General features: G+C 67.3%; 845 protein-coding genes, 15 tRNA genes, 3 rRNA genes, 8 pseudogenes and 2 riboswitches (2 of these 873 cut by a window edge). Of the genes and pseudogenes, 347 read left to right on the top strand and 524 right to left on the bottom strand.

The features are described 5' to 3' along the window. The 4 genes in view from ACKY0X_RS07860 to ACKY0X_RS07845 are tightly spaced (each overlapping or abutting the next) and all read right to left on the bottom strand, a layout consistent with a single transcriptional unit that may run on beyond the window. On the bottom strand, positions 1–4,334 hold the 5' portion of the coding sequence (locus tag ACKY0X_RS07860; protein WP_409428982.1) for an amino acid adenylation domain-containing protein. Its footprint begins 2,398 nt before the window's first position; only the first 4,334 of its 6,732 coding nucleotides appear in the window; it begins with the start codon at positions 4,332–4,334; the stop codon falls past the left edge of the window. Further along, positions 4,327–7,323, bottom strand: coding sequence for an SDR family NAD(P)-dependent oxidoreductase (locus ACKY0X_RS07855; RefSeq protein WP_409428981.1), 2,997 nt, complete (start codon positions 7,321–7,323; stop codon positions 4,327–4,329). The genes ACKY0X_RS07860 and ACKY0X_RS07855 overlap by 8 nt, the downstream gene beginning before the upstream one ends. Then, on the bottom strand, positions 7,317–8,642 hold the full coding sequence (locus ACKY0X_RS07850; RefSeq protein ID WP_409428980.1) for a polyketide synthase: 1,326 nt from the start codon (positions 8,640–8,642) through the stop codon (positions 7,317–7,319). The genes ACKY0X_RS07855 and ACKY0X_RS07850 overlap by 7 nt, the downstream gene beginning before the upstream one ends. Beyond that, positions 8,635–9,381 carry a thioesterase II family protein gene (locus ACKY0X_RS07845; RefSeq protein ID WP_409428979.1) on the bottom strand — a complete coding sequence of 249 codons (747 nt, stop codon included), beginning with the start codon at positions 9,379–9,381 and terminating at the stop codon, positions 8,635–8,637. The genes ACKY0X_RS07850 and ACKY0X_RS07845 overlap by 8 nt, the downstream gene beginning before the upstream one ends. Positions 9,382–9,593: 212 nt before the next feature. On the opposite strand from ACKY0X_RS07845, the gene ACKY0X_RS07840 reads away from it, so the two are divergent. Further along, positions 9,594–9,965, top strand: coding sequence for a nuclear transport factor 2 family protein (locus tag ACKY0X_RS07840; protein ID WP_409428978.1), 372 nt, complete (start codon positions 9,594–9,596; stop codon positions 9,963–9,965). A gap of 9 nt (positions 9,966–9,974) precedes the next feature. Here ACKY0X_RS07840 and ACKY0X_RS07835 read toward each other — a convergent pair whose 3' ends face one another. Together ACKY0X_RS07835 and ACKY0X_RS07830 are read right to left on the bottom strand one after the other, a co-directional pair. After that, the gene (locus tag ACKY0X_RS07835; protein WP_409428977.1) at positions 9,975–10,667 is read right to left on the bottom strand and encodes a cutinase family protein; all 693 of its coding nucleotides are present in this window, start codon (positions 10,665–10,667) and stop codon (positions 9,975–9,977) included. A 620-nt stretch (positions 10,668–11,287) separates the two neighbouring features. Beyond that, positions 11,288–12,187, bottom strand: a complete 900-nt coding sequence (locus tag ACKY0X_RS07830) for a hypothetical protein (RefSeq protein WP_409428976.1) — start codon at positions 12,185–12,187, stop codon at positions 11,288–11,290. 431 nt (positions 12,188–12,618) lie between these two features. Between ACKY0X_RS07830 and ACKY0X_RS07825 the strand changes: the two genes are divergently transcribed. Beyond that, positions 12,619–13,002, top strand: a complete 384-nt coding sequence (locus ACKY0X_RS07825; protein ID WP_409428975.1) for a hypothetical protein — start codon at positions 12,619–12,621, stop codon at positions 13,000–13,002. Positions 13,003–13,131: 129 nt separating this feature from the next. Here the strand turns inward: ACKY0X_RS07825 and ACKY0X_RS07820 are convergent, their stop codons facing one another. From ACKY0X_RS07820 to ACKY0X_RS07805, 4 genes are all read right to left on the bottom strand, one after another. Next, entirely contained in the window at positions 13,132–13,563 is a 432-nt protein-coding gene (locus ACKY0X_RS07820) for an HIT family protein (RefSeq protein ID WP_409428974.1), read from the bottom strand. Next, a complete protein-coding gene (locus tag ACKY0X_RS07815; RefSeq protein WP_409428973.1) occupies positions 13,563–14,417 on the bottom strand; it encodes a macro domain-containing protein in 855 nt (284 codons plus the stop codon). Before ACKY0X_RS07815 ends, ACKY0X_RS07820 begins: the two co-directional genes overlap by 1 nt. 2 nt (positions 14,418–14,419) lie before the next feature. After that, positions 14,420–14,923: a TIR domain-containing protein gene (locus tag ACKY0X_RS07810; RefSeq protein ID WP_409428972.1), complete on the bottom strand. Its 504-nt coding sequence runs from the start codon at positions 14,921–14,923 to the stop codon at positions 14,420–14,422. A 231-nt stretch (positions 14,924–15,154) separates the two neighbouring features. After that, the gene (locus ACKY0X_RS07805) at positions 15,155–18,580 is read right to left on the bottom strand and encodes an amino acid adenylation domain-containing protein (protein WP_409428971.1); all 3,426 of its coding nucleotides are present in this window, start codon (positions 18,578–18,580) and stop codon (positions 15,155–15,157) included. An 86-nt stretch (positions 18,581–18,666) separates the two neighbouring features. On the opposite strand from ACKY0X_RS07805, the gene ACKY0X_RS07800 reads away from it, so the two are divergent. Then, positions 18,667–20,205 (top strand): (2,3-dihydroxybenzoyl)adenylate synthase, encoded by a 1,539-nt coding sequence (locus ACKY0X_RS07800; RefSeq protein ID WP_409428970.1) that lies wholly within the window; start codon positions 18,667–18,669, stop codon positions 20,203–20,205. Between the two features lie 15 nt (positions 20,206–20,220). Here ACKY0X_RS07800 and ACKY0X_RS07795 read toward each other — a convergent pair whose 3' ends face one another. The 3 genes from ACKY0X_RS07795 to ACKY0X_RS07785 form a co-directional block, all read right to left on the bottom strand. Further along, the gene (locus ACKY0X_RS07795) at positions 20,221–20,850 is read right to left on the bottom strand and encodes a DUF3060 domain-containing protein (RefSeq protein ID WP_409428969.1); all 630 of its coding nucleotides are present in this window, start codon (positions 20,848–20,850) and stop codon (positions 20,221–20,223) included. Positions 20,851–20,927: 77 nt separating this feature from the next. After that, positions 20,928–22,667 (bottom strand): ABC transporter ATP-binding protein, encoded by a 1,740-nt coding sequence (locus ACKY0X_RS07790; protein WP_409428968.1) that lies wholly within the window; start codon positions 22,665–22,667, stop codon positions 20,928–20,930. Next, positions 22,664–25,300, bottom strand: a complete 2,637-nt coding sequence (locus ACKY0X_RS07785) for an ABC transporter ATP-binding protein/permease (RefSeq protein ID WP_409428967.1) — start codon at positions 25,298–25,300, stop codon at positions 22,664–22,666. The genes ACKY0X_RS07790 and ACKY0X_RS07785 overlap by 4 nt, the downstream gene beginning before the upstream one ends. A 126-nt stretch (positions 25,301–25,426) precedes the next feature. Between ACKY0X_RS07785 and ACKY0X_RS07780 the strand changes: the two genes are divergently transcribed. Continuing rightward, positions 25,427–26,056 (top strand): GNAT family N-acetyltransferase, encoded by a 630-nt coding sequence (locus ACKY0X_RS07780; protein ID WP_409428966.1) that lies wholly within the window; start codon positions 25,427–25,429, stop codon positions 26,054–26,056. Here the strand turns inward: ACKY0X_RS07780 and mbtN are convergent. From mbtN to ACKY0X_RS07765, 3 genes are read right to left on the bottom strand one after another with little or no spacing between them, the layout of a single operon-like run. Beyond that, positions 26,017–27,189 carry a mycobactin biosynthesis acyl-ACP dehydrogenase MbtN gene (mbtN, locus tag ACKY0X_RS07775; RefSeq protein WP_409429545.1) on the bottom strand — a complete coding sequence of 391 codons (1,173 nt, stop codon included), beginning with the start codon at positions 27,187–27,189 and terminating at the stop codon, positions 26,017–26,019. The genes ACKY0X_RS07780 and mbtN overlap by 40 nt on opposite strands. An 8-nt stretch (positions 27,190–27,197) precedes the next feature. Continuing rightward, positions 27,198–28,784 carry a long-chain-fatty acid--ACP ligase MbtM gene (gene mbtM / locus ACKY0X_RS07770; RefSeq protein WP_409428965.1) on the bottom strand — a complete coding sequence of 529 codons (1,587 nt, stop codon included), beginning with the start codon at positions 28,782–28,784 and terminating at the stop codon, positions 27,198–27,200. Continuing rightward, positions 28,781–29,089, bottom strand: a complete 309-nt coding sequence (locus tag ACKY0X_RS07765) for an acyl carrier protein (RefSeq protein ID WP_409429544.1) — start codon at positions 29,087–29,089, stop codon at positions 28,781–28,783. Before ACKY0X_RS07765 ends, mbtM begins: the two co-directional genes overlap by 4 nt. Positions 29,090–29,214: 125 nt before the next feature. Between ACKY0X_RS07765 and ACKY0X_RS07760 the strand changes: the two genes are divergently transcribed. From ACKY0X_RS07760 to ACKY0X_RS07740, 5 genes are all read left to right on the top strand, one after another. Then, on the top strand, positions 29,215–30,144 hold the full coding sequence (locus ACKY0X_RS07760) for a hypothetical protein (protein ID WP_409428964.1): 930 nt from the start codon (positions 29,215–29,217) through the stop codon (positions 30,142–30,144). A gap of 146 nt (positions 30,145–30,290) precedes the next feature. Continuing rightward, the gene (locus ACKY0X_RS07755; protein ID WP_409428963.1) at positions 30,291–31,148 is read left to right on the top strand and encodes an SDR family NAD(P)-dependent oxidoreductase; all 858 of its coding nucleotides are present in this window, start codon (positions 30,291–30,293) and stop codon (positions 31,146–31,148) included. Positions 31,149–31,159: 11 nt separating this feature from the next. Next, positions 31,160–32,080, top strand: a complete 921-nt coding sequence (locus ACKY0X_RS07750) for a ferritin-like domain-containing protein (protein ID WP_409428962.1) — start codon at positions 31,160–31,162, stop codon at positions 32,078–32,080. A 1-nt stretch (position 32,081) separates the two neighbouring features. After that, complete coding sequence (locus ACKY0X_RS07745) at positions 32,082–33,551, top strand: flavin-containing monooxygenase (protein WP_409428961.1); 1,470 nt, start codon at positions 32,082–32,084, stop codon at positions 33,549–33,551. Further along, complete coding sequence (locus ACKY0X_RS07740; protein ID WP_065040286.1) at positions 33,548–34,444, top strand: MerR family transcriptional regulator; 897 nt, start codon at positions 33,548–33,550, stop codon at positions 34,442–34,444. Before ACKY0X_RS07745 ends, ACKY0X_RS07740 begins: the two co-directional genes overlap by 4 nt. A gap of 16 nt (positions 34,445–34,460) precedes the next feature. Here ACKY0X_RS07740 and ACKY0X_RS07735 read toward each other — a convergent pair whose 3' ends face one another. The 4 genes from ACKY0X_RS07735 to ACKY0X_RS07720 form a co-directional block, all read right to left on the bottom strand. Then, the gene (locus ACKY0X_RS07735) at positions 34,461–34,730 is read right to left on the bottom strand and encodes a metal-sensitive transcriptional regulator (protein WP_409428960.1); all 270 of its coding nucleotides are present in this window, start codon (positions 34,728–34,730) and stop codon (positions 34,461–34,463) included. A 70-nt stretch (positions 34,731–34,800) separates the two neighbouring features. Continuing rightward, on the bottom strand, positions 34,801–36,147 hold the full coding sequence (locus ACKY0X_RS07730) for a salicylate synthase (RefSeq protein WP_409428959.1): 1,347 nt from the start codon (positions 36,145–36,147) through the stop codon (positions 34,801–34,803). A 225-nt stretch (positions 36,148–36,372) separates the two neighbouring features. Next, positions 36,373–36,861: a hemerythrin domain-containing protein gene (locus ACKY0X_RS07725; protein ID WP_409428958.1), complete on the bottom strand. Its 489-nt coding sequence runs from the start codon at positions 36,859–36,861 to the stop codon at positions 36,373–36,375. Continuing rightward, positions 36,858–37,883, bottom strand: coding sequence for a Rieske 2Fe-2S domain-containing protein (locus ACKY0X_RS07720; RefSeq protein ID WP_409428957.1), 1,026 nt, complete (start codon positions 37,881–37,883; stop codon positions 36,858–36,860). The genes ACKY0X_RS07725 and ACKY0X_RS07720 overlap by 4 nt, the downstream gene beginning before the upstream one ends. A gap of 505 nt (positions 37,884–38,388) precedes the next feature. On the opposite strand from ACKY0X_RS07720, the gene ACKY0X_RS07715 reads away from it, so the two are divergent. After that, entirely contained in the window at positions 38,389–38,661 is a 273-nt protein-coding gene (locus ACKY0X_RS07715; RefSeq protein WP_409428956.1) for a hypothetical protein, read from the top strand. Between the two features lie 134 nt (positions 38,662–38,795). Here ACKY0X_RS07715 and hemW read toward each other — a convergent pair whose 3' ends face one another. Genes hemW through ACKY0X_RS07700 form a run of 3 tightly spaced genes read right to left on the bottom strand, consistent with a single transcriptional unit; the run spans position 38,796 to position 40,958 of the window. After that, positions 38,796–39,977, bottom strand: coding sequence for a radical SAM family heme chaperone HemW (gene hemW, locus ACKY0X_RS07710; RefSeq protein WP_409428955.1), 1,182 nt, complete (start codon positions 39,975–39,977; stop codon positions 38,796–38,798). A 49-nt stretch (positions 39,978–40,026) separates the two neighbouring features. Beyond that, positions 40,027–40,422, bottom strand: coding sequence for a transglycosylase family protein (locus tag ACKY0X_RS07705; protein ID WP_409428954.1), 396 nt, complete (start codon positions 40,420–40,422; stop codon positions 40,027–40,029). Beyond that, a complete protein-coding gene (locus ACKY0X_RS07700; protein WP_409428953.1) occupies positions 40,419–40,958 on the bottom strand; it encodes a hypothetical protein in 540 nt (179 codons plus the stop codon). Before ACKY0X_RS07700 ends, ACKY0X_RS07705 begins: the two co-directional genes overlap by 4 nt. A gap of 117 nt (positions 40,959–41,075) precedes the next feature. On the opposite strand from ACKY0X_RS07700, the gene ACKY0X_RS07695 reads away from it, so the two are divergent. From ACKY0X_RS07695 to ACKY0X_RS07670, 6 genes are all read left to right on the top strand, one after another. Beyond that, complete coding sequence (locus ACKY0X_RS07695) at positions 41,076–41,246, top strand: Ms4527A family Cys-rich leader peptide (RefSeq protein WP_350223005.1); 171 nt, start codon at positions 41,076–41,078, stop codon at positions 41,244–41,246. 113 nt (positions 41,247–41,359) lie between these two features. After that, positions 41,360–43,039, top strand: a complete 1,680-nt coding sequence (locus tag ACKY0X_RS07690; RefSeq protein ID WP_409428952.1) for a nitrite/sulfite reductase — start codon at positions 41,360–41,362, stop codon at positions 43,037–43,039. After that, positions 43,036–43,767, top strand: coding sequence for a phosphoadenylyl-sulfate reductase (locus ACKY0X_RS07685; RefSeq protein ID WP_409428951.1), 732 nt, complete (start codon positions 43,036–43,038; stop codon positions 43,765–43,767). The genes ACKY0X_RS07690 and ACKY0X_RS07685 overlap by 4 nt, the downstream gene beginning before the upstream one ends. Next, positions 43,746–44,489: a sirohydrochlorin chelatase gene (locus tag ACKY0X_RS07680; protein WP_409428950.1), complete on the top strand. Its 744-nt coding sequence runs from the start codon at positions 43,746–43,748 to the stop codon at positions 44,487–44,489. Before ACKY0X_RS07685 ends, ACKY0X_RS07680 begins: the two co-directional genes overlap by 22 nt. Before the next feature lie 105 nt (positions 44,490–44,594). Next, entirely contained in the window at positions 44,595–45,407 is an 813-nt protein-coding gene (locus ACKY0X_RS07675) for an iron reductase (RefSeq protein ID WP_409428949.1), read from the top strand. Continuing rightward, a complete protein-coding gene (locus tag ACKY0X_RS07670; protein WP_409428948.1) occupies positions 45,404–47,041 on the top strand; it encodes a sulfite reductase flavoprotein subunit alpha in 1,638 nt (545 codons plus the stop codon). The genes ACKY0X_RS07675 and ACKY0X_RS07670 overlap by 4 nt, the downstream gene beginning before the upstream one ends. A gap of 11 nt (positions 47,042–47,052) precedes the next feature. Here the strand turns inward: ACKY0X_RS07670 and ACKY0X_RS07665 are convergent, their stop codons facing one another. The 5 genes from ACKY0X_RS07665 to ACKY0X_RS07645 all read right to left on the bottom strand — a co-directional run bounded on the left by ACKY0X_RS07665 (position 47,053) and on the right by ACKY0X_RS07645 (position 51,338). Continuing rightward, on the bottom strand, positions 47,053–48,084 hold the full coding sequence (locus ACKY0X_RS07665; RefSeq protein WP_064888300.1) for a sulfate/molybdate ABC transporter ATP-binding protein: 1,032 nt from the start codon (positions 48,082–48,084) through the stop codon (positions 47,053–47,055). Continuing rightward, entirely contained in the window at positions 48,081–48,893 is an 813-nt protein-coding gene (gene cysW, locus ACKY0X_RS07660) for a sulfate ABC transporter permease subunit CysW (RefSeq protein WP_409428947.1), read from the bottom strand. The genes ACKY0X_RS07665 and cysW (ACKY0X_RS07660) overlap by 4 nt, the downstream gene beginning before the upstream one ends. Position 48,894: 1 nt before the next feature. Continuing rightward, positions 48,895–49,746 (bottom strand): sulfate ABC transporter permease subunit CysT, encoded by an 852-nt coding sequence (gene cysT, locus ACKY0X_RS07655; protein ID WP_409428946.1) that lies wholly within the window; start codon positions 49,744–49,746, stop codon positions 48,895–48,897. Then, positions 49,743–50,726, bottom strand: coding sequence for an extracellular solute-binding protein (locus ACKY0X_RS07650; RefSeq protein WP_409429543.1), 984 nt, complete (start codon positions 50,724–50,726; stop codon positions 49,743–49,745). Before ACKY0X_RS07650 ends, cysT (ACKY0X_RS07655) begins: the two co-directional genes overlap by 4 nt. Before the next feature lie 414 nt (positions 50,727–51,140). Further along, entirely contained in the window at positions 51,141–51,338 is a 198-nt protein-coding gene (locus ACKY0X_RS07645) for a hypothetical protein (RefSeq protein WP_046283740.1), read from the bottom strand. Between the two features lie 242 nt (positions 51,339–51,580). On the opposite strand from ACKY0X_RS07645, the gene ACKY0X_RS07640 reads away from it, so the two are divergent. Further along, a complete protein-coding gene (locus ACKY0X_RS07640) occupies positions 51,581–53,632 on the top strand; it encodes a glycoside hydrolase family 15 protein (protein ID WP_409428945.1) in 2,052 nt (683 codons plus the stop codon). Positions 53,633–53,680: 48 nt separating this feature from the next. Here ACKY0X_RS07640 and ACKY0X_RS07635 read toward each other — a convergent pair whose 3' ends face one another. The 6 genes from ACKY0X_RS07635 to ACKY0X_RS07610 form a co-directional block, all read right to left on the bottom strand. Beyond that, positions 53,681–54,442: a sensor domain-containing protein gene (locus ACKY0X_RS07635; RefSeq protein WP_409428944.1), complete on the bottom strand. Its 762-nt coding sequence runs from the start codon at positions 54,440–54,442 to the stop codon at positions 53,681–53,683. Beyond that, complete coding sequence (lepA, locus tag ACKY0X_RS07630) at positions 54,442–56,328, bottom strand: translation elongation factor 4 (RefSeq protein ID WP_165607604.1); 1,887 nt, start codon at positions 56,326–56,328, stop codon at positions 54,442–54,444. Before lepA ends, ACKY0X_RS07635 begins: the two co-directional genes overlap by 1 nt. Before the next feature lie 80 nt (positions 56,329–56,408). Beyond that, a complete protein-coding gene (locus tag ACKY0X_RS07625; RefSeq protein ID WP_409428943.1) occupies positions 56,409–56,804 on the bottom strand; it encodes a type II toxin-antitoxin system VapC family toxin in 396 nt (131 codons plus the stop codon). Position 56,805: 1 nt separating this feature from the next. Further along, positions 56,806–57,054 (bottom strand): type II toxin-antitoxin system Phd/YefM family antitoxin, encoded by a 249-nt coding sequence (locus ACKY0X_RS07620; RefSeq protein ID WP_409428942.1) that lies wholly within the window; start codon positions 57,052–57,054, stop codon positions 56,806–56,808. A gap of 107 nt (positions 57,055–57,161) precedes the next feature. Further along, the gene (locus ACKY0X_RS07615) at positions 57,162–57,695 is read right to left on the bottom strand and encodes a hypothetical protein (protein ID WP_409428941.1); all 534 of its coding nucleotides are present in this window, start codon (positions 57,693–57,695) and stop codon (positions 57,162–57,164) included. 352 nt (positions 57,696–58,047) lie between these two features. Next, positions 58,048–58,596: a hypothetical protein gene (locus ACKY0X_RS07610; protein WP_409428940.1), complete on the bottom strand. Its 549-nt coding sequence runs from the start codon at positions 58,594–58,596 to the stop codon at positions 58,048–58,050. 589 nt (positions 58,597–59,185) lie between these two features. Between ACKY0X_RS07610 and ACKY0X_RS07605 the strand changes: the two genes are divergently transcribed. Further along, positions 59,186–59,800: a type II toxin-antitoxin system PemK/MazF family toxin gene (locus ACKY0X_RS07605; protein ID WP_409428939.1), complete on the top strand. Its 615-nt coding sequence runs from the start codon at positions 59,186–59,188 to the stop codon at positions 59,798–59,800. A 12-nt stretch (positions 59,801–59,812) separates the two neighbouring features. On the opposite strand, the gene ACKY0X_RS07600 is transcribed toward ACKY0X_RS07605, so the two are convergent. Beyond that, complete coding sequence (locus ACKY0X_RS07600) at positions 59,813–60,241, bottom strand: CBS domain-containing protein (protein ID WP_046286532.1); 429 nt, start codon at positions 60,239–60,241, stop codon at positions 59,813–59,815. 126 nt (positions 60,242–60,367) lie between these two features. Here ACKY0X_RS07600 and ACKY0X_RS07595 point away from each other — a divergent pair, with 126 nt between their 5' ends. Together ACKY0X_RS07595 and rpsT are read left to right on the top strand one after the other, a co-directional pair. Beyond that, the gene (locus ACKY0X_RS07595) at positions 60,368–61,225 is read left to right on the top strand and encodes a ribonuclease Z (protein ID WP_409428938.1); all 858 of its coding nucleotides are present in this window, start codon (positions 60,368–60,370) and stop codon (positions 61,223–61,225) included. 100 nt (positions 61,226–61,325) lie between these two features. After that, positions 61,326–61,586 (top strand): 30S ribosomal protein S20, encoded by a 261-nt coding sequence (rpsT, locus tag ACKY0X_RS07590; RefSeq protein ID WP_024440738.1) that lies wholly within the window; start codon positions 61,326–61,328, stop codon positions 61,584–61,586. A 69-nt stretch (positions 61,587–61,655) separates the two neighbouring features. Here the strand turns inward: rpsT and holA are convergent, their stop codons facing one another. From holA to ACKY0X_RS07570, 4 genes are all read right to left on the bottom strand, one after another. Further along, the gene (gene holA / locus ACKY0X_RS07585; RefSeq protein ID WP_409428937.1) at positions 61,656–62,618 is read right to left on the bottom strand and encodes a DNA polymerase III subunit delta; all 963 of its coding nucleotides are present in this window, start codon (positions 62,616–62,618) and stop codon (positions 61,656–61,658) included. 12 nt (positions 62,619–62,630) lie between these two features. Next, positions 62,631–64,193 carry a ComEC/Rec2 family competence protein gene (locus ACKY0X_RS07580; RefSeq protein WP_409428936.1) on the bottom strand — a complete coding sequence of 521 codons (1,563 nt, stop codon included), beginning with the start codon at positions 64,191–64,193 and terminating at the stop codon, positions 62,631–62,633. Between the two features lie 2 nt (positions 64,194–64,195). Beyond that, entirely contained in the window at positions 64,196–65,044 is an 849-nt protein-coding gene (locus tag ACKY0X_RS07575; RefSeq protein WP_409428935.1) for a ComEA family DNA-binding protein, read from the bottom strand. 101 nt (positions 65,045–65,145) lie between these two features. Beyond that, the gene (locus ACKY0X_RS07570; protein WP_065040440.1) at positions 65,146–65,682 is read right to left on the bottom strand and encodes a DUF4352 domain-containing protein; all 537 of its coding nucleotides are present in this window, start codon (positions 65,680–65,682) and stop codon (positions 65,146–65,148) included. Positions 65,683–65,791: 109 nt separating this feature from the next. On the opposite strand from ACKY0X_RS07570, the gene ACKY0X_RS07565 reads away from it, so the two are divergent. After that, positions 65,792–66,952 carry an acyl-CoA dehydrogenase family protein gene (locus ACKY0X_RS07565; RefSeq protein ID WP_046286526.1) on the top strand — a complete coding sequence of 387 codons (1,161 nt, stop codon included), beginning with the start codon at positions 65,792–65,794 and terminating at the stop codon, positions 66,950–66,952. 14 nt (positions 66,953–66,966) lie between these two features. Further along, positions 66,967–68,076 (top strand): acyl-CoA dehydrogenase family protein, encoded by a 1,110-nt coding sequence (locus ACKY0X_RS07560; RefSeq protein ID WP_409428934.1) that lies wholly within the window; start codon positions 66,967–66,969, stop codon positions 68,074–68,076. Positions 68,077–68,079: 3 nt separating this feature from the next. Here ACKY0X_RS07560 and ACKY0X_RS07555 read toward each other — a convergent pair whose 3' ends face one another. Next, complete coding sequence (locus tag ACKY0X_RS07555) at positions 68,080–69,297, bottom strand: enhanced intracellular survival protein Eis (protein WP_409428933.1); 1,218 nt, start codon at positions 69,295–69,297, stop codon at positions 68,080–68,082. Positions 69,298–69,372: 75 nt separating this feature from the next. On the opposite strand from ACKY0X_RS07555, the gene ACKY0X_RS07550 reads away from it, so the two are divergent. Beyond that, positions 69,373–70,425 carry a dihydrodipicolinate reductase gene (locus ACKY0X_RS07550; protein ID WP_409429542.1) on the top strand — a complete coding sequence of 351 codons (1,053 nt, stop codon included), beginning with the start codon at positions 69,373–69,375 and terminating at the stop codon, positions 70,423–70,425. A 95-nt stretch (positions 70,426–70,520) separates the two neighbouring features. Here ACKY0X_RS07550 and ACKY0X_RS07545 read toward each other — a convergent pair whose 3' ends face one another. Beyond that, on the bottom strand, positions 70,521–71,108 hold the full coding sequence (locus ACKY0X_RS07545) for a PepSY domain-containing protein (protein WP_409428932.1): 588 nt from the start codon (positions 71,106–71,108) through the stop codon (positions 70,521–70,523). 254 nt (positions 71,109–71,362) lie between these two features. Between ACKY0X_RS07545 and ACKY0X_RS07540 the strand changes: the two genes are divergently transcribed. Together ACKY0X_RS07540 and ACKY0X_RS07535 are read left to right on the top strand one after the other, a co-directional pair. Next, complete coding sequence (locus ACKY0X_RS07540) at positions 71,363–71,782, top strand: MmpS family transport accessory protein (RefSeq protein WP_165604518.1); 420 nt, start codon at positions 71,363–71,365, stop codon at positions 71,780–71,782. Then, positions 71,779–74,697, top strand: coding sequence for an RND family transporter (locus tag ACKY0X_RS07535; protein WP_409428931.1), 2,919 nt, complete (start codon positions 71,779–71,781; stop codon positions 74,695–74,697). Before ACKY0X_RS07540 ends, ACKY0X_RS07535 begins: the two co-directional genes overlap by 4 nt. Positions 74,698–74,718: 21 nt before the next feature. Here the strand turns inward: ACKY0X_RS07535 and ACKY0X_RS07530 are convergent, their stop codons facing one another. Genes ACKY0X_RS07530 through nadD form a run of 5 tightly spaced genes read right to left on the bottom strand, consistent with a single transcriptional unit; the run spans position 74,719 to position 78,006 of the window. Continuing rightward, on the bottom strand, positions 74,719–75,561 hold the full coding sequence (locus ACKY0X_RS07530) for a DegV family protein (protein ID WP_409428930.1): 843 nt from the start codon (positions 75,559–75,561) through the stop codon (positions 74,719–74,721). Between the two features lie 7 nt (positions 75,562–75,568). Further along, positions 75,569–76,300: a diglucosylglycerate octanoyltransferase gene (gene octT / locus ACKY0X_RS07525; protein ID WP_065040446.1), complete on the bottom strand. Its 732-nt coding sequence runs from the start codon at positions 76,298–76,300 to the stop codon at positions 75,569–75,571. After that, entirely contained in the window at positions 76,290–76,985 is a 696-nt protein-coding gene (gpgP, locus tag ACKY0X_RS07520) for a glucosyl-3-phosphoglycerate phosphatase (RefSeq protein ID WP_065040447.1), read from the bottom strand. Before gpgP ends, octT begins: the two co-directional genes overlap by 11 nt. Further along, positions 76,982–77,386: a ribosome silencing factor gene (rsfS, locus tag ACKY0X_RS07515; protein ID WP_409428929.1), complete on the bottom strand. Its 405-nt coding sequence runs from the start codon at positions 77,384–77,386 to the stop codon at positions 76,982–76,984. Before rsfS ends, gpgP begins: the two co-directional genes overlap by 4 nt. Next, on the bottom strand, positions 77,383–78,006 hold the full coding sequence (gene nadD / locus ACKY0X_RS07510; protein ID WP_081654438.1) for a nicotinate-nucleotide adenylyltransferase: 624 nt from the start codon (positions 78,004–78,006) through the stop codon (positions 77,383–77,385). The genes rsfS and nadD overlap by 4 nt, the downstream gene beginning before the upstream one ends. Before the next feature lie 168 nt (positions 78,007–78,174). Here nadD and ACKY0X_RS07505 point away from each other — a divergent pair, with 168 nt between their 5' ends. After that, a complete protein-coding gene (locus tag ACKY0X_RS07505) occupies positions 78,175–79,227 on the top strand; it encodes a class I SAM-dependent DNA methyltransferase (RefSeq protein WP_409428928.1) in 1,053 nt (350 codons plus the stop codon). Between the two features lie 14 nt (positions 79,228–79,241). Here the strand turns inward: ACKY0X_RS07505 and ACKY0X_RS07500 are convergent, their stop codons facing one another. The 6 genes from ACKY0X_RS07500 to ACKY0X_RS07475 are packed head-to-tail and all read right to left on the bottom strand — an operon-like array spanning position 79,242 to position 87,601. After that, positions 79,242–80,294 (bottom strand): NAD-dependent epimerase/dehydratase family protein, encoded by a 1,053-nt coding sequence (locus ACKY0X_RS07500; protein WP_409428927.1) that lies wholly within the window; start codon positions 80,292–80,294, stop codon positions 79,242–79,244. 59 nt (positions 80,295–80,353) lie between these two features. Beyond that, complete coding sequence (locus ACKY0X_RS07495; protein WP_409429541.1) at positions 80,354–81,799, bottom strand: vWA domain-containing protein; 1,446 nt, start codon at positions 81,797–81,799, stop codon at positions 80,354–80,356. A 7-nt stretch (positions 81,800–81,806) separates the two neighbouring features. Next, positions 81,807–82,715, bottom strand: a complete 909-nt coding sequence (locus ACKY0X_RS07490; RefSeq protein ID WP_409428926.1) for an AAA family ATPase — start codon at positions 82,713–82,715, stop codon at positions 81,807–81,809. A gap of 15 nt (positions 82,716–82,730) precedes the next feature. Continuing rightward, positions 82,731–83,984 (bottom strand): glutamate-5-semialdehyde dehydrogenase, encoded by a 1,254-nt coding sequence (locus tag ACKY0X_RS07485; protein WP_409428925.1) that lies wholly within the window; start codon positions 83,982–83,984, stop codon positions 82,731–82,733. 45 nt (positions 83,985–84,029) lie between these two features. Next, positions 84,030–85,397 (bottom strand): mechanosensitive ion channel domain-containing protein, encoded by a 1,368-nt coding sequence (locus ACKY0X_RS07480; protein WP_409428924.1) that lies wholly within the window; start codon positions 85,395–85,397, stop codon positions 84,030–84,032. Beyond that, entirely contained in the window at positions 85,394–87,601 is a 2,208-nt protein-coding gene (locus tag ACKY0X_RS07475; RefSeq protein WP_409428923.1) for an adenylate/guanylate cyclase domain-containing protein, read from the bottom strand. The genes ACKY0X_RS07480 and ACKY0X_RS07475 overlap by 4 nt, the downstream gene beginning before the upstream one ends. Before the next feature lie 52 nt (positions 87,602–87,653). Between ACKY0X_RS07475 and ACKY0X_RS07470 the strand changes: the two genes are divergently transcribed. Further along, entirely contained in the window at positions 87,654–88,514 is an 861-nt protein-coding gene (locus ACKY0X_RS07470; RefSeq protein WP_409428922.1) for a ribokinase, read from the top strand. Here the strand turns inward: ACKY0X_RS07470 and ACKY0X_RS07465 are convergent. Beyond that, positions 88,498–88,893, bottom strand: a complete 396-nt coding sequence (locus tag ACKY0X_RS07465; protein WP_046285113.1) for a tautomerase family protein — start codon at positions 88,891–88,893, stop codon at positions 88,498–88,500. The genes ACKY0X_RS07470 and ACKY0X_RS07465 overlap by 17 nt on opposite strands. Positions 88,894–88,992: 99 nt before the next feature. Beyond that, positions 88,993–91,047, bottom strand: coding sequence for an NAD(+) synthase (locus ACKY0X_RS07460; protein WP_409428921.1), 2,055 nt, complete (start codon positions 91,045–91,047; stop codon positions 88,993–88,995). A 56-nt stretch (positions 91,048–91,103) separates the two neighbouring features. Between ACKY0X_RS07460 and ACKY0X_RS07455 the strand changes: the two genes are divergently transcribed. Genes ACKY0X_RS07455 through ACKY0X_RS07445 form a run of 3 tightly spaced genes read left to right on the top strand, consistent with a single transcriptional unit; the run spans position 91,104 to position 93,832 of the window. Beyond that, the gene (locus tag ACKY0X_RS07455) at positions 91,104–91,643 is read left to right on the top strand and encodes a cysteine hydrolase family protein (protein ID WP_409428920.1); all 540 of its coding nucleotides are present in this window, start codon (positions 91,104–91,106) and stop codon (positions 91,641–91,643) included. A 4-nt stretch (positions 91,644–91,647) separates the two neighbouring features. Continuing rightward, positions 91,648–92,499, top strand: a complete 852-nt coding sequence (locus ACKY0X_RS07450; RefSeq protein ID WP_409428919.1) for an SIR2 family NAD-dependent protein deacylase — start codon at positions 91,648–91,650, stop codon at positions 92,497–92,499. 40 nt (positions 92,500–92,539) lie between these two features. Then, complete coding sequence (locus ACKY0X_RS07445) at positions 92,540–93,832, top strand: MFS transporter (protein WP_409428918.1); 1,293 nt, start codon at positions 92,540–92,542, stop codon at positions 93,830–93,832. Here the strand turns inward: ACKY0X_RS07445 and ACKY0X_RS07440 are convergent. After that, complete coding sequence (locus ACKY0X_RS07440; RefSeq protein ID WP_409428917.1) at positions 93,782–95,041, bottom strand: cytochrome P450; 1,260 nt, start codon at positions 95,039–95,041, stop codon at positions 93,782–93,784. The genes ACKY0X_RS07445 and ACKY0X_RS07440 overlap by 51 nt on opposite strands. 106 nt (positions 95,042–95,147) lie before the next feature. On the opposite strand from ACKY0X_RS07440, the gene ACKY0X_RS07435 reads away from it, so the two are divergent. After that, positions 95,148–95,783, top strand: coding sequence for a TetR/AcrR family transcriptional regulator (locus ACKY0X_RS07435; protein ID WP_409428916.1), 636 nt, complete (start codon positions 95,148–95,150; stop codon positions 95,781–95,783). Here the strand turns inward: ACKY0X_RS07435 and ACKY0X_RS07430 are convergent. The 17 genes and pseudogenes from ACKY0X_RS07430 to clpX all read right to left on the bottom strand — a co-directional run bounded on the left by ACKY0X_RS07430 (position 95,777) and on the right by clpX (position 116,518). After that, positions 95,777–96,481, bottom strand: a complete 705-nt coding sequence (locus ACKY0X_RS07430; RefSeq protein ID WP_064888919.1) for a PE-PPE domain-containing protein — start codon at positions 96,479–96,481, stop codon at positions 95,777–95,779. The two genes, ACKY0X_RS07435 and ACKY0X_RS07430, sit on opposite strands and share 7 nt — an antisense overlap. Positions 96,482–96,494: 13 nt before the next feature. Beyond that, complete coding sequence (gene proB, locus ACKY0X_RS07425) at positions 96,495–97,601, bottom strand: glutamate 5-kinase (protein ID WP_409428915.1); 1,107 nt, start codon at positions 97,599–97,601, stop codon at positions 96,495–96,497. Continuing rightward, positions 97,598–99,043 (bottom strand): GTPase ObgE, encoded by a 1,446-nt coding sequence (gene obgE / locus ACKY0X_RS07420; RefSeq protein ID WP_409428914.1) that lies wholly within the window; start codon positions 99,041–99,043, stop codon positions 97,598–97,600. Before obgE ends, proB begins: the two co-directional genes overlap by 4 nt. Positions 99,044–99,146: 103 nt before the next feature. Continuing rightward, a complete protein-coding gene (rpmA, locus tag ACKY0X_RS07415) occupies positions 99,147–99,413 on the bottom strand; it encodes a 50S ribosomal protein L27 (RefSeq protein ID WP_046286652.1) in 267 nt (88 codons plus the stop codon). A 17-nt stretch (positions 99,414–99,430) separates the two neighbouring features. Further along, positions 99,431–99,742, bottom strand: a complete 312-nt coding sequence (gene rplU / locus ACKY0X_RS07410) for a 50S ribosomal protein L21 (protein WP_046286653.1) — start codon at positions 99,740–99,742, stop codon at positions 99,431–99,433. A 152-nt stretch (positions 99,743–99,894) separates the two neighbouring features. After that, positions 99,895–102,846, bottom strand: coding sequence for an Rne/Rng family ribonuclease (locus ACKY0X_RS07405; protein WP_409428913.1), 2,952 nt, complete (start codon positions 102,844–102,846; stop codon positions 99,895–99,897). Positions 102,847–103,142: 296 nt separating this feature from the next. Further along, positions 103,143–103,589: a nucleoside-diphosphate kinase gene (gene ndk / locus ACKY0X_RS07400; RefSeq protein ID WP_046286666.1), complete on the bottom strand. Its 447-nt coding sequence runs from the start codon at positions 103,587–103,589 to the stop codon at positions 103,143–103,145. 85 nt (positions 103,590–103,674) lie between these two features. Further along, positions 103,675–104,025: a DUF4233 domain-containing protein gene (locus ACKY0X_RS07395; RefSeq protein ID WP_046286663.1), complete on the bottom strand. Its 351-nt coding sequence runs from the start codon at positions 104,023–104,025 to the stop codon at positions 103,675–103,677. Continuing rightward, positions 104,022–105,437: a bifunctional tetrahydrofolate synthase/dihydrofolate synthase gene (gene folC / locus ACKY0X_RS07390; RefSeq protein WP_409428912.1), complete on the bottom strand. Its 1,416-nt coding sequence runs from the start codon at positions 105,435–105,437 to the stop codon at positions 104,022–104,024. Before folC ends, ACKY0X_RS07395 begins: the two co-directional genes overlap by 4 nt. Next, positions 105,434–108,073 carry a valine--tRNA ligase gene (locus ACKY0X_RS07385; protein WP_409428911.1) on the bottom strand — a complete coding sequence of 880 codons (2,640 nt, stop codon included), beginning with the start codon at positions 108,071–108,073 and terminating at the stop codon, positions 105,434–105,436. Before ACKY0X_RS07385 ends, folC begins: the two co-directional genes overlap by 4 nt. 79 nt (positions 108,074–108,152) lie before the next feature. Beyond that, positions 108,153–108,743: a DUF937 domain-containing protein gene (locus ACKY0X_RS07380; protein ID WP_046284360.1), complete on the bottom strand. Its 591-nt coding sequence runs from the start codon at positions 108,741–108,743 to the stop codon at positions 108,153–108,155. A 98-nt stretch (positions 108,744–108,841) separates the two neighbouring features. Next, positions 108,842–110,098, bottom strand: a complete 1,257-nt coding sequence (locus tag ACKY0X_RS07375) for a saccharopine dehydrogenase family protein (protein ID WP_409428910.1) — start codon at positions 110,096–110,098, stop codon at positions 108,842–108,844. A gap of 94 nt (positions 110,099–110,192) precedes the next feature. Next, a pseudogene (locus ACKY0X_RS07370) lies at positions 110,193–110,426 on the bottom strand (transglycosylase family protein); the annotation flags it as partial. Positions 110,427–111,347: 921 nt separating this feature from the next. Beyond that, positions 111,348–111,920, bottom strand: a complete 573-nt coding sequence (gene mobA / locus ACKY0X_RS07365; protein WP_409428909.1) for a molybdenum cofactor guanylyltransferase — start codon at positions 111,918–111,920, stop codon at positions 111,348–111,350. Positions 111,921–111,924: 4 nt separating this feature from the next. Next, entirely contained in the window at positions 111,925–113,010 is a 1,086-nt protein-coding gene (locus ACKY0X_RS07360; RefSeq protein WP_409428908.1) for a 2-oxoacid:ferredoxin oxidoreductase subunit beta, read from the bottom strand. Next, entirely contained in the window at positions 113,007–114,947 is a 1,941-nt protein-coding gene (locus tag ACKY0X_RS07355) for a 2-oxoacid:acceptor oxidoreductase subunit alpha (protein ID WP_409429540.1), read from the bottom strand. The genes ACKY0X_RS07360 and ACKY0X_RS07355 overlap by 4 nt, the downstream gene beginning before the upstream one ends. A 287-nt stretch (positions 114,948–115,234) precedes the next feature. Continuing rightward, entirely contained in the window at positions 115,235–116,518 is a 1,284-nt protein-coding gene (gene clpX, locus ACKY0X_RS07350) for an ATP-dependent Clp protease ATP-binding subunit ClpX (protein ID WP_046187626.1), read from the bottom strand. A 266-nt stretch (positions 116,519–116,784) separates the two neighbouring features. Between clpX and mmuM the strand changes: the two genes are divergently transcribed. Continuing rightward, positions 116,785–117,657, top strand: coding sequence for a homocysteine S-methyltransferase (gene mmuM / locus ACKY0X_RS07345; protein ID WP_409428907.1), 873 nt, complete (start codon positions 116,785–116,787; stop codon positions 117,655–117,657). A gap of 56 nt (positions 117,658–117,713) precedes the next feature. Here the strand turns inward: mmuM and clpP2 are convergent, their stop codons facing one another. The 4 genes from clpP2 to ACKY0X_RS07325 all read right to left on the bottom strand — a co-directional run bounded on the left by clpP2 (position 117,714) and on the right by ACKY0X_RS07325 (position 120,578). Beyond that, positions 117,714–118,361 carry an ATP-dependent CLP protease proteolytic subunit ClpP2 gene (gene clpP2 / locus ACKY0X_RS07340; RefSeq protein WP_406758499.1) on the bottom strand — a complete coding sequence of 216 codons (648 nt, stop codon included), beginning with the start codon at positions 118,359–118,361 and terminating at the stop codon, positions 117,714–117,716. Further along, positions 118,358–118,936, bottom strand: coding sequence for an ATP-dependent Clp protease proteolytic subunit (locus ACKY0X_RS07335; protein WP_409428906.1), 579 nt, complete (start codon positions 118,934–118,936; stop codon positions 118,358–118,360). Before ACKY0X_RS07335 ends, clpP2 begins: the two co-directional genes overlap by 4 nt. A gap of 95 nt (positions 118,937–119,031) precedes the next feature. Continuing rightward, positions 119,032–120,444 (bottom strand): trigger factor, encoded by a 1,413-nt coding sequence (gene tig, locus ACKY0X_RS07330; protein ID WP_240175778.1) that lies wholly within the window; start codon positions 120,442–120,444, stop codon positions 119,032–119,034. Positions 120,445–120,501: 57 nt separating this feature from the next. Next, positions 120,502–120,578: transfer RNA gene (locus tag ACKY0X_RS07325), tRNA-Pro, on the bottom strand. A gap of 136 nt (positions 120,579–120,714) precedes the next feature. Here ACKY0X_RS07325 and ACKY0X_RS07320 point away from each other — a divergent pair. Together ACKY0X_RS07320 and ACKY0X_RS07315 are read left to right on the top strand one after the other, a co-directional pair. Further along, a tRNA-Gly gene (locus ACKY0X_RS07320) sits at positions 120,715–120,788 on the top strand. Between the two features lie 216 nt (positions 120,789–121,004). Next, the gene (locus tag ACKY0X_RS07315; RefSeq protein WP_409428905.1) at positions 121,005–122,228 is read left to right on the top strand and encodes a serine hydrolase domain-containing protein; all 1,224 of its coding nucleotides are present in this window, start codon (positions 121,005–121,007) and stop codon (positions 122,226–122,228) included. 11 nt (positions 122,229–122,239) lie between these two features. On the opposite strand, the gene ACKY0X_RS07310 is transcribed toward ACKY0X_RS07315, so the two are convergent. The 5 genes from ACKY0X_RS07310 to ACKY0X_RS07290 form a co-directional block, all read right to left on the bottom strand. Further along, positions 122,240–122,629, bottom strand: a complete 390-nt coding sequence (locus ACKY0X_RS07310) for a hypothetical protein (RefSeq protein ID WP_409428904.1) — start codon at positions 122,627–122,629, stop codon at positions 122,240–122,242. A gap of 94 nt (positions 122,630–122,723) precedes the next feature. After that, positions 122,724–123,527 carry an Fpg/Nei family DNA glycosylase gene (locus tag ACKY0X_RS07305; protein ID WP_409428903.1) on the bottom strand — a complete coding sequence of 268 codons (804 nt, stop codon included), beginning with the start codon at positions 123,525–123,527 and terminating at the stop codon, positions 122,724–122,726. 22 nt (positions 123,528–123,549) lie between these two features. Further along, positions 123,550–124,029 (bottom strand): ribose-5-phosphate isomerase, encoded by a 480-nt coding sequence (locus tag ACKY0X_RS07300; protein WP_409428902.1) that lies wholly within the window; start codon positions 124,027–124,029, stop codon positions 123,550–123,552. A 41-nt stretch (positions 124,030–124,070) separates the two neighbouring features. Further along, entirely contained in the window at positions 124,071–124,682 is a 612-nt protein-coding gene (locus tag ACKY0X_RS07295; protein WP_409428901.1) for a DsbA family protein, read from the bottom strand. A gap of 78 nt (positions 124,683–124,760) precedes the next feature. Beyond that, positions 124,761–125,141, bottom strand: coding sequence for a DUF1304 domain-containing protein (locus tag ACKY0X_RS07290; protein WP_409428900.1), 381 nt, complete (start codon positions 125,139–125,141; stop codon positions 124,761–124,763). A gap of 60 nt (positions 125,142–125,201) precedes the next feature. On the opposite strand from ACKY0X_RS07290, the gene pepN reads away from it, so the two are divergent. Next, positions 125,202–127,775: an aminopeptidase N gene (gene pepN / locus ACKY0X_RS07285; protein ID WP_409428899.1), complete on the top strand. Its 2,574-nt coding sequence runs from the start codon at positions 125,202–125,204 to the stop codon at positions 127,773–127,775. Here pepN and ACKY0X_RS07280 read toward each other — a convergent pair whose 3' ends face one another. From ACKY0X_RS07280 to ACKY0X_RS07270, 3 genes are all read right to left on the bottom strand, one after another. Continuing rightward, positions 127,776–128,450: a hypothetical protein gene (locus ACKY0X_RS07280; protein WP_409428898.1), complete on the bottom strand. Its 675-nt coding sequence runs from the start codon at positions 128,448–128,450 to the stop codon at positions 127,776–127,778. A gap of 159 nt (positions 128,451–128,609) precedes the next feature. Beyond that, complete coding sequence (locus tag ACKY0X_RS07275; protein WP_065040474.1) at positions 128,610–129,077, bottom strand: DUF5130 domain-containing protein; 468 nt, start codon at positions 129,075–129,077, stop codon at positions 128,610–128,612. Next, entirely contained in the window at positions 129,064–129,246 is a 183-nt protein-coding gene (locus ACKY0X_RS07270; protein ID WP_409429539.1) for a hypothetical protein, read from the bottom strand. Before ACKY0X_RS07270 ends, ACKY0X_RS07275 begins: the two co-directional genes overlap by 14 nt. 356 nt (positions 129,247–129,602) lie before the next feature. Between ACKY0X_RS07270 and ACKY0X_RS07265 the strand changes: the two genes are divergently transcribed. The 4 genes from ACKY0X_RS07265 to ACKY0X_RS07250 are packed head-to-tail and all read left to right on the top strand — an operon-like array spanning position 129,603 to position 132,343. Beyond that, a complete protein-coding gene (locus ACKY0X_RS07265) occupies positions 129,603–130,511 on the top strand; it encodes an MOSC domain-containing protein (protein WP_409428897.1) in 909 nt (302 codons plus the stop codon). A 15-nt stretch (positions 130,512–130,526) separates the two neighbouring features. Further along, positions 130,527–130,943 carry a RidA family protein gene (locus tag ACKY0X_RS07260; protein ID WP_409428896.1) on the top strand — a complete coding sequence of 139 codons (417 nt, stop codon included), beginning with the start codon at positions 130,527–130,529 and terminating at the stop codon, positions 130,941–130,943. Positions 130,944–130,945: 2 nt separating this feature from the next. After that, the gene (locus ACKY0X_RS07255; protein ID WP_409428895.1) at positions 130,946–131,884 is read left to right on the top strand and encodes a carbon-nitrogen hydrolase family protein; all 939 of its coding nucleotides are present in this window, start codon (positions 130,946–130,948) and stop codon (positions 131,882–131,884) included. A 33-nt stretch (positions 131,885–131,917) separates the two neighbouring features. After that, complete coding sequence (locus ACKY0X_RS07250) at positions 131,918–132,343, top strand: hypothetical protein (RefSeq protein WP_409429538.1); 426 nt, start codon at positions 131,918–131,920, stop codon at positions 132,341–132,343. 3 nt (positions 132,344–132,346) lie between these two features. On the opposite strand, the gene ACKY0X_RS07245 is transcribed toward ACKY0X_RS07250, so the two are convergent. After that, on the bottom strand, positions 132,347–132,988 hold the full coding sequence (locus tag ACKY0X_RS07245; protein ID WP_409428894.1) for an HNH endonuclease: 642 nt from the start codon (positions 132,986–132,988) through the stop codon (positions 132,347–132,349). A 135-nt stretch (positions 132,989–133,123) separates the two neighbouring features. Between ACKY0X_RS07245 and ACKY0X_RS07240 the strand changes: the two genes are divergently transcribed. Next, entirely contained in the window at positions 133,124–133,522 is a 399-nt protein-coding gene (locus ACKY0X_RS07240) for a globin (protein WP_409428893.1), read from the top strand. Continuing rightward, the gene (locus ACKY0X_RS07235; protein ID WP_409428892.1) at positions 133,522–135,099 is read left to right on the top strand and encodes a glycoside hydrolase family 13 protein; all 1,578 of its coding nucleotides are present in this window, start codon (positions 133,522–133,524) and stop codon (positions 135,097–135,099) included. Before ACKY0X_RS07240 ends, ACKY0X_RS07235 begins: the two co-directional genes overlap by 1 nt. Before the next feature lie 13 nt (positions 135,100–135,112). On the opposite strand, the gene ACKY0X_RS07230 is transcribed toward ACKY0X_RS07235, so the two are convergent. Then, complete coding sequence (locus tag ACKY0X_RS07230; protein ID WP_409428891.1) at positions 135,113–135,955, bottom strand: alpha/beta fold hydrolase; 843 nt, start codon at positions 135,953–135,955, stop codon at positions 135,113–135,115. 112 nt (positions 135,956–136,067) lie between these two features. On the opposite strand from ACKY0X_RS07230, the gene ACKY0X_RS07225 reads away from it, so the two are divergent. Then, positions 136,068–136,619, top strand: coding sequence for a helix-turn-helix domain-containing protein (locus ACKY0X_RS07225; RefSeq protein ID WP_409428890.1), 552 nt, complete (start codon positions 136,068–136,070; stop codon positions 136,617–136,619). Positions 136,620–136,638: 19 nt separating this feature from the next. Here the strand turns inward: ACKY0X_RS07225 and ACKY0X_RS07220 are convergent, their stop codons facing one another. From ACKY0X_RS07220 to ACKY0X_RS07200, 5 genes are all read right to left on the bottom strand, one after another. Further along, positions 136,639–137,079 (bottom strand): acyl-CoA thioesterase, encoded by a 441-nt coding sequence (locus ACKY0X_RS07220; protein WP_409428889.1) that lies wholly within the window; start codon positions 137,077–137,079, stop codon positions 136,639–136,641. After that, the gene (locus tag ACKY0X_RS07215) at positions 137,076–141,920 is read right to left on the bottom strand and encodes an NAD-glutamate dehydrogenase (protein WP_409428888.1); all 4,845 of its coding nucleotides are present in this window, start codon (positions 141,918–141,920) and stop codon (positions 137,076–137,078) included. Before ACKY0X_RS07215 ends, ACKY0X_RS07220 begins: the two co-directional genes overlap by 4 nt. A gap of 53 nt (positions 141,921–141,973) precedes the next feature. After that, entirely contained in the window at positions 141,974–143,647 is a 1,674-nt protein-coding gene (gene ettA, locus ACKY0X_RS07210) for an energy-dependent translational throttle protein EttA (RefSeq protein ID WP_064888941.1), read from the bottom strand. 80 nt (positions 143,648–143,727) lie between these two features. Next, positions 143,728–144,201 (bottom strand): single-stranded DNA-binding protein, encoded by a 474-nt coding sequence (locus ACKY0X_RS07205; protein ID WP_409428887.1) that lies wholly within the window; start codon positions 144,199–144,201, stop codon positions 143,728–143,730. Between the two features lie 153 nt (positions 144,202–144,354). Then, the gene (locus ACKY0X_RS07200; RefSeq protein ID WP_409428886.1) at positions 144,355–145,146 is read right to left on the bottom strand and encodes an LppX_LprAFG lipoprotein; all 792 of its coding nucleotides are present in this window, start codon (positions 145,144–145,146) and stop codon (positions 144,355–144,357) included. A 178-nt stretch (positions 145,147–145,324) separates the two neighbouring features. On the opposite strand from ACKY0X_RS07200, the gene ACKY0X_RS07195 reads away from it, so the two are divergent. From ACKY0X_RS07195 to ACKY0X_RS07185, 3 genes are all read left to right on the top strand, one after another. Further along, complete coding sequence (locus tag ACKY0X_RS07195) at positions 145,325–146,671, top strand: MFS transporter (RefSeq protein ID WP_409429537.1); 1,347 nt, start codon at positions 145,325–145,327, stop codon at positions 146,669–146,671. Between the two features lie 96 nt (positions 146,672–146,767). Beyond that, a complete protein-coding gene (locus ACKY0X_RS07190) occupies positions 146,768–148,048 on the top strand; it encodes an NADH:flavin oxidoreductase/NADH oxidase family protein (RefSeq protein WP_409428885.1) in 1,281 nt (426 codons plus the stop codon). After that, positions 148,045–148,785 carry a nitroreductase family protein gene (locus tag ACKY0X_RS07185; RefSeq protein ID WP_409428884.1) on the top strand — a complete coding sequence of 247 codons (741 nt, stop codon included), beginning with the start codon at positions 148,045–148,047 and terminating at the stop codon, positions 148,783–148,785. The genes ACKY0X_RS07190 and ACKY0X_RS07185 overlap by 4 nt, the downstream gene beginning before the upstream one ends. Here ACKY0X_RS07185 and ACKY0X_RS07180 read toward each other — a convergent pair. Beyond that, positions 148,747–149,577: an SDR family NAD(P)-dependent oxidoreductase gene (locus ACKY0X_RS07180; protein WP_409428883.1), complete on the bottom strand. Its 831-nt coding sequence runs from the start codon at positions 149,575–149,577 to the stop codon at positions 148,747–148,749. The genes ACKY0X_RS07185 and ACKY0X_RS07180 overlap by 39 nt on opposite strands. Before the next feature lie 105 nt (positions 149,578–149,682). On the opposite strand from ACKY0X_RS07180, the gene ACKY0X_RS07175 reads away from it, so the two are divergent. After that, complete coding sequence (locus ACKY0X_RS07175; protein WP_409428882.1) at positions 149,683–150,261, top strand: TetR/AcrR family transcriptional regulator; 579 nt, start codon at positions 149,683–149,685, stop codon at positions 150,259–150,261. 19 nt (positions 150,262–150,280) lie between these two features. Here ACKY0X_RS07175 and ACKY0X_RS07170 read toward each other — a convergent pair whose 3' ends face one another. The 4 genes from ACKY0X_RS07170 to ACKY0X_RS07155 all read right to left on the bottom strand — a co-directional run bounded on the left by ACKY0X_RS07170 (position 150,281) and on the right by ACKY0X_RS07155 (position 157,779). Next, the gene (locus tag ACKY0X_RS07170; protein WP_409428881.1) at positions 150,281–152,281 is read right to left on the bottom strand and encodes a cytochrome c oxidase assembly protein; all 2,001 of its coding nucleotides are present in this window, start codon (positions 152,279–152,281) and stop codon (positions 150,281–150,283) included. 67 nt (positions 152,282–152,348) lie between these two features. Further along, complete coding sequence (locus ACKY0X_RS07165) at positions 152,349–154,703, bottom strand: glycerol-3-phosphate 1-O-acyltransferase (RefSeq protein WP_409428880.1); 2,355 nt, start codon at positions 154,701–154,703, stop codon at positions 152,349–152,351. Further along, the gene (locus ACKY0X_RS07160) at positions 154,700–156,334 is read right to left on the bottom strand and encodes an HAD-IB family hydrolase (protein WP_409428879.1); all 1,635 of its coding nucleotides are present in this window, start codon (positions 156,332–156,334) and stop codon (positions 154,700–154,702) included. The genes ACKY0X_RS07165 and ACKY0X_RS07160 overlap by 4 nt, the downstream gene beginning before the upstream one ends. Beyond that, a complete protein-coding gene (locus ACKY0X_RS07155) occupies positions 156,331–157,779 on the bottom strand; it encodes a wax ester/triacylglycerol synthase family O-acyltransferase (protein WP_409428878.1) in 1,449 nt (482 codons plus the stop codon). Before ACKY0X_RS07155 ends, ACKY0X_RS07160 begins: the two co-directional genes overlap by 4 nt. Positions 157,780–158,269: 490 nt before the next feature. Here ACKY0X_RS07155 and ACKY0X_RS07150 point away from each other — a divergent pair. The 3 genes from ACKY0X_RS07150 (at position 158,270) to ACKY0X_RS07140 (ending at position 159,955) form a co-directional block, all read left to right on the top strand. Continuing rightward, a tRNA-Arg gene (locus tag ACKY0X_RS07150) sits at positions 158,270–158,343 on the top strand. A gap of 161 nt (positions 158,344–158,504) precedes the next feature. Next, positions 158,505–158,879 (top strand): HNH endonuclease, encoded by a 375-nt coding sequence (locus ACKY0X_RS07145; RefSeq protein WP_409428877.1) that lies wholly within the window; start codon positions 158,505–158,507, stop codon positions 158,877–158,879. A 317-nt stretch (positions 158,880–159,196) separates the two neighbouring features. Beyond that, the gene (locus ACKY0X_RS07140) at positions 159,197–159,955 is read left to right on the top strand and encodes an enoyl-CoA hydratase (RefSeq protein ID WP_409428876.1); all 759 of its coding nucleotides are present in this window, start codon (positions 159,197–159,199) and stop codon (positions 159,953–159,955) included. Positions 159,956–159,965: 10 nt separating this feature from the next. On the opposite strand, the gene ACKY0X_RS07135 is transcribed toward ACKY0X_RS07140, so the two are convergent. The 19 genes from ACKY0X_RS07135 to ACKY0X_RS07045 form a co-directional block, all read right to left on the bottom strand. After that, entirely contained in the window at positions 159,966–161,132 is a 1,167-nt protein-coding gene (locus ACKY0X_RS07135; RefSeq protein ID WP_409428875.1) for a dihydrolipoamide acetyltransferase family protein, read from the bottom strand. Further along, the gene (locus ACKY0X_RS07130) at positions 161,129–162,178 is read right to left on the bottom strand and encodes an alpha-ketoacid dehydrogenase subunit beta (RefSeq protein ID WP_409428874.1); all 1,050 of its coding nucleotides are present in this window, start codon (positions 162,176–162,178) and stop codon (positions 161,129–161,131) included. Before ACKY0X_RS07130 ends, ACKY0X_RS07135 begins: the two co-directional genes overlap by 4 nt. After that, positions 162,178–163,272, bottom strand: coding sequence for a pyruvate dehydrogenase (acetyl-transferring) E1 component subunit alpha (pdhA, locus tag ACKY0X_RS07125; protein ID WP_409428873.1), 1,095 nt, complete (start codon positions 163,270–163,272; stop codon positions 162,178–162,180). Before pdhA ends, ACKY0X_RS07130 begins: the two co-directional genes overlap by 1 nt. A gap of 157 nt (positions 163,273–163,429) precedes the next feature. Further along, positions 163,430–166,006: a multicopper oxidase domain-containing protein gene (locus tag ACKY0X_RS07120; protein ID WP_409428872.1), complete on the bottom strand. Its 2,577-nt coding sequence runs from the start codon at positions 166,004–166,006 to the stop codon at positions 163,430–163,432. Positions 166,007–166,086: 80 nt separating this feature from the next. After that, a complete protein-coding gene (locus ACKY0X_RS07115; RefSeq protein WP_409428871.1) occupies positions 166,087–167,148 on the bottom strand; it encodes an NADPH:quinone oxidoreductase family protein in 1,062 nt (353 codons plus the stop codon). Between the two features lie 11 nt (positions 167,149–167,159). Next, entirely contained in the window at positions 167,160–168,407 is a 1,248-nt protein-coding gene (locus tag ACKY0X_RS07110; RefSeq protein WP_409428870.1) for a sulfotransferase family protein, read from the bottom strand. Beyond that, the gene (locus tag ACKY0X_RS07105) at positions 168,404–169,477 is read right to left on the bottom strand and encodes a DUF1214 domain-containing protein (protein WP_409428869.1); all 1,074 of its coding nucleotides are present in this window, start codon (positions 169,475–169,477) and stop codon (positions 168,404–168,406) included. The genes ACKY0X_RS07110 and ACKY0X_RS07105 overlap by 4 nt, the downstream gene beginning before the upstream one ends. Continuing rightward, the gene (locus tag ACKY0X_RS07100) at positions 169,470–170,087 is read right to left on the bottom strand and encodes a TetR/AcrR family transcriptional regulator (protein WP_409428868.1); all 618 of its coding nucleotides are present in this window, start codon (positions 170,085–170,087) and stop codon (positions 169,470–169,472) included. Before ACKY0X_RS07100 ends, ACKY0X_RS07105 begins: the two co-directional genes overlap by 8 nt. 93 nt (positions 170,088–170,180) lie before the next feature. Next, positions 170,181–171,002, bottom strand: a complete 822-nt coding sequence (locus tag ACKY0X_RS07095; RefSeq protein ID WP_065041219.1) for a class I SAM-dependent methyltransferase — start codon at positions 171,000–171,002, stop codon at positions 170,181–170,183. Positions 171,003–171,065: 63 nt separating this feature from the next. Next, on the bottom strand, positions 171,066–171,995 hold the full coding sequence (locus ACKY0X_RS07090) for a ketopantoate reductase family protein (RefSeq protein ID WP_409428867.1): 930 nt from the start codon (positions 171,993–171,995) through the stop codon (positions 171,066–171,068). A gap of 4 nt (positions 171,996–171,999) precedes the next feature. Beyond that, the gene (locus ACKY0X_RS07085) at positions 172,000–173,175 is read right to left on the bottom strand and encodes an enolase C-terminal domain-like protein (protein WP_409428866.1); all 1,176 of its coding nucleotides are present in this window, start codon (positions 173,173–173,175) and stop codon (positions 172,000–172,002) included. 23 nt (positions 173,176–173,198) lie between these two features. Next, positions 173,199–173,999, bottom strand: a complete 801-nt coding sequence (locus tag ACKY0X_RS07080; RefSeq protein ID WP_409428865.1) for an HpcH/HpaI aldolase/citrate lyase family protein — start codon at positions 173,997–173,999, stop codon at positions 173,199–173,201. Next, positions 173,996–174,496, bottom strand: coding sequence for a MaoC family dehydratase (locus ACKY0X_RS07075; RefSeq protein ID WP_409428864.1), 501 nt, complete (start codon positions 174,494–174,496; stop codon positions 173,996–173,998). The genes ACKY0X_RS07080 and ACKY0X_RS07075 overlap by 4 nt, the downstream gene beginning before the upstream one ends. Before the next feature lie 2 nt (positions 174,497–174,498). Further along, positions 174,499–175,659, bottom strand: a complete 1,161-nt coding sequence (locus ACKY0X_RS07070) for an acyl-CoA dehydrogenase family protein (RefSeq protein ID WP_409428863.1) — start codon at positions 175,657–175,659, stop codon at positions 174,499–174,501. Further along, positions 175,656–177,680, bottom strand: a complete 2,025-nt coding sequence (locus tag ACKY0X_RS07065; protein ID WP_409428862.1) for an acetyl/propionyl/methylcrotonyl-CoA carboxylase subunit alpha — start codon at positions 177,678–177,680, stop codon at positions 175,656–175,658. The genes ACKY0X_RS07070 and ACKY0X_RS07065 overlap by 4 nt, the downstream gene beginning before the upstream one ends. 6 nt (positions 177,681–177,686) lie before the next feature. Next, on the bottom strand, positions 177,687–179,258 hold the full coding sequence (locus ACKY0X_RS07060) for a carboxyl transferase domain-containing protein (protein WP_409428861.1): 1,572 nt from the start codon (positions 179,256–179,258) through the stop codon (positions 177,687–177,689). After that, on the bottom strand, positions 179,255–179,896 hold the full coding sequence (locus tag ACKY0X_RS07055; RefSeq protein ID WP_409428860.1) for a 3-oxoacid CoA-transferase subunit B: 642 nt from the start codon (positions 179,894–179,896) through the stop codon (positions 179,255–179,257). Before ACKY0X_RS07055 ends, ACKY0X_RS07060 begins: the two co-directional genes overlap by 4 nt. Continuing rightward, the gene (locus ACKY0X_RS07050; RefSeq protein ID WP_409429536.1) at positions 179,893–180,642 is read right to left on the bottom strand and encodes a CoA transferase subunit A; all 750 of its coding nucleotides are present in this window, start codon (positions 180,640–180,642) and stop codon (positions 179,893–179,895) included. The genes ACKY0X_RS07055 and ACKY0X_RS07050 overlap by 4 nt, the downstream gene beginning before the upstream one ends. 73 nt (positions 180,643–180,715) lie before the next feature. Further along, a complete protein-coding gene (locus ACKY0X_RS07045) occupies positions 180,716–182,356 on the bottom strand; it encodes an AMP-binding protein (protein WP_409428859.1) in 1,641 nt (546 codons plus the stop codon). A gap of 102 nt (positions 182,357–182,458) precedes the next feature. On the opposite strand from ACKY0X_RS07045, the gene ACKY0X_RS07040 reads away from it, so the two are divergent. After that, positions 182,459–183,112, top strand: coding sequence for a TetR/AcrR family transcriptional regulator (locus ACKY0X_RS07040; protein WP_409428858.1), 654 nt, complete (start codon positions 182,459–182,461; stop codon positions 183,110–183,112). A gap of 65 nt (positions 183,113–183,177) precedes the next feature. Continuing rightward, positions 183,178–183,933: an MmpS family transport accessory protein gene (locus tag ACKY0X_RS07035; protein ID WP_409428857.1), complete on the top strand. Its 756-nt coding sequence runs from the start codon at positions 183,178–183,180 to the stop codon at positions 183,931–183,933. 42 nt (positions 183,934–183,975) lie between these two features. Here ACKY0X_RS07035 and ACKY0X_RS07030 read toward each other — a convergent pair whose 3' ends face one another. Beyond that, positions 183,976–185,286, bottom strand: a complete 1,311-nt coding sequence (locus ACKY0X_RS07030) for an MFS transporter (RefSeq protein WP_409428856.1) — start codon at positions 185,284–185,286, stop codon at positions 183,976–183,978. A 23-nt stretch (positions 185,287–185,309) separates the two neighbouring features. On the opposite strand from ACKY0X_RS07030, the gene cmrA reads away from it, so the two are divergent. Beyond that, positions 185,310–186,116 (top strand): mycolate reductase, encoded by an 807-nt coding sequence (gene cmrA, locus ACKY0X_RS07025; protein WP_409428855.1) that lies wholly within the window; start codon positions 185,310–185,312, stop codon positions 186,114–186,116. On the opposite strand, the gene ACKY0X_RS07020 is transcribed toward cmrA, so the two are convergent. Beyond that, on the bottom strand, positions 186,113–187,681 hold the full coding sequence (locus ACKY0X_RS07020) for a helicase HerA-like domain-containing protein (RefSeq protein ID WP_409428854.1): 1,569 nt from the start codon (positions 187,679–187,681) through the stop codon (positions 186,113–186,115). The genes cmrA and ACKY0X_RS07020 overlap by 4 nt on opposite strands. Before the next feature lie 75 nt (positions 187,682–187,756). On the opposite strand from ACKY0X_RS07020, the gene orn reads away from it, so the two are divergent. From orn to ACKY0X_RS07005, 3 genes are all read left to right on the top strand, one after another. Beyond that, positions 187,757–188,413 carry an oligoribonuclease gene (gene orn, locus ACKY0X_RS07015; RefSeq protein ID WP_409428853.1) on the top strand — a complete coding sequence of 219 codons (657 nt, stop codon included), beginning with the start codon at positions 187,757–187,759 and terminating at the stop codon, positions 188,411–188,413. A gap of 35 nt (positions 188,414–188,448) precedes the next feature. Then, a tRNA-His gene (locus ACKY0X_RS07010) sits at positions 188,449–188,524 on the top strand. A gap of 190 nt (positions 188,525–188,714) precedes the next feature. Beyond that, positions 188,715–189,008 (top strand): DUF732 domain-containing protein, encoded by a 294-nt coding sequence (locus tag ACKY0X_RS07005; protein WP_164518063.1) that lies wholly within the window; start codon positions 188,715–188,717, stop codon positions 189,006–189,008. 51 nt (positions 189,009–189,059) lie between these two features. On the opposite strand, the gene ACKY0X_RS07000 is transcribed toward ACKY0X_RS07005, so the two are convergent. Further along, positions 189,060–190,499 carry an alkaline phosphatase family protein gene (locus ACKY0X_RS07000; protein ID WP_409428852.1) on the bottom strand — a complete coding sequence of 480 codons (1,440 nt, stop codon included), beginning with the start codon at positions 190,497–190,499 and terminating at the stop codon, positions 189,060–189,062. A gap of 128 nt (positions 190,500–190,627) precedes the next feature. Here ACKY0X_RS07000 and ACKY0X_RS06995 point away from each other — a divergent pair, with 128 nt between their 5' ends. Both ACKY0X_RS06995 and ACKY0X_RS06990 read left to right on the top strand, forming a co-directional pair. Next, positions 190,628–190,849, top strand: coding sequence for a hypothetical protein (locus ACKY0X_RS06995; RefSeq protein ID WP_409428851.1), 222 nt, complete (start codon positions 190,628–190,630; stop codon positions 190,847–190,849). Positions 190,850–191,050: 201 nt separating this feature from the next. After that, a complete protein-coding gene (locus ACKY0X_RS06990; RefSeq protein WP_409428850.1) occupies positions 191,051–191,788 on the top strand; it encodes a hypothetical protein in 738 nt (245 codons plus the stop codon). A 6-nt stretch (positions 191,789–191,794) separates the two neighbouring features. Here ACKY0X_RS06990 and ACKY0X_RS06985 read toward each other — a convergent pair whose 3' ends face one another. Continuing rightward, positions 191,795–192,943, bottom strand: a complete 1,149-nt coding sequence (locus ACKY0X_RS06985) for an Ig-like domain-containing protein (protein WP_409429535.1) — start codon at positions 192,941–192,943, stop codon at positions 191,795–191,797. 236 nt (positions 192,944–193,179) lie between these two features. On the opposite strand from ACKY0X_RS06985, the gene ACKY0X_RS06980 reads away from it, so the two are divergent. Continuing rightward, positions 193,180–193,252, top strand: a tRNA-Lys gene (locus ACKY0X_RS06980). Between the two features lie 431 nt (positions 193,253–193,683). Next, the gene (locus ACKY0X_RS06975; protein ID WP_409428849.1) at positions 193,684–194,667 is read left to right on the top strand and encodes a hypothetical protein; all 984 of its coding nucleotides are present in this window, start codon (positions 193,684–193,686) and stop codon (positions 194,665–194,667) included. A gap of 75 nt (positions 194,668–194,742) precedes the next feature. On the opposite strand, the gene ACKY0X_RS06970 is transcribed toward ACKY0X_RS06975, so the two are convergent. Both ACKY0X_RS06970 and ACKY0X_RS06965 read right to left on the bottom strand, forming a co-directional pair. Next, positions 194,743–197,079, bottom strand: coding sequence for an amino acid permease (locus tag ACKY0X_RS06970; protein WP_409428848.1), 2,337 nt, complete (start codon positions 197,077–197,079; stop codon positions 194,743–194,745). 66 nt (positions 197,080–197,145) lie between these two features. Next, positions 197,146–197,373 (bottom strand): DUF3618 domain-containing protein, encoded by a 228-nt coding sequence (locus ACKY0X_RS06965; protein ID WP_409428847.1) that lies wholly within the window; start codon positions 197,371–197,373, stop codon positions 197,146–197,148. Between the two features lie 92 nt (positions 197,374–197,465). Here ACKY0X_RS06965 and bcp point away from each other — a divergent pair, with 92 nt between their 5' ends. Beyond that, a complete protein-coding gene (gene bcp / locus ACKY0X_RS06960; protein WP_064890412.1) occupies positions 197,466–197,939 on the top strand; it encodes a thioredoxin-dependent thiol peroxidase in 474 nt (157 codons plus the stop codon). A gap of 387 nt (positions 197,940–198,326) precedes the next feature. On the opposite strand, the gene ACKY0X_RS06955 is transcribed toward bcp, so the two are convergent. Genes ACKY0X_RS06955 through ACKY0X_RS06945 form a run of 3 tightly spaced genes read right to left on the bottom strand, consistent with a single transcriptional unit; the run spans position 198,327 to position 199,200 of the window. Further along, the gene (locus ACKY0X_RS06955; RefSeq protein ID WP_409428846.1) at positions 198,327–198,563 is read right to left on the bottom strand and encodes a DUF732 domain-containing protein; all 237 of its coding nucleotides are present in this window, start codon (positions 198,561–198,563) and stop codon (positions 198,327–198,329) included. A 50-nt stretch (positions 198,564–198,613) separates the two neighbouring features. Next, entirely contained in the window at positions 198,614–198,838 is a 225-nt protein-coding gene (locus ACKY0X_RS06950; RefSeq protein ID WP_409428845.1) for a DUF732 domain-containing protein, read from the bottom strand. 50 nt (positions 198,839–198,888) lie between these two features. Further along, the gene (locus ACKY0X_RS06945) at positions 198,889–199,200 is read right to left on the bottom strand and encodes a DUF732 domain-containing protein (protein ID WP_409428844.1); all 312 of its coding nucleotides are present in this window, start codon (positions 199,198–199,200) and stop codon (positions 198,889–198,891) included. On the opposite strand from ACKY0X_RS06945, the gene ACKY0X_RS06940 reads away from it, so the two are divergent. Beyond that, positions 199,199–199,504 carry a hypothetical protein gene (locus ACKY0X_RS06940; RefSeq protein ID WP_409428843.1) on the top strand — a complete coding sequence of 102 codons (306 nt, stop codon included), beginning with the start codon at positions 199,199–199,201 and terminating at the stop codon, positions 199,502–199,504. The genes ACKY0X_RS06945 and ACKY0X_RS06940 overlap by 2 nt on opposite strands. Before the next feature lie 3 nt (positions 199,505–199,507). On the opposite strand, the gene ACKY0X_RS06935 is transcribed toward ACKY0X_RS06940, so the two are convergent. From ACKY0X_RS06935 to ACKY0X_RS06920, 4 genes are all read right to left on the bottom strand, one after another. Continuing rightward, positions 199,508–200,560: a 3-keto-5-aminohexanoate cleavage protein gene (locus ACKY0X_RS06935; protein WP_409428842.1), complete on the bottom strand. Its 1,053-nt coding sequence runs from the start codon at positions 200,558–200,560 to the stop codon at positions 199,508–199,510. A 48-nt stretch (positions 200,561–200,608) separates the two neighbouring features. Continuing rightward, positions 200,609–201,517 carry a TauD/TfdA dioxygenase family protein gene (locus ACKY0X_RS06930; RefSeq protein ID WP_409428841.1) on the bottom strand — a complete coding sequence of 303 codons (909 nt, stop codon included), beginning with the start codon at positions 201,515–201,517 and terminating at the stop codon, positions 200,609–200,611. Positions 201,518–201,531: 14 nt separating this feature from the next. Continuing rightward, the gene (locus tag ACKY0X_RS06925) at positions 201,532–202,506 is read right to left on the bottom strand and encodes a quinone oxidoreductase family protein (RefSeq protein ID WP_409428840.1); all 975 of its coding nucleotides are present in this window, start codon (positions 202,504–202,506) and stop codon (positions 201,532–201,534) included. Between the two features lie 270 nt (positions 202,507–202,776). Continuing rightward, positions 202,777–203,790, bottom strand: coding sequence for an AraC family transcriptional regulator (locus ACKY0X_RS06920; RefSeq protein WP_409428839.1), 1,014 nt, complete (start codon positions 203,788–203,790; stop codon positions 202,777–202,779). Positions 203,791–204,046: 256 nt separating this feature from the next. Here ACKY0X_RS06920 and ACKY0X_RS06915 point away from each other — a divergent pair, with 256 nt between their 5' ends. After that, positions 204,047–205,084, top strand: coding sequence for a pyridine nucleotide-disulfide oxidoreductase (locus ACKY0X_RS06915; RefSeq protein WP_409428838.1), 1,038 nt, complete (start codon positions 204,047–204,049; stop codon positions 205,082–205,084). Positions 205,085–205,096: 12 nt separating this feature from the next. On the opposite strand, the gene ACKY0X_RS06910 is transcribed toward ACKY0X_RS06915, so the two are convergent. From ACKY0X_RS06910 to ACKY0X_RS06885, 6 genes are all read right to left on the bottom strand, one after another. Beyond that, entirely contained in the window at positions 205,097–206,041 is a 945-nt protein-coding gene (locus ACKY0X_RS06910; protein WP_409428837.1) for a LysR family transcriptional regulator, read from the bottom strand. A 40-nt stretch (positions 206,042–206,081) separates the two neighbouring features. Further along, on the bottom strand, positions 206,082–206,876 hold the full coding sequence (locus tag ACKY0X_RS06905; protein WP_409428836.1) for an aminoglycoside 3'-phosphotransferase: 795 nt from the start codon (positions 206,874–206,876) through the stop codon (positions 206,082–206,084). Next, on the bottom strand, positions 206,876–208,225 hold the full coding sequence (locus tag ACKY0X_RS06900) for a dipeptidase (protein WP_409428835.1): 1,350 nt from the start codon (positions 208,223–208,225) through the stop codon (positions 206,876–206,878). The genes ACKY0X_RS06905 and ACKY0X_RS06900 overlap by 1 nt, the downstream gene beginning before the upstream one ends. 50 nt (positions 208,226–208,275) lie before the next feature. Then, a complete protein-coding gene (locus ACKY0X_RS06895; protein WP_409428834.1) occupies positions 208,276–208,668 on the bottom strand; it encodes a holo-ACP synthase in 393 nt (130 codons plus the stop codon). An 11-nt stretch (positions 208,669–208,679) separates the two neighbouring features. Beyond that, positions 208,680–217,901, bottom strand: coding sequence for a fatty acid synthase subunit beta domain-containing protein (locus ACKY0X_RS06890; RefSeq protein WP_409428833.1), 9,222 nt, complete (start codon positions 217,899–217,901; stop codon positions 208,680–208,682). A gap of 433 nt (positions 217,902–218,334) precedes the next feature. Then, positions 218,335–219,057, bottom strand: a complete 723-nt coding sequence (locus tag ACKY0X_RS06885; protein ID WP_409428832.1) for a DUF1906 domain-containing protein — start codon at positions 219,055–219,057, stop codon at positions 218,335–218,337. 134 nt (positions 219,058–219,191) lie between these two features. Here ACKY0X_RS06885 and ACKY0X_RS06880 point away from each other — a divergent pair, with 134 nt between their 5' ends. Beyond that, a complete protein-coding gene (locus tag ACKY0X_RS06880; RefSeq protein ID WP_409428831.1) occupies positions 219,192–220,448 on the top strand; it encodes an MFS transporter in 1,257 nt (418 codons plus the stop codon). A gap of 5 nt (positions 220,449–220,453) precedes the next feature. Here ACKY0X_RS06880 and ACKY0X_RS06875 read toward each other — a convergent pair whose 3' ends face one another. The 4 genes from ACKY0X_RS06875 to ACKY0X_RS06860 form a co-directional block, all read right to left on the bottom strand. Next, a complete protein-coding gene (locus tag ACKY0X_RS06875) occupies positions 220,454–220,825 on the bottom strand; it encodes a DUF732 domain-containing protein (RefSeq protein WP_409428830.1) in 372 nt (123 codons plus the stop codon). A 437-nt stretch (positions 220,826–221,262) separates the two neighbouring features. Continuing rightward, on the bottom strand, positions 221,263–223,833 hold the full coding sequence (locus tag ACKY0X_RS06870) for a S8 family peptidase (RefSeq protein ID WP_409428829.1): 2,571 nt from the start codon (positions 223,831–223,833) through the stop codon (positions 221,263–221,265). A 61-nt stretch (positions 223,834–223,894) separates the two neighbouring features. Beyond that, positions 223,895–224,851, bottom strand: a complete 957-nt coding sequence (locus ACKY0X_RS06865; RefSeq protein ID WP_409428828.1) for a hypothetical protein — start codon at positions 224,849–224,851, stop codon at positions 223,895–223,897. Positions 224,852–225,484: 633 nt separating this feature from the next. Beyond that, positions 225,485–225,570, bottom strand: a tRNA-Leu gene (locus ACKY0X_RS06860). 94 nt (positions 225,571–225,664) lie between these two features. On the opposite strand from ACKY0X_RS06860, the gene ACKY0X_RS06855 reads away from it, so the two are divergent. After that, entirely contained in the window at positions 225,665–226,036 is a 372-nt protein-coding gene (locus tag ACKY0X_RS06855) for a hypothetical protein (protein WP_409428827.1), read from the top strand. Beyond that, positions 226,033–226,374, top strand: coding sequence for a DUF3817 domain-containing protein (locus tag ACKY0X_RS06850; RefSeq protein WP_409428826.1), 342 nt, complete (start codon positions 226,033–226,035; stop codon positions 226,372–226,374). The genes ACKY0X_RS06855 and ACKY0X_RS06850 overlap by 4 nt, the downstream gene beginning before the upstream one ends. Before the next feature lie 14 nt (positions 226,375–226,388). Here ACKY0X_RS06850 and ACKY0X_RS06845 read toward each other — a convergent pair whose 3' ends face one another. The 4 genes from ACKY0X_RS06845 to ACKY0X_RS06830 form a co-directional block, all read right to left on the bottom strand. After that, positions 226,389–227,009 carry a non-canonical purine NTP pyrophosphatase gene (locus ACKY0X_RS06845; RefSeq protein ID WP_409429534.1) on the bottom strand — a complete coding sequence of 207 codons (621 nt, stop codon included), beginning with the start codon at positions 227,007–227,009 and terminating at the stop codon, positions 226,389–226,391. After that, on the bottom strand, positions 227,006–227,785 hold the full coding sequence (gene rph, locus ACKY0X_RS06840) for a ribonuclease PH (protein ID WP_024443478.1): 780 nt from the start codon (positions 227,783–227,785) through the stop codon (positions 227,006–227,008). Before rph ends, ACKY0X_RS06845 begins: the two co-directional genes overlap by 4 nt. A gap of 83 nt (positions 227,786–227,868) precedes the next feature. Beyond that, complete coding sequence (locus tag ACKY0X_RS06835) at positions 227,869–228,258, bottom strand: nitroreductase family deazaflavin-dependent oxidoreductase (protein WP_064890205.1); 390 nt, start codon at positions 228,256–228,258, stop codon at positions 227,869–227,871. Further along, positions 228,255–228,815, bottom strand: coding sequence for a methyltransferase family protein (locus tag ACKY0X_RS06830; RefSeq protein ID WP_409428825.1), 561 nt, complete (start codon positions 228,813–228,815; stop codon positions 228,255–228,257). Before ACKY0X_RS06830 ends, ACKY0X_RS06835 begins: the two co-directional genes overlap by 4 nt. Before the next feature lie 90 nt (positions 228,816–228,905). Between ACKY0X_RS06830 and ACKY0X_RS06825 the strand changes: the two genes are divergently transcribed. Then, positions 228,906–229,505, top strand: coding sequence for a TetR family transcriptional regulator (locus ACKY0X_RS06825; protein ID WP_409428824.1), 600 nt, complete (start codon positions 228,906–228,908; stop codon positions 229,503–229,505). 15 nt (positions 229,506–229,520) lie between these two features. Here ACKY0X_RS06825 and ACKY0X_RS06820 read toward each other — a convergent pair whose 3' ends face one another. The 6 genes from ACKY0X_RS06820 to clpS all read right to left on the bottom strand — a co-directional run bounded on the left by ACKY0X_RS06820 (position 229,521) and on the right by clpS (position 233,849). Further along, positions 229,521–230,297, bottom strand: coding sequence for a cyclic nucleotide-degrading phosphodiesterase (locus tag ACKY0X_RS06820; protein ID WP_046286177.1), 777 nt, complete (start codon positions 230,295–230,297; stop codon positions 229,521–229,523). An 80-nt stretch (positions 230,298–230,377) separates the two neighbouring features. Beyond that, on the bottom strand, positions 230,378–231,184 hold the full coding sequence (gene murI / locus ACKY0X_RS06815) for a glutamate racemase (protein WP_046286178.1): 807 nt from the start codon (positions 231,182–231,184) through the stop codon (positions 230,378–230,380). After that, entirely contained in the window at positions 231,181–231,840 is a 660-nt protein-coding gene (locus tag ACKY0X_RS06810) for a rhomboid family intramembrane serine protease (RefSeq protein ID WP_409428823.1), read from the bottom strand. Before ACKY0X_RS06810 ends, murI begins: the two co-directional genes overlap by 4 nt. Before the next feature lies 1 nt (position 231,841). Beyond that, positions 231,842–232,912 carry a P1 family peptidase gene (locus ACKY0X_RS06805; protein WP_065039538.1) on the bottom strand — a complete coding sequence of 357 codons (1,071 nt, stop codon included), beginning with the start codon at positions 232,910–232,912 and terminating at the stop codon, positions 231,842–231,844. A gap of 5 nt (positions 232,913–232,917) precedes the next feature. Next, on the bottom strand, positions 232,918–233,505 hold the full coding sequence (locus ACKY0X_RS06800; RefSeq protein WP_409428822.1) for a DUF2017 domain-containing protein: 588 nt from the start codon (positions 233,503–233,505) through the stop codon (positions 232,918–232,920). Between the two features lie 29 nt (positions 233,506–233,534). Next, positions 233,535–233,849, bottom strand: a complete 315-nt coding sequence (clpS, locus tag ACKY0X_RS06795; protein ID WP_065039540.1) for an ATP-dependent Clp protease adapter ClpS — start codon at positions 233,847–233,849, stop codon at positions 233,535–233,537. Positions 233,850–233,904: 55 nt separating this feature from the next. Between clpS and ACKY0X_RS06790 the strand changes: the two genes are divergently transcribed. Then, positions 233,905–235,215 carry a nicotinate phosphoribosyltransferase gene (locus tag ACKY0X_RS06790; RefSeq protein ID WP_409428821.1) on the top strand — a complete coding sequence of 437 codons (1,311 nt, stop codon included), beginning with the start codon at positions 233,905–233,907 and terminating at the stop codon, positions 235,213–235,215. An 8-nt stretch (positions 235,216–235,223) separates the two neighbouring features. Here the strand turns inward: ACKY0X_RS06790 and ACKY0X_RS06785 are convergent, their stop codons facing one another. Then, positions 235,224–235,490: a YdeI/OmpD-associated family protein gene (locus ACKY0X_RS06785; protein WP_409428820.1), complete on the bottom strand. Its 267-nt coding sequence runs from the start codon at positions 235,488–235,490 to the stop codon at positions 235,224–235,226. A 239-nt stretch (positions 235,491–235,729) separates the two neighbouring features. Between ACKY0X_RS06785 and ACKY0X_RS06780 the strand changes: the two genes are divergently transcribed. The 4 genes from ACKY0X_RS06780 to ACKY0X_RS06765 all read left to right on the top strand — a co-directional run bounded on the left by ACKY0X_RS06780 (position 235,730) and on the right by ACKY0X_RS06765 (position 240,184). Further along, positions 235,730–236,056, top strand: a complete 327-nt coding sequence (locus ACKY0X_RS06780) for a DUF732 domain-containing protein (protein ID WP_409428819.1) — start codon at positions 235,730–235,732, stop codon at positions 236,054–236,056. Positions 236,057–236,199: 143 nt separating this feature from the next. Then, positions 236,200–236,574 carry a nuclear transport factor 2 family protein gene (locus ACKY0X_RS06775; protein WP_409428818.1) on the top strand — a complete coding sequence of 125 codons (375 nt, stop codon included), beginning with the start codon at positions 236,200–236,202 and terminating at the stop codon, positions 236,572–236,574. A gap of 44 nt (positions 236,575–236,618) precedes the next feature. Next, positions 236,619–238,601, top strand: a complete 1,983-nt coding sequence (locus ACKY0X_RS06770) for an ATP-dependent DNA helicase (protein WP_409428817.1) — start codon at positions 236,619–236,621, stop codon at positions 238,599–238,601. 212 nt (positions 238,602–238,813) lie between these two features. Further along, positions 238,814–240,184, top strand: coding sequence for a neutral zinc metallopeptidase (locus tag ACKY0X_RS06765; protein WP_396873045.1), 1,371 nt, complete (start codon positions 238,814–238,816; stop codon positions 240,182–240,184). A gap of 121 nt (positions 240,185–240,305) precedes the next feature. Here the strand turns inward: ACKY0X_RS06765 and glgP are convergent, their stop codons facing one another. Then, complete coding sequence (gene glgP, locus ACKY0X_RS06760) at positions 240,306–242,900, bottom strand: alpha-glucan family phosphorylase (protein ID WP_409428816.1); 2,595 nt, start codon at positions 242,898–242,900, stop codon at positions 240,306–240,308. A 133-nt stretch (positions 242,901–243,033) separates the two neighbouring features. On the opposite strand from glgP, the gene ACKY0X_RS06755 reads away from it, so the two are divergent. Together ACKY0X_RS06755 and glgB are read left to right on the top strand one after the other, a co-directional pair. Continuing rightward, positions 243,034–245,067 (top strand): alpha-1,4-glucan--maltose-1-phosphate maltosyltransferase, encoded by a 2,034-nt coding sequence (locus ACKY0X_RS06755; RefSeq protein ID WP_409428815.1) that lies wholly within the window; start codon positions 243,034–243,036, stop codon positions 245,065–245,067. Next, positions 245,067–247,283: a 1,4-alpha-glucan branching protein GlgB gene (gene glgB / locus ACKY0X_RS06750; RefSeq protein ID WP_409428814.1), complete on the top strand. Its 2,217-nt coding sequence runs from the start codon at positions 245,067–245,069 to the stop codon at positions 247,281–247,283. Before ACKY0X_RS06755 ends, glgB begins: the two co-directional genes overlap by 1 nt. 15 nt (positions 247,284–247,298) lie before the next feature. Here the strand turns inward: glgB and ACKY0X_RS06745 are convergent, their stop codons facing one another. Beyond that, entirely contained in the window at positions 247,299–248,210 is a 912-nt protein-coding gene (locus tag ACKY0X_RS06745; protein ID WP_409428813.1) for a tetratricopeptide repeat protein, read from the bottom strand. Positions 248,211–248,354: 144 nt separating this feature from the next. Continuing rightward, positions 248,355–249,536: an acetyl-CoA C-acetyltransferase gene (locus ACKY0X_RS06740; RefSeq protein ID WP_409428812.1), complete on the bottom strand. Its 1,182-nt coding sequence runs from the start codon at positions 249,534–249,536 to the stop codon at positions 248,355–248,357. Between the two features lie 81 nt (positions 249,537–249,617). On the opposite strand from ACKY0X_RS06740, the gene mce reads away from it, so the two are divergent. Next, positions 249,618–250,109 carry a methylmalonyl-CoA epimerase gene (gene mce / locus ACKY0X_RS06735; protein ID WP_409428811.1) on the top strand — a complete coding sequence of 164 codons (492 nt, stop codon included), beginning with the start codon at positions 249,618–249,620 and terminating at the stop codon, positions 250,107–250,109. A 4-nt stretch (positions 250,110–250,113) separates the two neighbouring features. On the opposite strand, the gene ACKY0X_RS06730 is transcribed toward mce, so the two are convergent. From ACKY0X_RS06730 to nucS, 3 genes are read right to left on the bottom strand one after another with little or no spacing between them, the layout of a single operon-like run. Further along, positions 250,114–250,410: a hypothetical protein gene (locus ACKY0X_RS06730; RefSeq protein WP_409428810.1), complete on the bottom strand. Its 297-nt coding sequence runs from the start codon at positions 250,408–250,410 to the stop codon at positions 250,114–250,116. Positions 250,411–250,417: 7 nt separating this feature from the next. Then, entirely contained in the window at positions 250,418–251,512 is a 1,095-nt protein-coding gene (locus ACKY0X_RS06725; protein WP_409428809.1) for an NADH:flavin oxidoreductase, read from the bottom strand. A 45-nt stretch (positions 251,513–251,557) separates the two neighbouring features. Further along, complete coding sequence (gene nucS / locus ACKY0X_RS06720; RefSeq protein WP_409428808.1) at positions 251,558–252,229, bottom strand: endonuclease NucS; 672 nt, start codon at positions 252,227–252,229, stop codon at positions 251,558–251,560. Positions 252,230–252,276: 47 nt separating this feature from the next. Here nucS and ACKY0X_RS06715 point away from each other — a divergent pair, with 47 nt between their 5' ends. Continuing rightward, the gene (locus ACKY0X_RS06715) at positions 252,277–253,881 is read left to right on the top strand and encodes an adenylate/guanylate cyclase domain-containing protein (protein ID WP_409428807.1); all 1,605 of its coding nucleotides are present in this window, start codon (positions 252,277–252,279) and stop codon (positions 253,879–253,881) included. Between the two features lie 6 nt (positions 253,882–253,887). Here the strand turns inward: ACKY0X_RS06715 and glsA are convergent, their stop codons facing one another. Next, positions 253,888–255,165 carry a glutaminase A gene (gene glsA / locus ACKY0X_RS06710; protein WP_409428806.1) on the bottom strand — a complete coding sequence of 426 codons (1,278 nt, stop codon included), beginning with the start codon at positions 255,163–255,165 and terminating at the stop codon, positions 253,888–253,890. Positions 255,166–255,259: 94 nt separating this feature from the next. Here glsA and ACKY0X_RS06705 point away from each other — a divergent pair, with 94 nt between their 5' ends. Together ACKY0X_RS06705 and ACKY0X_RS06700 are read left to right on the top strand one after the other, a co-directional pair. Then, positions 255,260–256,765, top strand: a complete 1,506-nt coding sequence (locus tag ACKY0X_RS06705) for an AlkA N-terminal domain-containing protein (protein ID WP_409428805.1) — start codon at positions 255,260–255,262, stop codon at positions 256,763–256,765. Continuing rightward, positions 256,762–257,253 carry a methylated-DNA--[protein]-cysteine S-methyltransferase gene (locus tag ACKY0X_RS06700; protein WP_409428804.1) on the top strand — a complete coding sequence of 164 codons (492 nt, stop codon included), beginning with the start codon at positions 256,762–256,764 and terminating at the stop codon, positions 257,251–257,253. Before ACKY0X_RS06705 ends, ACKY0X_RS06700 begins: the two co-directional genes overlap by 4 nt. A gap of 57 nt (positions 257,254–257,310) precedes the next feature. Here ACKY0X_RS06700 and ACKY0X_RS06695 read toward each other — a convergent pair whose 3' ends face one another. The 5 genes from ACKY0X_RS06695 to murA form a co-directional block, all read right to left on the bottom strand. Continuing rightward, complete coding sequence (locus ACKY0X_RS06695; RefSeq protein ID WP_409428803.1) at positions 257,311–258,414, bottom strand: PE-PPE domain-containing protein; 1,104 nt, start codon at positions 258,412–258,414, stop codon at positions 257,311–257,313. A gap of 365 nt (positions 258,415–258,779) precedes the next feature. Next, positions 258,780–258,892 (bottom strand): 5S ribosomal RNA (gene rrf, locus ACKY0X_RS06690). Between the two features lie 143 nt (positions 258,893–259,035). After that, a 23S ribosomal RNA gene (locus ACKY0X_RS06685) occupies positions 259,036–262,156 on the bottom strand. Between the two features lie 358 nt (positions 262,157–262,514). Continuing rightward, a 16S ribosomal RNA gene (locus ACKY0X_RS06680) occupies positions 262,515–264,049 on the bottom strand. The 16S, 23S and 5S rRNA genes sit together here, the layout of an rRNA operon. Positions 264,050–264,419: 370 nt before the next feature. After that, positions 264,420–265,673, bottom strand: a complete 1,254-nt coding sequence (gene murA, locus ACKY0X_RS06675) for a UDP-N-acetylglucosamine 1-carboxyvinyltransferase (protein ID WP_409428802.1) — start codon at positions 265,671–265,673, stop codon at positions 264,420–264,422. A 100-nt stretch (positions 265,674–265,773) separates the two neighbouring features. Here murA and ACKY0X_RS06670 point away from each other — a divergent pair, with 100 nt between their 5' ends. After that, the gene (locus ACKY0X_RS06670; RefSeq protein WP_409428801.1) at positions 265,774–266,364 is read left to right on the top strand and encodes a cob(I)yrinic acid a,c-diamide adenosyltransferase; all 591 of its coding nucleotides are present in this window, start codon (positions 265,774–265,776) and stop codon (positions 266,362–266,364) included. A 33-nt stretch (positions 266,365–266,397) separates the two neighbouring features. On the opposite strand, the gene ACKY0X_RS06665 is transcribed toward ACKY0X_RS06670, so the two are convergent. The 21 genes from ACKY0X_RS06665 to argS all read right to left on the bottom strand — a co-directional run bounded on the left by ACKY0X_RS06665 (position 266,398) and on the right by argS (position 287,838). Further along, positions 266,398–266,841, bottom strand: a complete 444-nt coding sequence (locus ACKY0X_RS06665) for a DUF2550 domain-containing protein (protein WP_409428800.1) — start codon at positions 266,839–266,841, stop codon at positions 266,398–266,400. Between the two features lie 15 nt (positions 266,842–266,856). Further along, positions 266,857–267,222: a F0F1 ATP synthase subunit epsilon gene (locus tag ACKY0X_RS06660; RefSeq protein WP_409428799.1), complete on the bottom strand. Its 366-nt coding sequence runs from the start codon at positions 267,220–267,222 to the stop codon at positions 266,857–266,859. 34 nt (positions 267,223–267,256) lie between these two features. Beyond that, positions 267,257–268,687: a F0F1 ATP synthase subunit beta gene (atpD, locus tag ACKY0X_RS06655; protein WP_046286957.1), complete on the bottom strand. Its 1,431-nt coding sequence runs from the start codon at positions 268,685–268,687 to the stop codon at positions 267,257–267,259. Between the two features lie 33 nt (positions 268,688–268,720). Next, entirely contained in the window at positions 268,721–269,644 is a 924-nt protein-coding gene (locus ACKY0X_RS06650) for a F0F1 ATP synthase subunit gamma (protein WP_065039840.1), read from the bottom strand. A gap of 7 nt (positions 269,645–269,651) precedes the next feature. After that, a complete protein-coding gene (gene atpA, locus ACKY0X_RS06645; RefSeq protein WP_409428798.1) occupies positions 269,652–271,301 on the bottom strand; it encodes a F0F1 ATP synthase subunit alpha in 1,650 nt (549 codons plus the stop codon). A gap of 69 nt (positions 271,302–271,370) precedes the next feature. After that, positions 271,371–272,708 carry a F0F1 ATP synthase subunit B/delta gene (locus tag ACKY0X_RS06640; protein WP_409428797.1) on the bottom strand — a complete coding sequence of 446 codons (1,338 nt, stop codon included), beginning with the start codon at positions 272,706–272,708 and terminating at the stop codon, positions 271,371–271,373. Between the two features lie 8 nt (positions 272,709–272,716). Continuing rightward, positions 272,717–273,238 carry a F0F1 ATP synthase subunit B gene (locus ACKY0X_RS06635; RefSeq protein WP_046285345.1) on the bottom strand — a complete coding sequence of 174 codons (522 nt, stop codon included), beginning with the start codon at positions 273,236–273,238 and terminating at the stop codon, positions 272,717–272,719. Between the two features lie 8 nt (positions 273,239–273,246). Then, complete coding sequence (locus ACKY0X_RS06630) at positions 273,247–273,507, bottom strand: F0F1 ATP synthase subunit C (RefSeq protein ID WP_019735417.1); 261 nt, start codon at positions 273,505–273,507, stop codon at positions 273,247–273,249. A gap of 61 nt (positions 273,508–273,568) precedes the next feature. Next, the gene (gene atpB / locus ACKY0X_RS06625) at positions 273,569–274,324 is read right to left on the bottom strand and encodes a F0F1 ATP synthase subunit A (RefSeq protein WP_064889095.1); all 756 of its coding nucleotides are present in this window, start codon (positions 274,322–274,324) and stop codon (positions 273,569–273,571) included. Further along, positions 274,317–274,763, bottom strand: coding sequence for a hypothetical protein (locus ACKY0X_RS06620; RefSeq protein WP_046285343.1), 447 nt, complete (start codon positions 274,761–274,763; stop codon positions 274,317–274,319). The genes atpB and ACKY0X_RS06620 overlap by 8 nt, the downstream gene beginning before the upstream one ends. Before the next feature lie 115 nt (positions 274,764–274,878). Continuing rightward, a complete protein-coding gene (locus ACKY0X_RS06615) occupies positions 274,879–276,057 on the bottom strand; it encodes a glycosyltransferase family 4 protein (RefSeq protein ID WP_409428796.1) in 1,179 nt (392 codons plus the stop codon). After that, positions 276,054–276,713, bottom strand: a complete 660-nt coding sequence (locus ACKY0X_RS06610) for an L-threonylcarbamoyladenylate synthase (RefSeq protein ID WP_409428795.1) — start codon at positions 276,711–276,713, stop codon at positions 276,054–276,056. The genes ACKY0X_RS06615 and ACKY0X_RS06610 overlap by 4 nt, the downstream gene beginning before the upstream one ends. Further along, complete coding sequence (gene prmC, locus ACKY0X_RS06605; protein ID WP_409428794.1) at positions 276,710–277,567, bottom strand: peptide chain release factor N(5)-glutamine methyltransferase; 858 nt, start codon at positions 277,565–277,567, stop codon at positions 276,710–276,712. Before prmC ends, ACKY0X_RS06610 begins: the two co-directional genes overlap by 4 nt. Next, positions 277,564–278,640, bottom strand: coding sequence for a peptide chain release factor 1 (gene prfA, locus ACKY0X_RS06600; protein WP_409428793.1), 1,077 nt, complete (start codon positions 278,638–278,640; stop codon positions 277,564–277,566). The genes prmC and prfA overlap by 4 nt, the downstream gene beginning before the upstream one ends. A gap of 72 nt (positions 278,641–278,712) precedes the next feature. Next, a complete protein-coding gene (rpmE, locus tag ACKY0X_RS06595) occupies positions 278,713–278,958 on the bottom strand; it encodes a 50S ribosomal protein L31 (RefSeq protein WP_065039845.1) in 246 nt (81 codons plus the stop codon). A gap of 136 nt (positions 278,959–279,094) precedes the next feature. Then, on the bottom strand, positions 279,095–281,128 hold the full coding sequence (rho, locus tag ACKY0X_RS06590) for a transcription termination factor Rho (RefSeq protein ID WP_409428792.1): 2,034 nt from the start codon (positions 281,126–281,128) through the stop codon (positions 279,095–279,097). A gap of 266 nt (positions 281,129–281,394) precedes the next feature. After that, positions 281,395–282,342 carry a homoserine kinase gene (thrB, locus tag ACKY0X_RS06585; protein ID WP_409428791.1) on the bottom strand — a complete coding sequence of 316 codons (948 nt, stop codon included), beginning with the start codon at positions 282,340–282,342 and terminating at the stop codon, positions 281,395–281,397. Continuing rightward, positions 282,342–283,424: a threonine synthase gene (thrC, locus tag ACKY0X_RS06580; protein ID WP_024442330.1), complete on the bottom strand. Its 1,083-nt coding sequence runs from the start codon at positions 283,422–283,424 to the stop codon at positions 282,342–282,344. The genes thrB and thrC overlap by 1 nt, the downstream gene beginning before the upstream one ends. Then, entirely contained in the window at positions 283,421–284,740 is a 1,320-nt protein-coding gene (locus ACKY0X_RS06575; RefSeq protein WP_409429533.1) for a homoserine dehydrogenase, read from the bottom strand. The genes thrC and ACKY0X_RS06575 overlap by 4 nt, the downstream gene beginning before the upstream one ends. Positions 284,741–284,758: 18 nt before the next feature. Continuing rightward, positions 284,759–286,141, bottom strand: a complete 1,383-nt coding sequence (gene lysA / locus ACKY0X_RS06570) for a diaminopimelate decarboxylase (RefSeq protein ID WP_409429532.1) — start codon at positions 286,139–286,141, stop codon at positions 284,759–284,761. 50 nt (positions 286,142–286,191) lie between these two features. After that, positions 286,192–287,838, bottom strand: a complete 1,647-nt coding sequence (gene argS / locus ACKY0X_RS06565) for an arginine--tRNA ligase (RefSeq protein WP_409428790.1) — start codon at positions 287,836–287,838, stop codon at positions 286,192–286,194. Between the two features lie 112 nt (positions 287,839–287,950). On the opposite strand from argS, the gene ACKY0X_RS06560 reads away from it, so the two are divergent. Next, positions 287,951–288,023 (top strand) — tRNA-Arg (locus tag ACKY0X_RS06560). 352 nt (positions 288,024–288,375) lie between these two features. Beyond that, the gene (locus tag ACKY0X_RS06555) at positions 288,376–288,780 is read left to right on the top strand and encodes a DUF732 domain-containing protein (protein WP_409428789.1); all 405 of its coding nucleotides are present in this window, start codon (positions 288,376–288,378) and stop codon (positions 288,778–288,780) included. Between the two features lie 99 nt (positions 288,781–288,879). Here ACKY0X_RS06555 and ACKY0X_RS06550 read toward each other — a convergent pair whose 3' ends face one another. Both ACKY0X_RS06550 and ACKY0X_RS06545 read right to left on the bottom strand, forming a co-directional pair. Next, positions 288,880–290,829: a M48 family metalloprotease gene (locus ACKY0X_RS06550; protein WP_409428788.1), complete on the bottom strand. Its 1,950-nt coding sequence runs from the start codon at positions 290,827–290,829 to the stop codon at positions 288,880–288,882. Positions 290,830–290,842: 13 nt separating this feature from the next. Further along, the gene (locus ACKY0X_RS06545; RefSeq protein WP_409428787.1) at positions 290,843–291,445 is read right to left on the bottom strand and encodes a LemA family protein; all 603 of its coding nucleotides are present in this window, start codon (positions 291,443–291,445) and stop codon (positions 290,843–290,845) included. A 353-nt stretch (positions 291,446–291,798) separates the two neighbouring features. Here ACKY0X_RS06545 and ACKY0X_RS06540 point away from each other — a divergent pair, with 353 nt between their 5' ends. Next, on the top strand, positions 291,799–292,716 hold the full coding sequence (locus tag ACKY0X_RS06540) for an LLM class F420-dependent oxidoreductase (protein ID WP_409428786.1): 918 nt from the start codon (positions 291,799–291,801) through the stop codon (positions 292,714–292,716). A 66-nt stretch (positions 292,717–292,782) separates the two neighbouring features. Then, on the top strand, positions 292,783–293,955 hold the full coding sequence (locus ACKY0X_RS06535; protein ID WP_409428785.1) for a Fic family protein: 1,173 nt from the start codon (positions 292,783–292,785) through the stop codon (positions 293,953–293,955). Between the two features lie 9 nt (positions 293,956–293,964). Here the strand turns inward: ACKY0X_RS06535 and ACKY0X_RS06530 are convergent, their stop codons facing one another. Together ACKY0X_RS06530 and ACKY0X_RS06525 are read right to left on the bottom strand one after the other, a co-directional pair. Next, positions 293,965–295,404 (bottom strand): DUF4185 domain-containing protein, encoded by a 1,440-nt coding sequence (locus ACKY0X_RS06530; RefSeq protein WP_409428784.1) that lies wholly within the window; start codon positions 295,402–295,404, stop codon positions 293,965–293,967. A gap of 131 nt (positions 295,405–295,535) precedes the next feature. Beyond that, positions 295,536–296,426, bottom strand: coding sequence for an LLM class flavin-dependent oxidoreductase (locus ACKY0X_RS06525; protein ID WP_409429531.1), 891 nt, complete (start codon positions 296,424–296,426; stop codon positions 295,536–295,538). Between the two features lie 58 nt (positions 296,427–296,484). On the opposite strand from ACKY0X_RS06525, the gene ACKY0X_RS06520 reads away from it, so the two are divergent. Next, positions 296,485–296,871, top strand: coding sequence for a VOC family protein (locus ACKY0X_RS06520; RefSeq protein ID WP_409428783.1), 387 nt, complete (start codon positions 296,485–296,487; stop codon positions 296,869–296,871). Between the two features lie 8 nt (positions 296,872–296,879). On the opposite strand, the gene ACKY0X_RS06515 is transcribed toward ACKY0X_RS06520, so the two are convergent. The 5 genes from ACKY0X_RS06515 to ACKY0X_RS06495 all read right to left on the bottom strand — a co-directional run bounded on the left by ACKY0X_RS06515 (position 296,880) and on the right by ACKY0X_RS06495 (position 301,631). Then, positions 296,880–297,356: an RrF2 family transcriptional regulator gene (locus ACKY0X_RS06515; protein ID WP_046286760.1), complete on the bottom strand. Its 477-nt coding sequence runs from the start codon at positions 297,354–297,356 to the stop codon at positions 296,880–296,882. Positions 297,357–297,381: 25 nt separating this feature from the next. Continuing rightward, the gene (locus ACKY0X_RS06510) at positions 297,382–298,110 is read right to left on the bottom strand and encodes a 3'(2'),5'-bisphosphate nucleotidase CysQ (RefSeq protein ID WP_409428782.1); all 729 of its coding nucleotides are present in this window, start codon (positions 298,108–298,110) and stop codon (positions 297,382–297,384) included. After that, entirely contained in the window at positions 298,107–299,960 is a 1,854-nt protein-coding gene (cysC, locus tag ACKY0X_RS06505) for an adenylyl-sulfate kinase (protein ID WP_409428781.1), read from the bottom strand. Before cysC ends, ACKY0X_RS06510 begins: the two co-directional genes overlap by 4 nt. After that, positions 299,960–300,898, bottom strand: a complete 939-nt coding sequence (gene cysD / locus ACKY0X_RS06500; protein ID WP_409428780.1) for a sulfate adenylyltransferase subunit CysD — start codon at positions 300,896–300,898, stop codon at positions 299,960–299,962. The genes cysC and cysD overlap by 1 nt, the downstream gene beginning before the upstream one ends. Positions 300,899–301,139: 241 nt before the next feature. Then, on the bottom strand, positions 301,140–301,631 hold the full coding sequence (locus ACKY0X_RS06495) for a beta-class carbonic anhydrase (RefSeq protein ID WP_409428779.1): 492 nt from the start codon (positions 301,629–301,631) through the stop codon (positions 301,140–301,142). A 216-nt stretch (positions 301,632–301,847) separates the two neighbouring features. On the opposite strand from ACKY0X_RS06495, the gene ACKY0X_RS06490 reads away from it, so the two are divergent. Genes ACKY0X_RS06490 through ACKY0X_RS06470 form a run of 5 tightly spaced genes read left to right on the top strand, consistent with a single transcriptional unit; the run spans position 301,848 to position 308,763 of the window. Continuing rightward, positions 301,848–302,825 carry an ABC transporter permease gene (locus ACKY0X_RS06490; RefSeq protein WP_409428778.1) on the top strand — a complete coding sequence of 326 codons (978 nt, stop codon included), beginning with the start codon at positions 301,848–301,850 and terminating at the stop codon, positions 302,823–302,825. A gap of 49 nt (positions 302,826–302,874) precedes the next feature. Beyond that, a complete protein-coding gene (locus ACKY0X_RS06485; protein ID WP_409428777.1) occupies positions 302,875–303,753 on the top strand; it encodes an ABC transporter permease in 879 nt (292 codons plus the stop codon). Next, a complete protein-coding gene (locus ACKY0X_RS06480; protein WP_409428776.1) occupies positions 303,753–305,585 on the top strand; it encodes a dipeptide ABC transporter ATP-binding protein in 1,833 nt (610 codons plus the stop codon). The genes ACKY0X_RS06485 and ACKY0X_RS06480 overlap by 1 nt, the downstream gene beginning before the upstream one ends. Continuing rightward, a complete protein-coding gene (locus tag ACKY0X_RS06475; RefSeq protein WP_409428775.1) occupies positions 305,582–307,306 on the top strand; it encodes an ABC transporter family substrate-binding protein in 1,725 nt (574 codons plus the stop codon). The genes ACKY0X_RS06480 and ACKY0X_RS06475 overlap by 4 nt, the downstream gene beginning before the upstream one ends. Beyond that, a complete protein-coding gene (locus ACKY0X_RS06470; RefSeq protein ID WP_409428774.1) occupies positions 307,306–308,763 on the top strand; it encodes an FAD-dependent monooxygenase in 1,458 nt (485 codons plus the stop codon). The genes ACKY0X_RS06475 and ACKY0X_RS06470 overlap by 1 nt, the downstream gene beginning before the upstream one ends. Before the next feature lie 9 nt (positions 308,764–308,772). Here the strand turns inward: ACKY0X_RS06470 and ACKY0X_RS06465 are convergent, their stop codons facing one another. Further along, positions 308,773–311,388, bottom strand: a complete 2,616-nt coding sequence (locus ACKY0X_RS06465) for an AAA family ATPase (RefSeq protein WP_409428773.1) — start codon at positions 311,386–311,388, stop codon at positions 308,773–308,775. Further along, a complete protein-coding gene (locus ACKY0X_RS06460) occupies positions 311,385–312,530 on the bottom strand; it encodes an exonuclease SbcCD subunit D (protein WP_409428772.1) in 1,146 nt (381 codons plus the stop codon). Before ACKY0X_RS06460 ends, ACKY0X_RS06465 begins: the two co-directional genes overlap by 4 nt. A gap of 217 nt (positions 312,531–312,747) precedes the next feature. Between ACKY0X_RS06460 and ACKY0X_RS06455 the strand changes: the two genes are divergently transcribed. Together ACKY0X_RS06455 and ACKY0X_RS06450 are read left to right on the top strand one after the other, a co-directional pair. Then, positions 312,748–313,248: a SixA phosphatase family protein gene (locus ACKY0X_RS06455; RefSeq protein WP_409428771.1), complete on the top strand. Its 501-nt coding sequence runs from the start codon at positions 312,748–312,750 to the stop codon at positions 313,246–313,248. 154 nt (positions 313,249–313,402) lie between these two features. Then, a complete protein-coding gene (locus ACKY0X_RS06450) occupies positions 313,403–313,789 on the top strand; it encodes a MarR family winged helix-turn-helix transcriptional regulator (protein ID WP_409428770.1) in 387 nt (128 codons plus the stop codon). Positions 313,790–313,890: 101 nt separating this feature from the next. On the opposite strand, the gene ACKY0X_RS06445 is transcribed toward ACKY0X_RS06450, so the two are convergent. From ACKY0X_RS06445 to ACKY0X_RS06435, 3 genes are all read right to left on the bottom strand, one after another. Then, positions 313,891–316,626 (bottom strand): PGRS repeat-containing protein, encoded by a 2,736-nt coding sequence (locus ACKY0X_RS06445; RefSeq protein WP_409428769.1) that lies wholly within the window; start codon positions 316,624–316,626, stop codon positions 313,891–313,893. Between the two features lie 72 nt (positions 316,627–316,698). Then, on the bottom strand, positions 316,699–317,850 hold the full coding sequence (gjpA, locus tag ACKY0X_RS06440) for an outer membrane porin GjpA (RefSeq protein ID WP_409428768.1): 1,152 nt from the start codon (positions 317,848–317,850) through the stop codon (positions 316,699–316,701). A gap of 632 nt (positions 317,851–318,482) precedes the next feature. Beyond that, a complete protein-coding gene (locus ACKY0X_RS06435; protein ID WP_409428767.1) occupies positions 318,483–319,655 on the bottom strand; it encodes an acyl-CoA dehydrogenase family protein in 1,173 nt (390 codons plus the stop codon). A gap of 137 nt (positions 319,656–319,792) precedes the next feature. Between ACKY0X_RS06435 and ACKY0X_RS06430 the strand changes: the two genes are divergently transcribed. After that, positions 319,793–320,296: a TetR/AcrR family transcriptional regulator gene (locus tag ACKY0X_RS06430; protein WP_409428766.1), complete on the top strand. Its 504-nt coding sequence runs from the start codon at positions 319,793–319,795 to the stop codon at positions 320,294–320,296. A gap of 21 nt (positions 320,297–320,317) precedes the next feature. Here ACKY0X_RS06430 and ACKY0X_RS06425 read toward each other — a convergent pair whose 3' ends face one another. The 8 genes from ACKY0X_RS06425 to ACKY0X_RS06390 form a co-directional block, all read right to left on the bottom strand. Continuing rightward, positions 320,318–320,881, bottom strand: a complete 564-nt coding sequence (locus ACKY0X_RS06425) for a MarR family winged helix-turn-helix transcriptional regulator (protein WP_409428765.1) — start codon at positions 320,879–320,881, stop codon at positions 320,318–320,320. A 452-nt stretch (positions 320,882–321,333) separates the two neighbouring features. Then, positions 321,334–323,538 carry a PGRS repeat-containing protein gene (locus ACKY0X_RS06420; protein WP_409428764.1) on the bottom strand — a complete coding sequence of 735 codons (2,205 nt, stop codon included), beginning with the start codon at positions 323,536–323,538 and terminating at the stop codon, positions 321,334–321,336. 50 nt (positions 323,539–323,588) lie between these two features. Beyond that, positions 323,589–324,686, bottom strand: coding sequence for an outer membrane porin GjpA (gjpA, locus tag ACKY0X_RS06415; protein WP_409428763.1), 1,098 nt, complete (start codon positions 324,684–324,686; stop codon positions 323,589–323,591). Between the two features lie 823 nt (positions 324,687–325,509). Next, entirely contained in the window at positions 325,510–326,022 is a 513-nt protein-coding gene (locus ACKY0X_RS06410; RefSeq protein ID WP_409428762.1) for a MarR family winged helix-turn-helix transcriptional regulator, read from the bottom strand. A 442-nt stretch (positions 326,023–326,464) separates the two neighbouring features. Further along, positions 326,465–326,971, bottom strand: a complete 507-nt coding sequence (locus ACKY0X_RS06405; protein ID WP_406760101.1) for a MarR family winged helix-turn-helix transcriptional regulator — start codon at positions 326,969–326,971, stop codon at positions 326,465–326,467. 279 nt (positions 326,972–327,250) lie between these two features. After that, positions 327,251–327,619: a MarR family transcriptional regulator gene (locus tag ACKY0X_RS06400; protein WP_409428761.1), complete on the bottom strand. Its 369-nt coding sequence runs from the start codon at positions 327,617–327,619 to the stop codon at positions 327,251–327,253. Positions 327,620–327,839: 220 nt separating this feature from the next. Beyond that, positions 327,840–328,385 (bottom strand): DUF3558 domain-containing protein, encoded by a 546-nt coding sequence (locus tag ACKY0X_RS06395; RefSeq protein WP_409428760.1) that lies wholly within the window; start codon positions 328,383–328,385, stop codon positions 327,840–327,842. After that, entirely contained in the window at positions 328,382–328,882 is a 501-nt protein-coding gene (locus ACKY0X_RS06390; RefSeq protein WP_065039900.1) for a DUF3558 domain-containing protein, read from the bottom strand. The genes ACKY0X_RS06395 and ACKY0X_RS06390 overlap by 4 nt, the downstream gene beginning before the upstream one ends. 171 nt (positions 328,883–329,053) lie before the next feature. Between ACKY0X_RS06390 and ACKY0X_RS06385 the strand changes: the two genes are divergently transcribed. Together ACKY0X_RS06385 and ACKY0X_RS06380 are read left to right on the top strand one after the other, a co-directional pair. Beyond that, positions 329,054–330,802 carry an ABC transporter ATP-binding protein gene (locus tag ACKY0X_RS06385; protein ID WP_409428759.1) on the top strand — a complete coding sequence of 583 codons (1,749 nt, stop codon included), beginning with the start codon at positions 329,054–329,056 and terminating at the stop codon, positions 330,800–330,802. Further along, entirely contained in the window at positions 330,799–332,685 is a 1,887-nt protein-coding gene (locus tag ACKY0X_RS06380; RefSeq protein WP_409428758.1) for an ABC transporter ATP-binding protein, read from the top strand. The genes ACKY0X_RS06385 and ACKY0X_RS06380 overlap by 4 nt, the downstream gene beginning before the upstream one ends. A gap of 18 nt (positions 332,686–332,703) precedes the next feature. Here ACKY0X_RS06380 and ACKY0X_RS06375 read toward each other — a convergent pair. The 3 genes and pseudogenes from ACKY0X_RS06375 to ACKY0X_RS06365 form a co-directional block, all read right to left on the bottom strand. After that, a pseudogene (locus tag ACKY0X_RS06375) lies at positions 332,704–334,050 on the bottom strand (13E12 repeat family protein); the annotation flags it as partial. A 414-nt stretch (positions 334,051–334,464) separates the two neighbouring features. Then, positions 334,465–335,442, bottom strand: coding sequence for an Acg family FMN-binding oxidoreductase (locus ACKY0X_RS06370; RefSeq protein WP_409428757.1), 978 nt, complete (start codon positions 335,440–335,442; stop codon positions 334,465–334,467). 98 nt (positions 335,443–335,540) lie between these two features. After that, the gene (locus ACKY0X_RS06365) at positions 335,541–336,653 is read right to left on the bottom strand and encodes an adenylate/guanylate cyclase domain-containing protein (RefSeq protein WP_409428756.1); all 1,113 of its coding nucleotides are present in this window, start codon (positions 336,651–336,653) and stop codon (positions 335,541–335,543) included. A gap of 32 nt (positions 336,654–336,685) precedes the next feature. Between ACKY0X_RS06365 and ACKY0X_RS06360 the strand changes: the two genes are divergently transcribed. The 4 genes from ACKY0X_RS06360 (at position 336,686) to ACKY0X_RS06345 (ending at position 343,026) form a co-directional block, all read left to right on the top strand. Next, positions 336,686–337,837: a MalY/PatB family protein gene (locus tag ACKY0X_RS06360; protein ID WP_409428755.1), complete on the top strand. Its 1,152-nt coding sequence runs from the start codon at positions 336,686–336,688 to the stop codon at positions 337,835–337,837. 122 nt (positions 337,838–337,959) lie between these two features. Then, positions 337,960–338,397, top strand: a complete 438-nt coding sequence (locus ACKY0X_RS06355) for an HIT family protein (RefSeq protein WP_409428754.1) — start codon at positions 337,960–337,962, stop codon at positions 338,395–338,397. Positions 338,398–338,401: 4 nt separating this feature from the next. After that, on the top strand, positions 338,402–338,851 hold the full coding sequence (locus ACKY0X_RS06350) for a nitroreductase family deazaflavin-dependent oxidoreductase (protein ID WP_409428753.1): 450 nt from the start codon (positions 338,402–338,404) through the stop codon (positions 338,849–338,851). Positions 338,852–338,928: 77 nt separating this feature from the next. Next, entirely contained in the window at positions 338,929–343,026 is a 4,098-nt protein-coding gene (locus ACKY0X_RS06345) for a PecA family PE domain-processing aspartic protease (protein WP_409428752.1), read from the top strand. Positions 343,027–343,085: 59 nt separating this feature from the next. Here the strand turns inward: ACKY0X_RS06345 and ACKY0X_RS06340 are convergent, their stop codons facing one another. From ACKY0X_RS06340 to cynR, 5 genes are all read right to left on the bottom strand, one after another. Further along, complete coding sequence (locus tag ACKY0X_RS06340) at positions 343,086–344,117, bottom strand: LLM class flavin-dependent oxidoreductase (RefSeq protein WP_409428751.1); 1,032 nt, start codon at positions 344,115–344,117, stop codon at positions 343,086–343,088. A gap of 21 nt (positions 344,118–344,138) precedes the next feature. Then, a complete protein-coding gene (locus tag ACKY0X_RS06335; RefSeq protein WP_409428750.1) occupies positions 344,139–344,957 on the bottom strand; it encodes a uracil-DNA glycosylase in 819 nt (272 codons plus the stop codon). Between the two features lie 66 nt (positions 344,958–345,023). Beyond that, positions 345,024–345,449: a MarR family winged helix-turn-helix transcriptional regulator gene (locus ACKY0X_RS06330; RefSeq protein ID WP_409429530.1), complete on the bottom strand. Its 426-nt coding sequence runs from the start codon at positions 345,447–345,449 to the stop codon at positions 345,024–345,026. 219 nt (positions 345,450–345,668) lie between these two features. Then, entirely contained in the window at positions 345,669–346,160 is a 492-nt protein-coding gene (locus ACKY0X_RS06325; RefSeq protein ID WP_409428749.1) for a nucleoside deaminase, read from the bottom strand. A gap of 71 nt (positions 346,161–346,231) precedes the next feature. Next, the gene (cynR, locus tag ACKY0X_RS06320; protein ID WP_409429529.1) at positions 346,232–347,119 is read right to left on the bottom strand and encodes a transcriptional regulator CynR; all 888 of its coding nucleotides are present in this window, start codon (positions 347,117–347,119) and stop codon (positions 346,232–346,234) included. An 83-nt stretch (positions 347,120–347,202) separates the two neighbouring features. Between cynR and ACKY0X_RS06315 the strand changes: the two genes are divergently transcribed. The 4 genes from ACKY0X_RS06315 (at position 347,203) to ACKY0X_RS06300 (ending at position 351,776) form a co-directional block, all read left to right on the top strand. Next, complete coding sequence (locus tag ACKY0X_RS06315) at positions 347,203–348,402, top strand: amidohydrolase family protein (protein WP_409428748.1); 1,200 nt, start codon at positions 347,203–347,205, stop codon at positions 348,400–348,402. Between the two features lie 77 nt (positions 348,403–348,479). After that, complete coding sequence (locus ACKY0X_RS06310; RefSeq protein ID WP_409428747.1) at positions 348,480–349,847, top strand: FAD-binding oxidoreductase; 1,368 nt, start codon at positions 348,480–348,482, stop codon at positions 349,845–349,847. A 112-nt stretch (positions 349,848–349,959) separates the two neighbouring features. Continuing rightward, a complete protein-coding gene (locus ACKY0X_RS06305) occupies positions 349,960–351,183 on the top strand; it encodes a cytochrome P450 (RefSeq protein WP_065039888.1) in 1,224 nt (407 codons plus the stop codon). Further along, entirely contained in the window at positions 351,183–351,776 is a 594-nt protein-coding gene (locus ACKY0X_RS06300) for a TetR/AcrR family transcriptional regulator (RefSeq protein WP_409429528.1), read from the top strand. Before ACKY0X_RS06305 ends, ACKY0X_RS06300 begins: the two co-directional genes overlap by 1 nt. Here the strand turns inward: ACKY0X_RS06300 and ACKY0X_RS06295 are convergent. Together ACKY0X_RS06295 and ACKY0X_RS06290 are read right to left on the bottom strand one after the other, a co-directional pair. Further along, complete coding sequence (locus ACKY0X_RS06295) at positions 351,757–352,896, bottom strand: acyltransferase family protein (RefSeq protein ID WP_065039889.1); 1,140 nt, start codon at positions 352,894–352,896, stop codon at positions 351,757–351,759. The genes ACKY0X_RS06300 and ACKY0X_RS06295 overlap by 20 nt on opposite strands. Continuing rightward, on the bottom strand, positions 352,893–354,644 hold the full coding sequence (locus ACKY0X_RS06290; protein WP_409428746.1) for a DEAD/DEAH box helicase: 1,752 nt from the start codon (positions 354,642–354,644) through the stop codon (positions 352,893–352,895). The genes ACKY0X_RS06295 and ACKY0X_RS06290 overlap by 4 nt, the downstream gene beginning before the upstream one ends. Positions 354,645–354,765: 121 nt before the next feature. Between ACKY0X_RS06290 and ACKY0X_RS06285 the strand changes: the two genes are divergently transcribed. Next, positions 354,766–355,338 (top strand): LppP/LprE family lipoprotein, encoded by a 573-nt coding sequence (locus ACKY0X_RS06285; protein WP_409429527.1) that lies wholly within the window; start codon positions 354,766–354,768, stop codon positions 355,336–355,338. A gap of 22 nt (positions 355,339–355,360) precedes the next feature. Here ACKY0X_RS06285 and ACKY0X_RS06280 read toward each other — a convergent pair whose 3' ends face one another. Next, positions 355,361–357,280 (bottom strand): MFS transporter, encoded by a 1,920-nt coding sequence (locus ACKY0X_RS06280; RefSeq protein WP_409429526.1) that lies wholly within the window; start codon positions 357,278–357,280, stop codon positions 355,361–355,363. A gap of 298 nt (positions 357,281–357,578) precedes the next feature. Between ACKY0X_RS06280 and ACKY0X_RS06275 the strand changes: the two genes are divergently transcribed. From ACKY0X_RS06275 to ACKY0X_RS06265, 3 genes are all read left to right on the top strand, one after another. Continuing rightward, on the top strand, positions 357,579–358,415 hold the full coding sequence (locus tag ACKY0X_RS06275; RefSeq protein WP_409428745.1) for a hypothetical protein: 837 nt from the start codon (positions 357,579–357,581) through the stop codon (positions 358,413–358,415). A 138-nt stretch (positions 358,416–358,553) separates the two neighbouring features. After that, positions 358,554–362,321 carry a multifunctional oxoglutarate decarboxylase/oxoglutarate dehydrogenase thiamine pyrophosphate-binding subunit/dihydrolipoyllysine-residue succinyltransferase subunit gene (locus tag ACKY0X_RS06270; protein WP_409428744.1) on the top strand — a complete coding sequence of 1,256 codons (3,768 nt, stop codon included), beginning with the start codon at positions 358,554–358,556 and terminating at the stop codon, positions 362,319–362,321. 142 nt (positions 362,322–362,463) lie between these two features. Beyond that, positions 362,464–363,288, top strand: a complete 825-nt coding sequence (locus tag ACKY0X_RS06265; RefSeq protein ID WP_409428743.1) for an SDR family NAD(P)-dependent oxidoreductase — start codon at positions 362,464–362,466, stop codon at positions 363,286–363,288. Positions 363,289–363,318: 30 nt separating this feature from the next. Here the strand turns inward: ACKY0X_RS06265 and ACKY0X_RS06260 are convergent, their stop codons facing one another. Next, entirely contained in the window at positions 363,319–364,176 is an 858-nt protein-coding gene (locus tag ACKY0X_RS06260) for a glycine betaine ABC transporter substrate-binding protein (protein WP_409428742.1), read from the bottom strand. Between the two features lie 8 nt (positions 364,177–364,184). Beyond that, positions 364,185–365,366 carry an NADP-dependent malic enzyme gene (locus ACKY0X_RS06255; RefSeq protein ID WP_409428741.1) on the bottom strand — a complete coding sequence of 394 codons (1,182 nt, stop codon included), beginning with the start codon at positions 365,364–365,366 and terminating at the stop codon, positions 364,185–364,187. 128 nt (positions 365,367–365,494) lie between these two features. Between ACKY0X_RS06255 and ACKY0X_RS06250 the strand changes: the two genes are divergently transcribed. After that, positions 365,495–368,794, top strand: coding sequence for a LuxR C-terminal-related transcriptional regulator (locus ACKY0X_RS06250; RefSeq protein WP_409428740.1), 3,300 nt, complete (start codon positions 365,495–365,497; stop codon positions 368,792–368,794). Positions 368,795–368,798: 4 nt separating this feature from the next. Here the strand turns inward: ACKY0X_RS06250 and ACKY0X_RS06245 are convergent, their stop codons facing one another. Continuing rightward, the gene (locus tag ACKY0X_RS06245) at positions 368,799–369,788 is read right to left on the bottom strand and encodes a malate dehydrogenase (protein ID WP_409428739.1); all 990 of its coding nucleotides are present in this window, start codon (positions 369,786–369,788) and stop codon (positions 368,799–368,801) included. A gap of 173 nt (positions 369,789–369,961) precedes the next feature. On the opposite strand from ACKY0X_RS06245, the gene corA reads away from it, so the two are divergent. Continuing rightward, on the top strand, positions 369,962–370,996 hold the full coding sequence (corA, locus tag ACKY0X_RS06240; RefSeq protein ID WP_409428738.1) for a magnesium/cobalt transporter CorA: 1,035 nt from the start codon (positions 369,962–369,964) through the stop codon (positions 370,994–370,996). Positions 370,997–371,141: 145 nt separating this feature from the next. Here the strand turns inward: corA and ACKY0X_RS06235 are convergent, their stop codons facing one another. The 6 genes from ACKY0X_RS06235 to ACKY0X_RS06210 all read right to left on the bottom strand — a co-directional run bounded on the left by ACKY0X_RS06235 (position 371,142) and on the right by ACKY0X_RS06210 (position 376,638). Further along, complete coding sequence (locus ACKY0X_RS06235) at positions 371,142–371,744, bottom strand: suppressor of fused domain protein (protein ID WP_409428737.1); 603 nt, start codon at positions 371,742–371,744, stop codon at positions 371,142–371,144. 7 nt (positions 371,745–371,751) lie between these two features. After that, positions 371,752–372,897 (bottom strand): ABC transporter ATP-binding protein, encoded by a 1,146-nt coding sequence (locus ACKY0X_RS06230; RefSeq protein ID WP_409428736.1) that lies wholly within the window; start codon positions 372,895–372,897, stop codon positions 371,752–371,754. A 4-nt stretch (positions 372,898–372,901) separates the two neighbouring features. After that, entirely contained in the window at positions 372,902–373,729 is an 828-nt protein-coding gene (locus ACKY0X_RS06225; RefSeq protein ID WP_024441681.1) for a carbohydrate ABC transporter permease, read from the bottom strand. After that, positions 373,726–374,619 (bottom strand): carbohydrate ABC transporter permease, encoded by an 894-nt coding sequence (locus ACKY0X_RS06220; RefSeq protein ID WP_409428735.1) that lies wholly within the window; start codon positions 374,617–374,619, stop codon positions 373,726–373,728. The genes ACKY0X_RS06225 and ACKY0X_RS06220 overlap by 4 nt, the downstream gene beginning before the upstream one ends. Beyond that, a complete protein-coding gene (locus tag ACKY0X_RS06215; RefSeq protein ID WP_409428734.1) occupies positions 374,616–376,037 on the bottom strand; it encodes an extracellular solute-binding protein in 1,422 nt (473 codons plus the stop codon). Before ACKY0X_RS06215 ends, ACKY0X_RS06220 begins: the two co-directional genes overlap by 4 nt. A 73-nt stretch (positions 376,038–376,110) precedes the next feature. Beyond that, complete coding sequence (locus ACKY0X_RS06210; RefSeq protein ID WP_046284653.1) at positions 376,111–376,638, bottom strand: general stress protein; 528 nt, start codon at positions 376,636–376,638, stop codon at positions 376,111–376,113. Between the two features lie 78 nt (positions 376,639–376,716). Between ACKY0X_RS06210 and ACKY0X_RS06205 the strand changes: the two genes are divergently transcribed. Then, positions 376,717–377,319 carry a DUF4190 domain-containing protein gene (locus ACKY0X_RS06205; RefSeq protein WP_409428733.1) on the top strand — a complete coding sequence of 201 codons (603 nt, stop codon included), beginning with the start codon at positions 376,717–376,719 and terminating at the stop codon, positions 377,317–377,319. On the opposite strand, the gene ACKY0X_RS06200 is transcribed toward ACKY0X_RS06205, so the two are convergent. After that, positions 377,291–378,277, bottom strand: coding sequence for an HpcH/HpaI aldolase/citrate lyase family protein (locus ACKY0X_RS06200; RefSeq protein ID WP_409428732.1), 987 nt, complete (start codon positions 378,275–378,277; stop codon positions 377,291–377,293). The two genes, ACKY0X_RS06205 and ACKY0X_RS06200, sit on opposite strands and share 29 nt — an antisense overlap. A gap of 24 nt (positions 378,278–378,301) precedes the next feature. Between ACKY0X_RS06200 and ACKY0X_RS06195 the strand changes: the two genes are divergently transcribed. From ACKY0X_RS06195 to ACKY0X_RS06180, 4 genes are all read left to right on the top strand, one after another. Beyond that, entirely contained in the window at positions 378,302–379,600 is a 1,299-nt protein-coding gene (locus ACKY0X_RS06195) for a magnesium transporter MgtE N-terminal domain-containing protein (protein WP_065039442.1), read from the top strand. Further along, on the top strand, positions 379,597–380,115 hold the full coding sequence (locus ACKY0X_RS06190; protein WP_409428731.1) for a DUF1003 domain-containing protein: 519 nt from the start codon (positions 379,597–379,599) through the stop codon (positions 380,113–380,115). The genes ACKY0X_RS06195 and ACKY0X_RS06190 overlap by 4 nt, the downstream gene beginning before the upstream one ends. 117 nt (positions 380,116–380,232) lie before the next feature. Further along, complete coding sequence (locus ACKY0X_RS06185; RefSeq protein ID WP_409428730.1) at positions 380,233–381,555, top strand: lytic transglycosylase domain-containing protein; 1,323 nt, start codon at positions 380,233–380,235, stop codon at positions 381,553–381,555. 49 nt (positions 381,556–381,604) lie between these two features. Continuing rightward, positions 381,605–382,759, top strand: a complete 1,155-nt coding sequence (locus ACKY0X_RS06180) for an Mrp/NBP35 family ATP-binding protein (RefSeq protein ID WP_409428729.1) — start codon at positions 381,605–381,607, stop codon at positions 382,757–382,759. A 36-nt stretch (positions 382,760–382,795) separates the two neighbouring features. Here ACKY0X_RS06180 and tatB read toward each other — a convergent pair whose 3' ends face one another. The 4 genes from tatB to sigE all read right to left on the bottom strand — a co-directional run bounded on the left by tatB (position 382,796) and on the right by sigE (position 386,159). Continuing rightward, a complete protein-coding gene (gene tatB, locus ACKY0X_RS06175; protein WP_409428728.1) occupies positions 382,796–383,179 on the bottom strand; it encodes a Sec-independent protein translocase protein TatB in 384 nt (127 codons plus the stop codon). A gap of 11 nt (positions 383,180–383,190) precedes the next feature. Beyond that, positions 383,191–384,690 carry a trypsin-like peptidase domain-containing protein gene (locus ACKY0X_RS06170; protein WP_409428727.1) on the bottom strand — a complete coding sequence of 500 codons (1,500 nt, stop codon included), beginning with the start codon at positions 384,688–384,690 and terminating at the stop codon, positions 383,191–383,193. Between the two features lie 87 nt (positions 384,691–384,777). Beyond that, positions 384,778–385,185 (bottom strand): anti-sigma E factor RseA, encoded by a 408-nt coding sequence (rseA, locus tag ACKY0X_RS06165; RefSeq protein ID WP_065039436.1) that lies wholly within the window; start codon positions 385,183–385,185, stop codon positions 384,778–384,780. Positions 385,186–385,358: 173 nt separating this feature from the next. Then, positions 385,359–386,159 carry an RNA polymerase sigma factor SigE gene (sigE, locus tag ACKY0X_RS06160; RefSeq protein WP_409428726.1) on the bottom strand — a complete coding sequence of 267 codons (801 nt, stop codon included), beginning with the start codon at positions 386,157–386,159 and terminating at the stop codon, positions 385,359–385,361. A 192-nt stretch (positions 386,160–386,351) separates the two neighbouring features. Here sigE and ACKY0X_RS06155 point away from each other — a divergent pair, with 192 nt between their 5' ends. The 7 genes from ACKY0X_RS06155 to ACKY0X_RS06125 all read left to right on the top strand — a co-directional run bounded on the left by ACKY0X_RS06155 (position 386,352) and on the right by ACKY0X_RS06125 (position 393,200). Next, the gene (locus tag ACKY0X_RS06155; RefSeq protein WP_409428725.1) at positions 386,352–387,014 is read left to right on the top strand and encodes an O-methyltransferase; all 663 of its coding nucleotides are present in this window, start codon (positions 386,352–386,354) and stop codon (positions 387,012–387,014) included. A 162-nt stretch (positions 387,015–387,176) separates the two neighbouring features. Then, entirely contained in the window at positions 387,177–387,812 is a 636-nt protein-coding gene (locus ACKY0X_RS06150; protein WP_409428724.1) for a TetR family transcriptional regulator, read from the top strand. Continuing rightward, complete coding sequence (locus tag ACKY0X_RS06145) at positions 387,802–388,707, top strand: ATP-binding cassette domain-containing protein (protein ID WP_409428723.1); 906 nt, start codon at positions 387,802–387,804, stop codon at positions 388,705–388,707. Before ACKY0X_RS06150 ends, ACKY0X_RS06145 begins: the two co-directional genes overlap by 11 nt. Further along, on the top strand, positions 388,704–390,338 hold the full coding sequence (locus tag ACKY0X_RS06140; RefSeq protein ID WP_409428722.1) for an ABC transporter permease: 1,635 nt from the start codon (positions 388,704–388,706) through the stop codon (positions 390,336–390,338). Before ACKY0X_RS06145 ends, ACKY0X_RS06140 begins: the two co-directional genes overlap by 4 nt. 10 nt (positions 390,339–390,348) lie before the next feature. Next, entirely contained in the window at positions 390,349–391,023 is a 675-nt protein-coding gene (locus tag ACKY0X_RS06135) for a methyltransferase family protein (RefSeq protein ID WP_409428721.1), read from the top strand. Between the two features lie 19 nt (positions 391,024–391,042). Continuing rightward, positions 391,043–391,723, top strand: a complete 681-nt coding sequence (locus ACKY0X_RS06130; protein ID WP_409428720.1) for a methyltransferase family protein — start codon at positions 391,043–391,045, stop codon at positions 391,721–391,723. A 97-nt stretch (positions 391,724–391,820) separates the two neighbouring features. Next, positions 391,821–393,200, top strand: coding sequence for a DUF2599 domain-containing protein (locus ACKY0X_RS06125; RefSeq protein ID WP_409428719.1), 1,380 nt, complete (start codon positions 391,821–391,823; stop codon positions 393,198–393,200). A gap of 26 nt (positions 393,201–393,226) precedes the next feature. On the opposite strand, the gene glgC is transcribed toward ACKY0X_RS06125, so the two are convergent. After that, entirely contained in the window at positions 393,227–394,441 is a 1,215-nt protein-coding gene (gene glgC, locus ACKY0X_RS06120; RefSeq protein ID WP_065039427.1) for a glucose-1-phosphate adenylyltransferase, read from the bottom strand. Positions 394,442–394,568: 127 nt separating this feature from the next. Between glgC and glgA the strand changes: the two genes are divergently transcribed. Beyond that, a complete protein-coding gene (gene glgA, locus ACKY0X_RS06115) occupies positions 394,569–395,729 on the top strand; it encodes a glycogen synthase (protein ID WP_409428718.1) in 1,161 nt (386 codons plus the stop codon). A gap of 17 nt (positions 395,730–395,746) precedes the next feature. Here the strand turns inward: glgA and ACKY0X_RS06110 are convergent, their stop codons facing one another. The 7 genes from ACKY0X_RS06110 to ACKY0X_RS06080 all read right to left on the bottom strand — a co-directional run bounded on the left by ACKY0X_RS06110 (position 395,747) and on the right by ACKY0X_RS06080 (position 401,344). After that, entirely contained in the window at positions 395,747–395,914 is a 168-nt protein-coding gene (locus tag ACKY0X_RS06110) for a DUF3117 domain-containing protein (RefSeq protein ID WP_003885506.1), read from the bottom strand. A gap of 166 nt (positions 395,915–396,080) precedes the next feature. Then, on the bottom strand, positions 396,081–396,656 hold the full coding sequence (locus ACKY0X_RS06105) for a DNA-3-methyladenine glycosylase I (RefSeq protein ID WP_409428717.1): 576 nt from the start codon (positions 396,654–396,656) through the stop codon (positions 396,081–396,083). Further along, positions 396,653–396,964, bottom strand: coding sequence for a DivIVA domain-containing protein (locus tag ACKY0X_RS06100; protein ID WP_409428716.1), 312 nt, complete (start codon positions 396,962–396,964; stop codon positions 396,653–396,655). The genes ACKY0X_RS06105 and ACKY0X_RS06100 overlap by 4 nt, the downstream gene beginning before the upstream one ends. Before the next feature lie 50 nt (positions 396,965–397,014). After that, positions 397,015–397,962, bottom strand: a complete 948-nt coding sequence (locus tag ACKY0X_RS06095; RefSeq protein ID WP_409428715.1) for a glucosyl-3-phosphoglycerate synthase — start codon at positions 397,960–397,962, stop codon at positions 397,015–397,017. After that, positions 397,959–398,783, bottom strand: coding sequence for a dihydropteroate synthase (gene folP / locus ACKY0X_RS06090; RefSeq protein ID WP_409429525.1), 825 nt, complete (start codon positions 398,781–398,783; stop codon positions 397,959–397,961). The genes ACKY0X_RS06095 and folP overlap by 4 nt, the downstream gene beginning before the upstream one ends. Before the next feature lie 177 nt (positions 398,784–398,960). Further along, entirely contained in the window at positions 398,961–400,748 is a 1,788-nt protein-coding gene (gene fadD6, locus ACKY0X_RS06085; RefSeq protein ID WP_409428714.1) for a long-chain-acyl-CoA synthetase FadD6, read from the bottom strand. A 32-nt stretch (positions 400,749–400,780) separates the two neighbouring features. Further along, positions 400,781–401,344, bottom strand: coding sequence for a TIGR00730 family Rossman fold protein (locus ACKY0X_RS06080; protein WP_065039420.1), 564 nt, complete (start codon positions 401,342–401,344; stop codon positions 400,781–400,783). A 46-nt stretch (positions 401,345–401,390) separates the two neighbouring features. On the opposite strand from ACKY0X_RS06080, the gene ACKY0X_RS06075 reads away from it, so the two are divergent. Next, entirely contained in the window at positions 401,391–403,421 is a 2,031-nt protein-coding gene (locus tag ACKY0X_RS06075; protein WP_409428713.1) for an AAA family ATPase, read from the top strand. On the opposite strand, the gene dapE is transcribed toward ACKY0X_RS06075, so the two are convergent. Then, entirely contained in the window at positions 403,411–404,490 is a 1,080-nt protein-coding gene (gene dapE, locus ACKY0X_RS06070) for a succinyl-diaminopimelate desuccinylase (protein WP_409428712.1), read from the bottom strand. The genes ACKY0X_RS06075 and dapE overlap by 11 nt on opposite strands. A 103-nt stretch (positions 404,491–404,593) precedes the next feature. On the opposite strand from dapE, the gene dapD reads away from it, so the two are divergent. Next, a complete protein-coding gene (dapD, locus tag ACKY0X_RS06065; protein WP_409429524.1) occupies positions 404,594–405,547 on the top strand; it encodes a 2,3,4,5-tetrahydropyridine-2,6-dicarboxylate N-succinyltransferase in 954 nt (317 codons plus the stop codon). Here the strand turns inward: dapD and ACKY0X_RS06060 are convergent. Together ACKY0X_RS06060 and ACKY0X_RS06055 are read right to left on the bottom strand one after the other, a co-directional pair. Next, positions 405,544–408,450, bottom strand: coding sequence for an RND family transporter (locus ACKY0X_RS06060; protein WP_409428711.1), 2,907 nt, complete (start codon positions 408,448–408,450; stop codon positions 405,544–405,546). The genes dapD and ACKY0X_RS06060 overlap by 4 nt on opposite strands. Next, a complete protein-coding gene (locus tag ACKY0X_RS06055; protein WP_065039415.1) occupies positions 408,447–408,872 on the bottom strand; it encodes an MmpS family transport accessory protein in 426 nt (141 codons plus the stop codon). The genes ACKY0X_RS06060 and ACKY0X_RS06055 overlap by 4 nt, the downstream gene beginning before the upstream one ends. A gap of 124 nt (positions 408,873–408,996) precedes the next feature. Here ACKY0X_RS06055 and ACKY0X_RS06050 point away from each other — a divergent pair, with 124 nt between their 5' ends. Continuing rightward, positions 408,997–409,674, top strand: coding sequence for a TetR/AcrR family transcriptional regulator (locus ACKY0X_RS06050; RefSeq protein WP_409429523.1), 678 nt, complete (start codon positions 408,997–408,999; stop codon positions 409,672–409,674). Between the two features lie 8 nt (positions 409,675–409,682). On the opposite strand, the gene ACKY0X_RS06045 is transcribed toward ACKY0X_RS06050, so the two are convergent. Further along, entirely contained in the window at positions 409,683–409,979 is a 297-nt protein-coding gene (locus ACKY0X_RS06045; protein ID WP_409428710.1) for a hypothetical protein, read from the bottom strand. A 39-nt stretch (positions 409,980–410,018) separates the two neighbouring features. Then, positions 410,019–411,431, bottom strand: a complete 1,413-nt coding sequence (locus ACKY0X_RS06040; protein WP_409428709.1) for an acyl-CoA synthetase — start codon at positions 411,429–411,431, stop codon at positions 410,019–410,021. Positions 411,432–411,559: 128 nt separating this feature from the next. On the opposite strand from ACKY0X_RS06040, the gene ACKY0X_RS06035 reads away from it, so the two are divergent. Continuing rightward, complete coding sequence (locus tag ACKY0X_RS06035) at positions 411,560–412,279, top strand: helix-turn-helix transcriptional regulator (RefSeq protein WP_409428708.1); 720 nt, start codon at positions 411,560–411,562, stop codon at positions 412,277–412,279. A gap of 24 nt (positions 412,280–412,303) precedes the next feature. Here the strand turns inward: ACKY0X_RS06035 and ACKY0X_RS06030 are convergent, their stop codons facing one another. Genes ACKY0X_RS06030 through ACKY0X_RS06020 form a run of 3 tightly spaced genes read right to left on the bottom strand, consistent with a single transcriptional unit; the run spans position 412,304 to position 415,241 of the window. Next, on the bottom strand, positions 412,304–412,651 hold the full coding sequence (locus tag ACKY0X_RS06030; protein ID WP_409428707.1) for a carboxymuconolactone decarboxylase family protein: 348 nt from the start codon (positions 412,649–412,651) through the stop codon (positions 412,304–412,306). A 19-nt stretch (positions 412,652–412,670) separates the two neighbouring features. Further along, a complete protein-coding gene (pruA, locus tag ACKY0X_RS06025; RefSeq protein WP_409428706.1) occupies positions 412,671–414,302 on the bottom strand; it encodes an L-glutamate gamma-semialdehyde dehydrogenase in 1,632 nt (543 codons plus the stop codon). 36 nt (positions 414,303–414,338) lie between these two features. Beyond that, positions 414,339–415,241: a pseudouridine-5'-phosphate glycosidase gene (locus tag ACKY0X_RS06020; RefSeq protein ID WP_409428705.1), complete on the bottom strand. Its 903-nt coding sequence runs from the start codon at positions 415,239–415,241 to the stop codon at positions 414,339–414,341. Between the two features lie 93 nt (positions 415,242–415,334). Between ACKY0X_RS06020 and ACKY0X_RS06015 the strand changes: the two are divergent. After that, positions 415,335–416,021: pseudogene (locus tag ACKY0X_RS06015) on the top strand (HNH endonuclease family protein); the annotation flags it as partial. An 8-nt stretch (positions 416,022–416,029) separates the two neighbouring features. Here ACKY0X_RS06015 and dapC read toward each other — a convergent pair. Beyond that, the gene (gene dapC, locus ACKY0X_RS06010; protein WP_409429522.1) at positions 416,030–417,127 is read right to left on the bottom strand and encodes a succinyldiaminopimelate transaminase; all 1,098 of its coding nucleotides are present in this window, start codon (positions 417,125–417,127) and stop codon (positions 416,030–416,032) included. A gap of 165 nt (positions 417,128–417,292) precedes the next feature. Between dapC and ACKY0X_RS06005 the strand changes: the two genes are divergently transcribed. From ACKY0X_RS06005 to ACKY0X_RS05995, 3 genes are all read left to right on the top strand, one after another. Continuing rightward, positions 417,293–417,841, top strand: a complete 549-nt coding sequence (locus ACKY0X_RS06005; protein WP_409428704.1) for a PadR family transcriptional regulator — start codon at positions 417,293–417,295, stop codon at positions 417,839–417,841. 63 nt (positions 417,842–417,904) lie between these two features. Beyond that, positions 417,905–419,911 carry an FAD-dependent oxidoreductase gene (locus ACKY0X_RS06000; protein WP_409429521.1) on the top strand — a complete coding sequence of 669 codons (2,007 nt, stop codon included), beginning with the start codon at positions 417,905–417,907 and terminating at the stop codon, positions 419,909–419,911. Between the two features lie 336 nt (positions 419,912–420,247). Beyond that, on the top strand, positions 420,248–423,181 hold the full coding sequence (locus ACKY0X_RS05995) for a PE family protein (RefSeq protein WP_409428703.1): 2,934 nt from the start codon (positions 420,248–420,250) through the stop codon (positions 423,179–423,181). A gap of 66 nt (positions 423,182–423,247) precedes the next feature. On the opposite strand, the gene ACKY0X_RS05990 is transcribed toward ACKY0X_RS05995, so the two are convergent. The 14 genes from ACKY0X_RS05990 to ACKY0X_RS05925 form a co-directional block, all read right to left on the bottom strand. Next, a complete protein-coding gene (locus ACKY0X_RS05990) occupies positions 423,248–425,794 on the bottom strand; it encodes a bifunctional FO biosynthesis protein CofGH (RefSeq protein WP_409428702.1) in 2,547 nt (848 codons plus the stop codon). A gap of 73 nt (positions 425,795–425,867) precedes the next feature. Then, the gene (locus ACKY0X_RS05985; protein WP_409429520.1) at positions 425,868–426,266 is read right to left on the bottom strand and encodes a hypothetical protein; all 399 of its coding nucleotides are present in this window, start codon (positions 426,264–426,266) and stop codon (positions 425,868–425,870) included. 174 nt (positions 426,267–426,440) lie between these two features. Next, a complete protein-coding gene (gene mshB / locus ACKY0X_RS05980) occupies positions 426,441–427,358 on the bottom strand; it encodes an N-acetyl-1-D-myo-inositol-2-amino-2-deoxy-alpha-D-glucopyranoside deacetylase (protein ID WP_409428701.1) in 918 nt (305 codons plus the stop codon). A gap of 50 nt (positions 427,359–427,408) precedes the next feature. Beyond that, positions 427,409–428,293, bottom strand: a complete 885-nt coding sequence (locus tag ACKY0X_RS05975) for a hypothetical protein (RefSeq protein WP_409428700.1) — start codon at positions 428,291–428,293, stop codon at positions 427,409–427,411. Positions 428,294–428,451: 158 nt separating this feature from the next. Continuing rightward, a complete protein-coding gene (locus ACKY0X_RS05970) occupies positions 428,452–430,365 on the bottom strand; it encodes an ABC transporter family substrate-binding protein (protein ID WP_409428699.1) in 1,914 nt (637 codons plus the stop codon). A gap of 65 nt (positions 430,366–430,430) precedes the next feature. After that, complete coding sequence (gene typA, locus ACKY0X_RS05965) at positions 430,431–432,314, bottom strand: translational GTPase TypA (protein ID WP_065039405.1); 1,884 nt, start codon at positions 432,312–432,314, stop codon at positions 430,431–430,433. A 61-nt stretch (positions 432,315–432,375) separates the two neighbouring features. Beyond that, positions 432,376–432,765 (bottom strand): MarR family winged helix-turn-helix transcriptional regulator, encoded by a 390-nt coding sequence (locus ACKY0X_RS05960; RefSeq protein ID WP_409428698.1) that lies wholly within the window; start codon positions 432,763–432,765, stop codon positions 432,376–432,378. Positions 432,766–432,804: 39 nt separating this feature from the next. Continuing rightward, complete coding sequence (locus ACKY0X_RS05955) at positions 432,805–433,188, bottom strand: RidA family protein (RefSeq protein WP_409428697.1); 384 nt, start codon at positions 433,186–433,188, stop codon at positions 432,805–432,807. A gap of 12 nt (positions 433,189–433,200) precedes the next feature. Further along, positions 433,201–433,518 carry a DUF732 domain-containing protein gene (locus tag ACKY0X_RS05950; RefSeq protein WP_409428696.1) on the bottom strand — a complete coding sequence of 106 codons (318 nt, stop codon included), beginning with the start codon at positions 433,516–433,518 and terminating at the stop codon, positions 433,201–433,203. After that, on the bottom strand, positions 433,515–434,264 hold the full coding sequence (gene narI / locus ACKY0X_RS05945) for a respiratory nitrate reductase subunit gamma (RefSeq protein ID WP_046284209.1): 750 nt from the start codon (positions 434,262–434,264) through the stop codon (positions 433,515–433,517). Before narI ends, ACKY0X_RS05950 begins: the two co-directional genes overlap by 4 nt. Then, positions 434,261–434,929, bottom strand: coding sequence for a nitrate reductase molybdenum cofactor assembly chaperone (gene narJ / locus ACKY0X_RS05940; protein ID WP_409428695.1), 669 nt, complete (start codon positions 434,927–434,929; stop codon positions 434,261–434,263). The genes narI and narJ overlap by 4 nt, the downstream gene beginning before the upstream one ends. Beyond that, a complete protein-coding gene (gene narH / locus ACKY0X_RS05935) occupies positions 434,926–436,533 on the bottom strand; it encodes a nitrate reductase subunit beta (protein WP_409428694.1) in 1,608 nt (535 codons plus the stop codon). The genes narJ and narH overlap by 4 nt, the downstream gene beginning before the upstream one ends. Before the next feature lie 4 nt (positions 436,534–436,537). Continuing rightward, complete coding sequence (locus ACKY0X_RS05930; RefSeq protein WP_409428693.1) at positions 436,538–440,338, bottom strand: nitrate reductase subunit alpha; 3,801 nt, start codon at positions 440,336–440,338, stop codon at positions 436,538–436,540. A gap of 150 nt (positions 440,339–440,488) precedes the next feature. Continuing rightward, positions 440,489–440,953 carry a (deoxy)nucleoside triphosphate pyrophosphohydrolase gene (locus ACKY0X_RS05925; protein ID WP_409428692.1) on the bottom strand — a complete coding sequence of 155 codons (465 nt, stop codon included), beginning with the start codon at positions 440,951–440,953 and terminating at the stop codon, positions 440,489–440,491. A gap of 33 nt (positions 440,954–440,986) precedes the next feature. Between ACKY0X_RS05925 and ACKY0X_RS05920 the strand changes: the two genes are divergently transcribed. After that, a complete protein-coding gene (locus ACKY0X_RS05920) occupies positions 440,987–441,271 on the top strand; it encodes a 4a-hydroxytetrahydrobiopterin dehydratase (protein WP_409428691.1) in 285 nt (94 codons plus the stop codon). Here ACKY0X_RS05920 and ACKY0X_RS05915 read toward each other — a convergent pair. Further along, positions 441,249–442,685: a mannosyltransferase gene (locus ACKY0X_RS05915; protein ID WP_409428690.1), complete on the bottom strand. Its 1,437-nt coding sequence runs from the start codon at positions 442,683–442,685 to the stop codon at positions 441,249–441,251. The two genes, ACKY0X_RS05920 and ACKY0X_RS05915, sit on opposite strands and share 23 nt — an antisense overlap. Positions 442,686–442,769: 84 nt before the next feature. On the opposite strand from ACKY0X_RS05915, the gene ACKY0X_RS05910 reads away from it, so the two are divergent. Next, on the top strand, positions 442,770–443,789 hold the full coding sequence (locus ACKY0X_RS05910) for a hypothetical protein (protein ID WP_409428689.1): 1,020 nt from the start codon (positions 442,770–442,772) through the stop codon (positions 443,787–443,789). Further along, positions 443,747–444,616, top strand: a complete 870-nt coding sequence (locus ACKY0X_RS05905) for a DUF4349 domain-containing protein (protein WP_409428688.1) — start codon at positions 443,747–443,749, stop codon at positions 444,614–444,616. Before ACKY0X_RS05910 ends, ACKY0X_RS05905 begins: the two co-directional genes overlap by 43 nt. Here ACKY0X_RS05905 and ACKY0X_RS05900 read toward each other — a convergent pair. From ACKY0X_RS05900 to ACKY0X_RS05890, 3 genes are all read right to left on the bottom strand, one after another. Next, the gene (locus tag ACKY0X_RS05900; RefSeq protein ID WP_064888412.1) at positions 444,610–444,756 is read right to left on the bottom strand and encodes a hypothetical protein; all 147 of its coding nucleotides are present in this window, start codon (positions 444,754–444,756) and stop codon (positions 444,610–444,612) included. The genes ACKY0X_RS05905 and ACKY0X_RS05900 overlap by 7 nt on opposite strands. After that, positions 444,753–445,355 carry an HhH-GPD-type base excision DNA repair protein gene (locus ACKY0X_RS05895; RefSeq protein WP_409428687.1) on the bottom strand — a complete coding sequence of 201 codons (603 nt, stop codon included), beginning with the start codon at positions 445,353–445,355 and terminating at the stop codon, positions 444,753–444,755. The genes ACKY0X_RS05900 and ACKY0X_RS05895 overlap by 4 nt, the downstream gene beginning before the upstream one ends. A 117-nt stretch (positions 445,356–445,472) precedes the next feature. Continuing rightward, entirely contained in the window at positions 445,473–445,628 is a 156-nt protein-coding gene (locus ACKY0X_RS05890) for a hypothetical protein (protein ID WP_409428686.1), read from the bottom strand. A 98-nt stretch (positions 445,629–445,726) separates the two neighbouring features. Between ACKY0X_RS05890 and ACKY0X_RS05885 the strand changes: the two genes are divergently transcribed. Next, entirely contained in the window at positions 445,727–446,017 is a 291-nt protein-coding gene (locus tag ACKY0X_RS05885) for a DUF732 domain-containing protein (protein WP_409428685.1), read from the top strand. Between the two features lie 183 nt (positions 446,018–446,200). Next, a complete protein-coding gene (locus tag ACKY0X_RS05880) occupies positions 446,201–446,497 on the top strand; it encodes a DUF732 domain-containing protein (protein ID WP_409428684.1) in 297 nt (98 codons plus the stop codon). Here ACKY0X_RS05880 and ACKY0X_RS05875 read toward each other — a convergent pair whose 3' ends face one another. Further along, complete coding sequence (locus ACKY0X_RS05875; protein ID WP_105294518.1) at positions 446,498–446,671, bottom strand: DUF5302 domain-containing protein; 174 nt, start codon at positions 446,669–446,671, stop codon at positions 446,498–446,500. It lies immediately after the preceding gene. 43 nt (positions 446,672–446,714) lie between these two features. After that, on the bottom strand, positions 446,715–447,158 hold the full coding sequence (locus ACKY0X_RS05870; protein WP_409428683.1) for a PPOX class F420-dependent oxidoreductase: 444 nt from the start codon (positions 447,156–447,158) through the stop codon (positions 446,715–446,717). A gap of 63 nt (positions 447,159–447,221) precedes the next feature. Here ACKY0X_RS05870 and ACKY0X_RS05865 point away from each other — a divergent pair, with 63 nt between their 5' ends. Together ACKY0X_RS05865 and ACKY0X_RS05860 are read left to right on the top strand one after the other, a co-directional pair. Beyond that, the gene (locus ACKY0X_RS05865; RefSeq protein WP_409428682.1) at positions 447,222–447,737 is read left to right on the top strand and encodes a DUF1697 domain-containing protein; all 516 of its coding nucleotides are present in this window, start codon (positions 447,222–447,224) and stop codon (positions 447,735–447,737) included. Between the two features lie 25 nt (positions 447,738–447,762). Then, complete coding sequence (locus tag ACKY0X_RS05860) at positions 447,763–448,584, top strand: class I SAM-dependent methyltransferase (RefSeq protein WP_409428681.1); 822 nt, start codon at positions 447,763–447,765, stop codon at positions 448,582–448,584. Here ACKY0X_RS05860 and ACKY0X_RS05855 read toward each other — a convergent pair. Further along, entirely contained in the window at positions 448,581–448,964 is a 384-nt protein-coding gene (locus tag ACKY0X_RS05855) for a GntR family transcriptional regulator (protein WP_409428680.1), read from the bottom strand. The two genes, ACKY0X_RS05860 and ACKY0X_RS05855, sit on opposite strands and share 4 nt — an antisense overlap. A gap of 28 nt (positions 448,965–448,992) precedes the next feature. Here ACKY0X_RS05855 and ACKY0X_RS05850 point away from each other — a divergent pair, with 28 nt between their 5' ends. Continuing rightward, a complete protein-coding gene (locus tag ACKY0X_RS05850; RefSeq protein WP_409428679.1) occupies positions 448,993–449,706 on the top strand; it encodes an SIR2 family NAD-dependent protein deacylase in 714 nt (237 codons plus the stop codon). Positions 449,707–449,714: 8 nt separating this feature from the next. Here the strand turns inward: ACKY0X_RS05850 and ACKY0X_RS05845 are convergent, their stop codons facing one another. After that, a complete protein-coding gene (locus ACKY0X_RS05845) occupies positions 449,715–450,353 on the bottom strand; it encodes a class I SAM-dependent methyltransferase (protein WP_409428678.1) in 639 nt (212 codons plus the stop codon). 253 nt (positions 450,354–450,606) lie between these two features. On the opposite strand from ACKY0X_RS05845, the gene ACKY0X_RS05840 reads away from it, so the two are divergent. Then, on the top strand, positions 450,607–450,732 hold the full coding sequence (locus tag ACKY0X_RS05840; protein ID WP_096867583.1) for a hypothetical protein: 126 nt from the start codon (positions 450,607–450,609) through the stop codon (positions 450,730–450,732). A 74-nt stretch (positions 450,733–450,806) separates the two neighbouring features. Here the strand turns inward: ACKY0X_RS05840 and ACKY0X_RS05835 are convergent, their stop codons facing one another. The 4 genes from ACKY0X_RS05835 to ACKY0X_RS05820 are packed head-to-tail and all read right to left on the bottom strand — an operon-like array spanning position 450,807 to position 455,237. Then, positions 450,807–451,838 (bottom strand): amidohydrolase family protein, encoded by a 1,032-nt coding sequence (locus ACKY0X_RS05835; protein WP_409428677.1) that lies wholly within the window; start codon positions 451,836–451,838, stop codon positions 450,807–450,809. Between the two features lie 14 nt (positions 451,839–451,852). After that, positions 451,853–452,869, bottom strand: coding sequence for a VOC family protein (locus ACKY0X_RS05830; RefSeq protein WP_409428676.1), 1,017 nt, complete (start codon positions 452,867–452,869; stop codon positions 451,853–451,855). Then, positions 452,866–453,711, bottom strand: a complete 846-nt coding sequence (locus ACKY0X_RS05825) for an alpha/beta fold hydrolase (protein ID WP_409428675.1) — start codon at positions 453,709–453,711, stop codon at positions 452,866–452,868. Before ACKY0X_RS05825 ends, ACKY0X_RS05830 begins: the two co-directional genes overlap by 4 nt. Next, entirely contained in the window at positions 453,708–455,237 is a 1,530-nt protein-coding gene (locus tag ACKY0X_RS05820) for a bifunctional 3-(3-hydroxy-phenyl)propionate/3-hydroxycinnamic acid hydroxylase (RefSeq protein ID WP_409428674.1), read from the bottom strand. The genes ACKY0X_RS05825 and ACKY0X_RS05820 overlap by 4 nt, the downstream gene beginning before the upstream one ends. A gap of 93 nt (positions 455,238–455,330) precedes the next feature. Here ACKY0X_RS05820 and ACKY0X_RS05815 point away from each other — a divergent pair, with 93 nt between their 5' ends. From ACKY0X_RS05815 to ACKY0X_RS05805, 3 genes are read left to right on the top strand one after another with little or no spacing between them, the layout of a single operon-like run. After that, positions 455,331–455,963, top strand: a complete 633-nt coding sequence (locus ACKY0X_RS05815; protein WP_409428673.1) for a TetR/AcrR family transcriptional regulator — start codon at positions 455,331–455,333, stop codon at positions 455,961–455,963. Next, the gene (locus tag ACKY0X_RS05810; protein WP_409428672.1) at positions 455,960–457,066 is read left to right on the top strand and encodes a VOC family protein; all 1,107 of its coding nucleotides are present in this window, start codon (positions 455,960–455,962) and stop codon (positions 457,064–457,066) included. The genes ACKY0X_RS05815 and ACKY0X_RS05810 overlap by 4 nt, the downstream gene beginning before the upstream one ends. After that, a complete protein-coding gene (locus ACKY0X_RS05805) occupies positions 457,063–458,019 on the top strand; it encodes a fumarylacetoacetate hydrolase family protein (protein ID WP_409428671.1) in 957 nt (318 codons plus the stop codon). Before ACKY0X_RS05810 ends, ACKY0X_RS05805 begins: the two co-directional genes overlap by 4 nt. 135 nt (positions 458,020–458,154) lie before the next feature. Here the strand turns inward: ACKY0X_RS05805 and ACKY0X_RS05800 are convergent, their stop codons facing one another. The 3 genes from ACKY0X_RS05800 to ACKY0X_RS05790 are packed head-to-tail and all read right to left on the bottom strand — an operon-like array spanning position 458,155 to position 461,075. Next, positions 458,155–459,153: an NAD(P)H-dependent flavin oxidoreductase gene (locus ACKY0X_RS05800; RefSeq protein WP_409428670.1), complete on the bottom strand. Its 999-nt coding sequence runs from the start codon at positions 459,151–459,153 to the stop codon at positions 458,155–458,157. Between the two features lie 41 nt (positions 459,154–459,194). Continuing rightward, positions 459,195–459,947: a 3-hydroxyacyl-CoA dehydrogenase gene (locus ACKY0X_RS05795; protein ID WP_065039380.1), complete on the bottom strand. Its 753-nt coding sequence runs from the start codon at positions 459,945–459,947 to the stop codon at positions 459,195–459,197. Between the two features lie 42 nt (positions 459,948–459,989). Next, positions 459,990–461,075 carry a CaiB/BaiF CoA transferase family protein gene (locus ACKY0X_RS05790; RefSeq protein ID WP_046284419.1) on the bottom strand — a complete coding sequence of 362 codons (1,086 nt, stop codon included), beginning with the start codon at positions 461,073–461,075 and terminating at the stop codon, positions 459,990–459,992. Between the two features lie 51 nt (positions 461,076–461,126). Between ACKY0X_RS05790 and ACKY0X_RS05785 the strand changes: the two genes are divergently transcribed. Next, a complete protein-coding gene (locus ACKY0X_RS05785) occupies positions 461,127–461,936 on the top strand; it encodes an enoyl-CoA hydratase (RefSeq protein ID WP_409428669.1) in 810 nt (269 codons plus the stop codon). An 83-nt stretch (positions 461,937–462,019) separates the two neighbouring features. Here ACKY0X_RS05785 and ACKY0X_RS05780 read toward each other — a convergent pair whose 3' ends face one another. From ACKY0X_RS05780 to ACKY0X_RS05765, 4 genes are all read right to left on the bottom strand, one after another. Further along, positions 462,020–462,739 (bottom strand): CPBP family intramembrane glutamic endopeptidase, encoded by a 720-nt coding sequence (locus ACKY0X_RS05780; protein WP_409428668.1) that lies wholly within the window; start codon positions 462,737–462,739, stop codon positions 462,020–462,022. A gap of 79 nt (positions 462,740–462,818) precedes the next feature. Beyond that, positions 462,819–463,337, bottom strand: a complete 519-nt coding sequence (locus tag ACKY0X_RS05775; RefSeq protein ID WP_065039448.1) for a gamma carbonic anhydrase family protein — start codon at positions 463,335–463,337, stop codon at positions 462,819–462,821. Between the two features lie 5 nt (positions 463,338–463,342). Then, positions 463,343–464,140: a crotonase/enoyl-CoA hydratase family protein gene (locus ACKY0X_RS05770; protein ID WP_409428667.1), complete on the bottom strand. Its 798-nt coding sequence runs from the start codon at positions 464,138–464,140 to the stop codon at positions 463,343–463,345. Beyond that, positions 464,137–465,282, bottom strand: coding sequence for a thiolase family protein (locus ACKY0X_RS05765; protein ID WP_409428666.1), 1,146 nt, complete (start codon positions 465,280–465,282; stop codon positions 464,137–464,139). Before ACKY0X_RS05765 ends, ACKY0X_RS05770 begins: the two co-directional genes overlap by 4 nt. Before the next feature lie 105 nt (positions 465,283–465,387). Between ACKY0X_RS05765 and ACKY0X_RS05760 the strand changes: the two genes are divergently transcribed. The 4 genes from ACKY0X_RS05760 to ACKY0X_RS05745 all read left to right on the top strand — a co-directional run bounded on the left by ACKY0X_RS05760 (position 465,388) and on the right by ACKY0X_RS05745 (position 473,997). Next, positions 465,388–466,047: an SDR family oxidoreductase gene (locus ACKY0X_RS05760; protein ID WP_409428665.1), complete on the top strand. Its 660-nt coding sequence runs from the start codon at positions 465,388–465,390 to the stop codon at positions 466,045–466,047. Between the two features lie 46 nt (positions 466,048–466,093). Further along, positions 466,094–466,306: riboswitch (cobalamin riboswitch) on the top strand. A 120-nt stretch (positions 466,307–466,426) separates the two neighbouring features. Further along, positions 466,427–468,721, top strand: coding sequence for a 5-methyltetrahydropteroyltriglutamate--homocysteine S-methyltransferase (metE, locus tag ACKY0X_RS05755; protein WP_409428664.1), 2,295 nt, complete (start codon positions 466,427–466,429; stop codon positions 468,719–468,721). Between the two features lie 74 nt (positions 468,722–468,795). Further along, positions 468,796–469,686 (top strand): mycobacterial-type methylenetetrahydrofolate reductase, encoded by an 891-nt coding sequence (locus ACKY0X_RS05750; protein WP_409428663.1) that lies wholly within the window; start codon positions 468,796–468,798, stop codon positions 469,684–469,686. A gap of 285 nt (positions 469,687–469,971) precedes the next feature. Beyond that, positions 469,972–473,997, top strand: a complete 4,026-nt coding sequence (locus ACKY0X_RS05745; protein WP_409428662.1) for an HAD-IC family P-type ATPase — start codon at positions 469,972–469,974, stop codon at positions 473,995–473,997. 9 nt (positions 473,998–474,006) lie between these two features. On the opposite strand, the gene ACKY0X_RS05740 is transcribed toward ACKY0X_RS05745, so the two are convergent. From ACKY0X_RS05740 to ACKY0X_RS05725, 4 genes are all read right to left on the bottom strand, one after another. Next, positions 474,007–474,486, bottom strand: a complete 480-nt coding sequence (locus ACKY0X_RS05740; RefSeq protein WP_409428661.1) for a hypothetical protein — start codon at positions 474,484–474,486, stop codon at positions 474,007–474,009. 1 nt (position 474,487) lies between these two features. Next, the gene (locus ACKY0X_RS05735) at positions 474,488–474,838 is read right to left on the bottom strand and encodes a VOC family protein (RefSeq protein ID WP_409428660.1); all 351 of its coding nucleotides are present in this window, start codon (positions 474,836–474,838) and stop codon (positions 474,488–474,490) included. A gap of 28 nt (positions 474,839–474,866) precedes the next feature. Then, on the bottom strand, positions 474,867–475,673 hold the full coding sequence (locus ACKY0X_RS05730; protein WP_409428659.1) for a MerR family transcriptional regulator: 807 nt from the start codon (positions 475,671–475,673) through the stop codon (positions 474,867–474,869). A gap of 66 nt (positions 475,674–475,739) precedes the next feature. Then, positions 475,740–476,300 (bottom strand): pyridoxamine 5'-phosphate oxidase family protein, encoded by a 561-nt coding sequence (locus ACKY0X_RS05725; protein ID WP_409428658.1) that lies wholly within the window; start codon positions 476,298–476,300, stop codon positions 475,740–475,742. An 87-nt stretch (positions 476,301–476,387) separates the two neighbouring features. On the opposite strand from ACKY0X_RS05725, the gene ACKY0X_RS05720 reads away from it, so the two are divergent. After that, positions 476,388–477,038, top strand: a complete 651-nt coding sequence (locus tag ACKY0X_RS05720) for a TetR/AcrR family transcriptional regulator C-terminal domain-containing protein (protein WP_409428657.1) — start codon at positions 476,388–476,390, stop codon at positions 477,036–477,038. A gap of 100 nt (positions 477,039–477,138) precedes the next feature. Continuing rightward, on the top strand, positions 477,139–478,020 hold the full coding sequence (locus ACKY0X_RS05715) for a crotonase/enoyl-CoA hydratase family protein (protein ID WP_409428656.1): 882 nt from the start codon (positions 477,139–477,141) through the stop codon (positions 478,018–478,020). Here the strand turns inward: ACKY0X_RS05715 and ACKY0X_RS05710 are convergent. The 4 genes from ACKY0X_RS05710 to ACKY0X_RS05695 are packed head-to-tail and all read right to left on the bottom strand — an operon-like array spanning position 478,017 to position 481,952. Beyond that, positions 478,017–478,844, bottom strand: a complete 828-nt coding sequence (locus ACKY0X_RS05710) for a sterol desaturase family protein (RefSeq protein WP_409428655.1) — start codon at positions 478,842–478,844, stop codon at positions 478,017–478,019. The two genes, ACKY0X_RS05715 and ACKY0X_RS05710, sit on opposite strands and share 4 nt — an antisense overlap. Positions 478,845–478,848: 4 nt before the next feature. Further along, on the bottom strand, positions 478,849–479,565 hold the full coding sequence (locus ACKY0X_RS05705; protein ID WP_409428654.1) for a FadR/GntR family transcriptional regulator: 717 nt from the start codon (positions 479,563–479,565) through the stop codon (positions 478,849–478,851). 58 nt (positions 479,566–479,623) lie between these two features. Beyond that, on the bottom strand, positions 479,624–481,357 hold the full coding sequence (locus ACKY0X_RS05700) for a DUF3556 domain-containing protein (protein ID WP_409428653.1): 1,734 nt from the start codon (positions 481,355–481,357) through the stop codon (positions 479,624–479,626). A 22-nt stretch (positions 481,358–481,379) separates the two neighbouring features. Next, a complete protein-coding gene (locus ACKY0X_RS05695) occupies positions 481,380–481,952 on the bottom strand; it encodes a TetR/AcrR family transcriptional regulator (RefSeq protein WP_409428652.1) in 573 nt (190 codons plus the stop codon). 180 nt (positions 481,953–482,132) lie between these two features. Here ACKY0X_RS05695 and ACKY0X_RS05690 point away from each other — a divergent pair, with 180 nt between their 5' ends. Next, positions 482,133–483,353 (top strand): cytochrome P450, encoded by a 1,221-nt coding sequence (locus tag ACKY0X_RS05690; RefSeq protein ID WP_409428651.1) that lies wholly within the window; start codon positions 482,133–482,135, stop codon positions 483,351–483,353. Here ACKY0X_RS05690 and ACKY0X_RS05685 read toward each other — a convergent pair. From ACKY0X_RS05685 to prpD, 4 genes are read right to left on the bottom strand one after another with little or no spacing between them, the layout of a single operon-like run. After that, positions 483,337–484,497, bottom strand: coding sequence for an acyl-CoA dehydrogenase family protein (locus tag ACKY0X_RS05685; RefSeq protein WP_065039363.1), 1,161 nt, complete (start codon positions 484,495–484,497; stop codon positions 483,337–483,339). The two genes, ACKY0X_RS05690 and ACKY0X_RS05685, sit on opposite strands and share 17 nt — an antisense overlap. A gap of 28 nt (positions 484,498–484,525) precedes the next feature. After that, positions 484,526–485,644 (bottom strand): bifunctional 2-methylcitrate synthase/citrate synthase, encoded by a 1,119-nt coding sequence (locus tag ACKY0X_RS05680; RefSeq protein ID WP_409428650.1) that lies wholly within the window; start codon positions 485,642–485,644, stop codon positions 484,526–484,528. Next, on the bottom strand, positions 485,641–486,558 hold the full coding sequence (gene prpB, locus ACKY0X_RS05675; protein ID WP_409428649.1) for a methylisocitrate lyase: 918 nt from the start codon (positions 486,556–486,558) through the stop codon (positions 485,641–485,643). Before prpB ends, ACKY0X_RS05680 begins: the two co-directional genes overlap by 4 nt. Further along, positions 486,555–488,060 (bottom strand): 2-methylcitrate dehydratase PrpD, encoded by a 1,506-nt coding sequence (prpD, locus tag ACKY0X_RS05670; protein WP_409428648.1) that lies wholly within the window; start codon positions 488,058–488,060, stop codon positions 486,555–486,557. The genes prpB and prpD overlap by 4 nt, the downstream gene beginning before the upstream one ends. Before the next feature lie 119 nt (positions 488,061–488,179). Here prpD and ACKY0X_RS05665 point away from each other — a divergent pair, with 119 nt between their 5' ends. Next, positions 488,180–489,625, top strand: coding sequence for a short-chain fatty acyl-CoA regulator family protein (locus ACKY0X_RS05665; protein WP_409428647.1), 1,446 nt, complete (start codon positions 488,180–488,182; stop codon positions 489,623–489,625). Here ACKY0X_RS05665 and ACKY0X_RS05660 read toward each other — a convergent pair. Genes ACKY0X_RS05660 through ACKY0X_RS05650 form a run of 3 tightly spaced genes read right to left on the bottom strand, consistent with a single transcriptional unit; the run spans position 489,589 to position 492,267 of the window. Next, entirely contained in the window at positions 489,589–490,107 is a 519-nt protein-coding gene (locus ACKY0X_RS05660) for a DoxX family protein (RefSeq protein WP_409428646.1), read from the bottom strand. The genes ACKY0X_RS05665 and ACKY0X_RS05660 overlap by 37 nt on opposite strands. 9 nt (positions 490,108–490,116) lie before the next feature. Continuing rightward, positions 490,117–491,358, bottom strand: a complete 1,242-nt coding sequence (locus tag ACKY0X_RS05655; protein WP_409428645.1) for a DUF1298 domain-containing protein — start codon at positions 491,356–491,358, stop codon at positions 490,117–490,119. A gap of 15 nt (positions 491,359–491,373) precedes the next feature. After that, positions 491,374–492,267: an alpha/beta fold hydrolase gene (locus ACKY0X_RS05650; RefSeq protein WP_409428644.1), complete on the bottom strand. Its 894-nt coding sequence runs from the start codon at positions 492,265–492,267 to the stop codon at positions 491,374–491,376. A gap of 71 nt (positions 492,268–492,338) precedes the next feature. Here ACKY0X_RS05650 and ACKY0X_RS05645 point away from each other — a divergent pair, with 71 nt between their 5' ends. Then, positions 492,339–493,190, top strand: coding sequence for an alpha/beta fold hydrolase (locus ACKY0X_RS05645; RefSeq protein WP_409428643.1), 852 nt, complete (start codon positions 492,339–492,341; stop codon positions 493,188–493,190). Then, positions 493,191–494,018, top strand: coding sequence for an adenylate/guanylate cyclase domain-containing protein (locus tag ACKY0X_RS05640; protein ID WP_409428642.1), 828 nt, complete (start codon positions 493,191–493,193; stop codon positions 494,016–494,018). Positions 494,019–494,024: 6 nt separating this feature from the next. On the opposite strand, the gene ACKY0X_RS05635 is transcribed toward ACKY0X_RS05640, so the two are convergent. Further along, positions 494,025–494,186 (bottom strand): hypothetical protein, encoded by a 162-nt coding sequence (locus ACKY0X_RS05635; RefSeq protein WP_105294524.1) that lies wholly within the window; start codon positions 494,184–494,186, stop codon positions 494,025–494,027. An 11-nt stretch (positions 494,187–494,197) separates the two neighbouring features. Here ACKY0X_RS05635 and ACKY0X_RS05630 point away from each other — a divergent pair, with 11 nt between their 5' ends. Next, complete coding sequence (locus tag ACKY0X_RS05630) at positions 494,198–494,902, top strand: guanylate cyclase (protein WP_192830881.1); 705 nt, start codon at positions 494,198–494,200, stop codon at positions 494,900–494,902. Positions 494,903–494,956: 54 nt separating this feature from the next. Here the strand turns inward: ACKY0X_RS05630 and ACKY0X_RS05625 are convergent, their stop codons facing one another. Beyond that, positions 494,957–495,277: a putative quinol monooxygenase gene (locus tag ACKY0X_RS05625; RefSeq protein ID WP_409428641.1), complete on the bottom strand. Its 321-nt coding sequence runs from the start codon at positions 495,275–495,277 to the stop codon at positions 494,957–494,959. A 5-nt stretch (positions 495,278–495,282) separates the two neighbouring features. Further along, positions 495,283–495,795 carry an OsmC family protein gene (locus ACKY0X_RS05620; protein ID WP_046283855.1) on the bottom strand — a complete coding sequence of 171 codons (513 nt, stop codon included), beginning with the start codon at positions 495,793–495,795 and terminating at the stop codon, positions 495,283–495,285. A gap of 102 nt (positions 495,796–495,897) precedes the next feature. Between ACKY0X_RS05620 and ACKY0X_RS05615 the strand changes: the two genes are divergently transcribed. Continuing rightward, positions 495,898–496,251, top strand: a complete 354-nt coding sequence (locus ACKY0X_RS05615) for a Fe-S protein (RefSeq protein ID WP_409428640.1) — start codon at positions 495,898–495,900, stop codon at positions 496,249–496,251. Between the two features lie 47 nt (positions 496,252–496,298). On the opposite strand, the gene ACKY0X_RS05610 is transcribed toward ACKY0X_RS05615, so the two are convergent. After that, on the bottom strand, positions 496,299–497,510 hold the full coding sequence (locus ACKY0X_RS05610; protein ID WP_409428639.1) for an acetyltransferase: 1,212 nt from the start codon (positions 497,508–497,510) through the stop codon (positions 496,299–496,301). A gap of 10 nt (positions 497,511–497,520) precedes the next feature. Continuing rightward, the gene (locus ACKY0X_RS05605; protein WP_409428638.1) at positions 497,521–497,913 is read right to left on the bottom strand and encodes a nuclear transport factor 2 family protein; all 393 of its coding nucleotides are present in this window, start codon (positions 497,911–497,913) and stop codon (positions 497,521–497,523) included. Positions 497,914–497,988: 75 nt separating this feature from the next. Here ACKY0X_RS05605 and arr point away from each other — a divergent pair, with 75 nt between their 5' ends. Then, on the top strand, positions 497,989–498,399 hold the full coding sequence (arr, locus tag ACKY0X_RS05600; protein ID WP_409428637.1) for an NAD(+)--rifampin ADP-ribosyltransferase: 411 nt from the start codon (positions 497,989–497,991) through the stop codon (positions 498,397–498,399). Here arr and ACKY0X_RS05595 read toward each other — a convergent pair. The 7 genes from ACKY0X_RS05595 to ychF all read right to left on the bottom strand — a co-directional run bounded on the left by ACKY0X_RS05595 (position 498,336) and on the right by ychF (position 502,951). Further along, positions 498,336–498,647: a hypothetical protein gene (locus ACKY0X_RS05595; RefSeq protein WP_409428636.1), complete on the bottom strand. Its 312-nt coding sequence runs from the start codon at positions 498,645–498,647 to the stop codon at positions 498,336–498,338. The genes arr and ACKY0X_RS05595 overlap by 64 nt on opposite strands. 15 nt (positions 498,648–498,662) lie before the next feature. After that, on the bottom strand, positions 498,663–498,989 hold the full coding sequence (locus ACKY0X_RS05590; RefSeq protein ID WP_409428635.1) for a hypothetical protein: 327 nt from the start codon (positions 498,987–498,989) through the stop codon (positions 498,663–498,665). After that, positions 498,986–499,393 (bottom strand): hydrogenase, encoded by a 408-nt coding sequence (locus ACKY0X_RS05585; RefSeq protein WP_409428634.1) that lies wholly within the window; start codon positions 499,391–499,393, stop codon positions 498,986–498,988. Before ACKY0X_RS05585 ends, ACKY0X_RS05590 begins: the two co-directional genes overlap by 4 nt. Before the next feature lie 96 nt (positions 499,394–499,489). After that, positions 499,490–500,497: an alpha/beta fold hydrolase gene (locus ACKY0X_RS05580; protein ID WP_409428633.1), complete on the bottom strand. Its 1,008-nt coding sequence runs from the start codon at positions 500,495–500,497 to the stop codon at positions 499,490–499,492. A 128-nt stretch (positions 500,498–500,625) separates the two neighbouring features. Continuing rightward, entirely contained in the window at positions 500,626–501,240 is a 615-nt protein-coding gene (locus tag ACKY0X_RS05575) for a hypothetical protein (RefSeq protein ID WP_409428632.1), read from the bottom strand. 276 nt (positions 501,241–501,516) lie between these two features. Further along, complete coding sequence (locus ACKY0X_RS05570; RefSeq protein WP_409428631.1) at positions 501,517–501,885, bottom strand: zinc ribbon domain-containing protein YjdM; 369 nt, start codon at positions 501,883–501,885, stop codon at positions 501,517–501,519. Continuing rightward, on the bottom strand, positions 501,878–502,951 hold the full coding sequence (gene ychF, locus ACKY0X_RS05565) for a redox-regulated ATPase YchF (RefSeq protein ID WP_046283848.1): 1,074 nt from the start codon (positions 502,949–502,951) through the stop codon (positions 501,878–501,880). The genes ACKY0X_RS05570 and ychF overlap by 8 nt, the downstream gene beginning before the upstream one ends. A gap of 71 nt (positions 502,952–503,022) precedes the next feature. Here ychF and ACKY0X_RS05560 point away from each other — a divergent pair, with 71 nt between their 5' ends. Continuing rightward, positions 503,023–504,204: a DUF6542 domain-containing protein gene (locus ACKY0X_RS05560; protein ID WP_409428630.1), complete on the top strand. Its 1,182-nt coding sequence runs from the start codon at positions 503,023–503,025 to the stop codon at positions 504,202–504,204. Between the two features lie 626 nt (positions 504,205–504,830). Beyond that, a complete protein-coding gene (locus ACKY0X_RS05555; RefSeq protein ID WP_409428629.1) occupies positions 504,831–506,561 on the top strand; it encodes a SulP family inorganic anion transporter in 1,731 nt (576 codons plus the stop codon). Positions 506,562–506,709: 148 nt separating this feature from the next. Here the strand turns inward: ACKY0X_RS05555 and ACKY0X_RS05550 are convergent, their stop codons facing one another. After that, entirely contained in the window at positions 506,710–507,726 is a 1,017-nt protein-coding gene (locus ACKY0X_RS05550) for a 4-hydroxy-3-methylbut-2-enyl diphosphate reductase (protein WP_409428628.1), read from the bottom strand. 96 nt (positions 507,727–507,822) lie between these two features. On the opposite strand from ACKY0X_RS05550, the gene ACKY0X_RS05545 reads away from it, so the two are divergent. From ACKY0X_RS05545 to ACKY0X_RS05525, 5 genes are read left to right on the top strand one after another with little or no spacing between them, the layout of a single operon-like run. Further along, on the top strand, positions 507,823–508,425 hold the full coding sequence (locus ACKY0X_RS05545; protein ID WP_065039346.1) for a lipid droplet-associated protein: 603 nt from the start codon (positions 507,823–507,825) through the stop codon (positions 508,423–508,425). Then, positions 508,422–509,693, top strand: a complete 1,272-nt coding sequence (gene xseA / locus ACKY0X_RS05540; protein ID WP_409428627.1) for an exodeoxyribonuclease VII large subunit — start codon at positions 508,422–508,424, stop codon at positions 509,691–509,693. The genes ACKY0X_RS05545 and xseA overlap by 4 nt, the downstream gene beginning before the upstream one ends. After that, positions 509,683–509,925, top strand: coding sequence for an exodeoxyribonuclease VII small subunit (locus ACKY0X_RS05535; RefSeq protein ID WP_409428626.1), 243 nt, complete (start codon positions 509,683–509,685; stop codon positions 509,923–509,925). The genes xseA and ACKY0X_RS05535 overlap by 11 nt, the downstream gene beginning before the upstream one ends. 54 nt (positions 509,926–509,979) lie before the next feature. After that, positions 509,980–511,089, top strand: a complete 1,110-nt coding sequence (locus ACKY0X_RS05530; protein WP_409428625.1) for an NAD-dependent epimerase/dehydratase family protein — start codon at positions 509,980–509,982, stop codon at positions 511,087–511,089. 59 nt (positions 511,090–511,148) lie between these two features. Beyond that, positions 511,149–514,364, top strand: a complete 3,216-nt coding sequence (locus tag ACKY0X_RS05525; protein WP_409428624.1) for an AAA family ATPase — start codon at positions 511,149–511,151, stop codon at positions 514,362–514,364. Here ACKY0X_RS05525 and ACKY0X_RS05520 read toward each other — a convergent pair. The 4 genes from ACKY0X_RS05520 to ACKY0X_RS05505 form a co-directional block, all read right to left on the bottom strand. Next, on the bottom strand, positions 514,345–515,787 hold the full coding sequence (locus ACKY0X_RS05520; protein WP_409428623.1) for a PE-PPE domain-containing protein: 1,443 nt from the start codon (positions 515,785–515,787) through the stop codon (positions 514,345–514,347). The two genes, ACKY0X_RS05525 and ACKY0X_RS05520, sit on opposite strands and share 20 nt — an antisense overlap. A 256-nt stretch (positions 515,788–516,043) precedes the next feature. Then, positions 516,044–518,626: an ABC transporter permease gene (locus ACKY0X_RS05515; protein ID WP_409428622.1), complete on the bottom strand. Its 2,583-nt coding sequence runs from the start codon at positions 518,624–518,626 to the stop codon at positions 516,044–516,046. Then, the gene (locus ACKY0X_RS05510; protein WP_409428621.1) at positions 518,623–519,393 is read right to left on the bottom strand and encodes an ABC transporter ATP-binding protein; all 771 of its coding nucleotides are present in this window, start codon (positions 519,391–519,393) and stop codon (positions 518,623–518,625) included. Before ACKY0X_RS05510 ends, ACKY0X_RS05515 begins: the two co-directional genes overlap by 4 nt. Beyond that, a complete protein-coding gene (locus ACKY0X_RS05505; RefSeq protein ID WP_409428620.1) occupies positions 519,390–519,581 on the bottom strand; it encodes a hypothetical protein in 192 nt (63 codons plus the stop codon). The genes ACKY0X_RS05510 and ACKY0X_RS05505 overlap by 4 nt, the downstream gene beginning before the upstream one ends. A 183-nt stretch (positions 519,582–519,764) precedes the next feature. On the opposite strand from ACKY0X_RS05505, the gene ACKY0X_RS05500 reads away from it, so the two are divergent. Beyond that, positions 519,765–521,111 (top strand): cytochrome P450, encoded by a 1,347-nt coding sequence (locus ACKY0X_RS05500; protein ID WP_409428619.1) that lies wholly within the window; start codon positions 519,765–519,767, stop codon positions 521,109–521,111. Positions 521,112–521,117: 6 nt separating this feature from the next. Then, positions 521,118–522,437, top strand: coding sequence for an acyltransferase (locus tag ACKY0X_RS05495; RefSeq protein WP_409428618.1), 1,320 nt, complete (start codon positions 521,118–521,120; stop codon positions 522,435–522,437). A 14-nt stretch (positions 522,438–522,451) separates the two neighbouring features. Here the strand turns inward: ACKY0X_RS05495 and ACKY0X_RS05490 are convergent, their stop codons facing one another. The 3 genes from ACKY0X_RS05490 to ACKY0X_RS05480 all read right to left on the bottom strand — a co-directional run bounded on the left by ACKY0X_RS05490 (position 522,452) and on the right by ACKY0X_RS05480 (position 528,487). After that, positions 522,452–522,631: a hypothetical protein gene (locus tag ACKY0X_RS05490; RefSeq protein ID WP_409428617.1), complete on the bottom strand. Its 180-nt coding sequence runs from the start codon at positions 522,629–522,631 to the stop codon at positions 522,452–522,454. 101 nt (positions 522,632–522,732) lie between these two features. Continuing rightward, complete coding sequence (locus ACKY0X_RS05485; RefSeq protein WP_409428616.1) at positions 522,733–525,303, bottom strand: LuxR C-terminal-related transcriptional regulator; 2,571 nt, start codon at positions 525,301–525,303, stop codon at positions 522,733–522,735. Between the two features lie 49 nt (positions 525,304–525,352). Next, the gene (locus ACKY0X_RS05480) at positions 525,353–528,487 is read right to left on the bottom strand and encodes an ATP-binding protein (protein WP_409428615.1); all 3,135 of its coding nucleotides are present in this window, start codon (positions 528,485–528,487) and stop codon (positions 525,353–525,355) included. A 193-nt stretch (positions 528,488–528,680) separates the two neighbouring features. Between ACKY0X_RS05480 and ACKY0X_RS05475 the strand changes: the two genes are divergently transcribed. The 3 genes from ACKY0X_RS05475 (at position 528,681) to ACKY0X_RS05465 (ending at position 532,818) form a co-directional block, all read left to right on the top strand. Continuing rightward, positions 528,681–529,787 carry an NAD-dependent epimerase/dehydratase family protein gene (locus ACKY0X_RS05475; protein ID WP_409428614.1) on the top strand — a complete coding sequence of 369 codons (1,107 nt, stop codon included), beginning with the start codon at positions 528,681–528,683 and terminating at the stop codon, positions 529,785–529,787. After that, positions 529,784–530,872, top strand: a complete 1,089-nt coding sequence (locus ACKY0X_RS05470; protein ID WP_409428613.1) for an AI-2E family transporter — start codon at positions 529,784–529,786, stop codon at positions 530,870–530,872. The genes ACKY0X_RS05475 and ACKY0X_RS05470 overlap by 4 nt, the downstream gene beginning before the upstream one ends. Positions 530,873–530,940: 68 nt before the next feature. Beyond that, positions 530,941–532,818 carry a serine/threonine-protein kinase gene (locus ACKY0X_RS05465; RefSeq protein WP_409428612.1) on the top strand — a complete coding sequence of 626 codons (1,878 nt, stop codon included), beginning with the start codon at positions 530,941–530,943 and terminating at the stop codon, positions 532,816–532,818. Between the two features lie 4 nt (positions 532,819–532,822). On the opposite strand, the gene ACKY0X_RS05460 is transcribed toward ACKY0X_RS05465, so the two are convergent. Next, the gene (locus tag ACKY0X_RS05460) at positions 532,823–533,452 is read right to left on the bottom strand and encodes a DUF4245 domain-containing protein (RefSeq protein WP_409428611.1); all 630 of its coding nucleotides are present in this window, start codon (positions 533,450–533,452) and stop codon (positions 532,823–532,825) included. 65 nt (positions 533,453–533,517) lie between these two features. On the opposite strand from ACKY0X_RS05460, the gene glpX reads away from it, so the two are divergent. From glpX to ACKY0X_RS05445, 3 genes are read left to right on the top strand one after another with little or no spacing between them, the layout of a single operon-like run. After that, the gene (gene glpX / locus ACKY0X_RS05455) at positions 533,518–534,549 is read left to right on the top strand and encodes a class II fructose-bisphosphatase (protein ID WP_207543121.1); all 1,032 of its coding nucleotides are present in this window, start codon (positions 533,518–533,520) and stop codon (positions 534,547–534,549) included. A 25-nt stretch (positions 534,550–534,574) separates the two neighbouring features. Further along, the gene (locus ACKY0X_RS05450; RefSeq protein ID WP_065039338.1) at positions 534,575–535,969 is read left to right on the top strand and encodes a class II fumarate hydratase; all 1,395 of its coding nucleotides are present in this window, start codon (positions 534,575–534,577) and stop codon (positions 535,967–535,969) included. A 16-nt stretch (positions 535,970–535,985) separates the two neighbouring features. Next, the gene (locus tag ACKY0X_RS05445; protein WP_409428610.1) at positions 535,986–537,335 is read left to right on the top strand and encodes an MFS transporter; all 1,350 of its coding nucleotides are present in this window, start codon (positions 535,986–535,988) and stop codon (positions 537,333–537,335) included. Here ACKY0X_RS05445 and ACKY0X_RS05440 read toward each other — a convergent pair. The 8 genes from ACKY0X_RS05440 to ACKY0X_RS05405 all read right to left on the bottom strand — a co-directional run bounded on the left by ACKY0X_RS05440 (position 537,292) and on the right by ACKY0X_RS05405 (position 545,822). Next, positions 537,292–537,879, bottom strand: a complete 588-nt coding sequence (locus ACKY0X_RS05440) for a TetR/AcrR family transcriptional regulator (RefSeq protein ID WP_065039336.1) — start codon at positions 537,877–537,879, stop codon at positions 537,292–537,294. The two genes, ACKY0X_RS05445 and ACKY0X_RS05440, sit on opposite strands and share 44 nt — an antisense overlap. A 13-nt stretch (positions 537,880–537,892) precedes the next feature. After that, positions 537,893–538,846, bottom strand: a complete 954-nt coding sequence (locus ACKY0X_RS05435; RefSeq protein ID WP_409428609.1) for an oxygenase MpaB family protein — start codon at positions 538,844–538,846, stop codon at positions 537,893–537,895. A 53-nt stretch (positions 538,847–538,899) separates the two neighbouring features. Beyond that, positions 538,900–539,826, bottom strand: a complete 927-nt coding sequence (locus tag ACKY0X_RS05430; protein WP_409428608.1) for an alpha/beta fold hydrolase — start codon at positions 539,824–539,826, stop codon at positions 538,900–538,902. 67 nt (positions 539,827–539,893) lie between these two features. Then, a complete protein-coding gene (locus ACKY0X_RS05425; protein ID WP_409429519.1) occupies positions 539,894–540,709 on the bottom strand; it encodes a polysaccharide deacetylase family protein in 816 nt (271 codons plus the stop codon). A 53-nt stretch (positions 540,710–540,762) separates the two neighbouring features. Further along, entirely contained in the window at positions 540,763–542,070 is a 1,308-nt protein-coding gene (locus tag ACKY0X_RS05420; protein ID WP_064891007.1) for a PhoH family protein, read from the bottom strand. Between the two features lie 192 nt (positions 542,071–542,262). Continuing rightward, on the bottom strand, positions 542,263–543,090 hold the full coding sequence (locus ACKY0X_RS05415) for an acyl-ACP desaturase (protein ID WP_409428607.1): 828 nt from the start codon (positions 543,088–543,090) through the stop codon (positions 542,263–542,265). 65 nt (positions 543,091–543,155) lie between these two features. Continuing rightward, positions 543,156–544,430 (bottom strand): serine hydroxymethyltransferase, encoded by a 1,275-nt coding sequence (glyA, locus tag ACKY0X_RS05410; RefSeq protein WP_409429518.1) that lies wholly within the window; start codon positions 544,428–544,430, stop codon positions 543,156–543,158. 192 nt (positions 544,431–544,622) lie between these two features. Further along, positions 544,623–545,822, bottom strand: coding sequence for a DUF885 domain-containing protein (locus tag ACKY0X_RS05405; protein WP_409428606.1), 1,200 nt, complete (start codon positions 545,820–545,822; stop codon positions 544,623–544,625). 45 nt (positions 545,823–545,867) lie between these two features. Here ACKY0X_RS05405 and coaA point away from each other — a divergent pair, with 45 nt between their 5' ends. Beyond that, positions 545,868–546,809: a type I pantothenate kinase gene (coaA, locus tag ACKY0X_RS05400; RefSeq protein ID WP_406758707.1), complete on the top strand. Its 942-nt coding sequence runs from the start codon at positions 545,868–545,870 to the stop codon at positions 546,807–546,809. A 22-nt stretch (positions 546,810–546,831) separates the two neighbouring features. On the opposite strand, the gene ACKY0X_RS05395 is transcribed toward coaA, so the two are convergent. The 4 genes from ACKY0X_RS05395 to ACKY0X_RS05380 form a co-directional block, all read right to left on the bottom strand. After that, positions 546,832–547,425 (bottom strand): DUF732 domain-containing protein, encoded by a 594-nt coding sequence (locus ACKY0X_RS05395; protein ID WP_409428605.1) that lies wholly within the window; start codon positions 547,423–547,425, stop codon positions 546,832–546,834. 54 nt (positions 547,426–547,479) lie between these two features. Then, positions 547,480–547,887, bottom strand: a complete 408-nt coding sequence (locus ACKY0X_RS05390) for a hypothetical protein (protein WP_409428604.1) — start codon at positions 547,885–547,887, stop codon at positions 547,480–547,482. A 99-nt stretch (positions 547,888–547,986) separates the two neighbouring features. Continuing rightward, positions 547,987–549,354 (bottom strand): hypothetical protein, encoded by a 1,368-nt coding sequence (locus ACKY0X_RS05385; RefSeq protein WP_409428603.1) that lies wholly within the window; start codon positions 549,352–549,354, stop codon positions 547,987–547,989. A 6-nt stretch (positions 549,355–549,360) separates the two neighbouring features. Further along, positions 549,361–550,164: a (2Z,6E)-farnesyl diphosphate synthase gene (locus ACKY0X_RS05380; protein WP_409428602.1), complete on the bottom strand. Its 804-nt coding sequence runs from the start codon at positions 550,162–550,164 to the stop codon at positions 549,361–549,363. Positions 550,165–550,239: 75 nt separating this feature from the next. On the opposite strand from ACKY0X_RS05380, the gene trhA reads away from it, so the two are divergent. Further along, complete coding sequence (gene trhA / locus ACKY0X_RS05375; RefSeq protein WP_409428601.1) at positions 550,240–550,950, top strand: PAQR family membrane homeostasis protein TrhA; 711 nt, start codon at positions 550,240–550,242, stop codon at positions 550,948–550,950. Between the two features lie 13 nt (positions 550,951–550,963). On the opposite strand, the gene ACKY0X_RS05370 is transcribed toward trhA, so the two are convergent. Both ACKY0X_RS05370 and ACKY0X_RS05365 read right to left on the bottom strand, forming a co-directional pair. After that, positions 550,964–551,347: a nuclear transport factor 2 family protein gene (locus ACKY0X_RS05370; protein ID WP_046285480.1), complete on the bottom strand. Its 384-nt coding sequence runs from the start codon at positions 551,345–551,347 to the stop codon at positions 550,964–550,966. A 10-nt stretch (positions 551,348–551,357) separates the two neighbouring features. After that, positions 551,358–553,421 carry a thioredoxin domain-containing protein gene (locus ACKY0X_RS05365; protein WP_409428600.1) on the bottom strand — a complete coding sequence of 688 codons (2,064 nt, stop codon included), beginning with the start codon at positions 553,419–553,421 and terminating at the stop codon, positions 551,358–551,360. 180 nt (positions 553,422–553,601) lie between these two features. Here ACKY0X_RS05365 and pstS point away from each other — a divergent pair, with 180 nt between their 5' ends. Both pstS and ACKY0X_RS05355 read left to right on the top strand, forming a co-directional pair. After that, complete coding sequence (pstS, locus tag ACKY0X_RS05360; RefSeq protein WP_409429517.1) at positions 553,602–554,705, top strand: phosphate ABC transporter substrate-binding protein PstS; 1,104 nt, start codon at positions 553,602–553,604, stop codon at positions 554,703–554,705. Positions 554,706–554,724: 19 nt separating this feature from the next. Continuing rightward, positions 554,725–555,831: a PPE family protein gene (locus ACKY0X_RS05355; RefSeq protein WP_409428599.1), complete on the top strand. Its 1,107-nt coding sequence runs from the start codon at positions 554,725–554,727 to the stop codon at positions 555,829–555,831. Between the two features lie 6 nt (positions 555,832–555,837). Here ACKY0X_RS05355 and ACKY0X_RS05350 read toward each other — a convergent pair whose 3' ends face one another. From ACKY0X_RS05350 to mca, 3 genes are all read right to left on the bottom strand, one after another. After that, complete coding sequence (locus ACKY0X_RS05350; RefSeq protein ID WP_065039171.1) at positions 555,838–556,161, bottom strand: DUF732 domain-containing protein; 324 nt, start codon at positions 556,159–556,161, stop codon at positions 555,838–555,840. A 155-nt stretch (positions 556,162–556,316) separates the two neighbouring features. Beyond that, positions 556,317–556,625, bottom strand: a complete 309-nt coding sequence (locus ACKY0X_RS05345) for a hypothetical protein (RefSeq protein WP_409428598.1) — start codon at positions 556,623–556,625, stop codon at positions 556,317–556,319. Beyond that, positions 556,622–557,494: a mycothiol conjugate amidase Mca gene (gene mca, locus ACKY0X_RS05340; protein ID WP_409428597.1), complete on the bottom strand. Its 873-nt coding sequence runs from the start codon at positions 557,492–557,494 to the stop codon at positions 556,622–556,624. The genes ACKY0X_RS05345 and mca overlap by 4 nt, the downstream gene beginning before the upstream one ends. Before the next feature lie 155 nt (positions 557,495–557,649). Here mca and ACKY0X_RS05335 point away from each other — a divergent pair, with 155 nt between their 5' ends. Further along, positions 557,650–558,072 carry a DUF4307 domain-containing protein gene (locus tag ACKY0X_RS05335; RefSeq protein ID WP_409428596.1) on the top strand — a complete coding sequence of 141 codons (423 nt, stop codon included), beginning with the start codon at positions 557,650–557,652 and terminating at the stop codon, positions 558,070–558,072. A gap of 122 nt (positions 558,073–558,194) precedes the next feature. Beyond that, entirely contained in the window at positions 558,195–558,689 is a 495-nt protein-coding gene (greA, locus tag ACKY0X_RS05330; RefSeq protein WP_024441085.1) for a transcription elongation factor GreA, read from the top strand. A 31-nt stretch (positions 558,690–558,720) separates the two neighbouring features. Here greA and ACKY0X_RS05325 read toward each other — a convergent pair whose 3' ends face one another. From ACKY0X_RS05325 to ACKY0X_RS05310, 4 genes are all read right to left on the bottom strand, one after another. Next, positions 558,721–559,881, bottom strand: a complete 1,161-nt coding sequence (locus ACKY0X_RS05325; protein WP_409428595.1) for a cystathionine gamma-synthase — start codon at positions 559,879–559,881, stop codon at positions 558,721–558,723. Beyond that, positions 559,878–560,597, bottom strand: coding sequence for an RDD family protein (locus tag ACKY0X_RS05320; RefSeq protein ID WP_409428594.1), 720 nt, complete (start codon positions 560,595–560,597; stop codon positions 559,878–559,880). Before ACKY0X_RS05320 ends, ACKY0X_RS05325 begins: the two co-directional genes overlap by 4 nt. Before the next feature lie 67 nt (positions 560,598–560,664). After that, a complete protein-coding gene (locus tag ACKY0X_RS05315; RefSeq protein ID WP_409429516.1) occupies positions 560,665–562,059 on the bottom strand; it encodes a cystathionine beta-synthase in 1,395 nt (464 codons plus the stop codon). 128 nt (positions 562,060–562,187) lie between these two features. After that, the gene (locus tag ACKY0X_RS05310) at positions 562,188–563,240 is read right to left on the bottom strand and encodes an alpha/beta hydrolase (RefSeq protein WP_409428593.1); all 1,053 of its coding nucleotides are present in this window, start codon (positions 563,238–563,240) and stop codon (positions 562,188–562,190) included. Positions 563,241–563,422: 182 nt separating this feature from the next. Between ACKY0X_RS05310 and ACKY0X_RS05305 the strand changes: the two genes are divergently transcribed. Beyond that, on the top strand, positions 563,423–564,277 hold the full coding sequence (locus ACKY0X_RS05305; protein WP_409428592.1) for an SGNH/GDSL hydrolase family protein: 855 nt from the start codon (positions 563,423–563,425) through the stop codon (positions 564,275–564,277). A gap of 35 nt (positions 564,278–564,312) precedes the next feature. Further along, complete coding sequence (locus tag ACKY0X_RS05300) at positions 564,313–565,530, top strand: acetyl-CoA C-acetyltransferase (RefSeq protein WP_065039703.1); 1,218 nt, start codon at positions 564,313–564,315, stop codon at positions 565,528–565,530. Between the two features lie 65 nt (positions 565,531–565,595). Here the strand turns inward: ACKY0X_RS05300 and ACKY0X_RS05295 are convergent, their stop codons facing one another. Next, complete coding sequence (locus ACKY0X_RS05295; RefSeq protein ID WP_409428591.1) at positions 565,596–566,441, bottom strand: hypothetical protein; 846 nt, start codon at positions 566,439–566,441, stop codon at positions 565,596–565,598. A gap of 110 nt (positions 566,442–566,551) precedes the next feature. Next, entirely contained in the window at positions 566,552–567,403 is an 852-nt protein-coding gene (locus ACKY0X_RS05290; RefSeq protein WP_409428590.1) for a Bax inhibitor-1/YccA family protein, read from the bottom strand. Between the two features lie 158 nt (positions 567,404–567,561). On the opposite strand from ACKY0X_RS05290, the gene ACKY0X_RS05285 reads away from it, so the two are divergent. Genes ACKY0X_RS05285 through ACKY0X_RS05275 form a run of 3 tightly spaced genes read left to right on the top strand, consistent with a single transcriptional unit; the run spans position 567,562 to position 571,093 of the window. Then, entirely contained in the window at positions 567,562–568,599 is a 1,038-nt protein-coding gene (locus ACKY0X_RS05285; protein ID WP_409428589.1) for an enoyl-CoA hydratase/isomerase family protein, read from the top strand. A gap of 9 nt (positions 568,600–568,608) precedes the next feature. Then, positions 568,609–569,382, top strand: a complete 774-nt coding sequence (locus ACKY0X_RS05280; protein ID WP_065039706.1) for an enoyl-CoA hydratase — start codon at positions 568,609–568,611, stop codon at positions 569,380–569,382. A gap of 10 nt (positions 569,383–569,392) precedes the next feature. Then, the gene (locus tag ACKY0X_RS05275; RefSeq protein WP_409428588.1) at positions 569,393–571,093 is read left to right on the top strand and encodes an alpha/beta hydrolase; all 1,701 of its coding nucleotides are present in this window, start codon (positions 569,393–569,395) and stop codon (positions 571,091–571,093) included. On the opposite strand, the gene ACKY0X_RS05270 is transcribed toward ACKY0X_RS05275, so the two are convergent. Beyond that, positions 571,025–571,501, bottom strand: coding sequence for a rhodanese-like domain-containing protein (locus ACKY0X_RS05270; protein WP_065039708.1), 477 nt, complete (start codon positions 571,499–571,501; stop codon positions 571,025–571,027). The genes ACKY0X_RS05275 and ACKY0X_RS05270 overlap by 69 nt on opposite strands. Further along, positions 571,498–572,043 (bottom strand): cysteine dioxygenase family protein, encoded by a 546-nt coding sequence (locus ACKY0X_RS05265; RefSeq protein ID WP_065039709.1) that lies wholly within the window; start codon positions 572,041–572,043, stop codon positions 571,498–571,500. Before ACKY0X_RS05265 ends, ACKY0X_RS05270 begins: the two co-directional genes overlap by 4 nt. Positions 572,044–572,319: 276 nt before the next feature. Between ACKY0X_RS05265 and ACKY0X_RS05260 the strand changes: the two genes are divergently transcribed. After that, positions 572,320–573,330 (top strand): patatin-like phospholipase family protein, encoded by a 1,011-nt coding sequence (locus tag ACKY0X_RS05260; RefSeq protein ID WP_409428587.1) that lies wholly within the window; start codon positions 572,320–572,322, stop codon positions 573,328–573,330. A 57-nt stretch (positions 573,331–573,387) separates the two neighbouring features. On the opposite strand, the gene ACKY0X_RS05255 is transcribed toward ACKY0X_RS05260, so the two are convergent. The 7 genes and pseudogenes from ACKY0X_RS05255 to ACKY0X_RS05225 all read right to left on the bottom strand — a co-directional run. Further along, positions 573,388–574,224: a patatin-like phospholipase family protein gene (locus ACKY0X_RS05255; protein WP_409428586.1), complete on the bottom strand. Its 837-nt coding sequence runs from the start codon at positions 574,222–574,224 to the stop codon at positions 573,388–573,390. After that, the gene (locus ACKY0X_RS05250) at positions 574,221–575,096 is read right to left on the bottom strand and encodes a class II glutamine amidotransferase (RefSeq protein ID WP_409428585.1); all 876 of its coding nucleotides are present in this window, start codon (positions 575,094–575,096) and stop codon (positions 574,221–574,223) included. Before ACKY0X_RS05250 ends, ACKY0X_RS05255 begins: the two co-directional genes overlap by 4 nt. 8 nt (positions 575,097–575,104) lie before the next feature. After that, on the bottom strand, positions 575,105–575,572 hold the full coding sequence (locus tag ACKY0X_RS05245) for an SRPBCC family protein (protein ID WP_409428584.1): 468 nt from the start codon (positions 575,570–575,572) through the stop codon (positions 575,105–575,107). Positions 575,573–575,588: 16 nt separating this feature from the next. Further along, positions 575,589–576,647, bottom strand: coding sequence for a dihydrodipicolinate reductase (locus ACKY0X_RS05240; RefSeq protein ID WP_409428583.1), 1,059 nt, complete (start codon positions 576,645–576,647; stop codon positions 575,589–575,591). Then, positions 576,647–578,278, bottom strand: coding sequence for a long-chain fatty acid--CoA ligase (locus ACKY0X_RS05235; protein WP_409428582.1), 1,632 nt, complete (start codon positions 578,276–578,278; stop codon positions 576,647–576,649). The genes ACKY0X_RS05240 and ACKY0X_RS05235 overlap by 1 nt, the downstream gene beginning before the upstream one ends. 41 nt (positions 578,279–578,319) lie before the next feature. Continuing rightward, positions 578,320–579,357 (bottom strand): YncE family protein, encoded by a 1,038-nt coding sequence (locus ACKY0X_RS05230; protein WP_409428581.1) that lies wholly within the window; start codon positions 579,355–579,357, stop codon positions 578,320–578,322. 464 nt (positions 579,358–579,821) lie between these two features. Beyond that, positions 579,822–579,929: pseudogene (locus ACKY0X_RS05225) on the bottom strand (excalibur calcium-binding domain-containing protein); the annotation flags it as partial. Between ACKY0X_RS05225 and ACKY0X_RS05220 the strand changes: the two are divergent. After that, positions 579,924–580,142: pseudogene (locus ACKY0X_RS05220) on the top strand (integrase core domain-containing protein); the annotation flags it as partial. The pseudogenes ACKY0X_RS05225 and ACKY0X_RS05220 sit on opposite strands and share 6 nt — an antisense overlap. 129 nt (positions 580,143–580,271) lie before the next feature. Then, positions 580,272–581,633, top strand: coding sequence for a cation:dicarboxylate symporter family transporter (locus ACKY0X_RS05215; RefSeq protein WP_105295775.1), 1,362 nt, complete (start codon positions 580,272–580,274; stop codon positions 581,631–581,633). Positions 581,634–581,703: 70 nt separating this feature from the next. On the opposite strand, the gene ACKY0X_RS05210 is transcribed toward ACKY0X_RS05215, so the two are convergent. Together ACKY0X_RS05210 and ACKY0X_RS05205 are read right to left on the bottom strand one after the other, a co-directional pair. Continuing rightward, a tRNA-Leu gene (locus ACKY0X_RS05210) sits at positions 581,704–581,777 on the bottom strand. 64 nt (positions 581,778–581,841) lie between these two features. After that, positions 581,842–582,147, bottom strand: coding sequence for a DUF732 domain-containing protein (locus tag ACKY0X_RS05205; RefSeq protein ID WP_046285092.1), 306 nt, complete (start codon positions 582,145–582,147; stop codon positions 581,842–581,844). A gap of 482 nt (positions 582,148–582,629) precedes the next feature. On the opposite strand from ACKY0X_RS05205, the gene ACKY0X_RS05200 reads away from it, so the two are divergent. The 14 genes from ACKY0X_RS05200 to ACKY0X_RS05135 all read left to right on the top strand — a co-directional run bounded on the left by ACKY0X_RS05200 (position 582,630) and on the right by ACKY0X_RS05135 (position 594,364). Further along, positions 582,630–582,929 (top strand): PE family protein, encoded by a 300-nt coding sequence (locus tag ACKY0X_RS05200; protein WP_409428580.1) that lies wholly within the window; start codon positions 582,630–582,632, stop codon positions 582,927–582,929. A gap of 9 nt (positions 582,930–582,938) precedes the next feature. Beyond that, the gene (locus ACKY0X_RS05195) at positions 582,939–584,177 is read left to right on the top strand and encodes a PPE family protein (protein WP_409428579.1); all 1,239 of its coding nucleotides are present in this window, start codon (positions 582,939–582,941) and stop codon (positions 584,175–584,177) included. Between the two features lie 8 nt (positions 584,178–584,185). Next, positions 584,186–585,436 carry a PPE family protein gene (locus ACKY0X_RS05190; protein ID WP_409428578.1) on the top strand — a complete coding sequence of 417 codons (1,251 nt, stop codon included), beginning with the start codon at positions 584,186–584,188 and terminating at the stop codon, positions 585,434–585,436. 45 nt (positions 585,437–585,481) lie between these two features. Further along, positions 585,482–585,781: a WXG100 family type VII secretion target gene (locus tag ACKY0X_RS05185; RefSeq protein WP_083022909.1), complete on the top strand. Its 300-nt coding sequence runs from the start codon at positions 585,482–585,484 to the stop codon at positions 585,779–585,781. 20 nt (positions 585,782–585,801) lie between these two features. Next, positions 585,802–586,086 (top strand): WXG100 family type VII secretion target, encoded by a 285-nt coding sequence (locus tag ACKY0X_RS05180; RefSeq protein ID WP_047317298.1) that lies wholly within the window; start codon positions 585,802–585,804, stop codon positions 586,084–586,086. A gap of 204 nt (positions 586,087–586,290) precedes the next feature. Further along, on the top strand, positions 586,291–586,590 hold the full coding sequence (locus ACKY0X_RS05175; protein ID WP_409428577.1) for a PE family protein: 300 nt from the start codon (positions 586,291–586,293) through the stop codon (positions 586,588–586,590). Between the two features lie 41 nt (positions 586,591–586,631). Beyond that, the gene (locus ACKY0X_RS05170; protein WP_409429515.1) at positions 586,632–587,801 is read left to right on the top strand and encodes a PPE family protein; all 1,170 of its coding nucleotides are present in this window, start codon (positions 586,632–586,634) and stop codon (positions 587,799–587,801) included. 37 nt (positions 587,802–587,838) lie between these two features. Further along, on the top strand, positions 587,839–588,135 hold the full coding sequence (locus ACKY0X_RS05165) for a WXG100 family type VII secretion target (RefSeq protein WP_409428576.1): 297 nt from the start codon (positions 587,839–587,841) through the stop codon (positions 588,133–588,135). A 20-nt stretch (positions 588,136–588,155) separates the two neighbouring features. Continuing rightward, positions 588,156–588,440 carry a WXG100 family type VII secretion target gene (locus tag ACKY0X_RS05160; RefSeq protein ID WP_409429514.1) on the top strand — a complete coding sequence of 95 codons (285 nt, stop codon included), beginning with the start codon at positions 588,156–588,158 and terminating at the stop codon, positions 588,438–588,440. Between the two features lie 133 nt (positions 588,441–588,573). Next, positions 588,574–589,383 (top strand): PE family protein, encoded by an 810-nt coding sequence (locus tag ACKY0X_RS05155; protein ID WP_409428575.1) that lies wholly within the window; start codon positions 588,574–588,576, stop codon positions 589,381–589,383. Between the two features lie 51 nt (positions 589,384–589,434). Next, a complete protein-coding gene (locus ACKY0X_RS05150; RefSeq protein WP_409428574.1) occupies positions 589,435–590,610 on the top strand; it encodes a PPE family protein in 1,176 nt (391 codons plus the stop codon). A 37-nt stretch (positions 590,611–590,647) separates the two neighbouring features. After that, a complete protein-coding gene (locus ACKY0X_RS05145) occupies positions 590,648–593,155 on the top strand; it encodes an ATP-binding protein (RefSeq protein WP_409429513.1) in 2,508 nt (835 codons plus the stop codon). Beyond that, complete coding sequence (locus tag ACKY0X_RS05140; protein WP_046283970.1) at positions 593,155–593,838, top strand: response regulator; 684 nt, start codon at positions 593,155–593,157, stop codon at positions 593,836–593,838. The genes ACKY0X_RS05145 and ACKY0X_RS05140 overlap by 1 nt, the downstream gene beginning before the upstream one ends. 67 nt (positions 593,839–593,905) lie before the next feature. Beyond that, positions 593,906–594,364, top strand: coding sequence for a DUF1942 domain-containing protein (locus tag ACKY0X_RS05135; RefSeq protein WP_409428573.1), 459 nt, complete (start codon positions 593,906–593,908; stop codon positions 594,362–594,364). Positions 594,365–594,371: 7 nt separating this feature from the next. Here the strand turns inward: ACKY0X_RS05135 and ACKY0X_RS05130 are convergent, their stop codons facing one another. The 12 genes and pseudogenes from ACKY0X_RS05130 to ACKY0X_RS05075 all read right to left on the bottom strand — a co-directional run. Beyond that, on the bottom strand, positions 594,372–596,909 hold the full coding sequence (locus tag ACKY0X_RS05130) for an ATP-binding protein (protein ID WP_409428572.1): 2,538 nt from the start codon (positions 596,907–596,909) through the stop codon (positions 594,372–594,374). Positions 596,910–596,916: 7 nt separating this feature from the next. Beyond that, on the bottom strand, positions 596,917–597,819 hold the full coding sequence (locus ACKY0X_RS05125; RefSeq protein ID WP_409428571.1) for a potassium-transporting ATPase subunit C: 903 nt from the start codon (positions 597,817–597,819) through the stop codon (positions 596,917–596,919). A gap of 1 nt (position 597,820) precedes the next feature. Further along, on the bottom strand, positions 597,821–599,962 hold the full coding sequence (kdpB, locus tag ACKY0X_RS05120; RefSeq protein ID WP_409428570.1) for a potassium-transporting ATPase subunit KdpB: 2,142 nt from the start codon (positions 599,960–599,962) through the stop codon (positions 597,821–597,823). Between the two features lies 1 nt (position 599,963). Continuing rightward, entirely contained in the window at positions 599,964–601,634 is a 1,671-nt protein-coding gene (kdpA, locus tag ACKY0X_RS05115; protein ID WP_409428569.1) for a potassium-transporting ATPase subunit KdpA, read from the bottom strand. After that, a complete protein-coding gene (locus ACKY0X_RS05110) occupies positions 601,635–601,724 on the bottom strand; it encodes a potassium-transporting ATPase subunit F (RefSeq protein ID WP_409428568.1) in 90 nt (29 codons plus the stop codon). A 216-nt stretch (positions 601,725–601,940) separates the two neighbouring features. Then, positions 601,941–602,891: an exopolyphosphatase gene (locus tag ACKY0X_RS05105; protein ID WP_409429512.1), complete on the bottom strand. Its 951-nt coding sequence runs from the start codon at positions 602,889–602,891 to the stop codon at positions 601,941–601,943. Further along, entirely contained in the window at positions 602,882–603,373 is a 492-nt protein-coding gene (locus ACKY0X_RS05100; protein WP_409428567.1) for a DUF501 domain-containing protein, read from the bottom strand. The genes ACKY0X_RS05105 and ACKY0X_RS05100 overlap by 10 nt, the downstream gene beginning before the upstream one ends. Then, positions 603,366–604,010 carry an FtsB family cell division protein gene (locus ACKY0X_RS05095; RefSeq protein ID WP_409428566.1) on the bottom strand — a complete coding sequence of 215 codons (645 nt, stop codon included), beginning with the start codon at positions 604,008–604,010 and terminating at the stop codon, positions 603,366–603,368. Before ACKY0X_RS05095 ends, ACKY0X_RS05100 begins: the two co-directional genes overlap by 8 nt. 18 nt (positions 604,011–604,028) lie before the next feature. After that, a complete protein-coding gene (gene eno, locus ACKY0X_RS05090) occupies positions 604,029–605,318 on the bottom strand; it encodes a phosphopyruvate hydratase (RefSeq protein WP_064889622.1) in 1,290 nt (429 codons plus the stop codon). 98 nt (positions 605,319–605,416) lie between these two features. Then, on the bottom strand, positions 605,417–606,151 hold the full coding sequence (locus ACKY0X_RS05085; RefSeq protein ID WP_065039503.1) for a lytic transglycosylase domain-containing protein: 735 nt from the start codon (positions 606,149–606,151) through the stop codon (positions 605,417–605,419). A gap of 133 nt (positions 606,152–606,284) precedes the next feature. Further along, the gene (gene sigC, locus ACKY0X_RS05080) at positions 606,285–606,854 is read right to left on the bottom strand and encodes an RNA polymerase sigma factor SigC (RefSeq protein WP_409429511.1); all 570 of its coding nucleotides are present in this window, start codon (positions 606,852–606,854) and stop codon (positions 606,285–606,287) included. Between the two features lie 111 nt (positions 606,855–606,965). Then, positions 606,966–607,670 (bottom strand): annotated as a pseudogene (locus tag ACKY0X_RS05075) (DUF2275 domain-containing protein); the annotation flags it as partial. Positions 607,671–607,802: 132 nt separating this feature from the next. Here ACKY0X_RS05075 and ACKY0X_RS05070 point away from each other — a divergent pair. Beyond that, complete coding sequence (locus tag ACKY0X_RS05070) at positions 607,803–609,329, top strand: PPE family protein (RefSeq protein WP_409428565.1); 1,527 nt, start codon at positions 607,803–607,805, stop codon at positions 609,327–609,329. Between the two features lie 91 nt (positions 609,330–609,420). Here ACKY0X_RS05070 and ACKY0X_RS05065 read toward each other — a convergent pair whose 3' ends face one another. From ACKY0X_RS05065 to ACKY0X_RS05055, 3 genes are read right to left on the bottom strand one after another with little or no spacing between them, the layout of a single operon-like run. Further along, entirely contained in the window at positions 609,421–610,323 is a 903-nt protein-coding gene (locus ACKY0X_RS05065; RefSeq protein ID WP_409428564.1) for a nucleoside triphosphate pyrophosphohydrolase, read from the bottom strand. A gap of 5 nt (positions 610,324–610,328) precedes the next feature. Beyond that, entirely contained in the window at positions 610,329–613,973 is a 3,645-nt protein-coding gene (mfd, locus tag ACKY0X_RS05060; RefSeq protein WP_409428563.1) for a transcription-repair coupling factor, read from the bottom strand. Between the two features lie 59 nt (positions 613,974–614,032). Continuing rightward, a complete protein-coding gene (locus ACKY0X_RS05055) occupies positions 614,033–614,635 on the bottom strand; it encodes a TetR/AcrR family transcriptional regulator (RefSeq protein ID WP_024442510.1) in 603 nt (200 codons plus the stop codon). Between the two features lie 145 nt (positions 614,636–614,780). On the opposite strand from ACKY0X_RS05055, the gene ACKY0X_RS05050 reads away from it, so the two are divergent. From ACKY0X_RS05050 to ACKY0X_RS05020, 7 genes are all read left to right on the top strand, one after another. Then, positions 614,781–614,852: transfer RNA gene (locus ACKY0X_RS05050), tRNA-Gln, on the top strand. Positions 614,853–614,908: 56 nt separating this feature from the next. Continuing rightward, positions 614,909–616,414 carry a bifunctional UDP-N-acetylglucosamine diphosphorylase/glucosamine-1-phosphate N-acetyltransferase GlmU gene (gene glmU, locus ACKY0X_RS05045; protein ID WP_409428562.1) on the top strand — a complete coding sequence of 502 codons (1,506 nt, stop codon included), beginning with the start codon at positions 614,909–614,911 and terminating at the stop codon, positions 616,412–616,414. 109 nt (positions 616,415–616,523) lie between these two features. Then, the gene (locus ACKY0X_RS05040) at positions 616,524–617,510 is read left to right on the top strand and encodes a ribose-phosphate diphosphokinase (RefSeq protein ID WP_409428561.1); all 987 of its coding nucleotides are present in this window, start codon (positions 616,524–616,526) and stop codon (positions 617,508–617,510) included. 1 nt (position 617,511) lies between these two features. After that, positions 617,512–617,856, top strand: coding sequence for an arsenate reductase (glutaredoxin) (gene arsC, locus ACKY0X_RS05035; protein WP_409428560.1), 345 nt, complete (start codon positions 617,512–617,514; stop codon positions 617,854–617,856). Further along, the gene (locus ACKY0X_RS05030; RefSeq protein ID WP_409428559.1) at positions 617,853–618,509 is read left to right on the top strand and encodes an LpqN/LpqT family lipoprotein; all 657 of its coding nucleotides are present in this window, start codon (positions 617,853–617,855) and stop codon (positions 618,507–618,509) included. The genes arsC and ACKY0X_RS05030 overlap by 4 nt, the downstream gene beginning before the upstream one ends. Before the next feature lie 57 nt (positions 618,510–618,566). Then, entirely contained in the window at positions 618,567–618,935 is a 369-nt protein-coding gene (locus ACKY0X_RS05025; protein WP_409428558.1) for a heme-binding protein, read from the top strand. Then, positions 618,935–619,207, top strand: a complete 273-nt coding sequence (locus ACKY0X_RS05020) for a hypothetical protein (RefSeq protein ID WP_409428557.1) — start codon at positions 618,935–618,937, stop codon at positions 619,205–619,207. The genes ACKY0X_RS05025 and ACKY0X_RS05020 overlap by 1 nt, the downstream gene beginning before the upstream one ends. Here ACKY0X_RS05020 and ACKY0X_RS05015 read toward each other — a convergent pair. Further along, a complete protein-coding gene (locus tag ACKY0X_RS05015; protein ID WP_409429510.1) occupies positions 619,204–620,589 on the bottom strand; it encodes a DUF1254 domain-containing protein in 1,386 nt (461 codons plus the stop codon). The two genes, ACKY0X_RS05020 and ACKY0X_RS05015, sit on opposite strands and share 4 nt — an antisense overlap. A 98-nt stretch (positions 620,590–620,687) precedes the next feature. On the opposite strand from ACKY0X_RS05015, the gene ACKY0X_RS05010 reads away from it, so the two are divergent. The 3 genes from ACKY0X_RS05010 to pth all read left to right on the top strand — a co-directional run bounded on the left by ACKY0X_RS05010 (position 620,688) and on the right by pth (position 622,928). Continuing rightward, entirely contained in the window at positions 620,688–621,560 is an 873-nt protein-coding gene (locus ACKY0X_RS05010; protein ID WP_409428556.1) for an oxidoreductase, read from the top strand. Between the two features lie 138 nt (positions 621,561–621,698). Next, entirely contained in the window at positions 621,699–622,331 is a 633-nt protein-coding gene (locus ACKY0X_RS05005) for a 50S ribosomal protein L25/general stress protein Ctc (RefSeq protein WP_409428555.1), read from the top strand. Between the two features lie 12 nt (positions 622,332–622,343). Continuing rightward, on the top strand, positions 622,344–622,928 hold the full coding sequence (gene pth, locus ACKY0X_RS05000) for an aminoacyl-tRNA hydrolase (protein WP_409428554.1): 585 nt from the start codon (positions 622,344–622,346) through the stop codon (positions 622,926–622,928). 99 nt (positions 622,929–623,027) lie between these two features. Here pth and ACKY0X_RS04995 read toward each other — a convergent pair whose 3' ends face one another. The 3 genes from ACKY0X_RS04995 to ACKY0X_RS04985 all read right to left on the bottom strand — a co-directional run bounded on the left by ACKY0X_RS04995 (position 623,028) and on the right by ACKY0X_RS04985 (position 627,406). Further along, positions 623,028–624,662: a fatty acyl-AMP ligase gene (locus tag ACKY0X_RS04995; RefSeq protein ID WP_409428553.1), complete on the bottom strand. Its 1,635-nt coding sequence runs from the start codon at positions 624,660–624,662 to the stop codon at positions 623,028–623,030. A gap of 250 nt (positions 624,663–624,912) precedes the next feature. Next, entirely contained in the window at positions 624,913–625,881 is a 969-nt protein-coding gene (locus ACKY0X_RS04990; protein ID WP_409429509.1) for a 4-(cytidine 5'-diphospho)-2-C-methyl-D-erythritol kinase, read from the bottom strand. A 58-nt stretch (positions 625,882–625,939) separates the two neighbouring features. Beyond that, positions 625,940–627,406 carry a PE-PPE domain-containing protein gene (locus tag ACKY0X_RS04985; protein WP_409428552.1) on the bottom strand — a complete coding sequence of 489 codons (1,467 nt, stop codon included), beginning with the start codon at positions 627,404–627,406 and terminating at the stop codon, positions 625,940–625,942. A 135-nt stretch (positions 627,407–627,541) separates the two neighbouring features. Between ACKY0X_RS04985 and ACKY0X_RS04980 the strand changes: the two genes are divergently transcribed. After that, entirely contained in the window at positions 627,542–628,381 is an 840-nt protein-coding gene (locus tag ACKY0X_RS04980; protein WP_409428551.1) for a serine/threonine-protein kinase, read from the top strand. Here the strand turns inward: ACKY0X_RS04980 and rsmA are convergent. The 3 genes from rsmA to ACKY0X_RS04965 form a co-directional block, all read right to left on the bottom strand. Then, positions 628,294–629,247 (bottom strand): 16S rRNA (adenine(1518)-N(6)/adenine(1519)-N(6))-dimethyltransferase RsmA, encoded by a 954-nt coding sequence (gene rsmA, locus ACKY0X_RS04975; RefSeq protein WP_409429508.1) that lies wholly within the window; start codon positions 629,245–629,247, stop codon positions 628,294–628,296. The two genes, ACKY0X_RS04980 and rsmA, sit on opposite strands and share 88 nt — an antisense overlap. After that, on the bottom strand, positions 629,220–630,338 hold the full coding sequence (locus tag ACKY0X_RS04970) for a transglycosylase family protein (protein ID WP_409428550.1): 1,119 nt from the start codon (positions 630,336–630,338) through the stop codon (positions 629,220–629,222). The genes rsmA and ACKY0X_RS04970 overlap by 28 nt, the downstream gene beginning before the upstream one ends. Before the next feature lie 117 nt (positions 630,339–630,455). Further along, the gene (locus tag ACKY0X_RS04965; RefSeq protein WP_409428549.1) at positions 630,456–631,295 is read right to left on the bottom strand and encodes a TatD family hydrolase; all 840 of its coding nucleotides are present in this window, start codon (positions 631,293–631,295) and stop codon (positions 630,456–630,458) included. A gap of 24 nt (positions 631,296–631,319) precedes the next feature. Here ACKY0X_RS04965 and metG point away from each other — a divergent pair, with 24 nt between their 5' ends. The 4 genes from metG (at position 631,320) to ACKY0X_RS04945 (ending at position 636,301) form a co-directional block, all read left to right on the top strand. Further along, on the top strand, positions 631,320–632,870 hold the full coding sequence (metG, locus tag ACKY0X_RS04960; protein WP_409428548.1) for a methionine--tRNA ligase: 1,551 nt from the start codon (positions 631,320–631,322) through the stop codon (positions 632,868–632,870). A 96-nt stretch (positions 632,871–632,966) separates the two neighbouring features. Continuing rightward, positions 632,967–634,130: an NAD(P)/FAD-dependent oxidoreductase gene (locus ACKY0X_RS04955; protein ID WP_409428547.1), complete on the top strand. Its 1,164-nt coding sequence runs from the start codon at positions 632,967–632,969 to the stop codon at positions 634,128–634,130. Beyond that, positions 634,127–635,032, top strand: coding sequence for an RNA polymerase sigma-70 factor (locus ACKY0X_RS04950; protein ID WP_409428546.1), 906 nt, complete (start codon positions 634,127–634,129; stop codon positions 635,030–635,032). Before ACKY0X_RS04955 ends, ACKY0X_RS04950 begins: the two co-directional genes overlap by 4 nt. Before the next feature lie 12 nt (positions 635,033–635,044). Continuing rightward, the gene (locus ACKY0X_RS04945; protein WP_409428545.1) at positions 635,045–636,301 is read left to right on the top strand and encodes an aminodeoxychorismate synthase component I; all 1,257 of its coding nucleotides are present in this window, start codon (positions 635,045–635,047) and stop codon (positions 636,299–636,301) included. On the opposite strand, the gene rsmI is transcribed toward ACKY0X_RS04945, so the two are convergent. After that, the gene (gene rsmI, locus ACKY0X_RS04940) at positions 636,271–637,107 is read right to left on the bottom strand and encodes a 16S rRNA (cytidine(1402)-2'-O)-methyltransferase (protein ID WP_409428544.1); all 837 of its coding nucleotides are present in this window, start codon (positions 637,105–637,107) and stop codon (positions 636,271–636,273) included. The two genes, ACKY0X_RS04945 and rsmI, sit on opposite strands and share 31 nt — an antisense overlap. A gap of 24 nt (positions 637,108–637,131) precedes the next feature. On the opposite strand from rsmI, the gene ACKY0X_RS04935 reads away from it, so the two are divergent. The 3 genes from ACKY0X_RS04935 to ACKY0X_RS04925 all read left to right on the top strand — a co-directional run bounded on the left by ACKY0X_RS04935 (position 637,132) and on the right by ACKY0X_RS04925 (position 640,342). After that, positions 637,132–638,691: a dolichyl-phosphate-mannose--protein mannosyltransferase gene (locus tag ACKY0X_RS04935; RefSeq protein ID WP_409428543.1), complete on the top strand. Its 1,560-nt coding sequence runs from the start codon at positions 637,132–637,134 to the stop codon at positions 638,689–638,691. Between the two features lie 126 nt (positions 638,692–638,817). After that, positions 638,818–639,675 carry a hypothetical protein gene (locus ACKY0X_RS04930; protein WP_409428542.1) on the top strand — a complete coding sequence of 286 codons (858 nt, stop codon included), beginning with the start codon at positions 638,818–638,820 and terminating at the stop codon, positions 639,673–639,675. Positions 639,676–639,742: 67 nt separating this feature from the next. Beyond that, entirely contained in the window at positions 639,743–640,342 is a 600-nt protein-coding gene (locus ACKY0X_RS04925; protein WP_409428541.1) for an alpha-ketoglutarate-dependent dioxygenase AlkB, read from the top strand. Between the two features lie 9 nt (positions 640,343–640,351). Here ACKY0X_RS04925 and ACKY0X_RS04920 read toward each other — a convergent pair whose 3' ends face one another. Both ACKY0X_RS04920 and ACKY0X_RS04915 read right to left on the bottom strand, forming a co-directional pair. Further along, entirely contained in the window at positions 640,352–641,008 is a 657-nt protein-coding gene (locus ACKY0X_RS04920; RefSeq protein WP_409428540.1) for a DUF5642 family protein, read from the bottom strand. Positions 641,009–641,050: 42 nt separating this feature from the next. Next, positions 641,051–642,076 carry a GNAT family N-acetyltransferase gene (locus ACKY0X_RS04915; protein ID WP_409428539.1) on the bottom strand — a complete coding sequence of 342 codons (1,026 nt, stop codon included), beginning with the start codon at positions 642,074–642,076 and terminating at the stop codon, positions 641,051–641,053. A gap of 157 nt (positions 642,077–642,233) precedes the next feature. Here ACKY0X_RS04915 and gdhA point away from each other — a divergent pair, with 157 nt between their 5' ends. Together gdhA and ACKY0X_RS04905 are read left to right on the top strand one after the other, a co-directional pair. Continuing rightward, positions 642,234–643,583 (top strand): NADP-specific glutamate dehydrogenase, encoded by a 1,350-nt coding sequence (gene gdhA / locus ACKY0X_RS04910; protein ID WP_406756024.1) that lies wholly within the window; start codon positions 642,234–642,236, stop codon positions 643,581–643,583. 101 nt (positions 643,584–643,684) lie between these two features. Beyond that, positions 643,685–644,014: a DUF732 domain-containing protein gene (locus ACKY0X_RS04905; protein ID WP_065039478.1), complete on the top strand. Its 330-nt coding sequence runs from the start codon at positions 643,685–643,687 to the stop codon at positions 644,012–644,014. A 9-nt stretch (positions 644,015–644,023) separates the two neighbouring features. On the opposite strand, the gene ACKY0X_RS04900 is transcribed toward ACKY0X_RS04905, so the two are convergent. Next, complete coding sequence (locus ACKY0X_RS04900) at positions 644,024–644,473, bottom strand: SRPBCC family protein (protein WP_409428538.1); 450 nt, start codon at positions 644,471–644,473, stop codon at positions 644,024–644,026. A gap of 39 nt (positions 644,474–644,512) precedes the next feature. Here ACKY0X_RS04900 and ACKY0X_RS04895 point away from each other — a divergent pair, with 39 nt between their 5' ends. After that, positions 644,513–645,124 (top strand): TetR/AcrR family transcriptional regulator, encoded by a 612-nt coding sequence (locus tag ACKY0X_RS04895; protein WP_409428537.1) that lies wholly within the window; start codon positions 644,513–644,515, stop codon positions 645,122–645,124. Here ACKY0X_RS04895 and ACKY0X_RS04890 read toward each other — a convergent pair. Next, positions 645,077–646,129: an EcsC family protein gene (locus tag ACKY0X_RS04890; RefSeq protein WP_409428536.1), complete on the bottom strand. Its 1,053-nt coding sequence runs from the start codon at positions 646,127–646,129 to the stop codon at positions 645,077–645,079. The two genes, ACKY0X_RS04895 and ACKY0X_RS04890, sit on opposite strands and share 48 nt — an antisense overlap. A gap of 17 nt (positions 646,130–646,146) precedes the next feature. Then, positions 646,147–647,046 (bottom strand): SCO6745 family protein, encoded by a 900-nt coding sequence (locus tag ACKY0X_RS04885; RefSeq protein ID WP_409428535.1) that lies wholly within the window; start codon positions 647,044–647,046, stop codon positions 646,147–646,149. 93 nt (positions 647,047–647,139) lie between these two features. On the opposite strand from ACKY0X_RS04885, the gene ACKY0X_RS04880 reads away from it, so the two are divergent. The 3 genes from ACKY0X_RS04880 to ACKY0X_RS04870 all read left to right on the top strand — a co-directional run bounded on the left by ACKY0X_RS04880 (position 647,140) and on the right by ACKY0X_RS04870 (position 649,801). Next, a complete protein-coding gene (locus ACKY0X_RS04880; RefSeq protein WP_409428534.1) occupies positions 647,140–647,748 on the top strand; it encodes a TetR/AcrR family transcriptional regulator in 609 nt (202 codons plus the stop codon). Continuing rightward, on the top strand, positions 647,745–648,569 hold the full coding sequence (locus ACKY0X_RS04875; RefSeq protein ID WP_409428533.1) for a hypothetical protein: 825 nt from the start codon (positions 647,745–647,747) through the stop codon (positions 648,567–648,569). Before ACKY0X_RS04880 ends, ACKY0X_RS04875 begins: the two co-directional genes overlap by 4 nt. Before the next feature lie 155 nt (positions 648,570–648,724). Further along, positions 648,725–649,801: a MinD/ParA family protein gene (locus tag ACKY0X_RS04870; RefSeq protein WP_234784649.1), complete on the top strand. Its 1,077-nt coding sequence runs from the start codon at positions 648,725–648,727 to the stop codon at positions 649,799–649,801. 33 nt (positions 649,802–649,834) lie between these two features. On the opposite strand, the gene ACKY0X_RS04865 is transcribed toward ACKY0X_RS04870, so the two are convergent. From ACKY0X_RS04865 to ACKY0X_RS04845, 5 genes are all read right to left on the bottom strand, one after another. Then, a tRNA-Ala gene (locus ACKY0X_RS04865) sits at positions 649,835–649,907 on the bottom strand. A gap of 49 nt (positions 649,908–649,956) precedes the next feature. Then, positions 649,957–651,108: a gephyrin-like molybdotransferase receptor GlpR gene (gene glpR / locus ACKY0X_RS04860; RefSeq protein ID WP_409428532.1), complete on the bottom strand. Its 1,152-nt coding sequence runs from the start codon at positions 651,106–651,108 to the stop codon at positions 649,957–649,959. Positions 651,109–651,254: 146 nt separating this feature from the next. Beyond that, positions 651,255–651,917, bottom strand: a complete 663-nt coding sequence (locus tag ACKY0X_RS04855; protein WP_065039221.1) for a GNAT family N-acetyltransferase — start codon at positions 651,915–651,917, stop codon at positions 651,255–651,257. Between the two features lie 10 nt (positions 651,918–651,927). Beyond that, positions 651,928–653,205: a gephyrin-like molybdotransferase Glp gene (glp, locus tag ACKY0X_RS04850; RefSeq protein WP_409428531.1), complete on the bottom strand. Its 1,278-nt coding sequence runs from the start codon at positions 653,203–653,205 to the stop codon at positions 651,928–651,930. 51 nt (positions 653,206–653,256) lie between these two features. Beyond that, positions 653,257–654,168 (bottom strand): UTP--glucose-1-phosphate uridylyltransferase, encoded by a 912-nt coding sequence (locus ACKY0X_RS04845; protein ID WP_409428530.1) that lies wholly within the window; start codon positions 654,166–654,168, stop codon positions 653,257–653,259. Between the two features lie 76 nt (positions 654,169–654,244). Here ACKY0X_RS04845 and ACKY0X_RS04840 point away from each other — a divergent pair, with 76 nt between their 5' ends. The 3 genes from ACKY0X_RS04840 (at position 654,245) to ACKY0X_RS04830 (ending at position 656,032) form a co-directional block, all read left to right on the top strand. After that, positions 654,245–654,841, top strand: a complete 597-nt coding sequence (locus ACKY0X_RS04840) for a 5-formyltetrahydrofolate cyclo-ligase (protein WP_409428529.1) — start codon at positions 654,245–654,247, stop codon at positions 654,839–654,841. 105 nt (positions 654,842–654,946) lie between these two features. Further along, complete coding sequence (locus ACKY0X_RS04835) at positions 654,947–655,315, top strand: FmdB family zinc ribbon protein (protein ID WP_409428528.1); 369 nt, start codon at positions 654,947–654,949, stop codon at positions 655,313–655,315. Positions 655,316–655,381: 66 nt separating this feature from the next. Then, a complete protein-coding gene (locus tag ACKY0X_RS04830) occupies positions 655,382–656,032 on the top strand; it encodes an SAF domain-containing protein (protein ID WP_409428527.1) in 651 nt (216 codons plus the stop codon). Between the two features lie 5 nt (positions 656,033–656,037). Here the strand turns inward: ACKY0X_RS04830 and ACKY0X_RS04825 are convergent, their stop codons facing one another. The 6 genes from ACKY0X_RS04825 to rpmF form a co-directional block, all read right to left on the bottom strand. Further along, a complete protein-coding gene (locus tag ACKY0X_RS04825) occupies positions 656,038–656,469 on the bottom strand; it encodes an MscL family protein (protein ID WP_046285143.1) in 432 nt (143 codons plus the stop codon). A gap of 231 nt (positions 656,470–656,700) precedes the next feature. Continuing rightward, entirely contained in the window at positions 656,701–657,195 is a 495-nt protein-coding gene (locus ACKY0X_RS04820; protein WP_046285144.1) for a molybdenum cofactor biosynthesis protein B, read from the bottom strand. A gap of 46 nt (positions 657,196–657,241) precedes the next feature. After that, entirely contained in the window at positions 657,242–658,657 is a 1,416-nt protein-coding gene (locus ACKY0X_RS04815) for a S1C family serine protease (RefSeq protein ID WP_409428526.1), read from the bottom strand. Positions 658,658–658,712: 55 nt separating this feature from the next. Continuing rightward, positions 658,713–660,161 carry an ATP-binding protein gene (locus ACKY0X_RS04810; protein WP_409428525.1) on the bottom strand — a complete coding sequence of 483 codons (1,449 nt, stop codon included), beginning with the start codon at positions 660,159–660,161 and terminating at the stop codon, positions 658,713–658,715. After that, on the bottom strand, positions 660,161–660,853 hold the full coding sequence (locus tag ACKY0X_RS04805) for a response regulator transcription factor (RefSeq protein ID WP_024442851.1): 693 nt from the start codon (positions 660,851–660,853) through the stop codon (positions 660,161–660,163). Before ACKY0X_RS04805 ends, ACKY0X_RS04810 begins: the two co-directional genes overlap by 1 nt. Before the next feature lie 64 nt (positions 660,854–660,917). Continuing rightward, on the bottom strand, positions 660,918–661,091 hold the full coding sequence (rpmF, locus tag ACKY0X_RS04800) for a 50S ribosomal protein L32 (RefSeq protein WP_024442852.1): 174 nt from the start codon (positions 661,089–661,091) through the stop codon (positions 660,918–660,920). A gap of 179 nt (positions 661,092–661,270) precedes the next feature. On the opposite strand from rpmF, the gene ACKY0X_RS04795 reads away from it, so the two are divergent. Genes ACKY0X_RS04795 through ACKY0X_RS04755 form a run of 9 tightly spaced genes read left to right on the top strand, consistent with a single transcriptional unit; the run spans position 661,271 to position 673,049 of the window. Continuing rightward, a complete protein-coding gene (locus tag ACKY0X_RS04795; protein ID WP_409428524.1) occupies positions 661,271–662,986 on the top strand; it encodes an acyclic terpene utilization AtuA family protein in 1,716 nt (571 codons plus the stop codon). Next, complete coding sequence (locus ACKY0X_RS04790; protein ID WP_409428523.1) at positions 662,983–664,131, top strand: acyl-CoA dehydrogenase family protein; 1,149 nt, start codon at positions 662,983–662,985, stop codon at positions 664,129–664,131. The genes ACKY0X_RS04795 and ACKY0X_RS04790 overlap by 4 nt, the downstream gene beginning before the upstream one ends. Further along, positions 664,128–665,723, top strand: coding sequence for an acyl-CoA carboxylase subunit beta (locus ACKY0X_RS04785; protein WP_409428522.1), 1,596 nt, complete (start codon positions 664,128–664,130; stop codon positions 665,721–665,723). Before ACKY0X_RS04790 ends, ACKY0X_RS04785 begins: the two co-directional genes overlap by 4 nt. Positions 665,724–665,731: 8 nt before the next feature. After that, a complete protein-coding gene (locus ACKY0X_RS04780; protein ID WP_409428521.1) occupies positions 665,732–667,720 on the top strand; it encodes an acetyl/propionyl/methylcrotonyl-CoA carboxylase subunit alpha in 1,989 nt (662 codons plus the stop codon). Continuing rightward, complete coding sequence (locus ACKY0X_RS04775) at positions 667,717–668,895, top strand: acyl-CoA dehydrogenase family protein (RefSeq protein WP_409428520.1); 1,179 nt, start codon at positions 667,717–667,719, stop codon at positions 668,893–668,895. Before ACKY0X_RS04780 ends, ACKY0X_RS04775 begins: the two co-directional genes overlap by 4 nt. 10 nt (positions 668,896–668,905) lie before the next feature. Beyond that, complete coding sequence (locus ACKY0X_RS04770; protein ID WP_409428519.1) at positions 668,906–669,694, top strand: enoyl-CoA hydratase family protein; 789 nt, start codon at positions 668,906–668,908, stop codon at positions 669,692–669,694. Between the two features lie 58 nt (positions 669,695–669,752). Then, a complete protein-coding gene (locus ACKY0X_RS04765) occupies positions 669,753–670,352 on the top strand; it encodes a DUF1707 domain-containing protein (RefSeq protein ID WP_409428518.1) in 600 nt (199 codons plus the stop codon). 55 nt (positions 670,353–670,407) lie between these two features. Further along, positions 670,408–671,868: a biotin carboxylase gene (locus ACKY0X_RS04760; protein WP_409428517.1), complete on the top strand. Its 1,461-nt coding sequence runs from the start codon at positions 670,408–670,410 to the stop codon at positions 671,866–671,868. A 2-nt stretch (positions 671,869–671,870) separates the two neighbouring features. Next, positions 671,871–673,049, top strand: a complete 1,179-nt coding sequence (locus ACKY0X_RS04755; protein WP_409428516.1) for a serine hydrolase domain-containing protein — start codon at positions 671,871–671,873, stop codon at positions 673,047–673,049. On the opposite strand, the gene ACKY0X_RS04750 is transcribed toward ACKY0X_RS04755, so the two are convergent. Continuing rightward, a complete protein-coding gene (locus tag ACKY0X_RS04750) occupies positions 673,046–673,681 on the bottom strand; it encodes a TetR/AcrR family transcriptional regulator (protein WP_409428515.1) in 636 nt (211 codons plus the stop codon). The genes ACKY0X_RS04755 and ACKY0X_RS04750 overlap by 4 nt on opposite strands. 68 nt (positions 673,682–673,749) lie before the next feature. On the opposite strand from ACKY0X_RS04750, the gene ACKY0X_RS04745 reads away from it, so the two are divergent. The 6 genes from ACKY0X_RS04745 to ACKY0X_RS04720 all read left to right on the top strand — a co-directional run bounded on the left by ACKY0X_RS04745 (position 673,750) and on the right by ACKY0X_RS04720 (position 678,022). Beyond that, on the top strand, positions 673,750–674,673 hold the full coding sequence (locus ACKY0X_RS04745) for an oxygenase MpaB family protein (RefSeq protein WP_409428514.1): 924 nt from the start codon (positions 673,750–673,752) through the stop codon (positions 674,671–674,673). A 146-nt stretch (positions 674,674–674,819) separates the two neighbouring features. Then, positions 674,820–675,131, top strand: a complete 312-nt coding sequence (locus ACKY0X_RS04740) for a DUF2563 family protein (protein WP_064890620.1) — start codon at positions 674,820–674,822, stop codon at positions 675,129–675,131. Beyond that, entirely contained in the window at positions 675,128–676,564 is a 1,437-nt protein-coding gene (locus ACKY0X_RS04735; protein ID WP_409428513.1) for a hypothetical protein, read from the top strand. Before ACKY0X_RS04740 ends, ACKY0X_RS04735 begins: the two co-directional genes overlap by 4 nt. Positions 676,565–676,635: 71 nt before the next feature. After that, the gene (locus ACKY0X_RS04730) at positions 676,636–676,866 is read left to right on the top strand and encodes a hypothetical protein (protein WP_409428512.1); all 231 of its coding nucleotides are present in this window, start codon (positions 676,636–676,638) and stop codon (positions 676,864–676,866) included. A gap of 10 nt (positions 676,867–676,876) precedes the next feature. Further along, complete coding sequence (locus tag ACKY0X_RS04725; protein WP_409428511.1) at positions 676,877–677,383, top strand: LpqN/LpqT family lipoprotein; 507 nt, start codon at positions 676,877–676,879, stop codon at positions 677,381–677,383. 21 nt (positions 677,384–677,404) lie between these two features. Beyond that, positions 677,405–678,022, top strand: a complete 618-nt coding sequence (locus ACKY0X_RS04720; protein ID WP_409428510.1) for a class I SAM-dependent methyltransferase — start codon at positions 677,405–677,407, stop codon at positions 678,020–678,022. Here ACKY0X_RS04720 and mnhG read toward each other — a convergent pair. From mnhG to ACKY0X_RS04680, 8 genes are all read right to left on the bottom strand, one after another. Continuing rightward, a complete protein-coding gene (mnhG, locus tag ACKY0X_RS04715) occupies positions 678,007–678,354 on the bottom strand; it encodes a monovalent cation/H(+) antiporter subunit G (RefSeq protein WP_064890628.1) in 348 nt (115 codons plus the stop codon). The two genes, ACKY0X_RS04720 and mnhG, sit on opposite strands and share 16 nt — an antisense overlap. Next, positions 678,351–678,632: a monovalent cation/H+ antiporter complex subunit F gene (locus ACKY0X_RS04710; protein ID WP_065041299.1), complete on the bottom strand. Its 282-nt coding sequence runs from the start codon at positions 678,630–678,632 to the stop codon at positions 678,351–678,353. The genes mnhG and ACKY0X_RS04710 overlap by 4 nt, the downstream gene beginning before the upstream one ends. After that, positions 678,629–679,156, bottom strand: a complete 528-nt coding sequence (locus tag ACKY0X_RS04705; protein WP_409428509.1) for a Na+/H+ antiporter subunit E — start codon at positions 679,154–679,156, stop codon at positions 678,629–678,631. Before ACKY0X_RS04705 ends, ACKY0X_RS04710 begins: the two co-directional genes overlap by 4 nt. Next, on the bottom strand, positions 679,153–680,751 hold the full coding sequence (locus ACKY0X_RS04700) for a Na+/H+ antiporter subunit D (RefSeq protein WP_409428508.1): 1,599 nt from the start codon (positions 680,749–680,751) through the stop codon (positions 679,153–679,155). The genes ACKY0X_RS04705 and ACKY0X_RS04700 overlap by 4 nt, the downstream gene beginning before the upstream one ends. Next, positions 680,748–681,197: a Na(+)/H(+) antiporter subunit C gene (locus tag ACKY0X_RS04695; protein ID WP_064890632.1), complete on the bottom strand. Its 450-nt coding sequence runs from the start codon at positions 681,195–681,197 to the stop codon at positions 680,748–680,750. Before ACKY0X_RS04695 ends, ACKY0X_RS04700 begins: the two co-directional genes overlap by 4 nt. Then, positions 681,194–684,088: a Na+/H+ antiporter subunit A gene (locus ACKY0X_RS04690; protein WP_409428507.1), complete on the bottom strand. Its 2,895-nt coding sequence runs from the start codon at positions 684,086–684,088 to the stop codon at positions 681,194–681,196. The genes ACKY0X_RS04695 and ACKY0X_RS04690 overlap by 4 nt, the downstream gene beginning before the upstream one ends. Before the next feature lie 254 nt (positions 684,089–684,342). Then, the gene (locus ACKY0X_RS04685) at positions 684,343–684,999 is read right to left on the bottom strand and encodes a response regulator (protein WP_064890660.1); all 657 of its coding nucleotides are present in this window, start codon (positions 684,997–684,999) and stop codon (positions 684,343–684,345) included. After that, positions 684,999–686,015 (bottom strand): histidine kinase, encoded by a 1,017-nt coding sequence (locus ACKY0X_RS04680; protein ID WP_409428506.1) that lies wholly within the window; start codon positions 686,013–686,015, stop codon positions 684,999–685,001. The genes ACKY0X_RS04685 and ACKY0X_RS04680 overlap by 1 nt, the downstream gene beginning before the upstream one ends. A gap of 372 nt (positions 686,016–686,387) precedes the next feature. On the opposite strand from ACKY0X_RS04680, the gene ACKY0X_RS04675 reads away from it, so the two are divergent. After that, positions 686,388–687,752: a PPE family protein, SVP subgroup gene (locus ACKY0X_RS04675; protein ID WP_409428505.1), complete on the top strand. Its 1,365-nt coding sequence runs from the start codon at positions 686,388–686,390 to the stop codon at positions 687,750–687,752. A 20-nt stretch (positions 687,753–687,772) separates the two neighbouring features. Here ACKY0X_RS04675 and ACKY0X_RS04670 read toward each other — a convergent pair whose 3' ends face one another. Continuing rightward, the gene (locus ACKY0X_RS04670) at positions 687,773–689,872 is read right to left on the bottom strand and encodes a vWA domain-containing protein (protein ID WP_409428504.1); all 2,100 of its coding nucleotides are present in this window, start codon (positions 689,870–689,872) and stop codon (positions 687,773–687,775) included. Then, on the bottom strand, positions 689,865–691,262 hold the full coding sequence (locus ACKY0X_RS04665) for a sigma 54-interacting transcriptional regulator (RefSeq protein WP_409428503.1): 1,398 nt from the start codon (positions 691,260–691,262) through the stop codon (positions 689,865–689,867). Before ACKY0X_RS04665 ends, ACKY0X_RS04670 begins: the two co-directional genes overlap by 8 nt. Before the next feature lie 83 nt (positions 691,263–691,345). On the opposite strand from ACKY0X_RS04665, the gene ACKY0X_RS04660 reads away from it, so the two are divergent. Then, positions 691,346–692,383 carry an alpha/beta hydrolase gene (locus tag ACKY0X_RS04660; RefSeq protein ID WP_065041292.1) on the top strand — a complete coding sequence of 346 codons (1,038 nt, stop codon included), beginning with the start codon at positions 691,346–691,348 and terminating at the stop codon, positions 692,381–692,383. Here ACKY0X_RS04660 and ACKY0X_RS04655 read toward each other — a convergent pair. Together ACKY0X_RS04655 and ACKY0X_RS04650 are read right to left on the bottom strand one after the other, a co-directional pair. After that, entirely contained in the window at positions 692,380–692,982 is a 603-nt protein-coding gene (locus ACKY0X_RS04655; protein ID WP_409428502.1) for a TetR/AcrR family transcriptional regulator, read from the bottom strand. The genes ACKY0X_RS04660 and ACKY0X_RS04655 overlap by 4 nt on opposite strands. Positions 692,983–692,985: 3 nt before the next feature. Beyond that, positions 692,986–694,788 carry an N-acyl-D-amino-acid deacylase family protein gene (locus ACKY0X_RS04650; RefSeq protein ID WP_409429507.1) on the bottom strand — a complete coding sequence of 601 codons (1,803 nt, stop codon included), beginning with the start codon at positions 694,786–694,788 and terminating at the stop codon, positions 692,986–692,988. Between the two features lie 131 nt (positions 694,789–694,919). Here ACKY0X_RS04650 and ACKY0X_RS04645 point away from each other — a divergent pair, with 131 nt between their 5' ends. Next, on the top strand, positions 694,920–696,296 hold the full coding sequence (locus tag ACKY0X_RS04645; protein ID WP_409428501.1) for an HNH endonuclease signature motif containing protein: 1,377 nt from the start codon (positions 694,920–694,922) through the stop codon (positions 696,294–696,296). A gap of 1 nt (position 696,297) precedes the next feature. Here ACKY0X_RS04645 and purH read toward each other — a convergent pair whose 3' ends face one another. The 5 genes from purH to ACKY0X_RS04620 form a co-directional block, all read right to left on the bottom strand. Further along, positions 696,298–697,863, bottom strand: a complete 1,566-nt coding sequence (gene purH, locus ACKY0X_RS04640; protein WP_409428500.1) for a bifunctional phosphoribosylaminoimidazolecarboxamide formyltransferase/IMP cyclohydrolase — start codon at positions 697,861–697,863, stop codon at positions 696,298–696,300. Beyond that, the gene (gene purN, locus ACKY0X_RS04635) at positions 697,860–698,447 is read right to left on the bottom strand and encodes a phosphoribosylglycinamide formyltransferase (protein WP_409429506.1); all 588 of its coding nucleotides are present in this window, start codon (positions 698,445–698,447) and stop codon (positions 697,860–697,862) included. The genes purH and purN overlap by 4 nt, the downstream gene beginning before the upstream one ends. Before the next feature lie 210 nt (positions 698,448–698,657). After that, complete coding sequence (locus ACKY0X_RS04630) at positions 698,658–699,134, bottom strand: hypothetical protein (RefSeq protein WP_409428499.1); 477 nt, start codon at positions 699,132–699,134, stop codon at positions 698,658–698,660. Positions 699,135–699,216: 82 nt separating this feature from the next. Then, positions 699,217–700,677 carry a DUF6350 family protein gene (locus ACKY0X_RS04625; RefSeq protein ID WP_409428498.1) on the bottom strand — a complete coding sequence of 487 codons (1,461 nt, stop codon included), beginning with the start codon at positions 700,675–700,677 and terminating at the stop codon, positions 699,217–699,219. 45 nt (positions 700,678–700,722) lie between these two features. Beyond that, positions 700,723–701,625: a DUF5336 domain-containing protein gene (locus ACKY0X_RS04620; RefSeq protein WP_409428497.1), complete on the bottom strand. Its 903-nt coding sequence runs from the start codon at positions 701,623–701,625 to the stop codon at positions 700,723–700,725. A gap of 156 nt (positions 701,626–701,781) precedes the next feature. Between ACKY0X_RS04620 and ACKY0X_RS04615 the strand changes: the two genes are divergently transcribed. Beyond that, positions 701,782–702,630 (top strand): LLM class F420-dependent oxidoreductase, encoded by an 849-nt coding sequence (locus tag ACKY0X_RS04615; RefSeq protein WP_065041285.1) that lies wholly within the window; start codon positions 701,782–701,784, stop codon positions 702,628–702,630. 103 nt (positions 702,631–702,733) lie between these two features. On the opposite strand, the gene ACKY0X_RS04610 is transcribed toward ACKY0X_RS04615, so the two are convergent. The 3 genes from ACKY0X_RS04610 to sucC form a co-directional block, all read right to left on the bottom strand. Then, a complete protein-coding gene (locus ACKY0X_RS04610; protein WP_409428496.1) occupies positions 702,734–704,266 on the bottom strand; it encodes an acetyl-CoA acetyltransferase in 1,533 nt (510 codons plus the stop codon). A gap of 86 nt (positions 704,267–704,352) precedes the next feature. Continuing rightward, positions 704,353–705,255, bottom strand: a complete 903-nt coding sequence (sucD, locus tag ACKY0X_RS04605; protein ID WP_409428495.1) for a succinate--CoA ligase subunit alpha — start codon at positions 705,253–705,255, stop codon at positions 704,353–704,355. Between the two features lie 3 nt (positions 705,256–705,258). Further along, positions 705,259–706,437, bottom strand: coding sequence for an ADP-forming succinate--CoA ligase subunit beta (gene sucC, locus ACKY0X_RS04600; protein WP_409428494.1), 1,179 nt, complete (start codon positions 706,435–706,437; stop codon positions 705,259–705,261). A 288-nt stretch (positions 706,438–706,725) separates the two neighbouring features. Here sucC and ACKY0X_RS04595 point away from each other — a divergent pair, with 288 nt between their 5' ends. Together ACKY0X_RS04595 and ACKY0X_RS04590 are read left to right on the top strand one after the other, a co-directional pair. Further along, the gene (locus ACKY0X_RS04595) at positions 706,726–707,727 is read left to right on the top strand and encodes a M23 family metallopeptidase (protein WP_409429505.1); all 1,002 of its coding nucleotides are present in this window, start codon (positions 706,726–706,728) and stop codon (positions 707,725–707,727) included. A 6-nt stretch (positions 707,728–707,733) separates the two neighbouring features. Then, entirely contained in the window at positions 707,734–708,288 is a 555-nt protein-coding gene (locus ACKY0X_RS04590) for a hypothetical protein (protein ID WP_409428493.1), read from the top strand. Between the two features lie 237 nt (positions 708,289–708,525). On the opposite strand, the gene pcrA is transcribed toward ACKY0X_RS04590, so the two are convergent. Beyond that, positions 708,526–710,844 carry a DNA helicase PcrA gene (pcrA, locus tag ACKY0X_RS04585; protein ID WP_409428492.1) on the bottom strand — a complete coding sequence of 773 codons (2,319 nt, stop codon included), beginning with the start codon at positions 710,842–710,844 and terminating at the stop codon, positions 708,526–708,528. A 246-nt stretch (positions 710,845–711,090) separates the two neighbouring features. On the opposite strand from pcrA, the gene ACKY0X_RS04580 reads away from it, so the two are divergent. Together ACKY0X_RS04580 and pgi are read left to right on the top strand one after the other, a co-directional pair. Beyond that, positions 711,091–711,354, top strand: coding sequence for a chorismate mutase (locus ACKY0X_RS04580; protein WP_024443709.1), 264 nt, complete (start codon positions 711,091–711,093; stop codon positions 711,352–711,354). Between the two features lie 144 nt (positions 711,355–711,498). After that, positions 711,499–713,166, top strand: coding sequence for a glucose-6-phosphate isomerase (gene pgi, locus ACKY0X_RS04575; RefSeq protein ID WP_409428491.1), 1,668 nt, complete (start codon positions 711,499–711,501; stop codon positions 713,164–713,166). A 20-nt stretch (positions 713,167–713,186) separates the two neighbouring features. On the opposite strand, the gene ACKY0X_RS04570 is transcribed toward pgi, so the two are convergent. Beyond that, on the bottom strand, positions 713,187–713,813 hold the full coding sequence (locus ACKY0X_RS04570; protein WP_409429504.1) for a TetR/AcrR family transcriptional regulator: 627 nt from the start codon (positions 713,811–713,813) through the stop codon (positions 713,187–713,189). A 153-nt stretch (positions 713,814–713,966) separates the two neighbouring features. Between ACKY0X_RS04570 and ACKY0X_RS04565 the strand changes: the two genes are divergently transcribed. The 5 genes from ACKY0X_RS04565 (at position 713,967) to cysW (ACKY0X_RS04545) (ending at position 719,796) form a co-directional block, all read left to right on the top strand. Then, positions 713,967–714,413 carry an MmpS family transport accessory protein gene (locus ACKY0X_RS04565; RefSeq protein ID WP_409429503.1) on the top strand — a complete coding sequence of 149 codons (447 nt, stop codon included), beginning with the start codon at positions 713,967–713,969 and terminating at the stop codon, positions 714,411–714,413. Further along, positions 714,410–717,286, top strand: a complete 2,877-nt coding sequence (locus ACKY0X_RS04560) for an RND family transporter (RefSeq protein WP_409429502.1) — start codon at positions 714,410–714,412, stop codon at positions 717,284–717,286. The genes ACKY0X_RS04565 and ACKY0X_RS04560 overlap by 4 nt, the downstream gene beginning before the upstream one ends. Further along, entirely contained in the window at positions 717,283–717,729 is a 447-nt protein-coding gene (locus tag ACKY0X_RS04555; protein WP_409428490.1) for a DUF5078 domain-containing protein, read from the top strand. Before ACKY0X_RS04560 ends, ACKY0X_RS04555 begins: the two co-directional genes overlap by 4 nt. Before the next feature lie 355 nt (positions 717,730–718,084). Beyond that, positions 718,085–718,969, top strand: a complete 885-nt coding sequence (cysT, locus tag ACKY0X_RS04550; RefSeq protein WP_409428489.1) for a sulfate ABC transporter permease subunit CysT — start codon at positions 718,085–718,087, stop codon at positions 718,967–718,969. Then, complete coding sequence (cysW, locus tag ACKY0X_RS04545) at positions 718,966–719,796, top strand: sulfate ABC transporter permease subunit CysW (RefSeq protein ID WP_409428488.1); 831 nt, start codon at positions 718,966–718,968, stop codon at positions 719,794–719,796. Before cysT (ACKY0X_RS04550) ends, cysW (ACKY0X_RS04545) begins: the two co-directional genes overlap by 4 nt. Before the next feature lie 16 nt (positions 719,797–719,812). Here cysW (ACKY0X_RS04545) and ACKY0X_RS04540 read toward each other — a convergent pair whose 3' ends face one another. The 4 genes and pseudogenes from ACKY0X_RS04540 to ACKY0X_RS04525 all read right to left on the bottom strand — a co-directional run bounded on the left by ACKY0X_RS04540 (position 719,813) and on the right by ACKY0X_RS04525 (position 721,885). Continuing rightward, positions 719,813–720,562, bottom strand: coding sequence for an SDR family oxidoreductase (locus tag ACKY0X_RS04540; RefSeq protein WP_409428487.1), 750 nt, complete (start codon positions 720,560–720,562; stop codon positions 719,813–719,815). Positions 720,563–720,610: 48 nt separating this feature from the next. Continuing rightward, positions 720,611–721,078 carry a zinc finger domain-containing protein gene (locus ACKY0X_RS04535; protein WP_409429501.1) on the bottom strand — a complete coding sequence of 156 codons (468 nt, stop codon included), beginning with the start codon at positions 721,076–721,078 and terminating at the stop codon, positions 720,611–720,613. Positions 721,079–721,231: 153 nt separating this feature from the next. Beyond that, positions 721,232–721,474: pseudogene (locus tag ACKY0X_RS04530) on the bottom strand (DNA-formamidopyrimidine glycosylase family protein); the annotation flags it as partial. A gap of 18 nt (positions 721,475–721,492) precedes the next feature. Continuing rightward, on the bottom strand, positions 721,493–721,885 hold the full coding sequence (locus tag ACKY0X_RS04525) for a phage holin family protein (protein WP_409428486.1): 393 nt from the start codon (positions 721,883–721,885) through the stop codon (positions 721,493–721,495). A gap of 256 nt (positions 721,886–722,141) precedes the next feature. Between ACKY0X_RS04525 and ACKY0X_RS04520 the strand changes: the two genes are divergently transcribed. From ACKY0X_RS04520 to ACKY0X_RS04500, 5 genes are all read left to right on the top strand, one after another. Further along, positions 722,142–723,044, top strand: coding sequence for an AurF N-oxygenase family protein (locus ACKY0X_RS04520; RefSeq protein ID WP_409428485.1), 903 nt, complete (start codon positions 722,142–722,144; stop codon positions 723,042–723,044). Continuing rightward, positions 723,041–723,757, top strand: a complete 717-nt coding sequence (locus ACKY0X_RS04515) for a DUF4873 domain-containing protein (RefSeq protein ID WP_409428484.1) — start codon at positions 723,041–723,043, stop codon at positions 723,755–723,757. Before ACKY0X_RS04520 ends, ACKY0X_RS04515 begins: the two co-directional genes overlap by 4 nt. 84 nt (positions 723,758–723,841) lie before the next feature. Beyond that, a complete protein-coding gene (locus ACKY0X_RS04510) occupies positions 723,842–724,714 on the top strand; it encodes a TIGR03619 family F420-dependent LLM class oxidoreductase (RefSeq protein ID WP_409428483.1) in 873 nt (290 codons plus the stop codon). A 539-nt stretch (positions 724,715–725,253) separates the two neighbouring features. After that, entirely contained in the window at positions 725,254–727,368 is a 2,115-nt protein-coding gene (locus ACKY0X_RS04505; RefSeq protein WP_409428482.1) for a cellulase family glycosylhydrolase, read from the top strand. A gap of 146 nt (positions 727,369–727,514) precedes the next feature. Next, positions 727,515–729,629: a cellulase family glycosylhydrolase gene (locus ACKY0X_RS04500; protein WP_409428481.1), complete on the top strand. Its 2,115-nt coding sequence runs from the start codon at positions 727,515–727,517 to the stop codon at positions 729,627–729,629. 17 nt (positions 729,630–729,646) lie between these two features. On the opposite strand, the pseudogene ACKY0X_RS04495 reads toward ACKY0X_RS04500, so the two are convergent. Both ACKY0X_RS04495 and ACKY0X_RS04490 read right to left on the bottom strand, forming a co-directional pair. Beyond that, positions 729,647–730,594, bottom strand: a pseudogene (locus ACKY0X_RS04495) (fumarylacetoacetate hydrolase family protein); the annotation flags it as partial. 3 nt (positions 730,595–730,597) lie between these two features. Further along, positions 730,598–732,895, bottom strand: coding sequence for an ATP-dependent DNA ligase (locus tag ACKY0X_RS04490; protein ID WP_409428480.1), 2,298 nt, complete (start codon positions 732,893–732,895; stop codon positions 730,598–730,600). Positions 732,896–732,957: 62 nt separating this feature from the next. Between ACKY0X_RS04490 and ACKY0X_RS04485 the strand changes: the two genes are divergently transcribed. Continuing rightward, complete coding sequence (locus ACKY0X_RS04485; protein WP_409428479.1) at positions 732,958–733,830, top strand: Ku protein; 873 nt, start codon at positions 732,958–732,960, stop codon at positions 733,828–733,830. Here the strand turns inward: ACKY0X_RS04485 and ACKY0X_RS04480 are convergent. The 4 genes from ACKY0X_RS04480 to ACKY0X_RS04465 all read right to left on the bottom strand — a co-directional run bounded on the left by ACKY0X_RS04480 (position 733,827) and on the right by ACKY0X_RS04465 (position 739,406). Beyond that, complete coding sequence (locus ACKY0X_RS04480) at positions 733,827–736,643, bottom strand: RND family transporter (RefSeq protein WP_409428478.1); 2,817 nt, start codon at positions 736,641–736,643, stop codon at positions 733,827–733,829. The genes ACKY0X_RS04485 and ACKY0X_RS04480 overlap by 4 nt on opposite strands. After that, positions 736,640–737,044: an MmpS family transport accessory protein gene (locus ACKY0X_RS04475; protein WP_409428477.1), complete on the bottom strand. Its 405-nt coding sequence runs from the start codon at positions 737,042–737,044 to the stop codon at positions 736,640–736,642. The genes ACKY0X_RS04480 and ACKY0X_RS04475 overlap by 4 nt, the downstream gene beginning before the upstream one ends. Before the next feature lie 147 nt (positions 737,045–737,191). Continuing rightward, positions 737,192–737,797 carry a TetR/AcrR family transcriptional regulator gene (locus ACKY0X_RS04470; protein ID WP_409428476.1) on the bottom strand — a complete coding sequence of 202 codons (606 nt, stop codon included), beginning with the start codon at positions 737,795–737,797 and terminating at the stop codon, positions 737,192–737,194. 103 nt (positions 737,798–737,900) lie between these two features. Next, positions 737,901–739,406, bottom strand: coding sequence for a DUF222 domain-containing protein (locus tag ACKY0X_RS04465; RefSeq protein ID WP_409428475.1), 1,506 nt, complete (start codon positions 739,404–739,406; stop codon positions 737,901–737,903). A gap of 88 nt (positions 739,407–739,494) precedes the next feature. Between ACKY0X_RS04465 and ACKY0X_RS04460 the strand changes: the two genes are divergently transcribed. The 6 genes from ACKY0X_RS04460 to ACKY0X_RS04435 all read left to right on the top strand — a co-directional run bounded on the left by ACKY0X_RS04460 (position 739,495) and on the right by ACKY0X_RS04435 (position 745,153). Beyond that, on the top strand, positions 739,495–739,839 hold the full coding sequence (locus ACKY0X_RS04460; RefSeq protein WP_085266571.1) for a transposase: 345 nt from the start codon (positions 739,495–739,497) through the stop codon (positions 739,837–739,839). Between the two features lie 35 nt (positions 739,840–739,874). Continuing rightward, the gene (locus ACKY0X_RS04455; RefSeq protein WP_409428474.1) at positions 739,875–740,786 is read left to right on the top strand and encodes a transposase; all 912 of its coding nucleotides are present in this window, start codon (positions 739,875–739,877) and stop codon (positions 740,784–740,786) included. A 118-nt stretch (positions 740,787–740,904) separates the two neighbouring features. Further along, positions 740,905–741,696: an SDR family oxidoreductase gene (locus ACKY0X_RS04450; protein ID WP_409428473.1), complete on the top strand. Its 792-nt coding sequence runs from the start codon at positions 740,905–740,907 to the stop codon at positions 741,694–741,696. 14 nt (positions 741,697–741,710) lie between these two features. Beyond that, positions 741,711–742,796, top strand: a complete 1,086-nt coding sequence (locus ACKY0X_RS04445) for a diacylglycerol kinase (protein WP_409428472.1) — start codon at positions 741,711–741,713, stop codon at positions 742,794–742,796. A gap of 71 nt (positions 742,797–742,867) precedes the next feature. Then, positions 742,868–744,106 (top strand): Nramp family divalent metal transporter, encoded by a 1,239-nt coding sequence (locus tag ACKY0X_RS04440; RefSeq protein WP_409428471.1) that lies wholly within the window; start codon positions 742,868–742,870, stop codon positions 744,104–744,106. Positions 744,107–744,220: 114 nt separating this feature from the next. Next, entirely contained in the window at positions 744,221–745,153 is a 933-nt protein-coding gene (locus tag ACKY0X_RS04435) for a class I SAM-dependent methyltransferase (RefSeq protein ID WP_409428470.1), read from the top strand. A gap of 33 nt (positions 745,154–745,186) precedes the next feature. On the opposite strand, the gene ACKY0X_RS04430 is transcribed toward ACKY0X_RS04435, so the two are convergent. From ACKY0X_RS04430 to ACKY0X_RS04420, 3 genes are all read right to left on the bottom strand, one after another. Continuing rightward, positions 745,187–746,104 (bottom strand): acyl-ACP desaturase, encoded by a 918-nt coding sequence (locus tag ACKY0X_RS04430; protein ID WP_409428469.1) that lies wholly within the window; start codon positions 746,102–746,104, stop codon positions 745,187–745,189. Between the two features lie 208 nt (positions 746,105–746,312). After that, complete coding sequence (locus tag ACKY0X_RS04425) at positions 746,313–746,741, bottom strand: SRPBCC family protein (RefSeq protein WP_409428468.1); 429 nt, start codon at positions 746,739–746,741, stop codon at positions 746,313–746,315. Positions 746,742–746,768: 27 nt separating this feature from the next. Further along, positions 746,769–747,608: an SDR family oxidoreductase gene (locus tag ACKY0X_RS04420; RefSeq protein WP_409428467.1), complete on the bottom strand. Its 840-nt coding sequence runs from the start codon at positions 747,606–747,608 to the stop codon at positions 746,769–746,771. Between the two features lie 60 nt (positions 747,609–747,668). Between ACKY0X_RS04420 and ACKY0X_RS04415 the strand changes: the two genes are divergently transcribed. Genes ACKY0X_RS04415 through ACKY0X_RS04405 form a run of 3 tightly spaced genes read left to right on the top strand, consistent with a single transcriptional unit; the run spans position 747,669 to position 750,664 of the window. Next, positions 747,669–748,409, top strand: coding sequence for an SDR family NAD(P)-dependent oxidoreductase (locus ACKY0X_RS04415; protein WP_046285945.1), 741 nt, complete (start codon positions 747,669–747,671; stop codon positions 748,407–748,409). Between the two features lie 49 nt (positions 748,410–748,458). Further along, positions 748,459–748,965 (top strand): pyridoxamine 5'-phosphate oxidase family protein, encoded by a 507-nt coding sequence (locus tag ACKY0X_RS04410; RefSeq protein ID WP_409428466.1) that lies wholly within the window; start codon positions 748,459–748,461, stop codon positions 748,963–748,965. A gap of 55 nt (positions 748,966–749,020) precedes the next feature. Next, entirely contained in the window at positions 749,021–750,664 is a 1,644-nt protein-coding gene (locus tag ACKY0X_RS04405) for a hypothetical protein (protein ID WP_409428465.1), read from the top strand. Positions 750,665–750,677: 13 nt separating this feature from the next. Here the strand turns inward: ACKY0X_RS04405 and ACKY0X_RS04400 are convergent, their stop codons facing one another. The 6 genes from ACKY0X_RS04400 to ACKY0X_RS04375 form a co-directional block, all read right to left on the bottom strand. After that, positions 750,678–751,889 (bottom strand): acyl-CoA dehydrogenase family protein, encoded by a 1,212-nt coding sequence (locus ACKY0X_RS04400; protein WP_065040659.1) that lies wholly within the window; start codon positions 751,887–751,889, stop codon positions 750,678–750,680. 105 nt (positions 751,890–751,994) lie between these two features. After that, positions 751,995–752,363 (bottom strand): fluoride efflux transporter CrcB, encoded by a 369-nt coding sequence (crcB, locus tag ACKY0X_RS04395; RefSeq protein ID WP_409428464.1) that lies wholly within the window; start codon positions 752,361–752,363, stop codon positions 751,995–751,997. Further along, positions 752,360–752,710 carry a DUF190 domain-containing protein gene (locus tag ACKY0X_RS04390; protein WP_409428463.1) on the bottom strand — a complete coding sequence of 117 codons (351 nt, stop codon included), beginning with the start codon at positions 752,708–752,710 and terminating at the stop codon, positions 752,360–752,362. Before ACKY0X_RS04390 ends, crcB (ACKY0X_RS04395) begins: the two co-directional genes overlap by 4 nt. Further along, entirely contained in the window at positions 752,707–753,108 is a 402-nt protein-coding gene (crcB, locus tag ACKY0X_RS04385; protein WP_409428462.1) for a fluoride efflux transporter CrcB, read from the bottom strand. The genes ACKY0X_RS04390 and crcB (ACKY0X_RS04385) overlap by 4 nt, the downstream gene beginning before the upstream one ends. Then, complete coding sequence (locus ACKY0X_RS04380; RefSeq protein ID WP_409428461.1) at positions 753,101–753,517, bottom strand: nuclear transport factor 2 family protein; 417 nt, start codon at positions 753,515–753,517, stop codon at positions 753,101–753,103. The genes crcB (ACKY0X_RS04385) and ACKY0X_RS04380 overlap by 8 nt, the downstream gene beginning before the upstream one ends. Positions 753,518–753,533: 16 nt before the next feature. Beyond that, positions 753,534–757,853 carry an HAD-IC family P-type ATPase gene (locus tag ACKY0X_RS04375; protein WP_409428460.1) on the bottom strand — a complete coding sequence of 1,440 codons (4,320 nt, stop codon included), beginning with the start codon at positions 757,851–757,853 and terminating at the stop codon, positions 753,534–753,536. A 172-nt stretch (positions 757,854–758,025) separates the two neighbouring features. Here ACKY0X_RS04375 and ACKY0X_RS04370 point away from each other — a divergent pair, with 172 nt between their 5' ends. Together ACKY0X_RS04370 and ACKY0X_RS04365 are read left to right on the top strand one after the other, a co-directional pair. Then, complete coding sequence (locus tag ACKY0X_RS04370) at positions 758,026–758,412, top strand: helix-turn-helix transcriptional regulator (RefSeq protein WP_046285806.1); 387 nt, start codon at positions 758,026–758,028, stop codon at positions 758,410–758,412. Between the two features lie 67 nt (positions 758,413–758,479). Beyond that, a complete protein-coding gene (locus ACKY0X_RS04365) occupies positions 758,480–760,807 on the top strand; it encodes an arylsulfatase (RefSeq protein WP_409428459.1) in 2,328 nt (775 codons plus the stop codon). A 221-nt stretch (positions 760,808–761,028) separates the two neighbouring features. On the opposite strand, the gene ACKY0X_RS04360 is transcribed toward ACKY0X_RS04365, so the two are convergent. Next, positions 761,029–761,592 (bottom strand): TetR/AcrR family transcriptional regulator, encoded by a 564-nt coding sequence (locus ACKY0X_RS04360; protein ID WP_409428458.1) that lies wholly within the window; start codon positions 761,590–761,592, stop codon positions 761,029–761,031. 135 nt (positions 761,593–761,727) lie between these two features. Between ACKY0X_RS04360 and ACKY0X_RS04355 the strand changes: the two genes are divergently transcribed. The 3 genes from ACKY0X_RS04355 to ACKY0X_RS04345 are packed head-to-tail and all read left to right on the top strand — an operon-like array spanning position 761,728 to position 765,411. Next, positions 761,728–762,180 (top strand): nitroreductase family deazaflavin-dependent oxidoreductase, encoded by a 453-nt coding sequence (locus tag ACKY0X_RS04355; protein ID WP_409428457.1) that lies wholly within the window; start codon positions 761,728–761,730, stop codon positions 762,178–762,180. Position 762,181: 1 nt separating this feature from the next. Further along, the gene (locus ACKY0X_RS04350) at positions 762,182–762,589 is read left to right on the top strand and encodes an MmpS family transport accessory protein (RefSeq protein WP_409429500.1); all 408 of its coding nucleotides are present in this window, start codon (positions 762,182–762,184) and stop codon (positions 762,587–762,589) included. Beyond that, complete coding sequence (locus ACKY0X_RS04345) at positions 762,586–765,411, top strand: RND family transporter (RefSeq protein ID WP_409428456.1); 2,826 nt, start codon at positions 762,586–762,588, stop codon at positions 765,409–765,411. Before ACKY0X_RS04350 ends, ACKY0X_RS04345 begins: the two co-directional genes overlap by 4 nt. A gap of 15 nt (positions 765,412–765,426) precedes the next feature. On the opposite strand, the gene rpsR is transcribed toward ACKY0X_RS04345, so the two are convergent. The 4 genes from rpsR to rpmB are packed head-to-tail and all read right to left on the bottom strand — an operon-like array spanning position 765,427 to position 766,403. Beyond that, positions 765,427–765,693 (bottom strand): 30S ribosomal protein S18, encoded by a 267-nt coding sequence (rpsR, locus tag ACKY0X_RS04340; protein ID WP_409428455.1) that lies wholly within the window; start codon positions 765,691–765,693, stop codon positions 765,427–765,429. Beyond that, entirely contained in the window at positions 765,694–765,999 is a 306-nt protein-coding gene (gene rpsN / locus ACKY0X_RS04335; RefSeq protein ID WP_409428454.1) for a 30S ribosomal protein S14, read from the bottom strand. Between the two features lie 3 nt (positions 766,000–766,002). Continuing rightward, positions 766,003–766,167 (bottom strand): 50S ribosomal protein L33, encoded by a 165-nt coding sequence (gene rpmG, locus ACKY0X_RS04330; RefSeq protein ID WP_067085159.1) that lies wholly within the window; start codon positions 766,165–766,167, stop codon positions 766,003–766,005. Next, the gene (gene rpmB, locus ACKY0X_RS04325) at positions 766,167–766,403 is read right to left on the bottom strand and encodes a 50S ribosomal protein L28 (protein WP_409428453.1); all 237 of its coding nucleotides are present in this window, start codon (positions 766,401–766,403) and stop codon (positions 766,167–766,169) included. The genes rpmG and rpmB overlap by 1 nt, the downstream gene beginning before the upstream one ends. Positions 766,404–766,505: 102 nt before the next feature. On the opposite strand from rpmB, the gene mrf reads away from it, so the two are divergent. After that, positions 766,506–767,696, top strand: a complete 1,191-nt coding sequence (mrf, locus tag ACKY0X_RS04320; RefSeq protein WP_409428452.1) for a ribosome hibernation factor-recruiting GTPase MRF — start codon at positions 766,506–766,508, stop codon at positions 767,694–767,696. Further along, positions 767,693–767,947 carry a type B 50S ribosomal protein L31 gene (locus tag ACKY0X_RS04315; RefSeq protein WP_409428451.1) on the top strand — a complete coding sequence of 85 codons (255 nt, stop codon included), beginning with the start codon at positions 767,693–767,695 and terminating at the stop codon, positions 767,945–767,947. Before mrf ends, ACKY0X_RS04315 begins: the two co-directional genes overlap by 4 nt. A gap of 86 nt (positions 767,948–768,033) precedes the next feature. On the opposite strand, the gene ACKY0X_RS04310 is transcribed toward ACKY0X_RS04315, so the two are convergent. Beyond that, positions 768,034–768,420 (bottom strand): MauE/DoxX family redox-associated membrane protein, encoded by a 387-nt coding sequence (locus tag ACKY0X_RS04310; protein ID WP_409428450.1) that lies wholly within the window; start codon positions 768,418–768,420, stop codon positions 768,034–768,036. Positions 768,421–768,452: 32 nt separating this feature from the next. Continuing rightward, positions 768,453–769,652, bottom strand: coding sequence for a TetR/AcrR family transcriptional regulator (locus tag ACKY0X_RS04305; RefSeq protein WP_409428449.1), 1,200 nt, complete (start codon positions 769,650–769,652; stop codon positions 768,453–768,455). A 129-nt stretch (positions 769,653–769,781) separates the two neighbouring features. Here ACKY0X_RS04305 and ACKY0X_RS04300 point away from each other — a divergent pair, with 129 nt between their 5' ends. The 3 genes from ACKY0X_RS04300 to ACKY0X_RS04290 are packed head-to-tail and all read left to right on the top strand — an operon-like array spanning position 769,782 to position 773,481. Continuing rightward, positions 769,782–770,564, top strand: a complete 783-nt coding sequence (locus ACKY0X_RS04300) for an enoyl-CoA hydratase (protein WP_409428448.1) — start codon at positions 769,782–769,784, stop codon at positions 770,562–770,564. Next, on the top strand, positions 770,561–772,081 hold the full coding sequence (gene fadD5, locus ACKY0X_RS04295; RefSeq protein ID WP_409428447.1) for a fatty-acid--CoA ligase FadD5: 1,521 nt from the start codon (positions 770,561–770,563) through the stop codon (positions 772,079–772,081). The genes ACKY0X_RS04300 and fadD5 overlap by 4 nt, the downstream gene beginning before the upstream one ends. Before the next feature lie 38 nt (positions 772,082–772,119). Further along, positions 772,120–773,481: a TIGR01777 family oxidoreductase gene (locus tag ACKY0X_RS04290; RefSeq protein WP_409428446.1), complete on the top strand. Its 1,362-nt coding sequence runs from the start codon at positions 772,120–772,122 to the stop codon at positions 773,479–773,481. A gap of 13 nt (positions 773,482–773,494) precedes the next feature. Here ACKY0X_RS04290 and ACKY0X_RS04285 read toward each other — a convergent pair whose 3' ends face one another. From ACKY0X_RS04285 to ACKY0X_RS04265, 5 genes are read right to left on the bottom strand one after another with little or no spacing between them, the layout of a single operon-like run. Next, positions 773,495–775,174 (bottom strand): GMC oxidoreductase, encoded by a 1,680-nt coding sequence (locus ACKY0X_RS04285; RefSeq protein ID WP_409428445.1) that lies wholly within the window; start codon positions 775,172–775,174, stop codon positions 773,495–773,497. Beyond that, on the bottom strand, positions 775,171–775,632 hold the full coding sequence (locus ACKY0X_RS04280; RefSeq protein WP_409428444.1) for a hypothetical protein: 462 nt from the start codon (positions 775,630–775,632) through the stop codon (positions 775,171–775,173). Before ACKY0X_RS04280 ends, ACKY0X_RS04285 begins: the two co-directional genes overlap by 4 nt. A 9-nt stretch (positions 775,633–775,641) precedes the next feature. Next, on the bottom strand, positions 775,642–776,394 hold the full coding sequence (locus tag ACKY0X_RS04275; RefSeq protein ID WP_409428443.1) for an SDR family oxidoreductase: 753 nt from the start codon (positions 776,392–776,394) through the stop codon (positions 775,642–775,644). Between the two features lie 27 nt (positions 776,395–776,421). After that, the gene (locus tag ACKY0X_RS04270) at positions 776,422–777,468 is read right to left on the bottom strand and encodes a zinc-binding dehydrogenase (RefSeq protein WP_409428442.1); all 1,047 of its coding nucleotides are present in this window, start codon (positions 777,466–777,468) and stop codon (positions 776,422–776,424) included. Positions 777,469–777,520: 52 nt separating this feature from the next. Continuing rightward, positions 777,521–778,390 (bottom strand): alpha/beta fold hydrolase, encoded by an 870-nt coding sequence (locus ACKY0X_RS04265; protein WP_409428441.1) that lies wholly within the window; start codon positions 778,388–778,390, stop codon positions 777,521–777,523. A gap of 80 nt (positions 778,391–778,470) precedes the next feature. Between ACKY0X_RS04265 and ACKY0X_RS04260 the strand changes: the two genes are divergently transcribed. The 3 genes from ACKY0X_RS04260 to ACKY0X_RS04250 all read left to right on the top strand — a co-directional run bounded on the left by ACKY0X_RS04260 (position 778,471) and on the right by ACKY0X_RS04250 (position 780,475). Beyond that, positions 778,471–778,995, top strand: coding sequence for a CGNR zinc finger domain-containing protein (locus tag ACKY0X_RS04260; RefSeq protein ID WP_409428440.1), 525 nt, complete (start codon positions 778,471–778,473; stop codon positions 778,993–778,995). Between the two features lie 103 nt (positions 778,996–779,098). After that, positions 779,099–779,174, top strand: a tRNA-Arg gene (locus ACKY0X_RS04255). A 110-nt stretch (positions 779,175–779,284) separates the two neighbouring features. Further along, a complete protein-coding gene (locus tag ACKY0X_RS04250) occupies positions 779,285–780,475 on the top strand; it encodes an IS481 family transposase (protein ID WP_409428439.1) in 1,191 nt (396 codons plus the stop codon). A gap of 105 nt (positions 780,476–780,580) precedes the next feature. Here ACKY0X_RS04250 and ACKY0X_RS04245 read toward each other — a convergent pair whose 3' ends face one another. Both ACKY0X_RS04245 and ACKY0X_RS04240 read right to left on the bottom strand, forming a co-directional pair. Next, on the bottom strand, positions 780,581–782,341 hold the full coding sequence (locus ACKY0X_RS04245) for an alkaline phosphatase family protein (RefSeq protein WP_409428438.1): 1,761 nt from the start codon (positions 782,339–782,341) through the stop codon (positions 780,581–780,583). A gap of 126 nt (positions 782,342–782,467) precedes the next feature. Further along, positions 782,468–784,450, bottom strand: coding sequence for a hypothetical protein (locus tag ACKY0X_RS04240; RefSeq protein WP_409429499.1), 1,983 nt, complete (start codon positions 784,448–784,450; stop codon positions 782,468–782,470). Between the two features lie 321 nt (positions 784,451–784,771). On the opposite strand from ACKY0X_RS04240, the gene ACKY0X_RS04235 reads away from it, so the two are divergent. Both ACKY0X_RS04235 and ACKY0X_RS04230 read left to right on the top strand, forming a co-directional pair. After that, the gene (locus tag ACKY0X_RS04235; protein WP_409429498.1) at positions 784,772–785,779 is read left to right on the top strand and encodes a DUF1214 domain-containing protein; all 1,008 of its coding nucleotides are present in this window, start codon (positions 784,772–784,774) and stop codon (positions 785,777–785,779) included. Between the two features lie 44 nt (positions 785,780–785,823). After that, positions 785,824–786,642 carry an LLM class F420-dependent oxidoreductase gene (locus ACKY0X_RS04230; RefSeq protein WP_409428437.1) on the top strand — a complete coding sequence of 273 codons (819 nt, stop codon included), beginning with the start codon at positions 785,824–785,826 and terminating at the stop codon, positions 786,640–786,642. A gap of 35 nt (positions 786,643–786,677) precedes the next feature. On the opposite strand, the gene ACKY0X_RS04225 is transcribed toward ACKY0X_RS04230, so the two are convergent. The 9 genes from ACKY0X_RS04225 to ACKY0X_RS04185 form a co-directional block, all read right to left on the bottom strand. Further along, complete coding sequence (locus ACKY0X_RS04225) at positions 786,678–787,517, bottom strand: hypothetical protein (protein ID WP_409428436.1); 840 nt, start codon at positions 787,515–787,517, stop codon at positions 786,678–786,680. After that, positions 787,514–788,575, bottom strand: coding sequence for a DNA adenine methylase (locus ACKY0X_RS04220; protein WP_409429497.1), 1,062 nt, complete (start codon positions 788,573–788,575; stop codon positions 787,514–787,516). The genes ACKY0X_RS04225 and ACKY0X_RS04220 overlap by 4 nt, the downstream gene beginning before the upstream one ends. 86 nt (positions 788,576–788,661) lie before the next feature. Continuing rightward, positions 788,662–789,078, bottom strand: coding sequence for a hypothetical protein (locus ACKY0X_RS04215; protein WP_409428435.1), 417 nt, complete (start codon positions 789,076–789,078; stop codon positions 788,662–788,664). 9 nt (positions 789,079–789,087) lie between these two features. Continuing rightward, positions 789,088–790,674 (bottom strand): ABC-F family ATP-binding cassette domain-containing protein, encoded by a 1,587-nt coding sequence (locus ACKY0X_RS04210; protein ID WP_409428434.1) that lies wholly within the window; start codon positions 790,672–790,674, stop codon positions 789,088–789,090. A gap of 172 nt (positions 790,675–790,846) precedes the next feature. Next, complete coding sequence (locus ACKY0X_RS04205; RefSeq protein ID WP_409428433.1) at positions 790,847–791,284, bottom strand: SRPBCC family protein; 438 nt, start codon at positions 791,282–791,284, stop codon at positions 790,847–790,849. 26 nt (positions 791,285–791,310) lie between these two features. Next, positions 791,311–793,725 carry a cation-translocating P-type ATPase gene (locus ACKY0X_RS04200; RefSeq protein WP_409428432.1) on the bottom strand — a complete coding sequence of 805 codons (2,415 nt, stop codon included), beginning with the start codon at positions 793,723–793,725 and terminating at the stop codon, positions 791,311–791,313. Next, the gene (locus ACKY0X_RS04195; RefSeq protein ID WP_409428431.1) at positions 793,722–795,293 is read right to left on the bottom strand and encodes a serine hydrolase; all 1,572 of its coding nucleotides are present in this window, start codon (positions 795,291–795,293) and stop codon (positions 793,722–793,724) included. Before ACKY0X_RS04195 ends, ACKY0X_RS04200 begins: the two co-directional genes overlap by 4 nt. Positions 795,294–795,297: 4 nt before the next feature. Further along, positions 795,298–796,410, bottom strand: a complete 1,113-nt coding sequence (locus tag ACKY0X_RS04190; RefSeq protein ID WP_409428430.1) for an MBL fold metallo-hydrolase — start codon at positions 796,408–796,410, stop codon at positions 795,298–795,300. Positions 796,411–796,477: 67 nt separating this feature from the next. After that, entirely contained in the window at positions 796,478–797,209 is a 732-nt protein-coding gene (locus ACKY0X_RS04185) for an enoyl-CoA hydratase (RefSeq protein WP_308485738.1), read from the bottom strand. A gap of 27 nt (positions 797,210–797,236) precedes the next feature. Between ACKY0X_RS04185 and ACKY0X_RS04180 the strand changes: the two genes are divergently transcribed. Next, complete coding sequence (locus ACKY0X_RS04180; protein WP_409428429.1) at positions 797,237–798,739, top strand: carboxyl transferase domain-containing protein; 1,503 nt, start codon at positions 797,237–797,239, stop codon at positions 798,737–798,739. A 71-nt stretch (positions 798,740–798,810) separates the two neighbouring features. Here ACKY0X_RS04180 and ACKY0X_RS04175 read toward each other — a convergent pair whose 3' ends face one another. The 3 genes from ACKY0X_RS04175 to ACKY0X_RS04165 form a co-directional block, all read right to left on the bottom strand. Then, on the bottom strand, positions 798,811–799,665 hold the full coding sequence (locus ACKY0X_RS04175) for an EamA family transporter (RefSeq protein ID WP_409428428.1): 855 nt from the start codon (positions 799,663–799,665) through the stop codon (positions 798,811–798,813). A gap of 199 nt (positions 799,666–799,864) precedes the next feature. Further along, positions 799,865–801,628 (bottom strand): ABC transporter ATP-binding protein, encoded by a 1,764-nt coding sequence (locus ACKY0X_RS04170; protein ID WP_409428427.1) that lies wholly within the window; start codon positions 801,626–801,628, stop codon positions 799,865–799,867. Further along, the gene (locus ACKY0X_RS04165) at positions 801,625–803,340 is read right to left on the bottom strand and encodes an ABC transporter ATP-binding protein (protein ID WP_409429496.1); all 1,716 of its coding nucleotides are present in this window, start codon (positions 803,338–803,340) and stop codon (positions 801,625–801,627) included. The genes ACKY0X_RS04170 and ACKY0X_RS04165 overlap by 4 nt, the downstream gene beginning before the upstream one ends. A 202-nt stretch (positions 803,341–803,542) precedes the next feature. Here ACKY0X_RS04165 and ACKY0X_RS04160 point away from each other — a divergent pair, with 202 nt between their 5' ends. Further along, on the top strand, positions 803,543–804,244 hold the full coding sequence (locus tag ACKY0X_RS04160; protein ID WP_046283624.1) for a response regulator transcription factor: 702 nt from the start codon (positions 803,543–803,545) through the stop codon (positions 804,242–804,244). Between the two features lie 17 nt (positions 804,245–804,261). Beyond that, positions 804,262–805,596 (top strand): sensor histidine kinase, encoded by a 1,335-nt coding sequence (locus ACKY0X_RS04155; RefSeq protein WP_046283609.1) that lies wholly within the window; start codon positions 804,262–804,264, stop codon positions 805,594–805,596. Between the two features lie 19 nt (positions 805,597–805,615). Here the strand turns inward: ACKY0X_RS04155 and ACKY0X_RS04150 are convergent, their stop codons facing one another. From ACKY0X_RS04150 to pdxH, 8 genes are all read right to left on the bottom strand, one after another. Beyond that, positions 805,616–806,269, bottom strand: a complete 654-nt coding sequence (locus ACKY0X_RS04150) for a hypothetical protein (protein ID WP_409428426.1) — start codon at positions 806,267–806,269, stop codon at positions 805,616–805,618. After that, entirely contained in the window at positions 806,269–806,421 is a 153-nt protein-coding gene (locus tag ACKY0X_RS04145) for a hypothetical protein (protein WP_165604570.1), read from the bottom strand. The genes ACKY0X_RS04150 and ACKY0X_RS04145 overlap by 1 nt, the downstream gene beginning before the upstream one ends. Before the next feature lie 12 nt (positions 806,422–806,433). Next, positions 806,434–807,450, bottom strand: coding sequence for an OmpA family protein (locus ACKY0X_RS04140; protein WP_409428425.1), 1,017 nt, complete (start codon positions 807,448–807,450; stop codon positions 806,434–806,436). Between the two features lie 81 nt (positions 807,451–807,531). Next, positions 807,532–808,026: a hypothetical protein gene (locus tag ACKY0X_RS04135; RefSeq protein WP_409428424.1), complete on the bottom strand. Its 495-nt coding sequence runs from the start codon at positions 808,024–808,026 to the stop codon at positions 807,532–807,534. Continuing rightward, positions 808,027–808,395 (bottom strand): FKBP-type peptidyl-prolyl cis-trans isomerase, encoded by a 369-nt coding sequence (locus tag ACKY0X_RS04130; protein ID WP_409428423.1) that lies wholly within the window; start codon positions 808,393–808,395, stop codon positions 808,027–808,029. It abuts the gene before it with no gap. A 5-nt stretch (positions 808,396–808,400) separates the two neighbouring features. Further along, entirely contained in the window at positions 808,401–809,699 is a 1,299-nt protein-coding gene (locus tag ACKY0X_RS04125) for a citrate synthase (protein WP_409428422.1), read from the bottom strand. Positions 809,700–809,798: 99 nt separating this feature from the next. Further along, a complete protein-coding gene (locus ACKY0X_RS04120; protein ID WP_409428421.1) occupies positions 809,799–811,091 on the bottom strand; it encodes an MFS transporter in 1,293 nt (430 codons plus the stop codon). A 16-nt stretch (positions 811,092–811,107) separates the two neighbouring features. After that, positions 811,108–811,767, bottom strand: a complete 660-nt coding sequence (gene pdxH, locus ACKY0X_RS04115) for a pyridoxamine 5'-phosphate oxidase (protein ID WP_409428420.1) — start codon at positions 811,765–811,767, stop codon at positions 811,108–811,110. Positions 811,768–811,852: 85 nt separating this feature from the next. Here pdxH and ACKY0X_RS04110 point away from each other — a divergent pair, with 85 nt between their 5' ends. Further along, entirely contained in the window at positions 811,853–812,968 is a 1,116-nt protein-coding gene (locus ACKY0X_RS04110; RefSeq protein ID WP_409428419.1) for a citrate synthase 2, read from the top strand. Between the two features lie 78 nt (positions 812,969–813,046). On the opposite strand, the gene ACKY0X_RS04105 is transcribed toward ACKY0X_RS04110, so the two are convergent. Continuing rightward, entirely contained in the window at positions 813,047–814,738 is a 1,692-nt protein-coding gene (locus ACKY0X_RS04105) for an FAD-dependent oxidoreductase (RefSeq protein ID WP_409428418.1), read from the bottom strand. Positions 814,739–814,753: 15 nt separating this feature from the next. Then, positions 814,754–815,794: an AurF N-oxygenase family protein gene (locus tag ACKY0X_RS04100; protein WP_409428417.1), complete on the bottom strand. Its 1,041-nt coding sequence runs from the start codon at positions 815,792–815,794 to the stop codon at positions 814,754–814,756. Between the two features lie 186 nt (positions 815,795–815,980). Between ACKY0X_RS04100 and serC the strand changes: the two genes are divergently transcribed. Continuing rightward, a complete protein-coding gene (gene serC / locus ACKY0X_RS04095) occupies positions 815,981–817,099 on the top strand; it encodes a phosphoserine transaminase (RefSeq protein ID WP_409428416.1) in 1,119 nt (372 codons plus the stop codon). A 193-nt stretch (positions 817,100–817,292) separates the two neighbouring features. Further along, positions 817,293–818,069: a septation protein SepH gene (sepH, locus tag ACKY0X_RS04090; RefSeq protein ID WP_065040698.1), complete on the top strand. Its 777-nt coding sequence runs from the start codon at positions 817,293–817,295 to the stop codon at positions 818,067–818,069. On the opposite strand, the gene ACKY0X_RS04085 is transcribed toward sepH, so the two are convergent. Beyond that, positions 818,060–818,335, bottom strand: a complete 276-nt coding sequence (locus ACKY0X_RS04085) for a DUF2537 domain-containing protein (RefSeq protein ID WP_409428415.1) — start codon at positions 818,333–818,335, stop codon at positions 818,060–818,062. The two genes, sepH and ACKY0X_RS04085, sit on opposite strands and share 10 nt — an antisense overlap. Further along, the gene (locus ACKY0X_RS04080) at positions 818,332–819,165 is read right to left on the bottom strand and encodes a TrmH family RNA methyltransferase (RefSeq protein WP_065040699.1); all 834 of its coding nucleotides are present in this window, start codon (positions 819,163–819,165) and stop codon (positions 818,332–818,334) included. Before ACKY0X_RS04080 ends, ACKY0X_RS04085 begins: the two co-directional genes overlap by 4 nt. A gap of 39 nt (positions 819,166–819,204) precedes the next feature. On the opposite strand from ACKY0X_RS04080, the gene ACKY0X_RS04075 reads away from it, so the two are divergent. Genes ACKY0X_RS04075 through ACKY0X_RS04065 form a run of 3 tightly spaced genes read left to right on the top strand, consistent with a single transcriptional unit; the run spans position 819,205 to position 820,599 of the window. Beyond that, positions 819,205–819,474 carry a DUF2530 domain-containing protein gene (locus ACKY0X_RS04075; RefSeq protein ID WP_409428414.1) on the top strand — a complete coding sequence of 90 codons (270 nt, stop codon included), beginning with the start codon at positions 819,205–819,207 and terminating at the stop codon, positions 819,472–819,474. A 32-nt stretch (positions 819,475–819,506) separates the two neighbouring features. Next, positions 819,507–819,965 (top strand): SRPBCC family protein, encoded by a 459-nt coding sequence (locus ACKY0X_RS04070; protein ID WP_065040701.1) that lies wholly within the window; start codon positions 819,507–819,509, stop codon positions 819,963–819,965. A gap of 58 nt (positions 819,966–820,023) precedes the next feature. Next, a complete protein-coding gene (locus tag ACKY0X_RS04065; protein ID WP_409428413.1) occupies positions 820,024–820,599 on the top strand; it encodes a hypothetical protein in 576 nt (191 codons plus the stop codon). On the opposite strand, the gene ACKY0X_RS04060 is transcribed toward ACKY0X_RS04065, so the two are convergent. Continuing rightward, positions 820,596–821,618, bottom strand: coding sequence for a DUF3027 domain-containing protein (locus ACKY0X_RS04060; RefSeq protein ID WP_409428412.1), 1,023 nt, complete (start codon positions 821,616–821,618; stop codon positions 820,596–820,598). The genes ACKY0X_RS04065 and ACKY0X_RS04060 overlap by 4 nt on opposite strands. Positions 821,619–821,841: 223 nt before the next feature. On the opposite strand from ACKY0X_RS04060, the gene ACKY0X_RS04055 reads away from it, so the two are divergent. Both ACKY0X_RS04055 and ACKY0X_RS04050 read left to right on the top strand, forming a co-directional pair. Further along, positions 821,842–823,428 carry an MFS transporter gene (locus ACKY0X_RS04055; RefSeq protein WP_109413585.1) on the top strand — a complete coding sequence of 529 codons (1,587 nt, stop codon included), beginning with the start codon at positions 821,842–821,844 and terminating at the stop codon, positions 823,426–823,428. A gap of 7 nt (positions 823,429–823,435) precedes the next feature. Next, entirely contained in the window at positions 823,436–823,945 is a 510-nt protein-coding gene (locus ACKY0X_RS04050; protein ID WP_409428411.1) for a DUF2771 domain-containing protein, read from the top strand. 50 nt (positions 823,946–823,995) lie between these two features. Here the strand turns inward: ACKY0X_RS04050 and ACKY0X_RS04045 are convergent, their stop codons facing one another. From ACKY0X_RS04045 to ACKY0X_RS04025, 5 genes are all read right to left on the bottom strand, one after another. Then, positions 823,996–825,006, bottom strand: coding sequence for a glutathione S-transferase family protein (locus tag ACKY0X_RS04045; protein WP_409428410.1), 1,011 nt, complete (start codon positions 825,004–825,006; stop codon positions 823,996–823,998). A 26-nt stretch (positions 825,007–825,032) separates the two neighbouring features. After that, positions 825,033–826,964, bottom strand: coding sequence for an acyl-CoA dehydrogenase family protein (locus ACKY0X_RS04040; protein WP_409428409.1), 1,932 nt, complete (start codon positions 826,962–826,964; stop codon positions 825,033–825,035). 115 nt (positions 826,965–827,079) lie between these two features. After that, positions 827,080–827,730 (bottom strand): sterol desaturase family protein, encoded by a 651-nt coding sequence (locus tag ACKY0X_RS04035; protein WP_409428408.1) that lies wholly within the window; start codon positions 827,728–827,730, stop codon positions 827,080–827,082. Next, positions 827,727–828,449, bottom strand: coding sequence for a FadR/GntR family transcriptional regulator (locus ACKY0X_RS04030; RefSeq protein WP_409428407.1), 723 nt, complete (start codon positions 828,447–828,449; stop codon positions 827,727–827,729). Before ACKY0X_RS04030 ends, ACKY0X_RS04035 begins: the two co-directional genes overlap by 4 nt. Positions 828,450–828,572: 123 nt before the next feature. Continuing rightward, a complete protein-coding gene (locus ACKY0X_RS04025; protein ID WP_024443970.1) occupies positions 828,573–828,986 on the bottom strand; it encodes a cold-shock protein in 414 nt (137 codons plus the stop codon). A 340-nt stretch (positions 828,987–829,326) separates the two neighbouring features. Between ACKY0X_RS04025 and moaA the strand changes: the two genes are divergently transcribed. The 3 genes from moaA to ACKY0X_RS04010 all read left to right on the top strand — a co-directional run bounded on the left by moaA (position 829,327) and on the right by ACKY0X_RS04010 (position 832,096). Next, on the top strand, positions 829,327–830,340 hold the full coding sequence (moaA, locus tag ACKY0X_RS04020) for a GTP 3',8-cyclase MoaA (protein WP_409429495.1): 1,014 nt from the start codon (positions 829,327–829,329) through the stop codon (positions 830,338–830,340). A gap of 3 nt (positions 830,341–830,343) precedes the next feature. Further along, complete coding sequence (locus ACKY0X_RS04015) at positions 830,344–830,625, top strand: MoaD/ThiS family protein (protein WP_409428406.1); 282 nt, start codon at positions 830,344–830,346, stop codon at positions 830,623–830,625. 359 nt (positions 830,626–830,984) lie between these two features. Further along, positions 830,985–831,160, top strand: a riboswitch (cyclic di-AMP (ydaO/yuaA leader). A 9-nt stretch (positions 831,161–831,169) separates the two neighbouring features. Then, complete coding sequence (locus tag ACKY0X_RS04010) at positions 831,170–832,096, top strand: transglycosylase family protein (RefSeq protein WP_409428405.1); 927 nt, start codon at positions 831,170–831,172, stop codon at positions 832,094–832,096. A 65-nt stretch (positions 832,097–832,161) separates the two neighbouring features. Here ACKY0X_RS04010 and ACKY0X_RS04005 read toward each other — a convergent pair whose 3' ends face one another. From ACKY0X_RS04005 to ACKY0X_RS03990, 4 genes are read right to left on the bottom strand one after another with little or no spacing between them, the layout of a single operon-like run. Continuing rightward, positions 832,162–832,581 (bottom strand): molybdenum cofactor biosynthesis protein MoaE, encoded by a 420-nt coding sequence (locus ACKY0X_RS04005; RefSeq protein WP_065040729.1) that lies wholly within the window; start codon positions 832,579–832,581, stop codon positions 832,162–832,164. 14 nt (positions 832,582–832,595) lie between these two features. Next, on the bottom strand, positions 832,596–833,075 hold the full coding sequence (locus ACKY0X_RS04000; RefSeq protein ID WP_409428404.1) for a molybdenum cofactor biosynthesis protein B: 480 nt from the start codon (positions 833,073–833,075) through the stop codon (positions 832,596–832,598). After that, on the bottom strand, positions 833,072–833,545 hold the full coding sequence (gene moaC, locus ACKY0X_RS03995; protein WP_409428403.1) for a cyclic pyranopterin monophosphate synthase MoaC: 474 nt from the start codon (positions 833,543–833,545) through the stop codon (positions 833,072–833,074). Before moaC ends, ACKY0X_RS04000 begins: the two co-directional genes overlap by 4 nt. A gap of 10 nt (positions 833,546–833,555) precedes the next feature. Then, positions 833,556–833,744 (bottom strand): hypothetical protein, encoded by a 189-nt coding sequence (locus ACKY0X_RS03990; protein WP_046282658.1) that lies wholly within the window; start codon positions 833,742–833,744, stop codon positions 833,556–833,558. 62 nt (positions 833,745–833,806) lie between these two features. Between ACKY0X_RS03990 and ACKY0X_RS03985 the strand changes: the two genes are divergently transcribed. The 3 genes from ACKY0X_RS03985 to ACKY0X_RS03975 are packed head-to-tail and all read left to right on the top strand — an operon-like array spanning position 833,807 to position 838,354. Then, on the top strand, positions 833,807–836,194 hold the full coding sequence (locus ACKY0X_RS03985) for a helicase-associated domain-containing protein (RefSeq protein WP_409428402.1): 2,388 nt from the start codon (positions 833,807–833,809) through the stop codon (positions 836,192–836,194). A gap of 35 nt (positions 836,195–836,229) precedes the next feature. Continuing rightward, positions 836,230–837,882 carry a DNA repair helicase XPB gene (locus ACKY0X_RS03980; RefSeq protein ID WP_409428401.1) on the top strand — a complete coding sequence of 551 codons (1,653 nt, stop codon included), beginning with the start codon at positions 836,230–836,232 and terminating at the stop codon, positions 837,880–837,882. Between the two features lie 46 nt (positions 837,883–837,928). Then, a complete protein-coding gene (locus ACKY0X_RS03975; RefSeq protein ID WP_409428400.1) occupies positions 837,929–838,354 on the top strand; it encodes a pyridoxamine 5'-phosphate oxidase family protein in 426 nt (141 codons plus the stop codon). Between the two features lie 15 nt (positions 838,355–838,369). Here ACKY0X_RS03975 and ACKY0X_RS03970 read toward each other — a convergent pair whose 3' ends face one another. Genes ACKY0X_RS03970 through ACKY0X_RS03960 form a run of 3 tightly spaced genes read right to left on the bottom strand, consistent with a single transcriptional unit; the run spans position 838,370 to position 842,027 of the window. Beyond that, the gene (locus ACKY0X_RS03970) at positions 838,370–838,654 is read right to left on the bottom strand and encodes a hypothetical protein (protein ID WP_409428399.1); all 285 of its coding nucleotides are present in this window, start codon (positions 838,652–838,654) and stop codon (positions 838,370–838,372) included. A gap of 13 nt (positions 838,655–838,667) precedes the next feature. Beyond that, positions 838,668–840,800 (bottom strand): 3-hydroxyacyl-CoA dehydrogenase NAD-binding domain-containing protein, encoded by a 2,133-nt coding sequence (locus tag ACKY0X_RS03965; protein ID WP_409428398.1) that lies wholly within the window; start codon positions 840,798–840,800, stop codon positions 838,668–838,670. Positions 840,801–840,815: 15 nt separating this feature from the next. Continuing rightward, complete coding sequence (locus tag ACKY0X_RS03960; protein ID WP_308485698.1) at positions 840,816–842,027, bottom strand: acetyl-CoA C-acetyltransferase; 1,212 nt, start codon at positions 842,025–842,027, stop codon at positions 840,816–840,818. Positions 842,028–842,216: 189 nt separating this feature from the next. Between ACKY0X_RS03960 and ACKY0X_RS03955 the strand changes: the two genes are divergently transcribed. After that, positions 842,217–843,407 carry a pyridoxal phosphate-dependent aminotransferase gene (locus ACKY0X_RS03955; RefSeq protein ID WP_409429494.1) on the top strand — a complete coding sequence of 397 codons (1,191 nt, stop codon included), beginning with the start codon at positions 842,217–842,219 and terminating at the stop codon, positions 843,405–843,407. Here the strand turns inward: ACKY0X_RS03955 and ACKY0X_RS03950 are convergent. Further along, positions 843,394–843,846, bottom strand: a complete 453-nt coding sequence (locus ACKY0X_RS03950; protein WP_409428397.1) for an SRPBCC family protein — start codon at positions 843,844–843,846, stop codon at positions 843,394–843,396. The genes ACKY0X_RS03955 and ACKY0X_RS03950 overlap by 14 nt on opposite strands. A 55-nt stretch (positions 843,847–843,901) precedes the next feature. After that, a complete protein-coding gene (locus ACKY0X_RS03945; protein WP_409428396.1) occupies positions 843,902–844,345 on the bottom strand; it encodes an SRPBCC family protein in 444 nt (147 codons plus the stop codon). 94 nt (positions 844,346–844,439) lie between these two features. Here ACKY0X_RS03945 and ACKY0X_RS03940 point away from each other — a divergent pair, with 94 nt between their 5' ends. After that, positions 844,440–844,772 (top strand): DUF732 domain-containing protein, encoded by a 333-nt coding sequence (locus ACKY0X_RS03940; protein ID WP_308485695.1) that lies wholly within the window; start codon positions 844,440–844,442, stop codon positions 844,770–844,772. Positions 844,773–844,775: 3 nt separating this feature from the next. Here the strand turns inward: ACKY0X_RS03940 and ACKY0X_RS03935 are convergent, their stop codons facing one another. Next, positions 844,776–845,567 carry a hypothetical protein gene (locus ACKY0X_RS03935; RefSeq protein WP_409428395.1) on the bottom strand — a complete coding sequence of 264 codons (792 nt, stop codon included), beginning with the start codon at positions 845,565–845,567 and terminating at the stop codon, positions 844,776–844,778. A 124-nt stretch (positions 845,568–845,691) separates the two neighbouring features. Between ACKY0X_RS03935 and ACKY0X_RS03930 the strand changes: the two genes are divergently transcribed. Then, the gene (locus ACKY0X_RS03930) at positions 845,692–846,204 is read left to right on the top strand and encodes a cupin domain-containing protein (protein WP_409428394.1); all 513 of its coding nucleotides are present in this window, start codon (positions 845,692–845,694) and stop codon (positions 846,202–846,204) included. A gap of 337 nt (positions 846,205–846,541) precedes the next feature. Continuing rightward, positions 846,542–847,933 carry a serine/threonine-protein kinase gene (locus ACKY0X_RS03925; protein ID WP_409428393.1) on the top strand — a complete coding sequence of 464 codons (1,392 nt, stop codon included), beginning with the start codon at positions 846,542–846,544 and terminating at the stop codon, positions 847,931–847,933. A gap of 414 nt (positions 847,934–848,347) precedes the next feature. On the opposite strand, the gene ACKY0X_RS03920 is transcribed toward ACKY0X_RS03925, so the two are convergent. The 3 genes from ACKY0X_RS03920 to ACKY0X_RS03910 form a co-directional block, all read right to left on the bottom strand. Then, positions 848,348–848,421 (bottom strand) — tRNA-Phe (locus ACKY0X_RS03920). Positions 848,422–848,451: 30 nt separating this feature from the next. Then, positions 848,452–848,525: transfer RNA gene (locus ACKY0X_RS03915), tRNA-Asp, on the bottom strand. Between the two features lie 43 nt (positions 848,526–848,568). Then, positions 848,569–848,641, bottom strand: a tRNA-Glu gene (locus tag ACKY0X_RS03910). Positions 848,642–848,775: 134 nt separating this feature from the next. On the opposite strand from ACKY0X_RS03910, the gene ACKY0X_RS03905 reads away from it, so the two are divergent. Next, a tRNA-Lys gene (locus tag ACKY0X_RS03905) sits at positions 848,776–848,848 on the top strand. Here ACKY0X_RS03905 and ACKY0X_RS03900 read toward each other — a convergent pair. Continuing rightward, complete coding sequence (locus ACKY0X_RS03900; RefSeq protein ID WP_409429493.1) at positions 848,810–849,112, bottom strand: helix-turn-helix domain-containing protein; 303 nt, start codon at positions 849,110–849,112, stop codon at positions 848,810–848,812. The two genes, ACKY0X_RS03905 and ACKY0X_RS03900, sit on opposite strands and share 39 nt — an antisense overlap. 120 nt (positions 849,113–849,232) lie before the next feature. Here ACKY0X_RS03900 and ACKY0X_RS03895 point away from each other — a divergent pair, with 120 nt between their 5' ends. The 30 genes from ACKY0X_RS03895 (at position 849,233) to ACKY0X_RS03750 (ending at position 874,771) form a co-directional block, all read left to right on the top strand. Continuing rightward, a complete protein-coding gene (locus tag ACKY0X_RS03895; protein ID WP_409428392.1) occupies positions 849,233–849,472 on the top strand; it encodes a helix-turn-helix domain-containing protein in 240 nt (79 codons plus the stop codon). After that, entirely contained in the window at positions 849,469–849,885 is a 417-nt protein-coding gene (locus ACKY0X_RS03890; RefSeq protein WP_409428391.1) for a hypothetical protein, read from the top strand. Before ACKY0X_RS03895 ends, ACKY0X_RS03890 begins: the two co-directional genes overlap by 4 nt. Before the next feature lie 92 nt (positions 849,886–849,977). After that, positions 849,978–850,163 carry a hypothetical protein gene (locus ACKY0X_RS03885; RefSeq protein ID WP_409428390.1) on the top strand — a complete coding sequence of 62 codons (186 nt, stop codon included), beginning with the start codon at positions 849,978–849,980 and terminating at the stop codon, positions 850,161–850,163. Next, positions 850,153–850,404 carry a hypothetical protein gene (locus ACKY0X_RS03880; RefSeq protein WP_409428389.1) on the top strand — a complete coding sequence of 84 codons (252 nt, stop codon included), beginning with the start codon at positions 850,153–850,155 and terminating at the stop codon, positions 850,402–850,404. Before ACKY0X_RS03885 ends, ACKY0X_RS03880 begins: the two co-directional genes overlap by 11 nt. 67 nt (positions 850,405–850,471) lie before the next feature. Beyond that, complete coding sequence (locus ACKY0X_RS03875) at positions 850,472–850,717, top strand: hypothetical protein (protein ID WP_409428388.1); 246 nt, start codon at positions 850,472–850,474, stop codon at positions 850,715–850,717. 127 nt (positions 850,718–850,844) lie between these two features. Then, entirely contained in the window at positions 850,845–851,138 is a 294-nt protein-coding gene (locus ACKY0X_RS03870) for a hypothetical protein (RefSeq protein WP_409428387.1), read from the top strand. A 227-nt stretch (positions 851,139–851,365) separates the two neighbouring features. Beyond that, positions 851,366–851,731 (top strand): hypothetical protein, encoded by a 366-nt coding sequence (locus ACKY0X_RS03865; protein WP_409428386.1) that lies wholly within the window; start codon positions 851,366–851,368, stop codon positions 851,729–851,731. Positions 851,732–852,244: 513 nt separating this feature from the next. Beyond that, positions 852,245–852,679 carry a hypothetical protein gene (locus ACKY0X_RS03860; protein ID WP_409428385.1) on the top strand — a complete coding sequence of 145 codons (435 nt, stop codon included), beginning with the start codon at positions 852,245–852,247 and terminating at the stop codon, positions 852,677–852,679. A gap of 76 nt (positions 852,680–852,755) precedes the next feature. Beyond that, positions 852,756–853,160, top strand: coding sequence for a DUF1360 domain-containing protein (locus ACKY0X_RS03855; protein WP_409428384.1), 405 nt, complete (start codon positions 852,756–852,758; stop codon positions 853,158–853,160). An 807-nt stretch (positions 853,161–853,967) separates the two neighbouring features. Beyond that, entirely contained in the window at positions 853,968–855,041 is a 1,074-nt protein-coding gene (locus ACKY0X_RS03850) for a hypothetical protein (protein ID WP_409428383.1), read from the top strand. Positions 855,042–855,212: 171 nt separating this feature from the next. Further along, complete coding sequence (locus ACKY0X_RS03845) at positions 855,213–855,740, top strand: hypothetical protein (RefSeq protein ID WP_409428382.1); 528 nt, start codon at positions 855,213–855,215, stop codon at positions 855,738–855,740. A 261-nt stretch (positions 855,741–856,001) separates the two neighbouring features. After that, entirely contained in the window at positions 856,002–856,580 is a 579-nt protein-coding gene (locus ACKY0X_RS03840; RefSeq protein WP_409428381.1) for a hypothetical protein, read from the top strand. Between the two features lie 536 nt (positions 856,581–857,116). After that, entirely contained in the window at positions 857,117–857,461 is a 345-nt protein-coding gene (locus tag ACKY0X_RS03835) for a hypothetical protein (RefSeq protein WP_409428380.1), read from the top strand. Then, positions 857,458–860,028 (top strand): hypothetical protein, encoded by a 2,571-nt coding sequence (locus tag ACKY0X_RS03830; RefSeq protein ID WP_409428379.1) that lies wholly within the window; start codon positions 857,458–857,460, stop codon positions 860,026–860,028. Before ACKY0X_RS03835 ends, ACKY0X_RS03830 begins: the two co-directional genes overlap by 4 nt. Positions 860,029–860,040: 12 nt before the next feature. Further along, positions 860,041–861,309: a hypothetical protein gene (locus ACKY0X_RS03825; RefSeq protein ID WP_409428378.1), complete on the top strand. Its 1,269-nt coding sequence runs from the start codon at positions 860,041–860,043 to the stop codon at positions 861,307–861,309. After that, a complete protein-coding gene (locus ACKY0X_RS03820; protein ID WP_409428377.1) occupies positions 861,306–862,364 on the top strand; it encodes a hypothetical protein in 1,059 nt (352 codons plus the stop codon). Before ACKY0X_RS03825 ends, ACKY0X_RS03820 begins: the two co-directional genes overlap by 4 nt. After that, positions 862,361–864,955, top strand: coding sequence for a hypothetical protein (locus tag ACKY0X_RS03815; protein WP_409428376.1), 2,595 nt, complete (start codon positions 862,361–862,363; stop codon positions 864,953–864,955). The genes ACKY0X_RS03820 and ACKY0X_RS03815 overlap by 4 nt, the downstream gene beginning before the upstream one ends. Positions 864,956–865,062: 107 nt before the next feature. Next, entirely contained in the window at positions 865,063–865,281 is a 219-nt protein-coding gene (locus tag ACKY0X_RS03810; protein WP_409428375.1) for a hypothetical protein, read from the top strand. Further along, positions 865,281–865,808 carry a hypothetical protein gene (locus ACKY0X_RS03805; protein ID WP_409428374.1) on the top strand — a complete coding sequence of 176 codons (528 nt, stop codon included), beginning with the start codon at positions 865,281–865,283 and terminating at the stop codon, positions 865,806–865,808. The genes ACKY0X_RS03810 and ACKY0X_RS03805 overlap by 1 nt, the downstream gene beginning before the upstream one ends. 5 nt (positions 865,809–865,813) lie before the next feature. Continuing rightward, positions 865,814–866,515: a hypothetical protein gene (locus ACKY0X_RS03800; RefSeq protein WP_409428373.1), complete on the top strand. Its 702-nt coding sequence runs from the start codon at positions 865,814–865,816 to the stop codon at positions 866,513–866,515. A 47-nt stretch (positions 866,516–866,562) separates the two neighbouring features. Next, the gene (locus tag ACKY0X_RS03795) at positions 866,563–866,970 is read left to right on the top strand and encodes a hypothetical protein (RefSeq protein ID WP_409428372.1); all 408 of its coding nucleotides are present in this window, start codon (positions 866,563–866,565) and stop codon (positions 866,968–866,970) included. Between the two features lie 10 nt (positions 866,971–866,980). Beyond that, a complete protein-coding gene (locus tag ACKY0X_RS03790) occupies positions 866,981–867,619 on the top strand; it encodes a hypothetical protein (RefSeq protein ID WP_409428371.1) in 639 nt (212 codons plus the stop codon). Further along, on the top strand, positions 867,616–869,400 hold the full coding sequence (locus tag ACKY0X_RS03785; protein WP_409428370.1) for a hypothetical protein: 1,785 nt from the start codon (positions 867,616–867,618) through the stop codon (positions 869,398–869,400). The genes ACKY0X_RS03790 and ACKY0X_RS03785 overlap by 4 nt, the downstream gene beginning before the upstream one ends. Beyond that, complete coding sequence (locus ACKY0X_RS03780; RefSeq protein ID WP_409428369.1) at positions 869,397–870,689, top strand: hypothetical protein; 1,293 nt, start codon at positions 869,397–869,399, stop codon at positions 870,687–870,689. The genes ACKY0X_RS03785 and ACKY0X_RS03780 overlap by 4 nt, the downstream gene beginning before the upstream one ends. Continuing rightward, positions 870,690–871,340 (top strand): hypothetical protein, encoded by a 651-nt coding sequence (locus ACKY0X_RS03775; protein ID WP_409428368.1) that lies wholly within the window; start codon positions 870,690–870,692, stop codon positions 871,338–871,340. A 240-nt stretch (positions 871,341–871,580) separates the two neighbouring features. Next, the gene (locus ACKY0X_RS03770; RefSeq protein ID WP_409428367.1) at positions 871,581–872,897 is read left to right on the top strand and encodes a peptidoglycan DD-metalloendopeptidase family protein; all 1,317 of its coding nucleotides are present in this window, start codon (positions 871,581–871,583) and stop codon (positions 872,895–872,897) included. A 1-nt stretch (position 872,898) separates the two neighbouring features. Next, the gene (locus tag ACKY0X_RS03765) at positions 872,899–873,228 is read left to right on the top strand and encodes a hypothetical protein (protein WP_409428366.1); all 330 of its coding nucleotides are present in this window, start codon (positions 872,899–872,901) and stop codon (positions 873,226–873,228) included. After that, entirely contained in the window at positions 873,229–874,080 is an 852-nt protein-coding gene (locus ACKY0X_RS03760; RefSeq protein ID WP_409428365.1) for a hypothetical protein, read from the top strand. 141 nt (positions 874,081–874,221) lie between these two features. Continuing rightward, positions 874,222–874,518: a hypothetical protein gene (locus ACKY0X_RS03755; RefSeq protein ID WP_409428364.1), complete on the top strand. Its 297-nt coding sequence runs from the start codon at positions 874,222–874,224 to the stop codon at positions 874,516–874,518. Position 874,519: 1 nt separating this feature from the next. Then, the gene (locus ACKY0X_RS03750; protein ID WP_409429492.1) at positions 874,520–874,771 is read left to right on the top strand and encodes a hypothetical protein; all 252 of its coding nucleotides are present in this window, start codon (positions 874,520–874,522) and stop codon (positions 874,769–874,771) included. A gap of 26 nt (positions 874,772–874,797) precedes the next feature. On the opposite strand, the gene ACKY0X_RS03745 is transcribed toward ACKY0X_RS03750, so the two are convergent. The 6 genes from ACKY0X_RS03745 to ACKY0X_RS03720 form a co-directional block, all read right to left on the bottom strand. After that, positions 874,798–875,070 carry a hypothetical protein gene (locus tag ACKY0X_RS03745; protein WP_409428363.1) on the bottom strand — a complete coding sequence of 91 codons (273 nt, stop codon included), beginning with the start codon at positions 875,068–875,070 and terminating at the stop codon, positions 874,798–874,800. 10 nt (positions 875,071–875,080) lie between these two features. Next, on the bottom strand, positions 875,081–875,953 hold the full coding sequence (locus tag ACKY0X_RS03740; RefSeq protein WP_409428362.1) for a tyrosine-type recombinase/integrase: 873 nt from the start codon (positions 875,951–875,953) through the stop codon (positions 875,081–875,083). A gap of 250 nt (positions 875,954–876,203) precedes the next feature. Next, positions 876,204–877,118: a class I SAM-dependent methyltransferase gene (locus ACKY0X_RS03735; RefSeq protein WP_409428361.1), complete on the bottom strand. Its 915-nt coding sequence runs from the start codon at positions 877,116–877,118 to the stop codon at positions 876,204–876,206. 38 nt (positions 877,119–877,156) lie between these two features. Continuing rightward, on the bottom strand, positions 877,157–878,488 hold the full coding sequence (locus ACKY0X_RS03730) for an amidohydrolase family protein (protein ID WP_409428360.1): 1,332 nt from the start codon (positions 878,486–878,488) through the stop codon (positions 877,157–877,159). Then, positions 878,482–879,639 (bottom strand): CoA transferase, encoded by a 1,158-nt coding sequence (locus ACKY0X_RS03725; RefSeq protein WP_409428359.1) that lies wholly within the window; start codon positions 879,637–879,639, stop codon positions 878,482–878,484. The genes ACKY0X_RS03730 and ACKY0X_RS03725 overlap by 7 nt, the downstream gene beginning before the upstream one ends. Beyond that, positions 879,636–880,580: an enoyl-CoA hydratase/isomerase family protein gene (locus ACKY0X_RS03720; protein WP_409429491.1), complete on the bottom strand. Its 945-nt coding sequence runs from the start codon at positions 880,578–880,580 to the stop codon at positions 879,636–879,638. The genes ACKY0X_RS03725 and ACKY0X_RS03720 overlap by 4 nt, the downstream gene beginning before the upstream one ends. 105 nt (positions 880,581–880,685) lie before the next feature. Here ACKY0X_RS03720 and ACKY0X_RS03715 point away from each other — a divergent pair, with 105 nt between their 5' ends. Further along, positions 880,686–882,200, top strand: coding sequence for a class I adenylate-forming enzyme family protein (locus ACKY0X_RS03715; protein WP_409428358.1), 1,515 nt, complete (start codon positions 880,686–880,688; stop codon positions 882,198–882,200). Next, positions 882,197–882,499: a hypothetical protein gene (locus ACKY0X_RS03710; RefSeq protein WP_409428357.1), complete on the top strand. Its 303-nt coding sequence runs from the start codon at positions 882,197–882,199 to the stop codon at positions 882,497–882,499. Before ACKY0X_RS03715 ends, ACKY0X_RS03710 begins: the two co-directional genes overlap by 4 nt. 4 nt (positions 882,500–882,503) lie before the next feature. Here ACKY0X_RS03710 and ACKY0X_RS03705 read toward each other — a convergent pair whose 3' ends face one another. From ACKY0X_RS03705 to ACKY0X_RS03630, 16 genes are all read right to left on the bottom strand, one after another. Then, positions 882,504–883,160: a fatty-acid--CoA ligase gene (locus ACKY0X_RS03705; protein WP_409429490.1), complete on the bottom strand. Its 657-nt coding sequence runs from the start codon at positions 883,158–883,160 to the stop codon at positions 882,504–882,506. A gap of 28 nt (positions 883,161–883,188) precedes the next feature. Next, positions 883,189–883,713 (bottom strand): hypothetical protein, encoded by a 525-nt coding sequence (locus ACKY0X_RS03700; RefSeq protein WP_409429489.1) that lies wholly within the window; start codon positions 883,711–883,713, stop codon positions 883,189–883,191. A gap of 20 nt (positions 883,714–883,733) precedes the next feature. Then, positions 883,734–884,348 (bottom strand): TetR/AcrR family transcriptional regulator, encoded by a 615-nt coding sequence (locus ACKY0X_RS03695; protein ID WP_409428356.1) that lies wholly within the window; start codon positions 884,346–884,348, stop codon positions 883,734–883,736. A gap of 115 nt (positions 884,349–884,463) precedes the next feature. Beyond that, the gene (locus tag ACKY0X_RS03690) at positions 884,464–885,612 is read right to left on the bottom strand and encodes an acyl-CoA dehydrogenase family protein (RefSeq protein WP_409428355.1); all 1,149 of its coding nucleotides are present in this window, start codon (positions 885,610–885,612) and stop codon (positions 884,464–884,466) included. A 10-nt stretch (positions 885,613–885,622) separates the two neighbouring features. Next, positions 885,623–886,768, bottom strand: a complete 1,146-nt coding sequence (locus ACKY0X_RS03685; protein ID WP_409428354.1) for a thiolase family protein — start codon at positions 886,766–886,768, stop codon at positions 885,623–885,625. A 4-nt stretch (positions 886,769–886,772) separates the two neighbouring features. Further along, positions 886,773–887,573 (bottom strand): enoyl-CoA hydratase/isomerase family protein, encoded by an 801-nt coding sequence (locus ACKY0X_RS03680; protein WP_409428353.1) that lies wholly within the window; start codon positions 887,571–887,573, stop codon positions 886,773–886,775. Then, positions 887,573–888,796: a CaiB/BaiF CoA transferase family protein gene (locus tag ACKY0X_RS03675; protein ID WP_409428352.1), complete on the bottom strand. Its 1,224-nt coding sequence runs from the start codon at positions 888,794–888,796 to the stop codon at positions 887,573–887,575. The genes ACKY0X_RS03680 and ACKY0X_RS03675 overlap by 1 nt, the downstream gene beginning before the upstream one ends. Next, entirely contained in the window at positions 888,796–889,554 is a 759-nt protein-coding gene (locus ACKY0X_RS03670; RefSeq protein ID WP_409428351.1) for an SDR family NAD(P)-dependent oxidoreductase, read from the bottom strand. Before ACKY0X_RS03670 ends, ACKY0X_RS03675 begins: the two co-directional genes overlap by 1 nt. Next, a complete protein-coding gene (locus tag ACKY0X_RS03665) occupies positions 889,554–890,732 on the bottom strand; it encodes an acyl-CoA dehydrogenase family protein (protein ID WP_409428350.1) in 1,179 nt (392 codons plus the stop codon). Before ACKY0X_RS03665 ends, ACKY0X_RS03670 begins: the two co-directional genes overlap by 1 nt. Before the next feature lie 62 nt (positions 890,733–890,794). Next, positions 890,795–892,501, bottom strand: a complete 1,707-nt coding sequence (locus ACKY0X_RS03660; RefSeq protein WP_409428349.1) for a thiamine pyrophosphate-binding protein — start codon at positions 892,499–892,501, stop codon at positions 890,795–890,797. 25 nt (positions 892,502–892,526) lie between these two features. Then, positions 892,527–893,519: an acyl-CoA dehydrogenase family protein gene (locus ACKY0X_RS03655; RefSeq protein WP_409428348.1), complete on the bottom strand. Its 993-nt coding sequence runs from the start codon at positions 893,517–893,519 to the stop codon at positions 892,527–892,529. Then, the gene (locus ACKY0X_RS03650) at positions 893,516–894,682 is read right to left on the bottom strand and encodes an acyl-CoA dehydrogenase family protein (protein ID WP_409428347.1); all 1,167 of its coding nucleotides are present in this window, start codon (positions 894,680–894,682) and stop codon (positions 893,516–893,518) included. The genes ACKY0X_RS03655 and ACKY0X_RS03650 overlap by 4 nt, the downstream gene beginning before the upstream one ends. After that, positions 894,679–895,461, bottom strand: coding sequence for an enoyl-CoA hydratase/isomerase family protein (locus ACKY0X_RS03645; RefSeq protein WP_409428346.1), 783 nt, complete (start codon positions 895,459–895,461; stop codon positions 894,679–894,681). Before ACKY0X_RS03645 ends, ACKY0X_RS03650 begins: the two co-directional genes overlap by 4 nt. Then, a complete protein-coding gene (locus tag ACKY0X_RS03640; protein ID WP_409428345.1) occupies positions 895,458–896,375 on the bottom strand; it encodes an acyl-CoA dehydrogenase family protein in 918 nt (305 codons plus the stop codon). The genes ACKY0X_RS03645 and ACKY0X_RS03640 overlap by 4 nt, the downstream gene beginning before the upstream one ends. After that, positions 896,372–897,541, bottom strand: coding sequence for an acyl-CoA dehydrogenase family protein (locus ACKY0X_RS03635; protein ID WP_409428344.1), 1,170 nt, complete (start codon positions 897,539–897,541; stop codon positions 896,372–896,374). The genes ACKY0X_RS03640 and ACKY0X_RS03635 overlap by 4 nt, the downstream gene beginning before the upstream one ends. After that, a complete protein-coding gene (locus ACKY0X_RS03630; protein WP_409428343.1) occupies positions 897,538–898,725 on the bottom strand; it encodes a CaiB/BaiF CoA transferase family protein in 1,188 nt (395 codons plus the stop codon). The genes ACKY0X_RS03635 and ACKY0X_RS03630 overlap by 4 nt, the downstream gene beginning before the upstream one ends. A 134-nt stretch (positions 898,726–898,859) precedes the next feature. On the opposite strand from ACKY0X_RS03630, the gene ACKY0X_RS03625 reads away from it, so the two are divergent. The 5 genes from ACKY0X_RS03625 to ACKY0X_RS03605 are packed head-to-tail and all read left to right on the top strand — an operon-like array spanning position 898,860 to position 905,051. Next, positions 898,860–900,467 (top strand): SMP-30/gluconolactonase/LRE family protein, encoded by a 1,608-nt coding sequence (locus ACKY0X_RS03625; RefSeq protein ID WP_409428342.1) that lies wholly within the window; start codon positions 898,860–898,862, stop codon positions 900,465–900,467. Continuing rightward, the gene (locus tag ACKY0X_RS03620) at positions 900,464–901,201 is read left to right on the top strand and encodes a GntR family transcriptional regulator (protein WP_409428341.1); all 738 of its coding nucleotides are present in this window, start codon (positions 900,464–900,466) and stop codon (positions 901,199–901,201) included. The genes ACKY0X_RS03625 and ACKY0X_RS03620 overlap by 4 nt, the downstream gene beginning before the upstream one ends. Continuing rightward, positions 901,198–902,799, top strand: coding sequence for an AMP-binding protein (locus tag ACKY0X_RS03615; RefSeq protein WP_409428340.1), 1,602 nt, complete (start codon positions 901,198–901,200; stop codon positions 902,797–902,799). The genes ACKY0X_RS03620 and ACKY0X_RS03615 overlap by 4 nt, the downstream gene beginning before the upstream one ends. A gap of 3 nt (positions 902,800–902,802) precedes the next feature. Next, positions 902,803–903,588 carry an SDR family NAD(P)-dependent oxidoreductase gene (locus ACKY0X_RS03610; RefSeq protein ID WP_409428339.1) on the top strand — a complete coding sequence of 262 codons (786 nt, stop codon included), beginning with the start codon at positions 902,803–902,805 and terminating at the stop codon, positions 903,586–903,588. Beyond that, positions 903,585–905,051: an AMP-binding protein gene (locus ACKY0X_RS03605; protein ID WP_409428338.1), complete on the top strand. Its 1,467-nt coding sequence runs from the start codon at positions 903,585–903,587 to the stop codon at positions 905,049–905,051. Before ACKY0X_RS03610 ends, ACKY0X_RS03605 begins: the two co-directional genes overlap by 4 nt. On the opposite strand, the gene ACKY0X_RS03600 is transcribed toward ACKY0X_RS03605, so the two are convergent. Beyond that, positions 905,020–906,384 (bottom strand): cytochrome P450, encoded by a 1,365-nt coding sequence (locus ACKY0X_RS03600; RefSeq protein WP_409428337.1) that lies wholly within the window; start codon positions 906,382–906,384, stop codon positions 905,020–905,022. The two genes, ACKY0X_RS03605 and ACKY0X_RS03600, sit on opposite strands and share 32 nt — an antisense overlap. 115 nt (positions 906,385–906,499) lie before the next feature. Beyond that, on the bottom strand, positions 906,500–907,282 hold the full coding sequence (locus ACKY0X_RS03595) for an enoyl-CoA hydratase (RefSeq protein WP_046282619.1): 783 nt from the start codon (positions 907,280–907,282) through the stop codon (positions 906,500–906,502). Between the two features lie 170 nt (positions 907,283–907,452). On the opposite strand from ACKY0X_RS03595, the gene ACKY0X_RS03590 reads away from it, so the two are divergent. From ACKY0X_RS03590 to ACKY0X_RS03580, 3 genes are all read left to right on the top strand, one after another. Further along, entirely contained in the window at positions 907,453–908,103 is a 651-nt protein-coding gene (locus ACKY0X_RS03590; RefSeq protein ID WP_233428688.1) for a TetR/AcrR family transcriptional regulator, read from the top strand. Positions 908,104–908,346: 243 nt separating this feature from the next. After that, positions 908,347–908,763: a Zn-ribbon domain-containing OB-fold protein gene (locus ACKY0X_RS03585; RefSeq protein WP_409428336.1), complete on the top strand. Its 417-nt coding sequence runs from the start codon at positions 908,347–908,349 to the stop codon at positions 908,761–908,763. 13 nt (positions 908,764–908,776) lie between these two features. Further along, positions 908,777–909,931 (top strand): thiolase family protein, encoded by a 1,155-nt coding sequence (locus ACKY0X_RS03580; RefSeq protein WP_409428335.1) that lies wholly within the window; start codon positions 908,777–908,779, stop codon positions 909,929–909,931. Positions 909,932–909,946: 15 nt separating this feature from the next. Here ACKY0X_RS03580 and ACKY0X_RS03575 read toward each other — a convergent pair whose 3' ends face one another. The 8 genes from ACKY0X_RS03575 to ACKY0X_RS03540 form a co-directional block, all read right to left on the bottom strand. Beyond that, positions 909,947–910,972: a CaiB/BaiF CoA transferase family protein gene (locus ACKY0X_RS03575; RefSeq protein ID WP_409428334.1), complete on the bottom strand. Its 1,026-nt coding sequence runs from the start codon at positions 910,970–910,972 to the stop codon at positions 909,947–909,949. Further along, positions 910,973–911,926, bottom strand: coding sequence for an LLM class F420-dependent oxidoreductase (locus tag ACKY0X_RS03570; RefSeq protein ID WP_409428333.1), 954 nt, complete (start codon positions 911,924–911,926; stop codon positions 910,973–910,975). It lies immediately after the preceding gene. 2 nt (positions 911,927–911,928) lie between these two features. Continuing rightward, positions 911,929–912,363 (bottom strand): cobalamin B12-binding domain-containing protein, encoded by a 435-nt coding sequence (locus tag ACKY0X_RS03565; RefSeq protein WP_409428332.1) that lies wholly within the window; start codon positions 912,361–912,363, stop codon positions 911,929–911,931. Then, on the bottom strand, positions 912,363–913,940 hold the full coding sequence (locus ACKY0X_RS03560) for a methylmalonyl-CoA mutase family protein (protein WP_409428331.1): 1,578 nt from the start codon (positions 913,938–913,940) through the stop codon (positions 912,363–912,365). The genes ACKY0X_RS03565 and ACKY0X_RS03560 overlap by 1 nt, the downstream gene beginning before the upstream one ends. Before the next feature lie 70 nt (positions 913,941–914,010). Continuing rightward, complete coding sequence (locus ACKY0X_RS03555; protein ID WP_174549759.1) at positions 914,011–914,796, bottom strand: ABC transporter permease; 786 nt, start codon at positions 914,794–914,796, stop codon at positions 914,011–914,013. A 72-nt stretch (positions 914,797–914,868) separates the two neighbouring features. Continuing rightward, entirely contained in the window at positions 914,869–915,669 is an 801-nt protein-coding gene (locus ACKY0X_RS03550; protein WP_105294824.1) for an ABC transporter permease, read from the bottom strand. A gap of 120 nt (positions 915,670–915,789) precedes the next feature. Further along, complete coding sequence (locus ACKY0X_RS03545) at positions 915,790–916,623, bottom strand: enoyl-CoA hydratase/isomerase family protein (RefSeq protein WP_409428330.1); 834 nt, start codon at positions 916,621–916,623, stop codon at positions 915,790–915,792. Between the two features lie 41 nt (positions 916,624–916,664). Beyond that, positions 916,665–917,753, bottom strand: a complete 1,089-nt coding sequence (locus ACKY0X_RS03540) for a phosphotransferase family protein (protein ID WP_409428329.1) — start codon at positions 917,751–917,753, stop codon at positions 916,665–916,667. Between the two features lie 120 nt (positions 917,754–917,873). Between ACKY0X_RS03540 and ACKY0X_RS03535 the strand changes: the two genes are divergently transcribed. Both ACKY0X_RS03535 and ACKY0X_RS03530 read left to right on the top strand, forming a co-directional pair. Further along, on the top strand, positions 917,874–919,364 hold the full coding sequence (locus ACKY0X_RS03535) for an acyl-CoA carboxylase subunit beta (protein WP_409428328.1): 1,491 nt from the start codon (positions 917,874–917,876) through the stop codon (positions 919,362–919,364). Next, positions 919,364–919,753, top strand: a complete 390-nt coding sequence (locus ACKY0X_RS03530) for a lipocalin-like domain-containing protein (RefSeq protein ID WP_409428327.1) — start codon at positions 919,364–919,366, stop codon at positions 919,751–919,753. The genes ACKY0X_RS03535 and ACKY0X_RS03530 overlap by 1 nt, the downstream gene beginning before the upstream one ends. Here ACKY0X_RS03530 and ACKY0X_RS03525 read toward each other — a convergent pair. The 4 genes in view from ACKY0X_RS03525 to ACKY0X_RS03510 are tightly spaced (at most 22 nt apart) and all read right to left on the bottom strand, a layout consistent with a single transcriptional unit that may run on beyond the window. Next, positions 919,740–920,708: an NADPH:quinone oxidoreductase family protein gene (locus ACKY0X_RS03525; RefSeq protein ID WP_409428326.1), complete on the bottom strand. Its 969-nt coding sequence runs from the start codon at positions 920,706–920,708 to the stop codon at positions 919,740–919,742. The two genes, ACKY0X_RS03530 and ACKY0X_RS03525, sit on opposite strands and share 14 nt — an antisense overlap. Then, positions 920,708–921,319, bottom strand: coding sequence for a TetR/AcrR family transcriptional regulator (locus ACKY0X_RS03520; protein ID WP_409428325.1), 612 nt, complete (start codon positions 921,317–921,319; stop codon positions 920,708–920,710). The genes ACKY0X_RS03525 and ACKY0X_RS03520 overlap by 1 nt, the downstream gene beginning before the upstream one ends. Next, on the bottom strand, positions 921,316–922,614 hold the full coding sequence (locus tag ACKY0X_RS03515; protein WP_409428324.1) for an acyl-CoA dehydrogenase family protein: 1,299 nt from the start codon (positions 922,612–922,614) through the stop codon (positions 921,316–921,318). The genes ACKY0X_RS03520 and ACKY0X_RS03515 overlap by 4 nt, the downstream gene beginning before the upstream one ends. 22 nt (positions 922,615–922,636) lie before the next feature. After that, positions 922,637–922,746, bottom strand: partial view of an SDR family NAD(P)-dependent oxidoreductase gene (locus ACKY0X_RS03510; RefSeq protein WP_065039945.1) — the final stretch only. Its footprint extends 652 nt past the window's final position; the window shows 110 of its 762 coding nt (coding positions 653–762); its start codon lies beyond the right edge, outside the window — the gene reads right to left on this strand; it ends in the stop codon at positions 922,637–922,639.

Here is a 922,746-nt window from a genome sequence, read left to right as displayed (position 1 = left end):
AAGAACCCGACCAGGTTGTCCAGAGCGTTGTCGGTGCGTCCGGCGATCGGTACCCCGAGCGGGATGTCGTCGCCGCTGCCGGCCAGATGCAGCAGCACCGCGACCGCGGACTGCACCACCATGAACTCGGTGGCGCCGGTCTCGCGGGCCAGTGCCGCCAGCCCCGCTCGTACCTGCGGGGGGACGGTGAACGCGACCGAGTCGCCGGAGCCATTGGCGGTGGCGGGCCGGGGAAAGTCCGGCCGCGGCCCGGTGTCGTCGGCCAGGCCGGCCAGTTGCTCGATCCAGTACCGGCGTTGCGCCTCGATCAGACCGGACTCGTCACGCAGCAGTTCGCCCTGCCAGTGCGCGAAGTCCGCGTACTGCAATGCCGGCGGCTCCCATCCCGGCGCGGAGCCGGCGGCGCGGGAGCGGTAGGCGATCAGCAGGTCGGTGAAGAGCACCTCGACCGACCAATGGTCGGCGGCGATATGGTGCACCACCAACGACAGCACCCGTTCGTCGCCGGGCAGGTGCAGCAGCGCCGCCCGGATCGGCCAATCCCGTTCCAGGTCGAACGCGAGAGCGCGCTGCTCGTCGAGTCGGGCCCGGGTCCACGCCGCGACGGCTGCCGGATCGGTTTCGGGACAGTGCAGTTCGGTCACTGGCACCGCGGCGGGCGCGTTGATGACCTGATGGGGCAGCCCGTCGATCTCGCGGAATGTGGTGCGCAGACTGTCGTGGCGGCCCACCATGTCGCCGATCGCGGCGGTCAGGGCGGCTGTGTCGCAGGGGCCGGTGAGCCGGGCCGTCAGCGGAATGTGGTCGCCGGTGGAATTGGGGTCCAGTCGGTAGGCGAACCAGGTTCGCAGCTGCGACGCCGAGACGGGGGCGTCGCCGGAGCGCGGTACCGCGACCAGCGGCGGTCGCCCGGCCCCGTTCTCGCCGGGTTGCGCGGCCGGCGCCCGGTCGATCGCGGCGGCCAGTCGGGCCACCGTGCTGGCCTCGAAGATCTCCCGGATGCCGATCTCCACCTCGCAGCGGGCGCGGATCGCCGCGACCAGTTTGGTGGCCAGCAGCGAGTGGCCGCCGAGGTCGAAGAACGAGTCGTCGGCGCCCACCTTGTCCCGGGAGAGCAGTTGGGCGAACAGTTGCGCCACCACGTGTTCGGTGGCGGTCTGCGGCTCCCGGTAGGGCGTGCTCTCGATCGGCTGCGGGTCGGGCAGCGCGGCCCGATCGATCTTGCCGTGCGCGGTGATCGGGATGTCGTCGACCACCACGTAGGCCGCCGGCGCCATGTATTCCGGCAACGCCGCGGCCACTCGGGCCCGGATCCGCGGGATCTCGACGGAGTCTTCTGTCGCGCTTCGCCCGGGGCCTTCCACAGCGCCCGGGCCGGCGGGGGTCAGGTAGGCGACCAGGCTGCGGCCCAACCCGGGAAGGTCCGAAACCACGACCACGCACTGGCCGACGCTGGGGTCCACCGAGATGGCCGAGGCCACCTCGCCGAGCTCGATCCGGAAGCCGCGGACCTTGACCTGGTCGTCGGCGCGGCCGATGAATTCCAGGTCGCCGGCGGCGTTGCGGCGGGCCAGATCACCGGTGCGGTACAGCCGCTGGCCGGGCGTCCACGGGTCGGCGACGAATCGCTCGGCGGTCAGGCCGGGACGGTCGAAGTAGCCGCGGGCCACATGGGTTCCGCCGATGTAGATCTCGCCGATCACCCCGACCGGAACCGGCTGCAGCGCGTCGTCGAGCAGCCACATGGTGGTGTTGATGTTCGGGCTGCCGATCGGCACGATCCGGTTGCCCTGGGGGCCTTCCACCTTGTGTCGCGACGAGTTCACCACGGTCTCGGTGGGGCCGTAGAAGTTGTGCAGCAGGGCGTCGAAGGTGGCGTGGAACTTGTCCGCGAGTTCGCCCGGCAGCGGTTCGCCACCGATCGGGATGCGCCGCAGGGTGCGCCACTGGTTCACGCCGGGCAACGACAGGAACAGCCCTAGCAGCGACGGCACGAAGTGCATGGCGGTGACGCCTTCGCGCTGCAGCAGGTCGGTCAGGTAGCCGATGTCGCGGAGTCCGTCCGGGCGCGGAATCACCAGCCGGGCACCGTTTCCGAGGGTTCCGAACAGTTCGCCGATCGACACGTCGAAGCTCGGCGAGGCGACCTGCAGCAGAACGTCGGTGTCGTCGATGCCGTATTCGCTGCCGAACCACACCAGGTACTCGGTGATCGGGGCGTGGGATACCTCGACACCCTTGGGCAATCCGGTCGAACCCGAGGTGTAGATGAGGTAGGCCAGATTCTCCGAACGCAGCGGGCGCACCCGGTCGGCGTCGGTCGGGTCGGTGTCGGGCCGGCCGGCCAGCTCGTCGTCGGTCAGCGGATCCCGCAGCACGATCGACGGCCGGGCGTCACCGAGGATGAATTCGATGCGATCCGGCGGGTATTCGGGGTCGATGGGAACGTAGGCGGCGCCGGCCTTGGCGATACCCAGGGCGGTGACCACGAGATCGGTCGAGCGGCCGAACAGCACCGCGACCTTGTCTTCGGTGCCGATGCCCGCGGCGATCAGGTGGTGTGCGATTCGGTTGGCGCGCGCGTTGATCTCGGCGTAGCTGTACCGGCCGTGGTCGTCGACAACGGCGATGGCGTTCGGGGTGGCCGCGGCCCGGTCGGCCACCAGGGAGCCCAGGGTGGCCGGTGCCCCCGGCGGCGGGACGAAGTCGGGTCCGCGGGAAATCGCGTCCAGCCAGGCCCGATCGTCATCGCCGAGCATGTCCAGCTCTCCGATGGTCGTCTGGGGTTGTGCCACGGCGGCCGACAGCAGCTGCACCAGGTGGCGCAGCAACTGCTCGACCAATGCCTCGTCGAGCACGTCGTGCAGGTATTCGGCCTCGATCAGCGCGCCGTCAGTTCCGGCCTCCACCATGATTCCAAGCGGCAGCTGGGCGACCTTGCCGCGGTATTCGGCTCGGGTGCAGGTGATCCCGTCCGGCTGGAAGCCGCCCCCCTGGGTCGAGCGGAAACCGAAGCTGAGCCGGGTGAGTCGTTCCACTCCCCCGTGCCGGCGATCCGGGTTGAGTTCGCGTACCACCCGGTCGAGGTTGATGCCCTGGTGGCCGAAGGCCCCCAGCGCGGCGTCGCGGGTTTGAGCCAGCAGTTCGCTGAACGGGGCGGCGGCGTCAACTTTCGCGCGCAGCACCACGGTGTTGCCGAAGTAGCCGATGGCCCCTTCGGTACCGGCGGTGCGGTTGAGCACCGGTGAGGCGATCAGGAAATCATCGGTGGCGGTGTAGCGGTGGATCAGGGCGGATAGCGCCGCGGCGATCACCATGTAGGGCGTGGCGCCGTTGCCGCGTGCCAGTTCGGTGATGTCGGACATCAACTCCGCCGGCAAGGTGCGGGTGCACAAGCCGGCGCGCAGCGTGCTCGGTATCGCCGAGCCGTGCGGGCCGGGCAGCTCCAGCGGGTCCGGCGGGTCGGCCAGCAGGGTGCGCCAGTACTTCAGCTCGGCTTCGTGACCGGAGCCCGCCGCGGCGGCGGGGTGCGGGACGGGGGCGCGGGTGGCGAACTGCTCGGGGTCGGCATAGGCGGCCGTGAGGTCGTCGAAGAAGACCGCCCAGGAGTCGTCGTCCCAGGCGATGTGGTGAGCCACCAGCAGCAGGATGTGTTCATCTGGTGCGACCCGAACCAGGGTGAGTCGCAGCGGGGCATCGGAATCCAGCCGGAACGGGGTGCCGAATTCGCGTTGGGCCAGAACTTCCAGGCGCAACGCGCGGGCCTGTTCGGCGAGGTCGGACAGATCGTGTGTGGCAAACCCGGGCGTGACCTCGGCGATCGCCGGGTGCGGTTCGCCCGCGTCGTCGACGGCATAGACGGTGCGCAACACCGGGTGGCGCGCGGCCACCGCGGCCAGCGCGGCCTGCAGTCGGGCACCGTCCAGCGGGCCGGTGAGACGGTAGGAGACCGCGATGTTGGCCAGCGCGCCGTCCGGGTCGAGCGCCTGCACGAACCACATGCGGCGTTGCCCGTCGCTCATGGTCAGCGGCCCAGACCCATTGGCCGGCCCGGTCTGTGGCTCGGCAGATGTTGCGGCCAGCCCGCGTTCGGCGAGTCGGCGGCGCAGCAGTTCCAGCCGCAGCTTGTTGGCGTCGGTCGCCTGGTCGACGGCGCCATGCGGCGATTCCAGCTTCGCCTCTCCTTCGTCGAGCCTCGCTAAACCGCCGGTGTCATGCGGCGATTCCAGCTTCGCCACTCCTTCGTCGAACCTCGCTAAACCGCCGGTGTCATGCGGCGATTCCAGCTTCGCCTCTCCTTCGTCGAACCTCGCTAAACCGCCGGTGTCAGTCATGGGTGAACACAGTCCTTTCCGTAGCCGCGGCCGGCGCTGCGTCATCGGTCAGCGCCGCCGTCAGCTGGGCTCCGGTCATTCCGGCCAGCAGCGGACCGAGCGCCACCCGCAGGCCGGTGGCCCGCCCCAAGCGCTTGCGCAGGTCCAGTGCGAGAAGTGAATCCAGGCCGAGATCGACCAAGGCCCGGTGCATGTCGATGTCGTCGGGGCCTTCCAAGCCGAGCACCGTCACCAGTTCGTCGGCCACCACCTCACCGATCGGACGATCGGCCTGCCCATCTACCGTCGCGGCGGTCAGTGAAGCATCGAACGGCGAGGGCACGCCCTGGCTGTCGAAGAACACCGCCAGTCGGTCGAAATCGGCGGCCAGGATCGCCGGGTCGCCCGGCGCGGCAAGAAGTCCGGCGGTGATCGCGGTTTCCGGGGCCATCGGGGTGAGGCCGGTTCGGGCGATCCGGTCCTTCTCCTCGCCGCTGACCACAGCCACGCTGCGCCACAGCCCCCAGCGAATGGAGGTGGCGCCCAGGCCCTGCGCCCGCAGTTGTCCCACCAGCGTGTCCGCCATCCGGTTGGCCGCCGCGTAGAGCCCGTGTCCCGAGCCGCCCCACAGCGCCAGTACCGACGAGCAGACCAGCACGCGTGCGTCGGCGCCCAGCGGCCAGTGCCGTGCCAGGTTGTCCAGTCCGATCACTTTGGCGCCGAACGCGTCCCGCACTGCCTCGGCGGTGATCTTCGACGCGGCCACGGCCTCTGCTGACGCGGTATGCACCAGCAGCCCAGCCGGTACCGGACGATACTGCGCAATGACCGCCGCGACTGCGGCGTCATCGGTGATGTCGCAGCGGATCGCGGTGATGCGCGCCCCGGTTCGCGCACGCAGCGCATCCATTTGCGGTGTAGTCGCATCGGTGGCCCCGCTGCGACTGAGCAGGACGATGTCGCGGGCGCCGTGGTCGGCGCAGAACGCCGCGTAGGCCAATCCGATCGCACCGGTTCCGCCGCTGATCACCACGGTCTCTGGGACCGTCGGCGCCGTTGCGGCGGTGGTGGACTCGACGAATCGGCGGGTTGCCAACTTCCCGGCACGCACCGCGACTTCGGTGTCGGTCAACTGGAGTGCGGCGCCGGCGGCTCGCAGGTCTGCTGCGGTGGGCTGCACCGGTAGGTCCAGGTGCGCGAACGTGTGATCGGGGTAGTCGAATCCGATGCTGCGGTGCAGCGCGGCCAGCGCGGCGCCACCGGGGCGCGGTGGCGGATCGGCGTCGAGTTGCTCGGCGCCGCGGGTGACCAGCCATACCCGGCGGCAGTTCTGTCCGGGCTGAACAATGCTCTGGCTGGCCGCGTGACCGGCGAACTCGGTTGTTGCCGTGGTGATGTCGACCGCGTCGGCGAGCGGAGCCACCAGAACCAGGAGCTCGGCGTCGGCGGGGCCGACCACTTCGGCGTCCAGTGCCGCCGCCAATTGCGCGGTCAGCTCAGCCGATTGCCCGGCATAGTCGACGACGGCCACCCTCGCGGGCCGCTGCTGCGGCTCGGTGACCGGCAGCCAGCTTTCCGTCATGACCACCGGCATCCGATGGCGCGGCACAGACGTCTCCGTGCCGGCCCACAGCCGGTTGGTGTGCATCGGTGCGTGCGGGAAATGCCGCAGCAGCGCAAGAGCATCCGGCGGGGCGAAATCTCGCCAGCGATAGCCCGGGTCGGCAATCGCCGCAGCGGCGATGTTGGCTGCCAGCGCCTCACCGGCCGGCTGGTCGCGGTCGGTACTGCCCAGCACCTGGGCGGCACCGACGGAGTCGCCGAGCGCCACCAGCAGAGTCGGGTGCGCCGACATCTCGATGAACGTGGTGACGCCGCGCGCCACCGCGGCGGCCGCGGCCAAGTCGAACCGGACCTGCCGGCGCAGATTGTCGAACCAGTACTGCCGGAACGTCGTGGCGGGCGGGATCGGGCCGCCGTACACCGATCCGATGAATTCCACTGGGGTGCTGTGGAATTGCGCGTCGGGAAGCTGCCCGGTCAGCTGCTCTCGCAGCGGCTCCAGGGCGCTCGTGTGCGCCGGGTAGCGCACCGGCAGCTCGCGGGCGAACACTCCACGGCGGCCGGCAGCTTCCAGAACCTGCTGGATGGCCGGCCACTCGCCGGACACCACCACCGATTCGGGGCCGTTGACCACCGAGAGCTCCAGCCAACCAGGGGTGGCGGCGATGAGGTCGGCGGCGGCGTCGGCGTTCAGGGCGACCACCGCCATGCCGAACCGGACCGGTGCGTTGGCGGCCAGCAGATCGGTCAGCTGCGCCCGTGCGGCCACCACCGCCACGGCGGCGTCCAAGTCGACCACGCCGGCGGTGTAGGCGGCAGCCACCTCCCCCAGGCTGTGGCCGACGGTGATGTCAGGCAGCACGCCGAAATGCCGCCAGGTAGCGGCCAGTGACGCGGCGTGGGTGAATTGGGCGGCCTGGACCACGACCGGGTCTGTGCGGCGGTCCCAGCTTCGGCTCTCCTGCGTCGAGCCTCGCTGAACCACCGGATCGGTGTCATCGGTGCCGCGCAGGTAGCTCAGCGGCGAGGCGTGACCGGCGCGCAGGAAGGCGTCATGGCAGCGGTCCGCCTCGGCGCGGTATGCCGCGACGCCGAGCAGCTCGGTTCCCATGCCGGGCCATTGATTCCCCTGGCCGGGGAACACGAAGGCGGTGCGAGCGGTCTCAGGTTGATGCGACCCGGCCACCAGCGGGTGGTCGACGCCGCGGTAGACGGCGTCGAGACCGGCGATGAGCTCGGCGGCGTCGCGGGCGCGGATCACCGCGCGGTAGCGGCGCACCGGGCGGGTGGCCCGCAGGGTCTGGGCAACGGCCGCGACCCCGGCGGGGTGGGTCTGCAGGTAACGCGCCAGGCCGCCGGCCTCGGCAGCCACCAGGTCGCGGGCGTGCGCCGAGATCAGCACGGGGATCCGGCCGTCGGGCAAGGTGGTCGGGTGGTTGTTCAGCACGGGGTGGCCCCGGAAAGGTCGTCCACCCCGACGATCAGATGCGCGTTGGTGCCGCTCATCCCGAACGCCGACACCGAGCCGATCCGGCGGCCGTCACTGGCGGGCCAGGCGGTAATGGTTTCGGCCAGGGTGATTCCGTGGCCGTCCCAGTCGATGCCGTCGTGCCAGCCGTCGCGCACATGCAGGGTGGGCGGGATCGCCTGGTGCTCGGCGGCCAGCAGTACTTTGGTCAACCCGAGTGCCCCGGCCGCGGCCTGGGTATGCCCGATGTTGGATTTGACCGAGCCGAGCCGCGGTCCGGCAACGGCCGTCGTGTCGGTGCCGTAGACGCTGATCAGCGAGCGCAGCTCTACCGGATCACCGACGCGGGTTCCGGTGCCGTGGCCTTCGATCATCCCGACCTGGCTGGGGTGCACGCCGGCGTCGGCCAGGGCGTGCCGGAACAGTCGCTGCTGCGCCGCTTCGCTGGGGGTGAGCAGGCCGGGGGTGTGACCGTCCTGGTTGAGCCGGCTGGCCATGATCTCGCCGTAGATGTGGCGGCGGTCGCGCAGCGCGGCCGATTTTCGTTGCAGCACAAAGATTCCAGCACCTTCGGCCCACACCGTTCCGGTGGCGGCGGCACTGTAGGGCCGGCAGTGGCCGTCGTCGGAGAGCGCGTGCTGCTTGGAGAACTCGACGAAGAAGCCGGGCGAGCCCATCACGCACACCCCGCCGGCGAGCGCCATTTCGGTGTCACCGGTCTGAATCGCCTGCACTGCCAGGTGCATTGCGGACAGCGCTGACGAGCAAGAGGTGTCGACGGTGATCGCCGGGCCGGCCAGGCCCAGGGTGTAGGCGATCCGGCCGGAGATCACCGACAGTGCGGTGCCGGGCAGCAGGTGACCGCTGTGCGCGCTGAACTGCGCCATGTCCGGGCCATAGCCGGTGACCGAGGCACCGAGATACACGCCGACGTCATGGCCGGTGAGCTCGTCGGGATTGATGCCGGCATCTTCCAGGGCGCGCCAGGCCACCCGCAGTGCCACCCGCTGCTGCGGGTCCATCGCGACGGCCTCGCGTGGCGCGATACCGAAGAATCCGGGATCGAATTCGGCGGCGCCGGACAGGAATCCGCCCGCATTGCAGATGGGCTTGAAGCCGTCGCGGTGCGATCCCTCGATGAGTTCGCGCACGGCCCAGTCGCGGTCTTCGGGGATGGTGCTCAGCGCCTCGCGCCCGTCGGCCAGTAGTGACCAGTACTGCTCGGCGGTGTCGATCCCACCGGGCGCCTCGACGCCGAGGCCGGTGATGACGACCGGGTCCTCGCGCCGATCATTCATCGGCGATGATCCGCTTCGCCAAGGTCTCGATGTGCTCGTAGTGATAGAAGTGCCCGCCGTCGTACAGCGACATCGACCAGGCGCCGGTGGTGTGGTCGGCCCAGCGTTCCAGCAGGTCGGCGCCGACCCGGTCGTCGGAGCGCCCGCCCAGCACGGTGATGTCGGCGCGAATGGTGACATCGGGTGCGCACTGGTAACGGTTGAAGGCCAGGTAATCCGAGCGCACCGGGGTCAGCAGCAGGGTGAGGAATTCCTCGTCGGCCAGGATTCGCGGGTCGGTGCCGCCCAGCTGGGTGAGTTCGGCGCGCAGGTCGGCATCTCCGGTGGGCACCTTGCGCAGCCCGGCCACCACGCCGGGTGCCGGGGCAGCCGAGGCCCAAAGCCGCTGGATCTCGATGCCGCGCTCTTCGGCCCGCCGGGCGAACTCGAAGGCGACCAGCGAACCCATGCTGTGCCCGAACAGGCGCAGCGGTCCGAGCTGGTGCCAGGGCGCGGCGTCGAACAGGCTGCGGGCCAACTCCGGCAGGGTTTCGGCGGCCGGCTCACGGAAACGGTCGGCACGCTGCGGATACTGCATGACGTAGGCGTCGGCACCAGCGGCCAGGGCCAGCGCCAGCGGGCGATAGTTGACCGCGGTTCCGCCGGCGTGCGGGAAGACCAGAGTGGGGGCGCCGGGCCCGGGAAAGCGGCCGATCCAAGTTGGGAACTGCGCGACGGCCGAGGTGTCGTCGACGGCCATCCGATCCCCTCGCAAGTATTAGTAAAGGCTGCCCTAATTTCCCTGCGTTAGGTTACCCCTACCGGCGGCGGGCCGGAAATCCGGGCGCCTGTGAGCCGGTCCCAGCTCCTCCGCCGCGCCCAGCGTGCACTGAGCGCGAATTTTCTGCCGCTTCCTCGCACTGAGTGCACGTTCGGCGAAGTCGAGGCCGGGTTGTGGGCCACACTCCCCTGATGGACGTCCGCACCACGATCGATACCTACCTGCGCGCCTGGACGCAACAGGACCCCGAGCTCATCGTCACGATCTTCACCGACGACGCCACCTACCACGAGCGGGTGCTGGGCGAGCCGATCCGCACCCGTGCCGGGATCCGCGACTACTGGCAGCGCAAGGTGGTCGAGGGGCAAGCCAATATCGATGCCCGACTGCTCAACCTCTACACCGCCACCGACGGCAGCACGGTGATCGCCGAGTGGGAGGCGACGTTCGACGACCGCGTCCAGAACGTGCGCAAGCGGATGCGCGAAGTCGCCATCCTGGAATTCGCCGGTGAGCGGATCTCCAGCCTGCGCGAGTACTGGGCGTCGGAGATCCTCGGGTAAAGCCCCGCGTCAGAGGTGGCTCGCCACGAAGCCCGCGGCCTGAGCCGGCATCGGTGACTGCGCATAGGACAGGTGCGGCGCGGAGAACATCTCGTCGTGTGTAGGCAGCGCCAGGGCTCCCGGGGTGCAGATCGGGTCGCCGTCGGCACACAGATCAATGGCCTTGGCGCCGTACCAGGGGCTGATCTCGCTGACCGGTCCGCCCAGGTAGCGGTCGGTGGGGTTGCCGAAAACCGCAACCGCAGCGACGTGTTCGGCCTCCTCCGCCGACAGGGTCGCGGCGTTGAAGCCCGCCACCGATGCCCGCGCGATGGTGATCAGATCGATGACCATCGCGCCTTGCGAATAGCCGCCGAGCACCAGTTTGGTGTTGGGACAGGTCGCCACCATGGATTGCACGTGGGCGTTCGCATCACCGGCGCCGTCGGATGCTGATGGCGGCCAGTCCTCGCCTGCCGGGTAATTGACCGCATACACCCCGACGGACCGCCCCCCGACCTGCGAGCGCAACGCGTCGATGAATTTCTGGCCGACTCCGCCGACACCTGGCGGTTCGGCGGTGCCACGGGCGAAAGTCACCTCGATGTCGGGACAGCCGGCAGCGGAGGCGGCGGGTACGACGACCGGTGCGCTGGGCAGCGTGGCCAAGGCCACCACCACCACCGGAACACCGAGCAACACGAGCGATCGGCGCGCTTTCATATCACCGATGCTGGCACACCGTGACCGTGCTCCACCAGCCTCTATCGCAGGGTTCAGCTGGCGTTTCTGCCTTATCTGCATTTTGCGTACGGCCCGCATGCGAGCCGCATGACACGCGCAACGCCGGCGACGACACTCCCTGACGGATATCGCAGGCACGCTCAATACCTACCGGCTGGCGTGGATGCAGAGAGCCCCGAACTCATCGTCACGGCGCTGTCACCGGGAGTGCCAGGAGTGGCAGGAGTGTCGATTACCGCCACGGTCTGGATGATCCACAACTGGACAAATATGCAAGCGACCTGAAGCGAGAAATCGAACTGGGCACAAGCGTGTGCGAAGCGCTGGCCATGGCCTATACCGCCGATAGCAACTGGGAATTAGATGACGACGTCCAGGATGTCTAGCGAGCGCTGAGCGTCTGCCAGGCCGACCGCACCACCAGTGTTGAGGCGGACAGCAGGCCCAAGACAGCAACCGGAGAACCCATCACGCCGTCCAGCTCGTACCGGGGACAGTGGCTTTGACAGTCACTACTTCACCAAGAGGTTGGTCGGGATTTGAGTAGGGTCCAACGCCCGACGAGGTCGCCTGCGCCCGCTCAAAATCGAAGAGCAACGTTAAGCCTTCCGGCGGGTCACTGCTTGCAAAAGCAACTGTGCCCCGGCAACCACCGCACTGCCACCGATACCTAGCCAGATGCCCGAAAAGAAGTTCTTTTCCGAATTCCGGTCTACAATACTTTGATCGATGCCCGAGATGGGCGGCGGTACAAGAAAGCTATCTGCGGAGCGCGTGTATGTCCATGCCACTATATCTGCAGTTTGCAATGCAACGGGAATGGCCGGCGCGGTTTCACCAAATTGACCAGGTCCATTGATTTCGCCGCCGGTGTCGGGGCGTTCGTTCCAGTTTATTCGGCTAGCTCGCGCTGCAGTGATAGCTGATCCAACAGTAAATGAAATATCACGACAGTCTGCGTAGCTTTCACCAAGGGAGTCAGGCATATTGGGCCAACAAAAACCTGACTCGGTTCGAGAATAGACCGCCGGCAGACGGACTTTACTATGCGCCCCACTTGTGGAGAAGACCAGGCCATCCGTCCCCTTAAAGTCTGCCGTGGCAGCGAACTGGATTGATCCAGCAGGCAATAACCCTTCTAACTGCACAAACCGATTGTCCACGCCCCCACCGCCCAGGCCTATGCCCGTTGTTCTAAGTTTTCCGTCGCGGTACCCACCTACGCCGCAAGAGAGTATGGCGGGTTCCGGTTGGCACCCTAAATACGTAGCTTTGCCGGAGACCGAAAAAGCAAATCTAACCACCGCTGGTTCTTGCACCGGCCTCTCAAGCGTAATAATCACGCGGGTCCGAACCGTGTCCTTATCCGGCTTATCTGGTAATTTTGACGTTGGCGACAAACTCGAAGGCGGCGGGGCTAAGCCGTTCAGCGGAATCCCGTGAGCCTCATCCCACTCAACAAAAAGCAGCCCGATCTTGCCCTTCTTGTCGTTTGCCACTTTTGCGTCTGTAATTATTAGAAGTTGGCCTTCAAGCTGAGCCTCAGGATTAATGCTTGGCTTTGTCGCAAACCCGCATGCAAGAATTGCAGCACCCGCTAGGATTAGGAATGTAAAAGTTGGCCACGTCCGGTCCCGGCTTGTAGAGACACTTGTGTAGACAGTAGTTTTTGCGGTCAAAGGCTTTCGAACCCTCGACTGAGTCGCTAGACGCAGCAGCAGTAGGGCAGTCACTGCATCTAAGATCCGCAGCAGTGTCTTCGACGCAGACCCTCGCATGCTCCAACTATCTACTATCTGGGCCACCGCCGAGCATCTTGGCGCTGTCGGTGCCCGCAATGCCCTTCTCCCGGAGCTGCGCGCCCTTGCTGCATCGCCATCGCCGACCTTGTGCATCTGGCCAACAACGACAGCGGATAAGGTCGGCGACCATGACGCGCGACGATAACGAGCCGCCGTCGTACTCATTCCGCAATCGTTTCAGGCTTGTTCAGAATCAGAGGCTGGACGCCGGGGATGCGCTTGAGATCCCGTTGGCAATGTCCGCTATCGAGACAGTCGTCATACGGGGCGCCAAGGCACCAGAAGGCGAGGAGACCCGCTTCGACGGTCCAATCATCGTTTCAAAGACCGACGAACTGGTCCTGCTCGGCGAGGAGTACGCGATGCCGGATCTGCGAGCACGGCGGGCTGCAAGTGGCGGCACATCTTGGCTGCCGTACTGGCACGCGAAGGTATCGGCGTCCACCAGCGCGTGCTCGAAGAACCAATCCGGTTGCTCAATCTCTGCACTGCTGCCCACGGCCCGACTGTGATCGCCGAGTGGGGCGACATCCAACGACGTTGTGCAGGACCACCGGAAGCGCGAAGTGGCGATCCTAGTTCGCGGGTGAGCGGGTCGCCCGCCCGACCTGCACGAGTACTGCCTCTGGCGAACTGGGACGCTAGAAGAAAGGCCGCAAGCGAGAGGCGATGGCCTCCGTCTCGTCCACGCTCAGTTCGGCCACCTCGCCCCGCTCCGTGCTCCCGCCATCGATCGTGCCAGCCACGTGGAAGTGGACGTGGGGAATCGCTTGGTGCGCGTCCACCCCGTTGTTCTGCCAAACGCTGATCCCAGGTCTTTGCTCCACTCGGTCGATCACGGTTGCCGCACGCCGTAGCAAGTCCACGACAGCGTGGCTCTCGACTGCCTGCAACTCCAAGATGGTCGGCACGTGCCGCGTTGGAATCACCAGCAAGTGAGCGATGCCACGCTGCTCGCGAGTGACCAGCACGGCGGCGGCATCTTCACGATGAAGGATGGTGTACGGCCGAGCGCCGCTCAGGTAGTCGCAGAAGGCACAGGGAAGCGCGTCAGGTACGACGAGGCTGCTCATCAGGACCTCTTTAGGGACGTGAGGAAATCTTGGATTTCGAGCATGTCGACTCGCTTCTCGTCCTCTGCGCGAACCACGATGCGTAGTTCGTCGCACACCCGCTCCTGGCGCGAAGCGAACATAAAGGTAAGGATCAGGAATCGGATCGCGTCCTGGATAGGAAGCACGGTCGACAGGCCCGACTGCCCTAGGCCGATGATCGGTACGGAGACCGGTTCGCCGTTACTGTGACGTCGTACCTCGCACCACAGTTCCTCCATTGCATCCCAGAGGATTCCGATCGTGGACGACACGTTGTTGCGCTCGTCCATTTTCGTGTACGCCACGCAGTAGTAGTACGTGCGGTGCTGCCTGATCGCAGCGACAGTGCCACACCCGTACCGGTCCGTGTTGCCGTTCTTGTCAACGCCCACCTCGATCGGGGTCTCTGCGGCGAGGGCCTCTGCAAGGTCCGACTGCAACTTTCTGAGGTCGCCTCTGTAAACGCGGCTGAGGAACTGCCCCTGCACGCTGTCGGTACGGATGATGTGCGGGGTCTCCACGTCGAAACAGTCCGACATGCCGATCACGAGGCTGGTGCTCTGGCTGAAAAGATCGCCAGTCACCAACCGAATGACAGTGTCTGGCGTCGAGTAATGCTGCTCGATGGGCCGCGGCCAGGAACGCCTAAGCGCGTACAAGAACGCCGCCAAAGCTACCAGGAGGAAGAGCCAGCCGCCGAGTCTGCTCAGCGTGTCGTTGAAGAAGATCTCGATAATGGTAAGAGCGGTAGCAAGTGCGCCAAGTGCACTCAACAAATGAGTTGCAAAGCTCTTCCAAAAGCGTCGGTTACGCAAGTCGCGAGTGACGGCCACGGTCAGAGCTTGTCGTAGATATGCTGCTCGTAGTAGTGCGGCCCTGACTTACCGCTTGTCGCGTAACCCGGTGCGTAGTGGTCCAACGCGTACTTGATAATGGCGGGGCTGAAGGCTACCGAAAGGGTGTAATAGTCAGCGTCGAGGAGCGGATTCGGGATGAAGTTGCGATCCACTTTCTTGTCACCGTCGTGGTTGGCGATGACCACGGGCAAGTCGAACTCCATCATGATCGACACCTCGTAGGCGAGAAACGACTTTCCGTCGCCCCCCTTCTTCTTCCCTTCGGGAGTACCGATCAGTACCACCTGCTTGACACTCTTCATGCGCTCTCGCAGATTGCGCTTGATAGTTTCTGGCTTACTAGTGTCCAACGAGATGTAGAGGTCGTGTGCGTCATAGAACTGGAAGTCGATCTTGTCGTTGTCGCGCCAGGCCTCCATGAGCCGATATAGATGGATATTCTCGCTGGCGAAGGCCACGTACGTCTTATTGCGGTAGCTCATGGCATGCTCTCCTCATCCTAGTAGCGAGCTGAGTCTAGGCTGTGGCGTCGACAGCTACGTTGACGGTATTGGGGCAGTCCCATGGTGAATCTGGCAGTGATTCTTGGCGTGGAGTGGACGGTTCTTCACCGATGCTGCTCTCAAACCAGGATTGCGCCGCGCAATGAAGCGCCCCACACCGACCGAACGCATGCCGCGGGGCGGTATGGGCCCAAGCACCAACGAGATACGTCAGTCGATATCGGCCAGCGCGTCGGCGACCTCTGCGGCATCGAGCTGCGCCACTTCCAGGTAGACCTCCGCCACCGCGTCCAACCGGCCCGGATCGGCTTCGGAGGCAGCCAGCCGTGCAGCCAGCCCGGCGACGGTTCGGGTGGCGAAGATGTCGGCGACCACCGCGCCCGGGGCGTCCAGCCAGGTGCGGATGCGTGACACGGCGGCGGTGGCCAGCACCGAATCGCCGCCCAGAGCGAAGAAGTCGTCGTCTGCTCCGACCCGGGCGGCGCCGAGCACCTCGGCGATGATCGCGGCCACGGCACGCTGCAGTGGACCGGCCGGCTCGCGGTAGCCGTCGCCGGCCGCCATAGCCGCGGCCAGCTCGGCCGTCACCGCCCGCCGGTCGATCTTGCCCGAGACGGTGTAGGGAATCACCGAAACCACCTGCAGCTGCCGGGGAATCATGTGCTCGGGCAGCGACTCGGCCAGCCCGGCCTGCAATCCGGCAACGCTTACCGCGGGATCGCCGGTGCGCACGGCGGCCGCCAACACCTCACGCCCGCCGGGTTCGGTCAGCGCCACCACCACCGCCTCGGCGACCCCGGGCAGGCGGCGCAGCGCGGATTCGACCTCGCCGAGTTCGATGCGATACCCGCTGATCTTGACCCGGTGATCGGCGCGCCCGACGAATTCCAGGGTGCCGTCGGGAAGATAGCGGGCCAGATCGCCGGTGCGATACCAGGTTCGGCCGTCGTACTCGACGAACTTCTCGGCGGTCAGGTCGGGCCGGCCGCGATATCCCGAGGCGATGCCGCGCCCGGTGACCCACAGTTCGCCGGCCACCCAGTCCGGGCGGTCGGCTCCATCGGCGCCGACGACCCGGCAGGCAATGTTGGGCAGCGGTGTGCCGTAGGGCACCGCCGCCCAGTGCGCCGGCGGGTCCCCCTCAACTTCGCACAGCGTGGCGTGGATGGCGGTTTCGGTGGCCCCGCCCAGCCCGGCGAACCGCACCCCGGGCGCCACCGCGGCAAAACGTCGCGCCAGTTCGGGGCGCACCCAGTCGCCGCCGGTCAACACCGCACGCACCGATGACAGTTCGCCGCCGGTGGCGGCCAGCATCTCCAACGCCCCGGGCATCAGGTTGAGCACGCTGACCCGGTGCCGCGCCACCAGCTGCGCCCACACTTCGGGGCTGCGCCGGTCGGCCTCGTCGACCATCACGATCGCCGCCCCGACGCGCAGCATGGCGAAGACGTCGAGCACCGACATGTCGGCGTCCAGGGTCAGCAGCGCCAGGCTGCGGTCGCTGGGAGCGAATCCGAAACGAGCGCTGAGGGTTTCGATGGTGTTCATGGCGGCGTCGTGGGTGACTTCGACGCCCTTCGGCTCGCCGGTGGAGCCGGAGGTGAACACCACATAGGCCAGTTCGGCCGGATCGCTGCGAACCGGGTCCGCCAGGCGGGCGTGCTGTACGGCATCGGACACCGCCAGCGTCGGAATCTCCAAGGCGGGCAACCCATCCCCGGTAACCAGGGCCAACACGGCACCGCCCAGGGCCAGAATCCGCTCTCGGCGCTCGGGCGGCTGATCGGCCGCGATCGGCAGATAGACCGCCCCGGTGGCCAGGATGCCCAGCAGCGCCGGAATCTGCTCGGCGCCCTTGGGCCCCAGCAGCGCCACCGTGTCACCGGGTCGCACGCCACGCTTCTGCAGCGCGGCGGCCACCGCCAACGCCTCATCGCGTAGCTCGCCGTAGCTCAGCCCTCCCGACCCGTGCAGCAGCGCGACCGCCTCGGGATCGCGGTCGGCCTGGCGAAAGAACCCGTCCTGCAGGGCTTCTCCGCTGGGTTCGGCGCTGCCCGCGTTCACCGATGCGCGCACCTGGGCCTGATCGGCGGGCAACGCCGCCAACGCGGCTTGCGCCCAGCCGTCGCCGCCGGCCAGCCGGGTCAGGTCGGCGATGTGGTGGGCGAACATCGCGTCGATCACGCCCGGCGCGAACATGTCCTCGCGCACATCCCAGTTCACCAGGATGCCGCCGTCGAACTCGGTGACCTGGGCGTCCAGCAGCACCTGGGGGCCCTGGGAGATGATCCAGACCGGGGTGCCGAACGCGGCGGTTACCTCGTCGGCGAACAGCTCCCCGAGTCCCAGCGCGCTGGTGAACACCACCGGCGCCAGCACCTGCGTGCCGCGGTGGCGGCTCAGGTCACGCAGCACCGCCAGGCCGGGGTAGTCGGCGTGCGCGGCGGCGGTACGCATGGCGTCCTGCACCGCGTGCGCGCGCTGCGCGCCCGTGCTGGCCTGGCTCAGATCCACATCCAGCAGCAGCGACGAGGTGAAATCACCGACCAGCCGGTCGACGTCGTCGTGCAACGGTTCGCGGCCGAACAGCGGCACATTGAGCAGGAAGCGCGGAGCGTCCGACCAACTGGCCAGGGTGTGCGAGAACGAGGCGGCCAGGGTCATGGCCGGCGTCACCCCGTGGGCGCGGGCCTGACCGAACAGTGCGTCGCGGGTGTCCGGGTCCAGCCAGTGCCACCGCCGGGTGCTGCGCCGCGGGTCGGTGGGGGCGCCGGCGGGCGGCGGCAGCTTGGGCGGGTCGGGCAGGTCGGGGATGCGCTGCGCCCACCACTGGCGGTGGCTTTCATCGGTTTCGCGGTCGGCGGTGGCGTGGCGATACTGCCGGTAGGTATAACCCAGCTCCGGCAGCGTCTCCCCCCGGTATGCGGCGGCCAGATCCGCCATCAGGGTGCGGTAGCTCATCGCGTCGGCGGCCTGCATATCCAGGTCGACGTGCAAGCGCGCGGTTCCATCCGGCAGCAACGACACCGTGAGCTCGAAGACCGCATCGTCGAGTTGCTGATGCGATTTGGCCACCCGGGTGGCGTCCAGGCGCTGGGCAACCTCGGTGGCGTCCAGGCCACGTAGGTCCTGCACCGCGACGGGCAGTGCGGCATCGGGCCGGATGTGCTGGGTTCCGTCGGGTGAGAATTGCACCCGCAGCATCGGGTGGCGGGCGGCCAGCGCGGCCGCGGCGGCGGCCAGCCGGTCCGGGTCGATAGCGCGCCCATCAAACTCCACATACAGGTGCCCGGCCACCCCGCCGAGCGCGACGTCGTCGTCGCGGCCCACCCACATGGCGTGCTGCATGGGGGCCAGCGGAAACGGTGCGTCGGCGTCGCTCGGCTCGTCCGTCGGCGCGGTGACCGGTGCCGGTTCGCCCCGGTCGCCCAGCAGGTCCTGCCAGGCGGCGATGCGCGGGTCGGCGGCCAGCGCGGCGAAGTCGACGTCAATGCCCTGTTTGCGCCATCGACCGGCCAAGCTCATCATCCGGATCGAGTCCAGCCCCTGTCCGACCAGGTCGGCCTCGGGATCGACGGCGCTGGCGTCGGCGCCGAGCAGGTCAGCGACCTGCGCGCGAATCTCGTCCGGCCCCACCGCGCCACTCCACCCTTCGTTAGGCTGCCCTAATTTCTCGAAGCTACTCTATCTAGGTTCGGTCGCCGGTAAGCCAGGGAGTACAGATGCACGGGTTCGTACCGTTTCCCGACGAGCGGGCCACCGCCTATCGCGCGGCCGGCTACTGGAGCGGACGGCCGTTGGCATCGCTGCTCGACGACGCCGCGTCGCGCTGGCCCGGGCGGCCCGCGGTGATCGATGGAGGCGCGACGCTGTCGTACGCGCAGTTGGGTGCGGCCGCCGATCGCGCGGCGGCCGGCCTGCACCGGCTGGGTGTCGGCCCCGGCGACCGGGTGTTGCTGCAGTTGCCCAACAGTTGCGCGTTCGCGGTCACGCTGTTCGGGCTGCTGCGGGTGGGAGCCATCCCGGTGCTGTGCCTGCCCGGGCACCGTGCTGCCGAGATCGGGCATCTGGCCGCGGTCAGCGAGGCGGTCGGGATCGTGATCCCTGACGCCACTGCGGGATTCGACTACCCGGCGATGGCCGCCGAACTGGGGCTGCGGCGGCTCGTCATCGACGATGCGCCCGAGGGCTCCCGCGCGCCGCGAGTCATCCCCGATCCGGCCGCGCCGGCACTGCTGCTGGTCTCCGGCGGAACCACCGGTCTGCCCAAGCTGATCCCCCGCACCCATGACGACTACGTCTACAACGCCACCGCCAGTGCGCAGCTGTGTGAGCTGACCTCCGACGATGTCTACCTCGCGGCGTTGCCGGCTGCCCACAATTTTCCGCTGGCCTGCCCGGGACTGCTGGGCGCCATGTCGGTGGGCGCCGCCACGGTCTTCGGCGCCGATCCCAGCCCGGAGGCAGCATTCGCCACCATCGCCCGCCACCGGGTGACGGTCACCGCGTTGGTGCCGGCGCTGGCCACGCTGTGGGCCCACGCCTGCGACTGGGAGCCGCAGAAGCCGACGACGCTGCGGTTGCTGCAGGTCGGCGGCGCCAAGTTGGCCGCGGGCGACGCCCGCCTGATTCGCGAGGCGCTGACGCCGGGCCTGCAGCAGGTGTTCGGCATGGCCGAGGGGTTGCTCTGCTACACCCGGCCCGGCGACACCGCGGAGTTGCTCGACACCACGCAGGGCCGGCCGTTGTGCGCCGACGACGAGTTGCGCGTGGTCGACGAGGACGGCACCGAAGCATCCGAGGGTGAGCTGATGGTGCGCGGGCCCTACACCATCAACGGCTACTACAACGCGGCCGAGGCCAATGAGCGATCCTTCAGCCCGGACGGCTTCTACCGCAGCGGCGACCGGGTCCGCCGCCTGGCGAACGGCTACCTGGAGGTGACCGGGCGAATCAAGGACGTGATCGTGCGCAGCGGCGAGAACATCGCCGCCGACGAGCTGGAGGCGCACCTGCTGCTGCATCCGGCGGTTCGATCGGCTGCCGCGGTCGGCCTGTCGGATCAGTACTTGGGCGAAAAGGTCTGCGCCGCAGTCGTGTTCAACGGCGCACCGCTGACGTTGGCAGAGCTGAACCGCCATCTCGACGAGTGCGGCGTGGCCACCCATGTCCGCATCGATCAGCTGGCGGCGCTGCCGACGCTGCCTTTCACGGCGGTCGGCAAGATCGACAAGAAGGCGTTGGTCCGCCAGCTCGGCTGACCCGAATTCGCCGGCCTAGCCACGCTCGACGACGTTGTCGAACCCCGAGGTGCTCACGTCCGGGTTCCCGGAGCGATAGGTGACTCGGTTGTTGAGACCGGAGGCCGTGACCTTCGGTGTCGAGTCGACGGTGATGACGTTGCCGATGCCCGACACTGTCAGACCGGCGCACTGGCCGGTGAGTTCCACCGTGTTACTGACCCCGCTCACCGACACGTAGCGGCCGTCGCAGGCCAGGGTCTTGTTCTCTCCGGCTCCAGCAATGGTGAGGGTGACACTGCTGTCCGGGACCGGGACAGCAGGCGATGCCGCGACCGGTGGCGCCGGAACGGGCGCCGATTCGGGCGCTGGCGCCGCGTCGGGCGGCACGGGTATCGGGGTGAAACCGCTGGGTGTGGTGGGCCGCCCGGACTCGGAGCTGGTCAAGTCATGGGAGGCCAGGAACACTGCGACTGCGCCGGCGATCACCACTGCCGCAGCGATCACACTGACGACGACGGCGAGACCTCGGCCGTTTCCCCACCGCGACCGCGCCTGCCCGTCGACGGCAGCCGTCGGGGCGGTCAGTTCCACGGGTCGGGCGAAGTCCGACAGCGGGCGCTCCAATTCCCGTATCCGGGCCTCGGGATCGTCGTCGGCGTTCACGCCTGAATGATCGCACTAAATCGATGGCAGTGGCCCGCTACGCCCGGCTCCGCCGCGCTTGCGACCACTGCCAAGTGCTAACCGGCGTGGATCTGCCATCCGGCGGCATCGTTCTGCTGTCGCCAGAATTCGTCGAAACGTCCACCGGCCGCCCGCAATTCGTCGATCGTCCCGTCCTCGATGACCCGGCCTCCATCGATGAACAGCACTCGGTCGGCCTGGGAGATGCTGGCCAGCCGGTGCGCGACGATCACCCGCGTGCGCGGGCGCAGTTCGGAACTCAGCGCGGCGACGATCGCGGCCTCATTCTCGGTGTCCAGCGCGCTGGTCGCCTCGTCGACCAGCAGTACCGGCGCGGGTTTGAGCAGCGCCCGGGCGATGCTGACCCGTTGGCGCTCACCGCCGGACAGTGCCGCGCCGGCTTCTCCCACCCTGGTGTCGGTGCCGTCGGGCAGTCGGGCGACCAGCTCGTCGACGCGGGCCAATTCGGTGGCCCGCTGGAACGATTCCTGATCGGCGTCGGGGTTTCCGACCAGGACGTTGTCCCGGATCGTGCCGTCGAGTAGGTAGGGATGCTGGAACACCACGCTGGTGGCGGCCCGCCGTGACGTGGCGTCCAGCTCGGTGGCGTCCACCCCGTCAAGCAAAACCCGCCCGCCGGTGGGCTCATGCAGTCCGGCGATCAGGGACAAGATGGTGCTCTTGCCCGAACCGGACGGTCCGACGATGGCCGTGGTGGTGCCGGCCTGCAGGGTGAAGCTGACCCGGTCGAGCACCGGGGCGCCCGCCGAGTCGTAACCGAACGTGACGTCGTCGAACTCGATCCGCGTGGCACCGGCGTCCTCGGGGGCGCGACCGGGGCCGACCGTCACCTCGGGCGCGGTGAGCACAGCGCGAATCCGCTCGAGGGAGGCCCGCGTCGACTCCAGAGCCGGCGCCAGCTCGCTGATGACGGTGAACGGTTCCAGATAGCGCGCCGCCACCACGATCAAGGCGATGGCCTCGGGAACGCTGAGCGTGCCGGTCACGGTCAGCGCGGTGGTGCTGCCTGCCAGCAGGATGAGCGCGCCCTGGCTGGCCAGGCTGAACAGCAGTTGCCCCGGAATCTGCATAAGCAACAGCCGCATCGCCGCGCCATGCTGGGCGCTCAGCGCCTGCCCGACGGTGCTGCGCTCGGGTTCGACGCGCCGCGCCGCGCGCAGCGCCTGCTGGGTGCGGGCGAACTCGATGATCCGTTCCGTCAGGGCGGTATTGGCGTCGCCGGCCGCGGCGTCCGCGCGGGCGCTGAGCCGATTGGAGGCCCACAGCGCCCCCAGCAGCAGCGGCACCCCGCCCAAGGCGGCGACGCCCAGCTGCCAGGACACCCCGAGCAGGGCCAGGGCGATCGCCGGCGGCAACAGGATCGCGCTGATCAGTGGGGTCAGCAGATTGACCACCAGGCTCACCAGTTCGGGGCCGGTGGCAGCGATCGCCTGTCGCGCGTCCGCGGTGTTCGCGGGCGTGAGCCAGCCCAGCCGGACGCCGGGCAGCCGGTCGGCCACGTCGTGTTGGGTGTGGTCGAGGACGGCGAAGCCCAGGTCGAATCCGATTCGGGCGCAAGCGAAGTCGATCAGCCAGCCCGCGACGGTCGCCACCGTCAGCCAACCCAGCCAGGCCACCGCCCGGCTCGGGGTCTCGGAGAACAACGCGCTCACCAGCGGGACCAGCAGCACCGTGCCGGCCGCCCGCACCGCCACCGACAGCAGCGTCAGCGCGGCGTAACCGAACATCCGGCCGCGGCGGTCGTGCGGGATCAGCTGGATCAGGGTGCGGATCATCGGCTCGCCTCCGCACCGACGGTGACCGCGGCGCGGCCGGTCTCCCACAACTGCAGGTAGCGTCCCTGCGCGGCCAGCAACTGATCGTGGCTGCCCTGTTCGATGATGCTGCCGTGATCCAGCACGACGATCTGATCGGCACCAGTGATCGTGTGCAGCCGGTGGGCGATCACCAGCACGGTGCGATCCCGGGTCAACCTGTTCAACGCTTGCTGCACCAGGTATTCCGATTCGGGATCGGCGAACGCGGTGGCCTCGTCCAGGATCAGCACGGGTGTGTCGGCGAGAATGGCACGGGCGATGGTCAGTCGCTGCCGCTCCCCGCCCGACAGCGCCGCGGCGGCACCGAGCACGGTGTCGTAGCCCTCGGGCAGCCGCAAAACCCGGTCATGGATCTGGGCTGCACGGGCCGCGGCCTGCACCTGCTCATCGGTGGCGTCTGGAACCGCCAGTGCGATGTTGTCGCGCACCGTCCCATGCACCAGTTGGGTCTCCTGCAGGACGAATCCCACCCGGCGGTAGAGCTCGTCGGCGGTCAGACACCGGATGTCTTGACCGTCAATCGATATCGATCCGGACTCGACGTCGTGGAACCGGGCAAGCAGCGCGGCCAGGGTCGACTTACCCGAGCCCGACGGGCCAACCAGGGCGGTCACCGTGCCCGGCCGCAGCGACAACGACACGTCGCGGATCACCGGAACACCCGGGCGATAGCCGAAGGTGACTGATTCGAAGCGCACCGTCCCAGCCGCGTCTACCGGTGCCGAATCATGCTGCTCGACGGCGAGTTCGGGTTCGTCCAGGGCGATCTGTAGCCGCCGGGCCGCCAGCATCCCGCCGCGAATACCGCCGACCCCCAGGCCGATACCCAACAGGCGGGCGCCGAAGGTGGTGCCCAGCAACACGAACGGCAGCAGGTTCACCGGGTTCATTCGGCCGGAGATGATCAGCGGGGTGCCGGTCAGCATGATCAGCCACAGGAACGTCGACGGGCGGGTGACCAGATCCATCAGCGTCTTCTTGCCGATGAAGGGCCGCTGCCAGTCCACGAGAAAATTGATGTATTCGTCGAGACGGCGGCGGAAGGTGGAGGCGGCGGCCCCGCCGAACACCCGGATCACCGGCTGACCCTCCAGGTAGGTGCCGGCTTCGCCGTTCATCCGCTCAGCCCAGCGTTGCGCCTGACTGATCTTGGGGCCGGACTGGGTCATCATCACCGACATCAGCACCATGTAGACCAGCACCGGCACGAACAGCACCAGCGCCACCCGCCAGTCCACCACGAACAGGTAGACCAGCACCGCGACCGGTGCCACCACGGCGGCGACGGCGTCGGGGATGGCGTGGGTGACCAGATAGTGCAGTGACAGGGTGTCGTCGGCGACCAGTTGCTTGATCGAGCCGGATCCGCGGGCGGTGAACCAGCCCAGTGGCAGCCGTGCCAGCTTGCTCAGCAGTCGAGTACGCAGCGCGCTGGCGAAGCGGGCGTCGACGACGTGCAGCCACAGCGTCAGAGCCGCGCCCAGCAAGGTGCCCAAGCCCAGCAACGAGAGGGCGGCGATTCCGACCGTCCACAGCCGTGCCTCGTCGGCGCCGGCGACCAACAGTCGGGCCAACTCCACCAGCAGCACGAACGGGGCCAACTGCAGCAGGGTGATCAGGGCCTGCAGGACACCGGAGATGATCAGCGGCACCCGCAGCTGACCGAGCAGCCGTCCCGCCGCCTGCGCACGCCACGCCCCCTTGGCGTTGACGCTGGGCTCGCCCGGCGGTTCAGTGAGTCTCGACGAAGGAGAGGCGAAGCTGGGACCGCCGCATGAACCAGGCTCTGCACTGGCGCTTGTGTCGGGGGCCGGCACAGTCAACGGCGCAGGCTCCGGCTCACGCTGGGTGCCCATGGCACGTCCGGCGGTCCAGTAAGCCTGCGCGTGGATCTCGGATTTGGGGAAACCGAACTCGTCGCGCAGCCGGGTCCGCAGCGCCTTGAGCGTAGCGGCTTCCGGCGTGGCCCAGGCATACCAGTCCGACCAATCCCGGGCCTCGATCGCCGCGGCCAGCGAGCTTGCATCCCGGCGGGGCACCCAGTGCACACGCAGCCGGGGGTGCTCACGCAGCGGGATCAGCAGATCGTCGTCCTCGTGCTGTTCGAGGTAGAGCTCGATCGGAACATCGGGCGCGACGGTGCCGATGATTCCGTTGATTCCCGGAATCGACGCCGAGTCCCCCATCAATAGGTAGCCGGCGGGCTGCGCGTCGGCGTCGGGCACCTCGAAGCGCGACGAGCCCATCAGCGACATCGCCGAGATGGTGGCTCCGGCCTCCACGGTGCGGGCCCAGCGGGTGGCCGGGCCGGCCGGTTCGTGCAGCACCATGTCGACCGCGAAGCGTCCGCTCTCAGCGTCGCCCTCGGCGATGGTGTACGCGCGCTGGAATTCGGTGTCCGATCCGTCCGGGTCCGGGAACCAGAACCGCAGCCAGGCACTGGGTTCGACGGCCGCGTCGGTGAACAGGGTGGGTGAATGCATCCAGACTCGGATGCAATGTGGAGCGATCCAGCTGGTCTCGAGCACCGTTACGGTGTGGTCTCGAGCACCGAAGCCCCGCAGAATCGCACCCTGCAAGCCGCGCGCCATCACGGTCCTTTCGCCAACGGTGGCCCACCCCGCGGAGTCGGGCTCGGCGCCCCGCCGCCAAGTCGAACCTAGGTTACCCTACCCTCACTTACCCGAACAGATGCTCGGGTAGGCTCACTGCTCGTTATGACTGACGCCGCAACCATCCTGCACCGCGAGCTGACAGACCTATCCGACGAGGTCCGCCGCGTCCCGCCGCCCCCGATCCCGGTGCTGGCCGAGCCTTACACGATCCGGGTGGCCGACCCGGACGCCGACGCGGAGATGATCTCCGAGTGGATGAACCGTCCCCATCTGGCGCAGACGTGGGAGTCCGCCTGGCCGCCGGAGCGCTGGCACGCCTACCTCACCGCCCAGGTCAACGGGAGCTATTCGCGGCCGTTGGTCGTCAGCCGGAATGGACAAGACGGCGGCTATATCGAGATCTACCGGGCGGCAAAGGATTCCATCGCCAAGTACTACGCGGCCGACCCGCATGATCTGGGCATTCACGCTGCCGTCGCCGATACCACGGTGGTCAATCGCGGTTTCGCGGCAATCTTGTTGCCGCGCATCATGAAATACGTCTTCGAGCTCGAGCCGCAGTGCCGTCGGATGATGTTCGAACCCGAGTACCGCAACACGGCCATGCGCCGGCTGGCCGAATATGTCGGCGGCGTCTTCCTCGGCGAACACGACATGGGTTATCGCAAGATGGCGCTTTATGCGGTGCTGCGCTACCCCGACGACGACCCGTTGTCGAACAGCTCGGCGTAGCCGTCATAGTCGGGGCGCATCCCGGCTGCCACCAACTCCCACAGCACTTCGTCGGTGCCGCCGCCAACACGGGCCAGCTTCATGTCCCTCCACCAGCGCCCGAGCGGCGTCTCGTCGACCAGGTAGCCGGCCCCGCCGAAGATGTGCATGCATTCGGCGATCACCTCTTCGCCCAGCCGCGCCGCGGTGACCTTCATCGCCGCGGAGGTCCGCAGGTCGAGTTTGCCGCCGGCGGCAAATCCGTTGAGCCCGTGACGAAGCAGGTCGACGCGGGCCTGCAGGTCGGCCATTCGCAGCCGCAGGGCCTGATGCTCGAACAGGGTGGCACCGAACTGGGTGCGGTGCATCATCCGCGCGTGGGTGATGCCGAGAATTTTCTGGGTCGACGAGGCGACCTGCCCGGCGATCGACATGCGCTCATGCGCCAGACCCCAGGAGATGGCGGCCAGCCCGGTGCCCGGCCGAGCGATCAAAGCGTCGGCGGGCACCCAGGTGTCGATGTCGACCGGTGCGGTGTCCAGCGGGCCCGCCCCGACCTTGCTGAACGGCTCGTGTACCTGCACCTGATCGGTCGGCACCGCGATCATCATGACGTTGCCGTGCCGGCTGTTCTCGTCGTGGTCCATGCTGCGCGCCAGCACCAGGATGTGGTCGGAGATGGGCGACAGCGACACGAACTTCTTGCGGCCGCGCACCTCGAAACCGTCGCGCACGGAACGGGCTTCGGTCTGCACGCGCTGCAGGTCCGATCCGCCGGATTCCTCCGAGGCGCCGATGCACAACACAGCTTCGCCGCGGATGGCCCGCTGGCAGATGTCCTTCAGATACTCGGATCGGCCGAAGCGGTGCAGAATCGAGATCGACGAATCCTGCAGGCTCACACCGACTCCGATGCCGGCAGACCCGAGCCGTCCCAGCGCGTAGGCCAGCTCCAGCAGTTTGGCGACATCGGTGGGCTGCGCGCTCGCCCACTTCTGGGTGAAGACTCCCGCCCGGCCCAGGTGTTCGATCAGCTTGCGGGGAAAGCGCCCGCTGTCCTCGGCTTCGGCCGTCCAGTCCACGACCTGCTGGTCGAACACCTCGTTGAGCAAGCCGCGGTAAGCATCGATATCCGAGACATCCGACTCCGCAATCACCTGAGTCACTTCATAACCTCCATGTTGCGTTTGACCTCGAGCCGCCGCAGCTTCCCCGACGACGTCCGGGGCAGCGAACCCGGCGCCAGAAACACCACATCTGCGGGCACCACCCCGCACTGAGACGCCACCCGCGAGATCAGGTCGGCACGCGCGCCGGCCTCGTCACGGCCGCGGAACTCCGCGGCGATCACCAATCCCGGGCGGATTCCGTCCGTGCCGACGGCCACCACGGCGCCCTCGCGGACCCCACGTACCTCGGCGGCAACCCGCTCGATCTCGGTGGGAAACACATTGCGCCCGGCGATCGAGATGATCTCCTTTGCCCGGCCACAGACCACCAGGCCGGCGTCGGTGAAGTAGCCGAGGTCGCCGGTGGCAAACCAGGCGTCCGGGTCCAGCGCCGGCTGGCCGAGGTAGCCCGACATCATCGACGTTCCGCGGATCTCGATCTCACCGACCTCGCGCTGCGGCAGCTCCTCGTGGCGCTGCGCCACCGGACTGATGCGGACCTGCATCCCGGGAATCGGCTCCCCGAGCACCGCATGCCTGCGCACGGCCTCGGCGTCATCGCTTGCCGCACCGAAGATTTCGTCGTACTGCAGACCGGTTCCCGGCCGTGGTGCGGTCACCGCGCAGGTGGCTTCGGCCAGCCCGTACGACGGGGTGAGGGCACCGGGATCGAGGCCGTATTTGGCGAGCTCGGCGACGAAGCGCTGCAGCCCCGCGCAGTCGACCGGCTCGCCGCCGTTGATCGCGACCCGCAGCCGACCCAAATCCACTTCGGGGACTCGTCGGGCGTACTTGCCGATCACGGTGTAGGCGAAATTGGGCGCGGCGGTCATGGTGGCCCGGCTGTCGTGCAGCCAGCTCAACCATCGAAACGGCGAGGCGGCGAACGCCGCGGTGGGCGCCAGCCACTGCTCCGAGCCGGTCAGCGCGGCGCTGAGCAAGAAAGTCAGCCCCATGTCGTGATACAGCGGCAGCCAGCTGCAGCCGACGTCGTCGGCCGGATCGACCCCGACGTGCTTGCTCAAACCGGAGACGTTCGCCAACACCGCGGCCGGTGACAGCTGGGCGGTACGCGGGGTACCGGTGGACCCGGCGGTGCCCTGCAATACCGCGGGCACATCGGTGCCCGCGGTGACCGGGTTGACCGAGCGGCCACTGCCGGCGGCCGCGGCGACATCAGCCACCGCCGGACCGCGATCACTCTGCTGCGCGCCCAGCAGGTCTAACACCGATCCGTGGCTCAGCACGGTGCCGACCCCAATGCCGTGGAAGCGATCCAGCGTCGCCTGCGCCCATTGCTGGGGATCAGCGCCGCGGACCGGTCCGGGCAGGATCGACACGCTGCGGCCGGCCAGCCAAGCACCCTGGATCGCGGCGATCAGGTCTGCGGTCGGCTCACCGACCAGCCCGACAGCCCCAGCGTCATCGGCATCCAGAATCCGGGCGGCCACGCTTTCAGCGCGGGCGTGCACCTGCTGCCACGGGTGGCGATTCCATGCTCCGGCCTCGGGGTCGAAGACCACCAGGTCGTGTTCCGACCCGGTCATCGCCCGGGTCAGGGCGCCGGCCAGCACGCTCACGCGTCGGCGGGGGCTTTCGCCCGGATGGCGGCCTCAAGGTCCCCGACTGTATCGCAGTTCAACAGGTCTTCCTCAGACAGCGCGACACCCAGCCGATCCTCAATGGCGACCATGCCGATCGCGAACGCCACGGAATCGAGGCCGACGTCGTCCACCAGCCGCGACTCCGGCGTCACGCGGTTGAGGTCGACCTGCAGGTCGTCTCGCAGGATCTCGCGCAGCGCGGCGTTGATGGCATCGGGGGAGGAAGCGCTCATGTTGAGGGACGCTACACCAAACTCCGAACTAAGGTTAGCTTGCCCTATCTTGTGACTCCGGACACTTAGGGTAAGGCAAGGCTTGCCTGATGTTTGTTCCTATGGTTAACGTTGGCCCGCGTTCTACATAGACAGGAACCTCATTTCAGATGAGGTCACAATAAGGAGAAGCAATGCAGCTCGCCATGGCCGCCGGTTCGACCGACCGCGGCACCGCCCTTAACACCCGCGCCACGGGCCTGCTGGCCGCGGGTGTCGCCCTGGCCGGCGCCGGCGTGATCGCCGTCAACCCGGTCGCCCCGATGATCAGCACGGTCGCCCACCAGCCCGCGGTCGCGCTCACCGCCACCACGGGCGAGAACCTCGACCACATCATGGACCTGCTCACCGGCCCGAACCCGGTCTTCACGGCTCTCGGTGAGCTGGGCAGCTACTACGGCGAGACCACCAGCAACAGCTTCGAGGGCGTGATGAATGGCCTCGAGATCATGTGGTCCGGCGGCGGCCAGGTCAAGGGCCTGGAGGTCATCATCCCGCAGGTCATGGAATTCCTTCAGCAGGGTGACTTCACCAATGCCTGGAACCTGATCAACTGGGACATGTTGTTCAACATGAACAACATCTTCCAGCCGCTGTTCGACCACACCGTGCGTGGCACCGGCGAATTCGTGCCCGGGGTGATGGGCATCGGCGCCGACCTGACCCACGTATGGGCGAACCTGCAGGAGATCTTCGGCGACTTCAACTTCTGGAAGACCTCCGCCAAGTACCTGACGGAACCGCTCATCGGCTTCATGTTCGCATTGTCGGAGAACCTGACCGGCCTGCCCGACGGCGTGGAACACGCGGTGCAGGACCCGTTCGACGCACTGCTCAACGGCTACATCACCTGGGACTCCGACACCGGCGAAGACACCGGCCAGTGGTGGGGCCTGCTCACCGAGCAGGGCACCTTGTCGTACTTCCTCGACTTCCTGCCGGGCAAGTTCGCCGACGCGTTGACCTCCACCATCCCGGTGCCCGAGGTGGACGTCGACCCCGGCGATGCGGCTGCGGCCGCCAGCCTGCTCGACTTCGGTTGGCTCGACAGCCTGTTCAACTAAGCAGTACCGCACCACCGGTCTCGCGCGAGCGCTGGAGATCCCAGCGCTCGCGCGGCACCAGAGCCGGGTTCGCGTCCCATCGGGCCCGGACCCGGCTCAAAACATTGCCATTGACTAATGGCACCATTGACTGTTGACTCAGTCGCATGATCCTTGGCCGATCGCCGAAACGCAGCCATGGAGCCTCCGCCGTCGTCACCGGCGCCGGAAGCGGCATCGGAGCCGCCTTCGCCATCGAACTGTCCCGCCGCGGCAGCGCCGTGGTCTGCAGCGATATCGACGATGAGGCCGCCCAGCGCACCGTCGAGGCCATCGCAGACGCGGGCGGTCGCGCCACCGCCGTGCACTGCGACGTCTCGAAAATCGACGAGGTCACCGCGCTGGCCGACGCCGCGCGATCCTGGTTCGGCCACGCCCCCACCCTCGTGATCAACAACGCCGGCGTCGGCGCCGGCGGGCAGCCGATCGGCGAGATGGCGCTGGACGACTGGAACTGGACGCTGGGCATCAACCTATGGGGCCCGATCCACGGCTGCCACGTCTTCACCCCGATCCTGCGGGAATCAGGCCCCGAGCAACCCCGCGGCATCATCAATGTCGCTTCCGCCGCATCGTTCGGTGCCGCCCCGGACATGGCGGCCTACAACGTCAGCAAGGCTGGCGTGCTATCCCTGTCGGAGACCCTGGCAGCCGAATTGTCCGGTACCGGCATCGGTGTCACCGTGCTGTGCCCGACGTTCGTCAAGACGAACATCGTCGAATCCGGCCGGATCACCGCGCAATCCAGTGAGGCGGCGAACCTGTTGATGCGTTGGACCGGGCTCTCCGCCCAACGGGTTGCCCGCGACTGCTTGGACACCCACGACCGTGGCGGGCTGTACTGCATGCCGCAGCTGGACGCCAAGATCAGTTGGAACATCAAACGTTTCGCTCCGGAAACATTCACCCGAACCATCGGGTTGGCATTCCGTGCCAGTGCGGCATTGCCAGGTCGGTCCAACTGAAGGAGATCACGATGGCTCTCGACATGGACGTCATGCTCACCAAGATCAAGGATCGGCAATGGGCACTAGCCGATATCGACTGGGACGCACCGGGAGCCGAGCTGATCCGCCCCGAGATGGCACCCAAGCTCAAGAAATTCATGGCCGACCTGTGCTGGATCGAGAACATCGGCGCCCGCGGCTTCGCGGCCATGGCGCGCAAGGCACCCACCGCCACGCTGGCCGAGATCTACCGCTACTTCCATGCCGAGGAGCAACGCCACGCCAACGCCGAACTGGCACTGATGAAGCGCTGGGGCATGCTCGAAGCTGACGAGATGCCCGAGCCCAACGTCAATATCCGGTTGGCGATGCAATGGCTCGACGACTACTCCGACGACTTGCCGCTGTCGATTCTGGGCACGGCGATCCCGATGCTGGAAGTCGCACTCGACGGTGCCCTGCTCAAGTTCCTGCTCGACGAGGTCGACGACCCGGTCTGTCATCAAGTGTTCGAGAAGATCAACAACGACGAATCCCGGCATATCGCTGTCGATTTCGAGGTGCTGGAGATGATCGGGCACGCCAACGCCCGCAGGCTGGCGATCGAGTTCGTCGGCACCGTGGCCTCCCCCTCGCTGATCGTCGGAGCGCTGATCTCGATCCCGCTGCTCAACCGAATCCGTAACGAGGTCATCGGCATGGGACTCGACCCCCAGCGGCTGTACTCGGCACTGATGCGTTTCACGCAGTTCGGTGAGCGCGGCGAACATACCCGGCGGGTGCCGGCCTACCAGGTGATCAAGCGCTACTCCGGCTGGATGGCCAACCCGGACAGCCCGTATCACCTGCTGGCCAACCCGACGGTGTGGCTGTCCGGCTTCTACCCCAAGCGCCTGCTCAAGCCCATCCCGAGCTGGTTCAAGGAACTCACCCACGAACCGGCGGCCTGACGTGGCCCGCGGGCACATCTACCAGACACTGATCGTGGGCGCCGGCTTCAGCGGAATCGGCGCGGCGATCAAGCTCGCCGAAGCGGGCCTGGCCGGCGACGACGAAATCACCATTCTGGAGCGCAGCGATCGGGTCGGCGGCACCTGGCGCGACACCCGCTATCCCGGTGCGGCATGCGATATTCCGTCGCTGCTGTACTCCTTCTCCTTCGTCGCCAACCCCGCGTGGTCGCGGGCCTACCCTTCGGCCGGCGAGATCTGTGCGCACATCGAGGAGATGGTCGACCGGTTCGACCTGCGCCGCCGCATCCGGTTCGGCACCGAGGTCACCGGGCTGGTGTTCGACGAGGTTGCCGGCGTCTGGACGGTGTCGGCGGGGCGCAAGAAATTTCGGGCCCGCACCGTGGTGCTGGCCTCCGGCCCGCTGCCGGACTCCAGCTTCCCGGCCCTGCGCGGCTTGGAGACCTACACCGGTCACAAGATTCACAGCGCCCGCTGGGATTCCGCCTACGACTTCACCGGCAAACGGGTCGCGGTCGTCGGCACTGGCGCCAGCGCGGTGCAGATCATCCCGGAGCTGGTCGGGCAGGCCGGATTCGTCAAGGTCTTTCAGCGCACCCCAGGTTGGGTGATTCCCCGCCTGGACATGGCCATGCCGGCGGCGGTGCAGGAATTATTCGCCAAAGTCCCCGCGGCCCAACAGCTTGCTCGCCAAGCCCTGTTCTGGGGGCACGAGGCCAGCGCCACCGCACTGGTGTGGAACACCCCGCTCAGTGGATTGGTCGCTCAACTGGGCAAAGCCCACCTGCGCGCGACGGTCAGGGATCCGTGGCTACGTCGCCAGCTCACCCCGGACTTCACCCCCGGCTGCAAGCGCATGCTGATCTCCAGCGACTACTACCCGGCATTGCAGCGCGACAACTGCAAGCTGATCTCCTGGCCGATCGCCACGCTCAGCCCGTCGGGCATCCGCACCAGCGACGGCGTGGAACACCACCTGGACGCCATCGTGTTCGCGACCGGCTACGACGTGCACCTGACCGGCCCGCCGTTTCCGGTCACCGGACTGGGCGGCCGGTCACTGGCCAGCGACTGGAGCGGCGGCGGTCAGGCCTTCAAGAGCATTCAGACCCACGGCTACCCGAACCTGTTCTTCATGACCGGCCCCAACTCCGGGCCGGGACACAACTCCCTGCTGGTCTACGTCGAAGGCCAGATCGACTACGTGGTGCGTGCCGTCGGCGCGATCCGTCGGGGACACCTCCGCTATCTGGACGTGCGTGAGGCTGTGCAACGCCGCCACAACGAGCAGATTCAGCGACGGTTGGGCAAGACGACCTGGATGTCGGGCTGTCGCAGCTGGTACCTGACCGAGGACGGTTTCAACGCGTCGATGTACCCCGGGTTGGCAACGCAGTATCTTCGGCAGATGCGCAGTTTCCGCCTTACCGACTACCACGCGGTGGCATGACCGCACCGGATCGTCCCGCCAAGCCCGACTCCATCGCCGGGGTGCTGGCGAATCTGCGGCGGATCCCCCGCCGGGTGCGGCGCGAGTCCCGCGAGGTGATCGAGGCCGCGGTGACCCAGCTCTTCGAGATCGTGGTGCGCCATCCGGGCGGCAACACCGCATCTCGCGAGTACCGGATCGACGACCTGGCTCGACTGGGTGGCACTACCACCCGCAACGTGCGGGTATACCGGGACCGGGATCTGCTCCCCCCACCGCGACGGGTCGGGCGGATCGCGCTGTACAACGACACGCACCTGACCCGGCTGCGGCTGATCACCTCGATGCTCGACCGCGGCTACACCATCGCGCACGTCAAAGAGATGATCGGCGCCTGGGAGCAGGGCAAGGACCTCGGCGACATCCTGGGGCTGGAAAGCGCGATCGCCGGTAGCTGGACCACCGAACGGCCCGAGACCATGTCTCGCGCGGAGGCCGAGCAGCGAATCGGCGACCCGCCGGCGATGCGGCGGCTGGTGGCGCTCGGGGTGATCCGCCTCAACGAGGCCGACTCGCTGGCCACCATCACCCGGCCCAAGCTGATCGATGCCTTCAACGAGGTTCGTGGCTACGGCATCGCGATCGACAAGCTGATCGACCTCTACGAGCAATCATTGCCACACATCGACGCGATCAGCCAGATGCTGGTGCGAGCCGGCGCCGAGCACGTCCTGACCCGGATTCAGCCCGGTGCGCCACTGCCGGCCGACACCGAGATCGCCGAGCTGATCGGCATGTTGGTGCGGTTCCGCACCCAGGCCGTCGCATCCGTGACCGCCACCCTGGCCTCGTCGATCGAATCGACCATCGAGTCGATGGTCAGCGGCCTGCTCACCGAGTCTCTGCTGCACTGACCCGCGTCGACACGCTCTAGGCCAGGGCCAGGAACAGCTTCTCGAGCTCGTCCTCGGTGAGCGGCGCCTTGCCGTCGGCGGATTCACCGGCCAGGCATTCGCGAAGCCCACTAGCGACGATCTTGAAGCCCGCCCGGTCCAGCGCCCTCGAGACCGCGGCAAGCTGGGTGACCACGTCCTTACAGTCGCGGCCGCCCTCGATCATCGCGATCACTCCGGCGAGCTGGCCGTGGGCACGGCGCAGCCGGTTTAACACCGACTTGACGCTGTCTTCGTCATCAAGCACGTAGGGTCCTCTCCCCGAGCCGCCTGTTATACCCTACAGGGTATCTCACCGAGCGGGTGGGGCCGAAGATTCAGCGCTGGGCGATCAGATATGGCGCTAGGGTGGCCAGCTTCTCGCAGGTCTCCTCGAACTCCCGCTCGGGCCGCGACTCGGCGATGACGCCCGCCCCGGCTCGCAACCAGCAGCGCCCGTCCCCCTCGTAGGCTGCCCGCAGGGTCAACGCGGCGTCGAGGCCACCGTCAGCCGAGAACATCACCACCGCGCCGGAGTACAGACCTCGCGGGCACTCGTCGAGCCGCAGGATCGCGTCGATTCCGGCCGATTTGGGGATCCCGGACGCGGTGACCGCCGGGAACAGCGCTTCGAGGGCATCCATCCGGTCCCGGGCGGGATCCAGCCGCCCGCGCACCGTCGACCCCAGGTGCTGCACACTCCCCCGCTCGCGCACGGTCATGAAGTCGGCAACGACGGTACTGCCGGGCTCGGCGACCTCGGTGATCTCCTCCACCGAGGTGCGGACCGAGATGGCGTGCTCCACGATCTCCTTGGCATCGGACTCGAGCTCGGCCCGAACCACCGCGTCGATAGCGGGATCGCCCGTGCGGGCACGCGTCCCGGCCAGCGGCTCGGTGACCACCACGCCGTCGCCGCGCACCTCGGCGACCAGCTCGGGACTGTACCCGAGCGCCCGGATCCCGCCCAGCCGCAACAAGAATGACCGAGCCGGAGTGTTGTGCCGCCGGCCCAGTCGGTAAGTGGAAGGGAAGTCCAGCGCGAACGGCACTTCGACGCAGCGCGACAGGATCACCTTGCGGTAGTCACCGGCGCGGATCTCCTCGACCGCGGTCGCCACCCGATCGCGATAGCCGGCACCGTCGATGTCAACCACAACCGGCGACGGCTCGGCCAGGGCGGGAACGCCGTCGGCCAACAGCCGCTCCAGCACCGCGACTGCCCGATCGCTGTGGCCGAACAGCTCGACCTTGTCAGCGGTGACCACGATGCGGGTCTGCGGCCAGAACACCCGCGCCAGCGCGGCACCCGGCGCCAACCGTTCCTGCAGCCCGAACCGGTAGGTGCCGAATTCGAAAGCCACCCAGCCGAATACCTCAGTGGCCTCGAGCAGCAACCGGTCCACTGCCTCGCCGAGCACAGCGGCCGGCCGGCCCCGCCAATGTTCGCGACGAACCACCCCGTCACGGACCGTGCGCAGCTCGTCGCTGTCCAGCTCGACGGCGGCGCGCACGCCGGCGGCCAGGGTCCAACGTCCACCACGCTCGTAGAGCAGGTATTCCTGACCGTCATGCTCCGGCAGCTCAGCGGCCAGCGCGGCAGCCAGATCAGCCGGCTCGACGCCCGGCGGCAACAGCACCGACGTCGTAGCTTCGGAGACTGTTTCGACACCGACCTCTGACACGGTTTGTAAATGTAGCCTAACCTACCCAGTGACGTGCGCCTCGCCCCACGAATCCCGTCGGTAGCGCTGGGTCATACGACGCGACCCGCTGCGCCCGGCTCCGCCGCGCTTGCGATCGCTCGGCGCCATCAACGCGACCCGCTGCGCCCGGCTCCGCCGCGCTTGCGATCGCTCGGCGCCATCAACGCGACCCGCTGCGCCCGGCTCCGCCGCGCTTGCGATCGCTCAGAACGCCTTCAGCAGCGCCGTTCGCGCCTTGACATGCAATTGCTCGAACTTGGAATTGCGCTGCCGCTCCATCTCCGCAGTCATCCGATTGCCCAGCTCTTCCAACTCGGTCTCCGACAAGTCGACCGGCGCCGGAGGGGGCACCAGATCGCGCTCCTCCTCGTCGGCATGGGCCTCCAGGACGGTCAGGAAGGAGTTCCACTCGTCGACATGCCGAGGCGAGCTGGACGGCGTCCGCAACGCCACCGCAAGCTGGTCATAGATCTGCCGGTGCTCGGCGTGCGCGATCGCGATCAGCTTGCTCGCGGCCGCCAGTGCCGGGTAATAGATGTCGTCCTCGATGCGCATGTGGATGGTGAACTCCCGCAACAATTCATCGAGAGTCTGCTGCCGTTCCGCCGAGCCAACCGGGGCGGCCTTGAACCGGGAGCCCAAGCCGCGCAGCACGTTGTGGTGGGCCCGCAGCACGTCGTAGGCGTTGCTCACTGGGCAATCTCCTTCTCGGTCGCAATTTTGGGGCACTCCAGGGTCTGCGGGGCAAGATATTTGACCCGCCCCTCACCAAGCGGTGTCACCGCGCCGTCGCGCAGCTCGACCATCCCGTCGCGCACCCGAGCCTGGTAGCAGGGCAGCGGAGCGGCAGACGGTCCGCGCAGCACGGCACCGGTTTTCACGTCGAACTGCGAGCCGTGCCACGGGCATACGATCCGGCCGCGGTCGACCCAGCCGTCTTCCATCGGCGCGGCCAGGTGCGGGCACAATCCGGCGAATGCCGAGACGCTGTCGCCGGTGCGGCACAGCACCACCGCGACGCCGTCGACGTCGATGCGCTTGGGTTTCTTGCCAACCGGAAGTTCCGCCTCCGGAAGCACCGGTGTCCAGTCGTCGATGCGCAGCCGATCACCGGACTGGTCGATGCCGATTCCGGAGCCGAATACCAGCGCGCCGCCCAGGAACCCGCTGGCGGAGGTGATGCCATAGCCGACCGCACTGGTCACGATGCCCCGCAGCTGGCGTCCCCGGCGGCGGTCCCGCCAGGACTGGATGTAGAGACCCGTGGCGACGAGGTTCAGCACGCCGTGCACCAGCCCGATACGCCGATCCTTGTCGTGGGTGTGCTGCCAGTCGGTCACCCCGGTGGCCGCGGAGGCAAAGTTGGCCGCAATCCCCAATCCCAAGGCGCGCTGGGCGAATCGAGACGCCTCAAGCACCTCCGCCGCGGACCTGCTCGGCAGCAGACTCAGCGCATCCAGGGCGACGGTCGTCCCGATGGCACCGGTGGTCAGCGATGCCAACGGCGGATGCACGGGGTGCCCCAACCACACGCCGTTCAAAAAGTTGGTCACCCGATCCCGGGCCCCGCCCAAGGCGTTGAAACCGAAGCTCAACACGTTCTCCAGCCGGTAGCTGGGCCGGTCCATCCACTCTTGTCGTCCCAGAACCTCCAACACTCGCCCGCCGACGCCGTGCGCTTGGCCGGAGGCGCCTCGCGCCCGTTGAACTGCCATCCCGTCGGCCCTCCATCTGCCCGGGCCATACTTTTCATCGTCCCTCGTTTGCGGAGTCATATACCGGAGGGTATCCGCATCTACGATTTCCCACAAGTAACGGATTACGATATTGCTGCTCGCTTCCGCTAGTCGAGGCGAGCGGCGCCGAGGCTACATCTCACGTCTAGATGAAAACTGTTAGTTACCATTGCATATACTGCCCAGCAGGCCGTCGCGCCGAGGTCCGAATGCCAGATCTTGCAACGTCAAGACATGATTGCTGTGAATATGTTGACAGGGCATTCCACCGACAGTCGGGCAGCGTTCATCAAACCGCATTTGCGGTCTGATCATTTGCCGCTGCCCAGCCCGACGAAGCAGTGACACCAGCCCCTCCGCCTGGATTGCAGTGACACGTTACGAGCGTTCACAATTCGGTATCAGTCCTCACACAACGGTTGGCAACGACGAGATCCGCGCGGACTATGGAGTCATGCTAAGTATTCGCAAACTCGTGGGATCGATGTTCGTAGCGACAGCCGCCGCGGCGATCGCGCTCGCCCCGACAGGCGTGATGCTGATGACCGGCTCGGCGGGCACGCCCGGCCAGACCGCGGTCGCCCAACCGCACGGATCCGGTGGCCCGGACGGCAACGGCGGAGGAAGCGGCTGTGGCCATGACGCCGGGTGGCAGGGCTGTGGCGGCTTTATCCCCGGCCAGGGTGGTTTCGGCCACGGCTGCTTCAACGGCATCTGCGGCAGCTGGGACGGCGGCCGCGGCTGGTTCAGCGGCTAAACCCCGCCGCGCTTGCGATCGCCGCTAGCCCCATGGCGACGACCCGCTGCGCCCGGCTCCGCCGCGCTTGCGATCGCCGCTATCCCCATGGCGACGACCCGCTGCGCCCGGCTCCGCCGCGCTTGCGATCGCCGCTAGCCCAGCAGCGAACGCACCACCGCGTCGGCCAGCAGCCGACCGCGATCGGTCAACACCAGCCGCGCACCGTCGGTGTGCAGTAGCCCGTCGCCGATCGCGGTCGCGGCGCGCTCACGCTCCCGGGCATCCAGATCCGCCAGCGCCAGTCCGTCGCGCATCCGCAGCCGCAACATCACGTCCTCGGTGTGCCGGTCGGCGTCGGAGAGCTCCTCGAAGCCGGCCACCGGCAGGACGTTCTGCTCCAGCAGCTGCGCGTAGCTGTTGGGGTGCTTGACGTTCCACCAGCGCAGCTCACCGTCGTAGCTGTGCGCGCCCGGGCCCGCACCCCACCATCGGCCGCCGTTCCAGTAGCCCAGGTTGTGCCGGCAGGCTGCGCCGGGCCGGCTCCAGTTGGACACCTCGTACCAGTCCATCCCCGCCGCCCGCAGCCGTGCGTCGACCAGCTCATAGCGATGCGCCGCCACATCACCTTCGGGAGCGGGTAACTCCCCGCGCCGCACCCGACGGGCCAGCGCGGTGCCGTCCTCCACGATCAGGCTGTAGGCCGAGACGTGATCCACACCCGCCTCGAGCGCGGCGTCCACCGAACGCAGCAGATCGTCATCGGTCTCGCCGGGGGTGCCGTAGATCAGGTCGATGTTGAGGTGCTCGAACCCGGCAGCACGCGCCTCGCGCGCCGCCGCTACCGGCCGACCCGGCGAATGGATCCGGTCCAGGGTGGCCAGCACGCGCGGTGACACCGATTGCATGCCCAGCGACACCCGGGTGTAGCCGGCGGCAAGGATCGTCTCGAAGAACTCCGGCGACGTCGACTCGGGGTTCGCCTCGGTGGTGACCTCGGCGTCGTCGGCCAGTCCGAAGTGCTTGCGCACTTGGTCGAGCACGCGCGCCAGCCGCGGGCCGCCCAGCAGCGACGGCGTGCCGCCTCCGACGAATACCGTGTCAGCCGGCCGGCGCCCCAGCCGGGCGGCGGCCAGTTCCAGTTCCTGGTCCAGCGCCGCCACCCACGCGTCCGGGTTTGCGCCGCCGAGCTCCGCCGGGGTGTAGGTGTTGAAGTCGCAGTAGCCGCACCGGGTGAAACAGAACGGCACGTGCACATACACCCCGAACGGGCCGTCCTGGCCGCGCCGGACCGGCGCCACATCGGGCAGCGCTACGGCAGTCGGGGTCGGGGTCATGAGGCCCGATCATCCCACGCCGTCGCGGGCGGCGCTGTTCGCCGGCGCCTCAGTCTGCTGGCGCGCCGGTCCCTGGGGTGTCCTCGTAGAGCGTCGTCACGTAGTGGGTCAGCGAGCCGACCGGCGCGGCCGCGGCGGCACCGCTGCGCGCCACGCATCCCGACCAGGCCCCGGGACCCCGGCTGGCCATGATGCGCTTGGCGACGGCGATCTGCTGTTGCTTGGTGGCCTGCGAGGGCAGTCCCACCCCGCCGTTGGTGTCCCAGTCCCCCGCGCTGATCTGCAGCCCGCCGTAGCCGCCGTCGCCGGTATCGGCGGACCAGTTCCCGCCGGACTCGCACAGGGCGATGGCTTCCCAGTCGATCGGGTCGGCGCTCGCCGCACCGGACAATTCGGCGGCTCCGACCAGCAGCACCCCGGCCGTCAGCGCTGTGAACTTCCTCATACCAACTCCACCTTGCTGGCCAGCCAGCGGCCGTCAACCTTGTCCATGGTCATCCGGATCCGGCTGTGGTCGAGCACGGGTTCGGGGTTGTCGGCGTTGCGCACCGCCTGGTCGACCAGCAGCACCACCACAGCGTGGTTGCGGTCGGCAGATTTCAGCACCGCCTCGGCGACGTGCCCGCGTGCCGTTGCCCTGTTTTCGATCAGTTGCTGACGCAACCGCACGCTGGAGCGGGTGTGCATGGTCCGGAACTGCCCGGTCGATCCTTCGGTGATGTCGGCGAAATTGCGATCGACGTTGTCGGCGTCGATATTGCTCAACCGCAACACATATGCCTCGGCGGCCTCCAGGGCCTGCTCACCCGCGAGGTGGGTTTGGTAATGCTGGACCGCCAGCCATCCGCCGCAACCGACGGTGGCCGCCAGCGTCGCCACGGCCAGCCAGCGGCGCAACTGAGCACGGCCACTCGTGCGCGGCGGCGGGTCGGCCACCGGCAGTGGTTCCCACGCCGGTTCCCATCCGAAGTCGACACTCACCTAGCCCCACCCGCCTTCCGATCGGCTGTTCGTCTGCGGTGGTCCGGCGCCGGGGCATCGCCCCCGAGCCGTTCCCATCCGCTCCCCCGGCCCGACCGCCGTAGCATCGAGCACCAGATGAGTTTTGCTCACGCTGATCACAACTTTGCGCCGGTAAGGAAGATTTTCGGCATCCATGGCATAATCGGCGCTGTGACCGCCGCCTACTGCACCTCGTCCGGGGTTGCCTTGGTGGCTCGGCGGCATATCGATTTCAAGCGTGTTTGCAGCTGTCGCTGTCTGCCTTGATGTCGTAGAACCGCCCACCTGTATTTTCCAGCTGGCCGCCGGATCTGCGCCGCCGGAGACAGTCGCCGGTGAACTGCGCTCAATCCCGCCGGCTCCTCTTTGAAGGAGAATCGATGACCGCCACTCCGACTGCTCCCCCGAGCAAGGCCAAGCGCAGCGAGGCCCAGTGGGCACTCGGCGAGACCGAACCGGTCAACCACAACGAGCAGTTCAAGCAGGAAGACCCGGCGCTGAACGTGCAGGCCCGGATCGTCGACGTGTACTCCAAGCAGGGGTTCGACTCCATCACAAAGGACGACCTGCGTGGGCGCTTCCGCTGGATGGGCCTCTACACCCAGCGTGAGCAGGGCTATGACGGCACCTTCACCGGCGACGAGAACGCCGACCTGCTCGAGGCCAAGTACTTCATGATGCGGGTGCGCTGCGACGGCAAGGCGCTCTCGGCCGCCGCGATGCGGACGCTGGGGCAGATCTCGGTCGACTACGCCCGCAACACCGCAGACATCTCCGACCGCAACAACCTGCAGTACCACTGGATCGAGATCGAGAAGGTCCCGGAGATCTGGGAGCAGCTGGACGCGGTCGGGCTGCAGACCATCGAGGCCTGCGGCGACTGCCCGCGTGGCCTGCTCGGGTCGCCGCTGGCCGGGGAATCGCTGGACGAGGTGCTCGACCCCTCCCCCGCGCTCGACGAGATCGTGCGCCGGTACATCGGCAACCCGGAGTTCGCGAACCTGCCGCGCAAGTTCAAGACCGCCGTCTCCGGTCTGCCGGACGTCGCCCACGAGATCAACGACATCTCCTTCATCGGCGTCAACCACCCCGAGCACGGTCCCGGCCTGGACCTCTGGGTCGGCGGCGGCCTGTCCACCAACCCGATGCTGGCCCAGCGCCTGGGCGCGTGGGTGCCGCTGGACGAGGTGCCCGACGTCTGGGAGGCCGTCACGAGCCTGTTCCGCGACTACGGCTACCGCCGGCTGCGGTCGAAGGCCCGGCTGAAGTTCCTGGTCAAGGACTGGGGTGTTGAAAAATTCAGGGAAGTTCTCGAGACCGAGTACCTCAAGCGGCCGCTGATCGACGGGCCGGCACCCGAGCAGCACACCGCGACTGTCGACCACGTCGGGGTGCAGAAGACCCGCAACGGCCACAACGCGGTCGGGGTGGCCCCGATCTCCGGCCGGGTGAACGGCGCCACGCTGCTCAAGGTTGCGGAATTGATGGAGCAGGTCGGTTCCGACCGGGCCCGCTTCACCCCGTACCAGAAGCTGGTCATCCTCGACGTTCCGGACGACAAGGTCGACGGCCTGGTGGCGGAGCTGGATGCGCTGGGCCTGCCGGCGAACCCGTCGCCGTGGCGACGCAACCTGATGGCCTGCACCGGACTGGAGTTCTGCAAGCTGTCGTTCGTCGAGACCCGGGTGCGCGCCCAGAGCCTGGTCCCCGAACTCGAACAACGCCTCGACGACCTCAACGCCGTCCTCGACGTGCCGGTCACGGTCAACATCAATGGGTGCCCGAACTCGTGCGCCCGCATCCAGGTGGCCGACATCGGGTTCAAGGGCCAGATGATCGACGACGGCAACGGCAATTCTGTCCCCGGCTTCCAGGTGCACCTCGGTGGCAGCCTGGGCGCCGACAGCGGGTTCGGCCGTAAGCTGCGCCAGCACAAGGTCTACAGCGACGAACTCGGTGACTACATCGAGCGGGTGGTGCGCAACTTCATCAAGCAGCGCAGCGCCGGTGAGCGTTTCGCCCAGTGGGCGGTGCGTGCCGAAGAAGACGATCTGCGATGAGGTCCCATAGCGAAGCGGAGTTGCGTGAGCTGGCCGCCAAGGGCGCGGCTGAGCTCGACGGCGCCAGCGCCACCGAGCTGCTGGAGTGGACGGACGCAAACTTCGGCGGGGTGAATGGCCCCCGTGGAGGGGCGACTTGCAACTACGTGGTGGCCTCCAACATGGCCGACGCGGTGCTGGTGGACCTGGCGGCCAAGGTCCGCGCCGGGGTTCCGGTGCTGTTCCTCGACACCGGTTACCACTTCGCCGAGACCATCGGCACCCGCGATGCGGTGGAGGCGATGTACGACATCGCGTTGGTCAACGTCACCCCGGAACAGACCGTGGCGGAGCAGGATGCGGCCCACGGCAAGGACCTGTTCGGATCCAATCCGGCACTGTGCTGCCGGCTGCGCAAGGTCGAGCCGCTGTCCCGCACGCTGCGCAACTACTCGGCGTGGGTCACCGGGTTGCGCCGGGTGGAAGCACCGACGCGTGCCAACGCACCGCTGATCAGTTACGACGACCAGTTCGGGCTGGTGAAGATCAACCCGATCGCGGCGTGGTCCGACGAGGAGTTCGACGCATACATCGTCGCCAACAACGTGCTGGTCAACCCGCTGATCGATGAGGGTTACCCGTCGATCGGCTGCGCGCCGTGCACGATCAAGCCGGCGGCCGGTGCCGATCCACGCAGCGGACGCTGGGCCGGCCTGGCCAAGACCGAATGCGGGCTTCACGCGTCGTGACCACAACGCTGGTGCTGACCGCACACGGCAGCCGGGACCCGCGCGCGGCGGCCAACACCCATGCGATCGCCGGACACCTGCGCCGGGTCGCTCCCGAGTACGCCGTGCGAGTGGCGTTCTGCGAACACAGCACTCCGAACCTGCGCGGTGTGCTGCGCGAAACCGGCGGCAACGCCGGCGGCGACACCATCGTCGTCCCCTTGCTGTTGGCCAGCGCCTACCACGCCCGCGTCGACATTCCGGCGATGATCGCGGAGTCCGGCGTCGCCGTGCGGGTCGCTCCGACTCTGGGCGAGGACAGCCGCCTGGTACAGGTTCTCGGTGAACGCCTGTCGAGCGCCGGTGCCTCGCGGTTCGACCCGGAGCTGGGCGTGGTGGTGGTCGCGGTGGGCTCGTCGCGTCCAGCGGCCAACGCCCAGACCGCCACGATCGCAGCCCCGCTGTCTCGCGGAACGCGTTGGGCCGGAGTCGAAGTCGCCTTCGCCACTGAAGGTCCCCAGCCGTCGGTGCCCGAAGCCGTCGAACGGCTGCGCGCCCGCGGTGCCACCAAGCTGATGATCGCCCCGTGGTTCTTGTCCCACGGCAGAATCACCGACCGGGTCGCCGCCTACGCCGCACAGGCGGAAATCCCGGTGGCCGAGCCGCTCGGCGCGCACCGCCTGGTGGCCGCGACCGTGCTGGACCGCGTCGAAGACGTCCTGACGGCACAGAGCGCGGCCTGACGAACGACGGTCCGCCCACGACCGCTCCGTAGTGAAACCCGTCACAGCGCTCATCGCCACCCTTCGCCCTTAGTATGGTTAGCCTAACCTACCTAAGGAGTTTGGGTGACGTCCACGGTCGAGGATCCCCTGATCGCGAGAATGGTAATTCGTCGGCGGTTCGCGCTGCACGAATCGTGTACCCGGCTTCGCCAGCTCCATCCGCATTGCCCGCGAACCTACGGCGTCGCGGTTCTCGCGGACGTCAACAAGCGCCGATGGTTCCCCTTGGATTCGGTCTTCACCATCGATCGCCTGCGGATCCGCTTCGACGAGACCGCCGCTTTGACCGATCGACGCGCGGCAGGAAACGTCCTGGCCGCCCGCCTGATCCACGAAGTGCTGGGCCGGCTGCTCCCCCTGGTGCTACTCGAGGGACGCGCGTGGGACACCGGTCTGGAGAACCTGTGGGTGCACTTCGACCGGGACAACGACATCGACTGGGTGGCCGTTGTCGACCCGACCGTGCGGGCGCTTCCCGACGATCCCTGGATCAACGCGAAGGACGAGCACTGTCACACCGACACGGTGGTGGTACTGCCGAGCGAGTCGGCCCTGACCACCTGGGCGGCCCACCGCTGCCACCGAACCTTGGCGCCGCTGTTCGTCTGGCTCCACTCGGTATGCCAGGGCGCTATCTCGATCTCGTCGATGTGGCAACTCCTGGGATCGACGGTGGTAGTGGCCGCCGCCCAGCTGCCGCGCCGCACCGAGCAGGACGAGGCCATCAGCTTCCGGCGAAGTCAGGCCATCCTGGACGCAATGGTCGGCTTCGGCCTGCCGGTACGGGGGCCCGCCATGTCGGCGGTCCAGCCGAAGACCGCTCTCCGTCGGGTCCCCACCAGCACCGCATCGGGTTCGGGCGGGCATCAACGGTGAACTCCCGCCCCGACTTCTCGATGATCGTCGGCTACGGCAGCGACATGGGCAACGCCGAGGACGCCGCCATGTCCTTCGCCGAAGCCTTCGAAGAAACCACCGGTCGCACCGCAGAAGCCGTCGAACTCAACCAAGTCGACATCACCGAGCTGCAGTCGGCCACCCACCTCGTCGTCGTCACCTCCACCTGGGGCGACGGCGAGTTTCCCGACAACGCCAACCTGTTCTGGGAGGCACTGAGCGCTGACGCCGCCGACCGACTGGAACACCTGCGTTTCGCCGTACTCGCCCTTGGCGACACCGGCTACGACTTGTTCTGCAACGCCGGCCGACTGCTCGACGAACGCCTCGAGCAGCTGGGCGCCACCCGCTTGGCCGACCGCGTCGAGATCGACGGCTCCTACGCCAAGCCGGCCGCGGCCTGGACGACCGATGTCGTCAAGCTGCTGGCAGCCGAGCACACCCCGGCCGCTGCCGGCGTCGTCGTGACCAGCCCAGCGGCACCCGCTCCCGATGAGTCCCCACCGACCAACCCCGACCGGGACCACCCCGTCGAAGCCCGCGTCGTGGTCAACCGGCTGCTCACGGCGCCCGGATCGGACAAGGAGGTGCGTCACTACGAGCTGGACCTCACCGGCTCCGGCATCGCCTATGCCGCAGGCGATTCCCTGGCCGTGCATCCGACCAACGATCCCGCCCTCGTCGACGCCCTGCTGGCCGAGTTCGGCCTGGGGCCCGACCATACGGTGCCCGGCCACGACGAACCTCTCGGCGCGCTGCTCGCACATCGCCTCGAGATCCGGACGCCGTCGCGGGCACTACGGGAACTGACCGCGTCACGCACCCGCGATGAGCATGCCGCAGCCGCCCTTAACGGGAATGCCGGCGCGGCACAGGGCTCATGGCTCTACGGCAGAGACGTACTAGACCTGATCAGACTGGGATCGCTGACTGCGGACGAGGTGATCGACACGCTGCGTCCGCTGCAATACCGCGACTACTCGATAGCGTCGAGTCCGCTGGTCAGCCCCGACCACGTGCACCTGACCGTCGCGACCGTCCGTTACGGCCTCGCAGACCGCCACTACGGCGGCGTGGCGACCACCTTCCTGGCCGATCGCGCCGACTCAGTGCGCGTCCACCTGCGGCCCACCCACTCCTTTCGACTGCCCGGGCCCGACGTACCGGTCATCATGATCGGCCCCGGGACCGGGGTGGCGCCGTTTCGAGCGTTCCTGCAAGAACGCCGCGCCGCCGGCGCCAAAGGGCGGTCGTGGCTATTCTTCGGGAACCGGCGCCGGGCCAATGACTTCCTCTACCGAGACGAGTTCGAGGACTACCTCAGGTCAGGGGTGCTGACCCGCCTCGACCTCGCGTTTTCTCGCGACGGCGCCGCCGACGCACCGAACCGGTATGTCCAGCAACGCATGTGGGAGCACTCGACCGAGCTCTTCAGCTGGCTCGAGGAAGGTGCACAGTTCTACGTGTGCGGTGATGCCGAACGCATGGCCAAGGATGTCGACGCCGCGTTGCACACCATCGTGGCCAGCGCCGGCAACATGGACACCGCCGCGGCGCACGCGTATGTCAACCAGCTCATCAAGACGCACCGCTACCTGCGGGACGTCTACTAAGCCGTCCGCTGTTAGGCCGGCACCGGTGCGTCTGCCGCCACGTCACTCAACGGCGGCACCCGGGTGGCCCGGACGTAGACGGTGTCCCCCTCGGCCAGCGCGAGCGCTTCGGCGTCGCCGCGGGTGATCTGGGCAGTGAACGGCACTCCAGTGGCGGCGTTGGTGAGCTCGACTCGCACCTCGAAGCCCAGCGCCACCACCCGGTCGACGATGGCACGCAGCACACCGACCCCGTCGGCGCCGTCTACCGTCGCCGCGGACACCGCCATGTCGGGGGTGCGGCCGACCCGAATGTCGTGCGGACGGACCAGGGCCCCGTTCAGCGAGGACACCGCACCCAAGAACGACATGACGAACGCGTTCGCCGGAGCGTCGTAGACCTCGGTCGGGGTGCCGAGCTGCTCGATGCGGCCCTGATTCAGCACGGCGATCCGGTCTGCGACGTCCAGCGCCTCGGCCTGGTCGTGGGTGACCAGCACCGTGGTGACGTGCACCTCGTCATGCAGGCGGCGTAGCCAGGCCCGCAGGTCCTCTCGGACCTTGGCGTCCAGCGCCCCGAACGGCTCGTCGAGCAGCAACACCTGCGGGTCCACCGCAAGGGCCCGGGCCAGGGCCATCCGCTGGCGCTGACCTCCGGAGAGCTGGTTGGGATAGCGAGTCTGGAAACCGCTGAGTCCCACCACTTCCAGCAGGTTGTCTACCTTTTCCTTGATCTCCGCCTTGGGCCGCTTGCGGATCTTGAGCCCGAACGCCACGTTGTCGCGCACCGTCATGTGCTTGAACGCCGCGTAGTGCTGGAAGACGAACCCGATCCCGCGCCGCTGCGGCGGAACCCCGGTGACGTCGACGCCGTTGATGGTGACCGTTCCGCTGTCCGGGTGGTCCAGGCCGGCGATGGCGCGCAGCAGAGTCGACTTACCCGAGCCGCTGGGGCCGAGCAGCGCCGTCAATGAACCAGACGGGACCGCGAAGTCGACGTTATCCAGCGCGACGAAGTCGCCGTAGCGCTTGTTCGCCCCGCGCACCGTGATTGCGTTGCTCATTTGTCTCCCTTTCCGGCCCGAACGTCGAGCACCACCTGAACGATCAAGACCAACACCGACACTGTCATCAGCAGCGTGGACAAGGCGTAGGCGCCGTATTCGGCGCCGCGGTTGTAACGGTCAGACACCAGCAGCGTCAGCGTCTGGGACTTTCCGGGCAGGTTCGACGACACGATCAACACTGCGCCGTACTCGCCGAGGGTGCGCGCCACCGTCAGCACGATCCCGTACGTCAGCCCCCAACGGATCGACGGCAGCGTGATCCGCCAGAACGTCTGCCACCAGCTCGAACCCAGCGTTGCCGAGGCTTCTTCCATATCGGTGCCCAGTTCGTGTAGCACCGGTTCGACTTCCCGGATCACGAACGGCAGCGTGACGAAGATGCTGGCCAGCACGATGCCGGGCAGGCCGAAGATGATCTTGAAGCCCCAGTCGTTCTCGACGAAGCCCAACAATCCCGCAGATCCCCACAGCACGACCAGCGCCACACCGACGATCACCGGAGAGACCGCGAAAGGCAGGTCAATGACCGCCTGCAGCACGCCCTTGCCGCGGAACTTATTGCGTGCCAACACCAATGCCGTCGGAATACCGAAGATGACGTTCAGCGGCACCACGATCGCCACCACCAGCAGCGACAGCTGCAGCGCTGAGATGGCAGCCGGTGTGGAGATGTAGTCGAAGAACTGCCCGAAACCGGGCTCGAAGCTGCGCCACAGGATCAAGGACACCGGCACGATCAACAGCAAGCTGACGTAGGCCACCGCCAGGAAGCGGAACAGATAGCGGAATTTCCGTGTCGACGTCATATCAGGACCTCTCCTGCCGCTTGCTCACGCGCGCTCCCAGCACCCGCAACGCGAGCAGCACCAGGAACGAAACCCCGAGCAGCACCAACGAGATCGCAGCCGCACCGGTGCGGTCATCGTTCTCGATCAGGGTTCGGATCCACTGCGAGGAAACCTCGGTCTTGCCGGGCACCGCGCCACCGATCAACACCACCGAGCCGAACTCGCCGATCGCTCGGGAGAACGCCAGTCCCGCCCCCGTCAACAGTGCCGGGGTCAGCGCGGGTAGCACCACGGCGCGGAAGATGGTCAGTCCGGAGGCACCCAGCGACGCAGCCGCTTCCTCGACCTCCCGGTCGATCTCCAGCAGCACCGGTTGCACGGACCGCACCACGAAGGGCAGCGTGACGAACGCCAGCGCCAGGCCGACGCCCCAGGCGGTGTGCTGCAGGTGCACGTGCACCGGGCTGGCGGGGCCGTAGAGCGCCAACATCACCAGGCTCGCGACGATGGTGGGCAACGCGAACGGCAGATCGATGATCACATCGATGAAGCGTTTGCCAAAGAAGTCGTCGCGCACCAGAACCCACGCGATCAACAGGCCGAACACCAGGTTGAGCACCGTGACTCCGGCCGCGATCGTCAGCGTCACCCGGAACGACTGCAGTGCAGCGTGCGAGCTGACCGCCAACTGGAACGCGCGCCATCCGCCGCCACCGGCCTGCCAGGCGATCGCGGCCAGCGGCGCCAACACGATCAGCGACAGCCACACCGTAGCAGCACCGACGCGCAGCGACACCCCTTCACGCCGGAATTTCGAATGGGTGCCACCCTCGCCGGGCCGAGTCTCCTCGGTGACCAGTGCCGCGCTCATCCGGTGACCCGGGTGTAGATCTTGGTGATGGCGCCACTCGACTTGTCGAAGAGGGAGTTGTCGACAACGTCCCACCCGCCGAGGTCGGCGATGGTCCACAGCTTGTCGGGATCCGGCAACGTGTGACGGAATTCGTCGGCGATGCTCGGATCGACCGGACGGAACCCGGCTTCGGCCCAGAGGCGTTGCGCCGCCGCCGTGTACTGAAAATTCTTGAACGCGGTGACGGTGTCCAGGTGGCGACTGGAGGTGACGACGGCCAACGGGTTCTCAATCTTGAAGGTCTGCGACGGGTTGACGTGCTCCACCGGCTTGCCCTTGCGCTCGACCGCGATCGCCTCGTTCTCGTAGCTGAGCAGCACGTCGCCACTGCCCTGCAGGAACACATCGGTGGCCTCACGACCAGAGCCCGGGCGCAGCTTGAAATGGTCACTGACCAGCTTTTCGATGAAGTCCAGACCGGCCTGCGGGTTCTTACCGCCCTCGCTCTTGACGGCGTACGGGGCCAGCAGATTCCACTTCGCGGACCCAGAGCTCAGTGGGCTGGGGCTGATCACCTCGACCCCGGGCCGCAACAGGTCGTCCCAGCCGTTGATGTGCTTGGGATTGCCCTGCCGGACCACCAAAGTCACCACCGAACCGAACGGGATGCCCCTGGTGACATCGGCGTTCCAGTCCTCGGCGACCTTGCCCGCCTTCACCAATCGGGTGACGTCGGGGTCCAGGGAGAAGTTCACGATGTCAGCGGGTTTGCCGCTGGCTACCCCGCGGGACTGATCGCCCGACGCCCCATAGGAGGTGACGATCTGAACGTCGGCGCCCGCCTCGGTGTTGTAGAAGGCCGGGATCACCTTGCTCCAGCCGGGTTCGGGAACCGAGTAAGACACCAGCGTCAGGGTGGTGTGCGCCTCGGAGCGCTCGCCACCTCCGACGACATCGCTGGGCCCGCCGCCACACCCGGCGAGTGTGGTGACTGCCATGGCGGCGGCCAGTGCCAGCGCGACGCTGCGCGCGATGGTGTTGGGCATTGATGACCTTTCCGGGGCGAATCCGTTTAGACGTCGGCAAGAATGCTTGTCCGTCGGATCGCGAAAGGCGTTCGATTCAAAGAACGTGCGTCAAAAAAGACGACACCGGTACGCCGACGGGTGCGGTATCAGCGACAACAGTGCAGGTCGGCCACAGCGGAAGTGATCACGGCGAGCTTCGGGAACGCCAAAAACTGGCGCTGCCGGTCACCGGTCGCTGCGGACATGCGGGGAAGCATAACAGAGGCCGGTGCGCGCAGCCCCCGGCCCGGTCGGCGGGTCTAGCGGGTCAGCGCGTGAGCAGCCAGGTGACGATCACCAGCACAATCAGGCCGACCAGCACCAGCGTCACCTGCGAACGAGGCATCAGCGGGCCCCACCGTCACGACCGTGCCGGACACGCTCCTGCACCCGTATTCCCTCCCCCAGTACCGCGTCCAACACCGAGGCCAAGCCGTAGGCCAGCAACAACACCACCGGCATCACTACCGCGGTCTGTACCACGAAGCCGAGGCCGGATAGCCACAGCTCAACACCGTCCCACCAGCTCAAAAAGCCCACCACCCCCATGACTCTAGCGGCGATCGCGAGCGCGGCGAAGCCGGGCGAAGCGGATCGCCGCCATCGGCACAGCGGCGATCGCGAGCGCGGCGAAGCCGGGCGAATGGGGGCACTCCCCTACCTGCGGTGTGGGCCCACCCGCTTGTAGGGGAGGGTCGTCGGCGTTGCCCTGGCGAGCCGGCAGCCGAAACCGCGATCGACCGATCCGGGTGGACGTGCGCCATGCCGCCAGAGATGATGACGGAATGGACCTGCACACCCCGCCGGGCGATGCACCCGCCAAGACCGCCCCTGACGTCACCACGCCGGCCGGAGGCACCAACACTGCGGCCCCGACGCCACCGCCCCTATCGGCGACCGCCCCAGTGCCGTATGCGGCGACACCAAGTCAGGTCCGCAATCCGTTTCCCCCGATCGCGGACTACGCGTTTCTCTCGGATTGCGAGAACACCTGTTTGATCTCGGCGGCAGGCTCGGTGGAGTGGATGTGCCTGCCGCGCCCGGACTCCCCCAGCGTCTTCGGCGCCCTGCTGGACCGCAGCGCTGGACATTTTCGGCTCGGGCCCTACGGGGTGTCGGTGCCCGCGGCCCGGCGCTACCTGCCCGGCAGCCCGATCATGGAAACCACCTGGCAGACCCACACCGGCTGGCTGATCGTGCGCGACGCGCTGGTGATGGGTAAGTGGCACGACATCGACGCGCGGTCACAGACTCACCGGCGCACCCCCACCGACTGGGACGCCGAGCACATCCTGCTGCGCACGGTGCGCTGCGTCAGTGGCACCGTCGAGCTGACCATGAGCTGCGAGCCGGCATTCGACTACCACCGCACCAGTGCCACCTGGGAATACTCGGCCAACGCCTACGGTGAGGCAATCGCGCGGGCCCGGCAGAATCCGGACGCCCACCCGACCCTGCGCCTGACGACGAATCTGCGACTGGGACTGGAGGGCCGTGAAGCGCGGGCCCGCACCCGGCTGACCGAGGGCGATGACGTCTTCGTGGCCTTGAGCTGGTCGAAACACCCTGCGCCGCAAAGCTATGCCGAAGCCGCGGACAAAATGTGGAACACCACCGAGTGCTGGCGACAGTGGATCAATATCGGAAACTTCCCCGACCATCCGTGGCGCTCGTATCTGCAGCGCAGCGCGCTGACGCTGAAAGGCCTCACCTACTCACCGACCGGGGCACTGCTGGCTGCACCCACTACCTCGTTGCCGGAAACGCCTCAGGGCGAACGGAATTGGGACTACCGATACAGCTGGGTGCGCGATTCGGCGTTCACCCTGTGGGGCCTGTACACGCTGGGCCTGGACCGCGAGGCCGACGACTTCTTCTCGTTCATCGCCGACGTGTCCGGCGTCAACAACGGGCAGCAACACCCACTGCAGGTGATGTACGGCGTCGGCGGGGAGCACGAACTGGTCGAGCAGGAGCTGGACCACCTGTCCGGCTACGACAACGCCCGTCCGGTGCGGATCGGCAATGGCGCCTACAACCAGCAACAGCACGACATCTGGGGCACCATGCTGGACTCGGTCTACCTGCACGCGAAGTCTCGCGAGCAGATCCCCGAGACCCTGTGGCCGGTGCTTAAACGTCAGGTGGAAGAGGCGATCAAGCACTGGCGCGAACCCGACCGTGGCATCTGGGAGGTGCGCGGCGAACCGCAGCACTTCACCTCGTCGAAGGTGATGTGCTGGGTAGCGCTGGACCGCGGGTCGAAACTGGCTGAGCTGCAGGGCGCGGTCTCTTACGCCAAGCAGTGGCGAGCGATCGCCGAAGAGATCAGGGCTGACGTGCTGGAGAACGGGGTGGATTCCCGCGGCGTGCTGACCCAGACCTACGGCAGTACGGCGCTGGACGCATCGTTGCTGCTGGTGGTGCTCACCCGATTCCTGCCGGCTGACGACCCGCGAGTGCGCGCCACCGTCATGGCGATCGCCGAAGAACTCACCGAAGACGGCCTGGTGCTGCGCTATCGCACCGAGGAGACTGACGACGGACTGTCCGGCGCCGAGGGCACCTTCACCATCTGCTCGTTCTGGCTGGTCTCGGCACTGGTCGAGATCGGAGAAGTGAGCCGGGCCAAGCATCTGTGCGAGCGGCTGCTGTCGTTCGCCAGCCCGTTGCATCTCTACGCCGAGGAGATCGAGCCCCGCACCGGCCGGCACTTGGGCAACTTCCCGCAGGCCTTCACCCACCTGGCGCTGATCAACGCGGTCGTCCACGTGATCCGGGCTGAAGAGGAGGCCGACTCCACCGGAGGTTTCCAGCCCGCAAACGCGCCTATGTAGGGCTTGTCCGTCGCCGAGTGTGAAGCCAGCTTCACCCTCGGCCGCGGGTCAGCCGCTGAGGTTGCGGATCTTGTCCAGCATCGCCCGAGCCAGGTCGGCGGCCGTGGAGTCGCCGGCGGGCGGCGCACCGGAATGGTCATCATCCTCGACGAACCAGAACACATCAATGTCGACGACGCAGTTCACCCGCGCCGCGAGCGCCCGCGAAACCCGCAGTCCCGCTTCACCGTCCACACTGGTGCGCACAGTGGCCACCAATACCGCGTCCTGGTTGGCGACGTCGGTGATCTCGCCGCTGGCCTCGGTGTCAGTCCCGCTGTCGCGCGTCACCACTACCCCGTCACAGCTACCCCACTGCTGGGCGAACTTCTCAAAGAGCGCGTCGGCGTCTGCGGCACTGTCCAGCGCGATGACCGCCTCGCCCACCCCAGTCAGCGGCGAGTCGTCGCTGGAGCTGTCCCAGAACTCATGGGCAGCGTCGCGAACCCGGGCGGCGCTGTAGACGCTGCGCTGACCGCCAACCGCTGCGCCGACACAGTCTTGCGGATCGGCCGACTCCCACGCGTCGGGTAGCTCGTCGAGGCCGCCGAACCGCGGCGGGATGGAGGGGTCGCTGCGGAAGGGCTGGCCGGTCAGCTTCGACAGCTCAGAGTCATCGAGCAATACCTGCCGGACCGCCATCCCGGTCACGGGCGTGGGCGCCAATCCGGGTGCGGGCCGGACGGTTCCGGAGACTACCGTGGTGCACCCGCTGGCCAACAGCACGACCGCCACCGCGCCCGCCGCGATCGTGCCTGCCCGCGAGGTCACTACTTCTTGGCCTTGTCTCCGGCAGGACCCGCACTGTCGGTCGACAATGCCGCGACGAATGCCTCCTGCGGCACGTCGACCCGACCGATGGTCTTCATCCGCTTCTTGCCCTCTTTCTGCTTCTCCAGCAGCTTGCGCTTACGGGTGATGTCGCCGCCGTAGCACTTGGACAGCACGTCCTTGCGGATGGCCCGGATGTTTTCGCGGGCAATGATTCTCGAGCCGATAGCGGCCTGCACCGGAACTTCGAACTGCTGACGCGGGATCAGCTCCTTGAGCTTGGTGGTCATCTTGTTGCCGTAGGCCGATGCCGAGTCTTTGTGGACGATCGCACTGAACGCGTCCACCGCCTCGCCCTGCAGCAGGATGTCGACCTTGACCAAGTCGGCCTCCTGCTCGCCGGCTTCCTCGTAGTCCAAGCTGGCGTAGCCGCGAGTGCGGGACTTCAGCGAGTCGAAGAAGTCGAAGATGATCTCGCCCAACGGCAACGTGTAGCGCAGTTCGACCCGTTCTTCAGAGAGGTAGTCCATGCCGCCGAGATCCCCGCGCCGGGACTGGCAGAGCTCCATGATGGTGCCGACGAACTCACTCGGCGCGATCACGGTGGTCTTGACGACCGGCTCGTAGACGGTGCGGATCTTGCCTTCCGGCCAGTCCGACGGGTTGGTCACCACGATCTCGTCGGACTCGCCGCCTTTGCCTTCTTTGATCACCCGGTAGACGACGTTGGGTGCAGTGGAGATCAGGTCGAGGTTGAACTCGCGTTCCAGGCGCTCCCGGGTGATCTCCATGTGCAGCAAGCCCAGGAAGCCGCACCGGAAGCCGAAGCCCAGCGCCACCGAGGTTTCCGGCTCGTAGGTGAGGGCAGCGTCGTTGAGCTGCAGTTTGTCCAGCGCCTCGCGCAGGTTCGGGTAGTCCGACCCGTCCACCGGGTACAGCCCGGAATAGACCATCGGCTTGGGCTCGCGGTATCCGGTCAGCGCCTCGGTGGCGCCATTGCGTGCGGAGGTGACGGTGTCACCCACCTTGGATTGGCGCACGTCCTTCACACCGGTGATCAGGTAACCCACCTCGCCGACGCCAAGCCCCTTGGTGGCCTTGGGTTCCGGGGAGACGATGCCGACTTCCAGCAGCTCGTGAGTGGCGCCGGTGGACATCATGGCGATCTTCTCGCGCGGGGTAATCTTGCCGTCGACGACGCGGACGTAGGTGACCACTCCGCGGTAGATGTCGTAGACCGAGTCGAAGATCATCGCCCGTGCGGGCGCGTCGGCGTCACCGGTGGGAGCCGGCACCTGCTTGACCACTTCGTCGAGCAGTTCGGCCACGCCTTCGCCGGTCTTGCCCGACACCTTCAGCACGTCTTCGGGCTCGCACCCGATGATGTGGGCCAGTTCGGCGGCGTAGCGCTCGGGGTCGGCGGCGGGAAGGTCGATCTTGTTGAGCACCGGAATGATCGTCAGATCACGGTCGAGCGCCAGGTACAGGTTGGCCAGGGTTTGCGCCTCGATGCCCTGGGCGGCGTCGACCAGCAGGATGGCGCCCTCGCAGGCCTCCAGTGCCCGCGAGACCTCGTAGGTGAAGTCGACGTGTCCGGGCGTGTCGATCAGATGCAGCACGTAGTCGCCGGCGGGAGCACCGTTCGGTTCCTTGACCGTCCAGGGCAGCCGAACGTTCTGCGCCTTGATGGTGATGCCGCGTTCCCGCTCGATGTCCATCCGGTCCAAGTACTGGGCCCGCATCGATCGGTCGTCGACGACGCCGGTGAGCTGCAGCATTCGGTCGGCCAAGGTGGATTTGCCGTGGTCGATGTGGGCGATGATGCAGAAGTTCCGTATCTGCGCCGGCGCGGTGAAGGTCTGGTCGGCGAAACTACTGATGGGAATCTCCTGGTGAGGCGGGTTTGGGCGTTACCAGGGTATCGACTCGGGCCGGTGGGACCCAATCGCACCGAGCAACACATTCGTCAGACTGCGACCACGCGGACCAGTTCATCAAGTCCCGAGAAGTCTGCGGGGTTGCGGCTGTAGAGATCCAGGCGGTTGGCGTGGGCCGTCGCAGCAATCAACAGGTCCGCGAGCCTGCTTCGTGGTTTGCGCCCGCTACGCACCACAGCAGCGACGACGAGCCCGTAGCTACGCACGGCCGCCGCGTCGAACGGGATCGGTTCCAGCCGCGACTCGACCTCCTGCAGGCGGGTCTGGCGCTTGGCCGCCTCGATCGGCGTCGACGCCAATAACGGACCGGCCGCCAGTTCGGCCGCGGTGATGGCTGAAATCGCGATCTCGTCGGGCAATGCCGCGACCACGGCCGGGTCGTGCCAGTCGATGACGACCGACGTATCCAGCAGGCCGACCGTCATCTCACAATCCCTGGTCTATCCACTGATCCAGGTCCGTACGGAACTGATGCGGGTCGATCCGGATCGCGGCAGCGGCCAACGCAGCAACATCATCGCGACTGATGAAGGTGCGACGGGTTGCCCGCAGCGGGCGGAGTTCGGCGATCGGCTCGCCGCGGCGGGTGACCACGAAGCTCTCGCCGGCCGCCACCGCATCGATGACCTTCGCGTTGTCATTGCGAAGGTCGCGCTGGGCGATCGTCCGGGCCATGACCATCACTGTAGCTTGTATTGCTACAGGTTGCTACGACGCAGCCGAAAAGGAACCGGGTGTAGCGCACCCGGCTCCTTCTGTCGCTTTGCGTTTCCGAGCGGCAATTACAGGTCGATCGCGAAGTAACCGCCGATGTCGGCCAGGCCCGCCTGAAAGAAGAGCGCGGCATCTTCCCAGGCACTGTCTCCGGCCAGACCGGCGGCGATCGCGGCGTCGGTGCCGAACAGGTAGTCGGCGGCGTTTTCGAAGTCGATCTGGTCGCCGCCGTTGAGGATCGCGAACAACAGCACATTGTTGCCGTCGACGAACTCGGTCAACGCGCCGTTAAGCAGGCTGTAAGCGCCCGGGTCGGAAGAGATCTCGTTCTCCCAGTTGACTCCGTAGAGCAGCGTCCCGAGGGCGGCGTTCACGTCGTCTTTGTCGATGGTCAGGAAGGGCTGCCCGGCCGAGGCGTCGATGACCTTGTCCGCGACGCCAGCCAAGGTGGCCTGTGACTCGAAGAGGAAGTTCATCGACTGAATCTCACTGGCCAGCACCGCGCTGAAGTCGAAGCCGGTCGAGTCGTCGGCCGCCGCCAACGGCGCCAACGCAAGTCCGATGCCAGCGGCAAAGCTGCCAAGCACGCCGATTTTCTGCATGTCCATCCCCCCAGATGCCCTTCATACTCACTGCCCGGCGGTCGGTTCTCCCCACCTCCGCCGACGGCTCCCCCCAGCACCTTTGCTGTAAGCCGGATTAAATCTAACAAAGACCTGTGATCAACACAAGTGAATGTTCACTTGCACTTCGGATTCTTCGGCCCTTCGCCCGTGTTCCCTCAAGGCGGGCCGGGTTTGCGCACGTCAGGGAGTTCCGTGGGTCATACACTGGGCCGCCCATACACAGGATTGGGCGACATGGGAATGTCCAAGTGAACGGCTGGCTCGACGGTGCCGCAGCAAGACGAAACCCCCGGAGGCGATCCTCCGGGGGTTTCGCTTCGGTCTGCGGCTAGGAGTCGAAGATGCCGAAATAGCCCATCAGGTCACCCCAGGCGAAGCTGAGATAATTAGCGGCCTCTTCCCAGCCGCTTCCGGCGGAGTTGGCGATGTCCATCGCGCTGTTGCCGCCAAATAGGTCGCCGCTGTCCCAGTCGAGCACAGCGCCGTTGTTCATCATCGCGTACAGCAGCGAGTTGATGCTGTCGTCGAAGGGGACCATCGCGCCGTTGAAGACGCTGTAGGCACCCGGATCGGAGGCCAACCCGGCTTCGTGCGGGTTGAACCCGTAGACCAGGTGGTCGAACAGGGTTGTGCCATTGTCCTGAACCGCCGTAACGTCCGCCGGCTTGATGATCTCGAAGCCCTGCGGGCCCGTAGTGACGTCCGTGGACGGGACGCCCGCCAGGAAGGTGTCGGTCCCGAACAGAAAGTTCATTGACGCGATCTCGCTGCTTACGAGGGGCGCCAACGGGTCGGTGTCGGCCGAGGCCAACGGCGCCAATACAAACGCCGCGCCGGCGGCGAAGCCACCAACGACGACGATCTTGCGCATGTTCATGTTCAATGCCTTTCGCGATGTCTCTCTTTGGCGGTAGCCCGCCCCAGGAGCCCCCCAGCCCCATCACTGAAAGCCACAGGGGCTCTGTCAGTTTCACTAATCCGGTTACGATTGAAACCCTGCGTGATAGTTGCGCAAATCCATATACCTCCTGATAGCCCCTCGGTGCATAGAAAGACCCGGGCGATCGCACGCCGCACTCAGTCAAGGCATCAGTTGCCGGCGAACGCCATGCCGTACATGTCATTCCGGGCGGCGGGCTTGCCCCACTTCAAGCGCCCCCGGAGGAAAAGCCAAAACCTCCCCAGACTGCGGTTTTCGGCGACTTCCACCCACCGATTGAAATCTTCCGTCCGGCTGACGCCCCAGATAGGCCTGCGCCGGCCCGTTGAAAAGAAGCCCCCTGTTAGTCAATATTCCCGTACCGTACGCCGATGCGTCTCTGCGGACAACACAAGTGGCACTTCAGTTTTCGTACAGGTTCCTGTGTCTTTTGTTTACGTTCACGTCAAGGGACCGGCGCCGCTGAGACGCCGCCGCGGCGGCCCAGAAACCGGTGCCCGAAACAGGTTTCGCCTATGCTGCGAGCATGGCTTCCCGGCGGAAAACCCCATGGGAGTCGGTGCAGCGATTCGCGGAGAACCTGGTGTTCAACGAAGCCCCACGGTTCATCCGCCAACTCGAGCAGGCACCGCAGGTACAGCAGCGCATCCAGCGCGGCATCGAGCAGGGCATCAAGATCGGACTGGAGTTGCTCAGCGGCGCAACATCGGAGCCGGCTACGGAGATCGCCGCCGGCCGTCCCGTGACCGACAGCAGTGTCCCCACCGCGCACCGGGCACGCCGGCTCGTCTACGCCCCCGATCTCAACGGTCGTGCCGACCCGGGCGAGATCGTCTGGACCTGGGTGGCCTACGAGGACGAGCCAGACCGCGGCAAAGATCGGCCGGTATTGGTCGTCGGCCGCGACCGCAACATGCTGCTGGGCCTGATGCTGTCCAGCCGGCAACGACATGCCGAGGACACGAACTGGGTCGGCATCGGCGCGGGCACCTGGGATGACGCTCACCGGATCAGCTGGGTGCGGCTCGACCGGGTGCTCGACGTGCCCGAAGAATCGATCCGGCGCGAAGGCGCCATCCTGGAGCGTTCGGTGTTCGAGGTGGTGGCCGCCCGACTGCGCAGCGACTACGCCTGGAGCTGACGCTGCGACCGGCTAGCCCTGGGCGATGTAGTCGCGCAGTTGCTCATGCTCGGCCTGCAGCTCCTCCATCCGGGACTTGACGATGTCGCCGATGCTGACGATCCCGGCCAGTCGGCCGTTTTCCAGCACCGGAATGTGACGCGCGCGGTGCTCGGTCATCAACATGCTGACGTCGTCGGCGGAGTCGGACTTGGCGCAGGTCGCCACCAGGCGGGTCATGATGGCCGAGACCGGCCGAGCCAGCAGACTGGCGCCGTGGACGTGCAGCTGGCGTACCACGTCACGCTCGGAGGCCACCCCCTCCAGACCCTCACGCCCGATCACCACCATGGCGCCGATGTTGTGCTCGGCCAAGCCCGCCAGCAACTCCATGACCGTGGCATCCGGGTGGATGGTCACCACCGCCGCACCCTTGTTCCGCAATACATCCGCGATCCGCATTGAAGCCTCCCGCCGCAGTGATCTGCTTCACACCAGGCTAGGCCAATTCGCCCGGTCGGGGGTGGCGATAACGAAACTCAGCCGATCGCATGGCGCACGCCCGACATCTGTGGCATATGTGACGTCATGACGATCGAGATCACGCTACTGGGCACTGGAAGCCCGATCCCCGACCCGAACCGCGCCGGACCGTCGACGCTGATCCGAGCCGGGGGCCAGCAACTGCTGGTCGACTGCGGACGCGGGGTGCTGCAACGTTTGGCAGCGGCGGGTGGCTCGGCCAACACCCTGTCGGCACTGTTGCTCACCCACCTGCACAGCGATCACATCGCCGACCTGGGGGATCTGCTGATCACCCGATGGGTCACCACCTTCACCCCCGACACACCGCCGCTGCCGATCATCGGCCCGCCGGGCACCGCAGAGGTAGTGGAGGCGACCTTGCGCGCCTTCGGTCACGACATCGGCTACCGCATTGCCCACCACGACGATCTGACCGCCCCTCCCCCAGTCGACGTGCAGGAATACACCACCGGCCAGGTCTGGGACCGCGACCGGGTGCGGATCACCGTGGCGCCCACCGACCACCGGCCGGTCACACCGACCATCGGATTCCGGATCGAGCACTCCGACGACGACGGGACCGCCTCGGTGGTGATGGCCGGCGACACCGTGCCCTGCGACAGCCTCGACGAGCTGGCGACCGGGGCCGGTGCGTTGGTGCACACCGTCATCCGCAGCGACCTCATCGAGTTGCTGCCCCAGCAGCGCATCCGCGATATCTGCGACTACCACTCCTCGGTGGCCCAGGCTGCCGCGACCGCCAAACGGGCCGGGGTGGGCATCCTGGTGCTGACCCACTATGTGCCCGCCATCGCGCCCGGGCAGGAAGAACAGTGGCGGGCGCTGGCCGCCGCAGAATTCGACGGGCCGATCGAACTCGGCGACGACCTGCACCGAGTCGAGGTGACCGCCCGCAGCTGAGGCGAGTTGGGGAGTTACCGAACCAGCTGGTACCCTGAACAGCTGTTGCTCCCGCCTCGGGAGGCAAACCCAACTCAAGCTTTTGCGAAGGAATTACTCCGTGGCCAACATCAAGTCGCAGGTGAAGCGCAACCGGACCAACGAGCAAGCCCGGCTGCGCAACCAGTCGGTGAAATCGGCGGTGCGCACCGCGATCCGCGCCTTCCGCGAGGCCGCCGCAGCCGGCGACAAGGACAAGGCCGGCGTGCTGCTGGTCTCGACCAGCCGCAAGCTGGACAAGGCCGCCAGCAAAGGCGTCATCCACAAGAACCAGGCCGCCAACAAGAAGTCGGCGCTGGCGAAGGCGCTCAACCAGCTCTGACCTAGCGGATTGCCCGCAAGCGCAGGCCCCTGTTTCCACTGGTGAACAGGGGCCTTCGTGTTGCCTGGATCAGCGGTCGGCCAACTCGGCGACCCCGCGGACCGCGGCCTCCAATGCGTAGTCGGCGTCGGCAGCGGCGCCCTTGACGTCGGCGTTGAGGGCGGCCACCAACCGCACCGCGGCCGCCATCGTCCCCGGCGACCAAAACCGGGCCTGCTTCTGCGCCTTCTGCACCCGCCAGGGCGGCATGCCCAATTCACCGGCCAGCCGGTAGGGATCACCGGACTTGGACCGCACCCGGGCGATGGTGTGAATCGCCTCGGCCAGGGCATCGGCCAGCACCACGTGCGGTTCGCCACGAATCATCGCCCAGCGCAGCGCCTCGGTGGCACCGGCGACGTCGCCGACGACCGCCCGATCGGCGACGTCGAACCCTTTCACCTCGGCCTTGCCGCTGTGATAGCGGCGCACCGCGATGGCGTCGACATGCCCGCCGGTATCGGCGACCAGCTGCGAACACGCCGAGGCCAGTTCCCGGATATCGGAGCCCACCGCGTCGAGCAATGCCGTCACAGTGTCGTCGTCGACGCGGACCTTGAGCCCGCGGAACTCGGCGCGAACAAAGTCGGAGCGTTCGGAGGCCTTGGTGATGCGGGCGCAGGCGTGCACCTCGGCGCCGAGCTCCCGCAGCTTCCCCGCCAGTGCCTTGGCCCGACCCGCACCGGAGTGCACCACAACCAGCACGGTGCCCAGCGGAATATCGGCGGCTGTCGCTTCGATCAGCGTCACGGCGTCCTTGCCGGCTTCGGCGGCAGCCTCGAGCACCACCACCCGTTCGTCGGCGAACAGCGACGGGCTCAGCAGCTCCGCGAGTTCACCCGCCGCCACCTCACCGGCGCGCAACCGGTCCACCGGGATGTCGGTGGTGCCGGCCTGCGCCCGCACCCCGGCAAGCACCTGACCAACAGCCCGTTCGACCAGCAGCTCCTCGTCCCCGAGGATCAGATGCAGTGGCGAAACCGATTGGCTCACCCGCCAATCGTGTCACGCTGCGCCGACACCCGCCGAGCCGGTCAGCACCTGCGCGGCCGACCACGCCAGCAGGCATAGCCCCAACGCAGCCAGCACCCGGCGGCCCCACCGCCATCGCCAACAAATCACCACGAGGACTGCGGCGGCGCCCACCCCGACGACCCCTATGGGGCCGTCCGGCACCGGCACGGTGGCGGCCGGGAGTCCGCCGGCCCAGCGCGCGACGCGGCACACCCACCACAACTCCGGTCCGGTGAACCGGATCAGTAGATAGGCGCCCGCCGGCCACCACCCGCACAGCACCGCCGCCGCGCTGCCCAGCACGGTGATCGGCGCGACCAGCGCCGCCACCGCCAGGTTGGCCACCGTACTGACCAGGCTGAGCCGCCCGGAGATGCCCGCGATCAACGGCGCGGTGACCAGATTGGCCGCCCACGCCACGCAGACCGCGGCGGCCAGCGGCCGAGGCCACCCATGCGCCTCCAGCCGGGCCGTCCAGACCGGCGCGATGAGCACCAGCGCCGCGGTAGCCACCACCGACAGCGCGAACCCGACGTCGACCGCCAAGTGCGGGGCCAACGCCAGCAGCACCAGCACACTGGCCGCCAGACTCGGCACCGCCTGCCGGCTGCGCGCCGACAGCACGCCCAACAAGGCGATGGCCCCCATCACCGCCGCCCGCAACACACTGGCCGTGGGCTGCACGACGATGACGAACGCGACCAGGGCACCCCCGGCCAGCACCACAGCAGCCCGCGGCCCCACCAACCGCGCCGAAAACAGCACCGCACCGCAGACGATCGTCACATTGGCCCCGGAGACCGCCATCAGATGCGTCAGCCCCGCGGCCCGAAAGTCTCGACCGGTGGTAGCAGTGATCGTCGAGGTGTCGCCGAGTACCAATGCGGGCAGCATCCGGGCCTGCTCGTCCGGCAGCACACGCGCGGCGGCGACCGCGAACCGGGCCCGTACCCGATGCGCTGCCCGCGCCACGGGTCCGGGCTGCCCGCGCACCGCAGCGCCGCTGGCGGTGAGCACCGCCACCGACAGATCCCGCCGGGCCGGGCGGGCGACCTTGGCGCGGAACGCCATCGACTGGCCCACCATCACCTCGCCGAATTCGACGCCGGAGGCGAATACCAGCACCCGACCCGAGGCGACGACGTCGTCGAGGCGCTGCAAGGTGGCCCGAAACAGCACCCGCCGGGCACCGGCGGGCAGTGGACTCTCACTCGGGGTGACCGTCACCGCCGCGGTCGTGCCGCACAGCGCGGCGATCGGGTGGTGCTCGACGGAAGCAGTACGCAACGCTACAGCCCATCCGAAGCCCGCCCCCGCCATCGATGCCGCGGCAACCGCCGCACCCACCAGCCGCCAACCGGGGCGCCGCCGCCGTCCGGCGCACCACCACAACACCCCGGCGGCCCCAGCCAGCAGGGCACACAGCACCGCCAGCACGCCGCCGATCTGCCACTGAATACCGGCCGCGGTGACCAGCCAGCCCAACACCGCCGCCGGCACCAGCCGAACGTCGAGGCGGGCCGCCGGCACCGGTTCGGCCGCGGGCGACGTCACGCTCAGACACGAACCAGGGCACGCAGCTTCTCCAGGCGCGCCGGGCCGATTCCGTCGACATCGCCGAGCTGATCGACGCGAGTGAACTTCCCATGGCTGTCGCGCCAGGCCACGATCGCCGCAGCGGTCACCGGCCCCACCCCGGGCAGGGCGTCGAGCTGCTCGACTGTCGCGGTGTTGAGGTTCACCGGCTCGCCCGGTTCATGTTTGGGCTCTGGACCGGTCGGCGCGGTGCTGGTGCGGGGTGCCTCCGGCACCGGTGAGACGGCACCCACCGAACTGCCCAGCACCGGCAGCCCCGCCGGTGGCGCCAGACCGACCACGATCTGTTCACCATCGACTAAGGGCCGGGCCAGGTTCAGCCCGACCGTATCCGCGCCGTCGAGGGCCCCGCCGGCCGCGGTCAGCGCATCGGCAATCCGGGCTCCGGGCGACAACGTCGCCAGACCCGGCTTGTGCACCAGGCCGACCACGCTGACCACAACCTGCTCGGCCGGCGGCGCCGCAGTGCCGGCGGCCGACTCATCGGTACGCGGACTGGCAGTCGAAACCATCTCCACCGGTGGCAATTTCGCACTCCGCACCGGAGCAGGCTGATCACGCAGCACGGTGAACACGGTGACGAGCACCGCCACCGCAGCGATCACCGCCAAGGCGATCGCACCGGTCTTGCCCGGGTCCGCCCGCACTTTGGCAAGCCAGCCCGCGTCGGCTGCACCGTCAGGCAGCCAACGCGGCAGCAACGAATTCGGGTCATCCTCGTCGGCGTCGGCGGCGTGCTCGCCACGGTCGGATTCCGGGAGCAGGCCGAGCCGACGTTGCAGCCGCTCGCCGGGTGGTTCTGGTGCCATGCGCCGACGGTAGGCGCCGACACCGTCAGTCCGGTTCGCTCAGCGCACGATCCGAGCTGATCTGTGGATCAACCACGGACTGTGCGTAACCTGCTGCGGCGCTAGGGGTTCAGCCACTCCCCGACGTCTTGCGAGATCCCCGACGACGGCGCATAGCGGACCTTCGCCGCTGTGACCCCGGTAGGCAGCGCGAAGACGACGCAGCCGGTGTTCGCCGACCCGGCGGGGATCAGGAACCAGCCGTAGGCGAAGTCCTTGCACTCGTTCACGGTGGCGAAATCGGCCGGGTAGTTCTGGTCGTCGGAACCCACCACCGTAACGTCGCTGTTGGTGTTGCCGACGATGGTCGTGGTTCCGGCGTTCTCGATCCGCAGCTTGGTCGCAAGGTAGGTCTTGCCCGCCGTGCCCCAGCCGTTCGGGACGGTCGCCGGTGCGATGACCTCCGTCAACGTCACGGCGATCTTCTGCCCGCCGATGCGCATTAGGTCGAGCGTCTGGCCGATGTGCGCGGCTGGTCGCGGGGCCGGTGTCTGCCGGGCCCCCGGCGATGAGTCCGACTGGGCGTTCTCCGCGGTCTCCGCCGAGCACGACACGAGAGACAAAACCAGGACACAGAGCGCGACGACCCACCGTCTCATGAGGTCCAGCCTACAAAAGCGCACGGTAAGCCCTCCCCCGAACGGCCGCAGAAGTGACGATTAGGGTGCATACCAACCGTGAGTTCACCCAACCAACCGGGAGGTCGACGTGAGACTGGCACTGAGCGCGGAGGAGGCCGCTTTCCGCGACGAAATGCGGACCTTCTTCACCACCGAGATCCCGGCTGACATTCGCGAACGCAGCCGGTTGGGTCATTCGAACTTTCCTGACGACATCGTCACCACCCAGCGCATCCTCAACGCCAACGGCCTGGCGGTACCGAACTGGCCGGTCGAGTGGGGCGGCAAGGACTGGACGCTGACCCAGCACCAGATCTGGCACGACGAGATGCAGCTGGCCTCGGTGCCCGAACCGCTGACCTTCAACGCCAAGATGGTGGGGCCGGTGATCGCGGAATTCGGTTCCCAGGCGATCAAGGAACGCTTCCTGCCCGCCACCGCCAACCTGGACATCTGGTGGTGCCAGGGCTTCTCCGAGCCGGAAGCCGGCTCCGACCTGGCAAGCCTGCGCACCACGGCGGTGCGCGACGGCGACAGCTACATCGTCAACGGACAGAAGACCTGGACTACCCTCGGCCAGTACGCGGACTGGATCTTCTGCCTGGTGCGCACCGACCCGCAGGCCCCCAAGAAGCAGGCCGGCATCTCCTTCCTGCTGTTCCGGGTCGACACCCCGGGTGTCACCATGCGGCCGATCAAGCTGATCGACGGCGGCTACGAGGTCAACGAGGTGTTCTTCTCCGACGTGCGGGTGCCCGCCGATCAGCTGGTCGGTGAGGAGAACCACGGCTGGACCTACGCGAAGTTCCTGCTGGGCAACGAGCGCACCGGCATCGCCGGGGTGACCCGCACCAAGGTGCGTGTCGCCGAACTCAAGCAACGCGCCAAGGCGTTGGGGGCCCTCGACGATCCGCTGTTCGCCGCCCGGGTCGCCGAACTCGAGAACGATCTGCTGGCGCTCGAGCTCACCCAGATGCGGGTGTCGAGCGACTCCGCCGACGGCAAGCCGAACCCGGCGTCCTCGGTGCTCAAGCTGCAGGGCAGCCAGCTGCAGCAGGCCGCCACCGAGCTGTTCGTGGAGCTGGCCGGTCCCGATGTTCTGCCCTTCGAGGCAGGCGACGGCATCGCAACGCCCTCCTGGGCGCAGGACGCGGCACCGACGTATCTGAACTACCGCAAGACCTCGATCTACGGCGGCAGCAACGAGGTACAGCGGACCATCATCGCGTCGACCATTCTCGGCCTTTAGGAGGTATGACAGCTATGGACTTCCAACTCAGCGACGAGCAGGTTCTGCTGCGCGACACCACCCGTTCAATGTTGTCGGGCTATGACACCGAGACCCGCAACAAGGTCATCGAGACCGACCCCGGATTCAACCCCGAGGTGTGGAAGCAACTGGCGGACATCGGGATTCTCGGTCTAGGTTTCGACCCACAGGAATCCGGCCCGCTGGAAATCATGGTGGTGCTCACCGAGATCGGCCGGCGGGTGGCGCCGGAACCCGTCGTACACGGGGCACTCGGGCCGGGCGCGCTGATCGCCGAGCGCGGCACCGCCGAGCAGCGCGCGCTGCTCGACACCGTCGCCGAAGGCGAGCGGATTCTGGCGTTCGCCCACACCGAGCCGGGCATGCGGGGAACCGCAGGCAAGGTGGCGACCACGGCTGTGCAGCAAGGCGATTCGTGGCAGCTCAACGGACGTAAGAACCCGGTCCTGACCGGGGATCGCGCCGACACATTCGTCGTCAGCGCTGCGTTGCCCGACGGCGGGACGGGGCTGTTCCTGGTCGAGGCAGGCGCCGACGGCGTGACCCGTGCGCCCTACCGGACCTTCGACGGCCAACGCGGGGCCCAGGTCGACTTCGCCGATGCCCCGGCCACCGCGCTGGGTGAGGCGACCGACGCCTCGGCCGCCATCGAGCGCGCCGTCATTCGCATCTCCTCGGCACTGTGCGCCGAGGCCGTCGGCGCGATGGAAGAGGCTTTGCGCCTGACCACCGATTACCTCAAGACGCGCAAGCAATTCGGGGTCACGCTCAACACCTTCCAGACCCTGACCCAGCGCGCCGCCGACATGTACGTGTCGCTGGAGTTGGCCCGCAGCATGAGCATGTACGCGGCGATGTCGCTCGCCGACGGCAACTACGACCCGGTGATCGCGGCGCGCGCCAAGCTGCAGATCGGCCGGTCCGGGCGCCACATCGCTCAGGAGGCCATCCAGCTGCACGGCGGGATCGGGGTGACCTGGGAGTACCCGGTCGGACACCTTGCGGCCCGGCTCACCGCGATCGACCACACCCTGGGTTCGTCGCAGGATCAGCTGCACGTGCTGATCGACAACCTGAGCAGCTACGACCTGGCCAAGCTGTAGCAGCTAAAAACCGAAACCGATCTGGGCGGCGACGTCACTGGCGAACGCCGCATCCAGTCGGTGCACCAGGGCGTCGTCGCGACACCGCAGCCTGCCAGCTCTGGCGAGCGACGACGCCCGGTGTGCACCGAAGTACAGACTGCCCAGCACATCCAGGTCCAGCTCCACCTCGGCGTCCGCATCGGTCGGGGCGCACTCGGCGACTCCGTCGCGGATTGTGAGCGCGAATCGCCCACCGTCGCTGCGGAATCCGTCACGAACCGCCACGACGACGGACAGCTCGGGCAAGTCCACGGCGTAGCGGCGGGCCATCAGCACAGCGGGAATATCCATCATCCGCAGCCACAGTCCGTCCGAGCGGCCGGTAGTGGTGGCCAGCCGGGTATCGGTCAGCAGGTAAGGCATCGAATCGTCCGGATGGGTCTCGACGACGATCTTTCCCATCAGGTCCAACCCGAGCAGCGCCCGCCACAACGCGGCGTGCGCCTCCGGGGTCACCGCCCGAAACTCCTCGACTCGCACCATCTTTGGCTCGCCCGCATGCACGCGGTAGAGCACATAGCCGTCGGGATGCAGCATCGCGAGCCATTCGGTGCCGCCCTCGCGGGTGTTCTCCCGGTCGGCGAGCAGGTCATCCCAGAGCACCAACGGGCGCACCAAACCGCCCGGGACGCGCTGGCGCCAGCGCTGGTAGATCGCCGCGAACTCGTCGCGGCTATCGGCAGCTTTGACCAGCCGTACTCCGCCGGGGTCGGGTGCGTCGGGGTGCAGCTGGGCGAACCGCCGGTCGATGGTCAGCTCGTGGTCCACCGTCGCCGGGCCGTAACCGAACCGCCCGTAGATTCCGCCCTCACTGGCGGTCAGTGCCGCGATCGAATAGCCCGAATCAGCAATGCGCCGATGCAATTCGGTGTACATCATCCGGAGCACACCGCGGCGGCGGTGGGTCGGAGCCACCACGACGAAGCTGATCCCGGCCACTGGCAGCACCGTCCCGCCGGGCACGGTCAACTCCAGGTCCAAGTAGCCGGACATTCCGACCACGGCATCACCGTCGCAGACCACGATGGCGCTGTCGGGCGTAGTCAGGGTTCGCCAGGCGGCCATCGATTCGGCGTCCCAATCCTCGCCGAATCCGGTGGCGCCCAGCACCGCCATCGCGGCCCAATCGTCCTCGGTGGCGGTTCGCAGGGTCAGGGTTTGGGTTAGGGTGCCGGTCACGCCGATCGAGGCTGCCACAAACGCGCTGGGACCGCACCCCAATAATGTGGGATACACCCGTCACCGAGGAGCATGATGCCCGTTTCCACCCGCCCCCTTCGCGTCATCCAATGGACCACCGGAAACATCGGGCAGCGCTCGCTGCACGCCATCATCGGCCGGCCCGACATGGAGCTCGTCGGGGTCTACGCCCACGGCAAGGACAAGGCCGGGGTGGACGCCGCCGAGTTGGCCGGCTGGCCGGAACCGACCGGAATCACCGCCACCAATGACATCGACGCCCTGATCGCGCTCAAGCCGGACGCGTGCTGTTACAACCCGCTGTGGCCCAGCATCGATGAGTTGGTGCGGCTGCTGGAGGCCGGGGTGAACGTGTGCTCGACGGCGGCCTGGATCACCGGCGGCAAGCAGAGCGCCGAAGACCGCAAGCGCATCGAGGACGCCTGCCGGGCCGGGAACTCCACCATGTTCGGCAGCGGCGCGCACCCCGGGCTGACCAACATGGTCGGCATGGTGCTGTCCGGGGCGTGCGAGCGGGTCGACGAGATCCGGATCACCGAATCGGTGGACTGCTCGACGTACGAGTCGGCGGCCACCATGGCAGCGATGGGCTTCGCCCAAGACCCCGATACCCCCGGGTTAGCCGAAAGCGTCCGCCGGGAGAGCGAGGTCTTTGCCGAGTCCGCGGCGATGATGGCCGACGCCATCGGCGCACAGTTGGACCGCATCACCTTCGACGTGCAGTTCACCGCCGCGACCGGCGACAGCGACCTGGGTTTCATGAAGATCCCGGCCGGCACGGTGGGCAGTGTCTTCGGCTATCACCGCGGCTGGGTCGGGACGCGCAACGTGGTCAGCGTCGGCTTCAACTGGATCATGGGCGACCAGGTCACCCCGCCCAAGCCGGTGGCGCACGGCCACGTCATCCAGGTGTTCGGGCTGCCCAATATGCGCACCGTGATCAACTGCCTGCCGCCGAAGGACTGGAACGAGCCGAACTTCAACGGTCTGGGATCGATCTACACGGCGATGCCAGTGACCAACGCGGTGCCGGCGGTGGTCGCGGCCGAGCCGGGCATCGTCACGCTGGCCGAGCTGCCACCGATCACGGGCCGCACCGGCGGTTAGCGAGGCTCGACGCAGGAGAGCCGAAGCTGGACCGCCGAATCAGACCCGGCGGTTAGCAAGGTTCGACGCAGGAGAGCCGAAGCTGAACCGCCGAGTTACACCTGCCGGTTGGCGGTGACCGCCCCCGTTGCTGCGTCGACGGTGACGTCACGCTCGGCCAGTTTGTCGTCCCACACGTCGGCTTCCCAGACGACCGTGCCGTTCATGTCGAGCAGACTCAGCTCGGTGATCGAACTGTTGGGCACTGCGCGAAGTACGCGCTCCACGGCGCTGCGGTAGTCCAGATGAGTGCCGTCCACATTGGCGCGCCGCTTGGCCTTGTCGGCGTCGCTGTCGTCGGTCGCGACGGGGCCGACCAGCACAGACACCCCGTCAGAGTCGATCTTGACCTGGCGTTCGGTGCCGTCGCGAGTGACCACCCCGGCTTTCCAGGTACCGGCGTCGCTGGTCTGACTCTCGATGAAGATCAACACGCTGTCGGGCACCTGCGCGATCGCGAGGTCACCGGCGCGAAGCAGAGTGAGCGGATCGGGCGGGGCGTCGGGGCGAGTCCAAGACGCCCCGGGGGCCGACGGCTCCTCCGAGGACGCGCCCGACGTGCCCTTGCCGCTGCATCCGGCCAGCGCCAACGCTGCCACGATGACCACCGCACCGAATCGGACGACTTTTCCCAGAGCGTGCATCAGCGGCCATGCTACTGAAGTCGTGGCGTTGGTGCTGAACTCGAGTCGAGGCAGCCAGTCCCCCGCACCAACCCGCACCGAGACAGCAGATCTTGTGTTCCTTAGCCAGGCGAAGGTTATGCTGCCGAAGGGCGCGATTCGCGGAACCACCGATGCTTCCGACGAAGCCGGAGAGCAGGCCGTCCAGCGCCGACGTTCAACCGCACTATCAGCAGGCGGAAGGCGGTGAGATGGGGAGAATCTCGGTCGCCGGCATGCTCAAACGGCATTGGATTCCGCTGGTCTTCATTGTGGTCATCGCGATCTCGAGTGTGATCGTCAGCCGACTGCACAAGGTGTTCGCCTCCGAAGACCTCAATCCCCACGCCGGCGCCGGTATCGAAATCGTCCAGTTCAACCCGAAATCCGTCGCTTACGAGGCCTTCGGGCCGCCCGGCACCACCGCCGACATCAACTACTGGGACGCCGAAGCCAACGTCCATCAGCTGGTAGGCGTGCCGCTGCCGTGGACCTACACCGTGGTCACGGTGCTGCCCGCCGTCATGGCGAACATGATCGTGCAGGGCAACACCGGCGAGATCGGCTGCCGGATCAAGATCGATGACCGGCTGCTCGACGAACGCCGTGCCACCGGCCTCAATGCCCAGACCTTCTGCCTGGTGAAGTCCGGATGATCAAACGGATCAAAGAGCAGCTGGACCGCCACCAGGATCCGCACGTCAAGCGGCCGTTCTTCGCGCACATGCTGCGTATTTTCGCGGTGCCGATCATCATTGCCTGGATCGTGCTCACCGTGCTGGTGAATGTCCTTGTGCCCCAGTTGGAAGTCATCTCCGAGGAGCACTCCGCGCCGCTGGCGCCTGTCGATGCGCCATCGATGATTGCCAGCAAGCTGGTCGGCGAGAACTTTCAGGAATACAAGTCCAACAGCACCGTGATGATGGTGGTGGTCGGCGAGGACGAACTCGGCGATGCCGCCCACCATTACTACGACGAGATTGTCGCGAAGCTGGTCGCCGACAAAGATCACGTCGAACATGCCCAGGATTTCTGGCGTGACCGGCTGACCGCGGCAGGCGTGCAGAGCTCCGACGCCAAGGCGGCCTACATCATGCTCAACCTGGTGGGCAACCAGGGCATGACCGAGGCCAACGACTCAGTCGTCGCGGTCCGCCAGGCCATTGATGACACGCCCGCGCCGCCCGGGGTCCAGGCCTATGTCGCCGGGCCGGCGGCGCTGACCGCTGATCTACGCGAGATCGGCGACTCCAGTCTGGTCAAGATCACCCTGTTCACCATCGCCGCTATCGCGATCATGCTGTTGATCGTCTTCAGGTCGGTGTCGGCGATGTTGACCCAGCTGTTTCTGACCCTGCTCGAGCTGATCTGCGCCCGTGGTGTCGTCGCGGTCCTCGGCTTCAACAACGTCATGGGCCTGACGACGTTCGCGGTCAACATCATGGTGATGCTCGCGATCGCCGCAGGCACCGACTACGGCATCTTCCTCATCGGCCGGTACCGGGAAGCCCGGCTGGTCGGCGAGGATCGGGTCGATGCGTACTACACCACCGTGCGCAGTGTCACCCCGGTGGTGCTGGGTTCGGGCCTGACCATCGCCGGGGCGTCGGCGATGTTGTACTTCACCCGGCTGCCCTACTTCCACACCATGGGCATTCCGGTCTCGGTGGGCATGCTCGTGGTGGTCGGCGCCGCGCTCACCCTGGGACCGGCCATGCTGGTGGTGGTCACCAGCTTCGGTCTGCTCGAACCCAAAAAGGCTAAGCCGGGCGGGTTCTGGCGCCGGGCCGGCGTGTCGGTGGTGCGCTGGCCCGGGCCGATCGCGGTGGCCAGCCTGGCCATCATCATGATCGGTCTGGTCGCCCTGCCGGGTTTCAGACCGGGTTACGACGACCGCAAGTATCTGCCGCAGGAGACCCCGGTCAACGTGGCCTATGCCGCGGCGGAGAAACATTTCTCGGCGGCCCGGATGGCGCCGGACATCACCATGGTCGAATCCGACCACGACATGCGTAATCCCGCCGACATGCTGGTGCTGGACCGAGTCGCCAAGAACATCATGCGGGTGGTCGGGATCGGGATGATCCAGGACATCACTCGTCCCTTGGGAATTCCGCTGCAGCACAGCTCGATTCCGTTCCAACTCAGCGTCTCCAACCAACTGATGATCCAGAACATGAAGACGCTCAAGGACCGGATCAAGGACATCGACACTATCTCGCAGCAACTCGACAAGGACATCGAGTTGCTGATCCAGATGTACGGATACCTCCAGGAGGTCGACCGGACGTTCGACGACACCGCCGAGGTCACCCGAAACACCGTGGACGTCTCCGATCGGATCCGCGACCACATCGCCGAATTCGACGATCAGTTCCGCCCGCTGCGCAGCTACTTCTATTGGGAACCGCACTGCTTCGACATCCCGATGTGCAACGCGCTGCGCAACACCTTCGACGCCACCGACGGCATCGACCAACTCGCCGAGCAGCTGCACTACCTGTCCGACGACATCACCAAGACAGCGCGCCTGCTGCCGCAGGCGGTGGAACTGCTGCCGGCAGTGGTCGACACCATGCGAATCATGCGCGGCCTGGTGCTGACGGTGCACTCGACGTTCTCGGCGTTCATCGATCAGATGGAGGACCTGAGCAACACCCAGATCATGATGGGCCAAAGCTTCGACGACTCCAAGAACGACGATTTCTTCTATCTGCCCGCGGAAGCGTTCGACAACAAGGACTTCCAAACCGGCCTTCGGCTGTTCATGTCGCCGGACGGAAAGTCGGCGCGGTTCTTCGTCACGCACCAGACCTATCCGGCGACCGCGGAGGGCATCAAACGGGTTGAGCCGGAACGGATCGCTGCGCAGGAGGCCCTGAAGCAGTCGTCATTGGCAGATGCCAAGGTCTACATCGGCGGCATGGCTGCCCTCTATGAAGACATGCAGAACGGCGCCAAGTACGACCTGATGATCGCGATCGTGGCGTCGCTGACGTTGATCTTCTTGATCATGATGATGATCACCCGAAGCCTGGTGGCCGCCGCAGTCATCCTCGGCACCGCATCCAGCTCTATCGCCGCGTCGTTCGGCATCTCGGTGTTGATCTGGCAGCACATTTTCGGCCAACACATCTATTGGGTGACGCTGGTGCTGGCAGTGATCGTGTTGCTGGCCGTCGGCTCGGACTACAACCTGTTGCTGGTCTCGCGTTTCGAGGAGGAGATACACGCCGGGCTCAAGACCGGCTACATCCGGGCGATGGCGGGCAGCGGCGGCGTGGTGACCTCGGCTGGCATGGTATTCGCCGCCACCATGGGCATCATGTTCTTCAGCGATCTCAAGGCCATCGGAATGTATGGCACCACCGTGGCAATCGGGCTGCTGCTGGACACCTTCGTGGTCCGAGCGTTCTTCATGCCGTCGATCGCGACGTTGTTGGGCAAGTGGTTCTGGTGGCCGCAGGTGGTCCGGCCGTGGGGTCCCAACAAGAACATTCGCGGGATCGCAGCACACACCCCGCGTGAAGAGTCCACCGATACCGACAGATTCGCTGCCCCTACGCAGTAGGCAACGCCGGCGTTGACGCGCTCAGCTCCCACCCGGGTCGACGTCGACGCACACCGCGACCGCGCCGGCCCCCACATGCAGGGCCAACGTCGGGCACAGGCTGGTGATCACCGCTGGCTCACAGACCGGCAACCGCTCCGCCAGAGCGCCGGCCACCTCTTGGGCCCCCTGGGGATTGGCCACGTGATGCACCGCCAGCGCCGCCGAGCGATCTTCGACCACCTCACAGACCCGGTCGATCATCGACGCGACGGCCTTGCTGACGGTGCGGATGCGTTGGGCCAGAACGAGCTTTCCCTCCTCGACCGCCAGCAGCGGTTTGAGCGACAAGGCGGTGCCCAGCCAGGCCGCCGCACTGCCGATCCGGCCGCTGCGCCGCAGATTGTCGAGCCGCTGCACCACCATGTAGGCGTGAGCACGTTGCACGGCGGCGTCCGCCGCTGCCGCAACGCCGTGCAGGTCTGCGCCACCGGCGGCCGCTCGGGCCGCGGCCAAGACCGCGAATCCGGTGCCCATCGCCGCCGATTTCGAGTCGATCACCAGCACGCCGGGCCCGATCTGACCGGCTACCTGTTCGGCGGTGCCGAACGTCCCCGACAGCGCCGAGGAGATGTGCACCGCCACCACCCCAGAGCCCGCGCTGTAGTCAAGCGCATTCCGGTAGACCTCCGCCAGTTCCTCCGGGCCCGCCCCGGAGGTGGTGACGCGCTCTCGCGCATAAATGTCTGCGGGCACGTCGTCGACGCCGTCGCGCAGATCGGCTCCGTCGAGCAGGATGTGCAGCGGTACCGTGCGAATCCCCCAGCGGTCACGCGCCTCGAGCGGCAGGCAGGCCGACGAATCGGTGACAACGACAACGCTCATCGGGCGGTCACCCCAACGGGCCGGGGACGCCGGCCTCACTCAGGGCTTTGAGCATCAGGTCGGCGACCGCCCGGTGCGCTTCGAAGTTCCAATGGATGCCGTCGGGATTTGCACGCCCGCTCATGACCTCATCGCCCACCGCGGCCTTCAGGTCCACCAGCGGCACATCGTGTTCCCGCGACCAGGCCGTGATGGCGCGCACCGTGGGTTCCCGGCCCTGGTGGGCGCGGCCGTAGGTGTCGGCGATGTGCACCGACGGCAGCGAAGCCACGATGGGAATGCCCGGTCGGTTGAAGTCGATTGCGCCCCTGGTCATCTCAAGATATTCCACGGTGAGATGCGGCGGTAGGGCCGCCCGCGCCACCGGCGAGAACCGGGGCTGCAGCCAGCCGTAGCCGTCTCGGACCCAACGCCGCAGCCAGGCCGGCCGCACGTAACGGATCAATTCACGCATGGCCGTCGGCCACACCGAGGGCAGTGAGTCCATCCCGCTGGTGGCGAAGATGACCGCACCGGCCCGCGGCAGTGCCGCCCACGCCCGGGGATCCTGGGTGGACGCCCACCAGACGTCTCGGCTGGTCCAGCCGATCCGACCGATCAGTTCGACATCCCAGTCCAGCTGACTGGCAACGATGTTCGGCCAGATCCGCGGATCATCGGCAGGCAGCCCGCCGGTGGGCCCGTAGTAGGACAGCGAGTCGGCGAAGACCAGCAGGGTGGGACGCGTTTCAGAGGACATCGCTGGCCACCTGGGCTGAGGCGTTCCAGACGTCGAGACGCCACCGCACACCGGCGAAGTCGTCCTGGTCTGAATCCGCGTTGGAATCCGGGCCGTCAGAGTATCCGCTGAGCTGGGTCCAACTGGCGTTGGCCATCCCACCCAGCACCGGCCAGTTCTCCACCGGCAGCCGTAGCAAGGCCGCGGTCAGGGCGGCGATCAGCCCGCCGTGGGCGACCAGCACCACCGGCTGATCGGCGTGATCGGCTCTGCCCCAGTCCGGCTCCGCTGCCACCAGCTCGCGCACCAACGGGACGCTGCGCTCGGCCACGTCGATGCGGCTCTCCCCGCCGTGCGGTGCCCACCGGGCGTCGTCACGCCAGGCCAACCGGGCGCCCGGTGCGGCGGCGTCGACCTCTTCGTGGGTCAGCCCCTGCCAGTCACCCAGATGAGTCTCCCGCAGCCGGGTGTCGACCCGGACCTGCAAGCCGTTGTGCTCAGCCAGCACGGTGGCGGTGTCGTAGGCCCGCCACAGGTCCGAGGACACGATCAGCAGCGGGTGCCGTTTGCGCAGCACCTCCGCCGCCGCCTCCGCCTGCGCCCGGCCCAGGTCACTGAGGACGGTGTCCAACTGGCCCTGCATCCGGCTGCCGGCGTTGAACTCGGTCTGGCCGTGTCGCAGCAGGATCAACCTGCGGACCCTCACGAGGCGTCCTCGGGCGCCGACTCACCGGCTGCGTCCGCTGAGTCTTCTGAGTCCACCGGCACCAGCGGGCAGTCCTTCCACAACCGGTCCAGCGCGTAGAAGTCCCGCTCGTCCTGGTGCTGGATGTGCACGACGATGTCGACGTAGTCCAGCAGAGTCCAGCGCCCCTCCCGCGTGCCCTCTCGGCGTGCCGGCTTGTAGCCGGCCAGGCGCATCTTGTCCTCGACCTCGTCGACGATGGCGTTGACCTGGCGCTCGTTGGAGGCCGAGGCGATGACAAAGCAGTCGGTGATGACCAGCTGCGCTGAGACGTCGATGACGACGACGTCGTCGGCCAGCTTGTTCGAGGCGGCGCCGGCCGCCACGGTGGCCATCCGCACGGCCTCGGGTGTCGCGGTCATTGTTGGTCTCCGGGGGTCGGTTGATAGAGGCGGCGCTTGGACACGTACTGGACCACCCCGTCTGGTACCAGGTACCAGATCGGGCGGGATTCTGCCGCGCGCCGGCGGCAATCGGTGGAAGAGATCGCCAGTGCCGGCACTTCGACCAGCGTCAAGGCGTGCGGCGGCAGGGAGCCGAGCGCATCAGCGAGATGGTCGCCATTGAGCTCGTAGCCGGGCCGGCTCACCCCGACAAACCGCGCCATCTCGAACATCTCCGGCCAATCCTGCCAGGACAGAATGGTGGCCAGCGCGTCTGCACCGGTAATGAAGTAGAGCTCGGCGTCGGGGTTCTGTTCTTGCAGGTCGCGCAAGGTGTCTTTGGTGTAGGTGGGGCCGCCGCGATCGATGTCGGCGCGGCTCACCGAGAACCGTGGGTTTGACGCAGTGGCGATGACCGTCATCAGGTACCGGTCCTCGGCGGCCGTGACGCGACGGTCCTTGAGCCACGGCTGGCCCGTCGGCACGAAAACCACTTCATCGAGCTCGAACAGGTCGGCCACCTCGCTGGCCGCGACCAGGTGGCCATGATGGATGGGATCGAACGTCCCACCCATGACTCCAAGCCGCCGTTTTCGCACGATAGGCCAGCTTACTTGGGGTCCTCATCGGCGTGAGCGCGCTGGTGTGCACCGCTCGCTTAAGGTGTAATCGGCCGACCCGCCGAGCGGCTTTCCGCTTCGGCGTACTCTTGTCGGGAGCGCAACCGGCCCGTTGCCGCCGCGAAGCCGACGCCGATCGTGTAGAAGATGTCTGTGGAAGATTTTCCGTTGAGCTCAGTTGATCGCGCCGCGACGACCAAAGACGCCATGCGCAGGCGTTTTCACACTCGGGCGCAGATCACTGGCGAAATCAGGCTTCCGGCCGTGCCGAGCATGCTCGACGAGTACGTGTCGATGTGCAAGACCGTGTTCGCAGGTCTGGGCAAGCCCTTCAGCGACGCCGAGCTCGACCGGCTCAGAGAGGTGCTGGAAGGTCAACTGGTCGAGGCATACGCCCACTCGGTGCGCTCGCACATCATCATCTCCTATAACGCCCCGATCGGCCCCACCCTGGACTACACCGTCCGCGCCCAGTGGAGCAGCGTCGCCCAGGCATACGAGGCCTGGCTGGCAACTCGGAAACCACCGTTGTTCGGCACGGAACCCGACGCCCGGGTGTGGCATCTCGCCTGCGAGGCCGACAATCCGGCCGCCCATCGGGTGCTCGAGATCGGTGGGGGCACCGGGCGTAACGCCCTGGCGCTGGCGCGCCGTGGACACCCGGTCGACGTCGTCGAGATGACCCCGAAGTTCGCCGAGATGCTCACGACCGCCGCAGCGGCTGAATCCCTGGACGTACGCGTCATCGTGCGGAACGTATTCGCCGACGCCGACGACCTGCGCGACGACTACCAGATGATGGTGCTTTCTGAGGTCTTGACCGATTTCCGGTCCACCGAGGAGCTACGCAGCCTGTTCGAGCTCGCCGCTCGATGCCTGGCTCCCGGCGGGCGGCTGGTGTTCAACAGCTTCCTGGCGCACGACGGCTACGAGCCCGACAGCGCCGCCCGGGAGTTCTGCCAGCAGGTGTACTCGGGTCTGTACACCCGCAACGAAATGACGGAGGCGTCAGCGGGCCTACCCCTGCAGCTGCTCTCCGACGAGTCGGTCCATGACTACGAGAAGGCGCACCTGCCCGAGGGTGCCTGGCCGCCTACCAGCTGGTACATCGAATGGGTCAGCGGGCAGGACGCGTTCCGAACCACGCGCGAGGAAAGCCCGATGGAGTTGCGCTGGCTGGTCTACCAGCGGACGCGCTGACAGTCCGCAGGCGGCTAACGCCGGGTCACGCCGTCGTCGATCATCTGCTGGAAGTGCTCCACGACGGAGTCGGCAACGGGCCGGAAATCGATGGCGAGTTCGGTACGTGCGCGCGAACCGTCCAGGCATAGCGGCCAGCCGATATTGCGCTCGACGAACGGGCGAGTCAGCCCCGCCACCGGCGCAACCAGCTTCACCATGAACTTGGGCAGCTCGCGGGTCGGGAAAGACAGCCGGGCACCGAAGTGCCGCCGCAACATTCGGCTGAGTTCGAGCATGCTGACGACTTCGGAGTTCACCACGTAGCGGCCATGCGCCCCGGGCGTGTAGCCCGCGGTGATGTGTGCGCGGGCCACGTCACGCACATCGACGCAGCCCATCTGCAGCGCGGGTGCACCCAACGCCATCGACATGTCGATGAAGTGCTGCATGGTGTCCATGCTTCCCGACGCGCTGGCCGTGGTCAGCGACGGTCCCAGCACCAGGGAGGGGTGAATGGTGACCAGGTCCCAGCGCTTTTGGGCCTGCTGGATCTCCCAGGCCGCCCGCTCGGCGACCGTCTTGGAGTAGGGGTAGGGCTGGTGCTCGGGTGTGCTGGTGGTGTTCCAGTCCGCCTCGGTGAAGCACGCCTTGCCCTTCATGTCCGCATTGTCGCCGTAGATGGCCGCCACACTGCTGGTCAGCACTACCCGGGCCACCGAAGGAGTCTTGTCGACGGCGGACAACACGTTGCGCGTGCCTTCGAGCGCAGGCCGTACCAGTTGCCGGTCGGCGTCTCCGATGGTGCCGAGCAGGAACGGCGAAGCGGTGTGGATGACCAGCTGGCAGCCCTGCATCGCCTCGGTAAAACTGCCCGGTTCGAGCAGATCGGCCCGGTGCAGGCTCAGCTGCCCCGGGTGCCGTGCGGCAAGCGCGTGCAGGTGTTCCAGACCGTGGGGTTTCTCGGGATCGCGGACCGTAGCCCGCACCATGTGACCGTCCTCGAGCAGGTAGCGCACGATCCAGCTGGCGATGTAGCCGCTCCCACCGGTAACCAACACCGGCGCGCTGGGATCGATGGTCGTCATGAATCACCCTTTCTGATCGTTGTCCGGGTACGTCGGCAGGGCGCGACCTCGACGCGGGGCTAGACCGGCAGCAGGGCGTCGATGACGCCGGCCAGTTGCTTGGCCGAGCGGCATTCGTGCATCGGGATCACGTCGCTGTACCGCGGCACCGCGGAATCGCCACTGCCCCACAGATGCTGGGGCTCGGGGTTGAGCCAGTGCGCATGCCGGCTGGCGGTCACCAAGTGCGAGAGCACCTCCACCCCTGGGTTTCGGTAATTGGTGCGACCGTCGCCGAGCACCAGCAGCGCACTGCGGGGCGACACCACGTTCGGATAGTTCTCGGCGAACGAGACGAACGCGTTGCCGTAGTCGGAATGTCCGTCGCGGGTATAGACCCCCGACTCCCGGGTGATCCGCTGGATCGCCACAGCCAGGTCGGCCTCCGGACCGAACAGGTGCGTCACCTCGTCGGTGGTGTCGATGAACGCGAAGACGCGAACTCTTGAAAACTGCTGCCGCAGAGCATGAACCAGAAGCAAAGTGAAATGGCTGAACCCGGCAACCGAACCCGAGACATCGCACAGCACCACCAGCTCGGGCCGCGCGGGCCGAGGCTTGCGCAGCACCACGTCGATCGGCACCCCGCCGGTGGACATCGACTTGCGTAGGGTTTTGCGCAGGTCGATGGTGCCGGCACGGGAGCGTCGCCGGCGCGCAGCCAGCCGGGTCGCCAGGGTGCGGGCCAGCGGCGCCACCACCCGGCGCATCTGGCGCAGCTGTTCGCCGGACGCACGCAGGAACTCGACGTTCTCGCTCAGCTGCGGAATGCCGTACATCTGAACGTGTTCGCGCCCCAACTGCTCGGCGGTGCGCCGCTTGGTCTCGGCGTCGACGAGCTTGCGCAGTGCGGCGATCCGCTGCGCCGCCATCGCCTTGGCGATCTGTTCCTGGGTGGGACTGGGCTCGTCGCCGTAAGGCGCGAGCAGCCCGGCCAGCAGTTTGCCTTCCAACTCATCGAGCGCCAGCGCTTTGAGCGCCTGGTAGGCCGAGTAAGACGGGCCCCGGCTGGAGCGGTATTGCCCGTAGGCACCGACGATCGCGGCGATCATCGCCGACAAGCGGGGGTCGGTGTCGGCGAGGTCGGGATTCTCGGTCAGCAGATCGAGCAGCATTGCCCGCATGTCCTCGGCGTCCTCCGGCAGCGGCACAACGTCCGACGGATCAGCCTCCTCGCCCTCGACCACCACGGTGCGCCCGCCCAGCGCGGCCGGGAACCACAGATCGAACATGGCGTCGTAGGTGTCGCGGTGGTCGGGCCGGCGCAGCACCGCGCAGGCCAGCCCTTCCCGCAGCACTTCCCGGTCGTCGAGCCCGATCGCGGTCAGCACCCGTCCGGCGTCGACGGTCTCTGAGGGGCCCACCGAAATGCCCTGTCCGCGCAGCGCTTCCACGAATCCCACCAGGTGCCCCGGAATTCCGTGCGGGGCAAGGGGTTGCGGCGGGCGGGTGCGGCGAACCATCAGATGTCCATTAGTTCAGTCGCAGCTCTCCGGATGCCCGCACCTGATCGGATTGGTGCTTGAGCACGACCCCCAGGGTGGCAGCGACGGTGGCATCGTCGATGGTGTCCATGCCCAGGGCCAAGATGGTGCGGCCCCAGTCGATGGTCTCGGCCACCGACGGAAGTTTCTTGAGCTGCATGCCGCGCAGCACCGCGATGATGCGCACCAGCTCGGCGGCCAGATGCTCCGGCAACTCGGGTACCCGCGACAGCAGAATGCGGCGCTCCAAGTCCGGGTCGGGGAAGTCGATGTGCAGGAACAGGCAGCGGCGCTTGAGTGCCTCGGACAGTTCCCGGGTGGCGTTGGAGGTCAACACCGTGAACGGGGTGCGCGTTGCGGTGATCGTGCCCAGTTCCGGGACGGTGACCGCGAAGTCGGAGAGCACCTCCAACAGCAGGCCCTCGATCTCGATGTCGGCCTTGTCGGTCTCGTCGATCAGCAGCACCGTCGGATCGGTGCGCCGGATCGCGGTCAGCAGCGGACGCGACAGCAGGAACTCCTCGGAGAACACGTCCATCTTGGTGGCGTCCCAGTCGCCGCCCGGACCGGCAGTGTTGCCGGACTGAATACGGAGTATCTGCTTGGCGTGGTTCCACTCATACAACGCCCGGGCCTCGTCAACACCCTCGTAGCACTGCAACCGCACCAGCCCGGAACCGGTGGCCGCGGCCACCGCGCGGGCCAGTTCGGTCTTGCCGACCCCGGCCGGACCCTCCACCAGCAGCGGTTTGCCCAGCCGGTCGGCCAGGAACACCGCCGTGGTGGTGGCGGTGTCGGCCAGGTACCCCGTCTCGGCCAGCCGCCGGGCGACGTCGTCGATATCGGAGAACAGCGGCGCTTGGCGGGCCGGGGTGGCGGGAACGGCGGGCTTATCCATACGGGCTAGGGCTCCTTAGACGGGACGGGTGTGGCCGTCACCCCACACGATCCATTTGGTCGACGTCAGCTCCGGCAGCCCCATCGGCCCCCGGGCGTGCAGCTTCTGGGTGGAGATGCCGATCTCGGCACCAAAGCCGAACTGCTCGCCGTCGGTGAACGCCGTGGAAGCGTTGACCATCACCGCCGCGGCGTCGACCTGCTCGCTGAATCGCTGGGCGGCCGCCATGTTGGTGGTGACGATGGCCTCGGTGTGGCCGGTGCCGTATTCGTTGATGTGGTCGATCGCGTCTTCGAGCCCGTCGACCACCGACAGCGCGATGTCCATCGCGAGGTATTCGCGACGCAGGTGGTCCTCGGCAGCGGCGTCCTCGGCGTCACCGTGCACCGCTACTCCGGCCGCGGTCAACGCGTCCACCAGCCGAGGCACTGCGGATGCGGCGATCGCCTTGTCGATCAGCAGGGTCTCAGCGGCATTGCAGACACTGGGCCGACGGGTCTTGGAGTTCAACAGCACCTGCTCGGCGATGTCGAGGTCGGCGGCCTCATGGACGTAGACGTGGCAGTTGCCGACACCGGTCTCGATGGTGGGCACCAACGCGTCGCGCACCACGGCTTCGATCAGCCCGGCTCCGCCGCGCGGGATCACCACGTCGACGAGTCCGCGGGCCTGGATCAAGTGGGTGACGGTGGCGCGATCGACCGACGACAGCAGCTGCACCGCGTCGGCGGGCAGGTCCTCAGCCTCCAGAGCGCCGCGCAGCACGTCGACCAGGGCCTGGTTGGAGTGCGCCGCCGACGAGCTGCCGCGCAGTAGTGCGGCGTTGCCGGACTTCAGTGTCAGCCCGAATGCGTCGACGGTGACGTTGGGCCGGCCCTCATAGACCATGCCCACCACGCCAAGTGGAACGCGCTGCTGACGCAGCAGCAGTCCGTTGGGCAGGGTGTAGCCGCGCAGTACCTCGCCGACCGGGTCGGGCAGGCCGGCGACCTGACGCAGTCCGGCGGCGATTCCGTCAACCCGAGACTTGGTCAGCGCCAGCCGGTCCAAGATGGCCTCGGGCGTGCCGGCGTCACGGGCAGCGGCAACGTCGCGGTCATTAGCGGCCAAGATGTCGTCGGCGTGGGCCAGCAGCGCGTCGGCTGCGGCGTTCAGCGCACTGTTCTTGGCCGCGGTGGACAACGCCGTCAGGGAACGCGAGGCGACCCTCGCGCGGCGGGCGGCGTCGTGGACCTCTTGGCGCAGGTCGGGAAGCACGGGGACGCTCATCGTGCCAGAGTATCGGCGAACGCCCGATCAGGTAAAACGGCCCCGCTATGCAGATGCCGCCGGACGCCGCTGATCGATGATGCGGCCCAGTTCCTGCAGCAACAACGGCTTGGTCATCACCAGTTCTTCGATGTTCTCCCGGTCGATCACTACCGCGGTCACTTCCTCCACGGCGTGCGCGTCGAACAGACTGGGCTGCCGGGTCAGCGTGGTGACACCGAGAAACGCACCATGCCGCAGCGTGGCGTCCGGCCAGGCCGGATCCGCACTGGTGAGCCGGACGCTGCCCTCGGTCAGAAATGTCATCGCGGTCGGCACCTGGCCGGCCCGTTGCAGGGCCTCGTCCCTGCCGAAGCGGACCACCGTGGCGTACGGCTCCAAGGCGCGCTGGTCGTCGTCGGTCAACCTAAGCGCGGGCGCCACTACTGACCGCAGCGCCTCGGCCACTCGTTCCGGTGTCGAGAACACGTCCTCGGCTTCGTCAAGGTGCAGTCCTGCCCGTCGGGCGGCGTACCAAAGCCACCGCAGGAAGGTGGTCTGCGCCGCACCATCGTCGGCCGGCGAGCCCAGCGCAACCGTGGTGCGGTACTGGCCCCCACCGAGCGCCGCCGAATCCGGCGCCTCGCCGGTGGTGCGCATCGGCAGGGCGGTCGCAACCCGCGACAACAACGCGCACACCTGGTCTGGGGGATCCGCGACGGCGAAGGTGGTCGTGATCGATACCCGGTGGGCACCGCCGGAACGACTGACGTTGGTGAACGAGGTTCCGGCTAGGACCGAGTTCGGCGTGACCTGCAGCCCGTCGGCGGTGCTGATGTGCACCGCCCGCCAGTTCACTTCGACGACCCGGCCGCGCGCGGTGGGGGTGGAAAGCCAGTCACCGATCCGGAACGGTTGCTCGAACAGCATGAACAGACCGGAAACGATCTGGCCGACCGAATTCTGCAACATCAAGCCGATGACCACCGACGTGACACCCAGCGCGGTGAACAGGCCGCCGATCCTGGCCCCCCAGACATGGGACAGGATCAGCGCCAGGCCCACACCGATCAGCAGGAATCGTGCGACGTCGACGAAGATGGTCGGTATCCGGCTGCGCCAGGAGCCTTTTGGAGCGCTCTGGAAAAAGGTGACATTCAGCCCGGACAGCAGCACCACCAGCACCACGAAGCCGAACGCGGTGTAGATGATCCGCAGCGTCGGATCGTGGCCCGGTACGCCGGCGACCTGCGCCAGTAACACCATCAATGCGCCCAGCGGCAACAGGTAATTGCGCGCCAGAGCTACCGGTCGGGCGAGGTGGCTGCCTCTGCGCGCCAGTGCCACATGCCCTTCGGTGAGCAGTACCAGGCCCACCGGGAGGCCGATCGCGACACCGAGCGCCCAGTACAACCACGTCCCGAAGACGTTCACGGTGCCTCGGAAGATCTCGAAGACAATCGCCAGGCCTGCTCCTCGGCGTCGCCGATCGTGAGGGTGCCGGCCAGCGCGAACTCCGCGGTGCCGTCCAGCATGTCGCGCACTCTGGCGGTGACGTAGATGCCGGATTCCGGCGTGACTCTGCGCAACTGGTAGGCCAGGTTGACAGCAGAGCCCCACAGGTCATACGTGACCCCGGACCGGCCGACCAGGCCGCTGACGACTTCGCCGGTGTTGACCCCGGCCCACAAGCTCAGCCGGTAACCGGTTTTGACCTCGAACCGATCAACGATGCGCTGCATCTCGCACGCGAATTCGACGATACGGTGCACCCCATCCAGCCTCGGGGTGGTCAAGCCGCAACCTGCGAGATAGCCGTTGTACATGGTGCGAATTCGTTCGACCCCAACAGCTTCAGCCGCCGCGTCGAACTGTCTGACTAGATCGTCGACGGTCGTCACCAATTCGCTCGCGGAGAGCTCGGTGGATAGCTGGTCGATCCCATGCAGTTCGGCGTAGACAACGCTGACGTTGTGATGCTCTTCTGCGATGGCCTGCTCGCCGCCTCGATAACGCCGTACCACCGACTCGGGCATCAGCGACAGCAGGAGCTCATCGTTCTGTTTGCGCTGCTGATCGAGCAGTTCCTCCTTCGTGCGGAGGCTGTAGCTCATGTCGTTGAATGCCTTGGTCAGATCGCCGATCTCGTCATCCGTCCGGGCCGGAACCGCGGCGCTGTAGTCGCCGGCGCTGATCCGCTGGGCCGCGACCTGCAGCCGGCGGATCGGCTGCAGGAAGAGTCGCGCAAGCAGCATGGCCAGCACGCAGATGGCGAAGATGACACCGGTGGTGGCCAGCACCACCCGCTTGCTGAAGGACGTGACCGCGGCGTAGGCATCGGAGTAATCCCTGGTCGCCAGGATCGACCACTGCAGGTCCGAGTTGGGCACGGTCAGCGGCGCGTACGCAGTCAGCTCACGGTTGCCCAGATAGGCATACCCGTTGGTCAGCGTGCCGGTCTGGCCACGCTGCGCGGCCTCCAGTCCCGGCCCGCCGACCGGCTGCACCAAGGTGGTGGTTCCCAGCCGCAGCGCGCGTTCCACCGTCGCCTCCGAGGTCCCCGCCGCCACCGCCTCTCGGCGATACCGCTCCGGATCTTCCAGGAACAGTCGCGAATCGGAGCGCATCAGGTGGTCCGGGCCGGCCAGATAGGTCTCGGTGGTGTGGCCCAGCCCTGAGGCCTCCCACTCACGGTCGGCGGTCATGATCCGATTGACTTTGGCACTGGGCAGCGGCAAGGCCAACACGCCCTCGACCGTGCCCTTGGTTCCGACCGGAGATACCAGCCAGGCGGTGGGTGTGTCCAAGTTGGGTTGGTAGGGCTGGTAATCGGTGATCCACACAAAATTGACCGCGTTGGCCGCCAACGCCTTGCGGTAGGCGTCACGCAGACCGGATTCGCGGTAGGGACCGGTGAGCACGTTGGTACCCAGGTCCACGCCCTTGTTGACCGAATAGACCACATTGCCTCGGGTGTCCAACAGCAACGCATCCAGGTACTCGTTGAGCTGGACGATCTCCGCGAAGACGTTGTTGAACTGGGCATTTGCCGCCGACCAAGTACTGCCGTCACCGGAGTCGTCGGACTTTTTCGGCTCCGCGACAAAGCCTGCGGTGTACCGGGCCTGCAGGTAACGCTGCGCGTTCGCCGTGGGCAGCAACGCGGCGATGTCCGGCTGCTCGCCGGTCCGGTTGCCCAGCGCCTTGGTGAAGTGGTCCTGGTAATAAGCCTCTATCGCCCCCTGCTGGTCGGGCGTGATTGCAGCATTTGCGAGCTCGTCGAATCCAGCAGTAAATGACTTGAGTGCGGTAGCTGCGGTCACTCCCCCGCTGAAAACGACCAGGGAGTTGGTCATCTCGGCGAACAAGCCGGTGACCGCACGCCGCTGCGCCTCCCGAGCCTGAACCAACTTGCTGGTGGCCGCACGCTGCAATTCCTGTGCGCCATACTGGAACTCGACGAACCCGACCACTGCAACCGAGGCGACGCTGGTGATCAGCAGGATGAACATCAGCTTGGTCTGAATGCTGAGCCGAGACAGCAACCGCCAGTGCCGGCGGTCACCGCGCGCCGTGGCCACTGTCGATGCTGCCGAGTCCACCCGGCCGCCCCCTTCCCCGATTACCGGATGGTTCATCACCCTAGGGGATGCACGACATTCCGCGGTCGTGAATGCAAAGCTGGACTGCATGGCGACGCGGGTGTGCGTGGTGGGCAGCGTGAACCTCGATACCGTTTTTACCGTCGCCGCACTTCCGGCTCCGGGCGAGACGGTGCTGGCCACGGCGCGAAGCACCCACCCCGGCGGAAAGGGCGCCAACCAGGCGGTGGCCGCGGCACGGGCGGGGGCGCAGGTGCAGTTCGTGGGCGCGGTTGGCGACGACGACGCCGGGCTGCTGCTGCGCCGGCACCTGCAGAGCAACGGCGTCGGAACCGAGGGCCTGACGACGACGCCCGGCCCCAGCGGTTCGGCGGCCATCACCGTGGACCCGTCCGGGCAGAACACCATCGTGGTGGCCCCCGGCGCCAATGGCACCCTCACGCTGGATTCCGGCCAGCGCGACCTGATCGCGGACTGCGACGTGCTGCTGATGCAGCTGGAGATTCCGATCCCGGTGGCCACCGAGGCCGCCGAGGTGGCCCACGCGGGCGCGGCGACCGTGATACTCAACGTGTCCCCGCCGGCCACCGACGTGGCGCGACTCATCGAGCGGGTTGACGTCGCGGTGGTCAACGAATCCGAATCCGAGCGGTTCCACCACAAGGTGGCGCACCGGGTGGTCACCCTCGGCGCGCGTGGCGCCCGCTACTGCGGCCCCGGCGGCATCCGCACCGTACCGGCTCCGGTGGTGCAGGCCCTGGACAGCACGGGCGCGGGTGACGTCTTCGCCGGTGTGCTGGCGACCGAATGGGCCGGTGGCGTCGAACGCGCAGTGCAACGCGCCTGCGTGGCAGGGGCGTTGGCCACGCTGACCGCCGGTGCCGGGGACTGCGCCCCGAGCGCCGAGGCGATCACCGCAGCGCTGGATGCGTTCAGACTCCGACGTTGAATCCGAGGTCGACGTCGGATGCGGCCTGCCCGCCCCGGATGCCCCAGTTCTCCCGATCCACCTCATGCAGGGTGATCATCACGTGGTCGGCGGGAATACCCAGCGCGGCAAGATTTTCGACGATCCCGGCATAAAGCAGGCGCTTGGCCTCCAGCGACCGGCCGGAGAAGCAGTCGATCGAGATCAGGGTGCGGCATTCGGGCTTCTCGAGCTGCGCCGGAACCGCAAAACGGTGCGGCTCGTGCACGACCAGCCGCACGTTCTTGTCCTTGGCCGGGATCTGGAAAGCGGTCACGAGCGCACCATGGACGGCATCGATGATCGCGACTTCCTCGGCCGGCTCGTAGTGACGACGGACCTCGATCAGGACGGTGGGCATGATTCACACCCTGCCAGACGATCAGTACCGTTTGGCCCGCACCCGCCGGATGGTGCCGAAGTTCTTGACCCGCACGCTACTGAGACTGCCCTCGCCCCCCTACGCCTGCGGAATCTCCCGTTCGATCTCGTCGAGCCAGATCCGCGCCGACATGTCCGAGGGGGCCCGCCATTCTCCGCGGGGCGACAGGGAGCCACCGTGGGACACCTTCGGCCCGTTCGGCAGCGCTGAGCGTTTGAATTGACTGAACGAATAGAACCGCTGCACAAAGACTTTCAGCCAATGCCGAATATCCGCCAGTGAATAGGCCTGCCGCTTGTCCGCCGGATATCCGGGTGGCCAGGAACCCGCTTCCACGTCATGCCAGGCATGCCAGGCCAAGAACGCAGTCTTGGCGGGCGCGAATCCGTACCGCAGCGCCTGAAACAGCGCGAAGTCCTGCAGCGAGTAAGGGCCCACCTTGTCCTCGCTGCGCTGAATCTCTTCGCCGTCAGCCGCCGGCACCAATTCCGGGCTGATCTCGGTGTTGAGCACCGAGGCCAGTACCGCGCACACATCGGAGTCGAACTCCCCGGAGTTGATCACCCACCGGATCAGATGCTGGATCAGGGTTTTGGGCACACCACCGTTGACGTTGTAGTGCGACATCTGATCGCCCACCCCGTAGGTGGACCAGCCCAGCGCCAGCTCGGACAGATCGCCGGTGCCCAGCACGATGCCGCCGTTCTGGTTGGCGATTCGGAACAGATAGTCGGTGCGCAGGCCGGCCTGGACGTTCTCGAACGTGACGTCGTAGACGGCTTCACCGCGGGCGAACGGGTGCCCGAGCTCGGACAGCATTAGCTTCGCGGTCTCGCGGATGTCGATCTCCGCGAACGTCACTCCCAGCGCCTTGCTCAGCGCGGCGGCGTTAGCCTTGGTGCGCTCACCGGTGGCGAAGCCGGGCATGGTGAACGCGAGAATGTCACTGCGCGGCCGGTTTTCGCGGTCCATCGCCCGAGCCGCGACGATCAGGGCGTGGGTCGAATCCAGCCCGCCCGACACCCCGATGACCACCTTGGGACAGTTCAAGGCGCGCAGCCGCTGCTCCAGGCCAGAAACCTGGATGTTGTAGGCCTCGTAGCAGTCCTGTTGCAGTCGTTGCGGATTCGACGGCACGAACGGAAATCGTTCGACCACCCGCCGCAGGCCGATGTCCCCGGCCGGCGGGTCCAGAACGAACTCCACCCGCCGGAATGCCTGCACCGCATCCCGGTGGTGGCGGCGGTTGTCGTCGAATGTGCCCATGCGCAGCCGCTCCGAGCGCAGCAGCCCAAGGTCGACGTCGGCGACCGATCGGCGCGGGCCGCTGGGGAACCGTTCGCTTTCGCCGAGCAGCGTGCCGTTCTCCCAGATCATGGTCTGGCCGTCCCAGGCGAGGTCGGTGGTCGACTCCCCCTCGCCCGCGGCGGCGTAGACGTACGCGGCCAGGCATCGCGCCGAGGCCGACCGGGCCAGCAGACAGCGGTCTTCGGCGCGCCCGACGGTGATCGGACTACCGGACAGATTGGCCAGCACCGTCGCGCCGGCCAGTGCGGCCTGGGCGCTGGGCGGCACGGGGACGAACATGTCCTCGCACACCTCGGCGTGCAGCACGAACTCGGGTAGGTCGGTCGCGGCGAACAGCAGGTCCGGCCCGAACGGGATCTCTACCCCACCCAGCCGAATGAGTCCGCGTTCGTCGGCGCCGGCAGCCAGCTGGCGGCCTTCGTAGAACTCCCGGTAGGTGGGCAGATAGGACTTCGGCGCGACGCCGAGGATGCGCCCGCGGTGGATGACGACCGCGGTGTTGTAGACGCGGTGTGCATAGCGCAGCGGCGCTCCCACCACCAAGACCGGCAGCAGCTCCGTCGACGCCGCGACTACGTCGAGCAGCGCCGCCTCGACGGCACTGAGCAGGCTGTCCTGCTGGACGATGTCGTCGATGGAGTATCCCGACAGGGTGAGTTCGGGAAACACGGCCAGCGCGACGCCGTCGTCGTGGCATTCGCGCGCCAGCCGTAGCACCGACTCGGCGTTGGCGGCCGGGTCGGCGAGCGTGGTGCGGTGCGTGCAGGCAGCGACCCGCGCGAACCCATGCCGGTAGGCGTTGTAGAAGTCCCCAGAATGCTCCATTGCCCCCATTGTCGCCTGGACTGTGTCAACGTGCAGCTTTCGGGTATCACCAGGGCATGACCGATACCGCGGTGGTCGTCGTCGACATGCTCAACGCCTACCGTCACGCCGACGCCGAACAGCTGGCCGACAATGTCGCGCAGATCGTCGAACCACTGGCCGACCTGGTGGGACGCAGCCGGGCCGCCGAGGAGGTCGACCTGATCTACGTCAACGACAACTACGGCGACTTCACCGCGGGATTCGCCCAGATCGCCGCGTCGGCGCTGAACGGCAGCAGACCCGAGCTGGTTCGGCCCGTCGCCCCCGTAGCCGGCGACCGGTTGATGACCAAGGTGCGCCACAGCGCCTTCTATTCCACCCCGCTGGAGTACCTGCTGGGCCGGCTCGGCACCCGACGGTTGATTCTGGCCGGCCAGGTCACCGAGCAATGCATCCTCTACACCGCCCTGGACGCCTATGTACGGCACCTTCCGGTGGTGATACCGGTCGACGCCGTCGCCCACATCGACGCCGAACTGGGTGCCGCCGCACTGGAGATGATGTGCCGCAACATGGCTGCTGAGCGGTCGACCGCCGCGAAGTGCCTACGCTAGCCGGATGGGCGGAACCGAGCCGACGGTCTGCGACCTGCTGACGCTGCTGGCGGGCCGGCGAGTCGCGGTGCTGAGCGGCGCCGGCATCTCCACCGATTCGGGCATTCCGGACTACCGCGGCCCGGACTCCCCGCCGAGCAATCCGATGACCATCGCCCAGTTCACCGGCGACCGGGTGTTTCGGCAACGGTATTGGGCTCGCAACCACATCGGCTGGCGTCACATGGCCGACACCGCGCCCAACATCGGGCACTTGGGGGTGGCCGCGCTGGAAGCGGCGGGCGTGGTGACCGGGGTGATCACCCAGAATGTCGATCTGCTGCACACCAAAGCGGGCAGCCGTCACGTGGTGGATCTGCATGGCAGCTATGCGACGGTGGTCTGTTTGAGTTGCGGGCACTCGCTGAGCCGAGCGTCGCTGGACGAGCAGCTCGAGCAGCTCAACCCCGGCTTCATCGACCGGGTGGGCAGGCTCGGCGGTATCGCCGTGGCGCCCGACGCGGACGCCGTCGTCACCGATACCGCGTCATTCCGCTTCGTCGACTGCCAGGACTGCGGCGGGATACTCAAGCCCGACATCGTCTACTTCGGCGAAAGCGTCCCCAAAGAACGCGTCGCTCAGGCTTATTCGATGGTCGACGAAGCAGAGGCGTTGCTGGTGGCAGGTTCGTCGCTGACGGTGTTCTCCGGCTACCGGTTTGTCCGCCAGGCCGCCGCGCGCGGTATTCCGGTCGCGATCGTCAACCGCGGCCCCACCCGCGGCGATGAGTTGGCCGACGTCAAGATCGACGGCGGGTGTTCGCCGACGCTGGCGTTGCTGGCTTCGGAGCTGCCCTACGAAATTTCGTCGCGGTAAATCGTCAGTAAATCGCTGCGGAATCCGGCACGATGCTCGGGTGACAAAGCAGCGGCTCACCCCCGACCAGCGCAATTCATTTCTCGCTGCCGTATTGGGCTGGTCGATGGATGCGTTCGACTACTTCATCGTGGTGTTCGTCTACGCCGACATCGCCAAGACCTTCGGCCACACCAAGACCGAGGTCGCGTTTCTGACCACCGCCACCCTGGTGATGCGCCCGCTCGGGGCGCTGCTGTTCGGCCTGTGGGCAGATCGGGTCGGCAGGCGAATACCGCTGATGGTCAACGTGATTTTCTACTCGACGGTGGGGTTCTTGTGCGCGTTCGCGCCGACCTTCACCGTGCTGGTGATTCTGCGCCTGCTCTACGGGATCGGGATGGGCGGCGAATGGGGGCTGGGCGCTGCGCTGGCCATGGAGAAGATCCCACCCGAGCGTCGCGGGTTCTTCTCCGGGTTGCTGCAGGAGGGTTATCTGTTCGGCTACCTGGCCGCCACGGTGGCCTCGCTGCTGGTGAACGACGTACTGGGGTTGTCCTGGCGCTGGCTGTTCGGGCTTTCCATCCTGCCGGCCATGGTCAGCCTGCTGATCCGCTATCGGGTGACGGAGTCGGAGATATGGCAGGCCACCCACGATCGGATGCGACTGACCCGCACCAGAATTCGCGACGTATTCACCGATGCCAAGGTGATCCGCCGATTCTGCTACCTGGTGTTGCTGATGACGGCGTTCAACTGGATGAGCCACGGCACCCACGACATCTACCCGACGTTTCTGACCTCGCCCGACGGGGCAGGTCTGTCCCATGTCACGGCCAAATGGATCGCGGTGATCTACAACATCGGCGGGATCATCGGCGGGCTGATCTTCGGTTCGTTGTCACAGCGGTTGGGCCGGCGTTACGCGATCATCTGGGCGGCGGTGATGGGCTTGCCGATCGTGCCGCTGTTCGCGTTGTCGCACACCGCGGGCATGCTGTGCCTGGGCTCGTTCTTGATCCAGATCTGCGTGCAGGGCGCCTGGGGCGTGATCCCGGCGCACCTGACCGAGATGTCGCCGGATGCGATCCGCGGCTTCTATCCGGGCGTGACCTACCAGCTGGGCAATCTCTTCGCCGCGTTCAACCTGCCGATCCAGGAGCACTTGGCAGCCGCGCACGGCTACCCGTACGCCCTGGTTGTCACGCTGGTGCCGACACTGCTCGCCGTCATCGTGCTGACCGCGATCGGCAAGGACGCCACCGGCCGGCACTTCGGACTGGCCGAGCCTGGACCAGCCGAGTCAGAACGTACAGGTCATGGCACGGATCCCGTGAATGAAGCTGCCCGCTAGGTACTCCGGATCACCGGCCTCGATGCGCGGAAGTCGATGGAGCAACTCACCGAAGAGGGCGCGTAGCTGGGCGCGCGCCACATGGGTCCCCAGACAGTAGTGCTGTCCGCCGCCGCCGAAGCCCAGATGCGGATTGGGGTCGCGGCTCAGATCCAGGCGATCGGGGTGGTCGAACACCGCCGCGTCCCAATTGCCTGACGCATAGAACATGGCCACCTTGTCGCCGGCCCGAATCGTCTGGCCGCCCAGTTCGTAATCGGTTGCAGCGGTGCGGCGGAAGGTCATCACCGGTGTCGCGTAGCGGATGAACTCTTCCACCGCTGTCCCGATGCGACGGTCGAAATCCTCCAGCAGCCAGGCCCGTTGCTCGGGGAAGTCGGTGAGCGCCTTAAGTGCATGGCTGGTGGTCTGGCGGGTGGTGTCGTTTCCGGCCACCGACAGCAGCACGAAGTAGGCGCTCACCTCGGCGTCGGTGAGCCGGTCGCCGTCGACCTCGGCGTTCACCAGGCTGCTGAACAGGTCGTCGCCGGGGCGCTCACGGCGCTCGGCTGCCAACACACCCGCCACCTGGTGCAGGTACATGATGTTTTCGCCCATCACCGCCAACGGGTCTCGCCCGTCAAGGAACACCGGGTCGTTGGTCGATACCAAGGCGTCGGCGGCATGGGCTACCTGTACGCGCTCGGAATCCGGCACGCCGACCATGTCCGCCAGCGTGCGCAGCGGCAGTTCCTTGGCGCAGTACTCGACGAAGTCCGCTCCGCTGCCGGCGGCCTTGAGTTCGTCGACGATGGCCGTGGCGCTGGCCTTGATCGAGTCCTCGATGCGCCTGATCTGGCGGGGAGTGAACGCCGCGGTGGCCAGTTTGCGCAGTTTGGTGTGCCGGGGCGGGTCCATGGCCAAGAACGACTGCGTGGTCTCCAGTAACTCCTCGGGGAAGTTCTCGAACTGCACGCCCTTGCCGGACAGGAACACCTCGTTGGTGCGACTCACCTCGACGATGTCGGCGTGGCGGGTGACGGCCCAATAGCCGGGATCGTTCGCGTCGTTGAGCATGGCGTCTTCGACGGGCGGATGCCAGCTCACCGGACGTTCGGCACGCAGCACCGCGAACGAGCGCTCCCGCTCGGCAGCGGTGGCAGACCAGAACGCACGGGAGGACAAGTCGACCGCGTCGTAGCTGCGCAGCGCGGCGGATGGTGCAGTCACGAGACCTCCTCGGTGTATGGCCCCGGTCACACCGGGCCCCGTGCTGACAGTAGGTCTAGACATAGTGTCTAGTCAAGACGTCGGGGATGCCGTTACGCTGACCGCTGTGGCTTCTGTGACCCGCAAGCCCCCCAACAGCCGCCAGGAGCGGCGCGAGGAGATCGAACGGCACCTCCTCGACGCCACCGAGCGGCTGATGAGCGGCGGCGCGAGCTTCACCGAGCTCAGCGTGGACCGACTCGCCACCGAGGCCGGCATCTCGCGCGCCAGCTTCTATATCTACTTCGAGGACAAGGGTCATTTGTTGCGCCGGCTGGCCGGCCAGGTGTTCGGCGATCTCGCCTCAGGGGCCGAGCGTTGGTGGGGCGTGGCGCAGCGCCGCGATCCCGACGATGTCCGCGCCGCGATGGCCTCGATCATCGCCAACTATCGGCGGCATCAACTGCTGCTGATCGCACTCAGCGAGATGGCCGGCTACGACCCACTCGTGGGCGCCACCTACCGGGACTTGCTGACCGGCATCTCCGGCCGAGTGGCCCAGGTCATCGAAGACGGGCAGGCCGACGGCTCCATTCGTCGCGATTTACCTGTCGCCGCGACCGCAAGCGCGCTCACCTGGATGGTGGAGCGGGTCTGCCAGCAGAACCTGCCGGTCCGCGACGCGGACTACGATTCCGAGCTCGCCACTGCACTGACTGAAATCGTTTGGGGCGCTCTGTATCTCAAGCCGACCGATCAGTAGCTCCAGGCCGAGCGGTCATAGCTGCGCTCGATCCGCCGACGCCTCTTACGCCAGGTGGGACAGAACACATAGGTGAGGTTGTCGCGCTTGACCCAGATGTTGTCGGGGCTCTTAAGGTTGACCCGGAAATAGTTGTTGTGCACGGTCACCAGTCCCAGCAGAGCGTTTCTGACGGCCAACGAGTCGACGTGTGCCGCAGGCAAATTGGGAAAGTCGGCCATGCCGTCGTATTGGCGACACAGGTCCGTCACCGCGAACCGGGTGTCCGCCGGTATGCCGACGCCGCCGTAGTCGGGCAGCTTCATGAACGTGACCAGCTTCGGGTCGGCCCGATAGATGCCGTGGAACGGCTGCTCGGGGTTGGCCAATAGCAGAAACGACACCTTGCCGGTGGGGACCGATGAGGTCGGCCCCCGCTCGCGCAGCCATTTGCAAGCGACCTGCGCCCCCATGCTCACGGCGTAGACGAGTACGTCGTCGGCATCGGGTGAGGCGTTGAAGTGGGCGGTCAGCATGTCGTCGAGTGCTTGCGCACCCCGCTGCACCGCTTTGACCGCCGGGACATAGCGCAGTCCGTCGAAGTAGGTGTTGGGGTACTTGACGTTTTTGACGGTCTTGCCCTTGGTGACCGCGCCACGGCACATGAACCGCAGAAATCCGCTCCAGCCCGCCCCGTCGATGGTGAATACGGTGCTCATGCGGAACGAGTCGCTAGACCGCGACCAGGTCGTCGGCGTGCACCACCGGCCGACGCGCATCCGGTGCCAACTCCGCGGTGGAATGGCCGATCATGGCGTCCAACTCCGCGGCGTCGTAGCCGACCACTCCGCGGGCCACCACGGCCCCGTCCGGGCCACACAGTTCGACGACGTCGCCGCCGTAGAACCTGCCCGAGACCGCGGTGATCCCGGCCGGCAGCAGGGAGCGTCGCCGAGTCAGCACCGCCTCGACGGCCCCGGCGTCCAGCGTCAGCGTCCCGGCGGCGTCGGCGGCATGGCGGACCCAGAATTTGCGCGCCGACAACCGTTGCGTCCGGGGCGCGAAGACGGTGCCCACCGATGCGTCGGAGAGGGCGGATGCTGCCGCACTGGCGGCGGCCAACAACACCGGCACTCCCGCGTCGGCGGCCAGCAGTGCCGACGACAGCTTCGACACCATGCCGCCGGTGCCCAGATGACTGCCCTCGCTGGCAACTACGTCGGCGAGGTCATCCGGTCCGGACACCTCGGGGACCAGGCGGGCCGGGCCCTTGCGCGGATCGGAGTCGTAGAGGCCGTCGATGTCGGAGAGCAGCACCAGCGCGTCGGCGCCCACCAGATGCGCCACCAGCGCCGAAAGGCGGTCGTTGTCGCCGAACCGGATCTCGCTGGTGGCCACTGTGTCGTTCTCGTTGACGATCGCCACCGCGTGCAGGGCGCGCAGTCGGTCCAGGGTGCGGGCGGCGTTGGTGTGCGACACCCGCATCGAGACGTCCTGCGCGGTGAGCAGCACTTGGCCGACGGTGCGGCCGAACTGACCGAAGGCGGCACTCCAGGCGTTGACCAGCGCCACCTGGCCCACACTGGCGGCGGCCTGTTTGGTGGCCAGGTCGGTGGGCCGCTTGGACAATCCGAGCGGCTCCAGCCCGGCGGCGATAGCCCCCGAAGACACGATCGTCACGTCCGAGCCGGCCTTCATTCGGGCCTCGATCGCCTCGGCCAGCCCGGCCAGCCGGGCCGCATCGAACATGCCGGACTCAGTGGTCAGTGCGGTGGTGCCGATCTTGACCACGACGGTGCGCGCGGTGCGAATCGCTTCGCGCGCGCCACTGCCGGTCACTCGTCCTCCGAATGCTCTCGGCGCTGCTTGCGTGCCACCTTGCGCTCGGCGGCACCCACTCGGTCGGTGCGCTCCAGCCTGCTGTCCGTGCCGCGGCCCGACAGCGTCATGTCCCCCCCGGCCGGAGTAGTCGGCTCCCAGTCGAAGGTCATCTCCCCGATAGTCACCGCACAGCCCGGTGTGGCGCCTCGCTTGAGCAGTTCGTCTTCGACGCCGAGCCGGGCCAGTCGGTCACCCAGGTAGCCGACCGCCTCATCGTTGTCGAAGTTGGTCTGGTGCACCCAGCGCTCGGGTTGGGTACCCCGCACAAGAAAACCGCCGTAGCCGTCGGATTCCACGGTGAACCCGGTCTCCCCCGCGCGAACAGGACGGATCACCGGGCGGCGCGCCACCGGCTCCGGTTGTGCGGCCCGATACGCCGACACCATCTCGGCCAACGCAAACGTCAACGGCCGCAAGCCGGCACGGCTCACCGTCGAGACCATGAACACCGGCCAACCACGCTCGGCCGCGATGTCGTCGCGGACGAATTCCGCCATCTCCAGCGCCTCGGGCACGTCGATCTTGTTGAGGACCACCGCCCGAGGCCGGTCGACCAGGTCGCCGAGCGTCGAATCCCCTTGCATGGTCGGGGTATAGGCAGCCAGTTCGGCTTCGATCGCTTCGATGTCAGAGAGCGGGTCACGGCCCGGCTCAGCGGTCGCGCAGTCGACGACGTGCACCAGCACGGCGCAGCGTTCGATGTGCCGCAGAAAGTCCAAGCCCAGCCCGCGACCGGTCGAGGCACCGGGAATGAGGCCGGGCACATCGGCTGCGGTGAAGGTGTTCTCTCCGGCCGAGACCACGCCCAGGTTGGGCGCCAACGTGGTGAACGGATAGTCGGCGATCTTCGGTTTGGCCGCCGAGATCACTGATACCAGTGCGGATTTGCCCGCGGACGGAAATCCGATCAGCCCGACGTCGGCGACGGTCTTGAGTTCCAGGGTGAGGTCGCGGGTTTCACCCTTCTCCCCCAACAGTGCGAAGCCGGGCGCCTTGCGGGCACGCGACACCAGCGCCGCATTGCCCAGACCGCCGCGTCCGCCGGCTGCCGCCTCGAAGCGGGCACCCGCGCCCACCAGGTCGGCCAGCAGCCGCCCGTGTTCGTCGAGGACGACGGTGCCGTCGGGCACCTTGATCTCCAGGTCCGCGCCTGTGGCGCCGTCCTTGTTGCTGCCTTGGCCCTGCTTGCCGGACGCCGCGACGATGTGTGGCCGGAAGTGGAAGTCCAGCAGGGTGTGCACTTGGGGATCGACGACCAGCACGACGCTGCCGCCGCGGCCGCCGTTGCCACCGTCAGGACCACCGAGCGGTTTGAACTTCTCTCGGTGAATCGAGGCGCAGCCGTTGCCCCCGTCGCCGGCGCGCACATGGATGACAACGCGGTCGACGAACCGGGACATCGGGCTTTCCTCTCACCAATCCCACGCATCGAGCGTGTAACCACTGCGAATTTTGTCGCTCTTTTTCGCAGTCAGTGCACGTTCGCTGCGCAGGGCCGGTTGGTTAGCTCTCCGCGCGGGCGACAGGCACGATGTTGATCAACTTGCGGCCGCGCTTCACACCGAATTCGACCGCACCGGGTGCCGTGGCGAACAGGGTGTCGTCGCCGCCGCGCCCGACGTTCACGCCGGGGTGGAAGTGAGTGCCGCGCTGGCGGACCAGGATCTCGCCGGCCTTGACGACCTGGCCGCCGAACCGCTTGACGCCGAGTCGCTGGGCGTTTGAGTCGCGCCCGTTACGTGAGCTGGAAGCGCCCTTTTTGTGTGCCATCTCGCTGCCTCCTGCTGCTACTTGATTCCGGTGACCTTGAGCACGGTCAGCTGCTGACGGTGACCCTGCCGCTTGTGGTAGCCGGTCTTGTTCTTGAACTTGTGGATGCGGATCTTGGGGCCCTTGGTGTGCTCCAGGACCTCTCCGGTGACCGCGACCTTCGCCAGCTTGGCGGCGTCGGTGGTGACGGTGGCACCGTCCACGACCAGCGCGACCGGCAGCGAGACCGACGATCCCGGCTCGGACTCGATCTTCTCAACCTTGAGCACGTCACCAACGGCAACCTTGTACTGCTTGCCGCCGGTTTTGACGATTGCGTACGTCGCCATCGTTGGTTTCTACCTCTGCTTCTCGGGCGCGCACGCCATCGGGACTTGCGCAGGTGTCTGGGGTTCTGTCCGCCGAGCTGTGGTTATTCCCGCCTGGCGACAACTGGTCAAGGGTACGTGACCAGCGGCTAAGGGGTCAAACCGGCAGTACGTTAGATCGGTGGCCCGGCCGGCCGGGCCGCCGCACGCCGACGTCGTGGACGCTCGACCACCGCAACTGCCACCTCGGGCTCGTCAAAGTCCTCGGCGTCTTCTGCATCGTCGGAGTCGTCTTCATCAGATTCGTCGGATTCATCAGATTCATCGATGACATCCAGGTCGTCGTCGAAGTCTTCGTCGTCGTCATCGTCAAGATCGACTTCGTCGTCGTCGGCGTCTTCGTCGTCGTCGGCGTCCTCATCGACGTCGTCGTCGTCGACATCCGCGTCGTCGGCATCCTCATCGACGTCGTCGTCGTCGGCGTCGTCCTCGGTGTCGGCGAGGTCCTCATCGGCCACCTCAGACTCCAGGGACTCCGTGGCCACCTCGTCGGGACCGTCGGCCTCCTCGGTGCCTTCGGCCCCCTGCTCGGCGAGGTTCACCACCAGCTCGTCGCCATCGGGCGCAGTCTCGTGCTCGTCGTCCGACTCGTCGTGCCGGTCGCTGGCCGCAGCCATCGCCTTGAACATCGGGTGGTCACCGGGCGTATGCACCGGAACCTTGACGACCGCCGGTTCGTCGACCTTCGGCTTCTTCGAGCGCTTGCTGCGCCGGCTGCTGGTGGTGCCGCCGCTGCCACCCGATTCCGTCTTGCGTCCCGGCGCGGCCGAGTCCACCGGATCGGCATGCAGCACAATGCCACGCCCGGCGCAATGCTGACACGACGTCGAGAATGCCTCGATCAGCCCGGTGCCCAGGCGTTTACGGGTCAGCTGCACCAGCCCCAGCGACGTCACCTCCGAAACCTGATGGCGGGTTCGGTCGCGGCCCAGTGCCTCGGTCAGCCGACGCAGCACCAGGTCCCGGTTGGACTCGAGCACCATGTCGATGAAGTCGATGACGATGATGCCGCCGATGTCACGCAGGCGCAGCTGCCGCACGATCTCTTCGGCGGCTTCCAAGTTGTTCTTGGTCACCGTCTCCTCGAGGTTGCCCCCGGAGCCGGTGAACTTGCCGGTGTTGACGTCGACCACCGTCATCGCCTCGGTGCGGTCGATGACCAGCGTGCCGCCCGACGGCAGCCAGACCTTGCGGTCCAGCGCCTTGGCCAGCTGCTCGTCGATGCGGTGCACGGCGAATACGTCCGGACCGGCCTGGCCCTCCGGGCCAGTGGGCGCGGTGTAGCGGGTCAACTTCGACACCAGCTCGGGGGCCACCGAGCCTACGTAGTCGTTGATCGTGGCCCAGGCGTCATCACCGGAGACCACCAACTCGGAGAAGTCCTCGTTGAACAGGTCGCGGATCACCTTGACCAGCACGTCAGGCTCTTCGTAGAGAGCCACTGCGGCTCCGGCGGCTTTCCCCTTGGTTTCGGCCGCGGTGGCCTCGATCTGGGTCCAGCGTTCCTGGAGGCGTTCGACATCGGCGCGGATATCGGATTCCTTGACGCCCTCCGACGCGGTACGGATGATCACGCCGGCGTCGGCGGGAACCACCTCGCGCAGGATCTCCTTGAGCCGCTGGCGTTCGGTGTCGGGCAGCTTGCGGCTGATACCGGTCGACGACGCGCCCGGCACATAGACCAGATAGCGACCGGCCAGCGACACCTGCGTGGTCAGCCGGGCACCCTTGTGCCCGATGGGGTCCTTGCTGACCTGCACGACGACATAGTCACCGGGTTTGAGCGCCTGTTCGATCTTGCGGTTGGCGCCACCGAGCCCGGCAGCTTCCCAGTTCACCTCACCGGCGTAGAGCACGCCGTTGCGGCCCCGGCCGATGTCGACGAACGCGGCCTCCATCGACGGCAGCACGTTCTGGACAATGCCCAGGTAGACATTGCCGACCAGGGAGGTCGATGCGGCAGACGTCACGAAGTGCTCGACCATCACGCCGTCTTCCAGCACGGCGATCTGGGTGTAGCGGGCGCCCTGGTGCGGCGGCTCGGTCCGGACCCGGTCACGGACCACCATCCGGCGTTCGACGGCCTCGCGGCGGGCCAGGAACTCGGCCTCGCTCAGGATCGGCGGGCGGCGACGCCCAGCGTCGCGTCCGTCGCGCCGGCGCTGCCGTTTGGCCTCCAGCCGTGTCGAACCGGTGATGCCCTGAATCTCGTCGTCGCCGGTGCCGCGGTCGCTCTTGGCGGACCGGCTGCTCTTGGCGCGCGGAGCCCGCTCATGCACGACGGTGTTGGGCGGGTCGTCCGACGACCCGGTGTCCTCTTCCTCGCCGGCACCGGCCTTGCGCCGACGGCGGCGGCGACGACGACGGTTGCCCGCGTCCTCGGCCGAACCGCCTTCCTCGTCGGCGGCGTCGTCGGCGTCTCCGGCCTCCTCCGATTCCGCGGTGGAGTCGTCGTCCTCGGACTCGTCGTCGGCGTCCTCGGCTGCCGCACCCTCAGACCCGCGGCCACGGCCACGGCCACGGCGTCCACGGCGACGGCGCCGGTTGGCCGGCCGATCGCCGTTCTCGTCATCGGTGTCGGCGTCGGAACCGCCGAGGTCGTCGTCGCCATAGTCGTCGGAGTCGTCGTCGGAATCGACTTCGACCTCGCGCGGCACCGGGCGCTCGAAGGCGACCGGCTGCGGCGCGACGAACAACGGCATGTAGTCAGCCCGCACGGCGGCCGGCTCCGGTGCCGTCTCCAGCAGCAGCCGGGACTCCGGCTCGTCGGGGACCTCGCCGGTTGCCTGGGCCTCGCCGGCCTCCTGGAACAGTCCGGCGACAGCGGGCTCGGCGGCCGAGTCCAGCAGGTCGCGGACCCGCACCGCCTCGACACGATCCACGCTGGAGTGGGCGCTGCGCGCGCGGCCGTCCAACTCCGTCAGCGCATCCAGGACCCGCCGACTGGTGGTGCCCAGAACCCGTGCCAGCGAGTGCACCCGCAGTCGATCGGGCAACTCCTCGTGCTCGCTCGGTGCTGCTGATACCTCTGAATCAGGGCCTTTAAAAAGAGAGGGGTCTGCCACGTACGTCTCCTCAAGCCCCCGGGCGCGTCGTTGCGACGCGGCCACGCGAGGACTTCTCGTTATGGGCCCGGCTCACTTCCCCGGGCTTGTGGTGGTCTCGCTCCGAGGGGCTCGGGTTGAACCGACTCGGTGCCTGGCTGAATGAAAACCGGCGATCGGCGCCGCATCACATATCGCGACCGTCGCACTCGCCGAAGTCTTCATTCGGGTGTCGGAAACCGGTCCGGTGACGTTCACCCGTTAGTCAGTATCCCACACAATCCACAGGAGCCGGACGAAAGGCACTAACTCCGGGGTCAGGCCAGTGTCATGGGATCCGTCGACGCCGACGGCTTCAGGTCGGGGAACCACAGCGCGATCTCACGCTCAGCCGACTCCGGCGAGTCCGAGCCGTGCACCAGGTTGAACTGGGTCTCCAGGCCGAAATCGCCGCGGATGGTGCCCGGGGTGGCCTTGGCTACCGGGTCGGTTCCACCGGCGAGCTGCCGGAATGCCTCGATCGCGCGCGGCCCTTCCACCACAGCGGCAACCACGGGGCCCGAGGTGATGAAGTCCAGCAGCGAAGCGAAGAACGCCTTGCCGTCGTGCTCGGCGTAGTGCTGCCGGGCCACAGCCTGCTGCACCGGCCGCAGTTCCAGGGCCGCCAACGTCAGGCCCTTCTTCTCGATCCGGTTGATGATCTCGCCCACCAGCCGACGGTTCACGCCGTCCGGCTTGATCAGTACCAAAGTCCGCTCAGTCATGCAGCGCCGCTCCTCATCCATCGCTCCGCCTTGCTTCGTCGCCAGCGGCACGGCGACAGCGTACCGGCCCCGGTCACCCGGTCCGTCACGAGCGTCGCAAGACCACGGCACGGAAATAGGCGATCAGTGCCCACACCGCGGTGAACACCAGGCCCATGATGCCCACCCCGGGGTAAATCACGAAGCCGGCCACCAGCACCAGTTGCAGCGCCAGATTGGCCCAGATCGCCCAGCTGCGGCCCTGGATGCCGGCGAACAGCAGCAGCACCAGTGCCAGGCCGAGCAGGTACGCCAGCGAGAACGGTGTCAGACCGCCCCCGACGACGCTGACCACCGGCAGCGCCAGCAGCACCGTGATGGCTTCGAGGATCAGCGTCGCGGCCATCACGCCGCGAAAACCGCGCCATGGGTCGGGAGCATCTGGCTGGCCGGTCATGCGGGGTCCTTCCCGAACAGATAGCGAGCCGCACCGGCGGTGACCACCGAGCCGGTGATCACGATGCCGGCCCCCGAAGCTTCGCCCTCGGAATCGAATTCGTCGACCAGCGCTGTGGCGGTGTCGATCGCATCTTCAAGCGTCTCGGTGGTGACCACCCGGTCGTCGCCGAACCATCGCGCCGCCGCCACGGTGAGCGTCTCGATGTCCAGCGCACGCGGAGATCCGTTATGGGTCACCACAATTCGGTCGAACGCCGGTTCCAGCGCGGCCAAGATGCCGTCGACGTCCTTGTCGCCAAGCACACTGAGGACACCGACCAGATACCGAAAGTCGAAGTCCTCGGCCAGGGCCTGGGCCAATACGGCGGCGCCGGCCGGGTTGTGCGCGGCGTCGATGAACACCGTGGGCGAGCTGCGCATCCGCTCCAGCCGGCCGGGGCTGCGCACCGCGGCGAATCCCGCCCGAACGGTCTCGACGTCGAGCTGACGCTCGGCACCGGCGCCGAAGAACGCCTCCACCGCCGCCAGCGCCAGCACCGCGTTGTGGGCCTGATGCTCGCCGTGCAGCGGCAGAAAAATGTCGGAGTACACCCCGCCCAAACCCTGCAGCTCCAGTACCTGCCCGCCGACCGCGAGTTGGCGGCTGCGCACCGCGAACTCCGAGGTCTCTCGCGCTACCGCGGCGTCGGCACGCACCGACTGCGCCAGCAGCACCTCCATCACCTCGGGCACCTGACGGGCGATCACCGCCACGGTGTCGGTCAGTTCGTCCGACGAGCGGTGAATGATGCCGGCCTTCTCCTCGGCGATCCCGACGATGTCCTCACCGAGGTAGTCGACGTGGTCGATGCCGATGGGGGTGATGACGGCGACCGGAGCTTCCACGACGTTGGTGGCGTCCCAGCGACCACCCATGCCGACTTCCACGATGGCGACGTCGACGGGGGCGTCGGCGAATGCCGCGAACGCCATCCCGGTGAGCACCTCGAACTTGCTCATGGCCGGTCCCCCGTCTGCCTGCGAGGACGCATCGACCATCTGCACGAAGGGCTCGATCTCGGCGTAAGTCTCCACATAGCGCGCCGGGCTGATCGGCTCGCCGTCGATCGCAATGCGCTCGACCGCCGACTGCAGGTGCGGGCTGGTGGTACGCCCGGTACGACGGCTGAACGCCGTCAGCAGCGCGTCGATCATCCGCACCACCGACGTCTTGCCGTTGGTGCCGGCCACGTGAATGGACGGGTAACCGCGCTGCGGCGAGCCGAGCAGCTCCAGCAGCGCGTTGATGCGGGTCAGGCTGGGTTCGATCTTGGTCTCGCCCCAACGCTGATCAAGCAGGTGTTCGACTTGGAGCAGGGCCGCGATCTCATCCGGGCTGGGCTCGCCTGCGCCGATCGGATGATCGGTCACGTCAGGCCTGCCAGACGCGCGGTAATGCGCTCCACTTCGTCGCGGGCCAGCTGTTGGCGGGCCCGGATCTTCTCGACCACCGCCTCGGGCGCCTTGCCCAGGAATTCGTCGTTGCCCAGCTTTGCCGAGGTGGCCTCGAGGTCCTTACGCGCAGTGGCCAGGTCCTTTTCCAAGCGGCGGCGCTCCGCGACGACGTCGACGGTGCCGGAGGTGTCCAGTTCGACGACGACCGTTCCGCGAGCAAGCCGCACCTCGACGGTGGCCGACGGCGCGAAGCCCTCCCCCGGCTCGGTCAGCCAGGCCTGGGACGCCACCGCGGTCACCTGGGTGGCCAGGTCGGCGTCGTCGATGCCGGTCAGCCGGGCCGAGACTTTCTGCCGGTCACGTAGGCCCTGGTCGCTGCGGAACCGGCGCACCTCGGTCACCAGCTTCTGCATGTCGGTGATCCGTTGCGCCGCCACCTGGTCCAAGGCGATGCCCGACGGGGCCGGCCAGTCCGCGATCACCAGAGACTCCGCACCGGTGAGCTCCTGCCACAGGGTTTCGGTGACGAACGGGATCACCGGGTGCAACAGCCGCAACAGGGTGTCCAGCACCGCCGCGAGCACGGCCGTGGTGTGGGTCAGCCCCTGCCCCAACTGGGTCTTGGCCAATTCGACGTACCAGTCGCAGAACTCGTCCCAGGCGAAGTGGTACAGCGCCTCGCAGGCCCGCCCGAACTCGTAGCCCTCGAACGCCGAATCCACTTCGGCGCGAACCTCTTCCAGGCGCCCGAGGATCCAGCGGTCGGCGTCGGTCAGCTCCTCGACCGCCGGTAGCGGCGCCGGCGAGGCGCCGTTCATCAGGGCGAATCGCGTCGCGTTGAACAGCTTGGTGACGAAGTTGCGCGACGCGCGGGCGTGGTCCTCCCCGATCGACAGGTCACTGCCGGGGCTCGCTCCGCGGGCCAGGGTGAACCGCAGGGCGTCGGCGCCGAACATCTCCACCCAGTCCAGCGGGTCGATCCCGTTACCACGGGACTTGCTCATCTTGCGGCCGTGTTCGTCGCGAATCAGGCCGTGCAGGAACACATTGCGGAACGGAACCTTGCCTTCGGGCAGCGCGGCGTCGCCGCCGACGAAGGTCCCGAACATCATCATCCGGGCGACCCAGAAGAAGAGGATGTCGTAGCCGGTCACCAAAACGCTTGTCGGATAGAACTTCTTCAGCTCCGGCGTGGCGTCCGGCCAGCCCATCGTGGAGAACGGCCACAACGCCGAGGAGAACCAGGTGTCCAGCACGTCGGGGTCCTGCTCCCAGCCCTCCGGCGGGGTCTCGTCCGGGCCGACGCAGACCTTTTCGCCGTTGGGCCCGTGCCAGATCGGGATGCGGTGTCCCCACCACAGCTGCCGGGAGATGCACCAGTCGTGCATGTCGTCGACCCAGCCGAACCAGCGTGGTTCCAAGCTCTTCGGGTGGATGACGGTGTCGCCGTCTCGGACCGCGTCACCGGCGGCCTTGGCCAACGAGGAGACGTCGACCCACCACTGCATGGACAGCCGCGGTTCGATGACCTCGCCGCTGCGCTCGGAATGCCCGACGCTGTGCAGGTAGGGCCGCTTCTCGGCCACGATGCGGCCTTGCGCGGCCAGCGCTTCACGCACCGCGACGCGTGCCTCGAACCGGTCCATGCCGTCGAACTGTGTTCCGGTGCCGGTGATCCGGGCACGTTTATCCAGGATCGTCGGCATGTCCAGCTGGTGGCGCAGACCGATCTCGAAGTCGTTGGGGTCGTGGGCGGGGGTGACTTTGACCGCGCCGGTGCCGAATTCGGGGTCGACGTGGGCGTCGGCGACCACGGCGATCTGACGGTCCAAGAACGGGTGCGGCAGTGAGCTGCCCACCAGGTTGCGGTACCGGTCGTCGTCGGGATGCACCGCGATCGCGGTGTCACCGAGCATGGTTTCCAGCCGGGTGGTGGCCACAATGATATGAGGCTGTGTGTCCTCCATTGAGCCGTAGCGGAACGACACCAGCTCGCCCTCGATGTCGTCGTACTTGACCTCGAGGTCGCTGATCGCGGTCTCCAGCACCGGCGACCAGTTGACCAGTCGTTCGGCCTGGTAGATCAGCCCGGCGTCGTAGAGCCGCTTGAAGATGGTGCGCACCGCCCGCGACAGGCCCTCGTCCATGGTGAAGCGTTCGCGACTCCAGTCCACGCCGTCGCCGAGCCGGCGCATCTGGCCGCCGATGGTGCCGCCGGATTCCCGCTTCCAGTCCCACACCTTCTCGATGAACTGTTCGCGGCCGAAGTCTTCCTTGCTCTTGCCGTCGGCGGCGAGCTGGCGTTCGACCACACTCTGGGTGGCGATGCCGGCGTGGTCCATGCCCGGCAGCCACAGCACCTCGTAGCCCTGCATCCGCTTACGACGGGTCAACACGTCCATCAGGGTGTGGTCGAGCGCGTGCCCCATGTGCAGGCTGCCGGTGACGTTGGGCGGGGGCAGCACGATCGAGTAGCCGGGCTTGTCGCTGGTGGGGTCCGCGGTGAAGTAGCCGGCATCCACCCAACGCTGGTAGATCGCGTCCTCGACCGCACCCGGCTCCCACGACTTGGGTAGGTGATCGGCGTTGGCGGCGTTGGGAGTGTCAGTCACCGCTCAATTCTAGGAATGCGCTCCCGAAAGACGACAAAGCCCCCGAACCTGGTCGGTTCGGGGGCTCTGTGCTGACGCGCTACTTCTTGCCGAGCAACCCGCCGAGGATGCCGCCGATCGCCTCGCCGGTCTTGCCGCCGAGGGCATTGCCCAGGATGCTGCCCATCGACTGGTTCTTGGCGGCGCCCCCGCCAGCCATGCCGCCCAGGATGCTGCCCAGGACATCACCGAGACCGCCACCACCGGAAGCCTGCTCCTGGGCCGGCTCGGCCTTCTGGCCGCTCAATTGCTTGCCGATGTAGGCGAGCACAATCGGCGCGATGATCGGCAGCAGCTTTTGCAGCAGGTCATTGTTGCCCGCGCCGGCACCCGACAGCGCCGAGGCGACCTGGCTGGTGTCGTTGCCGCCGAAGATGGTGGAGATCACCTGCTGACCTTCGGACTGGCTGGCGCCCAGCGCATTGTCCAGCAGTCCCTGGGCCGCGAAGGTGGCCGCGGTGTTGACGATGCTGTTGGCCTGGCCCGGGTCTTGGGCGTTCTCGCTCAAGCCACCGACCAGTACCGGCACCAGGGTACGAATGGTGCTGTCCACTTCACCGGAGTCAGCGCCGAGCTGGTTGGCGATGTCCTGGATGGGGATCTGAGCGAAAAGATCGTCGAGGCCTGCCATGAGATTCCACCTTCGTCGCTGGGGTGCTGCCAGGGGCAGCGGTCGAAACCGACACTAGCGGAAAGATTCAGCAACCGGCACCGAACAATTGGCCCCGGTCAGCGCAACCGGGAAACCTCTAGCGTCACTCCCGCCGCAGGCAGTCTGGCCAGCAGCACATCGCCCATCGCGGCCGCGGGGGTGAGGACACCGAAGTGGTCGGGCAATGCGTCGCGGTCCAGCGCCAGCGCCAGCGCGCACTCGCCCAACAACACCGAGGTGGCCTGGTAGCCGGGATCACCTCGCTGCGCCATGTCCGCCCGGTAGCGGGCGCCGGTGCTGGTGGTCGTGTAGGTCTCGATGCGGTAGTAGCCGTTCTCACGGCGGCTGCGGCTGGGGCCGGTGCCCGGTTTGGGCAACACGCGCTCGAGCAATCCGGCCGGCACGAGACCCAAGAGGTGACCGCCGATCCCGAAGGTCACCTTGCCGATCCCGGTCGCCAATCCAGACAGCACCGGCGCCGCGGCCGACGAGCCGGCGCTCATGTGCTCGGCGTAGCGGAAACGACGCCCGTAGGCCCAGCCCAACAGTCCGTTACTGCGCCGTACGATGCGGGTGTTGACCGGCGCCATGGCGAAGCCGGTGGTCCAGATTCCGTCCAGTTCCGGCGCGATGTCGCGGCCGCGCCGCCAAGACAGGTCCGGTTCGGGGCCCAGTCGGGGTTCGGCGGACCGGTCGGAGCTGAGCGTGTGCGGGTCGAAGAGCTGGCGCCGGGCGTTGGAATCGTTGGCGGCGGCACTGAGCACCTCGACCATGGAAGCCGCCGTCCCGCCGGAGAGCCCGGCAGAGAATCCCCGGACAACATAGTCGGTGTCGAGCAGGTCGCCGGTGCCGTCGTCGCGGGCCGCCCGATACAGGGCGTACACGCTGATGTCCGATGGAACGGAGTCGAAGCCGCAGCCGTGCACGATGCGGGCCCGGTTGTCGGCGGCCTGCTCGTGGTGGCGGTCGATGCTGTCCCGCACGAACAGCACCTCGCCGGTGAGGTCGACGTAATCGGTGCCCGCCGCCGCGCAGGCCGCGACCAACGGCATTCCGTAGCGGGTGTAGGGGCCGACGGTGGTGATCACCACCCGCGTCCGGGCCGCCATCGCCTCCAGGGTTGCCGGTTTGTCGGCATCGGCTACCACGATCGGCCAGTCTTGGGCCGGCGATCCGAGGTGGTCACGGACCTCACGCAACCGTTCCGCCGAGCGGCCAGCCAACCCGATCCGGGCGGCGGCGCCGGTACGGGCCAGATACTCAGCGGTCAGCTTCCCGGCGAAACCGGTGGCTCCATAGAGGATGATGTCGAGCTCACGTGGCGTGTCAGGCACGCGCCCGACGCTACTCGCCGGCTGGGATCCGTTCCGACGCCGACGGCGCCGGGCGGCTCGCCCGGCGCCGTCGTCGATAGCGCTAGAGGGATGGTCAGCCGCGACGGCCGCACACCGGCCAGGCACCGATGCCCTGGCTGCGCAGAACGTTCTCGGCAACCCGGATCTGCTCGGCCCGGCTGGCGTTGTGCGGCATACCGCTGCCACCGTTGGCGCGCCAGGTGCCGGCGTTGAACTGCAGTCCGCCGTAGTAACCGTTGCCGGTGTTGATCGACCAGTTGCCGCCCGACTCGCAGGCCGCGATGGCGTCCCAGTTGACGCTGTCCGCCTTCGCGGTGGCGTCAGACAGGGCGACCGCGCCGGTGATCATGGCGCCGGCGATCGCGGCCAGGGTGAGGGGCTTGCGGACGTTCTTCAACATCGTTCCTTTCGCAGTGCGCGCGCCGAAGTGCTAGTGGGCTGACATGCCTGGGCCCCAGGCGGAAGTGGTTTTCGAGACGTGCCGTCTAGGTCAGGCACGACAGCGGGGGCAGGTGCGCCCGCCGGGATGACACCCGGCACCGCGGAGGCGTTCGAGGGGCCGCCCGCGGCCCCGCTCACACGCGGTTCCGTCGATTCAATTTGTTTGCCTTGCATTAGGGCGAGGGAAACTTACGAAATGTTCATGCGACAAGTCCAACCGCATGTCGCGAATATTTCGGACAGATAACGAAACCATCACGCCGCCGCCGCGAATGGTTATGGCAGGTCAGCACCAGCTTTAGGTGTTCTGCCGACCCGGCGGCGCGCTTCGGCGAGCGTGAGTCAGATCACGGGGTTTTTGTGGGCTGGACCACTGGAAATGAGGGGTTTGAAGTCGATCGATAGCCCGCGGCGTCGAGAATCGCCTGCTACAGGGGCATCAGAAGCATCATCTGCCTCACTTGTCGCAGGTCATCGGCCTGGAGTCGAGCGAAGCGCCTCAAGCAGGCAAAAGAACACCGACCATCGGACCGGCGAGTAATTGCCCAGGAGAAAGCAACGCCGCGAACTGGCCCGTCCCAACCTCCAGTACACATCAAGGCCCGAACCAATTGCCCTGCGCTGCAAGCGTTTCCGGCTACCCGAGGCAGGCATCCGGAACGCCGACTCGGCATCACGCCAATATTATTTGCATATCGCGCAGATAATATGACGGTTTATTTCATTATTAGCCCGCCTCGTAATGGCGTTTTATCTGATCTCAAAATCGAATTTGCTGCCGTACGACTCAGCGCAGGCCGGCGAGATCGTCTGGCGAGTTGAGGTTGGCCAGCGGGGACGCGTCGGCCAGCACGATCCGCCGGACGTCGGCCACGTCGATCAACGCACCCACCCGACGTTCCCCGGAGGCGACCAAGGCATCGACGATGTCGGCGAGGGCGGTGCGATACATCCCGGACAGGTAGTGGTCGCGATCAGCGTGCGGCAGCACGATGTCGGCCACGGGAGAAGTCAGCGCGTCGATCAAATCCGTTGTCAGAAAAGGCATGTCGACCGCGCAGACGAAGGCGCGTGGGGAGCCGGCCTGTGCCGCTGCATGCAGCCCCAGCGCGATAGCGGGCAACGGCCCCAGCCCGGGCACTTCGTCGCGCAGCACCTGCGCAGCGAGCTCCGGCAACACCTGGCCCTGGGCGGCCACCACGAAGACGGGATCGCAGCGCTGCGCCAGCAGCGAGACCTGGTGTTCCACCAGGGTCAGACCGGCGAAGCGGCCCGGCACGGTCAGAGTGGCCTTATCGCGGCCCATCCGGCGCGAAGCGCCGCCGGCCAGCACGACACCGGCCAACCGACCGGCAGTCATGACGTCAGTCGACGGTCCAGGTGTCGCGACCACGCAGCAGCGCCTGGAGTGCGGCGGTGTCGTTGGCGGTCGACTGCCGAGCCTCGGCGACCTGCGCGCGAGCCAGGTCGTCGTAGGTGGGCTTGCTGACCTTGCGGAAAATGCCCATCGGGAAGTGCGACAGGTCCTGCTCGGAGAGCCGCGACAGCGCGAAGGCGTACGAGGAGTCGGCCTGGGTGGCGTCGTGCACCACGATCTGGTCGGCCGAGACGTCAGCGGTCTTGGCGACCTCGAGCCCGAAACCGGACTTGATGACGCAGTACTCCCCCTCGGCGCCGAACACGATGCGCTCGCCGTGCCGGACATTGATGATGCGGCTTTCCGCACCTTCCTTGCGCAGCAGGTCGAAGGAGCCGTCGTTGAACACCGGGCAGTCCTGCAGGATCTCCACCAGCGCCGAGCCGCGGTGCTCCATCGCACCCTGCAGGACCTCGGTGAGACCCTTGCGGTCGGAGTCCAGGGCACGCCCGACGAAGGTCGCCTCGGCGCCGAGGGCCAGCGAGATCGGGTTGAACGGGTTGTCCAGCGAACCGTAGGGCGTCGACTTGGTGACCTTGCCGGTCTCCGACGTCGGCGAGTACTGGCCCTTGGTCAGGCCGTAGATCCGGTTGTTGAACAGCAGAATGGTGATGTTGACGTTGCGTCGCAGCGTGTGGATCAGGTGGTTGCCGCCGATCGACAGCGCGTCGCCGTCACCGGTAATCAGGAACACCTTCAGGTCTTCGCGAGCAGTCGCCAGCCCGGTGGCGAACGTCGGGCCACGGCCGTGGATCGAGTGCACGCCGTAGGTGTTCATGTAGTAGGGGAAGCGGCTCGAGCAGCCGATCCCGCTGACGAACACCACGTTCTCCCGCCGCACCCCCAACTCGGGCAGGAAGTTGCGGACGGAGTTGAGGATCGCGTAGTCGCCGCAGCCCGGGCACCAGCGCACCTCCTGGTCGGAGGTGAAGTCCTTGGACTTCTGCGGCTCGTCGGTGGTGGGGACCCCGCTCAGCGCGGTCAGGCCCAGATCGGTTCCGACGAGCGAGCCGACAGCTTCGGTGGTGGTCATGAATTCGCTCCTGCTGTACCCGCAATGGTGACCGCCGCGGCCCTGGCCAGCGACGCCTTCTCGTTCTCCCGGTCGGCCAGCGTGCCGGCCAGCGCGTCGTCGATGATCCCCTCGACCTCGTCGGCCAGGAATGCCTGGCCGGTCACCTTGGTCACCGACTGGATGTCGACCAGGTAGCGGCCGCGCAGCAGCAGCGCCAACTGGCCCAGGTTCATCTCCGGCAGCACCACCTTCGGGTAGCGCCGCAGCACTTCACCCAAGTTGGCCGGCAGCGGGTTGAGGTTGCGCAGGTGCGCCTGCGCGACCTTGACGCCGCCACGCCGGACCCGCCGGCAGGCCTCGGCGATCGGGCCGTAGGAACTGCCCCAGCCCAGCATCAACAGCTCGGCGTCCCCGGACGGGTCGTCGACGACCAGGTCGGGAACCTTGATGCCGTCGATCTTGGCCTGACGCAGCCGAACCATCAGGTCGTGGTTGGCCGGCTCGTAGGAGATCGCCCCGGAGCCGTTGGCCTTCTCCAGGCCGCCGATCCGGTGCTCCAGGCCCGGAGTGCCGGGGATGGCGAACTGGCGGGCCAGGGTCTCCGGGTCGCGCGCGTACGGCGCGAAGTCCTCGCCGGCCTTGGCCAGGTTCTGGTCGATGGGCGCCATCGCGGAAACGTCCGGGATACGCCACGGCTCCGAACCGTTGGCGATCGCGCCGTCGGAGAGCAGCACCACCGGGGTCCGGTAGGTCACCGCGATGCGGACGGCCTCGATGGCCGCGTCGAAGCAGTCCGACGGCGTGCACGGCGCCAGAACCGCCACCGGCGACTCACCGTTGCGTCCGTAGAGCGCCTGCAGCAGGTCGGCCTGCTCGGTCTTCGTGGGCAGGCCGGTGGACGGGCCGCCGCGCTGGACGTTGATCAGCAGCAGCGGTAGCTCGGTCATCACGGCCAGGCCCAGCGCCTCGGCCTTGAGCGCCAAGCCGGGACCGGAGGTGCTCGTGACACCCAGGGCACCGCCGTAGGAGGCGCCGATCGCGGCACCGATGCCGGCGATCTCGTCTTCGGCCTGGAAGGTCAGCACGTTGAAGTTCTTGTACTTGGACAGCTCGTGCAGGATGTCCGAGGCCGGGGTGATCGGGTAAGTCCCCAGCACCACCTGCGTGTCGGCCAGCTGGCCGGCGACGATCACGCCGTAGGCCATTGCGGTGTTGCCCGAGATCTGGCGGTACTCGCCCGCGGGCAGCTTGGCCGGGGCGATCTCGTAGGTGGTGCCGAACGCCTCGGTGGTCTCGCCGTAGTTCCAGCCCGCCTTCAGCGCCAGCACGTTGGCGTCGGCCACGTCGGGCTTCTTGGCGAACTTCTCCTTGATGAAGCGCTCGCTGCTCTCCAGCTCCCGGCCATACATCCAGGACAGCAGGCCGAGGGCGAACATGTTCTTAGCCCGGGCGCCGTCCTTCTTGGTCGCGCCGATCGCCTCGACCGCACCCAGGGTCAGGGAGGTCATCGCGACCGGGACCACGACGTAGTCCGAGAGTTCCTCGGTCTCCAACGGGTTGGTCTCGTAGCCGATCTTGGCCAGGTTGCGCTTGGTGAACTCGTCGGAGTTGACGATCACCATGCCGCCGCGCGGCAAGTCGCCGATGTTGGCCTTCAGCGCCGCCGGGTTCATCGCCACCAACACGTCGGGGCGGTCACCGGCGGTGAGAATGTCGAAGTCGGCGATCTGGATCTGGAACGACGACACACCGGGCAGGGTGCCCTGAGGTGCGCGGATCTCGGCCGGGTAGTTCGGCTGGGTGGCCAGGTCGTTGCCGAAAAGGGCCGCTTCAGAGGTGAAGCGATCGCCGGTGAGCTGCATACCGTCGCCGGAGTCACCGGCGAAACGGATAACGACCTTCTCGAGTTTTTGGCGACCGGGTGCCGACCCGACTCCGTTACCACTCGGCCCCACGGCCCCGCCTTCCATCACTGTCCACCCGGGCCCGCGCAGCACGGCTGGCGCACCCACAAGTTTTTCTGTCACTGGCAGTACCGATTATTGCACCGCTCTTATAGACCATACGACGCCACACCGTGTCGAAATTTGGGTTACTCAGTGTTAAATGTCGATGTCACACCGGGGTTCGAGGTCAACTTGAGCCGGAAATGTGGTTTTCATCACGTCCACCCGCGCGCCAACTCTAAGAGAAGTTCGGTACTGGCGAGTAACTTTGCGCGGCGACCAGCGCCGCCCCCGGATCAGGCGCTCTTGTCGCGACGCTCGCCGCGGGACGCCTTGCGCGGCACGATGGTCGGCAACACGTTGTCCTGCACCGTTTCCTTGGTCACGACGACCTTGGCGACGTCGTTGCGGCTCGGGATGTCGTACATGACCGGCAGCAGGACTTCTTCCATGATCGCCCGCAGACCGCGCGCACCGGTGCCACGGTGGATCGCCTGATCCGCGATGGCCTCCAGCGCGTCCTGGCTGAACTCCAGCTCGACCCCGTCCATCTCGAACAGCCGGGTGTACTGCTTGACGAGCGCGTTCTTGGGCTCCGACAGGATCTTGACCAACGACTCCATGTCGAGGTTGGTCACCGAGGCCACCACCGGCAACCGGCCGATGAACTCGGGGATCAGACCGAACTTGATCAGGTCCTCGGGCATGACCTCGGCGAAGTGGTCGGTGGTGTCGATCTCGGCCTTGGACCGGACTTCGGCGCCAAAACCCAAGCCCCGCTTGCCAACCCGGTCCGAGACGATCTTCTCCAACCCGGCGAACGCACCGGCAACGATGAACAGCACGTTGGTGGTGTCGATCTGGATGAATTCCTGGTGCGGGTGCTTGCGGCCGCCCTGCGGCGGAACCGAGGCCTGCGTGCCCTCCAGGATCTTCAACAGCGCCTGCTGCACGCCCTCGCCGGAGACGTCGCGGGTGATCGACGGGTTTTCGCTCTTGCGGGCGATCTTGTCGACCTCGTCGATGTAGACGATGCCGGTCTCGGCGCGCTTGACGTCATAGTCGGCCGCTTGAATCAGTTTGAGCAGAATGTTCTCGACGTCCTCACCCACGTAGCCCGCTTCGGTGAGCGCGGTGGCGTCGGCGATCGCGAACGGCACGTTGAGCATCTTGGCCAGGGTCTGGGCCAGGTAGGTCTTGCCGCAGCCGGTGGGCCCGAGCATCAAGATGTTGGACTTGGTCAGCTCAACCGGCTCACCGGAGCGCGAGTCCCGGCTCTTCTCGCCGGCCTGGATGCGCTTGTAGTGGTTGTAGACGGCCACCGCGAGCGTGCGCTTGGCCGTGTCCTGGCCGATGACGTAGCCCTCCAGGAACTCCCGGATCTCAGCAGGCTTGGGCAGTTCATCGAGCTTCACGTCGTCGGCGTCGGCCAACTCTTCTTCGATGATCTCGTTGCATAGGTCGATGCACTCATCGCAGATGTAGACGCCCGGACCTGCGATGAGCTTCTTGACCTGCTTCTGGCTCTTGCCACAGAACGAACACTTCAGCAGGTCCCCGCCGTCTCCAATGCGCGCCATAGTGCGTTAGGACCTACTTCCTGTTCGCCGTCTGTCGTCGGGGTGCCGGTGTCTGCTCCGACGCTACCCGTTCGTTCCGGTGCGAGGCGACCGATAAGGCCGAATCGCGTCGTTGGTATTCATCACGGGCTCCGTCTGCCTGCTCCACGAACATATAGCCCAAGGCGCCGCAGCCGGCGTGTGACGCGCTGGCGTGGCGTGAGCGTTTCCGGGGCGTTACCCGACTGTGGGACGGGCGGAGCCTTTCCAGCTCTAGAGTGGCAAACGTGGGGTTCGCCGTGCCCGACGATACCGTGCTCGTCGCCGATGGGGGGCTGGCGACGGAGCTGGAAGCCCGCGGGGCCGACCTGTCCGACCCGCTGTGGTCTGCCCGGTTGCTGATCGAGGGACCACAAGATCTTGTGGCCGTGCACGCGGCCTTCTTCGCCGCCGGCGCGCAGATCGCGACCACCGCCAGCTACCAGGCAAGCTTCGAGGGGTTCGCCGCCCGCGGGATCGACCGCCAGGCGGCCGCCGGGCTGTTGCGCCGCGGCGTGGACCTAGCCCGCCAGGCCGGCGGCGGCGCACCTGGGCGCTGGGTTGCGGCCTCGGTCGGCCCGTACGGTGCCGCTCGCGCCGACGGCTCGGAATACCGCGGCCGGTACGGACTTTCGGTCGCACAGCTGGCGGCGTGGCACCGGCCCCGGTTGGAGGTCCTGGCCGACGCCGGCGCTGATCTGCTCGCGTTGGAGACGGTGCCGGACGTCGATGAGGCGGCGGCCCTGGTGGGTCTGGTCCAGGCCGCCAACGTGCCGGCCTGGCTCAGCTACACGATCGATGGCGCGAAAACCCGTGCCGGACAGCCGCTCGCGGAGGCGTTCGCGGTGGCCGCCGGGGTGCCGCAGATCGTCGCGGTGGGGGTCAACTGCTGCACCCCGGGCGATGTCCTGGCGGCGATCGAGGTCGCCCGCGAAGTCACCGGTAAGCCGGTGATCGTCTACCCCAACAGCGGTGAGCGCTGGGACGCCGGGGGTTGGGCCGGGCCGGCGCGGTTCTCCCCCGCGCTGGTGCCGCAGTGGGTGGCCGCCGGAGCGCGCATCGTGGGCGGCTGCTGCCGGGTGCGCCCCGCCGACATCCGTCTACTGCGCGAACAGACGTGAAAGCCCCCTGTTGAAGTGCTCACAGGGGGCTTTCGCGTCTTCTCGCGGGGAGATAGCTAGGCGGTTTGCGCCGACAGCTTGCGGTACTCCAGCACGGTGTCGATGATCCCGTACTCCTTGGCCTCGGCCGCGGTGAGGATCTTGTCGCGGTCGGTGTCCTTGCGGACCACCTCCGGGTCCTTACCGGTGTGGCGGGCCAGGGTGGACTCCATGAGGGTCCGCATCCGCTCGATCTCGGCGGCCTGGATCTCCAGGTCCGAGAACTGGCCCTGGATCACTCCGGACAGCGACGGCTGGTGGATCAGCACCCGGGCATTGGGCAGCGCCATCCGCTTGCCCGGCGTACCGGCCGCCAGCAGCACCGCTGCAGCCGACGCGGCCTGACCCAGGCACACGGTCTGGATATCGGCCCGCACGTACTGCATGGTGTCGTAGATCGCCATCAGCGAGGTGAACGAACCACCCGGGGAGTTGATGTACATGGTGATGTCGCGGTCGGGGTCCAGCGACTCCAGGACCAGCAACTGGGCCATGATGTCGTTGGCCGAGGCGTCGTCGACCTGCACGCCGAGGAAGATGATGCGCTCCTCGAACAGCTTGTTGTACGGGTTCGATTCCTTGACGCCCCAACTGGAGTGCTCCACGAACGACGGCAGGATGTAGCGCGCCTGCGGTGCGATGGCTCGCAAGGTTTCGGGGTTCATGATGCGGCTCCGTTGACGTGGGCGCTGGTGATGATGTGATCGACGAAGCCGTATTCCAGGGCTTCGGCGGCAGTGAACCAGCGGTCGCGGTCGGAGTCGGCCTCGATCCGCTCGATGGACTGCCCGGTGAACTCGGCGTTGAGCCGGAACATCTCCTTCTTGATGACCGCGAACTGCTCGGCCTGGATGGCGATGTCGGCGGCGCTACCGGTCACCCCGCCCAACGGCTGGTGCATCAGGATCCGGGCGTGCGGCAGGGCGTAGCGCTTGCCCTTGGTGCCCGCCGCGAGCAGGAACTCGCCCATCGAGGCGGCCATGCCCATCGCGTAGGTGGCGACGTCACACGGTGCCAGGACCATGGTGTCGTAGATCGCCATCCCCGCGCTGATCGAACCGCCCGGGGAGTTGATGTAGAGCGAGATGTCCTTGGTCGGGTCCTCGGCGGCCAACAGCAGGATCTGAGCGCACAGCCGGTTGGCGATGTCGTCGTCCACCTGCGACCCCAGGAAGATGATGCGTTCTCGCAGTAGGCGCTCGTATACCGAGTCGACGAGATTCAGTCCGGGCTGGCTCACAGTGGGATACCTGCTTTCTCGAGATTCATATGCACCGACCCTAACCAACCGGGACGGCTCAGGGCGGTCCGAACCGGCTTCGTTCGCTTACAGCGTCACTCGTCGGATGCAGCCTCGGCCTCAACGGCCTCGTCGGCTTCCTCGGCGGCCGCCAATGCCGCGGCGGCTTCGTCCGCCTCGGCTGAGTCGTCGCTGCCGAAGAACTCGGCGGTGTCGATCTCGTTGCCCGCGGTGTCGCTGACGGCGGCCGCACGCACCGCCGCTGCCAGCGCCATGCCGCGACGCACGTCGGCGAAGACCGCCGGCAGCTGGTTGTTCTGCTGCAGGAACTGCACCAGCTGCTGCGGCGGGATGCCGTACTGACGTGCCATCAGCACCAGGTGCTGGGTGAGGTCGTTCTGGCCGACCTGGATCTCGAGCTTGTCGCCGAGCGCGTCGAGCAGCAGCTGGGTCTTCACCGACTTCTCGGCCTCGCTGCGGGTCTCGGCGTCGAACTCGGCGCGTGAGGAGCCCTTCTCGGCCAGCGACTCGGCGAACTTGTTCTCGTCGTGGTCCAGACCGTGCAGGGCGTTGTGCAGGGCGTTGTCGATGTGCGCCTGCACCACGGCCTCGGGCAGCGGCATCTCGACCTGCTCGACCAGGGTCTCCAGCGTCGCCTCGCGGACCTTCTCGGCTTGCTGGATGCGCTTGGTCCGGCTCACCTGCTCGGTGAGGTTCTCCCGCAGCTCGCCGATGGTGTCGTACTCGCTGGCCAGCTGCGCGAACTCGTCGTCGGCCTCCGGCAGCTCGCGCTCCTTGACCGACTGAACCGTGACGGTGACCTCAGCGTCCTTGCCGGCCTGCGGGCCGGCCGCCAGCTTGGTGGTGAAGGACTTGCTCTCACCGGCCGACAGTCCCACGATGGCGTCGTCGAGGCCCTCGATGAGCTGACCCGATCCGACCTCGTGCGACAGCCCCTCGGTGGCAGCGCCTTCAACCGGCTCGCCGTCGATGGTGGCGTCCAGGTCGATCGAGACGAAGTCGCCCTTGGCGGCCGGGCGCTCGACACCGGTCAGGGTGCCGAACCGGGCGCGCAGCGAGTCGAGCTCGGCGTCGACCTCGTCGTCGTTGACCTCGATGGGGTCCACGGTGATCTTGAGCTGCTCGAGGTCGGGCAGGGTGATGTCCGGTCGCACGTCGACCTCGGCGGTGAAGGTGATGTTCTCACCGTCGTCGAGCTTGGTGACCTCGATGTCGGGCTGACCCAGCGGCTTGAGGTCCGAGCTCGTCACCGCCTCGCTGTAGCGACTCGGCAGCGCCTCGTTGACCACCTGCTGCAACACCGCGGCACGACCGAAACGAGCCTCGATGAGCTTGGCCGGAGCCTTGCCCGGCCGGAAGCCCGGCATCCGCACCTGCTGCGCCAGCTGCTTGTAGGTCCGCTCGAAGTCCGGCTGAAGCTCGGTGAACGGCACCTCAACGTTGATGCGAACCCGGGTCGGGGTCAGCTGCTCGACGGTGCTCTTCACGGGTGTACTCCTCGATATCGTTGACGTGGTCGGTCGTGCCGGTGCGGCGCGCGCTGCTGGTCGGGGTGACAGGATTTGAACCTGCGGCCTTCCGCTCCCAAAGCGGATGCGCTACCAAGCTGCGCTACACCCCGCACTGACCAGGCGATCCTACGGCCCGGCATATCAGTGATCACAATGACCTGCTGCCAACGCCCCACGAAGTCACCACGGCGGGGCAATTGGATTTCGGGTCCGCCACGCCGGTACAGTCTCGCTCTAGCTGTTCATGCGGGCGTAGCTCAATGGTAGAGCCCTAGTCTTCCAAACTAGCTACGCGGGTTCGATTCCCGTCGCCCGCTCCAAAAGGACCCACGCGGAGTCCGTCGACCTGCGATTCGACGGACTCCCGCGGTGGTTCCCCCTCGTGACCAGCAACAGGTCGGAGGCGTATGCCATCCGCGGCCGGGGGCTGCTGTACTCACGCGTCACCGCGGACTTATCCTTCGAAGCAAGCTACGCGGGTCCGATCGCCCCGTCGCCCCCGCGAAAGGGGATTCTCCCTAGCAGGAAGGCACGCCATGGGCGGCACACGGCACGTCCAAATCCATGGGACGTGCTCCCCGCGCTTTGAGAAGGTGCGGTCCGAGTTCGAGCGCAACTTCACCGAGCGCGACGAACTCGGCGCGGCCGTAGCGGCCTATGTCGACGGCGAGCTCGTCGTCAATCTATGGGCCGGCTCCGCCGACGTCGACGGCCAGCGGCCCTGGCAGGAAGACACGCTGAGCACCGTGCTGTCGGGCAGCAAGGGCCTGACCAGCACCTGCGTGCACCGACTCGCCGATGCCGGGGAATTGGACCTGCGGGTACCGGTGGCCCACTACTGGCCGCAGTTCGGCCAGGCCGGCAAGGGCGACATCTCCCTGGCGATGGTGCTGGCGCACCGGTCCGGGGCGATCGGGCCGCGTGAACCGATGCACTGGCGCGACGTCACCGACTGGGATCTGGTCTGCGAGCGGCTGGCGGCGGCCGAACCGTGGTGGCGGCCCGGCACCGCGCAGGGCTACCACATGACCACCTACGGCTTCATCATCGGCGAAGTCGTGCGGCGGGTGACCGGGTTGACGGTGAGCCAGTACCTGCGCACCGAGGTCGCCGGCCCGCTGGGCGCCGAGGTGCACATCGGGGTGCCGGCCGAGCAGCAGCCCTACCGCTGCGCCGACCCGGTGGGCAAGCCGACGATCCGGGAGATGCTGTCCTCGGCCGGCGCGCCGAAACGCCCGACCTCGTTGGACGACCACCCCAAGGCGGGACTGGCGGTCGCGATGGGATTCGCCCCCGACGACGAGATCGCCACCAACGACCTGACGCTCTGGCGCCAACTGGAGTTCCCCGGCACCAACGCCCAGGTCTCCGCCCTGGGCATGGCCACGTTCTACAACGGCCTGGTGCAGGAGAAGGTGCTCAGCCGGGCCGCCATGGACCGCCTGCGGGTACTGCAGGGCGGCACCGAAACCGACCTGGTGCTCGGGCCCCGCGTCGCCGAGCACGGCTGGGGCATGGGCTACATGCTCAACGCCCAGGGGGTCAACGGGCCCAACCGGCGGATCTTCGGTCACGGCGGCCTCGGCGGATCGTTCGCGTTCGCCGATCTGGAGCACCGGATCGGCTACGGCTATGTGATGAACCGGTTCGACCACACCCAGGCCAATGCCGACCCGCGCAGCGTGGTGTTGTCCAACGAGATCTACCGGGCGCTCGGGGTGGCGATTCGACCCCGGCGCGAGACGGTGTACGACGACTGACCGTCCGCAGCTCAGCGGGGGCCGTTCCCGGACTGACCGGGGCCACCCGGGTGGTCGTAGCCACCTGGGTGCTGGGGCCCACCGGGCCCCTGAGGGCCATGGGGTGCTTGTGGGTGCGGTCCCTGCGGGCCGTGTTGGTTGGTTCCGCCGGGGCCGTGTAGATCGCCTCGGAAGTCGCGACTGTGGTCATTGCCGTCCCGATCACGGTGGTGATCGTCGTGGCATTCGTTCTTCTCCCAGTTCATGCCCCACGTTGAGTCCCAGGCTTGGCCGGGACACCAGTGGTAGGCCGGCATCGGCGACGGCAGGGCGCGGGCTTGGGCGGCAACCCCGAGACCGATCAGCCCCGTGCCGGCGGCAACGGCAAAGGTGGCAGCGGAGATTCTGCTGAGCGATTCCATGCGGTCGGTTATAACCGCGCCTCTTGCCGTCGAAACGCCCAAACCGATTGGAAATCATGGGCTTTCGCTGGGAGTTTGCTGGCCGACCTGGACATCAGGACTGGCAGGACGGACACCAGAACACATTGCGGCCCTCTAGTTCAGCGGTCCGCACGGCGGTTCCGCACACCCGGCACGGGTCGCCGGCGCGCCGGTAGACGTAGGTACGCGGCTTGCCGACCGCGTACGCCGGAGCGCCGTGGTCATCCTCGGATCGGACGACGACGATGCTGCCGCGCCGCAGCCCGACCTTCATCAGCGCCACCAAGTCGGCCCAGATCTCGGCGAAGTCCGCTTCGCCGATCTGCACACCGGGCCGGTAGGGGTCGATCCGGTGCCGGAACAGCACCTCGCTGCGGTAGACGTTGCCGACCCCGGCCAACACCGACTGGTCCATCAGTAGCGCAGCGATAGATTTGCGGGACTTGGCAATTCGCTTGAAGGCCAGCGAAGGGTCGGCGTCACCGCGCAGTGGATCGGGCCCCAGTCGCGCGATCACGTCGGCGACTTGGGCCTCGTCGAACACCTCACACGCGGCCGGACCGCGCAGATCGGTGCCGAATTCGGCGCCCACCATCCGCATCCGGACCTGACCGACCGGTTCGGGTAGGCCGCCGTCAGCCAGCTCGAACTCGGTGAAGTGGCCGTAGATCCCCAGGTGCACGTGCACGATCGGCCCGCGTGCATAGTGGTGGAACAGGTGCTTGCCCCACGCCTCGGCGCGCAGCAGAGGCTGTCCGTCGACTAGGGCGGCGCCGGATTCGAAGCGGCCCTGCGGACTGGACACCGCGACCGGCGCCCCCGCGAAGCGGCGCTGATGCAGCCGGGCCAGCCGGTGCAGGATGTGCCCCTCCGGCATGTCAGGCCAGTCTGTGCTCGGGTCAGGCGGGCGCGCCGGGCACCGGAGGTGCCTCGTGGTTGCGCTCGTAGGCGGCCAGAATGTCGATGCGCCGCTGGTGCCGCTCGGCCTCCGACCACGGCGTGCTCAGGAACGCGTCGACGATCGCGAGCGCTTCGGCGGTACTGTGCATCCGGCCGCCGATGCCGATCAGCTGGGCATTGTTGTGCTCCCGGGCCAGCTGCGCGGTCTCGGTGCTCCAGGCCAGCGCACAGCGCGCCCCGGGCACCTTGTTGGCCGCGATCTGCTCGCCGTTGCCGGACCCACCGATCACGATCCCCAGGCTCTCGGGGTCGGCCACCGTGCGGGCCGCCGCCGCGATGCAGAACGCCGGGTAGTCGTCCTCGGCGTCGTAGCTGAAGGCCCCGCAGTCGACCGGCTCATGGCCGGCCTTCTTCAGGTGCTCGACGATCGTTTCTTTCAGTTCGTAACCGGCATGGTCGCAGCCGAGGTAGACGCGCATGGCGCCATTCTCTCAGACCCCGTCTGCTCCCCCGACAGCCGTCAGTCGAACTCGGGTGCCTCGCCCCGGGTGCGCTTGAGCTCCCAGAAGTGCGGGTAGGACGCGAAGGTCACCGAGGCATCCCACAGCTCCCCCGCCTGCTCGCCGCGGGGAATGCGAGACAGCACCGGACCGAAAAACGCCACCCCGTTGACATGGATGGTCGGGGTGCCGACGTCCGTGCCGACGGCGTCCATCCCGGCGTGGTGGCTGGCGCGCAGCGCCTCGTCGTAGGCGTCGCTGGTGGCGGCGTCGGCCAATTCGGCCGGCAGGCCCACCTCGGCCAGCGCACCGGCGATGACGTCGGGGAAGTCCTTGTTGTTCTGGTTGTGAATCCGAGTCCCCAGCGCGGTATACAGCGGCCGCAGGATCTCGTTGCCGCGCAACTGCTCCGCGGCGATCGCCACCCGCACCGGGCCCCACGCGTGCTTGAGGCCCTCGCGGTACTGCTCGGGAAGGTCGTCACGCCCCTCGTTGAGGACGGCCAAACTCATCACGTGGAAGGTGACATCGATGTCACGGACCTTCTCGACCTCCAGGATCCAGCGGGAGGTGATCCAGCACCACGGGCACAGCGGGTCGAACCAGAGCTCGGCGTGCGATTTCACGGGCATGGGCGATCCTCTCAGCCAAAAATGGACACGTTTGCAAGGTCTAACGCGGCACCGAACACATCTATGCCCACCGCGCGGTCACAGGCTCAGGGCCAGCAGCGCGACCGCGACCGCCGGGAAAGCGCCCTGGACGACGGCGGCGCGGGCCTTGTCGGGCGACGACGTCACCAGAACCAGCGCCGCGGCCAGCATGGACCCCACGCCGGCGAAGATCAGCGCAAGCCCAACGGTGTTGTGGTCCAACGAAACCGCGGCGATGCCCACCACGGTGACGATGGCCAGGAACAGGTTGTAGAAACCTTGGTTGAAGGCCAGCGCCTTGGTGGTCTCGGCCTCCTCTGCGGTGGTGCCGAAAACGGCCCGGGTGCGCGGTGAGGTCCAACTCAGCGACTCGAGCGCAAAGATGTAGACGTGCAACACCGCGGCCAGCGCGGCGAAGGTCAGACCGGCGATGAGCATGGCCTCATTAAACGCGGTCCGGCGCCCGCCCGCACGGTCCGGCGGCTACTGTAGGCGGGCGTGGCACTTCCTAACCTCACCCGCGACCAGGCCGCCGAACGGGCCGCTTCGGTCACCGTCGTCAACTACCGGATCGCCCTGGACCTGACCGATGGCAGCGGCAAACCAGGCGAGCGCACATTCCGCTCCACCACCACCGTCACCTTCGACGCGCTGGCCGGTAGCGACACCGTCATCGATATCGCCGCCGAGACGATCCACAGCGCCACCCTCAACGGCCGCGCCCTCGATGTCTCGGCCTACGACGAGTCGGTCGGCGTCACCCTGACCGGGTTGGCCAAGCGCAACACCGTCGAGATCGACGCGCAGTGCTATTACTCCAACACCGGCGAAGGTCTGCACCGCTTCGTCGACCCGGTCGACGACGAGGTGTACCTGTACTCACAGTTCGAAACCGCCGACGCCAAGCGGATGTTCGCCTGCTTCGATCAGCCAGACCTCAAGGCGACCTTCGACGTCACCGTCACCGCGCCGTCGCACTGGCAGGTGATCTCCAACGGCGCGACGACCTCGGTGCGCGACGGAGTGCACACCTTCGAGACCACGCCGAAGATGAGCACGTATCTGGTTGCGCTGATCGCCGGACCGTACGCCCGTTGGGACGACGTCTACCGCGACGAGCACAGCGAGATCCCGCTGGGCCTGTTCTGCCGCGCTTCGCTGGCCGAGCACATGGACGCCGAGCGGCTGTTCACCGAGACCAAGCAGGGATTCGGCTTCTACCACAGCAACTTCGGTGTGCCGTATGCGTTCGGCAAGTACGACCAGCTGTTCGTTCCGGAGTTCAATGCCGGCGCCATGGAGAACGCCGGAGCGGTGACGTTCCTGGAGGACTACGTCTTTCGCAGCAAGGTGACCCGGGCGTCCTATGAGCGACGGGCTGAGACCGTGCTGCACGAGATGGCGCACATGTGGTTCGGCGATCTGGTCACCATGCGGTGGTGGGACGACCTGTGGCTCAACGAGTCGTTCGCGACGTTCGCCTCGGTGCTGTGCCAAAGCGAGGCAACCGAATACACCAGCGCCTGGACCACGTTCGCGAACGCGGAGAAGTCGTGGGCCTACCGCCAAGACCAGCTGCCGTCGACGCACCCGATCGCCGCCGACATCCCCGACCTGGCCGCCGTGGAGGTCAACTTCGACGGGATCACCTACGCCAAGGGCGCTTCCGTGCTCAAGCAGTTGGTGGCCTACGTCGGTCTGGAGCACTTCCTGGCCGGTCTGCGCGACTACTTCGCCGCGCACGCCTTTGACAACGCCACCTTTGACGACCTGCTGGCGGCACTGGAGAAGGCGTCCGGCCGGGATCTGTCCGACTGGGGCCGGCAGTGGCTGAAGACCACCGGCCTCAACACCCTGCGGGCGGACTTCGATACTGAAGATGATGGCGGCGACGGCCGGTTCACCCGGTTCGCGGTGACACAGGGCGGCGCTGCCCCCGGTGCCGGCGAGACGCGGGTGCATCGGTTGGCCATTGGCATCTACGACGACGACCCCTCCGGTTCCGGCCGGTTGGTGCGGGTACACCGCGAGGAGCTCGACATCGACGGGCCCAGCACGGAAGTGCCCGGCCTGGTGGGGGTTTCGCGCGGGAAGCTGATCCTGGTCAATGACGACGACCTGACCTACTGCGCGCTGCGGCTGGACCCGCAGTCACTGGCCGCCGCGACGGAGCGCATCGCCGACATCGCCGAGCCGTTGCCGCGCACGCTGGTGTGGTCGGCGGCCTGGGAGATGACCCGCGAAGCCGAACTGCGCGCCAGGGATTTCCTGGCGCTGGTGCAGCGCGGCATCGGCGCCGAAACCGAGGTCGGCGTCGCCTCGCGACTGCTGCTGCAGGCGCAGACCGCGCTGGGGTTCTACGCCGATCCGGTCTGGGCCGCCGAGCAGGGTTGGCCGGCGTTCGCCGACCGGCTGCTGGAGCTGGCCCGCGAGGCCGATCCCGGTTCCGATCACCAGCTGGCCTATGTCAACGCGCTGTGCACCTCGGTGCTCGCCGAGCGACACACCACGGTGCTGGCCGCACTGTTGGACGCCGACCCGGCCGCCCAGGGGCTGGCCGGGCTGGCCGTCGACACCGACCTGCGTTGGCGGATCGTGGTGGCGCTGGCCCGCGGCGGTGTGCTGGACTCTGCGGCGATCGATGCCGAGATCCAGCGTGATCCCACCGCGGCCGGCCAACGCCAGGGCGCCCAGGCTTTGGCGGCCCGACCGCAGGCCGCGGTCAAGGAAGCGGCCTGGCAGCAGGTGATCGAGGACGACACGTTGGCCAACATCACTGGTCGCGCGATTATCGGCGGGATCGTGCAGCCCGGCCAGGGCGAGCTGCTGGCGCCGTTCACCGCGCGCTACTTCGAGGCGATTTCGGGTGTGTGGGAGCGGCGATCCAGCGAGGTCGCGCAGACCGTGGTGGTGGGCCTGTATCCGGGATGGGACGTCAGCCAGGCCGGATTGGACGCCGCCGACGCCTTCCTGGCCGATCCTTCGGTGCCGCCGGCGCTGCGGAGGTTGGTCACCGAGGGCCGGGCCGGGGTGGAACGGTCGCTGCGAGCGCGCACCTTTGATACCGCGTGATCAGCGATATCCCCCGTCGGCCAGTCCGGCGTCCTTCTCGAAACTGTTGACACCGCCGAAGATTCGCGCCCTCGCCTCCTCGGCGAGGTAGCGCGCGGGCATCCGCACCGGCCCCAGGGCCGCCCACTGCTGGGCGTGGATCTCTTCGTGATGCAGCAGCGTGTCCAGGTCCGGTCCACCCGGCCCGAGCCGGCCTGATTCGATGATCTCGCGCAGCCGCCGGGCGGGGTCCGTGACGCGGGCGGCGGTGTTGACCAGGAACAGATCGCCCCACATGGTGCCGCCGCGGTGGCTGAACGACCCGTGAATTCGATTGCCGCCCACCACTATCAGCACCCCGTTCGGGGTGGCGGCCACGCAGCCGCCGGTGTTGCAGATGCTTCGGACCACGGTGTAGCTCCAGCGATTCGCGCGCTGGCGGTCGATGATTCGGTGCATCTCGGCGGCACCGTACGGCGTCTCGGGAAAGTCGTTGCGAACACCGTTCCGGCCGTAGCCGGTGCCGGCATTGAGCAGGTAGGTCAGTATTACCGCGCGCCGCACGGCGTCGCCGCCGGCTGTTCGGGGGATGATGAAAAAGCTCTTGCCATCCGGGTCGGTGATCTGCTCCATCACGTCCAGAGCCCGGAAGCTGTCCCGCGTGACGCCCTGCCCGCGCACGATTTCGGTCACCACGCGCGGTCCGACCGCACGTCGGTCGAGGTTCGCCAGCCAGACCCGGTGCGCCGGGGAGGGCGCAGCAAGAGCATGCGCGGAAGCGATCTCCGGTCCTGCGTGTGGACCGGGGAGGTTCACGCTCGCGACCAAGGGATCGTCCGGCAGTCGAGCCAGCGGCTAGGCCGGGGTGACGCCGGCGCTGATCACCTGCACCGCGCTGACCAGACCGTCGATCAGGTTGCCGTCGCGGAACGCTGCGGCCGCCGCGGCCACACCCTGCGGTGCGGCAGCCGGGGCAATGCGGCCGGCCACGCCGGCGCCGTAGACCACTTCAATGGCCTTCTGGTCCGGCGAGACCGCGATCAGCACGGCGTCGTTGGGGGTGGGCACCTTCGCCAGAATCTCGCGGGCCCGCGCGGCGGTGTCAGCACCCAGGTCGCCGATGTAGGTGGCGAAACGGGCCTGGGTGGCGCGCGATGCGTAGGTCAGTGCGTCATCGAGGGCCACCAGTTCCTTGACCGGGAACGGGTAGTGCAAGGACGCCTCGCCGGGCTCGGTGACCCCGGAAACACGACCGCTGTTGGTGACCACAAAGCCGTACGGCAGGTCCGCCGGATCGATCGTTACGACTTCACCAGTTGCCACTGGTTCCACCCCCCACGCTGAACTCGGAATGGCCGTGGCCGTGTCCGCCAATGGTCTCGTCGGTCGCCGACCACAGGATCGGCGGGTGTGTCCACCGATCGGACATCTGATAGGTGGCCGCGCGCGGCCCCTTCTGCGACAGGGTCCGGGCGGCCAGCAGTGCGAACATTGCCACCGGGATGCCAATGAAGATGCCGAGGGTTTCCAACACGCTCACGCCGTAGACGGTATCCCACCGCTGATCGAACGGTGCGGGAACCCGGCCCGATGGGGCGCCGCCACGGGGCAAGCGACCGTGCATCGGTGTGGCAGGGCTGCCTTGCCCCTGCTGAGCGGGCATCGATTATGGTGGCGCCATACCTTCGCACTGGCAGTCAGCGTGAGGAAGGGCTGCCCCGGCAGTCATGGGAGGCCCACGGGCCTCGGAGATAGCACGATCACCCGTTGCTGCCGTGCGGCAACGCCTTCTTCCTTCGCGAGGTAGGCGCGCCGTCGGACAGCAGGGGTCCTGCCAGTGGGAGTCCCATGAACGACGAATTGCGCGCCGACACCGTGGTCGGCCGCATCAAGACCATCTTCCGCTTCCCGATCAAATCGGTCGGCGGCCGAAGCATTACCCACACCAACATCGACATGCATGGCGCTCTGGGGGATCACCGGTACGCCTTCATCGATGTCGAGACCGGCAATCTGTGCAACGCGAAGAATCCGCGCAAGTACGGCAGCATGCTGGCATGTCGGGCCTACTACCTCGACGAACCGCAGCCCGAACAGCCGTTACCCACGCTGGAAGTCGTCTTCCCCGACGGAAGAGCCCACCGCAACATCGGCACCGACCTCGACGACGCCATGTCGCGCTATCTCGGCCGTGCGGTGAAACTCGCCGCGGCCGTGCCCAGCGACGCGAAGACCGAGTTGGTCTGGGACGCCTCGACCGGCCTGCCCAAGGAGGGGGTGTACAGCCACACCACCACGAACTCCGACGGCGACGAGGTCTTGACCTACGGCCCGCTGCAAGCCAACAGGTTCTTCGACCTGACACCACTGCATTTCATAACCACCTCAACGCTCAACCACTTTCAACGCCTGGAACCCGCCGCGAGGTTCAACCCTCGCCGCTACCGGCCCACGATGGTCATCGACACCCCGGCGCCCGGCCTCGTCGAAGACGCCTGGGTAGGCGGGCGGCTCAACATCGGAGCGGCGGTCTCAGCCAGCGTCGACTTATGCACGCCGCGATGCGTGATGTCCACGCTCGCGCACGGCAAGGACGTGCCCCTGGACCGGGCGACCCTGCGAACCATCGCCAAACACAACAGCAAGGTCGTCGGAGATTTCGGGCGGCTGGCATGTGCCGGGGTGTACGCCAGCGTGACGGCGACGGGACCGGTTCGGGTGGGCGACCCGGTGCGATTCGAGTCGGACAGCAACTAGGCAAGGAGGACAACCATGATTCAGCGGCTCACGCCCGATGTCGGCTACCTGCCGCCGGCAATGTTCGACGCGTTGGGAATCTCGCAACTGGTGATCGCCGGAGGACTGGTGCACTGGTCGGGAATCGTTGCAGCGCAGGCTGATACCGACGGGATCAGCGTTCCGGCGACTGATGTCACCGGCCAGCTGACCTTCATTCTCGACAAGCTGGACGCCATGCTTGCCGCGGTCGGATCCGATCGGACACAGATCGTGAGCATGACCGTCTACAGCACCGCGATCGACGACTTGTCGGCCGCGTTGGCGCGTGTTTATGCACCATGGGTGGGAGAACACCGACCGGCACTCACCTCGATCGGAGTCGCACGGCTGTCCCTGCCGCAGACGTTGCTCGAGGTCCAGGGCTGCGCCGTTGTTCCGGAAAGGCGATGAGCATGGTTCTTGCTGCAGCTGTCCAACTGGAGGCCGTACTCGGCGACGTTCCGGCCAACCTTGCCGCCTGTGAACGGCTGGCCGACGAGGCGGGCCGTGCCGGCGCCAGGATCATCGCACTGCCGGAGTTCTTCACCACCGGTATCGGATTCGAGCCGGCGCTGGCCACGGCGGCGTTACCGCCCGACGGTGCGGCCACCGAACTGCTAACCGCGCTGGCTCGCCGGCACCGCGCGCTGGTCGGTGGGTCCTTTCTGTGCCGCGATCCCGACGGCCATGTGCGCAATGCCTATCTGCTCGCGGACCCCGACGGTGTGGTGGGGCGCCACGACAAGGATCTGCCCACCATGTGGGAGAACGCGTTCTACACCACCGGCGACGACGACGGGGTGCTGACGGCAGGCGAACACACGGTCGGGGCCGCGGTGTGCTGGGAGCTGATGCGCACGCAGACGGTGCACCGGCTGCGCGGCCGGGTGGATCTGGTGATGACCGGCTCGGGCTGGTGGTCAATCCCCCGCTGGTCGCCCCACTTCCTGTTCGACCGTCTCGAACGCAATAACGCCGGCACCGCGCGCCAGGCGGCGGCGTCGTTCGCCCAGTATGTCGGCGCCCCGGTGGTGCATGCCGCCCATGCCGGCGCATTGACCTGCGCGATGCCGTGGCTGCCCCTTCGGTACCGCGGCCATTTCGAAGGCGCCACGCTGATCGCCACCGCGGACGGCACGGTCATCGCGGAACGGCGCGCCGATCAAGGCGAAGGGATCGTGCTCGCAGAGATCACCCCCGGCCGACAGCCGGCTCGACTCGCGCCGCCGGCCGGCTTCTGGCTGCATCGCCGCGGGACGCTGCCCACCGCGGTATGGCATTACCAACGCTGGCATGGGCGGCGCTGGTATCGGCACCACGTCTATCGGCACAACGTCGCACAGAACGTCTGAGGAGGCACCATCGTGAATTGGACCGGCGGAGCACTGGGCACCGACACGCTGATCACCCTGCTGGCGGCAGGCCTGACCTTCCTGCTTGCCCTGGGGCTGGGCATCTGGAAGTACCGGCAGATGGTCACCCGGCCGGAGCGCCACGCCCATCCCTACGTCGACATCGCACACCGCGCCGCGCTGCTGTATTCCTTCGCCACCCTGCTGTTGGCGGTTTTCGTTGAGCTCAGCGCCTGGCCGACCTGGGTGAATCTGACCGCCGCCATGGTGGTCGTGTTCTACTTCCTGGCCGCCATCGCCAGCTACATCGTGCACGGCGCCCTGCAAGACACCACCAACCAGTTCGAGCACCCCTCTGCGGGATTGCACGTGTCGATGGTGCTGCTGATCGTCGGTGAGATGGGCGGGTTTGGCGTGCTGCTCGCCGGGTTTGTCGCCGGCTGGCTTGGCCGAGGCTAATGCTCAGGCGGCGCCTTCGCCGAGGTAGCGCATCCACACCGGATCGAGATCGTGGATCACCGCCAGCAGCCGCCAATGCTGGCCCTTGGGCGAGGTGGGCACCAACCGCAGCGTCCAGCCGATCTCGGCCAGCAACCGGTCCGCCTTGCGGTGATTGCAGGTCGAGCAGGCAGCCACACAGTTCTCCCAGGAGTGGTCACCGCCGCGGCTGCGCGGCACCACGTGGTCGACGGTGTCGGCCTTGCCGCCGCAGTAGGCGCAGCTGTGCTGGTCGCGGTGCATCAGTGCGGCCCGGGTCAATGGGATCCGGGCCCGGTACGGCACCCGAACGTAGTTCCGCAGCCGGATTACCGACGGCACCGGCACCGACCTGGTCGCCGAGTGGATGACCGGGCCGGCCGGATCGTCGTGCACGATGTCGGCTTTACCGCAGATCAGCATGACCACGGCACGCCGCAGCGACAGCGCCGTCAACGGCTCGAAAGTGGAGTTCAGCAGCAAGACCCGCCGACGAGTCCAGATCGATGCGGCTTCATTGCTGGTCCCAGAACCGGAAGTGGCGACCGAATGCAGGCATGGGGCGGTGGCAAGCCCGCTCAGGCTCGCCGGTGGGGCACCGGGGGTGCGGTGGCCCCGACGTTTCATATCCGGTCTTGCAGCCGGTATAGATGTCGCACCATTGACCTCCGCCGAACAGTTCACCATGATTCGGCGCTGGTCGCACGCCTATTTGCTGTGTGTTCACCGGCAGTCACCGGCAATGCCCCACAATGGGGGGCGATGCAGCCGATAGAAGAACCCTCGTTTTATGACGCCGTCGGCGGTGCGGAGACCTTCCACGCCATCGTGTCGCGGTTTTATCAACTGGTCGCTCAGGACCCGATCCTGCGCCCGATGTACCCCGCCGACGACATGGACGGCGCCGAGGAACGATTGCGGATGTTCCTCGAGCAGTACTGGGGCGGGCCGCGCACCTACACCGAGCTTCGTGGACACCCGCGGTTGCGGATGCGCCATATCCCCTACCGGATCGGCCCGATGCAGCGCGATGCGTGGCTGCGCTGCATGGTGACGGCCATCGGCGAGATCGACAGCGACACCCTCGACGATGCACACCGCGGCGAACTGCTGCAGTACCTGCATTCGGCGGCCGACTTCCTGGTCAACGCGCCGATCTGATGGCCACCCGCGACCGCCCCGGCCAGACCCCGTGGTGGGCCGACAGCGTCTTCTACCAGGTGTATCCCCGCTCGTTCGCCGACAGTAATGGCGACGGGGTCGGCGACCTGGACGGGGTGACCGCACGCCTGGACTACTTGGCGTGGCTGGGGATCGAGGCGCTGTGGCTCAACCCGGTGACGGTGTCGCCGATGGCCGACCACGGCTACGACGTGGCGGATCCGCGGGATATCGATCCGCTCTTCGGCGACCTCGCGGCACTGGATCGGCTGGTGGCCGCCGCGCACGCGCGGGGCATCAAGCTGACGATGGACCTGGTGCCCAACCACACCAGTTCGGCGCACCCGTGGTTCGTTGAGGCACTGGCCGCCGCGCCGGGCAGTCCCGCGCGCGACCGCTACATCTTCCGCGACGGGCGCGGACCCGACGGGCAGCTGCCGCCCAACAACTGGGTGTCGGTGTTCGGCGGCCCGGCCTGGACGCGGGTCACCGAATCCGACGGCCCGGGTCAGTGGTACTTGCATCTGTTCGATGTGTCACAGCCGGACCTGAACTGGGACAACCCCGAGGTGTTCGCCGATTTCGAGCGAACCCTGCGGTTCTGGCTGGACCGCGGCGTGGACGGCTTCCGCCTCGATGTCTCGCACGGTATGGCCAAGCCGGCCGGCCTGCCGGACATGCCGGTCACCGATGTGAAGCTACTGGCCCACCAGGACGACGACCCGCGCTTCAACCGGCCCGGCGTCCACCCGATTCACCGGGCGATTCGCCGGGTCATGGACGACTATCCGGACGCGGTGAGCGTCGGCGAGGTCTGGGTGCACGACAACGATCAGTTCGCCGAGTACCTGCGGCCCGACGAACTGCACCTGGCGTTCAACTTCCGGCTGCTGCAAGCCGACTTCGATGCCCAAGAGATCCGTGGCGCGATCGACAATTCGCTGGCGGCGGTGGGGTCGGTGGGCGCCAGCGCCACCTGGGCGCTGGAGAACCATGACGTCGAGCGGGCGGTCACCCGCTACGGCGGCGGGGCCGTGGGGCTGGACCGGGCCAGGGCTATGGCCCTGGTGTTGTTGGCCCTGCCCGGCGCGGTGTTCGTCTACAACGGCCAGGAGCTGGGCCTGCCCAACGTGGAGCTGCCCGATTCGGCCCTGCAGGACCCGGTGTGGGAACGCTCGGGGCACACCGAACGCGGTCGCGACGGCTGCCGGGTGCCGCTGCCCTGGTCCGGCGATGCGCCGGCGTTCGGATTCTCCGACAATCCCAACACCTGGCTGCCGATGCCGCCGGACTGGGCACACCTGACTGTCGAGAGACAACGCAGCGACCGCGGCGCGACGCTGTCACTGTACCGGCAGGCTCTCGAGATACGCAGGAGCAGAACGGAACTCACCGGATCGCAGATCGATTGGCTAGACGCCCTGCCCGACATGCTAATTTTCCGACGCGGCGGGCTAATCTGCGCACTAAATGCCAGTAACCGCCCGGTGGATCTTCCGGAAGGGCAGCTGATCTTGGCCAGCGCGCCGGCGACCGGCGGTGTCTTGCCACCCAACACCGCCGCGTGGCTGGTCTGAACGGCCGGTCACCTCACCGTCGACCGCTTGCGGTGCTGGCGAATTCGGCGACCAGTTCTGCCAACCGGTCCGGCTGATCGATCATCGAGAACGTGCGCGCGCCGTCGATGAGTTCGAAGCGGGAGTTGGTCAGCGTGGTTGCGAGGCGCCGGCCGTCCTCGACCGGAAAGAACAGGTCATCGGCAGACCAGGCGATCAGGGCCGGCCTGGTGAACTCGTGCAGTCGCGCCCCGGCATCCAGGGCGGTCTGCTGGTTCAACGACTTGGTGAGCTGACGGAGGTCTTCGGCGATGGCGGCGTCACCCAGCGCGGGTGCGACCCACCCTCTCACCAGTTGGTCGATGTCGCCGTGCGCCAGCGCGCCGTATCCGCGCCGACGAACCATCCGCAGCCGCATCGGCTGGAGCACCCCGCGGAAGGTGGTCGGCGTCTTCGCGGCCAGCATGAACGGCTTCAGAATGGGTGGCGGGAAGTGCTCGAAGGCGTCGCAGCTGGTCAGCACCAGCGCCCCCAGCCGGTCCGGGTGGTTGACCGCGACCAGTTGGCTGATCAGGCCTCCGGTGTCGTTGCCGACCAACACCACGTCCTCGAGGCCGAGCGCTCCCATGAACGCGTCCACCATTGCAGCGATCCCGGGCAGGGTTCTGTCAGCGCCGGGCCGCAACGCCGCCGGATGCGCGCCGAGTGGCCAATTCGGGGCGATGCAGCGGAGACCTCGCGCAGCCAGGCGGGCGCTCAGTGGCCCCCATAACGAGGCGCCCATGGCGTAGCCGTGGACGAACAGCACGGGGCGGCCATCCTGCGGGCCGGCGGTGTCGTAGTGGATTGTTCCGGCGTCAATGTCAACGGTGGGCATTGGAAGCTCCTAACATAGTTACGTGCAACCTGCCGATAACTTACCGACAGCCTGTACGGAAATCAAGCGTCGGACGCAAGCCGAGCGTTCCGCCGCCACCCGTGCTGCCCTGATGAGCGCGGCCCGCAGACTGTGGGGTGCGCGTGGCTACGCGGCCGTGGGGACCCCCGAGATCGCGGAGGCCGCCGGCGTGACCCGGGGCGCGATGTACCACCAATTCCCGGACAAGGCAGCGCTTTTCCTGGCCGTCGTGGAGTCGGTGGAAGCCGACGTGATGGTGCGCCTCGGCGAAGCAGTGGCCGCCTCCGCAGCAACCACCCCCGCCGCCGCGCTACGGGCAGCCGCCGAGAACTGGCTGGTGGTCGCCGAAGACCCCGAAGTGCGCCAACTCGTCCTGCTCGATGCCCCCAACGTCCTGGGTTGGGACGGCTTTCGCGACGTGGCCCAGCGCTACAGCCTGGGCATGACCGAGCAGCTGCTCGGCGAAGCCATGCAGGCCGGACAACTCCCCCACCAGCCGGTCCGCGCGCTGGCCCACGTGCTGATCGGCGCGCTCGACGAAGCAGCGATGCTGATCGCGACCGCCGACGATCCCGAGCAGACGCGCGCCGACGTGAGCGTCGTCATTCAGCGACTGCTCGACGCCATGCTCACCGAGGGCTGAGCTGGAGGTTCGGCCGCGCTCAGCGGATGAATTTCTCCAAGTACGCGCGATGGTCCGCGGACAGCCGCACCAGCTTCTGCTCGTCGATGCTGAACGTGGCCAGCTGCGTCTCGGCGATCACGGCAGGCCGTGAATCGGGGGCCGCGTGCACCGAGCGCACCTCGTAGCCGATGGTGAAGTCCACCGTGCGCAGCCGAGACACCCACATCGTCACCTGCAGCGGTGAGTCCGTCAGCCGCAGTTGCCCCTTGTAGGCGACTTTGACCTCGGCGATCAGCAGACCGACGCTGGTGATGTCGACCGCGAACGCCGGCGACAAGAAGGGCACCCGCGCCTCTTCGAGCATCGTCACCATGGTCGCGTGGTTCACGTGCTGATACATGTCGATGTCCGACCAGCGCACCGGAACCGCTGCCACAAAGCCCACCGGCTCCCCGGTGGACTCTCCTGCCGCACTCATGATGCCGCGCCGCGTGTCATGCTGCGGATCTGCCGGGCCGCCACCGACAGGGTCGCCAGATCCCGCTGGTCGGATTCGTAGATCTGGGCCAGCGTGCGCCGCGCCCGCTCCACGCGTGAGGCGTTGGTCGACTCCCATTCGGTGATTTTCTGCATCCCGTCCTCGTCCGGTTCCCCGACCGCCAGCACATCCAGGCACAGCGACCGCACCGAATTGTAGATGTCGTCGCGGATCGCCAACCGCGCCAAGGCATGCCAACGGTCGTCACGCGGCAGCTGGGCGACCGCGGTCAGCAGCCCGTCGGTACCGAGCCGATCCATCAGCGCGAAGTAGGTGTCGGCGACCTCGTCGGCGTCGCGTTCGGTGATGTCGGCGACATCGATGATGTCGAGCAGGCTGTAGCGATAGAGCCCCAGGGCAATGTCGGACGCCAGGCCACGCGGCACGCCCTGGGCCTCGAACTCGCCGATGTGTTTGGCGACGATGCCGGCGTCGTCGCCACGCAGCCATTCCGACATCCGCGGCGAGAGCGCGGCGACCTGCTCGGCGAACCGATTGATCTCGGCGCCCACCGCCAGCGGCTGGGGGCGGTAGTTGAGCAGCCACCGGCCGGCTCGGTCGATGAGCCGCCGCAGATCCAGTGTCATTCGGTCGGTCACCGCCACCGGCAGACCGTCGCGCTCACCGGCGGCACGGATCCGGCGCCACAGGTCACCCACCCCGAAGATGGCGTCGGTCGCGACGTAGGCGCGCACCGCGTCGATCAGCTCGACGCCCGCGTCCTCGGTGATCCGGAAGGCATAGGTGATGCCCGCGGTGTCCACCACGTCGTTGATCAGCATGGTGGTGACGATTTCGCGGCGCAGTTGATGCTGGCGGATCTCGGGGCCGAAGCGCTGTTGCAGTACCTGCGGGAAATACTGCGGCAACCGGGCGGCGAACACATCCTGCTCGGGTAGGTCGGTGGCCAGTACCGCCGCTTTCAGCGTCAGCTTGACGTGCGCCATCAGGGTGGCCAGCTCCGGTGAGGCCAGCCCCAGACCGGCCTCGGCACGTCGGGCGATCTCCTTCTCCGAAGGCAGCGCCTCCAGGGCACGGTTGAGCCCGCGGTCGGCCACCAGATGGCGGATCTGATCGGCGTGCACCGGCAGTAGGCTCGCGGCGTTGGCCCGGCTGGTGCCCATCAGATCGTTCTGGGCGGTGTTATCGGCCAGCACCAGCGCGCTGACTTCGTCGGTCATCGACGCCAGCAACTCCGGCCGGTCGGCGGCGTCGACCTTGCCGACGGTGACCAGGGCGTCGATCAGGATCTTGATGTTGACCTCGTGATCGGAGCAGTCGACGCCGGCGGAGTTGTCCAGGGCGTCGGTGTTGATACGGCCGCCGGCCAGGTCGAACTCGACGCGACCCAGCGGCGTGACGCCGAGGTTTCCGCCTTCGCCGATCACCTTGGCGCGCACCTGGTTTCCATTGACCCGGACCTGGTCGTTGGCACGATCGCCCACGTCGGCGTCGGATTCGGACTCGGCTTTGACGTAGGTGCCGATCCCGCCGTTGAACAGCAGGTCCACGGGCGCGCGCAGGATCGCCCGGATCAGCACCGGCGGGGTGAGCTCGGTGATGTCCTCGTCGAGGCCGAGCACGCCGGCGACCTGCGGACTGACCGGCACCGATTTCAGGTCCCGCGCGTAGACGCCGCCTCCAGCGCTGATCAGCGACTTGTCGTAGTCGTCCCAACTGGATCGGGGCAGGTCGAACATCCGCTGACGCTCGGCGAAGGACCGGGCAGGATCGGGGTCGGGATCGAGAAAGATGTGCCGATGGTCGAAGGCGGCCACCAGCCGGATGTGTTGGCTGCGCAGCATGCCGTTGCCGAACACGTCGCCGCTCATGTCTCCGACCCCGACGACGCTGAAATCCTGGGTCTGGGTATCGATGCCCATCTCCCGGAAGTGCCGCTTGACCGACTCCCAGGCCCCCTTGGCGGTGATGCCCATCTCCTTGTGGTCGTAGCCGACCGACCCGCCGGACGCGAACGCGTCGCCCAGCCAGTAGCCGTAGGACTCGGCCACGCCGTTGGCGATGTCGGAGAAGCTGGCGGTGCCCTTGTCGGCGGCCACCACCAGGTACGCGTCGTCGCCGTCGCGGCGCACGACCTGCGGCGGCGCGCTGACCGCGCCGGTGGCGTGGTCGACGTTGTCGGTGATGTCGAGCAGCCCGGAGATGAACAGCGTGTAGCAGGCGATCCCTTCGTCGCGGGCCGCCTCGCGGTCGGCTACCGGGCTACCGGTGGGCGTCGGTGGACGTTTGACCACGAACCCGCCTTTGGCCCCGGTCGGGACGATAACGGCGTTCTTGACCTCTTGGGCCTTGACCAGTCCGAGGATCTCGGTGCGATAGTCCTCACGGCGATCCGACCAGCGCAGCCCGCCGCGTGATACGAAACCGAACCGCAGGTGCACCCCCTCGACCCGGGGTGAGTAGACGAAGATCTCGAACTTCGGCCGGGGCAGCGGCAACTCGTCGATCAGGCCCGCATCCAGCTTGAGCGCCAACACGTTACGTGCCCGAGCCGAATCATCGCGGGTGACAAAGTAATTGGTACGCAGGGTGGCTTGAATCAGGGAGGCGAACGCACGCAGCACCCGGTCGGTGTCCAGGCTCACCACCGCGTCGATTCCCGCCGCGACGTCCGCGGCGGCCGCCTGCGCGTCCCGGTTGCGATGCGTGCGCGACGGGTCGAACAGCGCCTCGAACAGCGCCACCAGGGCCCGCGCGATGTTCGGATAATCGTTGAGCACTGAGGCGATGTGGTGCTCGCTGTACGGGAACCGGGCCTGGCGCAGGTATTTGGCGTAGCCGCGCAGCACCACCACCTGTTGCCAGTTCAGTCCGGCGCGCAGCACCAGCTCGTTGAATCGGTCCGGCTCGACGCGGCCCTCCCAGATCGCGGTGACGCCGTCGGCGAATCGTTGTTCGGCGTCGACGCGCTCGGCGCCGCTCGCCGGGATCTCGATGGTCGGGTGTGCGGACACCTTGAACTTGTAGATCCACACCTGCAGGCCGTCGGCGCGGGTGACGGTGAATGGCCGCTCTTCGAGGACCGCCACTCCCATGCACTGCAGCATCGGCAGTAGGTGACTCAGCGACGCACCGTGCCCGCCGAGAAACCAGGCCAACTGACTTCCGTCGGCCGACCCGTAGTCGGAGAACACCAATTTGACCGAGTCGGCGGTCAGCCGCTCGATGATCGCGATGTCGCCGACCGCCTCGGCCGGAGTGACGGCCTGCTTGTAGATCTCGTCGAAGGCGACCGCATAGTGTTCGGCCACCTCGGCGTCGATGGAGTCCTGCGCCGCCGTCTCGATCAGCCGGTCCCCCCAGGTGCGGGTGGCCTCGACCAGCAACGCCTGAATCCGGACCCGGTTGGCCTCGCCGGTGTCGACCGACCGGGCATCGGGATCGTCGGACATCCGGACCATGAAATGCAGCAGCGCCCAGGGCGCTTCGCTGACGCGGGCGCTGTATTCCAGCCCGACCCCGCCGAACTCGCGGATCAGGATGTCCTCCATGTGCAACCGCACCGGGGTCGTGTAGCGGTCGCGTGGCAGATACACCAGGCAGGACACGAAGCGACCGGTCCGGTCGCCGCGCAGAAACAGCAGGGTTCCGCGCCGCGCACCCAGATCGGACACCGCCATCGCCATGTTCAGCAACTGCTCGGCATCGATCGCGAAAAGCTCTGACCGCGGCACTGTTTGGATGATGTCGAGCAGCAGCTGCCCGGGGTGGCCGGGCTCCTGCTCCGCCAAAGCCAGGGCGTGACGGACGGTGTGCGAGATGACCGGGATCTCGAAGACGTCGGCATTCATGGCGCCGGCGGTGAACAGCCCGACGAAGCGGTGCGCGACGATGCTGTCGCCGGTGTCCTCGCGGATCACCACCACATAGGTGTGCGAACTGAACCGCATGTAGCTGGGCACGGTGGCCTGCGCCAAGGTCAGCAGATTGTTGCCGGTGAGCCTGGGCCGCAAGGACTTACGCAGGCGCAGCACGCCAAGCCGGGCGGCGTCTTCGACCAGAACCTGCCCGTCGCGCACCACGCCGCTCTGGTAACCCAGCAGCACAAAGCGCCCGTCGGCCAGCCACTGCAGCAGCGCGGCGACATCGTGACGGTCCGGTGCGGTGTAGTGGCCCTGCGCATTGGCCTCGACGTCGGCGGCGAGCTCGTTGAGCGCATCGCGCATCGCCGCGGAATCGATGGCGACCTGACGGACGTCGGCCATCACGTCGGGCAGCAGGCGCTCGGTCTCGGCGAGGGTGTTGCGGTTGACCGTCGGTGAGAGCTGGACGTGAATCCAAGCCTCGGTCCCCGCGGAGCCGTCCGCGGATCTCGGTTCCACCGAACGTAGTTCCCCGGCCGCATCGCGCTGCACGGTGAACACCGGCGTCATGATCCCGACGTAGGCCACCCCGAGCCGGTGCAGCAGCACCGCCACCGAGTCCATCAGCATGCCGCCGTGTTCGGTGACCACCTGCAGCGCCGGCCCGAACCCGGCCGGATCGTCGGCGGGATACACCGCAACCCGGGTCTCACCGGCACGCCGGTGCTGCGCCAGCCGGGCGTGCGCGGCCAGCAGCGCCGGAGTCACGACGGCGGTGGCGGCGGCCCGGCTCGCCGGATCGGTACCTCCCGACGGCTCGTCGTCGACCAGAGAGTCGCTGTGCGACCCGCGATAGGACTCGACGTAGGCGGTCGAGACCCAGGCAGGAATGCCTTGCGGCTCAGAGGGATCGGGAAAGGTTGTCCACGCGGTCGTTTCCTTGGTGGACTTCGTCATCCCACCCCTCCCGACTGTGTGTCAGCTCCGGCAGCACGGCTACCGGACTCACACTAGTCGCGGGTGAGCCTGCGGTGGGTCACCCGATGCGGACGCGCCGCTTCGGCACCGAGTCGTTGCACCTTGTTCTCCTCGTAGGCACCGAAGTTGCCCTCGAACCAGAACCACTTGGCCTCGTTGTCGTCGTCACCCTCCCACGCCAGGATGTGGGTGCAGGTGCGGTCGAGGAACCAGCGGTCGTGGCTGATGACCACGGCGCAGCCGGGGAACTGTTCGAGGGCGTTCTCCAGCGAACCGAGTGTTTCGACATCGAGGTCGTTGGTCGGCTCGTCCAGCAGGATCAGGTTGCCACCCTGCTTGAGGGTCAACGCCAGATTCAGCCGGTTGCGCTCGCCACCGGAGAGCACGCCCGCGGGCTTCTGCTGGTCGGGGCCCTTGAACCCGAACGCCGAGACGTAGGCCCGGGACGGGATCTCGGTCTGCCCGACCTCGATGTAGTCCAAGCCGTCGGAGACCACTTCCCAGACCGTCTTCTTCGGGTCGATGCCGGCGCGATTCTGGTCGACGTAGCTCAATTTGACCGTCTCGCCGACCTTGACCGTGCCGCTGTCCGGCTCTTCCAGACCGACGATCGTCTTGAACAGGGTCGTCTTGCCGACGCCGTTGGGGCCGATCACGCCGACGATGCCGTTGCGCGGCAGCGTGAACGACAGGTCCTTGATCAGCTGGCGCGACTCGAAGCCCTTGTCCAGGTGTTCCACCTCGACCACGGTGTTGCCCAACCGGGGGCCGACCGGGATCTGGATCTCCTCGAAGTCGAGCTTGCGGGTCTTCTCCGCCTCGACAACCATTTCCTCGTAGCGCTGCAGGCGGGCCTTGTTCTTGGCCTGGCGGGCCTTAGCACCCGAGCGCACCCAGGCGAGTTCGTCCTTGAGCCGCTTCTGCAGCTTCTGGTCCTTCTTGCCCTGCACCTCGAGGCGGTCGGCCTTCTTCTCCAGGTAGGTGGAGTAGTTGCCCTCGTAGGGGTAGGCGCGGCCGCGGTCGAGCTCCAGGATCCACTCGGCGACGTTGTCGAGGAAGTAGCGGTCGTGGGTGACCGCGAGGATGGCGCCCGGGTAGGAGGCCAGGTGCTGCTCGAGCCACAGCACGCTCTCGGCGTCGAGGTGGTTGGTCGGCTCGTCCAGGAGCAGCAGGTCAGGCTTGCTCAGCAGCAGCTTGCACAGCGCCACCCGCCGGCGCTCACCACCGGAGAGGTGGGTGACGGGCTCGTCGGCCGGCGGGCAGCGCAGCGCGTCCATCGCCTGTTCGAGCTGCGAGTCGATGTCCCAGGCGTCGGCGGCGTCAAGCTCCTCCTGGAGCTTGCCCATCTCCTCCATCAGCTCGTCGGTGTAGTCGGTGGCCATCAGCTCGGCGACCTCGTTGTACCGATTGAGCTTGGCCTTGATCGGCACGCCCTCTTCGACGTTCTCCCGGACGGTCTTGGTCTCGTCCAGTGGCGGCTCCTGCAACAGGATGCCGACGGTGGCGCCGGGCGCCAGGAAAGCGTCGCCGTTGTTCGCCTTGTCCAGCCCAGCCATGATCCGCAGGACGCTGGACTTACCCGCACCGTTGGGGCCGACGACACCGATCTTGGCGCCGGGCAGGAAGTTCAGCGTGACGTCGTCGAGGATGACTTTGTCGCCGTGCGCTTTGCGCACCTTCTTCATCGTGTAGATGAACTCAGCCATGCCGGGGTGTCGCCTCCTGGTCTCGCGAATTTGCTCGCCAACCATCCTAGGGGGTCGTCCGGCAGCGCTGTCGGCTGCTGTCAGGGCGTCAGAGCCATCCCAGCCATCTCTTCACTGGCCTCGGATTCGTCGTCCGCGCAGTCCGGGCCGTCGGGGTCGTCGCTGGGGGCAGCAACCGGCGGCATGTCCGGTCCGGCGGCAATGATCTTCTCCACCCGGGCCGCGCACCGCGCCAGATCGGGGCCGACCGCGGTCGCGCGCAGCTCCACCGACGAGCGGCGAACCCCGTCCTTATCGTCATACTCGCTGGTGAAGACATGCCCCACCACGATCACCGGCAATCCCTTGCTCAGCGACGCCCCCACCCCGGTGACCAACCTGTCCCAGCAGTTGACGGTCACGAACAGGGAGTTACCGGCCTCCCAGCTGCCATCGGCGGCGCGCTTGCGCGAATTGCTGGCAAGCCGGAACTTGATGAGTTCGTGCTCGCCTACCCGGCGCCGAATCGGGTCGTTGACGATGTTGCCGATCACGGTAAGTGTGGTCTCGAACATAGAGGTGTTTCCTTCCTGGTTGCGGCGGGCCTGACGAGCTCGCCGGTGCTGCACCCATTGGGCCGGGCGGGCCCGACAAGAAAGCCGGGCCGGCCGTCACGCGCAACGGCAACTGGGGAAGAACAGCGCATTGGGGATAACCCCGGCGGATGCTTAGGTCCGCGGCCTGCCGACGGTTACCGGCGCATTCCAGTTCGAGAAGGTGATCTCCACGGCGTTGTCGTCGCTGGATGCCAGCTTCAGCGCAACCAGGTGGTGGTCACCGGTCTCCTCGATCCAGACCGTGCACGCGGTCCGTTTGGTGGCCTGCAGCTGCGGCACGATCTTCTTCGCCGCATCGGCTGATATCTCGCCGCTGATCCGCACGGTGTGTACGTCATCGATGGTCTCGCGCCCCTCGACCTCGGGATCGATGAAATCGGTCAGCAGGCCGGCCAGCCCGGTGTCGGGGCTCAGGATGCTGGCCGCGTCATAGAACTTGGCGGCCGGACCGTAGTCGACCCAGCGGCCGTGATCCTGCGACACGTAGAAGTCGCCGCCGAACACGACGAACGCGACATAGGCCGGCGCGCCCCGGTAGGCGATCTTGGCGTAGCCCTTCGCCGCCTGGTCGGGCTGCTGGGTCACTCCCCCGTCGAGCGCTGTGACCGGCATGTCCTCGATGCTGCCGGTCACCGCCAGCGACAGGTGCACGCTGTCGAGTGCCGCAGTGGTGGCGCTGGACTCCTTGAGGATCGCCGCGGCATCCGGCAGGGGCTCGGTGGACTTCTTCGGCGAGGTGGGCGACGGCGCCGCCGTGGACGCGGGCGTCGCCGAGGTCGGTGGCGTGGTCGCAGCGACGGTTGACGACGCATCCGCCGGGACCGTTGGGGAGTTGGATGAACAACCGGCGACCAGGGCAGCGGCGACGCTGACCACGGTCAGGACGCCCGGGAGCCTGCGCATGCCCGCCATGGTAGAGGCCGCCGCCCCGCCTGGCAGCTCTTACCGTGCCGACGAGAAGTGGGCGCGCGGTTGGTATACGTTGCTTGCGGTGGATACCAAAGGCCGGTCCGGCAGCGGTGAACACACCAGCCGCCGCACATGGGCACGCGACGACATCCGGGTCTCGGACCCGGCCGCCATGCAGCGCTCGATCGCGGGCACGGCCGTCGGCAACTTCATGGAGTGGTACGACTTCGGGATCTATGGCTTCCTGGCCACCACCATCGCGCAGGTCTTCTACCCCAGTGACAGTTCCAGCGCGGTGGGCCTGATCGCCACCTTCGGCACCCTGGCTGCAGCGTTCGCGGTGCGGCCGTTCGGCGGCATCGTCTTCGGCGCGCTCGGAGATCGCATCGGCCGTAAGCGGGTCTTGGTCATGACCGTCACCCTGATGGCAGTGGGCACCACGATCACGGGGTTGCTGCCGTCGTACGAGAAGATCGGGGTGTGGGCTCCGATCCTGCTGATCGTCACCAAGATCTTGCAGGGGTTCTCCACCGGTGGCGAATACGTCGGGGCCATGACCTACGTCAGCGAACACGCCCCAGACCGCAGCCGCGGCGCACTGACGGGGTATCTACCGCTGGGCACGCTCGGCGGCTACATCACGGGCGCCGCAGTGGTGACCGTGCTCAAAACCCAACTGCCGGTCTCCGACATGCTGCACTGGGGTTGGCGGGTCCCGTTCCTGCTCGGCGTGCCGCTGGCCATCGTGACGCTGTACATGCGGCTGCGCATCGACGAATCACCGGCGTTTGAAGAGCTAGAGCAGCTCAGCGAGAAACCCGACACCGACCACAGCAACGGGTGGCTGCAGTTCAAGCAGACCGTCACCGGGCAGCGCAACGGTCTGCTGATCTGCATGGGGCTGGTGTTGGCCGAGAACGTCACCAATTACATGCTCACCGGGTATCTGCCGACGTATTTCAAACAGGTCGGTCGTATCAGCGGCAGCCGCGGATTGACGATGATCGTGGTGGCACTGGTGTTCATGCTGGTCGCCGTGTTGCCGCTGGCCAAATTGTCCGACCGCATCGGCCGCAAGCCGATTCTGTGGACCGGCAGCGCCCTGTTGATCGTGGGGTCGATTCCCGCCTTCCTACTGATCCGCCAGGGCGGCAACTACCCGCTACGGCTGCTCGGTGTGCTGCTCATCGGCCTCATGCTGCTGTGCTTCTACAGCACCACGCCGTCGACGCTGCCCGCACTGTTTCCCACCAGGGTGCGCTATTTCGCGGTGGCGATCGGATTCAACATCTCGGTCTCGGTGTTCGGCGGCACCACTCCCCTGGTCGCCGAGACCCTGGTGTCGGGAACCGGCAACGTGATGTTGCCGGCCTACCTCCTGATGGGCGCGGGCGTCATCGGCGCAATCACGGTGTGGTTCACCCCGGAGACGGCCGGCAAACACCTGCCCGGGTCGGGACCGTCGGTGGCCACCGAGCAGGAGGCCGAGGCGATCGCCGAAGCGGGGTTGCACGAATAGCACTGACACTGACCCAAGGATCGATGTTGACGGCGCTTACTTCCACCCCTATGCTGACGTAAGCACTGTTAACATTGCCCACGTCCGGAGAGTGCGATGCCCGCCACCATCTTCACGCCCCTGCGTCTGCCCAACGGCACCGTCATCGATAACCGTCTGGTCAAAGCCGCCATGGAAGAGAACATGGCCGTCGCCGGTCAGCTGCCCGACGAGGCGCTCTTCCGGCTGTACCGACGCTGGAGCCAAGGCGGCGCCGGGCTGATCATCACCGGCAATGTGATGGTGCACGCCGAGGCTCTGACCGGACCGGCCGGCGTCGTGCTCGACGCACAAGCGCCGCTGGAGCCGTTCCGGCAGTGGGCGGCCGCAGCCAAAAGTGGCGGCTCACGGGTATGGATGCAGATCAACCACCCAGGCCGACAGGTGATGGCCAACATGCCCGGAGTCGCATGGGGCCCCTCGGCCATCCGCGTCGACATCGGCCGCAACAGCAAGCGACTGGCCCAGCCCGTCGCAATGACTGCCCAGCAGATCGACGCCACCGTGGCCCGTTTTGCCGAGACCGCTCGGCGCGCAGAGCGGGCCGGGTTCGACGGAGTCGAGATCCACGCCGCCCACGGCTATCTGCTCTCGCAGTTCCTCTCGCCGCTGTCGAACCAGCGCACCGATCAGTGGGGCGGAACATTGCCGAACCGGGCGCGCCTGCTGCTCGACATCGTTCGCGCGATCAGATCTTCGGTGTCCCCCGCGTTCACGGTGGCGGTCAAACTCAACTCGGCCGACTTCCAGCGCGGCGGCTTCGACGCCGATGACGCCGCGACGGTGATCCAGCTGCTGGCACCTCTGGGAGTCGATGTAGTCGAACTGTCCGGCGGCAGTTACGAAAGCCCCGCCATGACCGGCCAGGCCGCCGATGAGCGGACCCGAGCCCGTGAGGCGTACTTCCTCACCCTCGCCGAGGAACTGGCCGAGTCCAGTCCGCTGCCACTGATGCTGACCGGCGGCATCGTCCGCCGATCGGTGGCCGATGAAGTGCTCGCCGGCGGTGTCGACCTGGTCGGCATGGGCACCGCGCTGGCCGTCGATCCCGACCTACCGAACAAGTGGCGTGCCGGCGCCGACGCCGCGGTCGAACTCAAACCTGTCCGCATCAAAGACAAGGCGATCGCCTCAGCGGTCGCTCTAGCCCGTGTCCGCTACCAGCTGCGCCTCTTGAGCAAGGGCCGGCGTGCCCGCCCCGGCGTCTCTCCTTTGACCGCATACGCCCAGGAGGCCGTGCTGGGGCGCCGCGCACTTCGCCATTACCGAAGCTGGCTGCGGGCCCGCACCGCCGGCCCCCGCCTGGAGCACGGCGAATCGCTGGTCGTGCAGCCATGACCCACGTCGACTCGTCCCCCGGCCCCTTCGTACCCCCGGACACCGCAAAGGCTCTGGCGGGATTGACCATGCCGATCGCCGAGGCAATGCGCTCGCAGCGGGCGATCCGCCGGCTGCACTTCGACCCCGTCGACGAGGAGCTACTGCGCGAGGTACTCGCGCTCGCACTCAAGGCTCCTACCAGTTCGAACAGTCAGGACTGGGCATTTGTCGTGGTCAACGACCCCGAGCAGAAGCGGCGTCTGGTGCGCAGCTACCAGCGGGCGTTCAAGCTGTTCGGGTGGCTTGCCAGGCGCGCTGCCACCGATGAGCCGACGCGACGCCAGTTGCGGGTGTCGGAGTGGCAGCGTGAGCACTACCACGAACTACCGACCCTGGTGGTGGCTTGCTACCGGCGAACCCTCAAGCACCAGCCGGTCGGGTGGCCGCAGATCAGGGTTTCGTCGTTCTACGGTTCGGTGTATCCCGCGGTGCAGAACCTGCTGCTGGCATGCCGAGCCGTGGGCCTGGGCGCCTCACTGCAGACGCTGCCGTTGTGGTTGGTCCGCAGCACGCGCCGCGTGCTGGAGCTGCCACCGGAGATGGTGCCGGTGTGCATCATCCCGATCGGCTGGGCTCGCGGGCGATACGGCCCGACCCAACGTCCACCGATCGACGACGTGGTGCACGTCGATCGGTTCGGTCACCAACCGTGGCGATCAGCCCAGGCCGACGAGAGCGGCGGAGCTAGTCCATAGCCCGTCGATGAGCTTGGGGTCGTGGGCTTGCCGATTCTCGCGGCCGTTGGCGCGGTGGCGGTCGAAGTACACGCCATTGATCTCGGGGGCGGCGCCGCGATTGGCCAGTTCGATCAACGGCGTGGCGCCCTCGGCCGGGGTGATGGTCGCGAGGTGGCGCAGCGGAGTGCGGTAGAGCAGGCCGACGAACCAAGAGTCACGACCAAAGCTGGTCGCGACCGGACCGGGATGCACTGCGGCCGAGATGATCCCGTCGTCAGCCCAGCGCTGGGCGATGCCGCGAGTGAACAAGATGTTCATCAGCTTGCTGGTCCCGTAGGCCCGGGTCTCGAAGGCACGCCGGCGCCGATAGTCCAGGTCATCGAGGTCGACGTGTCCGAACCGGTTGCCGACGCTGGAGGTGTTCAGCACCAGCGCGCCACCGGCTGCGGCCAGCCGATCGCGTAGCAGGTTGGTCAACAGGAAGGGTGCGAGGTGGTTGATCCCGAAGTTGGGTTCATGCCCTTGCGCCGTACGCAGGCTCGGCGCGAATGTTCCGCCCGCGTTGTTCAGCAGGACGTCGATGGCGCCGACCTGTTCGCGGATCTGTTCGGCCAGCGCACGAACCTGGTCCAGATCGGCGAAATCAGCGGTCAGTGCGGTGGCACCGGCATCGGCGGCGACCGGCGCCAATTTCTGGGCCGAGCGGCCGACGACAACGAGGTTGACCTCCGGTCCGGCCAGGGCACGGGCTGCAACAGCGCCGATGCCGTCGCTGGCGCCGGTGATCACGATCGTTCGCGGTGAGGTCACTGCACGGTCTCCTTCGATTCGTCGCGCAAATGTTAGCGGCGCTTACTCGGCATACTGCTAACGTTAGGAGCTCATGTAAGCGGCGTCAACACGGGGTAGCCACAGATGTCAGCGTCCACCAAGACCTATCACCACGGCGACCTGCCCGGAACCCTGCTGCGCGCGGCTATGGATCTCCTTGAGGAAAACGGCGCCACCGAACTGTCGCTGCGTGCCACTGCCCGACGCGCCGGCGTATCGACCGCGGCGCCCTACCGACATTTCGCCGACCGGAACGCGCTGCTGTCGGCGATCGCCGCGGTGGGCTATCGCGAACTGGCCACCGACCTGGTCGCGGCACATCCGGCACCGAAGACGGCGGATGACCTCGCTGCGATCGCTATCGCCTACGTCCAGTTCGCACTCGACCGGCCCGGACTGTTCCGGGTGATGTTCACCGAGCAGTGCGACCCGAGCAACGCCGAGCGGGTGGACGCGGTCACCGCGATCCAAGAATATTTGAACTCCATTGTGCGCCAGGTGTTTCCGTCGGTGGATATAGAAGCAATGGCCACCGCCATATGGGGATTGGTGCACGGCCTGGCATTCCTGCATCTTGACGGCAAGCTCGACACGTCATCGGCACAGGTCGTTGCCGATCGGGTGCGCGCGGCGGTACGCGCCGCGGCCGGTCAGATCGCCTAGGCGGGTCGCCGCACCGGGCTCACCCGTCGCGGCGGGCCATCTCGGCCAGCATCGCGTTGTAGGCGGCCAGGTCGGCGTCGTCATCGCGGTCAGCGGCGCGGTCGAGCCGCTTTGCGGTGCGCCGGTCACTGCGGTGCCACTGCACCAGCAGCGCAATCATCACCATGAGCAGGGGCAATTCGCCTGCCGACCAGGTGATGCCGCCGCCTAGGTGCTGATCTCCGGCCAAATCGGTGTGCCAGGGCAGGCCCAGCGCACCGTAGAACCACTCCCCGAGCACCTTGTGCATCCCCATCAGGAAGACCCCGAAGAAGCCATGCAGCGGCAGCGCGGCGAACACCACCGCCAGCTTGGCTAGCGGTGAGATGGGCCGGGGGGTGGGGTCCACGCCGATCACGACCCAATAGAAGAGGTAGCCGCTGAGGATGAAGTGGATGTTCATCGCGAGGTGCCCGGCGTGACTGCCGGCGATCGAGTCGAAGAGGCTGCTGAAGTAGAGCCCGTAAAAACCGACGACGAAGATCACCGCCGCGACGATCGGGTTGGTGAGGACCCGCGAAACCCGGCTGTGCAGCGCGGCCAGCAGCCATTCCCGCATCCCGGGCGGCTCGCCGCGACCGGCCACCGGCAGCGCCCGTAGCGCCAGCGTGGTCGGCCCGCCCAGCACCAACAGGATCGGCACCAGCATCGACAGCAGCATGTGCACGGCCATGTGCATGCTGAACATCGCCGGCATATAGCGACCGGTGCCCGACGAGGTGGCGAATAGCAGAGTCAGGCAGCCCAGCATCCAGGCGGTGGTGCGGCCCGCGGGCCAGGCGTCACCGCGGCGGCGCAGCCGCAGCACACCGGCCAGATACACACCCGCCAGAACAATCGCGGCAGTACCGAAGACGACGTCGTATCGCCAGTCGAACAAGATCCGGGCCACGGTCGGCGGTCCGGCGAAGTCGTAGCCGACCTTGACCATCGGGACCGACGGGTTGAGCACCGTCGGCGCCGGTGGCGGGGTGCGGCCCAGCCCCACCGCGACACCGAAGGTCAGCGCGAAGACGACGGCCTCGGTCAGCGCCAGGCGGATCAGCGGGGCGCGCTTGTTCGGGTCTTCCTGCAGTGCGGCCACCCCGCGGCGCCGCTGCCAGGCGCCGAGGGCGCCGAGCGCACACAGGGCGACGAACTTGGCCACCACCAATTGGCCGTACGGCGTGGTCAGCAGATCGGCGAGGGTCAGCCGCACCAGCGCGTTGAGCACTCCCGACAGGCCCATCGCCACGAAACACCACAGCGCCACGGTGGAGAAGCGCCGGGCGGCCAGGTCGGCGTGTTCCCCGCCGCGAATCGCGTGGACCAGCAGCGCCAGCAGACCGCCGGCCCACAGGCCCGCGGCGATCAGGTGGATGAGCAGGCTGTTGGTGGCCAGGTCGTGTGACCCGCCGGCGGCCGAATGCCCGGTCAACCCCAGCGGGATCAGGGTCAGCAGAGAACCCGCCAGCAACACCGGTGTCCAGGACCAGCGCAGCACGGGCAGGCTCGCCAGTGTCACCAACGCGGCCAGCAGCGCGGTCCACCGCCAGGCCGACGCCGTGTCGACCAGCCCGGCGAACGACCAGGCCGTCGCCGGGTCGAGGAACTCCGACAACGGGTGCCCGGAGACATCGGAGATCGTCAACGGAACCAGTAGCGCGGCACACACCGCCCACGCTCCCGACGCCGCCGTGCCCAACCGCAGCGCGCGGTAGCCGGCGACGTCGAGGACCCCGCTCTGCTGCGGCGGCACCAGGAACGCCGCCAGCAGAAACGATCCCACCGCCAGCACGGCGGCCATCTCGCCGGCCGCCCGCACAAACGGCAGTCCCAGCGTGGTCACCGGGCCCGGGTCGGGCAGGCCGGTCGCGGTCAGGGCATCGGCCAACGACAGCGCCCCGATCCCGGCGGCGATGCATCCGGCCAGGATCGCCAGTCCGGTCAGCATCGGCAGCACGATCGCCGCGCGGCCGCGGGTCGCCGAAGTAGCCGTCATGGCTCCCAGCGTATGGTGCGCGCCCGCCGCACCGCATACCAGGCGGGCGACGTTGTGGCCCGCCCCGCTACCTGCTCATTCCCCGCCAATGCCGTCGCACCTCCATGTCCCGGGCGGCAAACGCCTCCCGGGCGATGCGGGCAATGTGGTCGGAGTCCTGCAGGATTCCTCGCAGTTCAGACCGGAACGCTTTGCGGCGTCCCGCCAGATCCGGCGCGGGTTCCAGCAGGCCCTGATCGGCGACCACCTGGCATGCGGTCGCAAACAGCAGGGTGGACACCGATTCGCTGCTGCGAACGCGTCCCTGCGCCACGTACTGACGGCCGACCCCCAAGGCCAACTGTGTCAGTTCGTTCTCGCCGATGTCGGGCGGTGCGTCGCAGAGCACATCGGCAACGATCGCGTAGGACTCGAAGAACACCCGCAGCATGACGTCGGAGGTCACTGGTGTCTTCTCCGAGAGAATGCCGTCGATCTCGGCGCCACCGGCGCCGACCCGGGCCTGCCAGTCACCGAACCAGGACATCTCCTCGGCGATGTTGTCGCGGAACGACGCGGAGTCGGCGAAGTAGAAGTCGAACTTGAGCAGGTCGCGCAGCCGCATCGCCTGCGTCCAGAACGCGTCCAGCCGGTCGCCTTCGCCGCGGCCGGCGTGCGCCAGGGCCAGTTCGACGATCGAGGTCTCCAGGAAGGCGTGGATAACCGAGTTGCGGTAGAACGACGCGGCGTGCTCGTCTTCGGGAGCGATCCGCCACACCGACTCACGCCCGCCGTCGACCCGGGTGACCGGGTGCCCGTTGGACAACGCATCCACCGCTGCGCGGACGCCGTCGCGGCTACGCAGCCGCAACCCGCTAGTGGAGATCGGGGTCTGCTTGCGTTCCAGGTAATCCAGGCCGGCTTGTAGCGAATGGTGGATCTGGTCCAGCGTCAACGCCAGCCCGTGCGTGGTCAGCAGCAACGCCGACACCAGGCCGGTCGCGCTGATCGGGGTGACGCGCTGGATCCGCCAGGCCACCTCGATGGCCATCTTCTGCATGGCCAGGCGCTTGGCGTCCGGGTCGGTCGCGGCCGCGCTGTCGGGGTCGCCGAGGTACTGGCGCATCGATACGGCCTCGGGGAAACGCACGTAGATCTTGCCGTAGTTGCGTTCGCCCTGCGCCTTGATGAAGCGGTAGAGCCAGCGGATCCCCTCGGGGGTCTTCTCCCCGCCGCGGGCGTAGGCGGCGTACTCGTCTGTCTCATGCAGCTGGTCGAAACTGATCGAAACACCCTGCAGGAGAACATCTTCGGTGCGGTTGTCCAGATAGGCGTCGGCGACGTAGGTCATCAGCCCGAGCTTGGGGGGCAGCATCTTGCCGGTACGCGACCGGGTGCCCTCGATGGACCAGCTCAGGTTGAACCGTTTCTCCATCACGTAGCCGACGTACTCCTTGAGCACGTATTTGTAGAGCGGGTTGTTGCCGATGCTGCGGCGGATGAAGATGACGCCGGAGCGGCGCAGCAACGGCCCCATCAATCCGAACGACAGATTGATACCGGCGAAGACGTGGACCGGAGGAAGCCGGTTCTCCTGCATCGCCACCGGCATGACTGCGCCGTCGATGTAGGACCGGTGGGAGAACAGCAGCACCGCGGGGTGGTTCTCCAGCGCGGTGCGCAGTGCCGCGACCTGATACTCGTCGTAGTCGATCTCGGGGTCGAAGCCGCGACTGAGCATCCGGGTCAAGACGGCGACCATGTCGACCGAGACCCGACTCCAGCCGGTGGACAGCTCGTCGAGCATCTTGCCGGCTTCGTCGACGGTGGCCCCCGGAATGGCTTCCAGTCCTTCGCGGAACCGGGTGGAGGCCAAGATCTCCGGTTTCACCAGCCGCGGGGACTTGTACTGCGGGCCCAGGATCCGGTTCTCGGCGCGCTCCAGCGCCAGCACTGCGCGGCGCGTGACGAAATGCGCGAAGTCCCGGGGGTTTTCACCGACGGTGTTCTCACTCCACTGGCTGCGCAGGTCGGCGACGCTGGCCGGCTCACCCACCACGACGCGGGCCAGCGACGACTCGGTCCGCAGGATCTGGCGCTGTTGGCGTTCGCTGGGTCGATACGGATTGCGGCCGGGCAGCAAGGCGGTCACCCGCTTCAGGGCGGAGGCTTCGGCGCGGGGCATCCAGAAGACCCGCACCGGCAGGATCGACCGCCGCTCGTCGCGTTCGAGGTGCCCGACCAGCCGAGCCATCGCGCCGGGCGAGCGCTGCGACGGGTCGAGCTCCAGCAGGTCGATGCGGTCGCCGCGGCGGCCCTCCCGGTACCGTTCCAGCCACTCGTGAACGAGGTCGGCCTCCACCGGCGACGACACGTAGGCCAAAACCAGGGTGTCGGCGGTTGCGGTGGACCCCGAGGGGTCGGTGGCCGGTGACGTCGTCACTGCTCCCCCTTTGAGGCCGGTGGCTTCTTGGCCGGGGCTTTCCTTGCGGCGGCTTTCTTGGCCGGCGCCTTTTTGGTGGCAACCTTTTTCGCCGGCGCCTTCTTAGCCGGCGCCTTCTTGGCCGCTGGCTTCTTGGCCGCTGGCTTGGGTGACCAGGCCGGCAACTCGTCGACCGGCCAGTCGGCCAGGGTGTCCAGGTACAGCTGGCGGACCTCCGCGATCCGCTCCGGCAGCGTGTCGATCGTCCAGTCCTCGACCGAGATCGCCGGGAACACCGCGACGTCGACGGTGCCCGGGTGAGCGCTCATCGAGTCCCGGGCGGCGACCACCTCGGCGTTGCGGATGATCACCGGCACGATCGGTATCCCGGCCGCCATTGCGAGCCGGAACGGCCCCTTCTTGAACGGACCCACCCCGGTGGTGTCCACCCGGGTCCCTTCGGGCGCGATCACCACCGACAGACCGCGCTTGGCGCGTTCTTCGACCTGTTGTAGCGACTCCACGGCCGCTGCCGCGTCGTCCCGGTCGATGAACACCATCTCGGTCAGCTTTCCCAGCGGACCGGCGATCGGGTCCCTCTCCAGCTCACGTTTGCCGACGCTGATCCAGTTGTCACGCACCAGCGAGGCGGTGATCACCGGATCGACCTGGTTGCGGTGGTTGAAGATGAACACCGCCGGCCGGGTTGCGGTGAGATTCTCTTTGCCGATCACGTTGAGCCGCACGCCATTGAGCCCCAACAGCACCTGCGGGAACAGCGCGGTGAAGAAGTTGACGCCTCGGCGCCGGCTGCCGCTCAACAGGCCCAGTCCGATCGCGCCAGCGCCCACCGGAACGATCGAGCTGAGGCCGGCCAGGTTCCGCAGTTGGCCGACGACCCCGCTGCCGCGGCTGCTGAACTGCAGGATCGGCCAGCCGCGCTTGCGAGCGACCGAGGCCATCTTGCCCTCGGGGTTCGTCGGTCGCGGATTGCCGACCAGATGCATCAGCGCGACGTCCTCGTCCCCGTCGGCGTAAAAGTAGCTGTCCTGCAGGTCGATGTCGTGTTCGGCGGCGAACTTCTGCACCGCGGCGGCCTTGCCCGGCCCCCACAGGATCGGTTCGACCACCTCTCCGGTGAGCACACCGTCCTCGTCGGTGACGAAGGCGTTGGTAAGCGTGTTGGTGATACCCAGGAAACGGGCCACCGGTTCGACCTGGATGGTCAGCGCCGAAGAGCTCAGCACCACGGTGTGCCCGCGCGCCTGGTGGGCCCGCACCACCGCACGCATCTCGGGGTAGATGCGCTTGGCGATCTTCTGGACGAACAACCGCTCACCGATCTCGTCGAGGTCGCTGATCGAGCGGCCCCGCAGTGCCGAGGACGCGGTGTTGATGAGCTCCTCGAACTCGATACGGCCGAGCTGATGGTTGAGCCCGGCCTGGATCATCCCGAATAGCTCCCCCAGCCCCATGTCGCGGCTCCGGAATCGCTCCCGGGTGAGAATCACGGCGGTGAAGCCGGCTACCAGGGTGCCGTCGAGATCGAAGAACGCGCCGATCTTGGGACCGGGCGGGCTCGCCGCGATCTCGGCCACCGATCCGGGCAGCCGCATGTCGCGCGGCGGCCGAGACTTCTCGTCGTCGGTCATGACTCACCACCGGCGGTGAAGGAGGCCGGCACGCAGTGCGGCGCGGGATCTCCGGCGAGCGCCAGCACTTCGTCGAAGCCCTCCACCAGGCACGTGGTGAACAGCCTCTCGTCGCGGACGGCTGCGCGGTCATAGCGGACCGTGATGGTGCACTCACCGCCCCGCGAGATCAGCACCACCATCATCGCGACACCCGGCAACGGGCCGATTCCGTAGTGCCGCAGCACCTTCGCGCCCGCGATGTAGGTTTCGCCGGGATAGAACGCCACATTGCTGGCCTGCACGTCGGCGCTGACCACCGACTCGGTCATCTTCTCCAGAACCGGGGACGGAAAGACGCTCAGCAGCGGCGCGATGGAGCCGAGCACGTCCATCGCCGGCTCGTCACGGCGCTGGGTCATCTGAGACCGAATCCGCTTGATCCGCTCCACCGGGTCGGCGACTCCGACCGGCGCCGCCAGGTTCACCCCGGTGAACCGGTTGCCGCCGGCGGGATCAGCGTCGGCGCGCAGGTTCACCGGGATCGCCATCGGCAGCGTCGCGATCGGCACCCCCAGTGCCCGGTGGTAGCGCCCCAGCGCGCCGGACACGGCAGCCAGGTAGGCGTCGTTGATGGATCCACCGCCGGCCTTGGCGGCCCGGTGCAGATCCGACAGCCGGACGTCGATCGCCTGCGTCCGGCTGGCCAGGCTGCGCCGGCGCAGCAGCGGCGAGGGTTCGGCGGCCTGACTCATCACCCGCGCGCCCGACCGGGCGTAGGTGATGGCGCCGGTGACCGCCGACAGCGGGTCGCGCACGGTGCGGGTCGCCATCGACAGCGCCCCCAGCAGCACATCGCGGGTGCCGCCGAGCATCGCGATCGGCAGGTGGTTGATGCCGTCGCGCATCAGGTCGTTGGACGACAAGTCCTGCGGTACCGGTTGAGGCGGCATCGACCGCGCCGGCGGATCACGCTCCAGGTCATAGATCCGGCCGAACATCGCAGCACCGCCGACGCCGTCGGTGACCGCGTGACTCAGATGCATCAAGGTGGCGGCGCGGCCCTCGGCCAGCCCTTCCACCAGGGTCGCCGACCATAGCGGGCGCTGGATGTCCATCGGTGATTGCAGGGCCACCTCGGCCAGGTCAAGCACCTCACGCAAGCCCCCGGGCTCGGGCACCCGGACCCGCCGGACATGGAAATCGAGGTTGAAGTCGGGGTCTACCACCCACCGCGGCGCAGCCGTCGGCAGCGTGGGCACCACAACCTTCTGGCGCAGCCGCAGCACCTTCCGCGAGACGTTCTCGAACAGGCTCCGGAACCGGTCCCAGTCCGGGGTGGTGTCGAGCAGCTCCAGGCCCATGATCCCCGAGCGGGTGCGCGGATTGGCCTCCCCGCGGTGCAACAGGTAGTCGAGTGCACCGAGCTCGGTGGGCAAGCCGTCGGCGTCCACGAGGTCACCCACGCCGAGCTCCCCACGCTGCAGCACTGCCCCGACTTGCTCGGCGCACCGAGGCTGTCACCACACACCACTCCTGATTCACAGACGTCACGAGCACCATTCAACGCTAGTTGTTTGGCCCCGGCGACGGGTGTCGATTGGCGCAGATCGGATGCTTGCCGACAAATCGAAATACCGTGTTGGCCGGTTGAATTGGAAACCGGCGGTTTAGCGAGGCTCGACGAAGGAGAGCCGAAGCTAGAACCGCCGCACAAGCCCCGCGGTTTAGCGAGGCTCGACGAAGGAGAGCCGAAGCTAGAACCGCCGCACAAGCCCCGCGGTTTAGCGAGGCTCGACGAAGGAGAGCCGAAGCTAGAACCGCCGCACAAGCCCGGCGGTTTAGCGAGGCTCGACGAAGGAGAGCCGAAGCTAGAACCGCCGCACGTATCCGGCCTGCGGCTTTGCTCGGTCGGCGCGGATCCACCCCTACCAGCGGATAAACTGGACCCGCATTGCCTCCGTAGCTCAGGTGGATAGAGCACATGACTTCTAATCTTGTGGTCGCAGGTTCGAGTCCTGCCGGGGGCGCAACAGCCGTGTATGGCTTCGGGTGATGCTTGACGTTTCGGTGTCGGGTGTTGCTTGACGGTGTTTCGGGTGATGCTTGACAGCGGCTTCGGTTGATCCTTGACGCAGCAGCCGGGTCGCAGAGCTCAAGTAGCGGCGATCGGCCCGGCTACCGTTACCGGATGCCACCTCGACGCAGGTTTCCGTCTGCCAAAGCCTCAGGGGCGGCTCGCGCGCGTTACGCGACGCGACGGCGACGACGGCTCGCTCGTGTCGACAATGACCTCACCGCCACCCAGTGGGACACGATCCTCGACGCGTGGGGCAGCTGCGCATACTGCCAAGTGACGAGCACGGCATTGCAGCGCGACTGCATTGTTCCGATCTCGCGTGGCGGCCGCTACACCCTCGAAAACGTGGTCCCTGCCTGCGCCGCCTGCAACGCAAGCAAACACAACCGCGAGGTCACCGAGTGGCTTCGCCGCAAGAAGCTTGACGAACGCACGTTCCTGCTACGCCACGCGACCATCTTGCGTGCCCTGCACCACAGCGATTAGCACCGGGGATTCGGCAAGCAGCCGGGCTAGCCACTAGTCTGGAGCGTCAACGATCAACCAAGGACGATCCGTCAACGCATCGAACGCCGCCGAACAGCGGCGCGTCGGCCGCGGCGGAACGCCAAAAGCCCGGTTCGCATGACATCGCGTCGCGCGGAACGACAAGGAGACCGGGCAAATCGCGAAAGGCAGATCCATGAGCCACGAACGGGCGCTCATCTTCTTCACCATGTTCATGATCGCGATGGTGGGGGTGACCGCAGGGGTCGTCACCTGGATCGGCTGATCGCTCCCCACCGCGGTAGCGTCATCGCGCTATGACACGTCCCGATCTCGTCTTATACAGCGTCACCGACCGCGTAGCGCTGATCACCGTCAACGATCCGGACCGACGTAACGCCGTCACCGGCACGATGTCGGTGCAACTGCGGGCCGCCGTAGAGCGGGCCGAAGCAGACCCCGGGGTGCACGCGGTGGTAGTCACCGGCGCGGGCCGGGCGTTCTGCGCCGGCGCCGACCTGTCGGCTCTCGGTGCGGCGACAGAGGACGGACTGTTGGCGCTCTACGACGGTTTCATGGCGATCGCGCAGTGCACGTTGCCCACGATCGCCGCGGTCAACGGTGCCGCGGTGGGTGCGGGCCTGAACCTGGCGCTGGCCGCCGACGTGCGTATCGCCGGTCCGGCGGCGCTGTTCGACGCCCGCTTCCAGCAGTTGGGTCTGCATCCCGGCGGCGGTGCCACCTGGATGCTGCACCGGGCGGTCGGTCCTCAGGTGGCCCGGGCCGCCCTGTTGTTCGGCATGCGTTTCGACGCCGAGGCCGCGGTGCGGCACGGCTTGGCGCTGCAGGTCGACGACGACCCGGTCACCGCGGCAATGAACCTGGCCGCCGGACCGGCGTCGGCGCCTCGGCAGGTGGTTTTGGCGACCAAGGCGACCATGCGCGCCACCGCCAGTCCCGGTGCGATCGAGGGCGACCAACACGAGTTCGCCAAGCAGACCGAGCTGGGTCCGCAGGCCGCCACCGTCGAGTCGCCGGACTTCGCCGCACGGCTGGCCGCAGCGCAGCGCAAATAACCGCGCCCGACTACAGATCCAGCAGCGCGATCTCGGGTTGTTCAATCAGATCGCGCAGCGCACACAGGAATTCGGCGGTCTGCGCGCCGTCGGCGACGCGATGGTCGAATGCGCACGTCAGGGTCAGCTGAGGACGCACGACGACGGTATCGCCCACCGCCACCGGCCGTGGTTTGAGCGAACCGATCCCCAGGATGGCCGCCTCCGGGTAATTGATCACCGGCACCCCGTCGTCAAGGCCGAGCGCCCCGAAGTTGGAGACCGTGAACGTCGACCCCTGCAGCTCAGCCGGCTTGAGGGTGCCGGCCCGAGCCTCGGCGATCAGCCGGGCGACGGTGTCGGCGAGTTCGCGGGTGGTTTTGCGGTGCGCGTCGAACACCACCGGCACCAGCAGGCCGCGGGGCGCGGCCACCCCGAAACCCAGATGCACGCCGTGATGGGTGCGGATCATCGGGCCCTGCGGCGCGTCGACCCAGGTGGCGTTGAGCACCGGGTGGCGAGTCAGGGCCAGGGCCAACAGCCGCAGGATCAGCACGAACGGAGTGATCGTCGCACCGCCCGTCTCGACGAGCCGATCCCGCAGCCGCAGCAGGTTGGTGCCGTCTACCTGCACGCTGCCGTGCGCGTCCGGGATCTTGCTGCGGGACAGTGTCATCCGCTCGGCCATGGCCGCCTGCACCGGGCTGGGTGGACGAAGTTCACCGTCGGGAGCCGCCTGGCCGGCGGCTGCGCGCACACCGTCGGGGGTGATCACGCCGCCCGGTCCCGGCGGCACGCGACTCAAGTCGACGCCCAGCTCGGCGGCGAGCTTGCGGGCACCCGGCTTGGCCTTGGGGCGCCCGGTGGTGGACGTGCAGGCGCGGCGGCTGGTGTCGAACGTGTCGTCGGCGCCGTAGCCGACCAGCACCGGGGCGCGCCCGACCGGTGTACCGGTGTCGATACGCACCAAGGGCGCCCCGACGGAGAGCACGTCCCCCACCGCGCCGCCCAACTCGACCACCCGGCCGGCATACGGGCTGGGAATCTCCACCTCGGCTTTGGCGGTCTCCACCGAGCACAGCGCCTGGTTGAGTTCGATCTGATCACCGACGGCGACGTTCCAGCTGGTCACCGTCACCTCTTCGAGGCCCTCCCCGAGATCGGGGACGGTGAAGGTCTGGACCGTCTCGGTACTCACGGCGCCTCCAGCACCCGTTGCACGCAGTCCAGCAGCCGATCGGGGCCGGGCAGCCACAGCCGTTCCAGCCGGGCCGGTGGATACGGGGTGTCGAATCCGCTGGCGCGCAACACCGGTGCCTCCAGCTCGTAGAACAATTCCTCGGAGATGCGCGCGGCCAGCTCGGCGCCGTAGCCGAGATTGCGGGGACCCTCGTGCAGAACCACGCATCGCCCGGTGCGCCGCACCGACGCCGCGACGGTGTCGAAGTCGAGCGGGACCAGCGAGCGCAGGTCAACCACCTCCAGGCTCCAACCATGGTGTTGCGCAGCGATATCGGCGGCGGACAGCGCGGTGGCCACTCCACCGCCGTAGGTGAGCACTGTGACGTCGGTACCGGTCCGGCGTACGGCAGCACACCCGATGCCCGGAGCCGGGTGTTCGGTGTCGACGGGCCCGCGGGCCCAGTACCGCCGCTTGGGCTCGAGGAACATCACCGGGTCGGGAGCGGCGATCGCGTGGCGCAGTAGCCAGTACGCGTCCGACGGGTCGGCGGGCACCACGACCTTCAGTCCGGCGGTGTGCGCCCAGTAGGTTTCGGTGGATTCCGAATGATGCTCGGCCGCACCGATTCCGCCGAACGACGGGATGCGCACGGTGACCGGCATCGATACCGCGCCGCGGGTCCGGGTCTGGTACTTGGCTAGGTGGCTGACCACTTGATCCAATGCCGGGTAGCTGAATCCGTCGAACTGAATCTCCGGAACCGGTACGAACCCGCGAATCGCCAAACCGATGGCGATGCCGATCACCGCCGACTCCGCCAGCGGCGTGTCGAAACAGCGTTGCTCACCGAAGGTTTCGGCCAGGCCTTCGGTCACCCGGAACACCCCGCCCTGCACGCCGACGTCGGTGCCGAACACCAGGACCTTGGACTCGGCCTCCATCGCATCGCGCAGCGCCCGGTTGAGCGCCGCCACCATGGTCAGCTCCTCGGTGCGGCTGGAGGGTCCGGTCGCCGCGATGGGAGTCGCTGCGCGGGTGGGTGGTTCGAGGATCTGGGTCATCAGCGCCCCCTGCCCAATTCGGCGCGCAGCGCGGCCCGCTGCTGCTGCAGATCCGGGGTGATCTCAGTAAAGACGGCGGCGAACACCTCGTCGATATCGGCATCGGCGGCCCCGACGGTCGCGTCTCGCAGCTCGCTGCGTACACGCTTGGCCCGAGAATCCACCCGGTCCTCTAAGCGCTGCGACCACACGCCGATATTGCGCAGATAGCTGCGGTAACGCGGGATCGGGTCGAGCGCCGCCCACCGGTCGACTTCGGCGTCGCTGCGGTAGCGGGTCGGATCGTCGGAGGTGGTGTGCGGGCCGAGCCGGTAGGTGACGGCCTCGATCAGGCTCGGTCCATCACCGTGTCGCGCCCGCTCGGCGGCTTCGGCCATCACCGCGTAGCAGGCCAACGGATCGTTGCCGTCCACCCGGATGCCCGGCATGCCGTAGCCGATCGCCTTGTGCGCCAGCGAGACAGCGGCGGTCTGCTTGCGCAGCGGCACGGAGATGGCCCACTGGTTGTTCTGCACGTAAAACACGCAGGGCGCGGTGAACACGGCGGCGAAATTGAGGGCCTCGTGTACGTCGCCCTCGCTGGTGGCGCCGTCGCCGGTGAACGCGACGGTGACGGAATCCTCGGCCAGGCGTTGGGCGGCCATCGCCGCCCCCACCGCGTGCAGCGTCTGGGTGCCGATCGGAACCGAGATCGGCGCGCAGTTCTTCTCGGTGAACTCCAGCCCGCCGTTCCAGGTTCCACGCCAAGCGGCCGCGAGGTGCCACGGCGGGATGCCCCGGGTGACGAAGACTCCCAGCTCGCGGTACTGCGGGAACAGCCAGTCGGTTTTGCGCAGACACGCGGCTGCACCGACCTGGGCTGCCTCCTGGCCCCGGCATGACGCGTACAGCCCCAGCTCGCCCTGGCGTTGCAGGTTGACCAGTTCGGTGTCGAGTTCGCGGGTGAGCACCATGAGCTCGTAGAGCCAACAGAGGGTTTCTTCGGGCAGGTCTCGGCTGTAGCGATTCTCGGTGGTGGGCGCCCCGTCCGGCGCGATCAGCTGCACAGGATCCAGGGCGACCTGCGGACCGGTAGTGCCTGGCAGCTGGCCCATGAGAGCCTCCTTGTGACGCTGATCTCATTATGCCAGCGAACACCGAGGGCCCTGGTGATCCGGTGCGGCGTGGCTATTCGTCGAGTGTGCGGTTTGGTGGTCGAAATCGGCTTGTCTCGTACGAAACCGCACACTCGGCAAGCCCTATTGAGCTGGGCTACCTCGTCACGTCGAAGATGCCGTGCGCCCCGTTTTCGGCATGCCGCATGTCGTGATCCATGAACGGATAGTGGCCCGGTTCGGGGAAGGTGAGCTCGACGAAGCCACCCTGCGCGGGCGCTAAGTCCAGAGCTTGGGAGCCGCCCGGATCACTCGCCCGCAGCAGCCAGGCGCCCTCTTTGTAGACGGTGTCGAACTGCGACCCGACGACGTGGAACGAGATCGTGTCGCCTGGGCCGGCGTTGACCACCCACATGCGCACGCGTTCACCGGTGCGCGCCGGCAGCGGGGCGTGCATGTACTGGGCGGCGGTGCCGTTGAACATCCAGCCGTCGGGCTGGCCGGCGCGGATGGCCGTGGTTTGGGCGTCGGAATCCGGTGCGCTCGCGTAGAGCTGGGCGCCGACCAGGGCGTATTCCCGGTCTACCGCCGGTAGCCCGGGCGGGTCGATGATCACCGCGCCGTACATGCCGTTGGCGATGTGCAGCGCCATCGGCGGGGTACTGCAGTGATAGAGCCAGGCGCCGGCCCGGTGCGCCGTGAACCGGTAGACCAGCCGCTCCCCCGGCGCCAAGGTGCGCATCGGTTGGTCCGGAGCGAGCGCTCCGGCGTGAAAGTCGATTCCGTGGCCCATGGTCGCGTCGTTGATCAGTGTGATCTCGAAGGTGTCCCCGACCCGGCCGTGCAGGGTCGGTGCCGGCTCGACGCCGCCGAAGGTCCAGCGGGTCTCCCGGCGGCCGGGCGCGATCTCCAATTCCCGGTCGACGGCGCGTAGTTCCACCCGATGCACACCTGGGGTCGCCGGTGCGAGCACCGCGTCACGCGGGGTCCAACCCGGGGACGGGTCAGCGGCCAGGTCCAAGACCGTCGGCGCGGGCAGGCCACCGTGTCCCCCGCCGGTGTGCTCATGCTGCCGCGGGACACCACCGATGGCGTGGATCGTCATCGTCATGCCGGCGGCCCGGTGACCGGGTACGTCGCACCACGCCTCCCGGTCCTGGTGCACCTCACCGAGATCCAGCACCGCGGTCTGGCCGCGACTCAACCGTGGGGTGTGCTCGCCGGTGTCGACGTGCAAGTCGTGTGGCAGTCCGTCGATGTTGGTGACTCGCAGTACCAGCCGGGTTCCGGCCGGCACGTTGATGACATCCGGGGAGAACCGCATGTTCTTCAGCGTGACGTCGACGGTGCGGGCCTCACCGGAGATGCCGGCGGCGCCCGAGGACGCGGGTCCGCCGATCCCGAGCCCCAAAGCGGTGGCGACCGCGGCCACCGCGGCAACGGCGACCGCCCCGGTGACCGCCCGAGAATGCGGCGCGATCGCGTCGATGTCGAGCGGGCCGCGCAGCGCCACGGGCAGCGCGAGCCGCAACGCCAGCAGCACGAAGCTGGCGACCGCGACCGCGGCCAGCACCCAGCCGATCAACGGCAGCGGCGTTCGCCACGGCCCGGCGACCAGCGGGACGGCGATGTTGATCGCGCAGACCCGGGCCTGCCAGCCCTGGTCCAAGTAGCTGATGACGGCTTTGCGAACGGGTGGGCCGTTGGCCACCAGGATCGGCAGCAGCTGGCTCAGGGCGCCCAGCAGGATCTGGGCGACGAAGCCGACCGCCAGCAGCGGCAGCAGGGTGTTCTCCACGAACGCGGGCAGCACGTCGACGGAGCGGGCGGCGATCAGACGGATTGTCTCGATCAGGACGGCGACACCGAGCCAGGCCGTCGCGCCGACCAGCATCCAGGCCGCGGGTCCGGTGAAGCTGCGTCCCGGCCACAACCCCACGATGGACAGACCGACTCCGAGCGCATAGGCGAGCAGTCCGGCCGCGGTCAGCCACCAACTGTCGGTGAGCAGACCGCCGGCCGCGACGGTTAGGCCCACCGTCAGCGTCGGCAGCGCGCGTTGGGCCATCGCGAAGCTGCGCGGGGTGATCTTCTCCCGGATTGTGGTGGGCCACAGGGTGAACAAGGTGCCCACCACCGTCAGGCCGATCCACCCGTAGAGCATCACGTGCACGTGGGTGGCCCACAGCCGCGCATACCAGCGGGCCACCCCGAAGGCCATGGCCGCACCGGTCGCCGATCCGGCCAGCAGCGCAGCGATGGCCGCCAGGTAGAAACCGACCAGGTAGTCGAAGCGCGCCGACAGGGCGCGCTTCTTCATCGCGACCAACTCGGCGCCGTGGGCGACGGCGACCGCGGCCACGGCCGTGCCACCCATCCCGGTCAGGGCCTCGGCGTTGAAGGCCACTCCGGACAGGGTCGCGATCACGGCGAGGTTGAGCAGGCACAGCTTGGCCACCAGGTGCCATTGCGGTGGGTCGGGAACGCGGCACAGCGTGGTGGTGAAGTGTCCCGACCAGATCACGATCGCGTTGGTGGCCGCACCTAGCAGCAGCGCGTGCACCGGCAGCCAGATCGGGTGCGCAACGACGTCATGCGCGACCAGCAACCCGACCGCGACGGCCAGCCAGCCCAGCACCACGATGTTGGCGCCCAGGAACACCGGCCCGCGCGGTCCACCCCGGCGGCGGGGTTTGACGACCGGCGCCGGGGTCGCCGGCCCCAACTGAATCATGTTCGCCAGGCTACGGTGGCGACGCGCTCAGCCGGAAGTGACCTTTGACATCGAAAGACATCGGTTTTGATCCCGGCGGGTCACCGGGGCCGGTCGGTGGTGACTACCAGGCGGCCGGTAGTCTGGCGAGCGGCCATGCGCTCCAAGGCATTCGGCAGGTCGCTCCAGGGAACCTCTGCGCCGACGACGGTGCGGATCTTGCCGGTGCGCAGCAACTCCAGGATCTTCGCGTGGGCTTCCAGTCCCTCCGAGCGCGCCGGCCAGTTGAAGCCCAGGGTGCGCCGAATCGCCACCGGATCGTTGACGTAGACCAGGCATACCCCGCACACGTCGAAGTTGCTGTAGGCGATGGGCCGCGGCGAGAGGTAGTCGCCGTCCTCCAGGGCGATGTCCTGGGCGAATCCCGCCATCAGGTACCGGCCGTTTAGACCCATACAGCGGAACGTCTGTACCGCTACGTCCCCGCCGACCGCGTCGAACGCGACGTCGACACCACGGCCGTAGGTCAGTTCCATGACCTGCTCGACCCAGTCACCGTTGCGGTAGTTGATCGCGTGGTCGGCACCGAGTTCCTTGCAGAATTCGACCTTCTCGTCGCTCCCGGCGGTGGCGATCACCCGAGCGCCCAGCGCTTTGCCGAGCACCAAGGCACCGGATCCGGTGCCGCCCGCGGCTGCGTGCACCAGCAGGGTTTCCCCCGGCTTGAGGCGGCCACGCTCGCGTAACGCGAACCAGCCCAGGTGGAACGGGTAGTGCAGGGCGGCGCCGTCGACGTCGCTGACCCAGTCCGGCAGATCCAGCGCGGTCGCCGCGTCGACGATCGCGTAGGAGGCGTACCCACCGAAGGCCATCACCGGGATGCCGACGATGCGCCGGCCGATGAGATGTTCGGCCCCCTGGCCGGCGCTTTCCACGACTCCGACGGTCTCCATGCCGGGCACGAACGGCGGCTGCAGCGGCAGGGTCGTGTAGCGGCCCTGGATGATGTCGATGTCATTGAAGTTCAGGCAGAACGCGTTGACCGCGACCCGGATTTCGCCGGGTCCGGGCGCGCGTACCTCGACGCTCTGGCGGGCCAGCACCTTGGCCGGGTCACCGAGTTCGGTGGCGACCCAGGCGTCAGCGGAGATCGGTTGATTCATGGTTTCTCCCATTAGTCGGCGACGAATTGATTTCGATAGGCGCGCAGTCGGTTTGCCACCTCGTCGGCATCCAGCCCCAGATCGGCCGGCTGGTAGTCGACGGCACCGTAGCGCCCGCGAGGGTGTTCGACGCAGAACTGCGTCATCGCGTCCTTGGCCCGGGTGTCCAGCGGCTGGCCCGCGAGCTCGTAGATGGCAGCGACGGTCCCGTCCTCATCCGCCATGAAGTCTTCGAACCGCACGTCGACGGACTGTGCCGCCGGCAGCACGTCGCGGTCGCGCAGGCAGCCGGTGAGCAGGTCGTCGGCCCGGTCCAGCCAATACTTCGAGATCTTGACCGGATCGGGACGGTCGCAGGCCATGCGCGCCGCGTAGGTGATCATGGTGGCCATCGACCGCGTCACCTCGACCGGATCCCGGTGGGTGACAACGAAGGTGGCGTCGGGGAAGGTGGCATACAGCGCGGGGAACTGCTCCAGATGCTGGGGCGACTTGAGCACCCAGCGGGCCCCGCCGCGCAGCCATTGCAGTGCCTGCAGCGTGCGCTTCATGTAGGCGTACGACGCGCTCTGATCGTGTGTCTTGTAGTGCTGCGCGAATGTCGGGAGGTAGTAACTACATTCGAACAGCATTCCGGAGATGTCGTTGCCCAGCAGCTGGATCTCTTCGTGCGCGTGGTCGACGGTCATGTCATGCATGCGCTTGAACTCGGGCATCGAGGTATTGATCAGATCCAGACCGACGGCGCAGCGGTCTCGCCTGGCCTGCGGATCGGGTTCGCCCGGCGTGGGAACCGGCTCCATGCTCTCCCAGTAGGGCAGGTAGCGCAGTGCCGGGTCGGCGGCGATCAGGTTGTGCAGGTGGGTGGTACCGGTGCGCGGCAACCCGCAGATGATGATCGGGCGTTCGATCGCGACGCTCTCGATCTCGGGGTTCGCCGCGATCAGATCTTCCAGCCGAAGCCGGTTGACAAGGTGGCCGACCAGTTGCTCGAACGCCATCGCCCGGCCGACACCGGACAGGTCTGCCTCGGCGTTCAGCGAACCGCACAGCACGTCGAGACGTTCGGCGAATCCGTTGTCGCCCCAGTTGTCCAGGCCTGTTCGTTCGGTCGCGGCCTGGCGCAGGGCTTCCGGTGTGAGTTGCAGGACCGCGCCATAACCGGCCAGGCCGTCGCGCATCGGACCGGCGGCCTCGGGAAACACCGGGTTGGCAAGGTCCTCAAGCCGGATGGCGGCCGGGCGGGTGGCGGCGCTCACGAGGCCAGCTCCGCGACGTCGACGACCCGACAGTTCAGCGGGGCGGGGGTGGACTCGGGAAGGAACCAGCGCAGCCAGATCAGTCCTTTCGACCGGCCCGCGGTGGACACCCAGTTCGGATGCCCGGGATCGGTTTCGCTGATCACGATCTGCCAGGACCCGTCGGGAGCGTAGGTGACGTGCGCGCCGTTGATGGTGACCCGCTCGCGGGTGTAGTCGTAGGTGTGCAGGAACGGATTCCACAGGCACAGATTCCAGAACACACACTCCGGCGAGGTTCCGTCGATGACCAGCGCCTGGCCGGGTTGCAGTTCGTAAGCGCCCATCGAATAGGCGGCATCACCAGCAGCCCAGCCCACGGTGCGGCTGGGAACCGGGTAGGGCTCCTGCAGCACGTTGGCCGGTAGCCGCACGGGCGCCATGGCGGCCTGTTCACGAATCCAGGTGCGCGCCGCGCGCATCCGCCGGCTCAGGTCGGCCCGGCTGTCGGGACGTCGCGGGGTGTCGTCCAGCGCCTCGATCTTCCACTGCACCCGCCGATCGGTGCCGGGGTCGGTGAGGTAGTCGCGGGTCAGGATGAACACGGCGTCGGGCTCAAGTTTGAGCCAGTTGCCTTGCTGCTCTTGCGCGCTGATGGTGAATTCGAAGTTGCCGTCGGCGTCGGGGGCCAAGTCGCGGTCATTGATGGTGTCGATGATGCGGTCGCTGTAGCGGCCGTCATCCGGCCCGCCGTAGACGGTCATGGACAGGTAGACCGCATCGCCGCGGTTGCCGGTGACCCGGTAGCTGCGGCTCGGGTCCACCGGCGCCAACTGATAGAAGGCATCCGAATTGTCGCCGCCCCATTTGAGATAGGGGCCGATCACGTCGACCAGGATCGGCTTGTCCGCATCGCCCCAGATGTAGGCCTCGGAGGCGACGCGCAGCAGGCTCAACGCCCATCGGTAGCCGTCGAGGACATCGGCCTCCTCCAGCGGCGGATCGGCGGTCAGCAGGCGTTGCTCGACGGCACGGACCTCGTCGAGCAGGCCAGCAAAGGCCTCAGACAGCTCGGATGGCTCGTCACTCATCACTGTTCTCCTTCTTTCTCATTCCCTGCAGCAGTAGGGAGCACAACCTGTCGGCGGCGGCGTCGACGGTCTCCGTGGCCAAGACTTGGGCGATGTAGAAGCTGGTGCCCACCAAGGCGTCATAGGCGATCTCGATATCGATGTCGGCATCGAGCACGCCTTGGCCGATGCCGGCGCGGACCAGCACACCGAACGCGGTGCGGGTCGTCTCGTCGAGCAGCTGTTGGGTGCGGATGAACAGTTCCGGGTCGCGGTGGCGGTCGGCCAGGATGCCCAGTGCCGCGGCGGCCACGTCCGGGGCGCGCCAGAACTCGAACACCCCGGCAACGAAAAGGCGCAGGTCTGCTTCGAAGTCGCCCGAGCTGGTCAGTACGTCGCCGGCCTCGGCGGCACCGAAGACCGCGTCGAACACCAGATGGGTCTTCGACGGCCACCGTCGGTAGACGGTGGGGCGGCTGACGTCTGCCTCGCGGGCGATCGCCTCGATGGACACCTGGTCGTAGCCGTCGCGGGCCAGCAGTCGGCGGGCGGCTTCGGTGATGGCCTGTTCGGTGCGCGGATCGCGGGGACGTCCGCGACCGGCCGGGGCCGGCTCTGGGCCCGCCGTCACTGTGGCATCCGCTGTCGGCGACTCACGCCCTAAACAATTACATTACGTAACGTAATTCGTCAATGGTTTCGCGGGCCGCCCTGTCTGCGCAGCTCAGAAGGCGTAGCGGTGGTACTGCGACATGTTCGCCACCGCCGGAATCAGCGACATCGCCTTGCCCAGCGCCCGGTAGGCGCGTGGCAGTTGGGCAAAGGTGGCCGACTCGAACCAGCGCTCCCATTGCAGGAGCCGGGTGCCCGGCACCGCGGCAAGAATGTCGTCGGGGCCGTTGATCGCCCAGTGCAGCTTCGCCCCGGATTTGCGCACCACCGCGTTGGACCATTGCGACTTGATGCCCAGCCAGTTGAAGGCGTCGAACTGCAGCTCGCCACGCGGGGCGTGCTCGACGACGCGGCGCAGCAACGCCACCCCGTCGGATTCGGTGAGGTACATGGTCAGGCCTTCGCCGAGCATCAATGTCGGACGGCCGGTGGGGATTTCGGCGAACCATGCCGGGTCGGTGACCGACGCCGCCACCACGTGGTTGTGTGGTTGATCGGGCAGCAGCTGCCGACGCAGGGCGGCGACATCGGGGTAGTCGATGTCATACCAGTCGATTCCATCGCCCGGTTGCAGCCGGAAGTATCGGGCGTCGAGCCCACAGCCCAGGTGCAACACCACCGCGTCGGGGTTGGCCGCCAGGAATCGGCGGGCCCAGGTGTCGAAGTGGGCCGAGCGGGTGGTCACCGACGGTGATCGAGCCGCGGTAATGGTGGTCTTACGCCAGTCGTAGTCGATGCGTGCGACCACGTCCTTGGCGTAGCGATCACCCAGGATCGGTTCGGGCAGATCGGCATCCAGCGCCTTGGCGTACAGCGTCGCGAGCATCGTCTGCGGTGACCCGCTCAGGTCCACCCGCGCCTTGTCATCGGTCATGCCAATCCACGCTAGCGCCGCCGGCGGCTACCGGGTGGAGCTGAACGCGTCTCGGCGTGGTGTTCAGCCCTGGGGCGTTGACCACTGACGTTCAACGGCCTTGACCAGCGCGGTCAGCGTGGCGTTCACCGGAACCTGCTCCCCTACCTGCGCAGCCGTGCGCACCACGGCGCCGTTGATGACGTCGATCTCGCTGACTCGGCGGGTCAGGTGATCAAGTAGCGCAGACGGTTTGGCGTTCGGCATCTGCGCGCCGAAGGCCCGGACATGCGCAACCGGGTCTGCCACATCGATGCCGATTCCGGCGGCGCGGGCCACCGTCCAAGCCTCGGTTGCGGTGGCGCGGCTGACCGGTCCCATGTCCGCGTCGTCCATGACCTGGCCCACCGTCATTCCAGTCAGTGCGCACGGCGCGCTGTAGGCGGCGTTGCAGATCAGCTTCTCCCACTGCATGGCGGCGATGTCGGCGACCGCGGCCGCGTCGAACCCCGCCTCCGACCACACCCGAGCGACCTGATCGACGATCGAAAACGGCAGCGCGGCAAAGGAACCGAACCGGACGGCGCGCATCGCGTTGTGGTGCACATGCCCCGGGGCGGGACGCGAGGCCCCGAATCCACTGGCAATACCCACCGCTACCCGCGCCGCACCAACGATGTCGGCGACAGTGTCGGCCGACCCGAGTCCGTTCTGGATGGTCAATACCGGCGTGTTCTCGCCGAGCAACGGCAGTGCCTGATTGGCTCCGGTGGCGACGTCGGCGGCCTTGACCGCCAGCACCACCAGATCCATCGGCTCGACCGGCGCGGTGGTGGCCGCGCGCATGCGAACCACTTGTTCGGGCTGCGGCCCGCTGATCCGCAGGCCGTTGGCTGCGATGGCGTCGACGTGCGCGCTCGACCGGTCCACGGCCAGCACATCATTGCCGGCCGCCGCCAACTTGGCGGCGTAGATGGAACCCATGGCGCCGCAACCGATAACCGCGATCTTCATCTGCTCATCCCACCAGGTCGGTGATCACGGCGGCCAGGTCGGGCTTCTCTTCCAACCCGAAACCCGGGGCGTCGGTCGGCGCGATGGTGCCCTCGGACAGCGCACAACCCGGCGCATAGCCGCCGAACGGTGCGAACACCCCGGGATAGGACTCGCAGCCGCCCAGACCCAGCGCGACCACGATGTGCAGATTGATCAGGTGCCCGCCGTGCGGGAAGGCGAAGCGGCGATCGAAACCATGCGCTTCGAGCGCCTCGATCATCCGGGCGTATTCGGTCAGGCCGTAGCTGAGTCCGGCGTCCATCTGGAAGATGTCGCGGCCCGGCCGCATGCCGGCATAGCGAACCAGGTTGGTCGCATCGCGCACCGAGAACAGGTTCTCTCCGGTGGCGATGGCGCCGTCGTAGGCCTCAATGACCGCGGCATTCAAGGCGAAATCGAGCGGGTCACCGGGCTCTTCGTACCAGCGCAGACCATACGGGCTCAGCGCCTGTGCCCACTGCACTGCGGCGGCCTCGTCGAACCGGCCATTGGCGTCGACGGCGACTCGGGCTCCGCTGCCGACGATGTCGATGACGGCCTCGATGCGCGCCAGGTCCTCGCTCGTCGACGCGCCGCCGATCTTCATCTTGACCGCGTCGTAGCCCATGTCGAGATAGCCGCGGATCTCGCTGCGCAGTCGGTCCAGGCCGGCGTCCGAGTCGTCACCCGGGTAGTAATAGCCGCCGGCGGCATACACCGGGACGGCTGCGGGTACGGTATCGCGGCCGAAGTAGTCAGCGATGGTGCGGTAGGCGGGCTCGTCGGCAAGTTTGGCGTTGAGGTCCCAGCACGCCAGCTCCAGTGCGGCCGCGGCACCGGCCCGGTCGCCGTGCCCGCCGGGCTTCTCGTCGGCCAGCGCAGCGCCCAGCACCCGCGCGGGGTCGATCCGGCCCGCGTCGTCAAGCAGCGACTCCGGCTTCGCGCGCAGCACTCGCGGGATCATCCGGTCGGCCAGGATGCCGCTCTGCGCGAAACGGCCGATCGAGTTGAACGCCACCCCGGTCACCGGTTTGCCGTCGCGGATCTGATCGCTGATCACCGCGACCAGTGACACCGTGTGCCGGGAGAAATCCACCAGGGCGTTGGCGACCTCGCCGCGCAGGCGCACCGGTGTCTCGATGATCTGGGTGATGCGCATGCGCTGTCAGTCCTCCTGGTGCGTCAATCCGCTCGCCGCAGGATGGCTTCGGCGTGCCGCAGCACCGGGGAGTCGACCATCTGTCCTTCGAACGCGAACACCCCGCGCTCGGTCCGCGCCGCGGCGAGCACCCTGCGCGCCCAGTCAACCCGTTCCGGGGCGGGTCGGTAGGCGTCGCGGACCACCGCGATCTGGCTCGGGTGGATGCACACCGTAGCAGCGAATCCGACCGCGGCGCCATCGAGTGCTTCGGCTTTGAGCCCGTCGAGGTCGCCGATGTTGAGGTAGACGGCGTCCAGCGCGGCCCGGCCGAACGTCGATGCCGCCAACAACACACTTGAGCGCACGTGGCGGGCCACATCGCGATACCGGCCATCGGCGTGCCGGCTGGAGCCGCCGCCCATGGCCGCGACCAGGTCTTCGGCGCCCCACATCATCGCGACGCATTGCTCTGCGGCGGCGATCTCGGTGCAGAACACCGCGCCGCGTGGGGTCTCGATCAGGGCCACCACCTGCCGGGGCGCCAGCGCGGCGACCTGGGCGGCGGATTCGGTCTTGGCCAGCATCACCGTCGTGTAGGCGGTGTCGGCCAGTGCCTCCAGGTCACGGGCCTGGTCTTCGGTGCCGGCGGGGTTCACCCGCACCACGGTCCGCTCCGGATCAAGCGGCGTGCTCCGCAACGCCTCACGAGCGGCGGGCCGATCTGCTGCGGCCACACCGTCTTCCAGGTCCAGGATCACCACGTCGGCGACCGCGGCCGCTTTTCCGTAGCGCTCCGGGCGATCCGCCGGGCAGAACAGCCAGGCCGGTCCGACGCTACTCATCGTCCGTCCTCGGTGGGCCGCTTGCGCACCAGCGTGGTGCGAACCGCGCGGGCGACGATGTCGCCGTTCTGGTTACGCCCGACGTGCTCCAACGTCACGATGCCCTCGCCGGGACGGCTCTTGGACTCCCGCTTGTTGGTGCAGACCGTCTCGGCGTAGAGCGTGTCGCCGTGAAACACCGGCTTGGGGAACGACACCTCCGAGAAGCCCAGGTTGGCCACGATGGTGCCCAACGTCAGCTGCGCCACCGACAGGCCGACCAGCGTGGAGAGGGTGAACATCGAATTCACTAGGCGCTCACCGCGGAAGCCCGGTTGCTGGGCCGCCCAGGCCGCATCCAGGTGCAGCGATTGGGTGTTCATCGTCAGCGTGGTGAACAGCACGTTGTCGGCTTCGGTGATGGTGCGTCCGGGCCGGTGCAGGTAGGTGGTGCCGATCTCGTACTCCTCGAACCACAGTCCGCGCTGCTCGACGGTCTTCCCCTCGTTGTCGGCCATCGTCACAGCCCCAGCGATCGTGCGATCAGCATCAGCTGCACCTCGGTGGTGCCCTCGCCGATCTCGAGGATCTTGCTGTCGCGGTAGTGCCGGGCCACCGGGTATTCGTTGATGAAGCCGTAGCCGCCGTGGATCTGGGTGGCGTCACGGGCGTTGTCCATCGCCGCTTCCGAGGAGATCATCTTGGCGATCGCCGCTTCCTTCTTGAACGGCTTGCCCGCCAACATCTTCGCGGCGGCGTCGTAGTAGGCGGTACGGGCGACGTGGGCACGCGCCTCCATCCGGGCGATCTTGAAGCTGATCGCCTGGTAGGAGCCGATGGTCTGGCCGAACGCCTCGCGCTCGCCGGCGTACTTGACGCTTTCGTCGACGCAGCCCTGCGCTACCCCGGTGGCGACCGCGGCGATCGCGATGCGGCCCTCGTCCAGGATGGACAGGAAGTTCGCGTAGCCGCGGCCTTCGTCGCCAAGCAGGTTGGCTTGGGGGACGCGGGCGTCGGTGAAGGTGAGCGGGTGGGTGTCCGAGGCGTTCCAGCCGACCTTGTTGTAGGCCGGTTCCACGGTGAAACCCGGTGTGCCGGACGGCACGATGATGGTGGAGATCTCCTTCTTGCCATCAGGCCGGGTTCCGGTGACGGCGGTGACGGTCACCAGTGACGTGATGTCGGTGCCGGAGTTGGTGATGAATTGCTTGGTGCCGTTGATGACCCACTCGTCGCCGTCGCGGCGGGCGGTGGTTCGGGTGCCGCCGGCATCGGAGCCGGCGCCCGGCTCGGTCAGGCCGAATCCGGCCAGGCTGCGACCGGTCACCAGATCCGGCAGCCAGGTCTGCTTCTGTTCTTCGGAGCCGAACCGGTAGATCGGCATCGCACCCAGGCCGACGCCGGCCTCCAAAGTCATCGCCACCGACTGGTCGACCTTGCCGAGTTCCTCCAGGGCGAGCGCCAGGGCGAAGTAGTCGCCGCCCATGCCGCCGTACTCCTCGGGGAACGGCAGGCCGAACAGCCCCATCTCCCCCATCTTGGCGATGACTTCGTAGGGGAAGCTGTGCTCTTCGTCGTGCTTGGCCGCCACCGGGGCGACGACGGTGCGGGCGAACTCGGCGACGGTGTCGCGCAAGTCCTGGTAGTGGCTGGGCAGGGTGCCTGCCTCGATGGTGGTCATGATTTCGCTTCCTCGGTCTCTTCCTCCGGGATCAGCCGCGCCAGCACCTGATCCACCTTCACTTGCTCGCCCACCGCTACCAACACCTGCACCCGGCCGGAAATCGGGGCGGTCAGGGTGTGCTCCATCTTCATCGCCTCGACCACGACCACGGGATCACCTTCGCCGACAGTCGATTCCGAGTCGGCACTGACGGCGATCACGGTGCCCGGCATCGGGCTGGCGATCTCGGCGCTGCGGGCCGCGCCGCCGCGGTGCACACGCACCACTTCGGCCTCCCGCAGCTGCCAGGTTCCGCGTTCGTCGCTGATCCACAGTTGACCGTCGTCCTCGGCGAACAGGTAACGGCGTTGCCGCCCGGCCACGGTCGCGATCAGTTGGTCGCCTTCGACATGGGCGTTGGCGCTCTGGATTTCGCCGTCGCCGATCTGCACTTGCGCCGCATCGGGCAGGCCCCACACCGATACCGTCTCGGTGCGCAGCGGGGTGTGCATCTCGGTGCGCACCGGCGCCGCCGCGCCGATCCGCCATCCGCTCGGGGCCGCCCACAGCGATCTCGGCGCGGTTTCGCCCGCTGAGCGAGCATTATCGCGCCGAAATCGCCCCGAGAGCGCCCACTGCCGGTAGAGGCCACCGGCGGCCAACACATCGTCGGGGGCGGGGACGGGTGTGAAATCGCCTGACCGGGCGTCCAACAGTTCGGTGTCCAGGTCACCGGCGACCACCCGCTCATCGGCCAGCAGGAACCGCAAGAACTCGACGTTGGTCTGCACCCCGAACACCGCCGTGCCGGCCAGCGCCGCATCGAGACGCGCCAGTGCCTGCGCCCGGTCGGAGCCGTGCGCGATCACCTTGGACAGCATCGGGTCGTAGTCGCTGCCGACGACGGTGCCGTCCTGCAACGACGAGTCGACCCGCACCCCGGGTCCAGCAGCCTCGTGCACCGCCAGCACTCGCCCGCCGGTGGGCAGGAAGCCGCGCGCCGGATCTTCGGCATACACCCGGGCTTCCACGGCGTGCCCGGTGAAGGTGATGTCGTCCTGGGTAAAAGACAGCTTCTCCCCGGCGGCCACCCGCACCTGCCACTCGACGAGGTCCAGGCCGGTGATCGCTTCGGTGACGGGGTGTTCCACCTGCAGTCGGGTGTTCATCTCCATGAAGAAGAACTCATCGGGGCGATCGGCGGAGACGATGAATTCCACGGTGCCGGCGCCGACGTAGGCCACGCTGCGCGCGGTGTTGCAGGCCGCCGTGCCGATCCGGTCCCGGGTGGCGGCGTCCAGCAGCGGCGACGGCGCCTCCTCGATCACCTTTTGGTGGCGGCGCTGCAGGCTGCATTCGCGTTCGCCGAGGTGCACGACGTTGCCTTGGGTGTCGGCGAGCACCTGCACCTCGATGTGGCGGGGCCGCAGCACGAATCGCTCCAAGAACAATGTGTCGTCACCAAACGCCGAGGCCGCCTCGCGCCGTGCGGTGGCCAGCGCCGGGCGCAGTTGCGCCGGGTCTTCGACCAGGTGCATGCCCTTGCCGCCGCCGCCGGCCGACGGCTTGATCAGCACCGGGTAGCCGATCTCACCTGCCGCGGCCACCAGCTCGTCGTCGGTCAGGCCGGGTTTGGCGATACCCGGAACCACCGGCACCTCAAAGGCGGTGACGGTGTTCTTCGCTGAGATCTTGTCGCCCATGACTTCGATGGCCCGGGCCGGCGGTCCGATGAAGACCACTCCGGCCCGCTCGCAGGCGGCCGCGAATCCGGCGTTCTCGGAAAGGAATCCGTAGCCGGGGTGAATGGCCTGGGCGCCGGTGGCGGCGGCGGCCTCGAGCACTTTGGGTATCGACAGGTAGCTCTCCAGTACCGGTGCGGGCCCCAGGCGCACCGCGGTGTCGGCTTCGCGCACGTGACGCGCGCCGGCGTCGGCATCGCTGTAGACGGCTACTGACCGAATGCCCATCCGGCGCAGGGTGCGGATCACCCGCACCGCGATCTCACCGCGGTTGGCTATCAAGACGGTTTCAAACATGTGCGCTCACATCCGGAATACGCCGTAGGAGACCGGGTCCAAAGGCGCGTTCGAGCAGACCGAAAGCGCAAGGCCCAGCACTGTTCTGGTGTCAGCCGGGTCGATGATCCCGTCGTCCCACAACCGCGCGGTCGAGTAGTACGGGTTGCCCTGCACCTCGTATTGCTCGCGGATCGGGGCCTTGAAGGCTTCCTCGTCGGCGGCCGACCAGGGCTTGCCGGCGGCGTCGAGTTGGTCGCTGCGCACGGTGGCCAGCACCGAGGCGGCCTGCTCGCCGCCCATCACCGAGATTCGCGCGTTGGGCCACATCCACAGGAACCGCGGCGAGTAGGCCCGGCCGCACATGGAGTAGTTGCCGGCCCCGTAGGACCCGCCGATCACGACGGTCAGCTTGGGCACCCGCGCGCAGGCCACCGCGGTGACCATCTTGGCGCCGTGCTTGGCGATGCCGCCGGCCTCGTAGTCGCGGCCGACCATGAAACCGGCGATGTTCTGCAGGAACACCAGTGGGATCGAGCGCTTGTCGCACAGTTCGATGAAGTGCGCTCCTTTGACGGCGGATTCCCCGAACAGCACCCCGTTGTTGGCGATGATCCCGACCGGGTGGCCGTGGATGCGCGCGAACGCGGTCACCAGGGTTTTGCCGTATTCGGCCTTGAACTCGCTGAACTCGCTGCCGTCGACCAACCTGACGATCACCTGGCGCACGTCATAGGGCACCCGTGGATCGGGGGGAACCACGTCGTACAGCTCGGCCGGGTCATGCCGGGGCGGGGCGGAGTCGCTGATCTCCCACGGGCTTTCGGGGCGAGGCCCGAAGGTGGCCGCGATCTGGCGCACGATGCGCAGCGCGTGCTCGTCGTCGTCTGCCAGGTAGTCGGTGACCCCGGAGGTACGGGAGTGCAGGTCACCGCCGCCGAGTTCTTCGGCGGTCACCACTTCCCCGGTGGCGGCCTTCACCAGCGGCGGCCCGCCCAAAAAGATGGTGCCCTGTTCGCGGACGATGACGGCCTCGTCGCTCATCGCCGGAACGTAGGCGCCGCCCGCGGTGCAGGAACCGAGCACCGCCGCGATCTGCGGGATGCCCGCCGCGCTCATGGTGGCCTGGTTGAAGAAGATGCGGCCGAAGTGCTCGCGGTCGGGGAAGACTTCGTCCTGGCGGGGCAGGAACGCTCCCCCGGAGTCCACCAGGTACAGGCAGGGCAGCCGGTTGCCCAGGGCCACCTCTTGGGCACGCAGGTGCTTTTTGACCGTCACCGGGTAGTACGTGCCACCCTTGACGGTGGCGTCATTGGCGACGATCACGCATTCGCGGCCAGAGACCCGCCCGATGCCGGTGATGATCCCCGCGCCGGGGCACTCGTCGTCGTACATCCCGTCGGCGGCCAGCGGCGCCAATTCCAGGAACGGGCTGCCGGGGTCCAGCAGCCGGTCAACGCGATCACGTGGCAACAGTTTTCCGCGCGCCACGTGGCGCTGGCGGGACTGCTCGTTGCCACCCAGGGCGGCCGCCGCCAGCTTGGTGTTGAGTTCCGCGACCAGCCGACGGTGTTCGTCAGCGAATGCCGGTGCGGTCATGACAGTGCCGAAAGATCCAGCGAAGCGTCGGTTTTCGCGACGACTTCGTCGACGGTGACGCCCGGGGCGGTCTCGACTAGCTGCAGACCGCGTTCGGTGACGTCGATGACGGCCAGGTCGGTGATGATCCGGTTGACGCAGCGGGCACCGGTGAGCGGCAGCGTGCACTGCTCGACGATCTTGGCGCTGCCGTCCTTGGCGGCGTGTTCCATCATCACGATCACCCGGCGCGCACCGTGCACCAGGTCCATCGCCCCGCCCATGCCCTTGATCATCTTGCCGGGGATCATCCAGTTGGCCAGGTCGCCGGCGGCCGAAACCTGCATGGCGCCAAGGACCGCCACGTCGAGGTGGCCACCGCGGATGACCCCGAACGACGCCGACGACGAGAAGAAGGATGCGCCGGGCAAAGTGGTGACGGTTTCCTTGCCTGCGTTGATCAGGTCGGCGTCGAGGTCTTCGCGCAGCGGGTAGGGGCCGACCCCGAGGATTCCGTTCTCCGAGTGCAGCACCACGCTGACACCGTCGGGGATGTGGTTGGGAATCAAGGTGGGTAGTCCGATGCCGAGGTTGACATACTGGCCGTCGCGCAGTTCGGCGGCCACCCGTGCGGCCAGCTCGTCTCTCGTGAGGGTCATGACTCGCGCACCGTCTCCCGCTCGATTCGCTTGATCGGATTGGGCACGTGCACCACGCGGTGCACGAAGACCCCCTGGGTGTGCACCTCGGCGGGGCAGATCTCGCCGGGTTCGACCAGGTGCTCGACCTCGGCGATGGTGATCCGGCCTGCCGCAGCGCAGTCCGGGTTGAAGTTGGCGGCGGCCTCGCGGTAGACGAGGTTGCCGTGCCGGTCGCCTTTCCAGGCGTGCACCAGCGCGAAGTCGGTGCGGATCGCCAGCTCCAGGACATAGGTTCGGCCGTCGAACTCCCGGGTCTCTTTCGGCGGTGATGCCACCGCCACGCCGCCGGCGCCGTCGTAGCGCCACGGCAGGCCGCCGTCGGCAACCTGGGTGCCCACGCCGGTGGGCGTGTAGAACGCCGGGATGCCGGCGCCGCCGGCGCGCAGCCGCTCGGCCAGGGTCCCCTGCGGGGTCAGCTCCACCTCGAGCTCGCCGGACAAGAACTGCCGGGCGAATTCCTTGTTCTCGCCCACGTAGGAGCTGACGGTGCGGCGGATGCGCTTGTGCTCCAACAGCACTCCGAGCCCGACGCCGTCAACACCGCAGTTGTTCGACACCGTCTCCAGATCGGTCACGCCGAGCTGTAGCAGGGCCTCGATCAACGCCTCCGGGATGCCGCAGAGTCCGAACCCGCCGACCGCCAGTGACGCGCCGTCGGTCACGTCGGCCACGGCCTCTGCCGCCGTCGCCACGACCTTGTCTATCGCCACTCACCCTCCTCATTTCAGTTAATGTTCATTAACTGATGCCAGAGAATACCATTCTCGAGCGGCCCTGTCAGCCGCCGCTCAACTGCTCGATCGCCTGCTGGCGCATCTCGTCCTTGCGGACCTTGCCGGTGACCGTCATAGGAAACTCGGTCACGACCCGTACGTAGCGCGGCACCTTGAAGTGCGCGAGCCGGCCGGTGCAGAACTCCCGCAGCCGCTCGACGGTCAACGGCGGCGCCCCGTCACGCATCATCACCACCGCCATCAGCTCTTCGCCGTAGGTTTCGTCGGGCACGCCGATGACCTGGGCGTCGCGGATGTCGGGGTGGGTGTAGAGGAATTCCTCGATCTCGCGCGGGTAGATGTTCTCCCCGCCACGGATCACCATGTCCTTGATCCGCCCGGTGATGCGCACATAGCCGTCGCCGTCCATCACGGCCAGATCCCCGGTGTGCATCCAGCCTTCGGCGTCGATGGCCGCCGCGGTCTTGTCCGGGTCGTTCCAGTAGCCGGTCATCACCGAGTAGCCGCGGGTGCACAGCTCGCCGACGTCTCCATGCGGCACGGTCGCTCCGGTGGCCGGGTCGGTCAGCTTGATCTCCAGGTGCGGGCCGACCTGCCCGACGGTCTCGACTCGCTGCACCAGCGAGTCCGCACCGCGAGTTTGGGTCGACACCGGGGAGGTCTCGGTCATGCCGTAGCAGATCGCGACCCCGGCCATGTGCATGTCGTCGATGACCCGGCGCATCACCTCGGCCGGGCACGGCGATCCCGCCATGATTCCGGTGCGCAGGCTGGTCAGGTCGTACTCGCCGAAGTCGGGCAGCGCGAGCTCGGCGATGAACATGGTGGGCACCCCATAGAGGCTGGTGCAGGCCTCATCCTGCACGGCCCCCAGCGTGGCAGCAGGATCGAAGCCGGGGCCCGGCAAGACGATGGTCGCGCCGTGAGTAGTCGCCGCCAGGCTCCCCATCACCAGTCCGAAGCAGTGATACAGCGGCACCGGAAGGCAGATCCGATCCGTTTCGGTGTAGCCGAGCAGCTCACCGACCAGGTAGCCGTTGTTGAGGATGTTGCGATGACTGAGCGTCGCACCCTTGGGGTAACCCGTTGTGCCCGAAGTGTATTGAATATTGATCGGATCCTGGGCACGCAGTGACGCAGCCACGGGCGCCAGTGCTGTCGCGTCGATCGGCGTGCCGGCCAGCTCCTGCCACCGGGAACCGCCGATGAACACCACCTCACGCAGATCCGGGCATTCGGGGCCCACCTCCCCCAGCATTGCGGCGTAGTCGGAGGTCTTGAAACGCGTAGCCGAGATGACCACCGCGAGCCCGGACTGCTTGAGCGCATAGGCCAATTCGTGGGAGCGATATGCCGGGTTGACGTTGACCAGAACCGCGCCGATCTCGGCGGTGGCGTACTGGGTTAAAACCCATTCGGCACAGTTGGGCGCCCAGATGCCCACCCGATCCCCCGGGCCGACTCCGGCCTGCAGCAGCCCGGTTGCCAGTCGGCGCACATCGGCCAAGAGTTCGGCGTAGTTCCAGCGCCGACCCGACGGAACGTCAACCAGCGCACCGCGATCGGGAAATGTGCTTGCGATCGCCGCGAGATTGGCGCCGATCGTCGTCTCCAACAGGGCGGGCTGGTCCTCGCCGCGGGCGTAGGACAAGTGGTCCTGCGCCGCGGGTACCGCAGTTGCCATCGGCCCCTCCACCGGTGCCGCCCGAAGCCGGATGTGTTCGGCGGCGACGGGTGTTACGTTAGTGGCCATTAACTGAGATGTCCACGACGGAGCGGAGGCGTGATGGCTTCTTCCATTCCGAAGTCCATTTCAGCCGACTCGACGGGCAACGACGAGCCGAGCAACCGGCGCAGCCGGCTGAAGTCCGACCGGCGTAGCCAGTTGCTCGCGGCCGCCGAACGCCTCTTCGCCCAGGGCGGCTACCCGGCGGTGCGGTTGGAGGACATCGGTGCGGCCGCAGGAGTCAGCGGCCCGGCCATCTATCGACACTTCGCAGGCAAGGAAGCACTGCTGGTCGAATTGCTGGTCGGGATCAGCACCCGGTTGCTCGCCGGGGCGCGCGCCGTCGAAGCGGGTGGAGACAGTCCGCAGGAAGTACTGGACGGCCTGGTCGATTTTCATCTCGATTTCGCCCTCGGCGAGCCGGACCTGATCCGGATCCAGGACCGTGACTTGGCGCATCTGCCGGCCGCCGCGCAGCGTCAGGTGCGCAGCGCCCAGCGGCAGTACGTCGAAGTGTGGGTGAGCGTGTTGCGCGCGCTGCACCCGGGGCTGGCCGAAGCCGATGCACGGTTGATGGCCCACGCCGCGTTCGGTTTGCTGAATTCGACCCCGCACAGCATGAAGCCCAGTGGCGCCAAGTCGGCCGGCCCGGAGCGCTCGCGAGCGGTGTTGCGGGCGATGACGATCAGCGCGCTGGGCGCGGCCGGAATTTAGGACGGCGCGCCGACGTCCCGGCCGCAGACGCCCGGCGCAGGTACCCTGCAACCCATGAGGTGGGCATGACCGATCCGTATCGACCGGAGGGCACTAATCAGCCCTGGCAGCGCGGTGGAGCGTCTGAGCCGCCGACTTCCGGCTATCCGCCCTACGTCGACCCGGCCTACGCCGGGCAGCTCCCGTCGTACCCGTCCGGCTATCCGCCGCAGGCTCCCCACCCGACCGAGCAGTTGCCGCGGCAGCACTGGGAGGCGTCGCAGCCTGCTCAGGGTGGCGGCGAGGGTGGACCGCCGGAGCCTCCGCGGTTTCCGAACTGGCTGTTTTTGGTGGCCGGTGCCGCGGTGCTGCTGGTGGTCGGCATGGTGATCGCCCTGGTGATCGCCAATGGCTCGCAGCGCAATTCGGCCACCGTCACGCCGGTGACCCCGTTGCCGAGCGCCCCGAGCACGCCGGTGCCCAAGCGCATCCCCACCACCACTCCGTCGCCGTCGAAGACCCCGGCGCCCAGCACCACAACCACGGCGCCGCCGACGACTTCGACCACCGCCGGGGTGCCCGAGACGATTGTCTACAGCGTGAGCGGGACCGGTCGGGCGCTGAGCATCGCCTACATCGATACCGGCGGGATTTTGCAGACCGAGTTCAATGTGTCCCTGCCGTGGACCAAGCAGGTGACGTTGACGCCGCCGGCGACGACGGCTGCGGCGGTCACGGTGGTCAATTTCGGCGAGCAGGTCACCTGCTCGGTATCGGTGGACGGCGCCCAGGTCCGTCAGCGCACCGGTTCGATTCTCACGGTGTGCGCAGCGGCAGGCTAAGGCGATCGCAAGCGCAGCGAAGCCGGGCGAAGCGGATCGCCGTCAAACCCTGCTGACCCGCACCGGCAGCAGCGCCAGCAGACCGAGCAGCAGGACGGTGCATAGTCCGCCCATGCCCGCCCGGTCGGTGCCGAAGACGTCGACGAAGACCGAGAACAGCCACGGCGCCAGGAACGATACCGCCCGACCGGTCATCGTGTAGAGGCCGAACGCCACCCCTTCGAACCCCTCCCGGCCTTCTTGGGCCATCCGCAGCAGCAGGGTGCGCGCCGAGGATTGGGTCGGCCCGATGAACAGACACAGCACCAGTCCGCAGGCCCAGAACGCCCCTGGGCCCGACAGAGTCATCAACGTGGTGCCGGCGGCGATCATCGCCACCAGGGAGCCGACGATGACGGTCTTGGACCCGATCCGGTCATCGAGCAGGCCCCCGGCGATGGCCCCGAGCGCGGCCACCACACTGGCGGCCACCCCGAAGATGAGCACGTCGCCAGCCGAGATGCCGTAGACGTTGACGCCGAGCACCGCGCCGAACGCGAACACCCCGGCCAGCCCGTCGCGGAAGATCGCGCTGGCCACCAGATAGAAGACCAGGTTGCGGTCGCGGTGCCATTCCGCGGTGATGTCGCGCCACAGCTGGCGGTAGCCGCCGAAGAAGCCCAGCCGCGGGGCAGACGCCTCGCTCTCGCTGGCCAAGCGGTGCGCCGTGAGCAGTAACGGCAACGCGAAAACCGTCAACCAGGCCGCGGCCAGCAGCATCGCCACCCGAATGTTGTGTCCGCCTTCGGTGGACAAGCGCAGCAGACCGCGGGTGGGGCCGCTGCCGGCGATGCAGCCCACGTAGACCAGCAGCAGCAACACCACGCTGCCGGCATAGCCCGCCGCCCAACCGAATCCGGAGATCCGGCCGGAGTTCTGCGGGGTCGACAGCTGCCGCAGCATGGCGTTGTAGGGCACGCTGGCCAGGTCGCCGCACGCGGCGGTCAGCGCCAACAGCAACAGTCCCGGAGCCAGGTAGGCGGGCTCGTCACGGATCAGGCTCATCGAGGCGGTCAACACAGCCGCGGTACCGGTCAGCACCGCCAGCGTCACGCGACGGCGGTGCGGGGCGGCCACCCAGACCCCGATCACCGGCGCGACCGCGGCCACAGTCAGGCCGGAGATGGCCAGGGTGCGGCCCAGCCAGCTGGCCGGGGACACCTCTCCGGGCAGCTCTCGACCGACGCTGCTGGTCAGATACACCGAGTAGACGAACGTCACGACGATGGCGGAAATGCCGGCCGCACCGGTGTCCCACAGGGCCCACGCCACGATCCGAGATCGCCCCGGATTGTCCGCCCCCGGCTCTCCCATGACTCGCACTCTACGATTGCCCCATGCCAATTCCTGCTCCCAGCCCAGATGCCCGCGCTGTCGTCACCGGCGCGTCCCAGGGAATCGGTGAGGCGCTAGCCACCGAGCTGGCCGCCCGCGGCCACGCCCTGATCATCACCGCGCGCCGCGAAGACGTGCTCAACGACGTGGCGGCGCGGCTGCGCGACAAGTACCAGGTCGCGGTCGAGGTACGCGCGGTCGACCTCGCCGACCCGCCGGCACGGGACGCGTTCTGCGCCGAGTTGGCCGAGCGGGAGATCTCAATGCTGTGCGCCAACGCCGGCACCGCGACGTTCGGACCGATCTCCGGCCTGGACCCGGCAGCGGAGAAGGCCCAGGTGCAGCTGAACGCGGTGGCGGTACACGACCTGGTGTTGGCGGTGCTGCCCGGCATGCTCGCACGCCGCGCCGGCGGCATCTTGATCTCCGGTTCGGCGGCCGGCAACTCACCGATCCCCAACAACGCCACCTACGCCGCGACCAAGGCCTTCGCCAACACGTTCAGCGAGTCGCTGCGCGGCGAGCTGCTCAAGTCCGGGGTGCACGTCACGTTGCTGGCACCCGGACCGGTACGCGCCGAGATGCCTGATGCCACCGAGGCCTCGTTGGTTGACCGGCTGATCCCGGATTTCTTGTGGATCTCCACCCAACACACCGCGAAGCTGTCGCTGGATGCGTTGGCGCGCAACAAGATGCGCGTGGTACCCGGGATCACCTCCAAGGCCATGTCGATGGCCAGCGGTTACGCGCCGCGCGCCATCGTCACGCCGATCGTGGGGGCGGTCTACAAAAAACTCGGCGGGGACTAACGCTTGCGCCGGCCGGTGCCCATCATGCCGCGGGTGATCTCGCGACCCATCGCGGTGCCCGCCGAGCGGGCGAAGCTCTTAGCCGCCGGGCTGGCGAAGATACCCTTGAGCCAGCGACCGAACCGCGTCCACCAGTGCACTTTCGGTGGCCGCGGCACACCGTCGTACCCCTGGGCGTCAGAGGGCGGCGCACTTCCCTCCCCCGCCGCGAGCTTGCCGGACAAGATCTCATAGGCCGATTCGCGATCCACGGTCTCGCTGTAGACCGCGTGCAGCGGGCTGGCGGTAGCCGCGGCGGTGATCGCCGCGTCACCGACGGAGGCCATCAGCGATCGCGGTGCCCGCAGTCGCGTCCAGGCGACCGGCGTCGGGGCACCCTTCTCCGACAAGACGGTGACGATCGCCTCGCCGATCCCCAGCGACGTCAGTGCCGACTCCAGGTCGTACACCTTGGTTTTCGGGTAGGTGCGCACCGTTTTGCTCAGCGCCGCCTGGTCATCGGGGGTGAATGCCCGCAGCGCATGCTGGATCCGGGCGCCCAGCTGGGACAGCACGCTGTTGGGCACATCGGTGGGCAACTGAGTGCAGAAGAACACCCCAACGCCCTTGGAGCGGATCAACTTCACCGTCTGCTCCACCTGCTGCAAGAACGCCTTCGAGGCGTCGGTGAACAGCAGGTGCGCCTCGTCGAAGAAGAACACCAGCTTGGGCTTGTCGACGTCGCCGACCTCGGGAAGCAGCGTGAACAGGTCGGCGAGCACCCACATCAAGAATGTGGAAAACAACACCGGGCGGGCAGCTTGATCGCCCAGTTCCAGCAGCGAGATGATGCCGCGGCCCTGGCTGTCGGTGCGCAGCAAGTCCTCCGGTTTGAGCTCCGGCTCACCGAAGAAGGTGTCGCCACCTTCGGCCTCCAGATTGACCAGGGCACGCAGGATCACCCCTGCGGTCTGAGCCGATACTCCGCCGATGTTCTTGAGCTGGGGCTTGCCGGCATCGCTGGTCAAAAACGTGATGACCGAACGCAAATCCTTCAGGTCCAGCAGCAGATAACCGTTCTGGTCTGCCCAGTGGAAGATCAGCCCGAGGGTCGACTCCTGGGTGCTGTTGAGCCCCAACACCTTCGACAACAGGATGGGCCCGAAGCTGGAAATGGTGGCGCGCACCGGGATTCCAAGACCGCCTGTGCCCAGCGACAGAAACTCCACCGGGAACGCCGTCGGCGTCCAGTCGTCGCCGGTCTCGGTGGCGCGCTGGGTGATCTTGCCCCCGGCCTCCCCGGCCCGCGACAGCCCGGACAAGTCGCCCTTGACGTCGGCCATCAGCACCGGGACACCGGCGGCGGACAGCTGCTCGGCGATCACCTGCAAGGTCTTGGTCTTGCCGGTGCCGGTGGCGCCGGCCACCAACCCGTGACGGTTGATCGTGGCCAACGGAATGCGGACCTGCGCGGAGGCGTCCGCGGTGTCGTCGATGACGACCGTGCCAAGTTCGAGGGCCTGGCCGTCTGCGACATAGCCCGCCGCGATCTGCTGCGCGGCGTTCGCCGCCGACTCGGGACTCACAGGTCACGACATTACTTGGCCGGTCTGTACCGCTGTGCGGCTATGGCTGCGGCGAACGGCTAACGTTGGCTCACTGTGAGTGCTGCACGAGACGAACTCGTCTGGATCGACTGTGAGATGACCGGCCTGGATCTGGGCTCGGACAAGCTCATCGAGATCGCTGCCCTGGTCACCGACGGCGAGCTGAACATCCTGGGCGACGGTATCGACGTGGTGATCCACGCCGACGACGCGGACCTGGACGCGATGAGCCCTGTGGTGACCGACATGCATACCCGATCGGGCCTGATTGACGAGGTCAGAGCGTCGACGGTCGATCTGGCTACCGCCGAGGCTATGGTGCTCGACTACATCCGCACCCACGTCAAGCAGGCCAAGACGGCGCCGCTGGCGGGCAACTCGATCGGCACCGACCGGGGTTTCTTGGCCCGCGACATGGTCGGCCTCAACGACTACCTGCACTACCGGATGATCGACGTCAGCTCGATCAAGGAGTTGTGCCGTCGCTGGTACCCCCGGATCTACTTCGGCCAGCCGGAGAAGGGCCTGGCACACCGCGCACTGGCCGATATCCACGAGTCCATCCGGGAATTGAAGTACTACCGCCGCACCGCGTTCGTCGCCCCGCCCGGGCCTTCTACCAGCGACATTGCTGCGATCGCCGGGGAACTGGGGCCGCCGGTGGACGCGCCCGACGATATCGATTCGGTCGCTGAGCGTCCTAGCGGTTAGTATCGACGACGCTGCTTGCTAGTCGGGCAGCAATGGTGGCTGTAGTTCAGTTGGTAGAGCACCAGGTTGTGATCCTGGGTGTCGCGGGTTCGAGTCCCGTCAGCCACCCCAACAGGTCGGGCCCCCTTTCGAGGGGGCCTGACTCGTTTCTGCGGGATTGCCGCAGAATCCCGCGTGAGCTCCCACCCTCCTCGGCCGCCGGGCCAGATCTCACGAGCCTTGTCCACAGATCGCATGCCGAGCGGTGTCGTTCGTGATGTGCCACCGTATGTCCCAACTACGAACCCTGGAGGAAGTCAGAGTGTTTGCTGTGCGGATGTTGACCGGAGTGGGTACAGCGTTTGTCGCCACCTTGATGGCCGTGGCGCCCCCAGTCCATGCGGACTACGACAGCTTCTACAAGTACCTCGAGGACCACGGCACGATGCGGTTCGAGTTCCCCGGTGGACTGTTCGCGAACGCCACGCAGATGTGTCAGATGCTTCGCGGCGGGGCTTCGCCGGATGATGTTCGACGTATGCCGTTCGGCGCCATGGATGTTGCGGGCGTGCTGGATGCCGCCCAGCATGAGATCTGCCCCGACACGCTTCGATAGGGGATTCTCCGTCCGCACAGACGGCAATTCGCTGCCAGTACCCCGGACCTATCAGGCGTCGAGCAGCCAGGGCAGTTCGAATCCCCCGACCGAATGGTCAGGCGCGAACAGGTTGCCGTCCCCGGTAAGGAGCCCCCACGGGTCAGAGAACTCCGAGGCACCAGGTAGCGGCAGCGGCGGGTCGGTCGGCTCGATCACGCCCGATCCGGTCAGGAACGCAACGCCCCGAGCCAGCGCAACGCTGGTGTCGACCACTAGACCGCCCACGAAATCGTTGATCTGCTGGGCGAATTGGGCCAGTCCGCTGATCAGGAAGATGTCCTGGTCGATGATCGACTGCAGGAGCTTGTCGATCTCGGTGACAACCAGATTGAGCCCATACGGGATAGAGGTGAGCACCGTGCGGATGGCCAGTTCGATGTCGTTACCAATATTGGGGTAGCCATACATCGCGAGCGCGTCGAGGAGTGCCTGCTTGAGGTCGGCGGGCGCGACGATGCTGTTCAGGATGGAGGGGTCGTCCGCCATCGAGACGCCGTCGAAGTCCGACCGCAGCGGGACTCCGAACAGCGACAAGATCGTGGGCGTGATGTCGACCGTCGAGTAGTTCAGGTTCTGACTGCCATCGGTGGCGTGATCACCGGCCTGATCGAAGATGACGAAAGACGATGTCTCGTTGGGTGATTGGAAGCCGTGGCCCAAGATGTCGTGGGACTGCTGGTGTCCGTGGTCGGTGGTGATGATGATCGACCAGTCGTCGCCGGTAAGCGCTTTGACCTGCGCGACCGCCGCCAGAATCTGCTGGATGTTGGCGCCGACGTTCACAACGGCTTGGGCATATTCGGCCGACCCACCTCCGAACGCATGCCCGGCCTCGTCGACCTGCACTTGGTAGGAGAACAAGAAGTTGGAGATGTCGTCGGGGTTGTCCGCGGTCGCCAGGATCTGGGCGATGGTCTGCGAGGTGACCAGCGCGTCGGCGTCGGCCCAGTTGGTCTCGAAGGGCACGAAGACGTTGTTGTCGACTGGGTAGCCGCCCGCGGCGGCGATGTCGTTGATGTAGTCCCAGTCGGCGATCACCGTGGTGTTGATCTCGGGCTTGTAGTACTCGAGCAGGTTGAACACCGTCGGCCACTGGTTATACGGCTCGGGGCTGAACAGATTGTTGGTCACACCGTGCTTGTCGTCCCACACTCCGGTCAGAATCGTCGTCCACGACGGGCCGGAGAAGGTGGTGTGGTTGGTCAGGCTCGCGGTTCCGGTAATGCCTTGGTCCATCGCGGTTTTGAAGCCGCTGTCTTGGTTGTAGGCGTACTCCAGGATCTTGTCCAAGTTGGTGCCGTCGGTACCGATCAGCAGTACGTGCTCGGCGGCCAGCATCCAGTCGGCAGTCACCGCAGACAGCCCAGTCTGCGTCCCTACCATCGCTCCCGTTCCGGCAACCAGGCCGGCGACGGTCGCACCGCACAGAAACCGCTTCACCTTTGTCACGATCGGATTCCCTCGTCGAAGTTTGCGCGAGACTGCCCGGCGACCCTAACAATCGCACAGGCAATGCTCAGCGTTTTAGAGGAATTCGCCAACGCACCCCGCGGTAGCCGCCGCTACTGCTTTTGCCGGTGATCGGGCAGCCGCTCGATGACCTGTTGGCGCCCGATATGGCCGACCTGGACCGGTCCGCCGTCCAGCAAGCACTCGTCGATGGCGCCCAGCAAGGTTTCCAGAACGCGATCAGCGACCTGCTCCAGCCCTGGTCGGCGCTGACGCCGCTGGCCGAGGCCGCCCCGGCTGATTTCACCGATGTGGTGTCGGCAATCGCTGCCGTGTTCGGGATCTTGTGACCTAGCGAACACTCGCACATTACGTTTGCGGCGACCGGTGTCAACTAGCGAGCTGACCTCGCCCGACGGCCGCGCAACCCGCGACGGCCCAACCGCTAGGCATCGGCTTGGGGCGCGCCATTCCGCGCGCCGGGTTGATGTGGAGATAACGTTTTGGTTACGGTGCCCTGCGTGCTCACGCAAGGACTAGTAGATCTGCGCATGAAATCCTCGGTTCTGGCCGCGACGACTCTGTTGCCGGCCGCCGTGTTCTTGGCTGGCGGCGTCAGTGCCGAGCCGGGAAACAACGACGAACCGCCCCCTCCGGCCGCCGCCGATGTGCCGCCGCCGCCCGAGGACGCGCCACCTCCACCGCCGGAAGACGCACCTCCCCCACCACCCGAAGACGGACCACCCCCGCCTCCGGAGGACGCACCTCCCCCACCACCCGAAGACGGCCCACCCCCGCCGCCCGAAGATATTCCGCCCCCTCCGCAGGACTGGGGACCGCCCGTACCCGACCTGGTGACCAATTGGTCCATGCCGGCGCCGCACGCGCTGCCGCCGGGGATCGTCAACGAGCGCGGCATGCAGGTCAAGACGATCCTCGTCGCGCGCAGCATCAGCGAAGCGTTCCCGCAGATTCACGACATGATCGGGGTGCGTCCCGACGGTCAGCGCTGGCATCCATCCGGGCTGGCCATCGACGTGATGATTCCCAACGCCGGCAGCCCGGAGGGCATCGCGTTGGGAGACCAGATCGTCGCGTACGTCCGGCAGAACGCCGGCCGGTTCGCCATGCAGGACGCGATCTGGCGCGGCACCTACTACACGCCCGCCGGGCCCAGCGGTGGCGGTAACGGCCACTACGACCACGTGCACATCACCACGTTCGGCGGGGGTTATCCCAATGGCAGCGAGGAGTACCTGCGCGAGGAAGCCGGACCGCCCCCGGCCTGACGGGGCCTAGCGCACTGGGTCTTTGGCGTTGCCGGCCTGCCACTGCGACCACGGCACGTTCCAGTCGCCGAGGCCCTCATTGCCGGGCAGCAGCGAGCCGATGGTGTTGTTGATCTGCACCACGTCGCCGCGCTTGACGTGGTCGTAGAACCACAGCGCGTTGCTGGGGCTGACGTTGATGCAGCCATGGCTGGTGTTGGCGTAACCCTGGGCTCCCACCGACCATGGGGCCGAGTGCACGAAGATGCCGCTGTAGGAGATCTGGGTGGCCCAGTCCACGTCGGTGCGATACCCGTTGGGCGAGTTGACCGGCACGCCGTAGGTCGATGAGTCCATGACGATGTGCGCGAAGCGCTCCCCGACGATGTAGGTGCCGTTGTTGGTCGGGGTGCTTTCCTTGCCCATTGAGACCGGCATGGTCTTGGCCACCTCGCCGTTGATGCGCACCACCATCGACTTGGTGTCGTCGTCGACGGTGGCGATCACCTCGTCGCCGATGACGAAGTGGCTGGTCGCGTTGTCCTGACCGTAGACCCCGTTGCCCAGGTCCACCCCATAGGTGTTGACCTGTACGTCGACGTTGGTTCCGGGCTTCCAGAAGGCCTGCGGCCGCCAGCGGACCTCGCGGTTGTTCAGCCAGTAGAACGCGCCCGTCACCGGAGGCTCGGTGGTGATGGTGATCGCCTTCTCGGCCGCCTCACGGTCAACGATGTTCTCGTCGAACCGAATCGCCACCGGCTGACCGACGCCGACGACTTCGCCGTCGCGCGGCATGACGTAGGGCATGGTCAGGTTCTGCGGCGAGTGCGTCTGGAACGTCATCTGCCGGCTGGTCACGCCACCGAGGCCCAGCGCCTTCGCGTTGACGGTGTAGCGCTTGTTGTAGCCGAGCTGCTCGGATGTCGCCCAGGTCAACCCGTCGGCACTGAGCTTGCCGTCGACGATAGAGCCGTACTCGTTGACCATGGTGACCGAATCGAGCACGCCGTCCTCGGCACTCACGGTCACCGGCGCGTCCACCGCGACCCCGACTGCCTTGTCGGTGACCGACGCAGTGACCTTGGGGATCAGCAGGTCAGCGAAGGGCGTGCCCTTGTCGGTGATGATCTTGGCCGCTTCGGCGTCGGCGTTGCTGCCGCACGCGCTCAAGCTCATTACCGCGGCCGGAACCATCAGCAATGCCGCTGCCCGGGACCCGAACCCCCGGCAGCGTTCCGCCAAACCAACCTGCCCCATAGCTTTTCCCACCTGACCGTGCTGATGCTGCTCGCAGGCAGTCTAGTGGGTAATCGAAACTGCCGCTGTGCCGTCCAGAAGAGCGCTCTGACGTCGCGATTTCGTCTCCCGGCGCGGCGCCTGTTATTGTCTCTTTCGCGGTTCTTGACCGCCCAGCGCCGTTAGCTCAGTTGGTAGAGCAGCTGACTCTTAATCAGCGGGTCCGGGGTTCGAAACCCTGACGGCGCACTTAGTTCGGAGGATACTTCGATATTCCGCTGCACCTTCGGGTGTATGCGATCGGTTCGAAATCCGTTTCCCATCAACAGACCAAGATCAGGTCTGCTGGTACCGCACAGCTGGCCGTGACGGCCGCACCCGGCTCCGACCAAGCGATGCCCTATATAGCTGCAACGGCCGGTGAATCGCACCCGCGCCCCATCGCCCACGTGCTCGACGCACAACCCACGGTCGGGACTCCTGCGGGCGACGCGCGCTCCCTGGACTCGGGACCGGGATGCTAGCTCCACCCTGCGGCAAGTCTGCCGATGTCACCAACTGTTCACCAAACCTTCGCCCAGTTAGGTTAGGTTTCCCTATGGTAATGCTTATTATCGAACTCGCAGGATTCTGCTCCCTAACCCTAGGGAATCACACAGACAAAGCTGAAGGAGTCACCTGTGGAGTTCGCCGTACATCCCGATACGACCAGGCTCGGCAACGGCCGGCCAACCCGCCTAGCGGCCGCCGGGATCGCGTTGGCGGGAGCGAGCCTGATCGCCGTCAACCCGGTTGCACCCATGCTGCAGGACACCATTCCGCAGCAGGCTGTGCAGTTGACCGGCTGGGAATCCCTCTTCGAGCGGACCAGTGAGAACCTGGCCGCCCTGATGGAGAACTCCAACGTCAACACTCTGCTGGACCAGTACGGCAGCAACTGGAGCGACTACGCCCAGCTGATCATCGGCATGGAAGACGTCCCACTGGATGCCCGGGAGGGCATGTCACCTCGCTTCATCACCTCGGGCTTCGGCGGCATCAACGAGGCGCTCGACAAGATGATCGACGGGGACGAGTCCAACCCGGTCCGGTACCCGGGGCTCGAGGTGCTGATGGAACGGATCTCCGACTACATGTCGCAGGGAGACCCCTTCAACGCATTCAACGAGTTCAACATCTGGTACCTCTACGGCATCGAGGAAATGGGCAAGTCCCTGGGCCCGGTGCTGTCCATTCCCGCCCGCGAGATGATGAACCAGTCGAGCCTGCTGAACGAATTCATCGGCCCGCTCGATGGCTGGGCCTTCATCAAGCAGGTCAGCGACGCAATGATGTCGCCGATGATCGGTGCCGTGTACCAACTGACCGAGAACATCACCGCTGCAGCGGGCGGCGACGTAGAGGCGCTGTTCAACCTGCCCGCCGACCTGCTGAACACCGTGCTCAACGGATACATCGTGCCCGAGACCGAGGACGTCTTCACCGGCATACTCACCGAAGATGGCATCTTCGACCTGCTGTTGAACCAGTGGCCGGCACGGGCGGCCGAGGCCCTCACCGTCGGCACCGCGGACCTGCCGGTCAACGCCGTGGAGGTGCCGGACCTCGGGGCGGCCGGAGCTGACCTGCTGGACGGCGGGTTGTGGGACGCCTTGGGCTTCTAGGCCTATCGGCTCCTGCAGAAGTAGAACGCAACGACGGCCGGGAGGGGCCCTGGGTCCCTCCCGGCCGTTTTGGTCTTATTGCGACGGTGTCGACCCTTCCGCCTCCTTGACGATCCGGTAACTCGGGTCGGACATGTACACCGGCCCATTGCCGTTCCGTCGCGCCTTACCGGTGAGCGCAACGACATCACCAGGGGCGATGTCGGTGCCCCGTCCCGCATGAAATGTCGCACGCAGCTCGCCGCTGCCGTCTCCGACCACCGCGACGCGCACCGGCTTGCCGCGACTGATGGTGTCGTCAACCTCGTTGACCCGCCCCTCCACGGTGGACAGGTGGCCGACGATGAGGGCGTCCACCGCGATAGCGTCCGGTGGCGGCGCCGGATGCTCGTAGCGGTCCACCTCCTGCTGGTCGTGGCGCGCCACCCATTGCTGCAGTTTGCCCACCTCGCGAACAAGGCGCTGCTCGAACAGGTCCGGAAACGCCTGCCGCACACGCGATTGCACGTCGTAGGGCACGATCGTCGCCGCCGCGTCGGGAACCACGCTCACGGCCTTGGCGATCTTGTCGGCGGTGCGATCGTGCAGCAGCCGACCCAACAGCGGCGCATAGGTCCGCCGGGGCAGCAGCACCGTCACGTGGCAGTCCGGATATTGGGCACGCGCGGTGTCGACCAGTTGCTGGGCGGTGCGCGTCAGCCGACGGTCCGGGCAGTCGACCACCCGCAGCGGGGTGTCTAGGCCGTAGTACTCCCACCGCTGCTGCAGCTGCGCGGCATGGGCGGCGTCGACCACCAGGTGCACAGCGACGAGGTCGTCGGCGTAGAGCCCTTTGCCGTAACGCAGGGCTTCGAGCACCGCCAGATCCAGCGAATGCACAAAGACCATCACCCGGTGACGGGCGTATTTGACCGAGTCAGGCCGGTCGGTGCGGAACCGCTCCAGGATCGCGGCCTCGGCCCGGTATTCCCGGTTGAGCCGGATCAGCACCACCACCAGCAACGGGAACACGACCACGACGAGCCAGGCTCCCTCGGTGAACTTCGCCACCGCGAAGATCCCCACCACCACGGTGGATAACAGCCCCGCCGAGAAATTGATGACGAGTTTGTACCGCCAACCCGATTCCCGATGCGTCACATGATGTTTGGCCATGCCGTAGCCGGCCATCGCGAATCCGGTGAACACCCCGATCGCGTAGAACGGCACCAACGCGTTGACCGACCCGCCGGTGACCACCAGCAGAGTCACGGCCAGGACGGTGAGCACGATGATCCCGTTGGAAAAGACCAGCCGATGCCCGCGCTTGGTCAACTGGCGGGGTAGGAAGCGGTCTTCGGCGACGAAGCTGGCTAGCATCGGAAACCCGTTGAAGCTGGTGTTCGCGCCGGTGAACAGGATCAACGCCGTCGCCGTCTGCACCAGTACGTACAGCACCTGCCCCAGCCAGCCGCCGCCGAACACCGCCCGGGCCACCTCGGAGAGCACCGAGGGATATCCGACCGCGTACGGCGGGGTGTGAGTGCGGTAGGCCAGGTAGGTGACCCCGGCCAGCAGGAAGCCCAGAATGCACGCCATCGTGGTGAGCACCCGCCGCGCGTTGAGGCCCTGGGGCTTCTGGAAGACGCTGACGGTGTTGGAGATGGCCTCCACACCGGTCAGCGATGACCCGCCGTTGGCGAACGCGCGCAGCACCACCAGGACCGTCGCCCCCATGATCAGCCCATTGCCCTGATGCACCGGCACCGCCCCGGGGAGATGCTCGGCGTCGTAAACCGGTAAGCCCCAGAAGATCTCGCGCACCACGCCGACGATGATCATCAGCCCGAGCATGCCTATGAAGAAGTAGGTCGGTACCGCGAACGTGCGGCCGGCTTCTCGCACACCGCGCAGGTTCGCGTAACACATCACGATCACCACTGCGACGGTGATCTCCAGGCTGTAGGGGCCCAGTGGGCGGATCGCCGAGACGACGGCCACGGTGCCGGCCGCCGATTGCACCGCGACGGTCACCACATAGTCGATCAGCAGCGCCGCGGCGGCGACCTGCGCCACGCGGGGGCCGAAGTTCTCCCGCGAGACGATGTAGGAACCGCCCGCGCGGGTGTAGGTCATCACCACCTGGCGATACGAGGCGGTGACCAGTACCAGGATCAGCAGGACCACACCGGTGATGGGCAGCAGCAGCGCGAAGGCTGCCAGGCCGGCGAACGGCAGCAGCTCGATCAGGATCTCCTCGACGCCATAGGCATTCGAGGAGATCGCATCGGGTGAAAGGACTCCTAAGGCAACCGGATTCGACAACCGCTCGGAGCGCAGCGCACCGGTGACCAGCGGCCGTCCCAGCACCAGCCGCTTGAGCGTGTAGCCGATCGGGTCAGGCCGCGGCGCCGGGGGCTGTTGGGCGCGCACCGCAATATCTTCACCCCGGCAGCCTCACGCCACCAGACCCAATTCTCGCGCCGACGCGCGGGGACCTCAGCGGTTGCGGATTCGGCGAATCGTCAGGATGAGGATCAGTCCGCCGACACCCGCCAGCGACGCCATCACCGCAGGTTGGGTGACGATCTCGATCGCCCGAGCCTTGGCGCGGTCGGCCAGGTGACGGGGGTTGGCCCGGTCCGCGAGAATATCGACCGTCGATGCCAGCTGCTCGCGGGCCTGATCAATGTCCTTCTTGATCGTGTCGGGATCGCGTTCCGCCACTGTCGTCCTCCCTGTCCGATGCTGCCCCTGTCGAACTACCCTAGAGCAGCCGGGGTTCGTCTCACGCTCCGGCGAGCAGAAAGGGGCAATTGTTGACCGACACCGCACGCCTGGCGCCCGGCGATGAAGCGCCCGCGTTCAGTCTTCCCGACGCCGACGGCAACACCGTGTCGCTGGCCGACTACCGCGGACGACGGGTTGTCGTCTACTTCTACCCGGCCGCCTCGACCCCCGGCTGCACCAAGCAGGCCTGCGACTTCCGGGACAACCTGCGCGACTTCAACGACGCCGGCCTCGACGTCGTCGGCATCTCCCCCGACAAGCCCGCCAAACTGGCCAAGTTCCGCGACACCGAGGGATTGACCTTCCCGCTGCTGTCCGACCCGGACCGGTCGGTATTGGCGGCCTGGGGCGCCTACGGCGAGAAGAAGATGTACGGCAAGACCGTGCAGGGCGTCATTCGCTCGACGTTCGTCGTCGACGAGCAGGGCAAGATCGCCGAAGCCCAGTACAACGTGCGGGCCACCGGGCACGTCGCGAAACTGCGGCGCGATTTGTCGGTCTGACCCCCGAGGTCGTAGGCGAGTTACCTGCCCGCTTCCTCAGCTCAGCTCGGCTCCGCGCCAGGTGCTGGTGCCGGAGCTAGCTCGGAGCCAGGCGGAAAGTACGTGCAGGCAGCGTCTGCAACCCGCCCGTGACCCAAATACGCATAGTGAACGACACACTCGTCCCGGCCACCGCCTGGGTAAGTGCAGGTCAAGTTAGCTCCCATAACAACACCCGTGGGACGACCCCCGTGCAGGACACGTTCGTCTTCTGGGTGCATGCCCAATACGCGTCATAGTCGGACCCCAAAGCGGTGCACGCACCGTCTGCGTGAACCGGTGCCGGTGCTGCGAGGAACAATGCGGCCGGTGCTGCGGCGAGAAGGGCTTTGAGCCACATGGCGGTCCTCACTTCGGCCCGCCAAGGGTGTCAGGGCACAGCTCGTGCTGTGCTGCATCAGTAAGGCCGCGTGCGTCGACGAACGGCAGGCCGCCTGCCCAAAATTCTTCAGGTCTCATGCCTTGCCGTAGCATCTCGCAAATTCGAAGAGCCGTCATAAAGGCCTTTGCCTCGGGCAAGTAGCCCGTGCTGATCTGGTGGTCGCGGATGTGCTGCATGAAACTGTCGCGGTCTGCGTGTGCCACCGGGGCGAATGCGATAGCCGACGCTTACGCCGCTAGGGCGAATGCGGCCCTCATCGAAGGGTTTCCGGGCACAGCTCGTGTTGTGCCGCGTCCACGATCCCACGGACGTCAACAATCGAAAGGGGCGCCGAAAACTCCTCAGGTCGCACGCCTTGCCGCATCATGTCGCAAGATTGAATACCCATCATGAAGACCTTCGCCTCAGGGGCGACCGAGGTGTTGATCTGGTGGTCACGGATGTACTGCATATAACTGTCGCGGTCTGCGTGTGCCACCGGGGCGAATGCGATAGCCGACGCTAACGCCGCTAGGGCGAATGCGGACCTCATCGAAGGGTTTCCGGACATAGCTCGCGTTGTGCCGCGTTGACCATCGCCGGATTGTCGGCCATCGAGTTCCACCCCATCGGAATGACCTCATCAACCGTCATCCCGGCACGAAGGTACTTGCAGACGTTCAACCCGTACCCAACCTCCGATCCGGGGGTCATCGCCATGATCCCGATGTTGATCCCGTTATCCCGCAGGTACTGCTGATAGCTGTGAGCGTCAGCCTGAGCCGCTGGGGCCACAACCAAAGCAGTTGCAGCAACAGCTAGTGATGCCGTCAGGAACTTGTGGAACGTCGTTGTTCTCATGGGGAGCACCGTAACCCAGTTGTGCCAGGTCTGCCCGTCAACCCAGGAGGGCTGGCTAACCGTCCTCAATGCGCTCATCCGCTTTTACCAGCTCGATCATCGTCGCCAGCAACCCCGGCTCAAGTCCTCGGTTCCGGCGTACGGCTACGGGAACGTGGTGGCCTACCCACGCGCGCTGATCGCGCATGGTGTCGTCAACGATGAATGTCTGGTCAGCCAGGACCAAGCCGGCCGAAGTCGACCACAACTGGGCCACGTCAAGCTCGACATCGCGGCGTTGGAGGCGGCAGCCGAAGGGCGTTGACGCCTATCGGTGGTGGGTGAATCCGACCTGGCCGGGCTGGCGGTTGGGGGCATACCCCAGCTTCGCCAGCGTCTCGTCCGCATCGACATAGACGGTGCCGATCTTGTAGATGTCGCGGGCCTCTTTGCCCGTCGCGACATCGCGTCCCAGTTCCCCGGCGACCCGTACCAACTGTCGAATCTGTCGGACCGACGTGATCTTCTCCCCCGGGCGGCCCCAGATCGTGTCCTCGTTGCCACACCGGGCATGCAGACCTAGGGCGATGGCCATGGTGTTGACCGGCAACACCCTGCGCATCACGGTCTCCAAGGTCAGGCACGCGCCGTCGGGAACCCGCTGGATGAAGTTCATGATGTTGTACGGGTTGGGTCCGTCGAAGCCGCCGCCGATTCCCACCCAGGTCAGGTTCAGCGGACCGGTGTAGACACCACAGCGGATGAGCCGTTCGACCGTCTCGAGCTGCGGAATGCTGGACAGCTGAAAATGTGGCTGAATACCGGCCTTTTGCAAGCGGCGCAGGTGCTCGGCGACCCACTCGGGACCAGCAGGCACAACCATCTCCCGGTATGCGGCAGCGATTTCCGGACGCTCCATCGAGGTTCCGGCGATATCGCCGGCGGTCATGAGTTCCATGATGTTCATCTGGCTGGTGTTGATCGCGATCGTCACCTGGTCCGGCGCCGGATCAAGATCGGCCAGCATGTGCCGGGTGTCGTCGGAGAGCCATTTGGCTGCCGCGCCCGCTCCCTCGGGCGCAAACGAGATCGATCCGCCCACCTGCAGGATCATGTCCGGAACCGCGTCGCGCAGCGCGGCGAGCAGCTCGTTGAACTTCGATAGCCGCTTGCTCCCCCGGCCGTCGAGCTCGCGCACGTGGATGTGCAGCACACTGGCACCGGCCTCATAGCAGTCGACGGCCTTTTGGACGTGCTCCGCCACGCTCACCGGGAGATCGTCGCGGAAGTCATCCAACTCCCACTCGGGCCCGTATGGCGCACACGTGATGACCAGCTTCTCCTGACACTCCGGGAGGAGCGAATCGTCGTGAAAATGCATTGTCTGACTCCCTTCTAGGCGTGCCGCAGCGGTTTGCATGACCCGCCGTCAGAACGGCCGATCGCCGATGATGCTGGCGCGCTCCATCTTTCGAACGGCGGGCCAGTAATCCTGGACGGCATAATGCTGAGTGGAGCGGTTGTCCCAGATCGCCACACTGTTCTTCGTCCACCGCCACCGCACCTGGTATTCGGGGATGGTGGCCTGGCTGATCAGATAGCTCAGCAGGTTGGCCGCACCGGGCGCGTAGTCGATGCCGCAGCGTATGTTGGCGGGCTTGTGGTAGTTCACCAAGTGCGTGGTGAAGGCGTTGACGAACAGGATCTTCTCACCGGTTTCCGGGTGGGTGCGCACCACCGGGTGCTCGGGGTCGGGAAACCGCTCCTTGAGCCGGTGACGGTCGTCGATGGCAAGCCGCCCACCGAAAGTGGCCTCGATACTGTGGCGAGCCCGCAGTCCGTGGATCTGGCTCTTGACCGCCTCCGGCAGCCGCTCGTAGGCCAAGGCCATGTTGACCCAGATGGTGTCCCCGCCGACCTCTGGGCCTTCCACGCACCGCAGCACGGCGCCCATCGGCGGACTCTCGCGCCAGGTGGCGTCGCAATGGTAGGCGTTCTCGTAGTGCTCAGCGGGGCTGTCCAGATCCTTGTAAATGCGCACCAGCGCCGGATATTCCGGGTCGCTGGCCATCACCGGATGGTCTTCCAGCGGCCCGAATCGCTCGGCCAGTGCGACATGCTCGGCTCTGGTCATGTCCTGGTCGCGCAGGAACACAACCTTGTATTGCAGCAACAGCGATTTCAGCTCCGCGAACAGCACGTCATCGCGGGAGACCTCGCCAAGGTTCACGTCGAATAGTTCGGCGCCGATGCTGCACGTCAGCGGCTGGGCTTTGATCCTTGGCCGCGGCGTTGTCGCGATGGATCGCCGTGCGGAGGCGGTAGCGGTGGTAGTCATTTGTCCCCTGCCTCTCAGAGTGAGAACACCGAGGACCCGACACTGCGGCCGGCCTCAAGATCCCGGTGCGCCCGGACGCAGTCGGTGAGTTCGTAGCGCTGGTTAATCTCGATTCGGATCTCCCCGGCCGCGACGTGGCCGAACAGTTCAGCGGCGAGGTCGGCGCGCTCGGCCGGTTCGGCAATGTAGTCGGCCAACGCGGGCCGGGTGACGAACAATGAACCCCTCGCGGCAAGCTGCATGGCGTCGATTGGCGGTATGGGCCCTGAGGCCGTTCCGAAGCACACCAAGAGTCCGCGGCGCGCCAGGGAGTTCAGCGACGACTCGTATGTCCGCGCGCCGACACTGTCGTAGACGACCGGGACACCCCTGCCGTCGGTAAGTTCGCGGACCCTGGCCGCGATATCTTCTCGGGAGTAGACGATGACCTCGCCGCATCCGTGCGCCCGAGCCACCTCCGCCTTGCGGTCGGTCGACACCGTTCCGATCACGTTGATTCCAAGCAGCTTTGCCCACTGGCAAAAGATCAGTCCCACTCCGCCGGCCGCCGCATGCAGGAGCACGGTGTCGCCGGAAGTCAAGGGGTGTATGCGCCGTAGCAGGTACGCGCTGGTCAGGCCTCGCATCGTCATGGCCGCGGCGGTGTCGAAGGCGATGCCCTCGGGCAACTTGATCAACGAGCCGGCCGGCATGACGCGCTCGGTGCTGTAGGCCCCGAGTGGACTACCGGTGTAGGTGACTCGGTCGCCTTCGGAAAAGCCCTCCACGCCGGGGCCGACCGCCTCGATGACGCCGGCTCCCTCAACCCCCATACCTGCTGGCAATGGGGCCGGATACAGCCCGGTGCGGAAGTAGGTGTCGGCAAAATTCAGCCCGACCGCCCCGTGCCGGACCCGGACTTCCCCCGTCCCGGGGGCACCGACGTCGACCGCTTCCCATTGCATGACCTCCGGGCCACCGGCTTCATAGAAACGGACGGCGTGTGCCACTGCGATCTCCTTCGCGTCGAATGCCGGGATTGCGTGAATTCCGTTCTCAGAACGCCACGGAGCCGCCTTGCCGGCTGTCGGGGGCCGGCTGGGCTGCGAGCTCCCGGCGGCTTCCGTGACGTCCTGTGATCGACACTAGGGATCGGCAGCCCATTCTGCTTATCTCCACGGGACACAAACATGTCATTTGGGGACATCGCGGGTGGGCGTTTCAGCACCGGCGTCGCGCTCCGGGGGTGTCAGGCGGCGACTAGCGCAACAGGCGACGAGTCACGCCCCGCCGGCACGCCGCTTCTCGTCTTGCCACTGCCGGGGACTACAGCCGAACTGCGTGCGAAACCAGCGCGAGAAGTTGCTTGGCGCGGAAAAGGAGAGCAGTTGGGCGATCTCGGTCATCGAGTAGCGGGAATTGCCCACCATCCGCTTAGCCAAGTCCACCCGGGCGGCATTCAGAACCGACGAGTATGTCTCGCCCGACTCCGCGAGGCGCCGGTGAACGGTCCTGCGATCCACACCGAGACTGCGTGCCACCTGTTCCACCGAACAACGTCCGATAGGCAGCAGCAGCTCGATCAGACTCCGGACACGGTCCACCACCACCGCATCCTTGGGCGGTTCCAACGACTGCAGGACCCGTTGCGCATACGGCCGTAACAGCGGATCGGACATCTTGTTGGCCAGATCGAGTTCGCCTGCCGCAAACTCGATTCCGGCGAACTCCTGATCGAATCGCACCATCGGCCCGAAAAACTTCCGGTGGGGCGCGATGCTCTTCGGTGGCCGATGGTGGAAATAGACCGCGACCGGCTTCCACTGGGGTCCGAGGAAGCCGCGCAGGAGACGATGCAGCGCGGCCACGGCCAGCTCCGAAGACTGCCGCTCCTCCACCGGCTCGCCGACATCCAGCTCGACGCGAAGCGTCGCTAGTTCATCGGTTTCGTACAGGCGCGTCCACACCGCCTCGTTGTAGGCGTGCTGGTACCGGGCCAACATCTGCAGTGCGCTTCGAACATCGGGCTCCTCTCGCACCGCCAGGCTCAGTGGCCCAAGGTTGGCGAACCGTCGCCGTTCGGCAAGCCGCAGGCCAAAATCCTCGCAGCCAGCGACCGCTGCAGTTGTCTCGAGCAACTCCGCGACCGTGACCGCCGGCAACCAGCGGTCTTGCAAATTCAGGCTCGCGGGATCGAGGCCCCGCTCCCTCAACAATGGAATCGGGTCGACTCCGAGGGAGCGCGTCAGATCGGCGTACCCGTAGAGCGATGCATAACGCGCGAGCGGCTTCACGGCGCACCTGATCCTGTCCCAGAATGTCGTCCTGTCCCGTGAAGATAAGCCTCGTCAGCCTGCCGCGCACCCGATCGGGAGCAGACGGCCGACTATCTCTCGGCCACAACGAACCCTTGTGGGCTAACAAGCACAAACCCCCTAGCCGCGGACTACTGTCGGGCGCAGCATTAATCCCAACGGTCGGGCTTGGGTGGCGCCTCCGATCGAGCGGCCAACAAGGCGCGTTACTCCTACCCCGTTGGAAGGCAGGAAGATGACTGAGCACAGCTGGGCAGTGATCGGAGCAGGTCCCGCGGGTATTGCCGCGGTGGGCCGGCTGCTCGACCATGGCGTCCCCGGGAGCGAGATCGTCTGGATCGATCCCGACTTTGCCGCCGGTGATATCGGCGCCAAATGGCGCGCCGTCCCGGGCAACACCCATGTGTCGCTCTTCCTCGATTACTTGAACGGCTCGCAGGCGTTCCGGTTCTCCGAAGCGCCCCACTTTGAGCTGACCGACATCGATCCCGGTCACACCTGCCCGCTCGGCCTCATCGCCGATCCGTTGGTATGGGTCTCCCAACACCTCTCAGAGCGGGTCAACGCCATTCGCGCGGTGGCCACCGAGCTCACCCTGCGCAACCGGCGGTGGTTGGTGAGCACCCCGGACTCCGAGATCGAAGCCAAGAACGTGATCCTGGCCGTCGGTTCAGTTCCCAAGACACTTCAGCATCCGCACCTGGAGGAGATTCCGCTCGAGGTGGCACTGAACCCCGACAAGCTCGGTCAGCTGGCGTTGGGCGACGCCACGGTAGCGGTCTTCGGCTCGTCGCACTCATCGATGGTGGCCCTGCCCAACCTGTTGAACACCCAGGCACAGAAGGTCGTCAACTTCTATCGGAGCCCTACCAAATACGCTGTCTACCTTGGCGATCAGATTCTGTTCGACGACACCGGCCTGAAGGGAAATGCCGCAACGTGGGCCCGCGAGAACATCGACGGAACCTGTCCGGAGCGCCTGGAACGGTATCGGGTAGACGACAAGGAGTTCTCCGAGCAGCTCCAATCCTGTAGCCACGTTGTCTACACCGTCGGCTTCACCCGACGCCAGCTCCCCGCGACCCCGCAGTGGGGTGAGCTGGAATACGACCCGGTGAACGGGATCCTGGCCCCGGGACTGTTCGGGGTCGGAATTGCTTTCCCCGAGTACGGAATCGACTCGTTCGGATCTGGACAGTATCGGATCGGACTGATCAAGTTCATGCAGCGGCTCAACGGCGCGCTGCCCCTGTGGTTGCAGTACGGCACGTAGCTTCGGCGTGTATCAGCGCAGCCGGTTGGCGCCGCCGATATGACTCAACAGGTCCCGGGCCGCACCGGCCGGCGGCGTCCGCCCACCCGCCCAGATCGCCCTAAGCTCCCGGTGCAGGTCTAATTCCGGCACCTCGACGCTGCGAAGCCGGCCGACCGCAAGGTCATCGGCGACCGCCAACCTGCTCATCACCGCCGGCCCGGCCCCGGCCAGTACGGCACCGCGCACGGCGACCGACGACGACAGTTCCAATGCCGGGCGTGCCTGTTCCACCTCGTGCCCCAGCACTGCACGTAACGCCGACGTCAGTGAGTCACGGGTGCCCGAACCTTGTTCCCGCACGACCAGCGGGGTCTGGCTGAGCTCTGCGGCGGTCACGCCTTTGGCGCGACGCACCCATTTGTGGTCGGGTGGCACGATCACCACGAGGTCGTCGTGCGCGACGACACGGCTGCGAATACCGGTCAGCGCCCCCGGACTCTCGATGAAGCCCAGGTCCGCCGATCCGTCTCGCACGCTGGCAATGGCCTGCTCGCTGTTGGTGGCGGTCAGAATGACCTCCGGTGCCTCGCGGCCGGTTCGCGTCGCGGAGGTCTGCAGTGACACGATCCAGCGAGGCATCAACTGTTCGGCGATCGTCAGACTCGCAACCACTTTCATCTTCTTGCGGCTTGCGGTCCGCAACGAAGCCAGCCCGGCATCGACGTGACTGGCGACATCCAGTAGCTGGTCCGCCCATTCCGTCACGACCGCCCCGGCCGAAGTCAACTGCGAACCACGCGCACTACGGGTTACCAGTCGCACACCGGTCTGGGCTTCCATCGCTGTCAGGCGTGCCGAAACCGCCTGCTGCGTCAGCCCCAGCTCCCGCCCCGCAGCGCCAAGACTGCCGGTTCTGGCTATAGCCACCAACATCTCGAACGCCGACAGATCGGGCATGCGGGGGCTCAGCGCCATCTCCCCATGCAATCACAAGTGGCCCTTGTGGGTCCGCCGATCAAGGATCGAGGGTCCACAACAGCCGGTAGTAGTCGATACGCTCCTGGTCTCGCCCGACTCCGTAGGCATCAAGGAGCACATCAGTCCAATCGGCACCGTAGTTCCACTCAGTGCTCCAGGTGGCCACCGCCAGATCGGCCCAGCGATCGGCAATCCCCAGTTCGCCGAGGTCGACGTGCCCCGTGGGGCGCCCCTCGTCGTTCAGCAAGGTGTTCGGTGCACAGGCGTCGCCATGGCACACCACCAGCCGATCAACCGGAGGTGGATCGGCTAGTCGCTGCAACGCCTGCGCGACGGTGAATCCGGCGAACTCAGCAGGCCACTCGGCCGGATCCAGTTGACCGGAACGGTGATTAGCGTCCGCGACCCGCCGCTCGGCGCTCCAGTCGAACGGACATTCCGCCACCGGCAAGCCGTCGTGCAGCGCCCGTAGTCCCCGCCCGATGCCCGTCACTGCTGGGCGGGGGTCGGCGATCCATCGCGGCGCGACCGCATTGGTGCCGGGCAGTGCCTCGGTGACCAGCCATTGCCCCTGTTCGTTGCGGCCGTGATCGAGTACGCGTGGCACCGGTGTGTAGTCGAGCGCCCACCGCAGTCGCGCCGCCTCGGCGGACAGGTCGATGCCGCTGTCGATCGGCGACCACTTGATGAAGCGGCGCCCGGCGGCGCCGGTGACCTCGAACGTGGTGCCGCCGACCTCGTTGAGCCACACCGGACGTGGATCATCGTCGCCGGCCAGCTGTCGTACGGCATCCGGCACGGTCTGCGGTAGTTGCGGTGGGCCAGCGATCATCAGGCGGGCTGACCGCCCAGCTTTTCCAGTAACAGCGCTTCGGCGGTAGCGGCGCGTTCCAGCACACCCAGGTGCAGGCTCTCGTTGATGCTGTGCGCCTGGGTGCTGGGGTCCTCCACCCCGGTAACCAGAATGGTCGCCTGCGGGTATGCAGCGGCGAACTCGGCGATGAACGGGATGGAGCCGCCCATGCCCATGTCTATGGGCTCGACGCCCCAGGCCTGGACGAACGCGGCCCGCGCGGCGTCGTACACCGGGCCGGTGGCGTCGATGGCGTAGGGCTGGCCGACATCGCCCGGGGTGACGGTCACCTGGGCTCCCCACGGCGCGTGCTGCTCAAGGTGAGCGGTGAGCGCGTCCAGGTGAGCGGCGGCGTCGCCGCCGGGTGCCACTCGCAGGCTGATCTTGGCGCGGGCCCGCGGAATCAGCGTGTTCGACGACGCCGCAATGCTCGTGGTGTCGATACCAATGACGGTGATCGCCGGCTTGGCCCACATCCGCTGTGGCACCGAGCCGGAGCCGATCTCGGTCACCCCGTCTAGCAGTCCGGTATCGGCACGTACGCGCTCGGGCGGGTAATCGACCGGTGCCGCAGTGCCTTCATGAAGCCCGGCGACGGCGACGTTGCCCTCGTCGTCGTGCAGGCTTGCCAGCAGCCGCACCAGGACGGTCAGCGCGTCGGGCACCACCCCACCCCACAACCCCGAGTGCAGACCGTGGTCTAGCGTCGCGACCTCCACCACGCAGTCGGCCAGCCCCCGCAGCGACACCGTCAGTGAGGGAATGTCGGTGCTCCAGTTGTCGGAGTCGGCGATCACGATCACGTCGGCGCTCAGCGCCTCGCGGTGCGCGGCAAGCAGCGCCCCCAGCGACGGCGATCCGGATTCCTCCTCACCTTCGACGAAGACCGTCACACCGACCGGCGGGTGGCCGCCGTGCGCCCGGAATGCCGCCAGATGTGTTGCGATACCGGCCTTGTCGTCGGCGGTGCCGCGGCCGTAGAGGCGCCCGTCGCGTTCGGTGGGTTCGAACGGCGGTGAATCCCACTGCCCCACGTCGCCTTCGGGCTGCACGTCGTGGTGCGCGTAGAGCAACACGGTCGGGGCACCCGGAGGCGTCGGATAGTGCGCGATAACTGCCGGCGCACCGCCCTCGGCGACGATCTGCACCTGCGGAAAACCCGCCTGGCTCAGCAGGTCTGCGACACGCTGAGCGCTGCGGTGCACCTCGGGTCGTCGCGCAGGGTCGGCCCACACCGACTCGATGCGCACCAGATCCTCCAGGTCAGCCCGCACCGACGGCAGGACGTCGCGGACTTGCTGGATCAGTTCACTACGACGAGCAGACATGAAAGCACCCTACGACGCAGCATTTTGGGGGTTTTCACGACTGCTCGGCGTCAATTGATCTCCAGGATCGCGACGGCAGCGGCGGTGTCGGCCTCGTGGGTCAGCGACACGTGAATCGTCACCTCGGCCAGATGCTGCGCGATCTCACCGGAGAGTCGCACCTTCGGACGTCCCCACGTGTCGGTGACCACCTCGATGTCGCGGTGAATCGCCTCCGGCAGCACCGGCTTCTGGGCAAACCGCGACCCCGACCATGCCTTGATCACCGCCTCCTTGGCCGCCCAGCGGGCCGCCAGGTGCCGCGCCGCCGACGAACTCTTGTCCGAGGCGTCGCGACGCTCCCCGGGGGTGAACGTCTCGGCGAACACCGTCCCGGGTTGGTCGACCTGCTCGGCGAAGTCGGGAATCGACACCAGGTCGATCCCGACACCAACGATGCCCATAACCAGTGACGCTATCCGATGTAGACGTCGCCGTCGCCGAGCCGTGCCGCGGGGTTGAGCAGCATCGCCGACTCCTGGCGCTTCTCCGGTGAGTCGTGGTCGAACCGCCGGTCCGCGGGCCGCTCGTACATCGGCTTGCCACCGGCGATCGCCGAGGCGAGTCGCCGCTGACCGGCCAGCACACGCTCACCAGCCTGCTGCTCGTACGCCGCGCGCTGGCTCGGGTCCAGCGCCGCCAGGAACGCCGCCGGGTGTACCAGGGCGACCAGACCGGAGACGTGACCGAAGCCGAGGCTGGTGACCAAACCGGCCTTGAGCGGGAACTTCTCCCCCAGCTCCAGCGTCTCGCGCACCCACACCAGGTGCCCGGCGGTGGCCAGCTCGTCGTCGACACAGTCCAGGCTGCGGTTGGGCGGGATGACCCCGTCGCGCAGCACCTGGCACAGGCCCATCATCTGGAAGACCGCCGCGCCGCCCTTGGCGTGCCCGGTGAGGCTCTTCTGGCTGATGACGAACAGCGGCGCACCGTCGGAGCGGCCCAGCGAGTCGGCCAGCCGCTCGTGCAGCTCGGTCTCGTTGGGGTCGTTGGCCAACGTCGAGGTGTCGTGCTTGGAGACCACCGCGATGTCGTCGGCACCCACACCCAGCTTGGCCAGCGAACGGGCCAGCATCGAGTCCTTGCCGCCCCGGCCCGCACCCAGGGCACCCAGGCCCGGAGCGGGGATCGAGGTGTGCACGCCGTCGGCGAAGCTCTGCGCGTAAGCCACCACCGCCAGGACCGGCAGGCCCATCTTGGCGGCCAGGTCGCCGCGGGCCAGCAGAATGGTGCCGCCACCCTGAGCTTCGACGAAGCCCAACCGGCGCCGGTCGTTGGCGCGGGAGAACTTCGAGTCGCTGATCCCCTTGGCGCGCATCATCTCGGTGTCGGCGGTGGCCGCCATGTCACCGAAGCCGATGATGGCCTCCAGGGTCAGGTCGTCGTAGCCGCCGGTGACCACCAGCTCGGCCTTGCCCAGCCGGATCTTGTCGACGCCCTCCTCGACCGAGACCGCCGCGGTGGCACAGGCGGCCACCGGGTGGATCATCGCGCCGTAGGACCCGACGTAGCTCTGGACCACGTGCGCAGCAACGACATTGGGCAGAACTTCCTGCAGGATGTCGTTCGGCTTGGCCCGCCCAAGCAGGTTGCCGTGGTACATGGTCTGCATCGAGGTCATGCCGCCCATGCCGGTGCCCTGAGTGCTGGCCACCAGCGACGGGTGCACCCAGCGCATCAGCTCGGTCGGGGTGAAGCCCGCCGACAGGAACGCGTCGACGGTCGCGACGATGTTCCACAGCGCCACCCGGTCGATGGAGGTGGCCATGTCCTGGCTGATCCCCCACACCGTCGGGTCGAACCCGGTCGGGATCTGAGCACCCACGGTGCGCGACAGCTTGCTCTTGCGCGGAACCCGAATCTCGGTGCCGGCCTTGCGGATCACCTGCCAGTCCGAGGAGTCCGGCACCGGGCGCACCACGGTGTGCTCGGGGTCGAACTCGACGAACGCTCGGGCGTCGGCCTCGCTGGAGACCACGAACGAGAAGTCCTTGTCCAGGAACACACTGACCAGCAGCGGTGAGGCGTGGTCGGGGTCGATCGCGCCGTCATCGACGAACTCGCGAACACCGACGCGTTCCACCACGGCGTCGTGGTAGCGCTCTACCAGCTCGGCCTCGTCGACCAGCTCACCGGTCGCGGTGTCGTACCAACCCGGGGTCGGGTCGTCCTCCCACTTGACCAAACCGGTGGTCCAGGCCAGCTCGAGCACCCCAGCTGCCGACAGCTCGCCGGAGACCTCCATCTCGAATCGGGTGCGCGACGAGCCCAGCGGCCCGAGTTCGGCGCCACCGACGATGACCACCAGGTCGGCCGGGTCGACGTCGAGGTCGGCCCAGGCCGGCGGGGGTGCCGGAGTGTGGCCCCGCGGCGGGCTCGGCAGTGCCGCAATGGTGTTGCCGGCGTCAGCCTCGTCGTCGGCTGCGGCTTCGCTCGTCATCTCCTCACGAGCCCGGGCAGCCAGCTCGGCCATGTCTAGGTTCGCCTCGGCCAGGCCACCGGTCAGGTCGGCCTCGATCGGGGCGTTGGCCGCGGCCACCTTGGACTCGACGTTGCACAAGCCCAGCAGCATGGCCGCCATCTGCTCGGTCGAGTAGGTGGTGACGCCGGCTTCCTCGACCGCATCGACGATGACGTCGTTGTGGCCCATCAGCCCGGTGCCGCGAGTCCAGCCGATCAGGGCGTGGGCCAGGCTGACCCGAGAAGCCCACGAGGACTCCGCCTTCCAGCGCGACACCAGCGCGTCCAGCGATGCCTTGGCCTCGCCGTAGGCGCCGTCACCGCCGAACATGCCGCGGTTGGGCGAGCCGGGCAGCACCACGTGCAGCCGGGAGGCGATGTCGCGCTCGGCGCCGATCTTCGACAGGCCGCCGATGAGGCGCTGCACCGCCCACAGCAGGACCTTCATCTCCATCTCGGCACGCGCACCGGCCTCGGACAGATCGCCGGTGACCCGCGGCGCCGCGAACGGGAACAGCAGCGTCGGGGTCTGCGCATCCTTGAGGTGGATCGACTGCGGCCCAAGGCTTTCGGCCTGCTCGGTTCCGACCCACTCGACCAATGCATCGATGTCGGAGTACGAAGCCATGTTGGCCGGCACCACCCACAGCGCGGCACCGAACCGAGCGTGGTCACGGTACAGGTCGCGGTAGAAGCTCAGTCGCTCGTCGTCGAGTCGAGACGTGGTGGCGATGACGGTCGCACCGCCGTCGAGCAGCTGCCCGACCACCGATGCCGCGATCGAGCCCTTGGAGGCACCGGTCACCACCGCCACCTCGTCGCTGTAGCGGCCCCGGCCCGGGTTCTCCGCGCCGGCGGCGATCCGGGCGTACAGCGAGCCGTGAATCTGCCGGCCCGAGGCCAGCGCCCGGGCCTGCCACCAGGACGCCTGGGTGGCGACCACGTGGCCGGCACCCTCGAAGCGCTCGGCCAGGCGCGGCCAGTCGGCGTCGATGTCGCCTTCGTCGACCAGCCACAGCTTGACCAGGTCCTCGCGGGCACTGGCCCAACGGTCGTCGAACAGCACCGCTTTGCGGCCGTCGAAGGCCGGCGCCACCAGGCGCGGCCAGTCCGAACCCAATTCGGCGCTCACCAGGTCGATCAGCTCGCTGTCGGTGGCACCCGCCGGGGCGCTTACCGCGTCGTCGAATCCGAGCTGGCCCAACACCAGCCGGGCCGCTGAGGCGAGCACACCGTCGCGGCCGGTGATCTGGGCGGTGAACTCGCCCAGCGCGGCCGCGTCCACGGTCGCGCCGCCGCCACCGCCTGCCGAGGGCAGGCTGACCGCGACACCGCGGCGTGCGGCGACGGCCTGCACGGCCGCATCGATGACCTTGTCGACGGCCGCGGCGTCGGCCAGGGCGCCCTCGTGCAACCCGCCCAGGGCGCCGCCCCGGACACTGCTGCCCTCGCGGGTCCCCAACGCCACCTCGACGGTGACGTGCTTGGCCCAGCCGTCACCGAGCTCCCACGTCTTCTTGACCCGTTCGGCGATGGCACCGGGGCGCTTGCCGGACGGTCCGAGAATGGTGCGCAGCTGATCGTTGATCGCGTCGGTCAGCACTGGGCCGTACGGCTTGTAGGTGCGGGCCAGCTTGGTCACCTGCGACTTCAGCCCGGACAGGTCGGCTTCGGCGGCGCCGTCGATGGCACCCAGGTTCAGCTCCGAGCCCAGGTCCACCAGCAGCTGGTTGCGCCGCGACGACGCGCCGTCGGTGATGGACTCGATGGAGTCCAGCTCCTCGATCTGGTCGATGCGCATCTTGGCGCTCAGTACGATCAGCGCGCAGGTGGCGTCGGCGGCGTCGAACGCAATGTCATCGGGGCGAGGTCCGCCGGCCGGCGCGGCGGGCGCCGGTGCTGCCGCCTCGGCCGGGGCGCCCTCCGCGGCGGCCTGGGCCGGTGCCTCTTCTTCTTCCGGCTCCGGCTCCGGGTCGGTGTCGGTGGCGAACAGCACCGCGGCGTCGCGCTCAGCGTTGAGCACCTCCACGGTGCTGTGGGCGTACTCGGGCAGCTTGAGCGTGTTGGTGGCCAGTCCGGCGACCGTCGGGGCGGTCTTCACCCCGATCTCGACAAACCGTTCCACGCCCAACCCACCGGCGGCCTGCTCGATGAACAGCAGGTCCTGGGTCTCGATCCAGCGCACCGGGCTGGCGAACTGCCAAGCCAGCAACTCGATGACGACCTTGCGGCACAGCTCGGCCGGCTTCTCGTTGCGCCAGGTGTCGTAGTTGGCCAGCACCTCGTCGAGCGGCTCGGCCGGCACCAGGTCGCGAATCTCCTGGATGAACTCCCGGTCCAGCGTGAACGGCTTGGGCACCAGGTTGGGGATGTAGCGGCCGACGATCAGCGCCGGGTCCTGGTCGCGCGGCATGACCCGCTCCAGCGAACGGCGGAAGTCATCCACGCCGATGCGCAGCACCTCCGAGTGGAACGGCACGTCGATCCCGGGAACCAGGATGAACGAGCGCTTGCCGCCGCTGATCTCGCGGCGCCGCTCGACCTCGGCCTCCAGCGCCTCCAGGCCGGCGACCGTGCCGGCGATCGCGTACTGCGAGCCGCGCAGGTTGAAGTTGACGATCTGCAGGAATTCACCGGTGCGCTCGGCGATCTCGGCGACGAACGCGGTGACGTCGGCGTCGTCGAGGTCGATCTGCGACGGCCGGATGGCGGCCAGTCGGTAGTTGGAGCGTCCCATGGCGTCACGTGGCACGATGTCGTGCATCTTCGAGCCGCGGTGGAACACCACCTCCAGCAGCGCTTCCAGCTCGTAGACGCCGCTGACGCAGGCCAGCGCGGTGTACTCGCCGACGGAGTGACCGCAGGCGATCGCACCCTCGACGAAGGCGCCCTGCTCGCGCATCTCGGCGACCTGTGCGGCGGCCACGGTGGCCATCGCGACCTGGGTGAACTGCGTCAAGTACAGCACGCCTTCGGGGTGCTGGTAGTGCACGCCGGAGGCGATCAGGCTGGTCGGGTTGTCGCGCACCACGTGCAGCACCGAGAAGCCCAGGGTTTCGCGGGTGAACTTGTCCGCGGAGTCCCACACCTTACGGGCGGCCTTGGACCGGGCACGGACCTCCATGCCCATGCCCTTGTGCTGGATGCCCTGACCGGGGAACGCGTAGACGGTCTTGGGCGCGGTCAGCCGAGCGGTGGCCGACATCACCAGGTCCGAACCGATCCGTGCGCTGATCTCCAGAACCTCTGCGCCCAGGTCGATCCCGACCCGGTCGACGCGGAAGTCGACGTCATCGCCGGGCTTGACCATGCCCAGGAAGCGCGCGGTCCAGCCGACCAGCCGCGCCGGCGGGCGGGCCTGGCCGTCGGTGGCGGTCACCACGTGCTGGGCCGCGGCCGAGAGCCACATGCCGTGCACGATGGGCGTTTCCAGGCCGGCCAGCAATGCCGCGGCCCGGTCGGTGTGGATCGGGTTGTAGTCGCCGGAGACCGCCGCGAACGGCCGCATGTCCACCGGCGCGGTCACGGTGACGTCGCGCCGACGGCGGCGCGGCGTGTCGGTGGCGTTGTCGGAGACCGCACCGCCGGCCCGAACCGGGTCGGTCAGTTCCGCGGCACCGGTGCGTCCGCGGATCGCGAAGCGCTCCTCCAGGGTGGCCAGCACGGTGCCGTCGGCCGCTGCGACCGTGACCGACACCGGGACGACACGGCCGACCTCGGTGTCGGTGGCCGCCGAAGCCGTTGCGGTGACGGTCAATTCGGCCGGCTCCGCCGGCAGCGCGGCGAGCAGCTGCGCCGCGTGGTCCAGGTGCACCAGGGACAGCAGGCCCTCGACAACCGGGAACCCGGCGTCGGTGGTGGCCGAGCCGATGGCGGCGAACACCGCCGGCCAGCACCGGCCGACCAGTGCGTCGGGAACGGTGGACAGTCCCGGAGCAAGCGGTGCGCCGAATGTCGCGGTCACCCCGGTGTGGTCGGCGACCTGCTCGGGGTTCCACTCCACGGTGACGGTGGCCGAGCCGTCGTGTACCGGCGGCAGGGCCTCCGGGCCGTCGACACCGGCGGCGATGGCCAGCACCGCGCGCATCGCGGCGGCGGCGTCCTCGGTGGAGACCAGCGGGGTGGCGCCGTCGACGACGGCTGCCGGCACGGTGAAGCGAATGTTGATCCAGACACCGGACAACGGCACGCTCAGTACCACATTGGCTTCTGAGGCGACCTCCAGCCGAGCGCCGGTCGACGGGTGGGTGGCGGTGCGGTTCTCGTGCACCTGCCACTCATCGGGGTCGGCGATCCGGTGCACCGGGTTGGTGGCGGTACGACCGGCCCACAGCACATCGGGGGCGTCGAGCAACACGGCCAGCGGGCCGGTCACATCGGTGCGGCCCCGACGACGCGCCGTCACCGGGGTGGGCTCCACGCCAGCGGCGAGCACCTGGTCAACTGCCGTCTGCTCGAAGCGATCCAGCAGCTCGCCGACCGGCTCGTCGACCCGGGTGATCCCGGCGACGGCGGTGATGCCCGGAATGATGCAGACCTGCTCGGCGGTGTAACGGGCGTCATGCGCCTGCCACAGCGAGTCACTGCGCCACCAACGGCGCACGTCCTTGTCGATCACCGGCACGAAGTTGACCGGCTTACCCGGCGTCTTGCAGAGCTGGGTGAAGAACGGCGCGTCGGCCGGGTGCAGCCGAACGGTCTCTGCCTCGGGGTAACGAGCCAGCAGCGCCGCAATAGCCTCTTCGGGACGCTCCAGGATCGACTGTGCGCCTTCGGAATCGGCGAACAGGGTCTCGATCGGACCGGACTCGAGTTCGTTGAGCCGCGCTTCTGCGCGCTGCAGCATCGAACCGAACCGCTCCCGCCAGGTGTCGGCCAGCCACGGGCTGTCCGGTGAGGCGGTGTCGGCGGTCGAGTCACCCGCGCCAATCGCCAATTCCACGTAGCGGCGCAACCACTGCGCGTACGTCATCTCGGCCACATCACCGAAGTAGGGCTTGGCGGTGTCGGCCAGCGCGGCGATGATCTCGTCGCGACGGGCCGCGACTGCCTCGCCGTCGCCGGCCACCTCGTCGAGCAGCCGGCCGCACCGCGAGGCGACGTTGTCGATCTCGTGGATGTCGGCCCCGAGCTGGCTGCGCGAGGACGCCATGCCGCCCTGCGCTTTTCCGGCGCCGATCCAGTGGTCGGTGCCCTTGGTGTCGACCAGCATCTGCTTGACTGCCGGCGACGTGGTGGCCTCCAGGGTGGCCATCGCCGCGGTACCGACCAAGATGCCGTCAACGGGCATCAACGGGAAGCCGTGCTGCTGCGACCAACGGCCGGACAGGTATTCGGCGGCCTGCTCAGGGGTGCCGATTCCGCCGCCGACGCACAGCGTGATGTTGGGCTGCGAGCGCAGCTCGGAGTAAGTCGCCAACAGCAGATCGTCGAGGTCTTCCCAGGAGTGGTGCCCACCGGCGCGACCACCCTCGACGTGGGCGATCACCGGCGTGGTGGGAACCTCGGCGGCGATGCGGATCACCGACCGGATCTGCTCGACGGTGCCGGGCTTGAACACCACGTGGCTGATGCCGGATTCATTGAGCTCGGCGATCAGCTCGACGGCCTCTTCCAGCTCGGGAATGCCGGCACTGATCACCAGCCCGTCGAACGGGGCGCCGGACTGACGCGCCTTCTGCACCAACCGCTTTCCGCCCACCTGCAACTTCCACAGGTAGGGGTCCAGGAACAGCGAATTGAATTGGACGGTCCGCCCCGGCTCGAGCAGCGTCGTCAGCTCCGCGACCCGGTCGTTGAAGATCTCCTCGGTAACCTGGCCACCGCCGGCCAGCTCAGACCAGTGCCCGGCGTTGGCGGCCGCGGCGACGATCTTGGCGTCGACGGTGGTCGGCGTCATGCCGGCCAGCAGGATCGGCGAGCGGCCGGTCAGCCGGGTGAACTTGGTGTCGAGCTTGACCCGGCCGTCGGGCAGCGTGACCACCGACGGGGCGTAGCTCGTCCAAGGCCGAGCGACCTCCGGGACGGCGCCGATGGTGAACAGGTTGCGCTGACCACCGCGGGTAGCCACCGGCACGATCCCGATGCCCAGGCCGCGAATCACCGGCGCGGTCAGTCGGGTCAGGATGTCGCCGGGTCCCAGATCCAGAATCCAGCGGGCACCCGCGTCGTGCAGCGTGGTGACCTCGTCGACCCAGTCGACCTCGCCCACCAGGATCGAGTCGGCCAGTTGGCGGGTCAATTCCACATCCAGACCCACCTTGGCGGCCCACTGCGCGACGATCTCGATGCCGTCGGACAGCCGCGGCGAGTGGAAACCGACCTCGACCTGGACCGGTTCGAAGACCGGAGCGAAGACCGCGCCGCCGCGCAGCTTGTTCTTGCGCTCGGCGGCCTCCTTCTCGGCGATCTGCTCGCAGTACAACTCGAAACGGGACAGCTGCTCGGGGGTTCCGGTGATCACCACGGCACGACGACCGTTGCGGATGGACAGCACCGGCGGAAGCACCGTGCGCACATCCTGGGCGAACTCGTCCAGCAGTTGCCGGATGCGCTCGGGGTCGACATTGGTGACCGACACCATCGGCGGGCGGTCGCCCAGGATCGAAATGCCGCGGCGACGGGCCACCAGCGTTCCGGCGGCACCCAGCAGCTGCGCGATCGCGAGCAGCTGCACGTCGGTGGAACCGCCGGCCTTCAGCGACTCGACGGCCAGGATGCCCTGCGAGTGCCCAGCCGCGGCGACGGGCGGGGTGGCCGAAAGGTCCAGCCCTTGACGCTCCAGGGCCCGCATTGCGGCGATCTGAGTCAGCAGTACGCCCGGCACCGACACGGCCGCCGAAGTCAGTTGCTTGGCCGACGGGATGGGGTCCTCGGCCGCCAGCGCCCGCACCCATTGCAGCGGCTCGAAGCCGATGGGCCGGACCACCACGAGTTCCTTGGCGATCGGCTCGAGCAGCAGGTCAGCCTCACCGGCCAGCGTGGCCAGCTCCGTCTCGATGCCGGCCGAAGACACCAGCTCCTCGAGCGACTCCAACCAGGCACTGCCCTGTCCACCGAAGGCGACCGCGTACGGCTCGCCGCCCGTCAACCGGTCCACCAGAGCGGACGAGGCACTGGCGAACCGCCCCGAGCCTGCACCGTCAGCGGAAACCCGGTCGTGTTCGTGGATCGTCACGTTATGTATCTCCCCTGCCCTGGTTAATGTCACGTCTTCATCGACGGGTGCCGGAATGACCGGCCATCTGCGGGTTCTCGCGTGTTCGCGGCCGCGCTACAGCCGTAAGAGTGTCATAAGAACCTGTGCCGTTTCTGCAGCAAATTGGTTACTGGTGAGTTCTACGCTCGGGTAACCCAGCCCCGGGTATCACGGGGCTCGACGGCACGCGTAAGCATCCGGGACAAACGTCCTGCATGCGTGGGGTTACGGTCGAGTAGCCATAACGGCGCAGATCAAGGCTCCATTGTTATCTAATCGTTATGTTTGAATCAGCCAGGCCAACTGGCTTCGGCGGCGCCTGAGGCCCCGAACTCGAACGAGTGCGGCGATCCCCACCCTGCACAGCCACATTCGACGCCAGTTTGCTGGCGTGATGGCGACCCGACCGCCGTCAGACCCACTGACCGAACTGGGGCGCCAGGATCTCGTTAATGTCCACTCCCACGCCGCCGACCGTGCGCCTGTCGATCTCGACCTGGTGCAAGTTGGCGGCCGGGTGGGCAATACCGCCGGGTGAACCAAAGTTGTGTTGCCAGAAGCACGAGCCCAGACCGTCCTGCAGCGCCCACTCAATGGTCTTGGAGTTGGCGTAGACGCCGGTACGCTCCGGCCCGACCACCGATTGCCAGCCCCGCAGGTAGGGAGCGACCTGCTCTTTGTACTGCTCGAAGGACGGGTTGTCGTCGATGGAGGCGTAGATCGGCGCGCTGTCCGGGCCGCCGGCCGCCGTGTGCAACTGTGCACCACGCTTGGCGTGGTCCACACCGGCGTCCTGGCCACCCAACCAGTCCGCGGTCGCCTGCTTTCCGAACTGGTAGCAGGAGACGACCGTGAGTCCGTTCTCCTGCAGGTCACGTGCCTCGGCCAGCTGCATCGGCTTGCCGAGCATCCAGTCGGCGCCGGGCCGACGGTCCGACACATAGCGGATAGCACCCGCAGCGCCGGACGCCTTGATCGCGTCGGCCGACAAGACCCCGGCCGAATAGTCCAGCAGAATGCCCAGCGGCGCCGCCTCTGCGGCCGCGGCGAGCAGCGCCGAAACGCCGGCACCGAGGCCGGCCGCCGCAGGCACCGCCGCGGCCAGCTTGAACACGTCGCGCCGTGAAATCATCACGCGACACAGACTAGGACAGACTTTGGCGCGGTTTTGGCCGGTCACCGGCGAAAACCGCGCCAAAATCGTGTGCGACCATAGCCCGTGTCCTGCAATAGACAGACCAACAGACAGACAGACAAGGTAGGCCCGAATTGCGTCCCTGGATCGTGTGGGGCACCGGCCTGCTGTCCTATTTGGTGGCCGTGCTGGACCGAACCACCTTCGGGGTCTCGGGTCTGGACGCCGCCGATCGCTTCCACGCCGGCCCGAGCACGCTGTCCTCGTTCGTGATCGTGCAGTTGATCATCTACGCCGCCATGCAGATTCCGGCCGGAGTGCTGTTGGACCGCTTCGGGCCCCGGGCGATGATCGCCACCGGCGTCCTAGTGCTCTCCGCTGCCCAACTGACGCTGTCGCTGACCCATTCGCTTCCCACCGCGGTCGGCGCGTACGGCGTCATCGGCCTGGGTGACTCGTTCATCTTCATCTCGGTCATCCGACTGCTGCCCAATTGGTTTGCACCCAAACGTGTTCCGCTGCTCACCCAGCTGACCGGCATCTGCGGTCAGTTCGGCCAGTTCCTCTCGGCAGTGCCGTTCCTGGCAATCCTGCTGCACAGCGGCTGGACGGCCGCCTACCTCTCGGCCGCGGGGCTGGGCCTGTTCGCCGGCATGCTGACACTCGCCGTCACCCGCGACGCGCCGCCGGGGGCGCCCGTTGCTGTGCACGCGCGGACCTTCCGTGATGCGTTCGGTGGGATCAAAACGGTGTGGTCGCGGCCAGGGACCAAGGCGGGTTTCTTCACCCACATGGGCAACGCGTTCTCCCCCGGCGTGTTCGCGCTGATGTGGGGGGTGCCCTATCTGACCACCGCGCAGGGACTTTCGCGTGGCATGGCGGGTGCGGCGCTGACGCTGTCGGTGCTGCCCTTCATCGTGGTGGGGCTGCTGGTCGGAACGATTTCGGGGCGCTGGCCACAGCACCGGTCGCGTGTGGCGCTGACCATGATGGCGCTGATCGCGCTGACCTGGACGGTGCTGTTGGCGCTGCCGCGCCCCGCGCCGCACTGGTTGCTGGTCGTACTGATCCTGGTGATTTCGGCGGGCCAGCCGGTATCGATGCTGGCCTTTGACTTCGCCCGCACCTACAACCCGCCAGCCGCGTTAGGCACCGCGCAGGGCATGGTCAACACCGGCGGCTTCATCGCCACCCTGCTCATCATGCAGGCGATGGGGATGGTTATCGCGACGGCCGGCGGCTACTCATTCGAGGCATTCCGGCTGGCCTGGACCATGCAGTACATCGTCTGGGCGGTGGCCGCCGTCGGCGTGGTGATCTACGCGCGAAAAGCTCGCGGCTCCGAGACGTTCGGCGAAACGCCCATACCTGTGGCCGTGTCCGAGCATTGAACGAATCAGCGCCCCGGTACGCGTAGATACGGATCCGGCAACTGTGGGCAATAGGCATCCCGGGCCGCATTGATGATGGCGTGCGCTTCGTTGGGTGACACTTCCAGATTCGCGATGACCGAGACGGGCACCAGCCGGGGCGAATCGCTCAGCGCCACGCAGACCGCGTGGCCCTCTTGCACCATCAGATTGCGCAACGGCTCGCACTTGATACTGCCGCAGATCTGCTTGGCGTAGTCGGGGTGCAGCCCCTGTTGCTGCAGTTCATCGAAGAACACCTGGTCCTCATCGGGTTGCGCCGCCGCGACCGGTATCGGGGCAAGGACACCGGCACCGACCATCGCCACGCTGAACGCGCTAGCCACCCAAATCTTCATCGCGGTGCACCAATCCACGGACGACTACATCGATCATTCTGACACCGGCGGGCGCGCCAGCGGGGCGAAGTCGAGCAGCCGAAAAACCGACCTTTGTCGTCCACTTCAGCCCGTACGCCCGCGAGTTAGCTGGAAGGGCGCTGGCAGTCCGCTGTTCGCGGCGCAGTACTCCACGCGACGGAGGCACAAAACGCCTGATTAAGGCGCGTTCCATTGCGTAACGCGGCTTCGACATCCACGACCTCGAACTTATTAGCTGGATGGGACAGGCCTATCAGAAACCCGAAGCGATCCGCAAGTTGCAGCCGCGCCCAGTACTGACGCACCAAGGCGGCCTGCATGGATCCATGTTCGGAAGGCCGGACAAAAATTGACTGTTGCGTAACATGAAATTGTTAGCTGAATTTTGGCGACATTGGACTTCGCTTTCGTGTCGGTCAGTCGAGTCCACTGCGGTATGGGGGCACGAGGCGCAGTGTGGCGGGCTCCGTCGGAGTGGGGTTGGTCAGTCTTAGGGTGAAGCTGCCCGGCTCGAGTCCGCCAGTGTCGATCGTCAGTACGTTGTCGTGCACGGCCGCACGTTGGACGACCGCGCCGTCGGAAGTGACGAGTTCTGCTTCGACGTAACTGCTTTCGTCCACGTCGAAGACGATCGGTTCGCCCGCCGGTACACCGTTCACCAGACGGTCGCCGGTGAGTTCGACGCTGTACTGCACCTCGTGGTTGACGAATTGGATGTGCGCCGGGTCGGTCCACCACTCTGGCAAGACCTCAAAAGTCGGTAGGTCGCCGACTCGGAATTCGGCCAGCATCGACACCGTGAGTGAGTAGCGGGTGGGCTCCGAGCCGGACACCTTAAGGTAACTTCTGGCTGACTCAGGCGGACGGATCTGCAGTTCCTTCTTGTGGGACCATTGCCTGATCACAGCGCGGTCTTCGTTGAACAGCGTCACGTCGACAGGGACTTCAGAGGTGAGCCCGATCCACGGCAGCACGCGGCCTTGGCGGGCGGGTGCGTCGAACACGAAATAGTCCCTGTCCATCCACCGCTTCTGCTCCCACGGCACAGTGTCGGAGCGGCGGAATTCTTCGTGCAGGGTCAGCTCGAAAGTTCCGGGCCCGTTCCCAGCGATACTGTCGAGCGGTGTGCGTCGGAAGCGCAACCAAGTGGCGGTATCGAAGGTGTCATTGGGTTCAAAGCGATCCGGCGCTGGGGACCAAGGCATGGGGTTGACGTTGAGGTGATAGGCGGTCAGGCCGGTGCTGGTGACGCGCACCGTGTAGGTACCGGGCGGCACTATCGCATCGCGTCGGCGTACGCCTGGGGCGGTGGGCACCTTCTTCAGACCAGCGACAGTTTCGCCATCGGCGTTCAGGACCGTCACCGTCATGTCGGCGAGGCGCTCGTACCAGCTCACTTCGGCTGTTAGCCAGGAGTATTCGGTCAAGGTAAGCGTGTAGTCGTCGACATCACCGGGCTCCTTGGCGATGCCGAACCCGTCGTTCAGCGGTCTGTATGCGCCGAACGACCCGAACCGGTAGAGCGGCCTCGGGGACGGCGAGTCCGTCCAGTCCGGTAGCGAGTAGTCCAGGGCGCTGAGGACGGCCGCGTAGGCATCGAGGCCCTTGGTGACTGGTCCGGCGCCGTCCCGGGCTGATTCGAGCAGCCGCTTCTTGATTTCGGCGACATCCATCGTCGGGGCGACCGCACGCATCATGGCGATCGTGCCGGCGACCAAGGGGCTGGCCATCGAGGTACCGGTCCTGGCCGATACGGCCGGATTGTCGCCGTCAGGGGCGACCGGAACATCGGTTCCTGGCGCCCAAATATCAACCATCGGACCGCGACTCGACTTCGGCCAAGCTGTCAGATTGTCACCGGCGAGCGCGCCAACGGCTATAACGTGCGGGTCTGCAGCGGGGTATGTCTTAGGCCCAAACGCGGAACCCTTCACGAGGGTCTGGCCGTCATTGCCAGCTGCTGCGACCATTGCTACCCCGCTCTGCGCGGCGAATTGCGAAGCCTTGTCCCATTCCTTGCCGGGCGAACCAAATGAGTACCCGTACCTGAAGCTCATGTTCAGCACGTCAACGCCCCACACCGCACACAGTTGGAGACCAAAAAGATCGCCCGCCAGGGACTCGGACCTGAGCAACAGCACGGGGAAAGCGACTTGACTGCCGGCCCCTACCGAACCCGTCATGTTGTTGATTACGCCTGCGGCGGCACTGGCGACGGCCGCACCGTGCCAACGACGCAGTGGGTCCGAACTCGGGCCCCCAATGCCCAGCTTGGGGTCGTCGACGTTGAGGCCAACCAGAGGATTGCGTAGATCGGGACCGCTCGCTGATCCCGGACTGGCTGTCGGACTGCCCAAATTGGGAATCCAGAAGCCATTGTCGAGGACCGCGAGCATCACGTCCTGTGGCTTCTTGGCCATGCGGTACGAATCGATCAGTTGCCAGGCTTCGATGAAGTGGGCGGCGCCGTCGAAGACGCCGGAACCGATCGGGCTCATGCCGTTGAGTTCAACGATCGAGGAAAGTGGCATCCAGCACGGACGGCTCACATAGTTCAGTCCGACGAGCCCTTCCGGGTAGCGGTCTGTCAGGGCCGCCATCGATGCTGCCATTTCGGATGAGACGCCGGATTGTTCGCGGAAGTCGTTGTCCTTTATTGCCGCCGAGACTGACTGACCGAAGACGATTCTAAGCGTCGGCGGAGGCAGGGTAATGTCGCGAGCGCGATGAGTGAGATGCCGCGGTGGCTTCGGAATCTCCTTCGGTCGCGCAATTCTGCCGCCGAAACCATGTATGAGCTCGTCGACCACATCGCCATGTTCGGAGCCGACGAGTAGCTCGTTCTCGACGAACAGCACAGGGTCAGCGGCGTTGTCGTCCAACGGACATAGTGCACCGATACGTCTGCCCATACGCAGGGTCCACAGATGAGCGGCCTTCGCCGCAAGGGTATCTGCCGAGTTCGACTTGGCGGCACCAGCGTTCACGTTGCACCATCCTTCCGACGTGCGTTCTGGCTAACTCTCCGGTGACGGCCCGATACTTATGTCACCACTTCCACGATTTTTTGTAGGGAGTGAGCGGGGGGCAGGTAATGGTGATGTTGTAGGTGATACCCGGCGTTGGGGCCGGGCGGACGAGATCGTGTTCCGCGTCCCCAGTAACGTCGAATTTCTGGTCAGGGTCAGGAAAGATTCCGTCGCTGTATTCGCAGCTGATGGCTGGCTTACCGGCGTTGTTGGTGATGCCGACGTGTCCGGTGATCGACACGAGCTGCGGGGGGTCGAAGCGAAGCGTGATCTCCGAGGGAGGCGGAGGCGGCGGTGGCTGCTGCCGAGGGGGGAACTTCGCGTAGGTCACACCGGCATTGATGAGCGGGGTGCCGTCTTTTTTGCATACCGGCACAAGATTCGGCGTGCCAATGCCGTTGTAGATTTGCAGGGCCCTGGCTTTTGCCGCCTCGGAAGTCGGCCCGAATGCGTAATTGGTGTATGAGCCCACCGTCACTGCGACACAAGGTTGGTATGCAGGCTGCCCAGTCTCATTCGGCACCGAAACGACCGAACAGCCTCCGGAACATTTTTCCAACGCCTTCTTCTCGGCGGTGACGCGAGAGGGGTAGCCATCGGCAGCAGACCACGCTTGATACGAGTACGCCACTGCCGAGAATCTCGGCGGGATTGAGCATTTAAGCGGCTTGGCTGAACGCCAGCCGTTGGTTACCCCGCTGTCATTTGTGGTCGCGCCTCTCGCGATGCCGTTGCCATCGATAGTGCCGCTGTAGTCGTTCCAATCGCTTGAGCCCTGTTTCGGGTCCCAGTCCGCTCTGAAGTAGATGTGGTCGACGTGGTAAATGTCGGCATTCTTGTCAGTGGATACGTGGCCAGTCGTCACGCCCTTCGGGCCAAAAAGAGCGGGAGAAAGGTACCGAATGGGCTGTCCTGACGCCGCGTCTGCGTTCCAGCCTTCCATCTCCACCACGATGCCGTTGTCCTGGTTGATCACAAATGTGCCTGCAGGTATCACCCAGTTGCCGCAGGCTGGTGGGGCCAGTGGAGCGGACGGTCGCGCGTCCGCAGGTGGGGGGATCATCTGGAGACCGACCGCAGCCACCACGGCCGCGAAAGCAAGAACGCGAGTTCGGTTTCGAATAGCCATGCGCGTTCTCCTCTGCCGCATCGGCCTCCTTAACAGCCGGGCCGATACAACTGATGATCGGCTGTGATACCACTGCGAGCTGCAGTAGCGCAGTACTGCACCTTCACGACGAACGCGGTTTGGCTACGCAGCGTTAAAACCGGCGGCGTCAGCACTAGTCGGTACTGGCCACCACTGCCTAATGAAGACGCCTCTACCAGTGCGGATCCGCCGAAGAACCCAACTTCCGAGGAGTGCACCTAACAGGACAACTATCGAACCCCGCACCTCTGCGGCGGCTGCTCGAGCGAAAGAGATCCCTGGTCAGTGAAAGCGCTGCAAGCCTCTGCGACGGCGCCTTCAAGATAGGGCTCGCACGGCCGTAGGGCATCTGCGACTACCAACCAACAGGCAAAGACCGCCACGCATGATGGCACCACAAACAAAAACAGACCGAACCCTGAGGGTTCGGCCTGTCCGGGATCTCCCGAGAGATCACACTGGTGCGGGCGGAGGGACTCGAACCCACACGCTCTTTCGAGCACCGGCACCTAAAGCCGGCGCGTCTGCCATTTCGCCACGCCCGCAAACGCAGTCATCGTAGCGTCCGGTCCGCCGCATCTCACAACGCGAACCCCTTCCGGACGGCCATCGCGCCAGCTCGCGCGGTACCGTCATAAGGTGTCCACTACACGGCGTCGGAGACCTGCACTGGTTGTGCTGGTGATCGTCGCTGCCAGCGCGTGCCTGTTGCTGGGCTGGTGGCAGTGGAGCCGGTTCCAAGAGGTCAACGGCACCTTCCAGAATCTCGGCTACGCGCTGCAGTGGCCGCTGTTCGCCTGGTTCTGCGTGTACGCCTATCGCAAGTTCGTTCGCTACGAAGAAGAGCCGCCCGAGCTGCACCCCGACGATACGGTGACCGAGATACCCGCTGGACTGTTGCCGGAGCGGCCCGCAGCCGCTGCCCCCACCGATGACCCCGCGATGCGGGAGTACAACGCTTATTTGGCCGAGCTCTCCGAGAACGACCGACAGAACAGGAACACCGCATGACCGAGTCACCCGCCCAGGCCGCTCCCGCCGAGAAAGTCCGCAGCGCGCTGCTGCCCTACCGGGTGATGGCGTGGGCAACGGGTATCTGGCTGATCGCGCTGTGCTACGAGATCGTGATGCGCTACGTGGTCAAGGTGGACAATCCGCCGACCTGGATCGCCGTGGTCCACGGCTGGGTGTACTTCGCCTACTTGCTGGCCGCTTTCAACCTGGCGATCAAGGTCCGCTGGCCGCTCGGCAAGACCGTGGGGGTGCTGTTGTCCGGCACCATTCCCCTGCTCGGCATCATCGTCGAGCACTTCCAGTCCCGAAACATCAAGGCCCAGTTCAACCTCTGAGCCCCGCGACGTCGTTACACCAGCGAGCGCAGCGCCGGCAGCAGCAACTCCAGCGCCCGGCCGCGGTGCGACGCGGCGTCCTTCTCGGCCGGGCTCAACTGCGCGGCGGTGCGGTCGGTGCCCGCGGGCACAAACACCGGGTCGTAGCCGAATCCGCCGTCGCCGTGCGGTTCTCGAGCGATGCTGCCGGCCCACTCGCCGCGCACCACTACCTCGCTCTCGGGACCGGTGCCCCATACCAGCGCGCACGCGGAGACGAACGCCGCGCCGCGCCGCTCGTCGGGCACGTCGCTCAACTGCGCCAGTAACAGGGCGGTGTTGGCCGCGTCATTACCGTGACTGCCCGACCAGCGCGCCGAGAGCACCCCCGGCATGCCGTTGAGCGCCGCGACGGTCAGGCCCGAATCGTCTGCGACACAAGGCAATCCGGTGGCCGCGTAGCCGTCGCGCGCTTTGGCCAGTGCGTTCTCCTCGAACGTCGCCGCGGTTTCCGGCGCTTCGGGATACGGCGGCACCTCATCGAGCGAAACCAGTTGCACGCCCGAGACTCCGGCGTGCTCCAACACCCGGCTAAGTTCGGCCAGCTTCTTGCGGTTGCGGCTGGCGACCAGCAGTTGCGTCACCGGCGCGGTCAGCTGCCGAACGCCTTCTTCGGCGCCGGCCCCTCCGGCAGCACGCCCGGATACGGCAACGCCAGCGCTTCGCGCTGCACCACGAACAACTTCTCGCAGGCGGCCAGCGCCGCGTCGAGCATCTTGTCCAGGGTCGAGCGCGGGAACGTCGCACCCTCACCCGTGCCTTGGATCTCCACCAGTGTTCCGGTGTCGGTGGCGACCACGTTCATGTCGACCTCGGCACGCGAGTCCTCCTCGTAGGGGAGGTCGACGCGGACCCGGCCGTCGACCACGCCAACGCTGACTGCTGAGATCGCGCACGACAGCGGGCGGGGGTCCGACAACTTGCCGGCGGCCGACAGGTAGGTGACCGCATCGGCGAGGGCCACATACGCGCCGGTGATCGCCGCGGTGCGGGTACCACCGTCAGCCTGCAGTACGTCGCAGTCGATCGCGATGGTGTTCTCCCCCAGCGCGGCCAGGTCGATGCAGGCGCGCAGCGAGCGACCCACCAGCCGGCTGATCTCCTGGGTCCGCCCGCCGACTCGACCCTTGACCGATTCGCGGTCGGAGCGGGTGTGGGTGGCGGCAGGCAGCATGGCGTACTCGGCGGTCAGCCAACCGCGGCCGGAGCCCTTCCGCCAGCGCGGTACACCTTCGGTGACGCTGGCCGTGCACATGACCCGGGTGTTGCCGAATTCGACCAGAACCGATCCGGCCGGGTTGGCGGTAAAGCCGCGGGTGATGACGACCGGGCGCAGCTCATCGTCGAGGCGACCGTCTTCTCGTTTGGACACGCGGATAACCCTAGCGGGGATCGCAAGAGCGGCGGAGCCGGGCGCTGGGGGCACCTCCCGCTTGCCGGGGACGGTCGCCCGCCTCAGGCGGACGCGGCTTGCGTCGTCAGGTCGAGAAAGTCGGCGACGTCAAAGGCGCGCAAGATCCGGGCTTCGAAACGCCTGACACTCGTACGAGCGGGATCGTGCACCAGCCGCGGGTCGGTCAGCGTCAAGTCCCGGCGCCTGGTGCGCAACTGGCAACCGCCCGCCGTGACAACATTTTTGACCCAGTCGGCATCGGCGCCGTAGGTCAGTGCAACCCGGACTCCGGTAGCGGTCGGAAAAACGTTGACCGGGGTTTCATACATCCGCCCAGAACGGCGGCCGCGGTGCGTTATCACACCGAATCCTGGCGCCCAGGGAGCTATGTGGCGGGTAACCCGGTTCAGCCCGACCCGGTTCCATCGGGCAAGTGCTTTCGGGAAGGTCATCGCTTCACTCCCTTCACTACCCCAGAGGACGCGATCTCATGTTGCCGGTCCGGCACCCACGCGCTGACGCGCGGAATCCACCGCGGGACGTGGCGGCGGTAGGCCTGGTACTCGGCGCCGAATCGCTTGACCAGATGGGGTTCTTCGACGAGGGGTATCGCGATGAGGACCGCGGCGCAGAAGACCGCAAACCAGCCGAGCAGCCACGGCGACGCCGCGAGCGCTGCGGCACCGAGTTGAAGGCAGAACACCGCCGTCATCATCGGGTTACGAACATGCCGGTAGGGGCCGCGCACCACCAGGTTGACCGGCGTCCCCACCGCCAGCGCGCCCTCGCCGACACGGTCGAACAGCCACACCGTCCAGATCAGAAACCACAACCCGATACCGATGAGTGCGACGCCGCCAAGGATCCGCAGCACGCCGGTCGCGGTGGCGGGGTCGGGTAGCGCAGCCCCGGTGAACGCGAGGATCGCCGCGGGGATGAACAGCGTCATGGTGGCGGGCGCGATCAATACCGAGATCAGATGATTCGCCCACAGTGGTCGCTTCGACATTTCCAGCTCCTTTCTTCAACACGCGTTCAAGATTGACCGTAGACCGCTGCGCGCTGATACGTCAACAGGCGTTGAAGTAAGCTGCCTGTCGTGACGGAGCCTGGGCGCGCCGGTCGCTGGCGCAGCGGCCAGCAGAACAAGCAGCGCATCATTGAATCCGCGCGCGACCACTTCACGCGCCATGGCTACGAGCGGGCCACTGTGCGACGTATCGCTGCCGATGCCGGGGTGGATGTCGCGATGGTCTACTACTTCTTCGGCAACAAGGAAGGCCTGTTCAGCGCTTCGGTCCTCGATGTTCCGGAGCATCCGCTGCACCAACTGGCCGGACTGCTCGAGGAGAGCCCCGACGATATCGGTGCGCGACTGGTGCGGCATTTCTTCCAACGGTCCGACGAGGGCACGCTTTTCGATCCGCTGCTGACGGTATGGCGTTCTGCGGCCGTCCAACCATTGGCACGCAGGCTGCTCCACGACACACTGGCCGGACCCGTCGCACATCGCGTAGCGGCCGCGTTCGGAGTGAAAGATGCGGTGCTACGCGTCGAATTCGTCGCGGCGCACCTGGTGGGCCTGGCATTCGCGCGCTACCAGCTCAAGATCGAACCGCTGGCCTCGGCCGGAGTAGAGGATTTGGTGACCTGGATCGGACCGACCGTCCAGCGCTACCTCTGCGAGGAGCCAGACTGACTGATCCGGCCAGCGTCAGGACCGCTTGATGTCGAACGACTCGTCGCACACCACGGCGTGCACCGGACCGTCGAACTCCGCCTTGGCCTCCCCGATCACGTCCTCACGCGAGGTCCAGGGCGGGATGTGGGTCAGCAGCAGTTGTCCGACACCCGCGGCCGCGGCGATGCGCCCGGCCTCGGTTCCCGACAGGTGCAGGTTGGGTGGGCGGTTAGCCTCGTGGGTCCACGACGCCTCGCACAAGAACACATCGGCTCCGCGCGCCAACTCGATCACCGCATCACAGAAGCCGGTGTCGGCGCTGTAGACCAGTGTCGCGCCGGACGGGTCGGTGATCCGCATCCCGTACGACTCGGTCGGATGCGACACCAGCCCGGGCTGCACACTGAGCTCCCCGAAGGTGACCGGCTCACCGTCCACCCAGGCGCGGACGTCGAAGATGTCGGTGATGTCGTCGATCTCGCCGCCGTAGGGCGAGGACGCCGCGCCCATCCGCGACCAGGTGTCGCTGGGACCATAGAGCAGGCCCTTGTCGAACGGCTTGATCGCCACCGACGGGTGATAGCGCCGCCAGACGAACAACCCGGGCAGATCCAGGCAGTGGTCGGCATGCAAGTGCGACAACAGCACATGCACCGACCCCGGATCGACATGGCGTTGCAGGGCGCCGAGGACCCCACCTCCGAAGTCGATTACCAGAGGCGGCGAGTCCGGCGCCTGCAACAGGTATCCCGATGCCGGCGAGTCCGGACCCACCACACTGCCGGAGCAGCCCAGCACGGTCAGTCGCACGTTCCCTACTGTGCCATGTTCGCCGCGAGCATGACGAAGACACCGGCGCTTTGCTCACTATTCGTCATCGAAATCACCGACTAGTGCAATGGAGCGTGGCGGTGGACGGCTCCGACACCGGTGATGGCCGGTCCCAAAAATCGGGTAGCCAGGTCAGCAAACGCCTCCGGATCACCGGTGGCCTCGAAGACCCGCGTTGCCGGGGCGGCCTCATGCGGGCGCAGCAAGTCGCGCTCGGTGAGCACCCGCAGCAGTTCCTTGGCGGTCTCTTCGGCACTGGACACCAGCGTCACCTGCTCACCCATCGCGAGCTGGATCAATCCCGACAACAGCGGGTAATGCGTGCAGCCCAACACCAAGGTGTCGACCCCGGCGCGTTGCAGCGGCTCCAGATAACCCTCGGCCAGTCCCAACACCTGCCGGCCACTGGTGATACCGCGCTCGACGAAGTCGACAAAGCGCGGGCAGGCCACCGCGGTGATCTCGGTGTCACGGGCCGCGGCGAACGCATCCTGGTAGGCATGGCTGGCGATGGTCGCCTGCGTCCCGATCACCCCGATGCGGCCGTTGCGGGTGGTTGCTACCGCCCGGCGCACCGCCGGCAGGATCACCTCGACGACCGGCACGTCGTAGCGTTCCCGCGCGTCGCGCAGGCACGCCGCCGACGCGGTGTTGCAGGCGATCACCAACGCCTTGATGCCCCGCGCCACCAGGTCGTCGCCGATGGCCAGGGCGTGCGCACGGACCTCGGGGATGGTCAGGGGGCCGTAGGGGCCGTTGCCGGTGTCGCCGACGTAGATGATGTCCTCGTCGGGCAACTGGTCGATGATCGACCGGGCGACGGTCAGCCCGCCGACACCGGAGTCGAAGATTCCGATCGGGCTCACGCAGCCGCCCCCCGACGATGTTGCCGGGTCTTGCGTTCGGGAGCGGCCAGCCAATAGGCGGCCAGCACTCCCGCCAGCGCCCCGCACAGGTGGCCCTGCCACGACACGCCACCGCACACGTTAAGCACCGGCACCGCTCCCCACAGGACCCCGCCGTAAAGGAACAGCACCACGACCCCGACCAGGATCTGCCAGATACGGCGGGTGAACCACCCGAACACCACCAAGAAGGCCAGCCAGCCGAAGATCAGGCCGGAGGCACCGATGTGGTCCGTCGGCCCGCACGACGATCCGACGTTGCCGATCAGCCAGGTCCCCAAGCCGCCGACGATCCACACGATCGCGGTGGCCAGCACAAACCGGGACAGCCCGGTCAACGTCAACAAGAAACCCAGCACAAGCGCCGGGCCGGTATTGGCCAGCAGGTGCGCCCAGTTCGCGTGCAACAGCGGGGCGAACAGCACCCCCCACAGGCCGTCGGTCTCCAGCGGCCGGATGCCGTTGCGGTCGAGCTGGTGGCCGCCGACCTGATCCACGGCTTCGATCAGGTAGAGCAGTCCGACGAACGCGATGATGGTGACCCCGCCGGTGCGCCAGACGGATTTCTCCTCAGGCCGCGGCGCGGGTGCGGTTCCCCCGCGGGGAGTCATGCCCACCTCACGGCCTTCCCGACCGGTCGCCGAGCCGCTCGGCGAATGCGCCCGGCACGGTGCCGCGGTAGGTCGGGATTCCGGCCACCGGATCAGCACACAACAACCCCGACAGCACCGCTCGGGCCAGACAGTCCGCCGCGGCGGCACCGACCTCGGCGATCAGGCCCGTCTCCGGGGACATCGCGGCCGGTGTTCCCGGCAGCGGCGGAACCTCGACGGTCCCGGTCGACAACGCGAACACCGTGTCGCCGTCCACCGGCGTGTGCGAGGGCCGGATGGTGCGCGCTAGCCCGTCCTGCGCGGCGATCGCCACCCGGCGGCAGCCCGCCGGGCTCAGCGCGGCGTCGGTGGCCACCACGGCGATGGTGGTGTTGAGCGACACGGATTTGGGTTCCAGGCCGGCAAGGATCGCCAACTGTTCCGACGGCGGCGCCGTCAGCCCGAATTCTTCGATGAGCAGGGTCGACCAGGGCAACCCAGTGGTGGGATCGATGAGTTCGCCGGTGGGATTCACCACCACGATCGCACCCACGGTGACCACGTCGTCCCCGAGCTCCAGTGTCATCGACGCGGTGCCCACGCCACCCTTGAAGACTCCGGCCCGGGCGCCAGCGCCGGCGCCGACGCTGCCCGAAGCCGGTTGTTGGCCGTCGGGCCCGGCAGCCGTGGCCGCGGCGGCGTAGCCGAATTCCGCGGTGGGCCGGCGATCCCAGCCGCCGACCGGAAGGTCGAAGATCACCGCGGCCGGCACGATCGGCACCACCCCGCCCTCCAGCGCCACACCGCGGCCCTGCTCCTCCAACCAGGTCATCACGCCGTCGGCGGTCGCCAGTCCGTAAGCGCTGCCGCCGGAAAGCACCACCGCGTCCACCCAGCGCACACTGTTGGCCGGATCCAGCAGGTCGGTTTCGCGGGTGCCCGGCGCTCCGCCGCGACCGTCGACGGCGCCGACCGTCCCGGGTGGCGCCAGGACGACGGTGACGCCGGTGGCCCAGCCGGACCCCAATGTCGCGTCCGGATCGATCCGCTGGTGGTGGCCCACCCGGATGCCGCCGACATCGGTGATCGAACCCATGCCTTTCATCGCCTGGGCCTTCCCATCAGCGCGACAACCAGGAATTCCTGCAGCACGGTGAGCCATTGATACACGTTGAGTTGACCAGCCATCGCATCACCCGCCGGCAACTGATCGGGGCCCTCGGGGCCGATCTTGAGCACGGCGCCCAGCGCGAGGCGGATGTCGTTGACCGCGGCGATCCAGGCGTTGGCCTGTTCCTCGGTCAACTCGAAGCGGCCGCCCTGTTCGGGAACGGTGGCCAGCACTTGTTGCGCCGCGCCACGTTTGGCGTCGATGATCCCCGGTTCGTGCAGACTGCGCAGGGCCGCGTTCAGGCCGTCTGCGTCGACCGCGGAGCCGTCCGCATCACCTTCCGGGCGATAGAAATCCGGCAGCAGCCGGCGTGTCGTGGCGTCTTCGGGCGGTCGGGTGTTGCCGGTTCGTATCCCGGTGATCTGTTCAAGTTCGTCTGGCGGAGAAGCGGACTCCCGTGCGTCGAGCATCCCGACGATCGAGCCGACCAGATTCCGGAGCAGCGCGGCCTCGTGAAGGGCCAGCGCAGACCGGAAGCGGGGTCCGTCGTCGGTCTCGACCCGCTTCCATTTCTGCACGGTGAAGTCCGGTTCCCTTCGGTTGAGTCTTAGCGGTCCTGCTGCATGGTCGCCCACAAACCGGCGGCATGCAGCTTGGACACGTCGACCTCCATGGACTCACGGCTTCCCGCCGACACCACGGCCTTGCCCTCGTGATGCACCTGCAGCATCAGCTTGGTGGCGTGCTGCTCGCTGTAGCCGAACAGCTTCTGAAAGATGTAGGTCACATAGGTCATCAGGTTGACCGGGTCGTCCCAGACGATGGTCACCCAGGGGGAAGCCGTCTCCTCGACCGGGTCGGCGTGCCGCTGTCCGGTGCCCTGCGGTTTCACCGGGGCGGACGTCGGTGCTGACGTGGCCATACCGGTCAGGATACCGAGCCGAGGTGGGGTGCAGTCCAGTCGATACGGTTGGCGGGTGAACCACTCGGCCCAGTGCGGCGGACTGCTCACCGACAAGTACGAGCTGACCATGCTCGCCGCGGCCCTGCGCGACGGCACGGCGGCTCGACAGGCCGGCTTTGAAATGTTCACCCGCCGACTCCCCGAGGCACGCCGCTACGGGGTGGTCGCCGGCACCGGCCGGTTCCTGGAGGCCCTGACCGGGTTCACCTTCGACGACGCCGCGCTGAGTCTGCTCTCGGAATTCCTGGATCGACAGACCGTCAATTTCCTGGCGGATTTCCGGTTCCGCGGCGACATCGACGGCTACCCCGAAGGCGAGCTGTATTTCGCCGGGTCGCCGGTGCTCAGCGTGCAGGGCAGCTTCGCCGAGTGTGTCGTGCTGGAGACCCTGCTGCTCTCGACCTTCAATCACGACACCGCGATCGCCTCAGCGGCCGCCCGCATGGTCAACGCCGCCGGCGGACGGCCCCTGATCGAGATGGGCTCACGCCGCACGCACGAGCAGGCCGCCGTGGCTGCGGCCCGGGCCGCCTACCTGGCGGGTTTCGCCGGAACCTCCAATCTGGAGGCGCACCGCCGTTACGGTGTGCCGGTGCTGGGCACCAGCGCGCATGCCTTCACCCTGTTACACACCGGCGCCGACGGCGAGCTGGCGGCGTTCCGCGCCCAGGTCGCCGCCCAAGGCGTCGACACCACGCTGCTGGTGGACACCTACGACGTCACCACCGGGGTGGCCAACGCCGTCGCGGCGGCCGGACCGGGACTCGGCGCGGTGCGCATCGACTCCGGTGAGCTGGCGGCGTTGGCCCATCAGGTCCGCGACCAGCTGGACCGGCTAGGTGCCACCGGCACCAAGATCGTGGTCTCCGGTGACCTCGACGAATTCGGCATCGCAGCGCTGCGGGCGGCGCCGGTGGACAGCTACGGCGTCGGCACCGCGTTGGTGACCGGCTCAGGCGTGCCCGCGGCAGGGTTCGTCTACAAACTGGTCGAGGTGGACGGCAAGTCGGTGCACAAGCGCAGCACCGGCAAAGAGTCGCAGGGCGGACTCAAACAGGCGCTGCGGGTCGCCCGCGAAAGCGGCATTGTCACCGAGGAGGTGGTCTACCCGGCCGGGCACCCACCGGCGGTGGACGCGCGGGCCCGGACCTTGACCGTTCCGCTGGTCCGCGGCGGCGAGGTGGTGACCCCCACCGGGGCGACGGCGCTGGCCGCAGCGCGCGAACGCGTGGTGGCCGGGCTGCACAGCCTGCCGTGGGAAGCGCTCAAACTCGCGCATGGCGAGCCGGCGATCCCGACGCGGCTGGTTCCCGGCGGCGCCTGAGCGCGCTCCTATTTTCCGTTGCGTTCGCGATGCTTGCACCCGGGCCAGCAGCACGGGCGGCGCATGCCCTCCTCGAGCTCCTCTCGCGTGCGGCGAATCCGTCGCTCGCGGGTCGCCTGCTGCTTGGCGTCTTCAACCCAGCAGATGAACTCGTTGCGCGCCAAGGGCGTAATGTCCAGCCACGCGGCCAACGCCGCGGCGCTGACGGTCAGTCCGTCGCGCAGGTCATCGGGAAGGTCGTGCACTGCGCCGCCTGGCAATCGCTGGCTGCTCATCGCCTCAGGGTAGCGGCCGATGGCGGCGTCAGTGCTGTAAGAGGTTGACGGTTAGACGAAACAGCCGTCAGGCGGCCGGGTTACCGACGTGCGCCGCAATCCGTCCAGCAACCCATGCGCGTTGGGGTCGAGCTCACCACCGGAATGTTCACGAACCGCGAGCCATAAATCGTGCGGTCAGGTAATACTGGGCCAGCCATTGAGGGCACCCCCCGGTGTGAAATGACGGAAGGGACGTGATGGGAAACATTGCGCGAGCAGCGGGCACTGGTTTGACAGCGTTGGGATTTCTGTTCGGAACTGCCGGGGTGGCTCAGGCCGATGACCAGAGTTTCTTGAACTACATCCACGACAACGGCGTGCCAATGAACGCGCCGATGGGTGTCGGAGACGCCAGCCATTTGATGGCAGGCGACATGATTTGCCGGATGCTGCGCACCGGCCACACTCCGGCCGATCTGCCGTTCCTCGGGCTGGTACAGGAGCAGTACAAACCGCAGCTGGTAGAAGGCGCTCAACACGAATTGTGCCCCGACACGCTTAAACAGGCCGCTGCTGCCGAATAAGCTTGCGACTGCCTCCCCCTTAGTCGCAAGATGCGGTCGGCTTAACTCAGTGCGTTGCCGATAGGACCGCCATGGTTTCCTGGTGGTCTTCGGCCAGAAAATCAGTCGAGCCGCGGACGCCGGTGTCGCTACCGTCCACGGGTATGGATATCGATGCCGCGACGTTCAGCCGGGACTGGGCGCGGGACTGGAACAACCTGGACATGGACGCTGTGTTGTCACACTTTCACGACGACGTCGTGTTCACCTCCCCGGTGGCCGCCCAGATGTATCCCGAGACGGCCGGAGTGATCCGCGGCAAGGCCGCACTGCGCCGCTACTGGTCCGGCGCACTGCAGCGCATGCCGGATCTGCATTTCGTGGTCGAAGACGTTTACCGGGGCATCGACACCATCGTGATCAACTACCGCAACCAGAACGGCGGACTCGTCAATGAGGTCCTGCGATTCGACGGTGACGGCTTGGTCACCGAGGGGCACGGAACCTATCTGGTGGCCCGCTCGGCCGCCACGGCCTGACGGATGAGCATGCCGATCCGAAAGCGGGCTACCGTGTGCACACCATGGCTGACCCGTCCGTATCCGAGCTGCTCGCCGCCGCGGTAGCCGCACTGGGCGGCAGCGAACGCGAGGGCCAGGTCCGTATGGCCGAGGCGGTGGCGCGCTGCTTCGAGACCGGCGAGCATCTGGCGGTGCAGGCCGGCACCGGTACCGGCAAGTCGCTGGCCTATCTGGTTCCGGCGATCGCGCGGGCGTTGACCGACGAGAACCCCGTCGTGGTGTCGACCGCGACCATCGCATTGCAGCGCCAGCTCGTCGACCGTGACCTGCCGCGTCTGGCCGGCGCCCTGGAAAAGGTGCTGCCCCGGCGGCCCACCTTCGCACTGCTCAAGGGTCGACGGAATTACCTGTGCCTGAACAAGATCCACACCGGCATCGCCGAGGAATCCGACGACGAGCCGCAGGCCGAGCTGTTCGATCCGTTCGCGGCAAGTGCCCTGGGCCGCGACGTGCAGCGGCTGACCGCGTGGGCTGAAGACACCGACACCGGTGATCGCGACGACCTCAAACCCGGTGTACCGGAACGGTCCTGGTCTCAAGTCAGCGTCTCGGCGCGCGAATGTGTGGGCGCCGTGCGCTGCCAATACGGCACCGACTGCTTCGCCGAGCGGGCCCGCGCCGTCGCTTCCGAAGCCGACGTCGTCGTCACCAACCATGCCCTGTTGGCCATCGACGCCATCTCCGACACCACAGTGCTGCCCGAGCATCGCCTGCTGGTGATCGACGAGGCGCACGAACTCGCCGACCGGGTGACCTCGGTGGCCACCGCCGAGCTGAGCGCGACCATGCTCGGCGTCGCGGTGCGCCGTGTTGGCCGGCTGGTCTCCCCCGAGCTGGTCCAGCGCCTCGATGCCGCATCGCTGACGTTCGGCTCGGCGATCCACGACGGCACCCCCGGCCGGATGGATCACCTCGACGAGGAGCTGGCCACCTATCTGGCCGCCCTGCGTGATGCCGCCGGGGCGGCCCGCGCAGCCATCGACACCTCACCTGCCGATCCCAAAGCCGCGGCGGCGCGCAAGGAGTCGGTCGCCGCGCTGACCGAGATCGCCGACACCGCGTCCCGGATCCTGACCTCGTTCGAGCCGGCCATCCCCGACCGCTACGACGTGGTCTGGCTCAGCCATGAAGACAACCGGGGCTCGGTGCGGGCCGTGCTGCGGGTCGCACCGCTGTCGGTGGCCGGCCTGCTGCGCGAGCGGCTGTTCGCCCGCGCGACGACGGTGCTGACCTCGGCGACGCTGACGGTCGGCGGGTCCTTCGACGCCATGGCCGGCGACTGGGGTTTGCGGCGCGGCGAAGATCCCCAGGCCGCGCGCTGGCGGGGCCTTGATGTCGGCTCACCTTTTGCGCACGCCAAGTCGGGCATCCTCTACATCGCGGCACACCTGCCGCCACCCGGGCGCGACGGCACCGGCACGGCCGAACAACTCGACGAGATCACCGCCCTGATCACCGCGGCGGGCGGCCGAACGCTGGGCTTATTCTCCTCGATGCGAGCGGCACGAGCCGCGGCCGAGGCGATGCGCGAGCGCCTCGACACCCCGGTGCTGTGCCAGGGCGACGACACCACCGGTGCGCTGGTCGAGCAGTTCGCCGACGACGCCGAGACCTCGCTGTTCGGCACGCTGTCGCTGTGGCAGGGCGTCGACGTACCGGGACCGTCGCTGTCGCTGGTGCTCATCGACCGCATCCCGTTCCCGCGGCCCGATGATCCGCTGCTGACCGCCCGGCAGCGCGCCATCACCGCGCGCGGCGGCAACGGCTTCATGGCGGTGGCCGCCAACCACGCCGCTCTGCTGCTGGCCCAGGGCGCCGGCCGGCTGTTGCGCGGAAACGACGACCGGGGCGTGGTGGCGGTGCTCGACTCCCGGATGGCCACCGCCCGTTACGCCGGATATCTGCGGGCCTCGCTACCGCCGTTCTGGGGCACCACCGACACCGCGAAGGTGCAGCTGGCGCTGAAGCGGCTGCGCGGCGCCTAAGCCCACTATCGTGGTACCTCATGCGCCCTGCCCGCCGACGGCACCGTGTTAATGCGGCGGCCCCAGCTTCGCCTCTCCTTCGTCGAGGCTCGCTGAACCGCCGTGCTCATGCGGCGGCCCCAGCTTCGCCTCTCCTTCGTCGAGGCTCGCTGAACCGCCGTGTTCTCGTCACTGCCTGCGCGCTGGTGTTATTGCTGAGCGGATGTGCCCGCATGCTCGACGGGAAACCCGTGTCGGTATTCGCCGACCCGTTCCGGGTGGGCGGCCTGCAGGCCGTCGACGGCCCCACCGGGCTGCGCCCCGACGCCCCGCCACCGACCCGGGAGGTCGACGGCACCGACGGCGGCCGGATCGATCAACTCGCCGCGCAGTCGGTCAGCGACCTCGAGGCGTTTTGGACCACGACCTATCCCAACACCTTCGACGGCGATTTCAGGCCTGCGAAGTCACTGCTGTCCTGGGATCCGGCGCAACTACGTGGAAAGTTCTGTGACAGTAGAACTTTCCTGTTGGTCAACGCGGCCTACTGCTATCTGGACAACACCATCGGCTGGGATCGCCGACTGCTGCTGCCCGCACTGCGAAGCGCCTATGGCGACATGGCCATCACCATGGTGCTCGCCCACGAGTACGGCCACGCGATTGCCCGCACCGCCGGCATCACCAAGCGGCGCCAGACCCCGACACTGGTGGCCGAGCAGCAGGCCGACTGCCTGGCGGGTGTCTACCTGCGTTGGGTAGCCCAGGGGGATTCCCCGCGTTTCACCCTGAGTACCGGCGACGGGCTCAACGGCGTGTTGGCTGCGATGCTGGCGCTGCGTGATCCGTTGCTCGGGCCCGACGAGTCGATTGGCAACAACGAGCATGGCTCGGCCTTCGAACGGATCTCGGCGTTCCAGTTCGGGTTCACCGACGGCGCCGGCTCGTGTAAGGCCATCGACGCCAAGGAGATCGAGCAGCGGCGCGGCGAACTGCCGGTTCAGCTGCAACAGGACGAGACCGGCGAGGTGCCGGTCAGCGAGGAATCGGTGCGGCTGGTCATCGACGCGATGAACATCGCGTTCACGCCCGACCAGCCACCGAAACTCACCTTCGACGCCGCGACCGCTTCGTCGTGCTCGGACGCGCGCCCCAGTCCGCCGGCCTCGTATTGTCCGGCGAGCAACACCATCGCGGTCGACCTGCCGGCCCTGCAGACCATGGGCACCCCCAGCAAGGACCAGAAGTTGGCGACGCTGTCCGGCGACAACACCGCCTACTCGGCACTGATCTCGCGGTACCTGCAGCGCGTGCAGATCGAGCACGGCGGGCTGGTGCTCGACAACGCCGCGGCCGCGCTGCGCACCGCCTGCCTGACCGGGGTGGCCACCACCCGGCTGTCTCAGGGCGTCACCACCTCCAACGGCGGCAGGATCGCGTTGACCGCGGGGGATCTGGACGAGGCGGTCGCCGGGTTGTTGACCAACGGCCTGGCCGCCGGCGACATCAACGGCGAATCGGTGCCGGCCGGCTTCTCGCGCATCGACGCCTACCGCACCGGGGTGCTCGGCGACTTCGATCGCTGCCTGGCCCGTTTCCCGTGACCCCGCGTTCTCCGTGGGCCGGCGAATCGTTCAGATTGCACTGAAGGTCGTCGATTTCGACGAATCGCAGCCCTGAGCGCAATCTCACCGACGGGAAAGCTCGCGCCGCCCCTTGCCGGCCTCAGGCCAGGGTCACCAGTCCCAGTTCGGCATCGCCGGACAGCAACGGATGGCACGGCAGCACCCGCACGGTGTAGCCCACCGACCCGGCCACCGGTAGCCGGCTGGTCGTGGAGAAGACTTCCGTTCCGTCCGCATCGGTGTGGGCGTGCGACATCGCCACGGTGACCGGGTCCAGCAGGGTGTCACCGGAATCCACTCGGCCCAGCACCGCCTGCACGGCCACCTCGTCCGGCCGCAGCCCGGCCAGGCGAACCGAGGCGGTCAGGGTCAACTCCGAGCCCAGCCAGGGTGCGTCCGGCAGTCCGGTGCTGTCGACGTCGGTGATCTGGATGTGCGGCCAGGCTGCTTCTGCCCGACGCCGGTAGTCGGCCAATTGACGTGCCGCACCGAAGGGCACCCCGTCAATCGGTTCGCAGGTGCGCCGCAACGACTGCGCGGCCGGGGCATAACACTGCTCCACGTAGTCATGCACCATCCGCGACGCCAGCACTTTCGGCCCCAGCGTCTGCAGGGTGTGATGCACCATCTCCATCCAGCGCGGCGGCACTCCCCGATCGTCGCGCTCGTAGAACTTCGGCACCACCGACGACGCCAGCAGGTCATAGAGCGCCGCGGCTTCCAGATCGTCGCGCCGATTCTCGTCGGCGACCCCGTCCGCGGTGGGAATCGCCCAGCCGTTCTGCCCGTCGAACCACTCGTCCCACCACCCGTCGCGAATCGACAGGTTCAGCCCGCCGTTGAGCGCGCTCTTCATTCCCGAGGTGCCGCATGCCTCCAACGGGCGCAGCGGGTTGTTCAGCCAGACATCGCATCCCGAGTACAGGCGCCGCGCCATCGACATGTCGTAGTCGGGCAGGAACGCAATGCGGTGCCGCACTTCCGGGCGGTCGGCGAACCGCACCACCTGTTGAATCAGCGCCTTGCCGTCTTCGTCGGCCGGATGGGACTTTCCGGCGACGATCAGCTGGACGGGGCGCTGCTCGTCGAGCAGCAGTTGCTCCAATCGGTCGGGATCACGCAGCATCAGCGTCAACCGCTTGTACGTCGGCACCCGCCGGGCGAAGCCGATGGTCAGCACGTCAGGGTCGAATGCCGTAGCGATCCAGCCCAACTCGGCCTCCGAGGAACCGCGTTCCAGCCCGGACTTCAGCAACCGCAACCGGACCTCGTCGACGAGCAGCGCCCGCAGCTGCGAGCGGATGGACCACAACGTCACCGGATCGACCTGCTGCAGACGTTGCCAGGCCGCCGGCTCGCTGAACGAGTCGGGCGCGGCCACGTCGCGACTGAGCTGCAGCCACGGCGGCGCCGCCCAACTCGGCGCGTGCACGCCGTTGGTGATCGAGCCGATCGGCACCTCGTCGCCGTCGAAACCGGGCCACAGGTCGTTGAACATGACCCGGCTGACCCGCCCGTGCAGCCGCGAAACACCGTTGGCGCGCTGCGCCAGGCGCAGCCCCATGTGGGCCATGTTGAACATGCCGGGATCGTGTTCGTCCCCCTGCTCCATGCCCAGTTCCATGATCCGCTCGGTAGGCACCCCGGCGACCAGGGCATCACCGCTGTCGTCGAAGTAGCGGCGCACCATGTCGGCGGGAAACCGGTCGATTCCGGCCGGCACCGGGGTGTGCGTGGTGAACACCGTCGCCGAACGGACCACGGCCAGCGCGGTGTCGAAATCCAGGCCCTGCTCGGCGATCAGCTCACGGATGCGTTCGATACCGAGGAAGCCCGCGTGCCCCTCGTTCATGTGAAAGACCTCCGGAGCGGGCATGCCCTGCAACCGGGTGAACTCGCGGATGGCCCGAACACCACCGATACCAGCCAGAATCTCCTGACGGATCCGATGCTCCTGATCGCCGCCGTACAACCGGTCGGTGATTCCCCGCAGCTGGTGGGGATTCTCACCGATGTCGGAATCCAGCAGCAACAACGGCACTCGGCCTACCTGCGCGACCCAGATCCGGGCCCGCAACCGCCCGGCGCCGGGCAACGCCACCTCGATCAGCACCGGGTGGGCGTCGGTATCGACCAACAGCCGCAACGGCAGCCCCTGCGGATCCAGCGCCGGATAGGTTTCGCGCTGCCAGCCGTCGGCGGTCAACGCTTGACGGAAATACCCGGACCGGTAGTACAGCCCCACCGCGATCAGCGGCACACCCAGATCTGACGCCGACTTCAGGTGATCCCCGGCCAGGATCCCCAGGCCGCCTGAGTAGTTGGGCAAGGCTTCGGCGACGCCGAATTCCATCGAGAAGTAGGCGACCGCCGTCGGCAGCGCCTCGCCGCCGTCCTGCTGGTGCTGGTACCACCTCGGGCTGGTCAGGTACGCCGTGAGATCGGCAGCCAGCGCATCGAGCCGGGCGGTGAACTCCTGGTCGGCGGCCAGCTCTTCGAGCCGCGCGGGACTGACCGCCCCGAGCAGCGCGACTGGGTCTCGCCCACTCCTGTCCCACAGTTCAGGATCGATGGCGGCGAACAGCTCCTGCGTCGGCTGCTCCCACGACCAGCGCAGGTTCATCGACAGCTGCTCGAGTGCCAGCAGCCGCTCGGGAAGGTGGGCGCGAACGGTGAACCGGCGGAGGGCCTTCACGCCTCACTACCTTACCGAAGCGGAGCCTGCCGAACAGACCTGACGATTCGGTTGCGAACGCCTCGCTCGGTTCCGGTGGACATCGCTGGACAGCTACCGTGGGCGCATACAGCCCGACGACGAACGGAGTGTGGTGGCTGGACGAGTCGAGGTCGACGATGTCGAACCGGTCGTCTCATGCGGCCGCTACCCGGCCAAAGCCGTGGTCGGTGAGACCGTGCCGGTCAAGGCCACTGTCTGGCGTGAAGGCCATGAGGCCGTCGCGGCGACGTTGGTGGTACGTCACGCGGGGCTCCGCTACCCGCTGCCCGGTGATCCGCCACCGACCTCCGCGGGCTCAGCGCTGCATCTGCCCATGCACACCGGGTTCGACGCCTACGTGTTTCACGGTGCCTTCACCCCCGACGCCGTCGGCTTGTGGACCTTCCGGGTCGAGGGCTGGGGCGATCCGTTGCAGAGCTGGCGGCACGCGGTGACCGCCAAGCTCGATGCCGGCCAGGCCGCAGCCGAACTGTCCAACGATCTGTTGATCGGCGCCGAGTTGTTCGCCCGCGCCGCAGCCGGGGTACCGACCGCACGGCGTGAACCGGTGCTGGCGGCGGCTGCTGCGTTGCGCGCCCCAGGCGATCCGGTGTCAAGGGCCGCGCCGGCACTGTCGTCCGAACTCGACGAGCTGCTGGCCCGCTACCCGCTGCGTGAGCTGGTCACCGCCGGCGTCGAGCACCAGGTGTGGGTGGATCGGCCGCTGGCACGGCGCGGCGCGTGGTACGAGATGTTTCCGCGCTCGACGGGCGGCTGGGACGCCGAAGGCCGCCCGGTACACGGCACGTTCGCCACGGCCGCGGCGGCACTGCCCCGGATCGCACAGATGGGTTTCGACGTGGTGTACCTGCCGCCGGTCCACCCCATCGGACGTGTACACCGCAAGGGCCGCAACAATTCCGCGACCGCCGAACCCGGCGATGTGGGTTCGCCGTGGGCCATCGGCAGCGTCGAGGGGGGCCACGACGCGGTGCATCCGGAGCTGGGCGATATCGGTGACTTCGACGACTTCGTCGCCGCGGCCCACCGGCTCGGCCTGGAGGTCGCGCTGGACCTGGCGCTGCAGTGCGCACCGGACCATCCCTGGGCCACTCAGCATCGGGAATGGTTCACCGAGCTGCCCGATGGCACCATCGCCTACGCAGAGAACCCGCCGAAGAAATACCAGGACATCTACCCGCTGAACTTCGACAACGATCCGGCCGGCCTGTACGCAGAGGTGTTGCGGGTGGTCCGGTTCTGGATGGACCACGGGGTGAAGATCTTTCGGGTGGACAACCCGCACACCAAGCCCCCGGACTTCTGGCTCTGGCTGATCGCCGCCGTCAAGAACATCGACCCCGACGTGCTGTTTTTGTCCGAGGCGTTCACCCCGCCGGCGCGCCAGTACGGCTTGGCTAAACTGGGCTTCACCCAGTCCTACTCGTACTTCACCTGGCGGACAACGAAATCCGAGATCACGGAGTTCGGTCAGCAGATCGCCGAGCTCGCCGATTTCCGCCGGCCGAATCTTTTCGTCAACACCCCCGACATCCTGCATGCCAGCCTGCAGCACGGCGGCCCCGGAATGTTCGCCATCCGCGCGGTACTGGCGGCGACACTCGGCCCGGCGTGGGGCGTGTACTCCGGATTCGAGTTGTTCGAAGACCGTGCCGTGCATGAAGGCAGCGAGGAGTACCTCGATTCGGAGAAGTACGAGCTTCGTCCCCGCGATTTCGCCGGCGCCGTAGCCGAAGGCCGCTCCCTAGAGCCGTTCATCGCCCGGCTCAACGAGATTCGCCGAATGCACCCGGCCTTCAATCAGCTGCGCACCGTGCACTTCCATCATGTCGACAACGACGCGCTGCTGGCCTACAGCAAGTTCGACCCGGCTACCGGGGACACCGTGCTGGTGGTGGTCACGCTGAACCCGTTCAGCGCCGAGCAGGCGACGCTGCACCTGGACATGTGGGCACTGGGAATGCCTGACTACCAACGCTTCTGGGTACGCGACCAGATCAGCGGAGAAGACTACAACTGGGGCCAGGAAAACTACGTGCGCCTGGACCCGGCACATGCGGTCGCCCACATCGTCACCATGCCGCCGATCAACGCCGGCACCCGCGTCGAGCTGCTGCGCCGCTGATGAGCACCATGACCCGACACCTGGCACCCCCTCCTGCCGACCTGGCCCGGCTGCTAGCCGGTGAGCACCACGATCCGCATTCCATCCTGGGCGCCCACGAATACGGCAAGACCACCATCATCCGGGCCTTGCGCCCGCGCGCTCGGCGCGTGGCGGTGCTCGTCGGTACCGAACGCTTCGTCATGCGCGACCTGGGCTCCGGGCTGTTCGCTGCGGCGCTGCCGTTCACCGATCTGATCGACTACCGATTGGAGGTGCACTACCCCGAGACGGCCGAATTCGCCGAACCCACCGGGGTGCAGACGGTCGCCGATGGGTATCGATTCGCGCCGACTCTGGGCGAATTCGACCTGTACCTGTTCGCCGAGGGACGCCACGAACGCCTCTGGGAAGTGATGGGGGCTCAGCACCGCAGCTTCACAACGCCGGACGGCGAGGTGTCCGGTGTGTCCTTCGCGGTGTGGGCACCCAATGCCACCGGGGTGAGTCTGATCGGTGATTTCAACGGTTGGGCCGGTGACAACGCGCCGCTGCGATCATTGGGCTCCTCGGGAATCTGGGAGTTGTTCTGGCCCGACTTCCCCACTGCCGGCCTCTACAAGTTCCGCATCCACGGGGCCGACGGCGCGGTCACCGAGCGCGCCGATCCGTTCGCCTACGCCACCGAGGTACCGCCGAGGACCGCATCGATGGTGACGGCCAGCGACTACATCTGGCACGACGCCGAGTGGATGGCGCAGCGCTGCAAGCGCGACCCGGTGAGCGAGCCGATGAGCACCTACGAAGTCCATCTGGGCTCTTGGCGCCCGGGGCTCACCTACCGCCAGCTGGCGGTGGAACTGACCGAATACGTTGTTCAACAAGGCTTCACCCATGTGGAACTGCTGCCGGTGGCGGAGCACCCGTTCGGCGGGTCTTGGGGATACCAGGTGACGTCGTATTACGCCCCGACGGCGCGCTTCGGCACCCCCGACGACTTCCGGGCGCTGGTCGACGCCCTGCACGGAGCCGGCATCGGCGTCATCGTGGACTGGGTGCCAGCACACTTCCCCAAAGACGACTGGGCCCTGGGTCGATTCGACGGGACCCCGCTGTACGAGCACTCCGATCCACGCCGCGGTGAGCAACTCGACTGGGGCACCTACGTATTCGACTTCGGCCGCCCGGAGGTGCGCAACTTCCTGGTCGCTAATGCGCTGTATTGGCTGACCGAGTTCCACGTGGACGGGCTACGGGTGGATGCCGTGGCATCGATGCTCTACCTGGACTATTCGCGCCCGCACGGCGGGTGGACCCCCAATATCCACGGCGGCCGCGAGAACCTGGAGGCGGTGCAGTTCCTGCAGGAGCTGAACGCGACCACCCACCGGGTCGCGCCGGGCATCGTGACCATAGCCGAGGAGTCCACCTCCTGGCCGGGAGTCACCCGCGACACCAGCCTTGGCGGACTGGGCTTTTCGATGAAATGGAACATGGGCTGGATGCACGACACCCTGGCCTACCTTGGCCACGATCCGGTGCACCGCAGCTACCACCACCACAACATGACGTTCTCGATGCTTTATGCCTTCAGCGAGAACTACGTGCTGCCGGTCAGCCACGACGAGGTGGTGCACGGCAAGGGCACACTGTGGTCGAGGATGCCCGGCGATTCCCACCACAAGGCCGCGGGCCTGCGCGCCCTGCTGGCCTACCAGTGGGCGCATCCCGGCAAGCAATTGCTGTTCATGGGCCAGGAGTTCGGTCAGCGCGCCGAGTGGTGCAACGAGCGCGGAGTCGACTGGTTCCAGCTCGACCCCCAGATCGAGCCCGACGGCTACTCCCCCGGCATCCTGCGGCTGGTCAGCGACCTCAACGCCCACTACCGCGCGCTGCCGGCCCTGTGGACCCAGGACTCCGACCCGCGGGGCTACTCCTGGATCGACGCCAACGACTCGACCAACAACGTGTTGAGCTTCCTGCGCTACGGCACCGACGGTTCGGTGCTGGCCTGCGTGTTCAACTTCGCCGGCGTCACCCACGCCGATTACCACCTGGGGCTGCCGCGCGCGGGCCGCTGGCGCGAGGTGCTCAACACCGACGCGGTCGGCTACCGCGGGTCAGGTGAGGGCAACTTCGGCGGGGTCGAGGCCACCGACGAACCGTGGCATGGCCGTCCGGCCTCGGCGGTGCTGGTGTTACCCGCCTTGTCTGCCGTGTGGCTGGCGCCCGAATAGCGCCAGCCCGCCGGGTCAGTACAGCGCGTTGGCCAGATTGCGCCGGCCGGCGACAACCTCCGGGTCGGCCGGGTCGAACAGCTCGAACAGCTCCACCAGCCGGGTCCGCACCGCGGTGCGCTCGTCACCGGCGGTCCGCCGCACCAGGGCGATCAGCCGGTCAAACGCAGCGGTGACGTCTTGGTTGAGGATCTGCACGTCAGCGGCGGCAAAGGCGGCCTCGACGTTGCCCGGGTCGGCGTCGGCCTGGGCGGGCGCATCGGGTTGCCGGCCGGTCGCGCGTTCCAGGAAGGTGAGCTGGCGCAGTGCCCCCTTGGCTTCGACATTGTTGGGGTCGGTGTCCAGCAACGCCTGATAGGAGGCTCGCGCCGCCGGGAAGTCACCGGCGTCGAGTTGCTCACGGGCCTGGGCCAGCACCGGGTCCACCTGCTCGGGCTGCTCAGCGTCACCGCCGCCGGCAAGCTTGCCTGCGGTGGCCGACACCAGTGAGTCGACCCAGCGGCGCAGCTGGTCGGGCGGCTGGGGCCCCTGGAAGCTGGTGATCGGTTGACCGGCAGCCAGTGCCACCACGGTCGGTACCGCGTCCACGCCGAACACCTGCGCCACCCGCGGGGCGACGTCGACGTTGACGGTGGCCAGCGCCCACTTGGGCGCGCCGTCGGCATTGTCCGCCTGGGCCAGCGCAGCCAGGGTGTCGGCGAGCTGAAGGCAGGCTTCGCTGCGCGGTGACCACAGCAGCACCACCACCGGCACCTGATTGGACCGGACCAGCACCTCGTCTTCGAAGTTGGCCTCGGTGATCTCGGTGGCACCCGGCGGAGCCGGGGTGTTCGCGGCGGCGCCGCCGGATTGAGCCGGCTTCTTGAGGCCGGACAAATCGACTGCTCCGGCCAACGCCGGGCCGATCGGGGGTCGAGGACGCGTCACGACGTCAAGTCTGTCACGCCACCCTCGCGGCGCCACCGACGGCCGTTTTCGCGCGCGACCACCACACTATGACCAAGATCACACTTGGGCGTAGCGACGCGGAAACCAGCCGTGCCAGCAACCTACGCAACCGTAGGCAAGCCGCTAGCCCGCACGCAGGATCAGCGCGTCGCCCTGGCCGCCGGCCCCGCACAGCGCCGCCACCGCATAGCCCGAACCGCGCCGCTTGAGCTCCAGGGCGGCGTGCAGGGTGATCCGCGCACCGGACATCCCGATCGGGTGCCCCACGGCGATCGCGCCGCCGTGCACGTTGACCACGTCGCCGTTCAACCCCAGCTCCCGGGTCGAAGCCAGCGACACCGCGGCAAAGGCCTCGTTGATCTCCACCACGTCGAGTTGGTCGACGGAGATCCCCTCGCGCTCGATCGCCTTCTTGATGGCATTGGCCGGCTGGGACTGCAGGGTCGAATCCGGCCCGGCCACGACGCCGTGGGCACCGATCTCGCACAGCCAGTCCAGACCCAGTTCCTGCGCCTTGGCCTTGCTCATCACGACCACTGCGGCGGCGCCGTCGGAGATCTGCGACGAGGAGCCGGCGGTGATGGTGCCGTCGGAGCGGAACGCCGGCTTGAGCCCCGACAGCGACTCGGCGGTGGTGTTGGCCCGGATGCCCTCGTCCTCGGTGAACTCCAGCGGGTCCCCCTTACGCTGCGGGATCTTCACCGGCACCACCTCGTCGGCGAAAACGCCGTCCTTCCAGGCCGCGGCGGCCCGGCGGTGGGACTCGGCGGCAAACTCGTCCTGCTCAGCGCGGGTGAACTTGTCCTCGTCGTTGCGCTGCTCGGTAAGCGCACCCATCGGCTGGTCGGTGAAGACGTCGTGCAGGCCGTCGTAGGCGAGGTGGTCGCGCACCGTCACGTCGCCGTACTTGTAGCCCGACCGGCTGTCGAGCAGCAGGTGCGGGGCCTTGCTCATCGACTCCTGGCCGCCGGCCACCACCACGTCGAATTCGCCGGCGCGAATCAGCTGGTCAGCCATTGCGATGGCGTTGATTCCCGACAGACACATCTTGTTGATGGTCAGCGTCGGCACGTCCCAGCCGATGCCGGCGCCCACCGCCGCCTGCCGAGCCGGCATCTGGCCGGCCCCCGCGGTCAGCACCTGGCCCATGATCACGTACTGCACCAGCGACGCCGGTACCTGCGCCTTCTCCAGCGCCCCAGCAATCGCCACGGCGCCCAGGTCGCTGCCGGAGAAATCCTTCAGTGAACCCATCAACCGGCCAATCGGGGTCCGAGCCCCAGCAACGATCACCGATGTCGTCATGACTACCTCCCGGGCGGGTCTGAAAGGCCGATCTTTCCGGTCGGCTCAGCACGATGTTTCCGCTCAGGTTACCGTTACGTTATGACCACCGAATCCGTCGCTGACCCCTGTGAGGCACGTCCCGCCCTGGCCTCGGCCTTGGTGACGGCGGTCGACCACGTCGGTGTCGCGGTCCCGGACCTGGAAGTGGCCAAGAAGTGGTACCACGACAAGCTCGGCATGATCGTGCTGCACGAAGAGGTCAACGAGGAGCAGGGCATCGTCGAAGCGATGCTCGCGGTGCGCGGCGCGCCGGTCGGCAGCGCCCAGATTCAGCTGATGGCCCCGATCGACGAATCGTCGACGATCGCGAAGTTCCTGGACAAGCGCGGCCCGGGTCTGCAGCAGCTGGCCTACCGGACCAGCGACATCGACGCGCTTTCCGAGCGGCTGCGCGAGCAGGGCGTCCGGCTGCTCTACGAGGCGCCGCGGCGCGGCACGTCGAACTCGCGAATCAACTTCATCCACCCCAAGGACGCCGGCGGCGTGCTGGTCGAGCTGGTCGAGCCCGCCGCGGACCTGGAAGCGCACTGACCTTCTAAGACCACTTCCTGGTCGGACCACGGTTGTTGCGGTTGGCCCAGCACGGCGTATGCCAATGCCGCCGGTCATCGCCCGCGGCGTCGCCGCACTCGGCGAGCCACACCACCACATGCGGGACACCGCAACGGATTTCGTGATCACAGCCCGGGCACCGGTAGACCTTGACGGCGCGCGAACCGGCAACGGCCTGAACTAGGTACTCGTAGCCGTCGGGACCGGTCTCGAGACGCTGCTGAAGCGGCAGCGGTCGCAAGGATTGTTCTCGGCGCGAAGGGCCGCGGCGGCGGGCCATGCCACGCTCAGGCAAGGGCCGCTAGTGCGGCCGCCGCGTCGTAGCCGCCGAACCCGTCCAGCTCATCGCGACGCAGGCGATTCACCCAGGTCGGGTCGGCCAGCAGCGCGCGCCCGATAGCCACCACGTCGAACTCCCCGCCGTCGAACTGTTGGACCAGCCGGTCGACCGGTGCGGACGCAATCACCTCGCCACGCTTCTCGCTGCGGAACTGCGTTTCCAGTCCGACCGACCCGACGGCGATGACCGGCAGGCCGGTGACCTTCTTAGTCCACCCAGCGAGGCTCAATTCGCTGTCATGGTCGGGAAATCCGGGGGCGTAGTGCCTGCGCGTCGAGGGGTGCAGGGCATCCACGCCGGCGTCGACCAGGGGCGTGAGTAGTTCCTGCAACTGGGTCGGGTCCTCGGCGATGGAGGCCGCGTAGTCGGTACCCTTCCACTGGGAGAAGCGGAAGATGATCGGATAGTCCGGGCCGACTGCGGCGCGCACCGCCGCGACCACCTCTGCAGGAAAACGTGTGCGAGCGGCCAGCGTTCCACCGTAGCCGTCGGTACGGCGATTCGTTCGCTCCCAGAAGAATTCGTCGAGCAGGTAGCCGTGGGCACCATGGATCTCGACCGCGTCGAAGCCGAGGTCTCGTGCGGTGGCGGCACTGGTGGCGTAGAGCTGTGCAACCTCGGCGAGTTCGGCGGTTCGCAGCGCGCGGCCCCGTGGCTCCCCGTGCCCGTCGATGCCAGACGGGCCGACCGGTTCTACCCCGTCGTCATCGCGGCGCTCCACCCCCTGGTGCCACAACTGCGCAGCGATCGTCGCCCCCTCAGCGTGGACGCTGTCGACGACACGAGTCCATCCGGCGAGCACCTCGTCGCCGGCGATCGTCGGCACGCTGGCCGGGAATCCCGCTGCCGGGTCGGGCAACCGCACGCCCTCGGTGATGATCAGCCCCACACCGCCCGCAGCACGCCGCCGGTAGTACTCGGCCACATCACTGCCCGGAATCCCACCCGGCGAAGCCTGGCGGGTCATGGGCGCCATCGCGAACCGATTAGGAACGGTCAGCGAGCGAACCGTCAGGGGCTGGAAGAGGTCATCAAGTGCCATGCGCTCCTCCAACGCACGACCGTGCGCCCCTATTCCGGCCAACGATCAGAACAGCCGGTATTCGTCGCTGGCCATGCCGCGCATCGCGTCATAATCCAAAGTCAGGCAACGGATGCCGCGGTCGGTGGCCAGCGTGCGGGCCTGCGGCTTGATCTGCTGAGCGGCGAAGACCCCGCTGACCGGTGCCAGCAGGCTGTCGCGGTTGAGCAGTTCGAGGTATCGCGTGAGCTGTTCCACTCCGTCGATCTCGCCGCGCCGCTTGATCTCCACCGCGACCGCTCGCCCTTGTTCATCGCGACACAACAGGTCAACCGGGCCGATCGCGGTCATGTACTCGCGGCGCACCAACGAGTAGCCCTCGCCGAGCAGTTCGACGTGCTCGGCGAGCAACGCCTGCAGCTGTGCTTCGACGCCGTCTTTGACCAGCCCGGGATCGACACCCAGCTCGTGGCTGGAGTCATGCTCGATCTCCTCGATGGTGATCCGTAGCTGGTCGCCGGTCTTATTCGCCACCACCCACACCGGTAACTCGCCACCGGCCTCCTCGGTGAAGCGGCACGGCGGACTCATCCAGTTCAGCGGCTTATAGGCACGGTCGTCGGCATGCACGCTGACCGAGCCGTCGGCCTTCAACAGGAGCAGTCGTCGGGCAGAGGGCAGGTGCGCGGTGAGCCGGCCGACATAGTCGACGGTGCACTGGGCGATCACGAGTCGCATCCGATCCACCTTAAAGGCCCGCGCCGAGCAATTATTCTTACGCCACGATGAAGCCGCCAAAGACGACCGCGCAACGCCTGGGTCGCGCGCTGGAGATGCTCACGCGTCAGAGCGGTCGACTGCCCGAGACACCCGAATACGGCTCTTGGCTGTTAGGCCGGGTGTCTGAAAGTCAGTACCTGCGCCGAATCCGTATTCAGTTCATCTTGACCGTCGTCATGGTGGGGACGAACCTGCTCGGCGTCGCCGTGGACGTCTTGCTGGTGGCGGTGGCGTTTCCGGTGCCGAATGTGTTCACCGACGCGCCTCGCTGGCTGACCTTCGGGCTGGTGCCGGCCTATGTGGTGATCGCCATAGTCGCCGGCACGTATGGAATTACCCGACGCACCATCCAGAAACTGCGTTGGGCCATCAAGGAACAGTCGCCGACGCGCGACGACGAGCGCAACGCCTTCCTGACCCCGTGGCGAGTGGCGCAGGTCGTGCTGGCCCTGTGGGGCGTCGCTACGGTGTTGTTCACCGTGCTCTACGGCTTATACGACAAGATCTTCATCCCGATCATCGGCTTCACGATGAGCGTCTGCGGCATTCTGGTGGCCACCGCCTGCTATCTGTTCACCGAATTCGCGTTGCGGCCGGTGGCCGCACAGGCGCTGGCCGCCGGTCCGCCGCCGCGGCGCATCCTGTCGGGCATCATGGGCCGGACCATGATGGTCTGGCTGCTCACCTCGGGCGTCCCCATTCTGGGTATCGGCCTGACCGCCTTGTTCGCGGTGGTGCTGAAGAACTTGACGTTGACCCAGTTCGGCGTCGCCGTGCTGATCGCCTCGGTGACGACGCTGGTTTTCGGGTTCCTGCTCATGTTGATCCTGTCCTGGCTCACCGCAACGCCGGTGCGTGTGGTGCGCGCAGCTCTAAGACGCGTCGAGCAGGGCAACCTACAGGGTGACCTGGTGGTGTTCGACGGAACCGAACTCGGCGAGCTGCAGAGCGGTTTCAACGCGATGGTGCACGGGCTGCGCGAGCGCGAACGTGTACGCGACCTGTTCGGCCGCCACGTCGGGCGTGAGGTGGCCGCCGCCGCGGAACGCGAGCAGATACAACTCGGCGGCGAAGAGCGCCATGTCGCAATCATTTTCGTCGATATCGTCGGCTCGACACAGATCGTGACTGCCAAGCCCGCGACGGAGGTCGTCACCCTGCTGAACCGATTCTTCGCCGTCGTCGTCGACGAGGTCGACCGCCATCAGGGGCTGATCAACAAGTTCGAGGGCGATGCCACGCTGGCGATCTTCGGCGCGCCGAACCATCTCGACCAGCCCGAGGACGAAGCGCTGGCCGCAGCCCGCGGCATCCTGTACCGGCTGGCCGACGAGGTGCCGGAGATCCGGGCGGGAATCGGTGTGGCGGCCGGGCAAGTGGTGGCCGGAAATGTCGGCGCCAAAGAGCGTTTCGAGTACACCGTGATCGGAGAACCGGTCAACGAAGCCGCCCGGCTGTGCGAGTTGGCAAAGACCCATCCGGTGCCACTGTTGACCACGGCCAAGACCATGTACGCCGCCACCATCAGCGAGCAGGCCCATTGGGTGGTGGGTGACTCGATCGTGTTGCGCGGCTACGAAGCACCCACGGTGCTGGCCAGCCCGCTGTAACGCGGTCTACTCCCCCGCCCACGTCTCGGTCACGGCCAGCGCGTCCTCGACAGTGGCGAACACCAGCCCGGCGTAGGCATCTGGGTCGGGCGTTACTGATCCGTTGGGATCGACGAGCAGACCCTGCTTATCCAGCGCCCGCAACTCCTCGGAGAGTCCCGCAAGCAGGCCGCGCGCCGGCTCGCTGATCGTGTGCAGCCGCGAGACATCGAGGATCGCGGTATCGAACTCACCACATTCCCGGGTGGCGGTGCGGGCCACCTGTTCGGCTCCGGCGAACAGCAGATCCCCGTGCACCTCGTAGACCCGAACGCCCGGACGTGGGGTGTACACCCCGCGAATCGCCGCATGCGCTTCACTGCTCACCGTCAGGAAGTGCAGGCCGAGCTGTTGGGAAAGGCTGCGGCACACCAGCATCCCGCGCACACTGTTGCCCTTGGCGTCGATCCGCGGCGAATAGACGCCGATACCGAGCTGCCCAGGCAGCACCGCCACGATGCCACCGGCCACACCACTCTTGGCCGGCATCCCGACCGAACTGACCCACGCCCCTGCGGCGTCATACATGCCGCAGGTCACCATGACCGACAGCGTGCGCCGCACCACCGCGGCATCCGTCACCTGCCGCCCGGTCAAGGGGTTGAGGCCGCCGCGAGCCAGCGTCGCGGCCATCCGGGCCAGGTCGGTGCTGGTGACCTTCAGCGAACATTGGCGGATGTAGAGATCCAGGGCATCGTCGGGGTCGGCACCCAAGGCGCCGAAACTCTCCAGCAGATAAGCGATCCCGCGATTGCGGCTGCCACTCGCTCGCTCGGACTGATACACCGCCTCGTCAAAGTCCAGGCTGCGTCCGGCGCAGGCACTGAAGAAGTCCCGGACAAGATCGAACCGGTCTTCAAGGGTCTTCCCGGGTATCAGGGAGCACGCCACGATCGCACCGGCGTTGATCATCGGGTTCTTCGGCACATTGGTTACCTGATCGACGCTGATCTTGTTGAAGCCCTCACCGGAGGGTTCCACGCCGATCCGCGCGTCGACCTCCGTCTGCCCCAGCTGATCGAGGGCGAGCGCGTAGGTGAACGGCTTGGAGATGGACTGCATGGTGAATTGCACATCGGCGTCACCGGACTCGTAGACATAGCCGTCCGACGACGACAACGCCAGGCCGAACCCCGTCGGATCCACCTCGGCCAATTCCGGGATATAGCTCGCCAGGGCACCATCGCTCACCCCGGTGTGCTCGGCAAGAATCCCGTCCAAGTACCGCTGTACCAGTGCCGCCACGCACCGATGCTAGCCCGCACCGGCGCCGACGGCCCGGCACTGTCGTGTCGCTTTTCCGCTAGTGTCGTCGGTCGGCACGTGTCATCGTTGAAACGTGCATGACGACTTCGACCGCTGCTATCGCGCCGTGAAGTCCAAGGACGCCCGCTTCGACGGCTGGTTCATCACCGCGGTGCTCACGACAGGGATCTACTGCCGGCCCAGTTGCCCGGCGCGCACGCCGCTACCACCGAATGTGGAGTTCTACCCCACCGCCGCGGCGGCGCAGCGAGCCGGCTTCCGCGCCTGCAAGCGTTGCCGCCCAGACGCCGCGCCAGGCTCTCCGGAATGGAACATCCGCGGCGACATCGTGGGACGGGCCATGCGCCTGATCGCCGACGGCACGGTCGATCGGGAGGGCGTGAGCGGGCTCGCCGGCCACCTCGGCTACTCGGCCCGCCAGTTGCAGCGGTTGCTGCAGGCCGAGGTCGGCGCCGGCCCGCTGGCACTGGCCCGCGCCCAGCGCACGCAGACCGCCCGCATCCTGATCGAGACCACCGATCTGCCCTTGGGCGATGTCGCCTTCGCCGCCGGCTTCGCCAGTATTCGGCAGTTCAATGACACTGTCCGCGCCGTGTGCGCCACGACGCCGACGGTGTTGCGCAGCAACGCTGCGGCACGCTCACGAGCTCCCTCCGTCAGCGATGCCCCCGGTTCTGGAGCCCTGTCGCTGCGCCTGCCGGTGCGCACCCCGTTCGCATTCGAGGGCGTGTTCGGGCACCTGGCGGCGTGCGCAGTGCCCGGTTGCGAGGAAGTGCGTGACGGCGCCTATCGGCGCACCCTGCGTCTGCCACACGGCAACGGCATCGTCAGCCTGCGCCCGACCCCCGACCATGTCCGATGCCGACTCGTGCTCGACGACTTCCGCGATCTCACCGCCGCGATCACCCGATGCCGACGGCTGCTGGACCTCGACGCTGACCCGGAAGCCGTCGTCGAAGCGCTGGCGGCCGACCCCGATCTGGCTCCCCTGGTGACCAAGGCGCCGGGGCAACGCATTCCCCGGACCGTCGACGAAGCCGAGCTCGCGGTCCGGGCGGTACTCGGCCAGCAGGTCTCGACCAAAGCGGCACGCACCCATACATATCGGCTGGTGGTTGCCCACGGTCAACAACTCGATGATCCCGACGGCGGGCTCACCCATGTCTTTCCGTCGGTGGAACGCCTCGCCGACATCGATCCCGAGCAACTCGCCCTTCCCCAAACCCGCCGGCGAACACTGCTCACCCTGATCTCCCGCCTGGCTGATGGCACTCTGGGGCTGAGCGCGGGCTGCGACTGGGAACAGGCCCGCCACGATCTCCTGGCGTTGCCGGGCATCGGAGCCTGGACGGCCGAGGTGATCGCCATGCGCGGGTTGGGCGACCCCGACGCGTTTCCCGTCACCGACCTCGGGGTGCAGGTCGCTGCCCGCCGGTACGGCCTGCCCGATACCCCACAGACCCTGATCCAGCACAGTGCTCGCTGGCGGCCCTGGCGCTCCTATGCCACGCAGCATCTTTGGGCCAGCCTCGATCATGCCGTGAACGACTGGCCCCCGGCCTCGAAGGAGATTGCATGACCACGCAACGCATCATCGACAGCCCCATCGGGCCACTCACTCTGGCCGGCACTGACGGCAAGCTCAGTCACCTGTTAATGCTGGATCATTCCCACGCCCCCAGCCGCACGGGCTGGATACGCGACGACTCCGCGTTTCCGGATGTGGTGGAGCAACTCGCGGCATACTTCGCCGGCGACCTCACCGAGTTCGACCTGACCTATGAGATGGCCGGCACCGACTTCCAACGCCGGGTATGGGCCGCCCTGCTGACCATCCCGTACGGACAGACCCGATCCTACGGTCAGCTGGCCAGCCAAATCGGGTCGCCCACGGCCTCCCGTGCCGTCGGGTTGGCCAACGGCCGCAACCCGATCTCGATCATCGTCCCGTGCCACCGCGTCATCGGCAGCAACGGCAGCCTGACCGGTTACGGGGGCGGTATCGACCGCAAGCGGGCACTGCTGGGCCTCGAACAACAGCACAGCCACGCCACCCTGTTCGACTGATCGTCAGTTCGAAACAGACTGGCGTGGCGGCGCTTCCAGCCCGCGACTGACCTCCTGTCAGCCCAGCAGCTCGACCGGATCGGGCATCGGATACAGGGTGGTGTCGGTGAACGCCGCCAAGAAGTTGGACAGCCCGATCAGCGCCTCCTCCAGCGACGGATGCGGCGAGTCGAGGTAGCCAGCGAGGTACCCCTCATTGACGATCCCGGCCAACGACGGGTGCTCCTGAAGGGAGTAGAGCACGTAGGTCTCAGGGTCGAACCAGCTGGAAATGGAGTTGCTGATCCCGTCGAACGCTGCCTTGCCCAGCGCGGTCACGAGTTCGCCGAAGTCAATGTTGGGCGGCAAGAGCCCACCGCCGGCAGGCCACTCGTCGACGTCGCCCGGCGGCCAGCCGTGGTCGATACTGCCGTACCCGAGGTTCACCAGGATCCGGGTGACGGGCTCCAACAGCTCGTAGAGCGGCATTCCAATGATCGGAAGCAACTGCAGCGGTGCCAGCAGCGGCAGCAGTTCGGACGGGATCATGTGGAACGTGGTCAGCGAATCCGGGTCCGCGACCGGCAGTTCGATGGCGTTCGCGACCTGCTCCGGGGTCGCACTCAGATACACCGAGTGCCCGTAGATGAAGCCGAGCGCGGAGTTGAGCTGCGACAGCGGATTATCGTAAATAGGTTTGACCCCGACAGGGTCGTACTCGTAGTTGTAAACGTCGGTGTGGTAAGCGTCGAGATCGACTCGAGCAGCGGCCATGGAACCGATCGTCACGAACCGGACAAGGTCATTGGACACGTCGTTCTCGACCAACCAATTCACCAGGTTGCCCGCGATCCCCCCACTCTGGGAGTAACCGAACACCACGATCGGGTTCTCGGCAGTCACTGTGCCGGCGTTGAGCCGCTCAGCGATCGAGTTTTCCAGTTCCTGGAGGCCAACCGCGCTCGACGTCGAACTCACGTTCTCCGGTCCCCACTGCGATACCAGGTTGCCGGTGAATCCGTGCGGCGCCAAGAAGAGCGTGTTGACCGCGTCGAGATAGGCCTGTGGTGGCTGGGGAATGCCCGTACCACCCATGATGAGCGCATCTCCGCCCCCGAGCGACGTCCCGTTGCCGGTCAGGGAGAACGCGGGCGCCGATGCCTGGGCTACCGGCGAGACCACCGGCGCGCCGACGAAGAAGCCGGCAGCAGCGAGACTTGCAACAACGGGAAGGCAAATATGAGTGCGCACCGGAATACCCCTGTTAGTTAGCTGAGTTAATACTTAACGGTAGGTCGTCCAGTCGCAGCGCGCAATACCTACGGGCCTGTCCCCCTCCAGACGAAGCAGTCCCGAGCCCGGAACCGGCCACGCCGCCAGCCCGTGCGATCCCGGGTTGTGGCGCGTCGCCGATTGAGCCGCTGCACCCGGAAACGTGCCGACGCCCGCGCTGCCGGCGTGCAATGTTCTACGGGCAGGACCATGACTATTAGTCCGGAAAATGGAAACGCCCCCCGACTGAGTCGGGGGGCGTTTCACTATGTTGTGTTCGGCGGTGTCCTACTTTTCCACCCGTGTGGGCAGTATCATCGGCGCTGACAGGCTTAGCTTCCGGGTTCGGGATGGGACCGGGCGTTTCCCTGTCGCTATTTCCGCCGTAACTCTATTTTCTTTTCCTGTGTGGTGAACGACCCCCTGGTGTGGGGGTGGTTCACTCGTGTCACCAAGTTTGTGTTTGGTGGTGGGGTGTGGGTCTTTAAGTATTTTGTGGTGTGGTTGCGGGCAACACGTTTGTTTCTTTGTGTTGGTAAGTTTTCGGCCGGTTAGTGCCAGTTCCCTGCACACCTTGCGGTGCTTCCAGGTCTGGTCTATCAATCCCGTAGTCTGCGGGGGGCCTTATCCCTCTAAAAGGGTGAGAATCCTGGTCTTGGAGTAGGTTTCCCGCTTAGATGCTTTCAGCGGTTATCCTGTCCGAACGTAGCCATCCAGCCGTGCTCCTGGTGGAACAACTGGTATACCAGAGGTTCGTCCGTCCCGGTCCTCTCGTACTAGGGACAGGTTTCCTCAAGATTCTGACGCGCGCGGCGGATAGAGACCGAACTGTCTCACGACGTTCTAAACCCAGCTCGCGTGCCGCTTTAATGGGCGAACAGCCCAACCCTTGGGACCTGCTCCAGCCCCAGGATGCGACGAGCCGACATCGAGGTGCCAAACCATCCCGTCGATATGGACTCTTGGGGAAGATCAGCCTGTTATCCCCGGGGTACCTTTTATCCGTTGAGCGACACCCCTTCCACTCGGGGGTGCCGGATCACTAGTCCCGACTTTCGTCCCTGTTTGACGTGTCAGTCTTACAGTCAAGCTCCCTTGTGCACTTACACTCAACACCTGATTGCCGTCCAGGTTGAGGGAACCTTTGGGCGCCTCCGTTACATTTTAGGAGGCAACCGCCCCAGTTAAACTACCCACCAGGCACTGTCCCTGAACCAGCTTCATGGTTCGAAGTTAGAGGTCCAATACGATCAGAGTGGTATTTCAACAACGACTCCACCCACACTGGCGTGCGAGTTTCACAGTCTCCCACCTATCCTACACAAACCGCATCGAACATCAATACCAAGCTATAGTGAAGGTCCCGGGGTCTTTTCGTCCTGCCGCGCGTAACGAGCATCTTTACTCGTAATGCAATTTCGCCGAGTCTATGGTTGAGACAGTTGAGAAGTCGTTACGCCATTCGTGCAGGTCGGAACTTACCCGACAAGGAATTTCGCTACCTTAGGATGGTTATAGTTACCACCGCCGTTTACTGGGGCTTAAATTCTCAGCTTCACCCCGAAGGGTTAACCGGTCCTCTTAACCTTCCAGCACCGGGCAGGCGTCAGTCCGTATACATCGTCTTGCGACTTCGCACGGACCTGTGTTTTTAGTAAACAGTCGCTTCTCACTGGTTTCTGCGACCCCCTCCCGCTGCCGGCCGCGAAGGCCATGACGGTATGAGGGTCCCCCTTCTCCCGAAGTTACGGGGGTATTTTGCCGAGTTCCTTAACCATAGTTAACTCGTACGCCTTGGTATTCTCTACCTGACCACCTGTGTTGGTTTGGGGTACGGGCCGTGTGTGAGCTCGCTAGAGGCTTTTCTCGGCAGCATAGGATCACCGAATTCGCCGCAAACGGCTATGCATCACCTCTCGGACTTTATGCCAGACGGATTTGCCTATCTGACGTCCTACGGGCTTGCCCCAGTATTACCACTGACTGGTACGGCTACCTTCCTGCGTCACCCCATCGCTTGACTACTACCAGCGAAGGTCCCACGCAGCCAGCAGTCGTCGCTCCCCGAAAGGATTGATCGACCACCTTTTGGGTGGTTAGTACCACTGATTCATCATGGGCGCCCACACACGGGTACGGGAATATCAACCCGTTGTCCATCGACTACGCCTGTCGGCCTCGCCTTAGGTCCCGACTCACCCTGGGAGGACTGGCCTGGCCCAGGAACCCTTGGTCTTTCGGCGGGCAAGGTTCTCACTTGCCTCATCGCTACTCATGCCTGCATTCTCACTCCCACACCCTCCACCACTAGATCACTCTGTGGCTTCACCGGATGCAGGACGCTCCCCTACCCAATACTTACGTATTGCCGCGGCTTCGGCGGTGTGCTTGAGCCCCGCTACATTATCGGCGCACAATCACTTGACCAGTGAGCTATTACGCACTCTTTCAAGGGTGGCTGCTTCTAAGCCAACCTCCTGGTTGTCTAAGCGACTGCACATCCTTTTCCACTTAGCACACGCTTTGGGGCCTTAGCCGGCGATCTGGGCTGTTTCCCTCTCGACGCACGGAGCTTATCCCCCGCCGTCTCACTGCCACGCTTACACTCACCGGCATTCGGAGTTTGGCTGACGTCAGTAACCTAGTAGGGCCCATCGGCCATCCAGTAGCTCTACCTCCAGTGAGAAACACGCAACGCTGCACCTAAATGCATTTCGGGGAGAACCAGCTATCACGGAGTTTGATTGGCCTTTCACCCCTACCCACAACTCATCCCCTCAGTCTTCAACCTAAGTGGGTTCGGGCCTCCACGCGGTCTTACCCGCGCTTCACCCTGGCCATGGGTAGATCACTCCGCTTCGGGTCCACAACACGCCACTACACACACCCCAACGGATGCGATACGCCCTATTCAGACTCGCTTTCGCTGCGGCTACCCCACACGGGTTAACCTCGCGACGTGCCGGTGACTCGCAGGCTCATTCTTCAAAAGGCACGCCATCACCCCACCACAAGGGAGGGCTCTGACGGATTGTAGGCACATGGTTTCAGGTACTATTTCACTCCCCTCCCGGGGTACTTTTCACCATTCCCTCACGGTACTAATCCGCTATCGGTCATCGAGTAGTATTCAGGCTTACCGGGTGGTCCCGGCAGATTCACAGCAGATTCCACGGGCCCGCTGCTACTCGGGAAATCATCACAAGACAGGTATCGGGTTTTCACGTACCGGGCTCTCACCGTCTACGGCAGGCCATCCCAAGCCACTTCCGCTAACCACAACACTTTCTCACTGTCCTCCGGCCAGGTAGAACCGGACATGACACTCCCACAACCCCGCACACACAACCCCTACCCGGTATCACATGCATACGGTTTAGCCATCCTCCGCTTTCGCTCGCCACTACTCACGGAATCACATTTTGTTTTCTCTTCCTACGGGTACTGAGATGTTTCACTTCCCCGCGTTACCTCCCCACTGGCTATACATTCACCAGTTGGTGACACGACATCACTCGTGCCGGGTTTCCCCATTCGGACATCCTCGGATCCACGCTCGGTTGGCAGCTCCCCGAGGCATATCGCAGCCTCCTACGTCCTTCATCGGCTCTCGATGCCAAGGCATCCACCATGCGCCCTTAAACACTTACAAATCACAAAAACCAAGAAACAAAAATTGCAAAAACAAACAAGACACAAGCCTTGCTTGCTAGATGCTCGCAACCACTATCCACAAAACAAACACCACACCCCACCACCAAGATGGAGCGACAACACACCCACCCCACACAAGGGGCGAAAACAGGCCTGTTGCCTCAGGACCCAACAGTGTGCCCAACCCAAAGGCCGGCCGACACCACCCCAAGAGGAAGCGCCGGTTGATGATCAAAGCTGTTGTTGTTTCAAAACAATCTGCACCACCGAGCACCCACTACAGGCCCCGGCGAAAAATATCCCAACCATCGGATCCCACACTCTTGCGGGGACGGGGGAAAAATGGTGCTCCTTAGAAAGGAGGTGATCCAGCCGCACCTTCCGGTACGGCTACCTTGTTACGACTTCGTCCCAATCGCCGATCCCACCTTCGACGGCTCCCTCCACAAGGGTTAGGCCACCGGCTTCGGGTGTTACCGACTTTCATGACGTGACGGGCGGTGTGTACAAGGCCCGGGAACGTATTCACCGCAGCGTTGCTGATCTGCGATTACTAGCGACTCCGACTTCATGGGGTCGAGTTGCAGACCCCAATCCGAACTGAGACCGGCTTTAAAGGATTCGCTAACCCTCACGGGATCGCAGCCCTTTGTACCGGCCATTGTAGCATGTGTGAAGCCCTGGACATAAGGGGCATGATGACTTGACGTCATCCCCACCTTCCTCCGAGTTGACCCCGGCAGTCTCTCACGAGTCCCCACCATAACGTGCTGGCAACATGAGACAAGGGTTGCGCTCGTTGCGGGACTTAACCCAACATCTCACGACACGAGCTGACGACAGCCATGCACCACCTGCACACAGGCCACAAGGGAACCGATATCTCTACCGGCGTCCTGTGCATGTCAAACCCAGGTAAGGTTCTTCGCGTTGCATCGAATTAATCCACATGCTCCGCCGCTTGTGCGGGCCCCCGTCAATTCCTTTGAGTTTTAGCCTTGCGGCCGTACTCCCCAGGCGGGGTACTTAATGCGTTAGCTACGGCACGGATCCCTAAAGGAAGGAAACCCACACCTAGTACCCACCGTTTACGGCGTGGACTACCAGGGTATCTAATCCTGTTCGCTCCCCACGCTTTCGCTCCTCAGCGTCAGTTACTGCCCAGAGACCCGCCTTCGCCACCGGTGTTCCTCCTGATATCTGCGCATTCCACCGCTACACCAGGAATTCCAGTCTCCCCTACAGTACTCCAGTCTGCCCGTATCGCCCGCACGCCCACAGTTAAGCTGTGAGTTTTCACGGACAACGTGACAAACCACCTACGAGCTCTTTACGCCCAGTAATTCCGGACAACGCTCGCACCCTACGTATTACCGCGGCTGCTGGCACGTAGTTGGCCGGTGCTTCTTCTGTACCTACCGTCACCCCAAGAAAAATCCTGGAGCTTCGCCGATACTGAAAGAGGTTTACAACCCGAAGGCCGTCATCCCCCACGCGGCGTCGCTGCATCAGGCTTGCGCCCATTGTGCAATATTCCCCACTGCTGCCTCCCGTAGGAGTCTGGGCCGTATCTCAGTCCCAGTGTGGCCGGACACCCTCTCAGGCCGGCTACCCGTCGTCGCCTTGGTAGGCCATTACCCCACCAACAAGCTGATAGGCCGCGGGCCCATCCCACACCGCAAAAGCTTTCCACCACACACCATGAAGCGCGTGGTCCTATTCGGTATTAGACCCAGTTTCCCAGGCTTATCCCAAAGTGCAGGGCAGATCACCCACGTGTTACTCACCCGTTCGCCACTCGAGTACCCCCGAAAGGGCCTTTCCGTTCGACTTGCATGTGTTAAGCACGCCGCCAGCGTTCGTCCTGAGCCAGGATCAAACTCTCCAAACAAAAACCATTTGGAAACAATCCCAAAACATCAGTCAAAAACTGACATCAAAAAACGCCACACCCCCAACACGGGGCGCCGAAGGCATGGCAAAAACAACAACAAACAAAAACCACCAAACACACTATTGAGTTCTCAAACAACACGCCGCCCGGCTTCAGGCAACCCCGCTACTATACTCTTGAGTTGAAGCTAAGTCAACTCCGAGTTTTTCGGGGCTTCCAGAAGGAGTTCCGGTCTTACTACCTGGCTTCAGGCAACCCCGCCACTGTACTCGGTTTTCGGAGTTGAGTCAACTCCGAGTTTTTCGGGGTTTCCGGAAGGACTTCCAGACTGTCGGTAGTTCCGCGGTCCGCGTCCCTCCGGCTCGACCTATATTACACGTTCTATCTCAGCGCCCAAATCGCCTAGATATTCCACGAACAACGGGTACCCGCGATCGATGTGGTAGACGTCGTGGACCTCGGTCTCACCGTCTGCGACCAGGCCCGCAAGCACCAAACCGGCTCCAGCACGGATGTCGGACGCCCACACGGGCGCACTCGAGAGCTGCGGCAGCCCACGCACCACCGCATGGTGGCCATCGGTACGCGCATCGGCCCCGAGACGGATCATCTCCTCGACGAACCGGAACCTGGCCTCGAACACGTTCTCGGTGATCATCGACGTGCCATCGGCAATCGCCGCCAGGCCGATCGCCATCGGCTGCAGGTCGGTGGGGAATCCCGGAAACGGCAAGGTCGCGACGTTGACGGCCTTGGGCCGCTCGTATTGCACCACCCGGAAGCCGTTATCGGACTGGGTGACGGTCGCCCCCGCATCGTGCAGCTTGTGCAGCACAAGCTGCAGGTGGGCCGGGTCCACCCCGGTGACCGAGATGTCACCGCGCGTCATCACCGCGGCAATCGCCCAGGTCGCTGCCACGATCCGGTCGCCGATCACTTCGTGTTCGGTGGGATGCAGTCGCGGTACCCCGGTGATCTTCAGCGTTGGAGAGCCGGCACCTTCGATCTGCGCGCCCATCTGGTTGAGCATCATGCAGAGATCAGCGACATCGGGCTCACGCGCCGCGTTATGGATGGTCGTGACGCCTTCGGCCAGGACCGCCGCCATCAAAATGTTCTCGGTGGCGCCGACCGACGGGAACTCCAGCTGGATCTCGGCGCCGCGCAGCTTCTCGGCGTGTGCAACGACACAACCGTGCTCGATATTGCAGGTGGCGCCCAGCTGCCGCAGGCCGGCCTGATGCATGTCCAGGGGGCGCGAGCCGATCGCGTCGCCGCCCGGCAGTGCGACTTTCGCCTTCAGACACCGCCCCACCAGGGGGCCCAGCACACAGACCGAAGCCCGGAACTGACGCACCGCGGCGAAGTCCGCGTCGTACTTGGGTTCGTCGGGCGAGGTGATGCGCACCGTGGTGCCGTCGAGTTCGACATTGGCGCCCAGGCCGCGCAGCACCTCCGCCATCAGCGGCACGTCCAGAATGTCCGGGCAGTTGGTGATGGTGCTGGTGCCCTCCGCCAACAAGGCCGCCGCCATCAGCTTCAGGACGCTGTTCTTAGCGCCACCGACGGCGACTTCACCGGACAATCGGTTACCTCCGGTAACCACGAAACGCTCACCCACTTGCGTAAGTGTAGTGACGAGCCGAGCCCCATCCCGACCAATCCGGGCTCCGGCCGAAGCGGGGATTGCACCGGTACCCTCTCCCGGTACGGTTTGGGCTATGGCAGTGCACATCACTCGCGTTTACACCCGTACCGGCGACGACGGTACGACCGGCCTGAGCGATTTCTCTCGCGTGCCCAAGACCGATCCGCGACTGGTGGCCTACGCCGATGTCGAGGAGGCCAACGCCGCGATCGGGGTCGCGATTGCCCTCGGCCAACCCGCCGAAGCGGTGAGCGGCACGTTGCTGCACATCCAGAACGACCTCTTCGACGCGGGTGCGGATCTGGCCACGCCGGTCGCCGAGAATCCGAAGTACCCGCCGCTGCGGATCACCGCCGACTACGTCGACCGGGTCGAGGCCTGGTGTGACGAATACAACGAACAGCTGCCCCCGCTCAACTCGTTCATCCTGCCGGGTGGCTCACCGCTCTCGGCGCTGCTGCACGTGGCTCGAACCGCGGTGCGCCGGGCCGAGCGCTCGGCCTGGGCCGCACTCGATGCGTACCCGGACGGGGTGTCGGTGCTGCCGGCGAAGTATCTGAATCGGTTGTCGGACTTGATGTTTGTGTTGTGCCGAGTGGCCAACGCCGATGGTGACGTGCTCTGGAAGCCCGGCGGCGATCGGACCGATCGTCCCGAAAAGTAGTCCGCGCCAACGGCTCCAACGACCTAGGCTTGTTCAGTAGCTCTGACGCCGGGCCCGCGGCGACGGGCGCGCCTCCAGCCAGGACAGGAAGGCGGTCCGCGCGCCGCGGTCCAGCGCAATCTCGAAGCCGGCCCGACGGTCCTGGCTGACATCGCAGAGTTCGAGCACCACGATCTCGTCGGTCATGATGTCGAATTCGTCGCCGCGGGGCCCCCGGCGGGCCACCACATCCACGCCACGCCGGCTGAGCCGACGATCCGGCCACAACCGCACGCTGGAAAGACGGTAGAAAGCCGCTTCGCCACCCCGATAGCGGACCACGCCATGACGCCAGCCATGGCCGCCTACCGCAGGAAGGTCGCGCATGATCGCGGCCGTACCGCCTTGACGCAGCTTCCACAGCCGATAGCTGAGCGCAATAACGGCGCCCAGTAAAACGCCGACGAGCACGACCATGCAGATCATGGGCGTGCTCATCGGTTCTCGAGCCTCTTAGTCGATTAGACCCAGGGCGCGCAGCCTGGCCCGTCCCCGTGCAGCCATCTTGGGGTCGCTGGACTGGGCCTCGTGCCGTGCGGATGCCTCGTCGATCTCCGAGGTGAAGTCGACGGCCTCAGCCAGGATGCTGACACCCTCTTCGGTCACCGACAGGAACCCGCCGTGCACGGCGAGCCGCAGCTCGTCCTCTTCGACCCGATCCACCCGCACCATGGCGTCGTCGACGAGCTCGGCAACCACCGGGATGTGTCCCGGCAGGATGCCGATCTCACCGACGGTGGTCCGGGTGAAGATGAACGCGGCCTTGCCCGACCACACCTTGCGATCGACCGCGACGATGTCGACGTCAAGCTCTGCCATTACCCACCACCTTTCGCCACCAGTAGATTCCGGGTCACAGCTTGGCGCCCAGGCTCTCGGCCTTCTTGGCCAGGTCGTCGAGACCACCGATCAGGAAGAAGGCCTGCTCGGGCAGGTGGTCGAAGTCACCCTTGGTCAAGCGGTCGAAGGCCTCGATGGTCTCCTTCAGCGGCACCGTCGAACCCGGCTGGCCGGTGAACTGCTCGGCGGCCATCATGTTCTGGCTCAGGAACCGCTCGATACGCCGTGCCCGGCCGACCAGCTGCTTGTCCTCTTCGGAAAGCTCGTCGATACCGAGGATGGCGATGATGTCCTGCAGGTCCTTGTAACGCTGCAGGACCCGGATGACCTCCTGGGCGACCCGGTAGTGGTCCTCGCCGACGATGGCCGGGTCCAGGATGGTCGAGCTGGAGGCCAGCGGGTCCACCGCCGGGAAGATGCCCTTGGAGAACACCGCACGGCTCAGCTCGGTGGTCGCGTCCAAGTGCGCGAACGTGGTCGCCGGCGCCGGGTCGGTGTAGTCGTCGGCGGGCACGTACACGGCCTGCATCGAGGTGATGGACCGACCCCGGGTCGAGGTGATCCGCTCCTGCAGCTCACCCATCTCGTCGGCCAGCGTGGGCTGGTAACCCACGGCCGAAGGCATGCGGCCCAGCAGGGTCGAGACCTCGGAGCCGGCCTGGGTGAACCGGAAGATGTTGTCGATGAACAGCAGCACGTCCTGGCCCGCCTCGTCGCGGAACCACTCGGCCATGGTCAGGGCCGACAGCGCCACGCGCATACGAGTGCCCGGCGGCTCGTCCATCTGGCCGAACACCAACGCGGTGTCCTTGAGCACGTTGGCGTCCTCGAGCTCGACCCACAGGTCGTTGCCCTCACGGGTGCGCTCGCCGACTCCGGCGAACACCGAGGTGCCACCGAAGTTGCGGGCGATACGGTTGATCATTTCCTGGATAAGCACGGTCTTGCCCACGCCGGCACCACCGAACAGGGCGATCTTGCCGCCACGCACGTACGGGGTGAGCAGGTCGACGACCTTCAGACCGGTCTCGAGCATCTCGGTGCGCGGTTCCAGCTCGTTGAAGGCCGGGGGCTTCCGGTGGATGCCCCAGTGCTCGAAGTCCTCGCCGTAGCCGGGCTTGTCGAGGCAGTGACCGAGGGCGTTGAACACGTGGCCCTTGACCTCGTGACCGACCGGCACCGAGATCGCGGCACCGGTGTCGGTGACCTCGGTGCCACGCACCAGGCCGTCGGTGGGCTGCATCGAAATGGTGCGGACCAGGTTGTCACCCAAGTGCTGGGCGACCTCGAGGGTCAGCGTCTTGGCCAGCTCGGAGAAGGAGATCTCCGCGTGCAGAGCGTTGAACAGCTCGGGCACCGCGCCCCGGGGGAACTCGACGTCGACGACGGGGCCGGTTACGCGCACCACGCGGCCGGCGGTTGTCTTGTCAGCGGTAACAGTCATTATCTTCTTCGCTTCCTAGTACTTACCGGGGGCTTACCGAGAGGCGTCGGCGAGGGCATTCGCACCGCCAACGATTTCGCTGATTTCCTGGGTGATCTGAGCCTGGCGCTCGCGGTTGGCCTCAAGGGTCAACGCTTTGATCAAGTCGTCGGCGTTGTCGGTCGCCGACTTCATCGCGCGCTGGCGCGAAGCCAGCTCCGAGGCCGCCGAGTCGAGCAGCGCGGCATACACACGGGTGGTCAGGTACCGCGGCAACAACGAGTCGAACAACGTCGTGGCATCCGGCTCGAAGGAGTACAGGGTCTTCGGACCGGTCTCCTCGCCCACGTACTCCACCAGCATCGGAGCGATCCGACGCGCCTCGGCGGACTGCGACAGCATCGAGCGGAAGTCGGTCGACACGATGTGCAGCTCGTCGACGCCCAGGACCCCGTCGGTACCCGGGTGGTCGCCGTCGTCGTCGACGCCGGCCAGGAAGGCCTCGACCAGAGTCGAAGCGATCGTGGCGGCGTTCTCGTACGTCGGCTGCTCGGAGAATCCGGTCCAGGAGTCGGTGACCGCCCAGTTCCGGAACGAGTAGTACGCAAGCGCCTTGCGGCCGACGACGTAGAGCACCGGGTCCTTGCCCTCCGAGCGCAACAGAGAGAACAGCTCCTCTGCCCGGCGGAAGACGTTGGCGTTGTAGCCGCCACACAGACCACGGTCGGACGACACCACCAAGACACCCGCCCGCTTGGGCTCGCTGCGCTCGACCAGCAACGGGTGGTCCAGGGCCGCCTCGGCGGCCAGGGTGGTGAGCAACCGGGTGATCTCGTCGGCGTACGGCCGTGCCGTTTCCAGCCGAGTCTGTGCCCGGCCGATACGCGAGGTGGCGATCAGCTCCTGAGCCTTGGTGATCTTCTTGATCGACCCGGCTGAGCGGATTCGCCCGCGTAGTTCGCGAAGTGTGGCTGCCATAGCGGCGTTACTTCTTCTTCGCCGGCGCGGCCTTGTGGACCTGCACCGCTTCCTTGCCGAGCTTGTCCGCGTCGAGCGCTTCGACGTGCTCGTCGGGGACCACCGAGCTGCCGTCCGAGGCGGCGAAGCCCTTCTTGAACTGGTTGATCACCCCGACCAGCTTCTCGCTGGCCTCGTCGGAGAGCTTCTTGGACTCACGGATCCCGGTCAGGAGGTCGTTCTCCGAGGCCCGGATGTGGTCCAGCAGCTCCGATTCGAAGCGGCCCACGTCCTCGACCGGCACCGAGTCCAGGTGGCCTTCGGTACCCAGGAAGATCGAGACCACCTGCTCCTCGACGGGCAGCGGTGCGTACTGAGGCTGCTTGAGCAGCTCCACCAGGCGTGCACCACGCTCCAGCTGAGCCTTCGAGGTGGCGTCCAGGTCGGAGGCGAAAGCGGCGAAGGCCTCCAGCTCGCGGTACTGCGACAGGTCCAGACGCAGCGAGCCGGCCACCTCCTTCATCGCCTTGATCTGCGCGGCGCCACCAACACGGGACACCGACACACCGACGTTGATGGCCGGGCGAACACCCTGGTTGAACAGGTCGCTCTCCAGGAAGCACTGGCCGTCGGTGATCGAGATGACGTTGGTGGGGATGTAGGCCGAGATGTCGTTGGCCTTGGTCTCGATGATCGGCAGACCGGTCAGCGAACCGCCGCCCAGCTCGTCCGAGAGCTTCGCGCAACGCTCCAGCAGACGGGAGTGCAGGTAGAACACGTCGCCCGGGTATGCCTCGCGGCCCGGCGGGCGGCGCAGCAGCAGCGAGATGGCGCGGTAGGCCTCGGCCTGCTTGGTCAGGTCGTCGAACACGATCAGCACGTGCTTGCCCGAGTACATCCAGTGCTGGGCGATCGCCGAGCCGGTGTAGGGGGCCAGCCACTTGAAGCCGGCGGAGTCCGAAGCGGGCGCGGCGACGATCGTGGTGTAGTCCATGGCGCCGCCCTCTTCCAGCGCGCGACGCACGCTGGCGATGGTGGTGCCCTTCTGACCGATGGCGACGTAGACACAGCGAACCTGCTGGTTCGGGTCGCCGGTCTCCCAGTTCTTGCGCTGGTTGAGGATGGTGTCCACACAGAGCGCGGTCTTGCCGGTCTTGCGGTCGCCGATGATGAGCTGACGTTGGCCACGGCCGATCGGGGTCATGGCGTCGACGGCCTTGATACCGGTCTGCAGCGGCTCGCTGACGCTCTGACGCTGAACCACCGAGGGGGCCTGCATCTCCAGCGGACGACGGGTCTCGGCTTCGATCTCGCCGCGAGCGTCGATCGGCTGTCCCAGCGGGTTGACGACGCGACCGAGGAAGCCGTCGCCGACCGGCACCGAGAGCACCTCACCGGTGCGCTTAACCTGCTGGCCCTCTTCGATGTTCTCGAAGTTGCCCAGGATGACCGCACCGACGTTGTGCTCGTCGAGGTTCAGGGCCACGCCCAGTACCCCGCCGGGGAACTCGAGGAGTTCCTGGGTCATCACCGAAGGAAGGCCCTCGACGTGCGCGATGCCGTCGCCGGCGTCGATGACGGTGCCGACCTCCTCGCGCGCGGTGTCGGCGCTGAAGGAGGTCACGTACTCCTCGATCGCCCCCTGAATGTCGTCAGAGGAGATTGTCAACTCTGCCATGGCTTTTCGTCTTCCTGCCTTCGAATGGGTATTGGGCTCTGAGACCGGGTGGGTCCGGGTGGGTCTTGATCAGTCGGGCAATTGCGTCTTGGCTGCGGCGAGACGCGACGACAGCGTGCCGTCGATCACCTCGTCACCGACCGAGATCGTCAGCCCGCCCAGCAGTGCCGGGTCGACGCCGACCTGCACGCGGACCGGGTGGCTGTAGATCCGGCTCAACACGGTGTTCAGCCGAGTGCGCTGAGTGGCGCTGAGCTCGGCGGCCGCACCGACGTGTGCCACCAGCTCGCCGCGACGTGCCACTGCGATCTGAGCAAGCTCGGTGATCGCCTGATGTGCGGACTGGCCACGCAGCAGCCGTACGGTCTGCTCGAGTAGCGCCACCGCGATCGGGTTGGCACCGCTGCCACTGCCGATGACGTTGCGCAGCAACCCGACCCGACCGGCGGCCGGGGTCGCGGTGTCACCGAGCAGGATGTCCAGACGGGGCTGGGCGTCCAACACGCGGGAGAACCGGAACAGCTGGTCCTCCACCTCGTCGACGGTGCCCGCACTCTCGGCCGACAGCAGCAGTGCCTGCCGGGCTACGTGCTCGACGGCGGTGACCAGGTCCGCGCCGTTGGACCAGCGGGCCGACGCAGCGTCGGTCACCAGTGTCAGGGCGGCGGCACCGATCTTGTCGGCGAAGAGGCGCTGAACCAGACGCACCTTTGGTGCGGCGTCGTCAGTCGGCACGGTCAGGTGCCGCGTGATCACGTTCTCGCGCTCGAGCAGTTCGGCGACGGCAGTCAGGTCACCGGCCAGCGCGGCCAAGCCCTGCTGGTCCAGGCCACCGGCCACCTCGCTGAACTTGTCCAGCAGGCCGGCCAGCGCCTGACGGCTGGCCGAACGCATCCGGACCAAGATCGGCGATTCGACCTCGACGGACTTCGGCGCCATGGCGTCGAGCTCGTCGAGGAAACGGTCCACAGTGGCGGACTGCCGCTGCGGGTCGGCGACGTGCGCACGAACCAGTTCACCCGCCCGCTGCACAGCCTCGGCACCCAAGCCTGACCGCAGCTCACGGATGAGTTGCGCCCGCATGAGACCGACCTGCTGTCCGCCGGTGGTCTTCACGCGCTCGGCTTCGACACCGGCCTGGCTACGCAGTTGCTCGGCGATCCGCTCGGCGTCCGAGCGGGCCTCCGCGGTGACCTGCTGTGCTTCGGCCGCGGCGTTGGCCAGCGCCGTGGAGTGCGCCTGACCGGCTTCGGTCAGACGAGCGGCGGCCGCCGCCGCCTCCTCCAGCTGCTTGCGCACCGACTCCTGCTGGTCGGCCATCAGCTTGCGCACCGGTGGCACGACGAACTTGACCAGCAGCCACACGATGACGGCAAAGCCGACCAGCTGCCCGATGAAAATCGACATCTCTGTTGCTACCGCCCCGTACTCGCCGCGGAAAGTGCCTCGGCGTCAACGCCAAGGATCCGGCTGGCCAAGGTGGCAGACAATGTCTCCACCCGGGCCTGCAGCTGCTCACTCACCGCATCGCCTTCTTGCTTGAGCTTGTCGGTGGCGGCCTGCAATGTCGAGGCCACCTCCGCCTCGGCCGCCGACCGCTGCTCGTCGATCACCTTGCGCCCCTCGGCACGAGCTTCGTCCCGTGCCGTGCTGGCCTCAAGGCGCGCCGCCGCCATCTGCTTCTCGTAGTCGGCATCGGCGGCCGCGAACTGCTCGGCGGACTCCCGATTGTCGGCGAGCGTCTTGGTGACCATGTTCTCGCGCTCCCGCAGCACCTTCATGATCGGCGGCACCACGAAGGTACTGATCACGCCGAGCACGATCAGGAAGATCGCGAGCACGACGAAGAAGGTGCCGTCGGGAATGAGGAAGCTCTTCTTCGGGCCTTCCTCAGCCGCCTCGCTCAAGGCGAGGACAGCAACGCTCATGTCACCCATCTTGTGCGTTACTGCTGTGCGGCGATCGGGGTGGCGAAGACGAACAACGCCATGAAGGCCAGGTTGATGAAGTAGGCCGCCTCGACCAGACCAACCGTGATGAAGAACGGGGTGAACAGGCGACCCTGAGCTTCGGGCTGACGGGCGATACCGGCGATCAGCGCGTTACCGGCGATACCGTCACCGATACCGGCGCCGATGGCACCGCCGCCCATGATGAGACCGCCGCCGATGAGGGCACCAAGTCCGATCAGATTGGGATCTGCCATTTCATTCCTCCTTGCTAGCTGGTAGTGCTCTACCAGGTCTGATGTGGTCGTGCAGGTGGTTCTAGTGGTGGTCTTCTTCGAGCTCCATGGCCTGGCTGAAGTACAGGATGGTCAGCAGCGCGAAGATGAACGCCTGGATCAGGCCGACGAACAGGTCGAAGGTCTTCCAGATCGCGTTCGGCGCGACCATGAAGACCGGCCCGAGCAACGCGATCAGGCTGACCAGGATGCCGCCGGCGAAGATGTTGCCGAACAGACGCAGAGACAGCGAGACCGGCTTGGCCACTTCTTCGACCAGGTTGATCGGCGCCAGGATCGCGACGTGGCCCTTGAGGACCCGCAGCGGGTGGCCGATGAAGCCGCGGCGCCAGAAGCCGGCCAGGTGGTAGCCGCAGAACACCAGCAGGGCCAGCGCCAGCACGAAGTTGATGTCGGCGGCGGCGGAGGAAATCAACTCATGGACGCCGTGCTCGTCGGCGTACTGCACGGGCAGCACCGACAGCCAGTTACAGACCAGGATGAAGACGAAGATCGTCACCGCCAGCGGCAGCACGAACGGGGCGATCTTCATCCCGATGGCGCCCTCGATCTGGTTGCGCATCTGAATGGTGATCGCCTCGAAGAACAACTGCACCCCGCCGGGGACCCCGGTCGAGGTGACCTTGGCGCGCAGGAAGAGCGCCAGGGCGATCACGATCACCGCTGCGATCGCGGTGGAGGTGATGGTGTCGATGTTGACCTCACCGACCAGCGGCCATACCGCGGTCTCGTGGTGGCCGACCTCGATGGCTCCCTCAGCCAGGATCGACTCAGTCATTTTCCGTCCCTTCAGCGCCCGACTCTGACGCTTGCGCGCGGAGCTTTTTTACCACTGGCAGCATGGTGGTCAGCACCAGCACTACCTCGAACAAGGCCAGTCCGAACAGCGCACCGAGGCCCTCTGGACGGAACTGGTAAGCGATTGCCAGGCCGATCGCGCTGATGACCAGCAGACGAGACGCCGAGTTCAGCGCCATCTTCTTCTTCAGCGGATGGTCGGAGGCGGTGATCTTCAGCGCGGACCGGCGAATCAGCAGCGCATTGCCCAGGCCGAGCGCCAGGCCCAGCCCGAAGAACACACCGAAGAGCGGTCGGCCGAATTGAGCGGCGGCAGCAATGGCGGCAGCGGTCAGAGCAACACAGATCAGTGACAGCCGAATCGGCTGGAATACCACCGACGGCAACACCAACGGCGCATCCTGCGCTGGTGTCGTCACCGCCTCACCCCAATCTGAATCTGCCCTGCGTCACTGTCGTGCAGTCGCCCGCCGAGCGTATCGGATGCCCGAACGCACTGTGGAACCACCTACAACACCATCTTAGACGGTGCTACTACCGCGTGTCGTAGGGGCCGTCTTCCGAGGCGCCGCCCCGGCGTAGCAACGGGATGAGCGTAACGACAATCGCGATGAGCATCGCACCCAACATCACCGCCCCGGTGTAGCGCGGGTCAAAGAAGATGGTGCCGGCCGCCCCGAATGCGACGATCGCCGTCCACAAGTAGATCAGCAGCACCACGCGGCGGTCGGAATGGCCGATCTGCAGCAACCGATGGTGCAGGTGCATCTTGTCCGGGCTGAAGGGGCTGAGCCCGGCGCGAGTACGACGGATGATCGCCAGCAGCACGTCCAGCGCCGGCACGCACATCACGGCCGCCACCAACAGGAACGGCGACAGCAGCGCGAAGACGTCGCGCGCGCCGTAGGCCGTTTGCGAGATCGGCCCGGCCGCGGTGGTAGACGCCGCGGCCAGCATCAGCCCGATCAGCATCGAACCGGAGTCGCCCATGAAGATCTTCGCCGGGCTGAAATTGTGTGGCAGGAAACCCAAACAAGCCCCGGCCAAGACCACCGAGATCAACGCGGGCGGGTAGAACAGCACGTCGCCGCCGTGATCCTGCAGCACGCCGACCGAGAATATGCAGATCGCCAGTGCGGTGATCAGCCCCAAGCCGGCAGCCAGCCCGTCAAGGCCGTCGACGAAGTTCATCGCGTTGACGATCGAGACCGTCAACGCCAGCGTCAGCAGGATCGACGACACCTGATCGAGCACCACGGTGCCGACGCCACCGATCGGGATGTAGAGCACGCTCCAGGCCACACCCATGGTGACAAGCACGCTGGCCGCGGTGATCTGGCCGGCGAACTTGGTCAGGGCGTCCAGGCCCCACTTGTCGTCGAGCAGACCGATTCCCATGATGACGCCGCCGGCCAGCACCACCGCCGGCATGCCGGTCGAGTAGACGAAGCCGCGGGTCAGGGCCGGCAGCTGCGAGGCCAGGAAGATCCCGGCGACGATGCCGACGTACATCGCCAGCCCGCCCATCCGCGGGGTGGGCTGCACATGGACGTCGCGTTCGCGCGGGTAGGCGACTGCGCCGATCCGGGTGGCCATCCAGCGGACGGGTCCGGTGGTGAAGTAGGTGATGATCGCGGCGGTCAAGCCGACCAGTGCGAGTTCTCGCAGCGGCACGCCGGCGCCGCGGTCGGCCAGAGCCAGCAGGCTGGTCACGGTGTTCCCGTCAGCGCGTCCGGATCCAGCCCCAGCACCGCGCCGATCTGTTCGGCGGAGACCGGTCCGGTGCGGACGATCCGCGGTGCGGGGCCGGTCAGATCGACGATCGTCGAGGCCGCACCTTGTTCGGCCGGCCCGGCGTCGAGGTAGACGTCGACGGACTCCCCCAGTTGACTTTGCGCTTCGCCTGCCGCGACGGCGGGCGACCCGCCGGAGACGTTGGCGCTGGACACCGCCATCGGGCCCACCGCCTTGAGGATCTCCAGGGCCACCGGGTGCAGCGGCATGCGCACCATGACCGTGCCGCGGGCTTCGCCGAGGTCCCACTGCAGCGACGGGGCCTGGGTGACGATCAGGCTGAGCGCGCCCGGCCAGAAGGCGCGGATCAGTTCCCGGGCGGTCTGCGGCACGATCAGGGCCAGCCCGTCGATGGAGTTCCACGACCCGACCAGCACGCCCACCGGCATGTCCCGGCCGCGTCGTTTGGCCGCCAGCAGCGCGGTCACCCCGGCGGCGTTGAAGGCGTCGGCACCGATGCCGTAGACCGTGTCGGTCGGCAGCACCACCAGGCGACCACCGCGCACAGCATCGATCGCCGCCGCGATTCCGGCCGCACGCTGGTCGGCGTCGGCGCAGTCGAAAACCTCTGTCATGGTTGATCGTTCCTGATCGCCGTCACGAACCGGAGCCGCCCAGTCAGGTCGGGCCGGGACACTACCTCGTCGAAGAATCCGGTGTCACGCACGGTTTGGACGGTGGCCGTCGGCGTGGTGTCGTCGTGTTCGACGGCGAACAGTCCACCGGGGCGCAGCAATCGCGCTGCCAGCTGGGCCAGCGGAGTGATCACCGACATTCCGTCCGGGCCGCCGAACAACGCGTGCTCCGGATCATGCTGGGCCACTTCGGGATCTAGCTCCACGCCGTCGGGAATATAGGGCGGGTTGCTGACCATCAGGTCGACTCGACCGTCGAGCTCCGACAGCAGCCCCGGCGTGGTCACATCGGCGTGGATCAGCTCCACCGACGTATCCGCACAGTTGCGCCGCGCGTAGTCCAACGCCGGTTCGGAGTCCTCGACCGCGAGGACACGGGCGCCGGGGAAACTGTGGGACAACGCGATCGCCAGTGCACCGGAGCCGGTGCAGGCATCGACGATCACCGGGTGCGTGCCGAGCGGTTGGGCCGCAGCCTGTTTCAGCACCCAGTCGAGCAGCGCTTCGGTTTCCGGCCGCGGGATGAATACGCCCGGACCGACCTGCAGCAGCACCGGGCCGAACGCCGCGGTACCGATCAGGTGCTGCAGCGGGATCCGAGAGCTGCGTGCGGCGACCAATTCCCGGTACCGCCCGTAGAACTCGTCGTCGGGTGAATCCAGCAGTGCCAGCCGGCCTCGGTCGGTACCGGCCGCGTGGGCGGCGAGCTCTTCAGCGTCGTAGCGGGCGGAATCGATCCCGGCATCAGCGAAAAGCGCTGCAGCGGAATCTATCGCGTCCCTAATTCGGCTCACGCCGTCCCCTGTAACCGGGTTTCCTTATCGGCGGCTGCCAACGCGTCGAACATCGGATCGAGATCCCCGTCGAGGACCTGGTCGAGGTTGTGCGCCTTGTAGCCGATGCGGTGGTCGGTGATCCGGTTTTCCGGGAAGTTGTAGGTGCGGATGCGCTCGCTGCGGTCCACGGTGCGGATCTGGCTGGCCCGATCGGCCGAGGCATCCGCCTGGGCCTGCTCCTCGGCAACCGCCTGCAGCCGGGCCGCCAAGACCTGCAATGCACGGGCCTTGTTCTGCAGCTGCGACCGCTCGTTCTGGCAGGTCACCACAATCCCGGTCGGCAGGTGGGTGATTCGCACCGCGGAGTCGGTGGTGTTGACGCCCTGGCCGCCCTTGCCGGAGGACCGGTAGACGTCGATACGCAGGTCCGACTCGTCGATGGACACCTCGGCGACCTCTTCGGGCTCGGGGTAGACCAGGACGCCGGCCGCCGAGGTGTGGACGCGGCCCTGCGATTCGGTCACCGGCACGCGCTGCACGCGGTGCACCCCGCCCTCGAACTTCATCCGCGACCACACGCCGTCGGCGCTGTCGCCCTTGCTCGCGATGGTCAGGGTGGCGTCTTTGTAGCCGCCGAGGTCGGAGGTGGTCTCGTCGAGGACGGTCACCTTCCAGCCCTGGCGTTCCGCGTAGCGGATATACATCCGGGCCAGGTCGGCGGCGAACAATGCCGATTCCTCGCCGCCTTCGCCGGATTTGACCTCGAGCACGATGTCGTCGGCGTCGTGCGGGTCGCGGGGCGCCAGCATGTCGGTGAGTGCGGTGTCCAGCTCGGCGACGCGCGCCTCCAGCTCCGGGACCTCGGCGGCGAACGACGCGTCGTCGGCGGCCAATTCCCGGGCGGCCTCGAGGTCGCCGCGGGCCGACTCGAGCTTGCGGTGGGTGGCGATGATGGGCGCCAGTTGGGCGAAGCGCCGACCGGCCCGACGGGCCTCGGTCGGGTCGTTGTGCAGTTCGGGATCCGACAGCTGCGTTTCCAGGGCGGCGTGCTCGGCCAGCAGGGCGTCGATTCCCTGAGTGCTTTGGGTCATCTCACCTCCATCCCCGAACGCAAACCGACGCCCGGATGACGTGCTGGCACGTTCCGGGCGTCGGTGAGGGAGCTACTTGTCGTCGGCTGCTGCAGCTGCTGCGGCACCGGCGTTGCGCTTGCCGTAGCGCTTCTCGAAGCGCGCGACGCGGCCGCCGCTGTCCAGGATCTTCTGCTTGCCGGTATAGAACGGGTGGCACTGCGAGCAGACCTCGACCACGATGTGGCCGCTCTCCTTGGTGCTGCGGGTGGTGAAGCTGTTGCCACAACCGCAGACCACGGTGGTCTCGCCGTAGGCGGGGTGAATGCCAGATTTCATGATGTCCTCTTCAATCGTCGGCCGCCGGGTCGCCCGCCTTCGAATGTGGGCGGACGTGAACCGGAACCTGAGGTGTTCGATTATGCCAGCTACGCTGTCGCCCCCCAAAACGCCGGGAGGCTCCCGCGCATTCCGGTTAGTCGTTGTCCATTCCCGGCGTGGTCTTGGAAACCTGCACCAGGAACTCGTAGTTGTTCTTGGTCTTGCGCAGCTGGCTCATCAGCAGGTCGATGGCCTGGTGCGAGTCCAGGCCGGACAGCAGTCGACGCAGCTTGTGCACGATCGCGAACTCGTCCGGCGAGAGCAGCAGCTCGTCCTTGCGGGTGCCCGACGGGTTGACGTCGACGGCCGGGAACACCCGGCGCTCGGCGATCTTGCGGTCCAGCTTGAGCTCGGCGTTACCGGTGCCCTTGAACTCTTCGAAGATCACGGTGTCACCGGTGGAGCCGGTCTCCACCATCGCGGTGGCGATGATGGTCAGCGAACCGCCGTCCTCGATGTTGCGGGCCGCGCCCAGGAACCGCTTGGGCGGGTAGAGCGCGGTGGAGTCCACACCACCGGACAGGATGCGGCCCGACGCCGGGGAGGCGTTATTGTAGGCACGACCCAGCCGGGTGATCGAGTCCAGCAGCACGACGACGTCCTTGCCCTGCTCGACCAGGCGCTTGGCCCGCTCGATGGCCAGCTCGGCGGCCTGGGTGTGGTCTGACGGCGGCCGGTCGAAGGTCGAGGCGATGACCTCACCCTTGACCGAGCGCTGCATGTCGGTGACTTCTTCGGGACGCTCGTCGACCAGCACCACCATCAGGTGGCACTCGGGGTTGTTGCGGGTGATCGCGTTGGCGATGTCCTGCATGATCGTGGTCTTACCGGCCTTGGGCGGTGACACGATCAGGGCACGCTGCCCCTTGCCGATCGGCATGATCAGGTCGATGACGCGGGTGGTCAGCTTCTCCCCTGAGGTTTCCAACCGCAGCCGCTGGTTCGGGTACAGCGGGGTCAGCTTGGAGAACTCTGGACGCTTACGGGCGTCCTCGACGGGGCCGCCGTTGACCGAGTCCAGCCGCACCAGCGGGTTGAACTTCTGCCGCTGGTTGGGCTGGTCACCGTCGCGGGGCACCCGCACGGCACCGGTCACCGCGTCGCCGCGGCGCAGCCCGTTCTTGCGAACCATGTTCATCGAGACGTAGACGTCGTTGGGGCCGGCCAGGTAGCCCGAGGTACGCACGAACGCGTAGTTGTCGAGCACATCGAGGATGCCCGCGACCGGCTGGACGACGTCGTCCTCGCGCAGCTCGGCGTCGCCGCCGGCGCCGCCACTTTCGCCGCCACGCTCGCCACGGCGACGCCGGTCACGGAACCGACGGCCACGCCGGCCACCGCGTCCTTCGTCGTCGTCGCCACCGCCACGGTTGGACTGGTCGCCGCCCTGGTCGTCGTTCTTGGACTGCGCGGCTTCGTCGGTCTTGGCGTCGGTTTTCGCGTCGGCCTTGGGCTCGCTCTTGGCGCCCTCGCGCTCGCGGCGTCCACCGGACTGCTCGGCCTTGTCGGACTTGTCGGCCTTGTCGTCGTTGCGGCCCTGCTTGCGCGCCTCGCCCTGGGTCTCGGCCTCGGCCGGCTTGTCCTGCTCTGCCGGCTTCTCGGACTCTCCGCCATTGGCGGCGGGCGAACCGGTCGCACGGCTGGCGCCACGGCGTTCGCGGCGGGGCGGGGCCGCCGGAGCGTCCGCCTCGTTGGCCGCGGCAGGCTCGGCACCATTGGCCGCGCCGTTGGCGGGTTGCTCGCTGGTCTGTGTCTTCGTCTTCGGCGCTTCGGCGCCACTGCCGCCGTTGCCCCCGTTGCCGGAGACCTCGCGGATGGCGGCAATCAGTTCGCTCTTGCGCATGCCGGAGGAGCCCTTGACACCGACGCGGTTGGCCAGCGCCCGCAGTTCGGGCAGCACCATCGCCGACAGCGAGCTGTCGGAGGGGGCGGTGGCCGCACCGTTGTCGGGCGCCGAAGCGGGAGCGGACTCGGTAGTGGCCGACGTCGCGGCGGTCTCCGGGGCGGACGGCGCGGCGTCACTACCGCCGGCGGCTGCGTCCTGGCTGGTCTCGGAAGTGCTCGGGGGGGTCGGCAGCGATTCCTGATCGGTGCTGCCTTCAGCCGTGAAGAGGTCCGTTTCGGTCACGGATTTCCTTTCTTCCCTCGTCGGTTTTCTCACGCGAGGGGCTTGGTTGCATTCAGCGGACTCGCCGAGTGCGTGTCACCGTCGACTGTTTAACGGTGTAGCCCGTATCGACGGCGTCGTAACGCAAACCGTCAGCTACGGGAAGAATTTGGTGGCATCCCGGTTGACATCACATTCTGAAAACAGGTGCTGATGCCGCGAATGCGGGACGGGACCGAGGATAGCCCGCTTCTGTGCTCGACGCAACAGATGGTTTGCTGCGCGGCTCAACCCGGTACCGCCACCCCGGAGTTCCACCTGACCGCGTCGCCGACCGGCATCTCGGTGACGTTGAACACACGAGCCTCCGGCGACTCCAGCACCGCGGCGGGCAGTTGGGCCGCTGTCGTCAGCGCGATCACCGCAGGTCCAGCGCCGGAAAGCACCGCTGCGATGCCGTGCCGACGCAGCAACTCCAGGAATGCCGCCGACTCCGGCTGCGCGGCGCCGCGCTGCGGCTGGTGCAGCACATCCTCGGTGGCCGTCAGCAGCAGGTCGGGCCGCTCGGTCAGCGCCACCACCAGCAGCGCCGCCCGGCTGACATTGAACCGGGCATCGCGGTGGCTGACCTGCTCGGGCAACAAAGCCCGGGTCTCGGCAGTCGACGAACGCAGTTGCGGGATCGCCGGGAACAGATGGATGTCGGGGTGCAGCCGCAGCGGCGCCGCCGCATAGTCGACCCGGCCGTCTGCTGCTTTTGCTGTCCACGAAACCACGGCGCCGCCCAGTACGGCGGCCGCAGCGTTATCGGGGTGGCCTTCGAACTCCGAGGCCAGCTGGATCAGCTGAGTTTCGGACAGGCCGGGCCGATCAAGTTGCGTGACAAGACCATTGACCACGGCGAGCCCACCGACCACCGCGGCGGCCGAGGAGCCCAGGCCACGCTGATGCGGGATCGCATTGCGGCAGCGCACCACCATGCCGGGTGCCTCGACACCCGCCTCGCGCATGCCGCGCAGGATGCCTTGCACCACAAGGTGATCCGAGGTAAGCGGAACCTGACCGGCGCCCTCCCCCTCGACCTGCACCACCAGACCGGACTCGACCGTCTCGACGATCACCTCGTCGTAGAGGCCCAGCGCCAGACCCAGGCTGTCGAAGCCGGGGCCCAGGTTGGCGCTCGACGCCGCAACCGCGACGCTGGCCGTCAACCCGGTCGGCAACAACTGAACCACTAGGCCAGCCCCAATTCGGCGACCACAGTGGCCGCGTCGACGGGAACCGCGGTCACCTCGGGCATGTCCTTGAGCGCGGTGTCGGGGTCCTTGAGCCCGTTGCCGGTCACGGTGCACACCACGGTCGAACCGCGCGGCACCCAGCCGTCCTCCACCGACTTGAGCAGCCCGGCGATGCTGGCCGCCGAGGCGGGCTCGACGAATACACCCTCGGTCTGCGCCACCAGGTGGTAGGCGGCCAGAATCTCGTCGTCGGTGGCGGCCAGGAACCGTCCACCCGAATCCACCTGCGCTTCAACGGCCTGCGTCCAGGAGGCCGGCGAGCCGATGCGGATCGCGGTGGCGATGGTCTCCGGGTTCTTAACCGGCTCACCGAGCACCAGCGGTGCGGCCCCGGCAGCCTGGGTGCCCAACATCTTCGGCAGCTTCTCGGTCAGGCCGTCGGCGAAGTACTCGCGGTAGCCCTTCCAGTACGCGGTGATGTTGCCGGCGTTGCCGACCGGCAGCGAGTGGATGTCGGGCGCGGTGCCCAGTGCGTCGACGATCTCGAAGGCCGCCGTCTTCTGGCCTTCGATGCGCACCGGGTTGACCGAGTTCACCAGAGAGATGGTCGGGAAGTCGGTGGCCATCTTGCGGGCCAGCTCCAGGCAGTCGTCGAAGTTGCCGTCGATCTGAATGATCTTGGCGCCGTGCATGACTGCCTGCGCGAGCTTGCCCATCGCGATCTTGCCCTGCGGGATCAGCACCGCGCAGGTGATGCCGGCGCGGGCGGCGTAGGCGGCCGCCGATGCCGAGGTGTTGCCGGTCGAGGCGCACAGCACCGCCTTTTGGCCGCGGGCGACCGCGTCGGTGACGGCCATCGTCATGCCGCGGTCCTTGAACGAGCCGGTGGGGTTGAGCCCTTCGACCTTCAGGTGCACCGTGCAGCCGGTCTGCTCGGAGATCCGCTTGGCGTGGATCAGCGGGGTGCCGCCCTCGTGCAGGGTGATGGCCGTCCAGTCGTCGCCGATGGGAAGCCGATCGCGGTAGGCGCCGATCAGGCCGGGCCAGGGGCGGTGGATCGGTGTCCGGGTGGAGCTCACTGGTCTGTTCCTTCCAGTCGTAGCACGCTGGCGATCCGCTGGACTGCGTCCAGGTCAGCCAGCGCCGCAACGGTTTTCGACAATGCTGCGTCGGCAGCCCGGTGGGTGACCACCACGATCCGAGCGCCGATCAGTTGGCCATCGTTGTCGGCCACGCCCTCCTGGCGCACCTCGGCGATGCTGACGCCGTGGGCGGCGAACTCGGCTGCCACCGTGGACAGCACACCCGGCTTGTCGGCGACGTCCATGCTCACGTAGTAGCGGGTCTGCACGTCACCGATCGGGGCGATGGCCAGCTGGGCGTACTTGGATTCACGCGGCCCGCGCCCGCCCTGCACCCGGTTGCGGGCGGCCATCACCAGATCACCGGTGACCGCCGATGCGGTCGGCGCGCCGCCGGCACCCTGGCCGTAGAACATCAGCCGACCGGCCGCCTCGGCTTCGACCACCACCGCGTTGAAGGCCCCGTTGACCGTGGCCAGTGGGTGGGTCAGCGGCACCAGCGCCGGGTATACCCGGGCCGAAACCCGCTGCTGCCCATCACTGGTGGTGATGCGCTCGCAGATGGCCAGCAGTTTGATCGTGCAGCCCAACGCCCGGGCCGTGGTGAAGTCCGCCGGGCTGATGCTGGTGATGCCCTCCCGGTAGACGTCGTCGGCGGTCACCCGAGTGTGGAAGGCGATCGATGCCAGGATCGCGGCCTTGGCGGCGGCGTCGTAGCCCTCCACGTCGGCGGTCGGGTCGGCCTCGGCGTAGCCCAGCGCACTCGCATCGGCCAGCGCGGCGGTGTAGTCGGCGCCGGTGGAGTCCATTTCGGACAGGATGTAGTTGGTGGTGCCGTTGACGATGCCGGCCACCCGCAACACGGTGTCGCCGGCCAGCGACTGGGTCAGCGGCCGGATCACCGGGATGGCGCCGGCGACGCTGGCCTCGAAGTACAGGTCCACCCGCGCGTTCTCGGCGGCCTCGGCCAGCTCCCCGGTGGACCGCGACAGCAGGGCCTTGTTCGCGGTGACGACGGATTTGCCGTGCGCGATCGCCGACAGGATCGCCTTGCGGGCCGGTTCGACCGGGCCCATCAGCTCCACGACGATGTCGACGTCGCTGCGCGACACCAAGCTGTCGATGTCGTCGGTGAGCAATTCCGCTGGCACGCCGCGGTCGTCCGCCACCCGGCGCACACCGACCCCGCGCAGCACCAGCGGTGCGCCGATGCGCGCGGCCAGATCATCAGCGCTGGCCTCGAGAATGCGTACGACTTCACTGCCGACGTTGCCCAAGCCGAGGACTGCCACCCCTATGGGGGCCCCGGACACCTGCGAACCGGACACTTTTTACCCCACCTCCAGGCTGATCAGGTCTTCGACGGTCTCCCGGCGCAGCATAAGGCGGGCTTTCCCGTCACGTACCGCCACCACCGCCGGGCGGGTGAGCAGGTTGTACCTGCTCGACATCGAGTAACAGTAGGCGCCGGTGGCGGCCACCGCGATCAGGTCACCGGGCACCATGCCTACGGGCACCCAGGTGTCACGGACAATGATGTCGCCGCTCTCGCAGTGCTTGCCGACGATGCGCCCCAACTCCGGCAACGCTCCTGCTTCTCCGAGGCCCGGTAGGCCTCGCGAGACCAGCCGCACGTCGTAGTGCGCGTCATACAGCGCCGGCCGGATGTTGTCGCTCATGCCGCCGTCGACGCTGACGTAGCGGCGATGGCCGGTGGCGCTGACGGCGACGTCCTTGACGGTGCCGACCTCATAGAGCGTGATGGTGCCCGGACCGGCGATGGCCCGACCGGGTTCGACGACCAGTTGCGGGGTGGGCAGGCCCACCGCGGCGGACTCGTCGCGCACGATCGCGGCCAGCTTGGCGGCCAGCTCGGCCATCGGCGGCGGGTCGTCCTGCGGCTGATACGAGATGCCCAGTCCCCCACCCAGGTCGATGACCGAGAGCTGCGCGGTCTTGTCGACACCGAACTCGGCGACCACATCGCGCAGCAGCCCGATGACCCGGTGAGCGGCCAATTCGAAGCCGGCGACGTCGAAGATCTGCGAGCCGATGTGGCTGTGCAGGCCGATCAGCCGCAGGTGCTCGGTGGCGAACACCCTTCTGATGGCGTCCATTGCCGCACCGCTGGCCAGCGAAAGCCCGAACTTCTGGTCTTCGTGGGCGGTCGAGATGAATTCGTGGGTGTGGGCCTCCACACCGACGGTGACGCGCACCAGGACGTCCTGAGTTGTCCCGGCCGCCTTGGCGACCGCTTCGAGGCGGTCGATCTCGATGAGCGAGTCCACCACGATGTGGCCGACGCCGGCGTTGACCGCGGTCTCCAGTTCGGCGACCGACTTGTTGTTGCCGTGCAGGGTGATTCGCTGCGCGGGGAAGCCGGCGTGCAGCGCAACGGCCAGCTCTCCCCCGGTGGCGACATCCAGGCACAGGCCCTCTTGGTCGATCCAGCGCGCGATCTCACTGCACAGGAAGGCTTTAGCGGCGTAATGCACGTTGTCGCCCCCGCCGAACGCCTCGGCGATCTCGCGGCAGCGGCCCCGGAAATCGTCCTCGTCGATGACGAATAGCGGGGTGCCGAACTCGGCGGCCAGGTCGGTGACCTTGACCCCGGCGATCTGGGTGACGCCGTCGTCGCCGCGAACGGTATTGCGCGGCCAGACATTCGACGCCAACTGCAGCAGCTGCTGCGGAGTCTGGGGCCGCGGCGGCAGTCCGTCGTGCTGGATCTCTTCGGCGTGGCGAGGGCCCGCGGGGTGGACGTTCACATCCGCTCCGGTGCGCTCACGCCGAGGATGCCCAGCCCGTTGGCGATCACCTGGCGGGTGGCCTGACACAGCGCCAGCCGCGCGGCATGCAGCTCGCCGGGTTCCTCATCGCCCTGGGGCAGCACCCGGCAGCTGTCGTAGAACCGGTGGTAGTCGCCGGCAAGGTCTTCCAGGTAGCGGCAGACCCGGTGCGGTTCCCGCAGGGCGGCAGCGGTTTCCAGCACCCGGGGGAACTCCCCGAGGTTGCGGATCAGCGCGCCTTCCTTGTCGTGGCTGAGCAGCCCGAGGTTGGCGGTGTCGGGGGCCAGGCCCAGCTCGGCGGCGTTGCGGGCCAGCGCGGAGAGCCGCGCGTGCGCGTATTGCACGTAGTAGACCGGGTTTTCGTTGCTCGCCGAGGACCACAACGCCAGGTCGATGTCGATGGGGGTGTCCACCGAGGAGCGGGTCAGGCTGTAGCGGGCGGCGTCCACGCCGATGGCCTCGACCAGGTCGTCGAGGGTGATGACGGTGCCGGCGCGCTTGCTCATCTTGACCGGCTGGCCATCGCGCACCAGGTTAACCATCTGGCCGATCAGCACCTCGACAGTGGCCGGGTCGTCACCGAAAGCGGCCGCGGCGGCCTTGAGCCGGGCGATATAGCCGTGGTGGTCGGCGCCGAGCATGTAGATACACAGGTTGAAGCCGCGCTCGCGCTTGTCCAGGTAGTAGGCCAGGTCGCCGGCGATGTAGGCGGGCTTGCCGTCGCTTTTGATGACGACGCGGTCCTTGTCGTCGCCGTAGGCGCTGGTGCGCAGCCAGGTGGCGCCGTCTTTTTCGTAGATGTTGTCGTTGGCGCGCAGCCGCTCGATGGCCTGCTCGACGCGGCCGGAGGTGTGCATCGAGTCTTCGTGGGTGAAGACGTCGAAGTCGGTACCGAATTCGTGCAGCGACTTCTTGATGTGGGTGAACATCAGGTCGACGCCGATCTCACGGAACGTCTCCTGGGCGTCCGGGCTGTTCAGGGCGTCGGGCACCTTGGCCTGGATCTGGGCCGCGATGTCGGTGATATAGGCGCCGGCGTAACCGTCCTCGGGGGCGGGCTCGCCCTTGGCGGCGGCGATCAGCGAGTTGGCGAACCGGTCGATCTGGGCGCCGTGGTCGTTGAAATAGTACTCGCGGGTGACCGCGGCACCCTGGGTGCTCAGCAGCCGGCCCAGTGCGTCACCGACCGCGGCCCACCGGGTGCCACCGATGTGGATGGGGCCGGTGGGGTTGGCCGAGACGAACTCCAGGTTGACGTTGAGTGCGCCGAGGGAGTCGGTGTGGCCGTAGCTTGTGCCGGCGCTGATGATGTTGGCGACCACGGCGCCCTGCGCGGAGGCCTCGATGCGCAGGTTCACAAACCCCGGTCCCGCGATCTCGGCCGCGGCGATCCCGTCGGCCTGCACCAGCGCCTCGGCCAGCCAGCCGGCCAGCTCGCGCGGGTTGACGCCCACCTTCTTGCCCAGCTGCAGGGCCAGGTTGGTGGCGTAATCACCGTGTTCGGGGTTGCGCGGCCGCTCGACTGTCACCGTCGCGGGCAGCGCGGCGGTGTCCAGGTCATGTTCGGCCAGCACCGCGGCGGCGGTGTTCTTGAGCAATTCGGCCAGATCGGCGGGGGTCACGAGGCCCCATCCTATGGTCTTACGTGGTCAGGCCCCGAATCCGTCCGGTTCTCGGGTCCGGGCAATCATGCGCTAGTCTGTCAAAGCCCACCTGGCGCCCGTTTGTACGTGCGCCCCCGTAGCTCAGGGGATAGAGCGTCTGCCTCCGGAGCAGAAGGCCGCAGGTTCGAATCCTGCCGGGGGCACTTAGCTCGAAATCTCTGTCTAGACGTCCTCGAAATCTCTGTCTTGACGTTCAAGTCGACTCTGACCTTTCGCTAGTGCAGCCCCAGAAAAGGGGCCCATCTACCCGTTTGCGCGCTGAGGTCATACCCGCTTACCGGCACGGTCCACACAGCAGGCGTACAGCCCACGGCTCACATCGACGGTTCCTAGAAGTAACCCACGGACCCGTTCCGAGGAATGGACGCCATGGCTTTGGCGGAGTGCACGGGAGATACACCTTGACTCCGCTTTCCGGGCCGTTAGTAGACTTCCTTCCGGCGGGCCACGCTCACGCGATTCGGCACACACAGACGAAGTGGACGGGAGACTTGCATGGTCAGCATCATCAAGCACGCTGGAGCGATGGCAACGGTTGTGTCAGCGATCAGTTGCTGTGCGTCGTTGGCGGCGCTAGCCGCCCCTACTGCGTCGGCCGACAACGAATCATTTCTCGCCGCGATGGATGCGCTTGGGGCGACTTCTGCAAAGGGAGACGATGGATTGCTGAGGACGGGCAAGTCTGCGTGCTCGATGCTGGCTCCGAGTGCCGGCCTGATGTTCGGCCGTAATCCAAACTGGGTCGCGCAGACGATTTGGGAACAGAACCCCCGACTCGAACGCAACGGGGCCGCTCTTCTCGTGAACGCCGCGATCGATAACTTGTGCCCCGGGGTGAACCCCCTCGGGTACGCGGCAGTCGACGGTCCCAGCGATCAACCTCCTCCAGCAACCCCCTAGATCACACACGGGACAACACGACCCGTCCATCGGTTCCCCAATCGACGGTATGCGCGAGTCCACGATCGGTGGCGCTATCTCAACCGTCGATCCAGTCGGTCAGCCCAACAGCGCAGGCAGGGGAACGTGCATCAAGCCGCATGCCGCACGGAGTAATTCAGCTTCCGACGCTGTCACGGTGCCGTCGTGCAGAACCGATTCCACCATCGCTTCGACGAGTGCTTGCTTCGCCCTGGGGTCCAAGGCGTCGAGGGCGGCCCAGCCTTCGTCGAGGGTCTGCTGCCAGCTCAAGCGGCGCGGGTTCTCGGGCCTGGCGGTATCGCCGTAAAGTCGTTGCAGCGCAATGTCCAAAGACTGTGCCGCCACGTTTTGGTCGGCGCCCCCCGCGACCGCGAGAGTCGCCAGCAGGGTTGTCACCACCGGACGCACACCGGTGAGCGAATCGCTGCCTACCTTGCTCCGGCGAGCCGGGTCGTTGGTATCGAGCACGTAGTTCCAGACCAGGCGGGTCAGGCAGTATTCGAACATCGTCACCTTCTCGTCGGCGACGGCGAGCGCGTTCAGCACCGCGATGAGCGCGTCCTGTTCGGCACGAGAGTGGGTGGCGATCTGCGGCAAAGCGAGCGCGACGACCGGGAGCCGAAGTTCGTGCGGCAGCGCCCGCATCCGGTCGGCGAGGGCGGCGGCTTCCCGCGCCTGCGTCGGCCCCAGACGTTCGGTCACCGAGGCGAGCTGACGGGAGTGCAGACCCCCGCCCGACGGCGCGAGGAGCAAAGCGATGACGGCCGCGGGGGCCGTGGTGGGCTGGCTGGCCAGCGCGCGGACATCGTCAGGAATCCGCGCATGCAGTGCCGCGCCGTACTTCAGGTCGGCCGGAGTGAAAGTGCCTGCACGAGACACGATTTGCTCGGGGCTGGTGCGCCAGCCGGCATTGGGGAGTTGCTCTGGTGCGGGTGTCGGACGGCCGAGCGCCGTTCCGGCTGGGCCGAAACCCGCGGCGACGTCCTCGGCCAGGCCGTCGGGTGCCTGATTGGCGTACCGCTGCTGTAGTTCGGCGATTTCGCCGGGGTCGAAGTCTGGGTTGAGCGCCCTGATCCGGTCGGTGAGTGGCGGATGCGTAGCGAACAACGACGTGAACGACCGTCGCACGCCTTCTCCGAACAGCATGTGGCTGACCTCGGCCGCATTGCGGGAGTTGCGCAGCCGCGAACCGGTCGCTATGCCGCCAATCTTTTTCAGTGCGCCTTCGAGGCCGTCGGTCTGGCGCGTGAACTGCACCGCCGACGCGTCAGCCAGCCACTCCCGTTGCCGTGATACCGCAGCCTTGATCACGTTGGCGAAGAACACGCCGACGTAGCCGAGCACCATCATCGCGAACGCGAACGCAACGAGGGGCAGTGCGCGCTTGCTGTCACTCCCGCGGCCGCCGAACTGCAGTACGCGCAGGCCGATCATTCCGATCAGCAGAATTCCGCTGAGTAGTCCGATGAGTCGAATGTTCAGCCGCATATCACCGTTGAGGATGTGGCTGAACTCGTGAGCGATGACACCCTGCAATTCGTCACGGTTGAGTTGCGCCAGGGCTCCACCTGTCACCGCGATGGCAGCATCGGCAGTCGTGAAACCCGCGGCGAAGGCGTTGATTCCGGGTTCACCCGGCATGACAAACAAACGGGGCGCAGGCACGCCGGACGCCAGCGACATCTCCTCGACGACGTTGACGTACCTACGCAACTGCGGGTCGGTCGTGGTCGGGTCCACGGGCACCGCGCCGACGGCCGCGGCGACAGCAGCGCCCCCCTGGCGCAGCGAAATTGTCTTGAACAGCGTTCCACCTGTGATGACCAAAAGCGTGATTGCGGTGACGACGATGACGATCGCAAGAATCGATGATGCATCGATCCCGTTGTAATCGTTTGAAAGATAGAGCATTGCAGTCACCGCGGCGGCATCGATCGCCGCGACCAACGCCATCACCGCAGCCCCGAAGAGAAACACCAGCTTCAGCGTGGTTCCCTTGGCGGCCCGCTGGTGCTCGAAGAAGTTCATGGCCGCCGGTCGGTCAGAACTGAACCTTCGGCGCGTCCCGCATCTCCGGGTGTTCCGGCGGGATCTCGAGCAGGGCGGCCGGAGCAAAGTTGAACATGCCGGCATAGACATTGCCGGGGAACGTCTCACGCCGGTTGTTGTAGCTCATCACCGCGTCGTTGTAGGCCTGGCGGGCGAACGCGACCTTGTTTTCCGTGGAGGTCAGTTCCTCCGACAGTTGCATCATGGTCTGGTTCGCCTTGAGGTCGGGGTACTGCTCGACCACCAGGTTGAGCCGGCTCAGCGCGCCGTTGAGTGCCTGCTGCCCCTGGGCCAACTGCTGCATCGCCGCCGGGTCACCGGGATTGGCCTGGGCAGCGGCAAGGCCGTTCATCGCGGCGCCACGCGCATTGACGACGGCCTCCAGGGTCTGGCGCTCATGCGCCATGTACGCCTTGGCGGTTTCGATCAGGTTGGGAATGAGGTCGAAGCGACGCCGCAACTGAACGTCGATCTGGGCGAAGGCGTTCTTGTATGCGTTGCGTGCCCGAACCAGCCCGTTGTAGCCCGCGATCACCAACATCGCGAGGAGCAGAAATATGACAACGACGACGATGATTCCGATGGTGAGCTCCACGAGGCATACCTCCAAAGAGTCGGCCTTGCCGCACTTGTGCGGTTTTCGGCGAAGCGTAACCGCTGAAAGACCAACGCAGGTCCGTTCGGAGGCTTCGGCCGCTTCGCTCGCCGCGACGGCTCGCCATATCCGAGCCCGGAGGAGATCTCGGGGGCCTCGCCCTCACCCGGCGCATCCACTTGCTCCTACGGAGCGCCGCCGGGCTTGGCGGCACCGCCATGGCCACCGCTGTGGGATTCGGCGTAGTCGCGATGGCCCCGAAGCCGGGTCTACCGAACCAAAGATCGCCATTCCCAGTTCGCTCACAGCACAAATCACCCCGGGAGACGCCTCCCGAAACTAAGGTCGGCTAAGTGACGATTCGCCTTGGCTTCCAGATCCCCGACTTCTCCTACGGCACCGACGTTTCGGAGCTGTTCCCCACCGTCATCGCCCAGGCCCGCGAGGCCGAGGCCGCCGGGTTCGACGCGGTCTTGGTGATGGACCACTTCTATCAACTACCGCAGCTGGGTTCGCCCGATGAGCCGATGCTCGAGGCCTACACCGCCCTGGGTGCGTTGGCGACCGCGACCGAACGGGTGCAGCTGGGCACGCTGGTCACCGGCAACACCTACCGCAACCCGGCCCTGCTGGCCAAGATCATCACCACGCTCGATGTGGTCAGCGCCGGCCGCGCCATCCTGGGCATCGGCACCGGCTGGTACGAGCTCGAACACGACCAACTGGGTTTCGAGTTCGGCACCTTCACCGACCGGTTCCACCGGCTCGACGAGGCGCTACAGATCATCCTGCCGATGATCCGCGGCGAGCGGCCCACCTTCGAGGGCAAGTGGTACCGCACCCGCGAGGCGATGGCCGAACCCCGCTTCCGCGACCACATTCCGCTGCTGATCGGCGGCAGCGGCGAGAAGAAGACGATCCCGCTGGCCGCACGTCACTTCGACCACCTCAACCTCATCACCGGATTCGACCAACTGCCTCAGAAAGTGGACGCGATCCGGCGCAGCTGCGACGAGGTCGGCCGCGACCCGGCGACCCTGGAGACGACCATGCTGCTCACGGCTGTGGTCGATCCGAGCGTCTCCATCGATCAGATTCCGGCCGAGCGGGCTCAGCGGGTGGCCATAGGCAGCCCCGAATCGATCGCCGAGCAGATCAAGACCAAGGTGCTCGATGCCGGCGTGGGCGGGGTGACCATGAACATCCCCGGTTACACCCCCGGGGTGATCACCAAGGTGGGAGCGGCATTGCGCGCGGTGCTCGACGCCTGACCATAAGTGAAGTCAACCATCCAAGTTAACTTCACTTAGATAATTAAGTGAAGTTAAACTGTACGGGTGACTTCACTTCGTCCTGTCACCTACGAGGACGTGCGTTGGGAACCCCAGGGGGTTCGCTACGCCAGCACCGCGCTGCCGCAGTACGGCACCTACCACCCCGCGGTGCCGGCCAGCATCGCCGAGTTGGCCCTGGATCTGCCGCCGTCCGTCATCGCCGAAGCCGAAGCCGCCAGCCATGCGATCACCCGCTTCGACGCCGAACTCGGAAGTGAAATCGCACCGTTCGCCGCCGTACTGCTGCGATCCGAATCGGCCGCCAGTTCCCAGATCGAGAACCTGACGGCGTCCTCGCGCGCAATCGCCGAAGCCGAACTGACCGGCCACAGCTCCAAGCGCAACGCGGAGATGATCGTCGCCAACACTGCAGCCATGCAGGCGGCAATCGCCTTGTCCGAGAAGGTGGATGCTGATGCCATCCTGGCGATGCACCGCGCGCTGATGAGTAAGGAACCACGCCATACCCCTGGCGAATTCCGTACCGAGCCAGTGTGGATCGGGGGCGGTTCTACACCTATCGGTGTGACATTCGTCGGCCCGCGCCACGAACTGATCCCCGCAGCGATCACCGACCTGATCTCGTTCGCGCAGCGCTCGGACACGCCGGCCCTACCGCAGATCGCGGTGGCACACGCGCAATTCGAGACCATTCACCCTTTCACCGACGGGAACGGACGCACAGGCCGCGCACTGGTGCACGCCCTCTTGCGCAACAAGGGCATGACCCGCCAGGTGACGGTGCCGATCTCAGCAGGATTGCTCGCCGACACCGGTGCGTACTTCGCCGCGCTCACCGCCTACCGCGAAGGCGATGCGGCACCGATTGTTGAGCGCTTTGCCGAGGCCGCCCTCCTGTCTATCGCAAACGGACGAGAGCTGGTCGCCGAGCTTCGGGTAATCCGGGAGAGCTGGAACTCTCGCATCACCGCGCGAGCCGACTCGGCAGTGTGGAAAGTCGCCGACCTGTTGACCCGCCACCCCGTCGTCAACGCGGCGCTACTGGCTCAGGAGCTGGGCATCGAATCGACCAATGCCCACCGCTACCTCAACCCGCTGGCCGACGCGGGAGTCCTCGTCGCGACCACCAGTGGCCCCCGCAATCGGGTGTGGCGTTCGCCTGAGGTGCTCGCCGCGCTGGACGCGTTCGCCGAGCGGGCCGGGCGGCGCGCCTGAACCGCGGGCTCAGCCCAGCACCGTGTGCATCAGCATCACGTCGTAGGCGTTCCACAGCGACAGCGTGAAGTACACGTCCTTGCCGGTCGACCACGGATGCACGTAGGGCGCGTAGATGCCGCCGGGGATCTGGCCGGTGGGAATCAGCGTCTGCTCGGCGCTCCACGGCCCCTGGGGGGTGGGCGCGGTACGGGCAACGACGTCGTTGCCGCCGTTGCCGTACAACGCCAGGTATTGGCGCAGGTAGGTGTTGTACTGCACCGACATCTCGCCCACCGGGCCGGGGATCACCGGCGTGGCCGCAGCCGGATTGGCCGGCACCCAGGATCCGCTGTCCCCATTCCAGTACTGGTACTGGTTCAGGTCGGGAATGGCGCGCTCGGGCACCCGCGACAGGTACGCCGAACCGCCACGGCCGGAAGGGGTTCCGTAGGAGTACAGGTAGCCGTCGTTGCCGCGTAGGTACGCGCCCATCTGGAATTTCTCGTTACCGGGGACGAAACGCGCCCGCGGGACGTTCTCCGGCGAGGTCGAGCGCACCGTGCCCGGATAGACGCCCCACGTTTCGCCGTTGTCGTTGGAGACCGCGATTGCCGAGTAGTTGGTGGACCACTCACCGTCACGCCCCCACTGCTTGATGGACATGAAGTTCATGTACTGGTTGCCGGCGATCCCGATGGCGGCGGTGGGGATCATGCCCTCCTGGTGCGGAGCCAGTTGCACAGCGGGCAGGATCTGCTTGGAGAAGTTCGCCTGCCGCAGTGGCGAACCCGAGTACTTGTTGCCCACCGCTCCGGGCCCCACCGTGATCCCGTCCGCGAGGTTGTTGTCATTGCTGCGGAACAGCACATTTTGTCGCCACTGCTTGCCCTGGATGCGGCAGTAGCCGAACGTGTCGCCGAACGCGTAGAGGACCTGACGGTTGGCGGGATCGCCATTGTCCCAGGGGATTCCGAGGTCGGTGCCGGAGATGCCGAAGCGCTGCAGGGTTTGGTTGGGGCCGTTGGGTCCGGTCACCCACTCCACCAGCGACGTCTGCGCGCCGGCGATGGCGCCGGCGGCATCGGCCGTCGCCAGCCCCGGATCTGCGGCCGGTACGGGCTGGACGGGCTGCACCGGCTGGGCGACGTTCGGCACGGCTTGCCCACCGGGATTCGGCTGCGGCGGGACCACTCCGGCCTGTTGCCGGATCGTGCCGTTCGGGTTGATCAGCGCGGCGATCAGCGGGCCCAGTTTGGGCAGCGGCGCAGAGTCGTTAGTGCCGCGGGGCCGCCGCCCGGTGGGCAGCTGACCGGCTCCGGTGGTCGGTGAGCCCGGCGGCGGGTCGATGTTGGCTTCAGGAGCGTTGCAGGTGAGCGCGTTCGCCGACGCGAACTCGCTGGCGGCGACCATCCCCAGGACGACGACCGGCACCATTGCCGCCGAGACGATTCGACGTGTCGCCGACATGTCACACCTTTCCCAGGACCCGCCCCCGGGCCTCGCACCACTGTGACGATAGTGATTTCTGGGACCTCTGTGGCTGCCGGAGAACGATAGAGACGCATCCGTGACGGTGTCGCAATCAGCGGATTGCCCGCTCAGTCGGCCCGGTTGACCTCGGCGACCACCTCGGCTACGCAGCGCAGTTGGCCCAGGTCAGAGCTGGTCGGGATGAGGTGAACCTCGTCGGCGCCCACCGCCGCAAACCGGCGCAGCACCTGCGCCAGCTCGTCCTCGCTGCCGGCCCAGCCGGTCGTCGGCGCCATCGCCTCGACATATTCGGCGGGAATCCAGTTCATGTAGCGCAGCAGGTGCCGGCGCACCTGATCGCGGGCTTCGTCACGATCACCCAACGCGAACCAGAACGACGTCGCCAGATGCGGCTTGGCCCGGCCCGCCTGCTGCCAGGCGTCGCGGGCGACGTCGAACAGTTCGTTCTGCTTGGCTACGTCGAGGTCCAGGGTGGTGCCGGCCAGGCCTTCGGCCCAGGCCGCCGCGCTGCGCAGCGTCTTGGGGCCGATGGTGCCGACCAGCAGCGGCGGCCCGCCGGGTTGGGTGGGTTCCGGTCCGACCGGCAGCACCGATTCGGTGAGCTTCTCCCCCGCCCAGACGCGCCGCATGGTCGCCACCGCGGCGGCCAACTCGCCCATCTTTTGCTTCGCCGGATCGGCGCCGACGGCCCGGTAGTCCTCGTCGCGGCCGCCGATGCCGAGCCCGACGGTAAGCCGGCCCTGGCTGAGCAGGTCGGCGGTGGCCAGCGCTTTGGCGAGCATGACGGGGTCGTGCAGTTGCGGGACGATCACCGTGGTCACCAGACGCACCCGCTCGGTCCACGCCGCCAGCGCACCCAGCAGGGTCAGGCTGTCGGGGTTGGTGAAGGCGATTCGCTCGCCCCAACACAACGACGAGAACGGCCCGTCGTCGATCGCTCGTGCCCAGTCCCGCAGCAGCGTGGCGTCGAGATCCGGTTCCATCACTGGCATGGTCATTCCCACCTGCATGACCGCGATTGTGGCACGGGCGGCCTGCGCGGCCGACACTTGAGGAATGGGCATTTCGTTCAACCACACGATCGTGGCCGCACACGACAAGCAGGCGTCGGCAGCCTTTCTGGCCGAGCTGTTCGGCCTGCCCGCGCCGCAGCCGTTCGGGCACTTCGCGGTCGTCGCACTCGATCACCAGGCCAGCCTCGATTACGCCGATGTGGCCGCCGGCGAGCCGATCCGGCCGCAGCACTACGCATTTCTGGTCTCCGAGTCCGACTTCGATGCGATCTACGCCAAGATCTCCGAGCGCGGGCTGGAGCACTGGGCCGATCCGCGAGGTGAGCGCCCGGGCGAGATCAACCGCAACGACGGTGGGCGCGGCGTGTATTTCCGCGATCCCGGTGGCCACTACATGGAGATCCTCACCCGGCCCTACGGGTCGGGCTGACCGCCGAATCAGCCCGGCGTGTGGCCGCGCTGGCGCTCCTGGGTGCGGTAGTCGGCGGCCAAGTCGGCGACGTGCGCCGGCAGATCGCCCGATGCCACGTCGGCCAGGCTGGTCTGCTCGAGCACCGAACGCATGCTGGCCCGCAACGCCCGCCACACGTCGGTCAGTGCGGCGGTCGGCCCGGCGTAGGGCAGATCACCCATGCCGATGTCACGCACGCTGGCCAGCGGGCCGTCGATGCAGCGCAACACGTCGGCGACGCTGATCGCCGTGGCCGCGCGGGCCAGTTCGTAGCCGCCGTCGCGACCGCGCTGGCTACGCACCAGCCGGTCGGTGCGCAGATCGGACAAGATGTCGACGAGGAACTGCGCGGGAATGCCCTGCGCGGCCGCTATTTCGTCGGTCTTGACCAGGGCGCCGGGCTCGGCGGTGGCCAGTTGGACCATCGCTCGCACCGCGTACTCCGCCTTGGCCGACATGCGCATTGCGAGCATTCTTCCATCTGGCGGCTCAACTGATTGCTGCGAGCACCGCTTGCGCGTATTCGGGGCGACACACCACCAGGTCGGGAAGCAGTGGGTCCGCCCGGTTGTAGACCAGCGGTGACCCGTCGATGCGCGAGGTGTGCAGGCCCGCGGCCCGGGCCACCGCCACCGGGGCAGCCGAGTCCCACTCGTACTGTCCGCCGGCGTGCACGTAGACATCGGTGGTGCCCGCCACCACCGAAGCCACCTTCACTCCGGCCGAGCCCATCGGCACCAGCACGCCGTCCAGTTTCTCGCGAACCGCTTCGGCGATCGCGGGCGGACGGCTGCGCGACACCGCGATGCGGGGCGCGCCGGCGTACCCGGGCGGGGCGGGAACCGTCGGGGTGGCCAACGTGCTGCCCCGCGCCGGCAGGGCCACCGCCCCGGCGGACAACTCGCCGGATTGCCACAGCGCCACGTGCACGGCCCAGTCGTCGCGGCCGAGTTCGCTGAACTCCCGGGTGCCGTCCAGCGGGTCGACGATCCACACCCGCTCGGCGGCCAGGCGGACCGGGTTGTCGGCGCCCTCCTCGGACAGCACCGCGTCGTCGGGCCGCTCGCTGGCCAGTGCGGCCATCAGGAAGTCGTGCGAACGCTGGTCGCCGGCGGCTTTGCGCTCCGCTTCTGTCGCGTCGGCCAGTTCCTCACGGACGCGCAGCAGCAGCCGGCCCGCCTCGGCGGCCAGGTGCGCGGCCAGCTGGTGATCGTTCACTTGCGGGCGTCGATCGCCGCGATGACCTGGCGGGCCTGCTCGTCGACACTGTTCTGCGAGCTCAACCGCACGTCGGGATTCCGCGGCCGCTGATACGGGCTGTCGATACCGGTGAAGTGCGTGATCAGTCCCGCGCGCGCTTTCGCGTAGAGCCCCTTGGGGTCACGCTGCTCGCACTCCTCTAGCGAGGTGTCGCAGAACACCTCGACGAAGTCGAACCCGGCGTCGGTATGCACCTGACGGGCCAGCTGGCGATGCTCGATCAGCGGGCTGATCGCCGGCACCAACACGATCTGGCCGGAGTCGGCCAGCAAGGTGGCCACGTGTGCCAGCCGGCGCAGGTTCTCGGCACGGTCGGCCATCGAGAAGCCCAGGTCGGCATTGAGGCCGTGGCGCAGGTTGTCGCCGTCGAGCACGTAAGCCGGCGTTCCCCTTTCGAGCAACAGCTGTTCGACGCGCATCGCCACCGACGACTTGCCCGCGCCGGACAGCCCGGTCAGCCACACGGTGCGGCCCTTGGACAACCGGTCCGTCGCGGTGACCAGCGACTCGTGCCGCACGGTGTTGGGGCTCGCGGTCCGCGGCGACACGTCGCGCAGCACCATCCCGGCGGCCACAGTCCCGTTGGTGGCCTGGTCGATCAGGATGAACGAGCCGGTGGAGTCATTGCGAGTGAACTCGTCGAGCATCAGCGGCACCTGTGAGCGCAGCGAGACGCGGCCGAGCTCGTTGAGCTTCAACGTGTTCGCGTCTTTGTCGCGGTGCAAGGTGTTGACGTCGAGGCGGTAGTCCAGCGCCATCACCTTCACCCGGGTGGTCCGGGTGGTGTGCTTGATGATGTAGTCGTTGCCCGGCTGTAGCGTCGCACCGTCGGCCATCCAACACACCGTGGCGTCGAAGTCCTGGACCACGCGCGGCTGGTTGTTGGTGCGGGCGATCATGTCGCCGCGGGAGATGTCGATGTCGTCGGTGAGGCTCACCGAGACTGCCATCGGCGGAAACGCTTCGGCGACTGTGCCGTTCGGGCCCTCGATCGCGGCGATCCGGCTCGGCTTGCCCGAGGGCAGCACGACGACGTCGTCGCCGGGGCGCAGCACACCGCTGGCCACCGTGCCGGCGTAGCTGCGGTGATCGGCGTGCTCGTGGGTCTGCGGGCGGATCACGTACTGCACTGGGAACCGCACGTCGACCAGGTTGCGGTCACCGGCGATGTAGACCTCTTCGAGGTGCGACAGCAGCGCCGGACCGTCGTAGTAGGGGGTCTTGTCGGACTTGGTCACCACGTTGTCGCCGAGCAGCGCCGAGATCGGGATGGTCGTCACGTCGTGCACGTCCAGGCGGGTGGCGAACGAGTGGAAATCGTCGCGGATCGCCTCGAACTTCTCGGCGTCCCAGTCGATCAGGTCCATCTTGTTGACGGCCAGCACAATGTGGCGAATCCCGAGCAGCGACGCCAGGAAGGTGTGCCGGCGGGACTGCTCCTGCAGCCCGTGCCGCGCGTCGACCAGCACGATCGCCAGTTGCGCGGTCGAGGCACCGGTCACCATGTTTCGGGTGTACTGAATGTGCCCCGGCGTGTCGGCGATGATGAATTTCCGCTTCGGCGTTGCGAAATAGCGGTAGGCGACATCGATGGTGATGCCCTGCTCGCGCTCGGCGCGCAGACCGTCGGTCACCAGTGCCAGGTCGGTGTAATCGTTGCCGCGCTCACGAGAGGTGCGCTCGACCGAGGCCAGCTGGTCCTCCATGACGGCCTTGGAGTCGAACAGCAGCCGTCCGATCAGCGTGGACTTGCCGTCGTCGACCGATCCGGCCGTCGCGATTCGAAGCAGCGTGGTTGCCGCACCCATCAGAAATACCCCTGCCTCTTGCGGTCTTCCATGCCTGCTTCGGAGATCCGGTCGTCGGCGCGAGTCGCGCCGCGCTCGGTCAGCCGCGACACTGCGGTCTCCTCGATCACCTCTTCGACGGTGGCCGCCGTGGACTCCACACAGCCAGTGCAGGTGACGTCGCCGACGGTGCGGAACCGGACCGAGGTCTCGAACACCTCTTCCCCGTCGACCGGGCGCAGGAACTCGTGGTCGGCCAACAGCATTCCGTCGCGCCGGAACACCTTGCGCTGGTGCGCGAAATAGATTGACGGCAGGGCGATTTGCTCGGCGCCGATGTAGGACCAGATGTCGAACTCGGTCCAGTTCGACAGCGGGAACGCCCGGATGTGCTCGCCGGCCCGATGCCGGCCGTTGTAGAGGTTCCACAGCTCGGGCCGTTGGGCCTTGGGGTCCCACTGGCCGAACTCGTCACGGAAGCTGAACACCCGCTCCTTGGCACGAGCCTTCTCCTCGTCGCGGCGGGCCCCGCCGAACGCGGCGTCGAACTTGTTCTCGCGGATGGCCCGCAGCAACGTGACGGTCTGCAGCGGGTTGCGCGACGGCCCGTCGTCCACCACCCGTCCGGCGTCGATGTCGTCTTGCACCGACGCGACCACCAGCCGGACCCCGGTCTGCGCGACGAGCTCGTCGCGCGCGGCGATGACCTCATCGAAGTTGTGGCCGGTATCGACGTGCATCACCGGGAACGGCAGCCGGCCCGGCGCGAACGCCTTGACGGCCAGATGCAGCATGACGATGGAGTCCTTGCCGCCGGAGAACAGCAGCACCGGACGCTCGAACTCCGCCGCCACCTCCCGAATGATGTGGATGGCCTCGGCCTCCAAGGTGCGCAGATGCGTGAGCTGATAGTGCCCAGCCGTGGAGGCCTCGGGGGGCGCAGTGACGTTACTGGTCATGACTTCCTTGCCAGAGATACCCGATAATCTTGGTGAGACTTACCATATTTGTTGGTTATGGCTGGCTATGCAACCAGCCGCACTATGTTGCTGTCAATGTGATCTATGCGCCCCCGCGCCTCCCCCGCGTCTTCTTGGCGCGAGCGTGCGTGTCTGTACGCCGACACGCCGCTCAGGCGCGTACCTCTGCGCACCCTCGTCGGGGATCAGTGACCTCCCACGGAGGGCCCAGGAACAGCAGCTACAACGTGACCTCGTCGAGCTTGCCGGTAGCGACGTCGAAGACGAACCCGCGCAGAGACGTGGTCTGGGTGATGAACGGGCTGGCCTTGATCCGCCGCAGCGACTGTCGGACGTCCTCGACCGGGTCCGGGAACGCCTCCGCCGACCATGTCGGGCGGATGCCGGTCTCTTCCAGGATGGAGCGCTTGAAGTCGTCGTCGGTAAAGGTAAGCATCCCGCAGTCGGTGTGATGGATCAGGATGATCTCCCGGGTGCCCAACAGCCGCTGGCTGATCGCCAGGGAGCGGATGGCGTCCTCGGAGACCACACCCCCGGCGTTGCGGATGGTGTGCGCTTCGCCCTCGTTGAGTCCCAGCACCCGGTACACGTCCAGACGGGCATCCATGCAGGCGAGGACCGCGACGTGCTTGCTCGGCGGCATGGGCAGCGGACCGGTGAAGGTCTTCGCGTATTCGGCGTTGTTCGCCAAGTAGTCATCGGTCACGGTCACGGGTCTTCTCCTCTGTCGCGGTGCAGCGGAGCCTAGTGAACGAACCCGCGGATTTCACGGGTAAAAATCACGCAAAAAATCGCCTCCCGACGACCGCCCGCCCCGCCGCGAGCGTGCGTAGACGTACAGATCTCCCCGGTGTGTCGCGGACAGACACGCACGCTCGCGGTGGCGGGAAAGGGGTGGGGATCCACGGCACCCTCTACCCTTTTGGCCATGACGCGGTTTCTGGCCGGCCGGGCGCTGAACTACCTGGTGCTGCTGGGCCTCGCCTCGTTTCTGACGTTCTGCCTGACCTCGTTGGCCTTCGCGCCGCTGGACAGCCTGATGCAGCGCAACCCGCGTCCGCCGCAGGCCGTGATCGACGCCAAGGCCGCCGAGCTGGGCCTGGACAAGCCGATTCCACTGCGTTACGCGCACTGGGCCTCGCACGCGGTGCGCGGCGACTTCGGCGTCACCGTCACCGGCCAGCCGGTCTCGGGTGAACTGGGCCGGCGCGTCGGGGTCAGCCTGCGGCTGCTGGTCGTCGGTTCGCTGGCCGGCACCGTGATCGGCGTGGTGGCCGGCGCCTGGGGGGCGGTGCGCCAATACCGACTGTCTGACCGGGCCATCACGATGGCCGCGCTGCTGGTGCTTTCCGTACCGACCTTCGTCCTGGCCAATCTGGTAATCCTCAGCGCACTACGGGTGAACTGGGCGCTGGGCGCCCAACTGTTCGACTACACCGGCGAGACCTCGCCCGGGCTGATCACCGGCTTCTGGCCCGCGCTGGCCGATCGGCTACAGCACCTGGTGCTGCCGTCGCTGACCCTGGCGTTGGGCGCGGCCGCCAGCTTCAGCCGCTACCAGCGCAACGCGATGCTCGACGTCCTCGGCCAGGACTTCATCCGCACCGCACGGGCCAAAGGTCTGACCCGCCGCCGCGCACTGTTCAAGCACGGGCTGCGCACCGCGCTGATCCCGATGGCGACGCTGTTCGCCTACGGGGTGGCCGGGCTGGTCACCGGCGCGGTGTTCGTCGAGAAGATCTTCGGCTGGCATGGCATGGGCGAATGGGTGGTGCAGGGCGTGGCGACTCAGGACACCAATATCGTCGCGGCCATCACCGTGTTCTCCGGTGGCGTGGTGCTGCTGGCCGGGCTGCTCTCCGACGTCATCTACGCGATGCTCGACCCGCGGGTGCGCGTGTCATGAGCCGCGCCGCCGACGATGCAGAGCGCAGCGATGAGGAGGAGCGGCGCTCATGAGCACCGAGATCGAGTTCGCCTCGCGGCGCACCCTGGTGCTGCGCCGATTCCTGCGCAGCCGCAGCGCGGTCGGCGCGCTGGCACTGCTGGCGGTGATGTTCGTCGGCTGCTACACCCTGCCCGGCCTGCTGCCCTACTCCTACACCGACCTCGACTACGACGCGCTGCTGGTTCCGCCGGGTGCTCGACATTGGTTGGGCACCAACGCTTTGGGCCAAGACCTGCTGGCACAGATCCTGCGCGGCATGCAGAAATCGATGCTGATCGGGGTGTGCGTGGCGCTGATCTCCACGGTGATCGCCGCGACCGTCGGTGCGATCTCGGGGTATTTCGGCGGATGGCGCGACCGGGTGCTGATGTGGCTGGTTGACCTGCTGCTGGTGGTGCCGGCCTTCATCCTGATCGCGATCATCACCCCACGCACCAAGAACAGCGGCAACATCGCGCTGCTGGTGCTGTTGCTGGCCGGGTTCAGCTGGATGATCAGCGCCCGCATGGTGCGCGGGCTGACCATGAGCCTGCGGGAACGCGAATTCATCCGGGCCGCACGGTATATGGGCGTCTCCAGCCGGCGCATCATCATCGACCACGTGGTGCCCAACGTGGCGTCCATTCTGATCATCGACACCGCGCTCAACGTCGCGGTGGCGATCCTGGCCGAAACCGGTTTGAGCTACCTGGGTTTCGGCATCCAGCCGCCCGACGTCTCACTGGGCACCCTGATCGCCGACGGCACCGCCTCGGCCATCACCTTCCCGTGGGTCTTCCTGTTCCCAGCCGGGGTGTTGATCACGATCCTGGTCTGCGCCAACCTCGCCGGGGATGGCCTGCGTGACGCCCTGGACCCCGACGCCGCGACGCTGCGGAGCCGCTGATGAGCACCCTGCTGGAAGTCTCCGACCTGGCCGTGACGTTCGGCGCCGGCCGCGACGCCGTGCGCGCGGTGCGCGGCGTCAGCTACCACGTGGACGCCGGCGAAGTGGTGGCGATGGTCGGCGAATCAGGCTCGGGCAAATCCGCGGCCGCGATGGCCGTCATGGGGCTGCTGCCCGAATATGCGCAGGTGTCCGGTTCGGTGCGACTGCAGGGCACCCAGCTGATCGGGCTGGGCGACACCGCCCTGTCGAAGTTCCGCGGCGCCTCGATCGGGATGGTGTTCCAGGATCCGATGTCGGCGCTGACGCCGGTGTACACCGTGGGCGATCAGATCGCCGAGGCCATCGAGGTGCACCAGCCGAAGGTGGGCCGCGCCGCGGCGCGCCGACGCGCCGTTGAGCTGCTGGAGCTGGTCGGGATCAACAGGCCCGAGCAGCGGGCGCGGGCGTTTCCGCACGAGTTGTCCGGCGGGGAGCGCCAGCGGGTGGTGATCGCCATCGCGATCGCCTGCGACCCGGATCTGCTCATCTGCGACGAGCCCACCACCGCGCTCGACGTCACCGTGCAGGCCCAGATCCTCGAAGTCCTCAAGACCGCGCGGGACGTCACGGGCGCCGGGGTGCTGATCATCACACACGACCTGGGGGTGGTCGCCGAATTCGCCGACCGGGCCCTGGTGATGTACGCCGGCCGGGTGGTCGAAGCCGCACCGGTAGAGGCCTTGTACTCCGACCGGCGGATGCCCTACACGGTCGGCCTGTTGGGTTCGGTTCCCCGCCTGGACGCCCCGCAGGGCACCCGGCTGGTGCCGATCCCGGGCGCACCACCGGCATTGACGGCCGGGGTCGACGCGGGGTGTCCCTTCGCGCCGCGCTGCCCGCTGGCCGCCGACGACTGCCTGGTGGCTGAGCCGAATCTGCTCAGCGTCGGGGAGAGCCATTCCGCGGCCTGCATTCACACCGACCAGGTCGTCGGGCGCAGCGCGGCCGACATCTATGGCGTGCGCACCGAAGTGGCGGCTGCCGTGACGGCGGAATCCCCCACCGTGCTGCGGGTGCGCGACCTGGTCAAGACCTACCCACTGACCAAGGGCGTGCTGCGCCGGCGCGCCGGTGAGGTGCGCGCCGTCTCTCGTGTGAGCTTCGAGTTGCAGCAGGGCCGCACGCTGGGCATCGTCGGCGAATCCGGATCGGGCAAATCGACCACGTTGCACCAGATCCTGGAGCTCACCGCGCCGCAGTCCGGGTCGATCGAAGTGCTCGGCACCGATGTCTCCGCGTTGAAGCGCGACGGCCGTCGCGCCCTGCGGCGTGACCTGCAGGTGGTGTTCCAGGACCCGGTCGCTTCACTGGATCCCCGACTGCCGGTGTTCGAACTGCTAGCAGAACCCCTGCGCGCCAACGGCTCCGACAAGGCCGCCATCCATGCCCGGGTCGCCGAACTGCTGGAGCTGGTGGGGCTGCGCCGCGGCGACGCGCTGCGCTATCCCTCGGAGTTCTCCGGCGGGCAGAAGCAGCGGATCGGCATCGCCCGGGCCCTGGCGTTGCAGCCGAAGATCCTCGCACTGGATGAGCCGGTGTCCGCGCTCGACGTGTCGATTCAGGCCGGCATCATCAACCTGCTGCTGGACCTGCAGCAGCAACTCGGACTGTCCTACCTGTTTGTGTCGCATGACCTTTCGGTGGTCAAGCACCTGGCGCACCGGGTCGCGGTGATGTACGCCGGAGCGATCGTCGAACAGGGCGAGGCCGATCAGGTGTTCCGCGATCCCCAACACGACTACACCCGGCGCCTGCTGGCCGCGGTCCCGCAACCGGTGGTGGGCTCATGATCCCGACGTTGACTCTGCGCTCACGGCGACGTTGTGCGAGAAGAGGCCGCCCTGGACGCAGAGTCAACGGGGTGGTGGCGACGCTGGTGGCATTGGGCCTGGCGCTGAACGGGTGCGCGGCAGTCGATATCACCGCGCCCGAGGGCACCGCCGCGGTCGGCACTGCCAGCGACATCAACCCGCAGGACCCGGCGAAGCTGCGGGAGGGCGGCAACCTGCGACTGTCGATGACCCAGTTCCCGCCGAACTTCAACCCGCTGCACATCGACGGCAACCTGGCCGAGAACGCCGCCATGCTCAAGGCCACCATGCCGCGGGCATTCACCATCGGACCGGACGGCTCGGCGACGGTGGACACCGACTACTTCACCAGTGTGGAGCTGACCGGCACCAACCCCCAGGTGGTCACCTACACCATCAACCCGAAAGCCGTGTGGAGCGACGGGACGCCGCTCACCTGGAAGGACATCGCCAGCCAGATCCATGCCACCAGCGGCGCCGACAGCGGGTACGCGATCGCGACCACCAACGGTGCTGAGCGGGTCGCCTCGGTGACCCGCGGCGTCGACGACCGGCAGGCCGTGATGCGCTTCGCCAAGCCCTACGCGGAGTGGCGAGGCATGTTCGCCGGCAACTCGATGCTGTTGCCGGCCAGCATGACCGGCGACCCGCAGACCTTCAACAAGGCTCAGCTGAGCAAGCCGGGCCCCTCGGCCGGACCGTTCGTACTGTCGACGCTGGACCGCACCAGTCAGCGGATCACCTTGACCCGCAACCCCGCCTGGTGGGGCCGGACCCCGAAGCTGGACACCATCACCTACCTGGTGCTCGACGAGGCCGCCCGGATGCCGGCGCTGCAGAACCACACCATCGACGCCACCGGAGTGGCCACCCTGGATCAGTTGACGATCGCGCGCCGCACCGAGGGCATCGCGATCCGGCGGGCGCCGACTCCGGCCTGGAACCACTTCACCTTCAATGGGGCACCCGGCGCCATCTTGTCCGACAAGGCGCTGCGGCTGGCGGTCATGCGCGGCATCGACCGGTCCACCATCGCCAAGGTCACCCAGCGCGGCCTGACCGCCGACCCGGTGCCGCTGAACAACCACATCTACGTCGCCGGCCAGGAGGGCTACCAGGACAACAGCGCGGTCGTGGCCTACGACCCCGAGCGTGCCGCACGCGAACTCGATGAGCTCGGCTGGACGCTGCACGGCAAGTTTCGGGAGAAGAACGGTCGCCCCCTGGTGATCCGCCACCTGTTCTACGACGCATCGAGCACGCGGCAGTTCGCCCAAGTGGCCCAGCACAACCTGGCCCAGATCGGGGTCAAGCTGCAGTTGGACGCCAAGGCCGGTGGCGGATTCTTCACCGACTACGTCAACGTCGGCGACTTCGACATCGCCCAATTCAGTTGGGTCGGTGACGCCTTCCCGTTGGCCGGGCTCAACCAGATCTCCGCCTCCTACGGGGAGGCCAACTTCGGCAAGATCGGCAGCCCCGCCATCGACGCCAAGATCGAGGAGACGCTGGAGGCGCTCGATCCGGCGGTGGCTCGGGCCCGGGCCAACGAGGTCGACAGCCTGCTGTGGGCCGAGGGATTCAGCCTGCCGCTGATTCAGACCACCGGCAATGTGGCGGTGCGCAGTTCACTGGCGAACTTCGGGGCGCCGGGGCTGGCGGATCTGGACTACACCGTGATCGGATTTCTGAAGGACTGATGACCGGGCATCAAGTAGTGATAGTCGGTGCTGGCCCGACCGGGCTGATGCTGGCGGGCGAACTGGCATTGGCCGGGGTCGACGTCGTGATCGTCGAGCGACGCGACGGCCACGACCTGATCGGGTCGCGGGCAGGCGGCATCACCCCGCGCACCATCGAGATCCTCGACCAGCGCGGAATCGTCGACCGCTTCCTGGCGCAGGGACGCATCGGCCAAATCTGCCACTTCGCGTGGATCATGTTGGACATCACCGATTTGCCGACCCGACACAACTACACCGTCGGGCTGCCGCAATACCGCTTCGAGCGCACCCTCGCCGACTGGGTGACCGAGTTGGGTGTGCGGATCTATCACGGCCGCGACGTGATCGGCTTCTCCCAGGACGACTCCGGCGTGGACGTCGAACTCTCCGACGGCACAACGCTGCGCGCCGCCTATCTGGTCGGGTGCGACGGTGGGCGCAGCCAGATCCGCAAGATGGCCGGAATCGCGTTTCCCGGTTGGGACCCGACGGCGATCTGCCTGATCACCGAGGGCGATCTGGCCGACGAGCCGCCTTGGGGCCTGCACCGCGACGAGGTCGGAATCCACTCGTTCTTCCGCCTCGAGACCGACGGGCCGGTGCGGGTAATGGTCACCGCGCCGGAGCTGGCGTCCAATGAGGATCCGACGCCCGATGACGTCAGCCGGGCCCTGATCTCGCGGCGCGGCACCGATTACGGATTGCATAACGTCCGCTGGGTCCGCCGGTTCACCGATGTGACCCGGCAGGCCGAACGCTATCGGGACCGGCGGGTGTTACTGGCCGGCGATGCCGCCCATGTGCATTCGCCGGCAGGCGGGCAGGGCCTCAACACCGGCGTTCAAGACGCGGTGAACCTCGGTTGGAAGCTGGCTCAGGTGCTTGCCGGGACCTCCCCCGAGAGCTTGCTGGACAGCTACCACGCCGAGCGTCATCCGGTCGGCGCCCGCGTACTGCACAACACCATGGCCCAGAACACGCTGCTGGAGCCCGGCCCGCGGGTGGACGCCTTGCGGGACACCCTCGCCGAACTGCTCAGCCTCGACGAGCCGCGCCGGCGGATCGCGGCGATGATGTGCGGCTTGGACATTCACTACGATCTCGGCGGCGGTCATCCGCTGGTGGGTCGACGGATGCCTGATCTGGAGGTGTCGACGCCGGCCGGCAGCGTGGGAGTCTTCACGCTGCTCCACGAGGGGCGCGGTGCCCTGCTGAACTTCGGCGCCCCTTGGGATTTCGACATCAGCCCGTGGGCTGACCGGGTCGCGACGCTCGACGCCGACTACGACGGCCCGTGGGAACTGCCGGTTCTGGGTGCTGTGGCGGCACCCGATGCCGTGCTGGTCCGGCCGGATGGTCATGTCGCGTGGGTCGGCGACGGGTCAGCCGCCGGATTGGGCGACGCCTTGACCACCTGGTTCGGCGCCCGTTAACACCCGGGATCAGGCGGTCAGGTCGATGCGGTGGGCATCGATGACGCTGCGATAGCGATCCGGGTCGCAGGTCAACACGATCACCTGGCCGTTCGAGCCGACCGCGTCGAACACCGAGCCCATCTTCTCCAGCCGGTCCGGGTCGGTGAAGCCGAGCGCGTCGTCGATCACCACCGGAACACTGTCCTCCTTGGCCACCAGCGCCGCCCCGGCCAGCCGGGTCAGGATGCCCAGCTGTTCCTTGGCGCCGCCGGACAGCGACTCGTAGGGCACGGTGCGACCACCGAGGGTGCGGGCGCAGATCTTCAGGTCGGTGTCAACGTCGACTTCGAAGTCGACGCCGAACACGTGAGCGCCCAGCCGCTGAATCTCGGCACGGAACGGCTCGACGTAGCGCCGGCGGGTGTCGTCGCGGTGGCGAATCATCGTCGACCGCAGCAGCGCCGCGGCGCGTGCCCGGCGCCCGATCCGATCATGTTCGGCCGCAGCGTATTCCCGCGCGGTCTGCGCGGCGTCGAGCTGACCCCGCCGACCCTGGGTGCCGAACACGGCGAGCTCGACCTCCACCTCGTGCAGCGCGCGGGAGGTCTCGGCGTGCCGGGCCTGCAATTCCTGCGTCGCGGCCTGCGCTGCGGCGAGTTCAGCATCGATCGCCTCGGGGGCGGCGGCGCCCAGCTGTTCGGACAGCTCGGTCACCCGCTGCTCGGCGGTGCGCAACGCCTGCGTATTGGAGTCGACGGTAGCCGCCAGCTCGTCATCGCTGACCGTTGCTCGCTGCGCGGCGAGTCGCTGGTGGACCGCCTCCAACTCACCGCGCTGCGCCGCAACCTTCTCGCGCAGCAGCGTCAGCCGTGTGGCAGCATCCGCGCGACGGGCCGCAGTCTCCTGAGCGGCGCGGCGCAGGGCTTCGCAGTCGGAGGCGGCCTGCTCCCGCAGTGCCTCCGTCTTGTCACGGTCGGCGCGGGCCTGCTCCGGTGTGATCCCGGTAGGGATCTCGCCATGCTCGTCGCACAGTCGTGTCAGCCGCGCCCGCAACGCCTCGATCTCCTCGTCACCGCGCAGCGCGGCCAGCGCGGCGGCCAACTGGTCGCGGCGGCCCTGCAGTTCCCGGCGCCGCTGGTCGGCGTGGCGCGCCTGCGTCAGATCAGGCACGCCGGCCGCCGCCAGGGCATCGGCGAGTTCAGCCTGTGCCGCAGCATGTTTGACGCTGGCCTCACGCGCGCTGTCGCCCGGGCGGACAAGCACACGCAGCAGGCCGGGCAGGTCGACCTCGATGCCGTCGGTGACGGTGGCCGACCAGCTCTGGCCGCCGGGCAGTGCCGTGGGTTCGCCGGCGATCGTCAGATCGATGTCGGCGACCGCGGTCAGTTCCAGGGTCGCCGAGATCGCGGCCAGCGACGCCTCGCTCCGGTCGCAGGCCGACGACGCCTCTTCGATCCGGCGCAGGATCGGTTCGGTCACAACGATCTGCGCCAGTTCAGCCGCCACAAAGGCGAGCTGGCCTTCGGTGGCGTCAAGCCGGGCGAGCCGGTCAGCGAGCCGGTCTGCCTCCTCGCGAGCGGCGAGTTGATCGACCACGCGGCGGGCCGATGCGGCGCGCTCGGTGGCGGCGACCACGGCTTGGGCGGCGTCGGCCGCGGCGGCGGCGGCCGCGGCGGCTTCGGTATCAGCGGTGGCCTGTGCCTGGGCCGCAGCGTCGATCTCGGTGTCCAGCAAGCTGATCGCGGCCGCCCGGGATTCGAGTTCGTCACGCTGCCGGTGCCGCTCGGCTTGGGCGCTGTCGGTCGCGGCACCGGTGGCTTTGGCCGCGGTGGCCACCAACTGTGCATCGCGAAGCTGGCCGCGTAACTCGGCGATCGCGGCGCCAGCGGCCTGCGCCGCGCTGCGCCGGGCGTCCGCGGCGGCCTGCTCGTCGGTCAACCTCGCCAATTGTTCGGACAGCTCGGTGTGCCGGTGCACGCGATCGTCGACTTCGGCGAGCATCTCGGCGCACCGCGCTACCTCGGCGTCGGCGTCGGCGAGCGCGGCAATGGCACGGGACCACTCGCCGGTGGGACGCCCGGTCCCGGTGAAGTAGCGCGCGTATTCGGTATCAATGCGCTCGATGAGCACGGGCTCGGTTCCGCTGAGGGTGGCGGTGTCGCCGGCGGCGACGTCCAACGCGCGCGACAGCGCATCGCACCCGGACAGGTCCACCGCCGCCGTTGATGACGCCTGCAGCACCCGCTGGGCCTGCCAGAGGCCGGTGTCCATGGTCTGCTCCAGCATGGCACGGACTCGGTCGTGTGCCTCGTCGCCGGTGAGCTGCTCGCGGCGCGGCTCCAGGATCGTCAATTGCGTCCGGGGCGCCTTGTGGAAGCGCTTGTGATACACGAAACGGTAAGGGCCGGTGCTGATTTCCGCGGTGACCTCAGCACCGACGTCAGCGTAGGTGGGCTTGACCTGTTTGACGTCCTTCTTGGCGGAGCGGTCCTTGGATTCCAGCAACAGGTCCAGCGCCTCGATCATCGAGGATTTGCCGATCTCGTTGGCGCCGGACACCACCACCACGCCGTGGTCGGGAAAGTCGATCACGCGGTGCGTCACACCGCGGTAGTTGGTCAGAACCAGCCGGTGCAGTCTCATGCCACTCCCCGATCGACCAGGCGCAGCAGCAGCGCCAGCGCGGCGTGAGCGTCGTCGGCGGCACTGGTGTCACCACCGCGCGCGGCGGCGACCAGCTCCTCGACCGCGTCGGCGGCGAAACCACCGACACCGAGGTCGGAGAACTCGCCGTCGGCGGGAACCACCACCAGGTGGGTATGGCGTTTCCAGGTGCCCACCCAGGCGAACAGCCGCGAATACCGGTCCAGGCAGACATCGAGGGCGGCCCGGTCGGTGACGCTGAGCGAACCCGTCAGTGCCAGCTGCACCACCGTGCGTTCCTTATCCGGCAGCTGATCGAGATTGATGTCCAGGTCGGTGACGTCACGGCCGGTGTCGAGCTGGCGGTGCAGCGTTAGGAAACGCCATCGGCCGATGTGGCGAGAGTCCACGCTCACCGCACCGTCGGCCTCGTCGATGTCGACCACCAGCACGTGGCCGGGATCGGATTCGATGTCGTCGAAGTTGGTGGTTTCCGGCGAACCGGAGTACCAGATGCGGCCGGTGTCCCCGACCTGGGTGCGAGAGTGCTTGTCCCCCAGGGCGACGTAGTGGATCGCGCCGCGGGCCAGGGCGTCCTGCAGGCCGGCCAGCCGAATCAGCGCCGGGTTGCCGGGGTCGGGGTCGAGCACGTCGACGCCGCCGTGAGCAACCAGGATCCGGATGGTGCCGTCGGCAGGCAGGCCGTCCAGTGCGGCCGCGGCCAGGTCGGTGGTGGGGCGCTTGGAGCGCCACGGCGCTGCGACGATCTCGAGGCCGGGGCGCACCCGGTGCACGCCGGCGGTGTCGAGCACGACCACGTTAGCCGGGCATTCGGCGGCGAACAACGCGCTGGTGTACACCGACGCCGCGTCGAGCGGATCGTGGTTTCCCGGTAGCAGGTAGACCGGGATCCCGATGGTGCGCATGGCCTCCAGGGACTGACTGATGACCTCGGGGGCGAGCTGGTTGTCTTCGAACACATCCCCGGCGACGACGACGAACTCCGCGCCCGTTTCCTTCGCCAGCGCCCCCAGCCCGGCCACCGCGTCACGCCGGGCCGCCGAGTAACGCGGCTGGGCGTCGCCGGCCAGGAAGTGCCGGGTCATGCCGAGCTGCCAATCGGCGGTGTGCACGAATCGCATGTCGGTCTCGTCCCTTTCCGCCGGGCCGGCGGCCGGGCATCGCGAGTGTATGGCCGGTCACCGACAACCCCGCGGACCTCGATCGGCAGGTCCGCAAGCCCGGACCGCGGGTCGTTCTCCTGCGTCACATCCGGCACTTCCGTACCACCGGGACCACCGTGGGATCGTTGCGAATCGGATAGCGCGGGCGGTATCGACCACCCCTACCCTGGAGCGGGTGAGCACCCATCGCACCCTGATTCTGCTGCGGCACGCCAAGTCGGACTACCCGGCCGGGGCAGCCGACCACGAGCGTCCGTTGGCTGCGCGCGGGATCCGGGAGGCCGGGCTGGCCGGGGACTGGCTGCGCGCCCACGCGCCGGCCCTCGATGCGGTGCTGTGTTCGACCGCCACCCGTACCCGGCAGACCTACGCGCGGACCGCACTGGCCGCACCGGTGCGCTACGTCGACGATCTCTACGACGCGGCACCCGGAACGGTGATCGCGACGATCAACACCGTCGCTGACGATGTCGAGACGCTGCTGGTGATCGGTCACGAGCCGGCGATGTCGCACGTCGCATTGGGCTTGGCAGGCCCCGGCACCGATGCGGCCGTAGCCCAACGGATCTCGGAGAAGTATCCGACGTCGGGGATCGCCGTCCTCCACGTCGCCGGCAGCTGGGCAGACGTGGAACTTGGATCGGCCGCGCTGGTGAACTTTCACGTCCCGCGGTAAGCCACCGATTCACGAAACCGGCTGACTGGAGCTCGATGTCGCGTTAGCATCGGCTGATGGCGGGCATTGTATGAGCCATCCCCGATGTAGCGACTGCGAACTTGATCCTGACGAATACCATTCGTGGCAAAACTATTTGGCAACCTCACTGCAAATGACCGCGGTGCTTGATCAACGGTTGAACGATGTCCACGAACTCTCACTGATCGAGGTGGATATGCTCGCCGCTCTGGGCGAATCCCCCACCGGCCGAATTCAAATGGGCGACCTTCCCAAGTCACTGCCGTCGCTTCCGAGCCGGTTCACCAGGCATGTCCGCCGGCTCGAAGACCGTGGCCTGCTGCAGCGGAGCGCAGACCCCCGCGATCGTCGCCGGATAGTGCTGACCATTACCACCAAAGGCCGAAAGGTTGTGGAGCAAGCCATGCGTACCTACGCAGAGTCGGTGCGGACCCACTTCATCGGCCCGCTGAGCCGCCCGCAGGTATCGGAGATCGCCGAGACCTGCGAGCAGATCAATGCTCCCCTGAAGCGCTCCTAGCGAACGCTATCCAGATCTCCATCCGGATTGCATTGCGCCGCAATACCGACCGCGGTCGCCGAGCCCGTGATGGACCCGGCGACCGCGGCTGACCCCTCGGCTCACGTGCCCGGTTGCCCGTCGGCGCCCGTAGCCCCAGTGCCACCTGGCGTACCACCAGGGCTGCCCGCACCGCCACCGGCGCCACCCGTCCCGCCGGTTCCCGGAGTTCCCGGCGTCCCGGCCTTACCGGTACCAGTGGGGACACCACTGTTCCCGGCGTTGCCGCCGGTCCCACCGACGCCACCGTCGCCGCCGTTGCCGCCGGTCCCGTCGGTGCCGCTGACGCTGGTGCCGCCAGCACCACCGGCGCCGCCGACACCGCCAGTGCCACCCGCCGCACCGTTGCCGCCGTCGAGGCCGTTGCCGTTGTCATCGACGCGGCCGTTACCGCCGGCGCCTCCGGTCCCGCCCATTCCGCCGGTCCCGCCCTTGCCGCCGGCCCCGCCGTCACCGGCCTGGGCGGTGCCACCGGCCCCGCCGATGCCACCGGTGCCACCGGTGTATCCGACTGTCCCGTCGCCACCGGCCTCCTCCGGGAAGCTACTGCCGATGTTGCCGCTGCCGCCCTTTCCGCCGGCACCACCGTTGCCGCCATTACCGGCGTCCACACTGCCGGCCGCGTTGCCGCCGGCACCGCCGGCACCGCCGTCGCCGGGGGTGTTGTACTGGGCCATCCCACCGGCGCCACCGTTGCCGCCGTTACCGGCGTGGCTGGTCAGGCCGAGGGTGTTAGTGGGCATCGCCACACCGCCGCTGTTGCCGCCCGCTCCGCCGGCGCCGCCGTCGCCGCCGACACCGGTGACATTGGCACCGAGCCCGGTAGTGGCCGTGCCACCAGCACCACCGTTGCCGCCGTTGCCGCCGCTCGCGCTGCCGTTACCGCCGGCACCACCGTTGCCGCCGGCCAGGCCATCTTTGCCCGTAACCGCGCCACCACCGGCACCGCCGTTGCCACCGTTGCCGCCGACGCCGACGGTCCCGTTCGCGGTGGGGCCGTTGCCGCCGGCGCCACCATTGCCTCCGAGTCCGCCGCTTTGGCCGTAGCTGCCGTTGCTGCCGCCGGCGCCGCCGGCACCGCCGTTGCCGCCCTTACCGAAGACGGTCCCGGCCGCGAACTGGTCGCCGTTGACGTCCTTCCAACCGGACGCGGCGCCGCCCGCGCCGCCGTTACCCCCGTCGCCGGCGCCGCTGGAGCTACCGCCGTTGCCGCCGTTGCCGCCGGCGTAGGAGCCGGTGCCGCCGTTACCGCCGTTGCCGCTGACGCCGCCGAAGTTGGCGGTGCCGCCGTTGCCGCCGGCACCGCCGGTGGCCTTGATGCTTTGGTCGGCTGCGCCGTTGCCGCCGTTTCCGCCGTTTCCAGCGTGACCGTTGACACCGTTGGTGTTGGCCAGACCCGTACCGCCGCCGTCACCGCCCCGCCCGCCGTTGCCGGCCAGGCCGCTGCCCCCGTTACCGCCGTTGCCGCCGTTGCCGCTACTGGCGGTGCCGGCCACAGGTCCGCCACCGGCGGAGCCTCCGCCACCGCCGTCACCGCCGCGACCACCGTTGATGCCGTCGCCGCCGGCGCCGCCGTTCCCGCCGTGACCGCCGCTGACCCCGTCGTAGGGGTTGCCGCCAACCGTCCCCGCCCCGTAGCCGCCGGATCCTCCCTGGCCGCCGTCGCCGAGGTAGTCGCCGGTGACCGGATCCTTGTAGCCGTCGCCGCCGGCGGCGCCGTTCCCGCCGACGCCGACCGCTCCGGTATTGCCCGCGTGTCCGTACAGCGCGGAGCCGTAGACGCCGGTGGAGGCCCGCGCTCCGGCCTCGCCGCTGAAGCCACCGGCACCACCACTGCCGCCGTTGCCGCCAGTGAGATGCTCGGCGTTCCCGGCAGCGCCGGCGCCACCGTTGCCCGCGGCACCGGCATTGCCACCATTGCCACCGCTGCCGAACATGTACCCGCTGCGGCCACCGGCGCCACCGTTACCGGCGCTGCCGCCGGTACCGCCCGCACCGGGATTGGTTGCCGCAGTCCAGGATCCGGCCGCACCGTCGACCCCGTTGCCACCGACTCCGCCGACGCCGCCATTGCCGAAGAACCACGCCGCGGAGAAACCACCGTCGCCACCGTCGCCACCGGCGCCGCCCGCGCCGATACCGGCTCCACCAGCGCCACCAGCACCGCCGTTACCCATGAAGATTCCGCCGGCCCCACCGTCGCCACCGTCGCCAGAACCGAACCCGTCACCGCCAGCGCCGCCGTTGCCGATCCAGCCAATGGCATTCCCGCCGTTGCCGCCGTCGACACCGGGGGTGTCACTGTCCCAGCCCGCGCCACCGTCTCCGAACCACAGGCCGCCCGCGCCGCCATCGGGGTTCTCCGCGGTCCCTGCCGCGCCGTCGCCGATCAGGTAGACCCCGGCTATGTCGTTGATCCAGCCGTTGACCATGGAGCCCAAGTCACTGTTGATCCACAACTCCAGGCCGGTGTGCAGCGGAGTGTAGAACCACTGGTCGATGATGCTGGCCATGTCGAAGGCGCCGCCGGCGGCAACGCCGGGCTCCAGAGCCGCCGACACACCGTCGGAGCCGGTGAGCCAGTCCAGACCGTTGGCCCACCAATCGCCGCCGCCATCGGCCGGTGATGGGTCGAAGAACAAGTCGAACAGACTGTCCAGCCCGAAGTCGTCGGCCTGGGCGGCCGGCGCACTGACCATCGGCGCCATCCCGAATGCCAGGAACACACCCACCGCGCTGCCGGCACCGATCATTCGCTTACCGCGACGGCCACTTCGGCTGCTGCTGTGCTGAGTCATGTGCGAACACCTCTCCTGTGTGAAAGCAGTGCTATCGAGTAGTTGGGTCTGGGATCGAGTCACGGAGTCGAATCAGCTGAAGAGCCCGAAGAAGTCGCCCAGCCAATCGGTGGACAGGCTCGACCCCGGGTCGGTGTCGCTGATGTCGGGGGCTGGCGCGTCGGGAATTTCGGGTAGGTCGATCCCGGCTCCGGGCGGAGTGACCACGACGGGTCCCTTGCCGTCCCAGCCGGAGCCAAGCAGCGCACCGATCGTCTGGTCCCAGGCCAACCAGGCCCCGATCGGACCGATCGCCTGGCTGGCGATGCTCAGACTGCCGAGCAGGGGCACGCCACCCAGGTCGAGGCCGATGCTGTTGAAGATCGACCCACCCACTGCAGGAACAGAATCGACGACCTGCCCACCGGTACCCAGCACCTCGTAGGGACCGACGGCCACAGATCCCGGGGTGAACAACCCACCGAACGCGATGTCGAGGTGTTCCATGCTCAGCCCCGGCGGGAAGAATCCAGCGTGGTTGATCAGCGGCAGCAATGAATCCAGACTCAGTGTCGCGCCGTTGAAGAACGCTCCGGACATGTTCGCCAGAGTGTCGGTGAAACTATCGTTCGCTTCGATGCTGTTGATCAGCGCCACCCACGGGCTGATGCCCGGGCCGATCATGCCCATGATCATCCCGCTCAGGGGCGACGACAGGAAGTTGACGATCGGTGTCACCATCGCGGGATCGATACCGGCCGGCAGGAACTGCGGCAGCAGCTGTACCAGCCCGATATGGCCAAGTAAGTCGGTTACGCCGTCTCCACTGCTGAGCATGTGGTTATGCACGGTCGCAATGGTTTCGGCGGACGCGCCCCCCAGTGAGTAGCCGGTCAGTACCTTCTCCAGGTTGTCCTGCATCTGCGCCATGACGCTGTTGAGGTTTGTCGGGTCGTCGAACACCTGCTGCCAGAAGTCGCCCTGGTTGGCCAGGAACTGCTGGAAGCTGACGTTCGGCGCCAGGTAGTAGTTCTGCAGAAGCCGGGACACGTTGTCCGAGGTTTCGTTCCACACGTCCTGCCAGGTCCCGAGCAGGCTGCCCACGATGCCGCCGTCGGCGGTCAGCGCCACATCCCGGACGACGGAGACTTCTGCCACCGGGGTGGCCACCGGGGTGACCGCGACCAAGCCGCTCCCGACCATCGCGATGCCGGCGGTGACGTAGGGGCGAAGAGTTTGCTGCACGACCGTCTCCTTATGTTGTGCTCCGCATATCGCGTGAGCCCGACACATCTCGACGGTCGCCCTGCCCGGCAACTGCCGACATGAACAAGGCGAAAGCTACTCTGCATAAACTTGTGATGTCCAGCAAAAAGTAAAAATTTCCTGATTTCATTTTCTATAGTTAGGTGACCGCAATCACATAAATCCCCTAAAATTGCAGCTCGACAGGCATATTCGTTTCTGTGCGGCTAATAATTCCAAGGAATGCCCGCATGAGAGAAGCTACCCGCAAGTAACCCATATCCTGAGGTCGCGAGGGAATTGAGCCCCGTGCCGCCCCGAAGGCGACATCCAACCAGAAGCCCGGTCTAGCTGGCCTTATACACTTAGAACGTCACACGATCCAAGTACGCGCTGAGAAAATGGACGCTGGTTCACATGTCGAACCTTCGAGAATGCTGACCAGGTCGGCACAGCGCTTCACGTTGCCCCACCTCCGCCGCACACGAGCCGCCGCCCTTCGGGAACGTTAGCTGACGTCAGCCGCCTGTGCCGTTCGGCCGAGCCCTACTGCTTAGCGGATTGCCGTGGGGGTCGTGAATTCCCCAGAAACCACGACCCCCATCGCAATGCCATCGACCACGGAGCAGGCCTCAGATCATCGCCCGCAACGCCGGTGCCGGCTCCACCCCCATGACCGTCAGGGCACTGGAGTGATAGACCGTCCCCGGGGTCTGGATGGCGTGCCCCAGTCCGACGTGGGCGTCGCGCCAGAACCGCTGCAGCGGGTTGTTCCGGCGCGCGGCGTTGCCTCCAGAGCGGGCGAAGATCGCGTCGGCGGCGGCGACAGCCCGCCAGGCGCAGCGAATCTGGTTGCGCCGCACCAGCGATCGATCCTCGAAGCTAATGTCCTTACCGGCGTCGGCGAGGTCGTACATTCTGCTGATGCCGTCCAGAAGTTGCACCCGTGAGGCGGCTATCTCCGCGGCCGCTTCGGAGATGGCGTACAGCACGTACGGGTCGTCCTTGATCTTGGTGCCGGTAGCTGCCACGCGGTCGCGCTGGTAGTCCAGATGCGCTGCCAGGGCGCCCTCGGTGATCCCGATGAGCGCGGCGGTGATCCCCAGCGGGAACATCGTCCAGAACGGCAGTTTGTAGACCGTCTCAGTGCGCCCGGCCGCCTCGGCGGCGCTGACACCGGAGGCGACGTGCTCGAAGTCGATGGTGCGGTAGTCCGGGATGAAGGCGCCGTCGACGATGATGTCCTTGCTGCCGGTGCCCGACAGGCCAATGACGTCCCAGGAGTCCTCGACAATGGTGTAGTCAGTCCGCGGCAGCACGACATGCAGCACCTTCGGGGGTCCGTCGACGCCACCGACGCGCGCCCCGAGGAAGATCCAGCTGCAATGGTCGGTGCCCGAGGAGAAGTTCCACCGACCGGTCAATCGGTAGCCGCCCTCGACGGGGGTCGCAACACCCTGTGCGGCGTAGGGGGACGCGATCCAGGTGTCGGGATCGTCGGCCCAGATTTCGGCTTGCAGCCGGCGGTCCATCAGGGCCATCTCCCAAGGGTGCACTCCCCCAACGCCACACACCCAGCCGGTGGAGCCGCAGTGCTTGGCCACCGCCATGACCGCCTCAGCGAAGTCTCGCGGGTGGGCGGCGTAACCGCCGAAATCTGCCGGCTGCAACATCCGCATCACGCCGGCTTGGCGGATCAGGGCCACTGACTCCTCGGAAAGCTTGCCGAGCCGTTCACTGTCGTCGGCAGTGCCGGCCAGTTTGGCGGCGATCTGCTCGACACGCTCGACAACTTCATGCGCCATGACCGGCACCTCCTGATCTTGCGGAGCCCACGGCGGGCCCCGTTGGTGTCAGTACCGTAACCCCAATTTGTCCAAATGGTCAATCCATATGGTCAATCCATTTGTGCAAACGGTTCTAGCCTGACTAGCCTGCCTTCATGGGCAACCGTGAGGATCTACTGGAGGGCGCCAAGCGCTGCCTCGTGGAACGGGGATGGGCCAACACGACGGTGCGTGACATCGCCGCGGCGGCCGGTGTGAGCCATGCCGCCATCGGCTATCACTTCGGCAGCCGCGAACGCCTTCTGGTGCAGGCCCTCTTCGAAGAGCTCGACGAGCTCGACGCCCGCATGTCTCCCGACGGGCAATCGACCACAGCGGTGGAGCGATGGCAGGCGGTGCTGGAGTCCTTCACCACCGACAAGGCGCTGTGGACATCGCATCTGGAAGCGATCGTGCAAGCCCAACGCAACGACGAACTGCGCGCGCGCCTCGCAGAAGGCCAACAACGTGCGCGTGCCGAACTGGGCGGCTCGGTCGCGCTGGCAGTGGTGCTGGGCATGATGATCCAGTCACTGATCGACCCCGACAGCGCACCGACAGCGACGCAGGCGGTAGCCGAGCTGCGTGAGCTGGCCGGCGGAGGGCACACCCCACAGTGACTTAGAGCGCGGCCACCAGCTTCAAGCCCGTCGCCCCGAGCGCCGCGCGAGCTCGCCGGCCGACGCTTCGTCCTGGCAGCTCTGCAGTGCGCGATTGATCCGACCACAGCTCTCCGCCATTGATGCGATCTGCGGACGGGTCAGCGCCCCAAAGAAGTGACTCCGGACCGAAGCGGAATACGTGATCATCGCTCGCTCCACACTCGTTCTCCCGAAGCTGGTAATGGTCGCCAGCACGCGCCGACGGTCAGATGGACTCACCGTCCGCTCCACCAAGCCCTGGTCTTCGAGGCGACGGATCTGTCTGGTCAGCCGACTCGGCGTGGACGCTAACGCACCGGCAAGCACACCCATCTGAACGCCGCCGGCCGGGGAGCTGTCCAAGTGAGCCAGCAGCTGCACATCGATGAGCGACAACTGGTGCGCATCATCCAATTGGCGGTTGAGCATCATCGTCACACGTAGGACGGCATTCAGATAGTTGTCCCACGACTTCCGCTCGGCGAAATCCAGATCGGGTGCGCCACCCCCAACACGTCTAGGCACGATTCCGCCCATGCCCTTGTCCCCCTTCGATTCGTTCATGACCGCGCCACCGCGCTGGACAGCGCAACCCCCGGACGATGCCGCCCCGAGGCTAACCGAGACGCGACTGTTTTGTATTGAAAACTGAGACTTCCCGGCAATCAGCCTGACAGGATGCCGCTGACCGAAGTTGTCCACGCCGTGGGTTCCATGCCAGACTTCCGTTATCCGTCCTGGTAATTGACTCCGTCAGGCATGCCTCGTGCACGGCCGAACCGGCTCGCACCGAACCACCGCGGGACACACAAAACATGAATACACGACCTCAAACGTCGATTCCGTAAGTCCCTGCTGATCGCTACGGAGGCGCCAGCCTCTCAGATTTCGCCAAAGCACGGGCGCGCCTCCCGGGCACCCGCGTGCGCAGAGAACGGCCGACCATATCGACACCCCTACCGATCACACCGGTGCAGGTCCGGCATGCCGCGGCATGCCGGACCTGCACCGGTGATCTAACCGGCCGGAGCGGGCTGAGCGCCGTTGCCTCCGGAGCCGCCGGCACCACCGGTGGTTCCGCTGGGTGCGGTCCCGGGCTGGCCGGACCCGCCAGCAACGGCGCCGGCTTTGCCACCGTCACCGCCGTTACCGCCGGTTCCGCCGTCGACGGTTCCGGCGCCGTTGCCACCATTGCCGCCGGTTCCGCCGTCCCCGCCGGGGGCATCGGCAGGGCCGCCGTTGACGTAGCCGCCGCCGGCGCCACCGATGCCACCGTTACCACCGTTACCGGCGTGGCTGGGCCCGAGTCCCAGGTCGTTGGCCGGGGTTTCCACGCCGCCGCTGGAGCCGCCGCTGCCTCCGGTCCCGCCGTTTCCGGCGGTAACCCCGGCGCCACCTGCGCCGCCATTGCCGCCGTTGCCGCCGGACGCGGTCCCGGATCCACCCGCGCCACCGGCGCCGCCGTTGCCGCCGGCCCCGCCATCGGCGAGGATGCTGCCGGCGTTGGCTCCGCCGGCCCCGCCGGCGCCGCCGTTGCCGCCGGTGCTGACCACGCCGGCACCGGTCGCGCCAGCACCGCCCGCACCCCCAGCGCCGCCGTCACCAGCGTCTGATGTGGCGTTGCCAGCGCCACCGCGGCCGCCGGCGCCGCCGTTGCCGCCTTGGCTGTAAGTAGTGCCGTCGTGCTGCCAGCCGGTGCTGCTGCCACCGTTTCCGCCGCTGGCGCCGGCATAGTTGCCGTTGCCGGCGGCGCCGCCGGCCCCACCGTTCCCGCCGGCGTAGGTGCCACTGCCGCCGTTGCCGCCGACTCCCCCGGGACCGGCGGTGAAACCGCCGCCGCCGTTGCCACCGTTGCCGCCGCGGGTCTGAATGGTGGGATCGCCGGTGGCGGCGTTGCCACCGTTGCCGCCGGCACCGCCGCCCCCGCCGCGGCCGTTAGCGCCGTTGCCGCCGTTGCCGCCGTGACCGGCGCTGGCGTAGCCGCCGTCGCCGCCGTCGCCGCCCTTGCCGCCCGGCCCGGCGCCACTGGCGCTGAGGCTGCCAGTGCCGCCGCTACCGCCATTGCCACCGTTGACGCCCGCACCGCCGTTGCCGCCGTTGCCGCCGTCGGCGCCGGTACCCGTTGCCTGGGTGTAGCCGCCGCCGTAGCCGCCACTGCCGCCGTTGCCGCCGTTGCCGAGGTAGTCGCCATTGCCGTCTTGGTAGGCGTCGCCACCGTCGCCACCTCGGCCGCCGTCGGCGGCGGTACCGAACTGCCCAGCCTGGCCGTACATCGGGCTGGTGTAGATCGTGGAGCCTCGGGCGCCTGCCGCGCCGCCCTGGCCGGCGGCGAAATCGAGCGCGACGCCACCGCCGTTACCGCCGTCGACATGCTCGGCGGTGCCGTTGGCGCCGTTCCCGCCGTTACCAGTGGTCCCGGCGTTCCCGCCGTTGCCGCCGTTGCCGAACATGAAGCTGCTGCGTCCGCCGTTGCCGCCGCTGCCGCCGTAACTGCCGTTGCCGCCATTGCCGTCTCCGCCGTTGGCGAAAGTCCCGGCCAACCCGTCTGCACCAGCACCGCCGATGCCGCCGTTACCGCCGTTGCCGAAGAACCAGGCAGAGGCGTTGCCGCCGTTACCGCCGTTGCCGCCGTAAACGCTGGCGTCCGGTGCTGCTCCGCCGTTGCCGCCGTTGCCGCCGAGGCCCATCCAGAGGCCGCCGGCGCCGCCGTCACCGCCGTCGGCGCCCACACCACCGTTGCCGCCCGTTCCGCCGTCGCCGAGCCAGCCTGCCGCGTTGCCTCCGTTACCGCCGGCTACGCCGGCTTCGGTGCTGTTCCAGCCGTCGCCGCCGTCCCCGAGCCACAGGCCGCCGTTGCCGCCGTCGGGGTTCTCGGCGGTGCCGTCGATGCCGTTCCCGATCAGGTATTGGCCGGCCATGGTGTTGATGGCGCCGTTGACCAGCTCACCGAAGTCACTGGTGATCCAGGCCTGCAGACCGTCATGAATCGGGTCGTAGAACCACTGATTGATCATGGTGGTCCAGTCGATGGCATCTACCTCGGCCGGCTCGGGGGTCAGCCATGCCGACGTGTCGAAAAGATCAGCGATCCAATCGAATTCATCGGCCTGGGCCGCCGGTGCGGTGGTTAGCGGGGCCATACCGAAGGCAAGGAATGCGCCCACGGCGCTGGCTGCGCCGACGGCCCGGGAGGAGCGACGCGTATTGGTGTGGTGACTCATGTGCAGCGAGACCTCTCTTGAGAAGTTGGGGGACAAAGGGTTTAGGGGAATCAGAATCCGAGCAGATCGCCCAGCCAACCGAACGCATCGGTGGCCGCACCGGACCCGCCGTCGTCGACCACTACCGGGTCGATGATGGGCAACTCAGCCCCAGCCAACGGTGGGGTCACCACCACCGGGCCTTTGCCGTCCCAACCCGACCCCAGCAGGGCCCCGACGGTTTGACCCCAGGCCTGCATCGCTGCGATCGGCCCGATCCCGGCACTGTTGAGATCCAGAGTTCCCAGCACCGGCACGCCACTGAATTCCAGGCCCACGCTTTGGAAGATCGACCCACCGACCGCCGGCACCTCGGCGGCGACCTCACCGCCGGGGCCCAACACCTGGTAGCTCACCGCGGCCGCACCCGTAGACAGCAACCCACCGAACGCGAAGTCCAGATGGTCCATGTTCATGCCGGCCGGGAAGAAGCCGGCCTCGTTGATCATCGGCAACAAGGCATCCAAGTTCAGGGTGGCGCCGTTGAAGAACGCACCACCCATATTGATCAGAATGTCGAACGGGTTATCGCCGTCGGTGATGCCGTTGAGCAACGCAATCCACGGGCTGATGCCCGGGCCTATCATCCCCATCAACATCGCGCTCGACGGCGAGCCCAGGTAGTCAATGATCGGCAGGATCTGGTCGGGATCAACATCATCGGGCAGATACCCCGCAACCTGACCGAACATCAACTGATGGGTGCCATCCATCGTGTGATTGAGCACCGTGGCGCGGGTCTCGGCGGTCATGTCCTGCATGGCAAACCCGGACAGCACCGCATTGAGATGCAGTTGGATCTGCTCATTGATCGCGTTGATCGAGCCGGCCGGATCATTGGCCAACTGATCCCAGTAACCCATCTGGTTGGCCATGAATTGCTGCATCCCCACACCCGGGGCCAGATACCAATTGTTCAGCATCGTGGTCACATTGGCCGAGGCGGCATTGAGCACGTCATCCCACGCACTGGTCAACGCCACCGCACGAGACTGAACATCGGACAGCGTCGGCAGCGGCGCCGACAGCGGGGTGACCGCAACAAGACCGGCGCCCACCAAAGCCACACCAGCAGTGGCATAGGGACGAAGAATCGGCCGCGCTGCCATCTCCCTTCCACGGTCTCTTTCGCTGATAGCCGTCCGGCCGGATAAATCGGGACAACCCCCCGGCAGCGCATGAGCTTCGCGTGAGCGCCAATTCCCGGTGGTGCCGTTCTGACGAGCCATCTAGGTGCCCCTTCCTGCGGGCCGACAAGTGAACTGAGGTAGGCACAGCAAACCCAGGACGACGGTGTCCGCAGGCTGTTGATGCTGCTCCGGCGAGCCGCCGGCCTGATCTCATCGAGCAGCCAACACGTGGCTGCGACGGCCCGGACAAGGAGCCACTGACGAGAGCGAACGCAACGCTACCTGTCAGCTAGCTAAGCCACACCCAGCTTTCACCCAACTTTTTGAATTCGTTCTCCTGCGATATTTTCTCGCAACCGTCCTGTGCGGCAAAACGCCCTGTTCAGCCGCGCATGACCGGCGGCTTAGCAAACCTCTCGCACATTCTTCCTGTTTCAATCCGAAATTAACGCGCGTCAGATTTTTGCAACGTGTACCTCCCGCATTTTAGGTTTGCCATAAAAGCACCTATTGCCATGCCACCAGGCAGTTATCCCATGCGCTCCGTTTGCCATGAATTGTTCACAATGAGCAGCATTTGTGCCGCGAAACAGGACCACCTGCCACTGTTGCATACTTGCAGGCCGTAACGATTATCCTTGCGGATTGAAACATCGTGCGATGGCTCCTACCAGGCCCCGAGGGCGCGCAGAAGCGCTCATCGGCATTAACGCATTGAAATCCCTACCGCCCTTTAGAGCTGAGATAACGCTGAGGCGCAGCGGGACTGGCGGTGCCCGCCGCACACGCAGCGGCCCGATGCCTAGCCGACGCTGCGACGCCTGACCTTCTGCGCTGCCTTCAGTGGGACGTTGACTCGCCGGCAACTATCGCCCAATGCGATCATCTGCGGCCGCGACATCTGGACGAGGTAGAGGGCGCGCACCGACTGGGCATAGGTGCGGGCCGCCGGCCGCATTCGAGCTCGGCCTTCGCGCGTGATGCTGGCCACCACGCCGCGCCCGTCGGTTCGGCTGCGGCTACGGCGAACCAGACCCTTCGATTCCATCCGCCGCATGAGTTCGGTCAACCTGCTCGGCGCGAGCACCATCGTGTGTGCCAAATCCCCCATCCGGGCCGAACCGTCTGCCGATCGGTCCAGCGCTTCCAGCACCAGGAAATCGAACTGACTCAGATCGTGCCGGGCGAGCAGCCGCCCGTTGATCAAAGCAAGGAGCAAAGTCGACGATTGCAAGAAGTCCTGCCAACACCGCTGCTCGATCTCATCGAGACCCGGCAGGTGATGCGCGGGGATCTCGACACCGTCTTCCTCCACGGCGGGCGACGGTATCGAACGACCCCGCCAGATTGGCGAAGAAACCTCCGCAAGTTCCGCGCCTGGGGCTGATCCATCGACCGATGACGCCGGCGGGCAACGCCTGACTGCGGACAACACGCTGGTCATGAGCCACTTCGATCCCGGCCAGAAAACGGCCGAATTGAACTATCTAGTTCAAGGCGAAAGCTACTCCCAAGTAGGTTTTATAACGCGTTCCAGCGCAATCCCGGGATAGCCGCGCCCCGTGTCAGATAGCCTAAATCTCAGCTCACGCCAGGTAAAGACCCAGTTTTTGCATTTGCCGCATCTCCTAGCAATGCAACATGTGCTAATTAGCTACCCGTAGGTGCGTAATTCACCACGCAAACACCGGCGCGGCAACGTGCTCAGACGTCCAAAACCCACACGGCCCACCGTCGTACGGAGACAAGGAGACCGCTCAGCGCGCGGCTTTCAGCCCCTTGCGGCGCCTATTTGTACTGAGCGAGTCGTTGATCCGCCGGCAGCTGTCGACCAGATTGACCATTTGCTCATGCTTGAGCTGGTTGAGGTAGTGCACGCGGATCCCTTGCGCATAGGTCTCCATCACCGCATGCAGACGCGTGTGTCCAGCACTGGTGATCCGGGGCAGAATGCCGCGCGGGTCGCCCGGGCTCGGGCTCCGGGTGATCCAACCATGGCCTTCCAACCGGCGGATCTGGGTAGACAGCTGCCCCTGTGTCACACCAAGCTCCTCCGCCAACACGCACAGCCGGTGCTCGCGACGCTTGGGCCTGCTCAGCAGCTCCAGCAGAAGGACATCACGTATCGAGAGATCATGTGCGCCCTTGAGGCATACGTTCACTGCGTCAACGACATTCAGTGAGCAAGCCAGAAACTGTTGCCAGCAGTGTTGCTCGATTCCATCGAGCCCAGGGAGCCAGGCTATTGCCTGGAGTTCATGCATCTCGTCCACGGCGCGGGATGTTATCGAAGGATGCGCCGCAGAAACGGGGAACGCGTGTCAATTCCGACATCTCATCGCGGATTCGCCTTGGCGAGATTGGCGGTCAGCTAAGCCCTGCTCGACATGACAGGGCAGGTCAACTGGACATTCCGACTCTTCTGAGAAAACCATCTTTCCGAATAAATTCGTTCAAACGGAAACTACTCGGTTTCGTTCGAGCGGAAACTATTCGTTTCGATAGCGGAGCAATGGAAAACCCGGCGCGACGGGCACAGCCACCTAATCGGTGCCACCGACTCTTTCGAGGTGCGCATGGCTCTCCAGCACTGCGTGAAGACGCACGTAGCCCTCGCTGGTGATCCGGGGCAGAAGGCCGCGCCGGTCGCGCCCGCACGGGCTCCGGGTGACCAGGCCGCGCTCTTCCAACCGACGGACTTGGCCGGCCAACGTGCCCGGCGATACCCCCAGCTTCTGCGCCAACGCGCAGATGCGATGTGCCCGCCGATCCGGCATGCTGAGCAGCTCCAGCAGCAGGACGTCCCGGAGGGTGACGCCGTGTGCACCGCGCAGGCGCACGTCCAGCGCCGCCATCAGATTGACCGAGCCACTGAAAAGCGGTCTCCAGCGACGTTGCTCGAACTCGTCCACGGCGCGGGACGCTAGCGAACGAAGGTCTACCGCACAGCCAAAAGAGCGCCATACCCGACTTGTCGCATGAGTATGTCCCGACGCCAAAGGTGTTCAGCAACACGCCGCCCGACTAGATCTCGCAGGTCAGCGAGATATTCTGGCCCGCAACAGAAAACCACCACTTTGAACCACTTGGTTCAAGGCGAAACCACCAGAATCGCCGAAGCGACAGGCAGGCTCAGGAGTTCGTGGCGAGCGTCAGTTCCATCAATTTGAGCGCCTGCTCGCACGCGTCGATCCCGGGTGCCTGCGGGTTGACCCACCAACCGACCACGCCTGCGGCGTCGCTGGCGACCCCGCAAGAGCCGTTCGGGTCGGCCGGACGCATCACGATCGAGGGCACGCCCACGATGGTCTTGTTCTCGATCTGATACTTCAGGAACTCGGCGACCTTGCGTTCGTTGTCCAAGCTGCCCTGCTCGAACCAGAACCGGGTGATGTCGATCAGCCCGGCCGGGTTGGCCGCCTGCCAGCGGCAGATGGCGCCGACGAAGGTGCTCTGGATGTCGAGCGGGTCCGCCCCCACCGTCTTGGCCAAGATGTCGGTGGTCAGTACCTCGCACTCCTTGAGCAGGTTCGGGTACTGTCGCTCGGAGTTGTTGTTGCGCTTGGTGTCGCCCGCGCCGGCCTTGACCGCGGTGCCGCCCACCTCACGGGAGCAACCCGTCAAGCTGGTCAACACTGCCAACACCGCGATCGCGCTGGCCAGAACCCGGCGGCTCACTTCGAGTTCGCAATCGACTGGCGGGTCAGCTCTTTGGCGACGTCGCACGGATCCGGGAACGGCTTCTGAGCAAAGCTCACCGACCACTCGATGAAGTCATCTTTGAATTGGATGCCGACCTCACACAGGTTGTCGCCCATCGTCGGGGCGGTGCCGATCGCGATGAAACCGCTGTGGCCGTCGATGTTGATGTCCTCCACCGAAGTCCGCGAGACCTCCTCGGTCTTGCGCTCGCGACCGATGGGGCTGCCGCGATACCAGGAGAAGGAGAAGTGCGGGCCCATGATCCCGCCGCGCAGCAGCCACTGGCAGCCCACCGAGTTCTGTGCGGTGCTGATCAACCCGGCCACCCGAGTCAGGTTGGCCATGGTCTCGTCACTGATGCCACCGCACTGCGGGAACGACGGTCCGTGATTGCTCTGCTCGGCCGTCGGCGACGCAGACTGGCTGCCGCCCTGAGCTTCAGGCGAGTCGGAGTCAGAACAGCCGCCGACCATCGGAATCAGGGCAGCGGCCGCCAGGGCCGGGACCGTCAGTTTGCGCCGCACACGATGCACTGTAGCGGCACCGCCGCCCGTCAACCACGACACAGCGGTGACCAGTCGGTTTGTGTCGCCGCCTAGCGCCACAGCAACGCCGCGACCGCACGGATGTGCGACAGTAGCCCCATGCTTCTGGCGCTGCTGCGCTGCTACTTGCTGCCCTACCGCCGACCGGTCGCGGCGGTGATGGCCCTGCAACTGATCAGCACGCTGGCATCGTTGTACCTGCCGACCGTCAATGCCACGATCATCGACGACGGCGTGGTCCGCGGGAACACCGCGATCATCGTCCGGCTGGGCGCGGTGATGCTCGGCGTCACCGGCGTGCAGATGCTGTGCGCCATCGCCGCGGTCTATTTCGGCGCGCGCACCGGGACCGGCTTCGGACGCGATTTGCGCCGGGCGGTGTTCGCTCAGGTGATCCGGTTCTCCGAACGCGAATCCACGCGGTTCGGGGCGCCAACCCTGTTGACCCGCACCACCAACGACGTCCGCCAGATCCAGCTGGTGGTGCAGCTGGGCGCCAGCACGCTGGTCACCGCGCCGATCATGTGCATCGGCGGGGTGCTCATGGCGGTGCACCAAGACGCAGGGCTGGCCTGGCTGCTGGCAGTCAGCGTGCCGGTGCTGGCGCTGGCGAATTACCTGATCGTGTCGCGGATGCTGCCGCTGTTTCGGCGCATGCAGATGCTGATCGACAACATCAACCGGGTGCTGCGCGACCAGCTCACCGGCATCCGGGTGATCCGCGCCTTCGCCCGCGAGCCTTTCGAGCGAGACCGGTTCGCCCAGGCCAACACGGCGCTGTCGGACGCCTCCCTGACGGTCGGGAACCTGCAGGTGCTGATGCTGCCGACCACCACGCTGATCATCAACGCCTCCAGCGTCGCGCTGATCTGGTTCGGCGCGTTACGCATCGATGCCGGAGCGATGCAGGTCGGTTCGCTGATCGCGTTCCTCTCCTACTTCATGCAGATCCTGATGGCCGTGCTGATGGCCACCATGGTGCTGGCGATTCTGCCGCGCGCCGCGGTCTGCGCCGAGCGGATCACCGCGGTGCTGTCCACCGAACCGACCATCGGGCCCCCAGCGCAACCGGTGTCACCGTCCTCGCCGACCGGCGAGATCCGCCTGGACGGGATCGGCTTCCGTTACCCCGGCGCTGACCGCTCGGTGCTAGCCGACGTGTCAATGACCGCGCGGCCCGGCACCACCACCGCGGTGGTCGGCTCCACCGGATCGGGCAAATCCACCCTGGTATCACTGATCTGCCGGTTGCGCGACGTGACCGACGGCGCGGTGTTCGTCGACGGCGTGGACGTGCGCGACCGCGACCCCGAGGAGCTGTGGTCGGGCATCGGCCTGGTGCCCCAGCGCGGCTACCTGTTCTCCGGCACCGTCGCCGACAACCTGCGTTACGGCGCCCCGGCGGGCGCAGTCGTCAGCGACGAGCAGATGTGGGAGGCGCTGCGGGTGGCCGCCGCCGACGACTTCGTGGCAGCCCACCCTGACGGGCTGGCGATGCCGGTGGCCCAGGGCGGGATCAACCTGTCCGGCGGGCAGCGTCAACGGCTCGCGATCGCCCGGGCGGTGATCCGGCGCCCCTCGATCTACCTGTTCGACGACGCCTTCTCGGCCCTGGACACCCGCACCGACGCCCGCGTGCGCGCAGCCCTGCGCGAGGTGGCCGTGCACGCGACGGTGATCATCGTGGCGCAGCGGATCTCGACGGTTATCCAGGCCGATCAGGTGATCGTCCTCGACGACGGCCGGGTGGTCGGCACCGGAACCCACCGCGAGCTGCTGGCCGACTGCCCCACTTATGCCGAGTTCGCCGAATCCCAGTCGGTGACTGCCGGGGTCGGTGGCCAGTGACCGACCCCGTGGCGGCGCCGACGGTATGGGCCGCGAACTTCTGGCCGACCGCGCTGCGCCTGGCCCGCCGGATGGGCCCGCAGCGCCGGCTGGTCGCGGCGGTCATCAGCCTATCGTTGGGCGGTATCGCGCTCGGTGTGGCCGGACCGCGGATTCTCGGTCATGCCACCGATCTGGTGTTCAACGGCATCATCGGCCGCGGACTGCCGGCAGGAATCACCAAACAACAAGCCATCGAGGACGCCGGCGCCGCCGGCCGGGGCACCTACGCCGAGATGCTGTCGCGGATGGACGTGATACCGGGCGCCGGTATCGACTTCGCCGCGGTGGCGCGCACCCTGACGCTGGCGATGGGCCTGTATCTGATTGCGGCGCTGATGGTCTGGACGCAGGCACGGTTGCTCAACGTGATCTTGCAGCGCACCATGCGGGCGCTGCGCCGCGACGTCGAAGACAAACTGCACCGGCTGCCGCTGCGCTACTTCGATACTCAGCGGCGCGGGGAGCTGTTGAGCCGGGTCACCAATGACGTCGACAACACCGCGACATCGGTGTCTATGACGGTCAGTCAACTGTTCTCCTCGGTGCTGACCGTGCTGGTGGTGCTGGCGATGATGCTGTCCATCTCGCCGCTGCTGGCCCTGATCACCGTGGCCGGAGTCCCGGTGACCCTGCTAGCGGTACGGTCGATCACCCGGCGCTCACAACGGCTGTTCGCCGCGCAGTGGGCGGCCACCGGGCAACTCAATGCCCACCTGGAGGAGACCTACAGCGGCTTCACCCTGGTGCGGACATTCGGCCACCGCGACTGGGCACAGCAACGGTTCGACGACTGCAACGACGAGTTGTACCGGGCCGGGTTCGGCGCCCAATTCTTCTCCGGGCTGATCGCACCGGCGACCGGACTGATCGCCAACCTCGGCTACGTCGCGGTCGCGGTCATCGGCGGAATCCAGGTGGCCACCGGACAGATCACCCTGGGCAGCATCCAGGCATTCATCGCCTATGTCCGCCAGTTCAACCAACCGCTGGGCAACCTGGCCTCGATGTTCAACGCCCTGCAGTCCGGTGCCGCCAGCGCCGAGCGGGTGTTTGCCTTCCTCGACGAGGCCGAAGAACCCCCGGCTCCGGCGACGCCGCTGTGGGGCGACCTTGCCGGCCCGCGCGGGCGGGTGGAGTTCCGCGACGTCAGCTTCGGCTACCGGCCCGGCGTGCCGGTGATCGAGGACCTGTCACTGAGCGTGGCAGCGGGCAGCACGGTGGCCATCGTCGGCCCGACCGGGGCCGGCAAGACCACCCTGGTCAACCTGCTGATGCGGTTCTACGACGTGGACCGCGGACAGATCCTGATCGACGGCGTGGACATCACAGCCGTGGACCGCTGTGCACTGCGTTCGTCAATCGGCATGGTGCTGCAGGACACCTGGCTGTTCACCGGAACGCTCGCCGAGAACATCGGCTACGGCCGGCCCGGCGCCACCGAGGACGAGATCATCGAGGCGGCCCGCGCCGCGCATGTCGATCCCTTCGTGCGGACCTTGCCGGACGGCTACGGCACCCGGGTCAACGACGATGGCGGGGCCATCAGCGCCGGCGAGAAGCAGCTGATCACCATCGCCCGGGCATTTCTGGCCCAGCCGCAACTGCTCATCCTCGACGAGGCCACTAGCTCGGTGGACACCCGCACCGAACTGCTGATCCAGCGGGCGATGCGGGAGCTACGCCGGGGACGCACCAGTTTCGTTATCGCCCACCGGCTTTCGACGATCCGCGACGCTGACCTGATCCTGGTGATGCAGGCCGGACGGATCGTCGAGCAGGGCACCCACGCCGAATTGCTGGCCCGTCGCGGGGCCTACTGGGCGATGGCCGAGGGCAACTGAATCAAGGCGCGTCGTCGTCTCGTTGTCCCCCAGCAGCCGCTCTGGGTGGTGGTAGTGGTTGGTACGGGGTTGACCTCTGTCTAGGTGGGGTGGGGGCAGGGTTTGGGTGGTGCCGTCGAGGCGCTTGCGGGTTTTCCAGCCGCCCGAGGTGATGAGTTCGTGGTGGGTGCCGCAGCGCAGGGTCAGGCCGGTGATGTCGGTGCGCCCGGTTTTGGCGTAGTCCTCGTCGTGATGCACTTCGCAGCAGTAGCCGGAAACCGGGCAGTTGGGGTGGGAGCACCCGCGTTCTTTGGCGTAGAGCACGATGCGTTGGGCCGGCGAAGCCAGCCGCTTGGTGTGGAACAGGGCAAGTTCTTTGGCGCCGTCGTAGATGCGTAGGTAGTGGTGGGCGTGGCTGGCCATGGCGATGACGTCGCGCATGGGTAGTCAGGTGCCGCCGCCGGTGTGGGCTTTGCCGGTGCCCGATTCCAGGTCGTCCAGCGCGGCCGAGACGATGATGGCGGCCGGTAAACCGTTGTGCTGCCCCAGGTCCCCGGAAGCCAGTAGGGCGCGGCCCATGGCGGTCAGGGCATCGTGATTGCGTTGGGCGACGCTGCGGGTGTCGGCGTCGATCGCGGCTTGACTGGGGGTCCCGCCGGTGCAGGGAGTCTCATCGCCCGGGTTGCACATGCCAGGGGCAGCCCAGCGGGCCAGTACGGCGTCGAGGGTGGCGCGGGCTTGGGGGTCGAGGTAGCCCTTGATCGGGCTCATGCCATCGCGGTCTTGGGGGCCGAGCACTACACCGCGGCGTTTGGCGCGATCGTCCTCGGTGTAGTTGCCGTCGGGATGCAGGTGATCGGCCAGGCGTTGGGCGAGTTTGGCGAGTTCATCGGGGCGACACTCGGCACCCAATGCAGTTAGGTGCTTTTCGGCCTGGGTCAAGGTGCCGGCATCGATCGCGTCGGGCAGGTAGGTGAAGAACGAGCGGATCACCGCGATGTGAGCGGCACTGATCTTCCCCTCCCGCTGCGCGGTAGCCACCGCGGGTAGTGCCGGTTCCAATGGTTCGCCGGTGAGGGTGCGGCGGTCACCGAGTTCGGCGGCCTCCGCCAGACGCCGCCCGGCCTCACCGCGGGTCAGATGCAACTCGTCGGCCAGCACCCAGCGGGGTTTGCCGCCCAACTCGGCGGGGTCGGTGCCGGCCAGCCGATTGACCAGAGGATGCTCCACCGCGGGAAGGCGCCGCCGCAGCCGCTCGCAGCGCCGCAGCAGCGCCAGGCATTCCCGTGGGGTCAGGGCGTCGAAGTCCAGATCCAGCGCCCGATCCAGGTCAGCGGACAGGGCGTCGAAGACTTCGACGATCTCTTCGCGACTGTTCGAACGCATGTGCTAATAGTAGCGGCGGGAGTCCGACAAGTCGCAGAACTTATCCACAACCAAAACTACTGTTACACAAGTGAATACAGTGACTACTCCATGAGAAAATCACTTGAGGCTGACCCATTGCCGACCAGTAGCTACAAGCGTAGATTCGACTGCGAAGCAGGCTCGGACATGACCGTAATCCGAAGAGCTGGACAAGAGGGTGAAAGCCAGCCGCGCTGGAAGTGTAGACGCTCCCATGTCAGTCCGGGCCTGCCCTAATTTTCGGTGACGGCCCACTCTGGAGCCACATGAATAGTTGCCCGGCTTTGGGCGATTAGCCTCAACGCGGCGCGTATCACGCACCCGCATGAGTCGCTCAAAGCCGGGCAACTTTCCAATCCCCCGGGCGCCGCCAAGCCCCCCGGGGGTCGCCCATCAGAGCTTCAGGTGCAGCACATCGGCGAGCGGCCGCCGCGGTGTCGACACCGGGGGTTTCTCCAGCGCCGGAGCACCACCGACGCGCACCAACACCTGGGGCAGACCATCGCCGCCGACCAGTCCAGCAAGCAGCGCCCGGCCTGCGGGCACCTCGGTCAGATGCGTTACCGGACACGTCGCCAAGCCCGCCATGGTGCATTCCAGCAGCACCGTCGAGAGCGCCTCACCGCAGGCCAGCGCATCGCCCGGCTCGTCGCTGGCAGTCGACAACAGCACGATCTTCGAGTGATCGTCGCCAACCTCGGTGCGTCGTTCCCGGTTGTGGGTGACCGGGAAGGTTCGCCCGATGTCAACCCGGTCGCTTTCGGCGGCCGAGACCAGAGCGCTCTCCGGAATCCCATCAGAGACCTCGAACGGTGCTGTCCACCAACCGAGTTCAGCGTGATACGACGAGTCGTACAGGCGCAATGCCTCGGCAAGCTCGGACGCCTCGGCAAGTTTCGAGCGCAGCTCATCGGCGAGCACGCTCAGCCGCACCGGGCCGGTCACCGTGTCGTACAGCACCGTCTCGAAGGGGCCCCAGTTGTTCGGCGCCATGAACGGCAGTCGATCAGTGTGGCGGGTCAGGATCGCACCGGCACGATAGCGGTCCAGATCGGTGACCCGGTCTGCGGCCGTGAATCCGACCGAGGCCAGGTGCTCTGGCTGCGCGGCATCCGGGAACCGCTCGATCTCCGCGGTCCAGCCGGCCGCAGCCATTGCGACGCGCAGGTGATCCAGCACGGCGCCGCAACTGATCAATGCCTCCCGCGCCGACTGGTCGCCGTGCACGGCGCGAGTCGGATCCAGGTACAGGTCCAGCCGGCCTCGGTCGGCCACCCATCGCCATGGCTGGCTGTTGTGCAGCGACGGCGCCCGGCAGGCCAGCCGCACCGCTTCGGTGAGGACCTCGTAATCCACGGTCGTGTCCAGCATCAGCCACCTCCAACGGGTCTGTCGCCTTCAGGCTCCCAGCCGCCTCCCAGGCGCAACAGGGGCCGTTAGTCACCGACCGGTCGGCGTTGGACCCCGCTTCAGTCGTCGGCGCGGTGGCGGACACGGAACAGATTCACCTCGCTCTTGATGCCCTTGAGGTGACGTCCGCCGGCGAACGACCATTGGAAGTCGGCAGATTCGGTCAACGCCACCCGCACCGGCTCAGCGACCAGCACCGTGCCCGGTCGGGCGACCCCGGTTATCCGGCTCGCGGTGTTCACCGGGCTGCCGAACCAGTCCCCGACCCGGCTCACCGCCTCACCGGAGGCGATACCGGCACGAAGCCGAGGCAAGGTGTCGTCGGCCTGGGCCGCCTCAACCAGCCTCAACACCGCACCGACCAGCGGCGCCGGCTCCGGGCAGACAAACATCACCGCGTCGCCGATGGTCTTGATGAAGCGCACCGGCGGCACGGCGATCTCGCGCCCCAGCACGGTCAGGCGTTCGGCGAGCTGAACCAGCTCCTCGGGGGGCACCATCTCCCCGAGCCGGGTGAAGCCGACCAGGTCGGCGAATGCGACGGTGATCTGGCGCGCTCCCGGCAGCGGTGCGCCGGCCAGGCGCTCGCTGGCGGTGACGGCGTCGATGTCGAGCTGATGACGCAGCTGCATCATCAGCATGTCCTGGACGAACGGACCCAACATCGGCGCAAGCCCCGCCACCAGATCCCGCGACCGCTGGGCGATCTGCAACTCGGTGACGCCCGGCTCGCCGATCGCAGACAACACCGTGAAGCGCATGAATTCCGCGGTGTGCGCCAGCCCATCGGCCAACAACCGAGCGGTCTGCAGGGCCTGCTCGGCGTCGATGCCGGCGTCGATGAAGCGGCGCGCATGCAGGGCGATGCTGGCGTCGGCCCGCATCTGCGCCGGGGCGTCCGGGTCGTCCATCCAGGGCAGCCCGACCGCACGCTGCAGACGCTGCAACTGTTCGAGGTCGACTCCGCTGGATTCACTGATCTCGCGGGCCGAGACGTAGGTGCCGTCGTCGCCGACCAGCCGTCGCGACGCCAACAACATCGGCGAGACGTTGCCGCGGATCTCCTCGGCGGTGATGCCCTGTCCCAGCAGCCATTCGATCAGTTCGGCACGCTCGGCACGCGCAGTGCCCTCCAGCCCGGCCAGCAAGTCCTCGATCTCAGGGTCCCCCACACCGCAAACGTATCTCGCGGCAGACTGACGGAGTGGCTGAAGTCTTCGATGCGCTGACCCCCGAACAACTCCGTGCCCGCAACACCATCAAGTGGAATCACTTCGCCCCCGACGTGCTGGCGCTGTGGATCGCCGAGATGGACTTCCCCACCGCGCCCGCGGTGCTCGACGGGGTGCGCGCCTGCGTGGCCAACGAGGAGTTCGGCTATCCGGCGCTGGGCTCCGACGCATTGCCAGTGGCACTCACACAATGGTGCGAACGCCGCTACGGCTGGCCTATCCAGCCGGAATGGGTGCGGGTGGTGCCCGACGTCCTCAAGGGCATGGAGGTGGTGATCGAGTTCCTCACCCGTCCAGAGAGCCCGGTGGTGCTGCCGGTACCGGCCTACATGCCGTTCTTCGACCTGTTGACCGTGACCGGCCGTCAACGTATCGAAATCCCTATGACACAGCAGGATTCAGGTCGCTACCTGATGGACCTGGATGCCCTGGACGCCGCGTTCGCCGCCGGCGCCGGATCGCTGATCTTGTGCAACCCGAACAACCCGCTGGGCACCGCCTTCACCGCCGAAGAGCTCAGTGCGATCGTGGACATCGCCGCACGCCACGGCGCCCGGGTGATCGCCGACGAGATCCACGCCCCCCTGGTCTACGACCGTCCCCACGTCGCGGCTGCCTCGGTGTCGCCCGCCGCCGCCGACACCGTCATCACGCTGATGTCGGCCTCCAAAGGCTGGAACCTGCCCGGGCTGATGTGCGCCCAGGTGATCCTGACCAATCCGCGCGACGCCGCCGCCTGGGACCGAATCAACATGCTGCACACCATGGGCGCCGCCACCGTCGGCATCAGCGCCAACCTTGCCGCCTACCGCCACGGTGGACCGTGGCTGGACGCCCTGCTGACCTACCTCCGAGCCAACCGCGACCACCTCAGCACAGCGCTTCCCGCGGCATTGCCGGGCCTGCGGGTCAGCCATCCCGAGGCCACCTACCTGGCTTGGCTCGATTTCCGGGCGCTGGGGCTGCCCGCCGAACCGGCCGAGATCCTGCTGGCCGACGCGCGCGTGGCACTGAGCCCCGGCATCCCGTTCGGCGGCGGACGGGGATTCGCGCGGCTGAACTTCGCGACCACCCGGGCGATCCTGGACCGGGCGATCGAGGCGATGGCCGGTGCGCTGACTTGATCGCAGCGGCGACCCGCGGCGCCCGGCTCCGCCGCGCTTGCGATCGCCTTGATCGCTAACGGCGACCCGCGGCGCCCGGCTCCGCCGCGCTTGCGATCGCCGTGATCGCTAACGTGGCGGGCATGTCTTGTGTGTTCTGCGCCGTGGTCGCCGGTGACGCGCCGGCGGTGCGGGTTTACGAAGACGACGAGTACTTGGCGTTTCTTGACATCCGGCCGTTCACCCGCGGCCACACCCTGGTGATCCCCAAACAGCACTTCGTGGACCTGACCGACACGCCGGCGCCCACCCTGGCCGGCATGCTCACCGTCGGGCAGCGGATCGCCCAGGCCGCACGCGCCTCCGGGCTGCACGCCGACGGCAACAACCTGGTGATCAACGACGGCCGGGCAGCCTTTCAGAGCGTGTTCCACATCCACCTGCACGTGGTCCCGCGTCGTGACGGGGACCGGCTGTCCTTCGCCAAGGGTCTGCTGGTGCGGCGAGACCCGAACCGCGAGGCCACCGGGAAGATCCTGCGAGCCGCACTGGCCAGCAGCGGCACCGCGCAGTCAGACTGAAGCGATGGATCATCTCCCTTGGATTGAACGGGTGGGCGTTCGAGTGCTTACCCTGCACAACCTGATCTACCAACGGACCGGCGGCCGGATCGGCCACAAGGTGCCGGGTCTGCCGCCCAACCTGTTGCTGCATACCGTCGGGGCGAAAACGGGCCAGGCGCGCACGTCGACGCTGTCCTACGCTCGCGACGGCGACACGTACCTGATTGTCGCGTCGATGGGCGGCGCGCCCCGCTCCCCTGGCTGGTACCACAACCTCAGGGCCAACCCGGATGTGGAAATCAACGTCGGGCCGAAGCGTCTGCGGGTCACCGCGCAGCCGGTGCTGCCCGACGACGCGGACTACGCCCGGCTGTGGCGAATCGTCAACGACAACAATGCGAATCGGTACGATGGCTACCAGCACCGCACCACTCGGCCAATCCCCGTGGTCAGGCTCACTCCGGTGCGCTGAACTCAGTAAGCACTATTTCTGAGAGTAGTTCGCTGTTCTCCTTTGCTCAGGTATCACTCAGCTAGTACTTTGGGGCGATGAGTCGTCAGGGTGGGCCGGGTAAGTCGAAGTCAGCACGCCGGCGCCTGGCGGGAGCCGGAGCGGCGGTCGGCACGTTCCTCGCTGTCGGGCTGACGCCCGCTGCTGGATCGGCACACGCCGACGGGATGGACTTCGACTGGCTGATCGACATGTTCACGCCGGCCGCCGGAGTGGCCGCGGACACCAGCCCATTCGACTCCGCGGCATGGTTTGACCAGCTCTTCTACGACCCGTTCCACACGTCCATCGACAACTGGATCAACAGCGACTTCGGAACGATGGTCAATGGCTGGATCAATACCGCCGCCGGCCAGATCCTGATCGGTAACGGTGCTGACGGCACCGCAGAAAACCCCAACGGCGGCGCCGGCGGCCTGTGGTTCGGCGACGGCGGAAACGGCTTCGACCAGAGCGAGGCCGGGGTGGCCGGCGGCAATGGCGGAGCGGCCGGCATGTTCGGTGACGGCGGGGCCGGCGGCGACGGTGGAGCCGGCGCGGCGGGCGGCATCGGCGGCGCCGGCGGGTCGTTCATGGGCAACGGCGGCGCCGGCGGCGCAGGCGGAATCGGTATCAACGGCGAAACCGCCGGAGTTGGCGGTGCCGGCGGCGATGCCGTCGCCTGGCTGTTTGGCAACGGCGGCGCCGGTGGCGTCGGCGGAGCGGGATTTGTCGGTGCGACTGGTGCCCTCGGCGGAACCGGTGGCACGGGCGGCGGCGGGGGCGCCGGCGGGACGAGCCTGTCAACACTGTTCGGAGACGGCGGCCGGGGCGGCAACGGCGGGGCCGGCGGGTCCGGCGGCAACGGCGGGGCCGGTACCGATGGCCACACCGGAGATTTCGCCATCAATGGCGGCACGGGAGGCAATGGCAGCGACGGCGGATACGGCGGAAGCGGCGGCCAGGGCGGCAATGGAGGGGCCGGTGGCGCATCGGGTCGCGGTACTGCCGGAGCAAACGGCGATGGCGGCGCCGGTGGCCAAGGCGGCGCGGCCGGTGTGGGTGGTACCGGCGGAACCGGAGCGGCAGGCACAGCCGCCCACCTGGACGGCGGCACGGGCGGCAACGGCGGCAACGCCGGCGCAGCAGGAAACGGCGGGGCCGGCGGGATGTCCGGGGCCGGGGGTCTGGCAGGCACCGGTGCCCAAGGTGCTGCCGGTGCCGTCGGAGTGGCCGGCCGCAGTGGGGGCAACGGCGGCGACGGCGGGGCGGGCTTTGCCGCCACCACCGGAGCCGCCGGTAACGGCGGCACCGGAGGTAACGGCGGCAACGGCGGCGTGTACGGCGACGGCGGTCACGGCGGCGCCGGCGGCGCGGGCGGGCTCGGTGCCCACGGCAGCAATGCGACCGGTAATGGTGTCGCCGGTGGTTCCGGTGGTATCGGCGGCAATGGCGGGAACGGCGGCGTAGGCGGTGCGGGCGGAACCCTCGGTGGCGATGCCGGCAACGGTGGCGCCGGCGGCTACGGCGGCATGGGCGGGACCGGCGGCACCGGATCCGACGGCGCCAACAGCAGCGTTGCCGGCGGCGCCGGCAGTAATGGCGGCAACGGCGGCACCGGCGGGACCGGTGGCACCGGTGGCAACGGCGGCGCGGGCGGCACCGCCGCACACGGCGCCGCAGGGCTTGAGGGTGCGGGCGGACGCGGCGGCCACGGCGGGTACGGCGGCAATCCCGGCGACGGCGGCAACGGCGGCAATGGCAGTGCGGCCCATCCGGATGGCGGTCGCGGCGGCAACGGCGGCATGTTCGGCACGAGCGGCTACGGCGGCAACGGCGGCCTTGGCAGTCCGCCCGGCAATGGCGGTGATGGCATCCCGGGCGGGGCCGGCAGTGATCCGTCGCCGACCGCCCCTGCCGGGAACGGCGGCAACGGCGGCAACGGCTTCAATGCCGTCACCCCGGGAGCCAACGGCGGCAACGGCGGCGCCGGCGGGACCGGCAGCCTGCACGGCAACGGGGGCAACGGCGGGGCCGGCGGCAACGGCGCGGCCGGCGCCAACGGCAACCCGGTCGTCAACAACGGCAACGCCGGAGACGGCGGCAACGGCGGCAAGGGTGGGGCCGGCGGAAACTCGCTCGGCGACGGCAACGGCGGCAACGGCGGTGCCGGCGGCAAGGCCGGAGACGGCGGCCGCGGCGTGGACCAGAGCCAGCTGCCTCCCAGCGCCACCCTGCCCGGCAGCGGCGGCAACGGCGGAGCGGGCGGCATAGGCGGCGCCGGCGGCAGCAGCGCCTACGCACAGGGAACTGGCACCGGTAATGGTGGTGCCGGTGGCGCCGGTGGGGCCGGCGGCAACGGCGGCGGCAACGGCATCGCCACGCTGGACGTGGCCAACAACGTGCAATACGGCAGCGGCGGTGACGGCGGGGCCGGCGGCGTCGGCGGCAACGGCGGGCTGGGTTACGGCGGAGCGCTCGGCGGCGGCACCGGCTTCGACGGCGGCAACGGCGGCGCCGGCGGCAGTGGCGGCGCGGGTGGTTCTGCCTACGCCGGCAACGCCGCCGCGGGTGAGCACGGCAGGTTCGGCACCAACGGTGACGGCGGTGCCGGCGGCGGGGGCGGTACCGGTGGCGGAGGCGGCACCGGCGGGGCCGGCGACAACAGCGCCGGCGGTACCGGCGGCAATGGCGGTAATGGCGGGGCGGCCGGTGGCGGCGGGGCTCCCGGCTCCGGGCTCTACGCCCAGCCCGGAATCAACAAGGCACCTGTCGGCATCGGCGGGGACGGCGGCAACGGCGGGGCCGCTGGCGCCGGCGGCTCCGGCGGCAAGGGCGACACCGGGTTCAACGGCGGCACCGGCGGAAACGGCGGCGTCGGGGGCGCCGGCGCCAACGGCGGGAGCGCCACCGGCACCTACTACGCGCAGGGCTCCAGCGGCGGTGACGGCGGACACGGCGGCGCCGGCGGTAACGCCGGAGCGGGCGGAGCCGGCGGTTTGGGCGCCCACGCGGGCAGCGGCGGCAACGCCGGCGCTGGCGGCCATGGCGGCAATGGCGGTGACGGCGGCGACGCCACCCTGACCGGAACGAACGTGCACGGTGGGGCGGCCGGTGACGGCGGCGACGGCGGGGCTGCGGGTGCGGTAGCCGCTGGCGGGCTCGGAGCCAACGGCGGCAGCGGCGGCGACGGCGGCGACGGTGGACGTGGCGGCGCAGTCGGCAGCAACGGCGCCAACGGCGCCGGAGGCGCGGGCGGGGCCGGTTCCGGCACCGGGCACGCCGGCGAGACCGGTGGCCCCGAGGGCCCGGTCAACGCCACCATTCCGCTGTACCTGCAAAGCGGCGGCATCAGCCCGATCGTCTACATCTCGATCAACGGCGGCCCACCGGTGCCGGTGCAGATCGACACCGGCTCCACCGGCCTGACGATTCTGAGCAGTGCGGTCGGCAACCCCGGCAGCCTCGGCAACGTGCTGCTGTCGGGCAATGCCAGCTACGCCGGACTGGGCAACAACAGCTACGGCTACCAGACCTACAGCACCACGGTGGGATTCTGCGAAAAGCTTGCCTGCTCGGGAGACCTTGTCACCGACCCCACCGGTGTCAACGTGGTCACTTCCGGGTCGAACGCACTGATGACGCAGTACTTCAACCAGTACGGCATCGTCGGAGTCCTGGGTATCGGTCCCAACAACGGCTATGCCGGCACGTCGACGATCATCTCGGCGCTGCCCGGTGCGCTCAACCAGGGCGTGCTCATCGACGAGCAGACCGGCCAAGTAATTTTCGGACCGAACCCACTCGATCCCGAGACCTCCGTCTCCGGATCGCCCTTCGTGGACACGATGATCTCCATCAACGGCGCTCCCCCGGTGGCCGTCACGACCTCGATCGACTCGGGCGGCATGTACGGCAGCATCCCGCAGTCGCTGTTCCCGCAACTCGGGGTCGGCACGCAGGTGCCGGCCGGGACGGTGATCTCGGTGTACAACGCCGACGGCAGCACCCTGCTGTACTCCTACACCACCACGAACAACGGTCCGTATGTGACGTCCGGTGGGGCGGCCAACAGCGGCTACTACCCGTTCTCGGTGAACCCGGTCTACATCGACTACCGGCCCAGCGGTTACGGGGCGACCATCATCAGCCGCTAGGTTCATGGCGGCGACCCGCTTCGCCCGGCTCCGCCGCCCTCGCGATCGCCGCTAAGGCCTTACAGCAGCTCCTTGGCCAACAGTTCGCAGGTGCGTTCCCGGCCGGGCGCGGTGGCCGGGTCGGTGCCGCGGTGCGCCGAAGCGACCGGGTTGATCATCACCTCGTCGACGGCGAAGTGCTCCGCCAGTGCGGTGAGCTGCTCGGCCGCTTCGGCCGGTGTGCCGACGACCGCGCGCCGCAAGCCGCTGTAGATGATGCGTTGTTCGGAATCGGAGACCGCTGCCGCCTGCGCGTCCTCGACCAGATCGACCGCTCCCAGCGGCCGCCCGGTCCGCAACCGAGCCATCATCTGCAGATTGGGCAGCATCAACGCCATTGCCTCATCACGGGTTTCGGCAACCGATGCGTTGACGGTCAGAAATGTCGTCGGCGCCGCGCACACTTCGCTCGGCGTGAAATTCTCCCGGTAGTAGGCCAGCGCATCCTCGGTGCCCTGGCCGGAGAAGTGGTGGGCGAACACGTAAGGCAGCCCCTTGGCCGCGGCCAGCCGCGCCGAATACATGCTCGACCCCAACAGCCACAACCGCGGCTCGCCGGCGGCAGCCGGAGTGGCCTTGAGCAGATAGTCCCCGTCACGCAGCTGGACCTGCACCCCGCGGCTGCTCATCATCGCCCGCACATGGTCGAGATAGTCGGGAAAGTTCTCGATGTCTTCGTCGCCACGGCCTGAGCGCAGCATGACCGAGGTGACAGGGTCGGATCCGGGCGCCCGTCCGATGCCCAAGTCGATGCGGCCGGGTGCGGCGGCCTCCAACAATGCGAACTGTTCGGCGACGGCCAGCGGGGCATGGTTAGGCAGCATCACCCCGCCCGAACCGAGCCGCACCCGCGACGTCTGCGCGGCGAGGTAGGCGAGGAGTACCGGCGGGCTGGTGGCACCTACCGAAGGCATGTTGTGGTGTTCGGCCACCCAATATCGGGTGAACCCGAGGCGGTCAGCAGTCTGGGCCAGCCGTACCGTCGCAGCCAGCGCATCAGCGGTGGACTGGTCGGTGCGGACCGGGACGAGATCAAGAACGGAAAGACGCACGCTGCTACTCAACACCGGGACTCAGCCGGATAGTCCCGCCAGCCCCGAAGCCTGCGCAAAGATGTCGTCCAGCATGGCCGGGGTCAGCCGGCCGGTGAACATGTTCTGTTGACTGGGGTGATAGCAGCCCAACAGCCGCAATGCCGGACCGAGTTCGGCGATCGCGCCGTGCCCGAACTTCGGTTTGGGTTTGGGCATCTGCTCGGCGGCGATCCGCAGCGCGATCTGCCAGGCGAAGCCGCCCAACGCGATCACCACCCGCACGTGTGGCGCGATCAGTTGCCATTCGGAGTCGATCCAGGGTGCGCAGGTGTTGCGCTCGACCGTCGTCGGAGCGTTCTCCGGCGGGGCGCAGCGCACCGGGGCGATGATCCGGATGTCGGTGGCGTGCAGGCCATCCGCAGCGTCGACGCTGGTGGGCTGGTTGACCAGGCCGGCCCGGTACAGCGCGGCGTAGAGCTGGTCGCCGGACCGGTCGCCGGTGAACATCCGTCCGGTGCGGTTGGCACCATTGGCGGCCGGGGCCAATCCGACGATCACGATCTTGGGTTTCGGGGAGCCCCAGCCCGGCACCGGCCGCCCCCAGTAGGGCTGGTCGGCGAAGGACTTTCGCTTGGCGAGTGCCACCTGTTCGCGCCAGGTCACCAGCCGCGGGCAGGCCCGGCAGACGCTGATCAGCGCGTCGAGTTCGTCGATCGACTCGACTTGCTCGGCCAGCTGCACCACGTGCGCAGCGTCGGCGGCCGGTGGCGTTTCCGGGGTTGCCGGGTCGCCGGGCCACCCGGCCCCGGGCGGCACCGGGGAGGCGAACGGCTGACCGGTGCGGGGGTGGTTGAGCATTGGTCTACTGTGCACGCTCTGGGATCCGATGCCCAGTATCGGCACGGTGCGGGCGCACGGCAACGCTTAGCGGGAGCTCTCGGACAAATTGGCGCGGACCTGCGCATAGGCGTGTGCGAACAGGTCCACGTCACGCGGACTGAGCAGATCGAAAAGGTTGCGCCGCAACGCGGCAACGTGCCCACCGGTAACCGACTCCAATTTCGCCTGCCCGGCTTCGGTCAGCTCGGCGAACCAGCCGCGCCTGTCCTCGTCGCACCCGACGCGGCGCAGCCACCCCGCTCTGGCCAATCGACTCACCGCCCCGGCGATCCCGCCACGAGTCGCTACCGCCGCCTCGGTGAGCTCACCCATCCGCAACCTGCGGTGCTGCGCTTCGGACAACAACATCAATACCTCGAAATCGGCAAAGGTGATGCCGCCGTCGGCAAATAGCTGAGCTTCGAGCTCGCGCAGTAGCAGCCGAGTGCTGTCCAGATATGCCCGCCACATGCGCTGCTCGGCTTCACTCAGCCATCGGCCCTCTTCCGTCACGACTAGCCTGCCCCTTGGTGGTTGCTCTTACAACTATGAAATGGGAGTCAACGTGGCCCATATGCCGACATCGACCAAATGTCTCCACAGGAAAAACCAGCTTCAGCGCGGACATTGGTACGCCCGCGACGCCGATGGCACCCGAGTGCAATCAGGTCATTGTAATTGTTGTATCAACTAGTTCGCCGTACTGCTTTCGAGCGTTGCCCCGTTGCGCTGCTGCCATAACCGGTAGACGTCCACCGCGTCGTCGCGCGGGTCGTGCCGCATGGGGAGTCGCCGCTGATCCCAGGGCTTGGCGAACTCGTCGTAGAAGGTGTTGAGCTCGAAGTACTTTCGGTCATCGACGTAGTACGGCTCATAGGCCTCACGGGTGGTCAAGAAGACGACCTCGTCCGGCGAGCAGTAGTACAACGCACCCAGACACATCGGGCACGGCGAGGCCAGGATGTAGATGGTGGCGCCGATCAGGTGCTCGGCGCCCAGCGCCGTGCAGGCCTGCCGAATGGCGAGAATCTCCGCGTGCGCGGTGGGATCGTTCGTTTGGGCGACCCGGTTCGGACTTTCGGCCAGAATCGCACCGTCCTTGACGATCACCGTCGCGAACGGACGCCCGCCCTCCTCGACATTGCGGCGGGCAAGCTCAATGGTGTGTTGCGCGAAATCCATGGCACCTTCAGGCTGCCCCAGCCGCCGCTATAGCGTCCAATACTTATCTCCGATGATCGTGATAGGTGTCATCAATCGATTTCGCGCGCTACTTCCGCCAGCATCCGGGTAAATGCCTGTGCCGCCGCCGAGTGATAGGCCGTGGCGCGCACGAGCGCCACCACGGTTCGGGTGGGCAGTGGCGGGACGAGCGGCACGGCGTGCACATCGTGATGCTCACGGGTGATCGCATCGGGCAGCACGGTGGTCAGTGTGCCGCCGCGCACCGATGCCAGCAGCGCGCTGATCGAATTGGCTTCGACCGTGATTTGGGGGGCGACGCCCCGGTCGGTGAAGTAGGCGTCGATCTGTAGCCGGGTGGCGAAGTCGGTGCTCAGCAGGCAAAGCGGCTCGCGGGCCAGCCGGGCAACCGGCAGCGGTGTCGCTCTCGTCGCAAAGGCGTGGCCCGACCCGACCACCAGTGTCAGCGTCTCGGTGAACAGCGCGGTGTGATCGATCCCGGCGGCATGGGGACCCGCGAAGGCGATCCCGAGGTCCAGCCGGTCGGCGAGCAGGTCCGCCTCGATGCGGTCTTGAGTGTCCTCCCGTATCGAGAGCGTGATGCCGGGATGCGCACTGTGGAATCGGTGCACCAGCGGCCCGATCAAGTAGGCGGTGAACGTCGGCATCATCGCCACCCGCAGATGACCGCGCGAGAGGTCCTGAACGTCGTGGACCGCACGTTCACCGGCATCGAGATCCCGCAGCGCCAGCCGTGCATGCTCCGCATACGCCTCGCCGGCATCGGTCAGCCGCACCGTGCGACCCGAGCGATCCAGCAGCTCCACGGACAATGCGCGCTCGAGCTGCTTGATCTGCTGCGACAGCGTCGGCTGGGAGATGTGCAGCGCCTCGGCCGCGCGGGTGAAATTCCCGTGTTCGGCCACCGCCAGCAAATACCGGATGTGGCGCAGCTCCATCGACTGACTATAGGCGCTACCAATCGAGGTCATGGGGATTACGTCTTGGACGCTATCGCCCGTGGTCAGGCAAGGTGGACCGCATGACTGCGGCATACGGATCCGGCCCGGACCGGCTGGTCGATGCGTTGCTGCCGGACGGCCGCCGGGTCGATGTAACGCTGCGCGGCGGACGGATCGCGGCGATCGATCCGCACCAGCGCGAGTCCTCGGCGCCCGGCGAGAATGCCCTCGACTGCGGCGGTGCGCTGGTGTTGCCCGCATTCGTCGACGGCCACTGTCACCTCGACAAGACGTTCTTGGGTGCGCCATGGCAGCCGCACCGGGCCGCCGGATCCCTGCGTGAGCGGATCGCGAACGAGAAGGCGCTGCGATCCCAGATCGGGGTACCGGTCACCGAACGGGCGACGGCGTTGGCCAACCGCATGGTCTCGCTCGGCACCGGCCACGTCCGCTCCCATGTCGACATCGATCTCGAGGCAGGGTTGACCGGACTGCACGCCCTGCTGGAAGTCCGTGCGGCCCTGCGTGATCGAATCTCGATCCAGCTGGTCGCCTTTCCGCAGAGCGGCGTGGTCACCGCACCGGGAGTGGCCGAGTTGCTGGACGCCGCACTGGCCGAGGGCGCTGAGGTGATCGGCGGCCTGGACCCGGCCGGCTTCGACGGCGATGTCGACGGCCAGCTGGACGTCATCTTCGGTCTGGCCGACCGGCACGGCGCCGGCGTCGACATCCACCTGCACGACCCGGGCACGCTCGGCACCGGGCAGCTGCGCGCCATCGCCGAGCGCACCCGCGTCCTCGGGCTCGGCGGCAAGGTCACGGTCAGCCACGCCTACGCGCTCGGTCAGGTCGACGGCGACGAAGTCGACCGCACCGCAACGGCACTGGCCGACGCCGGTGTGGCGATCCTGACCAACGGTCCGGCCGGCACTATGCCGCCGGTGCTGCGGTTACGCGACCATGGGGTGCGGGTGTTCGCCGGTTCGGACAACATCCGAGACGCCTGGTGGCCGTACGGCACCGGCGACATGCTGGAGCGCACCACCATCATCGGCCTGGAGGGCTCCCTGATGACCGACGACGAACTCGGTTATGCCGCCTCGCTGATCACCGACTCCGCCGCGGCCGTACTCGAACTCGATGGCTACGGCGTGCAGCCAGGGTGTCGCGCCGACCTGGTCGTGGTGGAGGCCGCCGGGTTGGCCGAGGCGGTCGCCGCCCATCCCGAGCGCCGGTGGGTGCTGCACGACGGGCGCGTCGTCGCCGGAACCCGAGCCTGAAAGCAGCGCGCATCGCCACGGGACAGCGCGACTCAGCGCAGCTAATCAGTTGGCCCACACCTCCTAGGATGGCCTGCGTGAACGCCGACGCACTGACCCAGCTCATCGCCGATCTGCCCGAGGGCATGGTGGTCACCGACCCGACGATCACCGCGGGCTACCGGCAGGACAACGCGCTGGACCCGATGGCGGGCCAGCCGCTGGCAGTGGTGCGCCCGCTGCGCACCGAAGAAGTGCAGACGGTGATGCGCTGGGCCACCGCCCATCGGGTACCGGTGGTGACTCGCGGCGCGGGCACCGGCCTGTCGGGCGGAGCCACCGCGGTCGACGGCGGCATTGTGCTGTGCACCGAGAAGATGCGTGACATCACCGTCGACCCCGTCACCCGCACCGCGGTGTGCCAGCCCGGCCTGTTCAACGCAGAGGTGAAGAAGGCCGTCGCCGCCTACGGACTGTGGTACCCGCCGGACCCGTCGTCGTTCGAGATCTGCAGCATCGGCGGCAACATCGCTACCAACGCCGGCGGCCTGTGCTGCGTCAAGTACGGCGTGACCACCGACTATGTGCTGGGCCTGCAGGTGGTGCTGGCCGACGGCACCGCGGTACGCCTGGGTGGGCCCCGCCTCAAGGACGTCGCCGGGCTGTCGCTGACCAAACTGTTCGTCGGCAGCGAGGGCACCCTCGGGGTGGTCACGGAGGTGACCCTGCGACTCTTGCCGGCTCAGCCGAAATCGGCTGTGGTGGTAGCTACTTTCGACTCGGTGACCGCCGCGGCCGAGGCGGTGCTCGACGTGTCGGGGCGGCTGCGCCCGTCGATGCTGGAGTTCATGGACTCCGCGGCGATCAACGCCGTCGAGGACCAACTGCGCATGGGCCTGGACCGCGAGGCGGCGGCCATGCTGGTGGCCGCCTCCGATGAGCGCGGCCACGCGGGCGCCGAGGATGTCGAGCTGATGGCCCGGGTGTTCACCGAGCACCACGCCAAGGAGGTGTTCTCCACCGACGACCCGGTCGAAGCCGAGGGCTTCGTCGCGGCCCGGCGATTCTGCATCCCGGCGGTCGAGGCGCAGGGCCCGCTGCTGCTGGAGGACGTCGGAGTACCGGTGCCGCGGCTGGCGGAGCTGATCACCGGTATCGAGAAGATTGCCGCCGAGCGCCAACTGCTGATCTCGGTGATCGCGCACGCCGGCGACGGCAACACGCACCCGTTGATCGTGCACGATCCGAATGACCCCGACCACGTGCGGCGCGCCGAGCTCGCCTACGGCGAAATCATGGATCTGGCCCTGGCGCTGGGCGGCACCATCACCGGCGAGCACGGCGTGGGGCGGTTGAAGCGGCCATGGCTGGCCGAGCAACTGGGTCCCGACGTGATGGCACTGAACCAGCGGGTCAAGGCCGCGCTCGACCCGCTGAACATCCTCAACCCGGGTTCGGGGATCTGATCCGCCTCAAGCCCCTCGAGTGTGAATCCGCCGACGCTCCCCCGGCGCGTCGCGTCCTGGATTTCACACGCGACCATTGACACCGAGCGGGCCGTTGTCGTATCAATGAGACATGACGACCACGCTGTCTCATCCGAAATTTGAACTCTGCAACGCCGACACCTGGCCCAACCCCTGGCCGATGTACGCCGCGCTGCGCGACCACGACCCGGTCCACCACGTGGTCCCGGAGCACGCGCCGAATCAGGACTACTACGTGCTGTCCCGGCACGCCGACATCTGGGCGGCCGCGGCCGACCACGAGACGTTCTCCTCCGCGCAAGGGCTGACCGTCAACTACGGCGAGCTGGAGATGATCGGCCTGGCCGACAACCCGCCGATGGTGATGCAGGATCCGCCGGTACACACCGAGTTCCGCAAGCTGGTGGCCCGTGGCTTCATGCCGCGGCAGGTCGAGTTGCTCGAGCCCAAGGTGCGCGAGTTCGTCGTCGAGCGCCTCGAACGGCTGCAGGCCAACGGCGGCGCGGGAGATATCGTCGCCGAGCTGTTCAAGCCGCTGCCGTCGATGGTGGTCGCGCACTACCTGGGCGTGCCCGAGGAGGACCGCAGCCAATTCGATCGCTGGACCGAGGCGGTCGTCGCGGCCACCGTCAGCGAAGACGGCGTTGCCTCGGCCGGCGACGCGATCGGCGAGATGATGGCCTACTTCAGCGGCCTCATCGAACGCCGCCGCACCGACCCGCAGGACGACACGGTCTCACATCTGGTGGCAGCCGGAATGGGTGCCGACGGCGACGTCACCGGACTGCTGGCGGTGCTGGCGTTCACCTTCACCATGGTGACCGGCGGCAACGACACGACCACTGGAATGCTCGGCGGCTCAGTGCAACTGCTGCAGCAACACCCCGATCAGCGTCAGCTGCTGGTCGATCAGCCCGAGCTGATCCGCGACGCCGTCGAGGAGTTGCTGCGGCTGACCTCTCCCGTTCAGGGGCTGGCCCGCACCACCACCCGCGATGTCACCATCGGCGAGACCACCATTCCGGCGGACCGCAAGGTGTTGCTGCTCTACGGCTCGGGCAACCGCGACGAGCGCCAGTTCGGCCCGGACGCCGCCGAGCTCAACGTGCGCCGCAAGCCGCACCAGATCATGACCTTCAGCTACGGCGCGCACCACTGCATCGGCAACCAGGCGGCCCGGATGCAGGCGCGGGTGGCGTTGGAGGAACTGCTGGCCCGCTGCCCGAACTACACGGTCGACGAATCCGGGATCGTTTGGGCCGGTGGCAGTTACGTGCGACGTCCGCTCTCGGTTCCCTTCACCGTCGGATCATGATGGCCGGGCGGGCCTGGCTGTCCGATCAGCGCGGTGAGCTGGCCGCCGAGAAGATTCTCGATGCGGCCGAGAAGCTGTTCGCGCAGCAGGACCCCGCCTCGGTGGGCATGACTGAGATTGCCCGCGCCGCAGGCTGTTCCCGCGCGACGCTGTATCGGTACTTCGAGAGCCGCGACGCGCTGCACACCGCCTACGTGCACCGATGGGCTAATGCGCTATATGACGAGTTGACCCGACGGCTGGCCGGCATCGATGACCCGGCGGATCGGCTGGTCGCCGGGATCACCGAATCGCTGGCATTGGTGCGCGGCAATCCGGCGCTGGTGTCATGGTTCGCCGAGACCGGACCACCGATCGGTGCCGCGATGGCCGCCCAGTCCGATGTCATCACCGTGATGGTCGCGTCGTTCCTGTCCGCGTTGGACACCGAAGACAACGACGCCGTTCAGCAACGCGCCCGCTGGGTGGTGCGGGTGGTGACGTCGATGCTGAGCTTCCCGGGGCGCGACGCCGACGACGAGCGGGAAATGCTGACGCAGTTCGTGGTGCCGGTCGTGGTCTCGCCGGGGCGGCTTAACTCCGCACCCGGGTGAGCCGGTGCAGCAGCCAGGACACCGGCACGGTGACCAGCATGGTGACCACAAACAGCGCCAACATCGAGCCGGTGTAGACCGGGGTGTGCAGCACCTCCACCATCACCACCTCCATCAGCACTAGGTGAACCAGGAAGATCTCGTAGGAGATCTCCCCCAGCCACACCATCGGCCGGCTCGCCAGCAGCCGCGCGTACCAACCGCGATTGCCCAACGCCAGCGGGGCCACCATCAGCGCGGCGATCACCGCGTAGAACCCGGCCTTGACCAGCGCCTCGGACAGTTTCGCCGGCGAGGTGGTGGGTTCCCCGGCGATCGGTGTGGACGCGATGAGATAGCAGATGAGCGCCAACGGAATTGCCACGAAGCCGTAGCAGCGCACGCCCATCGCCTGCAGCACCGTGAGCATCATCCCGGCGACGAACCACGCCAGATAACCCGGAAGCCACAGTCGGGCGCCGTCGGGCAGGAAGTCGGTCGTGTGTACCAGCGTCAACCAGGCCGGCGTGATCGCCGCGGCCGCGACTAACCCGGCCAGCAGCAGCCCGGGCCGCCACCGCCGACGGCACAGCCAGACCAATGTGGCATAGGCCAGCAGGGGCAGCACCACGTAGAAGGCGACTTCGACTGCGAGGCTCCACATCTGGGTGAGGCCTTGGTGCAGATAACCGAACATGTAATTGTCGGTGTAGATCTGGGTCAGCGTCAGGTTCCGCAGCAACCCGATCCAGTTGTGGCCGGGGTTCGGTCCGGCGGTGCGGTAGTGGTAGATCACATAGGCCAGCAGCACCGTGACGACATAGGCGGGCATGATCCGTCGCACCCGGTGCCAGGCGTAGCGGCGCACCGACGGGTCCGGCCGGCCCAATGCGGCAGCGCGCACCCACGGCTGAAACAGCAGAAAACCGGACAACACGAAAAAGATCGGCACGCCGATCTCCATCCGAGAACCCAGCAGCCCCGCATAGCCGTGGGTGTACTTGCCGGTGGTGTAGGCCGCATGCGTACCGACCACCAAAAGCGCGGCCACCGCACGCACACCGGTCAGCGACGCGACCCGATCGACCTGGGCGACCTGCTCGAGCCCGCCCTGGGCCACGTCGTCGCGCGGCAGGGTCATTCGGTCCGTTTCCGGTACCCGCCCTCGCCGCGCCGATCGGGTTTACCAGACGGCCGTTCGCGACGCAGGTTGATCAGCTGACCTTGAATCCTGGTCTGCTCCAACGCCTTGAAGGTCTTGCCGGATAGTTTGGCGGGCAGCTCGACCAGCGAGTGGTCCACCTTGATGCTGATGTTGCCGAAATCGCTGCGGTGCAGTCCACCCTCGTTGGCCAGTGCCCCGACGATCGCACCGGGGTTGACCTTGTGGCGCTTGCCGACCGAGATCCGATAGGTGGCGAATCCGTCTTTCGGTGGGCCCTTGCGGTCACCTTTGCGGTCGTCCCGGCCGCCGTCGCGATCCGACTTGGCACGTTCGCGTCGCTTGTCCGGCGGCGGTTCCACCATCAGGAACGCCTCGCCGTCGCGGGACTGCAGCGCCAGTGCGGCGGCAATGTCGGCCATCGGCACGTTGTGCTCGCGGCTGTAGTCCTCGACCAAGCGGCGGAACAATTCGATGCCCGACGCACCGAGGTGATTGGTGATCGCGTCGGCGAACTTGGCGACCCGCTGAGCATTGACGTCCTCGACGCTGGGCAGCTCGGACTCGATCAGCTTCTGCCGAGTCACCTTCTCGATCAACCTGAGCAGGTGGCGTTCCCGCGGGTTGACAAACAGCAGCGCGGTTCCCGAGCGCCCGGCTCGTCCGGTGCGCCCGATCCGGTGCACATAGGCCTCGGGGTCGTTGGGAATGTCGTAGTTGACGACGTGCGAGATCCGGTCCACGTCCAGTCCGCGGGCGGCGACATCGGTGGCCACCAGGATGTCGATGTTGCCGTTCTTCAGGGCGGTGATGGTCCGTTCCCGCTGCGCCTGCGCGATGTCACCATTGATCGCCGCCGCGGAAAATCCTCGGGCGCGCAGTTTTTCGGCTACCTCTTCGGTGGCCTGCTTGGTGCGGACGAAGACGATCATCGCTTCGAAGGGTTCGACTTCGAGCACCCGAGTCAGGGCGTCCATCTTTCGCGGCCCGGCGACCTCGATGTAGCGCTGCGAGATGTTCTCCGCCGTGGTGGTTTTCGCCTTGACGGTGACTTCGACGGGGTCGTGCAGGTAACGGCTGGTGATGCGGCGAATCGCCGAGGGCATGGTCGCCGAGAACAGGGCCACCTGCTTGTACTCGGGGGTGTCTGCCAGGATGCGTTCGACGTCCTCGGCGAAGCCCATCTGCAGCATCTCGTCGGCCTCGTCGAGCACCAGGTAATCCAGGTGCGACAAGTCCAGGCTGCCGCGTTCCAGGTGATCGATGACCCGGCCCGGAGTACCGACCACGACCTGCGCCCCGCGCTTCAGACCGGACAGCTGCACGGTGTAAGAAGCACCGCCGTAGATCGGCAGCACGTTGATCCGAGGCAGATGCGCACCGTAACGCCCGAACGCCTCGGCGACCTGCAGCGCCAACTCGCGGGTTGGCGCGAGCACCAGCGCCTGGGTGGCCTTGCTCGTGGTGTCGATGCGCGACAGGATCGGAATGGCGAACGCGGCGGTCTTGCCGGTTCCGGTCTGGGCCAGCCCCACCACGTCGGAGCCCTCCAGCAAGGCCGGGATGGTGGCGGCCTGAATCGCCGAGGGCGTCTCATAACCGACGTCGGCGACGGCCTTCAGCACCGAGGGGTGGATCTGCAGGTCAGCGAAAGTTGGGGCAATCGGGTCAGAAGGGGACCCGGTGGTGTCCGGGAAAGGTTCAACGGGGGCATCAGGCGAGGTCATAGCGCCTAGCAGTCTACGGGCAAACAGGTCCGCCTCACGCCACAGTTGAGCGCCCGGACCACGGCGACCGACATCGGTGCTCGGCCGCGCCTCCCCGGGCAGCCGGCCGGGCGGCGGTACGGTGCCCGGTGTGCCGAGTGCCGCCAAATCCTCAGGACTGATCGCCGCACTGGCCGCAGCTCTGCTGGCCGGTTGCGGTTCGGGCGACTCCACCGTCGCCAAAACCCCGGAGAACACCAGCCCGGCCGCCGCGCCGCCGGAGGCGCCCCCCGCCACCACCGGGCCCGCCACGTCCGACAGCCCGGCCCCCGCCGACCCGTGCGCGGTCAACCTGGCCGCGCCGGCGATCGCCAAAGCGGTCTCCGAGCTGCCCGCCGATCCGCGCAGCAAGCAACCTTGGAGCCCGGAGCCACTGGCCGGCAACTACAACGCCTGCGCCGATATCTCGGCGGTGATCGTCAAGGCCAACACCAATGCCGAACACCCGAGTACGCGTGCGGTGCTGTTTCACCGCGGCGAATTCCTTCCCCAAGCCGTGCCGGACACCTATGGGTTCAGCGGAATCGACGTGGCGCAATCCACCGGCGACACGGTGGTGCTGCGAAACGCCAGCGGCATACCGGGGTTGGCCGGGATCGTGAAATTCCACTGGAACGGCAATGGGGTGGACATCATCGGCAACACCACCCGGTAACCGGTCGCGCCCTGAGAAGCCCTTAGAACCAACTGTCGCGCCGCGAGTGCCGCCCGAAGGCATCGGTGTCGTCGGGGTCCTCGCGATAGTGCCGATTTCGGCGGGTCGGACTGTTGCCGGTGATCCCGAATTTGGCCAGCACGTCGGGCACCGCAGCCCCGTTGGTGAGCGGACGTAGCCGGTGTCCCGCATCGACGTCAAAACCGTTGTGGTGCAGTGCTGTCGGCTCGGGCTCGGCAATCACCGCCGGCACCGGCGGAATCTCGACAGTCAGCGGTTCGGTGGCGGGGTCCGGCGCACGACGGGCCTGAGGAGTCCGCGGGGCGACAACCGGGATCCGGTCAGTGCGTTCGTCGACCTCAGGTTCGGCGTTCAGGGCATGGAAGCGTCGGGACACGCTGACGCGTTCAGGGGCTCTGGCGTTACCGGGGCCCTCAACGAGGTTGGTGAAGTCGTCGAAGTCGTCGGAATCATCGAAGTCGTCGTAGTCACCGAAATCGTCGGCATCGGTGCCGCCGCCGCTCCGGCTGGTCGTCCGGCGGCCCGGGTCGATGACATAACCGACCATGAACAGCGCAGCTACCACACCGAACAGCGCCACAAATGCCGGCAGCAGCGTCGCCTCCGACATCGCCGCCGCGAACGGCTCGTGCAGGAACTCGGGCAGCTCCAGGACTGCGGAAGCATGCTCGGGGTGCGGGCCACCCGGCATCGGCGGCAGGTCGGCGGCGATCCGCGACGTCATGAAGGCGGCCATGCCCGCGCTGCCCAACACCGCCCCGACCTGGCGCGTCGCGTTGTAGACCCCGGAACCGGCACCGGCCAGATGCGGCGGAAGGTTGCGGGTGGCGGTGGCCGCCAGCGGCGACCAGATAAATGCCATTCCGACCCCGATGACCGCAAACGGCAGCACCAGCCGCCAGATGGGGGTCACCGGTGTCATCTCGATGGACAGCCAGGTGAGCCCGATCGCCAGTACCGAGAAGCCGAATCCGACCACGGCCCGGGGATGAGCGCGGTCGACGATCTTTCCCACAATCGGTGCCAGCACTCCGCTGGCGACCGCCATCGGGGCGGTCAGCAGCGCGGAACGGGTGGGTGACATGTCGCACACCGCCTGCGCGTAGAACATCACCGGCAGCACCATCCCGGTGACCGCGAAACCGATGACGGCCACGCCGACGTTGGCCAGCCCGAAGTCGAGGTCACGGAAGATATGCAGAGGTACCAACGGCTCACCGTCGGTGACGGCCTGCCAGTAGACGAAAACCGCCATGCAGCAGATGCCGCCGAAGATCTGCGCCCAGATCCACGGCGCCCATCCCTGCGACTCACCTTCCTGCAGGGCGAAGACCAGCAGGAACATTCCGGCCCCCGACAGCGCCACGCCGAGGATGTCGAAGCGATGACGGTGCACCGGCAGTTCGGGGATCAGCACGATCGCCAGAACGAGGCCGATGGCACCGATGGGGACGTTGACGAAGAAGATCCACTCCCAGCCCAGCCGGTCGACCAGCACGCCGCCGGCCAACGGCCCGACCAACGTGGCTACCCCGGCGGTCGCGCCCCATACGCTCATGGCCGCGCCGCGCCGTTCCGGAGGGAACGTGCGGGTGATCACCGACAGTGTTTGCGGGGTCAACAGGGCGGCACCGACGCCCTGGACGGCCCGGGCGGCGATCAGCATCTCGATGCTCCCGGCCAAACCGCACCACAGCGACGCCGCGGTGAACACGGCCAGCCCGATCAGGTACAGGTTCTTGGGTCCGAACTGGTCGCCGAGACGACCGGCGACCAGCAGCGGTACCGCGTAGCCCAGCAGGTAGGCACTGGTAACCCAGATCACCGTGTCGTAGCCGATGTCGAGCGCCGACATGATGCTCGGGTTGGCGACGGCCACGATCGTGGAATCCACCAGGATCACGAAGAAGCCGAGCATCATCGCCCACAGGGCGTTCCACGGGTTGACCGGATCAGCCGAGCGCGCCGGACCGGAACGCGCGATATCAGCGCGTTCCGGGTCGTCATACGTGCTGCTCAAGCGCCGCCCTCCCGTCGCTGCGCTGTGCTGTTCGGGGCATCAACCCACCTCCCTGCGACGCTACGGACAGATGATGCCGGGAACAACTCGGAGCGCCGTGGTGCTGTTCGCTGCGGGATGACGATCGCGTCCGTTGAAACGGGTAACCAATCACCAGCGCGTTAGCCTGAACACCACCGAGTCCAAACGGGAGGCAGCCATGGGCATCTTTCGACGGCGACGCCCGGCGCAGGCCCCGGCGCCGGCCCCCGGTGGTTCAGCGAGGCTCGACGGAGGAGAGGCGAAGCTGGGACCGCCGCATGAACCCGACGAGGAGCAGCCGAGCATGGCGGCCCGGGTGCTGGCGCGGGTCATCGAGCGCAGCGAGCGGGTGCAGGGTCCGGCGGTGCGGGCTTACGTGGAGCGCCTGCGGCGAACCGATCCCGATGCCGACCCGGCCCAGGTGATAGCAAAGCTGGAGAAGCGGTACCTGGCAGCAGCGACAGCCAGCGGCGCTGCGGTGGGCGCCACCGCGGCGGTGCCGGCGATCGGCACCCTGATGGCACTGTCGGCGGTAGCCGGGGAGACCGCGGTCTTCCTGGAGGCCACCGCGTTCTTCGTACTGTCCGTCGCGGAGGTACACGGCATTCCCGTGGACAACCGGGATCGGCGCCGCGCGCTGGTGCTGGCGGTGTTGGTGGGCGACCAGGGCAAGGGCGCGCTCGCCGACCTGCTCGGCCCGGGCCGCACCAGCGGCGCGTGGCTCGCCGAGGGTTCTGCGGGTGTCGCGGCGCTGCCGCTCCCGGCGGTCAAGGAGTTGAACTCTCGGCTGCTGCGGTACTTCGTCAAGCGCTTCACCCTGCGCCGCGGGGCGCTGGCGTTCGGCAAGCTGTTGCCGGTCGGCCTGGGAGCTGTGATCGGCGCCATCGGGAACCGGCTGATGGGCAAGAAGATCATCGGCAATGCCCGCAAGGCGTTCGGCACGCCCGCCCGCCGCTGGCCGGTGAACTTGCATCTGGTGCCGGCCCTGCACGACGGCGATGCACACTCCGCATAATCGTCAGCGAGACCGGGGCCGCCGGACAAGCGGCCGCGAGCCTGGCGGAATATCTCCGAGAGGCTAGCCTTTATGAGGCAGGCGGGCGCGGGCGCAAGTGCCACGCCGAACGACCAGGAATCGAGGCGAGAAGCTGTCGTGAGCGGTATCAGTTCACCCTTCGGTCAGAACGAGTGGCTAGTCGAGGAGATGTACCGCAAATTCCGCGAGGATCCCTCCTCTGTGGATCCCAGCTGGCACGAGTTCCTGGCCGACTACTCCCCCGACGCGCCCGGCGATTCAGCGAGGCTCGACGGAGGAGAGTCGAGGCTGGGATCGGCGCATGCACCCGGCGTTGACGGTGCGGCCCGACCGGCTGCGCCAGCGCAACCGGCTCCCCCCGCTCCTGCAGCTCCCGCCCCCGCGGCACCGGCCGCTGCCGCCCCGGCCCCCGCCGCTAAACCGGCCCCCGCCGCCAAGCCTGCCCCGGCCGCCAAGCCTGCCGCCTCGCAGGCTCCCGCGCCGCTCGCCGACGACGAGCTGCAGGTGTTGCGTGGAGCCGCCGCGGCAGTGGTCAAGAACATGTCCACCTCCCTGGAGGTGCCGACGGCCACCAGCGTGCGCGCCGTGCCGGCCAAGCTGATGATCGACAACCGCGTCGTCATCAACAACCAGCTCAAGCGCACCCGCGGCGGCAAGATCTCGTTCACCCACCTGCTGGGTTACGCGATCGTGCAGGCGGTCAAGCAGTTCCCCAACATGAATCGGCATTTCGCCGAGGTCGACGGCAAGCCGAACGCCGTCACACCGGCCCACACCAACCTGGGGCTGGCCATCGACCTGCAGGGCGCCGGCGGCAAGCGCTCCCTGGTGGTGGCTGCCATCAAGGGCTCGGAATCGCTGCGCTTCGCGCAGTTCGTCGACGCCTACGAAGACATCGTGCGTCGGGCCCGCGACGGCAAGCTCACCGCCGAGGACTTCGCCGGGGTGACGATCTCGCTGACCAACCCCGGCACCATCGGCACCGTGCACTCGGTGCCGCGACTGATGGCCGGCCAGGGCGCGATCATCGGCGTCGGCGCGATGGAGTACCCGGCCGAGTTCCAGGGCGCCAGCGAGCAGCGCATCGCCGAACTCGGGGTGGGCAAGGTCATCACCCTGACCTCGACCTATGACCACCGCATCATCCAGGGCGCGGAATCGGGAGACTTCCTGCGCACCGTGCACGAGATGCTGCTCTCGGACGCGTTCTGGGACGAGATCTTCTTCGAACTGTCCATCCCCTACGAGCCGGTGCGGTGGCGCACGGACAACCCGGACTCGGTCGTCGACAAGAACGCCCGCGTCGTCGAGCTGATCGCCGCCTACCGCAACCGCGGCCACCTGATGGCCGACATCGACCCGCTGCGTCTGGACAACACCCGATTCCGCAGCCACCCCGACCTGGACGTGCAGAGCCACGGCCTGACGTTGTGGGACCTGGACCGGGAATTCAAGGTCGAGGGCCTGCCCGGCGGCGACATCCGCAAGCTGCGCGAGATTCTGTCGGTGCTGCGCGACGCCTACTGCCGCCACGTCGGCGTGGAGTACACCCACATCCTCGAGCCGGAGCAGCAGCAGTGGCTGCAGGAGCGCATCGAGGTCAAGCACGTCAAACCGACTGTGGCGCAGCAGAAGTACATTCTGAGCAAGCTCAACGCCGCCGAGGCGTTCGAAAGCTTCCTGCAGACCAAGTACGTCGGCCAGAAGCGGTTCTCCCTGGAGGGCGCCGAGACCGTCATCCCGATGATGGACGCCGCCATCGACCAGTGCGCCGAGCACGGCCTCGACGAGGTGGTCATCGGGATGCCGCACCGCGGCCGGCTCAACGTGTTGGCCAACATCGTCGGCAAGCCCTACTCGCAGATCTTCACCGAGTTCGAGGGCAACCTCAACCCGGCCGAGGCGCACGGCTCCGGCGACGTCAAGTACCACCTGGGTGCCACCGGTGTGTACCTGCAGATGTTCGGCGACAACGACATTCAGGTGTCGCTGACCGCCAACCCGTCACACCTGGAGGCCGTCGACCCGGTGCTGGAGGGACTGGTCCGGTCCCGCCAGGATCTGCTGGGCCGGGGCGCCCTGGGCACCGACGAAGACCCGCCATTCTCGGTGGTGCCGATGATGCTGCACGGCGACGCCGCGTTCGCCGGCCAGGGCGTGGTCGCCGAGACGCTGAACATGGCACTGCTGCCCGGCTACCGGGTCGGCGGCACCATCCACATCGTGGTCAACAACCAGATCGGTTTCACCACGGCGCCGGACTACTCGCGTTCCAGCGAGTACTGCACCGACGTGGCCAAGATGATCGGTGCGCCGATCTTCCACGTCAACGGCGACGACCCGGAAGCGTGTGACTGGGTGGCGCGGCTGGCGGTGGACTTCCGGCAGAAGTTCCACAAGGACGTCATCATCGACATGCTGTGCTACCGCCGCCGCGGGCACAACGAGGGCGACGACCCGTCGATGACCAACCCCTACATGTACGACGTGATCGGCACCAAGAACAGTGTCCGCAAGAGCTACACCGAGGACCTGATCGGCCGCGGCGACATCTCGATGAAAGAGGCTGAGGACGCGCTGCGCGACTACCACGGCCAACTGGAGCGGGTGTTCAACGAGATCCGCGAACTGGAAAAGCATGCCGCGCTGCCCAGCGAGTCGGTGGAGTCCGAGCAGCAGGTGCCGCGCGGGTTGAATACCGCGGTCGACAAGGCGATGCTGGCCCGCATCGGCGACGCGTTCATGGCGATCCCCGAGGGCTTCACCGTGCATCCGCGCGTGCTTCCGGTGCTGGAGCGCCGCCGCGAGATGGCGTACGAGGGCAAGGTGGACTGGGCATTCGGCGAGCTACTGGCGCTGGGCTCGCTGGTCGCCGAAGGCAAGCTGATCCGGCTGTCCGGGCAGGACACCCGCCGAGGCACCTTCTCGCAGCGGCACTCGGTGATCATCGACCAGGCCAACGGCGCGGAGTTCAGCCCGTTGCAGCTGCTGGCCACCAACGCCGACGGCACCCCGACCGGCGGCAAATTCCTGGTCTATGACTCGCCGCTGTCGGAATTCGCCGCCGTCGGTTTCGAGTACGGCTACACCGTCGGCAACCCCGACGCCCTGGTGCTGTGGGAGGCGCAGTTCGGCGACTTCGTCAACGGCGCCCAGTCGATCATCGACGAGTTCATCAGCTCCGGCGAGGCCAAGTGGGGCCAGCTGTCCAACGTGGTGCTGCTGCTGCCGCACGGCCACGAGGGCCAGGGCCCCGACCACACCTCCGGGCGTATCGAGCGCTTCCTGCAGCTGTGGGCGGAGGGCTCGATGACGATCGCGATGCCGTCGACCCCCTCGAACTACTTCCACCTGCTGCGCAGGCATGCCCTCGACGGGATCCAGCGGCCGCTGATCGTGTTCACGCCGAAGTCGATGCTGCGCAACAAGGCCGCGATCAGCGACGTCAAGGACTTCACCGACGTCAAATTCCGCTCGGTGCTCGAAGAACCCACCTACGAGGACGGTGTGGGCGACCGCAGCAAGGTCACCCGGGTGCTGCTGACCAGCGGCAAGCTCTACTACGAGCTGGCCACCCGGAAGGCCAAGGACGGCCGTGACGACATCGCGATCGTGCGGATCGAACAACTGGCGCCGCTGCCCAAGCGCCGCCTCGCCGAGACGCTGGACCGCTACCCCAACGCCAGGGAGTTCTTCTGGGTGCAGGAGGAGCCGGCCAACCAGGGCGCGTGGCCGCGGTTCGGTCTGGAGCTGCCCGAGCTGTTGCCGGAGAAGCTGACCGGGGTCAAGCGGATCTCGCGGCGGGCGATGTCGGCACCGTCCTCGGGGTCGTCGAAGGTGCATGCGGTCGAGCAGCAGGAGATCATCGACTCGGCATTCGGCTGAGCCACCAGGCCGGCGAATGTGCGTGTTTGTGCGCAACACGCCGTGTCGTGCTGAGCAACTGCGCACGCTCACCGAGGGCACCTAATCCAGTACCCGCGGTACCGGATAAACTCGGTATTCCACCAACCGTTGGGGAGAGCACATGCAGGGATTCGCCGGGAAAGTCGCCGTCGTCACCGGTGCCGGATCAGGCATCGGTCAAGCGCTGGCCATCGAGCTGGCCCGCTCTGGAGCGCAGCTGGCGATCAGCGACGTCGACACCGAGGGGCTCGCCCAGACCGAGCGGCGGCTGAAAGCGCTGGGGGTACGGGTCAAGGCCGACCGCCTCGACGTCACCGAGCGCGAAGCGTTCCTCGCCTACGCCGAAGAGGTCAAAGAGCACTTCGGCAAGGTCAATCAGGTCTACAACAACGCCGGCATCGCGTTCAGCGGCGACGTCGAGGTCAGCCCGTTCAAGGACATCGAGCGGGTGATGGACGTCGACTTCTGGGGCGTGGTCAACGGCACCAAGGCTTTCCTGCCGCACCTGATCGAATCCGGCGACGGACACGTCATCAACATCTCCAGTTTGTTCGGGCTGCTGTCCATACCCGGCCAGGCCGCCTACAACGCGGCGAAGTTCGCGGTCCGCGGCTTCACCGAGGCGTTGAACCAGGAGATGGCCATCGCCAAGCATCCGGTCAAGGTCACCACGGTGCACCCGGGCGGCATCAAGACCGCTATCGCCCGCAACGCCACCGTCGCCGAAGGGCTGGACGCCGCGGCCATGGCCGACTTCTTCGACCGACGGCTGGCCTCTACCACTGCCGAAGAGGCCGCCCGAGTGATCCTCCACGGCGTCAGCAAGAACCGGGCCCGCGTGCTCATCGGAAACGACGCGCGGATTTTGGACCTGCTCGTGCGCATCCTGGGCTCGCGCTACCAACGCCTGTTCTCGTTTGTTTTGCCCAGATTCAGGCCCAGCTAGGGGGCAGGGGCGCCTAGTCGGAAGCGGCCCCTAGCGCCCCAGCGGGTGCTCGTCCAAGAAAGCGTCGACGACAACCTGTGGGTCGGCGCCGTCGGCCACCTGTCGATGCATGTCGATCAGTGAGTCGGTGTCGAGCACGCCGGCCACCTGATTGACCGCCAGGAGTTGGGCCTCGGTCAACTCGTTTCGGCGATACAGCGGCACCACATTCTCGGCGCGGACCAGTGCGGGGCGCGCGTCGGTGAGCAGCACGGTCCCTTCCGGCACGTCGGGGTCGGCAGTACTAGACCATGCCGCGGTGATCTGGCGGCCCTGCAGCGCGGCGAACAGCGCTGCGTCATCAGGGAATTCGCGCACCTTCGGCAGCTTGCAACGGCCCACCACATTCGGCGCCCGCGCGCCCGCGACAGCGCCGACCGTCAACCCGGTGCAATGTTTGACGAGCGCGGGCAAGTCGGTGCCGCCCCACGCGGTCGCGGTCGCCTTCGTCACGGCAAATGTGGGCTTGTCTTCGGCGGTCATGGCGTAGTCACCGACCGCGAGACCCTCCGGCAGCGCGCCGGCCAACGCCCAGTAGACGCCCCGGTCGGAGCGGGCCGCGGAATCACGTGCGAACGTCGCCAGGAAGCGGCCGGTGAAACCGGGAACGACAGTCAACTCCCCCGCATCCAACCCGGCGACCGGATCGGCGACAACCTCAAGCCGCACCGCGGCACCGGTACCGCGCAGGGCGCTCGCATACAGATGGCCCAGGACCTGCGACTGCGGATCCGGCGACGTCCCCACACTCAACGGCGGCGACCCCGGATGGGCAGCACAACCGGCGATCAGCACAGCCGCGCATCCGAGCGTCAGGCGGCGCAGGTGATGTCCTAGCGGCCTGGGCACCGTGCGCTCTACGACGCGGAGTCGGCGGCCGCCGCAACAGCGGCCGCAACGGCCGGCTCGACCCGGGGGTCCAGCGGGCTGGGCACGATACGGTCTGGCGCCAGCTCGTCGGCGACGACGGAGAAAATCGCCTCTGCTGCAGCCAACTTCATCGCCTCGGTGATGCGGCGCGCACCGGCGTCCAGCGCACCACGGAACACCCCGGGGAAGGCCAGCACGTTGTTGATCTGGTTGGGGAAATCGCTGCGACCGGTCGCTACCACCGCCGCGTACTTGGATGCCAAGTCGGGGTGGATCTCGGGATCGGGGTTCGAGAGCGCGAACACCACACCACCCGGCGCCATCGACGCGATCAGCTCCTCGGGCACCACGCCACCCGACGCGCCCAGGAAGACGTCGGCGCCGGCCAGAGCCTCGGCCAGGCCGCCGGTCAGACCACGCGGGTTGGTCCGCTGCGCCAGCTCAAGCTTGACGTCGTTCATGCCGGAACGCTCCGGATGCAGCACGCCCTGCGAATCGAGCACGATCATCTCCGAGACGCCCCGCGACAGCAGAATGTTCGCGCAGGCCACCCCGGCGGCGCCGGCACCGGAAACCACCACCCGCAGCGACGCGATGTCACGGTCGACTACCTTGGCCGCTCCCAGCAGCGCCGCCAAGGCCACGATCGCGGTGCCGTGCTGGTCATCGTGCATCACTGGGCAGTCCAGCGCCTCGATCACGCGCCGCTCGATCTCGAAGCATCGCGGGGCGGAGATGTCCTCCAGATTGACCGCCCCGAACGACGGGCGCAACCGCACCAGTGTCTCGACGATCTCGTCCGGGTCCTTGGTGTCCAGCACGATCGGAATGGAGTCCAAGCCGGCGAACGTCTTGAACAGCGCGGCCTTGCCCTCCATCACCGGCAGGGACGCCGTCGGGCCAAGATCACCCAGCCCCAGTACCGACGTTCCGTCGCTGACCACGGCCACCAGCCGGTGCGCCCAGGTGTAGCGGGCCGCCAGCGTGTGGTCCGCGGCGATGGCGCGACTGACCTGCGCCACCCCGGGGGTGTAGGCGATCGACAACGCGCGCTGGGTGTCCAGCGGGGTTTTGAGGTCGACGGAGATCTTCCCGCCCGTGTGGGCTTCGAAGATCTCTTCGTCTCCGATGACGATCGGCGAGCTGTTCATCGCAAGGTTCTCGGGCATCGATAGTCCAGGGTACTTCGCTGGCTTTGCATTCTTTCGATCGGCTGGGGCAGCCAGCGCATCCCGCGTACGCATCTACGCGCTTTCGCTGATGTTTTGCCGGCCTGGCGGGTCGCATGCTGGCTAGCATGAGCGAACGCACGGACACGCCTGCGGTGAACTGGAGTGAGTTGGGTGTGAGCGAACTCCCGACCGGAACGGTGACGTTGCTGCTGGCCGACGTCGAAGGCTCCACACGGCTCTGGGAGACCCAGGCCGAACAGATGACGGCCGCGATCGCGCGCCTGGACCACACCCTCGCCGAAGTCCTCGCCGCCCATGACGGGGTGCGCCCCGTCGAACAGGGCGAGGGCGACAGCTTTGTGGCGGCGTTCGCCCGGGCCAGCGACGCGGTCGCCTGCGCCTTGGCGCTGCAACGTGCACCGCTGGCACCGATTCGGCTCCGCATCGGTCTGCACAGCGGCGAGGTGCAGTTGCGCGGCCAAACCAGTGAGGCAGGCAACTACATCGGGCCGACCATCAACCGCACCGCCCGTATCCGCGACCTGGGGCATGGTGGCCAGACCGTCCTCTCGGCAATCACCGAAGCCCTGGTCGTCGACCGGCTTCCCGCCGATGCCTGGCTCATCGAATTGGGCAGCCACCCGCTGCGCGGGCTGCCCCGTCCCGAACGCGTGCTGCAGCTGTGCCACCCGGATCTGGGCAACGACTTTCCACCACTGCGGGCATCCACGGCCGTCGCGGCCACCAACCTGCCCGCTGTGCTGACCAGCTTCATCGGGCGTGGCGCCCAGATCGATGACGTGCGGGCGTTGTTGGGCGACAGCCGGTTGGTCACGTTGACCGGTTCGGGTGGCGCAGGCAAGACCCGGCTCGCGGTGCAGATCGCGGGCCTGCTGGCGGACCAATTCGCCGATGGCGTCTGCTATGTCGATCTGGCGCCGATCACCGATCCGGAGCTGGTGCCGATGATCGCGGCTCGGGCGCTGGGCCTGCCGGATCAGCCGGATCGCTCCGCGCTGGACACGCTGATCCGCTGGATCGGCGAGCGGCATCTGCTGATGGTGCTGGACAACTGCGAACATCTCCTCGATGCGTCCGCAGTGCTGCTGCTCGGCCTGCTCGGCACCTGCCCACAAGTGACCTTCCTGGCCACCAGCAGAGAACCGATCGCGGTGGACGGTGAAGTGGTCTGGCGGGTGCCCTCGCTGTCGCTGGCCGACGAGTCCATCGCCTTGTTCACCGACCGAGCCCGCCACGCCCGTCCGGACTTTCATGTCACCGACGACAACGCCGCCGCGATAGCGGAGATCTGCCGGCGCCTGGATGGCATGCCACTGGCGATCGAGCTCGCGGCCGCGCGGGTGCGCGCGTTGTCGCTCGAGGAGATCCTCGAGGGGTTGCACGACCGGTTCCGGCTGCTCACCGGCGGTTCGCGCCGCGCGGTACGTCGCCAGCAGACGCTGCACGCCTCCGTCGACTGGTCGCATGCCCTGCTCACCGATCCCGAGCGGGTGTTGTTCCGGCGACTCGCCGCGTTCATGGATGGCTTTCATCTCGACGCCGCCCAGGTCGTGGCCGGATGCGGAGCCATCGCGAGCCATCAGGTACTCGACCAACTCACCCTGTTGGTGGACAAGTCGCTCGTGATCGCTGAAAACACAGGCGGCCGAACGCGATACCGGATGCTGGAGATGGTGCGCCAGTACGCCATGGAAAAGCTGGGCGAATCCGGTGAAGCCGACGCCATCCGTGCCCGTCACCGCGACCACTACACCGCGATGGCGGCCGCACTGGACAACCCGCCCCATGACGGGCACGAACTGATGCTGGCGCGAGTAGATGCCGAGATCGACAATCTCCGGGCCGCTTTCGCGTGGAGCCAAGAGAACGACGAGCCAGAGCAGGCTTTGATCCTGGCCTCATCACTCCTTCCGCTCTGGCTGGGACACGGCCGCATCGCCGAAGGCGTGGCCTGGTTCGAACCCGTATTGAGCGGTGATTCCGGGATCGCCCGTCCGGTCCGAGCACGGGCCTTGGCCGATCACGCGCTGCTGAACGCGTGGGGCCTGGCGTTGAACAGCCTGGACGAGGCACAGGAAGCGGTCGCGATCGCCCGTGAGCTCGATGACCCGGCGCTGCTCGCCAGGGCGTTGACCGCCTGCGTGAGCATTGCCGCCTACAAGGCGGAAGTGGCGGCGCCGTACTTCGCCGAAGCGATCGAGCTGGCCCGCGCACTGGGCGACCGCTGGCGGCTGAGCCAGATCCTCGGTTGGCAGACCTACGCGGCGGCGGTGACCGGCGACCTCAATGGCGCCTTCGCGATCGGCCAACAGGGGCGCGAACTAGCCGATTCCATTGGTGACCAGTTCCATTCGCGTTACTGCCGCAACTGGCAAGGGATGGCGCGCTACATGCAGGGCGATCTGGCCGGGGAGATCGCGCGTTGTCGCGAGATGATCGTGGAGGCGGACGGCGCGGCAGACCTGCTCAACCGGTTCCTGGGCTTGCAGAACCTGGCCCTGGCGTTGGCTTTTCGGTGCGAGGCCGGCCAAGCCGACGAGGTGTTGGCGGCGCTGATCGAAACCGGCTCCGAACTCAGCGGCGTGCACGAGGGCGTCGCCCACATGGCGGTGGGCCTGGCGGCATTGGCCCGAGGCGACGTGGCCGCAGCCGAGTCGGCCCAGGAGCGGATGTGGCATCACATCGGTGTCTACGACCAGATCGCCGCCATATTCCGCTGGTGCAGAGCCGAAACGGCGCTGGCGCTAGGCGATCTGCCCGCCGCACAGCGATGGGCCGACGACGGTGTCGCCGCGGCCACTGGGTGGTACCGGATCATGAGCCTCGTCCCGCGTGCGCGCGTTGCGATCGCCCGAGGCGAACCCGAGCGGGCCGAGCGCGATCTCTACGAAGCACTCGCGATCGCCGCCGAGTCCAACGCCCAGATCGGGATCGCCGAAGCCTTCGAGTGCCTGGCCGCCACGGCTTCGCGCGCCGGCAGCGCCCAGGAAGCCGCCCGCTTGTTCGGTGCCGCCGACGGCATCCGGGCGCGTACCGGCGCTGTCCGATTCAAGATCCACGACGCCGACTGGCACGCCTGGCTGACCGCACTGCGGGAGTCGTTGGACGACAACGCCTTTGACTCCGCTTGGGCCGATGGCGCCGCGCTGTCCACCGCGGACGCCATCGGCTACGCGCTGCGCGGGCGCGGCGAGCGCAAGCGGCCGTCGAACGGGTGGGGCTCACTTACCCCGACCGAGCTCGACGTCGCCCGGCTGGTCAGCGAAGGACTGCCGAACAAAGACATTGCCGCTCGACTCTTCGTTTCACCGCGCACCGTGCAGACGCATCTGACCCACGTCTACGCCAAGCTGGGGCTCACTTCCCGAGTGCAGCTCGCACAGGAAGTCGCCCGCCGGGCCTAACGCCTCAGATCAGGCCCAGGCCGGTGACGGCCTCGCGCTCCTCGGCCAGCTCAGCGGTCGAGGCATCGATCCGGCTGCGGGAGAAGTCGTCGATCTCCAGCCCCTGCACGATGCTCCAGTCACCGCCGGAGGTGGTGACCGGGAACGAGGAGATCAGGCCCTCCGGCACACCGTACGAGCCGTCGGAGACCACTGCCATCGACACCCAGTCGTTGTCCGGGCTGCCCAGCAGCCAGTCGCGGGCGGCGTCGACGGTGGCCGACGCGGCGGAGGCCGCCGACGAGGCACCACGGGCGTCGATGATCGCCGCGCCACGCTTGGCGACGGTGGGGATGAAGTCGTTCTCGATCCAGGCCTGGTCGCCCACGACCTCGGCGGCGTTACGCCCGCCGACCTCGGCGTGGAACAGGTCCGGGTACTGGCTCGCGGAGTGGTTGCCCCAGATGGTCATCTTCTTGATGTCGGTGACCTTGGCGCCGGTCTTGGCGGCCAGCTGCGAGATGGCCCGGTTGTGGTCCAGGCGGGTCAGCGCGGAGAAGCGCTCGTTGGGGATGTCGGGGGCGTTGGTCATCGCGATCAGCGCGTTGGTGTTGGCCGGGTTGCCGGTCACACCCACCCGGATGTCGGAGGCCGCGACCGCATTGAGGGCCTTGCCCTGGGCGGTGAAGATCGCACCGTTGGCCTCGAGCAGGTCGCTGCGCTCCATGCCCGGACCACGCGGGCGGGCGCCGACCAGCAGCGCCAGGTTCACGCCGTCGAAGATCTTGTTCGCGTCCGAGCCGATCTGCACACCCGACAGCAGCGGGAAGGCACAGTCGTCGAGCTCCATGACGACACCCTCGAGCGCCTTGAGGGCGGGCTCGATCTCCAGCAGGCGCAGTTCGATCGGCCGGTCGGGGCCGAGCAACGAGCCGCTGGCCAGGCGGAACAACAGGCTGTAGCCGATCTGGCCGGCGGCGCCGGTGACGGCCACCTTGAGTGGGGTTTTGCTCACGTCAAGTGCTCCTCGAACGAGTTCGGCTGGTCTGGCTTTGGTCCGGGTCGAAACTAGCGCACCGGCGTCGTCGCCGAAAGTTCGGGACCTCCCGCCCCCGATCGCGCTCACCGTGCACGTTGACGCCAAACGCGTAGCATTTGACCGGCACCTGCGCCGGAGGGAGAGCGGCCATGACGGCGTTGCAAGACCCGACACCCCGAGTGCTGGTCGACTGCGGTGTCTATGCAGACGGCGAGCGGATTCCCGGCGACTTCACCCCCGCCGGAGCGCGGGCCAAGGTGCGCGAGATCGAGGCCGGTGGCCGAGAAGCATTCGTCTGGGTCGGCCTGCATGAGCCAGGCGAGGCCCAGATGCAGGGCGTGGCCGCCACCTTCCAATTGCACCCGCTGTCCGTCGAAGACGCTGTTCAAGCGCATCAACGGCCCAAGCTGGAGCGCTACGACGACACGTTGTTCCTGGCGCTGAAAACCGTCAACTACGTGCCGCACGAATCGGCGGTGCTGCCGCGCGAGATCGTCGAAACAGGCGAGATCATGATCTTCGTCGGCAAGAACTTCGTGGTCACCGTCCGGCACGGTGAGCACAGCGGCTTGTCCGATGTGCGCAAGAGGATGGACACCGATCCCGCGCAGATGCGGCTGGGCCCGTTTGCCGTGATGCACGCCATCGCCGACTACGTGGTGGACCGCTACGTCGAAGTGACCAACCTCATGGAAAGCGACATCGACGTCATCGAGGAGACGGCGTTCGCGCCCGGCACCCGCACCGACGTCGAACCGATCTACCAGATCAAACGCGAGGTCGTCGAGTTGCGGCGCGCGGTCGCGCCACTGTCGGTGCCGTTTGAGCGGATGCAGACCGACTACCGGGATCTGATCTCCAAAGAGGTGCGGCGCTATCTGCGCGACGTCGCCGATCATCAGACCCGCGCCGCCGAGCAGATCGCCGGCTACGACGAGTTGCTCAGCTCGCTGGTGCAGGCCGCGCTGGCGCGGGTGGGCATGCAGCAGAACACCGACATGCGCAAGATGTCGGCCTGGGCCGGCATCATCGCCGTCCCGACCATGATCGCCGGCATCTACGGCATGAACTTCGACCGAATGCCTGTGCTGCACTGGGCGTTCGGCTATCCGATGGTGGTGGCGGGCATGTGTGTGATCTCCGCGGTGCTCTACCGCGCGTTCCGCCGCAACGGCTGGCTCTAAGCCGCGGTTTGCCCTGCGCCCCGGCCCCCCGCCCCGCGGGTGAACACGGCCTTCCGGGCGATCCGGCCCCTGAGCGGGCGTGCGCAGTTGCACACCAAACGGCGGCGTGTCTGGCACAAACACGCACGCTCGCGCAAGAAGGGAGCTAGAGGGGCTGGGACGCTGGACGGCCCGGGTCGAAGACGTCCACACCGTCGGCGCGCCACGCCTCGCGCATCGCCTCGGCGCCCTTGAGCCGCACCCACGCGGCTTCGGTCGCAGTGATCGGGGTGGCCGACAAGAACCGCACCGGCTCCCGCGGCGGCTCCAGCGCGAGTTCGGCGATGTCGCTGTCGCCCAGCAACACCGCGGTGAACGGCACCGGACCCGACGGCCCAGTCCACAGCGGGCCGCCGAGGTCGATCAGCGCATCGGGCGCCAGCACCACCCCTTCGACGACCGGCGCGGCCGCCACCGCGGCAAGGCTGCGGGCCAGCCCGGTGTCAGAACCAGAGGAACGCAGGCTCACCACGATTTCAGCCCGGGGACCGTGCACCGGATCGGCGAGCAGCTCGCCGGGGTCACCCATCGGGTGGCGCGAGCAACCGGCCGAGACGTAATGCACCATCCGATCGGGTCCGGGGCCGAACCGCAACACCTCAATGGGCTCGACGCCCAGAAACGTCACCCTCGCGGTGTCGGGCTCGGCAGCGACGCCCGCGAAATGCCGCCGGACATGCTCACGCACCCGGTCCAGATGTTCACTCACCGGCGGGTCACCGCCCAGCCGGTGCGACGCTGAGGTTCACCCCGGTCTTGGCGTCGAACACGACCACCTTCTCGGGGTCCAGCGCCAGCTCGATCGGCTGCCCGCCGGCCGCTTTCGACGCAGCGGGAACCCGGGCCACCAGATCGTTTTCGGCTGGCGCATCGCCGGTTTCGTTCGGGGTGAAATACAGGTACTTGTCGGCGCCCAGCGATTCGACGAGGTCCACACGGGCCGCGAACTTCACCGCGCGACCACGCTGCGCGTCATCGAGCAGCGCGGCATCGCCCAAATGCTCCGGGCGTACCCCGATGACCACCTCACCGCCGGCCGGTGCGGGATGCCTGCCGATCGATTCGCGAGTCACCGCGTCGAGCGGTACCTCACCGATGGGCAGGCGTGCGCCGGTCGCGGTCAGCGTGCCCGGGAAGAAGTTCATCGCCGGGGAACCGACGAAACCGGCGACGAACAGGTTGGCGGGCCGCTCGTAAAGCTCGTCGGGTGTGCCGACCTGCTGGGCGATCCCACCGTGCATCACCACCACCCGGTCCCCGAGCGTCATCGCCTCGGTCTGGTCGTGCGTGACGTAGACGGTGGTGGTGCCCAGCCTGCGCTGCAGCCGGGCGATCTCACTGCGCATCTGCACGCGCAGCTTGGCGTCGAGGTTCGACAGCGGCTCGTCCATCAGAAACGCCTTGGGGTGCCGCACAATCGCCCGCCCCATCGCGACCCGTTGACGCTGGCCACCGGAGAGCTGCGAAGGCTTGCGATCCAGCAGCTCAGTCAGATCCAGGATCTTGGCCACCTCCGCCACCTTTTCGGCGATCTGCGGCTTGCGCATCTTGGCCAGGGTCAGCGGGAACGAGATGTTCTGCCGCACCGTCATGTGTGGGTAGAGCGCGTAGGACTGGAACACCATCGCGATGTCGCGGTCCTTGGGCGCGCGCTCGTTGACGCGTTCACCCCCGATCCGCAACTCCCCCGACGAGATCTCCTCCAGGCCGGCGATCATGTTCAGCGTGGTGGATTTTCCACAACCCGACGGCCCCACCAGAATGATGAACTCACCGTCGGCGATGCTCAGCGACAGATCTTTCACCGCCACAGCGCCATCGGGGTAGCTCTTGGTGATGTGGACGAGTTCGATATCTGCCATCGGCCTATCCCTTCACCGCGCCGGAGGTCAGTCCCGCCACGATCCGTCGTTGGAAGATTAGAACAAAGACGATGATCGGCACGGTGATCACCATTGCGCCCGCCGCGATCGATCCGGTCGGCTCCTCGAATTGCGAACTGCCGGTGAAGTTGGCGATCGCGACCGGCGCGGTGACCGAGGCTTTGGTCGCCGTCAGCGACAACGCCAGCAGCAGGTCGTTCCAGGCGAAGATGAACACCAGAATCGCTGCGGTGACGATACCCGGGGCCGCCAGCGGCGCAATCACCTTGCGGAACGCCTGCCCGGGGGTGGCACCGTCCATTTTGGCGGCCTTCTCCAGATCCCACGGGATCTCAGAGAAAAACGCCGAGAGAGTGTAGATCGCCAGCGGCAGCGCGAAGGTGATGTAGGGAATGATCAACCCCAACCAGGTGTCAAACAGCCCGGTGGCGCGCTCGATGTTGAAAATCGGTGTCACCAGGGATATCTGGGGGAACATCGCGATCAGCAGGGCCGCCCCGACCAGCAGCCGCTTGCCGGGGAACTCCAGGCGAGCCACCGCATAGGCGGCCATCGCCCCGATCACCACCGCGATCACGGTGGTGATCAGACCGATGCCCACCGAGTTGATCAATGCCGAGCCGAAGACGTCACCGGCGAAGATCCCGCGGTAGTTGTCCAGGGTCACGGTGGACGGAATCAATCTGCCGTCCTTGACCGTTGATGTCGGTTTGAGCGACAACGAGAAGATCCACAGCACTGGCACCAGCGCGTAGAGCACCACGGCCAGGTCGATGATCAGCCACGCGGTGCGGCGGCGAAGCTCGGTCATTTCTGGCTCGATCCCGGTGCCGCGGCGCCGAACACTTTGACGAACACCCACGCGATCAGCGCCACGCAGATGAAGATCAACACCGAGATCGCCGACCCCAAGCCCACGTTGAATCCCTTGAACAGGTTGTCGTAGCCCAGGATCGATACCGAGCCGGTGCTGTTGGAGCCGTTGGTGAGCACGTAGATGTTGTCGAAGATCCGAAAAGCGTCGAGCGTGCGGAACAGCAACGCCACCAGGATCGCCGGTTTCATCATCGGCAGAATGATGGTGACCAGTCGCCGCCAGGCGCCGGCTCCGTCCATCTGGGCGGCCTTGAGCAGTTCGTCGGGCACCAGTGCCAGCCCGGCCAGCAACAGCAGCGCCATGAACGGCGTGGTCTTCCACACCTCGGCCAGCACCACGATCCCCAGCGACGGCAGTTGGTGGGTCAGCGGCGCACTGCCGGTCGGCAACAGATTGGCCAGGTAGCCGGTCCCGGGCGTCCAGGCGTAGTACCAGCTGTAGGCGGCCGCGACAGTGACGATGCCGTAGGGCACCAGCACCGCCGTGCGCACCATGCCCTTGGCGAACAGGCTGCGGTGCATCACCAGGGCCAGCGCCAGGCCGAAGACGAATTCGAAGACCACCGAGACGACGGTGATGCCCAGCGTCACCGCGAACGCGGTCCACCAATAGGAGTCGGTCAGGGTGGTCTGATAGTTGGCCAGCCCGACGAACGCGGTGTCGTCCGGAGTGGCCAGGTTGTAGCGCAGCAGACTCAGCCAGATCGCGTAACCGATCGGATAAGCCGTCACGGCCAGCATCAGGATCACCGCCGGCGCGACGAGCGCCACCGCGAGCCGGCGCTGGGAACGGACGTCATCGGCGCGGGAGCCGGCGCGAGTCACGGGATCAGTCCCTTGCCGTCGATGGCCTTTTGCACCTGCACGGTGAGCTCATCGGCGGTGCGCTCGGGGTCGATGGCGCTGATCGGCGCCAGCGTGGCCGATATCCGGGTCGACACCGCCTGGTAGACCGGTGTCACCGGTCGCACCGCAGCGTCGGTGAGCTGCTGACGGATCACGTTGTGCTGCGGGTATTTTTCCTGGAACTGCGGGTCGGCGTACACCGAGGCGCGCACCGCGGGCAGCCCACCCTCGATCGCGAGATACTTCTGGTTCGCGGCGTTTCGCAGACAGCGCACCGCTTCGAACGCTTCGGCGCGATGCCGGGTGGTCTTGGCCACCGCCAGGTTCAATCCACCGAGGGTCACTTTGGCCGGATGCCCCGGCAACACCGCCGGATACGGCGCATATCCGAGCACGTTGCGGCTGGCCTCGTAGGCGATGCGGTACTGCTCGTCGCTGGGCGCAAAGGCGCCGATGCCGTCGATACTGCCGGCCAGATCCGAACGCCCTTGCAGCGGAAGGAACCCCACCCCGCCCTTGACGGCGTTCTCCAGCATGGACGGCAGCACGAAGGGCCAGTTGACCTCCAGCGCCGCCTTGCCCTGTTCGAAGGCCAGCCGGGCGGTGCCCTCATCGGTCTGGGTGATCGACGGGTCGGCGCCCGGAGCGGTCGCCACCGCCTTCATAACCCGCAGCGCGGCAACAGTGGCGGCCCGGTGCTCACCGGTGTCGGTGAGGGTGACCGTCTTGCCGTCGTCGCCGAGGACCCTTCCCCCGGCGCTTTCCAGCAGCGTGTTGAACCACACCACCAAACCCTCGTATTGCTTGGCCTGCACCGCGATCCAGCTGGGCTGGCCCGCGCTGTGCAACCGGGCCGCCTCGGCGATCATCTGCTCCCAGGTGGACGGCGCGGACTTCATCAGATCCGGCCGGTACCAGAGCAATTGGGTGTTGGTGACCAGAGGTGCAGCATAGAGCCGATCGTGCCAGCGGCCGGTCGCCAGCGGGCCCGGCAGCGTATCGTCAGCGGCGTCGGCCTCGGCCTTGCCGGCCGGATCCTCAGCCAGTGGCAACGCCCAGCCGGCCTCGGCGAACTCGGCGGTCCACACCACGTCCAGGCCCATCACGTCCAAGGTGCGGTCGTTGCCGGTCAGGCGACGGGCCAATTGCAGGCGCTGGTCGTCCGCAGCGCGCGGCAGGCTGAACTGCTGCACCCGGTACCGGCCACCGGCCTCTTGGGTGCAGCGCGCCGCGATCATCCGGAACGTCGCGGCGTCGTTGGCCGGGGTATAGACGCTGATCACCGGGACATCGGTGGACGGCCCGGACGAACCGCACGCCGATCCCGCCGACGCAACGGCCAGTGCGGTCAGTGCAGCCGCGCCCAGCCGCCGTACGCGACCGCGCCGACTCGCCACGCCACCCGCCTCCCGTTGCCGTTTCGTGCCACGACGGTAAGGCCGCCTGACCGCGCTACGCAACAACGCAGAGTCAGAGCGTCAGCTTCGCCAACAGATCCCGGCCCTGCTCGGCGCTCTGCGGGTCGCACAGCACGTCGTAGCGGCCCGCGACCAGTTGCATGGTCGAACTGAAATCCCTTGTACCACGGGCCATCGCGTAAGGGACCGATGAGGTGATCAAGCCGAAGAACACCCCGGCGATCAGGCCGGTCACCAGTGCCTGGGTCGGGTTGTCGCTGAAGATGCCCAGCACCAGGCCGATGAACAGGCCCAGCCAGGCTCCGGTCAGCACGCCACCGCCGAGCACCTTGGGCCAGGTGAGCCGGCCGGTGACCCGCTCGACCTGCATCAGGTCGACACCGACGATCGTCACCTGGTGCACCGGGAACTGCTGGTCGGACAGGTAGTCCACCGCACGCTGCGCCTCGGCGTAGGTGGGGTAGGAACCGATCGGCCAGCCTTTCGGCGGGGTCGGCAGCCGGCCCACATCACGGCGTCCCGGCGCACCTGCAGCGCCGAGTGGATCGGGAGTCTGTCCGGGCTGGAACGGGCTGGTCATGGGATTTCTCTCTCCTTGCTCCGGAAAGCGGCTGTCGGACGACAGGCCGGTCGCGGCGCATCGGCTAGGTTGAACAGCATGACAGCTCACGGCGGGGATTCTGGCGAGAATCCACGAGGCAATGCCGACCAGCCCTGGGCGGACCCGGGTGCGCCCGCGCCCGACCAGGGCGGCTGGCCGTACCCGCCGAGCTTCGAGGGCTACCCGCCGGGCCCCGGCTATCCCCCGCCGAGTTTCCCGCCGCCGCCCCCGGGTGCGGGCGGTTACCCGCCGCCCCCGCCGCCCGGCAACTATCTGCCGCCCGGCGGTTATCTGCCGCCCACCCCGCCCGCCCCGGGCGAGTACCCGGGACTGGGCGCCCCGCCCGGATACCCTCCCGCCGGCTATGGCAATCCCCCCGGTTACCCGCCGTCGGGCTACGGCGCGCCGTATCCGGGCAGCTACTTCAATCCGGGTCAGGCGCAGAAGACCAACGTCTTGGCGGTCAGTTCCCTGGTGGTCTCCCTGCTCGGCCTGGTGTTCTGGCCGCTGGGGGTCGCCGGCGTCATCCTCGGCGGCGTGGCATTGAGCCAGATCAAGTCGACCGGTGAGGCCGGCCACGGCATGGCGGTGGCCGGAACCGCGATCGGTGGTGTCGCCGTGACGCTCTCGCTCATTCTCGCGATGATCGCCCTGAACTAGGCGGCTCGAACGGCGGTGCCTCACGGCGCATTCCGGCCGCACGGCCCTTGCCCGCCACCACCAAAGCCATCTTGCGGCTGGCCTCGTCGAGCATCTCGTCGCCGAGCATCACCGCACCGCGGGCTCCGCCGGCGTGCGAGGTGTGCCACGCATAGGCCTCCAAGATCAGCTCGGCGTGGTCGTACTCGGATTGACGCGGGCTGAAGATCTCGTTGCCCGCCGCGATCTGGTCGGGATGCAGCACCCATTTGCCGTCGTAACCGAGCGCGGCCGAGCGGCCCGCCACCCGCCGAAACGCCGCAACGTCACGCACTTTCAGATACGGCCCGTCGACCGCAGCCACCCCGTGAGCGCGCGCCGCCACCAGGATCGTCATCAAGACGTGGTGGTAGGCGTCGCCCTCGGTGTAGCCCTCGGGCTGCTCGCCGACCTCCAGGGTGCGGGTGTTGAGGCTGGCCATCAGATCGGCCGGTCCCAGCACCAATGCCTGCACCCGAGGCGCTGCGGCAATCGCGTTGATGTTCATCAGGCCGCGGGCGTCCTCGATCTGGGCGTCGATACCGATCTGGCCGACCGGCAGCCCGTGGATGGTCTCCAGCTGGGTCAGCAGCAGGTCGAGTGCCTGCACATGCGAGGCGTCAGACACCTTCGGCAGCACGATCACATCGAGTCGGGTACCGGCGGCACCGACCGCCGAGACCACCTCGATCAGGTCGGCATGGGTCCACGGTGTGGTCCAGTCGTTGACCCGCACCCCGAGCAGCGGCGCCGTCCAGTCGCGCGCGGTCAGCGCTTGGGCGACCAGGGTCCGGGCCTGCTCTTTTGCCGCTGGAGCGACAGCGTCCTCCAAATCGAGAAAGACCTCATCTGCGGACAGGCCCTTGGCCTTGTCGATCATCTTCTGGCTGCTGCCAGGTACCGACAGGCAAGTACGGCGGGGGCGATACACGTTGGTCACCTAAATACTCCTACCCTTTCAACCATGGCGTCGAGCAACAGGGTTTACGCAGCGCGACTTGCGAGGATGCTGGTGCTAGGCCCGTTCGGCGAATCTGTCGGCCGGGTCCGCGATGTGGTCGTCAGTCTTAGCATCGTGCGTCAGCAGCCGCGCGTCCTGGGACTCGTGGTCGAACTGCCCACCCGCAGACGCATCTTCGTGCCGATTCTGCGGGTCGCGTCGATCGAGCCCAATGCCGTCACCCTCAACACCGGAACGGTGTCCCTACGCAAGTTCAATCAGCGGCCCGGTGAGGCACTCGTGCTCGGTCAGGTCCTGGACACCAAGGTCCGGGTCACCGACCCGGAGCTGCCCGAGCTGGCCGGCGTCGATGTGGCGATCACCGACTTGGCCATCGAACAGAGCCGTACGCGTGACTGGCTGGTGACCCGAATCGCGGTGCGGCATTCCCGACGGTTGGGCCGGCGCGCCGCCGTACACATCGTGGACTGGCACAACGTGCAGGGCCTGACCCCGTCGGCGCTGGCGATGCCCGGACAGGGCGTGGCGCAACTGCTGCAGCAATTCGAGGGCTGGCGGCCGATCGAGGTCGCCGACGCCATCCGCGAGCTGCCGCCTAAGCGCCGCTACGAGGTGATCAACGCCCTGGACAACGCCCGGCTGGCCGACATCCTGCAGGAGCTGCCCGAGGAACGTCAGGCCGTCGTGCTGGGCCAGCTGGGCACCGATCGGGCCGCCGACGTGCTGGAGGAGATGGACCCCGACGACGCCGCGGACCTGCTGGGCGTGATGAACCCCACCGAGGCCGAGACGCTGCTGGCACGGATGGACCCCGACGACTCCGATCCGGTGCGCCGCCTGCTGGAGCACTCGCCCGACACCGCCGGCGGGTTGATGACCTCCAATCCGGTGGTGCTGACCGCCGACACTTCGGTCGCCGAGGCGCTGGCCCGGGTCCGCGACCCCGACCTGACCCCGGCGCTGTCGTCGCTGGTTTTCGTGACGCGCGCACCCACTGCCACCCCGACCGGCCGCTACCTGGGCTCCGTCCCGCTGCAGCAGCTGCTGCGGGTGCCACCGGCCGAACTCATCGGCGGGTTCGTCGACTCCGACCTGCCGGCATTGAACCCGGACGTGTCGCTGGCCGAGCTGACCCGCTATTTCGCCGCCTACAACCTGGTGTGCGGACCGGTGCTCGACGAGCAGAACCACCTGCTGGGTGCGGTGACGGTCGACGACGTGCTGGACCACCTGCTGCCCGATGATTGGCGCGAAACCCCCGAGCCGGACCTGGGGCCGAAACTCGCCGGGAGGCAGTCGTGACCGACCGCTCTACATCACAGCGGCTGTCCACGCCCCGCACCTCGCGGCTGCCCAGCCTGAACCTGGATCCCGACGCGCTGGGCCGGTTCACCGAATCGGTGGCGCGGTTCTTCGGCACCGGGCGCTACCTGGCCATTCAGACCGTGCTGGTGGTGGGATGGATCCTGCTGAACGTCTACGCGGTCAGCCTGAAGTGGGACCCTTACCCGTTCATCCTGCTCAACCTGGCCTTTTCCACCCAGGCCGCTTACGCCGCTCCGCTGATCCTGCTGGCCCAGAACCGGCAGGAGAACCGTGACCGGGTCAGCTTGGACGAGGACCGCCGCCGCGCCGCGCAGACCAAAGCCGACACCGAGTACCTGGCTCGGGAACTGGCGTCCCTGCGCCTGGCGGTCGGCGAAGTTGCCACCCGCGACTACCTGCACCATGAGCTCGAGCGGGTCCGGGAACTGCTGGAGTCCCTGCGGCCCGAGCCCGGCTCCGCCGCCTCGGAATCGCCCCACCGGCAGTCCTGACAGGCGACGCAGACCAGATAACGGTCATCCGCAAGACACGTGTTGGGTATGGTGACCTAGTTCACGAAGCCCGAGCGGTTTCACGAGACTTTTTCGAAGCGGACAAGGGGCGGTCGAGTGCCAACAGGGGGCGGCGCACCGGAACGCGTGTCCCGCGCTGCCAAGGTGCGGCGGGCGGCCCGTTCGGCCCTGCGACCTGCCTTCGGCCTGGCGTTCATCACCCCGCTGGTATTCGCCGGCGCCGTGGGTGCCACCCCCCGATCGCCGTCGACCTCGCTGCCGCTGCGCAACGCCGCCATCACCCCGCTGGCGGCTTCGGTGCACACGTCCGGCCGCTACTCGGGCCCCTCCGTCGTCGCGATACCCCGCTCGCAACCGAATCTGCACGTGGCCGCCGGTGCCCCGTCGGCGCCACCGGCCGCCGTCGTCTATGCACCGGGCACCTTGGGAATCCCCAAGTCGGCGCTGGCCGCCTACCAGAACGCCGAGCGGCAGATGGCGGTCGCCGAGCCCGAATGCGGGATCAGCTGGAACCTGCTGGCCGGGATCGGACGTATTGAGTCCGGGCACGCCAACGGCGGGGCCACCGACGCACGCGGCAACGTGCTGCAGCCGATCTACGGGCCGGCGCTGGACGGCACCCTGCCAGGGAACGAAGTCATCGTCGCCAGCAGCGCCCCGGGCCGGGTGGTCTACGCCCGCGCACTGGGCCCGATGCAATTCCTGCCCGGGACCTGGTCGCGATATGCCGCCGACGGCGACGGCGACGGTCGCGCGGACCCGCAGAATGTCTACGACGCGACGTTGGCGGCAGCGCGGTACCTGTGCAGCGGTGGGATGAACCTGCGCGAACAGTCGCAGGTTCTGACCGCGATCCTGCGCTACAACAACTCGATGGCCTACGCGGAGAACGTGATGGGTTGGGCGGCGGCCTATGCCACCGGGGTGGCTCCCGTCGACCTGCCGCCGATCGTGGGCCCGGCGCCGCCGATCGCGGACCTGCATCTGGAGCACCTGGAACACCCGGAAGGGCTCGGGCCGGAATCACTCAGCCTGCACGGGATGTCGCGGCTCGATCACCCGGCCGAATCGTCGCTGATCGACCTGGGGCAGCCGAGCTTGCAAGACTGGGCATCCCAGGCACCGCCGTGGCTGCCCCCCTGGATGACCTCGCCCGAGCAGCAACAACAACAGCAGTTGCCGCGCCCCTCGGCGGCCTGCCGGATGATCTGCCTAGAGCCCCAAGCCGTACCGGCCCCGCCAGCACCCAACGGCGTCCCGCCGGCCCCCTTCGGCCAGCCGGAGGCTCCGCAGGTCCCGCCCGCGCCGATGCCGGCCTACGCCGTCGCACCGGCCCCGCTGGACGTACCGGGCGCCCCGCCGCCACCGGCGCCGGCCGGTACACCGCAGGATGGGCCGCAGGCCGTCCCGCCGGCCTGACGTATCTCACAGGCAAAGGCCCTGCCGTACTGCCTTAGACTCGGTTGCGATGTCCGAGAATCACGATGACACTGCAGCCCTGCACGACGCCATCTATGCAGCGTTGGGCACCGTGCTGGACCCCGACATTCGGCGTCCGATCACCGACCTGGGCATGGTCAAAAGCATCGAGATCGCGGACGACCGCAGCGTCCACGTCACCATCTACCTGACGATCGCCGGCTGTCCGATGAAAGCCGAGATCACCAACAACGTGACTACGGCGATCAACGACGTGCCCGGCACCGGACCGGTCAAAGTCAGCCTCGATGTTTTCAGCGACGAACAGCGCGCCGAGCTGCGCAAACAGCTGCGCGGCGACGCCAAGGAACCGGTCATCCCGTTCGCCCAGCCGGGCTCGCTGACCAAGGTGTACGCAATCGCCTCCGGCAAGGGCGGGGTCGGCAAATCGAGTGTGACCGTCAACCTCGCGGTCGCGCTGGCCGAACGCGGGATGTCCGTCGGGGTGCTCGACGCCGACATCTACGGCCATTCGGTGCCGCGGATGATGGGCGTCACCGCCCTGCCCACCCAGGTCGACTCGATGATCATGCCGCCGATCGGCTACGGCGTGAAGGTGATCTCGATCGCGATGTTCACCCAGGGCAACACGCCGGTGGTGTGGCGGGGACCGATGCTGCACCGGGCGTTGCAGCAGTTCCTCGCCGACGTCTACTGGGGCGACCTGGACGTGCTGTTGCTGGATCTGCCCCCGGGCACCGGCGACATCGCGATCTCGGTGGCCCAGCTGGTGCCGTCGGCCGAGATCCTGGTGGTGACCACGCCGCAGCAGGCTGCCGCGGAGGTCGCCGAGCGCGCCGGGGCGATCGCCCTGCAAACCCGCCAGCAGGTTGTCGGAGTGGTGGAGAACATGGCCGGACTGGCCATGCCCGACGGGTCCACCATGCACCTGTTCGGCGAGGGCGGCGGCGAGCGGGTGGCCGAGCGACTGACCCGGGCGATGGGCCGGGATGTGCCGCTGCTCGGCCAGGTGCCGATCGACAGCGAAATGGTGACCGGCGGCGACTCCGGCTCCCCGGTGGTGCTCTCGCCGGACTCGGCAGCGGGCAAGGAGCTGCGTCAGATCGCCGATCAGCTGGCCACCCGCCGACGCGGACTGGTGGGTATGTCACTGGGTCTGGACACCGGGGGCTCCCGGCGCTGAGCCACTGGGCCTACGGAGACGCCCGATCTTCCGGATCTAGGTGGCGTCGGTGTCGAAGGGAGCCGGCCCACCCGGCTCGGGCACCACGGCCGGTACCGGCGGCATCGGACGAGGCTCTGCGGCCAGCGACCCGACCGCGGTGAACAGCGAATCGTCGCCGTCGAGCAGATGCCGGGTCAGCGCGGCGCGCGGGGTCATGCCACGCAATTTCTGCAATTCGCTCAGCGGAACCCGCAGGTCATCGAACTCCGGACCGATCTCGTCGCGCAGCTGATCGGTGGCGTTGGTGACGTAGTCCCGGGCCTGGCGCAGTGCACCTGCGGTCCACCGGATCGCTCCCGGCAACCGCTCCGGGCCCAGAATCACCAACCCGAGCACCACCAGGACCAGCATCTCGCCCCAGCCGACATTCGCGAACATCGAGGCGGACTCTAACCGTCGGGGGTGGGGGTCACCGTCAGTGTCACGTGCCGCCCATCCCGGACCACCTCGACGGGCGCTTCCTTGCCGATGGTCAGGTTGCGGACCGCCACGACGAATTCGTCGGCGTTGGCGACGCTGCGGTCACCGATCTTGACCACCACGTCGTTCTCCAGGATGCCGCCCTTCTCCGCCGGGCTGCCCACCTTGACGTTGGCGATCTGCGCGCCCGACGCGATGGCGTTGCTGACCGAGCGAGCGCTCACCCCCAGCGTGGGGTGCACGATCTTGCCGTCCTTGATCAGCGCCTCGGCCACGGTCTTCATCTCGTTGACCGGGATCGCGAATCCCAGGCCGCTGGCGCTGTCGGACAACGACTTTCCGGCGGTGTTGATCCCGACCAGCTGCGCGTCCATGTCGATCAGCGCACCGCCGGAGTTGCCGTGGTTGATCGAGGCGTCGGTCTGCACCGCGTCGATGACGGTGTCGGTGTCGGAGTCGTCGCCGGACAGCGGGACCGGTCGGTGCACGGCGCTGATGATGCCGTGGGTCACGGTGCTGCGCAGACCCAGCGGAGCGCCCGCTGCGATCACCTCATCGCCCACCCGGATCTTGTCCGAGTCCCCGAGACGGGCCACCGACAGGTTGTCGACGTTGTCGACTTTGAGCACGGCCAGGTCGGTCTTCGGGTCGCGGCCGACCAGGTTGGCCAGCACCTCTTTGCCGTCGTTGAACACCACCGTCGTCTTGAACTTGCTGGGGTTGTTGGCGGCTTCGGAGATGACGTGGTTGTTGGTGACGATGTAGCCCTTGCCGTCGATGACAACGCCCGAGCCCTGCATGCCCTGGTCGTCGCTGACGGACTCGATGGTCACCACCGAGTTGGCGATGGCCTCGGCGACCTTGGCGAATCGCCCGGCCGGCTCCTCCGCGTTGCCCTTGGTGGACAGCGTCACCTTCGACGTCGTGAAAGCCTCGACGACCTGCGCGGTGGTACGTCCGACCCAGCCGCCGACCATGCCGATCGCCAGCGCGATCGCGGCCAGCGTGGCCAGCGCACGGTAGGAGATCCGGTCGCCGAACAGCACGTCGCGCACGCCGAGGCGGCCACCCAACTCGCCGGCTGCCCGCGGTACGGGCGGAACCACGGCCGGCGAGCCGAGCGCGGCACCGGCGGCGGGGTCACGCCACGGGTCACCGGTGTCTTCCAGCCCGTCCGGTTTGCCGTTGCGGCCCAGCGCGCCGGCGTCGGCGGGATGGCGCTGCAACGAGGGTCCGGTGCCGTAGGGCCGGCTGAAGGCCTCCTTGAGCACCGGGTCCGGCGGCAGGTCACGCGGCGTGAACTCGCCCTGCTCGCGGTATTTCTTGGGCCGTACGTCGGCGGGAGTGAAAGAACCAGGCACCCCGTCGGGCCGGCCGAAGGCCTTCTTGGACGCATTGTCCACGGGGGGCCGGTAGACGGGTCGCGGAGCCAAGCGGTTACCGCCGGCGTTCTCGTTGTTGGAGCTCACCTATTCCTCTTCCGGGTCCAGCCCTGGGGCGCTTCCAGGCTCCGCGAGCACAGCATCACCGGGCGCTGACGCCGCTGGAGATCCACCTTACCGACGTTTGCGGCGTTCTTGAGGTTTGCCGTCGTCGAACCGGGCAGGCATCGGCCTGGTGGGCTCGTCAGGCGCACAATCGGCCGGGGATTCGGGGATCTGGGCCAGCAGGCCGAGCAGCGCGGAGGGGATCCGGATCGGATGCGAATCGCGCAGGGCCGAGCGCGCCCGGCCCTGGTATTCCACCTCGGCCGCGCAATCGGGACATAACGACAGGTGGTGGGCCGCACGCAGGTGAGCGTTCATCCGCAGCTCGCCGTCGACGTAGGCGGTGATCGCCTCGCTGCAGAGGTGTTCGGTGGACCCGAACTGCCGCGGGGCACCGACCGGCGCGTCACTTTGCGAGGCGAACTGAGCGGGCAGCCAGGAGAACGCGCGACGGAAGACACCTCCGCGGTCCGTCACACCGGACTCCTCTCCTGTCGCATACCCACATCAGCACTCGATCGGGCCGAATAAAGACCCAATAAGAATGTAGCGCGATACCGCGTACAGACGTGGAAACCGAGGCGGCGTTGACGCACCGGTCCCAGCTTCGCCTCTCCTGCGTCGAGCCTCGCTGAACCGTCGGCCGAAACTCAGCCGGCCGCGACACCGCCCAAGGCCGAACCATCACGCTGGGCGGTTCGAGCGGCCAGGTAGTCCCGCAGGGCCTGCCGGCCCCGGTGAATGCGGCTGCGCACGGTGCCCAGCTTCACACCGAGGGTAGCGCCGACCTCTTCGTAGGACAGACCTTCGATGTCGCACAGCACGACGGCGGCCCGGAACTCCGGCGCCAGCGCGTCCAACGCCGCCTGCAGGTCGGGATCCAGCCGCGCGTCGTGGTAGATCTGCTCGGGGTCCGGCTCGTCGGCGGGCACCCGGTCGTAGTCCTCCGGCAGCGCCTCCATGCGGACCCGGCCACGCCTGCGCACCATGTCCAGGAACAGGTTGGTGGTGATGCGGTGCAACCAACCCTCGAAGGTCCCGGGCTGGTAGTTGTGCACCGACCGGAACACCCGAATGAAGGTCTCCTGGGTGAGATCCTCTGCGTCCTGCTGGTTTCCGGAGAGCCGGTAAGCCAGCCGGTAAACCCGGTCGGCGTGCTGACGCACCAATTCGTCCCAAGACGGCATGGCCGCCACATCTCCGGTGGCATCGAAGACCGCGGTGCCTTGCGGCTCCTCGGACGGTTCGACCCATTCGGCGTCGGAGTAACGCTCCGAGTGGGTGGTCGGGTGCGACATGGCGACCGGGGGCAGCAAAGTGGTTATGGCTGTTATGGCTGCGTCCTCTAGCTCGGGTCCGCCGTCAGGCGACGGCAGCGCACTATCGCGGTCAACGCGCAACGGGCCCCTCGTATTCCGAGCGTCTCGAGGCCGGTTCATACCTCGTTCCATGCCGATACCGTTGCCTATCGCTGTATGTCAGCTCTGTGCTGTCACTGAACGCCGACTGTGAACCTGTGTTCGAATGCGCCGAGCACTGCGGTTATACGTCCAGGTAACAGTTCGGACACGGCCCCCGGCCCGGGCGTGTCGGGCGGGCGCGCCGGTGCGCGGGCCGAAACGGCTTTGTCCTACGCTGCGGTCATGGCCAGCACCGACGACACTCCCGGGGAGCCGCGCAGTCGAGCCGACGCACTGTTGGCGCACGCCGAGGACTCCATGACCGAGGACGCGGTTTTGGCGGCCGCCCGCGACCGAGCCGGTGAGATCGGCGTCGGGTCGATCAGCGCCGCGGTCGGCGCGCTGCTGAGCCTGCTGACCAAGCTCAGCGGCGGTAAGGCGGTGGTCGAGGTGGGCACCGGCGCCGGCGTCAGCGGACTCTGGCTGCTGTCGGGTATGGGCGAAGACGGTGTGCTGACCACGATCGACATCGAGCCCGAGCATCAGCGCACCGCCAAGCAGGCGTTCGGTGACGCCGGCATCGGCCCCGGCCGGACCCGCTTCATCAGCGGCCGCGCCCAAGAAGTGCTGACCCGACTGGCCGACGAGTCCTACGACCTGGTGTTCGTCGACGCCGACCCGATCGACCAGCCCGAATACGTGTTGGAGGCCGTGCGGCTGCTGCGGCCCGGCGGCGTGGTGGTGGTGCACCGGGCCGCCTTGGGCGGCCGGGCGGGAGATCCGACGGCCAACGACGCCGAGGTGATCGCGGTGCGCGAAGCCGCCCGACTGATCGCCGTGGACGAGCGGTTGACCCCGGCGCTGATTCCGCTGGGAGACGGCCTGCTGGCCGCCGTCCGCGACTAGTAGTCCCCCGCGTATCCCTTCCGCGAGCGTGCGTGTTTGTACGCGACACGCCGCGTTCTGACGTACAAACACGCACCCTCGCAAGCGGGAGGTACCCCCACCTCGCGCCCATAGAAACCAAGGTCTTGACACTCGACTGAACGCGTGTTTAGCGTATTGAACATGCGTTCAGCGGACCTGACGGCTACGGCGAAAATCCGCGATGCGGCCATCGACCAGTTCGGGCGGCACGGTTTCAGCGTGAGCATCCGGGCCATCGCCGAGGCGGCCGGAGTCAGCGCCGCGCTGGTCATCCACCACTTCGGCTCCAAGGAAGGGCTGCGCAGGGCTTGCGACGAGTTCGTCGCCGAAGAGATCCGCAGCGGCAAATCCGAAGCGATGCGCTCGGCCGACCCGGGAACCTGGTTCGCCGCCATGGCCGAGATCGAGTCCTATGCGTCGATGATGGCGTACCTGGTCCGCAGCATGCAGGCCGGCGGCGCTCTAGCGGACACGTTGTGGCGCAGGATGATCGACAACGCCGAGGGCTACCTGGATGAGGGCGTACGCGCCGGCACCCTCAAACCCAGCCGCGACCCGAAAGCCCGGGCTCGCTTCCTGGCCATCAACAACGGCGGCGGATTCCTGCTGTATCTGCAGATGCACGAGAACCCGACCGATCTGCGCGCCGTGTTGCGTGACTATGCCCGCGACATGGTCCTACCCGCACTCGAGCTGTACACCGAGGGCCTGATGACCGACCGCACCATGTACGACGCTTTCCTGGCGAGCGAACAAGGAGGAACCGATGCGACCTGACAACCATTGGACGGCAATCGAAATCCGGGACCTGGAGAAGAGTTTCGGCCAGGTCAAAGCGCTCGATGGATTGGATCTGACCGTCTACGGCGGTGAGGTGCATGGCTTTCTCGGCCCCAACGGCGCCGGCAAATCCACCACGATCCGCATCCTGCTGGGCCTGGTGAAGGCCGACAGCGGGACCGTGCGGCTACTGGGTGGCGACCCGTGGACCGACGCGGTCGAGCTGCACCGCGAGATCGCTTACGTGCCTGGCGATGTCACCCTATGGCCATCGTTGACCGGCGGTGAGATCATCGACCTGTTGGCGCGAATGCGCGGCGGCATCGACGAGCGCCGCCGCGACGAGTTGATCGAACGCTTCGACCTAGACCCCAGCAAGAAGGCCCGGACCTACTCCAAGGGCAACCGCCAGAAGGTCTCGCTGATCTCAGCCTTCTCCTCGCACGCCCGACTGCTGGTGCTCGACGAGCCCAGCAGCGGCCTGGACCCCTTGATGGAGAACGTCTTCCAGCAGTGCGTCGCCGAGGCGAGCCGGCGCGGTGCCACCGTTCTGCTGTCCAGCCACATCCTGGCCGAGACTGAGACACTGTGCCAGCGGGTGACGATCATCCGGGCCGGGCGCGTGGTCGAGAGCGGTTCACTGGAATCGCTGCGGCACCTGCGCCGCACCTCGATTCAGGCCGATCTGATGCGCGATCCCGGTGATCTAAGCCGTATCCCGGGCGTCGCGGACGTGCGCTACACCGGGACCGTGCTGCACGCCCAAGTCGACAGCGCCAGCCTCGCAGAGCTCATCGCGGTGCTCGGCGCAGCCGGCGTGCGCAGCCTCACCAGCCAACCGCCGACGCTCGAAGAGCTGTTCCTGCGTCACTACGACACGGTCCGGGCATGACCACCCTCGTCGCACAGCCCGCTTCCCCGCAATACCGCCGGGGCGGCTCGAATCTTGTTGGCACGCTGGGGTTGCTGCGACTGTGCCTGCGCCGAGACCGCATCGTACTGCCACTGTGGGTGCTGCTGTTGTCGCTGCCGCTGGCCAGTGTCTACATCGCGAGCATCGAGGCGATCTATCCCACCGCCGCCGACCGCGCCGGCCTGGCGGCCACCATCATGGCCAGCCCGGCACAGCGCGCGATGTACGGCCAGGTCTACAACGACTCCCTCGGAGCGGTGGGCATCTGGAAGGCCGGGATATTCCACCTTCTGATCGCAGTGGCGGTGATTCTGACCGTCATCCGGCACACCCGCGCCGACGAGGAGACCGGCCGCACCGAGTTGATCGACTCGACCGCGGTGGGCCGCTACGCCGGGCTGACCGGTGCGCTGCTGCTGGCGGCGGGCGCGTCGGTGGCCACCGGTGTGATCGGGACGGCGGGGCTACTGACCACCGAGGTGCCGGCAGCCGGATCGTGCGCGTTCGGGGCGGCATTGGCCTGCTCCGGGCTGGTGTTCACCGCCGTGGCCGCGGTCGCCGCCCAGCTGTCCCCCAGCGCCCGGTTCGCCCGCGGCGCCGCGTTCGGTGTGCTGGCCGGCGCCTTCACGCTGCGCGCCGTGGGCGATGCGGGATCGGGTGGGCTCTCGTGGCTGTCGCCGCTGGGGTGGTCGCTGCAGGTCCGGCCTTACGCCGGTGACCGCTGGTGGGTGCTCCTGCTGCACCTGGCGACGACGGGCGCGCTCATCTGGCTGGCTTATCACCTGGCGGCCCGCCGTGATGTCGGCGCCGGGCTGCTGGCCGACCGGCCGGGCCCGCGCCGGGCGGGGCCGATCTTGTCGGGTGCGTTCGGCCTGGCGTGGCGGCTCGACCGCGGGGCGCTGCTGCTGTGGACGACGGGCCTGGTGCTCTACGGACTGCTGGTCGGCAGTGTGGTGCACGGTATCGGCGACGAGGTGGGCAGCGACCGCGCCCGCGACATCGTCATTCGGCTCGGCGGGACCGCGGCATTGGAGCACGCCTTCGTCGCGGTGGCGTTCACCATGCTGGGCATGGTCGCCGCCGCGTTCGCGGTGTCGCTGGTGCTGCGACTGCACCAGGAGGAGACCGCGACACGTGCCGAGACGCTGCTGGCCGGAGCGTTATCGCGAAACCGTTGGCTGGCAAGCCATCTGGTGGCCGCATTGGCCGGGGCGACGTTCGCGATGCTCGCGGCCGGGCTGGTGGCCGGAATCGTCTACGGAACGGCGGCCGGTGACATCGGCGAGCAGTTGCCGGTAGCACTGGGCAGCGCCGCTGTGCAACTGCCGGCGGTCTGGTTGCCGGCGGCCGTGGCGGTCGCGTTGTTCGGGCTCGTCCCTAGAGTCGCTCCCGCCGCGTGGGCGGTGCTGACCGGCTTCGTCGCGCTGTATCTGCTCGGCTCCATCTCCGGCCTGCCGCAGTGGGTGCTCGACCTCGAACCGTTCGCGCACATCCCGCTGGTCGGCAATGGCACGTTCCGCGTCGTGCCACTGATCGTGCTGTTGACCATAGACGCCGCACTGATCGGCCTGGGCTTGCAGGCTTTCCGACGCAGAGATCTCACGACGTGAGGAGGACGACGTGAAAACCATTGGTAAGGGCTTGTTTTCAGCAACCTTGGGCCTGGCAGCCTTCGGACTGCTGCTGTTCGTTCCCGCCGGGACACTGCACTACTGGCAGGCCTGGGTGTTCCTCGCGGTGTTCGCCGCGTCCACCTGGATTCCCAGCGTCTACCTGATGCGCACCAATCCGGCCGCCTTGGATCGGCGGATGCAGGTCGGCCCGCGGGCAGAAACACGGCCCCTGCAACGGATCGTCATCACGGCCATCTTCATCTGTTTTCCGGCCCTCTTCGTACTCAGCGCAGTGGATCACCGCCTCGGATGGTCGACGGTCCCGACGGGGGTCTGCCTGCTCGGCGACATCCTGGTGGCAGCCGGACTGAGCCTGGCGATGGTGGTGGTCATCCAGAACGGTTATGCGGCCGCCAATGTCACGGTCGAAGCCGGCCAGACCCTGGTCTCCACCGGCCTCTACCGGCTGGTGCGCCACCCGATGTACACCGGAAACGTCGCATTGATGGCCGGTGTCCCGCTGGCGCTCGGCTCCTACTGGGGACTGGTCTTCCTGGTGCCCGGGCTGATCGTGCTGGTGGTGCGCATCTTCGACGAGGAGCAGTTGCTGACGCAACAGCTGCCCGGATATCGCGAGTACACCGAGCGGGTGCGTTACCGCCTGCTGCCCTATGTGTGGTGAGACGCAGAAGGAGACGCGCATGAACGTCAAGGCAATCGGTCAAGGCGTGGGCTACGGGCTGATCGCGGCGGTCGTGTACGGCCTGCTGTTGTTCTGGCCGGCCGGCACCTTCGACTACTGGCAGGCCTGGGTATTCCTGGCGGTCTACGCCGTCATCAGCACCGCGTGCTGCATCTACTGGGGCCTGACCAATCCGGCGGTGCTGCAACGGCGGCTGCGGGGCGGACCGAAGGCCGAAACCCGGCTCGCGCAGAAGCTGGCCAGCACCGCCCTGATCGCGGCATTCGGTTCGGTGTTCCTGGTCAGTGCACTGGATCACCGTTTCGGTTGGTCCGCGGTGCCGACGGCGGTGTCGGTGCTGGGCCAGGTCGTGGTGGTCATCGGACTGTGTCTCGGCATCCTGGCCGTCGTCCAGAACGGCTACGCCGCGGCCAACATCACCGTCGAAGACAACCAGCCGGTGATATCGACCGGCATGTACGGCCTGGTCCGGCACCCGATGTACTTCTCACTGCTGGTCACCATGGTCGGTCTCGCGCCGGCGCTCGGCTCGTACTGGGGATTGGCCGGCACGGTGATCAGCGTGCCCATCCTGGTGGTGCGAATCCTCGACGAAGAGCAGTTGCTCGTCCAGGAGCTCAGCGGCTACCGCGAATACACCCACCAGGTCCGCTACCGATTGGTGCCCTACCTCTGGTAGTCGCGACTCCTGGCTCGCTCCGATACCGCGGGCCGCGCAATTGGCTTATAGTTCCCTGAGCTCTAGCTGTTAACGGGACTCAGGGAGGTCGGTGGCCATGCGCTCACGCGTGCGAGGCGGCAGCGGCGGTCGCACTCTCTCCCCCACCCGGACGGCGGCTGCGGCAGCAGGTGCCCTGGTCGTCGGCCTCACGCCGATGCTGGCCGCCGCCCCGGCGCAAGCGGATTGGGACTGGCTGCTCGATGCCGCCGCGCCGGTGGAGGTTGCCGGCAGTGCCGCAGGCGGGTTCGACCTCGGCAGCCTGATGGCGCTGGTCCAGTCCTTCACCGACCAACTCGATCCGGCCACCAACAAGCTGTTCTCCGACGTCATCGACGCGGTGCTGGCCCTGCCGGGCCCGAATCAGTCACTCGACACCGCCGAGTTGGTGAACCAATACATCTACGCACCGCTGCACGCCGGATTGCAGCAGTGGATTTCCAGCCCGTTCGGCGAGCTCAGCCTCGGCCTTATCAACGCACCGTTTGCCACGCTGTTCGGCCGCGACCTGATCGGCGACGGCATCGACGGGTTCGACGGCGTCAACACCAGCCTGTTCGGTCAGTGGGGCTGGTTCGGCGACGCCGGTGATGGCGGGTTCCTGTTCGGCGACGGCGGCGCCGGCGTCGTGGGTATCGACGGCATCGGCGGTACCGGCGGCGACGCGGGATTCTTCGGCAACGGTGGCGCGGGCGGCCTGGGCGGTGTCGGTGCCGCCGGCGGCGACGGCGGGGCCGGCGGCTGGTTCATGGGCCTGGGCGGTACCGGCGGTGCCGGCGGCGCGGGCGCGGCCGGCGGCACCGGCGGCGTGGGACTCGGGATGCTGTTGGGCACCGGCGGCACCGGCGGCGCCGGTGGCACCGGTGTTGAGGGCGACATCGGCGGCGACGGCGGAGTCGGCGGCGCCGGGGCCTGGTGGCTGGGCCGCGGCGGCGACGGCGGCGCCGGCGGTGCGGGCGACGAGGACGACAACGGCGGCGCCGGCGGTGACGGCGGCGCGGGCGGGTGGGCGTTCGGGCGCGGCGGCAACGGCGGCCTCGGCGGTGAAGGCGGCGCCGGTGGCCTGGGCGGCTCCGGCGGCTTCCTGGGGGCCGCGGGCATCAGCGCGGCGCCGTACGTCGCGAACACCCAGTGGGTGACGTACGGCGATGACCAAAAGGAGAGCCTGCGGGTCTATCCGACCGAGACCGGCCGAACCGAGGCGGGCGAGCCCGGCACCCTGCGCCAGGGCGAGCAGGCCTGGGCGGAGGTCGTCAAGCGCAACCCGGAGGCCAACAACGCCGGGATGCGCGCGCAGTTCCTGTGCCACTGGCAGTTCGCCGAGTTCATCCAGCCCGGTAAGACCAGTTGGAACCTAGAGCCGTGGCGTCCGGACGTGAGCTCACTGAACCTGCTCGCCAACGGCTGCAACCCTGGCGGCGCCGAAGAGCCGTTCTAGTCTGCTAGCCCGGTGGTGGCGGCCCGCTAGATCCAAACTCCCTTGCCGACGGCAACCACACCGCCGGCGCTGATGGAGAACCGCTCCCGGTCCTTCTCCAGGTCGACACCGATCATCTCGCCGGGGCCGACCACGACGTTCTTGTCGAGGATCGCGTGCCGCACCACCGCGCCGCGCCCCACCCGGGCCCCGGGCATGATCACGCTGTCCTCCACGATCGCGCCGTCATCGATCACCACATTCGACGACAGCACCGAGTTGCGCACCGAGCCCGCCGAGATGACGCTGCCGGCACCCACCACCGACTCCTGTGCCGAGCCCCCGTTGACGAACTTCGCCGGCGCCAGATTCTCGGTCGCGCCGTGAATCGGCCAGCGGTTGTTGTACAGGTTGAACACCGGGTGCGCTGACACCAAGTCCATGTGCGCGTCGTAGAACGCATCCAGGGTTCCGACGTCACGCCAATAGCCGCGGTCCCGCTCGGTGGCGCCGGGCACCTCGTTGTCGGAGAAGTCGTAGACCGCGGCCATTCCGTCGGCCACCAGGCGCGGCATGATGTCGCCGCCCATGTCGTGGTCGGAGTGGTCATCGTCGGCGTCGGCGCGGATCGCATCGATCAGCACCTTGGTAGTGAAGACGTAGTTGCCCATCGACACATACGTGCTGTCTGGATCATCGGGTGTGCCAGGGGGGTTCGCCGGCTTCTCCAGGAAACCGCGGATCCGGCCGGACTCGTCGGCGTCGATGCACCCGAACGAGGACGCGTCCGCGCGCGGCACCCGGACCCCGGCGACGGTCGCCCCGGCCCCGCTGGCGATGTGGAAGCGGACCATCTGCTCGGGGTCCATCCGGTACACGTGGTCGGCCCCGAAGACCACGATGTAGTCCGGGTCCTCGTCGAAAATCAGGTTGAGCGACTGATAGATGGCATCGGCGGACCCGGTGTACCAGCGCGGGCCGAGGCGCTGCTGGGCGGGTACCGGGGTGATGTACTCCCCCGCCAGGCCGCTCAACCGCCAGTTCTGCGAGATGTGCCGGTCCAGCGAATGCGACTTGTACTGCGTCAGAACACAAATCCGCAGGTAGCGCGCGTTGACCAGATTCGACAGCACGAAGTCGATCAACCGGTAGGCACCCCCGAAGGGGACCGCCGGCTTGGCGCGGTCCGCGGTCAGCGGGTGCAGCCGCTTGCCCTCCCCACCCGCCAGGACGATGCCCAGCACATGCGGCGCTTCCCTCATGGCCACAAACCTATCGGCCACTTCGAACCCCTGCCACGTTGACCGCACGATTGGCGAACGTTCTTTACAAAAAAATCCAATCGATCCGCTGCGCGGCCGGTGATCGGCGACCGCTACCGTGCCGGTTATGCGGGTGGCGATGCTGACTCGGGAATACCCTCCGGAGATCTATGGCGGCGCGGGCGTCCACGTCACCAACCTGGTCGAGGCGCTACGACGGTTGTGTCACGTCGACGTGCACTGCATGGGTGCGCCCCGGCCGGGCGCGCACGCGCATCAGCCCGATCCGGCGCTGCGCGACGCCAATCCGGCGCTGGGGACACTGTCGGCCGATCTGACGATGGTCGACGCCGTCAGCACGGCCGATGTCGCCCACTCCCACACCTGGTACACCGCGCTGGCCGGCCGGCTGGCGGCGCTGCTCTACGACATTCCGCATGTGCTGACCGCGCATTCGCTCGAGCCGCTGCGCCCCTGGAAAGCCGAACAGCTGGGCGGCGGCTACCGGGTGTCGTCGTGGGCCGAGAAGGAGGCGACTATCGCCGCCGACGCGGTCATCGCGGTCAGCTCGGCCATGCGCGACGATCTGCTGCGGGTCTACCCGGAGCTGCGCCCGGACCGCGTACACGTGATCTACAGCGGCATCGACACCGAGGTCTGGCGTCCCCAACCCACCGGCGCCAATTCGATGCCGGCCGAACTCGGTGTCGACCCCGACCGGCCGATGGTGGCCTTCGTCGGGCGGATCACCCGCCAGAAAGGGGTGGCGCATCTGGTGGCCGCCGCCCACCGGTTTCACCCGGACGCGCAATTGGTGTTGTGCGCCGGCGCCCCTGACACACCGGAGATCGCCGACGAGGTCAGTGCCGCGGTAGCCGATCTGGCGGCCACCCGCAGCGGGGTGTTCTGGATACAGGAGACCCTGCCCGCTCGGCAGATCCGCGAATTACTGTCGGCGGCAACGGTTTTTGTGTGCCCGTCGGTCTACGAGCCGTTGGGCATCGTCAATCTGGAGGCGATGGCTTGCGGCACCGCCGTGGTCGCCTCCGACGTCGGCGGTATCCCTGAGGTGGTCACCGACGGCGAGACCGGCACCCTGGTCCACTACGACGCCGCTGATCCGGACGGCTATCACGCCGAACTCGCCGAAGCCGTCAACGCGTTGATCACCGACCCGGGCCGTGCGCAGCGCTACGGCGACGCCGGCAGGCGTCGTTGCGAGGAGGTGTTCTCCTGGGCGCGGGTGGCCGAGCAGACCTTGGCGGTCTACCGGCAGGCGGGCCGCTAGCCCCCGACCGTCACGAGTTAGCTGGTGACGGCTTTGAGTTCGTCGCCGAGCGCGGCGGCCTCATCGGGAGTCAACTCGACGACCAGTCGTCCACCGCCCTCAAGCGGTACTCGCATCACGATGCCTCGCCCCTCTTTGGTCGCTTCCAACGGACCGTCGCCGGTCCGGGGCTTCATCGCCGCCATCGAGTGCTCCCTCCAGGTACCAGCCCGCAAGCCGTGCCCATGATCTGCGCCGGGTGTGCACGGCAGTCGCAGCGTCCGGCATCGAACTGCAAATTCACTCCGCCATTCTCCCCTATCGGCGACGGCGCGTGCACAAGACCCGATTCCGTAGTGCATTTTAGTGGATCTAGACGGCTACCGGTGGCACCCAACATGCCCGGACGTGGTCGTCGACCATGCCCGTGGCCTGCATCAACGCATACGCGGTGGTAGGCCCCACGAATCGGAACCCGCGACGCTTCAATTCGCGCGCCATCGCCGTCGATTCCGGCGTGACCGCCGGAATTGCCGACAGGTCCGCCGGGCGCGGACGCGGCGGCGGGGCGAATGACCACAACAGGTCCGCCAAATCAGTGGCGCCCAGGTCAATAGTCGCGCGGGCGTTGGCGATCGTCGCCTCGATCTTGGCTCGGTTGCGCACGATGCCGGCGTCGTCCATCAGCCGGGCCACGTCGGCGTCGGTGAAACGCGCGACGGTCTCCACGTCGAAGTCGGCGAACGCCCGCCGGAAGTTCTCCCGTTTACGCAGAATCACCAGCCACGACAGTCCGCTCTGGAACGCTTCCAGACTGACCCGCTCGAACAGTGCGGCCGAGTCCCGCACCGGACGTCCCCACTCCTGGTCGTGGTAGTCGCGGTACAGCTCCGAGGCGCTGTCGACCCAGCCGCACCGGATCTGCCCGTCGTCGGGCGCGCTGCTCAACGCGACTCCTCTTCGGGCGCAGCGACCGCTTGAGCCGCGGCGAGCTGACCGCGGAGCTGGTCGAGCTCGGCGCCGAGGCGCTCCAGCACCCAGTCGACCTCACCGGTGTTGTAGCCGCGCAGCACCTGGGAGAACTTGACCGCGTCGACATCGGCACCGGTGACCCCGGAGGCCGGCAGCATGGTCGCCGTTGTCGCCCGGGGCAGCGGCGGCAGCTGCTCACCCCGGCCGAACAGCGTGCTGGCCACCCCGAACAGCAACAACGCGGTGAGCACGAGCACAACGAGATACAGCAAAACCAATGTCACGGCATCGATAGTGCCTCATCGCACCGACATGAGGGGCGGTGCCGACGGGATCAGCGCTGGCGCAGGGTGTTCATCGGTGGCCGGTCGACCAGCGACAACGGCGTGGTGCGGGGCAGATAGTCCATTCCGTCCGGGCCATCGGCCACGAACTGGGTGAGGCCCACCCCGGAATCCGGGACGCCGCACCGTGACAGCAATGTGGCGACGACTTGGCGGCTCATCACGGCCAGCTCGGCCAACGGGCGATTGCGGTGCGCCCGTACGCCCAGGTTGACCTGGGCGATCGCCTCCAGCCCCAACCGGTCGTAGGTGTCGATCAACAGCCCGATCTCCACCCCGTAGCCGGGCGCGAACGGAACCGACGCCAACAGCTCACGACTGCCCGCGTATTCCCCACCCAGCGGCTGGATCACCGCACCCAGATCCGGGCGCAGCGCGGTCAGCAGCGGTCGGGCCACCAGCTCGGTGACCCGGCCACCGCCGGTGGGTTCCTCGGTGCCGTTGACCTTCAGCGGCCGCCGATAGAAGCCTTTGACGAGGTGGACGCCGTCGCCGGTGAGCAGGGGCCCGACCAGGTTGGGCACGAACATCGGGTCGGGGTCGATCAGGTCGGAGTCGATGAACACCACGATGTCGCCGCTGGTGGCCGCCAGCGACCGCCACAGGGCTTCGCCCTTGCCGGGCTGCGGTGACACCTCCGGGACGGCCTGTTCGCGGCTGACGACGCGGGCGCCGGCGGCGATGGACCGGATCTCGGTGTCGTCGGTGGAGCCGGAGTCCAGCACGATCAGTTCGTCGACCAGGTTGTCGACCAGCGGCGTGATGCTGTCGATGACCGATTCGATGGTCGCCTGCTCGTTCAAGGCGGGCAGCACCACCGAGACGCTGCGACCGGTCTTGGCCTTGGCAGCCAGCAGCTCGGCCACCGTCCACTGCGGCCGGGTCCAGGTGCGCCCGGACAGCCGGGTGTCGTCCGGCGCCGAGACCAGGTCGGTCATGCGAGTCCCCTTACTGTGCGGGTCGGGGCCCGCACGCCCTGGATCGATGCCACCATCTCCAGTACGCGCCGGGTCGGCCCGACCTCGTGAACCCGAAACATCCGGGCTCCGGCGGCCGCCGCCAACGCGGTAGCCGCCAATGTTCCATCCAGTCGTTCGGTGAGACCCACTCCAAGAGTCTCCCCGATGAAGTCTTTGTTGGAGAGCGCCATCAGCACCGGCCATCCGGTACCGACCAAATCCTCCGTATGTCGCAACAACGCTAGCCCGTGGAAGGTGTTCTTGCCGAAATCATGGGTGGGATCGATCAGCACCCGATCCCGCGCCACCCCGGCCGCCACCGCCCGCTCGGCGGCCGCGGTGACCTCGCTGATCACCGCTTTCACCACCCCGTCGACGCTGGTGCCGTAGCTCACCCGGAACGGGCGGGTGCGCGGTTTCGCCCCTCCGGTGTGCGAGCAGACCAGCCCGGCCCCGAACTCGGCGGCCACGGCCGGCAGGTCCGGGTCGATCCCGCCCCAGGTGTCGTTGATCAGGTCGGCACCTGCCGCGCAGGCGCGTTTGGCCACCTCCGCACGCCAGGTGTCCACGCTGATCAGCTGCTCGGGGTAGGCGCTGCGCAGCCATTCGATGAACGGCACCACCCGAGCGGTCTCCGCGTCGGCGTCGACGGTCTCCCCGGGCCCGGCTTTTACCCCGCCGACGTCGATCACATCGGCGCCGTCGGCCACGGCGCGGTGCACGGCGGACTTGGCCGCCTCGTCGGTGAACGTGGCGCCCGCGTCGTAGAACGAGTCGGGGGTGCGGTTGATGATCGCCATGATCAGCGCTCGATCAGCCGCCACCGGACGACCGCAGAAGTGGGACTGCACTGCTCCATGGTGCCTGGTGGATGTGGGACCGCAATCGTCAGCCCTGACCCGCCGAAACCGACGTTTTGCAGAGAAAGTCCGAGTAGCGGCCTGCAAAACGTCGGTTTCGGTGCAGAAGCAGAAGAGTCAGCCCTTCGGTCGCTGACCCGCCGCTACTTCGCCGGGGTAGTCGGCGTAGAAGGGCACGTAGCCTTCGCCGCGGCCGGCCAGCACGTACAGCGGGTCCTCGATGACCGCACCACCGCCGCCGTAGCCCTGCTCGCGGAGCTCCACCTTGCGACTCTTGAACGTGGTGGTGTGGGCCATCGACGGCACCACCCGCACGAACAGCGGCACCGCATAGGAGGGCAGCTGGTCAAAGACCACCGCGGCCAGCCCCGGCCCGTCGAAGGTCGCGCCGTCGCGCAGTTTGACCGCGGCCATCCCGGCACGGCCACCGGTCCCGGGCACCTCGACGCCGTAGACGGCGCACTCCTCGATCGCGTCGTCGGCGCTCAGCGCGGCCTCGACCTGCGTGGTGGCAACGTTCTCGCCCTTCCATCGGAAGGTGTCGCCGAGCCGGTCGACGAACGCGGCATGCCCCATGCCCTGGGGGCGCATCAGATCACCGGTGTTGAACCAGCAGTCGCCGTCGCGGAAGGCGTTGCGCACCAGCTTCTTCTCGTTGGCCTCCGGGTCGGTGTAGCCGTCGAACGGCGAGAACCGGTTCACCGGGCTCAGCAACAGCCCGGGTTGGCCGGCAGGCACCCGTTGTACCCAGCCGTCCGCGCCGCGCAGCGGCAGGCCGGTGTCGGGGTCGTACTGCACATAGGCCAGCGGCAGCGGATAGACGCCGGTGCTGCGCGGCACATTGAACACGTTGAGGAACGCGCTGTTGCTCTCGCTGGCGGCGTAGAACTCGCAGACCCGCTTGATGCCGAACCGATGGGTGAACTCGTCCCAGATCTCCGGCCGCAGCCCGTTTCCGGCGATCACCCGCACGTTGTGCGCACGGTCGGTCGGTTTGGCGGGTTGGTTGAGCAGATACCGGCAGAGCTCGCCGATGTAGACGAAGGCCGTGGCGTCCGCGGCGATCACCTCGTCCCAGAACCGCGAGGCCGAGAACGACTTGCCCAGGGCCAGGGTGGCACCGGCGTTAAGGACCGACGACACCGCGACTGTCAGCGCGTTGTTGTGGTACAGCGGCAGGCAGCAGTACAGCGTGTCGTTGCCGCGCAGCCGCAGCCCGACGCCGCCGAAGGTCGCCAGCGCACGCAACCACCGGTAGTGCGTCATCACGCTGGCCTTGGGGTAGCCGGTGGTGCCGGAGGTGAAGATGTAGAACGCGGTGTCCTTGGCCAGTACCGCGTTGACGGAGGCGGGGTTGCCGTCCGGTGCGGTGGCGGCCAGCCGCCGGAACTCCTCGATGGTCACCGGCGCGTCGGTGCAGCCGCACTCCTTGACGGCATCGACCAGGTCGGACTCCGCAATCAGCAGGGTGGAACCCAGCACGCCCAGGCTGTGGGCCAGCACGTCAGCGCGCTGGTGGTAGTTGAGCATGCCGGCGACCCCACCGCATTTGGCGACGGCCAGCATCATCAGCACCGCGTCCGGCGAGTTGCGCAGCATGATCCCGACGACATCGCCGTGGCCGACGCCGCGCGCGGCCAGCACGGCGGCGTAGCGGTTGACGGTCTCGTTGGCTTCGCGGTAGGTCAGTTGCTGCTCGCCGAACCGGATGAAGACCCGATCACCGACTTGGGCCGCGCGGTCCTGGAAGACCTTGCCGATCGAGGCCTTGGAGGTGGGGCGAGCGCGCAGCCCGGTCCACAGCCCGCGCAGGATGGTCGGCCCGTCGGCCAACAGGCGGGGGGTACGGGCCAGAACGTCGACCAGTCCCACCTGGGTGACGGTGCCGGAGTCGTGGTCGGACACGTTATCGCCTCATTTCGCCGAAAATCGAGAGCTTAACCGGTACCGGCGGTACCGGGTGAACAGGCGTCCAGCGCCGCCTCCATCTCGCCGAACACCAGCAGACGATCCATCGCACGCCGGGCCACGAAACCGGTGTCGATCAGTCCCGACAGCCACGTCCACAGCCCCTCGTAGTGGCCGTCGGGATCGAGTAGCACCACCTCTTTGTCGTGCATGCCCAGATACCCGGCGGTCCAGGTCTCGAACAGCTCTTCCAGCGTGCCGATGCCGCCGGGAAGGGTCAGGAACGCGTCGGCGCGGTCATCCATGACCTTTTTCCGCTCGCGCATCGTGTCGGTGACGATCAGCTCGTCGGCGTCGACATCGGCCACCTCGCGATGCAGCAGCGCCTTGGGGATCACCCCGACGGTGTGCCCGCCGCGCTCGCGGGCGGCCACGGCGAGCGCGCCCATCGCCGAGACGTTGCCGCCTCCCCACACCAGCGTCCAACCCCGCTCGGCGATTGCCGCACCGACCTTGGCGGCCAACGCCAGCAGTGCCGGATCACTGGGGCCCGACGCGCAGTAGACACAGACCGCCCATTCGCTCGACCGCACACCGAAAGGCTATCGGGCCGTTGGCTCAGACCGTAAACTCTCGGCGATGCCGATCCGGTGGAACGTCCCCGAGCATTCGGCGGCGTTGCATCGGCTCACCGCAGCGCTCGACCCCGGCGGGGCCCGGGCCGGCGCGGTGGTGCTCGGTCCCGACGGGTGCGGCAAGTCCACCCTGGCCCGGTTAGCGGCCGAGGATTACGCCGACCGCCATCCCGGGACCCGGGTGTGCTGGGTGATCGGCACCCCCGCCGAGCGCGATGTGCCGTTCGGCGCCTTCAGCCATCTGGTTGCGGTGGCCGACATCGGCAAGCCCGCCGCGCTGCTGCGGGCGGCGCGCGCGTCGCTGGTCGAGGCGCGGGACCAGCTGCTGCTGGTGGTCGACGACGCCCATCTGCTCGACATCTTGTCGGCGACGCTGGTCTACCAACTGGCGCTGACCGGGACGGCCCGGGTGATCGTCACCGGGCGCGCCGACTGCTCCCCTGCGCCTCCGCCGCCGATCACCGCACTATGGGGCGACGATCTACTGACTCGCATCGACATCACCGCCGTAGATGAGGCGAATGAGGCCGGCGGCGACGTGGACGCCTTCGTGGCGGGGTTGCCGGCCGACGCGCGTGCGGCGCTGGACTACCTGGCCGTCTTCGAGCCGCTGCCGCTGGTCGACCTGATCAACCTCACCAGCGCCGACGCGGTCCGCCACGCCGAGGAACTGGGCGCGGTGGAGACCCGCACTCGCGGCGGCCGCGAACCGGACCCGGTGGTCTACACCGCGCACCCGCTGTTCGCCGAGCGGGCCCGCGACGCACTGGGACTCGACGATGCGCGTGCCCGACGTGGCGAAGTGGTCGGCGCGCTGGCAGCCCGGCCCTGTGCACACGTCGGCGAGCAGCTGCGGCTGGCGGCGCTGGCCGCCGACAGCGATGCGCCTCAGCCCGCCGCCGAGGTGGTGGACGCCGCCCAGCAGGCGTTGCGGCTGGGCGACCTGCAACTGGGTGAGCGGCTGGCCCGTCACGCCCTGGATCGGTCGGACGGGCTGGCGGCCCGCCTGGCGTTGGCGCACGCACTGGGCTGGCAGGGCCGCGGGCGCGACGCCGACGCGGTACTGGCGGCCGTCGACCCGGCCGGTCTGAGCGAGCCGGAGTTGATGGCCTGGGCGCTGCCGCGCGCCGCCAATCAGTTCTTCATGTTGGGCGAGCCCGAACGCGCCACCGCATTCCTGGCGGCCACGCGCGGTCGGGTGACCGGCGCGGCCCCGCGCATCACCCTGGACGCGCTCGGCGCCACCTTCGCGATGAATGCCGGCAACATCGGCCGCGCCGTCGAGGCCGCCACCGCGGTCCTGGCCGACCCGGCCGCCGACGACATGGCGGTGGCCTGGGCGGGCAGCGCCGCGGCCCTGTGCGCGGCGCGATCCGGCCGCTTCGCCGACGTCGGCCCCCTAGCGCGCCGGGCGCTGGAGGCCGAGCATCCCGGGGTGCTGCGGTTCACCGTCGGGCTGGCCGAGATCACCGCCCTGCTGATGGCCGACCGCCTCGCCGAGGCGCGCGAGCAGGCCTGGCAGTTCACCGATTTCGCGGAGCTGTCCCAGCCTGGCCGGGCGATCGGCGAGGTGCTGGTGGCTCAGGTGCTGATCGCCGCCGAAGAGTACGACGCTGCGACCAAAATGTTGGCACCGGCCGCGGCCACCCTGGAACGTACCGGCTACTCGTGGGGACCGCTGTCGCTGACACTGCTGGCCACCGCATTGGCCCGCCAGGCCGACATCGCCGGCGCGGCAAAGGCGTTGAGCCGGGCCGAATCCCGGCACGGCACCAAATCGGCATTGTTCGCTCCGGAGCTGGGGGTGGCCCGGGCTTGGCAGCGGGCCGGCATGCGCGATCAGCATGGGGCGATCGCCGCGGCCCGGGAAGCCGCCCGGATGGCCGAGCGCACCGGGCAATCGGCGGTGGCGTTGCAGGCCTGGGACACCGCCGCTCAGCTCGGCGATGCCCGCGCTGTCGACCCGCTGAGCCGGCTGTGCGACGAGGTCGACTGCGCGTTTGGCCGGACCGCGCTGGACCGGCTTAAGAGCTGAGGTAGCCGCGCAGCAGCCCGGCCACGGCGCTGATCTGCCCGACCGGCACCCGCTCGTCGACGGTGTGGGCCAGGTTGGGATCACCGGGGCCGTAGTTGACCGCGGGGATGCCGCGCGCGGCGAACCGCGACACGTCGGTCCAGCCGTACTTGGCCCGCACCTGACCGTCGGCGACGGCCACCAGCGCGGCGGCGGCGGGTGCGGTAAGCCCCGGCAGGGCGCCCGCGGCGGCGTCGGTCTGCTCGATCGTGACGTGCAGGCCGTCGAATACCTCCTGCACGTGGATCAGCGCCTCGTGCGGCGTGCGGTCCGGGGCAAAGCGGAAGTTCACGGTCACGCTCGCGGCATCGGGGATGACGTTGCCGGCGACTCCACCGTCGATGCGCACCGCCGACAGACCCTCGCGGTAGACGCAGCCGTCGATGTCGATACTGCGCGGCTGGTAGGCGGCCAGCCGATTCAGCACCGCCCCCAGTTTGTGGATGGCGTTGTCGCCCAGCCAGGACCGCGCCGAATGCGCCCGCGTGCCGGTCGCGGTGACGACGACCCGCAGGGTGCCCTGGCAGCCGGCCTCGATGAAGCCGCCGGTGGGCTCGCCGAGGATGGCGAGGTCACCCGCCAGCCATTCCGGCAGGTTGCGTTCGATGCGGCCCAGCCCGTTGGCGGCCGCTTCGATCTCCTCGCAGTCGTAGAACACGCAGGTCAGATCGTGCGCGGGCTCGGTGAGGGTGGCCGCCAGGTGCAGGAACACGGCGACCCCGGATTTCATGTCGACGGTGCCGCAACCGTGCAGCACGTCGCCCTCGTCAGCGGTGATGGTGCGCCGGCTGGGCAGGTTACCCGCCACCGGCACGGTGTCCAGATGCCCGGCCAGCAGCACCCGGGTCGGGCGTCCCAGATTTGTGCGGGCCAGTACCGCATCGCCGTCGCGGACGATCTCGAAACCGGAAGTCTGCGCCCGCAGCGCGGCTTCGACCTCGTCGGCAATACGCGCTTCGTGCCGCGACTCGCTGGGAATGTCCACCAGCGCTGCGGTCAGGGCGATCGGGTCGGAGTGCAGGTCCAGCACGGACTCAGCTTAGTGGGTGCGTTTCCCCGCCGAGCAGACGTGAAAGCCCCCAATTTTCGGGTCCGCAGGGGGCTTTTGCGTCTTCTCGCGCGGAGAACGTAGCCTGACCAGCGTGACTGGAGCTTCGGGCGTCGGGGTAGCGACGCTGGCCGCAGACGGATCCGTGCTCGACACCTGGTTTCCCGCACCGGAGTTGGGCGGTTCGGGCCGAGCCGGGACCACCCGCCTTGGTGCGGGCGACGTTCCCGCCGACCTGGCCGGACTGCTCGGTGCCGACGAGGACCGCGGCACCGAGACGGTCGCGGTGCGCACCGTGATCGGCGCACTGGACGAGCCCGCCGCCGACGCCTACGACGCGTACCTGCGGCTGCACCTGCTCTCGCACCGCCTGGTGGCGCCGCACGGCCTGAACGCCGGCGGCCTGTTCGGGGTGCTGACCAACGTGGTGTGGACCAACTACGGGCCGTGCGCCGTCGAGGGCTTCGAGTCGACGCGGGCCCGGCTGCGCCGGCGCGGCCCGGTGACGGTCTACGGGGTGGACAAGTTCCCCCGCATGGTCGACTACGTGCTGCCCTCCGGGGTGCGCATCGCCGACGCCGACCGGGTGCGCCTGGGTGCGCACCTGGCGTCCGGGACCACGGTGATGCACGAAGGATTCGTCAACTTCAACGCGGGCACGCTGGGTGCCTCGATGGTCGAGGGCCGCATCTCGGCGGGCGTGGTGGTCGGCGACGGCTCCGATGTCGGCGGCGGCGCGTCGATCATGGGCACGCTGTCCGGCGGTGGAACCCAGGTGATTTCGATCGGCAAGCGCTGCTTGCTGGGGGCGAACGCCGGGCTGGGCATCCCGCTGGGCGACGACTGCGTGGTCGAGGCCGGGCTGTATGTCACCGCCGGCACCAAAGTCAGCCTGCCCGACGGCAGCACCGCCAAGGCCCGCGATCTGGCCGGCGGCAACAACCTGCTGTTCCGCCGCAACTCGCAGACCGGCGCGGTCGAGGTGGTGGCCCGCGACGGCCAGGGCATCGCGCTCAACGAAGACCTGCACGCCAACTAGACCAGCGCCTGCTCCTCCTTCGCGGGGTCCCGCTGGATCGGCTGCGGCCAGGGCTGCGGAACCGGCCGCGGACGCACGATCTGCGGCCACCAGAACCAGCGCCCAAGCAGCGTCGCAATCGACGGTGTCATCAGCGACCGCACGATCAAGGTGTCGAACAGCAGGCCCAGCCCGATGGTCGTGCCGACCTGGCCGATCACGATCAAGGCGCTGACCGCCATGGAGGCCATGGTGAAGGCGAACACCAGACCCGCGGCGGTGACCACGGCACCGGTGCCGACCATGGCGCGAATCAGCCCGGTGTGCAGGCCCGCGTGGATCTCTTCCTTGATCCGCGAGACCAGCAGCAGGTTGTAATCGGCGCCGACGGCGAGCAGCACGATGACCGACATCGGCAGCACCATCCAGTGCAGCGGGATGCCCACGATGTGTTGCCAGATCAGCACTGACAGGCCGAACGCCGAACCGAGACTGAGCACCACCGTGCCGACGATCACCGTCGCGGCGACCACGGCGCGGGTCAACACCATCATGATGATGAAGATCAGGATCAGTGCGGCCGTCGCCACGATCAGCAGGTCGTAGTTGGCGCCCTGCTGCATGTCGTAGAACATCGCCGCGCTGCCGCCGAGGTAGATCTTGGCCCCCTCGAACGGTGTTCCCTTGATCGCATCGGCCGCCGCGACCTTCAGCGATTCGATGCGCGATATCCCCTCCGGTGTCAACGGGTCACCCTGGTGAATGATGGTGAACCGCACCGCATGTCCGTCCGGCGACATGAACAGCTTGATGCCACGCTTGAAGTCGGCGGTGTCGAACGCCTCCGGCGGCAGGTAAAACGAATCGTCGTTCTTCGCGGTGTCGAACGCCTCGCCCATGGCCGTGGAGTTCTCCTGCATCGCCATGTTCTGGTCCTGCTGGGCCTTCTGCACCTGGTACTGGTTGAGCAACGTCTGCTTCTGATTCTTCATCGACTGGATCTGCGCCGGCATCACCGCAACCATCCGCGGCATCAGTTCGGCCATGCGCTGCATGTCGGGCACGATCTCGTCGAAGTCGGCAGACATGGTGTCGACTCCGTCCAGGGCGTCGAAGATCGACCGCAGAGCATGACAGATCGGGATGTCGAAGCAGTGCGGCTCCCAGTAGAAGTAGTTGCGGAACACCCGGAAGAAGTCGTCGAAATCGGCCATGTGGTCCCGCATTTCGCCAATGTCGACGGCCGTGTTGGACATCTTGTCGGCCATCCGCTGCGACACTTCGGCCAGATCCTGCTGGATGTTCATCATCTCGGTCATCGAGTCGATGCTGGCCTGCAGATCATCGGCCTGGCTGAGCAGGTTCTCCAGGTTGGTCTGCATGTAGTCGTTGTTCATCAGCTGGGCCGTGCCGCTTTGACCGACGGTGTACGGGATCGTGGAATGTTTGATCGGGTCCCCGTCGGGGCGGGTGATGGTCTGCACCTGGGCGATACCGTGCACGTTCTTGAGGGCCTTGGCGATCTTGTCGATCACCAGGAAGTCCGCCGGGTTACGCAGATCCCGATCGGTTTCGATCATCATCAGGTCCGGGTTCATCTTCGCCTGGGAGAAGTGCCGGAACGCCGCTGAGTAGCCCACGTTCGCCGCGACGTCATCGGGCAGGTAGATGCGGTCGTTGTAGCTCGTGTGGTACCCGGGCAACGTGAGCAGGCCGATCAGCGCCGCCGCAACGGCGGCCACCAGGATCGCTCCGGGCCAGCGGACGGTGGCCGTACCGACCCGGTGCCACCCGGTCGACCGCGTGACGCGCTTGGGTTCCAGAATCTTGCCGAAGCGACTGCACACCGAGATGACTGCGGGCCCCAGGGTCAAGGCCGCGGCGACCACGATCACCATGCCGATCGACAGCGGGAAGCCCATCGTCTGGAAGTACGGCAGCCGCGTGAAGTGCAGGCAGAACGTGGCCCCGGCAATGGTCAGCCCGGAGGCCAACACCACATGCGCGGTCCCGTGGAACATGCTGTAGTAAGCGGTTTCTCGGTCCTCGCCGGCTTTGCGCGCCTCCTGATATCGACCGATCAGGAAGATCGCGTAGTCGGTGGAGGCGGCGATGGCCAGCGTCACCAGCATGTTGGTCGCGAACGTCGTCAGGCCGAACAGGTTGTGGAATCCCAGGAATGCCACCAGTCCCCGGGCGGCCGACAGCTCGAAGACGACCATCAGCAGCACGATCAGGGTGGTGATGATGGATCGGTAGACGCCCAACAACATCACCGTGATGACGGCGAAGGTGAGCATCTCGATGGTTTCCATGCTCTTGTCGCCGACATGGTTCTGGTCGGAACTTGTTGCCGCCGGCCCCGTCACGTAGGCCTTCACGCCGGCGGGGGCGGGCCCTTCGGACGCGATGCGGCGCACCGCATCCACCGACTCGTTGGCCAGCGTCTCCCCTTGGTCACCGGCGATGTAGACCTGAACGTAGGCGGCCTTGCCGTCGGCGCTCTGGGCGCCCTTGGCCGTCAGTGTGTCGCCCCAGAAATCTTGGACGTGCTGCACGTGGGCGGTGTCGGCACGCAGATCGCGCACCATCTGGTCATAGAACTCGTGCGCTGCCGCGCCCAGCGGCTCTTCGCCTTCAAGCACGATCATCACCGAGCTGGAGGTGTCGTACTCCTGGAACACCTTTCCGACGCGCTTGGTGGCGATCATCGACGGGGCGTCGTTGGGGCTCATCGACACCGCACGCATCTTGCCGACTTCCTCGAGCTGAGGCACGACGATGTTCAGTACGGCAACGAAGGCGATCCAGGCCAAGATGATCGGCACCGCGAACTTGCGGATGAATCGGGGCAGCCCCGGGCGGGCGGCGTGACGCGCGGCCGGAATGGGTTCGGTCGGCGCGCCGGCCGTCGGCGCGCTCATGCGGCCTTCACAAAGCAGAAGGTTTCGGCGTTCACTCCGGTAGCCGTCCTTTCCTGTTTGACCTCGTCGTCGACGGTCACCCGGCAGCTGATGCTGTCGCCGTCGCCCTGGGCCAGGATGTTGGGCATCACCGAGGGCAAGGTGGTCTGCAGAGTCAGAGTCCACGGCAACGCGACATCGGTGACGCGCTGCGGCTTGCCTTCGAGGTCCATGTAATTGATGACGGCAGTGGTGCCCGAACCGAAGATCTCGTAGGTCACGAACTTCGGGTTGAAGTCCTCGGCGTTATCGGAGGACAAGTCGGTCACGACGACCGGATGCGCACCGAACACGGTCCGCAGCTGTGCGACGGTGACGGCTCCCGCCACCACCGCCATCACGATCAAAGCGGGCAGCCAAACCCGGCTGATCAGCCTTTTCATCGTCCGCCCTCCCCGACGTTGACCAGGCCGGTCGCCGTCTCCGCTCCAGGTAGCTAAGCTAACTATGTAAGCGGATTAAGTCAATCCGGTTTGATGTTGCGCCCATTACACTTGGCAGGTGAACGTGAGTGAGACGACGGAGCGCCCGTTGCGCAAGGACGCCGAGCGCAACAGGAAGCGCATCCTGGAAGCGGCCCGCGACCTGTTTGCCAGCAAGGGATTGGAGCCCAACCTCAACGACGTCGCACACCATGCGGGCGTCGGGGTGGGCACGGTCTACCGACGGTTCGCCAGCAAGGAGGAGCTGCTCGAGGCGATCTTCGAAGACGGCCTGAACCAGCTGGCGGATTTGGCGCAAGCAGCTCTGCAACAACCAGATCCCTGGCAGGGGTTCGTCTGGTACGTCGAGCAGATGTGTGAGATCACCGCGACCGACCGGGGATTGCGGGAGATCGCCTTCAGCAAGTCATACGGCGGCGATCGCGTGACAGCTGCCCAGGAGCGACTCATTCCGGTTCAGAAGCGCCTCGTCGAACGGGCGCGCAGCGACGGCCGCCTGCGCCCGGAACTGTCCGATACCGACATGCCGATCTTCGGTCTGCTGGCCGGCACCGTGAGCGAGTTCGCCGGCCATGTCGACGCACACCTGTGGCGTCGTTTTGTGGCCATCCTTATCGACGGGATGCGCTGTCGCAGTGATCAATTGCCGCTGCCGGTGGCCGCCCTCAATGACGACGCAGTCCAGTGCGCAATGCGAAGCTGGGAACCGGCAGGCCCCTGCGGCGACCGCAGCCGCGAATGAGCTGAGCGCTACAGCATCGCCCTGCTGATCTTGTCGCTGTCTTTCCCGATCGTCTTGCAATAGGCGCTGACCGCCACCTGCGTTCCCGACAGCTCCAGGTTCGAGGGCTCGCCGCCCTTTCGGTCCTTGAGCATCTTGGCGATCTCGGAGCGCTGCTTCTCGTCGGTGTGGCCGTTGAACTCTCCGCAGGTGGTGTCGCCACCCTTGTTGATGACCTTGTCCACCGCCGAGCACCCGCCAAGCAGGACCGTCGCGCCGGCGAGAACGGTGACGGCGACGAGACTGAATCGGTTCCTAGGCTTCACGGGGCCCACCCTTCTGGTTGCGATTCGCCCAAGCGGAGCCTACGTCAGCAGCGCTTTCTTGAGCACCTTTCCCATCGCGTTGCGCGGCAACGCATCCACGATCCGTACCTCGCGAGGCCGCTTGTGCGCCGACAGCTGTTGACCGACATAGTCGATCAATTCGCTGGGTTGCGCAGCGCCGCCGGCCGAGGGTACGACGAACGCGACGATCCGCTGCCCCAGGTCTTCGTCGGGCAATCCGACGACGGCCACTTCAGATACCGCGGGATGGCCCAGCAACGCCGTCTCGATCTCACCGGCCCCGACCCGGAAGCCGCCGGTCTTGATCAGATCGACCGATTCGCGGCCGACGATCCGATGCATGCCGTCGCCGTCGATCACCGCCACGTCCCCGGTGCGGTACCACCCATCGGCGTCGAACGCCTCGGCAGTGGCGTCGGGCCGGTTGAGATAACCGTTGAACAGCGTCGGCCCCCGCACCGCGAGCCGGCCGATCGTCGCGCCGTCGTGCGGCACCGGGCCGCCGTCATCCGCGACGAGCTTGGTCTGCACCCCGTGCAGCGGCAGGCCCACCCATCCCGGGCGCCGTTCGCCGTCGACCCGGGTGCTCAGCGTGATCAGCGATTCGGTGCTGCCGTACCGCTCGATGGGGGCATGACCGGTCTGGGCGACGAGGGCTTCGAACACCGGGACGGGAAGCGCCGCGCTGCCCGAGACCAGCAGCCGCGCGGGCCGCAGCGCTGCGGCAGCACTCGCATCGGCCACCACCCGCGACCACACCGTGGGCACCCCGAAATAGAGCGTGCCGCGTGCCGCCGCGTATGCCTCCGGCGTCGGCTTGCCGGTGTGTATGAAGCGGTTGCCTACCCGCAACGAACCCAACAGACCCAAGACCAAGCCGTGAACGTGGTACATCGGCAAGCCGTGCACCAGCACGTCATCGGGACTCCACTGCCAGGCCTGTGCCAGTGCGTCCAGGTCTGCGGCCAGCGCCCGCCGGCTCAGTTGCACACCTTTGGGCGGGCCGGTGGTGCCGGAGGTGTAGATGATCAACGCGGTGTCGTCTTCGCCGCGTGAATCCGGTTCGGGCAATTGGTGCGACGATCCGGCGCGCGCCGGGAAATGCGGTAGCCCGGCAAGGTCGTCGGGCCGCTCCCCCAGCCAGGCCTGCGCTCCCGAGTCACGCAGGATGTGCTGGCGTTCGGCGATGCCGACGTCAGCGGGGACCGGTACCACCGGGACCCCGGCGAGCAGACAGCCGGTGACCGCCAGCACGGTCTGCGCTGTGGGGGTGGCCAGCACCGCGACCGTCGACGCCCCGGCAAGGTCTTCAAGCACTGCCGCGGAAGCGGTACTCAGCTCGGCACGGCTCAGTAGGGTGTTGTCGATACGCACCGCATCGGCGATGTCCGAGGCGTTCGAGCCGTCGGCAGCCAGCGAGGTCAGCAGCATCTGGGGGACGTTACCCGGTCCGCACCGCTGGCCCAGCCGACCGACCGGACGGCGGCCGACCGCCACAAGTGGTATCAACGAGTCAGTTCCCTTAATTTATGGGCAACTCCTCAAGGAGAGGTACTCCCATGCACGACCAGTCCGTCCAGCGGCAGGGCACCGCTCGCAGTCAGCGGTTGCCACGCAACCAGCAACGGGACCGGGTGCTGCGGTTGGTGGGCGCCGCCAGTGGAGCGGTCGACGCCGCCGAGCTCGCCGAGCGGATGAACCTGCACGTCACCACGGTGCGCTTCCACCTCGATGCCTTGTGCGAGGAAGGGGCGGTCGCCCGGACCCGGATCAAACGTGACGGCGTCGGGCGGCCCCGCACCGGCTACGTGGCGGTGCGTGACCGCCTGGATTACCGCAGCCTGGCCGAGATATTGGCCATGGAGCTCGGCGAGACCGCCGCCGAACGCCAGGAACGTGCCGAACGAGCGGGCCAGCGTTGGGCCGACCGGATCTTGGCCTCCGACGACACCGCCGCCGAGGGCCCCGCCACGCCGAACGGATCGGCCGCCGACGCCGGCATCGACGAGTGCGCCGACCGGATCGCGGGGATCTTCGCGCGGATGGGGTTCGGCGCGGAACTGACCGCGGCGACCGAGGACGGCGAGCGCCGGCGCACGATCCTGCTGCACGCGTGCCCGGTTCGCGACTTGGCCCGAGCACACCCCGAGGTCAGCTGCGCCATGCACCGGGGCCTGCTGCGTGGGCTGCTCAACGCCGAGAACGCTCCCGGCGGCAGCGCAGAGTTGGAACCGTTCGTCGAACCGGAACTGTGCATCGCCAGGGTGATCGGCAGCTGACCCGGCCGGCTCGACGCAGAATCGTTACTCCGCGTCGTCGGCGAATTCGCAGAACGCCGTGTAGGCACGAGCCCCGTAAATGGTGGCCGGACCGCCGTGCATGAGAATGCTGACGCCGATGGCCTCGGCGGCCTCCTGCTTGGTGGCCCCGGCGCGTGCCGCCGCCCGTGCGTGTGAGGCGATGCATCCGTCGCAGCCCTGCACCACACCCATCGCCATCGCCATCAGCTCTTTGACCTTGCGTTCCAAGGCGCCGGATTCGAAGGTGGCCTTGCTCATCTCGCCGAACGCCTGGTAGACGCCGGGAATCTGTTGCCGAAGGTCACGGTGCTGCGGGTTCAGTTCGTTGAGGACTTCCTGGTAATGACTCATACCCCCTAGGGTATCAGGCTCACGGCGTCGCCATGTGCGGGTAGCCGTGCTCGGTGGGCGGCAGAAAGGTCTCTTTGATCGTTCGCGCCGACGTCCAGCGCAGCAGGTTCAGCGGTGAACCCGCCTTGTCGTTGGTGCCCGAGTTGCGCGATCCGCCAAACGGCTGCTGCCCCACCACTGCACCGGTCGGTTTGTCGTTGACGTAGAAGTTCCCGGCGGCAAACCGCAACCGCTGCAGTGCGGTACGCACCGCGTGCCGGTCCTCGGCGATGACCGCCCCGGTCAGCGCGTAGCGCGATCCGGTGTCGATGAGGTCGAGAATCTGCACGTACTGCTCGTCGGCGTAGACGTGTACCGACAGCAGCGGGCCGAAGTATTCCGTGCTGAACATCTCGTCGGCCGGATCATCGGAGAGCAGCACCGTGGGCCGCACGAAGTAGCCCACGCTGTCGTCATAGTCACCGCCGACCGCGATCTCGACTCCGGTGGCGGCTTTGGCGCGCTCGATGGCGCGCACGTTCTTGGCGAACGCCCGCCCGTCGATCAGCGCGCCACCGAAATTGGTCAGGTCGGTGACGTCGCCGTAGCGTAGCTCCGCCGTGGCGGCCAGCAGGTCGTCGCCGAAGCGCCGCCACAACGAGCGCGGAATGTATGCCCGGGAGGCGGCCGAGCACTTCTGCCCCTGGTAGTCGAAGGCACCGCGAATCAGCGCAGTACGCAACACGTCCGGCCGCGCCGAAGCATGCGCCACCACGAAGTCCTTGCCGCCGGTCTCGCCGACCAGTCGCGGATAGCTGCCGTACCGGTCGATGTTGGCGCCCACCTGACGCCACAGCGCGCGGAAGGTCTCCGTCGAGCCGGTGAAGTGGATTCCGGCCAGCCGCGAATCCGCCAGCGCCACCTCGGAAACCGCGTAGCCGTCCCCGGTGAGCAGGTTGATCACCCCCGGTGGCAGCCCGGCCTCCTGCAGCAGCTGCATGGTCAGGTAGGCGGCGAGGGTCTGGGTGACAGACGGCTTCCAGATCACCGTGTTGCCCATCAGGGCCGGGGCGGTGGGCAGGTTGCCGGCGATCGAGGAGAAGTTGAACGGGGTGATGGCGTAGACGAACCCGTCCAGCGGCCGGTAGTCGCTGCGGTTCCACACTCCCGCGCTGCTGATGGGTTGCTGCGTCAGGATCTGGCGGGCGAACGCGACGTTGAATCGCCAGAAGTCGATGAGCTCGCACGGCGCGTCGATCTCGGCCTGATAGACGGTCTTGGACTGGCCGAGCATGCCCGCGGCGGCGATGGTCTCCCGCCACGGGCCGGCCAGCAAGTCGGCAGCGCGCAGGAAGATCGCCGCGCGCTCGTCGAACGGGGTTGCCGCCCAGTCGCTCTTGGCCGCGGCTGCGGCTTCGACCGCGGCGGTGGCGTCGGCATGGGTAGCGTTGGTCAGCGTGCCCAGCACGGCGGCGTGCCGGTGCGGCTGGACGATGTCGATGCGCGCACCATCGCCCATCCGATGCCGGCCGGCAATGATGTGCGGCAAGTCGCGGGGTTGGTCGGCGAGCGCAGCCAGCGCGGTGCGCAGTCGGGTGCGTTCCGCCGAGTCCGGCGCGTAGTCGTGGACCGGCTCGTTGACCGGAACCGGTACTTCGGTGATTGCGTCCATAAACCAGGATGCGCCCAGATACGCTGCCGCGCTCGGTCACCCGGCGGCGTAGGCCACGGCAACCTCAGCGGCCACCCGCGCATTGGCCAACACCAGGGCGACGTTGGCGGCCACCGATGCGCCGCGCGTCTCGCGGTGGAAATAATCCAGCAGGAACGGGGTGACGTCCTTGCCGTGGATGTCCGCGGCCCGCGCGGCGGCCAATCCATCGGCCAGCACCCGGTCATGCAGTTCGCGGTCCAGCTCGGCGTCGGCGGGAATCGGGTTGGCCAGCACCAGGCCGTAGCCGTCGGTGCCCAGCCGGTCGCGAGCCCGCAGCACCGCGGCAGCCTGTTTGGGCGTCTGGACCCACCAGTCGAGTGGGTGGCCAGAGTCGGCGAGGTAGAAGGCCGGAAAGCGGTCGGTTCGGTAGCCGATCACCCCCACCGACAGCGTCTCCAATCGCTCCAACGTGGCACCGATGTCCAGGATCGACTTCACGCCCGAACACACCACCAGCACCGGGGTGCGCGACAGGGTGGTCAGATCCGCGGACTCGTCGTAGCTGTGTTGTGCGCCGCGATGCACACCGCCCAATCCGCCGGTGGCGAACACCGTGATTCCGGCTGCCGCCGCCAGGTGCGCGGTCGCGGCGACCGTGGTCGCACCGTCCCCGGCCACCGCGGCCAGCATCGCGATCTCGCGGACACTGACCTTGATCGCCGTGCCACCGATGGCGATGCGATGCAGCGCATCGTCGTCGAGGCCGATGTGCGGCTGGCCGTCGACGATCGCGATGGTGGCCGGTACCGCACCCGCCGAGCGCACGGCATGCTCGATGGCGCGCGCAATGCGCAGATTGTCCGGACGCGGCAGACCGTGGCTGATGATCGTGCTCTCCAACGCCACCACGGCCCGCCCGGCGGCCAACGCCTCGGCGACCTCGGGATGGATGCGCATCCGCTCAGCCTATGGCGCGCGGCGATCGGCGCGTATCGATCGTGTCGGGGCAGCCTGGTAGCGTCCGCGACTGTTCACCGGACTGGAGGTGCCGTGGTCGACCAGCGACGCAGGTGGCCAGCCTGTTTTGCCGCGCTCACCGCGGCCCTGCTGATCGTGGCGCCGGCCGCCACCGCGGACCCGGTTCCGGTCGGGGCCGCCGACGGATCCGCCGAGCTGGCCATGCTCGACGCGCTGCCGATCAAGGGCCGCGCACCCAAGACCGGCTACTCGCGCGCCCTGTTCGGCCAGGCGTGGAGCGACGACGTCACGGTCCCCGGCGGGCACAACGGGTGCGACACCCGCAACGACATCCTGCGCCGCGACCTGCTCGACATCGAGACCAGGCCGGGCACCGCTGATTGCGTGGTGACATCCGGTGTCTTGAACGATCCCTACACCGGCACCGTGATCGCGTTCCAGCGCGGTCGGGCTACCTCCCAGGCGGTGCAGATCGATCATGTCGTGGCGTTGTCGGATGCCTGGCAGAAGGGCGCCCAGCAGTGGGATGAGCTCACGCGCCGCAACTTCGCCAACGATCCGCTGAACCTGCAGGCCACCAGCGGGCCGGTCAACGAGCAGAAGGGCGACGGCGACGCAGCCACCTGGCTACCGCCCAACAAGTCCTATCGCTGCGCCTACGTCTCGCGGATCGTCGCGGTGAAGTCCGGCTACGGCCTGTGGGTGACCCAGGCGGAACACGACGCGATCGAGCGGATTCTCACCGGCGAATGCGGCGCGCCGGGCCGCTAACCCAGCCGGGCCGCCGCCGCGGCGATCCGCTCGTCGGTTGCGGTGAGCGCCACCCGCACGTACTGCGCGCCGGCCGGGCCGTAGAACTCGCCGGGCGCCACCAAGATGCCGCGCTGGGCCAGCCAGTCGACGGTGTTGCGGCACGCCTCGCCGCGGGTGGCCCACAGGTAGAGCCCGCCCTGCGACAACTCGATGGTGAAGCCGGCCGCCTGCATCGCCGGCAGCAGCGTCGCGCGGCGGCGGGCGTAGCGCTCACGCTGCTGCTGCTCGTGGGCGTCGTCGTCGAGGGCGGCGACCATGGCCGCCTGAATCGGGGTGGGCACCATCATCCCGGCGTGTTTGCGGACCGCGAGCAGTTCGGCCACCACCGCGGCGTCCCCGGCGACGAAACCGGCTCGGTAGCCCGCCAGCGAGGAGGTCTTCGACAGCGAATGCACCGCCAGCAGGCCGCGGTGGTCGCCGTCGCAGACCGCCGGATGCAGCACCGACCGCGGCTCGGAGTCCCAGCCCAGGCCCAGATAGCACTCGTCGGAGACCACCAGGACGTCGTGCTCGCGGGCCCAGCCCACGACAGCGCGCAGCTCGTCGGCGGTCGCGATCGCCCCGGTCGGGTTGCTCGGCGAATTCAGGTACACCAGGGCCGGCGGCGGACCGTCGAGCAGCTGCGGGGCGTCGCTGCGCACCCACCGCGCCCCAGCCAGCCGAGCGCCCACTTCGTAGGTCGGGTAGGCCAGTTCGGGGACCACGACCGCGTCCTGATCGCCGAGGCCGAGCAGGCTTGGCAGCCAAGCGATGAGTTCTTTGGTGCCGATGACGGGCAGCACCGCCGACTCGGCCAGGCCGGTGATCCCGTAACGCCGTTGCAGCGCGGCGACCGCCGAAGCGCGCAGCGCCGCAGTGCCGGCAGTGGTGGGATACCCCGGCGCGGAGGACGCCGCAGCCAGTGCCTCGCGGATGACCGGGGCCACCGGATCGACCGGGGTGCCGACGGACAGGTCGACGATGCCGTCGGGATGCGCCTTGGCCAGTGCCGTCGCCTCGGCCAGGGTGTCCCAGGGAAATGTCGGCAGTGCGGCCGATCTGCCGCCGCGCACGGGACTCACGAGGCTGCGGCGACGCAGGGCGGATTCATCGGTCCTGATAGTAGAGGCCGCTGCGGCGTCGCGACCACCACGGCCCATCGGGGCTAGGACCGGCTATGCACTCAGTTGTTGTGCAACAAGTTGCATAGGTGGTGCCCGGCTGCCTATGCTCCCCGCGTGGCACTTCCGCACGCGATCCTGGTGTCGTTGAGCGAGCAGTCGGGTTCGGGCTACGAGCTCGCCCACCGCTTCGACCGCTCGATCGGCTATTTCTGGAGCGCCACCCACCAGCAGATCTACCGGACGCTGCGAGCCATGGAGGCCGACGGCTGGGTGCAGGTGACCGAGGTAGCCCAGCAGGGCCGCCCGGACAAGAAGGTCTACACCGTCGCCGAGGCCGGTCGCGCGGAGCTGGCCCGCTGGATCGCGGCCCCACTGGCCGGGCGCGGAAGCTCGGTGGTGGACAACCGGCTGCGCGAACTGGCCGTCAAGATCCGCGGCGCCGGCCACAGCGACCGCGCCACGGTGCGCGCACAGGCCGTGGACCTGCGCGCCGAACGTGGCGAGCGATTGGACGTCTACCGCGCACTGGAGAAGAAGCAGTTCCCGGATCCCCGCTCCCTGACGGGCGCCGCGCTGCATCAGTACCTGGTGTTGCGGGGCGGCATTCGCGCGGAGGAGAGCGCAATTGACTGGCTTGACGAGGTTACCCGGGCGCTGCAGTGACCGGGACACTGCGATGAAGGGACCGCTGTGACAACAGAATCCATCAATCCCTACCCGCTCTTGATGACCCCGCTGGACCTGGGTTTCACGACCCTGCCCAACCGGGTGGTCATGGGTTCGATGCACACCGGCCTGGAAGACCGCGCCGGCGACACCGCCAAACTGGCCGAGTACTTCGCGGCACGCGCCCGCGGCGGCGTAGGGCTGATCATCACCGGCGGATACGCCCCGAACCGGTCAGGTTGGCTACTGCCGTTCGCCTCAGCAATGACCACCCGCGCCGACGCGCGACGCCATCGGCGCATCACCGAAGCCGTGCACGATGCCGGCGGCAAGATCGCGCTGCAGATTCTGCATGCGGGACGCTATGCCTACCACCCGTTTTCGGTCAGCGCCTCGAGCATCAAGGCACCGATCAATCCGTTCCGGCCGCGGGCGTTGACCACCCGCGGGGTCGAGTCGACGATCGCCGACTTCGCCCGAGCCGCCGAATTGGCCCGCGAGGCCGGTTATGACGGGGTGGAGATCATGGGCAGCGAGGGCTACCTGCTGAACCAGTTCCTGGCAGCGCGCACCAACCGGCGCACGGACGGCTACGGCGGTAGTGCGGCCAATCGGCGCCGCTTCCCGGTGCAGATCGTGGCTCGCACACGCGCGGCCGTTGGCGACGACTTCATCATCTGCTACCGGATGTCGATGGCCGACTACGTCGAGGATGGCCAAAGCTGGGAGGAGATCCTCACGCTGGCAACCGAAGTCGAGGAAGCCGGCGCCACCATGATCAACTCCGGCTTCGGCTGGCATGAAGCGCGGGTGCCGACCATCGTGACGTCGGTCCCGGGCAACGCATTCGTCGACATCAGCAGCGCCGTCGCCGATCACGTCACCATCCCGGTAGTGGCATCCAACCGGATCAACATGCCGCAGGCCGCCGAACGGGTCCTCGCCGAGACCTCGGTGCGCTTGATCTCGATGGCCCGCCCGATGCTGGCCGACCCGGACTGGGTGCGCAAGGCTGCCGACGGCCGCGCCGATGAGATCAACACCTGCATCGCGTGCAATCAGGCCTGCCTGGACCACGCCTTCGTGCACAAGAAGGTCTCCTGCCTGGTCAACCCCCGAGCCGGTCACGAGACCACGCTGGTGCTCAGCCCGACGCGGCGGCGCCGGCGCATCGCGGTGGTGGGCGCCGGGCCGGCCGGGTTGTCCGCGGCGGTGTCGGCCGCCGAACGCGGGCACGAGGTGACACTGTTCGAGGCGAACGAGGTCATCGGCGGCCAATTCGACTTGGCCAGAAGGATTCCCGGCAAGGAAGAGTTCGCCGGGACGATCCGCTACTACACCACCATGCTGGACAAGTACGCGGTTGCGGTACGCCTGGGCAGCCGCGCCCACGTCGACGAGTTGATCGGCTTCGACGAGGTGGTGCTGGCCACCGGGGTCAAACCGCGGATCCCGCAGATCCCGGGCATCGAGCATCCGATGGTGATGTCGTATGCCGAGGCGATCGCGGGCCGACCGGTGGGTTCCTCGGTGGCGGTGGTGGGTGCCGGCGGAATCGGTTTCGACGTCAGTGAGTTCCTGGTACTGGACTCCCCCGACTCTTCGCCGACGCTGCATCTCAAAGAGTGGAAGGCCGAATGGGGCGCCGCCGACCCTTGGGAGGCCAGGGGCGCGTTGCTGCCGCCGGACCCGGCGCCGCCGGCCCGCCAGGTCTACCTGTTGGCCCGCACCGCGGGCGCCCAGGGCCGCAAGTTGGGCAAGACCAGCGGCTGGGTCCATCGGGCATCGTTGAAGGCCAAGAACGTGCAGCAGCTCTCCGGGGTGAACTACGACCGCATTGATGACGACGGGCTGCACATCAGCTACGGCCCGAACAAGTCGCGCCCGCAGGTGTTGGCCGTGGACAACGTGGTGATCTGCGCCGGGCAGGAGTCGGTGCGCGACCTCGAGGACGGATTGCGTCAGCACGGCGTGAGCCCGCACATCATCGGCGGGGCGGCACTGGCGTCCGAGCTGGATGCCAAGCGGGCCATCAAGCAGGGCACCGAGCTGGCCGCGCGACTGTAACGAGCGTCACTGCGGACGCGATCGACGAGCCCATAGCATATGTCCTTGCGCAGCAGGGAAATAGGCCGAATGACGCGCAGAGCCGAATTCATATCTTGATGCGTATAAATCTAATCCTGCTGTCCACCAGCATAATCAGCCTCCCCTAGGCCGATCTGAACGACCGGTCGATTTGACGCCGTAACGCCCTGGCAGATTTCTCTGCATCGGCGCCCTGCGCATTTCTTTCATGGTGATGCATTGGGTGGACACGGTTTTCGACATCCGGTTCCCTTAGCGCAACTTGAGGCGTTCTCAGGTTGATTTGCGGTTCTGCAGCTCGGAGGGAGCGGTGTCATGGCGCGTCGGCAGGGCGTGAAGGGTGATCCCAGCGTTGGGTGGGTTGGTGCGCGTGGGAGTGCCCGGCGCGGGTGCGCTGCGGCGGGTGTGGGCGCGTTTTTGGCCTTAGGGTCGGCGGTAGCGCCGCCAGCCCAAGCCGATGAACTGGACTGGTTGTCCGATCTGTTCGATCCGACCCTGTGGACCGCATCGGGGTGGGAATCAACACCCTGGTGGGACAGCCTGGATCTGACATGGACTGACCCGTTGGCGGGGGCAGCCTTCGGTAGTTCCCTGACCGATTTCGACCAGTGGCTAGTCGAGACCGTCAACGGAGTGGGCCAATCGGTGTTGGCCGATCCATTTGCCTCCCAGATCATCTCGGTCGTCAACGACCCGTTCGTGTACCTGTTCGGCCGCGAACTGCTCGGCAACGGCATCGACGGCTTCACCGGCACCAACGACTCGGTATTCGGCAGCTCAGGGATCTTCGGGGACCTCGGCGACGGCGGCTTCCTATTCGGTGACGGCGGCGCCGGAGCGGCCGGCGCCGACGGCGGCAACGCCGGATGGATCGGCAACGGTGGTGCCGGCGGCGCCGGGCTGGACAGCACCGATGCCGCGGTAGCCGGCGGCAACGGTGGCAACGGCGGCGCCGGCGGCTGGCTACTGGGCAACGGCGGCATCGGCGGGGCCGGCGGAACCGGATTTGACGGTATCGACGGTGCCGGCGGCGCAGGCGGCGCAGGCGGCAACGGCGGCGCCGCCGGCTACCTATTCGGCGACGGCGGCATCGGTGGTGCCGGCGGTGCCGGCGGGCGCGGCGCCGACGGGATCGCGCCAGTGCTCGACGGGCGCGCCGCCGACGGCACCGACGCCGGGACACTGCCCGCCCTCAACACGGCGGGTCTGGCCGGGGGCAACGGCAGCGGCGGTGCGCTCAGCGACACCGGCGCCCAAGCCGGTGGTCACGGCGGCGCCGGTCAAGACAGCCTCAGCGACGACGGCATCACCAACGCCCTCGGCGGAAACGGCGGCAACGGCGGCACCGGAGCAACCGGGGCAGCCGGCGGCAACGGCGCCGACGGCGGATCAGCACAAGCCATCACCGGCACCACCGCCACCGGAGGCGACGGCGGTAACGGCGGCAACGGCGGCAACGGCGTGGCGGGTTTCGCCGGCGGCGCCGGCGGCGACGGTGGTGCCGGCGGCCGCTCGGGCCTGTTCGGTGCCGCCGCCATCGGAGGTATCGGTGGCGCCGGTGGAGCCGGCGGCGCGGGCACCGCCGGCGGCGACGGCGGCAACGCAGGAAACGGCGGCAACGCCGCCGGAACCACCGCCGACCACACCACCGTCGACAGCACCGTGACCGCCACCGGCGGCAACGGCGGTCTCGGAGGTAACGGCGGCATCGGAGGTGCCGGCGGCAACGGCGGCGCAGGAGGCAATGGCGGCGCCGGCGGCAAGACCGGCATCTTCGGACTGCGCCCGCCAGCCGCCGACGGCAACGGCGGCGCCGGCGGCGCAGGCGGCGACAGCGGAACCGGCGGAAACGCCGGCAACGGCGGCAACGCCGGCGACGCAACCACCCAAGGCGGCAACGGCGGCGCAGGCGGCACCGGCGGCGACGCCGGAGCGATCGGCCTCGGCGGCCAAGGCGGCCACGGCGCCACCACCGGCGCCAACGGCACCAACGGCCGCTACGGCGGATCCGACGACGCCCTCAGCGGCAACGGCGGAAACGGCGGCGCAGGCGGAAACGGCTACCTCACCACCCTCAACCCCGCCTCCACCGGCAACGGCGGCACCGGCGGAAACGCCGGCAACGGCGGCGCAGGCGGCAACATCGGCAACGGCGGCAACGGCGGCACCGGCGGAAACGGCTCCGCAGGCACCAACGGCATCAATCCCGCCTTCAACCAGACCGGCGCCGCCACAAGAGGGACCAACGGCAAGTTGAACGGCGCGCCCGACGGTAGTGGAGATGGCTCAAGCGGCACAGCCGGTGCCGATGGCAGCACCGCCGGCCAACGCGGCGGCGACGGCGGATACGGCGGAGCCGGGGAAATGACCCAGTTCTGGCCTGGAACCATCAACGGCGGCAACGGCGGTGACGGCGGTAACGGCGCCGACCACGCCAACGGCGGCATCGGTGGGCGCGGCGGCGACGCCCTCGCCGACACCGTCAACTACGGCAGCACCGCCCACGGCGGGGATGGCGGAGACGGCGGCAACGGTGGCGCGGGCGGCAACGGAGGTGCGGGCGGCAACGGCGGTGACCAGGGCAGCGATTTCGGTACCGGCGGTGACGGCGGCAACGGCGGCAACGGCGGTGCCGGCGCCAACGGCGGCAACGGCGGCAGGGGCGGGTACGCCCTGACACTGGGCTATCCCACCAGCAATATCGGTAACACCGGCGGCTACGGCGGAAACGGCGGCACGGGCGGAGACGGCGCCGCCGGAACGGCTGGCGGGGCGGGCGGAGCCGGAGGGACCGGTGGAGCCGGCGGTGTGATCCGCGGCGACGGCGGCATCGGTGGAGCCGGCGGAAACGGCGCCGCAGGTGGAAACGGCGACAGCGGCGGCAACGGCGGCAACGGCGGCAACGGCGGCGACGGGAGGGGGATCTGCGGCTGCTCCATCAGCGGCAACGGCGGCGACGGTGGGGACGGCGGAGCCGGTGGGGACGGCGGCGCCGGCGGCGCAGGCGGCAACGGCGGCGCAGGCGGGATCGCCCTCGGCGCCGGCAACGATGGCGCGCACGGTGCCGGCGGCACGGGCGGCGTAGGGGGAACCGGCGGCGCAGGCGGAAACGGCGGAGCCAGAGGCGCTGCGGGCGAAATACCCTCGGGCGGCTATAAGGGCAGCGTCGGTGAACTAGGCCGCAACGGTGCCGACGGCGCGACCGGTACCACCGGATCTAACGGCTTGTCGGGTCCGCCGGCCGCCTGATATCAGGCGATTTCGGCGCGGTTTCTCCCGCTCAGCGGGAGAAACCGCGCCGAAATCGCAATAGGGTCAGATCGCTAGCGGTGCGTAGTCCGTGGTGCGCTGACGAGCCGGACGGCCGATGCCTTCGGCGATCGACGTCAGCTCCGCGATGGTCTTGGCCGAGCCGTGCTCGGAGCCGGCCATCCGCGAGATGGTCTCCTCCATCAAGGTGCCGCCCAGGTCGTTGGCGCCGCCATTGAGCATCACCTGGGTGCGCTCCACTCCCAACTTGACCCAGCTGGTCTGGATGTTGGGGATGCGGCCGTGCAACATGATCCGCGCCAACGCGTGCACCGCGCGGTTGTCGCGATGACTCGGGCCGGGCCGCGCCCCGCCGGCCAGGTACAGCGGCGAGCTCTGATGCACGAACGGCAACGGCACGAACTCGGTGAAACCGCCTGTGCGGTCCTGGATGCCACGCAACACCCGCATGTGTCCGATCCAGTGCCGCGGGGAATCGATGTGGCCGTACATCATCGTCGAACTGGACCGCAGCCCCACCTCGTGCGCGGTGCTGACCACCTCCACCCACATCGAGGTCGGCAGCTTGCCTTTGGTGAGCACCCAGCGGATCTCGTCGTCGAGGATCTCGGCGGCGGTGCCCGGAATGCTGCCCAGTCCCGCCTCACGCAGACTGATCAGCCAATCCCGAATACTCAAGCCGCTCTTGGACACCCCGTTGGTGATCTCCATCGGAGAGAACGCGTGCACGTGCATCGACGGCACCCGCGCCTTGACCGCGCGAACCAGATCGGCGTAGCCGGTGACCGGCAGCTCCGGGTCGATGCCGCCCTGCATGCAGACCTCGGTAGCGCCGGCCAGATGCGCCTCGTAGGCACGTTCCCCGACCTCGGCGTTCGACAGCGAAAACGCGTCGGCGTCCCCTTTGCGCTGGGCGAAGGCACAGAACCGGCAACCGACGTAGCAGATGTTGGTGAAGTTGATGTTCCGGTTGACCACGTAGGTCACGTCGTCACCGACGGTGTCGCGGCGCAGCGAGTCGGCCAGTGCGGCAACGGCATCCATGGCCGGCCCGTCCGCGGTGGCCAATGCCAGATACTCGGCGTCGGTGCAGCCGGCCGGGTCACGCTCGGCTGAACGCAGCGCGGCCAGCACATCGGTGTCGACGCGTTCGGGCGCACGAGCCGCCAGTTGGTGAATCTGCTCGCGGATCGACTCCCAGTCCCCGAAAGCGCTGCCCAAATCACTGCGCGTCTCGGTGGCCCGGCCGTCGACGTCGATCGCGGTGTGCAGATCCACCCGGCCGGCGGACTGCACCTCATCGGGTTCCTGCCAGGCCAGCCCGACCGGATTGATGTCGCGGGCCCAGCCAGTGTCCGGATCGGCCAGCGCCGCCACGTGCGGGCGCACGCGCGGATCGATCCACGCCGCACCGGCCAGCACGTAGTCGGGCTGAGCGGTAAGCCGCTGCACCAGGTCGTAACCGGCTTGCTCGGTGATCGCGGCCAGATCGTCCAGTGCCGGCCAGGGCCGCTCCGGGTTGACGTGGTCGGGGGTCAGCGGCGACACCCCGCCCCAGTCGTCGACCCCGGCGCCGATCAGCGCCAGGCATTCTTCGGCCGACACCAGATTGGGCGGTGCCTGCACCCGCATCTTGGGGCCCAGCACTAGCCGGGTCGCCGCCACCGTAGCCAGGAAATCCTCGAAACCGGTGTCGGGCACCGCCGCCATCGCGGTGTGCTCTTTGGCCCGGAAGTTCTGCACGATGACTTCCTGGATGTGCCCGAACTCTTTGTGCACCTTGCGAATCGCGTGCAGGGTGTCGGCACGCTCGGCGAGCGTCTCGCCGATGCCGACCAACAGTCCGGTGGTGAACGGGATCGAGAGTCGGCCCGCGTCGGCCAGCGTGCGCAGGCGCACCACCGGATCCTTGTCCGGGCTGCCGTAGTGCGCCAGGCCCTTGGTCTCGAACAGCCGCCGGGAGGTGGTTTCGAGCATCATGCCCATCGACGGCGCCACCGGCTTGAGCCGCGACATCTCCGACCAGCTCATCACCCCTGGGTTCAGGTGCGGCAGCAGGCCGGTCTCCTCCAGCACCAGGATGGCCATCGCCCGTACGTAGGCCAGCGTGCTGTCATAGCCGCGCTCGTCGAGCCACTGCCGCGCCTCGGGCCAGCGGTCCTCGGGCCGGTCGCCGAGCGTGAACAGCGCCTCCTTGCAACCCAACTCGGCGCCCCGGCGGGCGATGTCGAGGATCTCATCGGGACCCAGGTACATCTGTTTGCCCTGCGCACGCAGCACGCCGGGCACGGTGACGAAGGTGCAGTAGTGGCAGGTGTCGCGGCACAGATGGGTGACCGGGATGAACACCTTGCGCGAGTAAGTGACCGGCAGCCGTCCGCCCGGTCCGCGTCGGCCTCCCGACACCAAACCGGCGTCTCGGACCCGGGCGGCGCTCGCACATAGGTCGGCCAGGTCACTGCCACGCGCGGTCATGGCGATCGCGGTTTCCTCAACATTGAGGAGCACGCCGTCGCGGGCGCGTCGCAGTACGCGGCGCAGTGCCGACGAGTTCGTCATCCGCGCGTCACCCGCATCCGGAATCTCGCGCATGCCATAAGCGCCACAGTAGCCGCCGCGCCAACCGGGCTGGCGAGCGCACACCAGGCCAGACGGTCCGCCCGGGTCACCCGGCCGTCGCGAGTGCAGTCAGCGCTTGGCGACGCCGCCACAGCACCCACCCGGGCGGCGCGCTGCCCAGCACGATCATCAGCAGCACGCCGTAGGCCATCACGCCGCGGTCGGCGAAAATCAGGTCGTCACCCGGACCACCGAAGGTCATCAGCGCGATGGTCAACAACCAGGTCCACAGCGGCAGCACCGCCAACCGCAGCGACTCGGTGCAGCGCTGCGCCACCCACACCAGGCCAGCGTTGACCAGGCCCCCAATCAGGGCACTGAGCGGAAAGGGGACGGCACCGATGTGCGCAGGCAACAGCAGCGCGGTGGCCACGGCGCAGAGCGCGCCGTCGAGGGCGAGCAGCGCCAACACGACGAAGTTGAATGCCGGCGCATCAGTGGGCATCGCGGGCTCGGTGAGCGACGCGACGGGGCTCAAGTGGGGATGCTCTCCAGCTGGCTGACCAACGAACCGACCATCCACTGGTAGCTGTCGAGCCACCACTGCCAGTGCTCCAAGTTCGGGTCCAGATCGGGATCCATGCCTAAACCACCTAAGTCCTTGCCTCTACAAAACTGCTCAGCAGGAGCCTACCTTGTGACCGTCGTCATCGAGCTGAAGTCCGGCCAGGAGATCGGTTTCCCATCCCCGGTCGTCGCGTGGACCGGGTTCACCGGCCACCAGGACGTAATGTTCAGCATCCAAGATCGGCTGGACCACGTTGTTCGACAACGCGAACGCCCGGCCGGTCGGCCCGACGGTGATCTGGGTGGCGTGGGCGTTCATGGCTGCCACCTTGGCCGCGCGTGCCTCCGCAGCCTCGATCACCGCATCGATCCGGTCATCGGAGAAGTCCCCGACCGCCGGCTGGTCCGGCGCATCGGCCGCCGTCCAATGCGGCAGCCGGTCGGTGTCTCGCAGCTCTTCCAGGGCGGTCCGTCGGGCGCTGCCGGCGGTCACCGTCCAGTAGAACTTCGGCGTGGCCCACCCCGGTTCGGAGCCGTCCTCTGCCGCCGCGGCCAGCGCCGCGGTGGTGACGTGATGGGCGTGTATGTGGTCGGGATGACCGTACCCGCCGTTCGGGTCGTAGCTGACGACCACGTGCGGGCGTAGCTTCCGGACGATGGCCGCCAGCGCCCCGACGGTCTCGGCGTCGGCGGCGTCTATGAACCGCTGCTGGCGCCGCGCCGGCGTGCCGGTCATCCCCGAGTCACGCCAGCGTCCCGCGCCGCCGAGAAACTGCGGCGGGCCGACTCCCAACGCCTGCAGCGCCGCAGTCAGCTCACCGATCCGATAGCCGCCCAACTGGTCGGCCCCGTCCACCGCCAGGCGCGCCCACCGGTCCCCGATGACCTCGCCCTCCTCCCCCAGCGTGCAGGTGACCACATGCACGTCGGCGCCGCGGGCGGCGTAATGGGCGATCGTCGCCCCGGTGGTCAGGGTTTCGTCATCGGGGTGGGCATGCACGAACAGCAACCGTGGAATCGGATCCGACACGCCAAAACCCTACCGCCGCACGCCGAATGGATCGGCGTCCTTCGCACCGATCAGAACAGGCCGCCGAACAGCCCATCCCAGTCGATGCTGCCCAACAGCAGCGCGAGGTTGTCACCCTGAATCGCGTTGACGATGTCGTTGAACTCGTCTGGACCGAACCCGAGCAGGGTGGTCCAGTCGGTGTCGAGGATCGCCGGGTCGAAGTGGCCGAGCAGGCTGTCGTGGGTATCGAAGCTGATCCCAAACAGCTCGTTGAACGCGGCCTCATTCTGCGCCAGCACCGTGTTGTTGATGCTGAAGATCCAGTTCACGACGTCATTGAATTCAGGGTTGTCGCCGAACAGCCGCTCGGCGGCGGCCTGCTGTGCGGCGACAAGCGCACTGTTGAACTCCGCCTCCATCGCGATGATGGCGGAGTTCATCGCCTGCTGCGCGTCCGGGATCGCCTGCAGGAGGAGGCTGAAGCCGGTTGCCAAGTCAGCCGCAGCAATGTTGGCAACCTGCGCGGTTCCACCGCTGAACGCCCCGACACCCGGGATCTCTGCCGCACCCAGGTCAGGCGTGAAAGAAGACAACCCGATCGGCAGGTTCTGCGGGTCGAAGCTGCCCCCGGTCAGCTCGTTCAACACGCTCGCGTCCAGCTCGCCCCCGTGGAACGTCGAGCCGAGTCCGTAGGCGCCGTCGCCGCTCTCGAAGAGCAGCGAGCCCAGGTTGATCTCCTGGACGTCGGCCCCGCCGCCGACGATGTCCGGGCGGACGTGGTTCTCGATGACGTCCAGGCTCGGGCTCACGTCGACGTTTGCCGCGGCCAGGTCGACGTCGCGAATCTGCACCTCTGGCAGGGCCGGGGTCATCGACGTCAGTACTGCGACCAGACCTCCGACACCAAGAGCTGCGGCCGCGACAGTGGCGCAGCGGTGAGCGAGGTGTTCCATTGACAAATCCCCCTCCGACGAGTCCAGCGCAGGTTTGCTTAATCTTACCCAAGAATTGCCTGTGCGCAAGACTTCGTTAATGCCGATTCCGGCTGGCGTTCACCTGTTGCTCCCCCGTGGACCTCCAGCCTGGGCAAGCCTAACGCCTGGGTATTTCGCTAGGGCAGCTTGACCCAGTTTCCGGCTTCGCCAACGATGCCCACCGGTACTGCGCCGGTCAGGCTGACGTTGGTCACGCTCGGACCGACTGCCACGATCGTGGTGTCTTGCAGGATCGGCAGCACCGTCGCCATATTCCACAACCGGGGTTCGACGGAGGCGATCACTTCGCCGATGGACTTGCTGCCATCGATGGCCGCATCGATCTCGGCCTGGATGGCATGGTCGCAGACGCCGGTGATGTTCGACGGAGCCTGAATCAGCGCCCCGGGCGCGGCGGAGCGGGGCGGAACCTTCGAGGTCGTCGTGGCCGGTGCCGGCGCTGGCGCTGGGGACTGCGAGGCCGGAGTCGCCGACGGCCCCGGCACCGGGCTGACCGAAGTGGGTACGGTCGTGGGAGCCATCGCACCGCAGCCGTAGCGCGAAGCCAGCAGCGTCGCCAGGTCGCCGCCGGCCTGCTGCCAGCCGACGATCGCATCGACCTGGTGGGTGACCAGCGCTTCCCGGTAGAGCTTCACCGGGTCCAGCGCGAGGACCGTGGCGGCAATCCCGACGTTGCGCAATTGGTCGGCGGCGGTGTTGGCCACGGCCTGCGAGGTCGGATCGTTTGCCGCCACCCCGATGACCAGCGACAGCTGTTCTCCGCCCTTGCTGATCCGCCCCCGGGTGATCTCCGGCGGGTGCGGCACACCAGTGGCGGAGCCGGCCGGGGGAACCAGCGCGGAGGGCGGCGCATCCTTCTCGACTCGGTAGCCGGCCGCCTGCAACAGTGCCAGCGCGGCCGATTCGGACATCGCCGGCGGCGCGGTGGGCACATAGCCGGGGTCGCTGGGAGTGCGGATCTGGGCCTGGTCCAAGGTGACGGTGTTGTCGCTGCCGGCGCCCACCGTGGCCAGCAGGCCGACGTCGAGCAGGCCCAGGATGGCCCGGCGAACCCGCACATCGGCCAACTTGGGTTCCGCTGCCCGCAGCGCGAGCTGCATGATTCGGGGCGTGACCACCCGGGTGGTCTGTACCCCGGGGATCACCGACAGCTGCGCGAACGCCGCCGAGCCGCCGTGCACCTGAGCCACCTGGGTGTCCCCGTTACGGATCGAGTCGGCCAGCGCTGCCGCTGACCCGGCGCGGCGGAACAGGACCAGGTCCGGCTTGGCCGGCGGGCCCCAGTAGCGGTCGTTGCGGGCGAGCAGGATCGCGTCGCGCTGCGGGTCGATGTTCTCCACCCGGAACTGACCGCCGGTGACCGGCAGGGCACGAGCCAGGCCGGCCGGGAAACCGCCCGGCACGTCCTTGACGATGTGCGCCGGAACGATGTTGTTGAACAGTTCCCGCCACGCCGGGTACGGCTTGGCGAAGGTGACCACCACCTGCTTGCCGCCTTCGACGGAGTGCACACCGGTGATCAGGTCATAGCCCGCCGGGTCGACGACACCGGGCTGGGTGACCATCTGCTGCCACAGGTACCAGAAGTCGTCGGCGGCGATCGGTGCGTTGTCGGTCCAGGACGCCTCGGGCCGGATCCGGTAGGTCACCGTGAACGGCGCCTCGGAAGTCACGGTGGCCGACACCAACAGCGTCGGGTCCATCTCCCACCGCGAGCCGGTAGGCGTACTGGAGTCCGGAATGGGCCGAAACGCGCTGGGCAGCACCAGTGCGCTGATCGCCGCGGTAACTGCCGACAGGTCCGACCGCAGGTGGGGATTGAAGCCGGCCCCGATGGAATCGATGCCCATGATGATCTGGCTGATTCGCGGTGGCGGCGGCGCTGCGCTCTTCGGCGTCTCGGTGCTCTGCGGTGCCGGCGGCGGGTTCACCGTGCACCCCGAGATCGCCTGCGTCAGCACCAGCATCGTTGCCGAAACCAGTGCCCCCGCCGTGACATGGGCGCGGCGGGCTGGTCTCGGCACGGCCACCAGGGTATCCGGGCGGCGTTTTCGGCGCGAAGACCGTCGAGCAGCGCGCAAAACCGCGCCCAAACCTAGAGGTTCTTGGCCCGGGAGCGGCTGCGTGCCCGCAGCGTGGAGTCCAGTTCGACCTTGCGGACCCGGACCACTTCGGGGGTGACCTCGACGCACTCGTCGGCCGCGCAGAACTCCATCGCCTGCTCCAGATCAAGCTCGATCGGACGGGCCAGCGTCTCCATCACATCGGCGGTCGATGACCGCATGTTGGTGAGCTTCTTCTCCTTGGTGACATTGATGTCGAGGTCCTCGGCCCGAGGATTGATCCCCACCACCATGCCTTGGTAGGTGTCCTGGCCCGGCTCGACGAAGAACTGCCCACGGTCGGCCAACTGGATCAGCGCGAACGGGGTGATGGACCCGGCCCGGTCGGACACCAGCGACCCGGTGTGCCGGGCGCGGATCTCGCCGGCCCACGGCTGGTAGCCCTCGAACACCGCATTGGCGATACCGGTGCCGCGCGTCTCGGTCAGAAAGTCGGTGCGCCAACCGATCAGGCCGCGGCTGGGGATGATGAACTCCATCCGCACCCACCCGGTGGTGTGGTTGGCCATCTCGGTCATCCGGCCTTTGCGGCCGGCCGCCAGCTGGGTGATGGCGCCGACGTACTCCTCGGGGCAGTCGACGGTCAGGTGCTCGAACGGCTCGTGCACCTTGCCGTCGATCTTCTTGGTCACCACCTGCGGCTTGCCGACGGTCAGCTCGAAGCCCTCTCGGCGCATCTGCTCGACGAGGATGGCCAGCGCCAGCTCCCCTCGGCCCTGCACCTCCCAGGCGTCGGGGCGGCCGATGTCGACCACCCGGACCGACACGTTGCCGATCAGCTCGGTGTCCAGACGAGACTTGACCATCCGTGCGGTCAACTTGTGGCCGGAGACCTTGCCCGCCAGCGGCGAGGAGTTGGTGCCGATCGTCACCGAGATCGCCGGTTCGTCGACAGTGATGCGCGGCAGCGCGACCGGAGAGGCCAGATCAGCCAGGGTGTCGCCGATCATGATGTCGCTGATACCGGCGACGGCGACGATATCCCCGGCGCCGGCCTCTTCGGTCGGGTTGCGTTCGACTCCCTCGGTGACCAGCAGCTCGGTGATCTTCGCGGTGGTGGTCACCGGTTCGCCGTCGACCTCACGCATCCAGGCGACCTGCTGGCCCTTGCGGATGCGGCCGTTGTAGACCCGGATCAGGGCGAGCCGGCCCAGAAATGGCGAGGCATCGAGGTTGGTGACCAACGCCTGCAGCGGCGCCTCCGGGTCGCCCGACGGCGGCGGGACGTGCTCGAGCAACACGTCGAACAGCGGGTCGAGGTTGTCGCCGTCCGGAATCTGACCGTCGGCAGGCGCGGTGGTGCTGGCCACCCCGGCCCGGCCGGAGGCGTACAGCGTGGGCAATCCCAGGGCGTGTTCCGCAGCGGCCTGCGCCTCGTCGTCGAGGTCGCTGGCCACGTCGAGCAGCAGGTCGTGGCTGGCGTCGACCACCTCGGCAATGCGGGCGTCGGGCCGGTCGGTCTTGTTGACGACCAGGATCACCGGCAGGTGCGCGGCCAGCGCCTTGCGCAGCACGAATCGGGTCTGCGGCAGCGGCCCCTCGGACGCGTCGACCAGCAGGACCACGCCGTCGACCATGGACAGCCCGCGCTCCACCTCGCCGCCGAAGTCAGCGTGGCCCGGGGTGTCGATCACGTTGATGACGGTGACGGTTCCATCGGGGTGGTGGCGATGCACGGCCGTGTTCTTGGCCAGGATCGTGATGCCCTTTTCCCGCTCCAGATCCCCGGAGTCCATGACGCGCTCCTGCGCCTCACCGCGTTCCTGCAGGGCGCCGGACTGGCGGAGCATGGCGTCGACCAGAGTCGTCTTGCCGTGGTCTACGTGCGCGACGATGGCGACGTTACGAAAGTTCACCGGGCGATTCTGCCAGCGCACCCTGTCAATCGCGAAAACGTGAAGCCTAGAGCAATGAAGGTCACAGCCCCAGCGGGGACTCCGCGGAGAACCTCTCGAGCTCCTTGAGGTGCAGTTCGGTCAACGATTGCAGGCATTGTGCCGCCGTTTCGGTGAGCTGAAGCCGGATCACCCGCTGGTCGCCGCTGTCGCGGACCCGGGTGACCAGGCCGGCCGTTTCGGCCCGCTGAATCAGCTCTCCGGCACTGTGGTGGCGCAACAGCAGGTATTCCGCGATGTCGCCGACCGTCGGCCCCCGCGAATCGCTGTGGCCGCGCACCGCCAGCAGCAACTGGTGCTGCGCAGGGGTGAGTCCGGCCGCTTGCGCCTGGTCGGCGCTCCACCGCTCGAAGCGCCGCAACCGCGTGCGGAACGCAAGCAGTCGGGAATAGACCTCGTCAGGCAGTGGCACGTCTGTAACTTTATGCCGAGCCCCGCCGGCGCGCGCAGCTCAGCTCAGCTGTGCGGTGATCCGAATTTCAACCACTGCCCCCGGGATGGCCAGTTCGGAGATCCCGACGGCTGTCCACGCGGGGTACGGGGCGGAAACGTAGGCGTCCTTGACGGCGATGAATCGGTCGATCTGCGCAGAGAGCCCGACGTGGTAGGTGGTCATCTCAACGACGTCGGCAAAGGTCAGGCCCACCTCGCCGAGCAGACCGCGCAGATTCTCGAAGGCCAGGGTGATCTGCTCCGCGGGGTCCTCCGGCACCGAAAGGTCCGGCCGGATGCCGATCATGCCCGAGCAGCGCAGCTGATCTCCGACGATGACGGCCGGCGCATAGTGAAAATTGGCGTAGATCGGCTTCATCCACTCGGGAATCACGACCTTCATGGTTGCTCCGTTCTAGGTGCCGTTGCGCACCAGCTGATCGGGGCAGTACACCTGGGCGGCGATCCCCACGAACTGGGTGCCGTGTTCGGTCGTCAGGCCCGGGTTTCGGGCCTTGAGGCCCTCGAGCACCTGCGGGCTGGGCTGGCCCTCGGCGATGAACCCGCACACCATTTTCGCGGTGATGATGGCCTGGTCAGCGTTGTTGTAGGTGATGCCGGCCGCCCGCAAGGACACCAGGAAATTGGTGTCGGTTTCGGAGGGCTCGGCCAGAGCCGGCGCCGCGAAGCAGACACAGCCGAGCGCGCCTAGCAGCGCCGCGCGGATTCTCACCAGCCCCTCCGTTGCGGTCGTGAACCCATCGGCTGATTCCTCCTAGCGACGTCGCGGCTGCGGTAGACGATGTACGGCCGAAACAGATACCCGATCGGCGCGCTGAATGCGTGCACCAGACGAGTGAACGGCCACAGCGCGAACAAAGTCAACGCAATCATGACGTGAACTTGGAAATACAGCGGCGCCTGCAGCATCAAATCGCCCCGTGGATCGAGCGTAAAGATCGACCGGAACCAGACCGAGACCGTCTGCCGGTAGTCATGTTCCTCGCCGTAGGTCGTGGTGCCCATCAGGGTGCAGCTCATCCCGACCACCAGCGCGCACACCAGCACCGCATACATCAGCTTGTCGCTGACGCTGGTGGCGTTGAACACCGAGCGCTCGGTGCGACGCCGGTAGATCAGCAGCCCGACCCCGATCAGGGTGGCGATACCGGCGGGCAGTCCCAGGATCAGTGCCTGTAGGTGATAGAGCCGGTCGCTCATGCCCAGCGCTTCGGTCCACGACTCCGGGACGAAGAGCCCCATGATGTGTCCTGCGATCACCACGAAGCTGCCGAAGTGGAACATCGGGCTGCCGATCCGCAGCAGCTTGGATTCGTACAGCTGCGACGAGCGGGTGGTCCACCCGAACTTGTCGTACTTGTATCGCCACCAGGTGGCGACGCCCGCGATGGCCAGCACGAAGTACGGCACGATGTCCCACCACAGCTCCGCGGGGCTGGTGAGGGTGACGTCGGTCATCGGGTCGGCACCGTCGGCATCCCGAGCGAAACGGCTGCCGTGAAGGGTTGAAGCCCAACAGCTTCCGCGGGCGGCCCGGACGCCATCAGCTGACTCACGTTCTGCACCTCCTGATCGGTTGCCGCCGGGAGCGTCTCGCAGACTGCCCCTACGGCGAAGGCATACGGTGACCCCGCTTCGCTCAACGCACGGTGCAGGACATCGATCGGCGTGCGGTGCGCCAGCAGCAGCCGACGGCCGGCCTGCGGATCCACCGTCGCGGCGAACTCCAGCACCACCGGCAGGTGATCAGGCGCCTCCCCCACGGGCGGCTCAGCGCCGGCCTCGCGGTAGGCGGTGGCGAAGGCCAGCATCTGCATCCCGCGGTTGCGGGTGTCACCACCGGTCCAGTAGGTCAGAAACATCGTCGAGCGCCGCCGCATGTCGAAGGTTTCGACGTACTCGACGGCAGCAGCCATCGGGTCGGCGGAACGCAGCGCGGCAACTGTGCGCCGCAACAGATTCGCCGCCGCCGCGTCGGCGTGGGCGATCAGTGCTTCGACGGTGTCGAGCCGCCGGGACAGGTGCTCGTCGGGGTAGGCCAGCAGCAGCGACGCCGCCTGCCACACCGCCCGGTCGGCGGGGCCACCGGCCGGGCGTCGCAGGGAGTGAATGAATCGCCTCACTGATGCTCCGGGAACATCTCCGGCACGGCCCGGTCCCCGCCACCCCAGTTGAGCAGGTTGGTCCGGCCCCTCGGCCGCTGCGCGTGCCCGTTCTCGACCAGATGGAACGACGTCTTCGCGACGTCATCGGCGCCGACGAAAGGATCCTCTTCATGGGCCTCGGGCCCACCGGTGATCGAGCAGCCCAGGTGTTCGAGGTCGTGCGCCTGCTGACTGTAGGCGGTGGGAATCACGTAGCGCTCTTCGTATTTCGCGATCGCGAGCAGGCGGTACATGTTGTACATCTCTTCCTCGGTCATACCGACCGAGGCGGGTATGTGCGGCTGGGTCTCGCGGCCCAGGCTGATGTCGCGCATGTAGGAGCGCATCGCCGCCAGCCGGCGCAGCACACCCTCGATCACGCCGGTGTCGCCGGCGGTGAACAGCTCGGCGAGATAGGCCATCGGGATACGCAACGCGGACAGTGCCCCGAACAGGTTGCCCAGGTCCTCGCCGTCGTGGCCGTCGCGGCTGACGGCGTCGACCACCGGCGACAGTGGCGGGATGTACCAGACCATCGGCATGGTCCGGTACTCCGGGTGCAGCGGCAACGCCACCTGAAAGGTGTTGATCAACGCGTAGATCGGCGACCGCTGCGCGGCCTCGATCCAGGCATCCGAGATCCCCTCGGCACGTGCGCCCGCGATCACTTGCGGATCGGTCGGGTCCAGGAACACGCCGCGCTGCGCCTCATACAGGTGGGTGTCGTCGTCGACCGAAGCGGCCTCGAGCACCTTGTCGGCGTCGTAGAGCACCAGGCCGATGTAGCGCAGCCGGCCCACGCAGGTCTCCGAGCACACCGTCGGCAAGCCGACTTCGATACGCGGGTAACAGAAATGGCACTTCTCGGCCTTGCCGGTCTTGTGGTTGAAGTACACCTTCTTGTACGGGCATCCCGACACGCACAACCGCCAACCACGACAGCGGTCCTGGTCGACCAGCACGATGCCGTCTTCTTCACGCTTGTAGATGGCCCCGGTCGGGCACGACGCCACGCACGACGGATTCAGGCAGTGCTCACAGATCCGCGGCAGGTAAAACATGAAGGTCTCTTCGAACTCGCTTTTGACCTGGTCGCTGACCTTGGCCAGGATCGGGTCGTTGACCAGGGTCTCCGGCGCCCCAGCGAGGTTGTCGTCCCAGTTGGGTCCCCACTGGATCTTCATCGGCTCGCCGGTGATCGAGCTCTTCGGCGCCGCAACCGGAATGGTGTCTCCCAGCGGCGCCGAGGTCAGGTTCTCGTAGTCGTAGGTCCACGGCTCGTAGTAGTCCTTCAAGCCAGGCAGGTTGGGGTTGGCGAAGATGTTCAGCAGCTTGTGGAGCCGGCCGCCGGCCAGCAGGCGCAACCGGCCCTTCTTGTCCAGCGTCCAACCGCCCTTCCAGCGGCCCTGGTCTTCATAGGTCCGCGGATAGCCACCGCCGGGGCGGGTTTCGACATTGTTGAACCAGACGTACTCGGTGCCCTCGCGGTTGGTCCAGGCCTGTTTGCAGGTCACCGAACAGGTATGGCACCCAATACATTTGTCCAGGTTCATCACCATGGCCATCTGCGCCATTACTTTCATCGCGCTAATACCTCACGTCCTGGCTGCGGCGGCGCACCACCGTCACTTCGTCGCGCTGATTGCCGGTCGGTCCCAGGTAGTTGAATGCGAACGCGTGCTGGCCGTAGCCACCGGCCAAGTGACTGGGCTTGACCCGGATCCGGGTCAATGAGTTGTGCGTGCCGCCACGCTTGTTGTTGGTCTCGGCCCGCGGGGTGTCAACGGTGCGCTCCTGGACGTGGTAGACGAACACCACCCCATCGGGCATCCGCTGACTGACGATCGCGCGGCCGACGAACACGCCGTTGACGTTGACGGCTTCGATCCAATCGTTGTCCTTGACACCGATTTTCGCGGCATCGCCCGGGCTCATCCACATGGTCGGGCCGCCGCGCGACAGCGACAGCATGTACAGGTTGTCCTGGTAAGTGGAGTGGAACGACCACTTCGAGTGCGGGGTCAGATACCGCACGGTGATTCCGATGCCGTCCCCGGTCTCGCCGAGTTCGGGCGCGTCGAACAGTCTCGCCATGTCCAGCGGCGGGCGGTAGACCGGTAGATGTTCGCCGAGTTCCTCGATCCAGTCGTGCGCGGTGTAGAAGTGCATCCGGCCGGTCAGGGTGTGGAACGGCTTGAGGCATTCGATGTTGATCGTGAACGGGGCGTAGCGCCGTCCCCCGGTCTCGCCGCCGGACCACTCCGGGCTGGTGACCACCGGTACCGGCCGCGCCTGGGTGTCGGCGTAGGTGATCCGCTTCTCCTCGCTGCCCTCGGACAGGTGCGCCAGTCGCTGGCCAGTGCGTTTCTCCAGTTCCCGGAAACCCTCCGTCGCGATCCGGCCGTTGGTGGTGCCCGACAGTGCCAGCACGGTGTCGGCCATCCGGGTCGCGGTGGTGAGCGCGGGGCGCCCGGTTCCGGCGCCGGATTTCATCACTCCGAACTTGGCGGCCAATTCCTCGACCTCTTCGTGCGGAAACACGGTGTAGCCCTTGGTGGTCAGCCCCAAGGTGTCCACCAACGGGCCAAGGGACTGCCACATGTCGCCGATGGCGGTGTAATCACGCTCCACCACAGTCACTTTGGGCATGGTCTTGCCGGGAATCGGTGTCTCGCCGTTACGCAACCAGTCACGCTCGGTTCCGTCGGGGTAGGCCATCGCATCCGCGGTGTCGTGCTGCATCGCGGTCAGCACGACGTCGTTGCGCACGCCCAGGTGCTTGACCGCCAATGCGCTGAACGTCCGCGCGATCGCGCCGAACGCATCGAAGTCGCTGCGGGTCTCCCACGGCGGGTCGATCGCCGCGCTGAACGAGTGCACGTAGGGGTGCATGTCGGTCGACGACAGGTCGGCCTTCTCGTACCAGGTGGCCGCCGGCAGCACGACGTCGGACATCAGAGTGGTGGAGGTCATCCGGAAGTCGATCGACATGAGCAGATCGAGCTTGCCCTCGGGGATGTCGCCGTCCCAGCGCACATCGGCCGGCTTCACCCCGCCGGCGGGCGGCTCGCCGATCACGCTGGCGTCGGTGCCCAGCAGGTGCTTGAGGAAGTACTCTCCGCCCTTGCCGGACGCGCCGATGAGGTTGGCCCGCCACACCGTGAGCACGCGCGGCCAGTTCACCGGGTTGTCCGGATCGGTGATCGACAGCTTCAAGTCACCGGCGGCGAGTTGCTCGGCGACGTACTCCCCCGCGTCGCGGCCGGCGGTGTCGGCCTCGTCGGCCACATCCAGGCTGGACCGGTCGAACTGCGGATAGAACGGGCTCCAGCCCATCGCGGTGGCCGACGCCAGGATGTCCATGGTGTGTCGGCCGTCGAATCGGCCGCGTCCGAGCGGGGTGGTCAGCTTCTCCGCCCCGTAGGCGTCGTAGCGCCATTGATCGGTGTGGGCGTACCAGTAGGAGGTACCCGGCACCTGGCGCGGCGGACGCGTCCAGTCGCTGCCCGCGGCCATCGTCTGCCATCCGGTCAGCGGGCGCACCTTCTCCTGGCCGACGTAGTGCGCCCAGCCGCCACCGTTGCGTCCCATCGAGCCGGTGAGCATCAGCAGCGCGAGCACCGCCCGGTAGGTGGCGTCGCCGTGGAACCACTGGCAGATGCCGCTGCCCATGATGATCATCGACCGGCCGCCGGATTCTTCTGCGTTGCGGGCGAATTCGCGCGCGATCCGGATCGCCTGCGAGGCCGAGACCCCGGTGATCGACTCCTGCCATGCCGGGGTGTTGACCTGTGTGTCGTCGTCGTAGCCGGTCGGCCATTCGCCGGGCAGCCAGGGCCGGCGCACCGAGTAGTTGGCCAGCATCAGGTCGAACACCGTGCAGACCAGGTGCTCACCGACCTGTCGCACCGGCACCCCGCGCTCGACGACGGTGCCATGGCCGGTCACGGTGTCGAAGCCGGGCAGCGAAACCAGCGCGGCGGGCTGATCGCCGTTGCGGAGCTTCGGGTTCTTGACGGTCAATGCCGGCCGCAGCTCACCTAAGTCGAGGTTCCATTTGCCGATGCCGTCGTCGCCCCAGCGGAAGCCGAGCGAGCCGTGCGGCACCACAACGGTGTCGGTGGCCTCATCCAGCAGGGCCGGTTTGAACGCCGCGTTCTCGACGTTTGCCTGGTCCCCGCCCAGGTCGGCGGCGGTCAGGTTCTTTCCGGGGACCAGTCGGCCGTCGCGTTCCTCCAGCTTGATCAGGAACGGCAGGTCGGTGTAGCGGCGCACGTAGTCGGTGAAGAACGGCACTTCCTGCTTGACGTAGCACTCGGTGAGGATGACGTGGCCCATCGCCATCGCCAGCGCGCCGTCGGTGCCGGCCGCACACGGCATCCATTCGTCGGCGAACTTGGTGTTGTCGGCGTAGTCCGGGCTGACGGTGACCACCTTGGTGCCGCGGTACCGGACCTCGGCCATCCAGTGCGCGTCGGGCGTGCGGGTGATCGGGACATTGGAGCCCCACATCATCAGGTAGGCGGCGTCCCACCAGTCCCCGGATTCCGGGACGTCGGTCTGGTCGCCGAATACCTGGGGTGAGGCGACCGGCAGGTCGGCGTACCAGTCGTAGAAGGAGGTCATCACCCCGCCGAGCATCTGGATGAAGCGTGACCCGGCGGCGAACGACACCATCGACATCGCCGGAATCGGGGAGAACCCCGCCACCCGGTCCGGGCCGTAGGCCTTGATGGTGTGCACATGGGCGGCGGCGATCATCTCGGTGGCTTCGGCCCAGGTCACCCGGACCAGCCCGCCCATGCCGCGGGCCTGCTGGTAGCGCCGTCGACGCTCGGGGTCTGCCTGGATGTCCGCCCAGGCCAGCACCGGGTCGCCCAGGCGGGCCTTGGCCTCCCGGAACATCTCGACCAGCGCGCCGCGCGCGTAGGGGTAGCGCACCCGGGTCGGCGAGTAGGAGTACCACGAGAACGAGGCGCCGCGCGGGCAGCCGCGGGGCTCGTACTCGGGACGGTCCGGGCCCACCGAGGGATAGTCGGTGGCCTGGTTCTCCCAGGTGATGATGCCGTCCTTGACGAAGATCTTCCAGGAACACGACCCGGTGCAGTTGACCCCGTGAGTGGACCGGACCACCTTGTCGTGGCTCCAGCGGTCCCGGTAGAACGTGTCGGCCTCGCGTCCGCCCCGGTGGGTGACGGTGCGCAGATCCGACGAGACCTGTCCCCGGGTGAAGAACCGGCCGCTGCGTTCCAGCAGTTCCTCGAGTGGGCCACCGATTCCGGTGGTTCGGCGAGGCTCGCCGGAGTCGGCCCCCGGGCCGGCGGAGGCGAGGGGAAGCCGGGACCGCCGTAGGAACCCCGTGGCGGGCGGTCGCGCTGCGCGTGTCATCTCCGAATACTCCTTCGCGGGTCGCCGCGCTCCGACGGACTTCACCTAGGCCGGAGCCACCGCCGCGCGCCATATCAGGCCCGAAACACCAGCGTAGCGGGATATATCGCTCGACGAGCTAATCCGTCGGGAAGATTTAACAGAGCCTTTTCACCAGAGTGCCTGAGCCAGCTCCGGCAGCCAAGCGCGATCAGCAGGTACCCAGTCAACGTCGGCCAGTTGCACAGCGGTCACCCAGCGAAGGGCCTGATGGTCATGGGCCTGGGGCTCGCCGCTTGTCAGCCTGACCAGGTAGGCACGCAAGATCATGTCCGGGTCCGTACGGCGGTCCCAGCTTCCGCTCTCCTGCGTCGAGCCTCGCTGAACCGCCGGGCCCAACACCACATCAGCGCCGAGGCGCTCCCCCACCACGATGGCGCCCGCGTCCAGCCCCAGCTCTTCGCCGAGTTCGCGGGCCAACGCGGCGGATTCACTCTCACCGGGCATGACCTTCCCGCCGGGCAGTTCCCAGCGGCCGGCCAGCTCCGGCGGGCGGCGCCGCTGCGCGATCAGCACCGTGCGCCCGGCCGCCGATTCGGCGAGCACGGCCCCGGCGACGACGATCTGGGGTGACATGGCGTGTGAGGCTATACCGTCCTACCGTCGGGTATGGCTTTGTTGACTGACGATCAGGTGAATACGGCGCTGCCCGAGCTCGAAGGCTGGGAGCTCGCCGACGGAACGCTGCGGCGCTCGGTCAAGTTCGGCTCGTTTCTGGCCGGGATCGACGCGGTGCGTCGGGTCGCCGAACGTGCCGAAGCGGCCGATCATCATCCCGACATCGACATCCGCTGGCGAACTGTGACGTTCGTGCTGGTGACGCACTCCGAAGGCGGGATCACCGACAAGGATGTGGCGATGGCGGGCGAGATCAACCGGCTTCTTGCGGCGTGACCCGCGTGGTCGCCATCCAGCCCAAGGTGACCAGCGCGCCGACGATGTAGACCAGGCCAGCCCATGCCAGGTACCAGGGCCGGCCGTCCTGCCAGATCGTCGGCTGGAAGAAGCTCAGCAGCCACGGGACACCGACGAGGGTGAGCGTGAGCCAGACCCAACCCAGGATGCGGGCGCCCGGGCGATCCGAGTGGGGCCCGTAGAACAGCCAGATCATCAGCGGCAGCAGCCACACCCAGTGATGGGTCCAGGAGATCGGTGACGCCAGCAGCCCGAACAGCTCGACCACCAGCAACGAACCCAGGACATCGGGTCCGGCGGGAGTACTGTTCAGCGCCCGCCAGGCGAGCACGCCCAGCACCGCGGTGACGACGATCGCGATCAGCACCGGCAGGCTGTAACCGGCGTCGTGGCCGAGGATGCGGGATATCCCGCCCCGCCAGGACTGGTTGAACGACGTTCCGATCGGCCCTACCCGATGAGCGTCACCGAGTAACTCGGTGAAGTAGCGGCGAGCCTGATCGCCGGTGGCCCACACCGAAACTGCAATGGTGCCGGCGAAGACGACGGCCGAGAACACCGCGGCGGCCCAGCGCCGGGCCCCGGCCAGATAGACCCCGGCGATCGCCGGGGTCAGCTTCACCCCGGCGGCCAACCCGACCAGCAGCCCCGACACCCACCACCGCCGGCTGTAGACGGCACAGAGCACCGCCAGCACCAGGATCACGTTGATCTGGCCGTAGTCGAAGGTGCTGCGCAACGGTTCGGTCCAGATCCCGGCCGCCGTCCACAGCATCGCGACCCGGCGGTTCAGCGAGGCTCGACGAAGGAGAGGCGAAGCTGGGACCGCCGCATCAGCTGAGCGGTTCAGCAAGGCTCGACGAAGGAGAGGCGAAGCTGGGACCGCCGCATCAGCTGAGCGGTTCAGCGAGGCTCGACGAAGGAGAGGCGACACTGGGACCGCCGCGCCGAGGAGTCGCTGACACACGCGCACCACGCCATACAGGGCGGCCACCGTGCCGATCTGCCATAGGAGCGCGACCAGCCCGAACGGCAGGAAATGCAGCGGGTAGAACACCACCGCGGCGAACGGCGGGTAGGTGAACGGCAGCGGGAAGTCCGGGGTCTGGTCGGCGTAGACGTAGTCATACAGCGCGCCGGGCTGGGCCAGCGCGGCCGCGCCATTGATGTAGACGTGCAGGTCGACGAAGTTGGCGCCGTGCGGGGTGAGGTAGGTCCAGGCGAGTCGCGCAGCAACGCTGATCGCCAGCAGCACTGGGGCCCAGGCAGTCAGGCGAGTCGTCAGCGAACGAGCAGGCGGGGTGGCCCCGGTGTTCAAGGTGGTGTCTACCGGCACGACTCTAGCGAATGGCCACCAGATCACCGTCGCGGTTCGGGTCCGTAACGGTTCCATAAATGACACACGTGTCACTTGAGCCTCACCAGCAACAGGCTAGCTTCGGTTTTCAGCAAGCCATTGCCGACGATTGGGGAAGTCATGTCGCGCCTGAAGACGCTGTTCGCCACGACGCATTTCAAGACGCAGCGTGCCACCGCCGCCAAGGCGGTCGTCGCCGCCGGATCGTCGGCCGTGCTGGTCTTCGGCAGCCTGGGGGTGGCCAGTGTGGCCTCAGCCGACCCGGCCATGCCGGCACTGCCGCTGCCCACCGCCGGATTTCCCGGGCTGCCCGCTATCGAGCAGCTGAGCCCGGTGATCCAGCAGGCCGCTGCCGACCCCGCCGGGGCGACCTCGCTGCTGATGGCCGCGGCCGCCGCCTTCACCGGCAACTCCAACACGCCCGCCAACTCGCGGCAGGTGGCCGACTCGGTCGCGCAGTTCGTGCAGTCGCCGCCCGAGGCGCTGCCGAGCAATCACGTGCCGACGGCCGGCTCGGCACCCGGGCTGGTGGCCCACCTGCCCAGCGGCGTCGACCCGGCCAAGTCGGTGGGACCGGCGCCGCAGGCCGCCCCCAACGCGCCCGAAGCCCTGCCCGCGCCCGCCGACGCCCTCCCCGAGGCGACCCCAGCAGCTCCCGAAGCCGCATCGACCGTCGCGGCACCCGACGCGGCCACGGCTGCCACGGCGGCCACTCCCGGTTTCGGCCCCGACGCCCCGCCGACCCAGGACTTCATGTACCCCTCCATCGGCCAGAACTGCCAGGCCGACGGCGGCAACGTCATCGCCACCGCGCTGTCGGTCGCCGGCCCGGCCACGATTCCGACCCCCGGCCCCAAGCCCGGCCAGACCGCCTACGTGTTCACCGCTATGGGAACCCCCGGCCCGGCCGAAACGCAGAAGCTGCCGCTGAACGTCACGTGGGTGAACCTGACCACCGGCAAGTCCGGCAGCGCCACCCTGCAGCCGCGCACCGACATCAACCCCGAGGGGCCGACGACGTTGACGGCGATCGTCGACACCGGTTCGGGCAGCATCATGTCGACGATCTTCGGTCAGGTCAGCACCAAGGACCACCAGTGCAACTTCCTGCCGACCATCGGCTCGACGGTGGTGCCCTGACGGCCATGACCGTCCCCCGCACGTCGGCACCGTGGACGTTGTTGATCGGCTTGGCCGCGGTGTTGCTCCTGGCGATCAGCGGTTGCGCCGGCGAACGGCCGTCGCCGGAACGGTCGCCATCCGCGGACGCGGTCTCCGCGCCGGCGCCGATGAGCCCGCCTACTCAGCAGCCGCAACGGGACATCGTGACCACCGGCAGCCTCAATATCGCGGTGAGCGACGTCGCCACATCGGTGGACCGACTCATCGGCCTGGCCACCGGGCTCGGCGGCCGCGTCGATGACCGCACCGAAAGCACGGCACCGGGTCAGTCCCACACCGCCGAACTGACCCTGCGTATCCCATCCGCAAAGGTCGACGAATTCCTCGACGACGCAAAGCAACTGGGGGATGTCTCGTCGATCGCGTTGCGGCACGACGACGTCACCGGACAGCGTGTCGACCTCGATGCGCGGGTTGCCGCGTTGCAGGCATCGGTGGACCGATTGACGGCGCTGATGAAGTCCGCCTCCACCACGGCCGATCTGCTGCAGGCCGAGAAGGAGCTGACCTCACGACAGGCCGACCTCGACAGCCTGCGGGCGCAGCGCACCCAGCTCGGTGACCAGATCAGCTACGCGACGCTCACCGTTTCGCTGGCCTCCGAGTTCGAGTCGACCTCGCCCGGATTCGTCGCGTCGGTTCGCCACGGCTGGCATGCCCTGCTGTCGTTCAGCCACGGCCTGATCTCGGTCATGGGTTTTCTACTGCCCTGGCTGCCGGTGATCGTGGTGATCGCGGGCGTCATAGTGGTCCTGCGCCGCAGGACCCGACGGCGGCGTCAGTAGGCCATGAACAAGATGGCGTCCCGGTCGTACTCCATACCGGGGTGCACATCGGCGAGGTGCTTCTGCACCACCTCGACGAGGTTGTCCTCGTCCGTGCCAGTCATCGCCTCGCCGCACGGACAGTTCAGGTGAGTTTTCACGTCGTCGCCTTTCCCTTGCTTTCTTGGGCCTGTTTCGCAGCCAGTTTCTGGGCCTTCTTGGTGGACCGCACCTGCTGCAGCGACGACGCATCCACGACGTCGGCGATCGACAGATGTGTTCCGGGCTCACCGTATGCCCCGGCAGCCTCCCGCCATCCCGACGGGGTCACGCCATATTGCTTGCCGAGCAGGGCCAGAAAGATCCGGGCCTTCTGCTCGCCGTAGCCGGGCAGCGCCCTGAGGCGCTTCAACACTTCAGCGCCATCGGGCTCACCGACCGTCCACAGTGCGGTCGTGTCGCCGCCGTACTGATCGACGATCGCTTTGGCCAGGGCCTGGACCCGACCCGCCATCGAGCCCGGAAACCGATGTACCGCAGGCTTTTCGGCGAACAATGCGGCGAACTCGTCCGGGTCGCGCACGGCGATGTCGTGCGGGTCCAGCCCGCCCATCCGTTCCGCGAGCTTCTGCGGGCCGGCAAACGCGACTTCCATCGGAATCTGCTGATCGAGCAACATTCCGACCAACAGCGCGAACGGGTCCCCCGAGAGCAGTTCGTCGGCCTCGGGGTCTTGAACGAGGCAGAGTTTCGGAGTCACCAGCCACCTCTCGACAGAGTGCGGACGGTCCAACGTCCGCGTTACACCACCATAGGAGAGCTTAACTGTGCCGCCTACAGCTCAGCCGACCATGAAGGGCGGGGCTTAACCCATGGGTCACGCTTCGATAGCCGATGCCAAGTTTCCGGTCGAGAACTCCTCGGTCGTCAACAAACCTGTGTCGGACTCAATACTGTGCCGGTCAATCGTCGCGTTGACCGGCATCAGCTCAGCGCTATGGTCCTCCCCCGGCATGAACACGCTGCGGGTCATCGGCTCATCGTCTCGGTGGTAGGAGAACCACAGCCCGATCGGCAGGCCGAGGTTGCCGATCGGGTTAGCATCCTGTACCCCTACGAAAGGCTGGTGCGGTGAAGATTCTTGCAGGCTCGTTGGTGGCGGCAGGTCTGCTGCTGGGCACAACCCCTGTGGCGCACGCCGACCAGGCGTCGTACATCCAGTACATCAATGATCACAACCTGCGTATCCCGCTCTGGACTGATGGACAGTTGTATGGAATGGGAGTGAAGATCTGCATGTTCTTGCACGAGGGCATGTCTCCACAGGAGGTATCAGACGCTCAAGGTCCGACGATGTTCCTCGACAACATGGGTGTGATCCGAGCATCGCAAGAGACCATCTGCCCGGACACCCTTCGATGAGGCCTACGTTCGCCCTAGCGACGCAAGCAACGGCGATCGCGCTCACCCCGGGTTGATAGACGTGGGGACCCCCGCGGGCTGTGGCCGGCACCCCAGCCAACTAAACCGTTCCGCAGGTCTGTGTCAGTGGAGTGTGCAACCGTGTAGACACCCCCGAGCGGATGCATCTCCAGGAGAAGGACCATGAGACGTGTAGTGGCAGCGCTGTTCGCAGCAATCGCTACGGCTGTATGCCTGGCAGCCACGGCCGGTGCGATACCGGAGCAGGGCACCCCGGAGTTCGACACCTACATGCAGGGCCTGGAACGCAACGGGTTCAACCTGAACCCCGACACCGCCTGGCGCCTGGCCCACCAGGCATGCGAAGGCGGACTTCCGGGCTATATCGGGTTGGAACTCGCCGCGCAGGGGGTCGTCGGGCCCGGCGCGAACCAGCGGGTGATGGACGTGGCCCGCAAGTACGCCTGCCCGGTGCAGTAGCTAGCCGCTCTTGCGGCGGAATTCCCGACGGCTCTCCACCGGCCCGTGCGACCGCGACTGCTTGGCGCCGCCGTCCTTGTGGTCGGAGCCACCCGCCGACTTCGCCTTCTTACGCTCCAGCGCCTCCCGGAACTTGCGCTTGTTCTCGTCTGCGGCGGAATCTGATTCGGGCATACCGGGAGCCTAGCTCAGCGCACGGCGTACCGGTGGGAGATGTTCAGCGCACGCCCGGTGGCATGCCGTAGAGGTGATGGATCGGCAATGTCAGCAACACCCGACGGTCGGTCACCATGGCCTGGCGGTATTCGTCCCAGTCCGGATGCTCCCCAGCAATGTTGCGGTACAACGCAATCAGCGCCTCGACGGTGTCGTCATCGGGCGCGGCGGCCGGCGGCGTCAGCTTGGCATCCCCCTCGGCGACGGCATAGGACCAGCCGTCGTCGGAATCGACCAGCAGCGACGCCCGGGGATCCCGGCGCAGATTGCGGGTCTTGGCGCGCGGTTCGGTGACCGACACCTGCACCACCAGCGACCGCGGGTCGAAGTAGTACTGCACGTTTGACAGTTGGGGGCGCCCGTCTTTCTTGAGCGTGGCCAAGACACCGAGCGAGTTCCCGCTGATCACGGCAAGCAACTTGTCGTCGAATACCTGGCGTCCCATGATCGAAGCCTACCGACGCGTCCGGTTATTGCCATCGTTCTTGCACCGATTGGAGGTCGCCTCATGACCCAGTACGCCCTGCTGCTGCGCGGCGTGAATGTCGGCGGAGTCAACCTCAAGATGACCGAGGTCGCCGCCACGCTGACCGCTGCCGGCTTCACCGAGGTCCGCACACTGCTGGCCAGCGGCAACGTGCTGCTGGATTCGCCCGCCGCCGCCGCGAAGGTGCGTGCCACCGCCGAGGCGGCGTTGCGGGAGCGCTTCGGCTACGAGGCCTGGGTGCTGGTCTACGAGGTGGCGACGCTGCGCGACATCGTGGCGGCGTATCCCTTCGAACCCGAGGTCCCCGACGTGCACTCCTATGTCACGTTCGTCGCCGACGACGCGGCGCTGACCGACCTGTCGAAACTGGCAGCAGATGCCGACGAGAAGATCGCCGTCGGTGACGGGGTGATCTACTGGCAGATCCCCAAGGGCGACACCCTGACCAGCACCGTGGGCAAGACGATGAGCAACAAGCGGTACAAGTCGGCCACCACCACCCGCAACCTGCGCACCCTGAACAAAATGCTGCGCTAAGCCGCGCACCGGTAAGGTCGCAGACGTGAGCCAGGCACAGAAAGTCACCCTGACCGGGGTCTCCGAAACCGCGTTGCTGACCTTGAACGCGCGGGCGCGAGAAGCCCGCCGCTCGGACCGGATCATCGATGACCCGATGGCGATCAGCCTGGCCGAGTCGATCGACTTCGACTTCGCGAAATTCGGGCCGACACGTCAAGACATCGCGCTGCGCGCCTTGGCTTTCGACGATCAGACCCGGCAGTTTCTGCGCCAGCACCCGTCGGGGACCGTGGTGGCCCTGGCCGAGGGTTTGCAGACCAGCTTCTGGCGGGTGAGCTCAAGTGTTCCCGACGCCGCGTTCCGCTGGCTCACCGTCGATCTCCCACCGGTCGTCGACATCCGCACCCGGCTGCTGCCGGCGTCGCCGCAGGTTTCGGTGTGCGCCCAATCCGCCTTGGACTACAGCTGGATGGACCAGGTCGATCCGGACAAGGGCGTGTTCATCAGCGCCGAGGGCCTGCTGATGTACCTGCAGCCTGAGCAGTCGCTCGGCCTGATCGCCGAGTGTGCCCGCCGCTTCCCGGGCGGGCGGATGCTCTTCGATGTGCCGCCGCCGTTGATGGCGATGCTGATTCGCCGCGGGGTGTGGACCTCGCTGCGGTACAAGGCGCCGCCGATGCCGTTCAACCTGTCGGTGAGCGAGGCTGCAGATCTGGCGAACACCATGCCCGGCATCCGAGCCGTTCGCGATCTGCCATTGCCGGCCGGGCGCGGGTGGTTGTTCAACACCCTGCTCTCGAGCGCCTATCGGCTGCGCTTCCTGGATCCGGTCCGTCCTTCCCTGACCCTGCTCGAATTCGGTTAAGGAGCACCGCTTCCCGTGCTGTCGAACGCCGCATCGAGGTAGTGCAGCGCATCCGTCTTGCTCACACCGACCGCGCGGGCCGCGGCCGCGAAAGCGCTGGCCGCCTGGGCCATGGCCGCATCGGCCGGGTCGCTGCTTGCCACGAAGGTGCCGAATCGGCCCCGGGTCTCGACCACACCGCCGGCCTCCAGCTCGCGGTAGGCACGCGCGACGGTGTTGACCGCCAGACCCAGTTGCCTCGCCAACTCGCGTACCGTCGGCAGCCGGGTTCCCGCGGGCAAGGATCCGGCCCGGACCGCCTCGATCAGCGCAACCCTGATCTGTTCGAACAGCGGCACGTCGGCATGCACGTCGGTTACCAGCAGGTCCGCGAAGTCCATTTGGCCAGTATCCCGCTATCTTGGTGGCGTGCGGGTGGTGGTGTTCAGTGGCGCAGGAATCTCAGCCGAGAGCGGGATACCTACCTTCCGCGATGACGAGAAGGGGCTCTGGTCGCAATACGACCCCTACGAGGTCTCCAGCATCGATGGCTGGAATCGGCAGCCAGAACTGGTCTGGGGCTGGTACGTATGGCGCTGCCAGCTGGCCCGCCGCTATGAGCCGAACCTGGGCCATACCGCGATCGCGGACTGGGAGCAGCACGCCGATGTCCAGGTCATCACCCAGAACGTCGACAATCTGCACGAGCGCGGCGGCAGTTCGACGGTCCACCATCTGCACGGCCGGATGTTTACGTTCCGGTGCTCGGACTGCGAGCGACCGCACGACACGCAACTGCCCGAGCTGGCGGAGCCCGTCCTCGAGATCATGCCGCCGCAGTGCGAGTGCGGCGGCTTGATCCGCCCGGACGTCGTCTGGTTCGGCGAACTACTGCCCGACGAGCCGTGGAACGCAGCGGTCGAGGCTGTCGACGCCGCCGATGCGCTGATCGTGGTCGGCACGTCCGGGGTGGTTTATCCGGCGGCCAGCCTGCCCGAACGGGCGCTGGAGCTGGGCAAGACCGTCATCCAGGTGAACCCGGAGCCGACGCCGCTGTCGGAGCGGGCCACGGTCTTTCTGCAAACCACCGCCTCGGCAGCACTGCCGGGAATGGCACAGCGGTTGCCGTTCCTGCTGGGCTGACTTGCGATTCAGGCCGGGCGGCTGGCCGAGCCCAGCGCGAACTCCGACACCGGTACCGGCGCCCACGCCGGGAATTGATGCCCGCGCCGCGCCCTGTCGACGACGAAGCCGGCAGCGGTGATCATCTGTTCGGTCTCTCGGTGGGTGTGGCAGTTGCCGAACAGTCGGGGCCAGAAGGTGGCGTCGGCCAGCCGTTGCAGCCCGCCGCGCACCCCGGCGCTGGCGACATGCTCGAAGTAGCGCAGCTCGCCGCCGGGCTTGAGCAATGCGAACAGCTGGCGCAGCACGTCCTCGGGGCGGTCGACCGAACACAAGACCAGCGAGCACACGATCGCGTCGAACGGCTCCCCGGCGTCCAAGGCCTCCACGGTGCTCGCCACCACGGTGATCGGCACCGACGCCGCCGCAGCAGCAGCCACGGCGGCATCCCGCAGCCGTGACTCAGGTTCGGCCGCCACCACCTCAGTCACGCTGTCCGGATAGAAGCCGAAGTTGCTGCCGGTGCCTGCTCCGATCTCGAGCACGCGCCCGGACAAACTCTCAAGATTCTCTCGGCGGCGGTCCCGCAACCAGTCGGTCTCGCGGCTGGACATGAAGGTCCAGATCCGGGCGAACAGCGGGTTGTCCAGGGTGTCCGGTGCGCTCATGGCAGCCACCCTAGCGGCGATCGCAAGCGCGGCGGAGCCGGGCGCAGCGGGTCGCCGCCATCAGCACAGCGGCGATCGCAAGCGCGGCGGAGCCGGGCGCAGCGGGTCGCCGCCGTGACGCTAGCTGGGCGGAGCGGGTTGCAGGCACGTCCCCGAGCACCGGCCGGGCAAACGCTACCCGTCAGTAGTATTGCCACCATTTCCCGAAACGTGACTCAATGATTCCTTAATAGTGACCAATAGGCTCAGGGCCATGTGGATCGACGACTCAAGTGCCGACGTCATCAAGGTTGACTTCGAGGCCCTCTACCACGGCGATTTCCTCGTCGAGGGCGACACCTCGGAGCAGTTCGACGGCTTGCATTCGCTGGCCAGCTGATTGATCGGCGCCGCGGCAGCGGCGCCTTTCAATAGGTGCGGTTGCGCGCAGGTCGCCGCCTTGCGGACGACAACTCAGCTTTGACTGATCATGCGCGCCAGGGAACGCACAACGTGACGACTGGCCGAGTGCCGCAACCTCTGCATCACCGGCTGACGGATCGCAGCGGCACCGATGCCAAACCGAGGAAAAAGCGCCACAGCATTTGTCCGGTCGATCGCATCGCGACCGGCTCGATCCAGACCGGCATACGCCTCCAGACCAGCAGCGAACAATCTCCCGGCAGCGGTCGGCGCAAACGGCCAATCCGAGCCGAAGGTGACATGCCCGGGTTTCGCGAAAGCCAACAGCGTCGGCAGCGCAGCGGCGCTGGATGACAACGCAGTATCAAAGTAGAAGCTGGCGAAATCGTCGAGGCTGTCGGCGGGACTCCGGCCGGTTTCCCCCATGATCGCGACCGCCATCCGATGACTCGCATACGGAACGAAACCCCCGGCGTGGCCCAACAGGAAACGAATCTTTGGATAGCGGCGACGAATACCGTTGCGCACCAACAGGTAAGCAGCCCGCGTGGTATCCAACAGGAAATCAGTGGCGAACGGGGCGACCCCCGGCACGGCCGGACCAGGCAGATCCGCGGGGTGAATGAACACCACGGCCGCACGCTCATTCAGTGCGGTGAACAGCTCATCCTGCCCGTCTTGGCCCAGGTACACGCCGGCACTGTTGGCCAGCAGCACCACACCATCGGCGGCGAGCTTGTCCAGCGCGCGGATGGTTTCGGCCACTGACGCATCCAGATGCGGCATCGGGATGGTGGCGAAGAAGCCGAACCGGTCGGGATACGCGGCAACCAGGGCCGATGCGTAGTCGTTGAGGTCGCGCGCCCACGCCGCGGCGTCGTCCGGGCCGGACACGAAGGTGGTGCCCGGGGTCGACACCGACAGGATCGCGGTACCCACATCAAGGTCGGCCATGGCCTGTAACGACGCGTCCGCGCTCCATTCCGGGAGCGCCCGTCCACCGGCTTCGTCGATCCCGGCTTTGCGCAGCGCATTGCGGTAATCGGGTGGGATCAGGTGGTGATGGGTGTCGATTCGCAGCATCGGGGCTCCTTGGATCAGTTGTCGGGAAGGCCTGCCCCTGACAGGGCTGCGACCATGTCTTCGCGGTGGAGCAGCGACGCCGCGCCCGCCCCGAACTGCCTGAGCTTGTCGATGACGGTGTGGCCTTCGGGAGTGTGGCCCCAGATGCTGATTCCCTGATGGGTGGTCGGCTCCCAGGTGGTTTCGTCGACCACGAGGGGGTTCCACCCGACTTCCCATTCGAAACCGGACGGCGTCTTGGCGTAGAAGGACAACTCCCGGTCATTGGTGTGCTGTCCGACGGCCAGTGCCATGTCGAAACCCAGTTGCTTGACCCGCTGATACGACGCGGTCATGTCGTCCAACTCCGCGACCTGGATGTTGACGTGCTGCACGCGGGTGCGGATCGGGTTGAACGGCAGGCGGTTCACGGCGGCGATCGCCACCGAATGGTGGCGTTGGTTGACCCGCAGGAAGCGGATCTTGACCTTCACCCCGCTGATCGTCTCGTCGATGAAATCGGAGAGCCGCGCGTCAAACACCGTGGCGTAGTAGCCACGCATCTGGTGCGGCCGCTTGGTGGTGATGGCGACGTGGCCGATACCGCCTTCTCCGGTGACAAATCCGCCACGCACCGCGGCCTCCAACGGCACGTCGGCAGCTCGGGGCCGGGTGAAGATCTCCTGGACCAGACCGTTGGGTCCGGGGAATCGCGCCAGCCGCTCCACCCCGCGCAGCGTGGCCTCCTCCGCGGTTCCCTCGACAACCGGCACGCCGTGCCGCGCCACCCGGGCGGCGACCTCGTCGAAACCGCTGTGGTCATCGAGTTCCCATCCGAGCGCGGCGACGTCTTCGGCCGGGCCGCGCCGCAGCAGGAATCGGCATGCATTGTCGTCGAGCCGGAACCGCATCACGTCGGGCAGCGTGTCGTCGACGTGCATGCCGATGGCGTCGCGACCGAATCGTCGCCAATCGGCGAACCGTTCCGTCTCGACGACGACGTACCCCAGGCGGACGTTGCCGAACAGCGACGGTGCGGCGACGGCCGTCATGGCGCGAGGAACTCGGTGACGATGCGGTTGAACAGTTCGGCGCGTTCCCACTGCATCCAGTGCCCGGTGCGGGCGGTCATCACCAGATCGGCGTTGGGCATCAGGTTCGCCAGCAGCGGGCCGCCGGAGGGCCGGTTGACCTTGTCGTCGCGTCCCCACAGCACCAGAGTCGGCGTGGGCAGCTTCCTCAGCCGTTTGTCGCGGGTCAGGTCCATCCGCCACAGCGTGCGCGGTCCCGAGGGCCGGCGAAGCGGCGGGTTGGCCACCACCTCGGGATCGATGGAGGCGGCATAACGCAGGTCGATCAGATCGTCGGGAACCGAGCCGCCGTCGTAGACCAGATAGGTACGGATGAAGGCTTCCAGCTTGTCGCGGCTGGGGCCATCGCCGCCGTAGTAGGACAACAGACTTCGCAACCCGGGAGTCGGAAGGCCGCGGGTGGTCCCGATACCACCCGGGCCCATAAGGATGAGCTTGCCTACTCGTGCCGGGCTGTCCAGGGCCAGCCTCAGCGCGCATGACCCACCGTAGGAGTTGCCGACCAGGTGCGCGGTGTCGATTCCGAGCTCATCAAGCAGGCCACGGACCGTGGCCGCGAGATAGCCGAACGGATCGTTCTGGTCGACGTGTTTGTCCGAGCGCCCGTAACCGGGCATGTCGGGCACGATGACGTGGAAGTTCTGGGCCAGTGCGTCGATGTTGCGCGAATAGTTCGACACCCCGGTAGCTCCCGGCCCCCCGCCGTGTAGCAGCACCACCGCGGGCCCGCTGCCGGCCTCGGTGACGAAGATCGGCCGGCCGTCCACGGCGACGGTCCTCTCGATGACGTCGGTGGCGGTCATGCGGCTACCTCATTTCTTACTGCGACGGTGTAGCCGTCCGGGGGCGCGGGCAGCGATTCCCCGGATCCGGCTGCGGCATAGACGAATCCGTCTGGGCGAAGGACCACCGTGGTCGCCTTTTTCCTGCGCAACCAGCGCACCAGGCCTGGATCGGAGATCCGGTGGGCTGGGATACCCAGTTCCGTCCAGGCGTCCGCCCCCGGTGGCAGCTGGCCGGTGTGCAGCATGGCCCAGCCGCCGCCCAGCAGTTCGTCGAGGCGGACGCTGCCGCCGTCGCTGCCGGTGATCCACGGCTGCGGGATCTGCCATCCGACCGCCCGATGCCGATTCTTGGCGAAGAAGCCCTCCGCATAGCGGGCCTCGGGAACCCACATCAGCCGTTGCGAGGTGGCCCGTACACCGGGCACCCGGGTCAGCATGCGCATCACGCGGTTGCGCACAGCGGCAATCGCTCGGTTGCGTTCGGTGATGACTCGCCCGACGATCCGGGCACGCCGGGTGGTTTCGGTGACGTGCGGTTTGCGTTCGGCTTGGTAGGAGTCCAGCAGCCCTTCCGGCGCCTGCCCGTTGAGCACCGCCGCAAGCTTCCAGCACAGGTTGGCCACATCACGCACTCCGGCGGACATGCCCTGCCCGATCCACGGCGGCATGGCGTGCGCGGCGTCGCCGGCCAGAAAGATCCGGCCCACCCGCCAGCGGTCGGCGACGCGGACATGGTGGCTGTAGATCACTGCGCGAAGGATCTTGACGTGTTCGGGGGTGATGCCCTGGACCCCCAGGACCTTCCAGATCTCCTCCTCGCGTAGGAGTTTCTGCTCGTCTTCACCGGTTCGGGCGGGAAACTCCCAGCGGTGGTGGCCCAGCGGGGTGGGGCAGTCGACCATCGGCCGGGCGGGGTTGCAGTGGAATCGCAATCTGTCGTGGGCTTCCCATTCCTGCAGGACTTTGGTGTCGATGACCACCCAGCGCTCACCGTAGGTGCGGCCCGAATAGCCGATCCCCAGCTGTCCCCTGGTCGGCGACCCTCCCCCGTCGGCGGCGATCACATAGCGGGCGCGGACCCGCTTGAGAGCGTCGTGACTGAGATCGGCACAGAGCAGTTCGACGTCGTCGGCCGAAGGCAGCAGCCGCAGGCATTCGTGCTCGAGCAACACCTCGACATTCGCGAAGCGCTGCACGCCCTCGCGTAGGACGCGATCGACTGCCGGCTGGTACAGGAATTGCTGTGGCGGGTGTCCACACCCACGCGGCGTGATCTTCAGATCGATGAACGGGACACCGGCGCTGTCAACGAAATTCAACGGGAGGTCCGGCAGCATGTCCTGCTGCAGTCGCTCGGCCAGACCGACCGACTGCCACACTCGCATCACTTCTTCGTCGGTGGAGATCGCGCGGGCGCGGCCATATATGTCCGGATCGCGCTCGATCACAATCACTTTCAGACCGAACCGGCCCAAGAGGTTGGCGGCCGTGGCCCCGGTGGGCCCATAGCCGATCACCGCCACGTCGTAGGTGTCTGTAGTCACGATGCCCGCTCTCGCCTCCGAGAAACTTGTTCTGTAGTGATCGCTACGGTAATGTAGCGATCACTACAGAGTCAAGACCCGAGGAGAGGCGCGATGGCGAAAACCAGCCAGCCGCAGCGACGCAAGCGGGTTGACGGCGAGCTGTCACGCGAGCGCATCCTCGATGCCGCCTCCGAGATCGCCGCCGAACGCGGCTACGAAGGCACCAGCATCGCCCTGGTCAGCGCCAAGTGCGAGCTGCCCGCCAGCTCGATCTATTGGCACTTCAAGAACAAGGACGACCTGATCGCCGCCGTCATCGAACGCAGCTTCGCCAGCTGGCTCAACGCCTGGCGGGTCCCCGACGAAGGCACTGCACACGAGCGGGTTCAGGGGCTGGCGATGCAGATCGCCAAGGCCCTACTGGAATCGCCGGACTTCATCCGCCTCGGCCTGATGCTGGCACTGGAACGCCGGCCCATCGAGGCGCGGGCACGGGCGATGTTCATCCAGGCCCGCACCCAGACGGCCGTCGCCCTGACCCAGACGCTGAGCGAACTCACCCCGGGCCTCACCCAGACCCAGATGCGCCAGCTGGTCACCTATGCCATCGCCGGCGCCGACGGCCTGTTCATCGCCAACGAAGTCGACCACCAGGCCCTCGATCTCATCGAGATGTTCGACATGCACGCCAATGCCCTCTACAGCACGGCGCTGCGGCTACTCTCCGAGAACGCTGGACAATGACGCTGCACAGCACCCAGGGCGCACACCGAGGTGAACACCTCGGCCGGTCAACCAAGCCGATCATCAAAGTCGACGACCTAGCCTGGCTGGAATTCGACAAGCCCGACTTAGCGCGGGCCGAGGAGTTTGCCCACGCATTCGGGTTCGCCACCGCAATGCGGACCGAGCAGGAACTGCATCTGCGCGGCGCGGATGCCGCCGAGCCGTGCGTGATCATCCGGCGAGGTAGCCGAAACCGTTTTCACGGCATGGCTTTTCGCGCACAGGATATGGCGGACCTGACTCGGCTGGCAGCCGCCACCGACGGCCGAATCAGCCCGCTGCCGGAATCTCTCGGCGGAGCGAGCGTGGACCTGCGCGATCCCACCGGCATGGCGGTCCGGGTCGTATCGTCCGCCCACAAGCTCGACGCCCTACCGGCGCAGACCCCGCAGAGCTTCAACGTCGGCCACACGGTGCTGAGGTCCAACGCCACCCAACGCCCCAGGCGTACACCGGCGATCGTGCAACGCCTCGGCCATGTGGTGCTGCAGAGCACCCGATACCTTCAAACGCTCAACTGGTACCTGGACACCCTCGGGATGATCGTCAGCGACTTTCAGTACTTCCCCGGGCAGCGCGATCGCGGACCGGCCATGAGCTTTATCCGCTGTGATCGCGGCACCACCCCGGCCGACCACCACACCTTGGCGATCGCGCTGGGCCCAGCTGACCGCTATATGCATTCGGCGTATCAGGTCTGCGACCTCGATGCCCTTGCCGCCGGCGGCGAGTACCTCAAAGAGCTGGGATATCAGCGATCTTGGGGCGTCGGCCGCCATATCCAGGGCAGTCAGATCTTTGACTACTGGCGCGATCCCGACGGTTTTTTGGTGGAACATTTCACCGACGGTGACATGTTCGACAACACCGTGGAGCCGGGCTGGGCGCCCTTCACCGCTTCCGGGCTGGCCCAGTGGGGCCCGCCGGCCAGCAAGAACTTCCTCGGCACCGAGGTGCGGACGGCGCCCCATGAGGCGCGCGCGATCCTGGCCGCACTGCGTAGCGACAACGAGTTCGACATCCGCCGTCTGGCCGGCCTACTGAAAGTTGCCTCCTCATGACCGTTTCCGTACTTCGCACCGCCGACGGCTGGTGGGTGCGCACGCCGACCGGAGCCGCCCGGATCGATACGCGCGCCACAACCACCGGACAGCTGTTGGTCGATCGTGCCGCCATCGAAGACGCTGCCAACACACACGGCACCGAGCCCGTGGCGGGCCTCGCCCTGCTCTCCCCGGTGACAGCGCCGTGCCGGGTGATAGCCCAGATGACCAACTTCGTCTCGCACATCAAAGACGCCGGCATGAACCCCGCGTCGGTGCCGCTGACCTTCTTCCGCAAGTCCTCCGCGTCGATCACCGGCCCGTTCGACGACGTGGTCAAGCCCAACCATGTCCGCCTGCTCGATTACGAAGTCGAGATCGGCCTCGTCGTCGGCCGTGACATCCCGGTCGGTGCAACGATTTCCGAGGCCGACCTGCCGCAGCTGATCGCCGGCCTGGTCGTCACCAACGACGTGTCGGCCCGCGACGTCCAACTGCCGCAGACCCAGTTCTACGAGGCCAAGTCCTATCCCGGATTCACCCCGGTCGGGCCGGCCCTGGTGCTGCTCGACGCGGCCGACTGGGCACGTTTCGGTGAGTTGCGCCTTCGCCTGGCGGTCAATGGCGAGATCCGGCAGGACAGCACTGTGGACGGCGACATGGTGTATCGGCCCCTGCAAGCCCTGCAGAGCCTGACCCGGTTTCAGCATCTCGCCCCCGGCGATCTGATCCTGACCGGCACTCCGGTCGGCACCGCGCTCAGTGCCCCACCCAAGCCGATCGAGATCCTGGGCTCCTTGCTGCCGCCGGCACTGAAGTGGAAGGCCTTCTTCAAACGGCAGGCCGGCAATCCCCGCTACCTGCACGACGGTGACATCGTCGAAGCCGCCGTGGCAACCGACGACGGCGCGATCGACTTGGGCACCCAACGCAATACCGTGCGCTACGCCGCCGCGGCAGCCGGCCGATAACGCAAAGGGCTGCGACCTCCCAGTGTCGTTGAACGACAACGCCGAACGTGCAACCAGTGCGGAATATCTGCGGGATCTTCGCACCAGATGCACGTTCGGCGCGGGTAAAGCGTCAGGCCGACGGCCTAAACACGACTAGGCGACGTTCTCCTCGTCTTCGTCTTCGACCATGCTGCCCAGGCGCCCGAGGATGATCTCCTCAGCCTCGGACACCATCCGCGACACCAGCTCGTCGACGGTCGGGATGTCGTTGATGAGCCCCATCGCGGTGCCCACCGTCCAGATCCCGGCGTCGACGTCGCCTTCGTCGAAGACGCGACGGCCGCGCACGCCGGCCACCAGCTCTTGGACGTCGGGGAACTGCCCGCCGTTCTTGAGGATCTCCACAACCTCGCGCGACACCGCGTTGCTGGCCACCCGAGCGGTGTTGTGCAGCGAGCGGAAGATCAGCTCGGTGCCGCGCTCGTCGCCGGCGACGATGGCTTCCTTGACGTTCTGGTGGATGCAGGACTCCACGGTGCACATGAACCGCGAGCCCATGTTGACGCCGTCGGCCCCCAGGGCCAGCGCCGCGACCAGGCCGCGGGCGTCGGCGAATCCGCCGGAGGCGATCATCGGGATCTCGATCTGCGCCGCGGCAGCCGGGATCAGCACCAGGCCCGGGATGTCGTCCTCACCCGGGTGACCCGCACATTCGAACCCGTCGATGCTGATGCCGTCCACGCCCAGGCTCTGCGCCTTGACGGCGTGCCGCACCGAGGTGCACTTGTGCAGCACCTTGATTCCGTTGTCGTGAAACATCGGCAGGTGCGGCGCCGGGTTGGAGCCGGCGGTCTCGACGATCTTGATGCCGGCGTCGACGATCACCTGCCGGTACTCGTCGTAGGGCGGCGGGTTGATCGCCGGCAGGATGGTCAGGTTCACCCCGAACGGCTTGTCGGTGAGATCCCGGGTCTTGGCGATCTCGTTGGCCAGGTCGGCCGGCGTCGGCTGGGTGAGCGCGGTGAGGAAACCCAGCGCCCCGGCGTTGGCGACCGCCGCCACCAACTCCGCGCGGCCCACCCACTGCATACCGCCTTGGGCGATGGGGTGCTCGACCCCGAATGTCTCGGTGAACTTCGTTGTCAATGCCATATGGACTCCTTAGCTGTGCTCAATGCTCTTCGCGCAAGCGCTCATCGCGGGGCCATCCGGATCGCACCGTCGAGGCGGATGACCTCGCCGTTGAGCATCGGGTTGTTGATGATGTGCTCGGCCAGGGCGCCGTACTCGTCGGGGTCGCCGAGCCGCGACGGGTGGGGCACCTGCGCACCCAGCGACTTCTGCGCCTCCTCGGGCAGCGAGCCCAGCAGCGGCGTCTTGAACAGGCCCGGAGCGATGGTGCAGACCCGGATCAGGTCACGCGACAGGTCACGGGCGATCGGCAGCGTCATGCCGACCACGCCGCCCTTGGACGCCGAGTAGGCGGCCTGCCCGATCTGGCCCTCGAACGCCGCCACGGAGGCGGTGTTGATGATGACGCCGCGCTCGCCGTTGATCGGCTCGGTCTTGGCGATCCGCTCGGCCGCCAGGCGCAGCACGTTGAACGTGCCGATCAGGTTGACCTGGATGATCTTGGTGAAGGCATCCAGCGGAAACGCGCCGTCCTTGCTCAGGGTCTTGATCGCGTTGCCGATTCCGGCGCAGTTGACGTTGATCCGCACGGGGCCAAGAGATTCCGCGACATCCAGGGCCGCGCCGACCGCCTCGGGGTCGGCCACGTTGGCCTCCACGAAGCGCGCCCGGTCACCGAGCTCGGCGACCACGTCCTCGCCCTTGAGGTCGATCACCACGACCTGGCCACCCGCGTCCAGCAGGCGTTTGGCCGTCGCCAATCCCAACCCGGAGGCACCGCCGGTGACAACGGCTACCGCGTCCTTGATCTGCACTCTCTTGGCCCCTCTCAATCCCAACCGTCTGGTTGGTCGGGACTATACCCAGTCGCTCAGGATGGACTCGTTGTCGGCTCCCAGAACGGCAGGCGGCGTCGGGACGTCGGGAACGCTGCGGGAGAACCGCGGCGCCGGCATCGGCTGCAAGTAGCCGTCGACGTCGTAGAAGGTGTCGCGCTCGGTGATGTGCGAGTCGGCCTGCACCTCGTTGAACGCCAACACCGGCGCCACGCAGGCATCGGAGGTGGCGAACACCTTGGCCCAGTGGTCACGGTCGTGGGCGGCGAACGCCGCGGTCAGCTTCTCCCGCAGCACCGGCCAACCGCTGACGTCGTTCTGCGCCGGCAACTCGGCGGGGTCCAGCTCCAGCTTGGCCAGCAGTTCGGCGTAGAACTGCGGCTCAATCGAGCCGACCGACACGTACTTGCCGTCGGCACATTCGTAGGTGTCGTAGTAGGGCGCGCCGGTGTCGAGCATGTTGACCCCACGTTCGTCGCTCCACAGCCCCTGCGAGCGGAAGCTCCACATCATCGCCGAGAGCACGCTGGCCCCGTCGACCATAGCTGCATCGATCACCTGGCCCTTGCCGGAACGCTGCAGCTCCCACAGCGCAGACAGGATGCCGACCAGCAGGAACATCGACCCACCGCCGAAGTCACCGGTCAGGTTCAGCGGCGGCACGGGGCGCTCCCCCTTGCGACCGACGGAGTGCAAGGTGCCGTTCAGCGAGATGTAGTTGATGTCGTGGCCGGCCTGCTGAGCGCGCGGGCCGGTCTGCCCCCAGCCGGTCATCCGGCCGTAGATCAGCCGCTCGTTGACCTTGGCGCAGTCCTCCGGGCCCAGGCCCAGTCGCTCGGTGACGCCCGGCCGGAAACCCTCGATCAGCACATCGGCCTTGGCGACCAGCTGCAGCACCAGGTCGCGGCCCTCCGGCGACTTCAGGTCGGCGGTCACCGAGCGCCGGTTGCGCAGCATGGTGTCCTTGCTGGCCCCGCCACCGAATTTCGGCGGCCGCTCCACGCGAACCACGTCAGCGCCCAGGTCGCCGAGGATCATCGCTGCGTGCGGTCCCGGTCCGATCCCGGCCAGTTCGATGACCCGCAGCCCCGCCAGTGGTCCCGCCATATCTGCCTCCTCGTCGTGTGCCTGTGTGATGTGCATCCTAGGGTGAGGGCCATGACTGCAATCGACTCCGGCATCGACACCCTGGCCCCGGTGGCGGGCGTGTCCGTCACCCTGACCGACGGGGTGCTCTCGGTGATCATCGACCGCCCCGACAGCCTCAACTCGGTGACCACCGGTGTGCTGGCCGGTATCGCCGACGCCATGGAAGCCGCCGGCCGCGACCCGCGCGTGCGCGCGGTTCGGTTCGGCGGGGCGGGGCGCGGCTTCTGCTCCGGCGCCGGGATCAGCGCCGAGGACGCAACCGATGAACTGGCGACGGAGATCATCGTCGAGGCCAATCGCGCGATCCGGGCGATCGTCGCGTTGCCACGGCCGGTGGTGGCCGTCGTGCAGGGGCCGGCGGCCGGTATCGGCGTGTCGCTGGCCCTGGCCTGCGACCTGATCGTGGCCTCGGACAAGGCCTTTTTCCTGTTGGCGTTCACCAAGATTGGGCTGATGCCCGACGGTGGCGCCTCCGCGTTGGTCGCCGCGGCCGTGGGCCGGACCCGCGCTATGCGGTTGGCGCTGTTGGCCGAACGACTGTCGGCCGCCGACGCCCTGGAGTGGGGCCTGATCAGCGCGGTGTACCCGGCCGAGGAGTTCGACGCCGAGGTGGACAAGCTGCTGGCCGGCTTGCTGGCCGGGCCCGCCGCGGCGTTCGCCAAGACCAAGCACGCCATCAACTCCGCCACCCTGACCGAGCTGGATGCCACCTTGGACCGCGAATACGTCGGGCAGTCAATCCTGTTGAACGCCCACGACTTCCGTGAAGGCGCTCGTGCATTTCAGGAGCGGCGCTCCCCCAATTTCACCGACCGCTAAGCGGTGACGAGCGTGCGCAGAATGCCACGCTCAGCGGCGTGTCGCCGCGCAAACACGCACACTCGCGCAAAGTTTGGGGGCTCTTACATCCCGAAGATCGGGGGCAGCGCCAGCACCATCACCAGTCCCCACACCAGGTGGGTCAGTACCGGAGCCAGCACCCCACCGGTAGCGCGCCGCTCGAGGGCGCAGACGGTACCGAGCACCAGTGCGGCCACACCCACCATGAAGTTGCCCGCGGCCATCATCGCCGCGACGTAGAGCAGGGTGGAAAACACCAGCGGGGAGCGGCGACCGAACGCACTGAACAGTGCGCCGCGGAAGAACAACTCCTCGGCGATCGCGTTGACCAGAGCGATCAGCACCACCAGTCGCCAGGAGACTTCGGTGGTGTAGGCCAAGATGGCGACCACCTGGTCGGCCAACGGCGGAATGTCTTGCACGGCAAGCCCGCCCAGCAGGAACACCCCGCCGAGCACCAGGCCCACGCCGGTGCCGGTGAACACCGGCCGCTCGTTGCGTCCGCGGAACCGCAACACGCCCAGGTGCAGCGGTCCGGCCACCACCGCCCCCACCGTCCAGACCACAGCCAAGACCAGCGACAGCCAGTAGAACGCCGCATCGCCTGGAAGCTTGCTGTGCATGGCGGCCAGTACCGCGGCGCCGATCACCACGACCACTCCGACGACGGCACGCCGCCGCTGCACCACTGCCCGTGGCTCGTGATAGGGCAGGGCAACCCTGGTCATGATGTCGGTGATCTCACGCAGCAGGCCGGGGCGGGTTGGACTGATCTGGGTCATACAGGACGTCCCCTCAGCGGCGGGTTAAGCAACGTCCCTAAAACGTAGCGGCGAAACGGCGGCCGGTGGCCCAAATGCGTTAGTTCGCTCGATGGACTTCGATCAGTCGCCGGTACGCCGCGGCGTTGTACCGATTGTTGCGGACCTCGGCCTCGCTCAGGTCTCGTCGCACCCGGCCCGGTACCCCCGACACCAGTGACCGGGGCGGCACCACCATCCCCTGCGGGATGACGGCGCCCGCCGCGACCAGCGAGCCCTCCCCCACGACGGCACCATTGAGGACGATCGCTCCCATGCCGATCAGGCAGTCGTCCTCAATGGTGCATCCGTGTAGCACCGCGTTGTGCCCGACGCTGACGTGCGCCCCCACTCGACAGGGAAACTCCTTGTCGACGTGGACGGTCACGCCGTCCTGGATGTTGGTGTCGATGCCGATCTCGATCGGCTCGACTTCGGCGCGCAGTGTCGCCGAGTACCAGACGCTGGCCCGAGCGGCCAGGCTGACCTGGCCGATCAGGCTAGCGTTGGGCGCCACCCAGGACTCCGGGTGTAGCTGCGGGGCACGCCCGCGGATGGAGATGAGAAGCGGCTCGGGCACGCCGCTCAACGCGCCTTCCACACTGGCGCGCGCTTCTCGGCGAACGCCCGGGGTCCCTCCTTGGCGTCCTCGGACCGCAGCACAGCGGAGAATTCCCGGCCGGTGCGCGCCCAACCGTCCACTTCGCCGGGGATGGCGCCGTCATCGACGCCGTAGGCGATCCGCTTGCTGGCCCGCACCGACAACGGCGCGTTGCCGGTGATCCGTTCGGCCAGCTCGAGGGCTGCCTCCAGCGCTCCGCCATCCTCGACCACCCGGTTGACCAGACCCCAGCGGGCCGCGTCGGCCGCCGAGATGGGCTCGCCGGTGTAGAGCAGTTCCAGGGCGATCTTGCGGGGCAACTGGTCGACGATGCGGAACACCCCGCCGGCACCGGCGATCAGGCCGCGCTTGACCTCGGGCAACCCGAATTGGGCGCGCTGTTCGGCGATCACCAGGTCGCTGGCCAGTGCGATCTCGGTGCCGCCGCCCAGCGCGGTGCCGTTGACCGCCGCGATGACGGGCTTGTCGATGAAGTGCTGCACGAAGCCGGCGAAACCCCACTCCGGGTGCTCCGGGTGGTAGATGTTCTCCCGGTTGGCGATCGCCTTGAGGTCGGCCCCGGCACTGAACGACTTGTCGCCGGCGCCGGTGAGCACTACCGCGCGCACCTCGTCGTCGTCTTGAGCCTGCGCCAAGGCGTCGCCGATGCCGGCACTGACGGCGCCGTTGATCGCGTTACGGGCTTCGGGCCGGTTGATCGTGATCAATAGGACGTTGCCCAGCTGTCCAAGCCGTTCTACCAGAACGGCCCCGTCACTCACAGCAGCTCCAGGATGGTGGCGTTGGCCTGGCCGCCGCCTTCGCACATGGTCTGCAGACCGTAGCGAATTCCGTTGGCGCGCATGTGGTAGAGCATGGTGGTCATGATCCGGGCACCGGAGCCGCCGAGGGGGTGACCCAGCGCGATCGCCCCGCCGTTGGGGTTGAGCTTCTTCGGGTCGGCACCGAGTTCGGCCAGCCAGGCCATCGGCACCGGGGCGAATGCCTCGTTGACCTCGAACACCCCAATGTCGTCGATGCTCAGGCCGGAGCGCTGCAGCGCCTTCTGGGTCGCCGGGATCGGCGCGGACAGCATCATCACCGGGTCGGCGCCGGCCAGCGTCGCGGTGTGCACCCGGGCCAGCGGGGTCAGGCCCAGTTCGCGTGCCTTGGCCGCCGACATGAACAGCAGCGCCGCCGAGCCGTCGGAGATCTGGCTGGAGTTACCGGCGTGGATCACGCCGTCCTCCTTGAAAGCGGGCTTGAGCTGGGCCATCTTCTCCAGGGTAGTACCGCGGCGGATGCCCTCGTCCTCGCTGATGACGTTGCCCTCGGGATCCGTGATCGAGACGATCTCGTCCTTGAAGGCGCCGGCGTCCTGTGCGGCACCGGCCTTTTCGTGCGATGCCAGCGCGAACTCGTCGAGCGCGGTGCGGCTCAGGCCCCACTTGGTGGCCATCATCTCCGCTCCGATGCCCTGGTTGGGGGTCTGGGTGTAGCGCGCCTTGAAGGAATCCCCGTACGGGCGGCCGCCGTTGGCCAGCGAGGAACCCATCGGGGTCCGCGACATCGACTCGACACCACCGGCGACCACGACGTCGTAGTGTCCGGCGACCACACCGGCGGCGGCGAAGTGCACCGACTGCTGGCTGGAACCACACTGGCGGTCCACGGTCACCGCGGGCACCGTCTCCGGCCAGCCCGCGCTCAGCACCGCCGTGCGGCCGATGTCCAGGGCCTGCTCACCGGCCTGCATGACACAGCCCCAGATCACGTCGTCGACCAGGGCCGGGTCCACGCCGGCCCGGTTGACCAGCCCGTTGAGCACCTGGGCGGACAGTTCGGCCGGGTGTACCCCGGACAGTCCGCCGTTGCGCTTGCCGATCGGCGCGCGCACCGCTTCGACGATGACGGCTTCAGCCATGGGTGCTCCTTAGTTGGTTCGGGGTCTTGTTACTTCGATTGTCGACGGGCGCGCTCGGGCGGCGTCAGCGGGGGTCATTCCGCGCTCCCGCGTAACGTCGAATCCATGGCACGCATCGTGATCGTCGGCGGCCACGGCAAGATCGCCCTGCTGCTGGCCCCCACCCTCGTTAGTCGCGGCGACCAAGTCAGCTCGGTGTTCCGCAACCCCGACCACGCCGAGGAGGTCGCGGTCACCGGCGCGGTCCCGGTGGTGGCCGATATCGAACAGCTCGGCACCGACGGCCTGGCCCGGCTCTTTGCCGATCATGACGCGGTGGTGTTCTCCGCCGGCGCCGGTGGCGGAAACCCGGCACGCACCTACGCCGTCGACCGCGACGCCGCCATTCGCAGCATCGACGCCGCCGCGAAAGCCGGTGCGCGGCGATTCGTGATGGTGTCCTATTTCGGCGCGGGACCCGATCACGGCATTCCCGAAGACGATCCGTTCTATCCGTACGCGCAGGCCAAGGCCGCCGCCGACGCCCATCTACGCGCCAGCGACCTGGACTGGACGGTGCTGGGGCCCAGCCGGCTAACCCTGGATCCAGCCAGCGGAGAAATCGCCGTCGGTCCCGACACGGCCAAAGGGCAGGTCTCCCGCGGCAACGTCGCGTTGGTGATCGCTGCCTCCCTGGCCGACAAGTCGACCATCGGCCGCACCATCGAGTTCAACGACGGCCCGACCCCGATCCCGGAGGCACTCGCGGCCGGTCGAGCCGAGTAACCTCGATCACGCAACTGGTTTGCCGTTGTCGCCGCCAGGCGGCTTCGGCATCGAGCGCACCGCGGTTTACGTAGTTTTCCGCGGAGCGCGAGAGGGAACCCGGTGAGAATCCGGGACTGTCCCGCAGCGGTATGCAGGAACGACCGCCGTCATAAGCACTGGTCATGGGTTCGCCCGCCGACTGGGAAGCGACGGCCACTAGGAGCACCTCGGTGCGCGCCTGCGAGTCCGAATACCTGCCCGTTGTGCTGGGCGCGCCGCGCCCGGCGGATCAACGCCTCGCGGAATGGGCGTCTGGTTTTGAGGGTTATAGTGCTTTATATATAGGCACGGGACCGGATCAGCTGGGCGGCTGCTGGCGTTGACCCACCCTCGTCAATTGAAGGATCAAATCGTGACCGTTCAAGCCTTTACCGCCACCGTTCTCGGCTCACCACGAATCGGACCGCGCCGCGAACTCAAGCGCGCCACCGAAAGCTACTGGGCCGGCCGGATCGACCAGGACGAGCTCAAGAAGGTGGCCGCCGGCCTGCGCCGTGACACCTGGGCACAGTTGGCCGCCGCGGGGCTCGACTCGATACCGGTGAACACGTTCTCCTACTACGACCAGATGCTCGACACCGCGGTGCTGCTGGGCGCACTCCCGGCCCGGGTGGCCGGCGTCGCCGACGAGTTGGACCGCTACTTCGCCGCGGCCCGCGGCAACGCCGACATCGCTCCGCTGGAGATGACGAAGTGGTTCGACACCAACTACCACTACATCGTTCCCGAGATCGGGGCGGACACGACGTTCTCGCTCAACCCCGCCAAGGTGCTCTCCGAGCTCGCCGAGGCCAAGGAGCAGGGCTTCGGCGGAAACGCAGCCCGGCCGGTGATCATCGGTCCGGTCACGTTCCTGTTGCTCAGCAAGGCCGTCGACGGTGCGCCGGCGCCGATCTCGCGCCTCGACGAGCTGACCGACGTCTACGCCGAGCTGCTGGGCAAGCTGGCCGACGCCGGCGCCGAATGGGTGCAGATCGATGAGCCGGTGCTGGTGACCGACATCTCCGCGGACGCCCCCGCCCTGGCCGAGCAGGTGTACAAGCGCCTCGGCGGGCTGAGCAAGCGGCCGGCGATCTTCGTGGCCACCTACTTCGGTGACCCCGGGGCCGGGCTGGCGGCGCTGGCCCGCACCCCGGTCGAGGCGATCGGCGTCGACCTGGTTTACGGACCCAACACCGCAATCGCGTCCGTGCCGGAGCTGGCTTCCAAGGTTCTGGTCGCCGGCGTGGTCGACGGCCGCAACATCTGGCGCACCGACCTGCAGGCCGCCCTGGCCAAGCTGGCGTCGCTGTTGGGTTCAGCGGAGGCCGTTGCCGTATCGACGTCGTGCTCGACGCTGCACGTGCCCTACTCGCTGGAGCCCGAGACGGGTCTGGACGACGCGCTGCGCAGCTGGCTGGCGTTCGGCGCCGAAAAGGTGGCCGAGGTGGCCACCTTGGCCCGCGCGCTGCGCGAGGGACGCGAAGCCGTGGCTGCGGAGATCGAGGCGTCCAACGCCGCAGCCGCGTCCCGCACCTCCGACCCCCGCCTGAACAATGCGGCGTTGCGCGCGCAGATCGCCGAGATCCGGGCGGCCGGCAGCCAGCGCGGTTCGGCCGAGGCACGCCGCAGCGCCCAGGACGAGCGGCTGCACCTGCCGCCGCTGCCGACCACCACCATCGGGTCGTTCCCGCAGACCGTGGAGATCCGCAAGGCCCGCGCCGCGCTGGCGGCCGGGGAGATCGACGAGGCGCAGTACACCGACCGGATGAAGGCGGAGGTCGCTGCCGTCATCAAGTTGCAGGAGAACCTCGGGCTCGACGTGCTGGTGCACGGCGAGCCGGAACGCAACGACATGGTGCAGTACTTCGCCGAGCAGCTGGAGGGCTTCTTCGCCACCAGCAACGGCTGGGTGCAGTCCTACGGCAGTCGCTGCGTGCGCCCGCCGGTGCTGTTCGGCGACGTGACGCGCCCCAAGCCGATGACGGTCGACTGGGCCACCTACGCCCAGTCGCTGACCGACAAGCCGGTCAAGGGCATGCTCACCGGTCCGGTGACCATCCTGGCCTGGTCGTTCGTCCGCGACGACCAACCGCTGGCCGACACCGCCTACCAAGTGGCGCTGGCGATCCGCGAGGAGACGGTGGATCTGGAGGCCGCCGGCATCGCGGTGATCCAGGTCGACGAACCCGCCCTGCGCGAGCTGTTGCCGGTGCGCGACGCCGACAAGGCGGCCTACCTGGACTGGGCGGTGGGTTCGTTCCGGATGGCCACCTCGGGCGTCTCCGACGCGACGCAGATCCACACCCACCTGTGCTATTCGGAGTTCGGCGAGGTGATCGGTGCGATCGCCGACCTGGACGCCGACGTCACCTCGATCGAGGCGGCGCGCTCGCACATGGAAGTGCTCGATGACCTCAATGCGATCGGCTTCTCCAACGGGGTGGGCCCGGGTGTCTACGACATCCACTCGCCGCGCGTGCCGAGCGCCGACGAGATGGCCGCGTCGCTACGCGAGGCGCTGGATGCCGTTCCGGCCCAACGCCTCTGGGTGAACCCGGACTGCGGCCTAAAGACCCGCAAGCCCGACGAGGTGACGGCATCGCTGGCCCATATGGTTGCCGCGGCTAAGGAAGCCCGCACCGGCCTGTGACCGCCTGACATGTTGCGCCCCAGAGACGTCTCTGGGGCGCAACATGTCCGTTCAAATTTGATCGGAGTCCCCTGGTGCCGCTGAACACCATTGCCCTGGAACTAGTGCCGCCCAACACCGATCGCGGGGTCGAGCACGCCCGCGAAGAGGCATACAAGGTCCTGCAGCTATCCGCTCAAGCGGGTATCGCGGGCCGGATCGGTCACGTCATGATCCCCGGATTGATCCCCGAGGATGACGATCGGCCGATCGAGATGAAACCCAAACTCGACGTCCCCGACTTCTGGTCGATAATCCGCCCCGAACTGCCCGGCGTACACGGATTATGTACGCAGGTAACCGCATTCCTCGACGAGTCGGCGCTGCGGACGCGACTTGCGGGCCTGCGCCAGGTCGGGTTCGACGGAATCATCTTCGTCGGTGTCCCCCGCACGCTGAACGACGGCGAGGGCGGCGGCGTCGCACCCACCGACGCGCTCTCGAAATTCGACGATCTCGTCGACAACCGGGGTGTCATCCTCATCCCGACACGGGACGGCGAGCGGGAACGCTTCGACTTCAAATGTGACCGCGGCGCCACCTTCGGGATGACGCAGCTGCTCTACTCCGACGCGATAGTCGGATTCCTTCGCGACTTCAAGAACGTCAGCGATCACCGGCCCGAGGTCCTGTTGTCGTTCGGCTTCGTGCCCAGGATGGAGAGCAAGGTCGGACTGGTCGATTGGCTGATTCAGGACCCTGGCAACGAGACCGTCGCCGCCGAGCAGGCCTTCGTCCGGACTCTGGCCGTAAGCGAACCCGACGCCAAGCGCCGGCAGATGCTCGATCTGTATAAGCGGGTCATCGACGGCGTGGCCGAGTTGGGCTATCCGTTGAGCCTGCACTTCGAGGCTCCCTACGGCATTTCGAAACCGGCTTTCGAGACGTTCGCCGAGATGCTGGCCTACTGGGCGCCGCGCGCTTGAACGAAACCGTCTGCAACGCAGAGCATTCACCGGCATTTCAAGTAGGGTCTCGCCGGCGTTCAGCTGGACGCCGCCTACCTGCCCTACCTTCGATCGCGAAGGGGAGTAGTTCCTACCCACCACACCGGTGGTGGATGTGAATGGTCGTCAATACGGCGGTTCAACCCGCCCGGTCATTCAGCGGACCCAGGACTTTCGCGAGCGAGACCTTCGGACGATTGACCATGTCGACCGAAGGCTCCAGAGGCTTTCTTTGCAGATTCGGTCGCCGAGCGAAGGAGACCGATGCCCCCCTCGATACCTGCCCTAATCGACGATGCCGAACCGGCACTGGATGAGCCTCTCGATACCATCACCGCCGTCCCGCTGATCGACGACGAACTCGATGATGTCGCCGACGGTCGCGCGCCTCGCGGCACCCCCGCGCCAGGCGACGGGTTGTTGGCGGTCTCCACCGCGGCGATGGCAGGTATCAGCGCCGTCGGCTTGGGCATCGCACTGGCCGGACGTGTCCTGCGATTTCCGCGCCTGCCGGCCAGTGTCCAAGGCGCCGTGGTCGCCCTAGACCACCAGCCGCGGCTACGCCGTCTCCTCGAGGAACGAATCGGTAAGCGCGCGACCGACACCGCGATGGGGTTGGCCTCCACCGCCGCCAACGCGCTCGCCGTGGCACCGTCGATTCTGGCGGTCGACCTGGCGATCAACACCTTAAAGGCTGCCGAGGCGCGCGCCGATGCCCGGGCATGGTCGCGGCGCGAACCGGAATTGACCCGCCCCACCGCGGGATCGGAGACGCAGCCGGACTCACGCCCGGTGCCACCGCCCGTCGGCGGAGTCGAACAACACCTGCAGCGCGGCACCTGGGTTCAGGCGATCGGCGCGGCGGCGGTCGGTGCCGCCAGCCGCGACCCGAACCTGGCCGGCAACGCCGCGTTGGTCGCCGTGCCGAAAGCCGCCCGCTCCACCCAGGAATCATTCGCGGCGACACTGGGTCGCGGACTGGCCAACAACGATGAGGCGCTGCAGATCGACCCGGACAGCCTGCGCCGCTTGGATCGGATCGATGTGGTGATTCTCGATCCGCGGGTGCTGCGCAGCGAATCGTTGCGCTTGGTGCGGCTACGCGGTGGCGACGAGAAGGATCTGACCACCTGGGAGCGCGCCCAGGCGATGCTGGCAGCCGGCGACCTGCAGCCCGGCTGGCATCCGGTGCCCGGCACGCGCCGCAGCAAGGGGCGCCCGGTCACCGAGGCGCTCTTCGCGCCGGCGCCGCATCCGCTGGCGGCCGCGACGCTCGCCGAGACACAGCGAGCCGATGTACAGACCATCACCGTCGATGACTCCGTCGGTCTCGCTGAGCTGCGGCCCGCGTTCGACGAATTCGCCTCGATGACAGGCGATTCGGTCGACGACGCACTCTTCGATGCGGTGCACGACTACCAACAGGAAGGCCACACCGTCGCGGTGATCTCCTCGGCGGCTGCCCGGGCACTGTCGGCGGCCGATCTCGGGGTGGGCATCCGGCCCGACCACAGCCACTCGCAACCGCTGGAGGCGGACCTGATCGTCGATGACCTGGCCGGGGTGTGGCGGATTCTGCATGCCCTGCCCGCGGCGAAGGCGGCCAGTCGTCGCGGTGTCGAATTGTCTGTCGGCGCTTCGGCGATGGGTTCGCTGCTGCTGATTCCCACCGTCCGGGGCCGCGGGCCCGAAGCGGTGGTGTTGGGAGCGGCGGCGGGTGTGGCGTCCGGCTACTGGTCGGCGCGCAAGGTGGTCAACGCACCGCTGCCCCGGCCGGTTCCGGTCGACGAGTGGCATGCCATGTCGGTGGAGCAAGTGCGTGCCGCGTTGGCCGAATCGGCGGAGCCCCTCTCCACGCCGCGCACTGCCGACAGCGCCGAACGACCGGTGATCTGGCAGTTCCTCGACGCGGTGCGCGACGAACTGTCCGACCCGCTGACCCCGGTGCTGGGTCTGGGCGCCACGGCCACCGCGATACTGGGCTCCCCCATCGACGCCTTGCTGGTCGGCACGGTGCTGGCCAGTAACGCCGTGCTGGCCGCCGGCCAACGCCTGAGCGCCGAGCTGCGGCTGAATCGGCTGCTCGCCGACCAGATCCCGCCCGCCTGGAAGGTGACGATCCGGCCCGACGGCACACGGGAACGGGTGCAGGTGCTCCCCGAGCAGTTGCAGCGTGGTGATCTGATCGAGGTGGGCCCCGACGACGTGGTGCCGGCCGACGCCCGCGTGATCGAGCTGGAGAAGCTGGAGGTCGACGAGGCGTCGCTGACCGGTGAGTCGCTGCCGGTGACCAAGCAGCTCGACGCCACCCCGGGTGCAGAACTAGCCGAACGTCGCTGCATGCTCTTCGCCGGAACCACCGTGGCCGCCGGGACGGGCCTGGCGTTGGTGACCGCGGTGGGACCCGACACCGAGGTGCGGCGCGCCGCCGACCTCGTCACCAGTCGGCACGGCGACATCGGGCTGGGCCATCAGCTCGGCCAGATCACCAACCGGACATGGCCGCTGAGCCTGATCACCGGCGGATTGGTCAGCGCGCTGGGGGTGCTGCGCGGCACCCGGCTGCAACAGGCGGTGGCCCAAGGTGTTTCGGTGGCCGTCGCCGCCGTCCCCGAGGGCATGCCGGTGGTGGCGACGCTGGCTCAGCACGCCTCGGCGCAGCGTCTCACCAAATCCGGTGTGCTGGTGCGGGTGCCACGCTCCGTGGAGGCGCTGGGCCGCGTCGACGTGGTGTGCTTCGACAAGACCGGCACGCTGAGCGAGAACCGGTTGCGGGTCACCGAGGTGCGGACGGCAGCCGATCACTCCCGTGACGAGGTGCTGCGGTGCGCGGTACGTGCGACGCCGTCGGCGAAGGGGCAAAGCCATGTCGATGCCACCGACGCCGCGATCGTGGCGGCGGCTGCGTCGGTGCCCGGCGCCATCGCATCGGGGGCAGCAGACGCCCATCTGCCGTTCCGCTCCGGGCGGCCGTTCGCGGCATCGGTGTTCGGGACCGAACTGACGATCAAGGGTGCACCCGAGGTGGTGCTCGCGGCCTGCGAGAACGTCGCGGCCGACATCGACGACGTGGTGGAGCAGCTGGCCGACGAAGGCCTGCGGGTGCTTGCGGTGGCACGGCGTGAGCTCAGTCCCGCTGAACTGCAAACGCTTTCGGCTGATCCCGACGATCCCGAAGCCCAGCTGGCGGCAATGGCCCAGCAGTGCGCCGACGGTTTGACCCTGGTCGGATTCGTCGGTATCTCCGACACCCCGCGCGCCGGGTCGGCCGGCCTGCTGGCCGAGCTGCACCGCCGGCAGGTGCCCATTCGGATGATCACCGGTGATCACCCGACCACCGGTCGCGCGATCGCCCGCAAGATGGGCTTGCAGCTCACCGCCGAGCAGGTCATCACCGGCTCGGAATGGGAGACGCTTTCAGGCAAGGAGCAGGAGCGCGCGGTGGCCGAGCGGGTGGTGTTCGCCCGGATGTCACCGGCGAACAAGGTGCAGGTGGTGCAGGCGCTGGAACGCAGCGGCAAGGTGTCGGCGATGGTCGGCGACGGCGCCAACGACGCCGCCGCCATCCGGGCCGCCACCGTCGGGATCGGCATCGTCGCCCAGGGCAGCGACGCCGCCCACACCGCGGCCGACGTGGTGCTGCTCGATGGCCGCATCGAGACCCTGCTGGACGCCCTCAACGAGGGCAGCCAACTGTGGCAGCGGGTGCAGGCTGCGGTGGCGGTGCTGCTGGGCGGCAACGCCAGCGGCGCGGTATTCGCGATCATCGGCAGCGCGCTGACCGGTCAGGCACCGCTGAACACCCGGCAACTGCTGCTGGTCAACATCGTGACCGACGCGTTCCCGGCCACCGCGCTGGCGATCAGCCAACCCCGGCGCCCCATGCCCTTCGGGGGGCGCGGGCCCGACGAGAAGGCGTTGTTGCGGGCGGTGGCGCTGCGTGGCACGACCACAGCCAGCGCCACTCTGGCGGCCTGGTTCATGGCGCGCGCTACCGGCTTTCCCCGACGCGCCTCCACGGTGGCGCTGGTCGCGCTGGTGACAACCCAGCTGGGCCAGACCCTGCTGGAGTCGCGCTCGCCGGTGCTGGTGGCTACCGCGGCCGGCTCGTTCGCGGCGATGGCACTGTTGATCAGCATCCCGGGGATCAGCCAGTTCATGGGCTGCACCCCGCTGGGTCCGATCGGCTGGGCTCAGGCACTGGGATCGGCGGCGATCGCGACCACCGCGGCGGGCATCGCGCCTCGCTTCTTCTCGCGTGCCGATGCAGAGGGTGCCGCTGTCGCGTGACGGCGGGATTCACCGGCGGCGGGCGCGATACTCCTGTTTCAGCTCCCAGGTGCGCCCGTCGTCGCTGCGTTCGTCGCGCCAGCGAAACGAGTCCGGCCCGATGTCGCGGAAGCTCCATCTGATGGCGGAACCGTCCGGCAGCGTGCCGTCCTGCACGATCCCGTCCGCGTCGGCCCTGCCCAGTTGGTGCAGACGAAGTCCCAGTTGCGGTTCCGTCCACTGGATGTGCCAGGCATCGATAGCCGGGTCGTAGACGCGCAGCGTCGACCCGTGAAAGAGGCCTTCGGCGTGCCAGACGTCCTGGACGGCCCGACCGTCGAGCACCCAGTCCGCGACCATCCACCCGGAAAGCTGGCGGGTGCCGTCGTCGCCGAACCAGGTGATGTCCAGATCCCACTGGCCACCCACCAACCATCCGTAGCGGGCCATCGCCTCGCGATGTTCGGCGACGGGCCCGGCGGCGACCAACGCGTCTGTCAGCAATGACATCTCAGGCCGCCACGATGTCGAACTCGTTGCCCTCGGGGTCGGTCAAGGTGGTCCATCGGTAGCCGCCGTCGGCGTGATCGCCCAATCGGGCGGCGCCCAGGTCCAGGGCCCGCTCGACCGCCGCGGCCAGGTCCGTCGCGACGAGGTCGACGTGCACCCGGTTCTTGACCTGCTTGGCCTCCGGCACCTGCACGAACACCAGGCGTGGGGGCGTCGGCGCTGAAATGCCGATTGAGGCGATTTCGGTGCTGGCGCCGGCGTCGAGCGTTCGGCCCAGCAGCTGCGACCAGAAGCGCGCCAGCTTGTCGGCGTCGGCGCAGTCGAAGGTGACGTTGTGCAGCGTGATCTCCATGGGTGAACTCCTTGTCCGTTGACGTGGGTCAGGATTTGGTGCGAAAGATCGGCCAGCACACCTCGGTGCGATGCGCTTCCTCGTCGTCGGTGTCATAGCCGGAAACCAGGTAGTACTCGCGAATCGGTCCGTCGACACCCAATTCGCGTTCGGCCACGTGGGTGCCCAGCGCGGCATAGGTGCGATCCAGCTCGCCGAACGCCCCGCGGTGCACGGCCACCGCCAGTTCCGCCGCGGGGATCTCCAGCGTTCGCACCCTGCCGCGGGCCGTGGCGGCGCTCACCGGCCGAAACGCGATCACCTCTCCCCCACCGGCTTCGAAGAACTCCGCCGAGTACAGGGCAGCGCGAATCCCGGGAGCGTCGTCGGCGACCGCGGCATCGAGCTCGATGAAGGCTTGCGTCCACCAGTCATCGATGTCTGCCATCGCGACCTGATCGACGACTGCGGCCGCCAGCATCGCCGGCACCGACCGGTAGGCGACGTCACAGGCGTCGCCGGGGTCTTCGAGCAGCGCCCGCAGCGACTCCACGCTGGCCTGCGTCTGCGCCAGCCGGTCTTGAAGTCGTTGCAGATGCGCCACGATGGCCCGGTTGCGGTCGGGGACCTGCTCGGCGCGGACCACCGCGGTCAGCTCGTCGAGCGGCATGCCCAGATCGCGCAGCCGGCGGATGACTTGGGCGATCGGCACCTGGTCCGGGCTGTAGTAGCGGTAGCCCGATGACGGGTCGACCTGCACGGGCGCCAGCAGGCCGCGCTCGTGGTAGAGCCGCAACGCCTTGACGGTCAGATAGGTCATCCGGGAGAAGTCCCCGATGGGCAACAGTGTCGGCATGCGTTCCAGTGTTGAATCTCCCCCGGGGGCAGAGTCAACAGGTCGGGGCAATCCGCCCAGTGCGTCTCAGGCGCAGGCCGGGTCCGGTGCATCCCATGCGACGGTCGCCGAGACCCAGTGGGTGATCTGCTCTTCCTGATCGTTGCGATGCAGGTGTCGCGGCGGCTGAGCGAATGTCGCGTAGGGGCGGCAGCGAACGACCACGCGGTCCTCTTCAAGGCGCATGTTATCGATGTACGGGCGAGCTTCATCGGGGAGAGCCTCGCCCGACATCCGGCCACCGACCGCCATCATCACGTCGCAGACCAGACCCGGGTCGTCCTCGATCACCGCGTCGGCATACACCTGCAGATAGGCGAAGGGCCAGCGCTCATCGAGCACGCAGAGGCTCACCTTGCCATCACGTGCGACGGCTCGGGCCTTACCTCGTCCTGACATCGTCGACACCAGCAGCTCGTCGTCATCGGTAGGGATGTAGTACACAACCGACATGGCCGGACCGTCGCTCTTCCGGCGGTATCCGAATACGCAGGTGCGGTGGGTGCGGACAAACTCTCGTCGCTCCGAGGGAAGCATGTCGCGGTCGGTGGGAGCCGTGAAGGGCTCCGCAGCAAGTGGGAGATGCATGAGCAACCTTCTTTCCAGCAGTAGCAATTATCGGATACATCGTTGCCGTTATTGCGTGCGGCTGTCAAGGGCCGCAATACTGTGGCGGTGAGCACTGCACGCCCCCGGGGGCGCCCACCGGTCCCGCGGGACCGAATCATCGACACGGCACTGCAGATCGTGGATGAAGACGGCGTGGACGCGTTGTCGATGAGGTCCCTCGCCCAGCGACTGGAGTCCGGCACCGCCACGCTGTACCGCCACTTCGCCAACCGTGGCGAGGTGATCGCGCACGTCGTGGACCGGATGTTCGCCAAGGTCGAAATCAATGCGGAAGATCTCGCCGGTATGGGATGGCAGCGGGCATGCCAGTCCTTCGCCCTAGCCACGTTCGAGGTACTGCGGCGCCACCGCAATGTGGCATGTCTACTGGCCGAACAGGCGCCGATCGGCCCGCAGGCGATGGCACACCGGGAACGAGTCTTGGCCACCCTGCTCGACAACGGGTTCAGCCCGAAGCTGGCGGCACAAACCTACGCAACTCTGGCCCGCTACATCCTGGGCTTCGCCATCCAGCTCACCAGCAGTGAATCCGACGATGCGCAGCTGGCCAAGCACTTTCACGCGCTGGACCCCGAGTCCTTCCCCGCTACCCGCACCGTCGCGGACCACTTGCCGGTGCCGCTGGAGCAGGAATTCATGCTCGGGCTCGAGTTGATACTCGACGGCCTGGCCAAGGTGCGCCGCCGCGGCGAATGAGCAGCTACACCGGGCCAGCGTGCCGAGCCTGCGCCAGCTGCGAAAGAATCGTCGAAATCTGGCAGTCAATGCACGTTCCGTGCATGCGGAAGGGGAACACATGGAGTTCAACACGCTGCGCCACGAGGTCGAAGACGGCATTCTCACCGTGTACCTGGACCGACCGGACAATCTCAACGCGTTCACCGTCGAAATGGCCGAGGAACTGGAGCGCACGTTCGTCGACGTCAACGACGACGACACCGTGCGTGCGGTGATCGTCACCGGCTCCGGGCGTGCGTTCTGTGCGGGCATGGACCTGTCCAGCTCGGGCAACGTGTTCGGACTCGACGAGACCAAGTCACCGTCGCTGGCCGACATGGCCGACCTCGACGATCCGGAGCTGGCCCGGGTGCGCGACACCGGCGGGCGGGTGACGCTGGCGATCTATGGCTGTCGCAAGCCGGTGATCGCGGCGGTCAACGGCGCCGCGGTGGGGATCGGCGCCACCATGATGCTGGCGATGGACGCCCGGCTGTTTTCGACCAAGGCGCGGTTCGGTCTGGTGTTCGGGAAGTTGGGTATCACCCCGGAGGCGTGTTCGACGTGGTTCCTGCCCCGGATCGTGGGCGTACCGACGGCGTTGGATCTGCTCTACCGTGCCGACATCCTCGGCGCCGACGCCGCGCGCGACTGCGGGATCGCCCAGTCCATCCACGAACCCGAGACTCTGCTGGCCGAGGCGCGGGCCGTCGCCGACGCCTGGACCAAGGGCCGTTCGCCGGTCTCGTTCGCGTTGATCCGGCAGATGCTCTACCGCAATTCCGCGCAGCCCGACCCGGTCGAGGCGCACCGGGTGGACTCGCTGGCGATGTTCTACACCAGCATCGGCGACGGCGCCGACGGGGTGCGTGCGTTCCTGGAGAAGCGCGACGCGCAGTTCAGCTCCCGGGCCTCGGCGATGCCGCCGTTCTACGACGAGTGGGTCAAGCCCGGCTCTTAACCGGCGGGCTGCCACCCCGGGCCGCGAAAGAGGTGGCCCCACACCGCACGCCAACTGCGGGCCGCGCGGATGTCGCGCCAGATCGCGACGTACTCGTGGGTGGCCACTCGCACCGGATTGAACGTGTCGATGTTCTTGGTCAAGCCGTAGACGACGCGCTCGTCCTCGGGTTGGAAGGTGCCGAACAGCCGGTCCCAGACGATGAGGATTCCCCCGTAGTTCTTGTCGAGGTATCGGGCGTTCGCCCCGTGGTGCACGCGGTGGTGTGACGGGGTGTTGAAGATGAATTCGATTGGCCGCCATAGCTTGCCGACCCGCTCGGTATGAATGAAGAACTGGTAGAGCAGGCTGACCGATTGCTGCAGCAGGATCATCCACGGGGCAAATCCGGCGAACGCCAACAGGATCCAGAACGGCACCGAGGTGAACGGCGTCCAGGTCTGGCGTAGCGCCGTCGACAGGTTGTAGTGCTGGCTGGAGTGGTGCACCACGTGGCTGGCCCAGAACACCCGGATGGTGTGGTGCGTGCGGTGATACCAGTAGTAGGCGATGTCGTCGGCGACGAACAACGCGATCCAGGTCAGCGGGTTGGCCGCTGGCAGGTGCACCGGCGCCAACAGGTAGACCCCGCTGAAGACCGCCAGTACCACGAGCTTCCAGCCGATGTTGATGATCACGTTGCCGATGCCCATGGTGAGGCTGGTGCCGGTGTCGCGCAATTCGTAGCCGCGTTCATCGTCGTCGGGCCGCACCGCGAACGACACGGCTTCCAACAGCAGGCAGAGCACGAAGACCGGGATGGCGTGCGCGATGAGGTCGAACATGCGGCTACTCCTCTCCCTCGCCGCCGGCCTGGCAGGCCGTGACGAACCGGGTCAGCAATTCGTCGGCGAGGCGGTACGCCGCGCCCTCGTCGGCGGCGGCGATCGCGGCGGCAAGGTCGATGTGGGAGCGGCGATCGGCGAACTCGGCGGCGCCCAGCGCGTAGATGGCGTCGCGGCCGATCTCGTCGTAGGCGGCGACCAAGGTGTTGAGCGCCAGCCGATAAGCAATATTGCCGGAGGCGTCAATTATGGCAATCCAGAACACCAGGTCGGCGTCGCTGACCGCCGCGAGGTCCCCGGAGATCGGGTAGTCCGCGGCGGCCGCGGTGATCGCGGCGCGCTGGTCCTCCGAGGCGTTCCGGGCGCAGAGTCGTGCGGCGTCCGCGGCGATCGAGCGGCGCATCACCGCCACGTCGCCGATGATCTGGCGTGCCGGAATCGCCCCGGCGACAGCCAATCCGGTCAACGCGTCCAGGCCGGCACTTTCCCGCCAGTCCAGCACCCGCGTCTTCCCGCCGTGGCTGATCCGGACCAGTCCCGCCTGCTGCAGCCGCTTGAGCGCTTCACGGACGGCGTGCCGGTTGACCTGCAGGGTCAGCGCCAGTTCGCGTTCCGAGGGAAGCGGCTCACCGGCAGGCAGGCGTCCGGTCAGGATCTCTTCGACAAGCCGCACGAAGATCGTGTCGGAGAGTGCGGTGCGGGAGATGGGCGCCAGATCCATGGTCTACATGGTCAGGCACCCAACCTCACTGGTCAACTGGTTGTACCAGTTATCTGGATCACACCGTGGCGGCGCCATCGACGTACACCGGCAGGTCGTCCTGCCAGGGCTGGCGCTCCAGCATGTCGGCCACCTTGACGTGGCCGCGCTCAAACTCACCGGTGGCGGCGTCCACCAGCCGGTAGGCCTGGGTCTGCCGATGGATCGGCTGCGCATCGAGAATCACCACCCGCACCTCCCCCGGCTCGAATCCGCAGCGCTGTTGCAGCGCCTCGATCAGTTGCTCATTGGTCATGTGGCCATCACCGAAGTTCCAGCCGATGGCCGTCGAACAGATCCGCTCGCCGTCGGTCAGCGAGTAGTCGCTCTCGTCGCCATCAGCCATCGCTCGGTGCGCCAGGCTGAACAGCGCTCGCCCGTGAGTGTTGAAGCCGCGGAACGCATATCCCATGTAGATCGGGATCTGCGCGGCCTCGGCGCTGCCGTAGAACCGTTCCAGCTGGGCGGCGGGCATGCTGGCGATCGCGACGATCCCGCGCGCGAACTTCTCCTCGGCCGACGGCTTCAGGCACCACAGCGTGGTGTCCCAATTGCCGGCGTAGTACCGCATGCCGGGCAGGAAGGAAACCTTGTGCGGGAAGAGGTTGCCCACCACCACCGTGCCCGCGCTGACGGCGAACAGCAGCGCCACCGCCAGCGGGTTGTTGAGGTCGGACAGCCCGAGATCGGCGTGTGCAACGAACAGCGACAGCACCCCGAAGATCATGAAGACGTTCCATTCCAGCGGCACCCCCATCGGGATCGCCGCCAGGATGCCCAGGTGGAAACAGACCATGACGAAGGCGGCGATCGCGGTAGGCAGACCGCCGTGGCAGAAGAACAGCGGCAGTGGCACCAGCATCTCGATCGCCGTGCTCACATGCGCCAGCGCCTTGGACGGACCACCGGGGCGCAGGTCTTCGGGAAAGTTCTTGAAGAAGGCACGTTTGAGCGCCTTCGGCCGGATGAGCGGGTTGTTGCTCATCATCGTCGAGATGACGAACGGGAAATGGTGGTTGAGCTTTGAGGTCGCCGCGCCCATCCAGATCACCATGAAGATCGCCTTGGCCGCGATGATCATGTCGACCCCGGTGAACAGGAACGCCGCCGCCAGCGGGGCGTAGACCTCTCCGCGGGCCGCCAGGAAGATCACCTTGTCGCGCAACCCGATCGCGGCCAGGATTCCCAGAATCGTCAGGATCTGCCAGTGCGGCAGCACCCCGACTTCGGTGTGCAGCGCGGCGATGGGGCCGGTGCCGTCGGAGACCAACGCGACCACCAACATCACCAGTAGCGCCGCATACAGGGCGGCGTCCACCGGGGTGCGGCCGGTTCCGCTGGTCAGCGGAATGCGCCGCGGCCACGGGGGCAGTCGGATGGTGCCCGGCCGCAACCAGTACAGGATCGATCCCATCGGCGGGAAGAAGCGGTTGTTGAGCGGGCCGAAGCCGCAGCCCAGGCCGATCACCTCGAACAGCATCGTGTAGAGCACGACCTTCTCGAAGACGATCGGTTCGCTCCACCACTGCCGCACTTGCGCGAAGCCGTCGATGCCGGCGGTGCTCAGCGCAAACAACCAGGCGCCCAGGATGTAGAGGCCGATCTTGAGCACGTAGAACAGGTGCAGCACCACCGGCGTGCCGAAACCCACCTCGGCCCAGTGCCGGGCCATCGGCCGGATCTTCTCGCTGCGCGTGCCCTTGCTCCATTCGGCGAAGTCGACAACGGGCAGTTCAGGTTTGAGAAATCCCATGACGGCCAGACTAGAACGTGTTCTAGGTCTGCGCGGCGAAACCGTCCCCCATGAAGGCGGGGGCCACGAAGCGCTCCAGAATCTGCTGCTCGGCCGCGGCGTCCTCGATTGGCCAACACAACAGCGACAGCACCACCCGCACGACCCACTGCGCGGCCTGTCGATCGTCTTCGCTGAGGCCACCGAGGTCGCGGGCGAAACCGGCGACCATGGGCGATGCGGCCAGTCGGGTCATCTCCTGCGCGCCGCGCACCGAGCCGACCATCGGTTGGACGAGCGGATCCGAGCGGATCCGTTGCAGTGCCGCCGCTATCGCGGCCACCACCCGATCGGCACCGCTGCGCCCGGCGACCGCCTGCCGCACAGTGTCCACAATGCGCGCGGCCGCCCGGGCCAGAACGGCGTCGCGAATCTCGGCCTTGCCGCCGGCGTGCCGATAGATGGTGGCGCGCGAGCAATGCACCCGGGCGGCCAAGACGTCGATGTCGAGGGCATCGATCCCGTCGCGAATCACCAGATCCAGCGCGGCGGTGTAGATGCGTTCGGCGCCGGCGGCACGGCGGTCCTCTCCCACCAGCCAGTCATGCCCCGTCATCGCAAGCTCCCTCCGCGTGGAAACTTTATCTCAGCCTGAGACAAAAGTAGGCGGAATTCTCACCGTGTCTGCAGGTCCGCGACGCGCTCTGAGACAATCCCCGGCGCTCGGGTCCATCGGAGGCTTTCAACTTTGCGTAGCGCATTGACGCAGGTAGCACGCCCTGAGCAGCCTAGAGCCATGCCAGTGGAGACAGACCAGATCGGCCTGCGCCTGTTCGACGACGCGTGCATTCAAGACCCGTACCCGTTGTATGCGCGGATGCTCGCGCAAGCGCCCGTCCATCCGGTCGGCGACTCGGGGTTCTATGCGGTGTGCGGCTGGGATGCGGTCACCGAAGCCGTCGCGCGGCCGGAGGACTTCTCCTCAAACCTGACCGGGACGATGCTCTATCAACCCGACGGCACGGTGGCCACGTTCCCGATGCCCGGACTCGGCGACCCCACCCATGTGCTGGCCACCGCCGACGACCCGGCGCACGCCGCGCACCGCAAGATGCTGGTACCGCAACTGGCGGCCAAACGCATTCGCGCGCTGGAGCCCTTCATCTCCGAGACGATGGACCAGCTATGGCAAGACGGGGTCCGCGACGGACACATCGAGTGGATGAGCGCCGTCGCCAACCGGCTGCCGATGATGATCGTGGCACGGCTGATCGGTGTGCCCGACGAGGACGTGGATCAGCTGACGGCATGGGGCTACGCCGGCACCCAAGTGGTGGAGGGGCTGGTCGACGCCGACCAGCTCGCCAGCGCGGGGGTCGCCGTGATGGAGCTCGCGGGCTACATCAACGACCACTTCGCGCGGGCTGCGCTCGATCCCCGCGACAACCTGCTCGGCGATCTGGCCACCGCCTGCGCCACCGGCGCACTCGACACCCTCACCGCCCAGGTCATGATGATCACCCTGTTCAGCGCCGGCGGTGAATCGACGGCATCGCTGATCGGGTCCGCTGCTTGGACGTTGGCAACGCGCCCGGAGATCCAGCGTCGGATCCGTGAGTCACCGGAGCTGTTGGGCCCCTTCCTCGAAGAGGTGTTGCGGTGCGAGTCGCCGTTCCGCGGCCACTACCGCCACGTCCGCCGCGACACCAGCCTCGGCGGGGTGACCGTGCCGGCTGGATCCCGGCTGCTGTTGCTGTGGGGCGCGGCCAACCGGGACCCGTCGCGCTACGGCGAGCCGAACGAATTTCGCTTAGACCGCCCGCCGCAAAGCCACCTGGCCTTCGGAAAAGGCGCGCACTTCTGCGTCGGCGCCGCCCTGGCACGGCTGGAGGCCAGGATCGTGATCGGCGAGCTGCTGGCACGCACATCGCAGTTCGGCGTCGCCGAGGCCGGCCGATGGCTGCCCAGCCTGCTGGTGCGCCGACTCGAGCGCCTGGAGCTCACAGCGACCGGCTGATGATCTCTTTCATGATCTCGCTGGTGCCGCCGTAGATCCGGTTCACCCGCGAACCGGTGTACATGTTGGCGATCGGGTATTCGGCCATGTAGCCGTAGCCGCCGAAGATCTGCAGGCACTTGTCGACGATCTGATCGGATTTCTCGGCGGCGAACAGCTTGGCCATCGACGCGGTCATCGGGTCGTTTTTGCCTCCGACGTACTGGCTGATCGCATAGTCGACCAGGGTCTTGATCGCGAGCGTGTCCGTCTTGCATTCGGCCAGCACGAATTTGGTGTGCTGAAAGTTGCCGATGGGCCGGCCGAACGCCTCACGTTCCTTGGAGTAACGGATGGCTTCCAGCACGGCCGCCTCGGCCAGCGCCGCGCACAGCGTCCCGATGATCAGCCGCTCCCGGGCCAGCTGGTCCATCAGCTGGTAGAAGCCCAGACCTTCCTTCTCCCCGAGCAGGTTGGCGACCGGAACCCGCATATCGGTGAAGAACAGCTCGCGGGTGTCCTGGCCGTGCTGGCCGATCTTCTGCAGCACCCGGCCGCGTTCGAAACCGGCCAATCCGTTGGTCTCGGCGACGATCAGCGACACCCCGGCCGCCCCCTGGGACGGGTCGGTCTTGGCGACGATTACCAGCAGATCGCAGTGGGTCCCGTTGGAGATGAACGTCTTCGAGCCGTTGATGACGTAGTGGTCGCCGTCGCGCACCGCGGTGGTGCGCACCGACTGCAGATCCGAGCCGGTGCCCGGCTCGGTCATCGCGATCGCCAGCACGGCCTCGCCGCTGATGACCTTGGGCAGCCAGCGCTTGCGCTGCTCGTCGTTGCCGTAGGCGTAGAGGTAGTGCGCCACGATCGGCGAATGCACCGAGAAGCCGAAGCCCTGGTCATGGGCGTAGACGAGTTCTTCCTGGACCACCGCGTGCATGGCGTAGTCGCCGCCGGCTCCGCCGAACTCCTCGGGCAGATCCAGCCCCAGCAACCCGGCGTCACCGGCCTTGTTCCAGAATTCGCGGTCCACCCCATGTTGGGCGGCCCAGCGCTCCTGGTGCGGGGTGGCCTCCTTGCGCAGGAACTCCGCGGCGTGCTTGCGCAGTTCGCGGTGCTGGTCGGTCTCCCAGAGCGGGCGGTAATCGGGGAACAGTTGCGACATTCCCGGATGGTAGCCCGCCGGCCGAACCTCAGACCGCGCCGAGGACGCGCTGCGGGCTTCCCGAATAGGCACTCAGCGGACGGATCAGCGCGTTGGACGCGGTCTGTTCGATGATGTGCGCGGTCCATCCGGTGATTCGGCTCATCACGAACAGCGGGGTGAACATCGGGATGTCGAAGCCCATCAGGTAGTAGGCCGGCCCGGTCGGGAAGTCCAGGTTGGGCAAGATCGCGGTGGCGGCGAACATCTCGGCCTCCAGGATGCGGTAGATGTCCAACCAGCGCTGGCCGTCGCGCGCGGCCGCGACTTGCTCCAGTGCCGCCTTCATGGTCGGCACCCGCGAGTCGCCGTGCTTGTACACCCGGTGACCGAACCCCATCACCTTGTCCTTGCGAGACAGCTTGCCGTGCAGCCACTCTGCGGCCTTCTCTGGTTCACCGATCTCGATCATGTCGTGCATGACCGCCTCGTTGGCCCCGCCGTGCAGCGAGCCCTTGAGCGCGCCGATGGCCGCGGTGACAGCACTGTAGATGTCGGACTGGGTGGAGGTGACCACCCGTGCGGCGAAGGTGGACGCGTTGAAGCTGTGCTCGGCGTAGAGCGTCATGGATTTCTCGAAGGCCTCCACGATCACCGGGTCAGGCACCTCGCCGAAGCACATCCGCAGGAAGTTCTCGGAGTAGCCGAGGTGGCTGTGCGGTGCGATCGGCGCCAGGCCCCGGCGGCGGCGCATGTCGGCGGCGACGATGGTCGGCAGCACCGCGAACATCCGCAGCGCCTTGGCGAAGTTCGCCGACTCGCTAGGGTCGTCCTCTTCCGCGTCCTCGGCGCCCAGGTAGCTGATCGCGGTGCGCACCACGTCCATCGGATGGCAGTTCTCCGGGAGCTTTTCCACCAGCGACAGCAGCGACCGGTCCACCCGTCGGGCGGCCCGCTCCCGCTGGCAGAACAACGCCAGCTCGGCGTCGGTCGGCAGCTCACCGTGCCAGAGCAGGTACGCGACCTGCTCAAAGCTGCAGTTGGCGGCCAGGTCCTGTACCGGGTAGCCGCGGTAGGTCAGCGAGTTGGTCTCCGGCACCACTTTGGAGATGGCGGTGGTGTCGACGACGACGCCGGCGAGTCCCTTGTGAATGTCCGCGGTGGTCACCGTCTGCCTCCTTGAATGGTGAAGTTGAAGATGTCGTCGTCGAACTGGTTGTACTCGGCGTAGCGCAGCAGCTCGTAGAGCCGACTGCGGTGCTGCATCTGGCCCAGCAGCCCGGATTGCGTTCCGGCCGTGTCGATCTCGCGCAGTCCTACTTCGACGGCGAACATCGCCAGCCGCAGCGTGGTGACCGGATAGATCACTGCGTTGTAGCCGAGGTCGGACAGTTGCGCGGCGGTCAGCAGCTCCGATTTGCCGAACTCGGTCATGTTGGCCAGCAGCGGCACGTCGACTGCAGCGCGGAAATGTTCGAAGTCAGCCGGCCCGCGTAGTGCTTCGGTGAAGATCAGGTCGGCTCCGGCGTCTGCGTAGGCCTTCGCGCGATCGATCGCGGCGGGAAGCCCTTCGATGCCGGCGGCATCGGTGCGGGCACAGATGACGAAGTTCGGGTCCCGGCGCGCGGTGACCGCGGCCCGCAGCCGTTTGACCATCTCGCTTGCGGGCACCACGGCCTTGCCGTCGAGGTGTCCGCACCGCTTGGGGTTGACCTGGTCTTCGAGGTGGCACCCGGCCAGCCCGGCGTCTTCGAGCACCGCGATGGTGCGGGCAGCACTCATCGGCTCACCGAAGCCGGTGTCGGCGTCGATCAAGGTCGGCAGGCTGGTGGCGGCCGCGATCTGGGCGCCGCGCCCGGCCACCTCGGTCAGCGTGGTCAGCCCGATGTCCGGCAGCCCCAGGTCGGCCGAGAGCGCCGCACCGGAAACGTAGACGCCCTCGAATCCGATCTCGGCCACCAGCTTGGCGACCAGCGGCGAGAACGCACCCGGGAACCGTTGCAACTGCCCGGAATTCAGGCCCGAGCGAAACGCCGCCCGCTTGTCCGACGGGGCCGCGGCAGCCCCGAGCAGCCCACTCACCGGAAGATCCCGTCGGGAGTCGCCGGCGCCTGGTCCAGTACCGCGGGCTCGACCACGATGTTCAGCCCGCGCAGTTCGGAGCCCGCCAACCCCCCTAGGCCTTCCGCGGCAGCCAGGAACCGCTCCTGCTCGGCGGTGGTCACGATGCCCTCGGCGAGTTCGGTGAACTTGCCGATGTACTGCTTACGCTCGAACGGCCGGGCTCCCAGCGGGTGTGCGTCGGCGATCGCAAGCTCGTCGGTGATCACTTCCCCGCTGGCCATCGTCACCTCGGCGCGGGCACCGAAGGCCTTCTCATTCGGATCGCTCGAGTGATAACGCCGGGTCCACTCCGGGTCCTCGACGGTGGAGATCTTGTGCCACAACGCGATGGTGTCGGGACGGTGGGCACGCTCCGGGGAGTACGACCGCACGTGGTGCCAGCTGCCGTCTTCCAACGCGACGGCGAAGATGTACATCACCGAGTGGTCCAGGGTTTCCCGCGAGGCATCCGGGTCGAACTTCTGCGGGTCGCCCGAGCCGGTGCCGATCACGTAGTGGGTGTGGTGGCTGGTGTGCAGCTTGATGGTGGCCACCTGGCTCAGGTCGCCGATGCGCTCCCGGAGCCTCTTGGCCAGGTCGATCAGCGCCTGGCTCTGGTACTCCGCGGAGTACTCCTTGGTGTAGGTGTCCAAGATGGCGCGCTTGGGCTCGCCGGGGCCGGGCAGCGGCACCTGATAGGTGTGGTCTTTGCCCGACAGCATCCAGGCGATGACACCGTCTTCGCCCTCCCAGATCGGGGCCGGAGCACCTTCGCCGCGCATCGCCCGGTCCACGGCCTCGATGCCGACCTTGCCGGCCCAGGCCGGCGCGTAGGCCTTCCAGCTGGAGATCAAGCCCTTGCGGGATTGGCGAGTCGCGGTGGTCAGGTGCAGCGCCTGGCCGACCGCCTGGTAGATCACCTCGGGGTCCAGCCGCAGCATGGTGCCGATCCCCGCGGCCACCGACGGTCCGAGGTGCGCGACGTGGTCGATCTTGTGCTCATGCAGGCAGATGCCCTTCACCAGGTCGACCTGGATCTCGTACGCCGTGGCCAGGCCGCGGATCAGGTCGGCACCGGAGAGCCCGAGCTGCTGGGCGACCGCTACCAGCGGGGGGATGTTGTCGCCGGGGTGCGAGTACTCCGCGGCCAGGAAGGTGTCGTGGAAGTCCAGTTCGCGCACCGCGGTGCCGTTGGCCCAGGCGGCCCACTCGGCCGAGTAGCTGCCGTCGACACCGAAGACCGTGGCTCCCGGGTTCGAAGGATGCGCCAGGGCCTGGCGACGGGCTACGGTCACCGGCCGGCGCAGCACCGAGGCCGCGCTGACGGCGGCGTTGTCGATGATCCGGTTGATCACCATTGCCGCGGTGTCGTCGGGAACCGCCACCGGATCGGCGGCCACTTGCGCGATCTTCCAGGCGAGGTGCTCGGAGCGAGGAAAGTCATCGGCACTGCGGCGGGTCTTCACGTCGTGTAGCTGCATATTCCACACCCTACGCACGGCAGGTAAACCCCGGTATGCATGGAAAATGCGTATTAATGCGTCCTAGTTCGGCCGTTATTGCAAACTTTGCGAATAGGTCGACGGGTTACGCTCACCCCATGGCTCCCACCACCACCCGGACGTTCGCCGGGGCCCGGCTGCGACGCCTGCGTGAGGAGCGTGGCCTGACCCAGGTGGCCCTGGCACGCGCGCTGAACCTGTCGACCAGCTACGTCAACCAGCTCGAGAACGACCAGCGGCCGATCACCGTGCCGGTGCTGCTGGCGCTCACCGACCGGTTCAGCCTGCCCGCGCAGTACTTCTCCGGGGACGCCGACGCCCGGATGGTGGCCGACCTGCGTGACATGTTCACCGCAACGGCCGGCGAACACGCTGCCAGCGACAGCCAGATCGAGGAACTCGTCGCGCGCATGCCCGACATCGGCAACAGCCTGCTGACCATGCACCGCCAACTACGCGGGGCCACCGAGGAATTGGAGTCCTACCGGTCACAGATCTCGGGCGACTCGGCGCAGACTGTGGCGCGGCCGATGCCGTTCGAGGAGGTCCGCGATTTCTTCTACGACCGCAACAACTACATCGGTGAACTCGACAACGCCGCCGAGAGACTGTTCGTCGAGACCGGGATGCGCTTCGGCGGCTTGGATATTCAACTGTCGGCGCTGATGGCCGAACGATTCGACATCACCGTGGCGATCGTCGACGACCTGCCCGCCGGAACCAAACGGGTCTTCGACCCGGCGACGCGGGTGCTGCGCATCGCGCATTGGTTGCTGGCCGGCCAGCGGGCCTTCCAGATCGCCACCCAACTGGCACTGCTGACCCAGCAGGAGCTGATGTCGGAGATCGTGGCGCAAGACCAGTCGTTGAGTCCGGAGTCCCGCGGGGTGGCCAAGATCGGGCTGGCCAACTACTTCGCCGGCGCGTTCCTATTGCCGTATCGGCAGTTTCAGCGTTCCGCCACCGATCTGCGCTACGACATCGATCTGTTGGGACGCCGCTTCGAGGTCGGCTTCGAGACGGTGTGCCATCGCCTGTCGACCCTGCAGCAGCCCGGACGTCGCGGGGTGCCGTTCATCTTCGTGCGTACCGACAAGGCGGGAAACATCTCGAAGCGCCAGTCCGCCACCGCGTTTCACTTCAGCCGAGTCGGTGGCAGCTGTCCGCTGTGGGTGGTGCACGACGCGTTCAGTCAACCGGGCCGAATCGTCACCCAGGTGGCGCAGATGCCCGATGGCCGCAAGTACTTCTGGATCGCCACCACCACGCCGCCCGAGGGGCGCGGCTATCTAGGCCAGCACAAGACCTTCGCCGTCGGCTTGGGTTGCGACCTGGCGCATGCCGACAAGCTGGTGTACTCCACCGGCGTCGCCCTGGGTGACGCCGCCACGGTGGTGCCGATCGGAGCGGGTTGCAAGATCTGCGAACGCGAGGCGTGCCCGCAGCGCGCATTCCCCTATCTGGGCCGGCGGGTGGTCGTCGACGAGAACGCCGGCAGCGGACTGCCCTACTCGCCGGTCGCGTTGGTTCCGCCCGGTCGGTAGAACAGTGCCAGCTGACCGATGGCGCCCGCCAGCCCGAGGCCAAGCGAGATCCACAGCCCCGGCCAGCCGTTCTTCCAGCAGTGGCAGAAGATCTGGTGGTCGGCGCTGAGATAGCCGGGCCCGAGCATCGCCACCACGACGGCGCCGGTGGCCAGCACCAGGTTGTACTCCCAGCCGTTGGTCAGCACGAAGAAGCCGTTCGTGCGGTGCACGGTCCACACCGCCACCGCCATCAGGGCCACGAATCCGGCGGCGGCGATCGGGGTCAGCAACCCCACCGCAAGCCCCAGTCCGGCGGCGATCTCGGCGGTGGCCGCCGTCACCGCCTGGAACTTGCCGTACTTCATACCGATGCTTTCGAACCATCCCGCCGTGCCGGGGATTCGTCCTCCACCGAAGAACTTGTTGAACCCGTGCGCCGCCATGGTCAGACCGAGAACCAGGCGCAGGAGCAGCAATGCGACATCAGCAGCAGTGACCATCTGCTCAAACTACAACGCGGCGTCCAGCAATCGCAGATATACCTCGATATCCTCGACCGCCGACTCGGCGGAATGCACGCTCACCACCACGGTGTCTCCGATGCCGTGCACACCGTGGGTCAGTCCCATCGCCGGGGACAGTGCCGGGAACCCTGCAGTCAGCAGTACCGGCACCGCACCGAAGCGCAGATCCGCGGCGCCGCGGTGCACGCTAGAGACCACGGTGTTGCCCGTAACCCGCTCCGGCCGGACGTCGGGGTCGAAATTGGCTACGCCCCAGCGCAGCAGCGCCGCGGGCGTCGCGGCGAAGGCCCGATCGGCCGCCGCCGAAGCCGGGTGTCGGCCGCGAAGCCTGCCCCCGGCGATGTCGACGGCGATCCGCTCGCAACGTGAATCATGGCCCAGGCGCGGGTACAGCCCGACCGGAATATTGCCGAAGTGGTTGTGGGCCTGGCGCTCACCGGCTTTGGCCATCGGTACTTCGGCGCCCAGTTCATCGCAGGGTTCATCGAGATACTCCGACAGCGCCGCCGACACCGCCGACAGCACTGCCACGGTCACGGTCGGCCCGCTCAGTTCCCTGCGCTGCCGCACCAGGGTGCGTACTGTTCGGCCGCCGGCCGGCCGGTTATTGGTGGCCAACACCGGACGGTCGCGCACTGGGGGCGGCAAGAGTCCCGCCGCCGTGTCATCGACTCGGCGGCGGTGGGTGCGCGCCGCGACAACCGCGCGCCACGGCAGGAAGCCCCGGCCCGGTTTCGTCACCCGGGGAACCGGCGCGGCCCGGCCGAACAGCCAGGCGGCCAGCGCGGAAGCCCGCCCGCCGTCGGCGAGGGCATGCGCCACCTGCAGCACCACCACCGTGCCCGCGCCGCGGTGCCCGGGAATGTCGTGCACCGGCGCGAACACGTGCAACCGCCAGGGCGCCACCCGCACGTCGAGCTGGTCGTCGGTCAGGCGCGCGACCGCATCCAGGCAACCAGCCCAACTGTCACCGGGGGCCCGGATCGCGGCTACCGCCTCGCGGGGCTCGGTGAACGGCACCCACCGCGGGTAGCGCAATGCGCCGGCATCGGCGATCCGGATGGAAAGGTCCGGGATCATTCGGGCTCGGTCGAGCACCTCGGCGATCGCGTCGTCGAGATCGGCAGGCACCCCGGCGAAGGCGTACAGCAGAAACTGGTCGCTGGGGATCTTCGCGGACATCCAGTAGAACTGCGCGTCGATCGCCGTCATCGGACGCCCGCGCATCACATCAAACCCTGCTCATCGGGACAGAAAGGGCAGCACCCGATCGGCGACCTCGTCGGGCTGCTCGAGTTGCAGGAAGTGGCCGGCGTTCTCGACGACGGCCACCGCACTGCCCGCAGGCAACGCCGGCTGCACCCACTGTGTGAACCCCGGCGACATGCAGCCATCGGTGCGCCCATGCAGGTACAGGGTCTGCAGGCGTGGGAGCTGCAGCCAGTGCCGGTGCAGCTCGGCGTAGGGATCGGGGGCCCGCAGGCTGCGTAGCGCCCGGTACGGACCGAGCGCGGCACGCCAGCCCTCCGGGGTTCCGATGGCCGCGTCGACGTGCCGCAGATCTTCCTCGGCGGCATACCCGGGCGACCAGCGCCGCCACAACAGTGGCAGCACCCAGGAGGCGGATCGGTCGGGCAGCCACGGCAGTTGGAAGTAGCTGATGTACCAGCTGCGCAGCAGTTGCGCCGGCAGGTAGCCGGCCAGGGTGAGCCGGTCTTTTCCGCGGACCGCGCGCAGCGACGCCGGCGGCGGCACCGACATGATCACCGCCTTGGTGAACGGGCTGTCGGGCAACGCGGCCAGGCCCGTGGCGGCCATCGCGCCCCAGTCATGACCGATCACCACGTCGCGACCGGTCGCGCCGACGGCGGCGTGCACACGCAGTGCGTCGTCCATCAGAGCGCCGATGTGGTAGCTGCCGTCCGAGGGAATCGACGACGGCGCGTAGCCCCGCATGAACGGCGCCACCACATGCCAACCGGCCGCGACCAACTGCGGCGCCAACCGACGCCATCCGTAGGCGGTGTCGGGAAACCCGTGCAGGCACAACGCCACCGGGTCACCCGGTGTCCCCCAACTCAGTGCCTTGAGCGCGACCCCGGGCGTAGACACGTCGATCCACCGCGGTTCAGTCATCACATACCCCCAGACCGGGCCAAGCAGGCGTTTTAGTCCGCCCTGTCGTCCAAACTATCTACCATCTTGAGATGCGCACAGCCCAGACCGTCCAGTACGACGGCGTCGGCGGAGTAACGCTGGTCGCCGACGAGTGGAACCGGGGCGCCACCGAAGCCGCCGAGCATCCGACGATCGTGATGCTGCACGGCGGTGGACAGAATCGGCACTCCTGGCACAAGACCGGCCAGATCCTGGCCGACCGCGGCTACCACGTCGTCGCCCTCGACACCCGCGGCCACGGCGACAGCGACCGCGCACCCCACGCCGACTACGCCATCGAGACGCTCACCGCCGACGCCGTCGCCGTGATCGACGCGATCGGCCGGCCGGTGGCCCTGATCGGGGCCAGCATGGGCGGACTGACCGGCATTCTCGTGGCCGATGAGGCCGGGCCGCAGCGGGTCACCAAGCTGGTGTTGGTCGACGTGGTGCCGCGGTACGAGAAGGACGGCAGCGCCCGGATCCGCGACTTCATGTTCAGCCACATCGACGGCTTCGACTCGCTGGAGCAGGCCGCCGACGCAGTGGCCGCCTACCTGCCGCACCGGGCCAAGCCCCGCAGCCCCGAGGGGCTGAAGAAGAATCTGCGGTTCCGCGACGGCCGCTGGTACTGGCACTGGGATCCGGCGCTGATGACCAAACCCGGCGACGATCCTGCGCTGCGCACCGAGAAGATCGAGGCCGCCGCCATGGGGCTGCAGATCCCGATCCTGCTGATCCGCGGCAAGCTGTCCGACGTGGTCAGCGCCGAGGGTGTCGCGGACTTCCTGTCCAAGGTCCCCGGCGCGCGCCTGGTCGAGTTGTCCGACGCCGGGCACACCGCGGCCGGCGACGACAACGACGCCTTCAGCGCGGCCGTCGTCGAGTTCGTGTCCGGCTGAATGTTCGGGATCGGATGGCTGACGCCGACGCTGCTGGCGGCCGGTGTGCTGGCAGCGGTGGCGCTCACCGAGGCCGTCGCCCTGGCGGTGTTGACCCGACAGTTGCGGACGACTCAAGCCGAGATCGAGGCGCTGCGCGGTCGGGTCGACACCCGCAACCTGTTGCTGGCCGGCGGACGTGAGGCCGTCAAGACGGTGTGGCAGACCGCGAACCTGGTGCGCAAGCAGGGGTTTGGTGCCGCCGTGCGCAGTTCGATCGAAGACCTCGCGGACTGGGCGGAGGTAGAACGGCCCGATCTGGCCCGCCTGACCCCCAACGGGCATGTGGTGGTGCTGTTCACCGACATCGAGGGGTCCACCGCGCTCAACGAGAGGATCGGCGATCGCGCCTGGGTGAAGCTGATCGCCCGGCACGACGAGATGGTGCAACGTCTGGTGACGCAGCACTCCGGGCATGTAGTCAAGAGCCAAGGCGACGGCTTCATGATCGCCTTCGCCCAACCTGATCAAGCGGTGCGCTGCGCCATCGCCATCCAGCACGCGCTGGCTTCGCGACGCGGGCGCAAACCGCAGCACCCGATCCGGGTCCGAATCGGGGTGCACATGGGCCGCTCGGTGCGCCGCGGTGACGACCTGTTCGGACGGAACGTGGCGATGGCCGCTCGGGTGGCCGCGGCCGCCGAGGGCGGCCAGATCCTGATCAGCGGACCGGTACGGGACGCCGTCAAGGAATGCGACGACATCGCCGTCGGCGCCGGCCGCGACGCCGAGTTGAAGGGCTTCGCCGGCACGCACCGCCTCTATGCCGTCGACGTCACCACGGACTGACGGGCGCTACTCCTCGCCGCCGGCCTCGGCCAGCCGCTCGTGCAGCCGCGCGCGGATCTCCTCGGGTGTGTAGGCCCGTCGCCGCCGCTGGTCTCGCACCACCAGCACTCCCCCGGCGGCAACCCCGACCACGCCCGCCAGGCCGATCCATTTCCAGATGCTGCGCACGCTCACACTTTATGGTGCTGAGCGTGGACGAACACACCGTGACCTTGGAGCGGGCGCTGGCTGAAACGCGTACCGGCGACATCTGGCTGTTCCGGGGCCGTTCCGGCCCAGACCGCGCCATCCAAACGCTGTCCAACTCTCCGGTGAACCACGTCGGGATGACGGTGGCCCTTGATGACCTGCCGCCGCTGATCTGGCATGCCGAGCTCGGGGACAAGCTGCATGACTTCTGGACCGGCACCAATCACCGTGGCGTGCAGCTCAACGACGCCCGGGCCGCCGTCGAACAGTGGATGGGCCGCTACGAGCAGCGCTGCTGGTTTCGCCAGCTCAGCGGGACCATCACCCGCAAGCAGGAGAACCACCTGCTGCAGGCGATCGCGCGGATGGACGGAACCGCGTTTCCCACCACCGCGCGGCTGACGGGCCGGTGGCTGCGGGGCCGGCTGCCCACGGCCAGCGACTGGACCCGCGGCATCCCTTTTCTGGACCGCAAAGTCCATGAGATCAGCCAGCGACGCAAGGCCCGCAACAGCAAAGTCGCATTGCAGACCGCCTATTGCGCCGAGACGGTGGCCATCACCTACGAGGAGATGGGGCTGCTGTCGACCGACAAGAATTCGAACTGGTTCGACCCCGGGTCGTTCTGGAGCGGCGACATCCTGCCGTTGACCCCCGGTTATCAGCTGGGCCGGGAGATCGTCGTGGTGCGCTAACTGCGATTTCGGCGCGGTTTCGCCCGCTCAGCGGGAGTTATCGCGCCCAAATCGCTAGACGGTCAGCTCACCCATCACCGACCAGTCCGTCGCGTCGATCTGCTGGCTGATGATCTTCGGCGTCGACACCAGCGCCTGCGGCATGTCGGCCATGGCCTGCTTGAAGTGGTCGCTGTTGACGTGCGCGCCGCCGGCCTCGCCGTCGCGGAAAGCCTCGACGAGCACATACTCGTTCGGGTCCTCCAGGCTGCGCGACCAGTCGAACCACAGGTTGCCCGGCTCGGCGCGGGTAGCCGCGGTGAAGTCGGCCACCAGCTGCGGCCAGCGCTCGGCCCACTCCGGCTTGACCGCGAACTTGACGACGATGAAGATCATCGCCGCTACCCGATTTCCAGCGTGCTGCGCACCGGAGTGACGTTAGTGGTCAAATCCAATACCGGGCAGTGCTTTTCGACCACCTCGTGCAGTTCCCGGTACCGCTCTTCGGTTTCCGGGCCGGTCACGGTGACGACCACCCGCACCTCTTTGAAGCCGGGGCGCACCGAGTCGTCGAGGCCGAAGAACCCGCGTACGTCGAGGTCTCCCTCGGCGCGGCCGGTGATCTCGTCGACCGCGATACCGAGCTTCTCGGCCCAGTACCGCCAGGTGACCACCTGGCAGGACAGCAGCGATCCCAAGTAGTACTCGACCGGGTTGGGGGCGGTGTTCTCACCGCCGAGCGCCGGCGGTTCGTCGACCTCAACGCTGTAGCGGCCCATGGTGATGGTGCTGGCCACCGCGTCGTGCGCGACGGCCGAGGCACGGAACACGACCTGGGAGCCGGCGGGGTCGGCGGCAGCCGGGTCACTGGTGGCGGCGACGACGGCGGCCAGGCGAGTTGTCGAAGAAGTCATGCCGGTAAGGGTAGAGACCCGCCGACAGCTCGGCGAACGACGCGACCATCGGGTCGTCGGAAGGAATACCATTTGCCGCCGCCAGGGGCTAGCCTGAGCGACGTGGAGGTACTACGGCACGTAATAGTTCTGCTGCACATCGTCGGATTCGCGGTGACGTTCGGTGCTTTGATCGCCGAAGCCGCGGCACGGCGCTTCCAGCTCACCCCGGTGATGGACTACGGCGTCGTGCTGTCGTTGCTGACCGGACTGGCGCTGGCCGCGCCCTGGCCTGCCGGCGTGGTGCTCAATTACCCCAAGATCGAGATCAAGCTGGTGATCCTGATCGCCCTCGGTGCCGTGCTGGGCATCGGACGGGCCCGGCAGCGCAAGTCTGGCGGGGAAGCCCCTCGCGCGCTGTTCTACGCCGCAGGCGCCCTGGCCCTGACGGCCGCGGGGCTCGCCGTCATCTGGTAGCCGTCACTTCACGCTGGTTTCGATCAGCGTGATCGGGCTTCCCGGTTTCAGCCACTGGACGCGATGTCGGCGGCCTGTCGGATCAGCCCGACCAGTGTTGGAACCAGCGCCACGACGTGCTCGTAGTGGTCGCCCCAGTTCACGTGGGCGAGCCCGAGGTAGTCCTGCCCGGCAAGCTCCAGCAGCGCACGATCTTGTCCCGTCAGTCTCGGTGCGACACGTTGCGCGGCAACGTCCTTGGGAACAATCTGCCCGGTCTCGATCGTGACCAGGATGCGGGCCAGGGTCAGCAAGAAGAATCGTTCCTCGCCCGCCGGGTCGTTCAGGAGCTCGGGCAGCAATGCGAGCTGGGCCTGGCGCAGAAGCTCGGGCGGTACCGGGGCGACGAGAGCGTCGAGAGGCTGGCCGCGCAGCACCCGGTGAGCGCTCTGCGCGGTGGCCAGCAGCACGACCACATCGGGATCGGAAACCGCAGCCGGCATCTGGCCGCCCAGCAGCTCCGCGCGCAGCCATTCGCCGAATTGGAAATCGCGGCGGGGCGTCTGCGGCAATGGAGCAACGTCGGCCACGACGAGGCTGGTCAGTTCCAGCGGCCGGCGGTCGGCGACCCCGGGAAATTGGGCGGCGTGCCCGCGCCACCCCGACACACTCAGCAGCATGGACACCAGCGACGCCCGCTCGGACTCCGACAGCGGGGTGCGCGTGAGAACCAGCAGATCGACATCGCTGTCCGGCCGCAGCCCGGCGGTTGCCGCCGACCCGTAGAGATACGCCCCGACCAGATCTCCCGGCCGACACTCGTCCAGATAGCTCAGGACCGGTGCGAGCAGTGCCTCCATGTGCAGCAACGGGTATGGCCGACCCGCATCGTCAAGCTCGCTGCGGCCCGTGGCGACGAACCCGCGCCGCACGTAGAACCTGACGGCCTGCTCGTTCTGCTCGTTGACGTCGACCAAGCGGATTCCCTGCTCGGCGATCGCGTGCTCCAGAAGTGCGCTACCGACCCCGTGACCACGCGCATCGGCGTGGACGAACAACATCTCCAGGCTCTCCCCCGCCGTGCCGGCGAAACCCACCGGCTCACCGTCGATCTCAGCGACGGTGAGACGAACACTCGGGAAGTAGGCGTCGGCCAGTTGGCTCTCGATGTCCGCGCGGTCGGCTTCTGCCAGAAAGTGGTGTGTCGCATCGACGGCGCTACGCCAGATCGCCACCAGCCGGGGATATTCGGCCGGACCGACGCTCTCTCGAATCCGCACCGACTACAGGCTACCGGGCAAGCGCGGCCGAAAGCGCTTTGGTATCAGGAAGAATGATCTCCTCAACGACTTTGCCCCACACCACGCGCCCGAAGTAGACGCCGCGATAGACGAGCCGGCCGTCTTGTTCGGTGTGGTAGCGGGTCGCCACACGGGTCGACCAGGGCCCGCCTTCAACCACGGTCTCGTCGACCACGAACCGCAGGTCCGGCAGCCGGGCCAGCAGCTGATCGCGCAGCCAATTGCGTACCGTCTCGGCCCCGCGAAGGTCGGCGGCCAATTCATGGTCGCCGAGGAAGACAAAGTGCATGTCATCGGCGAGTGGAGTTTCGTCGAACCGCTGCTCGGACAGTCGTTGCCACCCAGCCGCAGCCTGCCTGCGTACCAACCAGCGATAGATCATCGTGCGAGCGTATGCCCCGCGCCGCTCCGTCACGGGGAAAACGGCAGTCCGCCGGGAATCGCTACCCTTTAACCGATGGACTCGATCGATGACGAAGGCCCGTTCTTCCACGGCACCAAAGCCGAGCTGGCGGTTGGCGACCTACTGCTCGCGGGCTTCCGGTCCAACTACCGGCCCGAAATCGTCATGAACCACATCTATTTCACCGCCCTGCGCGACGGTGCCGGGCTGGCCGCCGAACTCGCCGCCGGCGACGGCACGCCGCGCGTGTATCGGGTCGAACCGACCGGTGCGTTCGAGAACGATCCGAACGTCACCGACAAGAAGTTCCCCGGCAATCCGACCCGTTCCTACCGCAGCAGTGAACCGCTTCGGGTCGTTGAAGAGATCGACGACTGGCCGCGACTGACGCCCGAAGCGCTTCAGGAGTGGCGTGATCGGCTTGCCGCGCTGCGCGCTGACGGGCTCGACGTAATCATCAACTGAGCGACGCTCCCGACGACACCGATTCCGCTGACCACCCGCTGAAGAACGGCTGCACCGCCGGCCGCCAGTGCCCGGTACGGGCCGATGATTCGCTCGATGGGCAGCCGCACGGTGTCGATCAGCCCGGTCACGCGGCGCCGCCTGGCACGAAGTTTCACCATGTAGTGGCCTCCGATGCACGCGGCGGCCACCACAATGACAATCCACAGCATCGCCGCCACCAGATAGATCACCTCAACCACCGACATGAGGACGAGCCTCCCCTATCGCCGTCGCGGTGAGGTCACCGACGAGACACACGTCGGCGACTTCTCTTTGGTGTCACGACGGGGACCGGCGGTTCCGTAGAGGCGGACACCGATGGCCTTGCGGAAGCGTCCTGTCAGCAACGAGCGAAGCCAAAAGACTAAACCGCTGTCGACCGCCATCACGCAGACGCGAGGGTCGCGGTCGAGGTTACCTGCAAGGCGTTCGGTGTACTGGTCGAAGTAGGCGCCGGTGCAGTCATCACGCAATACGGCGAGCGGACCGGTGTAGCGTCGCACGACATCGCGGACCACATCCCATTGACGCGCAAGCTCTTCTGTCACCGCAATACGCCGACAATGAGGAGAGTGCTGGCGACGATCATGGCGGGAGCCAGCGACACCAGCAGGAAGTTGACCAGGGCTTCCTTTGCCGCAGATGCCACATGGTCGCCTGCCGCGCCCGGCGCGAACTTCCGACCTGCACCCCATATCGCTGCCAGTTGCGTCGCCAACCAGTTTGCATATGTTCCGTACGCCAGCAGGGCCACGGCGACGACCTGCCAAACGTGCGCCAGATCAACATGTGGCCACAGCAGACCGATGACGATGAGGAACGGGCCGTTCGTCATGCCTTGCAGGTGGCTGGCCAGCCCCATCCGCGGATTCCGCACCGCCGGGACCGCTAGCCCTGTCACAAGACCGAGCAAGAAGAGGACCAGGCCCAGCGCGAACAGAAGGGTCTGCATGCTCAGATAGTAGAGAACGAGCAGCCGCCGAAATCCACTCTTGCTCGTAGACGTTTAAAGGTTCAACCGGAATCCGCTGGCACGGAATCCGTGGGGTCAGGTGGCGCTGCGGCTGTCCGTCAACGCGCGCAGCAACTCCTTGTCCGGATCCGCCGCCCCTGGGTCGGCCGCTCCGTCGGTGAGCAGCCGACGCCACCGTTCCAGGTCGAAATCCAGCGGCACCGTGTTGGTTATGAAGTCGTCGACGAGGTCAGCGAACCGCAGCGGGTCGTCACGGAACGGGAAATGACCGGAATCGACGAAGGTTTCCAGCCGCGAATGCGGCATGGCGGCGTGTGCCAGCTTGGCGTGCGAATACGGCAGCACCAGATCGTGGGTGCCCCAGACGATCATGATCGGGAGCCGTTCGGTGAGATAACTGCGGTCGAGCATGGTGACCATCTGCCCGCGCCAATCCACCACGGCGCGCAGCGTCCGCACGAACGCCGCCCGCTTTTTCGGCGAACTCAAATCACCTAGCACCCGCAGGATCTCGGGCAGATCGACCAGAAGCGCCGGCAGGTTCACCTTGTCGATCCGCCCTCGAACCATCCGAAGCGCTGTCTGCAATCCTGGCACTGAAAGTGCGGCCAGCGCCTGCGGTGCGGCCGGCAGCGACGCCAGCCGCAGCGCGGGGTTGACCTCGCGCTTCACACCGCCGGCGGCCACCAACACCAGCCGCTCAACCATCTGTGGGTACTGGTAGCAGAACTGCATCGCCACCCCGCCACCCAAGGAGTGCCCGATGACCGTCACCTGGTCAAAATTCAAGACCGACAGCAGATCTCGCATACCGTTGGCGAACGCGGCGACGGAGTAGTCAGCGCGCGGCTGATCCGAGAGCCCGTGACCGAGCAGATCCGGGGCGATCACCGTGTACTTCTGCGCCAGCAGCGGAATCAGCGGCGCCCATGTCGACGAATTGTCTCCGATCCCGTGGATCAACAACAGCGGCGGCCCGTCCCCGGCCAGCCGATACGCCCGGCGATATCCGTGCACAGTTCGGTATTCGACTCGGGCCGGATCATTCGAGACCGGCCGCAATCGCGGCTTTTGCGCAGCCATCCGGCGCCCCCTCTGTCCGCAGTTACCGACAGCTAACCGCCTACCGGCCCGTCGCGCACGCGATGTTTCAATGATTTAACGCGCGAGGTGACTACTCATTGAGTAGTCAGGTTATTGGTGCGTCTGCTCTATATCGTTTGTAACCCAGACCAGACCTTGCGTGGAACAGGGACTCCAGGCCGTCGCCATATGCCAGTTCTGCACGGCATCATTTTCGGTATGACGCGGTGCTTGAACTGCACCAATTCCCCAGCCTTGCCGACAGACGTTGCTTGAAAAACGGAACTCCACCACGTCGCCGTCGACCAATGCGACGACTGCTGCCCCTCCAACAGGTGAGCATACGGGTCTGCTTCGGCCCCAACGGATTCCGGCATCGGATAGTACGTCTTGATCAGCAAGTTGCCGTCGTCGTCCCAGGCGAAGGTCTCGATGCTGAGTGCAACCGCTACATTCGGCTCCTTGCCGAAGCGGTTCTCGCACACCCAGGCCATCTCATTCCCGTTGACCTGGGCGGTGATCATCTTGATCTTGAGCATCGATTGGAACATGTCGAAGGCGTCAGAGGTGGCGGCGGCGAAGCCGTGCTTCTCCTCGGTCCCCACCGGATCGAACATGCGAACCTCGCCCGGGCAGATTGTGCGCCACGACGCCACCCACTCGTCCTTCTTTCCCGCATTCCACAAATCTGCGTGCTTGGACGCATGTGCCAAACGTGCCTGACGGCTCGGAACCTTGCTCATCTCAGCCTCATCCCACTCAAGTCGATAAAGACCGTGGTGGTCACGATAGCTGGACACCTGTCCAGTTGAAAGGGCTACTCCTGAGGCTGTTGCCTACACGTTGAACCGGAGCTCCATCAGAAAATGTCGCTGTACGACATCATTTATGGCCCGCGTCCCGTCGGTAGCGGATTACCACGCGGGTCGACACCAGCGGATGGTCCCCAGGAAAACGATGTGCGCGCCGCCCCGCCCTGGCGTCGCAAACGTGCATTTTGGCCTAACGAGTTTCCGTCGTCAGACGACCTTTTTCACCACACTCGACTTGAGCTGCATGCGACCGAACCCTGGAACGTTTGCGTCGATGTCGTGATCGCCGACGCCGTCGGAGATGAGCCTGATTCCCCGGACCTTCGTCCCGGCCTTGATGACACCGCCTCCGCCACCCTTGACCTTGACGGTCTTAACGACGGTGACGGTGTCGCCGTCGGCGAGCGGATTGCCCACGGAGTCTTTGATCTCGCCACCGGCCTCCCGGGCCGACTCACTGTCAGATGCCTGATCGACCGACCATTCGTGACCGCACATCGGGCACACCAGGAGCGCGCCCTGCTCGTAGGTGAACGCCTCACCGCACTCCGGACACGGTGGCAACTGATCAGACATTGAACCGGAACTCCACCACGTCCCCGTCGGCCATGACGTAGTCCTTGCCCTCCATGCGCACCTTGCCGGCGGACTTGGCGGCGGCCATCGAGCCGGCCTCGACCAGGTCGTCGTAGGAGACCACCTCGGCCTTGATGAAGCCCTTCTCGAAATCGGTGTGAATCACCCCGGCCGCCTTGGGCGCGGTGTCGCCCTGGTGGATGGTCCAGGCCCGCGCTTCCTTGGGCCCGGCGGTCAGATAGGTCTGCAACTTCAGGGTGTGAAAACCGGCCCGCGCCAACGCATCCAGGCCGCGCTCACTCTGACCGATCGATTCCAGCAGCTCCATCGCCGACTCGTCATCAAGCTCGGCGAGTTCGGCTTCGATCTTGGCGTCGAGGAACACCGCGTCGGCCGGGGCCACCAGCTCGCGCAGCGCGGCGACCCGCGCGGCATCGGTGAGCACCGACTCGTCGGCGTTGAACACATACAGGAACGGCTTGGTGGTCAGCAGGTTCAGCTCGCGTAAGGGGGCGGTGTCCACGCCGGCGGCGAACAGGGTCTTGCCGGTGTCGAGGATCGCCGCGGCGGCCACCGCGGCCTCGTGCATGGGCTTGCGGTCCTTGTTGTTGCGGGCTTCTTTCTCCAGCCGCGGGACCGCCTTCTCCAGGGTCTGCATATCGGCCAGGATCAGCTCGGTGGCGATCACCTCGATGTCGGCCTCGGGGTCCACCTTGCCGTCGACGTGCACCACGTCGTCGTCGGCGAACACCCGCACCACCTGGCAGATGGCGTCGCACTCGCGGATGTTGGCCAGGAACTTGTTGCCCAGGCCGGCCCCCTCCGAGGCGCCCTTGACGATGCCGGCGATGTCGACGAACGTCACCGGAGCCGGCAGGATCCGCTCGGAACCGAAGATCTCGGCCAGCTTGGTCAGCCGGGGGTCGGGCAGTGGCACCACGCCCTCGTTCGGCTCGATCGTCGCGAACGGGTAGTTGGCGGCCAACACATCGTTGTGTGTCAGCGCGTTGAACAGGGTCGACTTACCAACGTTGGGCAACCCCACGATTCCGAGACTCAGGCTCACGGGTAGCCAAGTCTAAGGCCCGGGGCGTGCCGCCGTGCGCCCCCGCCGCCGCCAGCCGGTACCGTCAGTGTGTGGCAGTAGCGCGGGAGAAGTCGGCAGTGGCCGCTGACCACCGTTCGATCTTGCCGAGCATCGCCGGTTTGCCGTGGTGGAGTGCCGTGGCGGTGGCGGTGGTCGCGACCGCGATCGGAGTGGCGTTCGACGCCGGCTCCGGCGACAAAGAACTGACCATCGTCTTCTCCGCCCTCTACGCGATGGGCTGCATCGCCGCGGTGCTCATGGTGCAGCAATCGGCGGTGTTCACGACGGTGGTCCAACCCCCGTTGATCCTGTTCGTGAGCGTGCCCGGCGCGTACTGGATGCTGCGCGGCGGCGGGTTCCCCGGCCTCAAGGCCATCGTCATCAACTGCGGCTATCCCCTGATCGAACGATTCCCGCTGATGCTGTTCACGGCCGCGGCCGTGCTGCTGATCGGAATGGTCCGCTGGTATCTCGGGATGCTGGGCGGAACCGCCAAGCGCGAAGCCCGCGATACCGAAGACGACGCCACCCCGAAACCGGCCACACTCAGCGACCGTATCGGCGCCATGCTCACCGCCGCCCTCACCCGCAACCCCGCGCACGCCATCGAGAAGCCGGCTTCCCGCGAGGAGCGCCCGGGCCAGCGTCCCCGTCGCGCCACCGCGGAGGCCCGCCGGGCCGCGCGCCAGGGTTCTGGGTCCCGATCCCGGACCCGCTCCACCGAGCGCCGCGCCGCGGCCAACGGCTCGGCGCCGACGCGTTCCCGGCACGTCCGGCCGGACATCGACGCCGCCCGCGCCGCAGACCACCCACGCCCGCGTCGCCGTCCGGCCGCCGAGGGACGCGACGAGCCCATGCAGCGGCGGCGACGCCCCGCTCCCGAGGCCCACGACGAGCGCCAGCCCCGCCGGCGTCCGGCGCCCGACTGGCAAGACGAGCCGCGGCGGCGTCCGCGGCCGCCCCAGGACGGGTCGCGCTCAGCTGACCCACATTCGAGGACTAATCGGGATCCGCATCCGCGCAGCTACCGCCCCTCCGATGCACCCGAATCGATGCCCCGGCGCCGACCGGCTCCGACGGGCGCCGAGGGCCGCGGCAACGGAACCGGCACTCGCCACCCCGTTTCCCAGGTGCGCTACCGCAGGTCAGGAGCCGACGAGGCCGACGCGGCGCCCCGGGCCGGCTCCCGTCCACCGCGCAATGAAGTCGACTCCTGGGAGTACGACGTCTAGCCCAGGTGACTTAAGCCGCGGCACTTAAGCCTCGAGCCACCGATGAAACGGGGGCTGCAGAGGTGTTGAAACGACCAAAAATTCCTACTGGGCCGGGATGAGCCATCGACACCCAACTGAAACTGGCTCGCGCAGCTATACCGGCGCCTTGAGAAAAGCCCATTCCGATGTCTCGAACACCAAAACTGCTCACTTGCTGTGAACTTAGCTGCCAACTTGCTGTGAATGCGATATTGCGGCCGCGCCCCGCGCCCAAGTCCGGAATGAACGTGCTCAAACGGGCGCTGACGGCCTGCAACCGCTGGGTTGACCGAGGGCCACAGGCGGGATCTGCGCATGTCAACCGATGTATTCGGCACGGGACACCATGATGACCCTCAAGCTGGCGCCGGTGCGGGCCGGGTTGGGGTCGGTCGTCGTATCAACCCGACAGTTCGGCGTTACTGCAGGACGGATTTTCCGGTGACTGCCGTCCAAGTGGCGAATTTTGAGGTAACGGCTATCATGCGATTTGTCCGCCCCCGCCCCCGTATTGCCGTCCTCCCGTCATGAATTCGGGTTGACGCTGCGCGTATTTCGGCAGCGCTTTACCCCCACTCTTTAAGCCGCCGCCGGAGAGCTGATCCATGCCCCAGAATCTGACCGTTCCTACCGAAAAGCCGCGCAATGGCCTGGCCGGTCTCAAACATTGGCGCTACGATCTGCGGTCGGGTTTCACGGTGGCCATGATCTCGCTGCCGTTCTCGATGGGAATCGCCATCACCTCGGGAGCGCCGCCAATCTGCGGGATTGTGTCGGCGATCATCGCCGGTTTTGTCCTGCCGTTTTTGGGCGGCTCGTATGTGACCATCAGCGGCCCGGCGGCGGGACTGGCGCCGGTCCTATTCGCCGGCATGATCACGTTGGGACAGATCCGCCTGGGCGAGGGCGCCTCGGAATCCGAGTTGCTTGCGGTGGGATATCCCCTGGTTCTGGTTGCCATCGCCATCGCGGGCGTGGTGCAGTTGATCCTTGCCAGGTTCAAGGTGGCCCGCCTGAGCGCCATCTTCCCGGCGGCGGCCATTCAGGGCATGCTGGCCGCGATCGGCCTGATGATCATCGCCAAGCAGATCCCGCTGTTTATGGGTGTGCCGTTCGGGGCCCGCGAATTCTGGGCGATTCTGGCCGAAGTTCCCCGCCATGTCGGGTCGATGAACGTTCAGGTCTTCGTCCTGGGGATCGGTTGCCTGGCGGGGCTTTTCGTGCTGACGGCGATGCCCGGGCGAATGCTGAAAGTGATGCCGCCTCCGGTCTGGGTGTTCTTCGCCGGCACGCTCGCCAGCGTATTCATCCTGAAATTGGACAGGCACTACCTGATCAACGTCCCCGATTCGGTAATGGACGGGGTTGTCATGCCTCAGTTCGGAACCGTGTTCGCCCATCCCGAACTTTGGCTGGCGCTGGCCTACCTGGTCGTCACCCTGGTCTTGATCGACGGGGCCGAGTCACTGGCCACGATCGCGGCCGTGGACAAAATCGATCCCTTTCGCCGCCGCTCGGACCCGGATCGGACCCTTCAGGCCATGGGCGCGTCTAACGTCGCCTCCAGCGCGCTCGGTGGATTGACCATCATCCCCGGCATGATCAAGAGCACCGCCAATATTCTGGGCGGCGGCCGGACCCAGTGGGCCAACTTTTACAACGCCTGCTTCCTACTGATTTTCGTGCTGCTGTTCAGCAACCTGATCAACATGGTCCCTTTGACGGTGTTGGCCGCCGTCCTGGTGTTCATCGGCTACAAACTGTGTAAGCCCGCGGTTTGGCTCAATGTTGCACGGGTCGGTGCGGAGCAGTTCGTCGTCTTCGCGGTCACCTTGCTCGTGACGTTGACGACGGATCTGCTCGTCGGCCTTCTCGCCGGCGTCGCCGTGAAATTGGTGCTGAATCTGTGGTTGGAGAGCCTTTGGCACACGCTGCGCAACCGCTCGGATTCCGCCAATTCGAGTCTGGTCAGCCGCTTGCTCAGTCTCTTCCGCAATCCCGTGTCGCATAGGGATTTCGATGAGGGTGCCTACCACCTGTATCTGGACGGTTCCCTGGTGTGTTTCAACCTGTTCCACGTAATTCGGGAGTTGGGGCAGTTTCCGCCGGACACACAGACGGTGCAACTACACCTGAGCTGGCGCGTGCCCCTCGTCGATCACACGACGAGTGAGACCCTTCGATATTTCCTGGAGGAGTTCAGCGGCCAGGACGACAGTCCGACGCTGGTGATCGAGGGGTGGGACCACATGCGGCCCCTTTCCAATCACGAGACAAGTACGCGGATCGCCCTGGCCAACGTCGATGCGTTCGAGAGCCCCAAAACAACGGATTGACTGCTGACATTTCCGGAGCCGATGGCGCCGACCAGTCCCCCGCAAGCGGGAGGTGCCCCCAGCGCCCGGCTGACGCCGCGCTTGCGATCGACGCCGCCCGATGGCGCCGACCCGCAGCGCCCGGCTGACGCCGCGCTTGCGATCGACGCTAGCGGCGATCCGGCCGGATCTCGCGAGGCAAGGCGAACACCAAGGTCTCGTTGGCGGTGGCCACCGGGTACACCGTGCCGTAGCCGTACTCGGCAAGGCGCTCGAGCACCCCACGGACCAGGATCTCGGGCACCGAGGCACCCGAGGTGACGCCGATGGTCTGCACCTCGCCTGCTTGCGGAGCCAGCCACGCCGGGTCGATGTCGTCGGCGTAGTCGACCAGGTGGGCAGCGCGGGCACCGGCGCCCAGCGCCACCTCGACCAGTCGGCAGGAGTTCGAGGAGTTCCGCGAGCCCACCACGATCACCAGCTCGCACTCGGGGGCCATCGCCTTGACCGCGGTCTGGCGGTTCTGGGTGGCGTAGCAGATGTCGTCGCTGGGCGGATTCTGCAGGTTCGGGAAGCGCTCACGCAGCTTGAGCACCGTCTGCATGGTCTCGTCGACGCTGAGCGTGGTCTGCGACAGCCACACGATCTTGTTCTCGTCGCGGACGGTCACGGCGGCTACAGCATCTAAGCCGTCGACCAGCTGCACGTCGTTGGGGGCCTCGCCGATGATCCCGACGACCTCTTCGTGGCCGGCGTGGCCGATCAGCAAGATGTCGTACCCATCGCGGGCGAATCGCTTGGCTTCGTTGTGCACCTTGGTCACCAACGGGCAGGTCGCGTCGATCACCCGCAGGCTGCGTTCGGCGGCCGTCTCATGCACCGTCGGGGCCACGCCGTGGGCGGAGAACACCACGATCGCGCCTTCGGGCACCTGATCGGTCTCGTCCACGAAGACCGCACCCTTATTGGTCAGGGTGTCCACGACGTGCTTGTTGTGCACGATCTCGTGCCGCACGTACACCGGGGCGCCGTGCTTCTCCAGGGCCCGCTCGACGGTCTCGACCGCCCGGTCCACGCCCGCGCAGTACCCGCGTGGCTCCGCCAGCAGCACCCGCTTGCCGGCGGGGGCGCCGCCCACCCGCGCGGCTGAACTGTAGGCGATCTCCACGTCGACGGTTTGCGGCATGGCAACCAGCGTACGGTCTGCCGACACGCAACCGCCAGCTCGCGTCATGCCGGTCAATACTTGGAGATGACCGGCAGGTAAGGCAGGCTGGGGGCCATGGCAACTGCACCCTTTGGAGTCCGGCTTCTGGTCGGCGCGGCCACCGTCGCGGTCGAGGAGACCCTGAAGCTGCCGCAAACCATCCTGACCTACCCGATGACGCTGGCCAGCCAGGCCGCGCACGCGGTGATGCGCTGGCAGCAGGGTGTCGCCGAGCTGGTCAACAAGGGAGACACCACTCTCGAGTCGCTGTTCCCGCCGAAGGATGAGCAGCCGGAGTGGGCAACCTTCGACGACGACATCGAGGACAATTTCGACGGTGGTGCCGCGACCTTCGACGACGACGACACCGACCCGCGCACCGAGGGGCGCTTCGCCCTCTATTCGTTCAGCGAAGACGGCGCTGCTCCGCCGAGCGCACCCGCCGACAACGAGGCCCCGGCCGGGCGCAATGGTGCCGCGGACCCGACGGTGCCCACCCCCGACCTGGTCGACGAGCTCGACTACGGCTCGCTGACCCTGGCCCAGCTGCGGGCCCGGCTGGCCTCGCTCAGCCTCGACGAGCTGGAGACCCTGCTCGCCTACGAAGAGGCCACCAAGGCCCGGGCACCGTTCCAGACGCTGCTGGCCAACAGGATCACCCGCACCACCGCGAAGTGACCGCCCCCGCGCCGGGCGAATCCGCCGAAAACCCGTTCCCGGTCCGCGCGGTTGCCATCCGGGTCAAGGGCTGGATCGACCGGCTGGGTTCGGTGTGGGTGGAAGGGCAGCTCACCCAGATCAATCTGCGCCCGGGCGTGCGGACCGTGTTCATGGTGTTACGCGATCCGGCCGCCGACATGTCCCTGACAGTGACGTGCAGCCCGGAAATGGTGGCTTCGGCGCCGGTCAAGCTGACCGAAGGCACCCAGGTGGTGGTCTGCGGCAAACCCAACTTCTACACCGCCCGGGGCACCTTCTCGCTGCGACTGAGCGAGATCCGCGCCGTCGGCATCGGTGAACTGCTGGCCCGCATCGAACGGCTGCGCCGACTGCTGGACGCCGAGGGACTGTTCGATCCGCGCCTCAAACGGCCGCTGCCGTTCCTGCCGGGCACCATCGGGTTGATCACCGGGCGCGCCAGCGCCGCCGAGCGCGATGTCATGACGGTGGCCGGCACCCGGTGGCCGGCGGTGCGCTTCGCGGTGCGCAACACCGCCGTGCAGGGACCGACCGCCGTTGCCCAGATCGTCGAGGCGCTGCGCGACCTGGACGCCGACGAAGCCGTGGAGGTGATCGTGCTGGCCCGCGGCGGCGGCAGCGTCGAGGACCTGCTGCCGTTCTCCGACGAAACCCTGTGCCGGGCCATCGCGGCGTGCCGGACCCCGGTGGTCAGCGCGATCGGCCACGAACCCGACAGCCCGTTGTGCGATTTGGTCGCTGACCTACGCGCGGCCACCCCCACCGATGCGGCGAAGCGGATCGTTCCGGACGCCGCGGCCGAACAGGCGCTGGTCGATGACCTGCGGCGACGCAGCGCGCAGGCGGTACGTAACTGGGTGGTGCGCGAGGATCGGGTGCTGATGCAGCTGCGCAGCCGACCGGTGCTGGCCGACCCGCTGCGCGCGCTGACCGAGCGCGGCGAGGAGGTACGGCGTGCGCTGGCCGCGGTGCGCCGTGACGTCACCCGGCTCATCGCCGTGCAGAGCGAACGGGTGGGGCATCTGTCGGCGCGGCTGGCTACCCTGGGCCCGGCCGCGACATTGGCGCGCGGCTACGCGGTCGTCCAGACTGTCGGCGCAGCGGGGCCGCACGTACTCCGGTCGGTCGACGATGCGGCGGCCGGCACCCGACTGCGAATCCGGGTGGCCGATGGGGCCGTGGCGGCGACGAGTGAGGGGCGACTTCTTGAAGGACGACTTCTTGAAAGACCGAGCGATGGCAGCTGAGCAAGCCGATCCGGTGACACCCGTTAGTGAGCTTGGTTATGAGCAATGCCGCGACGAGCTGATCGAGGTGGTGCAGCGCCTGGAGCAGGGCGGGATGGATCTCGACGCGTCGCTGAGCCTGTGGGAACGGGGTGAGCAGCTGGCCAAGCGGTGTGAAGAGCACCTGGCCGGAGCCCGGCGCCGGGTGCAAGAAGCGTTGGACGCCGAGCCCGGCGACGACGACCGCGCGTGACTTCCCTCTTTACAAGACCACGGGAACTGAAACACGTTCAGTTATGCTCGCCCGATGGGTGATCCTTCACTGACTACTGAACTCGGCCGGGTACTGGTCACCGGGGGCTCCGGCTTCGTCGGAACCAACTTCGTCAAAACGCTGCTGGAACGCGGCTACCAGGTGCGGTCCTTCGACCGCGCGCCGTCGAGCCTCCCCGACCACCCCAACCTGGAGAAGCTCGAAGGCGACATCTGCGACCCGCAGACCGTGGCCGCGGCGGTCGCCGACATCGACACCGTGTTCCACACCGCCGCCATCATCGATCTGCAGGGCGGTGCCAAGGTCACCGACGAGATCCGCCGGCGCAGTTTCGCGGTCAACGTCGACGGCACCAAGAACCTGGTCCAAGCCGGACAACGGGCCGGGGTGAAGCGGTTCGTCTACACCGCCTCCAACAGTGTTGTGATGGGCGGCAAAGCCATCTCGGGCGGCGACGAAACCATGGCCTACACCACCAAGTTCAACGACCTCTACACCGAGACCAAAGTGGTCGCCGAGAAGTTCGTGCTCGGCGAAAACGGTGTGGACGGCATGCTGACCTGTGCGATCCGGCCGTCGGGCATCTGGGGCGACGGGGACCAGACCATGTTCCGCAAGCTGTTCGAAAGCGTGGTCGCCGGTCACGTCAAGGTGTTGGTCGGCAGCAAGCATGCCAAGCTCGACAACTCCTACGTGCACAACCTGATTCACGGCTTCATCCTGGCCGCTCAGCACCTGGTGCCCGGCGGATCAGCGCCCGGCCAGGCCTACTTCATCAACGACGGTGAACCGATCAACATGTTCGAGTTCGCTCGCCCGGTCATGGAGGCGTGCGGCGAGCATTGGCCCAAGCTGCGGGTGTCCGGCCGGATGGTGCGCGACGTGATGTTCGCCTGGCAGTGGCTGCACTTCCGGTTCGGTCTGCCCGAGCCGATGTTGGAACCCGGTGCGGTGGAACGGCTTTACCTGAACAACTACTTCTCGATCGCCAAGGCCGGCCGCGATCTCGGCTACCAGCCGCTGTTCACCACCGAGCAGGCGATGGCCGACTGCCTGCCCTACTACAAAAAGCTCTTCCAGGTCGTCAAGGCCGAGGCGCATCCGCACCTGGCGACCGTGGTCGCCGAACCGCACCCGGAGTAGTCCCAGGTTTTCTTGCGGACGCGGTATCCAGCTACGGTCCGCGGTGACACGATAGCGACGTGAACGGCGTTGGGCCGCTGTCGGAACTGCCAGCCTTGGTGTGCAGTTCGTGCGGCACTGGGCTGCCCGCAACCTTCAAGTTCTGCCACGAGTGCGGAACGGCGGTTGCGACGGCCCCGGCACCGGCCGAATACAAGCAGGTGACGGTGCTGTTCGCCGACGTGGTGCATTGGATGGACATCGCCGCGGCGGTGGGTTCCGAGCGCTTACGCGAGATTATGGCCGACCTCGCCGACTGCTGCGCGGCGGTGGTACAGCGCTATGGCAGCACGGTCGCACAGTGGACGGGCGACGGGATCATGGCCGTGTTCGGTGCTCCAGTCGCCGTGGAAGACCACGCCGTGCGGGCCTGTCTGGCGGCTTTGAATGTTCAGGAGGAGTCCAAGCGGCTTGGTGTCGAGGTCGCCGAACGCGACGGCATCGAGCTGCGGCTGCGGGTCGGGTTGAACTCCGGTGAGGTGATCGGGGGCGGCATCGGCTCGGGACCGTTCGGCTACGCCGCGGTGGGTGAGCAGGTCGGGATAGCCCAGCGGATGGAGTCGGTCGCGCCGCCGGGCGGGATCATGCTGAGTATGTCGACAGCCGGTTTGGTCGAGGGTACGGCTGCGTTGGGTGATGTCGAGTGGGTTCGAATCAAAGGCACCCAAGAACCCGTAGCCGCCCGACGACTGTTGGGCATGGCCGAGCGGCATCGCGCGGTCCGGCGTGCGGAGTCCAGCCTCATCGGCCGGCGTGGGGAGCTGGCCGCAGTAGCGGCCATGGTGGACCGCGCGATCCACGGTCACGGCAGTGTGGCCAGTGTGGTGGGGGCGCCGGGCATCGGGAAGAGCCGGATGGCCCGGGAGGTCGCGGCGGCCGCAGCCGGTCGAGGAGTGAAGGTGGTGTGGACGTTCTGCGAGTCGCATGCCGGTGACATCCCGTTTCAGGCCGTATCGAGGCTGCTGCGGGCGAGCGTCGGTGTGGATGATCGGCGCGGCGAGGATGCCCGCGCGCGGGTCCGAGATCGCTTTGGGCATGCCTCTGCCCAAGATCTGCTGCTGCTCGATGATCTGCTGGGTATCGCCGATCCCGATGTGGCACTGCCCCAGATCGACCCGGATACGCGCCGCAGCCGGCTGACCGCATTGATCAACGCCGCGTCGTTGGCCCGCACCGAACCAACTCTGTTCATCATCGAGGATGCGCACTGGATCGACATCGTCAGCGAATCGCTGATCGCCGACTTCTTGGCGGTGCTCCCCCGCACCCCGTCGATGGTGCTGATCACCTATCGTCCCGATTACCGCGGCGCGCTGACACACCTACCCCGAACAGAGACAATAGTCCTTGCCCCGCTGGATGATTCGGATATTGCGACGCTGATCGGCGAGCTATTGGGTTCGGACCCGTCGGTCGACGAGCTGGCGGCGATCATCGCCGGGCGAGCTGCCGGTAACCCGTTCTTTGCCGAGGAGATGGTGCGCGAGTTGGCCCAGCGCGGGACACTGGCCGGCGAACACGGCGACTACGTCTGCCGCACGAGGGCCGCGGACGTCACGGTGCCGCCCACGGTGCAGGCGACCATTGAGGCGCGCACCGACCAGCTCAGCAGCGGGGCCAAACGAACATTGAACGCGGCCTCGGTGATCGGAGCACGCTTCGACGCAGCGTTGCTGCCCACACTGGGCGTCGATGCGGTGTTCGACGAGTTGCTCGAGGCGGAGCTGATCGACGAGGTGCATCTCACCGCGAGTGCGGAGTACGCCTTTCGGCATCCGTTGATCCGAACGGTGGTCTACGAATCGCAGCTCAAGTCCGATCGCGCTCACTGGCACCGCAAGCTGGCCGCCGCGATCCAAGAGCGTGCGCCTGGATCGATGGACGACAACGCGGCGCTGATAGCCGAACACCTGCAGGCTGCGGGTGAGCTGCATGCGGCGTATTCCTGGCACATGCGCGCCGGCGCGTGGTCCACCAACCGCGATCTGGTCGCGGCCCGAGGCAGCTGGGAGCGCGCCCGCCGCATCGCCGACGCGCTGCCGGTCGAGGACACCGACCGATTGTCGATGCGCATCGCTCCACGAACCATGTTGTGCGCCACCGATTGGCAAGCCCGGGAGGTCCAAGAAAGCCGGAGTCGCTTCGAGGAGCTGCAAGAGTTGTGCGCCGCGGCCGGGGACCAGATATCGCTGGCCATCGGGATGACCGCGCTGGCCACCGAGCTGCTCTACGCGGGCCGCTCGCGTGAGGGCTCGCAGCTAGCATCGCAGCAGATGGCGCTGTTCGAGTCGATCGGCGATCGCTCCCCGACCATGGGCTTGGCGTTCATCGCTTTCGTCAACTGGCTCTGCATGGGCGAAATCGACGCGATCCTGCGGTGGTCGCAGACCATCGTCGACCTGGCCGAGGGCGACCCGGTCAAGGGCGCCAATTTCGGTGTGGGATCCCCGCTGGCGATCGCGCTGGCATGGCGGGGCACCGCTCGGTGGTGGCTGGGCCGTCCCGGATGGCTCCAAGACCTCCACGATGCCCTCGCGATGGCCCGATGCAGCAACGCGGAAACCCTCGGCAGCACCGTCGCCTGGACCTACGGTTTCGCGTTGCAGTACGGGGTGCTTCGGCCCAGCGCCGCGGCGGAACGCGCGTGCCGGGAAGCGGTGCAATCCGCCCAACAGGCCAGCAGCGATCGCGCCCTGGGTTTGGCCGGGTACGCGCTGGCCGTCGTGCTGCTCAATCGGGACGCCGCGACCGACCGTCATCGCGGGCTTGAACTGATGGTGCAGACCCGCGACATCTGGCTGCGCAAGCGCGCTCTCTTCCTCATCCCGGTCACCGACGTGTGGACCGCCCGGGAAACGGCCCTGGGCGGCGATCGCAACGCTGCCATCGCGGTGATGCGCCAAGCTGTCGTCGAATTGCGCCACGCCGAGAACCTCTTCTATGGCATCTGGGCCACCGGCATCCTGGTGGAGACGCTGCTGGAGCGCGCCGCCGACGGCGATCTGGCCGAAGCAGACGAAGCAATCCACTGGTTGGAGAGCCTTCGGCCAGGTCAACGCTCGGCGATGTGCGAGATCGTCCTGCTGCGACTGACTGCCCTGCTGTGCCGGGCACGCGGTGATGTCGTCGCCGGCGCCGAAGTGGTGAATCGCTATCGCGCCCTTGCGGAATCGTTCGGCTTCGAACGGCATATCGACTGGGCCGAGGAACTGCTGGCTAAGAGAACAGCCCCATGAAGTTGTCCAACGTGCCGAGGACCGCGAACAGCGCTGGTGCGACACCCATTAGCGCGTCGAAGGGGATCAGTCCGGTATTTGCGGCCAGCGGGAGCCCGATCGCGTCCGCAAGGTCACCCGCCTGCAACTGATCGGCGAAGATGTTCGCCACGTAGGCGGGAAGACTGGTCAACAGGGTATTGATCGCATCGGCAGCGGGCACCAATGTCGAATAGTCGTAGGCCAGGGTGCTGCTGATCATGTTGATGATGTCTGCCGGCGACGAACTCAGCGTCACGTCCGAGACCGGGAAACCGCCGAGCCCGAGCATTCCTTCCACCACGTCGTTGAACGACGACGGTTCAGAATCGAGAAAGCCATGGGTGTAGAACGAGTTCGCAAACGGCATCCACGGGGCGATCTGGTCTTCGTAGCTGACCGGATTCGCAATTGCGTTGAGCGCGTCGCTGATTCCCTGCTGCCATCCGTTGCCCAGCGCCTGGGAAAGCTGCGCCGGATCGACCTGTGGAAACAGCCCGAAGGTGGTGGGGACATTCGCCGGGCCCTGATTCCAGCCCTCGGTGATATTGCCGTAGCCCAGGTTCACCAGGATCCGGGTGACCGGCTCCAGCAGGTCGTAGAGCGGCTTCCCGACCCCCGGAATCAACAGCAGCGGCATCAACAACGGCAGATTCTCGTTCGGAATCATGTAGTAGTCGGTCAGCCCGTCGCCGGTGAGTGTCGCCGATCCCGGCAAGAGAATGGCGCTGGCGATCTGCTCTGGGGTGAGGTCGGCGTAGATGAAGTGCTCCGTGAAGTTGCCGACCAGCGCGTTGAGCACCGACAACAGGTTGATCGGGTAGTGCGGGAAATCAGCGGTGGCGTCGTATTCGATGGTGTAGATGTCGGTCGGATACGCCTCTGATGGTGTCGCGGGGCCGAAGGGGAAGTCCACAGGGGTGAGCGCCCCGGTATTGCCGGACGGAAAGTCGAACGTGGTCAGGATGCCCCCGTTGGGATTGCTCGGGTCGCCCAACAGCACGAAATGCACAGCGTCGCTGGGGACACCCGCTTCCTGAAGCTGCGGCATCACCAACGAGGCGACCGTCGAGGTCTGTGAATAACCGACAACCACGAGGGGGTTCTCGGAACTCACGCCACCGGCGGCAATCTGATTCTGAATGGCGGACAACATCATCGGCTGGCCCTGGCCCAGCGACGTACCGAATCCCAGGCTCCTGATGCCGGTTATCGGATACAGCCCATCGGGCACGAATCCGGGTTGCACCGTCCCGGTGAAGCCATTGGGCTGCAGGTACAGCGTGTTGACCGCGTCCAGGTATTGCGCGGCCGGTACCGGGCCACCGCTACCGTCATACACCAACGCTGTACCCCCGCCGGTGAGCTGGATATCCCGGACCTGCGGGGCGGATGAATTCGCCACTGGGGGGACTGCGATCAGGGAGGCGCCGAGTACTGCTGCGGCCGTGGTGAAATGCGATCGCCGTATTGCCTGCATGGCCATCCCCGTCCTGGTGAGGAACGCCCGATTGGCTTGGCGCCCCGCTGTCAGGATCGTCACTCACATTGCGGTAGGTCGCGCTCAGTATCGAGCTACTGCAATCTCACGGCCTCCACGGCCGTGCCACTCAGTGGAGAGTTGAGCTGCCCGGCCACCGCCCTGGCCGATGCACTACATGTCAGGCGGTTCGCAGTACCTCAGCAGTCTCCAACCGCCGCGCATGGATCGCCGGATAAACCGCCGCGGCCAACACCAGCACAGTCACCGCGGCCACTCCGGTTCGCAGCGGCAGGCCCAGCACATCCCAGTCGATCTTGATGCCGTAGTACACCGGTGAGCCCAGCGACCAGAGATAGGTGAGGCCCACTCCCCCTAGCCCACCGAGAACCGCGACCAGCAGGCCCAGCAGTCCAGCGTGAGCGATGACGACGGCCTGCTCCTGCCCGGGATTCGCGCCGATCGCCCGCAACACGGCGCGCTCCCGCTTGCGTTGCACGAGCCCCAGCACGAAGACGTTGAGCACGCTCAACCCGGCTGCGGCCATCACCACGTACGCGGAAACGGTGAAGGGCTCCAGGAATCGCGTGAGGCCGACTGTGGCGGCGGAGCGCCACTGCTGGTTGTCGTACACGGACAGTCCGGCGCCAAGCGCCAGAAAATCAGCACGATGGGCGGTCGCGTCGGCGGCGGTCGGATAGCGCACGGCCACTTGGTCGCGCACCGCCGCCCAGTCCGAGCGGGTCAAAGGCTCCGAGGCCAGAACGATATCGCCCACCGCGGTGTCGTTGATCATCCGCGGTTGGACGATCCCGGCCACCCGGTATCGCTTCGAGCCTGCCACGGTGGGCAACTCGACCATCCCACCCCTGCCCACGCCGAGCCGGCTGGCGGCGACCTCGCTCAGGCCGATCTGCCCGTCCCGTAGCTCCTGCCAGAACGCGTCGGCGTCACCGGTCGGCTGATACAGCCCCTGGCTGTACCAGTCACCTGGCGTAACGCCGATAACAAGGCGCGACGACGTCCCCGACGAGAGCATCGATCTCCACCGCGACGACACGCTGTGCCCGCCGGCCGCGTCGGCTACCAGTTCGAACGTGGCATCGGGCAGCTGGCCGTCCCGCTGGTCGAGGATCGATTGGGCACTGATCAGCAGGGAGTCGGGCAATCGCTCGGCCTGCTGCGCGGCGACCTGCTCGGCGCCGAGCAACTGCATGCCCTGCGCTGCGATGGCCAAGCTGGTGCCGGTAGCCAGTATCGCCGCGGAGATGGCGAACAGCAGCGCGTAGCGCCGGACATCGGCTCCCAACAGACGCCCGACGTCGGGACGGGCAACAGTCAGCAGTTCGATCAGCAGTCCGGCGCCACGCGGAGCGAGCCACACCGTCATCAACGCCACCCCGAACTGCCACAACGACATTGCGTTGATGCCCACATTCAGAGGCAACGATCCGTGTTCGAAGATCATCATCACGACCACCGCGCCCACCAGAATCGCAGTCCCGGCCAGCAGCGGCCAGATCGGGATCGTCCGGGCGCGCTGCACCCCGCCGGCACTCGCCATCGACGCCAGCGGCCCTTCGCGGGCCAATCTGATGGTCGGCCCGATCATCGCGAGGATTCCGCAGACCGTCCCCGCAGCCGCGCCGATCAGGATCAGGCTTGGTGTGAAGTGCGCTGTCACGGTGCCACCCGAGCCGGACAACATGGACCGCCCGAACCGGTCCACCAGGTAGCAACCCAAGAGGAAGCCGCCCGGCACCCCCGCCAGTCCCCCGAGCAGGCCCACCACGGCGCCCTCGCCGAGCATGCCGCCGAACAGCCCGGCCGGCTTCGCGCCGATCGCGCCGATAGTCCCCAGCACCGCCCGCCGATCCTCCACGGCCAACAGAATGGTGTTCATCGCGATGAGGAAGCCGATCAGAACGCCGCACAGCGCGGTCAGGTCGAGGCTCTGTGTGGCGTTGGCGAACACGGCCGGCTGGTGCGGCCGGGGCGGGCCTGCCGTCGCGACGCCGGCGATGACGCGGTCGATGCCGGCGGTGATGTCAACGTCCGGTCTCGGCACGACGAACGCGGCGGTGACGTAGCCGCGCGCCGAGAGCAGTTCAGCGGCGATGTCCGCCGAGGGCGCCAGCAGGACGTAGCCGCCGTTGATGCCCGCCACGCGGTCGAACTCCGGGAAAGTCCACCCCACATGGGCCGAGCCGGGGGGCAGACCGGGGATGCGCAGCTCGGCGCCGAGCTGCAGGTGATGCCGCTGGGCGATCATCGCCGGAATCTGTAGTGGCACACCGGGTCCGTCCGCAGGCTGGTCATTGGCCCGCTGCTCGCAGTTGAACGAACCGACCAGCAGCTCGATCTGGCAGGACCCGCCGAGCAGGAAGAAACCCGGCGGCGGCTGAGCGGGACGGGTGCCGCTGCCTCCGGTGATGTCCACCGGCGTCAAGTTGGCGACGATCGGGATCACCGCCTGCGCTCCGGTGACCTCGGCGCGCAGCCGGTTCACCGTCTCGATCGGTAGCCGGCCGTTGACGTTCGGAGTGACCTCGACCACCCCACTGCCGGCGGCGTGGGCCAGCGACGGGCCGAATGCGTCGAACGGGCGGACCAGCTCGGATTTGAGGACCACCACTCCGAGTACCACCGTCACCCCCAGCGCCACCCCGATCACGCTGAGTAGCGTGCGACGCCAATCCGCGGCCAATGCGGCGAGGTGGATTCGCCGAAACGACAGCCATCCGGCCGACCGGCGCTTCATCATCGCCGCGTGCCGGATACGCCGGCGACTGCGTAGGCGCGCCCGTCGACCAGGTGCACCTCCCGGGTGCCGTAGCGTGCCGCGGCACGGTCGTGTGTCACCACCACTACCGCGGTGCCGTCTTCATCTGACAGCGAGCGCAGCAGCTCCACGATCTCCGTCGACGAACGCCGATCGAGGTTCCCGGTCGGCTCGTCGGCGAGGATGATCGACGGCCGGGCGGCCAGCGCACGCGCCACTGCGACCCGCTGCATCTGCCCGCCCGACAATTCGGCCGGCCGGTGTCGAGCCCGATCGGCCAGCCCGACCCGGTCCAGCAGCTCCTCGGCGCGTGCATCCGCGGCCCGGGCCGACACACCGTCGAGCACCAGCGGCAACGACACATTCTGGACGGCGGTCAGCATCGGGACCAGGTTGAAGAACTGGAACACGAATCCGAGGTGCCGGCGCCGGAACTCGGCGCGGGCCCGAGCGCTCATCGCCCACACGTCGTGGCCGGCCACGACGACCGTGCCGGTATCCGGAGCATCCAACCCGCCCGCGACGTGCAGCAGGGTCGATTTACCGGCCCCCGACGGTCCGGTCACGACGACGAATTCTCCCGCGTTGACGTGGAAGTCGAACTCGACAAGCACGTTCACCTGCTCGTCTCCCCGCCGGTATTGCTTGGAGACTCCCTCGAGCTGCAGTGCCGCCGGCTTCGGAGCACCGCGAAGGCGGTGTCGGCCGGAAGCACCCTGGTCACCGGCTGGCGCGGGTTGCACCGTCATAGGTGGCGCATCTCTCGCGCCATGGCAGCGTCCTCGAGCAGGAAGTTCAGGGGTGGTGGATAGTGAGCCCGTTCCGGCCGCCTCGCCGGGTGGAACAACGCCCGCACGACGTCGACAACGACGACCTCGAAGTGCTTCAAGTGCGGCGTCAGCAGCGGATGGGCGTGTACCGCAGACAAAGTGGACATGATGTGCGCCTTCTTTCTCCTGCGCTGTGATCTTGAAATCGTTGCTCGCACCTGGCACGACGAGCGCAGTAGCGGACCACTGCAATCTCGCCCGGTTTGCAGTACTGCACTACCGAGGTCGTCGCACGGCACACGCGCGACGATTCCCTCGGGCGCAGCAGCACATCACCGGTGGAGGAACGCATGACCGATCTGGCCATGGTCAATCCCGACACAGACGCGATGACGCCTGGCTCGGACCCACCGCCGGTTCGCCTACCCAAGCTCGTGCAGGGGGTTGAATTCGCCTTCTTCCGCCGCGCGGCGATGCGGCACTGGGTCACGCGGCACGGACGCGTCTTCGAGATCAACGTCCCCTTCTTTGGCCGATCCATCGTCGTTTCCGAACCCGCGCTGGTGAGGTCGGTCTATACCGCGAGCACCGACCAGTTGGCCAACGTGCAGCCGAACCTCAGCAACTGGTTCGGACCCGGATCCGTCTTCGGACTCGACGGCGGTCGGCATCACGATCGGCGCCGGCTGCTCGCACCGGCATTTCACGGCCGCAGCCTGGAAAACTACGAGAAGGTTATCGAGGAAGAAACCTTGCGCGAATGCGCAAACTGGCCTGAGGGCAAAGAATTTCGGATTCTCGAACCGATGAGCAGGATCACCCTGAACGTGATACTGCGGGCCATCTTCGGTGCTGATGGGACCAAAGCCGCCGACCTCAACAAACTACGTGAGATCGTCCCGCCCTACATGCGACTAGGGCAGATCATGGCCTTTGTACCGGCGCCGCCATTGTGGGCCGGACGCCGCGGCCCGTGGGCCAAGCTGGACGAGTTCCGCCAGGCAATCGACCGAATCATGCTCACCCTGATCGCTCAGGCCAATGCCGACCCGGATCTCGGCGAGCGAGCGGACATCCTGGCAATGTTGCTGCGCAGCAGGCACGAGGACGGAACGCCGATACCGCGACGCGAGCTCTGTGACGAGCTGCTGACCTTTATCGGTGCGGGACACGAAACCACGGCAACGGCATTGGGCTGGGCGTTCGAGCGGCTGCGTCGTCACCCCGATCTGCTGGCCGACCTGGTCCGAGAGGCCGACGAGGGGGGCAGTGACCTTCGCCGCGCGACGATCTTCGAGGTGCTGCGAGTACGCACCGTCGTCGACGTGATCGGCCGCCGGGTCAGGGCGTCGAACTTCGCCCTCGGCCCGTGGCGGATTCCTCAGGGGCGAACAGTGCTCGTGCGCATCGCCGATCTGCACGGGAATTCAGAAATCTTCCCGCACCCCGAACGATTCGACCCGTATCGCTTCCGCGACACCAGGCCGGTTTCACCGGCATGGCTGGCGTTCGGTGGCGGAGCACGCCGCTGCCTCGGCGCTGATTTTGCGATCGCCGAAATAGATGTCGTACTGCGGACGGTGCTACAGCATTTCTCGATCCAGACCGACGCTGCCGCCGACGAGAAATCGTACTTTCGCGGAGTCGCTCATACCCCCAAGCTTGGCGCCCGCGTAACAATGAACCGGCGAACGTAGACCGTCATGTCGACCCAGATCATCCGGCCACTAGACCCACGACGTTTCGAAATCCGCTGCAACGTAGGCGATGCCATCGTCGCGAACCTGGCGGTCCACATTGTCTTCTTCTTCAAACGTCAGCTCGACGTGCGGGCGCTCAGCGGCGCATTTGCCCAGGCGCTCAACCATCTTCCCATCTTCGCGGGACGGATCGCCATGAGCCGCGGCAGGATGCGGATCCGATGCGAAGGGCAGGGGGTGCCGTTCAGCACTGCATCATCGGACCGCACGCTGCGCCAGGCGATCCGCCGCGCCTCAGACGATGCCGGAGGCTGGCTCGTCGACCCGGTGCACGGCCCCACGGCTCGATGGGCGCGCGGTCCGTTGTGCAAGGTGCGTGTCACGCAACTCGCGGACGACGCGACGGCGATCGGTTTCTCATGGCACCACGCGATCGGCGACATGCAGACGGCGATGCACTTCATGAACGCGTGGGTCGCTGCCGCCGCCGGCAAGCCGGTCGCGGAGCCGTTGATCGTGGAGGATCGCGCCGCCTACCTCGACGACCATCTGCCCGCCGACGGCGCTCGGGAGCCCGGGGTGCGTTGTCTCGGGCTCGCAGAACTTGCCCGCAGTGCGCTGTACCTGGCCAAGGATGCCCGGATGCAGCGGACTCTGAATCTCTACTTCAGCGACGACGAGATCGCCCGTATGCGTGACGCCTACGGCAACTGGATGCGTTTGTCTGCCAACGACGTTGTGTGCGCGCACGTGTCCGAAGCGCTCATGAGCGCGGATCCCGCGGTGGATCGTCGCAGTCTCGCGATCACCGTGAACACGCGGAAACGTTGTGGCCTCGATCCGATGCTTGTCGGCAACATCCTCACGACGCTCAACCTGGACCTACGACGCGGAGAGACTGCCAGTTCGATCGCCGAACGCATCCGCCACAGTGTGGACCACTTTGCCGACGAACACTGCGATATGCGCATCAACCAACAGTTTCTGGACGCTGCAGGAACATGGCGGGCTGCCCGCTGCGTATCCGCTGCCTTCAATCCGGCCCGGTGGAATCCGATAATCACGAACTGGAGCGGCTTCGGTGTCTACCGCATCCACTTCGAAGACACCATGCCGTCCTACTGCACTCCGTTGATGAGATTGCCTGTAGCCGGACTCGGCGCCCTGACCGAAGGGGCCGACGGCCGCGGACTGGTCTTTCAGATGTCATTGCCGCCCAGGGAATTCGACGCCACATCAAGCCCTGCAGTTCGGGAATACCTGCACCGCTTTCGCTATGCCGGCGATGTCCTTCCAGGATTGAACCGTGAGCTTCACGGCTGACCGGAGTCAGGCGATCACTGCGCCCACCGCAATGCGGTTTGGTGCACGTCTTCAACGGAGCCCCTGAACAGCTGGATGACTTGCAGGTTGAGGTCATAATGCGTCGCGACCCAGCCGATGCCGGGTTCGCAGTCAACGCGCAGCAAGGTGCCGTCTTTGGCCCAATCGTGACCGGACGATCGTGGGGCAATCATGTCAATCCTCCCCGCTTGGTGCCTGATAACAACCCTCCATACCAATCATCACGGGCCTGGGGCGGGTGTAGTTCAGTGGTGCACTACTGCAGTCTTCGGATCTACCGGCGGCGGGGTCGCAGCGCTGCGAGTTCGTCACGGCCGTTGGTGTCCGTCTTCAACATGGCCCGGTAGATGTGGCTTTCGACAGTGCGAACGGAGAGGGTCAGTCGCTCAGCAATCTCCCGATTGGACAAGCCCGCGCCGATCAACATCACGATCTCTTGTTCGCGATCGGTGAGCGGCAAAGGCTGTGCGGCCTGGCGCAGCGCCGGGGTGCTGGCGCCACCGCATTGTTCGGCCAGGGCGGCGGCGCGGGTCGCGCAGACCAACGCTGTTCCCCGCAGGTCCTGACGGCGATACCCGATCGCGGCCTGGGCGGCAGCATCGACCGCGGCAACCAGATCCCCGATACGCTCGAAGTCCACCGACACCACGGCCATTTCCGCGGCGTCTCCGTCGCGTAGCGCAGCGGCGAACCGGGCGGCCAGACCTACCCGCGGCCCCTCGACGACAGCTTCCAGTTCGCGCAGCCGGGCCGCACCGGTGCGATCCCCGAACTGGGCGGCGGTCTGCAGACAGATCACCTCCGCTGCGAATTGCCCTTTAGCCGCGGCTGCCTCGGCCGCGGACCTTACGACGGCGATCGCCTCCCTGACTGCGCCCTGGCCGGCGACCACCCAAGCCCGGGCCAGGCTCCGGTCACAATCGAGCAAGCGGAACGGGCGTGGCAGCTTGTCGAGCGTGGCGAGGGCAGCGGCAGCCTCGTCCGTTGCACCACGCATAGCCAATGCGGTGATGCCCGGCACGCGATAGCGATATCCCCAACCGATGGCGTGGCTGGCGGACAATCCTGCTTCCGCCTGCTCCAGCAGTCGGCACGCGGCGTCGAGGCGGCCGGCGCCCAGGGCCGCCAGGCCCGCCACGGCGGCGCCGAGTGATTGCGCAGCCCCCGGTAGCTGGGCGGCCTGCTCGCTGACCCGCTCGGCCGCCTCGACGGCATCGCCCACCCTTCCCGCCATCAGCAAGGCGCCGATGTGTGCATCGGCGATGTTGAAACTCATCTGCGGAGCGTCAAGGGAACGGGCGGCGACGCTGTACCCGGCCTCGGCAGTGGCTACGGCCTCGGCCGTTCGGCCCGCGTCCGCGGCGATGGCGGCAAGCACCCAGGCAATCTCAGCGCCGACAACGGCGGGCAACTCCTGCATGTCGAGCACTTCGGCGGCCTGCCTAGCCGCATCCGGGCGGTCCACGGCAAACCAGTACACCGTGAGGAAGGCATCGATATAACTGCGCGCCTGCTGCGGTACGGTGCGCGCCGCCTCGTCGATGATGTCCTTCGCCTGCGCGGGCTCACCGAGCGCCCAGAGCATGTTGCTGGCCCGCAGAAACGCCAGCCTGGCCCGCTCGCCGGCGGCCAGGTCGCTGACGGCGATCGCGGCGAGCACACCGTCAGCCTCCCGGCCACGGCCTAGCCACGACAGCGCGTGTGCACGAACGAAACTCGCCTCCGGGTCGCCACCGGCACGGATCGCCGCTCCGGCAAGTCGTTCGGCGAGGGCCAAGTCCGCCAGCCAGACGGCGCCGCGTGCCGCCCTGACCAGCAATTCGGCGTCGGGGGCGAGGTCGGAGTCAAGACTCAGCGTGGCGCGCCGCACCACCACCTGGATGTCGTCTCGATCATCGGCTACGGCGAGTTCGCCGGCCACCACCCCGCGTAACCGCCGTAGCCGGGTGGCCGGCGCGCGGGTGCGGCGCACTTCACCGTAGAGCGGATGCGCAACCCGTACCTGAACACCGCCGACGATGGGCTCCAGCGTGATCAGGCCACGGGTGTCGGCCTCCTCGACCGCGGCAGGATCGGTGATCCGGGTCAGGACGGCCAAATCGATTGGCTCCCCAACAGCCAAGGTGTCGATCACATCGCTGATCGGCCCCGGCAAGGTTCCGAAACGAGATTCGATGAGCTCGACCAGGCTGAGCGGCATGATCGGATCCCCAATCCACCGCCAGTAACCGCGCTGTTGCACGATCCGGCCGTCGGCAACCTCCTGCTCGACGATATGTCGCAGGTACAACACGTTGCCGTGAGTCAGCTTCCAGAGCCGCTGAACCGCGTCAGGATCCACCGGTCCCGCCAGCGCCGCCGATAGCAGCATGGTGGTCTCCTCGATCGACAACGGCTGCAGGTCGAGCCGCTCGAATCGGCCGGTCGTCCAAATCTCGTGCACCGCAGCGGGAATCGGCTCGCCTTCGCGGACGGTGAGAATCACCTTTGCCATGCCCCGCTGCACGATCTGCTGCGCAACGAAAGCAGAAAGGTCGTCCAGCAGATGCGCGTCATCGACGCCCACCACAACCGTCGCGTCGGTAGGGGCGGCGACCAGCGAATCGATCACCCCCCGCAACAACTGAACCGTGTCGGTGACACCCGGTGGCGTCCACGCCGCGAAGGCGCCCAGTGGAATTGCGCGGGCCGCAGATGTGCCTACTGCCCAACGCGTTTCACTTCCCCGCAACTCGGCGGCCGACAGTACCTCACGTGCGATCCGGCTTTTCCCCACACCCGAGGCACCATGGACGACGATTCCGGCGACATCGGAGGCCACGATGGCCGTCTCGATTGTCCGCATCTCCGCTGGACGGGCGGTCAGAGGCCACGACAAACGCACGATCCCCGCCTCACCTCATCGCCTCTGCCAACGCGATGTGACCTTCGTAGCCAATCTCGGTGGCCCTCTTGAGGTACTGGTCGGAGAGATCACGGAAGCCGTCCTGGTCGCCGTCCGCGCGTGCAAGCAATGCCCGCATCCGGAGTAGCGGGACATCGAACAGCGCATAGCCGGCGTCGGTAGGCACCGCCGCCAATCGGTCGATGGCGACCTTCGCCTCCCCGGGGTCACCGTTGTTGCCGCGCTGCAGCAGTGCTTCCACCAGCACTCTCGTCGCCTCGCCGCGGCTGATCATGTCGCCGGTCTCGTACAGGTAGTCGACGGCGGTGCGGGCCAGCTCGACAGCATCGTCGACCTCGCCGATGCGGGCCTTCTCCCGCGCAAGCTCGGCATCAAAAAAGCGCACCGCTCGTTGCGCGTAGCCGTGCCGCAGATAGGCGTCCCGGTACTGGGTGAGCAGCGCCAAGCCGGCTTGCCGCTGGGAACCGCCCAGGGTGAGCAGGACAAGGCCGCGAGCCAACCGTGCGGTATCCACCGTGTAGTCGTCGCCGGACTGCTCGGCCATCTCCAGCGCCCGAGCGGTATCTCGATCGGCTGCCGCGTCGGGCAACAACACCCGGGCGTGGACGGCAAATCCGTACTTGCCCAACACGGCCGTGACGTAGGTCCTGGCGTCGACGCCGCGGGCCATCGTTAGCGCCTGCTCGAGGTCTTCTTTCCAGCCTGGCAGCCCAAGTCCGTATCGGCAGGAGCCACGGAACATGATCGCGATCGCCAGCGGTGAGCCGATCAGCAGATTGCCCTTGTCCAGGTCGCCGTCGGCCAGGTCGATGACGCGCTGCGCCAAGCGCAGACCTTCGACCGCCTCGCCGGCCTGCACCTTGATGTTGCATGGCGCGATGGCCAGTGCCACCGTCATGGACGGGTCGCCGATCAACTCCAGCAGGCGGCTGCAATCCGATGCGACGCGTGACGCCTCGACGTACCGGCTATGGAAAATCAGTACCGTCATCAGACCGGCCATGCCCACCGCCAGCGACAGTTTGTCGTCGACTGCGGTGCACAGCTCGTGTAGCTCGCCAAAGCCCGCATCGGCGACGCTGCCACTGACCCAGCTGGTGCTCGCGCACAGCAAGGTGCGCGGGGTGATCCGCTGCGACTCCCGCCCCGGGTAGTCGGTCGGCAACCGGTCAGCAATCGCGCGGGCGCGCTCCCAACTGACCCGCGCGGCCCGGATGTCGCGGTGCTGCGCCCAGGCCCCGGCCCGCATGCGCCAGCCGTACGCCGCGGGCAAGTCGCCGGCGGCCTCGAGGTGCTCGGCGATCAGCGCCGCATTCTCGTCGATCGCATCGGCATGGCGTTGTTCGATTGCGGTGGCCAAGCGCCGGTGCAGGTTCGCACGCTGCGCCTTGAGTTGTGATTCGTAGGCGACGATCCGAACCAGCGGATGACGGAACGCGTACTCCGCATGACTGGTGAATCGCACCTGCTCCACGAGTTCGGCGCTGATCAACCCATCCAGCTGCGCACCGCCGTCGAGCACCGCCAATTGCTCTGCGTCGAAACGCAGTCCGATCACCGCGGCGGCGTTCAGCGTCTGTTTGGCGGCCGGTTCGAGCCGATCGATACGGGCGGCGATGGCAGCTTGCAATGTCGCCGGCACCGCGATGTCGGCATCATCGACCTCGCAGACATAGCCACCGCGAGACCCGCTGAGCACGCCGCGCTCGGCCAGATTTCGCACGATCTCCTCGGCGAAGAACGGGTTTCCGGCCGCCCGCTCGACGACCCGCCGGCACAACGTCGACACCGACGGGTGCGAGCCCAGCAGTTCGGTTACCAGCGTTGCGGATTGGGAGGCATTCAACGGTGCCAGCGTGATGGTCTGAGAGTTCGGTATCCGGGTCAGTACACCGTGGTACTCAGGTCGGTAGGTGATCACCACCAGCGATGCAGTCTGCGGGATCACGGCGAGAAAGTCCGCCAGCAGCAATTCGCTGACCTTATCGATCCAGTGCACGTCCTCGATGACGTAGACGACCGGCTCCTGCCGGGCTAGCGAGACGTTATTGACCAGCCGCGTCAGCCGGCGGCGCCGGGCATCGGGATCGATCGCGGCCAGCTCAACGCTGTCGCCTCGAATGCCGAGAAGATCGTCGAGCAGGAGCAGGTCGTGCGGATCGGCGTCCGGCGCGCGACTCCTGATTCGCGCGCGTGCCGCTTCGTCACCGAGCCCGCTGATCCCGAGCGCGGTGACAAGCAGTGCGGTCACCGCGTGGAACGGGACCTCAGCGGCGTGCGACTCGCAGTAGGCGGCGAACACCTCCACACCCCGGCCCTGCGCGATGCCGCTGACCTCGCGGGCAATACGGCTCTTACCGATGCCGGGTGGCCCCACAACACCGATCACGCAACCAGTACCGCTGATCGCCTGCTCCAGGATGCCGGTCAGTGCACCCATCTCCCAGCCGCGACCGACCAACGTTGGATCCTGTCGAGCGGTATGCCGATGCTCGGGCGACACCCCCAACAACCGATGCGCCCGTACCGGCTCCGCCGCACCCTTGATCTGCACCCACTCCGAATCGGCCAGTACCACCCAGCCCGCGACCAGGCGTGCTGTCGAATCGCTGAGCAGGACCCCACCCACTGGCGCAACCGATTCCATCCGCTGCGCCAGACCGACCTGCTCACCGATCGCGGTATAGCTGCCCGGCCCCGAACCGATCTCACCGGCAACCACCTCACCCGAGTTCAGGCCGACTCGTAGTTGCAGCCCACCATCGCCGGTCGCGGCGTTTACGCGCTGGATCTCCAACGCCGCCAGACAAGCCCGAAAAGCATGGTCCTCCAACGCCACCGGCGCACCGAACACCGCCATCACGGCATCGCCGATGAACTTCTCCACCCGCCCGTCGTACCGCCGCACCACCGCCGCGCACCGGTCGAACAGCTCGGTCATGATCTCGCGCAACCGCTCCGCTCCCACCGCGGCGGCGATGTCCATCGAATGGACCACGTCGGCGAACAGCACCGTGACTTGCTTGTATTCGGCGGGCGCAGGCGCCGCGACTGGAGCGCCACATTCGAAACAGAACTTGGCGTTCTGCAGTAACTCGGTGGCACACGCGGCGCAGGCGGTCATGTCAGCGCCGCCGCACCACCGCCGACGCGCGCATCCCCCAGCGGTTGCCTGCCGCACGTCCGGCACGTGATTGTCGCGCTCATCGCTACGCCGCCGATCCGGAATTTCATCCGACCGGAAAAGAATAGACTTATCCATCCTGACCAGCTACGTATTGCAAAATCGCGAGAACACTTTCCAATAGAGGGGTCTCATGGACACAGTGCTCGTCACTGGCGCGTTCGGGCTGGTCGGTTCGGCGGTGGTGCGGCAATTGGCCGCCGAGGGCCGTACCGTGGTCGCGACCGACCTCGACATCCCGGCCAACCGCAAGGCGGTCGCCGCACTGCCGGCATCGGTGCAGGTGCGCTACGCCGATCTGACCGATCCGGTGGCCGTCAACGCTCTGGTCGGCGCTGTCCGGCCAGCCGCGATCATCCACCTGGCCGCAGTGATCCCACCGTTCATCTACATGCGTCGTGACCTGGCGCGCCGCGTCAACGTCGAGGCAACCGGGCACCTGTTGGCGGCCGCCGCCGCCCAAACCGAACCGCGGGGTTCATCCGGCGGTTCCAGCATCGGCTCTCCTCCGTCGAGCCTCGCTAAACCGCCCAGATTCGTGCAGGCCTCCAGCATCGCGGTGTACGGGTCACGCAACCCACACACCGTCTCGGGCGTGCTGACCGCCGACACCCCCACCAATCCCGCCGACGTCTACGGCGACCACAAACTGCAGGCCGAACAACTGGTGCGCGCCTCGCCATTGGACTGGGTCATCCTGCGGTTGGGCGGGGTGCTCACCGTCGACCCGGGCTCCTACATGAAACTCGACAACCTGTACTTCGAGCAGCTGCTCCCCACCGACGGCAGGCTGCAGACCGTCGATGTGCGCGACGTCGCCTCCGCATTCGTCGCCGCCACCACCGCGCCCGTCATCGGGGAAGCCCTGCTGATCGCCGGCGACGACTCGCACCGCCAGGCCCAGGGCGACGTCGCGCCGGCGATGGCCGGCGCCATGGGGCTGGTCAATGGCCTGCCCGCCGGTCTGCCGGGCAACCCCGACCGCGACGAGGACTGGTTCAACACCGACTGGATGGACACGAGCCGCGCCCAAGAGGCACTGGGCTTTCAGCACCACTCCTGGCCGGAAATGCTGGCCGAGACGGCGGCCCAAGCCGGCGCACAGCGCTACCTGCTGCGCGCTGTCGCTCCCCTGGCCCGCACCATACTGCGGACCCGCTCCCCCTACTACCGCACCGGCAAGCGGTTCGCCGACCCGTGGCAGGCCATCGCCGACAAGTGGAGTGACCCACGCCCATGAACCACGAATTCACTCCCACCCAACGACGGGCGCTGGCGGTTTTCACCGTGATCGCGCTGATGTTCGGCGCCTATTTCCTGCGCACCTACTTCGTGCTGATCGTGGTGGCCGCAGTCGGCGCCTACCTGTTCAACCCGTTGTTCCGGCTGCTCAACCGCAAAGTGTCTACCGGGCTGGCAGCCACCGGGACCCTGCTGGCGGCCCTGGTCGCCGTCATCGTCCCGGTCGGGTTGTCGGGCTTTCTGGCCGTCGTACAGATCTCCCGCACCGTCGGTGAGGTCGCCGAATGGGTGCAGGCCACTGACCCCAACGCCCTGGGCGACAAGGTGCTGAAGTTCATCAACAGCGCGCTGACCAAGGTGCCGTTCGTGCACGTCGAGCTGACCATGGAATCGCTGCGCGGCGCGATGGTCAACGTGGCGCAGAAGGGCGGCGAGCTGCTGCTGCACGTGTTGCAGGGTGCCGTCGGCGGGGTGGTCGGCGCGGTCACCTCGGCGATCATCTTCTTGTACGTGTTCCTGGCGCTGCTGACCCACCGCGAAGAACTGCACACCCTGATCCGGCGGCTCAACCCACTCGGCGCCGAGGTGACCGATCTATACCTGGCCAAGATGGGCTCGATGGTGCGCGGCACCGTCGGCGGCCAGTTCGTCATCGCGTTCTGCCAGGGAGTCGCCGGAGCCGCCTCCATCTACATCGGCGGATTCCACCAGGCGTTCTTCATCTTCGCGATCGTGCTGACCGCGCTCTCGGTCATTCCCCTCGGTGGGGGCATCGTGACCATGCCGTTCGGCATCGGCATGGCGCTGTTCGGCAACGTCATCGGCGGATTGTTCGTGTTCTTCTTCCACCTGATCGTGGTGACCAACATCGACAACTTCCTGCGCCCGGTGCTGGTGCCGCGCGACGCCCGACTCAATTCCGCGCTGATGCTGCTCGCCGTTTTCGCCGGGATCGCCATGTTCGGCTTCTGGGGCATCGTGATCGGTCCGGTGCTGATGATCATCATCGTCACCACCATCGACGTCTATCTGGCGGCGTTCTCCAGTGATGAGACCAGCGAGGAGCTGTTGACCGACAGTTAGCGCGTCGCCGCGCGTTTTCCCACGCTGATGCGCATTCCTGGTCGCAACCACGGCCTTATGATCCGTCCGTGGGGTCGGTCGATTCGCGCGTCGGTACACACTTCGGGCCATACCAGCTGACCCACCTGTTGGGTCGCGGCGGTTTCGGCGAGGTCTATGCGGCTCGCGACACCGAGAAAGACCGCATGGTCGCGCTCAAACTCATGACCGCCGAGTACTCCGCCGACCCGATCTTTCGCCAACGCCTCTTCCGCGAAGCCAGCACCGCCGGACGCCTCAACGAACCTCACGTCATACCTATTCATTCCTACGGCGAAATCGACGGCCAGCTCTACATCGACATGCGCCTCGTCGAGGGCACCGACCTGCAAAAACTGCTCGCCCACACCGGCCCTCTAAACCCCGATCGGGCTGTGTGGATCGTCCGCCAGATCGCCTCAGCACTCGACGCAGCCCACGCCGCCGGCCTGGTGCACCGCGACATCAAACCCGCGAACATCCTGCTCACCGGCGACGACTTCGCCTACCTCGCCGACTTCGGCCTGGCCAACGCCGCCACCGACACCAAACTCACCAACACCGGCACCACCATCGGCACCATGGCCTACCTCGCCCCCGAACGCTTCACCCATCTCGCCACTCCGGACCACCGCGCCGACATCTATGCGCTGGCGTGCGTGCTTTACGAATGCCTGACTGGCACGCAGCCCTACCAGGCCGCGGACCTACCCGCACTGATGGGCGCCCACCTCAATGCGCCTGTCCCGCAACCCAGCACCCACGGACCCGGCGTGCCGCCCGCATTCGATGAGGTTGTCGCCATCGGGATGGCCAAGGACCCCAGCAATCGCTACCCCACTGCCGGCGCACTGGCCACGGCGGCGCACTACGCACTCTCATCACCACAGCTCAACCCACATCAGAACGAAACCCAAACTTATCGGCCCACAACAACATCCACACCACTATCGCCATTAAAAACATCAGAACGCCGACGCCCCAGCCGCCGCGCCGTGCTCACGACCGCACTGGCGCTCATCGGCGTCGTCCTCGCCGTCCTGGGCATCAAGGCCCTACCCCACCCGACAGCACAACCGAAAGCCCAGGAGCGCAACGGAACCCAGCAATCCGACTCGCACCAGAAGGGCCCCCCGGGACAAACCCAACTGCAGTTCGACTTCCTCACACTGCTCGGCGTGACGGCGGACGGGGACGGCAACGTCTACGCCGTCGGAAGCCCGTGGAACACCATCACCGTGATGAAACTGGCGGCCGGGTCCACCACGCCGACCGAACTGCCGATCTCAGACCTGAAGAACGCGTCCGACATCGCGGTGGACAGCACTGGGGCCGTCTACGTCACCGACGTCATGAGTAAACGGGTGCGGAAACTCCCCGCCGGGTCGAGTTCGACGATCGATCTGCCCTTCCCCGAGCTCGCCGGCCCGGTCGGTGTGGCCGTGGACGCGGACGGCACCGTCTACGTCAACGACCAGGTGAATTACGGGGACAACAACATCTGGAAACTCGCGCCCGGGTCGGACTCTCCGGTCAGGCTGCCGATCAGCGGACGGTTTGTTCTGCCGTCGTTGGCAACAGACCCAGCAGGCAACCTGTACATGTGTCAGTTCTCCGGCCAAGTTGTGAAGCTAGCGGCCAGCTCATACGCCGAGACCGTGGTGCCCTTTACCGGCCTCCAGCGCCCCGAAGGCGTCGCCGTCGACAAGGAGGGCAACATCTATGTCACCGACACGAGCGCCAACAAGGTAGTCAAACTGCCCGCCGGCTCCGCGAGACAGATCGAGTTACCGTTCACCGGCCTCCAGAACCCATCGAATATCTCGGTCGATGCAACCGGCAGCGTTTACGTTGCCGACCTTGGTCAGGTTCGCATCAGCAATGGCTACGAGGGGCGAGGCCGCGTCTTCAAGCTGGTGACGCAGTAGTCCCCTACCGCGTCGCCGGCAGCGGCGGCTGCGATTGCACGCCCGCCGCCATGGTCCGGAACAGCTCGGGGCCGCCCGCACCGGAGATCGCCAGCTGGGCCGCCCCGGCCTTTCCGGCCAATCGGGTGGTCCACACCGGATCGCCGTCGCCCTGGTACACCACCCAGCGGGTGCCGTCGACGTCCTCGGTCCCGGTCGGGTGTAGTCCGGGGCTGATGGAGGCGACCAGCGGGACCTCGTCGGCGTTGCTCTGGGTCAAGCTGACATACATCCCGGTCGGGCTGACGTAGCCCACCCGCGAGGTGACCGCCCGCAACCGCTGGCCTTTAGTGTCGCTGCGCCCGTCGGTGATGCTGCCGCGGGTGCCGGAGTTGGGCTGCCAGCCCTCCGGCAGCTGCGGCAGGCGGACCGGGAACCCCAGGGTCTGCGCATCGGCCTTCAGCGCGGCAGCGGCGTCGTAGGACGGTACCGGCCCGGCGGTGATGCCACCCGGCCGAAACGCGCACGTCCCGGCCAGACCAGCCAGCGCGACGCAGGCCAAGACCAGCGGCACCAGCGACCAGAACATGTCGCGCCAGTCCTGCAATATGCGTGGTTTGGCAGGCTTGGGTGCCGGTTGGGGCTCTGTGGTCACGGACGCCAGTATCCCAGCTCGCTGGTGCTGATCTGGTTCTGGGAGAATCAACAGCCGTGACTGGCATGACGGGACCCACGCGACGCGAAGCCCCAGACCGCAACCTGGCCTTGGAGCTGGTGCGGGTGACCGAGGCCGGTGCCATGGCATCCGGCCGCTGGGTGGGCCGCGGCGACAAGGAAGGCGGCGACGGCGCGGCCGTCGACGCGATGCGCGAACTGGTGAACTCGGTGTCCATGCGTGGCGTGGTGGTGATCGGCGAGGGCGAGAAAGACCACGCGCCGATGCTCTACAACGGCGAAGAAGTGGGCAACGGCGACGGCCCCGACTGCGACTTCGCCGTCGACCCGGTGGACGGCACCACCTTGATGAGCAAGGGCATGCCCAACGCCATCTCCGTGCTGGCGGTGGCCGAGCGCGGCGCGATGTTCGACCCGTCGGCGGTGTTCTACATGAACAAGATCGCCGTCGGCCCGGAGGCTGCCGACGTACTCGACATCACCAAGCCGATCGCGGACAACATCGCCGCGGTCGCCAAGGTCAAGGGCCTGTCTGCCCGGGACATGACGGTCTGCATCCTGGACCGGCCCCGGCACGCCCAGCTCATCGCCGACGCACGGGCCACCGGCGCCCGCATCCGGCTGATCACCGACGGCGACGTGGCCGGCGCCATCTCGGCGTGCCGGCCCAACTCGGGCACCGACATGCTCGCCGGGATCGGCGGCACCCCCGAGGGCATCATCGCCGCCGCCGCGATCCGCTGTATGGGCGGAGCGATCCAGGCCCAGCTGGCGCCCACCGATGACGCCGAGCGACAGAAGGCCCTCGACGCCGGCTACGACCTGGACGCGGTGCTGACCACCGAGGACCTGGTCTCCGGCGAGAACGTCTTCTTCTGCGCCACCGGCGTCACCGACGGCGACCTGCTCAAGGGTGTGCGCTACTACCCCGGCGGCTGCACCACCCAGTCGATCGTGATGCGCTCCAAGTCCGGCACCGTCCGGATGATCGAGGCCTACCACCGGCTGTCGAAGCTCAACGAGTACTCGGCCGTCGACTTCACCGGCGACTCCCACGCCGCCTACCCCCTGCCCTAACCGTCAAGCGAGGACCGGAAAAGCTATGAGCGAGATCGAATACCGCATCGAACACGACACCATGGGCGAGGTCCGGGTGCCGGTGACCGCGTTGTGGCGCGCGCAGACCCAGCGCGCGGTGGAGAACTTCCCGATCTCCGGGCGCGGCCTGGAGCGCACCCAGATCCGGGCGCTCGGCCTGCTCAAGAGCGCGTGTGCGCAGGTGAACGCCGACCTGGGTCTGCTGGCCCCGGAGAAGGCCGCCGCCATCAAGGCCGCCGCCGCCGAGATCGCCGACGGTAAGCACGACGACCAGTTCCCCATCGACGTGTTCCAGACCGGCTCGGGCACCAGCTCGAACATGAACACCAATGAGGTGATCGCCTCGATCGCCGCCGCCAATGGCGTCACGGTGCACCCCAACGACGACGTGAACATGTCGCAGTCGTCCAACGACACCTTCCCGACCGCCACCCACATCGCGGCCACCGAAGCCGCAGTGCGCCACCTGATTCCGTCGCTGCAGGTGCTGCACGACGCGCTGGCCGCCAAGGCCGTCGAGTGGCGCACCGTGGTGAAGTCCGGCCGCACCCACCTGATGGACGCCGTCCCGGTCACCCTGGGTCAGGAATTCTCCGGCTATGCCCGCCAGATCGCCGCCGGCATCGAGCGTGTGCAGGCCACCCTGCCCCGCCTGGGTGAGCTGGCCATCGGCGGCACCGCCGTCGGCACCGGGCTGAACGCCCCGGACGGTTTCGGCGCCAAGGTGGTCGAGGTGCTGGTCGCCGAGACCGGGATCACCGAGCTGCGTACCGCCGCCAACTCGTTCGAGGCCCAGGCGGCGCGCGACGGCCTGGTCGAGGCATCCGGTGCGCTGCGCACCATCGCGGTGTCGCTGACCAAGATCGCCAACGACATCCGCTGGATGGGGTCGGGGCCGCTGACCGGCCTGGCCGAAATTCAGCTGCCGGACCTGCAGCCGGGCAGCTCGATCATGCCGGGCAAGGTGAACCCCGTTCTGCCCGAAGCGGTCACCCAGGTGGCCGCGCAGGTCATCGGCAACGACGCGGCGATCGCCTGGGGCGGCGGCAACGGCGCCTTCGAGCTCAACGTCTACATCCCGATGATGGCCCGCAACATGTTGGAGTCCTTCACGCTGCTGTCCAACGTCTCGCGCCTGTTCGCCGAGCGCTGCATCGTCGGGCTCGTCGCCAATGAGGAGCACCTGCGCGAGCTGGCCGAGTCCAGCCCGTCGATCGTGACGCCGCTGAACTCCGCGATCGGCTACGAGGAGGCCGCCGCGGTGGCCAAGCAGGCCCTCAAGGAGCGCAAGACCATTCGTCAGACCGTGATCGACCGCGGCCTGATCGGCGACAACCTGTCGGAGGCCGAGCTGGACAAGCGCCTCGACGTGCTGGCCATGGCCAAGGTGAAGGACTAATCCGCCTAGGCCGCGGATGAACCCTGACCCCGCCGCGGCTGCGCTGGGCCGGGCGACGCTGGCGAAAGTCTCTCGTCGGCTCATCCCGTTCCTGGCGCTGCTGTTCTTCGTCAACTACCTGGACCGGGTCAATATCGGCTTCGCCGGGCCCAACGGCATGAACGCCGAACTCGGCCTGACCGCCACCACGTTCGGGTTCGCGTCGGGGATCTTCTTCTTCGGCTACCTGTTGCTGGAGATACCCAGCAACATCGCGCTGCACCGGTTCGGCGGTCGACGCTGGCTGGCCCGCATCATGTTGACCTGGGGGATCGTCAGCACCGCAATCGCTTTCGTGCCCAACGCAGCGACGCTCGTCGCGCTGCGGTTCCTGCTGGGGGTGGCCGAAGCCGGCTTCTTTCCGGGCATCATCCTCTACCTCACGTTCTGGTTCCCGGAGAAGCACCGATCCCGGGCGGTGTCGCTGTTCATGGTGTCGGTGCCGGTGTCGACGGCCATCGGATCCACCCTGTCTGCGCTCGTCATCGATTGGGGCCACGGCGTTCTCGGCCTGGCCGGGTGGCGGTTCATGTTCCTCGTCGAAGGACTGCCGGCCATTGCGTTGGCGTTCGTCTGCTGGCTCTACCTGACCGATCGCCCGGCTCAAGCCGACTGGCTGGACGCCGACGAGCGGCACTGGCTGGAATCCACCTTGGCCGACGAGCGTGCCGCGGCCGAGGCCGGTCAGCACTGGCCGCTGCGCAAGGCGCTCAGCCACCCCAGGATCCTGGCCCTGGCGTTCATCTATTTCGGGATCGTCTACGGGCTGTACGCCGTTGGATTTTTCCTGCCGACCATCATCGCGGGGTTTCAGCAGCAGTACGGCAGCCACCTGAGCGTGATCGCGCGCGGTCTGGTGACCGCCATTCCCTACGCCATCGCCGCGGTCGTGATGGTGCCCTGGGCGCGCCACGCCGACCGGACGAGCGAACACGTCTGGCATGTGGCGATCCCGGCGATCATCGGCGGGGTGTGTATTCCGGCGGCGCTGTATATGTCCAACCCCTATCTGGCGATGGTCGCGATCACGTTGACGACGTGCTCGATCATGTGTGCCATGCCGGTCTTCTGGGCGCTGCCCTCGACGTTTCTCACCGGAACCGCGGCAGCCGGTGGCATCGCCTTGATCAACTCGCTCGGCAACATCAGCGGTTTCGGTGGTCCCTACGTCACGGGTTGGCTGACCGATCTGACCGGCGACGGCAAGGCCGCGCTATGGGTGGTCGGGGCATTCTCGCTGGCCTCGGCAGCCGTTGTTCTGCGGCTCGGTTCCGCCCCAGCGGCTACCAGACCAGTGGCGCCAGATACTTATTCGCGTAAGCGCTGACCGCCTGGTCGTCGGCCGGGTCGAGCACCGACGTCGACACCTGGGCGATCGATGCAGCCAGGCGCACATGCAATTCGGCGGCGGCCACCAAGTCCGCGTCGGGCATGGTGGCGCCGGCGGCGCGCAGCGCCTTGGCCATCGCGCTCGACGCGCTGTCCAGGAATGCTTCGGCCTCCTGGTACATCCCGGCCATCATCGGTACACCGGCATCAAGCCGGAGCAGCTTTCGCACGACCGGATCGGTGGTCAGTAGCCGCAGCCCGGCGCGAAACGCCGCAACCGCCGCGTTTTTCGGCCCGGAGTCCACCGCAACGGTGCGCAGCTGAAGCATCGCGTTGTCGAAGGCCCGGCGACCGAGCTCGGTGATCAGTGCGTCGCGAGTCGGGAAACGCCGGTACAAGGTACTGCGGCTCACCCCCGCCTGACGGGCGATGACATCGAGGCTGGCGCGGCCCACACCGACCAGGCCGACTTCCTCGGCGGCCGCTTTGAGGATGGCCGCCTCTTGCTCGGCTGGGCTCGCGGTACTGCGTCGCGATGTCATCGGCACCAGTGTGTCATCCCACCGGGCAGCCGGGTGGCGCAAAGGATTCCAACGCGACCGAGCGGTGCATCTTCACCAGCTTCTCGTACTGCAACCGGTTGTAGGCCAGCGGCACGAGCACCACCCGATCAGGCAAAACCCGCCATGCCATCTGCAGCAGCTGGGTGTAGAAGTTGAATTCGACGTCGTGGTGCGGCTGCCACCGGAAGCCGGTCAGCTCCCGGACCCCGGGATGCATGATCCCGAACGAACAGATCTTCACCACGCGGCCGGCCCCCGCACTGACGACCGACCACAGCGGAGCAGCCGCGGCCCGTACCGGGGCGGGCAGTGCCGACGGCAGCGGCAGCTTGCCCAGGCCCGCGGTGACCCGATCCAAGAACGGGTTAGCCGCCAGGTCGGTCTGCACCATCTGGTCGTAGTATTCGGCAGCGTCAGCGTAGGTCGCGGGGAACTTGCCGGCCTTGCCGGGCAGCTCGAGCGCGCGGAATGCCTCGACCAGTTGCTGGTAGGCCGCCTCCCGCTCGGCGTCGTTCCATTTGATGCCGGTGACCGGGGTGAACGAATTGAGGGTCACGAACATGCCGCTGACGGCAATCCAGTTCCACAGGCGCGGATTCAGCGCGCTGTAGCGCACATCGGCGAAGTCCCCTTTGCCGCGGCCGTGCACGTCGCGGTGCATCCGCTGTAGGCGTTCGCCTTCGGCGGCGCGGTCCTCGGCGTCTCCCCAGATGGCAAGCAGCGCAGAGAATCCGCTGCGGATGGCGCGGTCGGTGAAGTTGCGTTCGAAACGCCCGGTCTTGTCCACCGCGGCGGCCACCGGTACCAACGCCACCTCGTCGAACGCCGCGGCGCCGAACAGGCCCGACAACACGCTGCCGGAGTGCCGACGGAACTGGGCCATCACCTCGGGGCGAACTCGAGCGGCAGGGTCGATGCTGGTGACGCGATTGATCACTGCCGTCATCTCAGGCCTCCTCGGCTCGTTTGACACAAAGAATAGTTTTTTGTGTCAAGGTGTCAAGGTACCCCAGCTGGTTCCTGAAGGAACTCAGCGAGTAACCCATCCACGATCTCGGGTTGGTCTTGGAGGATTCCATGGCCCGCGTCGTTGACGAGCTCGATCCGCGCTTCAGGCAATTCCCGCCGGAAGCGAATCGCGGTCTTTGGCCCATTTTGAGCAGATTCTTCTCTACCGATGATCGCCAGAACCGGAATCTGGGCGGCCGCCACTCGTCGCAGGTCACAATCGCTGGTCAGCGGCCATGGCCTGGGTTCAGCGTTCCCGAGGGACATCTTGAAATGTTTTGTCCCACCGACGAACTGCTGATAAATCGGCCGCCAAGGATTCTGGCGCAGTAATCCGCGGTTGCCCGGGCGAACCAGGCTGTCAAGCAACGACCAGACGCGCCGTTCGGTGGGCCACACAGCGATAGCTGTCAGGCCACGAATCAGAAAACGTGGACTCATCCCGGACACAATCCCGACCGGACAGACGAGCGCCAGTCGCTCGACCCGTTCGGGAAATGCCGTCGCATAGTGAGTTGCCATCCACGTACCGCGCGACGCGGCGACCACTGCGGATCTCTGAATTTCGAGTGCACATAACGTCTCATCGAGCCACGCCACCAGATCCGTGATCTTGGACGTTGGCTTGGCCTGGATGCTCTTACCCACCTCATCGATGGCATCGATCATCGTCACGCTGTGATTGGCCGTTAGGACCGGCAGATTTGGCACCCACATCGTGGAGCTAATGGACGACCCGTGGAGTGCGACAAGCGGAGGCTTCGATGGGTCGCCCGCGCGTAGCACATGCGTGCGCCCGAAGGATGTCTCAACGTCAGCCTCCGTAACGGGGATCTCGCTTGTCGCAAGCACCGCGTCGTAAAGCTGGAGGTAGGCGACGCGTGCATCATCCGACCGAAATACCGAGATTCCAGCCATAACTGCCTCCTCGTTGGCCGCACCGGATCATAAACACGGTCCGCGCTGCGAGAATGCCGTTTTGCGGTCAGGCGCCGTTGTTAGGCCCCCCGGAATTCGCCCCGGCAATGTCGGTGATCGGGAAGTTCGGCATCGGCGGCGGCGACGGCGTCGCGGGCAGCCCGGGGATGTCCGCGGGCGGGATGTCCTGCAGCGCGTTCACGGGCGGGCCGTTCTCCCGGCCGCCGTACACGCTGCCCGGTGCGCGCGAGCCGAGCAGCTGGCTGACCGTAACCACGTGGTAGCCATTGGCTTTGAGCACCGGCAGGAACTGGTAGACCAGATCCACGGTGGACGAGTAGGTGTCGTGGAACAACACCACCGACCCGGGCTTGATCTGGGTCATCAGCATGTAGCGGGTGGCGTTGGTGTCGGCGTCGTTGATCCAGTCGAACGGGATGACATCCCACAGGATCGCGGCCTGTCCGGCCTCGGCGGCCCGCGCGTTGACCGCCGCGTCGGTGAGCCCGCCGGGTGGGCGCCACAGCGTCGGCGTGATGCCGGAGGCGGACCGGATCGCGTCGGTGGCCTTGGAGAACTGCGCGGGCACGTCCGCGGCCGGGATCGTGGTCATGTTCGGGTGTTCCCAGGTATGACTGCCGATCTCCATGCCGGCGTCGGCGATCCGCTTGGCGCCCGCAGGGTCGGCCGCCACTTTGTTGCCGATCAGGAAGAACGTGGAACGGGCGCCGGCGTCGTTCAAGATCCCCAACAGCCGGTCGGTGTAGGGCGAGGGTCCGTCGTCGAAGGTCAGCGCCACACACTTGTCCACAGCGCAGTCCACCGGCTCGGCCGACGCCTCATGGACATGGCTGGTGCAGGCGCCGAGCACCGCAACGGCCATCGCAACAACACCGACATGCCAGGGTTTTGCCACCCCGGCAGCCTACCGGGGGTTCAGCCCAGGTCGGGTCCGCTGATCTCCTCGAGCATCTCGGTGACCAGGGCGGCGATCGGCGAGCGTTCGCTGCGCAGCAGGGTGATGTGCGCGAACAGGGGGTGGCCCTTGAGCTTCTCGATCACCGCGGCGATGCCGTCGTGCCGGCCGACCCGCAGGTTGTCACGCTGCGCGACGTCGTGGGTGAGCACCACCCGCGAGCCGGTGCCCAGGCGCGACAGCACGGTCAGCAGCACGTTGCGCTCCAGCGATTGCGCTTCGTCGACGATCACGAACGAGTCGTGCAGCGAGCGGCCCCGGATATGGGTCAGCGGCAGGACTTCGAGCATGCCGCGCGACAGCACCTCTTCGAGCACCGCCGGGCTGGCCAGCCCCTCGAGAGTGTCGAACACCGCCTGAGCCCAGGGCCCCATCTTCTCGTTCTCGCTGCCCGGCAGATAGCCGAGTTCTTGGCCGCCGACGGCGTAGAGCGGGCGGAACACCACCACCTTGCGCTGGGTGCGCCGCTCCAAGACCGCTTCCAGGCCGGCGCACAGTGCCAGCGCGGACTTGCCGGTGCCGGCCTTGCCGCCAAGTGAGACGATGCCCACCGATTCGTCGAGCAGCAGATCCAGCGCTACCCGCTGCTCGGCGGAGCGTCCACGCAGGCCGAACGCTTCCCGGTCGCCGCGCACCAGCTGCACCCGCTTGGCCGCGTTGACCCGGCCCAAGGCGTGTGAGCTGCCGGCCAGAAGCCGGATCCCGGTGTGGCACGGTAGATCCCGAGCCACGGCCAGGTCGATCTCGCCCTCGTCGAACAGCGCGTCGACGTCTTCGACGGACGCCTCAACCTCGTCCATCCCGGTCCAGCCGGAGACAATGACATCCTGGGCGTGATATTCGTCGGCAGCCAGACCAAGAGCGGAGGCCTTGACCCGCAGCGGAATGTCCTTGCTCACCAACGTGACTCGGCGTCCCTCTGCTGCCAGGTTGGCCGCACAGGTCAGGATCCGAGAGTCGTTGCTGTCCGTGCGGAACCCGGTCGGCAGCACCGCCGGGTCGCTGTGGTTGAGCTCGACGTGCAACGTACCGCCCTGTGTCCCAACGGGAATGGGCTGGTCAAGCCGTCCGTGCTCTAGTCGCATGTCGTCGAAGATGCGCAGCGCCTGGCGGGCGAACCAGCCGAGCTCATGATGGTGGCGTTTGGCCTCCAACTCGCTGATGACCACCAGTGGGACGACAACCTCGTGTTCGGCGAACCGGGTGCAAGCCCACGGGTCCGACAGCAGTACGGAGGTGTCGAGCACGTACGTCCGGATTTCAGGCACTAAGCGCTCCAGCGGTGAGGGCACGCGCGACCCCGCGCGAACATTTCGACGGGGGGCACGGCACAGAACCGGGGCCGGTCCTGTCGTAATCACGACCGGTGGTGCCGATGAGACAGCGAAGCGTGTGGCTAGCCATCGATTGCGACGGTACCCCCGTCGGCGCGTGCGCGCTGCGCAGGCGCGCCGGAGTTTTCAGCCGATGACGAACGGCTTCAGGTCGGGGTTGGCGGCCAAGCCCCAAGCGCTGATTCGGTCGGAGATCACCCGACGCAACTGGTCGGGCCCGAAGATGCCGGCCTCGGCAAGTGCGGCCTGCCGGTCGGCGTAGGCGTCGATGTCGGCGCCGACGACCTTGAGCTCGCCGGCCCGGGCTGCGATCGCGGCCACCGTCTCGTCGTGCACGAAGTCCAGGCAGTGCGCGACCAGGTTCGCGAAGAACTCCTCGTGACGCTCCTCGTCGCCGGCGATCCGCCCGATCAGCCCCTTGAGCACCGGCTCGTCGGTCTTGTCGGCCAGATTGCGGCAGAACTCGGCGCAGGCACGCTCGTAGAAGGCCATGAACACCAGCGTTTCGACCTGGCTGTAACGGTCGGCGCGGTAGCCCTTCTGCACGTGCTCCATGCGCACCCGCTCGTTCTCGTCGGGGTCGATCTCCCGCGTCACGATGAGGTACTCGCGCAGCGCGATGGCGTGCAGGTGCTCTTCGGCGGTCCATCGGCCGATCCAGCGCCCCCACTTGTCCTCGAGGATGAAGTGCTCGACCAGCTCACGGTGGTAGCCGGCCAGGCTGTCCTTCTCGACGAGCAGGATCTCGCAGGCGTCGGTGATCAGCTTGGGCAGGGTGACCTGCGACGGGTCCCAGTCTTTGCCGCCCAGAAACGCGAAGTTCTGACCCTGCTCGAACGGCACGAAGTCGTGCGCGTACCACGGGTCCACCGTGTCGATGTGTCGGACCAAGTTCGCGTCGACCACCGGCTCCAGCTCGCGGATCAGTGCATTAGCAACGGGACGTTCAGCCATGAAAGTAACTGTAACCCGAATTCACACTATCCTGTCAACTCGGGGTACGGCGTGTCAGTCGCTGTCTAGGCGAGCTTCCAGTCCTCCAGGCCGTCGTACAGCGGGAAGTCCTGCGCCAGCTTGGCAACCCGGGCCCGCAGCGCCGGCACGTCAGCGGCCGAACCGGCCGCCAGCGCGGTGGCGATGACATCGGCGACCTCGGTGAACTCGGCGTCGCCGAAGCCACGGGAAGCCAGCGCCGGGGTGCCCACCCGAAGCCCGGAGGTGACCATCGGCGGCCGCGGGTCGTTCGGGACGGCGTTGCGGTTGACGGTGATGCCGACCTCGTGCAGCAGGTCCTCGGCCATCTGGCCGTCCAGGGGGGAATCCCGCAGGTCGACGAGCACCAGGTGCACGTCGGTACCGCCACTGACCACCGAGACACCGGCCTTGGCCACGTCGGCCGCCAGCAGCCGCTCCGCGAGGATCTTCGCGCCGGACAGCACCCGCTGCTGCCGCTCGGCGAACTCGGCCGTGCCGGCGATCTTCAGCGCGACGGCCTTGGCGGCGATGACGTGCATCAGCGGACCGCCCTGCTGGCCCGGGAAGACCGCCGAGTTGATCTGCTTGGCGAACTCCTTCTTGCCGACGATCAGGCCGGACCGCGGGCCGCCGAGGGTCTTGTGCACCGTCGACGAGACGACGTGGGCGTGCGGCACCGGCGAGGGGTGCAGCCCGGCGGCCACCAGGCCGGCGAAGTGTGCCATGTCCACCCACAGCGTCGCGCCGACCTCGTCGGCGATCGAGGCGAAGGCTTCAAAGTCGAGGATGCGCGGGTAGGCCGACCAGCCGGCGATGAGCACCTTCGGTTTGAACTCCAGCGCCTGCGCCCGGACGACGTCCATGTCGATGCGGTGACTGACCGGGTCGACGCCGTAGAAGGCGTTCTCGTAGAGCTTGCCGGAGAAGTTCAGCCGCATGCCGTGGGTCAGGTGTCCCCCGTTGGCCAGGTCCAGGCCGAGGAGGCGGTCGCCGGGCTCCATCAGCGCCTGCAGCACCGCGGCGTTGGCCTGCGCACCCGAGTGCGGCTGGACGTTGGCGAACTCGGCGCCGAACAGTTCCTTGGCCCGGTCGCGGGCGATGTTCTCCACCACGTCGACGTGCTCGCACCCGCCGTAGTAGCGCCGCCCCGGCAGGCCCTCGGCGTATTTGTTGGTCAGCACACTGCCGTGCGCCTGCAGCACCGCCCGCGGCACGAAGTTCTCCGAGGCGATCATCTCCAGCGTGTCGCGCTGACGCCCCAGCTCCTTGCCGAGCAGCTCGGCGATGTCCGGGTCGAGTTCGGCCAGCGGCGTCGACATGGTGGATGCGGGGCGGGTGTTCGGTGCGGCAGTCACGCCCTCCAGTTTGGCACGCGGACCTTCGCTCGATTGCCGCAGGCCAGCGAACGCTCCCCCGACGCCCACCGTGCGGATTTATCCGCAAATCACGAGGTCCGGTGTGTAAAACCGCACACTCACCCGACCGGCCCGGCCCGGTCCGGTCCGGGGGCGTCAGTCGGCCCGCAACGCCGATGGGGTCAACGGTTCGTCGAGCAGCCGGCGGAACCGCTCGGTGAGACTCACCCCGGGAGGCGCGGCGTCCAGCCAGCCGCGCAGCAGCCGGTAGCCCTCCACGTAGGTCGAGGTGTAGGCCCGCCACAGCGGCGAGGACAGGAACCGCAGCGACTGGCGGGCCCGGTCATCGGTGACCAACAGCCAGCGGCGCAGGTAGTCGGCCACCTCGTCGGCGTCGCGATGCTCGTCGTGCAGCATCAACGCGGCATCCTGCCGAACTTCGGCCAGCGCGGCGGCCGCCTCGGAGATCGCTTCGGCCCGCACACCGTCGAACTGCAGACCCAGGTCGGCGTAGATCTCCGCGGCCCAGGCACCCCAGCCCGGCCCGACCGCGGCATACAGCGCCAAGTCGGCCAGGCCCTCGGCCATCAGGCACTGCGGCGTGTTGACCAGGAAGATGGTCTGCTCGGCCTGGCCGAGCTTTTCGACCAGCCCGGCCTCCTTGCGGCAGTGCTCGGTGTGATGGCCCGGGTAGGACTCGTGGGCCACCAGCCGCGGCAGGTTCGACATCAGCTGTTTGAGGTCGGCATTGACCGCCACCGTGGATTGGTAGTCGCCGCGGTAGTAGTTGAATCCCGACCACGGCTTGTCGGTGACCACCTCGTAGGTGATGGTTTCCGACTCCGGCAGCGGGAAGTCCACCCGCACCCGGTCGCGCAGTGCCGAGGAAAACGCGTGGATGGCCGCTTCCAACCGCTCCGGCGGAATCTCCTCGGCCCGCCGGTGCGCCGCCATCCGCTCGGCCAGCGGACCCGTGCCGCCCAGCGCTTCGTCCAGCCGGGCGTGGGCTTGGCGATAGCGGTCGGTGTCGCCTTTGACAATGACCGGCAGGTCAAAGTAGGCGCTTGCCTCCTCGACGAAACCGACCTGCTCCCCGGCGAACTTGCGCCCGGCGCACGCCAGCGCCCGCAGGTGCACCCGCAGGTACTCGGCACGCGCCGGATCGAGACCGCCGGGCAGCGCGGCGGCCAGCTTATCGGCCTGGCGGGCCAGGTCGGACGGGTTGGGCATCGGCTCGTTCGCGACAAGCCGCTGCAGCTCGGGGTCGCCGGTGAAGGCGTCGACATAACCCTGCTCGATGCGGTCAAAGCGCAGACCGAGCAACAGGTATTCACGGATCAATTCGGCGGGCTCCATACCCGATCAGGCTAACCGCCGCGGCTACTGCAAGACTGTATGGTCATGCGGCGGCTTAGCGAGCCGACTCCCTACGTGGAGTTCGACCGACGTCAATGGCGGACACTGCGTATGTCTACGCCGATGCCGCTCACCGAAGCAGAAGTCGTCGCACTGCGCGGCCTCGGCGAGCAGGTCGACCTGTTGGAGGTCGAAGAGGTCTATCTGCCGCTCGCGCGTCTGCTGCACCTGCAGGTCGCCGCCCGCCAGCAGCTCTTCGCCGCCACCGCGGAGTTCCTGGGTGCCGAAAACGACCAGAATCCCGATCGCCCGGTGCCCTTTGTCATCGGTGTGGCCGGCAGCGTGGCAGTCGGTAAGTCGACGACGGCCCGTGTGCTGCAGGCGCTGCTGGCCCGCTGGGACCACCACCCGCGGGTGGACCTGGTCACCACCGACGGGTTCCTCTACCCCAATCACGAGTTGCAGCGCCGGAACCTGATGCACCGCAAAGGGTTCCCGGAAAGCTACAACCGCCGCGCGCTGATGCGGTTTGTCACTTCGGTGAAGTCCGGCGCCGACTACGTATGCGCGCCGGTCTACTCACACATGAGTTACGACATCGTGCCCAGCGCCAAGCAGGTGGTCCGCCACCCCGACATCTTGATCCTCGAAGGTCTCAACGTGCTGCAGACCGGGCCGACGCTGATGATCTCCGACCTGTTCGACTTCTCGCTGTACGTCGACGCCCGAGTGGAAGACATCGAGCACTGGTATGTCTCGCGCTTCCTGGCGATGCGCTCCACCTCGTTCGCCAACCCCGACTCGCACTTCCACCACTACGCGGCCCTGAATGACCAGCAGGCGGTGGCCGCCGCGCGCGACATCTGGCGTTCGATCAACCGGCCCAACCTGATCGAGAACATCCTGCCCACCCGGCCCCGAGCGACCCTGGTGCTGCGCAAGGACGCCGATCACTCCATCAACAGGCTGCGGCTGCGCAAGCTCTAAAGCGTGTCGCTAAGCCGCGGTGCTAGGGCTGCGTCGCGGTGCCCGGCTGCGGCTGTCCCGGCGGGGGCGCCGGCTCCCCCGGTGGTGGCGGCAGCTCCCCCGCGGGTGCGGGCGCCGGCTCGGGCGGCGGCGGGAAACCCGGAGGCGGCGGGAAGTCCGGCGGCGGGGGAAAACCCGGCGGGGGAGGGAACCCCGGGGGCGGGGGGAAGCCCGGCGGCGGTGCCTGGTCGGCCGGCGGCGGAACCTCAGGCCCCGGCGACGGCGGTTCGCCGGCACCCGGCGGCGGCACCGCCGGCGTCGGTGTCGGGTTGGCGGCGGCCGCCAAGGTGTCCGGGCACATTTCCCGTTGCGCCCCGTCGATCATGACCTTGGTGACGCCGTCGGCGACCTTCGTGCCGAACCGGTCCTTGGCCGGGCGACCCTTCCGCAGGTTCTCGCAGATGATCTTGCCGAACTGCACCGCCCCCGACGGGGTGGTCAGGCCAGGACTGTTCTGGTACTTGAAGCCGTGCGACTCAAGGTAACTGAGGTAGGTCTTCTCGTCGGCCTGCGCCGGCGCCGCGGCGTAGATCAGGATTCCGGGGATCAGCGTCGTCGCCGCCAGCCGCCACTTCATGGGAGTGAACTGTAGACGGTGACGGCCGCAGCGACACGTTGAGTGGGCCGCGAGTCAGCCCAGGCGGCGCAGCCCGCGGTACTGCACCCATCCGATGAACGCCGTGTAGGCCGCGCTGACCAACGTCGCCGCCACACCGATTCCGGTCAGCGGCAACACGCCAGCCTCCACCACCGCGATGGCCGCAACGGTGCACACCACATTGGCGGCGATCACTGCGATACCCGGGCGGCGCAGGTCCGGCAATGCGGACAGGAAATACACGACGGCGCCGTAGAGGACGCAGAATGCGGCCAGGGCGTATTCGTGGGCCGGGGTCAGGCCCTCCAGCGCCGCCATCGGCCGGGCGGCGATCACTCCGAGGAGACCGACGGCCCCGATGATGGCGGCGTCGGCGCGGAGTGCGAAGCGCAACAGCGAGTCGGTCGAGTCGGACAGCGCCGGGGTGGTGATGGCGGTCATGAGGAAACTCCCTTCGAGTGTGGTGCGGACACCCCCGACCCTGCGGCGCAGCCGCTGCCACATCGACCCGTGGCACTGCCAAGCACTGCCAAGCGCAGGTCAGAGGGCTGGCGACACCGTCATCCGGCCCCGCAGGTCGGCGGCGATCACTCGGGCCCCGGCGTTCTGCCAGTTGTGCAGCGAACGCTGCGGTACCTCGGTGACCAGCCACTGCCAGGCCTGGCGCGCCGTGGGGTCCAGTCCGGCAGCGGTGGCGTTCTGCGCGTAGGCACGCACGCCCACCACGTAGGGGAAATACAGGGCGTTGTAATGCCGCCACTGTTCGGTGGTGCCGAACTCGCCGCAGTCACGGGGCTTGAGCGCGGCGATCCGGTCGGCCAGCAGAGCTTTGAGTTCGTTGGCTCGTTCCAGCGGCGCATCGGGCGCACCGCGGGCAGCCAATCGCTCGTCGATGACCGGTAGCGCGGTCAGCGGGCTGGCGACGAGCTTCGACAGATCCCCATAGTGCCCCAACGCCCGGCGGGTCAGCCGGACGAAGGTTTCCTCGTCGAGGTCGTCGAGCGGGCCGGTCGAGCGCAGGGCCAGCGCCGCCTCGGTGCCGCGCAACACGGCGCGGTCGGCGCGCAGCGCCGGGGAGCGCCAGAACGCCAGCCGGTCCCAGAGCCCGGCCAGCCGGTCGACGAACACCTGGACCTCGATCCCGACTGCGATCGTGGTGAACAGCAGCACCGTCAGCGCGGTCTGCGCCACGGGTTCGGGCCGGGTCAACCACAAGCCGATCAGCGCCTGCCCACCCAGCAACGCCGCCATCGCGACGCAGGCAAGAAACGACCTCAGCATGTCCAGCCGCAGCGCCTGGCCTTCGTCGAAGGCATCCCAGAGCGCCACCGCCAGGCCCAGCAGAAGCACGTCGACGCCGGTGCTGGCCAGCGCGATGCCGCTGGGCACCACGCCCAGCGGGATGATGAGGATCGCGTTGGCCAGGGCGAAGAACAGCGTCGCGACGGCGGCCACCCCGAGCACCGAACCGGGCTGCGCGGGCCGGATCAGCGCCTTGACCATCGCCGCCAACGTCGACACCGAGATCACCACGAACAGCAGCCAGTGTCCGGCCCCCGGCGGGCCTTCGACGCTGCCGGCCCAGGTCGCTCCGACCAGTGCCGCGGCCGCAACCACGCCGATGAACGTCACGTCACGCGCCCTGCCGGTCCAGCGATCACACGGCCGGGCCAGTTCCAGCAACACCGCGAACCAAGCCACGCCGGGAACCACCGCCAGGTAGATCTCCACCCGTCCGAGCAGCACCGGATGCCACACTGCACGGACCGCGTCGGCGGCCACCACGGCGGCGAAGCCGCACAACCCGACCGCGGCCAGCACCAGCACCGGTTTGCGCGGGTCGCGCGCCAACAGGTACATCCCGAGCCACCAACTCAGGGTGAAGACCAGCGCCGACAACACCACCACGGCTCGCTACCGCCCGAATCTCCGGTGCCGCACGCTGTAGTCGCGCAGCGCGCGCAGGAAGTCGACCCGGCGAAACGCCGGCCAGTGCGCCTCGGTGAACCACATCTCCGAGTAGGCGCTCTGCCACAGCAGGAAACCGGACAGCCGCTGCTCCCCGGACGTGCGAATCACCAGGTCTGGGTCGGGCTGGCCCGAGGTGTAGAGGTTCTCCGAGATGCCCTCGACGGTCACCGCGTCGACGAGTTCCTCGGCCGTGGCGCCGTTGGCCAGCTGTTTGCCGAGCAGGCCACGCACGGCGTCGACGATCTCCTGGCGGCCCCCGTAGCCGACGGCGACGTTGACGTGCAGGTTGGAGCGTCCGCGATCAGCGGTACTCACGGTGCTTTCGACGGCCTCACGCAGGCGACGGGCGGGTTCTTCACCCAGCAGCGCCAGATCCCCCACGGTGCGCACGCTCCACCGGTTCGCTGGCGCGCAGATCTCCTCCACCACATCGGTGATGATCTCGATGAGCGCAGCCAGTTCGGCGGGGTCACGCTGCAGGTTCTCGGTGGACAGCAGGTAGACGGTGGCCATCTCGATGCCCGCATCGGCGCACCAGCGCAGCATCTCGGCGATCTTGGCCGCGCCCATCCGGTAGCCGTAGCTGACGTCGTCGTAGCCGGCATCGCGCGCCCACCGGCGGTTACCGTCACAGAGCACGGCGATGTGGCGGGGCAGGTTCGACCGCGACGCCGCCAAGCCCTGCCGGAGGCGCAGTTCGTAGATCCGGTACAGCGGCTCTTTCAAGCGCGCCGGGATGATTGCCACAAAAACCCAGACTACTGTGATCTGAAAGCAATGACGGGAATCAGTCCGGGATCCGCGTGGAGTTCAGGAAGGCCCATGAGCACCCACACCGACACCATCGCCGAGCCGAATCCGAACGAGCTGCCGGCGGACATCACCGCGCCGCACACCAAACCGCGGGCACGCGGGTGGATTCACCTCGTGTCGGCAATCGTTGCCGTCATCGCCGGGATCACCCTGACCGCGGTGGCCTGGTCGCTGGCCGGCCTCGAGGCCGGCCTGGCGACATTGGCCTACTCCATCTCGGTGGTGGGCATGTTCGCGGTCAGCGCGACCTATCACCGGATCACCTGGAAGTCTGTCGCCGCCCGAATCCGCATGAAGCGGCTCGACCACGCGATGATCTTCATCTTCATCGCCGGCACCTACACCCCGTTCGCGCTGCTGGCGATGGACCACGGCGCTCAGGAACGGCTGGTGATGGCGATCGTGTGGGGTGGCGCACTGGCCGGCGTGGTGCTCAAGCTGTTTTGGCCGACCGCCCCGAAGTGGGTCGGGGTGCCGCTCTACCTGCTGCTGGGCTGGGTGTCAGCCTTTTTCATCGCAACGATCATGCACAACGCCGGTGTCGCGGCGATGGTGCTGCTGGCCGTCGGCGGCGCGCTCTACAGCATCGGGGCAATCATGTACGCACTGAAATGGCCGGACCCGTGGCCCGCGACGTTCGGCTACCACGAGTTCTTCCACGCCTGCACCGCCGTGGCCGCGATCTGCCAGTACATCGCGATCTGGTTCGCGGCGCTGTAGTGGCCGCGCGGGCCTACAGCTGGGTGATGTTCTCCGCGGACCAGTAGGCCTTCATCCCGGCGATCTTGCCGTCGCCGTCGAACACCATCACGTCGATCGGCTCGATGCGCATGCGGTGGTCACCGTTGGTGATGGTCAGCGCGAAGTGGAACGCCGCCTCGTTGCCGGCGACCCGCAGCGTCACCAGCTCGGACTTGCGATCCAGCCCGGTGATGGCCGAGTAGAAATTACGAATGGCCTGGTGGCCGATGTGCACCTCGCCGCCGACCGGGTCCTCCAGGGTGGCGTCGGATGCGTAGAGCTCGACCAGCGCATCGGCGTCGCCGCCGCCGACCAGCTCGATGTAGCGGTGGACGGTCTCGGTGATGGCCTGTGCCCGCTCGGGTGCGCTCGTCATGTGCCGCACGTTACACGGATGCCGGATTCGCGGGCACCCCAAGGGCAGCTGCCAACTCGGCCGCGCTGCGCACCGGCAAGTCACACACCGGACCGCGACAGACGTAGGCGGCGTCGGCGCCGTTGACCCGGTCTCGCCCGGCCAGCAGTTCCGAGGAGCCGGCCGCCCCGCCGACCACGATCGTCCCGCCGGGGGCCAGCCGGCGCGCCTGCTCTAACAGTGCCGAGTCGGGGCTGTCGCAGGCCACCGCGATCTGCAGCGGACCGCGCACGGAGGCCTCGGCGATGCCGAGCCAGTGCCCGACCGCGCGGGGTACGCGCTCGAGCAGCGCGGCATGCGCCGACAGCGCGTCGGTGGCCGCCTGGCGGTAGCGCTCGCTGCGGTCGGCGGAGACCAGGTGGGCCGCGGTCAGCAGCGCCTCGGTGATCAGCGACGCGCCCGACGGGGTGGCGCCGTCCATCGGGTCGCTGGGGCGCAGCATCAGGGTTTCGGCGTCGTCGGCACTGTCGAACCAGCGCCCGGGTGAGTCCGGATCGGCGAAGTGGGCCAGCGCGGTGTCCAGCAGTCCGGCGGCGGCATCGAGCACACTCTGCTCACCGCTGAGCTGGTGCAGGCTGAGCAGTCCGGTGGCCAGCGCGCCGTAGTCCTCCAGGATCGCGGCGCTGTCCCCCACCCGGCCGCCCAGACTGGCCCGCCGCAGCCGACCGTCCACCAGGTGCAGGTCGAGCAGCTTGCCGGCGCACTCCTTCGCCGCGGCGGCCAGGCTCGGATCTCCCAGCGCTACAGCCGCTTCGGCCAACGCGGTGATCGCCATGCCGTTCCAGGCGGTCACCACCTTGTCGTCGCGTCCGGGCTGGGGCCGAAGCCGCCGAACGGCCAGCAGTCGCTGGCGCACCCGATCGAGGCGCTCGGGATCATCGGGATCGGTCAGTAGCTGCAGTACCGAGGCGCCGTGCCCATTCGGCGGTCCCAGCTTCCCCTCTCCTTCGTCGAGGCTCGCTGAACCGCCGGCTTCAAACGTGCCGCTCGCCGTGACCCCGAAAACCTCTGCCGCCCAGGCCCCGTCGTCGGCGCCGAGAACTTCGGTCAGCTGCTCGGGCGTCCACACATAGGTCAGGCCCTCGCGGCCGTCGGCGTCGGCGTCCAGCGACGAGATGAACATCCCCCCGTCGGAAAGATCTTCCAGCAGGAAGCGGGCCGTCTGCTTGGTCACCCGCGTGGCCAGCGGGTCGCCGGTGCGCCGGGCCCAGTGCGCGTAGACCCGTAGCAGCAACGCATTGTCGTAGAGCATTTTCTCGAAATGCGGTACCACCCAGGCATTGTCGACGCTGTAGCGGGCGAAGCCGCCGGCGAGCTGGTCGTAGATCCCACCGCGAGCCATCGCCGCACCGGCACGTTCCACCGCCTGCAGCGCCGGGCGGTTCGCGGTCCGTTCGTAGTGCCGCAGCAGCGTTTCCAGCAGCGCCGACGGTGGGAACTTCGGCGCACCGCCGAATCCGCCGTGGGTGCTGTCTTCGTCACGTAGCACCGCGGCCACCGCGGCGTCGCAGAGCATCGCATCCACCGGCGGCCCCTCCCCCGGCAGTCCGGCGGCCATCGAGCGCAGCTCGTTGGCGATGTTGTCCGAAGCCTCCTCGACTTCGTCACGGCGTTCGTTCCAAGTGGCGGTGATCGCCGAAAGAAGGTTCAGGAACGCGTCTTTGGGGTAGTACGTGCCGCAGTAGAACGGCCGGCCATCGGGGGTCAGGAAACACGTCATCGGCCAGCCGCCACGCCCGGTCAGCGCCTGGGTGGCGGTCATGTAGATGGCGTCGATATCCGGGCGCTCCTCCCGGTCGACCTTGATGCACACGAAGCCCGCGTTCATGGCCGCGGCGACTTCGGCGTCCTCGAACGAGCCGTGCGCCATCACGTGACACCAATGGCAGGCCGAGTAGCCGACCGACAGCAGGATCGGCACGTCGCGTTGCGCGGCCTCGGCCAGCGCCTCGGGTGTCCACTCCCACCAGTGCACCGGGTTGTCGGCGTGTTGACGCAGGTAGGGACTGGCGGACGCGGCGAGACGGTTGGCCATTCATCCACGCTAATCCTGTTCGGCACCAGGTGGCGCTGAGACCCACACGCGGACGATGTCCATACAACTCATGGCCAGTTCGAAAACGGTTGCTGAATTCTTGAATTCGCCTGTAGAGCACCATAGTTGCCGGGCCTCGCCATTGCTAGCATTCGCCGGTGAGACGACCCGAGGGATGTGATTGACATCAATCGACGTGCCGTACCGATCTTGCTGGCCGCGGGGGCTGCGCTGCTGTCCGGCTGCGGCGGGGGCCATGACACGACAGCTCCGAGCCACGCCGCCCCGGCGTCCGGCGTGGACTGTGGCGGGCACCCGAACCTGAAGGCCAGCGGTTCCACCGCTCAGGCCAACGCGATGACGCGGTTCGTCGCATCGTTCAGCCAAGCCTGCCCCGGCCAGAGCCTGACCTACCAGCCGAACGGATCCGGCGCGGGCATCGACGAGTTCATGGCCGACCAAACAGATTTCGGTGGATCCGATTCGCCGCTGAGCAAGGGTGAATACGACCGCGCCCAGCAGCGCTGCGGCGCGCCGGTATGGAACCTGCCGTTGGTGTTCGGGCCCATCGCCATTGCGTTCCGCCTGAGCGGTGTGACCTCGCTGAATCTAGACGGCCCCACCGCAGCCAACATCTTCAACGGCATCATCACCAGCTGGAACGATCCCGCGATCGCCGCCCTGAACACCGGCACCGACCTGCCCGCCCTGCCGATTCGGGTGATCTCACGCAGCGACGCCTCCGGGACCACCGACAACTTCCAGCGCTACCTGGACACCGCGTCCGCGGGCACGTGGAGCAAGGGAGCCGGGCGAACCTTCAACGGCGCTGGCGGACCGACCGCCCACGGCAACGAGGGCGTCGCCGCGGCCGCGGCCGACCTCGAGGGGTCGATCACCTACACGGAGTGGTCATTCGCCCAGAGCCATCAGCTGGGCATGGCCAATGTCATCACCTCGGCCGGCCCGGCTCCGGTGTCGATCAATGCGGAATCGGTCGGCAAGACCATCCTGTCGGCTTGGTTCATCCGCGAAGGCAATGACCTGGCGCTAGACACCATCTCCTTCTATCGGCCCAACCAGCCCGGTGCCTACCCGATCGTGCTGGCCACCTACGAGATCGTCTGCTCGAAGTATCCCGACCCACAGGTCGGAACCGCGGTGCGCGCCTTCCTGCAGAGCGCGATCGGCGACGGCCAGAACGAGCTGGCCGACTACGGCTACGTCCCCATCCCCGATGCGTTCAAGTCACGCTTATCGGCCGCCATCAGCGCGATCGCCTAAACGAGCCACCACCACGGGAATGCAGTCCATAACCGCGCCCCCCGAGGTCACCTCCGCGCTGGTTCACACCGGCCCCGGCGCGCGATCCCTCGTCGAGGCGTCGGGGGCGTGGCGAAAGCTTGGCACCTACCTGGACGAATACGCCGACGACTACGTCGCAGCACTGTCGTCGTTGGTGGACTCGTGGCGTGGCGGGTCCGCGGCTGCGATGGTGCAGTCCGCTGAGCCCTACCTGGTGTGGCTGCGCGCCACGGCACAGCAGTGCCGGCGGACCGCCGCCGCAATGCAGCAGGCCGCCGCGGCTTTCGAAACGGCCCGCGCGGCGGTGGCCCCGACTGCGGCGATCAAGACCAACCGCACTCGCCGAGTGCAACTGCTGGCGTCCAATCGATTCGGGACCAACTCAGCGGCCATCGCGGAGAACGAGAGCCAGTATCTGGGCATGTGGACGAATAACACTGCCGCGATGACCCGCTACCGGGCGGCCGCTGCGCAAGCCACCACACTTCCCGCGTTCAGCTCCCCTAAGCTCGCCACAAGTGGAACTACTTCCGCTGCTTCCACTTTGGCGTCATTGGAGCAGTCACTGCCGGCATTCGATCCCAACGCCAGTTGGACGGGCCTGGCGAACACCTATGCCAACCAGTTCGTGTCGTCCGGCTTCCCGATCAACCTGCTCAGCTACCTCGCCCAGAACACCTCGGCGCAGGCGTTGCAGAACGTCAACACCGCCATGGCGCAGGGCCTGGCCGAGGGCGAGTCCGCCTTGATCCCGGCGATGCCGCTCGGGGGACTGGGCGCGCTGGGCGCCGCCGGCCTTACCGAAATGCCCGCGGCGGCAATCGGTGTCGGGGTGAAGGTGGGCCCGCTAACCGCGCCACCCGCCGCGGCGGGGTTCCTGGCCGCGACACAGGCGCCGGTCCAGTTGGCGTCGTCGGCCACACCGCTGCCGGCAAATCAGTCCACGACGTTCGCCGGCGTCCCACCGATCATGCCGCCGATGGTGCCGCCATCGAATTCCGCAGGCAGTGGCTGGCGCAAGCGCAAGCAGCAGAAGTACGAGGACCTGGAAGTCGGTTTGGAGCTGCGGGGTCCGGTCATGCCCAAACCGCCCTCCGCGGGCTGAGCAGAATTAGCCGTGATGCCGCGGGCAGAACGCGCTGACACTGACCCCGACGAAGAAGCCGGCGTGATAGCCGTCGAGCTGGCTGCTCTGCATCACCTCGGACACCACGTCGTTCTTCTGCCGACCACTGTCGAGCTCGTCGCAGACCTCATGCCCGGCGATGACCGCCGATTGGCCGTTGGCGAAGTCGATGCCCTTGGAGTTGAGAGCGCCCAGAAACGTGGTGTCGACCGCGTCGGCGTGCACGGCCGGAACCTTGATCAGGCCGACCAGTAACACCATCAAGATGACCGGCGATACCGCCAACCCGGGTGAGCGATCTGCGAGCATGGCCAACCCCGAACCTTTCTCCCAAGCCGCGGGCACGGCAATCATCTCACGCAGCGCTAGAGTCGGCGATAGCCGCGATAGTGACGAAACCCGAAGGGGCAAAGGTTAATCCGGCAGTCGCAAACGCGAAACCCGGCGTTGGAGAACTGTTAGCGCTACGACTGCCGTGGAGGCGATCCCGGGCCGTCATCGCCCGGGAGATCGTCGGGCGAAGCGGACCCGACGGTCCCCTCGTCGGCGGCTTGGTCGGCGGCCGGGTGGTCCCGGTCGAACGATTCCGGCAACTTCTTGAGCTGCCGGTTCATCGACCACACCAGCGCGAATGTGCCGAGCATCAGCAGCACGATGACCAACAGCCCGAACGGGCTGGCCTTGCCGAAGTCCGGCCCGGTGTCGCGCGGCACGCCATCCGCCAAGATGTCGTCTGCCGCCATCCACAGCACGGTCAGCACAGCATGGTTCATCCGTTGTCCTCGATCCCGGCGAACAGGTCAGTCTCCGGCAGAGTAACCGGCACCCGGGACCGAGCCAGCTCGAACTCCTCGGTCGGCCAGAGCCGCTGCTGCCACTCGATCGGCGCGGCGAAGAAGTCGCCGTTGGGGTCGATCTGCGTGGCGTGCGCACGCAGTGCGTCGTCACGCTGGCTGAAGTAGTCGGCGCACTCGACGCGGGTAGTCACCCGGTCGGCGAACACGTCGTGGTCGGGCTGCCAGTGCTCGAGCCATTTGGCGAACGGGCCGACCTCGCCGTTGCGGGCGAACTCGTCCTGCAACAGCTGCATTCGTTGCCGCAGGAACCCGTGGTTGTAGTAGAGCTTGGAGACACTCCAGGGCTCACCGGCCTGCGGGTAGCGGCGGTAGTCGCCGGCGGCCTCGAACGCGGCCACCGACACCTGATGGCAACGGATGTGATCGGGGTGCGGGTAGCCACCGTTCTCGTCGTATGTGGTCATCACGTGCGGACGGAACTGACGTACCGCGCGCACCAGGGCTTCGGTGGACACCTCCAGCGGCACCAGCGCAAAGCAGTCTTCGGGCAGCGGCGGCAGCGGGTCGCCCTTGGGCAGGCCGGAGTCGACGAAGCCCAGCCAGTGATGCTCGACCCCGAGGATCTCAGCGGCCTTCGCCATCTCGTCGCGCCGGACCGCGGCGATGTTTCCGTGCACATCGGGCAGGTCCATCGCGGGGTTGAGAATGTCGCCGCGCTCGCCACCGGTCAGGGTCACCACCATCACCCGGTGCCCAGCGGCGGTGTAGCGGGCCACCGTGGCCGCGCCCTTGCTGGACTCGTCGTCGGGGTGGGCGTGCACCGCCATCAGCCGCAGTCCACTCATGCGCACATTCCCCGTTCCCTCCAGGTTCCTCCTGCCGGAACCCCGGACCGGACGCCTATAGTTCCAGATGGTTTCCGGCCCCCATCGTTACACCACCTGCGGCGGGCGCGGTAATCGCTCCCGAATCCACCGTTGACCATGGGACACACCTCACGATGACCGACTCCAAGCCGGCCCGATACGGGGATACCCAGGGCAGTGCCCTGCCCCGTCGGTTGCTGGCGATCGCCCTGGGTGCGATGGCGATCGCCATTGTCGCCGCCATCGCCGTACTGGGCTACCAGCGCTTCGCAACCGCCGAGGTCAAGGGCGAGTTGTACGGCTATGAGGTGCTCGACGACCAGACGGTCTCGGTTAAGTTCAGCGTGACTCGATCAGACCCGTCGACTCCTGCGGCCTGCATTGTGCGGGTCCGATCCAGCGACGGCAGCGAGACTGGCCGCCGCGAAGTGCTGATTCCACCGTCTGAGTCGGCCACCGTACAGGTGACCACGACCGTGAAATCTTCCCAGCAACCTGTCATGGGCGACGTCTACGGTTGCGGCAGCGACGTCCCCGATTACTTACGATCGCCATGATGCCGCGGTGGTACCCTGTACGGATACACGGTTCCAGCTGGGACCGTGTATTGCTGCATTAGAACGATGTCGCCCCCGCTGCCCAATGGCGCCGGATCCGACGACACAAGGAGCACAGTGAGATGACGGACACCCAGGTGACCTGGTTGACGCAGGAGTCACACGACCGGCTCAAGGCGGAGCTCGACCAGCTGATCGCGAACCGTCCGGTGATCGCCGCGGAGATCAACGACCGCCGCGAAGAAGGCGACCTGCGCGAGAACGGCGGCTACCACGCCGCACGTGAGGAGCAGGGCCAGCAGGAGGCCCGCATCCGGCAGCTGCAGGAGTTGCTCAACAACGCCAAGGTCGGTGAGGCTCCGACGCAGTCCGGCGTGGCATTGCCGGGCTCGGTGGTCAAGGTCTTCTACGACGGCGACAAGTCCGACACCGAGACGTTCCTGATCGCCACCCGCCAGGAGGGCGTCAACGACGACAAGCTCGAGGTGTATTCACCGAACTCGCCGCTCGGCCACGCCCTGCTGGGCGCCAAGGTCGACGAGGAGCGCAGCTACACGGTGCCCAGCGGCAAGACCGTCAAGGTGACCCTGGTCAGCGCGGAGCCCTACCACTCCTGAGCCCCTGAGCCCCGATTCGGGGGCTCGTCGCTCAGTCCAGCGCCTGCTTCAGGTCGGCGATCAGGTCGTCGATGTCCTCGATGCCCACGGACAAGCGCACCAGATCGTCGGGAACCTCGAGCTGCGAACCCGCCGTCGACGCATGCGTCATCGCGCCGGGTAGTTCGATCAGCGACTCCACCCCGCCCAACGACTCGGCCAGGATGAAGATCTCGGTTCCGGCGCACAGCTTCTCGGCGGCAGCCCGGCCACCACGCATCCGGACCGACACCATGCCGCCGAACCCGCGCATCTGTGCCGCGGCGACATCATGGCCGGGATGCTCCGGCAGCCCCGGGTAGAGCACCCGACTCACCGCGGGATGCCCGTTGAGGAATTCGGCGACGGCGGCGGCGTTCTCGCTGTGCCGCTGCATCCGCAACACCAAGGTCTTCAGGCCGCGCAAGGTGAGGTAGGCGTCGAAGGGTCCCGGTACGGCGCCCGCCCCGTTCTGCAGGAACGCGAAAGCCGCGTCGAGTTCTTCATCGTCGGTGACCAGCGCACCACCGACCACGTCGGAGTGGCCGCCGATGTATTTGGTGGTCGAATGCAACACCACGTCGGCGCCCAGCGTCAGCGGCTGCTGCAGCGCGGGCGAGGCGAAGGTGTTGTCCACCAGTACCTTTGCGCCCGCGCCGTGGCCTATCGCTGCGATGGCTTCAATATCAGCGATCGACAGCAGCGGGTTGGTAGGAGTCTCGACCCAGATCAGCCTGGTTTTGTCGGTGAGCGCCCCGCGGACCGCGTCCAGGTCGGATAGCGCCACCGGGGTGTGCGCCACACCCCATCCGGTGAAGACCTTGTCGATCAGCCGGAAGGTGCCCCCGTAGGCGTCGTCGGGAATGATCAGGTGATCGCCGGGGCGCAGGATCGACCGCAACGCGCAGTCCGTGGCAGCCATCCCCGAACCGAACGCCCGACCGAATCGGCCGCGCTCCACCGCGGCCAGCGCAGTCTCCAGTGCGGCCCGGGTCGGATTGCCGGTGCGCGCATACTCGAATCCGCCGCGCAGGCCGCCGACGCCGTCTTGGGCGAAGGTGCTGCTGGCGTAGATCGGTACGTTGACGGCCCCGGTTGCCGGATCCGGACGGAACCCGGCGTGGATCGCCGTGGTGGACAGGCCCGTATTGCTGTGGGGTTGCTTCTGACTCAACGGATCGGCAAGCAGACGGTGGTCATGATTTTGTCAGCGATCGTCTGGCGTTTGGCGTCCCACAGCGGGAACAGGTAGCCGATGCACAAGATCGCGCCGTCGATGATGTGTGCCAACTGGCGCACGATCGACATCCCGAACCCGATGGGCTGGCCGGTGGCTTCGGAGACCACCTTGAACTTCAGCACCGACTTACCGATGCTCGATCCCGTGGTGCCCTGCCGATAGCCGAAATTCCAGATCCCGTAGGCGAGCGCGGCCAGCCAGCCGACGAACATCAGCGCCGCGCCGGTGCTCGACGGCGTGACCGTGCAGGCGAATCCGTCGGAGCTGGTGATGCACTCCCGGTCGGCGGTGGTTCCGGCGATGATCGACGGAATGCCGTAGAGCACCAGGATCGGAAGGAAGTCGATGAAGTAGGCGCCGACGCGAGTCAGCCATGAGGTGTAGGCCTCTTGCGGCAGTTGGCCCACCGGGTTTCCGACCGCACCCGGATACGCGCCGTAGCCCGGAGGCGGGGGCGGGTAGTTGCCCGGCGGCGGCGGGGGGTAGTTCCCGGGAGGCGGCGGCGGGTAATTGCCAGGGGGCGGCGGCGGGTAGTTACCCGGAGGCGGCGGGTAATTGCCGGGAGGCGGCGGCGGGTAATTGCCCTGCGACGGGAAGTCACCGGACGGGGGTGGGTAGTTGCCCTGCGGGGGCGGCGGAAAGTCGGTCATCTCCACCCTTTCGGGTCGTGTCGGTGAACGGTCCAAACGCTACCGCAGGACAGTGAACGTGAACGCCTTATCGGCGGCGTGGCCCGTCGGACAAAAAGCCCAACAGGTCGTGGCGAGTGATCACGCCGACCGGTTTGCCGTCCTCGACCACCATCACCGCGTCGACCTCGGCCAACGTGGTGGCGGCGACGCCCACGACCTCGCCGGATCCGATGAGCGGCAGCGGCGGTCCCATGTGCTGCGATACCGCGTCGGCAAGCTTCGCGCGGCCCTCGAACACCGCGGAGAGCAGGTCGCGTTCGGACACGCTGCCGGCCACCTCTCCGGCCATCACCGGCGGTTCGGCGCCGACGACGGGCATCTGCGACACCCCGTACTCGCGCAGGATCCCGATGGCGTCGCGCAGGGTCTCGGCCGGATGGGTGTGCACCAGGTCCGGCAGCACCCCCGACTTGGCCCGCAGCACGTCGGCGACCGTGGGTTGCACCGTCGAACCGTCCAGCCGCGAGCGCAGGAACCCATACGACGACATCCAGGAGTCGTTGAACAGCTTCGACATGTAGCCGCGTCCGCCGTCGGGCAGCAGCACGACGACCAGTGAGTCGGGGCCGGCTTTGACGGCGGTCTCGACGGCCGCCACCACGGCCATCCCGCAGGAGCCGCCGACCAGCAGCGCCTCCTCCCGGGCCAGACGCCGGGTCATGTCGAACGAATCCGCGTCGGAGACCGCGATGATGCCGTCGGGAATGCTCGGATCGTAGGCGGCCGGCCAGAAGTCCTCGCCGACCCCTTCCACCAGATACGGGCGGCCGGTACCGCCGGAATACACCGAGCCTTCGGGGTCCGCACCGATGATCTGCACCCGGCCTTGCGACACCTCTTTGAGGTAACGGCCGGTGCCGGTGATAGTGCCGCCGGTTCCAATCCCGGCGACGAAATGGGTGATCTGGCCGTCGGTGTCGGCCCAGATCTCCGGACCCGTAGTCTCGTAATGACTCTCGGGCCCTGCGGGGTTGGAGTACTGATCCGGCTTCCAGGCGCCGTCGATCTCCTCGACAAGCCGGTTGGAGACGCTGTAGTAGCTGGCCGGGTCGTCCGGCGGTACCGCCGTCGGGCACACCACGACTTCGGCGCCGTAGGCCCGCAACACGTTCTGCTTGTCTTCGCTGACCTTGTCGGGGCAGACGAACACGCACTTGTAGCCGCGGCGCTGGGCCACCAGCGCCAGGCCGACACCGGTGTTGCCGGAGGTGGGTTCGACGATGGTTCCGCCGGGCTTGAGTGCACCGCTGGCCTCGGCCGCGTCGATCATCTTCACCGCGATGCGGTCCTTGGAGCTGGCACCTGGGTTGAGGTACTCGACTTTGGCCACCACCCGGCCCGCGCCGGGGGGAACGATCGAAGTCAGCTCGACAAGTGGCGTGTTGCCGATGAGTTCACTGATGTGGCTCGCTATCCGCATGCCTGCCATCGTCTCAGGTTATTTGCCCGGGCGGTTCAGCGAGGCTCGACGGAGGAGAGCCGAAGCTGGAACCGCCCCATGAACCCAGCGGTTCAGCGAGGCTCGACGGACCTTATATACCGGGCGGTTCAACCGGTGGCTTCCCGGATGTATTCGCCGATCTGGCGCAACGAGCGGGTGGCCTCGGGCACGAACGGGGCGGCGATCTGGAAGACGTGAATCTGGCCGGGCCATACCCGCAACTCCACCGGTACACCGGCGGTCGCGAGGATATTGGCGCCCAGCCGGGCGTCGTGTAGCAACACCTCGGAGCCGGAGACGTGGATCAGGGTGCGCGGAAGTCCGGGCCGGACGTGCTGCAGCGGCTCGAGGACTTCACTGCCGTGGGTACGGTCACGGCGGGCCGCGGATTCCACCAGTTCCACCAACGCGTCAAATGCCTTGGGCGGGAACATCGCACCGGTGTGGATGTTGGGGTGTGCCTTCTTGGCTTCCTTGGCGATCTCCAGCAGCGGCGACATCGCGACGATCGCGGCCGGCACTTCCTCGTCGCCTTCATCCAACAAGCGCTCGGCCAGCGCCAGCGACAGGTAGCCACCGGCCGAGTCGCCGGCCAGCACGATCTGGTCCGGTTCGTATCCCTGACGGCGCAACCAGCGGTAGGCGTCGTAACAGTCGTCGACCGCGTCGGCGATGGAGTACTTGGGGATCATCCGGTACTCCACCACCAAGACCGGACTGTCGGCGTACTTCGACAGCTTGGTGACGAGCCGGCCGTGGGTGTTGGCCCCGCAGGCCAGAAAGGCCCCGCCGTGCATGTAGAGCACGACGCGACGGGTGCCGTCGGCGGGCAGGACACCGGCAGCGCGCACCATCTGCGCCTTACAGTGCGGCAGCCGGATGGTGGCGCGGATGGTGCCCGGCGCCGGCAACATCGCCTTCGCGGCGAAGTCGAGCAATCCGAACGGCCACGGCATCCGCGGAAGGTAGCTGCCGACCGAGAGAACCGGCCGAATGGTGGCTCGGGCCGCCAGCCACGCCATCCGCCCCTCGACGCTGGTCGACTCCTCGGAGACCTCGACGGGAAGCCCGTCGTGACGGCCGTAACGGTAGGGTCGCGGACTGGGATACAGGCGGGTGCGAACACGTAACGAGCTGGGCATTGTGTCGGGTGCGGTCATGATGGACACTCCCTCCAGCCGGCCCGGGCCGGCACAGCCAACGCGGTACCAGTTATCGTCACACGCGAAAAATTGAGAAGAAATCTTATGATTCGTTCCGATACTGCATCGGTTCCGCTTCGTGACCATATTTGTTTGCTGCGCTCAGGTGACATGGGCGTCCTTTCCCTAGAATCACCGACATGGCGATCGGGGCAACGCGACGTTCGGCGGTCACGCTGGCCACTGCGGGCGTGTTCGCTTTTGGCGGCACCCTCTATCTGGGTGTGCGCAATCTCCTGGCCGGCCAGGCCGACCGGGCCCGTCAGACGATCCCCAAGGCTTGGGATCTTCCACCGCGTGCTGACGGTTTATACGGTCCCGACGACGCGCAAGTTCAGCCTTTTCACCGCGGGGCGAATGTCGATCTGCAGCTGATGGTCTTCGGCGACTCCACCGCGACCGGCTATGGCTGCCGTTCGGCGGCGGAGGTTCCCGGCGCGCTGATCGCCAGAGCATTGGCGGAGCGCACCGGGATGCGGATTCGGTTGAGCACTAAGGCAATTGTGGGCGCCACCTCCAAGGGCCTGGCCGGGCAGGTGGACGCGATGTTCGTCGCGGGTCCGCCGCCGGACGTCGCGGTGATCATGATCGGCGCCAATGACGTGACCGCACTGCACAGCATCGCCGGCTCGGTGCAGCGGCTGCGCGCCGCGGTGAGGCGACTGCGCGCCAGCGGCGCGGTGGTGATCGTGGGCACCTGCCCCAAGTTCGGGGCGATCAGCGCAATACCGCGGCCGCTGCGCTGGGTCGCACACGCCCGCGCCTGCCAGCTGGCCCGGGCGCAGACCCTGGCGGTCAAAGCAGCCGGCGGTATCGCCGTGCCCTTCGCCGACTTCCGGGCCCGGGAGTTCCACGACAGCCCCGAACTGCTGTTCGCCGCGGACCAATACCACCCGTCGGCGGCGGGATACGCCCTGGCCGCGGGCCAAATGATCCCGGCGCTCTGCGCTGTGCTGGACCGGCCCGATTCCCGCGTGGCGGCCCCGTCGGGCTAGATTCGGCTCTATTACCCGATCTCAAGGAGCCAGAAGTGCCTGAAGCTGTAATCGTCTCAACTGCGCGTTCGCCGATCGGCCGGGCCGGTAAGGGATCCCTGGTCACCATGCGGCCCGACGACCTGGCCGCCCAGATGGTGCGCGCCGCCCTGGACAAGGTGCCCGCGCTGGACCCGCGCGAGATCGACGACCTGATGATGGGCTGTGGCCAGCCGGGCGGCGCCGCTGGCTACAACATCGGGCGCGTGGTCTCGGTGCTGCTCGGCTACGACTTCCTGCCCGGCACCACGGTGAACCGGTACTGCTCGTCGTCGCTGCAGACCACCCGGATGGCGTTCCACGCGATCAAGGCCGGCGAGGGTGACGCATTCATCTCCGCCGGTGTGGAGACCGTCTCGCAGTTCGCCATCGGTGCCGCCGACGGCGCCCCGAACAGCAAGAACCCGCTGTTCAACGACGGGATGGCTCGCTCGGAGGCCGCCGCAGCCGGTGCCACCGAGTGGCACGACCCGCGCGCCGACGGCCTGCTGCCGGACGTCTACATCGCGATGGGCCAGACCGCCGAGAACGTAGTGCTGCACACCGGGATCAGCCGCGAGGACCAGGACCACTGGGGCGTGCGCAGCCAGAACCGCGCCGAGGAGGCCATCAAGAGCGGCTTCTTCGAGCGCGAGATCTCCCCGGTCACGCTGCCCGATGGCACGGTGGTGAGCACCGACGACGGCCCGCGCGCCGGCACCACCTACGAGAAGATCAGCCAGCTCAAGCCGGTGTTCCGGCCCAACGGCACGATCACCGCCGGTAACGCCTGCCCGCTGAACGACGGCGCCGCCGCGGTGATCATCACCAGCGACACCAAGGCCAAGGAGCTGGGTCTCAAGCCGCTGGCCCGGATCGTGTCGACCGGGGTGTCGGGCCTGTCGCCGGAGATCATGGGCCTGGGCCCGATCGAGGCCGTCAAGAAGGCGCTGGCGAACGCCAAGATGTCGGTCTCCGACATCGACCTGTTCGAGATCAACGAGGCCTTCGCGGTGCAGGTGCTCGGCTCGGCTCGCGAGCTGGGCATCGACGAGGACAAGCTGAACGTGTCCGGCGGGGCGATCGCCCTGGGCCACCCGTTCGGTATGACCGGTGCCCGCATCACCGCCACCCTGCTGAACAACCTGGCGACCCACGACAAGCAGTTCGGCGTGGAGACCATGTGTGTCGGTGGCGGCCAGGGCATGGCCATGGTGGTCGAGCGGCTCTCCTAGCTCCGTTTCATTGACTCTGCGCTCAGGGCGGGAAAGTTCGAGTAACCCCCGCCCTGGGCGCAGAGTCATTTTCGCCTCAGGGCGTCCCATGACTGGCGGACGCGTCGAACGACGTCGTAGCCCCGGTGTTCGGCGAGCACCGTGATGTGCGACCAGCCCGCCTGCCGGATGTATTCCAGACGCTCGACGTCCTTGACGAACTGTGGGCGGCTGGTGCGGTGCTGGTCGCCGTCGTATTCGACCGCGAGCATGATGTCCTCCCACCCCAGGTCAAGGAAGTAGCGCGGACAGCCGTCCGCCCCGAGAACCGGGATCTGGGTCTGCGGCCTGGGAAAGCCGGCGTCACTGAGCAACAGCCGCAGCCAGGTCTCCTTCGGTGACTGCGCGCCGGCATCGACGAGGTACAGCGCGGCTTCCAGTTGGCGCAACCCGCGGGTGTGCCGATGCCGCGACGCCAGCCGAGCCACATCTTCGATCTTGAAATGCGTGGCGTTGGCCAGGGCGTCGAGCCTGGCGACCGCCTGACGTAACGGCCCGCGTCGGCCCAGGTCAAAGGCGGTGCGCTCGGCAGTGGTGGCGACGACGCCGCCGCGATGCTCGGATTCGCCGTCCAGGATGAGGTCAGCACGGGTCTTGACGCCGTGCGGGGGTCGCGCGTTACGCCAGATCAGTTCGACGATCGCGTCATCCCCGACCCAATTCGCCCCGTGTAGGGCGGACGCCGCCAAGCCGGACACGACCGCCTGGCGCTGCGACCACAGCCAGGCGGCCTGCGTCCGGTGCAGGAGCGTCGGTTCGGCGCGCTTTTGCTGGTAGACGTTCGGCAGGACTGCCGTGTGGAACTGGCGCAGCTCATGGCGGCTCAAAGTTCCAGCGGCTAACGCCTCGCTACCGATGAATGGTTGTCCCATGTCGGCATGTTGCCCAGGGCCACCGACACAAAAAATGACTCTGCGCTGAGGGCGTGTGCTACTCGCACTTTTGCGCCCTCAGCGCAGAGTCAACGGGGAAAGCTAGCGGGTCACTCGCTCTGGAAGTAGCTCAGCAGCCGCAGGATCTCCAGGTACAGCCAGACCAGGGTCACGGTCAGGCCAAGTGCGATACCCCAGGCGGCCTTCTCCGGCGCGCCTGCGCGGATCAGCTGGTCGGCGGCGTCGAAGTCGATCAGGAAGCTGAACGCGGCGATACCGATGCACACCAGCGAGAAGATGATCGACAGCGTCCCGCCGCTGCGCAGGCCCAGGCCCTCACCGCCGCCGACGCCGAACAGCGACAGCACCAGGTTGCCGATCATCAGGGCCAGCACACCGAACATGCCGGCGACGAGCATCCGGGTGAACTTGGGGGTGACCCGAATGGCGCCGGTCTTGTAGACCACCAGCATGCCGCCGAACACCCCGAGGGTGCCCATCACGGCCTGGCCGATCATCGAGCCGGCGTTGCCGGTGCCCACCGTGAAGGCGGTCAGCACCCACGAGATGGCGCCGAGGAACAGGCCCTCCAGCACGGCGTAGCTGAGCACCACCGCCTTGTTGTCCTGCTTGCGGGCGAACATGGCCACCATGACCACGGCAAGGCCACCGAACGCACCGACGAAGGTCAGCGGCCCGGCCAGCGCCTGATTGGCCGACACCATGAAGAAGGAAATGATCGCCGCAACGCTCAGCACGCCCAGCGTGATGCCGGTCTTGGTGACGACGTCATCGATGGTCAGCGGGCGAGTGACCTCCCGCTGCTGGTACTGAGCCATGGGGTCGATCTGGTAGGTCTGGCCCACCTGCTGAGTCGCACCGGCCATACCGGTTCCGAACTGCGCATAGCCGCCGCCCTGCTTGGGCAACGAACGAAATACCGGGTTGCTGGTCTCCCGCACCGTCCCGATCCTCTCTTGGGGCTGTGAAGCGAAGGGTTACGAATACTCAAATCAACGTTTCCCGACCCGCCGGAGTTCCCGACGGCGTTCAGGCCGCTCTGCTGCCAAACCTTACCCGCGGATCAGTGACCGCGCGTAGGGATCTACATTGCGAAGGCGTGACAGGTGAATCTGACGAGGTCCTGGCCCACGTTGACAACGGGGTCGGCCTGCTGACACTCAACCGTCCGAAGGCGATCAACTCGCTGAACCTTCCGATGGTGACCGCCATGACCGCGTCGCTGTCCACCTGGGCCGAGGATCCGGCGGTCACGGCGGTGGTACTCACCGGTGCCGGCGAACGCGGACTGTGCGCCGGCGGCGACGTGGTCGCGATCTATCACAGCGCCAAAGCCGACGGGGCGGACGCGCGCCGCTTCTGGTACGACGAGTACCTGCTCAATGCGCAGATCGGCGGATACAAAAAGCCGTACGTGTCGTTGATGGACGGCATCGTGATGGGCGGCGGCGTCGGAGTCGGGGCGCACGCCAACACCCGGGTGGTCACCGACACCACCAAGATGGCCATGCCCGAGGTCGGTATCGGCTTCATCCCCGATGTCGGCGGCACCTACCTGCTCTCGCGCTCCCCCGGCCGGCTCGGTCTGCACGCGGCGCTGACCGGCGCACCGCTCTCCGGCCCGGACGCCATCGCCCTGGGCTTCGCCGACCACTATGTGCCACACGCGACGCTGGAGGCCTTCACCGCGGCGATCATCGCCGATGGAGTGGACAGCGCCCTGGCCGCACATGCGACCGATGCGCCGGCGAGTCAGCTTGCCGCACACCGCGACTGGATCGACGAATGCTACGCGCACGACACCGTCGCCGCGATCGTGGATGCGCTGGCCGGCCACGCCAGCCCCGACGCCAACGCCGCCGCCGAACTGATCGGCACCCGCTCCCCAGTCGCCTGCGCGGTGACGTTGGAGGCGGTGCGTCGGGCGGGCCGGCTCGCCACCCTGGAAGACGTGCTGATCCAGGAATACCGGGTTTCCTGCGCTTCGCTGCGCTCGCATGATCTGGTGGAGGGCATCCGCGCCCAGTTGGTCGACAAGGACCGTAATCCGCAGTGGTCCCCGGCGACGCTGGCCGAGGTGAGCGCCGCCGATATCGAGAGCTACTTCGTGCCCGCCGAACCCGACCTGACCTTCTAAGGAGAACCCATGACGTACGAAACCATTCTCGTCGACCGCGACGGCCGCGTCGGCACCATCACCTTGAACCGGCCGCAAGCGCTCAATGCGCTCAACAGCCAGGTGATGAACGAAGTCACTGCCGCCGCAGCCGAATTCGACGCCGACCCCGGCATCGGCGCGATCATCATCACCGGTAGCGCCAAGGCGTTCGCCGCCGGAGCGGACATCAAAGAGATGGCCGATCTGAGTTTCGCCGAGGTGTTCGCCGCCGACTTCTTCGCCGCCTGGTCCAAGCTGGCAGCGGTCCGCACCCCGACCATCGCCGCGGTGGCCGGGCACGCCCTGGGCGGCGGCTGCGAACTAGCCATGATGTGCGACCTGCTGATCGCCGCCGACACCGCCAAGTTCGGCCAGCCGGAGATCAAGCTGGGTGTGCTGCCCGGCATGGGCGGCTCGCAGCGCCTGACCCGGGCCATCGGCAAGGCCAAGGCGATGGACCTGATCCTGACCGGCCGCACCATCGACGCCGCCGAGGCCGAACGCTCCGGTTTGGTGTCCCGTGTAGTGCCCGCCGACGACCTACTGGCCGAGGCCGGCAAGGTCGCCGCCACCATCGCCGGGATGAGCCTGTCTGCTGCCCGGATGGCCAAGGAAGCCGTCAACCGGGCCTTCGAGTCCACCCTGGCCGAAGGGCTGCTCTACGAGCGTCGTCTGTTCCACTCGGCGTTCGCCACCGACGACCAGACCGAGGGCATGGCGGCGTTCACCGAAAAGCGCGCACCGAATTTCACCCACCGCTGAGTAGCTCCCGATGAGCGCGACAGCCACCGACACCGCACCTGCGGAAACACCTCCGGAGGCGATCGCGCGCGCACCCTGGTGGGTCCGGCACTACACGTTCACCGGCACCGCGATGGGCCTGGTGTTTCTGTGGCTGTCGCTGACACCGTCGCTACTGCCGCGTGGGCCACTGTTCCAGGGTTTGGTCAGCGGCGGCTCGGGCGCCATCGGCTATGCCCTGGGGGTGTTCAGCGTCTGGCTGGTCCGCTACATGCGCTCGAAGGACACCAGCCCGCCGGCCCCGCGGTGGGCGTGGCGGGTGCTCATCCCGACCGCGGCGATCATCCATCTCTGGGTGGTGTGGACGATCCACGGCTGGCAGGACCAGATGCGCGACCTGATGGGTGTGCCGCGGCTGACTTGGTACAACTACCCGCAAGCCGGCGCGATCGCGGTGGCCACGCTGTTCATCCTGGTCGAGATCGGCCAACTGATCCGGATGCTGATCCGCTTTCTGGTGCGCCAGCTCGAACGCGTTGCGCCGCCACGGGTTTCGGCCGTGGTCGCCGTCTCGTTGTTGATAGCCCTGTTTGTGGCGGTACTCAACGGTCTGGTGCTCAAGCCCGCGATGCACCTCATGAACAGCACCTTTGCCTCGGTCAACGAGGAGACCAGCCCCGACCGGGCCGCCCCGTCGACCCGGCTGCGCTCGGGCGGACCGGGGTCGCTGGCGTCCTGGGAGTCGCTGGGCCATCAGGGCCGTATCTTCGTCGCGAATGGACCCACCGTCGCCCAGCTCAGCGCGTTCAACGGCACACCGGCCACCGAACCGATTCGCGCCTACGCCGGCCTGAATTCGGCCCACGGGATCAAGGAGACCGCTGAGCTGGCCGCGGCCGAGCTGGCCCGTACCGGCGGGCTGAGCCGCGCGGTGGTGGCGGTGGCCACCACGACGGGCACCGGCTGGATCAACGAGGCGGAGGCCTCGGCCCTGGAATACATGTTCAACGGCGACACCGCGATCGTGAGCATGCAGTATTCGTTCCTGCCCAGTTGGCTGTCCTTCCTGGTCGACAAGGAGAACGCACGCCAGGCCGGCCAGGCCCTGTTCGAAGCCGTCGACAAACAGGTGCGCGCCCTGCCGGAAGCCCAGCGCCCCAAACTGGTGGTGTTCGGCGAGAGCCTCGGGTCCTTCGGCGGCGAGGCCTCGTTCATGAGCCTCAACAATGTGCTGGCGCGTACCGACGGTGCACTGTTCTCCGGTCCGACCTTTCAGAACACCATCTGGACCGACCTGACCATCAACCGCGATCCTGGTTCCCCGCAGTGGCTGCCGATTTACCACGACGGGCGCGCCGTGCGGTTCGTCGCTCGCCCGGAAGACCTGGCACGCCCCGACACCCCTTGGGGCGCACCGGATACGCCGCGAGTGGTTTACCTACAGCACGCCTCCGACCCGATCGCCTGGTGGCATCCAGATCTGCTGTACCACAAGCCCGACTGGCTGCGAGAGCCACGCGGCTACGACGTGCTGCCGCAGGTGCACTGGACCCCGATCGTGACGTTCCTGCAGGTCTCTGCCGACATGGCGGTGGCGATCGACGTACCCGACGGCCATGGCCACAGCTACGTCGCCGACGCCGCCGATGCGTGGGCGGCGATCCTACATCCAGCGTCGTGGACCCCGGAGAAGACTGAACGACTCCGCCCCCTGCTGCACTCCAACGCTTAGCGCGGCCAGCGGGGCCGGCTCCACCAGCTCCCCGACCGCAGCCAGGGCCTGATAGCCGCCGATGACATCAGTGGCGCGGTGCAGCCCCAAGTCCTGCAGCGCCGCCGCGGCCAGGCTCGAGGTGTAGCCCTGCGAGCACAAGATGATCCACTGCACGTCGTCGTCAACCGCCTGCGGCAGCCGCGCGTCGCTGGTCGGGTCGCAGCGCCACTCCAGCACGTTGCGTTCGATCACCAGCGCGTCCGGCACTTGGCCTTCCTCCGCACGCTGGGCCGCCGGCCGGATGTCGACCAGGTATGCGCCGTTGCGCAGCGCCTCGGGCACCTCATCAGCGGTCAGCCGGTGCAGCTTGGCTCGAGCCGATTCGAGGACTCTGTCGATGCGGCTGGTGACGTGCGTTGCGGTCATGACGCCTCCGGGTGCTGGGTGAGTTCGGTGCGCTGCCTCCTCAAAGTATGGTCCTGCGCGACGTCGTAGTAGGACATTTCCACCAGGGGCGGCGAGTATGCGTGCACGCTCAGCGTCGGCGCGGCCGGTTCGAGCTGGGTTGTCGGCGGTGCCCAGACGACGTCGTGCACCCAGCCCTGGGTGAACGCGGCCTGGTCCCCGGCGTCCAAGCGTCGTTGCGCCAGCTCGCGACCATTCCAATGGAACTCATCCAGCGAGCCGGACAGCACGGTCAGCGCACCCAGCGAGTCGCCGTGATCGTGCAGTTCGGTGGCGTGCCCCGGGACCCAGCTGATCAGCCAGATGTCGAGCCGCTCGTCACCGTGGATTCGGGCGAACCACCGCTGGTCGTCGGGCAGTCCGGAGGCGGGCAGCAGGTGGTTGTAGCGGCCTTGCAGCACCGCGTCGGCGGCCAGGTCGGTGGTCTGCAACAGGTCGGGCAGGCGCAACGCGCGCGGCCGGGCGGCCGGGCGCCGCAGCGCGATGGGATCGGCGATAACCATGGTGAGAACTCCAAAGAAGATGGGCTGGATTTGAGAAAGGGTCGGCGGCAGCATTCAGCTGCGGCAACAACAACCCTGAAATCCGACGTGCTCCATCACAGCGGCCATGCTATCCGGGTGCCGCGCCGGACGCATCGGCGCGTCAGTCGCGGGGCCGAAGTTCCGGCCCACCCAGCACAGCAATACCCGCTGTGACCTGCCGTTTCCTGCCGGTATTACCGTTGTAATCGCAATGACGGAAAGAACCGGCGCGGTTGAGCCCGCAAAATGGTGGATATGACCTCTGCTGCGGAATCCCGCGCGCACCGGGCGCCCCGGGTGGCGCTGGTGCTGGGCAGTGGCGGTGCGCGCGGCTATGCCCACATCGGGGTGATCGCCGAGCTGCGCGACCGCGGCTACGACATCGTGGGGATCTCCGGATCGTCGATGGGTGCGCTGGTGGGCGGGCTGCAGGCTGCCGGTCGACTCGATGACTTCGCCGAGTGGGCCAAGTCGCTGACCCAGGGGGCGGTGCTGCGGCTGCTGGACCCGTCGTTCACCGCGGCGGGGGTGCTGCGGGCGGAGAAGATTCTCGATGTCGTCCGCGACATCTTGGGCGACATCGACATCGAAGAGCTGCCGATTCCCTACACCGCTGTGGCGACCGATCTGATCGCGGGCCGATCGGTGTGGCTACAGCGCGGCCCGGTCGATACCGCCATCCGCGCGTCGATCGCCATCCCCGGGGTGATCGCACCGCACGTGGTCGAGGGACGCCTGCTCGCCGACGGCGGCATCCTCGACCCGCTGCCGATGGCCCCGCTGAGCGCGGTCAACGCCGACCTGACGTTGGCCGTCAGCCTCAACGGCGGCGACCCGACTGCCGCCGGCCCGGCCGCCCAGGATTCCGAGCGGGACGTGCCGGCTGGACGCTTGAATCGCATGTGGCGCAGTACGTCTGCGCTGCTGGACACCAGCGGAGCACGGTCTCTGCTGGACCGGCCGACGGCACGGGTGATCCTGGACCGGTTCAGCAGTGGCGAGTCCGAACCGCATGGGCCGGGCGAGGACGAGGAGTCCACTCCCGAGGTGTTGCCCAAACTGGGCAGCTTCGAGGTGATGAACCGCACCATCGATATCGCCCAGGCGGCGCTCGCCCGCCACCAGCTCGCGTCGCACCCGCCCGATCTGCTGATCGAGGTGCCTCGCGTGGCCTGCCGCAGCCTGGACTTCCACCGCGCTGCGGAGTTGATCGACGTGGGCCGCGAGCTTGCCGCCCGCGCTCTCGACACCGCGAAATCGCTTTAGGCGCTAGCCCATGGCGACGACCCGCAGCGCCCGACTCCGTCGCGCTTGCGATCGTCGCTAGCCGTTAGCCAAGAACTCGGCGATGGCGCCGGCCTGCCGGCGGCCCTGTTCGCGGCCGGCCTGCGCCGACGGCAACCGGCACGCCGGGTCGAGCGGATTGCCGCCGAAGGCGCGTATCGCGTCATCGTCGGCCAGCACCGCGCACACGCGACCGGCGAACGCCGCGATCTCCCCGTCGACGCCGCCACCGGTGGGCACCAGCAGCACCGCCTCGTCGCAGTCAGCGGCCACATCGAGGTTGACCGTGCTGCGCACCCCGCCGTCCATGTAGCACCGCGTACCCAGCACCACCGGAGGCCACGCACCCGGCACCGCACAACTGGCCGCCACCGCGTCGATGAGTTCCACCCCCGAGTCGCGGTCGAAGACCGTCAGCTCCCCGGTGTCGATGTCGATCGCAGTGATGCGCAGCGTGCGCTCCGGCCAGTCGTGTGACGGCAGCCGGTCGGCGATGATGCCCCGCCGCACCGGCGCGGCAACTGTCTGCGCTGCCAGGGCAACCGCGCCGATGCCTTGCAGTTTCTGCGCGGTGGTGGTGTTGGGTTCGGTGATCGCCGCCACGAACAGCTCGGTCAGCTCATCGGCACCGACACCGGGATCGATCTCCGAGGAGGTCTCGGTGACCTGGCGGGCAAACAGCTGCTCCAGGCCCAGCCCGCTGCCGATCTGGGCGGCCACCGCTGACCCGGCCGAGGTTCCCACCAGCACCGCGGATTCGAGCAGTTTCCGTGCGGTGTCGGGTGATTCGTCGGCGATGCCGCACAAGACGCCGGTCTGCCAGGCGATGCCCGCTACCCCACCGCCGCCGAGCACCAGGGCGCGTTTGACTGTCATTTCCGTCCTTTCCATGGATGTTGAGCCTCCTGGGCGGCGGCGGTCAGTTCTTCCCGGCGCAGTTGCCGGTCCGGAGTATCGGGGAAGGCCAGCTCGGTGGTGATCGTCAGCGCGGCGTCGACGTGGACCAATTCCCCGGGGGCGATCAACCGCCAGCGCGGGTCGGTGCCCATCGGCTCACTGGCGAACACCACCGCCGGGCGGCCTCGCAGCTGCGTGGAGTGCGCCCGGATCCGCGGGGTTTGCAGGTCCAGACCGACCGGTGCGGATCCATCACGGCGGTCCAGCAGATACAGCTCGTGGGTCTCGGGGTAGCGCAGCGCCCACATGTCGGTGGCCGTGGCGAGCAGGATGTTGAGCGCATAGATCGGCATATTGGCTGCCAGCCAACCGACCGCGTCGCGCAGGCCGGCACCGACGTCGCCGTCACGCGCCCGCACACAACCGGTGATCAGTGCGAAGATCCGCTCGGAATCGGTCTGTCCCCCAACTAGATCCGCGGTGCCGATTTCGCGAAGTCGTTCCTCGATGGTGTCGAGGGCACGCAGCACGCCGTTGTGCGCGAAGATCCGGTCGTCCTGCAGGAAGGGATGGGTGTTGGCGACGTCCCGTGCACCGGTGGTGGCGTAGCGCACATGCGCGACGAACGTCGTTCCGGTCAGTTCGTTTGCCTCGGTGGAGAATTCAGCATCCTGCCAGGCCGCTATCGGCTCCTTGTACAGGTGCGGCACGCCGTTGGCGTCGAAGACGCCGATTCCGGTGCCATCCGGGTTGCGTCGACTCTGCTCGGCGAGGTTGTCCGGGGCGTCGAGCAGCCAGAACGTGGCGGTGACGGCGTCGGTCCCGGCGTGCAGCCCGAAAAGTCGGCACATCGGCGGACTCAGCCCTCCAGCAGCGCGGACAGTCGCGCCAACGCCTGACGCGCGTAGCCCTTCCACAGCCAGCCCAGTACCGGCAGCAACGGCGCGCCCAGCCGAGACCGCGGGTGGATGACCCAGCTCCAGGTGACCGTGGTGCCCGAACCAGCGGGAGCGAACTGCCAACGGCCCTCGACGTAGGCCACCAATGGGGCCATGGGGCCGGTGATGTCGGTAAGCCGGTATCCGAACGCCCGGGGCGGATCGACCTCGGTCAACTCCTCGCGCATGCTGCCGCCGCCGGTCAGCAGGACGGTGCGGGTCTGCCCGACGCTGCCCCACTCGCCGGTTTGGTCCCGGACCTCTTTGATCGGCGGGATCGGCCCGTACCAGCGACGAAAGAGCTCGGGCAGCGGCAATGGCAATGTTCCGGCAAACGCGTCAGCGACGGTCACAGGTACCGTCCGAGACTGTTCGACAACCAGGGCCATCAGCCGAGGGTAGCGCTCAGCGCGCCAGGTGCGGAGCGGCCCGGCCCGTGATGAGCGGCAGGTCGAAGAACCCGGCGATACCCGGCGGGGCCGCGCAGGTCGCCGGGATGGCGTTGACGCAGTGCGCCGCGGTTGCCACGACGCCGGGGTTGCTGATCAGGCCCTCTTCGACGGTTTCGGGCTGCCAGCCCTTGACGGTGACGAAGGTGTCGGGATTGCCCCGCACCTCCATCTCGTAGCGCTCACCGGCCGGCCCGAAAGTCCATGGCGGGTCGAGGTTCTCCTCGCCCATCAGCCAGTTGACGGTGACCCGGACCACCACCTCGTCGCCGACGGTGGCTTCCCAGTGGAACCGCCGCCCCGCCACCTGGCCGGGTTCGATCGAACCGATCGGCGAAGCGATCGGCGCGGTGGCCACCGCCACCTCCTGCGAGGAACGAATCTCCTCGTCGGCAGCGAATCCCAGCCGGTCCACGCACAGCCGCACCGATTGGCGGAACCCGCCGTCGAGCAGCTTCTGCATCGGACCGCTCAACGCCTTATCCGGGGTCCCGCCGAAGCCCATCACGTGGCGCACCACATCCGGGGCGTCATAGGTGCGCAGATCCGAATACTCTTCGCCGCGAATGAATGTCACGCCGGTGGACATCACCGACAGCAGCAACGGGAACAACTCGGTCGCCGCGCCCGGGCCGATACCGGCCCCGTGCAGGGTCACTTCACCCTCGCGCGCCGCAGCCTCCAGCGGGCCGGCCTCCTTCTCGGTCGGGTAGAACCAGCCGACCGGGGTGACCACGTTCTTGCCCGAACGCAGCAACGCCGCAACCTCGTCGGGATTGGGCAGAAGCGGCGCATAGATCACCGCGTCGGCGTCCAACGCCAGGATCTCGTCGACGCTGTCGGTGGCCGTCACGCCCACCGGTTCAGTTCCGATGATCTCCCCGACGTCCTTGCCGCTCTTGGACTTCGAGTGCACCCAGCAACCGACCAGCTCCAGGTCGGGATGCTCGAGCACGCCCTTGATCGCGGCGATTCCAACTCCGCCGGTTGCCCATTGGATGACACGCAGGCTCATCAGTTATGCACCTCGCTCACTTGGTATTGCTCCTCGGCGTACCGGGCACGGATGGTCTTCTTGTCGTACTTGCCGACGCTGGTGCGCGGGATCGCCTCGACGAACGTCCAGCGCTCCGGCAGCCACCACCGAGCGACCTTGTCGGACAGGAAGGTTCGCAGTTCGGCACCGCTGACCGAGGCACCGGTGCGGATCACCACCACGGCCAGCGGCCGTTCCTGCCAGCGCTCGTCGGGCACCCCGACCACCGCGGCCTCGACGACGTCGGGGTGGGCGATCAGCTCGTTCTCCAGTTCCACCGAGGAGATCCACTCCCCGCCGGACTTGATCACGTCTTTGGCCCGGTCGGTCAGCGTGATGAAGCCCTGCGGGTCGATGCGGCCGACGTCACCGGTGCGCAGCCAGCCCGAGGAGAACTTGGACTCGTCCTGGCCGCGGTAGTAGGCGCCGGTGATCCAGGCGCCGCGCACCTCCAGCTCACCGACCGCCTCGCCGTCGTTGGGCAGCACCACGTCCTCGTCGTCGACGATGCGGGTCTCGACCCCGCACACCGGCCGGCCCTGGGTGCCGCGCAGCGCCCAGTGCTGCTCGGGTGGGGTGCCCGGCGGCGGCCAGGCCATGGTGGCCATCGGCGAGGTCTCGGTCATGCCCCACAGCTGCCGCACCTGAACGTTGTGCCGCTGCTCGAATGCCTGCATCAGCGAGACCGGAACCGCCGACCCGCCACAGGCCGCCAGCCGCAACGACGAGATGTCGTGGCCGGGTTCACGTTCCAGGTAATGCATGACGTCGTTCCAGATGGTCGGCACCGCACCGGCCACGGTGGCCCGCTGCGATTCGATGAGGGCGACCAGCGACTTGGCGTCCAGATGCCGGTCGGGCATCGCCAGATCCGCACCCGCCATCAGCGCCGAATACGGCAGGCCCCAGGCGTTGGCGTGGAACATCGGCACGATCGGCAGCACGCAGTCGACCGCGCCGATGCCGGTGCCGTTGGTGGTGCATCCCGCCATGGCGTGCAGGTAGCTGGACCGGTGGCTGTACACCACGCCCTTGGGGTTACCGGTGGTGCCGCTGGTGTAGCACATGGCGGCCGCCGAGTTCTCGTCGATGACCGGCCAGTCGAAGTCGTCGGACTCGGCCGCCAGCAGCTCGGCGTAGCGCAGCACGGTCTTGCCGGAGGCCTCCAACGCCGCGACGTCGCCGTCCCCGACGAGGATCACGGTGTGCACGGTCGCCAGTTCCGCCAGCACCGGCGCGAGCAGTTGCACTAGTGACCCGTCGACCAGGATCACCCGGTCCTCGGCCTCGTTGGCGACGAAGACGATCTGCTCGGCGAACAGCCGGATGTTCAGCGTGTGCAGCACCGCACCCATCGACGGCACCGCCAAGTAGGCGGCCAGGTGTTCGGTGTTGTTCCACATGAAGGTGGCCACCCGCTCGTCGCCGGTGATACCGAGGCGCCGCAGGGCATTGGCCAACTGGGCCGCCTGCCGACCGAGCTCGCGATAGGTGGTGACCCGATACCCGTCGTCGGCCACGGTGGTGACGGTGCGATCACCGTGGACGGCGGTGACGTGGTTCAAGATGGCACCGACCGTCAGCGGCCAGTGCTGCATGGTGCTGTGCATCGGCCTATTCGATCACGCCACCATTCCGAACGTGGCGTGGGTTACACCGCGGGTTCGAGTTGCAGCATGCGGGTGACGGCGTCGTCGAGTTCCAGCTGCTCGTGCAGCAGCGCCGACGGGGCCGGCAAGTCGGCCAGCGACGCGATGGTCACCTTGCCGTCGAATCCGGCGATGTAGAGCCGGCTGCCGTCCGGGCTCTCCGCGGCGCAGGACGGCGCGGTGATGCCGGGCAGCGTGCCGAGGGGCTCGTTGGTGCGCGCACACAGCACCAGGACGGCGCCGTCGGTCACCAGGTAGACCCGCTGGCCGTCGCGCCCGGCGATCAGCTGGATCAGCTGGGCCTCCAGGACGCGGGTGGCGCTGACCGCGTGGGTGCGGGCGTCGACGACGTGCACGCGGCTGCGGCCGTCGGGGCCCGACGTCGCCACGTACAGGCGGGCACCGTCGGGGCTGACCGCGACGTCGATGATGCTCGCGCCGATCCGGATGGTGTCGACGATGTTCAGGTCGCGGTCCAGCACGGTGACGATGTCACCGGTGGGCTGGCGGACCGCCGCGTACAGCCGCCGGCCGTCCGCGCTGATCCGCAGGCCGGCCGCTGCCGCCCCGGGGTGCCCGGACACCGCGGCGGATGCGGCGGGACGCATGGCCGCGTCGAGCGCGAGCACGTCGACGCCCGCGGAGCCGGTGCGGGTGAGGTAGACGCGGCTGCTGGTCGGGTCGGCGACCAGGTCGCCGATGTCCATGGCCACCGGGTAGCACCCGGCGACCTGTGCGGTGTCGACGTCGATTGCGAGCACGGCGTCCAGCGCGGTCGAACCGGCGGTGACGTAGGCCCAGCCGGTGCCGGCGGGGCCGGCGGCGACCGAGAACGGCTCGTCGGCCTGGAAGACGGTGTTGACGATCTTGCAGCTGACGGTGTCGATGATCGAGACGGTGTCGTCGCCGTAGTTGGTGGCCAGCAGGCGCTGGCCGTCCGCGGTGACCGCGATGCCGCCGATCGGGCCGCGGTCCAGTGTCACGGTGTTCGCGACGCGGGAGGCAGCGTTGGCCAATCTATAAGCCGGCACGTCGTCCACATCGCTCCTATCAACCACTGTTCGCATCGCTTCGTTCGTATCGTCGTTCGTATCGTCACTGCCCTCGCGCCCCCGCGGCTGCCGCAGTGCGGCCGGGTCGAGACCGGGGTGCCGGGGCGGGGCGTCCGGTCGATCCTAGCGGTGAATTCGAGGTAACAGGAAAATGACCGAATTATTGTGATCGACGTCGCAGACTAATCCCAACCGTCCCACGTCACATCGGGTAAAACCGCAGATCAGAGCCGTTCAGCAACCGCCGCTGTAGCCCTTGACCAGGCCTTCTTTCATCTCCAGACAACGTTCGTTGCGACCCGCGATTAACGTTGAATAAGAAATTAAGAACTCCCACCAGGAAATTCCGCACGTCTTGCCAAAGACTCTTGCAAATTCCCAGACTGGCGGGTATGAGCCGGACAAAGGTGCCGGTCAAGCGGTGAAGCGGGGCCGGCAGAGGCCCCACAGACCTAGGATTCGCACGCCACACCATCGCCGTCTCGATCAAGTTGGTAGATGTCGTTGCCGACGACCGTGACGGGGCCTTGAACGTACGCCGGGCCGTTACCGCCCTTGCCATCGCCGGTATGTCCCCCTCAGTGGAACGTGCTGGGGACAGCTACGACGCCGTCGCCGCAACCATCAACGGCCTCTACAAGACCGAACTGATCAAAACCCGCGGCCCGTGGCGCACCATCGACCAAGTCGAAGTAGCCACCCCGGAATGGGCGGACTGGTTCAATCACCGCCGCATCAACAGCTACTGCGCCGACACACCACCGGCCGAGTAAGAAGCCCTTTACTACAGTCAGGTCCGAACCCAGCAAACTGCTGAGTTGTCAATCCCCTGAGCGTCCGGAAACGCCGGGGATTCAAGATGCTCGTTGCAGCGCAATCGACGTCAACTGGAGGTGGCACCGATGACCGTGTCTGCAGACTCGCGATCCGAGCCGTCGCCCCCACAGCGTCGCGACCGAACGCACTGGCTCTACATCGCAGTCATCGCGGCCGTCGTCGTCGGCATAGCGGTCGGGCTCGTGGCACCCGAGGTCGGCAAGAGCGTCGGGGTGCTCGGCACCATGTTCGTCAACCTCATCAAGATGATGATCGGCCCCATCATCTTCTGCACGATCGTGTTGGGGATCGGCTCGGTACGCAAGGCCACCACCGTAGGGAAGGTCGGCGGCCTGGCCTTCGTTTACTTCCTGGGCATGTCCACGGTCGCATTGGCCATCGGTCTGGTGGTCGGCAACCTGATTCACCCCGGCAGCGGCATGCACCTGGCCGAGAACTCGACAGGTAAAGGCGCCGAACTCGCGGAGAAGGCACGCAAGTCAGGCGGACTCATGGACTTCGTGCAGGGCATCATCCCCGAGACGCTCTTCTCATCGCTGACCGCCGGAAGCGTGCTTCAGGCACTGTTCGTGGCACTACTGGTCGGATTCGCGCTGCAGGGCATGGGCAGCTCCGGTGAACCGATCCTGCGTGGCATCGAGCACCTGCAGAAGCTCGTCTTCAAAGTGCTCATCATGATCCTGTGGTTGGCACCGATCGGCGCCTTCGGTGCGATCGCCAACGTCGTCGGACAAACCGGCTGGACCGCCGTCACCCAACTGCTGACGCTGATGCTGGGCTTCTATGTGACCTGCGCGCTCTTCGTGTTCGGCGTGCTCGGCGTTCTGCTGCGCGCGGTGTCGGGGGTGTCCATCTTCAAGCTGGTGCGGTACCTGGCCCGCGAGTACCTGCTGATCTTCTCGACCTCCTCGTCGGAATCGGCGCTGCCGCGTCTCATCGCCAAGATGGAGCACCTGGGCGTCGACCGAAGCACCGTCGGTGTCGTTGTGCCGACCGGGTATTCGTTCAACCTCGACGGCACCGCGATCTACCTGACCATGGCGGCGCTGTTCATCGCCGAGGCGCTGAGCGCCCCGATGTCCGTCGGGCAGCAGATCGGCCTGCTGGTGTTCATGATCGTCGCCTCCAAGGGCGCCGCCGGTGTGACGGGCGCCGGGTTGGCCACGTTGGCCGGCGGCCTGCAGGCCCACCGCTCCGATCTGCTCGACGGGGTCGGCCTGATCGTCGGGATCGACCGGTTCATGTCCGAGGCCCGGGCGGTGACCAATTTCTCCGGCAACGCCGTAGCAACCCTGCTGGTCGGCTCGTGGACACACACCGTGGACAAGGCAAAGGTCGATGCGGTGCTGCGTGGGCACGATCCGTTCGACGAGCTCACCATGGTCGACGACCACTCCTCGGCAATCGCGCAACCTGCGCGCGTCTAGCTCTGGTGGCACCAAGGGCTCCCCCCCGGGTGAGCCCGGGCCATCAACCCTTTGACCAGCACAAACACCGTGCCCCCAGTCGGACTCGAACCGACACTGTGCGGATTTTAAGTCCGCTGCCTCTGCCAATTGGGCTATGGGGGCTCGCGGCGAATCTAACGCGAAGGCCTCACCGGCGCCCTACCGGCACTCCGAAACGGTGACGAAATCAGGCGTGCTCGGGGCAGTAGTTCTGCGCGGCGATACGCGCAAACTCCGCGGCACGCTGCAGCGTGAAGCCGGGGTTGGTGGTCTGTACAGCGACCACGGTGTCCATCGGGGTGAGCCCGGCGTCCATCAGCTGGCACACCGAGTGGCCGGCCGAGATGGCGACCTGGTCTGAGCCCTTGTGACTCAGACCGGCGCCGGTCAGCTGGGTGAGGAAGGCAGCGTCGCTGCCGACTGGTTCTGCGTGCGCCGGGGCCGCCAGACCGACCATGGCGGTCAGGCCCGCCAGCAGCAGAAACCGATTCATAGCTCGTAGTGTGCTGAGCATTCGTTAATAGCGTGTTACGCACCGTTTACTCCCCCGGATCTGGATGTTAAATCCGCGTTACCGCCCCCTCACCGCCCCGAAACGAGCGGCCGGCCCGGTGGACCGAGGCGGACTAAAAATGTTGTCCATCAAGCCAATTGACATCCCGCCAGGCGGGGCCGAAATCGCCGCGCCCACACCCAGGACGTCACTGTGAGCTGGACCACGCCACTGCGACGCGAAAGCCCTTCGGCGAACGCCCAATCCCGCCACGCACGGCTTTTGCATCCAAGCCGTCGTTCGGCCTTGGACCCGCGAAATCGTGACGCCTCACACAGCGCGAACATGCCTCCACTGAGGTGCATGTAAAGAGTTCCGACACCGCGGTTAAGAAGCGGTTAACCAGCTTTCACAATCGCCCAGTCATAGGCAACGGTGGTGCCAGGAGCCGGTTTGTCATCGGGCTCCGTAAGGAGAATCCCATGTCTTTCGTGACCACCCAGCCGGAGGCGCTGGCGTCGGCGGCCAGCACCCTGCAGGCGATCGGCGCGGCGCTCAACGCGCAGAGCGCCGCGGCGTCCGCCCCGACCACCGGCGTCACCCCCGCGGCCGCTGACGAGGTCTCGGCACTGACCGCCGCGCAGTTCGCCGCGCACGCCGGCCTGTACCAGACGGTCGCCGCGCAGGCCTCGGCCATTCACGACATGTTCGTAGCCACGCTCAAGATCAGTTCCGAGTCGTACGCGGCCACCGAGGCTGCGAACGCAGCGGCGGCGGGTTAGGCGGAGATCATGTGGGATTACGGAGCATTGCCCCCCGAGATCAACTCCGGGCGCATCTACACCGGACCGGGCTCGACCCCGATGATGACCGCCGCCGCGGCCTGGCGCGGACTGGCCGCCGAGCTGACCGCGGCCGCCCACTCCTACGAGACGGTGATCACCGAGCTGTCCGGCGAGGAATGGCTCGGCCCGGCTTCGTCATCGATGGCCGCGGCCGCGGCGCCCTACATCGCCTGGATGAACGACACCGCCGCGCTGGCCGAGCAGGCCGCAGTCCAGGCCACCTCCGCCGCCGCCGCTTTTGAGACCGCACGGGCGGCCACGGTGCCCCCGGCGGCGGTCACCACCAACCGGGTGCAGCAGGCGGCGCTGGTCGCGACCAACATCCTCGGCATCAACACCCCGGCGATCGCAGCTCTCGACGCCCACTACGCGCAGATGTGGGCCCAGGACGCCGCGGCCATGTACGGCTACGCCAGTAGCTCGGCCGCCGCGACCCAAGTCACCCCGTTCAGCGAGCCGGCCCAGAACACCAACCCGGCCGGGTTGGCCAACCAGGGTGCTGCGGTCACCCAGGCCGGCGGCTCCAGCACCGCCAACAGCACCGCGCAGACGGCGCAGATGATTTCGTCGCTGCCGAACGCCCTGCAGAGCATGGCCTCCCCGGCCGCCTCGACCGACTGGCTCGAGCAGGTCATCGAGTTCCTCTACAACGACCCGGTGAACGGCTACGCGTTCATGCTCGGCACCCCGTTGTACAACCTGTTCAACACCGCGGGCACCGGTGCGGCCTTCATTCCGTCTGCGCTGCTGCCAGCCCTGATCGGTTTCATGACCGGCGGCGGCTTCAGCGGCACCACCGGCAGCGCACTCGGAACCGGTCTGGGAGCGGCGTTGAGCCCCGGCGGTGCCCTCGGCGCCCTGGGTGCGCTCGGTGGAGGCCTGTCCAGCGGCGTCAGCAGCGCATTCGGGGTCAGCGCGGTCACCCCGGCCGTCACCGCCGGCATGGGCAAGGCCTCCCTGGTCGGGACGTCGTTCTCGGCGCCGGCGAGCTGGGCGGCCGCCACCCCGGGTGCTGCGGCGCTGACCAGCGGCCCCGGCGGTTGGGCGGTGCCGACCGAGACCCACAACAATATGGCCTCCATGCCTCCTCCGGTGCCGACCGGCGTCGGGCAGCGCGGCATGAACTACGGCACGCCGCGTTACGGGTTCCGGCCCAAATTCATGCCCAAGCCGATGGTGGTCTAGGAGCGACGATGATCGACTACGCACTGCTGTCGCCGGAGATCAACTCCGGGCGTCTGTACGCCGGTCCCGGCTCCACGCCGATGATGACCGTCGCCTCCGCCTGGCGCGGACTGGCCGCCGAGATCTCCTCCGCGTTGACGTCGTACGAAACGACGATCACCCAACTCGTCGACGAAGAGTGGATGGGTCCGGCATCGGCTTCGATGTCTGCGGCCACCAAGCCGTATCTGGCGTGGATGGCCGACACCGCGGCCAAGGCCGAGGAGGCGGCCACCCAGGCCACCTCCGCGGCAGCGGCGTTCGAGGCGGCCCACGCGGCCACCCCTCCCCCGGCGGTGATCGCCGCCAACCGCGCCCAGCAGAAGCAACTGGTGGCGACCAACGTGGTCGGCCAGAACTCGGCCGCGATCATGGCAAGCGACGCACAGTATTTCGAGATGTGGGCTCAGGCCACCGACGTCATGTACAGCTACGCCGCGTCTTCGGCGACGGCGACCAAGGTGACACCGTTCAACGAGCCCAACCAGACCACCAACCCGGACGGGACGGCCAACCAGGCCACCGCGGTCGGGCAAGCCACCGGCAACACCGCTGCCAACAACACCGCGCAGACCGCGCAAGCGATTTCGTCGCTGCCCAACACGCTGCAGACGCTGACCTCGCCGGGCACCGCTGACGCCGGTCTGCCCCCGCCCACGCTCGCCGGACTGCTCGAAGCCATCGGCCGCAATGCCTCGATCAATGGCGTTGTGTCCCTAGTGACTTACCCGCTCAACGGCCTGATGAGCTTCACCGGAACCTCCGCAGCGTTTACCCCGGCAAGCTTGATCCCGACCATGACCACGTTCTTCTCCGGCGGTGGTTTCAACGCCCTCGGCGGTGGTGCGGCAGGCGCCGGCATCGGCGCCCTGCTGGCCCCGGGTGGTCCGTTGAGCAGCCTGGGCGCACTGGGCGGCAGTGCTGCATCGGCCTTCACCGCCGGCGCACCGGCTGTGTCGGCCGGCGTGGGCCAGGCCACCTTGGTCGGCGAGCTGTCCACGCCACCGACCTGGGCCGCAGCCGCTCCCGCCGCCAGTGCCGTCGACACCGCCAACGCCTTGCAGGCCAGCAGTTGGGCAGCCGCCCCCGAAGAGATCGAGTCGATGGCGGCCATGCCCGGCGGGATGCCGATGGGCGCAGAACGCGGCGGCTTCGGTCTGAGCACCCCGCGCTACGGTTTCAAGCCGACCGTCATGGCCCGCCCGGTAGTTGCCGGATAAACCCCCTCACCACAAAGCGGAACCCGCAGAAAAGGAGACACAACAGTGGCAACACGTTTTATGACTGATCCGGACGCGATGCGTTCGATGGCGGGCCGTTTTGATGTGCACGCGCAGACGGTGGAGGACGAGGCTCGTCGGATGTGGGCGTCGTCGACCAACATCTCCGGCGCTGGCTGGGGTGGTCTGGCGGAGCGGACTTCGATGGACACCATGGGTCAGATGCAGACGGCGTTTCGCAACATCGTGAACATGCTGCACGGTGTGCGTGATGGTCTGATTCGCGACGCTAACCACTACGAGCAGCAGGAAGCTGCTTCCCAGCAGATCCTGTCCGGCAGCTAGGCAGAAGGAGAACCACGACCATGTCGATCAATTACCAGTTCGGTGATGTGGACGCTCACGGTGCGTTGATTCGTGCCCAAGCTGCGTCGTTGGAGGCGGAGCACCAGGCGATCGTGCACGATGTCCTGGCTGCCGGTGATTTCTGGGGTGGTGCGGGTTCGGTGGCGTGCCAGGAGTTTGTGGCGCAGTTGGGTCGCAACTTCGCGGTGATCTACGAGCAGGCCAACAGTCACGGTCAGAAGGTGCAGTCGGCCGGCAACAACATGGCCAACACCGACGCTTCGGTCGGCTCCAGCTGGGCGTAACGTCAGCCCAAGACCCGGGAAACCCGACGCAGCAGAGGGGGCTGCGTCGGGTTTTTCCGTTTCTAGACATCAAGGACTCATCAAGGTTCGATTCCGCTCCGTTAAGAGCGTGTAAGGGCAACAGCTAACCGAGCACCGTTGCGTCACGGTGGATCTCGTGGCCGGCACCGTGCCGGCTCGATCGGTTAGGAGATGGTGATGTTGATGTCGTTCGTGAGCGCGCAGCCTGTAGAGCTGACGACCGCGGCCGGCGAATTGACCGGTATCGGCTCGGCGATGGCTGCCCAGAATTCTGCGGCCGCCCCGGCGACCACCGGTGTGATCCCCGCGGCGGCGGACCCGGTGTCGGCGTTGACCGCCGCACAGTTCGTCGCGCACGCCGGCCTGTACCAAGCGGTCAGTGCCCAGGCGAATGCGATTCACCAGATGTTCGTCACCACTCTTACGACCAGCGCGGCAGCGTACGAGGCGACCGAGGCCGCCAACGCGATCGCAGCGCGCTGAGTCAAGCAAAACCAAGCAAGACAAAGGAACTCAAGAACATGATGGAGTTCGGTGCGTTGCCACCGGAAGTCAACTCCGCGTGGATGTACACCGGGCCGGGAGCGGCGCCGCTGATGGCCGCCGCAACGGCCTGGCGTGGGCTGGCCGCCCAGCTGGGGTCGACCGCCGCCGCCTACCAGGCGGTGATCACCCGGATGGCCGGTGAGCTGTGGGCCGGACCGGCGTCGGCGGCGATGGCCGCCGCGGCGGCCCCCTTCGTGGCGTGGATGAATACCACCGCCGCCCAGGCCGACCAGGCCGCCACCCAGGCCACCGCGGCCGCGGCCGCATTCGAGACCGCGTTCGCCATGACGGTTCCCCCGCCGGTGATCGTGGCCAACCGCAGCCTGCTGATGGCCCTGGTGGCGACCAACTTCCTGGGGCAGAACACCCCGGCGATCACGGCCACCGAGGCGCAGTACGCCGAGATGTGGGCCCAGGACGCCGCCGCCATGTACGGCTACGCGAGTGGTTCGGCCGCCGCGACGCAGGTGACGCCGTTCGCCGAACCCGCCCCGACCGCCAACCCGGCCGGGTTGGCCGGCCAGGCTGCCGCAGTCTCCCAGGCCGCGGGCAGCTCGGCGGCAGGCAACAGCCAGGCCAGTCAACTGATCTCGGTGCTGCCCAGCGTGCTGCAGGGTCTGGCCTCGCCGGCCCAGGGCAGCTCGTCGTCGGCCTCGTCGAGTTTGTCCGGGATCCTGGGCAGCCTGTTCGACAACAGCCAGATCACCGACAGCATCAACGGGATGGTGAACACCGGTGCCTGGAACGTCGCCAGCACGCTGTCGACCGCGGTCGGCTTCTTGAGCAGTCTCGGCAGCAGCGCGGGATCCTCGCTGGGGACGGCGGGCTCCGCAGCTGCCGGGGGGCTGAGTTCAGCCGGTTTCGCCGGACTGGGTTCCTTGGGCGGTGCGCCGGTGTCGGCGGCCCTCGGTCAGGCCGGTTCGGTCGGCATGCTGTCGGTGCCGCAGAGCTGGGCTGCCGGAGCCACCGTCAGCACCGTCTCGGCACTCCCAAGCACCGGCCTGAACGTGCCCGCGACAACCGGGACGTCGGCCGTACCGGCCGGCTTGCCGATTGGGGCGGGGGCCGGTCGCAGTGGCCCCAGCGGGAATCTGCCTCAGTACGGGTTCAAACCCAGTGTCGTCGCACATCCGGTCCTGGCCGGCTGACGCCGGAAGACCAACCAACAATCAAGGAGCTACACCAATGACCACACGTTTCATGACCGACCCCGACGCCATGCGTTCGACGGCGGCCCGATTCGATGCGCACGCCCAGACCGTGGAGGACGAGGCTCGACGGATGTGGGTATCAGCGACCAGCATCTCCGGCTCCGGCTGGGGCGGGCTGGCCGAACGCACGTCCTACGACACGATGGGCCAGATGCAGACCGCGTTCAGCAACATCGTCAACATGCTGCATGGCGTACGCGACGGACTTGTCCGGGATGCCAACCAGTATGAACAGCAGGAAGCCGCCTCGCAGCAGATCTTGAGTAGCTAACACAAGGAGTGATGATTCAGATGTCTATCAACTACCAGTTCGGCGACGTCGACGCCCATGGCGCGTTGATCCGCGCCCAGGCCGCAGCCCTTGAGGCCGAGCACCAGGCGATCGTGCACGACGTGCTCGCCGCCGGGGACTTCTGGGGCGGCGCCGGCTCGGTGGCCTGCCAGGAGTTCATCACCGCGCTCGGGCGGAACTTCCAGGTCATCTATGCCCAGGCCAACGCCCATGGTCAGAAGGTCCAGTCGGCGGGCAACAACATGGCCAATACCGACGCCGCGGTGGGCTCCAGCTGGGCCTGAAAGCAAACCGTCAATAATCCGAGCGAGACCGTAAAGAACTCGTTAACGACCTCTGACCGTCGGGAGTCCGACGAAACAGTGGACGGTGACCGAGCCCAGCTGGGGTCCGGCTCGTATCCGCCGAGGAGATGTCATGTCGTTCCTGACCACGCAGCCCGAGGCGCTGGCCGCGGCGTCCGGCAATCTAGCGACGATCGCCGGTGCGCTGAACGCCCAGAACGCGGCCGCGGCCGGCCCGATCACCGGGCTGGCCCCAGCCGCCGCCGACGAGGTCTCCGCACTGCAGGCCGCCCAGTTCTCCGCCTACGGCACCCTGTACCAGCAGATCAGCGCGCAGGCCGCGGCAATGCAGGAGATGTTCATTCACACCCTGCGCGTCAGCGCTGATTCCTACGGGGAGACCGAGACCGCCAACTCGGCAGCGGCCGGATTGGGCACCGCCACCTCCGGTCTGGGGAGCACCGGCTCGGGGGTCGCCGACCCGACCTTCGGGCTGGGCGGAGTCGCCAGCAACTCCGCGATCCTGGCCACGATGAACGGCACGAACATCGGCTCCGCCGCCTCGGCATTCACCGGCCTGGGCACCGGCTTCATCACCAACCCGTCCGGCGTCATCCACCACGTCGAGGGCGTCAGCCAGGGCAACCTGGTCTCGCAGAGCACGACCGGTGCCGCCACGGCCGCACCGGTCGCCGGGGCCGCCGGCCAGGGCAGCGGCCTCAACAAACTGTCAACGCCGCCGGGGTGGGCCGCTGAGGCGGCACCGGCCGCCGAACCGCGCCCGCTGGTCGCGGCAGGCCCGACGCCGACCGAGCCGCACGGCGCCGCCACGGTGCCTGCGGGGGCACCGGCAGTCGCCTCTTCCGATCGTGGTGGCCCCGGGTTCGGCCGGCCTCGCTACGGCGTCAAGCCGGTCGTGATGCCGCGCAAGCCGATCGTCTAGCGGCGACCCGCGCCTCGCCGAAACCGACTAGAGGAAACGGACTTCCACGACATGGACTACGCAGCTTTGCCCCCTGAGATCAACTCCACTCGGATGTACTCGGGCGCCGGGGCCGCGCCGATGACGGCTGCCGCAACGACATGGAACTCGCTAGGCGCCGAGCTGGCCACGACAGCGGCCTCCTATGAGTCAGTGATCTCGACGCTGACCGACGAAGAGTGGCGGGGCCCGGCCGCAGCGGCGATGGCCGCCGCAGTCCGGCCCTACGTGGCGTGGCTGAACACCACGGCCGCCGCCGCCGAGCACGCCGCCGCCCAGGCGTCGGCATCGGCCGCCGCCTATGAAGCGGCGTTTGCAATGACGGTGCCCCCGGCGGTGGTCGCCGCCAACCGGGCACAGTTCGCGGCGCTGGTTGCGACGAATTTCCTGGGGTTCAACACCGCAGCAATCGCGGCGGTGGAGGCGCAGTACGCCGAGATGTGGGCACAGGATGCCTTGGCCATGTACGGCTACGCGGCCTCCTCGGCGCTTGCCGGGACGCTACAACCGCTGAACTCACCCGCTCCCAGCACTAACCCGGCCGGGATCGCCGGTCAGGGTGCAGCTGTCGCCCAGGCGTCTGCCGGCAGCGCACAGAACGGGTTGTCGCAGCTGGTGTCGGGGTTGCCGACCGCCATGCAGGCCCTGGCCGCGCCATTGGCCGCCGGGCCCGCCCAGGGCGGGCTGACCGACTTCCTGTCCAACTTCATCAACTCGACCCAGAACATCGGCATTTGGAACGGGATTCAGACCTACAGCTCGGCATTGACCAACGCCGGTGCGTGGCACGCGTTCGCCGGCATCGCCAGCGCCATCGCCATCGCGCACGGCGGTGCGGCGGAGGCGGTGACTTCACCGTTACTGGTGGACTCGGTCGGCACGCCACAGGGGACGGCCATCGGCCGCGCCCCGGTGCTGGCAACCAGTGCCACAGCCGCCCCGGTGGGCGGCCTGTCGGTGCCCCAGAGTTGGCCGGCGGCCGTCCCGACAACGGCCACATCCATCCCCGAGAGCAACGCCACTCTGGTCAGCCACGGCTGGACCGAGGCCGAGGAGGCCGGCACCGTCAACACGGTGGGGGCCGGTGTGCCAGGTGTGGCGTCGGCCGGCCGCAGCGGCTCCGGCCTGAGCAACCCGCGGTATGGGTTCAAACCCACTGTGATGGTGCGGCCTGTCGTCGCTGGCTGATGCCGTCGGTTGCCGCGATGATGGTCTGGTGAGTCTCGTGAGACAAGCCGGGCAGCCTGCAGAACCACGGGGAGAACTCCGCATCTACCTCGGAGCCTCGCCGGGGGTCGGTAAGACCTACGCAATGCTCGGTGAAGCGCACCGCCGCACCGGCCGTGGCACCGACGTCGTCGCGGCCGCGGTCGAAACACACGGGCGCAACCAGACCGCGGAGCTGTTGCAGGGCATCGAGATCATCGGCGAGCCCGGCGGGGAACTAGATGTCGACGCGGTGCTGACCCGCCACCCGGAGGTGGTGTTGATCGACGATCTCGCGCACACCAACCCCGCGGGCAGCCGCAATCCCAAACGCTGGCAAGACATCGAAGAGCTGCTTGCCGCCGGTATCACCGTGGTCTCCACCGTCAACGTGCAGCAGCTGGAGAGTCTGAGCGACGTTGTCGCCAAGATCACCGGGACCACCCAGCACGACACCGTCCCCGACGCGGTCGTGCGCCAAGCCGCGCAGATCGAACTCATCGACGTCGCACCGGAGGCATTGCGCCGCAGGCTGTCCCACGGCAACGTCTATCCGCCGGAGAAGGTCGATGCGGCGTTGGCCAACTACTTCCGCGGCGAGACGCTGACCGCGCTGCGGGAATTGGCGCTGCTGTGGCTGGCAGGGCAGGTTGACGCGACACTCACTCGCTACCGTGCCGACAAGAAGATCACCGAGACCTGGGAGGCACGGGAACGCATCGTCGCGGCGGTGACCGGTGGCCCGGAGTCTGAGGCCCTGGTCCGGCGAGCCTCGCGAATCGCGTCGAAGGCCGGCGGTGACCTGTTGGTGCTGCATGTCCTGGGTGACGACGGGATCTCAGGTGCGCCGGCACCCCGGGTGGGCAAGATCCGCCAATTGGCGATCAGCCTGGGCGCCTCGCTGCACACCGTGATCGGCGACGACGTGCCGGCCGCGCTGCTGGACTTCGCCCGCGACGTCAACGCCACCCAGTTGGTGATCGGCACTTCGCGCCGCTCCCGTTGGGCGCGCATCCTCGACGAGGGTGTCGGTGCGGCAGTGGTGCAGCAGTCCGGCGACATCGACGTCCACATCGTCACCTACGAGGACGCCAAGCCGAGCTTCCGCGGAGTGTCTATCTCGGCGCGGGAGCGGCGTGCTGCCTCGTGGCTGGCCGCCGTCATCGTGCCGTGCCTGATGTGCGCGATCATGGTGGGCTGGCTGGACCGCTACTTCGACGCCGGCCAGAGCGCGCTGTTTTTCGTGGGCGTGCTGGTGGTGGCTCTGCTCGGCGGTATCGCTCCGGCCGTGCTGTCGGCGTTGCTGTCCGGAGCCTTGCTGAACTACTTCGTGCTCGCGCCGCGGCGTGACTTCACCATCGCCGAGCACGACGTCGCGGTGACCGAAGTCGTCCTGCTGTTGGTTGCCGTCGCGGTGGCTGCCCTGGTCGACGGCGCGGCCAAACGAACCCGGGAAGCCGGCCGCGCGTCCCGAGAAGCCGAATTGATGACGCTGTTCGCCGGGTCGGTGCTGCGCGGCGCGGACCTGGACACCCTGCTGGAGCGGGTTCGCGAAACCTACGCGCAGCGGGCGGTGAGCCTGGTCCGCGTCCCGACCAGCAGTGCAACTCCTGAAGTCGTCGCCTCGGTCGGCGAAAATCCGTGCACTTCGGTAGATCTCGCGGATACCTCGATCGACGTCGGCGACGACGAGTTCTGGATGCTGATGGTCGGCCGGCAGTTGGCCTCCCGTGACCGCCGGGTGCTGTCGGTGGTGGCTCGGCAGGCGGCCGGACTGGTCCGTCAGGAGGAGTTGGCCGCCGAGGCCGGTAGGGCTGACGCGGTGATGCGGACCGACGAGCTGCGCCGTTCCCTGTTGTCGGCGGTCAGCCACGACCTGCGCACCCCACTGGCGGCAGCCAAGGCGGCGGTGTCGAGTCTGCGGGCCGACGACGTGGACTTCTCCCCCGACGACACCGCCGAACTACTGGCCACGGTGGAGGAATCAGTCGATCAGCTCACCGGCCTGGTGGGCAACCTGCTCGACTCCTCGCGCCTGGCCGCGGGTGTGATCCGGCCGGAGTTGACCAAGGTGTACCTGGAAGAGGTAGTGCAGCGCGCGCTGATCGGAATCGGCAAGCGCAGCAACATCTTCGGACGCGGCCTCGACCAGGTGAAGGTCGAAGTGGGTCCGACCGTCGCGATGGCCGACGCCGGCTTGTTGGAACGCGTGCTCGCCAACGTGATCGACAACGCGCTGCGCTACGCCTCCGACAGCGTGGTGCGGGTGACCGCCGGCCAAGTCGGCGACCGGATCCTGATCAACGTTGCCGACGAGGGGCGCGGACTGCCCCGCGGCGGCGAAGCGCACGTGTTCGACCCGTTCCAGCGCCTCGGCGACCGCGACAACACCAGCGGCGTCGGTCTCGGGCTATCAGTGGCACGGGGTTTCACCGAGGCGATGGGCGGCACCATTTCGGCGACGGAGACACCGGGCGGCGGGTTGACCATGGTGGTCGACCTGGCCGCACCGGCGGGAGAGAGCTGATGAGCACACGAGTCCTGGTAGTCGACGACGAGCCGCAGATACTGCGCGCGCTGAAGATCAACCTGTCGGTGCGCGGTTACGAAGTCGTCACCGCGGCCACCGGCGCCGGCGCCCTGCGTGCCGCCGCCGAGCAACGCCCGGACGTGGTGATCCTCGATCTGGGGCTGCCCGACATCTCCGGCATCGAGGTGCTGGCCGGACTGCGGGGCTGGCTGACCGTGCCGGTGATCGTGCTGTCCGCTCGCACCGACTCGGCCGACAAGGTGGAGGCGCTCGACGCCGGCGCCGACGACTACGTGACCAAGCCATTCGGAATGGACGAATTCCTGGCTCGGCTGCGCGCCGCCGCACGACGCAACGCCGCGACCGCCGAAACCGACCAGCCAATAGTGGAAACCGCTTCGTTCACCGTGGATCTGGCCGCCAAGAAAGTCACCAAGAACGGCGGCGAGGTCCATCTGACTCCCACCGAATGGGGCATGCTGGAGATGCTGGTGCGAAACCGGGGAAAGCTGGTCGGCCGCGACGAGTTACTCACCCAGGTATGGGGCCCGGCATACGCAAAGGAAACTCAATATCTTCGGGTCTATCTGGCGCAGTTGCGCCGCAAACTCGAGAACGATCCGTCGAACCCCAAACACCTGCTCACCGAGGCGGGGATGGGCTATCGATTCGAAGTGTGAATTTTTGAGGTTTTGAAATCCGCCGGCGCGGATATGCCTGGGAGAACCTAGCGGAAGGAGTTTTACCGTGATGTTCTCCCAGATCGCCAAGAAGACGGCAGTAGCAGCGGCCGGCCTCACGACGGCCGGAATGCTTGCGGTGGCACCGGCTTCTGCGGACCCAACGGTCGTCGGATTCGGCCAAACGCAAGAGATTCAGAGCCCAGGTGGGGCGATCGACTACACCGTCAGCGACCTGCAACCCAGCGGACACAACGACGGCATTTGGTACTCGGATGTGACCGCCCGGGCGGTAAGCGGTTCGCCCACTCCGAACATCGCTGACTTCAACGCACGTGCCGTCAACAGCTCGACGTTCGCGGTGATGAAGGGCAATGAGGTCGACGGCCTGCCCAACGCGCCGATCGCCGCAGGCAGCCAGGCCAGTGGGCGGCTCTACTTCGATGTCAAGAACGGCACCGCGCCCGACAGCGTCGTCTACCGTGACGCCGCTGGAGTGGACAAGGTTGTCTGGAAGCACGCGTAACCCGTAGTCACGTCGCCGGGGGTGCGGCCAGATCCACCACCATGGTGAGGCCGCCACCCGGCGTCTCGGTGGCAGATACCGTTCCGTCCATCGCCTCGACGAACCCCCGCGCCACCGATAAGCCCAGGCCGATCCCGGTGGTGTTGTTCTGGTCGCCGATCCGCTGAAACGGCTCGAAGAGGCGCTCCCCGCCCGGTGGTAGGCCGGGCCCCTGATCGGCGACATTGATCAGCACTCGATCACCGACCCGACACGCACTGACCCGGATCGGTCCATCGGGTGCATAGCGCAACGCGTTGTCCAGAAGATTGGCCAGCACCCGTTCCAACAATCCGGCGTCGGCCAACGCCACCTCGTCACCAACGTCGACTTTGACTCGGTCAATGCCTGAGCGGAAGAAGCCGGTGTTGCCCCGCCCGATGCTGACCAGGGCGCGTTGCACGACTTCTTCCAGGTACACGCGGCCCAGCTCGGGATGCACCACTCCGGCGGCCAACCGGGACGAGTCGAGGAGGTTTCCGACCAGAGCGGTGAGTTGGTCGATCGACTCTTCCACGGTGGCCAGCAGTTCGCTGGTGTCCTGCGGCGAGAATCCGACGTCGTCGGCGCGCAGGCTCGACGCCGCGGCCTTCGCCGCCGCCAGCGGCGTACGCAGATCGTGGCTGACCGCCGACAGCAGTGAGCGGCGCAGCTCGTCGGCTCGCATGACAGCCTCGGATCGGCTCGCCTCGTCGGCCAACTCACGTTGCCGGATCAACCCGGCCGCCTGCTTGGCCACCGCGGACAGCACCCGTCGATCACGCGCCGCCAACTGCCTGCCGGCAACCAGCATCCAGAACTCGTCGTCGCCGACGTCGATGGCGGTGTCCGCAGCGTCGACAGTGGTACACGGGTCATTGCCCGCGGCCGCGATCACCGCCTGACCAGCCTGCTGGCCGTCGATGGTAGGCCTCCGCAGGATGCTCACCGCCCGTAGGGAATATGTCTCCCGGACACGTTCCAGCAGCGTCTCGAGGTCGGCGCCCCGCAACACCGACCCGGCGAACAAAGCCAGTAGCTCGGCCTCCTGGGATGCACGCCCGGCCTCCCTGGCGCGTTCGGCGGCACGGTCCACGAGCACCGACACCGCGACCGCAACCAACAGCAGCACGATCTCCGTGACCGCGGAATCGGTTTCGGCGATGGTGAAGCTGTGCCGGGGATCGATCAGGTAGTAGTTGAGCAGCAGCCCGGAGATCAAGGCCGAAAGAATCGCTGGGGCGACACCGCCAAGTAAGGCCACCGCCAGCACGCTGACGAAGAACAGCGCACTTTCGCCTCCCAGGCGCAGGACCGGATCCAGCCATGTCGCGGTGATCGCGCAGACCGCCGACGGCACGAGCAGCGCAGCCAGCCACGGCAGCAATCGGCGTTGCCGCGGCGATATCGCTGTGACTCGGAAGCCTTGCTTGGACTCTTCATGCGTCACGATGTGGACGTCGATCTTGCCCGACCGTCGCACCACCATGGCGCCGATGCCCTCGTCGAACAAGTGCGCCCAACGGGATCGCCGCGACGTCCCGATCACCAATTGGGTGGCGTTGACTTCTCGGGCGAAGTCCAACAGTGCGGTCGGCACGTCGTCGCCGACCACGACGTGTAGGGAGGCACCCAGACTGGCCGCCAGCTCACGGATCTTTCCCATCCGTGCACTAGGAACGGCCGAGTGTCCGTCGCCGGCCAGCACGTGAAGTGCCAGCAACTCGGCGCTGGACTTCGATGCGATCCGCGAGGCACGCCGTACCAGCGTCTCCGATTCCGGGCCACCGGTCACGGCCACCACCACCCGCTCGCGGGCTTCCCAGGTGGCGGTGATCTTCTTGTCTGCACGGTACTTCGCCAGCGCGGCGTCCACTTGGTCAGCCACCCATAGCAGTGCCAATTCCCTTAGCGCGGTGAGGTTTCCGCCGCGGAAATAGTTGGACAACGCCGCGTCGACCTTCTCCGGCGCGTAGACGTTGCCGTGGGCGAGCCTTCGGCGAAGCGCCTCCGGATGGATGTCGACGAGCTCGATCTGCGAGGCCTGACGGACGAACGAATCCGGCACCGTCTCCTGCTGCTCAACTCCGGTGATCTGCGCGACGACGTCGTTGAGGCTCTCCAAGTGCTGCACGTTGACCGTAGAGATCACCGTGATTCCCGCGGCGAGCAGTTCCTCGACGTCCTGCCACCGTTTGGGGTTCACGCTGCCCGGCGTATTGGTGTGAGCCAACTCGTCGACGAGCACAACCTGCGGCCGTCGCGCCAGCACCGCGGGAACGTCGAGTTCGGGAAAACTCCTCCCTCGGTAGGCAATCCAACGTGGCGGGACGACCTCGATTCCCTGCAACAGTTCCGCCGTCTTTATGCGACCGTGCGTCTCCACCACCGCGGCCACCAGGTCGGCGCCACGCTCCAGCCGCCGGTGAGCCTCACCGAGCATCGCGAACGTCTTGCCGACGCCGGGCGCCGCACCCAGATAGATGCGCAACTCCCCACGTCTGCCACGCGAACCATAAGCAGTCACGGGTAGATCATCCATCGGAACAGCAACCCGGAACAGGATGCTCGTGGTCCAGTTCCAAGTTCACTGCGACCACATTGACGCGCGCCTCACCGAGGAATCCGAGCAGCCGCCCGCGCTGGTGGGCGCGGACCACGGCGCGGACCTGCTCGGCGGGAATCCCCCGGGCCTTTGCGACCCGGTCGACTTGAAGCTCGGCGTAGGACGGTGAGATATCGGGGTCCAGGCCGCTGCCGCTGGCGGTGACCGCGTCGGCGGGAACCCGCGGGTGCTCGGCCGCAGCGCCCCGGATCGGGACGATCTGGCCGGCCGAGTAGTCCTCGCCGGGCCGGGCGCATGCCACCCGAACGCCGCGATAACTGAATACAAATGGCTCGCGGCCGGGGGCACACGGCTCGTTGACGCTGACCACACTGGTCGGGCGGGCGACGGTGCCGTTTGGGCCACGTGGGCCGAACACCGCCAGCACAGCGCCCCGCCCACTGGCAGTGCAGAACGGCCGCGACGCGGCCCCCGCATCAAGGCCTTCGGTCTTCGCAACGGCCACACTGCGGGCGCAGATCTGGGTCAGCAGGCTCGGCCGATCGGGCAGGTCGACGATGCTCTCCGGGCCCAGATTGCTCGCTCCGCTAGCCAACGCGTCGTAGCCGATTCCCGCTCCCGACGGCCTGCCCTGAAAGTACTGCGGCAGCGACAGGCCCGCAGGGTCGGTGAACGATTGCCCGATCAGTGCGCTCGCTACCGGTCGACCAGCGGGGTCGGTGATCAACGAGCCCTCCGCACGACTGTGCAGGCCCGGGATCTGCGCCACCAGCCAGACGAACACCGGGTAGCCGATACCGAGGACGGCCGTCAAGACGAGCAGCGCACGCAACGCGGCCCAGTGGCCTCGAATCAAGCCCGCGAATCTCATGTCACCTCATCCCAGGCAGGAGTTGAACCAGCAGGTCGATGAGTTTGATCCCGACGAACGGGGCCACGATCCCGCCCAGGCCGTAGACAGCGAGGTTTCGGCTGAGCAGCTTGGACGCGCTGCCCGGAACGTAGCGGACCCCACGCAACGCGAGCGGAATCAGCGCCGCGATCACCAGCGCATTGAAGACCACCGCCGAGAGGATCGCCGACTGCGGGCTGTACAACCTCATCACGTTGAGCAGCCCCAGGCCCGGGAAGATCGTTACGAAAAGCGCTGGGATGATGGCGAAATACTTGGCGATGTCGTTGGCGATCGAGAACGTGGTCAGGGCGCCTCGGGTGATCAGCAGCTGTTTGCCGATCTCCACGATCTCGATCAGCTTGGTGGGGTCAGAGTCCAGGTCCACCATGTTGCCCGCCTCCTTGGCGGCGCTGGTGCCGGTGTTCATCGCCACCCCGACGTCGGCCTGCGCCAGCGCCGGTGCGTCGTTGGTTCCGTCGCCGGTCATCGCGACCAGTCGGCCACCCTGCTGCTCGCGTTTGATCAGCATCAGCTTGTCTTCGGGTGTGGCTTCGGCGAGGAAGTCGTCAACGCCGGCCTCGTCGGCAATCGCCTTGGCAGTCAACGGGTTGTCCCCGGTGATCATCACGGTCCGGATACCCATCCGGCGCATCGCGTCGAACCGCTCCCGCATACCCTGCTTCACCACGTCCCGCAGATGAATGACACCGAGCACCACGGCGGGACCGCCGACGAGCACCTCGCCGACCACCAGCGGCGTTCCGCCGGCAGCGCTGATGCCATCCACGATCCGGCCGAGCTCCGAGGGGATGTCCCCGCCGTGGCCACGCACCCAGTCGCTAACGGAATTGGCGGCGCCCTTCCGCAATTGGCGACCGCCGATATCGACACCGGACATCCGGGTCACCGCGGTGAACTCGACCCAGGACGCCGTGGTGAGCTCGCCCGGTGTCCGGGTTCGCAGCCCGTAGGCCTCCTTGGCGTAGACCACGATGGAACGGCCTTCGGGAGTTTCATCGGCAAGGCTGGATAGTTGTGCGGCGTCGGCGAGTTCGGCGGCGGATACCCCGCATACTGGCAGAAAATCGGATGCCTGCCGATTACCCAGCGTGATCGTGCCGGTCTTGTCCAGCAGCAATGTGTTGACGTCGCCGGCGGCCTCGACAGCCCGGCCGGACATGGCGAGCACATTGCGCTGCACCAGCCGGTCCATGCCTGCAATTCCGATGGCCGACAACAGCGCACCGATCGTGGTAGGGATCAGGCAGACCAGCAGCGCCACCAAGACGATGCCGGTGACACCGTTGCCGTCGAGCGCCGCCGTATCCGCGACGCCCGGGTTGTTGGCCTTGGAGTAGATCGCCAATGGTTGCAGCGTTGCGACCGCCACCACGAAAATCAGGGTCAGGGCGGCCAGCAGAATGTTCAGCGCGATCTCGTTCGGGGTCTTCTGCCGGTTGGCGCCCTCAACCAGCGCGATCATCCGGTCGACAAAGCTCTGCCCTGGCTTCTGGGTGATTCGGACTACGATCCGGTCCGACAACACCAGTGTCCCGCCGGTGACCGCGGAACGGTCGCCGCCGGATTCGCGGATCACCGGGGCCGATTCACCGGTGATCGCCGATTCGTCCACCGACGCGATGCCCTCCACCACGTCGCCGTCTCCCGGGATGATCTGGCCCGCTTCGACGACGACGATGTCGCCCCGTTGCAGCAGCGGCGCGGCGACCGCCTCTTCGGCGCCGGGCGTATTGGGCGTCCAGCCACGCAGCCGACGTGCGATGGTGTCGGACTTGGACTTTCGCAGCGCGTCGGCCTGCGCTTTCCCGCGGCCTTCGGCGACCGCCTCGGCCAGATTCGCAATGACCACGGTCAGCCACAACCAGCACACGATCAGCCAGCCGAACCAGGTCGGCTCGCCGATAGCCAGCATCGTGGACCACACCGCGCCGACCTCGACGATCAGCATCACCGGGTTACGCCACAGGGTGCGGGGATCGAGCTTGCGCAATGCCGCGGGCAGTGATGCCAGCAGCATGGTGGAGTCGAGCAGCCCGCCCGACACCCGCCCCTGAGCGGCTAGCGCCGACGGCGGCGATACAGTTGTGGCCGAGCGCATTTCAGTGCAGCCCTTCAGCGAGTGGCCCCAAGGCCAGTGCCGGCAGGAAGGTGAGGGCGACCAGAATAAGCGTCACCCCGACGACCATGCCGACGAATTGGGGTTTGTGGGTGGGCAGCGTGCCAATGGATTCCGGCGTCTGACCCTGCGCCGCGAGCGCCCCGGCCAGTGCAAGCACCAGGACCATCGGCAGGAACCTGCCGATGAGCATCGCTACCCCCAGCGCGGTCTCGTACCATGTCCCGTCGGCTGCCAAGCCGGCGAACGCGGAGCCATTGTTGTTTGCCGCGGAGGTGAATGCGTAGAGCACCTCGGAAAGCCCGTGCGGTCCGGTGTTGGCCATTGCCGAGCGCGGGCCAGGCAACGCAATCGAGATCGCCGTTCCACACAGCACAACCACCGGTGTCACCAGGAAATAGCTTGCCGCCAGCTTGATCTCGCGTGGACTGATCTTCTTGCCCAGGTATTCCGGGGTCCGCCCGACCATCAAACCCGCGACGAACACGGTGATCACCGCGAGGATCAAGATGCCGTACAGGCCAGAGCCGACACCTCCGGGGGCGACCTCCCCAAGCTGCATGTTGACCATCGTCAGCAGGCCGCCCAGGCTGGTATAGGAGTCGTGGGTGGAATCCACTGCGCCGGTGGAGGTCAGCGTGGTCGCCGCGGCGAAGACCGCCGAGTCGGCCACCCCGAGCCGCTGCTCGATCCCTTCCGTCGCCGCCCCCACGGCGGTCGGGACGGTGCCGTGATGCGCCAGCTGCGACCAGCTGAGCAGGCTGACGCTAAGGAGGGCGATCACGGCCATGACGGCGGCGATGGCGTGGCCTTGCTTGGTGTTGCCCACCATTCGGCCGAAAGTGCGGGGCAGCGAGAACGCGATGACCACCAGCAGGAAGATCTCGATCCAGTTGGTCCACGCGGTCGGGTTCTCGAACGGATGCGCGGAGTTGGCGTTGTAGAAGCCGCCCCCGTTGGTGCCGAGCAGCTTGATCACCTCCTGGCTGGCCACCGGACCGCCGGGAATGGTCTGAGGTGCACCGGTCAGGGTCGTGATCGTCTGATCGTTGAGGTGAAAGTTCTGGACGACCCCGCCGGCGATCAACACCGTCGCGCCGACGAGCGCGATCGGCAACAGAATCCGTAGCGTGCCGCGAACCAGATCCACCCAGAACGAGCCCAGCACTGCGGTGCGCCGACCGACGAACCCGCGAACAAACGCGACGGCGACGGCCATGCCGACCGCGGCGGAGACGAAGTTCTGCACCGCCAGGCCGGCCATCTGCACCAGATGCCCTTGCGTCGACTCGCCGGCATAGGCCTGCCAGTTGGTGTTGGTGACAAAGCTGACCGCGGTGTTCCACGCCAACCCGGGCGTCATCGATGTCGCCGGCTCATGCAGATGCAGGGGAAGCTTTCCCTGGATGAGCTGCAAAACGAACAGAAACACCACGCACACGGCCGAGAACGCCAGAACACTGCGCGCGTAGCCGGCCCAGGTCTGCTCGGACTCCGGGTTGACCCCGATCGACCGATAGACGAATCGCTCACTGCGGGAGTGCGTTTCGCGGGTGTAGACCCGATACATGTAGTCGCCCAGGGGTACGTGCACCGCCACCAGCGCCACGACCAGTGACGCCAGGAACAGCACGCCCGCCGTTGTGGTACTCAACTAGAACCGTTCCGGGAACAGCAGTGCGGCCACCAGCAGCGCTACCACCGCCAGGGCCAGCGTCAGACCGACGGCATTGGCCGTGTTCACAGTCGCTCGACCAACTTCAACGCCCCGCCCAGCAGGGTGAAGATCACCACCGTCAACAGTAGGTAGGCCAGTACAGCCACGTGTTCTCCGTTCTCGAGAACCCGATCGGGTCTGACCTGAAGTTAGACCCGGCCACCAGGCACGATGGAGACCGTTGACGTTTTCTTTACGCTGGACGAGGCGACCTTTACGCCTTTACGGCTCGCCGGCAGATCGCTACTCGATCGACAGCACAATGCCGTCCAGAATGTCGTGTTCGCTGACCACTAACTCCGCGATTCCGGCGCGCTGCCCCAGGACGCGGGCCAGCTCCTGAACCACGATCGCCCCGCCGCCGATCACATCCACTCGGCCGGGGTGCATCGGGCCCAGGCCGGCTCGGTCGGCGCGGCTCATGCCGATCAACTGATCGCAGACCGCCGTCAGATCAGCGAAGCTGACCCGCGACAGATGTATTGCAGCCGAGTCGTATTCGGTCAGGCCGTGCGCCAGGGCCGACAGCGTGGTCATGGTGCCCGCCACCCCCACCCACGTTCGAGCGTGCTGCACCGGCACCGCCTGCACCGCCTCGCCGAGTAGTTCACGGGCCACAGCGCGCGCAGCGGCGACTTCGTCGGCGGTTGGCGGGTCGGAGCGCAGGCAGCGTTCGGTCAGCCGGACACAGCCGATGTTGGCCGAGTAACTTGCCGACACCCCGTTGTCCGGATCCCCCAGCACCACCTCGGTGGAACCACCGCCGAGGTCGACGACCACGAACGGCCCGTCGGCACTGTCCAATTCAGCCACCGCGCCGCGGAAGGACAGTTCGGCTTCCTCCTGGCCGGTGATCACCTCGGCGACCGCCCCTGCAGCGGCGCGTCCCAGCACCTGTGCCGTCATGTCGAAGAACACGTCACGGTTGGCCGCGTCCCGGGTGGCTGAGGTCGCCACCATCCGCACGCGTGAAACACCGTGGGCCACCAGCAACTCGGCGTAGTCGTCCAGTGCCGCGCGGGTGCGCTCGATCGCCTCGGGGGCAAACTGCCCGGTGGCGTCGACGCCCTCGCCCAATCGGACAATGCGCATCTCCCGGTGGATGTCGCGCAGCCGGCCATCGACCGGCTCGGCGATCAGCAGGCGAATCGAGTTGGTGCCGCAGTCGATTCCCGCCAGCCGTTTCACAACCAGTCCTGCGGTCGGAGAATTCCTGCCATCGCCGGCTCGGCGGCCAGGATGGCCAGCGCCTCGTCACCGAACGGGTTGACGCCACGCCCCTTTGCCAGGGAATGCGCCATCAGCACGTGCAGGCATTTCACCCGATCTGGCATGCCCCCGCCGGTGAACGTGGTTCCCAACGTTTCGATGGCATCCCGCTCGGCGAGATAGGACTCGTGAGCGGCCCGGTAGCCGGCGGCGAGCGCTGGATCCTGCTTTAACCGCTCGGTCATGTCGGCCATCAGGCCCGACGATTCCAATCGGCTGGCCGCGGCGGTCAACGCCGGGTGCGTCAGGTAGTACAGGGTGGGAAACGGTGTGCCGTCCGGCAGCTTCGGGGCCGTCTTGACCACGGCGGGTTCGCCATTGGGGCACCGATAGGAGATCTCCAGGACGCCGCGCGGCTCTCGGCCCAGCTGCCGGCCCACCGCGTCCAAGTCGGCGGGATCAACCAACGGGCACCACCGGTGCGGGCGGAGCCGGCACCCACGGCGGTGCCGGCGGCGGAGGCGGAGGGTGCGGCACGTCGGCGATGGTGTGCCACAGCGCCGTGTACCAGGGATCCCCGCTGGGTGCGGCCAGGGGTTCGACCCCCGGCTCGCCCGGCACCTCGGCCGGGGCAGGCAGCTGGACCTGATACGGGATCTCCCCGGGCATGACGAAGCCGAGCCGCTGACGGGCCTGCGCCCGGATGTGCGCGGGGTCGTCCAAGTTGGCTTTCTGTTGCTGCAGGTCGGTGATCTGGCGGTGCAGTGTGGTCTCCAATTGGGACTGCTGTTTCATCTCCGCGTGTTGGGCGAAGAACGTACGGACCGGCCCGGCGACGGTCAGCGTGAGGACGCACATCACTGCGGCCAAGATCACCGCCCGCCGGGCGGTGAAGCCGACCCGCAGCTCCGAGCTCTGCTCGGCCGCCGCTGCAATGGCTCGTTTGACCGCACCGGCCGGTGACGGCGGTGGGGTCCGCGCCGCGCCAGCCCCCCGGCGCACCGGCGGAGTCCGGCGCGGGTGCGCACGTCCGTTCTCCCCGCCCCGTCCCGGCCGCGACGTCGCGGCACGCCGCTTAGCGTCAGGCCGTTTCGGATCGGACATGGCAGCGGCCCCTAGCGGCTACTTGCTCTCCGGCGCGTAGCGGGGGAAGGCCAGCTCGCCGGCGTAACGGGCGGCGTCGCCGAGTTCCTCCTCGATTCGCAGCAGCTGGTTGTACTTGGCCACCCGCTCGCTGCGGGCCGGGGCACCGGTCTTGATCTGGCCGCTGCTGACCGCCACCGCCAGGTCGGCGATGGTGGTGTCCTCGGTCTCGCCGCTGCGGTGGCTCATCATGGTGCGGTAGCCGCTGTGGTGGGCCAGGGTGACCGCGTCCAGAGTCTCGGTCAGCGTGCCGATCTGGTTGACCTTGACCAGCAGTGCGTTCGCCGCGCCCCGCTCGATGCCTTCCTCGAGCCGCTCGGGGTTGGTGACGAACAGGTCGTCGCCGACGAGCTGTACCCGGTCCCCGATCGCGGAGGTCAACGAGACCCAGCCGTCCCAGTCGTCCTCGGACAGCGGGTCTTCGATCGACACCAGCGGGTAGCTGTCGAGCAGCTTGGCGTAGAACTCGGCCAACTGGGCCGCGGTGCGGTTCTGCTTCTCGAACGCGTAACCGCTGCCCTCGGTGTAGAACTCGGTGGCCGCGACGTCGAGGGCCAGCGCGACGTCGGTGCCCAGCTTGAGCCCGGTGGCCTCGATCGCGGTGCTGATCAGGTCGAGCGCCGCGGTGGTGCCGGCGACGTCGGGGGCGAAGCCGCCCTCGTCACCGAGCCCGGTGGACAGCCCCTGCTTCTTCAGCACTGCCTTCAACGAGTGGTAGACCTCGGTGCCCCAGCGCAGCGCCTCGGCGAAGTTGGGGGCGCCGATCGGGGCGACCATGAACTCCTGAACGTCGACACCGGTGTCGGCGTGGGCGCCACCGTTGAGGATGTTCATCATCGGCACCGGCAGGATGTGGGCGTTGGGGCCGCCCAGGTAGCGGTAGAGCGGCAGCGCCGCGGAGTCCGCGGCCGCCTTGGCCACTGCCAGCGAGACGCCGAGCATGGCGTTGGCGCCCAGCCGAGACTTGTCCGGGGTGCCGTCGAGGTCCACCAGCGCCTGGTCCACCAGCCGTTGGTCGTCAGCGCTGATTCCGATGACTGCCGGCGCGATCTGGTCCAGTACGGCGGTGACCGCCTTCTGCACGCCCTTGCCGCCGTAGCGGGCGCCGCCGTCGCGGAGTTCAACGGCCTCGTGCTCGCCGGTGGATGCACCAGAGGGCACCGCGGCCCGGGCGAACGTGCCGTCTTCCAGCGCGACCTCGACCTCGACCGTGGGGTTGCCGCGGGAATCGAGGATCTCGCGGGCGCCGACCTGCTGGATGATGGGCACTGACTTCTCCTTGAGCGTGGGTGGGGCTGGCCGTCGTGGTCTATCGGAGGCCTGTTGGGAGCCTAGCTGTACCTCGCCGTACTCCGTACCGGACACCTCTACAGCGGGCGCCCGGCCGCGTACGCGGCGGCCCAATCCCGGACTGCGCGGGCGTAGATCTCCGACTCGTTGTAGGCCATCAACGCCGTCATCCAGCCCTTGGGGGTGGCCAGGTCTTTGCCGCGCCAGCACAGATAGCCGGCTGCCGACAGGGCGGCGTCGTCGATGTTGTCGGGGCTGACGACGCCGTCGTTGTTGGCGTCGACGCCGTAGAGCCGCCAGGTCTCCGGAATGAACTGCATGGGGCCCATCGCGCGGACCACGCCGTCGTCGTCGGCCAGGTCCGGTTGCACCTCTTCGACGATGTGCAGATTGCCTCCGGAGCCGTCGAGCCGGACCCCGCGGATCTTGGGCCGCACGTCTCCGTTACGCGCCACCGTGGCGTTGTTGTAGTGGCCGTGATGACTCTCGATCTGGCCGATGCCCGCCAGCGTGGTCCAGCCCAGATGACAGTTGGGGTTCTCCACCTCCGCGACCCGCGCGGCGTAGGCGTAGGCCTCCAGCGCGGTGATCGGGATGCCGAGCATCGGGGCACGCTCTGCGGCCCATTGGTAAAGCTGGTCGGCGGGCCGGCCCGAGGCGACGTCAGTACTGACCGGCGGGACCGGATCGCCGGGGGGCGGTGGCACGCCCTGCGGGATGGGATTACCGAGCTGCCAGCTGCAACTGGATGCCAGCAGTACGGCCGTCGCGCCGACGACGGCGGCCGTCCGCAGCCAACGTAGCGCCGACACCGCTCTCCCCAACCTCGAAGCTATGGTTTTGCGTCCATCGTTCCATGACTAGTCGACGGGCGAGACGCCACCGACCGACCGTTTCGCCCCCGTGTGCCGCAAAAACTGGCTCTGCCAGCGCGAATTCAGTTGGCTAACCGGTCAGCTCGCCGCGTTCCGGATCGGCCAGCAGCGCATCACGTGCGCGCGCGACCCGGGATCGAATGGTGCCCACCGGGCAGCCACAGACGGCGGCGGCGTCGGAGTAGGACAGGCCGAACAGCTGGGTCAGCAACAGTGCCTCGCGCTGATCGGCCGACAGGCCGGCGATCAACTCGGTCACCTCGACCACGTCCTCGAAACCGCGGGAAGGCCGGTCGCGGTCCAGCAGCAGCTCGGGATCGGCGCCCGGCGCGGTGCGCGGACGCGCCTTGAGGTAGCGAATGTGGTCGGCCACGACCCGCCGCGCGATAGCCAGCAGCCAGGTCCGGGCACTGGAGCGGCCGGCGAAGCGCGGGATCGCGCCGATCGCCCGCAGGTAGGTCTCCTGGGTCAGGTCGTCAGCACTGACACCGTCGAAAAGGTAGGCCACGAATCGCCAGACATCGTGCTGAGTGGCCTTGATGAAGGACTCCAGGGCACGGGCATCGCCGGCTGCGGCGGCAACGGCGAGGGCGGTGACAGCATCGTCAGGGTTGTCTTGGACCCGGTCAGCTCCCGCCATGAACATCAACCTTAGACCGGGGACCGCGGCGCTATTACGACGCATGGTCGTAGAGCTGTCGGCGTGGTTGACCGACCGCAGATGACGCCGGCGACCGCGACCGGCGGCCGCCGCCGGGGCCGCCCCGTCAGCGGCGCCCTCGACGTCCCAGCGCGCCGGACGCGGACCGGCGCCACCGATGCGTTGGCGCGCCACCAGCAAAGCGAATGCCAAGCCGATCAGCACCGGCAGGTGGCTGGCGATCCGAGCTGCCGTCACCTGACCGTGGTAGGCATCAACAGCCACATAACCGCTCAAAGCCAGGGCATATACCCCTGCGATCGCGGCAACACCGGCCGCCACCGACGGCCAGATACCAGCGGCGATCATCGCGCCACCAAGCGCCAACAACCATGCGGTGGACTCGTGCAGCAAATGCGCTCCGGTGGCCGCGCCGTGCCCGTGGCCGTGCGCCGACACCATGCCGAAGTCCACACCGGCAATCTGGATGGCCGCCATCGCCACCTGGAGCACGCCGACGGCAACCAGCGCCGGACGTCGAAATCCCCACCGCGACCAGAAGCTGTCGTCGGCGTTCTCGGCGGTGATCGATGTCACGCCGGCAGCCGCCAGGATCTGGGCGGCCAGGTCAGGGGCGTCGGTGTCGGTGTCGCTGTTGATGTCGGTGAGCCGGCGGGCCTGGGCGGCAGCGCCGACCAGCCAGCGCCGGCAGCCGCGGCATGACGCCAAATGCGCATCGACCTGCTGCGCCGGCAGCTCCTGCTGCTCGCCGTCGAGCAGCGACGACAGGGTTTCGCGCACCACCTCGCACCGCATGCCGACATAGTCGCCTATTCGGCGCCCGGATACAAAGGTTCCTCGGCAGGGAACCAAATCGGCACACAACGCGACTACTGATTGACCACTTGAGATCGAGCTTGCCGGGAATCGGGGAAGGAGGTGTATTCGATGACCGCACCGGTCTGGCTGGCGTCGCCGCCGGAGGTGCACTCGGCGCTGCTCAGCGCCGGTCCCGGACCCGGTCCGCTGCTGGAGTCGGCGTCGGCGTACTCGGCGATGAGCGCGGAATACGCCGAAGTGGCCGCCGAACTCGACGCGGTACTGGCCGGAGTGCAGAGCGCCTGGCAGGGCCCCAGCGCCCAGCAGTACGCGGCCGCGCACGCCCCCTATCTGAGCTGGCTGGCCGAGAGCGCCGCCAAGAGCACCGCCGCGGCCGGCCTGCACCAGACCGCGGCCGCGGCCTACACCGCCGCACTGGCCGGCATGCCCACCCTGGCAGAACTGGCCACTAATCACGCGGTGCACGCCACGCTGGTGGCTACGAACTTCTTCGGCATCAACACCGTCCCGATCGCGCTGAACGAAGCCGATTACGCCCGCATGTGGGTGCAGGCCGCGGAGATGATGACCGTCTACCAGGGCGTCGCGGGAGCGGCGCTGGCCTCGGTTCCTCCTCCGACGCCCGCGCCACCGGTCGTCGCCCCGGGGGCTGCCGAGGCCGCTGCCGCCCCCAGTTGGGAACAGCAGCTCAAGGACCTGATCACGCAGTTCAACATGGGCTTTGCGGACCCGATCGCCAAGTGGTTGTGGGCACAGTTGGGCGTCGACGGATATCCGATCGAGGCGTTTCCGTTTGCCAGCTCGGTCACCCAGATGCTGCTGGGGATCCCGGGGATGTCCCCGATTCTGGCCGGGGCCCTGGGCTGGTTCACCTTTCACACGCTGATGCTGTTGTGGCCGATGGGCCAGATTGCAGTAATGATGGCGATCCCGATCGTGATGGCCGCGGCGCCCGCACTCGCCGCGGCCGCCGGGCTCGGCGCGCTGGGCGCGCTGGGCGCGCTCGGTGCGGTCGGGCTCGAGCAGACCGTCGAGCCGACCCCGCCGATGCCGGTGGGCGGCAGCGTCGGCGCCCCGGTCGCCGCGGGCGCCCCGGTGCCCGCAGGAGCCGAGGCGTGCGCCTGCGCGGACCCGATCTCCTCGGCCGGCCCCACCGCACCGGCCACCGCGGGCGCCGGCATGCCGGCCGGCGGCGCGGCGGGTGGCGGACCGGGCGTCGGATTCGGGCCGACCTCCTGCCTTTACCTGGTGAGCAGCGTCTCCTCGTCGGCGCGAAGCTCCAGCGGCGCCCGGCGTTCCCGCAGTGCCGACGAAGAGGCGTCCGAGAGCCAGGGCGCCCCCGGAGAAGCCACGGCGCAGGCCCTGGCCGCCAAGCGCCGGCAGCGGCAGCGCGCCAAGCAGCGCGGGTTCGGCGACGAATACATGGATATGAACATCGGTGTGGCGCCGCAGTGGGATGGCCCCCCGGGCGCGGCAAGCGCCTCGGATTCCGGTGCCGGCCCGCTGGGCTTCGCCGGCACCGCGGCCGAGACCAGCCGTCAGGCTTCCGGGATCGCTGTGCTCACCGGTGACGGGCTCGACACCGAGCCGCGAGTCCCGATGCTGCCGGGCAGTTGGGGCGAGAACCCGAACTGATCGACTCCGCGAGCCCGACGTTTTGCAGCGAAAGTACGAGTAGGCCCCTGCAAAACGTCGGTTTCGGCGCGAGGGTGCGGGGCCGCGAACGCTAGGGCTGCGGCCAGTGGGCGCGCCACTGCTCTTCGGTGGGCTCGCCGATGACCGCCTTCTCCACCGCCCGGACGGTGTCCATGAGTTCCAAAACCGCTGCCCGCAAGTCGTTTTCGGCATCGATGTCGGCGGCCACCGTGACGGTGGTGACCGTCTCGGGGATCAGATCTGCCGGCACGCCGGCGCGGGCGAGCCGCTGCAGCACCTTTTGAGCCAACGCCAAGGCCGGCTGCGCGGTCGGCACATCGTCGAGAATCGACTCCCTGAGCTTGATCGCTGCTTTCTCTAGAGCCTTGCGCTCTTCCCACTGCGCCACCTGCTCGGCCAGCGAGATCTCTTCGCCGGCGAGCACCGCGGGCGCCCGATTGCTCAGCTTGCGCAGCAGCGAATCCGCGACGTCGTCGATGCCGAACGCGTTCTCCAGCGCATCCTCGGCGATCCGGGCGTGGAACAGCACCTGCAGGAGCACGTCGCCGAGCTCCGCGCACAGTTCGTCGGCATCGCCGCTGCGGACCGCGTCGAACAGTTCGTAGGTCTCCTCAAGCAGAAACCGGCGCAGCGAGTCGTGGGTCTGCTCGCTCTCCCACGGGCCCGTGGTGCGCAGCCGGTCCATGATCGCGACCGCGTCGATCAACCGCTCCCCCGGCGGCGCGTCGGGCGCCGCGATCAGCGCCTCCCCGGCCTCCAGGCGAGCGACGACGTGAGGATGGTTGCGGTCCGAAGACAGCAGCACCGGGGCTTGCACGTCGGAGGCACCGACGAGCACCGATCGTGCGGCCGGCAACGACCACGGCACCACGATCGGCAGTTCCTCGGTGTAGACGACCTCACCTGCGAGCAGCGCGAGGGCTTCGACCGGGACAAGCGAGGGCCGGCGGGGGTCGACCAGGACGACGGTCATCGTGGTTACCGTACTGCGGGCACCGCGCCGGTGACGTCGATAAGGCCCTGCGGCTTGCCGTCCAGTGCCGAGATCAGATCGGCCACCATCTGGACGAGTTCGACGTCGCGGATACGGGGCGCACCGACGGGCGCGCCGGCACCCCCGGCACGCGGGATCGGCACCTGCACAGTGGCGGTGGTGGCGCGGTAACTGGCCGATGGGTGCATCCGCTTGAGCCGCAACTGGGCGGAGTCCGGCAGCGTCATCGGGGCCAGCCGCAGCGTCGTCGCCGACGCTGCGGACACCTCGGTGATCCCGGCGGCGCGGCACAGCAGCCGCAGCCGGGCCACCGCCACCAGCCGGCCGGCCGGCTCGGGAAGCGGCCCGTAGCGGTCGGTGAGTTCCTCTACCACTGCGGCGATCTCGTCGTCGCCGGGGGCGGCGGCCAACCGCCGGTAGGCCTCCAGCCGCAACCGGTCGGAGTTGATGTACTCCGGCGGCAGGTGGGCGTCGACCGGCAGGTCGATCCGGACGTCCTTGACCTCTTCGGTGGTGATCGTCTCGCCGTTGAAGGCCGCCCGATACGCCTCGACTGCCTCACCGACCAGCCGCACATACAGGTCGAAGCCCACCCCGGCGACGTGCCCGGACTGCTCCACCCCCAGCACGTTGCCGGCGCCGCGAATCTCCAGGTCTTTCATCGCCACCGCCATGCCGGCGCCCAACTCGTTGTTCTGGGCGATGGTGGCCAGCCGGTCGTGGGCGGTCTCGGTCAGCGGGCTCTCCTTCGGGTAGAGGAAATAGGCGTAGCCGCGTTCCCGGCTGCGTCCCACCCGGCCCCGCAGCTGGTGCAGCTGCGAGAGCCCGAAGGTGTCGGCGCGTTCCACGATCAAGGTGTTGGCGTTGGAGATGTCCAGGCCGGTCTCGATGATGGTGGTGCACACGAGGATGTCGTATTCCCGGTTCCAGAAGCCCTGCACCGTGGTTTCCAGCATTTCTTCGGGCATCTGACCGTGCGCGACGACCACCCGGGCCTCGGGCACCAGGCCGCGCACCCGGGCGGCGGCCGCGTCGATCGAGCTGACCCGGTTGTGCACGTAGAACACTTGGCCGTCACGCAGCAACTCGCGGCGCAACGCGGCAGCGACCTGCTTGTCATCGTGGCCGCCGACGTAGGTCAGGACGGGATAGCGGTCTTCGGGCGGGGTGAGGATCGTCGACATCTCCCGGATGCCGGCCAGGCTCATCTCCAGGGTGCGCGGGATCGGGGTGGCGCTCATGGTGAGCACGTCGACGTGGGTGCGCAGCGCCTTGATGTGTTCCTTGTGCTCGACGCCGAACCGCTGTTCCTCGTCGACGATCACCAGGCCGAGGTCCTTCCAGCGCACCCCGGTCTGCAGCAGCCGGTGGGTGCCGATCACCACGTCGACGGACCCGTCGGCCAGGCCGTTGACCGTCGCCTTGGACTCTTGTGCGTCGGTGAACCGTGACAGTCCCTTGACGGTGACCGGGAAGCCGGCCATCCGGGTGCTGAAGGTCTGCAGATGCTGGTCGGCCAACAGTGTGGTGGGCACCAGCACCGCGACCTGTTTGCCGTCCTGGACCGCTTTGAATGCCGCGCGCACCGCGATCTCGGTCTTGCCGTAGCCGACGTCGCCGCAGATCACCCGGTCCATCGGGACCGGCTTTTCCATGTCGGCCTTGACCTCGCTGATCGCGGTGAGCTGGTCCATGGTCTCGGTGAACCCGAACGCGTCTTCCATCTCGGCCTGCCACGGGGTGTCCGGGGCGAACGCGTGGCCGGGCGCGGCCTGGCGTTTGGCGTACAGCGCGACGAGTTCGTCGGCGATCTCACGGACCGCTTTGCGGGCCTTGGTCTTGGTCTGGCTCCAGTCGCTGCCGCCGAGCCTGCTCAGCGCCGGGGCCTGGCCGCCGACGTAGCGGGACAGTTGATCCAGCGAGTCCATCGGCACATAGAGCTTGTCGGTACCGTTAGCGCCGCGCTTGCCGGAGGCGTACTCCAACACCAGGTATTCGCGCCGCGCCCCGCCGACGGTGCGCTCGGTCATCTCCACGAACTTGCCGATGCCGTGCTGGTCGTGCACCACCAGGTCGCCGGCGGTCAGTGCCAGCGGGTCGACGGCGTTGCGGCGCTTGGCCGCCAGCCGCTTGCCTTCCGGCCCGCTGACCCGGTTGCCGGTCAGGTCGGCCTCGGTCACCACCACCAGGTTGGCGCCGGGGATGACCAGGCCCTCGTGCAGCGGTCCCTTGAGAACCCCGACCACCCCGGGAGGCGGGGTGGCGCCAGCCTCCAACAGCGTTGCCGCAGTCTCGGATTCGGCCAACTGCTCGACGATCCGCCGGGCCGTGCCGACGCCGGGGGCAACCACTGCCGCACGTCCCCCGGTCGCGATGTGCGCCCGCAGCATGGCGAAGATCTCGTCGATGTCGCGTTGCCGGCCGCGGGCCGACGGCGACGGGCGCACGTCGAGTTCGGTCGCGTCCGGGTCGGGCAGCTGGCTCAGCGTCCACCACGGATGGCCGGTGTCCAGCGCCGCCTGGCGCACCTGCGCGAACTCACGGAACCCCGACCCACCGAGCTGTTCGATGTCGATCGGGGCCTCGCCGCCGATCGCCGCGACCGACCACGACGCCTCCAGGAATTCGCGTCCAGTCTTGATCAGGTCGGCGGCGCGGGCGCGGATCTTCTCCGGATCACAGACCAGCACCGGGGTGCCCGGACGCAGCTGATCGGTCAGCAGCGCCTGCGGGCCGGGCCGCAGCACCGGGCCCAGCGCCTCCATGCCGTCGACCGGGATACCCTCGGCCAGCTTGGACAGCATCTCGCCGACGGTGCCCAACACGGCGTTCTCGGTGTGCGGCTGATCGCGGGCCAGCTCGGCCGCACGCGCCCGCACATCGTCGGTGAGCAGCAGCTCCCGACAGGCCACCGCGACCACGGTGCCGACCTCGACCTCGGGGATGGAGCGCTGGTCGGCCACCGAGAACGGCCGGATCTCGGTGACCTCGTCACCCCAGAACTCGATGCGCACCGGATGTTCGGCGGTCGGCGGGAACAGGTCGAGGATGCCGCCGCGGACCGCGAACTCGCCGCGCTTGCCGACCAGGTCCACCCGGGTGTAGGCCAGCTCGACCAGCCGGGCGATCACCGCTTCGAACGGGATCTCGTCGCCGACGGCCAGCATGACCGGCTCGATCGCAGCCAGTTGGCCGGTCATCGGCTGCAGCAGCGACCGGGCCGTGGTCACCACCACCCGCAGGGGCGGCCCCAGCCGGGCGTCGTCGGGGTGGGCCAGCCGGCGCAGCAGCAGCAGGCGGGCGCCGACGGTGTCCACCCCGGGCGAGAGCCGCTCGTGCGGCAGCGTCTCCCAGGACGGGAACAGGGCCACCGTGTCGCCGTACACGCCGCGCAGCTCCGCGGTCAGGTCGTCGGCTTCGTGGCCGGTGGCGGTGACCACCAACAGCGCGCCGGTGCGGGCCAGCGCGGCGGCGGTGAAGGGCCGGGCACCGACCGGACCCACCAGCGCCAGCTCGGCGGGCGGATCGCCCGCGCGGTCGATGAGTTCGGCGAATGCCGGCGCGGTCAACGCCAGGTCTACGAGCCCCGCAATCGGGTTTTGGACAGTCTGGTACCCCGGTGCGGTCATGATGTGGGCAATTCTAGGCGGTGTGGCGCAGGCCGACGATTTGCGTTGCGGTACAGGCCTTATTCGTCATGCAGGGTCGGGTCGGACTCCAGGTGAGTCAGTCCGTTCCAACACAGGTTGACCAGGTGCGCGGCCACCACTTCCTTCTTGGGTTCGCGGACGTCGAGCCACCACTGGGCCGTCATCGACACCGAACCGACCAACGCCTGGGCGTACAGCGGAGCGGTCTCCGGGTCCAGCCCGCGCTTGGCGAAGTCGCCGGCCAGAATCGACGACACCTGGCCGATCGCGTCGTTGAGCAGGGTCGAATAGGTGCCGGAGCTGATCGACGCCGGCGAGTCGCGGATCAGGATGCGGAATCCGTCGGTGTGCTCGTCGACATAGGTCAGCAATGCCAGCGCGACGCGCTCCACCCGCAGCCGGGACTGGTTGTTGGTCGCCTTGGTCAATGACGTGGTGATGCCGTCCAGCAATGCTGACATCTCGCGGTCGACCACCACGGCGTAGAGGCCCTCTTTGCCGCCGAAGTGCTCATAGACCACCGGCTTGGACACGTTGGCGCGCTGCGCGATCTCCTCGATGGAGGTGCCCTCGTACCCCCGTTCGGCGAACAGCGAGCGGGCGACATCGATGAGTTGGTGACGGCGCTCGCTACCTGTCATCCGGGCTCGAGGCGCCCGGCCGTCCTTGTCCAGACCAGCCACGCGACCAGGGTAGTCCGTTGGACTAGACCGGATTGTCCGACTTCTTACTCGGGCCGCGGGCAGCCCTCGCCGTCGTCGGACTAAAGTCACTGCGGAACACCGATCCGTCGTGGTGTAATCGGCAGCACCTCTGATTTTGGTTCAGATAGTTCAGGTTCGAGTCCTGGCGACGGAGCTCAGATTTGTCCACCCCTTTGCCGCGAGCGTGCGCAGAATGACAGGCTAGGCGGCGTGTCGACGCACAAACACGCTCCCTCGCGCCAAGAAGACGCCCACGACGCCGTCATCGTATTGGCGGCCGGAGCCGGCACCCGGATGGTCTCCGACACCCCCAAAGTGCTGCATGAGCTGGGCGGGCGCAGCATGTTGGCGCACTGCCTGCAGGCGGCCGCCGGCGTCGAGCCCCGCCACCTGGTGGTGGTGTTGGGCCACGAGCACGAGCGCATCACCGGGCCGGTCGCCGAGCTGGCGCAAGCCCTGGACTTTCCCATCGACATCGCCCTGCAGGACCAACAGCTCGGTACCGGACACGCGGTGCTGTGCGGCCTGGCAGCCCTGCCGGACGACTTCGCCGGCACCGTCGTGGTCACCTCCGGCGACATCCCACTGCTGGACACCGCCACCCTGCAGGCGCTGATCGACACCCACCGCACCGCCCCGGCCGCGGTCACCGTGTTGACCACCACGCTGGCCGACCCCACCGGCTACGGCCGCATCCTGCACACCCAGGACGGTGAGGTCACCGCAATCGTCGAACAGGCCGATGCCACCGAGTCGCAGCGGGAGATCCGCGAGGTCAATGCCGGGGTGTACGCCTTCGACATCGCCGCGTTGCGTTCCGCGCTGGGCCGGCTGGGCTCCGACAACGCCCAGCACGAGCTGTACCTCACCGACGTGATCGGCATCGTCCGCGGCGACGGCCAGGTGGTGCACGCGCGCCATGTCGACGACGCGGCATTGGTGGCCGGCGTCAACGACCGGGTGCAACTGTCCGCGCTGGCCGGCGAGCTGAACCGACGCCTGGTGGCCACCCATCAGCGGGCCGGCGTCACCATCGTCGACCCCACCACCACCTGGATCGACGTGGACGTGACCATCGGGCGCGACACCACCGTCGCGCCCGGAACCCAGCTGCTCGGCCGCACCGTCGTCGGAGCGCACTGCACGATCGGCCCCGACACCACCTTGACCGACGTCACGGTGGGCGACGGTGCGTCGGTGATCCGCAGCCACGCCACCTCCTCGGCGATCGGCGCCGGTGCGGCGGTCGGGCCGTTCACCTACCTGCGTCCCGGCACGGTGCTGGGTTCCGACGGCAAGCTGGGCGCGTTCGTCGAGACCAAAAACTCCACCATCGGCACCGGGACCAAGGTTCCGCACCTGACCTACGTCGGCGACGCCGACATCGGCGACCACAGCAACATCGGCGCCTCCAGTGTGTTCGTCAACTACGACGGCCAGACCAAACGGCGGACCACGGTCGGCTCGCACGTGCGCACGGGCTCGGACACCATGTTCGTCGCACCGGTCACCATCGGCGACGGCGCCTACACCGGCGCCGGGACCGTGGTGCGCCACGATGTGCCGCCGGGCGCACTGGCGGTGTCGGCCGGCCCGCAACGCAACATCGAGAACTGGGTGCAGCGCAAGCGGCCCGGCAGCCAGGCCGCCTCGGCGGCCGAGTCGGCAAATAACGCCGAAGAACCCGGCGAGACTCCACCCGATCTGTCATCGTGAGCTTGATCGCGTTGAGGCAGCCCGAGGCGAAATCACACGCCGGGCTACGTACCATAAGGCCCGAGTTAACTCGACCGAAATCCACAATCTCCTACTGCGGGGGCAGCACGTGAGCCACGACTGGACAGACAATCGCAAAAACCTGATGCTCTTCGCTGGTCGTGCGCATCCGGAGCTGGCTGATCAGGTCGCCAAAGAACTGGATGTCCCGGTTACCGCGCAGACCGCCCGCGACTTTGCCAACGGCGAGATCTTCGTGCGTTTCGACGAATCGGTGCGTGGCTGCGACGCCTTCGTGCTGCAGTCGCACCCCGCGCCACTGAACCAGCACCTGATGGAACAGCTGATCATGATCGACGCGCTCAAGCGGGGCAGCGCCAAGCGGATCACCGCCATCCTGCCGTTCTACCCGTATGCCCGTCAGGACAAGAAGCACCGCGGCCGCGAACCGATTTCGGCCCGCCTGGTCGCCGACCTGCTCAAGACCGCCGGCGCCGACCGGATCGTCACGGTGGATCTGCACACCGACCAGATCCAGGGCTTCTTCGACGGCCCGGTCGACCACATGCGGGCCCAGCCGCTGCTGTGCGGCTACATCCGGGACAACTACCTCAACAACGGCAAGGACGTCGTGGTGGTCTCCCCCGACTCCGGCCGGGTCCGGGTCGCCGAGAAGTGGGCCGACTCGCTGGGTGGCGTGCCGCTGGCCTTCATCCACAAGACCCGTGATCCGCGGGTGCCCAATCAGGTCAAAGCCAACCGGGTGGTCGGTGAGGTCGCCGGCAAGACCTGTGTGATCACCGACGACATGATCGACACCGGCGGCACCATCGCCGGGGCGGTCGGCCTGCTGCGCGAAGCGGGGGCCGTCGACGTGGTGATCGCCGCCACCCACGGCGTGCTGTCCAGCCCGGCGTCCGAGCGGTTGGCGGCCTGCGGCGCCAGCGAGGTGATCGTCACCAACACGCTGCCGATCACCGAGGACAAGCAGTTCCCACAGCTGACCGTGCTGTCGATCGCTCCGCTGCTGGCCAGCACCATCCGGGCCGTGTTCGAAAACGGCTCAGTCACCGGACTTTTCGACGGGGACGCCTGACATGGCTGACGCGGTGGTCTATCACAACCCGCGCTGCTCGACCTCGCGCAAGACGCTGGAGCTGCTGCGCGACAACGGTATCGAACCGACCGTCGTGGAATACCTGAAGACCCCACCATCGCGTGCGGAGCTGGCGGAGATGATCAGCGCCGCCGGGATCGGTGTGCGCGACGCGGTGCGTACCGGTGAAGGGGTGTACGCCGAGCTGAACCTGGCCGATGCATCCGATGACGAACTGCTCGACGCGATGGTCGCCAACCCGATTTTGATCCAGCGGCCGTTCGTCGTCACCGGTAACGGCACCCGGTTGGCCCGTCCGATTGACGCGGTCCGCGAGATCCTGTGACCCCGCTGCGCTTGACGGTCGCGGCATTGGCGTGCGCGGCCCTGGCCAGCACCACATCCGGATGCGGCGCTAAAACCCCTGACTATCAGTCGATTTGGGGCAACGACAGCACGACCACCACGTCGTCGGAACCGGAGGCTCCGGTCAGCGTGGGACGCTACCTGGAAGACCAGGGCGTGGCCGCGGAGGCGGTGGCCCCCAACGCACCGACCGACCTGACGGTGTCGATCCCCACGCCGCCGGGCTGGACGAAGAAAGAAAACCCGATGCTGCCGGCCACCACGCTGGTCCTGGGCAAGGGCGAGAAGTTCCCCCGGGCAATCTTGAGTGTGGTCAAGCTCAACGGGAACTTCGACTCGAAAGAGGCCATCCGGCACGGGGTGGTCGACGCCCAGCTCTCGCCGAACTTCCGGCTGCTGGACGCCTCCAACGAGGACTACCAAGGCTTCCCGTCATCGATGGTGCAGGGCACGTACGACATGGATGGTCAACGCCTGCACAGCTGGTTTCGGATGGTGATCGCCACCGGTTCAGCGCCGGCCGAACAGCGTTACCTGGTGCAGTTAGCGGTCACCGCGCCGGCCGACGAGGCACCCAAGAACGCCACCGACGTCGAGGCAATCATGAAGGGCTTCACCGTCGCCGCGAAGTGACCCCCACCGGCCTCGGGTCTTGTTAAAGTGACGCACCCGCCTGAAGGGAGTTCCGTCATGTCCCTCGTTCGCCTGTCCTCGCTGAGCCTTACCGGTTTCGGCGTAGTCGCCGCCGCGACCGGCCTGCTGGCGCCGGCCACCGCGCTGGCCGACCCGCAACCCGGCTGCACCGCCGCCGACATGGCCAATGTGGCCACCGGCGTTGCCGCCTCGACGTCGGGTTACCTCTACGCGCATCCCGACGTCAACGAGTTCTACACCGGCCTGCACAACCGACCCGACGACCAGGTGCCCGAGGCGGTTCGCAGCTTCTTCGCCGACAACCCGCAGGCCCACTCCGACCTGCTGGGGCTGCGCCAGCCGCTGGCCGACTTCCGCGCCCGCTGCGGATTGCCCCAGCCCGAGCGCCCGCTGCTGGACCAGTGATGACCCGCCGGATCTGGGTCGTCGCAGCACTGACCCTGACCAGCCTGCCGGGGGCGGTGGTCGTGTTCACCCCGGCCGGCACCGCCACTGCGGGCTGCGTTGGCGTGGGCCGCCGGGTGTATGTCAGCGGATGCGCCGACCCGGTGCCACCGCCGGCCTACTACGCACCGCTTCCCGAGGACGTGCCACCGCCACCGCCTCCGCCGCCTCCGCCGATCAACACCTGCGTGGGCTACAACGGCCGCTGGGTGCACGCCAACAACTGCAACTAGTTCTTCACCGCCTTCGGCGGGGTCCAGGTGCCGCCCAGCGCTTCTTCCTTGGGCCAGTACAGCCGCAGGATCATCTGGAACGGCCCCTGCGGTGCGGGCAACCAGTTGGATTCCTTGGCCGCGCCGGGAGATTGGTTCTGCACGTAGACGGTTATTCCGCCGTCGGGATCGCGGGTCAGGTCCGGCAGCATCGGCGAGTTGATCAGATACCGGTTGATCGGGTTGGCCACCAGCAGGCTTTCGGGCATCTTGTACATGGTCAGCGACCAGAACGAGTTGACCGGTGGCAGCGCATCCGGGGCGAACCGCAGGCTGTAGCGTCCTGCCCCGCTCAGCGGCGCGCCGTCGGAATCCACGGCCACCACCGGGTAGATGGCCTCCTGCTGGGAGTTGCCGTAGATCCCGAGCACCGCACCGGCCATCCGGTAGAGGTAGTTGCCGCCGAGGAACTCCCGGGTGCCGAACAGCTGCCCCGAGGTCACCTGGCCGGTGTCCAACTTGTCCTTCTTGAACGCGTTGAGTTCCGCCCAGGCGTCGGCCATCCCGGCCTGCACGGCGTCGCGGGCCTCGGCGCTGAGTTCATCGGCGCTGAAGGTGCCGTCGGGGCCGATGCCGATACCGGCGAACCGGGTCCGCAGGTCCTGCTCCCCCGGCAACACCGGCGCGTACTTCAACAGGAAGTTCAAGATCTCGAAGAACTTCGGTGAGGTCTTCTGCGCGTCGGGCGTCAGTGGCGCGATGAAATCCACCGGCGGGGCGCTCACCGCGGGTTGCTTGAGGTAGGCCGACAGCGGCTCCACGGTGTAACCGGCCTGGATCTTCTTGACGTTGTCGATGTCCGCCGGGTCGAACAGCTGGGTGCGGTAGATGACCAGTGCGAAGTCGGTCTCGGAGCGGATCACCTCGTCGACGCCCTCGGGCTTCTCGCCGCCCCATCCCGGTCCGGCCAGCAGGTACGTGCCGCCGCGGTTGCCGGTGGTGCGGCTGCCCACGTAGGCAAAGTTGTAGGTATAGGCGTCGATGAACTGCAGCGAGTAGTAGCGGCCGGCCTCGATCGGCGGCACGGTGAGCACCAGCGGCTCGGCCCGCAGATCAGCGCCCAGCATCGTGTAAGGCGTGTCGGAGTTCGGCGTCTGCACGGTGGTGTCATCGGGGGTGTAAACCCTTGCGGCGCTGTGGGTCTGGTTCCAGTCACCCTTGTACTGCGGACCCGCCTTGTCGACGAAGTAGGCGTGCTGGATGCGGTAGGAGTCCACCATCGGGAAGCCGTAGACGTAGGCCTCCTTCGCGATCTGACGGACCTGATCGGCGGAGGTTGCCGGCGCCGGACCGACCGGTTCGGCCGACTGCCTGCTACCGCAGCCGCCGACTGCGGCCAGCATCACGACGATCAATCCGAGGGTGGTCCACTGCTTCACGTCGCTCCTGAATCCGTTCGGCATCCCGGCACACGGGGGCGCGCCTCGTTAGAGTGTCAGCCATGGCCTCCTGGTCCGCTACCGATCTGCCGTCGTTCGCCGGGCGGTCCGTCATCGTCACCGGAGCCAACAGCGGTTTGGGCGCCGTGACCGCACGGGAATTGGCCCGTGTGGGTGCCGCCGTCACACTGGCCGTCCGCAACACCGCCAAGGGCCAGGCCGCCGCGGCGGGGATGCCGGGTGACGTGACGGTTCGCGCCTTGGATCTGGCGGACCTGTCCTCGGTGCGTCGGTTCGCCGAGGAGACCGCGGCCGTCGATGTGCTGATCAACAACGCCGGCATCATGGCGGTGCCCTACAGCAAGACCGTCGACGGTTTCGAGAGTCAGATCGGCACCAACCACTTGGGACATTTCGCACTGACCAACCTGCTGTTGCCCAAACTCACCGACCGGGTTGTGACGGTGTCCTCAGCCCTGCACCGGATGGGCTACATCAGCCTCAAGGACCTGAACTGGGAGTCGCGGCGGTATTCGGCGTGGTTGGCCTACGGCCAAGCCAAGCTGGCCAATCTGCTGTTCACCAGCGAACTGCAACGCCGGCTCGTGGCCGCGGGTTCACCGCTGCGGGCGCTGGCCGCCCATCCCGGCTATTCGAGCACCAACCTGCAGGGCCAGACCGGCAATCGGATCGGCGACCTGGTGATGCGCACCTTCGGCAACGGCCTGTTCGCCACCAGCCCCGACTTCGGGGCGCGCCAGACCCTCTACGCGGCGTCGCAGGATCTGTCCGGCAATACCTTCATCGGTCCGCGCTTCGGCATCGTCGGCCGCAGCGGGCCGGTGGGCCGCAGCCGGTTGGCCAAGCGCGGCTCCACGGCCGCCGAGCTGTGGGAGCTGTCTGCGCAGCTCACCGGGGTTCAATTTCCGCTCTGAGCTGCCGATGCGCTAGCCTGACCAGGCGTCACGGCGAGGGCGGCCCCCATTCGGCCGCCGTTATCGACGAGGACCTCCTAGATGGTTGTCGCGATCTGGCCGTGCCTCATGCACGCCGTAGCAACCAAGGAGTTCCCCATGGCTAAGAGCCCGACCACCAACCAGCTGACCGTTTCGGTGCGGACCGAGACCGGCAAGGGCGCCTCGCGCCGGGCCCGCCGTGCAGGCCGCGTCCCCGCGGTCCTCTACGGCCACGGCACCGAGCCGCAGCACCTGGAGCTTCCGGCCCACGACTTCGCGGCCGTGCTGCGCCACTCCGGCACCAACGCCGTGCTCACCCTCGACATCGAGGGCAAGGAGCAGCTGGCGCTGACCAAGGCTCTTGAGATCCACCCGATCCGTCGCACCATCCAGCACGCCGACCTGCTGGTCGTGCGTCGCGGTGAGAAGGTGACCGTCGAGGTCAACGTCGTCATCGAGGGCGACGCGGCGCCCGGCACGCTGGTCACCCAGGACGCCACCGCCGTGGAGATCGAGGCCGAGGCACTGTCGATCCCCGAGCAGCTGACCCTCTCCATCGAGGGCGCCGAGGCCGGCACCCAGTTCACCGCCGGCGGCCTGGAGCTGCCCAAGGGCGTGACGCTGATTTCCGACCCCGAACTGCTGCTGGTCAATGTGATCGAGGCGCCGTCCGCTGAGGAGCCGGCCGAAGGTGCGGGCGAGGAAGCCGGCGCGGAGGCGGGCGAGGCCGCAGCCGCCGAGTCCGAGTAAGCCGAGCACCGCGTGGCCGAGTCACCACCGGTCCTGGTGGTCGGCCTGGGCAACCCGGGCCCGAACTACGCACGCACCCGGCACAACGTCGGCTTCATGGTCGTCGACCTGCTCGCCGAGCGGATCGGGTCGGCGTTCAAGCTGCACAAGAAGTCGGGTGCCGACGTGGCCACCGGGCGCCTGAGCGGGCGCTCGGTGGTGCTGGCCCGGCCACGCTGCTACATGAATGAGTCGGGCCGCCAGGTGGGCCCACTGGCCAAGTTCTACTCGGTGCCCACCGGCGGCGTCGTGGTGATTCACGACGATCTCGACCTGGACTTCGGCCGGATCCGGCTCAAACAGGGCGGCGGCGAGGGCGGTCACAACGGCCTGCGCTCGATCGCGACCGTGTTGGGCAGCAAGGACTTTCAGCGGGTCCGTTTCGGGATCGGCCGGCCGCCCGGCCGCCAAGATCCGGCGGCGTTCGTGCTGCAGGCGTTCACCGCCAAGGAGCGCGACGAGTTACCGACGATCTGTGAACAGTCCGCCGACGCCACCGAGTTGCTGATCGAGCTGGGGCTGGAACCGGCCCAGAACGTGGTCCACGCCTGGGGCTGACCCGGCTTTCGCCCCCGTTTCCTCCGGCGAGCGTGCGCGCTTGTACGCAAAAGCCCGGCGTGTCGCCTACAAACACGCTCCCTCGCGGAAAAGGGCGGCCTAGGTGACCAGCGCGACGGAGTTGGCCCGGCGCAGCTTGCCCGACGGCGTCTTGGGGATACTGCCCGGCCCGAGCACCACCACGTTGCGGGGCCGCATGTCGACCTCGGTGACCACCTCATGGGCGACCTGGTGCTCGATACGGCGTACCTCGACCGGGTCCTGCCAGGCGTTGGATTCCACCGCGACCGCGAACGTCTCCCGTGAGTGCCCGGCGTCCAGGCGCACCGCGACCGCACATCCCGGGCGCACGCCCTCGACGCGGCCCGCGGCCCGCTCGATGTCGGTCGGGTAGATGTTGCGGCCCGCCATGATGATGACGTCTTTGACGCGGCCACACACCACGACGTGGCCGTCCTCCATCTGATAGCCCAGGTCGCCGGTGTCATACCAACCGTGCTCGTCCTGCGCCGGCAGGAAGCCCGCCATGGTCAGGTAGCCCGGGGTCACCGGCTCACCGCGCAGTTGGATCACTCCGACCCCGCGCGGCGGCAACGAATTGCCGTGCTCGTCGACGATCCGGATCTCGATGCCTTCCAGCAGCGGCCCCAGCGAGGCCAGTCGCCGGGTGTTGCCCTTGGTGGCGGGCACCGCCTGGCGCAGCGCGGCCAGCAGGTCGGCGTCGACCTCGTCGACCACCAGGCCCGCACCGCACTTGGAGAACGACACCGCCAGAACGGTTTCGGCCATGCCGTAGGCCGGCAGGATGGCGGCCGGGTTCAGCCCGAATGGCTTACCGGCGTCGATCAGGTCCTCGACGTCGGCCGGCTCCACCGGCTCGGCACCCGAGAGCGCGAACCGCAGGGTGGACAGGTCGAACTGGCCCGGCGTGGCCTGCTTGCGCAGTCGCTTGGCGAACAGCGCGTAGGCGAAGTTCGGGGCCGCGGTCATGGTGCCCTTGTACTTGTCGATCAGCTTGGCCCACAGCAGGGTGTCCCGCAGGAAGTCCATCGGGGTGATCTTGACCAGTTCGGCGCCGAAGTACATCGGCACGGTCAGGAAGCCGATCATGCCCATGTCGTGGAAGCAAGGCAGCCAGCTGATCATGACGTCCTTGTCGACGTCGTACTCAGCGCTGATGAACATCGCCTCGGCGTTGGAGTAGATGTTGCGGTGGGTGATCTGCACGGCCTTCGGCGACCCGGTCGAGCCGGAGGTCAGCTGCATCAGCGCCAGATCGTCTTCACCGGCTTCTTCCGGATCGATCGGTTCGGCGGCCAGCAGGTCAGCGACCGTGACGACTTTCAGGCCCTTCTCTTCCAGCACCGGGGCTGCCGGCATGAACGGGTCGGAGATGATGACTGCCTTGGCGTCGATCATGTCGACGACGGTCATGGTGTCCTCGGCCCACACCGCCAAGTCGGTGCGCGGGGTGGGCTGATGCAGCATGGTCAGGCTCGCGGCGCGCATCCATACGCCCTGGGCGGTGGGAGCGATTTCGACCGGGGCACCGGCGAGCACGCCGACGGCGTCGCCCGGGCCGACGCCGGCCGCAGCCAGTCCACCAGCGATACGCCGGGCGCGTTCATGGACTTCGGCCCAGGTGTGCCGGACGGGTGTGTGCGGCTCACCGGTGACCATGCCCTTGGACGACTCCCGGGCACTACGGAACATGTTGTCGGTAAACCTGCTCACGACGGCCTCCTAGCCGGCACCAGTACTTTCCATACGGGCTCAGATTTCATGTTCCACCTGCTGTTGACCACTCCGCGAGAGGCACACGCACACAATTCGGTGGCGGTTAGATCTCGATACCGTAATGCGCGGCCCACCAGAGCGGCGAGCGTCTGGGTGGCAAGGTTGTCCTGGCCGCAAATAATCACCGCGGGCCATCTTAAACTCCTCTTAATCCGCGGGCAAATCTGCCAGCGGAGCGGGGTGACGGTCAGGCCCCACTGACCGACGACGGCACCACCCGGGCGCCGTAGACCGGACCGCTGGCCACCCGCACCGCCCGTCCCGCGCCGAGCGCCGACAGTTCGACGGCGACGTCGGCCGCCGACTGCGCCGAGCTGCACAGGAATGCGCACGTCGGACCGGATCCGGACACCACCCCGGCCAGGGCACCCGCCTCCACGCCGGCGCGCAAGGTGCGGCGCAGGTCGGGGTTGAGGCTGATCGCCGCCGCCTGCAGGTCATTGCCGAGCAATCCGGCCAGCCGTTGCGGGTCGCCGGCGGCCAACGCGGCCAGCACCGGCTCGGGATCGCCCGACTCGGGCAGCTTGCGCCCGGAGTCGCGCAGCCGGTCCAATTCCTTGAAGACCGCCGGCGTCGACAGCCCACGGTCGGCGAACGCCAGCACCCAGTGGAACGTCTCGCGGGTGAGCACCGTCGCCAGTTCCTCGCCGCGCCCGGTGCCCAACGCCGTGCCGCCGTGCAGCGCGAACGGCACGTCGCTGCCCAGCCTGGCGGCCAATGAGTGCAGGTCGCGGCGCGGCACGCCCAGTTCCCACAGCACGTTCATGCCGACCAGCACCGCCGCGGCGTCGGCGCTGCCCCCGGCCATGCCACCGGCTACCGGAATGGACTTGTCGATGCTGATCGCCACGTCCGGGGCCCGGCCCACGTATTCGGCCATCAGCTCGGCGGCCTGCCACGCCAGGTTGCGCTCATCGGTGGGCAGCACATCGGCACCCTCGCCGCTGACCCGCAACGACAGCACGTCGGCGTCGCGGACGGTCACCTCGTCGACCAACGAAACCGCATGGAAGACGGTGGTCAGCTCGTGGTAGCCGTCATCGCGACAGTCACCGACGGCCAGGTAGAGGTTCAGCTTGCCCGGTACCCGCACGGTGACCGAACCGGTCGGGGACCACTCGGTCGCGGCATTGCCGTCGGATGCGGTCACGCCGATGAGACTATCGGTCCGCGGCGCCCCAGTACCCGGGCTCCGGGCCGAGAATCCCGCCCGATCAGGAGAACAGGTCGGCGAAGTCGGCGCTGATCGCGCTCAGCGCGCTACTCATCACCATGAACTCGAACCCGCCCGCCATGGTGACCAGACCGGTGGTGGCAGCCAGCGGCATCCCGATCGCACCCAGGAGATCACCCTGCATCAATTCGTTGAAGAACAGGCTCGTGCCGTAGGCCGGCAGCGTGGTGACCAACGAATTGATGATGTCGGCCGTCGGCAGCAGCGTCGCGTACAAGCTTGCCGCGGCACTGGTGAGGGTGTTGACCACGTCCATCAGGCTCGGCATGCTGAAGTCCGCAGGACCGCCACCGTCCAGACCGAACAGGTCAGTCGCGCTGCCGGAACCGATGTTCTGCAAATCTGCGATGAAGTCGTTCCAGCCCTGCTCGGCGCCGTTGGCCAGGGCAGTGAGCACATCCATCGGGTTGACGTCGGGGAACACGCCGAACGGCGTGGAGACGTCCGCCGGCCCCTGGTCCCAGCCGTGCTCGATGTTGCCGTAACCGAGGTTGATCAGCACCCGCAGGGCCGGCTGCAACAGATCGGCGAACGCGTTGCCGAATGCATTGCCGCGCAACAGCTCCAGCAGCGGCAGGTTCTCGGTGGGGATCATGAAGTACTGGTTGTTGCCGGTGTAGTCGCCGGAGGTGTCCAGCTCGATGGCCGTCGCCAGCTGAGCGTCGGTCAACGACGGGTAGCCGCCGTGGACGAACATGATGCCCAAGAAAGCGTTGATGTCGGCCAAGAAGTTCAGCGGGTACTTCGGGAAGTCAGCGAACCCGTCGTACTCCCGGATGTAGTTGACTGTCTCCCAAGGCGTCTCAGACGGCGCACCCCCGCTGAACGTGACTCCGAGGGCAGGCATGCTCAGCGGAACACCGGGAACGTCGAAGCGGGACAGCAGTCCGCCGTTCGGGTTGGCCGGGCTGCCCAGCGACACGAAGGACAGCTCGTCAGATGTCGGGCGCTCGTCCTCGGGCAGGGCCAGCAGCTGGTCCATCACCAGCCCGTTGATGACACTGCTTTGCGAATAGCCCAGCACCACAAGGTCATTGCCCTTGCCGGTCTCTTCCATGATCTTCTGGAACAGAATCGTGGAGCCCTGCTGCAGCGAGGTGTCCAGCGGTAGCGTCTTCACACCGGTGAGCGGGTAGAGGCCTTCCGGGGTGAACAGCGGGTTGGTGGCGTCCACGTGGAAGGTCGGCTGGCCGTCGAACTTCGGCGTCACCGGGGAGATGAACCGCTCACTGAGGGCGGCCAGATACTGCGGCGGCGGGATCGGCAGCCCACTGCCGCCCATGATCCACGACTCGGTGTCCAGCAGAGTGGTCTCGGCGACCACGGTCTTGGCGGTCGCGGCGAGTGCGGGCGACACCACGGGAGCGACACCCAATGCCGCAATGGCGGCCAGGGTCAGAGGCACCGCGCCGATGGAACTCAGGTTGCGATGGGACAGAGTTGTCATGGCGGCCTCCTGGATACTGATGCAATCGGGTCGATTATTCACCTCGCGACAGCGAAATGTCATCGCTTTATAGCTAAGCGATCATGTTACTCTCAGTTTTCTGCGAGGTAGCTGTGCGCGCCCTAACCTGAGGTCATGAACGCAGCCGGCGACTACGGCGGCTACCTGATCGAGCGCGAGGTCGGCCGCGGCGGGCACGCCGGGGTGTATTTGGCCCACCACCGCAGCAGCCCCGACGTGCCCGTGGCGCTGAAGGTCCTCGACGAGTCGCACCGCTCCCCCGCCGAGCAGGGCCGGCTGGACCGTGAGTTCGCGTTCGCCAGCGCCCTCAAACACCCCCACATCGTCGCGGTGTACCGGCATGGGCCGTTCTGGTTGGCGATGCAGTACGTCGACGGCGGCAAGGCGACCGGCCTGCGCACGCTGCAGGACCGCCTGGCCGCGCTGACCCAGATCGCCGCCGCGCTCGACTACGCGCATCGTCGCGGCATCGTGCACAGTGATGTCAAGCCCGCCAACATCCTGATCCATGCCGACTTCGGCCGGGCCGGTGCGGTGCTGACCGATTTCGGAGCGGCCCACGCCGTCGTCGAAGACGTATGGCACCGGGCCCGGCATTCGGAAAACCCCGAAGTCTCGTTGCCCTACACCGCGCCAGAGATCCTGCGGGGCAAGGCCCCGTCGGCGGCCAGCGACGAATACGCCTTGGCCTGCACGGCGGTCGAGCTGTTTACCGGAGCGCCGCCCTTCCCCGCTCAGTGCGCAGCCGATCTGGCCGATGCACACCTGCGGCTGCTACCGCCGCCGCTGTCCGACAAGCTCGGTCCGGCGGCGCGAGCCGCCGACGTGGTGGTGCAACGTGCGCTGGCGAAGTTTCCGGCGCGCCGCTACGAGTCCTGCGCCGAGTTCGTCGAGGAGTTGTCCCGCGCGCTGCTATCGCACGCCGGGCCACCACCGAAGCCTGTCGAGACCTGAAGCAGGCGCACGAAATCGTCGATCGCCAGTGTCTCGCCGCGACTCATCGGATCAATGCCCGCGGCCTCCAACAGCTCGGCAGACCGCGCTCCCGATCCCGCCCAGTCGGCGAACGCGTTGCGAATAGTCTTGCGGCGCTGCGCAAACGCGACGTCGATCAGAGTGAAGACCTGTCGGCGAAATGCATCATCGATCGGCCACGCGGCGGAGTCGTACCGGTCGATACGTACCAGCCCGGAATTCACCCGCGGCACCGGCCAGAACACGCTGGGCGGCACCGTGCCGCAGCGGCGCACCGCACCGAAGAACCGCGCCTTGGCGCTGGGCACCCCGTAGTCCTTGCCACCCGGCTCGGCGGCCAGTCGCTCGGCTACCTCCAACTGAACCATTACCGTCACGGTGCGGATGGAATCGAACTCCGACAGCAGGTGCAGCAACGCCGGAACCGCCACGTTGTAGGGCAGATTCGCCACTACCGCCGTGGGCGCGGTCGCCACCTCGTCGCGGCGCAGGGTCAAGACATCGGCGCCGAGCACCTCGAGGCGGGCCGCGTCAGCGGGTGCGTGTTCGGCGATGGTCTGCGGCAATCGGGCGGCCAGCACCGGATCCTTCTCGACGGCGATCACCGTCGGGCCGTGCTCGAGCAACGCCAGGGTCAACGAGCCCAGCCCGGGCCCGACCTCGAGGACATGGTCGTCAGCGGTGATACCGGCGCCGTCCACAATCCGGCGCACCGTGTTTGCGTCGTGAACGAAGTTCTGCCCCAGCGATTTCCGGGGCCGCAGGTCGAGTTCGTTTGCCAGGGCCCTGATGTCACCGGCCCCGAGTAGCCCGATGGTCAGCGCCTCCCGCTGCACACCGGCCAGGCGCCCCAGCCTTGGCGGGCCTGGGTGACCTCCGCGATAGCGATCTGCTCTTCACGGGTAGCCATATCCGCGCGCGGCGCGTACTTCAGACCGCCGTTGGCTACCCACGTGCCGTAGTCGAACTGCACGCCGCCGTAGAAGCCGTTGCCGGTGTTGATCGCCCAGTTTCCGTGCGACTCACAGTTGGCGATGCGGTCCCAGGCCGCTCCGTACACCGACGGCGGAACCTCGGTGCCAGGCTTGGCGCCGACTCGCAGTACCGAGTCGCGGGCCGGGGCCACCACCGCGTTGGCGACCGGCAGGCGGCCGGTCTCGGCGCCGTTGACGGTGGCCACCGAGTAGGTCACGTCCTGGGTTCCCGGGGTGCCCGGGTCGTCGACGACCTGCCGGCTGATGTTCATGGTCGGGTCTTCGATGCGACGGGCCGGCGGGGGCAGCGGCACCCGCTCGGTGACCTGCTTGACCCGGATCCGCGTCACCTGGATCGCCATGCCCTCGGTGACCGGGGCCGATGCCGCCGGGATGACCTTGTCGGCCTGCTCCAGCGGGGCGCCGTCGGCGGCCAGCAGTTCGGCGACATTGGGCGCGGCGAGGTGCACGGTGCGCACCACACCACCGTCGTCGATCGTGACTGTCTTCGCGCTGACGACCGGCAGTGCCATTCCGGCCAGCGGGACGCGGCTGCCGCGCGACGCCGCAGCGGGGGCGGTGTCGGTCATCGAGAGCTGGGCCAGTGCCTCGTCCACCGAGAGCGCCGTCGTCCACACCTGCTGGGGCTCGCGCCCGTCCAGCGACACCTGTAGGGGCCGGCCGCGGCGGACCATGATCGTGTCGGAGTCGCGCACCTGCGCGTTGCGGGCGGGGGTCACGTCGTCGCGCTCGCCGAGGTTGAAGCCGTTCTCGGAGACGACGTCGATGACTCGCGACCGCATGGTGGTGACGGTGATCGGGGTTCCGTCAACGTCCAGCGTCACGGTCTTAGCGCTGGCGACCGCGAAGCCGCCGGCAAAGGTCAGCACCAGCAGCAAAGCGCCGACCAGAAGCCGCAGCATCGGCGATGGCGCCTGATGCAGCCTGGTCAAAGCATTCAAGGCAAAAACCTCACGACGTTGAAGGCACGGCAATGGGGCGTCATGCGCCCCAGGTTCGATAACGGAACGGTAACGAACCGACACGCGGTCGGCAACCAAATGTGACCTGCTCGACCGTCACCCCAGCCCATACACCCGCCGGGCGTTGCGGTTCGTAACCTGCGCCAGCTCGGCTGCCGGTCTGCCCAACAGCTCGGCCAGCGCTCTGACAGTGTATGGCAGACAGTAGGGCTCGTTCGGTGAACCACGGTACGGATGCGGAGTCAAAAATGGCGCATCGGTCTCCACCAGAAGCTGCGCATCCGGAATCAACGCTGCCGCTTCCCGCAGGTCACGGGCGTTTTTGAAGCTGACGGTGCCGGACAGGCTCAATATCCAGCCAGCGTCGATGCAGGTGTGAGCCATCTCCGGGCCCGACGAGAAACAGTGGAAGATCACCGTCTCCGGGGCGCCTTCGGCGCGCAGCACATCGAGCACGGCGGCGTCGGCGTCGCGGTTGTGGATCATCAGCGGTTTGCCCGTGCGTTTGGCTAGGTCGATATGCCAGGCGAACGCCTCGCGCTGGGTGTGCGGGTCCGCACAGCCCTCCAGACGCCCGGGCCAATACAGGTCCATGCCGGTCTCCCCGACCGCCACCACCCGAGGATGGGCGGCCAGCGCCTCGATCTCGGAGCGGGCCGCGTCGGTGAGCGCATTGGCGCGCGTGGGATGCAGCGCGACCGCTGCGTAGACCCGGTCATCGGCGTCGGCGGCCTGGGTCACCCAGCGAGCCGACGCCAGGTCGTCGGCGACGGTCACCGCCGCCTGCACCCCGACCGCGGCGGCGCGGTCCATGATGGCGTGCACCGACGAAGCATCGGCGCCGCCGCACGCGTCGAGGTGGGTGTGGGCGTCGACCAGCGGACTCAGCTCCTGCGGTGCGGGCGGCGGAGTTTTGGCTGATCGTTTCGAGCTCACCCGCACACAATAAGGTGGCGAGTGATGAGAAGAACGCAGCCTTTCTACGTCACCACCGCGATCACCTACCCCAACGGTGATCCGCACATCGGCCACGCCTACGAGTACATCGCCACCGACGCGATCGCCCGATTCCATCGGCTCGACGGGTTCGACGTGCGGTATCTGACCGGCACCGACGAGCACGGGCTGAAGATGGCCGAGACCGCCGCCGCCGAGGGCATTCCGACCGCGGAGCTGGCGCGGCGCAACTCCGATGTGTTCCAGCGGTTGCAGCGCAAGCTCAACATCTCTTTCGACCGGTTCATCCGCACCACCGACGCCGATCACCTGGAGGCCTCCAAGGCGATCTGGCAGCGGATGGTCGACGCCGGTGACATCTATCTGGACGCCTACTCCGGCTGGTACTCGGTGCGCGACGAGCGGTTCTTCACCGAGGGCGAGACGCGGCTCACCGAGGACGGTTCGCGGGTCGCCGCCGAGACGGGTGCACCGGTGACCTGGACCGAGGAGCAGACCTTCTTCTTCCGGCTGTCGGCCTATGCCGACCGGCTGCTGGCGCACTACGAGGCGAACCCGGACTTCATCGCCCCCGACGTGCGCCGCAACGAGGTGGTCAGCTTCGTCTCCGGCGGGTTGCGGGATCTGTCGATCTCACGCACCTCATTCGACTGGGGCGTGCCGGTGCCCGGACACCCCGACCACGTCATGTATGTCTGGGTGGACGCGCTGACCAACTACCTGACCGGCGTCGGCTACCCCGACACCGACTCGGAATCGTTCCGCCGGTACTGGCCCGCCGACCTGCACATGATCGGCAAGGACATCATCCGGTTCCACACCGTGTACTGGCCCGCCTTTCTGATGTCGGCCGGAATCGAGCTGCCGCGCAGGGTGTTCGCGCACGGCTTTCTGCTCAACAGCGGCGAGAAGATGAGCAAGTCGGTGGGGAACGTGATCGACCCGGTCGAGTTCGTCGACAAGTACGGCGTCGACCAGGTGCGCTATTTCCTGCTGCGCGAGATCCCGTTCGGCCAGGACGGCAGCATCTCCGACGAGGCGATGATCGGCCGCGTCAACGCAGACCTGGCCAACGAGCTGGGCAACCTGGCGCAGCGCTCGCTGTCGATGGTGGCCAAGAACCTCGACGGGGTGGTGCCCGAGCCGACGGCCCAGGCCGCGGACGGCGAGGAACTGCTGGCACTGGCCGACGCCCTGCTGGAGAAGATGCGGTCGGCGTTCGGCACGCAGTCCATGCACCTGGGGCTGGAGGCGATCTGGCAGATGCTGGGCGCCGCCAACCGGTACTTCTCGGCCAACGAGCCGTGGAAGCTGGCCAAGAGCGAGTCGGCGGCCGATCAGGCCCGCTTCGGCACGGTTCTGTACACCACGCTGGAGGCGGTGCGGATCGCCGCGCTGCTGGTGCAGCCGGTGATGCCGGACTCGGCGGGCAAGCTGCTGGACTTGCTGGGCCAGACCAGCGAGCAGCGGATGTTCACCGCCGTGCCTGAGCGCCTGACACCGGGCCTGACGCTGCCGGCGCCGTCCGGGGTGTTTCCGCGTTACCAACCCTGAGCGCGAACGCGGGCCAGTGATCTGGGCCACAAGCTGTCACATCGCGGAGGCGCGCGGTGTCTTGAGGGCATAACCCCGAAGAGACAGGAGCACCTCATGGCCCGCATCCAGGTCGTCATCATCGGCGGCGGCTACGCCGGCACCCTGGCCGCCAACCGGCTGCGCCAGCACCCGGACGTCGACATCACCCTGGTCAACCCGCGCCCGGCATTCGTCGAGCGGATCCGGCTGCACCAGTACGTGGCCGGCACCGGCACGGCCACCATCGACTACCCCGAACTGCTCGGTGACGGAGTCCGGCTGCTGGTCGACTCCGCCACCCGCATCGACGCCGCCGATCGGCGCATCCAGCTGGCGTCGGGCACCGTCCTGCGCTACGACTTCCTCATCTACGCGGTGGGCAGCACCGGAGCGATCACCCCGACGGTTCCCGGCGCCGCCGAATTCGCCTACTCCATCAGTGAATTCGAGTCCGCGGCTCGGCTGCTGACCCGGCTCGGCGAGCTGGCACCCGACGCCCCGGTGACGGTGGTGGGCGGTGGACTGACCGGAATCGAGGCGGCTTCCGAGCTCGCCGGACAAGGTCGGCCGGTGACCCTGGTCTGCGGCGAGATGCTGGGACCGTCATTGCACGCGGCGGGCCGGCGCTCGGTGGCCAAGGCGCTGCGCAAGCTGGGCGTCGAGGTGCGCGAGGCTGCGGTCGCCGCCGAGGTGCGCGCCGACGCTCTGGTGTTGCGTGACGGCACCGTACTGCCCAGCGCGGTGACGGTCTGGACCGCCGGCTTCGGCGTGCCGGACCTGGCCGCGGCCAGCGGACTGGCCACCGACGCGTTGGGCCGGCTGCTCACCGACGAAACCCTGACCAGTGTCGACAACCCGTGGATCGTGGCGGCCGGGGATGCCGTTGCCCCCTCGGGCCAGCCGCTGCGGATGAGCTGCCAGGCCGCACTGCCGCTGGGCGCCCAGGCCGCCAACACCGTGTTGGCCCGCATCGCCGGCAGCTCACCGGTCGCGGTGGACCAGGCGTTCGCCGCCCAGTGCATCAGCGTGGGCCGCACTGCGGCGACCGTGCAGTTGTCCCGCCGCGACGACACCCCGACCAAGGCGTTCGTCGGCGGCCGGCTTGGCGCCGTGGTCAAGGAGTCGATCTGCAAATACACGGTCAAGTGGATTCGGGACGAGGCGGCCAAGCCGGGCTCGTACCGTTGGATGAAGGCCGGCACCCGGGCGGCCCGGAGCGAGCAGGAGGCGGCGGTGTGAAAAGCGAACAAGCCCAACGGTTCACCGAGCTGCGGCCGTTGCTGTTCACCATCGCCTACGAAATCCTCGGCTCGGCAACCGAATCCGATGACGTGCTGCAGGACAGCTACCTGCGCTGGGCCGAGGTCGATCCGGCCGACGTGCGCGACGCCAAGGCATACCTGGCTCAGCTGGTCACCCGCCAGGCGCTCAACGCGCTGCGGGCGGGTGCCCGGCGCCGCGAGGAGTACGTCGGGCCGTGGCTGCCCGAGCCGCTGCTGCTCGACGAGCGCGAGCCGGACGCCGATCTGCTATTGGCCGAATCGGTGTCGACGGCCATGCTGGTACTGCTGGAGACCCTGAGCCCCGACGAGCGGGCGGTGTTCGTGCTGCGCGAGGTGTTCGGGTTCGACTACGACGAGATCGCCGCCGCGGTGGACAAGTCCGTGCCGGCGGTCCGTCAGGTGGCGCATCGGGCCCGCGAACATGTGCAAGCCCGGCGGCCGCGCTTCACCCCCGCCGACCCGGCGCAGACCGATCGGATCACCGCCGAGTTCATGGCCGCGGCGGCCGGCGGCGACCTCGCGACGGTGCTGTCCATGCTGGCACCCGATGTGGCCTACACCGCCGACGGCGGCGGCAAGGCGAGCGCGGCCCGCCGGCCGGTGGTCGGAGCCGACAAGGTGGCCCGTGCCGTCATCGGGCTGCTGCGCCAGGGCATGCAGTTGCCGGAGGTCCGGGTGGAGATGGTGGTGTGCAACGCGGCGCCGGCGGTGCTGTTCTACAGCGCCGGACGCCTGGAGGGGGCCATCACGGTCGAGATCGTCGACGGGTTGATCACGAACTTCTACGCGATGCGCAACCCGGACAAGCTGGCGGCGTTGGCGGCCGCCCGCGAGATCACCCGGGGCGCCGACGTCTGACAAGCTAGTGCGGTGCGGATCGAGCGGCTCGGCGACTTGGGAGCGGCACCGGAGGTGCTGCGTCGGGTCGGCGTTGCCACCGACCGCCATGGGCTGCCGTCGCCGGCCGCACTGACCGGCGAGTGGTTCGGGTCCACAGCGGTGATCGCGCCCAGCGTGACCGTCGAGCCGGTCGGCCCCGGCGAGGTGTTCGACGTGCCGAATGGCCCCGCCTCCAGTGCGCAGTCCGGTGTGGTGGGTGGCGGCTGGATCGGCTATCTGTCCTACCCCGATGCCGGCGCCGACGGCCTAGGGCCACGCATCCCGGAGGCTGCCGGCGGCTGGACCGACTGCGTGCTGCGGCAGGACAACGCCGACGGGCAGTGGTGGTTCGAAAGCCTGTCCGGCGCGGCCATGCCCCGCTGGCTGGCCGAGGCGCTGACGACTCCCGCCCCGGCCCGGGGATGCCGCATCTACTGGGAGACCCCGGACCGCCAGGCGCACCGCGCCGGAGTCCTGGCCTGCCTGGAGGCCATCCGGTCCGGTGAGGTGTATCAGGCCTGCGTGTGCACCCGATTCACCGGAACCGTCACCGGCGCCCCGCTGGACTTCTTCACCGACGCGGTAGCGCGCACCGGCCCGGCGCGTGCCGCCTATGTGGCGGGCGGCTGGGGCGCGGTGGCCTCACTGTCACCGGAGCTGTTCCTGCGGCGCCGCGGTCAGGTCGTGGACTCCAGCCCGATCAAGGGCACCCTGCCGCTGTATGCCCGCCCGTCGGCGCTGCGCGCTTCGACCAAGGACGTCGCGGAGAACATCATGATCGTGGATCTGGTCCGCAACGACCTGGGCCGCGTGGCGGTCACCGGCACGGTCACCGTGCCCGAACTGTTGGCGGTGCGGCCCGCTCCGGGGGTGTGGCATCTGGTTTCGACGGTCTCGGCCCGGGTGCCCGAACAGCTGGGCATGGCGGAGTTGCTGGCTGCCACGTTCCCGCCCGCGTCCGTGACCGGAACCCCCAAACACCGCTCCCGCCAATTGCTTTCGCAATGGGAAATGTCGCGGCGCGGCGCCTACTGCGGCACGGTGGGATTAGCGTCACCGGTGGCGGGCTGTGAACTCAACGTCGCGATCCGCACCGTGGAGTTCGACGCCGCCGGCGGCGCGGTGCTGGGAGTCGGCGGGGGGATCACCGCGGATTCCGATGTCGACGCCGAGTGGCAGGAGTGTCTGCACAAGGCCGCCCCGATCGTCGCCGACGGTCAGTCCCGGGAACGCAGCACCGCGTCGTAAAGCTCGCGTCGCGACACCGCGGCGGGAACCTCGGCGATCACCTGCGCGCAGGCGTCCTTGACCCGCATGCCCTCGCCCGCCAGCCTGTTCACCTCGGCCACCAGCGTCGTCAGGTCGGCGCGCGGGGTCGCCCCGGCCAACACCACGGTGATCTCCCCCAGCACGCCGTCGACGGCCCAATCGGCCAGCTCGGCCAGCGTCCCACGCAGCACCTCTTCGTGGGTCTTGGTCAGCTCCCGGCAGACCACCGCGCGACGGTCCCCGCCGAGTTCGTCGACCGCGTCACGCAGGCAGTCGGCCAGCCGCCGCGGCGATTCGAAGAACACGCACGTGCGCCGCTCGTCGGCCAGCGAGGCCAGCCACGCCCGTCGCGCCGCCTGCTTGCGGGGCGCGAAGCCCTCGAAGCAGAACCGCTCCGAGGCCAGCCCGGACAGCGCCAGCGCGGTCGTCACCGCCGACGGCCCGGGCAGGCAGGTCACCGCCAGCCCGGCCTCGGCGCACGCGGACACCAGGCGGTAGCCCGGGTCGCTGATCAGCGGCATCCCGGCGTCGCTGACCACCAGCACGGTGGCCCCGGCCGCTATCTCGGCAAGCAGCGTCGGCACCCGGGTCGCCTCGTTGGCGTCGAACAGACTGACCACCCGGCCGGCGATCTGCACCTCGAGGGACTTGGCCAGTGCCCGTACCCGCCGGGTGTCTTCGGCGGCCACGACATCAGCGGTGCTCAGCGCTTCGACCAGCCGCGACGAAGCGTCCCCGGGTTGGCCCAACGGGGTGGCACCCAGCAGCAATCGACCATCGGGCATGGCGCACAGCCTACGATCGTCGGAATGAGCGCTCCGACCGCTACCAGGCCCGCGGCCGTGCCGGAGCGCTCTGCTCCGGTGATCAGCCCGGGACTGCTGGTACCGGTCGCCGATTTCGGCCCGACCGACCGGGTCCGGGGCTGGGCCGTCACCGCCGCGGTGACGCTGTTGGCCGCGGTGACCCGTTTTTCGAACCTGTACACCCCGACCGACGCCGGCACCCCGATCTTCGACGAGAAGCACTACGCGCCACAGGCCTGGCAGATGCTGCACAACCATGGTGTCGAGGACAATCCCGGCTACGGCCTGGTGGTGCACCCGCCGGTGGGCAAGCAGCTGATCGCGATCGGTGAGGCGCTGTTCGGCTACAACGGGCTGGGCTGGCGGTTCACCAGCGCCCTGCTCGGGGTGCTGGCGATTGCGCTGTTGGTGCGGATCGTGCGGCGGATGACCCGTTCGACGCTGGCCGGCGGGATCGCCGGGCTGCTGCTGGTGGGCGACGGGGTCAGTTTCGTCGCCGCGCGCACGGCGCTGTTGGACGGCTTCCTGACGTTTTTCGTGGTGGCCGCGTTCGGGGCACTGATCGTCGATCGCGACCAAGTGCGAATGCGCATGCACACCGTCTTGACCGACGGGCGCTGCGGCGCGACCCCGTGGGGCCCGCGTCTGGGGGTGCGTTGGTGGCGCTTCGGCGCCGGGGTGTTACTCGGCTTGGCCTGCGCCACCAAGTGGTCCGGCCTGTACTTTGTGGTGTTCTTCGGCGCGATGTCGCTGGCGTTCGACGTGGCCGCCCGCCGGCAGTACCGGGTGCGCCGGCCGTGGTTGGGGACCCTGCGCCGCGACGTCGTCCCCACTGCGTACGCGATGGTGCTCATCCCGTTCGGCGTGTATCTGGCGTCCTATGCGCCGTGGTTCGCCTCGGAGACCGGCGTGGACCGCCACGAGGTCGGCCAGTCGATCGGATTCGAGAGTCGGTTCCCGGTGCCCGATGCGCTGCGCTCGCTGTGGCACTACACCTATCAGGCGTATCACTTCCATGCCGGACTGACGAACGCCGCCGGCAACCACCACCCGTGGGAGTCCAAGCCGTGGACGTGGCCGATGTCGCTGCGCCCGGTGCTCTATGCGATCGACCAGCACGACGTTCCCGGCTGCGGCGCGCAGTCCTGCGTCAAGGCGGTGATGCTGGTGGGCACGCCGGCGATGTGGTGGCTGGCGGTGCCGGTGCTGGGCTACGCGTTGTGGCGCAGCCTGGTGCGCCACGACTGGCGCTACGCCGCGGCGCTGGTGGGCTACTGCGCGGGCTGGCTGCCGTGGTTCGCCGACATCGGTCGGCAGATGTACTTCTTCTACGCGGTGCCGATGGCGCCGTTTTTGGCGATGCTGCTGGCCCTGATCTGTGTCGACATCATCAACGACGGCAGAACCCGTACCGAGGAGCGCTGGGCGCTCGGGCTGCTTGCGGTGTCGGGCTATGTGGCGCTGGTGCTGACCAACTTCGCCTGGCTGTATCCGATACTGACCGGGGTGCCGATCTCCCCGGCGACCTGGAACATGGAGATCTGGCTGCCCAGTTGGTCGTAGCGCCATTGGCCAGTGCCCGGTCCTCGAGATTGCGCCCAGGGCTGCTACTGAGGCTGATCCACAGCCGTGTGTGCAATCTCAACGCGCGGGCCCGCGGATGTCGGTGGCGGTCATCACCATCGAACCATGTTCGAGGTGTTCAAGGGAACCGAGGCGCTGGCCGGCGGCCTCACTCGTGGCACCCTGCGGTGGAACTACTCCGCGCTCTTTCCCGACGTCTACCGGCCAAAGGACGTGCCACCGACATTGCGCGCCAATACCGTTGGCGCCTGGCTGTGGTCGGGGCGCAAGGGCGTGATCGCGGGCCGTGCCGCGGCGGCACTGCACGGCGCCCGGTGGATCGACGCTACTACGCCGATCGAGATGATCTGGCGCAACGGACGGCCACCGACGGGAATCATCGTGCGCAACGAGCGCATCGACGCCGACGAGCTAGTCGACATCGACGGGATGCTGGTGACCGGCCCGGCGCGTACCGCTCTGGACCTCGGCCGGCATCTACCTCGTGACCTGGCCGTACGGCACCTCGATTCGTTGAGCCGTGCCACCGGAGTTCAGGCTCGAGACGTCCTGGTGCTGATCGAGCGTCATCGCAAGGCGCGCGGATTGCGTCGAGCGGTGCTTGCACTCGACCTGATGGACCCCGGCGGCGAGTCGCCCAGGGAGACTTGGCTGCGGCTTCTGCTCATCGATGCCGGGCTTCCGCGGCCCAGGACACAGATCCGCGTGAGCGACGGCTTCAACAACGCCTTCATCGACATGGGATCCGACGAGCCGAAGATCGGCCTGGATTACGAGGGCAAACACCACAGTACGGATCGGGCGCAGTACGTCCACGGCATCGGGCGTGCTGAGCTGCTCGACAGCCAGGGGTGGATAGACCTGCAGGTGGTGGCCGAACATGGCCGGAGGTTCATCCTGCATCGGCTGTCGGAGGCATTCGTCCGCCGCGGCCAGCCGTTGAGTTTGCGTACTGGGTCGTGAAAACCGGCCGCCAACAGCCGTAGACGCAATCTCGACGAATCGAACGGATGTGCGATAGGCTGCGGGCGTGGCGATACCGGTACAGGAGTCGCTGTTCGACCTCAGCGAACGCCGACAGCTCGGTGCGGGCGCCTGGCTCGACGTTCGCCCGGGCTGGCTCTCGGAGGAAAGCAGCGAACTGGTCAGCGAGCTGCAGTCGGTCATTCCCTGGCGGGCCGAACGCCGCCGGATGTATGACCGGGTGCTCGACGTCCCCAGGCTGGTGAGCTTCCACGACCTGTCCACCGGAGAGGTGCCGCACCCGGTGATCGCCAAGCTGCGCCGCCGGCTCAACGACATCTACGCCGGGGAACTCGGCGAGCCGTTCACCACGGTCGGGTTGTGCCTGTACCGGCACGGGGGCGACAGCGTGGCCTGGCACGGCGACACCATCGGCCGCGGCGCCAGCCAGGACACCATGGTCGCGATTGTCAGCGTCGGCGCTACCCGCACGCTGGCCCTGCGCCCGCGCGGGGGCGGCGCGGCCCTGCGGTTGGCACAGCACCACGGCGACCTGGTGGTGATGGGCGGCTCGTGTCAGCGGACGTGGGAGCACTCGATTCCCAAGACGGCGACGCCCACCGGCCCGCGGATCAGCATTCAGTTCCGCCCGCGTGGCGTGCGCTAGCCGAACGCGCTAGTTGCGGATCGCGTCGACCGCGGCCACCAACAGCTCGCGGGCCCGGGCGGTGTCGACTGGGGCGATGGGCTTGCCCGGCTGCACCAGGGGGTTGGCGGTGACGAGCACCTGGTAGGGGCCGAAGTAGGCCGAGTAGTTGTAGAGCTCACCGATGCGCGACTTGCCGGCGGCGACGGCCTCGATCACCCGGTGCACGCCCAGGGTCTTGACCCCGTCGATGTGCGGCGCCTCGACCGTTTCGATCAGGCCGCGCATCGCGCCCCCGGAGAAGCCGATCCGCCGGCAGGTGCGGCCCGGCTCGCTGACCGAAACCGGCTCGGAGGTCTCCAGCGCGATGGTGATGAACCGGTTGCCCTGGCCTTCGGCGGCGACAGCGGCCATGTTTCCCTGCACGCCCTGCGGCAGCTGCTGACTGATGGCGAACTTCGAGCAGTCGGCCGGATCAAAGGTCAAGCCCGGGGGCAGTGCGGTGCCCGCCAGGAGCTTGGGGTCGATCCCGGTACGTGGGATGGCCTTAGCCTCGAATTCGGGGCCGAAGGACGACTTGAGGTCGACCACCTTGTCGATGTCGGCGGACACCTCGGCAGGGCTGGAGTTGCAAGCGGCAAGCAGGCAGACGCAGCCGAGGGCCAGTACCGCGCGAAGGGTCAACATCGCAGCCAATTTACCCAACGCGACCTGGGCCGTTGGCAGCGGTTACCCCACGGATTGGATCGCTTGGCGGCCAACCTCTTTGATCTGATCGGCGGTCGCACGGTCGAACGGCAGCCGGTCCTCGCCGGGCACGTCGAGCACGGTGGTGACGACACCCGGGTCGTCGCGCTCCCAATAGGCGCCCAGATGATCGAGGATGGCGCGCATGGGCGCGTTCTCCGAGAGCACCCGTGCGGTGAACTTCTCGATGCCCTCGAGCCGGGCGATCACCGCCACCGCGCCCATCAGATAGGTACCGATGCCGCGGCCCTGGTAGCTGTCGCCGACGATGAACGCGATCTCGGCGAAGGTCGGGTTTTCGGGATCGCGGACAAATCGCCCGTCGGCGACGAACGAGCCGTCGAGCTCGGTGATCACCCACACGAAGTGATCGACGTAGTCGACCTCGAACAGGTAGTGCATCAGCGCCGGGTTCGGGGTCCGGGTGGTCTGGAACCGCCGGTAGAGCGTCTCGCCGGAGAATTCGACATGGCCCGTCACGGTTCGGGCGCTGTCGCCGGGCAGCACCGGCCGCAGTAGCAGTTCGGTGCCGTCGCGGGCCCGGATCGGCACGGCGGTGAGGTAGGCGGCCAGGCGCTGGCGCGCGATGCGCACCAGCCGACCCATGACCTCGGGGACGTGCACCATCTGGTGGAAGGCCTGCTCGTCACCGATCCAGCCCGTCAGGGGCGTCGAGGTGGTGACGGTTGCCGTGCGCAGGCCCTTGCGCAGCAGGGCGATCTCACCGACCACCATGCCGGCCGTCACCTCGTTGACTACCACGACGCCGTCGTCGCCGATATGCTTGACCTGGGCTGATCCCGATGAGATCAGGAGGAATGACAGCGCTTGCTCGCCTTGCCGCATCAGTTCGGCACCGGCGGGAGCCTGCAGGGGGCGCAATCCGGCGACCAGCGGCGCCAGATCAGCCGCGGAACACCCGGCGAAGATCTCCATCTCCGCGAGGTCAGCGGCGGGTAATGCTCCATCGGGTGCTGCGGTAGTCGGGTCCCACCGCGACATCACCATTGAAGTGCTCCGCCCCTAGTCCGCCAACCTAGGTTAACCGGTACCCCGCGAATGTTAATGATTTAACAATGATGTAACGGCCAGGATTCGGCGTTAGCGATTCGGGCCGCTAGCCTGTGGCCGCTGACTGCGACACGCGAGGAAGAGATCATCCAATATGACCGAACTGAATCCGAAGCTGCACGACATCTACGACGAGGTGCTCCGGCGCAACCCCGGTGAGGCCGAGTTCCACCAGGCCGTTTTCGAGGTGCTCAGCAGCCTCGGCCCGGTGGTGACCAAGCACCCCGAGTACGTGGATCGCGCCGTCATCCGACGGATGTGCGAGCCCGAGCGCCAGATCATCTTCCGGGTGCCGTGGCTGGACGACAACGGCGACGTGCAGATCAACCGGGGTTTCCGGGTGGAGTTCAACTCGGCTCTGGGCCCCTTCAAGGGCGGCCTGCGCTTCCACCCGTCCGTGTACCTGGGGATCATCAAGTTCCTGGGCTTCGAGCAGATCTTCAAGAACTCCCTGACCGGTCTGCCCATCGGCGGCGGTAAGGGCGGGTCGGACTTCGACCCCAAGGGCCGCTCCGACAACGAGATCATGCGGTTCTGCCAATCGTTCATGACCGAGCTCTACCGCCACCTGGGCGAGTACACCGACGTCCCGGCCGGTGACATCGGCGTGGGCGGTCGTGAGATTGGTTACCTGTTCGGCCAGTACAAGCGCATCACCAACCGCTACGAGTCGGGCGTGCTGACAGGCAAGGGCCTGAGCTGGGGCGGGTCGCAGGTCCGCACCGAGGCGACCGGTTACGGTGCGGTGTTCTTCGCCGACGAGATCCTCAAGACCTCCAAGGACTCCTTCGAGGGCAAGCGGGCCGTGGTCTCCGGTTCGGGCAACGTGGCGATCTACGCCATCGAGAAGATCCACCAGCTCGGCGGCACCGTGGTGGCCGCTTCGGACTCCAGTGGCTACATCGTCGATGAGAAGGGCATCGACCTGGAGCTGCTCAAGGAGATCAAAGAGGTCAAGCGCGAGCGGATCGAGGCCTACGCCAAGGCCCGCGGCGGGGCGACCCAGTTCGTCAGCGACGGCTCCATCTGGGACGTGGCCTGCCAGATCGCGATCCCCTCGGCCACCCAGAACGAGCTGGACGGCAACCACGCCGCCACGCTGGCCCGCAACGGCTGCAAGATCGTCGCCGAGGGTGCCAACATGCCGTGCACCCCGGAGGCGGTCAAGCTGTTCGGCGAGGCCGGTGTGACCGTTGCCCCGGGCAAGGCGGCCAACGCCGGTGGTGTGGCCACCAGCGCGCTGGAGATGCAGCAGAACGCCTCGCGGGACTCGTGGAGCTTCGAGTACACCGAGCAGCGGCTGGCGGCGATCATGCAGAGCATCCACCACCGCTGCCTGGTCACCGCCGACGAGTACGGCGCCCCCGGCAACTACGTGCTGGGCGCCAACATCGCCGGCTTCATCCAGGTCGCCGACGCGATGACGGCACTGGGCCTCATTTAGTCCCTGTTGACTCTGCGTCCATGGCGGGGTGCTCTCGCACTTCTCCGCCATGGACGCAGAGTCAACGTGCTTTCGCCCCCTTATCGCTTAGCATCGCCGGTATGAATCGGATTCTGGGTGCAGCCGTGTTCGTCGGGAGCGCCGCCATCGCCTTGCTCGGTAGCGCACCGGCGTACGCCGACGACGCGAGCTATCTCGCGGCACTCGACGCCAACGGCGTCTTCAAGTCCGGTCCGCCCAACGCACGGCTGTCGGCCGGACACCGGTTCTGCAACCAACTGCGCGCCGGCTCCACCCCCGACCAGGTCGTCAACGATTACGTGCGGCGCCCGTCATTCGGTGGACCGTCCATGGTCGACGATCTGACCGTCAACCTGCGCCCGGTGATCGACATCGCGCAGCACGAACTGTGCCCTGACACCCTGCACTGATTCGTCGGCCTAGACAGCCTTACGTTCGGCGGCGGCGACCAACTTGCGCGTCAAAGTTCCGAGCACCACTCGCAGCACCAGCCAGTAGGCCATACCCGCGGCGCGCCAACGCGTCTCGTACTGGCCGCGCCATGTCACTTCGGTGCCGCCGCTGCCCTCGACGAACGTGACTTCCGCCTGATAATCGCGGATCGGACCGTCGACGAGCATGGTGTAGCCGTGGCGGCCGGGCGGCTCGTGGATGGTGACCATCTCACGGGTCGGCCGTTTGCGCCGCCCGACGGCCCGGATTGCGCCCACGCCGCTGTCGCCGGCCGGGCTCAGCGACTCCCAGCGCGAATACGGGATCAACGGCGCGGCCCACTTCGACCAGCGGGCGCCGTCGGAGACGAGATCGAACAGGGTCTGCGGCGCGGCCGTCGTGCGGCTCGAGATGACGCATTCGTAGCGGTGAACCATGGCCGACACGATAACAGAACGTTGTTCTATTATGTGGTGGTGTCAGCATCCCCTCCCCTGCCGTTCGCCCGCGCCCGCAACGAGGCGCAGCGCCAAGACCGGTTGACGCAGCTCACCGTCGCCACCCGCGAGCTGCTGACCCACACCCGGGCCACCGCACTGACGCTTGGCGACGTCGCCGTGGCGGCCGGGCTCGCGAAATCGGGCATCCTGCGCTACGCCGGGTCGCGTGAGGCGCTGCTGCTGCGGGTGATGCATGACGAGCACCTGGTCTGGATCGAGGCGTTGGCCGGCGAGCTGCCGTGTACCGCCCCGGCGACGGCACTGGCTCGCACCCTCGCTGCTCACCCCGTGCTGTGCGACCTCATCGCGGCCTCGCCCGCGCTGATCGCCAAGCTCAGCCCCGACGAGATGCGCGTCCTAGCGGCCCAGGCCGACGACGCACAACGCCGCCTCGGTGCGGCGCTGCGGCCCTCGCTGCCGCTCTCCGACGACCAGCTCGGCGCCCTGACTGCGGCGGTGCACGCCTTCACGGGCACCGCGTGGGCCTGGACGAACCCGGATTCGACTCAGCAGATCGTCACCGACTTCGAGTCGACCGTCCTACGGCTGCTGGAGATCTTCATCGCGGGGCTGGAGTCGACGAGGTGACCGGTCAAGGATCTCGTCGACCAGCGGAATATCGACGTCGCCGTCGGAGACCACCGCCGGCGCCCACAGCCCGGCGTCCAGGTCGTACTTCTCGGTGAGAAACCGCAGCCGATAGGCCTGCTGGGCGCGTTCGAAGGTCTGCTGCGCGATACGGGCGTTGAGCCCGCCGTTGACCACCGCTCCCAAGATCGGAACCGCCTGCGCCAGCTTGCGTTTGGCCAGCCGGAACCCCAGCGCCATGGAGACCTGGCTGATCACGTTGTCCGCCTGCTGGGGCTGCAGTTGGTGCCAGGACTCCTGACGCATCATCTGCTGCGTCAAGCGCGACAGCGACGCCAACGCTGCGGCCTTCTCGGCGGAGTTGCCGGCGGTGGAATAGGCGATCACGCCCGACGCGAACGCCTGTTCGTCGGGCTCGCGAACGTCGTAACCGTAATGCGCCGCAACCAATGCCACGATCCGGCCCATGCCGACCAGCACCGCGGTCACGTCCGCCACTACGGCCGAGGCAGCAACGGTCATGGTCGTGCCGCCGGTGACGGCGCTGGTCACCGCCGAACCCGTCACCGCCAGCGAGGACGCCGCACCTTCGGCAATGGCCAGGGCGACGTAACGCTCCTTGCGGCGCGGGACCGAGCGGTCGCAGTGTTTCAGGTCGAGGCTCTTGACCTCGCCGTAGGACCGCACCGTGAGGCCTTCATCGGCGAACATCGCAAAGACGTTGGCCGGCTTGACCGAATTGAGCCCGCGCTCGACCAACACGGCGTGTAGGGCTTCCAAGGCCTTAGTGGTGATCTGGTCCACCTTGCCGATTGCCGCGGTGGCGCCCGGGACCTGCTCGACCCCGGAACGAACTTGGGAGACCACGTCTTTGGCGCGATCGGCGATGCCCTGGCTTAGGCCCTCGAACCATCCGGGCGGTTCGGCGGCGATGGCCGCCTCCAGCAGCGCGTCCCATTGCTTGCGCTCGTAGGAGGACATGACCGGCCGACCAGACTGAGCCACGTGGGAAATCCTACCGCTCACGACCGGCCGAGGAGTGGGCGAAGATCAAGGCCCATCGGCGAATCGATCGGGATCTCGCCGGCCGCGACGACGGCCTGGGCCAGCGGCTGCAGGGCACCGATGAGGTCGTGTCGTTCGGTATCGGTCAGCGCCTCATATGCCGGGGCGGCGAGCCGGTCGGTTTGTTCTTCGATCTGCGCCTTGATCCGGACGCCGTCCGGGGTGAGCCCCTCGGCTCCGGCAAGACCCTTGTCGCGCAGTACGTTTGTCAGCCGGTTCCACTCGTCATCGGTGAAGTCGCGGGCGACGGTGTAGGTCTGGCGCGGTGCGCGCGAGGCCAGGGCGTGGAAGACGTGGGATTCGCGGCCTTCGATGCCGGCAGCCAGAAGTGCCGCGATATGGCCGTCACCGCGATGCTCACGCAGCACGGTGGCCGCCTGCCACAGCCTCGCCAACGGCGGATCGGGCAACGGCAGTGCATGATTCGCGGCACCCAGCACCCGGCCCGTGATGGGGACCGCCGACGCCGCCCGTGCGGCGAGTTCGGCCGCGCGGGCCACCGCCGGGCCGTCCGCCAGGCCCGCGAGGTGGCGCCGCAGCGCGGCAACGGCGCCCGCTTGGCGTGCCCCGAGGGCCGCTTCGGGGGGCGCGAAATTCCACGCGGCGGGCAATGCCTTGGCGACGCGTTCGAAGGAGAAGTTGTAGAACGCCGCATGCACGACTTCGGCGCCGACCGCACCCAGTGGCGCGGCGCGGCCCGCGAAGTAGCCCATCCAGAATCCGCGATAGCCGGCGGCGTCGAGTGCGGCCAAGGGTTCCGGTGAGAAGTAGACAACCGCGTGCAGTGGCTCTAATAAACGCCAGGCGTCACGAGCGCTCGGAACGGTGGCCCCCACTTTGCCTGTCGCGATGCCCATCCTGGAAGGAAAGCACACCAGCACCGCCATTTTCCGTGCATTCGTTGACGCATGTCATTGACGATCGTCAATGACAGTTGCTAGCGTTCGACCATGACGACCCCCCGGGCAGTCAAGAAGACCCGATCGCCAGCCAGCGGTGCCCGCGAAGCCCGCCGCCTCGAAACGAGGTCGCGCCTGTTCGAGGCCGCGGTGTCAGAGATCCGCCAGTACGGACTCGCCGGCGCAGACGTCAGCGCCATCGCCAGCGCAGCAGGCGTGGCCCGGGGCACCTTCTACTTTCACTTTCCAACCAAGGAGCACGTCCTTATCGAGGTCGAACGCAACGAGGAGCGGCGGATCATCGGCGAACTCGCCGACGCCGACGGCGACCTGGCGTCGGTACTTTCCCAGCTTGTCCAACATGCCCTGCGCGCCAAGCAGCGGTTGGGCGCAGAGGTCTTCCAAGACATGCTCGGCCTGCATTTCTCCTCGACCCGTCCGGTCGAGGACGAGTTGACACAGCATCCGCTCGCGGAGTTCCTGGTCGACCTCATCGAGCGGGCGCAGGCCGCAAACCAGGTTCCCCAGGAAAGCGACGCCGCCGAACTCGGGACATTCTTCCTTACTGGGCTTTTCGCATTGTTGTCCACCGGAGCCCACGACCCGGCGCTGCTGGATCGGTACGTGTCAACGATCGTCAAAGGAATGGAGATCCGATGAACGGCACCGGAATTGACGGCTACCGCGACTACTTGCGTGAGCGCGACGGGGAGGCAGACCTGCTCAACCGGCGATTGGCCAATCGCGAAGAGTTCTTCGGTCGCCTTGAAGCCAATCCCGTCCGGTCAGCGAAAGCCATTGACCGACCGACCTTTCTTCGCAACCTACGCAGCAGGCGGCCCGAGCCCGGCTTGGACCGCACCATGCTGTTTCTGCTGGCGACAGCGAAACTCAACCAGGCCGAACGATTCGGCGTCGGTCTGGGCGAGACCTATGGACGCAACAGCGACCACGATCGACCACCCGAGAACGTCTACCTCGAACTGGAAGAGCACTACCACACCAGACTGCTGGCGTACGCGCTCGACGTTTTCGGCCTGCCCTTTCAAGTTGTTCCCCCGCCGTTCGTCATGCGGCAGTTCGTCAAAACCGGGGTGTTCACCCCCGAGCGACTCGGCTTCCTGTTCGTCGGCGCGGCCGAGATGGCGGGCTGCATCATGTTCGACGAGCTACGTCGTGCCGGCACCGCGCTGTTTGCCGACGAACCCGACGTGGCCGAACGAATCAACTTGCTCTACAGCGAGATTCTGACCGACGAGATCGGCCATGTCGGCTACTGCGCTTCACGCTGCACGGCCGGAGAGCGGGCGATCATGCGCCGTATCTACCCGCTGATCGGACGGCTGATCGCCCGACAGACGGCCGAGATTGACCTGCTGATCGATCCCACGGCGCTGCGTGCGCGGCTAGATCGTCCCTTCGACCTCACAGAACTCAGCTCCGAACTGAACAACCCGACGTACGTCGTCGCACACCCGTAATACCACCCGGATCCGGCGGGAATAGCACACCGATCCGAACCCCGGGACCGTCACCGTAGCGGATCAGCTGCAGAACTGTAACGGCCGGCAAACAGTTCTGTTGTGCTGACCAAGATTGGTGATAAGCACTTGACCACCCGTGCTACTAATGCAGCGTGACCGACCTGCACCGACCGTCACCGCAGCTGCCCGATTGGGACGCTGCCGGCACGGAACGGGGTTCGCATCGGCGTCCGAATCGGGCAGGCGCGCACCGGATTGGAAACGAGGCGAGCCGCCGTCCCCGCCGCTATTACCCGATCTCCGAAATCCTGCATATGCCGGATCTGCCCGAGCCACGGAAAGCCGTACCGGCCTCCGGCTGGCGCCGATTCGTTTATGCCGCCTCGTTCCACGGCATCAATGCCGGGGAATCGCCTCTTGAACAGCATTTCCGTGCACTCCGCGACCAGATCGGTCAGCGGATGCACAAAAACTTGGTGATCGGCGTGGTCTCCGGCAAAGGCGGCGTCGGCAAGACCACGATGACCACCTGTATCGGCGGCATATTCCGGGAATGTCGATCGGACAACGTCGTGGCGATCGACGCCACACCGGGCTTCGGGACGTTGGCCGACCGGATCGACACGCGCTCACCTGACGGCTACACCGAGATCATCACCAAGATCGACGTTCGGGGCTACACCGATATCCGGGAACATCTCGGCCACAACAACATCGGTTTGGATGTGCTGTCGGGCAATCGAACGTCCGACCAGCCGCGTCCGCTCTTTCCGTCGATGCTGAACGAAGCGGTGGCCCGTCTTCGCCGCACTCACCAGGTCGTCCTGATCGACACATCGGACAATCTGGAGCATGCGGTGATGAAGGCGGTATTCAATACCTGCGACGCGTTGATCTTTGTGTCCGGACTTACCGGCGATACCGCACTGCCGGTCGCCCGTTCCATCGATCTGCTGCGCGCCATGGACTACGACGACCTGTTGGCGCGTTCGATGGTCATCCTCAACAACAGCCGGAACCACGCCACGCCGAATGCGCGACGCTACCTCACCGATCTGTTCACCGAGGCCGAGATCCATGCCGAATACATGCCGTACGACTCGCACCTTGCCCAGGGCGGCATTATCGACACGCAGAACGGGCTTCGCCCCCAGAGCCGGCTACGACTGTTCGAAATCGCGGCGATGTTGGCGGATCAACATGTACGCAAGGCCGATCGGCTGAACTGACCGGGCGCGACGACCTGATCTTCACAAACTCTGTGGAGCTAAGGGGAATCGAACCCCTGACCTTCTCGATGCGAACGAGACGCGCTACCAACTGCGCTATAGCCCCTGACCGCTAGGAGATTACCAGCCCCTAGCCCGTGCCCTGAAACCGAGACCTATTGACCGGACGCGCGCGCCAGGTCGGCGCGCCATCCGTACCGGTCGGCACTGGATGTGTACTCCAGGTGCTCGAACACGGGGTCCTCGTCGTCGATCTCCAGCACCGCCACACCCGGGCGGCGCAGCCGTGACGGCACCACCTCGAACGCGTCGGTGTGGACACTCTCGCGCTGCATACGCGGCCGCTGGGCGCGCCGCGCGCGGCGCGCCCGCACCTGCTGCTCGATACGGGTCTGACGGCGCAGGTAGGCCAGATAGAGCACCGTCGCACCCGCGGCGCCACCACAGATCCACCACGCGGTGGGCGCCACGGTGAAGGCGGTGAGCGCCGAGAGCACCAGCACGACCGCGAGCGACATCAACACCCGCTTGCGGAACTCGTACTTGCGCGCGCTGACGGCCGCAGCGGTGTCGATACGGGGCCGACGACCGCGGGCCGACAGACCCGCTGCGCCCGCCCGGGTGGATTCCGCCGCGGGCTCCAGCCCGGAGCTGTCCTCGACGTATTCGTACTCGTAGCCGTCGGCTTCGGCTTCGGCTTCGCCCTCGGCAGCAGGCTCTTCGGCGGCCTCTTCGCCGGCCTCTTCGTCTGCTTCGGCTTCCGCCTTGGCCGCCAGGGCCTCGGCCGCCATGGCGGCCTCCTCCGCAGCGCGGGCCTCCGCCTCAGCGGCGGCCCGAGCTTCAGCTTCGGCACGCGCCTCGGCCTCAACCTCGGCGGCCAGACCCGCGTCCGACAGCGGCAGCTCGTCGGAGTCGTCGGCCACAACGTCGACGTCCAAGTAGTCGAGTTCAGCCTGCTCGCCGACCTGCGGCTCCGACGAGGCGACGAATACCGCGGCAGCGGCGACGAACACTCGCGAGCCACCCTCGGCGGGTTCGCCCTCGACCTCGTCGACGTCATCGATGTCGTCGGCCTCGTCGATATCGTCGACGCTGTGCTGCCAATCGGGGTCGCTGCGGTGGCCGGTGGCCGGGCCGCCGCGCTTGAGCAGCCGGGCGCTGGACCCACTGGTCAATACCCGGGTCGCCAAGGCCACGTCGCTGGTACGACGGACCGCGTCACGCTTGCTGACCAGCATCGGCACCAGTACGAACAGCCAGAGAACGACCAGTGAGATCCAGAGCAAAGATTGCGGGATGCTGGGCATGGTTGGCCTGCTCCTTTCCGAGCCAAGGCTAGGTGTGAGAGCCACACGACCTCGGACGACGCGCCGAACCAATTACACAGTTGTAATTTACTCGCTGACCTCGTCAGTCACAACTACCACACGGGTAACAGGTCGCCCGAATATCGTCAGGCCCGCGCGGCCCGGCCGGACTGAATCAGCGCCGAGGTCACCGATCCGTTGACCTCCTCCATCGTCATCGCCACCAGCAGGTGGTCGCGCCACGCCCCGTCGACGTCGAGGTAGCGCTGCAGCAGCCCTTCCTGGCGGAAGCCGACCTTGGCCAACACCGCCCGGCTGGCCGCGTTCTCCGGCCGGACGGTGGCCTCCACCCGATGCAGCCGCACCGGCCCGAAGCAGTGGTCGAGCCCGAGCGCCACCGCCCCGGTGGCCACTCCCCCGCCGGCCACCGCGCTGGACACCCAATAACCGATCCAGGCCGAGCGCAGCGCCCCGTGGGCGATGTTGCCCACCGTCAGCTGGCCGCAGAATCGGCCGTCGAGCTCGATCACGTACGGCAGCATCCGCCCATAGCGGGCCTCGGTGCGCAGACTCGAACACAGTGGCGGCCAGGAGGCGCTGCCGTGCCGGGTCACCCAGTCCACCTCCACACTGGGTTCCCACTGCTCCAGGTAGGCGCGGTCGGCCAGCCGAATCCGGCTCCACGCCACACCATCACGCATCCGCACCGGCCTCAGCCGGATGACGCCCGCCGGGACCCGCAGGGGCCCAAGCACACTCGGCCAGCCGGGGTGCTCAACGGCTTTGAACGGCCACAGATTGACCAACATGGACTCGGGCTCAGCCCCGCTGAGCCAGGAAGGCGACGTCCACCAACTCGCCGGCGCCGATCTGCTCGACCTCCTCGGGAACCACCACCAGACAGTTCGCCTCGGCCAACGTGGCCAACAGATGCGACGCGGTGCCGCCAGAGGCCCCGAGCACCTGCACCAGATACTCGCCGGTGTCCTCGTCACGCATCAGCTGGCCGCGCAGGAACCCCTTGCGGCCGGGCATCGAAGCGATCGGCCCGAGGGTGCGGGCCTGCACCATCCGGCGCATCGGCTCACGCTTGCCCAGCGACAGCCGGATCAGCGGCCGGATCATCACCTCGAACACCACCAGCGCGCTCACCGGGTTGGTGGGCAACAGGAACGTCGGTACCCCTTCGGGGCCAAGCTGGCCGAAGCCCTGCACCGAACCGGGGTGCATCGCGATCCGGGCGACCTCCATGTCACCGAGATCGGCCAGCACCGCGCGCACCTCGTCGGCCGCGGCACCCCCGACCCCGCCGGCGATCACCACCACCTCGGCACGGTTGAGCTGTCCCTCGACCGTCTCGCGCAGCTTCTTGGGGTCATTGCTGACGATGCCGACCCGATTGACCTCCGCGCCCGCGTCCCGACCGGCCGCGGCCAGCGCGTAGGAGTCGACGTCGTAGACCTGCCCGTTGCCGGGTGTGCGATTGACGTCGACCAGTTCGCCGCCGACCGCCATGACCGATAGCCGGGGGCGCGGGTGGACCAGCACGCGATCACGGCCCACGGCGGCCAGCAGCCCCACCTGGGCCGCCCCGACCACCGTGCCGGCGCGCACCGCGACATCGCCGGGCTGCACGTCGTCGCCGACCCGACGCACATAGTCGCCCGGGCGTACGCCACGCAGCACCCGCACGCGGGAGGTCCCGCCGTCGGTCCAGCGCAGCGGAAGCACCGCGTCGGCGAGGGTGGGCATGGGCGCCCCGGTCTGGATCCGGGTGGCCAGCTTGGGTTGCAGCCGAGTCGGTGTGCGGGCACCGGCTTCGATGACGCCCAGTACCGGCAAAGTGACCACGGTGTTGGAGGCACCATCGCGGCCGGCCCCGTCGGAGCTGTCGCCGATCGCATCGGCGCCCAGGACATCGACGCTGCGCACCGCGTAACCGTCGATGGCGGCCTGGTCGAATGCGGGCATCGGCCGCTCGGCGACCACTTCTTCAGCGCACATCAAGCCCTGCGCCTCGGCGATCGCCACCCGGACCGGGCGGGGCGCCACGGCGGCAGCCGAAACCCGGGCCTGCTGCTCCTCAACCGAACGCACGGTGTGCCTTTCTCCATTGCAGCCGAGGCCCGATTCTCCGCAGACGTCGGCTCAGTTCTCCGCCAAGCCCAGCCGCGCCACCAACCACCGGCGCAGATCCGAACCGTAGTCATCGCGGTCCAGGGCAAAGTCAACCGCAGCTTTGAGGTAGCCGCCCGGATTTCCCAGGTCGTGTCGCGACCCCCGGTGCACGACGACGTGTACCGGATGGCCTTCGGCGATCATCAGCGCGATCGCGTCGGTGAGCTGCACCTCGCCGCCGGCCCCGCGGTCGATGCGCCGCAACGCGTCGAACACGGCCCGGTCCAGCACGTAGCGGCCCGCCGCGGCATACATCGACGGTGCGTCTTGAGCCTTGGGTTTCTCGACCATCCCCTTGACCCGCATCACGTCCGGGTTATCGCCATCGGGCAGCGGCTCGACGTCGAAGACGCCGTAGGCGCTGACCTCCTCCGGGCTGACCTCGATCGCGCACAGCACGGTGCCGCCCCGGCGAGCACGCACCTTCGACATGGTCTCCAGCACACCGGTGGGCAGCACCAAGTCGTCGGGCAGCAGGACCGCGACGGCATCTTCGTCGTCGGACAAGGTGGGCTCGACACAGCTGATGGCGTGCCCCAAGCCCAGCGGCTCGGCCTGCACCACCGACTCGACCTTGATCAACTGCGGGGCGCGGCGCACCTTGGCCAGCATCGCCTTCTTGCCGCGAGCCTCGAGCGTTCCTTCGAGCACCAAGTCTTCGACGAAGTGCGCGACCACGCCGTCCTTGCCTTCGGACGTGATGATCACCAACCGCTCGGCACCGGCTTCGGCCGCCTCGGCAGCGACGAGCTCGATGCCGGGGGTGTCCACAACCGGCAGCAGCTCCTTGGGCACGGTCTTGGTCGCGGGCAGAAAACGGGTGCCCAAACCTGCCGCGGGCACAATGGCGGTGCGCGGAATCGGGACCTTCGGCGTGGGCATTGCTCACACGATAACCGCAATCCACTTCACCTCTTCGGCTGGCGGTGGGCGAGCCGTTGCTGACAGTCTGGTTGCCGTGACCGACGACGCGGTGGTGGCCGCCAAGTCCGCGTTGCGGGCGCGGCTGCTCGCCGACCGACGCGCGGTACCCCCAGATGTGCACGATGCCGAGGCCGCAGCGCTGGCCGAGCACCTGGAACGGGTCGCGGGCGACGCCACCACGGTCTGCGCCTATGTGCCGGTGGGCAGCGAGCCCGGATCGACCGCGATGCTCGCCGGCCTGGCCCGTCGCGGCGCGCGCGTGCTGTTACCGGTGGTGCGCACCGAGCACGACGGCACCCCGATGGCGCTGCTGTGGGGCGAGTACCGGCCCGAAAACCTCACCACCGCCCGGTTCGGCCTGCTCGAACCACCGGAACCGTGGCTGCCCGCCAACGCGCTGGCCGAGGCGGACCTGATCGTGGTGCCGGCGGTGGCCGTCGACCGCCGGGGCGCGCGGCTGGGGCGCGGCGCCGGTTTCTATGACCGCTCGCTGCAGTGGCGCAGGCCGCAGATTCCGCTGGTAGCGGTGGTTCGCGACGCGGAGCTTCTCGACGAGCTGCCCGCGGAGGCCCACGACGTGCCGATGACGCATGCCGTGACGCCCGGACTGGGTCTGGTGGCACTGGGCTGACGTCGCGGGGGCCCCGAAAGCCTTGGAATGAGGAAGGCCACATAGTGGTTCTAGCACTTAGCACGGTAGAGTGCTAAGCCGATTGTTCGATCCACGGAGGTTCACGTGCCCACCTACAGCTATGCCTGCACCGAGTGCAGCAACCGCTTCGACGTGGTCCAGGCCTTCACCGACGATGCGCTGACCACCTGCGAGGACTGCAACGGTCGGCTGCGCAAGATCTTCGGCAAGGTCGGCGTGGTCTTTAAGGGCAGCGGTTTCTACCGCAACGACAGCCGCGAAGCGGGCAAGTCTGGGAAGTCAACGTCCAACGGTTCCAGCAATGGCAGCAGCTCCGCCAGCTCTTCGACGTCGAGTGACTCGGGCAGTAGCTCGGGCGACAGCGGCACCAAGTCGGCCGATAGCGGCACCAAGTCGAGCGACAGCGCCAAGGCCAGCACCACGTCGTCGGCACCGGCGACCACCTCGGCGTAGTTCGTTATCCACAGCCCGGCCCCCCGGCCGATGATCCGTTATGCGCCGGCCGCCTAGCGTGACGGGATGGGCGACTCGCTCAACCCCACCCTGATCAGCCGGATCTCACTGGCACTACGTCCGGACTGGACTCGCACCGTGCGGGCGCGGCGAGTGGCCGCAGGAGCCCTCGTGGTGTTGGCCGGCGTCACGGCGTTGCGCTCCAACCCGCAAGGCGACCGGCTCGACGTCGTGGTGGCAAGCCGCGACATCGCGCCCGGCTCAACGCTGACTCTCGACGACGTCTCCCTCGAAAGTCGTTCGGCTCAAACAGTTCCCGACGGTGCGGCCACTGATCTGACCGCGGTGGTGCAGTCCACGCTGGCGGCTCCGGCCCGCCGCGGCGAGATACTCACCGATGTCCGCGTGCTGGGCCGCCGGCTCACCGAGGCCGCCGCCGGGCCCGACGCCCGCATCGTGGGCGTGCATCCGGCCGATGCCGCACTGATCGATCTGGTGCGCCCCGGCGACGTGGTCGACGTCGTGACGGCCGCCACCGAGGATGTCGCCGGCCCGCCGGGTGCCGCCCGGGTGCTCGCCAGCGGCGGGATCGTGGTGCTGGTGTCCGACAAGCACAATCACGACGATCGGGTGGTCCTGGTGGCGTTGCCGGCCACCGCGGCGGTGGCAGTGGCCGGCGCCACGCTCGGTCAGGCCGTCACCCTGACCCTGCGCTGAAACCGCTATGCGGCGGTGGCGGGCTGCACGCTGGCGCAGAACTTGCACTTGTTGGCGTCGGCGGCGATTTCGGACTTGCACTCCGGGCAGGTCTTGGTCGGTGCCGGGTCGCCGAACACGGTGTTCCCGCGGCGCTTCTGGATGTGCTTGTAGGGCAACACGATCAGGAAGTAGATCGTGGCCATGAAGACGATGAAGTAGATGATCGCGGAGATGAACGCCCCGAGGTCGATGAACGTCGCCTCGTTGCCTTCGGCTCCCAATTGGTAACCCAGCCCCAGCCCGGACGTGTCGGGCTGCGCGGCCGAGACCAGCGGGTTGATCACGCTGTCGGTGAAGGCCTTGACCAGGTTGGAAAACGCCAGCGCCACCACCAGACCGATGGCTACCGTGATGACGTCATCGCGCATCAGGAAATTCTTGAATCCCTTGAGCACCGCAACTCCCCTTCCGTACGGATGCACTGCGAAGCGGCGCCACGCCGCCTACGGCGAACCGTAATAGCCGCTGCGGAGTCCGTACGGGGGATTTCGCGAAGTCGAACCTCAACCGTGATGCGGCGGGATGTTGTCCCGCAACCAGCGCTCGCGTTCTTCGGCCTCGCGAGCCTCGTCGGGATCGCGTTCGTCCGACGACGACTGGTGCTCTTCGAGTCCGGGCATGGTCGCCTAGATCTCCAGACTGGACAGTTGGCCGATGATCGCCGCTGCCAGCGGGTTCAGTGTCGCCATCCCGTCGCGGACCGCCGCCCGGGACCCAGCCAGGTTGACCACCAGGGTGCTGCCCGAGACGCCGGCCAGACCACGCGAGAGCCCCGCGTCGGCGATGCCGGCGGACAGCCCCGAGGCCCGCAGCGCCTCGGCGATGCCGAGGATCTCGCGGTCCAGCAGCTCGCGGGTGGCCTCGGGGGTGACGTCGCGCGGGGTGACCCCGGTCCCGCCCACCGAAACGACCAGGTCCACCCCGCCGATCACCGCCGTGTTCAGCGCGTTGCGGATCTCCACCTCGTCGGCGGCGACGGCGACGACACCGTCGACCATGAATCCACCTTCGGCCAACAATTCGGTGACCAACGGGCCACTGTGGTCCTCATCGCCGTGGGCGGTGCGGTCGTCAACTACGACGACGAGGGCGCGGCCGGCGAGTTCTCGGGACTGCTCCATGGGTGCAACCGTATATCCGGATTCCGACACCGGAGTCACCAACCCGTCACTGCTGCGCTTTACCCAGCGTGACCTGCGCGGTCTTGGATGCTCCGCCCGCGTCCAGGTAGGTCAGAGTCACCTGGTCGCCGGGCGCCTTGGAGCGCACCGCGGCCACTAGCGCGTCAGCGCTGCCGATGGGGCGCTTGTCGAACGCCGTCACCGTCGCCCCCTCGGGCAGACCGGCCTTAGCGGCCGCCTCCCCGGGCACCACCTCGACCACCTTGGCGCCGTGCAGGCTGCGCTCGCTGGTGACGCGCACCCCCAGCGAAGCGTGCGACGCCGTGTGGTCCGGGGAGTTGATGAGTTCGTCGGCGATCCGCTTGGCCTGATCCACCGGAATCGCGAAGCCGAGCCCGATCGAACCGCTCTGCGCTTCGGCGGAATCGCCGCCCATGGTGGCGATCGCGGAGTTGATCCCGACCAGGTCGCCGTTCATGTTGACCAGCGCACCGCCCGAGTTTCCGGGGTTGATGGCGGCATCGGTCTGGATGGCGTCGAGCACCGTGTTCTGGTTGCCGGCTTCGCCGCTGGTGGAGACGGGCCGGTTGAGGGCACTCACGATCCCGGTCGTCACGGTGCCTTCCAGGCCGAGCGGCGACCCGACCGCCACCACGTTCTGGCCCACCCGCAAGTCCGCTGAGGAGCCGATCGTGATCGGGGTCAGGTCCGAGACGCCTTGAACGCGCACCACGGCGATGTCGCTGGCCGGGTCCGTGCCCACCACGGTGAACGGCGCGGTGCGGCCATCGGCGAAGGTCACCGTGGTCCTCGGCGCGCCCTTGGGAGCTCCGTCGGGCTTGCCGCCCGGGTCAAGCTTGGTGCTCGGGTCGGGCTTGGCGGCAGCGGCCGCCACCACGTGGTTGTTGGTCAGGATCAGCCCGTCGGCCGACAGGATGATGCCCGAGCCCTCCTCGGACTGACGGCCCAGATCGGTCTCCAGCATGACGACGCTGGGCACCACCTTCGCCGCGACCTTCTCCACCGAGCCGTCCGGCAGATTCACCGCAGCCGGCACACCCGGGGCCTGAATGCTCGGCATGTGGCTTCCGGTGGCGGCCGGCTTGTGATCGGAGTGCAATGCCGAACCGACCACACCGCCCATCACGCCGGACATCGCCGCGATCGCTACCGCCCCCACCACCAAACCGGTGCGGGAACGCTTCGGCTGTGCCCCAACCGGACCACCCGGACCACCCGGACCACCGGGACGGCCATAGGAGGCGTCATAGGCGGATCGATAGGCGGACTGCTGCTGCCCCTGGTGCGGGGCGTAACGCCAGTCGTAGGGCGGCGGGTACGAACCCTGCGCGGGCCGACCCGGGTAACCGGACTGTCCGCGTTGGTCCCCCGCCGCCGCGCCGGCCGGGTTGGACCGTTCCGGTTGCTGAGGCGGCGGGAGGTACCCGGGGTAATTCGTCATGTTGGTTGCCTACTCCTAGGGACACGACTGCGGCGACGTTGCCTCACCACCATGCCTACGTGGACTGAGAAGCGCCTGTGACTGCTCCGACAGGCATTTCCGCCGATGTCGGACCGCCGGGCAGCACCATCCGGAACGATGTCCCGGGCGGATGCCCGCCGGGGATGGTCTCGCCGATGGTGATCGACCCACCGTGTTTGAGCACCACCTGTTTGACGATCGCCAGCCCCAGCCCGGATCCGGGCATGGCGCGTGCGGAGTCCGACCGGTAGAAGCGCTCGAAGACCAATTCCCGTTGGCTCTCCGGGATTCCGGGCCCCTCGTCCGACACGACCATCTCCATGTGCGTGGGGTCGAGCTGTCGCATTCGCAGACCCACGACTCCGCCCGCAGGACTCCACTTGGCCGCGTTGTCGAGCAGGTTGAGCACCGCACGCGACAGACCCGCGGCGTCGCCGTACACGTGCCAGGGAACGACCTGGATGTCGAACTCGATATCGTTGCGGCGCCGCCGGACCCGCTCCATGCTGCGGTCGACGACCTCAGTGATGTCGACCTGCTCGTAGGCGACCTCACGTTGGTCGTCGCGAGTGAGGTCTACCAAATCGCCTACCAGCGTTGATAATTCCTCGATCTGACCGATTGCGTCGGCACGCAGTTCGGCCATCTCCTCCTCCGGCAACTGCGGGGCCCCCGGAGCCGCGGACGCCATCAGCAGCTCGACGTTGGTGCGCAGCGAAGTCAACGGGGTCTTGAGCTCATGTCCGGCGTCGGCGACCAGTCGCGCCTGCCGCTCCCGCGACTCGGCCAGGGCCCGCAACATGGCGTTGAACGCCTCGGTGAGGCGAGCCAATTCGTCGCTGCCGTAGACCGGGATCGGTCTCAAGTCATCGGTGCGCGCCACACGTTCGGCCGCTTCGGTCAGGCGGCCCACCGGTCTGAGCCCGGTTCTGGTGACCATGCCGCCGGCCACCGCGGCCACCACGACACCCACCCCGCCGACGACCAGCAGCACCCACCGCAGCTTCATCGTCACCGCCCGAGTGGGCGCCAAGCTCTTGGAGATCAGCAGCGTGCTGCCATTGGGCAGGTGCACGGCCAGCACCCGCTGACCGGATGCGGTGCGGCGCGACAGGAACAGCTCGCCGCGGATGACGGCCTTCTCCTGCTGTCCGACCGGAAGCCGCTGACCGGGCTGATTGGCCGTGTAGATCGACCGGCCCGGGTTGACCAGCATGGCGTTGACGTCGGAGTAGGCGGTGCCCTCGATCGCCTTGCGGGGATCGGCAGCCAGTGAACCACTGGCGATCAGCATCTCCGCGCGGCTCTGCAACTGGTTGTCGATGTCGTTGTAGAGCGCAGCCGAGATCACGGCGTAGACGGCCACCGCCATCAACACCACCACCAATGCCACCATCGACATCGCCAGCAGCATCACCCGCCAGCGCAGCGACAGGGAGGTCTTCTTCGCCTCTTCACCCTGTCGACGGCGGAAGGATTGCATCAGGGAGGAGTCTCGCGCAGCACGTAACCCACCCCGCGCACGGTGTAGATCAGCCGCGGCTCACCTTCGGCCTCAGTCTTGCGACGCAGGTACCCGATGTAGACCTCCAGCGCGTTGCCCGAGGTGGGGAAGTCGAAGCCCCACACCTCCTCGAGGATCCGGCTGCGGGTCAGCACCCGACGCGGGTTGGCGATCAACATCTCCAACAGGGCGAACTCGGTGCGGGTCAGGCTGATCTGCCGGTCCCCGCGGGTGACCTCGCGGGTCACCGGGTCCAGCGTCAGGTCCTCGAACGACATCGCGACGGACTCGGACAGGTCCTCGGCGGTGGTGCGGCGCAGCAGCGCCCGCATCCGCGCCAGCAGTTCCTCCAGCGCAAACGGCTTCGGCAGGTAGTCGTCGGCGCCGGCATCGAGGCCGGCGACCCGCTCGGACACCGAGTCTCGGGCCGTCAGGACCAAGATCGGCAGGTCGTCACCGGTGCTACGCAGCTGACGACAGACTTCCAGTCCGTCCAGCCGCGGCATCATGACGTCCAGGATCATCGCGTCCGGACGGTCGCTGGTGATCGCCTCGAGCGCCTCGACGCCGTCAGTGGCCAGCGAGACCGAGTAACCATTGAACGACAGAGACCTGCGCAACGACTCGCGCACAGCGCGATCGTCATCAACAACCAGTACCCGGGTAGCCATGGGTGCTATCCAATCATCCGAAAGGCGATCTGGAGGGTCAGGAGCCGGTCGTGTCGGTACCTATTTAGCGGCGATCGAGGTCGATGAGGCCCAAGCGTGCGGCTTTGAGGAGGCGACGCGGCACCTTGTGCGCGCGGCCAGCGACCGTCACGTTGACCAGGCCGGTTGCCTCAGCCTTCCACTGCGCGCGGCGACTACGAGTGTTCGCACGCGACATCCTGCGTTTCGGCACGGCCATGGTCGAGCCTCTCCTGTTGTTGGCATAGTGCCGCTTCGATACCAGCGGCGGGACTATCCGAAAGGATAGCCGGTGACCAGCGTCGGCTCCAAAATAGCTCCGATCGGTGACGATGCGCCTTGACGCGGCACCGTCGGTACCGGCTAACCTACCGGTTGGTTGAGGGATGGGATTTGGGGATGACAGCAGCCGTTCGAATCGGTAACTGCTCGGGGTTCTACGGCGACCGCCACGCCGCAATGCACGAGATGCTCACCGGTGGGGAGCTGGACTATCTCACCGGCGACTACCTGGCCGAGCTGACCATGCTGATCCTGGGCCGCGACCGGATGAAGAACCCGGAGCGCGGTTACGCCAAGACCTTCCTGACCCAGCTCGAACAGTGCCTCGGACTGGCCCTCGACCAGGGCGTTCGCATCGTTGCCAACGCCGGCGGCCTCAACCCGGCCGGCCTGGCCGACGCGGTGCGCGAGCTGGCGCAGCGCCTGGGCGTTCCGGTCCGCGTCGCCCACGTCGAAGGTGATGACCTGCTCCCCCGTGCGGAAGCGCTGGGACTGGGGACCCCGCTGACCGCGAACGCCTACCTGGGCGCCTGGGGCATCGCCGAGTGTCTGACCGGCGGCGCCGACGTGGTGATCACCGGTCGTGTCACCGACGCGTCGGTGATCGTGGGACCCGCCGCCGCGCACTTCGGCTGGAGCCGCACCGACTACGACCAGCTCGCCGGTGCCGTAGTCGCCGGCCACGTCATCGAGTGCGGCATCCAGGCCAGCGGCGGCAATTACTCCTTCTTTACCGAGATCCCCACCGGGCAGATGCTGCACCCCGGATTCCCGCTCGCCGAGATCCACGCCGACGGGTCATCGGTGATCACCAAGCACGCCGGCACCGGCGGGCTGGTCAGCGTCGACACCGTGACCGCCCAACTGCTCTACGAGGTCACCGGCGCCCGCTACGCCAACCCCGACGTCACCGCCCGCATGGACAGCATCGAACTGTCGGCCGATGGCCCGGATCGGGTGCGGATCTCCGGCGTGACCGGCGAGGCGCCCCCACCGACCTACAAGGTGTCGCTGAACAGCATCGGCGGCTTCCGCAACTCCACCACCTTCGTGCTGACCGGCCTGGACATCGAGGCCAAGGCCGCACTGCTGCGCACCCAGCTCGAGGCGGCCATGACCGTGCGGCCGGCCGAACTGGAGTGGACGTTGTCGCGCACCGACCACCCCGACGCCGACACCGAGGAAACCGCCAGCGCGCTGCTGCACTGTGTGGTGCGCGACCCGGACCCGGCCAACGTAGGCCGCAAGTTCTCCGCAGCCGGCATCGAGCTCGCACTGGCCAGCTATCCCGGGTTCTGCGTCACCGCCCCGCCCGGTGACGGCCAGGTCTACGGGGTCTTCACCCCCGGCTATGTCGATGCCACGCAGGTGCCGCACGTCGCGGTGCACGCCGACGGCACCCGGGTGGACATCCCATCCGCCGCGCAGACCCTGGAACTCGCACCGGCCGCCGAGCCGGAGCTGCCCGAGCCGCTCCCAGCCGGCCCGAGCCGTCGGGTGCCGCTGGGGACGATCGCCGGCGCCCGCAGCGGCGACAAGGGCGGCTCGGCCAACGTCGGGGTCTGGGTGCGCACCGACGCGCAGTGGCGCTGGCTGGCGCACACGTTGACCGTGGAAAAGCTGCGCGAACTGCTGCCGGAGACCGCCGAGTTGCCGGTCACCCGGCACCTGTTGCCGAAGTTGCGCGCGGTGAACTTCGTCATCGAGGACATCCTCGGGCAGGGCGTGGCCTACCAGGCTCGATTCGATCCGCAGGCCAAGGGGCTGGGCGAATGGCTGCGCAGCCGTCATCTCGAGATACCCGAGCAGCTGCTGTCAGAAGGGGAACTGTGAGTATCTGGAATACCGCCGAGCGCCAGGCTCTGCGTAAGACCGTGCGTGGATTCGTCGAGCGCGAGATTCTGCCGCACGTCGATGAGTGGGAACGCTCCGGCGAACTGCCGCGCGAACTGCACCGCAAGGCTGCCGAAGTCGGCTTGCTGGGGGCGGGTTTCCCCGAGGAAGTCGGCGGCAGTGGCGGCGACGGCGCCGACGCGGTGATCGTCTGCGAGGAGATGCACCAGGCCGGGGCGCCGGGCGGGGTGTTCGCCTCCCTGTTCACCTGCGGTATCGCGGTACCGCACATGATCGCCTCGGGCGACGCTCGGCTGATCGAGGAGTTCGTCCGCCCGACGCTGGCCGGCGAGAAGATCGGTTCGCTGGCCATCACCGAGCCCGGCGGCGGCTCGGATGTCGGGCACTTGCGCACCACCGCGCGCCTGGACGGCGACCACTACGTGGTCAACGGCTCCAAGACCTTCATCACCTCCGCGGTGCGCGGCGACTATGTCGTCACCGCGGTGCGCACCGGTGGGCCGGGGGCGGCCGGGGTGTCGCTGCTGGTGGTCGAGAAGGGCACGCCGGGGTTTGAGGTGAGTCGCAAGCTGGAGAAGATGGGCTGGCGCTCCTCGGACACCGCCGAGCTGTCCTACGTCGACGCCCGGGTGCCGGTCGCCAACCTGGTCGGTGTCGAGAACACCGGCTTCGCCCAGATCGCCGCGGCATTTGTCTCCGAGCGGGTAGGGCTGGCCGCGCAGGCCTATGCCAGCGCGCAGCGCTGCCTGGACCTGACCCTGGCGTGGTGCCGGGACCGGGAGACGTTCGGCAAGCCGCTGATCTCGCGGCAGGCGGTACAGAACACCCTGGCCGAGATGGCCCGCCGCATCGATGTGGCCCGGGTCTACACCCGCCACGTCGTCGAGCGGCAGCTGGCCGGTGAAGCGTTCCTCATCCCGGAGGTGTGTTTCGCCAAGAACACCGCGGTAGAGGCCGGTGAGTGGGTGGCCAACCAGGCGGTGCAGCTGTTCGGGGGCATGGGTTATATGGCCGAGTCCGAGGTGGAGCGTCAGTATCGGGACATGCGCATCATCGGCATCGGCGGTGGAACCACCGAGATCCTGACCTCGCTGGCCGCCAAGACGCTGGGATACCAATCGTGAGCACACTCAGATCCACTCTCGATCCGACGTCCTCCGCCTACACCGAGGCGGCGGAGGCGCTGAACGACAAACTCGCCGAGATCGACGCCGAGCATGCCAAGGCACTCGCCGGCGGCGGACCCAAGTACGTCGAGCGCCACCATTCCCGCGGCAAGCTCACCGCCCGGGAACGCATCGAGGCGCTGATCGACGCCGACTCACCCTTCCTGGAGCTGTGCCCACTGGCTGCCTGGGGCAGCGCCTTCCAGGTCGGGGCCAGCCTGGTCACCGGGATCGGCGCGGTCGAAGGCGTGGAGTGCATGATCGTCGCCAACGACCCGACGGTTAAGGGCGGCACGTCCAATCCGTGGACGCTGCGCAAGATCCTGCGGGCCAACAAGATCGCGTTGGAGAACCGGCTTCCGGTGATCTCGCTGGTGGAATCCGGCGGAGCGGATCTGCCCACCCAGAAGGAAGTCTTCATCCCGGGCGGTCAGATGTTCCGCGACCTGACCCGACTGTCGGCCGCCGGCATCCCGACCATCGCGCTGGTGTTCGGCAACTCCACCGCCGGCGGGGCCTACGTGCCCGGCATGTCCGATCACGTGGTGATGATCAAGGAACGATCCAAGGTATTCCTGGCCGGACCGCCGCTGGTGAAGATGGCCACCGGCGAAGAGTCCGATGACGAATCACTCGGCGGCGCCGAGATGCACTCGCGCACTTCAGGACTGGGCGATTACCTCGCCAACGACGAGCTTGACGCGGTGCGGATCGGTCGACGGATCGTGGCACGGCTCAACTGGGTCAAGCAGGGCCCGAAACCACAGCCGGTGACCGAGCCGCTGTTCGACTCCGACGAGCTGATCGGCATCGTGCCCGCCGACCTGCGCGTCCCGTTCGACCCGCGCGAGGTGATCGCCCGGATCGTCGACGGCTCCGACTTCGATGAGTTCAAGCCGCTCTACGGGTCATCCTTGGTGACGGGTTGGGCACGGCTACACGGATATCCGATCGGCATCCTGGCCAACGCTCGGGGCGTGCTGTTCAGCGAGGAATCCCAGAAGGCCACCCAGTTCATCCAGTTGGCGAACCGCTCCAACACCCCGTTGTTGTTCCTGCACAACACCACCGGCTACATGGTGGGCAAGGACTACGAAGAGGGCGGCATGATCAAGCACGGCTCGATGATGATCAACGCCGTATCCAATTCGACGGTCCCACACATCTCGCTGCTGCTGGGCGCCTCCTACGGCGCCGGGCACTACGGCATGTGTGGGCGCGCCTACGATCCCCGTTTTCTGTTCGCGTGGCCATCGGCCAAGTCCTCGGTGATGGGCGGGGCGCAGCTCGCGGGCGTGCTGTCCATCGTGAACCGGGCGGCCACCGAGGCCCGCGGACAGCAGGTCGACGAGCAGGCCGACGCCGCCATGCGCGCCATGGTCGAAGGCCAGATCGAAGCCGAATCGCTGCCGCTCGTGCTGTCGGGGATGCTCTACGACGACGGCGTGATCGACCCGCGCGATACCCGCACCGTATTGGGAATGTGTTTGTCCGCCATCGCTAGTGGCCCGATCGAGGGGACGTCGAACTTCGGCGTCTTCCGGATGTGAGGACTCCGATGATCAGCACCGTTCTGGTGGCCAATCGCGGCGAGATCGCCCGACGGGTCTTCGCCACCTGCCGTCGCCTGGGCCTGGGCACCGTCGCGGTCTACACCGACCCCGATGCGGGTATGCCGCACGTGGCCGAAGCCGACGCGAAGGTGCGTCTGCCGGAGACCACCAGCTACCTGTCCGCCGAGGCGATCATCGCCGCGGCTCAGGCCGCCGGCGCCGACGCCATCCACCCCGGCTACGGATTCCTTTCCGAGAACGCCGACTTCGCCGCCGCCGTGCAGGCCGCCGGTCTGACCTGGATCGGACCGCCGGTAGCCGCGGTGACCTCGATGGGTTCCAAGATCGAGTCGAAGAAGATGATGGCCGCCGCGGGCGTGCCGGTTCTCGAAGAACTCGACCCGGCCACCGTCACCGCCGCCCAACTGCCGGTGCTGGTGAAGGCCTCCGCCGGCGGCGGTGGCCGCGGCATGCGGGTGGTCAGCGAATTGTCTGCCCTGGCAGGCGAAGTGGAAGCAGCCCAGCGCGAGGCCGCTTCGGCGTTCGGTGACCCGACGGTGTTCTGCGAGCGCTATCTGCCGACCGGGCACCACATCGAGGTGCAGGTGATGGCCGATCAGCACGGCACGGTGTGGGCGATCGGCGAGCGGGAATGCTCGATTCAGCGCCGCCACCAGAAGGTCATCGAAGAGGCGCCGTCGCCGTTGGTGGAACGCACCCCCGGGATGCGCGCCAAGCTGTTCGAGGCCGCCCGGCTGGCTGCGAGCGCGATCGGTTACACCGGCGCGGGCACCGTGGAGTTCCTGGCCGACTCCCGCGGTGAGTTCTACTTCCTGGAGATGAACACCCGGCTGCAGGTCGAGCATCCGGTCACCGAGGAGACCACCGGCCTCGACCTGGTCGAATTGCAGATCGCGGTGGCCGACGGGGCCCGGTTGGACGCTGAACCACCGGCCGCCCAAGGTCATTCGATCGAGGTACGCCTCTACGCCGAAGACCCCGCGCACGGCTGGCAGCCGCAGGCCGGGCTCGTGCACGCCCTCGAGATCCCGGGCGTGGCGGCACAGTTCGAAACACTGTCCCGGCGCACCGGCGTCCGGCTGGACTCCGGCATCGTCGGCGGGTCGACGGTGTCCATCCACTACGACCCGATGCTGGCCAAGGTGATCAGCTACGCGCCGACCCGCCGGCAGGCCGCAACCGTGTTGGCCGGCGCGCTGACGCGAACCCGGCTGCACGGACTTCGCACCAACCGCGACCTACTGGTCAACGTGCTGCGCCATCCGGCCTTCCTGGACGGGCTCACCGACACGGCGTTCTTCGACACCCACGGTCTGGCGGAACTGTCGGCGCCACTGGCCGACGCCGCCACAGTGCAGACCAGTGCGATCGCGGCCGCACTGGCCGACGCCGCGCACAATCGGGCCACCGCGCAGGTGTTCGGCTCCATTCCCGGCGGTTGGCGCAATCTGGCCTCGGGTTTTCAGTCCAAGGGCTACCTCGACGACGCCGGCACCGAGCACCGTATCGAATACCGTTTCACCCGAACGGGATTGATTGTCAACGGCGCCGAAGTCACCCTGGTTTCGTCTGCTCCCGATGAAGTGGTGCTGGCCGATCCGGCCGGCGTCGCCCGCACGTTCACCGTCGCCCGCTACGGCTCGGATGTCTACATCGATTCCCCCGCCGGCGGTGTCCACCTGGTGGCGTTGCCCCGATTCGGAGATCCAGAGTCGGCGGTCGCGCAGGGATCGCTGCTGGCGCCCATGCCCGGCAACGTGATCCGGCTGGGTGCCGCGGTCGGCGACCAGGTGAGCGCGGGCCAGCCACTGATCTGGCTGGAAGCCATGAAGATGGAGCACACCATCAGCGCGCCGTCCGACGGCGTGCTCACTCAACTCGACGTCAAGCCGGGCGACCAAGTAGAGGTCGGCGCCGTGCTGGCCCGTGTCGAACAATCCGAAATAGCGCAAGCAGAAGGAGATCCACTGTGACCGATTCCAAGAGCGACACCAGCTTCATCGAAAGCGACGAACGGCGCGCACTGCGCGAGTCGGTCGCAGCGATGGCCCGCAACTACGGCCAGGACTATTACCTGGAGAAGGCCCGCGCCGGTGAGCACACCGACGAACTGTGGAACGAGGCAGGCAAACTCGGCTTCATCGGCGTCAACCTGCCAGAGGAGTACGGCGGCGGCGGCGCCGGAATGTACGAGCTGTCGCTAGTCATGGAAGAGATGTCGGCGAACGGCTGTGCGCTGCTGATGATGGTCGTCTCACCGGCCATCAACGGCACCATCATCTCCAAGTTCGGCACCGACGAGCAGAAGAAGCGGTGGATCCCCGGTATCGCCGACGGCTCGCTGACCATGGCGTTCGCCATCACCGAGCCCGACGCCGGATCGAACTCGCACAAGATCACCACCACCGCGCGCCGCGACGGGTCCGACTGGATCCTCAAGGGCCAGAAGACTTTCATCTCCGGCATCGACCAGGCGCAGGCCGTGTTGGTGGTCGGCCGCAGCGAAGACGCCAAGACCGGCAACCTGCGGCCCGCGCTGTTCGTGGTGCCCACCGACACCCCCGGACTGACCTACACGCCGATCGAGATGGAGTTGGTCAGCCCCGAGCGCCAGTTCCAGGTGTTCCTTGACGACGTCCGGCTGCCGGCCGACGCACTGGTGGGCTCGGAGGACGCCGCCATCGCGCAGCTGTTCGCGGGCCTGAACCCCGAGCGCATCATGGGCGCGGCCAGCGCGGTCGGCATGGGCCGCTTCGCGATCGGCAAGGCCGTCGACTACGTCACCACCCGCCAGGTGTGGAAGACCCCGATCGGCTCGCACCAGGGTCTGTCACACCCGTTGGCCCAGAACCACATCGAGATCCAGCTGGCCAAGCTGATGATGCAGAAGGCGGCGACGCTCTATGACGCCGGCGACGACTTCGGCGCGGCCGAGGCGGCCAACATGGCCAAGTACGCCGCAGGCGAGGCATCGACGCGGGCGGTCGACCAGGCGGTGCAGTCACTGGGCGGCAACGGCCTGACCAAGGAGTACGGCATCGCCGCGGCGGTCACCTCGTCCCGGCTGGCGCGGATCGCACCGGTGAGCCGGGAGATGATCCTCAACTTCGTCGCGCAGACCTCGCTGGGCCTGCCTCGAAGCTACTGAGGTCGTACTGATGGACACGCTGGTCTCCTACTCCGGGCCGGAAGACACCGGCGACGGTTCGGCCCGGCTCACCCTGGACTCCCCGCACAACCGCAACGCGCTGTCGTCGAAGCTGGTCGCCCAGCTGCACGCCGGGCTGCGTGACGCGGCGGCCGACCCGAACGTGCGGGTGGTGGTGCTCGGGCACACCGGCGGCACGTTCTGCGCCGGTGCGGACCTCAGTGAGGCCTCCGGGGACCCCGACGCCAGCCCCGGCGAGCTCGCCGCGGACCGGGCGCGCGAAATGGCGGCACTGCTGCGGGCGATCGTCGAGTGCCCGCGGCCGGTGATCGCGGCGGTCGACGGCCACGTGCGGGCCGGCGGCATGGGGCTGGTCGGCGCCTGCGACCTCGCGGTCGCCGGGCCGGCCAGCACCTTCGCCCTGACCGAGGCCCGCATCGGCGTGGCGCCGTCGATCATCTCGCTGACGCTGCTGCCCAAGCTGGCGCCGCGGGCCGCGGCCCGCTACTACCTGACCGGCGAGAAGTTCGGCGCAGCCGAAGCCGCGGCAATCGGGCTGATCACCCTGGCGGCTGAAGATGTCGGAGCGGCGGTCGCGGACCTGGTGGCCAACCTGCGGCTGGGGTCCCCGCAGGGGCTGGCCGCCTCCAAGGCACTGACCACCGCGGCGGTACTGGCCGGGTTCGACCGGGACGCCGAGCCGCTCAGCGTCGCGTCAGCGCGGATGTTCGTCTCCGACGAAGCCAGGGAAGGAATGCTGGCGTTTTTGCAGAAGCGCCCACCCAGCTGGGCTCAGTAACCGCACTTTGGGGAACCCAGCTTGCGGCAAACGCGGTTAGTCGTAGGCTACGTATCCGATGAGGAACTCAACCCGGCGTGGCGTCGACTCAAACGGCACCCAGTCGCGCGCCGCTGACACCGACCGGATCCAGTTGGCGCAGGTGCTCGGCGACGCCGTCGCGCAAGGCCAGTTGCCCATGAGCGAGTACGAGGCGCGGCTCGCCAAGGCCTACGCGGCGCAGACCTACGACGAGCTCGACGGCCTGCGTGCCGACCTGCCGGGCTCCTCGGTGTGCCCGCATCGCGGTGGCGATTGCAAACCCGCGCCGTCGACGTTGCTGCTGGCGATCATGAGTTCCTTCGAGCGCCGCGGCCGGTGGAACGTGCCCAAGCGGCTGACCGCCTTCTCGCTGTGGGGCGGCGGCGTGATCGACCTGCGCTACGCCGACTTCACCTCGCCGGACGTCGAGATCAACGCCTACTCCATCATGGGCGGGCAGACCATCCTGCTGCCGCCCGAGGTCAACGTCGACATCCACGGTTACGGCGTGATGGGCGGCTTCGACCAGCATGTCGAAGGCACCGGTACCCCCGGCGCACCGACGGTGAAGGTGCGCGGCTTCTCGCTGTGGGGCGGGGTCGGCATTCGGCGCAAGAGCCGCAAACGTCGCGGCTGACCTCGGCCCGCATCGGCCTCGACACGTGCGCTAGAGCAGGCGCACACTTTGGGGCATGGAGGCACCCCGCCGCTGCCTGAACGGCATCTCCGACGTGCGCGCGTTCTTCCACACCAACACCGCACCGCTGTATTTCATCTCGCCGACCCCGTTCAACCTGCTGGGTATCGATCGCTGGGTTCGAAACTTCTTCTACCTGACCTACTTCGACTCCTTTGAGGGGACCCACTCGCGGGTATTCGTGCCCCGGCGACGAGACCGCCTTGATTTCGATTCCATGGGCGATGTGTGTAACCACCTGCTGTCCGATCCCGAGACACTCGAGTTCATCGCGGGCCGGGGACCCGGAGGCAGGGCCTGCTTCGTGATGATGGACGAAGAAACCCAGACGCTCGCGCGGCAGGCCGGCCTGGCAGTCATGCACCCCTCGGTGGAACTGCGCAATCGTCTGGGCTCGAAGACCGTCATGACGCGCCTGGCCGACGCGGCCGGCGTGCCGAGTGTGCCGCACGTGATGGGGCGAGCCAACTCCTACGACGAACTGCTGGCACTGGCGCGGGACGCCGACTTAGGAGATGACCTCGTCATCTCCATCCCGTATGGCAACGCCGGCAGCGGGACATTCTTTGTGCGCGGTCAGGCCGACTGGGACCAGCACGCCGCTGAGCTGATCGCGCAGCAGGAATTCAAGGTCATGAAGCGCATCCGCAATGTCGAGGTGTGCATCGAAGGTGCGGTAACGCGCCACGGCACCGTCATCGGCCCCGCGATGACCAGCCTCGTCGGTTATTCAGAACTGACTCCGCATCGCGGCGCCTGGTGCGGCAACGACATCTGGCGAGAAGTGCTCCCGCCAGAACAGACCCACGCCGCGCGAGAAATGGTGCGAAAACTGGGCGACATCTTGAGCCGGGAGGGTTACCGGGGCTATTTCGAGGTGGACCTGCTGCACGACTTGGACGCCGACGAGCTCTACCTCGGCGAGGTCAATCCGCGGCTGTCCGGCGCTAGCCCGATGACGAACCTGACCACCGAGGCCTACGCCGACATGCCGCTGTTCCTGTTCCATCTGCTGGAGTACATGGACGTGGAGTATGAGCTCGACATCGCCGATATCAACTCGCGCTGGGAGCGCGGCTATGGCGAGGACGAGGTCTGGGGCCAGGTGATCATCAACGAGATCTCGCCGGATGTCGAGCTGTTCACCGCGACGCCACGCACCGGGGTGTGGCGCATCGACGACGACGGCCGGGTGTCCTTTGCGCGGTCCGCCAACGACTGGGCCACCTTGCTCGACGGGTCCGAGGCGTTCTACATGCGCGTCGCCGCGCCCGGCGATTTGCGCTCCGAAGGCGCCCAACTCGGCGTACTCGTCACCCGCGGACACCTGCAGACCACCGACTACCGGCTGAGCGAACGGTGCCAACGTTGGGTCAAAGGCATGCGAGCGAAGTTTGTCTCAACACCCCTGACACCGGCCACGCCAATCGTCTCCCGGCTCGTCGCGCGGGCGTGAGCGTGAGCGTCCCGGCCGGGATCTCCCTGGACAACTGGCTGTCGGAACCTTACTCGCAGTGGTCGTTCCAGCACGTCGAAGACTTCGTGGCGACCGCGGTGATTGCGCGTGGGACCGGGCCCGTCGCGGCGTTGCCCGCGACCGGCGCCGAGCTGGCCGCGGTCCCGGTGACCACCACCGAGGGGGCCGTCACAACCGTCGGCGCCGTCATGGACGCCACCGCGACCGACGGGTGGGCCATCGCCCACCGCGGCGCGCTGGTGGCCGAGGAGTACCGCGGCGCAATGCGCGCACACACCCGGCACCTGCTGTTCTCGGTGAGCAAGTCGATGGTGGCCGCCGTCGTCGGCGCGCTGCACGGTTCTGGGGCGATCGCACTCAACGCACCGGTCACCACATACGTGCCCGCCCTCGCCGACTGCGGCTACGCCGGCGCGACGGTGCGCCACCTGCTGGATATGAGATCGGGTATCGCCTTCTCGGACAATTACCTGCACCCGACCGCGGAGGTACACGCCCTCGACGGGGCGGTCGGCTGGGCCCCCAGGTGCAGCGAGGCCGGTCCGGCCACCCTGCGAGACTTCCTGCTGACGTTGCGGCAGAAGTCGAAGCACGGCGGCCCGTTCGAATACCGGTCATGCGAAACCGACGTGCTGGGCTGGATCTGCGAGGTCGCCGGCGGCCAGCGGATGCCCGATCTGATGTCGGAACTGCTGTGGAGCCGCATCGGTGCACAATGTGACGCCACCATCGGCGTGGACTCGGAAGGCACTGGATTCTTCGACGGCGGCATCAGCGCCTGCCTGACCGACCTGATCCGGTTCGGGTCGCTGTTCTCCCGCGACGGTGTCTCGTTGACCGGCCGGCAGGTGGTGCCGGCGGCGTGGATCGCCGACACGCTCGACGGCGGTCCCGACTCGCGTCAGGCGTTCGCCGCCAGCCCGGACGACACCGGAATGCCCGGCGGGATGTACCGCAATCAGGTGTGGTTCCCCTACCCGGACAACACCGTGGTGTTGTGCCAAGGCATGTGCGGCCAGCTGATCTACGTCGATCGGGCCGCGGAGGTGGTCGGCGCCAAGGTGTCCACCCAGACCTACGCAGCCGACTCGCGAATGCTGTCCGACACCCTGCGCGCCTTCGATGCGATGGTGCAGGAGCTGGCTGGAATTGCAGGCTAGCCCCGGAACAGGGCCGGATCGTCGAGTTGGCCCAGCAGCGCGGTCAGCTGGTCCACCAGTTGGTCCGGCGCCAGGTTGACATCCCCGGCCAGCCAGGCACTGATTGTCTGGGCCACGCCGCCGACCACGAAATGCGCGACCGCCTTGATGTGGTCGTTGCCCGGCACCCGCAAGACGTTCTGCATGTGGCGGCCGGACAACATCGCGAACAGTGCACTGGATTCAGCGCGTTTGCGCACCAGCAGCGCATTGGTCAGCTGCGTGCTGAACAGCATTCGGCCGACGCGGGCGTCCCCGGCAATGGCAGACACCAGGTGGGCCATGCCGGCCCGGGTCTGCTCGGCATAAGGCACCGCGGCCACGGCGGCCTGGGTGCTGGTCGCCAGGTCACCGACCACCCGGTCGAACACCGCGGCCACGAACTCGTCCTTGTCGGCGAAACTCTCATAGAAATACCGGGACGCCACACCGGCTCGGTGGCAGATGCCTCGCACGGTCAACTCGACCAACTCGCGGGCTCCCAGCACGTCGAGACCGGCAGCCAGCAGGCGTTCCCGGCGCTCGGCCAGTCGGTCTGCTGCTCGCACACCTCGGTAGGGACGCTCGGGAACGGCGGAAACCACGTCCACCATCTTGACACCGGGCTCTCAGCTGGGCAATATCAGGAAACCGACGTTCTCACAATCAGCGAGGTGCAGCAATGACAATCAGCGAGCCGGTTCCCTTGGTGGAGCGTTCGGTGAACGACTCGCTGGGTGCGCACCCCGCCCCTCAGGGGCGTTCCAGACGTTCGTGGCTGCCACAGGTCACCTGCGACGACAACATGATGATGGGTGTGGCGTTGTTGGCCGGCCCCGCCAACGTGATCATGCAACTGGCGCGGCCCGGGGTGGGCTACGGCGTGATGGAGAGCAAGGTCGAAAGCGGCCGGGTGGACCTGCATCCGATCAAGCGGGCTCGCACCACGTTCACCTATCTGGTGGTTTCCACCCAGGGCAGCGACGCGCAGAAGGCCGCCTTCCGCGAAGCGGTCAACAGTGCGCACCGCCAGGTTCGCTCGACCGCCGACAGTCCGGTGAAGTACAACGCTTTCGACCGTGACCTGCAGCTGTGGGTGGGAGCATGCCTCTACAAGGGCAACGTCGACATCCACCGCATCTTCCTCGGTGAGATGGACGACGAGCACGCCGACCGGCATTACCGCAACGAGGGCAAGGCGATGGCCACCATGCTGCAGGTGCCCGAGGACATGTGGCCCGCCGACCGGGCCGCCTTTGACCAGTACTGGCAGGAGCAGCTGGACAAGGTCCACATCGACGACGCCGTTCGCGAATACTTGAAGCCGATCGCGGCGAGCCGGCTGCGGGGCCTGACCCTGCCCGGCCCGTTCCAGCGGGCGAACGAACGGCTCGCGCTGCTGATCACCACCGGTTTCCTGCCGCAGCGCTTCCGCGACGAGATGCAGCTGCCGTGGGACGCCGACAAGCAACGCCGGTTCGACCGGTTGATGGGCGTTCTTCGGGGAATCAACAACCTGCTACCGCAGTTCTTGCGCGGCTTCCCGTTCAACCTGATCCTGTGGGACCTCGACCGTCGTATCCGGACCGGTCGCCCGCTGGTGTGACGACGTTCCCGGCCAGGGTGTTCTGTCGCGGACGTTGAGACAAGGTTTTACCTTGCTTCGGGCCGAATCTGCCGCGAGTGAATTGACGGTTGAGCCCGCGTCGGTAGGCTTTGACCTCGACACAAGCGGACGGAAGGTGGCAGGCGATGCACGTCAACCCCCATGTGTTGCGCACCGGAGCAAACGTGTCCGACGACGCCGGCGGGCACGCCAATGACGGTGCTCAGCGCCTCGACGTGGCCGGCGTGACCGCCAAGATGTTCGGCGATTTCGATGACGCGCACGGTTTCCACGCCGCGTTGGGCAGCGCCAAGGACAGTCATCGCGACGCCCTGCAGGGCCACCACCAGAACCTCACCGGCATCGCCGAGAACGTGCGCACCGCTGCCGCCGGCTTCACCGAGATGGACAACCACAACGCCAAACTGTTGCGAGACGTCGCCGGCCCCCAACAGTGAGTCGGCCCACCCTGCAGCACCTGAACGTCGACGACCTCGTCGCGCAGGCTGGGGGTGATCCGTGGGCGATCGACGACAGTCTGCAGGCCGGCAGCCCCACCCAGATCAACTTCTTGGCCCAGGCCTTCCACTCCGCCGCCGGTTCGGCCACCGCCGCCGAAGAGTCCTTCCGCACCGCCCAAGAACACTTCACGCAGTACAACCGCGAAAACGGCGAGCAGCCCATCAACAACGGCGCCGAGGTGCAGCGCGTCAAGGACAGCCTGCACGCCACCAACGAGCAGCTCGGCCAGATCGCCGCCGACCTGGAGACCATCGCCGCCGCCCTGGCTCAGGCCCGCGCAACCTCGCGGGGCAACATCAAGTCACTCAATGAGAATCTGCAGACCGCCGACTATCTGATCGGCCACTACCTGGACCTGGAGAGCCAGGGCCTGGATCGCGACGCCGATATCGAGAATGTTCGTCGGGCAGCCAAGGCCGACACCGAGACGGCGCTGCACAACGAGACGTTTTTCCGCAACGACTACTCCAAGACCCTGAAACAGGCCCTGACCAACCTGCGGGTCAAGGACGGCTACGACCCAGACGTCGCGGTACGCAAGTTCGATGCCGACAGCGAGCCGGCCGCCGGCAACGGCAAGCCGGGGACCGCCAGCCCAACCAACGGCACGCCCAACGGCCAAGCCGACGGTGGCGCCGGGCAGACACCGCCCGCAGGCGGTACCCCGGCGGGAGCCGACGGCGGCGCCGGCGGCAATGGCGGCGCCAACGGCCAAGCCCCCGGAACGCCGGACGGTAAAGCCGGCGACGGCGGCGCCGGGGCAGCCCAACCGCCGTGGGTGCCACCGGGCACGCCGGTGATGACCCGGCCTCAGGGCCCGCCACCTACCCCGACCAAGCCGACGGAGATCAACGGCAAATGGGGGAACGTCGGGGACGGCCTCGCCGCGGCCGGTGGCCAGGCAAATGCTCCCTGGGTCCGGCCAGACCTGCCGGCCTTCGCTCCGGGCGGGTCACCGAACCCGGCCATGCCCGGCGGCGGCGTCCCGATGTCGCAGGCCATGGAGGGCGTCGAGAAGTTCGGTAAACGCCTAGGAATGGCGGGCAACGTCATCACCGTGGCGAACGGGGCCATGGAGATCCAGAACGATCTGAACAATGGGGTCTCCTTGAGCACCGCCTTGGTGGACGTTGTCCCCAAAACCGCCGGTGATGTCACCGGCGGTCTGGTGGGCGCGGGACTGGGCGCCCAGACCGGCGCGGAGATCGGGGCCGTGGTCGGTACCTTCTTCGGCCCGGGACCGGGAACCGCCATTGGTGCGGTCCTCGGTGCCGGCACCGGAGCGGTGGTCGGCGGGCTCGTCGGCAGCGAGTTCGGTAAGCATGTGGGCGAGGGAATTTCGAATGTCTGGCATGGCTTGTTCGGCTGAGCTGGGCACACCGGTAAGGGAGATCGATCATCAGTAGCGCAAACGGCATCATCGGGGTCGCCCTGCTGGTGATGCTGCTCATCGCGGTCCCGGTGGACCCCCGCAAGGACGCCATGTCGAAGTGGCTCTTTTGGCTCATCGGACCGATGGCGTCCGCCACCTTGCTTGCGATCGCGTTTTACAGCTCGATGAAGAGCCCCGAGACGACGGACCTGATCGGTGCGGTCGCCGCCGGAGCGATCTTTTCCTACCTCGGCTTCGGCGGCGCCTACCTCCGCAAGCTCTGGCGGCCCGGGCGATAAGGAGTTAGCAGTGGAAAATTCCGGTCGCTCACCCGGCGAGGGGTCGATAACGTTGGCTCCCCGCGACATCGACGAACCGACGATCACCCTCCCGCGGCCCCCGGGTTGGGAGTTCCTGCCCAGCAACGAATCGCCGCCGGTGCGCGGCGTGCTCTACAACCAGGAACTGCGGCGGCACGGTTTCACCCCCAATGCGGTGGTGACGCTGGAGGACCTCACCGGCCAGGTCGGGCTGCCGGCGCAGGCCTTGGCCAAGGAACGCGCCGCGGTGACCACCGTCATCGGCGAGCTCGACAGCGACATTGCCGGAACGGTGTCGGGCTTTCCGAGCAGAACGATCACCTACAACCTGCAGGGCCGACCCGCGACCGGCCTGCTCATCGCCGTGCAGAACACCAAGGCGAGGATCTGGGCGATCACGGTCACGCTGCAGACCACCGACGCCGACAACCCCCACTACATCGCCGCCAAACAGGCCCTACTGGATTCGGTGGAAGTCCGCCTGCCCGCCCCGTGACGCCCCTGGGAGAATGCACTCATGGTCGAGCAGAGCCTCTGGATGCAGAAAGTCGCCGCCGATCCCGGGCATTCGCAGTGGTATATCGAACGCTTCCGCGAGATGGCCCGCGCCGGTAACGATCTGGCCGGCGAAGCACGCCTGATCGACGCGATGGCGTCCCGCGGCGCCCGCATCCTCGACGCCGGCTGCGGCCCCGGACGAGTCGCCGGTGTCCTGGCCAAGTGCGGTCACGACGTGGTCGGTGTCGACGTCGACCCGGAGCTCATCGAGGCCGCCGAGCAGGACTATCCCGGACCGCGCTATCTCGTGGGCGACCTCGCCGAGCTCGACCTGCCCGCCCGCGGCATCTCCGAGCCGTTCGACCTCATCGTGTCGGCGGGCAACGTCATGGCATTTGTGGCCCCGAGCACGCGCGCGGAGATCCTGCGCCGGTTGCGCGTCCACTGCGCCGACGACGGCCGGACCGTGATCGGCTTCGGCGCCAACCGGGACTACGACTTCGATCAGTTCCTGCGCGACGCGTCGGCCGCCGGTTTCGCGACCGATCTCCTGCTGTCCACCTGGGACCTGCGCCCCTTCACCGCGGACTCCGATTTCCTGGTCGCGGTGCTACGCCCCGCTCACAGCGGCAGCTGATCGTCCTCGGTCAGCTCCCCGAGCTGGTCAACGCTCAGCACCTCGGTCATGTCCTGCTCCTGGTAGGCCAGCCGACCCACCCGGTGTGCGACCACCGGCGCGGTGATCAGGGTGAACAGGATGCTCACCGTCACCATTCCCGCGTCGTGGCTGCCGCGTAGCCGGATCAACGCACCGAACAGCACCAGCAACAGGCCCAACACCTGCGGTTTGGTGGCCGAGTGCATCCGGGCCAAGGTGTCGGGGAACCGCACCACGCCGATGGCCGCCGTCAGCGCCAGCACCGAACCGGCGAGCACCAGCACCCCGGCGAGCACGTCGAGCAGGATCACGGTTGCCTCCCCAAATCGGGTGCGTCGTCGGGCACCCGGAAACGTGCCACGCTCACCGACCCGATGAAGCCGACCAGCGCCAGCGCCGCGAGGCTGTAGGTCACGGTGGTGTCCCGACTGACCGCAGCCCAGATACCGATACCGCACATGGTCATCGCGGCCAGCGTGTCCAGCGCCACCAGCCGGTCCAAGGTGCTGGGTCCGGCCAGTAGCCGATACATGGTGATGACGGCGGCGAAGCCCAACAGCACACCCGCCGTTCCCCAGATCACGTTCATGCGTCTACCCCCGCCGGCAGCCACTCGTCGTCACGCTCGAACGCGGCGATCAACAACCGCTCCACCTGCGCGACCTGCTGAAAGAAACGTTCGACCGCTGGCGCAGACCCGACATCGATCACATGGCAATACAGAATCCGGCGCACCTGATCGATCTCCAACACCATCGATCCGGGAATCAACGTGGTGATGTTGGCGGCCAACACCAAAACCAGGTCGGATTTGATGGTCAGCGGCACCCGTAGCACCCCGGTGAGCGGCGGCGGTCCGGGTCGGACCGCCAGCCACATCAACTGGATGCTGGACTCCATCAGGTACCAGGTGAACAACCCCAATAGCCTCACCAGCGGCACCAGATGCACCCGGCCCTGGACGGGCACGGGCGGCATCGGCAGCAGAACCATGATCACGGTCGCGACCACGATTCCGGTGGCGATGTTCGGGATCGTGAAGCGGCCCCACAACAACACCCACACGGTCGCCAGCGCCGAAACTGCGAACACCCGCAGCGCGAAGGCCCTCATGGTGTACCCACCGACAACACGGTCGAGATGTATTCGCCCCGGTCCAGAACCTCGGCTGCCGCCCGTTCGGTGTAGGCGAAGATCGGGCCGGCCCACACGCTCAACGACAAGCCCAGCGCGATCAGCGCGAGCGTCGGGACCACCATCCACGTCGGCATCTTTCCGACGTCGTCACGATCGTTGTAGGCAACGTCACCGACGTCGTCAAGCAGTACCGGCGGAGCGGCGAGTACCAGCTCTCCCTCGGGCGCGTCGACGCGGCGCCGCCAAAACGCCATGGTCCACACCCGCGCCAGCACATACAGCGTCAGCAGACTGGTCACCACCGCGCCACCGACCAGGAACCAGGCCAGCACCGACCCGTCGCCCACACCGGCCTGCAGCACAGCGGTCTTGCCGATGAAGCCCGAAAAGGGTGGAATACCACCAAGATTGAAAGCCGGAATCAAAAACACAAAAGCCAACAGTGGATTGGCGATCAAACCACCCAGCCGCTGCAGCGACGAGGCGCCGCCCTGGCGTTCGATCAGTCCGGCCGCGAGGAACAGCGTGGTCATCACGATGATGTGGTGCATCACGTAGAAGATGGCGCCGGACATCCCCCGCTGGCTTGATAACGCGATCCCGAACATCATGAAGCCGATATGGCTGACCAGCGTGAACGACAACACCCGCTTGATGTCGCTTTGCGCGATGGCGCCGAAGATCCCGATCAGCATGGTCAACAGCGCCGCGACCAGCAAGACCGAGTCCAGGCCGCCGTCGGGGAACAGCAGTGAGTGCGCCCGGATGATCGCGTAGACACCGACTTTGGTCAGAATCCCGGCGAACACCGCGGTGATCGGGGCCGGCGCGGTGGGATAGGCGTCCGGCAACCACGCCGACAGTGGGAACACCGCGGCCTTGATGCCGAACGCCACCAGCAGCACCGCGAACACCGCGCTTCGGGTGCCGCTGGGCAGGGCACCGGTCCGCGTCGCCAGCTCGGCGAGGTTCAGCGTTCCCGTCGAGGCATAGACCAGGGCGATGCCCAACAGGAAGACCAACGACGAGGCCATCGAGACCATCACGTAGCCGATACCGGCGCGGATGCGTTCGGCACTGGCGCCGATGGTCAGCAAGACGAAGCTCGCCGACAGCAGCATCTCGAACCCGACGAACAGGTTGAACAGGTCACCGGCAAGAAACGCCAGGGAGACGCCAGTGGCCAGGGTCAGATAGGTGGGCAGGAAGATCGACACCGGCTGGCGGTCGTCGCCGTCGCGCACGCCCTGCCCGATGGCATAGACCATGACCGCCAGCAGCACGACCGCCGACACCACCAGCATCAGCGCCGACAATCGGTCGACGACAAGGCTGATGCCCAGCGGCCCCACCTTCTGCTCGGTCGGACCCCAGCCTCCGACATGCAGCACCAGGGTGCCGTTGCGGTCGGTCAGATACAGTAGCGCCGCACTGACCGCGGCCACCGCACACAGCACACCGATGGTGATCGGCCGCTGGAGCCGAGGGCGACGACCGACGATCAGCGTCAGTGCCGCGCCCAACGTGGGAAGCAATACCGGCAGCGGCATCAAGACAGCGGCAAGACTCACCGTGACACCTCGCTTTCGGGGACGGCGTCGAGGTCGCCAGCCGCCACCGGCACGCCCTGTTCCGGTTCGGCCGCGATGACCTCTTCGTCGGACAGCTGCGAGACGCGGGTGGCTTCCTGGTCGTCGCCGATGTCGTCGGTGGTCGTCAGGTTGTAAGAGCGGTAGGTCAGGGCCAGCACGAATGCGCCCACGCCCATGGTGATGACGATGGAGGTCAGCACCATGGCCTGAGCCAGCGGGTCGGCGTCGGTTTCCTTACCGGAGCTGGCCCAAAGGATCGGCGGATTCCCGTCAGGACCGCCGACATCGATGATCAGCAGGTTGATGGCATTCCCGATCATCATCAGGCCCAACAACATTCGGGTCAGGCTGCGCTCCAGCAACATGTAGACGCCACACGAGGTGAGTCCGGCGGCCATCAGCAACGGAATCAGATGGGCGGTCATGACACTCCTGCCAACGGTCGGGTCGGGGGATGCGATTCAAGCTCCTGGTCCAATCGCACGCCCAGGCTGCGCAGCACATCGAGCACCATGCCGACCACAACCAGATACACGCCCAGATCGAAGAACAACGACGTCACCACATCGACGTGCCCCACCACCGGCAACGTGAAGCTCAGCACCGCCGAGGACAGCACCGGCGCCCCCAGGAACAACGACGCCAGCGCCGTCCCTCCGACCAGGGCCAGTCCCACACCCAGGATCTTGCTGGAGTCCAGGGGCAGCGTCTCGCCGAGCTCGTATCGTCCGCCTGCTAGATAGCGCAACGCCAGACCCAGCCCGGCGGCTAGCCCGCCCGCGAAGCCACCGCCCGGATAGTTGTGCCCGGCGAACAGGAAGTAGATCGAGACCACCATGATCAGCGGGAAGATGACCCGCGTCGCGACCTCCAGGACTAGCGACCGCTCGTTGGGATCGTGGTAAGCGCTGCCCCGCAGCCAGGTGGTGGACCCGATCGCCGGGCTGTAGGGGGTGGTGATGCCCGCGGTCTTGCGCGGAGTGCCGGCGTCGGCGATCCGTGGGGCTCGGCCGAACCGACGGTTGCGGAACACCATCGAGGCCACCCCGGTCGCGGCGACGAGCAGCACCGAGATCTCACCGAGCGTGTCCCAGGCCCGGAGATCGACCAAGATCACGTTGACGGTATTGGCGCCGTGGCCGCGGACGTAGGCCGCCTCGGGCAACGCCTCGGCCACGCCGTCGCGGGCGCGCGCCGCCATCGCGAAGGCCGCCAGCACGGCGACGCTGATGCCTACCGCGGCGGCCAGCACTATGCGCGGCAGCCGGTTCAGCGCCATGGTGGGTCGCTCGGCCTCCGCCGGCAGCGTGCGCAACACAAGCACGAAGATCACCAAAGTCACGGTCTCGACCAGCAGCTGAGTCAGGGCCAGGTCGGGCGCACCGTGGAAGGCGAATGCCGCCGCGCACCCGTAACCGGTCACTCCGACCATCAACACCGCGGACAGCCGGTTGCGAGCCATGGTCGCGCCGATCCCGCCGGCGACCACCAGCACCGCGACGGTCAACTGCAGCGGGGTGTCCCACAGGTGCAGTTCGACGTGGTTGCGCGCACCCAACGCCAGCGCCGTCAGCGGGAGCACCACCAGCGTCGCGAAGATCATCCCCTGGTTAACCGGCAGGGAGCCCCGCTGGGTGATGCCGGTCAGCCGCACCGCTGCCACATCGAGCAGCCGAAGGACCTCGTCATAGATGCGATCGGCCTTGCCTATCGGCAGCCGGCGCAGCCGGGACAGGCCCAGCGGGCCGCGGGCGGCGAACACACCGGTGCCGACCACCAAGACCAGCGCCGACAGCAACACCGGCAGACCCACGCCGTGCCACAGCGCCAGGTGATAGCCGGTTCCGCCGGGCATGGTGTCGGCGTAGCTGCGCAACACGGTGTCGAGGGTGAGCGCACACAATCCCAAGACCAGGCTGGCGCCGGCCAGCACGGCCGGAGGTGCCAGGAAGGACACTTCCGGTCGGTGCAGTCCGGCCACGGAAGCACTCGGCGCGGTCCGGCCCTTGCTGGCGAAGCCGCCCCACACGAACCGCACGCTGTAGATCACGGTGAACATCGAGGCGAGCACGCCGGCGGCCAGCACGTATGGACCGGCAGAGCCCAGGACCGGGGACTGTGCCTCGGCCCCGAAGATGGTCTCTTTGGCGATGAACCCCACGAACGGCGGCACTCCGGCCATGCTGGCGGCGGCCGCGGCCGCGATCACGAACAGCCCCGGACAACGGCGTCCCAATCCGGCCAGTTCACGCAAATCGCGGGTGCCGGTGGCGTGGTCGATGATCCCCACCACCATGAACAAGGTGGCCTTGGCCGCCGCGTGCGCGCACATGGCGGTCAACCCGGCCAGCATGAGATCACCGGTGCCGGCCCCGACCAACACGATCATCAGACCCAGCTGGCTGACGGTGCTGTAGGCCAGCAGCAGCTTGAGGTCGTACTCGCGCACGGCACGCCATCCCGCCAGCAGTGCGGTGGTCAGTCCGAGAACCATCAGCGTCGGCCGCCACCCCGGCGAATCGGCGAACCCCGGCGCCAACCTGGCCACCAGGTAGATCCCGGCCTTGACCATCGCCGCGGCATGCAGGTAGGCACTGACCGGAGTCGGTGCCGCCATGGCGCCGGGCAGCCAGAAGTGCAGCGGCACGATCGCCGACTTGCTGAGTGCGCCGACCAGGATCAGCAGCACCCCTACGGTGACGACGGTCCCCGATGGGGGATGGGCCACTAGCTCCGACAGCAGGTACGTGCCGCCGGCGTTGCCCAGCATGATGATTCCGACCAGCATGGCCAGCCCGCCGGCAGTGGTCACCAGCAACGCCTGGATGGCGGCACGGCGATTGACCGCACGTTCGGCGTAGTGACCGATCAGCAGGAACGACAACACGGTCGTCATTTCCCAGAAGACGTAGAGCACCAGCGCGTTGTCGGCGACCATCAGCCCGAACATCGCTCCGGCGAAACCGACCATCTTCGCGGCGAAGCTGGGCAGCCGCGGATCGGTCTCGTGCGCCCCGACCGGCCGGAAGTATGCCGCGCAGTAGAACAAGACCAGGGCGCCTATCCCCAGCGCCAGCACGCACATGATCGCGCTCAGTGAATCGAACCGCAGCGCGATGTCCATCGACAGTCCGGGCACCCAGGGCACCGTGACGCGGTGGTCGGCGGCCGGACCGGCCGGCCAGTTCGCCACCACCCAACCCAGCGATACCAGCGGGATCGATCCCAGCGGATAGAACGCCGCCCTGCCCCACCTGCGCACCAACGCTGGTGCGGCAGCGGTGCCAACAACATGGGCAAGCAGTATCGCCAGCATCACGCTCCACGGGCCGTTTCGTTTAAGTCGATGCGTTCAGTCGTGGCCAATCGTGAGGAGACCGCGGACGCGCTCAGAACACGGCCGCACCCATCTCCCACCACCACTGATTCCAGTTTGTGTGGTGCAGCGGCCGCGCGCCATGGAATACAACCCCCATTCGGCGGGGGGTGAAACACCCATAGCCGACGGCGTCAGCCTAGGCTCCCGGCGGCGTCCCGCTGCGCCCGGCTCCGCCGCGCTTGCGAACGCCGCTACGGCTCGATCAGTCCCGTCCGGATTGCATACCGGGTGAGCGCCAGGCGGTCGCGCAAGCCCAGTTTCTGCAGGGTGTTGGTCCGGTGGCGGTCGACTGTCTTGGCGCTGATGCCGAGCGTCTTGGCGATCTCCCGCGCCGAGAAGCCCTCGGCGATCAGCTTGAGGACTTCCTCTTCCCGGGGCGTGAGGATGGTCTCGGGCAACGTATTGCCGTGCCGCGCCCGGTGCAGGTAGTCGCGGATCAGGGCGGTCACCGCCCCGGCGTATAAAAACGGCTCACCGCGAATCGTCGCCCGGCACGCCTCGAGCAGGTCGCGGTCGGCGACCGACTTCAAGACGTAGCCCGAGGCACCGGCCTTGAGGGCTTCGAAGAAGTACTGCTCGTTGTCGTGCATCGACAGCATCAGCACCCGCACGTGGGGATGATTGCGGTTGATCTCGCGCGCGGCCTGCAATCCCGTCATCCGCGGCATCGCAATGTCCAAAATGGCCAGGTCGACGGGCGTGTCCTGCAACGCTGCGAGCGCCTCGGCGCCGTCGGCGGCCTCGGCGACGACGGACAGGTCGGGCTCGGCGTCCAGAATCATCCGCAGCCCACTGCGCATCAGGGCGTGATCGTCGGCCAGCAGGATGCGGGCCGGTTGCGTCGGCATCATGGCCGTCCCACCCCCGGTCGCGCCGGTACCACCAGCCGGATCTCGGTGCCTTGCTCGGCTGAGGAAGTGATGGTCAGGGTGCCGTGCACCAGCAGGGCGCGCTCGCGCATCCCGGTGATTCCGGCACCTTCGGCGCTCATCCCGCCCGTGCCGTCATCGGAGATCCGCAGGGTCAGCTCCCCCGCTGCATCGACGTGCAAATCCAGCCACACCTTCTGCGCGCCGGAGTGCCGGGCGATATTGGTCAAGCTCTCCTGCACGATGCGGTAGCACACCAACTCCACGTTGGGATTCAACCGTTCCGCTTGCGGACCAATGTCTTTGACGACGTCGATGCCGCTCGCCTGGGTGAACTGGTTGCATAGCGCCTGTAGTGCACTCGGTAAGCCGAGGTCTTCCAGGGCGTCCGGGCGCAGCCGGCGCGCAATCCCGCGGACCTCGTCGAGACTGGCCCGCACGATCTCCTGCGCGTCCTCGAGGTCACCGCGAATTCCGTCCGGCGCCGCGTCGACGGCTCGTTTGAGGGTGAGCAGGGCAACGGTGAGGGTCTGGCCGATCTCATCGTGCAACTCCCTGGCGATCCGCTGCCGCTCGTTCTCCTGGGCGACCAGCACCAAGGCACTCGATGAAGCTCGTTCGGTTTCCAGCCGGTCCAGCATGGCGTTGAACGATGCCATGAGGTGGTGCAGATCACTGTCGCCGGTGTCGTCCACCCGGTCGGTGTGCCGGAGCAGATCAACCCGGCGCATGGACGCGGCGAGGCGGTCCAGCGGGGCCAGGCTTGACCGCAACAACAGGGCGTTGGCCCCCACCACGACTGCCAGGCCAATGACCAGCACCGGGATCTCGGTCAATCGGACGGGGCCGGAAACGGTGGCGGGCGACATGGCCAGCACCAGGGTGCCGAAGGTGAAGACCAAACCGTTGATCAGAACGACGCGCCGAATAAACCCCCGCGCGGGCGCGCTCGCCCGCCGCCGAAATCGGTCGACGAGCCCAGTCCAACGGCTCATACCACCACCCTGGTCTGCCCGGCACACAATGTCCATACGGGTCACCGCAGCGCACGATTGGGTGTCAAACACCATGGCGAGTCACCGGTTCTGGCTCGGAGAATAGTGGTACGCCCAGCGCATCGTCGGCTTCGACGCCATGGTCCAGGTGTTTGCCGCCCCGGAGTGTCGAGCCGCCTGTGGAGCGCCGGGCGAGTTAGATCGACGGATCACACCACCACCGACCCGTGACCGGAGGGATGCAACTGCGATGGACCGCTGTACCCGAGCGCGGCGTCCCGCAGCGCCCGGCTCCGCCGCGCTTGCGAACGCCGCAACCCGAGCGCGGCGTCCCGCAGCGCCCGGCTCCGCCGCTACCGGCGTGCAGCCCCAATGAACTTCGCTGCGTTGCCGCCGGAAGTCAACTCCGGTCTCATGTACCTCGGCGCCGGCTCGGGGCCGATGCTCGCCGCGGCGACTGCCTGGAGCGGACTGGCGGCCGAACTGCATACGGCGGCAGCAGGTTACGAATCGGTGATCGCCGAGTTGACCAGCTCGGCGTGGTCGGGTCCGTCCTCGGCGGCGATGGCGGCTGCGGCTACCCCGTTCACGACGTGGCTGAACACCACCGCAACACAGGCTGAACAGACTGCCCTGCAAGCCAAAGCGGCGGTGGCCGCTTACGAGGCCGCGTTCGCCTTGACGGTTCCCCCGCCGATCATCGCGGCCAACCGGGCACGGTTGCTGACACTGTTGGCCACCAATGTGCTGGGCCAGAATGCCGCGGCAATCGCGGCCACCGAAGCCGAGTACGGCGAAATGTGGGCCCAGGACGCCACCGCGATGTACAGCTACTCGGCCCTGTCGACGACCGCCAGAGAGCTGGAGCCCTTCGCGCCGCCGCCGCAAACCAGTAACCCGGCGGGACCAGTCGGCCAGACCGGCGCTCAGGGCAATCCCGCCGCCAACCTCGCGCAGACGGTGTCGTCTCGACTGGCCTCCACGCTGACCGGACCCGGCTCGGCGGAAGCCGCCCAGGGGTTGCCTGGCGTGGCGTTGCCGAGCGACATCCCGTCTGGATTCTTCGACTGGATGGCCGTCATCGCCGACGAGACCGCCCTCGGGATCGCCCTGCCGATGTCGATCCTCGGTGTCTTCCTGGCGGGCGCGGCAATGCATTTCGCCGAGCAGGACTCCCAAGAGATCTTCGACACCCAGGACATCCTCCGCGCCGGCCAGAAACGCATCTTGAATGCGCTGGACCAATTGGGAGTGCACGAGGAACTGCCGTCGATGGAGAACCTCCGAATTCCCCACGAAGCCGTCGTGGTCGCCATGGGCGAGGCGTTCCCGCTCGGGACGCTCTCGACGCCGATCAGCTGGGCCGAGCTCGCCCCCGAGATCCGCCATGCCAGTTACTCGACGCCGCTGGGCGCCGCCCCCGCCACGACACCGGCTGGGCTGGGCACGGCGTTCGGCCAGATGGCACTGGCCGGTATGGGCGGCAGCGCGTTGGCCGGCGCCATGAACCAGCGCCGCGGGGACGGCGGGAAGGCGACTGTTGCCGCCGCGTCCGCAGGGTCCGGCAAGCCGTCTTCGGATTCGGCGGAGCAGACAGCGGTGGCGGCGGCGCATTCTCCGCTGACCTCGGTGGTGGAGCTGGCGGCCGGGATCCGCGAACTCGGCGAACTGCACGACGCCGGCTATCTGACCGGCGAGGAGTTCGCCGCACAAAAGCGCCGGCTGCTGTCCCGATAACTTCCGAGGCCGAGTGCCGCCTAGCGGCGGCGCGACCTCAGGTAATCTCCGACCACCGCCGCGCCCAGACCGTCGAGTTCCGGAACCACCACCCGGCCCTGAACTCGTCGCGCCACCTGGTCGATGAAACGGGCCAGCCCGGGATCGTCACCGAGCCGGAAGATCGTCACCTGCGCACCGAGCCGGGCGACGTCATCGAAGCCCCGCACGGTGTGAGCGATGGTCCGCGGGTGTGGCGGGTAGTCAAAGAACACCGACGGGCCCGCCGTACCGCGGCCGTCGTAGTCCTCCAAGTGCGCCGTCGGCTCCCCGTCGGTGACCACCAGCACCACCGGCTGGGCGTTGGGGTGGCGGCGCAGGTGCCGACTGGCCAGCGCCAGCGCATGATGCAGGTTGGTGCCCTGCTCGTAGACGCCTTCCAGGCCGGTCAGCTCCGCGGCGGTCACCGTGCGCGCATAGCGCCCGAAGGCGATGATCTGCAATGCATCTGAACGGAACCGGGTACTGATCAGGTGGTTCAACGCCAGCGCGGTGCGCTTCATCGGCAGCCAACGGTTGTCCATCACCATCGAGAACGACGTGTCCACCAGCAGCGCGACGGCGGACTGAGTGCGCGTCTCGGTCTCGGAGACCTCGACGTCCTCCACGCCGATCGACAACCGCCCGCGGGTGGCGGCCGTGCCGGGCTCGAGTCCATGCGGCGGTCCCAGCTTCGCCTCTCCTACGTCGAGCCTCGCTGAACCACCGGCTACCTGCCGCAGCACCGTGTTGGTCAGGGTCCGGGTGACGTTCCACGGCTCGGTGTCGCCGAACTGCCAGGGCCGGGTCGCCCCGGTCAGCTCGCCGGCCGCCCCGGCCCGACGGTGATCGCGTTCGCCCCGACGCCCCGAAAGTTGCCGCGCCACATCACGTAACGCCGTTTCGCCGAGCCTGCGCATCGCCTTCGGCGACAGCCGCCACTGCCCGTCGGAGCTGCGGTCCAGGAACCCTTGGTTGAGCAGCGCACGTTCCAGCTCGGCCAGCGTGCGTGCATCGACGGCGGCTTGGTCGCCGAGTTGACGGGCCAGCGCGTCTAGGTCGACGTCGTCCATGCTCGCGCCCGGATACGCCTGCGACAGTTGCTCGGCCAGCTGCTCGAGCTCGGCGATATCGGACAGGGCCTGGGCGCCCTCCCCCATGCCGAGCGGGTTGTTGCCGGAGAACTCCGACGAGCCGGTCCAGTCTTCGCCCGGCCGGGCCGCCTGCAGATGCGCGTCCAGGCGGCCCAGCGCTTGCTGCAAGGCCGGGGAGCCGAATGCCTGCTCGGCCAACGCATCAAGCTCGGCACGCTGCTCGGCGCTCAGGCTGTTACGGAAGCGCTGCGCGGCGGCGGCCCGCTGAGCCAGCGAATCCAGCAGCTCCTCGACATTGCGCGGGTTCTCCGGGAAGAATTCGCCATGGGAATCCATGAACTGCTGGAAATCCTGCGCGGTGTCCTCGCCGCGAGAATGCTTGTCCAACAGGTCATTGAGATCGTCGAGCATGTCGCTGACCCGTTGCCGGTCGGCGTCGGTGGCGCCTTCCAGCGCCTGCTTCATACCGGCGAAACGCTGGTCGAGCATCTCGCGGCCGAGCAGGTCCTTGATCTTCTCGTAGGACTCGCGGGCCTCGCCGCTGCGCCAGTTGTAGTCGGCGAGCTCCTGCACCGCTTTGGCCGGCGACGGGGACAGCCCCTCGATCTGCATCTCGGCGAAGCGGGCGTCGTCGTCGAGCGCGCGGGCCAGCTCTTTGCGTTCAGCGAGCACCGCTTCGTCGAGCAGCCTTTTGACCTCGGCCAGTGTTCCGTCCAAGTTGTTGCGGCGCAACAATTCCCGACGCCTACGTTGCGCCTCAGCAGCCAGCTGATCGGCGCCGGTCAGGCTCTTGGTGCCACGGCGCAGCAATTCCTGCAGCGCCCGCCGCGGCGACGTCCCCTCCATGACGTCGCGCCCGATCTCCTCAAGTGCCTCGGCTAGATCAACCGGCGGCGCCAACGGATCCGGCCCACCGCTGTAGGCCGAGTAGCGGGAGGAGTGGCTTCGTGACGATCGCAGACGCGGCGAAGCCGGGCGCGGCGGGTCGTCACCATCAAATCTAGCCATAGACGGTTTCACCCTCGTCTGAGGTCTTGTCGATCCGCTTGGCCAAATACAGTGCTTCCAAGGCCAACTCGAGTGCCGCGGCGCGTTCGCCGTCGGATTCGGCACCGAGGCGTCGCGCAACGGCGTCGATCACCGGCAGATCCGGCAGCGCCGCCAGCACCGCTTTGGCTGAAATCCGCTCTCCCGTCGTCACCGTCGCGTCCTCGACCGCCGCCACCAGCGGTCCCACGTCGATCCCGCCCAGTGCCCGCGATGCGGTATCGGCGATAGCCCGGCGCAACAGGTGCTCCAGCACTGCCTGCTCGCGCCCCTCCTCGCCGGATTCGAACTCCAGCTTGCCGCGCAGCACGTCGACGATCGTGCTCAGGTCCACCACCCGGGCCACCGGGTCGGTTTCGCCCAACACCGCTCCGCGGTGGCGCGCCGAGGCCGCCACCGTCTCCGCGGCGGCGATCGCGAAGCGCGCCGAGACGCCGGAGCGCTGGTCCACCGAGCGGGACTCGCGCAGGTAGCGGGCGAATCGGGCCAGCACGGCGAGTAGGTAGTCGGGCACCTGCGCGCTCAGGTGCGCCTCTTGGGCGATCACGCCGACCTCGGCGTCGAGTTCCAGCGGGTAGTGGGTGCGGATCTCGGCGCCGAAGCGGTCCTTGAGCGGGGTGATGATGCGGCCGCGGTTGGTGTAGTCCTCCGGGTTGGCGCTCGCGACCACCAGCACGTCCAGCGGCAGGCGCAGCGTGTAGCCACGCACCTGGATGTCGCGTTCCTCCATCACGTTGAGCATCGCCACCTGGATGCGCTCGGCGAGGTCGGGCAGTTCGTTGACGGCGACCACGCCGCGGTGCGCCCGCGGGATCAGGCCGTAGGCAATGGTTTCGGGGTCACCCAGACTGCGGCCTTCGGCCACCTTGATCGGGTCGATGTCGCCGACCAGGTCGGCGACGCTGGTGTCGGGGGTGGCCAGTTTCTCGGTGTAGCGCTCGCTGTGGTGCCGCCACGCCACCGGCAGGTCGTCGCCGAGCTCGGCTGCCCGGCGAATCGACTCGGGCGTGATCGGCGAATACGGGTGCTCGCCGAGTTCGGCTCCGGCGATCACCGGGGTCCATTCGTCGAGCAATCCGCTCAACGCGCGCAGCAGCCGGGTCTTACCCTGGCCGCGCTCGCCCAGCAGCACGATGTCGTGACCGGCGATCAACGCGCGCTCAAGTTGCGGCAGCACGGTGTCCTCGAACCCGAAAATGCCTGGCCAGATGGCTGCGGCGTCGTCACCGTCGCCGAGTCGGGCCAACAGGTTCTCGGCGATCTCCTGTTTGACCCCCCTCTCACGGTGGCCGGCAGCACGCAGCTCACCGAGAGTCTTGGGCAGATCGTGCGGGGCATTCGGCGCGGTCACCACTCCACGCTACGACGGGCGTCAAAAGTCCGTCACGATGTCCCGGTTTATCCGGGCGCCCAATACCCGATACCCTGGGTACTGTGAACTTTCCGGAATGGCGCGAACGACCGGCTCAGACCTACTTCGGCCCGGCATCCTGGCAGGCGCGGCTACTGGCTGCGGCCGCGGCGATCTTTTTGCGCACCTCGATCGCGGTGCTGACGCTGGTCGGCATGGTCGTCAACCGGTTCTGGCCCGCCGGTCTGCAGCGGGCACGCCTTGACCTCATCGACCAGCCGATGCGCTACATCCGGGCGCTGCCGGGCACCGAGGTGACACCCGAGCGATTGACCGACTGCCCGGCGGAGTGGGTGGTGGCACCGAACGCACGCGACTCCAACCGGGTGATCGTCTACTTCCACGGTTCGGCACTGGTCACACTCGGCCTCAATTCACATCGCCGCTTCGCCAGCAAGCTCTCCGCGGTCACCGGCGCGAAGGTGTTCAACGTCGGCTACCGGTTGGCCCCGCTGGCCGGCATCGACGAGGCCGTCGCCGACGGTCTGTGCGCCTACCGCCGGGTCCTGGACGCTGGATTCACCGCCGATCACATTGTGGTGGCGGGAGATTCGGCCGGCGGCCTGATGGCGGTGAACACCGCCATCGCTGCACGCGATGCCGGCCTGCCGGCGCCGGCAGGTCAGGTGTTGATGTCAGCGCTGACGTCGTCGGACATGGAGATCAAACGCGAGGCCGCCCGCACGCACCGCGACCCGTTCTTCCCGTTCATGGCGTTCATGTTCATCTACCGGGTGTTCGCCACCGTGAACGGCACCCGTGAGCTGCCGGTCATGCCGCCGGAGGCGGAGCTGCGCGGGCTGGGTCCGTTCCTGCTGCAGGTCGGCAACAACGAGATGCTGCGCAATGACACCTTCGTGCTGGCCGACAAGCTGACCGTCGCCGGTGTGCCGAACTGGGTTCAGGTCTGGGACCGTGCGTTGCACATGTTCCAGCTCACCTTCGACTTCAACCCCGACGCCCGCCGGGCGGTCGCCGAGATCGCCGACTTCGTGGACCACGTGACGGCGGCCGCACCGAGAGATGCCGGCTCTGCGCCCGTCAGCGGCGAGATCGCTTAAGACGTCCGGCGTTCACTCCAGCCCTCAAACAGCTTCAGCAGCAACGGAATGCGGTTAGCCTCGATCTCGGGCTGCGGCAGCACTGTCCGTACGATCGCGGCGCCGTCGAAGGTGTTGGTGAGCAGCGTTACCACGTTGGGGAACAGCTCCTCGGGAAAGGCGTCGGCCCCGGGGAACCCACGGGCGGTGTCGTAGATCTTCGCGCGGTATTCGTCCAACACCTCCGAGAGCGTGGACCGCAGCTTCTCGTCGGTGCGGGCGGCGATCAGCAACTCGTAGACCACCGCGTTGTTGGAGTTCGCCGTCAGGTCACGCAGTACCGTCAACACCGCTTCCAGCGCCGAGCCGTTGGCCGGGATCTCCGCCACTTGCTTGGCGATCAGCTCCAGCTGACGGCGCAGCACCTCGCGGGCGGTGGCCGCCATGAAGTCACCCATGGTGCCGAAGTGGCGGAACAACGCTCCGTCGGATACCCCGGCGCGCGCGGCGATCACCTTGGCCGACGCCCGCGCGTAGCCGATCTCGGAGATGGTGGCGATGCTGGCGTCGAGCAGTCCGGCGACGGTGGTCTCGCGGCGCTCCTGCTGGGTTCTGGCCATGCGCTAGACCGATTGCAGCTCACGGGATCCGGCGCGCAGGAAACGGCCGGACTTCACGGTGGTGCCGTAGCCGTCGCAGAACTGCCCGTTGCGGAACACCACGGTGCCGCCCACGCCGGTGGCGACTACCGCGTCGTCGTTGCGGTTGACCATCCGGCTCAGGTCGCCGTAGAACGGTACCTTTTCCTCGTGGTAGCCGTCGACGGCGTCGGTCAGACCGGCCGGGTCGATCACCACGAAGTCCGCGCGGTCGCCGCGGCGCAGCGTGCCGGCGTCGAACCCGAACCAGTCGGCGACTTCGGAGGTCAGCCGGTACACCGCCCGCTGGACGCTCATGAACGGCCGCCCGGCCGCCTCGGCGTCGCGGACGCGCTTGAGCAGGCGCAGCGAGAAGTTGTAGAAGGCCATGTTGCGCAAGTGCGCTCCGGCGTCGGAGAACCCCATGTGGATCACCGGTTCGTTGGCCAGCTTGTCCAGCTGCTTAGGCCGGTGGTTGGCGACGATAGTGGTCCAGCGGACGTTGCGTTCGCCGTTGTCCACCAGCACATCGAGGAACGCGTCCAGCGGGTGCAGCCCGCGCTCCTCGGCGATCTGCCCGAAGCTCTTGCCGACCAGGCTGGCATCCGGGCATTCGACGATCACCGCATCGTGGAAGTCGCGGTGCCACAAGGACGGGCCCAGCTTTTTGCGGTCGAAGGCCTTGCGGAACCGGCGCCGGTACTCGGTGTCGGCCAGCAACGCGTTGCGCTCCAACTGGTCGCGCAGATGCAGCGCGGCGGTTCCCGCGCCGAATTCCTCGAACACCGGCAGATCGATTCCGTCGGAATACAACTCGAACGGCACCGGCAGGTGCTGGAACCGCACGCTGGATCCCAGCACGGCGTTGAGTAGCCGAGCACCGGGACCGAAGACCCGGACCGCGCCCGGCGCCGACTTGGCGTCCGCAGAGACCAGCAGGCTCATCCGAACCCCGCGTCGCCGACCGAACATTCCACTGCTTGTCAAGAAGAAGTTCAACGCCGTCAACGGGTTTCGGACGTCGGGAGCGCTCTGCAGCATCCGGCCGCGCTTGCGCAGCACCTTGATCAACCGCCGGCGCTCCCGCCAAGTGGCGAACGTGGACGGCAGCGCCCGAGACCGGAACCGGTCGCCGTCGAGCTTGTCGATCGGGGCGTCCATCCCGGACATGCCCAATAGTCCAGCGTCGAGGCCCGCATCGAGCAGGGCGGCCATCTTCTCCAGCTCGGCATCGGTCGGGACGACGCCGTCGGTGGTGGCGCGGTCCAGGCCGAGCACCGCGGTCCGCAGGTCCGAGTGGCCGAGCATGGAGCTGATGTTGGGACCGAGCGGCAACCCCTCGAGGGCGCGCACGTACTCAGCGGGCGTGGACCAGGTCCTCTTGGACTCAAGCGCGCCCAACACGAACTTGCGCGGGACCGCCTCGACCCGGCTGAACAGGTCGGCGGCATCCTCAGACTCGGCGTACACCGTCGACAGCGAGCAGTTGCCCAGCAGCACCGTGGTGACGCCGTGACGCACCGATTCCCGCAGACCCGGGTCGAGCAGCACCTCGGCGTCGTAGTGGGTGTGCACGTCGATGAAGCCCGGGACTACCCACTTGCCGGCCGCGTCGATCACGTCCGGGCAGCCGGTCTCATCCAGCTCCCCCGCAACGATGTCGGCGACGACGCCGTCGCGGATGCCCAGGGTGCGGACCTGGGGGGCGTTGCCCAGGCCGTCGAACCACAGTCCGTTGCGGATGATCAGGTCATAGCCCACTACGTCTCCCAGCCTCGAGGTTGAGATAGATAGTGAGTGCCTACAATCTTTCTGTCAAGGGTTTGGCCTCTCCGGGCGGTTATCCCCAGTTCGGACTTACTCCACAGATTCGCGTTCTACCGGCGCCAATGCCCGCCAGGGCGCAATAGCATTAGCACATGCGTTCGAATTCCCGGGAACTGATTGTCGAGGTGTTCGACGCGCTGGCCGCGGATCTCGATCGAGCGCTGGAACTAGATTTCGATGCGTTGACCCCGCGGGAATGCGTGGCGCTGTTGAGGCGCTGCGAAGTGCTACGGCGCCGGCTCCCGGCAGTAGAACACCCCCTGGTCAACCAGATCGTCGCTACCGACCCGGCCGAGTTGGGCGGCAAGCCCCGCTGGGTGCTGGCCGACGAACTGCACATTGCCCGTGGGGAGGCCGGCCGTCGCATCACCGAAGCCGCCGAACTAGGGCCCCGCCGCACCCTGACCGGCGAACCCTTGGAACCGGTGCTGCCGGAACTGGCGGCAGCGCAACGGGAGGGGCGGGTCGGGGCCGCCCACATCGGCGTGATTCGCTCGTTCTTCCATTACCTGCCCGACGGTATTGATGCGGGAACCCTGACCCAGGCCGAGCACCAGCTGGCCGAGTTGGCCGGGCAGTGCCGCCCCGACGAACTGGCCAAACTGGCCCAACGCCTCGCCGACTACCTGCACCCCGACGGCAACTACAGCGACGACCAGCGCGCCAAACACCGTGGTGTGGCGCTGGGACCCCAAGGCCGTGACGGCATGACCCCCATCAAAGGATTCCTCGATCCCCAAGCCCGCGCCACGTGGGACGCGGTGCTCGCCCGCTGGGCCGCCCCCGGCATGTGCAACCCCAACGACGACACCCCGTGTACCGCCGGCACGCCGACTCAAACCCAGATCGACGCCGACACCCGCAGTGCCGCACAGCGCAACCACGACGCCCTCACCGCAATGGGCCGCGCCCTGCTCGCCGCCGGAGAATTGGCCCAGCACAACGGATTACCAGCCACCATCATCGTCTCGACCACCCTGGCCGAACTGGAAGCCGGCACCGGCAAAGCCCACACCGGAGGCGGCACCTGGCTACCCATGCGCGACGTCATCGCCATGGCCAGCCACGCCCACCACTACCTGCGGATCTACGACGGCGCCAAAGAACTCGCCCTGTTTCACACCAAACGCCTGGCCTCACCGGCCCAACGCATCGTGCTCTACGCCAAAGAACGCGGATGCTCGCACCCCAACTGCCCCGTCTCCGGCTACTGCTGCGAAGTCCATCACGACGAGGACTACGCCACAACGCGTCGCACCGACATCACCGACCTGACCCTGCGCTGCGGCCCCCACCACCAACTCATCACCTCAGGCGGCTGGAAAACGCGCAAGCGCCACGACGGCACCACCCAAACCCTGCCGCCGCCACATTTAGACCACGGACAACCCCGGGTCAACTATTACCATCACCCCGAAAAACTGCTGGGCGTCAACGGTTCCGGCGCCGACGAAGACGACGGGCCCTAGCTCAGTGCGCGAAGTGTCGTGCCCCGGTCAGGTACAACGTGATCCCGGCCTCGGCCGCCGCCGCGGTCACCTCATCGTCGCGCACCGAACCGCCCGGGTGCACGATCGCCTTCACCCCGGCCGCGGTCAGCGTCTGCAGGCCGTCGGGGAACGGGAAGAACGCATCCGAGGCTGCGACCGCACCGGCCACCCGCTCGCCCCCGCGCTCCACCGCCAGCCGGGCGGCGTCGACCCGGTTTACCTGGCCCATGCCCACGCCGATAGTGGCACCGTCGGCGGCGACCACGATCGCGTTGGACTTGACCGCGCGGCAGGCCCGCCAGGCGAAGACCAGGTCGGCCAGGGTGGCCGCATCGGCCGGTTCGCCGGTGGCCAGCGTCCAGTTCGCCGGGTTGTCGCCCGGCGCGTCGAGACCGTCGCGGCTCTGCATCAACAGCCCACCGCTGATCTGGCGCCATTCGGTGCCGCCGCGCAGCGGCTCGGACGCCAACAGCACGCGGATGTTCTTCTTACGCGACAAGATCTCCACGGCCCCGGCTTCGTAGGCCGGGGCGATGATCACCTCGGTGAAGATGGTGCTGACGTACTCGGCCATCTCCACGCTGACCTCGGTGTTGGCCGCGATAACGCCGCCGAACGCGCTCAACGGGTCGCACTCGTGCGCCTTGCGGTGGGCATCGGCCACCGAGGTCGCCGAGACCGCGATGCCGCACGGGTTGGCGTGCTTGATGATGGCGACACACGTCTCTTCGTGATCGAACGCCGCCCGCCACGCGGCGTCCGCGTCGGTGAAGTTGTTGTAGGACATCTCTTTTCCGTGCAGCTGCTCGGCCTGAGCCAAGCCCGGCCACGCACCGGCGTCACAGTAGAGAGCGGCCTGCTGGTGCGGGTTCTCGCCGTAGCGCAGCTGCGCCGCGCGGCGGTAGGTGCGTCCGTACCATTCCGGCAGTGCTTGGCGCGGCTCTTCGGGCGCCAGCGTCGACGACATCCAGCTGGCGACCGCGACGTCGTATTCGGCGGTGTGCCGAAATGCCAGTGATGCTAAGCGCTTCCGCTCTTCGAGGGTGAAGCCGCCGGCGTTGACTGCAGCCAGCACACCGTCGTAGCCGAGCGGGTCGACCACCACGGCGACACTGGGGTGGTTCTTGGCGGCCGCCCGGATCATCGAGGGCCCGCCGATGTCGATCTGCTCGACGCACTCGTCCTCGCCAGCACCGGACTCCACGGTCTCGCTGAACGGGTACAGGTTGACCACCACCAGCTCGAACGCTGCGATCTCCAGCTCATCGAGCGCCGCGGCGTGCTCCGGCTTGCGCAGGTCGGCCAGCAGGCCGGCGTGCACCCGGGGGTGCAGAGTCTTGACTCGGCCGTCGAGTACCTCGGGGAAGCCAGTCACCTGCTCCACCGGCGTCACTGGAATGCCCTTGGCCGCAATCGACTTGGCGGTGGATCCGGTGGAGACGATATCCACGCCGGCGGCGTGCAGGCCGGCGGCCAGGTCAACCAGTCCGGTCTTGTCGTAGACGCTGATCAACGCCCGACGAATCGGTCGCTTGCCGTCGGTCATCCTAGGGTTGCCTTTCGTCCGTTCCAGGTCACGCCGCCGGTCGCCAATGCGGCCAGTACGTCAACCAGGAGCTTGCGCTCCACTTTCTTGATGCGTTCATGCAAAGAATCTTCGTCGTCGCCGTCGAGCACGGCGACCGGTTCTTGGGCCAGCACCGGGCCGGTGTCGGTGCCGGCGTCCACCAGGTGCACGGTGCAGCCGGTGACCTTGACCCCGTAGGCCAACGCCTCGGGCACCGCGTGCGCTCCCGGGAAGGAGGGCAGCAGCGCCGGATGGGTGTTGACGGTGCGCCCCAGAAAACGGGACAGGAAGTGCGAGCCCAGGATTTTCATGAAGCCCGCCGAAACCACCAGATCCGGACTGTGGGCCGCGGTGGCCTCGGTCAGCGCGAGATCCCATGCTGCTCGGTTCGGATAGTCACTCATCCGGACGGTGAACACCGGCAACCCCGCCGCCGTGGCGATCTCCACCGCCCGGCAGTCGCGGTCCGTGCCGACGGCGACCACCCGCGCGGGGTAGTCGTCTACCGCCGCGGCCAGCAGGGACTCGAGCAGCGACCCGGTGCCCGAAGCCAGCACCACCATGCGGGCGGGGACGCTGGGAGCCACGTGGATCGGTTGCACGGTGACTGAGCCTAACGCGGTGATCGCAAGCGCGGCGAAGCCGGGCGCCGCGGGTCACCGCCATCGGCGGCGCGGTGATCGCAAGCGCGGCGAAGCCGGGCGCCGCGGGTCACCGCCATCCACAGTGGAGATTGCGAACGTAGCGAAGCTGAGCGCATGAACCCCGGCGGTTCAGCGAGGCTCGGCTCGATCCCGGGCGACCCGAAGTGCAGCCGCCACACCGTCGGTCCAGATCTCGACCATGTCCCAGTTGACCTCGGGATGGCCGATCGGCTGGGTCATCTTGCCGAGCTTGCTGACCCTGCCATACGCCAGGTCCTGAAAGTCGGGGTCGTCCAACTCGGGAAACTCGTCGTATTCACTGCAGAAACCCGCGCGCTCCAGCTCGTCGTAGAGGGACTCCGGCAGGTCATCGGTCAATCCGAGGGTGCGCGACCGCGGCAACGGCTCGGTCATCTGCATCCCGGCCTCCACGCCGTCCACCCAGATCAGGACCACCACGTCGAGCACCCGCTCATGGCCCGGCGGCAGGATCAACCCGGTCAGCATTTCGGCCCGGACGCCGGCCAGCATGTGCAGGTTCCGACGCCTGGGCACGCCAGACGGGCCGTTTTTGCCGGCGGGCTTGGTGCTCACGACGTCGGTCATGTCGTCCCCCTGGAGTTCGGACGGTCGGCACTACCATCCGATCAGCCAGAAGCGACATATATAAGGGACTGAAGTCCTCGATTTAACGATCGTATCCGTCGTCGTCGGTGAACATCAGGTCTTCGGGGTCCTCCAGCGGCCCCGGCGGCTGCGTCGGCGCGTGCGACCGAAACGGTCGCGGCGGCTCCGGTTCTGGCGTCCAATTCAACTCGCCGCCATCGTTGACCTCGTCTGGCTGGAAGCCCGGTTCGAAGGCGGCGTCGAACAGCTCGTCGGCCTCGAAGGGCTCCCCGACTATTACGAGGTCCTCGGGATCGACGTCGGCGGTGGGCGCCGCACCCGGTTCGGGGGCCACTTCGGGCTCCACGGGCCGCTGCGGGGCGGGTGGCAGCACACGCTGTTCGCCGACCACCGCATCGGCCCGGACCCCGCCGATCATCACCACCGTCAGCGCTCCGATGGCGGCGAACCAGCCGAACACCGCGGGCCCGAACGTCAGCTGATCGACCCCGACATCGCCGAAGTTGCCCAGCCGTCCCCCGCCGGCCAAGCCGAGTACGGCCATCGACACCGCCGCGATGAAGGCCGCCACGGCCACCTTGGCCAGTGCCGGAAGCAGCGGTAGCGGCCGGCGGGCGCACTGCTGCCCGACGGCCACTCCGGACGCCGCCCCGATGATCAACAGCGCCACCCACGCGGGACCCAACGGCGGGGCGGGCGCCGCAGCCAGGATCGGCAGCGCGGGGATGTCGCCGCCGAGAACGGTGAAGGCACTGAACAGCGCGGGGCCGATGTGTGCGCTCGATCCGACCGCCATCGCCGTAGCGCCGACGAGGACATTGGGCACATACAGCAGCGCCAGCAGGGTCAGGCTGAGCTGGCCGAAAGCTGAATCGGTGATGGCGTAGAGATCGTGCATGGTCCCCCAGTGCCAGAGCAGGGAGAGCACCGTCACCGCCCCCGCCAGGCCGAACAGCGCCAGCATGCCGGTGATCGCAGCTCGCACCGAGTCCGCCAGCCAGTCCGGCAGCCGGGTCTCGGCCAGCGCCCGCCGGCCCACCCGCGTCCCCACTCCCAGCGCCGCGCCGATCGCGTGCACGAAGAAGACGTGCGCGAAGGCGCTCAGGGCATGCGGGGTCTGCAGTTCGGTGATGACCGAGGCCGCGTCGTGGATGACCGCCAAGGAGACCGCTGCGATCAACAGCGGTCCACCGACCGCGGAGGCCACGATCCAGCGGATGACGAACCAGGAGGCCCCACGGGCGGTGGCCTGCGCGGTGGTTCGGGCCGTCCCGGCCACCATGAGCAGCACCGGCAGCAGCGGCAACGCACCGAGGTCACGGCCGCCGATCGAGATCGGCACCTGGTGCACGCCCAACCACATGCTGGCGATGGCACCCGAGGCACCGGTCATGTCACTGTTGGCGATCAGCAACTGCAGCAGCGTCACCGCTGCGATGACCGTCAACGCTACGACGGACGGGCCGAATGCGACCCGTAGCAGGTCGCGGGTCGGGTTCGAACCTGGTTTGCCGCCGGTCACCGATGTCACGCTACGAGCACGTTCAACTCGGCGCGCGGACGCGGGTTAGGGCTGCGCCGGCCCCGACGAGGTGGAGCCGCCCTGCGACTGCTGGCCACCCGTCGAGCTCTGATCCGAACCGGCTGCGCTGTGTCCACCGGTCGACGCACTCCCCGACCCACCGGACGACGGCGAGTTGTAGGAGGGGAAGCCGGTCGGCGGGGTCGGCGGCCCCTGGGGTGCCGCCTGCTGTCCGCCGGAGTTAAACGAGCCCGTCGAAGGGGAAGCGGGTGCCTGCTGCGCGCCGAAGCCGCCACTGGACGGTGCGGACGGGTAGCTGCCGTACGACGACGGGTAGCCGGGCTGCTGCGGGGCCTGCTGGCCCTGGTGTCCCTGGTGGCCATAACCCTGCTGGCCGGGCTGAACGTAGTAGTTACCGCCCGGCGGCAGGCCGTACTGGGCGTAGGGGTCGTACTTGGGACGCGGCGCCGGCGCGGTGACCACGCCGGCCTCCAGGAGCAGCGATCCGACAGCGGCGGCAGCCTGCAGGACGCTGAAGGTCAGGATCAGCCACAGGCCCCAGCCGATGGTGTAGCTGCCGCTGGCATCGGCGACGGTCGAAATGGCCAGCAGCGCACCCAGCGCCGAGACCACGGCGACCACCGCGGTGTAGCTCTTCGCCTTGGGCAGCAGGGCTGCACCGGCCAGTAGTGCGGCCAGCACCGCCAGCGGAACGGTGTGGCCGGCGTCGCTGAGGATCAGGGGGTAGTCGACGTCGGTGATCGTCACGATCGGGCCGAAGTTCGCCAAATAGACGCCCAGGCCTAACGCAACTACTGCGATTCGGAGGTATTGCGGCACTTTGCTCTCGACTTCGCCACCCGATTTCGCGAACGACGGGGTCGGTTGTCCGTATGAGCCTGATGGTTGAGAAGGCTGGAAGCCGGGATTCCCGGGCGAGTAGGTCATGACCTCTCCTGTGCTTGTGGGCAGGGCGCTGGTGGGCGGTGCGGCGCGCTTCGACCATCCACGCTAGCGCACTTGCGGGCCGAGTCGGTGGGTCAACACTGCGCGACAAGGACCCCCCCGTTGCCGGCCGAACAGGAACACGTTCTAATCGGGGCTATGGATTACGGGCTCGTGCTATTCACCAGTGACCGTGGAATCAACCCGGCAGCGGCCGCCAAACTCGCCGATGATCACGGCTTCACCACCTTCTATGTACCGGAACACACGCATATTCCGGTGAAGCGGCAGGCCGCTCACCCGACCACCGGCGACGAGTCCCTGCCCGATGACCGTTATATGCGCACCCTTGACCCGTGGGTCAGCCTGGGTGCCGCATGTGCGGTGACCTCACGAGTGCGGTTGTCGACCGCGGTGGCATTGCCCGTCGAGCATGATCCGATCACCCTGGCGAAGTCGATCGCCACCCTGGATCACCTGTCCGGCGGGCGGGTGAGCCTGGGCGTCGGATTCGGTTGGAACACTGACGAACTGGCCGATCACGGCGTCCCCGCCGGCCGTCGGCGCACCATGCTTCGGGAGTACCTGGAGGCGATGCGGGCGCTGTGGACCCAGGAGGAAGCGTCCTTCGAAGGCGAGTTCGTGAACTTCGGCCCGAGTTGGGCGTGGCCCAAGCCGGTGCAGTCACACATTCCGGTGCTGGTCGGTGCGGCCGGGACCGAGAAGAACTTCAAGTGGATCGCCCGCAGTGCCGACGGCTGGATCACCACGCCGCGCGATTTCGACATCGACGCGCCGGTCAAGCTGCTGCAGGACACCTGGGCGGCCGCCGGCCGCGACGGCGCACCGCAGATCGTGGCGCTGGACTTCAAGCCGGTGCCCGAGAAGCTGGCGCACTGGGCCGAGATCGGTGTCACCGAGACGCTGTTCGGCCTGCCCGACAAGTCCGAGTCCGAAGTGGCGGCTTACGTGGAACGCCTGGCCGCCAAGCTGGGCCTCAGCGCCTAAGCAAGGCCCCAGCAAGGGACCCCACCCGCGCGAAGGTGCGTGTTTGTCTGCCGACACGCCCTTTGCGCTGGCATTCTGCGCACCCTCGCGGCGTGGCGGCGACTCAGCGCGGGGAGCAGCGGTTGCCGTAGTCGAAGGCGTGCACCGTCACCGGGGCACCCAGCGGGTCGCCGTCGGACAACAAGGCCACCAGGTCTTCGTCTTCGGTGGTCGCCAGGAACCGGGTGCCGTCGGCGTCGAGTCGGCCGATGATGATTCCGGTCCGGGTGTCCCAGTCGTAACGGACGCTGTAGGTCTCGATGGTGGCCGGGCCTTGGGCACTCTCGGTGACCGGCACAGCGGGTGCCGTATCGGCCTGCGCCTGCAGTTCGGCGCTGCGATCGGCCTTCCACGGCACCGGGGTGGTTGAGTACACCCCGGCCGCGTACTTGCTCATCATGCCGCCGTTGGCCCCGACGAACGTGAATTGCCCTGGGGCACTTCGCGCTGAGGCGACGGCCTCGGCGATCGCATGCATCGAGTAATTGTTGCCGGCGCCGCCGAAGAACGGCAGCCCGCCGGTCAGAGTCAGGCCGCGCGGGTCGTCGGCGGACAGTCCGAAGGCATCGCAGATGGCGAACACCGGGACCGGGAAGCAGCTGTAGAGGTCCATGGCCGCGACGTCGTCGAAGCCGATCCCGGCCATCTCGAGCGCCTCGGTGGTGGCCGTGATGGCGGCCGGATAGGCGCTGAGGTCAGGCCGCTCCAGCAACCGTTGGGCACGCTGGTCGGCGTGCCCGTGCAAGTACACCCACCGGTCTTCGGGCACCCCCAGGCGGCGGGCGGCCTCCACCGCCATCACCAGCACCGCGGCGCCCTGGTTGACCTGGTCGCGCGCCACCAACAGCCGCGGGTAGGGGTCGCAGATCATCCGGTTGCCGGCGCTGATGGTGGCCAGCTCGTCGACCGAGCGCTCCACCGGCGAGGCCGAGAACGGATTCTTGGCGGCGATCTTGGTCATCGGCGCGAATAGCTCCGCCATCGCCTGTAGGTAGTCGGCGGTGCTCAGGCCAAGTCGGGCACGCCGGGCGTTCTCCAGCAGGCCGTACTGCACCGGGGCGCCGGTCAGGCCATGGATGACGGTGTAGTGCTCGACGAAGTCCTCGAGTCCGTAGCCGCGGTCTTCGAGCTGCCCGTCGATGGTCTCGGTGAAGTCCGGCTTGTTCTCGGCCTTGGCGAAGTGGCGCAGCGTTGAGGTCGCGTCGGACCCGCACAGCAGCACCACATCGGCGGTGCCGGCCACGATCTCGCCGGCGAACTCGGTGAGCAGTTTCTGCGGCCCCTGGCCGCCCACCTTGTCCAGCACGGCCCGGGCCGGATCAGCACCGATCAGCCGCGCGACCGACCGCGGGAAGTTGTTCGACTTGCCCAGCGGCGCAGGCGCTTTCGGGATCGAGTTCTCGAACGCCCGGGTGGCCACCACCGCGTCGATGGCCGATGCGACCTGCTCTGAGCTCGCCCCGCAGTCGGCCAACGCTGCCTGCGCCGCGGCGGCGGCCAGCTCCACCGGCGACATGCCGCGGTAATCAGCGTCGTCGATACGCTCGGCGGCCTGCCCGACGCCGACGACGACGGGTGTGCGCGGATCGATGCTCATGGTTCACCTTCCGAAGGCGAGCAGACGCGAAAGCCCCCAATTTCAGGCTGAAATGGGGGCTTTCACGTCTGCTCGGCAGAAAATTGCTACAGGCTCTCGAGGATCTGTCGAGCCAGGGCCGCGGTGGCCGACGGGGTCTTGCCCACCTTCACACCGGCGGCCTCCAGGGCCTCCTGCTTGGCGGCCGCGGTGCCCGACGAGCCCGACACGATGGCGCCAGCGTGGCCCATGGTCTTGCCCTCCGGCGCGGTGAACCCGGCCACGTAGCCGACGACCGGCTTGGTGACGTTGGCCTTGATGTAGGCCGCGGCCCGCTCCTCGGCGTCGCCGCCGATCTCGCCGATCATCACGATCAGCTTGGTGTTCGGGTCCTTCTCGAACGCCTCGATGGCGTCGATGTGGGTGGTGCCGATCACCGGGTCGCCGCCGATACCGATGGCGGTGGAGAAACCGAAGTCCCGCAGCTCGTACATCATCTGGTAGGTCAGGGTGCCCGACTTCGACACCAGACCGATCGGGCCGGTGCCCGAGATGTTGGCCGGGGTGATGCCGACCAGGCACTCACCCGGGGTGATGATGCCGGGGCAGTTCGGCCCGATGATCCGGGTCTTCTCACCCTTGTCGACGTTGTAGGCCCACGCGTAGGCGCTGTCCTGCACCGGGATGCCCTCGGTGATGACCACCAGCAGCGGGATCTCGGCGTCGATGGCCTCGATCATGGCGTCCTTGGAGAAGGCCGGCGGCACGAAGGCGATCGACACGTCAGCGCCGGTCTCCTTCATGGCCTCGGCGACACTGCCGAACACCGGCAGCTCGACGTCGGCGCCGCCGGAATCCTTGTGCGACACCGTGGTGCCGGCCTTGCGGGCGTTGACACCACCGACGATCTGGGTGCCGGCGGCCAGCATCCGCGCGGTGTGCTTGGTGGCCTCAGCACCGGTGATGCCCTGGACGATGACCTTGCTGTCCTTGTTGACGAAGATCGACATGACTTATGCGTCCTTTCCGGCTGCGAAAGCCAGCTCGGCGGCCTTGTCGGCGGCCTCGTCCATGGTGGCGACGACGGTCACCAGCGGGTGGTTGGCCTCGGCCAGGATCGCCCGACCCTCCTCGACGTTGTTGCCGTCCAGGCGCACCACCAGCGGCTTGGTCGCGGCGTCGCCGAGGATGCCCAGCGCCGACACGATTCCGTTGGCCACCGCGTCGCAGGCGGTGATCCCGCCGAACACGTTGACGAACACGCTCTTGACCTGCTTGTCACCCAGGATGACGTCCAGGCCGGCGGCCATGATCTCGGCGGAGGCGCCGCCCCCGATGTCGAGGAAGTTGGCCGGCTTCACGCCGCCGTGCTTCTCACCGGCGTAGGCGGTGACGTCCAGCGTCGACATGACCAGGCCGGCGCCGTTACCGATGATGCCGACCTCACCGTCGAGCTTGACGTAGTTCAGGTCGTGCTCTTTGGCCTTGATCTCCAGCGGGTCGGTCGCGTCCAAGTCGGCGAACTCGGCGTGGCCGGGCTGACGGAACTCGGCGTTGCCGTCCAGGGTGACCTTGCCGTCCAGCGCCAGGATCTGGTCGTCGGGGGTGCGAACCAGCGGGTTGACCTCGACCAGGGTGGCGTCTTCGGCGACGAAGACCTCCCACAGCTTCTGGATGGTCACCGCGGCGGCGTCGAGCACCTCGGCGGGCAGGTGGCCCTGCTCGGCGATCGAGCGAGCGAACGCCAGGTCGACGCCCTTGACGGCGTCCACCGGCACCTTGGCCAGCCGCTCCGGCTTGGTCGCGGCGACCTCTTCGATCTCCATACCGCCCTCGACCGAGCACATGGCCAGGTAGGTGCGGTTGGAACGGTCGAGCAGGAAGGAGATGTAGTACTCCTCGGCGATGTCGCTCGCCTCGGCCACCAGCAGCTTCTTGACGATGTGCCCCTTGATGTCCAGGCCGAGAATGTTCTGGGCGTGGGTCAGGGCGTCGTCCGGGGTGGCGGCGTACTTGACGCCACCGGCCTTACCGCGGCCACCGGCCTTGACCTGGGCCTTGACCATGACCGGCCGACCGATCTCGGTGGCGATGGCCTTGGCGTCCTCAGCCGAGGTGGTTACTCGACCAGGAGTGGTGGGCACGTTGTGCTTGGCGAACAGCTCCTTCGCCTGATACTCGAAAAGATCCATGGGCTCACTGTCTTATTACGGGTAGCCGGAAGGCCGGCACTGTCGGATTGTGAGAGATTTAGCTCCCGAGGCACTGTATCGAGAGTGCGGCGGGGTTCCCTCCTCGCGTACCACTGCTGTGGCACATCTCACCGCCAGAAAAACGTGATTCGTTTCACATTAACGGCGGGATTTGGCCGATAGCTTGCCACGCCCCAGCGGGAGTGGTTACCGTCACCAGGTCCAGGTCTTTATAACGTTCTGATCACGACCAGAGGAACTTCCAGGCTGATGCAGCACGGTGCACCGATGCGTCCGGTTTCCGGTGGGGCTCTCCCTCGACGTCGAAACGGCGCTACGGCAGCTGTGATCCGCTCGTCGGTAGCCAGCCCCACCGAGGTCACCGACATCATTCCGTTCAACGAGTTCGGCTGGCCCGAAGACGCATTCAGCGAAGACGTGTTCGACGAGGCGTCCGACGTGCTGCTGGCCCCTGAACTGGACGACATGACCGACACCGACAACATGCCGGTTCTGCAGCTGGCGTTCCCCCGCGGTGGCTACTCGGACAGCTACTACCGCCCGCACGAGGCGGCCCAGCTGCCCCCGCGCCGCGGAAAGCACCGCAGCCAGCCCGCCAGCGCTGTCAAGAGTCGCGTGATGATCGCGGCGATGGCCGCCGGGGCGGCCGCTGCCGCCGCGCACGCCGCCACCCACCAGTCCGGCGAGACCGTTGCCCGGCCCGCCGTACTGGCGGCCAGCAAGACCACGCTGAACGACGGCACCACCACCACGTCCAGCCACGGCTTGCAGATGATCACGGTCAAAGCTGCGGCCAACGTAGTCGTGCACAACGAGGAGCTGGCCAAGGGCGTGGCGTTCGCGCAGGAGCGCGCCGAGCGTGAAGCCCGGCTGCAGCGCCCGCTGTTCGTCGCACCCACTCAGGGTGCGTTCACCTCGAACTTCGGCTACCGCTGGGGCGTGCTGCACGCCGGCATCGACATCGCCAACGCCATCGGCACCCCGATCCTGGCGGCCTCCGACGGCGTGGTGATCGAATCGGGCCCCAGCGCCGGCTACGGCATGCTGGTCAAGCTGCGCCACTCCGACGGCACGGTGACCCTCTACGGCCACATCAACCGGTCGCTGGTCAGTGTGGGCGAGCGGGTGATGGCCGGCGACCAGATCGCCGAGATGGGCAACCGCGGCTACTCGACCGGCCCGCACCTGCACTTCGAGGTGCTGCAGAACGGCACCAACCGGATTGACCCGGCTTCCTGGCTCGCCAAGCGCGGGATCAATTTCGCCTAATCTGGAATGGTGAGCGACCGCCACCAGCCACCGACCGGCGCCAGTTCTTCCAGACCCGCCGGGACCGATCCGGTGAGTTCTCCCAGCCGCATCATTCGCCGGGCACCCACCGGCGCCATCCCGATCGTCACCGGCTCAGGGCGGATCCCGCCGGCCATCCAGCCCAGCCCGGCGGTATTGCCGGCGCGATTCCCGTCAGCCGGCGTAGCGATCGGTGCTTGCGTGCTCGCCCTGATCGGCTGCTGGGCCACCTCGGTGGTCTCCACCGATCTGATCGCCAGTTGGTGGCACACCGACCGGCTGTTCTGCGTCGCAGTCGGCTTCTTGAGCCTGGTATTCGCCGGGACGACGGTGTCCGGCGTGATCATGCTGCTGCTGCGGCGCCCAGTCGGCCGCTACCTGATTGCGGTCGGCGCGGTGGTCGCCCTGCTGACTTTCGGCAGTCTGTTCCTGGCGGGCGCCCGCGTGCCGGGGATCGTGCACGTCATCCCGGTCATCCAGATCGCCACCGTCGCGACAGCGTTGCACCCGGCCACCAGACGCTGGCTCTTCGGCAGTTAGCGAGCTTCGACGGAGGAGAGGCGAAGCTGAACTGCCGATTCAAGCCCGGCAGTTAGCGAGCCTCGACGGAGAAGAGGCGAAGCTGAACTGCCGATTCAAGCCCGGCAGTTAGCGAGCCTCGACGGAGAAGAGGCGAAGCTGAACTGCCGATTCAAGCCCGGCAGTTAGCGAGCCTCGACGGAGGAGAGACGAAGCTGAACTGCCGATTCAAGCCCGGCCCGTAAGCCGACGGCGCCGCTAGAGTTTGGTCACCGGCGCATGGTTGTGCATCAGCTTGACCCGCCCGGAACTGCCGAAGTCGATCAGCGACATCGCCGACTCGCCCACCCCGGAGACTTCCTCCACCCGGCCCAGGCCGTACTTGTCATGCGTGACCCGATCCCCCGGCGCCAACACCAGCAACGGCCGGTTGCCCGATCGGCTCGGCGCCGGTCTCGGGGTCCCGAACCGGCCGGCGCCGCTGACCGGGGCGCTCGGTGCGGCCGTGACATCGGTCCGGCGCCAGTCGATGAGCTGCTGCGGGATCTCCCGCAGGAATCGCGACTCCGGGTTCAACATGGGCTGGCCCCACGACGAACGCACCTTGGCCCGGCTCAGGTACAGCCGTTGCCGCGCCCGGGTCAGCCCTACGTAGGCCAGCCGGCGTTCTTCGGACAGCTCGCGGGCATCCCCCAGTGAGCGCATGTGCGGGAACATGCCGTCCTCCCAGCCGACGACGAACACCACCGGGAACTCCAGCCCTTTGGCGGTGTGCAACGTCATCAGGGTGACCATGCCTGACCCATGCTCGGGGATCTCGTCGGTGTCGGCGATCAGCGACACCCGCTCCAGAAACGCCGCCAGCACCCCGACGTCAGGCACGTCCTCCTCCTCGAGGGTGCTGTCCTGGTCGGCGAGTGCATTGGCCCGGTCAATGCTGAATTCGTGTGCGACGCTGACGAGTTCGTTGATGTTGTCGAGGCGGGCCAGATCCTGCGGATCGGTCGAGGCCTCCAGCTCGGTGCGGTAGCCGGTGCGGTCCAGCACCAGCTCCACCAGAGAGCCGAGGTCGTCGTCGCAGGTGTTCAGGTGCGCCCGCAACTCCTCGAGCATCGCCACGAAGGCAGCGATCGCGTTCTGCGAACGGCTGTTGAGCATTGGCACGCCGCCCTCGGCGGCGGCAGCCAGCGCGGCGGCGAATCCGGTACCGGTGTTCTCCGCGTGCACCGATACGCACGCCTCCGCACGGTCGCCGATACCGCGGCGTGGGGTGTTGAGGATGCGTCGCAGGCTGACCGCGTCGCCAGGATTGTCGAGCACTCGCAGGTAGGCGATGATGTCGCGGATCTCTTTGCGTTCGTAGAAGCGCACGCCGCCAACGACTTTGTACGGGATACCGCTGCGGATGAACACCTCTTCCAGCGACCGCGACGCGTTGTTGGTGCGGTAGAACACCGCGACGTCGCTGTAGTTGACCGCGCCCGAATCGGTCAGCTCATCGATCTCCTGCGCGACGAACCGCGCCTCGTCGTGTTCGTTGTCGGCGACGTAGCCCACGATCAGCTCGCCGTCACCGGCGTCGGTCCACAGTCGCTTCTCCCGGCGCCCGGAGTTGTAGGCGATCACCGCGTTGGCTGCCGAGAGGATGTTCTGCGTGGAGCGGTAGTTCTGCTCCAGCAGGATGGTGGTCGCGTTGGGGTAGTCGCGCTCGAAATCCTCGATGTTGCGGATGGTGGCGCCGCGGAAGGCATAGATCGACTGATCGGCGTCACCGACCACGCACAGTTCCGCCGGGGGGATGTCGTCGGACTGCCCGCCTTCGACGGAGTGCCCCGCCAGCTCGCGCACCAGCATGTACTGGGCATGGTTGGTGTCCTGATATTCGTCGACCAGGATGTGCCGGAATCGGCGCCGGTAGTGCTGGGCGATTTCGGGGAACGCCTGCAGAATCGCGACCGTCTCACCGATCAGGTCGTCGAAATCCAGCGCGTTGGCCGACCGCAGCCGGCGCTGATACTCCGCGTAGACAGAAGCCACCACCCGGCTCAGGTCATCGGAGCTCTCGGTGAGGTCGGCCAGCGCCCGGTCCGGGTCGATCAGTTCGTTCTTCAGGTTGGAGATCGCATTGGCCAGCAACCGCGGCGAGTGCCGTTTTACGTCGAGGCCCATGTCGCGACCGATCATCAGTAGCAGCCGCCGCGAATCGTCGGCGTCATAGATCGAGAAGTTCGAGTTCAGGCCGGGGACGACCGAGGCCTGGTTACGCAGGATCCGCACGCAGGTGGAGTGAAACGTCGATACCCACATCACCCGCGCCCGGGGTCCGACGAGACTCGACACCCGCTCACGCATCTCGGCGGCGGCCTTGTTGGTGAAGGTGATCGCCAGGATCTGGCCCACCGAGACGTCGCGGGCGGCCAGCAGGTAGGCGATGCGCCGGGTGAGCACCGCGGTTTTGCCCGAGCCGGCTCCGGCCACGATCAAGAGCGGGGAGCCCTCGTGCAGCACGGCCCGCCGCTGCTGCGGGTTGAGCCCATCGAGGAGGTGGTCGGTCTGCGGACTGGCGTGCACTGTCATATCGCAACCCAACGTACCGCCGCCCGGCGACAGTCTTTGCGCTGGCACGACCCTTAGTGGCAGACTCGGTGCGTGCTCGACATGCAGCGTCGATTTTTTTACGGGTACCGGTCAGCGGTGCCCGTGGTTTAGCTGCAACGCCAAGCCCCGCGGTCCGCTTCGCCGACCCGGGGCTCGTCTGTTGTGTGAGGCCGGATCGCCGATGGGACCAGAAACCACCAACAGCGAGAACCTGGAGTTTTGATCATGTCTGCCCAACCCCAACAGCTGCCCGACATTGACGAGCTGCGCCACGAGATCGACCGGCTCGACGCCGAGATCCTGGCCGCGGTGAAGCGCCGCACCGAGATCTCGCAGGAGATCGGTAAGGCCCGGATGGCGTCCGGCGGCACCCGCCTGGTGCACAGCCGCGAGATGAAGGTGCTCGAGCGCTACAGCGAGCTCGGCCAGGACGGCAAGGACCTGGCGATGTTGTTGCTGCGGCTCGGCCGCGGCCGACTCGGCCACTAGGCCTTAGCGCTTGCGATCGCCGCGCTTGCGATCGCCGCGGGGCCGATGGCGACGACCCGCTGCGCCCGGCTCCGCCGCGCTTGCGATCGCCGCTGTACGTCCGGCGCCGCACCGGCGCCGGCGACCCGCCGCTAATGTCGGGGTATGAGCCCCGTTTCCCAGATCCCGGACATCTCCACCACCCCGGCCTGGAACGCGTTGCGCAAGCATCACCAGCAGATCGGCGACACCCACCTGCGTGAGTTCTTCGCTGACGATCCCGAACGCGGCTCACGGTTCACCGCCACCGTCGGTGATCTCTACATCGACTACAGCAAGCACCGCATCACTTCCGAGACCGTGCGCTTGTTGGTCGATCTGGCCCGGACGGCCGGTCTGGAGGACCGGCGCGATGCGATGTTCGCCGGGGTGCACATCAACACCTCCGAGGACCGGGCGGTGCTGCACACCGCGTTGCGGCTGCCGCGCAACGCCGATCTACACGTCGACGGCCAGGATGTCGTGGCCGACGTCCACGCGGTGCTCGACGCGATGGGCGATTTCACCGACCGGTTGCGCAGCGGCGAATGGACCGGTGCCACCGGCAAACACATCCAGACCGTGGTCAATATCGGTATCGGCGGCTCGGATCTGGGTCCGGTGATGGTGGACCGGGCGTTGCGCCACTACGCCGACGCCGGCATCTCGGCACGATTCGTGTCCAACGTCGATCCGGCCGACCTGACCGCCAAGCTGGCCGGCCTGGATCCGGCCACCACACTTTTCGTCGTCGCCTCCAAGACATTCTCGACCCTGGAGACGCTGACCAACGCCACTGCGGCGCGCCGCTGGCTTACCGACGCGCTGGGCGACGCCGCGGTGTCCAAGCATTTCGTAGCGGTCTCCACCAACGCTGCGCTGGTCGAGGAGTTCGGCATCGACACCGCGAACATGTTCGGCTTCTGGGATTGGGTCGGCGGCCGGTACTCGGTGGACTCGGCGATCGGACTGTCGGTGATGGCCGTCATCGGCCGGGAGCGCTTCGCGGAGTTCTTGTCCGGTTTCCATATCGTCGACGAGCACTTCCGTACCGCGCCTTTGGAATCCAATGCGCCGGCGCTGCTGGGCCTGATCGGGGTGTGGTACTCCAACTTCTTCGGCGCCCAGTCCCGCGCGGTGCTGCCCTACTCCAACGATCTGGACCGCTTCGCGGCTTATCTGCAGCAGCTCACCATGGAATCCAACGGCAAGTCGACCCGCGCCGACGGCACACCGGTCAGCACCGATACCGGTGAAATCTATTGGGGCGAACCAGGAACCAATGGCCAGCACGCGTTCTATCAACTGCTGCACCAGGGCACCCGGCTGATACCTGCCGACTTCATCGGCTTCTCCCAACCCGTCGACGACCTGGCCACCGCGGACGGTACCGGCAGCATGCACGACCTGTTGATGAGCAACTTCTTCGCCCAGACCCAGGTGCTGGCGTTCGGCAAGAACGCCGAGGAGATCGCCGCCGAAGGCACCCCCGCGGATGTCGTGCCGCACAAGGTCATGCCCGGCAACCGCCCGACGACCTCGATTCTGGCTACCCAACTGACGCCGTCGGTGCTGGGCCAGCTGATCGCGCTCTACGAACACCAGGTGTTCACCGAGGGTGTGGTGTGGGGCATCGACTCCTTCGACCAGTGGGGTGTGGAGCTGGGCAAGACGCAGGCCAAGGCACTGCTGCCGGTACTCACCGACGACGCCGCCCCACAGCCCCAGACCGACAGTTCCACCGACGCGCTGGTGCGCCGCTACCGGGCGGAGCGGGGCCGGGCATCGTCGTAATTCCTACTGCCCGAGGGTGACTAGGTCGGCTGTTGCCCGCCAGCCTTGGCCCGCAGGCTGGGCAGCAGCACCTCGTCGACCACAACGCGGACCGTTTCCTCCGTCGGCGGCCGATCGGAAACCAGTGCCCGAAACACCAGGTAGCCCGGCAGTAGATCGTAGATCTCCTGGTTGATCGCCGAGGCCTCGATCTCACCGCGCGCGACGGCATCGGCCAGCACGGTGTCCATCACGAGGTTGCGATGCTGGATAAATTTCTGCTGCATCGCCTCCTGCAAGGCGGGGCTGTGTGACATCTCGTTCAGCACCGCGCGCATAGTGCGCATGTGTTCCAGCGCTTGGCCACGGGTCCAACTGCCGATCTCCAGCAGGTCGCCACGCAGTGAGCCGGTATTCGGCGGGCTGGCCGACGCGCGGGTTCCTTCTATGAACGCTGCGAGTACCAGGTCCGCCTTCGTCGGCCAACGCCGATACATGGTGGCCTTACTGGCTTTGGCCCTGATCGCGACGGCTTCGACAGTGAGTCGGTCGTATCCATGCTCCTGCAGCAACTCCAGGGTGATCGCCAACAGCTCGGCCTCCCGCTCGCTCCACGGGCACACCGAGCCGTCGCCACAGTCTTTGGAAATCGTCGTCCCCTTACCCAGCGCGCCGCGGTTGTTCCGCGAGAGCAGCCATTTGCGCAGATGTCAAACAAGTTGCGATCCATCGGCACGGTACCGTACCGTTTCCATCCTACGCGACAATTTCACCGCATCGCATTCGGCGGGATCGTCAGCGCGGCGTCGAAAGGCTTTGTTGTGAAGAAGTTTTCGGTAACCAAATTGGTCCGCCGGCAGTGGGTGGCGATCGTGGCGATCGTGGTGGTCGCTCTGGTCGGGTTCAGCGTCGACCGACTGCGCGGCATCTTCGGCTCGAACAACGAGATCTCGAGGCCCGGCTCAGAGGCCTTGGAGAACACCGGCTACAACCCTAAACAGGTGTTGTTCGAGGTGTTCGGTTCGCCCGGATCCGTGGCCACCATCAACTTTCTGGACATCAACGCCCAGCCGCAACGCGTCGAAAGCGTCCCGCTGCCGTGGTCACAGGCGCTGACCACCGACGACCCGACTATGTACGCCGACCTTCGCGCACAGGGCGACGGCAACACCATCGGCTGCCGAATCACCGTCAACGGCGTCGTCACGGATGAAAGGTCTACGAACCACGTGAACGGATACATCGCGTGCCTGGACAAGACGGCATGAGCGGCCAGCACGCCGACACCGCTCTCGACGCCCACGACGGCAGCCTGCCTGCCCGGCTCATCCGGAGGATGTCCGTACCGATCCTGTTCATCTGGATCGCCATCGCTGCCGTTTCGAACGCCATCGCACCCCAGCTCGAGGTCGTCGGCTGGGAACGCTCAGTCGGGCAGAACGCGCCCGACGCGCCGGGCATTCTCGCGATGCGACACATCGGGCAGGTCTTCGGCGAATTCGATTCCGACAGTGCGGCCATGATCGTGCTTGAGGGCGATCAGCCACTGGGGCCCGAAGCACACGAGTACTACGACGGCCTGGTGAAGAAGCTGCAGGCCGACACCGAACACGTCGAGCACGTCCAGGACTTCTGGGGCGATCCGCTAACCGCCGGCGGCTCACAGAGCAAAGACGGCAAAGCGGCCCTTACCCAGATCTATCTGCGCGGCAATCAGGGCGAAGCGATGTCGAACGAATCCGTCGACGCCGTCCGCAAGATCGTCGACGCCACGCCACCCCCGCCCGGCATCAAGGCCTACGTCACCGGCGCGTCGCCGCTGGTGACGGACAACTTCGAGGTCGGCAGCGCCGGTACCCACGAGGTCACCGCGATCACCTTCCTGGTCATCGGCCTCATGCTGCTGTTCGTCTACCGCTCCGTTGTGACGATGGCGATCGTCTTGCTGACGGTGGCCGTCGAGCTCATGGCGGCACGGGGCGTCGTCGCGGTCCTCGCCCACTCCGGCGTCATCGGCCTGTCCACCTACGCGACGAATCTCTTGACGCTCTTGGCTATTGCAGCCGGGACCGACTATGCGATCTTCGTCGTCGGGCGCTACCAAGAGGCGCGTGGCAAGGGGATGGACCGGATCGCGGCGTATCACGACATGTGGCGCGGCACCGTCCACGTCATGGTCGGATCGGGATTGACCATCGCCGGCGCGGTCGCGTGCATGGGCTTCACCCGGCTCCCCTATTTCCAGACACTCGGGATCCCGGCTGCCATCGGTGTTCTCGTGACCTTGGCGGCCGCCCTGACGCTGGGGCCCGCCGTGTTGTTGATCGCCACCCGATTCGGGCTGATGGAGCCCAAGGTCGCTCAACGGACGCGGGGCTGGCGGAAGATCGGCACCGCAATCGTGCGCTGGCCCGGGCCGATCCTGGTGGTCACCGGCATGGTTGCGCTCATCGGCGTGTTCGCCTTGCCCGGCTACCAGACCAGCTACGACAACCGGCCCTACATCCCCACCAGCGCACCCGGTGTCGTCGGAATGGAGGCCGCCGAACGCCACTTCACCGAAGCGCGGATCAATCCCGAGTTGGTGATGATCGAGACCGATCACGACATGCGCAACCCGGCCGACATGCTGATACTCGAACGTGCGGCCAAGGCAGTGCTCCACACACCGGGAATCGCACTGGTGCAGTCCATCACGCGACCGCTCGGAACGCCGATCACGCACAGCTCCATTCCGTTCCAGATCAGCGCATCGAGCGCGAGCCAGATCATGAACCTCGACTACCAGAAGGACCGAGCCAACGATCTGCTGAAGCAGGCCGGCGAGATCGACAACACGATCGCCGTACTCAGGCAACAGCTCGCCCTGCAGCAACAGAGCGCCGCGGTCACCCACGAACAAACCGAGGCGTTCCACGACACCGTCACGACGATGAACGCGCTGCGCGACAAACTCGCTGATTTCGATGACCAGTTCCGCCCCCTGCGCAACTACTTCTACTGGGAGCCGCACTGTTTCGACATTCCGATGTGTTGGGCGCTGCGCTCGGTGTTCGACTCGCTGGACGGGATCTCCGAGCTATCCGAGAAGTTCGGCAACATCACCGCCAGCCTCGACAGCCTCGACGCCCTACAACCACAGCTGGTGGCACTGTTGCCGCCGCAGATCGCGATTCAGGAGCGCAACCGCGAACTGACACTGTCGAATTTCGCGACCAACGGCGGCATCAATGCCCAGAGCGAAGAAGCGTTGAACAACGCCACTGCGATGGGCAAGGCGTTCGACGATGCCAAGAACGACGACACTTTCTACTTGCCGCCGGAGGCCTTCGACAACCCTGACTTCAAGCGCGGCCTCAAGCTGTTCTTGTCGCCCGATGGCAAGGCGGCGCGGATGATCGTGACCCATCAGGGCAATCCCGCTAATCCCGGGGCGATTCCGCACATCAACGCCATCAAGGAATCGGTGTTCGATGCCCTCAAGGCGACACCGATGTCAGACGCCAAGATCTATGTCGCGGGTATCGGCTCGACCAATAAAGACATCCAAGAGGGAATGAAGTACGACCTGCTGATCTCGGCGTTGGCCGCAGTCGCCCTCATTCTGCTGATCATGGTGGTTGTGACGCGCAGCCTTGTCGCCGCCTTCGTCATCGTCGGCACCGTCGTCCTCTCATTGGGGGCATCGGTGGGTTTGTCGGTCCTGGTGTGGCAGTACATCTTCGGGATTCATCTCTTCTGGGTCGTGGTGCCACTGGCCATCATCTTGCTGCTAGCGGTGGGGGCGGACTACAACCTGCTGTTGGTGTCCCGCTTCAAGGAGGAGATGCACGCGGGCCTCAACACCGGCATCATCCGCTCGATGGGCGGCACCGGTTCTGTGGTCACCGCCGCCGGTCTGGTGTTCTCGGCAACGATGGCAGCCTTCATCTTCAGCCCCCTGGTGATCCTCGGGCAGATCGGTACGACCATTGGTCTGGGCCTGTTGTTCGACACCTTGATCGTGCGGTCGTTCATGACGCCGTCGATCGCGGCGTTGCTGGGCAAGTGGTTCTGGTGGCCGCAGCTGGTGCGCCAGCGGCCGGTTCCCGCGAAGTGGCCCGATCCCGTCCAACGACAGCCCGAGGAGGCCCTGGCGTGAAATATGCAGTCCACCTCGGCATCGCCGCAGCAGCCCTGATCGGCGCCGTGACCACCGCCGGTGTCGTTGCCGCCGACGCTACCGACGACTACCCGATCCCCAGCCGGATCCTGCGCACCCCCTGCTCGGCCGAACAGGTCATGGCCGCAGCCCGCGACGTCGCGCCGGTCTACTACGAGCGCTACATGATCGACTACAACAACAAGCCCGCCGCCGACCAGCAAGGCGCCCGGGACCGCATCCACTGGTTCTTCGCCATGGACTACGCCGGCCGCCGCCAGTATTCCGAGGACACCGCCACCAATGCCTTTTTCGAAACCATGTCGTGGCGCTGGCCTAACTGGGCCAAGCTGTTCTTCAACAACAAAGGCGTGGCCGCCCGCACCACCGACATCTGCATGAACTATCCGGCAGGCGACATGTCGGTCTGGGACTGGAAGTAGCCACAGCCTTCGGAATTTTCCTCACGCTGACTTTTTGCCGCCGGGCGTCGATGTCGGCCCTGCTGAAGTGCGAGAGATTGCAATCCGGCCGGGAAACCTATCGCGGCACGACAAAGATTTCGACGTCCAGGTTTCCTTAAGCTACGCGCCATGCAGATGCCATTCCGTGTTGGGCAGAGCGCCGCAGGGGCGTTCGGCCGTCGCGGCGCCCTCGGCAGTGGCTTCGCGGGCTTTGTGCACTGTTGTCGCTGACTCCCCCGCCACTTGCTAATTCTCGGTAGTCACTTTCGGTGACCGGTGCCGAACATCTCGGGCATTGGAAGGCCAGCATGCACTCTTCTTTCGGATCCGGCCGATGACAGTCGCGACTCCCCTCGACCCGGCGCAGCGTGTCGACCCCGGCACGGAGGTGGTGGACGGCGCCGCTGCCCTGCCCGCCGGCCCGAGCCGGTCCGTCATCACGCCGCTGCGCATCGGCGTGACCACGCTGTGGCTGTCGGTGATCGTGCTGCTGCCGTTGGTCGCCATCGCGTGGCAGGCCGGCGGTAGGGGCTGGAACGGCTTCCGGCTGGCCGTCACCTCGCACGCGGCACTCGAATCGTTCCGCGTGACATTGACGATCTCGGTCCTGGTCACCGTGCTCGACGTGGTGTTCGGCTTGGCGACCGCCTGGGTATTGGTGCGCGACGACTTCGTCGGAAAGGGAGTGATCGATGCGCTGATCGATCTGCCGTTTGCGCTGCCGACAATCGTCACCAGCTTGGTGATGCTCGCCCTCTACGGCAACTCCAGTCCGATCGGCATTCATCTGCAGCACACCCCGCCCGGCGTCGCGATGGCACTGGCCTTCGTCACGCTGCCGCTGGTGGTCCGTGCCGTCCAGCCAGTGCTGATGGAGATCGACCGCGACGTCGAGGAGGCGGCCGCGGCACTCGGCGCGACTCGGCTGGTCACCTTCAAGACGGTGGTGCTGCCGTCGTTGCAGCCGGCGTTGTTGACCGGTGCCGGACTTGCGTTTTCGCGGTGCGTAGCCGAGTTCGGCTCGGTCGTGACGATCGGCGGTGCCGTGCCGGGCAAGACCGAGGTGTCGTCGCAGTGGATTCGCTCGCTGATCGAAAACGACGACCACACCAGCGCGGCGGCGATCTCGATCGTGTTGTTGGCGATCTCATTCGCGGTACTGGTGCTGCTGCGGACCGTGGGTGGGCGTGCGGCCAAGCGCGAAGAGGAGGCCGAGTGACAGCGCGGCCGGAGAAGCGCCACCTGCTGCGCTTCACCGTCTTGACCTATATCGGTGTCATGCTGATCGCCCCGGTGTCGGTGATTCTGTACCGAACGTTTGAGCACGGTTTCGCCCAGTTTTGGGCCTGGATCAGCACCCCCGCGGCGATCTCGGCGCTGAAGCTGTCGCTGCTACTGGTGATCATCGTGGTGCCGCTGAACGCCTTGTTCGGTGTTTCAACGTCGATCCTGCTGGTGCGCAACAAATTCCGGGGTCGATCAATCCTTCAGGCGATCCTGGACCTGCCGTTTGCGGTCTCGCCGATCATCGTCGGGGTCGCCCTGATCGCATTGTGGGGGTCGTCGGGGGCGCTGGGCTTCGTCGAGAACAACCTGGGATTCAAGATCATCTTCGGGCTGCCCGGGATGGTTCTGGCCAGCATCTTCGTCACGCTGCCGTTCGTGGTGCGCGAGGTCCAGCCGGTGCTCGTGGAGATCGGAATCGAACAGGAGCAGGCCGCAGCAACGCTGGGTTCCAATGCGTGGCAGACGCTGTGGCGGGTCACGCTGCCGTCGATCCGGTGGGGACTGACCTACGGCGTGGTGTTGACCACGGCGCGCACACTCGGCGAGTTCGGCGCGGTCATCATGGTGTCGTCGAACCTGCCGGGACACTCGCAGACCCTGACCCTGCTGGTCAACGATCGCTACCACCGCGGGGCCGAGTACGGGGCCTACGCCGTGTCCACGCTGCTGATGGGGGTGGCCGTGGCGTTCTTGATCGCCAAGGCGGTGCTGCTGATCTACCGCCGCCGGGCCAAGGCCCTGGAGTGGATGACCCGCTGACCCGAGCGGGAACCGATCAGGCGAAGCGTTTGGTGTACTGCGGCGGCAAGCGGCGCAGCAGCCATACCAGCGGGGCCCACGGCCAGGACGGAACGACAGCCCGGCCGGTTTCGCGTTCGATGGCACGCACCATGGCCTTGACCCCGGATTCGGTGTCCACCATCAACAGGGTGGACGCCGATTTGGCGGTCATCTCCGATTCGATGTAGCCCGGTTCCAGCACGGTCACCTTGATCGGTCCGCGCGAGTACTCCGCCCGCAGCGATTCCCCTAGCGACGAGACCCCGGCCTTGCTGGCGGCGTACGCCGCCTTGACGCCGGGAACACCCTTGTTGCCCAACACCGATGAGATCAGCACCAGGTGGCCGCTGCCGGCAGACTTGAATATCTCCAGCGCGGTCTCGATCTGCACCAGCGCGGCCACCAAGTTCGTTTCAATGGTGGCCTTGTTGGCCCACAGCTTGCCGGATCCGAGCGGGGCGCCCTTGCCGATGCCGGCATTGACGATGACCCGGTCGATTCCACCCAGCTCGTCGACGAAGTGGTTGAACACCTTGGGTATTGCGTCGTGGTCATTCACGTCGAGTGCAGCCACCACAACATTGATTGCTGGAAATTTTTCTGTCAGTTCGATTTTCAGTTCATCAAGCCGGTCCGTCCGGCGGGCGCACAGGGCCAGGTCACGTCCCCGCGCAGCGAAAACGCGAGCCATGCCCGCACCCAGCCCTGAACTGGCACCAGTGATGAGGATTCTCTGACGGGTCACCAGGGCAGCTTAACGACGTTCGCAGCCTGCCGAAATCAGGTCGAAGAATTACTTGAGCAGTCGCGACATCCGTCGGTCGGCCAGCACCTTGCCGCCGGTCTGGCAGGTCGGGCAGTACTGAAATGACTTATCGGCGAAAGATACTTCCCGAACCGTGTCGGCGCATACCGGGCACGGCAGCCCGGTTCGGGCGTGAACCCGCAGACCCGAGCGCTTCTCCCCCTTCAAGGTGGCGGCCTGCTGGCCGACCGAGCGGGTGACGGCGTCGGTCAGCACGGTGTGCATGGCGTCGTGCAGTGCGGTCAGCTGAGCCGTCGACAGTTTGCCGGCGGTGGCGAATGGCGACAACCGGGCGGTGTGCAGGATCTCGTCGCTGTAGGCGTTGCCGATTCCGGCGATCACCTTCTGATCGGTCAGGACGGTTTTGATGCGACCGGTATTGCCGGCCAGCAAGCCAGCCAGCGCGTCGGCGTCGATCGCCAGCGCATCCGGCCCCAGTGTGGCGATGCCCGGCACCTTGACCGGGTCGTCGACCAACCAGACCGCGAGCCTCTTCTGGGTGCCGGCTTCGGTGAGATCGAAGCCGGGTGCCTGCCCCGGGACGCCCAGGTGCACCCGCAGCGCGATCGGTCCCTTCCCCGGTCGCAGCGGCGCGGCCGCCAGCTGATCCGACCAGCGCAGCCAACCCGCCCTAGACAGGTGCGCGATCAAGAACAGCTCACCGGCCTGCAACCCCAGATACTTGCCCCAGCGGTGCGCACCGGTCACCTGCTGACCGTGCAACGCCGTCGGCGGCGGATCGAATGTCTTGAGCACCGACAGCGCCGCCACGTCGATCCGGCCGATGGTGCAACCAGTGGCGTGCCGACGCAGATGATCGGCGAGTGCTTCGACCTCGGGCAGCTCCGGCATGCCCCCGAGTCTGCCCGTTTATCTGGCAATACGTCCGGCGACTAGCGACAATACCCAGCCCACCAGTGACAAAACGATCGCCGCCCAGATCGCGTCCCACCAGAAATCGGCGATGTAGAGGCCCCAGTGTTTGGCCGTCTTGTCGGTGATCCACGCGGTGATCCAGAGCATCAGCGCATTGACCACAATGTGGAACAGCCCCAGCGTGATGATGTACAGCGGTATCGACAGCAGCTGCACCACCGGCTTGATGAAGGCGTTCACCAGCCCGAAGATCAAGGCGATGACGAAGATGATGCCCACCCGTTGCAGCGTGGTGTCGCCACCGACGATCTCGATCCCCGGAACGATCTGAGTGACGATCCACAAGGCGAGTCCGGTCAGCGCGGCGCGGAGCAGGAAGGGTCCCATGCGCAGATCTTGCCACGGGGCAAACGACGAGAACCTGACTTTCCCAATTGCGTCGGGCCGGAATCCCGGGACGACCAAACCCAACTAGAGCCAGCTCCCGGCAGCCCCGGCGCGGGCCCGCACCCCACAGATACGGCCAGGCCAGGCCGCGTGACGGGCATCACACAAAGAACCGGCGGTATCCGGTACCGTCGGTATTGACATGCCTTGGTGCGGCTCCTAGTTTTTACAAGTCCGAGCGAGAAGGGATTGCGTCATGACCACTGCGGTGCGGCCGAGCGAACCGACCCGGGAGGAATTTGCCGAGCGTCTACTGAAGGGCTCGGTGAAAAGGTCCTACGCACCGGTCGTCGACATCGACTGGAACGCCCCGCTGGAGGAGGACAAGTTCTTCCTGCCGCCGCGGATGTGCACCCTCTACGGCACCGGCCTGTGGGAGTCCATGTCCCGCGAACAGCAGATCGAGATGTCACGCCAAGAGCTGGTCAATGTCCTGTCGGCCGGCATCTGGTTCGAGAACATCCTCAACCAGGCACTGCTGCGCGACATGATGCACAAGAACCCCACCGCACGCACCACCCACTACTCGCTGACCGAACTGGGCGACGAGACCCGCCACATGCTGATGTTCGGCAAGACCATCGACCGGATCGGCGGCGTGCCGGTACGCCCGCGCCTGCATCAGCGCATCGTCATCAACGCGCTTCCATTCCTGTTCCGCGGGAGCATCTTGTGGGGAGCGGCACTGGTCGGCGAGGAGATCTTTGACGCGCTGCAGCGCCAGATCCTCGACGACCCGGACCTGCAGCCGATCGTGCGGCGGGTGATGCGCATCCATGTCACCGAGGAAGCCCGCCACATTCAGTACGCCCGCGACGGTCTGCGGCGCAGCGTCCCGGCGATGCCCCGCTACCGCCGGATGCTGTTGGCCAACCTGCAGGGCGTCGGCGGACCGTTCTACCGCCACCTGTTCACCCTGCCGGTCGTCTATAACCGCGTCGGGCTGGACGGTCGCGAAGCTCGCCGGGTGGCGCGGGCCAACCCGCATTTCCACGCGGCGTCCCGCTCGTCGTTCGCGCCACTGGCCGCGTTCTTCACCGAAGTCGGACTGATGGGCGGGCTAGCCCGGCGGATGTGGCGGCGGGCCGGATTCCTGTGAGCCGCAACGGCATCCTCGACGTGGTGGTGCTGGGCGACCCGGCACCCCTGCACGGATTGATCGACGGTGTTCGCGCCGTCGATGCGACGAACGTGACCACCAGATTCGACAGCGGTACCGACACCTGGACGGTGACCACCGCCGACGGTGAAGAGATGGCCGCCCGCACGCTGATCGGCACCGCCGCCTCAACCGACGACACTGTCGCCAGGCACGGAGTCCCCAACCGCTTCCACATCCCCGGCCCGCACACCCATCGGCAGGCCCGGTATGTGGCCGGGCTCATCGATGCCCTACGCCGTAGCGGGGCCAGCCGCATCGAGTCTCGCTCGCCTCGGCTGCGGGTGCATCCGCTGCTGCCGACGCGGGGGATCTCCCGGTTCTACCTCACCGGGTCGGTGCGCGTTGATGACGAAACCTACGATGGCCCAGCGGTTCTCACCCACAACGGCGCGGATTACCCGACGCAGGTCCGCCTGACCGGCCACTTCGATCCGATTGATGGCCAATACCATTGGCAGGGAATGTTTTTCAACGACCTTCCGGGCGCGGGCATCACCGGTTCGAAGGTCAGCATCCGGATTGGCGATCACACGGCCGAAGGGCGCGTCGCCGAGCGGACACCCTGGGGCACGCTGACCGTGATCGGAGCCGCTGGATATCCGCCGTATCCCTTGGAGGACGTCGAGGTCGTGATGCCGCCGCGTATGTGAACGCACTCCCCCCACTCCGGTCGCGGCGGGCCAGTCTGCTATGCAGAGAACAGCGCCCCACCACCGAAAGACCGAGGAGACGACGTGCGGTTCACCTACGCCGAAGCGATGACCGACCCGAGCTATTACATTCCGCTCGCCAAAGCCGCCGAGGCCGCCGGGTACCACAGCATGACGATCCCCGATAGCGTCGCCTACCCGTTCGAATCGGACTCGAAATATCCCTACACCCCCGACGGCAACCGGGAATTCCTCGACGGCAAGGCCTTCATCGAGACCTTCGTCTTGATCGCAGCATTGGGCGCGGTCACCAGCACGCTGCGGTTCACCCCGTTCGTGGTCAAGCTGCCGATCCGCCCGCCGGCCTTGGTCGCCAAGCAGGCCGGCTCGCTGGCCGCGATGATCAACAACCGGCTGGCACTGGGCGTGGGCACCAGCCCGTGGCCGGAGGACTACGAGCTGATGGGGGTCCCGTTCGCCCGGCGCGGCAAGCGGATGGATGAGTGCATCGAGATCATCCAGGGCCTCACCACCGGCGACTACTTCGAGTTCCACGGCGAGTTCTACGACATTCCCAAGACCAAAATGACCCCGGCCCCCACGCAGCCGATCCCGATCCTGATCGGTGGCCACGCCGAAGCAGCACTGCGCCGCGCGGCACGCCATGACGGCTGGATGCACGGAGGCGGCGACCCGGCCGAGCTCGATGGACTCATCACCCGACTCAGGCAGCTCCGCGAGGAAGAGGGCCGCGCCGATGAGCCGTTCGAGATCCACGTGATCTCGGTCGACGGATTCACCCTCGACGGCATCAAGCGCCTGGAGGACAAGGGCGTTACCGACGTCATCGTCGGCTTCCGGGTGCCCTATATCGTCGGTCCCGACACCGAGCCGCTGGACACCAAGATCCGCAACCTGGAGCGGTTCGCCGAGCACGTCATCGCCAAGGCGGGGTGACGCCCGTCACGTCTTCGCTCACACGTGTGCACCCTCACCGTTTTATTCGGCTGAATCGGGATCGTTTTCGCCGCCGCCGGCGTTAACCGATATGTGCGCCGACCGCCCACCCACAGCGGTCGGGTACTGCAGTTCTCGTTGCGTGACCTGCAGGGGGTATTCACACATGAAGACACAGAAGTATCTACCGGTTGAGCCACAAATCGGCCACGGTGACCACCAGCGGATAATCCGCCTGCTTCGCGCCGCAGCAGCTGAGGCCGGGCAGAGCGAAGCTCGTCGCCAATGGATCCGCGCCGCGACCCAGTGCTGATCGGGCTTTCGAAATAGTTGTCGCCGCGAACTATCGCGCGATTTCATTCGTGACGGCGTTGCAACGCGCCCACCAGCTATAACCGCTAGTCCAGCCGCGGCACGGAGGCGCCAACCGGGCACCGAATCGCATCCCTTTTCCGCCACACCCTTGCGCGTTGTTAAATAATTCATTTAGCTTCTCAGACAGGGCTCAGAAACAGGCGTGTCAGGGAAGGTTTGTCGAGATGTCTCGTCACCGCAGCAAGGTTGTGGGCAGCAAGGTTGTCGGAATCGCCGCGTTCTTGGCGATCGCTCCCATAACGCCGCCGGCCCACGCCGACCTCGACGACATGATGGACGTGCTGTTCACGCCGTTCGTCACCACCGAAGGCACCCTGGACGGTGACGCCCTGTTCGACGCGACCGCCTGGGACACCTTCTTGTCCTCCGGCCACTGGGACGCCGCCTTCGCCGCACTGGCCGAACCCAGCCCCGCGCTGGCCTTCGACTTCTACGCCGGCCTACACGACATCGCCGAGAAATGGATCGACAGCGACCTGGGCATCCAGGTCAACGGCGCCATCAACACGCTGTTCGGCTCCACGGTCATCGGCAACGGCGCCGACGGCACCGAAGAGCACCCCGACGGCGAGAACGGCGGCTGGCTCTTCGGTGACGGCGGCGCCGGCTGGAACAGCACCACCGACGGCGTCGCCGGCGGCCACGGCGGCTCGGCGGTCGGGCTCTTCGGCAACGGCGGCGCCGGCGGCGAAGGCGGTGCCGGTGCCGTCGGCGGCGACGGCGGCACCGGCGGCTGGCTGTGGGGCAACGGCGGCCACGGCGGCGACGCCGGCGACGGCGCCACCCTGGCCGGACTGCCCGCACTCGGCGGCGTCGGCGGGGTGGCCGGCCTGCTCTATGGCACCCACGGCGACGTCGGCCACTACGGCGCACTGCCGGGCGGGATCACCGGAACGGTCGCCCCGCCGGTGGAGGTGTCCAACGGCTGGCTCACCAACTCCGACGGCCAGGTCGTCATGTGGCACGGGCTCAACCAGGTCTACAAGATCGCCCCCTACGAACCGTCCGCCGGCGGGTTCAGCGACGACGATGCCGCCTTCCTGGCCGCAAACGGCTTCAACGCGGTCCGCCTGGGCGTGATCTGGGCCGGGGTCGAACCCGAACCCGGCGTCATCGACTACAGCTACCTCGCGTCGCTCCAACAGACCGTCCAGATGCTGGCGAACCACAACATCGTCGCCATCCTCGACATGCACCAAGACCTGTACAGCGGCAGCCTGGGCGGCGACGGCGCGCCAGACTGGGCCGTCTTAACCGGCGGGCTCCCCAACGTCGAGGCAGGCTTCCCGGGCAGCTACTTCGTCAGCCCGGCACAGAACTACGCCTGGGACGCGTTCTGGGCCAACGACAAAGCACCCGATGGGATCGGGTTGCAGAACCACTACGGTCTGATGTGGCAGGCCGTTGCCAACTACTTCAAGGGCGACCCCAACGTGGCCGGCTACGAGATCATGAACGAGCCGTGGTCAGGCACCCATACCCTGGGCAGCCTGTTGGGCAACCCCTACTTCGACTCCCAGCAGCTGACCCCGTTCTACAACCAGATCACCGAAGCCATCCGCTCCGTCGACCCGAACAAGACGGTGTTCTTCGGACCCACCACCCTCGAGGCCAGCCTGCCGGTGCCGAACCACCTGGGAACGGTCGACGACGACAACACCGTCTTCTCGTTCCACCACTACTGCATGGTGAACGCACTGTTCCCGACCATGAGCTTCGGTTGCGATTGGAATGCCGACCTCTCGTTCGGGTTCGCGATGGACTACGCGCAGGAGCACAACATTCCGGCGTTGCTCAGCGAGTTCGGCGCCACCAACAACATCCCGGCCATCACCGCCGGAATGAACGCCGCCAATCAGCACCTGATCGGTTGGACCGAGTGGGCCTACACCGGAGGCGACATCACCAGTACCTCACCGAACGATCAGGCTCTGGTCTACGACCTGACCAAGCCTCCGGTCGGCGACAACGTCAACTGGGACAAACTCGACGCCCTGTCTCAGCCCTACCCGCAGCTGATCTCGGGCACCCCGAGCTCCTGGTCGTTCTCGGGCGGAGTCTTCTCGTTCAGCTACTCCACCGACCAGGCCGACGGTACCGGGACCTTCGCAGCCGGATCGCAGACCACCATCTCCGTCCCGACCAGCCAATACCCCAACGGCTACACGGTGAATGTGACCGGCGGACACGTCACCTCCGGACCCAACGCGCCGGTGCTGACCATCGCGTCTGACTCCGACACGGCCACCACCATCACGGTGACCGTGAGGGCGTCCTAGGCGGCGAAATGGCGGATCACTTCGGACTGGGCGAGCGAGCGAAGCCCGCACCTCCCCTACCGCACCCTTGCGCAGGCTAAGTAACTCGTTTACCTTCTCAGGCAGACTTCAGCATCGGCCGTTGTCCATGAGAAGGGTTTGTCGGGATGTCTCGTCACCGCAGCAAGGTTGTGGGCAGCAAGGTTGTCGGAATCGCCGCGTTCTTGGCGATCGCTCCCATAACGCCGCCGGCCCACGCCGACCTCGACGACATGATGGACGTGCTGTTCACGCCGTTCGTCACCACCGAAGGCACCCTGGACGGTGACGCCCTGTTCGACGCGACCGCGTGGGACACCTTCTTGTCCTCCGGCCACTGGGACGCCGCCTTCGCCGCACTGGCCGAACCGGGCGCAGCCTTCGGCTTCGCTTTCGACCCCTATGCCGGGTTGTACAGCCTCGCCGAGAAGTGGATCGACAGCGACCTGGGCATCCAGGTCAACGGCGCCATCAACACGCTGTTCGGCTCCACGGTCATCGGCAACGGCGCCGACGGCACCGAGGACCACCCCGACGGCGAGAACGGCGGCTGGCTCTTCGGCAACGGCGGCGCCGGCTGGAACAGCACCACCGACGGCGTCGCCGGCGGCCACGGCGGAGCCGCCGGCGGAATCCTCGGCAACGGCGGCGCGGGCGGCGACGGCGGTGCCGGTGCCGTCGGCGGCGACGGTGGAGCCGCCGGTTGGCTGTTCGGCAACGGCGGCCATGGCGGCGACGCCGGTGACGGCGCCACCCTGGCTGGACTGCCCGCGCTGGGCGGCGTCGGCGGGGTGGCCGGTCTGCTCGATGGAACCCACGGCGCCGTAGGCCAATTCGGTGCCCTGCCCGGCGGTATCACCGGCACCGTTGCCCCTGTGGTGGAGGTGTCCAACGGCTGGCTCACCAACGCCGACGGCCAGGTCGTCATCTGGCACGGCCTCAACCAGGTCTACAAGGTCGCCCCATATGCGCCCTCTGGCGACGGCTTCAGTGACGACGATGCCGCCTTCCTGGCCGCCAACGGCTTCAATTCGGTGCGCCTGGGCATCATCTGGGCCGGGGTGGAGCCCCAACCCGGTGTCATCGACTACGACTACCTGGCGTCGGTCAAGGAAACCGTGGACATGCTGGCGCGGCACAACATCGTGGCGGTTCTCGACATGCATCAGGACCTCTACAACGAGGAGTTCGGCGGCGAGGGCGCTCCGGACTGGGCCACCTTCAACGGCGGGCTACCTCACATCGGCTTGGGTTTCCCATTCACCTACCCCGTGAGCCCGGCGCAGAACCACGCCTGGGATACGTTCTGGGCCAACACGAAGGCCTCCGACGGGATCGGGCTGCAGAACCACTACGCGTTGTCGTGGCAGGCCGTCGCGAACTACTTCAAGGGCGATCCCAATGTCGCCGGCTACGACATCATGAACGAGCCGTGGGCCGGCACGCACTGGCTGGGCAGCATCTTGGGCAACTCGTACTTCGAAGCCCAGCAACTGACCCCGTTCTACAACCAGATCGACGCGGCCATCCGATCCGTCGACCCGAACAAGACCGTGTTCTTCGAACCGCCCGCCCTCTTCGGCAGCCTGCCGGTGCCGACGAATTTGGGCACGGTGGACGACCCGAACTCGGCCTTCTCGTTCCACCACTACTGCCTCACGGCTTCACTGTTCCCCGGGACCAGCTTCGGTTGCGACTGGAACGCCGACGTCGTCCTCGACTACGCGATGGACTACACCCAGGCCCACAATATCCCGGGCTGGTTCAGCGAATTCGGCGCTACCAACAACATTGGAGCCATCGAAGCGAGCCTGCAGGCCACCAACCGGGCGCTGTTCGGTTGGGCCGAATGGGCCTACTCCGGCAAGGACATCACCAGCATCTCACCGGAGGACCAGGCGCTGGTGTTCGACCCGAGCAAGCCACCGGTCGGAGACAACGTCAACTGGGACAAACTCGACACGTTGGCCCAGCCCTACCCGCAGCTGATCTCGGGCATCCCGACCTCGTGGTCGTTCTCGGGCGGTGTCTTCTCCTTCAGCTACTCCACCGACCAGGCCGACGGATCCGGCACCTTCGGCGCCGGCTCCCAGACCACCATCTCGGTTCCCCCCAACCAATACCCCAACGGCTACACCGTCGAAGTGACCGGCGGACATGTCACCTCCGGACCCAACGCCTCGCAGCTGATCATCACCTCAGACGGCGCCTCGGCCATCACGGTCACCGTCAAGGCGTCCTAGGCACCCTAGGCACCCTAGGGGCGCGGGCGCTCCGCCAACGGTATCGGCGGAGCGCTGGCACGCACCGTCTGACGCACCTCGCCGAGGCCCTGCACCTGCAGGGTCACCACGTCACCGTCACTCAGCCAACCCGGAAACGGTTGCGGCAGAGCGGGATCGAGGTGCTCGAGCAGGGTGCAGGTCGGCACTGTGCCGGATCCGAAGACGTCACCCGGTTCCAGCGGCACCCCGCGCGACGCGTAGCTGATGATCTCGCCGAAGCTCCAGTCCATGGCCTCGGTCGACCCGATACCCACGATCACGTCGTTGACGATCGCGGTGGCGTGCAGGCTGAGTCTGCCGTTGCGACGGTAGGGCTCCAGCTCGTCGGGGGTGACCAGGTAGGGACCCAAGGTGACCCCGCTGTCCTTGCCCTTGGCCTGCCCGATCGCCAGCACGCCCTCCTGGGCCTGCAGGTCCCGCGCCGACCAGTCGTTGAAAATCGTATAGCCGATGATGGCCTGCTCGGCTTGCTCTACCGACAGGTTCGCGCCGGGCGTGCCGATGATCGCGGCGACCTCCAACTCGAAGTCTTGGCAGACACTGCCGGGCGCCATGGGCGCATCGTCATAGGGCCCTAGAACCGTTGCCGGGCAGGCGAAATAGAACGCCGGGATTCGGTACCAGGTGTCGTCGAGGTCGCGGCTGCGGCCGGTCGCGGCCAGGCAGTTGCGCATGTGGTCCAGGAAGCACAGGCTGTCGCGGATCGACGGCGGACGCGGGATCGGCGCCATCAGCGTCACCTGATCGGCCCGCACCGTCGCCGCCGGCGCGGCCAACGCCCGTTCGCCGGCGTCGCGCAGACCATCTGGCCCGAGCCGGATCAGCTCCAGTAGCGTCACACCGGGCGGCAGCGCATGGACCACGTCCCCGTCCAGGACCCCCGTGCGCTCACCGTCTTCGCTTCGATAGGTCACCCACCGCACCGGTCAATCCTCACCCACCACCTCATCCGGGGTCTTGTCGGGCCGCAGTCCGCGCCAGCTGGGCTGGCGCAGCCGGCCATCGGCCGTGCGTTCGCTGAAGCGCACTTCGCCCACCACCGTCGGTTCCACAAACGTGACGCCCTTGGCGTCCGGCGCGGGAAGCGGTGCCCCAAACGGTGATTCGCCGGCGCGGAGCGGCACCAGCATCTTCTTCAGGGCGGCCAGCTGGCGCTCGGTGAAACCCGTACCGACCCGGCCGACGAAACGCAGGCCGGCATCACCCTCGGGAATGCCCATCAGCAGCGACCCGATCCCCCCGCTCGTGCCTTTCCGAGCGCTCTCCCTTCTGGCCCGCCAGCCGCCTATCACTACCTCCTGGGTTCGCCAGTACTTCTCCTTGACCCACGCCGCCGAACGGCGCCCCGGCTGATAGGGCGAATCCCATTTCTTGGCGATCACCCCTTCCCAGCCCAGCTTGCGGGACTGTTCGAGCGCCTTCGCCCCGTCGGGCGCCAACAGATCTTGGACCACTAGATCGGTTCCGCGCGCAAGGGTTTCCAGGAGACGGCGCCGATCCCGATAGGCCACCCGCAACAGCGGGCGCCCGTCGAGATAGAGCAAGTCGAAAGCCCAGAACTGTAGGCGGGCCGCACGGGCGCTGTTCTGCATCGCAGCGAAGCTGGGGTCACCGTGGTCGTCGAGCGCGACGAGTTCGCCATCGAGCACCAGATGGTGCTCGGCCAGGTCGGCGGCCGGAAACGGCAGCTGCGGGTATTCGCCTGTCACGTCACGTCCGCTGCGGGCGCGCAACCGCAGCCGACCGCGATCGGCTTCCACCAGCAGCCGGTAGCCGTCCCACTTGCCTTCGAAAGCCCACTGGCTTGGGTCCAGTCGCGCCACCGAGCCGTGCGTGGCCAGCATTGGGGCCAGCTCGTTGAACGTGAATGCCTGCTGGTCTTTCATCCGGTGCGCCAGCCACTGGTCACCGCCGGTGCGGATCAGCGCGTATCGCCCGGAGATCCGGCTGCCGGTGAGCACGACGATCACCTCCCCTTTTTCGGCCCCGTCCTCGAACTTCTCGGTCACATAGGTGCCCGAATCCCAGATGCGCACGGTGCCCGCACCGTACTCGCCCTTGGGGATGGTGCCTTCGAAGCTGCCGTATTCCAGCGGATGGTCCTCGGTGCGCACTGCGAGATGGTTGACCGACGTGGAGTCCGGAAGGTTCTTGGGCACCGCCCAGCTCACCAACACCCCGTCGCGCTCCAGCCGAAAGTCGTAGTGCAGCCGGCGGGCGTGGTGTTCGTGGATGACAAAGCTGTTGCCCTCACCGGGCGCCGGCGCCGCGGCCGGAACGGGTTCGGGGGTCCGGCCCGCGTCACGTTTGGCCCGGTACACCGCCAACCGGTCCGGTGCCTGCGGCGGTGGGTCCAGGGCGGCCAACAGGTCGCCGTCGCGCTCAACGCGGTCCAGCACTTCGTCAAAGCGCAGCTGCCGCAGGCCCGGGTCGTCCAGCTCGGCCCAGGTGCGTGGAGCAGCGACCGTCGGCTGGTCTCGGCCGCGCAGCGAGTACGGCGCAATGGTCGTCTTGGCCGCGTTGTTCTGGCTCCAGTCGAGAAACACCTTGCCGACCCGCAGCTTCTTGGCCATGGTCGCGGTCACCAGTTCGGGCATCTCGGTTTCGAGCTGTTGCGCAATGCGTTTGGCTAATGTGGCGGCTCCAGCGCTGCTCACCGGGCGCTCGAGGGCGGCGTACAGGTGCACTCCCTTACTGCCGCTGGTGACCGGAAAGGTGTCCAACCCCAGCTCGGACATCAGGTCCCGGATAGCTCGCGCCACTTCGGCGAGCTGACTCATCGCCACGCCCTCGCCAGGGTCGAGGTCGAACACCAGACGCGTTGCCAGTCCGGGTGCGAGCACCTTGCCGCCGTGGCTCCATTGCGTTTCGAACCGCCACTGCGGGACGTGGACTTCCAGCGCGGCCTGCTGGGCGATCCAGGCCAGGCCGTCGAGGTCCTCGATGATCGGATAGGTGGTGACGCCGGAGCGATGCTGAATGTCCGCGCGAGGCACCCAGCCCGGAGCTGAGGAAGCGAGCTGCTTTTCGAAGAAGGATCCCTGTTCAACACCGTTGGGCCAACGTTTGCGCGTCGCCGGGCGCCCGGCGATGTGCGGCAGCATTACCTGGGCGATCCGGGTGTAGTAGTCGAAGACATCGGCTTTGGTGGTGCCCGTGGCGGGGTAGAGCACCTTGTCGGCGTTGGTCAGCGTGACCCGGGTCTGCACGGACTCAGCGGCCATGCAACCAACCTACGTCGCGCCAATGCAGGTTATCGGCACATCTGGGTGGGCATACTGGCCCTATGCGTTCCATCTGGAAGGGTTCGATCGCATTCGGTCTGGTCAACGTGCCGGTGAAGGTCTACAGCGCCACCGAAGACCATGACATCAAGTTCCGCCAGGTGCACGCCAAGGACCACGGGCGAATTCGCTACCGGCGGGTGTGCGAGGAGTGCGGCGAAGTCGTCGACTACGGCGACATCGCGCGGGCGTACGAGTCCGACGACGGGCGGATGGTGGTGATCACCGACGACGACATCGCGAACCTCCCCGAGGAGCGCGACCACGAGATCGCCGTACTGGAGTTCGTCCCGACCGCTGACCTGGATCCGATGCTGTATGACCGCTCCTACTTTCTGGAGCCCGCGTCGAAGTCGATCAAATCCTATGTGCTGCTGGCCAAGACGCTGGCCGAAACTGACCGGGTGGCCATCGTGCACTTCACGCTGCGCAACAAGACCCGCCTGGCGGCGCTGCGGGTCAAGGACTTCTCCAAGCGCGACGTGATGGTGGTGCACACCCTGCTGTGGCCGGACGAGATTCGCGACCCGGACTTCCCCGCGCTGGACACCAAGGTGGAGATCAAGCCGGCCGAGCTGAAGATGGCCGGGCAGGTGGTCGAGTCGATGGCCGACGATTTCGACCCGGACCGCTACCACGACACGTATCAGGAGCAGTTGCACGAGTTGATCGCGGCCAAACTCGAAGGCGACGAGGCGTTCACTCCCGAGGAGCGTCCCGCCGAACTGGATGCGACCGAAGATGTTTCCGACCTACTGGCCAAGCTCGAGGCCAGCGTGAAGAAACGCTCGTCCGCCGAGAAGGCCCCGGCCAAAAGGGCACCGGCCAAGAAAGCTCCGGCGAAAAAGGCTCCCGCCAAAAAGGCGCGGGCTTAGGAGCTCGCGGCTACCGCGGGCCGTTGACGCACCCGTTGCGGCCACCAGAACCAGCGCCCGAGCAGCGCCGCGATGGACGGGGTCATGAACGACCGCACGATCAGCGTGTCGAACAGCAGGCCGAGCGCAATCGTGGTGCCGATCTGGCCGAGGATCCGCAGGTCACTGAAGATGAACGACGCCATGGTCGCGGAAAACACCAGCCCGGCAGCAGTCACGACTGAACCCGTGCCGCCCATTGCCCGGATGATCCCGGTATTGATACCCGCGCGGATCTCCTCGGAGAACCGCGAGATCAACAGCAGGTTGTAGTCCGAGCCCACCGCCAGCAACAGAATGACGGCCAGGGCCAACACGATCCAGTACAGATGGATGCCGAACAGGTACTGCCACACCAGCACCGACAGACCGAATGAGGCGCCCAGCGAAAGCGCAACGGTGCCCACGATGACGATCGCGGCGACCAGGCTGCGGGTGATGATCATCATGATCAGCAGAATCAGGGTCAGCGCAGCGATCCCGGCGATCAGCAGGTCGTATTTGGCGGCGTCGGCGATGTCCTTGTAGGTCGAGGCGGTGCCGGCGAGGTAGATGTGCGAACCCTGCAGCGGGGTCCCTTTGACCGCTTCCTTGGCGGCGTTGCGAATCGAGTCGATGTGCGCGATGCCCTCCGGGGTCGCCGGGTCGCCCTCGTGGGTGATGATCATCTGCGCCGCTTTGCCGTCCGGCGACATGAACAACTTCATCCCACGTTTGAATTCGGCGTTGTCGAATGCTTCCGGCGGTAGGTAGAAGGAGTCGTCATTCTTGGCTTCGTCGAAGGCCTGACCCATGGCGGCCGGATTGTCGTTGGCGGCGGCGGACTGGTCGCTGATCCCGGAGTTGGTGGCGTAATTGTTCAGCGCCAGATCGCGGTTGACTCGCTGGCTTTCGATCTGGGACGGAATCAGCTCCACCAGCTGCGGTTGCAGGGCGTCCAGCTTGTCCAAGGTGGTGGTGAGCTGTCCGAGCTTCTCGCTGAGCTTGTCGATGCCGTCCTGCAGGTCGAACACATTGCGCAGCGCAGCACACGCCGGGATGTCGAAGCAGTGCGGTTCCCAGTAAAAGTAGCTGCGGATCGGCCGGAAGAAGTCGTCGAAGTTCGCGATCTGGTCCCGCAGTTCGTTGGTGAGGTCGACGGTGTCGTGAAAGCTCTGGGTTTCCGAATGGGTGGCGTCGGCGAGCTGCTGCTGTAGCGCATATTGCTGCTCCAGCGTGTGGATCGACTTCTCGGCTTCAGCCGCCTGTTTGAGCAGATCGGCCGCCCGGTCCATCTGATACTTCAGATTCTGGGTCTGGGCGACATTTCCCTGGCCGACCGAGAACGGTATCGACGTGTGCTTGAGCGGGGTGCCCAACGGGCGGGTCATCGACTGCACTTTGGCAATACCCGGCGTGTGAAACACGGCTTTGGCGACGCGTTCCAAAACCAGGAAGGACGCCGGGTTGCGCAGGTCGTGGTCGGCTTCGATCATCAGCAGTTCGGGGTTCAGCCGGGCTTGCGAGAAATGGCGTTCGGCTGCGGCATAGCCGATGTTGGCCGGGGCACGATCCGGCATGTAGATCCGGGCGTCGTAGCTGGTCTTGTAGCCCGGCAGGGCGAGCAAGCCGATCAGGGCCACGCCGCAGGCCACCACCAGGATCGGTCCGGGCCACCGGACGATGGCGGCACCGATCCGGCGCCAGCCGCGGGTCCGCATCGCGCGGGTGGGTTCGAAGAATCCGAACCGGCTGCCCAGCGTGAGCACCGCCGACGTCAGGGTCAACGCGGCGATCAGCGCGACGAATATGCCGATGGCAGCGGGCAGCCCCAGGGTGTGGAAGTAGGGCAGCCGGGTGAAGGTCAGGCAGTACACGGCGCCGGAAATGGTCAGGCCCGAGCCGATCACGACGTGGGCGGTGCCGCGGTACATGGTGTAGAAAGCCGTCTCCGGGTCTTCGCCGGCCGCGCGCGCCTCCTGGTAGCGGCTGATGATGAAGATCGCGTAGTCGGTTCCCGCGGCGATCGCGAGCAAGGTCAGCAGATTCGTTGAGTACGTTGATAATCCGATGATCTCGTGGTAACCGAGGAACGCGACGAAACCACGCGCGGCGGCCATCTCGATGGCGACGGTGAGCAGCGCGAGCACAGTGGTGCCGATCGAGCGGTAGACCGCGAACAGCATGAGCGCGATCACCAGGAAGGTGATCGCGGTGACCTTGTTGGTGCCCTCACTGCCGACCGAGAACTGGTCGGCGACCAGCGGGGCCGCGCCCGTCACATAGGCGTGAACGCCGGGCGGTGCCGGTGTGCGCTCGACGATGTCACGGACGGCGGCCACCGACTCATTGGCCAACGTCTCGCCCTGACTTCCGGCCAAGAACACCTGCGCCAGTGCGGCTTTGCCGTCGTTGCTCTGCGATCCGGCGGCGGTCAGCGGATCGCCCCAGAAGTCCTGGATGTGTTGGACGTGGCGGGTGTCGTCCCGCAGCTTGGCGACCAGGGTGTCGTAGAACCGGTGCGCTTCGGCACCAAGTGGCTGATCGCCTTCGATGACGATCATCGCCGCGCTGTCGGTGTCGTACTGCTGGAACACTTTTCCGATGCGCTTCGCGGCCTGGTACGACGGCGCGTCGTGCGAGCTCATCCCCACGTTGTGGGCTTCGGCCACCACCTCAAGTTGGGGCACGAGACTGTTCGTCACGGCGGCCAGCGCCACCCAGAACAGCACGATCGGCAGTGCCAGGCCGCGGATGGTGCGTGGCCAGAAGGGCCGTCGGCCGGGCTCGCTCATCCGGACTTGTCCAAGCAGAAGATGTAGGCGCTCACGGCGTCGGAGGTCCTTTCGTCCTTGAGCTCGCCGTCGATCACGATGCGGCAGCCCAGGGTGTCGCCGTTGCCCTGGGCCCGCAGATCGGCGATGACTGCCGGTTCCGTCGTCGTCGCCTGGTATCTCCAGGGCAGCGGGGCGTCGATGACCTGCTGCGGAGCGGCGTTGACATCGAGATAGTTGATGGTGGCTGTAGCCCCCGGGGCGCCGAAGACCTCGTAGACGACGTCCTTCGGGTTGAACGGGACGATGTCCTCGGCGGCGTCACTGCTGGTCGATGTGGTGTCACCCGAGCCGAAGATGCCGTGCAGTCGATACACGCAGAACGCGGCGACGGCGACCACCGCGACCGCCACCAAGACCATCCACCCACGCCGGACCAGGGGAAAAAACGACGGTCTCTTCACCGGAAGCCTCTCGGTATCCGTGGACAGCTCGAATGAAATAAACCGTACGGTACGGAACCGTACGGTTCAATAGTGCGCGGCGGCACGATTTCGTGAAACGCGAAGTCAGTGGGCGAGGCGGGTGAGAGCCGGCAGGACCACCTGATCGACGAGGTTCGCCACGGTGTGCGTGGTGGGCACCCGACCCGAGACCAGGGACCGGAAAATCAGATATCCGGGCAACAGATCCCAGAGGTCGTCATCGATGGCATCGGCTTCGATCTCTCCACGGTCGACGGCTTGCCCCAGGATGTGGAGGACCAATGCCTTGCGCTGATCAACGAAATGACTCTGCATCACCTCGTTCAGCGCTGGGTTTCGCGATACCTCCACCAGCACCGCGCGCAGCGTGCCGGCGTGCTGCGCGACCTGTTGGCAGACCAGCTCCCCCAGCCGCAACAGATCACCGCGCAGCGTGCCGGTGTCGGGCGGGACCGCGACCTGGCGGATGCCCTCCGTGAACGCGGCCAACACCAATTCGGCCTTCGACGGCCAACGCCGGTAGACCGTAGCCTTGCTCGCTCGCGCGGTGGCCGCGACCGCGTCGACCGTTAACCTGTCGTAGCCGTTTTCCTGCAGCAGCTGCAAGGTGATTTCCAACAGCTCGACTTCGCGCGGCGACCAGGCCGGGGCGCCGGGAACGTCGAGGTTCGAAGTCACGGCATCAACCATAGAATGCCGCCGATTCAAAAGACGGTTTCAGCTCATAGTCGATATCGCCAGACTGGCGGCAGGAGTGTTGCACTCCTGACGTGGCTTCGACTGCTCATCGGCGTCAGGGCGGGGTTTTGTTGAGGGTGCGTTCGGCCTCGATGCACCGGAGCCGGTCTTGGATTCGGGTGCGCTTGCGTGTGGGCATCATCAGGGTGCGGTCGCCGGTTGATGTCGGTGGTGACGGTGGTGACGGTGGTGCGGTGGTCGGCAGGCACAGGGCGGGGAATAGCAGCATGCTGCCGGGCCGTGTGGTGTAGGTGTGGCCGGTGGGGCTGGTCCATTCGATGGTGCCGTTGGGGTGCTGACGGTCGGTCCAGCCCCCGCGGCCGGTCCAGAAGGTCTTGAGTAAGTGGTGTTTTCGGCAGAGGCAGCGCAGGTTGGCTGGGTGGGTGGCTCCCTGCGGGTGGGCCACGGCGTGGTCGATGTCGCAGTGGGTGGCGGGCTGGTCGCAGCCGGGGAATCGGCAGGTGAGGTCGCGGGCCCGGACGAAGGCGGCCAACGCTGTCGAGGGCCGGTAGTGCGGTTCGGCCGGCAGGTCGGCCGGGTTGCGCAGCGGTTTGACGGTGGCGCCGTTATTGACCAGCTGGGCCAGCAGCGGCGCCGGTATGGTGCCGCCACCGATGATCTGCCCGGAGGGCGCCGGACGCGTCTGGGGTGCCGGCGTGGTTGCCGCACCGGCTGGCGTGGAGGTTTGGTCGGGGGCGCCGGCGCCGAACCTGGGGTCGGCCGGGTTGTCCAGGGTGGTTTGGTCGGCGAGGACGTAGACGGTGACGTTGGCCGCGCGGGCGTCGTCTGCCCCGGCGGCGGGGCAGTCGGTGTTGCCGCAGACGCAGGCCAGGGTGTCGGCTCCGTTGGCCAGGGCGCCGAGGGCATCGGCGCGGCGTTGGGCCAGGGTGCGGGGATCGTCGTCGCAGACAGTGCGGGCCAGTTGGGTCAGGCGCCGTTCGAGTGCGGTGGCATCGGTGGCAAACAGTCGGCCCCACAGGCCGGTGGTGCCGTTTTCGCTGTTGCGGGTGTCGACGACAATTTCGCGGCCGCGGGCGTCGCGCTCCTGGCGCCGGACGGCGTCGGGGTCATGCCGCTCGATCAGGGCGTCGATGGCCGCCGCGGTCTTGGCCGCCGACAGGGGCCCCAGGCCGGTGGCGATCGCGGCGAGTTCGGTGTCGACGGCGTTCAGTAGGTACGGGTTGGTGATCAACGTGGTGCGCCAGACGATCGTGGCCACCAGCCGGCTGTTGATCGCCCCGTCGAGAAACAGTGCGGCCACCTTCGGCAGCCGTTCCCGCAGTGCCGTGGCCAGATACATCTGCGAGGACGCCATCCCGTGGCTGATCTGCTCGGCAGCGCCGACCTCGCAGGCCGCGGCGTCCCAGTAGTCACAGGACCAGCGTGACCGGTTCACCGCATCGGACCCGCGGGTGCGCCGAGCCACCAACTCGCCGATCGCCGCCAGCCGGCGCGCCGAGGCCGCGGCCTCCACCCGGGCCCACTCCGAGATGGCCGCCACCAGGGCCTTGTCGTCGGCCCCCGCCAACGACCCCGGCCCCGGCAGACCTTCATCGAACATACGTTCGAATATACGCCGATCCACTGACTCAAACTTTCTGACAGGGCCGCGTTATTCACAACGCGGCCGTGAGGAGGTTGAGTGGGTCATGGTCCGATCACGACGAACGAAGATCCCTGCGGAGGAGAAAACCCGGCTGGTGCTGGCGGTACTGGCCGGGGAGATGACCGGTGCCGAGGCCGCCCGGCGGGGCGGGGTGTCCTCGACCCAAGTGACGAAGTGGAAGCATCAGTTCCTTGAGGCCGGCGCTCAACGGATGCAGGAAGTGCCCGGTGGAGCCCCAGGGCAGGCCGGTACCCCTGAACAGCGCCGACTCCGGCGCGAGAACGAGGAACTCAAGCTCGCGCTCGCCGAGGCGACGGTGCAACTGCGGATCTGGCAGCGCGGCGCCGCGCTGATCAATCAGGTCCCTTCCAGGACCTCGAAGCCCTAAGAGAGGCAGCTCAACTGCCGGTTTCGAGGTTCGCCTTGCTCGCCGGCATCCCGGAGCGGACCTATCGACGCCGCCTGGCTCGGACGCGCGCCGGTAACCCACCCAAAGGCCCCTGGCCGGCGCCTCAAGTCGACCGTATTGAGGCCCTGGCCGCCAAATACGCCGAAGCCTGGCCAGCCTGGGGCTACCGCAAGATCGCCGCCTTAATGCGTGCCGATGGCCACGAGGTCACCAATTCCTCGGTCCAACGCGCGCTACGACGCCGCGGCCTGCTGCTGCCTCAAGGCTTCCGAGCCGACCGCAAATCATGGGCCGCGTTGCGTCGACAGGTGTTTCACGATCCGCCGACCGAGCGCAACCGGGTCTGGCAGACCGACTTCTCCGAGTTCGAAACAGCCCACGGGGGGATCTGGCGGATCAGCGCCGTGATCGACTACGTCTCCAAGTACTGCCTGGCGATCACCGTCACCCCCACCGGTCGCGGCGTCGACGCCGTGCACTGCATCCGACTCGCGGTCGAGGAAGCCGCCCGCGTACTGAACCTGGCCGACCTGCGGCTAGATCGCGGGCAGATGGCGGTCCTCGACACCCAGGACCACGTCATCGGCTACATGCCCGCCCCCATCGCCGTCGTCTCCGACAACGGGCCCTGCTACCGCGGCAAAGACTTCCAAAGCCTCTTCACCGGGCACGATCCACTACTGCGCCACATCCGCACCCGAATCAAAGCACCGCAGACCAACGGTGTCATCGAGCGCTTCTTCGGGACCCTGAAATACGAGCACCTCTTCCGCGGCTACATCGGCGACGGCGACGCACTCGACATGGAAGCCCACCGCTTCCGCATCATCTACAACACCATCCGGCCACACCAAGCCATCCAAGACCGCACCCCGCAGCAGGCCTACCTGAACCCAATCACCCAAACAAACCTGCCAACTTCTTGACTCAAGACACCGATCCACTGCCTCGTGCAACGGACTTCGCGGGTCCGACCAAACTCAAATTAGAACGTGTTTCAGAAAAGAGGTTCAGCTGGCAGCCGATCCTTGTTAGCGTGCCTACGTGATACTCGACAAATTCCGAATCGATAATCAAACAGCCGTCGTTACCGGTGCTGGCCGGGGCCTGGGCGCCGCCATCGCCGTCGCGTTCGCCGAGGCGGGCGCCGACGTGGTGATCGCGTCACGTACCCAATCTGAACTAGAGGCCGTCGCGCAGCAGGTCCGCGCAGCGGGGCGTCGTGCCCACGTCGTCGTCGCCGATCTCGCTCATCCCGAGGAGACGGCGAAGCTGGCCGCCGAAGCGGTCAAGGCGTTCGGGAGGCTCGACATCGTCGTCAACAACGTCGGCGGAACGATGCCCAACACGCTGTTGACCACGTCGACCAAAGACCTCAAAGACGCGTTCACGTTCAACGTCGCCACGGCGCATGCCCTGACCATCGCAGCGGTACCGCTGATGCTGGAGCACTCCGGCGGCGGCTCGTTCATCAACATCACCTCCACCATGGGGCGGGTGCCCGGGCGAGGTTTCGCCGCCTACGGCACGGCCAAGGCCGCACTGGCCCACTACACCCGGCTGGCCGCGCTGGACCTGTGCCCGAAGATCCGCGTCAACGGCATCGCCCCGGGATCGATCATGACCTCGGCGCTGAACGTGGTGGCTGCCAACGACGAGCTGCGCACCCCGATGGAGAAGGCCACACCGCTGCGTCGACTCGGTGACCCCGAGGAGATCGCGGCCGCCGCCCTGTATCTGGCGTCCCCGGCCGGGGCCTACCTCACCGGCAAGGTGCTCGAAGTCGACGGCGGCATCACCTTCCCGAACCTTGACCTGCCCGTCCCGGACCTGTGAGGAACAGCTGACCTATGACCATTCGTGTTGCTCAGATCGGCACCGGCAACGTCGGTGTCCACGCACTCAAAGCGCTGATCACCAACCCTGAATTCGAGCTGACCGGGGTCTGGGTGTCCTCGGATGCCAAGTCCGGCAAAGACGCGACTGAACTGGCCGGGCTGGCCGGGGTGAACAAGCCCAGCGGTGTGATCGCGACTACCGACCTGCAGCAGGTGCTCGACGCCAAACCCGACTGCGTGGTCTACACCGCGCTGGCCGACAACCGGCTCGTCGAGGCGCTGGAGGACTTCAAGCGCATCCTGTCCGCCGGTATCAACGTGGTCGGCAGTAGCGCGGTGTTCCTGCAATACCCGTGGGACGTGATCCCAGCGGAGATGCTGACCCCGATCGAAGAGGCTGCGCGCCAAGGCGGTTCGAGCCTATTTATCAACGGCATCGACCCTGGCTTCGCCAATGATCTGCTACCGCTGGCGTTGGCCGGAACCTGCCAGAGCATCCAGCAGATCCGCTGCATGGAGATCGTCGACTACGCCACCTATGACAGCGCAGCCGTCATGTTCGACGTGATGGGCTTCGGTAAGTCGATGGACGAAACCCCGATGCTGCTGCAGCCGGGTGTGCTCAGCCTGGCGTGGGGTTCGGTGGTGCGCCAGCTCGCCGCCGGCCTGGGCCTGGAACTCGACTCGGTCGAACAGTCCCACATTCGGGTGCCCGCACCGGAGGATTTCTCCATCTCTTCGGGTGACATCGCGAAAGGCACTGCCGCGGCATTGCGGTTCGAGGTGCGCGGCATGGTGGACGGCAAGGCCGCCGTGGTCCTCGAGCACGTCACCCGGCTGCGCGAAGACCTGTGCCCGGACTGGCCGCAGCCGGCCCAGCCCGGCGGGTCTTACCGCGTCGAGGTGACCGGTGAACCGTCGTATGCACTGGACCTGTGCCTGTCCAGCCCCAACGGCGACCACAATCACGCCGGCCTGGTGGCGACCGCGATGCGGGTGGTCAATGCAATTCCCGCGGTGGTTGCGGCCGAGCCGGGAATCCGGACCACGCTGGACCTGCCGCTGGTTACCGGCCGCGGCCTCTACAGCGCCGGCTGACCCGGCGCCGCCTGGACCGCGGTCCGGCGGCGCAATTGCGGCTACCCTGATTTTTCTGTTCGCCAATCCGGATGGAAAGGGTGTCGGTGGCCGCAGACACCGCGGTTCGACTGAAGCCGGGCTGGGCATTGCTCGGCCCGGCTTTCGTCGCTGCCATCGCCTACGTCGACCCGGGCAACGTGGCCGCCAACGTCAGCGCGGGAGCGAAATTCGGCTTCCTGCTGGTCTGGGTCATCGTCGCGGCCAACGTAATGGCCGGGCTGGTGCAGTACCTGTCCGCCAAGCTCGGATTGGTGACCGGACGCTCGTTGCCGGAGGTGATCGGTGCCCACAGCCGTAAACCGGTTCGGATCGCCTATTGGCTGCAAGCCGAATTGGTGGCCATGGCAACAGATCTCGCCGAGGTGGTGGGCGGCGCGATCGCCCTGAACCTGATCTTCGACCTACCGCTGCTGCTCGGCGGCCTCATCACCGGGGTGGTGTCGATGGCGCTGCTGACAGTCGGCGACCGGCGCGGGCCGCGGGTTTTCGAGCAGGTGACCAGCGGCCTGCTGATCATCATCGCCATCGGGTTCCTGACCAGCCTGGTGGTCTCGCCACCGGCGGCCGCGGACGTCGCAACGGGCCTGTTGCCGCGCTTCGACGGCACCGAGAGCGTGCTGCTGGCTACCGCAATCCTCGGCGCGACGGTGATGCCCCACGCGGTGTACCTGCACTCGGGCCTGGCCCGCGACCGGCACGGCCAGCCCGAACCCGGCCCGGCGCGACGGCGACTGCTGCGGGTGACCCGCTGGGACGTCGGCCTGGCGATGCTGGTGGCCGGGACGTTGAACCTAGCCATGTTGGTGGTGGCCGCGAACAATCTGCGTGGCCTGGACGACGCCGGTTCCATCGAGGGGGCGCACACTGCGGTCGGCAACACCCTGGGCCCGACCGTCGCACTGTTCTTCGCGATCGGACTGCTGGCCTCGGGATTGGCATCCACCTCGGTGGGCGCCTACGCCGGCGCGATGATCATGCAGGGCCTGTTGCGGGTATCGGTTCCGCTGCTCTGGCGCCGGCTGATCACGCTGGGCCCGGCGCTGGCGATCCTGGCCCTCGGAATCGAACCCACTCGGGCGCTGGTGATCTCGCAGGTGGTGTTGTCCTTCGGCATCCCGTTCGCCCTGATACCGCTGATCCGGGTGACCGGCGACCGGGCGCTGATGGGCCCCGACGCCAACCGGCCGCTGACTGCCGCCCTCGGCTGGGCGATCACCGTGGTGATCGGCTCACTCAATGTGGCGCTGATCTATCTGACGTTGCGCTAGCGACGGCTCGGCCCGCGGACGGGAACCATCGACCGGCCTGTACCGTTTATTAAGTGCACTAATTAATTGCTAGACTAAGCAAATCGCCCCGTCCATCCACTTCAAGGAGCGCTCATGGCACGCACCGACAACGACACCTGGGACCTCGCCACCAGCGTGGGAGCCACGGCGACGATGGTCGCCGCCGCCCGGGCGATCGCCACCAAGGCCGACAATCCCCTGATCGACGACCGCTTCGCTGAGCCCCTGGTCCAGGCGGTCGGCGTCGACTTCTTGACCAGGTGGGCCGCCGGCGACCTGACGGGCACCGATCTCGACGACCACGAATCCAGCTGGAAGCTCGGGCAGATGCCCGACGCGATGGCCGCTCGCACCCGCTTTTTCGACGCGTTCTTCGCCGACGCCACTCAGGCCGGGATTCACCAGGCCGTGATCCTCGCATCGGGTCTGGACGCGCGGGCCTACCGCCTGGCGTGGCCCTCCGGCATGACGATCTTCGAGATCGACCAGCCGGCCGTGCTGGCCTTCAAGACCGCGACGCTGGCCGACTTGGGCGCCGAGCCAACTGCCGACCGCCGTGGCGTCCCCGTCGATCTGCGTGATGACTGGCCGGCCGCGTTGATCGAGGCGGGATTCGACCGCACCCAGCCCACCGCCTGGATCGCCGAGGGGCTGCTCGGCTATCTCCCGCCGGAAGCACAGGACCGGCTACTGGACAACATCACCGCACTGAGCGCCGAGGGCAGCCGGCTGGGCACCGAGGCCATTCCGAACATCTCGGCCGCCCAGCACGAACAGGCCCGGGAAATGATGCGCAGCGCCACCGAGAAATGGCGGGCGCACGGTTTCGACCTGGAGTTCTCCGAACTCGGCTACGAGGGCGACCGCAACGACGTCGCCGCCTACCTCGAGCCACTGGGCTGGACCTCGACCGGCCAGACCATGAACGAGCTGCTGACGCAGTACGGGCGTCCGACACCGGCGCGGGGCGCCGACTCAGTGTCGATGGCTGATACGACCTACTACACCTCGATCAAGCGGAGCTAGCCCATCGAGCTAGCGGGCTAGCTCCGTCATCGATCAGGCGGAGACGCTCTCGCGCGCCTTGGCCTTCTCTTCGTAGTAGGTGGCGCGCTCGTCGACCATCTTCATGAAGCCGACGACCTGCTCGCGCGCCTCCTCGCCCACAGCACCGAAGTCGTTGCGCTCGTGGATCTTCCAGAAGCGCAGCACCGGCTGCACGACGTCATCGTGGTGGATGCGCAGGTCGTAGATGCCGGCCTTGGCGATCATGATGGCGTTCTCCTGGAAACCGGGCATGTTCATCCCGGGCATCGAGAAGCCGAGCACCTCGTCACGGATGGCGCACATCGCCTCGTCCGGGGCAATGTCCAGGGCGGCCTGCATCAGGTTCCGGTAGAACACCATGTGCAGGTTCTCGTCGAGTGCCACCCGGGCCAGCAACTGATCAGCGAGGGGGCATCCAGAGGCCTTGCCGGTGTTGCGGTGCGACACCCGGGTAGCGAGTTCCTGGAAAGACACGTACGCCAGCACGCCCAGCGCTGACTTACCGCCAGAGTCATAGCCGGCGACGGTGTGCTGCATCCGCATGTTCTCAAGGTTCACCGGGTCGATGCCGCGGGTGACGATGAGGTAGTCACGCAGCGCGATGCTGTGGCGGCCCTCCTCGGCGGTCCACTGGCCCACCCAGGTACCCCACGCGCCGTCCCGACCGAAGGTGGTGGCGATCTCGCGGTGGTAGGACGGCAAGTTGTCCTCGGTCAGCAGGTTGACCAGCAGCGCAGCCTTGGCGACCGGGTCCAGCGGCGAGTCTTCGGGAACCCAGTCTTCGCCCCCGAGGAACGCGAAGTCACGCCCCTTGCTCCACGGCACGTAGTCGTGGGGCAGCCACGGCTTGGCGGCCTTGAGGTGGCGATTCAGGTTCTGCTCGACAATCGGTTCGAGCTCGTGAAGCAGTGCCGTCTGGACATTCACCATAGTTTTTTGGTCCCCTCCCTGATCGACAGGTGGGCTGTCGATTGGCCCCCCAGCCAAACCTACGGTCCCGTAGGTTTCGTCCCACGTTAGGCAGTCGCGCCGACGCGTGTCAACCGTTAACTTAGCTGTTTCGGTACATCCCGCGGTGAAAATCCGCTTTCCGTCGTCTGCTGCGGCTGCCGACCCTGGGTAAATGACGACCAGCCGCTTAGGGCGCCGCGTGGCCTTCCGAGCGCCGCTTGAGCCCGTCGGCCTCCATGTCGACGTAACGACGAATCCGGCCACCGGCGAGCAGACCGGCCAGCCAAGCCATCGGACCGGTCACCGTAAAAGTCAGCACCGCCCGCACCCCCGACCCGGTCGGCGTCAGCTCATGAGAGCCGGTGAATCGGATACCGGCCGTCGACGCCGTCCAGGTGAAAGACCGCTCGTGGACCAGGTCGGTGACGGTCCAGACCATCGGCCGGCCGGTGGGTTGCCGGACTCGGGCAGTACTGCCGACTCGCAGCGGACCGGAGTCGAGCCGGACGATCTCACGCATCGATGCCGTCCAGTCCGGCCAATGCTCGACGTCGGTCAGGACGGCCCAGACCTCGCTGGGACGGGCCGCGATGGGATCAGTGCGGGTGTAGTGCATCGGCGCCCCCTTGCCCTCAACGGCACGCTACCCAAGTTCGGCGGCCACCCGGGCGCGTTCCCGCATCGAGGCAACCACTCCCCCGTCGGCGAGGATGTCGGCGCCGGTGAGATAGGCGCACTTGTCTCCGGCGCAGAAGGCGAACAGCTCGGCCATCTCCTCGGCCGTACCCCACCGGGGGATCAGCGCGTCTGGCATCATCATGCCCACCCCGGCCTTCTCTTCGCGCCGCCCCATCTCGGTGTCGATGTTGCCCGGCGACACCGAGACGATGCGCAGCCCGCGACCGCCGAACCGCTCGGCCTGCGAGGCGCAGTACCACTTCACGAAGGCCTTACTGACCGTGTAGGAGAAGCCCGAACGCATCTGCTCGGGTGCGTTGTTGCAATAGGCCGTCATCGCGGCCACGAAGGCGTCGCCGTCGCTGTACGCCAGCGGGAACTGTTTGGTGGGGTATGCCTTGTCGGGCAGCAGCTGCGCGGCCATCGAAGCCACGTTGACGATCACCGCGCCGTCGCCGGCGACGTCATAGAACGCCTCGTTGACCACGACAGTGCCGAACGCGTTGGTCCGCATGACGAATTCGGCATCGCCCATGCTCGGGCTGACCCCCGCGGTATGGATCACCGACGCCAGCGTCCCGAGACCGGCGGCGGTGTCGAACAGCCGAGCCACCGCGCCACGGTCGGTGACATCGCAGTTGACGGCGGTCGCAGCGATGCCGAGCTCTGCAAGGGCGGCCTGCGCCGAGTCGAGCCGCTCCTGCCGGACATCGCACAGCACCACGGTGTGGTCTCGTCCCAGGATCTTGGCCGTCGCCAGACCCATGCCGCCCGCGCCTCCGGTGATCACCGATACTGAAGCCATAACTGGACGGTAGACGGCTGTGCCCCGGTGCCGGTCGACTGGGTGATGCGGAGAGTCGAAATGACCGATCTGTCAGGCAAAGTGGCGCTGGTGACCGGTGCGTCGTCGGGGCTGGGCGCGGCGACCGCCCAACTGTTGGCCCGGCGCGGCGCGACGGTGTTCGGGTTGGCGCGTGACGCCGAGCGGCTGGCCACGGTATTCGCCGACGTACCCGGCGGGCAGTACGCTCCCACCGACATCAGCACCGCGGCGGCCTGTGCGGCGGCCGTCGAGCAATGCGTCGCGCAGTTCGGTCGGCTCGATGTTCTGGTCAACGTCGCCGGCGCCCATCAGATGCGCCACACGCTGGCCGTCACGGACGACGAGTGGGCCCACGATCTGGCGGTCAACCTCAACGGGCCGTTCTTCTTGTGCCGTGCGGCGCTGCCACACCTGCTGGAGACCGCCGGCAATATCGTCAACGTCGCCTCGATCGCCGGCGTGGAAGGGCAGGCGTACTCGGCGGGCTACTGCGCGGCCAAGCACGGACTCGTCGGGCTCACCCGCGCGTTGGCCGTGGAGTTCACCGCGGAGAAGCTGCGGGTCAACGCCGTTTGCCCGGGCGGGATGCTGACCCCGCAGGTGACCAACTTCCAGCTTCCTGAGGGCGCCGACGTCAACCTGATCATGCGGGTTGCCTCGCCGCGCGGGATGAGCGCCCCGAGCGACGTCGCCGAAGTGATCGCCTTTTTGGCCAGCGATGCCGCTGCCGCAGTGCACGGCGCGGTCTACATGACCGACAACGGGAAAACGGCCGGCTAGGCGGCAGCGGTACCGCCCGTTGTCGGACGGCAGAGCTAACGTGCGGGCCATGGAACCGAAACCCGGCCCTACCGCGACCCGTCCCGCCCTGCCCGAGGGTTACGGGTTACCGAGTTCGACAGAGGGTTTGTTGAGCTGGTCAGAAGTCGAACAGCATTTGACCGCGGCACAGCACTATTGGCTGAGCACGGTGCGTCCGGACGGCACCCCGCATTCGGTGCCGCGTTGGGGCGTGTGGCTCGACGGCCGGTTCTACTACGACGGCGCACCGACCACCCGCCACGCGCGCAACCTGCAGGACAACCCGGCCTGCACGCTGACCCTGGAAAGCGGCACGCAGGTGGTGATCGTCGAGGGAGTCTCCACTGCGACCTCGGCAGACCCGGAAGACCTCGGCTCCCGGTTGGCGACCGCGTTTGAGAAATACCACCCGCAATATGCTCCCGGCCCCGACGCCTGGGCGGGGCCCGACGGTGGCGGGTTGCGCATGATCATCCCGCGGCGAGCATTGGCCTGGTTCGCGTTCCCCACCGACTGCACCCGGTTTGCCTTCTGATCGATGAGGCGCGTTCTGCGTCTGTGACACGGCTATCGGATTAGCATCCCCTGGTATGGCGCAGCGAGCACGGGTGCGCACGGCGTTGGCCGCCACGGCGGCAGCGCTCATGGCGCTAAGCGGATGCGGTTCTGGTTCAACGCCGTCGGGAAAGGAATCCGCGGCACCGCCCACCGGGTCAGCAGCCAACCCGTATCTGTCGGCGGCAAAGTACGGCATCACCCACATCGACTCCGCACAGTCGGACAGCTTCGATGATCCGATTCCGCGTGGCACGTTTCACCTCGACCCGACCCAGTTGGCCCGGGTCCCCGGCGGCCCGGTCAACATCATCACGCTGGCATCGACCGATCCGAGCCACCGGTGGGTGTCCTCGAGCTCGGGTGTGCGCTACGTCGATGTCGCCGACGGCGAATTCAAGCAGGTCGCCGCGCTCGATGCTCCTGGGGTGCAACCGATTTCCACGCAGCAGCTCGACGCCGTGTTGAACCAGACTTTCACCGACGTCGGACAGATCGAATCAGCGATCAGGGACCATTGGGCCGGGGCCAATTGGCAGCGGATCAGCAACGGGGTCTACAGCCTGGTCGATCGTGACAACTTCGTCTATTACGTGACGCAGCAATCGGAGATCATCAAGTTCGCTCTAAAAAACGCCGAGCGGCCCGAGGACGGCATCACCATCGCTTCGCGCATCGATTTCAAGCCGTACTTGACCGGCAACATCACCAGCCTGGGCATCCCCGAGAACATCGTCGGCACCTCGATGACCTACGACGGTCACCTGCTGGTGCTCAGCACCGGATCGCTATCGGTGGTCGATCGCGATCTGTCAGCGCCGCTGCAGCAGATCAAGTTCGGCGACGACGAGACAGTCTCGAACTCAATGGCTGTCGATCAGGACAACGGAATCTACGTAGCCTCCGACAAGCTGATGCGCAAGATCGTGTGGACCGGATCCAAGCTATCCGAGGCCGAAGCAGACGGTGCGTGGTCATCGCCATATGACACCGGCCGACAACCCCCAACCATCAAGTTCGGCACCGGCACCGGCTCCACGCCGACGTTGATGGGCTTCGCCAAGGGCGATGACGAGCTGGTCGTCATCACCGACGGCGCCGATCACATGAAGCTGGTGGCTTTCTGGCGCAACAAGATTCCGGAAGGCTTCCGGCAGAAACCCGGCACGAAATCGAACCGGATCGCCGATCAGATCGGTGTGACCGCGGGCCTGCCGGAGCCGTTGCCGGAATTCATCCAAAGCGAACAGTCCGTGGTAGTCAATGGGTACGGCGCGTTCGTGGTCAACAACATCGGAGCGGGCGGAACGCCGGACCGACTGGTCGATGTGCTGGCCAGCGGCCCCGTCGCGCCGCCCCCGCACGGTGTGCAGCGCTTCGAATGGGATCCCACCGCCCACCAGTGGAAACCAACGTGGGCACGCGGCGACGTGGTGTCCACATCAATGGTGCCGGCGGTATCCGCCACGTCGGGGATCGTCTTCCTCAACGGCTACACCAAGGCCGACGGCTGGGAGGTGACCGGGCTCGACTGGCAGACCGGGGAGACGGTGCACCGCACCATTTTCGGCCAGTCGAATCTGGGCAACGGCGCGTACGCCCTGATCGAGGGCCTGCCCAACGGGGACCTGCTGTTCAACAGCGTGGGCGGACCACTGCGCGCAACGACCGCGAAGTAGCCGACCGGGCTGGTCAGCGCAGCGGCAATCCCGTCAGAGCCCGCGCAATGACCAGCCGCTGGATCTCACTGGTGCCCTCGAAGATGGTGAAGATCTTGGCATCGCGGTGCATTCGCTCGACCGGGTAGTCGCGGGTGTAGCCGTTGCCGCCCAGAATCTGGATCGCCTCGTCGGTGACGTAGACGGCGGTCTCGCTGGCGAACAGCTTGGCCATCGAGCCCTCGGCGTTGTCGAAGGCCTTGTTGTTGCGTCCCATCCAGCCCGCGCGCCACACCATGAGCCGGGCGGCGTCGATGCGGCTCTTCATGTCCGCCAGCTTGAACGCCACCGCCTGGAACTCGCCGATCTTGCGACCGAATTGCTCACGCTGGCAGGCGTATTCGAGGGCGTACTCGTAGGCGGCGCGGGCCACACCGACCGCCATCGCGCCGACGGTCGGGCGGGTGCGCTCGAAGGTCTTCATCGCCGCCTGTCCCCCGGCCGAGGCGCCGGACTTGACCCGGGCGACGCGCTCCTCGAACTTCTCCCGGCCACCGAGGATCATGTCCTCGGGCAGGCGGACGTTGTCGAGGACGATCTCGGCGGTGTGCGAGGCCCGGATGCCGTGCTTTTTGAACTTCTGTCCCTGCGCCAGGCCCGGGGTGCCGGGCGGGATCACGAAGCTGGTCTGTCCGCGTGAACCGAGTTCGGGATAGACCGAGGCGACCACGATGTGCACGTTGGCGATGCCGCCGTTGGTGGCCCAGGTCTTGGTGCCGTTGAGCACCCATTCGCGGGTCGCTTCATCGAAGCGGGCACGGGTGCGGATCGCACCGACGTCGGAACCGGCGTCGGGTTCCGAGGAGCAGAACGCCCCGAGCTTGGGGTCCTCGGCGGTGCCGAACATCTCCGGCAGCCACTGGCCCAGCTGTTCGGGGGTTCCGTTGCCCGCCAGGGCTGCTGCTGCCAGACCGGTGCCCAGAATCGACAGCGCGATGCCCGCGTCACCCCAGAACAGTTCCTCGAACACCGTCAGCATGCCGATCCCGCTGGGTTCTGCGGCCTGGGTGGCGAACAGTTCAGGTGAGTAAAGACCGATCTTGGCGGCCTCGGCGATGATCGGCCACGGTGTCTCTTCCCGCTCATCCCATTCGGCGGCGGCCGGACGAACGACGTCAGCGGCGAACTGATGCACCCAGTCGCGGACCTCGATCACATCATCGCTGAGCTCTACCGAGAACGACATGGCTACTCCTGGATGGACTGGGCGGACGCCACCGGACACTGTCGGGCTCGATTGTGGCACCTCGTCCTGGAAGCTGTTGCGCAGCGTCGCCTAACCGCAGAACAGTCAGGCCCAAATCGCTTGTGCCGCGACATTGCCGACGTAATAGGCACTCAGCCCACAGCTCAAGGTGAGCACCAGGTTGGCCAGCGCGTACAGTCGCGCGCCGACGCCAACCAGCTGCAGGGTCTCGTAGGAGAAGGTCGAGTAGGTGGTCAACGCGCCGCACAGGCCGGTGCCGATCAACAGGTGTAGTCGTTGGTCGCCGGCACTGATCGCGCCGGTGAGCACGCCCAAGATGAGGCTGCCGAGCACGTTGGCGGCCAGCGTGCCCCACGGGAACGTGGAATCGTGGCGGGCTTGCACAAACCGGTCCGTCAGGTAGCGCAGCGGCGCCCCCACGGCGGCGCCGGCCATGACCAGCAGCCAGGTCACTGGCCGGCGGGGGATCGCCCGACGTGCCGAACGACTTCGACCTCGTCCAACAGGATCAGGCCCTCGGTGACCAACTCGTCCAGCTGCGGCAGGAAGGCCCGGACCCGCTCGGGGGCGTCGACGATGATGACCGAGACCGGCAGATCTTCCGACATGGACAGCAGCCGGGTGGTGTGGATGGCCGAGGACGCGCCGTAGCCCTCGATGCCGCGAAACACCGTCGCGCCGGCCAGACCAGCACGCCGAGCCCGGTGCACGATCTCGCTGAACACCGGCTTGCGATGCCAGGTGTCGCTTTCTCCGAGGAATACCGTCAGACGTAGTGCACGTCCGGTGAGTTCGCTCATGCTGTCCTCCTGATGACCAGACGGCGGGTGAGGCTGGCAGCGGTCCAGGTCGCGATCAACACTGCCACTGGTGTGGCAAGTAGGTAGACGAATGCCCGCGCGGGCTGTCCGTTGGTGATCAGGGTGTCGACGTCGCCGGCGAAGGTGGAGAACGTGGTGTAGCCGCCGAGCACCCCGGTGCCCAGCAGCGGACGCAGCAGTCGATGTCCGACCCACAGCTCGGTGATCGCGACCATCAGCACACCCATCAGCGCACACCCGCTGACGTTGGTTACCCATGTGGCCCAAGGAAATCCATCCTTCGGGGTGGGCAGTGCCAGTGCGACAGCGTAACGCGCGCAGGCACCGATCGCCCCGCCTACGGCGACGGCCGCGACTACCGGTGCCTGCTCACGCACCGGAGCCGTCGTGTCCCTGCGACGCGGCGGCCTCCCGGGTGATCTGCTCGAACTGCTGCGCCATTGCTTCGGCCAGCGCGGTGGCCGCCGACAGCGGCCGGACCATCACAACGAAGTCGTCGATCTTGCCGTCGTCGTCGAAATGCAGGAAGTCGCATCCGGTGATCCGTTTGCCGTCCACCAACGCTTCGAAGATCAGGGCATGGTCGCGCCCTCCGGCGTCGCCGATCTCCCGCACGTAGTGGAAGTCCTCAAAGACGCGCATCACCGCGCGCAGGATGGCCGCGGTGACCGGCTTACCCGGGTAGGGCTTGAACGCCACCGGGCTGGTGAACACGACATCGTCGGACAGCAGCGCCTCGATGGCCGCGGTGTCACGGGCCTCGACGGCTTGCCGGAATGGGTGCATGCCACGCCTCCGCTGGTCAGTTGGTACGGCTGACCCTCACGGTAGACCCACCCACGGCCGTCACCTCGGCGACCTCGGCGCTTGCCGGTCGCAGCACCTGCACCGTGGCCAGCGGGCCCGACGTGCTCTCGGTGCTGGTCTCCGAGGCCTCGCGCAGCCGGGCCGGCAGCACGTGCGGCGCCGCGGCGATCGCCAGGACGGCGGCGCCGGTGGCTCCCAGAGCCTGCGACCAACCCAGCGGTCCGACCGGGACACAACCCAGCAGCTGGCTGATTCCGGGCAGGCTGATCATCGCCGCGAACGCCGCGAACGAACCGGCGGCGGTGAGCAAGACCAACGGTGCGTGGGAGTCGACGAGGGTCTGGGCCAGCTCCGTGGTGACCAGGGTGATCAATGCGACGGTGGCGGCGCGTTGGGGAGCGCCCGGTAAGACAGAAAGGCGAGCCATCCCCCAGGCGGCGCTGGCCGCGGCCCCGGTGATTGCCCCGCGGACCGCGACGGCGCGCATCAGGCTGCGTTCGTCGATGCCGTGCACGACCCGATGCGAGGAGCCGGCGGGGGTGCTGACCGCGACCGCGGTGGCCGGCAGCGCGTCGGTCAGCATGTTCATCAGCAGCAGTTGGCGATTGTTCAGCGGCGATGTCCCCGACAGCGCGGTGCCGATAACGCCGAAGATCACCTCGCCGACATTGCCGCCGAGCAAGCCAGTCACCGCCAACTGCACGCCGCGCCACAGTCGCTGGCCCTCGTCGATTGCATCCACCAGGGCACCGATGCGCCCGTCGGTCAGCACGATGTCGGCGGTGAGGTGCGCCGAGTCGCTGCCGCGCGCAACCACACCGAGGCCCACGCTGGCGGCCCGAATCGCCGCCGCGTCGTTGGCGCCGTCACCGACCATGGCGCAGACCCGTCCGCTGCGCTCGAGGGTCTGCACGACCTGCACCTTGTTCTCCGGGGACATCCGGGCGAAGATCACCCGATCTGCGACCGCGCGTTCCTGATCCTTGCGCGACAACGCATTCCACTCCGTTCCAGTGATGACCTGATCGGCAGCGACCGGTACCCCCAACTCCGCGGCGATCGCGGTGGCGGTGACGGGGTGATCGCCGGTGATCAGCCGGATCCCGACGCCCCGGTCCGCGAGGTCGGCGAGCAGTTGCGGCGCTTCGGCGCGCGGGGTATCGGAGATGCCGAGGAAACCGGTGAGGGTCAACCCAGCCCGGCACAACCCGGCGAGGGAGTCCGGGTCGTCGGCCAGCGACTTCACCTGTGCGGCCGTGAGCCGGCGCTGCGCCACCGCGATCACCCGCAGCCCACCGGCCGCCAGTTCGGCAACCGGCGCGTCGCTGTCCGGCCCGAGGCCGGTGCAGGCGGCCAGCACCACTTCCGGGGCCCCCTTGATCATCAGCTCCTTGCCCAACACCGACGCCGAGAACGCCCGGCCGGAGCGGAACGGCAGGTGCGCGTCCGTGATGGTCCACAGCGGTGCCCCGCCATCGGATATCGCGGCCGCCGCCTCGGTGACCGCCTGATCGGTGGCATGCGCGTGCGGGTCCCCCTCGGGCGCCGGCGCCGCGTTGGCCGCGGACCGCAGCACGTCGTCGTCGCTGTAACCCACGACCGGATACACCCGGGTGACCCGCAGCCGGTTCTCACTCAGCGTGCCGGTCTTGTCGAAGCAGACCACCTCGACCCGGCCCAGGGCTTCCACCGAGCGGGGAATGCGGACCAGCGCACCGGAGTCGGTCAGGCGCTGGGCCGAGGCATGTTGGGCCAGGGTCGCCATCAGCGGCATGCCCTCGGGCACCGCCGCCACCGCGACCGCGATCGCATTGCCCAGGGCCAGGCGCAGTCCTCCGCCGCGCAGCATCCCCAGCAGACCCACCATCAACCCGCCGCCGGCACTGGCCGGGAAGGCACGACTCATCAGCTGGCTGAGCTGGTGCTGCAGGCCGACCACCGGCAGATCCCCGGCGGCCAGCTCGGAGGCACGCCGGGCCTGGGTGTCGGCACCGACGGCGGTCACCACGGCGCGTGCGGTGCCGGCGATTACGGTCGTACCGGCGTAGAGCATGCAGCGGCGTTCGGCGAGTTCGGCGCCGGGCAGCACAGCCGCGGTCTGCTTGTCCACCGACAGTGATTCGCCGGTGAGCGAGGATTCGTCGACCTCGAGATCGGTGGCCTCGATCAGCCGCGCGTCGGCGGGCACGACCTCGTTGCTGCGCACCTCGATCACCGTGCCGGGGATCAGGCGGTCCGCGACGATCTCGGTGTAGCGGTCGGTGCCCGGCTCGACGGTGCGAGCGGGCGGAGTCTGTTGGGCCAGCAGCCGGTTCAGCCGGTTCTCGGCCTGCAGCTGCTGGGCTGCCGCAAGCATGCAGTTGCCGATCAGCACCGTGCTGACCATCAACGCGTCCACCGGCGAGCCCAGCATCGCGGTGGCCACCGAACTGAGCGCCAGCACCGGCATCAGCGGATCGGACAGTTCGCCGCGCACCGCCTTGATGAACTGCCAGGCCATGTGCGGCGGGGCGGCGTCGGGTTCGGCGGCGGCGGCGACGTCGGGGACCGGCAGGATCGCGCGGACCTCGTCGAGCGACATCGCATGCCATTCGTAAGCCGGTGCGGGTCGCGGCGCCGGCGTCCGAGCCACCTGACGAGCCAGCAGGTATCCCGAGAGCAATCCGGAGGCTGCCCCAGCGGTGACCGGACCAGGGCCCCGCCCACCCCGCACGCCAGGAACCATCAGCAGTGCACCGATCGTCGATGCTCCGGTGGACAACGAGATGCCGCGCTGGGCGGCCGTGCGCGCCGCCGGTATCGCGTGCAGCACCCGCCAGGCGCCGGCGAGGTCGGCCAGCAGCAGGTCCGCTTCCCACGGCGGTGCCGTCGCCGCGTCGTCGAGCAGGATCCCCAGGCCCACGTCGGCGCAGGCGAGTGCCTGCGCGCCGGTCGACGTCAGCACCGCAACGGTGCGGCCGTCTTGCTGCCGTGCCGCCAACGCGGCGGCCAGCGCCTCGTCGAGTTGTTGGTCGTCGGCGGCGATATCGACCGACGCCAGTTCGTCGAACGCGGGCCGCAGTTCGCCTAGGGCCTCCACGTCGAGGGTGACCAGTTCCGCGCCGGAGGCGCGCGCCTCGGCCAGCAGCGCCGCGGCCAACGGGTGGCGTGCGCTGCCATCGGAGAGCAGCCGCGGATCGATGAGGACGGAGTCGACACGATCGAGTCGGCGCACGCCCTCGGGGCGCAACGGCAGCGCCGAGTGCTGTTCGACCAACGCCCGGCTCAGGGTGGCGGCGAACGATTCGGTCGTGGTGCGCATGGCTTTCGGGCCGGCGACTACGGTTGCGGTGGCCGCCGTGGTGACGTTGCGGGTGAGTACTCCCACCAGGCCGGCCCCGAACAATTGGACGTAGCCCGCTCGCCGTCCGTGCCGGTCGACGACGCCCTCGGGGAGAGGCACCGGCCGCGACGCTACGTAAACCTGCGCTTGGTCGGCGTGCCGGGCCAAGTGCGGCTCATGGCGGATCCAGGCCTGCGCCGCGGCCTGAGATTCGGCGGCCTTGACGCCCTGCAACGCCAAGTCCACGGCCAGCGTGGCCGGCGACAGGGTGGCGATCCGCGCTCCGGCGGAGATCAGCGACAGCACCGTGTCGGCCGGACCCCGGCCGATTCGCTCGGCGAGTTGCTGGCGCAGCCACGGCTGGTAGTTGGCCAGCGCCGCAACGGCGTCGACGGTGATCGGCGCCTGCGGTAGCCGCAGCGCGCGCCCGGCGACCGCGATGGCCAGCCCGGCGGCATTCACGCCGACCATCACGCCCCGGGCCATCAGCAGCAACCCGTCGCCGGGCAGGACGGTAGCCGGTGCCCCGCCGCTCGGAGCCGGCGTGTCGTCGGAGCGGCGGTGGCCGCGTTCGACCCCGGCGATCAGGCGGCACAGGTCGTTCAGTGATACCTGCTCGCCATCGACTGCCAGCTCCACCACGGCCCGCGACAAGGGGCGGTTCAGCCGCGCCGACACCACACCGGGTTCGGCGACAAGAGTGTCGAGCACCCGCTGCCCGAGTTCGGGGGATTCACTCAAGCCGCGAACCTCGATCCAAGCGCGGTTCTCACCGCGCCAGCACCTGCGCGTCAGCGTCGCCGCGGTGGATTCGCCGGACAACACCCGACTGGCTTCGCGAACTGGCAGCGCGGCGACCTGCAGTCCTGCCGAGGTGATGGCCCCGACCGCCTCGGTGGTGGCCGATGCACTGCGGGCGGCGGCGCCGACTACGGCTGAGGCTGCACGGAGTCCCAGGGTGGCCGGGCGCAGCAGCAACGAGGTCGGAATCAATTCGGCAGCAACCCATCCTGTGATCTGACAGCGGGTTTGAGTCGCACCCGCCGGGCGGCTTACACGCCGCGTGGATTGCCCAATTCTGGCGACACTTTGGCGATTGCGCAACTATATGAATGTGTCGTTCGGCGAATCCCGTCATGGGAGGTGGGACAAAATGAATGCCGACATGGCTAAAGATGAAGAACGGCCGCCCGAAGAAATCAGTTCAGTCAACCGGCCCGACGAACCGACCCCACCCCAACTGGCCTCCGCCGCGAGTACGTTCGCGCTGCTCAGCAGTCCGGCACGCCTGCACGTGATGTGGCTGGCCGCCCAGGATGCCTACGACGTGACAACCCTGGCGCGCCGAGCCGGCGTCAATGTCGCCACCATGAGCCAGCACCTGACCAAGCTGCGGCTGGCCGGGCTGATCAATGCGCGGCGTGACGGGCGCCACCACATCTACACCGTGGACGACCCGCACATTTTGACCCTGCTCCAGCAGATCTTCGCCCACATCGCGCCGGACGGCAGCCTGGCGCCCGACCCGCCCCGCGGCGGTTCGAGTAGCTGAACGGCCCGCGGCATACGACGATGTCTTCGATGCCGTAGACGGTGCAGCCGAGGTGAGGAGACTGGCGTTGGGCGATCAGGTAGTGGCTCCGGTGTTGCCCAACGGCGCGGTGTTGCCTTTCCCTCCGATCGGCTCGGGCAGTGTCGCGGGCCGGACCCTGCAGGAGTCGACCTACAGTCCGCGGGCGGTCCCGCAACGGCTGCACGCCGATGCACCCAATGTGGTGATCGTGCTTATCGACGATGCGGGCCCCGGGTTGCCGTCAACGTTCGGCGGCGAGGTGAACACCGCGACCCTCGACCGGATCTGCGGCCAGGGTGTGTCCTACAACCGGTTTCACACCACGGCCATGTGCTCGCCGACCCGCGCGTCATTGCTCACCGGTCGCAATCACCACGAGATCGGCAACGGCCAGATCGCGGAATTGGCCAACGACTGGGACGGCTATGCCGGCAAGATCCCCGCGTCGAGCGCCACGGTGGCCGAGGTGCTCAAGCAGTACGGTTACGCCACGTCGGCTTTCGGGAAGTGGCACAACACTCCCGCGGAGGAGACCACCGCAGCAGGCCCCTTCGAAAACTGGCCCACCGGTTTGGGTTTCGAATACTTCTATGGATTCTTGGCCGGCGAGGCCTCGCAGTATGAGCCCAACCTGGTCCGCAACACCACCGTGGTGCCCCCACCGAGGACACCCGAAGAGGGCTATCACCTGTCCGAGGACCTGGCCGACGACGCCATCTCCTGGCTGCGCCGACACAAGGCCTTCAACGCCGGCAAGCCGTTCTTCATGTACTGGGCCAGCGGCTGCCTGCACGGCCCGCATCACGTTATGAAGGAATGGGCCGACAAGTACGCCGGCAAATTCGACGACGGCTGGGACGCCTATCGCCAGCGGGTGTTCGAACGCGCCAAGACCAAAGGCTGGATTCCCCAGGACTGCTCGCTGACCGAGCGCGACGAGACCCTGACCGCCTGGGACGACATCCCCGAGGATGAAAAACCGTTTCAACGCCGCCTGATGGAGGTTGCCGCCGGTTACGCCGAGCACGTCGACGTCCAGGTCGGACGCATCGCCGACGAACTGGAAACCCTCGGCTACGCCGACAACACGCTGTTCTTCTACATCTGGGGCGACAACGGCTCCTCCGGCGAAGGCCAGAACGGCACCATCTCGGAACTGTTGGCCCAGAACGGGATCCCCACCACGGTGCGTCAGCACATCGATGCCCTCGACGCACTCGGCGGCCTGGATGTGCTGGGGTCTCCCCTGGTCGACAACCAGTACCACGCGGGCTGGGCCTGGGCCGGATCCACCCCGTACAAGGGCATGAAGCTGCTGGCGTCGCACCTGGGCGGCACCCGAAACCCGATGGTGGTGCGCTGGCCGGCCAAAATCGCCGCCGACCCGGCGCCGCGGGAGGTTTTCTTGCACTGCAACGACGTGGTGCCGACCATCTACGAAGTCGTCGGGATCGAAGCGCCGCAGACGGTGCACGGGCAACCGCAGATGGCTTTGGCCGGGGCAAGTTTCGCGCGCACCCTGGCCGACCGCAACGCGCCAGGCGGCAAGAAGACCCAGTACTTCGAGATCATGGGCAGCCGGGCGATCTACCACGACGGGTGGATGGCGTCGGCTCGCGGCCCCCGACTGCCGTGGGTGCCCGGCCAACCGCCCGGCATCGCCACCTGGACCCCCGATGCCGATGCGTGGGAGCTCTACAACCTGGACGAGGACTGGTCACAAGCCCACGACCTGGCCGAGCAGCTGCCCGATAAGCTCGCCCAGCTGCGCGAAATGTTCATGGTGGAGGCGGCCCGCAATGCGGTACTACCCGTCGGCGGCGGCCTGTGGGTGCCCGTCTATCACCCCGAACTACGCATCGCCCCGCCCTACACCGAGTGGGACTTCACCGGCGACACCGTGCGAATGCCCGAATTCTGTGCGCCCGCGCTCGGCAACAAGAACAACGTGGTCACCATCGATGCCGAGATTCCGGCCGATGCGAACGGGGTGCTCTATGCCCTCGGGGCCGGCGCCGGCGGCCTGACGTGCTACTTCGACGACGGTCATCTTTGCTACGAGTACAACCTGTTCATCCTGTCGCGCACCAAGGTCCGCACGGCAGGCAAGGTGCCGCCCGGCCGCACCACCATCACCGTGACCACGCAGTACGCAGAGCCGCGCCCGGCCGGACCACTCGACATCACCGTGGCCGTCAACGGCGAAACCGTTGCCGAGGGGCAGGTGCCCGTCAGCGCACCGTTGTTGTTCACCGCCAACGACTGTCTCGACATCGGCACCTGCCTGGGCTCGCCGGTGTCCCTGGACTACCGGGAACGTGCCCCATTCCCGTTCGAGGGCCACATCCACCGAGTTCATGTCGCCTACACCTGAGCCCGCCATCGACACCGGTGACCGCGGTCACAGACCAAAGTCCCGAGATGGCGTGATCGGCAACACTTTTCCCTTTTTTACAAGCACCGGCTGTATAACGTCTCGGTCCATGAAAGACCCAGTACTTATCCTTCCGGTGCTCGCCGGAATCCTCGGGATGCTCGTCTTCGGATTCCTAGCCCTAGAGGTGGTATTCCACATCGGCTGAGAGCCACCGACCGCTAAGACCGGGTGTGCTGCCCGACAAGCTCTTTGAGCAGCTGCCCCGTCCGCAGCAACGGCGCCGCCGATTTGGCAGCCAGCGACATGATCACTGCGCCTTCAACCGCAGCGATGGTGGTGGTGGCCAGCTGTTGGGCGGTCTCGGGCGCGACATCGGCCCCTTCCAGCCGATCGGCCAGTAGGCGCTCCCAGTCGGCGAACACTGCGCCGGCGACATCGGCCGCATCGGGCGCTTCAGAGCGTCCCAACGCTGCGGCCACAATCGGACAGCCCGCGCGAAACTCGCTGCCGATCAAGGCCTCCTTCCACACCGCAATGAACGCCTCGACGGCCGTCACCGCATCCGCCTCGGCGAGCAACCGCCGGATCATGTCTGAGGTAGTCCGACCAGCGGTTCTGGCCGCATTGGCAACAAGTTCGGCTTTGCCACCGGGAAAATTGAGATACACCGAGCGTCGCGCGATCCCGCTATGCGCGAGCAGTTCGGAAATGCCGGTACCTGCAACACCTTTGCGCTGCAGTAGTGCGATTGCACTGTTGATGAGCCGGTCACGCGCCGCCATCACCATCACCCTTCCCGACCCCGACTGTTTGCGATATACCGATCAGTCTACTAGCCTCGCAGCACACGAGTAGACCAATTGGTATACCGCGGTCGCCGAGCTGGTTCATCGGCACAGGGGGATGGGGAGTCAGCCATGACACGAAGCGCCGAGCAAGCCCTACGCAAGTTCCGCACCGAGCGACGAGTGGAGCGCTACATCGCCAACCCCCTGGTATCGGCACTGGCCCGCCTGGGCATCAGCACCAGACTCGCCACCGAACTACAGACCGTCGGCCGCATGACAGGAAAAACGCGGCACGTTCCGGTCGCCGCCTGCTTCGACGACAGCGGCGCCTGGGTGATCTCCCAGCACGGGTCACGGTCGGGGCGGGGCGCCAACATCACCGCCAATCCACAAGTCCGAATACACCAGGGCAAGCAATGGCGCAGCGGACTCGCACGGTTCCAACCCGACGACGACGTGACGGCCCGCGCACGCACCTTCGCGTCCCGGCCTGCCTTCGCCGGCTTGGCCGTGGCCACGCTTCGCGCGCTGATGAGCACGCCAGTCTCCGTGCGCAGTACCTTCACCGACGGTGCCGCGTGAGATGCGTTCCGCCTGGGTGTATCTGGTCGTGGCAGCGACGCTGGGCGCCACTGGGGTGTTCATCGCCCATCTCAGGCTCGGCGACATCCCCGACCCAGCGGTTGGCCACTCACCGCGCCCTCCGGCGGTCGGCCGGCTCAAAGAGAAGGTCGTTGAATACCGCGTGGACGGTCCGGAAGGCACCCCCGTATTCGCGTCCTATCTCGACGTCGACGGCTCGGTGCGCCAGGTATCGGCGACCCTGCCCTGGCAGACCACCCTGCGCACCCAGCGCATCACCGTGCCCACCGGGGTGATGGCGCAATCCGAGAACGAACCGTTGTCCTGTCGCGTCGTCATCGACGGGCAGGTACGCGATGAGCAGTCGTCCATGTCGTCGGCGGTGGCATGCAAGGAGCCGGTCGCATGAAAGTGCCGGACAGCCGGCCCCCGATCGCCCGGCTGCTCTATCGGTTCGCAGTGCCCATCATCGTGCTGTGGGTGGGCGCCGCCGGCGCGCTCAATCTCGCTTTCCCGCAATTGGAAACGGTCATCAAGGAGCACGCGAAATCGTTTCTGCCCGACGATGCCGCGTCGGTACAGGCCATCGTGAAGCTGGGCGACCACTTCGGCGGCGCCGGCACCAACAACTTCGTCTACCTGTTGCTCGAAGGCGACGAACCCCTGGGCCCCGACGCCCACCGCTACTACTCGACATTGCTGGATCGGATCACCGCCGACACCGCCCACGTCAACTCGGCAATGGACCTCTGGTCCGATCCCCAATTCGCCTCGGCGAATGAGAGCGCCGACGGCCATGCCGCCTACGTCTTGCTCAATCTGAGCGGCAACATGGGCACCGCCCTGGCGATGTCCTCAACCCAGGCCGTTCGCGACATCATCGCCACCACCCAGCCCCCTCCGGGGATCACCGCACACCTGACCGGTCCGTCAGCGGTCGTCAACGACGAATTGGTGTCGATCAACGACTCGATCCTGCTGCTGCTGATCGCCTGCGGCGCGCTCGTCGGCGCCATCTTGCTCTGGGTCTACCGCGCACCGATCACGGTGGCGATGCCGATGCTGGTCGCCGGAGCCGGACTCGGCGTCGGCCGGCCGGTGGTCGCGCTGCTGGGCAGCCACCACGTCATCGGTGTCTCCATCTTCGCCTCAGCACTGATGGCCGTCATGGTCCTTGGAGCCGGAATCGACTACGGCATCTTTCTCTTGGGTCGCTACCAAGAGGCACGCCGGGCCGGAGCCGACCCGACCTCCGCGTACTACGCGGCGCTACGCGGTGTGCAACACATCATCATCGCCTCGGGCCTGACCATCGCCGGGGCGACCGCATGCATGACATTCACCCGACTGGCGATCTTCAGCACCTCCGGATTGCCGTGCACCATCGCGGTCGTCATCACCCTTGCCGCGGCACTGACGCTGGGGCCGGCCATCCTCGCGGTCGGCAGCCGGTTGGGGTTCTTCGAACCGCACAAAGGCCGCGATCAGAAGTCGCTACGTCGCTGGCGGCGGATCGCCACCTACGTGGTGCGCTGGCCAGGCCCGGTCCTGGTGGGCTCGCTGGCGGTGCTGAGCCTGGCCCTGCTGGTGCTGCCAACGTTTCATCCCAGCTACAACGAACGCATCGCCCAGCCCAGCAACTCACCGGCCAACCTGGGCATCGCCGCGGCCGACCGCCACCTTCCGCCCAACATCATGTCTCCCAGCGTCTTCCTGGTCGAAGCCGATCACGACATGCGCAATCCGTCGGACATGATCGCCCTGGCCAAACTGGCCAACGCGGTGCTGGCTATCCCCGGAATCTCCAACGTTCAAGGCATCACCCGCCCGCTGGGCACGCCACTGCAGCAGGGCACGTTGACTTCCCAAGCCGGCTACCTCGGTCAACGACTGACGCAGATGACCGATGTGCTCAGCCAACGCGCTGATGACCTGCTGATCCTCAGCGGCGAGGTGGGACGACTCCAACTCACGATCGCCGGGATTGAGCAGGCCCTGCATAGCGGGCGCGCCGGGAGCGATGAGATCGACAGCAGCGCAACCGAACTCCAGGCCGCCCTGAACGGCGTCGTAACGAAGATGGATTCGCTGCGCGACGCCACCGCGCCCGCCCGCATGTTCATCGATTCCATCCCCAACTGCCGGGACAATGAACCGTGCCGGGCGGCACTCACCAGCTTCTCTCTCTTCGAAGACCTTCATCGTTTCGACGGACTGGTGGACCGACTGGCCGGCGGAACCCAGTCCGTCGCCCGCACCCTGCCCGAGCTGTCCGCACAGCTCGACAGCCTGAAAGGCTTCGCAGCCCAGGTCCATGCCGCGACCGAACCGGTGCGCGCCACCCTGCAGACGTTGGTTCCCCAGATCGCCGAAATCACCACGTTCACCGAGGAACTCAGCCAAAGCTTTTCCGGCGGCGACCCCAACGGTTCGTTCTTCCTGCCCAGTCAGGCCTTCGACAATCCGCTGTTCAAGAATGCGATGCCCTACTTCTTCTCCCCCGACGGCATGATGACTCGCATGGTCGTCACCCCCGAGATGGAGGGGTTCAGCCGCGAAGCGATGGATGTCAGCGCCAACGTCATCCCGACCGCACTGCAAGCGATCAAAGGCACATCGCTGGCCGGCAGCACGGTAAGCCTCGGTGGCCCCGGCGGCACCCTGCTCAATATCGAGGCCTTCGCGCGGGAAGACTTCATCACCAGTGCGGTAGCCGCGTTCGCGTTCGTGTTCTGCGTGATCCTGATCCTGCTCCGCAGTCTGGTCGCAGCGATCGCGGTGATCGGAACCGTAGCCCTGTCCTATCTGGCGGCACTGGGATTGACCGCTTTCGTCTGGCAGGACCTCATCGGCAACCCGCTGCACTGGTCGGTGGCCCCGGTCTCCTTCGTGTTTCTGGTCGCGGTGGGCGCCGACTACAACATGCTGCTGGTCGCCCGGTTCAAAGAGGAGCTCGCGGCCGGAATCAAGACCGGCATCATCCGCGCCATGGTCAACACCGGCGGGGTGGTCACCACCGCCGGGCTGGTGTTCGGGTTCACCATGTTCGCCATGCTGGCCGGCTATGCGCACAACATCGCCCAGACCGGCACTGCTGTCGGCCTGGGGCTGTTGCTGGATACGCTGCTCATCAGGTCCCTGGTCGTCCCAGCAGTCGCGACCCTGGCCGGTCGCTGGTTCTGGTGGCCGATCGTGGTCCACGACCGACCCACCAAGCAGCTACCGGCGTGATCCGGCCCGGCATCGTCAGCCCTCGACCGTGGGCCCCGGATATGGCAGCAGTGCCATTTCCCGCGCGTTCTTGATGGCACACGCGACCTGGCGTTGTTGACGAACGGTGAGTCCGGTGACGGCCCGTGAGCGGATCTTGCCGCGCGGCGAGATGAAGATGCGCAGCGTGGCGGTGTCTTTGTAGTCGACAACCGTCAGGCCCAGCTTGGCAAGCAGGTTCGGCTTGGCGCCTCTGGCCAGGCTTTGCGGAACACGCCGTGGCCCTTTGGATTTGACCGTCATCTACCAGCTCGCTTTCCGGACGCCGGGCAGGTGACCCTGATGCGCCAGCTGGCGCACGCGCACTCGCGAGAGTCCAAACTTGCGCAGGTAGCCGCGGGGACGCCCGTCGGCGCTGTCGCGGTTGCGCAGCCGCACCGGGCTGGCGTCGCGCGGCTGGCGCGCCAGCGCCCGCTGGGCCGCCAATCGCTGCTCCGGGCTGCTCGACGTCGATCGAATGATGTCCTTGAGCTCAGTGCGCCGCTCGGCGTAGCGGGCCACCAGCACACGACGCTGCTCGTTCTTCACGATCTTGGACTTCTTGGCCATAACTCAGCGCTCCTCGCGAAAATCGACATGGCGACGGATGACGGGGTCGTACTTGCGCAGCACCAGGCGGTCGGGGTCGTTGCGCCGGTTCTTGCGGGTGACATAGGTGTAGCCGGTGCCCGCGGTGGAGCGCAGCTTGACGATGGGGCGGATATCGGTGCGCGCCATCAGATCCGCTGCCCTTCGCGTCGCAACCGGGCCACCACGGCCTCGATGCCGTCCCGGTCGATGACCTTGATGCCCTTCGCGCTGACCCGTAGCCGGATCCGACGGTCTTGCGAGGGCAGATAGTAGGTCCTGACTTGGATATTCGGTGACCAGCGGCGCCGGGTGCGGTGATGCGAGTGCGACACCGCGTTGCCGAATCCGGGCACCCGGCCAGTGACTTGGCAGCGTGCAGACAACAGAACCCTCCTCAACCTTATTGAAAATGATTGTCGACAAGCGATGCGCTGGAGGCTACCGTAGAGACGGCCTTAATGACAATGATTTTCAATAGGAGGGTGATGCGGACTCCGGTGATCCTGGTGGCCGGGCAGTACGGCACCGACGCAGCGACCAAAGCCCTGCAGGACAAGGCGGGCACCGTGACCGTCGCCTACGGCCTGGACGGTCATGTCGTGGTTCGCGAGACCACCAGCACGACCGCGCCCGCCACGACGTTAGCCCTTGAGTTGGCGCACGGCTGCGTGTCCTGCACGCTGCGTAACGACCTGCTGGTCCTGTTGCGACGACTGCACCGGCGCGCCGGCGTTGAGCGCATCGTCGTGGTGTTGCCCGATTGGCTGGAGCCGCAGCCCATCTGCTGGGCGATCCGCAACGTCCGGGTCCGCGTCGGACCGGGCTACATCGACGGCCCGGCCGGCCGCGATGTGAGCGTCGCCGCGGTCGTCACCTGTCTCGATGCCACGGCATGGCTGCCACAGGCGCTCGGCGACGACGAACTCGACGACGGCCGCACCGTCGCGCAGGTGGTGGTCGGCCAGGCCGAATCCGCCGACGCTCTGGTGGTTTACCACCCGGATCCGACCGCGCTGGCGGTACTGCGCCGGTTGGCGCCGCTGGCACGCATTACCGCCGGCACCGATCGTCTCGAACAGGCGCTGACCCATCTCGACGAGGGCGCTCGCCGCGGTCGCGGCGATGATCCGCACGCCCCTTTGCTGGCCGGCCAACCGCCGCTACGGGCCGAGGGCCCGGTCGAGCTGATCGAATTCCACGCCCGGCGGCCGTTTCACCCGCAGCGCCTGCACGCGGCCCTCGATGCCCTGCTCGACGGCGTGATCCGGGCACGTGGGCGGCTGTGGTTGGCCAACCGGGGCGAGCGAGCGATCTGGCTGGAGTCGGCGGGAGGTGGGTTGCATACCTCCGCGGTCGGCAAGTGGCTGGCCGCGATGACGGCCGAGGAGGCCGCCCGCGTGTCGGCCGAACGCCATGCGTTCGCCGATCTGATCTGGGACCACCGCTACGGCGATCGGCACACCTCGCTGGTGATCTTGGTCTGCGGCGCCCGCCCCGAGCAGATCCGCGAGACGCTGTCGGAAGCGCTGCTCACCGACGACGAGCTACGCAGACCGAACCGGTGGGCCGACTTCCCCGACCCGTTCGGCGACCACCACCAGGAGCCGTGCGACGAATCACCCACGGCCACCGCAGACATCTCCCTGTACCGCACCCGAGACGGAGACCAACGATGAAACCCGGCATCCACCCCGACTACCACCCCGTCGTCTACCAGGACGCCACCACCGGGGAGACGATCCTGACCCGCTCCACCGTGACCAGCGACCGCACCATCGAGTGGCCCACCCCGACGGGAACTCGCAGCTACCCGCTGGTGATCGTGGAGATCAGCGCTGCGTCGCACCCGTTTTGGACCGGAAACAGCCGGATCGTCGACTCCGCCGGTCAGGTCGAGAAATTCCGCCGCCGCTACGGACAGCGGTAGACCTGAACTGCCAGAACGTCACTGGCAGCCAGCACCGCATCACGCCGCTCGGCGGCATCGGGTCGATCGAGCTCGCGCGCCTCGGACTAACCGGCGCGCCACACCCGCAGTGCCGCGACGATCATCGGAATCTGCAGCGGCAGGCGGGCGATCGCCCCCGCTCTCAACCAGGGCTTGGCCCAGAACAACCGGACCGAGTGGATATTCGCCGGGTACACCGCAATGAACAGGGCGGCCGCGGCCAGCCCGGCCCGACGGCGGGTGCGCGGGAACAACAGCAGGGCACCGATGACCAGCTCGGCGACTCCTGAGGCGTACGTGTACACCCGGGCGCTGCCCGGCAACTCCGGCGGAACGATCGCGTCGAACGGTTGGGGGAACACGAAGTGTCCCGCCCCGGCACCCAGCAGCAGCCCGGCCAGCCCTCGCGCAGCGGTGACAGCGCTTCGCTGTCCCGACGGTGCGGCAGTCATCGTTCGATCGTAGCCAGCGCGGTCGACCGCGGTCACCGGATGCCGCTGCCGAACAGCACCGCCGCCATCAAGGCATGGATCCGGGACCGCTGTTCGTCTCGATCATCGAAGTTAACCAGGCGTCCTATATCGACGACTAGAGCAAGCGCGGCGTGGACACGGAACACCGCTTCGGTGTCGGCTGCGCCGACCTGGCTCACCAGATGCGCCCATTCGTCGACGTTCTGCCGCTGCAGACCGCGCAGCTCGACCCGGTCAGGCTCGGGCAGGTTGGCGAACTCGGCGAAGTAGATGTTGATCAGCTCGGGCGCGGCAAATGCCAGTGCGGTATAGCGCTCGGCGATGCGCAGGGCCGCCTGCCGCGGACTGGTCGACTCGGCCAGGGAATCGGTGATGGCCATGAGCACGCGGGCGCTGGCCCGATGGAAAGCAACCGCCAGCAAGGCGGCCTTACTCGGGTAGTAGCGGTAGGCACTGGAGCCGTTCAGGCCGGCGGCGGTGGCGATCTCTTCGATGCTGACTTCGTAGAAGCCGCGCTGGCCGAACATACGGATGGCCTCGGCGAGCAGCCGTTCCCGTTTGGACGTGCTGGGCAGGCCCCGCCCCGGACGTCGCTGCGCGGGGCCCGACGGCGCCGGCGGCAGCTCGACGGTGAGCACCGCCCAGCACAGCTCGCCGAGCAGGTCCGCAAGTGCGGCGGCCGGCAGCCGGGTTCGGTGCGCGGAGATGCTGCCGATGACGCTCAGGGCCGCGGCGGCCAGGATCGCGGTGTCGGCCTCGGGAAGCTCCGGGCGAAGCACCGCCAGTGGTTCGGCGATCGTGGCGTTGAGCGCGTCGTAGCCGGCGCGGATGTCCTTGCGGTCCGGTAACTGCAGGTAGCGCCGTTCCCACCGGTAGAACGCGCCCTCGCGGCGCGTCCCGATCGTGGTCTCGATCAGCGCGGCGGTGATCGCGCGCAACCGCTCCGCCGCCGGACGGCTCGGATCGTCGGCGGATTGCGCCGCGGTGACCAGTACCCCGGCCGTGTACTGGGCGGTCGCGACCAGCAGTGCGTACTTGTTGGCGAAGTGCCGATACAGCGCAGGGCCGGAGATACCGACCTCTGCGGCGATCTCGTCGACCCCGACCGCGTGGTAACCGCGATCGCTGAACGCACGGGCTGCGGCGCGAACGATCTGCGCCTTGCGGTCCTTGGGGCGGCGCTGCACCGCAGTCGGCGATCCCGCCGCCATGGCCGCAACCATTTTCACCCCCGTGTTGACTGTTGGACTCGCCACCCATACGTTAACCACAATTTACGTTTTCATCCACGGAGGAAGTTTCGTGTTGCAATCCCGGTTCATCGAAGGGCGGGTCTGACCGTGTCCGAGAACGCCAGCTCCGCCAAACTCACCGCGACCCGCGACGGTCGGGTGCTGCGGGTGACGATCACCAACCCCGCCCGGCTCAACGCGATCGACTACGCCACCATGGCGGGCCTCGGTGACGTCATCGCCGGCGCGGCCGACGACCCCGGCGTGCGGGCCATCGTCATCACCGGCGAAGGCAAAGCTTTCTGCACCGGCGCCGACCTGTCGGCCACGGCCGGTGGCGTCAGCCCCGAGGAGGTCATGGACTGCGCCTCCCGGCTGGTCACCTCGGTCGCCCAGACTCCGGTGCCGGTGATCGCACGGATCAACGGGCCGGCCGCCGGCGTCGGCGTAGGTCTGGCGCTGGCCGCGGATCTGATCTACGCCGCCGAGAACGCCTACTTCCTGCTGTCATTCACCAACATCGGCCTGATGCCCGACGGCGGTACCACCGCTCTGGTCGCGGCCGCCGCCGGACGGGCCGTGGCCAACGAGATGGCACTGCTCGGTGAGCGCCTGTCGGCGACCGCCGCCCGCGATGCCGGCCTGATCAACGCGGTGCTCGGCGAGGCGGAGCTGGACGCCCGGGTCAACGAGGCCGCCGAGAAACTGGCCCACGGACCGCGTCGCGCCATCGAATTGACCAAACGCGCGCTCAACGCCACCAACCTCGCATCGTTGGACGCCGCCCTGGCTCGCGAGAAAGCCGGCCAGGTGGAGCTGCTGGGCTCCCCCGACTTCTTCGAAGGCGCCACCGCGATGCTGCAGAAGCGGAAGGCGGTGTTCGGCGAATGATTGCTCAACCACTGCGGTCTCGCCGCAACCACTGGATGAATCAGGTGGCAACCCACGCCGAAATGCGCCCCGACGCCGTTGCCTTCCGCTGTCGTGGCAACGACACCACCTGGCAGCAGCTGCACGATCGCTCCGAGCGCCTGGCCGGGGCACTGTTCCGGCGCGGCATCTCCTTCGGCGACCGTGTGCTGATCGTGATGCTCAACCACACCGAATACATCGAGGCGACCTTGGCGATCAACGCCCTGGGCGCCATCGCCGTACCGGTCAACTTCCGGCTCACCGACCCCGAGATCAGCTACATCGTCTCCGACAGTGGCGCCAAGGCTGTCATTACCGATCAACTGCTCGCACCGCTGATCGAGGCAGTCCGCAAGAACACCCCCGGACTCGATGTCGCCGTGGTTCTCGGCGATGACTACGAATCGCTGATCGCCGAGCCCGGCGACCCGCACCCCGGCGCCGACGTCCCCGAAGACACCCCGGCGCTGATCATGTACACCTCGGGAACCACCGGAAGTCCCAAGGGCGCCATCCTGTCCCACTCGAACCTGCTGGCCCAGTCGCTGACTTGCATCCAGGCGCTGCAGATCAGCCCGGACAGCGTGTACTTCTGCGCCGCACCGATGTTCCACATCGCCGGCCTGGGCAGCATCGCCCCAAACCTGATGCTGGGCACCAAGACGGTGATCCACCCGCTCGGTGCGTTCAACGCCACCGACACCCTCGACGCCTGGGAGAGCGAGCGCGCCACCTCGGTGTTCCTGGTGCCGGCGCAGTGGCAGGTCATTTGTGCCGATCCGACTGTGCCGCAACGAGACCTGGCGCTCGAAGTGATCAGCTGGGGGGCGGCCCCGGCGTCCGACACCGTGCTGCGGGCCATGGCGGAGACCTTCCCGGACGCACTCAACGTCGCGGTGTTCGGCCAGACCGAGATGTCACCCATCACCTGCGTGCTCCAGGGCAAGGACGCGATCCGCAAACTCGGCTCGGTGGGAAAGGTGATCCCGACCATCTCGGCGCGGGTCGTCGACGAGAACATGAACGACGTGGTGCCCGGCGAGATCGGCGAGATCGTCTACCGCGGGCCGACCATGATGCAGGGCTACTGGAACAAACCCGAAGCGACCGCCGAGGCGTTCGCCGGCGACTGGTTCCACTCCGGCGATCTGGTCCGCGTCGACGACGAGGGTTTCGTCTATGTCGTCGATCGCAAGAAGGACATGATCATCTCCGGCGGCGAGAACATCTACTGCGCCGAGGTGGAGAACGTCCTGTTCGAGCACCCACTTATCCAGGAGGCCGCCGTGATCGGGCGTGCCCACGACAAATGGGGCGAGGTCCCGGTGGCAATTATCGCCACAGAGGCGTCACTAACGCTGGAGGACCTCGAGCCCTTCCTTAACGAGCGCCTGGCCCGCTACAAGCACCCGAAGCAGTTGGTGCTGGTCGACGCCTTGCCCCGCAATGCCAGTGGCAAGGTGGTCAAGCCGCAGCTGCGCAAGCAGTACGGCTAACGCGGCCGCGGGCTGCTCGATCCGGGTAGCGTCGGGACATGGGTCTGGTCTATTCCAGCGAGATCGAGGCACCGCGTGATGAGGTCTTCGCCTGGCATGCCCGGCCGGGAGCCTTCACCCGCTTGAGCCCGCCGTGGCAGGCGATGCGCTTGCGACGCGAAGCAGAATCGCTGCGCGACGGCACCGCCGAGCTGGCCCTGCCCGGCGGGCTGCGTTGGGTGGCCGAACACCAGCCCAACGGCTATGACCCGCCCCGGCAATTCGCCGACGAACTCGGCAGCCGCGGTCTGGCGTCGCTACCGGCGAGGTTGGTGATGAAGTGGCAGCACATCCACGAGTTCGACGAGCTCGGTGACGGCCGGACGCTGATGACCGACCGGGTCGACACCACGGTTCCGGGAGCGCTGCTACGGCCGATGTTCGTCTATCGGCATCGCCAGCTCGCCGATGACCTCGCGGCACACCAGCGCGCCAAAGCCCATGGCCTACAGCCACTTACGGTGGCAGTCAGCGGCGCATCCGGGCTGGTGGGTTCGGCGCTGACGGCGTTCTTGAGCACCGGGGGCCATCGGGTGATCCGGCTGGTGCGGCGCACCGCAGCCAATCCGGGCGAGCGGCAGTGGAATCCCGACGATCCGGATCGTGATCTGTTGGCCGGCGTCGATGCGGTGATTCATCTGGCCGGCGCGTCGATCGCGGGACGCTTTACCGCCGAGCATCGCCGGGTGATCCGCGACAGCCGAATCGGCCCGACGCGCAAACTCGCCGAGCTGGTCGCCGCCACGGCCGCCGGGCCTAGCGCCCTGATCTGCGCCTCGGCAGTCGGCTATTACGGCTACGACCGCGGCGACGATGTTCTCACCGAAGACAGCCCACGAGGCGACGGCTATCTGGCCGATGTCGTCGCCGACTGGGAGGACGCCCTGGCGCCGGCCGAGCAGTGCGGGGCGCGCGTCGTTCGTGTTCGCACCGGCATTGTGCAGTCGCCGCGCGGCGGGACGCTGCGTCTGATGCGGCCACTGTTCGCCGCGGGCCTGGGTGGACGGTTGGGCAGCGGCCGGCAGTGGCTGCCCTGGATCGGGATCGACGACTTGATCGACATCTATCACCGAGCCCTGTGGGACACCGGATTTTCCGGACCGGTGAACGCCGTCGCTCCGCATCCGGTACGAAACAGCGACTACACCAAGACACTGGGACGCGTGCTGCGCCGGCCCACCATTCTTCCCGTGCCGGACCTGGGGCCGCGCCTGCTGCTCGGCGCCCAGGGTGCACAGGAACTTGCCTGCGCGAGCCAGCGCGTGCTGCCGGCGCGCCTGGGCGAGGCCGGACACCGGTTCCGTGCCCCCGAACTCGAGCCGCTGCTTCGGCATCTGTTGGGGCGTGCGGAGAAAGAGTAAGTGTCGATACCCCTCAGGCCGGTGACAGCGGCAACCGCAGCGCACCGGGGGAACCGTCCGGAACCGTCGGGTGGCGCGGTGCCACCGCCACGATGCGCCGATACGGCTGGCCCAGCGCCGGGCGGGGATCGGGCTCACCGTTGTTGGGCCACAACGCCATCGCCCGTTCGGCTTGCGCGGTGATGGTGAACGACGGGTTCACGCCCAGGTTGGCGGTGATCGCCGACCCGTCGACCACGTGGACGCCGGGGTGCCCATAGGCGCGCTGATAGGGGTCGATGACCCCGGTATCCGCGGATTCACCGATCGGACAGCCGCCGATGAAGTGCGCCGTCAACGGAATATTGAGCGCGTCGAGGTAGGTGCCGCCCGCTATTCCGCCGACCTTTTCGGCCATCCGTCGTGCCACGTCGTGGGCGGTCGGGATCCAATCCGGATTGGGTTCGCCCACACCTTGTTTCGCGGTCATGCGGGTGCCGAACACGCCACGCTTGCGGTAGGTGGTCAGCGAGTTGTCCAGCGACTGCATCACCAGCACGATGATCGAATGCGACGAGGCGTTGCGCGGGAACATGCTGTGCAGCAGCATCGCCGGGTGGCGGGCGATGGTCAGCATCAGCCGGGCGAATCGCCACGGTCCGCCATCGATCAGATGGGTGCCCATCATCGACAGCAGGTTGGAGCCCTTGCCGTAACGGCACACCTCGACATGGGTGTTGGCTTCCGGGTGGATCGATGAGGTGATCGCCACGCCTTGGGCGAAGTCGTCACGATCGGGTGTGAACACCACCGGCACCTCTTCGGAATTGGTGCGGGTCAGTTCACCCAGACGCGGCGAGAGATGCGGCAGTGATCCGGTGTCGCGCAGCTTGTGCAGCAGCCGCTGGGTGCCCAGCGAGGCCGCGGCGAACACCACCTGACCGGCGGTGAAATCTCGCTTGCGCTTGCGCACCCACCGGCCGGTGCGCACCGTGCTGACCACATAGCCGCCATCACCGTCGGGCCGCACATCGGTGACCATCGTCATCGGATGGATCTGGGCGCCGGCATGCTCAGCCAGATACAGGTAGTTGGTCTCGGTGGTGTTCTTCGCGTTGTGCGGGCAACCGGTGAAGCACTGCGCGCAGCCGATGCAGCCTGTGCGGTCGGGGCCTGCCCCGCCAAAGAACGGATCCGGCACGGTCTTGCCGGGTTCGTCGCCGAAGAAGACCCCGACGTTGGTGGGGTGGTAGGTGTCCTCGACCCCCAAGTCGCGGGCCACCGCCAGCAACACCTCATCGGCCGGGGTGGTGTGCGGGGTGGGCGTCACCCCGAGCATCCGGCGGGCCTGTTCGTAATACGGTGCCAGCTCAGACTTCCAGTCGGTGATGTGCGCCCACTGCGGGTCATGAAAGAACCGTTCCAACGGCTCGTAGAGGGTGTTGCCGTAGATCAACGATCCGCCGCCGACGCCGACGGCGCTGGCGATGAACGTCTTGCCCAGCACCGTCAGCCGTTGTGGGCCGAAGCAACCCAGTTTCGGTGCCCACATCGCCTTGCGCACGTGCCAGTTGTTGGGTGGGAAATCGGTGGGCGCCCAGCGGCGCCCCATGTCCAATACCCCGACGCGATAACCCTTCTCGGTCAGCCGCAGCGCCGCTACGCTGCCGCCGAATCCCGAACCGATCACCACAACGTCGTAGTCATATGTCATGCGTGGTCCTCGGTGGCGGGGATGCGTGCGGGGATGAGCAGGATCAGCGACAACGCCAGCAGCAGGCTGAGGCTGACGACGTTGAGGACCGCATCACGCGGGCCGTACATGTGCAGCATGCCGACGTGGTAGATCAGGTGCAGCACATTGAAGATCGACCAGCTGACCCCCGTGATAACGACGACGGGCCGGTTGCGCAGGTAGTACAGCGCCAGGGCGCTGAGTACCGCGAGCCCGGAGAACAGGGAGCCGACGTCTTTCACGAAATGCTCGTTGTACGGGCCGAGCACCGGCAACCAGTGCATGCCCATGCCGGGGAATGTGCTGTACCAGTTCAGCGGGGCGAAGTATGCCCACACTCCGAGGCTGAGGCCCACGATCGTCAGCAGGAGCAGGCATATGCGATGCACGATGAGGTTCATGCTCGGTAGACGGCGCGGCGGGCGCGTTTGTGACATCCGCTTTCCTTACCTGTTGTCCGGTGTGAGCGCGGCCAGCCACTCGGCATAGGTCTGGTGGCCGCGGGGTCCGGGCTGGGTCGGCAGCAGCGCGCCGTTGGCCATGCCCTTTCCGGCCGCCCCCGGGATCCGCAGTCCAATGACCGGCCGGTGCTGCCCGCGCCGTCGGATCAGCTGCCGAACCATGTCGACGACCGATTCCACACGGGGGCCGGCGAGTTCGGGCGCCATCTGCTGGGGTTCGCCGGTGACGAGGCCGCACAGGTGCGCGGCGACTTCGCTGACCGCGATGGGCTGCGACTGCATTTTCGGCACCAGGGCGATCGGCCCGGGCACCTGCGCCAGGACTTGGTCGGCGAACTCGTGAAACTGGGCGGCCCGCAGGATCGTCCACGGGACGGCGCCGGCCTTCACCACTTCCTCTTGCCGCAGCTTGCCTTGGTAGTAGCCGCTGGTTGCTCGGTCGATGCCGATGATCGAGAGGGCGACGTGGTGGCGAACTCCGTTGCGCTGCGCGGCGGCCAGCAGATTGGTGGTGGCTGCGCCGAAACAGGCCTGTGCCTTCTTGGCGTTCATGGTCGCGAAGTCGACGACATCGATGATGGCTTCGACACCGTCGAGCGCGGCGTCGATTCCGGTGTTTTCCAGGAGGTCGACCCCGCGGGCGCGGGCGAGAATCACCGGGTGGTGGCCCTGGCTGTGGAGATGCTCGACCACCTTGCGTCCGGTCTTGCCGGTACCGCCGGCAACCGCGATCTTCATGGGTGCATCCTTCTACTTGCCTGGATGTCAGTCGACCAATACCACCATTTTGCCTCCGGCTTCCCCGACTTCCATGACGCGATGCGCTTCGCGGATCTCATCAAAAGCGAAGACGTGGGAGGGTGCGGCTTGCAGGCGACCATGGCGCACCTTGTCGGCGATGTCCTGTAGCGGTACATCCGCTAACGCAAAGCCGGGCGTGCCGAACACGAAGCTTCCGAAGAAGCTGAGGTTGACTCCGCTGGCCATCTGCAGCAATGGGTTGAAGTCAGCGATCGGATCCAGTCCTCCGAGCCAGCCGGCCAAGCACGCCGTACCGCCCCGGCGCAGCATGTTCAGGGAGTCCAGGATCGTGCTGTTGCCGACCAGGTCGAGGACGGCGTCGATGTGCTTGGCCTTCGCGATGTGTGCACTCAGATCGGGGATCTCGAGTTCGGCACGTTTGACGCCGAGGGCGGCTAGCAGGCCAAACCGGTCCCGTCTGCGGGTGGTGGCGATCACCCGAGCACCGGCCTCCACGGCCAGCTTTACCGCCGCCTGACCGAAAGACGATGTCGCCCCGCGGATCACGACGGTCTGTCCGGCAGTCAGGTCGAGGTTGCGGAACAGACAGGTCCATGCGGTGGCGTAGGTTTCCGGCAGCGCGGCCAGCTGATCCCACGGCAGCTCCGCCTCTATCAGCGCGACGTTCTCGGCGCGCACCCGAGTGAATTGGGCGTAGCTGCCGTTGATGGTGCGACCGAGCCCGCCCATCAACGCCGCGACTTTGGCACCGATCGGGAATTCACCTCCCGGGCAGGCGTCGACGATGCCGACGCATTCGATACCACTGACTTCGGCGGCCTCGGCCCACTCGCCGCGACGCATGTGCATTTCGGCGTGATTGATGCCGAATCCCTTGACCCTGATCACGACCTCACCCTGTTTCGGCAGCGGCTTGGGGATGTCGGTGTAGGTCAAGACGTCGAGGTCGCCGAACCCGTCGAGAATGATGGCCCGCATGGTCGGGCCGCCTGCGGCTTCTCGCACCGCCGCGGGCGCAGTGGGGAGAGCCGGCGTCTTGGTTGTAGTCATGTCATCTCCTGGTGAATATTGCTGGTGTGGTGGGTTTCTCGAGTTCTTCTTGTCACTGACCGGCCCGACTCAAGAAGTCCTTGATCAACTCGGCGACTTCGTCGGCGGCGGTCTCCAGTAAGAAGTGGCCGCCGTCGAGTAGATGAATTTCGGGGTTGCGCGCGTCCCTGGCGAACGCCCGAGCCCCCTCCAGGCCGAAGATCGGGTCGTCTCGTCCCCAAACGGCCAGCACTGGAACTCCGCTGGTGCGCAGGTAGTCGTGCAATGCCGGATACATCGGCGGGTTGGTGGCGTAGTCGCGGAACAGTTTGAGCTGGATCTCGTCATTGCCCGGGCGGGCCAGTAGCGCCGCATCCAAGGTCCAGGTGTCCGGGCTGACCAAGGACTCATCCGGTGCGCCGGTCAGGTACTGCCATTTGATCGACTCGACATCCAGCGCTGTGCGGATGGCCGCCTCGGTCGCCGCGGTCTGCTCATGCTGGTAGGCCCAGACGGTCCTCCAGAAGTCCTCGACGAAGCCCTCGTCGTAGCCGTTGCCGTTCTGCGTGATGATCGCGCTGATGGATTCTGGCCGGCTCAGCGCCAGCCGCCAGCCGATCGGCGCTCCGTAGTCCTGGACGTAGATCGCGTAGCGCACCAGCCCGAGGTGATCCAACAGCCCCTGGGTGAGTTCCGCGAGGTTGTCGAAGGTGTAGTCGAATTCGGTGATCAACGGCATGTCCGAATAGCCGAAGCCCAGGTAGTCCGGGGCGATCACGTGGTAGTCGTCCGCCAGGCGGCCGATCAGATCCCGGAACATGTACGAACTCGTCGGAAAGCCGTGCAGCAGAACGATCGCGGGCGCGCCGGCGCTTCCCGCCTCTCGGTAGAACAAGCGTCGCCCGCCGACCGTGGCGTACCGGTGCTCGGTGGAAGAAACCATTGCTAACCCCTTAAATAGATTTTGATAGTTAGGAGTCAAGCACTCATGGTGTAACCTGTCAATAGCTTTTTGGAGGTTATGTGGAAATTGTTGCGGCTGGGCCCGTCGATGAGGCCCTGCTCCTGGACCTGCTCAACAGCACTCCGGTCATCGATGGCGTGCCACACGATGAGTTCGACGATCAGTCCAGCGCGCAGGCCTGGCTGACCGCGCACGGCATCGCGCTCACCGGGGGGCAGCTTCAGGAACTCCGTGAGGTCCGGGACGCGTTGCAGGCGGTGGTGCGTGGCGAGCTGGCACCGCAGACCTTGCAGCCATTCCTCCACGGCGTTGCGCTATCGCCCGTCATGTCTGACGACGGCATCGCCTGGACCTTGTCCGCGCGCGAGAACTCCGAAGCCGTCGCGCGCGTAATACTCGCGTGGGACGGCCTACGGATCTCCAGTCCCGGCCGGCTGCGCCCCTGCGCCAACTCCGAATGCCAGCTGTTCCTGATCGATCGCAGCAAGCCCAACACTGCCCGGTGGTGCTCGATGGCCATCTGCGGCAACCGCATGAAAGCGCGCCGGCACTACCAGCGGAGCAAAACCACGGCCACCGAGTGACCTCCGGAGGCACGAAAGTCGCGAGCCCAATACCTACAAACGCCCGCTCGCCGACTACCATGAGCTGTCCCTATGGGTTCCAGCGCCTACATGGCTAGGCCCCGCCCCCGTAGCTCAGGGGATAGAGCACGGCTCTCCTAAAGCCGGTGTCGCAGGTTCGAATCCTGCCGGGGGCACCAAAGTCGTGTATGGCTTCGGGTGATGCTTGACGTTTCGGTGTCGGGTGTTGCTTGACGGTGTTTCGGGTGATGCTTGACAGCGGCTTCGGTTGATCCTTGACACTCCCTAGATGAGGGAGTTGAGCGTGGTCGAGCAGCGGTATCAGGCCGTGTTGGCGGTGATCAGTGATGGTTTGTCGGTGTGTCAGGTGGCCAGCAAGGTCGGGGTGTCACGGCAGACGTTGCATGCGTGGTTGGCCCGCTATGAGGCCGAGGGGTTAGAGGGGTTGGCGGACCGGTCGCATCGGCCGGTGTCGTGTCCGCATCAGATGCCGGCGTCGGTGGAGGCGGTGGTGCTGGAGTTGCGGCGCTCGCGCCCGTATTGGGGGCCGCGGCGGCTGGTGTTCGAACTGGCCAAACGTGACGTGTCTCCGCTGCCCTCGGCGTCGGCGGTGTATCGGGCGTTGCTGCGGGCCGGGTTGATCGACCCGACGTTGCGGGATCGGCGTTCGCGTAAGTGGAAACGCTGGGAACGCGGGGCGCCGATGGAGCTGTGGCAGATGGATGTCGTGGGTGGCTTCCCGCTGGCCGATGGCACCAGCGCCAAAGCGCTGACCGGGATCGACGATCACTCACGGATGTGTGTCTGTGCCCGGTTGATGGTCCGCGAGCGCACCGGTGCGGTCTGCGAGGCACTGCGTGATGCGTTGGCGACCTACGGGGCTCCCGAGCAGATCTTGACCGACAACGGCAAGGTCTTCACCGGGCGGTTTAACCATCCGCCGGTGGAGGTGCTCTTCGACGCGATCTGCCGCGAACGCGGCATCGAGCACTTGCTGACGCAGCCGCGATCGCCGACTACCACCGGCAAGATAGAGCGGTTTCACCGCAGTTTGCGAGCTGAGTTCCTCAGCAATGCAGCGCCTTTCCCCACGTTGAAGGCGGCCCAGCGGGCGTTGGATGCATGGGTGGCCCAATACAACACTGTTCGTCCGCATCAGTCGTTGAAGATGGCCACCCCGGCCGAACGCTTCATCACCGGCGCGCGTGGTGTCCGTCCCAGCGCGACGGCGACGGTCTCCAGCAACGACCGCACCGGGGATGACTGGGTGTCGCGGACGGTGACCACCAACGGGGTGGTGTGCGTGTCCTGGCAGCAGGTCAGCGTGGGTCGGCACTACGCCGGAGCCCGCTGCGATGTCCATGTCGACGGACAGCTGCTGCGGTTCTGGATCGGAGACCAACTCGTCAAAACCGCCGCCCGCACCAGCACCGGCAAGGTACGAAACAAACGGGCCTTGCGCACCAGCGCACAGGCCTAAACCACAACACAAGAGTGTCAACGATCAACCGACACAGATCCGTCAACCATCAACCGACACTAAACAGGGGCACCAAAGTCGTGTATGGCTTCGGGTGAATTCCGGCTACTTCCAGAACGCGTTCATGGGTGTGGCGTAGGTGTCGTTGTCGGTGAGCGGGGCCAGCCCCAAGGCCTGTTCGACGGTGGCCATCAGGCTGTACTCGTTGTAATAGGCGTCGGTGGTGAAGTTGCCGGATTGCATCCCGCCGTACGTCACGGCGCCCCCGCTCGGGATGACGATCATGGGAACGTTGTTGCCCTGGTTACCGAAGCCCAGTGAGAGGTTGTTGTTGTCCTCGTCCGTGACGATGATGATCGCGTCCTTCTCGTTCGGGTCGGTCCACGTCTTCGAGCTCTCGATGGTGGAGACCTCCTGCTGGACGAACTGGTCGGCGGCCGCGACGTTGTACTGATGGTCACCAAGCTGAGTGGCGATGAACTGGAGAACGCCACTGAGCGTGTCGACCGGGCCTTCCCCGTTGTTGTCCTCGTTGGCGGCGATCCAGGTGAATCCGGGGAACTTGCTCGGGTCAGCGAGGTCGGTGGACAGCTGCGTCAGCGGAAGCAGGTGGTCCTGCAAGTAGTCAGGGGTGTTGCCGTAGACGTAACCGAATTGGGCGAATGGCAGTTCGTCGGCGGAGTAGTCACCGGATGACACGAGGTCACCGGCGCTCGGCATGCTCTGCGCGTAGCCGGCCCACGAGATGCCCGCCAGATCCATTTCCTGCATGAGGTTCGGTGCGTCAATGGAGTTCAAGGCGGAGTTGTAGTCGATGCCGAAATCCGATCCCCCCAGGATCCGGAAGTAGTTGGGGTCGCTGGGGTGGCCCAGCGCGTAGTAGTTGTCGTCATATCCGTAGGTGTTGATCAGGCTGTTCATGTACGGCGCGTTGGGACTGCCGACGATGTCGGCGGCACCCTTGTTCTCCATGTAGATGACGAACACGTGGTCCAGTTGGCCGACGTCGGATGCCGGCGCCACCAGCGGCGCGGCGGTAAGGCTGGGGTCGCCGACGGTGAACGACTCGTTGTCGGCGTAGGCGCCGTTGTAGTTGCCGAGGTACTGGTTTTCGTCGGTGAAGGTCGTGGTCACCTTGGCGGAGACGGCGCCTTCAGGGACAGTCCCGGTGATCTCACGTTGCTCAAACCCGGTGAAACCCCAGCGATCCCATACCGTGACGGGGTTGAGCGAGCCAGTGCCCACCACGTTGCCGTGGGCGTCGAGGAAGCTGACCTGCACTGAGGCATACGACGGGTTCCATGTTTGGCCACCGAGATCCGCACTGAGCGCATACGGCGTTCCGGCCGCACCGGTGAGGTCGACCGTTTGGCTGACGGTGGACGTGCCCACCGGTCCGCCGCCGGCGAAGTTGTCACCGGCGCCCGGTGGCGCGGTCTGCGGAAAACCGAACAATCCCGACACCGTCGGCAACGGAAACGACACCGGGGACGGATAACCGACCGGGGTGCCGTAGGCGATCACGGTCGGGGTGCCGGACTCGGTCCAGCCCGGGATGGTCACCCCGCTGTAGCCCGACCCGGACGGATCGGCCGTCTCAAAACTGGGGTTCACCAACAGGTTCTGGCTCATCGCCTGTGCGTCGGCGCTGGCGGCGCCGACCGGATCAAGGCTGCCCAGCCAGCTGACGAGTTCGCTGTCCACCTGCGGACCCAACACCGTGCTGACCGAGCCCATCTCCAGGAAACTCGTCATCGCATTGAGAACCTGGTCGATGAGCATGTCGAAGTCGTCGGCATGGGCGTCGGGCGCAGACGCCAACTGCCCCAGCCCCAGCGCCACAAACGCGCTGGCCGCGCCCGTCATCCCCATCCTCAGACGCCGAAGAGCCATGGCTCTGACAGTCCTCAGGCATCGCTAGGCCGTCAAGAAGCTCCAGCTAATACATTTCAGAGCCACAGCAAGTCGACAGACTCGCACACCGGTGTGGGATCAGCCGAACAGATCCGCCAGGCTGAAGCTCGGGGTGTTGGCGATCAGGTCGGACATGTTGGCCCACTGCTGGGCCGCCTGGGCACTGAGTTCGGTCGGCCAGTCGTCGTTGCCGCTCAGGATCACCGTCGCGAAGTCGTCGCGAGCGTTGAGCAGCCCGGCCAAGATGCTGGTGTTCGGGTTGAACAGCGCGTCGTCGATGGCCGTGATGAACATCTGCGGCATCAGCACCGACATGGCGGTCTGGGCCAGCGCCAACGTGATCGGCAGAGTGATGTCGCTGGTCAGCACCGGCAGGGCGTTCCACACCGAGGTCAGACTCTCCATCGGGTGGTCCATGATGCTGCGCATGACGGCATCCCAGTCCGGGCTCAGCGCGTCGGTGAACCGCAGCTCGATCGGAGTGGAGGGCTGGCTGCCGAACACCAACTCAAAGTTATCGCGGCCCATCAGCGCCGACAGCGCGTTGAGCTCCAGATGCTGCAGCACCCAGGCGGGCTGGGCGTGGATCCGGGACACGTCCATGCCGTAGTCATACGACATCACCCGCCGGAGCATGTCGGCGGCGAACTCCTCCGGGCTGACGGTCGGGGTGTCGCTGGGCAGGTACTGGGCGATGTCGCCGACCGGCACCACCTGCGCCGTCACCCCCAGGCCGATCGCGGCGTCCCGATCGTCGACGTTCTCGAAGCGCGCGAAGATCTCACCCGTGGCGAGTCCGCCAGTGTCGAGCCAGTTGGCCACGCCCGGATTCGTCGCGCTGATGACGTAGTAGGTGTAGCCGTCGTCGGAATGGAAGGTGGTGGTGTGGTTGAGGGTGGTCTGGGCCATGACGTAGGGCAGCGCACCGCCGTAGACGTTCATCAGCTCGATGCCGCTGTAGGCCGCCTCCACGTTCGGCACCTTCAGGATCAGCGCCTCACCGGAATCCAGATCCCAGTTGCCGCCGGTGACGACCGCAGACTCCAGACCGACTCCGTAGCTGGTCTCCGGTGCCAGCGTCATCATCGTGTTGGGGGGCACCTCCATACCCACCGATGCCCCACCTTCGATGCTGCGCTGGTTGAAGGGCACGACGATCTGGGCGAAGGCGTTGAACAGCATGTTCAACACGTCGTCGACGGAGCCGATCTTGGCCGGCTCGGTCGGCACGTCGGTTCCACCACCTTCGGTGGGGAAGAATCCGCCGGCCGGGATGGAGAAGAACGGCGGGCAGTCGGCCACGCACTGCAGGCTGATGGTGGCCGGACCCTTGGCCCAGTCGCCCGTCATATCGCGGATCAGCAGGGACGCGGCGCCGCCGACGGTGGCGTCGGTGGAGTCCAAGAAGTTGACCGCACCCGCTGGCGCTTCCGGCCCGATGTAGATGGTGAAGTTGCCCTTGTCGTCGACAACCAGACCGTGGTTGAGTTCCAGGTCCTCGATGGTGTGGGCCGTGGCGCCGGTGACGGCCATGGTGCTGATCGACATGTGCTCGGTTGCCCCGCCGAGGGTTCCGGTGAGCACGTAGGTCGCACCGGGAGCCAGCCCCGCGGTGACGTGGTAGTTGATGTCGGGGGTGAAGTAGTCGAAATATTGGCGCGAGTCGGCGACGTTCCCCGCGACCACTTCGGGCGATTGGAAGAACACTCCGTTGAACAGCTCGGTGACCCGCGACAATCCGGTGGTGATCAGCTGGTAGTTGGTGTTGCGCAGCATCGTCATCAGCGTGTCCGCGTCGCCGGGCGAGGCATAGGGAAGTGACAGGTCGTAGGCCTGTGCCTGCTTCATGGCGTCGAGCAAGGCGTCGAGGGCCTGCTGATACCCCGCGGTCAACGTCACCGCAGGTGCGGCGCTACCGGCCGTACCCAACGGGGTGCCCAGCACCATCGACAGCGCGCCGCCGACCGCCACTGCCGCGGTCCCCAATCGCCGTGCGCGACCCGAGGAGCGGAGCCAGGACGAAACCCGCGACGGGCGTCGCGCTTCGGTGTTACCGGTCATGTCCACGGCCACTACTCTCCCGATCTCGTTAACCATTTTCTCTTTTTACTCACGGCTGATTTTTATTGGGACCATACGGCCGGACTGGAAGAGGTGCAATAGTCGTCGCGCAGTTTGAGGCGATCGTGTCGCCAAACCCGTTGCCGACATCAACCGGTATCGACCGGTAGGTTGCGCTGCATGTCCATGCGATGGCTTTCTGCGTTCGGCGCGGTGACGACGGCATTGGTCCTGGGCGGATGCGGGCTGACGGTGACGAAGACCGGCACCGACCCGGTGGCGAACCTGGCCCCCCGCAGCACCCCCAACGGCATGGTGTTGGTGTCGCCGGACAATTTCGTGCGGGCCGTCACCGACCAGGAATTCACCAACATCGTCAACGAGAACGGCTTCGGCCGTTTCTTCCACATGCGCGACGTCACCCCGGTTGACAGGCAACTGGTGGTGCGCTCCAACCGGGACACCTTGTACTCGGCTGCGGTGTTCGACCTGCAGGCCAGTCCGGTCACCCTGACACTGCCCGATCCCGGTCAGCGATACATGTCGGCGCAGGTGATCAACCAGGACGAATACGTCACGGACATGTTCTACGGCGGCGGCGAGCACACCCTGGACCAGCAACATGTCGGAACCCGCTATGTGGCCGTCGCCATTCGTATCCTGGCCGATCCCAACGATCCGGCCGACCTGGCCGCAGCACACCGCCTGCAGGACGCGATCACCGCGCAACAAGACGACACCGGCAGCTTCGACGTGCCCCGCTGGGACCCAGTCAGCCAGAAGAAGGTCACCGACGCGTTGTTGGAGCTGGCCCAGACCATCCCCGACACCCGGGGCATGTTCGGCACCGAGGCCGACACGGACCCGGTACGGCATCTGATCGGGGCGGCCGCGGCGTGGGGCGGCAACTCCGAGAAGGAGGCGCTGTATCTCACCGTCACCCCGGCCCGCAACGACGGCAACACGGTGTACCGCCTGACCGTCAAAGACGTTCCGGTGAAAGCGTTCTGGTCGGTCACCGTCTACAACAAGAACGGTTACTTCACCGAGAACCCGCAACAGGCGTACTCGGTCAACAACATCACTGCGGACAAAGCGGCAGACGGATCGGTGACCGTGCAATTCGGGGGTTGCTCGGACGACAACACAGCCAATTGCCTGCCCACCACACCGGGATGGAACTACATGGTCCGGCTCTACCAACCCGACAAGGACATCTTGTCGGGCAAGTGGGTCTTCCCTGCAGCGCAACCAGAAGAGTCGGCGAGCGGCGAGACCCGGTCTCCGGCACCCAGCCCAGCGCCCGCGCCGTCGCGGCCGGCACGCTGACCGCAGGGGCCCGCACTCGGCAAAGCCGGTTGAGGAGGTAGTTGGTGGAAAAGCAGTTTCGCTTCGGCGTGGGCCTGAACCCGATCCGGTCGGCGACCGAACTCGCCGAGACCGCGCGGCGGCTGGAGGGCTTCGGCTTCGACGTCCTGCACGTGCCCGACCATCTTGGCGCCCCGGCACCCTTCCCGGTCCTGGTCGCCGCTGCCGCGGCCACCTCGACGATCCGGGTGGGCACCTACGTGCTCAACGCCGGCTTCTACAAGCCGGCGCTGCTGACCCGCGACATCGCCGACACCGACGTACTCTCGGGCGGGCGACTGGAGGTGGGTCTGGGTGCGGGCTACGTGCGCGCGGAGTTCGAGGCCGCCGAGCTGCCCTTTCCCAGCGCCGGTCGCCGCGTCGAATACCTCGAGCACGTGACGAAATACGTAGCGACACACCAGCCGCGCGTGCCCATCCTGATCGCCGGCAGCGGTGACCGGCTACTGACCACGGCAGCGCGCCACGCCGACATCATCGGATTGACCGGGTCGCGGGTGGACGGCGCCGACGATTCGCTGGCCGAGCGAATCGACTTCGTCCGCGCGGCCGCCGGCAACCGGTTCGATGCCCTCGAACTGAACCTGGCCATCACCGCAGTGCCGACCGACGGCTCCGGGACACCCAACCTGTCGCTGACCCGCCGGTTCGCGCCGACACTGTCGGATGAGGAACTGCTGGCCTCACCCGCGGTGCTGTCCGGATCGGTTGACGAGATGGCCGACACGCTGCGCGAACGCCGCCACCGCTACGGGATCAGCTACTTCACCGTTCAGCAGCAACACGCCGAGGCCTTCGCGGAGGTCATCGCCGCGCTGCGGTGACCAGCGCCCACTGACCGTGCACGAGAGTGATTTGGTTACAAGAACTTTCGCAGCCGGGCAGCATCCTCGATATCGCTGCGGAACTTGTCGAGCGTGCTCAACGTATACATGCCGTCGATCGCCCGATCGTCCCAGAGCTGATGGATCTTCCGCAGGTCCGAGACGCGATTCTTCCAGCCGATCCCGTCAATCACTGCGATCACAAACTGCCGTGGCGAGCGAACCTCTGCCATCTCCTCGATTTCCCGCACCGCGTCGGTGAGCTTGCTCCCCGTCGAGTCGTAGCCCTTTGCTGCGACCACGATCTCTGCGGCACTGCCGTTAGGGATGACCAGGTCACACGGAGCGGTACGCCCGCTGCGCCCTACGAAACGCGTGCGCGTCTCATAAGGCAGGCCGAGTCCCTTGACGACGGCTTCGATCTCGTCTTCTACGTGACGGCCCTGCTGTCCGGCAGCTGCAGCCGCGGCCCGAGTACCTGCACGCGCTATGAGTACATCCGCGGCCCCGTACTGCGCGTGTAGTTGCGCAATCGTCTGCGGCACCAGAAAGTACGCATCGTCGAGCCAGTCGATCAGCTCCGAAGCTCGGGTGCGGGCAAGCCGCACCCACCCCGAGGTATCAAACTCATGTTTGAGCGCATTCTTGAGCTTCTCCTGGCCAAGGCCGGTAAAGAGTGCCAGCACTGGTACGTCGTGGGGGTTGGCGGTCACCCACGCGGTGAGCGACGCGCGATCGATCGTTGGCAGGGCAGCCAGCGACACGACCGCGCGACGGATAGCGTCGGTCTCGGGCGTAGCGGCGAGCGGATCGATGTGCGCGCTCAAACGGCCGAGCGCACCGAGATAGTCAGGGAACGGAACGGCGTCGCTCATGCATTGGTTCCGACAAACAGGTACTCGGACACGTCGCGGCGGGTGGCCGCCGAGTGCGTTCCGAAGCTGTACTTGTGGTCGACGGCGATTTTCCGTACGTCAGTCTTCACCTTGCCGAGCAAGTCGACGATCCGGCTGGCATCGGGAAGCGCGTTCGAGGAGTAGGACAGCACGATCGCGCCCGCATCCTCGAACCGCTCAAAGGTCCGCAGCAGCGCGTCCTCGATCGTGCGCTTGTAGGCAAACGGGGTGAATCGCTTGGCTATCTTCTTGGTCTTTGTCTCTTCCATGATCGTGACATCGCGCCAGTAGACGCTTAGCCCTTCGAGGAAGTGATACCGCTTCATGTAGTCGGCGTCGTCACGCGGCGGCGCGTAGGGCGGGTCCAGATACACCAGGTCCGGGGTCTCGACGTCCAAGTCGAAGATATCGCCGGTCGCCGTGCGGCTCTTGCTCCCGTTCCTGAATACGACGGCGTTGTACTCCGCGGCAGCACGACGAAAATGCTCCCGCAGTGTCATGCGGAGATCGCGGCGGCCGTCAGCGTATTTGGTGGAGTCGGTGAAGGTGAACACCCCGCGAGGTTGGCGTCGAGCAGCGGAGAGCACCAGCGCGGAGATCGCGATGTCTCGCTTGAATCCGGTCAGCTGATCGATGTGCGACCACGCCGAATCGAGGAACGCACGATCCTCCGGGGTGTAGTAGAGCCCGTCGAACTTGGTCTGGATGAAGTCACGGTCATCGGCAGCCGGTCCGCAGATCAGGTCAATGTCCGCAGCGGTGAGTCGCACAGACGAGTTAGCAACAGTCGCGCGGGTGATCATGCCGGGGAACGCGAGAAAATCGTTGCTCGTCACCGAGAACCCTTGTGCCTTTAACAGGTACGAGACCACCCCAGAGCCGGAGAACGCATCTAGGGCCGTTTCGCCGCCAAGATCGGCAAACAACCGCTCCAGGTGCGGCAGCAGTTGGTATTTCGAGCCCATGTAGCGCAGCCGAGGAAACCTTTGGGCCCGTTCAAGAACCTCGGCCGTCGTTACCGACCTCGACTGCGTCATGACGTCACCATGACACAGCATTACGACAGTCCCCGGCAGGCCCGGCACGTGTCCGGCTCACGAACACGCCGAGGCCTTCGGCGAGGTCATCGCCGCACTGTGGTGACCAGCGCCCACACCGAAAAGGCCAGCGCACCCACTACGGCGACGGCGCCGATGTAAAGGCCGTAGCCGGCGGTTATCGGCGCCGCGACGTTCAACCGGTAGTACCAGATGCCCAGGGCAGCGATGAGCGCAGAGTCCAGCACCGCGATGACCGCGGCCAGCCGGCTGAAGAGTTCCCGGGCCACCATCGCGCCGGCCACCAGCAGAACGGAGGCGAGCAGCACGATCAGCTGGCCGACACCAAATCGGGGCGGCAGCGCGATGGCACCGGCGCTGCCGCCGATCGCACTGGCATGCCCGCCGCCGCTGGCCGACGTGGTCAGCCACGGCAGCCATGCGCTGACCGACAGCAGGGCCGCGCACAGCGCAATCAGCCAACCGGGACGCGAGCGAGTCATGTTGTGACACTAGCTCGCATCGACCAGCTCACCGCTGCGCGGCATCGTCAACGTTCGCCTCAGGCCGAGCCGTGCCAGGAAGTCGTCGTCGTGACTCACCACGATGAAGGCTCCCCGATAGCCCTCCAGTGCGTCGACGAGCTGACCGACGCTGTCCAGATCGAGGTTGTTGGTCGGCTCGTCGAGCAGCAACAGCTGCGGCGGTGGATCGGCGAGCAGTAGTTGGGCCAGCGCGACGCGGAAGCGCTCACCACCGGACAGGGTGCCGATCGGCCGGGCCACACAGTCGGCGGTGAGCAGAAACCGGGCCAGTTGGGCCCGTACCGCCTGCGGCTGCCTGCCGGAGACCGCCGACACCGCGTCGAACGCCGACACCGCGTCGTCCAGGTGGTCCAGGCGTTGCGGCAGGTATCCGACCCGGTCGGTCAGCAGTCGCCCCGCATCGCCCGTCAGCAGCGCTTCCAGCAGCGTCGTTTTGCCCACCCCGTTCGGGCCGTCCAGGGCGATGCGTTCCGGTCCCTGCACGATGATCGGTCCGTCGGCTCCCGGCAGCTCGGCCAGCCGGCGGCTCTTGGGCACCTCTGGATCGGGCAGGTCCACGCGAATGTGTTCCTCGCGACGGACCCGAGCGGATGCAGCGTCCAGATCGGCTTGGGCGTCACGGACCCGACCGTCAAGATGCCCGCGCAGCTTGCCCGCCGAAACCTGGGCATTGGCAGCGTTCTGGTTCATCACGATCTTCGCGGCGCGCTTGTTCTGTTGGGCGACCTGGGCCGCCCGGTTGCGTCGGGCAAGTTTGGTCTCGGCTTCCACGCGCTGGCGCTTCTCCACCTTGACCACCTGTTCCGCGGTGCGGGCAGCCGTCCGGGCGGCGGCCTGCTCGGCCTCCAGATGGGCCCGCCAGCCGCTGTAGGGGCCGCCGAATGTGGTGAGTCGCCCGTCGTAAAGCTCAGCGGTGCAGTCCATCTGCTCCAGCAGCGCGGTGTCATGGCTGGCCACGATGAGTGCACCCGGCCAGGTATCGACCAGCCGCGCCAGCCCGCTGCGCGCGGCGCGGTCCAGGTTGTTGGTCGGTTCATCGAGCAGGGTGATCGGTGCGGCCGCCAACCGCAGCCCGGTCAACGCCACCAGCATGACCTCCCCGCCGGAAAGTTCGGCGACTCGGCGATCGAGGTCGCCCGAGGAAAACCCGATGTCGCGCAGTGCCGCATCGGCGCGGGCTTCGATGTCCCAGTCGTCACCGACCACCTCGAAATGGGCCTCGGCGGCATCACCGCCTTCGATGGCCCGCAGGGCGGCGAGTCGATCGGCGACGCCGAGCAGCTCGGCGATCGAGGCGTCGGTATCGAGGGTGAGCAGCTGCGGCAGGTAGGCCACCTGCCCCGCAGTGGTGATGTGCCCGGTTGTCGGCCGCAGTTGCCCGGCGATGAGCCGTAGCAGGGTGGATTTGCCGGCGCCGTTGGCGCCCACCAGGCCGGTGCGGCCGATGCCGAACGAGCCGGTGACGCCGGCCAGCGCGGCACTGCCGTCGGGCCAGGTGAAGCCGACATCGGTCAGGGTGACGACAGCCTGAGAGTCAGAAAAAGGAAGGGACATGGGGTCTCCGGGAAGGTCAGCGGAAGCGCTGACAACCGGGACCGGACTACGGCAACTCGGCGGTGATCAGCGCGCGGACAGCGGCGTGAGACCGACGATGCCTGTCATTCCATGACCTCCTGTGCAGGGACGTCCGCCACCATAGCGGCGGGATGGCGCGGCGTGCAACCGATTAACTCGGCGCGAAAACCGTGACGAACTTGCGCAGCGACTCGTTGATGTCGCCCTTGAGCGCGGCGGCCACCAGCATGCCGATCGGGCCGAACAGGGCCGGACCACCCAGGTGCACGTCGAAACTGACCTTGGAGCCGTCGCCCTCCGGCGCGACCTTGGCGAGCAGCTTGATCTTGACCCCGCCCTTGCCGTCGCCGTTGAGGGTCATGCCGGTGGGCGGCTTGTAGTTCACGATCGTCCACCTGACCTTGTTGAGCATGCCCTTGACCTCGACGATCGACTCCAGCGTGGTGCCTTTTTCGAGGGTCTCGGGCAGCACACTGCGCCATACCCGGTGGATGGTCAGCCACTCTTTGTAGCGGGACAGATCCGAGGCGTGCGCCCAGGCCTCTTCGGGAGGCAGCGGGACGTCGATGGATCCGGAGAGCTTGGCCATGTCGTGCTTTCCCCTTGTGTCGCGGTTTATCGCTGGGTCATTGTGGTCGTTGCCGACTCCCGCCACAACTTCGGCCGCTCACCGAGCACGCCGCCCCGGGCCCACCACATCGCCTCGATGGCAGCCGCGCCGAGCACGCCGATACCGAGCGCCTCCAACGTCAGCGCCACGTTGGAGGGGTCCAGCAGGAACTTCTCTCGGGTCAGCGGCATCGCGAAGATCGCCACGTAGGCCAACCCGCAGCTGATCACCAGCAGCAGCCGCCACCATTGATAGGGCCGCGCCACCACGGCCAGGACCCATCCCGCGGTGGTCAACAAAGTGATCAACGCACTGGTGGAAGCTTGGATCTGCTGGACCGCGGTGGCTTCGCTGCCCCGGTAGGCCACCAGGTAGGACGCGAATGTGGCGATGCCCACTACCACGCCGGCCGGCAGCGCCCCGCTCATCACCCGTCGTACGAAGCCGGGGTGCGCCCGCTCATTGTTCGGCGCGAGCGACAGGACGAACGCCGGGATGCCGATGGTGAACCACGCCGCGACCGTGACGTGGATCGGCTGGAACGGATATAGCAACGGCTTGGTGCCGAACAGAGCCGACGCCAGCCCAACCAGCCCGACCAGCAGTGCGAGCAGTACGGAATACACCGTCTTGGTCAAGAACAGGTTCGCCACCCGCTCGATGTTGCCGATCACCCGACGCCCCTCCCCCACCACGTACGGCAGGGTGGCGAATTTGTTGTCCAGCAACACGATCTGGGCCACCGAGCGAGCCGCTGAACTGCCCGCCCCCATCGCGACACCGATGTCGGCGTCCTTGAGTGCCAGCACATCGTTGACGCCGTCGCCGGTCATCGCCACCGTGTGGTCGCGCGCCTGCAAGGCGTGCACCATGGCCCGCTTCTGATCGGGGCGCACCCGGCCGAACACGGTGTGTTCCTCCAACGCACCGGCCAGTCGGTCCGGTTCGGTGGGCAGTTTGCGGGCGTCCATCGCGTCTCCGGACAACCCCAGCTCGGCGGCCACCGCGCCCACCGAGACTGCGTTGTCGCCGGAGATGACCTTCACCGACACGTCCTGCGCGGCAAAATAATCCAACGTCTCGCGGGCGTCCGGTCGCACCTTCTGCTCGAGCACCACCAGCGCCGCCGGAGTCACCTGTCCCGGCGCTTCAGGATGGTCGACGGGTTGGTCGCAGACCCCCAGCAGCAAGACACGCAGGCCGCGCGCGCCGATCCGTTCGGCCTGCTCGGCGGCCGACGAGGACGGTTCGAGCAGGACATCGGGCGCCCCGATCACCCAGTTGCCGTGCTCGGAAAAGGAGACACCGCTCCATTTGGTGGCCGACTTGAACGGCGCGCAGGCGCTCGACGTCCAGTCCGGCGATGTCGGGAACGCCTCGGCGATGGCCTGGATACTGGCGTTGGGGCGGGCGTCTTCGGCGGCCAGCGCGGCCAGCGCTTGGTGTACCGGAAGGCCTTCGGCGCCATCGAGTTCGGCGACCTCCGACACCCGCATTCCGTTCTCGGTGAGGGTGCCGGTCTTGTCTGCGCAGACCACGTCGACGCGGGCCAGCCCTTCGATCGCGGGCAGTTCCTGCACCAGGCACTGCCGTTGCCCCAGCCGCACGACACCGACCGCGAACGCCAGCGACGTCATCAGCACCAGACCCTCGGGAACCATCGGTACCAGGGCACCCACCATCGCCAGCACCGATGCCCGCCAGCCCACGTCGGTGGTGAACAACTGCGTGTAGATGATCAGCAGCCCGGCCGGGATCAATAGGTAGGTGATGAATTTCAGGATCTGGTTGATGCCGCTGCGCAGTTCGGATCTCACCAGGGTGAACTTGCTGGCCTCCTCGGCCAGTTTGGCGGCGTACGCCTCGCGACCCACTCGGGTGGCCCGGTAGGCGCCGCTGCCGGAGACCACGAAACTGCCCGACATCACCTGGTCGCCCAGGTCTTTGCCGATCGGGTCGGCTTCACCGGTGAGCAGCGACTCGTCGACCTCCAGGTCGGATGACTCCAGGACCTCGCCGTCGACGACGATCTGGTCGCCGGGGCCCAGCTCGATGACGTCGTCGAGCACCACCTGTCCCGGCGGGAGCTGCAGCGTCCCGGACTGCCTGCGCACCAACGGTTTCGCTTGGCCGACGATGGCCAGCTTGTCCAGCGTCTGTTTGGCCCGGATCTCCTGCACCATTCCGATGACGCTGTTGAAGACGATGAGCAAACCGAACAGCCCGTTGATCAGTGAGCCGGTGGTGAGCACAATGGCCAACAGCACACCCAGGATCGCGTTGATCCGGGTGAAGACGTTGGCTCGGATGATCTCGAGAACGCTGCGCGCGGCGCGGGCGGGGATGTCGTTGGTCTGGCCCTGCGCGAGCCGCTGGGCGACTTGCGCGTCGGTGAGACCTGCGGTTCGCGCTGTCGTCAACGGGTGAACCTTCCCAGCTCGTCGTGATCGAAGTACTCCAGCTCCACCGCGTCCTTGCTGAAGGTGGCCTTGGATATCGTTCCGTCCGCAGCGTTCTCGCCCTGCAGGACGAAGGTGAAGGTGTCACCGTCGTAGTGGCTCAACCGGAATCGTTGGTGTTGCGGCCCGAGCGTCACCTCGAGCGCACCGTGGTCCTCGGTGACCGTGGCCGGTCCCCAATAGCGGTTGGCGTACTCCCCGACGTACTGCGACAGTGGCCGGGAGGGAGCCGGATGGGCCGGTGGTGGGGCACCCACCAGCGCGCCTTCGGGTTGCGACATCGGCGCCAGCGCCTGTCGGTACAACGTCGGCCAGTTCTCGCGGATCTCGCCGTACTGGACCAGGTCGAGGAATTGGGCGATCAAGGTCTCCGGGACCCCGATCGGGGTGGCGTTGGTCAGCACGACGATTCCGACGTCCTGCGATGGCAGTGCCGAAAACGCGGTCGCGGCGCCCAGCAGGAAAGCGCCCGAGTGGCCGTACTGGGTGCGCCCCGATGAGGTGATCGACACGTTGAATCCCTCGCCGTAGAACCCTGGCCGGGCGGTGCCGACCCCGGCGGGGGCGCTGATCACCTGCGGCGTGATCGCGGGGAGCAACGCTTCGGGCGCGATGATCTGGGTGCCGTCGTAGCTGCCGTTGGCCAGCACCATGGTCAGCCAGCGGGCCATGTCGTTCACCGAGGAACTGACTCCGCCGGCCGGTGACTGGGCGTCCGGATTGCGTTGGTATCGCGGCTGATAACTGTCGTCGGTCTTGACGTGAGTGAGTGCGCGGTTGGGTCGGGCCAGAAAGTCCGCGTAGCGGGAGCTGGTCGACGTCATCCCCAGCGGTCGGTACAGCACGTCGGCCGACAGCTGCTCCCAGGGCACGCCGGCGCCGGCGGCCACCGCCTCGGCGGCGGCGGTCAGTCCGAAGTTGGTGTAGTCGTAGTTGTTGCGGAACGGGGCCAGCGGCAGATATCTGAGCCGCTGCAGCACTTCCCGGCGGTCGTAGCCGAGGTCTTCGAGCCGGTCGCCGGCATGATCGGGCAGCCCGGACCGATGGGCGTACAGGTCGGCGATGGTGATGTGGTCGGTGACGTAGGGGTCCGACAGGGCGAACCAGGGCAGCTGTGTCACCACCGGCGTGTCCCAGCCGATAGTCCCCGCGCTGATCTGCTGTGCCACCACGGTGGCGCCGACGGGTTTGGACATCGAAGCCAGCTGGAACACCGTGTCGGCGTTGACCGCATTGTCCGGCCCGTCACCGTTGCGCGCGTCGCGCAGACCAAAGCCTTTGGCGTACACGGTCTTCCCACCGTGCACGACCGCGACCGCCAGCCCGGGTATTCCGGTGCTGGTCATCAGGTCCTGCGCCAGGCCGTCGAGTTTGGCAACTGCGGCGTCGACGCGACCCGCGGGAATGTCCACGCCGGACACCTCGTTGGGCGGGGTGTCGTGCTGCGCCGCCGGAGTCGCCGCCGGAGTGCACGCGCTTAAAGCAACGGCCAGCACAGTGGCCCCGGCCGTAGCCGCCCACCTGGTCATGGCGCTAGAGCCTCCACCACGCCGTGGGCGCGGCGGCGCCGGGCTGCACCCGGCCACCGGGCCTGGGCACTGCCGTCGATATCCCCGCGGCGTCGGCGGCGACCAGCAGCCGTTCGACCGGCTCGGCCCAGCGGTGCGGCGCCAACCGGAAGGTGCCCCAGTGAATCGGCACCAGCAGGCCCGACGGCGAAGCATTCAAGTCGAGGTGCGCCTGAACCGCTTCCTCCGGGTTCATGTGGACGTCGGGCCAGGCGGTGTTGTAGGCCCCGATCGGCAACAGCGTGGCATCGAACGGGCCGTGCTGGGCGCCGATCGTGCTGAAGCTGCCGGTGTAGCCGCTGTCTCCGCCGAAGTAGACCCGGTGGTCGGGACCGGCGATCACCCACGACGCCCACAGGGTCTGGTTGCGGGTCAGGAATCGTCCGGAGAAGTGCCGAGCCGGCGTACAGGTCACAGTCAGCTCGCCCAGTGTGGTGTTCTCGTCCCAGTCGAGTTCGACCACCCGCTCCGAGGGAATGCCCCACGCACGCAGGTGCGCTCCGACGCCCAACGGGACGACGAACGGTGCCCACTGGCTGCGGGCGAGCGCGATGACGGTGTCGATGTCGAGGTGGTCGTAGTGGTCGTGGCTGACCACGATCGCGTCGACCGCGGGTAGCGCGCCGAACCCCACCGGCGGGGGGTGCAGCCGTCGCGGCCCGACCGCATCCGACGGCGAGCAGCGTTCACTCCACACCGGGTCGGTCAGTACGCGATAGCCGTCGATCTCCACCAGTGCCGTCGCGTGTCCCAGCCAGGTGATCGCCAGCGGCTCGACGGCGACACCGAAGTCGGGCACCTCCAGCGGGATCGGCGCGGAGGGCCGTCGCCCGATGCGATCGGCGAACAGCTCACGCACCATCAGCCGCTGCTGTTCCCGGTCCATGTTGACCATTGCGGCGCGTTCGATGTTGTGGAAGATGCCGTCTCGGTAGTTGCTGGAGCGGGTGGCCACCGCATTGATCGCGGTGGGTGCCGCGCCCAACGCGGCGGGCGTGCCGCGCAGCGCACGAAGCGTCCAGCCACCAGCGGCCAGCGACGCTGTAGTTCCCGCCAGTCGAAGTGCCCCACGCAGCATGACGACGAGTCTATGGTGGCGACCCGCGGGCTCCGCCGCGTTTGCGGTCACCGCGCCGGTCCGCTCGTTAGGCGCCCTGGAACTTCGGCGGCCGCTTCTCCACCCGCGCCACCTGAGCCTCGATGACGTCCTGGCTACCCCAGGCCTTGTCGAACAGCTCCTTGTGCACCGGCTGCTGCTCCTCGTAGGCGCCGTCGTCGTTGAGCACCCGCTTGGCGTGCTGCAGCGCCAGCGGCGCCAGTCCGGCGATCTCGTGCGCCCAGGCCTGCGCGTCGGCAAGGGTGCCGATCCGGTTGGCCATCCCCGTCAGCAGTGCCGCGTCGGCGGGCAACTTCTCCGCGGTCAGCATCATCGCCCGGGCCCGCCCGTAGCCGACCAGTGAGGTCAGCCGCCGGATGCTCCAGTTGTCCAGCGCCAGACCGTACTTGGCGACCGGGAACTGGAAGAACGCTTCGGGGGCCGCTACCCGCAGATCACAGACCATGGCCAACTGCAGGCCTGCGCCGATCGCCGCGCCGTTGATGGCGCCGATCACCGGCACCGGGACGTCGGCGATGCTCTGGTGCAGCGCGACCAGCTTGTCGGGGTAGTCGGCGGCGAACGCGTCCCCGGACAGGTCCGCGCCGGCGCAGAACACCGTGCCCTGCCCGGTCAGCACGATGGCCCGGACGTCGTGGGTGGCGGCGTCCAAGACCGCCTCCCGCAACTCGGTGACGAGCTGGGAGTTCAAGGCGTTGCGACGCTCGGGGCGCTGCAACTCGATAGTCGTGACGGCTTCATCGCGGGTAACACCGATCATGAGGTCCCAGCCTATTAGCCTCGATCTGTGAGCCGGACCGGGGCCGATGAAGTGCGCGATGCGGTGCTCGATCGCGGCTCGTTCCTCAGTTGGGACGCCGCGCCGGTGGCCGTGCCGACCAGTGCCGCTTACGCAGCCGAGCTGGCGGCGGCCCGGGCTGCCAGCGGCCGCGACGAGGCGGTCCTGACCGGCGAGGGCCGGATCAACGGCCGCCGGGTAGCGGTGATTGCCAGCGACTTCGACTTCCTGGCCGGCTCCATCGGGGTCGCGGCCGCCGAGCGGATCACCGCAGCAGTCCAGCGGGCCACCGCCGAACGCCTGCCATTGCTGGCGTCGCCGAGTTCGGGCGGCACCAGGATGCAGGAGGGCACCGTCGCATTCCTGCAGATGGTGAAGATCGCCGCCGCAGTCGAGCTGCACAAGCGCGCTCACCTGCCCTACCTCGTCTACCTGCGCCACCCCACCACCGGCGGGGTGTTCGCGTCGTGGGGTTCCCTGGGGCACGTCACGTTGGCCGAGCCGGGGGCATTGGTGGGTTTTCTGGGCCCGCGGGTCTACGAACAGCTCTACGGTGCCCCGTTCCCGCCGGGCGTCCAGACCGCCGAGAACCTGCAGGCCTACGGCGTGATCGACGGCGTCATCCCGCTGAAGTGGCTGCGACGCACCTGCTCGCGGGCGTTGAAGGTGATGCTCGACGATCCCGGTCCGGCTCCCGCGAAACCGGCCCCAGAGCCGATTCCCGACATCGCGGCGTGGGACTCCGTCTGTGCGTCGCGGCGTCCGGATCGGCCGGGCGTCGGGTTTCTGCTGCGGCACGGCGCCACCGAACGCGTCTTCCTCTCGGGCACCGGCAGCACCGAACGCGGCGCCACGATCCTGCTGGCGTTGGCGCGCTTCGGCGGCCAGCCCGCCGTGGTGTTGGGGCAGCTGCGGGGCGCAGATCGGCTGACCGATCCGGTGGCGCTGCGCGATGCCCGCCGCGGCATGGCGCTGGCCGCGGGCCTGCGGCTGCCGCTGGTGTTGGTGATCGACACCCCGGGCCCGGCACTGTCGGTGGAGGCCGAGCAGGGCGGATTGGCCGCCCAGATCGCGGCCTGCCTGGCCGAGCTGGTCACCCTCGAGGTGCCGACGGTGTCGGTGCTGCTGGGTCAGGGCAGTGGCGGGCCGGCACTGGCGATGGTGCCGGCGGACCGGGTGCTGGCGGCGTTGCACAGCTGGTTGGCGCCGCTGCCGCCGGAGGGCGCCAGTGCCATCGTGTTCCGCGACACCGACCACGCCGCGGAACTCTCCGCCGCGCAGGGCATCCGTTCGGCGGATCTGCGGGCGCACGGGATCGTGGATGTGATCGCGGGCGAGCACCCGGATGCCGCCGAGGAGCCGATCGACTTCGCCAAGCGCATGTCGCGGGCCATCGCCGCCGAACTGTCAGCCCTTGGCAGGGTGCCCGCCGAGCAGCGGATGGCGGCCCGGTTGGAGCGCTACCGCCGGATCGGGTTGCCGAATCTCAACGAAACCGACGTTTCGCAGTGAAAGTGCGAGTAGCGGCCTGCAAAACGTCGGTTTCGGCGGTTAGTGTCGGCGACGGGCCGAACCAGGCCGAACTAGCCGGTAATCATCGCTACGGCCACTCCTGCCAGCACCATCCCCAGCACCTGCCGCAGCCGCACCCGCTCCCCGAGCAGGACGACCGCCAAGATCACCGTGGCGGCCGGGTACAGCGAGATCAGCACGCTGGCCAGCGACAGCAGCGCGAGCTTCAACGCGAACAGCATGGTGACATTGGCGGCGGTGTCGAGCAGTGCGATCAGGAACGCCAACCGCAATGGTGTTCCCGTCGGCACGCTGAGATTGCGGCTCATCGCCGCGACGGCGATCACCAGAACCGTGGCGGCGGCACGCGCAAACAACAGGGGCCACAGCCCCGAATCCGATGGGGTGCGGTCCAGGAAGACGAAGTTCAGCCCCAGGGCCACCCCCGAGGCGACCGTCAACCAGAGCACGCGGTGACTGAGCCCCGGCCGATGGACGCCGTCGTCGCCGGCGTGCCAGCTGATCAACACCACCGCACCCAATGCCACCGCGATACCCGCGCTGGCGAGCATCCCGGGCCGCTCCCCCAACATCCGCCCGACGCACACCGGCACGCTGGCATCCACGACCGCGGCCAGGGGCGATACCACCGAGATCGGGCCGGTGGCCATGGCGGCGTAGAACCACCAGATACCCAGGGCCTGGCTGAGTCCACCGAGCATGCCCAAGACGACGGTGCTCGTCGTGATGTGGCCGCCGCCGATCAGGGCGAGCATTCCGAGCATCACCATGGAGACCGGGGTGGACACCAAGACCACGCGAAGCGCGGCGACTCGCCGCGACGCGACCCCGCCCACGAAGTCGCTGATCCCGAAGCTGGTGGCCGACGCCAGCGCCAATCCCTGTGCGGTGGGTGAACCGATCACGCAGCTGCCTTGGCAGCTGCAGCCCTCTTGGCGGCCTTAACGTTCGATGTGACGATCACGTCGGAAAGCCTAAGTGGGCATTTAGCTTGGAAACGCTGGCGTTTGCGGGATCTTTGCGCCCGACGGCCCGATGTTCGCAGGTCGGTGCATTTAAATTCACTTGGATTTAACCCCGCCGCCGAGCGCTCGCGCCCGCCGTTCAGGCCAACGAGCGCAGCCACGCGTCGTGCAGCGCGGCGTAGTGGCCCTCGGCGCGGATCAGCTCGGCCGGCGGCCCGTCCTCGACGATGCGCCCGCCCTCGATGACCAGAACCCGGTCGGCGATCTCGACGGTGGAGAGCCGGTGGGCGATCACCAGCGCGGTCCGCCCGGCCAGCACGCTGCGCAGCGCCTTCTGCACCATCCGCTCGCCGGGGATGTCCAGCGAGGATGTTGCCTCGTCGAGGATCAGTACCGCCGGGTCCGCGAGGAAAGCGCGCGCGAACGCGACCAGTTGACGCTGGCCGGCCGAGAGCCGCCCACCCCGTTGGGCGACATCGGTGTCGTAACCGTCGGGCAGGGCGGCGATGAATGCGTCGGCGCCCACGCTTCTCGCCGCGGCGGCCACCTCGGCGTCGGTCGCACCGGGACGCCCGAAGCGGATGTTGTCGGCGACGCTGCCGGTGAACAGGAAGTTTTCCTGGGTGACCATCACCACGTGGCGCCGCAGCGTCGCCTGGTTGAACGCACGCAGGTCGACGCCGTCCAGCGTCACCGCTCCCGATAGCGGGTCGTAGAACCGGGCAATCAGCTTGGCGATGGTGGACTTGCCGGCGCCGGTGCTGCCGACCAGTGCCAGGGTCTGGCCGGCCGGGATGTTCAGCGATAACCCGTCCAACACCGACTGGCCGCCCCGGTAGCCGAAATGCACATCACGCAAAGCGATCTCACCGCGCACCGCAGCGGGAACGGTCTGCCGCCCCGCCGGGTCGGTGACGGCGGGCGTTTCGGCGAGTACCCCGGCCAGCTTCTCCAGCGCGGAGGTGGCCGACTGAAAGGTGTTGAGGAACTCCGAGATGCTCTGCATCGGTTCAAAGAACATCCGCAGATAGAGCAGGAACGCGGTGAAGGTCCCGATCGTCATGTGCCCGTGTAGAACTCGCCAGCCCCCGTAGAGCAGCACCACACCGGTGGTGAGGTTGCCGACCAGCTTGACCCCGGGGCTGAAGACCGCGACCAGTCTGAATGCCTTCTCGTTCACCAAGCGGTATTGGTCGGCGACTCCCGTGAAGATCTGCTGATTGCGGGCCTCTCGGCGATAGGCCTGTACCGCCTTGATCCCGGTCATGGTCTCGGTGAACTGCACGATCACCCGCGCGGCATGCTCGCGCACCGCGGCGTAGTTCTTCGACGATTCGCCCCGGAACCATCTGAGCAACGCCACCAGCACCGGAAAGGCGATCAGGCACATCAGACCCAACCGCCAGTCCAGCACGATGAGCAGCACCGCCGTACCTGCCATCGTGAGCGCTGCACCGACCAGGCCGTCGAATCCGGTGAGCAGCATCTCCTGGATGGCGTCGACGTCGTTGGTCAACCTGCTGACCACTCGGCCCGAGGTGTAACGCTCGTGGAATCCGACATCCAGGCGCTGAAACTGGCGGAACACCCGCCGCCGCAGCTCCAACAGCATCCGCTGCCCGATCTTGCCCGACCACTGCAGGAAGAGCATCCGGCTGATGGCTTGCGTGAAGACCACCACCGCGAGTGCGGTCACGATCACACTCAGCTGCCGGATCGAGCCGTCCTCGGCGATCGGCGGGATTCCGCGGTCGATTCCGCGCTGCGCCAGGATCGGAACCGCAAGCCGGGCAGCGTTTTCCACCACAACGGCCACCGCCATCAGCAGCGCCGCAAGCCGATACGGGCGCAACAGTGACCAGAGCAGGGCCCGCGCCGCGACCCGGCCCGGCTCGACCGTCACCCTCGCACCCAGTCGACGAGGTGTTCGGCGCCGTCGTCGAGCTCGTCGTCCGCCGCCAGCAGGTAGCGGTACCGCGGCACCTCGGCCAGCAGCTCGGCGTGGGTACCGACCGCGGTGATGGTCCCGTCCTCGACCAGCGCCACCCGATCGGCCAGTGCCACGGTGGACGCCCGGTTGGCCACCACCAGCCCGGTGATCGGCGTGCGGCCCGCGGCGCCGCCAGAACCCAGTACCCGGCGCAGCGCGTCGGTCACAGCGGCCTCGGTGTGCACATCCAGGGCCGACAGCGTGTCATCGAGCACCAGGATCGTCGGCGCCGCCACCAGGGCTCGGGCCAGCGACAGCCGCTGCCGCTGCCCGCCCGACAGGCTCATGCCCTGCTCCCCGATGCGGGTCTTCAGCCCGGACGGCAGGTCATAAACGAAGTCAGCCGAAACTGTCGATATGGCGCGGGCCAGCTCCGCGTCGCTGGCATCGGGTCGCCCCCACCGCAGGTTCTCGGCCACCGACATCGAGAACAGGGTGGGGTCGTCGAAGGCCGTTACCACCGCCGAGCGCAACGCCGCCAAGGTCAGTGTCCGGATGTCCCGGCCGCCGATGAGGATCTGTCCCTCGGTGACGTCGTAGAGCCGGGACAGCAACATCGCCAGCACCGACTTCCCGGAGCCGGTAGCGCCCACCAGAGCGACGGTCTCGCCGGGTTCGACGGTGAGATTGACCCCGCGCAACACCCAGGGGCCGGCATCATCGAAGCGGAATCCGACGTCGCGCAACTCCAACCGGCCCGCCGGTGGCACCGGGTCGTCACCGTCGGTGATCTCGAGGGGCGCCCGGAATATCTCGGTGATCCGATCGGCGGCGGTCATCGCCTCCTGGGTGGCCGACAGCAGGAAGCCCAACGAGGACAACGGCCAGACCAGCGAGAGCATCAGCGTGACGAACGCGACCAGAGTTCCCATCGTGACCATGTGGTGCCCGGCGGCGTACGCGCCGACCGCGAGCACCCCGATCAGCGTGAAGTTCGGGATCACCTCCAACAACGTCCAGAACTTCGACGACACCACCACCTTCTCCACGCCCAGGTCGCGCAGCTTGGTGGCCTGGGCGTCGAAGCGTGCGAACACGTAGTCCTCACGCCCGAACGCCCTGATGGTGCGCAGACCTGCCGCGGACTCCTCGACGACGGTGGCCACCTGGCCGGCCTGGTCCTGCGCTTGGCGCGTCAGCCGGGTGTACTGGCGCCGGAAGTATGCGATGGCAAGCATCACCGGTACCAGCGACGCGCACACCACCACGCCCAGCGGCCAGTAGAGCACCAGCAGGATTGTCGTCACCGCCAGGATCTGCACCGTGTTGAGCACCAGGAACACCACCACGAACGACAGGAAGCGCCGCACGGCGGACAGGTCGTTCATGATCCGCGACAGCAGCTGTCCGGACTGCCACCGGCCGTGAAAGGTCATCGGCAGAATCTGCAGCCGGGCGTACAGATCCTTACGGATGTCGGCTTCCACGCCCATGGTGGTGGGCGCGACCAGCCAGCGCCGCACGAACAACAGCAGCGCCTCGCTGACCCCCAGTGCGGTCGCCGCCGTACCCAGCACCCAGAGCCCGGGCTGGTCCCGGTGCAGCACCGGCCCATCGATGACGGCCTTGGTCATCAGCGGGATCACCACGGTGGCGATCAGACTGAGCACGGCCGCCGTCACCATGGTGATCCACCGCGCCCGGTAGGGGCGCAGGTAGGGCAACAGGCTGCGCAGCGCGGACGCCGGTTTCACGCAGTCGACCCTAGATTGATGGCGGCGACCCGCGGCACGCGACTACGTCGCGATTGCGATCGCCGCGAGATTGATCGGAGCGACCCGCGGCGCATCCCGCGCTTGATGGCCATGTTCAGGCAAAATGGCCACCATGGACAACCCCGCTGCCTCCCCCCGAGTCTTGGTCGTCGACGACGACTCCGACGTGCTCGCCTCGCTGGAACGCGGACTGCGCCTGTCCGGTTTCGAGGTGGCGACGGCAGCCGACGGCGCCGAGGCATTACGCAGTGCCAAGGAAGCCCGTCCCGACGCCATCGTGCTCGACATCAACATGCCGGTGCTCGACGGCGTGAGTGTGGTGACGGCACTGCGGGCCATGGGTGACGACGTTCCGGTCTGCGTGTTGTCGGCGCGCAGCTCGGTCGACGACCGGGTCGCCGGGCTCGAGGCCGGCGCCGACGACTACCTGGTCAAGCCGTTCGTGCTCGCCGAGCTGGTGGCCCGGGTTCGGGCGATGTTGCGGCGGCGCGGGTCGGCGGCCAGCTCCTCCTCGGAGACGATCACGGTGGGGCCGCTGGAGGTGGACATCCCAGGCCGCCGCGCCCGGGTCAAGGGTGTGGACGTGGACCTGACCAAGCGAGAGTTCGACCTGTTGGCCGTGCTCGCCGAACACAAGACCGCGGTGTTGTCGCGCGCGCAGCTGCTCGAGCTGGTCTGGGGCTACGACTTCGCCGCCGACACCAACGTCGTCGACGTGTTCATCGGCTACCTGCGACGCAAGCTGGAGGCCGGTGGCGCACCGCGGCTGCTGCACACCGTGCGCGGGGTCGGCTTCGTCCTGCGAACCCAGTGAGTGCAGACGTGAACGTCATGAAGCTGCTGCGGCGCATCTTCGCCAGAACACCGTCGCTGCGGACCCGGGTGATGCTGGTGACGGCGATCGGCACCGCGATCGTGACGGTCATCATCGGCGCCATCGTGTGGGTCGGTATCACCAACGACCGCAAGTATTGGCTGGACCGCCGGCTCGACGAGGCGGCCGGGCTGACCGTCCCGCTGATCGGCCTGGGTGAACTGCCCCGGTCGGCCGGCGCCACCGACGCCGTCATCACACTGCGGCGGGCCAACCAAGTGACCTCGAACTCCTCCGTGGTGCTGCCGGAGCTGGAGCCGGGCTACGCCGACACCGAGATCGACGGCGTGCGCTACCGGGTGCGCACCGTCGACATCCCCGGACCGGGGCCGCGGTCGCTGGCCGTCGGCGCCACCTACGACGCCACCCTCGCCGACACCAACAACCTGCACCGCCGGGTGATCCTGCTCTGTACCGTCGCGATCGGAGCGGCCGCGCTGCTGGGCTGGCTGCTGACGGCATTCGCGGTGCGGCCCCTGCGACGGCTGGCGCAGCAAGCGCGATCGATCGACGCCGGTGATGAACGGCCCGACATCGAAGTGCGCGGCGCCACCGAAGCGGTGGAGATCGCCGAGGCGATGCGCGGCATGCTGCAGCGGATCTGGACCGAGCAGGACCGGACCAAGGAGGCCCTGGCCTCCGCACGTGACTTCGCCGCGGTCTCCTCCCACGAGCTGCGCACCCCGCTGACCGCGATGCGCACCAACCTCGAGGTGCTGACCACCCTGGATCTGCCCGACGACCAGCGCAAGGAGGTGCTGCACGACGTCGTGCGGACCCAGACCCGGATCGAGGCGACACTGTCGGCCCTGGAGCGGCTGGCGCAGGGCGAACTGTCGACCTCCGACGATCATGTGCCGGTCGACATCACCGATCTGCTCGACCGGGCCGCCCACGACGCGATGCGGGTCTTCCCCGACCTGAACGTCTCGCTGGTGCCGTCGCCGACCTGCATCATCGTCGGACTGCCCGCCGGACTGCGGCTGGCAGTGGACAACGCGATCGCCAACGCGGTGAAGCACGGCGGCGCGACCCAGGTGCAGTTGTCGGCGGTCACCTCACGCGAAGGCGTGGAGATCGCCATCGACGACAACGGCGGCGGGCTTCCCGAGGAAGAGCGCCGCATCGTCTTCGAGCGGTTCTCCCGCGGGTCGACGGCATCGCATTCGGGGTCCGGTCTCGGCCTGGCCCTAGTGGCGCAGCAAGCCGAACTGCACGGCGGCACGGCGTCTTTGGAAGACAGCCCGCTGGGCGGGGTGCGTCTGCTGCTGCGGCTCCCACCACCGAGCTGAGGGCACTAGTCCCGGCTCGTCACTTCTTTTTCTTCGTCTTGTCCTTGCGCCAGGTGTCCCAGCGTTGGAAGCCGGCTGCCGCGGCGGTCTGCTCGTCTTTGAACCACACCTCGGCGATCGTCGCATCGTAGGCCGGGCTCGCCGGAGCGTGGTAGAGCATCGAGTCCTCGTTGCCCTTGACCGTCCAGCCCGCCGGGCCGCTGCCGCCGGGGCCGGCCTTGGCCGAGCCCGGACCGAATGGGCCCGGCGGCACCTCCTCGACTTCGACCAGCTTGGCTCTACCGTTGAGGCCGCGCGCGGCCGTGCCCTTGTCCCACCGAGTGAATCCTGCTGCGGCGGCGGCACTCTCCTCGGCGAACCACACCTCGGCGATCGTCTGGTCATACCAGGGACTGTCCGTGGTGTGGTACAGCATCGAGTCCTCGTTGCCCTTGATCGTCCAGCCGGTCGGGCCGACGCCGCCGGCACCGGCGCGTGCCGAACCCGCGCCGTAAGGTGCTCCGGCGAGCGCCATCGCGCTGGTCTCGGTCTCCGAGGGAAGCGTGCCGCCGGCGGCACCGGGTGTCGCCGATACCGGCACCTCGCGTTTGACCCGCCGGATGGTGAAGGCGAATGTCAACAGCAGACCCAACAGAAATGACAGTCCCATCAGCCAGCAATTGACGCCGTGCATCAGTGGGCTCCTATCTCACGCGAGCCGGGAAGCGCCGCCACGGCGTCTTCCTTGCTGGTGCGGCGGAGCGAGACGACGGTGAGCAACCAGGCCACCGCCGAGCCGACCGCGAATGCCAGCAGGTACCAGAGCCAGTGAATGACGAAATCCATTGCAGCTTCTCCTTAGCTCACGGTGATCACGACGCGACGGTTTTGGGCACGACCGTCGGGTGTCGCGTTGCCGGCGATCGGGTCGGCCGAGCCGAATCCCTTGGACGTGACGCTGTTGGCAGGGACGCCGTGGGATACCAGGAAGTCGGCGACGGACTTGGCGCGGGCTGCGCTGAGCGGCACATTGATTCGGTCGTTGCCGGTGTTGTCGGTGTAGCCGTTGACCGCGACGCGGGCGTTGTGGCAGCCCTTCACCTTGTCCGCCACCCGGGCCAGTTGCTCCTTCGTGGCGACCGAGAGGGTGTAGCCATTGGTGACGAACCTGACCGGCGTGCTCATCAGCGCGGTGATGTCGGCCTGCAGAGTGCCGCAGTCGCCGTCCGGGCTCGGGGTCGGCGCCCCGGTCACACGCGGGCCCCCCTGCGTCTCACCATCCGAGACGCGAATGTCGTTGCGCAGCTTCAGGCTCGGCCATGCCGCTTTCACTGCCGCCTCGACAGCAAACTTGACCGCGTCGGACGCCGCGGTACCGAGCACAGTGACGGTGTCGTCGACGATCTTGAATTTGAAGTCCGGCACGGACACTGCGGCCTTGAACACCGATCCCAGGCCGGACAGGTCGGGTGCGGTGACGCCGGCCTTGAGGTTGAGATTGTCGACCAGCTGCACACCACTGCCGAACACTCCATTGAGCATGTCGAGCAGTCCGGTTCGCGTGGCAATGTCAGGCAGATCCCCATTGAGGGTGATGACATTGCCGTTGCGCAGAATCGCCAGCGGGGCGAAGGACCACCCCGGCGGGCTCACACTCGGTACCGACAGCGACAGCGTCGGCGCGGCGACGTTCGGCGTACTGACGTTCGGACCGTTGCTGCCACGTTCGGAGCGATCGGTTACTCCGTAGCCAATCAGGGCCAGTAGCAATGGAATTGCCGCCAGGGCTACGAGCCAGCCGATACCGGGTGGCCGGCGGTAGAACCGCGAGACCTTTCGCCAGCCAGTCACGGTGGGGCTTTCTGAGCCTGGCATGGATCCTCCTTGACAACCGAAAAACACCCGCGAGTCCAGGACACCGCGAGTGTAGGAGTTTCGATTTGCCAATGGAGGCAATTAGTCGTTTTTGGTGGACTTTTCCCCGCTCTGGGAGCTGGTTACGAGCTCGTTGACGATGCGGGTCCGCCCCCAGGCGTCTTCGGCTGCGGCCTGCACGGCGGCCACCTCGTCCGCCTTCGCCGCGGTCCCGCCCAGCGTCACGGTGTCGCCGGTGATCGCAAAAGTGAAATCGCCGATGCCCGCGGCCGCCTCGAACACCGGGGCCGCGCCCGAGAAATCGACGGTCACCGCTCCGGGCACCACCCCGAGGCGGTCGATGACGGTGACGTCGTCGCTCGAGGTGATCACCGCGTCCAACAGCTCTCGTTTGGCTGCCGGATCGGCCACGTCCCCGGCCAGGGTGAATTCAGTGCCGTGCCGGATCACCGACACCGGCACCGGCGCGGCAGGCTGCGAGGCAGCGACGGGTTGGCGCGCGCGTTCCAGTAGGCCGTAACCGATCGCAGCGAGCAGCGCCGTTACCAGCACTGCCCCGATCAGCCGGGCACGCACTCAGCGGGTGCCGAGTAGGTCGATCACAAAGACCAGGGTCTTGCCGGCCAGCGGGTGCCCGGTTCCGGCGGGCCCGTAGGCCAGCTCCGGCGGGATCACCAGCTGACGACGGCCGCCCACCTTCATGCCCGGGATGCCGTCCTGCCATCCGGCGATGAGCCCGTCCAGCGGAAATTCCAGGGATTCGCCGCGGTTCCACGAGCTGTCGAATTCCGCGCCGTTGTCGTAGTCGACGCCGAGGTAGTGCACGTTGACGACCCCGCCGGGGACGGCCGCGGGGCCTTCCCCGACGACGATGTCCTCGATGACCAGGTCGGCGGGTGCCGGGCCGGTCGGAACGGTGATCTGTGGCTTGGCCTGATCAGTCATGGTGGTTACCGTCCGCCGATGCCGACGTAGTCACGCTCGGTGTAGCCGGTGTAGATCTGGCGGGGCCGGCCGATCTTGCTATCGCCCTCGTCGTGCATCTCACGCCAGTGCGCGATCCAGCCGGGGAGCCGGCCCAGCGCGAACAGCACCGTGAACATCTGGGCGGGGAAGCCGATCGCGCGGTAGATCAGGCCGGTGTAGAAGTCGACGTTCGGGTAGAGCTTGCGCTCGACGAAGTAGTCATCGGTCAGCGCGGCCTCTTCGAGGTCCTTGGCGATGTTGAGCAGTTCGTCGTCACCGCCGAGCTTGCCGAGGATCTTGTCGGCCTGTTCCTTGACGATGCGCGCCCGCGGGTCGTAATTCTTGTAGACCCGGTGGCCGAAGCCCATCAACTTGACGCCGTCTTCGCGGTTCTTGACCTTGCGCACGAAGTCGGTGACGTTGCCGTTCTGCTGGTCGCGGATCTGCTCGAGCATCTCCAGCACCGCCTGGTTGGCGCCACCGTGCAGCGGGCCCCACAGCGCGTTGATGCCACCGGAGATCGAGGTGAACAGGTTGGCCCGCGAGGAGCCCACCAGCCGCACCGTCGACGTCGAGCAGTTCTGCTCGTGGTCGGCGTGCAGGATGAACAGCATGTCCAGGGCGCGGACCACCTCGGGGTCGGCCTCATAGGGCTCGGCCGGCAGGCCGAACGTCATCCGCAGGAAGTTCTCTACCAGGCTCAGCGAGTTGTCCGGGTACAGGAACGGCTGGCCGGCCGACTTCTTGTAGGCGTAGGCAGCGATGGTGGGCAGCTTGCCCAGCAGCCGGATGGTCGACAGTTCCACCTGGTCGTTGTCCGACGGGTCCAGCGAGTCCTGGTAGTAGGCACTCAACGCGTTGACCACGCTCGACAGCACCGGCATCGGGTGGGCGTTGCGCGGGAAACCGTCGAAGAACCGCTTCAGGTCCTCGTGCAGCATGGTGTGCCGCTGAATCCGGCCGGTGAACGCGGCCAGCTGGTCAGAGGTGGGCAGCTCGCCGTAGATCAGCAGGTAGCTGACCTCGATGAAGGTCGACTTCTCGGCCAGCTGCTCGATCGGGTAACCGCGGTAGCGCAGGATGCCGGCGTCACCGTCGATGTAGGTGATGGCGCTCTTGACCGGCGAGGTGTTGGCGTAGCCGTTGTCGAAGGTCGTGTATCCGGTCTTGGCGAGCAGCGAACCGATGGCGAGAGCGTCGGACCCCTCGGTCGCCTTGACGATCGGCAGTTCTAGCTCGCCGCCCGGATACCGGAGAGTGGCGGTTTCGTCGGTTGCGGCCACAAGGAACCCCTTTGCGCTATTCGGCTAACCAGATTGGGCGTGTATAGGAAAAGGTAGTCGGTTCCAGGCCAGCGCGCCCGCCCGGGGCCGAGGTATCTCCTATCGGCGTGACGGTGGCGGCTCCCGGTGTACATCGGCGGGCCGCCGATAGCGCAGGAAAGCGGGCGCTGCCAGGGCGGCAAGCACCACGCCCACCACCACCAGGGCGCCGCCGCCGGCGGACGCCGCCGCCGTCCCCACCACCGCCCCGGCGGCGCCGTGCACCGCATCGGCGAGCCGCGGGCCGCCGGCGACGATCACCGTGAACACCCCCTGCAGCCGGCCGCGGATCTCGTCAGACGCAGCCTGCTGCAGCATCGTCGACCGGAACGCCGCCGAGACCATGTCCGCGGCACCGCCGACCGCCAGGAACACCAGCGCCACCCACAGCGCTCGGCCCGCGTGCCCGCCGCCGTGCCCGACCGCGAGCCCGAAGCCGATCATGGCCACTCCCCAGACCACGATCGCAACCACGACGGCCAGGCCCTGACGGGTGATCCGCGGCAGCCACCCTGAGAACACCCCGCCGAGCACCGCCCCGGCCGACATCGCGGCGGCCAGCAGCGCCATGGTGGTGCCGCCCTCGACCGGCCCGCCGAAGTCCGCGCTCGCGATCTGCGGGAACAGCGCCCTCGGCATGCCGAGGATCATCGCGATCAGGTCCACCACGAACGACATCAGCACCACGGTGTTGCCGGCCAGGTAACGGAACCCGTCCAGCACGGCCGCGATCGGCGAAGCTGACGGTCCGGCCGACTCGACCGGTGGCATGGGCGCCAGCCGAAACGTCGCCCAGATCGGGAAGATGCACGTCGCCGCGTCGATCAGATACAGGGTGGACAGATCCACCCAGCCGAGCAGCAGCCCGGCCAGCAGAGGCCCGACGATCGCGCCGAACTGCATGACGGTCATGTTGAGCGAATTGGCGGCAGGCAGATCCTTGCCGGCCACCAGCCGCGGAATCGCCGCGGATCGGGTCGGCGCATTGACCGCATAGAAGCCCTGCTGCACACCCAGCAGTACGAGCACCACCCACACGTTCTCGAGTCCGGCCGCGGCTTGGATCCACAGCAGCAGCGAGGCCGCCGCCAGCCCGCAGGAGGCGATGATCAGCAGCTTGCGGCGGTCCATGGCGTCGGCCCAGGCGCCGCCGAGCAGACCGAAGACGACCAGTGGCACCAGCGCGAACAGACCGGACAGCCCGACGTAGGCCGAGCTGCGGGTCAGCGCATAGATCTGTACCGGCACCGCGAAGATGGTCAGGTTCGCCCCGATGACGGTCGGGATTCCGGCCACCCACAACCGCCGAAAGTCGGGGCTGCGCAACGGGGTGGTGTCGGCGAGGATCCTCACCGCGGCGAGACGGGACTCACGGTTGGAGTCGCTCCACCCGCCCGCCGGTCACCCGAATCCGGTTGTGCAACCGGCCTTCCCGGCCCTGCCAGAACTCCACCACCTCCGGGGCGATCCGGTAGCCGCGCCAGTTCGGCGGCGCGGGGATCGACTCGGTGCCGGAGAATTGGGCCGTCACCGCGTCCAACTGCGCCAGCAGTGCGGCCCGTGACGCGATCGGCTGCGACTGCTGCGAGGCGCAGAAACCCAACTGGGACGCCCGCGGTCGGTGCGACCAGTACTCGGCGCTGACCGATTCGTCGAGCTGGGTGACCGGTCCGCGGATGTGGACTTGGCGGCCCAGCTGATACCAGGGAAAAGTGGCCGATGCGTACGGTGTCGCGGCCAGCTCGGCAGCCTTGGCGGAGTCGGTGTCGGTGAAAAACGTCACACCGTTCTCGTCGAGGTTCTTGCACAGCACCGAGCGGCTGACCGGGCGGCCGGCTTCGACCGTCGCCAGCACCATGGCGTTGGGTTCAGAGACCCCTGCGCGCTCGGCGTCGCCGATCCAGTTGCGCAGCAAAACCTCCCAGCCGTCCTCGAGCCAGTCCGCATCGAGGTCGCCGCTGTTGTCCTTCTCCTGGTATTCCACTCGCATCGCCGCCAAGTGCTCGTTGTCGGGGCCGGTCCTGTGCACCGCACAACGCTACGCCCAGCCGCAGACCAGTCGTCGTTACCGGCCGGTAGCAACGACTGGGCGCCGGGGTGGGAGAATCCCCGGTATGACTGCTGCGGTACCGGAGAACTTTGTCGCCGGCCTGGAAGGCACGGTTGCCTTCACTACTGAAATCGCCGAACCGGACAAGGATGGCGGCGCGCTGCGCTACCGCGGCGTGGACATCGAGGACTTGGCCGGCAAGGTCGGCTTCGGCGATGTGTGGGCCCTGCTGGTCGACGGCGACTTCAGCCGTCCGCTGGCGCCCGCCGAGCCGCTGGAGCTGCCGATTCGCACCGGCGACGTCCGGGTTGACGCCCAGGCCGGCGTGGCGATGCTGGCGCCGCAGTGGGGCTTTGAGCCGTTGCTGGACACCGATGACGCCACCGCCCGCGACCAGCTGGCGCGCGCGTCGGTGATGGTGCTGTCCTATGTCGCGCAGTCGGCTCGGGGCCAGGAGCCCGCGGTGTCGCAGCAAGCGATCGACGAGTGCTCCACCATCACTGAGCGGTTCATGACCCGCTGGCGCGGCGAGCCCGACCCGCGGCACACCGAGGCGATCGACGCCTACTGGGTCTCGGCGGCCGAGCACGGCATGAACGCCTCGACATTCACCGCCCGCGTGATCGCTTCGACCGGCGCCGACGTCGGCGCGGCGCTGTCCGGCGCGATCGGCGCGATGAGTGGCCCGCTGCACGGCGGCGCCCCGGCGCGGGTGATCCCGATGATCGCCGAGGCGGAGCGCACCGGTGACGCGCGCGCGGTGGTCAAGGGCATCCTGGACCGGCGCGAGAAGCTGATGGGCTTCGGACACCGGGTGTACCGCGCCGAAGACCCGCGCGCCCGAGTGCTGCGGGCAACCGCCAAGCGCTTGGATGCCCCGCGGTTTGAGGTGGCCGCGGCACTGGAGCAGGCGGCGCTGGCCGAGCTTCGGGAGCGTCGCCCCGATCGGGCCATCGAGACCAACGTGGAGTTCTGGGCGGCGGTGATCCTCGACTTCGCCGAGGTGCCCCCGGCGATGATGCCGGCGATGTTCACCTGTGGCCGCACCGCTGGCTGGTGCGCCCACATCATGGAGCAGAAGCGGCTGGGCAAGCTGGTGCGCCCGTCGGCGATCTACGTCGGGCCAGGGCCGCGCAGCGCGGAATCCGTTGCGGGCTGGGAACACGTCACCAAAGCCTGACGCTTGTGCCCCGAGACCGACGTTTTGCAGTGAAAGTGCGAGTAGCGGCCTGCACAACGTCGGTTTCGGCGCAATAATTCAGCTGCGCCGCAGTGCGCGGAGCAGGTTCTGCAGCAGCGGCAGATCCGAGTGGTCCTTGACCTCATCGAGCATGTCCGGCACCCGGGTGAACTTCACCCGCGGGCGGTCTTGCGCTTTGCCGCGAGCGATTTCGGCTTTGTCGATGGCCTTCCAACCGGCGGCGTCGATGACTTCGGGCTGCTGGGCGTGCACCATCCGGGCGACTGCCCGCGGGCCGGCAATCGGCTCCGTCAGCAGACCTGCGTTGTAGTCGGCGGCCAGTGTCTGGATGGTCTTGAGCGAGTCGGACTTGTTGGAGCCGATAAATCCGTTGGTACCGCGCTTGATCCAGCCCGACACATACGCCCCCGGAACGCGCGCGCCGGTCGCCGGGTCGATCACACGGCCGCCCTCGTTCGGGACGACGCCGGCAGCGTCGTCGAATGGCAGGTCGGCGATGGGCGTTCCGTGGTAGCCGATCGAAGTCAGCACCAGGCCGGCGTCGATGCGTCGCAGCTGATCGGTTCCGGTGACAGTGAACTCCACTGCGCTGCAACGATCATCACCGAGAACTCGCGCCGGGGTCAACTCATAGGCGAATCGAATCCGGGGACGGGTGATCGGTGTCGACGCGTCACCCAGCTTGCTCAAAATCTCCAGCTTCTGCCGGGTCAAGGTGTCCTGAACCGTCGCCAGGTCATCACGCACCCGGGCATGGTCCTCGGCGTCGAGGACCACCTCAGCGGTCTGCGTCAGCCCCACCAGCTCGGGCAGGGTGAACGCAGAAGATGCGGGGCCGCGTCGGGCGACGATCACCACTTCGGAAACAGCCGAGTCCCGCAGCGCTGCCAGCGCGTAGTCGGCGATGTCGGTGCGAGCCAGCCGATCCGGGTCGGCGGTGAGCACGCGTGCCACGTCGAGGGCGACGTTGCCGTTGCCCACGATCACCACCCGTTCACAGCTGAGATCGACTGGCAGGTCGGCGAACTCGGGATGCCCGTTGTACCAGCCGACGATCTCGGTTGCAGTGCCCGTCCCGGGCAGCCCCATCCCATCGATCTCGAGGCGCCGGTCGTGCAGCGCACCCGAGGCGTACAGCACGGCGTGGTGGTGCTGAAGCAGGTCCGCGTGACTCAGATGCTTGCCCACCTCGACGTTGAGGAAGAACTGGAAACCACGGCGTGAGGAGATCTCGTCGAACAACCGGGTGGCCAGCTTGGTGCGCTGGTGATCCGGGGCGACGCCGGCCCGCACCAACCCGTAAGGGGTGGGCAGCTTCTCGAACATATTCACCAGCACACCTTGCTGGGTCAGTAGTTCGTCGGCCGCGTACATGGCCGCCGGGCCGGAGCCGACGATGGCCACGGTCAGCGGATATTTGCCGCGCTGATGCAGCTCGGCGGCCGGCAGGATGGGTGCCAGCTTGGAGGTCGGCGGCAGCTTCACCCCGGCAGGCCGTTCCGGGTAGAACGACTTGTTGATCTCCACGAACGGCAACTGTTCGCCCATCACCTTGCTGTGCGGGACGATCGCGTCGACCGGGCAGGCCCGCACGCAGGCTCCGCAGTCCACGCACGCATCGGGGTCGATATAGAGCATCTCCGACGTGGCGAACTCAGGCTCGTCCGGCGTGGGGTGAATGCAGTTGACCGGGCAGGCGAACACACACGACGCGTCGTTACAACACGCCTGGGTAATTACGTGCGGCATGACCTGAGAGCGGCGCTATGCGACCGAGGCGGCAACGGGCGTCAGATGCGCACGCTGCGGCTGGCTGCGGAACCGGGACGGTGCGCCGTGGATCCGGCAGATCCGCCACACCAACTTGGCGATCGGGTTCATCAGACCGGTGTCGTGGCAGAGCATCCGGACGTCGCCGAACATGTCCTGCAACATCTGTCGGGCCTCGACCGACCGGAAGAAGATGTCCTTGCGGACCTCGCGCGGAATGCCGAACTCGGTCCAGAACGCCTTGGGCGGCACCACGATCGCCGAGCACAGGATCCGCATCACGATCGGCACGTACAGCGACAGCCAGAACCGCTTACGACGAGGCAGGTTCGGAATGCGCTTGTGCAGATATTCGTGCGCGAACGAAATGTGCCGCGCCTCCTCGGCCACGTGAATGGCCATCACCCGTTCCATGATCGGGTGCAGGGTCTTGCCTTCGCGCAGGATGGCCTTCTGGATGTGGTCGATGGGCTCTTCGCCGGCGAGGATGCCGAACCAGAACGGGATCGGCAGCGGTCCGGCGACCAGCGGAATGAACGGCTGCACCCACTTGAGCAACCGCGGCATGCCGGGCACGTCAGCGCCGATGTGGTTCACCATCTCCTGGAACATCATGGTGTGGTTGCACTCTTCCACCGCCTCGTGCAGGCAGTAGCGGTACTCGGGTGAGCCGTTGGGCGTCCAGAACGCGTATTCCATCAGGCCGCGGATCAGGATCGACTCGAAGTGCAGTCCGACCTTGGCGACGTTGGCCTGGCGCCACATGCCGATTTTGATCTGGACGTCCTCGGGCTGCGCCTGGTACCACCAGTGCCGACCGATCGGGTCGGTACCCGGCAAGATCCAGCGCGGGTCATTCTCGGTGACCTTGAACTCCGGAGTGTCCCAGTCGATGTCGGTGTACGGATTGAAGTTCCGGCGCACCGACCCTTCCGACAAGGTGTTGAGGATCTCGACGTAGTTCGCGTCGTCCGTCACTTCCATGTTGGCTCGCCACCGGCGCACGATTCGGGTTCGAGCGGCTTTTTGAGCCATTGGAGACACCTCCAGCAGTCGTTTACATTTAGTAGGCTTATGTACAACGGTACCGCAGGTACTGGGTACCCGTCCAGACTCCGGATCAACACTGTGGGCGTGACAGGTGTCGAGCACCTCGGGTGATGCACGTCACAATAAACCTGCCCTGCGAGGTCGCGCCGCCGGCTGTCTACGCTAGAGACCATGGCTGAGCAGCTCACGATCCCGGACAACATCAAGCCCGCCGACGGACGGTTCGGCTGCGGGCCGTCGAAGGTCCGCCCCGAGCAGCTGAACGCGCTGGTCACCACCGCAGCGCCGCTGTTCGGCACCTCGCACCGCCAAGCGCCGGTCAAGGACTTGGTCGGCCGCGTGCGCTCCGGGTTGCGTGAACTGTTCTCGGTGCCCGACGGCTACGAAGTAGTCCTGGGCAACGGCGGGTCCACGGCCTTCTGGGATGCGGCGGCGTTCGGGCTGGTCGACAAGCGGTCGCTGCACCTGACCTACGGCGAGTTCAGCGCGAAGTTCGCCTCGGCGGTGGCCAAGAACCCCTTCGTCGGCGACCCGATCGTCATCAAGGCCGACGCGGGCAGCGCCCCCGAGCCGCAGTCCGACCCGTCGGTCGACGTGATCGCCTGGGCGCACAACGAGACCTCGACCGGAGTGGCGGTGCCGGTGCGCCGGCCCGAGGGTGCTGGTGATGCCCTCGTCGTGATCGACGCGACGTCGGGCGCCGGCGGCCTGCCGGTCGACATCACCGAGGTCGATGCGTACTACTTCGCGCCGCAGAAGAACTTCGCCTCCGACGGCGGGCTGTGGCTGTCCATCATGAGCCCGGCCGCGCTGGCCCGTATCGAGGCCATCGCCGCGTCCGGCCGGTGGGTGCCGGAGTTCCTGTCGCTTCCGATCGCGGTGGACAACAGCACCAAGAACCAGACCTACAACACCCCGGCGATCGCCACCCTGGCGCTGTTGGCCGAGCAGCTGGACTGGATGCTGGGCAACGGCGGGCTGGACTGGGCGGTCAAGCGGACCGCGGATTCGTCACAGCGGCTGTACTCGTGGGCCGAGGAGCGGTCGTTCACCACGCCGTTCGTCGCCGACCCGGCGCTGCGCTCGCAGGTCGTGGGCACCATCGACTTCGTCGACGAGGTGGATGCGGCCGCCGTGGCCAAGGTGCTTCGGGCCAACGGCATCGTCGACACCGAGCCCTACCGCAAGCTGGGCCGCAACCAGCTGCGGGTCGCGATGTTCCCGGCCGTGGAGCCCGACGACGTCAGCGCCCTGACCCAGTGCGTGGACTGGGTCGTCGAGCGCCTCTGAGCTCGGCTCTGCACAGTGCTCTGAGCCCGACAGGTCCGCCGTATTCAAGCGGCGGTCCCATCTTTCACCTCTCCTACGTCGAGGCTCGCTGAACCGCCGTAATCAGATCGTTATAACGCCCGCGTGTCACGACGGGCGGGGCCGTTCACTGGACTAGAGTCCGCACGTAACCGGGCGTTCGCAAGGAGAAGTCATGCGGGAACTGAGGGCCATCGGCCTCGACGTCGACGGCAAGCACATCATCTGCGAAAGCGCCGGAGACGGCGAAGACCACACCGAGATGTTCCGGGTGCGTATCGACGACCGGTTGCGCGGCGCCGTGCGCGGCGAGGGCCATCGCGTCGGACAGAATCCGGCCGATGCGGGCAGCAGCATGCTGCGCCCCAAAGACATCCAGGCGCGCATCCGCGCCGGCGCCTCGGTCGAACAGGTGGCTGCCGCCGCCGGTGTGGACGTCGCCCGGGTCGAGCGCTTCGCCCACCCGGTGCTGCTGGAGCGGTCCCGGGCCGCGGAACTCGCAACCGCTGCCCACCCGGTGCTGTCCGACGGCCCGGCGGTACCGACCCTGCTGGAGGTCGTCACCTCCGCACTGGTGACGCGGGGCTTGAGCTCCGACAGCAGCAGCTGGGACGCGTGGCGCAATGACGACGGACGCTGGACGGTGCAGCTGGCCTGGAAGGCCGGCCGTTCGGACAACGTCGCGCACTTCCGGTTCACTCCGGGGGCGCACGGCGGGACGGTGACCGCTGTCGACGACGCGGCCATGGAATTGATCGACCCCGGTTTCGGGCGTCCGCTACGGCCGGTCGCCGCGGTGGCCGAACTGGACTTCGAGGCTCCGGCCGCCCCCGCGGTGGTCGAAGAGGAGCCGGTGCAGCAGCGCGCGGGGACCCGCGCCCGCCGCAGCAAGCCCGAAGTCCCGGGCTGGGAGGACGTCCTGCTCGGGGTGCGCTCGACCGGTCAGCGCTGACCAGCCAGCGCCAGCAGCACCAGCCACGCGCCCGCCACGCCGATTCCGGCGCCCAAGGCCAACCATCGCAGCACCGGAGTGCGGCGCCAGCCCCATACCGTGGGCGCCAGCCCGCCCACCGCAATCAGGTTGAGCGCCACCGCCAGTGCCGGGTGGACGCGCAACAGGCCCAGGCTCAACACGGTGATCGCGGTGCCGGTCACCGCCGCAACGAATCCCGCCACAGTCAGACCCGTCCCCCACGGCGTACTGGAGGTGGACGTCATTCCGGCAGCCTAATGCGCTCGTAGAACGCCAGCGCGGCGGCCGTGGCGACGTTGAGCGAGTCGGTTCCCCGCGACATCGGGATGCGGACCCGCATGTCGCTGGCGCGCATCGCCCGCTCGGACAGGCCCGGCCCCTCCGCACCAACCAGCACCGCCACCGGCTCGTCGCGCACCTTCGTCATCGCGCTCGACAACAGCTCGGCCCGCGGGTCCGGCGTCATCGCCAGCAGCCGGAAACCCTGCTCGCGCAGCATCGTCAGATCACCGGGCCAGTCCGTCGAACGGGCGAACGGCACCAGCAGGGCATGCCCCATCGAGACCCGCACCGAGCGCCGGTAGAGCGGATCGGCGCAGCCACTGCCGAACACCACCGCGTCCACCCCCAACCCGGCACCGTTGCGAAAGATCGAACCCAGATTCTCGTGGTCGTTGACGCCTTCGAGCACCGCGATCGTCCGGGCCCCGGCGACCAGATCAGCCACCGACGGCTCGGGCACCCGCGAAGCGGCGGCCAGCACACCGCGGTTGAGGTGAAAGCCCACCACCTCGGCCATCACCTCGGCGGACACCCGGTAATACGGGACGTCCGGGGCGTCGGGTGCGGTCAGGTCGGGCGTCAACTCCGTCAGCCGCCGTTCGGTGCCCAGCAGCGCCCGCGGGGTGAACCGCGATGCCAGCATCCGCTGCACCACCAGCACGCCTTCGGCGATCACCAGCCCCTTGCCGGTGGGCAAGTCCGGGCGACGATCGATGCTGTTCAGATCGCGGAAGTCATCCAGCCGGGAATCGCTGGGGTCATCGATATCGACAACATCGACGTCCCTGGGCACTGCGGGAACTTTACCGGCGACGCGCTAACGTCAACGGCGATGACCCCTCAGCACTCCCCGGAGCCCTCCCTTCAGCCGCCACCGCTGCCGACCGCGCTACTGCGGGTCTGGCCGGTGATCGGCGCCGGCGTCGCCGGTTTCTGTTGCGCGACCATCGCCGCGTTCACGGTGCCCGCACTGGAAGGGTGGCGGCCGGTGAGCCTGGCGGGACTCGGCGTCGGGATGGTGGGCACCACAATTTTTCTGGTGCAACGCGGGGCGGCACGACGCGGCGCGCGCGGAGCCCAAACCGGGCTGGAACACGAATAGAGTTACGAACCGACGATTCGAGGAGGAACGCCATGGCAGCCCCACTGTTGACGGCACAGGTCGACATCGATGCACCGGTGGCCAAGGTCTGGGCACTGATCTCCGACTTCCGGCGGATGCCCGAGTGGAGCCCGCAGTGCCGGTGGATGAAGCCGCTCGGTGCGGTGCGCCAGGGCACCCGCACGATCAACTTCAACCGGCGCGGACGGATGTACTGGCCCACCAGCTCCGTCATCACCGAGTACATCCCGGAGCGCAAGCTGGCCTTCCGCGTCACCGAGAACCGCAGCGTGTGGACCTACGAACTCGAACCGACCGCCACCGGCACTCGGGTCGTCGAGAGTCGGCACGTCGAAAACGGCAACACCACCGCGGTCTCCGCGTTTTTGGTGGGCAAATTCATGGGCGGCACGCCCACCTTCGAACGCGAGCTGGTCGAGGGTATGAACGCTTCACTGAGCAAGATCAAGGCCGCCGCAGAGAACGCCTGACGCCCCTGCGGCGGCGGAGTAACGTCCCCTGAAACGGGCAGGATACTGGGAGGAATCCATGGAAACCGTGAAATCCGCAGTGCGACTACCGAGCATCGCCATCGCAGCGACGGCCCTGGCGGCCGCCGGCCTGACCCCGGTGGCGGCGGCACCCGAAATCAGCACGCGCGCCGTGGCCGCGGTGTCGGCCGAGGTGACGCTGGCCGCCAACGCGATCGTCGACAGCTTCGAAACCCTCGCCGGGCTCGCGCCTTTCGACATGTCCAGCATTGCCGAAGAACTCGCCGTTCCGGACACTTTCGACCTGTCCGAAGTCCTGCCCGGCGCGGCCAATGCGTGGGACGTTCCCGGCGCTGCCGATGCCTTCGACATCGTCGGCCTGTTCAACGCGGAAGTGGCAGCCGCCGTAGGCCTGTTCAACCGCTTCATCAGCCTGCCGTTCACGTTGTTCAACGACTTCGAGAACTTGTTCACCAGCCTGATCAACCTCGACTTCGGCATGGCTTTCAGTCAGGCGGCCACCATCCCGCTGGACATCGTCAACTACGTGGTCGGCCTACCGGGAGCGGTGGTCAACACCGCCTTCAACATGCTCTTCGTGCTCCCGGGCGAGTACCTGTTCAACTTCGGTTAGGACGTCTCCGGCTCGCCCGACTCCCCGGATTCCCCTGGGGCATCGGAGATGTCGGCGGACGCTTCGGTGACAGCCTCTGCTGCGTCAGCCTCGGCGTCGGTTCCGGTTTCGGCCGGTTCCGGCGCCGCTGCTGTTTCGGCGGGAGCCTCGGTCGCTGCTTCGACGACGGCCTCAACCGCTTCGCTCTCGGCGTCGGCTTCGGCTACCGGCTCAACCGCTTCAGTCACCTCGGCCACGTCTTCGGTCGCCGGAACCGTTGTGACGTCGACGATCTCCAGCACGCCATCGTCGTAGGGCTCGTATGCCGGGGAACCGGTGCCCGCGGGCGCCGGGGTGTCACTGTGCGCGCCGCAGCCGTACCGGTTGTCGACCACGTGTCCGTCAGCGGACATTTCGTTACCGCAGACGCCGAAGACCGTGCCCAGCTCACCGGCGAGCGGCAAATAAAAGCCACAGTCACGGCAGACCCGTTTGGTGGACCGCGCCATCGCCGAATCCGGGCCGTGCTCGCCGTCGTGCCAGCGCTGCGCCGCCTCGGCGCGGCCCACCGGACTCATCAGCCAGCGTCGGCCCAGGCCGATCTCGCCGGCCACCTCGTCGAGCTGCGGGTCGCCGCTCGAGGTGTAACCGGGCACCAGCCGCGGGTCGTCGGCGGGCGGCGCCAGCAGATCCCCCGGCCCCAGGTCGCCGGGACGCACCCGCTGGTCCCACGGCACCCACTCCGGCGCCAGCAAGGCCGTGGGGCCGGGCACCAGCACAACCTCACTGACCGTGGGCTCGGTGGCACCCGGGATCGCCGCGACGACGACAGCCCACTGCCAGCCCTGATAACCGGGCAGCACCGCACCGAACCGGTGGGTGGCGGCGGTCGGGTCTTCGTAGTCGACCCCCAGGTGCTCGCCGACAGTTTCGGCGCCGCTGAACTCGGCGACCGCCGAGCGGGCGTGCTCGACGGCCTCGGCCAGCACCGTGGGCACGGCGATGGTCGCAGTGGCTGATTCTGCGCTGGGTCCGGTCACGCGGGTCCCTTCCGTTCAATGACGTCCCTATACTGCCGCAGCGCGGCTCCATCAGCCACATGCAGGCACGATCACGGCCTACGCGGTCGCGCGGCGGACATAGGGAAGAATCGCGGATGTGTCTGCACGGCGTCGCGATCTCCCCGAACCGGGCCGGCGCAGCCGTCCGTCACCGGTCTCCGGCCGAGGTACGCGCAACGGCTCGGCCGGACAGCATCCCGGCATGGCCAACTACCCCAGCAACAGCACCGGTGACCAGCGGCAGCGCAAGCCCATGCCCAGCGACAACCGGTACCTGCCACCGCTGCGCGAACACACCGGCGCGCCTCGTCGCCCCGAGGCTCCGGGTGGTTCGGGCGCCAGCGATCGCGTCACGGTCACCCGAGCTGCCGCGGCGCGTAGTCGCGAAATGGGCTCGCGGATGTATGGGCTGGTGCAACGGGCCGCCACCGCCGACGGCGCCGACAAATCCGGACTAACCGCCCTGACCTGGCCGGTGGTGGCGAACTTTGCGGTGGACGCGGCGATGGCCGTCGCGCTGGCCAACACCTTGTTCTTCGCGGCAGCCGCCGGCGAGAGCAAGGGCCGGGTGGCGCTGTATCTGCTGGTGACAATCGCGCCGTTCGCGGTGGTCGCGCCGCTGATCGGTCCCGCCCTGGATCGCGTCCAGCATGGCCGGCGCGCGGCGTTGGCCATGTCGTTCTCGCTGCGGACCCTGCTGGCCCTGGTGCTGATCGCCAATTACGACGGTGTCGCGGGCACCTTCGGCTCTTGGGTGCTCTACCCGTGCGCGTTGGCGATGATGGCGCTGTCGAAGTCGTTCACGGTGTTGCGCAGCGCGGTGACGCCACGGGTCATGCCGCCGTCGATCGATCTGGTGCGGGTCAATTCCCGGCTGACGATGTTCGGTCTACTCGGCGGCACGATCGTCGGCGGCGGTGTCGCCGCGGCAGCCGAGTACATCTTCACCGGGCTACTGCAGCTGCCGGGGGCATTGTTGGTGCTCGTGGCGGTCTCGGTGGCCGGGGCGGTCCTGTCGATGCGGATCCCGCGCTGGGTGGAAGTGACCGCCGGCGAGATCCCGACCACCTTGAGCTACCGCTTCGACGAACGGCCCCGGAGCTGGCCCGAACAGGTCCGGCGGGCCGGCGGTGCGCTGAGCCAGCCACTGCGGCAGCCGCTGGGCCGCAATATCATCGCTGCACTGTGGGGCAACTGCACCATCAAGGCCATGGTCGGGTTCTTGTTCTTGTACCCGGCGTTCGTGGCCAAGCAGCACAACGCCGGCGGTTGGGTGCAGCTGGGCATTCTCGGGTTGATCGGAGCGGCCGCCGGCCTGGGCAACTTCGCCGGGAACTTCACCAGCGCCCGACTGCAACTGGGACGCCCCGCGGTGCTGGTGGTGCGCTGCACCATGGCGGTGACCGCCGTCGCGCTGGCGGCAGCGGTGGCCGGGACCCTGGTGATGGCGGCGATCGCCGCATTGGTGACGTCGGGGGCCAGTGCGATCTCGAAGGCGTCGCTGGACGCAGCACTGCAGGACGACCTGCCCGAAGAGTCACGGGCATCGGCATTCGGCCGCACCGAGTCCACCCTGCAACTGGCCTGGGTGTTGGGCGGTGCACTGGGCGTGTTGGTATATACCGACTTGTGGGTGGGCTTCACCGCGATCACCGCTCTGCTGATTCCGGGTCTGGCCCAGACCATCCTGTCGTTCCACGGCGACTCGTTGATTCCCGGCCTGGGGGGCAACCGGCCGGTGCTGATCGAGCAGGACGGTGCCCGCCTCGATCCGGCAAGACAGGGGTGATGTAGGAGTGAAACGCTCGACGGCCGTGCTGGTGTCAGCGCTGACGGTGGTGACCGCGGCGCTTGCCGGATTCGGCACCTGGTGGTTCACCCGAGCCGAGGAGCCGCTGCCGCCGCAGATCAGCGCGTACTCCAACGGGCATCTCACCCGCACCGGGCCGTACATGTACTGCAACGTGCTCAACCTCGATGAGTGCCTGCTGACCGAAGCGCAAGGCACATTGACGGTCGATTCGCGTCATCCGGTGCAGCTGTCGGTGGACGAGAACATCGGGCGAGCTCCGTGGCAGCTGTGGCGGCTCTACGACAACCCGGCCGACACCACTAAAGAGACCTATCCGGCGGGCAGCACCCTGGCGGTCACCGTCCCCACCGTGGATCCGCAGCGCGGTCTGCTGCGCGGGCTAGTGGTGCAGCTGCCCACCCTGATCGTCGACGCCAGAACCGGCGAGCTGTTCACGGCATCGCACGCCGAGTGGGCGGTCGGCACGCGCTGGGGCCGAAGCGACCATCACTGATTCACCGAACGTGTAATGAGTGCGAAAAATCGCGACGAATCTCGCACTCATTACACGTTCGGCGCGCCGTGGCCGGCCGGCACCTGCTCGCCGTCCGGCACCGGCCCCGGCGGCGTTCCGTCCCCGAACGGACTGCCGCCCAGTGCTTCTCGTCCATGCGGCGACAACCAATTCGCCAGATCCGGCCCGTCCGGGACGATCTGCGACGGATTGATGTCGGCGTGCACGATGTAGTAGTGCTGTTTGATCTGCACGAAGTCGGTGGTGTCGCCGAACCCGGGCGTCTGGAATAGATCCCGGGCATAGGCCCACAGCACCGGCATCTCGGACAGCTTCTGCCGGTTGCATTTGAAATGTCCGTGATAGACCGGGTCGAACCGGGCCAGCGTGGTGAACAGTCGCACGTCGGCCTCGGTGATGGTGTCCCCGACCAGGTATCGCTGATCGGCCAGACGGACGCTGACCCAGTCCAGCGCGGTGAACAGCCGGTCGTAGGCGGCGTCGTAGGCCTCTTGGGTACCGGCGAAACCGCACCGGTAGACCCCGTTGTTGATCTCGGTGTAGATCCGCCGGGCCACCTCGTCGATCTCGTCGCGCAGCGGTTCGGGGTACAGCTGCGGCGCCCCGTCGCGGTGATAGGCCGTCCACTCGGTGGAGAAGTCCAGGGTGATCTGGGCGAAGTCGTTGGTCACCACCGCACCGGTGGGCACGTCGACCATCGCCGGGACGGTGATCCCCTTGGGGTAGTCGGGAATGCGTTTGAAGTACGCGTCTTGCAGCCGTGGGATCTGCAGCACCGGGTCGACGCCACCGGGGTCCAGATCGAAGGTCCAGCTGCGCTGATCGTGGGTCGGACCGCAAAAACCAATGGAGATAACCTTTTCCAGGCCGAGCAGCCGCCGGACGATGATGGTGCGATTGGCCCACGGGCAGGCCCGCGCGACCACCAGCCGGTACCGGCCCGGTTCGACGGGATACCCATCACGGCCGTCGGCGGTGATCCGGGTGGAGATGTAGTTGGTGTCACGCTGGAAATCGCCGCCGGCGAGGTAGCTGGCCATGCCTACCAGAGTGCCACGATGCTGATCTACGGGGTGGGCAGGAACCGGCGTGCCAAGTTCGACTCGGTGGAGGCGCCCGGTTCCCAGTGGGCAATCCACGGCCCGGTGACCTCGGACGGATCCAGGATGCCGTCCTCCAGCCAGAGGTAGCGGTCCTGCAGCACTGCGTCGGCCAACCGGGTGTCGGCGCGGTCAGTGTTGGTCCACAACGCGGCAAACAACGCCTCGACCCGGAGCCGGGACTGCTCGCAGAATGCGTCGGCCAGCTGATAGGCCTGCTGACCTTCGGTCCGGTCGGCCACCCACTGCGACTCAGCGCGCACGCACACCGCGGCCATCGCGAACAGCTCCGCCCCGATGTCGACGACCCGCCCCAAAAACCCCTGCCGCTTCTCCATGCCGGCCTGCCAGCGGGCCATGCCATAGAAGGTGTTGCGAGCCAACTTGCGCGAATGGCGTTCGACAAAACGCAGGTGTGTGGCCAGCTCGCCGAATTCGCGGTACGCCATGGGGCGTTGGCCTTCCCCGAATACCAGTTGCGGCAACCACTTTGCGTAGAAGCGGCTGGCCCCGGCCGCGGATCTGGCTTTCTGCCCCAGCCCGGCCTTGGGGTTGGCGAGCTCCCCGGCGGCACTCAGGTGGGCGTCGACGGCCTCGCGGGCGATCAGCAGCCGCATGATCTCGCTGGACCCTTCGAAGATCCGGTTGATCCGCAGATCCCGAACCAGCTGCTCCACCGGTACCGCACGCTCGCCGCGCGCCGCCAGCGACTCGGCGGTCTCATAACCGCGGCCGCCACGAATCTGCAGCAGCTCATCGGCGATGACGCACGCCATCTCGCTGGACCAAAGCTTGGCCAGCGCCGCCTCGATCCGGATGTCGTTGCGGCCCTCGTCCGCCATCTGACCGGACAGTTCCAGGACCGCCTCCAGCGCGTAGCTGGTCGCGGCGATGAACGCGATCTTCTTGGCCACCGCCTCGTGCTCGCCGACCGGCCTGCCCCATTGGACCCGCTCGCGGGACCACTGTCGGGCGATCTTCAGAGCCCATTTGGCCGATCCGGTGGCCATCGCAGGAATGGCCAGGCGGCCGGCGTTGAGCGTGGTCAGCGCGATCTTCAAACCGTCGCCCTCGCGTCCCACCAGGTTCTGCGCGGGCACCCGAACCTTGTGCAGCCGGGTCACGCCATTCTCGATGCCGCGCAGCCCCATGAACTTGTTTCGACGTTCGACGGTGATGCCGGGAGTATCGGCTTCGACCACGAAGGCGCTGATGCCTCCTCGGTGACCGTTGCCGTCGGGCACCCGCGCCATCACCACCAGCAGCTCGGCCACCACGCCGTTGGTGGTCCACAATTTGACCCCGTCCAGCTCGTAGGCGGCACCGTCCTCGATCGGTCTCGCAGTCGAGGCCAGCCGAGCGGGATCGGAGCCCACATCCGGTTCGGTCAATAGGAATGCCGAGATGGCCCCGGACGCACACCGCGGCAGGAACATCTTCTTCTGTTGGTCGGTGCCGGCCAGTTTGAGTGGTTCAGGTACGCCGATCGACTGATGGGCGCTCAGCAGCGCCCCGAGGCTGGGGTGCACGCTCGACACCATCATCAAGGCCCGGTTATAGGCGACCTGCGACATGCCCAGCCCGCCGTACTCGGCGGGGATCTTCAGCCCGAAGCAGCCCAGCCCGGCCAGTCCTTTGACGTATTCGTCGGGGATCTGCGCGTCACGCTCGATAACCGCGCCGTCCATGGTGTCGAGAAGCTCCCGCAGCCTGCCCAGAAACTCCTCGATGCGCGCGCCATCCTGATCGGACGGCCGCGGAAACGGGTGGATGAGCGGCAAGGGAACCTTCCCGAGGAACAGCCCCTTGGCGAAAGATGGTTTTTCCCAGCCGCTTTCACGAGACTCTTCGGCAACGGCTCGCGCTTGCTCCTCGCTGACCTGCATCTGCTGCGTCATGTCGGACACCTCCTGATCCAGCAACCGCCGGAGAACCGCTGCTGTTCGCAGGATTAACCAGTTGGTGCCAAACCAAACGCCGGTGGAGGGCCGCCGTCACCGGCGGCCCGGCTGGTCAACCACTTGTCGACGCTGCGTGCAGGTTTCGCACCGTCGGCGACGATTCCACCGCGCGCGGATCCGGATAGGTGCCCAGCAGTCGATCGGCGGTGCCGGAGCTGGTCACGGTGAACCAGTAGTTCTCGTTCTTGAAGTGGTGGTACCGGTGGTTGCGCCACACTGCGCGGTAGATCGCACGGCGGGGCTTGTAGTCGGTGTGGACGAGGTAGTGAATCCATTCGTAGAACACCAGGAACGTCGCGACGGTCAGGACGAACGTCAGCCCTTTTCCGATGTCGCCGAAGGCGAGCAACACCAGGGGCGTCAGGGCGATGATCACAATCAGGCTGGGCCACGGAATGAAGATCAGCGGGATGTCGCGCGGGTCGCGGTGATGCAGACGATGGTCACGGGACAGCCGCGAGTCGATCGTGACGCCCGCCAGGGTGCGCGGACGCCAATGCAGGATTCCGATGTGGATCAACCACTCCCCCACGGGTGAAAAAGCCACCAGCGCAACAGCAATGACCGCATCACCCACCGACCAGCCGCCCACCGCCAGGCGCGCTACCCACAGTGCGCCCGCCCACGTGATGAGCATCCACGGGCTGGGGTGCCGGACGAATTCCGCGAAGGCCGCACCCAGCGTCAGCTGCTTGCGGGTCATTGCCGACCCTCCAACTGGTCGGCGAGCGCGCTGAATGCGGCGGTGCCCAACTCCAGCATCGCCGCAGCGGCCAGCCGCGCAGCGTCGGCGTCCCCGGCGACGATGGCATCGGCAAGCGCTCGGTAGTGCTCGATGTCGTTGACCTCGGCAGCCATCACGTTGACGAGCGCGTCGAGTGCGGGCACGTATGCCTGGTTCAGCGTGTTGAACAGCAGCCGAAACGCGATGGACTCGGCACTGTCGACGATGAGTTCCCAGAATCCCAGAGCACGCCACATCCGTTGCACGGGTTCTGATTCGGCTTCCAGCTCGTCCACCATGGCACGCAGCCGGGTGCGAGCGTCGTCGCCGGCACGGGCCGCCGCCAGTGCGGCCACCTGCGGACCGATGATGGCGCGGGCCTCGACCAGGCTGGCCAAGGTGGCGCGGTCGACGTCGCCGCCGTGCACGAGCAGCAACGGCAACACGTCCAACCCGGCCTCGGCGCGGAAGTCGCGCACCACTGTGGACCCGCCCTGGCGGACCTGGATGAGACGCGCCCGGTCTAGACGGCCCAGCGCCTCCCGGACCGCGGCACGCGATACGCCGAGCGCTTCGGACAGGGTTCGCTCACTCGGCAGGGTGTCGCCGGGCGTCCGGTCACCGGAGAGCACCTGGCCGGCGAGTTGGGCGAAGATCTCGTCGGGGATCGACTGCCGGGAGATCGGCTTGAGGGTCATACCGCGCACCCTAGCACCAAATTGGCCGGAGGTCTGGTGGTCAGACCAGTTGGTTCGGCGATGCGATGCCGCTGCTGCGTTTTCAGTAGTCAGTCAGCGACGATCGCCATTACGGGCCTGGGCTCAGGCGTCGAGCTCGCGCGCCACGGCCTTGACCACCTCGGAGATCTGCCGAGCGGTCTTGCGGTCGGGGTATTTGCCCTTGCGCAGCTCCGGCTGCACAGTGCCTTCCAGCAGGGTGATCATGTCCTCGACCATGCCGTGCAGCTCGTCGGGAGTGTGCCGGTGCTCGACAGCCGGCGCCGCCTCGCGTCGGGTCCGCGACAGGCTCGGCGGGGGGTCGATCAGCTTCACCGTCAGCGCCTGCGGCCCGCGACGTCCGGCGGCGACGCCGAACTCGACCCGCTGGCCTGCCTTGAGACCCTCTACGCCGTCCGGCAGGGCCGAGGAGCGGACGTAGACGTCCTCACCTTCTTCCTGGGACAGGAAGCCGAAGCCCTTCGCGGCGTCGTACCACTTCACCTTGCCGGTCGGCACTGGTCTCACCTGCTTGTCTTGCTTGGTCACGTACGTGGGGACATAAAGGAAGCGTCCCGCCTGCGCAGGACGCGTCAGCAGCCGATCTTACTAGGACAGAGACCCGCAAAACACCCAGGTTTCCTCGGTAGGCTGGTGCAGCCGCTGGAGGAGACCAGGACCGGACGCCGAAGTCGATGCGGTCGCTCCCCGGCCGACCGAATCGGATACGGATATGACGTTGAGGCAAGCGGGTCTGCGCACTCCGCCACCGGATGCGGATGCTGCCGACGCGGACCACCAGGAGGCGGCCCGAAAGGCCGCCTTCCACGAAGCCGTGGAGCGTGCCGTCGCCACGCAGATGCCCACCGCCGGGCCGCTGGTGGACACCTTCGGGCGAGTGCACACCGATCTGCGGATATCTCTGACTGACCGCTGCAACCTGCGCTGCACCTATTGCATGCCGGCCGAGGGACTGGACTGGATTCCCAGCCAGCACCTGCTGAGCGACGATGAGCTGATTCGACTGATGCGCATCGGCGTCGACCGACTTGGCATCACCGACATCCGATTCACCGGCGGCGAGCCGCTGCTAGCCCGCCATCTCGAAGGCGTGGTGGCCGGCGCCGCAGCACTGCGCCCGCGGCCCGAGATCGCGTTGACCACCAACGGCCTGGGTTTAGCACGCCGGACCGGCGCCCTGGTGGCGGCCGGACTGGACCGCATCAACGTGTCGCTGGACACCGTCGACCGCGCCCACTTCGCCGAGATCACCCGGCGCGACCGCCTGCCCGACGTCCTCGCCGGCCTGGACGCGGCCGCACAGGCCGGGATGCGGCCGATCAAGGTCAATGCCGTGCTCGATCCCAAGATCACCGGCGACGACATCATCAACCTGCTGCGCTACTGCCTACTGCACGGCTACCACCTGCGGGTGATCGAGATGATGCCGTTGGACGCCGACCACAACTGGGACCGTGACGCCGGGCTCAGCGTCGAGCAACTGCTCGAGACGGTGCGGGCCCAGTTCACTCTGCGGCCCGATCCGAAACCGCGCGGCTCGGCGCCGGCCGAAGTCTGGCTCGTCGACGAGGGCCCGGACACACCGGCGGGCACGTTCGGGATCATCGCATCGGTATCGCGGCCATTCTGCGGAGACTGCGACCGGACGCGACTCACCGCCGACGGCCAGATTCGCAACTGCCTGTTCGCCACCGAGGAGTACGACCTGCGCGCCCTGCTGCGAGACGGTTCCGATGACGACGCCATCGAGCAAGCGTGGCGGGCCGCGATGTGGACCAAGAAGGCCGGCCACGGCATCAACGATCCGGATTTCATCCAGCCGGACCGCCCGATGAGCGCGATCGGCGGCTGATCCATGACCCATCAGACCGACGCCACCGATACCGGCGTCGCGGTGACGGTCCGCTACTTCGCCGCGGCACGGGCCGCGGCCGGAGCCGAATCGGAGACCGTCAGCGTGCCCGCCGGGGGCGGAGTGGGCGCCTTGGCGCAGACCCTCGCCGCCCGCAATGAGCGGCTGGCGGCGGTGTTGAGTCGGTGCTCCTACTTGCGTGACGGAGTCGCGGTGCGCGACCACGAGGCGGCGCTGCAACCCGGCGAAACCGTCGACGTACTGCCGCCGTTTGCCGGCGGTTAGCAAGGCTCGACGAAGGAGAGCCGAAGCTGGACCGCCGAATCAAGCCCGGCGGTTAGCAAGGCTCGACGAAGGAGAGCCGAAGCTGGACCGCCGAATCAGACCCGGCGGCTGAGCATGATCTACGTCACATAACGAATTGATTACGAGCCGACAACAGCTTGATGGAGTGGCCTTTGACCTGCGCAAACGCGGGCGGTTCCTGGCGGTTTGAGAAGAACCAGCGAGGAAAACACCCGGGAGCGTCCTGGGTGACTCAGCGGGTAGGAGCGGCTACGGTACATCTCCGGGTGTATCGAAAATCTTCCGATCGATCCACCTTTCTTCACCCGTAGCGCCGAGCTCCATCCAACGGGCGAAGAAAACCACAAATACCTGATGGATGGAGGCGGGGGACCCACCGGGTCCGCCGAGAGCGGCCCTGAGGCCTTAACGGCCTCTCGGGGTGAAGCCGACGACGCACCGCGTGCATCAAGGCCGGGCAGTCCCCCCTGTCCGAACCCGACGCTGACCTCGCAGGCGTAGACAGAGAGGAATTCACCACCGTATGAGTGGACGGCATCGCAAGCCCACCCAATCGAACGTCAACATCGCGAAAATCGCTTTCACCGGAGCTGTGATCGGTGGCGGTAGCCTGGCCCTCGCCGGAACCGCAGCCGCGGCTACCGATGACGAATGGGACCACGTAGCCCGGTGCGAATCCGGCAACAACTGGGGTATCAACACCGGTAACGGCTACCAGGGCGGGCTGCAGTTCTCGCCGAGCACCTGGAGCGCGCACGGTGGTGGCAAGTACGCCCCCTCGGCACACCTGGCCAGCCGCGAGCAGCAGATCGCTATCGCCGAGCACGTGCTGGCAACTCAAGGCCGTGGCGCCTGGCCGGTTTGCGGCCGCGGGCTGTCCGGCGCATCGCAGCGCGAGGTTCCGGCGGCGCCGCCGGCCGACGCCCCGATCGACAACCCGGATGTTAACGGCGAGACCGTCGCCATGGACAACCCGATCGCTCCCCCGCCCGCTCCCGAGCCCGCGCCGTGGTGGGCTCCGCCGGCCCCCGAGGCTCCGGCTCCCGCCGAAGGCGCCGCACCGGCGGCTCCCGCAGGCTGGTTCCCGGAGGCTCCGGCCCCCGAAGCTCCGGCACCCGAGGCCCCGGCCCCGATCGCCGAGGACCTGCCGCCGGCTCCCGAGGCTCCCGCTCCGGAAGCTCCGGCACCCGAGGCTCCGGCCCCGATCGCCGAGGATGTCCCGCCGCCGGCCCCCGAGGCTCCCGCGCCTTGGTGGAACCCGGAGGCTCCGGCCCCCGAGGCCCCGGCGCCCGGCGACGAGGTCGCTCCGGCTCCAGCTCCGGACGGCAACCGCCAGGAAGCGGTCTCGGTCGGCTTCCACCAGCAGCTGTGGCAGGCCGTTCGGTCGGAGAACATCAGCGGCAACGACGCGCTGGACGCGTTCGCGCTGCAGCCCAGCCGGGTTATGTAGTAACAAACTCCTACGAAAAACGGGGGCCGGATAACCGGCCCCCGTTTTTCGTGTTCACACGACCATCAGGCCGAGCCGACCCACTCCTCGGTGTCGTCGGCGAAGAACTGGTGCTTCCATACCGGCAGCCGCGCCTTGATGGTGTCGACGAGCAGCGCGCAGGCCTCGAACGCCTCTCGGCGGTGATCGGCCGCCACGGCGGCCACCAGTGCGGCGTCACCGATGTGCAGCACGCCGATCCGGTGGCTGGCGGCCAGCGCGCGGACCCCGACGGCCTGCTCGGCAACCTCGGCCAGCACTTCGGCCATCACCTGCTCTGCCGACGGGTGGGCGGAGTACTCCAGCCGGGTCACCTGTTGCCCGTGGTCGTGATCGCGGATCATGCCGACGAATCCGACGACGGCCCCCGCGGCGCGGTGCCCCACTAACTCTTCGTGTTCGGACAACACGATGGGCGCCTCGGTGATGGCGGCACGCAGCACCACCGCGCCCGAGCCTGTCACCGGTGGTCTCCGCCGGCGAGCTGATCCAAGGCATGATCCAAGACGTCGGCCAGCACGCCCAGCCCGTCGCGCACTCCACCGGACGACCCGGGCAGGTTGACCACCAGGCTGCGGCCGGCCACCCCGCACACCCCACGAGACAGGATTGAGGTCGGCACCTTCGGCAGCCCGGACCGGCGGATGGCATCGGCCAGGCCGGGGATCTCGTAATCGAGCACCGTGAGCGTCTGCGCCGGGGTGTCGTCGGTCGGTGAGATACCGGTTCCCCCGGAGGTGATGATCACGTCCACCCCGTCGGCCACCGCGGCGCGCAGCGCGGCGCCGACCGGCTCGCCGTCCGGCACGACCTCCGGCTGCACCTCGGCGAAGCCACGCTGCCTCAGCCAGTCGGCGACGATCGGCCCGGTGCGGTCGGTGTACACCCCGGCCGACGCTCGGGTGGACGCGATGATGATTCGGGCGGTCCGGACGCTCACGAGCGCTCCCAGGCCCCGGTACGGCCGCCGTCCTTGCTCAGCACTCGGATGTCGTCGATGACGGCGGCGCGGTCGACGGCCTTGATCATGTCGTAGAGGGTCAGGGCCGCCACGCTGACCGCGGTCAGCGCCTCCATCTCGACCCCGGTACGGTCCGTGGTGCGCACGGAGGCGGTGATGTCGATCTGGGATTCGCCAATGGTGAAGTCCACGTCGACTCCGGTCAGCGCCAGTTGGTGGCAGAGCGGCACCAGATCGCTGGTGCGTTTGGCGGCCATGATGCCGGCCACCCGGGCGGTGGCCAACGCGTCCCCCTTGGGCAGCCCGCCGGCCGAGATCAGCTGGATCACTTCAGCGGTGGTGCGCAGCACGCCACCAGCGACCGCTACACGCTTGGTGGTCGCCTTGGCGCTGACATCGACCATGTGGGCCGCGCCCCGGTCATCGAGGTGTGAAAGCGGCCCGGTCATGGCGTCACCGCTACCGGTTGACGACGGTGACCGGATGCAGGTAGGGCAGCTCGTCGGACGGCAGCGGGAACACCAGGTCCCCGAACGGCGACAGTGCGCCAGTCCGATCGGTGCGCAGCTCGCTGACGGCGGGTTCGCCGTCGGTCTTCGGCCAACCGTTGTCGACGTACCGGTTCTTGTTGTCCTGGTTTCCAGCCACGGCACCATTCTGACAGGTCGCGATCGACGACGTTCACCGGTTGGGCCTTACGCTGGTCGTCGATGACCGAACGCGCCCGGGGTGTCCCACTGGGGTCGTGGCTGGCCGACCTGCCCGACGAGGATCTGATCCGGCTTCTGAAGCTACGGCCCGACCTCGCCCAACCCCCGCCGGGCAGTATCGCCGCGTTGGCCGCGCGGGCCCAGGCCCGCCAGTCGGTTCGCGCCGCCACCGACGAGCTGGATTTCCTGCGGCTCGCCGTCCTTGATGCGCTGCTGGAATTGCATGCCGACGGCACCGGCGTGCCGGTCGCCGATCTGCTGGCCCTGCTCGACGAGCGCGCCCCCGCCGACGCGGTGACCGAGGCGCTGACCGACCTGATCGATCGGGCGTTGGTTTGGGGCGCGACCGAACCCGGCGGTTCAGCGAGGCTCGACACAGGAGAGGCGAAGCTGGGACCGCCGCATAAACCCAGCGCAGTGTTGCGCGTGGTCGCCGAGGCGGGCGCAGGCCTGCCCTGGCATCCGGGTCAGGTGACCCGAGAAGAACCGGCACACGGTGATGCCGACATCGCCGCACTCCACGAAGCCATCGCCGATCTGGACGCTTCGCAGCGTGACCTGCTGGACAAGCTGCTGACCGGCTCCCCGATCGGGCGCACCCGCGACGCCGCCCCCGACGCGCCCTCGGAGCGTCCGGTGCCCAGGCTGCTGGCGGCCGGCCTGCTGCGTCGCGTCGACGACGAGACGGTGATCCTGCCGCGGCTCGTCGGCCAGGTACTGCGGGGCGAGCAGCCCGGCCCGATCGCGTTGCACGAGCCCGACCCCGTGGTGTCGCAGACCACCGCGGCCGATGTCGATGCGGCGGCGGCCGGCGCGGTGATCGACGTGTTGCGCGAACTCGACGTGATCCTGGCCAATCTGGGCGAAACGCCGGTGCCGGAGCTGCGCAGCGGCGGGCTGGGCGTGCGCGAGGTCAAACGACTGGCCAAAGCCACCGGGGTCGACGAGATCCGGCTGGGCCTGCTGCTGGAGGTCGCCGCAACCGCGCGGTTGATCGCAGCCGATTTCCCCGACCCGGCGAGCGTCGATCAACGGGACTGGCCCGACGCCGACGGCCCCTACTGGGCGCCGACGGTGCTCGCCGACCGGTTCGCCGAGCAGTCCACCGCGGAGCGCTGGCATCTGCTGGCCGCCACCTGGCTGGATCTGCCGGCCCGGCCGGGTCTGATCGGCAGCCGCGGCGCCGACGGCAAACCCCGGGCGGCGCTGTCCACCCCGTTGTTCTCCACCGCCGCCCCGCTGGATCGCCGGCTGCTGCTGGGCATGCTCGCCGAGCTGCCCGTGGGCGCCGGGGTCGACGCGGCGACCGCGTCGCAGGCGCTGGTCTGGCGCCGGCCGCGCTGGGCCAACCGGCTCCAGCCCGGTCCGGTGGGCGAGCTGCTCGACGAGGCCCACGCCCTGGGTGTGCTGGGCCGCGGCGCGCTCAGCTCCCCCGGCCGGATCCTGCTGGCCGCCGGCGCCGACGGCGCTGCCTCCGACGCCGATGATGCCGCCGCGGTAGCCGCGATGGCCAAGGCGCTACCCGAGCCGATCGACCACTTCTTGGTGCAGGCCGACCTGACCGTGGTGGTGCCGGGACCGCTGAAACGTGAACTCGCCGAGGAGTTGGCCGTCGTCGCCACCGTGGAATCGGCCGGCGCAGCCATGGTCTACCGGGTCTCCGAACAGACCATCCGGTCCGCCTTGGACGTGGGCCGTACCGGTGCCGGACTGCGGGCGTTCTTCGAGAAGCACTCCAAGACCCCGGTGCCGCAAGGGCTCAGCTATCTGATCGACGACGTCGCGCGCCGGCACGGGCAGCTGCGGATCGGGTTGGCGGCCTCCTTCGTGCGCTGCGAGGACCCCGCGCTGCTGGCCCAGGCGGTCGCCGTTCCGGCCGCCGAGGCGCTGTGCCTGCGGCTGCTGGCCCCGACGGTGGCGGTGGCGCAGGCTCCGCTTGCCGATGTGTTGGCGGCGCTGCGCGACGCCGGTTTCGCCCCGGCCGCCGAGGATGCCACCGGAACGATCGTCGACATCCGGCCGCGCGGGATGCGGGTGCACACCCCCGCGGAGCGTCGCGGACACCGGCAGCACGCCGGTCCCGGTGACGACAGCCTGACCGCGCTGGTCCGGGTGCTGCGCACGGTGACGTCGGCGCCGTTCGACAACATCCGGCTGGACCCGGTGACCGCGATGATCATGCTCAAGCGCGCCGCGCTGGAGCGTGCCACGGTGATGATCGGCTACGTCGACGCCGCCGGGGTGGCCACCCAGCGCGAAGTGGCTCCCACCCAAGTGCTGGGTGGACGGCTGGTGGCGTTCGATTCGACGTCGGGGCAGATGAAGGATTTCGCAATCCACCGCATCACGTCGGTGTCGTCGGCGGGCGAGGACGACGCAGCGCACTAGCGACGCATGTCGGGACCGTCCGGATAATGGGCCCCATGAGCACTGACGGGCCGTTGATCGTCCAATCCGACAAGACCGTGCTGCTCGAGGTCGACCACGAACAGGCCGGCTCGGCGCGCGCCGCGATCGCGCCGTTCGCCGAGCTCGAGCGCGCCCCGGAGCACATCCACACTTACCGCATCACGCCGCTGGCGTTGTGGAACGCCCGCGCCGCCGGCCACGACGCCGAGCAGGTGGTCGACGCCCTGGTCAGCCATTCTCGGTACGCGGTGCCGCAGCCGCTGCTGGTCGACATCGTCGACACCATGGCGCGCTACGGGCGCCTGCAGCTGGTGAAGAGCCCGGTGCACGGCCTGACCCTGGTCAGCCTGGATCGCGCGGTGCTCGAGGAGGTGCTGCGCAACAAGAAGATCGCCCCGATGCTCGGTGCCCGCATCGACGACGACACCGTGGTGGTGCATCCCAGTGAGCGCGGCCGGGTCAAGCAGATGCTGCTCAAGATCGGGTGGCCGGCGGAAGATTTGGCGGGGTATGTCGACGGCGAGGCCCATCCGATCGACCTGGCCCAGGACGGCTGGCAACTGCGCGACTACCAGGAGATGGCCGCCGACTCGTTCTGGTCGGGCGGTTCGGGGGTGGTGGTGTTGCCCTGCGGGGCCGGCAAGACATTGGTCGGTGCCGCGGCGATGGCCAAGGCCAAGGCCACCACGCTGATCCTGGTCACCAACACCGTCGCGGGCCGACAGTGGAAGCGCGAACTGGTGGCGCGCACGTCACTGACCGAAGAGGAGATCGGCGAGTATTCCGGTGAGCGCAAGGAGATCCGGCCGGTCACCATCGCCACCTATCAGGTAATCACCCGGCGCACGAAGGGTGAATATCGGCACCTAGAGCTGTTCGACAGTCGCGACTGGGGGCTGATCATCTACGACGAGGTGCACCTGTTGCCCGCGCCGGTGTTCCGGATGACCGCCGATCTGCAGTCACGCCGCCGCCTCGGATTGACCGCGACGCTGATCCGTGAGGACGGCCGCGAGGGTGACGTGTTCTCGCTGATCGGGCCCAAGCGTTACGACGCACCGTGGAAGGACATCGAGGCGCAAGGCTGGATCGCCCCGGCCGAATGCATCGAGGTGCGGGTCACCATGACCGAGACCGAGCGGATGAACTACGCGGTCGCCGAACCCGAGGAGCGCTACAAGTTGTGCTCGACGGTGCACTCCAAGATCGCGGTGGTGCGCTCGATCCTCAAGCAGCATCCCGGCGAGCAGACTCTGGTGATCGGCGCCTATCTGGACCAGCTCGAAGAACTCGGCGAGCAGTTGGACGCCCCGGTGATCCAGGGCTCGACGCGTACCGCCGAGCGCGAGAAGCTGTTCGATGCCTTCCGCCGGGGTGAGATCTCCACCCTGGTGGTGTCCAAGGTGGCCAACTTCTCCATCGACCTGCCCGAAGCATCGGTGGCCGTGCAGGTTTCGGGCACCTTCGGCTCGCGTCAGGAGGAGGCCCAGCGGCTGGGCCGGCTGCTTCGGCCCAAGGCCGATGGCGGCGGGGCGGTGTTCTATTCAGTAGTTGCCCGCGACAGTCTGGACGCCGAGTACGCGGCACACCGGCAGCGGTTCCTGGCCGAACAGGGCTACGGCTACATCATCCGCGACGCCGACGACCTGCTCGGTCCGGCGATCTGAGGCAACCCACCGGCACGGCACCGGTATCGCGGTTAGCCTCGAAAACATGGCCCTGTCCAAGGACGAACGCGAGCAGTTTCTGGCCGAGCCGCACATCGCCGCACTGTCGGTGAACGCCGGCGCCGGGCGCGGCCCCCTGACCGTGCCGATCTGGTACCAGTACGCCCCCGGCGGCGAGCCCTGGGTGTTGACCGGGGCCGGGTCGCGCAAGACGAAGCTCATCGAGGCCGCTGGAAGCTTCTCGCTGATGGTGGAGCGCACCGAGCCGACACTGCGCTACGTCGCCGTCGACGGCACCGTCAGCCGCATCGAGCCCGGCAGCGAAGAGCTGCACGTCGAGCTGGCCCACCGCTATCTGCCGCCGGAACGGGCCGAGAAGTTCCTCGAGTACGCGCTGGCCGAACTGGGCGAGCAGGTGGTCATCTATCTGCGTCCCCAGCACTGGATTTCGGCAGACCTGGGGGCGATCTAAACCCGGTTTCGCGGCTCAGCGCGCGCAGACGTCGGCCGGCAGCAGCAGCATCACCGGCCACAGCGCCACCGAGGTCACCGTCGCCACCTCGTAGACGCTGGACGGTGGTATGCCGTACTGCCGCTCGGCCTGCGCTTGGAGCCGTTCGACGCCGTCGGGGTGCAAGAACAGCCACACCACGCCGGCGATCACATAGACCAGGCCAAGCCACAGCGCCGACTCGATCAGCGCCCCGACGCTCACCTGGCGGTCGAGAAAACGCAGAATCCCCCGAAACCGCGGGGTTTCGGGGGATTCCACGTTGTCCAGCTGACTAGAGAAGCGACGCCGGCGGGTTGAACCGGTCGCCGTAGGCGGCGGCCAGCTCCTTGGCCCGGGCCACGAAGGCGGCCTTGCCGCCCGGGTAGCCGGTGATGAACTGCGCGGTGCCACCGGTCCAGGCCGGGAACCCGATGCCCATGATCGCGCCGATGTTGGCGTCGGCGGTGGAGGTCAGCACGCCCTCGTCGAAGCACTTCTGGGTTTCCAGCACCTCGGCGAAGAGCATCCGGTCGATCATGTCCTGCAGCGGCGGGGTGGAGCTGCCCGAGTTGAACGTCTCCCGCAGGCCCGGCCACAGACCGGTGCGCTTGCCGTCGACGTACTCGTAGAAGCCGGCACCCTTCAGGCGCGACGGACGACCGATCTCGATCATCTTGTCGACGACCTCTTCGTTCCGCTGCTTGGCCAGCGTGCCGCCGGCCGCCTCGACGCCCTCGCGGGTGGCGATGGCGATCTTCTGCATCAGCTCCAGGTTGAGCTCGTCGCAGAGCTGCAGCGGAGCGGCCGGGTAGCCGGCCTGCAGACCGGCCTGCTCGATGCTGGCCGGCTCGACGCCCTCACCGAGCATCATCAGCGCCTCGTTGACGAAGGTGCCGATCACACGCGAGGTGTAGAAGCCGCGGCTGTCGTTGACCACGATCGGGGTCTTCTTGATCGCCAGCACGTAGTCGAACACCCGGGCCAGCGCCTCGTCGGAGGTCTTCTCGCCCTTGATGATCTCGACCAGCGGCATCTTGTCGACCGGGGAGAAGAAGTGGATCCCGATGAAGTCCTCCTGGCGCTTCACGCCGGTCGCCAGACCGGTGATCGGCAGCGTGGAGGTGTTCGATCCCAGCAGCGCGTTGGGCTCGACGATGTCCTCGATCTCCTGGAACACCTTGTGCTTGAGGTCCTGGCTCTCGAAGACGGCCTCGATCACGAAGTCGACGCCGGCCAGGTCCTGCGGGTCGGCCGTCGGGGTGATCTTGTCCAGCAGCGCCTGCGACTTCTCGGCGGTGGTACGACCCCGCTCGAGTGCCTTGGCTTCCAGCTTCTCCGAGTAGCCCTTGCCGCGCTGGGCCGCCTCGAGCGAGACGTCCTTGAGCACCACGTCATAGCCGGCCTTGGCCGACACGTAGGCGATGCCGGCGCCCATCATCCCGGCACCGAGCACACCGATCTTGCGGATCGGGGTCTGCGCAATGCCCTCGGGCCGGCTGCCGCCGCCGTTGATGTGCTGCAGGTCGAAGAAGAACGCCTGGATCATGTTCTTGGCGACGTTGCCGGTGACCAGCGAGATGAAGTAGCGGGTCTCGATGCGGCTGGCGGTGTCGAAGTCCACCTGCGCACCCTCGATCGCGGCGGCCAGGATGGCGCGCGGCGCGGGCATGTTGGCCCCCTTGACCTGCTTGCGCAGCAGGGCCGGGAACGACGGCAGGATGGCCGCCAGGGCAGGGGTGGCCGGGGTGCCGCCGGGCATCTTGTAGCCCTTGGCATCCCACGGCTGTACTCCGGCGTCCGGGTTGGCCTTGATCCACGCCTTGGCGGCGGGCACCAGCTCCTCAACGGTGGGCAGCACCTCGTCGACCAGGCCGATCTCCTTGGCCTTGGCCGGCTTGAAACGGGTGCCCTGCGCCAGCACGTTCATGAAGGCGTTCTGGATGCCCAGCATGCGCACCGTGCGGGCGACACCGCCGCCACCGGGCAGCAGGCCCAGGGTGACCTCGGGCAGGCCGAGCTGGCTGCCCTTGGCGTCGGCCGCGATGCGGTGGTGACACGCCAGCGCGATCTCCAGGCCACCGCCGAGAGCGGCGCCGTTGATGGCGGCCACGACCGGCTTGCCGAGGGTCTCCAGGGCGCGCAGGTCGGCCTTGATGCCCTCGCACTGGTCGAAGACGGCCTGGGCGTCGGCCGGACCGACGTGGATCATCGCCTTGAGGTCACCGCCGGCGAAGAAGGTCTTCTTCGCGCTGGTGACGACCACACCGGTGACCGAATCCTTCTCCTCGATCAGGCGCTGCACCGCGTTGTGCATGGACTCGCGGTAGTGCTCGTTCATGACGTTGGCCGACCCGGTCGGGTCATCCAGGGTCAGCGTGACGATGCCGTCGGCGTCCTTGTCCCACTTGATGGTGTTCTCTGCCATTTTTTACAAACCCTCTCAGACGCGCTCGATGATGGTGGCCACGCCCATGCCGCCGCCGATGCACAGCGTGATCAGGGCACGCTTGGCACCGCGACGCTCAAGCTCGTCGACCATGGTTCCGGTGATCATGGCGCCGGTGGCGCCCAGCGGGTGACCCATCGCGATGGCGCCACCGTTGACGTTGAGCTTCTCGTTGGGGATGTTGAGGTCCTTCTGGAACTTCAGCACCACCGAGGCGAACGCCTCGTTGAGCTCGAACAGGTCGATGTCATCGACGGTCAGCCCGGCCCGGTCGAGTGCCTTGACGGTGGCCGGGGTGGGGCCGGTGAGCATGATGGTGGCGTCGGCGCCGGTGGTGGCGGTGGCCACGATACGGGCGCGCGGGGTCAGGCCCTGCGATGCGCCGGCCTTCTCGCTACCGATCATCAGCAGGGCGGCACCGTCGACGATGCCGGAGCTGTTGCCGCCGGTGTGGACGTGGTTGATGCCCTCGACCCAGTGGTACTTCTGCAGCGCCACATCGTCGAAGCCGCCCATCGCGCCGATGCCGTCGAAGGCGGTGCGCAGCTTGCCCAGGCCTTCCAGGGTGGTGTCGGGGCGCATGTGCTCGTCGTGGTCCAGGATCAGCAAGCCGTTCTGGTCACGCACCGGGATGACGGACTTGGCGAAGTAACCGCCCGACCAGGCAGCGGCCGCCCGCTGCTGGCTCTGCAGCGCGTAGCTGTCGACGTCCTCGCGCGAGAAGCCCTCGATGGTGGCGATCAGGTCGGCGCCGATGCCCTGCGGGGCGATGTAGTTGTCGTAGGTGAAGGGCACGTCGGAGAACATCGCGCCGCCGTCGGAGCCCATCGGGATCCGGCTCATCGACTCCACACCGCCGGCCAGCACCAGGTCGTCCCAGCCGGAGCGCACCTTCTGCGCGGCAACATTGACGGCCTCGAGCCCGGAGGCGCAGAACCGGTTGAGCTGCACGCCGCCGACGGTGTCGGGCAGGCCCGCGGCCAGCACCGCGGTGCGGGCGATGTCGCCGCCCTGGTCACCCACGGGCGAGACACAGCCCAGAACGACGTCGCTGATCAGGCTCTCGTCCAGGTCGGGGTGGCGGGTGCGCAGTTCATCGATCAGGCCGACGACCAGGCTGAGCGGCTTGACCTCGTTCAGCGCGCCGCCGCGCTGCTTGCCGCGCGGGGTGCGAATGGCCTCGTAGATGAAGGCTTCTTCGGACATGGGCGATTCCTCTTCAGTATTTGGTATTCGATGCGGATCGACTGCGTCTTGGTCGGAGCGTAGTCCCCGAATTCCCAGCCTAACAGGGCGGCCTATCAACCGGATGGTTGGTCCAGTTGGAGGCCTGCTTCCAGCCGCTCCTTCGGGCTCGTCGCCTGCGCTTTAGGCTCGAGTCCCATGACGGCGCGGATGGTCTCACGGCTGGAGCCTTATGCCACCACGATCTTCGCCGAGATGTCGGCGTTGGCCGCACGGATCGGCGCGGTCAACCTCGGCCAAGGCTTCCCCGACGAGGACGGACCGCCCGCGATGCTCGAGGCCGCGCGGGCCGCGATCACCGACGGCGTCAACCAATACCCGCCCGGGCCCGGCATCCCCGCCCTGCGCGAGGCCATCGCCGGGCAGCGCGCCCGCAAATACGGGATCGACTACGACCCCGACACCGAAGTCCTGGTGACCGTAGGGGCTACCGAGGCCATCGCCGCCGCGGTGCTCGGGCTGGTGGAGCCGGGTTCCGACGTGGTGCTGCTCGAACCGTTCTACGACTCTTATTCTCCGGTGGTCGCCATGGCCGGGGCGCGACGCGTCAGCGTGTCGCTGGTGCCCGACGGGCGCGGATTCGCCTTGGATGCCGACGCGTTGCGACGGGCCATCACCCCGGCGACCCGGGCGCTGATCGTCAACTCACCGCACAATCCGACCGGCACGGTGTTCACCGAATCCGAGTTGGCCGAGATCGCGCGCATTGCGGTGGAGGCCGATCTGCTGGTGATCTCCGACGAGGTCTATGAGCACCTGGTCTTCGCCGAGCGGACCCACCGCCCGCTGGCCGCCTTCGAGGGGATGGCGGAGCGCACCATCACCATCTCCAGCGCGGCGAAGATGTTCAACTGCACCGGCTGGAAGATCGGGTGGGCGTGCGGACCGGCGGAGCTTTTGGCCGGGGCGCGGGCCGCCAAGCAGTACCTGAGCTATGTCGGCGGTGCGCCGTTTCAGCCGGCGGTGGCGCTGGCGCTGAACACCGAGGACGCCTGGGTGGCGGCGTTGCGCGCAACCATGCAGGCCCGCCGCGACCGGTTGACCGACGGCTTGCGGGGCATCGGATTCGAAGTGCACGACAGCTTCGGCACCTATTTCCTGTGCGCCGATCCCCGCCCGCTGGGCTATGACGACAGCACGGCGTTCTGCGCCGAGCTGCCACATCGGGCCGGGGTGGCCGCCATCCCGCTGTCGGCGTTCTGCGTGCCCGGTTCGGAAGCGACCGCCCCCGATGTCTGGAATCACTTGGTGCGGTTCACCTTCGTCAAGCGTGAGGACACCATCGACGAGGCGATCCGGCGACTGGAGACGCTGCGCGACGGGCCGGCTACGGCGCGGTAGGGGCGTCGTCGCCCATGATTTGCTGACGCAGCCGTTCGGTGGCGATGCTCAGCACCAGCTTGCTGGCGCGCCGCACGATGAACTCCGGTATCGGCCCGGACGGCTCGACGGTGATGTCGAAGCGCACCCGGGTGCTGTCGGGACCTTCACGAGTCAGGGTGTACTCGACGTGCTGGGCGCGCTGCTGGGCCGTCGCCTTGGCATCCCAGACCATCCAGTCCGGACCCCAGTGGTATTCCAGGATCTCCTTGTCCACCAAGCCCAGAATCTTGATGGTGGCCAGGACGTGATGGGGACGGCCGTCCTCGTACTTGTCGAGGACTTCGATCCGCTTGTGCACCGGCGACCACGAAGCCAACTCGGACACATCGGCGAGCGCGTCGAGGATTTTCTCCGGCGGCGCGTCAATCACAATTTCCCGCGATGCTCGAACAGCCACTAGATCGAGCCTAACGCCGTGCCCTTCCGGCGGCGGGATTTCATCGCAGGTGGCGTCAGCGACTCTTCTTGATCTTGAGCACCTGGTCGCGCAGGCCGTCGGTGGCGGTCTTCATGCCGCCCTTGAGCGTGCTCTTGAGCAGGAACCCCGGGATCGGGATCGACGGGTCGACATCCATGTCGAACCGCACCTTGGTCTTGTCGCCCTGCGGCATCAACGTGTACTTGGCGTCTTGCGCCTTGAGCTGACCGGCCGACACCAGGGTCCAGCCGACGCTGTTGTCGGTCCAGCTGTATTCGACGACCTGTTCATCGGTGAGGCCGGCCGCCTTGATCTTCATCCGCACCCGACGCGGACGACCGTCGTCGTAGGTATCGAGCACCTCAGCACTCTGGTACTGCGGCGACCATGACGGAACAGACTCGACGTCGGCGAGGACGTCGAAGATCTCCTCCGCGCTCGCTTCGATAACCACCTCGCGGGAATCCTTGACTGCCATGGCAGGCACCCTAACCACGCGGGCGGTGATGTGTGGGGATTTGGGCCCACCGAGAGTCGCCCCATCGCCGGGTGGCGGTGGCACGATGGAGGTCATGCATGTGACCGTCCGGATTGCCGCACCCCTGCTGGCCGCCGCGGCACTGACCGCCGCGCCGGCCGCCCACGCCGATGACGCGAGCTATCTGGCCCGGGTCAACGCCGCCCCGGTGGCGATCCCGGTCGCCGACCACGTCAAAGTGACCTCAGGGCACTACATCTGCGCCGAGTTGCGGATGTATGGCCATACCGGGACCTACCGCTCCGGCATCTCGCCGGGTGACCTGGTGCGCCAGCTGACCAACACTTTCTATTACAGCCCCGAAGCCGCCGACGTTCAGATTCAGGCGGCGCAGGCCGAGATCTGCCCAGAGACGTTGCGGCCCTGAGGCTTAGCCGAGGCCGAACCCGGCGCCCGGGCCGCCCTTGGCGTTGAGGTCCTCGAGGATCGCCTTGAACATCACGATCCCGGGGCCCGACTGGTCCAGCGGCGCGGTCGGGAAGCTTCCGTCGCGGACCATGGCGATCAGCAGGTTGTCGATGGTGATCGGCGACCCGTCATCACCGGGCTTCCACCACTCTTCACCGGCGGAGTCCACGCCGGCCGGCCCGATGTCGTAGCAGTTGAGGCCGGTGCCGCGGCCGAGCTTGCAGGCCTGTTTCGGGGCCGGAGGTTCCGCAGCGACGGGTTCTTCGGTGGCAGGTTCTGGGGCGGGTGACTCTGAGGCGGCAGGTTCTGCGGCGCCGGGTTCCGGGGCGGCAGACTCTGGGGCGGCAGGCTCCGGGGCCGCGGGCTTCGGCTCTTTCGGGCCCAGCCCGAAGATCCCAAAGCCTTCGTAGTCGCCGATCGGCTTAACCTTGACCGGATCGAACTCGATCACCGCGTAGCCCAGTCCCTCGTCGGCGGCCACCACCGTGCCCACGCCGCCGTGGTCTTCGGCTCCCTCAACGACCACGGACGAGCCCGGCCCACCGCAGTTCGCGGCGGTAAAACCGATCAGCCGGCCGGCACTGTCGTGCCCCATCGCGGTCAACGTGCACAGCGTGTCGTCGTGGAGCACGATCGCGGCACCGCCGCCGAGCTGGATCTTGTCACTTACCGCTGCGGCGGTCGGCAGCCCGACGGAGGCGACCACGGCGGCAATGACGATCACCGACGCGCGTCGAGTCAAGGCAGGGTGCACAGCGGGCCAGTCTAGGGGCCTGATCCGGCAACACACGGTTCGACTCGGCGTGGGTTGATGGGAATGTGATGTCCAGCTGGTCGGTTGCTGAAATGGTCTGTCCGCCAATCGGAAGGTTCTTGTTGTGGCCCTTGAGCGCTTCGTTCCCGGCGTGGTTCCGATGGTCCGAGCCAACGAGCGCGAGGTACTGCGCACGGCGTCGGGCGCCTCGACCGGATTAGTGGTGGACTCCGATGCGACCGGCGGGGCAGCGAGCGTCTTGGACATATCCCTCGCCATGGGGGCTGACGGCGCTGCCCCGCACTTTCACACACGCTCGTCTGAACTGTTTTTCGTCGTGTCGGGTCAGATCGATTTCCTCGCCGGCGATCACGTGGAGACGTTGACGGCCGGCGACACCGCGATAGTCCCGCCGCTGATGCATCACGCGTTCGCCGCCAGCGCGGGAAACGAGGCGCACCTCTACACCGTGCTGACGCCAGGAGTGCAGCGCTTCGGCTACTTCCGGCTGTTGGACGATATCTTCAACGGCAGAGTCGACCGCTCACAGCTGGAGGCGGCGCAGGCCGACTACGACAACTGGTTCGTCGACAGTCCCGTATGGGGCGAGGCGCGGGGTCTGACGACGCGCGGATAACCCCCAGATAGCAAGAGAATCACCATCGAACCGGCGACCTTCCCCTGTTGGGTAGGCGAGTTGCCGAAATGTCCGAGCAATTGTCAACGTTCTTGGCTCACAGCATTGTTCACACTCGAACAATTGTCGCTAATGCCAGGCGGCCGCCGGCACGTCGCGGGCATATCCGACGAATTGAAGTCGCTTCGAAAGCCCATCGGGCAAGCTCACGTGGTGCAAAGTTCGGCGCCGTTGGCAACATTCGAATCCAATCGCATATATGTTTGCCTGCGCCCGCTGCGTCGGCCCTCGGGCCAAAACGCTGCAAGGGCGAACAACGACTACGGAAGAGGTCGCCATGGAGGGCACACCGTTCGGCCGCTACCGGTTGGTAGAGGTACTCGGGCGTGGCGGCATGGGAGAAGTTTGGCGGGGATTCGACACCGTGACGGAGCGGACGGTGGCCGTCAAGGTACTGCCCGTGCATCTGGTAGATGATGACGGATTCCAAAAGCGGTTCCTGCGGGAAGCCAAAGCCGCGGCCAGCCTCGATGAGCCCCATGTGGTGCCAATCTATGACTTCGGCGAAGTCGATGGCCGTCTATTCGTTGCAATGCGGCTGGTCGATGGTCAGGACCTCCAGACCCTGCTCACCCAAGGCCCACTCGATCCCAACCGTGCAGTGGCGATCATCGAGCAGATCGCCTCGGCGTTGAACGCCGCGCACCGCATCGGGCTGATCCATCGTGACGTCAAACCGTCGAACATCCTCGTCATTGAGGACGACTTTGCCTACCTGATCGACTTCGGGATCGCACGGGTCACCGGGGAGACCGGACTTACCAGCACGGGCATGACACTGGGCACGTGGTCGTATATGGCCCCCGAACGGTTCCGAACCGGCACGGCTGACGCGGGTGCCGACGTATATGCGCTGACCTGCGTGCTGCACCAAGCATTGACCGGGCAGCAGCCCTTCCCCGGCGAAAGCCTGGAGCAGATCGCAACAGGCCACCTGTTCGATCCGCCACCTCGCCCCTCAGTTCTCCGGGTCGACGTCCCCCGTGCGATGGATGCCGTCATCGCCACCGGCATGGCCAAGGATCCCGGCGAGCGCTACGCCACCACCAGGGACCTCGCACGGGCAGCACGCGCCGCGCTCTCGGCACCCGCCAGTCCGGCAGCAAGCGTCGCCGCCGGGGCCGAAACACTTGCAGCACCCGCGCCAGCACTCAACGATGCACCTACCCAGTACGCGCCCGCCGAAGCCGCGGCGGACCCCATCCCGACATCCCCGGAGGTCCAACTACCCGCCGGACCAGCAAGGCGCCCAAACACAGTGACCGCCGCCTTGATCACCACCTGGTTCGCGGTGGCGATAACGACCTTGGTCGGCGTGTCTGGCCTCTCGGTTGGCGCTTCGCGCGTGACATTCGACACCGAGTGGCGGCTCTACACCATGGCAATCGTCGTTGGAGCTGTGTGCGTAATAGTTGCCGCTCTCGCAGGTCGGGGCGCGGTGACCGCACTCAGAGGTGCCACCCCGAAGGGACTTCTCCGCGCACCTGCAACCCTCACCGTGCTCTGGACTCTGGCGTACCTTGTCGGCAAGGCGATCGGCGGAGACTCGTGGCAGGCGGCAGGCTTCCTGTCCGCCCCGCTTTTCCTTTTACTACCGGGTTCGCTATTGCTCACCAGGCAGTCGAGTAAGGACTACTTTCGTAACATGGCGGTTGCGCCAGAAGACTGACTCCGGAGGACACCCAACCTTCCACCTTCCAGCCTGCAGGCCCAAGTCACCGTCGCATCCATAGCTTCTGGAGGTCATGGCGGGCTTATCGGCGCGGCCTACAGACCTTAGGCCCATTCGGAGCCTTACGACAGCGGATACCACGATGGGGTCGGCCAAAGTTCTTGAACGAACTACTCACCGAGCACTGCGATAGAGCCCCACAAAAATTTGCGCGGCATCCCGGACGGCCGACAAGGCCCACTCTGAGGGGCATTCCACGACCGACTCAGCACTTGGAGGTCGCCGAACACTATGTACTGGAACCGTGGCCGATTGCACACCAAGGTGGCCGATGCATTGGACTGGGAAGTGGGTCTGAACGACGAATAAGCGTGGAGTGGTCTTGGGCGCCAAGAAAAACAGCCTCAGAAGTGGCCAGGGCCGGGATCGAACCGGCGACCTTCCGCTTTTCAGGCGGACGCTCGTACCAACTGAGCTACCTGGCCGGAAGGCACCAGGTGCCTCGCCGTAAAAAGCGACCCTGACGGGACTTGAACCCGCGACCTCCGCCGTGACAGGGCGGCGCGCTAACCAACTGCGCCACAGGGCCTTGCTTGTACTGCTTCACTCCCGACGTTTCCGCCGGATGCGAGTACCCCCAACGGGATTCGAACCCGTGCTACCGCCGTGAAAGGGCGGCGTCCTAGGCCACTAGACGATGGGGGCCAGAACCGAATCTCTCCGAGGCACTCACAACGCTTCACGTTGGGAGCTTGGTTAGCTTAGGGCACAGTGGCCCGAATCCTCAAACCCGGCCCCCATCGAGCCCCGGCGGGCAGGCAGTATTCTGTTCCAGCACGGCCCCTATAGCTCAGTTGGTAGAGCTACGGACTTTTAATCCGCAGGTCGCAGGTTCGAGCCCTGCTGGGGGCACCGCCAGTCCGGGTCAAGCATTGGTCCAGCTCCAGTGAGCAGCCAGTCCCGGAGGATGCCGGCCGCGTCGGCGATGGAGTCGATTTCATCGAGATCCATCGGCAGATGCCCGTTGAGTCGCTTCGAGAACGACGTGACGTTCATCTCAACCCATGCGGCGACATCGCTCTTTTTGATGTTTCGGGCCGCGATGGCCTGCCGGAGGCGCGCTGCGACTTCCGCCCGGAACGTTCCCTGAGGGACCAGATCCACTACAACACTCATGGCGAATATGTTACTCGCTGAGCGAATGCATGAAACCCAGGGAAGGTAATTTCCCTCAGCGCAACGTCCATTACGCCCAGATCCTTGCGTCGCAATGCTCCATGGTCTAAAACTTTCTCTGTGAGCAACGTTCAGTCTGCAAGCGCTAAGTCCGACATCACGTCCGTGATCCGCGCGGAGCTCGCCCGCAGGCGCCTGACCCAGGGCGACCTCGCTCAGCACCTCCGACTGTCACAGACGGCGATCCACCGTCGCCTGGCCGGAAAGGTTGCTTGGCGCCTCGACGAACTCGACGCGGTTGCGGCCTTTGTCGACATGGCGGTCTCGGACCTTCTCGGCGAAGCAAAGGCGTCAGCGTGAGCCACTGGTGGGTCCCGGATGTTGATGCGCAGACGGCCGCGGTTGGCGGGGTGCTCGTGGCGGCCTTCCTGGCCATGGTGTGGCTGATCCTCCGAGGCGGCACAGGGCAACTGACACCTAGGCACGACCGACACGGCTACTTCGAAGGTGCGCTCGTCGACGTGACGCCGTCGACGTTGACTGACGGGTTCAACCAAACGGCGGGGTTCGCCTCTCGCACCGTCGGTCGCCATCGCTTACCGAGGCGCCGACGTTGGCGTCAGCGGCTCGCTAAGCCAGCACTGGCCACCATGGGCGACGAGCTGTGCCGTGCTTCCCAGCTGCGTCACGAGCAGTACTGGGCGGAGTCCCCGCTCTATATGCGTACCGCTGAGGCGCTGGGCGTCAGCCAGCTCCCCGGATTCGCCGCATGAGCACCCGGCTCCTGCGCGCCGCCGCCAAGTAGATGGCCCCGCCACCGTTGTGCGCGGAGCAGGGCCAGACACCACAACCGAAAGGACCAGCAGTGCCAACACCAGACCGTACCGGACGAGACCGACAATGCTGGCGCGAGGCGCTCTACCCCCTGCTCTGGTGGGCCACGTTCATCGTGGGCATGTTCCTGGTCGTCGACGCCAGCATCGCAACAACAGACGCCGCACCGGTCAGCCTCGAGGCCGACGGGCCGTGGGGGTGCCGTTGTGATCGTTGATTTTGCGGCAGATAACGACCTTGACCGGATCGCCGATATCGCCATCGGCCTGCATGATCGGATGATCGAAAACCCCGACAAGCTGTACGGGGAACTCGTTGCTTTGGCCGCCCAGCATCCGGCCAAAGCCGCCCAGGTGACTATGTGTCTGGTCGCATGGTTCGACCCCGACCTTCCATGCTCGGTCCTGTGGCAACGAGTTGAGCACCTCGCTGCATTAGCTGGGCGGAGAGCCTCATGATCGCCGCCACCCGTAGTGCTCAGATCCGCTGGCGGGCAAAGGCCGCCGGTCTAGGTGCGGGGGTCCGATGAGTCTGATCTGGCGTTCCCACCCGGACATGCATGCCACGCTCATCACTTCCGGCGTCCGCGGGCACTACCGCATCATTCGCGTCGGCGCCGAGTGGTGGCTGGCCGGACTGGGGCATGACCGCCTGGATATCTGGGGATTGGAGCCTGGCGGAAGGCCCTTCCCGACATTGGAGTTGGCGCAAGAACACGCCGCACGTATCGACGAGACAGCCGTGCGTGAGTCGCAGATAAGTGGGACGTGATGAACCTCTGTTGGCACAAGAGGCGGACCGAGGCGCTCTGTTTCTTCGACCGGATCGCCGGACATCATGTGTACCTAGCCGAGACGCGGTGGTTGACCACGGCGCCGCACGCAAAGTCTGCAAACGCATGAGTGCCGACCCCGACCGCGTCGAGAATCGAGCCGAGCTTGCCGTCGCCGATATCGGCGACAGCATCGCAAACCTCGCCGGCAGCATGTTCGTCGACGGTGTACGCAACGGCCTAGAAACGGCTTCCCGATTCGTCGGCGAGGTAGCCGGATGGGCTCGAGCCGACTACACCCTGGACTCATTGACCCGCGATGCAATCGTGGTCATATGTGAACGCCTGCAGGAACAATTCCAGCTCAGCGCCCACTCGGTACCAGAGCTACCACCGCGACCGACAGCGGCTGGGCAGTAGGGCCACTAGGTGACGGAACGCTGCTGCCCACGCCGGCGGAATCTGTTGCCTCAGCCAACGCTCGTCGGCCGCCGCAAGACCGCGGCTCGACGAGCACTCCGCCACACCCTCTACTTCCGAAGAAGGGAAACCCATCCCGCATGAGACTTGCCGCCTCGGCACCCGCCTCATCAGAAGCAGTCTCAAAAAGCGCAATCCCATGCTGAACAAGGAGGTGCCGTAGCACCGTGGCTACCCTGCCTTGGATCCGACTCGACACCACCATGTTCGAGAACCCGAAACTGCTGTACCTCCAAGAGGACAAACACTATCGGGCCATCGTTGCTCACCTACAGGGCATGTGCTACTCCGCAAAGCACGGCCTGTCGGGCTTCATCCCAAAGGTCGCCCTGCGCGTAATCGGCGCCACGACAAGTGATGCCAACAAGCTCGTGACAGCCGGATTGTGGATGCCCGCCCCAGGAGGATGGGACATCAACGGTTGGGCCGAGTTTCAACTCGCCGGTGAAGAAGCCGCCCGCCGAACCGAGAAAGCCAAGAAGGCCGCCGCCGCCCGATGGGCCAAGCGAAGCGGGCAAGCTTCCAATGCCTGAGCAATGCTTGAGCATATGCCGCCGCAGCATGCTCAGAGCAATCCATGCGGAGCAATGCACGTACGTAACGGAACGTACGAACGAAACGAGCACTCGCCTTGATAATCAGTGGTTACGAAGGCCAACGCGCGCAGGGGGGCAGCTCGCCGAGACACTCCTGGAGCGCCTGCAGCAACGAAATCGCCATCACCGCAGCACTACCCGCGCCGCTAATACTGGCGTGGCTGCACTGGTCCGCTGCGATAGCCGTCCGGACACCATTGCTGGTAACGGTTTGGACTCGGAAGCGTCGTCGTTGCGGTCACAACGGGACACTTCGGCCTATGTTCAGGCATGTGAGGACCTGCAATGTGTTCCCGCTCGGGAAGATCGGCGGGCCGCTCACATGCGATGCAGTCTCGCGGTGTTGCGGCTAGCCGGGTTTGCATGTTGACGTCGACGCAGCCTGAGCGCTGGGAACCCGACCCCCTCATGGTGGCGGCCGTCCTATCAATGCCCAAGGCGTCCCGCAAGATGACCGAACTCTCCGGGCCGGATCGATCATGGCTCGTCGCCGGCCTCACCAATGCCGGCATGACCGCCGATGAGATCGCGGAACGTTGTGGCTGTTCGCGGCGTCTAGTTATGGCGGTCCGAGCCGAGGACATGACGCAGGTCTGCAAGATTGCCCAGCAACAGACCGACGAGCTAAATGACCAGCTGAGCGCCGAGCGGAGCGGGCATTCGGTGACGCGTCGCGATCTGGCGGAAAAGGTGGCGGAGGCGGAGCGGCTGCGATTGCAGCTAGATCAGATCGTCAACGCGCACCTGGCCGGCACGTTGAAGCTGTTTCGCTGCGGGCATCCCAGAGTCAGGTACAACACCTACACGCACGGTGGCAGAAGCTGGTGCCGGGAGTGCGGCAGGATCCGTAAAGCCGAGCAGCGCAAGGGTAAACGCGCAGCCTGACATCGACTGTCCCAACTCGTGTGGACAACATTCACCCGGAATAGCTTGCACTACAAAGTCATAGCTTCCCCCACTAATGAACGACAGCTTCGGACACACACTCCTGATCCTTGCCATCTATGTGCTGGCCGTCGCACGGCTGACTCGGCTCATCAACTTCGATATCGTGCTGGACCCACTGCGGATGTGGATCTCGGGCCGCGCTGCAACCGCGAAGCAGGCCAGCAACGACGCGTCGGTCGCAGAGCAGAAGGTAGCGGCCGACACTGCCATCAGGCGGATGATCCGGTGGAACACCCTCGCATCGTTCTTGAGTTGCCCGTGGTGCGTGGGGTTCTGGATCTCGCTGGCCGGCGCCGCCGTGCCAGTGAGGCTGCTCGGCTGGCAGTGGTGGTGCGTGATTCCGGTCGCGTTCGCCTGCTCTCACCTCGTCGGCGTCGGGGCCTCGCTGTCCGAGGATGAAGACTTTGAGCTCGCCTGACTCAATGGCAGTTCCGGCAGCACGGTTGCCGCACCCACGAAGAGGAAATTCAGTTACGCACGAGTGCAGTCAACGGTTAGCTACGTGTAGACGGGACAGTCTCGAGAATCTGATGACCGTTGGTTGAGCTGGTCAGAATGAACAGGAGCACACGACATGACGGATTCCACGGCGACGTCCGCAGCTAGTGAAATTTCCCGGCCTGACCGGGGTTCTCTCGAGACGTTGTTGGCTCGTGTTCATCAGGCTGCGGCCGATTCGTCGACGGAGCCGATTGCCACCGATTTGGTCGGGCGGCACTTCACCACGTCCGCCTGATGGGTTGCGGTTGCCGCGGTGGCGCCCGGTCACGTAAGCCGAAAGCGAGCGGCGTAGCGGTGTTGGGCTTTGAGATCACCTATCCCGACGGAACGGTGAAGCCAGACTTGGTATTGACGACTGTGGAAGCACGCATGGAGATCCGGCGTGCCGGGGGCGGCAAAGTCCGCCAGATCATCAGCGAATCCTAACCACGGTTGAGCCTGCATGCCCGATTTCTACGGTCCTCGGCCAACACCCCCTCCCCCAGCTCTATGTGCTGCTCTCAGCGAGCGCCGGCCGGGAACCGCATGAGACGAGGCGGGCGGCGTGAGCACATCCGAGGCGTTCACGTCCGCCCGTCTTCTCAGTAGAGGGCACCGTCCGACATGTAGGCCGCCGTGCCGGAGAGCGCTGCGATTGATCATGCACCCACCCGCCTTACTGTTCGAACCGACCTCGGAACCGGTCGGCGCGGTATGCGCCCTATAGCAGGAGGACAGCCAGCACATGGCTCGAACCGCAGTTGTAAAGGGCACTCGCCTTCGCGTCACCAAGACCGACGCGTGCGGGTTGCCGCTCGCCGGCAACGCCAACCGGCTTGTCACCGACGGCTTTGTCACCGTCACCTTGACCCCTGAGCTGAAGGCACGCCAGGACCTGGAGCTGCAGAACGCCCAGGGACAGGCGGTGGTGACTGATTCCGTTCCTGCTGAACGCAAGTGGTGGAATGTTGCACTCGAGCTGTGCGATGTCGACCCGGATCTGTTCTCGATCATCGCGACGTGGGCCCGGGTGCTGGACTACGACGGCAACCCGATCGGTTTTCGTGACCGCGCCCAGGTCGACTCGGAAACCGGCGTGGCGTTCGAGCTCTGGACCGGCGGCCAGGGAGACGACGACTGCCTGCCGCCGACCGATGACTCGGTCTTCAGTGCCGCCGCCGCCGGAAAGAACCACGGTTACCTGTTCTTCGCCGGCAAGGAATTCGTCTCGGGCGACATTGGCGTGCAGATGAACCCGACGACGTTCAAGATGAACGGACAGACCTTCGGACCCAAGCGGTGGGGACGCGGCCCATACAACGTGGCCGCCATCGACAGTTCGGGGACCGCCGGCCGCCTGCTGGTGCCGGCCTATGACAAGGACGACGACAACCACATCGTGTTCTTCCGCACTCCGGTGAAGCCGCCGGAGGTGACCGAGGGTGCCTGCGAACTGGCCACCACGTCGATCTTCACTACCCCCGACTTTTACTTCGGCGGCGGCGGCGGCGAACCGGCAGCAGATGTTGCTCCGCCGCAGCCGATGTGCGACCCCAAGAGCTACACCGTCACCGTCACTGGCACGGCCGGCAACTGGAAGGCAAAGGTCGGCACCGAGGAAACCGCCAACATCGCCTTCGACGCAGCACCATCGGCGGTTCAGGCGGCGATCGAAGCATTGGCCAGCGTGGCGGGTGGGCAGGTTGAGGTCTCCGGTTCAGCCGGCTCCTACACGGTGAAGCTGGATCGGTCGTTGGGCGCGCTGACCGCCGACGGCACTGGCCTCACTGGCGGAACCGTGACGGTCACCCAGATCTAGCCGTACGACGAACGAAACCCTCCGGGCCGACCGCGGTACCCGGGGGGTTTCGTCATCTCTGGGGGTAGCACCGTTGCTGTCTACCGTGTGGCAAGTGAGCCGTTATCGGACTGTCGACCCCGGACACCTCCCGGTGTCGCCCCTCTCCTTGGCTGAGGCACCGGTGGTCATATGAGCGCCCCCGATCCGTGCCACGACGCGGCCAGCGATGTCGTCGACGTCTTCATTACCGCGTTGCGGCAGGGATTCGCCCCGGCCAGCGAGTGCCCGCCGCTTGGCGCCGGATCGACGCAGGTGTTCTTCCTCGTCGGCGACGAGGACAGGCCGGCATGGAATCCGGACTGCGACCACGCATTTCTGTGGGTACGCGTCGCCAAGCGCTACCGAGCACGGATCGGCGAATTCCCCAAGGCCTATCTCGGCGACTTGGATTGCAGCAAGACGGATGTGAAGCGTGTGCTGGCCGTCGAGGTCGGCGTGATGCGTTGCGCCGTCGTTGAGGAGCATCCCAATTGGGAAACGCTCACTGACGCGGCGAACATCAGCCTGGACGACTCGTGGCGCATCGAGCGAGTGTTGTCGGCGGCCGCGGCGCGCCTGCGGACTCCGGAACGCGCAGTCGCCATCGATACGGTAGCCCCGTTTGGGCCTAAGGATGGAGTCACTGCATGGGCCGGAGTCGCCCACGTGCAGTTCTGAGACGGGATGAGGTCATGGGCCTTCGTGTGACGGTTGAAGGTTCGGTCACGCCGAGCGACTGGCTGGGTCGGGGTGTGCGTCGCACCGTGGCAGTCACCGATGAGATCCGAAAGCTGCTGAAGATCGGGGCGGTGGTGGTGATAGCCGGCGACCTCGACGCCCCGGACACGGACCACGACGGGTTCCACGCCTAGACCCATCAGGCTGCGCGGTCTTCTGCCGACAACGGTTGTGCACCGCGGGTAGGAACGCTACGCAGCCATGACGATCTTCGCCTCGGACGGCACCACCCAAGACATCGACCCCGCCGCGCAGGATGCGGCACCGGCGACGCTCACCCCGACCCATCCCGCCCCAGAATCCGAAGCTCGTCTGGAAGTGATCGAGCCGGAGTTGATCGGGCCGGATCCCGAAAACGACGGCACCACAGCGGGACAGACTCTGCCCGCAGTCCGCGAAACGAGCGACGCATCGGCTACCACCGATGCGACGTGGACACACCCAGCAGGCTGGCAGTACGACTGGCTGGAGTTCAAGGGTGACAAGCTGGCGATCCGCATTCCGAAGGGCGCCGCGCTCGTCGCGCTGGAATTCGCCAGATACCGCAGCGAAGAAGCACAAGAGCAGGCGTTCGGCCGGTTCATCGCCCGGCACGTCTCCGATGAGACCTTCGACCGGGTTCTGGACCGGATGTCGAATCCTGATGACGAGGAGTACGGCACCACTTCGCTCGGCGAGCTAGCTGGGCTACTAGGGAAGATCGCCGGCGAACGTATCGCCAAGGACGCCAAGGCGCTTGATGAGGCGAAGCAAGGCAAGGCGCGCAAAGGAAATTCGTAGCACCCGGCCTAGATAACTTAGGCCGGTGACCACGTCTGCCGGCTCGATCCGCCTCGATTTGCTGATCAACGGGCCGAGTCTCCCTGCGGAGGTGTTGCGCGAGATCAAGACGGCTTTGGAACCGACTCTCGTGGCGCTGCGCCGCGAGATGAACGAGCTGCAACGTGACTACGACAAACTCGGGCGCGATGCCCTGCGGTCCGGTGAGAAGCAGGTAGCGTCGGCAAAGGCCACAGCGGCGGCCGTTACCGAAGTCGGCGAAACGTATCGGCGGGTGGCGCGGCTGGCCACAGAGTCCGCGGACGAGCAGGTCTCGGCGAATCAGCGGGTCTCGGCATCACTCGATGGGCTCAGTAATGCCTACCTCGCAGTGGCTGCCACGGCAGTTGCATCCTCGGCGGCGCAGGTTTCGGCGCTGCACGACGTCACCCGCGAAATCGACCAGCAGACAGCGGCTTGGGGCCGTTTGACTGACGCGCTGAAGATAGCGGCGGCAGCTCCGACTCCGCGCGCTCCGTCGCCTCAAGGTGTTGGTGGTGGCTGGACCGGCGCTGGCGGCGGCGGGGGCGGTGGCGGTGTTGTCGGCGGTGGCGGTGTTGTTGGCGGTGGCGGTGTTGTTGGCCGCGGTGTTGGCGGTGACGGCGGTGCCGGCAGCTACCTTGCCGGCCGCCCCGAAGGCAGTGTCCTCCCCCGCCGGGCTACCGGCAGCGGTGTTGGCCTTGATGGCGGTTCCGGCAACGGCAGCACTATCCGTCCCTGGGTCGGCGGCAGCGGCCTTACCGGTGATGGTGGTGCCGGCGGGGGCGGCCTTGTCGGCCTCGGCGCCGGTGTCGGCCGCGGTGTTGGCGGTCCCAGCCAATCCAACAGTGCTAGTGCTGTGAGCGATGAGCCGGCGTCGTGGTGGGGCCGGTTGGAACAAACGATTGACAATGTCGCAACTGGTATTGCGTCCGGGGCCACTATCGAGAAGCTGTTTGGGAAGAACCGCAGCGGAAGGCGCGGTGGCCTGCTCGGTAGCGCATTGGGCCTCGTCAAGGACCTCACGGACGGGGATCCGGCGAAACCCAACGGCGATGAGCCACGGTCGTGGTTGGACGTGGGGATAGACGCAGCATTCAACCTCTGGAGCAAGACGGCGGCTGGGGCAGAAATCGGATCGTTGGTTGGCCCTGCAGGCACACTTCCCGGCGCCGTGACCGGTTTTGGTTGGGCCGGTGTCCAATCCCTGGTCGACATTTTCGACGAGATTGACCGGCGGGAAGAGTCGAAGAGCTACTCCGTGCCAGCGCATGGTCAAGTCTTGCCGAACCGTGAAATTGAGCAACTGGACTTGTCGCCGTCGGCGTCCGGGTCCCTGTCCGGAGACCTGGCCGAATTCATGCCGGCAGCTCCCTCGCCATTCCCGGACAATGACATGCTGCCGTCGACGGACTACGGGTTCCTATACGGAAACGCACCGGACGCGCCGCAGATCCCAACTGGACCGGCTGCGGGCTTCCCGTCGTCCACGGACTACGGGTTCCTGTACGGAAACGCACCGGACGCGCTGAAGATCCCAACAGGACTCACTCCGGGCTTTCCGCCATCAACGCAGCAGGCAGACGCGGCTTATGGGGCGGCCGGCCCACTCGGGGGCTACCGCAACGGTGGCGTGTCCGGCTTCTTCGACGGAGGCGTCCTACCCCCCGGAATGTCGCCGTTAGCGGCCGATGCCGCGGCCGGCGGCCTCTCGGCCATGGGCACGATTATCGCCTTGCTGACCGAAATCCGGGACCTGCTGCGGGCTGTACTCCCGGCACCGCAAGTCCCCGGCGCTGGGGTCGGCGACAACGCCTTGGGTGCACCGGGGCTAGAGAGCGGGCAGAATTTCCTCGGCGAGCTCACCCAGGGCTTGCCGGGCGCTCTGCCGATCAGTGACGCCATCAAGGCGGTCGGTGGCGTAGGCAGCCGGCCCCTGCCCACCAGAACCGCCGGCGCCTTCGATTTGCTCAACGAAGGCAATCCGATGGCGCTCGCCGCCATTTTCGGCTATGCCGTCGGTGACTACAGCCGTGCCGGCGGGCAGGGCAGCGGCGTCATCACGGCCAACGACGGGCCCGATTTCAATGCCAGTGGTCAGCTTTACAGCGACACCGCGGCGTTGGTCGACCGGTCGTTCACCAGTCTCGATGCGTCGATGAAAGCCGGTTTCGACCAGCTGATGGATGTGATGGCGCAGATCCGCGACCAGCTGGTCCAGATTTCCGCCGATTTGGTTGGTACCGCGGCCAACGCTGCGGTGAGCTTGGCGGGCGGCCCGGCGGGGGCAGCAACGGGTTCGGGCATGGCGTTCGGCGGTCCCGTTATCGGCGGCGTTCCCGGCAAGGACTCGGTTCCGTTGTGGGCCATGCCCGGCGAACACATGCTGACCGTCGCTGACGTGAACGCCATGGGTGGCCAGGCTGGCGTCTATGCCTTCCGTCGAGCACTACACACCGGCAGCGTTCGTGGATTTGCGGCCGGCGGCGCGGTCAACGCCAATGCCACGGTCGGCGCCGATTTCTACGGGCTGTCGCAGGTACCGGTCATCGGCGCGATCGTCAGCATGCTGACCAGTGTGTTGCTGTCGGTCATCGGTGTGCAGGTCCAGGCCCGCGACACAATGGTGCGATTGTCGGATGAGTTCCGCCAGTTCCGTGGCGACTTCCAGGCGTTCAACGCCGAAGGCCGTCTGCTCAACGACACCAGCGGCCTGATGGACCGCTCGGGGACGAGTACCGAGGAAGCCGCCGATGAGCGGGTGCGGATCCTCAAGATCGTCATCAAGGAGCTGGTCGAATACATCGTTCACAACTTGATCGTTCCGATCGCGAAAGCCGTCGGTAAGGCGGCGGTCGCTGCTGGTGCATCTGCGGCGGGCACGGCGATCTCGAACGCGGGAGGCCCAGGAACAGGTAGTCCAGTCGCTGGCATCGTGACGGGTCTTATCAACGCCGGTGGCGACGCTGCGGTCGACATCGGCGCGCAGGTATTCGAGGACTTCGCGATCGGCCTCACTGACGTACTTACCGACGGCATCGCCGCGATGCTCCAGTCTTCCGCACCCGGGCTGGTCCAGGGCATCTTCGGGCAAGGCCTCTCCGGGCTGTTCCCCACCGGTTCGCTCATGGCCCCCGCCATGGGCGGTGGGATCGCCGCCGTCCTCGCCGCACTGTTCGGCACAGCCGCAGTCTTCGACGACGGTGGCCTTGCCGTCGGCACAGGGCTCATGCCGAAGGCCACCGTCGCCCCCGAACGCGTCCTGTCGCCGCGGCAAACCGAGTCGTTTGACCGGCTGGTCGCGGCGATCACCAACAGCAATGCCGGTGCGCCGGCGGGCAACCGCACCATCCACGCACCCATCGCCGTCTACGGCAGCGAATCGGCAGCCCACGAGATCCGTGACCTGCTCGAAAAGATCGACGTCTAAGGGGCAAGACACATGGCTTTCAGAGGGTGGCTTGACCTCAACGGCGTCGAGGTCGCCAACAGCTCCCGCGTCATCGCACACCTACGCCCCCCGTTGCCGACCGACGATTCCGTGTTCGCCCAAGCCGGCGAGCCGTGCGGATGCGGCGGCAGTGTGGCCTACGACGACTCCTGGCCCGACTTAGCTGACTGGCTCGGCGCCACCGGCTACGAGGACATAGCGACCGCGCCGTGGTATGACCCCGCCGTCCCCGAATCGGCCGAGTTCCGGGGCATCTGGCCCATGAAGATCGACGGCCTCGACGCGGCCCCGCTGGACCGCAAGGTCACCGAGCTCATCGGTGACGGCGCCGTCTCTCCGATCAAGCGGATCACCAGCCGCCGTATCACCGTCGATGCCTTCCTGATTGCCTGTACCAGCGCCGGCTTGCAGTACGGCATCCGCTGGCTGACGGGCGCCCTGAACACCGCATCGGCGGGCAGCGGCGGTGTCTTGTCCTACCTGGACGCGCACCCTGGCCACAGTGCCGCCGACCCCGACAGACTGTTGCGCAACCTGCACAGCGTCGTCCTCACCGACCCGCCGCGTAGGGATCAGGAATTCGCCGGCGGCATGGCCCGGAACCGGGAGGCCACCAGCGCCCGCGTTACCTGGACGATGACCGCGCTGGTGCCGCACGCCTACCGGCCCGGCACCGCAGTACACGTCGCCTGGGATTCGGTCAGTACCGACGAAATCAGCTGGGTCCACGCCACCGACTGCGCGGATACCACCAGCTGCCCGGACATGCCGGTGCTGTTCTCCACCGAATGCGTCCCGCAGGCATGGCCGCGCGCCACCTACCAGCCCCCGGTCTGCGGCGGCTGCATCCCCGTCGGCGACATCAAGACCTACCGCTACCTGCTCCCCGACCCGACCGGCGCCGCGGACGGCGGCGACACCGCGGTGAGCGTGCGGATCGTCAACACCGGCGGCGCCCCGCTGAGCCTGCAGGGCTGGTTCGAATCGCGTGCTCCGGGCGCGTGCCCCGGCGAACTGTTCCCTTTCCAGATCGCCGGATTGCCCACCGCCACCGAGCTGGTCCTCGACGCCGTCACCGGCCGCAACTACGCGGTGACCAACGGCGTCAAGGCCCGCACCTCCGGCATCTTGTCCACCCCGCGCGGCCGGCCGTGGCGACCCGCCCTCATCGACCCGAGTGGTGGCTGGGAACTGGTCGTACGCGCGGCGGCGTCCGCGGAGTTCGAGATGGAACTGACCCTGTCGGAGCGTGACAAGTGATCATCTCCGCCGACCAAATGGTCTCGGTCCGCACCCGCGACGGTGTGCAGGCCGCGCAGTTCACCGGCGCCCAGCTGACCTCCCTGAGATGGGGGTGGGAAGGCGGCCAGACCACCAAGTGCACTCTCGCGGTCTCGGTCGATGACGTCGCGGGACTGGACATCACCCCGTGGCAGCACTGGATCGACGTCTGGACACCTGAGGTCAACTACCCGGTGTGGTCCGGACCGATCCAAACCGCGACGAAGGGCCGCGACACCGCTGGCATCACCGCGGCCGACCCCTCGGTGTTTGGGCGCCGCACACGCTGCCCCATCACCAAAGACTGGGACAACACCGCGCCGGCGAAAATTGCCGCCGAACTGTGGACCGCCATGCTCGCCCGCCACGGCATCACCGTCGACCCCATTGTCCTCACCGGTGTGGACAGTATGCGAGTGGCCGACGGACACGGCGACTACGTCGACTTCAGCGTCAGCGCCGACGAGGCCATGATGGACTCCGTATTCGACCGCCTCACCCAGGTAGGTCTGAATTGGTCCGTGATCGGCGGGGTTCCGTTCTTGGGCGTGATGCCCCGCCAGCCGGTCACCACCCTGGGAGAACGCGACTTCATCGACGGCGGCTTGCAATTGGTGCGCGACGGCGCGACCACCTTCAACGATGTGGTGCTGCGTGCCGCCGACACCATCGCCCGCGGAACCGTGCCTCTGGGTGAACACAACCTGCAGACTCTGATCCACATCGACAACATGTTCGGCGTCAGCAACGCACAAACCGGGCTGCGCACCTATCTGGCCTACATGGCCCGGATCCGCGACGAGGTCCGGGTGCCCGCCGGCGCCCGACTCAGCCCGGACGCTCCGGTGCTGCTCGAGCAATTGGTGCCCACCACCCGGATGGTGGTGGATGCCTTCGATACGGCAACGCTAACAACGGTGGGTTCGATGGATGTCACCCTGGCAGCGGGCAATTGCGATGTGGCGGTGAGCCTGGCGACGGCCCGCGATGATCTGCCTGAGTTGGCGAAGATCAGCATGCAGGACGCCTCATGAGCGGGGCGCACGAGCTGGAGCCGCTGCCGTCCAGCTCCCCGGAGTGGGCCCGGCAGGTGCAGCAGCGGCTGCGACGGCTGGAAGGCCCGAGCCGATCGGTACGTGCCGGCGACTGGGTGCTTGTCAGCAAGGGCGGTGTCCTGACCGCTAATAGGGCGGGTGTACCGCCGGTCACTCTGGCAAGCGCGCCCGAAGATGATCCCGGCAGTGCCCCGCGATCGGTCAGTGGCCTTCCCGCGGTGATGCCCGAGGACTGGTGGTCCCAACTTGTCGCGACCATCACGGGCTTCCCGGGCACCCTCAATGATCTGGGCCAGTATCTGGACGCCCAGTACTACGCGTCCACGCATGGGCCGGGCGCGTTGTTGGCCGGGGCGAACATGCTGTGGAACCCCGACTTCACCGGCATTGAGTCGCTGGCCGGCGGCGACGATTGGGAGTGGGACCACACGGTCTACTTCGATTCGTCGGGGTCTGGCGCCGCTGCGGACCAGGGGTCAGCAAAGACCGTCTGCAATGGGACGCGGAAAGTACTGCGGTCCAACCTCGTTGAGGTCAGCGAGGGGCAGGTGCTGCAGCTGTCAGTGCGATGCGCCGCCTTCGGGCTCACCGGCGGTGGGGTGAATCTTGGTATCACCGCCTACGGCGCTGATGGTTCCCGCGAAGAGCACGTGATCGAACCCGAAAATGTGGTGCCGGCGGATCCGACGACAGACTGGTACGGCGTTCCCGTCGGTGCGAAAACCGTTGTGGCGTCGGGGTCGTGGACGGTGGAGCACGGGGTGACCGCGGTGCGGCAATACGTCGACACCAGCGCAACCGCCGGCACCCTGTGGGTGGACCGCGGAGCGTTCGAGCTCGGCGGCCTGTTGAGCCTGCTGACGCGGCAGGTGCTGTGGGATGACATCGCCGTGCTGACCCGGACAGCGGTTACCTACGTCTTCGGGGACGGCACTGTCACCCCGTTCAGCCCCGAGGCGACCGCCGCGATGGCCGCAGCGTTCCAGCGGGTGCTGACCGATCTAGGCCTTACCGGCCCGGACAAGGACATGGAGCAGTTCTGGCAATCGATCTGGGATGGCGCGATCGCCGCGGTCGTACCCAAGGCATTGACTGACGTGCCCGGGTTCTTCACCGCAGGGTGGGGGCTGATCACGGGTCTGTGGAACTACCTATTCGGTCGGACGGGGGCTGCGCCGTTCGGCAAGGTGGTCGCCGGTGAGCTGGGGGACGCGTGGGAGACCTTTGTGTCGTTCCTGAAGCCAGCTAACGCGCAGATACCGACGTCATCGCGCGAAAATTTCTGGGGTGGGATCGCCGGCAATGCGTTCGCGTCGCTGCCGGTCAGTGGATCGTCAACTATCGGCGATGCGCTGCAGAAATTTCTACATCCGACGGCGCCAACTGTTCCTGGTTGGCTTTTGGCTTCGGCGTGGCCGTCGTCTTCGACGAGTGTCCCATTGGGCTCGTTGTACTACGTGGTGACTGCGGTCAAAGACGATATCGAGTCAATGCCGTCCAACGAAGCTTTTGTATACATCCTGTTTGGGCCGGCTGAGGTTCGCCTGACGTGGACAGCAGTGGAGGGTGCGACGGAGTATCGGATTTATCGCGGCACGAAGTCGCGCGGCTGGGACGTGCTGGTCGGTACGTCGCCCACGAACAGTTTCACCAACCGGGCCGCGACGATTGGGCCGGGCGAGCCGCCAGACATTGGATCGGCTGCCGTCGCGGCGGTGGGGTCGGCCCAGGCCACAGCGGCCGACACAGCGGCAGCGGTACACAACGGTTGGTACGGCTCTGGCGGTACTGGCGATCCGACTGAGGCCAAACAGGCGGTGGTCGCCATCAAGGATACGATCCTGGCGGGCTATAGCGCGCAAGGGTTTTCGGCGAACGGTGTATGGACCCGCCCGGAGAACTGCATCGAGTGCATTGTCGTGGCAATCGGTGCCGGAGTAGGGGGCGCCCCTGGACAATTGGAGTTCGGCGGCGAAGGCGGGCTCAACGGCGGCTACGTGGCGAAGACCTTGCCGCGTGACGGCATCCCAGAGACGCTGACCATCTCTGTCGGAGCCACCGAGGCCGCGACTACAACGATCACTGGGCCGTGGGAGCCGGTGGTCTCGTCGGTCTACGGCAGCGCGGGCGGCATCGTCAACGCCTCGGGTTACATCTACTCGACGAGCAAGCCGGGCCGCGGCGGTACCGGGGGAATGGCCGGGCAGCAGGCCGGGCAGAACGGCAATCGGGGGGAATCGTCGGCGCTCGCACTGGGCGGTCCTGGTGGGCGCGGAAACTCGGCGTCGCAGATCAGCACCGACGGTTCCGCCGGGGCAAACGTGTCGATTGAGAACAGTGTTCCCTGTGGGGGCTCGGGCGGCGGCGGCGGTGGCGGCGGTAACGGGTCATCAACGTTGCCGGGTGGCCGCAACGGCCGCAACGGCGGCCCGGGCGGATTCCCCGGCGGAGGCGGAGGCGGCGGCGGCGCCGGTGCACTCAACGGAGCACTCGGCAATGGCACTCCTGGCAACGGTGGCACCTTCGGAAAGGGCGCGGCATGGATAATCTGGCGGACGGGCCAAGCATGACCACGATTTCAGCGGTATTGCGCGCTCAGGACGTGCCCGGGTTCTGCCCGGTCACGAACTTGTACGAGTGTTCTGATGGGCGTTGGCTTTTAGTGCAGTACGGGCAGATGTCCGCATCGGCGGGAGTGAACACGGCGCTCGGCGGTATCGAGATCAGCCAGGTCTTGGGAGCCGCAGCGACCGTCTACGCCAGTGATTCTGATGGTGTGGTGCGTGACCCCGTGACCGGGTTGGCGACCGATGAGATGGCGGCGTTGGCGGTGTTTGATGATGCGGTCGACCATGCCGACGCTCTAGCCCGCCTCGGGTACACGGAGTCACCCTGATGCCGGTGTCGTGGCTGCCCGCCGCCACGCGACCCGCCCGCGGCTGGTGGGCCGACCTCAATCTCACACCGACCGGGATTCCCTCTGCGGAGGCCTTTGGACGGCCGTCGGTAGGCGTGCAAAACATCGCCCTGAAGGGCATCGGCTCCGCTGAGGTCATCGGTATTCCCGCACTGCCATACTCACAGCCGATCCGGCTGGTGGGCATCCCGTCAGCAGAATCCGTCGGCCGCCCGGAGGTGGTGCCCGCCGCGGTGTCGGTCCAGCTCACGGGCGTCCCGTCAGCAGAAGCGGTCGGTCAGCCGGACATCTCGCGCCCGTTCGCATCAATTCGCATGCTGGGGGTCGAGTCCGCAGAAGCGGTTGGCACGCCGTCTGTTACCACCGGGCCGGTCAGTGTCAACCTGGTAGGCGTCGAGTCGGCCGAAGCGATCGGGCAGCCGCTGTTGTTCATCCCAAGCGGCGAGGCTTACCCCTCCGAGTACCTATTCCCATCCGAGCACCTGTTCCCGGCCGAAGGAGACTAACCGCGATGGCATACGAGCCGCAGGTATGGGTAAATGAACCCTCCACAGACACCCCGCTCAGCGCGGACCGGCTGGCATACATTGAGGATGGGATTTCCTCCGCGCACGCCGGGGTGGAAAACTTCGAGCTGATCAGCGGCGATTGGAATGATTTTCCCCTGGGCTGGTGCATTGGCCTCCCGGATGAGGACAACGCTCCTAGCAACGGCGTCGCCGTTGTCCTCACCCAAGAGGGCATTGGCTATGCCGAGGGCGCCAAGGTTCAACGCTGCCACTGGGTCGATCCCGCGACCACCGATTTGCGTGTCGCGCAACGGTTTTTTGACGACAGCGCCTGGGGCGACTGGGCGTTTCTTCGATCCAGCAACGACGAGAGGAAAAGTTCAGTCCTCATTACGGCCGCTAGCACAGTGTCAGCTGGGAGCGTGGGACTCTGCATCTTTGGCAACTATCAGGTCGATGTCGCTGATGGCGAATCCCCCGGGGACACGGTAACGCTGCTCAGCGACTACGGCGCCACTACGAATCCCACCGACGTTCGTTTCTTCGATTTGATGAGCCAGAGTTATGACACCGCCCCGCTTCCGGCATGGGGAGCGCAAATGACGTTGTACTACTTCAAGGATGTTGAGTTCCCCGGAGTCACAACAGAGCCCATCTCTGGTTGGCACGCGATTACAACTTTGCGCCATGCCCCACCGTCCTGAGACAAGCCACACGTCGTTAGCACCCCACCTCGTTACCGTGCGACGCCATGACGAGCTTCGTGTACGACAAGGCCCGCGAAAAGTTCCTCAATGGGGGCATCAACTGGACCACCGACACCATTAAAGCCGTCCTCGTCACCGCCGCTTACTCCCAGGACGCGGCTACCCATGAATTTCTTTCCTCGATCACGTCCGGGAATCGACTCTCCGTCAGCGCGGAGCTCACCAGCAAAACCTCCACGGCTGGAGTTGCCGACGCCGCCGACGCCGTCTTTGCCGCCGTCAGCGGCAGCCAGGGCGTCGCTGTCGTCTTGTACAAGGACACCGGCACCGACACCACCAGCCCACTGATCGCCTACATCGACCAGGCCACCGCAGGTTTGCCCGTGACTCCCAACGGCGGCGACATCAACTGCGTCTGGGACAACGGCGCGAACAAGATCTTCAAGCTGTAAGGGAGCGCCGATGGGCACCGTCCCCGTCTGCCTGTCGGAGAACCTGACTACCGACCCGGCCGGCCGACTCCAACTGCAACCGTGGTCTTCGGTGCGGCTCGTCGCCGACCAGATCGCCGAATCGACCGGCGACACGGACGGCGTCACGGACAACCTCCCCGAACTGTCCACCCTCCCCGGCCGACTGCTCATCGACAAGCGCATGTCGTGGACCAACGACGCCCCCATTCCCCAAGGCATGCTCGTCAGGGTCACCCGCGGCCCGAAAGAGTGGATCGTCAGCAATCCCAATGCGATCCAGTTCCGGGACCGCTGGACCACCGCCGTCGATAAGACCCCCGTCCCGCCGATCACCACCAGCATCTTCAACTCCCAGTGCGGCAGCTCGCTGGACGTGGCGACGAACTGGGTGGCCGAGCCGAACCCTGGCGTCCAGTACATGTGGACAGACGCATCCACTGCTGATGAATGGGTCGACCCCGTCCCGCCCGGCGCCACCTTCGAACTCTGGTACCGCCTCTACGTGTGGACGCCACCGCCGTGGTCGAACAATGCGAACCTGAACAATCCGCAGCACGCCGCGGCCGCCCACTGGACTCGCCTGCAGCTCATCGCCCACCCCTTGGCCGATCCGGGATTCGCCCGATGATCCGGCCGTGCACCTCCGAGTTCCTCCTGTCGACCGCTGACGGGCTCGGCCTCAGCGACACCTGGTTTCCCCGCGTCGTCGCCGAAGCGTTCCTCAAGTCCACCAAGGACGGCGAGATCAAATACGCCTCCGACGCCGTCACCATGATCGACGGCGACCTCACCTGGTACAACCAAACCCCTGACCGGCAAGCCATCGTCGTCCAGGTCATCCGCGCCCCCCGGTCCGTGGTCTCCCAATCCCCCAGCACGGTCGTCATCCACGACGCTTGGAGCTTCGACGTCGGGAAGTCCCCGTCGGCGATCCAGCCGACCGTCGTTCAAGACAGCTTCGGCGGCAAATGCCAGATCGACCGCGACTCCGTCGCCGCCTCCGATCTGATCTACGGGAGGGTCTTCTACGACCAGGACGCCACCCAGTCCTGGGTCAACATTGGCTTGGTCGAGCCGGGCGAGTCGCTGCACTTCCGCTACCTGGCTGCCGTCCAAACCCCGGGAGTGTGGACCGAGGCCAACAACGACAAATTCGTGTCCCGCTGGGAAGCGAAAGCCCGCTACACCCGTCTCGTCGCCTATGCCATGCCCTGGTCCATCACCGACAATGCGCTCCCCAACCACCCGACCAGCATCGACGTCAAACACCCCGCCGGCGTCTACTCCTACTTCGCGCCCGATTCACTGGGCCCCGGCAACGCCCTCGACGTCGTAGTGCTCGGTGCTGGCGGCGGCGGGGAAGGCGACCGCTGGGACACCACCGCCGCTGGTGGCCTCGCCACTACGTGGAACGCCCAGACGCTCGTATTCGGAACGGACTTCGACGAATCCACCCGTTTCGACATCATCGTCGGCAAGGGCGGCCGCGGCGGGGAGTACAACACCGCGGGCGGCGACGGTGGCCCTACGAGCGTCGCGTGGACCGACCCGTCCGGCACGCTCCGCAAACTGTCCTCCGCGGGCGGCCGCGGTGGCGACGCAACCAACGGCGACATCGCCCCCACAAACCCGAAATGGGGGCAGTCGCCGGGCAACAAGCTGTTCAACTCCCGCATTTACCCCGGTGGATCGACTGTCCAGCCAGCGATATTCCAGAAGCCGGGCAGTGCTCCCGGTGGCGGCGGCCCCGCAGGCAACTTCCTCCAGTACGGCATGCCCGGCGCCGACGGCATCGCGATATTCAACACCTCACCCACCTCGGCGCCCCAGGAAATCCAAGAGCACAAGTTCACCACCCCAGGCACTTACGACATCCCGGTCCCCGCGTGGGCGTCGAAAGCCGACCTGGTCGGTGTCGGTTCCGGAGCCGGCGGCGGCGGCGGTACCGCAGGCACGATCGATGTGCCGGAAAGCGATCGCGGTTCAACGCTTAGTGCCGCCCCAACGTGGTTCTGGGTCGATGGCGTAACAGAACTCATCGCTGAAGGAGGGACTGGGGCTCCCGGCGGCGGTGTCGAGTTGGGGTCGACCGCGTACAAGGGCCAGGGGTCCGGAGATTTCACCTTCAACGATATCCACTACGCCGGCAGTGTCGACGTCAACGCCAAGCAGCGCGGCTCCTGGCCGGGCGGTGGCGGTGGCGGCGCGGAGTTCGGCGGATTCTTCGGGTTCGGGGGCGGCGCCGGGCAGTGGAACGGCAAGACCATCAACGTCACGCCGGGCAGCGTCATCCGGGTAACTGTGGGCGATGGCGGCCTCCCGAACGGCTACAACGCCGACCTGGATCGCGGTATCTGGTTCTGTCAGCAAGGCGCGCCCGGCGCGGCATGGGTGAGGTTCCGAGGATGAGCGTCGACGCGGACTATTTCTCCAACGACGGCGGGGTCTTGGCGCCGCGCACCTGGAATCAACTGCGCCAGGTCGCGACGGGCTACGCCGACTCGGTGACCCGGAACTATCCGCCGAGGAACTCCGGCTCCAACTACGACGATGAACTGCAGGATGTCCTCGTCTCCTGGACCAACGACTCCCCGATCGACCAGAAGGTCTACGGGCTCGTCACCCGGGGTGGCTGCCAAATCACGTTGCAGGCGCGGACGCGGGGGTGGCTGCTGTCCCAGCATGGCTACACCCTCAACACGGGTGCGGTTCCCCCGCTGACCTCGGTGTCAAAGGTGGGGTGCGGCGTCGATCTGGCGCTGGGTGGAATCCTGGCCGGTGGTGTCGCTTACGCACAATCTGAGTACCGGCAGAATAGTGTGACAATGCCGTTCCTTCCCACGATGGCGGACTGGATCACCGTCCCCGCGGGCGAAACCATCGTCGCCCGCGTCGCACTACGATTCCAGTCGCAGCAGTGGGAAACCGGAAGCATCGCCGGCGGCACCGCATTCACCAAGTCCCTGATCGTCACCGGCGATACGCGGTTGGACCTGTTCGCCTTGCCGGCCCGCTCGGTGCTCCCCTCGGGCCGCGTCACTCCCACGGTGGTCAGCACGTCCACCGAATCCGGGACGGGATTGTCGGTGACGGTTGGCGCGGTGCCGGGTGTGCAGCCGGGCGACAAGCTGGTGGCGTTGGTGGTCAACCAGTTCGATGCCGGTGAGCGGATCAAGGCCCCAGCAGGGTGGACACTGACCGCCGGCGCCGGGTTGGGCTTCTGGTTCGCCAACGATGTCCACTTGGCGGTCTTCACCAAGACCGCCGGCAGCAGCGAGCCCGCCGAGTACAAGTTCAGCAATGGGCTCGGCGCCGAGATGTTCGTCAGCCTGACCGCTGTCCGGGACGCCTCAATGCTGATGTCGGAGTGGAAATTCGCGTCGCAGATGGTGCGGCCCCAGATGTGGCAGTCGGCATCGCCCCGGCAGGTCGTTCCGTCGATTGACGGCGAGGGGCAGCTGCTGATCGCGCTGGCGTACCTGAATCACGGCACCTGGCAGGACAACCTGTACCACAGGTACCCGCCGTCGCTCAGCCCGTTGTCGATATTCATCGGCGAGGCCTCGAGTTTCGCGGCCGGTTATCTGCGGAATCCGTCGCGGCCCACGCCGGAACTGGTGTTCACCGCCAGCGAGGCGCCGGACTTCGGCGGACACTCGCTCACCGCAGCGCTTCTCATTCCCGGGCGCTGGGCGTAGGTGTTCGACCCGCCGCCCGGCTACATCGACCTCGCGGCTGACGCCGCCGACGCCCCACCGTTCGGTGAACCGGCCCCGCTGGAGGTGCCCGGAATCGGCACCGTACTGACCCGCCGCACGCGACCCGCCAGTATCGCCGCGCTGGCAATGGCCGCCAACCCAGACCTCAAGACCGCGGAACGATCCCAGCACCTGGCGAGGTTTGTCGCCGACCACCTCGGCGGCGGCGAATACGAGCGCGTCACGCTGGAGATGATCGACGGCGACCTGCCCGACGACACCTTCTTTCAGATCGGACGGGGGATCGCGACGCAGGGCACGGCACGCCCGTATGTCGCGGTGATCTCCCTGGCCGTCCAGACCGCCTATCACTGGCGGGAGATCCGGCGTCGTATCAACGCGGGCGGGATCGTCGACCCCATGCAGCTGCCTTCGATGCACGCGGTTCTCGACGTCACCGAACGCGCGGTCATCGAGTCGATGAACGGCGACGACGGGGAAGCCCGGCGAACTCAGTTCTACGACCGCCTCTATGCGCCATCGCCGGAGGTTACTGTGCTGAACGGTCCAGGGTATTCGCCGCCACCGCCGGGATTCTCGCCGGAGGAAGTGGAGGCGCAGTTCGACGCGTTCCGCGCGGCGATGCGCTGAGCTGGAGGTTGCACGCTCCGCGCTTAGCGTCGCGTGCTGTGAAGCGCTGGTGTGCACTGCCGATTGGTCTGGTCGCCCTCTTGGCGATCGGACTGCTGACGCTCTACGCGGCCGGCGCCCTGGTCGACGGCATGGAAGCTTCATGGTTATTCGGGCCTTTGCTGCGATCTTGACTGCCCTGGCGGCGGTGGGGGTACCGCCGGCCGATGCTGGTCCGTTCCACAACGCCCGTCGGTACGCATGAGCTCTGCGGTTGTCCGCTTCTGGCCCCTGGAGTCTGGCCGGATCATCACGTCCCCATTCGGCATTCGGTCCGGCGAGTTCCACACCGGCTGTGACTTCGGTTTCCCGGGAGGCAGTGGCGGAAGACCGGTGTACGCGGTGCAGGCCGGGACGGTGATCTTTGCCGGCGCCGCGCGGGGTTACGGCGGCCCGGATCCGGCGGGCTGGCTGGTAGTCGATTCCAGTGCCGAACAGGGCGGTGGATGCCTGGAGTACGGGCACATCGTCCGCGAAGTCGCGGTTGGCGAGACGGTGGCGGCCGGTCAGCGCATCGGCCGCGTCAATCCCAGCTCCGCTAGTAACGGCGGCGTTGCGCCCCACCTGCACCTGGCTGACATGCCCCACGCCTATAACCCGGCCGCCAAACAAGACCCGCTCCCGCGACTCGCCGGAGCGCGCGAACCCACGCAACCCCAAGGAGACGACGTGACGCTCTTCTACCCGGACGTCTCGAACAACAATTGGCGTACCACGACTGACGCGGTCAACTTCCTGTCCCGGCTGGCCGGCGAGGGCTTCTCGGCGGTCTGCCACAAGGTCACCGAGGGGTCCAGTTACCGCGATCCGTTCTGGCCGGCGGTGCGGGACTGGTGCACCGCCAACGGCATGCTGCTCATCGGATACCACTACGTACGTACGGGCGATCCGGCGGTGCAGGCACGGCTCTACCGTGATCACGTCGGCGACCCGCGCATCCCCTGCATGCTCGACTTCGAAGACGGCAGCGGCGACATCGCGCAGTTCTGGGCTGTAGTGAAAGCCTTCAACAAGGTCGACGTCGAGGTCGCCTTGTCCTATATCCCGCGCTGGTACTGGCGGGACCATATCGGCTCACCATCACTCGTCGGTGTGCCCGGCCTCGTTTCGTCGGCCTATCCCGGCGGCACGGGCTACGCGTCCAACATCTATGAGTTCGGCGGCGGCAGCCAAGGTTCCGGGTGGTCGAGCTACGGCGGCGCTGCCCCGGTGGTGTGGCAGTTCACCGACAAGGCCACGGTGGCCGGAATTCCGGTTGACGTCAACGCCTTCCGCGGCAGTCTCGACGACTTCAAGCATCTACTCGGTATCGCCAGAGGAGGAATGATGGCCGCCCCGTCGAACGACGACAAACTGAACTACATCTATGGGCAGCTGCAGCCCTACCCGCAGCTCACGGGAAAGCCAGACGCACTCGCTGCGCTCCGAACGAAGATCGCCAACGACGTCGACCTGACCCTCGTCGACGCCGTCGCCGCTCACATCCACGGGCTGTTCCCCAATCGGGCAGGAAACTGAGATGGCCAACGCCGATGACGTCATGAACGCATTGTTCCCCGCCAATCCCGGCCCTGGCGACACCATTACTGTTTATGACGGCGCCGATCCGCTCAAGAACGGCTTCGCGCCCTGGCGGGCATGGGATTTGCGCGGCTGGGTCCGTCAGCTGACGTGGGACTTGCTGAGGTTCCGGCCAATCGAGGATGGCCGGCCGAACGCTGACCGAACGATCAAGTTCGGATTGTTCGACGCCGTCATGCGCGTCGCCTACCAAACCGACCAGAACAACCAGATCCTGCGTCGGCTCGCCACGAAGCACGGTGTCGATCTCACGGATCTGCCCAGCTAAATGCGTCCACTGCTGATCACCGGCAACGGAACCGGCGTCCCGGACCCGTTCGGCCCGGGGTTCTCCACCGACGTCGCCCGGATTCTGACCGACCCGTGGAACAACGTGTGGGCGCAGTTCTGGGGCGGTGCCGGCAACATCATCGATTGGCAGCCCATCGGCTACCCGGCCGCGATGTTCCCGATGAGGCCATCCATTGACGCCGGCCGGGCCGAGGTCTGCCGCCAGATCGGCCTCCGGCCGCGAGGAACCCCGCTGTTCTTGTCCGGCTACAGCCAGTTCGCCATCGTCGTCGGCGAGGTGTGGGTGTTTGACTTCCTTGCCCCCAATGGCCGCTTCCACGACCGGATCGGCGATGTCCTCGGAATCATCCAGTTCGGCGATCCGCTGCGCTGCCCAGGCATCGCAAACGGCAACCTGGTCGCGGAGCTACCGGTTCCCAAGCGGCTCAACGGGCAGGTGACCGGCGGCATCGCCGGCAAGAACTGCCTCACACCCGACCAGACGCCCGACTTCCTGCTGTCGTGTGCACTCGACGGCGACCTGTACGCCGCGGCCCCGGTCGGCGCTGACCCCTGGTCGCACCCGGCCGACGTGGGACTACTAGAAACGATGGTCTACAACCTCGTGCTCGAGCTCGGCGTCAACTCCGTGGCGGAGATCGCCGGCATTGTCGCCGATTTCTTCGAGCGCCCACTCGAGATGGTTATCGCCACTGTGCAGGCGATCATCAACGGCCTCACATTCGCCGTGCAGGGCCCAGCCGCGGCCCACTGGCGCTACGAACCGTTCGTGCAGCCGATAGCCGACTGGATGATCAATCGCGCTGCTGCAACCGCACGGGCTGCCTAGGGGGCCGGTGGGACGCGCGACCGATCTGCACACGCAGATCCTGCAACACCAGCCCGCGCGCCGGTGAGCACAAGGGATGGCTGACCTGCGGGTTTCACCACACCTCGATAAACCATCCCCGACAGAGACGGAACACGCCCCATGACCCATCGCGCCAACAACTCACCCGGCTTGCGTGACCGACTCATCGCAGCGTGGGGCGGCCGCGCCATCATCCGCCGCAACCTGGCGATCGCCGTCTCGGACACGCTCGCGCTCACGCTCGCCCTACAGGCTGCCCTGCACGTCGCCGGCGTCAACCTCAGTGTCGGGTGGACCGGGGCCTTCTCCACCCTCTCCCGCGTCCTCACCGGCCTGGGCATCTGGCTTGTCTCCCGCGCCTGGCTCCGTTTCACCGGCGAACTCGCTCGGGACGACGAAGGGGACGCGGGTGCATGAGCTGAACGCGGAGACCATCCAGGCTGCCGGCGCAGTCATCGTCGCCTTGCTCGGTGCGTGGCAGGCCCGCACCGCATCGCAAGTCAAAGACCTCACCGACCGGTTGCGGGCCGTTGAAGGCCAGCGCGACGAGTTCAAGCACTTGTTCAGGGCCGCCGTCCGCCACATCCGCGAGTGGATGACCTGGGCAACCAACCACGCGCCCGGCGCGCCGGCCCCGCCCGTGCCACAGGAGCTCCGCGACGAGGTCTGATCCGCCGGACCAAACTCGGTACGCCGCTACTCAACGACTCGCAGCGGCGGGGTGCCGCCGTCCGGGTTGTCTCGGTGAAACGCCTCGCGGGCAATGCGATCGGCGAAACTCTGCACCCACTCATCAGTGAGGTACCGCTTGGCTGACTTCCGCTCGATCCGCAATCGTTCAGCAACTCGATCGAGCTGGCGGGAGATATCCTCGCGTGCCACGTCCTCGGCGATCGTCAGTCCGTGCCTTGCCAGGAGTTGCAGCAGCAGTGCAGTGCGATCATCGAGCCATGGCGATCGACGAGCCATGGCATGCACGTTACGACACCGACTGCAGGCTCGAAAGCTGTTCCGCGGGAGACTTCAGCCCGCGCCACGGGTCGAGCACACCGATCGCTTCTTGCCGACGCTCGGTAGAGACCTTGGTGTAGATCTGCGTCGTCGCCAGCGACTTGTGCCGCATCAGCTCTTGCACAACCCGAATGTCGACGCCCGAGTCGAGCAGCGTCGTGGCGAACCAGTGCCTCAAGCAGTGGGCCGTACCGCGAACACCCGCTCGGCGCATGGTGCGGCCGATGATGTCGGACACTGATTTCGCCAAGATGTGGTCACCCTCGTAGCCACGCATCGGGAACCACCAGCCGGCAGATGGCATTTCCGAGGCTACTTCCACGAGTAGTGGATGAAGGGGCACTGACTTCAATCTGCGGCCCTTGCCATTCACCCACAGAAGCCCAGCGGACAGGTCAAAGTCCTCGCTGCGGATCTTGGCGATCTCGTGGACGCGTAGGCCGGCGAGAAGAGCCAGGAGAATCATCCGTCTGGTGGTGTCCCACATACGGGTCTGTAGGAGCTTGATCACGTCAGCATCGGTGATGGGCCGCGGTTCCCGGTCGGGTGTGCGTGGAGTACCGATCTTGACCATGGGGTTGTCGAGGCGGCGGTCGGTGATCTGGAGCCACTTGAACCATGCCGACAGATATGACGTGTACGTACAGTTCGTGCCATCAGACCAGTCGTCGTGGTTGGCGAGCCAACGGACAATGCCGGCAGCATCGATGTGCAGTGGTTGTTCGCCGGTCTCGGCGTGTAGTCGGCGCACGACACGGAGTCGTTCGTCGATAGTTACACGTGAAAGTCGCTGAGCGGTTTGCCAGATCTCCCAGTCGATGAGGGCGAGTGTGGATGTCATGCCGCCAGATCTTGCTGGTGCCAGCCTGCATACAGCCGATGTTGGAGCCCCCGCTCCCTAAAAGTGGCTGTTTTCATGCCATGCCGTAACCAAAGTCTCCCGGATCGGCGAGTAACTTACGGAAACGGAAGGGAAGAACCACGGACTTGTAATCCGCAGGCCGCAGGTTCGAGCCCTGCTGGGGGCACCACACCACCGTCGCGCTAGTACCGCGGATTCCCGTCGCCCGATCCCCGACCTGTGACCCTTTTCATACCGCGGGCCCAGGCAAAACTGCACTCAAGTAGGTCATGTCGTCGAACGCGATCGCCAGTTCGTCATCGCCGTACTCCAAGCCGCACTCGGCGTAGAGGTCGCGGACTTGGCGGCCCGTCACCGTCCAGCCCGCGCCGGTCAGGTACTCGATGATGTGGTTGCGCTCGCCGTGGTAGACCAGGTCGCCGATTTCCACTTCGAACCCCAGCGCCGACATCTTCTCCCGGTGTTCACGCCACGCGGGGCTGGCGAACACCGACGTGTCGCTGATGAACTCGCAGGCCACCCGGCTGCCCGGTGCACTCAGCGACTTGATGGTGTCGAAGAGGGCGTCCTGGGCGTCGGGCTGCAGGTAGATCAGCAGGCCCTCGGCGCTCCACACGGTCGCGGCCTGCGGGTCGAATCCGGCGGCCTGCAGGGCGGCCGGCCAGTCGTCGCGCAGGTCGATGGCGACGGTGCGGCGCTCGGCGGTCGGCTGCGCCCCCAGGTCACGCAGGGTGGTGGTCTTGAACTCGATGACTTCCGGCAGGTCGACCTCGTAGACCACGGTGCCCGCCGGCCAGTCCAGGCGGTACGCGCGGGAATCCAACCCGGAGGCGAGGATGACCGCCTGGCGGATCCCGCTGCGGGTCGCCGACAGGAAGTGCTCGTCGAAGAATCGGGTCCGCACGCCCATGCCGTGGCCCATCCGGATCGGGTCGAACTCGCCGCCCTCGACGACCGGGATGTCACCGTCGACCATCCGGGTGAAGAAGTCGATGCCCACCGCGCGCACCAGCGGTGCCGCCCAGGGGTCGTTGATCAGCTTGTCCGGTCCCGAGGTGGCCAGGGCGCGCTGCGCCGCCACCATGGTCGCGGTCGCCCCCACACTGGTGGCCAAGTCCCAGCTGTCACTGTCCGTGCGCGTCATCGATGCCTCTCTCGAAATTCGCAAACTATCTAGCCAGGCTACCGACCGCCGTGGACCACGGCACCGGCGACGATCGTGAACGCCACCAGACCGGCGTCGAGGGCAAGCGGATCACCGCTGAGCACACATAGATCGCCGGGCTCACCGACGGCGATACTGCGCGGCGTGGCGGGCCGATCGGCGTGGCCGGTGAATCCCTGCAAAGCGGCTCGAGCCGAGATCCGCTCCCCCGGCCCCAGCACGGCGCCGCTGGGCGTGGTCCGGTGGACAGCGGCGCGCATGGCCGCCCACGGGTCACCGTCGCCGAATGGCGTGTCGGTGGACAATGCCACCGGAATTGCGTTGCGTTGCAACGACGCAACCCGCCACAGTTCGTGATGACGCGCGGCTTCGATGGTGGCGAGGTAATCGTCGCCGCGCTCGGCGACGAAGTTGGGTTGGGTGACGACGGTGATCCCGAGTGCGGCGAGGTCGACCAGCCGGTCCTCGGGTACCACCGCCGCGTGTTCGATGCGGTCGTCGGGGTGCGCGCCGGCGGCCTGCCAGGCGGCGATGGCGACGGTGAACTGGGCATCGGTGACGCAGTGCAGTGCCACGCCGTGGTCGCGGGAGTGGTTGTCGGACACGGTTTTTACCAGCGCCTCCAGGTCCAGGGTTTCGTCGTCGAGGATGATCTTGGTCGGCCCGATGGTGACCCCGGGCGCTGCCGTGGCCCCGGCCGGTGCCAGGCAGTGCAGCCGCTGCAGCAGCGCGCCGTCGTCGCGGGCGGCGGCGAACGCGGCGATGTCGGCGTCGCCATGGCCTGGTGTGGCGTCGGTGATTCCGGTGACTCCGCGCGCCGCCAGCTGCCGGCTCAACCGGGCCAGCGAGGGTTCGCGGTGCGGGAGTCGGGGCGCGGGATCGCCGTGGGCGCGCAGCAGTCGCCCGTCAGGCCGGTCGGTCATCCCGATGCGTGCCAGGCCGGCCGAGTTGAGCACCCACAGCGCGCCGCTGCGATGCGCCACCCGCACCGGCAGCTGCGGTGCGAACCGATCCAACAGTTTGGCGGTGAGTTCGCCGGCGACGGATTCGTGGTAGCCGTAGCCCCGCACCCAGCCGTCGGAGTCGGGGGTAGCGGCCCGCAGTGCGACGGCGAGTTCATCGAGGGTGCGCACCAGCGGCGGACCCAGGCACACCGAATCGAGCGCCGCGGCCGCCGACCGCAGGTGCACGTGATGATCGTGCAGTCCGGGAATCACGGTCGCGTCGCCCACGTCGAGGACGTCTTCGCCGCGGTGCGCCGTCAACGCCGGTGCGATTTCCTCGATGGTGTCGCCGAGCCGGATGTCGAGCCGCGACCCGTCGAGCAGTACCGCTCGCTGGATCAGCACCGCGCCGCCATGAGTTCGCGGATGCTTGTGTTGTCGGCGCCCAGCGCCGGCCCGGCCGCCTCGATGCGGGGACGGGGCGGCGGCAGGGCCGGAGCCTCGCCGGCCGGAGCATGTTTGGGCAGGGCGGCGTAGTTGGCGGCGACGGTGGCCAGCGCCACCGTGATCAGCTCGCCGCCGCCGCGGGCCAACGAATCGGCAACCGCCGCAGCGGCTTCGATGCCGGTCAGCGGGTCGGCGATGGCGTCGCCGCAGAACACCGGGCCATCACCCACCAGGGCGCCGGCGACCGCGGCATCGTCGCCGAACCCAACGTAGCCGCGCTCGGCACCGTGGGCGGTGATCTGCAGCCATACCCGCCCGGGCCGGCCGGCCACGTCGAGCGGTCCTAGGCCGCGGCGGGCCAGGGCGGCCGGCCGCGAGCCCTCCAACACCACATCGGCGGCGGCCAGCAGCTCGGCCAGGGCCCTGGCATCGCGGTCGAAATCCAATGCACAGGAAAGCTTTCCGCCGTTCATCCAGTCGAAGAAGGTGCTGGACCCGGCGCGGGTGCCGTCGGGGCGCGATGAACTTTCCACCTTGATCACCGTCGCCCCGGCCCGCGCCAACAGTTGCCCGCACAACGGGCCGGCCCACAGTGAAGTCAGGTCGACGACAAGCGCTCCGCGTAGAACACAGGCCGGGCCCGCCGGGCCGACTCGGCGCACCGCCGGCGCTCCGGGGGCGGTCTCGCCCAGCGCGGCGGCGGGCAGATCCAGCAGCCGAGCCCGCCCCACGACCTCGGCCACCGGCCGCGTCGAAGACCAGCCGACGACCCCCGCCCATGGATCGCAGCACTCGGCTTCGATCAGGGCGGGCACGGCGTCGAGGTCGTCGGCGCGCGAAAGCGTGAGCGCCCACCAACCGTCCGCGCCGGCCAACAGCCGCGAGGCTCCCCCGGCCGAAATCCGCCCGCCGCGCGTCCAGCCCAGCAGCCCGGCCCGCCCGGCCAATAGCTCCGCGGCGTCGGCCTGCACACCGGTCGCAGCGGTGAAGCTTCCCAGCACGTGCGTGGCGCGCTGCAGCACCGCGGCCCGGGAGAAATCCGGGCGGCCGTCGGGCTGACCGGTCAGCCAGGCCAGCCCCGACGCACCCCAGGCTTGCTCGGCAGTCACGACGCGATCTCGTCGACCAGGCCCCAGCGCAGCGCGGTCGCCGCGTCGATGGTGCGGCCGGACAGGATGAGATAGGCGGTGCGCCACCGGCCGATGCGGCGGGTGACGCTGACCGTGCCGCCCGCGCCCGGGATCAGCCCGAGGCTCAGCTCCGGCAGGCCCAGCACCGTGGCGGGGTGCGCTCGTATCCAGCCGCAGAAGGCGGCCATCTCCAGCCCGCTGCCCAGCACCTGGCCATGGATCTCGGCGCGGCACCGCGCGCCCAGCCGAGCGGTCAGCGCGTCCAGCGCCAGCGCGGGGCTGTGCCGGGTGCGGGCCAGATGGGCGCTGGGCACATCGGTGAACCCGCCGAACTCGGCGAGGTCGCCGCCGCTGCAGAACGACGGTCCGACTCCGCTGAGCACCACCTCGTCGATCGCGGGGTCGGCGGCGGCCACGGCCAGTCCGTCGAGCAGAACGGCCCGCGTCGCGTTGTCGAACGCGTTGTGGCGCTGCGGCCGGTTGAAGCGCAGTCGCAAAATGTCGCCGTCGCGGTCGAGCAGCAGGGGGTCGGCGGCCGTCGGCACGGTGGCCGGGCCGCGCGCCGCCAGCCAGTCGGCGAACTCCGGGCCGGCTTGCAGCACCGAGTAGGCCAACGATTCGGTGACCACCCCGGACCAGGCCGGTGCCGCCGGGTCCACGGCGCGCAGCACGTCGTCGCAGATCGCCGCGGCGTGCGGCCAGCGGGCGCAGCGGTCGGTGATCTCGGCCAGCGCCTCGGGCGCCGAGGCGACGGTGATCACCCGGCGATCCATGGTCTCGGTCTCGGTGAGGGTGAAGGTGGCGTGCTGTAGCCAGTGTTCGGCGTGCGCGGTGTCGAAGCGAGCACCTGTCGCGATGGTGATCCCGGCGCCGGGCGCGGCGTCGGGCCCAGCGGCTTCCAGGTCGACCGTTTCGATCATGTCGCACGTCAGCGTACCCAGCGGCGGTGTTGGCACAGCCCGTACGGTATCGAAACTACCGAAAAATGATAATGTCGTTCTCATGGCTGTTCGGAGGGCGCAACGGTGAGTATTTCGCTGCTGCTGGAGATGGCGGTGTCCGCCGCCCCGGATCGGGTCGCGGTCGTCTCCGAGACCGCCCGCTACACCACCGCGGAGCTCAACGCCCTCGCCGACGCCGGCGCGGGAGTCATCGAGGAGACCGGCGCCGGCAGCGTGGCCTACGTCGGGATGGGTGGCGCCATGCTGCCGCTGCTGCTGTTCTCCGCGGCGCGGTCCGGGCGCCCGTTCGCACCGCTGAATTACCGGCTCAGCGGCCAGGCGCTGCGGGAGCTGATCGAGCGACTGCCGCAGCCGCTGGTCGTGGTGGATAAGGAATACCGCGACGTCCTCGGCGATATCGGTGTGGCAGTCATGGATTCCGACACCTTCTGCGCCCGCGCCCAGACCGCCACGCCCACGGTGCAGTGGCCCGACCACGACGATGTGGCGGTGGTGCTGTTCACCTCGGGGACCACGTCCAAGCCCAAAGCCGTTGAGCTGACCCACAACAACCTGACCAGCTATGTAACCCAGACGGTCGAGTTCGGCTCCGCGGAGCCCTCGGATGCCGCGCTGGTCTGCGTTCCGCCGTATCACATCGCCGGTGTCGGCGCGGCGCTGAGCAATCTCTACGCCGGACGCAAAGCGGTTTATCTGCGCCGGTTCAGCGCCTCGGAATGGATCCGGCTGGTCAACACCGAGGCGGTGACCACCGCGACCGTGGTCCCAACCATGTTGGAGCGCATCGTCTCCGAGCTCGAAGCCCGCCCGACCCCGCTGGCCACCCTGCGCAACCTCGCCTACGGCGGCTCCAAAGTGGCATTGCCGCTGGTGCGCCGCGCCCTGGATCTGCTGCCCGAAGTGGGCTTCGTCAACGCCTACGGTCTGACCGAAACCAGTTCGACGGTCGCGGTGCTGACTCCCGAAGACCACCGGACCGCCTACGCGTCCAGCGAGGAAGCCGTCCGCAAGCGGTTGGGATCGGTCGGCCGCGCGGTGCCCGGGATCGAAGCCGTCATCCGCGACGACGAGGGCCGAGTGCTGCAAGCCGGACAACCCGGCGAGCTATACGTGCGCGGCGAACAGGTTTCGGGCAAATACACCGGTATCGGATCGGTGCTCGACGCTGAGGGCTGGTTTCCCACCCGCGACCTTGCCGTGCTCGACGAGGACGGCTACCTGTACATCGTTGGACGCTCCGACGACACCATCATCCGGGGCGGGGAGAACATCGCCCCCGCCGAGATCGAGGACGTACTGGTCGAGCACCCCGAGGTTCGCGACGTCGCGGTGGTCGGCGCACCCGACCCGGAGTGGGGACAGATCATCGTCGCGTGCGTGGTGCCGGCACCGGGTGCGTCACCGGATTCCGAGGCACTGCGCGAGTATGTTCGACAGCAGCTGCGAGGATCCCGCACCCCCGACCGGATCGTCTTCCGGTCGGAGTTGCCGACCACCCCGACCGGCAAGGTGTTACGCCGGGAACTCGTCTCTGAAATCGACGTACTGCAAACCGCCAATGCCGAAGGGGCGCAATGATCAAGTCCGGCACCCGCCTGAAGAGTCAGGTCTGCGACACCCAGGTCATCGTCGTCAAGACCGCCGACAGCCTCGACGATCTGCGCGCCGGCGGCGCCCCGATGGTGCCGCTGGACGACACTACTTCCGGTGGGGCAACACTGGACCCGGACTTCTCGGGCGGTGCGGTGATGGGCAAGCGCTACGTCGATGAGGGCGGCGCCGAGGTGCTGGTGACCAAGGCCGGCGCCGGAACCTTGAGCATCGGCACCGTGCCGCTGAGCATCAAGGAAGCCAAGCCGCTGCCGGCCAGCGACTAAGCGCTCAACTGGCCGGCTCGTCGGCCGTTTCGGATTCGTCGCCGACGCGCATCAGGTGCGCCAGGCGACCGACGAACACCGGCGGATAGATCCCGACGCCGGCGCGGGTGATCCACTCGGAGGCGAATTCGGGTTCGTTGATCCACTGCCCGGCGCCGAGTTCGTCATCTGCTTCCTGCAGCATGAAGATCTCGCGGGGGTTGTCGAAGGCCTGGAATATCAGGATCTTTCGGATACCGGCCGCGGTGAAGTGTTTCTCGGTGGCATGAACGTGGGAGATCAACGCCTGGGTGTCGCCGACTTCGGCCACTGCTGCGACGACGACACCCGGCGGGTCGGCGGCGGACACATGCGGTGCAAGATCGATGCGCTCCACCAATGATCCGGCGAACACCGCCGGGATGTCGCTGACGCCGACGGCGTCGAACCAGGCCATGAAGGCCTCATCGCGCAGCAGGTCGACCACCGGCTGCGCGGCGTGGATCGCCATCACCGCCAGCACCCGGCCCGAATCCACTGTCGAGGTATAAACCAGCACGTGATGGGCGCCCAGGTGGGCAAGCCTGTCGCGGTGTCGCTGCATCAGCGGCCAGACCCTGGCCGGATCCGGCACCCGATAGTCCGTCACCAGCACCAGGGAGCGTGCCAGCGGGTCAGGCATCATGTCGGTCGCGCGCCGCCCGTGCCCCTCAACTGGCTGGGCTCAGGTCCGCCGCGACCGAGGTACATGCCGCCGGCCCACAGCGGAACGTCTCGATGTGGGCGTCCCAGGCGTGCGAACTCGCCGGGTCGATGCCGGCCGCGCGCAGCGCCTGCGCCTTGAAGGCGCGCGCGGCCGCGCTGAGCCGGTGGTGGCGGGCGTCGACGTCGCTGTCCAACTCGGCCGGCACGTCGCCCCACAAGGTCACCTCGGTGCTGCTGTGCTCCAGCGCGTCGATCACGCCCTGGCGTACCTGGGCGTGGCCGTCGTACATCTCGGCGCACACCGCGATGGTCTGCGGGTGCGGCCAGTGCTCCCACTGGGTGAGTACCGACGCCAGGTCCAGCACCTTGGCGCCGAGGATCTCCAGGGGGCGGGTGTCCTGCCCCTTGGAGGCATCATCGATCAAGACCGTGACGTCCCAGCCGGCCGTCGCGCGGTCATAGAGCCAGCCGCCGGCGGCCATCACGACGTCGACGACGCTACGGCCCACGATGTCGAACCGGTAACGCATGTCCTGCTCCCCGGCCCCGCTCACCGCTGGGCGTCCTTTTCCTGCGGAGCGAAGTCGCGGGCCAGCGTTTCCGCGTACCCCGCGAACACTTCGGTCAGAGGTATTGAGGGATCCAGCAGCCATGACATCTCCATTCCGTTGATAAAGGCGATAATCTCCGCGGCCTTGACGGTCGCGTTGAGGTCTGTGCGGTAGCGGCCGTCGTCCATACCGCGCCGGATCAGGTCGGCCACGATCTCCAGCGCGCTGCGGTACCGGTGCAGCATCCGGTCATGCAGCGGCGCCTCGGGCAAGACGTTCTCGGCGAGCAGCACGGTGAAGGTGCCGACCATTTCGGGTGCCCGGGTGAAGCGCTCGGCCACCCGCTGGATCTCCTCGATGAGGTCGCCGCTGCGGTCGGCGTGAATGTCGTCGTCGGCGTCGCGGGCATCGAGCACCGCGTGCAGCAGCTGTTCCTTGGAGGCGAAATGGTGCAACAGGCCGGCGGCGCTGACGCCGGCGTTGCGGGCGATCTGCGCCAGTGAGGTGTTGCGCCAGCCGTTACGTGCCAGCAGGTGCTCAGCCGCCAACAGAATCCGCTGCCTGCGGTCCTCGCCTTTGGCGAGAAGTGTGGCGTACGGCCGGGGTGACGTCACCGGTCTCCTTCGCTTAACCAACCAAGTGAACACACAGTAGGTTGGTTAGGGCTGCTGTGACAAGGGTCTCATCCAACAAATTTTGGTTACGGGCTTACAAACGGGGGATCCCGGTCTACAAACCCAGCGACTTGGCGACGATCATCTTCATCACCTCGCTGGTCCCGGCATAGATCCGGGCCACGCGCGCATCGGTGTACAGCCGGGCGATCGGGTATTCCATCATGTAGCCGTAGCCGCCGAACAGCTGCAGACAGCGGTCGATGACCCGGGCCTGCATCTCGGTGCAGAACAGTTTGGTGCGGGCGGCGTCGGCGCCCGACAACGCTCCCTCGACGTGGTCGGCGACCGCCCGGTCGAGCATGCACTGGGCCGCCTCGATCTCGGTGGAGACCGCCGCCAACTCGAACTTGGTGTTCTGGAATGACGCGACCGGCGAACCGAACACGTTGCGGTTCTGGACGTAGTCGATGGTCGCGGCCAGCGCTGAGCGGGCCTGCGCCACCGACCCGACCGCTACAGTGAGCCGCTCCTGGGCGAGGTTGTGGCCCAGGTAGCTGAAGGCCTCGCCCTCGGCCCCGAGCCGGTTGGCCACCGGAACCCGCACATCGGTGAAGGACAACTCGGCGGTGTCTTGGACCTTGCAGCCCATCTTGTCCAGCTCGCGGCCGCGCTCGAAGCCGGCCATGCCCTCCTCGACCACCAACAGGGTCAGCCCGTGGCGACGGTTGTCGGGGTCGGTCGAGGTGCGGGCCACCACGATCACCAGGTCGGCCTGGATGCCGCCGGTGATGAAGGTCTTGGCTCCGTTGAGGATGTAGTCGTCGCCGTCTCGCACGGCGGTGGTGCGCATCCCGGCCAGATCCGATCCGGTGCCGGGCTCGGTCATCGCGATCGCGGTGAGCAGCTTGCCGGCCGCCATACCGGGGAACCAGCGCGCCCGCTGTTCGTCGTTCGTGTAGTGCAGGAAATACGGCAGGATCACCTCGAGCTGGGTGCGCACCGTGGAGAGCGTGACCAGGGCACGCGCCGCCTCTTCTTGCAGCACAACGTTGTAGCGGTAGTCCTCGACGCCCGCACCGCCGTACTCCTCGGGGATGGCCATGCCCAGCATCCCCAGTGATCCCAGGTGCTCGAACACCTCGCGGGGCATCCGGCCGGCCTTCTCCCAGTTGGGGTATTCGGGCACCACGTGCTTCTCGACGAAGTCGCGGGCCAGGGCCCGGAATGACTCGTGGTCCTGGGTGAACAGGTCGCGCCGCATGAACAGTCCCCTAACCGACCAGCTCGACGATCGTGGCGTTGGCGGTGCCGCCGCCCTCGCACATGGTCTGCAGGCCGTAGCGAATCCCGTTGTCGCGCATGTGGTGAATCATCCGGGTCATCAGCACCGCGCCCGATGCGCCGAGCGGGTGCCCCAGGGCGATCGCCCCGCCGAGCGGGTTGAGCCGCTTGGCGTCGGCGCCGGTGTCGGCCAGCCACGCCATCGGCACGGGGGCGAAGGCCTCGTTGACTTCGAATACGCCGATCTCATCGATGCCCAGTCCGGCACGCTTGAGCACCTTCGCGGTCGCCGGGATGGGCCCGGTGAGCATCAGCACCGGGTCGGCGCCGGTCACCGCGCCGGCGGTGTAGCGCACCAGCGGGGTCAGCCCGCGCCGGGCGGCCTCGTCCTCGCTCATCACCAAAAGCGCTGCGGCGCCGTCGGAGATCTGCGACGAGTTGCCGGCGTGGATCAATCCGTCGTCACGAAAAGCCGGCTTGAGCCCGGCCAGCTTCTCGGCGGTGGTGCCGCGACGGATGCCCTCGTCGGCGTCCACCACGCCGCCGTCGGACGCGACCGGGACGATCTGATCGCGGAACGCACCGATGTCCTGGGCGGCGGCGGCCAACTCGTGGGAGCGCGCCGAATATTCATCGACCTGGGCGCGGTCAAAGCCCCATTTCTCGCAGATCATCTCGGCGCCGATGCCCTGGTTGAACTGAAAACCGTCATAGCGGGCAAGCGCTTTCGGGCCGAAGGGTTCGCCGGTGGCGCGGGCGGCGCCCAGTGGCACCCGACTCATCACCTCCACACCCCCGGCGACCACGATGTCCTGCTGGCCCGACATCACGGCCTGCACCGCGAAGTCCAACGCTTGCTGGCTGGAGCCGCAGGCCCGGTTGACGGTGGTTGCCGGGACGTGCTCGGGCCAGCCCGCGGCCAGCACCGCGTACCGGCCGATGTTGGAGGACTGATCGCCGACCTGCGACACGCAGCCCCACACCACGTCGTCGACGATGCCGGGGTCGGTTCCGGTGCGCTCCATCAGTTCGTTGAGCACGATCGCGGACAGGTCCGCGGCATGGGTGCCGGCCAGCCCGCCGTTGCGCTTTCCGACGGGGGTGCGCACCGCTCCGACGATCACCGTGGGTCGCATCTGACTACTCCGATCTGGTTGACTTCGGCGGCCATCCGCCGGTGAAGCGCGGCGGACGTTTCTCGGCGAACGCCGCATAGGCTTCCGCGGCATCGGTGCCCGCGAAGTTCACGATTTGGGCCCGCGCCTCATTGGCCAGGGCCTCGGGCAGGGTGGCGTCGGCACCCTGATTGAGCAGCGCCTTGGTCTGCGCCAGCGCCCGCGGCGGGCCGGCGGCCAGCCGGTCGGCGAGCTCGTCGACGAAGTCGTCGATCTCGCCGGCACCCACCACCCAGGTCACCAGGTTCAATGCCTGCGCCTCGCCGGCATCGATGGTCTCGGCCAGCAATGCGAGCCGCTTGGCCTGTTGCAGTCCGACAAGTTTGGGCAGCAGCCAGGATCCGGCCAGGTCGATCGAGAGCCCGCGCTTCGAGAAGATCTGGCAGAACGTCGATTCCGGTGTCGCCACCACCAGGTCGCAGCCCAGCGCCAGGTTCCAGCCGGCCCCCACCGCGACGCCGGCCACCTTCGCGATGGTGGGGATGGTCAACTCGTGCAGGGCCAGCGCGACGTCGGAGAGCCGGCGCAGCTTCTCCACCGGGTGCACGTCATCGGGTGTGCCGATGTCAGCGCCCGAGCAGAACGCCCCGCCGGCGCCGGTGATCACCAGGGCCCGCAGGTCGGGGTCGTCGGCGGCGTCGCGCAGCGCGTCCCGCAGCGCACGCCACAACTCCGGGTTGATCGCGTTCTTGCGGGCGGGCCGGTTCAGCGTCAGCGTCCGCACGCCGTCGCGGTCGGCGCAAAGCAGTACTTCGTCGGAAGCCATCAGCGCCCAGCCTGCCGGATGACACCGTCGGCGCGCAGGGCGACGATCTCCTCGCCGGTCAGACCCAGTTCGTCCAGCACCGTGTCGGTGTGTTCACCCAGGCCCGGCACCGCCCCCATCGGCGGCTGGTAGCCGGAGATCACCGGCGGCGGCAGCAGCGACGGGATGGGGCCGGCCGGGGTGCCGATGGTGTGCCAGCGGTCGCGTTCGGCCAGTTGCGGATGCGCCAGCACGTCGCTGGGTGTGTTGTAGCGGGCGTTGCCGATCCCGGCGGCGTCGGCGGCGTCCTGGATGTGGGCCAGGTCGTGACGGGCGCACCACGCGGCGATCGCTTCGTCCAGGATTGCCCGGTTCGCCACCCGGTCGGCGTTGCCGGCGAAGCGGGGATCATCGGCGAGATCGTTGCGGCCCAGCAGTTCCCGGGCCAGCCGCTGCCATTCGCGGTCGTTGGTGGTGCCCAGTACCACGGTGTGGCCGTCCGCGGTCGGGTACGCGCCGTAGGGCGCCACCGCGGGTGAGCTCATGCCCAGCGGCTGCTGGTCGATGCCGGAGTGCCGGGCGTAGGTCAGGTGGTAGCCCATCATCTCGGCCATCGTGTCGAACAGGCTGACGCTGATCGACGGTGCCGGTGAATCAGCTTGGGCACCTGCTCCTTTGCGGCCGACCAGCAGCGCCATGATCGACAGTGCCGCGTACAGGCCGGTGGTGACGTCCGCGACCGGCGGACCGGGTTTGGCCGGGGCGCCCGGGTTGCCGGTCACCGAACACACTCCCGATTCGGCCTGCACCAGTAGGTCGTAGGCCCGTTTGTGCGACAGTGGTCCGCCGGTACCGTAGCCGTCGATCTCGACGGCGATCACGTTCGGGTGCCGGTGCGCCATCTGCTCGGGGGAAAGACCCAGCCGTGCGGTGGCACCCGGTGCGAGGTTGGACACCAGCACGTCGGCGCGGTCCAACAGCCGGTGCAGGACCTCGCGTCCCGCTTCGCTTTTCAGGTCCAGGGTCAGCGACTCTTTGCCTCGGTTGACCCAGACGAAGTGTGCGGCCTGGCCGTGCACCACGTCGTCGTAGTAGCGGGCGAAGTCACCGCCGTCGGGGTTTTCCACCTTGATGACCCGGGCGCCGAAGTCGGCCAGGGCGCGGGTGCACATGGGCGCCGACACCGCCTGTTCCAGCGCCACCACCGTGATGCCGGCCAGCGGTGCGGTTGAGGGCTGCGGCATCACATCACCATGCCGCCGTCGACCGGCAAGACCTGGCCGGTGACGTAGGAGGCGGCATCGGAGGCCATGAAGACGAACGCGCCGGCGACCTCGCTGGGCTCGGCCCAGCGCTTCATCGGGATGCGGTTCATCATGTTGGCCGCAAACTTCTCATTGGTGCGGATGGTCTCGGTCATCGGGGTCGCGGCCAGCGGTGCCAGCGCGTTGACGCAGATCTGTTTGGTCGCCAGTTCCCGGGCCAGCGACTTGGTGAAGCCGATCAGTGCCGCCTTGGCCGCCGAGTAGTTGACCTGCCCGAGGGTGCCGGTCAGGCCCGCCGCCGAGGTCACGTTGACGATGCGGCCGGTGCCGTCGGTGGGGATGTAGGGCAGCACCGCGTGGGTGCAGTTGAAGGCGCCGACGGTGTGCACGTCGAGCAGCAGTCGCATCGACTCGGCGGTGAGCTTGTCGAACATCGCCGGGCGGGTCACCCCGGCATTGTTGATCAGGATGTGGATCTTCCCGTCGGCCAGTTCCGCGGCCTTGCCGGCGGCCGCCTCGGCCGAGTCCTGGTCTGTGACATCGAGCGCCGCCGATGCGGCCCGGCCACCGGAGGACGAAATCCGTTCGGCCACCGCGGCTGCCGCATCTCCATCAACGTCGGTGACCAGCACCGCCGCACCGGCTTCGGCGAGGGCGGCCGCGACCGCCGAGCCGATGCCGCCGGCTGCCCCGGTCACCACCGCGCTTCGTCCGGTCAGGTCGAAGTAGCCGGCCATCAGTAGCTCCTCGGCAGGCCGAGCACATGGGAACCCAGGAAGTTCAGGATCATCTCCTGGCTGACTGGTGCGATCTTCATCAGGCGGGACTCGCGGAAGAACCGGGAGATGTTGTATTCCTCCGAGTAGCCCATCCCGCCGTGGGTCTGCAAAGCGCGGTCGGCGGCTGCGAACCCGGCATCGGCACAGAGATACTTGGCCATATTGGCCTCACGACCGCAGGACTTGCCGTTGTCGTAGAGCCAGGTGGCCTTGCGCAGGATCAACTCGGCGGCGTCCAAGCGGGCCAGCGAGTCGGCGAGCGGGAACTGGATGCCCTGGTTCATGCCGATCGGCCGGTCGAACACCACCCGCTCGTTGGCGTACTTGACCGCACGGTCGAGTGCGACCCGACCGATGCCCAGCGCCTCGGCGGCGATCAGCATGCGCTCCGGGTTGAGCCCGTGCAGGATGTAGGAAAAGCCCTTGCCCTCTTCACCGATCCGGTGTTCGGCCGGGATGCGCAGGTCGTCGATGAACACCTCGTTGGACGACACCGCGTTGCGGCCCATTTTGGTGATCGGCCGGATGTCGACGTGGTCGCGGTCGATGTCGGTGAGGAACAGGGTCAGGCCGTCGGTGGGTTTCGCCGCTTCGTCGCGGGGCGTGGTGCGGGTCAGCAGCAGGATCTTCTCGGACTCCAGGGCTTTGGAGATCCAGACCTTGCGGCCGTTGACCACGTAATCGCTGCCGTCGCGCTTGGCGAAGGTGGTGATGCGGGAGGTGTCGAGGCCCGCGGTCGGTTCGGTGACGCCGAAGCACACGTGCAGGTCGCCATTGACGATGCGGGGCAGGGTTTCGGCCTTCATCTCGTCCGAGCCGAAGACCACGACCGGCTGCATGCCGAAGATCGACATGTGGATCGAGCTGGCGGCGTTCATCCCGCCGCCCGATCGCGCCACTTCCTCGGCCAAGATGGTGGCCTCGGTGATGCCCAGGCCGTGGCCGCCGTATTCCTCGGGGATGGTCATGCCCAGCCAGCCGCCGCCGGCGATGGCGTCGTAGAACTCCTGCGGGAATTCGTGCCCCTGGTCCTTGGTCATCCAGTAGTGGTCGTCGAATTTCGCCGCGAGTTCGGCGACCGACTGCCGGATCAGCTGCTGATCCTCGGTCAGTTCGAAGCTCATTCCGCCGGACATGGTTTCCTCCAGCCCATCAGCGCGTGCACGTTGTTAGCCGGAAACGAGAATAGCATTCTCGTTTACTGGGTCCCTTCGGCGTACCAGGTACGGAACTCGGCATAGTTGGGCATCTCTTCGGAGTTGGCCTTGGGGTCGATGCAGACGTGGATCACCGCGGTCCCGCCGGCGGCGAAAGCACGCTCGATGGCCGGCCCGATCTGCGTTTCGTCGTCGACGAACTCCCCGCGTGCGCCCATACCCTCGGCGATCTTGTCGAACCGGACGTCCTTGCCCCAGTGCACGCCGGGCTGCGGCGAGGGTTGCTCGAAGGTCCGCTTGTAGACGCCGACTTCCAGACCCCATTGGTGGTCCACACCCACGACGCAGACCAACGGCAGGCCCAGCCGGGCCGCGGTCTCCAGCTCGGCGATGTGGAACAAGAAGGCCGAGTCGCTGGTCAGCAACATCACCGGTCGCTTGCCGCCCTCGGCGACCGAGGCGCCCACGGCATAGGGCAATCCGGTGCCCAGGTGCCCGAAGTTCTGATTCCACATCACGTCGTGCGGCTTGGCCTGCGAATAGGTCCATTGGAAGATCACCGTCGCGCCGCCGTCGCGCACCATGATGCCGTTGGCCGGGAAAGCCCGAGTGGCCTCGACCACGAAGCGCGCCGGATGCACCGGGGAACGACCAGCCGGTGCGGTTTCGGCCAGTTCGGCGAGCTGGTTGGCGTCCTGTTTGATCCACCGGTCCAGATCCGCGGAAGGGACGCGGGGATTGCCCTTGAGCTCCTCGACCAGCTGCGGAACGATGCCCCGCAGGTCGCCCACCAAGGCTACGTCCACCGGCCGGTTCACCCCGATCGCCAGCGGGTCCTGTTCGACGTAGATCCACTTGCGCTCGCCGTTCTTGTCGGCCCAGTGCCGGGTGGTGCCGTAGTGCACCGGCTCCCCCAGCTCGGTGCCCAGCGCCACGCAGACGTCCGACCCGGCGACGGCCTCGACTGCCGCGGTGGAGAAGCCGTAGGGGAACGTACGTTCTTCTAGGCAGGGAATGAAAGCGGTGCCGCCGGAGGTCTGGATCACCGGGCAGGCCATCAGCTGAGCCAGCTCGGCGACCGCGGCCGCACTGCGCGAGGTGTGTACGCCGTGGCCCACCAGCAGGATCGGGCTGGACGCCTTGCGGATGATCTCGGCGGCCTGCGCCACTTCGGGCGCTCCGGCCCGCTGATTCACCAGCCGATAGCGGTGTGGCTCGGGCGGGTCGGCTACATCGAGCTCTTCGAGGATGACGTGCGACGGGTATTCGATATAGGCCGGTCCGGGGGTGCCGGACATGGCGCGGCGGATGGCCTCGTGCACGATCTCGTCGGTCTGGTCGGCGTATTCGATCGACGCGCTGTACTTCACCGACGGTGTGAAAAGCTCTTCCTGGCGGACGAATTGGATGCGTCCGCGCCGCACCCGCCGCTCGGTGATGCGGGCACGCTGGCCGCCCAGGAACACCACCGGGGAGTTCTCCACCTTCGCGCACATCATCGCGCCGGCGATGTTGGCCACCCCCGGGCCCAGGGTGCCGATGCACAGGCCCGGTCGGCCGGTCATCCGTGAGGCGGCCTCGGCCATGAACCCGGCGCTCTCCTCGTGATGCGGCGCCACCACCGACCAGCCCCGTTGTTCGGCCTCGACGAACATGTGCACGAAGTTGGGGTCGGGGATGCCGAACAGCGTGTTGACGCCTTCGGCCTCGAACAGTTCCAGGATCCGGCGATAGACGGGCACACCCACTTCTCGAAACTCCTTGCTTGACTTGTTAATACCGTTGAGCGAGACGACGACGGTGCGCTGCCGGGGATCCGAACAGCGACCGATTGAACGTGGCGCGTTTGAGGTAGACGTGGATGCCGCTCTCCCACGTGTAGCCGATGCCGCCATGCAGTTGCAGTGCTTTGCCGACCACGTCGACGGCGGCCGCGCAGGCGTAGGACTTCGCCATGGCGACGGCCGTGTCGGCGTCGGCGTCTGATGCATTGACGGCCTCGCGGATAAGGGCCCGGGCCACCGAGGTCTTCACCAGCATGTCCGCGCAGGCGTGTTTGACGGCCTGGAATGATCCGATCGGCCGGCCGAACTGGGTGCGGGTCTTGGCATAGTCCACGGTGGCGGCCAGCATCGCCTCAGCCAGCCCGAGGCTGTCGCAGGCCACCGCCAGCGCAGCCCGATTATGCAGCGCCGCTGTTCCGTTGGCGCGCAGCACCCGTTCGACCTTGATGCCGTCGGCGGTCACCGTGGCGACGCTGCGAGTCTCATCGAGCAATGGTTGCGCGGTGATGGTCAGGCCTTCGGCCACCACTATGACGTCGGCGCCGCCCGGGTCGGTGGCCGCCACCAGCAGCCGGTCGGCGCCGGCGGCGTCCGGCACGAAGTCGGCCTGTCCGGTCAGTCGGCGATCGGTGTCGAGGGTGAACGATCCGCCGATCACCGCAGCAACACGGGCCCGTCCGGCGGCGACGTCGGCCAGCAGCCCGTCGCGGACCTCGCTGTCCTGCAGGCTGTTCAGCAAGCCCACCGTCAACACCGCAGAGCCCAGATAGTGCGACGCCGCGGCGGCGCGACCCAGTTCCTGGCAGATCACCGCGACTTCGGCGAAACTGGCCCCCGCGCCGCCGAGGGCTTCGGGAACCTCCAAGCCCACCCAGCCGGCGTCGACGACGGTGGACCAGTCAACCACGGGGTCACGGTCCAGTACGTCGGCCGCCACCGCGCGCAGGTCATCGTGCAATTCGGCGAAATCGGTTGTGGTCACGGCATGCTCGGCTCTCTCGGCAGGCCGAGACCACGTTCGCCGATAATCGTGCGCTGAATCTCGCTGGAGCCGCCGGGGATGGTCCACTCCCAGGAGCCGATGAAGTCCAGCACCCACGATCCCGACTCCCAGCCGCTGGACAGCGGTTTGCCCAGCACGGTGTGGGCCGCCGGCCCACCGATCTCAGCACCGAAATCGGTGAGCCGCTGCAGCAGCTCGCTGTAGAAGAGCTTCACGATCGAAGCGTCGGCCGGCCCGGCGATGCCGGCTTCGACGTCGTGCACCAGTTGGCGGCACATGCCGCGCAGTCCGGTGATCTCGGTCTCCAGCTGCGCCAGCCGATCGGCCACCACCGGGTCATCGGTGGGCGCGGCTTGCACCAGCCACCGAAAACCGGCGCAGCCCAACCGCTCGGCGAGCTCGAGCATGGTCATCCCGCGCTCGGCACCCAGGGTCGCCTGCGCCACCTGCCAGCCGGCGTTCTCCGCCCCGATCAGGTTGGCCGCCGGGATGACCACATCGTCGAGGAAGATCTCGCAGAAATGCTGGTCACCGACGGCATTGCGGATCGGGCGCACCTGCACGCCGGGGGTGGCCATGTCCAGCAGGAAATATGAGATGCCTTTGCGTTTGGGGGAGTCCGGGTCGGTACGGGCCAGCAGCAGACACCATTGGGCGTGGCTCGCACCGCTGGCCCACAGCTTCTGGCCGTTCACCACCCAGTCTTTCGAGCCGTCGCCCACCCGGCGCGCGGTGGTGCGAAGCGATGCCAGATCCGAGCCGGCCTCCGGTTCGGAGAAGCCCTGCACCCAGATCTCGCCGTCGAGGATCGCGGGCAGATGCCGGCTGCGCTGCTCCGGTGTTCCGGCGGCCAGCAGGGTGGCGGCGGCGTGGTGGATGCCGACGAAGGCCAGCACCAGCCGGGGCGCGTCGTGGGCGGCGAGCTCCTGGTACAGCACGGCCTGGTCGGCCACGGACATCCCGCCGCCCCATTCGCGCGGCCAGTGCGGGACCGCGAACCCGGCGCTGTGCAGGGTGGCGAACCAGCCGCGCTGGAAGTCGACGAACTCCTGCTCACTCACGCCGGTCTGGGCGCGGCGCCAGTCCGCGGGGATGTTGTCGCGGCACCACTGGCGTACGTGCGCGCGGAAATCGGGGGTCATCGCCGCTTTGACCGCTCTGCGAAGGCCAGCAAACGCTGCCGGTGTTCGTCGGACTTCATGGTCGTCACCTCGGCGGCGAACCCGGCTTGCAGCGGCCCGGCCAGCATCTGCGACAGGTACATGTTGACCACCCGCTTGGTGCCCTGCAGCGCCTCGGGCGGCTGCGCCGCCAGGCGGTCGGCCAGCTGATGTGCTTGCGGCAGCAGCTCTTCGGGGGCCACCGTGCGGCTGGCCAGTCCCAGCTCGACGGCCGTGGCCGCATCGATGCGATCGCCGGTGTAGAGGTATTCGCGGGATCGCAGGATCGGGGTGATCAGCGGCCAAAGGGCGGCTCCCCCGTCACCGGCGACCAACCCAACCGCGACGTGCGGATCGGCGAGATAGGCGCTCTGCGAAATCAACACGATGTCGCAGAGCACCGCCACGCTGCAGCCCAGTCCGACGGCGGGGCCGTTGACGGCCGCGATGATCGGCAGCGGGAACCGCAGCATCTCTTCGACGATCTGCGCTCCTTCGCGGATGCTCTCGTCCCGGGCGGCTTCGTCGTCGAGGAAGGTGGTGATCCAGTTCAGGTCGCCGCCGGCGGAGAATGCCCGCCCGGCGCCGGTCAGCACCACGACCCGGACCGCCTTGTCGGCGGCCAGTTGGCGCCACACGTTGGCCAGGCCCCAGTGCAGGTTGGCGTTGACACTGTTCAGCTCGTCGGGCCGGTTGATCGTGACGGTGCGGACCGGGCCGTCGCCGGTCACGGTGATTTCTTGGGGCAGATCGTATTTCATGCGTAGAGTCCCGCCAGTCCGGTCCGCTGAGTGCGGCGGGCCAGCCGATCGCGGGTGGCCGACAACCCCCACGGCAGGCGGCGCAGCGGCTGGCTGTAGCGCGACAGCCACGACAGGGCGGTCTCATCGCAGAACCCGACGGCGCCGTGCAGTTGGTGGCAGACGCGGAACACCACTTCGGCGGCTTCCAGCGCCGCCGATCGCAGCGCCAGCGCGTCATCGGTGGCTTCGGGTCGCCCGGTCGCGATGCTCCACAGCGCGTATTTGGCCAGCATGTCCACCCCGGCGCGCTCCACCTCGGCGTCGGTGAGCTGGAACTGCACGCCCTGAAACGCCGACAGCGCCTGGCCGAACTGTTCGCGCAGCCGCACGTGGGCGATCGTCAGATCCATTGCCCGGTCCAGCATCCCCAGCAGCGTCCAGCAGGGCAGCGTCAGCGCCAGCGCGACATCCCCGACGCCGGCGTCGTCAAGCCGCGCCAGGCTCAGCTCCGCCACCAGTGCAGGCCGGGCCTCCGACTGCCCCACCACGGTGCTGCGCACCCCGGCCAGCGTGACCGCGGCCCACCGCTGCGACAGTCCCGCCACCACGCCGGCGGGGGCATGATCGGCCACCACGATCAGCCCGTCAACGTCGAGATCGTCCGGTGCAGAGAGGCATTCGGCCACCGGGTACGGCAGCGCCCAGTAGCCGGCGCTGCGGCACAGCGCGGCGGCGGCCTCGAGTTCGTCGGCGTCGGCGCGGGGCTTCAGCTCGAATGCTCCCAGCCCCCGCAGGATCGGGCCGACCAATTGCTCGCGCAAGCCGGGGTCGGCGTCGGCGCGCAGCACCAGATCGTCGCCGCCGGCCGCTTCGAAGGCGCGACGCGCCGCCTGCCCGAATTCTTGTGCGTCCCCGCCGAGTTCGAGATTCATCGCGCCTCCGCCAGCAGGGCGCGCGACAGCAGGATGCGCTGCATCTCGATGCTGCCAGAGGACACCGTGGCCGCTTGCGAGTAGCGCCAGTGGTCTTCGACCTCCTGGCGATACCACTGTGCCTGTGGGCTGTCGGGGGCTTCGGCGGCGATCTCCATCAGGACCTCGGCACTTTCCTGGTCTAGCCGGGTGACCGCGATCCGGTAGGCGGCGGCGTCACCGGGCGCTATGCGGCCACTGGCCTGCAACGACACCACCCGGTAGGCCATCAGCCGGGCCCGGCGGCAATGCGTGAGCATCCGCACCCATCGCGCGATCACCTCGCCGGGCAGGGTCTCCCATCGCGACCCGAGGGCATGCGGCGCCGCGGCAAGCAGCCGTTCGCAGCGCGCGTAGCGTGCGATTCCGACGCGCTCGAAGGCCATCACGTCGGCCACGATCGACCAGCCCGCGTCGAGTTCGCCGAGTACGTCGGCGTCGGTGACGCGCAGGTCGTCGAAGAACACCTCGTTGAGGTGGTGCGGGCCCATCATGGTGCCCAGTGGCCGGACGGTGATGGCGGGGTTGTCCATCGGGACCAGGAACACCGTCAGGCCCTGCTGCTTTTTGGTGACCGATCCTTCACCGACCCGGGTGGTGCGCACCAACAGGAAGCACCACTGCGCCATGGTCGCGTAGGAGGTCCAGATCTTCTGCCCGTTGATCAGCCAGCCGTCACCGTCACCGCGGGCGTGAGTGCGCAACGAGGCCAGATCGGACCCGGCTTCGGGTTCGGAGAAGCCCTGGCACCAGATCACCTCGCCGGCCGCGATCGGCGGCAGGTGGCGGCGCTGCTGCTCGGCGGTGCCGTGCCGCATGATGATCGGTCCGACCCAGTTCACCCCCATGTACTGCGCCCCGCGCGGCTCATGATGCGCCCACATCTCCTCGCGCACCACGGTCTGCTCCCACACCGAGGCGCCCGCCCCGCCGAACTCCTCCGGCCAGGACAGACACAGCAGATCCTGCTCCGCCAGCACCTGGCAGAACCGTTGTGCGGCAGCAAGATCTGCGGGGTCGTCGGTGAACGCACCCGGGAAGCGTTCGGGCAGCTCACGTCCGATCAGCTCGCGCAGCTGGGCCCGTAGCTCGCCCGCGCGTGTCCCCATGTCGAAGTCGAGGGTCATGCCGTTTCCTGCTCGAGTCCAAGTTCGGCGAACACCGCCGCGGTGTGCGCGCCGAGTTCCGGGGCCGCGCCGGCGACCCGGCCGGGGGTCCGCGACAGCCAGGTGGGCACCCCGGGGAAGCGGACCGGGCCGTGGGGGGTGTCCACGGTTTCGAACAGACCCACGGCGTTGAGGTGCGCATCGTCGAACAACGCCCCGGGCGAGTTCAGCGGGGCCGCTGGGATTTCCAGCTCCTCGAACAGCGCCAACCACTGGGCGGTGGTGCGCTCTTTCATGGTCTGCGCCACCAGCCCGTAGATGGTGTCGATCTGCCGGGCCCGCTGCGCCAAGGTGGCGTACTGCTCGGAGGACCAGGGCGGCTGCACCGCACCGATAAAGGCGTTCCAGTGTTTGTCGTTATAGATCAGCGCGGCGATCTGGCCGTCGCTGGTGGCATAGGGCCGCCGGTTGGGCGCCACCGTGCGCGGGTAGACGGCCGGGCCCAGCGGCGGGTCGAACATCGCACCGTTGGCGTGCTCGACGAGCATGAACGAGGCCATGGTCTCGAACATGGCGACTTCGACTTCCTGGCCCTGTCCGGTTCGTTCCCGGTGGAACAGCGCCATCATCGTGGCGTACAGGGCGGTCAGTCCGGCGATCTTGTCGGCCATGATGGTGCCGACGTAGTCGGCCCGGCCGGTGAGCTGCTCTTGCACCGCGGGCAGCCCGCACTCGGCCTGAATGGTGTCGTCGTAGGCGGGGCGATCGGCGGCCGGGCCGCGGCGCCCGTAGCCATAGCAGTTGGTGTAGACGATCCCCGGGTTGAGCGCGGCCACCTGCGCGTAGCCCAGGCCCAGTTTGGCCATCGCCTTGGCCCGCATCGAGTGAATGAACACGTCGGCCCGGCCGATCAGTGCGGTGATCGCGGCCCGCCCGGCAACGGTGCGCAGATCCAGCACGACGCTGCGCTTGCCCCGGTTGACGTTGACGAACACCCCGCTCATGTCGGGTGCCGGACCGGCCGAGATGTAGCGGGTCGCGTCGCCCTCCGGGGGCTCGACCTTGATGACGTCGGCACCCATGTCGGCCATGATCTGCGTGCAGTACGGGCCCATCACCATGGTCGTCAGATCGACCACCCGCACCCCGCTCAGCGGTCCGTACCCCGGAGCCTCCCCCGCCACCCCGTGGCCCCCCGCCATCATTTGTTCGGACAAAATACTCCGTTCTGCGTAATGCAGAACACTATTCCGCAGCGGTTATTCATGCGTCAAGGTCGGATAGCCGCCATTCTGCGAACTATTGTCTGGACTAACTGGGCTTGATAACGTCCGGAGTCATGACTGCCTCCCTGCCACTCCCTCGCGAGCTGGCCGGCACCCCCGCCGCGGCGCCGGGCTGGCGACTGGAACGGCTCACCGAACCGAGCCGGCTGTTCGGGGCCAACGGGCTGCGAACCGGACCGGACGGGCGGGTCTACATCGCGCAGGTAACCGGCAGTCAGATCAGCGCACTGAACGTGACCACCGGCGAGTTGACGGTCGTGAGCGCGCGCGGCAGCGACGTCGTCGCCCCCGACGATGTCGCCTTCGACGCGAGCGGCACCTTGTACGCCACCGAGGTAATGGACGCCCGGGTCAGTGCGCTCGATGCCTCCGGCCGCAGCCGTGTCCTGCGCGACGACCTGCCCTGCGCCAACGGCATCACCGTGCACCAAGACCGGCTGTTCGTCGGCGAATGCCGCGAGGGCGGGCGCCTGATGGAACTTGACCGGGCCACCGGCGGCAGGCGCATCCTGGCCGAGAACCTGCCGTCGCCCAACGCCATGGAGGTGGGGCCCGACGGCCTGCTGTACTTCCCGGTGATGACTGCCAACGAGATCTGGCGCATCGATCCCTTCGCCACCGATGCCGCGCCGCAACGGGTCGCGGGCGATCTGGGCGTACCGGACTCGGTGAAGTTCGACGCCGACGGCTTCATCGTGTCCACCCAGGCCGCCAGCGGACAGGTACTGCGCATCGATCCGCGCACCGGTACATCCACCGTGCTGGCGCAGCTGCATCCCGGACTGGACAACTGCACCTTCGTCGACGGGCGGCTATTCGTCTCCAACTTCACCGGCGAGATCACCGAAATCGCCGGCGACGGGCAGACATCCACGGTGCTGCCGGGCGGGCTGAACTGGCCGCTGGATCTCACCATCGATGAGACCGGCGCCCTGTTTGTCGCCGACGGCACCTACTTCTATGCCGTCGACACGGGCGGGCGGCTGGAAGCCTTCGGAATGCTGTTCAGCCCCGGCTATCCCGGATTCGTGCGGGGCGTGGCCGCCGTCGGCCCCGGCGAATTCGTCGTCACCACCTCCGGCGGGCAGGTCGCCCGCTATGTGCCGGCACATTCGTCCAGTGAGGTGCTGGCCGACGGTTTCGACCAGCTCTACGGGGTGGCGGTAGGACCCGCCGGTATCGCGGTCACCGAGTTCGGCACCGGCCGGGTATTGGGGGTGCGCGCCGGCGCGGTGGAAGTGCTGGCCCGCGACCTGGACGGTCCGGTCGGGATCGAGGTCGCACACGACGGGACGCACCTGGTGGCCGAATCCGGGGCGGGCCGGGTGCTGCGCATCAGCGGCTCGGGGGCTGCGCCGGTAGTCGACGGACTTGTTCGGCCGCAAGGGATCACGCTGGCAGACCGCACGCTCTACGTCGTCGACGCCGGAACCCGCCAAGTGCTCGCCGTCGACCTCGACACCGGGACACCGCAGGTGATCGCCGAGGGGCTGCCGATCGGGCCGCCACCGGGCGTGACACCGAAACCACTCAACGGAATGCCGCCGTTCTCCGGCCCCCAAGGCCCGTTCGCCGGCATCGCGCGCGGTCGCGACGGCGCCCTGTTCGTCTCGGCCGACGGCGACGGCAGCGTGCTGGCACTGCACCCGGTCGGCTCGTGACCGACCACCGCTATCTGAAGGTCGCGCGGGCGCTGCGCAAGGAGATCGCCGACGGGGTCTACCCGATCGGTTCGCAGCTGCCCACCGAACATGAACTGTGCGAACGGTTCAACGTCAGCCGCTACACGGTCCGCGAGGCGCTGCGACGACTGCGGGAGGACAACCTCGTCGTCTCGCGTCCCCGCGCGGGGACGGTGGTGATCCCCCGCGCCGCGACCAACTGCTACGCCCAAGACGTGGTCTCGATCGATGACCTGGTGGCATTCGCGGCCGGCGCACGGTTCGAGATCGACTCCAACGCCATGGTCACCCTCGACGCAGATGTCGCCGCACGCACCGGCCTGCCCGTGGGCACCGAATGGCTGGCCGTGCGCGGCAACCGCCGCACGCAGGGGCAGGCCACGCCGATCTGTCGGACCGAGTATTACATCAACCGCGCGTTCGCCGGAGTCGGCCGGCTGCTGCAGCGCCACTCCGGCCCGATCTTCCCATTGATCGAGGACGTGTTCGGGGTCAGCATCGTCGAAGTCCGCCAACACATCCGGGCAGTGATCATCACCCCGGAACTCGGCACTGCCCTGGCCGTCGATCCTGGCACCGCCGGGCTACAGATGCAGCGCAGCTACACCACCTCCGAGGGTGAGATCGCCCAGGTGACGGTGAACACCCATGCCGGCGACGACTATCGCTACTCGATGACGCTGCACCGGGTCCCGGGACCGAGCGGCCCGTGACACCCCGCCTCACCGCCGCACAGGCCGCTGACGCTTACGCTGCGGGCCTGTGGGTCTCAACCACCTTGGCCGACACCCTGCGAGAGGCGGCCGAACAGACCCCGGACCGCGTCGTGGTGATCGACGGCGAGACCCAGTTGACCTGCCGGGAGCTGCACATGCAGGCGACGGCGCTGGCCGGCGCGATGCTGGAGCGGATGGCCCCCGGCAGTGTGGTGTCATTCATGCTGCCGAACTGGCATGAAGCCGCCGCGGTGTATCTGGCCGCGACGCTGGCCGGGATGGTGGTCAACCCGATCCTGCCGTCGCTGCGCGATGCGGAACTGACCTTCATCCTGGCCGATTCGAACACCCGAATGCTGTTCGTGCCCGAGCGGTTCCGCGGCCACGACCACGCGGCGATGCTGACCCGGGTGACCGCGGACCTTGCCGATCCGCCCGACGTGGTGGTGGTGCGTGGGGCCTCGACCGGGCACACCGACTTCCGCACCCTGCTGCACGGCATTGGGCAACCCGTCGCGCTGCCGGCCGTGGATGCCGATGCGGCCCGCATGCTGCTGTACACCTCCGGCACCACCGGACATCCCAAGGGTGTTCTGCACAGCCATAATTCGATCAACGCCTTGATACGCCAGCTGGGGCGGCACTGGATGATCGAGCCCGGCGACCGGTTCCTGGTCCCGTCCCCCATCGCCCACATCGGCGGATCGATCTACGCATTCGAAGTCCCCCTGCTGCTGGGCACTACCGCCGTGCTGATGGACACCTGGAATCCCGATGCCGCGGTAGCGCTCATGCTCGCCGAGCACTGCACCCACGTGGCGGGAGCGACGCCGTTTCTGGCCCAGTTGCTCGCCGCCGCACGCGATGCCGGCACCCGCTTGCCCGATCTCAAGCTCTTCGTCTGCGGCGGAGCGTCGGTCCCGGCGTCGTTGATCCGCGACGCGGCGGGCTACTTTCACACCGCCGTCGTCACCCGGGTGTACGGGTCCAGCGAGGTTCCGGTCAGCACGGTCGGATCGTTGGGCGCCCGCGACCTTGCCCACGCCGCGAAGACCGACGGCAAGGCCGGGATCGCCGACATCAAGCTGGTCCCTCACCCCGGCGCTCCACCGGGCGAAGGACAGATCTACGTCCGCGGCCCGCAGATGCTGCTGGGCTACCAGCACCGCGACGACGAACTCGGCTGCTTCGATGAACAGGGCTACTTCGCGACCGGCGATCTCGGCCGGTGGGTCGACGAGGACTACCTGCTCGTCACCGGGCGACTCAAGGACGTGATCATCCGCAACGGCGAGAACATCTCCGCGCGCGAGGTGGAGGACATCCTGATCGGTCATCCGCAGATCGCCGAGGTCGCGGTGGTGGGGATCCCCGATGCCCGCACCGGCGAGCGTGCCTGCGCGGTGATCGTGCCGGCCGGCCCGGCCCCTCCGGGTGTCGCCGAGCTGCGCGCCATGCTGGCCGACCGCGGCGTCGCGCGGTTCAAAACCCCTGAGCAGGTGCTGATCTGGGATGCGTTGCCTAAAAACGATGCCGGCAAAGTGGTCAAGGCGCAGATCCGGGCAGAGCTGTCCCACGCAGAGGTAGGTGAGTAGATCATGCAGGTGGCGATCGTGACCGGGGCCAGCAGCGGAATCGGGTTCGGCTGCGCGGCAAAGCTTGCCGAAGCCGGGATGGCGGTGCTGGCGACCGGCCGCGACACCGAACGCCTGGCCGGTTTGGCGGCCGAGCTACAGGAGTCCGGCATCGATCCCGACCGAATCGCCACCGTGGCGGTCGACCTGACCGCCGATCAGGCGCCACAGCAGATCCTCGACGCCGCCCTGTCCCGATGGGGCCGGGTGGACTATCTGATCAACAACGCCGGTATCGGCAGCCCCAAACCGCTGCACGAGACCGACGACGACACCCTGGACCAGTTCCTGAATCTGATGCTGCGGGCGCCGTTCCGGCTAACGCGTGACGTGCTGCCGCACCTGCAGCCCGGATCGGCGATCATCAACATCACCTCCACCTTCGCCGTGGTGGGCGGGCTGCGCGGCGGGGCGTACTCGGCCGCCAAAGGCGGGCTGACCGCGCTGACCACCCACATCGCCTGCCAGTACGGCGCCCAGGGCATCCGCTGTAACGCGGTGGCCCCCGGAGTCACCGTGACCCCGATGGTGCAGCAACGCCTGTCCGACAACCGGTTCCGCAAGCTCAACGCCGAGATGACGCCGTCGCCGCGACTGGGCCGGGTGGACGACATCGCGGGCACCGTGGCGTTCCTGTGCTCGGAGGCCGGCTCCTTCATCAACGGCCAGACCATCGTCGTCGACGGGGGTTGGAGCTCGACCAAATATCTCTCCGACTTCGGCCTCGACTCCGACTGGGTGCAACGGTGAACCTGTTCACGTTGCTAGACCAGGCCGCAACCCGGTTCGGGGAGCGGGGCGCGGTGTATCACGGCGAGCGTGAGCTGCACTCCTGGAGCGAGCTGGCCGATCGGGCACGGCGGCTGGCGACCTCGCTAGGCCGGGTGGCGGGAGCCGGCGCCCGGATCGCGATCGCTAGCGAGAACCGGCCGGAGATCATTGAGCTGATGTTCGCCACCTGGGCGGCCGGTTGCGTTGTGGTTCCGCTCAATTACAAGCTGCACCCGCGGGAGATGGCCCAGATCATCGACGACGCCGGTCCAGCGCTAATCTTCGCGTCGCCGAAGCTGGCGCCAGGGCTGGTAGGCCTCGTTGCTGCGCCCGTCGAGACCATCGGCGGCGCAACATACCTGGACCGGATGGCTTGCCCTCCCGCCCGCGAGGTCAACCCGGATCCGTCCCGGCTGGCGTGGCTGTTCTACACCAGCGGCACCACCGGGCGCTCCAAGGGCGCCATGCTCACCCACCGCAACCTGATGGCGATGACGCTGGCGCATCTGGCCGACCTGGATGACCCCGACGCCGACTGCAGCCTGATCCACGGCGCGCCGATGTCGCATGGATCGGGGCTCTACATCGCGCCCTACGTACTGCGTGGAGCCCGCCAGGTGGTACCGGCATCGGGCTCGTTCGACGCGACCGAATTCCTCGACCTGTGTGGGCATCATCGCGGCGCCACCGCTTTTTTGGCGCCGACGATGGTCAGCCGACTGGTAGCCACCGGCCGCGGGCGCCCGGCCAACCTGCGCACCATTGTCTACGGCGGCGGGCCGATGTATCTCGGGGACTTGAAGCGGGCGATGACCGCGTTCGGGCCGGTGTTCGCCCAGCTCTACGGCCAGGGCGAAGCGCCCATGACGATCACCGGCCTGCGCCGCGCCGATCACCTGGGCAACGACGCGATCCTGGGGTCGGTCGGCTGGCCGCGCACCGGCGTCGAGGTCGCGGTCCTGCGCGAGGACGGCAGCCGAGCACTCGCCGGCGAGGTCGGCGAGATCGTCTGTCGCGGCGATGTCGTCATGACCGGCTACTGGAACAACCCGGCCGCCACCGCCGAAGCCATCCGGGACGGATGGCTGTTCACCGGCGACAAAGGTTCGTTCGACGCCCGCGGATGCCTCACCCTGCGCGACCGCTCCAAGGATGTAGTGATCAGCGGTGGCAGCAACATCTACCCGCGCGAAGTCGAAGAGGCACTGCTGAGCCATCCCGGTGTCAGCGAGGCCGGCGTGGTGGGCGCCCCCGACCCCGAGTGGGGCGAGATCGTGGTCGCCTTCATCGTGGGCGACGCCTCGGTTGCCGAGTTGGACAGTCACCTGCTGGAACGTATCGCGCGATTCAAACGGCCCAAGCGCTACGAATTCGTCGACGCACTACCCAAGAACAGCTACGGCAAGGTGCTCAAACGCCAGCTGCGTTCCCAGCTGCGGTGAGGTCGGTGACCACCGGCCCGCCGGTGTCGCGCCGGTGCACCACCGCCAGACCGCCGCGTCCCGCGGCGGTAGTGACGCCTCGGGAGTGGTGACGCTCCCCCTTGGCCGTGGTCGGAACGAGCTCGTAGTGGCGCAAGAGCGTACGTAGCGTGACCAGCATCTCCATGTTGGCGAACGCGGCGCCCACGCAACGGTTCACCCCACCGCCGTAGGGGATCCACAGTGCCGTGTCGGGCGGATTGCCGACGAACCGATCCGGGTCGAAGACCTCGGGATCGGCGAAGTTGCCCTCGGCGAAGTGCACCAACCGGAAAGCCACCACCACCGCGTGGTTCTCCGGAATGACCCACGGGCCCAATTTGATCCGCGTACGAGTGATGCGCCCGGTCCCCTCGACGACAGATCGGGTCCGCTGCACTTCCCAGATCACCGCCTGTAGCAGGTCCGATCCGCCGGAATCGACGTCGGTCACCAAGCGATTCAAGACATCCGGATGGCGGCGGAGTCGCTCCACCGCCCACGCCAGCGTGGTCGCCGTCGTCTCGTGACCGGCAGCCAACAACGTCAGCAGCTCATCGGCGATATGCACGTCACTGATCGGCTGCCCGTCGTCGTAGCGGGCCGTCAGCAGCAGGGACAGGACGTCGGTACGGTCGGCAAAGTCAGGCGAATTGCGCGCAGTGTCGATCAGTTTCGTGATCAGCGCGTCGTAACGTCGTCGATAGTCTCCGAAGCGCCCGCCCGGGCTCAGTCGGCCAAAATCGCGTCGTGCCCGCGGCGGCAGCACCGCCAGCCGCGACCCCAACTCCACCAAAGTCGGCAGCACCTCGCGCAGTTCGTCGAATTCGGCTCCTTGAGCACCGAATACGGCACGTAGGATCACGTTAAGCGTGATGCGCATCATCGACGGTTGGGTGGCGAACTCGCGGCCTTGCGGCCACGTTGCGATCTCGCGCAGCACCTCCTCTTCGACGATGGATTCGTAGCCGCTCATCCGTTTGCCGTGAAACGGGGGCACCAAGAGTTTGCGGCGCCGAAGATGCGGGGCACCGTTCAGACTGAAGGTCGAGCCCGGCCCCAAGACCGCCCCCAGATTGCCGGGTCGACCCACCAGGTCGCTGTGGGTGGTGAACAGGTTTTTGACCAGCACCGGATCGCTGAGCACCACCGCGTGTCCGACGATCGGCAGACGCAGCGAGAATGCGCCACCGTAGCGCTTCCCCAGTGCCCGCATCGCGGTCTTGCGAGCGGTCAGAAACAGCAGTGCAGCCAGCGGCTTCGGGATCGGCGCTACCGGCGGCAGCCGCACCGGCTCGGTCGTCTTCTCGGCCACTCCAACACCTTCCACACGTCGGTACATGTGGGTACCACGGTGCCATCAGGTGCCGCTCGCCTCAATCGTTAGATTCCCCGAGAACCAAACCGCCGGGCCGGATCCGGCGGAGCGACTATTTGACCTGAGACTTCATCTCGTCCAGGTTCACCAGAATCGGCCAACCGCATACCGACAGCGCATTGCCGTGACCGGTTTCGTGGATGTCGAACGCGGACTGGATCGCCGAATGGAAACCCTGCACGTCGAGGGTCTGGTTGACCGCACGTTTGGCCTGGCGCAGTGCGAACGACGGCATGGTGGCGATGTGCTCGGCGAGTTGGCGGGTCTCGGCGTCCAGCTGCTCACGCGGAACCACCCGGTTGACCATGCCGGTCTGCTCGGCTTCCTGCGCGGTCATCGCCCGACCGGTGAACAACATCTCTTTCGCTTTGCGTGGACCCAATTCCCAGGTGTGCCCGTGGTATTCGACGCCGCCGATGCCCATCAGCACCACCGGGTCGGAGAACTGGGCGTCGTCGGCGGCGATGATCAGATCGCAGGGCCAGCACAACATCAGCCCACCGGAGATGCAGCGGCCCTGCACCGCGGCGATCGACGGCTTGGGCACATTGCGCCACCGCAGCGTGTACTCCAGGTAGCGCTTGCATTCGTGCTTGTAGATGAACTCCAGGGTGATCTTGTCCGGCACCGGGCCGCCGCCCTTGAGGTCGTGACCGGCCGAGAAGTGTTTGCCGTTGGCGCGCAACACGATGACGGCGACGTCATCGTCGTCGGCGGCGCGCGTCCACGCCGCGTCGAGCTCGTCGAGCAGCTCGGTGTTCTGGGCGTTGGCGGCGTCGGGTCGGTTCAGGGTGATCGTCGCGATCCGATCGGCGACCTCGTAGTCGATGTACATGGGGTCCCTCCGCCCGCGCCGGCAATTGGCGAGAATGGTCTTCTCGTTCCAGGAAAGTTACCATCTTCTCCACCGGGATGGCAGCGCCGCAATAGCCGACGTCGATCCGGGCCTGTTCTCCGGTAGGGTGCATTCGTGTTCTCCCAAAAAGGCAACCCTCGGAGCCGCTGGTGAGTAACCCGGAAGAAGAGCCCGTCTGGAAGCAGCGGGCGGTCGAGCGGTCGATCAAGACCGCTCGGTTGCGGGCCGCCCAGCGCGTTCAGCGCTTCCTGGACGCAGCCCAAGCCATCATCATCGAAAAGGGCAGCACCGACTTCACCGTCCAAGAGGTCGTCGAGCGCTCCCGGCAGTCGTTGCGCAGCTTCTACCTGCAGTTCAACGGCAAGCACGAGCTGCTGCTGGCACTTTTCGAAGACGCCCTGGTGCGCACATCCGACCAGATCCGTGCCGCCACCGAGGGCCAGAGCAAGCCGCTGGAGCAGCTGAAAGTGGCGGTCGAGCTGCTCTTCGAGCTGTCTCGGCCGGACCCCTCGGCCAAGCGGCCGCTGTTCACCGATTTCGCACCGCGCCTGCTGGTCTCGCACCCCACCGAAGTGCGAGTGGCCTTCACCCCGCTGTTGACGCTGCTCACCGAACTGATGGAAGCCGCCGACGCGGCCGGTGAGCTGCGCAAGGGCGTCAACGCCCGGCGCATGGCGGCCATGATCATGCAGACCGTCATGTTCGTGGCACAGTCCAGTGCCGAATCCGACGATCCGGCGGCCCACCCGATCACCGCCGACGAGGTCTGGGACTTCTGCGCCCACGGCCTCGCCAAGTAGTAGACCCTTTCCTGCGCGAGCTGGGGGCACGCCCCCGCAAGGGGGGGACCCCCACCCGCCTGAGCGTGCGCGTCTGCACGCGACACGCCGCAGAAAACTGACATTCTGCGCACCCTCGCGCGCCCGGTTCCGCCACCGCACGCGCCGGATGGTCCGTTCAGGCTTCCCTAGCAGTACGCACGTATGCTCTAATCGAGAATGTGATTTCCACTTTGTGCGTGTCCGCCTGGAAGACCGCCGCGGATGCGTAAGGCCCTCGCTCCCGACGTCACGAATTGGCCCGACGAGAACCTGGCTCTGATCGGCAGCCAGTGCGCGGATTGCCAAGCCACGGTGTGGCCCCGCCAGGATCATTGCCCGCGATGCAGCGGCCCGCAGATGCAGGACCTGTTGCTTCCCCGCCAAGGCATCTTGGAGGCCTGGACCACTCAGGGCTTCGTCCCGAAGCTGCCCTACGCCGGCGGCGAGACTGCCGAAGGCTTCACTCCCTACGGAGTTGGGCTGGTCCGACTCGGTGATGTGGTCCAGGTCGAGGCTCGCCTGACCGAATCCGACCCCGCCAAGCTGAAATTCGGCATGAACGTCGAACTGACCATGGTGCCGTTCTACGTCGACGACGACGGAACCGAGATTCTCACCTGGGCATTCCAGCCCGTCTAAGGAGACCTGGACCATGACGGTAGCGAACAACGATGTGGCGATCATCGGGGTCGGCCTGCACCCCTTCGGCCGCTTCGACAAGTCCGCGATGCAGATGGGCGCCGAGGCCATCCACTTGGCCCTGGCCGATGCCGGGGCGCAGTGGAAGGACATCCAGTTCGGCGTGGGCGGCAGCTACGAGATCTCCAATCCGGATGCGGTGACACGGCTGGTCGGCCTAACCGGCATCCCGTTCACCAACGTGTTCAACGCCTGCGCCACCGCGGCCACCGCCACGCAGGTCTGCGCCGACAACATCCGGTCCGGCAAGTACGACATCGGCATCGCAATCGGCATGGACAAACACCCCCGCGGTGCGTTCACCGACGACCCGGCCAAGCTGGCCCTGCCGGCCTGGTACGCCGAGAACGGGCAGTTCGTCACCACCAAGTTCTTCGGCATGAAGGCAAACCGCTACCTGCACGACCACGGCATCTCGGCGCGCACACTGGCCAAAGTCGCCGCCAAGAACTTCCGCAACGGCGCGTTGAACCCCAACGCATTCCGGCGCAAGCCGATGTCCGAAGACGCCATCCTCGACTCGACGGTGCTCAACTACCCGCTCACCCAATTCATGTTCTGCGCACCGGACGAGGGTGCGGCCGCAGTGGTCATGTGTCGCGCCGACATCGCACACCGTTTCAGCGGTAAGCCGGTCTACCTGCAGGCCACCGAGATCCGCACCCGCACCTACGGCGCCTACGAGGTGCATGCGACCTCGGCTCCGATCACCGAAGACGTGTCACCGACGGTCTACGCGGCCCGCGCCGCCTTCGAAAAGGCCGGCGTGACACCGGACGACGTCGACGTGGTCCAGTTGCAGGACACCGACGCCGGCGCCGAGATCATCCACATGGCCGAGTGCGGCTTCTGCGCCGACGGCGACCAGGAGAAGCTGCTGGCCGACGGGGCAACCGAGATCAGCGGGTCACTGCCGGTCAACACCGACGGTGGGCTGATCGCCAACGGCGAACCGATCGGCGCCTCGGGACTGCGTCAGCTGCACGAGTTGGTACTGCAGCTGCGCGGCCAGGCCGGTGACCGTCAGGTGCCCGGGGGCCCGAAGGTGGGATTCGCGCAGGTCTACGGCGCACCTGGCACGGCGTCGGCATCGATCGTCACGGTCTGAGCCGGCGCCGGAGCGCTAATCACCCAAAGCCGGCGGCGGCCGGTAGGACGGTTCGTACCCGGCGACCCGGATCGGGCTGCCCACCAGGCGGAAATCACCTGCGGTGACGACCATTTCCGGATGCTCCTTGAGGGCTTCGGGCAGGGTGCGCACCGCCGCCGCCGGGATGCCCAGCGGACGCAGCCGCGTCTCCCAACCTACCGCGGTGTCACCGGCAAGCGCGGCGGTGACCACCGCCAGCACCTCGTCACGGCGGGCCGCACGCTCGGCCATCGTCACGAAGCCCTCAATACCAGCTTCCGTGGCAAAGGCCTTCCAGAACCCGTCATGGGTGACGAACAACGCCAGATACCCCTGGGCGGTCGGGAAAAGCTGCGCGGGAACGTAATACGAGTGCGCACCATGCGGGTTCCGCTGCGGTTCGACACCGTCGTTGAGGTAGGCCGACGCCCGGTAGTTCAGCTGCGACAGCATCACATCCAGCAGCGATACCTCCACCTGCCCGCCGCGGCCGCTGACGATCTGCGCCAGCAGACCCAGCGCCGCCGTCAGCCCGGTGGAGTTGTCCGCCGAGGAGTAGCCCGGCAGGGTCGGCGGCGCATCCGGGTCGCCGGTCATCGCGGCGATCCCGGTGGCGGCCTGGATCACGTAGTCGAAGGCCGGTTCGTCACCGCCGTCCAGGCCGAACCCGGTCAGCGCGACGCAGACGATCCGCGAATTGAAACGCCGCAACGACTCATAGGTCAGCCCCAGCCGGCGGATCACCGACGGCTTCATATTCACCAGCAACGCATGGGATTCGGCAACGAGCTCACCCAGTGCGGCCTGCCCGGCCTCCGACGCCAGATCCAGCTGAATGCTGGTCTTGTTGCGGTTGAGGCTGGCGAAGTAGCTCGGGCCGACCTGGCGGGAGATCTCCCCGCCCGGCGGTTCGATCTTGATGACCTCGGCACCGAGGTCGGCCAGCAGCATGGTGGCGTACGGGCCGGCCAGCATCACCCCCACTTCGAGGATGCGGATTCCGGCAAGCGGTCCGCTCACCTACACGGCCTTGGCTAGTTCGGCGATCACCTCGCGGGTGCGGTACTTGGAGGCGATCAACTCATCCCGGGTGTCGCCGATGGGCAGCAGCCGCACCGACAGATCGGTCACTCCGGCGTCGGCGAACTGCTTGAACCGCTTCAGGATCGATTCCTCATCGCCGGCCGCGCACAGGTCGCCGACATTGCGGGCCGAACCGCGGTCCAGCAACCGCTGATAGTTGGGCGAAGTCTCGGCTTCGGCCAAGATGCGGTTGGCACGATCCTTGGCGGCCTCGATCTCGGAATTGGCGCACAGGGTGACGGGAATGCCGGCCACGATGCGCGGTTGCGGTTTGCCCGCATCGGCCGCGGCCTTGTTGATCTTCGGGGCGATGTGCTCGGCGATCGCCTTCTCGTCGGCCATCCACAGCGACGTGCCGTCGGCGTGCTCGCCGGCGATCTGCAACATCACCGGGCCGAGGGCGGCCACCAGCACCGGCATCTTGGTGTCGGCGCCCAGTGCGGTCGGGTTGTGCACGGTGAAGTGATCGTTCTCGACGTCCACCGGTCCGGGGCCGGCAAGGGCGGCGCCCAGCACCTGAAGATAGTCGCGGGTGTAGGCAGCGGGCTTGTCATACGGCAGACCGAGCATGTCGCGGATGATCCAGTGATGCGACGGCCCCACACCCAGCGCCAGCCGGCCACCGGACACGGCGTGCACCGAAAGTGCCTGGCGGGCAAGAGCGATGGGGTGCTGAGCTTGCAAGGGCACCACGGCGGTGCCGAGTTCGATTCGGGTGCTGTGCGATGCCATCAGCGCCACCATGGTCAGCAGGTCGAAGTCGTCGGGCACCTGCGGCATCCACGCGGTGGACAGCCCCGCCGTGTCGGCCCATTCGATGTCGGAGATCAGCTTGGCGACCTTGCGCGCCATATCGCCGCGTTCGGCGCCGATCATCACCCCAAGTCGCATGGCTAGCGCGCCTCCGCCTTCTCGACCACCTCGCGCACCCCGGTCACCAGATCATCCAAGGACGTTCCGGTGGGAAAGACCGCTGCGGCACCGGCTTCCAACAACTTGGGTACGTCGCCCTGCGGGATGGTGCCGCCGACCACGACGGCGATGTCCCCGCCGTCCGCGGCGCGCAGCGCGTCGACGATGCGACCGGTCAAGGCGACGTGCGCGCCGGACAGGATGCTCAGCCCCACTACCGCCACGTCCTCCTGCAGGGCCGTGGAGACGATGTCCTCGACGCGTTGCCGGATGCCGGTGTAGATGACCTCGAAGCCGGCGTCGCGCAGGGTCCGGGCGACGATCTTGGCCCCGCGATCATGGCCGTCGAGACCGGGTTTGGCGACCAGGACACGGGCCGGGACGGCTGCTGCGGAGGGAGATTGCGGAGAAGTCATCAGTACACCACCGGTTGCTGGAACTCGCCCCAGACGTCCTTGAGCGCCGAGACCATCTCGCCGACCGTGCAGTAGGCGTTGGCGCAGTCGATCAGGGGATGCATCAAGTTGACGTCGCCCTCGGCGGCGCGCGACAGCGCTGCGAGTTTGGCGGCGACGTCGTCGGCGTTGCGTTCGGCCTTGACCCGCGCCAGCCGCTTGAGCTGGACGTCACGGCCTTCGGCGTCCAGCTCGTAGGTGGCGATCTCCGGTGCCGGCTCGTCGGACGTGAACTTGTTGACGCCCACGACCGGCCTACTGCCCGACTCGATCTCGTGGTGGATCTTGAACGCCTCGTCGGCGATCAGGCCCTGCAGGTAGCCGTCTTCGATGGCGCGGACCATGCCGCCGTGGTTCTCCAGGTCGGTCATGATCTCGATGATGCGTTCTTCGGTGGCGTCGGTGAGCGCCTCGACGAAGTAGGAGCCGCCGAGCGGATCGGCCACCCGGGTCACTCCGGTCTCGTAGGCCAGGATCTGTTGGGTGCGCAGCGCCAGCGTCGCGGACTCCTCGCTGGGCAGGGCGAACGGTTCGTCCCAGGCGGCGGTGAACATTGACTGGACTCCGCCGAGCACTGCGGCCATCGACTCGTAGGCCACCCGAACCAGGTTGTTCTGGGCCTGCGGGGCGAACAGCGATGCACCGCCGGCCACGCAGCCGAATCGGAACATCGACGCCTTGTCGCTGTCGGCGCCGTAGCGTTCCCGCACGATCGTGGCCCACCGCCGCCGGCCGGCCCGGTACTTGGCGACCTCTTCGAAGAAGTCGCCGTGGGTGTAGAAGAAGAACGAAACCTGCGGGGCGAACTGCTCGATGCTCATCCGGCCGCGCTCCACGACGGTGTCGCAGTAGGTGACGCCGTCGGCGAGGGTGAAGGCCATCTCCTGCACGGCGTTGGCGCCCGCGTCCCGGAAGTGCGCGCCGGCCACCGAGATCGCGTTGAACCGCGGTACTTCGGCGGCGCAGAACTCGATGGTGTCGGCGATCAGCCGCAGTGACGGTTCGGGCGGCCAGATCCAGGTCCCGCGGGAGGCGTACTCCTTGAGGATGTCGTTCTGGATGGTGCCGGTGAGCTTGGCCCGTGGCACCCCGGAACGCTCGGCGGCCGCCACGTAGAACGCCAGCAGGATGGCGGCGGTGCCGTTGATGGTGAAGCTGGTGCTGATCTTGTCCAGCGGGATGGAATCGAACAGGATCTCGGCGTCGGCCAGGGTGTCCACCGCGACACCGACCCGGCCGACCTCCTCGCCGACCTCGGGGTCGTCAGAGTCGTAGCCGCATTGCGTCGGCAGGTCCAGCGCCACCGACAGTCCGGTGCCGCCCTGGCTCAGCAGGTACTGGTAGCGCCGATTGGACTCCTCGGCGGTGCCGAAGCCGGAGTACTGACGGAAGGTCCACAACCGTCCGCGGTAGCCGGACTCGAAATTTCCGCGGGTGAAGGGATACGTCCCCGGCGCCGGCGGCTCTTCGCGCCGGTCGTCCGGCCCGTACACCGGTTTCAGCGGGATCCCTGAGGAGGTTTGCACTGGGTCGCTCATCGATGGATACGGTACTTGCAAAAAAGGAGAATGCCAATACCACTACCGCGACGTGCGGAAATGCCGACAGCTACCCGGCCAGGTTGAAGTTGCCGCTGGCCCCGTAAACCGACAACGAGACCAACAGCGTCACCGAGACGACGACGATCAGCGAGGTCCGGACCGCATTGCCCACCGCGACACCGACCCCGGCCGGACCCCCTGCGGCGAAGTAGCCGAAATAGGTATGGATCAACAAGATGGTGATCGCCATCAAGAAGGCCTGCAGGAACGACCACAACAGGTCGATCGGATTGAGGAACGTACGGAAATAGTGGTCGTAGAGGCCGGCCGACTGCCCAAACAAGAACACCGTGGTGAAGCGACTCGCCACGAACGACAGGATCACCGCGATGGCATAGAGCGGAACGATCGCGACCAACCCGGCGACGATGCGGGTGCTGACCAGGTAGGCGATCGGGCGGATGGCCATCGATTCCAGCGCGTCGATCTCCTCGTTGATCCGCATGGCGCCCAACTGCGCCGTGACACCGGCGCCGAAGGTGGCGGCCAGACCGATCCCGGCGACCACCGGGGCCGAGATGCGCACGTTGATGAACGCGGCCAGGAATCCGGTCAGGGCCTCGATGCCGATGTTGCCCAGTGAGCTGTAGCCCTGCACCGCCAGCGTGCCGCCGGCCGCCAGGGTCAGAAAGCCGACGATCACCACGGTGCCGCCGATCATCGCCAGCGTGCCGGTGCCCATGCTGATCTCGGCGATCAGCCGGATGACCTCGCGGCGGTAGTGCGCGAACGCGAACGGTGTGGTGGCGATCGCCTTGCCATAGAACAGGGTGTGGTCGCCGATGCGCCCCATCGCGGCGATCGGTCGCCGAAGCTGCCGGGTGACACCGGGATAGACGGCGGCCAGGGCACGAAGCGCCACGGCTCAGCGCGCCGTCATCTTGATGCCGATCGCGGTGACCACTACGTTGACCACGAACAGCGACATGAAGGCGTACACCACCGTTTCGTTCACCGCATTGCCGACGGCCTTGGCGCCACCGCCGGAGATCGTCAGGCCGCGGTAGCAGGCGACCATTCCCGCGATCAGCCCGAACAGCGCTGCCTTGACGCAAGAGATGACCAGCTCGGGCACCCCGGTCAACAGGGTGATGCCGGCCGCGAAAGCGCCCGGGTTGACGTCTTGCACGAACACCGAGAACACGTAGCCGCCGAGAATGCCGATGATCACCACCAGGCTGTTGAGCAGCAACGCCACCAGCCCGGCGGCGAGCATCCGCGGTGTGACCAACCGCTGCACCGGGTTGATACCCAAGACCTCCATGGCGTCGATCTCTTCGCGAATGGTGCGCGACCCCAAGTCGGCACACATCGCGGTGGCCCCGGCCCCCGCCACGATCAGCACCGTCACCATCGGTCCGACCTGGGTGACCGCGCCGAACGCCGCGCCGGCACCGGACAGGTCGGCCGCACCGAGCTCACGCAGCAGGATATTGAGGATGAAGCTGACCAGGACCGTGAAGGGAATGGCCACCAGCAACGTGGGCGCGAGCGAGACGCGCGCAACGAACCAGGACTGCTCGATGAATTCCCGGGCCTGGAACGGGCGCTTGAACAAGAACCTGACGGCATCCACCGACATGGTGAAGAGCCCGCCGACCGCCTCCATCGGCCCCGCCAGGCGAACCATCGCCGATTCCGGGGACCAGCGGATCAGGTCCTTCATGCCCATATGGACAGGCTCCTCCCGAGACAGTGCGCGTGAATCGTATCCGATTCATGGATTCTGCGATACTCGATTCTGATTTTTGTGCACACCGATTCTCGTTTGGAGCAAACGATTCATCTATAGCCTTCCGTCAACCCGTAGATCGGGATGCACCCACGCCGGTGACCTGCGTTCTTTGAAGGCGCGGAACCCTTCGACGGCCTCCGGCGCGCCCAGGCTGGTGTTCATCCCGATCCGGTCGAACAGACCGAGGTAGGCGTCCAGGCTGGACTTGACCACGGCGCGCGCGGCCGGCGCGGTGCGGCAGCACTGCGCCAACACGTCGCGCGCGGTGTCGGCCAGCTCCTCGTGCGGAACCACACGTGCCACCATGCCCCAGTCGAGGGCTTCCTGCGCGCCGAAGGTGCGGCCGGTGAACATCAGGTCGCGGGTTCGGACCGGCCCGACCACCCGCGCCAGCATCTGGCTGTAGTAGGTGTCGGCGATGCCGCGGAACAGCTCGGGCACCCGGAAAGTGGCCCGGTCGCTGACTACGGCCACATCGCTGCAGAGCGCGATCTGCAGTCCGCCGCCCTGGCACAGCCCGTTGACCGCGGAGACCACCGGTTTGACCGAGCTGCGCAGGGTGTCGAACGGGGTGATGTCCATGCCCAGTGCGGCCCCGAACGTGAGCCAGTCGTCCGCTCCCCCGCCGCCCATGTCGCCGCCGGGCGCGAAGACGTCTGCGGTCCCGGTGATCAACAGCCCGGCCAGCTCCGGATCCTGATTGACCCGGCCCACCGCGTAGCGCAGGCCGAAGTACATGGCCGGCGTCATCGCATTGCGGGCCTCGGGGCGATCCAGGATGCAGACCGCGATCGGGCCCTCCCGCCGAAACGTCAGGTACGGCGTTCCCAGCCAATCACCGTCGGGCGGGCCCGACGAGGCCTGCCCCTGCGCGTGAGCATCCATCAGACCCCGACCTCTCCTTGTTCGGCGTGGACGAGCCGGGCTCAGCCGGCCAGCTCGCCCACCAGCTCCAGCGTGCCCAGATCGCGGATGGCCTGACATCCGCGCTGCAGCATCGTGACGAACATGTCGTCGCCGCGATCGGTATCGGTCGCGAACACCAACCCGAGCGCGCAGATCAGCGGCACCTGCAGCGCGCCGAATCGGTAGTCCCGCCAACAGGTTTTCCGGTCGTAGTCGCTGACGCCGTGGCTCAGCAGCGCGCGGTGATAGTCGGTGACGAGGTCGGCTTCGATCTCTTTGCGCAGGTCGGGCGCCAAGCTGGTGCCGGTGAAGAACGCCAGGTCGCGCGCCGGTAGTCCGACACCCAGCGTCTGCCAATCGACCACCCAGATCTGGTCTCCGTCGGGGCTGAACAGCATGTTGTCCAGGCGATAGTCGCCATGGATCAACGCGAACCGGCCCAGCGGCGCCGTCACCCACGGGGTGATCAGGTCCAGCGCGGCGGTCAAAGTCGCGCAGTCGGCGTCGCCGAGCTGGGCGCCGAGACGCTGCACGCATGCCTCGGCGCACATCCGGGCGATGTCCCCCATGCCCTTGGCGCCGGCCTCGTCCAGCTGGGTCATGGCCAGGCCGGGGAAGGTCAGCCAGCGCTGGTCGCACCAGGTGGGCGCATGCAACCCGGCCAGGGCGGTCACCGCCAGCCGGGCCTGGCGTTCACCACAACCGGCGAGCTGATCGCCCTGGACCGCCGGTGCTCGATCGGAGAGCAGCAGGGCGTACTCGGTTGCGTCATCGGTGATTTCGCAGTGGAAGCACTGCGGTATCGGAATCTTGACGCCCTCGGCCACCTCGCTGTAGAAAGCGCACTCGCTGCGATAGCCCAGCACGACGCGATCGCGGACGGCGTCGTCGCCGGCCGGCAGCTTGATCACGAAGCTGGCCGGCAGGTCGCCGGGGTTGTCGGTGTAGCGGGCCGCCACCCGATAGGTGGCCCCGGTCTGGCCGGTGCCGACCGGGGTGACATCGACCGAGGCCACCTCGACCGGTTCACCCCGAGCGCTCAACACGGCCGACAGCCACTGGCTGGTCACGTCGTGCGGATGGCGCGGTATCTGTCGTACGGAAGTCATCGGTCGCACTCCGGCGCAAGGGAACTCATAGTCAATGCCCGTCCGGGCGGCCAATTCCGCCCACGCCGGGAGACGCTACAGTAAGAATTTCAGTATGGTCAACGAAATGAGGCGCCGCGGATGACGAACGGCTGGCAGGAGACCCTGGAGGACCTCGACCGGCGGCGCCAGCACACCTGGGCCATGGGCGGCCCGGAGCGGGTGGCCAAACACCGCGGCAAGGGCAAGCTCGACGCCCGCGCCCGAATCGGGCACCTGCTGGACCCGGGTAGCTTCCGCGAACTGGGCACCATGGTCGGCGGGCAGATCGCCGCGGACGGCATCGTGGTCGGCTCGGGGCTGATCAACGGCTCCCCGGTGATGGTGGGCGCCGAGGATTTCACCACCCTGGCGGGCAGCATCGGTCCCGGTGGCAACGCCAAGCGTTACCGGATCGCCGAGCTGGCACTGCGCGACAAGATCCCGTTGGTAATGCTGTTGGAGGGCGCGGGATTCCGGCCTACCGGTGAGCACTATGGGCGTACCCCGACCGACCTGCTGGCCCAGGCGCAATGCTCGGGCAAGGTGCCGACCGTCGCCGCGATACTGGGTCCTTCGGCCGGGCACGGCGCCCTGGTCGGTCCGGTCTGCGACTTCCGGATCATGAGCCCGCACGGCGCGATCTTCACCGCCGGTCCGCCGGTGGTCAAAGAGTCCACCGGCGAAGACATCACCAAAGAGGAGCTAGGCGGTCCCGAGGTCGCACTGAACAGCGGTGTGGTGCACAACTTCGGCGCCGACGACGAGACGGTGCTCGACGACATCCGCCGGTATCTGTCCTACTTCCCGTCCAGCGCATGGTCCTACCCCACGGCGCTGTCGCCGGACTCGGCCGCGCAATCGCGGCCCACTCCCGAACTGCTCGACATCGTGTCGCGTGACAACCGTCGGGTCTACGACATGCGGTCGGTGCTCGACGTCGTCTTCGACCGGCCCGACTGGTTCGAGGTGCAGCCGCAATTCGGTCGGGCGATCATCTGCGCGCTGGCCCATCTCGGCGGCCACCCGGTCGCGGTGGTGGCCAACCAGCCGCAGGTGCTGGCCGGATCGATCGACACCGACGCCGCGGACAAGGCGGCGCACTTCATCATGGTGGCCGATTCGTTCCATCTGCCGATCGTGTTCTTGGCCGACAACCCCGGCATGCTGCCCGGTAGCCGCTCCGAGCGAGCCGGGGTGCTGCGTGCCGGCGCGCGGATGTTCGCCGCCCAGACCGCGGCCACCACGATGAAACTGCATCTGACGCTACGCAAGGCCTACGGCTTCGGTTCCATGGTGATGTCGCTGCTGGGCTTCGACTCCCAGGTGGCAACGTTCGCCTATCCCGGGGCGACGATGGGCGCGATGAGCGCGGCCGCGCTCAGCTCGGCCACCCACGCCGGGGAAGATCTGGCCGCCAAACTGCGTGACACCGAACTGCAGGCGTCGTATCACTCCGCCCAGCAGCTCGGCTTCGACGAGCTCATCGATCCCCGCGAGACCCGCGACGCGTTGCTGTCCGCCCTGCAGCGCGGGCTGTGCAGCCGCCAGGCCGCCGCCGAGCCGGTGACCCGAACCGTCATCATGCCCTGATGAGCACATTGCGCGAGGCGCTGCTGGGCGGCTGGGAGCTGTCGTCATTCCATTCGGTCGACGCCGCCACCGGCGGGGTGTCCCACCCACTGGGCACCGCGCCGCGCGGGCTGATCCTCTACACCGCCGACGGCTATATGTCCGCGCAACTGACCGGCAGTGCCGACGCCGCCCTCCCCGCCTACATCGCCTACGGTGGCCGATTCCGCGTCGACGAGGACACCGCGACCGTGCATCACGAAGTCAGCGTCTCGATGCTGCCGGAGCTGCTGGCGAGCCCGCAGCTGCGGCAGGCACGCGTGGACGGCGACCGGCTGACGCTGTCGGCGACGACCACCAACGACGGGGTGACGACACACAACATGTTGATCTGGGTCAGACGTCGATGATGACCTTGCCGACCGCTTTGCGGTCGGCGACGTAGCGCAGTGCGGTTGCGGTCTCGGCGAGCGGGAAACGGGCACCGATGTAGGGGCTGACCTTGCCCTCGGCGAACAGCTGCTGCAGTTCGGCCAGGTCGCGCTCGTTGCACGCCGGGAAGTCGGAGGCGAACGTGCGGATCTCCATGCCCTGCACCGTGATGCCCTTGAGCATCACCAGGTTCAGCGGGATCGCCGGAATCGATCCGGCGGCATAGCCCAAGGTGATGAACCGGCCGCCGCGGGCCAGGCTGCGCAGCGCCGGCTCCGCGTAGGAACCGCCGACCGGGTCGAGCACGGCCTGCGCGCCGTCGCCGGTGATCTCCCGGATCCGCGTCTTGAGGTCTTCGCGGTCGTAGTCGACCGTCGCGGCCGCACCGCGCTGGCGGCACACTTCCAGCTTCTCCGGGCTGGAGGCCGCGGCAAGCACTTTCGCGCCCATCGCCACCGCCAGGTCGACGGCGGCCAGCCCGACACCGCCGGCGGCACCCAGCACCACCACCCAATCACCCTCTGCGACTTGGGCAACCGAGCGCAGTGCGTGATATGCCGTGCGGTAGGTGACTCCGAATCCGGCCGCTGCCGCGTAGTCGATGCCGTCGGGGATGGCGCTTACCGCCGCGGCGGGCACCAGCGCCTGCTCGGCGAAACCTCCCACGAACGACGTGCCGACCACCCGATCGCCGGGCGCGAAGGGCACCCCGTCGCCGGCGGCGATCACATCACCGGCCAGTTCGCTGCCGGGCGTGAATGGTGCCGGGATCTTCAGCTGGTACTTGCCGTCGATCAGCAGCACGTCGGGGAAGTTGACCGCCGCGGCCCGTACCCGGACCACCAGCGTGCCGGGTCCGGGCGTCGGGTCGGGCAGCTCTCGCAGCACCAGGTCTTCCGGCGGCCCGTACTGCTCGCAGACGATCGCACGCATCAGGCCGCCCCCAGCCCACGAAGGCAGAACGACACCAGGTGATCCACATCGGCCCGCTTCGGTCGCCGGCCGGCATTGAGGTAGCCACGCATGGTCGACAAGGTAGCGCCAAAGACCAGATCGGCATCCCGGCGGGGGTCGTCGCCACCGAGCGCGCTGATCGGCGCGGTGAGCAGATCACGCAACGGCGCCAGGATGTCCTCATCCGAGCGCGGCCGGTCGGCACTGACCGCCAGCTGGGTGCTGGCGGCGCGGCTCAGGCTCAACAGGTGCGGGTCGGACAGCTGCGCTAGGGCTCCCCGGATCCAGCACGCGACCTTGGCTTCCGGCGTGGGCTCCTTGGCCAGTTGATGCTCCAGGTAGGACACCACGAGCGCGACACCGCGCTCCATCACGGCCAGGATCACGTCGTCCTTACCGGCGAAGTAGCGGTAGAACGCCTTGTTCGACGAGCCAGCCTCGGCGACGATGTCCGACACCCGCGGCGGGTCGGGCGCACTGCGCTGCAGCACCGTCACCGCCGCGGCCAGGATCCGTTCCACCTCGGCGGTGGCCTCGCGCTGGCGGTCGTCGAGCGCGCGGTGCACCGCGGCGTCGACACGTGTGGTCATGGCACGGCCGGAATCCGGTCAACCAAGTCGCCGTACTTCGCGCGCGCGGCCTCGATGCGGTTGTCCAGGAATTCGCTGGGCCACTCCGGGTCCTCGGCGTCGTAGTCCTTGAGCAGCAACCGGGCCAGGTTCACCTTGTGCGCCTCGGTCGGGCCGTCGGCCAGACCCAGCGCCACCCCACCCAACAACACATTGGTCAGCGGCAACTGTTCGGTCAGACCCATCGCGCCGTGCACCTGGATCGCGCGCAGACCGATCGACTTGAGCACCTGCGAGGCCAGGATCTTGCAGACCCCGATCTCGGCCCGGGCCGCCTTCTCGTCACCCGAGTCGATCAGCCACGCCGCGTGCAGCACCGTCAGCCGAAACGGGATCAGCTCGGCATAGGAATCGGCGATGAACGCCTGCACCAGCTGCTTGTCGGCCAACGAACTGCCTTGGGTGAAACGGCTTTTAGCGCGGCGGGCCATCATGTCGATGGCCCGCTGGGCCACCCCGATCGAGCGCATGGCGTGGTGCAGACGCCCGCCGGCCAGCCGGCTCTGCAGGATCAGGAAGCCCTGACCGGGCTCGCCCAGGATCGCATCGGCCGGGACCCGCACATTGTCGTAGCGCACCAGTGAATGGCCGGCCTCGTGCGGATGCGACCCCACCAGATGATGGGTGGCTTCGATGACCAGGCCCGGGGTTCCGGCCGGGATCAAGAACGTCGAAGCACCGCGGTGCACCGGCACGTCCGGGTCGGTGATGGCCACCACGATGAAGAACGAGGCCACCGAGGCGTTGGAGGAGAAGTACTTTCGGCCGGTGATCACCCACTCGTCGCCGTCGCGCACGGCCCGGGTGGTGAAGACCCGCGGGTCGGCGCCGCCCTGCGGCTCGGTCATGGAGAAGCAGGAGAAGATCTCCCCCGACAGCAACCCGGCCAGATAGCTGTCCTTTTGCTCTGGCGTGCCGAACCGGGCCAGGATCTCGGCGTTGCCGGTGTCGGGGGCCTGGGTGCCGAACACGATCGGAGCCCAGCTCGACCGGCCCAGGATCTCATTGATCAGCGTCAGTTTGACCGCCCCGTATCCCTGGCCGCCGAGCTCCGGCCCCAGATGCGGCGCCCACAGGCCTTGTTCGCGCACCCGGGCCTTGAGCGGGTCGACGATCCGGCGGCGTTCCTCGGTCAGCGGCAGGTATTCGCAGCCGGGAAACAGCACCTCCAGCGGTTCCACCTCGTCGCGCACGAACGCCCGGATCCAATCGAGCTTCGCCTCGAACTCCGGTTCGGTAGAGAAGTCCCACGACACTTTCCGCTCCTTTCACGGTGAGTCAGACACTGCCGCCGTCGGCCCGAACGATCGAGCCGGTGGTGAAGCTGGAGGCGTCCGACATCAAAAACAGTGCCGCACCGACGATCTCCGGCGGATTCCCGGCGCGCT

It is taken from the genome of Mycobacterium sp. SMC-11, from assembly GCF_046250095.1.
In the GTDB taxonomy this organism is placed as follows: Bacteria; Actinomycetota; Actinomycetes; order Mycobacteriales; family Mycobacteriaceae; genus Mycobacterium; species Mycobacterium heraklionense_A.
This window is presented reverse-complemented; position numbering and strand designations above follow the sequence as displayed.

Coding starts and splice junctions, on each gene's coding strand:
- ACKY0X_RS07850 (WP_409428980.1), bottom strand. CDS start 8,642: ATGAATGATCGGCGCGAGGACCCGGTCGTCATCACCGGCCTCGGCGTC.
- ACKY0X_RS07845 (WP_409428979.1), bottom strand. CDS start 9,381: ATGGCCGTCGACGACACCTCGGCCGTCGCGCAGTTCCCAACTTGGATC.
- ACKY0X_RS07840 (WP_409428978.1), top strand. CDS start 9,594: ATGGACGTCCGCACCACGATCGATACCTACCTGCGCGCCTGGACGCAA.
- ACKY0X_RS07835 (WP_409428977.1), bottom strand. CDS start 10,667: ATGAAAGCGCGCCGATCGCTCGTGTTGCTCGGTGTTCCGGTGGTGGTG.
- ACKY0X_RS07825 (WP_409428975.1), top strand. CDS start 12,619: ATGACGCGCGACGATAACGAGCCGCCGTCGTACTCATTCCGCAATCGT.
- ACKY0X_RS07820 (WP_409428974.1), bottom strand. CDS start 13,563: ATGAGCAGCCTCGTCGTACCTGACGCGCTTCCCTGTGCCTTCTGCGAC.
- ACKY0X_RS07810 (WP_409428972.1), bottom strand. CDS start 14,923: ATGAGCTACCGCAATAAGACGTACGTGGCCTTCGCCAGCGAGAATATC.
- ACKY0X_RS07800 (WP_409428970.1), top strand. CDS start 18,667: ATGCACGGGTTCGTACCGTTTCCCGACGAGCGGGCCACCGCCTATCGC.
- ACKY0X_RS07790 (WP_409428968.1), bottom strand. CDS start 22,667: ATGATCCGCACCCTGATCCAGCTGATCCCGCACGACCGCCGCGGCCGG.
- ACKY0X_RS07785 (WP_409428967.1), bottom strand. CDS start 25,300: ATGGCGCGCGGCTTGCAGGGTGCGATTCTGCGGGGCTTCGGTGCTCGA.
- ACKY0X_RS07780 (WP_409428966.1), top strand. CDS start 25,427: ATGACTGACGCCGCAACCATCCTGCACCGCGAGCTGACAGACCTATCC.
- ACKY0X_RS07760 (WP_409428964.1), top strand. CDS start 29,215: ATGCAGCTCGCCATGGCCGCCGGTTCGACCGACCGCGGCACCGCCCTT.
- ACKY0X_RS07755 (WP_409428963.1), top strand. CDS start 30,291: ATGATCCTTGGCCGATCGCCGAAACGCAGCCATGGAGCCTCCGCCGTC.
- ACKY0X_RS07750 (WP_409428962.1), top strand. CDS start 31,160: ATGGCTCTCGACATGGACGTCATGCTCACCAAGATCAAGGATCGGCAA.
- ACKY0X_RS07740 (WP_065040286.1), top strand. CDS start 33,548: ATGACCGCACCGGATCGTCCCGCCAAGCCCGACTCCATCGCCGGGGTG.
- ACKY0X_RS07720 (WP_409428957.1), bottom strand. CDS start 37,883: ATGGCAGTTCAACGGGCGCGAGGCGCCTCCGGCCAAGCGCACGGCGTC.
- ACKY0X_RS07715 (WP_409428956.1), top strand. CDS start 38,389: ATGTTCGTAGCGACAGCCGCCGCGGCGATCGCGCTCGCCCCGACAGGC.
- hemW (WP_409428955.1), bottom strand. CDS start 39,977: ATGACCCCGACCCCGACTGCCGTAGCGCTGCCCGATGTGGCGCCGGTC.
- ACKY0X_RS07705 (WP_409428954.1), bottom strand. CDS start 40,422: ATGAGGAAGTTCACAGCGCTGACGGCCGGGGTGCTGCTGGTCGGAGCC.
- ACKY0X_RS07695 (WP_350223005.1), top strand. CDS start 41,076: ATGAGTTTTGCTCACGCTGATCACAACTTTGCGCCGGTAAGGAAGATT.
- ACKY0X_RS07690 (WP_409428952.1), top strand. CDS start 41,360: ATGACCGCCACTCCGACTGCTCCCCCGAGCAAGGCCAAGCGCAGCGAG.
- ACKY0X_RS07685 (WP_409428951.1), top strand. CDS start 43,036: ATGAGGTCCCATAGCGAAGCGGAGTTGCGTGAGCTGGCCGCCAAGGGC.
- ACKY0X_RS07680 (WP_409428950.1), top strand. CDS start 43,746: ATGCGGGCTTCACGCGTCGTGACCACAACGCTGGTGCTGACCGCACAC.
- ACKY0X_RS07665 (WP_064888300.1), bottom strand. CDS start 48,084: ATGAGCAACGCAATCACGGTGCGCGGGGCGAACAAGCGCTACGGCGAC.
- cysW (WP_409428947.1), bottom strand. CDS start 48,893: ATGACGTCGACACGGAAATTCCGCTATCTGTTCCGCTTCCTGGCGGTG.
- cysT (WP_409428946.1), bottom strand. CDS start 49,746: ATGAGCGCGGCACTGGTCACCGAGGAGACTCGGCCCGGCGAGGGTGGC.
- ACKY0X_RS07650 (WP_409429543.1), bottom strand. CDS start 50,726: ATGGCAGTCACCACACTCGCCGGGTGTGGCGGCGGGCCCAGCGATGTC.
- ACKY0X_RS07640 (WP_409428945.1), top strand. CDS start 51,581: ATGGACCTGCACACCCCGCCGGGCGATGCACCCGCCAAGACCGCCCCT.
- ACKY0X_RS07625 (WP_409428943.1), bottom strand. CDS start 56,804: ATGACGGTCGGCCTGCTGGATACGTCGGTCGTCATCGACTGGCACGAC.
- ACKY0X_RS07620 (WP_409428942.1), bottom strand. CDS start 57,054: ATGGCCCGGACGATCGCCCAGCGCGACCTTCGCAATGACAACGCGAAG.
- ACKY0X_RS07615 (WP_409428941.1), bottom strand. CDS start 57,695: ATGCAGAAAATCGGCGTGCTTGGCAGCTTTGCCGCTGGCATCGGACTT.
- ACKY0X_RS07610 (WP_409428940.1), bottom strand. CDS start 58,596: ATGAACATGCGCAAGATCGTCGTCGTTGGTGGCTTCGCCGCCGGCGCG.
- ACKY0X_RS07605 (WP_409428939.1), top strand. CDS start 59,186: ATGGCTTCCCGGCGGAAAACCCCATGGGAGTCGGTGCAGCGATTCGCG.
- ACKY0X_RS07600 (WP_046286532.1), bottom strand. CDS start 60,241: ATGCGGATCGCGGATGTATTGCGGAACAAGGGTGCGGCGGTGGTGACC.
- ACKY0X_RS07595 (WP_409428938.1), top strand. CDS start 60,368: ATGACGATCGAGATCACGCTACTGGGCACTGGAAGCCCGATCCCCGAC.
- ACKY0X_RS07575 (WP_409428935.1), bottom strand. CDS start 65,044: ATGGCACCAGAACCACCCGGCGAGCGGCTGCAACGTCGGCTCGGCCTG.
- ACKY0X_RS07570 (WP_065040440.1), bottom strand. CDS start 65,682: ATGAGACGGTGGGTCGTCGCGCTCTGTGTCCTGGTTTTGTCTCTCGTG.
- ACKY0X_RS07560 (WP_409428934.1), top strand. CDS start 66,967: ATGGACTTCCAACTCAGCGACGAGCAGGTTCTGCTGCGCGACACCACC.
- ACKY0X_RS07550 (WP_409429542.1), top strand. CDS start 69,373: ATGCCCGTTTCCACCCGCCCCCTTCGCGTCATCCAATGGACCACCGGA.
- ACKY0X_RS07545 (WP_409428932.1), bottom strand. CDS start 71,108: ATGCACGCTCTGGGAAAAGTCGTCCGATTCGGTGCGGTGGTCATCGTG.
- ACKY0X_RS07540 (WP_165604518.1), top strand. CDS start 71,363: ATGCTCAAACGGCATTGGATTCCGCTGGTCTTCATTGTGGTCATCGCG.
- ACKY0X_RS07535 (WP_409428931.1), top strand. CDS start 71,779: ATGATCAAACGGATCAAAGAGCAGCTGGACCGCCACCAGGATCCGCAC.
- ACKY0X_RS07530 (WP_409428930.1), bottom strand. CDS start 75,561: ATGAGCGTTGTCGTTGTCACCGATTCGTCGGCCTGCCTGCCGCTCGAG.
- octT (WP_065040446.1), bottom strand. CDS start 76,300: ATGTCCTCTGAAACGCGTCCCACCCTGCTGGTCTTCGCCGACTCGCTG.
- rsfS (WP_409428929.1), bottom strand. CDS start 77,386: ATGACCGCGACACCCGAGGCCGTGCGGATGGCCACCGTGGCGGCCGGC.
- ACKY0X_RS07505 (WP_409428928.1), top strand. CDS start 78,175: ATGTCTGTGGAAGATTTTCCGTTGAGCTCAGTTGATCGCGCCGCGACG.
- ACKY0X_RS07500 (WP_409428927.1), bottom strand. CDS start 80,294: ATGACGACCATCGATCCCAGCGCGCCGGTGTTGGTTACCGGTGGGAGC.
- ACKY0X_RS07490 (WP_409428926.1), bottom strand. CDS start 82,715: ATGGATAAGCCCGCCGTTCCCGCCACCCCGGCCCGCCAAGCGCCGCTG.
- ACKY0X_RS07485 (WP_409428925.1), bottom strand. CDS start 83,984: ATGAGCGTCCCCGTGCTTCCCGACCTGCGCCAAGAGGTCCACGACGCC.
- ACKY0X_RS07475 (WP_409428923.1), bottom strand. CDS start 87,601: ATGAACCATCCGGTAATCGGGGAAGGGGGCGGCCGGGTGGACTCGGCA.
- ACKY0X_RS07470 (WP_409428922.1), top strand. CDS start 87,654: ATGGCGACGCGGGTGTGCGTGGTGGGCAGCGTGAACCTCGATACCGTT.
- ACKY0X_RS07465 (WP_046285113.1), bottom strand. CDS start 88,893: ATGCCCACCGTCCTGATCGAGGTCCGTCGTCACTACGAGCCGGCCGAG.
- ACKY0X_RS07460 (WP_409428921.1), bottom strand. CDS start 91,047: ATGGAGCATTCTGGGGACTTCTACAACGCCTACCGGCATGGGTTCGCG.
- ACKY0X_RS07455 (WP_409428920.1), top strand. CDS start 91,104: ATGACCGATACCGCGGTGGTCGTCGTCGACATGCTCAACGCCTACCGT.
- ACKY0X_RS07450 (WP_409428919.1), top strand. CDS start 91,648: ATGGGCGGAACCGAGCCGACGGTCTGCGACCTGCTGACGCTGCTGGCG.
- ACKY0X_RS07430 (WP_064888919.1), bottom strand. CDS start 96,481: ATGAGCACCGTATTCACCATCGACGGGGCGGGCTGGAGCGGATTTCTG.
- obgE (WP_409428914.1), bottom strand. CDS start 99,043: ATGTCCCGGTTCGTCGACCGCGTTGTCATCCATGTGCGCGCCGGCGAC.
- rpmA (WP_046286652.1), bottom strand. CDS start 99,413: ATGGCACACAAAAAGGGCGCTTCCAGCTCACGTAACGGGCGCGACTCA.
- rplU (WP_046286653.1), bottom strand. CDS start 99,742: ATGGCGACGTACGCAATCGTCAAAACCGGCGGCAAGCAGTACAAGGTT.
- ndk (WP_046286666.1), bottom strand. CDS start 103,589: ATGACTGAGCGGACTTTGGTACTGATCAAGCCGGACGGCGTGAACCGT.
- ACKY0X_RS07395 (WP_046286663.1), bottom strand. CDS start 104,025: ATGACCGGCCAGCCAGATGCTCCCGACCCATGGCGCGGTTTTCGCGGC.
- ACKY0X_RS07380 (WP_046284360.1), bottom strand. CDS start 108,743: ATGGCAGGCCTCGACGATCTTTTCGCTCAGATCCCCATCCAGGACATC.
- mobA (WP_409428909.1), bottom strand. CDS start 111,920: ATGACTGCCGGTCGGTTGGCCGGTGTCGTGCTGGCCGGCGGCGCTTCG.
- ACKY0X_RS07360 (WP_409428908.1), bottom strand. CDS start 113,010: ATGACCACCACCGAAGCTGTCGGCTCGCTCGTCGGAACCGATCTGGGC.
- clpX (WP_046187626.1), bottom strand. CDS start 116,518: ATGGCGCGCATTGGAGACGGCGGGGACCTGCTGAAGTGTTCGTTCTGT.
- clpP2 (WP_406758499.1), bottom strand. CDS start 118,361: ATGAACCCCGAAACCTTGCGAGCCATCGCACCGCAGGCGCGCTACATC.
- ACKY0X_RS07315 (WP_409428905.1), top strand. CDS start 121,005: ATGGGCGGCACACGGCACGTCCAAATCCATGGGACGTGCTCCCCGCGC.
- ACKY0X_RS07310 (WP_409428904.1), bottom strand. CDS start 122,629: ATGGAATCGCTCAGCAGAATCTCCGCTGCCACCTTTGCCGTTGCCGCC.
- ACKY0X_RS07305 (WP_409428903.1), bottom strand. CDS start 123,527: ATGCCGGAGGGGCACATCCTGCACCGGCTGGCCCGGCTGCATCAGCGC.
- ACKY0X_RS07300 (WP_409428902.1), bottom strand. CDS start 124,029: ATGCGCGTCTACCTCGGCTGCGACCATGCCGGTTACGAACTGAAAGAA.
- ACKY0X_RS07295 (WP_409428901.1), bottom strand. CDS start 124,682: ATGCCCGTGAAATCGCACGCCGAGCTCTGGTTCGACCCGCTGTGCCCG.
- ACKY0X_RS07290 (WP_409428900.1), bottom strand. CDS start 125,141: ATGCTCATCGCCGGTCTGACCTTCGCCGCGCTGGCCGCGGTGTTGCAC.
- ACKY0X_RS07270 (WP_409429539.1), bottom strand. CDS start 129,246: ATGTTCGCACTGCTGGCCGCCCGGACCCTGTCGCAGAAGGGGCCGCGC.
- ACKY0X_RS07265 (WP_409428897.1), top strand. CDS start 129,603: ATGAACGACGAATTGCGCGCCGACACCGTGGTCGGCCGCATCAAGACC.
- ACKY0X_RS07260 (WP_409428896.1), top strand. CDS start 130,527: ATGATTCAGCGGCTCACGCCCGATGTCGGCTACCTGCCGCCGGCAATG.
- ACKY0X_RS07255 (WP_409428895.1), top strand. CDS start 130,946: ATGGTTCTTGCTGCAGCTGTCCAACTGGAGGCCGTACTCGGCGACGTT.
- ACKY0X_RS07245 (WP_409428894.1), bottom strand. CDS start 132,988: ATGAAACGTCGGGGCCACCGCACCCCCGGTGCCCCACCGGCGAGCCTG.
- ACKY0X_RS07240 (WP_409428893.1), top strand. CDS start 133,124: ATGCAGCCGATAGAAGAACCCTCGTTTTATGACGCCGTCGGCGGTGCG.
- ACKY0X_RS07235 (WP_409428892.1), top strand. CDS start 133,522: ATGGCCACCCGCGACCGCCCCGGCCAGACCCCGTGGTGGGCCGACAGC.
- ACKY0X_RS07230 (WP_409428891.1), bottom strand. CDS start 135,955: ATGCCCACCGTTGACATTGACGCCGGAACAATCCACTACGACACCGCC.
- ACKY0X_RS07225 (WP_409428890.1), top strand. CDS start 136,068: ATGAGCGCGGCCCGCAGACTGTGGGGTGCGCGTGGCTACGCGGCCGTG.
- ACKY0X_RS07220 (WP_409428889.1), bottom strand. CDS start 137,079: ATGAGTGCGGCAGGAGAGTCCACCGGGGAGCCGGTGGGCTTTGTGGCA.
- ACKY0X_RS07215 (WP_409428888.1), bottom strand. CDS start 141,920: ATGACGAAGTCCACCAAGGAAACGACCGCGTGGACAACCTTTCCCGAT.
- ettA (WP_064888941.1), bottom strand. CDS start 143,647: ATGGCTGAGTTCATCTACACGATGAAGAAGGTGCGCAAAGCGCACGGC.
- ACKY0X_RS07205 (WP_409428887.1), bottom strand. CDS start 144,201: ATGTTCGAGACCACACTTACCGTGATCGGCAACATCGTCAACGACCCG.
- ACKY0X_RS07200 (WP_409428886.1), bottom strand. CDS start 145,146: ATGCGCAGGCTCCCGGGCGTCCTGACCGTGGTCAGCGTCGCCGCTGCC.
- ACKY0X_RS07195 (WP_409429537.1), top strand. CDS start 145,325: ATGCAGCGCTCGATCGCGGGCACGGCCGTCGGCAACTTCATGGAGTGG.
- ACKY0X_RS07190 (WP_409428885.1), top strand. CDS start 146,768: ATGCCCGCCACCATCTTCACGCCCCTGCGTCTGCCCAACGGCACCGTC.
- ACKY0X_RS07185 (WP_409428884.1), top strand. CDS start 148,045: ATGACCCACGTCGACTCGTCCCCCGGCCCCTTCGTACCCCCGGACACC.
- ACKY0X_RS07175 (WP_409428882.1), top strand. CDS start 149,683: ATGTCAGCGTCCACCAAGACCTATCACCACGGCGACCTGCCCGGAACC.
- ACKY0X_RS07170 (WP_409428881.1), bottom strand. CDS start 152,281: ATGACGGCTACTTCGGCGACCCGCGGCCGCGCGGCGATCGTGCTGCCG.
- ACKY0X_RS07160 (WP_409428879.1), bottom strand. CDS start 156,334: ATGACCGACGACGAGAAGTCTCGGCCGCCGCGCGACATGCGGCTGCCC.
- ACKY0X_RS07145 (WP_409428877.1), top strand. CDS start 158,505: ATGCCACCTCGACGCAGGTTTCCGTCTGCCAAAGCCTCAGGGGCGGCT.
- ACKY0X_RS07140 (WP_409428876.1), top strand. CDS start 159,197: ATGACACGTCCCGATCTCGTCTTATACAGCGTCACCGACCGCGTAGCG.
- ACKY0X_RS07130 (WP_409428874.1), bottom strand. CDS start 162,178: ATGACCCAGATCCTCGAACCACCCACCCGCGCAGCGACTCCCATCGCG.
- pdhA (WP_409428873.1), bottom strand. CDS start 163,272: ATGGGCCAGCTGCCAGGCACTACCGGTCCGCAGGTCGCCCTGGATCCT.
- ACKY0X_RS07120 (WP_409428872.1), bottom strand. CDS start 166,006: ATGATTCAGTTGGGGCCGGCGACCCCGGCGCCGGTCGTCAAACCCCGC.
- ACKY0X_RS07115 (WP_409428871.1), bottom strand. CDS start 167,148: ATGAATCAACCGATCTCCGCTGACGCCTGGGTCGCCACCGAACTCGGT.
- ACKY0X_RS07105 (WP_409428869.1), bottom strand. CDS start 169,477: ATGAGTGACGAGCCATCCGAGCTGTCTGAGGCCTTTGCTGGCCTGCTC.
- ACKY0X_RS07095 (WP_065041219.1), bottom strand. CDS start 171,002: ATGACCGATGACAAGGCGCGGGTGGACCTGAGCGGGTCACCGCAGACG.
- ACKY0X_RS07090 (WP_409428867.1), bottom strand. CDS start 171,995: ATGAAGATCGCGGTTATCGGTTGCGGCGCCATGGGTTCCATCTACGCC.
- ACKY0X_RS07085 (WP_409428866.1), bottom strand. CDS start 173,175: ATGCGCATCACCCAGATCATCGAGACACCGGTGCGCCTGCGCGGCGAG.
- ACKY0X_RS07080 (WP_409428865.1), bottom strand. CDS start 173,999: ATGAGTAGCGTCGGACCGGCCTGGCTGTTCTGCCCGGCGGATCGCCCG.
- ACKY0X_RS07075 (WP_409428864.1), bottom strand. CDS start 174,496: ATGGCCGACAACGAGGGGAAGACCGTCGAGCAGCGCGGACTGTGGTTC.
- ACKY0X_RS07070 (WP_409428863.1), bottom strand. CDS start 175,659: ATGACCACCATCGAGGCAGGCACCCTGCCCAGCCACTACCAGGACTTG.
- ACKY0X_RS07065 (WP_409428862.1), bottom strand. CDS start 177,680: ATGTTTGAAACCGTCTTGATAGCCAACCGCGGTGAGATCGCGGTGCGG.
- ACKY0X_RS07060 (WP_409428861.1), bottom strand. CDS start 179,258: ATGACCGCACCGGCATTCGCTGACGAACACCGTCGGCTGGTCGCGGAA.
- ACKY0X_RS07055 (WP_409428860.1), bottom strand. CDS start 179,896: ATGACCCTCACGAGAGACGAGCTGGCCGCACGGGTGGCCGCCGAACTG.
- ACKY0X_RS07045 (WP_409428859.1), bottom strand. CDS start 182,356: ATGGCAACTGCGGTACCCGCGGCGCAGGACCACTTGTCCTACGCCCGC.
- ACKY0X_RS07040 (WP_409428858.1), top strand. CDS start 182,459: ATGGCTTCTTCCATTCCGAAGTCCATTTCAGCCGACTCGACGGGCAAC.
- ACKY0X_RS07035 (WP_409428857.1), top strand. CDS start 183,178: ATGACCGATCCGTATCGACCGGAGGGCACTAATCAGCCCTGGCAGCGC.
- ACKY0X_RS07030 (WP_409428856.1), bottom strand. CDS start 185,286: ATGGGAGAGCCGGGGGCGGACAATCCGGGGCGATCTCGGATCGTGGCG.
- cmrA (WP_409428855.1), top strand. CDS start 185,310: ATGCCAATTCCTGCTCCCAGCCCAGATGCCCGCGCTGTCGTCACCGGC.
- ACKY0X_RS06990 (WP_409428850.1), top strand. CDS start 191,051: ATGAAATCCTCGGTTCTGGCCGCGACGACTCTGTTGCCGGCCGCCGTG.
- ACKY0X_RS06985 (WP_409429535.1), bottom strand. CDS start 192,943: ATGAGCTTGAGCGCGTGCGGCAGCAACGCCGACGCCGAAGCGGCCAAG.
- ACKY0X_RS06940 (WP_409428843.1), top strand. CDS start 199,199: ATGGGGAGCACCGTAACCCAGTTGTGCCAGGTCTGCCCGTCAACCCAG.
- ACKY0X_RS06945 (WP_409428844.1), bottom strand. CDS start 199,200: ATGAGAACAACGACGTTCCACAAGTTCCTGACGGCATCACTAGCTGTT.
- ACKY0X_RS06935 (WP_409428842.1), bottom strand. CDS start 200,560: ATGCATTTTCACGACGATTCGCTCCTCCCGGAGTGTCAGGAGAAGCTG.
- ACKY0X_RS06930 (WP_409428841.1), bottom strand. CDS start 201,517: ATGACTACCACCGCTACCGCCTCCGCACGGCGATCCATCGCGACAACG.
- ACKY0X_RS06915 (WP_409428838.1), top strand. CDS start 204,047: ATGACTGAGCACAGCTGGGCAGTGATCGGAGCAGGTCCCGCGGGTATT.
- ACKY0X_RS06910 (WP_409428837.1), bottom strand. CDS start 206,041: ATGGCGCTGAGCCCCCGCATGCCCGATCTGTCGGCGTTCGAGATGTTG.
- ACKY0X_RS06905 (WP_409428836.1), bottom strand. CDS start 206,876: ATGATCGCTGGCCCACCGCAACTACCGCAGACCGTGCCGGATGCCGTA.
- ACKY0X_RS06900 (WP_409428835.1), bottom strand. CDS start 208,225: ATGTCTGCTCGTCGTAGTGAACTGATCCAGCAAGTCCGCGACGTCCTG.
- ACKY0X_RS06895 (WP_409428834.1), bottom strand. CDS start 208,668: ATGGGCATCGTTGGTGTCGGGATCGACCTGGTGTCGATTCCCGACTTC.
- ACKY0X_RS06875 (WP_409428830.1), bottom strand. CDS start 220,825: ATGAAGATTTGGGTGGCTAGCGCGTTCAGCGTGGCGATGGTCGGTGCC.
- ACKY0X_RS06850 (WP_409428826.1), top strand. CDS start 226,033: ATGACCGAGTCACCCGCCCAGGCCGCTCCCGCCGAGAAAGTCCGCAGC.
- ACKY0X_RS06835 (WP_064890205.1), bottom strand. CDS start 228,258: ATGACCTTCCCGAAAGCACTTGCCCGATGGAACCGGGTCGGGCTGAAC.
- ACKY0X_RS06830 (WP_409428825.1), bottom strand. CDS start 228,815: ATGTCGAAGCGACCACTGTGGGCGAATCATCTGATCTCGGTATTGATC.
- ACKY0X_RS06805 (WP_065039538.1), bottom strand. CDS start 232,912: ATGGGTTCGATCACCGATGTCGGCGGCATCCGGGTGGGCCACCACCAG.
- clpS (WP_065039540.1), bottom strand. CDS start 233,849: ATGGCCACGTCAGCACCGACGTCCGCCCCGGTGAAACCGCAGGGCACC.
- ACKY0X_RS06785 (WP_409428820.1), bottom strand. CDS start 235,490: ATGAGCAGCCAGCGATTGCCAGGCGGCGCAGTGCACGACCTTCCCGAT.
- ACKY0X_RS06780 (WP_409428819.1), top strand. CDS start 235,730: ATGGGAAACATTGCGCGAGCAGCGGGCACTGGTTTGACAGCGTTGGGA.
- ACKY0X_RS06775 (WP_409428818.1), top strand. CDS start 236,200: ATGGATATCGATGCCGCGACGTTCAGCCGGGACTGGGCGCGGGACTGG.
- ACKY0X_RS06770 (WP_409428817.1), top strand. CDS start 236,619: ATGGCTGACCCGTCCGTATCCGAGCTGCTCGCCGCCGCGGTAGCCGCA.
- ACKY0X_RS06765 (WP_396873045.1), top strand. CDS start 238,814: ATGCTCGACGGGAAACCCGTGTCGGTATTCGCCGACCCGTTCCGGGTG.
- glgB (WP_409428814.1), top strand. CDS start 245,067: ATGAGCACCATGACCCGACACCTGGCACCCCCTCCTGCCGACCTGGCC.
- ACKY0X_RS06740 (WP_409428812.1), bottom strand. CDS start 249,536: ATGACGACATCGGTGATCGTTGCTGGGGCTCGGACCCCGATTGGCCGG.
- mce (WP_409428811.1), top strand. CDS start 249,618: ATGACCACCGAATCCGTCGCTGACCCCTGTGAGGCACGTCCCGCCCTG.
- ACKY0X_RS06730 (WP_409428810.1), bottom strand. CDS start 250,410: ATGGCCCGCCGCCGCGGCCCTTCGCGCCGAGAACAATCCTTGCGACCG.
- ACKY0X_RS06725 (WP_409428809.1), bottom strand. CDS start 251,512: ATGGCACTTGATGACCTCTTCCAGCCCCTGACGGTTCGCTCGCTGACC.
- nucS (WP_409428808.1), bottom strand. CDS start 252,229: ATGCGACTCGTGATCGCCCAGTGCACCGTCGACTATGTCGGCCGGCTC.
- ACKY0X_RS06715 (WP_409428807.1), top strand. CDS start 252,277: ATGAAGCCGCCAAAGACGACCGCGCAACGCCTGGGTCGCGCGCTGGAG.
- ACKY0X_RS06700 (WP_409428804.1), top strand. CDS start 256,762: ATGACCACGCAACGCATCATCGACAGCCCCATCGGGCCACTCACTCTG.
- ACKY0X_RS06670 (WP_409428801.1), top strand. CDS start 265,774: ATGGCAGTGCACATCACTCGCGTTTACACCCGTACCGGCGACGACGGT.
- ACKY0X_RS06665 (WP_409428800.1), bottom strand. CDS start 266,841: ATGAGCACGCCCATGATCTGCATGGTCGTGCTCGTCGGCGTTTTACTG.
- ACKY0X_RS06660 (WP_409428799.1), bottom strand. CDS start 267,222: ATGGCAGAGCTTGACGTCGACATCGTCGCGGTCGATCGCAAGGTGTGG.
- atpD (WP_046286957.1), bottom strand. CDS start 268,687: ATGACTGTTACCGCTGACAAGACAACCGCCGGCCGCGTGGTGCGCGTA.
- ACKY0X_RS06650 (WP_065039840.1), bottom strand. CDS start 269,644: ATGGCAGCCACACTTCGCGAACTACGCGGGCGAATCCGCTCAGCCGGG.
- atpA (WP_409428798.1), bottom strand. CDS start 271,301: ATGGCAGAGTTGACAATCTCCTCTGACGACATTCAGGGGGCGATCGAG.
- ACKY0X_RS06640 (WP_409428797.1), bottom strand. CDS start 272,708: ATGTCGATTTTCATCGGGCAGCTGGTCGGCTTTGCCGTCATCGTGTGG.
- ACKY0X_RS06635 (WP_046285345.1), bottom strand. CDS start 273,238: ATGGGTGACATGAGCGTTGCTGTCCTCGCCTTGAGCGAGGCGGCTGAG.
- ACKY0X_RS06630 (WP_019735417.1), bottom strand. CDS start 273,507: ATGGCAGATCCCAATCTGATCGGACTTGGTGCCCTCATCGGCGGCGGT.
- atpB (WP_064889095.1), bottom strand. CDS start 274,324: ATGACTGAGTCGATCCTGGCTGAGGGAGCCATCGAGGTCGGCCACCAC.
- ACKY0X_RS06610 (WP_409428795.1), bottom strand. CDS start 276,713: ATGACAGAGGTTTTCGACTGCGCCGACGCCGACCAGCGTGCGGCCGGA.
- prfA (WP_409428793.1), bottom strand. CDS start 278,640: ATGACCCAAAGCACTCAGGGAATCGACGCCCTGCTGGCCGAGCACGCC.
- rpmE (WP_065039845.1), bottom strand. CDS start 278,958: ATGAAATCTGGCATTCACCCCGCCTACGGCGAGACCACCGTGGTCTGC.
- ACKY0X_RS06555 (WP_409428789.1), top strand. CDS start 288,376: ATGGTCAGCATCATCAAGCACGCTGGAGCGATGGCAACGGTTGTGTCA.
- ACKY0X_RS06550 (WP_409428788.1), bottom strand. CDS start 290,829: ATGAACTTCTTCGAGCACCAGCGGGCCGCCAAGGGAACCACGCTGAAG.
- ACKY0X_RS06530 (WP_409428784.1), bottom strand. CDS start 295,404: ATGTCGGCGACACGTCGAATCGTCTCGGCGGCAATGGTGCCGGTCGTC.
- ACKY0X_RS06525 (WP_409429531.1), bottom strand. CDS start 296,426: ATGACCATGCCAGTGATGGAACCGGATCTCGACGCCACGCTGCTGCGG.
- ACKY0X_RS06520 (WP_409428783.1), top strand. CDS start 296,485: ATGGGCATTTCGTTCAACCACACGATCGTGGCCGCACACGACAAGCAG.
- ACKY0X_RS06515 (WP_046286760.1), bottom strand. CDS start 297,356: ATGCGCATGTCGGCCAAGGCGGAGTACGCGGTGCGAGCGATGGTCCAA.
- cysC (WP_409428781.1), bottom strand. CDS start 299,960: ATGGGTGCGGCAACCACGCTGCTTCGAATCGCGACGGCCGGATCGGTC.
- cysD (WP_409428780.1), bottom strand. CDS start 300,898: ATGACCAGTAACGTCACTGCGCCCCCCGAGGCCTCCACGGCTGGGCAC.
- ACKY0X_RS06490 (WP_409428778.1), top strand. CDS start 301,848: ATGACGCGGTTTCTGGCCGGCCGGGCGCTGAACTACCTGGTGCTGCTG.
- ACKY0X_RS06485 (WP_409428777.1), top strand. CDS start 302,875: ATGAGCACCGAGATCGAGTTCGCCTCGCGGCGCACCCTGGTGCTGCGC.
- ACKY0X_RS06480 (WP_409428776.1), top strand. CDS start 303,753: ATGAGCACCCTGCTGGAAGTCTCCGACCTGGCCGTGACGTTCGGCGCC.
- ACKY0X_RS06475 (WP_409428775.1), top strand. CDS start 305,582: ATGATCCCGACGTTGACTCTGCGCTCACGGCGACGTTGTGCGAGAAGA.
- ACKY0X_RS06470 (WP_409428774.1), top strand. CDS start 307,306: ATGACCGGGCATCAAGTAGTGATAGTCGGTGCTGGCCCGACCGGGCTG.
- ACKY0X_RS06465 (WP_409428773.1), bottom strand. CDS start 311,388: ATGAGACTGCACCGGCTGGTTCTGACCAACTACCGCGGTGTGACGCAC.
- ACKY0X_RS06460 (WP_409428772.1), bottom strand. CDS start 312,530: ATGCGATTCGTGCACACCGCCGATTGGCAGCTCGGCATGACCCGGCAC.
- ACKY0X_RS06450 (WP_409428770.1), top strand. CDS start 313,403: ATGACCGCGGTGCTTGATCAACGGTTGAACGATGTCCACGAACTCTCA.
- ACKY0X_RS06445 (WP_409428769.1), bottom strand. CDS start 316,626: ATGACTCAGCACAGCAGCAGCCGAAGTGGCCGTCGCGGTAAGCGAATG.
- ACKY0X_RS06435 (WP_409428767.1), bottom strand. CDS start 319,655: ATGGCGCATGAAGTTGTCGAGCGTGTCGAGCAGATCGCCGCCAAACTG.
- ACKY0X_RS06430 (WP_409428766.1), top strand. CDS start 319,793: ATGGGCAACCGTGAGGATCTACTGGAGGGCGCCAAGCGCTGCCTCGTG.
- ACKY0X_RS06425 (WP_409428765.1), bottom strand. CDS start 320,881: ATGAACGAATCGAAGGGGGACAAGGGCATGGGCGGAATCGTGCCTAGA.
- ACKY0X_RS06420 (WP_409428764.1), bottom strand. CDS start 323,538: ATGAGTCACCACACCAATACGCGTCGCTCCTCCCGGGCCGTCGGCGCA.
- gjpA (WP_409428763.1), bottom strand. CDS start 324,686: ATGGCAGCGCGGCCGATTCTTCGTCCCTATGCCACTGCTGGTGTGGCT.
- ACKY0X_RS06405 (WP_406760101.1), bottom strand. CDS start 326,971: ATGCATGAACTCCAGGCAATAGCCTGGCTCCCTGGGCTCGATGGAATC.
- ACKY0X_RS06390 (WP_065039900.1), bottom strand. CDS start 328,882: ATGGTCGGCGGCTGTTCTGACTCCGACTCGCCTGAAGCTCAGGGCGGC.
- ACKY0X_RS06385 (WP_409428759.1), top strand. CDS start 329,054: ATGCTTCTGGCGCTGCTGCGCTGCTACTTGCTGCCCTACCGCCGACCG.
- ACKY0X_RS06370 (WP_409428757.1), bottom strand. CDS start 335,442: ATGCTGGACACGACCGTGGATTACGAGGTCCTCACCGAAGCGGTGCGG.
- ACKY0X_RS06355 (WP_409428754.1), top strand. CDS start 337,960: ATGTCTTGTGTGTTCTGCGCCGTGGTCGCCGGTGACGCGCCGGCGGTG.
- ACKY0X_RS06350 (WP_409428753.1), top strand. CDS start 338,402: ATGGATCATCTCCCTTGGATTGAACGGGTGGGCGTTCGAGTGCTTACC.
- ACKY0X_RS06345 (WP_409428752.1), top strand. CDS start 338,929: ATGAGTCGTCAGGGTGGGCCGGGTAAGTCGAAGTCAGCACGCCGGCGC.
- ACKY0X_RS06335 (WP_409428750.1), bottom strand. CDS start 344,957: ATGCTCAACCACCCCCGCACCGGTCAGCCGTTCGCCTCCCCGGTGCCG.
- ACKY0X_RS06330 (WP_409429530.1), bottom strand. CDS start 345,449: ATGTGGCGGGCATATCTGGACAGCACTCGGCTGCTACTGCGCGAGCTC.
- ACKY0X_RS06325 (WP_409428749.1), bottom strand. CDS start 346,160: ATGGATTTCGCGCAACACACCATTGAGCTTGCCCGCCGCAATGTCGAG.
- cynR (WP_409429529.1), bottom strand. CDS start 347,119: ATGGAGCTGCGCCACATCCGGTATTTGCTGGCGGTGGCCGAACACGGG.
- ACKY0X_RS06315 (WP_409428748.1), top strand. CDS start 347,203: ATGACTGCGGCATACGGATCCGGCCCGGACCGGCTGGTCGATGCGTTG.
- ACKY0X_RS06305 (WP_065039888.1), top strand. CDS start 349,960: ATGACGACCACGCTGTCTCATCCGAAATTTGAACTCTGCAACGCCGAC.
- ACKY0X_RS06300 (WP_409429528.1), top strand. CDS start 351,183: ATGGCCGGGCGGGCCTGGCTGTCCGATCAGCGCGGTGAGCTGGCCGCC.
- ACKY0X_RS06295 (WP_065039889.1), bottom strand. CDS start 352,896: ATGACCCTGCCGCGCGACGACGTGGCCCAGGGCGGGCTCGAGCAGGTC.
- ACKY0X_RS06290 (WP_409428746.1), bottom strand. CDS start 354,644: ATGACCTCGCCTGATGCCCCCGTTGAACCTTTCCCGGACACCACCGGG.
- ACKY0X_RS06280 (WP_409429526.1), bottom strand. CDS start 357,280: ATGATGCTCGGCTTCTTCGTGATCCTGGTGGATTCCACGATCGTGGCC.
- ACKY0X_RS06275 (WP_409428745.1), top strand. CDS start 357,579: ATGGGCATCTTTCGACGGCGACGCCCGGCGCAGGCCCCGGCGCCGGCC.
- ACKY0X_RS06265 (WP_409428743.1), top strand. CDS start 362,464: ATGCAGGGATTCGCCGGGAAAGTCGCCGTCGTCACCGGTGCCGGATCA.
- ACKY0X_RS06255 (WP_409428741.1), bottom strand. CDS start 365,366: ATGCCCGAGAACCTTGCGATGAACAGCTCGCCGATCGTCATCGGAGAC.
- ACKY0X_RS06250 (WP_409428740.1), top strand. CDS start 365,495: ATGAGCGAACGCACGGACACGCCTGCGGTGAACTGGAGTGAGTTGGGT.
- corA (WP_409428738.1), top strand. CDS start 369,962: ATGACGGCGTTGCAAGACCCGACACCCCGAGTGCTGGTCGACTGCGGT.
- ACKY0X_RS06230 (WP_409428736.1), bottom strand. CDS start 372,897: ATGGCAGATATCGAACTCGTCCACATCACCAAGAGCTACCCCGATGGC.
- ACKY0X_RS06225 (WP_024441681.1), bottom strand. CDS start 373,729: ATGACCGAGCTTCGCCGCCGCACCGCGTGGCTGATCATCGACCTGGCC.
- ACKY0X_RS06210 (WP_046284653.1), bottom strand. CDS start 376,638: ATGACCAGCCCGTTCCAGCCCGGACAGACTCCCGATCCACTCGGCGCT.
- ACKY0X_RS06205 (WP_409428733.1), top strand. CDS start 376,717: ATGACAGCTCACGGCGGGGATTCTGGCGAGAATCCACGAGGCAATGCC.
- ACKY0X_RS06195 (WP_065039442.1), top strand. CDS start 378,302: ATGGCGTCGAGCAACAGGGTTTACGCAGCGCGACTTGCGAGGATGCTG.
- ACKY0X_RS06180 (WP_409428729.1), top strand. CDS start 381,605: ATGTCCGAGAATCACGATGACACTGCAGCCCTGCACGACGCCATCTAT.
- tatB (WP_409428728.1), bottom strand. CDS start 383,179: ATGTTCGCGAATGTCGGCTGGGGCGAGATGCTGGTCCTGGTGGTGCTC.
- sigE (WP_409428726.1), bottom strand. CDS start 386,159: ATGGAACGAGGTATGAACCGGCCTCGAGACGCTCGGAATACGAGGGGC.
- ACKY0X_RS06155 (WP_409428725.1), top strand. CDS start 386,352: ATGGCCAGCACCGACGACACTCCCGGGGAGCCGCGCAGTCGAGCCGAC.
- ACKY0X_RS06150 (WP_409428724.1), top strand. CDS start 387,177: ATGCGTTCAGCGGACCTGACGGCTACGGCGAAAATCCGCGATGCGGCC.
- ACKY0X_RS06145 (WP_409428723.1), top strand. CDS start 387,802: ATGCGACCTGACAACCATTGGACGGCAATCGAAATCCGGGACCTGGAG.
- ACKY0X_RS06140 (WP_409428722.1), top strand. CDS start 388,704: ATGACCACCCTCGTCGCACAGCCCGCTTCCCCGCAATACCGCCGGGGC.
- ACKY0X_RS06130 (WP_409428720.1), top strand. CDS start 391,043: ATGAACGTCAAGGCAATCGGTCAAGGCGTGGGCTACGGGCTGATCGCG.
- ACKY0X_RS06125 (WP_409428719.1), top strand. CDS start 391,821: ATGCGCTCACGCGTGCGAGGCGGCAGCGGCGGTCGCACTCTCTCCCCC.
- glgC (WP_065039427.1), bottom strand. CDS start 394,441: ATGAGGGAAGCGCCGCATGTGCTGGGCATCGTCCTGGCGGGTGGGGAG.
- glgA (WP_409428718.1), top strand. CDS start 394,569: ATGCGGGTGGCGATGCTGACTCGGGAATACCCTCCGGAGATCTATGGC.
- ACKY0X_RS06110 (WP_003885506.1), bottom strand. CDS start 395,914: ATGGCGGCGATGAAGCCCCGGACCGGCGACGGTCCGTTGGAAGCGACC.
- ACKY0X_RS06095 (WP_409428715.1), bottom strand. CDS start 397,962: ATGACCGACCTGGTCTCGGCGCCGGACGACACCCGGCTGTCCGGGCGC.
- folP (WP_409429525.1), bottom strand. CDS start 398,783: ATGGCGATCATCAACCGCACCCCCGACTCGTTCTACGACGCGGGCGCC.
- ACKY0X_RS06075 (WP_409428713.1), top strand. CDS start 401,391: ATGCCGATCCGGTGGAACGTCCCCGAGCATTCGGCGGCGTTGCATCGG.
- ACKY0X_RS06060 (WP_409428711.1), bottom strand. CDS start 408,450: ATGAGCGCGCCGACGGCCGGCGCGCCGACCGAACCCATTCCGGCCGCG.
- ACKY0X_RS06055 (WP_065039415.1), bottom strand. CDS start 408,872: ATGAAAAGGCTGATCAGCCGGGTTTGGCTGCCCGCTTTGATCGTGATG.
- ACKY0X_RS06040 (WP_409428709.1), bottom strand. CDS start 411,431: ATGCTGCTGACCTCGCTGGCTGCCGACGGCTCGAACGCCTCGGACATC.
- ACKY0X_RS06035 (WP_409428708.1), top strand. CDS start 411,560: ATGCACGACCAGTCCGTCCAGCGGCAGGGCACCGCTCGCAGTCAGCGG.
- ACKY0X_RS06030 (WP_409428707.1), bottom strand. CDS start 412,651: ATGAGTCATTACCAGGAAGTCCTCAACGAACTGAACCCGCAGCACCGT.
- pruA (WP_409428706.1), bottom strand. CDS start 414,302: ATGGACGCAATCACCGAAGTACCGGTTCCGGTCAACGAGCCGGTCCAC.
- ACKY0X_RS06020 (WP_409428705.1), bottom strand. CDS start 415,241: ATGCGCATCCATCCCGAGGTCGCCGAGGCGTTGGCCGCCGGGCGGGCC.
- ACKY0X_RS06000 (WP_409429521.1), top strand. CDS start 417,905: ATGACCCCGCTGGACCTGGGTTTCACGACCCTGCCCAACCGGGTGGTC.
- ACKY0X_RS05995 (WP_409428703.1), top strand. CDS start 420,248: ATGGCGCGTCGGCAGGGCGTGAAGGGTGATCCCAGCGTTGGGTGGGTT.
- ACKY0X_RS05990 (WP_409428702.1), bottom strand. CDS start 425,794: ATGCGCGAGATTCCGGATGCGGGTGACGCGCGGATGACGAACTCGTCG.
- ACKY0X_RS05985 (WP_409429520.1), bottom strand. CDS start 426,266: ATGCCCACTGATGCGCCGGCATTCAACTTCGTCGTGTTGGCGCTGCTC.
- ACKY0X_RS05975 (WP_409428700.1), bottom strand. CDS start 428,293: ATGGAACACCTCGCTCACCGCTGCGCCACTGTCGCGGCCGCAGCTCTT.
- ACKY0X_RS05955 (WP_409428697.1), bottom strand. CDS start 433,188: ATGAAGGTCGTGATTCCCGAGTGGATGAAGCCGATCTACGCCAATTTT.
- narI (WP_046284209.1), bottom strand. CDS start 434,264: ATGACCGACGTCACCCTCACCAGCCCCGCGGAGCTGTGGTGGGACATC.
- narH (WP_409428694.1), bottom strand. CDS start 436,533: ATGAAAGTAATGGCGCAGATGGCCATGGTGATGAACCTGGACAAATGT.
- ACKY0X_RS05930 (WP_409428693.1), bottom strand. CDS start 440,338: ATGACACGCGCAGCGCGACCGCCCGCCACGGGGTTCCTACGGCGGTCC.
- ACKY0X_RS05925 (WP_409428692.1), bottom strand. CDS start 440,953: ATGTCACCCCAGATCGTCGTCGCCGGGGCCGTGCTCGCCGAATCGGCG.
- ACKY0X_RS05920 (WP_409428691.1), top strand. CDS start 440,987: ATGGCTTTGTTGACTGACGATCAGGTGAATACGGCGCTGCCCGAGCTC.
- ACKY0X_RS05915 (WP_409428690.1), bottom strand. CDS start 442,685: ATGGAACCGTTACGGACCCGAACCGCGACGGTGATCTGGTGGCCATTC.
- ACKY0X_RS05910 (WP_409428689.1), top strand. CDS start 442,770: ATGTCGCGCCTGAAGACGCTGTTCGCCACGACGCATTTCAAGACGCAG.
- ACKY0X_RS05890 (WP_409428686.1), bottom strand. CDS start 445,628: ATGACCCGCAGCGTGTTCATGCCGGGGGAGGACCATAGCGCTGAGCTG.
- ACKY0X_RS05880 (WP_409428684.1), top strand. CDS start 446,201: ATGAGACGTGTAGTGGCAGCGCTGTTCGCAGCAATCGCTACGGCTGTA.
- ACKY0X_RS05875 (WP_105294518.1), bottom strand. CDS start 446,671: ATGCCCGAATCAGATTCCGCCGCAGACGAGAACAAGCGCAAGTTCCGG.
- ACKY0X_RS05870 (WP_409428683.1), bottom strand. CDS start 447,158: ATGGGACGCCAGGTATTCGACGACAAGTTGCTTGCCGTGATCAGCGGG.
- ACKY0X_RS05865 (WP_409428682.1), top strand. CDS start 447,222: ATGACCCAGTACGCCCTGCTGCTGCGCGGCGTGAATGTCGGCGGAGTC.
- ACKY0X_RS05855 (WP_409428680.1), bottom strand. CDS start 448,964: ATGGACTTCGCGGACCTGCTGGTAACCGACGTGCATGCCGACGTGCCG.
- ACKY0X_RS05845 (WP_409428678.1), bottom strand. CDS start 450,353: ATGAGCGCACCGGACACCCTGGACAACCCGCTGTTCGCCCGGATCTGG.
- ACKY0X_RS05840 (WP_096867583.1), top strand. CDS start 450,607: ATGTGGATCGACGACTCAAGTGCCGACGTCATCAAGGTTGACTTCGAG.
- ACKY0X_RS05835 (WP_409428677.1), bottom strand. CDS start 451,838: ATGCTGCGAATCGACACCCATCACCACCTGATCCCACCCGATTACCGC.
- ACKY0X_RS05830 (WP_409428676.1), bottom strand. CDS start 452,869: ATGACGGCCGTCGCCGCACCGTCGCTGTTCGGCAACGTCCGCCTGGGG.
- ACKY0X_RS05825 (WP_409428675.1), bottom strand. CDS start 453,711: ATGACCGCCACCGACGTCATCGAGAGGACCGTCGCCGTGGACGGCCGG.
- ACKY0X_RS05815 (WP_409428673.1), top strand. CDS start 455,331: ATGGCGAAAACCAGCCAGCCGCAGCGACGCAAGCGGGTTGACGGCGAG.
- ACKY0X_RS05810 (WP_409428672.1), top strand. CDS start 455,960: ATGACGCTGCACAGCACCCAGGGCGCACACCGAGGTGAACACCTCGGC.
- ACKY0X_RS05805 (WP_409428671.1), top strand. CDS start 457,063: ATGACCGTTTCCGTACTTCGCACCGCCGACGGCTGGTGGGTGCGCACG.
- ACKY0X_RS05800 (WP_409428670.1), bottom strand. CDS start 459,153: ATGGCATTGACAACGAAGTTCACCGAGACATTCGGGGTCGAGCACCCC.
- ACKY0X_RS05790 (WP_046284419.1), bottom strand. CDS start 461,075: ATGGCGGGACCACTGGCGGGGCTGCGGGTCATCGAACTGGCCGGGATC.
- ACKY0X_RS05785 (WP_409428669.1), top strand. CDS start 461,127: ATGACTGCAATCGACTCCGGCATCGACACCCTGGCCCCGGTGGCGGGC.
- ACKY0X_RS05780 (WP_409428668.1), bottom strand. CDS start 462,739: ATGACCCAGATCAGTCCAACCCGCCCCGGCCTGCTGCGTGAGATCACC.
- ACKY0X_RS05765 (WP_409428666.1), bottom strand. CDS start 465,282: ATGGCTGAAGCCGTCATCGTCGAAGCGGTGCGCGCGCCGATCGGCAAG.
- ACKY0X_RS05760 (WP_409428665.1), top strand. CDS start 465,388: ATGGCACGCATCGTGATCGTCGGCGGCCACGGCAAGATCGCCCTGCTG.
- ACKY0X_RS05745 (WP_409428662.1), top strand. CDS start 469,972: ATGCCCCCCTCGATACCTGCCCTAATCGACGATGCCGAACCGGCACTG.
- ACKY0X_RS05740 (WP_409428661.1), bottom strand. CDS start 474,486: ATGTCATTGCTGACAGACGCGTTGGTCGCCGCCGGGCCCGTCGCCGAA.
- ACKY0X_RS05735 (WP_409428660.1), bottom strand. CDS start 474,838: ATGGAGATCACGCTGCACAACGTCACCTTCGACTGCGCCGACGCCGAC.
- ACKY0X_RS05730 (WP_409428659.1), bottom strand. CDS start 475,673: ATGCCGACACTGTTGCCCATCGGGGACTTCTCCCGGATGACCTATCTG.
- ACKY0X_RS05725 (WP_409428658.1), bottom strand. CDS start 476,300: ATGCATCTCCCACTTGCTGCGGAGCCCTTCACGGCTCCCACCGACCGC.
- ACKY0X_RS05715 (WP_409428656.1), top strand. CDS start 477,139: ATGGAGTTCAACACGCTGCGCCACGAGGTCGAAGACGGCATTCTCACC.
- ACKY0X_RS05710 (WP_409428655.1), bottom strand. CDS start 478,844: ATGTTCGACCTCATCGCGCACGCCATCCCGGTCTTCGTGCTCTGCCTG.
- ACKY0X_RS05705 (WP_409428654.1), bottom strand. CDS start 479,565: ATGGATCTGGCGCCCATCTCCCGCACCGCACTCTCCGACACGATCTTC.
- ACKY0X_RS05700 (WP_409428653.1), bottom strand. CDS start 481,357: ATGGGATTTCTCAAACCTGAACTGCCCGTTGTCGACTTCGCCGAATGG.
- ACKY0X_RS05695 (WP_409428652.1), bottom strand. CDS start 481,952: ATGACGGGGCATGACTGGCTGGTGGGAGAGGACCGCCGTGCCGCCGGC.
- ACKY0X_RS05690 (WP_409428651.1), top strand. CDS start 482,133: ATGCCAGTGGAGACAGACCAGATCGGCCTGCGCCTGTTCGACGACGCG.
- ACKY0X_RS05685 (WP_065039363.1), bottom strand. CDS start 484,497: ATGTCGCAACTGTTCCCCGATTACCGCCCGCTCTGGGAGACCGACCAG.
- prpD (WP_409428648.1), bottom strand. CDS start 488,060: ATGCAGCTACACGACGTGAAGACCCGCCGCAGTGCCGATGACTTTCCT.
- ACKY0X_RS05665 (WP_409428647.1), top strand. CDS start 488,180: ATGGCTCCCACCACCACCCGGACGTTCGCCGGGGCCCGGCTGCGACGC.
- ACKY0X_RS05660 (WP_409428646.1), bottom strand. CDS start 490,107: ATGGTCACTGCTGCTGATGTCGCATTGCTGCTCCTGCGCCTGGTTCTC.
- ACKY0X_RS05655 (WP_409428645.1), bottom strand. CDS start 491,358: ATGCGCGGGCGTCCGATGACGGCGATCGACGCGCAGTTCTACTGGATG.
- ACKY0X_RS05650 (WP_409428644.1), bottom strand. CDS start 492,267: ATGACTGAACCGCGGTGGATCGACGTGTCTACGCCCGGGGTCGCGCTC.
- ACKY0X_RS05645 (WP_409428643.1), top strand. CDS start 492,339: ATGCGCACAGCCCAGACCGTCCAGTACGACGGCGTCGGCGGAGTAACG.
- ACKY0X_RS05640 (WP_409428642.1), top strand. CDS start 493,191: ATGTTCGGGATCGGATGGCTGACGCCGACGCTGCTGGCGGCCGGTGTG.
- ACKY0X_RS05630 (WP_192830881.1), top strand. CDS start 494,198: ATGGTGCTGAGCGTGGACGAACACACCGTGACCTTGGAGCGGGCGCTG.
- ACKY0X_RS05625 (WP_409428641.1), bottom strand. CDS start 495,277: ATGATCTTCATCGTCGTCAAGTTCGCGGTCAAGCCGGAGTGGGCCGAG.
- ACKY0X_RS05620 (WP_046283855.1), bottom strand. CDS start 495,795: ATGACTTCTTCGACAACTCGCCTGGCCGCCGTCGTCGCCGCCACCAGT.
- ACKY0X_RS05605 (WP_409428638.1), bottom strand. CDS start 497,913: ATGATCTATCGCTGGTTGGTACGCAGGCAGGCTGCGGCTGGGTGGCAA.
- arr (WP_409428637.1), top strand. CDS start 497,989: ATGGACTCGATCGATGACGAAGGCCCGTTCTTCCACGGCACCAAAGCC.
- ACKY0X_RS05595 (WP_409428636.1), bottom strand. CDS start 498,647: ATGTCGGTGGTTGAGGTGATCTATCTGGTGGCGGCGATGCTGTGGATT.
- ACKY0X_RS05585 (WP_409428634.1), bottom strand. CDS start 499,393: ATGCAGACCCTTCTGTTCGCGCTGGGCCTGGTCCTCTTCTTGCTCGGT.
- ACKY0X_RS05580 (WP_409428633.1), bottom strand. CDS start 500,497: ATGGCTGCGCAAAAGCCGCGATTGCGGCCGGTCTCGAATGATCCGGCC.
- ACKY0X_RS05575 (WP_409428632.1), bottom strand. CDS start 501,240: ATGAGCAAGGTTCCGAGCCGTCAGGCACGTTTGGCACATGCGTCCAAG.
- ACKY0X_RS05570 (WP_409428631.1), bottom strand. CDS start 501,885: ATGTCTGATCAGTTGCCACCGTGTCCGGAGTGCGGTGAGGCGTTCACC.
- ACKY0X_RS05555 (WP_409428629.1), top strand. CDS start 504,831: ATGCCCCAGAATCTGACCGTTCCTACCGAAAAGCCGCGCAATGGCCTG.
- ACKY0X_RS05550 (WP_409428628.1), bottom strand. CDS start 507,726: ATGCCGCAAACCGTCGACGTGGAGATCGCCTACAGTTCAGCCGCGCGG.
- ACKY0X_RS05545 (WP_065039346.1), top strand. CDS start 507,823: ATGGCAACTGCACCCTTTGGAGTCCGGCTTCTGGTCGGCGCGGCCACC.
- ACKY0X_RS05535 (WP_409428626.1), top strand. CDS start 509,683: ATGGCAGCTGAGCAAGCCGATCCGGTGACACCCGTTAGTGAGCTTGGT.
- ACKY0X_RS05530 (WP_409428625.1), top strand. CDS start 509,980: ATGGGTGATCCTTCACTGACTACTGAACTCGGCCGGGTACTGGTCACC.
- ACKY0X_RS05515 (WP_409428622.1), bottom strand. CDS start 518,626: ATGATGAAGCGCCGGTCGGCCGGATGGCTGTCGTTTCGGCGAATCCAC.
- ACKY0X_RS05510 (WP_409428621.1), bottom strand. CDS start 519,393: ATGACGGTGCAACCCGCGCCAGCCGGTGACCAGGGTGCTTCCGGCCGA.
- ACKY0X_RS05505 (WP_409428620.1), bottom strand. CDS start 519,581: ATGTCCACTTTGTCTGCGGTACACGCCCATCCGCTGCTGACGCCGCAC.
- ACKY0X_RS05500 (WP_409428619.1), top strand. CDS start 519,765: ATGACCGATCTGGCCATGGTCAATCCCGACACAGACGCGATGACGCCT.
- ACKY0X_RS05495 (WP_409428618.1), top strand. CDS start 521,118: ATGTCGACCCAGATCATCCGGCCACTAGACCCACGACGTTTCGAAATC.
- ACKY0X_RS05490 (WP_409428617.1), bottom strand. CDS start 522,631: ATGATTGCCCCACGATCGTCCGGTCACGATTGGGCCAAAGACGGCACC.
- ACKY0X_RS05485 (WP_409428616.1), bottom strand. CDS start 525,303: ATGCGGACAATCGAGACGGCCATCGTGGCCTCCGATGTCGCCGGAATC.
- ACKY0X_RS05480 (WP_409428615.1), bottom strand. CDS start 528,487: ATGACCGCCTGCGCCGCGTGTGCCACCGAGTTACTGCAGAACGCCAAG.
- ACKY0X_RS05475 (WP_409428614.1), top strand. CDS start 528,681: ATGGACACAGTGCTCGTCACTGGCGCGTTCGGGCTGGTCGGTTCGGCG.
- ACKY0X_RS05470 (WP_409428613.1), top strand. CDS start 529,784: ATGAACCACGAATTCACTCCCACCCAACGACGGGCGCTGGCGGTTTTC.
- glpX (WP_207543121.1), top strand. CDS start 533,518: ATGACGGGACCCACGCGACGCGAAGCCCCAGACCGCAACCTGGCCTTG.
- ACKY0X_RS05450 (WP_065039338.1), top strand. CDS start 534,575: ATGAGCGAGATCGAATACCGCATCGAACACGACACCATGGGCGAGGTC.
- ACKY0X_RS05445 (WP_409428610.1), top strand. CDS start 535,986: ATGAACCCTGACCCCGCCGCGGCTGCGCTGGGCCGGGCGACGCTGGCG.
- ACKY0X_RS05440 (WP_065039336.1), bottom strand. CDS start 537,879: ATGACATCGCGACGCAGTACCGCGAGCCCAGCCGAGCAAGAGGCGGCC.
- ACKY0X_RS05435 (WP_409428609.1), bottom strand. CDS start 538,846: ATGACGGCAGTGATCAATCGCGTCACCAGCATCGACCCTGCCGCTCGA.
- ACKY0X_RS05430 (WP_409428608.1), bottom strand. CDS start 539,826: ATGGCTGGAATCTCGGTATTTCGGTCGGATGATGCACGCGTCGCCTAC.
- ACKY0X_RS05425 (WP_409429519.1), bottom strand. CDS start 540,709: ATGGCCGTTGCGGTGCTCGGCGCCTGCACCAGCCATGTCCATGAGGCG.
- ACKY0X_RS05415 (WP_409428607.1), bottom strand. CDS start 543,090: ATGGCTGAACGTCCCGTTGCTAATGCACTGATCCGCGAGCTGGAGCCG.
- glyA (WP_409429518.1), bottom strand. CDS start 544,430: ATGTCGACGCCGCTGGCCGAACTCGACCCGGACATCGCCGAGCTGCTC.
- ACKY0X_RS05405 (WP_409428606.1), bottom strand. CDS start 545,822: ATGGAGCCCGCCGAATTGATCCGTGAATACCTGTTGCTCGGTCTGCGC.
- coaA (WP_406758707.1), top strand. CDS start 545,868: ATGCGGCGGCTTAGCGAGCCGACTCCCTACGTGGAGTTCGACCGACGT.
- ACKY0X_RS05395 (WP_409428605.1), bottom strand. CDS start 547,425: ATGAAGTGGCGGCTGGCGGCGACGACGCTGATCCCCGGAATCCTGATC.
- ACKY0X_RS05390 (WP_409428604.1), bottom strand. CDS start 547,887: ATGACCGCCATCACCACCCCGGCGCTGTCCGACTCGACCGACTCGCTG.
- trhA (WP_409428601.1), top strand. CDS start 550,240: ATGAGCACCCACACCGACACCATCGCCGAGCCGAATCCGAACGAGCTG.
- ACKY0X_RS05370 (WP_046285480.1), bottom strand. CDS start 551,347: ATGACGAGCGCACCCGAGCGGGCACAGGCCATCACCGAGACCGTCCAC.
- ACKY0X_RS05365 (WP_409428600.1), bottom strand. CDS start 553,421: ATGGCCAACCGTCTCGCCGCGTCCGCCAGTCCCTACCTGCGTCAACAC.
- ACKY0X_RS05355 (WP_409428599.1), top strand. CDS start 554,725: ATGCAGTCCATAACCGCGCCCCCCGAGGTCACCTCCGCGCTGGTTCAC.
- ACKY0X_RS05350 (WP_065039171.1), bottom strand. CDS start 556,161: ATGCTCGCAGATCGCTCACCCGGGTTGGCGGTATCGCCGGTCATCTTG.
- ACKY0X_RS05345 (WP_409428598.1), bottom strand. CDS start 556,625: ATGAACCATGCTGTGCTGACCGTGCTGTGGATGGCGGCAGACGACATC.
- mca (WP_409428597.1), bottom strand. CDS start 557,494: ATGAGTGGACTGCGGCTGATGGCGGTGCACGCCCACCCCGACGACGAG.
- ACKY0X_RS05335 (WP_409428596.1), top strand. CDS start 557,650: ATGACCGACTCCAAGCCGGCCCGATACGGGGATACCCAGGGCAGTGCC.
- greA (WP_024441085.1), top strand. CDS start 558,195: ATGACGGACACCCAGGTGACCTGGTTGACGCAGGAGTCACACGACCGG.
- ACKY0X_RS05320 (WP_409428594.1), bottom strand. CDS start 560,597: ATGACCGACTTTCCGCCGCCCCCGCAGGGCAACTACCCACCCCCGTCC.
- ACKY0X_RS05315 (WP_409429516.1), bottom strand. CDS start 562,059: ATGCGGATAGCGAGCCACATCAGTGAACTCATCGGCAACACGCCACTT.
- ACKY0X_RS05310 (WP_409428593.1), bottom strand. CDS start 563,240: ATGACCGCACCCGACACAATGCCCAGCTCGTTACGTGTTCGCACCCGC.
- ACKY0X_RS05305 (WP_409428592.1), top strand. CDS start 563,423: ATGGCGATCGGGGCAACGCGACGTTCGGCGGTCACGCTGGCCACTGCG.
- ACKY0X_RS05295 (WP_409428591.1), bottom strand. CDS start 566,441: ATGGGACAACCATTCATCGGTAGCGAGGCGTTAGCCGCTGGAACTTTG.
- ACKY0X_RS05280 (WP_065039706.1), top strand. CDS start 568,609: ATGACGTACGAAACCATTCTCGTCGACCGCGACGGCCGCGTCGGCACC.
- ACKY0X_RS05275 (WP_409428588.1), top strand. CDS start 569,393: ATGAGCGCGACAGCCACCGACACCGCACCTGCGGAAACACCTCCGGAG.
- ACKY0X_RS05270 (WP_065039708.1), bottom strand. CDS start 571,501: ATGACCGCAACGCACGTCACCAGCCGCATCGACAGAGTCCTCGAATCG.
- ACKY0X_RS05265 (WP_065039709.1), bottom strand. CDS start 572,043: ATGGTTATCGCCGATCCCATCGCGCTGCGGCGCCCGGCCGCCCGGCCG.
- ACKY0X_RS05260 (WP_409428587.1), top strand. CDS start 572,320: ATGACCTCTGCTGCGGAATCCCGCGCGCACCGGGCGCCCCGGGTGGCG.
- ACKY0X_RS05255 (WP_409428586.1), bottom strand. CDS start 574,224: ATGACAGTCAAACGCGCCCTGGTGCTCGGCGGCGGTGGGGTAGCGGGC.
- ACKY0X_RS05250 (WP_409428585.1), bottom strand. CDS start 575,096: ATGTGCCGACTTTTCGGGCTGCACGCCGGGACCGACGCCGTCACCGCC.
- ACKY0X_RS05245 (WP_409428584.1), bottom strand. CDS start 575,572: ATGGCCCTGGTTGTCGAACAGTCTCGGACGGTACCTGTGACCGTCGCT.
- ACKY0X_RS05240 (WP_409428583.1), bottom strand. CDS start 576,647: ATGAGCCTGCGTGTCATCCAATGGGCAACCGGCGGAGTTGGAATCGCC.
- ACKY0X_RS05235 (WP_409428582.1), bottom strand. CDS start 578,278: ATGCACAGCACCATGCAGCACTGGCCGCTGACGGTCGGTGCCATCTTG.
- ACKY0X_RS05215 (WP_105295775.1), top strand. CDS start 580,272: ATGACCGTGTCTGCAGACTCGCGATCCGAGCCGTCGCCCCCACAGCGT.
- ACKY0X_RS05205 (WP_046285092.1), bottom strand. CDS start 582,147: ATGAATCGGTTTCTGCTGCTGGCGGGCCTGACCGCCATGGTCGGTCTG.
- ACKY0X_RS05200 (WP_409428580.1), top strand. CDS start 582,630: ATGTCTTTCGTGACCACCCAGCCGGAGGCGCTGGCGTCGGCGGCCAGC.
- ACKY0X_RS05195 (WP_409428579.1), top strand. CDS start 582,939: ATGTGGGATTACGGAGCATTGCCCCCCGAGATCAACTCCGGGCGCATC.
- ACKY0X_RS05190 (WP_409428578.1), top strand. CDS start 584,186: ATGATCGACTACGCACTGCTGTCGCCGGAGATCAACTCCGGGCGTCTG.
- ACKY0X_RS05180 (WP_047317298.1), top strand. CDS start 585,802: ATGTCGATCAATTACCAGTTCGGTGATGTGGACGCTCACGGTGCGTTG.
- ACKY0X_RS05175 (WP_409428577.1), top strand. CDS start 586,291: ATGTCGTTCGTGAGCGCGCAGCCTGTAGAGCTGACGACCGCGGCCGGC.
- ACKY0X_RS05170 (WP_409429515.1), top strand. CDS start 586,632: ATGGAGTTCGGTGCGTTGCCACCGGAAGTCAACTCCGCGTGGATGTAC.
- ACKY0X_RS05165 (WP_409428576.1), top strand. CDS start 587,839: ATGACCACACGTTTCATGACCGACCCCGACGCCATGCGTTCGACGGCG.
- ACKY0X_RS05160 (WP_409429514.1), top strand. CDS start 588,156: ATGTCTATCAACTACCAGTTCGGCGACGTCGACGCCCATGGCGCGTTG.
- ACKY0X_RS05155 (WP_409428575.1), top strand. CDS start 588,574: ATGTCGTTCCTGACCACGCAGCCCGAGGCGCTGGCCGCGGCGTCCGGC.
- ACKY0X_RS05150 (WP_409428574.1), top strand. CDS start 589,435: ATGGACTACGCAGCTTTGCCCCCTGAGATCAACTCCACTCGGATGTAC.
- ACKY0X_RS05140 (WP_046283970.1), top strand. CDS start 593,155: ATGAGCACACGAGTCCTGGTAGTCGACGACGAGCCGCAGATACTGCGC.
- ACKY0X_RS05125 (WP_409428571.1), bottom strand. CDS start 597,819: ATGAGATTCGCGGGCTTGATTCGAGGCCACTGGGCCGCGTTGCGTGCG.
- kdpB (WP_409428570.1), bottom strand. CDS start 599,962: ATGCGCTCGGCCACAACTGTATCGCCGCCGTCGGCGCTAGCCGCTCAG.
- ACKY0X_RS05095 (WP_409428566.1), bottom strand. CDS start 604,010: ATGTCCGATCCGAAACGGCCTGACGCTAAGCGGCGTGCCGCGACGTCG.
- sigC (WP_409429511.1), bottom strand. CDS start 606,854: ATGGCGGGAGCTGACCGGGTCCAAGACAACCCTGACGATGCTGTCACC.
- ACKY0X_RS05070 (WP_409428565.1), top strand. CDS start 607,803: ATGACCGCACCGGTCTGGCTGGCGTCGCCGCCGGAGGTGCACTCGGCG.
- ACKY0X_RS05065 (WP_409428564.1), bottom strand. CDS start 610,323: ATGACCGTCGTCCTGGTCGACCCCCGCCGGCCCTCGCTTGTCCCGGTC.
- mfd (WP_409428563.1), bottom strand. CDS start 613,973: ATGACCGCACCGGGGTACCAGACTGTCCAAAACCCGATTGCGGGGCTC.
- ACKY0X_RS05055 (WP_024442510.1), bottom strand. CDS start 614,635: ATGACAGGTAGCGAGCGCCGTCACCAACTCATCGATGTCGCCCGCTCG.
- arsC (WP_409428560.1), top strand. CDS start 617,512: ATGGCTGACGCGGTGGTCTATCACAACCCGCGCTGCTCGACCTCGCGC.
- ACKY0X_RS05025 (WP_409428558.1), top strand. CDS start 618,567: ATGTCCCTCGTTCGCCTGTCCTCGCTGAGCCTTACCGGTTTCGGCGTA.
- ACKY0X_RS05020 (WP_409428557.1), top strand. CDS start 618,935: ATGACCCGCCGGATCTGGGTCGTCGCAGCACTGACCCTGACCAGCCTG.
- ACKY0X_RS05015 (WP_409429510.1), bottom strand. CDS start 620,589: ATGCTGGCCGCAGTCGGCGGCTGCGGTAGCAGGCAGTCGGCCGAACCG.
- ACKY0X_RS05010 (WP_409428556.1), top strand. CDS start 620,688: ATGGCCTCCTGGTCCGCTACCGATCTGCCGTCGTTCGCCGGGCGGTCC.
- ACKY0X_RS05005 (WP_409428555.1), top strand. CDS start 621,699: ATGGCTAAGAGCCCGACCACCAACCAGCTGACCGTTTCGGTGCGGACC.
- ACKY0X_RS04985 (WP_409428552.1), bottom strand. CDS start 627,406: ATGACAACTCTGTCCCATCGCAACCTGAGTTCCATCGGCGCGGTGCCT.
- ACKY0X_RS04980 (WP_409428551.1), top strand. CDS start 627,542: ATGAACGCAGCCGGCGACTACGGCGGCTACCTGATCGAGCGCGAGGTC.
- metG (WP_409428548.1), top strand. CDS start 631,320: ATGAGAAGAACGCAGCCTTTCTACGTCACCACCGCGATCACCTACCCC.
- ACKY0X_RS04955 (WP_409428547.1), top strand. CDS start 632,967: ATGGCCCGCATCCAGGTCGTCATCATCGGCGGCGGCTACGCCGGCACC.
- rsmI (WP_409428544.1), bottom strand. CDS start 637,107: ATGCCCGATGGTCGATTGCTGCTGGGTGCCACCCCGTTGGGCCAACCC.
- ACKY0X_RS04935 (WP_409428543.1), top strand. CDS start 637,132: ATGAGCGCTCCGACCGCTACCAGGCCCGCGGCCGTGCCGGAGCGCTCT.
- ACKY0X_RS04930 (WP_409428542.1), top strand. CDS start 638,818: ATGTTCGAGGTGTTCAAGGGAACCGAGGCGCTGGCCGGCGGCCTCACT.
- ACKY0X_RS04920 (WP_409428540.1), bottom strand. CDS start 641,008: ATGTTGACCCTTCGCGCGGTACTGGCCCTCGGCTGCGTCTGCCTGCTT.
- ACKY0X_RS04915 (WP_409428539.1), bottom strand. CDS start 642,076: ATGGTGATGTCGCGGTGGGACCCGACTACCGCAGCACCCGATGGAGCA.
- gdhA (WP_406756024.1), top strand. CDS start 642,234: ATGACCGAACTGAATCCGAAGCTGCACGACATCTACGACGAGGTGCTC.
- ACKY0X_RS04905 (WP_065039478.1), top strand. CDS start 643,685: ATGAATCGGATTCTGGGTGCAGCCGTGTTCGTCGGGAGCGCCGCCATC.
- ACKY0X_RS04900 (WP_409428538.1), bottom strand. CDS start 644,473: ATGGTTCACCGCTACGAATGCGTCATCTCGAGCCGCACGACGGCCGCG.
- ACKY0X_RS04885 (WP_409428535.1), bottom strand. CDS start 647,046: ATGGGCATCGCGACAGGCAAAGTGGGGGCCACCGTTCCGAGCGCTCGT.
- ACKY0X_RS04880 (WP_409428534.1), top strand. CDS start 647,140: ATGACGACCCCCCGGGCAGTCAAGAAGACCCGATCGCCAGCCAGCGGT.
- ACKY0X_RS04875 (WP_409428533.1), top strand. CDS start 647,745: ATGAACGGCACCGGAATTGACGGCTACCGCGACTACTTGCGTGAGCGC.
- glpR (WP_409428532.1), bottom strand. CDS start 651,108: ATGCCCAGCATCCCGCAATCTTTGCTCTGGATCTCACTGGTCGTTCTC.
- ACKY0X_RS04855 (WP_065039221.1), bottom strand. CDS start 651,917: ATGTTGGTCAATCTGTGGCCGTTCAAAGCCGTTGAGCACCCCGGCTGG.
- ACKY0X_RS04845 (WP_409428530.1), bottom strand. CDS start 654,168: ATGCCCACGCCGAAGGTCCCGATTCCGCGCACCGCCATTGTGCCCGCG.
- ACKY0X_RS04830 (WP_409428527.1), top strand. CDS start 655,382: ATGGGCGACTCGCTCAACCCCACCCTGATCAGCCGGATCTCACTGGCA.
- ACKY0X_RS04820 (WP_046285144.1), bottom strand. CDS start 657,195: ATGGAGCAGTCCCGAGAACTCGCCGGCCGCGCCCTCGTCGTCGTAGTT.
- ACKY0X_RS04815 (WP_409428526.1), bottom strand. CDS start 658,657: ATGACGAATTACCCCGGGTACCTCCCGCCGCCTCAGCAACCGGAACGG.
- ACKY0X_RS04810 (WP_409428525.1), bottom strand. CDS start 660,161: ATGCAATCCTTCCGCCGTCGACAGGGTGAAGAGGCGAAGAAGACCTCC.
- ACKY0X_RS04805 (WP_024442851.1), bottom strand. CDS start 660,853: ATGGCTACCCGGGTACTGGTTGTTGATGACGATCGCGCTGTGCGCGAG.
- rpmF (WP_024442852.1), bottom strand. CDS start 661,091: ATGGCCGTGCCGAAACGCAGGATGTCGCGTGCGAACACTCGTAGTCGC.
- ACKY0X_RS04795 (WP_409428524.1), top strand. CDS start 661,271: ATGACAGCAGCCGTTCGAATCGGTAACTGCTCGGGGTTCTACGGCGAC.
- ACKY0X_RS04780 (WP_409428521.1), top strand. CDS start 665,732: ATGATCAGCACCGTTCTGGTGGCCAATCGCGGCGAGATCGCCCGACGG.
- ACKY0X_RS04770 (WP_409428519.1), top strand. CDS start 668,906: ATGGACACGCTGGTCTCCTACTCCGGGCCGGAAGACACCGGCGACGGT.
- ACKY0X_RS04765 (WP_409428518.1), top strand. CDS start 669,753: ATGAGGAACTCAACCCGGCGTGGCGTCGACTCAAACGGCACCCAGTCG.
- ACKY0X_RS04760 (WP_409428517.1), top strand. CDS start 670,408: ATGGAGGCACCCCGCCGCTGCCTGAACGGCATCTCCGACGTGCGCGCG.
- ACKY0X_RS04750 (WP_409428515.1), bottom strand. CDS start 673,681: ATGGTGGACGTGGTTTCCGCCGTTCCCGAGCGTCCCTACCGAGGTGTG.
- ACKY0X_RS04745 (WP_409428514.1), top strand. CDS start 673,750: ATGACAATCAGCGAGCCGGTTCCCTTGGTGGAGCGTTCGGTGAACGAC.
- ACKY0X_RS04740 (WP_064890620.1), top strand. CDS start 674,820: ATGCACGTCAACCCCCATGTGTTGCGCACCGGAGCAAACGTGTCCGAC.
- ACKY0X_RS04730 (WP_409428512.1), top strand. CDS start 676,636: ATGCTGCTCATCGCGGTCCCGGTGGACCCCCGCAAGGACGCCATGTCG.
- ACKY0X_RS04720 (WP_409428510.1), top strand. CDS start 677,405: ATGGTCGAGCAGAGCCTCTGGATGCAGAAAGTCGCCGCCGATCCCGGG.
- ACKY0X_RS04710 (WP_065041299.1), bottom strand. CDS start 678,632: ATGAACGTGATCTGGGGAACGGCGGGTGTGCTGTTGGGCTTCGCCGCC.
- ACKY0X_RS04705 (WP_409428509.1), bottom strand. CDS start 679,156: ATGAGGGCCTTCGCGCTGCGGGTGTTCGCAGTTTCGGCGCTGGCGACC.
- ACKY0X_RS04695 (WP_064890632.1), bottom strand. CDS start 681,197: ATGACCGCCCATCTGATTCCGTTGCTGATGGCCGCCGGACTCACCTCG.
- ACKY0X_RS04690 (WP_409428507.1), bottom strand. CDS start 684,088: ATGCTGGCGATACTGCTTGCCCATGTTGTTGGCACCGCTGCCGCACCA.
- ACKY0X_RS04685 (WP_064890660.1), bottom strand. CDS start 684,999: ATGCCGACGCAACCGGCCCGCATCCTGCTGGCCGACGATCACGCCCTG.
- ACKY0X_RS04680 (WP_409428506.1), bottom strand. CDS start 686,015: ATGAGCCGTTGGACTGGGCTCGTCGACCGATTTCGGCGGCGGGCGAGC.
- ACKY0X_RS04675 (WP_409428505.1), top strand. CDS start 686,388: ATGAACTTCGCTGCGTTGCCGCCGGAAGTCAACTCCGGTCTCATGTAC.
- ACKY0X_RS04670 (WP_409428504.1), bottom strand. CDS start 689,872: ATGGCTAGATTTGATGGTGACGACCCGCCGCGCCCGGCTTCGCCGCGT.
- ACKY0X_RS04655 (WP_409428502.1), bottom strand. CDS start 692,982: ATGGCCAGAACCCAGCAGGAGCGCCGCGAGACCACCGTCGCCGGACTG.
- ACKY0X_RS04645 (WP_409428501.1), top strand. CDS start 694,920: ATGCGTTCGAATTCCCGGGAACTGATTGTCGAGGTGTTCGACGCGCTG.
- purH (WP_409428500.1), bottom strand. CDS start 697,863: ATGACCGACGGCAAGCGACCGATTCGTCGGGCGTTGATCAGCGTCTAC.
- purN (WP_409429506.1), bottom strand. CDS start 698,447: ATGGTGGTGCTGGCTTCGGGCACCGGGTCGCTGCTCGAGTCCCTGCTG.
- ACKY0X_RS04630 (WP_409428499.1), bottom strand. CDS start 699,134: ATGACCGACGTCGTGAGCACCAAGCCCGCCGGCAAAAACGGCCCGTCT.
- ACKY0X_RS04620 (WP_409428497.1), bottom strand. CDS start 701,625: ATGACCTACTCGCCCGGGAATCCCGGCTTCCAGCCTTCTCAACCATCA.
- ACKY0X_RS04615 (WP_065041285.1), top strand. CDS start 701,782: ATGGATTACGGGCTCGTGCTATTCACCAGTGACCGTGGAATCAACCCG.
- ACKY0X_RS04610 (WP_409428496.1), bottom strand. CDS start 704,266: ATGAGCATCGATCCGCGCACACCCGTCGTCGTCGGCGTCGGGCAGGCC.
- sucD (WP_409428495.1), bottom strand. CDS start 705,255: ATGTCGATCTTCGTCAACAAGGACAGCAAGGTCATCGTCCAGGGCATC.
- sucC (WP_409428494.1), bottom strand. CDS start 706,437: ATGGATCTTTTCGAGTATCAGGCGAAGGAGCTGTTCGCCAAGCACAAC.
- ACKY0X_RS04595 (WP_409429505.1), top strand. CDS start 706,726: ATGCGTCCGGTTTCCGGTGGGGCTCTCCCTCGACGTCGAAACGGCGCT.
- ACKY0X_RS04590 (WP_409428493.1), top strand. CDS start 707,734: ATGGTGAGCGACCGCCACCAGCCACCGACCGGCGCCAGTTCTTCCAGA.
- pcrA (WP_409428492.1), bottom strand. CDS start 710,844: ATGACAGTGCACGCCAGTCCGCAGACCGACCACCTCCTCGATGGGCTC.
- ACKY0X_RS04580 (WP_024443709.1), top strand. CDS start 711,091: ATGTCTGCCCAACCCCAACAGCTGCCCGACATTGACGAGCTGCGCCAC.
- pgi (WP_409428491.1), top strand. CDS start 711,499: ATGAGCCCCGTTTCCCAGATCCCGGACATCTCCACCACCCCGGCCTGG.
- ACKY0X_RS04560 (WP_409429502.1), top strand. CDS start 714,410: ATGAGCGGCCAGCACGCCGACACCGCTCTCGACGCCCACGACGGCAGC.
- cysT (WP_409428489.1), top strand. CDS start 718,085: ATGACAGTCGCGACTCCCCTCGACCCGGCGCAGCGTGTCGACCCCGGC.
- ACKY0X_RS04525 (WP_409428486.1), bottom strand. CDS start 721,885: ATGGGACCCTTCCTGCTCCGCGCCGCGCTGACCGGACTCGCCTTGTGG.
- ACKY0X_RS04520 (WP_409428485.1), top strand. CDS start 722,142: ATGACCACTGCGGTGCGGCCGAGCGAACCGACCCGGGAGGAATTTGCC.
- ACKY0X_RS04505 (WP_409428482.1), top strand. CDS start 725,254: ATGTCTCGTCACCGCAGCAAGGTTGTGGGCAGCAAGGTTGTCGGAATC.
- ACKY0X_RS04500 (WP_409428481.1), top strand. CDS start 727,515: ATGTCTCGTCACCGCAGCAAGGTTGTGGGCAGCAAGGTTGTCGGAATC.
- ACKY0X_RS04490 (WP_409428480.1), bottom strand. CDS start 732,895: ATGGCCGCTGAGTCCGTGCAGACCCGGGTCACGCTGACCAACGCCGAC.
- ACKY0X_RS04485 (WP_409428479.1), top strand. CDS start 732,958: ATGCGTTCCATCTGGAAGGGTTCGATCGCATTCGGTCTGGTCAACGTG.
- ACKY0X_RS04480 (WP_409428478.1), bottom strand. CDS start 736,643: ATGAGCGAGCCCGGCCGACGGCCCTTCTGGCCACGCACCATCCGCGGC.
- ACKY0X_RS04475 (WP_409428477.1), bottom strand. CDS start 737,044: ATGGTCTTGGTGGCGGTCGCGGTGGTCGCCGTCGCCGCGTTCTGCGTG.
- ACKY0X_RS04470 (WP_409428476.1), bottom strand. CDS start 737,797: ATGGTTGATGCCGTGACTTCGAACCTCGACGTTCCCGGCGCCCCGGCC.
- ACKY0X_RS04465 (WP_409428475.1), bottom strand. CDS start 739,406: ATGTTCGATGAAGGTCTGCCGGGGCCGGGGTCGTTGGCGGGGGCCGAC.
- ACKY0X_RS04460 (WP_085266571.1), top strand. CDS start 739,495: ATGGTCCGATCACGACGAACGAAGATCCCTGCGGAGGAGAAAACCCGG.
- ACKY0X_RS04445 (WP_409428472.1), top strand. CDS start 741,711: ATGACCATTCGTGTTGCTCAGATCGGCACCGGCAACGTCGGTGTCCAC.
- ACKY0X_RS04440 (WP_409428471.1), top strand. CDS start 742,868: ATGGAAAGGGTGTCGGTGGCCGCAGACACCGCGGTTCGACTGAAGCCG.
- ACKY0X_RS04435 (WP_409428470.1), top strand. CDS start 744,221: ATGGCACGCACCGACAACGACACCTGGGACCTCGCCACCAGCGTGGGA.
- ACKY0X_RS04430 (WP_409428469.1), bottom strand. CDS start 746,104: ATGGTGAATGTCCAGACGGCACTGCTTCACGAGCTCGAACCGATTGTC.
- ACKY0X_RS04425 (WP_409428468.1), bottom strand. CDS start 746,741: ATGCACTACACCCGCACTGATCCCATCGCGGCCCGTCCCAGCGAGGTC.
- ACKY0X_RS04420 (WP_409428467.1), bottom strand. CDS start 747,608: ATGGCTTCAGTATCGGTGATCACCGGAGGCGCGGGCGGCATGGGTCTG.
- ACKY0X_RS04415 (WP_046285945.1), top strand. CDS start 747,669: ATGACCGATCTGTCAGGCAAAGTGGCGCTGGTGACCGGTGCGTCGTCG.
- ACKY0X_RS04410 (WP_409428466.1), top strand. CDS start 748,459: ATGGAACCGAAACCCGGCCCTACCGCGACCCGTCCCGCCCTGCCCGAG.
- ACKY0X_RS04405 (WP_409428465.1), top strand. CDS start 749,021: ATGGCGCAGCGAGCACGGGTGCGCACGGCGTTGGCCGCCACGGCGGCA.
- ACKY0X_RS04400 (WP_065040659.1), bottom strand. CDS start 751,889: ATGTCGTTCTCGGTAGAGCTCAGCGATGATGTGATCGAGGTCCGCGAC.
- ACKY0X_RS04390 (WP_409428463.1), bottom strand. CDS start 752,710: ATGAGCGAACTCACCGGACGTGCACTACGTCTGACGGTATTCCTCGGA.
- ACKY0X_RS04380 (WP_409428461.1), bottom strand. CDS start 753,517: ATGCACCCATTCCGGCAAGCCGTCGAGGCCCGTGACACCGCGGCCATC.
- ACKY0X_RS04370 (WP_046285806.1), top strand. CDS start 758,026: ATGGCTAAAGATGAAGAACGGCCGCCCGAAGAAATCAGTTCAGTCAAC.
- ACKY0X_RS04360 (WP_409428458.1), bottom strand. CDS start 761,592: ATGGCGGCGCGTGACCGGCTCATCAACAGTGCAATCGCACTACTGCAG.
- ACKY0X_RS04355 (WP_409428457.1), top strand. CDS start 761,728: ATGACACGAAGCGCCGAGCAAGCCCTACGCAAGTTCCGCACCGAGCGA.
- ACKY0X_RS04350 (WP_409429500.1), top strand. CDS start 762,182: ATGCGTTCCGCCTGGGTGTATCTGGTCGTGGCAGCGACGCTGGGCGCC.
- ACKY0X_RS04345 (WP_409428456.1), top strand. CDS start 762,586: ATGAAAGTGCCGGACAGCCGGCCCCCGATCGCCCGGCTGCTCTATCGG.
- rpsR (WP_409428455.1), bottom strand. CDS start 765,693: ATGACGGTCAAATCCAAAGGGCCACGGCGTGTTCCGCAAAGCCTGGCC.
- rpsN (WP_409428454.1), bottom strand. CDS start 765,999: ATGGCCAAGAAGTCCAAGATCGTGAAGAACGAGCAGCGTCGTGTGCTG.
- rpmG (WP_067085159.1), bottom strand. CDS start 766,167: ATGGCGCGCACCGATATCCGCCCCATCGTCAAGCTGCGCTCCACCGCG.
- mrf (WP_409428452.1), top strand. CDS start 766,506: ATGCGGACTCCGGTGATCCTGGTGGCCGGGCAGTACGGCACCGACGCA.
- ACKY0X_RS04315 (WP_409428451.1), top strand. CDS start 767,693: ATGAAACCCGGCATCCACCCCGACTACCACCCCGTCGTCTACCAGGAC.
- ACKY0X_RS04310 (WP_409428450.1), bottom strand. CDS start 768,420: ATGACTGCCGCACCGTCGGGACAGCGAAGCGCTGTCACCGCTGCGCGA.
- ACKY0X_RS04305 (WP_409428449.1), bottom strand. CDS start 769,652: ATGGCGGCGGGATCGCCGACTGCGGTGCAGCGCCGCCCCAAGGACCGC.
- fadD5 (WP_409428447.1), top strand. CDS start 770,561: ATGATTGCTCAACCACTGCGGTCTCGCCGCAACCACTGGATGAATCAG.
- ACKY0X_RS04290 (WP_409428446.1), top strand. CDS start 772,120: ATGGGTCTGGTCTATTCCAGCGAGATCGAGGCACCGCGTGATGAGGTC.
- ACKY0X_RS04285 (WP_409428445.1), bottom strand. CDS start 775,174: ATGACATATGACTACGACGTTGTGGTGATCGGTTCGGGATTCGGCGGC.
- ACKY0X_RS04280 (WP_409428444.1), bottom strand. CDS start 775,632: ATGTCACAAACGCGCCCGCCGCGCCGTCTACCGAGCATGAACCTCATC.
- ACKY0X_RS04275 (WP_409428443.1), bottom strand. CDS start 776,394: ATGAAGATCGCGGTTGCCGGCGGTACCGGCAAGACCGGACGCAAGGTG.
- ACKY0X_RS04270 (WP_409428442.1), bottom strand. CDS start 777,468: ATGACTACAACCAAGACGCCGGCTCTCCCCACTGCGCCCGCGGCGGTG.
- ACKY0X_RS04265 (WP_409428441.1), bottom strand. CDS start 778,390: ATGGTTTCTTCCACCGAGCACCGGTACGCCACGGTCGGCGGGCGACGC.
- ACKY0X_RS04250 (WP_409428439.1), top strand. CDS start 779,285: ATGAGGGAGTTGAGCGTGGTCGAGCAGCGGTATCAGGCCGTGTTGGCG.
- ACKY0X_RS04245 (WP_409428438.1), bottom strand. CDS start 782,341: ATGACGGGCGCGGCCAGCGCGTTTGTGGCGCTGGGGCTGGGGCAGTTG.
- ACKY0X_RS04240 (WP_409429499.1), bottom strand. CDS start 784,450: ATGACCGGTAACACCGAAGCGCGACGCCCGTCGCGGGTTTCGTCCTGG.
- ACKY0X_RS04225 (WP_409428436.1), bottom strand. CDS start 787,517: ATGAGCGACGCCGTTCCGTTCCCTGACTATCTCGGTGCGCTCGGCCGT.
- ACKY0X_RS04220 (WP_409429497.1), bottom strand. CDS start 788,575: ATGACGCAGTCGAGGTCGGTAACGACGGCCGAGGTTCTTGAACGGGCC.
- ACKY0X_RS04215 (WP_409428435.1), bottom strand. CDS start 789,078: ATGACTCGCTCGCGTCCCGGTTGGCTGATTGCGCTGTGCGCGGCCCTG.
- ACKY0X_RS04210 (WP_409428434.1), bottom strand. CDS start 790,674: ATGTCCCTTCCTTTTTCTGACTCTCAGGCTGTCGTCACCCTGACCGAT.
- ACKY0X_RS04205 (WP_409428433.1), bottom strand. CDS start 791,284: ATGGCCAAGCTCTCCGGATCCATCGACGTCCCGCTGCCTCCCGAAGAG.
- ACKY0X_RS04195 (WP_409428431.1), bottom strand. CDS start 795,293: ATGACCAGGTGGGCGGCTACGGCCGGGGCCACTGTGCTGGCCGTTGCT.
- ACKY0X_RS04190 (WP_409428430.1), bottom strand. CDS start 796,410: ATGCTGCGTGGGGCACTTCGACTGGCGGGAACTACAGCGTCGCTGGCC.
- ACKY0X_RS04185 (WP_308485738.1), bottom strand. CDS start 797,209: ATGATCGGTGTTACCCGCGATGAAGCCGTCACGACTATCGAGTTGCAG.
- ACKY0X_RS04165 (WP_409429496.1), bottom strand. CDS start 803,340: ATGGTGACGGCGGCCGTGCTCAGTCTGATCGCCACCGTGGTGATCCCG.
- ACKY0X_RS04160 (WP_046283624.1), top strand. CDS start 803,543: ATGGACAACCCCGCTGCCTCCCCCCGAGTCTTGGTCGTCGACGACGAC.
- ACKY0X_RS04155 (WP_046283609.1), top strand. CDS start 804,262: ATGAAGCTGCTGCGGCGCATCTTCGCCAGAACACCGTCGCTGCGGACC.
- ACKY0X_RS04150 (WP_409428426.1), bottom strand. CDS start 806,269: ATGCACGGCGTCAATTGCTGGCTGATGGGACTGTCATTTCTGTTGGGT.
- ACKY0X_RS04145 (WP_165604570.1), bottom strand. CDS start 806,421: ATGGATTTCGTCATTCACTGGCTCTGGTACCTGCTGGCATTCGCGGTC.
- ACKY0X_RS04140 (WP_409428425.1), bottom strand. CDS start 807,450: ATGCCAGGCTCAGAAAGCCCCACCGTGACTGGCTGGCGAAAGGTCTCG.
- ACKY0X_RS04130 (WP_409428423.1), bottom strand. CDS start 808,395: ATGACTGATCAGGCCAAGCCACAGATCACCGTTCCGACCGGCCCGGCA.
- ACKY0X_RS04110 (WP_409428419.1), top strand. CDS start 811,853: ATGACTGCTGCGGTACCGGAGAACTTTGTCGCCGGCCTGGAAGGCACG.
- ACKY0X_RS04105 (WP_409428418.1), bottom strand. CDS start 814,738: ATGCCGCACGTAATTACCCAGGCGTGTTGTAACGACGCGTCGTGTGTG.
- ACKY0X_RS04100 (WP_409428417.1), bottom strand. CDS start 815,794: ATGGCTCAAAAAGCCGCTCGAACCCGAATCGTGCGCCGGTGGCGAGCC.
- serC (WP_409428416.1), top strand. CDS start 815,981: ATGGCTGAGCAGCTCACGATCCCGGACAACATCAAGCCCGCCGACGGA.
- sepH (WP_065040698.1), top strand. CDS start 817,293: ATGCGGGAACTGAGGGCCATCGGCCTCGACGTCGACGGCAAGCACATC.
- ACKY0X_RS04085 (WP_409428415.1), bottom strand. CDS start 818,335: ATGACGTCCACCTCCAGTACGCCGTGGGGGACGGGTCTGACTGTGGCG.
- ACKY0X_RS04075 (WP_409428414.1), top strand. CDS start 819,205: ATGACCCCTCAGCACTCCCCGGAGCCCTCCCTTCAGCCGCCACCGCTG.
- ACKY0X_RS04070 (WP_065040701.1), top strand. CDS start 819,507: ATGGCAGCCCCACTGTTGACGGCACAGGTCGACATCGATGCACCGGTG.
- ACKY0X_RS04065 (WP_409428413.1), top strand. CDS start 820,024: ATGGAAACCGTGAAATCCGCAGTGCGACTACCGAGCATCGCCATCGCA.
- ACKY0X_RS04055 (WP_109413585.1), top strand. CDS start 821,842: ATGGCCAACTACCCCAGCAACAGCACCGGTGACCAGCGGCAGCGCAAG.
- ACKY0X_RS04045 (WP_409428410.1), bottom strand. CDS start 825,006: ATGGCCAGCTACCTCGCCGGCGGCGATTTCCAGCGTGACACCAACTAC.
- ACKY0X_RS04040 (WP_409428409.1), bottom strand. CDS start 826,964: ATGACGCAGCAGATGCAGGTCAGCGAGGAGCAAGCGCGAGCCGTTGCC.
- ACKY0X_RS04035 (WP_409428408.1), bottom strand. CDS start 827,730: ATGACCCGCAAGCAGCTGACGCTGGGTGCGGCCTTCGCGGAATTCGTC.
- ACKY0X_RS04030 (WP_409428407.1), bottom strand. CDS start 828,449: ATGACCCTCAAGCCGATCTCCCGGCAGTCGATCCCCGACGAGATCTTC.
- moaA (WP_409429495.1), top strand. CDS start 829,327: ATGCCCACCGCCGGGCCGCTGGTGGACACCTTCGGGCGAGTGCACACC.
- ACKY0X_RS04015 (WP_409428406.1), top strand. CDS start 830,344: ATGACCCATCAGACCGACGCCACCGATACCGGCGTCGCGGTGACGGTC.
- ACKY0X_RS04010 (WP_409428405.1), top strand. CDS start 831,170: ATGAGTGGACGGCATCGCAAGCCCACCCAATCGAACGTCAACATCGCG.
- moaC (WP_409428403.1), bottom strand. CDS start 833,545: ATGACCGGGCCGCTTTCACACCTCGATGACCGGGGCGCGGCCCACATG.
- ACKY0X_RS03985 (WP_409428402.1), top strand. CDS start 833,807: ATGACCGAACGCGCCCGGGGTGTCCCACTGGGGTCGTGGCTGGCCGAC.
- ACKY0X_RS03980 (WP_409428401.1), top strand. CDS start 836,230: ATGAGCACTGACGGGCCGTTGATCGTCCAATCCGACAAGACCGTGCTG.
- ACKY0X_RS03975 (WP_409428400.1), top strand. CDS start 837,929: ATGGCCCTGTCCAAGGACGAACGCGAGCAGTTTCTGGCCGAGCCGCAC.
- ACKY0X_RS03965 (WP_409428398.1), bottom strand. CDS start 840,800: ATGGCAGAGAACACCATCAAGTGGGACAAGGACGCCGACGGCATCGTC.
- ACKY0X_RS03960 (WP_308485698.1), bottom strand. CDS start 842,027: ATGTCCGAAGAAGCCTTCATCTACGAGGCCATTCGCACCCCGCGCGGC.
- ACKY0X_RS03955 (WP_409429494.1), top strand. CDS start 842,217: ATGGTCTCACGGCTGGAGCCTTATGCCACCACGATCTTCGCCGAGATG.
- ACKY0X_RS03945 (WP_409428396.1), bottom strand. CDS start 844,345: ATGGCAGTCAAGGATTCCCGCGAGGTGGTTATCGAAGCGAGCGCGGAG.
- ACKY0X_RS03940 (WP_308485695.1), top strand. CDS start 844,440: ATGCATGTGACCGTCCGGATTGCCGCACCCCTGCTGGCCGCCGCGGCA.
- ACKY0X_RS03925 (WP_409428393.1), top strand. CDS start 846,542: ATGGAGGGCACACCGTTCGGCCGCTACCGGTTGGTAGAGGTACTCGGG.
- ACKY0X_RS03900 (WP_409429493.1), bottom strand. CDS start 849,112: ATGAGTGTTGTAGTGGATCTGGTCCCTCAGGGAACGTTCCGGGCGGAA.
- ACKY0X_RS03875 (WP_409428388.1), top strand. CDS start 850,472: ATGAGTCTGATCTGGCGTTCCCACCCGGACATGCATGCCACGCTCATC.
- ACKY0X_RS03870 (WP_409428387.1), top strand. CDS start 850,845: ATGAGTGCCGACCCCGACCGCGTCGAGAATCGAGCCGAGCTTGCCGTC.
- ACKY0X_RS03860 (WP_409428385.1), top strand. CDS start 852,245: ATGACCGAACTCTCCGGGCCGGATCGATCATGGCTCGTCGCCGGCCTC.
- ACKY0X_RS03855 (WP_409428384.1), top strand. CDS start 852,756: ATGAACGACAGCTTCGGACACACACTCCTGATCCTTGCCATCTATGTG.
- ACKY0X_RS03850 (WP_409428383.1), top strand. CDS start 853,968: ATGGCTCGAACCGCAGTTGTAAAGGGCACTCGCCTTCGCGTCACCAAG.
- ACKY0X_RS03845 (WP_409428382.1), top strand. CDS start 855,213: ATGAGCGCCCCCGATCCGTGCCACGACGCGGCCAGCGATGTCGTCGAC.
- ACKY0X_RS03840 (WP_409428381.1), top strand. CDS start 856,002: ATGACGATCTTCGCCTCGGACGGCACCACCCAAGACATCGACCCCGCC.
- ACKY0X_RS03825 (WP_409428378.1), top strand. CDS start 860,041: ATGGCTTTCAGAGGGTGGCTTGACCTCAACGGCGTCGAGGTCGCCAAC.
- ACKY0X_RS03815 (WP_409428376.1), top strand. CDS start 862,361: ATGAGCGGGGCGCACGAGCTGGAGCCGCTGCCGTCCAGCTCCCCGGAG.
- ACKY0X_RS03810 (WP_409428375.1), top strand. CDS start 865,063: ATGTCCGCATCGGCGGGAGTGAACACGGCGCTCGGCGGTATCGAGATC.
- ACKY0X_RS03805 (WP_409428374.1), top strand. CDS start 865,281: ATGCCGGTGTCGTGGCTGCCCGCCGCCACGCGACCCGCCCGCGGCTGG.
- ACKY0X_RS03800 (WP_409428373.1), top strand. CDS start 865,814: ATGGCATACGAGCCGCAGGTATGGGTAAATGAACCCTCCACAGACACC.
- ACKY0X_RS03795 (WP_409428372.1), top strand. CDS start 866,563: ATGACGAGCTTCGTGTACGACAAGGCCCGCGAAAAGTTCCTCAATGGG.
- ACKY0X_RS03790 (WP_409428371.1), top strand. CDS start 866,981: ATGGGCACCGTCCCCGTCTGCCTGTCGGAGAACCTGACTACCGACCCG.
- ACKY0X_RS03785 (WP_409428370.1), top strand. CDS start 867,616: ATGATCCGGCCGTGCACCTCCGAGTTCCTCCTGTCGACCGCTGACGGG.
- ACKY0X_RS03780 (WP_409428369.1), top strand. CDS start 869,397: ATGAGCGTCGACGCGGACTATTTCTCCAACGACGGCGGGGTCTTGGCG.
- ACKY0X_RS03770 (WP_409428367.1), top strand. CDS start 871,581: ATGAGCTCTGCGGTTGTCCGCTTCTGGCCCCTGGAGTCTGGCCGGATC.
- ACKY0X_RS03765 (WP_409428366.1), top strand. CDS start 872,899: ATGGCCAACGCCGATGACGTCATGAACGCATTGTTCCCCGCCAATCCC.
- ACKY0X_RS03760 (WP_409428365.1), top strand. CDS start 873,229: ATGCGTCCACTGCTGATCACCGGCAACGGAACCGGCGTCCCGGACCCG.
- ACKY0X_RS03755 (WP_409428364.1), top strand. CDS start 874,222: ATGACCCATCGCGCCAACAACTCACCCGGCTTGCGTGACCGACTCATC.
- ACKY0X_RS03745 (WP_409428363.1), bottom strand. CDS start 875,070: ATGGCTCGTCGATCGCCATGGCTCGATGATCGCACTGCACTGCTGCTG.
- ACKY0X_RS03740 (WP_409428362.1), bottom strand. CDS start 875,953: ATGACATCCACACTCGCCCTCATCGACTGGGAGATCTGGCAAACCGCT.
- ACKY0X_RS03735 (WP_409428361.1), bottom strand. CDS start 877,118: ATGACGCGCACGGACAGTGACAGCTGGGACTTGGCCACCAGTGTGGGG.
- ACKY0X_RS03720 (WP_409429491.1), bottom strand. CDS start 880,580: ATGATCGAAACGGTCGACCTGGAAGCCGCTGGGCCCGACGCCGCGCCC.
- ACKY0X_RS03710 (WP_409428357.1), top strand. CDS start 882,197: ATGATCAAGTCCGGCACCCGCCTGAAGAGTCAGGTCTGCGACACCCAG.
- ACKY0X_RS03705 (WP_409429490.1), bottom strand. CDS start 883,160: ATGCCTGACCCGCTGGCACGCTCCCTGGTGCTGGTGACGGACTATCGG.
- ACKY0X_RS03700 (WP_409429489.1), bottom strand. CDS start 883,713: ATGCGTTACCGGTTCGACATCGTGGGCCGTAGCGTCGTCGACGTCGTG.
- ACKY0X_RS03690 (WP_409428355.1), bottom strand. CDS start 885,612: ATGCGGCGCGACCTGTTCACCCAGGACCACGAGTCATTCCGGGCCCTG.
- ACKY0X_RS03685 (WP_409428354.1), bottom strand. CDS start 886,768: ATGCGACCCACGGTGATCGTCGGAGCGGTGCGCACCCCCGTCGGAAAG.
- ACKY0X_RS03680 (WP_409428353.1), bottom strand. CDS start 887,573: ATGGCTTCCGACGAAGTACTGCTTTGCGCCGACCGCGACGGCGTGCGG.
- ACKY0X_RS03675 (WP_409428352.1), bottom strand. CDS start 888,796: ATGCCGCAGCCCTCAACCGCACCGCTGGCCGGCATCACGGTGGTGGCG.
- ACKY0X_RS03670 (WP_409428351.1), bottom strand. CDS start 889,554: ATGGCCGGCTACTTCGACCTGACCGGACGAAGCGCGGTGGTGACCGGG.
- ACKY0X_RS03665 (WP_409428350.1), bottom strand. CDS start 890,732: ATGTCCGGCGGAATGAGCTTCGAACTGACCGAGGATCAGCAGCTGATC.
- ACKY0X_RS03650 (WP_409428347.1), bottom strand. CDS start 894,682: ATGACCCCCGATTTCCGCGCGCACGTACGCCAGTGGTGCCGCGACAAC.
- ACKY0X_RS03645 (WP_409428346.1), bottom strand. CDS start 895,461: ATGAAATACGATCTGCCCCAAGAAATCACCGTGACCGGCGACGGCCCG.
- ACKY0X_RS03640 (WP_409428345.1), bottom strand. CDS start 896,375: ATGAATCTCGAACTCGGCGGGGACGCACAAGAATTCGGGCAGGCGGCG.
- ACKY0X_RS03635 (WP_409428344.1), bottom strand. CDS start 897,541: ATGACCCTCGACTTCGACATGGGGACACGCGCGGGCGAGCTACGGGCC.
- ACKY0X_RS03630 (WP_409428343.1), bottom strand. CDS start 898,725: ATGATGGCGGGGGGCCACGGGGTGGCGGGGGAGGCTCCGGGGTACGGA.
- ACKY0X_RS03625 (WP_409428342.1), top strand. CDS start 898,860: ATGACTGCCTCCCTGCCACTCCCTCGCGAGCTGGCCGGCACCCCCGCC.
- ACKY0X_RS03610 (WP_409428339.1), top strand. CDS start 902,803: ATGCAGGTGGCGATCGTGACCGGGGCCAGCAGCGGAATCGGGTTCGGC.
- ACKY0X_RS03595 (WP_046282619.1), bottom strand. CDS start 907,282: ATGTACATCGACTACGAGGTCGCCGATCGGATCGCGACGATCACCCTG.
- ACKY0X_RS03585 (WP_409428336.1), top strand. CDS start 908,347: ATGCGTAAGGCCCTCGCTCCCGACGTCACGAATTGGCCCGACGAGAAC.
- ACKY0X_RS03580 (WP_409428335.1), top strand. CDS start 908,777: ATGACGGTAGCGAACAACGATGTGGCGATCATCGGGGTCGGCCTGCAC.
- ACKY0X_RS03570 (WP_409428333.1), bottom strand. CDS start 911,926: ATGCGACTTGGGGTGATGATCGGCGCCGAACGCGGCGATATGGCGCGC.
- ACKY0X_RS03565 (WP_409428332.1), bottom strand. CDS start 912,363: ATGACTTCTCCGCAATCTCCCTCCGCAGCAGCCGTCCCGGCCCGTGTC.
- ACKY0X_RS03560 (WP_409428331.1), bottom strand. CDS start 913,940: ATGAGCGACCCAGTGCAAACCTCCTCAGGGATCCCGCTGAAACCGGTG.
- ACKY0X_RS03555 (WP_174549759.1), bottom strand. CDS start 914,796: ATGGGGCGCATCGGCGACCACACCCTGTTCTATGGCAAGGCGATCGCC.
- ACKY0X_RS03550 (WP_105294824.1), bottom strand. CDS start 915,669: ATGAAGGACCTGATCCGCTGGTCCCCGGAATCGGCGATGGTTCGCCTG.
- ACKY0X_RS03545 (WP_409428330.1), bottom strand. CDS start 916,623: ATGGATGCTCACGCGCAGGGGCAGGCCTCGTCGGGCCCGCCCGACGGT.
- ACKY0X_RS03540 (WP_409428329.1), bottom strand. CDS start 917,753: ATGACTTCCGTACGACAGATACCGCGCCATCCGCACGACGTGACCAGC.
- ACKY0X_RS03535 (WP_409428328.1), top strand. CDS start 917,874: ATGACGAACGGCTGGCAGGAGACCCTGGAGGACCTCGACCGGCGGCGC.
- ACKY0X_RS03530 (WP_409428327.1), top strand. CDS start 919,364: ATGAGCACATTGCGCGAGGCGCTGCTGGGCGGCTGGGAGCTGTCGTCA.
- ACKY0X_RS03525 (WP_409428326.1), bottom strand. CDS start 920,708: ATGCGTGCGATCGTCTGCGAGCAGTACGGGCCGCCGGAAGACCTGGTG.
- ACKY0X_RS03520 (WP_409428325.1), bottom strand. CDS start 921,319: ATGACCACACGTGTCGACGCCGCGGTGCACCGCGCGCTCGACGACCGC.